This is a genomic window from Enterobacter kobei (genome assembly GCF_001729765.1).
Lineage (GTDB): Bacteria > Pseudomonadota > Gammaproteobacteria > Enterobacterales > Enterobacteriaceae > Enterobacter > Enterobacter kobei.
In genome coordinates, this window is sequence record NZ_CP017181.1 from 2,970,749 (window position 1) to 3,893,494 (window position 922,746).

The window sequence follows — 922,746 nt, forward strand, 5'->3', positions numbered from 1 at the left end:
GAAAAGCACCGTTGGGATTGATATCTCCTGGGGCACCTGGTTCCTCGCGTTCCTGCCGCTGGGCATCCTGTTGATTCTGACCATGCCGCTGCTGGCCTACTGGTTCTACCCGCCTGAAGTGAAAGTGAATAACGAAGTACCGCTGTGGGCGACCCGCGAGCTGGAAAAACTTGGCAAACTGTCGCGCAATGAGATCCTGCTGCTGGTCTTCGTGTGCTGTGCGTTGCTGATGTGGATCTTCGCCGCGGCGTGGATTGAACCGGCCATGGCTGCCCTGTTAATTGTCGGTCTGATGCTGTGGACCGGTGTGCTGGAGTGGAACGATATCACCGGTAACAAAGCCGCATGGAACACCTTCGTCTGGTTCGCCACCCTGGTGGCGCTGGCGGATGGCCTCTCCTCTACCGGCTTTATCAGCTGGTTAGGTAAAGAAGGCGGTCTGCTGATGAGCGGTATCTCTCCGGGCGTGGCGACTATCGTCCTGCTGCTGGCGTTCTACCTGCTGCACTACCTGTTTGCCAGCACCACCGCACACACCACCGCGCTGCTGCCCGCGATGCTGACCATCGCCTCCACCATTCCGGGCATGAATATGGAAGTGTTCGTCCTGCTGATGGTGACCTCGCTGGGTGTAATGGGGATCATCACCCCATACGGTACCGGCCCAAGCCCGATTTACTACGGTAGCGGCTACCTGCCAACCAAAGACTACTGGCGCCTGGGCACTATCTTCGGTGCCATCTTCCTGGCGGCCCTGCTGCTGATTGGTTATCCGTGGATGTCGATGATGTTCTGATTTCTGACCGCCGGGGTCTTCCTCCGGCGGTTTTATTTTTGTGGAGCAAGCTATGTCAAACAAACCGTTTATCTACCAGAACCCCTTCCCTCTTTCCCATGACGACACAGAATATTATCTGCTCACCAAAGAGCACGTCTCCGTTGCCGAGTTCGAGGGGCAGGAAATCCTGAAAGTCGAACCGCAAGCCCTGACTCTGCTGGCGCAGCAGGCCTTCCACGATGCCGCTTTTATGCTGCGTCCTTCTCATCAGAAACAGGTTGCCGCCATTCTTAACGACCCGAAAGCCAGCCAGAACGATAAGTACGTCGCCCTGCAGTTCCTGCGTAACTCTGAAATTGCCGCAAAAGGCGTCCTGCCGACCTGTCAGGATACCGGCACCGCGATCATCATGGGCAAGAAAGGCCAGCGCGTCTGGACAGGTGGCGGTGACGAAGCCGCCCTGAGCCAGGGCGTGTATAACACCTACATTGAAGACAACCTGCGTTATTCCCAGAACGCCGCGCTGGATATGTATAAAGAGGTGAATACCGGCACCAACCTGCCCGCGCAGATTGACCTCTACAGCGTGGACGGAGACGAGTACAAATTCCTGTGCATGGCAAAAGGCGGCGGTTCCGCGAATAAAACCTATCTCTATCAGGAAACCAAAGCGCTGATTACCCCTGCGAAGCTGAAAAACTACCTGGTTGAGAAGATGCGCACGCTCGGCACCGCCGCCTGCCCGCCTTACCATATCGCGTTTGTGATCGGCGGTACCTCCGCAGAAGCCACGCTGAAAACCGTGAAGCTGGCCTCTACCCGCTACTATGACGCGCTGCCAACCGAAGGTAACGAACATGGCCAGGCGTTCCGCGACGTTAAGCTGGAACAGGAACTGCTCGAGGAAGCGCAGAACCTCGGCCTGGGCGCACAGTTTGGCGGTAAATATTTTGCCCACGACATCCGCGTGATTCGCCTGCCGCGCCACGGCGCGTCCTGCCCGATCGGCATGGGGGTTTCCTGCTCCGCAGACCGCAACATCAAAGCGAAAATCAACCGCGACGGGATCTGGATTGAAAAACTGGAACACAACCCGGGCCAGTATATTCCTGAATCACTGCGTCAGCAGGGTGAAGGCGACGTGGTCAGCATCAACCTGAACAAGCCGATGAATGAAATCCTGGCCCAGCTCTCCGCGCACCCGGTCTCTACCCGTCTGTCGCTGAACGGGACCATCATCGTGGCGCGCGATATTGCCCATGCGAAGCTGAAAGAGCTGCTGGATAACGGCGAGGAACTGCCGCAGTACGTTAAAGATCATCCGATTTACTACGCAGGTCCGGCAAAAACGCCGGAAGGTTACGCCTCTGGCTCACTCGGCCCGACCACCGCGGGACGTATGGACTCGTACGTAGACTTACTGCAATCCCACGGTGCGAGCATGATCATGCTGGCGAAGGGCAACCGCAGCCAGCAGGTAACCGACGCCTGCCATAAGCACGGCGGCTTCTACCTCGGCAGCATTGGCGGTCCGGCGGCGGTACTGGCGCAAAACAGCATTAAGAGCCTGGAGTGCGTGGCGTATCCTGAACTGGGTATGGAAGCCATCTGGAAAATCGAAGTGGAGAACTTCCCGGCGTTCATCCTGGTGGATGACAAAGGTAACGATTTCTTCCAGCAGATCCAGAATCAACAGTGTAAAGGCTGTTCACAGCGCTGAGGCCTTCCACAACGCCGGTAATCGCGACAGCGTTTCATTGATAAGCCCGCGCTTGTCGCTGCCCGGTTTCCAGATGGTCACCATCGTCTGAGCTATCCCCTGGCTGCCCACCTCGGTGGGCAGCCTTTCTACATTTTTCCACTGCGCCGCATGAAGATGCGTCGGCAAAAATCCCCAGCCGCACCCCTTTTCCAGCAGACCGCGCAGCATCTCAAGTTCGTTGGTAAAAAGGGTATGTCCGGAGATTTGCAGACGGCGCGCGACCGGCTCGTCAGACGCCGCATGCATAATGACCTGCGGCACCAGAGAGAGATCGAGTAGCGAAACCGGGGAGGCGTTATCCCTGAACAGCGCTTTCGAGGCGTAAAAATCCATCTCAATGGACCCTAACGCCCGCCATTCCATCTCATTGCCTACGCTGCGATTACGTGCCTGACAGATCCCCACATCGGCCTCACCGCTGGCGAGCATCGCTTCCGCTTGATCACGCGAGGTGCTGGTCAGGCTCAGCCGAATATTCTGGCTCGCCATTTTTGCTATCAGCGCCTGCAAAAAAGCGCGCGGGGTGAACGGATCGTAGACGAGCGCAATATCCTGCGTCGCGCTTTGCGGAACGGCTCTGGCGAACGCCTCAAAGGCTTTTACCTGACGCATCAACAGATGCGCCTGCCGCTGTAACTGCTCCCCCTCCAGCGTTAACCGCAGGGTTCGCCCCTCGCGCAGGAACAACGCGTAACCCAGACCATCTTCCAGAAAATCAATCAGATCGCGCAGGGTCGTGCGGTCTTTACCCAGTTTAGTGGCCGCCTTCACCAGGCTGCCATGTTCAGCCACGGCGGTGAACGCCTCAAGCTGGGCAAACGAATAGATCAATGACGCCACGCGATCCTCCACAGTTCCTTTTCGGGGGATTTTCCCCCATAACGCGTTTTTTATTATAGGCCGCAGGTTCGTAAACTGAAGTCCTTCCTGAGCCATACGAGAAAAACATGAAAAACAAAACAAACCGCACTCTGCTCGCGGCGCTGATTGTCAGCAGCCTGCTCTCTCCTGCCGCCATGGCTGCCTGCAACGGTACCGTTCTCGACACCTGTCCTGCCCCTTTTGATACAAAACTGCCGGACGCACATACGATGCTCACCTGGAGCCAGGCCGACCGCGTCGTGGGTTTCCGCAATGACTACCGCAACTATGCGGGCGACGTGTTCCATCACGGCAACGCCTCGCCGTTGCTGGCCGCAGAAAAACCGCTGACCGATGCCCGCTATCAGGTGAATGGCAAGACCTACGATCTTCATGATTACCTGAAACGCCAGAACGTCAGCGGCATGCTGGTATTAAAAAACGGCCACGTTGCCTATAAGTATCTGGGTGAAGGGAATACCGACAGCACGCTCTGGACCTCACGCTCTGTCGGTAAATCGGTGGTCTCTGCGCTGGTTGGGGTAGCGATTAAAGAGGGAAAAATCCACTCCCTCGACGATCTTATTACCCAATATGAACCTGATTTGAAAGGCACCGCCTGGGACGGTGTGACGCTGAGACAGCTTATTACCCACACCTCCGGCGTGGCGTGGAATGAGGACTACACGAATCCGGGATCCGATTTCGCAAAGCTGACAGAGTGCGAAGCCAAACCGGGCACCTATGACTGCGTGCGGACATTAGTAAAAGGGTTACACCGCGCACACCCTGCGGGCGAAAACTGGTCCTATTCCTCGGGCGGCGCGTGGCTGCTGGGTGACGTGCTTGAACGCGCAACCGGCATGACGCTCGCGGCGTATCTGGAGAAAAGTATCTGGCAACCCTACGGCATGGCCAGCGACGGCGTGTGGCATGCCTACAGCAAAGGCCAGCATGATGTCGGCGCCCACGGCTTTAACGCCACGCTGGAAGACTGGGGCCGCTTCGGTCAGTTCATCCTTCATAACGGCACATTGCCCGGCGGGAAGCAGATCCTGCCCGAAGGCTGGGTAAAACAGTCCTCAGACTGGACGCAGGCAAAAGGTTCGGTGTCCGCCGCGCATCCGAACGGGTTGTATGGCTATCAGTGGTGGAATAACGAAGTGCCGGTTAATGCCACCCACGTCGCGCCAAAGGTCGACAAATCACTTAAAGGGTCGCTCTGGGCGCTGGGGATCTTTGGACAGATGATTATGGTGAATCAGAAAGAGAACCTGGTTATCGTCCAGTGGTCCACCTGGCCGCAGGCGGAACCGTCCTTCAGCGCTCAGCCGCTGGAAGCATCGTTAATGTTTAGCGCAATCGCGAACGCGCTACGCTGATTTTTAGAGCCAGGCGCTGCCTGGCGTCTCCTCTGCGCGATGTCACAAAACAGCGATATCAGCAACTTAGCGAATTAGCGAATTAGCGAATTAGCGTGAATAAAAAATCACAAGATTGTTAAGTTATTGTTAGGTATGTAAATCCTGGTCAACATCCTGTCATTGATGCACAACGCGCATCAGTTCATTCACTCTTTGCGCTTATTAATTTCCGTTTCCTGATCCAGTTTTCAAAAACAGACGAGCATAACGTCACGATAAAAACTGGAGATAATCATGGTTTCCTCAACCTCACCTGCAACGGTCCGTGCGAAAGCGGGCGCGATTTTTCGCGTCACCTCGGGCAACTTTCTTGAGCAATTCGACTTCTTTCTGTTCGGCTTTTATGCCACCTACATCGCGCATACGTTCTTCCCGGCGAGCAGTGAATTTGCCTCGCTGATGATGACCTTTGCCGTCTTTGGCGCGGGCTTTTTGATGCGTCCGATCGGCGCTATTGTGCTCGGCGCTTACATCGATAAAGTGGGTCGTCGTAAAGGGCTGATTGTCACCTTGTCGATCATGGCTGCCGGAACATTCCTGATTGTGCTTATTCCGTCGTATCAGAGCATTGGGCTGTGGGCACCGCTGCTGGTGCTGACGGGCCGTTTGCTGCAGGGCTTTTCCGCCGGTGCGGAGCTTGGCGGCGTCTCGGTCTATCTGGCAGAAATCGCCACGCCGGGCCGCAAAGGTTTTTACACCAGCTGGCAGTCCGGCAGCCAGCAGGTTGCCATTATGGTCGCCGCGGCGATGGGCTTTGCCCTGAATGCCCTGATGGAGGAGAGCGCCATTCGCGAGTGGGGCTGGCGCATCCCGTTTCTGTTTGGCTGTTTAATCGTGCCGTTCATCTTTTTCCTGCGTCGTAAGCTGGAGGAGACCGAAGCGTTCAACGCACGGCGCAATCATCTGGCGATGCGCCAGGTTTTCAAAACGCTGCTGACAAACTGGCAGGTTGTGGTCGCAGGTATGCTGATGGTGGCGATGACCACTACCGCGTTCTACCTGATCACCGTTTACGCGCCAACCTTCGGCAAAAAAGTGCTGATGCTGAGCGCGTCGGACAGCCTGCTTGTCACGCTGCTGGTGGCCGTCTCTAACTTCATCTGGCTGCCGATAGGTGGAGCCCTCTCGGACCGCTTCGGGCGTAAACCGGTGCTGGTTGTCATGACGCTGCTGGCGCTCGCCACCAGCTACCCGGCACTGACGATGCTGGCGGCGGCCCCCAGCTTCTCCATGATGCTGAGCGTCCTGCTGTGGCTCTCTTTCCTCTACGGCCTGTATAACGGCGCGATGATCCCGGCGCTGACGGAAATCATGCCTGCTGAAGTCCGCGTGGCGGGGTTCTCGCTGGCTTATAGCCTGGCTACCGCCGTCTTTGGCGGTTTCACCCCGGTGATGTCCACCGCGCTGATTGAATACACGGGTGACAAAGCCTCACCGGGATACTGGATGAGCTTTGCGGCGGTCTGCGCGTTGCTCGCAACGCTCTACCTCTACCGTCACCGCGCGGCATCACTGCAAAACACCGTTAAGTCACAGGGGGCCGCATGAAACGTACGTCTCGCTCTACCGCCATCGCGCTAACGGCGATGTTCCTGAGCGTCAATGCCTGCGCAGAGGACGTGAAGGTCATGATTTCGGGCGGATTCAAGGCCGCCCTGGAAAAGCTGGCCCCGGAGTATGAACGCCGGACCGGGGATAACATTGTGATCATCCCCGGTCCCTCAATGGGCACTACGCCGCAGGCAATCCCAAACCGGCTCGCGCGCGGAGAGAAAGCCGACGTGGTGATTATGGTGGGCAATGCACTGGCGAAGCTTGAACAGGCCCGTCTGACCCGGCCGGGTACGCGGACTGAACTCGCGGACTCTCCCATCGGCATGGTCGTGAAAAAAGGTGCGGATATCCCTGATATCAGCAGCGAGAAGACGCTGCGTAATACCCTGCTGCAGGCTCGCTCCATCGCCTACTCAGACAGCGCCAGCGGCAGGTATGTCAGCGAAGAATTGTTTAAAAAGCTGGGGATTGAAAAGGAGGTGACGAGCAAAGCGACAAAAGTCGAGCGCATTCCGGTCGCATCAGAAGTGGCGAAAGGAAAATACGCCGTCGGGTTCCAGCAGGTCAGCGAGCTGCTGCCGATTCAGGGCGTCACCTTTATCGGTAAAATCCCGGATAATTTGCAATACATCACGCGCTTCGCTGGCGCGGTCACCCGTGACGCGGAACATCCCGCGGAGGGAAAAGCGCTGCTGAACTATCTCGCCTCACCGCCCTCAAGGGAAGTCATCCGCGAGACGGGGATGATCCCCGTTACGTCCGGCGATACTGCTCGGTGATCTGTTTTTCAAGCTCAGCCGCAATATAGGACTGGATGCGCCCCCGGCGTCGGATAAGCCCCACGGTACGCTTCACCTCAGGCGCCACCAGCGGCAAAGGGGTCAGCAGCGTGTGCTCTGACGTCGGCATCGACATGGCGGGAACGGCAGCAACGCCGATCCCCGCCTCTACCATACCGAGCATCGTGGTGACATGACGCGTTTCGCAGACGCTGGGACGCTCGGGAATGATATCCCCCAGCAGGCGATCGAGCAGGTTGCGATTGCCGGACGTTTTATCGAGAGAGATGTAATCCTGCTGAAAAAATGCCTGCCACGTCAGCTGGCTCTTCTGCGCCAGCGGGTGATCCTTTCTGCATGCTGCAACATACACATCCTCCACCAGCGGGAAGAATTCGATTTCAGACGACAAGTTTCCTGCGAAGCAAATACCAAAATCCGCCTGGCTTCGGGCCACGGCGTCCATCACGTTGCCCGCGCTGCTGTCGATGAGCTTAATGCGAACGCGCGGATAGCGAGACTGAAAGCGACGGATCACATCGGGCATAAAGTAACAGGCTGCGGAAGGTACCGTGGCCACCGTGATCAGCCCCGTCCGCTCTTCGCTGGCTTTATCGACATCAGCCAGCATTGACTCTACGTTATCGAGCAGCTGCGCGGAGCGTTCCGCAAAGTTTTGCCCGTATAACGTCAGCGAGACGCGGCGGGTGGTTCGGTCAAAGAGTCGGTTCCCCAGCGCGGCTTCCAGCTTTTCAATCCTGCGGCTCAGCGCTGACTGGGACAGGCAGATAGATTCAGCGGCGACACGGAAGTTACCGTATTCCACTAACGCTCTAAAGGCATAGAGATCGTTGAGGTCAAAATTCACGGGCATAGTATCTGGCGGTCCTGTCAGGGAATACGTTACAAAGTCCAAAATAATAACGGCTTATTAACCTGCCGCAACCGGCGCGGTGTCGGAATGCCGTTCAAAGGTCGTTGAGATTGAGACGAATGTGTCCGGCGCGCTCAGCAATAGCGTGCCGTTCCTCTTCCGTCATATCCGCGAGTTGTTTAAAGACAATGCCCAGCCGGGGATTGTGACCGAGACGTGCCTGGTTACGCTCAAAGAAATCCCAGTAAAGCGCATTGAAGGGACACGCCAGCTCGCCGGTGCGTTGATTGTGTTGATACCGACATCCCTGACAGTAGTTACTCATCTTATGGATGTAAGACGCGCTTGAAACATAAGGCTTACTGGCCAGTAAACCGCCATCGCCAAACTGGCTCATGCCGAGAGTATTGGGCAATTCTACCCACTCAAACGCATCAATATAAACGCCCAGATACCATTCATGTACCGCCTGCGGCGAGAGACCGCCGAGCAGGCTAAAATTCCCGATAATCATCAGGCGCTGGATATGGTGGGCGTAAGCCTCAGTGAGCGACTGTCCAATGGCGTGCGCCAGGCAGCGCATTTGCGTCTTGCCCGTCCAGAACCACTCCGGCAGCGGGGTGTGCTGCTCTAACGCATTCATCTCCCGATAACCCGGCATTTGCGACCAGTAGATCCCGCGCACATACTCCCGCCAGCCAAGAATTTGCCGGATGAACCCTTCGACAGCAGGCAACGGCGCATCACCCGAGCGCCATGCCTGCTCGGCGGCGGCAACCACTTCCCGGGGATTGAGCATTTTAGTGTTCAGCGCAAATGAAATTAAAGAGTGGAAAAGAAAAGGTTCTTCCGTGTGCATTGCATCCTGCCAGTTACCAAACTGGGGCAGGACGTGCGAAATAAACGCATCCAGCCGGGCTTTAGCTTCAGCGCGGTCGACTGGCCAGCGAAAAGTGTTGGCCCGCGGTTCGCCAAAGGTGCGTACGCCGCAGCGTTGGATCTCTTCCCATAATGCTGAGCGATCGTGGCAGATGCGAGAGTCATCCGGAGCAGGCGGTTCACCGGACCAGCGCTTGCGGTTTTCAGCATCGAAATTCCATTTCCCCCCTTCTGGCTCGCCTTCCGGAGTCAACAGCACGCCATGCTGACGACGCATTTCCCGGTAAAAATATTCCATTCGCCAGCTTTTACGCGATGCAAAGAACGCGCTCACCTGCTCCCGGGAGGTGAAAAAATGCTCGCTGCTGACGCAGGTCGTTTCGACGGTCGCCGTTTTCGCCCACGCCTGCAACTGCGCATCAAGGCGCCATTCATCGGGCTCCTGCCACATCACCCTGCCAGCATGGTAATGTGCGATAAGCGCGTTGAGATTATCTTCCAGCGCGCCGCGATTTGAACCCTCAGAGAGCCGGACATACCTTACCCGATGCCCCTTCTCTTTTAACTCAGCGGCAAACGCGCGCATGGCTGCGAAGATAGCGATGATTTTCTGAGCATGATGAAGGACATACGCGGTTTCTGCCCGCAGTTCCAGCATCACGTAAATGACATTCGCGCTGCAGGTATCAAACCAGCTGTGATGTGGATTGAGCTGATCGCCCAGAATCAGGCGTAGTTCGGTCAACGGTGGCTCCTGCGACAGCGCTCAGAACAGAATTTGACCTCATCCCAGCATTTCGCCCACTTCTTGCGCCACGTCATGGGCCGCTGGCAGTGCAAACACGCTCGACTGGGCAGGTTCTGCTTGTTACCTTTGAAATCACTCATCTTTTCAATACCGGACTGATTTATTCACTCGGGCTGCGGATAAAGGCTACGACAGACATCACAAAATGAAGGTGATGCCTGCAAAGCGCTACCTACTGCTCTGTACGAAATGATAGTTTATTTAGGCTGGAAGTGTAGAAATAAGCCATTTTCTGGCATCTTAACTGAACCTGACTTTCCCATTTTTGTTCAAGTGACGAGTTTGCGAGCAAAGCGATGATTAAGTGGCCCTGGAAAACGAATGAGGCTGGCCGGGATATGGCGCTGCCGTGGGATGACGCGCTGGCGATCCCTGTTCTGGCGAATCTCCAGCCGGACGAACAGTCAAAACTGGTTCAGCTGGCGGATCGTTTTTTGCAGCAAAAACGCCTGGTTCCTCTGCAGGGCTTCGAGCTGGATCCCCTGAAAAACGCGCGTATCGCCCTGCTTTTCTGCCTGCCGGTGCTTGAACTGGGTATCGAGTGGCTGGACGGCTTCCACGAAGTGCTGATCTACCCGGCGCCCTTCATCGTCGACGATGAGTGGGAGGATGACATCGGCCTGGTACACAACCAGCGGGTGGTACAGTCCGGACAAAGCTGGCAGCAAGGGCCGATTATCCTGAACTGGCTCGACATTCAGGACTCGTTCGACGCGTCAGGCTTTAATCTGATTATTCATGAAGTCGCGCATAAGCTGGATACCCGCAACGGCGACCGCGCCAGCGGCGTTCCGCTGATCCCGCTGCGTGAAGTCGCAGGATGGGAGCACGATCTGCATGCGGCGATGGATAACATCCAGGACGAGATCGATCTCGTGGGCGAAAGTGCCGCCAGCATTGATGCCTACGCGGCGACCGATCCCGCAGAGTGCTTCGCGGTGCTTTCAGAGTACTTCTTCAGCGCCCCCGAACTCTTCGCCCCGCGTTTCCCGGCGCTATGGCAGCGTTTTACCCAGTTTTATCAGCAGGATCCGCTTAAGCGTCTGCGTCAAAATGAGGCGGTCGGCCCTTCCCCTCACCAGGTACATTAATTTTTTTCGACAGGGGTGCGCCCGGTTAACCGTACCCCGATGCTCAGTACGAGAAACAGCACCGCCATTCCCCCTGCCGCCATCGTTAAATACTGCTCACCGAAAAAGCGCGTGACGACGGGCACCAGCAGCGCGCTGATGCCGTAGCCTAACGTATGGCTGGTGGCGATCGCGCCCGCGCCTTTCCCCGTGGTCAGCCGATCGTTCAACAGTAGCTGATAGCCCGGTGTAGCCATCGCCGCGCCGAGCGAGGTGACAGCAATTCCCACGTAGAACAGCGCCAGCCCGGCAATACACATCAACCCAAGTCCTGCCACCATCAATACCGCCGCCATACAGAGCAACGTCAGCGGGCTGAAGTGCTGCGGGCGAACAATCAAAAATTGCGCCGCGAGCGTGGCCAGCGCGGCCAGGCTCAGCAGGAGCGCAACATGGTGGCTGATCTCACGGGCGTTGCCCTCCAGCAAGGGGCTGAGATGCGGCGTGAGGCCAAGCTGCATCAGGCTCACCAGCGCCGCCAGCAGCATCGCCAGCAGCAGGAACGGCAGCATAGAGACCTGCAGACGGGTCGCCTGATGCGCCACCGGCGGCAGCGGAGGGTCGGCCACTTCTCGCAGCACCAGCAGCAGAGCGATAAACGGCGCAATCGCCATGAGCCAGAGCGGTGCCACCGGGTTAATGCTGAGCATCATTGCTGCCAGCGGTGGTCCAAGCAGACGGCCGCAGCTCAGGCCGGAGCTGATGGTGGCCAGCGCCGCCATGCGTTTGTCCAGCCCCGCACGCTGAATAGCCCAGGTCTGGGCGGCAGGCACCATCCCCGACACGGTTAAACCGTAGAGCAGGCGCGAAAAGATCAACCCCGCCAGCCCCCAGGTGCTCTGGAGCAACCCGGCCGCCATTGCCCAGACCACCACGGCCATCACGGCGAAGCTGGCAAGATAGCCGCTGAGCGAGGCCACCATCACGACCTTACAGCCGCGTCGCTCGCTCTGACGCCCCCACCAGGGCGATGCCGGTAAAAAAAGCATGGAGCCGAACATTAACAGCCCGGCCCAGACCGAGAGCGACAGCCCGGTCAGGTTCACCAGCTGCGGGAGCATGACCAGTAAACCGTTCTGCCCGATGCCCAATAAACCTGCACAGAGTGCCAGCGGCCAGTTGGCTTTAGAGGTGACGTTTTCAGTCAGCGTTTCTGAATTAGCGCGCATGAGAATGTGAACATAGTGTCAATAAATGTGTGGAAATCATGAAGTTTATGAAAACAAATATTGCAAAAATGGTTGCGAGTGTAAATAGAATGAATATCATAACGAGAATTATTATCAATCATGGAATGAGGTACATCTATGCGTACTCTGCCCCGCTCCGCCGGTACAGACGTTGCGGCCCAGTGTTTTTTAAACGCCCTGCTGCGCGAAACGACGGACTGGCGCTATCTCCCCGCAGCCGCTGCGGATGAGCTGGCGCATATTCATATCCCGCTTTCTCCCGCTCAGGCCCTGCGGGTTCCGGTACGCTATTTCTCCCCCACCCAGCACCATCAGTACTGTTTCCCGGCAACGCTTATCCAGAGCGATAGCGACTGCGGTGACGCCGTCACATATACCCAACTTGTTGATTTACTTCTTGAAAAACCATCAGTAAAAGGCGTTCTTGATGCCGATACGCTGGCGCGTTTTAAGCAACGCGTGCTGGAAAGTCATGCGCATACCTGGCAGGCGATCGACCTGCGCCACAGCTGGTCCACGCTGCGTGATAAACCGCTGACGTTTGCTGAAGCGGAACAGGCGCTGCTGGTCGGCCACGCATTTCACCCGGCACCGAAGTCGCACGAGCCATTCAACGAAACCGAAGCGCGACGCTATCTGCCTGATTTTGCCTCCCGTTTCCCGCTGCGCTGGTTTGCCGTTGAGAGCACGCGCATTGCCGGTGACAGCCTGAACGTCTCCCTGCGCGAACGTCTGCTGCGCTTCGCCGCCCAGAGCGCGCCTGAGCTGCTCGGCCACTTCACCGACACGCGCTGGCTGTTGCCTATGCACCCATGGCAGGCAGAGCATCTGCTGGGTCAGGCCTGGTGCCAGCGTCTGGTGGAAAACGGTTCATTGCAGGATCTGGGCGAAGCGGGCGCACAGTGGCTGCCCACCAGCTCGTCCCGCTCGCTGTACAGCGAAACCAACAGCGACATGATTAAATTCTCCCTCAGCGTGCGCCTGACCAATTCCGTGCGCACGCTGTCGGTGAAAGAAGTTAAGCGCGGGATGCGCCTGGCGCGCCTGGCGAAAACGGAACGCTGGCAAACGCTTCAGGCACGCTACCCGACGATGCGCGTGATGCAGGAAGACGGCTGGGCGGGGCTGCGTGACGAAAACGGCGTGGTGCAGGAAGAGAGCCTGATGGCCCTGCGCGTCAATCTGCTGTTTGACACGCCGGACACGCAGACCAACGTGCTGGTCAGCCTGACCCAGGCCGCCCCGGATGGCGGTGACAGCCTGCTGGCTGCGGCAGTGCGTCGTCTGAGCCAGCGTCTGGATTTACCCCTCGCTCAGGCCGCACGCTGCTGGCTGGACGCCTATTGCGACCGCGTGTTACTTCCCCTGTTCAGCGCCGAGGCGGACTACGGCCTGGTGCTGCTCGCCCACCAGCAAAATATCCTGGTTGAGATGCAGCAGGATTTCCCCGTCGGGCTTATCTACCGTGACTGCCAGGGCAGCGCCTGGACCGAAGGAGCCGACGGGTGGCTGAAAGAGGCGGGTGAAACTGACGTGGAAAACCGCTTCGGTGAGAGCCAACTGCTGCGCTACTTCCCTTACTATCTGCTGCTGAACTCCACCCTTGCGGTGACTGCCGCCCTTGCCGCCGCCGGTTTCGACAGTGAAGAGCGCCTGATGGCGCGCGTGCGTGACGCGCTGGTCGCGCTGCGCCGTACGGCGAAGCAGACCCGCTGCCTTGACTACGTGCTGGACAGTCCGACCTGGAACTGCAAAGGCAACTTCTTCTGTTATCTGCACGATCGCAACGAAAACACCATCGCCGATCCGGCGGTGATCTATTTCGACTTTAGCAACCCGTTCTACAAGGAGAAGGCGTAATGGCCATCGCGAATATCGTCCATTCTGGCTTCGGCTTTCGCTGCACCGCAACGGATACCGTGCTGCCGCTGACGTTAGGTCTCGACGGCAGCGCGGTGCTGGAGCGTCTCGAGGCTATCCCGGCGGGCTGGCTGGTGGAAGCGCTGGATCAGCTGTTTGTCGCCGCCCCCACGCTGACCGGCATTACGCTGCCGTGGGCAACCTGGCAGGATGAACCTCAGGCAAAGGCGCTGTTTAGCCTGGCCCACGGGGATTACCTGGCGCGTGAAACCTTCTGGCAATTGCCGCTCTGGCTGAAAGGTGAACGACCGCAGGCGAGCAACGGTATGCAGTTTGATGAGAGCCGTCAGCTGTACTTCCCGCAGCGCCCTCGCCGCCCGCAGGGTGAGGTGTATCGCCGTTACGATCCGCAAATTAAACGCACGCTGAGCTTCCGCGTGGCCGACGTGGCGCTGGATGGCGAACGATTCACGCAATGGATGAACAACCCGCGCGTGAACGCCTTCTGGGAGATGGCCGGCCCGCAGGCCGAACAGGAAAACTACCTGCGCCGTCAGCTTGACTCGACCTACTGCTACCCGGTTATCGGCTGCTTCGACGACCAGCCGTTCGGCTACTTTGAACTCTACTGGGCACCTGAAGACCGCATTGGCCGCCACTACCGCTGGCAGCCGTTCGACCGCGGGCTGCATATGCTGGTGGGCGAAGAGCGCTGGCGCGGCGCGCAGTACATCCGCAGCTGGCTGCGCGGTCTGAGCCACTACCTGTATCTGGATGAACCGCGCACGACGCGCATTGTGGCCGAGCCGCGCTTCGACAACCAACGCCTGTTCCGCCACCTGGCGTCCGCCGGTTTCGACACCGCAAAAGAGTTCGACTTCCCGCACAAGCGCTCGCGCCTGATCGTGAGCGAGCGTCACCGCTTCTTCCATGAGGTGGAACTGTGAACGCGCTCTGGCAGAAAGTAAACCGCGAGATGGTGGCGAAGATCCTCGCCGAGCTGGAATACGAACGTACCCTGCGCGCTGAGCCGGTTTCATCGGACGGCTGGCGCATCACCATGGGCACGGAGTCCTGGCAGTTTCGCGCCACGCGCGGGATCTGGGGCTGGCTGCATATCGATCCTGATACCCTGACCACCGCCAGCGGCGCCGCCGTGGAAGCGGAAAGCGCGCTGCTGCAGCTGGCGACCGTGCTGGAGATGAGCGACGCGCAAACGGCGGAGCATATGGAAGATCTTTACGCCACGCTGCGCGGTGATATTCAGCTGCTCCAGGCGCGTGAAGCGCTGGATGCCGACGCGCTGATCCACCTCGACCCGGATGAATTACAGTGTCTGATGAGCGGTCATCCTAAGTTTATTTTCAACAAAGGCCGCCGCGGATGGGGGCTGGATGCCCTGCATCAGTACGCACCTGAGTATCGCGGACGTTTTCGTCTGCACTGGGTTGCCGTTCAGCGTGAACACCTGGTCTGGAGCAGCGACGCCGATTGCGACATTCAGAATCTGCTTGCCAGTACCATGGACAACGCCGAGCGCGTCCGGTTTGAGCATCGCTGGCAGGCGCTGGGGCTCGACGAAAGCTGGCTGCCCGTGCCGCTACACCCGTGGCAGTGGCAACAGAAAATTGCCATTCACTTCCTGGCGCAGCTGGCGCGCGGTGAGATGGTGGAGCTGGGCGAATTTGGCGATGAGTATCTGGCGCAGCAGTCTCTGCGCACGCTCACCAACGCCAGCCGTCGCGCGCCGTTTGACATCAAGCTGCCGCTGACCATCTATAACACCTCCTGCTATCGCGGCATTCCGGGCAAATACATTGCCGCCGGGCCGCTGGCCTCACGCTGGCTGCAGCAGCAGTTCGCCTCTGACGCCACGCTGATTCGCTGCGGCGCGCAGGTACTGGGTGAACCCGCCGCCGGATATCTGTCGCATCCGGGCTATGCCGCATTACCGAAAGCGCCCTACCGCTATCAGGAGATGCTGGGGGTGATCTGGCGCGAGAATCCGTCCTGTTATTTAGAGGACGGTGAACAGGCGGTGCTGATGGCGGCGCTGATGGAAACCGATAACGCCGGGCGTCCGCTGATCGACGCGTGGATTAAACGCTCGGGGCTAAGCGCCGACGCGTGGCTGGAAAAGCTGTTTGAGGCAACGGTGATCCCGTTCTATCACCTGCTCTGCCGCTATGGCGTGGCGCTGATCGCCCACGGCCAGAACGTGACGCTGGTGATGAAAAACTACGTGCCGCAGCGCATCCTGCTGAAGGATTTCCAGGGTGATATGCGTCTGGTGGACGAAGATTTCCCGCAGGCGCAGAGCCTGCCGGCGCAGGTGAAGGACGTTACGGCACGTCTGAGCGCGGATTACATCATCCACGACCTGCAAACCGGCAACTTTGTAACGGTGCTGCGCTTTATCTCGCGTCTCACCCTGCAATGCGGCGTGAGCGAAATCCGTTTCTATCAAGTCCTGGCGGGGGTATTGCGCCGGTATATGGCTGCGCACCCCGAGCTTGCGGAACGTTTCGCGATGTTCGACCTGTTTAAGCCGCAAATTATTCGCGTGATCCTCAACCCGGTCAAACTGACCTTCTCCGAGCATGACGGCGGCAGCCGCATGCTGCCGAACTACGTTACCGACCTTGATAACCCTCTTTTTCTGGCCTCCCGGGAGTCAGCGCAATGAAAACCTATGATTTCATCGGCATTGGTATTGGCCCGTTTAACCTCAGCATCGCCGCCCTGGCAGAAGGGCTGGACGGTTTTAGCTCGCTGTTCCTTGAGCGCAAGCCGCACTTCTCATGGCACCCGGGGATGATGGTGCCGGACTGCCACATGCAGACCAGCTTCCTGAAGGATCTGGTCAGCGCCGTAGAGCCCACCAACCGCCACAGCTTTCTGAACTACCTGGTGCAGCGTAAAAAGTTCTACCGCTTCCTGACCACCGAACAGCGCACGGTGTCTCGCGAAGAGTTTGCCGATTACCTGTGCTGGGCGGCAGAAAACCTCACCAACCTCACCTTCAGCCAGCAGGTGCAGCAGGTGAGCTTTGATGAGACACGCGGTCTGTTTGAGGTGATGACCCAGCGGGATCGGTTCCTTGCCCGCCACGTCTGCGTGGGGATTGGCAAACAGATTAACCTCCCGGATTGCGTGACGGTGCAGGACGACACATGTTTCCACGCCAGCGAGATGATGCTGCGCACGCCAAATTTAGCGGGCAAGCGCGTGACCGTCGTCGGTGGCGGCCAGAGCGGTGCCGACCTGTTCTTAAATATCTTCCGCGGGGAATGGGGCCAGCCGCTAAGCCTGAACTGGGTGTCGCGCCGTAACAATTATAACGCGCTGGATGAAGCCGCCTTCGCCAACGAGTACTTCACGCCGGAGTATGTGGACAGCTTCTCCACGCTCGGCGAAGAGGCCCGTCGTCAGATGCTGCACGAGCAGAAGATGACCTCTGACGGCATTACCACCGAGTCCCTGCTGGCAATTTACCGCGCCATGTATCACCGCTTTGAGGTGCTGCGTGAAAAACCGTGGGCGCACCTTTTGCCGTCCCGCTCGGTGACGTCACTGGCGCGTCAGGAAAACGGTCAGCGTCTGAGCATACAGCATCATCTCGACGGCGGTCGCGAACAGCTGGATACCGACGTGGTGATCTTTGCCACCGGTTACCGCGCCGTGCAGCCTGCGTTCCTTGCCCCGCTGTCTCACCGCCTGCATCTGGATGCGGATGAAGCCTTCTGCATCAACAACGATTTCACCCTCGAATGGGACGGCCCGCAGAGCAACCGCCTGTTTGCCGTCAATGCCGGGATGCACCGTCTCGGCATTGCTGAACCCCAGCTCAGCCTGATGGCCTGGCGTGCCGCACGCATTCTTAACCGCGCGCATCCTGACGAGCCATTTGAGCTGGCTACCACACCCGGCGTTATCCACTGGCGCACCACCGCCAGCCAGGACAGCAGCCCGGTTTTTAACGCGTTAGAGAAAACGACCGAGTACTGACACACACAATCAGGATCAACATAACAATGAAACGTTCTCATCTTTGGGTTTTAAATCCTTGCTTGCTTGCAATGCTTTCTACCTCTGCGTGGGCGGAAGAACAAAAGGAAGAAAATATCGTGGTCTCCGCCAGCCGTGCACACCGCAGCGTGGCCGAGATGGCGCAGACCACGTGGGTTATTGAACGGTCTGAAATTGAGCAGCAGGTTCAGGGCGGAAAGGAGATTAAAGAAGTCCTAGCGCAGCTGATCCCGGGCATGGACGTCAGCAGCCAGGGGCGTACCAACTACGGTATGAACCTGCGCGGCCGCTCGATGATGGTGATGGTGGACGGCGTGCGCCTGAACTCCTCCCGCAGCGACAGCCGCCAGCTCGACTCCATCGATCCGTTCAACATTGACCGTATCGAAGTGATCTCCGGCGCCACGTCCCTCTACGGCGGCGGCAGCACCGGCGGCCTGGTGAACATCGTCACCAAAAAAGGCCAGCCTGAGACCGAAGTTGAGTTCCAGACCGGAGCAAAAAGCGGCTTTAACAGCCACAACGACCACGATGAGAACGTGTCGGCGGCGGTCAGCGGCGGCAACGACAACGCCTCGGGTCGTCTGTCGGTGTCGTATCAGCGTTACGGCGGCTGGTATGACGGCAACGGCGACGAGGTGATCATTGATAACACCCAGACCGGCTTACAGTATTCCGACCGTATTGATGTGATGGGGACCGGCACCCTCAACATTGATGAACACCAGCAGCTTCAGCTCACGACGCAGTACTATAAGAGCGAGTCCGACGGCAAGCATGGCCTGTACCTCGGGAAAAACTTCTCGGCGGTCACGGGCGATGCGACTGCCTATAACAAAGGTAATCTCGATTCTGACCGTATACCGGGTACCGAGCGTCATCTGATTAACCTGCAATACTCCAATACCGACTTCTGGGGCCAGGATCTGGTTGCGCAGATTTACTATCGTGACGAAAGCCTGACCTACTACCCCTTCCCGACCCTGACCAAAGGCGTCGTGAGCAGCATCGGTGCGTCGCAGCAGAAAACCGATTTTTACGGCGGCAAGCTGACGCTGAACAGCAAACCGGTGGATGATTTAACCCTGACCTGGGGTGTGGATGCCGACCATGAAACCTTCGATGCCAATCAGCAGTTCTTTGATCTGAGCAAAGCAGCGGCGAGCGGCGGCATGGAGCTTGATAATGCCTATAACGTGGGCCGCTACCCGGGTTACAGCATTACCAACCTCGCCCCGTTCCTGCAGGCCAGCTACGACATTGACGCCATCACCCTGAGCGGCGGCGTGCGCTACCAGTACACCGAAAACAAGGTGGACGATTTTGTGGGTTACGCCCAGCAGCAGGCCATTGCAACCGGGAAAGCCACCTCCGCAGACGCGGTGCCGGGCGGGAAAACCGATTACAACAACTACCTGTTTAACGCCGGGATCCTCGGTCGTCTGACCGAACAGCAGCAGCTGTGGTTTAACTTCTCCCAGGGCTTTGAAATCCCGGATCTGGCGAAGTACTACGGTTCCGGGACTTATCAGCTCAGCAACGGTCACTATCGCCTGCTGAACAGCGTGAACGTGAACGACTCGACGCTCGATGGCATCAAGGTCAACGCTTACGAACTGGGCTGGCGCTACACCGGCGATAACCTGCGTACCCAGGTCGCGGCGTACTACTCGCTCTCGGACAAAACGATCACCATCAACAAGACGGACATGACCATCAACCTCGAAGACGACAAGCGTCGTATCTACGGGATTGAAGGCCAGGTGGACTATTTCTTCACCGACAGCGACTGGAGCACGGGCGCGAACTTTAACGCCATTAAGTCTGAAACCCGCGAAAACGGTAAATGGGAGAAGCTGACGGTAGACAGCGCCAGCCCGTCAAAAGCCAGCGCATGGGTCAACTGGGCGCCGGGCGACTGGACCCTGCGCGTGCAGAGCACGCAGACCTTTGACGTGTCAGATGCGGACGGCAAGAAGATCGATGGCTATAACACGGTCGACTTCCTGGGCAGCTACGCCCTGCCGGTGGGTAAAGTGAGCTTCAGCGTGGAAAACGTGCTGGACAAAGACTACACCACCGCCTGGGGTCAGCGCGCGCCGGGGCTGTATAGCCCAACCTACGGTGCACCAGGTCTGTATACCTATAAAGGCCGTGGCCGTACGTTTGGTCTGAACTACTCCGTACTGTTCTAATCCTGCGCGCCGCCTGCGGGCGGCGCAATTTGCTGCGTAATTTCAGCGCGAATTTGCTATAAAATCAGCGATTTGCTGAAATTGTCGGCAAACGAACGAAAAGTACGTTTTCCCCCTTTGACAAGACGAACTGAGGTCGCTACTATGCGCCTCGTTCACACGATTCCTCTGTAGTTCAGTCGGTAGAACGGCGGACTGTTAATCCGTATGTCACTGGTTCGAGTCCAGTCAGAGGAGCCAAATTTGAAAAGCCTGCTTTTAGAGCAGGCTTTTTGCTTTTCTGCGTCTCAGATGTTAATTCAGAATCGCATCCAGCCTGGCAAGCACCTCATTCACCACAGCGTCTGGTATGCGTTCCAGCCGCTTGCCGCTCCGGGCAGCCATATCAATGGTTCTGGGCTGGTCGCAGCGAATAGCGCCCATCGTTTTTGTTCCCGCACCGTCCAGGGAGACGGTAAAACCGGCTGTACGTGCAAAGTTTCCACCGCTGGTGATGGGAACAACAACGGGTAACCGGGTCAGCTTGTTAAAAGATGCCTTCGATACGATAAGCACCGGACGTTTTCCGCTTTGTTCATGTCCAGCTGTAGGATCCAGTGAGACGAGCCAAATTTCCCCTCTGTCCATTTACAGGATCTCCTTGCCCACCACAGGCGCATCAATCCATTCCCGACCCTCGTCGCTCATTTCGGCGTGCGGATCGCACTGTGCAAGCAGTTCCTCAAGCGAATAACGGGGCCGTTTCTGGGGTTCAATAATCAGGCAGCCATTATTTATGGTCATGCCGACTTCGCTGTCCGTTGACAACCCAAGCGTTTTCAGCACGGCGGGAGGAACCGCCAGCATGACGGATCCGCCAACCTTTTTCAGGCGAGTGGTATACATAGAGCACCTCCGAATATTATATTTTAATATAACATCTGAGGCAGCCGATGCACAATTATTCATCAGATTCATTGCGATTTCCTTAGCGTAATAATGCGAGAAGAAAGCATTAATCCATCGAAGGATGGATCCGACAGTTTTCAAAGGCGGCATTGCCGGTAAAACGGCGACCCTCCTGATACATCAGTCGCTTCTTTCAGGTCATGAAGCATTTCATGCAGGCGGTAGCTTAATTCGTGGTAAGAAGGCCGATAATAGAAAACTGTTTTTGCGATTCAAAGGATTATGACGGATCAGATAAACGAAATGCGGCGCAGCTTCCGTATATGGGCTGCGCCGTAGGGACATCAGAGATAGCGTGAAGGCCAGATTTTTTCAGGCGCAACATCTAACGCTCCAGCAATCAATCTTTCGCCTTTAGGCCAGCGGCGGGTAAGCGCATTTGCCAGCGTGGAGGATGCCAGCCCCGCCTGACGCGAAAGCGCTGACAGCGAAATGCCACGTTTTTTCAGCCCGGCGATGATGTCGGCAGGATGCCAGTCAGGCTGCGTCATACTTTGACCTCCACACCGTCGATAAACTTCATGCCACCGGCAGTACGCAACCAACGCGGGGCTTTCATTTTCGCTGCGAAGTAATTAATCAGGTCGTACAGCAGCCAGCAAAGGTGCTTCTCCGTTTCAGAGGCAAATCCCAGCCCCGACAGGGTTTGCGTGATAGCAAGGCAGTAACTACAAAGCTCCGTACATTCAGGCTCAAAACGGGGAGTGGTCGCAGGAAGCGTGTCAACGGTCAGGCTTTCAACCAGATGGGGAGGAACTGGCTCTAACAGTGTGGGTTACAGCAGCGTCAGACAGGTGTTGATTCTCCCGCAAAGCGCCATTTTCAACGAGGGATCGTTGCTTTCAATCAGGGTTTCGACAAAGGTTTCGTAGTGACTGGTGTGTATGGTGAAATCCGTGGTGGCATTAAAGGGAACAACAAGTGACGGGTGTGTCTGAGTGAGGAGTATAGCCATAAGGCAACCTCCGGTATGTGAATTTAAATTCCACCACCGAAGAGACCAATCTTACGGATGGTGAACTGAACGGAGTTGGTCTTACCGGTCATACCTACACCGATGCACCTTGCGATACCCCCCCAGCCGCCAATAGAGATGTAGCCGAACGCACGACATAAAAAAAGTGCGAATGCGCCATTATGTCGCAATGACGGTTTTACCCGGGTACTGTACTTTTATCTCTTTGTTTTACCAATCGCCTGTCCGTAAAATAAACGCCAACACGGAATTCATGCTATGAAGGTGAAACTTGTCTGATACGAATATGAGCGGTCCCTCAAACGGTGGTGGCGCGGCAACCAGCAGCGGTATTATCTTTCAACAACAATTAGGCGCGTTTTTCGCCGCTCAGATCCTGAGTAATGACCCGTTGGATCCTTCATTAGTACTGGGTGATGCAGCACCTGTTCGGCTTCGTTTCGAAACTGAAGCGCCAGTTGACGATATTCTTGTGGCAACTTCTGTGGGCGGATTTCTTGCAATTCAGGCAAAAACAACGGTCCCACTTTCAGATAAAGAAAAGAGTCCTTTTTACCGGACAATTGAACAGTTCGTCCAACACTGGCTAACCTGTCGGGATGGTGATGGTTCTCTGGAATGGAACCGCCCTCTGTCGCCGGAGAAAGATCGGCTGATTTTAGCCGTAAGTATCAAAGCATCAGCGACTGTTCGGACCGATCTTTCCGCCGCGTTACGCCATCTTTCCCAGCAAGGCCGCGGAGCTATGAACAGGAAACAGAAATCAGCGTCTGATATTTTCGAACGCTGTGTGTTGACGGCGTGGTGCCGAATTACCACGGAGCCCCGGCCATCAGATCTGTTAGCCGAACTTGCCCGTCTGATTGTCGTTCACGTTGTTGATGTTGAAAATATCGCATCAACACTTCAGATGCGACTTAGCCGCAGTCTTGCCAGAGAAACTGACTCAGCAGCAGCCCTGAGTATTCTTGTCACCACCTGTGGGGAGATAATGTCCCGACGTGGTGGCTGTGATGCATTATTATTACGTAACCTGCTGGCAGGAAAAGGGATTAAACTGGCCGCACCGCCACAATATCAGGCGGATATTCATCAACTTATCCGCCACTCTCAGCACGTTGCCAATGCCTTGCAGCAGTATGAAACCATCGATAATCCCTCCGGCCAGCCGATTACCTTGCGCAGGGAATGCCAGGATGCGGTTGAGCAAGCTGTGCAGTCCGGCTCGCTATTAATTATTGGTGAACCCGGAGCCGGTAAAAGCGGCGTACTGAATGCGCTGGCACGTAGCCTGCGCAATCGTGGGGACGATGTTCTTGAACTGGCGGTTGATCACTATTCGGTTGAGTCACTCGAAGGACTGAGCCGTGAACTCCGGCTGGATCATTGTCTGACTGAAGTGCTTGAAGCATGGGATGGTACGTCTCACGGCTGGCTGATTATTGATGCACTGGATGCGACCCGTGGGGGTAAAGGTGAGGCTGTTTTTCGTCCCCTGATTGAACAGGTACTGAATCAAAAGGGGCGATGGCGCGTTATTGCCTCTATTCGCAGTTTCGATTTGCGTATGGGGGTGAAGCTTCGCGATCTGTTTAAGGGGCATCCTCCAGTGACGGAACGTGCCGATACGCAGTTTTCTTCGGTTCGCCATATTGTTATTCCACGCTGGTCAGATAACGAATTCAGCCAGTTACTGGAACAATCTTCGGCGCTGACAGCAGCACTTAAGCAGCTTTCTGACAGGCTTCGCGATTTAGCAAAAGTACCGTTTAATACACGATTGCTGGCCGACCTGGTTTCGCAATATGCGGATATTAATCTGAGTCGTATTTCATCCCAGAGCGAATTATTAAAACTCTACTGGCAGTATCGCGTTGAGAAACATGGGCTGAATGCCCGGCAGTGTCTTAAGGCTCTGGTTGATCATATGATTGCCACTCGTTCACTCAGGGCTCCATCTCTGTTGACAGGCACAGATGCCGATATGATTGATACACTCTCTCGTGAAGGCGTTGTCGTCAGGGAGGCTAGCGATCGCTGGGTACAGTTTCGTCATCATCTGCTCTTTGACTATGCTGCGGCAAAAATATCATTCGATCCTGACGCACTCATTGCGGGAACCTTGCGTTTCCCTAAACAGCAGGCTCAGGGATTGTTGCTTTCTCCCGCACTGGGTTTTGTGCTCCAGGAGATCTGGGATTATAACGAAGATCATCACGGTTTCTGGCAAGCGGTAAGTCATCTGGTTAATGATAGCGATGGCGATCCCATTATCCGTAGTGCAACAGGCCGGATTGCGGCTGAATATCCTGTTGCACAAAACGACCTGCTCTGGCTCGCTAAACGTGTGGCAATGGACGATCAGAACGTTATTTCCACACTCAGTCATCTCTGCGGCGCGCTGGCAATTCGGTTTGAAGATGAAAAAGACGTGGCTCTGCTTCCGTGGGTATATCTGGTCTCTGCTTTAACGCCTGACATCAATAAAGTCGCGGAGACATTGCGATTTTTGCTGCATCCGATTACTAAGCAGGTGACTGATCCTGATCTACGCAATATTCTGGGTACAGCCTGCCGCGCCGTGCTTTCTTATGGCCTTGAGCAGAGTCAGCCGGGCTATTTTGTCAGAAGTGCTATACCTTTCGTTGCAGATACGATCAATACCGATGTTGATGCATCTTGCCGTTTACTGGAGCAAATTATTTCCGTCAAACGTCTCCAGCATTTTGGTTCAGAGGAAATTCCCATTCTCTGTTACAACATCAAGAAAATCGCAGATTATGCTCCTGAGTTTGTTGCCAGCGTATTCGAGTTTGTCTACAGCTACGATGTCACCGAAGAACGGGAAACAACGCTGGGGAACAGCCGAATTCTCCCTCTGAGATCAAACGCCCGACAGGACTATGAATCGGCTCGTTATTCCCTCGGTGAGTTTTTCTCCCATTTTCTCGAACAACATCCAGAGCAGGCTGTTGATGCTGCCGTTAACGCTTTAAATGGATATGTTGCCCGGCACCATCCTGTCGATTCCCCAGTGATGCATTTATCCATTTCCGGGAATGATATCTCTCTTAAAGCCGATCACAGCCACATCTGGGCGTACAATCCTACAGGCGAACACGCGCATGACGGAGAAGTACTGGTTAAGAAACTATTTCAGCATTTGAAAAGCGCGACTGAACCAGACGTGTTAGTTCTCGCAGAACTTTTTCGTCAAAAAGCCTCACTGGCAATCTTCTGGGCCAGGCTCTTTCTGGCGGCAAATGAACGTAATGATAGCCTGGTTGATTTTCTCTGGCCCATTGCCGCGCAGGAAGCGTTTATCCGGAACGAAGACACCCGTAAAGATGCTATCGATTTGGTCAGCAAAGGAATTGCACGGCGTCCAGTGGAGGAACGGCAAATGCTGGAGAATGCAGCATTCCAGTATAATTTCTCTGGCTATATTTACCCGGAAGAAGCAAAGAAACGACTGTTATATCGCCTTTTCAACGCGATTGGCTCAGATAATCTTTCTACTGAAGCCGCCCGGGACTTTCTGAAAAACACGCAGGGAGATGATGAAATATCAGGCAATAGGTAATGACTCCAACTTATTGATAGTGTTTTATGTTCAGATAATGCCCGATGACTTTGTCATGCAGCTCCACCGATTTTGAGAACGACAGCGACTTCCGTCCCAGCCGTGCCAGGTGCTGCCTCAGATTCAGGTTATGCCGCTCAATTCGCTGCGTATATCGCTTGCTGATTACGTGCAGCTTTCCCTTCAGGCGGGATTCATACAGCGGCCAGCCATCCGTCATCCATATCACCACGTCAAAGGGTGACAGCAGGCTCATAAGACGCCCCAGCGTCGCCATAGTGCGTTCACCGAATACGTGCGCAACAACCGTCTTCCGGAGCCTGTCATACGCGTAAAACAGCCAGCGCTGGCGCGATTTAGCCCCGACGTATCCCCACTGTTCGTCCATTTCCGCGCAGACGATGACGTCACTGCCCGGCTGTATGCGCGAGGTTACCGACTGCGGCCTGAGTTTTTTAAATGGCGGAAAATCGTGTTGAGGCCAACGCCCATAATGCGGGCGGTTGCCCGGCATCCAACGCCATTCATGGCCATATCAATGATTTTCTGGTGCGTACCGGGTTGAGAAGCGGTGTAAGTGAACTGCAGTTGCCATGTTTTACGGCAGTGAGAGCAGAGATAGCGCTGATGTCCGGCAGTGCTTTTGCCGTTACGCACCACCCCGTCAGTAGCTGAACAGGAGGGACAGCTGATAGAAACAGAAGCCACTGGAGCACCTCAAAAACACCATCATACACTAAATCAGTAAGTTGGCAGCATCACCAAGCGCATAGAGGCTGCTTCTTTTATCCGGATGTAATCCGAGAACACGCGTCTGGTTAGCCACCTGCGCGGCAAAACACCCTAAATCGAATAATATAATGCCCAGCGTAATTCCCGGTAAGGACGCAGGAAAGAGAAACAGTATGGCTATTCCCGCAACCACAAATACCATTCCACCAAAAATCACGCTGCGACACCCGAAGCGGTCAGCCAGTTTCCCCGCATAGTTCGCCAGTACAAGACCGACGATACCCGCCAGGCCAAATAATCCGGCTGTTCCCGCTGGCAGATGGAGTGGCGGTCTTTGCAGATGAAGCATGATGGTCACCCATAACAGGCTAAAGACGAAAAACCATGCCCCTCCGGTGACGGCAGATTCAATAAGCCGCACGTTACGCAGCAAGCCCGGCAATTGCGCCATGACGCTCAGATACCCCGTCTCCCTTGCGGGTTTAACATCAGGCAGGCATCTGATGGCCAGTAGCGCCATGGAGGCCATAACGGCTGCGACGATGGCCAGCATCCCTCGCCAGCCAAGCGCATCGGCCAGACTGCCGCCCACGAGCCTCGCGAGCAGTATTCCTGCCGAAATGCCCATGGTGATCAGTCCGACCGTAGCGCCTTTTGGCGTAATGTGAAATCCAAGCGCATTCAGTTGCACTGCGCTTGTCGCCATGGCGCCTGTCACTATTCCCGCGCTAAAAAGGAGCAACGGCTGACGGGTCAGGGAAGCGGCGAAGAGCGCAAGTGAGAGGAGAATAAACTGAGAAATAATCAGTTTCTTACGGTTAACGCTGTCTCCAAGCGGAACAAGAAACAGTATTCCCAGCATATAACCTATTTGCATGCTCGCCGCAATGAAGCCGGTATAAAACAGAGGCAACTGCAAAGATGCCGCGATAGCGGGCAATACGGGCTGAAGAATATAGTTATTTGCCATAGCCGTACCCGCCGCGATGCTGGCGAACCAGATAAATAACGGCGAAACCGGATTTTCTTGCGCGATATCACTCATTAATCGCCCCCTGTCTTTTTTTTGCCACAATATCAATTGCTACTTTCATTTTTTTCTCGGGAAACGGTAAGACATGCAATAACGTAAATGCAGGTCGGGAATCACGGAAATAGTGCCCATGGATACGCGCTACCTGCTGCCATTCTTCAATTTCAGTCAGATACAGCCTGCTTTGTATTACATCGTCTATTGCATAACCACTGGATTCAAGTATCCCCTTGATCTTATTCAGAACGCATTCCGTTTGCAGTGAGATGTCATCAGATTCAATCTCACCACAAGAATTAAGAGGTCCCGTTTTCGAAATATATAGCCAACCGTCTGCTTCTACCGCTCGCGAGAAACCGAAAGCCTCCTCCCAGCTGCTGCCAGAAGTAATAAGTCTTTTTGATTCCACAATGTCATGCCTTTCATCACAGGGTGAAACAAACATATTACAACCCAATCAAATTTGTCCAGAAAAAATAACAAAAAATTGACCTGAAATTTAGCAGGTAATTAAGTAAGCATTTCCTGGATAAGCTGTAAGCACAGCTAACCAATCAATATCTAAATTAATAAAATTAAATGATAAATAAGGCAGAAAATTTCCCGCAGATAACGGCAATTAAATGAGCTGAGTATTAAAATAATGACTCTTTTATTTAACCGCGAGTTTTTACCGCACGCAAATATTACCCTCACCTAAAAGAATCATATTTCGTTATTTATTTTTATATGTAACTCAATGGAAAATATGAGAAATATTTAAATATAAGACAACCTTATGACGTTACAGAGTATCGTTGTTAATCAGGGTATTCTTAAGAATAAGCGGTCAGGAAATTAAACGGTTTCAATAAAAAAGCCTGCTTTAATTGCAGGCTTGTGCTTCTTGTCGACGGAGACGGGTGCTAGAAAGGGCTTAAATCTGATAATCAATCGCCACTTCTTCTGGCTCCATCACCTGACGTTTAATCTCATCAACGGACAGCCCGGCGTTGCAAAGTTCGATAAAGCGCCACACATAGTTGCGCTGCAGCTGTCCACGCTTCAGGCCGAGCCATACGGTATTAGCATCAAACAGATGACGTGTATCAAGACGCACCAGATCTCCCCCCTCGCGTTCGCCACTGGACTGTTCTGCCACCAGACCTATGCCCAGCCCGAGCTCTACGTAGGTTTTGATTACATCAGAGTCCTGTGCGCTCAGCACCACGTCCGGCGTGAGCCCTTTGCGGTTGAAGGCTTCATCAATGCGCGAGCGTCCGGTAATGCCCTGGCGATAGGTAATCAGCGGCCATTTGGCAATGTCTTCCAGCGTCAGGGGCGAAACCTGATTCAACGGATGATCGGCGGGGAGCAACAAACTGTGATACCAGCGGAACCAGGGAAAAGCCACCAGCAGCGGGTCGTTGCTCAGGCGTTCACTGGCAATGCCGATATCTGCCCCACCGTTTTGCAGCAGCACTTCAATTTCCTGCGGCGTCCCCTGGATAAGCTCCAGGCGGACGTCAGGGAAAAGTTCACGGAAAGCTTTAATCACCGGCGGCAGGCTGTAACGCGCCTGGGTGTGGGTGGTGGCGATGGTGAGGACGCCCGAGGCGTCATTCGTGAAGAGATCCGCCAGGCGGCGCACATTGCTGGCTTCGTTGAGGATCCGCTCCGCAATGGTCAGCAAGGCTTTGCCCGGCTCCGTCATGCCAAGCAGACGTTTGCCGCGACGGATAAAAATCTCTATCCCCAGTTCTTCTTCCAGCTCGCGGATATGGCGACTGACGCCGGACTGAGAGGTATAAAGCATATTGGCGACCTCGGTCAGGTTGTAATCCCGCCTGGCCGCCTCACGGATAATTTTAAGTTGCTGGAAATTCACGATTCACTCCGGCGCATCTGACATAACGCTATTGTTAGAGTCAGCCGCACTGCAGAACAAATAATAAAAACCCGCAACTTATGCTTTTATGGAATATCAGCTCACGAGCTGGAGTTCACGGTTCTCAAGCGATGGCTTGCTGACCAGCGACATCAAAATCTCTTTTACCGCCTGCGCCTGTGGCGTCAGCGAGCCGCGTGCGGACATGTTGAGCGACAGCGGCAGGCTCATCGAAGGCGTAGTGATCCGTGCCATCCAGCCATTTGCCGCACTGCAGAGCGAGCGCGCTGCGGATTCTGGCAACACGGTGACGCCCATTCCGCTGGCAATGGCCGCGGTCAGCGTGGAGAGTGAGTCGATCTCGCCGATGATTTTGGCCGTCAGGCGACGCAGGGAGAATGCTTCATCCACGCGCACACGCACGGCGCTGTAATCACGCGGCAGATAGAGGTTCATTTCTGCCACGGCGGTAAGATCGACGCTCTGCCCCGGACAGTCGCGGGTGCCCACGAGGTAGAGATCTTCTTTCAGCAGCGGCTGGCTGGTGATCCCGGCGACCGGAGAACGATCGTAAAGGACCGCCATATCCAGCTGGCCATTGAGCAGTTTGTCATTGAGTACCGAACCGCTGTTCTCGTGCAGATAGACCAGCACTTCCGGTAGCTCAGCACGAACGGCCTGCAGCAGCGGCATGGTGATAGAAGACGCCGCAGTGCCGGGCGCAAGACCAATGGAAACGTGCCCGCTGAGGGTCTGGCCGACGTTGTTGACCGCCAGTTGCGCCTGTTCGCACTGGCGCAGAATAGTGCGGGCATGGGTATAAAGAATTTTTCCGGCTTCCGTTGGCGTGACGCCGCGTTTGGTACGAATCAATAATTGCTGATCCATCTCGCCTTCCAGAGTAGCCACCTGCTGGCTCAGCGCAGGCTGCGCGATATGCAGCACTTCTGCCGCTTGAGTCAGGCTGCCGATATCGACGATTTTTACGAAGTATTTCAGTCGTCTTAAGTTCATTTTGCCCCCTGTTCGAAATGCTTTGCCGGTACTGGCTATCGTTGTTGAACAGGTTTTGCAATATGAATGCCACTTTTACCGGGCGGTCTGAATTCCTCGCTAATCGCCTGAAAATAAGGAAACCTAATCATGGAGGGGGGTTTTATTACTGAAACAGCAGTTTATGATCTGCCCCATTAGAGGTATATACGCACCAAAGCGGTGCATTACGCTGTCAAAAACATCACATTGCCGATTTTGTCAGCAAACGATCAAAAGGCGTTGATCCACCCTTTGACAAGCGCGGCTGACGTCGATAATATGCGCCCCGTTCACACGATTCCTCTGTAGTTCAGTCGGTAGAACGGCGGACTGTTAATCCGTATGTCACTGGTTCGAGTCCAGTCAGAGGAGCCAAATTTAAAAAGCCTGCTTTTAAAGCAGGCTTTTTGCTTTTCTGTGCCTGATAAAATTGTCGGGTGGCGGCTTCGCCTTACCCGACCTACAAAAACCTCGAATCGTAGGCCGGGTAAGGCGAAGCCGCCACCCGGCGAAAATCACCTCACATACCGATCTTAACCGGCAACCCCGACCGACGTTCCAGCTCCGCTCCCGCGCCCTCGTTAATCAACTGTGTCCGCTGCGCGGCCGAAATGGGAAGAGGCACTTTCCGGGTTGACTCGAATTCCGCCCGATTGCGTGATAGCGGTTCGTGAACCTCCACCCACCGGCTACCGTCCGGCTCTGTCGTCACTTTAACGGGGCGATCGATAATCTGCACACGGATGCCCACGGGAACATTATCGAAAAGATATTTGATATCGGCGTTACGCAGACGAATACATCCCTGGCTAACCCGTAGCCCGATACCGAAATTCGAGTTGGTGCCGTGAATCGCATACAGCCTGCCGATATATATCGCATACAGGCCCATCGGGTTATCCGGCCCGGCGGGCACGAAGGCCGGAAGCGTTTTCCCCTCTGCCGCATAGGCGCGCCGCGTATTCGGCGTCGGAGACCAGGTGGGCCCCTCCTGCTTACGCTCAACGGCCGTTACCCAGTTTCGCGGAGTTTCACGCCCGGCCTGACCGATGCCGATGGGCAATACGTCAACGGTATTACTGCCCGGTGGATAATAGTAGAGACGCATTTCCGCCAAGTTAACGACAATCCCCTCGCGGACGGTGTCGGGCAAAATCAGTTGCTGGGGGATCACCAGCCGGGTGCCGGACGTAGGCAGAAAAGGATCCACGCCCGGGTTTGCTTCCAGCATATTGCTTAGGCCCTGTCCGTAGCGCGCGGCAAACGCCTCCAGCGGTAGCGTATTGCGATCCGGCACGATGATGACCTGCGAGCTGCCCACCAGACGACTGCCCGTCGGTGGTAAGGGATAACTCACCGCCTGCACGCTGTGGCTGATCAGTAATGCAGCAAGACAACCCAACACCTCTGTACGACGCATCTTCCCTTCCTCAGTCGCTTCGCTATTTGTTAAGCATAGCGTAGCCGTTTTGCATTACCCATCAGGAGATAAAATCAGTTTGCACAGGCTGCCTGTCGCGGTAGTCTCATAGGTTCCGTTTATATGACGGCTGCTATGTGAGTGACCTTTTCTTATACCAATAATTAAAATCAGTATGGACAGGACAACTATGGACTCCACCCTCATCTCCGAACGACCCGGCGAGGAGACCCCTTCGCTCAATCGTGCCCGTCGCGCCGCCCTCGGCAGCTTCGCGGGCGCCGTCGTCGACTGGTATGATTTTCTGCTCTACGGTATCACCGCCGCGCTGGTGTTTAACCGTGAATTCTTCCCCCAGGTCAGCCCCGCGATGGGCACCCTCGCCGCATTTGCCACCTTCGGCGTCGGGTTCCTGTTTCGTCCGCTTGGTGGGGTGATCTTCGGCCACTTCGGCGACCGGCTGGGCCGCAAACGTATGCTAATGCTTACCGTCTGGATGATGGGGATTGCCACCGCGCTGATTGGCATTCTCCCTTCGTTTTCCGCCATTGGCTGGTGGGCACCGATATTGCTGGTGATACTGCGCGCCATCCAGGGCTTCGCCGTAGGCGGCGAATGGGGCGGCGCGGCACTGTTATCCGTTGAGAGCGCACCGAAAAACCGGAAAGCGTTCTACAGCAGCGGCGTACAGGTGGGATATGGCGTGGGGCTGCTGCTGTCGACCGGGCTGGTGTCACTCATCAGCCATTACACCACCGACGAGCAGTTCCTGAGCTGGGGCTGGCGCATTCCGTTTATCTTCAGCATCGTGCTGGTCATTGCCGCGCTGTGGATCCGTAACGGGATGGAGGAGTCGGCAGAATTCGAAAAGCAGCAGGAAAAGCCTTCCGTCAAAAAACGCCTTCCGGTTATGGAAGCCCTCGTCCGGCACCCTGGCGCTTTTCTGAAAATTATCGCCCTGCGCCTGTGTGAGCTGCTGACGATGTACATCGTCACCGCGTTTGCCCTGAACTACTCGACGCAAAATCTCGGTCTGCCGCGTGAGCTATTCCTGAATATTGGTCTGGTGGTCGGCGGGATCAGCTGCCTGACTATCCCCTGTTTCGCCTGGCTGGCGGACAGATTTGGCCGCCGTCGCGTCTATATCACCGGCGCGCTGATTGGTACCCTCAGCGCCTGGCCGTTCTTTATGGCGCTGGAGGCGCAGTCTGTGTTCTGGATTGTCTTCTTCGCCATTATGCTCGCGAACATCGCTCACGATATGGTGGTCTGCGTACAACAGCCGATGTTTACCGAACTGTTTGGTGCGAGCTATCGCTACAGCGGCGCGGGTGTGGGCTACCAGGTTGCCAGCGTGGTCGGCGGCGGTTTCACGCCGTTTATTGCCGCCGCGCTGGTGACCTTCTCCGGGGGAAACTGGCACAGCGTGGCGATTTATCTGCTGGCTGGATGCCTGCTGTCAGCGGCGACGGCGCTACTGATGAAAGAGACGCGCCACAGCTGATCTCCCTTTTGTTTCACAGGCGTGTGACATACTATCGGGTAGAGTCGCACACCTGTGGAACAAGGAGACAGAGATGAATAATAAGGGCTCCAGCCTGACCCCGGCTCAGGCGCTGGAAAAACTCGACGCACTGTACGAACAGTCCGTCAACGCGCTGCGCAGCGCCATCAGCGAATATATCGAAACAGGGAAACTTCCCGACGAAAAGGCCAGAAGTGAGGGCCTTTTTGTTTATCCATCGCTCTCTGTGACCTGGGATGGCAGCGCCAGCACGACGCCAAAAACCCGCGCCTATGCCCGTTTTACCCACTCCGGCTGCTACAGCACCACCGTCACCCGCCCTGCACTGTTCCGCCCTTATCTTGAAGAGCAACTCACGCTGTTATACCAGGATTACGGCGCACACATTGCCGTAGAACCTTCACAGCATGAGATCCCGTATCCTTACGTGATTGACGGTTCGGCGCTAACCCTTGATCGTTCCATGAGCGCGGGACTGACCCGCCATTTCCCAACCACCGAGCTTTCACAGATTGGCGATGAAACGGCAGACGGGATTTATCACCCGGCAGAATTTTCTCCCCTCTCGCACTTTGATGCCCGCCGGGTGGATTTCTCGCTGGCACGCCTGCGCCACTACACCGGCACGCCCGCCGAGCATTTCCAGCCGTTCGTGCTGTTTACCAACTACACCCGTTACGTCGATGAGTTTGTCCGCTGGGGCTGCAGCCAGATCCTTGACCCGGAAAGCCCGTACATCGCGCTCTCCTGTGCGGGCGGGATCTGGATCACCGCAGAGACCGAAGCGCCCGAGCAGGCCATTTCCGACCTGGCATGGAAAAAGCACCAGATGCCTGCCTGGCACCTGATCACCGCCGACGGCCAGGGCATCACGCTGATCAACATCGGCGTGGGGCCGTCGAACGCCAAAACCATCTGCGACCATCTGGCGGTACTGCGCCCGGACGTCTGGCTGATGATCGGCCATTGCGGCGGCCTGCGCGAAAGCCAGCTGATTGGCGATTACGTGCTGGCCCACGCCTACTTACGCGACGACCACGTTCTCGACGCCGTGCTGCCGCCAGACATTCCGATTCCGAGCATCGCTGAGGTGCAGCGCGCGCTGTATGACGCCACCAAAGAGGTGAGCGGCATGCCCGGTGAAGAGGTTAAGCAGCGCCTGCGCACCGGTACGGTGGTCACTACCGATGACCGTAACTGGGAGCTGCGTTACTCCGCCTCCGCGCTGCGGTTCAACCTGAGCCGTGCGGTGGCGATTGATATGGAAAGCGCCACCATTGCCGCGCAGGGGTATCGCTTCCGCGTGCCTTACGGCACCTTGCTCTGCGTGTCCGATAAGCCGCTGCATGGCGAAATCAAGCTGCCGGGTCAGGCCAACCGCTTCTATGAAGGGGCGATATCCGAACATCTGCAAATTGGCATTCGCGCCATTGATTTGCTGCGGGCGGAAGGTGACAAACTGCATTCCCGCAAGTTGCGTACCTTCAACGAGCCACCGTTCCGCTGATAACTATTAAGGAAAATGCATGTCAACCTCATCACCCTTAGCGGCCCTGCGCCGGTGGCTTCAGGAAAACCATCTCGACGGGATGATCGTCCCGCGCGCGGATGCCTGGCAGAGTGAATACTGCGCGCCGTATGATGAAAAACTGGCCTGGCTGACGGGCTTTGACGGCTCGGCTGGCCTGGCGCTGGTTCTGAAAGACAAGGCGTTGCTGTTCGTCGACGGGCGCTATCAGGTGCAGGCCCGCGTTCAGGTCAACCTGGATGAGATTGAAATTCATCATCTGCACAATGAACCGCTGGCAGCATGGCTGGCGGCAAACGTCGAGCCCGTCACGCGCATCGGTTTTGATCCACTGCTGATGACAAATACCGAGTTTACGCAACTTTCTGCCACGCCGTGTGAGCTCGTCCCGCTGAATGCCTCACCGTTTGACACGCTCTGGATCGATCGTCCTGCCGCACCGGCGGGGCCGATCCGTGAAATGCCGGTTGCGGTAAGCGGTGAAAGCAGCGAAGACAAACGTCAGCGCGTTGCCGCCGTGCTGGCCGCGAACAATGCTGATTATCTGGCGGTTACGCTGCCGGATAACATTGCCTGGCTGCTCAACGTACGCGGGTCAGATATCCCCACCAGCCCGGTACCGCTCTCTTTTGCCCTGTTGCGTCGCGACGGTCACGTGGAGTGGTTTGTTAACGACATTAAGCTCAGCGCCCTGCCCGAAGCCGTGCGTAACACGCTCGCCACTGCGCCACAGGACGCCTTTATCGAACGCTGCCGAGAAATTGCGGAAGGTAAACGAGTGATGGTCGATGCCGATTCCGCACCGGTAGCCCTGCGCTTCGCCATTGAACCCCAGGGGGAGATCGTCTGGCAGACCGATCCGATCACCCTGCTGAAAGCCACCAAAAACCCGGTCGAGCTGGCAGGGTATCGTGAATGTCATCACCAGGACGGCGCCGCGTGGGTCAACTTCCTGGCCTGGCTGAGCCGTGAAGTGCCGCGACGTGAAGCGGCTGGGAATCCGTTAACCGAGCTCGAAGTACAGGCGCAACAGCTCGCGTTCCGTAAACAGCAGCCCGGCTTTATCGAGCAGAGCTTTGCGACCATTTCCGCCTCTTCGAGCAACGCGGCGATGTGCCACTATCACTCCAGCGAGGCCAGCAACAAACCCATCGGCCACGATCATTTTTACCTGAATGATTCTGGCGGTCAGTACACTAACGGCACCACCGACGCCACGCGCACGCTTGCCTGGGGTCATGTTCCCCCGCAGCAGCGTATGCATTATACCGCCGTACTGAGAGGCTTTCTGTCGCTGATAACCCTGCAGTTCCCATCCGGCACACACGGGCATCAGCTGGACGCTTTCGCGCGACGTCCGCTGTGGGAAATGGGGCTGGATTACGATCACGGAACGGGACATGGCGTGGGGCATCAGCTTCTTATCCATGAAAACCCACACCGCATCGCCAAAAAGGTTAACCCCTGGCCACTGGTGGCGGGCAATATCATGACCATTGAACCGGAGTATTATCTGGGCGGCAGCCACGGTATCCGCATTGAAAACCAGGTGGAAATTGTTGAAAGCCGCCCGGGGTTCTGCACGTTTTCTTCGCTAACGCTGATCCCGATTGATTTAAGCCAGGTGGAATTGCAGCTGTTGACCGGGCAGGAAAAGCAGTGGCTGGATGAATATCATCAGCAGGTTCGCGAGGCGCTGTCACCGCTGGTGAATAGCGAGGCGCGTCCGTGGCTGATTGAGGCGACGGCGCCGATTAGTTTGGCTCGATAGTGCGGCTTTTGCCGGATGGCGGCTTTGCCTTACCCGGCCTACGGAACAAGTAGGCCCGGTAAGCGCAGCGCCACCGGGCAATACTTCCAGAGATTAAAAAGCAAAAAGCCTGCTTTAAAAGCAGGCTTTTTAAATTTGGCTCCTCTGACTGGACTCGAACCAGTGACATACGGATTAACAGTCCGCCGTTCTACCGACTGAACTACAGAGGAATCGTGTGAACGGGGCGCATATTATCGATGCTCCCCCGGGATGTCAAAGGCAGAATGCAGATTTCCGATCGTTTGCCGATTTATTCTCCATTTCGCACATTTGTCAGGCATTTTGTCGCGGATATTTCCATAGCCAGCGCCCGCTGACCATACGCCAGTAGAACAGCGCCCCGCGCACGGCCCAGTCAAGGAACATTCCCAGCCAGACACCCACCACGCCCCAGCCAAGTACCACACCTAACGTATAACCCGCCACAACCCGACATCCCCACATGCCGAGCATCGACACCCACATCGCAAAACGAGCATCACGCGCCCCTTTCAGACCCGCGGGTAGCACCCATGAGGCCGCCCAGATGGGCATAAACGCGGCATTGAGCCAGATAAGGATCTTAACAACCTCTTTCACATCCTGTTCATGGGTATAAAACGCGGCCATCAGCCCGGCAAAGGGGGCGGTTCCCCAGGCGATCGCCGTTAGGCCAATCGTTGACAGCCAGAACACGTGGCGCAGCTGACGTTCCGCCTGGCCTATCTGCCCTTTCCCGAGCCGTTTGCCCGTGATGATGGTCGAGGCAGAACCCAGCGCGTTACCCGGCAGGTTAATCAGCGAGGCGATGGAGAAGGCGATAAAGTTACCGGCGATAACGTCGGTCCCCATACCGGCGACAAACATCTGCGTCAGCAGCTTACCGCCGTTAAACAGCACTGATTCAATACTGGCGGGAATACCAATCCCCATCACTTCCCAGATAATGGCGAAGTTAAAGGGTCGGAAGTAGCTTTTCAGCGTAAGGCACAGCGAAGGCGTGATGCCCGTCATCAGCACCCCGATAATCGCCGCAGCACCAATGTAGCGAGAAATGGTTAGCCCCAGACCGGCACCGACGAACCCCAACCCATCCCATGAAAACACGCCGTAGATCAGCACGCTGCTGATGATGATATTCAGGATATTCATCCCGCCGTTGATCAGCAGCGGGATTTTGGTGTTACCCGCCCCGCGCAGCGCACCACTGCCAATCAGCGCGATAGCCGCGGCCGGATAGCTTATGACGGTCATTTCGAGGTAGGTTAGCGCCAGGTCCTTCACCTCGTTCGTGGCTTCCCCGGCGACAACGTCGATAATCTCTTTACCGAAATAGTGGATCACCGCCGCCAGAACGATCGAAAAAATGGTCATGATCATCAGCGACTGGCGAGCCGCCTCGCGGGCCCGTTTGGGGTCAAGCTTGCCGAGGCTGAAGGCCACCACGACCGTTGTCCCAAGGTCGATAGCCGCGAAGAAGGACATCACCACCATGTTGAAGCTGTCCGCCAGCCCAACCCCCGCCATCGCCTCTTTCCCCAGCCAGCTGACAAGGAAGGTGCTCAACACCCCCATGAGCAGTACGCAGGTATTCTCCAGAAAGATAGGCACCGCAAGGGGGGTGATTTCACGCCAGAAGAGGACAAGATAGCTTTTACGTTTTGCGTACCAGGGCGTGCGCATGATCGCCTGGCGCAGAGGAGCAGTGACGTTCAAAATGGACCTTAGCGAGAAAAGTTGAAACTCCATTTCAAATGATGGGGGAGAAATGCTCATCCTGCAAAGTATTTTCCTGAAAAAGATGTGTGGATTTACAACAAACTGACGACAGATTCAGCAGTCAGTCGATTTTCTCTAAGATCAGGTTTGACAAAAGTTTTTTCGCCGCTAAGATAAGCCTCCACAACGATTCCTCTGTAGTTCAGTCGGTAGAACGGCGGACTGTTAATCCGTATGTCACTGGTTCGAGTCCAGTCAGAGGAGCCAAATTTAAAAAGCCTGCTTTTAAAGCAGGCTTTTTGCTTTTCTGTGCCTGATAAAATTGTCAGGTGGCGGCTGCGCCTTACCCGACCTACTAAAATAAAAAAGGCTCTCTGTCACCAGAGAGCCTTTTTCACCATTCACTGCGATTACTCGCTTTTTGCTTCGCCGTTTTTGATTTCGCCCATCACTTTCAGCTTTTTAGAGATATCGCGACGCTCTTTGGACAGCTCAGCATTTTTGATGATGTAGTCATCCACGCGGTCTTCATAGTCGCTCTTCATGCTGGCGATGATGCCCTGAATAGCTTCAACGCTCATGCCTGGCTTGATGTAGTCGCTCAGGTTGTCGAGCAGCAGGACACGTTTCTGGTTGTCACGGATCTTCTTCTCAACGTCCTGGATTTCACGCTGCAGTTTGTTTTTGCGGCGGAACAGGCGGACGAATTCCAGAACATCCTGGAACGAAGGCTTGGTAGTTTCCATTTTTACACCCCTGATAATGTGAGATTCGGATTCGTTAAAGCAACCGTTGTATCAATAACCTTACTGACAGCGGCTGCGAATGACAATGACTATATCGTTTAACGCTATCATAACCCCAATTGCTGCTGAATCGAAGCAGCAGGCGTCACATCCGCGTTTTATTTGCGCAGCGCCCGGCAAATGAGGTGCGATAACAGTTCAAGCTGCCGAGCCAGTTCCAGGCTCAACCAGACATAGCCATGAATGGGCGTTTCCGCCACGTTATCACCCTGCCGCTCGCTAATAAGCGTTTTCAGCTCCGCCACAATGTCATTCAGACGCTCGCTGTTCGCCAGTATCGGCTGCGGGTTGCCTTCATAGAGCGCATGAGCGATGGTCAACAGGGTTTGCTGCGTCATCTGCTGTGTCTCTTTCAGCGTATGTGCGTTGAGCATCAGCAGATGGCTTGGGCGAGAAGCCCAGTGCGCGTTAATCTGCAGCTCAAGCATGCAGACCAGATTGCGGCTTACGGTCTGAATAGCCTCAAAAATCGCTTTCTGAATATGGGTCTCTTTGCTCGCGGGGGTAATCAGGCCGCGCATTTTGACCACGTCATTAAGGATGGTTTGCAGATGCTTTTCCAGCCGGGGGCGCTCAACCAGATTGGGGGAGAAACCGGCCTGGTAAACGCGGTTAAACGCGGTAACATAGCTGGCCATCTGGATACGCCAGTGCAAAAAAGCACGCTGCGGCCAGATGCCGGTAAACAGCATGGCAAGCAGCGAGCCCAGGATGACATCCCCGCTTCGCCAGAGCGCCGTAGTCATATCCCCGGCCGGTGCGCCGACCACCACTGCAAGGGTGATACCAATCAGCAGCGCCTGATAGGGGCGTTTGCCCAACGCCAGCCAACCGCAGAGGAACATGGCCGCACCGCACCATGCCAGCATGACCGGAAATGAGATAAGCTCCAGCTTCAGGGCAATAAGCCCCAGCGCAGAGCCAAGAACGGTACCGCCGATCCGCTCGAAGGCGCGAGGAACAACGTTCCCCCAAAATGAGATAGGCCCCATCACCACCACCAGCGTGATCAGCGGCCACGTCCCCTCCGGAACATCCAGCAGTCGGACCAGTATAAAGGTCAATACGAACGCCAGCGCAATGCGGCACCCATGCACCACGCGGTAATGTTTGTATAGACGAATTTCAAACGGCGTTAATGATTTGTCGGGACGCACACCCGCTCTCCAGCTACACGGCAAATCACAATTGTACTGTGTTTTCAGCCGGGCGGATCACACCTGGCTGAAAAACCCTTCATTTAGCAGGCTTAAGCCGTTTTGTGCTCTACCGCGATAAACATTTCGATATCCCAGTAACCGTCCGCGTTGCCATCATTGAGATAGCGTTCGAAGCAGGGTTTGAGCGCCATCTGATATTTATTGTCCTGCAACAGGGAATTGAAGAACTGATACCACGGTGTCGCAAAGTCGTAGTTTTCCACACGCGCCGTGGCCACGGCATAATCACCCGCCGCGATTTCCGTCATCATGACGCCTTCGCTGTTATCCGGGATAACAAAATCCTCCGGTACCGTAACGGCCGTATCACAGCGCAGTTTTTCCGCCGGGACCTCATCAGGATTATCGTAGTAGACCGCCACCCACTCCAGCGGCTCAATGTGACGTCCGTCCACCCACATGACCAGCTGTTCAAATCCCTGCTTAACCGTTTTTTCCCACGGCCCAACAAGATGAAAACCCGCAATCTTACGCTTCTGTTGCTGCTTGATGCTGTAGTCCATACTGCCTCCGCTTATTACTGTATATTTATACACTATAAAACAGGAACAATATTATCGGCAAACGAGGAGTGTTTATTATGTGAGCAGACTCGCAACCCTGCCAGTCTGCTCAGAAAGGTTAGATTTTTTGGTGCAGGTAATCACTGAGGCGAGAGAAAATCCCACCCTTATCAACACGTTCCAGGGTGACCAGCGGCCAGTGTGCCACCACTTTGTCGCGGTCATAGAGCTGGATCTCCCCAACCCGCTGATGTGCGGCAATCGGCGCTTCCAGCTCTTTTTTATCCAGAACGTATTTCGCCTTAATGTTCGCCACTTCCACTTTCGGTAAAGCCAGCCAGAAGTCCTGATCCGTACCCAGATTTACCTGTTCTTTATCACCGTACCAGATACGCTCTGTCCCTACTTTTTTACCGCTGTGCAGAATCTGCACCGTATCGAAATTCTGCTGACCCCAGTGCAGCAGTTTCCGGGCCTGGTCTTCGCGCCCTTTCGGGCTGTCCGCCCCCATCACCACCGCGATTAAACGGCGCTGACCGTCAACGGCGGAAGCAATCAGGTTAAAGCCCGCGCCAGAAGTGTGCCCCGTTTTGAGGCCATCCACGTTCATGGTTTTATCCCACAGCAGGCTGTTACGGTTTTGCTGGGTGATCCCGTTCCAGGTGAGACTCTTTTCGCTGTACATATGGTAAAACTCAGGCTCACCGTGAATGATAGCCCGGGAGAGAACGGCCAGGTCATAGGCCGAGCTGTGTTGACCCGGCGCATCAAGCCCATGGACGGTTTCAAAGTGCGTATCGCGCAGGTTCAGCTTCTGCACATAGTCGTTCATCATCTTCACAAACTGCGGCTGCCCACCCGCTACGTGATCGGCCAGCGCCACGCAGGCGTCGTTGCCGGAATCCACAATCAGCCCGCGGCTTAAGTCCCGCACGGAAACGCGATCGCCCTCTTTCAGGAACATCAGGGATGATCCGTCAAAAACCGGGTTCCCTTTGGCCCATGCGTCACGGCCTACGGTGACAATGTCATCCGGCGTAATGCGATGGCTATCAATGGCCCGATCAACCACATAACCCGTCATCAGCTTAGTAAGGCTCGCCGGATTACGTTGTTGATGTTCGTTGCCCGCCGTTAAGATCTGACCAGTCGTGTAATCCATCAGCACCCACGAGCCCGCCTGAATGGCCGGAGGCTGCGGGGAAAAATCCAGCGGTTCGGCCGCAAAAGCAGATGAGATACTCGAAGCGAGTAAAGAAACAGCAATAAACAGACGGCGTTTCAACGGTATATCCTCAGGTCATTAAAAATCGATGACCTTTTTACGGGAGTTCTGATGTCGTTACCTGGCTTAATTGCAAAAAAATGTGACAGAACGCAGGTTTCACGCTGAATCTGTCTCGCAAATTTGCACCACGGCGGCGCTTTTTATTCGGTCTGACCCGCACGATCGTTTACCATAGTGGCGTCATTTTTTAACAGGATGGTATTACTGGTGTCTGACTCTGCCGCACGCCCCACTTTTTTATTCCACGACTATGAAACCTTTGGCACGCACCCGGCGCTGGACCGACCGGCGCAGTTTGCCGCCATCCGTACCGACGACGAATTCAACATCATTGGCGAGCCTGAGGTCTTTTACTGCAAACCTGCTGATGATTACCTGCCGCAGCCAGGCGCGGTCATGGTCACCGGGATCACCCCTCAGGAAGCACGGGAGAAAGGGGTGAACGAGGCGGAATTCGCACGCCGCATCCACGATCTGTTTACCGTCCCCAATACCTGCGTGGTAGGTTACAACAACATCCGTTTCGATGACGAAGTGACCCGCAACGTTTTCTATCGCAACTTCTACGATCCGTACGCCTGGAGCTGGCAGAACCGCAACTCGCGCTGGGATCTGCTGGATATCATGCGCGCCTGTTATGCCCTGCGTCCTGAAGGCATCAACTGGCCGGAAAATGAGGAAGGTCTGACGAGCTTCCGCCTGGAACACCTGACGCGCGCTAATGGCATTGAGCACAGCAATGCCCACGACGCAATGGCGGACGTCTATGCCACTATTGCCATGGCGAAGCTGGTGAAAGCCGCGCAGCCCCGGCTGTTTGAGTATTTGCTGAGCCATCGCAGCAAGCAGAAGCTCATGACCCTTATCGATGTGCCGCAGATGAAACCCCTGGTGCATATCTCCGGTATGTTCGGTGCCTGGCGCGGCAATACAAGCTGGGTGGCACCGCTGGCGTGGCATCCGGACAACCGTAACGCCGTTATCATGGTGGATTTAGCGGGCGATATTTCGCCGCTACTGGAACTTGACAGCGATACCCTGCGCGAACGGCTCTACACCCCGAAAAATGAGCTTGGTGACCTGCCCGCGGTGCCGGTCAAACTGGTGCATATCAATAAATGTCCGGTACTGGCGCAGGCGAATACGCTGCGCCCGGAGGATGCTGACAGGCTGGGCATTAACCGTCAGCACTGCCTGGATAACCTGAAAGTGCTGCGCGAAAATCCGCAGGTACGCGAGAAAGTGGTCGCGATCTTCGCCGAAGCGGAGCCGTTTGTGCCGTCGGAAAACGTCGATGCACAGCTCTACAACGGCTTCTTCAGCGATGCCGACCGTGCAGCGATGAATATTGTCCTGCAAACCGAGCCGCGGAACCTGCCGGCGCTGGACATCACTTTCGCCGATAAACGCATCGAAAAGCTGATGTTTAATTACCGCGCACGTAACTACCCCGGCACGCTGGATGAAACAGAGCAGGAGCGCTGGCTGCAGCATCGTCGTAACGTGTTTACGCCAGAGTATCTGCACAATTACGCCCAGGAGCTGGAGATGCTTTACGGTCAGTACGAAGGGAATGCAGAGAAACAGGCGCTGCTGAAAGCGCTGTTCCAGTACGCGCAAGAGATAGTCTGAAAATCAGACATAAAAAAAGCGGAGACGATGGTCTCCGCTTTTTTTTTGCCCGGTGGCGCTTCGCTTACGCGGGCCTACAGGAGTGTTGTTTTGTAGGCCGGGTAAGCGCTAGCGCCACCCGGCGAGTCATCACGCAACGTCTTCGTACTGAGGAACCGGGTTACGGAAGCTCTTCGTTACGCAGGCCAGGTAAACCAGGCCGATACCGCCCCAGATCAGCCCCAGAATCATAGAGCTCTCTTCAAGGTTGATCCACAGCGCACCCACCGTCAGCGCACCACACACTGGTAGCACCAGATAGTTGAAGTGGTCTTTCAGCGTTTTGTTGCGCTTCTCACGGATCCAGAACTGCGAAATCACGGAGAGGTTAACGAAGGTGAACGCCACCAGCGCACCGAAGTTAATCAGCGCAGTTGCAGTTACCAGGTCGAATTTAATCGCCATCAGCGCAATCGCGCCAACCAACAGCACGTTCCACGCCGGAGTACGCCATTTTGGATGCACATAACCGAAGAAGCGAGTCGGGAACACGCCGTCACGGCCCATAACATACATCAGACGAGAAACGCCTGCGTGTGCCGCCATACCGGATGCCAGTACGGTCACGCTGGAAAAAATCAGCACGCCCCACTGGAACGTTTTACCCGCAACATAAAGCATGATTTCAGGCTGCGACGCATCCGGATCTTTAAAGCGAGAGATATCCGGGAAGTACAGCTGCAGGAAGTAGGAGGCACCGATGAAGATCAGGCCGCCAATCAGCGCCGTCAGGAAAATCGCTTTCGGGATCACGCGCTCAGCATCTTTGGTCTCTTCTGACAGAGAAGAGATACCGTCAAAGCCCAGGAACGAGAAGCACAGAATCGTCGCACCGGTAATCATCGGCACAACATGTGCGCCTTCAGACCAGAATGGACGCGTGCTGGTCAGCGTGCCCGCACCTTCACCGTGAGAAACACCGTAGATGATCAGGCCGACGATAACTGCCACGATGCCCATCTGCAGAATAACAATCAGGGTGTTGAAGTTTGCCACGGTCTTGATGCTGCGCAGGTTAGAAATGGTCATAAAGGCCACCAGCGCGACAACAAAGATCCACGACGGCACGGAAGGCACCAGCGCTTCAAAGTAAATTTTTGCCAGCAGAATGTTGATCATCGGCATGAACAGGTAGTCCAGCAGAGATGACCAGCCCACCATAAAGCCAACTGCCGGGCTAATGGATTTTTGAGCATAGGTGTACGCAGAGCCTGCTGACGGGAAACGGCGGACCAGTTTTCCGTAGCTCAGCGCGGTAAAGAGGATCGCGACAAGTGCGAAGGCGTACGCCGTCGCAACGTGACCGTTGGTGAGGCCCGATACGATACCGAATGTATCGAACAGCGTCATCGGTTGCATATAGGCAAGGCCCATCATAACAACCGGAATCAACGTAAGCGTTTTACGTAATTCCACGCGAGAGGTGTTTGGAGTTGCGTTATGCGACATAGTTATTCTCCTTTACGGTGATAACCGCCACGTAAGCGAAAAATTGCCCCATTTCTTTCTTCCTCAGCGACAACAACTGTCGGATTTTAGTAAATATCTATCCGGTACGAAGCCCGGCCTCTTGGTTTTTAGTTTCGTTTCGTACATGCAAAAAAAAATAACCGACGCCTTTTATATCGTCGATTATTCATTTGGTTGCAGCGGCGGCATTTTGCCCCACATCGGATACAAAAGGCAATACTTTGCAACGCACCGGGCCGTTTTCTTTCTGCTAACTGGCTGATTTCTGGACGCCGGGCTGAGAGTAAATTGCCGCGATAGCACTATTTGCTAAAATTTCATCCCGCCACCAGGCGCTCGCAAGCCCGGCGGTTTGTTCATTCCAGCCCATCCATACCGATTCGTTACTGCTTTGAGCAAGTACCTGTTTTTCAACAAGCGCACCGCTATCAATAAACCGCTGCGCCAGATAGCGCGGTAAGTAGCCGCAGCCGAGTCCACTAATTTGCAGTTCCAGCTTAGTTTTAAAGTCAAAAACCGTGATGGCTTCCTGCTCATCAAGCAGTTGCGAGGAAACCGAACATTCCGGGCGAGCGTTATCCCCCACCACGATGGCGCGATAGCCTTTAATCACGCGGCGGTTAAGGGGCTCTGGCTCCTGAGCCAGCGGATGATGAGGCGCCACGGCGAACACCTGCTCCAGCAGGCCAAGTCGGGCAAAGCCAAATTCACTCAGCTGGGGGGGCTCATGCAATGCCCCGACAAAAATATCTGCCCTGCCCTGCGTTAAGGCATCCCAGGAGCCGCCAAGCACACCGTTGATGAAGATAAGCCGGGTGACGCTGTGATGTTGATAAAACGCTTCGATCAGCGGGGTCAAAAGAGAGAACGGGAAGGTATCATCCACGCCAATGACCAGCTCGTTCTCCCATCCCTGGTGGAGCTTGACGGCCTGTTTTTCCAGTTCACGAACGGTGTGCAGGACTTCGCGGCCTTTTTCCAGCAGCATCTGTCCGGTACGGGTAAAACGCGCGCGATGTCCGGTGCGATCGAGGATTTGGATATTAAGATCGCTTTCCAGTTTTTGAACGGTGTAACTCAATGCCGAAGGGGTTTTATAGAGCTTTGCTGAAGCAGCCGCAAAGCTCCCCTCTTTTTCCAGTGCATCCAGAATAATAAGAACATCCAGCAGCGGTTTCATGCTCGCCCCCTTCCGGTGTGCGATCGTTTCCGCTGCGGGACTTATTCCATGGGCATCACCAGCGGATCGGGATATTGATACTCAAACCCCAGCTCATGACAAATGCGATTGCCATCAACAATTTTGCCTTTGCTTTCGTCCTTTGCCTCAGCAAAAACCGGCGGAGCCAGGCCAAGCTGACGCGCCATCAGCGGGTAAAACGTGCTGCGCGAAGGATGAGAAGGTGCACATATATTATAGATGTGTCCACCTTTTGGAGCTTTTAAGAGTAGCTCAATCGCGGCAATAACATCCTCAAGATGAACAAGATTGACGACATGTTGCCCGTCCGGCGCCGATTTCCCGGCAAAAAAGCGTCCCGGATGCCGCCCGGGGCCGACCAGCCCCGCCAGACGGACGATATCCACCTGCGTGCCGGGCAAATTATGCAGCCAGTCTTCCAGCTCTTTAAGGACCTTGCCACTCGCGGTCACCGGACGGCGCTCAGTTCCTTCTTTCATTACGCCCGGAGCATCGCCATAGACCGACGTCGAACTGGTAAAAATGATACGCGGAACATGGTGCGCAAGGGCACTGTCGACAATCTCCTGCATCGCCTGCAGATAGAATGATTCACCCGGGCCGCTGCGCCGCGCGGGTAGCGTAATCACCAGCGCATCGACGTTCATCAGCGTGTCCAGATCGTCCGCATCACACACCAGCTCCGGTTCCAGACGCAGTTCAACGCCATCAATACCGCACATGCGTGCCGCTTCGACCCCATCCCTCGTCGTTTTGCTCCCGGTCACCTGCCAGCCTTTCGCGGCTAATGACATCGCCAGCGGCATTCCCAGCCAGCCCAAACCGACAATCGCGACCTTTTTCATGCGAATTCTCCTGACTCTCACTCGTCTTTCATAAGGCTACGCCAGCCTGGCAGAACACACAATTCATAGCATCAATATGAAATGAATTAATGATCAAAAAAAGCCCTTGCAATCTGTCACACAACTGGTTTAGGTTAAAAGACATCAAATGAATAAGCATTCATCGAGAATTTATATGACACGCGTTCAATTTAAACACCACCATCATCACCATCATCCTGACTAGTCTTTCAGGCGATGTGTGCTGGAAGACGTTTGGATCTTCCAGTGGTGCATGAACGCATGATAAAGCCCCCGGAAGATCTTCTTCCGGGGGCTTTTTTTTGGACCAAATTCAGACAGGTTAAAACAGGTTAACGAGGAATAAAGAATGTTAGATAACTCACGCTTACGCATAGCTATTCAAAAATCAGGTCGTTTGAGTGATGATTCACGCGAACTGCTGGCCCGCTGCGGGATTAAAATCAACCTGCACACCCAGCGCCTGATTGCTCTGGCTGAAAACATGCCGATCGACATTCTGCGCGTGCGTGATGACGATATTCCAGGCCTGGTCATGGATGGCGTCGTTGATCTCGGCATTATTGGTGAAAACGTGCTGGAAGAAGAATTGCTGACCCGCCGTGCACAGGGCGAAGACCCGCGTTACTTCACCCTGCGTCGTCTGGACTTTGGCGGCTGCCGCCTGTCGCTGGCAACGCCGGTTGATGAACCCTGGGACGGTCCGGCCGCGCTGAATGGCAAACGTATCGCCACCTCCTACCCTCACCTGTTAAAGCGTTATCTGGATCAGAAAGGCGTGCAGTTTAAATCCTGCCTGCTGAACGGCTCGGTTGAAGTGGCACCGCGTGCGGGTCTGGCGGACGCTATCTGTGACCTCGTCTCTACCGGCGCGACGCTGGAAGCGAACGGCCTGCGCGAGGTCGAAGTGATTTACCGCTCCAAAGCGTGTCTGATCCAGCGTGATGGCGATATGGCCGATGCCAAGCAGCAGCTCATCGACAAACTGCTGACCCGTATTCAGGGCGTGATTCAGGCACGTGAATCAAAATACATCATGATGCATGCGCCGACCGAGCGTCTGGATGAAGTGATTGCCCTGCTGCCGGGCGCAGAACGTCCAACCATTCTGCCGCTGGCGGGCGATCAGCAGCGCGTGGCAATGCACATGGTCAGTAGCGAAACCCTCTTCTGGGAAACCATGGAAAAACTGAAGGCACTGGGCGCAAGCTCCATTCTGGTGCTGCCAATTGAGAAGATGATGGAGTAACGGCCATGCGTTTTAACACAATCATCGACTGGAATACCTGTAGCGACGCACAGCAGCGCGAGCTGCTGATGCGCCCGGCGATTTCCGCCTCCGAAAGCATCTCCCGCACCGTGGCGGAGATCCTTGATAGCGTCAAAACGCGTGGCGATGACGCGCTGCGTGAATACAGTGCAAAGTTTGATAAAACCGAAGTGGGCGCGCTACAGGTCACCGGGCAGGAAATCGCAGAGGCGGAAAGCCGCCTCGGTGACGACATCAAACAGGCGATGGCCGTCGCGGTGAAAAACATTGAGACCTTCCACGTCGCGCAGAAACTGCCGACCGTGGATGTAGAAACCCTGCCCGGCGTGCGTTGCCAGCAGGTGACGCGCCCGGTAGCGTCAGTCGGGCTTTATATCCCTGGCGGTTCAGCGCCGCTGTTTTCAACCGTATTAATGCTCGCAACCCCGGCGCGTATCGCCGGATGCCAGAAAGTGGTGCTGTGCTCTCCGCCACCGATTGCCGATGAGATCCTTTATGCGGCAAAGCTGTGCGGCGTACAGGCAGTCTATAAAGTGGGCGGTGCTCAGGCCATTTCGGCCCTGGCGTTCGGGACTGAGTCCATTCCGAAGGTCGACAAAATCTTTGGACCGGGCAACGCGTATGTAACCGAAGCCAAGCGCCAGGTCAGCCAGCGTCTGGACGGTGCGGCAATTGATATGCCAGCCGGCCCTTCTGAGGTACTGGTGATTGCCGACAGCGGCGCAACGCCGGATTTCGTGGCGTCCGACCTGCTTTCACAGGCTGAACACGGCCCGGACTCCCAGGTCATTTTGCTGACACCGGACGCCGATATGGCTAAACGTGTGGGTGAGGCCGTTGAGCGTCAGCTTGCCGACCTGCCCCGTGCCGACACGGCACGCCAGGCGTTATCCGCCAGCCGCCTGATTGTGGCGCGTGACCTGGAGCAGTGCATTGCTATTTCCAACCAGTACGGCCCGGAGCATCTGATTATTCAGACCCGCAACGCCCGCGATCTGGTCGACAGCATTACCAGCGCTGGCTCGGTGTTCCTCGGCGACTGGTCACCGGAATCCGCGGGCGACTACGCTTCTGGTACCAACCACGTTCTGCCGACGTATGGCTATACCTCAACCTGTTCCAGCCTGGGCCTGGCAGATTTCCAGAAACGGATGACCGTGCAGGAACTTTCCCGAGAAGGGTTTGCCTCGCTGGCTTCAACTATTGAGACGCTGGCCGCCGCCGAACGTCTGACTGCCCACAAAAATGCCGTTACGCTGCGCGTTGCAGCGCTGAAGGAGCAAGCATGAACATTGAAGAATTAGCCCGCGAAAATGTCCGTCGCCTGACGCCTTATCAGTCCGCGCGCCGCCTGGGTGGCAAAGGCGATGTCTGGCTTAACGCCAACGAATTCCCGACGGCGGTGCAGTTTGAGCTGTCGCAGCAAACGTTGAACCGTTATCCGGAGTGTCAGCCGAAAGCGGTAATCGAAAACTACGCCCAGTACGCAGGCGTGAAACCGGAGCAGGTGCTGGTCAGCCGTGGGGCAGACGAAGGCATTGAACTGCTGATCCGCGCGTTCTGCGAGCCGGGAAAAGACGCAGTAATGTACTGCCAGCCGACCTACGGCATGTACAGCGTCAGCGCCGAAACTTTCGGCGTGGCGTGCCGCAACGTGCAGGCGCTGGAGAACTGGCAACTGGATCTGCAGGGTATTGCCGACAATCTTGACGGCGTAAAAGTCGTGTTTGTCTGCAGCCCGAACAATCCAACCGGGCAGATTATCACGCCACAGGACATCCGTACCCTGCTGGAAATGACGCGCGGTAAAGCGCTGGTGGTGGCGGACGAAGCCTATATTGAGTTCTGCCCACAGGCGACGCTGACAGGCTGGCTTGAGGAGTATCCGCATCTTGTTGTGTTGCGCACACTGTCGAAGGCTTTCGCCCTCGCGGGCTTGCGCTGCGGATTCACCCTGGCGAATAAAGCGGTCATCGACCTGCTTTTGAAAGTCATCGCCCCGTATCCACTCTCTACGCCGGTTGCGGATATTGCGGCCCAGGCGTTGACGCCTCAGGGCATTAATGCGATGCGCGAACGCGTGGCGCAGATCCTGGAAGAACGCCAGTACCTGGTCACCGCCCTGAAGGATATTGCGTGCGTGGAGCAGGTGTTTGACTCGGAAACCAATTACATCCTGGTGCGTTTTACCGCCTCGAGTGCCGTATTTAAATCTTTGTGGGATCAGGGCATTATCTTACGAGACCAGAAAAAACAACCTTCCCTGAGCGGCTGCCTGCGCATTACCGTAGGCACCCGTGCAGAGAGCCAGCGCGTGATTGACGCCCTGAAAGCGGAGAAAGTATGACCCAGAAGATCCTTTTCATCGATCGTGACGGCACCCTTATTTCGGAGCCACCAGCCGATTTTCAGGTCGATCGTTTCGACAAACTGGCTTTTGAACCGGACGTGATACCGGTGCTGCTTACGCTGCAAAAAGCCGGTTATAAGCTGGTGATGATCACCAACCAGGACGGTCTGGGTACCGACAGCTTCCCGCAGGCAGACTTTGACGGCCCCCATAATTTAATGATGCAGGTGTTGACCTCTCAGGGCGTAGTGTTCGATGAGGTACTGATTTGCCCGCACATGCCAGCCGATGAGTGCGACTGCCGTAAGCCAAAAGTGAAGCTGGTTGAGCGCTATCTGGCTGAGGATATGCTGGATAAAACCAACAGCTATGTCATCGGGGATCGCATCACTGATATTACGCTGGCGGAAAATATGGGCATTGCGGGGCTTCGCTACGACCGCAACAATCTTGGCTGGGCAAAGATTGGCGAACAGCTGACAAAACGTGACCGCTACTCGCACGTTGAACGCAACACCAAAGAGACACAGATTGATGTGAAGGTCTGGCTGGACCGTGAAGGCGGCAGCAAGATCCACACCGGTGTCGGTTTCTTTGACCATATGCTGGACCAGATTGCCACGCACGGCGGTTTCCGCATGGAAATCTCGGTGAAGGGTGACCTTTACATTGACGATCACCACACCGTAGAAGATACCGGTCTGGCGCTGGGTGAAGCCCTGAAGCTGGCGCTCGGCGACAAACGCGGCATCAACCGTTTTGGTTTTGTTCTGCCGATGGACGAATGTCTGGCGCGCTGCGCGATGGACATCTCCGGTCGTCCGCACCTGGAATACAAAGCCGACTTCACCTATCAGCGCGTGGGCGATCTCAGCACCGAAATGGTGGAGCATTTCTTCCGTTCCTTGTCCTACACCATGGGCCTGACGTTGCATCTGAAAACGAAAGGCAAAAACGATCACCACCGCGTGGAAAGTCTGTTTAAAGCCTTTGGCCGTACGCTGCGTCAGGCGATCCGCGTGGAAGGTGACGCCCTTCCCTCGTCGAAAGGAGTGCTGTGATGAACGTGGTGATTCTGGATACCGGATGCGCCAACCTGAACTCCGTCAAATCGGCCATTGCGCGCCACGGCTACGAGCCGGTGGTGAGCCGTGATCCGGACGTGGTATTGCGCGCCGACAAGCTTTTCCTGCCCGGCGTAGGCACCGCCCAGGCGGCGATGGATCAGATCCACGAGCGCGAGCTGGTCGATTTGATCAAAGCCTGTACCCAACCGGTACTGGGGATTTGCTTAGGCATGCAGCTTCTGGGTCGCCGCAGCGAAGAGAGCAACGGCGTTGACCTGCTGGGTATTATTGACGAAGACGTACCGAAAATGACCGACCACGGCCTGCCGCTACCGCATATGGGGTGGAACCGCGTTTACGCGAAAGCAGGTGACCGTCTGTTTCGCGGCATCGAAGACGGTGCGTATTTTTACTTCGTGCACAGCTACGCCATGCCGGTGAACGCCCATACCATCGCCCAGTGCAACTACGGCGAGGCATTTACTGCCGCGGTGCAGAAAGACAATTTCTTCGGCGTGCAGTTTCACCCGGAACGTTCGGGCGCCGCGGGCGCGCAGTTGCTGAAAAACTTCCTGGAGATGTGATGATCATTCCCGCTTTAGATTTAATTGACGGCACGGTTGTCCGTCTGCATCAGGGCGATTACGGCCAGCAGCGTGACTACGGGAACGACCCGCTGCCGCGTCTGCAGGATTATGCGGCTCAGGGCGCGCAGGTATTGCATCTGGTGGATTTGACGGGCGCGAAAGATCCGGCGAAACGCCAGATCCCGCTGCTGAAAAACCTGGTTGCTGGCGTTAATGTGCCCGTACAGGTCGGCGGCGGCGTGCGTACGGAAGAGGACGTTGCGGCACTGCTGGATGCAGGCGTGGCGCGCGTGGTGGTAGGCTCAACCGCGGTCAACGATCCTGAGACCGTGAAAGGCTGGTTCCGCCGCTTCGGCGCCGATGCGCTGGTGCTGGCGCTGGACGTTCGCATTGACGAACAAGGTAATAAGCAGGTGGCGATCAGCGGCTGGCAGGAAAACTCCGGGGTAACGCTGGAAGAACTGGTCGAGATGTATCTGCCCGTTGGCCTGAAGCACGTGCTGTGCACCGATATCTCTCGCGACGGTACGCTGGCAGGCTCTAATGTCTCGCTGTATGAAGAGGTTTGTGCACGTTATCCGCAGGTGGCGTTCCAGTCTTCAGGCGGCATCGGCGATATAGACGACGTGGCTGCGCTGCGCGGTACCGGTGTAAAGGGTGTGATTGTAGGCCGTGCCCTGCTGGAAGGTAAATTTACTGTAACGGAGGCGATTCAATGCTGGCAAAACGGATAATCCCTTGTCTTGACGTACGCGACGGTCAGGTTGTGAAAGGCGTGCAGTTCCGCAACCACGAGATTATTGGCGACATCGTTCCGCTGGCAAAACGTTATGCCGATGAAGGCGCAGACGAACTAGTCTTTTACGATATCACCGCCTCAAGCGATGGTCGCGTGGTCGACAAAAGCTGGGTCGCGCGCGTGGCGGAAGTGATTGATATTCCGTTCTGTGTCGCGGGCGGGATTAAGTCCGCTGACGACGCGGCCAAAATTCTCTCTTTTGGTGCCGACAAGATTTCCATCAACTCCCCTGCCCTGGCCGACCCGGAGTTGATTACTCGTCTGGCCGATCGCTTTGGCGTGCAGTGCATTGTGGTTGGGATCGACACCTGGTATGACGCTGCAACCGGTAAATATCACGTCAACCAGTATACCGGTGATGAGAGCCGGACGCGTGTCACCCAATGGGAAACGCTGGACTGGGTGCAGGAAGTGCAGAAGCGCGGCGCGGGTGAGATTGTGCTGAACATGATGAACCAGGACGGCGTGCGTAACGGGTATGACCTCGAGCAGCTGAAAAAAGTCCGCGCGGTCTGCCACGTGCCGCTGATTGCCTCCGGCGGTGCGGGCACCATGGAGCACTTCCTGGAAGCTTTCCGTGATGCGAACGTAGACGGTGCGCTGGCGGCGTCCGTGTTCCACAAACAGATTATTAATATTGGTGAGTTAAAGACGTACCTGGCCGACCAGGGCGTGGAGATCAGGGTATGTTAACAGAGCAACAACAGGCGCAGCTGGACTGGGAAAAAACTGACGGATTACTGCCGGTGGTTGTACAGCATGCCGTCTCAGGCGAAGTGCTGATGCTGGGGTATATGAACCAGGACGCGCTGGCGAAAACGATCGACAGCGGTAAGGTGACGTTTTTCTCACGCACGAAACAGCGTCTGTGGACCAAAGGTGAAACCTCTGGTCATTTCCTGAATGTGGTCAGCATGGCGCCAGACTGCGATAACGACACCCTGCTGGTGCTGGCCAATCCGATCGGGCCGACCTGCCACAAGGGCACCAGCAGCTGCTTCGGTGAGGCGAGCCACCAGTGGCTGTTCCTGTATCAACTGGAACAGCTGTTGGCAGAGCGTAAAACGGCGGATCCTGAAAGCTCTTACACTGCGAAGTTGTACGCCAGCGGAACTAAGCGTATTGCGCAAAAGGTAGGGGAAGAAGGCGTTGAGACTGCGCTGGCTGCGACGGTGCATGACCGCGAGGAGCTGACCAATGAGGCATCGGATTTGATGTATCACCTGCTGGTACTGCTGCAGGATCAGGAGCTGGATTTGACGGCGGTGATCGAGAATCTTCGTAAGCGCCACAAATAAAAAAACCGGGGAATTTCCCCGGTTTTTTTATATCCGATGTGGTTCAGGATTTGGGTTTGTAGTTACGCAGTGCATTGCGGCCCAGTACCACACCAGAACCAATAATCCCGCCCAGCAGAACCGCCAGAATTAAGGTGATCGCCTTTTTCGGGCTATCACGTCGGACAGGTAGATCCGGCTTCATGACGTAACGATAGACGTGAATCGTGTCTGGATTCACATTCAACTTCTCGATATCCAGTAAGTTTTGTTTCGTCTGATAGTAAGCAGGAGAGAACACTAACGGGCGAGACGCTTCGTTATCAATCATCGATTTCAGCGCTTCACTACCCAGCAGGAACATAGTTTCCTGGGTCACATCCTGAGTTTGCTGGATCTGTGGGGTCGCGATTTTTGCAGCTTCCGCATTTTTAAGCGCCTCAGTGATCTGTTTGATTCGCAGATCTTTCTGCTCCTGAGCAACCTTTTCCTGGTTTTCCAGAGAGTCATTTAGCGTGGTAATTTGCTGCTTGATATTATCTTTGAGGTCGAGAGAAAGTTCTTTCGCTGTTTGCTGATCAACCTGCTGTATGTATTGCGCCAGCTGTTTTTGAGCCGCTTCTGCAGACTCCCCCTGATAGGAGACGCTTAACGGCAGCGGTTGCCCCTTAACGGTGGTGTCGATAGTCAGCTTTTCTGGAATGTCCTGGTTTTCGAGAGCCTGAGCTAAAGCAGAAAACGAGGAATTGAAACGATTAATAGCACGGTTCTGGATATCCAGCATTGAAGGTGCAGCGCTACCGTAAAGGATATTCAGTGCATTGGCGTAAGTGGCGATCTGCGCCGCATCTGGCTGAGCAATAATGGCGGAGGAGGTCCATTTCTCTTTCGCGACTGTAATGTATACGCCCGCTAATACGATAAAAACCGCAATAAATGCCCCAATTACCCACTTTCCGCGCCAAAGTTGCAGCACTAAATCAAGTAAATCAATTTGCTCCGGGTCAGTACTGCGCGTGACCAGGCTATTGTTGTTTTGCGTCATACAATCCCTAACAGATGAAAAAGGGCAAAAAAAATTATGTTTACGTAGTTTATCTGTTGCTGAGGATTTTTCTATAGGAATTCGATGAGTTATATCGGAAAGATGGGTTATGTATCGGGTGTGCTACGCGCTATCATAGACAAATTCGGATGCCCTATGCATCACAAGAACGAAGCGTTAACGAGGAAAGATATGAAATTTTTGGTAACGGGCGCAGCAGGTTTTATCGGTTCACATGTCAGCAAGCGACTGCTGGACGCAGGCCATCAGGTTGTCGGTATTGATAATCTGAATGACTACTATGACGTCAATCTTAAGCTGGCACGTCTGGACTTGCTCAAATCTGACAATTTCTCTTTCCATAAACTTGATTTAGCCGAACGTGAAGGGATGTCTGCGCTCTTCGCCGATGAGAAGTTTGACCGTGTGATCCATCTGGCCGCGCAGGCTGGGGTTCGCTACTCGCTGGATAATCCACATGCTTATGCAGAAGCCAACCTGGTGGGTCATCTCAACGTGCTGGAAGGCTGTCGCCATAATAAGGTTCAACACCTGCTTTACGCCTCATCCAGCTCCGTTTATGGGCTCAACCGTAAGATGCCTTTCTCTACGGACGATTCAGTGGATCACCCTGTTTCGCTGTATGCGGCAACTAAAAAGGCCAATGAGCTGATGTCGCATACCTATTCTCATTTGTACAACCTGCCAACGACCGGCCTGCGCTTCTTTACCGTGTACGGCCCGTGGGGGCGACCGGACATGGCCTTGTTCAAATTTACCAAAGCAATCATCGAAGATAAGCCGATTGATGTTTACAACTACGGTAAGATGAAACGAGACTTCACCTACATCGACGACATCGCCGAAGCTATTATTCGTCTGCAGGATGTCATTCCTCAGGCCGATGCAGACTGGACCGTCGAGACCGGTTCCCCGGCGACCAGCTCCGCGCCTTATCGCGTTTACAACATTGGTAATAGCTCTCCGGTCGAGCTTATGGATTACATCACGGCGCTGGAAGAAGCTCTCGGCAAAGAAGCAGAGAAAAACATGATGCCGATTCAACCGGGTGACGTGCTGGAGACCAGCGCGGATACGAAAGCGTTGTATGACGTTATTGGCTTTAAACCGCAGACGTCGGTCAAAGACGGAGTGAAGAACTTTGTCGACTGGTATCGCGCTTTCTACAAGGTCTGAAAATAAAAAACCCGGCTACATGGCCGGGTTTTTTACGTGCGTTAAGAGTAATCAATCGCTCCCGAACAGATCGCGGGTATAGACTTTATCCGCCACGTCCGCCAGCTCTTCCGCCATGCGGTTAGAGATGATCACGTCCGCTTCCTGCTTGAACGCATCCAGATCGCGAATCACGCGGGAGTGGAAGAACTCATCTTCCTGCATCGCGGGTTCATAAATAATAACCTGCACCCCTTTAGCCTTAATGCGCTTCATGATGCCCTGAATGGAAGAGGCACGGAAGTTATCTGAACCGCTCTTCATGATCAGACGATACACACCCACAACTTTAGGCTGACGCGCAAGGATGGAGTCAGAGATGAAATCTTTACGCGTGCGGTTGGCATCTACAATGGCTGAAATCAGGTTATTCGGTACAGCCTGATAGTTGGCCAGCAACTGTTTGGTATCTTTTGGCAGGCAGTAGCCGCCGTAACCGAATGACGGGTTGTTATAGTGGTTGCCGATTCGAGGGTCGAGGCACACGCCTTCTATGATCTGACGGGTATTCAGGCCCAAACTCTCTGCGTAGCTGTCCAGCTCGTTGAAGTACGCTACACGCATCGCCAGATAAGTATTGGCGAACAGCTTGATGGCTTCGGCTTCCGTGGAGTCGGTAAACAGAACCGGAATGTCTTTCTTGATTGCGCCTTCCTGGAGCAGCGCGGCAAAACGCTCCGCCCGCTCAGAGCGCTCACCGATCACGATACGCGAGGGGTGCAGGTTATCGTATAGCGCCCTGCCCTCGCGCAGAAACTCTGGCGAGAAGAAGACATTATCAATACCCAACTCTTCTTTAATCGATTTGGTGAAGCCTACCGGAATGGTCGATTTGATGATCATTACCGCTTTTGGATTAATTGCGATAACGTCTTTGATCACGGCTTCAACAGTAGAGGTGTTGAAGTAGTTGGTTTTGGGATCGTAATCTGTTGGTGTCGCGATGATGACGAAATCCGCACCACGATAGGCATCTTCTTTGTCCGTCGTCGCACGAAAATTCAGAGGTTTGTTGGCAAGATAGTCCTGGATCTCTTTATCGACAATCGGAGACTGCTTCTGATTGAGCATATCTACTTTGGACTGAACGATATCCAGCGCCACCACTTCATGGTTTTGTGCAATCAGGATGCCGTTTGAAAGCCCAACATAGCCCGTTCCGGAGATAGTTATTTTCATTCGTTCAACTTCTTCAAGTTTTGAGTTTCAGGAGGCATAAACACCCCACCGCAATAAACAACTGTTGAGGTTTTTACCTCTTATGTTGAGCGGCTGTCAAGGCGAATGCCTGGCTACAGAAATGAGAAAATGCAGTGGTTTATATGGTGTTAAACGATGCTCGTTGAGCAAAGCAAGTCCACATGGGCGTAAGCGCGATAAAAAAAGCCCGATGAGGTTCATCAGGCTTTGTTATCAGACGGAGTTAAATCAGATTAATCCAGCCATTCGGTATGGAACACACCTTCTTTATCGGTGCGCTTATAAGTGTGCGCGCCGAAGTAGTCACGCTGTGCCTGAATCAGGTTCGCTGGCAGTACGGCAGCACGGTAGCTGTCATAGTACGCCACGGCAGCGGAGAACGTCGGAACCGGAATACCGTTTTGAACAGCGTAAGCAACCACATCACGCAGTGCCTGCTGGTATTCGTCGGCAATCTTCTTGAAATAAGGTGCCAGCAGCAGGTTCGCGATACCGGCATTTTCAGCATAAGCATCGGTGATTTTCTGCAGGAACTGCGCACGAATGATGCAGCCCGCACGGAAGATCTTCGCGATTTCGCCGTAGTTCAGATCCCAGTTGTTCTCGTCAGACGCTGCACGTAGCTGTGAGAAGCCCTGCGCGTAGGAAACGATTTTACCCAGGTACAGAGCGCGACGAACTTTCTCAACGAATTCCGCTTTGTCACCCGCTGGCTTAGCCTGCGGACCAGAGAGCACTTTAGATGCCGCAACGCGCTGCTCTTTCAGAGAGGAAATGTAACGTGCAAACACAGATTCGGTGATCAGGGACAGAGGTTCGCCCAGATCCAGAGAGCTCTGGCTGGTCCATTTACCGGTACCCTTGTTCGCTGCTTCATCCAGAATCACATCAACCAGGTATTTACCCTCTTCATCTTTTTTAGTGAAGATATCTTTGGTGATGTCGATCAGGTAGCTGTTCAGCTCACCTTTGTTCCACTCGGTGAAGGTTTCAGCCAGCTCTTCGTTAGAAAGGTTCAGACCGCCTTTGAGCAGGGAGTAGGCTTCTGCAATCAGCTGCATATCACCGTATTCGATGCCGTTGTGAACCATCTTAACGTAGTGGCCCGCACCGTCCGGACCGATATAGGTCACGCACGGTTCGCCATCTTCGGCAACCGCTGCGATTTTGGTCAGGATAGGTGCAACCAGTTCGTAGGCTTCTTTCTGACCGCCAGGCATGATTGATGGGCCTTTCAGGGCGCCCTCTTCGCCACCGGAGACACCGGTACCGATGAAGTTAAAGCCTTCAGCAGACAGTTCACGGTTACGACGGATGGTGTCGTGGAAGAAGGTGTTGCCGCCATCAATGATGATGTCGCCTTTATCCAGATACGGTTTCAGGGAATCGATAGCAGCATCGGTACCCGCGCCCGCTTTCACCATTAACAGGATACGACGAGGCGTTTCCAGAGACTCAACGAACTCTTTAACCGTATAGAAAGGAACCAGTTTCTTGCCTGGGTTTTCGGCAATCACTTCTTCAGTTTTTTCACGGGAGCGGTTGAAAACGGAGACGGTATAACCACGGCTTTCGATGTTGAGCGCCAGGTTGCGCCCCATCACTGCCATACCGACAACGCCGATCTGTTGCTTGGACATTACATACTCCTGTCTTAGGGATAATCACTGCGATGCGATGCAGTTTGAATGTATCTATGATGTTAACTCATGCATGTGAGTTTTAGATAGCCTTTGGTGCGCTTACCACTGCGAGATAAGCAAACTGGCTATCAATTAGTCAAAATACACGGCGTCGGCGAAGGGCTTACCCTCTCGATCCTTGGATGAGAGCACAGGTAACTCACCCTCGGTAAGAGGCCATGTGATCCCGATAGAATCATCGTTCCACAATAAAGAATGCTCGGACTGCGGGTTGTAATAATCAGTGCATTTATAGACAAACTCTGCACTTTCAGACAAAACGTAGAAGCCGTGAGCAAAGCCTTCAGGGATCCAGAGTTGTCGTTTGTTTTCGGCGGAAAGAATAACGCCGACCCACTGTCCGAAAGTGGCTGATGATTTTCTCATGTCGACCGCAACATCAAATACTTCTCCACTGACGACACGGACTAATTTACCCTGCGGATTTTGAGTCTGGTAATGTAAGCCTCTCAAAATGTTCTTTGCAGATTTCGAGTGATTGTCCTGCACGAAGCTGCGATTACAAACCAGCTCACAAAACTTTTTCTGTTGCCATGTTTCCATGAAGAAACCGCGTTCATCGCCAAAAACAACTGGCTCAATGATTTTGACATCAGAAATTTCAGTATCAATAACTTTCATTATTCACTCTTTATTTACCTAATACTTCAACAACCACGCGCTCAACCCCTTTTTTCCAGTCAGGAAGCTTCACGCCAAAAACACGCTCAAATTTTTTGTTAGAAAGGCGTGAATTCAATGGCCGGGTAGCCGGGGTTGGATATTCGCTGGTCGGTATGCCGATAACATCATTCACAGCAAGTGATTCACCATGAGCCTTAGCGACATTGAATACAAAACTGGCATAATCAAACCATGTCGTTTCCCCGCTCGCAACCAGATGGTAGCTACCGGCGACATTTTTATTACGTTGCTCTTCACGAATGGCCAGAGCAGTACAATCGGCAAGCAGTTCAGCACTTGTCGGAGCACCGTGCTGGTCGTTGATAACAGAAAGGGTTTCTTTTTCACGCGCTAGGCGCAGCATCGTTTTCGCAAAATTATTCCCGCGCGTGGCGTAGACCCAACTGGTGCGGAAGATAAGATGACGAGGATTAAGACGGGCAATCGCTAATTCTCCCGCTAATTTGGTCTCACCATAAACATTCAGCGGTGAGGGGTTCTCATCCTCTAAGCGATAATGTTCACCCTCTCCGTCGAACACGTAGTCAGTAGAATAATGGATAAGAAGCGCACCGATCTTCGCTGATTCCTCAGCCAGCACTGCGACGCCTTTATGATTCAGTAATTCTGACAACTCGCGTTCTTGCTCCGCTCTGTCAACGGCAGTATGTGCTGACGCATTAACAATAACGTCAGGTTTTACGGTTCGAACCGTCTGTGCGATGCCCGGTAAATTCGTCAGGTCACCACACAAATCCTTATCAAAATAATCGACTGCGATGACGTCGCCAAGGATAGAAAGAGAACGTTGTAATTCCCATCCGACCTGACCATTTTTTCCAACAAGTAATATTTTGAGTGCCATAACCGATTATTGTCCAATCAACATTTTCAAATACTGACCATAGGCGGTTTTCTGAAGCAGTTCGGCCTGGATAGCTAATTGGTCAGCACTTAACCATTTATTCCGGTAGGCAATTTCTTCAAGACACGCCACTTTCATACCCTGCCGTTTTTCGATGGTGTGGATAAACTGAGAAGCTTCAATTAAGCTGTCATGCGTGCCTGTATCAAGCCAGGCAAAGCCACGGCCAAGAAGTTCAACATCAAGCTTACCGAGATCAAGATACATCTGATTCAATGTGGTAATTTCAAGTTCGCCGCGCGCAGAAGGTTTGATTTCTTTAACCATATCCACAACATTGTTATCGTAGAAATAAAGCCCCGTCACTGCCCAGTTAGATTTTGGCTTCAGCGGTTTTTCTTCAATAGATAACGCTTTGAAATGTTCATCAAACTCGACGACACCAAAACGCTCGGGATCCTGAACCTGATAACCAAACACAGTCGCGCCTGTAGTTTTCTTAGCCGCTGCATTTAACTTCATTCCAAAACTTTGGCCAAAGAAAATATTATCACCAAGAACCAAAGCACAAGGATCGTTACCAATAAACTTCTCACCGATAGTGAAAGCCTGAGCCAAACCATCAGGTGAAGGTTGGACTGCATAAGTGAAATTTACGCCAAACTGAGAGCCATCTTTCATTAAGCGTTGAAAAGCAGGCATATCCTCAGGCGTCGTAATAATCAGGATATCCCGAATACCGGCAAGCATAAGCACCGATACTGGATAGAAAATCATAGGTTTGTCATATATTGGAAGCAACTGCTTTGACACACCTTGGGTAATGGGGTACAAACGCGTGCCTGAACCTCCAGCTAAAACAATGCCTTTCATAACTCTGTACCTCGATTATTTATTCAGTCCAAGACGTTCGCCAGCATAAGAGCCATCAAGAACGCGCTGCCACCAACCCTGGTTGTTTAAATACCAGTGAATCGTTTTTTCAATCCCGCTTTCAAACGTTTCGAGAGGTTCCCAGTGAAGAGCATTCTTCATTTTGGTAGCATCAATGGCATAGCGAAGATCGTGTCCAGGGCGGTCAGCCACAAAAGTAATAAGGTCGGCGAAACTGGAAATTTCTTTGGGTTTTTTATCGATAATTTTATCAAGTATTGCACAAATGGTTTTTACAACATCAATATTTTTTCGTTCGTTATGGCCACCTATACAATAGGTTTCACCATTCTCGCCCTCTGTCGCTACTTTATACAGTGCCCGGGCATGATCCTCGACATATAGCCAGTCACGAATTTGCTCACCATTCCCATAAACGGGAAGCGGTTTTCCTGCCAGTGCGTTAAGGATGATGAGAGGAATTAATTTCTCCGGGAAGTGGTACGGACCATAGTTATTCGAACAGTTAGTGATCACCGTTGGTAAACCATAGGTACGGTTCCAGGCGCGAACTAAATGATCGCTTCCCGCTTTGGATGCAGAGTAAGGGCTACTTGGCGCATAAGGTGTCTCTTCAGTAAAGAGGTCATCTGCATCGTGCAGGTCACCAAATACCTCATCGGTAGAAATATGATGGAAACGAAAAGCCTTTTTACGCTCATCATCAAGTGATGCATAATATTGGCGTGACGCCTCAAGCAGAATAAATGTGCCGATTACATTGGTCTGTATGAAAGCTGCGGGTCCATCTATCGAGCGGTCAACATGACTTTCGGCCGCTAAATGCATTACGATATCGGGCTGAAAGGTATTGAAGACATCTGCCACACCTTTTGCATCGGTAATATCAGTTAGAGAAAATGAATAGCGTGGATTGTCCTGAACCGGAGCCAGGGACTCTATGTTTCCGGCATACGTTAAACAATCAACAACACAAACCACATCCTGAGTATTGTTTATTATATGACGGACCACGGCTGAACCAATAAAACCCGCACCACCAGTGACAAGAATTTTCATAATTTTCACTTTCAATTAGTTAATTTTAAGATTATGCAATCATCATATTGCTATAAAATAAATAAGGAAAATACAAGGATTACATTTTTCTTAGTAATTTATCTACATGTAACGCGAGTATGTCTTCCGTACGGGCAAAATCACATTTCGCTTTAAATACCTTCAAGGCATTTTTCGACATTTGCTCTACCAACGCCGGATTATTATTCAACTGTTCAAGAGCTCGCAACCACTCACTCTCTGAATTGTTTCTAATATAAATACCGCAATTTTCTTTGTCGATATCGACGTACCAGTATGGATTATAGGTTGCTATAACTGGAACTCCCAGAGATATTGCTTCAATCAACGAAGATAATCCGACACAATAATTTACCTTAGAAAGTTTAAGCGGAATTATCATACATTTTGAAGCACTTACTTTTTCAAGTAATTCTTTATATTCCCATCTTCCTTTATTTACATCAACCTTTCCTGTTGCATTAACATAACTATCCTGTAATGACAAATCGCTGGTATAAATATCTATCGTAACGTCGCTATTTTTTAACGCATTCATTACTGCCGGGAGATCCCTATTCTCCCGCCCTGTAGAAATGATTTTATCATCATGGCGCATTTTAACAAAGGGGGCGTAAAAATTCGCCTCCCCCCCCCAGGGAACAAAATGACATCGGTCCTGAGGAAGCTGTCTTGATAGAATGATTTCTTCGCGAGTTTTATCAGAAAGAAAGAAAATGGCATCAATGCGTTTAACATATAGCTGCAAAAAAGGCAGCAGCAGTGAATGAATCATTCTTTTGAGTCTGGAACCTGGTTGCGAAAAGACGTCGAGATGCATCCAGCCCGCGAATTTTGTTGGGAACATGAAAATTTTTGCCAGAATGAAATAGATCATCGTCTTTCTTTTGAGAAATGGCATAAAAAACAAGTCAGGCTTAAATTTCCAGAAGGAGACTAAATCTTTGAATAAGCGTCCTTCGCCAACCTTTACCTCAAATCCCATTTTTTCCAGTTTTGATACACCATACACAAACTGTGCAGGTATCTCATTTTTAGCATAGCGACAATAGGCCGCACCATTATCATTAACAAAAACAAAAGCTTTCATTAAAACTCCGTATTACCGATCACATCCAGGTATGAAAATTAATAAGCACCTTTTCTAAAAAGAACCACGCTAACCGTTTTAAACAAAATCACTATGTCATTCCATAGAGACCAGTTTTTGACATACCAGGAGTCAAAATAGACACGGGTTGTGTAATCTACGTCGTTACGGCCACTGACCTGCCATAGCCCGGTCATTCCTGGCTTAACCATCAGATAATAATCAACATCATCAGCATATCGTTCCAGCTCTTCATGAATGACTGGACGAGGGCCAACGAGACTCATTTCCCCTTTGAGCACATTGAACAATTGAGGTAATTCATCGAGGCTGGTTTTACGAATAAAGTGGCCAATAGGTGTAATCCGGGGGTCGTTTTTGAGCTTAAAATCTTTTTCCCATTCCGCCCTGGCTTCTGGGTCATTTTCTAGCAAACGCGCAAGAATTTCTTTCGAATTGATATTCATCGAGCGGAATTTGTAACAGTCAAATTTTTCACCCCGACGACCTATCCTTGTATGTGCATAGATTGCAGGGCCGCCGTCGCGGGAGACTTTATACCAGAGATAAACAAACAAAGGTGACGAAACAACGAGAATACCCAGACTACAGACAATATCGAACGTCCGTTTGATGAAGCGTGACGTTGCTTTGGAAAGATTATTGTGAACCTGCAACAGTAATACTTCATGACTGAATATAAAGGACATACTAGTGCCGTATAAAGGGAATCCTCGCAGGGAAGGAATAATAATCACATTTCGGCACTTATGTTTCGCCAGGAACCTTAACCAGTTTTCAAACTTATCTTTTTCATCAAAATCACACGCCACAACAAACTGCGTTGAAAATGAATTATAAGATGTGAGTAATGTCTCCTCGTCTTTGACTATGGGACATTCTTCCATCATATCGTCAGTTGCATCAAAATCACAAAACGCATCAATTTTAAAACCTGAGACTTCGTGGCTCTGTAAAGCAAAATAGGCTTCACGCGCATTCCTGCCTGAACCTAGAATAACCGTACGTTTTTTCCAGTAGCCCAACTTGTTAAGTATAGATTTGGTGATTTCACGCGATAATGGAACCATGATAATGGCGTATAACCAGCAATAGGCCCAAATATAGCGAGAAAAATGCCATTTGGAGAATGCAACCAATGCAAGATCGAAGATCGAAAAAATGACGATAGTTCGTAATGTTTCTTTTAGCTCTGACCAGAACGGCTTTTTTTGTGCATAGTGGCGAAGGCGGACGCCAAACCAGAAAACACACAACGCAGTGAGAATAACGTGTGATAAAACACGCACATCTATCTGACGGATCGGCATGAAGGTATTCAGGTCGCCAATAAAGAACATGACGGTTAGAAACGAGAGTCCTAAAGAAGCATTTAGCCAAAAAAAGTCTGACGCCATTAGGGCGCTACGGCAAATAAATTCTTTCTTTTGATCTTTAAATACGCTGATTTTCATTATTTAATCCCTGGCATAAATCATTTGATCTATGCCGTGGTCATTATTTTTCCGAATGAGTATAGCTGTTCTGTAGTCTTGCAGCCTGAGTATTAATTAAGGACTCAGAGTATTGCGCCCAGGCGCTTTCAACATATTGACTAAGTTGGTCACGGAAGCGCTGCTCCGAGAACGTTAAAGCATGTTCGCGACAATCTTCCGGCTTAATCTCGCTCGCATATTTTTCAAAGGTATTCACTGCTTCACAAATGGCATCTGCGGTTTGTTCAAAGAAGAACACGCCGGTCGCTTTCTTACTACCCAGTGGTTTAACCGTTTCGAGGCAACCACCTTTACCGTAGGTGATGACCGGAGTACCGCTTGCCTGCGCTTCAACAGGTGATATGCCGAAATCTTCTTCTGCGGCAAAAACATATGCCTTAGCACGCTTCATAAAATCAACTAGTGCAGCATCGTCCTGATATCCCAGAAGCGTAACGTTATCCGTAGCCAGCTGTTTAATCTTCTCCATTTCAGAGCCGTCACCGATAACAATTAATTTCTTTTCTGGCATATTAGCAAATGCGCTAACAATGAGATCAACCCGCTTATAAGGCACCATACGACACGCGGCCAGGTAGAAATCTTCTTTACTATCGCTAAATTCGAATTTTTCAGTATTTACAGGAGGATAAATAACATCAGCTTGTCTTCCATAAACTTTATTAATACGCCGTGCGATAAAATTCGAGTTGCCAATAAAATGATTAACACCCGCAGCAGTACGGTAATCCCAAATACGGATTTTATGTAGCAAATATTTTGCAAGTAAACCCTTCAGACCCTTATCCAGTCCAGATTCGCGCAGGTATTGGTGTTGGAAATCCCATGCGTAGCGGATAGGAGAATGAACATATGAAATATGAATTTGATCCGGCCCAGTGATAACCCCTTTAGATACAGCGTGGCTGCTTGAGATAATAACATCGTATTCAGACATATCAAGCTGCTCAATTGCCAGCGGCATTAATGGAAGATATGACTGGAATTTTTTAGATGCAAATGGCAAACGCTGGATAAATGTTGTGGTGACCTTTTTATTATTTAAAAAGTGGCGGTCATTTGGTTTTAAGAAATCACAGACAGCGAACACATCCGCATCAGGATAGCAATGAAGGATTTGCTCAACGACTTTTTCAGAACCTGCATAGGAACTGAACCACTCATGTACGATTGCTACTTTCATTACGCTTCTCATCAATTAACTTGAACATTTTTTCAGTGCGTGACTGGTATGTATATTCCCGAGCGAGTTCCTGACACTTTTCTACCGAAATCCGGTTTCCAGAAGTGATATCTTCTAGCGCAGAAATAAATTCAGAGGGACTGTGGGCGATACGAACATAGTCCGTAAAGTCACAAAGCGAGGCTAAATCCACACTCACTACAGCTTTTCCCGCAGCCAGATACTCAAAGAATTTCATTGGGAACATCGAAGCTGTATATTCATTTAGGTTATTCGGAAGCAATGTCGCCGTAAATCCTTTCAGATAACCAGGCAGTTCCTGATAGGCTCTCGGTCCAAGAAGATGAATATTTTTATGCCGAGTAAGCTGTGTTGCGTCGGTGTCTGGATCCCCCTCTCCTATATCCCCAATCATCACTATTGACCATTCAGGATGAGCTTCCGCAATTCTTTCAAGTAACGAGAAATTTACCTTATAGCCACTGATTGCACCGATAAATCCCATTCGTGGTTCTGGAATGTTGCTCAAGTCGACAGGTATCGGCAAATGTTCATCCAGCGCCTTTGAGAAATGGTTATAATCCGCGACGTTGGAGAAGTAATAGACTTCATCACTCCATTTCTTCCTTGTTTTAAGCAACGTCAATGACGTAACAAACGTAATATCAGCGCGTCGCACTAATTCTTCTTCAGCATTTTGAAGAATGTCAACTGGCATCCCAGGTTGGGCCTTAATTTCATCAACGCAATGGTATACTACGTAACTGAAATTATCGGGTTCAAGAAAACGCGTTGTCAAAGGATTATAAGTCCATAGCGTTTCATTCTTGAATTTTAAGCGCCAACACCAGTACTTAAGAGCACTACTTAGAATGAGTTTGTTTAGCTTGCGAACAAATGCATAGCTGTTGAACGGGATAGAAATTGGCGACCATACCCAAATATTATCGCGAACTTTTCGCGGCGCCTTAATTGCTTTAATTATGCGGCGAAGAATTCGCGATAGATCTTTCTTGTTTACGCTGGGTCGACGTAATCCCAAAGATTCAATATAAAGAACACAATGACCACGTTTCGCCAGTTCTAAAGCAACATGCTGTTTGTTGGTCCAGAAAGGATTATCCCAGTCAGCAGTAGATAAAACGACAATATCTTTAATGTCTGTATTTTTCTTCATAAATTATTACGCTATCGTAGTCCTTTCTTAGTGAGAATCCCTTTAATACCATTTCTGTACATAGGGAATGACATAGCCCATATTAAGCTAAACATCACGAAAATTGAACCATTCATCATTATCCGGAGAATCACATTATCTGGTTCAACTAAATAATGTCCAAATGCAAGAATGAGTGATGTATAAACAACAAGACCAATAGATATTTTAATGAGTACCGGGAGGAGATCTTTTGCAATTTTCAAATAACAGGCGCTAAGAATGAACATCATTAAACTGTAAATTGAGTTCCCCAAACCTAAACCGAAAGCGCCCCAGACTTTGTAAGTCACCAGGTTTACAATAGCATTACTGAGCAGAGCAACCATCATAACAATCAGTACCTGCTTATTTTTAAGGTGCGCACTGAGTGCTTTTATAAATATATAGCCAATTACCTGTGCCCAGAGTCCTATACACATACCCTGGATAATATCTGTAGTCACCGCTACAGAATGGTGGTCGAAAGCACCGCGCATAAACAGGAGGATAACAAGGTCTTTCGCATAGAAAAAGATGAAAAAAGATATGTTAATTACTAATAAAGCCAACCATTTATAAATAACTTTGATCTTGTCTCTGACAACCTCTGGTTTCTGTGAGGACCATTCGGACAAGCCCGCAAAAGCTATTGGTACAGATAAAATAAAAACAACGGTATCGGTGATAAAACGCGCATAATCTAGACCAGATACCACATCAATACTAATAAATGATGCAAGGGCTCTTTCAAGAGTAATATTTCCCTGCAAGATTAACGGCAATATAAGCAAAGGTCGCAGAGTTATCCAAAAGCTCTTCGATACCAACTTAACTTCTACAATATCAAAACGGTGTGGGAGAGTTAATATGGTACTTTTTCTGGCACGTAAAAGCGCCCATATACTGAAAATGATATAACTGCCGGTAAATCCCCAGGCTAAATATAAATAATTGCGAAAATAGTATGCAGCGACCACCCCTAACAGCATTCCAACATTCTGGATAGAAGCTCGCATCGATATGGGTTTGTAGTCCCCATGTGCCATTGAGAGGTAGTTTATTAATGCTGAAAACAGATAAAATGGGCAGCAAATTGCCATTATCTTTAGTAGTTCGGTCGACATCTCACGTGCGTTCCCGCTAATTCCAGGTGCCATGATGCCAACCCAATAGTCTGACAAAAAGTAGAGAACTATAAATATCGCTATCGATACCAACGCAAAGAAAATAAACATACATAACTTGAATGTTGATGCACGAAATTCATTTTCTGTTAAATATTTTTTGTATAAGGGAATAAACGCTGAATTAAGGCTATCACTTGTCATAAAATTAATTGGCACTAAAGTTCCTGTCTGGGCAATACGGTAGGCCCCATTAACATCACCTGTGCCAAAAAACTTAGCCATAAAAACTTCCCTGGCTAATCCAAGTACCTTTGAGAGCATATTTCCACTAAGCAATTGGCTTATGGCTTTTTTCATTTGAATGCTCTAAGAAATAATGAAATGTATTCGTTAACCGCATGACTTAATGTATTCTGCTTGGATATATATGATTTTCTTTCTTTACAACTAATCATATCTATATAACCTAATAAATCATTAATTGATATCTCACTCGGATTGCACTTAAATACTTTCTCTCCAGCAGTGAAAGTGAGATGTTCAGAGATGACAATTGGTACCCCAGCACTCATGGCTTCCAGCACGTTTAAAGGTAACCCTTCAACCCTTTTCGTCAGGAATAAAAATATATCAGCACACTGCATAAGCTTCGCTAAATCATAGCGACTTTTAGCGCCAAGGAACAATACGTCATTGTTCAGGGAAAGGTCATCAACTCTCTTTCGCAATTGTGGTTCGTAGGGACCGTTGCCACATATGAGAAGTTTTGCATTAGGTTTTGATTTTTTAATTTTCGCAAAAACATCAATATTATTATCGATACCTTTCTGCTCATGTAAGCGTGAAGCCGAAAGAAACACCAACGCATCAGAATCGATTTTCAATTCTGCCCGCAATGCCGCTCGATTTGATGTTTCATCAGAGAATAATATTTCATCAATGCCATTCTCGATCTTTACAACTTTTTCTTTTTGGCAGATCAGCGTAGTAGGAAAATGTGTTAAATCAGTCTTTACCGCTTCACCGACAGCAACAATCCAGTCAAACTGAGAATAATGTTTTGCATCAGCATAAAAACCTAAAATATTTTTTACACTGGACAGAATTTTTTTAAGCTGTCGGGTTTTGAGCTTTGAAATCATCTCACCTACAGATGTTCCGTGCGCCTGCATGATAAACTTAGCATTCTGGAAGCATTTTTTATGCTGCAAGACACTGAACGCACCTGCGCTGATACTTATTACAGCAACTACGTTATCTTTATTACGCCAGGAATTGGCCAGTTTTTCAGTCTCAGACCACCACTCCTTAGAATAGACTGCCTGCGGTATATTTTTAATCTTGATTATTTCAGGACTGTTTACTGGTAATATTGTTTCCGCATCAAAATTAGTTGTAACAACTTTTACATCAAATCCTTTTGCTTGCAACTCAACAGCTAAATCCCATGCCACCACTTCCATCCCACCAAGATGATGAAATGGAAGAGAGCGGGAAAAAATAATTACTTCTTTAGCCATGAATCAGTTCCTGGTAAATTTTTTCTAATTTCAAGGTTTGTTCTGAGAGATTAAATTTTTCGCGAATAAAGTTGCGCGCATTATCGCCCATTTCAAAAGATGTTTGTTCGTTGTTCAATAAGTAGTCTATTCTCTCAGCAAGCTGATTAGCATCTCGTTCCCTGACCAAAAATCCAGTGTGCTCGTCGATTATCGCTTCAGGAATGCCTCCATGACGGGTACCAATAACGGGTACACTTGTCACTGCCGCTTCGAGAAGTACCATCCCTAATCCTTCTGCATCCCCTGTCTTCGCTGTAATGCTTGGTAGAACCAACATACTTGCTTTACGCATCCACGTCATCACGTCACCGTGCGAAAGCGCACCAGTGAATGTCACATTCCGTTCGAGCCCTAGCGATGAGACCTGAGCTTTAAGCTCCCCCATCAAAGGACCATCACCGATGATAACGAGTTTTACGTCAGCATTTCGTTCTTTCACATGCTTAATGGCGTTGATTAATACGGCAGTGCCTTTCTTCTCAACCAAACGAGCTACATGCAGGATGATACCTTGATAGTCTTGTCTTTCACGCGGCTTATATTTGTCAATGTCGATACCAATGTAGTGCTGAACGATCTTATTTTCAGGGAAGCCATGGCGCAAAGCCTGTTGGGCAATAAAATCAGAAACACAGATAAATTTATCACCCTGATTTTTAAGTTTCTTCTGATGAAGAAAATAGCTAATCCAGGCTGGAGACCGTGATGTTAGTAAATCTTTGTTACTCACAGTCACATCAAATCCATGCAGCGTCGTACACAGTGGGATTCCTTTCAGCTGCGCCAGTTTTAACGCATATAGTCCATCTATCGCAAAATGTGCATGAATAAGATCAAGGGGTTGAGCTTTTAGCACTGTTTGATAGGGCAGCGCGGAGGTTGTGAATGCGTTCGCAATCTCAGAAATTTTACCCGCAAGGTCTCCGCGTTCATTTAAAACGTGTGCGACAGCCCCCTCTGGTTTTTTGCCAATGACTCGTCTGCCGATATAGCACTTTTTGAAATTCTCGAGGGCTTCTGCCTGCTGTTGGATAAAAACTTCAGAACCCTTGAATAGTTGATTTCTGAAAATACCGACCGTGTTCATTCCTGTACCCTAAAATTCCTGTTTATCGGTAAATTTCCTGCCAGACAAAGCCCAAGCATTACTGCAAAAACAACCATCTGGTGTTGCTCACCAATCAAACCAAAGTTCTCACCAAAGCCATGTGCGAATAGCCATGAGATCACCATTAAAAATGAAAATCCGATGTTTTTCTGCTTTTCATCGATGCTTCGTATCGCCCGAAGGGCAATTCGAATGCAGCACAGAATAAAGCCGAGCCCCAAAAGAGAGGCGATCAAGCCTGACTTTGACCAAAGATAGATAAGTGTATTATGCGGTGGAAGGAAATAATCAGTATGTTTACTGTAATCGGCTTCCCATCCACCAAATCCTTGTCCCATCATTGGATTATCAGTAAACGCATTAAAAGCATAACTCCATATCTGGTAACGCGTTTCAGCGGTATCAGTTGATTCCTGTAAAAATCCGTTTTGTCCGATTACGCTAAAGATAACGCTGATAGCAATTAAGACGATGGCAAAAGAAGCGCCTGCTGTCACCACAATGACCTTAGTCGAGCGCTGCAATGTCAGGTAGAAAACGAATGCCGGGATAAGAATGGCAAAAAGGATGCCAGCTTTGGAGCCAGTAAAGAAAACAGTGGCCCACAACAGGATAGCCATTAATAGCGTTATTTTCGCCTTTGAAACTTTATAGATACCCCATGCCATAAACGAAGAGATACCGACGTAACAGGCTGCCGCATTGGCATTGACGAACAACAGTCCCCCAGATTTTACCGGGTCGTAAAAGTTGTTTCTGGCACCATCTAACAAGCCCTGCAGCGTGTTCATCCCCATCGTAAACTTACTTACAGGTGAAAGAATAACTGCTAATTCAAGGGACTCATTAAACCGGAAAATGATTACTGTTATAGCCTGCAAGCAAACAAAGAACAGCATCAAATTAATAATCTTATATAATGCAATGCGATCTTTTAATGCCAGAACATAGATGGCGTTGGAAATAACGATAAACTCACACAAATAGGCAATATCACGGATGCCCATTGATTTCTCAACTGACCATGCCAGGCTTAAGAGGCTAATACCAATCAACCCAAGCAGCATCACATTTGCCGGTTTGCCTAAGGAAGGTGCGAACAAGTTCCTGATATGAGATCATCATATTCATCCGGAGCGCATCCCAGAGGGACATCATGAGCCATCAACTCACCTTCGCCGATAGTGAATTCAGCACTAAGCGCCGTCAGACCCGAAAAGAGATTTTCCTCTCCCGCATGGAGCAGATTCTGCCATGGCAGAATATGACCGCTGTCATCGAGCCGTTTTATCCCAAGGCGGGCAATGGCCGACGGCCCTATCCGCTGGAGACCATGCTGCGTATTCACTGCATGCAGCATTGGTACAACCTGAGCGACGGTGCCATGGAAGATGCCCTGTACGAAATCGCCTCCATGCGCCTGTTTGCCCGATTATCCCTGGATAGCGCCCTGCCGGATCGCACCACCATCATGAATTTCCGCCACCTGCTCGAGCAGCATCAACTGGCCCGTCAATTGTTCAAGACCATCAATCGCTGGCTGGCCGAAGCAGGCGTCATGATGACCCAAGGCACTTTGGTGGATGCCACCATCATTGAGGCACCCAGCTCTACCAGGAACAAAGAGCAGCAACGCGATCCGGAGATGCATCAGACCAAGAAAGGCAATCAGTGGCACTTTGGCATGAAGGCCCACATTGGTGTCGATGCCAAGAGTGGCCTGACCCACAGCCTGGTCACCACCGCGGCCAACGAGCATGACCTCAATCAGCTGGGTAATCTGCTTCATGGAGAGGAGCAATTTGTCTCAGCCGATGCCGGCTACCAAGGAGCGCCACAGCGCGAGGAGCTGGCCGAGGTGGATGTGGACTGGCTGATCGCCGAGCGTCCCGGCAAGGTAAAAACCTTGAAGCAGCATCCGCGCAAGAACAAAACGGCCATCAACATCGAATACATGAAAGCCAGCATCCGTGCCAGGGTGGAGCACCCGTTTCGCATCATCAAGCGGCAGTTCGGCTTCGTGAAAGCCAGATACAAAGGGCTGCTGAAAAACGATAACCAACTGGCGATGTTATTCACCCTGGCCAACCTGTTTCGGGTGGACCAAATGATACGTCAGTGGGAGAGATCTCAGTAAAAACCGGAAATAACGCCAGAAATGGTGGAAAAAATAGCCTAAATAGGCTGATTCGATGTGTTTGCGGGAAAAAAATCGGCCCAGATCCGCGAAATTTTAATCAGCGAGTCAGCTTGGGAAGAAATGACCTGCTTATTCGCACCTTCCCTAAGAACCGATTGGCGTTAATGATAAATTCAGGAAGGAGTATAGCGGGCAAAAGAAAAGCCAGCGGGACATCCGCCCCACTTAATTGCACCAGGTAGAGCTGCGGGATGCTGCATACAAGCACCAGCAACAATCGGGTTCGTAAGGACAGCGCGAGGAAAACAAAATATACGAGTAAACCTACGACTGCTGCTAATAAGACTTCAATCATTAATTTTATCCCACGAGATTTAGCAACCCAAAACTATCTATTTATCAGCCCTAATAGTTCTTCTCGCTTTGTTTCCATTAATCTCTGATCTCCATGCGATTCAACATTCAGACGAAGCAGAGGCTCGGTATTCGATGTACGGATATTAAATCGCCACTCAGGAAAAGACATACTCAAGCCATCCGTATAGTCAATATCGGTAGCTTGTGAGGCATAGCGCTCCTCGATATCAGCGATTAATCTCGAAGCATTTATAACTTTTCTGTTTATCTCACCCGAGACAGGGAAACGCGCAATTCGCGACTCAACCAATGAGCCAAGAGAGTGGCCTGTTGTTAATACCAGTTCTGCCACAAGCAGCCAGGGGATCATGCCACTGTCGCAGTATGCAAATTCACGGAAATAATGATGGGCACTCATTTCTCCACCATAAACCGCGTTCTCAGCACGCATGCGTTCTTTAATGAAAGCGTGGCCTGTTTTAGACATTACAGGGATACCCCCAGCACTCTGGACGATATCAACCGTATTCCATGTGAGTCGTGGGTCGTGGATGATTTTTGAACCAGGCTCTTTGTTGAGAAACGCCTCAGCTAACAAGCCAACAATGTAATAACCTTCAATAAAGTTGGCTTTTTCGTCAAAAAAGAAGCAGCGATCAAAATCACCGTCAAACGCAATCCCCATATCGGCCTGAGCAGCTAACACAGCATTAGCCGTATCCTGTCGTGCTTCTGGTAAAAGCGGATTGGGAATGCCATGTGGGAAGGTACCGTCCGGATCGTTATGAACTTTTATAAATTCTACCGGTACACCGGCCTGTTTGAAGCGTAGTTCGATTGCATCAATGACATGCCCTGCCGCACCGTTGCCGGAGTTAATGACTAATTTCATCGGTTTGATACGGAAATTATTGAGATTCACATAGCTTAATAAATGATCAACATACTCCCTGAGAATATTAATCTTCTTATAATTGCCTTTATGCTGTGTGGGCGCAAAATCATTCATTTCCGCTACGTGCTGAATCTCTTTTAAACCCGTATCACCACTGACAGGTCGCGCACCGCTACGAACAAGCTTCATCCCATTATAATCGATGGGATTGTGGCTCGCGGTGACTTCAATACCGCCGTCGACGTTCAAATGAAATGTGGCGAAATAGATCTCTTCTGTGCCCGACAGTCCAATATCAAGCACGTCGCATCCGCCAGCCATGAGCCCCTCAGCCAGAGCCAGCTTTAATGACTCACTGGTCAAACGAACATCCCCTCCAACGACAACCTGCTTCGGAGCAAGACATTGTGCGTAAGCACGGCCAATACGCCAGGCAATATCTTCATTGAGTTCTTCGCCCAATTTCCCACGAATATCATAGGCTTTAAAACAACTTAACTTATTATTATTTTTATTTACCATCATGAAATCCTTAGTACGTCATCTTCGCCTAAATAACTACCAAACTGAATTTCCAGAACCTCAAGATTTATTTTTCCTGGATTCGAGAGCTTGTGTTTTTTTCCAACTGGAATCGTCGTTGATTCATTCTCGGTAAGATAGATTTCGTTTTCTTCAACACCAATAAGCGCGGTTCCAGTGAGCACAACCCAGTGTTCAATGCGATGGTGATGCAACTGAAGGGAAAGCTCACCACCGGGTATAATAGTCACACGGTTAACTCTATATCGTGCGTCCCGAACCAGCGTTTCAACGTGGCCCCAGGGCATATAACGGGTAGTATGTTCACGGCATTCACTACGTGAATTGGCTTTTAGGTGTTCAACAACGACTTTCACATCCTGGACACTATCTTTATGGGATACCAGCAATGCATCTTTCGTATTGACAATAATAAGGTCTTCTAAGCCAAGTGCTGCCGTTAATTTATCCTCGCTACGGATATAACAATCCCGAGTATGATGAGTAAAGATATCACCGATCAACGCATTACCTTCAGCATCGTGGGCAGACGTTTCCCATAGCGCTGACCATGACCCTACGTCATTCCAACCTGCATCCATTGCGGTCACAATCCCCAGTTCAGTATGTTCCATAACCGCATAGTCGATGGAGTCTGAAGGGCAACGGCTGAAAATCTCTTTGTCGAGCTTAATGAAGTCGAGATCGTTAACCGGCTGCTGCATAGCATTTTTACATGCTTCCAGAATCGACGGACAAAACTTAGCCACTTCGTTCAGATAGGACGAGGCTCGGAACATAAACATACCGCTGTTCCAAAGGTACTCTTTGCTTTCAAGGTAGGACATGGCGGTCGTCAGATCCGGCTTTTCCACGAATCGTTTGATTTTCCATGCTATAGACTGACCCGCATGCTGCACTTCACCGCGCTGAATGTATCCGTACCCCGTCTCTGGTTGCACAGGCACGATGCCAAAGGTAACCAGTTTACCCTCTTCAGCGAATGGAATAGCGTTGCTGATAACCGAATGGAAAGCCGCAGTATTCGCAATGAGATGATCGGCAGCAAGAATGAGCATGACAGGATCGTTGCCGGTTTCCAGCGCATGAAGAGCGGCAAGCGTGATTGCTGGCGCTGTATTTCGCCCAACGGGTTCGAGGATAATATTACCGGCCAGTTTATGCATTTGCCTTAACTGTTCGGCCACCAGAAAACGATGATCTTCATTACAGATGACAATGGGGTCGGCTACTTCCAGGCCATCAAGACGCGAGATCGTATTTTGAAGCATCGACCCTCCCTGATGGAATGAAAGAAATTGCTTGGGCTGCAATTCTCGAGACATCGGCCATAGTCGACTCCCTGTTCCTCCTGCGATCACCACTGGAAGTAACATCCTGCTTCTCCTGCTTTGCTCAATACGGTTTGTGTGTAAAAAAGCATGCTACCGCCCCTGGCCTACGCTACCAGAAGCAATACTCGCCATTAAAACTCTCGGACTGCATGTCGTTTCAGCAGTTGACGAGATGAATAATAAGTTTTTGGGCTGCTGTTTCGCCAGAAACTGAAATCAAATTTATTGGGTTTATATAAGACAAAAGACCACACTGATATTTCAGGGTAGTCTCCTGTTTTACTGGACTATCAAAGCTGACAATCAGTCATGCGTATCTAGCAGCTTTTTAATGGTCTCGCGGAACTTATGGCCCTCTTTGAGGTTACGCAGCCCATAGTTCACAAACGCCTGCATATACCCCATTTTCTTACCGCAGTCATAGCTGTCACCCGTCATCAGCATGGCATCCACAGACTGCTTCTTCGCCAGTTCGGCAATCGCGTCAGTCAGCTGAATACGGTCCCAGGCGCCTGGCTCGGTTTTCTCCAGTTCCGCCCAGATATCGGCATTCAGAACATAACGGCCCACCGCCATCAGGTCGGAGTCCAGCGTCTGCGGCTGATCCGGCTTTTCGATGAACTCAACGATGCGGCTCACCTGCCCTTCCGTCTCCAGCGCTTCTTTCGTCTGAATCACAGAGTACTCAGAGAGATCGCCCTTCATGCGTTTTGCCAGTACCTGGCTGCGACCGGTTTCGTTGAAACGCGCCACCATGGCCGCCAGGTTGTAGCGCAGCGGATCGGCAGACGCGGTATCAATGATGATGTCCGGAAGAACAACGATGAACGGGTTATCACCGACAACCGGACGGGCACACAGGATGGAGTGGCCCAGCCCCAGCGGCTGCGCCTGGCGCACGTTCATGATGGTCACGCCAGGTGGACAAATAGATTGCACTTCCGCCAGCAGCTGGCGTTTGACGCGCTGCTCAAGCAACGCTTCGAGTTCGTAAGAGGTGTCGAAGTGGTTTTCAACCGCATTCTTGGACGAGTGCGTAACCAGGACGATTTCTTTGATCCCTGCAGCAACAATCTCGTCGACGATGTATTGAATCATCGGTTTGTCGACGATCGGCAGCATTTCTTTAGGAATGGCTTTTGTGGCTGGCAACATATGCATGCCCAGGCCTGCTACCGGAATGACTGCTTTCAAATTAATCATTATTTCTTCCACCTTAAAATGGTTGACGAATTATAGCTCTTAAACCTGTTTTCGCCAGCATGATTTGCCGTAATCCTGAGGTAATGTTACGCCTCAGCATCACAAATTTCTGTAGTTGTAATCTGATTCGATCGCGCTTTTGTGCCAGGAATAGTCTCAAAACAGACGATCGTCGATTATTTGCGCGGAAGTGCAAAGTTCAGCCTTTCCACATTCACCACCTGCTGGTCCACTCGGTCAATATCCACCGAGCTCTGCCCCTTCTCATTCACCGCTTTTATGTTCGCCAGTGACAGCAGGGTCTCATCTTTGGCCATAAATTTGCCCCGCACATCCTTACGTAAGTCAAAGTTTATCTTCAGCGCAGGACCGATAGCAGCCTCCTGCATCACGTTGATATTACGTAAGAACAGATGCTGCGGCTTATTGTGCAGCTCAAGCGTCGCGCGCTTCATCTCGACGTTGGTGATCGCCACAAAGGAGGTGGCATTGCCGGATGATATTTGGATTCCGCGCAGCTTATACGCAAGCTGGCGATTATCCAGATGAATATTGTTTAGCTTGAAGTTCTGGGGAATGGACAAATAATCGCCTTTAATGACCCCATAGCCAATTAGCATTCCGGCACTATTGACCATATCGACATTATCAATAATGAAATTATCACAGCCATAAATAGCTACCGTGGCGTTATCTATTCCCGCCTTTTTACTGAAGTCGGGGGTAATATTTTTGGCCTTTATATTGCGGATAACAAAGTGTTTACCGTTTTCAACATGCACCAGCTGGCGACAGTTGCTGCCGGTGATGTTGGCCACCACGAAGTTCTTAACGGTCTGTTTTTCAGGATAGTCGTTGTCGTAGGTGCTCCCGGCGAGGCCAATACCGATACCCCAGTTGACCTTGCCGTTGGTGCAGTTGATGTTGTCGATGACGTGATCGGAGATTAGGATATTGCGGTCATTGATCGCCACATTCCACTCAATCGCATCGCCCTGCAGGTGGCTGAATTTGCTGTTGGTAATACGGGCCCCATCGATCTGGTTATGAAAACCCTGACGCAGGATAGCGTAGTTAGCATGGCTCACGCTGATATTATCAATCAGCAAATTGCGCATCACTTTGGGTTTCTTACCGCCAATGTAGATCTGCGTTACCGGGCCAAACCCACTCATTGCCAGCCCTTTAATCACACAATCTGAGCCACGAACGTCGAGCGTAATGTTTTCCGTGCGCCCTGCCCCTTCGCCAATGACCTTGCAGCCTTCCTGCAGAACAAAGCGGCCGCGCCCGTTGCCGGTTAACGCCCCGCGGATCAGCAGCGTTTTACCGTCAGGAATGAAAATGCCCGTATTGATGTTTTCGCAGGTGAGTCCCGCCGGGACAACGACGATGTCACCTTCTTTAAACGCCTGCTTAAAGGCAGCGATCCAGTCGTTGTTATTGTACTGATTAACAGAGACCGTCTTTCCGCCTGCCGCCCGCGCGAGGCGGGACGACAGCAGCGGCGTGGCCGCCAGAACGGACAGAGAAGAGACAAAAGTGCGTCGGGTAATCTTTTTCAGCATACAACCTCGGCGTTACAGCGTTTGCAGCAGGCTCGCTAACTGGCGATTTATTACCTGCTGGTTAAAATCGGTTTCTACTTTTTGTCTGGCATTGTGAAGCACGGGCTCCAGCGCCTGCTGGTCGATGTCGCTGAAGGCCGCTAACCGATCAGCAAGGGCCATCGCGTTATTCTCCGGCACCAGCCAGCCGGAATGGTCAGATTTAATCAGCTCCGGGATCCCGCTGTGCAGGGTCGATACCACCGGAATACCCACGGCCATCGCCTCCATCAGCGCCACCGGAATGCCTTCCATGTCACCATCGGCGCCCGTCACGGAGGGCAGCAGGAACACGTCCGCCTCATCGAGCATGGCCTTAACTTCATGGCTCGGCTTAAAGCCCGGCATCTCCACGACATCGTCCAGCTGATACTGTTCGATAAGCGTGCGCAGACGACGTTCCCACGGCCCAATGCCGAGAATGCGATAGTGGAACGCCACCCCGCGTGCTTTTAGCTGACGGCAGGCCTCAATGGCCACATGCAGACCTTTCTTTTCGGTCAGACGCGCCACAGAGATGATCTGTAGCGGTTTTCCCGGCACCTTCACCGGACGACGCGTAAAGCGCGTTAAATCGACGCCCATGCGCGAAACGGCAATCTTCTCACCCGGGCAGCCCATACTTTTCAGGCGTCCGGCCCACAGGTCGCTGATGGGCAGCATCATGTCACCGCGGCGGAAAAGCTGCTGATACTCTGGCGTATAGTGGTTCAACACTTCACGGCTTGAGATGTCGATTCCGTGGAAAATAGTCGCAATCTTGCCGTCTATTACCCCCAGTTCGCGCAGCTTCGCGGCAGTGACACCCGCCGGGCCGAAGTGGGCGATAAACACATCGGCACGATACGGCTGCGCCGTTTGCCCGCAGATGGCCGACAGGATCAGATTGCGAGATTCGGACCCGTAGCGGGAAACATTCAGCGCCCGCCAGGTCTGCGGCCGATGGATCCCGCGTAAGGTCTGGCTGGCCCGGTGGCGCAGCTTGCTCAACTTCCCGGAAGGCTCATCCTGCAGCCAGCGGGTTTTCGCCTCCAGCCCATACTGGGTATAGGCCGCATGGGTGTTTTGGGTATCGCCCTTTTGCAGGGCGATAATCTCCACGTCATATCCCATATCGATAAACGCGGTAATTTGGTTCAGCACAAAGGTCTCGGACGACAGCGGAAATTTCAGTAAGAAGAAACCAACCTTCATTTCCCCTCCCGTACGCGGTCGAGTACCGATTTCACCATGCCAATGCCCTTCTCGCGCTCGGCTTTCACCGCCACGGCCAGCCGTTCGTTGATGGCGGGCAGTTGACCCAGCGTGTCCCCCACCATCGCACCAAGCGAACCATCCAGCAGATGACGGATATCCACGGCCATTTCCGGCATGCCAAGCTGCTGCATAATCCCGGCGGATTTGTGTTCGTAGTTAATTGCGATGGCCGGCGTACCGAAGTTCATGGAGATTATGGCCGAATGCAGGCGGGTGCCGACGGTCAGGTCACAGGCGCCGAGCAGCTTGCCCATTTCAAGGTCGTTCAGCTCATCCATCACAACGTGATAACGGGACGGATCGTTAACCAGGTTGCGCAGGTTCAGCGCCACCATGCGGTCATCTTTGTTGTAGCTGTCGATGCCGGTACAGGTAGAAAGCGCCAGTACCTGATAACCGCTGTCCAGCACGCGGTTCACCACGTCGGCAAAGGCTTTCTCATACGCCGCCTGGGTGGTGCCTAGCCGTTTATCAAAGGGAGCCAGTTCACGCAGCGTGATGGCGACCGTTTTTTGTTTTGCCGCCACGTCCAGCCAGTGCTGTACCGCGTAGCTTGCCTGGAAGCTGTCATCCTGATGATCCACCAGCCAGGCGGTGTCCACGCCGTGTTCTACTTTAGACGTGTCAATTTCGCTGCGCTTCATCATATCCAGACTCACCGACTCACGCAGGATCAGCGCGTCGCAGTGCCCAAAGACATAGTTCGCCAGCTGGTTAAACTGCGGATCCTGGAAAGGTCCGACGCTGTGGCCAATCATAAACAACGGCTTTTTGGCCATAAACGTGCAGAGCGCATGTTCAAACTGCGGTACGCCGTAGAGATCGACGAAGAACGAACCGCCAACCTGAATAATCGCGTCGTAGCCGGACAGCAGCCGCACGAAATCGGTGAATCCCTGCGCAATCGCAATGTTGCGCAGCTTGCCGGTATCCGTCACGCGGGAAAGCAGCACCTGGTGCTGGTAGCGACGACGCAGGACTTTCTTGACCCGCCCCATCACGCCTGCGGCGTTGTTATGCTGTTTCATCTGGCTGTAGAGCGGGTCGCCCATTACCGGGCGGTTCAGTAACCAGGATGAGCTGACCGGATAACGGCTCATCACGTCCACTTCGGTCTCAGGCTTAAGGGTGTTAATTGCATCCAGTAAACCGCGCAGGATGGCGCTGTCGCCACGGTTGCCGCAGGTATGGTTGCCAAGAATTAATAATTTCATAATGGCCTCTTAAATAACTAGCCTGCGCGAAGCAGCGTTTTCATTTTTTCGTTACGGCAAAACTGGCGCTTCATTTCGACCACCAGCGCATTGCGTGACAGCACAATCATCACGCCAAATGCCAGCGCGCCGGCGGCCACCTGCACCGCCAGCAGTGCGGCCAGCGGCAGATGGCCGCGAAGGATAATGCCCAGACCGTAGCTCACAGCCAGGGTCGGCAGTGAGAGGTAAAACGGCAGCCACAGACTCAAAATGTACTGACGGTAGCTGGAGCCCAGCACCGGCTTAATCATGATGAAGTAGCTCAGAACGGTATTGACTACCTGCACCAGCAGGAAGCCCAGCGTGACGCCGATGGCGCCCGCCATATGGCCACCGACGATAATTGCCGGAATAAACAGGAAGGTTTTGAACACGTTGAACTTGAAGCTGATATCCACCCGCGCCTTCGCCATCAGCAGCGAACCAATCGGATTCCCCACGGAGCGCAGCAGCCCCACCACGCAGAGCAATTGCAGGATCGGGATAATGCCGTTCCACTTCTCGCCAAACACCAGCGGTACGAAGTTGCTCGAAACCACCATCAGCCCCAGCAGCACCGGGAAGTTGATGATCCCTACCACGGACAGCAGCTTGTAAAAATTAACGCGCAGCTTTTCGGTATCGTCCTGAATCTTGGCAAACGCCGGGAACAGGACGCGGGTGATAATCGGGTTCAGCTTCATCGGCGGCACCACCGCGACGTTGTAGGCCAGGTTGTAGCCCCCCGCGACGCTCGCCCCAAGAATGCGTGCCAGCACCAGCGTTGAGAGGTTGGTATTCACGTAGTTAATAATGCTGTCCGCCGTCAGCCACGCGCCAAAGCGCAGGTTAGACGAGACGGACGCGAGAGAGAAATGCAGCCCCGGGCGATAAATTTTGCGGCCAAAATAGCCAAACAGCAGCGTACGCACGGCGGAGTTGACCAGGTAACCGAGGATGGCCGTCATCGCCAGCGGCCAGAAATGGGCGCTGACCACGGTGAAGGTAAAGCCCGCCAGCACGGCGCTGGTTTCGATCATGCCGATTTTGTTGAACTCCAGCTCTTTCTGCATCAGCGCGCGGAACTGCTGCCCGTGTGGGATCACCACGAAGGCAAAGGACAATGTGCGCATCAGCGGGGCGAGATCCGGGTTGTGCAGCACGCTGGCGATAGTACCGCTCAGCAGAAAGACCAGCACAAACACGAAAATACCCAGCCCCACATTCAGCCAGTAGAGCGTGGTCAGCTCCAGATGGCTGATCTCTTTACGCTGGATAATCGAGTTGGCGATACCAAAGTCCGACAGCGTGTCGGCCAGCGCAATAATCACCAGCGAGACGGTCAGCAGGCCGAACTGGTGATTATCAATAATGCGCGCCAGCACCGTCATCTGCACCAGGCCGAGGCCAATGATGACGATGGTCGCCATCGCTGACCACTTGGCGCCGCTGATGGTTTTTTCACGTAAGCTCATCTTAGTACGCCGCTTTGTTCACGAAGCCTTTGAAAATGGTCAGAAAAACAATCTTGATATCGAACCAGAGGCTCCACTCGCGGATGTACTCCAGATCGAACTCGATGCGTTTTTCCATTTTTTCCAGCGTGTCGGTTTCACCGCGCCAGCCGTTGATCTGTGCCCAGCCGGTGATGCCCGGCTTCACCTTATGGCGCAGCATGTAGCCTTCAATCAGCGAGCGGTACTGCTCGTTGTGCGCCACGGCGTGCGGACGGGGGCCAACAATCGACATGCCGCCGGTAAAGACATTGATAAACTGCGGCAGCTCGTCCAGCGAGGTGCGACGCAGGAAGTTACCTACTCGGGTGACGCGCGGATCGTTCTGCGTCGCCTGGGTGACCACCTTGTCGTTCTCCATCACCTTCATAGAGCGGAATTTCCAGACCATGATCGGCTTACCGTCCATGCCGTAGCGGGTCTGACGGAAAATGACCGGGCCGGGGGAGCTCAGCTTCACCGCCAGAGCGATGCAGCACAGTACCGGGGAGATGAGGAGTAAAATCAGCGAAGAGAGCACAATATCTTCCACGCGCTTGAGCACGCGGTTAATGCCCGACAACGGCGTATCGTACAGCGGTACCACCGGCACGCCGTTCACCTCTTCAATACGGGAATGCAGAATGTTGAAGGTAAACACATCCGGGATGAGGATCACCGAGCAGGTGGTATCCGCCAGTTCACGCATCAGCTGCTTAATGCGGGATTCGTCTTTCATCTGCATGGCGATATAAACGTTGTGAATTTTTCCGGCTTTCGCGTCTTCAATCAGCTGGACGTAATTCCCCGCCCAGTCCGACGGCACGCCGCCCGGTTTCGCGTCGTGATAAATACCCACCACTTCAAACCCTAACCACGGCTCTTTGCGGAAGCTCTCGAGCAGAACCCTTCCAACCGGTAAATCCCCTGCTACCGCCACAAAGCGACGGTTATAGCCGCGGTTACGCAGCCAGCCCGCGCCAAAGCGGATCAGGGAGCGGCACACCACCATGCCGACGCTGGTCAGCAGATACCAGCTGAGATAGGTCACGAGGCGATTATCGAAATCATGGCTGAACGCTACCAGGCCCGCGCTGAAGATCAGACTCAGGGTCCAGTTCTGCAGCAACAGCATCAGTTCGGTAGTCATTTTCACGCCGCGCCACGAGCGGTAGAAATCGGTCATTCCGCCGATCATCTGAAACACGACCAACGCAATCAGCGCCATCAGCAGATGCATATATAAAAACGGCAGCCCGCCGATCCGACACACCGCCCACAGTCCGCCGACCATGATGGTGATATCAGAAAAACGCTGCACCATAGAGATTAACGATGCATTCGTTCTCGCTCGTTCGCGTTTTTTTAGATTCGTCATCGTTGTTCCTGTATTCGGTTTCCCCTCCTCCCGGAGGGGCAATTGTTACTGATTCAACAGCGCCAGAATGTCCTTCGTTCGGGCTTCCATCAGCGCCGTATCCGCGCGGGATTCCACGTTCAGGCGCACCACCGGCTCGGTATTGGAGGAGCGCAGGTTAAAGCGCCACTGTGGAAACGCCATGCTGATGCCGTCGGTGCGGTCAACTTCCAGCGCGTGAATGGCAAAGTGTTGCTCCACACGGGCAATCGCCTCGGCGGGCTGCGCCAGCTTGCTGTTGATCTCCCCGCTCGCCGGGAACGCCGCCATGCGGTCGCGCACCAGCTCACCCAGCGTTTTCCCTTTCAGACACAGGAGTTCAGTCACCAGCAGCCACGGGATCATCCCGCTGTCGCAGTAGGCAAAATCACGGAAGTAGTGGTGGGCGCTCATCTCGCCGCCGTAGATAGCGTCTTCTTCACGCATGCGCTCTTTGATAAAGGCGTGACCGGTTTTGGACATCACCGGCGTGCCGCCTGCCGCTGACACCACATCGACGGTGTTCCAGGAAAGACGCGGGTCATGAATGATTTTCGCACCCGGGTTTTTCTCAAGGAACGCTTCCGCCAGCAGGCCGACAATGTAGTAGCCCTCGATGAACTGCCCTTTCTCGTCGAACAGGAAGCAGCGGTCGAAATCGCCGTCAAAGGCAATGCCCATATCCGCGCCGTGCTCAATCACCGCGTTACGGGTGTCGTCGCGGCACTCCGGCAGCAGCGGGTTAGGAATACCGTTCGGGAAGTTGCCGTCCGGGGTGTTGTGCACTTTGATGAAGGTCACCGGCACGTTCAGCGCTTTAAAGCGAGCTTCCAGGGCATCCACCACCGGGCCGGCCGCGCCGTTACCGGAGTTGATGACCAGCTTCAGTGGCTTGAGGTTCGCCACGTTGATGTAGCCCAGCAGGTGATCGATATACTCTTTTTGCAGGTTGATTTGCTTATAGCTGCCGCGTTTCGCGTCGTTCACTGGCGGGAAATCGTTGGCTTCCGCCAGACGCTGCACGTCGCGCAGGCCGGTGTCGCCGCTGATAGGACGCGCACCTTTGCGCACCAGCTTCATGCCGTTGTAGTCCATCGGGTTGTGGCTGGCGGTCACTTCAATACCGCCGTCCACGCCCAGGTGGAAGGTGGCAAAGTAAATCTCTTCGGTCCCGGAAAGTCCGATATCCAGCACGTCCACGCCCGCGTCCTGCAACCCTTTCGCCAGCGCCAGCTTCAGGGATTCACTGGTCAGACGCACGTCGCCGCCCAGCACGATGGTCTGCGGCTTCAGGTATTCGCCATAGGCGCGGCCAATGCGCCACGCGATATCTTCATTCAGCTCTTCGCCCAGCTTGCCGCGAATATCGTAGGCTTTAAAACAGGTTAATTTTTCCATGATGACCCCTTTTTCAGGCAACAGTCGGCCCTGACCACTAAATGGCCAAATTGATTTTTTTGTCATTCGTAGGCCCGGTAAGCTCAGCGCCACCGGGCATATTGCAGAGTGCTACACCCGGCCGTAGCGATCCTGGAAGCGCACGATATCGTCCTCTTCCAGATACGAGCCGGAACGCACCTCAATTAAATCGAGAGGAATTTTCCCCGGGTTCTCCAGACAGTGCGTGGCCCCCAGCGGAATATAGATGGACTCGTTTTCACCCAGCAGTTTGACTTCGCCGTCGATGGTGACTTTAGCCGTGCCTGCCACCACGACCCAGTGCTCGGCGCGGTGATGGTGCATCTGCACAGACAGCCCTTCGCCCGGCTTCACGGTAATGCGTTTCACCTGATAACGCTCACCTGCATCGATGGAGTCATATTTGCCCCACGGACGGTACACTTCGCGGTGAATGTGGTGTTCGTGTCGGCCATCGGCCTTGATTTGCTCGACCACTTTTTTAACGTCCTGCACGGCGTTACGGTCGGCAATCAGCACGGCGTCTTTGGTCTGGACAACCACCAGATCTTTCACCCCGACCGTGGTCACCAGGCCGGACTCGGCGTAGACGTAGCTGTTTTCCGTTTTGTGGCTAATGACATCGCCGTGATGGACGTTACCCTCCGGGGTATGGGCGCTGATCTCCCACAGGGAGGACCAGGAGCCCACATCGCTCCAGCCCGCATCCATCGGAACCACAACGGCGTCGGCCGTGCGTTCCATCACCGCATAGTCAATGGACTCTTCCGGGCAGGCGAGGAACGCCTCCTCATCCACGCGGATGAAGTCGAGATCCGGGTCCACCACTGCCATCGCCTTCTCACAGGCATTCAGAATATCCGGACGGTATTTGCGCAGCTCTTCCAGATAGCGCCCGGCACGGAACAGGAACATCCCACTGTTCCAGTAGTACTCACCGCTGGCGACGTAGGCCTGAGCGGTTTCCAGATTCGGTTTTTCGACAAACTGCGCCACATCAAACGCCACGCTGTCGCCTTCGCCAGGCGTCACATTACCGCGGCGAATATAGCCATAGCCGGTTTCTGGCAGATCCGGCACGATGCCGAAGGTCACCAGTTTGCCGCTTTCGGCGTAAGGGATCGCTGCACGCACCGCCTCGCGGAACGCCTCTTCCTGCTGGATAACGTGGTCTGCCGCCAGCACCAGCATCAGCGGGTCACAGTCAGGACTGCTGCGTTTTGCCGCCAGCGCCGCGAGGGCGATAGCAGGCGCGGTATTACGTCCGGCAGGCTCCAGAATGATGTTTTCTGTGAGTTTATTCAGCTGGCGCAGCTGCTCGGCAACAATAAAGCGGTGCTGTTCGTTACAAATCACCACCGGGCTTTCACACTCCACACCGTGCAGACGGTTTACCGTCGTCTGCAGCATGGTGAGGTCACCCTTCAGACACAGAAATTGTTTTGGATAAAGCACGCGGGACAGTGGCCACAACCGGCTCCCGGATCCACCCGCCATTACGACCGGATACAAAGTGGTTTGACTCATGATTTATCCCCGTATATCTGCAATAAATTGACTCAGCACGTTCTCTTTCTCGAGCGTGCGTTCGGCATATTCACGTGCCACCGTGTTCACTTTTGGCATGGCAAGTGCCTGTTCAATGCCGGTGACCAGTGCCGGGACCGATTCCGGTTCGACGCACACGGCAATCCCCGGATAGCTGTCACACAGCTGGCCTAATTCAGTTTCGGCCTCTGCCGTGATCACCGCGTTGCCGCCCACCGCCAGAATATTTGTCAGCTTGGAAGGCAATACCGCATCCGCCGCGCCACGTTTTTGTACCACCAGATGGCAGTCGCCCATCTTCAGCAGCGCAGGTAACGCCTCGTAAGACTGAAGCGGGAAGAATTTCACGTTGCTCAGGCCGCGTTCGCTGACCATCTTTTCCAGCCGCGCTTTCCCGCCGCCCTGCCCGACAATCACAAACATCCACGGATGCTCGTTAAGCTGCTGAGCCGCTTCAATCACGCTTTCCAGCCCTTGCTTTTCGCCGATGTTGCCTGAGTAAAGAATGATTTTTTGGTCTTCAGGCAAACCGAGTTGGGCGCGTAGCGTCTGAGCGTCCTGCTCCGCCACGTCGCGAAAACGCGCCACTTCGGACCAGTTCGGGAAGAAGATCACCTTCCGGGCAGGTACGCCCTTCTCCTGCGCCTTGTTCATCATCGAGCGTGAGATGGTCGAAACGTAATCCACGTTATGCAGACCGCTACGCTCAAAGGCGCTGGCGAGCTTCGCCACTTTTCCACCCTTGCCTTTGCCTGCCATCCCCAGGCCCAGCATGGCGTCCACTTCATAATCCTGTATGTGCAGCAGGGTGCGTGCGCCGGAGAGTTTGCCCAGCAGGCGCATACCCGGCGTGCAAAACAGCGTCGGCACTACACCAATGATGCGATCCGGCTTCCAGCGACGCTGCGCCATCAGCGGGAAAAAACTGCTCAGGGCAAAGCTGCCGAGATGCAGTAGCCGTTTCAGCGTCGAGGGCTGCTTAGGTACATAAAGCGGGCAGCGCCAGACGGTTGCCGCCCCCTCTTCACGACGGTAGCGCCAGCTTGAGTAGCGCTCACCGACTTTCCATTCCGGGTAGTACGGCGGCGCGGTAATGACCCGCACGTCATGTCCCTGGCTCGCCATCCACTCGACCATCTCCCCGGTATATTTTCCGATACCGGTTAATTCCGGCGAGTAGTTAATTCCGTATACGAGGATTTTCATATGCCTGGCACCTCGGCCTGACGATCCGCCAGGAAATACGCCCGACTGTTGTCATGGACGTTCTCGCTTGCCAGAAGCGGCTCCGGCGCCAGCCAGCGGTAGTCGTCATGCTGAGCATCAGGCAGACGCAGGTCTGCCTGAGTCATCTTCAGGCGGAACCCCAGCACGATGTAGTGCGTGGTGAACCCGGTGCCTGAAAAGTTATCGTCATAGAAGTGCTGCCAGACCCCGTAAAACTGGCCCGCCGCCATCGGCAGCTGGAGGCCCAGTTCCGCCAGAGTGAGACGCTCAAACGCATCATGAAGCGTCTCATCCTTCTGCACGCGCCCGCCGGGCACGAACCAGAAGCCCTGTGCAGGACGGTTGGTTCGTTTCCCCAGCAAGAACTCGCCGCGCTCGTTCTCCACGATCAAATCAATCGAGATGAGCGGAGTGGAACGCACCACCGTGGCAAAATCTTCCTGACTTAAAAACATCGTTACCCCCGGAAGCGGTGCTGGTTTTCCAGGAACCACTGGTAGGTGCTGGCCAGCCCCTGCTCCAGTGATACCTCGTGATACCAGCCCAGCTGATGCAGACGGGTCACGTCCAGCAGTTTGCGCGGCGTGCCGTCCGGTTTCGTCGCGTCAAACACCACGCGGCCTTTGTAGCCCACCACCTGCGCGATGGTTTGCGCCAGCTCGCGAATGGTGCAGTCCACGCCGGTTCCCACGTTGATGTGCGACAGCATCGGCTCGGTGTTCTCCTGCCACACTTCGCGATCCAGCTCCATCACGTGAATGCTGGCGGCAGCCATGTCGTCCACGTGCAGGAATTCGCGCATCGGCGTGCCGCTGCCCCACACCACCACATCCGGTGCGTTCTCGGCGGTCGCCTCGTGGAAGCGACGCAGCAGCGCCGGGATCACGTGCGAGTTGCTCGGGTGGAAGTTGTCGTGCGGTCCGTACAGGTTGGTCGGCATCACCGAGCGATAGTCGCGGTTGTACTGACGGTTGTAAGATTCGCAGAGCTTAATCCCGGCAATCTTGGCAATCGCGTAAGGCTCGTTGGTTGCCTCCAGCGTGCCCTGCAGCAGTTCGCTTTCCGCGATCGGCTGTTTTGCCATTTTCGGGTAGATGCAGGATGAACCGAGGAACAGCAGCTTATTCACGTTGTGCAGGTGCGCCGCGTGAATGATGTTGCTCTCAATCATCATGTTCTCGTAGATGAAATCCGCCGGGTAAGTGTTGTTGGCGACAATGCCGCCCACTTTCGCCGCCGCCAGATACACCTGGTCAATGTGTTCGTTAGCAAAGAAGTCCTGCACCGCACGGCTATCGAGCAGGTTCAGCTCGTCGCGCGTGCGGACAACCACTTCTACGTCACCGCGCTGTTCCAGCTGGCGAACAATCGCGGAACCCACCATTCCGCGATGACCGGCGACAAAAATACGTTGTTTTGTCATTCTCAGGACTCCAGCGCGATGGCAACCTCGTAGCCATGAGACTTGAGCAGGGAGTGTTTTTTCGCTGCTTCAAGATCTTTGGCGACCATCTCGGAAACCATCTCCTGCAGAGTGATTTCTGGTTTCCAGCCCAGTTTCTCGTGCGCTTTGGTTGGGTCGCCCAGCAGGGTTTCCACTTCAGCAGGACGGAAGTAACGTGGGTCAACCTGAACAATGACGTCGCCTGGTTTCACGCCTGGCGCATCATGGCCGGTTACGGAAACAACGATACCTTTCTCTTCCACGCCGGTACCTTCGAAGCGTAGCTTGATGCCCAGCTGTGCAGCGGCCATCTCAACGAACTGACGTACGGAGTATTGAACGCCGGTTGCGATCACGAAGTCTTCTGGCTGTTCCTGCTGCAGCATCATCCACTGCATTTTCACGTAGTCTTTCGCATGGCCCCAGTCACGCAGGGAGTCCATGTTGCCGAGGTGCAGGCACGATTCCAGACCCTGGGCGATGTTCGCAATAGCGCGGGTGATTTTACGGGTAACGAACGTTTCACCGCGACGTGGGGATTCGTGGTTGAACAGAATACCGTTACAGGCATACATGCCGTAGGATTCACGGTAGTTCACGGTGATCCAGTAGGCGTACAGTTTTGCGACCGCATACGGAGAACGTGGGTAGAACGGCGTGGTCTCTTTCTGTGGGATTTCCTGCACCAGACCGTAAAGCTCAGAGGTAGAGGCCTGATAGAAACGGGTTTTCTTCTCCAGACCCAGGAAGCGAATCGCTTCCAGCAGACGCAGAGTACCCATGGCGTCAACGTCAGCGGTGTATTCCGGGGATTCGAAGGAGACCGCCACGTGGCTCATCGCGCCCAGGTTGTACACTTCATCCGGCTGCACTTCCTGCAGGATACGGGTCAGGTTGGAGGTATCGGTCAGGTCGCCGTAGTGCAGGTGGAATTTCGGGTTTGCCGCGTGAGGATCCTGATAAATATGATCGACACGTTCGGTGTTGAACGAAGAGGCACGACGTTTAATACCGTGTACTTCATACCCTTTTTCCAGCAGGAACTCTGCCAGATAAGAACCATCCTGCCCGGTAACGCCGGTGATGAGAGCGACTTTAGACATGTTTATATTCCTCTACTTATGAATTTAATCAGTTTCAACGCGTTCGCGTATCACCACTGCGGGGTTGCCACGGCAAACTTTATTTGCCGGTAGCGATTTAAAAACGCTGCTGCGGGCACCCACTACCGTGCCATCGCCAACAGAAACACCTGGTGCAACAAAAACATCCGTTGCCAGCCAGCATTTTTCACCAATCACAATAGGCGAAGCGGTAATATCAAAATGCTGACTCATAAAATCGTGGCTGCCGGTGCACAAATAACACTTCTGTGACACCACCGAATTTGCGCCAATCGTAATTTCGCCAAGGGTATATAACACCGCGTCATCCCCTACCCAGGCGTAATCCCCAAGCGTTAATTTCCAGGGGTAGGTAATTTTTACCGAAGGTCGAATGACTACGTTTTTTCCGATTTTTGCGCCAAACAGACGCAATAAGAATGCTCGCCAGCGGTACAATATTTGTGGTGACCAGGCAAATAACGTTGCCTGAACGGCCCACCACAGCTGCACTTTAATACCGTTGCCGCCCCGAAAGCCTTTCGGCACGGAGAAACCCTTCAAATCCTGCATTGCGTTTCCTTATATTCAGGCTTTGTTATATAAGGTTTTCGTTTTACCTGTCGTCCGCAGGCGTAATAAATAAGACAATTCCGCCCAGAACCCCGGCACGCGTAATATTTTGCGCTGCACGTTTTTGGCATCCTGGCACAATTCCAGATTATTCGATGTTGACACGCCACCCATTGAGAATTCAGAGACCAGTCCTTTAATTCGGCGGAACGGATAGCCCGACTTATACAGACTGGCGGCCAGGGCATAATCCGATGACACTTTATACTGCAAATCGTATGGCTGTTTTTTCAGACCGTTTACCGGGAAGAAAATGGCCTGATGGCTGGCGGGCAAACTGTGGTAGATATACCAGCCTGGCTTTGCGCTGCGGCACACTTTATGCCCATCACCAAAATCAAGCAGTGCATCGCCAATATACATGGCCTCCTCTTTCTGACGCGCCAGCTGACGGGCAAACAGCGCCACGTCATCATGGAAAACATCGCCAGAATTGAGGAAGATGGCATAACGACCCTGGGCCATGTTAATGCCCTTGTTCATCGCATCGTAAATGCCTTTATCTTTCTCGCTGATGTAACGTAAGTTGAACTCACCGTTGAGTTTTTCCAGAAACTCCGCCGTGCCATCGTTCGAGCCGCCGTCGACCACAATCCACTCAAAAGTGAGGCTTGGATCGCGCGCCAGGTTGCGCAGCGAGCGCCAGGTTTTTACCACCCCTTCGTAATTACGAAAAGCGACAGTAATGACGCTAAGAAACATAAATCACCTCATTTCGTCATACGTTCGTAATATTAAGCGCTTTGCGCAAAATAAACGGACAGACAATCAAGAAAGCATATTCCGGGCTAAATATTGACCCGGTAAAAAACAGCGACACCGGTGTAAACAGATAAAGTTGCACGCGAAAGTTCTGGTTATCACCAAACGCGTTAATCATCATTTTGAAAACTTTAAACAGATACCACAGCGTCAACAGTACGGCGAACCACGAAAAATAAATAATTAACAGATACAGACCATTGTCTATGGTTTTACCGACATCCGCACCGTTAAAGATTCCGAATGATGCAACATATTCGTAAAGTGAGCCGAATCTTACTACACCATCAATATGGGTTAAGGAATAACCCACCATCACCAGCGGACCAATGATGCGATAATAGGACGATGAGCCTTCTGTTCCCAAATCTCCCAGACGTTCTGAGATGTACGGGAACGCAAATATCACGCCGACCAAAAATACCGTCAGGGAGATAATCGCCAGCGGCAGTTTTTTCTTAATCGCATCTTTGTTCAGGTACTGGAACGCCCACTCCAGCAGGTAAAACAGGATAAATGTCATTACCCCTGAGAACGATCCAGACAGAACAATTCCTGCAAGAATCATAGCATCGGTCTTAGGTGTTTTGATACCAAACTGTTTGATGCTGAGCCAAATTGAGATTAACGCCAGAGCGAAGAACGCCGGTTCAAAATAGAGGGCCGTGGTACGTTTTCCGCCAAACTTAATGAAGTTCAATACATAGCTGTTGCTGTAAATGAGATATTTCGAAATTATCTCCATCAGGCTGCTGCCACCGGTGAGAATAATTTGCGCCATTTCCAGTGCAGCAAGCATAACAATTAACGCAACGGCAATATAAAAGAACCTGAGGATTTTCCGATAATTGTGCGGAGAAATCGTTTTAAACCGAATACTCCAGACCATGCCGATAATAATGACAATATAGACAAACAGCATGGTGGAGGTGACGTATTTACTGGCATCCAGTGACTGGCCAAAGATGTAGTTAAACAGCGTCAGGCCCGTGCCCAACCCCAGGGCAATCATCAGCTTCTTCAGGTTGATTTTATCGACATACAGCAGAAGCAGAACGGGCAAGAAGGTGACGATGGTTATCGGGAAGCTTTCGCCAAGCTGGGCAATTTTGACGTTGACCAGCAGGTAGATCAGCGGCAGCAGCAGATAACTACAGATTCTGATAGAACGAGACATACTCCTCCAGCATCTGTTGTCCACTGTAGGCCTTGCGGCTGCGGTTGCGGAACGATTCCAGGTCAGTGCCAAAAACAGTCTCAGCGATCTGCGCTTTCGGCATCTGCACCAGCGGCAGCACTTCCCCTTCCGAGAACGTTTTACCGCCCGACTTTTCCAGCACTTCACGCGCGGCATCGCTGTGGGTGGCAATCACCGGCACGCCGATGGAAAGCGCTTCGCAGAGGATCAGCGGGTAGTTATCCACGCGGGAGCTGAACACCAGCGCATCCATGCCGTTCAGCGCGCTCATCAGTTTGCGCTTGTCGGTTTCAAACCCGTGGTTCACGACGTTCGCCCCTTCGAACGGGGAAAACTTGCCGAAGGTATGCAGTTCAATCTTGTCACCGAGCGCCATCATGTCGCGCACCAGCTGCTGGTTGGTTTTGCCGTCGTAACGCAGGTCATGCGCAACGATGGCGATTTTCGGTTTACCCGCGGTGTCCGCCACCGGCGTCAGCTCCGCCAGAATGGCTTCCGTCGCCACGTCGATACCGTTGTTGATAATCTGGCAGCGCCCTGCCCCGTAAAGGCTGTTGAAGGCATCGGCCACGTGCTGGCTCGGGGAGATAAACGTGCAGCCGAGCGAGAGCATGTCGCGGAACAGTTTGCGCTTGCCGGTTACCAGCTGGTGAGCACGATCCACTTTCACCGGCGGGTAGTTGCTTAACGTCGGGCATTTCTGGCAGTTATCCTTCCAGCCTTCGCAGCCGTCGGTAAATGCGCAGCGTCCGGTCACGCTCCAGTGATCGTGCAGCGTCCAGACGAAGCGTGTATCAGGCTTGTGCGCCTGCACCTTCTGACAAAACGCCACCACCTCTTCCAGATTCAGCCAGTAGCTGTGCAGGACGTGGAAATGCAGTACAACCGGGCCCGTGGTTCGGGTCACAGTGCGATAAAGATTATTCAGGTTGCCAAACAGATCGCGGTTAAACAGGCGGAACAAGGCAATGTTGGCCATCGAGGTCAGACGCGGCGTGTGCTTTTGCACCTGCGGGAAGTTATCGTGACTGACGCTTTTCTTGCCGCCTTTGCCGTAGCCATAAATAAAACGAGACTGAAGTCCTTTTTGCAGTGCGCGCTGGTGCAGATCCAGGGCCACGCCTGCCGCTCCGCCTTCAGCGAGGCGGACGTTAAATTGCAGAATGTTCATTTAATCACCTTCACGCGGGCCTTTTCTCCCACCACCAGCGCGTTGTCCGGAATGCTGTCCAGCACCACGCTGCCCGCACCAATCGTCACGTTGTTACCGATGGTAATGTCACCAATGATCACCACGTTCGCGCCCAGCTCGACGTTATTGCCGATAACCGGGCAGGCCAGGCTGTCTGGCCCTCGGTTGCCAATGGTGACCGCATGACGAATGGTGAAATCATCCCCGGCGACCACGAACTTATTGATCACCACCGCATAGCCGTGGTGAATGGTAAAGCGGCGGCCAATGGTGGCAGCGGCCTGAATTTCATAACCAAAAAAGCATTCAGTAATAATGCGGTACAGCACCAGAACCGGCGCTGCCCAAAGGTTGTTCAGCACGTTTTTCTTACGCCACACCGAACAAAAATGCGCGATACGGTACGCCAGGACCATGCAGCATGGGCGCAGGCTCCAGCTGTTTGCGCGGCAATCTTCAAGAAACATTATTTCCCCCGAAGTCCATCAGCCAGACGTTTGCCGTTACGGACGGACAGCAGCGTCAGCAGCGTGCGCCAGTTCATGCGCTTATTGCGGATCTGATAGAGGGTAAAGAGCTGATACTTCCGGCTGGCACGGTCGAACTTGTCCTTATGCTTGCGGTAAAAATGGAAGTAGCCCGAGAACTTCTTCGGCGAGGAGGTAATTTGCATCTCCCCGTGATTGATGTGCAGGATCTGCGTGGCCTCTTCCACTTTCCACGGTTCGCCATACTCAACCACCATCCGCAAGAAGATGTCGTAATCCTGCGCGGCTTTCAGTTCGGTATCGAACAGGCACTCCTTAAAGCGCCATGCCCAGGTGAAAACCTGATTGCCGATAATGTTGCGCTTGTAGAACAGGCGGCGAGAATAGGGTGATTTCGGGTACAGCGGCAGGCTGGCAGGCTGCGAATAAACTTCACCCTGACAGACATAGTCGTTGGCATAAAGGAACGCATGCGTCACCAGCTGTGCTTTATGTGAAAGGAAGACAGACAGTCGGTTCGGGGTCCATTCGTCATCGTCGTCGATGCCGGTCAGATACTGCCCTTTGGCCTGCATAATCGCCTGGTTACGCACCGCGCACGCCCCGGAGTTAATCGGGTTATGGGTGTACATCACGCGCGGGTCATTGAGATCGGTGACAAATTTTTGCAGCTGTTCATACGAAGAAGAACAGTCATCCACGATGATCAGTTCCCAGTTGTCATAATCCTGACGTAACACCGACTTGATTGCGCGGATCGCCAGCTGCTGACGATTCCATGTCGGCATATAGATAGAAATCAAAGGGCGTTGTGTGGTCATTTCTTTCTCCTACCCCTCACCCCGGCCCTCTCCCCTGAGGGGATAGGGTGAAAGCGGCACCGAACAGTCCCCTCTCCCCTCAGGGGAGAGGGTTAGGGTGAGGGGTGTAAGGGTATGTTTTGGCTGTTATTTACTGTCAGACCTATATTCGTACTCGTAATAACCGTAATCCTGATACCCGGTCGCGCGGCGGAAGATGGAGTTCAGGATCACCCCTTTCACCTCAATCCCGTTCTGCTCGAAGCGGCTCAGGCTGGTTTCCACTTCTTTCAGGGTGTTCACCGCGTAACGTGCCACCATCAGGGTGGTACCCGCATGGCGACCTACCACGGCGGCATCGGTCACGGCCAGAATCGGCGGCGTATCGATCAGCACCAGGTCATAGTGTTTGCTCGCCCACTCAATCAACTGGGTGAAGCGTTCGCTCATCAGCAGTTCCGACGGGTTAGGCGGTATCTGACCACGTGGGATCAGATCGAATCTCGGAATCGAGGTCGGCTTGGCGCTCTGGCTAATCTCCCCCTGCCCCAGCAGGATTTCCGACAGACCGTTAACGTTATTGGTGCCCAGCAGCTCGTGGGTATAACCCTTGCGCATATCGCAGTCGATCAGCAGCACGCGTTTGTTGGTCTGGCTGACGACGGCCGCCAGGTTGGCGCAGACAAAGGTCTTACCGATTGACGGACTGACACCGGTTAACATCAGGACGTTGTTTTTGGCCTGCATCATGGCGAAGTGCAGGCTGGTACGCAGGCTACGTATCGCTTCAATCGCCAGGTCCGTCGGGTTACCCACGGCCAGCAACTGGCTCTGTTTGTACCGCTTAACGCCTTTAATGGTTTTCACGCTGTCACGGGATTTTTGCCACTCGGAAAGCGGGATGCTGGCATAGACGTTGATACCACTCTCTTCCAGCGCCTGCGGGCTTTCAATTCCGCGGTTGAACAGCGAGCGCAGCAGCACACCGACAATGGAGAGCATCAGGCCGAGAATAATGCTGCCGAGAACGATCAGCGCTTTCTTCGGCTTCAGCACGCCCGGCTGGGTAATCGCCGGGTCGACGATGCGCACATCACCCACGGTACTGGCTTCGGTGATTTTCAGCTCCTGCTGTTTGTTCAGCAGTTGCATGTACACCTGCTGACCAGATTCCACGTCGCGGGTCAGACGCACAATTTCCTGCTGCGTTTTCGGCATCGCGGTCACGCGGTCGTTCAGCTTCGCCTTCTCTTCTTCCAGCGTGCGACGTTTTTCCAGCAGCGTCCGGTAGGCCGGGTGGCGTTTGGTGTACAGCTTGGAAATCTCCGCCTCTTTGAAAGTCAGCTCGTTGAGCTGGGCGTCGATGTTAACCATTGAATCAAGAACAGACTTCGCCTCCAGCGGCAGGTCAACAGAGTCTTTATCCTGACGGTAAGCGTTCAGTTTATTCTCGGCATCATCCAGACGGGCCCGCACTTCCGGGAGCTGTTTAGCAAGGAAAGCCAGGCTTTTAGCCGCTTCCGCCGACTTACGCTCAACGTTCTGCTCAAGATAGTTGCGGGTGATGCTGTTCAGGATGTCGCGGATTTGATCTTTATCTTCACCGGTAAAGGTCATGCTCAGCACGCCGGTGTCCTTACCGTTTTCAGTCACGGTGAGGTTGTTTTGCAGATTGTTGATCATTCCCAGCGTGGAGAATTTGGTCACGGTGAACTCGCCGCCCTCCTGGGCATGAATGGCGCTCACCATCATGCTGACGCCATCTTTCGTCAGCATCTGGCCCACTTCGCCGCGCGCGCTGAATCCCGCATCGCTGGTCAACTGGTACTGTTTCGGACCCAGCACCGTCAGGGTAAAGGTTTGATCGCCCGCCCCTTTCGGCAGCACAAAGTCAGTCACCTTTACCGTATCGTTGCTTCGTCCCATCAGGCGATCCCAGCCGGCACCAAAGATCGGGAAGGTATTTTTGGTGACGGAGATATCGAGACCGAGGTCGTGAACCGTTTTCCCCAGTACCAGACGTGACTGAATCAGCTGAATTTCAGCGTCGGATGCCGGTGGTTTGTTCGCCAGCGCAGAGCCAATATCCTGCACCAGCGAGTTGCCGGTATTTTGCTCAATCTGCACCAGCGCGTCGGCGCTGTAGATAGGCGTGGCGAACAGCGTGTAGACGACGGCTGCCGCGGCAAACACAGCGGTAATGCCAAGCACCCACCACTTTGCCTCGATAACCGTGCCGACCAGGCGACCAATATCAATTTCATCACTGCCCGAAGTCGGGGCGGCAGAAGGTCTTGTTTTTTCTGTCATTGTTATCCCTGCTGAGCTTTCAGTGCCTGCGCCCACTGTTGGGCAGACTGGTCAAGTAAGGTGTAAACCGCCTCGAAGGCCTCATGGCTTTTGCGATACGGATCGGGGATTTCGCGTTCATTGTCCCAGTGACCAAACAGCATCACCTTGCCGCGCATCTCCGGTGCGATATCGCATAGCGCATGAATATGGCGTTTTTCCATTGCCAGGATCAGGTCATATTCCCGGCACATGCGGCCGGTGACCTGGCGGGCAATATGCCCGTCAAGGGAGAGGTTATGATCGCGGGCTACGCTCGTTGCGCGCTCATCGGCCGCTTTACCGACCAGCGCGCCAAGGCCTGCGGACTCGACGGTCAGTTCAGGCTGGTAGTGTTTCAACAACCGCTCTGCCGTCGGGGAACGGCAAATGTTCCCCACGCATACCACCAGAATTTTGTTAAACATCGCGGATTACCAGGTATGAATGTCGCGCGCCGTATCCGTCATGTAGCGAACGCCACTGATGGTTGGCAGCAACTGGTTGATCAGACGGTTCCAGCGGGCAACCGGCGCGGTAGTGACATACACCACATCGTATGGCTGGAGGCGGAACGACGTTGCCATCACCAGCGAGGTGGCGTCGGACATATCGAGCTGGTAAATGTTGGCAATCTTGCCTTTGTTGCTGGCGTCGTCCTTAAGTGGGCGAATCACGAAGATGCCGCTGGCGTTGGAGGAGGTCAGATCGATGCCTTCCGCATTGCCCAGCGCTTCGGTCAGCGTCATGCCGCTGAAGTCCATTTTGAGGGTGCTCTGTTTCTTCACTTCACCCATCACGAAGACTTTTAGATCGTCATTGCGCGGTACGTAGAGAATATCGCCCGGATAGAGCAGGCGGTTCTGGGTCAGATCGCCGTTTTGCATCAGCGCCTGCAGTGAGATGCGCTGCTCTTTGCCGTTGTGGGTCAGGACCACGTTGCGCCAGTCGGCATCGTCGGTTAACCCGCCTGCGGCGTTAATGGCATCCAGAACGGTTAACGGTACGTTGGTGATGGCCTGCTGGCCGGATTTATTGACCTGGCCGGAAATGTAGGCTTTTTGCGAGCGGAATGCGGCAATATTAACGTCCACCTGCGGATCGGCGATGTACTGCGCTAAGCGGCCGGTAATATCACTCCGGATCTCGGCAAGGGTTTTCCCGGCAACATGGACTTTACCAATGTAGGGGTAGAACATCGTGCCATCTGACTGTACCCAGTTCCCGGTGTCGCTTGAGCTACGGTACTGGCCCGCAGGCGTGGTCAGTTCAGGGTGGTCCCAGACGGTCACGTTGATCACGTCACCCGGCCCCACGCGATACTGATAAGCGGCGATTTCCTGGTCCAGAGACATATTCGGCTGAGCAACATTCGGACGTGGGCGTAATTGTTCGACCAGACGTGGCGTAAGTGGATAAACATTCACCATTTTGTCGAGATCAAAATCGGCATCCTGTTGCTTGATCACATCCTTACCCATTGTTGACATATTGCTGCCGGGAAAGACCGTGCAACCACTCATCAAGGTCACAGACACCAATAATGGCATCAATTTCATTTTGGATTTCATCATTGATTATTTATCACTTTGGCAGAGTAATTATCCTGTGCAATTTAAATAAGCTTGGGTCGTATTGGGTTTCAGCATGCAGTTAATCAAATAGAAATATAACTGGCATCAGTCCTAAAAAAAGCTTATTCATCCATTGGCTATTGACAGAATAACCGAGGCTGATTCACACGCTTTCAGGCACGCTACCGCCCTTGGCTTTCAGTTACCAATCCACTGACTAAACAATGTGTTATGGATAGACACCCTCTTGAGCAAGGCCTTCTGGAAATATATCAGCCGGGTGAGACACCCAACGGATAATGAATAACCATCCCGGAAGACCAAAACAAAAATAGCAACAACAAGATTTAACATTTGATGCTGGGAGAATTGTTGCAGCTAACCTAATAGCAGGCAAGGAGACAACTGTCCTAATATCTGTTTTTAAGATTAATATTAAGAGCAAAGTTTTGACCTTTTAGGATTTTCTTTATATTGACAAGGCGGGAGTAAAAACCATTATCTGCGATATATCCTAAAATGTTCTCTTTATAATTAAATATACGTATTTTGCTTATTTACACCCCGATGAGTTTGCTCTCTTTTAAGCGTTTCGTATTAAGAGAAATCTCAGCCCGGCATTGCAATTTTCCCCGGCTTTATCCATGATCGAAGTGTGACAATCGTCATATAACAGAAGGTATTGCTATTACTATGGAATGGATTGCCGATCCATCAATCTGGGCCGGGCTGGTGACGCTGGTCGTCATCGAATTAGTGCTCGGGATTGATAATCTGGTCTTTATTGCCATCCTCGCTGAAAAACTGCCCCCTTCCCAGCGCGATCGCGCGCGCGTAACGGGCCTGCTGCTGGCGATGGTGATGCGTTTACTGTTGCTGGCCTCTATCTCCTGGATGGTTACACTCACGCAACCGCTGTTCTCCGTTCACGGCCTCAGCTTTAGCGCCCGCGATCTGATCATGCTCTTCGGCGGGTTGTTCCTGCTGTTCAAAGCCACGGTAGAGCTCAATGAACGGCTCGAAGGTAAAGACAGCGAGAACCCGACCCAGCGACGTGGCGCGAGATTCTGGCCGGTGGTAGCGCAAATCGTGGTGCTGGATGCCGTCTTCTCCTTGGATTCGGTGATCACCGCCGTCGGGATGGTGGACCATCTGGCCGTTATGATGGCAGCGGTGATTATCGCCATCACGCTGATGGTGATGGCGAGCAAGGCACTCACCCGCTTTGTGAACAGCCACCCGACCATCGTGATCCTCTGCCTGAGCTTCCTGCTGATGATTGGCTTTAGCCTGGTGGCCGACGGTTTTGGCTTCCACATTCCGAAAGGCTATTTGTACGCCGCCATTGGTTTCTCCGTCATGATTGAAGCGCTTAACCAGCTGGCGATATTTAACCGCCGCCGCTTCCTTTCCGCTAATCAGACCCTGCGTCAGCGCACGGCCGACACCGTTATGCGCCTGCTGAGCGGTAAAAAAGAGGATGCAGAGCTGGACGCCGAATCTGCTGCCATGCTGGCCGATCACAGCGACGGGCAGATCTTTAACCCGCAGGAGCGCCTGATGATTGAGCGAGTGCTTAACCTTAATGAGCGCACGGTCAGCAGCATCATGACTTCCCGGCATGACATTGAGCATATCGATCTGACGGCACCCGAAGAGCACATCCGCGCCCTGCTGGATAAAAACCAGCACACGCGCGTGGTGGTGACCGGCGGTGAAGAGGAAGAAGAATTACTGGGCGTCGTGCACGTTATCGACCTGCTCCAGCAGCAGCTGCACGGGGAGGCGCTCAATCTGCGCGCCCTGGTACGCCAGCCCCTGGTCTTCCCGGAAGGATTGCAATTGCTCTCTGCCCTTGAGCAATTCCGAAATGCGCGAACGCACTTTGCCTTTGTGGTGGATGAGTTTGGTTCGGTTGAAGGGCTGGTCACGCTCAGCGACGTGATGGAAACCATTGCCGGCAATTTGCCAAACGAAGTGGATGAGATTGATGCCCGCCATGATATTCAGAAAAACGCCGACGGCTCGTGGACGGCCAACGGCCATATGCCGCTGGAAGACCTGGTGCAGTATGTGCCGCTGCCGCTGGATGAAAAGCGGGAGTACCACACCATTGCGGGCCTGCTGATGGAATACTTACAGCGTATCCCGCAGCCAGGTGAAGAGGTTCAGGTAGGTGACTATCGGCTTAAAACGCTGCAGATTGAAAACCATCGCGTGCAGAAAGTGCAGCTCATTCCACTGCGGGATGAGGAAGAACTGGATTTTGAGGTGTAGGTAAAAGCAAAACGGCAACCCCGTTGCCGTTTTTTGTGTTTGCACCCGGCAAAAACAGCATCAAAGCTTATCCAGCAGTTTCTTCACATCCTTGCCGTTCTGGGAATCTTTATTACGATCTGCCCAGCTATTAAGCCGACGTTTCGCTTCATCCTGCAGATGCTTACGCAGGATCTGATCCACCTGAAGGCTGTAATTCAGCGCCTGCCATTTACCATAGACGCTAAGCGGCACTGGCGTCTCTTTCAGGAAATCAATCAGCTTACTTTCGCCCTGCCAGCCGGAAAGTACCCGGACGTTAAAGCGCGTGTCCGCCGTCTCTTTGACCAGATCCAGCGAGCCTTCTCCGGTCAACGACAGCATAGAAGAGGTTCCCTGCATAGCTGCCAGCGTCAGTTGCCCGTTATCCAGCGTCAGATCCGTGGAGAAACTGTCGAGGCGCGTGACGCTATCGTAGTTTTCCTGCGCTTTGACGTCACTGCTGCGCTCCACTGCCTGCTGTACCAGCTGCTGGAAGTTAAGACCTTCCATACGGGAGTCTTTCAGGTCCACGTGCGCCTCGCCCTGCCATTCACGGCGGAAAGCTTCGGCATCAATTTTTGTGCCTGAGAAATCCCCCGCCAGCGTCAGCTGCCCTGTCAGGGATATCGGATAGTTAAAGGCTTTGAGGATGGTACCAATCTCAACGTTGTCGAGACGCGGCTGGAATTGCGCGCGGGTTTCGTCCTTACGCACGTCCAGCGTGCCAGGCAGTGAAAGATGCCCTGCCCCCATTTTGCCGCTCAGCTCGGAGATCACCAGCAACCCGTTGTGGTTAAACATCTGGCCGCTCACGTCGGTGAAGTCCATACCGCGCCAGCGCAGGCTGTTGGCTTTCAACAGGATATCGGCCGTGAATCCGCGCAGGGCGTTATAGTCAGGTTGATCAAGATTCGACGAGATAACCGGACGCGACACCGGCGGCTGGCTTTGTCCTGTCTGCACAGCATCGCTGTCCGTTGTGCCAGCCGGTAGCGGCGGCAGGATGTTTTCCAGGTTGAGCTTGTCAAACTGCAGGTTCAGCACCCATTTCGGCTTCTCTTCGAGCGTGACGCTCGCCTGCCCCTTCAGGCTGCTGTCATTGGCCTGCAGGTTGAGGTTATCCAGCTCCAGCTGTTTTTGTTCTTCGCGCCAGACGGCCTGCATCGTCCCCTGTCCGGTGATCCCCTGGGTCGGAAGATCTGCGCCCGTGAGCTGCCAGTTGAGCTGCTGAATATCGGCCGTCAGCTGATGGGGATAGTCTGACGCATTGACCCTGGCATTTAGCGAGAGGGTCAGATCGCGCTGGTCGCGATTCATTCGCCCGCTGAATTCCAGCGACGCAAGATGATGCGCATCCTGTTCCATCTGCAGATTAATATTGCGAACCGTAACCTGCTCTTGATCCTCATGCTGGAACACCAGCACGCTATCGGCAACTTTCAGTTTGGCAATATCAAAGGACCAGCCCGTATCGGACGGCTCATCCGGTAAGGTATTCTCACGCGGTGCAACCGGCGCATTCGCGTTGCGCACGGCTTCAGTCTGCTGGGTAAGCTGAATGACCGCCCCTTTGAGCATCACCTGGTTTACCTGCAACTGGTGAGAAATGAGGGGGATGAGCGCCACATCGAGACGCATATTGTCCGCAGACACGATCGGCTGGGTAGCGCCCGGTGCCGTTAACGACATGCGGCCAGAGAGAATGCTGAGCTGCGGCCAGACGTGCCAGCGTAGCGGCCCGTCGAGCTTCAGTTGGTAACCACTGCGCGCCTCGACCTGCCGCACCATGTAAGCGCGGAAATCGTTAGGGTTAACCAGCAGAACCAACGCCGAAAGGCCAGCAACCAGCACGACCAGCAAAATCATCAGCGTTGTCAGAACTCTTCTCATGGCATCCTCAATGGACTAACGATCAGTCTTTATCAATACGGCTGGCAACCGCACCCTGCTGGTCGCGGTATTTTGCGTCCTGCCGGCGGTTATAAGGCCTGTCTGCCGGGCCGGTTAGCGGTTCAAAGCTTAACGCACCAATCATCATGCCGGGGCGCAGCGCCAGCGGCAGTTTGCCGGCGTTGAAGAACTCCAGCACGATACGGCCCGACCAGCCGGGATCGATACGGTGCGCGGTCACGTGCACCATCAGCCCCAGACGGGCCAGAGAAGAACGGCCGTCCAGCCAGCCGACGAGGTCAGCAGGCAGGGTCACGGATTCGAACGTCACCGCCAGCGCCAGTTCACCTGGATGCAAATAAAAAGCGTCACCTTCGTCAATGACGATTTCGTCACTCATCACGCGATCGAGCGCGGCGCTGACTTCATCCTTCGGCCCGCTGAGGTCGATGAACGGTGCAGTATGGCCACTAAAGGTGCGGAATTTATTCCCCAACCGTACATCAACGGTCACCCCATTGATACGCTCTACAGGAGGACGTGGGGTAATAGACAAACGGCCTTCATCCAGCCAGGCTTCAATATCGCGATCACAAAGACGCATGGCACTTTCTCCTTTCATGCATCGACCCCTGAGACCTTAACATCTCAGGGTAAAACCAGGTTATCTCTGAACGGTACACAATTCGCGCGGCTTATTCAAAAAACTGGCTGATTTTCGCTTTTAAGATATCAATGGCAATGCGGTTTTTGCCTCCGCGCGGCACGATGATATCGGCGTATTGTTTGGAGGGCTCAATAAACTGCAGGAACATCGGACGGACCGTTTTCTGGTATTGCGCCATGACGGAATCCATCGAACGGCCGCGCTCGTTAACGTCTCGCTTGATGCGGCGCATCAGGCAAATATCCAGCGGGGTATCGACGAAAATCGAGAAGTTCATCGATTCACGCAGGCGAGCATCGGTCAGGAGCAGGATACCTTCAAGGATAATCACCTTTTTCGGCTCGATGCGGATCGTCTCCTGGGTGCGGGTGTGTTCTACGTAACTGTAAACGGGCAGCTCAATCGCCTGGCCGCTTTTGAGGGCTTCTAAATGCTGGAACAGTAAACTGTGATCCATTGCATTCGGGTGGTCATAGTTGGTTTTTACGCGCTCTTCCATCGACAGATGGGATTGATCTTTGTAATAGCTGTCTTCGGGAATGACGCCGATGTGCTCATCACCTACTTGTTCACGCAGTTCGCGATAAAGCGTACTGGCAATTAGACTTTTACCTGAAGCCGATGCGCCGGCGATGCCTATAATGACGCACTGATGAGACTTATCAGTCATAAATTTAGCGACCTGATTAACCTGGATGTTAAGGAAGGACGACGCCGGAGCGTCAAACGCGGCAATTATAGGGATTTCGCGGGCGTGATACCAGTCGAAAGCGCAGGTAATGCGAGACAGCCTGTAAAGTTGTGAATTGTTCCCTGAGTGAAATTTTAATGCGCGTTTTTTCAGCGTTTCACAGCGATTTTTTAACCTGTAACTATTTAATAAGTCTATGATGTCAAATTATGAGCAGTCGCCATATGAATTGTAAATTGTTTGTACTAGCATAAACCAAATTATCAAATTCACTCGTACGGACTTCTCTCCTGACGGCACGGCGTCTCTGGATAAAGCGGTAATGAATAAACAATACCAGCGGGTTTTGGTTACCACCCCACATCCTTTATTACGACTTGTCTGTCTGGGCCTGGTCACCTTTATCTTTACCTTATTTTCGCTGGAGCTTACCCGCTTCGGCACCCTGCTGGCGCCGCTCTGGTTCCCCACCGCCATCATGATGGTGGCGTTTTACCGCCACGCGGGAAAAATGTGGCCGGGCATTGCCCTGGCCTGTTCGTTCGGCAATATTCTGGCCTCGTGGATGTTGTTCTCGTGGGGGGCGATTAACCTCACCTACACCGCCATATATGTGATTGAGGCCGTCGTCGGTGCATTACTACTGCGCAAACTGCTCCCGTGGTATAACCCGCTGCAAAATTTAAGTGACTGGATCCGTCTGGCGATGGGCAGCGCGCTGGTGCCGCCGCTGGTAGGCGGTATTCTGGTGATTTTTCTGGTTCCCGGTCCTGAGCCACTGCGCGATTTCATTGTGTGGGTGTTATCTGAATCCATTGGCGCGCTGGCACTGGTGCCGCTGGGATTACTGTTTAAACCCCACTACCTGCTGCGCCACCGTGATCCGCGACTGCTGCTGGAAACGCTGCTCACAATGGCCGTGACGTTGGCCCTGAGTTGGGCAGCCATCACCTGGCTTCCATGGCCATTTACCTGCGTGATCGTCCTGCTTATGTGGAGCGCCGTGCGCTTACCGCGAATGGAAGCGTTCCTGGTGTTTCTGGTCACCGTGATGGTCGTGTCCCTGATGATTGCCCATAACCCTGAGGCGCTGACCACCCAACACGAAGGGCCGATGATCAACGCGCCCTGGCTGCCGTTCCTGATGCTGCTTCTCCCGGCGAACGTGATGACCATGGTGATGTATGCCTTCCGTGCCGAACGCAAACACATCACTGAAAGCGAAGCGCGTTTTCGTAATGCGATGGAGTATTCCGCCATCGGGATGGCGTTAGTCAGCATTGAGGGGCAGTGGCTACAGGCCAACAAAGCGCTGTGCAATTTCCTCGGTTACAGCCAGTCCGAACTACAGTCACTCACCTTCCAGCAGCTCACCTGGCCGGAAGATTTGCACACCGACCTCGAACAGCTGGAGCAGCTGGTCAACGGCGACATCAACACCTATACCCTTGAAAAGCGCTATTACACGCGCAACGGTGAAGTGGTCTGGGCGCTGCTTGCCGTCTCCGTTGTGCGCCATGCCGACGGCTCGCCGCTCTATTTTATCGCCCAGATTGAAGACATTAACGACCTGAAGCAGACCGAGTGGGTCAACAAACGCCTGATGGAACGTATTACGCTGGCCAACGAAGCGGGCGGCATCGGCATCTGGGAGTGGGATCTTGAGCCTGACATCATCAGCTGGGATAAGCGGATGTTCGAACTGTATGAAATCCCACCGCACATCAAACCCACCTGGCAGCTCTGGCACGACACGATGCTGCCAGAAGACCGCGCCCATGCAGAACAGGTGCTGCGGGATTCACTGATCTCACGTCTGCCGTTTAAGCTGGAATTCCGTATCCGCGTGAAGGAAGGCGTGCGCCATATTCGCTCCCTGGCAAACCGGGTGTTGAATAAAGAGGGCGAAGTCGAGCGTTTGCTTGGCATCAACATGGACATGACCGAGGTTAAGCAGCTTAACGAGGCGCTGTTCCAGGAAAAAGAGCGTCTGCATATCACGCTCGACTCCATCGGCGAAGCCGTGCTCTGTACCGATATCGACATGAACGTCACCTTTATGAACCCGGTCGCCGAGAAGATGAGCGGCTGGCTGCAAACCGAGGCTATCGGCCAGCCGGTTCTCAAGGTATTACACATCACGTTTGGGGAGCGAGGGCCGCTGATGGAGAACATCCACAGCGGGGATATGTCACGCTCAGATATCGACCAGGACGTGGTGCTGAACCGCCGCACGGGTGGAGCGTTTGACATCCATTACAGCATTACGCCACTCAGCACGCTGGATGGACAAAGTATCGGCTCGGTTATCGTTATTCAGGATGTCACCGAGTCGCGCAAAATGCTGCGTCAGCTGAGTTACAGCGCGTCGCACGATGCCCTGACCCACCTGGCAAACCGGGTCAGCTTTGAAAACCACCTCAAACGACTCCTGCAAACGGTTCGTGAGACGCGGCAGCGTCATGCGCTGGTCTTTATCGATCTGGACCGCTTCAAAGCCGTCAATGATACCGCAGGCCATGCGGCGGGCGATGCCCTGCTGCGGGAACTCTCTTCCATGATGTTAACCATGCTGCGCTCCAGCGATGTGCTGGCGCGTCTGGGGGGTGATGAGTTTGGGCTGTTGTTGCCGGACTGCAATATTGAGAGCGCACGCTATATCACCGGTCGTCTGGTCCATAGCATCAACGACTATCACTTTATGTGGGAAGGCCGCCTGCATCGAATTGGCGCCAGCGCCGGGATCACGCTGATCGATGAACATAACCACCTGGCGTCAGAAGTGATGTCACAGGCAGATATTGCCTGTTATGCCTCCAAAAACAGCGGGCGCGGCATCGTGACGGTTTACGAACCGCAGCAGGAGCGGGATCACAGCACGCGCAGCATGATGTCGCTGGACGAACAATGGCACATGATCAAAGACAATCACCTGATGATGATAGCCCGTAGCGTCGCCTCTCCTCGCATACCGGAGAGCTGTAATTTCTGGCTGATTTCGCTGCGCCTGTGGACCAGCCAGGGCGAAGTCCTGGAGGAACACGCCTTCCGTTCTGGACTGGCAGAGCCGGAACTGCTGCACGCCCTCGACAGACGCATCTTTAGCGACTTCTTCCGGACATCTGCCGCCAGGATCGCCAGTAAAGGCATGGGGATCGCATTGCCGCTTTCGGCAGCCGGTTTAGCCAGCGTGACGCTGGTCGACGAACTCCTCGATCTTCTTGATAAAAGCCCAATGCCGGGCCGTCTGCTGCATCTGGTGATCCCTGCCGGCGTGGTGTGTGATTCGGATGAGAATCTGCAGCGGGGTTTACAAAAGCTTCGCCAGGCGGGCTGCCGCGTGATCCTCAGCCAGATAGGCCGCGACATGGACATTTTCACCCACCTGAGTCCGAACATGGCCGATTACCTGATGCTGGATGCCGAAGTCGTGAGCAACGTCTATGGCAACCTGATGGATGAGATGATGGTGACCATCGTTCAGGGCCATGCCCAGCGTCTGGGGATGAGAACCATCGCAGGCCCCTGTAATCAGCCCATCATGATGGATACGCTTTCCGGCATTGGCATTGATTTTATCTATGGTGACACCATCGCCGAGCCGCAGCCGCTGGATCTACTGCTCAACACCAGTTATTTCGCCATCAACTGACGGGCCCAGCCGTCGGTATACCAGATGTGCAGCAGCGCGTAGGAGCGCCATGGCTGCCAGCGCTCGGCATAGCGACGAATTTGCGCAGGCGTCATCCCGGCGAAACGTTGCTTAATCAGATAATCATCCGGAAGAAACACATCTTTCGCCTGCCAGCCGCGAAGGGCGAGGTAATTTGCCGTCCAGCGGCCAATACCCGGCCGTTGTTGTAACGCCTTCATGCCTGCCTCAACGTCCTCAGGCGGCGTGAGCGGAAACGTCCCGTCGACGACCGACTGTGCCAGATGAATCAGCGATTCCGCGCGTTTGACCGGCATCCCGAGCGCTTTGAGCGCCAGCGGGTCGGCAGCCGCCAGGGCTTGTGGGGAGGGAAAGCAGACATAGCCCGGCGCATCCTTGACCGGCTCACCGCACAGGGCGACAACGCGTGAAGCCAGTTTCGCCGCCATCGCCACGCTGACCAGTTGACCCAGAATGGCCCGCACGCCCTGTTCGTAGGCATCCATCGCCCCGGGCAAACGCAGGCCTGGCCGCGCGGCGCCGAGATCGCCCAAAGTCCGGTGGACGTCCTGCGGATCGCAGGCAAGATCGAACAGACGCCCGATACGCTCAAGGCAAAGTCCGGCCACCGGCGTTAACCCCGGGCTGAGCGTGACCTGTAGCGTATGGGTTTGCGTGTCCGGCGTAACGCGGAAGATCCCCTGATGCCCTTCACAGGCAAAACTGCGCTCGTAATAGCTTTCCGTGACCGTCTCAACCCCCGCCACCGCACGGGCGCCAAGAAAGCTAAACATCCATTGCCAGTCGTAAGGGGGGTGCCAGGTCAGGGTATACATTGTCGCTCCTTTTTTGTTCCCCTCAGGATAAACTGAAAAAGCGTGTTACGCCTTGCTTTCATATTCCTGTTGTCGCCGGACAGGCATTCCGCTAAAGTCTCGCCCCTTCTCACTGGCATGGGGATTTATTGTGTTTATCGGATTCGACTACGGTACGGCAAACTGCTCGGTTGCAATAATGCAAAACGGGCAACCACAGCTCCTGAAAATGGAAAAAGAGAGCACGCTGCTGCCGTCAATGCTCTGCGCGCCGACGCGTGAAGCGGTGAGCGAGTGGCTGTTCCGCCACCATCAGGTTCCGGCGACTGCGGCAGAAACTCAGGCGCTGCTGCGCCGGGCAGTGAGCTTTAACCGCGAGGAAGATATCGACGTTACGCCTTCCAGCGTGCAGTTCGGCCTCTCTTCACTCGGGCATTACATTGAAGACCCGGAAGAGGTCTACTTTGTTAAATCGCCAAAATCTTTCCTCGGGGCCAGCGGCCTCAAGCCGCAGCAGGTGGCGGTGTTTGAAGACCTGGTATGCGCCATGATGCTGCATATCCGTCATCAGGCGCAGACGCAGGTCCCCGAGACGATTACCCAGGCCGTGATTGGCCGCCCGATCAACTTCCAGGGGCTGGGCGGCGATGAGGCTAACCAGCAGGCGCAGGGGATCCTTGAGCGCGCGGCGCACCGGGCAGGCTTTCGCGACGTGGTGTTCCAGTATGAGCCAGTTGCGGCGGGGCTGGACTTTGAGGCCACGTTGACGGAAGAAAAACGGGTGCTGGTCGTGGATATCGGCGGGGGTACAACGGACTGCTCGCTGCTGCTGATGGGGCCGCAGTGGCATCACCGCCGCGACCGTGAAAATAGCCTGCTGGGGCACAGCGGCTGCCGCGTGGGCGGTAACGATCTGGATATCGCCCTGGCATTTAAGAGCCTGATGCCGCTGCTCGGCATGGGCGGGCAAACGGAAAAAGGCATCGCCCTGCCGATCCTGCCGTGGTGGAACGCGATTGCCATCAACGACGTCCCGGCGCAGAGTGATTTTTACAGTACCGCCAACGGCCGCTTCCTGAATGACCTGATGCGTGATGCGCAGGACGCCGATAAAGTCGCCCTGCTGTATAAAGTGTGGCGTCAGCGCCTGAGCTACCGCGTGGTACGCACCGCCGAAGAGAGCAAAATTGCCCTTTCAAACCGCGCTGAACATGCGGTGTCCTTGCCATTTATCAGCGACGATCTGGCCACGGCGATTTCACAGGAGGGGCTGGAGACCGCGCTCGCGCAGCCGCTACAGCGCATACTGGAACAGGTGCAACTCGCGCTGGAGAACGGCAAGGAGAAGCCGGACGTCATCTACCTGACCGGCGGAAGCGCCCGTTCACCGCTGATCAAAAAAGCGCTGGCGGAACAGTTGCCGGGTATTCCGGTTGCCGGTGGCGATGACTTTGGCTCCGTTACCGCGGGGCTGGCGCGCTGGGCGCAGGTGATGTTTAGCTAGTGCCGCTGTGCCGGGTGGCGGCTTCGCCTTACCCGGCCCACAAAACCCTCGAACCGTAGGCCGGGTAAGCGAAGCGCCACCCGGCGAAAAAAAGCACCACACTCAGACAATTCCAGACAGTCTTCCATATTTCCTCCATTTTTCCGCTGTGTTGCCTGACTAAACTAGTATCATTCCCCGAAGTATTCAGGATGAGAACGTATAACGATGAAAGGCCGTAATAAATCCCGCTGGGCAATCGCCGCTGGCATCATTGTGGTGGCACTTGCCGCCGCCTGGTACTGGCACAGCCAATCCGCAAACTCTGGCGCCCCCGCCGGTGCCAACAGCGCATCACAGCGCCCGGCAGGTGGCGGCCGTCACGGTATGCGAGGCGGTGCGCTGGCGCCGGTTCAGGCAGCTACGGCGGTGAGTAAAGCCGTTCCGCGTTATCTGACGGGGCTCGGAACCATTACCGCCGCTAACACCGCCACGGTGCGTAGCCGCGTCGATGGTCAGCTCATTGCGATCCACTTCCAGGAAGGTCAGCAGGTTAAGGCCGGTGACTTACTGGCGGAGATCGACCCAAGCCAGTTTAAGGTGGCCCTCGCCCAGGCGCAGGGACAGCTCGCGAAAGACAAAGCCACCCTTGCCAACGCCCGGCGTGATTTAGCGCGCTATCAGCAGCTGGTAAAAACCAATCTGGTCTCCCGCCAGGAGCTGGACACACAGCAGTCGCTGGTCAGCGAAACGCAGGGCACCATCAAAGCCGACGAAGCCGCCGTGGCCAGCGCCCAGTTACAGCTCGACTGGAGCCGCATCACCGCACCGATTGACGGGCGGGTTGGTCTGAAGCAGGTCGATATCGGCAACCAAATCTCCAGCGGAGATACCACGGGCATCGTGGTGATCACCCAGACTCACCCGATTGATTTAGTCTTTACCCTGCCGGAAAGCGACATTGCGACGGTCATTCAGGCGCAAAAAGCCGGGAAAGGCCTGGTGGTGGAAGCCTGGGACCGCACCAATAAACAGAAGCTCAGCGAAGGTAGCCTGCTCAGCCTGGATAACCAGATCGACACCACGACCGGTACCATTAAGCTGAAGGCCCGCTTTAACAACCAGGACGATGCCCTCTTCCCGAACCAGTTCGTCAACGCGCGAATGCTGGTCGCGACCGAAGAGAACGCGGTGGTGATCCCCACCGCCGCGCTGCAGATGGGTAACGAAGGCAACTTTGTCTGGGTACTGAACAGTGAAAACAAAGTCAGTAAGCATCTGGTGAAAACCGGGATTCAGGACAGTCAGACGGTGGTAATCAGCGCCGGGCTTTCCGCTGGCGACCGCGTGGTCACCGACGGTATCGACCGTCTGACTGAAGGGGCGAAAGTGGAAGTGGTTGAACCTGCGAAACAGGGAGCGGCCTCCTGATGCAGGTTATGCCTCCCGTCGCTACAGGTGGGCCGTCACGCCTGTTTATCCTCCGTCCTGTCGCCACCACGCTGCTGATGGTGGCGATCCTGCTGGCGGGGATTATCGGCTACCGCTTCCTGCCCGTCTCGGCGCTGCCGGAAGTGGATTACCCCACCATTCAGGTGGTGACGCTTTATCCCGGCGCCAGCCCGGACGTGGTGACGTCCGCCATCACCGCCCCGCTGGAGCGCCAGTTTGGGCAGATGTCGGGCCTGAAGCAGATGTCCTCCCAAAGCTCCGGCGGGGCCTCTGTCGTGACGCTACAGTTCCAGCTGACGCTGTCACTGGATGTCGCCGAGCAGGAAGTTCAGGCCGCCATCAATGCGGCCACCAACCTGCTGCCGTCGGACCTGCCTAACCCGCCGGTCTACAGCAAAGTAAACCCGGCGGATCCGCCGATCATGACGCTTGCCGTCACCTCCTCCGCCATGCCAATGACGCAGGTGGAAGACATGGTCGAGACCCGCGTGGCGCAAAAGATTTCTCAGGTCTCCGGCGTCGGTCTCGTCACGCTGGCGGGCGGGCAGCGCCCGGCGGTGCGCGTTAAGCTTAATGCGCAGGCGATTGCCGCACTGGGGCTGACCAGTGAAACCATCCGCACCGCCATCAGCAGCGCCAACGTTAATTCGGCAAAAGGCTCGCTGGACGGCCCAACCCGCGCCGTCACGCTCTCTGCCAACGATCAGATGCAGTCCGCGGATGAATACCGTCAGCTGATTATTGCTTACCAGAACGGCGCCCCGGTGCGTCTGGGCGATGTGGCGACGGTGGAGCAAGGGGCGGAGAATAGCTGGCTTGGCGCATGGGCGAACAAGCAGCAGGCGATCGTAATGAACGTCCAGCGCCAGCCGGGCGCCAACATCATCGAAACCGCCGACAGCATTCGCACCATGCTGCCGCAGCTGATCGAAAGCCTGCCGAAGTCGGTCAGCGTGAAGGTGCTTTCCGACCGCACCACGAACATTCGCGCGTCGGTCACCGATACTCAGTTCGAACTGATGCTGGCGATTGCCCTGGTCGTGATGATTATCTACCTGTTCCTGCGCAACGTCCCGGCAACCATTATTCCCGCCGTCGCCGTGCCGCTCTCGCTGGTTGGCACGTTTGCGGTGATGGTGTTCCTCGATTTTTCAATCAACAACCTGACGCTAATGGCGCTCACCATCGCCACCGGCTTCGTGGTGGACGACGCCATCGTGGTTATCGAGAACATCTCGCGCTATATCGAGAAAGGCGAAAAACCGCTGGCGGCGGCGCTGAAAGGGGCGGGTGAGATCGGCTTTACCATTATCTCGCTGACCTTCTCCCTGATTGCCGTGCTGATCCCGCTGCTGTTTATGGGCGATATCGTCGGGCGACTGTTCCGCGAGTTTGCCGTCACGCTGGCGGTGGCCATTTTGATCTCCGCCGTGGTGTCATTGACCCTGACGCCGATGATGTGCGCCCGGATGCTGAGCCACGCGTCCCTGCGCAAGCAAAACCGCTTCTCGCTCGCCTCCGAGCGGATGTTCGAACGGATCATTGCGGCGTATGGTCGCGTGCTGGCCAAAGTGCTGAACCATCCATGGGCCACGCTCGGCGTGGCGCTTGGCACGCTGGCGCTCAGCGTGATGCTGTGGATTTTTATCCCGAAAGGCTTCTTCCCGATTCAGGACAACGGCATTATTCAGGGAACCCTGCAGGCACCGCAGTCGGTCTCCTTCGCCAATATGGCGCAGCGTCAGCAGCAGGTGTCTGAGATCGTCATGAAAGACCCGGCGGTAGAGAGCCTGACGTCCTACGTTGGCGTCGACGGCACCAACCCGTCGCTGAACAGCGCCCGTCTGCAGATCAACCTCAAACCGCTGGATGAGCGTGACGATCGCGTCAATGCCGTTATTGAACGGCTGCAAAGCGCCGTCGCTCGCGTCCCGGGCGTGGAGCTTTATCTGCAACCGATACAGGATTTGACCATTGATACCCAGGTCAGCCGCACGCAGTACCAGTTTACGCTGCAGGCCACCACGCTGGATGCCCTCAGCACCTGGGTGCCGCAGCTGGTCAATAAGCTAAAAACCCTGCCGCAACTTAACGATGTAAGCAGCGACTGGCAGGACAAAGGGCTGGCCGCCTATGTGAACGTCAACCGCGACACGGCAAGCCGTCTCGGCATTACCATGGCGGACGTGGATAACGCCCTGTATAACGCGTTTGGGCAGCGACTGATCTCCACCATCTACACCCAGGCGAATCAATACCGCGTGGTACTGGAGCACAACACGGAAAATACTCCCGGTCTGGCCGGGCTGGATTCGGTGCGCCTGACCAGCAAAGACGGGGGGATTGTGCCGTTAAGCGCTATCGCCACGGTGGAAGAGCGCTATACCCCGCTGTCGATTAACCACCTGGATCAGTTCCCGTCCACCACGATTTCCTTCAACGTGTCGGACAATTATTCGCTCGGCGAAGCGGTGGAGGCGATCCAGGCGGCTGAAAAAGCGCTCAGCTTCCCGTCCGATATTCAGACCCAGTTCCAGGGCAGCACGCTGGCGTTCCAGGCCGCACTGGGCAACACCATCTGGCTGATTGTCGCCGCCGTCGTGGCAATGTACATCGTGCTCGGCGTGCTGTACGAAAGCTTTATCCACCCGATCACCATCCTCTCTACCCTGCCGACGGCAGGCGTGGGGGCGCTGCTGGCATTAATGCTGGCGGGAAGCGAGCTGGACGTGATTGCCATTATCGGCATCATCCTGTTAATTGGGATCGTGAAGAAAAACGCCATCATGATGATCGACTTTGCGCTGGCCGCCGAACGTGAGCAGGGCATGTCGCCGCGTGAGGCCATCTTCCAGGCTTGTCTGCTGCGTTTTCGTCCGATCCTGATGACCACGCTGGCGGCCCTGCTTGGCGCACTGCCGCTGATGCTCAGCACCGGTGTCGGCGCGGAGCTGCGCCGCCCGCTGGGAATAGGCATGGTCGGCGGTCTGCTGGTGAGCCAGGTATTGACCCTGTTCACCACACCGGTGATTTATCTGCTGTTTGACCGTCTGGCGCTGTGGACGAAAAGCCGCTTCCCGAAACGTGAAGAGGAGGCGTAAGTGAAGTTTTTCGCCCTCTTCATTTATCGCCCGGTGGCGACGATATTAATCTCGCTCGCCATCACCCTCTGCGGCGTGCTCGGTTTCCGGCTACTGCCGGTGGCTCCCCTGCCGCAGGTGGATTTCCCGGTGATCATGGTCAGCGCCTCGCTGCCGGGCGCCTCACCGGAAACCATGGCGTCATCCGTCGCCACGCCGCTGGAGCGCTCGCTCGGGCGGATTGCCGGGGTCAACGAGATGACCTCCAGCAGTTCGCTCGGCAGTACGCGCATCATTCTGGAGTTCAGCTTCGACCGGGATATTAACGGCGCAGCGCGCGACGTGCAGGCCGCCATCAACGCCGCGCAAAGCCTGCTGCCGAGCGGGATGCCGAGCCGCCCGACCTACCGCAAGGCCAACCCGTCCGATGCGCCGATCATGATCCTGACGCTGACCTCCGATACCTATTCTCAGGGGCAGCTTTACGACTTTGCGTCCACCCAACTGGCGCAGACGATCTCACAGATTAACGGCGTCGGTGACGTGAGCGTCGGCGGGAGCTCCCTGCCCGCCGTGCGCGTGGGATTAAACCCGCAGGCGCTGTTCAATCAGGGCGTGTCGCTGGACGATGTGAGATCCGCCATCAGCAACGCCAACGTGCGCAAACCGCAAGGGGCGGTTGAGGACAGCAGCCACCGCTGGCAGATCCACACCAACGACGAGCTGAAAACTGCAGCTGAATATCAGCCGTTGATTATTCACTACAACAACGGCGCGGCGGTACGCTTAAGCGATGTCGCCAGCGTGACGGACTCCGTGCAGGACGTACGCAACGCCGGGATGACCAACGCCAAACCGGCTATCCTGCTGATGATTCGTAAGCTGCCGGAAGCGAACATTATTGAGACGGTGAACAGCATTCGCGCCCGCCTCCCGGAGCTGCAGGAGACTATCCCGGCCGCGATCGATCTGCAAATTGCCCAGGATCGTTCCCCGACCATTCGCGCCTCGCTTGAGGAGGTGGAGCAGACGCTGGTGATCTCCGTCGCACTGGTGATCCTGGTGGTATTCCTGTTCCTGCGCTCCGGTCGGGCGACGCTGATCCCGGCGGTGGCCGTGCCGGTGTCGCTTATTGGCACCTTTGCCGCCATGTACCTGTGCGGGTTTAGCCTCAATAACCTGTCGCTGATGGCCCTGACCATTGCGACGGGTTTTGTGGTGGATGACGCTATCGTGGTGCTGGAGAACATTTCCCGCCATCTGGAAGCGGGCGTGAAGCCGCTTCAGGCCGCACTGCAGGGGACGCGCGAGGTGGGCTTTACGGTGCTCTCCATGAGCCTGTCCCTGGTGGCGGTGTTCCTGCCGCTGCTGCTGATGGGCGGCCTGCCGGGTCGGCTGTTGCGGGAGTTTGCCGTCACGCTTTCGGTCGCCATCGGCATCTCGCTGCTGATTTCGCTGACGCTCACGCCGATGATGTGCGGGTGGATGCTCAAGCGCAGCAAGCCGCACTCCCAGCCGCGTCGCAAAGGCTTTGGCCGTTTCCTGATGGCGATGCAGGAAGGCTATGGCAAATCGCTGAAGTGGGTGCTCAACCATACCCGGCTTGTCGGCCTGGTGCTCATCGGCACCATTGTGCTCAACGTCTGGATGTATATCACCATCCCGAAAACCTTCTTCCCGGAGCAAGATACCGGCGTGCTGATGGGCGGCATTCAGGCGGACCAGAGCATTTCGTTCCAGGCGATGCGCGGCAAGCTGCAGGACTTTATGAAGATCATTCGTGAAGACAACGCCGTGGATAACGTCACCGGCTTTACCGGCGGATCGCGCGTCAACAGCGGGATGATGTTTATCACCCTCAAACCGCGCAGCGAGCGCAATGAAACCGCCCAGCAGGTGATCGACCGCCTGCGGGTCAAGCTCGCCAAAGAGCCGGGGGCCAACCTGTTTTTGATGGCCGTTCAGGATATCCGCGTCGGCGGGCGTCAGGCTAACGCCAGCTATCAGTACACGCTGCTCTCGGATGATTTGGCCGCCCTGCGCGAGTGGGAACCGAAGATCCGCAAGGCGCTGGCCGCCCTTCCAGAGCTGGCGGACGTGAACTCCGATCAGCAGGACAACGGCGCCGAGATGGCCCTGACCTACGACCGCGAAACCATGTCGCGGCTGGGCATCAACGTTGAGGCCGCCAACAGCCTGCTAAACAACGCCTTCGGCCAGCGCGAGATCTCGACCATCTACCAGCCGATGAACCAGTACAAGGTGGTGATGGAGGTGGATCCGCGTTATACACAGGACATCAGCGCCCTGGACAAAATGTTTGTGATTAACAACGACGGCAAGGCGATACCGCTCTCCTACTTTGCCAGCTGGCAGCCAGCCAACGCGCCGCTGTCGGTAAACCACCAGGGGCTGTCAGCGGCGTCGACCATCTCCTTCAACCTCCCCGCCGGTTCGTCGCTTTCCGAAGCCAGCGATGCGATCAACCGTGCGATGACGCAGCTCGGCGTGCCGTCCACCGTGCGCGGCAGTTTTGCCGGCACCGCGCAGGTGTTCCAGGAGACGATGAACTCGCAGGTGATTTTGATTCTGGCCGCCATCGCCACGGTCTACATTGTGCTGGGTATCCTGTATGAGAGCTACGTTCACCCGCTGACTATTCTCTCGACGCTACCCTCCGCGGGCGTGGGGGCACTGCTGGCGCTTGAGCTGTTTGGTGCGCCATTCAGCCTTATCGCGCTCATCGGGATCATGCTATTGATCGGTATTGTGAAGAAAAACGCGATTATGATGGTCGACTTCGCGCTGGACGCCCAGCGTAATGGCAATCTCTCCCCGGAAGAGGCGATCTTCCAGGCGTGCCTGCTGCGTTTTCGTCCGATCATGATGACCACCCTGGCGGCACTGTTTGGTGCGTTGCCGCTGGTTGTCTCGGGCGGCGACGGGTCTGAACTGCGCCAGCCGCTGGGGATCACCATTGTCGGCGGCCTGGTGATGAGCCAGCTGCTGACGCTGTACACCACGCCGGTGGTCTATCTGTTCTTCGATCGCCTGCGGCTGCGTTTTTCGCGTAAAAACAGATCCACGGTGACCGAGTAAATGACCGACCTCCCCGCTAACGTTCGCTGGCAGTTATGGATAGTCGCCTTCGGCTTCTTTATGCAGTCGCTGGACACGACCATCGTCAATACTGCCCTCCCCTCCATGGCGAAAAGCCTGGGGGAGAGCCCGCTGCATATGCATATGGTGATTGTCGCCTACGTGCTGACGGTTGCCGTCATGCTGCCTGCCAGAGGCTGGCTGGCGGACAAAGTGGGCGTGCGAAATATCTTCTTTACCGCCATCGTGCTGTTCACCACCGGCTCGCTGTTTTGCGCTCAGGCCAGTACCCTCGACCAGCTGGTCATGGCGCGCGTGCTGCAGGGCGTTGGCGGGGCGATGATGGTGCCCGTCGGGCGGTTAACGGTGATGAAGATTGTCCCGCGCGAGCAGTACATGGCGGCGATGACCTTTGTCACCCTGCCCGGCCAGGTGGGGCCGCTGCTGGGCCCGGCGCTGGGCGGGATGCTGGTGGAATACGCCTCGTGGCACTGGATTTTCTTAATCAACCTGCCGGTGGGCATCATCGGCGCGATTGCCACCCTGGCGCTGATGCCGAACTACACAATGCAGACGCGTCGCTTCGATTTCTTCGGTTTCATTCTGCTGGCAGCGGGCATGGCCACGCTCACCCTGGCGCTCGACGGACAAAAGGGGCTGGGGATCTCTTCCCTCATGCTCGGTGTTCTGGTCGCCCTCGGCATCACCGCGATTCTGTGGTACCTGTGGCATGCCAGAGGAAACGATCGGGCCTTGTTCAGCCTGAATTTGTTTAAAAACCCGACCTACCGTCTGGGACTGCTGGGAAGTTTTGCCGGACGTATTGGCAGCGGCATGTTGCCGTTCATGACCCCCGTTTTTCTGCAAATCGGGATGGGATTTTCACCGTTTCACGCGGGCCTGATGATGATCCCGATGGTGCTCGGCAGCATGGGCATGAAGCGCATCGTAGTGCAGGTGGTGAACCGCTTTGGCTATCGTCACGTGCTGGTGGCCGCCACGCTGGGGCTGGCGCTGGTCAGCCTGCTGTTCATGGCCGTGGCGTTAATGGGCTGGTTCTACGTTCTGCCGCTGGTCCTGTTCTGCCAGGGGATCATCAACTCCATGCGTTTCTCGTCGATGAATACCCTGACGCTGAAAGATCTGCCGGACGAACTGGCGAGCAGCGGCAACAGCCTGCTGTCGATGATCATGCAGCTCTCCATGAGCGTGGGGGTGACGATCGCCGGACTGCTGCTCGGCATGTACGGCCAGCACCATCTCAGCGTCGATACGCCGGTGGCGCATCAGATCTTTTTATATACGTATCTCAGCATGGCGGTCATCATCGCCCTGCCCGCATTCATCTTCGCCAGAGTGCCGGATGATACCAGCAAGAACGTCGTGATTAGGCGCGGCAAAAGGAGTGGCTCATGAAATTCTGGCGACCGGGAATTACCGGCAAGCTCTTTGTGGCGATCTTCGCCACCTGTATCGTCCTGCTGATCACCATGCACTGGGCCGTGCGGGTCAGCTTTGAGCGCGGTTTTATTGATTACATTAAGCACGGCAACGAGCAGCGTCTGCAGGGCTTAAGCGATGCGCTGGGCGAGCAGTACGCCCAGCACGGCAACTGGCGTTTTCTGCGCAACAATGACCGATTTATTTTCCAGATCCTGCGCTCGCTAGAGCACGATACCGGGGACGATCGTCCCGGCCCGGGCATGCCGCCGCACGGCTGGCGCACCCAGTTTTGGGTCATTGACCAGGAGATGCGCACGCTGGTTGGCCCGCGCGCACCGATTCCGCCGGACGGTACCCGGCGGGCGATTAAGGTCAATAACGCCACCGTCGGCTGGGTTATCGCCTCCCCGGTGGAGCGCCTGACGCGCAACACCGACATCAACTTTGACCGCCAGCAGCGCCGGACCAGTTGGCTGATTGTCGCCCTCTCCACCCTGCTCGCCGCGCTCGCCACCTTCCCGCTGGCGCGCGGTCTGCTCGCCCCGGTAAAGCGGCTGGTGGAAGGGACGCACAAGCTGGCCGCCGGGGATTTCACCACCCGCGTCGATACCCGTAGCCAGGACGAACTCGGCCGGCTGGCGCAGGACTTTAACCAGCTCGCCAGCACGCTGGAGAAAAACCAGCAGATGCGACGCGACTTTATGGCCGATATTTCTCACGAACTGCGCACGCCGCTGGCGGTCCTGCGCGGCGAGCTGGAAGCCATTCAGGACGGCGTGCGTCAGTTTACGCCTGAATCGGTGGCCTCTTTGCAGGCGGAAGTGGGCACACTCACCAAGCTGGTGGATGACCTCCATCAGCTCTCTATGTCCGACGAAGGTGCACTGGCCTACCAGAAGGCGCCGGTTGATGTGATTAACGTGCTTGAAGTTGCCAGCGGCGCCTTCCGGGAACGGTTTGCCAGCCGCAACCTGAAGATAGATCTCTCCCTGCCGGACAGCGCGGTGGTGTTTGGCGACAAAGACCGTCTGATGCAGCTCTTCAATAATCTGCTGGAAAACAGCCTGCGCTATACCGACAGCGGCGGCGGGCTGCATATCTCCGGCAGACAGGAAAACGGGCGCTTTGCCCTCACCTTCGCCGATTCCGCTCCAGGGGTGCAGGATGCGCAGCTGGACAAGCTGTTCGAACGTTTTTACCGGACCGAAGGCTCCCGCAACCGCGCCAGCGGCGGATCCGGCCTGGGGCTGGCGATTTGCGTTAACATCGTCGAGGCGCATAATGGAACGATCCGCGCCGCCCATTCGCCTTTTGGCGGGGTTAGCATTACAGTAGAGTTACCTCTGGAACGGGATTTATCGAGAGAAGCATGACCGAGTTACCGATTGACGAAAACACGCCACGTATTTTGATTGTCGAAGACGAACCCAAGCTGGGGCAACTGCTGATCGACTATTTACGCGCGGCCAGCTATTCCCCGTCACTGATAAGCCACGGCGACCAGGTATTGGCGTACGTGCGCCAGACGCCGCCGGACCTGATCCTGCTGGACCTGATGCTACCCGGTACCGATGGCCTGACCCTGTGCCGGGAAATTCGTCGCTTCTCCGACGTGCCGATCGTCATGGTCACCGCCAAAATTGAAGAGATTGACCGCCTGCTGGGCCTCGAAATCGGCGCGGACGATTACATCTGTAAACCCTACAGCCCGCGTGAAGTGGTCGCCCGGGTGAAAACCATTCTGCGCCGCTGCAAACCGCAGCGCGAACTACAGGTGCTGGATGCACAAAGCCCGCTGATTGTCGACGAAAGCCGTTTCCAGGCAAGCTGGCGCAGTAAGCTGCTGGACCTGACGCCTGCCGAATTCCGCCTGCTGAAAACCCTCTCTCATGAGCCCGGGAAGGTATTTTCCCGAGAACAGCTGCTGAACCATCTGTACGATGATTACCGCGTGGTGACTGACCGCACCATCGACAGCCACATCAAAAACCTGCGCCGCAAGCTGGAGGCGCTGGACGCCGAGCAGTCGTTTATCCGCGCGGTGTACGGCGTGGGGTACCGCTGGGAAGCGGATGCGTGCAGGATAGCCTAGTCAGCCGCGGGTCAACGTAAGCCGGGTAAGGCGAAGCCGCCACCCGGCACAATCACTTTACCTCCCTGCCCCTCAGCGCTACAATGCCCGCCCTTAAAGTGGGGGATCTCCCCTTACCGCTGCACCTGGTGCATGCGGATCTGACCTGTCATCAGAACGAGAACAAACATGTTTAAACCGGAACTCCTTTCCCCGGCGGGAACGCTGCAAAATATGCGTTACGCTTTCGCCTATGGTGCCGACGCCGTTTACGCGGGCCAGCCTCGCTACTCGCTGCGCGTGCGTAACAACGAATTCAACCACGAGAACCTGCAGCTCGGCATCAACGAAGCGCATGCCCTTGGCAAAAAATTCTACGTGGTGGTCAACATCGCGCCGCACAACGCCAAGCTGAAGACGTTCATCCGTGACCTGAAGCCGGTGGTGGATATGGGGCCGGACGCGCTGATCATGTCGGACCCGGGTTTAATCATGCTGGTTCGGGAGAACTTCCCGGAGATGGATATTCACCTCTCGGTACAGGCTAACGCCGTCAACTGGGCGACGGTGAAGTTCTGGAAGCAGATGGGGCTGACCCGCGTTATCCTGTCTCGCGAATTGTCCCTTGAAGAGATCGAAGAGATCCGCACTCAGGTGCCGGATATGGAGATCGAAATCTTCGTTCACGGCGCGCTGTGCATGGCCTACTCCGGCCGCTGCCTGCTTTCCGGCTATATCAACAAGCGCGACCCGAACCAGGGTACCTGCACCAACGCCTGCCGCTGGGAATACAACGTCCAGGAAGGCAAAGAGGATGACATCGGCAACATTGTCCACAAACATGAGCCGATCCCGGTGACCAACGTTGAGCCGACGCTGGGCATCGGCGCACCAACCGACAGCGTGTTTATGATTGAAGAAGCCAAACGTCCGGGCGAGTACATGACCGCCTTTGAAGACGAACACGGCACCTACATCATGAACTCGAAAGATCTGCGCGCTATCGCCCACGTTGAACGCCTGACCCAGATGGGTGTGCACTCCCTCAAGATCGAAGGCCGCACCAAATCCTACTACTACTGCGCGCGTACCGCGCAGGTCTACCGCAAGGCCATCGACGATGCGGCAGCCGGTAAACCGTTCGATACCAGCCTGCTGGAAACCCTGGAGGGTCTGGCGCACCGCGGCTATACCGAAGGCTTCCTGCGTCGTCACACTCACGATGACTACCAGAACTATGAGCACGGCTACTCCGTTTCCGAGCGTCAGCAGTTTGTCGGTGACTTCACCGGCGAGCGTAAGGGCGCACTGGCGGCCGTGGCGGTGAAAAATAAGTTCACCAAAGGCGACAGCCTGGAGCTGATGACCCCGCAGGGCAATATGAACTTCACGCTGGAGCATCTGGAAAACGGTAAAGGCGAAGCGATTGAGGTTGCCCCGGGTGACGGTCATACCGTCTGGCTGCCGGTTCCGGAAGAGGTGGAGCTGAAATTCGCGCTGCTGATGCGTAATTTCAACGGTGAAAGCACCCGAAACCCACACGGTAAATAGTTAATCAGGGGAATTTTTTCACGGTGGGATAATTCTTAGAATCGGATCACATACCGCTTCGTTCAATACGGGTATTATCCCCCCGCTGAAAAACATAACCCATAAATGCTAGCTGTACCAGGAACCACCTCCTTAGCCTGCGTAATCTCCCTTACGCGGGCTTATTTTTTGCCTTTCATCCTGTTCTTACCCGCTTTTTGCCGCTCTGCTATACACTCTTACTAACGCTAAAAAAGGGAGCAGCGCGGATGGCAACCTATCCAGACAGTTTATTGATTCTCAATGGCAAAAGTGCAGGCAACGATCTGTTGCGTCAGGCAATTCAGGGGTTGCGTGACGATGGCGCACGTATCCACGTGCGGGTAACCTGGGAAAAGGGCGACGCGGCACGCTATATCCATGAAGGCTTAACGTTAGGCGTCAGCACTATTATTTCCGGCGGCGGCGACGGCACCATCAATGAGATCGCCTCTGCGCTTATCGACCTTCCCCCGGCTGACCGCCCGGTGATGGGCATCTTACCGCTCGGCACCGCCAATGATTTCGCCACCAGCGCCGGGATCCCGGAAGATTTAGAGAAAGCACTCCAGCTGGCCATCCTTGGCAAAGCCACCGCGGTAGATATTGCCCAGGTGAATGACAAAACCTGCTTTATTAATATGGCGACGGGCGGATTTGGCACGCGCATCACCAGCGAAACGCCGGAAAAGCTGAAGGCGGCGCTGGGCGGCGTGTCTTATCTGATCCACGGTCTGATGCGCATGGATACCCTTAAGCCAGACCGCTGCGAAATTCATGGCGAGGATTTTCACTGGCAGGGAGATGCGCTGGTGATTGGGATTGGCAATGGCCGTCAGGCAGGCGGCGGACAGCAGCTCTGCCCGGAGGCGCTGATCAATGACGGCCAGCTCCAGCTGCGAATTTTCACAGGTGACGGCCTGCTGCCCGCGCTGTTTACCACGCTGACGCAGCCCGAAGAGAGCCCGAATATTATTGCCGGGAAATCGGCATGGTTTGAGGTGAATGCCCCGCACGGGATGACCTTTAATCTCGACGGCGAACCGCTGAGCGGGACGCAGTTCCGCATTGAGGTATTGCCCGGCGCGCTGCAGTGCAGATTGCCGCCGGACTGTGTGCTTTTGCGCTGATTGTATTGCCGGGTGGCGGCTACGCCTTACCCGGCCTACGTTTCGTCCTCAGATCAGGCAATCGTTACTTTGCTGTCCAGATAGACGTCCTGAACCGCATTGATCAGCTTCACGCCGTCGGCCATCGATTTCTTAAACGCCTTACGGCCCAGGATCAGCCCCATGCCGCCCGCGCGTTTGTTAATAACCGCTGTACGCACCGCATCTGACAGGTCAGTGTCGCCCCCTGCAGCCCCGCCGGAGTTGATCAGCCCCGCGCGGCCCATATAGCAGTTCGCCAGCTGGTAGCGCACCAGGTCGATTGGGTTTTCGCTGGTCAGCTTGCTGTAGACGCGATCGTCGGTATAGCCGAAGTTGACCGCTTTATAGCCACCGTTATTCTCGGCCATTTTCTGCTTCACAATATCCGCGCCGATGGTCGCGGCCAGATGGTTCGCCTGCCCGGTCAGGTCAGCGGAGACGTGGTAATCTACCCCGTCTTTTTTGAACGCTGAGTTACGCAGGTACGCCCACAGCACGGTGACCATACCCAGCTCGTGCGCACGCTCAAACGCCGCAGAGATCTCTTCAATCTGACGGCGGGACTGTTCAGAGCCAAAGTAAATCGTCGCGCCAACGGCCACCGCCCCCATATTGAACGCCTGCTCGACGCTGGCGTAGAGGGTCTGGTCATATTCGGTTGGGTAGCTGAGGGTTTCGTTGTGGTTCAACTTCACGAGGAACGGAATGCGGTGGGCATAGCGACGCGAGACGGAGGCCAGCACGCCGTAGGTGGACGCCACGCAGTTACAGCCCGCTTCTATCGCCAGTTCAACGATGTTCTTCGGATCGAAATAGAGCGGATTCGCGGCAAAGGAGGCACCCGCCGAGTGTTCAACGCCCTGGTCTACCGGCAGAATAGAGAGATAGCCGGTGCCACCCAGTCGTCCGGTGTTATAGAGCGTTTGCATATTTCGCAGAACCGCTGGCGGACGGTTGTTATCCACCATCACCCGGTCAACATAGTCATGACCAGGCAGGTAAAGCTGGTCGGCTGGAATGGTCATACAACGATGCTGTAAAAGGCTGTCGGCGTCTTTGCCAAGCAACTGCGCAATATCAGTCATGTGATACTCCCGTAAATCCGACATCGTGTCGGTGTGTGTTTATCCCGTCCCATTTTTTATGGGCAGACTAAGCCTGGTACCGACTTAACCGATTTTCCACCCTTTGCATTTTTTTTCAGCACAATCTGCTGGCTCGATTCGTGTACAACAAAACTGTTACATTGATCAAACAATCGCCACAAAGGTATTTAAAAGGTATTATTGAGTGGTATGTTAAAGGCGTACCCTCACTGACATGCAGGATTAAAAAATGAAAACGAAAGTCCAACTGTCATTCATGATGTTCGTTGAATGGTTTATCTGGGGCGCCTGGTTTGTGCCATTGTGGCTGTGGCTGAGTAAAAGCGGGTTTACCGCCGGGGAAATCGGCTGGTCTTATGCCTGTACCGCCATTGCCGCTATTCTCTCGCCTATTCTGGTCGGCTCGCTGACGGACCGCTTCTTCGCCGCCCAGAAAGTGCTGGCGGTACTGATGTTTGCCGGTGCCATTCTGATGTACTTCGCCGCGCAGCAAACCCAGTTCAGCACCTTCTTCCCGCTGCTGCTGGCTTACTCCCTGACCTATATGCCCACCATCGCACTGACCAACAGTATCGCCTTCGCCAACGTGGGCGATGTCGAGGCCGATTTCCCGCGCATCCGCGTGATGGGAACGATCGGCTGGATCGCCTCCGGGCTGGCGTGCGGGTTCCTGCCGCAAATGCTGGGCTATAGCGACATCTCGGATACCAATATTCCGCTGCTGATGACGGCAGCCAGCTCCGCCCTGCTCGGTGTCTTTGCCCTGTTCCTGCCAGACACGCCGCCGAAGAGTACCGGCAAGCTGGATTTCAAAGTGATGCTGGGGCTGGATGCCCTTATCCTGCTGCGTGATAAAAACTTTCTGGTGTTCTTCTTCTGCTCATTTTTATTCGCCATGCCGCTGGCCTTCTATTACATCTTCGCCAACGGCTATCTCACCGAAGTGGGAATGAAAAACGCCACCGGCTGGATGACGCTCGGTCAGTTCTCCGAAATCTTCTTTATGCTGGCCCTGCCGTTCTTCACCAAACGCTTTGGTATTAAGAAGGTCTTACTGCTGGGTCTGATTACGGCCGCCATTCGCTATGGATTCTTAGTTTACGGCGGCGCGGAACAGTACTTCACCTATGCCCTGCTGTTCCTCGGTATTCTGCTGCATGGCGTGAGCTACGACTTCTACTACGTTACCGCGTATATCTACGTGGATAAAAAAGCGCCGGTGCATATGCGCACCGCCGCGCAAGGCCTGATTACGCTGTGCTGCCAAGGTTTTGGTAGCCTGCTGGGTTACCGCCTGGGCGGCGTGATGATGGAAAAAATGTTCGCCTACAAAGAGCCGGTGAATGGGCTGACCTTCAACTGGGCCGGAATGTGGACATTCGGTGGGATCATGATTGCCGTGATCGCCGTGCTGTTTATGCTGTTTTTCCGCGAATCGGACAAAGAGATCACTGCAATTGAGGTGGTTGATGGCGATGCCGCGCTGACACAAGGGGAAGTTAAATGAAGCAAGAACGTATTCTCGGCGCCCTTTACGGGCAGGCGTTAGGCGATGCGATGGGCATGCCGTCGGAGCTGTGGCCGAGAAAGCGCGTTAAGGCGCACTTCGGCTGGATTGACCGCTTTTTACCCGGCCCGGCGGAGAATAATGCGGCCTGCTATTTCAAACAGGCAGAGTTCACCGACGATACCTCAATGGCGCTGTGCCTGGCGAATGCGATTATCGAATGCGACGGGCAGATTGATGCGGATGTTATCGGCAAACATATCCTGAACTGGGCGCTCGATTTCGACGCGTTTAATAAGAACGTGCTCGGCCCGACGTCGAAAATCGCGCTCAACGCGATCCGTGACGGGAAACCGGTCAGCGAACTGGAAAACAACGGCGTGACCAACGGGGCGGCGATGCGAGCCTCCCCGCTGGGCTGCCTGCTCCCGGCCACGCGTCTGGAACATTTTGTGGAGCAGGTGGCGCTGGCCTCCAGCCCGACCCATAAATCGGATCTTGCCATCGCCGGTGCGGTGGTGGTTGCCTGGGCGGTTTCCCGCGCCATCGACGGCGAACGCTGGCAGAACATCGTCGATGCCCTGCCGGGTATCGCCCGCTATGCGCAGGAGGCGAAAACGACCACCTTCAGCGCATCGCTGGCAGCGCGTATTGAGCTGGCACTTAAGACCGTGCGGGAAGCTAACGGCATCGACTCCGCCAGCGAGCAGATTTATCAGCTCACGGGCGCGGGAACCAGCACCATCGAATCCGTTCCGGCGGCCATTGCGATGGTCGAACTGGCGGGAACCGACCCGAACCGCTGCGCGGTCCTGTGCGCCAACCTGGGCGGCGACACCGACACCATTGGCGCGATGGCAACGGCCATCTGCGGGGCGTTGCATGGTGTGCAGGCGATTGATCCGGCGCTCAAGGCCGAGCTCGACGCCGTCAACCAGCTCGATTTCGGCCACTATTGCGAAAAACTGCTGCACTACCGGGAGCAAAGGGAGGGCGTATGAACTCGTTTGCCCGACGTCTCGAAACCTTGTATGCCACACGCCCGGTGACGGTGCTGGGCGCGGCGGTGATTGATGTCATCGCCGACGCCTACGCCCTGCCCTGGCGCGGGTGCGATATCGAGCTTAAACAGCAGGGTGTGAATATCGGCGGCTGCGCGCTGAACATTGCCATCGCCCTGAAACGACTCGGCATTGCGGCACAAAACGCCCTTCCCGTCGGCCACGGCGTGTGGGCGGATATTATCCGCAACGCGATGGCAAAACAGGATTTGCACAGCGCCGTGGAGGCCGAAACCGGCGACAACGGCTGGTGCCTGGCGCTGGTAGAGCCTGACGGCGAGCGCACCTTTATGTCGTTTAGCGGGGTGGAGAACCAGTGGCAACCGGGCTGGCTTGATACGCTGTCTGTACCATCACACAGCCTGGTTTATTTGTCCGGATATCAGCTGGCCTCACCGTGCGGTGAGCTGCTGACGAGCTGGCTGGAAGGGTTACAGGAGGTGACGGCATTGATCGATTTCGGCCCGCGCATCGGGGATATTCCAGACCCCCTTATGGCGCGGATTATGGCCTGCAGGCCGATCGTGTCGCTTAATCGTCAGGAGGCAGAAATTGCGGCAGAAAGACTGGGGGTGAAGCCTGAAAACCTCGGCGTGGCATGGCAGCGGCGTTTCGGCGCCGCGCTGATTGTCCGTCATGATAAAGACGGCGCGGCCTGGTATGACGGTGACGCTTCAGGCGTTGTTCCGGCGTTTCCGGCCACGGTCGTGGATACCATTGGCGCAGGCGACAGCCATGCGGGCGGCACGCTCGCCGGGCTGGCGGCAGGATGGTCACTGGCAGATGCCATTCTGTTGGGGAATGCCGTGGCGTCCTGGGTGGTCAGCCACCGCGGCGGTGATTGCGCCCCCACTCGCGAGGAACTACTCCTCGCACACAAAGACGTATAGATCGCTACGACAGTAGCTGATGCTGTACTCAATCGGCCGGTGTTGCTGGTCAAGCGCAACCTGCTTGATCACCAGCACAGGTATTTTTTCGTCCATCTTGATGTGCGCCTGAAACTCGCTGTCCGGCATACGGGCGCTCACCCGTGAACGGGTACGCTGCGGGAAAATATTCTGACTGCGGAAGTAATCGTACAGCGAAATACCAATCGCATCCGGATCGGGAATTAACCCGACCGGCACCCAGGACTCTTCAATCGACACCGCGTCGTCGTCAACATAGCGAATGCGTTTCAGCATGAACACCTCGCTTTCAGGCTCAAGCGACAGCTGGCTGGCTACCTCTTCCGGGCATTTTACCACCCGTTTATTGACCCACAGCGTGTTGGGCGTTTTACCGCGCAGCACCACCTGCTGAGAAAAACCGCGCGCCTCTTTCAGCGAATATTCGAAGATGTTGTGGATTTGCGTTCCGTAACCACGGGCACGTGTTACAACACCCTCGGCTTCCAGCGCCTGCATCGCTTTGCGCACGGTGATGCGCGACACGCCGGTTAACTGGCTGAGATCGCGTTCGCCGGGCAGAATATTCCCGTGCTCCAGCACCCCGCTGCGCACCGCGTTTTTTACCGTTTCGGCAAATTTCAGGTACAGCGGTGTGTTATCGGCCGCGGCGATCCGTTCATTCAGTTGAGCGATTAATCGGGTATGCGCTTGTTCCATCTCTGTTTTCTCAGACGTGGTGTTTCCTGCCAGTATACTGGCTTACCACCATGCATGAAAATGATGAACCGGCCCAATACCGTGACCGACTTCCAGAGTATCGGCTTTTGCCAGCGCCGCCGAGAGCCAGATCTTCGCTTCGCGTACCGTATCGGCCCAGTTGTCATGCCGTGGACGCAGCGCCGCCAGCGCGGCAGAGAGCGTACAGCCAGTGCCGTGGGTATTTTTGGTCTGTACGCGCGGGGCGGTAAAACGCACTTCCCCCTCGCGGGTAAAGAGCCAGTCAGGGCTTTCAGCAACATCCAGGTGCCCACCTTTCATCAGCACTGCGCCAGCCCCCATCGCCAGCAGCGCGTTTCCCTGCGCTTTCATTTCACGTTCAGTTTGCGCATGCGATGTGCCTAACAGCGCGGCGGCCTCCGGCAGATTAGGGGTAATGAGCGCCACCTGCGGCAGCAATTTCCGGCGCAACGTCTCAACCGCGGAAGCGGAAAGCAGCGGATCGCCACTTTTTGCCAGCATCACGGTGTCCAGCACCACGTTTTGCACCTGATAACGCTTCAGTCGTTCTGCCACCGCTTCAACAATGTCCGTTTCGGCCAGCATGCCGATTTTGGTGGTATCAATGCGCACGTCGCTGAACACCGAATCAAGCTGCGCGGCAACAAAATCCGGTTCGATTCGGTAAACCGACTGCACGCCGCGCGTATTTTGCGCCACCAGCGCGGTAATCACTGAACAGCCGTACGCGCCGAGGGCCGAGAAGGTTTTCAGGTCAGCCTGGATACCCGCGCCGCCGCTGGGGTCGGTACCGGCAATGGTCAGGGCGTTAATCCGTTTCATGCCTGCTCCTCCAGCGTATAGAGCGCATCAAGGAACCCGCTGGCAAAACTGCCTGGCCCGCGAGCGTGCGCAACGGCAACCGTTCCGGCACGCTTCATCCATCCGCAGGCGGCGGCAACGTTATCCAGCCTGTCGCCCGGCAGCGAACAGCAGGCCGCGACGACGGCGGAGAGCGCACAGCCCGTACCCACTACGCGGGTCATCAGCGGGTCGCCGCCCGCAACCGTTCGGGTGCGCTGTCCGTCAGTGATGTAATCTATTTCCCCCGTCACCGCCACAATGGCATTGGTCTGACGGGCCAGCGCCTGTGCAGCTGGCACCGCGCTGACCGCGGTATCGGTGGTATCAACGCCGCGCCCACCGGCGCTCATTCCGGCAAGAGCAAGGATTTCGGAGGCATTGCCGCGAATGGCGGCCGGTTTAAGGGCAAGAATTTGGTGGCAAAAGCGGGTGCGGAACGCCAGCGCGCCCACGGCCACCGGGTCCAGCGTCCAGGGCTTTCCTGCCGCCACCGCGCTTTCAATCGCCCGACGCATCGACTGGGCGCGTGGCGAGGTCAACGTGCCGACGTTTATCAGCAGGGCATCGGCAATCCCGGCAAACTGTTCAGCTTCTTCGGCCTCAATCACCATCGCAGGGGATGCGCCAAGCGCCAGCAACACGTTAGCCGTGAAGGTCTGTACGACATCGTTGGTCATGCAATGGGTAAGCGGAGAACGGGTACGGAAATGATGTAAAACGTGTAAATCGAGCAGGTCAGGCTGCATGGGTTCGCTCCTGCCTTGCGTGAAGAAGCGATGACCGGTGAGGCATCTGACTTCCCTACGCTGGCATTATCCAGATCAGGTAATACGGGTATTTCTCAGCCTTCAACGAAGAAGGGCACCCCGAGTCAAATAAAAAAATCAAAAGCTTGCGATTAACGTCCCGTTAATCCCTGTTCTGGATCATGCCAGCGGGAAGCCTAAGACTCAACCATAAAAAATGCTCTGTGTCCTAGTTTGTGTCCCACGTTGTGTCCCACATTGAAACGACAAAAAGGCCGGGTTTCCCCAGCCTCGTTTAGTTGTGATCTTTCGTCGTTTTCGAACCCGTAGATATGAATGTGATGAAAAAGACCTGCTCTTGTTTCTCAACACAAGATTAATCTTAAAAATAAATTGTCATTATATTTCAAAAAGATACGCTTATCGATTTTATCGATCATTATTTGATTATTGATCGTTATTATTGATCAATAATTTTTAAAGGTGCATTATCAGTCAGTTATCACTCAACTGGAACGTAACATGCACTCTGAATTCATTGCTGAACCCATCATGAACCTTGAAGGTAAGCTGTTAGGAGTCGAACTTCTTACGCGGTTTGTCTCAGAGTCCAAACGACCCCTTCACCCAGCGTTTGTCATTTCAGGATGGGATTTCGATCAGAAACGCCTTTTTCTCTACAAACAGTTTGGGGTCATAGCCAGTAAGCAGGACTGGTTCGAGCATAACGGTTTGTTCTGCTCTCTCAACATTGATTACGATATGGCGACACTTTTAAGACATGACGGTTTGTTACAGCTAACTGTCAGTTCCATGCCGTTTATCAAACTTGAAATTTCAGAAGAATTTCCTGGTCTTGAGCAAGGGCTTAAAAGCCCGATTCTGAAATCACTATGTCAGGGTGTTAACTCACTGTGGCTGGATGACCTGGGAGCCGGAAATGCAAATGTTGCCAGCCTGCTTGAGGGTTACTTCGAAGTGGCGAAGATTGACCGTCATTTCTTCAATGAGCAAATTGATAAACCCACATTTCCCTTGTTGATAAAAAACATAAAGCGATACTGCGATAAGATAGTGGTGGAAGGCGTAGAAAGCAGACAGTATCTCGACCTTCTACAGGAGGTTGGTATTTGGGGAGTTCAAGGATACCTTTTCAAATCAGTCCCGTTTCACAAGGTTAAAAAATTGCTATAAAAAAGCCGGGATTAACCCGGCTCTTATGTTTTCAGTTTTCGTTGTCGCTGTAGGTTGAGGTAATGCTTGATAGCAGAATCGAACCCGTAGGCCTGAATGCGGTCAAGTAGGCTGGAGCGACTACACCCAAGCCTACGCGCTAACGCTGACATGTTGATGATCGCATCATCGCCTTTACCATCTAGAATCCATTGCATAAGCGGCATGTTGCCAGTACCGATCAAAGCTAATTTCATATGTATCTCCTTTCCTTTGCCTCGCCAGCAGCGGGGGCAATGCGCCCCCAAAATCCGCTGTCTTACGCTGCGTCGTCCATAGTGACCTTCAGAACGAAGTCCGGACGCATTGGGATCTGAATCTGTGATAACTCACTGACCACCTCATAGTTCATGAACTTATCACGCAGAACGTAATGGTAAGACGGATAAACCGGACCATTAGCAACTTCAGCATGACGGCTCGCCGGAGTCTGGTAAGTCATATAAGGTGAAAGGTCGCCTTCAACAACATTGGAGAACGTCGCCAGCATATAGCCTTCACCATCTGCAATGCCGTATAGCGGATCGTCAACCTGCACTACAGTTACGCGCCCGATGTTATATCGATCATATGCACCCAAAGTGTCAGGGAAAATGATGTCACGGGACGTAGCACCAAATAGAGCCGCCTGATATGCGGTTGGGTTGCCTTGAATGGCGGTGAAAAGACTCGGACTCGCTAGCAGATAAACCTGCTTGATGCTGGAAGACCAGCCACCCAGATTTTTCTTCAGTAGCGTGACAGCGTTCTGCATCTCAGTAATGACGTTGGCACTGGTGCCAGTTTTCACGGTTGTTGTTGGCTGGCTAATGCCCCAGAAGGTTTGCCAGTTCAGATCAGGGCCTTCACGCAGGTGTGTCGCCTCTACAGTATTGTGAAGAAGACTCTGCGCCATTGCATATTCAACATCACGGCGGGTTTGCAGGTAGTGCTTCAGGGTATGATTAGCAACTACATCTTCAGCGGTCATCTGGCGATTTGTTCCCGGCTGACGTTTCCCCTGCCAATCCTGGCTGGTGATGGTTGAGCTGTAGACATGCAGTGGAGCCTGAACAGTCACGTTAGCCGCTTTAGGGAAGTTTAGACCGGACATTTCAGAACCATAACGGGCAACAGATTTGGTCACTTCACGCTGCACATCTTCCAGTGTGTCGAGCGCGATGATTTGCGTATCACTTGGACGGCTGGTAAAGATCCCCAGGCTGGACAGAAGGAACCCCTCGCCGCTTGGCTTCACGAACTGACCGGAAAGGTTAGTAAAATCACTTAATTTCATATTGTTATCACTCCTTGATTAGATTGCAGTGTTTGCGTCAGCAATGCGGTTGCCTTGCTTAACAAGGGCAGCGTAAGCAGCATCTTTTGCAGCAGCCGCTACAACCAGACCAGATGGATTGAACACACAGCCACGGTCTGAAATGACCAGGCTACGGGCATCACCAGCGATTTGATTTTGCAGTGCAACAGCACAGTTATCAGCATCGGCAGCAACGTATGCCGCGCCAGTGGTCGGGTTAATCACATCACCACAATTCACGTCAGCAGCCAGATCAAGGATCACGGTGCGCTTATGAAAGATCGGTGAATCGGTATAAACCAATACATCCTGTGGGGTTTTGCTTTCGTGTTCGAATGACATATTTTTCTCCATGCAGTTTTATAATCCGGCGAATATGCCAGGAAGAGTTGAAAAAATACCGTCCATAGGACGGCATTCTTTTATTCGTGTTCCAGCAGAAAATCCCCGTTATCTGGTTTGACTCTGTCAAATCGCTACCAGCGATAAAAAAGACCAAGGCGAGAATATCCCGCCTGGTGTAGGTCAGTAGTTTTCTGATGGAGATATTTGGAAAGCATGATCGGTGGGTCACGCTTTAGGAATGAGGGAGCACAGCAGCGGGAGACCTCATATCTTCGCTGCCGCACTCAATGCCAGTTTTCGTCTGACAAGACGGCCTGTCGAGGAGGACAGGACTTGGCAAATCCACCTTGGGTGGAAATCTTTTCTGATACAGCCAGCGGCAATGGCCTAACCTTACCGTGAGAGGGTGCGGATATTGGCTGTATGAGAAAAGGCCCGCACGGTGTTCACACAGGCACTTTAATTAAGGAGAAAGGGAAAAATACATTTGGCTGTTGTAATTCACCTTGTATATTATTTTATCACGGGATTATTTCTTTTGCAACAAATTTCACGGAAACATATTGACTTCTCGATAAATTTGATATGTGGAATTTGCAATATTGAGATAGAGGCGGCATATTCGCCGCCGGTATATTAATTAGCCAGAAATCCCAAGTATTAGATTGGTATTTTTCCTATCCTGCTCTTGTACTTCGGCCTTAATTGCATCGCTGAATTTGCTATCGTCAATGCTGAGTTTAACCTCGTTGGTCACAGTCAGATCAGCCTTGCCTTCAACACTGAACGGCTTTCCAAGGTTCATGCCATAGGCAAGATTATCAATTCCCGGTAGTTGTGCCATGCCTGCGGTAGCTGGTTGAATTCCGGGTAAGGTATTCATCCCCGCAAATGCATTAGTGAAACCTTGAGCATGATCAGCAAAGAAGTTTTTGATGTCAGTCCAAAGGGTAGGCCTGTCGTTGTTGGCCTGCACCTTCTTCATGAAGGCATCAGGATCAGCCTGAATCTCGCTAAGACGATTATTGAGACTTACACCAGCCATGATCGCAGGAAGACCGATAGAGAAGCTCCCACCTTTACCGCCTTTAGCTGGTTTGCCATCTTTCCCTGGTCTGGTGTTATCGGTTCCTGGGGTGGCAATCCCACCAAGAGCACCGATTCCAGCAAGAGTACCAAGCAGACCTTTCAACGGATTCGCGAAGCTGACAAGCCACCTCAATGCGCCAGCTAACTTGAAGATCGCCCCAGTGAAGATCGCAATTCCTGCCGCATATGCTGCTGTATTGCCGAATCCCTCGAATGTCTTGGACAATTGAGGAACATACTTTTTGATCAGCGCTTCAATGAGAATGAAGCTGTTATAGACCGTGTAACCCGCATCGGTGAATCCCGCCGTGATCTTTCCTGCTACCGCGCCGAGGGTCTTAAATGCGTCCTGGTTGCTGTTAATCGCTGAGGTTAACCCATTGAATGTCTCGGTTAACTCATCTCCAAACCCAGCAAGAAATGCATTATTCATAGAATTCTGCATAGAGGTTTTGAGACGCTGAAAAGCTGCACGGTTTGACTTCATGGCTTTTTCAAGCGCTCCACCTGCCCGCGCTGTTTGTGCCATCTCTTCAGCGACAAAAGGAAGGATATCTTTCGACATCAGTTTGCCGTCCTGCATGAGCTTGAATAAATCTTGCTCTGTCAGGTTGGTAGCACCTTTCATTTTATTGAGCGCTTTTACAAACAAACCAACAGCACCAGGGAGACTTTCAGAAAGCTGGCCTTTGAGTTCTTCACTCATAACCTGGCCCTTGCTCATCATTTGGTTAAGAGCCTTCAGCGCTAGAGATTGCTGCTCTGCTGTAGCACCAACAACAAGACCATACTCAGACGTGGACTGGAAAATCTGATGAATCTGGTCAAGTGGCAGTTTCTTACCAACAGCCGCCGAAAATTGTGTGTAATCCTTCGCAGTGCTGAGTAAATCCAGACCAAGGCGATTAGACTGCTGTTGCAGATATTCAAATTCTTTCGCTGCATCTTGAGCTGAACCAGTAATTGCCGTCAGACCAGAGAGAGCACTCTCAAAGTTCTGGCCTGTTTCCATCACACTACGCCCTAAACCAATTGAAGCAGCGATGGTGATAGCTCCCCCAGCATGGTCAAGAAGCGATGTATCAAGGCCCGTCACTTTAGCTTTAACTGGGATGGTAACCGGCTTTTTGACTAACCCGCCCTGCTGCCTTAAACGCTGCTGGAGTTTGCTCACCCTTGCGTTGTACTCGGAAAGGGCAAGTCCGCCCCGATGATACTCTTTAGTAAGCTGTGCGAAGTCCTGAATCGCTTGCGCTCGCTGGCGTGGTGTCAGGTTGTAACCATTGGTGGCAGTGCTAAAGCGAATACCTTTGGTGCGGATCTGCTGAGTGCGTCTCTCTAGGTCGGCCTGTTCACGCTGTGCTCTGATTGCCTCACTGAGACCACGGACACTTTTAGGAACCAGACCGCCCGCTGCTGGGTTACGTGCTGCAATCGCAGCCATACGTTGAGCATGGCGCTGTTCGTTGGTCGCTATACGTGCATTGATGGCACTTTGTTTCTGAGCCTCAGCGGTTAATCGCTGATTGAGCTTCAATCTCTGCGTTTCTGCTCGCGCCTGCTGTAGCTGGGTCTTGCCGTTGGCTTGTTGTAGCTTTCGTGTCGCCTGATCGAAAGACTTTCCCGCTGACTCCGCATATTTTTTCAGGCTCTTGATTTTGTTGCGGGCGCGTGAAAATGAGTTTGAATCGACCTGCCAGGAGACCGTATTAATTAGGCTACTAACAATCTTATTTGTACCGGACATCATTCCCCCTGATTGATAACGTAACCCAGACGATCAAGCGCGGCGCGTTGTTCAGGTGTTAGCTCATCAAGGCTTGCCTTCATCATGAGGCTGACCGGACGCAGATTAGCGCTATAACCTTGGGCCTGGTGGCACAGAGCGATCCCTTTTTCCTTGATGGTTTTGCCACTTTTTGGGGCTGGCTCGCTGGCTGTTGTAGTCGAAGCGGACAGGTAACTCTGCACCGCCTCCGCCAATGCTTCTTCAGCGGATTTGTTCAGATCTTCCGGTTCGTCTGTTCCTGCGGTCATTGCTTCCCAGATACTGGCGCGGATTGCTTCAATGTTATTCATATTGTTATGTTTCCTGTAGAGGTCCAGGCCGTCACGGAGCCATAGAAAACCGGCTACCGCTAACGGCAGAAAGGATAAATATTCAAATAGGGTCAAGTTTCCCCGGCTGGGGTTGGATCAGTGCATCGCAAGGCGATTAACAGCAATTGCTGTTAACCCTTTCAGGTTGTTAGTAGTGCAGGCGTGGTGAACGTCGCTGCGGGTTCTTCTGTTTTCTGGCGACTGTTTCACGATAGGCCACAACAACGGATCAGTATGATCCGGCATTCGAGATGCCATTTCTTTTTCAGTGATTCCTTCACGCTTGAGCAGCGTTACCACGGTGAATAAAGGCAGTTGAAGGTCAGCACAGATTTTTGCCAGCATCGCGCCGGATTCGTAGTACATTCGGGCCATTCGCTTAGTAGCGTACTGACTTGTATTGCTTATCTTGCGACAGCGAGGATTCCACGAGTTATCGTAAAGGCCTTTTACCAGGTCATACGGCAAGCGTAGGAGCAGCGCCGTTTTGCCTGGGGTGTAACCGTGAACGAGCATTTTTTTAGCAGTCTCGATCAGCGAGGTATCACGAGAGCGGGCCTTGTAAAAACGGGACAAATCAGGGGCTTCAGCACCGGAGGTGTTTACCTCGGGTAAAGTGCTTCGCACCGTAAGGGTTTCAGCCGTCAGGCTGTTGGCAACATCACACAATTATTCCTCCAGTATCAGAAAGGGATCGAGTCATCATAATCAAGCGGCAGCTCATCTGCTGGGGCGTTAACCTGTTGTTCTGCTGACGCCGGTGCGGGTACATGATAATTTTGAATAAACAGATTCATGCTGTCCTCATCGCTGCTGATACCATGAGAGAGACAAAACGCTTTTGCTTCTTCATCCAGTCCCCAATTGCGCCATCGCCTCAGCTTGGTGCCTAATTGTTCATCGGTATACCTATCAGAAGCGTTCACCGCATCATCATTGGCAGGTACATCAGCATCGACAGGAGTATCCACATCAGGTAGGCCGTCTGGTTTTCCAGCAACAGGCGCGGCAGGTTCCACCACGAAAGATTCCACATCACGTTTCTGCTCATTCTTACCGCTTTCCTCGGTTTCCACTTTTCTATTACTCACCTGCGTGGAATTATGATCGTCAAGAAAAACCATCAACGATGGATCGAGTTCGACCGGAGAAATTTTGTGTGTTCTCCCCTGCTCTTCCTCAAAAGTGATCATTCCCGCTTCACGAAGCTTGTTCCTGAAATTACGAACGGCTTCGGGCTTGCAGCCGCAACGTTTACCAATCATGCCAACAGACTCGTAATAAGTTCTGCCTGTTTTGTCATAGCTGTAAACCAGAGATAGCAAAATTTTCATGTTGCCATTAATGGTCAGGCCGTTGTACTCGGTAAGGTCGAGAATGCTGTATTCAAGTTTTACAAAATCCTTACTGTCCCGGTTCTGTTTGCTCATTCTGTTCTCCGTAAAGTGTCGCCTTGCTGGCTAATGCTGGTTTGATATCTGGTGTGTTGTCGAAAATGTGCGCGGCAGTCTCCAAGATTTCATTACAGAGCCGTGCCAGTGGCTTATCCTGCCTGTTAGCTTCAGCCAGTAGAGCTTGATAAACGTGCTGCTGGAATTTGATATTCATGCAAGTTGTCCTCCTCGATTTGGGTACAAAAGAAACCTCGCCAGTGGTCGCCCAGAAGGCGAACCGGCTCATGTTTTGTTTAGTTTTGTTAGGCTGCGGTTGCGGTCGGGAATTCACCCGCACAGGTGTAACCGTAGGATTCCAGACGTTCCACACCATCAGTGGCGATCAAGAGTAGGTTCACCTGTTCCAGTGTCAGGTCCAGATTGAGTTTTTCACGATATAGAGTGCGGTAACCCTGGAGTACTGGTGCCAGGATTTCAGTCAGGCTGTGACCCTTGGCGTATTTCTCGCTTAGCGGCTTAAGCACAGTTTTCAACGCTCGCGCCTGCTTCGCCTTCTTCCGTTCCTGTTTCAGAATTTGCAAGCAGACGGCGACCTGTGGGAAGCGAGCATGTACAGCATCCGCGCCACCGTTCCTACTAATGAAGGCCCATAACGCGGACTTGGTGTATTTGCCATTCAGGATGAGATCAGCGATCTGCTCGCCTGTCATAGTGGTCAGGTCGAGACGTTGGGATTTCGGTTTATTCATTGGGTTCTCCGTTTTTGTTAAAATTATTAGCGGAGGTCTTTTTGTACCAATTTTGTATTGCCGTGAGATTGACAAGGGATGTCGTGATGACGGCAGAATTATTCGAGGATTCGTAGGAAAATCATTACCCTACCTATCTATTATATCAGTTTTCACTTCAAAAAGAAAGCTTTATTTTAGCAAGCTTTATAATACCTCATCATCACATTATCAATTACCGAAATCTTTGTCAATAGGGCTAAATCGCTCTGTGACGCGTTCTGCGAGGACCTGTCACCATAGGAGTACATACGCATCACCACCACCATTTAAACGCCGTAGAGACGCGTTGAGGAGGTCAGTTAGTTAACCCGCCTCGCCCCGGAGTGAACCGGACAGATGCAAAGCAGTCCTCTCCGCCGTGCTCCGATCCACATATGGCGAACAAGTTCGCAGCTTCCACACAGAGTGAGAGCGTAGCTCTCTGGCGTAGCCTGTCGGGTTACCCGAGTCACAGAGCGTAGCGATGTGTTAACGAGGGTTAGAAGGTCACGAGATGGCGTGGCTGTTTCACGTCAGCGAAGGTGAGCTTCTTACCACAAACATATCTGAAGTGGCTGACCAGCCATTGCAGAGCGGAGCGATGCAGAAGCATCACTATTAAAACTAACAGAATGACCAACCGTCATTCCGTGCTCTCGACCTGGAGGTACTTTTCTTATCAGTTCTTTTATGGAGATTGTTATTTATTATTATTGTGCTCGAAAATCGACTACCCCCTACTCGAAAATCGTGCAGGTAGGTGCTCGAAAATCGAGGGGGTGGGTACACGAAAATCGCGCAGGTATCACCGGGTGAGAATTTTCCAAGTCATCCACGCGGCCAACGCACTGATGAAAACTTCTGGTTTGATATGTCCGCGTCATGCTTCAATGGCACAATCAACGGCAACACCTGAGGCGGTCCAGACGCCTGATCCGCTCCGAGAATTGATCATCTCCCTCCCCCGCTTTCATCTGAAAGTACCGACCATTCTCCGCGCTGGCTTAAGATTGGCAACCCTATACTAGTTTTCTGTGAAAATTTGGTGGATGATCTTTATCATTGGCTATCCTGCGAACAAAATAGATTAAATGCACCTCAAATACCCTATAACCCGTAGTTAATCATGCTAAAGTGATCACTAAGCGTACAAATCACAAGTCTGTACCTATGGGCGTTATGGTGTGGTGCATGCAGCGAAGCCAGTAATGTCGCGGCCTAAGCAGATCCGTCATCTGTGGCGCAGCTAAACACAATCACCGATCCGCCCTTCCATACCGAAAAAATTAATTTTCTTCGCAAAATCAACGAAAAATCATCCATTTCTGGGCGTGTCAGAGCTTCTCAGCGGGGCGCTGTGCTATGGGTGGGTCAGTTCACGATTGTGTGGAGATAACGCCGCTACGGGCTTCTGGTGGAGCATACGGGACTATTGGTGGGACGGCTTGCGCTGGTGCGGGAAAAGGTACGTATCCGTGACCTGCAAGGGCGGGAGAATTTCGCCAGGTGACGATAGTCCTTCACCCCGTTGTGGTAACGTCGCTGTAGTGGCTTTGTGTCTGCTGGTAAACAGAAAAATGTGCTTTTATGGCGTTTGACACACTGGCAGCCTCAAAGGCCTAAAACCTGAAATTGTGTGGTGACCAGACAAACTCATCCAAAATCCTTGAACAAGAGAACTCACCTCGAATCCTCTCTAATGCTTTCCTTCTGTTGATGAAATCGCTGTTGTGTACCCCGCTTCGCATCAACGCTCCGAAAAGCAATACCTGACTATTCCAGTCAAGTACTTATAAGATACAATATGTTAAATGGCTGTACAATTAGTGAACAGAGGCACTTCAAAACATCAAGTTATCTCCCTTGCGTCAGCCCAAAGCAGCATTGTGTAACTGCACTGCTTGTTGCAGTGAGGCGAGTCGCTGAAAGCATCACGTAGCGATATTTGGCGAAGAAAAGCGCTTTTCACCGAGGGTCTGGGCTGACGGTCTAGCAGATCACCAACTGTTACGAGTGCATTCTTACTTCCATCGTTACGCACACATATATGTTATCTATATGTTGCACGTAACTATCAAAACCACTGGCAACATTCATTATTCTTATAAAGATTGCGCGACATCATGTTGCGCAATTCTGACCTCCCGTTGAAGAAATCAGCACTCGATCAGATTTTGAATTTTTTTTCTTAATTATTGACATCTCTTCCAGGCCTTATGCTGTGTAGGGTTTTGCATTTTTACCCTTTCACAACCTCAATTTAACGTCAAAATCAACCCTTGTGCAGAAAAGAATCATCACTAGAATATCGACTATGTGGGGCCGCTATTGATTGACCACCCCCACATGTAGTGCCGCGCCTGAATTTTAGGCTCAAAAAAACCGGATTCATTTGCATGAACCCGGCTTACAAAGCATGACCAATACGAGTCGCCAAACTCGTATGAATCTTAGCCTTGCCTTCATTTTTGACGGCTTGATTGTGCCAGGCAAAGAGGATCATGTAAACCTTAAAATGACGCTCATAAGGAGCAATGCATGACTATTTGTAAACAATCACACCGTTACAACACTCTTTTCATTAGCTTACCTCACGATCAAGGTGGTGAAGGTCGCCATAAATGTTGTGGCTGCGCTTACGATCAGGGTTACCGCGCTGGCTTGGCTCGCACAGGTCAGGTTTGGGTAGACTTAGCCGCCTTACCTGATAGCCAGGCGGGAACCGTTCGCCACAAAAGTCCTCAAGCAGCGTTTGCTGATGGTTATCGTGATGGTGTGCGTGAATCCTACCGTCACGCTGGTTAATGTTGAATGAAGGGGCTCATGCCCCTTCCTCTTTCAAGGGATAAAAATGGATAAACGTTACCAGGTTTTCGTAAGTTCAACTTTTACGGATTTAGAAGAAGAACGAAAACACGTCATACAAACTCTGATGGAAATGGATTGCATTCCAGCAGGCATGGAGTTGTTCCCAGCAATCGATGAAGGCCAATGGGAGTTCATAAAAAAAGTAATTGATGACTGTGATTATTATCTGCTGATCATTGGTGGTCGTTATGGCTCTGTTGCGGAAGATGGTTTAAGTTACACCGAAAAGGAATTCGATTACGCAGTTTCAAAAGGTTTACGCGTCGTTGTTTTAGTACATGAGAATCCGGAAAATCTACCTTTAGCCAAATCTGAAAAAGATTCTGAACTCAGAGAGAAGCTAGTTGCATTCATAGAGAAGGCCTCAACCAATCGTCTCAGGAAAACATGGGCAACAGCAAAAGACCTACCAGGGTTAGTAGCCCTTAGTATGAGCAAGACAATGAAAACGTATCCAGCAGTCGGTTGGATTAGGGCAAACCAAACTTCTAAAGAATCCGATTTAAGAGCACTTATAGAGTTACAAAAAGAAAATGAACAACTTAGGTTTGATCTTGATCAACTCAAAGCACATAGCCCTAAAACTGAAGAGTTGAACCTCGCTGATTTTGAGAGTGTTTTCGAGTTTAAATGCCAATCTACTTATTTCCAGAATAGCCGTGAAAGGTTATCAATATGGGATGCAAGGATGTCCTGGAAAGACATTTTTGCTCTTATCTCGCCCTATCTTACACAACATCTCAATGAATCAATTGTGTCGCGAACTTTAGGCGATGCAGCCAAAGAAAAAGAAAATCAAAGCGGAAGCTCACCTAAGGTCATATCTCAAGATTTAAAAACTATCTCTATACAATTACAAGCATACGGGCTAATCAACGTTGAAAATCTGAGGACCACAACAGGAAAATATGACTTATTTTGGACTTTGACCACAAGCGGTAAAGATTTAATGATTAAAATCCGAACAATAAAAAAATAAACTCAAGTAGCATCAGAGTAAGTAGTCTTTGTTTCGCCCCCTACGATGGGGGCGATTTTTATACTCCTTCCATGGATACTGCTATTATCTGTTACGCAAATATACCAACCGAGTTAGTGAAATCAATTACCAATCCAAGCCATCAACCACATAGCATACCGTGGATAGCGGGAATGTATGCAGATAGCGCCTAGTGATTCCAGAGCCGCTCTTCTCATGACCAACCACCTGTTGCAAATGCGCCAAGTTGCCAACCCAACCAGCCAAGCAGGTTGAGATCATTGTGTGTCTGAAACTGTGCACCAGGCGGCGTTGTCCGTAATCATCAAGGTAAGGGATTCCAAGTTGATCGCGAACGTCAGCAAGCACTTTGCCGATCTTCGGCATGTTTTTACCCGACACAGGTGAGAAAATCTTCTCTTTCCATTGACGGTTTACAAACTCAAGAAAACCCCACTCGATTAGTTTGGGATGGATCGCCACCTGCCTTGTAGCGTTCTCGGTTTTACCCTGCCCTCCTTCCGCTATCAGGAGATAGTGCCGCTGGCTATCTTCATCAAATTTGATCTGTGATTTTTCCAGCTTGGCGATCTCCCCTCTTCTGGCCCCCGTATATGCCAACAGCAAGGTGATCCACTTCTGCCAACCGTCAGGCTGCTTGAGCGCCCATCCCACGAACTTTCTCATTTCTGCTGCACTATATGCGCCAAACCTTGCTTTCGATGGTGCAGCAACTACACCATCAGTCGGTGATTTCTCCAGAATATCTTTATTGTCAGTCAGGAAGGTTTTAAACAGCGATTTGTAAATCTTCAAATGCTTGTGGATAGACTCAGCGCCAACCAAATCTTCTGGCGGAACATCATCACACTCGATCAGTTGCTGAACCGTCATTGACCGATAAGGCTGCACAACACGCTTTGGCAAGTTTTCAACAACTTCCATCACCTGCTTGATGTCCTGCTTGGTTATCGTCGTTACGTCTGTTGATGCACCGAGGACAATGAACATGACTTCCATAAAGCGCTCATTAGCCTGTGAAATTGCCTTCGTCCAGTTCTGAGCCTTCTCCTTTTTATACATATTCCAAGCGCCAGCCAGTGTTAACACATCCTTTGACTGTGCTTCTGTTTGTTCTTCCTCATCTTCTGAAAGCGCAACAACCTCGCGGTATTCCTGAACAACTATCGGCTGAAGATTGCGCCGTTCTTCACTGAGAAATTGTTGTGCCAGCCATTGTTCATTCTGCTGCTTCAGGCTATTGCCATACTCGGAAAGACGCTTACCGAAGTGATCCGGTTGGATGGTTCCACGTTGAACCAGAGGGATTACAGGAGAAGCAAAAGACATGAGCAACTGCGCCTGGGTGTGGCTGTCAGTCTCCAGCGACTTGCGAAAATATTTATTACCGGGCAGGCGGAAACGAACGTAATAAATCCCGTTGCGTGTGATGGTGTGACGTATGGTTCTGTGGCCCATTCTGAAAGCCTCATTGAGTAATGAACTATCAAAACAGGACGTTAAAGCTAGAAATTTCTTTTTATTTTCAATGAATAACCGCCAGACTACGCTGGCATTATCCAGATCAGGTAATACGGGTATTTCTCAGCCTTCACAAAGAAGGGCACCCCGAGTCAAAATACTTTTGAAACAATGAGTTAATTAACGCTTATTGCTGTTGTTTAGTGTAACCGCGGCGGCGTGCCAGGCGCAAGGGGTTTCGATTTATCGCGGTACTCATAACAGCAGCGACCGGGAAACGAATCACCTTATACACGTTCACCTGCTTATTTTACCGTTTTCTTAAGGAAGGTGCGAACAAGTTCCTGATATGAGATCATCATATTCATCCGGAGCGCATCCCAGAGGGACATCATGAGCCATCAACTCACCTTCGCCGATAGTGAATTCAGCACTAAGCGCCGTCAGACCCGAAAAGAGATTTTCCTCTCCCGCATGGAGCAGATTCTGCCATGGCAGAATATGACCGCTGTCATCGAGCCGTTTTATCCCAAGGCGGGCAATGGCCGACGGCCCTATCCGCTGGAGACCATGCTGCGTATTCACTGCATGCAGCATTGGTACAACCTGAGCGACGGTGCCATGGAAGATGCCCTGTACGAAATCGCCTCCATGCGCCTGTTTGCCCGATTATCCCTGGATAGCGCCCTGCCGGATCGCACCACCATCATGAATTTCCGCCACCTGCTCGAGCAGCATCAACTGGCCCGTCAATTGTTCAAGACCATCAATCGCTGGCTGGCCGAAGCAGGCGTCATGATGACCCAAGGCACTTTGGTGGATGCCACCATCATTGAGGCACCCAGCTCTACCAAGAACAAAGAGCAGCAACGCGATCCGGAGATGCATCAGACCAAGAAAGGCAATCAGTGGCACTTTGGCATGAAGGCCCACATTGGTGTCGATGCCAAGAGTGGCCTGACCCACAGCCTGGTCACCACCGCGGCCAACGAGCATGACCTCAATCAGCTGGGTAATCTGCTTCATGGAGAGGAGCAATTTGTCTCAGCCGATGCCGGCTACCAAGGAGCGCCACAGCGCGAGGAGCTGGCCGAGGTGGATGTGGACTGGCTGATCGCCGAGCGTCCCGGCAAGGTAAAAACCTTGAAGCAGCATCCGCGCAAGAACAAAACGGCCATCAACATCGAATACATGAAAGCCAGCATCCGTGCCAGGGTGGAGCACCCGTTTCGCATCATCAAGCGGCAGTTCGGCTTCGTGAAAGCCAGATACAAAGGGCTGCTGAAAAACGATAACCAACTGGCGATGTTATTCACCCTGGCCAACCTGTTTCGGGTGGACCAAATGATACGTCAGTGGGAGAGATCTCAGTAAAAACCGGAAATAACGCCAGAAATGGTGGAAAAAATAGCCTAAATAGGCTGATTCGATGTGTTTGCGGGAAAAAAATCGGCCCAGATCCGCGAAATTTTAATCAGCGAGTCAGCTTGGGAAGAAATGACCTGCTTATTCGCACCTTCCCTAACCCACTCGTCTCTGGTGAGAATGGCGATGATAGCTAAAAGCATGTTCAGACATATATTTTTATCAGCCACCCTATACCTGATGCTCATTGGTGTCGGAATTTGGATCGGCGTGATGTACGTGTCTTATTTTCTGTGTGATTTATAAGGCTATAAAATGAAGTTGTGCATGATAATCGTGGTCAACGCATTTGTGCTGGCGGGTTGCGTTACGCTAACGCAGCCGAAGCAACAGAGACGAAACCCCCTCACCCTAACTAACTAAGGTTTAGCAATGAAAACGCAAATTACATTGATTGCTCTGTTGTTCGCTGTCGCTGCGCTACCGGCTCATGCCATTAGCTCGCACTATCGTGAGCAGTTAGCGCGTTCAGGATGTACGGAAATGAACGCCAGCGATGGCACGTGCGATATCCATAAAAGCAAAGCCCAAAACCAGGCACAGCAGTCATCGGCTGACATTCACGATCCTTTACGTGAAGCCTCATTCTCATCAGATGCGCTTAATGCCACGATTTCAAACGGCTTTTTTAGCGCCACCATTAATGGCAAGAAGGCGACCATTAAGCGTGTGAACGCTAACTTCTATGAAATTCATGGCGGTGGATTTGTTATCTCTTTGAGCCTTGATGAGAACGGCATAATTGGTGCTTCCTGGAATAAAACGAAGGGTCGTGACCACGGCATTTTGCAGGTTAAACAGTAATAACGATCGCAAGGAGGCCGCGCGCCTCCTTTTACTTCAACGAAAGGCACGATTTGTCACACTCTTTTCGCTGATTTTACAGTTCTGGAAAAACCATCATAACCCACTGTTTTTGCTAGCCATAAAGCGAGATTATTGTTCGTAAAATGGGGATATTTCTCCCCCCATGCTCTCTGTCACAAAACAGTAAACAAATTAACCATTGAGCCCCGTGGCAAAAGGCTCTATATTGGCGGCGTTTTTTTCAGGCCCCATCTGTTTTTTAACTTTTTATTCAATCGTGGCTCATAACGAAGCGGCGGTTGTAGGAGTGATATGATGACGGATAAAGTCCGTATTGACACTGTAGATGCCCACAAAAGCAACGAAACCTATCTGGCCCGTCAGGCCGAGTTTGAATCTAACGTCAGGAGTTATCCGCGCAAACTGCCTTTAGCGATCACTAAAGCAGAAGGCGTGTGGATCACCGATGCAGATAATAAAGAATACCTTGACTGTTTAGCAGGTGCAGGGACCCTTGCGCTTGGACATAACCATCCTGATGTGCTGAAAAGCATCCAAAATGTCATTACCAGCGGCTTGCCGTTACATACACTGGATCTGACGACGCCTCTGAAAGACGCGTTTTCTGAATACCTGCTCTCTCTGCTGCCGGGTCAGGGCAAAGAGTACTGCCTGCAGTTCACCGGTCCATCCGGTGCTGACGCCGTTGAAGCGGCGCTGAAGCTGGCGAAAAAAGTGACCGGCCGTAGCGGTATCATCAGCTTCTCAGGTGGTTACCACGGGATGACCCACGGCGCACTGTCCGTGACGGGTAACCTGTCTCCGAAAGAAGCGGTTGACGGTATGATGCCAGAAGTGCAGTTCATGCCTTATCCGCACGAATACCGCTGCCCACTGGGTATCGGTGGTGAAGCGGGTGTTAAAGCGCTGACCTACTACTTCGACAACCTGATTAACGACGTTGAAAGCGGCGTGCGTAAACCTGCAGCGGTGATCCTCGAAGCCGTTCAGGGTGAAGGCGGCGTGAACCCGGCTCCGGCTGAGTGGCTGCAGCGCATCCGTAAAGTGACGCAGGAACATGGCATTCTGCTGATCCTCGACGAAGTTCAGGCAGGCTTTGCCCGTACCGGTAAATTCTTCGCCTTCGAACACGCGGGCATTGAGCCAGACATTATCGTGATGTCTAAAGCCGTTGGCGGCGGTCTGCCGCTGGCCGTGCTCGGTATCAAAAAGCAGTTCGACGCATGGGCACCGGGTCACCACACCGGCACCTTCCGCGGCAACCAGCTGGCGATGGCAACCGGTCTGACGACGCTGAAAATCCTGAAAGACCAGAACATCGCAGGCAAAGTGGCTGCACAGGGCGAATGGCTGAAAGGCCAGCTGAAAGAGATGGCGAAACGTTATCCGGTCATCGGCCACGTTCGCGGTCTGGGCATGATGATCGGTATTGAGATCGTTAAGCCACACGAAGCGGCTGACCACATGGGTTGCTTCCCGGGCGACGGCGAGCTGTCTGCACTGATTCAGAAGAAATGCTTCGAAGCCGGTCTGATTCTGGAACGTGGTGGTCGCAACGGTATCGTTCTGCGTCTGCTGCCTTCTCTGCTGATCAGCGATGAAGAGCTGAAAATCTTCCTGGATAAATTCGAGCAGGCACTGCTTGCTGCGGGCGTTCGCCCGGCGTAACCGGAGTAGTTGATTACGATGTCAGATTCAAACCCAATTTTGTTCTCCTCTGCGCAGAGCATTGACGCTTATCAGCAGGCGATTGAACAAAGCACTCAGGCTGTGATGCAGTGGCTGAAACAGCCTGAGATGTACCAGGGCAAAACGGTCGCGGAACTGCGCGACCGTATTAAGCTGGATTTCAACCCAAAAGGGCTGGGCAACGAAGCGGCGATTGAACGCGCCGTGGAGTTCTTCCTGAAAGACAGCTTGTCCGTTCATCACCCACAGTGCGTGGCGCACCTGCACTGCCCAAGTCTGGTCGTAAGCCAGGCGGCAGAAGTGCTGATTAACGCCACTAACCAGAGTATGGACTCCTGGGATCAAAGCCCGTCCGCAACCATCATTGAGATCAAACTGATCGAATGGCTGCGTACCCGCGTGGGTTATCAGGCTGGCGACGCAGGTGTTTTCACCAGCGGCGGCACTCAGAGCAACCTGATGGGTCTGATGCTGGCCCGTGATGCGTTCTTCGCGCGTCAGGGTCACTCCGTTCAGCAGGACGGTCTGGTGGGCGATCTGCGTAAGATCCGCGTACTGTGCTCCGAAAACGCGCACTTCTCCGTGCAGAAAAACATGGCGCTGATGGGTCTGGGCTACCAGTCCGTGGTGCAGGTGAAAACGGATGAATTCTCCCGTATGGTTCTGTCCGATCTGGCGGCGAAAATTGCACAGTGCAACGCGAACGGCGAGCAGATTCTGGCGATCGTCGCGACAGCCGGTACCACCGATGCCGGTGCTATCGACCCGCTGCGTGCGATTGCTGAACTGGCGGCGAAGCAGAACATCTGGGTACACGTTGATGCGGCCTGGGGCGGCGCGCTGCTGATGTCTGAGCAGTATCGTCATTACCTGGACGGTATTGAGCTGGTGGATTCCGTCACGCTGGACTTCCACAAGCAGTTCTTCCAGACCATCAGCTGCGGCGCGTTCCTGCTGAAAGAAGCACGTCACTATGAACTGATGCGCTATCAGGCTGCCTACCTGAACTCTGAGTTCGACGAAGAGGCGGGCGTGCCAAACCTGGTGTCCAAATCTCTGCAGACGACCCGTCGTTTCGACGCGCTGAAGCTGTGGATGAGCCTGGAAGCACTGGGTCAGGAGCAATACGCCGCGATCATCGATCACGGCGTGACGCTGGCGCAGCAGGTTGCCGCCTACGTGAAAGAGCAGCCTGCTCTGGAACTGGTTATGCAGCCACAGCTGGCAAGCGTGCTGTTCCGCTTCCGTGGCCAGGTGCAGATGGACGATGCGGGTATCGCCCTGCTGAACCAGAAAATTGGTGATGCGCTGCTGGAGTCTGGTCGCGCGAACGTCGGTGTGACCGAGCATAACGGCGTTACCTGCCTGAAGCTGACGCTGCTGAACCCAACCGTGACGCTGGAGGATATCAAAACCCTGCTGTCTTTGGTTGAGCGCACCGCGCAGGAAGTTCTGGCTAAGTAATCCAAAACCCCTCTCCCGCCGGGAGAGGGGTTATTTTTACAGACCTGCCCACCACATCCTGACTTTTAATCCCCAGTAGCTCGTCCAGCCCGTTGTGGTACTGACCACATTCCCCTTCGATACAATCACCAGCGTCGGCGTTACGCTCACCTGCCACTGTTGTGACACCGCACCGTTTGGATCGTTAATCACCGGCATACTCAGGCTTTTCTTCTCGACCCAGCGAGCCAGCTTCGCATCATCACCAGAACGCATGGCAATACTGATGACGTTACCGCCCTCTTCTGCCAGCTTATCCACCGCCGGTGTCGTATAACGGCAGATGCTACACCAGGTGGCCCAGACGTAGATCAGCAGTGGCCGCTCCTGGCTGAGCGCTTCGATATCGTGGCGCTTTCCGTCAATGCTTTGCATTGGTGTGGCGCTAAAACTGGCGGGGAGTGTGGGCTTGCGGTATTGATCCACGCCCCACATCACGGCCAGCGCGAGAAGGAAGAAAATGATCCCTTCCCGCGCCCAACGGCGCAGTCGACTCAATTTACGGTTATCCATTATGACCTCTCGTTGTAACGGAGGTCATCTTAACGGGCTGTTCGGCGCGGTGCTGTAAAGAAGTGTCGCGCCACGCTTATTCCTGAGTGTAACCGTAGTCGTAGTGGCTATAGCCCGAGTTGTAATAGAGCGCAGCGGATTTCACGATATCGTTGAGGATAGCGCCATTCACCTGCATGCCCGTTTGCCGCAGACGCTTCAGTGAGTGCTCGACCTCTTTACCGCTGGTTTTTCCAAAACGGGCAACCAGTAGCGTGGTGGCCGCGGCTCTGGTGATCAGCAATGCATCCGTCACGGCAAGTACGGGTGGGGTGTCGATAATGACGATGTCATAAAGTGTGTCGATCCGTGACATTACCGCCTGGAAGCGTTCACTCATGAGCAAATCAACGGGATGTGAAGGCCGGGGTCCGCAGGTCAGGACATCAAAACCGCCTTTGTCAAAGCGTTGAACCGCGTCCTGCCATTCTACGTTTCCTCCGAGCACGCTGGACAATCCAAGATGATTGTTCAGTTTGAAAATATTGTGGACATACCCCTTGCGCATATCCGCATCAATAAACAAGACTCGCTGTCCCGCCTGAGCCGCAATCGACGCCAGTGAGGTACTGACCAGGGTCTTTCCGCAGTCCTGCGTAGGGCCTGACACCACTACGATCCGGTTTGTTGCATCCATCATCGTAAAATGCAGACTGGTACGGAGCCCGCGCACCGCTTCGATAAACATATCGGTCGGCCGGTCAACAGGCAGGAAAGGTACGTTTGATGTTCTGTGTTTCCAGTGGGAAGCAAACAGGTTCCGCCTGCGCAGATGCGTCTTTTTCCAGAGCCAGACTGAGCGCGGGAGCGTCGCCAGAAGCGGTATTCCCTGCACTTCAAGTTGCTCAGATGACGTAATGCCCCGCTTAAAGGCCGAACGCACGAAAACCGTTCCGGTCGAGAGCATTAACCCCATCAGCATGCCCAGCACAATAATAAGCGCTTTACGCGGTTTAATCGGAATGGGCTGCGTCACGGCCGGGTCAATGATCCGCACGTTTCCAATCGCGCTGGAGCGGGAGATATTCAGCTCCTGCTGCCGCGTCAGAAGCTGCAGGTAGATGGTACGCCCGGATTCCACGTCACGACTCAGGCGTAATATTTCCTGCTGCGTGGAGGGCATGGCTGAAACGCGTTTGTTGAGGCGCGTACGTTCCTGCTCGAGCGTTTGTTTCTTTTCCCGTAACGCGCGGTAAGTGGGGTGATCCTTCTTGAAAAGCTGAGAAACCTCTGCTTCACGGAATGTCAGCTCGTTAAGCTGGTTTTCCACATTAACAACCTGATCAAGAACCGACTTCGCCTCCAGAGACAAGTCGACAGAATCCCGCTTTTCTCTGTAGGCATTCAGTCGTGCTTCGGCTTCATCCAGCTCCCGACTGATCTTCGGTAATTGAGTCTGTAAAAACGTCAGGCTCCGGGTATCTTGAGCTTCCTGACGCGCGATATTCTGGCTGAGATAATTTTCAGCGATTGTATTAAGCACTCTGGCGATCTTACTGGGGTCTTCACCCGCTATGGTTAACGCGATCATACCGCTCTGTTTCGCCGATTCAGCAACCGTAAGCCTCTTTTGAATGGCGTTGATCGCTTCAAGTTTCGTGACGGTTTTGAGGATAAATTGGGTACCCGGAACCGAATCGAGGGATGTCACCAGCAGAGATACCCCATCTTTAACCAGCGCTTTTCCCACAACGCCGTCTACAGCCAGCGTCTTTCCCTCAAGATGAAATCGCCCCTGGTCCTGTACGGTGAGTAAAAGCGTTTGTGGCTCACCTTCCAGAAGCGGAATAGTCAGTGCGCCAATCGTTATTTCATCAGATTTTCGTCCCCGAATCTGTTCCCACACAGGACCGATAACAGGGAGTACGTGCCGCTTAACGTGGTATGTTAGCCCGAGTTGATCAACGGTCTCTCCCAGAATCATCCGTGATTTAAGGAGCAGAAGTTCTGGGGCGACATCGGGGGAGAGATCGGACCCGAACTGGCTTAAGCTTTTAAGTAGCGAGTTATCCTGCTTCGCCTCGACCTGCACCAGGGCATCAGCCTGATAAACTGGCGTGGCGCTGAATGCATAAATCCCCGCACATACCGTGAACAGGAGTGTGATACACGCAATCATGATCCGGTGATCAAACATCTCAGCAAGCAACTGAATGAGATCGATTTCATTATTCTGCGGTGTCGCAGCACCAAATTTGTCTGATTTAGAAGACGACATTACTGCTTCATTCCTTGTTGACTCAAACGACGAGCCCATTCCTGACTGGCTTTTCCCAATTGGTTGAAAACATATTCGAAGGCTTCACGACTTTTGTGATACGGGTCGGGAATGTCCTTGGTTTCCAGCCATTGTCCAAATAGCAGCGATTTTCCCCGGTTCTCCGGGGCCATAGTGGCGATAAAACGAAGGTGTTTCGGCTCCATCACCAGAATCAAATCGGATTTTTGTAACAGGCTACGCGTCACCTTGCGGGCAACATGCCCCTCCAGCGAAATACCATGACGCCAGGCCACGGCCTGCGCAGCGGCATCCGCCGGGCATCCTTCGAGACCGAAGATACCTGCCGAGGTCACCTGCCTGCCGGGTAGCTGCTGGCGCAACAGCCGTTCACCCATTGGCGAACGGCAAATATTGCCTGTGCAAACCACTAAGATTGAATTGAACATTATTGCGGCCACGATCTGATATAGCGGACGGTTTCGGTCAGATCGTGAACACCTGTGATAGTCGGCACCAGTTGGGTAATGACGCGATTCCAGCGTGAAAGCGGTGCGGTGGTCACATAGACAATGTCATACGGCTCCAGCTGAAATTCCGTGCTTAGTACCATGGCTGACGCATCTTCTGCATTCAGTTGATAGATGTTGGCAATTTTGTCCGCGTCGCCTTTTTTCGCTACCTGTCGAATAACAAAAATGCCGGTGGCATCGGCCATGTTCTGGTTTAAGCCGCCAGCATTTCCCAGCGCTTCGGCCAGCGTCATGCCGCTACGATCCATTTTAAGGGTGCTCTGTTTAACCACCTCCCCCATCACGAACACTTTCAGCGCGTCGTTTCGGGGAACAAACAAGATATCGCCAGGATAAAGCAGCTTGTTTTGCGTTAAATCGCCGTGCTGCATCAGGGCATAGAGGGAAAGGCGTGAGTCCTGACCATTATGCGTGAGTACCACATTCCGCCAGTCGGCATCCGCAGATAGCCCACCAGCAGCGTTGACTGCATCCATCACCGTCAGTGGAATATTGGTAATGGGCTGCTGGCCCGATTTCTCTACCTCACCAGTGATATAGGCTTTTTGCGAACGGAAGGAGGCTATGCTGACATCCACCTGAGGGCTCTCAATGACCTTATCCAGTCGCGCGGTAATCTCTTCACGTATCTGTGAAACTGTTTTGCCCGCTACGTGCAGCTTACCGACATAGGGGTAAAAAAGCGTACCGTCGGCGTTGACCCAGTTGCCCGCATCGCTCGCGCTACGATACTGCCCGGCAGGCGTCGTTAATTCAGGGTGATCCCAGACGGTGACCGTCAGGATGTCGCCTGTGCCAATACGGTATTCCCAGTTTTTGAGCTGCTCATCCAGATTAGGATTCGCCTGAGATTTCGATACGGGCGGACGCAGTTTTTCAATCAACCCAGGGGTCACTGGAAAAATTTCTACACGTTTATCCAGTTGATGATTAATTCCTTCACTCGGCGTAACTTTTTTTTCCAGACAGACTTAAGTGCTGACCCGGTGAAAATACACACCCTGTTAACTGGCTAAGAAAAAGAAAGAGTAGTGGGAATGCAGTTGTGTTTTTCATTTATATAAAATGTTGGTTTATCGTTGCGCCAGGCGTTACATCTGCAAAAAGAATGCAACTAACACCATGAAATATAATTAGTTATTATTTTAATGGCATTACCATGAAATTCTAAAAACGAATACATTCGCTTTAAAAAACTGAGCCGATGCACAATCGTCTAATAAAATCAAAAGTAATATCACTTCATCCGAAGGCGATACTAAAGGGTATTCCTCAGTAAAGCATTCGCTTAACCGCGCAATTTTGATGCTAAAAGTTATTTTCAGAATAGATTAATAAAAATAACAAATATTAGTAATGGTAAATATCGACCACACAAATAAGACCCACACGGTTCGACTACACAAAACTGTCCATTTTTGTTACATTTTTTTCATACACGGCTTGCGTTGATCCTTAAAATGGACTGTCTGCCTTGCTTCATACGCGCGCCCGCAGACAAAACATCTGTAACGATATCACTGGAGAAAAAATGGCTAAGCGTAAATTGCTGCTTCTGGGTGTATTACTGTCTCTGGCGGGATCCGCATTTTCTGCCCCGCAAACCGCCGCTGCGCCATCAGGCATCAAAGCCTATGAGGAACAAGAGTTCATCGCTGATTTCACTAAGTTCAAAATCGGCGATACCGCACCGGCGCAGTATCAAACGCCCGAATACACCATCAAACAGTATCAGTTGCGTAACCTGCCGGCACCAGATGCAGGGACCCACTGGACCTACATGGGCGAAAACTACGTCCTGATTGGCGATGCAGATGGCAAAATCTACAAAGCCTATAATGGGGATATCTTCTATCATCGCTGATACGATCGTCATCCGTCCGTGGCAGGAGAGCGATCGGCCTTTCCTGCGCACGCTCTATCTCCACGCCCGACGCGATGCCTGGCCCTGGCTTGATGACTCTGGCTGGCATCTGGAAGATTTCGACGCCGCTACCCGGGACGAAGCCATCTGGGTTGCGGAGCAGGACGGCCATCGCCTGGGGTTTGCTTCCGTCTGGACCAACGATAATTTTCTGCACAACCTGTTTGTTGATCCGCAGTCTCAGAGCCTGGGTGTCGGACATCTGTTACTTGAGCACGTACAGAAAACGTTTACCAGCACGGGTGCACTGAAGTGTCTGGTGAAGAACAGGCGGGCTATTGCGTTTTACCAGCGACATGGCTGGCACATTGAGGCAACGGGTGATTCTCCGGACGGAGAGTACTATCTGATGCATTATCGGCTGCGTTAACGTCGGGTGGCGGCTTCGCCTTACCCGACCTACGTGATGGTGCCATTTGTAGGCCGGGTAAGCGAAGGGTATGAACCGGAAACATGGGTAACACTTTAGACCGGATACATGGGTAACAGTTATAACTGGCATAGAAGAGGAGACTCGCTATGCCCTGGACTGAGACCCGACCTATGCAACGCCTTGATTTTATCCGTGCCTGCCATGCAGGTACGGACTCCTTCTCCGCGCTTTGCCGTCTTTTTGGCATCAGCCGTAAAACCGGCTATAAATGGCTTCAGCGTTTTGACCCTTCTGACCTGTCATCTCTCTCGGACCGGTCGCGTGCGCCACGCTCCCACTCCCGGACGGTTCCTGATGATATCGCCGGACACCTGACTGCCCTGCGTCAAAAACACCCTGACTGGGGGCCAAAAAAACTGCGGATGTGGTTGCTCAATCATCACGTCGATTTTACCGTACCTGCCGCCAGCACTATCGGCGATATCCTCAAGCGCGAAGGCCTGGTTCCGGATAAAAAACGAAAACGCAGAACACCAGGCAATCGCCAGCCCCTGACCATCATCAGTGAGAACAATCAGGTCTGGAGCGCTGATTTTAAAGGCAAGTTCAGGCTGCTCAGCAGAGAGTACTGCCATCCTTTCACCCTGACCGATAATCACAGCCGGTATCTGCTCAGCTGCCGGGGAACACACCGTGAGAGTGAACCCTTTGTCAGAGAGTGCCTGACGGATGCGTTCCTGGAATATGGTCTGCCGGAAGTGCTTAGAACCGATAACGGCCAGCCCTTCGCGGGAACAGGAATAGCCGGATTAAGTCGTCTTGCCGTCTGGCTAATCAAGCTGGGCATCAGGCCGGAGCGTATCAGAAAGGGGCATCCGGAAGAAAATGGCCGCCATGAGCGAATGCACCGCTCCCTGAAAAGTGCGGTGAAACAGGGCAACACCTTCATGACGATGGAAGAACAACAGCGGTGGTTCAGTGACTACCGGAAAGAATTTAACTACGAAAGGCCGCATGAAGCACTGGCGGGAGCAACGCCCGGAACGGTATGGCAACCCTCAAACCGACACTGGGATGGCCGTGTTCCTGAGTATGCTTATCCGGAAGGAGGTACAGTCTACAGGGTGAAATCGAGGGGGACCCTCTATATGGGAAAAAAGGGTACGGTGTTCCTGAGTGAAGCACTGACTGGGGAGTACATCATGCTGGAAGAACAAGATGATGGCCTTGAGGCCATCATCTTTAATGGGATAACGCTTGCGTACTACGACCGAAAAACCCAGAGTGTGCTCCGGATAGACTAAAAGTGTTACCTATGTTCCCGGTCTGATCTGTCACCTATGTATCCGGTCATACAGAAGCGCTACCCGGCATTAAAGCGCAGAGGAGTTACACCGCGCGGAAGGCGATTTCACCCGGGATCACTTCGCCCTGCCAGTAAAGCTGCGCCGCAACGCGCCCCGCCAGCTGACGATACATATCCGCAAATTCGCTGTCCGGACGGCTAACAACCGTCGGTTTTCCACTGTCCAGATCTTCGCGCAGGGTGATATGCAGCGGCATCTGACCCAGCAGTTGGGTATGATACTGTTCGGCCAGCTTTTCTGCGCCACCGGTACCAAAGATTGGCTCGTGGTGCCCACAGTTGCTGCAGATGTGCATGCTCATGTTCTCAACGATACCAAGTACCGGCACCTCCACTTTTTCGAACATGACGATGCCTTTTTTGGCGTCGATCAGCGCGATGTCCTGCGGTGTGGTCACCACCACAGCGCCCGTTACCGGAATGTTCTGCGCCAGCGTCAGCTGGATATCACCGGTACCCGGCGGCATATCCAGCACCAGATAATCGAGATCCGGCCACATGGTTTCCTGCAGCATCTGCATCAGCGCTTTGCTGGCCATCGGGCCGCGCCAGACCATGGCGTTATCGTCAGTCACCAGGTAACCGATTGAGTTGGTCGCCAGCCCATGCGCCACGATCGGCGCCATATGCGTACCGTCCGGCGAGGTTGGACGCTGGTTTTCCGCACCCAGCATGTTTGGAATGGACGGACCATAGATATCGGCATCGAGAATACCCACCTTCGCCCCTTCCGCCGCCAGCGCAAGCGCCAGGTTTACTGCGGTAGACGATTTGCCCACCCCGCCTTTACCTGAGCTCACGGCGATGATGTTTTTCACACCGTTCACGCCAGGCTGATTCTTCACACGCTTCAGCGTGGCGATGCAGTGGCTCAGCTTCCAGTCGATCGCTTTCGCTCCGGTAATGCGCAGCAGCTCAGAGCTGGTCTGCTCTTTCAGCGCATCAAAGGCGGTGCTCCAGACGAAGGGCATCTGCAGCTCAATGTGCAGCGTATCGTCCAGCCACGCAACGTGGTGTAACGCTTTCAGCGTCGTGAGATTATGTTTCAGGGTTGGATGCTGAAAGTTAGCCAGCGTCCCGGCGACCATTGCTCGTAAGGCTTCCGGTGATTTGGCCTGGGATTGAGAACTCATCCCGACTCCTTTGTTCTTGTGAATAAGACCTTAGACAACAAGTTTACCTGAAAGGCCGCGGTTTGTGCTTACTTAATAATGCCCCTTTTGGTAATATCGAAAACCCTTTTCACAGTTAAAAGAAGTAATGCCTACTATGACTCAAGTCGCGAAAAAAATTCTGGTAACGTGCGCCCTGCCGTACGCCAACGGCTCAATCCACCTCGGCCACATGCTGGAGCATATCCAGGCTGATGTCTGGGTCCGTTACCAGCGAATGCGCGGCCACGAGGTAAACTTCATCTGTGCAGACGATGCTCACGGCACGCCGATCATGCTGAAAGCGCAGCAGCTGGGTATCTCCCCGGAGCAGATGATTGCCGAAATGAGTCAGGAGCATCAGACCGATTTTGCTGGCTTTGACATCAGCTATGACAACTATCACTCCACCCACAGCGACGAGAACCGTGAGCTGTCGGAGCTAATATACACGCGTCTGAAAGAGAACGGTTTTATCAAAAACCGCACCATCTCTCAGCTGTACGATCCGGAAAAAGGCATGTTCCTGCCGGACCGTTTCGTCAAAGGCACCTGCCCGAAATGCAAATCACCGGATCAGTACGGCGATAACTGCGAAGTGTGTGGCGCAACCTACAGCCCGACTGAGCTTATCGAGCCGAAATCCGTGGTGTCCGGCGCTACGCCTGTGATGCGTGATTCCGAGCACTTCTTCTTTGACCTGCCATCCTTCAGCGAAATGCTGCAGGCGTGGACCCGCAGCGGCGCGCTGCAGGAGCAGGTGGCAAACAAGATGCAGGAGTGGTTCGAATCCGGTCTGCAACAGTGGGATATCTCCCGCGATGCGCCGTACTTCGGCTTCGAAATCCCGAACGCACCGGGCAAATACTTCTACGTCTGGCTGGACGCACCCATCGGCTACATGGGCTCCTTCAAGAACCTGTGCGACAAGCGTGGCGACACCGTCAGCTTCGACGAATACTGGAAGAAAGATTCCACTGCCGAGCTGTATCACTTCATCGGTAAAGACATCGTTTACTTCCACAGTCTGTTCTGGCCGGCAATGCTGGAAGGCAGCAACTTCCGCAAGCCGACCAACCTGTTCGTGCACGGCTACGTGACGGTTAACGGCGCGAAGATGTCTAAATCTCGCGGGACGTTCATCAAAGCCAGCACCTGGCTGAACCACTTCGACGCGGATAGCCTGCGCTACTACTACACGGCGAAGCTCTCCTCTCGCATCGACGACATTGACCTGAACCTGGAAGATTTCGTCCAGCGCGTGAACGCGGACATCGTCAACAAGGTGGTGAACCTGGCGTCCCGTAACGCAGGCTTTATCGCCAAACGCTTTGACGGCGTGCTCTCCGCAGAGCTGGCCGATCCTGAGCTGTATAAAACCTTCACTGACGCCGCCGCTGCGGTTGGCGAAGCGTGGGAAAGCCGTGAATTCGGTAAAGCCATTCGTGAAATCATGGCGCTGGCAGATGTTGCCAACCGCTATGTAGACGAGCAGGCGCCATGGGTGGTTGCCAAACAGGAAGGCCGCGACGCCGACCTGCAGGCGATCTGCACCATGGGTCTGAACATGTTCCGCGTGCTGATGACCTGGCTGAAACCGGTTCTGCCGCAGCTGGCCGCGCGTGCTGAAGCCTTCCTGAACACCGAACTGACCTGGGATGCTATCCAGCAGCCGCTGCTCAGCCACAAGGTGAACACCTTCAAAGCGCTGTATAACCGCATTGAGATGAAGCAGGTTGAAGCCCTGGTCGAAGCCTCTAAAGAAGAGGTGAAGGCCGCTACAGCACCGGTGACCGGCCCGCTGGCGGACGATCCGATTCAGGAAACCATCACCTTTGACGATTTCGCCAAAGTTGACTTGCGCGTAGCGCTGATTGAAAACGCGGAATTCGTGGAAGGCTCTGACAAGCTGCTGCGCCTGACGCTGGATCTGGGCGGCGAGAAGCGCAACGTGTTCTCCGGCATCCGTTCAGCCTACCCGGATCCACAGGTGCTGATTGGCCGCCAGACCGTGATGGTGGCGAACCTGGCACCGCGTAAAATGCGCTTCGGCATCTCTGAGGGGATGGTGATGGCCGCAGGCCCCGGCGGGAAAGACATTTTCCTGTTAAGCCCTGACGAAGGCGCGAAGCCGGGTCAGCAGGTGAAATAACAAAAAAGCCGGAGATTATCTCCGGCTTTTTTGTTCTCCCTCTCCCTGTGGGAGAGGGTCGGGGTGAGGGCATCAGGCCGCATCCATGCCGTCTTTACGCTTTAGGGTGATGCACCCGGTGGGTCAGCCCGCGCAGAAAATTACGCAGAAACTGATCGCCGCACTCGCGGTAGTTTTTGTGGTCCGGCGCGCGCATCATGGCAGTCACTTCCGGCACGGATACGCGGTATTTTTGCTCCGTCATGATCGCCACAATATCGTCCGTTTTCAGCGAGAACGCGATGCGCAGCTTTTTCAGTACCGTGTTGTTGTTCACGCGACGCTCCAGCGCCAGCTCCGGGGCGGACTCATCTTTGCCACGCTTGTCATAAATCAGACCGTTCAGGAAACCCGACAAAATGATGTCGGGGCAGCGCACGAAGCCCTCTTCATCCTCTTTGGTCATCCAGGTGTCAAAGCCTGCAGACGTGGATTCCATGTCGGACAGTGCAAGAATGCGCACCATGTCGTTGTTGTTTGCTTTCAGGGTGTAGCGCAGGCTACGGAGAATATCGTTACTGAGCATAGAACCTTCGAATGTCGATGATGCAATGGCGCGCAGTGTACCAGCTTTACAGGCCAATCGCCTCTTTCAAACTTTTCAGATAGCGGCGGCTGACGGGAACAGTCTGCCCGGCGCGCAGGACCAGCTCGGCCTGGCCGTTGTCTTCCAGGCGGATCTCTTTCAGATGCGCCATGTTCACCAGATACTGGCGATGACAGCGGATCAGCGGCGTGCGGCTCTCCAGCGTGCGCAGAGTCAGTTCGGTAAATCCTTCATTTCCCTCTGCACTGGTGACAAACACGCCGCTCAGTCGGCTACTCACGAAGGCCACATCATCCATCTGCAAAAGATAGATTCGGCTGTGCCCGGTGCACGGGATAAATTTCAGCGGCTGCTGGTTCTCTGGCAGCAGCGTGACATCCTGGACGGTTCGCTCCTGGCGTAACCGGTTCAGGGTCTTTTCCAGCCGCTTCTCTTCAATCGGCTTGAGTAAATAATCAAACGCGTGCTCCTCAAAAGCCTTAACGGCATACTCGTCGAAGGCCGTCAGAAACACGATGTAGGGACGATGCGCCGGGTCGAGCATACCCACCATCTCCAGCCCGCTGATACGCGGCATTTGAATGTCGAGGAACAGCACGTCAGGGCGCAACTTATGCACGGCACCAATGGCCTCAATGGCGTTCGCACACTCTCCCACAACCTCAATATCTGGCTGCTCCTGCAGCAGAACGCGCAGGTTTTCCCGTGCCAGCGGCTCATCATCCACAATCAGCACTCTTAACATGCGTTTTCCTCCAGCGGCAGTCGAACGGTAATACGGGTAAATCGGTCCGGCTCACAGGCCACGGTAATACCGCAGTCGTCGCCAAAGTGGGCACGCAGACGTTTATCCACCAGGCTCATCCCTAGCCCGCCCGACGTGGAAGGCTGATAAAGCCCGGCATTATCTTCAATATCCAGCACCAGATGATGGTTAAAACGGCTGGCAGCAATCGTGATCTCTCCGATCCCGAGCAGCTGCGAAGTTCCATGTTTGATGGCATTTTCCACGATAGGCTGCAGGGTAAAGGCCGGAAGATGCTGATACGCCAGGTCATCCGGGACGGAAAGCGACACCTGCAGGCGAGACTGGAAACGCGCCTGCTCAATCTGCAGATAGGCGTTCACGTGCTCAATCTCATCGGACAGGGTCACTATCTCTGACGGACGTTTCAGGTTCTTGCGGAAAAAGGTCGACAGAAACTGCACCAGCTGCGCGGCCTGATCGCTGTCGCGGCGGATCACCGCTTTAAGCGTATTCAGGGCATTAAACAGGAAATGCGGATTAACCTGCGCATGCAGGAGCTTAATCTCAGACTGCGTTAACAGGGCTTTCTGCCGTTCATACTGCCCGGCGAGGATTTGCGCTGACAGCAGCTGAGCGATCCCCTCCCCCAGCGTGCGGTTGATGGAGCTGAACAGGCGGTTTTTCGCCTCATACAGCTTGATGGTGCCCATCACCCGCTGATTTTCACCGCGCAGCGGAATGACCAGCGTGGAGCCCAGCTTACACTGCGGATGCAGCGAGCAGCGATAAGGCACTTCGTTACCATCGGCATACACTACTTCGCCGGTTTCAATGGCCCGCAGCGTATAGGTTGAGGAGATAGGTTTGCCTGGCAGATGGTGATCGTCTCCGGTGCCGGTAAACGCCAGCAGCTTTTCGCGATCGGTGATGGCGACCGCGCCGATATCGAGCTCTTTGTAGAGCACCTGCGCCACCTTCATGCTGTTCTCCTCGTTGAACCCCTGGCGCAGGATCCCTTCGGTCGAGGCGGCAACCTTCAACGCCGTGGCAGAAAAGGCCGAGGTGTACTTCTCAAACATGGCGCGTTTATCAAGCAGAATGCGCATAAACAGCGCCGCGCCGACGGTGTTAGTCACCATCATCGGGGCCGCAATACTGCTGACCAGGTGCAGCGCATCGTCAAAGGGACGGGCAATCAGCAGGATGATCGCCATCTGCGCCATTTCGGCAACAAAGGTGATCGCCCCGGCAGTGAGCGGGCTAAAGACTTTATCCGGGCGACCACGCTTGATCATGTAGCTGTGTACCAGGCCGCCAAGCAGCCCTTCCACGATCGTAGAGATCATACAGCTGAGCGCCGTCATCCCGCCCATGGAATAACGATGCAGCCCGCCGGTTAACCCCACAAGGCCACCGACGACGGGGCCGCCAAGCAGCCCGCCCATCACCGCGCCGATCGCGCGCGTATTGGCGATAGAGTCTTCGATATGAAGACCAAAATAAGTCCCCATTATGCAAAAAATAGAGAAGGTGACGTAGCAGAGCAGCTTATGCGGCAGACGTACGGTGACCTGCATCAGCGGGATAAAAAGACGCGTTTTGCTCATCAGCCAGGCGATGACCAGAAACACGCACATCTGCTGAAGCAACAGCAGCACCAGATTAAACTCGTACATACTCAAAACCGCACACGCTAAAAACGCGTAACATACACTGTTGCAGGTTTGCTTTCTTTGAAGCATCCCAAAAAAGCGCAAAATCGTGTCCGTTATCACACCTTTTTCCGATCATCGCGCATCCTTCGCATTATTTGTTCAAAAATCAATCAATCCTTCCTGGTTCGGCAAAGTGGGTCTACAGTTAAGCTGGGAACGCGTAAGCCAGGGGGCAAATATGGCGCTTTACACGATAGGTGAAGTGGCACTCCTTTGTGATATCAATCCCGTTACCCTACGGGCGTGGCAGCGACGGTATGGATTGCTTAAACCGCAGAGAACGGACGGCGGACATCGCCTGTTCAACGATGCCGATATCGACCGGATCCGCGAAATTAAAAGCTGGATAGACAACGGCGTGCAGGTCGGTAAAGTGAAGTCCTTGCTGAGCCACGACGACCCGGACACGCAGCACCTCTGGCGCGAACAGCAGGAAACCCTGCTGCGGCTCCTGCAGGCGGGTAATGTGCAGCGCCTGCGCGCATGGATCAAAGAGCAGGGTCGCGATTATCCGGCACAGACGCTCATCGCCCATCTTTTCATTCCGCTCCGTCGACGCCTGCAATGTCAGCAGTCCACCCTGCAGGCGCTGCTCAGCATGCTCGACGGCGTGCTGATTAACTACATTGCCGTCTGCCTCGCCTCGGCGAAGAACAAGGCCGGAAAAGATGCGCTGGTGGTCGGCTGGAACGTGCACGACACCACCCGCCTGTGGCTGGAAGCGTGGATTGCCACCCAACAGGGCTGGCGCGTGGATGTCCTTGCGCACTCGCTGGCGCAGCTTAAGCCTGAGTTTTTCGACGGCCAGACTCTGCTGGTCTGGTGTGGCGAAGTGCCGTCCGCCACGCAGCAACAGCTGCTGACGGAATGGCGTGAGAATGGGTATCCGGTTTATTCCCTTGGCCCGGATGAGCCATAACGGCATTTAATGGTTCATTAACAGCCGCGCTTCACCGTATAATTGTTCCGTTAACAACAGGAGCACATGATGAAGGCAACCAAACTGGCCGTGATTACCCTTTTTGTCCTGATGGCCGTAAGCGGTATCGGCGGCGTAATGCTGGCAGGGTACTCGTTTATTGTTCGTGGCGGTGTCGGCTGAGGTACATCGCCAGCCGCTCAAAAAGGCGATCGACGACGATAGCCGCCAGCGCGACCAGCACCGCCCCCTGCACAATATAAGCCGTGTTAAACCCGCTTAAGCCGATAATAATCGGCGTTCCCAGCGTATTGGCCCCCACCGTAGACGCAATGGTCGCCGTCCCGATGTTAATAATCACCGACGTGCGGATCCCGGCAATGATAACCGGTGCTGCAAGCGGCAGTTCCACCTTGCGCAGCCGCTGCCAGCGACTCATCCCCATCCCTTCTGCCACGCTTAACACCGATGCCGGGACGGCCGCAATACCCGCCAGCGTGCCCTGCAGAATGGGCAACACCCCGTATAAAATCAGCGCGATAAGCGCAGGCTGCTGACCAAATCCCATGACCGGCACCGCAATGGCCAGCACCGCCACCGGCGGAAAGGTCTGTCCAATAGCCGCGATGGTTTCCACCAGGGGACGAAACTCCCGCCCGGCAGGCCGGGTCACCGCGATACCCGCGCCGGTGCCCAGCACAATCGCGACAGAACTGGAGAGCGCCACCAGCCAGAGATGCGCCACGGCAAGATTAATAAAGCTCTCCTGCTGGTACACCGGGCGCGGCAGCCCAGGGAAAAGTGCGCCGAACAGTACCGCGCTGTGAGGCATCAAAAACAGTAAGGCGACAAACAGCGCTACCAGCCAGAGGAGGGGATCACGCAGAGCCTTCACGCGTCACCTCCCCGGCCAGCAAATCGCGAAAATGTAAGCTTCCGCACGGTGCCCCCCGGGCATCCGAAACGGGTAGCACTTCACACTGGCGCGCCACAAACGCGGAGAGAGCATCCCGCAGGGTCATTTGCGCCTGTAGCGGTTCACCGGCGAGCGACGTATCCTGTCGACGCATATAATCACCGACCGTGCGCAGGGAGAGCAACCTGACGCCCAGCTCGCTACGGCCAAAAAACTCACGCACAAAGTCGTTCTTCGGGCTGGTCAGCAGCGCGAGCGGCGCGCCCTGCTGCACCACTTCGCCGTGATCCATCAGGACCAGATGGTCAGCCAGACGCAGAGCTTCATCAATATCGTGCGTCACGAGGACAATGGTCCTTCCGAGAATGCGGTGAATACGGGTCATTTCCGTCTGCAGCGCCCCGCGCGTCACCGGATCCAGCGCACCAAAGGGTTCGTCCATCAGCAACACCTGCGGATTGGCCGCCAGCGCGCGCGCCACGCCCACGCGCTGCTGCTGCCCACCGGAAAGCTGGTGCGGATAGCGGTCGCGCAGGACAGGCTCTAACCCCAGCAGAGACATCAGTTCCTCCACCCGGTCAGCCGTTTTAGCCCGCGACCATTTCTCCAGCTGCAGCACGGTGGCAATGTTTTGCGCCACCGTCCAGTGGGGAAACAGTCCGATGGACTGAATGGCATAGCCCATCCGACGGCGCAACTCCAGCACCGGCAGACTGCGGATCTCTTCCCCGGCAAAGCGGATCAGCCCACTGTCATGCTCGACCAGACGGTTGATCATCTTCAGCGTGGTGGATTTTCCCGACCCTGACGTACCAATCAGCACGGAAAACGCGCCTTCGGCAAAGTTCAGGTTGAGATGGCTCGCCGCCGGGCGACCCGCAAAGGTTTTACTGACATCATGAAATTCAATCATTGGCGCTTCTCCTGAGCAGCGCGAGCCATAAGGCAAACAGCGCGTCGACAACCACCGCCAGCGCAATCGTGGGCACCACGCCCAGCAACACCAAATCGAGAGCACTGCTCAGCAGCCCCTGGAACACCAGCGCACCAAAGCCACCCGCGCCAATCAGCGCGGCGATCACCGCCATGCCCACGGTCTGAACGGCGACTACCCGCAGGCTGCGCAGCAGCAGGGGTAGCGCCAGCGGGAGCTGTATCTTCCAGAAACACTGCCGCGCGCTCATCCCCATGGCATGGGCGCTTTCCAGCACATCCGGCGCGACCTGGCTTAACCCCGCGACCACGCCGCGCACCAGCGGCAACAGTGCATAGAGCACCAGCGCGATAAGCGCCGGGGTTAATCCCGTTCCGGCGATGCCTGCCGCGCCCAGCACCGGAAACGACTTCACCAGCCCGGCCAGCGGGGCAATCAGCAGGCCAAACAGCGCAACGGAAGGAATCGTCTGGATGACGTTGAGCACGGCAAAAATGCCGCCCTGGCGGGAAGGATGGCGGTAACACCACATGCCCAGCGAAATCCCGAGCAGAAGCGCCGGAAGGAGCGTGCCGAAGAGGATCGTCAGGTGTTGCGCCAGGGCATCATCAAATACCTCCTGGCGGTTGGCGTACTCTTTTAACAGCGAGAGATTGTTCAGCTCCCCGCTGAACAGCAGGAACAATGGTATACACCATATCTGCGCATTCAGTACCCAGCGCCAGACGGCACTGGAGATGAGTCGACGAATCGCATCGCTGCAGGCCAGCAAACAGAGCGCCAGCCAGAGCCAGAGGCCGCTGCCTATAGAGGTCCTCGCCAGTGGACTTTCCGCCGACGCCATATGCGTCGCCGCCAGTCCGGCACTCCAGAACAGGATAATAAACAGCCCTTCGGAGAGGAGCAGCGTCAGCCACTGCGCCGGGCGTCCCTGCCAGAGCGACAGGATCACCCACGCGCCCAGCGACGCCGCCAGCCACCCCGGCGTAAACGGCCAGACCTGCCAGAGCGCTTTTCCCTCCCCCGACATCAGGCGGTTAGGGGCGACATTCACAAACGGTAACGCAACCGCCGCGATGGCCGTGCAGGCCAACAGCAGCAGTACGCGGTTATGACATTTTATTGGCACAGCCCTTTCCCGTTACTTCACAAGCCCTTGTTGTTTCAGGAAGTCGGCGGCCACTTTTTTGGCATCCAGTCCCTCGACGGCAATGCTGGCATTCAGCTGCTGCAGCGTTTTTTCATCCAGCTTTTCGAAGACCGGCTTGAGCCAGTCGGCAATCTCCGGATGGGCTTTCAGCACCGCCTCACGCACGACCGGGGTCGGGGCGTAAATCGGCTGAACGCCTTTAGGATCGGTCAGGGTCTGCAGGCCGAGCGCCGCCACCGGGCCATCGGTACCGTAGGCCATGGCCGCATTAACACCCGAGGTTTGCTGCGCCGCGGCTTTGATGGTCACCGCAGTATCCCCGCCCGCCAGAGAGAGCAACTGCGCCTGGTCGAGTTTGAAACCGTAAGCTTTTTCGAACGCGGGCAACGCGTCAGGACGCTCGATAAACTCTGCGGACGCCGCAAGCTTAAAATCACCCTTCTCTTTCAGGTAGCGGCTAAGATCCGTCAGTGAGGTAAGCTTACCTTTCTCCGCCACATCTTTGCGCACAGCGATGGTCCAGGTATTGTTGGCAGGAGCCGGGGTCAGCCAGACCAGTTTGTTCTGTTCCGCGTCGAGTTTTTTGACTTTCTCATACCCGGCTTTGGCGTTTTTCCATGCCGGATCGTTTTCATCTTTAAAGAAGAATGCCCCGTTGCCGGTGTATTCCGGGTAGATATCCAGTTCGCCGGAGGTAATCGCCCCGCGCACCACGGGCGTGGTGCCGAGCTGGACTTTATTGACGGTTTTCAGACCGTGGCTTTCCAGCACCTGCAAAATAATATTCCCGAGCAGCGCGCCTTCGGTATCGATCTTGGAACCCACTTTTACCGGCTCCGCCGCCTGTAACGGCACACTCAGCGCCGCCAGTAATGCCGCCGATCCCAACATCCCCTTAATAATCGTCATTCCGCTATCCTCATTTTTTTGCTGCCTTTTTCAGAGGCTTGAGAGAAAAGCGTAGCTTAAAACGGCAGAATTAACCGTCAAAATGCCTTTTTAGCATAAGGTAAGATGCATCCCCCGCAGGACGGGGGGATGCAAAGGCAGGAAAGGTTACAGCAGTTCGAACTCGCCTTTATTCACGCGAGCGGAGTCCACCCCGATAAACACGTTAAATTTGCCGGGTTCCGCATCGTATTTCATCTGCTGGTTCCAGAACTTCAGCGCATCCACGTCAATCGGGAAGCTGATGGTTTTGGTTTCACCCGGCTTCAGGTCAACCTTTTCGAAACCACGCAGCTGCTTCACGGGACGACTCATCGACGCAGTGACATCCTGCACGTACATCTGAATCACCGTTGCCCCTTCGCGCTTGCCGGTGTTGGTCACCTCGACGCTGGCGGTCACTTTGCCATCACGCTTCAGGGTCGGGGCCGACATTTTCACCTCGGAGACCTTGAAGGTGGTGTAGCTCAGACCATAACCAAACGGATACAGCGGGCCGTTGGCTTCATCGAAGTAACGTGACGTGTACTTGTTCGGCTTGTCGGCGTTGTACGGGCGACCGGTGTTCAGGTGGCTGTAATAAACCGGGATCTGCCCGACGGAGCGCGGGAAGGACATCGGCAGCTTGCCGGACGGGTTGTAATCGCCAAACAGCACGTCGGCAATAGCGTTACCGCCTTCGGTACCGGCGAACCAGGTTTCCAGTATGGCATCTGCCTGCTGGTCTTCTTTCACCAGCGCCAGCGGACGACCGTTCATCAGCACCAGCACCAGCGGCTTGCCGGTGGCTTTCAGGGCGGCAATCAGATCGCGCTGACTCTGCGGAATAGTGATATCGGTACGGCTGGAAGCTTCATGCGCCATCCCCTGCGCTTCGCCCACGACCGCGACAACGACGTCCGACTGCTTAGCCGCGTTTACCGCTTCGTCGATCATCTCTTTCGGCGTGCGCGGATCGACCTTCACCGCTTCCTCGTACTGGTTGAGGAAGGTGACGATGTCTTTATCATTGGTGACGTTTGCCCCTTTGGCGTACACCACTTTGGCGTTTTCACCGACGGCGCTCTTGATACCGGTCAGCACGGTCACGGACTGATCGGCGACGCCTGCCGCAGACCAGCTGCCCATCACGTCGCGTTTGCTGTCAGCCAGTGGGCCCACCACGGCAATGGTGCCGGATTTTTTCAGCGGCAGCGTGTCGAGGCGGTTCTTCAGCAGCACCAGGCTTTCGCGCGCCACTTCACGCGCTTCTTTGCGGTGCAGGCGGCTTTCAGCATTGGTGTCCGCCGGGTCGGAATCTTTTGGTCCCAGGTGGCTGTAAGGATCGTTAAACAACCCCATGTCATATTTCACGTTCAGCACGTGGCGCGTGGCATCGTCCAGCTCCGCCATCGTCACCTTGCCGCTCTTCACCAGCCCCGGCAGGTATTTGCTGTAGTATTCATCGCTCATGCTCATGTTGATGCCAGACTTCAGCGCCACGCGCACGGCGTCTTCCGGGTCGGATGCAGTGCCGTGTTTGATCAGCTCTTTAATCGCGCCGTGGTCAGACACGGTGATGCCCTTAAAGCCCCACTGGTCACGCAGCACGTCTTTCAGCAGCCACGAATCGGAGGTCGCCGGCGTGCCGTTCAGCGAGTTAAGCGCCACCATCACCGCGCCGCTGCCTGCATCCAGCCCTGCCTTGTACGGCGGCATATAGTCGTTGAACAGGCGCTGCGGGCTCATGTCGACAGTGTTGTACTCTTTACCGCCCTCCACTGCGCCATAGGCCGCGAAGTGTTTGACGCTGGTCATCACCGAATAGCGGTCTGCCGGGCTTTTGCCCTGCATCGCTTCCACCATGGTTTTGCCCATCGTGGCGGTTAAATACGTATCTTCACCGAAGCCTTCCGATGCGCGGCCCCAGCGCGGATCGCGCGAGACATCGACCATCGGAGCCCAGGTCATGTTCAGGCCGTCATCCGCCGCTTCATAAGCCGACACGCGACCGACGGTTTTCACCGCATCGAGGTTAAAGGAGGAGGCCAGGCCGAGACTGATAGGGAAGACGGTGCGCTGGCCGTGTACCACGTCATAGGCGAAGAAGAGAGGGATCTTCAGGCGGCTAAGCGCCATCACCTGATCCTGCATTTTGCGGATATCCTGGCGGGTGACGGTGTTAAAGATGGCGCCCACCTGGCTTTCTTTGATCATCTCCCGGATGGCCTCTTTCGGGTTATCCGGACCGACGCTTATCAGACGCAGCTGGCCGATCTTCTCATCAACCGTCATCTTTTTAAGCAGTTCCGTGACAAATGCGTCCCGGGCTTCAGGCGTAAGCGGGTGATTGCCAAACAACTCATCTGCCAGCGCAGGCTGCAGCGCCAGGCTGACGGCGACACCTAAAGAACATATCCATCTCATGTCGTTACTCTCTCATCATTAACCGCCGGAAGAAGGCCACCGGTCCGGGCGAAAAGCGCAGTGTGCCATAAACCCTCTTTTGCTTGCAGGGTTATTCTCTGATTTTTCTCATGAATAGTAGACCGCGAAACTGTTAATCGCGCTATGCTTTACAGCGAGAAATTTGCCCCACCACAAGGAGTGGAAGATGTCTTCTGTTCGAACTGACGATAACAAAACATTCATTAACGAACTGTCGCGCCTGGTTGGCTCCTCTCACCTGCTTACCGACCCGGCTAAAACCGCCCGCTACCGTAAGGGTTTCCGCTCCGGTCAGGGCGAGGCGCTGGCGGTGGTCTTTCCGGGCACGCTGCTGGAACTGTGGCGCGTGCTGAGCGCCTGCGTTGCCGCCGACAAGATTATATTAATGCAGGCGGCCAACACCGGCCTGACCGAAGGTTCTACGCCGAACGGCAACGATTACGATCGTGACATCGTGATTATCAGCACTCTGCGCCTCGACAAGCTGCATCTGCTGGATAAAGGCGAGCAGGTACTCGCCTTCCCTGGTACCACTCTTTACTCGCTGGAAAAAGCGCTTAAGCCGCTGGGACGAGAACCGCATTCGGTGATCGGCTCCTCCTGCATTGGCGCCTCGGTCGTCGGTGGGATCTGCAATAACTCCGGCGGCTCGCTGGTGCAGCGCGGCCCGGCTTACACCGAGATGTCGCTGTTTGCCCGTATCAATGAAGACGGCAAGCTGACGCTGGTGAACCATCTGGGTATCGACCTGGGCGTCACGCCGGAACAGATCCTCAGCAAGCTCGACGACGATCGCGTGAAGGATGAAGACGTTCAGCACGATGGCCGCCACGCGCACGACCATGACTACATTACCCGCGTGCGCGATATTGAAGCCGATACGCCGGCGCGCTATAACGCCGACCCGGACCGTCTGTTTGAGTCCTCCGGCTGTGCGGGCAAGCTTGCCGTTTTCGCGGTGCGTCTCGACACCTTCCCGGCAGAGAAAAAGCAGCAGGTGTTTTATATCGGCACCAACCAGCCTGAAGTGTTAACCGAAATCCGTCGTCATATTCTGGGCGAATTCACCCACCTGCCGGTGGCGGGCGAATATATGCATCGGGACATTTACGACATTGCCGAGCGTTACGGCAAAGATACGTTCCTGATGATCGACAAGCTCGGCACCGACAAAATGCCGTTCTTCTTCACCATGAAGGGCCGCACCGATGCGATGCTGGAGAAAGTGTCGCTGTTCAAACCTCACTTCACCGACCGCTTTATGCAGAAGCTGGGCAACGTTTTCCCGGCGCATTTGCCGGAGCGAATGAAAACCTGGCGTGATAAGTACGAACATCATCTGCTGCTGAAAATGGCCGGGGACGGGATTGCCGAAGCGCAGGCCTGGCTGACCGACTTCTTCAAAACCGCCGAAGGGGATTTCTTCGCCTGTACCCCTGAAGAGGGCAGCAAAGCCTTCCTGCACCGTTTTGCCGCGGCGGGAGCCGCTATCCGTTACCAGGCAGTACACTCTGACGAGGTGGAAGATATCCTGGCGCTGGATATTGCCCTGCGCCGTAACGACACCGAGTGGTTTGAGCATTTGCCGCCGGAAATTGACAGCAAGCTGGTGCATAAGCTCTATTACGGCCATTTTATGTGCTATGTCTTCCATCAGGATTACATTGTCAAAAAAGGGGTTGATGCCCACGAACTGAAAGAGCAGATGCTCGCCCTTCTTCACGAGCGTGGCGCACAATATCCTGCGGAACACAACGTCGGGCATCTTTATAAAGCTCCTGACGCACTTAAGCAGTTTTATCGCGAGAATGACCCTACAAACAGCATGAACCCCGGCATTGGTAAAACAACGCGGAAGAAATACTGGAAAGAGAGCCCAGACGCGGAGCAGCACTTAACGCAAGCGTCTGATTAATTCCTACAGCCAAATTTGAGAGATTGTTTAGCACTTGTTAATCGTAATAGAGTAACGGTCTGTCGCCGGAGAAACGTTTCTCCGGCATGCGATTACGAGGAGCAGGCACATCATGTCGGCTATTGACGTTTTATCCGAAACCGAACTGGAAGTGCGCGATGCCCTTCCCGATGATGTGCATGCCATCACCGCAATTTATGCCTGGCATGTGCTTCACGGACGCGCGTCATTTGAAGAAGTCCCCCCGACTATCGACGAAATGCGCCAGCGTATGAAAAGCGTGGCTGAGAACGATTTACCGTGGCTCATCGCGCTGTATCGCGGCATCGTGGTGGGTTACTGCTATGCCAGTCCTTACCGACCGCGACACGCCTACCGCTATACCCTGGAAGAGTCGATTTACGTGGACGCCAGCACCACCGGCCGCGGTTTTGGCACGGCATTAATGGATGCGCTTATTGCACGCTGCGAACAAGGCCCGTGGCGGCAGATGATTGCCGTAGTGGGAGATGGCAATAACAACGCCGGTTCGTTGCGGCTGCATAAAAAGCATGGCTTCGAGATTGTCGGTCAGCTGCGCAGCGTGGGATACAAGAAAGGCGACTGGCGGGATACGGTGATTATGCAGCGCCCGCTCAACGACGGGGACTGGACGCTGCCGGAATAAAAGCAAAACGGTAACCTGGGTTACCGTTTTTAGTGTGTTCTCCCTCTCCCTGTGGGAGAGGGTTGGGGTGAGGGCATCAGCGAGCACAGGTACTTAATCGTTCTGCGCCGTCGCCATCTGCTCCGCTTTCTGCTTTTTATACGTCAACGCCGCGGCCGGTACAGGCTGCACCTTCCCGGTCTCAATCCAGGTCCGCAGGCGGCTCGCATCCGCAAAGTGAGTATATTTCCCGAAGGCATCCATCACCACCAGCGCCACCGGATTACCGTTAAACACGGTACGCATCACCAGACAGTGTCCTGCCGCGTTGGTGAATCCGGTTTTCGTTAGCTGAATGTTCCAGTTATCCCGGTAAACCAGATGGTTAGTGTTGCGGAACGGCAGCGTATAGGCCGGGCTGGCAAAGGTCGCCATCTCTTCACGGGTCGTGCTGAGCTGGCCAATCAGCGGATACTGCTTGCTGGCAATCAGCAGTTTCGTCAGATCGCGGGCCGTCGAGACGTTGTTAATCGACAGACCCGTCGGTTCAACATAGTGCGTATTGTTCATCCCCAGCGCTTTGGCTTTGGCGTTCATCGCGCGAATAAACGCGTCGTAACCGCCAGGATAGTGGTGTGCCAGGCTCGCGGCCGCACGGTTTTCGGATGACATCAGCGCCAGCAGCAGCATGTTTTTACGGCTGATTTCGCTGTTCAGGCGCACGCGAGAGTAGATCCCTTTCATCTCTGACGTGTGGCTGATATCCACTTTCAGTTTTTCGTCCAGCGGCAGATGGGCATCAAGCACCACCATCGCGGTCATTAATTTGGTTATTGAAGCGATCGGGCGCACCAGGTCCGGATGGCTGGCGTAAATCACCTTATTGGTGTTGAGGTCGACAATCATCGCGCTGCCGGATGCAATTTGCGGCTGGGCAGCAGCAGTGGTCACCGCGGGCGTTTTAGCGACGGCTGGCACAGCAGCGGACGCCCCCAGCAACAGCGCCAGGCTAAGTAAAGAGACTCGGAATTTCAGCATGGTGAGACTTCTGATAATTATTCACGCACGTAATGACGTACACCGCCTGCGTCGACGGATAAACGCAGGCTGGCTTCGGCATCATAGCCGTCACAGTGCTTTGTCGCCAGCGGATAATCGTGAACAGATGCTGCATTGCTGGCATTTACGCCAGCAATGCAGTGAGCTTAGAAGAGACGGTATCCATAACCCCAAAGAATAACCGTCAGTGCCAGTAACGCCTCCAGCACCAGCACACCGATAGCCAGTGTTGAGCTGGAGAAGCTCAGCCCCTCTTCTTTGTTGATATTCAGGAAGGTTGGAACCCCCAGATACAGCAGATAACCTGTGTAACAGAGAGCAATCGTACCGATCAGTGCGCACAACCAGACCAGTGGATACAGTGCAACAATACCGCTTAAGAACAGCGGGGTCGCGACGTATCCAGCGAAGACCATACAGCGCGCCAGCGATGGACGTTGCGGATAGTTACGTGCCATCCAGTGAATGACACGCCCCATGACCGCCACGCCCGCCAGCATCAGGCCATAAAAGAGAATGGCAAGATAAAGCCCGGTAAACCAGGAAAGCTGAACCACGGTGCCGTCACCGAAATTCCAGCCGATTTGTGTTGTGCCAATAAACGCGCATATTACCGGCACCGCGGCCATCAGCAGCACATGGTGGGTGTAATGATGCGAGACCGTTTCGTTCTCACTTTTGATGACATGCATTTCACGATCGGGATGGGAGAAAAGTCCCCAGACATGGTTCATAGCGCCCCCTTGTTGTCGGCCCGTCAGCGATACCTTAAGTATAATGCAGGCTTTAGATTATTTTATGTACAGTGGGAAATTTCCGTTGATTTCCCCGCTGTTGATTCATGGGGTATATGATTAAACGAGGTACGCTGAGGGAGATAACATTTACGTAATGGATATTAACGCACTCATTGAACAATATGGCTATGCCGCGCTGGTCATTGGTAGCGTGGCAGAAGGTGAAACCATCACGCTTTTAGGCGGCGTCGCCGCGCATCAGGGCTTACTGAAATTTCCGCTGGTCGTCGCTGCGGTCGCGCTGGGCGGCATGATTGGCGATCAGCTACTCTACTTTCTGGGTCTGCGCTTTGGTCCGACGCTTCTCAAGCGTTTCGCTAAACACAAAAAGAAAATTAACCGCGCGCAGCGCCTGATCCAGCGCCACCCTTACCTGTTCGTTATAGGCACCCGTTTTATGTACGGCTTCAGGATAATCGGGCCGATACTGATTGGCGCCAGCCGTCTGCCGCCGAAAATTTTCCTGCCGCTGAATATTCTTGGCGCCATTGCCTGGGCGCTAATCTTTACGACGCTCGGTTACGTGGGAGGCGAGGTGATAGGTCCGTGGCTGCATAATCTCGACCAGCATCTGAAGCACTGGGCATGGTTGCTTGTCGTGGTTGTGGCGGTGATTGGCGTCAGGCTGTGGCTGAAACATCGGGAAAAGGCGCGGGATGAGGCGTAGCCGGATGCGGCCTGATGCCCTGCCCCTCACCCTCTCCCACAGGGAGAGGGCAAAAAGTAGCTATCCCTCCGGCTTAAACTGCGGATTCGCCAGCATAAAACCCCCGTCAACGATAAACGATTGCCCGGTGGTATAGCTGGCGTCGCTGTCGCACAGCCACGCCACCAGGCTGGCGATTTCTCTCGTATGCCCGGGGCGCGCCAGCGGGATTTCCGGCATTGAGCCTTCTTTCACTTCGCAGTCGTCCATATCGTTCATGGGTGTGGCAATGGCACCCGGCGCGACGGCGTTCACCAGAATGTTGTGCTTAACCAGTTCTATCGCCATGGATTTGGTCAGGCCGCCGAGCGCATGTTTCGCAGCGGTGTAGGCGCTGGCCTCCGGCAGCGGCGTGTGCTCATGCACCGAGGTAATGTTGACAATTCGCCCTCCTTCCCCCTGCTTCACCATCTGCCGCGCCGCAATCTGCGAACAGAGAAACGCACCGTCCACGTCGACGGTGAAGATGTTCCGCCAGTCGTCAAACGGCATCTCCAGGAAGGGCGCTTTGGTCATCGCCCCGGCATTGTTAACCAGCACGTCCAGCCGACCGAAACGCGCAATCAGCACGTCAATGGCTTCAGCACCTTCCGGGAGCGTGCTTAAATCGAGATGGACAGCCTCTGCTCGCTGCCCCTTCGCTTCCACTTCACGGCAGGTTTCCAGCGCACCTTTTTCATCAGAATGCCAGGTAATGCCAATATCAAACCCGCGCTCTGCCAGCATCAGGGCCGTGGTTTTACCAATCCCGGAATCCGATGCGGTAACAATCGCTACTCTGGTCATACTCACCTCCTGAAAAACAGCAAAGAGATAAGTATAGATAACGCATCTTTTTAGCCGTGATGATAGCCGCCCCCCAGCGCCGACGTTAGTTGCAGCGTGCCGTCGATATACTGTCCTTTCAGCATGACCGTCTCAAGGTGTTCTTTAAGCGCCGGGATTCTGGCTTCGCTGACCCGCGACCCCGCAAGGATACCTGCCCTAAAACGAGCCTGCGCCAGCGCCACTACACGTGCCGCGTCTTTTTCGACCTGCTGCTGGTGACGGTTTTTTGCCGTCAGGGTTTCGACTTCGCTGGCCGTACGCGCCACCTGATTCACCGCCTCCACCACCGCTTTGTTGTAGTTCGCGACAGAGAGGTTATTCTGCGCCTGGGCACTATCCAGATTGGCGTTCAGCCTGCCGCTGTCGAAAATCGGCAGGGTCAAACCGGCGGTCACGCCCATCTGCTGAGCGGAAGAGCGGAACAGATCGCTGAGGTGCAGGGCATCCTGCTGTAAGAAGGCCATCAGATTCACGTCAGGATAGAATGCTGCTCTGGCGGCCTCCACCTCGCTCAGGGAGGCTTCTATATACCAGTGCGCCTCCTGAAGATCCGGGCGGCGCGCCAGCAGTTCATATCCCAGCGTTGAAGGGAGCGAGGCTTCTGTCGCAGGCAACGCATGGCGCGTAAGGGCTATGGCCGATGTACCGGTCAACGCAGTCAGTCGCGCCTCAATGGCCTTCATTTTGCCCTTCACGTCCGCTAACTGTTCATCCGTTTTGCTGGCATAAATATCGGTTTCGACGCCCTCCACCGAGGAGGTAATACCGTGCTGATACAGTTCGCGATCGGCATCGATAATATTTTTCTGCTCCTGCTTAATTTGGGAAAGGACATCTCCGGCAGCAGCCTGGGTCTGCCACGCCCAGTAAAGGCGCGCAACGCTGCTGGCAAGCAGCTGGCGAGTCTGCTCCAGCCCCGCTTTTTGCGCATTCACTTTACCGATACGCGCGGCAATCCGGGCGCGATTTTTCCCCCACAGATCCAGATCCCACCCCGCCGTGAGGCCAAAAGTGCCATTGGTGTACCATGGGCCGGTCGTTCCCGCCGCCGGATCGGTCAGCGCGAACGGGCCCATCAGGCCTTCTGCCGACATTTTCTGCCGTTCAACATCCGCAGAAAAATCCAGTTGTGGGCCATCGGCAGCAATAGCGGCCTTCGCCTGTGCTTCCGCGAGCGTAATACGTTGCCGGGCAATTTGCATATCCGGGGCATCCGCTATCGCTTTCGCAATAAGCGCATTCAGCTGCGGGTCGTTATACTCTTTCCACCATTCGTTTTTCGGCCAGTCCGCATGGTTAAGTCGGGTATTTACAGATGCAGCTGTCGCCTGCGTTTTTATTGGCGCTACCGTGGAATGTTCCGGTGCGCACGCAGCCAGCATAAAAACAAGGGGAGCACTCAGAGATAAAATAGGAAAACGTTTCATTACGCCATGCACTCAAAAAATAAAGGCGCAACTTACGCTTGATGACTTTTCGTTTTTTAGTAACGCGTGGCAATCCGCAAATTGTTATACATTTACATAATCAGCAAAATATTCACATAGTGAATTATTTAAATCTAAATATTACCGCTGGTTATTTTGACTGAATGACCCGCGCAATTTCAGCCGACGTCTGGAGCGTGCGGATCGCCTGAAATAACCCCAGCGCTTCGCTGTATTCTTTACGTAAATAGCTCAGCCACTGCTTGATGCGCGCGACGTGATACAAACCGGTATCACCCTGCTTTTCCAGACGGCTGTATTTTTGCAGCAGCGTCACCACGTCAGCCCATGGCATACGCGGTTCGTTATATTTCACGACGCGACTGAGGTTGGGCACGTTCAGCGCACCGCGGCCAATCATCACCGCATTGCAGCCCGTCTCTTTCAGGCATGCCTGCGCGCTTTCGTAATCCCAGATTTCGCCGTTAGCGATCACCGGAATAGTGAGCCGTTTGCGGATCTCGCCAATCGCCTGCCAGTTAATCCGCTCAGCTTTATAACCATCTTCCTTGGTGCGGCCATGCACCACCAGCTCGGTGGCCCCAGCCTGCTGCACCGCATCGGCAATTTCAAACTGCTTATCTCCGCTGTCCCAGCCCAGACGAACTTTCACGGTGACCGGCAGATGCGAGGGTACCGCCTCGCGCATGGCTTTTGCGCCGCGATAAATCAGCTCAGGATCCTTGAGTAGCGTTGCCCCGCCGCCGCTGCCGTTGACCAGCTTTGACGGACAGCCGCAGTTGAGATCGACGCCATAAGAACCCAGCGACACGGCCCTGGCTGCGTTTTCCGCCAGCCATTCAGGATACTGGCCTAACAGCTGGATCCGCACCAGCGTACCGGAAGGCGTCCGGCTCTGGCGGTGCAGTTCAGGACAGAGACGGTAGAATGACTTTTCTGGCAGCAACATATCGACCACGCGCAAAAACTCCGTCACGCAGAGATCGTAATCGTTCACCTCGGTAAGCAGCTCGCGCACAAGTGAGTCGAGCACGCCTTCCATCGGGGCCAGTAAAACACGCATTCTGAGTACCTGTGAAAAAAGACGCGCTATAGTAGCTGCTCTGTATGTATGTGGAAAGCCCGGCGTTCCATTCCGGAATGTCTGGTATGCTCAAAATTCATGATGTGATCCGTGGCACATTTTCAGGTTTAATTGTATGATGAATGCGTTTCATCAAGGACTATCACCATGAGCAAATCATTGAACATTATCTGGCAATATCTGCGCGCATTCGTCCTGATTTACGCCTGCCTGTATGCCGGGATTTTTATCGCGTCGCTGCTGCCTATCACCATTCCTGGCAGCATTATCGGCATGCTGATCCTCTTTGTTTTACTGGCGCTGCAAATTCTGCCCGCAAAGTGGGTTAACCCCGGCTGTTTCGTCCTCATCCGCTATATGGCGCTGCTTTTCGTGCCCATCGGCGTCGGGGTCATGCAGTATTTTGATTTGCTCAAAGCCCAGTTCGGCCCGATTGTGGTCTCCTGCGCGGTTAGCACGCTGGTGGTTTTCCTTGTCGTGAGCTGGAGTTCACATCTGGTACATGGCGAACGTAACGTCATCGGGGAGAAAACAAAAAAATGATGGCTAATATCTGGTGGTCTCTGCCGTTAACCCTGCTGGTCTTCTTCGCCGCGCGTAAACTTGCCGCACGCTTCAAAATGCCGCTGCTCAACCCCCTGCTGGTGGCGATGGTGGTAATTATTCCTTTCCTGCTGCTCACCGGCATCCCTTACGAACGTTACTTTGCCGGCAGCAAAATTTTAAACGACCTGTTGCAGCCCGCCGTTGTGGCCCTCGCCTTTCCTTTATATGAGCAGCTGCACCAGATCCGCGCCCGCTGGAAATCCATCATTACGATCTGTTTTGTGGGCAGCCTGGTGGCGATGATCACCGGCACGTCGGTGGCGCTATTGATGGGCGCTTCGCCACAAATTGCGGCCTCTATTCTGCCTAAATCGGTGACCACACCTATCGCAATGGCGGTAGGCGGCAGCCTCGGCGGGATCCCGGCCATCAGCGCGATGTGCGTCATTTTCGTCGGTATTCTCGGCGCGGTGTTTGGTCACACCCTCCTGAACGCGATGCGGATCCATACTAAAGCGGCGCGGGGATTGTCGATGGGTACCGCCTCGCACGCCCTGGGTACCGCCCGCTGCGCGGAGCTGGACTATCAGGAAGGGGCTTTTAGCTCCCTGGCGCTGGTGATCTGCGGGATTATCACCTCCCTGCTCGCCCCGTTCATTTTCCCGTTGATTCTGGCGGTGATGGGCTAAAATTTGCGATGCGTCGCGCAAATTTCATTTTGATTTCATAAGTTGCATACATAATGAGAAGTGGATCACATATAAAGCCCCAGCGGCTCCGTAAACTACCGATCCATTAACCTTTATGAGGCAAACGCCATGCACCCACGTTTTCAAGCTGCCTTCGCTCAGCTTGCAGAGAATTTGCAATCAGCCCTTGCTCCCGTCCTGGCAGATGCACATTTCCCCGCCCTGCTGACGGCAGAGCAGGTCACCATGCTGAAACAAGCAGCGGGACTGGATGAAGACGCGCTGGCTTTCGCACTGCTGCCCCTGGCTGCCGCCTGCGCGCGTGCCGATCTCTCCCACTTCAACGTCGGCGCTATTGCGCGCGGCGTCAGCGGAACCTGGTACTTCGGTGGAAACATGGAGTTCCTGGGCGCAACCATGCAGCAAACCGTTCATGCGGAGCAAAGCGCCATCAGCCACGCCTGGTTGCGCGGTGAAAAGGCCCTGAGCGCCATCACCGTGAACTACACGCCGTGCGGCCACTGCCGTCAGTTTATGAACGAGCTGAACAGCGGGCTGCAACTGCGCATCAACCTGCCGGGACGTGCGCCACACACGCTGGGCGATTACCTGCCGGATGCCTTCGGCCCGAAAGATCTGGACATTAAAACGCTGCTGATGGACGAGCAGGATCATGGTTTCGCCCTGTCCGGCGATGACCTGAGCGAAGCGGCCATTCGTGCGGCTAACAAGAGCCACACTCCGTACAGTAACGCCCCAAGCGGCGTGGCGCTGCAGTGCCGCGATGGCCGTATCTTCACCGGCAGCTATGCGGAAAACGCCGCGTTTAACCCAACGCTGCCGCCGCTGCAGGGTGCGCTCAACCTGCTGAGCCTGAACGGCTACGACTACCCCGACATTCAGCGCGCAATTCTGGCCGAAAAGGCCGATGCGCCACTGATTCAGTGGGATGCTACCGCTGCGACGCTCAAGGCGTTAGGCTGCACGACGATCGACCGCGTACTGCTGGCATAAATCCTTCCGGCGGACTGAAATGTCCGCCACATTGCTGAAAAACCCCTCAGTTGAGTCGCTGTTTCTTGCGCTAACCAGACGGGTAAAGTAGCCTGAGTGAACTTTCATCCACGAACGAGCCATCTCCATGTTAAAGCGCGTTTTTTACAGCCTGTCTGTCCTGGTCGGCATACTGCTGTTGATCGTGCTGGGTCTCGACCGCTGGATGAGCTGGAAAACCGCCCCTTACATCTTTGATGACCTGCAGGACCTGCCCTATCGCCAGGTGGGCGTGGTGCTCGGCACCGCCAAGTATTACCGCACCGGGGTGATCAACCAGTATTATCGTTACCGAATTCAGGGCGCGCTGAACGCTTACAACAGCGGCAAGGTGAACTATCTGCTGTTAAGCGGTGATAACGCGCTGCAAAGCTATAACGAACCGGTGACGATGCGTAAGGACCTGATTGCCGCAGGCGTGGATCCTGCCGACATCGTGCTCGACTACGCAGGCTTCCGCACCCTCGACTCCATCGTGCGCACCCGCAAAGTGTTCGACACCAACGACTTCATCATCATCACCCAGCGTTTCCACTGCGAGCGCGCGCTCTTTATTGCGCTGCATATGGGTATTCAGGCGCAGTGCTACGCGGTGCCGTCGCCTAAAGATATGCTGAGCGTGCGCGTGCGCGAATTTGGCGCGCGTTTTGGCGCATTGGCGGACCTCTACATTTTCAAACGTGAACCGCGCTTTTTAGGCCCGCTGGTGCCGATTCCGGCGATGCATGAAGTACCGGAAGACGCGCAGGGTTACCCGGCTGTGACACCGGAGCAACTGCTTGATCTGCAGAAGAAAAAATAAATTTGCACAATGAGTAATATATTACTCATTAACCTCTCAAAAAATGGATAATGTGAGATATAAGTGGCATTACTTGCCTTAATCACCCCGTATCACTTTTTTTAATGACCACGGAAATCCAGGCTGGCTGCGATTCATCGACGATATCATTCCCGCCGGCGCCAGTCGTCGCTACTGGATAAATGCGCTTGGTATCAGTGAATTACCACTCAGCCAGCAAAATTTTTTATTGCTAAAATTTGGCACAATGTCCCCTGTTGGGAATTTACGCATTAAAGAATCCGTACCGGAATGGAATGAATTCGCAAGCGCTAAAACGTTTACGGTTACGGACGTCATCGAGCGGGCAGCCGACTTTCTGGATTATGCCCAGGAAAGAGGCGCCGCGGCAGGTGGCGCAACCGGAGCTGGCGGAGTGGATTCCCCCTTCGACGTTGCTTAACGCCCTGCATGAGACAGCCGTTCAACTCGTCGACCTACCGGAAAGATTGGCGGCGCGCGGTGTTCCAAAACAGATACTGGAAATGCCTGCAATCGGTTTTCGCTTTATTCCAGACAAACTTTCCCGCTGGGGCTTATTATGAAAACACCCGATAAGACAGAGTCAGAGTTTCTGCAAACATTAGCCCGTATACGCAGCGCAAATGGAAGGAGACATCATGACGACGCAGAGGATCCTGACAAGTTAACGCAGGTAAACAGGCAACGCGTTTCACCAGGCTTAACACGCGTCGATACACGCGATCGTCAGGATCTCTTGCACGCAGCCATTCGGGACATATTGTTGGGTAAAATCACGCAAGGAGAAGCACTGAGGAAACTCAGGGTCGAGGTGTTGGGGCTAAAACAGGATGAATATGCAAAATTAGTTAGCGTATCCCGAAAAACATTGTCAGATGTAGAAAATAACAGAGGCAACTATTCCGCTGACATCATTAACAAAATCTTTAAACCCTTCGGGCTTCAAACCGGGCTGGTGCCCATTTCAAAATCGCTGATAGCCTCACTTTTCTCATAAAAAAACCCGCATCGCTGCGGGTTTTTCATTGTTGAGCTTATTTCTTACGTGCGTACTTCAGTGAATCCAGCGCAACAGCGAAGATAATAATCGCGCCTTTAATGATGTACTGCCAGTACGGGTTCACGCCGATGTAGGTCAGGCCGTAGTTGATCACGGTGAAGATGATCACACCGGTGACCACACCGAGTACGGTACCCACGCCGCCGCTGAAGGAGACGCCGCCGACCACACAGGCTGCAATCGCATCCAGTTCGTACATAAAGCCGAGGTTGTTGGTTGCAGAACCGATACGACCCGCTTCCAGCATCCCACCGAAGGCGTAGAACACCCCGGACAGGGCATAGATCATCAGCAGGTTCAGGGCCACGTTGACGCCGGAAACTTTCGCCGCTTCCGGGTTACCGCCGATAGCAAAGATGTTTTTACCAAAGCGCGTTTTGTTCCACAGGATCCAGACGAACGCCACCGCGATCAGCGCATAGAAGGTGATATACGACAGGCGGAAACTGCCCAGCGCGATAAACCCTTGCGTAAAGGTTGAGAAGCCGCTGTCAAAGCCCGAGATAGGAGACGCGCCCACGAAGTCGTAGTAGAGGGAGTTGATACCGTAAACGATGATCATCGTACCCAGCGTGGTGATAAATGGCGTCACGTTCAGGTAAGCGATGATGATACCGTTGATCAGGCCAATCACCGCGCCGATGGCGCAGACAATCAGGATCACCACGAAAATCGGCATGGTCGCCATTTCCGGGAAGACCTTGTTGGCGTTTTCCATCGACTGCAGCAGGGTGGCCGCAATAACCGCCGCCAGGCCGACCTGACGACCGGCAGAAAGGTCAGTACCCTGGGTGACGATAAGGCCCGCCACGCCCAGCGCAATGATAATACGCACGGAAGACTGGGTCAGAATGTTACTCAGGTTCAGCAGACTTAAGAACGTAGGGTCCTGAAAAATGATAATGGCCAGCAGGACTAAAAGAACAACGTAAATTCCGCCTTCTTTCAGGTAAGTGAGAAAACTTTTTTTATTTAACGCACTCATGAGGAGCCCCTGATCTTAAAGGTGCAAAGACGCAAGACGCAAAATTTCGTTTTGCGTTGTCGTTTTGGTGTCAACAATACCGGCAACGAGACCATTGCTCATAACCAGAATACGGTCTGTGATCCCTAACAGTTCCGGCATTTCGGAAGAAATAATAATGATCCCTTTATTCTTTTTCGCCAGCTCGGCAATCAGCTGATAAATTTCAAACTTCGCGCCGACGTCAATGCCACGGGTAGGTTCATCCAGCATCAGAATTTCTGGCTGGGTTAATAACCAACGTCCGATAATGACTTTTTGCTGGTTACCCCCCGAAAGCGAACCAATTTGCGTGCGGTGGCCAGGCGTTTTCACGCGCATGGAGTCAATCACCCACTGGGTATCGCTCTTCATGCGGGAGTTATCCAGCAGTCCGACTTTATTTTTGTAATTACGAATATTAGAAATTAACGAGTTAAAGTTAATATCCAGATAAGCATAAATACCCGTCGAACGACGTTCTTCCGTTACCAGCGCAAAACCGTTATTAATGGCTTCGTTGGCATTGTGGTTGTTAATTTTCTTTCCGTGCAGCGTAATGGTGCCCTGGGCCTTCTCACGGATACCAAACAAGGTTTCCACAATGTCGGTACGCTTTGCCCCCACCAGACCGGCAATCCCCAGGATTTCGCCTTTGTGCAGGTCGAAGGAGACATCGCGGATGGACGGCTGACGCAGCGAGGTGAGATTGCGCACTTCAAGAATCACTTCACCCGGCTTGTTCTCTTTGTCCGGGAAGCGCTGGTTAAGGGAGCGGCCAACCATCATGGCGATGATCTTGTCCATATCCAGCCCTTCCAGCGGCTGCGTGGCAATCCACTGGCCGTCGCGCAGGATGGTAATCTCATCGCACAGCTGGAAGATCTCTTCCATTTTGTGAGAGATGTAGACAATGCCGCAGCCGCGTTCTTTCAGCTTACGAATAATGGTAAAAAGGTGATTAACCTCTTTTTCCGTTAATGACGATGTCGGTTCGTCCATGATGACGATTTTCGCATCATAGGAGAACGCTTTGGCAATTTCGATCATCTGCATTTGTGAGACGGATAAGGTTCCCACGCGAGCGCGCGGATCGATATCAATATCCAGCTCATCAAAAATCGCTTTGGTGTCACGATACATTTTGTCCTGATCGACAAAGACACCTTTGGTTGGATAACGCCCCAACCACATGTTATCCATAACGGAACGTTGCAGTACCAGGTTTAATTCCTGGTGAACCATCGAGATACCGTTTTCCAGTGCTTCTTTCGCTGAATGGAAATCGATCTCTTTCCCCTGAAAAAGAATGCTGCCAGAATCTTTTTGATAGATCCCAAAAAGACATTTTAATAATGTTGATTTACCCGCACCGTTCTCCCCCATTAATGCATGAATAGAGTGAGGACGGACTTTTAAATTAACATTATCGAGTGCCTTAACACCGGGAAATGACTTGTTAATACCGTTCATTTCCAACAAGTATTCACCGGTTGACTGAGTAGTTGTGCTGACCATAATTATACCTTGTTGGCCTCGCATATCGCGTTATAAAAGGGCGCAACGAATTGCGCCCAGTGGAGACAGGTTAACTCACTTATTTACCGATAAACTCAGCCAGGTTGGACTGGTCTACGCCCACGTAAGGTACGCGAACGATTTTGTTGTCAATTTTCCAGCTGGTGCCATCTGCCGCGCCTTTACCGTCAGCGAGGTTTTTCGCCAGATCGAAGGTGGCTTTCGCCTGGTTATTGGCATCGTTCAGAACGGTACCGGCCATCGCGCCAGATTTAACCAGCGCCAGCGCTTCTGGCAGGGCATCCACACCGAATACCGGAATGGACGATTTATTGTGGGCTTTCAGCGCTTCTACCGCACCCATTGCCATCGCATCGTTGTTGGCAATAACCACTTCGATTTTGTTCGCGTTAGGGCCGGACAGCCAGGCATCCATCTTATCTTTCGCCTGGGCGGTATCCCACATCGCGGTATCTAATGCCAGCTGCTGGGTTTTCAGGCCCTTATCATTCAGCTCTTTGATAACGTAAGTCGTACGCGCTTCAGCATCCGGGTGACCAGGTTCGCCTTTCAGCAGAACGAACTGGATCTGACCGTCTTTGTTCAGGTCCCAGTTCGGGTTCGCTGCCCAGTGTTTCGCGATCAGATCGCCCTGAATAATGCCGGACTCTTTGGAGTCAGTACCGACGTAATACGCTTTGTCATAGCTATCCAGCGCTTTACGGGAAGGTTCTTTGTTGAAGAAGACGATTGGCACATTCTGGCCGCGCGCTTTTTCAATTACCGTGCCTGCTGCAGCCGGGTCAACCAGGTTGATCGCCAGGGCTTTCACGCCTTTCGCCAGAAGAACGTCGATCTGGTCGTTCTGTTTGGACTGGTCATTCTGGGAGTCATTCATCAGCAGCTGTACGTCTGGCGCTGCTTTCGCATCTTTCTCGATAGCTTTACGTACAACAGACATGAAGTTGTCGTCGTATTTATAAATCGTCACACCAATACGGGTATCTGCAGCGTGCGCTGCTGCACCAAAAAGCATGCTTGCCATTACAGCAGACAGGGTCAACACCTTCTTATTCATGGTATCTCCGGTTTTTTTTATGCAGGGTAGTTCTGGTGAATAACGAGCGGCAGGCAGATGTTAATAAAACGTTACTGACAGCCGACGTTCACTTATAAAATTTCTCTCTTCCGTGGTCGGTAACGCTCCAGAAATGCGTTTTATTCGTTGTTTGCGGCACATTGGCTACTGTTAAAGTGAATAATCACCGTTACATAGCGTTTCAGCTGCTAAAACGCTGACATCATAGTCAGCGCCTTGTTAAGATACTGTGAATTTACTCACAGATTGAAAACGGTTACATCACCTCATGTAATCAGTTAGTGATCGGAGCCACAATTTGCCGCGACGCGACGGAATGTCGACGCACCAGGGTTGGCATGAAGCAATGGGTCGCCCCAGGATCCAGCAGCCCTGCGGCTCCCTGTAACGCCAGTTCAGTAGCCAGTTTTGCCATAGAAGCAATGGGATAGCGCACCGTGGTCAGCTGCGGGTCGGTGTAACGGGCGATCGGAATGTCGTCAAAGCCAATCAACGACAAATGCTGCGGCACCGCAATGCCGTTATCTTTCAGTGCCGTCAACGCGCCTGCTGCCATGCTGTCGTTATACGCAAACACCGCAGAAAGCTGCAGATTGCGGCCCAACAACTCCACCATTGCCGCCTCACCGCCCTGCATGTCAGGCGTACCAGTGCCGATCCAGCTCTCTGATGCGGTAATGCCGTGTTCTTTCAGGGCGTTTTGCCAGCCCTCACGCCGGTACGCGTCATCTTCAATTTGATGGCTGGAGGCAAGATAACCGATCCGCTGATGGCCGTTATTGATAAGCATTTTGGTGGCCATCATGGCGCCGCTGACGTTATCCAGCCCAACACAGCGGTGGGCATAGCCCGGCACAATCCGGTTAATCAGCACCATGCCCGGTATCTGTTCCATAAACCCGGCAAGCTCTTCATCACTTAAGGCTTTGGAGTGAACAATCAGGGCGTTACAGCGCTGGCGAATCAGTACTTCGATGGCATGACGCTCTTTCTCCGCCTCATGATAGCTGTTGCCAATCAGCACATATTTTTGATGCTGCTGGGCAACCACATCGACCGCTTTCACCAGCGCACCGAAAAAGGCGTCTGAGACATCCATCACCACCACGCCGATGGTATCGCTGACCTGCGTGGCAAGCGCCTGCGCGTTGGCATTTGGCCGGTACCCGAGCTGGGTCACGGCTTTCATTACGGTTTCACGGGTTTCAGGGCTCACCAGCGCACTGTTGTTCAGCACGCGGGAGACGGTAGCCACAGAAACGCCCGCCAGACGGGCGACATCACGAATGGTGATCATATTCACCATCCTTCAAAGGATTGCAGCAACTCACAGACACCCCCTGTGTTTAGCAAGGTGGCTATTTTGGCAGCGAGAGAAAAGGGACTACGTGAAGAAGCTCACAGTCATGAAAACGCTTACATCCGTTTTGTTAATGATTGTGATCCAGATCGTTATCTGGATGTATTACTCAATGATACCCCTGAAGCATGTGCGGTTAACTGACGCCACACCCACTCCAGCGGCCCCTGACGGAAATAACGCAGCCAGATAACGGAAAACGCCAGATTAACCGCCCAGATCGGAATAACAAACGCCAGCAGCCCGAGGCGGTCGAATTTCATAAACAGGCCAAAGCGATAGAAAATCGTGGTGCATATCAACGTTTGCAGGAGGTAATTGCTTAACGCCATGCGCCCGACGCAGGCGACTGCGCTGACAAGCCACAGGCGAGAAAGCTGCGGCCAGAAGCCATATATTAGCGCCGCGTAGCCGATGGTCTGGAATGGCGCGCTCAGTTCACGCGGTACCTGGAGCAGGAAAGCGCACCAGCGATAATCCCAGTGAATGTGCCACTGTGTCATCACCGCCGGGAGGTTTATCAGCACGCCGAGCAGAACCAGCCCCGCCCCGGTGCGACGATAATGACGCAGGCTGAACTCCCCTTTCAGCCACCCGGTGCGCATCAATGACGCCCCCATCAGCATCATCCCTGCCAGCTGCCAGCCGTATTGCGCCCCCAGCGCAAGAAGGTTATCCCCCAGCATATCCGTCCGGTTGCTAATGGCTTCCGTACCGCCTTTTAGCTTCCAGAACTGCTCGTACTGGAGGTTTGCAGCATCCGGGATCCAAGAACGGTTGGTCGCTTCGCCAGAGATCATCCCCAGCAGCAGCAGCACCCCAAGCCCCATGAGGTAGAGCATCACGCCGGTGTTAAACAGGCTTTTCACGCTGTGCGCATCACGAATGAGACGCCAGCAGATAAGCCCGACTAACCCATATGCGAGAAGAATATCGCCGTCCCAGAAGAACAGACCGTGGATAAAACCGAGGATCACCAGCAGGGTTAAGCGCGACTGGATCCAGCGGGTGCCGCGTTTAAGCAGAAGCTGTAGTCCTGCGCCAAACAGCAGGGCAAAGAGCGTGAGGAATTTAACCTGGGCAAACAGATCAAGGATTGCCCAGGTCCAGGCATCGCTTCGGGTGATATCGCCGTACCAGGCGGGATTGAGATAAGCGGCCTTCGGCAGACCGAAGGCGCTAATATTCAGCAGCAGGATACCCAGTATGGCGACGCCGCGAACAAAATCGAGCGTGACGTTTCGCTCCATGGTCCCTGCCCTGTGAGATTAGTTGTGGTGACGCACGGCGCGCAGGAACTCCTGGCGGGTGTTCTGGCTCGATTTAAACAGACCGCCCAGCGAAGTGGTGGTGGTTGCACTGGTCGCATCACGTACGCCGCGGGCTTTCACGCAGTAGTGAACGGCATCGATGGAGACCGCCACGTTATTGGTGCCCAGCAGCGTTTGCAGGGCAATCAGGATCTGCTGCGTCAGACGTTCCTGAACCTGAGGACGCTGCGCGAAGAACTGCACAATACGGTTGATCTTCGACAGACCAATCACCGTATCTTTCGGAATGTAAGCCACGGTCGCTTTACCGTCGATAGTAACGAAGTGATGTTCGCAGGTGCTGGTCAGCGTGATATCACGTACCGTGACCATCTCGTCCACCTTCATCTTATTTTCAATAACGGTAATTTTCGGGAAGTTGGCGTAATCCAGGCCAGAGAAAATTTCGTCGACGTACATTTTCGCGATGCGCTTAGGCGTCTCCATCAGACTGTCATCGCTCAGATCGAGATTCAGCAGTTGCATGATCTCGGTCATATGCCCGGAAATCAGACTTTTACGGGTTTCATTGTCCATATCCTCAACGGGCGGACGCAATGGCGTTTCGAGACCGCGCGCAAGCAGGGCTTCATGGACCAGGGCAGCTTCTTTACTGAGTGATGACATTTTCTTCTCCTGCAGGTGTGGCGTCTTTCGCCCTCGTTGTGGCAAAAGTATGCGCTCATTGTGCGTGAGGCGACGCACATAATCCAGTATTCACGACGATAATTATTGCAATTGCTGTTGCCTTTCAGCGTGACGATTCCAGACCAGCGCGCCGCCGATGAACAACGCGACGCCCGCCAGCCCCAGCGCAGGCTCCAGCCGGTGGGTTAGCCAGGTCGATAACGCCGATGTCACCGGGCCAATCAACTGCCCGATGGCATACCCGGTGGTGAGCAGTCCCGCCATATAACGCGTGTGGTTCGGTGCCAGCTCTCGGCCGTATAAAAGAGAGAGCTGCACGGCGCAAAGGAACCCCCCACCTACCAGCAGCCCGCCCGTCAGCAAACCGCCGATGCCCGGCAGCAGCCAGGCCGCCAGGACACCCGCGCCCTGAAGCCACAGCACGATAGCCAGCCTGCGGTTAGCCGTGGAGATATGTCGCAAGGCAATGCTGAGCGCAATCCCCACCACAGCGGCGAGACCAAAAATCGGCCAGACAAACTGGGCAAACAGGCTGCCGGGAAAGCGCACGGCGGCCATTTGCGATAAAAAGGTCGCCGGAAGGATATAGCCAAATCCCGCCAGGCTGTAGCTCCAGACCAGGCGCTTTAAATCCGCGGTCAGCCGCAACGGCTCAGGCGCAGTCCCCGGGCGATGAAGCTGGCCCGTACGCGGCAGATAGCGTGCCACCAGCGCAATCAACACGAGCGCCAGCACGCCGTAGATCTGCCACGCCGCACCGGCCGAAAGGGATTTCGCCTGAATATAGACCGCGAGCAGGCCGCTCAGGGCGATACCCGCGCCGGGGCCGGCGAACACCGCAGCACTGAGCCCCGGTTTACCCAGTTGCCCCAGCCGCTCGTTGGTCCAGGCGGCAATGAGTACCATTGACCAGCCACTCATGCAGCCGATCGCAAAGCGCAGCAGGCCATGTACGACGGCGTTATCCGCCGCCGCGGAGAGCAGCGTCAATGCAACCGCACCCGTAATGCCGAGCCAGAGCCGCGTTTCAACAAAGCGGTGCGCGCGCATGGCATCCCATGCTCCCACCAGATAGCCAAGATAATTCATCGCCGCCACCAGGCCTGCGCTGGTGAGCGTGAGTTGCCCGGCGGCAATCATCAGCGGTACCTGAGGCGTAAAGGCAAAGCGCCCTATCCCCATCGCCACCACCAGAACGACAAACCCACTAAGCGCAATACGCAGCGCCATGACCGCTCCAATTGTTAAAGAAAAGTAAATTTATGATGCAGCATCTTGCCGTTCCGCGAAAGTGAAAGTTGCTCACAGGTAAATGAAAACGCTGTATTATGATGCTAATGAATAGCTATTCTCATTAAGGAGCCTTGCATGGAACTGCTCGAAGAGCACCGTTGTTTTGAAGGTCGACAGCAGCGCTGGCGGCACGACTCCACCACGCTGAACTGCGCCATGACGTTCAGTATTTTCCTGCCTCCGGCAGAGAATCCGCCTGTTCTGTTCTGGCTTTCTGGCCTGACCTGCAACGACGAAAACTTCACAACCAAAGCCGGTGCGCAGCGTATTGCGGCCGAGCTGGGTATCGCGCTGGTGATGCCCGATACCAGCCCCCGTGGGGACGATGTGGCGGATGATGCAGGATACGACCAGGGTAAAGGCGCCGGGTTTTACCTGAATGCGACCGAGCAGCCGTGGGCGAGTCATTATCGTATGTATGACTACATCCGTGACGAGCTGCCTGCGCTGATTCAGGCCGAATTCGCGGTAAACGATCGCTGCGCCATCAGCGGACATTCCATGGGCGGACACGGGGCGCTAATCATGGCGCTGAAAAACCCCGGGAAATATACCAGCGTCTCTGCGTTCGCGCCGATTGTTAACCCAACGCAGGTACCGTGGGGACAAAAAGCCTTCACCCACTATCTGGGCAAAGATGAAACGAAATGGCAGGAATGGGACAGCTGTGCGCTGATGCTGGCGAGCGACTCAGCAAATGCGATCCCGATGCTTATCGATCAGGGCGATGCGGATCAGTTCCTCGCCGGGCAACTCCAGCCCGCCGTTTTAGCTGAAGCGGCACGCCAGAAGGACTGGCCGCTCACGCTGCGCATTCAGCCAGGATATGACCACAGCTATTACTTTATGGCCTCCTTTATTGAGGATCATCTCCGCTTCCACGCGGCGCATTTGTTCGCGTAATTTTCGCTATTTGCCCGATAGCCTCTCGCCTGTCGGGCTTTTACCCTTATTGACATAATCCTATCCGCTTGAATCCAGGCTATTTTCTTGCCAACACATCAAACACAAATGATTTCAATTATCATTTGTGTTTACAATTATACATTCTTTTGTACAATTCCAGACTCTTCTCCATCACAAAGAGTTCTTACAAGACAAATACATACAGTTCTCAGGGTTATCCCGATGGAGTTTTTTTCTTTTTATATGGAATGTACAAATGACAATACCACGCGTTAAATTGCTGGCCGCTGCCATTGGCGCCGCCACACTTTCCTCCTTCGTTCACGCAGCCGATCAGGACACCGTTGTCGTCACTGCGACGGGTTTTGAACAAAAAATCCAGAATGCCCCCGCCTCCATCTCGGTGATTTCAAAACAGCAGATTGAAGATAAAGCCTACCGTGATGTCACCGATGCCCTGAAAGACGTCCCGGGCGTCGTCGTTACTGGCGGCGGGAGCAGCAGTGATATCAGTATTCGCGGCATGGCGTCGCAGTACACGCTGTTCCTGGTGAACGGCAAACGCGTGAGTACGCGCAGTACCCGCCCAAACAGCGACAACTCGGGCATTGAACAAGGCTGGCTGCCGCCGCTGGAGTCCATTGAGCGTATCGAGGTTATCCGTGGCCCGATGTCCTCACTTTACGGCTCTGATGCAATGGGTGGAGTCATCAACGTCATTACCAAAAAAGTGTCGAACACCAAAGCCTGGACAGGTTCGTTGCATGGCGATGCAACCTTCCAGGAAAACAATGATTCCGGTGATATCTTTCAGACCAACGCCTACGCTTCAGGTCCCCTGATTGACGGGCTGCTTGGCGCAAAAGTGACGGGGCTTTTGTCACGCCGCGCAGAAGATAAGATTGTGAACGGGTATAACGAGCAGAAAATGCGTAACGGCGGTATTACGTTGAATTTCACGCCGGACGAGCAAAATGATTTCGACCTCGACTTTACCCGTGAACTTCAGGACAGAAACAGCACGCCGGGGATGTCGAAAGCGACGGAAACCTGCCGTGGAACGACCTGTACACCAAATACCAAAAGCGAAACCCGCTATGAACATACCACCTACTCATTAACCCACAGCGGTTATTACGACGACTTCAATACCACCAGCTATATCCAACAGGAAGAGACGAATAACCCGGATCGTGAAATGCGCTCGTACAACACCACCTTCAACAACCAGAACCAGATCTTCCTCGCCGATCATACCCTGACTCTCGGCGGGCAATATCGCTATGAGAAACTGCGCGACAACGGCAATCAGCTGGAGGCTGCCGATGGCCTGAACAAACTGACACGCTGGAGTTGGGCACTGTTTGCCGAAGATGAATGGGCAATGACGGAAAGCTTTACGTTAACCGGCGGCCTGCGCATGGACAAAGACCAAAACTATGGTACTAACTGGACGCCACGTGGTTACGGTGTATGGCACCTCGCCGACCAGTGGACATTAAAAGGCGGGGTTTCTGCGGGCTACCGTGCACCGGACCTGCGTCAGTCGTCTGCCAGCTGGGGGCAGGTAACGGGTGGTGGCCGTCTTGACGGTATCATCGTTGGCAACCCGGACCTGAAACCAGAGAAGAGTCTGAGTGAAGAGATCGCCCTGCTCTGGGATAATAACGACAATCTTAATGCCGGTGTGACGCTGTTCAATACCGACTTCAAAGACAAAATTACTGAAGTTCGCCGCTGTAACAGCAGTTCCGATCCCGCCTGTACGATTGGCGATCACAGCTATGATTTCGTGAGCGACCGCGTCAACGTGGACAAAGCCAACATGCGCGGCGTGGAGTCTACCTTCGGCTGGAAAATCACGCGCGATGTGAACTGGACTGCCAACTACACTTATACGGAATCCGAGCAGAAGAGCGGCCAGTTCTCCGGTAAGCCGTTGAACAAAATGCCAAAACATATGTTCAATACCACCCTGGACTGGCAGGCGACACCAGACGTCGGCTTCTGGAGTCGTCTGAACCTGCGCGGTAAAACGTCTGAGTATCTGAGCCGTACATCAATGTCCCAGGGTACACCGTCCTATACCCAGGTGGATGTGGGTCTGCGCTACAACGCGAACAAAAACCTGCTTGTGACTGCCGGTGTGTATAACGTGCTCGATAAGCAAATTGATTACGATACGTATGACACCGTGCTTGATGGACGTCGTTATACCGTGGGCATGACTTACAGCTTCTAACCGCCCCATAAAAAAGCCCGCTCGAATGAGCGGGCTGAAAGAGAGGAATTGCGGTTATTGTTTAAATCGTTCCGGGAATTCCATTTCACTGTAGCGAACGAAGTGTGTTCCTTTCGTCAGTTTGTAACCAAACCAGATGATCAGGAACAGCGGAATACCAATGTAGGTTGCCGTGACGGCGCCCCAGTCGATAGTATCCGCGAGGAACGCTTCATAGTTCTGGCCCAGCGTAATAATCAGACACAGAATGAAGGCGAAAATTGGCCCCAGCGGGAAGAACCCTGAGCGATACGGCAGGTCGTTCAGATCATGACCTTGCATTACGTAACCGCGACGGAAGCGATAGTGGCTGATGGCAATGCCCAGCCAGGCGATAAAGCCCGTCATCCCGGAGGTGTTAAGCAGCCACAGGTAAACCGTCTGGTTGCCGAACATGGAGGTCAGGAAGCACAGACCGGCAATCACCGTGGTGGCGTACAGAGCGTTACGTGGCACACCACCGCGAGACAGTTTAGCGAAGATGCGCGGCGCTTTACCGTCGCAGGCCAGGGTGTAAAGCATACGGGTGGACGCGTACATACCGGAGTTACCCGCTGACAGCACTGCCGTCAGGATCACCGCATTCATTACCGCCGCCGCAGAGAGCAGTCCCGCGTGCTGGAAGACCAGAGTGAACGGGCTGACGCTGATGTCTTTCACATCGTTACGCAACAGGCTTGGATCGGTATACGGAATGATCAGGCTGATAATCAGGATCGCGAACACGTAGAACAGCAGGATACGCCAGAAGACCTGACGCACCGCGCGAGGAATGTTCTTCTCCGGATTTTCAGATTCACCGGCCGCAATGCCAATCAGCTCAGTGCCCTGGAAAGAGAAGCCGACAATCATCGCCACGCCAATCATGGCCGAGAACCCACCGGCAAACGGCGCATCGCCTATTGTCCAGTTGCTCCAGCCCGCAGGCTCTGCCCCTTTGAAAATACCAACGATCATCGCCACACCGACGACGATAAAGATGATGACGGTTGCCACTTTGATCAAAGAGAACCAGTATTCCGCTTCACCAAACCCGCGTACGGAGATGTAGTTCAGCAGGAAAATGACGACCAGGAACAACGCGCTCCAGATCCAGCCCGGCGTGTCCGGGAACCACCAGGTCATCACCAGCTGTGCGGCGACGAGGTCAACGGCGATGGTAACAGCCCAGTTGTACCAGTAGTTCCAGCCCAGCGCGAAGCCGAAGCCTTCTTCCACGTATTTTTGTCCGTAGGTCGAAAACGAACCGGATACCGGCATGTATGCCGCCAGTTCACCCAGGCTGGTCATCAGGAAGTAGACCATCAGGCCAATCAGGATATAAGAGAATAATGCCCCACCCGGGCCAGCTGCCGAAATCGTTGCGCCAGAGGCAACGAAAAGACCTGTACCGATGGAGCCGCCAATGGCGATCATCGTCAGGTGACGCGCCTTGAGTTCACGACGTAGCGTGGGCGCTTCTGTGGTTTTAGTTTCTGAAACCATGTGAAAATGCTGTCCATTCAATAAATGAGGCGCGATTGTAGCAGACGATCGGCGTTCCTTCCGGCAGAAATACTCAGTTATAAGAGAGCTTCATGACGCGGCCAGGATTATAAGTAAAGCATCATTTTTCCCTCCCCCTTTTGGGGAGAGGGCCAGGATGAGGGGCAATTTCACATCTCGCAATAGCGCAGAAAACGCTGCAGCGAACTGGAAAGGTGTTTCTGACGATGATGGATGCACCACAGCGTGCGCACCAGTTTCGGCAATGGAACAGGAATTTCCACCAGCGATCCCGTCTCAAGCTGTTCGGCAATCACGCGTCGGGAAAGGCAGCTGATACCCAGTCCATGACGCACCGCATGCTTAATCGCCTCCGAGTTCCCCAGCTCCATTCCCAGCTGGAAATGCGGCAAATGAGACAGCAGCAGGTAATCGACAATTTCACGCGTGCCGGAACCCTGCTCGCGCAGGATCCACTGAGCCTGCGCCAGGCGCTCCAGCGTCACCTCGCCCTGTAATAAAGAAGAGGCCGGGGAGGCAAACACCACCAGCTCGTCTTCCAGCCAGGGCTCAGCGATGATATCGACGTTGTGGCACGGACCTTCAATGAGACCGATGTCCACGCGAAAATCGATCACCGCGTTGATGACGTCCTGGCTGTTACCCACGCTCATCTCCAGCGGCAACGAGGGAAAATCCCGGCGATAGCGGGCAATCACTTCCGGCAGGATGTAGTTACCGATGGTACTGCTGGCAAAAACGCGGATCGCGCCGTTGTCTTCGCGGAACAGCTGTTCAATTTCGATAGCCTGCTCCAGCAGAGCCAGCGCGCGCGGGTAAAGCAGGCGGCCATGCTCATTGACCACCAGACGCTTCCCTACCCTGTCGAAAAGCTGAACGCCTAACTGTCCTTCAAGATCGGTCAACGCCGCGCTAACGGCAGACTGAGAGAGCGCCAGCATTTGTGACGCCTGAGTCGTAGAGCCGCTCTTCAGCACTTCGGCAAACACTTCCAGCTGACGCAATGTAATGTGCATGGTCACTTACCACTTATATAGATTGATTATAAGTATATAATCAATTTTATTTTTAAGCCAGATCGCCCTAACCTTTAGCCAGACAAAGGAGAAGGTTATGTCAGAACTCACCTTACAACATCATCGTACAGTTTGGCACTTCGTGCCGGGTCTCGCGCTCAGCGCCGTCGTCACCGGTGTGGCCTTATGGGGCGGCAGTATACCGGCAGTGGCCGGTGCCGGGTTTAGTGCCTTAACGCTGGCTATTTTGCTCGGCATGGTGGTCGGGAATACCGTCTACCCGCACATCTGGAAATCCTGCGACGGGGGCGTCATTTTCGCCAAACAACATTTATTACGTCTGGGCATTATTCTTTACGGTTTCCGCCTGACCTTTTCGCAGATTGCGGATGTCGGCGTGAGCGGGATTGCCATTGATGTCCTGACCCTTTCGAGCACCTTTATGCTGGCGTGCTTTATCGGCCAGAAGGTGTTTGGCCTGGACAAGCAGACCAGTTGGTTAATTGGCGCAGGCAGCAGCATTTGCGGTGCGGCAGCGGTACTGGCAACGGAACCGGTCGTTAAAGCTGAAGCCAGTAAAGTGACGGTGGCCGTCGCGACGGTGGTCATCTTCGGTACGCTGGCGATCTTCCTTTATCCGGCTATGTATCCGCTGGTGGCGCACTGGTTTAGCCCGGAAACCTACGGCATCTATATCGGTTCGACGATGCACGAGGTGGCACAGGTGGTCGCAGCAGGTCACGCCATCAATCCGGAAGCGGAAAATGCCGCGGTCATCGCCAAAATGCTGCGCGTCATGATGCTGGCCCCGTTCCTGATTTTCCTGGCCGCGCGGGTTAAGCAACTGGCTCCGGCAGGTGGCAGTGAGAAAAGCAAAATCACCATTCCGTGGTTTGCGATCCTGTTCATCGTGGTCGCTATCTTTAACTCGTTCCACCTGCTGCCAAAAGCGGTCGTGGATATGCTGGTGACGCTGGATACGGTGCTGCTGGCCATGGCGATGGCGGCTCTGGGTGTGACCACGCACGTCAGCGCCCTGAAAAAAGCCGGCGCAAAACCGCTGCTGATGGCGCTGGTGCTCTTTATCTGGCTGATTGTGGGCGGCGGCGCGATTAACCTCGCCGTACACAGCCTGATGGCATAAACCCTCTCGTCGTTCTCCTGTTAACCCGTTATGATAAGCGTTTCGGGTTAACAGGAGTCTTTTTATGAAATATGTTGGAGCGCACGTCAGCGCTGCAGGTGGCCTTGCAAACGCCGCCATTCGCGCCGCCGAAATCGAGGCAACCGCTTTCGCCCTGTTCACCAAAAATCAGCGCCAGTGGCGCGCCGCACCGCTCACCACCGACGTGATTGATGATTTCAAAGCCGCCTGTGAAAAATACCACTACGGGCCGGGCCAGATCCTTCCCCACGACAGCTATCTGATTAACCTCGGTCATCCGGTTCAGGAAGCGCTGGATAAATCCCGCGAGGCGTTCCTTGATGAAGTGCAGCGCTGTGAACAGCTGGGGCTGACGCTGCTGAACTTCCATCCGGGTAGCCATCTGATGCAGATCGACGAAGACGCCTGTCTGGCGCGTATTGCTGAGTCCATCAACATCACCCTGGAGAAAACCAACGGCGTGACCGCGGTGATCGAAAACACCGCCGGTCAGGGCAGCAATCTCGGTTTTAAGTTCGAACATCTGGCGGCGATCATCGACGGCGTGGAAGATAAATCCCGCGTGGGCGTGTGCATTGATACCTGTCACGCGTTTGCGGCTGGTTACGATCTGCGTACAACCGAGGCAACGAAAAACACGTTCGATGAGTTTGAGCGCATCGTGGGCTTCAAGTACCTGCGCGGTATGCACCTCAACGATGCGAAAAGCGCCTTTGGTAGCCGGGTTGACCGCCACCACAGCCTGGGCGAAGGCAATATTGGTCACGATGCATTTCGCTTTATTATGCAGGATGCCCGTTTCGACGGTATCCCCATGGTGCTGGAAACCATCAATCCGGATATCTGGGCGGAAGAGATCGCGTGGCTCAAGGCACAGCAGACCGCTGAACAGGCGGCATAAAAAAAGCCGGGTTGCTTCGCACCCGGCTTTTTTGTTGCTTATCGCTTACGCTGCTTTTGCAACCCCTTCCGCTTCCGGACGTTTCAGCACCGCGTAAGAGAGACCCGCCACCAGCGTACCGGCAATGATTGCCAGCAGGTAACCCAGTACCGGGGTGATAGCGCCAGGGATCAGCAGGACGAACAGACCACCATGTGGTGCCATCAGCTTCGCGCCAATCGCCATGGAGATGGCCCCCGTCACCGCACCGCCCACGATACAGCATGGCAGCACACGCATTGGATCACGCGCCGCGAACGGGATTGCACCTTCGGTGATGAAGCACAGACCCAGCACCAGCGCCGCTTTACCGCCTTCCTGCTGCGCTTTGTCGAACTTACGACGGGCGATAATGGTCGCCAGGCCGAGCGCCAGAGGTGGCACCATACCGGCCGCCATGATCGCCGCCATCGGCGCGTAGGTCTGGGTACTCAGCAGGCCAACGCCAAACGCGTATGCCGCTTTGTTCACCGGACCGCCCATATCGGTACACATCATACCGCCGAGGATTGCGCCCAGCAGAACCGCGTTCGCCGTACCCATGGTTTGCAGCCAGTGGGTCAGACCCGTCAGGATGCCCGCTACCGGTTTACCGATGAGGTAAATCATCGCCAGACCCACCACCAGGCTGGAAATCAGCGGGATGATGAGAATCGGTTTCAGCGCTTCCATACTCTGCGGCAGCTTCAGCTTCGAGCTGATCAGCTTCGCGACGTAACCGGCCAGGAAGCCGGCAATGATACCGCCGATAAAGCCGGAACCGGTGCTGACGGCCAGCATACCGCCGATAAGACCCGGCGTCAGACCAGGACGATCAGCGATGGAGAAAGCGATAAAGCCTGCCAGAACCGGCACCATCAGCGCGAACGCTGCCCCCCCGCCGATCTGCATCAGCGCAGCCGCAAGCGTACCTTCTTCTTTAAATGCTGTAATACCAAACGCAAACGAGAGCGCGATACACAGACCACCCGCCACCACCATCGGCAGCATGTAAGACACACCCGTCAGCAGGTGACGGTAGGCCCCCGCAGACTCTTTCTTCCCTTCGGTGGCGGTTTTAGCCGCACCGGTAGCCTGGTAAGGTTTGGCTTCCGCCAGCGCTTTATCAAATTCCTGAGCGGTCTTTTTCAGCGCCAGGCCGGTTGAGGTGCGGTACATCGGCTTACCGGCAAACTTCGCCAGATCGACTTCGATATCGGCCGCCACAATCACCAGATCGGCTTCCGCCACTTCTTCCGGGGTGATGGCGTTACCGGCACCCACGGATCCACGGGTTTCGACTTTTACCCACCAGCCGCGTTTTTTCGCTTCGGTTTCAATGGCTTCAGCCGCCATAAAGGTATGCGCTACCCCGGTTGGACACGCCGTTACCGCCACAATGCGTTTCGGCCCGGTGGCCGCAGCCGCGGTCGGTGCTGTCGCGACAGGTGCGCTGTAAACCGACGCGTGGCCTTTCGCTTCACTCAGGAACAGTTCTGGATGTGCCACCGCGCGATTAATATCGCCCAGCCACACTTTTTTGCCGTTCAGCGCACTGTCCGCAGGGATTTTATCACCCAGAACAATCGCCAGTTCAGCATCACCCGGGTTATCAATGATGTCCAGGTGTGCTTTTTGTGCCGCCGCGCCCAGCAGGGTCTTCGCCATATAGGCGCGAGCCTGTCCGAGACCGGAGTCAATGATCAGCAGCGTTTTCATTATTCCTCTCCTGCTGTTAGTTAAAAGGTTTTAAGTCAACGCGCGCCATCATCGCGGCTAACTGGGTACGATCGGTAATACCGACATTGCTCTGGCTCACGGCCAGGGCTGCAACGGCGGTGGCAAGACGTAACGTATGTTCACTGGATTCACGCATCAGCAGGCCGTAAATCAGGCCGCCAACCATCGAATCCCCAGCGCCAACGGTACTCACAACTTCCATTGACGGCGGTTTGGCAATCCATTCGCCAGAAGCGTTAACCCACAACGCGCCTTCTGCACCCAGCGAGATCACGACGTGAGCGATACCCTGCTCACGCAGCGCATGGGCTGCATCAATCACATCTTTTAATTCTGGCAGCTTACGGCCAGCCCAAATCTCCAGTTCGCGGCGATTCGGCTTCACCAGCCATGGAGACGCTTTCAGACCCGCAACCAGTGCGTCACGGCTGCTGTCGAAAATAATGCATGGGCACTGGCTACGCAGGCGCGTCATCCAGTCGGTAAACGCTTCCGGGCTCACGCCGGACGGCAGGCTGCCGCTGACGCACACCATGTCGAACTGACCGAGCCAGGTGAGGGAGTCGTTAACAAAGCGCTCCCAGTCTGACGGGGTGACTTCGAAGCCAGAGAAGTTCAGGTCGGTCACTTCACCGTCTTTCTCCGTCAGCTTGACGTTGATACGGGTACGGCCCTGAACGACCTGGAAGCGGTTAGCAATGCCCAGCTCGCTGAACAGCTGCTGGAAACCGTCCTGGTTATCTTTACCGAGGAATCCACCCACGGTGACATCGATACCGAGATCCTTGAGCACTTTCGCGACGTTAATCCCTTTGCCCGCAGCATGCAGGCCAGTGGTACGCACGAGGTTTACTTCGCCGCGCTCAATCTCCGGGCAAAACCCCACCAGGTCATATGCCGGGTTCAGCGTAATAGTCGCAACACGTCTGCTCATTATGCGCCCTCCCCCAGACCTGCCCCGATGGCGTCGCCAATCGCTTTCAGCGCCTGTTCAGCATCAGCACCCTGCGCGGTGAAACGCAGACGGTGACCTTTCTTCACGCCCAGCGCGACCACTTTCATCAGACTACGGCCGTTGGCCGGTTTGCCCGTGCCATCAAGGTTAGCCACGGTGATCTCACTTTCGAATTGTTTAATGGTATTCACCAGCATGGTGCCTGGACGGGCGTGCAGGCCGTGTTCGTTACGTACCACGAACTCAGCGGTCAGCAGGTCATCCGTCAGCGCATCATCACTGGTCAGCAGAGCCAGCACGGTGGCAGCATCCGCGTTCAGCAATTTTTCAGCTTTATTATTCAGCAGCAGATCGCCCAGACGCTTCAGCACCGACACTGGCTGCTCATCGTTCATCGTCACGGTGACCAGCATGGCGGCAGGCTCACCCTCAACGTCAAACGCTGTGGCTGCACGGCTCACCGCGATAGCACTGCGCAGGTTGCCTTCAGCACTGTCGTTCAGCCAGATACCCTGGCCAAGATTCAACGGTTTGTCGTTAATCACGCGCGTCACGAAGGTGGCATCAGCCGCCCCGGCTTCTTTAAGACGACCCGCATTCAGCGCCTGCAGCGTGACCAGATCCGAAGCCACTACATCCAGCGTCAGCGTGTCATTATCCAGTTTCAGCGCTTCACTCTGTTTTTCACCCATCAGCAAGGCACGCAGCTCTTCAGCGGTTGTCGCAGACTTCAGCTGTTCCGCCACGGCGTCATCACTCAGGACATGCGTTAGCTGACGCAGCAGACCCAAATGTTCGTCGCTGCTGGCCGCAATGCCGATAGCCACATACGCTACCTGACCTTCGCCCCAGAGCACGCCCTGCGGGAACTGATAAACCTTCACGCCGGTTTTCAGCACCTGGTCGCGGGTGTCTGTTGTACCGTGCGGAATGGCAATCCCATTACCGAGGAAGGTGGAGGTCTGCTGCTCGCGCGCCAGCATACCGTTTACGTAGCCGTCCGCGACGTTGCCTGCCTGCACAAGGGCAGCGGCAACCTGACGAATAGCCTCTTCTTTATCCCCGGCCTGAGCGCCCGGGTGAATATCCTGAACAGATAACTGGAACATGGTTCTCCTCTCCTGCTGAAAGTGAATCGTTTCAGCTTACATGAGAAAAAATACGCTAGCCTGCTCCGTTTGTTAAAACAAGATAGCGCTGAAACGTTTCAAAAAGTCTTGCGCTTTCTGCAATGTCTTGCAAGAAAAGTCGTATTTCCGATCTCAGAATTTAGAGATGCAGCACATTTCTTCCGCATTCAGCTGAATTTTGCTGAAGTTCAGCAAATCAGTTTCAGCTAAGTTCAGCCAGCAGGGTGAGAAGTTGAAATGCCATTTTGATTTTTCGTGGCATCATTGACCTCGTCCACTGTTTATTTTTTAGCTAACGGCGTAAACTCCGCCCCTCTCTGTTACTCGCTAATTATAAAACATGCATAACACCCCTGCGGCCACCTCGCCGAAGCCCTTCGATTTGACGTCAACGGCGTTCCTGATTGTTGCCTTCTTCACGGGCATTGCTGGCGCGTTGCAAACCCCAACGCTGAGCTTATTCCTGACCAACGAGGTTCACGCCCGTCCTGCGATGGTTGGCTTCTTTTTTACCGGGAGCGCCATTATCGGCATCCTGGTAAGCCAGTTCCTGGCGGGCCGTTCCGACCGAAAAGGCGATCGTAAAAGCCTGATCGTTTTCTGCTGCCTGATGGGCGTCCTGGCCTGCGTTTTGTTTGCCTGGAACCGTAGCTACTTCATTTTGTTGTTCGTGGGGGTTTTTCTGAGCAGCTTTGGCTCAACCGCCAACCCGCAGCTGTTTGCCCTCGCCCGCGAGCATGCCGACCATACCGGGCGTGAAGCGGTGATGTTCAGCTCGGTCCTGCGTGCTCAGGTGTCGCTGGCGTGGGTGATTGGCCCGCCGCTGGCTTACGCGCTGGCGATGGGGTTTGGCTTTACGGTGATGTACCTGAGCGCGGCGGTCGCGTTTGTGGCGTGCGGTGCGATGGTGTGGTGCTTTCTGCCGTCAATGCGCAAAGAGCCCAAAGTGGCGACAGGCGTCCTGGAGGCCCCGCGCCGTAATCGTCGCGATGCCCTGCTGCTGTTTATTATCTGCACGCTAATGTGGGGCACCAACAGCCTGTATATCATTAACATGCCGCTGTTTATTATTGATGAACTGCATCTGCCGGAGAAACTGGCCGGCATAATGATGGGCACCGCTGCCGGTCTGGAGATCCCGACCATGCTGATAGCGGGCTATTACGCGAAGCGTTTCGGAAAACGTTTTTTGATGCGCATCGCGGCCGTCGCCGGGCTGCTGTTCTACGTTGGTATGCTGACGGTCCATACGCCGGGGCTGCTGCTGGCTTTACAGCTGCTGAACGCCATCTATATCGGGATTCTGGCGGGGATTGGCATGCTCTACTTCCAGGATCTGATGCCGGGCCAGGCAGGCTCAGCGACCACCCTTTATACTAATACCACGCGCGTGGGCTGGATTATAGCAGGCTCCATGGCCGGGGTCGTTGCTGAGATCTGGAACTACCACACGGTGTTCTGGATTGCGCTGGTGATGTGTACGCTGACCATTGGCTGTCTGGCGAGAATCAAAGACGTTTAAGGCGCGGTGAGCGCTTCCAGCTCAAGCAGATAGAGCATCGCCTGCGCACGCGAACTGCCGCACATCTCGACCCCAGGCTGTAGCCCGGAGCAGACCTTCGGGCGCAGGGGCGAACCAAAGATCATACACAGGTTGGATTCAGAGAGCTGAACACAGCGGGTATTAGCGGGCTTGCCCTCCGGCATTCCGGGTATCGGGCTTGAAATGGACGGAGCGGTACAGCACGCGCCGCAATCTGGACGACAATCCATACATGCTCTCTCAGTGACGAAGCCCGTGCAGTCGGGCATCGGGCGCACAGTAACACCTTTTGTGCGTTGATAGCAAAAGCCACGAATTCCGCTTGCCTGAAAGGCCGCGCACGAGTAATTTGGCGCGATATTTTTTACCTCCCGTAAACAGGATTATTGCAATGCCAAGAGCGAACGAAATTAAGAAAGGTATGGTACTGAATTACAACGGCAAACTGCTGATTGTGAAAGACATCGACATTCAGGCTCCCAGCGCCCGTGGTGCTGCCACGCTGTACAAAATGCGTTTTGCCGATGTGCGTACCGGCCTGAAAGTGGAAGAGCGCTTTAAAGGTGACGATATTGTCGATACCGTGACCCTGACCCGTCGCTATGTTGATTTCTCTTACGTCGACGGCAACGAGTACGTGTTCATGGATAAAGAAGATTACACCCCGTATATCTTCACCAAAGATCAGATTGAAGAAGAGCTGCTGTTCATCCCTGAAGGCGGTATGCCTGACATGCAGGTTCTGACATGGGATGGCGTGCTGCTGGCGCTGGAACTGCCTCAGACCGTCGATCTGGAAATCGTTGAGACGGCACCTGGCATCAAGGGCGCATCCGCAAGTGCCCGCAACAAACCTGCCACTCTGACCACCGGTCTGGTTGTGCAGGTGCCGGAATACCTCTCCGCAGGCGAGAAAATCCGCATCCATATCGAAGAAAAACGCTATATGGGTCGCGCTGACTGATAGCGTATCGTGCTTTTCGCCCGGTGGCGCTACGCTTACCGGGCCTACGAAACCAGCTCTGAAGCTGGTTTTTTGTTTCTGTAGGCCGGGTAAGGCGAAGCCGCCACCCGGCAATTCCGGTTACAGAAGCTCCGGATACTTCGTCATCTTCAGCGCCAGCTCAACGCCGCGCACTTCCGCCATCCCTTTCAGTCGGCCTATCGCCGAATAGCCTGGGTTGGTTTTCTTGCGCAGATCGTCCAGCATCTGGTGCCCGTGGTCCGGGCGGAACGGAATAGGACGGACATCGCCAGCCTGCTTACGACGCGCCTCTTCTGCCAGGATGGCATCGACCACCGCGACCATATTGACGTCTCCGCCCAGGTGCGCGGCTTCGTGGAAGGTCTTAGGATTATCCTCCCGGCAGGTTGCGCGCAAATGCGTGAAGTGAATGCGATCGCCAAAGGCTTCAATCATCTGCACCAGGTCGTTATCCGCGCGAACACCGTAGGAACCCGTACACATGGTAAAGCCGTTATAGATGCTGTTGACCGTCTCTTTCAGCCACTGCATATCTTCAATAGTGGAAACGATGCGCGGCAGACCGAGGATAGGACGCGGTGGATCGTCCGGATGCACGGCCAGACGCACGCCGACTTCTTCCGCAACCGGTACGATAGCGCGCAGGAAATAAGCCATGTTTTCACGCAGCTGGTTCTTATCAATATCGCCGTATTCCGCCAGACGCGCGCGGAACTGGTCCAGCGTGTATCCCTCTTCTGCGCCCGGCAGGCCCGCAATGATGTTGCGGGTCAGCTTTTCAATATCCGCTGCACTCGCGTCATTAAACCATTGAAGCGCCTGCTGCTGCTCTTCAGCGGTGTAATCCGCGTCGGCGCCAGGGCGTTTCAGGATGTGCAGCTCAAATGCCGCAAAGGCAATCTGGTCGAAACGCAGCGCTTTTGAGCCGTCCGGCATCGGGTATTCCAGATCGGTCCGCGTCCAGTCCAGAATAGGCATGAAGTTATAGCAAACCGTATCAATGCCGCAGGCCGCCAGGTTGCGAATGCTCTGCTGGTAGTTCGCAATCCAGGTCTGGTAATCCCCGGAATGGGTTTTGATATCTTCGTGGACCGGAATGCTCTCCACGACAGACCAGGTTAATCCCTTCTCCGCCAGCAGCGCCTGGCGCTGTTGAATTTCCTCAACCGGCCAGACCTGGCCGTTAGGAATGTGATGCAGCGCCGTCACGACACCCGTTGCGCCAGCCTGACGCACATCATCAAGAGAAACCGGATCGTTCGGCCCGTACCAACGCCAGGTTTGTTCCATTGCCTCACCCTCTAAAGTTGTTATACCAATATGTGTTACCGCAATGACGACTACCATACATGTTTAGCGTACAGGGTCAACATACCGCCACACGTTGATTGATCTAACTCACAGAACGGGGATATTTACGGCTCACCAATTTTATTTACTGTCATATAACTTTACACTGGCATTGTTAATTAATGGTTAATCAGGTGTGTATTTCATGAAGACAATTGCCTCCACCTCGCTTCCTGCCCATGTTCAGCAACCTCGCTACGATCGCAAGCAATTACGCTCCCGGATCGTCCATTTTGGCTTTGGCGCATTTCACCGCGCGCACCAGGCGCTGTTAACAAACCGGGTGTTGAATGAAAAAGGCGGCGACTGGGGGATTTGTGAAATTAGCCTCTTTAGCGGCGATGTGCTGATGGGCCAGCTACGCGGGCAGGATCATCTGTTTACCGTGCTGGAGAAAGGTGCTGAAGGAAATCAGCCAATCATTGTCGGCGCCGTTCATGAATGCCTGAATGCAAAGCTTGATTCCCTGTCCGCCATTATTGAGAAATTTTGTGAGCCCCAGGTGGCGATTGTATCGCTCACCATCACCGAGAAAGGCTACTGCATCGATCCCGCGACCGGTAAGCTGGATCGACAAAACGCGCGGATCCAGCACGACCTGGACAACCCCGCCGAACCGCATTCTGCGCCTGGGATCCTGGTCGAGGCGCTACATCGCCGCCGCGAGCGAGGTTTGCCAGCGTTTACCGTGCTTTCCTGTGACAATATTCCTGACAATGGCCACGTGGTGAAAAATGCCGTGCTTGGCATGGCGCAGAAACGTTCCCCGGCGCTGGCGGAGTGGATCGAAGGCCACGTGAGTTTTCCGGGCACGATGGTCGACAGAATTGTTCCCGCGGCGACGGAGGCCTCGCTTGCAGAAATCGCCGATGCGCTCGGCGTCGACGATCCGTGTGCCATCAGCTGCGAGCCGTTTATTCAGTGGGTGGTGGAAGATAATTTTGTTGCCGGGCGTCCGGAGTGGGAAGTGGCAGGTGTCCAGATGGTGCAGGACGTTCTGCCGTGGGAACAGATGAAATTACGCATGCTCAACGGCAGCCACTCTTTCCTGGCGTATCTGGGATACCTCGCCGGGTACGCGCATATTAATGAATGTATGGAGGATGCCGCCTTCCGTGAAGCCGCCCGGCGGTTAATGCTGGAGGAGCAGGCGCCTACGCTGCGTATAAAGGATGTGGACCTGACCGCCTATGCCGACAGCCTGATTGCGCGCTTCGCCAACCCGGCGCTGCAACACCGGACCTGGCAGATTGCGATGGACGGTAGCCAGAAACTGCCGCAACGGATGCTGGATGGCATCCGCATCCACCTTGAGCGAAATACCGACTGGCCTCTTCTGGCACTGGGCGTTGCCGGCTGGATACGGTACGTCAGCGGTACCGACGAACGCGGCAACGCGATTGATGTTCGCGATCCCCTCAGCGATAAAATTCGCGCGATTGTCGGGGCCAGCCGCGACGCTGACCGCGTTAACGCGCTGCTGGGGCTGAGCGAGGTCTTTGGCCACGATCTCCCCCAGAATAGCGTATTTGTTGAGGCGGTAAGCGAGGCATACGCGCGCATCACCCGCCGCGGCGCCCGTCAGGCTGTTATAGAAACGTTAAATATTTAACGATTATTGCGCTTAACGCGAACGGACGTCGCCTCCGTTCGCCCTTCCCCTTCTCATTGGGTACGTTTTTCGCCAGGATAAGAGAATAGTGTTATAGCATCACAATTCTCGACTGGAGTGCATGTGACCAAAACGAACCTCATCACCGGTTTTCTCGGCAGCGGTAAAACCACCTCAATTCTCCATCTGCTGGCGAATAAAGATCCTGCAGAAAAATGGGCCGTACTGGTCAATGAATTTGGCGAAGTGGGCATTGATGGTGCGCTGCTGTCAGAGAGTGGCGCAATGATTAAAGAGATCCCCGGCGGGTGCATGTGCTGCGTCAATGGCCTGCCGATGCAGGTCGGGCTCAATACGCTGCTGCGTCAGGGTAAACCGGACCGCCTGCTGATTGAGCCTACCGGTCTGGGCCATCCGAAGCAGATCCTCGATTTGCTGACCGCACCGGTCTACGAACCGTGGATCGATCTGCGCGCCACCCTGTGCCTGCTCGACCCGCGTCTGCTGCTTGATGAAAAAGCGGTGGCCAATGAGAACTTCCGCGATCAGCTCGCCTCGGCGGACGTTATTGTCGCTAATAAAGAAGATCGCGCCACGGCGGAAAGCCAGGCCGCGCTGGAGGCGTGGTGGCAACATTTCGGCGGCAATCGTACCCGCGTGCAGACCACCCAGGGAAAAATCGATAGCGCCCTGCTCGACCTGCCTCGCCAGAATCTGGCGGAACTCCCGACCAGCGCAGAGCATGCTCATCACCATCCCGTTAAACAGGGACTGGCGGCGCTTAGCCTGCCAGAGCACCAGCGCTGGCGACGTAATCTGAACAGCGGCCAGGGATATCAGGCCTGCGGATGGATTTTCGATGCCGATACGGTTTTCGACACCATAGGCATCCTTGAGTGGGCCAGACTTGCGCCGGTTGATCGCGTAAAAGGCATTATGCGCACGCCAGACGGGCTGGTGCGGATCAACCGCCAGGGCGAGGATTTCTTTATCGAAACGCAAAACGTCGCGCCGCCGGATAGCCGAATAGAGTTAATTAGTGCGGTTAACGCCGACTGGAATGCCCTGCAGTCCAGCCTGTTGAAGCTTCGTTTAAGTTCAGGCGGCTAACGTTGCCCCAGTTTTCACTCTATGCTGAACGTTATGACAACTCGATTTCCCCTGATATTACTGCTTAATGTCGCCGGTCTGGCGCTCTTTTTCTCCTGGTATATCCCGGCGAATCACGGTTTCTGGTTCCCGCTGGATTCAGGCCTGTTTCATTTCTTCAACCAGGCGCTGGTGAAGAGCGATGCGTTCCTGTGGCTGGTGGCAATCACCAACAACCGCGCCTTCGACGGCATTTCCTTGCTGGCGATGGGTGGTCTGATGCTCTCTTTCTGGCTCAAAGAGGATGGCACAGGGCGTCGCCGTATCCTGATTATCGGTCTGGTGATGCTTCTGGCTGCGGTGGTTATTAATCAGCTGGCGCAACATCTGATGCCGGTAAAACGCGCCAGCCCGTCGCTCTCTTTCCCGAATATTTACCGCGTCAGCGAATTGCTGCATATTCCAACGAAAGATGCGTCGAAAGACAGTTTTCCGGGCGATCACGGCATGATGCTGCTTATTTTTTCGGGTTTCATGCTGCGCTATTTCGGCAAGAAGGCATTCACTATTGCCCTGCTTATTGTGGTGATATTTGCCTTCCCGCGCGTGATGATTGGCGCTCACTGGCTGACGGATATTGTCGTGGGTTCTCTTTCAGCAGTGCTGATTGGTCTGCCGTGGGTGCTGATGACCCCCTTGAGCGATCGCCTGATTGCCGTTTTTGATCGCTATCTCCCGCGCCGAAAGCAACAAGTATTAAACAAATAACTACCGTTTTTTAACGTTAACCGTCAGGGATCATTGCGATCCCTGATAGATCACGTCCCCCGATCCTTTCACGCTGTCATATTCTCGTCATCGTATTCATGATAAAAATGAAGCAATTGCGCGATAACGCTGCGGATCTGCCGCTATTTTGAGCAATTGCCCATTTTTACTTTCTGTATCACAATTTCTTATAAAAAAAACGGTTTTTTTACTCGCAATACCCCAGGCAATCGGTTAATCTCGAACTCGTTTTGCCCCATAGGGATAATTATTTCGATGGTGAATAATTTTGTGCGCTGTGCCACAAATGTCATCAGAAACAATTGTCTCATTGTGTACAGATAATTAGTCTCGTCACGTTTGGCATTTTTATAACGATATTTGTCGTTAAGGACTTCAAGGGAAAATAAACAAAATGGTCAAATCTCAACCGTTTCTGAGATATATCTTACGGGGGATCCCGGCGATAGCAGTCGCGGTACTGTTATCTGCATGTAGTACATCGAACACCGCAAAGAATATGCATCCTGAGACGCGTGTTGTGGGAACGGAAGATTCCTCTTCACTGCAAGCTTCTCAGGATGAATTTGAAAATATGGTACGTAATCTGGACGTGAAGTCCCGTATTATGGACCAGTATGCTGACTGGAAAGGCGTGCGTTATCGTCTTGGCGGCAATACTAAAAAAGGTATTGACTGTTCCAGTTTTGTACAACGTACGTTCCGTGAGCAATTTGGATTAGATCTTCCGCGTTCGACCTACGAACAGCAGGAGATGGGCAAGTCAATTTCCCGCACCAAACTGCGCACCGGTGACTTAGTTCTGTTCCGTGCTGGTTCAACAGGTCGACACGTTGGCATCTACATTGGTAATGACCAGTTTGTACATGCCTCCACCAGCAGCGGCGTCACCATCTCCAGCATGAACGAACCGTACTGGAAGAAGCGCTACAACGAAGCGCGCCGCGTACTGACACGCAGTTAATATCATGATTGTATCGCTGGTTATCCCTTGGCTGGCGATATAATAAAAAAAAGCACTGCTTAGGCGGTGCTTTTTTTTGCCCGTTACACTGAATATAATCAGCGGCAATTCAGGAATCACGACGTTTATGCTCACCCGCTACTTCGCCAGTCATCGCAAGATACTGTTCTTCAGCATTATTACCGGCCTGATCGCGGCTATCCTCCTGGGCTCATTGCAATTTTTCTGGAGCTACCACAAGCGGGAAATCCGATTCGATACGCTAATTAAGGATGTGAGCATCTACATGGAGAACTATTTCGAGGAGCTGAAAACCTCGATCGACGTACTCCAGCCGCTCACGCTGAATAATTGCCAGGACGTTAACGCGGAGCTTACCTCGCGCGCGGCCTTCAGCATCAACGTGCGCGCCTTTCTGCTGGTCAGAAACAAAATGGCGTTCTGCTCGTCAGCCACAGGGCCGATGAATACGCCGATGGAGGAGCTGATACCCGAACTGCACATCAACAAGCAGATTGATATCGCGCTGCTGCCCGGCACGCCCATGCTGCCCAACAGACCCGCCATTGCCATCTGGTATCGTAATCCGTTAGTGAAGGACGGCGGCGTATTCACCTCGGTGAATCTCAACCTGACGCCGTACCTGCTTTATACCGCGCGCCAGGAAGAGTTTGCCGGCATCGCGATTATCATCGGCGACAATGCACTATCCACCTCCTCAAGCACCCTCGTCAGGGCGAGTGATTTACATCAAACGCCCGCGCGCACCGCGACGCTCACAGAGGTCCCTCTCACCATCAAACTGTACGCCAGGGAGTGGACGAGCGACGAGATCCTCTTCGCCCTGTTCTTCGGCCTGTTATGCGGGATTGCGGCAGGATCGCTTAACTTCTACATCCTCACCCTGCGTCTCAACCCGGGCAAAGAAATTCTGAGCGCCATCAAGCGCGGTCAGTTTTATGTGGTTTATCAGCCAGTGGTGGATACGGATGCACTTCAGATGCGGGGCGTTGAAGTGCTGATGCGCTGGAAACACCCGACCATGGGTGAGATCCCACCGGACGCCTTTATCAATTTTGCCGAAGCGCAAAAGCTGATTGTCCCGCTGACGCTGCATTTGTTTGACCTCATCATTCGCGATGCGCCGGTGTTACAAACCGTGCTGCCGCCGGGCGCAAAGCTGGGGATCAATATCGCGCCGGGGCATCTGCATGCGGAAAGCTTCAAAGATGATATGCGCACCTTCAAAAGCTTACTGCCGCCAGATTACTTCCAGATCGTGCTGGAGATCACCGAGCGCGACATGCTTAACCATCGGGAAGCCAGCAGCCTCTTCGAATGGCTACATAACGAAGGATTCGAAATCGCCATTGATGATTTCGGTACAGGCCACAGTGCGCTGATCTATCTTGAACATTTCACCATGGACTACCTGAAAATCGACCGTGGGTTTGTCAACGCAATTGGCACCGAAACCGTCACCTCTCCGGTGCTGGATGCTGTGCTGACGCTGGCAAGAAAGCTGAATATGTTAACCGTTGCGGAAGGGGTGGAAACGCCGGAACAGGCAGCCTGGCTGCGTGAGCATGGCGTCCACTTCCTGCAGGGATACTGGATTAGCCGTCCTATGCCGCTGGAACAGTTCCGCACCTGGCAAAATAAGGTGTCGTCTCAGGCCGAATAATTTCACATTGCCCGTGACGTCACTTATTATTCAGCTTAACTGAGCCGGTCTGTAAAAAAGGGAGCCGCCGCGAGATGTTTATGCGCTTCATGTTGCTTTTGTTGGTATTAGCAAGCCTGTCGAGCCAGGCGCAAACCATCAAAGAAAACATCGCGTTCGCCGTGATTGGCGAGCCAAAGTACGCGGTCAATTTTACGCACTTCGATTACGTCAATCCTGCCGCCCCCAAAGGCGGAAAGGTCACGCTCTCCGCCACGGGAACATTTGACAACTTTAACCGCTTCGCCCTGCGTGGCGTCGCGGCGGCGCGAACGGAATCCCTTTACGATACGCTTTTTGTGACCTCCGATGATGAACCCGGCAGCTACTATCCGCTGATTGCTGATAATGTCCGCTATGCGGATAACTTCTCCTGGGCCGAAATTTCGCTCAACCCCCGGGCCCGTTTTCACGATGGCTCGCCGGTTAAGGCCAGCGACGTGGCCTTTACGTTTCATAAATTTATGACCGAAGGCGTACCCCAGTTCCGCATTGTGTATAAAGGCGCAACGGTGCGCGCCATTGCCCCCCTGACCGTGCGCATCGAGCTGAGCGAGCCGAATAAAGAGAATATGCTCAGCCTGTTTTCGCTGCCGGTTATGCCTGAATCGTTCTGGAAAAATCATAAGCTCAGCGACCCGCTCTCCACGCCGCCGCTGGCCGGCGGCCCCTACCGCATCACCGACTGGCGCATGGGGCAGTACGTGGTCTATTCCCGGGTGAAAGATTACTGGGCGGCAAACCTGCCGGTAAACCGTGGGCGCTGGAATTTCGATACCCTTCGCTATGATTACTACCTTGACGATAATGTCGCATTTGAAGCGTTCAAAGCGGGCGCCTTCGATTTACGCGTGGAGAGCAGCGCGAAAAACTGGGCGACCCGTTATATCGGCAAGAATTTCGCGAAAGGCTATATCGTTAAAGACGAGCATAAAAACGAATCCGCCCAGGACACGCGCTGGCTGGCGTTTAATATTCAGCGTCCGGTATTCGCTGACCGCCGCGTTCGGGAAGCGATTTCCCTGGCCTTTGATTTTGAATGGATGAACAAAGCGCTGTTTTACGGGGCTTACAGCCGTGCGAACAGCTATTTCCAGAATACGGAATATGCCGCGCGTGATTATCCGAAAGCCGACGAACTGGTTCTGCTGGCCCCGCTGAAGGCGGAAGTGCCGCCGGAGGTGTTTACCACGGTCTTTCAGCCCCCGGCCTCAAACGGTGACGGCTACGACCGCGACAACCTGCTGAAGGCCAGCAAGCTGCTGGATGAGGCGGGCTGGCACCTTAAAAATCAAAAGCGCGTGGATGCCAAAACGGGTAAGCCTCTCAGCTTTGAGCTGCTGCTCTCATCCGGGGGCAACGATCAGTGGGTACTGCCGTTTAAGCACAACCTGGAGCGACTGGGGATTACCATGAACATTCGCCAGGTTGATAACGCACAGATCACCAACCGCATGCGCAGCCGTGATTACGACATGATGCAGCGTCTGTGGCCCGCCCAGCCGTGGCCGAGCTCGGACCTGCAAATTTCCTGGGCTTCCAGCTACATCGACTCCTCATACAATGCGCCAGGCGTAAAAAGCCCGGCGATTGATGCGCTGATTGCGAAAATTGTGGCGGCGCAGGGCGATAAAGAAAAACTCCTGCCGCTCGGCCGTGCCCTCGACAGGGTCTTAACCTGGAACTACTACATGCTGCCCATGTGGTATATGGGCGAAGACCGTCTGGCACGCTGGGATAAATTCTCCGTACCTGCCGTGCGCCCTGTCTACTCGCTGGGCTTTGACACCTGGTGGTATGACGTTAATAAAGCCGCCAGACTGCCCGCTGAGCGGCGATAAGGAATCATCATGGGTGCCTATCTGATTCGCCGTCTGCTGCTGGTCATTCCCACGCTGTGGGCCATCATCACCATTAACTTTTTTATCGTGCAAATCGCCCCCGGCGGCCCGGTCGATCAGGCGATTGCTACTATTGAGTTTGGTAACAACGGCGGCATGCCCGGCGGCGGCGGAGAAGGCATGGGCGCGAGCCATGCGCGTACCGGCGTGGGGAATATCAGTGAAAGCCACTATCGCGGCGGGCGCGGGCTTGATCCTGAGGTGATCGCCGAGATCACCCACCGCTACGGCTTCGATAAGCCCATTCACGAGCGCTATTTCAAGATGCTCTGGGATTATATCCGCTTTGATTTTGGCGATAGCCTGTTTCGCAGTGCGTCAGTGTTAACGTTGATCAAGCAAAGCCTGCCGGTTTCGGTCACGCTGGGGCTGTGGGGAACGCTGATTATCTACCTGGTCTCTATCCCGCTCGGGATCCGTAAAGCGGTTTACAGCGGCAGCCGCTTCGATATCTGGAGCAGCACCTTCATCATCATCGGCTATGCCATCCCGGCGTTCCTGTTTGCCGTCCTGCTGATCGTCTTCTTTGCCGGGGGCAGCTATTTCGACATCTTCCCGCTACGAGGTTTAGTCTCCGCCGATTTCAGCACGCTGCCGTGGTATCAGAAAATCACCGACTATCTCTGGCATATCACGCTGCCGGTTCTGGCAACGGTGATCGGTGGGTTTGCCGCTCTGACCATGCTGACCAAAAACGCGTTTCTCGATGAAATCCGCAAGCAGTATGTTGTCACGGCCCGCGCCAAAGGGGTCAGCGAGAAGCAGATTATGTGGAAACACGTCTTCCGCAACGCCATGCTGCTGGTGATTGCCGGATTTCCCGCCACGTTCATCAGTATGTTTTTTACCGGCTCACTGTTGATAGAGGTGATGTTCTCGCTCAACGGTCTGGGGCTGCTGGGCTATGAGGCCACCGTGTCGCGTGATTATCCGGTGATGTTTGGCACACTCTATATTTTCACCCTGATTGGCCTGCTGCTGAATATCGTCAGCGATATCAGCTATACGCTGGTCGATCCCCGAATTGATTTTGAGGGCCGCTGATGCCGCGTTTAAGCCCCGTCAACCAGGCCCGCTGGGCCCGTTTTCGCCACAACCGTCGCGGCTACTGGTCGCTGTGGATTTTTGTCGTCGTGTTTGTCCTGAGCATGTGTTCGGAACTTATCGCCAACGACAAACCGCTGCTGGTGCATTTTAACGACCGCTGGTATGTGCCGGTGCTGGCTAACTACAGTGAAAGCGACTTTGGTGGCCCGTTTGCAACACCGGCGGAGTATCAGGATCCGTGGCTGCGCCAGCAGATTGAGCAGCACGGCTGGGCCCTCTGGGCGCCGGTGCGTTTTGGTGCGAACAGCATAAACTTTGCCACCACGACCCCCTTCCCTTCCCCACCCTCGACGCAAAACTGGCTGGGGACGGACGCTAACGGTGGTGATGTGCTGGCACGCATTCTCTATGGCACACGGATTTCAATTCTCTTTGGGCTGATGCTGACAATCTTCTCCAGCGTGATGGGCGTGGTGGCGGGTGCCGTTCAGGGCTACTACGGCGGGAAAATTGACCTGTGGGGCCAGCGTATCATCGAAGTCTGGTCCGGTATGCCAACGCTATTTTTGATCATCCTGCTGTCCAGCGTGGTACAGCCGAACTTCTGGTGGCTGCTCGGCATCACCGTTCTGTTCGGCTGGATGGCGCTGGTGGGTGTCGTGCGGGCGGAGTTCCTGCGTACCCGTAATTTCGACTATATTCGCGCCGCGCAGGCGCTTGGGGTGAGCGACCGGGGGATCATCTTCCGCCATATGCTGCCTAATGCCGTCGTGGCCACGCTCACCTTCCTGCCGTTTATTCTGTGCAGCTCCATTACCACCCTCACCTCGCTGGATTTTCTGGGCTTTGGCCTGCCGTTGGACTCACCGTCGCTCGGCGAACTGCTGCTGCAGGGCAAGAATAACCTTCAGGCACCGTGGTTAGGCGTCACCGCCTTTCTTTCCGTGGCCGTGCTGCTTTCGCTGCTGATTTTTATTGGCGAAGCCGTGCGCGATGCCTTTGACCCCAATAAGGCGGTATAAGATGACCCAGCCTCTTCTCAGTATTGATAACCTGTCGATTGCTTTCTCGAAACAGGGTGAGACGCGCACCGTGGTCACCGATTTGTCGCTGCAGATCCAGCGCGGTGAAACGCTGGCCCTGGTGGGGGAATCCGGTTCGGGTAAGAGTGTTTCAGCGCTCTCTATCCTGCGGCTGCTGCCTTCACCACCGGCGAGCTATCCGCAGGGGGATATTTTTTTTCACGGCAGTTCACTGCTTCATGCCGACGAACATACCCTGCGCGGTATTCGCGGCAATAAAATTGCCATGATCTTCCAGGAGCCCATGGTCTCTCTCAACCCCCTGCATACCCTGGAGAAACAGCTCTATGAAGTCTTGTCTCTGCACCGGGGCATGCGCAAAGAGGCTGCGCGGGGGGAAATACTGGATTGTCTTGAACGGACGGGCATACGCAATGCGGCCAAACGGCTGAATGATTTTCCGCATCAGCTCTCCGGCGGTGAACGCCAGCGAGTGATGATTGCCATGGCTCTGCTCACCCGGCCCGAACTGTTAATTGCCGACGAGCCGACGACGGCGCTGGACGTGACGGTGCAGGCGCAAATATTGACGCTGCTGCGGGAGCTGCGCGACGAGCTGAACATGAGCCTGCTGTTTATCACGCACAACCTGAGTATTGTGAAAAAGCTGGCGGACAGCGTCGCGGTCATGCAAAACGGCCGAGGCGTTGAACAGAATAGCGCATCCACGCTGCTAAACGCGCCACAGCACCCTTATACGCAACGTCTGCTCAACAGCGAACCTTCCGGCGACCCGGTTCCGCTCACGGCGGACAGCACTCCGCTGCTGCGCGTTGAGGATTTGTCCGTCTCCTTCCCGATCCGCAAAGGCATTCTGCGGCGTATCGTCGACCCAAACCCGGTCCTGAAAAATATCCGCTTCTCGCTGCGTCCCGGTGAATCCCTGGGGCTGGTGGGTGAATCCGGTTCGGGTAAAAGCACCACCGGTCTGGCACTGCTGCGCTTAATTGCCTCTCAGGGCGAGATCCTTTTTGACGACATGCCGCTGCACCGCTGGAACCGCCGCCAGATGCTGCCGGTGCGCCCGCGTATGCAGGTGGTGTTTCAGGATCCCAACTCCTCGCTTAACCCGCGCCTCAGCGTGTTGCAAATTGTCGAAGAGGGTTTGCGCGTTCACCAGCCCGGCCTGAACGCGCAGCAGCGTGAGCAGGAGGTCATACAGGCGATGGCCGAAGTGGGCTTAGATCCCGATACCCGTCACCGTTATCCGGCGGAATTTTCCGGCGGGCAGCGCCAGCGTATCGCCATCGCCCGTGCGCTGATCCTGAAACCGGAGCTGATTATTCTGGATGAACCCACCTCCTCTCTGGACAGAACCGTCCAGGCGCAGATTCTGGCATTGCTGAAAGGGCTACAGGAAAAGCATCGGCTGGCCTATATCTTCATCAGCCACGATCTGCAGGTGGTGCGGGCGCTATGCCATCAGGTGATTGTTTTGCGACAGGGTGAGGTGGTCGAACAGGGGGAATGCCAGCGCGTATTTACTGCGCCAACGCAGAGCTACACGCGCCAGCTGCTGGCAGCAGACTAGCGCTCAGAACGGGTACTGGCCGGAAAAAGGCTCAGCAATCGCAACACCAAAGTTTTTCAGACGGCAGGTGGCGGCAAATTCATCCTGGCTTTTAACAAACAGGCACGGCTCACCTTCGCACTCCAGTACGGAGCTGTCCACTTCGATATCCGTCAGGGCCTGACTGAGACGCTCCATCACCCGCCACGCATTTTCGTGGCTTGGGCTCAACAGTTTGAGCGCCACGAGGCAATTGTCACTGCCCGCGCCGTTTTGCGGAATCGGTTCAACTTTCGAACCTGCAAAACCCGCCGACCAGCGATAGCTCTGGGGCAAGCGATGGACAATGGAGAGTTGTAATGTATTCACGTTCGTTCCCCGGAAGCAAAATTTACTTCACAATTTATTTACATTTATAGTAACACATCATCGCTAACCTGCACTATTCAGCGCTTTTTTATCGGTATAGAGGTTCGCGTCGGCGCTATATGTACCCGTTTCTGCGATCTAACTCAACCTTTTTGAATACAATGATGTGACTTTTTACATAAATAGATTTTACATAAAATAAACAAACACGGGATAAACGAACGCGGGTTTGGTTGATATGTATCAACAAAAAAGGCCCTGTCGGGCCTTATCTGCTCATCAATGAGCCGCTTTCCGTGGCCGGCTGGCATAAAGACAGAAGAGGACGGAGCTGGTTGCGCAAAACGCCATCGCCCATAGCATAGGCCAGGCCGTGGTGAAGGTCGCCATAGACAGTAATGCCCCGACGATGGCGCCAATGCCGAAGCGGAACGTCCCCGCCAGTGACGATGCAGTTCCCGCCATATGCGGGAATTCATCGAGGATCACCGCCATCGCATTTGAGGATATCATCGACACGCAGCCCACAAAGGCCGCCACGCCAATCACCAGCGCCCAGAAGCCCACGCCCAGGAATGCACTGACCACCAGCCAGACAGCCATCACAAACTGGATCCACAGCCCGGCGCGGAACATGTTCAGCGCGCCGACCCGCCGGACAAAGCGGCTGTTAATAATAGTCAGTACAAACAGGAAGACGATATTGAGCGCAAAATAATAGCCGAAGTGCTGCGGAGAAACATGGTTCAGCTCGATATAAACAAACGGCCCGGCGCTCAGGAAGGAGAACATCCCGGCGAAGCTGAACCCGCTTGCCAACATATAGCTCAGCACGCGCTTGTGGCGAAACAGCGAGGCAAAGTTACCTATTGTGGTGCGAATGTGGAATTTCTGGCGGTGCTCGGCAGGAAGCGTTTCATCAATAAAGAAGAAAATCATTGCAGAGGCCAGCAGTGCGGCCAGCGCCAGGATCCAGAAAATCGCATGCCAGCTAAACCACACCAGAACCGCCCCACCGGCCATCGGAGCCACCAGCGGCGCAATCGTCGTCACCAGCATGACAAACGACATCATGCGGGAGAACTCTTCTTTCGGGTAGATATCACGCATCAGGGCGTTGATCACCACACTCGCTGCAGCAGCGGCCAGACCGTGCAAAAATCGCATGAAAATCAGATGATCGATGGTTTGCGCCAGCGCGCAGGCCACCGCCGCCCCGGCAAAGACCAGCGTTCCGCCCAGAATAACCGGTTTGCGCCCCAGGCTGTCGGCCATCGGGCCGTACAATAACTGGCCGAGAGCAAAGCCGAGAATATAGGTGCTGAGCGTCATCTGTGCGCTGCCTGCCGGTACCCCAAACTGCGCGGAAATGACCGGCAGCGCGGGCAGATACATATCAATAGACAGCGGCATCAACATGGCCAGCAGGCCAAGAATGAAGACAATTTTGAACGACGAGTGTGGCCTGGTGGTCACAGAAATCTCCTGAAATTAGTGCGAAGGCAGACCGACGCTGGCGATCTCTTCTTCCGTCAGCGGGCGATATTCGCCAGGCGCCAGGTCGGGATCGAGCGCGATTGCGCCAATACGTTCGCGATGCAGACCGACAACGCGGTTACCCACTGCGGCAAACATGCGTTTAACCTGATGGTAACGCCCTTCGCTGATGGTAAGACGGACTTCCGTCGGCGTGATCACGTCCAGCACCGCCGGTTTAGTCAGGTCTTTTTCATTATGCAGCTGAACGCCTTTCGCGAATTGCTCTGCCGTGTCATCCGCAACCGGCGACTCCAGCGTGACCAGATAGGTTTTCTCGCAGTGGTGGCGTGGGGAAGTAATACGGTGTGACCACTGCCCGTCGTCGGTCATCAGCACCAGCCCGGTGGTGTCGATGTCGAGGCGGCCCGCGGCATGCAGCTTATGTGCCACCGGTTCGTCGAGGAAATAGAGTACCGTCGGGTGATCGGGATCGTCCGTTGAGCAGACGTAGCCTTCCGGCTTGTGGAGCATGAAGTAGCGCGGGCCGTTCTGCTGGGTCAGCGGATTGCCGTCGTATTCAACCTGATGCTCAGGTTGAAGTTTGAAAGCGCTGTCTCTCACAATGTCGCCATCCACGGTAACGCGGCTGGCGCGAATTTCGCGCCCGGCAATAGCGCGGCTTACGCCGAGTTGCTGAGCGATAAACTTATCAAGTCGCATGAAATCTTTTTAGCCTTAATGGTGCTGGAAGTCGGACCGTGCGTCCGAAAAAGAAGCAGTCAGGAACGGTTCAGTATAATGGTCTGGTTGCGCCACTCAAGGGAAAAAGTTTCGTGGCATACTATATGCGGATTAACGAAACTGAGACACCATGACTTTTACACTTCGTCCCTATCAGCAGGAAGCCGTTGACGCCACCCTCGCCTGGTTTCGCAAACACCGGGAACCGGCGGCGATTGTCCTCCCGACCGGCGCAGGCAAAAGCCTGGTCATTGCCGAGCTGGCCCGCCTGGCGCGTGGCCGCGTGCTGGTGCTGGCGCACGTCAAAGAGCTGGTCGCGCAAAACCACGCCAAGTATTGCGCGCTGGGGCTGGAGGCCGATATTTTCGCCGCCGGGCTCAAGCGTAAAGAGAGCCACGGTAAGGTTGTCTTTGGCAGCGTGCAGTCGGTCGCCCGCAACCTGGATCTGTTTCGCAGCGAATTTTCGCTGCTGATTGTCGACGAGTGTCACCGCATCAGCGATGACGACGACAGCCAGTATCAGCAAATCCTCACGCACCTGAAAGAGGTGAACCCTCACTTACGCCTGCTGGGCCTGACGGCAACCCCGTTTCGCCTGGGCAAAGGCTGGATTTACCGCTTTCATTATCACGGCATGGTGCGTGGCGATGAAAAAGCGCTGTTCAGCGACTGTATCTACGAACTTCCGCTGCGCTACATGATTAAACACGGCTACCTGACGCCGCCCGAGCGGCTGGATATGCCGGTGGTACAGTACGACTTCAGCCGGTTACAGGCGCAGAGCAACGGCTTATTCAGCGAAGCGGATCTCAACCAGGAGTTGAATAAGCAAAAGCGCATAACGCCGCATATCATCAGCCAGATTGAGGAGTTTGCCGCGACGCGCAAAGGGGTGATGATCTTTGCCGCGACAGTCGAGCACGCGCGAGAAATTACCGGACTGCTCCCCGCTGACGACGCCGCGTTAATTACCGGCGAAACGCCCGGCCCTGAGCGTGACAGGTTGATTGAGGCGTTTAAAGCCCAGCAGTTCCGCTATCTGGTGAATGTTTCCGTGTTAACCACCGGTTTTGACGCCCCGCACGTCGACCTGATTGCGATTTTGCGCCCGACGGAATCCGTCAGCCTGTATCAGCAGATTGTCGGTCGTGGTCTGCGCCTGGCACCGGGCAAAACTGACTGTCTGATCCTCGATTACGCCGGTAACCCGCACGATCTTTACTCTCCCGAAGTGGGCACGCCAAAAGGCAAAAGTGACAACGTGCCGGTACAGGTGTTTTGTCCAGCCTGCGGGTTTGCCAACACCTTCTGGGGGAAAACCACCGCCGACGGCACGCTGATCGAACACTTTGGCCGCCGCTGTCAGGGCTGGTTTGAAGATGATGAAGGGCATCGCGAGCAGTGCGATTTCCGTTTTCGTTTCAAAAACTGTCCACAGTGCAACGCCGAAAATGACATTGCCGCCCGCCGCTGCCGTGAGTGCGACACGGTGCTGGTCGACCCGGACGACATGCTGAAAGCGGCGCTGAAGCTGAAAGATGCGCTGGTGCTGCGCTGTTCCGGCATGGCCTTACAGCCGGGCGCGGATGAAAAAGGCGAGTGGCTAAAAATTACCTATTACGACGAGGACGGCGCTGACGTCAGCGAGCGGTTCCGGGTACAGACGCCAGCCCAGCGCACGGCATTTGAGCAACTGTTTATCCGCCCACATACCCGCACGCCTGGCGTGCCGCTGCGCTGGATCACCGTGGCGGATATCGTGCATCAGCAGGCGCTGCTGCGCCATCCGGATTTTGTTGTCGCCCGCAAAAAAGGCCAGTTCTGGCAGGTACGTGAGAAGGTCTTTGACTATGAAGGTCGCTATCGTCGGGCAAATGAATTGCGTGGTTAGCAGGACTTTTCATTGATGTGGACAGCGTTTGAGTATAAAATGCCGCCCGCTTCACATCCGTGGGGCAGAACACTCACCTGCTGCTGGGTCGCCTGTAGTAGGGTTTTAAATACAGAGAGAAATCAATGTTCACTATCGAAGCAGAAGTACGTAACGTGCAGGGTAAGGGTGCGAGCCGCCGCCTGCGTACCGCTAACAAGTTCCCGGCTATCGTTTACGGTGGCGAAGCTGCTCCAGTTGCAATCGAACTGGATCACGACAAAGTATGGAACCTGCAGACCAAAGCTGAATTCTACAGCGAAGTTCTGACCATCGTTGTTGGCGGTAAAGAAGAAAAAGTGAAAGTTCAGGCTGTTCAGCGTCACGCGTTCAAGCCAAAACTGACTCACATCGACTTCGTTCGCGCGTAATCGCAAACCTGTCGAGAAAAACCCCGCTTCGGCGGGGTTTTTTTATGGCGATTATTTACCGCCCGAGGTGCGACGCTGAAGCTGATCGCGCAGGTTTGGCGGCGTGCCTTTGATGGTCAGCGTATCGGTGGCAGGATCCCAGAAGATACGTTCCCCCAGCAGCATGGCATCGAAGTTGATGGTTAACCCACCGCCGCTCCCGGCAAATTTGGTTAACTGACGCAGCGTACTGCGATCCGCCGGGAAGCTTTCTTCAAGCTCATAGCCTTTCTCTGCGGTGAACGCCTGGAAGCTGACTTCACTAACGCCCGCCAGCTCTTTTGACAGCGACTCCAGCTCAATCTCTTCCCCCGCCTGCAGCTGTTCGTTGCAGTAGCTGTAAACCTGCTGACGCACGTTCTGGCGTTCTGATTTATCGAGCTGCGCCTCAGCCGTAAAGTCATCTACCGCCTGCAACAGCCCTTTGTTCTGCGCTTTGGCGTTAAGTCCTTCGCTGGCGCCGAGGAAATCCATAAAGAAATCGGCCACTTTGCGGCCCACTCGCCCTTTCAGGAAGGTCAGGTAGCGGGTCGATTCCGGGTTGGTTTCCCACTCGGTCAAATCAATCCGCGCCACAATATCCGCATGGTTGATATCCAGATAATGCGTCGAGCTGATATCCAGTTGCTCATTCACGCGCATGCTGCTCAAGTTATTCAGCACGGTAACCAGCAGATACTCTACCGCCAGGTAGCGATAGTGGCAGAACAGGACGATGCCGCCGTCGGCGAACGGATATTTTGCCAGCTCGTCGCGCAGACGCCCGGTGGCCGCGCGGCTAAACGCCAGGAAATCCTCTTCCCCCTGACGCTGCAGGCGCAGGCTATCAGCCAGTTCACTCTCTTCGCTGAACAGACCATAGGCTTTATTTTTGGCGCTGTAGACGCGATGCAACTCAGCCATCATTTCCACAACGGTCGCCGTGGGTTCCAGTAACGAATCGCGTAGCACCACTTCAAGGGTTTGCTCATCACGCTTGATAAGCTGGTGCAAGGCAATCTGGTTGATTTCCAGACTCATGATAAACTCTCCTTTTAGACCGGGCGGTATTCAACCACCACCAGGACATGTGTGCAACAACAGATAAAAAAGGGGAAAAAAAGCTGTTGCTACGGTAATATGTTGCCCTTTCATCAACAAACTGATTTTGATTTATGCCACAACATTCCCGCTACAGTGATGAACACGTTGAACAACTGCTCAGTGAGCTGGTCAACGTACTGGAAAAACATAAAACGCCGACCGATCTCTCCCTGATGGTTTTGGGAAATATGGTCACCAACCTTATCAACACCAGCGTTGCTCCGGCTCAGCGTCAGGCGATCGCAAAATCTTTCGCCCAGGCGTTACAGTCATCCGTCAGCAACGACCAGGCCCATTAAGGGAAACGAACAACAGTTTATGGTGACGAATCGTCAGCGCTACCGTGAAAAAGTCTCCCAGATGGTCAGCTGGGGACACTGGTTTGCCCTGTTTAACATTCTGTTAGCGGCGGTGATTGGCTGTCGTTATCTGTTTGTCGCAGACTGGCCAACCACGCTAACCGGGCGTATCTACTCCTGGATAAGCGTTGTCGGTCACTTTAGCTTTTTGGTATTCGCCACCTATCTGCTGATCCTGTTTCCTCTGACGTTTATCGTCATGTCGCAGCGTCTGATGCGGTTCTTATCCGCAATCCTTGCCACAGCAGGGATGACGCTGCTGCTTATCGACAGTGAAGTGTTCACCCGTTTCCACCTGCATCTTAACCCTATCGTCTGGGAACTGGTGATCAACCCTGACCAGAACGAAACGGCTCGTGACTGGCAGCTGATGTTTATCAGCGTCCCGGTGATCCTGCTGATTGAGATGTTGTTCGCCACCTGGAGCTGGCAAAAGCTCCGCAGCCTGACCCGACGCCGCCACTACGCGAAGCCCGTCGCCGCACTCTTTTTCATCTCATTTATCAGTTCGCACATCATGTACATCTGGGCGGATGCGAACTTCTATCGCCCCATTACGATGCAGCGTGCCAACCTGCCGCTCTCGTACCCAATGACGGCCCGTCGCTTCCTTGAGAAACACGGCCTGTTAGATGCCCAGGAGTATCAGCGTCGTCTGATCGAACAGGGTAATCCGGAAGCGGTCAGCGTTCAGTATCCGCTGAGTGAACTGCGCTATCGCGATATGGGCCGCGGACAAAACGTCCTGCTGATTACCGTCGATGGTCTGAACTATTCCCGTTACGAGAAGCAGATGCCTGCGCTGGCCGATTTCGCGAGTCAAAACGTCTCGTTCACCCAGCATATGAGTTCCGGGAACACTACCGATGCGGGCATCTTTGGCCTGTTCTATGGCATTTCTGCCGGATACATGGATGGCGTTCTGGCTGCGCGCATTCCTGCGGCGCTAATTACCGGACTGAATCAGCAAGGCTATCAGTTAGGGTTGTTCTCATCCGATGGCTTTAACAGCCCACTCTACCGCCAGGCGCTGTTGTCTGATTTCTCGCTGCCTGCTGCGCAGAGCCAGTCTGATACCCAGACCGCAAACCAGTGGATAAACTGGCTGCAGCGCTACGCCCAGGAAGATAACCGCTGGTTCTCGTGGGTGGCCTTTAACGGCACCACGCTTGACGACAGCAACCAGACTGGCTTTGCCCGCCGATACAGCCGTGCGGCCAGCAATGTTGACGCGCAGATCGGCCGCGTTCTTGACGCGCTACGCGAATCAGGCAAGCTCGATAACACTGTCGTGATTGTGACCGCAGGCCATGGTGTACCGCTCGGCGACGAAACGAAGAGCATGAGCTGGTCACGCCCGAACCTGCATGTACCGCTGGTGATCCACTGGCCGGGAACGCCGGCGCAGCGCATCAATATGCTCACTGAACATAAAGATGTTATGACGACCCTGATGCAACGCCTGCTGCACGTCAGTACGCCAGCAAACGAGTATTCGCAGGGGCAGGATCTTTTCAGCGCCGCGCGCCGCCATAATTGGGTGACATCAGCAGACGGTAACACGCTGGCGGTGACCACACCGACGCTGACGCTGGTGCTGAACAGTAACGGAAATTACCAGACGTATAATCTACAGGGTGAACGGTTGAAGGACCAGAAACCGCAGCTGAGCCTGTTGCTGCAGGTCCTGACGGATGAGAAGCGCTTTATCGCTAACTGATTAATTATAAACCAGTTAGCGACAGATTCTCTTGCATTCGAAACGGAATCGAGTAGTATCTTTTTATGCGTCGGCACGTAGCGCAGCCTGGTAGCGCACCGTCATGGGGTGTCGGGGGTCGGAGGTTCAAATCCTCTCGTGCCGACCAAAATCACATTGAAAACCAGCCACTTATGGCTGGTTTTTTATTGCCGAAAAATTATGATGGCGAAACTATGGTGAAATGATGGTTGAATCCTACTTTAAATTGTCGGGCAATCATCGTTACCTACCCTGTTAAGACTATGCGTTAGCACGCCAAAAACTTCCACGTCATCCAGCGCGTCGCCTTCTATCGCTTCACCCTCTTCAGTTATCAATGCTGCCCCGTATAGCTTTGCAAACTCGTTCCTGTTATCCATTCTTACCAGCAGCGTATCTCCCTGCTCTGGCCTCAAAGCAATGTTAATCACTGCCCAACCACAGGATGTTTCTATTACCCTGCAGTTCCCATCAATTCCGCATAACAGATCTATGGTTAACCGCTGTTCCTGATAATCCATTGCCGGTGAAGGAAACCCCATCAGAAAACCCTCCTCATGTTACGCAGGATCCAGTCCGGTTCTCACTTCCGTTTGTCGTCTTGTCGGCGAAGTCAGGCTGATATCGTTCGATCCATCAATTTGCATCTGCCTGGCTGAAATGCCAGTGCCTCTCCTGCAGTTCGTCGATGAATTTGTCTGTATGCAGGCAGAGATAGCCCTTCGGGTTTTGCTGTATGGCCGCCACAAAGGCGGCATGTATGTCTGCTGTGCGTGGCATAATTACCTCACAAAATAACTGTATGCATATACAGTATCGCTAAATATGAGAGTCGATCAAGCTTCATAGTGGTGCTACACTCCCTACCTTTCAGAATTAACTGATTTCTATAATGTTAAAGCTATTTACTCGCTATGTTTCGGTGGGGGTGATTAATACAGCCCTTCACTGGTTGTGTTTCGGTGCACTCATGCATTTTTTGGGGGCTACGCAGGCCGTTGCGAACGTGATTGCGTTCTGCATTGCTGTGACGTTCAGTTTTTTTGCAAATGCTAAGTGGACATTCAATTCTCAGGCTACATCTGGGCGCTATGCTGCATTCGTATTTTTCATGGGCATTATGGCCGCACTAACCGGATACGTTGCAGATTCGATTGGTGCCCCACCAGTTGTAACTCTCATAGCTTTCTCGGCATTTAGTCTTGTTGCCGGATTTATATACTCAAAGTTCATTGTCTTTAGGGATGCGAAATGAAAATTTCTCTTGTCGTTCCGGTGTTTAATGAAGAGGAAGCAATTCCGATCTTCTATAAGACCGTGCGGGAATTTGAAGAGCTACAACAGCATGAAATAGAGATAGTCTTTATCAATGACGGTAGTAAAGACGCGACAGAATCAATCATAAATGCGCTCGCTGTGGCCGACCCGCTTGTCATTCCTCTTTCCTTTACCCGCAATTTCGGTAAAGAACCTGCGCTGTTTGCAGGCCTGGACCATGCAAGCGGTGAAGCTATTATTCCGATAGATGTCGATTTGCAGGACCCAATTGAGGTTATCCCGCACCTGATAGAGAAATGGCAGGCCGGGGCGGATATGGTGCTGGCTAAACGTTCTGACCGCTCTACTGATGGACGACTCAAACGCAAGACCGCTGAGTGGTTCTACAAGCTGCACAACAAAATCAGCAATCCGCAGATCGAGGAAAACGTTGGCGACTTCCGCCTGATGTCCCGGGAAGTGGTTGAAAACATCAAGCTAATGCCAGAACGCAACCTTTTCATGAAAGGCGTTTTGAGTTGGGTTGGCGGCCGCACTGATGTTGTTGAATATGCCCGCGCAGAGCGTGTTGCCGGGGATTCTAAGTTCAATGGATGGAAGCTGTGGAATCTTGCATTAGAGGGCATCACCAGTTTCTCAACTTTTCCACTGCGCATGTGGACGTATATCGGTTTGTTCGTTGCAGGCATGGCCTTTATCTATGGCGCATGGATGATCGTCGACACGTTAGCATTCGGCAACCCGGTTCGCGGCTATCCATCAATGCTGGTCTCAATACTTTTCCTTGGCGGAGTTCAGTTGATAGGTATAGGTGTGCTTGGGGAGTATATCGGCAGGATTTATGTTGAAGTTAAGGGAAGACCTCGTTATATATTGAAGGGGAAAAAATAAAGTGTGTAAGAATTATTACAAAGTTTTGAAATGGACAATACCTGGCTATTTGCTAATTCTGGCAATAGCGTTACTCACCCCATTGCATTCAGACGATTTTGGTACCAGGATTGGTGGGTTTCCTAACTTTTTAGGGCATTATCACCGATATTTAACATGGAGTGGAAGACTAACAGCAGACTATATTGCTTCTTATATATTGTGGATGGATTCGCATTTCATGCGCTCAGCTTTTAATGCTATTGGGACGTATGGCTTGATAATTGCTCTTGCAAAACTTCCTTTCTCGCTAAAATCCAAAAAAATTAATTTGAGCTATGTGGTAATATTTTATGTAATTATGTCAATTGCATGGACGTGCTCACCAAACTTAGGGCAAACATCCTTTTGGATTGTTGGGTCTACTAATTATGTATGGACTAACCTTTTCATAATTATCCTTATCAACATTTTACTCGGAAACTTAATCTCTACTAACAAGCATAGCATTTCTTTCTATATCACCGTTTTTTTGCTATCAGTTGTAGCGGGTTGCAGCAATGAAAACATGAGCCTTGTTATCTTTGGCGTTTGTTCTCTTTATCTATTATTTGTGTTATTTTTTAACAAGCCACAAATTAAATTAGGTGCAATTAGTTTAATTGGAGCATTCATTGGCGCAGCAGTTCTTCTTTTGGCTCCAGGAAATTTCAGAAGGATGTCAATGGAAGGTGAATGGTGGCAGAATGCAACCTGGGGCTATAAACTTTGGCTTTGGGCATTCAAGAAAATGCCTTTCGTTCTGCAGGTTGACTGGCCTGTTGTTATGTTCATAGCTATTCTATTGTCTATAGCCTTTTCCACAAGAAAAGCAAGGGATGAGTTCTATAATAATAGGCATATGTATTTTGCTATTCCATTCTTTATATTCCTAGCCTTTATCGCTAATTTAATTATGATTGGCTCACCAGCCTATCCTGCAAGGGCAACGAACGGCCAATTTATAATGCTTTTAGGCGGTTTATCTTTTGCCACGTTTATAGCATTAGAAAATTCCAATAAAAAGCTGTTGATACCCATCCTATCAATATTGTTTTTAACATCAACGTATGCATACTCTTTAATGGCGAGATCATATTACTTTGTCGCAAAGCAGGAAGTGATTCGTCAATATATCATGAATAAAGAGCGTTCTTCGTTTAAGACGAGTGCAACGATCCCAGAATATAAATTTAGGCATTTGTTTAATGAAGGTGATAAGTTTGACATGTTCAAGCCAAAACAATTACCTTATTTTTTTGGGCTTAAAGATGTGTCTTACATAAATCCAAACTTTGATTATTCCGTTATAAACACGGAAGGTACCAAAATAAACATTGATTTAAATGGATATGCGAAAGGTATCGAATCTTGGGTATACAACGATCAGATACTAAGGAATGATTATGTGATTGTTATTATGTTGGATCACTATAATAAGGATGTATGGTCAAAACATGATGCATTTATTGGTAAATCAAAAAGCGTAATGATAGATGGTAAGCGCTACACCCTTAAATCCGAGCCTGGTCTTTATGCTATTAACGGCAAAGCTTACTTTGCTCTAAATATAGGAAGCAACAAAATAAAATCTGACATAAAGAAAATAGATAATTAATTTATTTATAATAGGCATGCCAGTTAAAACACAATAAATTATCCGCCACTATCATTGAATTTAATGATAGTGGCGCACTTACATTCCAATAACTTACCAGTGGGATAGATAAATATAATATCTCTAAGTAATTAACACTTTTGATATCAATTTTTGCGTAATAATGTGGAATATTTATTAAACGTAAATTGATTATCACATCCATGTGATCAAGTTATTAACTACTGCTTGTATAGGTTGCACCAGTATACAGATGCTTCCATATTTTATTTTGAACAGAGACCATGCCGACACCACAAGATAATGATGCATTCGAATTATAGCAGGATGAATTATCTATAGAAGTTAATTTGGTTAAATCACAAGCTATGTTGTGAATCCCTCGCATTAACCTGATGGTTCCAGCATTTGATGTCGCTAAAGTATTAGAACCATCGGTATCAACATCACCACTTATGTAGTATGTTCCAGCATTCGATGAAAATGGAACGTATCCTGAAGCAATCGGTGCCTTTACGTTTTTACAGTAAACTTTAGCTGTAGTCCCTGTTAGATCGACTACACCTGTAGTTCCATCAAATGTGGCATTGCTGATATAAATTTCCGGTTGTGTAGCCATTGCGGCAGTTGAGTAGAAAGCTGCAAGTCCGCGCAATTGGGTTAGGTTGTTTACGTGCATCTTCGTAAGGCTATTGGTTCCAATGCCTCGATAAACTCTTCCTTGAGTAGTATCGGTGAAAGAAGCCTGGATATTATTCAAAAAAACTTGTCCTAAAACGCCTCTATTCTGAACGACTGATGAATTGGCATTTACAGGAAAGATTGTTCGACAGTTGTTGATGATTAGTGTTTCACAGAATGTAGTGTTGGTATTGTTCAGCGCTACCAACCCAAGGCCATTGCGAGGTCCATTGTTGATAGTTAACTGATGTACCATCGTCCCGTATGTGCCTGAAATACCAACAACGGGAGCTACATCGTTTCGAGTATAAACATTCTCAATCGTTAAATCGTCAATCTCCACGCCATATAAGTTAGGAGAAGCACCATATCCACGGTCATTAATTTCTATGATTGGGTAGGCGTTTGCTGGGTTTGGAACTGCATAAATTTCGCTGACATGTAAATTATTGACCTTAGTATACGTCAAACCGTTGGTGTCAGCATTAAAGCGCGCTACAGCGTGATTGGTGTTACCATACAATCCAGCAATTTTCATGCGCACATAAACGCCTGAGCCATCTCCACCAAACGTCAATAATGTAGTTGTAGTGGTTCCTTCATCATTAGCCTGATTAAGGCTATAGATACCAGCAATATCGACGTTTGAGAAATCGCCAGGCTCACTGATATCGTATTGTGGATAGTCCCCAATTGTTAAAGCACACATATCATCGCCAGTTACACCACTCAAATTTCGAACATAAACATTCTGGCATGGATTCTGTAAATGTAGGCCGTCAGAGATAGTGTTGAAGCGCAGACCGTCTACGTGCAGGTTTTGTACTTTAGCAACCAGCCAGCAATATTTACGGGCGTTACGAACGAGAATGCCACCACCAATACGCAATGTAGTAACGTTTTTAAAAATAGATGCCATGCTCCCAGTGCCGTTAAATCCTTTTGCCAGACCATTAAAATCAATGGTTCCCGCCCCCCAAACTTCGATGAAGTCATCTGCTGCTCCCGCACCGGCGTTAACGGCATAGCTGTAATTCTGAAGAATATTGCCGTTGTAGCTATCAACAGCTTTAAGAATAACACCTGCACCAATCCATAAACGCGTGCCTGAACGCAGCACCCAGGCGCGGTCTGTTAGATATGTACCAGGCTTCTCGAAACGAATATCCCCGCCCGCGGCAAACATAGCATCCAGACCGGAGCCAATGATGTTTGTGGTGCTTGGTTCAATACCATACATCTGAGGGGTGCGGTATTGAATGGCAGAACCGACTGTACCAGCAGGATAGAAGGATCCTACCGACACTCCAACCAACCCAGCACCACTTGTTTTTGCCAGGTCCTTTCTTAAGATGTCATTCGCGTCAATGACCTGCCACTTACCTTTGCCAATACCCCCGGAAGAATCTGGAGTAGAGTCAGGCGGTACTGTTTTTGGTAGCGAGGCCAGATCATCCCAAATATACCAAGTATCATCAGTTTCATCCTGAACGATGTCACCGGCAGATGCTACCAGCGCACCACCTTGAAATGTTCCCACTGGGTTAAGACCTAATGCTGCCAGCGCTTCCTTGTAACGTTGCTCCATTCCATACTAGGTTAGACGCATTGCACCAAATCGGTCTGCCCATGTCTCGTTTACCTGGTCATTTGATAAATGATCAAAGTTTTGCGCATTGTCGTAAAGGTCACGCGGGTCCTGAGAACCCAGTGGATTGTTGGTGCCATAAGTGGTCATGGAAACTCCAGACATAAAAAAACCCGCCGTAGCGGGTTGAATTGGTTTTTTCAGGCGACATCACCGGGGTAAGTCGCGTCATCGTACTCATATTTAGCGGGGTTATGCGAGGCCTGTTACTTACGATGACGATCAACTGCCAGATTCACCTACAAACAGCAGCAGGGCTTCTTCCGATGCTTTAATAGCTTTCGTGGTTCTGGCCACAGGTCCGATTTCGGTAGTGACGCGGCTCAGCTGGTTAACGAAAAGCTGATACTTCAGTGGGTCGTCTCCAACAAACTGAATCGCGTCTGCGGCTGCAGCGGTGTCATAGTTCAGGTTCGTCAGCAGGTTTAAGCGGATCTGCTGTGCAGGTGTAACGGTGATTTCAGACATTGTTTATCCTCTGGATTTTTTCATTAACTGCACTTCATCGCAAAGCTCGTATAATGCTGTTCAGGTCTGTTTTCCGATTCAATCAGGAGTTTTTATGGATACGAAAAAAACGGTTTCATATCACTTTGATGGGTGTGATGGCTCAGAGATTACGAACAATCTATCTTTGGGTTCAGATGTAGGTTATGAGTTTAAAAACTCACCTGGCTTAACCGTTAATGGAAACAAGCATTTTTCAGAAAGGGTAATGGCTCATTACTATGAGACATTGAGAGTTGTTGATGCATATAAAGATGAGATAGTTGAGCAATTAGGTGATAAAAAGCACCAAGAGATAGTTGAACTACTTCAAAGCATAGTCAGTGCCCAATCAAAATCTCCTCTCGAATATATGGAGAGATTCGTTTCTCTGGGGGCAAATACGTTAGCAATATGGCCAGCTATAAAACGTTTGATAAGCATGCTCGCCGGTTGATTACTAATCATGCCTAACTGTCTGAATCGGGGCGGGCCACAGCACGGCATGCAGCCATGCACGCTCGCTTCATGTCGAATTCAGCCTGTCTTATCCACTCCTGGGCTTCCCAGCTATCGACTCCAGGAGGGATGTCGCCCATTTGTTCGCGAAGCAATTTGATGAACTGGCGGCTGATGTCCTTGAACTGGTTCATCTTGCCGATTTCACCGTAAGAGAGTTCGCGGTAGCCCTTAACGGTGCTTCCGTCCTGTGGTTTAGCTTCAATCATGGAGTTCTCTTCTCGGTTGGTTTCTGACAGTTTGCCTGCCACGCTTTGTTATGCGCCAGGATGTCTTTCTTCGTCTGGCGGTCCATAACGTCGATGTCGTGATCAGTCAGGTAGATTGGCTTTACCCAGTCACAGGCGGTATCAACCACTACCGGGACGCTTCCACGTGTCACGCAGCTCGCGATCAACATCGTCATCAGGCATGTGGTTAACAGTCTGCTGTACATTGCTGGCCTCTTTTGTTGCTTCTACCCGGCGTTCGGCTACTGCTTCAGTGGCTGCAGCCTTTTCTTCTGTGCGCTGCTGATCGGCTTTCGCTTCAGCTTTGCTGGTCCCGCGTGAATGACCAATACCAAAAGCGGCGGCGATAGCACCAAGAATGGTTACTGCTACCGTGATGATTAACTGCACTGTGCTCATGCTTCCACCTTCGGTTCAAAGGATCGAACGTTCATGGGTTCCCCTGACGGGAAAGACCAGTTCAGCCAAGTGAAGGTCTTAAGCTCACACATACCGTCAAACATCTCGCCAGGATCGATATCTTCGTAGCTGCAGACGATATTAAGCTCATTGCCTTGTGCCTGAAGAACAACGGTATCTGTCTCCCATCGCGGGATTAGGATGCGTAGCCACTTTTTCATACCAGCACCGTTTTCGCTTGCCCGAAGCGTGCACGACGATCTTCAAGTCCGTTCGTACCGCCGTTGATAATCTTCGTCACCTGCATCAGGTCTCCGGAATACTTCAGGCATCCCTTAGTGGCGAAGAACCACGCCGCGCATCTGGCTGCATAAACATCTTCGGCCAACAGTTCAGGCTGCTTAACCAAATCAACCTTCAAGCCGTTCCCACAATCACGGTAGTTATTGAGGCCGGTAATCTGGATAAGGCCACGCCCACGGTATAACCACCCGTCACCCGGCGCATTGTTGCCGTTGCGTTTGCTGTAGACCAGATTGGCAATGGCGCGCTGGCGTTCGATAGGTAATGTCCGTTCCTCAGGACGGCGGCCAAGCGCGTTAGCCAGGGCATCGATCCTCAAGGCAGGATGGCCCATAGTGACGCCAAATCAACGAAGATTTATACCAGTAACCATATCGACTGGGTTATGGTTCCACACGGTGAGATAAAGGCAGGCTAGCTAATGGCGAAACCACCCCTTAACTCATTGATGTATATAGTGCATATAATGCATAAAAAACACTGTTTGCTTACACAGTCGAAAAGCCTGCAAGCCAGTAATGGAGCGGCTTAGAAGCATTTTACGCGGGTGTCATGGGGTGTCGGGGGTCGGAGGTTCAAATCCTCTCGTGCCGACCAAAAACACATTGAAAACCAGCCTCTTATGGCTGGTTTTTTTTATGCATAAAAAAGCCACCCCGCAGGATGGCTTCCTTATCGCACGTCGGCGCTTAGTGCTTCTCACGTCCACCCAGGAAGAAAATACCCAGCGGGATGGCAAGCAGAACGGTGAAGACAAGGCTGTAAACGAAGATCATCGCCGATTGCAGAACATACATGCTGGTGGTCCAGGCGGAGAGAGGAATGTTGTACTGTTCGATAACGCCAACAATGGTTGCCCGCCCCACGCACGCGGCCGCAATCATAAACACAACCAGTAGCGCCAGGAGGAACTTGCGGCCTTCAGGTGTTTTCAGTTTTGCACGAACCATCTCTCTTCCCTTTACAGATGAATAACATTATGTGGCATTCAAAATAACACGATCTGCCGCCAGATACCATTTCAGCACAAAAAACTGGATTTATAGTGTAAGTCAGGTTTATTACACCACTTATATTGAAAATGTAAGTAAATGACGCTAATCATTCATAAGTGTTATGCTAATCTGATTCGGCTCGTTTTGACATAAAGGAATGACAATGAAAAACGCACCTAAATTTGCCATCGCCCTGATTGCCGCGTGCATCAGTACCGGCGCTTTCGCCAGCGAAACCCAAAAAGAGCAGCCGCTGGAAAAAGTTGCCCCCTATCCGAAAGCGGACAAAGGGATGAAACGTCAGGTGATTCAGCTACCGGTTCTGCAGGACGAAGCGAACTACAAAGTGGAGCTGTTGATTGGTAAAACGCTGGAAGTGGATTGTAACCAGCACCGACTGGGCGGCCAACTGGAGAGCAAAACGCTGGAAGGTTGGGGCTACGATTACTACGTCTTCGACAAAGTGACCTCCCCCGTCTCCACCATGATGGCGTGCCCGGACGGCAAGAAAGAGAAGAAATTTGTAACGGCATATCTGGGTGATAACAGTCTGCTGCGCTATAACAGCAAGTTGCCTGTCGTGGTGTATACGCCTGAAAACGTAGAAGTGAAATACCGCGTATGGAAAGCGGATGAGAATGTCGGACAAGCGGTAGTACGTTGAAATTAAGTCGGGTGGCGGCTTCGCCTTACCCGACCTACAACACTAAAAACGGTAACGAATGTTACCGTTTTGCTTTTACCTTACAGGGCGATATCCGCAACCGGTTTGTTTTCAGTCTGAGGCTTCAGTTCCGCCTTTGGCGCAGCATCCGCTGCCTGCGGCTTCACATATTGCAACTGCAATACGCGGCTGGTGTATTCCAGCTCCTGCTCCGTCGCGTCGACATTCCCGTTCAGCTTCGTACCGTAGGATGGAATAATCGTTTTCAGCTTCGCCTGCCATTCCGGGCTGGCAACTTTATCTTTAAACACTTTTTCCATCAGGTGCAGCATGATTGGCGCAGCAGTAGATGCACCCGGTGACGCGCCCAGCAGCGCGGCAATCGTGCCATCCTTATCGCTCACCACTTCCGTACCCAGACGCAGCACGCCGCCCTCTTTCGGGTCACGCTTGATGATCTGAACGCGCTGTCCCGCCTGCCACAGACGCCAGTCTTCTTTCTTCGCCTGCGGATAGTACTCTTTCAGCGCCTCGAAGCGTTCCTCGTCAGAGAGCATCACCTGGCTGATGAGATATTTCACCAGATCGAAGTTATCCAGACCCACGTCCATCATCGGCTTGACGTTAGAGGTGGTCGTGGCGCTGAGCAGATCCCACAGGGAGCCATTTTTCAGGAACTTGGTGGAGAAAGTCGCGAACGGTCCGAACAGCACCACGCGCTTACCGTCAAGCATACGGGTGTCGATGTGCGGAACAGACATCGGCGGTGCACCGACGGAAGCCTGACCGTACACTTTTGCCAGATGACGATTCACCACTTCCGGGTTCTCGGATACCAGGAACTGACCGCCAACCGGGAAGCCAGCATAGTCGTCAGCTTCAGGAATACCGGACTCCTGCAGCAGTTTCAGCGCCGCCCCACCGGCACCAATAAAGACAAACTTCGCCTTGATGACGTGCTCGGCTTCGTTGTTTTTCAGATCGGCAACGGTCACGCTCCAGCTGTTATCCGCGTTGCGCTTAAAACCACGCACTTCGGTGCTGAGCTGCAGGTTGAAGTTCTCTTTCTTCTTCAAAGACGTCACCAGCTGACGGGTAATTTCGCCATAGTTAACGTCGGTACCAATTTCGGTCCGGGTCGCGGCCACTTTCTGGTTCGGGTCACGACCTTCCATCACCAGCGGCGCCCACTCTTTGATCTGAGCGTGGTCTTCAGAGTATTTCATCCCACGGAAGAGCGTGCTCTGCTGCAGCGCAGCGTAACGCGCGCGCAGGAAGTTGACGTTCTGCTCGCCCCACACAAAGCTCATGTGCGGTACGGTGTTAATGAAGGAGTGCGGGTCATGCATCACGCCGCTGTTGACCTGGTGAGACCAGAACTGGCGTGAGATCTGAAACGCTTCGTTGATCTCTACCGCCTTCTCGATACTAATGGAACCGTCCTTTTTCTGCGGCGTATAGTTCAGTTCCATGAGTGCCGAATGTCCGGTACCGGCGTTGTTCCAGCCGTTCGAACTTTCCTGCGCCACGCCATCAAGGCGCTCGACCATGGTCATGGACCAGTCCGGCTGAAGTTCTTGCAGATAGGTTCCCAGCGTGGCGCTCATGATACCGCCACCAATTAAAAGGACGTCCGTTTCCTGCTCTTTAGGGGTGTCAGCTTTCGCCGCCATAGAGACGGTGTTAAGCCCCACGGCCAGAGAAAAGAGCATGGCAGTCATTTTTTTCATAATTTATGCCTTAGTGTAAAAGTGCTTGATGCGTGGAAATTGCAGGTGAAAAAAGCTGCGGAGGCACGGTAACAACTTTTAAATATTGTTTAAAGGTTACGAAATTATTGTAATTGTGAAATTTAATGGTGGGTTGTTTGTAAGGAATTATCGATGTGGCTGGTAAATCGTGGGTTTACTGGCTAGTATGTGGCGTTTTGTGATCGCGCGCACGGAAGCCTGCCCTAATCTGCGAAAAGTTATGTCCTTACCCCATTCTGCTGTACCCGGCGAAGACCGCGTCACCACGGTCCTTAGCTCGCCAAAACTTCTGATGCGTGAAACGCTGGCGGGCGTCATTACCGCCCTGGCCCTGGTCCCTGAAGTGATCTCATTTTCGGTGGTTGCAGGCGTTGATCCCAAAGTCAGCCTGATCGCCTCCGTGGTGTTGTGTTTTGCTTTGTCTGTGCTGGGCGGTCGTCCGGCGATGGTCACGGCGGCGGCCGGTTCCGTGGCGCTGGTTATTGGTCCGATGGTGCACCAGCACGGCGTGCAGTACATTCTTCCGGCGGTTCTCATGGCGGGGGTGATCCAAATACTGTTTGGCGCACTGGGCATGGCAAGGCTGATGCGCTTTATCCCTCAGTCGGTGATGACCGGGTTTGTTAACGCCCTCGGCATCTTAATTTTCTTTGCTCAGGTTCCGCACTTCTGGAGCCGAAGCCCGTTAATCGTCGGCCTGTTCGTGCTCACGCTGCTTATCGTGCTGTGGGTGCCGCGCTATATCAAAAGCATCCCTTCCCCGCTGATTGCGATAGTGGTGCTCACGTTGTTCACCGTTACCAGCGGGCAAATTCTGCCGACGGTGGGTGATGAAGGCTCGATGAGTGGCGGGTTACCGGGACTGACGCAACTGCTGGTCCCCCTGAACATAGAAACGTTAAGCATTATCTGGCCGTGCGCGTTAAGCATTGCGTTCGTCGGGCTGCTGGAGTCACTGCTGACGGCGAAGCTGGTGGATGAACTGACCGTCACCCCGTCCAGTAAACGCCGTGAAAGCATCGGGTTGGGCGTGGGCAATATCCTGGCCGGGCTCTATGGCGGGATCGCAGGCTGCGCGATGATTGGACAAACCATCGTCAACGTGGAGATGGGGAAAGGCCGAAGCCGTATTTCAACGTTAGCGGCTGGCATCGTTTTACTGGTGCTGGTGACGGCGCTGAGCGACGTGATGGCTAAAATTCCGATGGCGGTGCTGGCAGGCATTATGGCGATAGTCGCCATCAAAACCTTCAGCTGGCACAGCATTCAGCCCGCAACGGTAAAAAATGCACCGGTTGCGGAAACCGTCGTGATGCTGGTGACGGTCGCCGCAACGGTATCAACCGGTAACCTGGCGATTGGCGTGCTGGGGGGGATTATCCTCATGGCACTGCTTCCCGCCCGCATTAAACGTCGTCTTAAAGCAGAAAAAGCGTTGCAAGCCCAAGAAAAATAAAGAAACCACCGGTATCGGTGATGGCAGTGATCATCACGCTCGACCCCACCGCGGGGTCGCGCCCCAGTTTGGTCATGGTCAGTGGAATAATGACCCCCATCATCGATGCCACCAGTAAATTCAGCACCATCGCCAGCATCATCACCCCGCCTAAGGCCATATCGTCATACAGCCACCAGGTGATGCCCCCCATAATGCCGCCCCACACCAGGCCGTTGATCAGCGCCACCCCCATCTCCCTGAAGATCAGAAAGGCGAAATTGCCGGGCTGAATATTTTCCAGCGCCAGCGCGCGAACGATCATCGTGATGGTCTGGTTTCCGGTGTTGCCGCCAATCCCGGCCACAATCGGCATTAATGACGCCAGGGCCACCAGCTGTGAAATGGTGTGTTCAAAGCCATCGATTACGCGGGAGGCGATAAAGGCGGTACACAAATTAATGGCAAGCCACGCCCAGCGCGTTTTCACCGCCTTACCGACGGAGGCGTGGACGTCATCTTCGGCGCTGATCCCCCCGAGCGCGCGCAGGTCGTTATCGGTCTCTTCGTAGACCACGTCAACGATCTCATCAACCGTCAGACGGCCCATCAGCTTGCCGACGGAATCCACGACGGCCGCACTCACGAGGTCGTCACGTTCGAAGGTACGTGCCGCTTTTTCAGCATCGTCTTCCGGAGAGAAGACCATCGGCTCGTTTTCCATCACCTCACTGACTCGCCGCTGGGTGCTGTTAAGCAGGATCGTTTTCAGCTCCAGCTCGCCCAGCAGGGTTTTATCCCGCGAGGTGACGAACAGTTTATCGGTGTTATCCGGCATCTTGCCCAGGCGACGCAGGTAGCGCTGCACGGTACCGAGCGTGACGTCCGGACGCACCGTGATAACGCCAAACTCCATGATCGCGCCGACGCTATTTTTCTCGTAGTGCATCACCTGACGAACGCGCGCGCGCTCATCGGCAGGCAGGGAGGCCAGCAGGCGACCGGTCAGGTTACGCGGCAGGTGTTGTACAAGGTAAATCTGTTCGTCGATATCCAGCGTTTGCAGCGCATCGAGGATGTCCCGGTCGCTCATCTCGTCGATCAGGTCATCCCAGACGTTTTCCGAAGCTTCAAGCAGTACCTGCCCGCGCTCGTGATCCTGCACCAGACGCCACAGGGCGTGACGCTCTTCGGAGGGAAGTGCTTCGAGCGTATCCGCCAGATCCGGCGGGGGTAAATGAGCAACCAGCGCACCTACCTCAGCAATATCGTCGGCTAAAGTGCCGACATCATATTGCTCAGCCAGGGTCAGTTTGCCTAATAACGTAGAAGTGACCGCTTTATCGGTCGTGAGAAGCCAGATGAGTCGCGCACGCTCCTGATCGCGCTGCCTGGCGCTGTTTTTCTTTAATACCGACATCAATCATAAATCCATTAAATGAGTTGGCGTTAAGCATAGCGCGAGGATATGTGAATAAGAATAAACAACGGGACGGGATGAAGAAAAAAACGGCATTACGGCCACGATCTGTCCCCTCTCCCTGTGGGAGAGGGTTAAGGTGAGGGCATCAGGCCGTGCGCGCCACCGCATCACGCGAGGCCGCCGCACGCTCGTCACCGGTCAATTCGCTCAGCTTGCCATCGCGCATCTCCAGCAGACGGTCGGCGTGAATGAAGTAGTGATCGTCGTGGCTAATGGCGAAAATGGTTTTGCCCATCTCCTGCATCAGCGGCAGCAGCACCTGATAGAACTCACGGCGGAAGTGGGGATCCTGATCCGCCGCCCATTCGTCCAGCAGAATGATATCGCGCTCTTCCGCCAGCGCCAGCAGCAGCGCCACGCGCTTCTTCTGCCCTTTAGAGAGCTTCAGGTTGAGAATTTTACCGTCCTGAAGCTCCAGCTTGTGCGACATCTGCAGCTGTGCCAGCCATTTTTCCACCAGCACAGGATTGGCCTGCTGCCCTTCAGGGCCGAGCAGCCGATCGAACAGCCAGACGTCGGTAAATACCGCCGAAAAGAGCTTGCGGTAGTCCTCAGGTTTCCCGGCACTCAGCGCCTTACCGTCCAGCAAAATCTCGCCCGACTGCGGCTGGTAGAGTCCGGTGAGCAACATCGCCAGCGTGGATTTACCGCTGCCGTTACCGCCGATGAGGAACAGCAGTTCACCGCGGTGAATCGTCAGGTTGACCGGCCCCACGGAGAAGGCGTTGTCCTGATAGCGGAACGTCACGTCGCGCAGCTCCAGCGTATGCCAGTCCGGGAAGGCTTGCGGGCGCGGGAATTCCGCCTTAAATGGCGCGAGGTCGAATTTTTTGAGCTTGTTAAACGCCACCTGTGCGCTCAGCAAGGTGGGCAATGCGCCGACCGCCGAGAGCAGCGGCGTGCGTAAAAACAGCAGCGTCAGTGAGTAGGTTGCCGCCACGTTGGTGTCCGCCCAGCCCAGGCTGTTCGCCATCCAGAATACCAGGCCAATGGCACCCAGCATCATGATATTTGACCAGTTCACCGCGCTCAGGTGGTAAGTATCGGCGCGGATGATGTGATGCCGATATTCGCGCGCGTCCGGGATATAGAGGTGATTGAAGATATACTCGGCGCGCTCGCGGTTCAGGGTCAGCTCCTTGCGCCCTTCCAGCACCGTCTGGTAATCGTTATACAGTTTATCTTCCGTTTCGCGCAGCACCGCCATGTGTTTATAGACGCGTGACACCAGCACAAAGCCGCCCCAGATGGTAATGGCAATCCACAGAGCGGTCACCGCCAGCATTTTACTGGAGAGCCAGGCAAGATAAGCCGCCGAGCCAAAGGTCAGAATGATCCCCTGCACCAGCTCCGGCAGACGAACAAACGCGATGGTGATAGCCCGCACGTCGCTGGTCAGCCCCGCCAGCAGGGAGGCGCTGCCAAGTTGCTCCACCCGTTCAACCTGAGTGTCCAGGATCCGCTTGATAAATTCGCTGCGCAAACGGAAAACGAAATGGTGGCCGAGCGCGGTTAGCGCCAGCTGAGAGCCAAGCGTAACCGCCATCAACAGCAGCAGCAGGCCGAGAAACTCTGGCAAAACAGAGAGTGAGGTATCGACCATTTCAATCAACCGCACGTTAATAAACGCGATCAGGCCAATACCCAATGCGGCGCTGGCAAGGCTTAACGCCATGACGGCAATGAAGGGCCAGCGATACTGACGCCAGACAAGGAGAAGTAGTTGCATGCAGGCAATCCGGACAATAAAAATCAGCCAGCAGTGTAAACTGCCCGGCGTGTACATCAAGAATAATTCTTATTTTTGTTTACTAAACCCTGCCTGGCGAAACGTCAGGTTAAAACGGTACTCGCCAGTGAGGGGATGCACCCCGGGTTTCAGAGGCTGAATGCCGTGATAATACAGCCGCGATTCCCTGCCCCACACCACCACGTCGCCATGCTCCAGCATAATGCGTTTGAGCGGATCGTTACGGCGTAATCCGCCAAACTGGAAGACGGCAGGAAGCCCTAACGATACCGAGACGATGGGCGCGCGGAGATCGGGTTCATCTTTATCCTGATGCAGGGAGAGTTTCGCGCCGACGGCGTAGCGGTTAATCAGGCAGGCATCCGGTCGGAAGTCAGGATAATCAGCGGCAACGGCAGCCTCGTGGCAGAGAGCCTGAAAAACCGCAGGCATCGGGGGCCACGGCTGGCCGGTCGCGGGATCGTTAGGCGCATACAGGTAGCCTCGTTCATTCGTCGCCCACCCTAATTCGCCGCAGTTCGCCATGGCCACCGACATCGTGTAACCGCCCGGCGTGACCATATGGCGAAACGGGGAAACCGCCGTCACCTCTTCTATACCCGCAAGCAGCGCCGCCGCACGGGAGAGCGCGAAGCGACGCAAAATAACCGCCCCCGGTGCCAGTGGTTCCTGCCAGGGTTCCGCATCCGCAAAAAGATCGAGCATTATCCCTCCTGGCGTTTCGCCTCACGTTTTAGCAATAGCGCTTTTCGCGCCGTCCCCCATCGGTAACCCGACAGTGCGCCATCGTTACGGACAACGCGGTGACAGGGGATCACAATCGCCAGCCTGTTTGCCGCACAGGCTCCCGCGACGGCACGTACCGCGTTGGGTTGTCCAATCGCCTGCGCCACCTGCTGATAACTTGCCGTTTCACCGCAGGGAATTTCACGAAGGGCCTGCCAGACTCGCTGCTGGAACGCGGTTCCGCGTATATCCAGCGGCAGTTCAAGCGGCGCTGCGCGGTTATCAATACTGGCAATCACCTGGTGGATACGCTGCGCGAAGGCATCTTCCTGCGGCGCGGGCTCTGCTTTTGGAAACAGCGTCGCCAGCTCCCCGGCTAATTCGGCATCGTCGTCACCGAGCAATATTGCGCAAATCCCCCGCTCGCTTTCAGCAACCAGACAGCGTCCTAATGAGCAGTCATCGATGGCGTACTGCACCGCCACGTCGCCTTTGCGGTACTGCTTCGCCGTCATACCCAGCGCATCTGTCGCTTTACGATAATAGCTGCTGCTGTCGGGAAAGCCTGCGGCCAGCACGGCATCGGTAACGGTATCCCCCTGGGCAAGCGCCGTGCGCAGACGTTGACCGCGCGCCGCCTGCTGCCAGGCTTTTGGCGTCATTCCGGTAACGGACTTAAACAGCCGGTGGAAGTGAAAAGGACTCATGGCCACCTGCTGCGCCAGACCGTCCAGCGTTAACGCAGGATCCTGCTCCAGAAGGCGACAGGCGTGCTCCACTTTCGCCAGCTTCTGCTGCTGCGGATCGCGTTTATCCGGCATACAGCGCTTGCACGGGCGAAACCCTGCCTCAATGGCATGGTGAACATCAGGATAGAAGTGGACGTTTTTACGCAGGGCGTGACGTGCCCGGCAGGACGGACGACAGACAATCCCCGTCGTTTGCACGGCAAAGACAAACTGATCGTCAGCACGCGGATCGCGAGCCAGTACAGCCTGCCAGCGTTCCTCATCGGTCATATAGGTTGGATTTTTCATCATCAGCTCCTCTTACAAGCATACCTGTAGCGTGCCTGAGTGCCACTGATAAAAAACCCGCAACCTTGCTTTTTAATTTTTGTCGCTCACCAGGAAACTGTTGAACTGCGGCGAGCTCCAGGTTTTAAACTCGTCGCCCTCTTTGGTGATCATATACACCGCCAGCCCTTCCTGACGAACCACCTCTTTCGCTTTTTCCGGGCCGAGGACCATTAAGCCGGTATCCCAGGCATCGGCTTCCAGCGCCGTCGGCGCAATCACCGTCACCGAGACCAGATTATGCGCGATCGGCCGCCCGGTCTGCGGATCAATAACATGCGAGATGCGCTTCCCGTCAAGCTCGTAATAGTTACGGTAACTCCCGGAGGTGCTGATGCCATGTCCGTTGATATCGACTATCGCCTGCACGGCATTTTGCCGATCGGTCGGTTTTTGAATCGCTACGCGCCACGGTTTATCGCTGGCGTTCATGCCCCGGCTGACTAACGCGCCGCCCACGGAGACCAGATAGCGCGAAATGCCTTCCTGCGTCATCAGCGCGGCAAGGTGATCCGCCGCGTAGCCTTCCCCTACCGTCGACAGATCGACAAACAGATCGGGGATATCTTTTTGCAGGTACTGTTGGCCGTACTGATTGATCACCGTCAGATGCTGCAGCCCTGTCCGGGCACGGGCATCATCAATAGCCGCCTGATCGGGCGTCACCACCGGCTGTTTATTCGGGCCAAATCCCCAGAGGTTCACCAGCGGCCCGACGGTCACGTCCATCGCACCGTTGGTTTTATATCCCACGCGAATGGACTCGGTGACGATATCAGCCATCGCTTCACTCACCGGCCACAGAGACGTACTGGTGGAGAGGTTAAAGCGCATCAGCGCCGAGTCATTTTTGTAGGTCGACAGCAGCTGATCGTCGGCGTCCAGCTGAGCCTGGATTTTGCCGCGAAGTTCTTCCGTGCGCGTTTTATCGAGATTCATCACGCTGACGCGCCAGAAGGTGCCCATCGTTTTGCCTTCGAGCACCGTGGCAGCGGGTGCGTCGGTTTTCGCCACGGGGGCGGGATCGTTACATGCGGTCAGGAAAAAAAGCATAGCCAGAAAGCTGGCGCGTAAAAAAGTCATATCCATTCATTATTATCCTCATGCCAGGGCGGCAAGAGTACACCAAAACGGGTCAATTGTGAGATCCAAAAACACGCACAAAAAAGGGGCCATCAGGCCCCTGAGTCATACTACGACGCGATTAGAACTGGTAAACCAGACCCAGCGCGACGATATCATCAGTACCGATACCGGCCTGACGGGTGAACTCATTTTCATCAACCAGGTTGATTTTGTAATCCACGTAGGTGGACATGTTTTTGTTGAAGTAGTAAGTCGCACCCACATCAACATATTTCAGCAGATCCTGGTCGCCATACCCTTCGATGTCCTTACCTTTAGACTGCAGGTAAGCCACGGATGGACGCAGGCCGAAGTCGAACTGGTACTGAGCAACCACTTCGAAGTTCTGCGCTTTGTTAGCGAAACCGTAGATATCGCTGCTGCTCTGAGAGTTGCCGAAACGTGTTGCGTTATAAGTCTGAGAGTACTGCGCGGCCAGATAGATGTTGTTGGCATCGTATTTCAGGCCACCCGTATAGACTTCGGCGTGATCGCCTTCGCCTTTCAGGGCTGGGTTAGCCGTGTTGTTCTGATCGGCGGTACGTTTGGAAGAAGACATTGCACCACCGATGCTGAAGCCTTCGCCCAGGTTATAGGTCAGGGACGCACCGTAACCGTCGCCGTTCTGTTTCAGGGTGCTACGACCGGTGTCGTTTTCACCGCTTACGCTACCGTTTTTACCCTGATACTGCAGAGCAAAGTTCAGGCCATCCACCAGACCAAAGAAGTCCTGGTTACGGTAGGTTGCCACGCCGTTAGCACGAGATTGCAGGAAGTTGTCTGCACCGTAGGTATCACCACCAAATTCTGGCAGCACGTCAGTCCAGGATGTTACGTCGTAGATCACACCGTAGTTACGACCGTAATCGAAAGAACCCGCTTCAGCGAATTTCAGACCAGCAAACGCCACACGGGTCCAGGCCTGGTTGTCGCTTTCTGTTGTGTTGCCCTGGATCTGGTATTCCCACTGGCCGTAACCGGTCAGCTGATCGTTAACCTGAGTTTCACCTTTGAAGCCAAGACGCATGTAGGTCTGGTCACCGTCAGCACTCTTGTCGTCAGAGAAATAGTGCAGACCATCAACTTTGCCGTACAGATCTAATTTGTTGCCATCTTTGTTATAAATTTCAGCCGCATTTGCTGCGCCTGCTACCAGCAGTGCTGGTACCAGGAGGGACAGTACTTTAACTTTCATTTTATTAACCCTCTGTTATATGCCTTATAATTGCCACTGCTTACTGGCTAACCCTCATTAACCAGTCGGCAATTTCATTCTCCGCAAAATTACAGAATAATCCAATGCGAATATGATACGAAAACTTTGAAGATGTTTCATTCATCTATCAACATGTTTCAAAATGTTAATATCAAGGAACTTTTACAAAGCACAAATAGCTTAGAAAATTAGCATTTATTATCAAAATTAATATTATTTCATTAAATTTCAATGAGTTGGGATATAAATCGTTACAGCACTGAATGACAAAACAAGATCGCACCTAATCTCTAAAATAACTCTCGCTATCATCATTAACTTTATTTATTACCGTCATTCAGTTCTGAATGTCTGTTTATCCCTAATTGAGCCGAATGCATCGCATTCGGTTTTTTTTTACCCTTCTTTACGTAACTTTTCTTTTTATGTGCTACCAGCACGAAATTGTAACGACTATTAACTAATCCCGTTACGATGGTCAACCAACGTGCAAAAATTCAGCAGAAACTTAATTTCTTGTTAATTCGTGCTATTTACTGGCGAGAAGTTTCTTTTATTTGTACACGCATCGTGAACTTGTACACTTTTAACGCACATCGCCTCTTCCTCAGTGTTCCCTGAAAAAGTCGCCTGTTCCAGGCCAGTGGCGCTGGAAATTCAGGTATTACCCTTTATACTGCCCTATCGCCACAGAGCACGACCATTACGGGTTAAAGATATCAATGAGTCAGACTGAAACTACCGCCCCGAGCAAATTCTCCCTTCTTCCCGGGAGCATCACCCGTTTCTTTCTTCTTTTGATCGTTGTGTTATTAGTCACCCTGGGCGTGATGGTGCAGAGCGCGGTAAACGCCTGGTTGAAGGACAAGAGCTACCAGGTGGTTGATATCACTCATGCCGTCCACAAGCGCATTGATACCTGGCGCTACGCCACCTGGCAGATTTACGACAATATTGCCGCAGCGCCTGCAAGCGCATCCGGGGATGGGCTTCAGGAGACCCGGCTTAAGCAGGATGTCTACTATCTCGAAAAACCGCAGCGTAAGACTGAGGCGCTTATCTTTGGCTCTCACGACAGCGCAACGCTTGAGATGACGCAGCGTATTTCAACCTATCTGGATACCCTCTGGGGTGCCGAGACGGTGCCGTGGTCGATGTACTATCTGAACGGTCAGGACAACAGCATGATCCTGATCTCGACGCTGCCATTGAAAGATCTCTCTTCTGGTTTTAAAGAGACGACCGTTGGCGGCATCGTCGATTCCCGCCGTGCAGAAATGCTGCAGCAGGCGAATGCCCTTGATGAGCGTGAAAGTTTCTCATCGCTGCGCCGCCTGGCCTGGCAAAATGGTCACTATTTTACCCTGCGTACCACGTTCAACCAGCCGGGACATCTGGCGACGGTCGTGGCGTTTGATTTGCCTATTAATGATTTGATCCCGCCGGATATGCCGCTCGACAGCTTCCGTATGGAGCCAGACAGCAGTACCCAGAACATGCGCGCGGCGTCCGACAAAGAGGCTGCAGAGAGCGTCACCATCTCCTTTAACGGCTCGAAAATTGAAATTGCCTCGTCACTGAACTCAACCGGCATGCGCCTGGTGTGGCAGGTACCGTTTGGCACCCTGCTGCTCGATACCCTGCAAAATATTTTGCTGCCGTTGCTGCTGAATATCGGCCTGCTGGCGCTGGCCCTGTTTGGCTACAGCACCTTCCGCTTCCAGCCAGGACGTCAGAGCGACGCCTCTGCGGTCACCGCGGGCAACACGAATGAACTTCGCGTGTTACGCGCGCTCAATGAAGAGATTGTTTCCGTGCTGCCGCTGGGCGTATTAGTCCACGATCAGGAAGCGAACCGCACGGTGATGAGCAATAAAATTGCAGACCATCTGCTGCCGCATCTTAACCTGCAGAACATCACCACCATGGCGGATCAGCACCAGGGGGTTATTCAGGCCACCATCAATAATGAACTGTACGAGATCCGTCAGTTCCGCAGTCAGGTGGCCCCACGCACGCAAATCTTCATTATCCGCGACCAGGATCGCGAAGTGCTGGTGAATAAGAAACTCAAGCAGGCGCAAAGGCTGTATGAGAAGAACCAGCAGGGGCGCGCCGCCTTTATGCAGAATATTGGCGACGCCTTCAAACAGCCATTAAAAACGCTGGCAACCCAGGCGGCGGCGTTAAACACCTCTGAAAGCCACCAGCTAGCCTGCCAGGCCGACTCGCTGGTTCGTATGGTGGATGAGATCCAGTTAGCGAACATGCTGGAGAATGATTTCTGGAAAGGTACGCCTTCCCTCTTCTCCATTCAGGATCTGATCGATGAAGTGGTTCCGGAAGTCCTGCCGGTGATCAAGCGTAAAGGTCTGCAGCTGCTGATCAACAACCATTTACCGGCGAATGACGAACGCCATGGCGATCGCGAAGCGCTACGTCGCATTCTGCTGATGATTATTCAGTATGCCGTGACCACCACGCAGATCGGCAAGATCACCCTCGAAGTGAGCACCGACGAGTCGGCAGAAGATCGCCTGACGTTCCGCATTCTGGACACCGGTGAAGGCGTCACGACGAGTGAAATTGATAATCTGCACTTCCCGTTCCTGAATGACACACAAAGCGATCATTACGGTAAGGCTAATGCCCTGACCTTCTGGCTGTGCGATCAGCTGGCGCGTAAGCTCGGCGGCCACCTGAATATCAAAGCACGTGAATCGCTCGGCACTCGCTACTCTCTGCACGTGAAAATGGCCGTCAATCCGCAGGAAGAAGATGAAGAGCGCCTGCTGGATGACGTGGTGGCGATGGTGGATGTGACCTCAAACGAGATTCGCAACATCGTGGTGCGTCAGTTAGAAAACTGGGGCGCGGCCTGCATCACGCCGGATGAACGACTGGCAAGTCAAGAATTTGATCTGTTTTTAACTGATAATCCGTCTAATCTTACTGCCTCGGGCTTGCTTTTAAGCGATGATGAGTCAGGCGTGCGGAAAATCGGCCCTGGCCAGCTGCGCGTCAACTTTAATATAAGCAATGCGATGCAGGAAGCTGTACTACAACTAATAGAAGAGCAGCTGGCGCAGGATGAGATAACGGAATCCCCGTTAGGCGGCAATGAAAACGCCGAGCTTCACGCCAGCGGATACTATTCACTCTTTGTTGATACAGTACCAGATGATGTTAAGCGGTTGTATACTGAGTCCGCTGCGAATGATTTTGCAGCGCTGGCTCAGACAGCACACCGGCTTAAAGGGGTGTTTGCCATGCTTAATCTGGTTCCCGGCAAGCAGTTATGTGAAACGCTGGAACATCTAATTCGTGAGAAAGATGCCTCTGGCATTGAAAAATACATCAGCGACATTGACGACTACGTCAAAAGCTTGCTGTAGCAAGGTAGCCTTATACATGAACAATATGAACGTAATTATTGCCGATGACCATCCGATTGTACTGTTCGGTATTCGCAAATCGCTTGAACAGATCGAGTGGGTGAATGTAGTCGGTGAATTTGAAGACTCTACAGCACTGATCAATAACCTCCCAAAGCTTGATGCACACGTGCTCATTACCGATCTCTCCATGCCTGGAGATAAGTACGGTGATGGGATTACGCTCATCAAATATATCAAACGTCACTTCCCGGACATCTCGATCATTGTTCTGACCATGAACAACAACCCGGCGATCCTGAGCGCCGTGCTGGATCTGGACATCGAAGGGATTGTGCTGAAACAAGGCGCACCGACCGATCTGCCAAAAGCGCTCGCTGCGCTGCAGAAAGGCAAGAAGTTCACGCCTGAGAGCGTCTCTCGTCTGCTGGAAAAAATCAGCGCGGGTGGCTACGGTGACAAACGTCTGTCACCGAAAGAGAGCGAAGTTCTGCGCCTGTTCGCTGAAGGTTTCCTGGTGACCGAGATTGCCAAGAAGCTGAACCGCAGTATTAAAACCATCAGCAGCCAGAAGAAATCCGCAATGATGAAGCTGGGTGTGGACAACGATATTGCCCTGCTGAACTATCTCTCCTCCGTGACGCTGAGCGCGACGGACAAGGATTGATCACCGCAGTAAATGCCGGGTGGTGTTCGCGCAAGCGAAGCGCCGCCGGGCAAATAAAAAAGGCCCGAAAGGGCCTTTTTTATATCCTCGTTTTCCTGACGCGTTCCGCATAGACCGACAAGGTCTGCTTCAGCACGTCCAGCGTGACCGGTTTCGACAGACAGCTGTCCATGCCTGACTCCAGGCATCGCTGTTTCTCTTCCGCCAGCGCGTTCGCCGTGACGCCCACCACCGGCAACGTCAGGCCAAGCTGGCGGATACGTTGCGTCAGACGGTAGCCGTCCATGTTAGGCATGTTGACGTCACTGAGAACGATATCAATATGATTTTTACTCAGCACATTCAGCGCGTCCACACCGTCATTGGCCGTTTTGCACTGGTAGCCAAGCGACCCGAGCTGGTCTGCCAGCAGTCGGCGGTTAATCGGATGGTCATCCACGACCAGAATCATCATATCGTCATTCACTGACGCCAGACCTTCCGGTGACGGCAATTCACCGGCTCCGTCGTTCTCTTCCAGCTGCACTTTGTAGATGCGTGCCAGCAGGCTCAACAGCTCATGCGGCGTGGCGACACTGTGTACCCACTCTCCCGGCGCACGTTCAACCGGTATGCCAATGTGGCGACGACAGAAGAGTACCGTTCCTCTCCCCTGCCACGCCTGTTCCGGCATCTCGTCGGCGATCAGCACGTCATCCGCGTCCGGCGTCTGGTCTTCATAGCGGCACACCCTCACGCCGCTATGGGTAAGCAGCGCCGTCAGGTAATCATTTAGCGAAGCGTTATTCACCGCCAGCCAGCAGCGCTTATCGCTCAGCCCGTCAACCGTCGCTTTTGCCGGATACTGAGCCGAATAGAGCGGAATACGGATGGTGAACTGGCTGCCCATGCCGGGCTCGGTATCCACCGAGATATCACCGTCCATCATGCTGACGAGCTTCTCACAAATCGCCAGCCCCAGACCGGTGCCCTGGAAGTTACGCTGCACGCCGGTACCGACCTGGAAGAACGGGTCGAACAGGCGAACCACTTCTTTCGCCGGGATGCCTACACCCGTGTCACGGACGCGAATGCTCAGGTAATCCCCCGCCCGGCAGACGTGTAACACGATACAGCCAATATCGGTGAATTTGATGGCGTTGCTAAGCAGGTTAGAGATGACCTGCTGCAGGCGCATCGGATCGCCGTGCAGCGTCAGCGGCACATCCGGTTCAATAAAGCAGTAGAGACCCAGCTGTTTACGCACCACCAGCGGCAGATAGTTGGCGATGATGTGGTTCATCACTTCACGCGGCGAAAACTCCCGCGGTTCGATTTTCAACTGCTCAGACTCAATTTTAGAGAAATCGAGAATATCGCTGATGATTTTCAGCAGCAGACTGGAGGAGTTGTTCATTGCCGTCACCAGCCTGTCGACCCCTTTCGGCAGCTCTTTCGTCTGCAACAGGTCGAGGTTACCGATAATCCCGTACAGTGGCGTACGCAGCTCGTGGCTGACGGTGGCAAGGAACATAGATTTCGACTGGCTGGCCTGCTCCGCCGCCTGCGCCATCTCCTGCAGCGACTCCTCCATCTTCACGCGTGCGGAGACATCCACCAGCACGCAAATCGCCACGTTTTCATTACGATAGCGGGAGTGAACAAAGCTGATCTGCAGGTTGGTATGGGTGCTGGTGAGCACGTCGACAAAGTTTACCTGCTGACCGCAGATGATTTGCGTCAGCCTTTGACGATCCTCATGCGTCAGCATGTTCAGATAGTTGTGCGCCAGCTCGTTACTCAGGATGTTGGTCCCGTCCTGAGTACGCAGAATACAGATCCCCACCGGTGCCGAGGCGACTATCTTACGGTTAAACTGCTCGTGCTCTTCCAGACGCTGGGCGTCGCTTTCGGCGGGAATAAAGATTCTTCGCTCATACATGCGCGCCAGCGTAAACAGCGCCCCTCCCACCAGCAGGTTGAGCAGAATTGCATTCATAATCAGAATGCGTATCCGCTCCAGCACCATATCGACCGGCAGCGAGTAGACGATACTCAGCGACGACGGTGGCAGGCTTTTTTTCAGCACCAGCTCACGAAAGCCGGAGGTGTAACCAAACCACGAGCGTTCCTGCATCCAGTGCGGATCGACGTTCAAACGGTTATCCGGCCCGGCAAGCGAGATCAGCTGATGTCCGTTTTCATCCAGAATGGTCACACCCATCGGCAGGCTGCCTGGCGTGAAGAAGTTTTCCATGCGGATAGTCTGCTCAATGCCCAGCAGCGCCTGCAGGCGGTTACCGAGGTAAACCGGCGTCAGCGCGTAGAAATAGCCCACGCCCATGCGCGGCCCCTGGCTAATCCAGAAGATGTTATTCCCGCGCTCGTCCTGCGGCGCATTGCGATATTTCACAATACGCTCATGCAGGCTTTTCAGCGCATCATCACGCTCGACGGGCACGTCGCGCAGGCCGAAGTCAGCCATGCAGAGATTTTCGCTGCCAATCAGGAAGACGCGATTGAGATCGTAGGCGGCGGAAAAATTGTCGCGCCAGTAGCGCATAAACCAGGCGAGGGATTCCAGCGACCCGCGCCAGGTGTTGCTCATGGTGGAGCAGTCGGAGTCCGGGAACAGCGGCTGGAAGTCCGGCACTTCGGTTTTGTCATTACGCCCGCGAAGCGCCAGGATGCCGTTTTCCGCCGTCAGTCGGTTTTCGGCAATATACTTCAGCTCCTTCATTACATCAGATGTTCGCTGAATGTAACGCTGGGCCTGATCGGAGCTTAAATTAAACTCCTGGCGGATCTCCGCTTCTTTCTTGTGCAGCGCGTTGACGATGTAGAACACCGACAGCAGGACCACCAGCAACCAAAGCAGGAGCGCCAGCGCCCGGAACAGATAGCGAGAAACTTTCAGCGTGGTACGAAAGGAGACGAGGTATTTCAAAGGGGCGAGGCTCCGCCGTCGGGGTCAAAAGAATGTGGTTAAGGTAGCGGTAAACGCGGCTTGCCGCAACGTTCACTTGTCTGCTTACGTAAAAGAAAAGGGCCGGAATCCGGCCCTTTTTGCGTCAGGAGACATTACTCGTCAGCGTCATCCGCTGCATCATCGTCGGTGTCCGCTTCCGGCGCGATTTCATCGTCACCTTCCGCAACGCTACCGTCGATGGAATCGAGCTCTTCGTCATCCACCGGCTCAGCCACGCGCTGCAGACCCACCACGTTTTCATCTTCCGCAGTACGGATGAGGATAACGCCCTGGGTGTTACGACCCACCACGCTGATCTCAGATACGCGTGTACGCACCAGCGTACCGGCATCAGTGATCATCATGATCTGGTCGGCATCATCGACCTGTACCGCACCCACAACGGAACCGTTGCGCTCGGTAACCTTAATAGAGATAACGCCCTGCGTGCCACGTGATTTGGTCGGGTATTCGCTTTCCGCGGTACGTTTACCGTAACCGTTCTGGGTGACGGTCAGGATTGCACCTTCGCCGCGAGGAACGATCAGGGAAACAACGGAATCTTCACCCGCCAGTTTGATACCGCGTACACCGGTCGCTGTACGACCCATTGCGCGCACGGCGTTCTCTTTGAAGCGCACCACTTTACCGGCCGCAGAGAACAGCATGACTTCATCAGAACCGGAGGTCAGATCCACACCGATCAGCTCGTCGCCTTCGTTCAGGTTCACCGCGATGATCCCGGCGGAACGTGGACGGCTGAACTCGGTCAGCGCGGTTTTCTTCACGGTACCGCTGGCGGTCGCCATAAAGACGTTCACGCCCTCTTCGTACTCGCGTACCGGCAGAATGGCGGTGATACGTTCGTTCGCTTCCAGCGGCAGCAGGTTGACGATTGGACGACCACGCGCGCCACGGCTCGCTTCAGGCAGCTGATAGACTTTCATCCAGTACAGACGGCCACGGCTGGAGAAGCAGAGGATCGTGTCGTGGGTGTTGGCCACCAGCAGACGGTCAATAAAGTCTTCTTCTTTAATACGTGCCGCAGACTTGCCCTTGCCGCCACGACGCTGTGCTTCATAGTCGGTCAACGGCTGATACTTCACATAGCCCTGGTGAGACAGGGTGACCACCACATCTTCGCGGTTGATCAGATCTTCAATGTTGATATCAGAGCTGTTCGCGGTGATTTCGGTGCGGCGCTCGTCGCCAAACTGGTCGCGGACCAGCTCCAGCTCTTCGCGGATCACTTCCATCAGGCGCTCTGCGCTGCCCAGAATGTGCAGCAGCTCGGCAATCTGCTCCAGCAGCTCTTTGTATTCGTCGAGCAGTTTTTCATGCTCAAGGCCGGTCAGTTTCTGCAGACGCAGATCCAGAATCGCCTGGGCCTGCTGTTCAGTCAGGTAGTACTGACCGTCACGTACGCCGAACTCAGGTTCCAGCCACTCAGGACGCGCCGCGTCATCACCCGCACGCTCCAGCATCGCCGCCACGTTACCCAGATCCCACGGACGGGATACCAGTCCGGCTTTTGCTTCTGCCGGGGTTGGCGCGCGACGGATCAGTTCAATGATCGGGTCGATGTTGGCCAGCGCAACCGCCAGCGCTTCAAGGATGTGCGCACGGTCGCGCGCTTTGCGCAGTTCAAAGATGGTACGGCGGGTCACCACTTCGCGGCGGTGACGCACGAACGCGCTCAGGATCTCTTTCAGGTTCATGATCTTCGGCTGACCATGGTGCAGTGCCACCATGTTGATACCGAAGGAGACCTGAAGCTGAGTCTGGGAGTACAGATTGTTCAGTACAACCTCACCCACCGCGTCGCGTTTGATCTCAATCACGATGCGCATACCGTCTTTGTCAGACTCGTCACGCAGCGCGCTGATGCCTTCAACACGTTTTTCTTTTACCAGCTCGGCGATTTTTTCAATCAGACGGGCTTTGTTCACCTGATACGGGATCTCGTGAACAATAATGGTTTCACGGCCGGTTTTAGCGTCCGCTTCCACTTCGGCGCGGGCACGGATGTAAATCTTGCCGCGACCGGTGCGGTACGCTTCTTCAATACCGCGACGACCGTTGATGATCGCCGCCGTCGGGAAGTCCGGGCCCGGGATGTGCTCCATCAGCCCTTCAATGCTGATGTCTTCATCTTCGATATAGGCCAGGCAGCCGTTGATCACTTCCGTGATGTTGTGCGGCGGAATGTTAGTTGCCATACCCACGGCGATACCGGACGAGCCGTTCACCAGCAGGTTAGGGATTTTCGTCGGCATGACGTCAGGGATTTTTTCCGTGCCGTCGTAGTTATCAACGAAATCAACCGTCTCTTTTTCCAGGTCGGCCATCAGCTCATGGGCAATCTTCGCCAGACGGATTTCCGTATAACGCATTGCCGCGGCGGAGTCGCCGTCGATAGAACCAAAGTTACCCTGACCATCTACCAGCATGTAACGCAGCGAGAATGGCTGCGCCATACGGACGATAGTGTCGTACACCGCGGAATCACCATGGGGATGGTATTTACCGATTACGTCACCAACGACACGGGCAGATTTTTTGTAGGCTTTATTCCAGTCATTGCCCAATACGTTCATGGCGTATAGTACGCGACGGTGTACCGGCTTCAGGCCATCGCGGACGTCCGGCAGCGCACGGCCAACAATGACCGACATCGCATAGTCCAGATAGGAGCTCTTCAGCTCTTCCTCGATGTTAACCGGTGTAATTTCTCTCGCAAGGTCGCTCATCTAACCGCTATCCCTCTACTGTATCCCGGATTCAAAGGTCGCAAATTATAACACAGCCGCGGTGATTGAGGTAAACCTATACGCTTTATTCATGGGGATTGCCTGATATACTCCTTTGTCTTGCTAAATAAGGAGTAAAAGCGCCCATGAATGCCGAAAAATCCCCGGTGGCTCACAACGTTGACCACGAAGAGATTGCCAAATTTGAAGCGGTGGCGTCCCGCTGGTGGGATCTCGAAGGTGAGTTCAAACCGCTGCATCGCATTAACCCGCTGCGTCTGGGCTATATCGCGGAGCGTTCCGGCGGCCTGTTCGGTAAGAAGGTGCTTGATGTCGGCTGCGGCGGCGGCATCCTGGCGGAGAGCATGGCGCGCGAAGGCGCGACGGTCACCGGTCTGGATATGGGCTTTGAACCCTTGCAGGTGGCCCGTCTCCATGCGCTGGAGTCAGGGATCCAGGTTGAATACGTGCAGGAAACCGTGGAAGAACACGCGGCAAAACATGCCCACCAGTATGATGTGGTGACCTGCATGGAGATGCTGGAACACGTTCCCGATCCGCAATCCGTGGTGAACGCCTGCGCAAAACTGGTGAAACCGGGCGGTCAGGTCTTCTTCTCAACCATCAACCGTAACGGTAAAGCCTGGCTGATGGCCGTCGTCGGCGCGGAATATGTGCTGCGCATGGTGCCAAAAGGCACGCACGACGTGAAGAAATTCATTAAGCCTGCTGAATTACTGAGCTGGGTTGATCGGACGTGGCTTAAAGAGCAGCACATTACCGGCCTGCACTACAATCCGCTGACCGATAAATTCAAACTCGCCCCGGGCGTGGATGTTAACTATATGTTGCATACAACCGCCAAAAACGACTAACGTCATTCGTTATTCTTATAAAGATTGCGCGACATCATGTTGCGCAATTCTGCCCTCCCGTTGAAGAAATCAGCACTCGATCAAATTTTGAATTTTTTTTCTTAATTATTGACATGTCGTCCAGGCCTTACGGTACGAGGACTTAGCCTTTTTTACCCTTTCACAACCTCAATTTAACGTCAAAATCAACCCTTGTGCTGAAAAGATTCGATACTAGAATACTCACCATATAGCGTTTTTCTTATCGCAAACCCCCTATATGTAGTATTTATCCACAGAGTTAGTCACAAGACGATTCTGTGGATAAGCGGGGGATATTTTTTATTTCACGGACAGGTAAAACCCACATGAATCAGAGTCTGCTGGTGACAAAGCGCGACGGGACGACCGAGCGTATCAATCTGGACAAAATCCATCGAGTTCTCGACTGGGCAGCAGAAGGACTGAACAACGTATCTATCTCCCAGGTTGAACTGCGTTCCCACATTCAGTTCTACGACGGCATCAAAACGTCTGATATCCACGAAACGATTATCAAAGCAGCGGCAGATCTGATCTCCCGCGACGCACCGGATTATCAGTACCTTGCTGCACGTCTGGCGATTTTCCACCTGCGTAAAAAAGCCTACGGCCAGTTTGAGCCGCCTGCGCTTTACGACCACGTGGTGAAAATGGTTGAGCTGGGCAAATACGACACGCATCTGCTGGAAGACTATACGGAAGAAGAGTTCGAGCAGATGAACGGGTTTATCGATCACTGGCGCGATATGAATTTCTCCTATGCGGCGGTGAAGCAGCTCGAAGGCAAATACCTGGTTCAGAACCGCGTTACCGGTGAGATCTACGAAAGCGCCCAGTTCCTCTATATTCTGGTGGCCGCCTGCCTGTTCTCAAACTACCCGCGTGACACCCGTCTGGATTACGTGAAGCGTTTCTACGATGCGGTATCGACGTTCAAGATTTCTCTGCCAACGCCAATCATGTCTGGCGTGCGTACCCCTACCCGTCAGTTCAGCTCCTGCGTACTGATCGAGTGTGGCGACAGCCTGGATTCCATCAATGCGACCTCCAGCGCCATTGTGAAATACGTCTCCCAGCGCGCCGGTATCGGCATCAACGCCGGTCGTATCCGTGCACTGGGCAGCCCGATTCGCGGCGGTGAAGCGTTCCACACCGGCTGTATCCCGTTCTACAAGCACTTCCAGACGGCAGTGAAATCCTGCTCTCAGGGCGGCGTGCGCGGCGGTGCTGCGACCCTGTTCTACCCAATGTGGCACCTGGAAGTGGAAAGCCTGCTGGTGCTGAAAAACAACCGTGGCGTGGAAGGCAACCGCGTGCGTCACATGGACTACGGCGTACAGATCAACAAACTGATGTACACCCGTCTGCTGAAAGGGGAAGACATTACCCTGTTCAGCCCGTCCGACGTCCCGGGCCTGTACGACGCGTTCTTCGCCGATCAGGACGAGTTCGAGCGTCTGTACACCAAATATGAAAAAGACGACAGCATCCGCAAGCAGCGCGTGAAGGCGGTCGACCTGTTCTCCCTGATGATGCAGGAGCGTGCCTCTACCGGCCGTATCTACATCCAGAACGTTGACCACTGCAACACCCATAGCCCGTTTGATCCGGTGGTTGCGCCAGTACGCCAGTCTAACCTGTGCCTTGAGATCGCCCTGCCGACCAAGCCGCTGGAAGACGTGAACGACGAAAATGGCGAAATTGCACTGTGTACGCTGTCTGCGTTCAACCTGGGTGCAATTAAAAGCCTGGACGAGCTGGAAGAGCTGGCCGTGCTGGCGGTTCGCGCGCTCGACGCCCTGCTGGACTACCAGGATTACCCAATTCCGGCCGCTAAACGTGGCGCGATGGGTCGTCGTACCCTGGGTATCGGCGTGATTAACTTCGCCTACTGGCTGGCGAAAAACGGTAAGCGTTACTCCGACGGCAGCGCCAATAACCTGACGCACCAGACGTTCGAAGCCATTCAGTATTACCTGATGAAAGCGTCTAACGAACTGGCGAAAGAGCAAGGCGCATGCCCGTGGTTCAACGAAACCACCTATGCAAAAGGCATTCTGCCGATCGACACCTACAAGAAAGACCTGGATGCGATCGTCAGCGAGCCGCTGCACCTTGACTGGGAAGGCCTGCGCGAGTCCATCAAGACTCACGGTCTGCGCAACTCCACGCTCTCTGCCCTGATGCCGTCTGAGACCTCTTCGCAGATCTCCAACGCCACTAACGGTATTGAGCCGCCGCGCGGCCACGTCAGCATTAAAGCGTCGAAAGACGGCGTGCTGCGTCAGGTGGTACCGGACTACGAAACACTCGGGAACAACTACGAGCTGCTGTGGGAAATGCCAAACAACGACGGCTACCTGCAGCTGGTGGGTATCATGCAGAAGTTTATCGACCAGTCGATCTCTGCCAATACCAACTATGACCCGACGCGTTTCCCGTCTGGCAAGGTACCGATGCAGCAGCTGTTGAAAGACCTGCTGACCGCCTACAAATTTGGCGTGAAAACGCTGTACTATCACAACACCCGTGACGGTGCAGAAGACGCGCAGGACGACATAGTACCGTCAATTCAGGACGATGGCTGCGAAAGCGGCGCATGTAAGATCTAAGCACTTCGCCGGGTGGCACTACGCATACCCGGCCTACGGTTTTGTAGGCCCGGCAAACGCAGTGTTGCCGGGCAATAAAATCTCAACAGGACTCACCGCAATGGCATACACCACATTTTCACAGACGAAAAACGACCAGCTCAAAGAGCCGATGTTCTTTGGCCAGCCGGTCAACGTGGCACGCTACGATCAGCAAAAATATGACATCTTCGAAAAGCTGATTGAAAAGCAACTCTCCTTCTTCTGGCGTCCGGAAGAAGTAGACGTCTCCCGCGATCGCATTGATTACCAGTCGCTGCCGGATCACGAAAAGCATATCTTCATCAGCAACCTGAAGTACCAGACGCTGCTGGATTCCATTCAGGGCCGTAGCCCGAACGTAGCGCTGCTGCCGCTGATTTCCATTCCCGAGCTGGAAACCTGGGTGGAAACCTGGGCGTTCTCCGAGACGATTCACTCCCGCTCTTATACGCATATCATCCGCAACATCGTGAACGATCCGGCGGTGGTGTTTGACGATATCGTCACCAACGAGCAGATCCAGAAGCGTGCGGAAGGCATTGCGCACTATTACGACGAACTGATCGAGATGACCAGCTACTGGCACCTGCTGGGCGAAGGTACCCATAACGTGAACGGTAAAACCGTTACCGTGAACCTGCGCGCGCTGAAAAAACAGCTGTACCTGTGCCTGATGAGCGTCAACGCGCTGGAAGCGATCCGCTTCTACGTGAGCTTCGCCTGCTCCTTCGCCTTTGCCGAGCGTAAGCTGATGGAAGGCAACGCCAAAATCATCCGTCTGATCGCCCGCGACGAGGCCCTGCACCTGACCGGCACCCAGCACATGCTGAACCTGCTGCGCAGCGGCACGGATGACCCGGAGATGGCGGAAATCGCCGAAGAGTGCAAGCAGGAGTGCTATGACCTGTTCGTGCTGGCAGCTCAGCAGGAGAAAGAGTGGGCAGACTACCTGTTCCGCGACGGTTCCATGATTGGCCTGAACAAAGACATTCTCTGCCAGTACGTTGAGTACATCACCAACATCCGTATGCAGGCTGTCGGTCTCGACCTGCCGTTCCAGACGCGTTCTAACCCAATCCCGTGGATCAACACCTGGCTGGTGTCCGATAACGTGCAGGTTGCGCCTCAGGAAGTGGAGGTGAGTTCTTACCTGGTCGGTCAGATTGATTCTGAAGTCAACACTGACGACCTGAGCGACTTCCAGCTCTGATGTCACGCGTTACGTTAAGTCTTTCCGGCACTGAGGTGCTGTGTCGGGAGGAGCATCCTTCTCTGCTGGTGGCGCTTGAGGCGCATCAGGTAGAAGTAGAGTACCAGTGTCGTTCCGGCTATTGCGGCTCCTGCCGCTGCCGTCTGGTCGCCGGCCAGGTGGACTGGCTGACTGAACCGCTGGCCTTTATCAACGAAGGGGAAATTTTGCCCTGCTGCTGCCGGGCAAAAGGCGATATTGAGATCGAGATGTAATTGCCCTGGTTCCCTCTCCCTGTGGGAGAGGGTTAGTTCGTAGGCCGGGTAAGGCGCAGCCGCCACCCGGCAATTCCAGTGTTAATCCTTCAAAAAACTCACCGCTTTATCCGGGAAATCCGTAAACAACCCGTCCACGCCCGCCTGGTTATACAACACCTCATAAAGCTGATTCACGTCCGTGGCATACGGCGGCAGCTGGTCTGCACGCACGGTATACGGATGGACCTGCATCTTGCTGGCATGCGCCTCTTTCACCATCGCCGTCAGCTTGACGTGACCCGGCGTGGAGCCTTCTGCCACCAGCATGTGGTAATCCGGCCCGATGCCGTCAGCGTACTGCGCAATCTGCTTCATCGCGCCCGGCTTAAACATCCAGTCGTAGTTGTAGTTCACCCACTTCCCGTCTGGCTGTTTCTCCTGGGTTTCATTCCAGTCGGTGTAGGCAATCAACTGCACCAGATTGAGATCCATCCCCATCTTCGGCTCCAGCTCGGTTTTAATGCGCTTCAGCTCGGCGGCGTCAAAACACTGCAGGTAAACTTTGTCCTTCTTGCTGGTGTAGCCGTACTGCTTCAGGACCTCCAGGGTTTTCGCGGCAATATCCTTCCCTTCCTGATGATGGAACCACGGCGCTTTGATTTCCGGGTAGATACCGATATTTTTACCGGTCGAGTGGTTCAGCCCCTGAACAAACTCTATCTCCTCCTGGAAGGTGTGAATACGGAAGTCAGATTTGCCCATCGGGAAACGTCCCGGATAGACCTGTAACTTCTTGCCGTTTTCAATCTCGAACCCTTCGGTAAACTTCAGGGAGCGGATCTCCGCCAGGGTGAAATCAATGGCGTAGAAACGGCCATCTTTACGCGCGCGGTCCGGGAAACGCTCCGCCACGTCCGTTACGCGGTCAAGGTAGTGATCATGCAGGACGACCAGCTGGTCGTCCTTCGTCATCACCAGATCCTGCTCCAGATAATCCGCGCCCTGCGCATAGGCCATTGCTTTCGCCGGCAACGTATGCTCCGGCAGATAGCCGCTCGCGCCGCGGTGGGCAATCACGATTTTATCCGCCGCCAGCGCGGAGCCTGTCATCAGGCCCGCCAGCAGCAGACCGGTGGTTAAATGAGATAATTTCATGGTCATGTTCCTTATTGACGACGCGCCAGCACTTCAGCGTGGTGACGTTTCTCACCGATCATTACGACAATCAACAGCAGTACCGCCAGCACGCTACCGCCAATCATCACCATAAAGCCGCCGTCCCAACCGAAGAAGTCCACGGTGTAGCCCACGATGGCGCTCGCCGCGACTGAACCGCCCAGGTAGCCGAACAGACCGGTAAAGCCTGCCGCCGTGCCCGCCGCTTTTTTCGGTGCCAGTTCCAGGGCATGCAGGCCAATCAGCATGACCGGGCCATAAATCAGGAAGCCGATGACGATCATACAGGCCATGTCTACGCCCGGGTTGCCCGGCGGGTTGAGCCAGTACACCACGGTGGCGATGGTCACCAGGGTCATGAAGAATACGCCTGTTGCACCACGGTTACCTTTAAACACTTTGTCCGACATCCAGCCGCAGATCAGCGTGCCCGGGATCCCCGCGTATTCATACAGGAAGTAGGCCCAGGAGGATTTATCCAGCGCGAAGTGTTTCACCTCTTTCAGGTAGGTCGGTGACCAGTCCAGAATGCCGTAACGCAGCAGATAAACGAACACGTTGGCCACCGCGATGTACCACAGCAGTTTGTTAGGTAGCACGTACTTCATGAAGATCTGCTTCGCGGTCAGCTCTTCTTCGTGCTTCTCGCTGTAATCATCCGGATAGTCGTCTTTATACTCTTCAATCGGCGGCAGGCCGCAGGATTGCGGCGTATCGCGCATCAGCGCGAAGGCAATAATCGCCACCAGAATGGCGCCAAACGCAGGCATGTAGAGCGCAGCGTGCCAGTCGTTGAACCAGGCCATCCCCAGCAGGAACAGCAGCGGCGGAATACCGCCACCCACGTTATGCGCGCAGTTCCACACCGACACAATGCCGCCGCGCTCTTTCTGCGACCACCAGTGCACCATGGTACGTCCGCATGGCGGCCATCCCATCCCCTGGAACCAGCCACAGAGGAACAGCAGCACGAACATAACGGCAATGCTGGAGGTTGCCCACGGCACAAAACCCATGAACAACATCACCGCAGCCGCCAGAATCAGACCGGCGGGCAGAAACACGCGCGGATTCGAGCGATCTGACACGGACCCCATAATGAACTTGGAAAAACCATACGCGATAGAGATCCCCGACAGCGCGAACCCCAGATCGCCGCGTGAAAAGCCCTGCTCCACCAGATACGGCATGGCGAGCGCAAAGTTTTTACGCACAAGATAGTACGCCGCGTACCCGAAGAAGATCCCCAGGAAAATTTGCCAACGCAGACGACGGTATAGCGGATCAATCTCTGCCTCTGGCAGACGCGCCCGATGCGGCGCGGGTTTGAAAATACTGAGCATGACAGCCTCCGTGGCCTTGAATTGAATGAGCAGGTGGCTCGCACCTGAATTCCAGAGCCGGGGATGTTAAGAAATCATGGTGATTGTTACTGTGAATCAACGCACAGATTGTTACAGAAATATGACAGGATGCGCAAAAAAGCGCATGAAATCACGTTTCACTTTCGAATTTCGTGCGTTTATGTTCGAAATCAAACAAACCACAGTTTTCATGTGGCTAAATGATAAAAAAACGAACATTAAGGGAAGACAATGACAATTCACGATCCTCGCTACAGCGATGTGATTATCATTGGCGGTGGTGCCACCGGCGCCGGTATCGCTCGCGATTGCGCCCTTCGCGGATTAAGCGTCACGCTTCTGGAACGCCACGATATTGCCACGGGCGCGACCGGGCGTAACCACGGCCTGCTTCACAGCGGCGCACGATACGCCGTCACTGACGGTGAGTCGGCACGGGAATGTATTGCGGAAAACCAGATCCTCAAGCGTATCGCCCGCCACTGCATTGAACCGACCGATGGCCTCTTTATCACCCTTCCCGAAGATGACCTCGCCTTTCAGGAAACCTTTATCACCGCCTGTAACGCAGCAGGTATTCAGGCGGAGGCCATGGATCCGGCGCGGGCACGGCAGCTGGAACCGTCGGTCAACCCGGCGCTTATTGGCGCAGTGAAAGTCCCGGATGGCACCGTCGATCCGTTCCGCCTGACCGCCGCCAATATGCTGGATGCCCGGGAACATGGGGCGCGCATTCTGACCGGACATGAAGTGACCGGACTTATCCGCGAAGGCCATCGCGTCTGCGGCGTGCGGGTGTTTGATACGCAATACCACGAACACAGCGAGCTGTTTGCCTCCGTCGTCATTAATGCCGCGGGGATCTGGGGGCAGCGCATTGCAGAATACGCTGACCTGTCGGTGCGCATGTTCCCGGCGAAAGGCTCGCTGCTGATCCTCGACCATCGCATCAATAACCATGTGATCAACCGCTGCCGCAAACCGTCTGATGCCGATATCCTCGTGCCGGGCGATACCATTTCGCTGATTGGTACGACCTCAACCCACGTCGACTACAGCGACATTGACTACAACCGCGTGACCGCCGAAGAGGTGGATATCCTGCTGCGTGAAGGCGAGAAACTGGCCCCGGTGATGGCCCAGACGCGTATTCTGCGTGCCTACGCGGGCGTGCGTCCTCTTGTCGCCAGCGATAACGATCCGAGCGGACGTAACGTTAGCCGGGGCATCGTGCTGCTCGACCACGCCGAACGCGACGGCATGGACGGATTTATCACCATTACAGGCGGCAAATTAATGACCTACCGCCTGATGGCCGAATGGGCCACCGATGCAGTCTGCCGCAAGCTGGGGAATACCAAGCCGTGCGTGACGGCAGAACAACCGCTGCCAGGATCGCGTCAGTCCACCGAAAAAACGTTGCAAAAAATCATCTCCCTGCCCGCCCCGCTGCGCGGTTCCGCGATTTACCGCCACGGGGACAGAACGCCGGTCTGGCTCGGCGAAGGTCGGCTGAGCCGCAGCCTGGTGTGCGAGTGCGAAGCCGTCACCGCGGGCGAGGTGCAATACGCGGTGGAGAACCTGACGGTCAAGAGCCTGCTCGATCTCCGCCGTCGCACCCGCGTCGGCATGGGAACCTGCCAGGGTGAACTGTGCGCCTGCCGTGCGGCGGGTCTGCTGCAGCGTTTTCATACCACGACTGCCACCCAGTCGCTCGATCAGCTCAGCGCCTTTTTAAACGAGCGCTGGAAAGGCATTCAGCCTGTCGCCTGGGGCGATGCCCTGCGTGAGAGCGAGTTTACCCGCTGGGTCTACCAGGGGCTTTGCGGTCTTGAGAAGGAGCAACACGATGAAATTTGATACCGTGATTGTCGGCGGCGGGCTGGCGGGCTTGCTCTGTGGCATCAAGCTCACGAAGCAGGGGCTGCGCTGCGCCATTATCACCCGGGGGCAGAGTGCCCTGCACTTCTCGTCGGGATCGCTGGATCTGGTGGACGACACGTACCGCGACAAACTGCCGCCGGAGCACCCGTATCATCGGGTTGGCGCGCAGCATATTGACCGCTTTGCGCTGGAAACCGAAGCGCTGCTGGCTGACTGCGGTGCGCGTCTGAAGGGGAGCGCCAGGCAAAATCATCAACGCATCACGCCGCTTGGCACCCTGCGTTCCGCATGGCTCAGCCCGGAGGAGGTCCCCGTTGCCCCTGTGAGCACAGGACGGGTACGGGTCGTGGGTATTAGCGGCTTTCTGGATTTTCAGCCCCATCTTGCGGCGGCGTCACTGTGTCGCCAGGGCGTGAACGCCGAGACGGCAGAGATAGAACTGCCTGAACTGGATGTCCTGCGCGAAAACCCGAGCGAGTTTCGCGCGGTGAATATCGCCCGCTTTCTGGATAACGAAGACAGATGGCCGCTGCTGTATGAGGCGCTCAGACCGCTCGGTGAAACCTGCGATACGCTGTTGATGCCTGCCTGCTTTGGACTCAGCGATAACCGCCTGTGGCGCTGGCTGTCGGACCGTCTGCCCTGCTCGCTCGGCCTGCTGCCAACGCTTCCCCCTTCCGTGCCCGGCATTCGCCTGCATACCCAGATCCAGCGCCAGTTTGTGGCGCAGGGCGGCGTGTGGATGGCGGGTGACGAGGTGAAAAAAATCACCCTGACGGACGGCGCGGTGAGTGAAATCTGGACCCGCAACCACGGTGATATTCCGCTTCGCGCCCGCTATACGGTGCTGGCAAGCGGCAGTTTCTTCAGCAACGGGCTGCTGAGCAGCCGGGAGGGCATCCGGGAAGCCATTATGGGGCTTGATGTCCGGCAAGGCGCGTCCCGCGCGGACTGGTATCAGAGTGATTTCTTCTCGCCGCAGCCCTGGCAACAGTTCGGCGTGATGGTTGATAACCAACTGCACCCGCAACTGTCCGGTAAGCCCGTCAGGAATCTCTTTGCCATTGGCTCGCTGTTGGGCGGGTACGATCCCATAACTCAGGGGTGCGGTGGCGGGGTCTGCGCCGTCACGGCGCTGTATGTGGCAGAGCAGATTAGCCAGCGCGCGGAGGCGGAACAATGAACGATACCCGTTTTGAAAGCTGCATTAAATGCACGGTCTGCACAACCGTCTGCCCGGTCAGCGGCGTGAACCCGCGCTATCCCGGACCGAAACAGGCCGGGCCTGACGGCGAGCGTCTGCGCCTGAAGGACGGTAAGCTGTACGACGAGGCGCTGAAATACTGTATCAACTGCAAACGCTGCGAAGTTGCCTGCCCGTCGGATGTGAAAATCGGCGATATCATCCAGCGCGCCAGGGCGCGCTACAGCACGCAAAAGCCGTCCCTGCGCGATGCCATCCTCAGCCATACCGACCTGATGGGCAGCGTCTCAACGCCGTTTGCCCCGCTGGTCAATGCCGCGACCGCCCTCAAACCGGTGCGCCAGCTGCTGGATGCCACGCTGAAGATAGACCATCACCGCAGCCTGCCGAAATATTCTCACGGCACCTTCCGCCGCTGGTACAAATCCGTCGCGGCGGAGCAGGCGCAGTACGCCGACCAGGTGGCCTTTTTCCACGGCTGCTATGTGAATTACAACCACCCGCAGCTGGGCAAAGATCTGCTGAAGGTGCTAAACGCCATGGGAACGGGCATTCAGCTACTGAACAAAGAGAAGTGCTGCGGCGTACCGCTGATCGCCAACGGGTTTACCGATAAAGCGCGCAGGCAGGCTCAGAGCAATGTCACGTCACTGCGCGAAGCGATTGTCGATAAAGGTATTCCGGTGCTGGCGACCTCGTCCACCTGTACCTTCACCCTGCGCGATGAGTACCCGCATCTGCTGGACGTGGATAATACCGGCCTGCGCGAGCACATCGAGCTGGCGACACGCTTCCTGTGGCGCAAGCTCGATAGCGGGCAGACGTTGCCGCTGGGGAAATTGCCCCTGAAAGTGGTGTATCACACCCCGTGTCATATGGAGAAAATGGGCTGGTCGCTCTATACGCTTGAGCTGCTGCGGTTAATTCCCGGACTTGAGCTGACGGTGCTGGATTCGCGCTGCTGCGGGATTGCGGGAACCTACGGCTTTAAGCGCGAAAACTACGCAACCTCCCAGGCGATTGGCGCCCCGCTGTTCCGACAGATCGAAGAGAGCGGCGCGGATATCGTGGTGACCGACTGCGAAACCTGTAAATGGCAGATCGAGATGTCCACCAGCAAGCGCTGTGAGCATCCGATTACCCTGTTGGCGAACGCGCTGGGCTGAACATGGCCGGGGCGAACGCCCCGGCACAAACATTACTCGACGAACAGCGACTCAACAACGTTAATCCAGCCGTGCTCGCTGGCGACCTCTTTGCCATTGAGCCAGCGGCGCAGCATATTCAGCGCCATCATGGCGCAGACTTCCTGACGCACCGCCAGACTGTGGCGAGTGATGCTCATTTTGACCCTCAGAGCCCAGGTCCCCTCCGGCGTCGCCAGCGCGACGTTAAGGTGTTCCTCATCCAGCCCACCCACGAACAGCGCCAGACCGGCAAAATGTTTAACCCGTCGCTCCGAGGCCCAGCGGGCGGTTTGCGCCAGGGTCTCCTGCTGGAACGGCACCACTTCGCTGGCCAGCAGCGGCGCGCTGGCGCGCGACAATTGCAGCGCCAGCAGGCCACCGGTGAACTGCTCGCTTAAGGTCACGCTCAGCTGACGATCCTGCAGGTGCTTCGCAATCTGCGCAGGCAACCCCTCCGTCCCTTCAAAGATCAGGCTTTCGCCCGCCACGCGCTGCACTTCGGGCCACAGGGCCAGCATCGCCGCTTTCTGCGTCGCCGGTCCTGTCAGCTTGAGCTCAATGATCGGCATAGAGGAGCGATAGCCCATGGACACGCCCGGCGGCAATTGCAGGTGGTCAAGACTCTGGGCCAGATCGCTTTCAGAACGGCCAAACGTGGTCAGTCGCAGGCACAGCGGAGGTTCAGGCAGGGTAAAACGGTCGCGAAGGCGCGGCAGGATCTTCTGCTCAACCATCACTTTAAATTCGGAAGGTACGCCGGGCGTGAAGAACATCAGGCAACGGTTCAGCTGCAGGGCAAACCCGCACGCGGTGCCGACCGGGTTATCAACCAGCTCAGCACTGGCGGGGATTTCAGCTTGCTTGCGGTTGCTGGGGGCCATAACGCGGCCACGTTCGGAGAAAAAGCGTTCCATCTGTGAAAGCCATGCCTCATGCAGCACCAGCCCTTCACCTTTTGCGGTTGCGGCGGCCAGCGCGCTGAGATCGTCACTGGTAGGACCGAGTCCGCCATTCACGATCAGCACATCGCAGTGTTCGCTCCGCTCACGCAGAATGCTGACCAGCGACTCAAGATTGTCGCCTACCGTATTGCGACGCGTTAACGGTAATCCTTGCTCAAAGAAAAGATCGGCAAGCCAGGCAGCATTGGTATCAATAATTTGTCCATGCAGCACTTCGTCGCCGGTGGATAACATCTCCACGTTAATCATTGTGTTCTCCCGCTTATTTGGTGAAAACACTATAGCGCAAACGCGGGAGGGAGAAGAGAGAAACTGGCGCGACGGAACGCCGCGCCGACAGGATTAGAAGCCTGCGCTTACGCCCACATAGGGACCGTCGGCCAGCGCGTTGTCGCGGTTGCCGTCTTTGCCCGCCAGGTTCAGGTAGCGATAGCCCGCCTCGATGGTAATCGGACGCATGATGGTCCAGCGCGCGCCGGCGTTGGCTTCTTCATAGCTGTCGATACCGCTGGAGAGCGAGTCCGGAGAGTAGTAATACTCGCCAAACAGACCGAAGCTGTCGCCAATTTTCCACTGCAGGCCGCCACCCACCGCTGCCGCATACCCTTCGTCACCGTCGTTCGGGTTGGTATAGATACCTTTACCGCCGACGGTCGCCAGGAATGGACCAAGAGGAATGTTCAGACCCAGACCGAGGCTTGCCGCATCGCCGTCGTCATCGTTATGCGTCCAGCCACCGGTCATCGCCAGACCGGAAGTCTCTGTTCCCAGGCCAAAGCCCAGGTGGGTATAGTCCTGACCCGCCGAGCCGTTGAAGCTGATGGCGTTAGCCGCCGCAGATACAACCATCAGGCCGAAGCCCAGTAATGCCACTTTTTTCATTGTCATGATCCCGCGCAATTTTATAGAGAAGTCCCAAAACCGCGAGATTTTAACCTGAGTCTCCCGGGGATCAAGCACTCTGCGTGCGGCGGGGGGGAAGATTGTAACGATTTGAAACTTGCGGCTTTTTTATGCAAGCAACAGAAAGCGCATTTTGACACACAGGCCACCCAGGGATTCACTGCGGTTGAGTTGCAAATGGCTGCGGTGCAGCCGGGCAATGTCACCCGCCAGTGCCAGCCCGATCCCGGAACCGGCAGCGTCCCCAACGTTGTCCAGGCGGTGGAAAGGGAGCATTGCCTGGTGAATTTGATCCTCTTCAATGCCGGGGCCGCTGTCTTCAACGCGCAGCTCAACGGCACCGGCCTCCGCGCGCAGGAAAACGGTCACGGTCCCGCCTGCTGGCGTATATTTAATCGCGTTCTCCAGCAGGTTAGCGCACAGTTCGCCCAGTAGGACGTCATCGCCTTCGATCATGACCGGCTGCTCCACACCGTCGTAACCCAGATCGATCCCTTTGCTCCGCGCCTGCGCCAGTCGGGAGAAGCAGCAGTTCTGCACCACCTGAACCAGATCCACAGGCGAGAACTGACGATCGCCCTGCTCTCTCCCCTTCACCGCCGAAAGCTGCAACAGCCGCTCGGTGAGTACGATAGTCTCATCCAGCGTGGCGTTCATTGCCCGCAGACTCTCCTGCCACAAAGCGGGATCCTGGCGAGTAAGCGCGACAGACACCTGTGTTTTAAGTACCGCCAGTGGCGTTTTGAGCTGGTGCGATGCATCCGCGTTGAAACGTTCCTGACGCGAAAGCACGCCGCGCAGACGGTCGATATAGCGGTTAAAAGCCACAATCAGCAGCCGGGTCTCGGACCAGGGCAGCAGCTCCGGCAGCGGTGCCAGCAGGCCCGGCTCGCGCCGCACCATCAGCGAGGAGAGCTGGCGCATCGGGCGCAACACGCGGCGCAGCATCCAGGCGGTTAGCACCAGCGTCAGCAGCACCAGCAGCCCCTGCGAAACCCAGGATGAAAAGAGCAACTGGCTGGCGAGATAGCGGCGTGACTGGAGCGTCTCCGCAACGTAAATTTCCGCCATGCCAAAAATAGAATCTTGATTCACGGGCTGCAGCAGACGCGCCACCCGAATCGCCTGCCCGCGATATTCGGTATGGTAAAACCACGCCAGCGCGGGGTAGAGCGTGGTACGCGACGTTGCAGGCGGCATCTTCGGCAGATCGTCATAGCCGGAGATCACCCGCCCGTCGGGGTCGACCACCTTGTAATAGAGCCGGTCGTTCATGTTGAGCTCAAAGCTATCAAGCACCACCCAGGGCACGTCCACCGCCAGCTTGCCGTCGCGCACCTCCAGTCGTTCCGAGATGGTGCGGGCAGAGGATAACAGCGTGCGGTCGTAAGCCTGCGTGGCCGCCTGCAACGCGCTGACGTAGCTGTTAAAGGCTGACAATCCCCACAGCAACAGTAGCGGCAGGCCAAGAAAAAGCAGCAGTTGCAGGTAGAGCGACTGCGGCTTAAACCCTCTCATCGCCGCACTCCAGCACGTATCCCAGCCCCCGCAACGTGGTGATCCGCACGCCGCTGCCGGTGAGCTTCTTTCGCAGGCGGTGAATATAAAGATCGATACTTTCAGGGCTGACGTCGTCGTTCAGGCTGAACACCTGGTCAAAAAGCTGCTGCCGCGAAACCGGACGGGTGCGGCGGTGCATCAGCACTTTCAGCAGAGAGAGCTCGCGCGGCGTCAGGGAAAGCGGTTCATCGCGGAGCAGGAAAAAGCCCTCGTCGTCATACTCCAGCTCCCCAAGACGCTGGCGTTCCTGCGTGCGCCCCTCGCTTCTGCGCAACAGGGCACGCAGCCGGGCGTCAAGCTCCTCCAGCTCAAACGGTTTTGGCAGATAATCATCCGCCCCGGCGTTCAGGCCCTTTACCCGGTCCGCCACGTTGCTGCGCGCAGTCAGGAACAGGACGGGCAGCGTCTGCCCCCGTTTTCTGAGGCGATGGACCACTTCCAGGCCGTCAAAACCGGGCATGCCGATGTCCAGAATAGCAACCGCGTAATGTTCTCCCTGCAGCAGATGGTCGGCGGCACGCCCGTCAGACACGCAATCCACGGCGAAGCCCTCCTGCACCAGCGCTTTCTCCAGCCAGTGAGCCAGCTCACGATTATCTTCTGCGAGTAAGAGACGCATGTCACATCCTGTAAAGTTGGTTCCCCATTGAAAGGGAAATGAAAGGTTATTGTTTTAACAATCACGCAACGGAACCGCTACAAGGCGGTTCACATAATCAGAAAAAAGACCCATACCCGTACCCCGGCGTGAGGATAAACGATGAAAAAACACTTACTTTCTACCCTTGCTGCAAGCGCATTCCTGTTGAGTACCTCTGTCGTTCAGGCGCAGGACGCCCCGTCCCGTACCGAATGTATCGCCCCGGCCAAACCGGGTGGCGGTTTCGATCTCACCTGCAAATTGATTCAGGTCAGCATGCTGGAGACGAAGGCCATCGAGAAACCGATGCGCGTGACCTACATGCCCGGCGGCGTGGGCGCGGTGGCCTATAACGCCATCGTCGCACAACGACCTGCGGAAGCGGGGACGGTGGTGGCCTTCTCCGGTGGTTCACTGCTGAACCTGTCTCAGGGCAAGTTTGGCCGTTATGGCGTGGATGACGTGCGCTGGCTGGCGACCGTCGGTACCGACTACGGGATGATTGCCGTGCGTGCCGACTCACCGTGGAAGTCCCTGAAAGACCTGCTCACCGCCATGGAAAAAGATCCGAACAGCGTGGTGATTGGCGCAGGCGCGTCGATCGGTAGCCAGGACTGGATGAAAGCCGCCCTTCTCGCGCAACAGGCGAAGGTTGACCCACACAAAATGCGCTACGTGGCCTTTGAAGGCGGCGGCGAGCCGGTTACGGCACTGATGGGCAACCATGTTCAGGCCGTTTCCGGCGATCTCAGCGAGATGGTGCCCTACCTGAACGGGGACAAAATCCGCGTGCTGGCGGTCTTCTCGGAAAACCGTCTGCCGGGACAGCTGGCTAACGTGCCGACCGCCAAAGAGCAGGGTTACAACCTGGTCTGGCCGATCATCCGCGGGTTCTTCGTCGGGCCAAAAGTGACCGATGCCGAGTACCAGTGGTGGGTCGACGCGTTCAACACACTCCAGCAGACCGAAGCGTTTAAGAAACAGCGCGATCTGCGCGGGCTGTTTGAATTTAACCTGACCGGTAAGCCACTGGATGAGTACGTCAAAAAACAGGTGAATGACTACCGCGAGCAGGCGAAAGCCTTTGGCCTGGCGAAATAACCGGAGGCGCTATGAGCGATCGTATTTTTGCCGGGATATGGCTGCTGCTCTGCGTTGGCGGGATGTTTGTCGCCTGGCAGATCCACAGCGAATACAGCTATGAACCCGTAGGGCCACGCCCCTTCCCGATGGGCATTGTCGGCCTGATGCTGCTCTGCTCGGTGGCGCTGCTGTTGCGCCACCCGGACACCGTCGAGTGGCCACCGCGTCGCATTCTGCAGCGTCTGCTGGTGATGGTCATTGTCCTGCTGATGTACGCCTGGGGCTTTGAATGGCTCGGCTTCCCGGTGGCGACCGCCATCCTGACGATGGTGATCGGCATGCTGTTTAACGCCACCCTGCCTGCGGCAGGGATCTCAGGCGTGGTGATGGGGATTTTACTGTGGTACGCCTTTGACCGCCTGCTGGACGTGACGTTACCGCTCGGCGCCTGGCTTAATTAACGGAGCACGCTATGGATACCTGGATTTACCTCTCACAGGGGTTCGCCGTGGCGATGACCCCGGAAAACCTGGTGATCGCCCTGATCGGCTGTTTCGTGGGCACGATTGTCGGCCTGCTGCCGGGTCTTGGGCCGATCAACGGGGTAGCAATTTTACTTCCGCTGGCCTTTGCCCTGCATCTGCCTGCGGAATCGGCGCTGATCCTGCTGGCAACGGTCTATATCGGCTGTGAATATGGCGGGCGCATCTCGTCGATCCTGCTTAACGTGCCGGGAGATGCGGCGGCGATCATGACCGCGCTGGATGGCTATCCGATGGCGCGACAGGGTCGTGGGGGCGTGGCGCTCTCCATTTCAGCGGTCAGTTCGTTCTTTGGCTCGCTGGTTGCCATTGGCGGCATCATTCTGTTTGCACCTGCGCTGGCCCAGTGGTCTCTGGCGTTTGGTCCGGCAGAATATTTTGCCCTGATGGTGTTTGCCATTGCCTGTCTCGGCAGCATGATGGCGCAAAATCCGCTCAAGTCGTTTTTGTCCGCGCTGATTGGCTTAGGGTTAGCCACCGTCGGCGTGGATGCCAACACCGGGGTCTATCGCTTTACCTTCGACAGCGTTCACCTGTCCGACGGCGTGCAGTTTATCGTGGTCGTGATTGGTCTGTTCTCTGTCTCTGAAATCTTACTGATGCTGGAACATACCAGCAGCGGGCAGACGCTGGTGCGCAAAACCGGCCGGATGCTCTTTAGCGCTAAAGAGGGCGCGCAGTGCATCGGCACCACGCTGCGCTCATCGGTAATTGGCTTCTTTGTCGGCATCCTGCCGGGCGCCGGGGCCACCATCGCCAGCGCCATTACCTACATGACCGAGAAAAAGCTCAGCGGCAACAGCGACAGCTTTGGTAAAGGCGATATTCGCGGCGTGGCGGCGCCTGAGGCGGCCAATAACGCCTCGGCCTGTGGCTCGTTTATCCCGATGCTGACCCTTGGCGTACCGGGCTCCGGCACCACGGCGGTGATGATGGGCGCCCTGACGCTCTACAACATCACGCCGGGACCGGCAATGTTTACCGAGCAGCCGGATATTGTCTGGGGGCTGATTGCCGCCCTGCTGATCGCTAACGTGATGCTGCTGGTGATGAATATCCCGCTGATTGGGCTGTTCACCCGCATGTTGACCATTCCCCTGTGGTTCCTGGTCCCGGCGATTGCCGCCGTCTCTGCTGTAGGGGTGTACGCGGTGCACAGCACCACGTATGACCTGGTGCTGATGGTGGTCCTGGGCGTGCTGGGATACATACTCCGTAAGATGCACTTCCCGATGTCACCGCTGATTCTGGGGTTCGTGCTTGGCGAGATGCTGGAGCAGAACCTGCGCCGCGCGCTGTCCATCAGTAACGGCAATATGTCGATCCTGTGGGACAGCAGCGTCGCGAAGGTCCTGTTAGCGCTGGCAATCATGGTGATTGTGGTGCCGCCGGTATTACGCCTGCTGCGCCGTCGCCAGCGCAAACCGGAGCCGGATATCGGATAATTACGCCGACAGCTGGGCATTCACCCACTGTTTTAACGCCTGGCGGGAGATCTTAATCCCGCCATTTTTTAGCTCAGCCGGCAGTACCAGCCAGTGGACCGGCTGCTCAAAGCGCGCCAGTCTGCCCTGAATCCAGTCAGGAAATTGCGCGATATCCGTTCCCGGCTCGCACTCCACCACCGCCACCGGACGTTGTCCAAACTCGGCATCGTCCAGCGGGACGATAAACACCTGGTTAATCTGCGGGTGTGCGGCGATAACACGTTCCAGCGATTCCGGCTGGATCCCCTCTCCTCCGCTGAAAAAGAGATTGTCTATGCGGCCTAAAATCGTCAGTCGCCCGTTATGCCATTCCCCACGGTCGCGGGTGGCGAACCATCCCTGCGCATTGGTCAACGGCATCAGCGCACCGTCCCGCCAGTAGCCGGAAGCCATACTTTCCGCCCTAATCCAGACTTCACCTTCAACGACCTGCACCTCTCTGCCCGGCAGCGCATACCCTACGTCCGGCTCGCCGTCTGCCTCTTTCGCACAGACGGTAGAGGCAAACTCGGTGAGGCCGTAACCGCAGAAGGAGTGAATACCCTGTTCGCGCGCCTGCTGTGTTAAATCAACGGGGATTGCAGCCCCTCCCAACAGCACCGCTTTCAGTGCAACAGGCTTGTGACGATTAAGCAGACGCCAGAGCTGGGTCGGCACCAGCGAGGCGTGGGTGCAGCCGCGTAACGCCTGTTCCAGAGGTTGTTTCTCGCGCACCGTTAAGCGTGCCCCGGCCACCAGCCAGCGCCATAAAATTCCCTGACCGGAAACGTGAAACAGCGGCAGCGAAAGGAGCCAGTCGTCGTTGTCCCCATAGGGCATCAGCGATAACACGCCGCGTGCGCTGGCAAGGTGGGCGGCACAGGTATGCACCGCCGCCTTCGGTAGCCCGGTCGAGCCGGAGGTGAGCGTCATCGAGGCCAGCCGCGCCGGTTGCCATGCAACGCGGTACGCGTCGGCTGGCTCACGCATGCTCAGGGCAGGAAGAGCGTCGTAGCTGCCGTCCAGCACCAGCGCAAAGCGCAGGGTCATCTGGGGGAGCAGCACGTCCAGCAGCGGACGCGGCAGCTGTGGATTCACTGGAAGAATACGCGCGCCGCACTGGAGCAGCGCTAGCCATGCCATCAGCGTTTGCGAGTGGTTATAGGCCAGCAGCAGAACACAGTCACCCTCCTCCACCCCCTGCTGATGAAAGCCCGCGGCAAGGCGATCGATACGCGTGCACAGCTGTTGCCAGCTCAGCGCGTCGTCGTTCAGCCTGAGAGCAGGTTTATCGGCAAACTGCGCACACCAGTGCCGCCATGGCCAGTCGGTAAAACTCATAGCAGCGGCTCCAGCGCCTCAACGCTGAGGCACGGCAGCGCGCTGTCCGGCCACTGGCGGAGAAGCTGAGCCTGCATCAGGTTCAGCGTATCGAGGCCGGGGACAGCGTCAGGCGTTAACCAGGCGGCAATACGTGCCAGCTGGGTCAGCCCAAGGCTGGACTCAATCGACGAACTGATCACCGCCGTCAGACCCAGCGCATGCGCCGCGGCAACCTGCTCGCGGACCTTCGCCAGGCTGCCGGTTAACGTCGGTTTAATCACCACTGCGCTGACGCCCGGCTCGGCAATAAATTCAAAATCGTCTTCGCGCAGGCTTTCATCCCAGGCGATAGCAATCCCCGTTTCACGAGCAAACGCGCGCGAATCGTCGCGGGTTTTGCACGGCTCTTCCAGGAAGGCGATGCGGCTGCGGTACGCCGGGTTGACGTATTTCGCAAACTGCTGCGCCTTAAGCGGCGTCCAGGCGCGGTTTGCGTCAAGACGCAGGTGCAAATCGGGAATCGCTTCCAGCAGCAGGTTGGCAACCATTCCGTCGCGCACCGCTTCGTAGAGACCGACCTTAATTTTCGCCACTTTCTCGCCCGGCATGGTGGAGAGCAACGCAAAGAGCTCGTCCGGGTCGCCCGTGCACAGCGGTGCCGCGCGGTAATTGCCCTCTTCCGGCAGGCTGCCCTCCAGTTCTGCCAGCGCACAGCTGATACCAAAGGCCGCAGAAGGCACGTCCGGCAACGCCGGGTTCGCGCCCTCGCGCCACGCACCTGCCCACGCCAGCAGCGCAGCCTGTGCATCATCGAGCGATTCCAGGCTAAAGCCCGGCAGCGGCGAAATCTCGCCCCAGCCTTCTCGCTCACCCTGCTGGAGATGCACAAAGAAGCCATCACGGGTTTTTAACCGCCGTTCACGCAGCACCACGCCCGCGTCCATCGGTATCTGCCAGCGGTAAACCTGCGCGCGACGCATTACGGGTTCCGTTTGTATTTGCTGAAATCAGGCTGGCGTTTTTCGTTAAACGCGTTGCGTCCTTCCTGACCCTCTTCGGTCATGTAGAACAGCATGGTGGCGTTGCCCGCCAGCTCCTGCAGGCCCGCCTGACCGTCACAGTCAGCGTTGAGTGCCGCCTTCAGGCAGCGCAGCGCCATTGGGCTGTTTTGCAGCATTTCACGGCACCAGCGGACGGTCTCTTTTTCGAGATCGGCAATCGGTACCACGGTATTCACCAGGCCCATATCCAGCGCTTCCTGGGCGTTGTACTGACGGCACAGGAACCAGATTTCACGCGCTTTTTTCTGCCCGACGATGCGCGCCATGTAGGAAGCGCCCCAGCCGCCGTCGAAAGAGCCCACTTTCGGACCGGTCTGGCCGAAGATGGCGTTCTCGGCGGCAATGGTCAGGTCACACATCATGTGCAGCACATGACCGCCGCCGATGGAGTAACCCGCCACCATCGCCACAACCGGTTTCGGGCAGGTGCGGATCTGGCGCTGGAAATCGAGCACGTTCAGGTGATGCGTACCCGCATCGTCCTGGTATCCGCCGTAGTCACCGCGCACTTTCTGATCGCCACCGGAGCAGAAGGCTTTCTCACCTTCGCCGGTCAGGACAATCACGCCGATGTTATCGTCATAGCGAGCATCCGCCAGGGCCTGGATCATCTCCTTGACGGTCAGCGGGCGGAAGGCGTTACGCACCTGCGGACGGTTGATGGTGATTTTGGCGATGCCGTCAGCGGATTTGTGGTAACGAATGTCGGTGTAGCCTTCGGAGCAGTCTTGCCATTCGACCGGCGCGTAAAGCATGTTTTCATCAGGATAGATCATAGAGTGTCCTTTGTTCGAAGACGCAGTATCTGAGCCAGACTCGCGGCGACCGCAGCGGGGTTTTCCCGGTGGGTGTTGTGTCCGGCGTTTGGAATTTCATGACGAACGGCGTGCAGTTCAGCGGCAAGGGCCGCGAACTTTTTATCACGTTCGCCATAGAGGTAATCAAAAGAGAAATGGCGGGTGCTGAGTGCGGGACGTAAATCCGGCTGCCCGGCGAGCGAGGTCGCTTCAAGCATTTTCGCCAGCGTTATGCCGTTGTTTTGGCTGCGCAGGATAATAAGCGCCTTCCGCTCAGCGTCCGGGAGAGAGGCAAACACCGGCTGCTGGTACCAGTCAGCAAAGACCTTATCCAGCGGTTCGGTGCGAAAACGTGTCGCCCAGCGGTGGTCGGATACCCGCCGCGCATGGCGATCGTCGGCGTTCTGCAGGCCCGGATGTCCGCCCTCAACCATCACGCCCAACAGCCCCTCTGGCTGCTGGCAGGCATGGAACATCGCAATGCGGCCGCCGAGGGAGTACCCCACCAGCCAGAAATTCAGTATGTTGTAACTAAGCAGAGTCCGGGTCAACAAATCGCTCATCTCCTCGAACCCCGTCACGGTAATATTCCGGGATTCACCGTGCCCCGGCAGGTCAAGATAGAGCCGGGGATACTCGCTCAGCGTCTCCCCGACAACCTGCCACTCGCGGCAGTCTCCGGAAAAACCGTGCAAAAAGACCAGCCAGGGATAGCCGGGTTCTCCGGTCTGCTGCACGCCTGCGAGGATCACAGCTGGCTCACCTGTGCCAGCAGGCTTTGCAGGCTCTGCGCACCGTCGGCATCATTCACGACCAGCTCAATCAGCGCCGCGCCCGGTTGCTTCCAGGCGCTGCTTAGCGCTGTTTCCAGCTGTTCCCAGCTCTCCGGGCGGTGATATTTCAGGCTGAACATTGCCGCAGCATGTTCAAACTGCACGTTCTGCGGCATCAGATAGAAACGCTCACGCTCGCTCTGGGGCGTTGGCAACAGAGAGAAAATCTGCCCGCCGTTGTTGTTCACGACGATCAGCACAAACGGTGCGGAAGCCTGACGCAGCAGCGCCAGCGCGTTGAGATCGTAAAGCGCGGAGAGATCACCCACGATCGCCAGCGTCGATTTCGCGCTGGCGCGCTGCACGCCCGCCGCCGTCGAGATCAGCCCGTCGATGCCGCTGGCACCGCGGTTGCTGTAAACCGGGTAGCCCGCAGGCAGCTTCGAAAAGGCATCAATCAGACGCACCACCAGGCTGTTACCGACAAACAGCTGGCCCTGTTCAGGCAGATACTGACGAATACGGTGAGCCAGACCGGCTTCGCTGAATGTCTCACAGTGCGCTTTGGTGATTTCCCACGCCTGACGAGACAATTCGGGGATTGCCACCGCCCAGGGTTGACGTTTTTCCGCCGGATGCAGTTCCAGCCAGCTCTCAATGTTGCTCACCAGACGGCGGCCGCGATGGTGCGCCGGGTCAAGCCGCCCTTCCAGCGGGTCGACCAGCCAGTACTCTTCCGGCGTGCAGGTCGCCTGCCACTGCAGCAGGCGTTTCCCGGTCAGGCTGGCGCCGATCTGGACCACAATCTGCGCCTGTGAAAGCTCAGTGACCGCCTTTGCATTCCCGAGCCAGAGATCGGCGCACGGCAGCGGCTGACCGGTCTGGGAAAGCACATCGCCAATCAGCGGCCAGCCGAGGGTTTGCGCCCATTCGGCGACCCGCCGGCCTTCGGCGGCGCTCATGCGCCCGGCAATAACCACGCCGCGTTTTTGGCGCCAGAAGAACCAGTCGCGCTGTTTCGCGCTCTCAAGATGCGTTTGCCCGCGCAGCCACGGTTTTTCACTCTGCCACCAGTTACCGAGGGAGCGCTGCCAGTCAATGCCGGTATCGTCCAGTTCGCCATACAGCGGCTCGGCAAATGGACAGTTAATGTGCAACGCCCCGCTGCGCAATGTCTCCATGGCGTGATCGACGGTGGAGACCAGCCAGCTTGCCGGAATATCCTGGGTAGGACGCGGCAGCGAAACCGTCTGCGAAGGATGCGAAGAAAAGAGTCCCGGCTGACGAATGGCCTGATTCGCTCCGCAGTCGATAAGCTCAGGAGGACGGTCGGCCGTCAGCAGGATCAGTTTTTCACCGGTTAGCCCGGCTTCAATCAGGGCCGGGTAGAGGTTCGCCACGGCGGTACCGGAGGTGACAATCACCGCCACAGGTTCTTTGCTGACCTTTGCCAGCCCAAGCGCCAGATGCCCAAGGCCACGCTCATCAAAATGGGTATGGTGAATCAACGCCCGGTTTTCGGCGGCCGCCAGCGTCAGCGGCGTTGAGCGAGAACCCGGTGCAATACACACGTGCCTGACGCCATGGCGCGTCAGGGCTTCAAGGATCACCGCCGCCCAGCGTCGGTTAAAAGAACTTACTGACATGAGATTGTCCGGTATCAAGAATGCGACACAGTATAAATAATAGAAAAAATTGGAATTTTGATATGAATCGGGATTGCGCGAATCAGTATTAATCCCTAAGGAGCAGAGAGCGCAAGCCAGCGGCTTTGTTTTCGATCTCCTGCCACTCCTGCTCCGGGTCAGATCCGCTGACGATGCCCGCCCCGGCGTAGAGCCGCAGGGCGTCATCCTGGACGCGCGCCGAGCGCAACGCCACACAGAACTCGCTTTGATCGGGCGATAAATACCCGGCCGAACCGGCGTACCATTCGCGATTGAAAGGCTCGACGTTGTGGATAAACGCACGCGCGGGCTGTCGCGGAAGCCCGGCAACGGCGGCTGTCGGCTGGAGCACATGCAGACACAGCTCGTCATCGGCCTGTTTTAGCTCCGTCCAGATAAAGCGTCGTAAATGCTGGACTTTACGCAGCCGGACGACCTGAGCAGGCAATACCTCAAGCGTCTGCGTATGGTGCTGAAGACGCTGGCAGATATCTTCCACGACCAGCATATTTTCACGCTGGTTTTTATCATCATTCAGCAACCACTCGCCCAGGCGCTGCGCCTGTTTATCATCCGTATGGCTGGCGACGGTACCCGCCAGCGCTTCGGTGCGCAGCAGCTTGCCACGTCGCCGCCAGAGGCGCTCGGGCGTGGAGCCGAGGAACGCGTTGCGGGCGTCGAATACCATGCAGAAATGATAGCAGTTGAGATTCAGGGCGCGGCTGGCGGCCATCAGTGCGACAGGATTAACCCGCTGTTTACACTGCAGATCGGTGGCCCGGGCAAGCACGACCTTTTCGAAATCGCCGCGCGCGATAGTCTCCGTCGCCTTGCCGATCAGGGTCAACCATTCCGGTTTTTGCGGCAGATGCGTTTCGCGCTCAACCTGGACAGACAGCGGACGAATGGCTCTGGCTGGACGGAGTTGCTGGAGTAATTCCAGGGCAGTGCGCGCGTCGTCCTGAAGCGAGCTATCGCTCCACAGCTGCAGGCGGAGAGTGGCGTTGCCAGCGGTACGTCGCCAGAGCAGGCGCGGCAGAAAAAGACTGCCCTGCTCCGGGCTGAATGCGTTGAGGCCGCAGATGCGAGTCTCTTTTGGCGCATGTTCTGCACGCAAAAACTGTGAGGCCAGCGCCAGAGAGGAAAATTGGGTGACCGCCCCCAGCGCAGCCAGCTCTTCATCACCGTTACGCTGCTGCCAGTAAAATTGCGGATAGCACTGCTGCTCGCCAAGCCAGGCGAGAGGATCGAAGGCGTCGTTTAACGGGAATGAGACGTCGAAATGACGCAGGCCGGGTGTGGCGGGTAACGCTTGCGAAAGCTGGGTATGCAGTTGCTCCAGCGCAAGGAAAATCGAATTCACGCGAACCTCTCCCTGTTAAAACCGCATATTATACGGGGTACTGAACATAAATAGCAGTACCCACGTATAGGGAGTGGTTAAGCGGCTTAACGACGGGCCAGCAGCAGACCCAGCACCAGCCCTACGGCAGCACCCACCCCAATGCCCTGCCACGGTTTTTCATGGACATAGTCATCGGCACGATAAACCGCTTTTTTGGCACGGTAGTAGTAAGTATCAGACGCATGGCTGACGCGGTTTTTCACTTCATGCAGCGCCTGTTCAGCACGGGCTTTTAACTCAATATATTTCTGATCGGCAGGGTCGCCCGAGGAACGTAACACCTCTTCCAGCGTTTCGCTCAGCAAAGCCAGGTCGTCGTCGATACGGGTATCCCAGGATTGAAATGACATATTTTTCTCCATGTTAGTACACCAGTCCGCTAACTATAGACAACGACGTGCCATTACGCCTGTTTCACTTCCCGTGCCATGCCGATGTGCGGGATGCCATCTTCGTCATAAACGTCGGTAACCGGCGTAAAACCAAAATGGCCGTAGAAGGGTTGCAGGTGCGCCTGCGCGCCCAGGTATAACGCCTTGTCCGGCCACTGTTTCCGGCACGCATCCAGCGTTTTTTCCATCAGCTGATAGCCGAGTTTTTCGCCCCGTGCTTTGTTGCTGACAATGACGCGACCTATCACGACGGGCTCAAAATCGTCCTCGCTTTTCAGAATCCTCGCATACGCCACCAGCTCGTTATCCTTCCAGCCGAGGATATGACGGTTTTCCCCTGTGAGATCAGCACCGTCGATATCCTGATACGGACAGGTTTGTTCAACCACAAACACTTCGCAGCGCAGTTTGAGCAACGCGTAGAGCGACTGAACGGTGAGCTCACTATGGTGTAAATCTTGCCACTGGATCATCTCTTTCTCCTTCCTGGGGTTCATCACGTTATACTAAACCCCTCCCCGTTCGGCAAAGGGCTGATTGCATTATGGAACTGATTTTTCTGGGGACGTCTGCTGGCGTGCCAACCCGATCACGAAATGTGACCGCGATACTGCTGGATCTTAAACATCCCACCCGTGGCGGGCTATGGCTGTTTGACTGTGGTGAAGGGACACAACATCAGCTTTTACATACCGCTTATCACCCCGGCAAGCTGGATAAAATTTTCATCACTCACCTGCATGGCGACCATCTTTTTGGCCTTCCCGGTTTGCTTTGCAGCCGCTCAATGGCCGGTAATGCCAACCCGCTGACAATTTATGGGCCTGTGGGAATCCGGGAATTTGTTGAAACCACGCTACGCCTCAGCGGCTCCTGGACCGACTATCCGCTTGAGGTCGTTGAGATTACCGAAGGCCTGGTTTTCGACGATGGGGATTATCAGGTCACCGCCCGACCGCTTAATCATCCGGTGGAGTGCTATGGCTACCGCATTGAGGAACACGACAAACCCGGCGCACTGGATGCCGCCGCGCTCATCGCCGATGGCGTAAAGCCTGGACCGCTGTTCCAGCGCCTGAAGCACGGACAGCACGTTACGCTGGAGGACGGGCGCATCATCAACGGCCAGGATTATCTCGCCGCACCGCAGCCGGGCAAAAAACTGGCCATTTTTGGTGACACGGCACCGTGCCCTGCCGCCGTTCAGCTTGCTCAGGGCGTGGACGTGATGGTGCATGAAGCCACGCTGGAGACGGCGATGGAAGAGAAAGCCAACAGTCGGGGCCATAGCTCAACGCGTCAGGCGACGCTGCTTGCCCGTGACGCAGCTGTCGGCAGGCTCATTATCACCCATGTCAGCTCGCGTTACGACGCGCGGGGGTGCGAAAGCCTGCTGGCAGAGTGTCGGGCGCTGTTCCCGGAATGTGAGCTGGCCGAAGATTTCGCTAAGGTCAGCGTTTAGCCCTTCATTTTTCCCTCAGGATGCCGATAACGATTAAAAGGCCAGCATTTCTCTCGAGGGTAGAATGGATAATTTCCAGAAAGATATTGATGACAGGGCGAATCTGACCCTGTCGAACCGTTTTGAACTGTTGCTGTTCCGTCTTGGCACCTCTCTGAACGACAACAAATCCGAGCTGTTTGGTATTAACGTTTTCAAGCTGCGCGAAATTGTACCGATGCCGGAGTTCACGAAACCTGCCGGGATGAAGTCTCCGCTGATGGGGATGGTGAATATTCGCGATCAGGTGATCCCGGTTATCGATCTGGCCGCCGTGGCGGGCTGTAAACCCACCACCGGGCTGAACATCCTGCTGATTACCGAATATGCCCGCAGCGTGCAGGCGTTTGCCGTGGAGTCGGTTGAGAACATCATGCGTCTGGACTGGAAGCAGGTGCACGCGGCGGAAACTGCCGTCAGCGGGCGCTACATCACCAGTATTGCCTGCCTGGACGAGAAGGCCGATACCAACGAACTGGCGATGGTGCTGGACGTTGAGCAGATCCTGTATGACATCACCCCGGCGAACCACGACCTGCACGCCACGAATCTGAAGACCACTAAATTCAACATCAAGCCGGGTTCCGTGGCGATTGTGGCGGAAGATTCCAAAGTGGCGCGCTCGATGCTGGAGAAAGGTTTGCAGGCGATGGAGATCCCGGCGCAGCTGCATATCACCGGCAAAGATGCGTGGGAAAAAATTAGCCTGCTGGCCGCTCAGGCGCAGGCCGAAGGTGTGCCGATCACCGATAAGATTGCCCTGGTGCTGACCGACCTCGAAATGCCGGAGATGGACGGTTTTACGCTGACGCGCAAAATCAAAACCGACCCGGTACTGAAGGATATTCCGGTGGTGATCCACTCTTCCCTTTCCGGCAACGCCAACGAAGACCATATTCGCAAGGTGAAGGCGGACGGGTACGTGGCGAAGTTTGAGCTGAACGAGCTGTCGTCGGTGATTGAAGAGGTGCTGGATCGCTTGATGAAGAAGATTGATGGGCCGTTGATTAGCCGGAAGCAGCTGGCTTAGGTCTGGTGCGGGCTGGTGCCCTCACCCCGTCCCTCTCCCACAGGGAGAGGGAGAAAACCATAAAAAAACCCGCCGAGGCGGGTTTTACTTTTACATTAATGGCATCGCTCGCTGCACGATATCAATCAGCGGCTGCGGATAGATACCGAAGATCAGCACCAGCAGGGCTGAGATAAGCACTACGATACCACCGGCGCTGTACTGCCAGTTAGATGGCGCATCGCGGTTGAGCTGCTGAGGCGCGCTCAGGTAGAGGCTCACGGCAACGCGCAGGTAGTAGTAGAGACCAATCGCGGAACCGATAACCACACCGGCAGTCAGCCACCACAGGTGTGCCTGCACACCGACGGCCAGCACGTAGAATTTACCGATAAAGCCCAGCGTCATCGGGATACCCGCCAGAGAGAGCATCATCACGGTCATCACCGCGGACAGGATCGGACGGTGCCAGAACAGACCACGGTAAGAGAACAGTGAGTCGGCATCCGGGCCACGGTATGGGCTGGACATCAGGCTCACCACGCCGAAGGCGCCGAGGCTGCTGAACAGGTAACCGGCCAGATACACGCCCACGGCTTCCATCGACATTTCACCGCTCTGCAGCGCAATCAGCGCCACCATCAGGTAGCCCAGATGAGAGATGGACGAGTAGCCCAGCAGACGCTTGATGTTGGTCTGGCTCAGCGCCATCAGGTTACCGAAGATGATGGAGACGAACGCGATGATGCCCAGCACCACGCGAACCGCTTCACTGTCACCCACCGGCGCGTACAGGAACAGACGCATGACCACACCGAAGATAGCGATTTTGCTCGCTGTCGCCAGGAAGGTCGACACCGGCGCAGGCGCGCCCTGGTATACGTCTGGTGTCCACAGGTGGAACGGAACCAGTGAGAGTTTAAAGCCAAGGCCTACAATCATCATGCCCAGACCCGCCAGCAGCAGCGGCTCGTGGAGCATGCCGTCGCCGAGGCTCTTGCCGAGCGCCATGAAAGAGAGGTTACCGGACTGTGCGTACAGCAGCGCAATACCAAACAGCAGGAACGAGGACGCAGCAGCAGACAGGATGGTGTACTTGATGCTTGCTTCCAGAGAGCGCTTTTGACGGAAGGCGTAACCAATCAGACCGAACAGCGGCAGAGAGATCAGCTCAATACCGAGGAACAGCGCGGCCAGATGGTTAGCATTCGCCAGCAGAATGCCGCCCAGCGCGGCAATCAGAACCAGCAGATAAAACTCTTCTTTGTTGTCGTTGTAGCCTTCGAGCCATGGGTACGCAAAGGTACAGGTCGCCAGGCTCGCCAGCAGCACCAGACCGGTGTAGAGCATGGCATAGCCGTCAACGCGCATCAGCGGCGTGACGTCCATCGCACCGCCCTGGCCAACAAACCAGAGAGAGACTAACGCGGCGTTCAGGCCGATGACCGACAGCGTGGCATTCAGGAAGTGATTGCGTCGCCACGCAATGGAGAGCATCACAACCACCACCGTCAATCCGACGATGAGCAGCGGTAGCAGCGCAATCAGTTGTTGTGGAGTTATTGTCATGGCGATTTACGGCCTTGTAGTAGAAGCAGAATTAACAAACCACTGCTGGATGTTGCCCATCGCACTGTGCGAGGTATCCAGAATCGGCTGCGGGAAGAAGCCCAGCAGCACCAGCAGTACGACCAGCAGCAGGATGATGAACAGCTCACGCAGCGACATCCCCGGCAGTTCTTGTGCAGCAATTTCGCTCTTCGCTTTACCGAAGTAAGCGCGGTGCAGCATCGCCAGCGAGTAGACGGAAGCGAACACCAGACCAAAGGTGGAGATCACGGTGATCACCGGCACCACTTTGAAGCTGCCGAACAGAATCATAAATTCGCCGACGAAGTTACCGGTGCCTGGCATCCCCAGGGTGGCAACCGCGAAGAACATGGAGAGCGCTGGCAGCCATTTAATTTTGCTCCACAGACCGCCCATCATGCGCATGTCACGCGTGTGCAGACGTTCGTACAGCTGACCACACAGGATGAAGAGGCCGGCAGCGGACAGACCGTGCGCAATCATCTGGATCACCGCGCCCTGGTACGCCAGCTGGCTGCCGGTGTAGATGGCAATCAGCACGAAGCCCATGTGGGAAACGGAGGTGTAGGCAATCAGACGCTTGATGTCGTACTGCGTGAAGGCCATCCAGGCACCGTAGAAGATACCGATCACACCGAGCCACATGGCAATCGGGGCAAACTCAGCGGACGCATTCGGGAACAGCGGCAGCGCGAAGCGCAGCAGACCGTAGGCCGCGGTTTTCAGCAAGATGCCCGCCAGGTCAACGGAACCCGCAGTGGGTGCCTGAGAGTGCGCGTCTGGCAGCCAGCCGTGCAGCGGAACCACCGGCATTTTCACCGCGAATGCGATGAAGAAGCCCAGCATCAGCAGGTATTCAACGCCGTGTGACATCGGGGTTTTCAGCAGATCTTCGTAGTTGAAGGTCCAGATGCCCGTTGCGTTATGGTGAACAAACACCAGTGCCAGAATGGCAATCAACATCACCAGACCGCTCGCCTGGGTGTAGATGAAGAACTTGGTCGCCGCCGTGATACGCGTTTTACCGTCGGATGCCTTGTGGCCCCACAGCGCGATCAGGAAGTACATCGGCACCAGCATCATCTCCCAGAAGAAGAAGAACAGGAACATGTCGATGGCAAGGAACACGCCGATCACGCCGCCCAGGATCCACATCAGGTTCAGGTGGAAAAAGCCCTGGTATTTTTCGATTTCTCGCCAGGAGCAGAGTACCGCCAGAACACCGAGCAGACCGGTCAGCACCACCATCAGCAGCGACAGACCGTCAATCGCCAGGTGGATGGTGATACCGAAACGTGGGATCCAAGGCAGGATGAACTCAGACTGCCACTGCGGGATGCCCGCAGACTGGGTCAGTGAGTAACCGCCCTGCAACCACAGTTGCAGGCCAAGCGCGAGCGTCAATCCCATGGTGATCAGCGCGATCCAGCGCGGCATCTTCACGCCAAAGCGTTCAGTCTGCCAGCACAGGAAGCCGCCGATGAAGGGAATTAATATTAGCCAGGGTAGTAACATGGCGATTTACATTCCTTTTTAAGGCCCCCAGCAGGGGCCTGATTTTCAACGAATTCGAATAAAATTCACTTAACGATCAACGCAACACCATCAGCAGCGCCAGCACGACAACCGCACCGATGCTCATGGACGCCACATACCAGCGCAGGTAACCGTTCTCGCTGTACAGCAGGCCTTTACCTGCAAAGCGGGAGAGGATCGCCGGGATATTCATCAGGCTGTTCAGTGGGTCGCGCTTCAGCAGCCACGCAATGCCCAGGAACGGCTTAACGAAGATCATGTCGTACAGCCAGTCGAAGCCCCACGCGTTGTACCACCAGGTGCCCAGCAGACGGCCAGGCGCGCTGTTGGCAACGGCGGTCACCAGCGTGCGTTTGCCCAGCCACAGCCATGCCGCAATCAGGATGCCCGCAATAGCGACTACACCGGAGGTGATTTCAAGCGTCAGAACGCGACCGTGCTCAAGCTCGGTGGTGTCTGGCAGTACGCCCTGCAGCGGCGGCACAATCATTGCGCCAACGAAGGTGGACAGTACCAGCAGCACAATCAGCGGCAGGTGGTGGGTAATCCCCTTCCCTGCGTGAGCGTGAATTTGTTCTTTACCGTGGAATACGATGAAAATCATACGGAAGGTATACAGGGAGGTCATGAATGCACCGACCAGACCCGCAACCATCAGATTGATATGACCATTCGCCATGGCACCCGCAAGGATTTCGTCCTTACTGAAGAAGCCCGCGGTGATCAGCGGCAGTGCCGCCAGCGCCGCGCCGCCCACCAGGAAGCAGACATACACCAGCGGAATGGACTTACGCAGTCCGCCCATCTTGAAGATGTTCTGCTCGTGGTGGCAGGCCAGAATCACCGAACCGGATGAGAGGAACAGCAGCGCTTTAAAGAACGCGTGCGTCATCAGGTGGAAAATGGCCGCGTCCCACGCCTGAACGCCCAGCGCCAGGAACATATAACCAATCTGGCTCATGGTGGAGTACGCGAGAACGCGTTTGATGTCGGTCTGTACCAGCGCAGCAAAGCCTGCCAGCACCAGCGTGACCGCACCGACGATACCCACCAGATGCAGAATTTCCGGGGTCATCAGGAACAGGCCATGGGTACGCGCAATCAGGTAGACACCGGCGGTGACCATGGTCGCGGCGTGGATCAGCGCGGAGACAGGGGTTGGACCCGCCATCGCGTCGGCCAGCCATGTCTGCAACGGCAGCTGTGCGGATTTACCCACAGCGCCACCCAGCAGCATCAGCGTTGCCCACCACAGCATGTTGTTGCCTGCAGCGAAGTGCGCTGGCGCCAGTTCCACCATTTCGCGGAAGTTCAGCGTGCCCAGTTCGTTGTAAAGAATGAACAGCGCGAAAGCGAGGAAGACGTCACCCACGCGGGTCACGACGAACGCTTTCATGGCCGCTGCGCCATTCTTCGGATCGGTGTAGTAGAAGCCAATCAGCAGGTAAGAACACAGACCCACGCCTTCCCAGCCCAGATACATCAGCAGCAGGTTATCGGCCAGCACCAGAACCACCATGCTGGCGATAAACAGGTTGGTGTAGGCGAAGAAGCGGGAGTAACCCTCTTCACCGCGCATATACCAGGAGGCGAACATGTGGATCAGGAAGCCAACGCCGGTGACCACGGAGAGCATGGTCAGCGAGAGGCCGTCCAGCACCAGGTTGAAGCCGATGTTGAAATCACCGACCGACATCCAGGTCCACAGCGGCACGCTGAAAGGCTGACGTCCGTTGTTAAAGAAGTCGATCCCCGCATACGCTGTGACCAGCGCAGCCAGACCGATTGAGCCAATGCCCACGGTCGCAGACAGATTCTCAGACCAGCGGCCGCGAGAAAACGCCAGCAGCACGAAGCCAATCAGCGGAAAAATAATGGTTAAGGCAAGCATGTTCATCCACGCAACTCACTTACTGAATCGATGTTCAGATTCTGGCGGCGACGATGGAGCTGCAGCAACAGCGCCAGGCCAATACTCGCTTCGGCAGCCGCGAGGCTGATGGCGAGAATGTACATCACCTGACCATCGGTCTGGCCCCAGTAGCTTCCGGCGACCACGAAGGCCAGCGCGGAGGCGTTAATCATGATTTCCAGACCGATCAGCATAAACAGCAGATTGCGGCGGATAACCAGACCGGTCAGACCCAGAACGAATAAAATCGCAGCGAGGATCAGTCCATGTGTTAAGGGGATCATGCGCGCTCCTCCGTTTTTCTTTTCGCGCGGTCGTCAGTGCGGTTGCTCAGCACCTCGCCAGCACGCTCTTCGCGACCAACGTGGAAAGCAACCACCAGGCCTGCCAGCAGCAGCATAGAGGCCAGTTCCACCGCCAGAACGTATGGGCCAAAGAGCGTGATACCCACCTCTTTAGCGCCGATCGGCGTGCCGTCGATGCCCTGATCGTTCACGCCCAGAATGGCGTAAACAATCACCACCAGCATGATGGCCGACAAAATTGCCGGGCCAATCCACACCTGCGGTTTTAACCACTGACGTTCCTGCTCAATTTCAGAGCCGCCCAGGTTCAGCATCATCACCACGAACACGAACAGCACCATAATGGCCCCGGCGTAGACGATGATTTCCAGCGCACCGGCGAAGTGCGCGCCCAGTGCGAAGAACACCCCGGAGATAGCCAGCAGGGAGATGATTAAGTACAGCAGCGCATGCACCGGATTGGTGTGCGTAATCACTCGCAGCGTTGCCAGGATGGCGATAAGGCCACAGATATAAAAAGCGAATTCCATTGCCCTCTCCTTACGGTAACAGGCTCTTGACGTCGATAGGCTTAGCTTCGTTCTCTGCTTCGCCCTTATCTTTGCCGTCGATTGCCATACCCGCCATCCGGTAGAAGTTATATTCCGGGTATTTGCCCGGACCGGAAATCAGCAGATCCTCTTTCTCGTACACCAGGTCCTGACGCTTGTACTCACCCAGCTCGAAGTCTGGAGTCAGCTGAATCGCCGTGGTTGGGCACGCTTCTTCACACAGACCGCAGAAAATGCAGCGTGAGAAGTTGATGCGGAAGAACTCAGGGTACCAGCGGCCATCTACCGTCTCTGCTTTCTGCAGAGAGATACAGCCGACCGGACACGCTACCGCACACAGGTTACAGGCAACGCAGCGCTCGGAACCGTCCGGGTCGCGCGTCAGCACAATACGGCCACGGTAGCGCGGCGGCAGATATACCGGCTCTTCCGGGTACATCCGGGTTTCGCGTTTGGCAAACGCGTGCAGGCCGATCATCCAGATACTGCGTACCTGGGTACCGAAGCCTACCAGTAATTCTTTTAAGGTCATGGTCTATAGCCCCTTATGGCTGCTGCCAGAGAATGACAGCTGCCGTTACCAACAAGTTGACGAGCGTCAGCGGCAGGCACACTTTCCAGCCGAAGGACATTACCTGGTCATAACGTGGACGCGGTAACGCTGCGCGAATCAAAATGAACATCATCATGAAGAACGCGGTTTTCAGCGCGAACCAGATGAACGGCGGTAAGAACGGGCCATGCCAGCCACCAAAGAACAGCGTTACCATCAACGCGGAAATGGTGACGATACCGATGTACTCGCCCACGAAGAACAGACCGAACTTCATACCGGAATATTCGATGTGGTAACCGTCGGCCAGTTCCTGTTCGGCTTCTGGCTGGTCAAACGGGTGACGGTGACACACTGCCACGCCCGCGATAGCAAAGGTAATAAAACCAAAGAACTGCGGGATAACGTTCCAGATGTCAGCCTGGTTGTTGACGATGTCGGTCATGTTGAATGAACCGGCCTGCGCCACCACGCCCATCAGGGAGAGTCCCAGGAACACTTCGTAGCTCAGCGTCTGCGCGGAAGCACGCATCGCACCCAGCAGCGAGTATTTGTTGTTACTGGACCAGCCTGCGAACAGGACCGCGTAAACCGCGAGGCCTGCCATCATCAGGAAGAACAGAATGCCGATGTTCAGGTCAGCGACCACCCAGGTCGGGCTAACGGGAACGATAGCAAATGCCAGCAGCAGCGAGGTGAAGGCGATCATCGGCGCCAGCGTAAAGATCACGCGGTCCGAGAAGCGCGGGATCCAGTCCTCTTTAAAGAACATCTTGATCATGTCCGCGACCAGCTGGAGTGAACCACCCCAGCCCACGCGGTTCGGTCCGTAACGGTTCTGGAACAGACCGAGCAGACGACGTTCACCGAAGCTCATGAACGCGCCGCAGGTGACCACCACCAGCAGGATAACAATCGCTTTCAGAATGCTCAGCAGGATGTCGATAAGATCCGGCGTTAACCAACTCATGCTTTTGCCTCCTGCAGATTATCAAGACGCGCACCCGCCAGAACCGGCGCGATGCCTGGCATACCCATCGGCAGACCCACCTGCCCTGCTGTCAGACTTTCAGAGATAATCAGCGGCAGGCTGATGGTCTGGCCGTCATAGCTAAAGGCAATGTTCGCACCCGCGTTAACGCCAAGCTTTGCGGCATCCGCCGGGTTGAGCTTGATGTACGGCTGCGGCATACGGGTCTGGAAGACAGGTGAACGCTGGGACAGCTCGTCGCTACCGAACAGATGGTAGTACGGCGCAATACGCCAGCTACCGTCCTGGGCCTGGAAGCTTGCTGGCACGGTCGTGAAGAAATCCAGACCGGTTTCAGACGCTTCAATCAGACGCACGCCCGGATCGCCGTGGCGCAGGGAACCGCCCACTTCAGCCTGGAACTTGTTCCACGCCTGCGGGGAGTTCCAGCCCGGAGCCCATGCGAACGGGATTTGCGAACGCGGCGCAGACGGCTGGTTGTTCCCTTCCATTGAGAAGGCGAACATGGTGTCTTTATCCTGCGGCTGACGCGGTTCGTGTACGCTGATGTTGGCACGCATTGCGGTACGGCCACTGTAGCGGTGCGGTTCACGTGCCAGTTTCTGGCCGCGAATACGGAAGCTTGCTTCAGGGGCTGCATCTTTAATGCCCGCCAGCTGAGGCAGTTTTTCCACCACCGCGTCGATAACGTGGTCAAGCTGCGTCCAGTCCACTTCACGGCTCTGTACGGTGCTGTGCAGGGAGTGCAGCCAGCGCCAGCTTTCCAGCATCACGGTGTTGCTGTCGTAGTACGCCGGATCATAGACCTGGAAGAAACGCTGTGCGCGACCTTCGTTGTTAATAACGGTACCGTCACTTTCTGCGAAGCTTGCCGCAGAGAGCACCAGGTGTGCTTTGTCCATGATCGCGGTGCGCTGATGGTCGATGACCATGACCAGCGGCGCTTTGGAGAGCGCGGCGTCAACGCGAGCGGCAGAAGCATGGCGATGCAGGTCATTTTCCAGCACCACAACGGCATCCGCAGAACCAGACTCCAGTTCGCTTAACGCCGCTTCCAGCGAGCCGCCGCCAATCATACCCAGACCAATGCTGTTCACCGCACGGGCAATCATGGTCACACCAACATCTGCACCACGGCCTTTCAGCGCTTTAGCCACGTTAGCTGCCGCCTGAATGATCTCCGCGCTACCGGCGTTGGTACCGGAAATAATCAGCGGTTTCTTCGCACCTGCCAGGGCCTGAACAATCACGTCAACCTTGTTTTGCAGATCGCGATCCAGTTCAACGGCGGGAGAGTTGTTGTCCAGCGCGTGGGCGATGGCAAAGCCAAGGCGTGCCTGATCTTCAACCGGCGCGCAGTAGGTCCACGCAGCGATATCGTCCAGACGGGTGTTGTCGACGTTGGTCACAAACAGAGGATGCTTCGCACGCTGACCGATGTTCAGGATCGCCGCAATCTGCCAGTCAGCCACTTTCTGCGCCGCAGCCATTTCACGTGCTTTTCCTTTCACCGCCTGACGAACCGCCAGAGCCGCGCGTGCGCCGGTCTGCGTCAGGTCTTCACCCAGCACCAGAACCGCATCGTAGGATTCAATTTCGCGCAGCGCAGGGGTATGAATACCGCCTTCACGCAGCACTTTCAGAACCAGCTGCAGACGTTCCTGCTCGCCCTCGGCGATGCCGGTATAGAAGTTCTCAGCCCCAACCAGCTCACGCAGCGCGAAGTTGCTTTCGATGCTGGCGCGCGGGGAACCGATACCGATCACTTTCTTAGACTGACGCAGAATATCTGCCGCGCCCTGCATCGCCTGCTCAGCGTTCAGGGTAATGAAGTCGTCACCACGGCGCTGAACCGGCTGACGCGGACGGTCTTTCAGGTTCACATAGCCATAGCCGAAACGACCGCGGTCGCACAGGAAGTAGTGGTTAACGGTACCGTTGTAACGGTTTTCGATACGACGCAGTTCGCCGTAACGCTCACCCGGGCTGGTGTTACAGCCGAGGGAACACTGCTGGCAGATGCTAGGCGCAAACTGCATGTCCCATTTACGGTTGTAACGCTCGGAGTGGGTTTTATCCGTGAATACGCCGGTCGGGCAGATTTCTACCAGGTTACCGGAGAACTCGCTTTCCAGCGTTCCGTCTTCCGGGCGACCGAAGTAGACGTTGTCATGCGCGCCATACACGCCCAGATCCTGACCGTCTGCGTAGTCTTTGTAGTAACGCACGCAGCGGTAGCAGGCGATGCAGCGGTTCATTTCGTGAGAGATGAACGGCCCCAGATCCTGGTTACGGTGGGTACGTTTAGTAAAGCGATAGCGACGGAAGCTGTGACCGGTCATTACGGTCATATCCTGAAGGTGGCAGTTACCGCCCTCTTCACAGACCGGACAGTCGTGCGGGTGGTTGGTCATCAACCATTCCACCACGCTTTCGCGGAACTGTTTGGCTTCTTCGTCATCAATCGAAATAAAGGTGCCTTCGGTGGCTGGCGTCATACAGGACATCACCAGGCGACCACGCGTGTCTTCCGCGTTTTGATATTGCTTCACCGCACACTGGCGGCAAGCACCGACGCTGCCCAGCGCCGGATGCCAGCAAAAGTACGGAATATCGAGGCCAAGAGACAGACAAGCTTCCAGAAGGTTGTCCGCCCCGTTGACTTCGTATTCTTTGCCGTCTACATGAATCGTAGCCATTAGCATGCTTCCAGTTGGCTCGGTCGTAACCGAGCGTTAATCAAAATTCTGTCTTTACCAGCGTGCTTTCAGCAGGTTCGGCTGAATCCCATTGATAGAATGGGTATTGCTGAACGGCTGCTTGATGCCTGCTTCGAATTCGTCGCGGAAATATTTAATCGCGCTCTGCAGCGGCTCGACGGCACCCGGTGCGTGGGCACAGAAGGTTTTACCCGGGCCAAGGAATCGACACAGTTGCTCAAGTGTCTCGATATCGCCCGGCTGACCTTCGCCGCGTTCGATAGCACGCAGGATCTTCACGCTCCACGGCAGTCCGTCACGGCAAGGTGTACACCAGCCGCAGGACTCGCGGGCAAAGAACTCTTCCAGGTTACGCACCAGCGAAACCATGCCGATCTCGTGGTCGACGGCCATCGCCAGCGCCGTACCCAGACGGCTGCCTGCTTTACCAATGCTTTCGAATTCCATTGGCAGGTCAAGATGGGCTTCGGTCAGGAAGTCTGTCCCTGCACCACCTGGCTGCCAGGCTTTGAATTTCAGGCCATCACGCATGCCGCCCGCGTAGTCTTCAAGAATTTCGCGTGCGGTGGTACCGAACGGCAGTTCCCAGACACCCGGGTTTTTCACGCGACCGGAGAAGCCCATCAGCTTGGTACCGGCATCCTTACTTGAAGAGATGCCCTGATACCACTCCACGCCGTTGGCGAGGATAGCCGGAACGTTACACAGGGTTTCAACGTTATTGACGCAGGTCGGTTTACCCCATACGCCGGAGCTTGCCGGGAACGGTGGCTTGGAACGCGGGTTCGCGCGGCGGCCTTCCAGGGAGTTAATCAGCGCGGTCTCTTCACCGCAGATATAACGCCCTGCACCGGTGTGCACAAACAGTTCGAAGTCAAAACCCGTGCCCAGGATGTTTTTACCCAGCAGACCGGCTTCGGTGGCTTCGGCAATCGCACGACGCAGGTTTTCCGCCGCTTCGATGTACTCACCGCGCAGGAAGATGTAGCCACGGTAGGCTTTCAGCGCAAACGCGGAGATCAGCATGCCTTCCACCAGCAGGTGCGGCAGCTGTTCCATCAGCAGGCGGTCTTTATAGGTGCCCGGCTCCATTTCATCAGCGTTACACAGCAGGTAACGGATGTTCATGGATTCGTCTTTCGGCATCAGGCTCCACTTCAGACCGGTGGAGAAGCCCGCACCGCCGCGACCTTTCAGGCCAGAGTCTTTCACCGCGTTAACGATGTCGTCCGGCGCCATGCCGCCAAGGGCTTTACGCGCACCGGCATAGCCGTTTTTGCTCTGGTATTCGTCAAGCCATACCGGCTGTTTGTCATCACGCAGACGCCAGGTCAGCGGATGCGTCTCAGCAGTACGAATTACAGTTTTCATTTGTACTGCTCCAGCAGGTCAGGAATCGCTTCCGGCGTCAGATGGCTGTGAGTATCCTCATCAATCATCATGGTCGGCCCCTTGTCGCAGTTACCCAGGCAGCAGGTTGGCAGCAGAGTAAAGCGACCATCGAACGTGGTCTGGCCCGGCTTGATATTGAGTTTCTTCTCAATGGCAGCCTGAATGCCCTGATAACCGGTAATGTGGCAGACCACGCTGTCACAGTAGCGGATCACATGGCGGCCCACCGGCTGACGGAAGATCTGGCTGTAGAACGTGGCTACGCCTTCTACGTCACTGGCCGGAATACCCAGCACTTTTGCGATCGCGTAGATCGCCCCATCCGGCACCCAACCACGCTGTTTCTGTACGATTTTCAGCGCTTCAATGGACGCCGCACGCGGGTCTTCGTAGTGGTGCATCTCGTGCTCAATGGCGGCACGCTCTGCGTCACTCAGCTCAAAAGCCTCGGTTTGTGGTTGTTGATTCTCGTGCATAATTAGCGGTCCACATCTGACATAACAAAATCGATACTACCCAGATACACAATCAGGTCGGAGACCAGACTGCCGCGAATGGCGGACGGGATCTGCTGCAGGTGCGCAAAGCTCGGCGTACGCACGCGGGTACGGTAGCTCATGGTGCTGCCGTCACTGGTCAGGTAGTAACTGTTAATACCCTTGGTCGCTTCAATCATCTGGAAGGATTCTTGCGCCGGCATGACCGGGCCCCAGGAAACCTGCAGGAAGTGAGTGATCAGGGTTTCGATATGTTGCAGCGTGCGCTCTTTCGGTGGCGGCGTGGTCAGCGGGTGATCCGCTTTGAACGGGCCTTCCGGCATATTGTTGAGGCACTGCTCAAGGATGCGCAGACTCTGGCGCAGTTCTTCCACTTTCAGCATCACGCGGGTGTAGCAGTCGGAAACACCGCCGCCCACCGGGACTTCAAAGTCGAAGTTCTCATAGCCAGAGTAAGGACGGGCTTTACGCACGTCGAAATCAATACCGGTCGCACGCAGACTTGCACCTGTCGTCCCCCACTCCAGCGCTTCTTTTGCGCCGTAGGCAGCAACGCCCTGGGAACGGCCTTTCAGGATGGTGTTGCGCAGTGCGGCTTTCTCGTAAGAGGCCAGACGTTTCGGCATCCAGTCGAGGAATTCACGCAGCAGACGATCCCAGCCGCGCGGCAGATCGTGTGCCACACCGCCGATACGGAACCAGGCCGGGTGCATACGGAAACCGGTAATCGCTTCCACCAGATCGTAGATTTTCTGACGATCGGTAAAGGCGAAGAAGACCGGGGTCATCGCGCCGACGTCCTGAATGAACGTGGAGATGTACAGCAGGTGGCTGTTAATACGGAACAGTTCTGACAGCATTACGCGAATCACGTTAACGCGATCCGGCGTAACGATACCCGCCAGTTTCTCAACGGCCAGCACGTAAGGCATTTCGTTGACGCAACCGCCGAGGTACTCGATACGGTCGGTATACGGAATGTAGCTGTGCCAGGACTGACGCTCGCCCATCTTCTCAGCACCACGGTGGTGGTAACCGATGTCAGGAACGCAGTCGACAATCTCTTCGCCATCAAGCTGAAGAATAATACGGAATGCACCGTGCGCAGACGGGTGGTTCGGACCGAGGTTGAGGAACATGAAGTCCTCGTTTTCGGTACCGCGCTTCATGCCCCAGTCTTCCGGCTTGAAGGTCAGTGCTTCCATCTCCAGATCCTGCTTGGCTTTGGTCAGCTCAAACGGGTCGAATTCGGTTGCACGTGCCGGGTAGTCTTTACGCAGCGGGTGGCCGGTCCAGGTCTGCGGCATCATGATGCGCGTCAGATGTGGGTGGCCGTCGAAGGTCATGCCGAACATTTCCCAGGTTTCACGCTCATACCAGTTCGCGTTCGGGAAAAGTTTGGTGATCGTCGGCAGATGCATGTCGTTTTCAGACAATGCCACCTTGAGCATGATATCCGTGTTGCGGTCTATTGAGATCAGGTGGTAGAAAACGGAAAAATCCGCAGCAGGGAGACCCTGGCGGTGAGTACGCAGACGCTCATCCATGCCGTGTAAGTCAAACAGCATGACGTAAGGTTTTGGCAATTTCTTGAGGAAATCGACCACTTCCAGTAATTGTTCACGCTTCACCCAAACAACGGGTACCCCGGTGCGGGTCGCCTGAACGGTAAAGGCATCCGGCCCAAAACGGTTGCGCAGTTCGCCAATGACGGGGTCATCCAGATGATCCCGTGTCTGCCATGCGGCTTCTTGCGCGGTTAAGTCGGTCATATTGTTCACCATTGCAAATGGTCCGTGGTGACTGTTAAGCCTGGCTTCGCGCTATTTGAGTAGTGATATGCGAAGGTGTTCTCCAGGCCCACAGGCGCAAATTAAATTTCGTCAGGCGTACGCAGGTTGGTGACGGCAATACGTTCACCACGTTTACGCTCGCGCTCAGATTGCATGTTCGCGCGGTAGACACCCTGATCGCCAACAACCCATGAAAGCGGACGACGCTCTTTACCGATAGACTCCTGCAGCAGCATCAGCGCCTGCATATAGGCTTCTGGACGCGGCGGGCAGCCCGGGATGTAAACATCCACCGGAATGAACTTATCAACGCCCTGCACAACGGAATAAATGTCGTACATGCCGCCAGAGTTTGCACATGCGCCCATGGAAATAACCCATTTTGGCTCCAGCATCTGGTCATAAAGACGCTGAATAACAGGTGCCATCTTGGTAAAGCAGGTACCGGCTACCACCATCAGGTCAGCCTGACGCGGGGATGCACGCAGTACCTCGGCGCCAAAACGCGCAACGTCATGCACCGCAGTGAATGACGTCACCATTTCAACGTAGCAGCAAGAAAGGCCAAAGTTGTAGGGCCAGATAGAGTTCTTACGACCCCAGTTGACCATATCGTGCATGGCATGTTCGAGTTTGCCCATGTACACGCTTTTGTTGACTTCTTGCTCCAGGGGGTCGGTTACGATCTCCTGTTTTTGCAGGGGGTAACGGTCATTCTCACCGTTAGGATCTATGCGGGTGAGCGTATAATCCATCTTATTGCCTCGCTGTTACTGCTGACGATTAGAGATACTGTTTTCCGGGTTGATGTGTTCACGACGTGAACGCGCAGGCGTCCATTCAAGCGCGCCAATACGCACCAGATAAACCAGACCGGCCAGTAACACTAAAATGAAAATTGCGGCCTCGACAAAGCCCACCCAACCACTTTCGCGGATGGAGGTCGACCATGCGAACAGGTAGAGCGCTTCCACGTCGAAGATGACGAAGAACATCGCTACCAGATAGAACTTGGCAGACAGGCGTAAGCGAGCGGAACCTACTGAATCAATACCTGATTCGAAAGGTGTGTTTTTGTGCCTTGCACGGGCGCGACCGCCCAGGAACCAGCCGCCGACTAACATCAGGCAGCACAGGCCAATGGCTACAATAAGAAAGATTGCGAATGCCCAGTGATGAGCGATGACTTCTGTGGATGTTGACATACTCATTGCTTACTCATCAAAAGTGATACCGCCGACACTGCTCTTGCTGGCAGATAGGCATCACATCGATTCATGGGGAGGAACAAATAACCTTACACTAACTGTCTGAAATGAGACGTAGACAGCAAAATGATGGGGTTTTTTACTCCTTTCTATAACCTTTTGTCAACTTTAACAAAGGTTTCTTCACATTAAATTACATCGAGCGATTCTCATTAACATTTGGTGCCCTTTAACCCTGGTGGGTACATGACTTTCCGTCAAATGCAGGTTGTTGAATCGTGTCCGTTTTGGAAGTAAAAAAAATAACCCTCCTATTTTGACAGGATTTGCCAACGATTCCTCCCCCCAAATAGGAGTATTTTCTTGATCTGAGACACGCTTTTGTTAATTCAACCAAAAAACCAGCAACATATTTGCTGTTTTTTTAACATCGTTAGGTTATGGATGAAGTTAGAACTTAAAACGAACAGAATTTAAGCAAAAGCATTTATGGCATTGATAAATAGAGCCTATTTATGAAGCCCCTTCGTCAAACAGGGATAATTTTGACAAAAAAAAGCCACTGCGTGCGAAAACGACACGAGTGGCTTTTTTTTACACTTACATTTTGTTACCAGAATTTTGAGCGTTTGATCACTCAAAGTCACCTTCAACGATCAGGGAATCATCCCCTCCTTCGGAGGTAACATGCTCGTACTGCCACGGGTTATGGTAGTTTTCCATCGCCTCGAACACCACTTTCGCCAGCTCGTTATGACTGGACGCATTATGGCAAAGCAGATACTCAGTATCTGGCAGCGCAGGAAGACCATCAGATTTACCGAGAACGCGCAGGTCAGGGCTCATCATCTCCACCGGACGGGCCGTTACGCCAAGTCCTGCTTTGACGGCGGCACGCACCGCAGGCAGCGTGGACGCTACATACGCCAGACGCCATGGAATATTGGCTTCATTTAATGCCGTCAGCACCATATCGCGGAAAGGGCTCGGATCGTCCAGTAAAACCAGTGGAACGGGCTCCCCTTTTTGCAACACATATTCAGCCGCGCAATACCAGTGCGTTGGCGATCTGCGCAACGTCAGGCAATCAAACTGCCCGGGACGATGCGTGGTGACCACCAGATCGACCTTATTCTCATTTAACATCTCAACCATAAAAGCATTGCGCTTGACGCTCACATCCAGCGCAAGTTTCGGATAAACCGAACTAATTCGGTTGAGAAGAAACGGTAATATCGTATCCGCTGACTCATCAGATGCCCCTAAGGTTAACACCCCCTGAAGGTTGCTAAACATAAGTGACATACATGCTTCATCATTAAAGCGAAGAATTTTCCTGGCATAACCCAGTAGCTGAATACCGTGTTCCGTTAAGAGCTTATTGCGTCCGTGACGGGCAAAAAGCTCTTTACCGACCAGTTGCTCCAGCCGCTGCATTTGCTGGCTAACGGCGGACTGAGTTCGGCAGACGGCGGCAGCAGCTGCTGCAAAAGTGTTGAGATCGGCGACCGCAACAAACGTTCTCAGCAGATCGAGGTCGAGATTCATTATCGGACGATTTGCATTTATCATATCTATTCACTTTCAGGTTGCTCGTGCGGAGCTGCCCGGGTTGAAGCTGTGTGTGTAACAGTTAAGCAATTCCCTCTGAAGATTTTCCCTCGCATCCCGGCCCGGCAGACTGCCTGACAGATAGTTATTGTGCTGCTTTATATCAACAGTCAGAAAGCACGTTTCATGACGATATTTTTATTCTCTTAAACGTTCAGGATATTTAGATGTTCGCAGGTTTATGTAAATTACATTAAAGGCGTGACACCTTTTCTGCCATCTTTATCGCAGCGCTGTCAACGTAGCAGGAGATGTTTTACACATTCCAGCCAGAGATAACTCTAACAATAACAATCAATTAAATCGGAAAACCAGTTTCAGATATACAACATTTGGGTATCTTTCATCTGCTTTACCTAAAGACATCTTAACCCAAATCCACTTTATTTATAAGTCTTATTGCAATATTAAGGAGTAAAGCGCTTTGTTAAGCTTCTCAACTAATTTTATTAAAATTAACTAAAGTTGCATTTTGTTGGTTAATAATAAATAAATTTTAATTTCGATTAAGGTCATTCATTAATAACACTTAACATTATTTTCACATGAGTAACTTTTAGCCGCTGCAGGGTATTACTGCAAGATTTTTTCAACACTCAGGTTTTACGAAAAGTCACGCAGCGTGACTTCCGTCTCTCCTCTACGGGTCATTTATTTTACACCGGGATAATATCCATTTTTTACAATGATTTTCAGCACAATCACCCTTAACAAACGCATTTGACCTTACGTTACGACAGTAAAAGCGTCAACAAACAGCAAAAAAGATTCACCAGAATTTCACAACATGCACAAAATCTTCTACTGCACACCCTTCAAAACGAAGCGTGGGGGGAGTACATTATTCCGTGCTGACTTCCACGGCAGGGAGTGGCAATAATAGCGAAAAGGTTAAAGGTTCATGTCCCCTATCGAAAAATCCAGCAAGCTAGATAACGTCTGTTATGACATCCGTGGCCCGGTTCTGAAAGAGGCAAAACGCCTTGAGGAAGAAGGCAATAAGGTTCTGAAGCTCAACATTGGTAACCCTGCGCCATTTGGTTTTGAAGCGCCGGATGAGATTCTGGTTGATGTGATCCGCAACCTGCCCACAGCGCAAGGCTATTGCGACTCAAAAGGACTTTATTCCGCACGTAAAGCCATTATGCAGCACTACCAGGCTCGCGGCATGCGTGACGTTACCGTAGAAGATATCTACATTGGCAACGGTGTCTCTGAACTGATCGTCCAGGCCATGCAGGCGCTGCTGAACAGCGGTGACGAAATGCTGGTTCCCGCGCCAGACTATCCGCTGTGGACGGCTGCCGTATCACTGTCCAGCGGTAAAGCTGTCCATTATCTTTGCGACGAATCCTCTGACTGGTTCCCGGATCTGGATGATATTCGCGCGAAGATTACCCCTCGCACGCGCGGCATCGTAATTATCAACCCGAACAACCCGACGGGCGCGGTCTACTCAAAAGAGCTGTTGATGGAGATCGTTGAGATCGCCCGCCAGCACAACCTGATCATTTTTGCCGACGAAATTTACGACAAGATCCTCTATGACGCGGCGCAACACCACTCCATTGCCGCGCTGGCCCCGGACCTGTTGACCGTTACCTTTAACGGCCTGTCTAAAACCTACCGTGTGGCCGGTTTCCGCCAGGGCTGGATGGTACTCAACGGCCCGAAAAAGCACGCCAAAGGCTATATTGAAGGGCTGGAAATGCTGGCGTCTATGCGTCTTTGCGCCAACGTGCCGGCACAACATGCAATCCAGACCGCGCTCGGTGGCTATCAGAGCATCAGCGAGTTTATCGTCCCTGGAGGCCGCCTGTACGAACAGCGTAACCGCGCGTGGGAGCTGATCAACGATATCCCGGGCGTCTCCTGCGTGAAGCCAAATGGGGCTCTCTATATGTTCCCGAAAATCGACGCGAAGCGCTTCAATATTCACGACGATCAGAAGATGGTGCTCGATTTCCTGTTGCAGGAAAAAGTGCTGCTGGTTCAGGGGACGGCATTTAACTGGCCGTGGCCGGACCATGTGCGTATCGTGACGCTGCCGCGCGAGGACGATCTCGAAATGGCTATCAGCCGCTTCGGGCGATTCCTCTCAGGTTATCATCAGTAACGTAGCCATTCTGCCGGGTAGCGCTGCTGTATGACCGGATACATAGGTGACAGATCAGACCGGGAACATAGGTAACACTTTTAGTCTATCCGGAGCACACTCTGGGTTTTTCGGTCGTAGTACGCAAGCGTTATCCCATTAAAGATGATGGCCTCAAGGCCATCATCTTGTTCTTCCAGCATGATGTACTCCCCAGTCAGTGCTTCACTCAGGAACACCGTACCTTTTTTTCCATATAGAGGGTCCCCCTCGATTTCACCCTGTAGACTGTACCTCCTTCCGGATAAGCATATTCAGGAACACGGCCATCCCAGTGTCGGTTTGAGGGTTGCCATACCGTTCCGGGCGTTGCTCCCGCCAGTGCTTCATGCGGCCTTTCGTAGTTAAATTCTTTCCGGTAGTCACTGAACCACCGCTGTTGTTCTTCCATCGTCATGAAGGTGTTGCCCTGTTTCACCGCACTTTTCAGGGAGCGGTGCATTCGCTCATGGCGGCCATTTTCTTCCGGATGCCCCTTTCTGATACGCTCCGGCCTGATGCCCAGCTTGATTAGCCAGACGGCAAGACGACTTAATCCGGCTATTCCTGTTCCCGCGAAGGGCTGGCCGTTATCGGTTCTAAGCACTTCCGGCAGACCATATTCCAGGAACGCATCCGTCAGGCACTCTCTGACAAAGGGTTCACTCTCACGGTGTGTTCCCCGGCAGCTGAGCAGATACCGGCTGTGATTATCGGTCAGGGTGAAAGGATGGCAGTACTCTCTGCTGAGCAGCCTGAACTTGCCTTTAAAATCAGCGCTCCAGACCTGATTGTTCTCACTGATGATGGTCAGGGGCTGGCGATTGCCTGGTGTTCTGCGTTTTCGTTTTTTATCCGGAACCAGGCCTTCGCGCTTGAGGATATCGCCGATAGTGCTGGCGGCAGGTACGGTAAAATCGACGTGATGATTGAGCAACCACATCCGCAGTTTTTTTGGCCCCCAGTCAGGGTGTTTTTGACGCAGGGCAGTCAGGTGTCCGGCGATATCATCAGGAACCGTCCGGGAGTGGGAGCGTGGCGCACGCGACCGGTCCGAGAGAGATGACAGGTCAGAAGGGTCAAAACGCTGAAGCCATTTATAGCCGGTTTTACGGCTGATGCCAAAAAGACGGCAAAGCGCGGAGAAGGAGTCCGTACCTGCATGGCAGGCACGGATAAAATCAAGGCGTTGCATAGGTCGGGTCTCAGTCCAGGGCATAGCGAGTCTCCTCTTCTATGCCAGTTATAACTGTTACCCATGTATCCGGTCTAAAGTGTTACCCATGTTTCCGGTTCATACCCTGCGCTTACCCGGCCTACAAAATCCGCAAATTTGCATCTTGCCTCCCCTCCCCGCACAATGAAGTCCTGTCGCAGTGAAGACAAAAGGTAACCTATGAGTCAGAGTCATTTCTTTGCCCACCTCTCCCGCCTGAAACTCATCAACCGCTGGCCGCTGATGCGCAACGTGCGCACAGAGAACGTATCAGAGCACAGTCTTCAGGTTGCCATGGTCGCGCACGCGCTGGCCGCCATTAAAAACCGCAAATTTAACGGGCAGGTGAATGCCGAGCGCATCGCATTGCTGGCGATGTACCACGACGCGTCAGAAGTGTTAACCGGTGATCTGCCGACGCCGGTGAAATATTTCAACTCACAGATTGCGCAGGAATATAAGGCCATTGAGAAAATCGCCCAGCAGAAGTTGATCGACATGGTGCCGGAGGAGCTGCGCGATATCTTTGAACCGCTCATCGACGAGCATCAGTATACGGAAGATGAAAAGTCGCTGGTCAAACAGGCCGACGCGCTGTGCGCCTATCTGAAGTGTCTTGAAGAGTTGTCTGCGGGCAATAACGAGTTTTTACTGGCGAAAACGCGTCTGGAAAAAACCCTGGCATCCCGCCGCAGCGACGAGATGGATTATTTTATGCAGGTATTTGTGCCGAGCTTCCATTTATCGCTGGATGAGATTAGCCAGGATTCACCGTTGTAATTTTAGCCGGGTGGCGGCTTCGCCTTACCCGGCCTACGTTTCTGCGCTCACGCTAAAACGGGAATAAAACCGGAATTAACACCACGCACACCACCATCACCAGCACGGTGAATGGCACGCCAATCTTCACAAAATCGCTGAATTTATAATTTCCTGGCCCCAGCACCAGCGTATTGACCGGGGATGAAACCGGCGTCATAAATGCCGCGGAAGCCGCCATCGCCACCATCATCGCAAACGGGTAGGGTGACACGCCCATGGATTTCGCCATCGCCAGCGCAATGGGCGCCATCAGCACCGCCGTGGCGGTATTGGAGATAAACAACCCGATCGTGGCGCACATAATGAACAGGCACACCATCATCAAATACGGTCCGTACCCGCCGCCCATGTCCATGAGCCCTTTAACGATTAAATCTACCCCGCCGGTTTTTTGCAGCGCGAGGGCAAAAGGCATCATCCCCACGATAAGAATGATGCTCGGCCAGTGAATGGCTTTATAAGCGCTCTCGGCGTCGATACAGCGGAATTTCCCCATCAGCAGACAGGCAATGATGGCGGCTATGGGGTTTGGAATTTCATCGGTCAGCATCAGCGCGACCATCAGCACCAGACAAAAAATCGCGTGCGGCGCCTGGCTGTGCGCCGGAGACGCATCGCTCTCCTCAACCGGCATGTTGAGCACCACAAAATCACGCCCTTTTTGCCCGAGTTGGCTAATCAACTTCCAGTTTCCCACCACAAGGAAGATATCCCCCAGCAGGATCGGTTCATCCACGACGGCCCCTTCCATCGCCACGCCGTCGCGCTTCAGCCCCACGACGTTCAGGCCATACCGGGTGCGGAACCCCATTTCGCGCACGGTTTTGCCCAACAGTTCGGACTCGGGGATCAGCGAGACTTCAGCCATACCGACATCCAGCGCCTGATCGGAGAAATACTCCCCGCGCAGCACCATTGGCTCCAGCAGTTGTTCGCTGCAGAACTCGCGCAAATCCACATCCGCAGTGGACATATCGATCAGCAGGACGTCACGCGCCCGAAATTCCGATACGCCATTGACGTTGACGATCACCCGGCGAAAACGGCGCCAGCGTTCCACGCCGATCACGTTCGCCCCATAGCGCTCGCGCAGTTTCAGGTCGTCAAGACGCTGGCCGACCATCGGCGAGCCGGGGCGAATGGCCAGACGCCGTGCCCGCCCGGTGAGGCGGTACTCTTTGATGAGATCGCGGAAAGTGCGCCGCTTCCACCCGTCTTTGTTTTTGTCCTGGTTCTCGCCTTTCAGGGCAAAACGGGTCAGCAGCATATAGACCACGCCCATCGCCAGAATCACCAGACCCAACGGGGTGACGCTGAAAAAGCTGAAGCCCTGAAAACCTTCCCGGAGCAGCTCACTGTTGACGACCAGGTTCGGCGGCGTCGCCACCAGCGTCATCATACCGCTTATCAAACCGGCAAAACTCAGAGGCATCATCAGTCGCGACGGCGAGCTTTGCATCCGCATGGAGACGCTCAGTACCACCGGGATAAAAATAGCGACCACGCCCGTTGAGCTCATAAACGCCCCCAGCCCGGCAACCGTCAGCATCAGATAGATCAGCATTTTGGTTTCACTGCTGCCGGCCACTTTAACCAGCCACGCGCCCATGATGGTCGCCACACCGGTGCGCACCAGGCCGTCGCCAATAATAAACAGGGCGGCAATCAGGATAACGTTAGGATCGCTGAACCCGGAGAAAGCTTCCGGTAGCGTAAGCGTGCCGCTTAGCACAAACGCGACGATGACAAACAGGGCAACGGCATCCATGCGCACCTTGCCTGTGGCGAAGAGAATAATGGCGATTAAAAGCAGGCTCAGGACCCAAATCAGTTCACCGTTCACAACCTATCCTTGTCAGTGGAAGATGAGGAATTTTGCCATAAAAAAGCCCCAGCAACGTGGGGCTAAATCATGGGATTACATTTTTAGCGAGACGGTTACAACGCCATCGGGCGCCTTAGACACCGCCAGTGCCGTCAGGGAATCCAGCACAAAGTCCGCCTCACTCAGCCGGGGAGACCCCGCCGGAACGTTAACGGCAATGACGTGACTCCCGGCGTTCAGCCCGGCCAGCACGCCGGCCGCCGCGTCTTCCACGACCACGCACTCAGCGGGAGCGAGGCCCAGCAGTTCAGCGCCAAGCAGAAACGCATCCGGCTCTGGCTTGCCGCGTTTAACGCGTTCAGCGGTAATGAACACCTCGGGCTTCGGTAAACCGGCCGCTTTGTGACGGGCATGCGCGACCGGAACAGAGCCGGACGTGACGATAGCCCACGGGATCTGCGCTTCGTTAAGATTTTCAAGCAGTTCGCGTGCGCCAGGCAGTGCAGTGATACCCTCCGTATCGGTGGCCTCAATCTGCTCCAGGTATGTGAACTCCGCCTGAATCTCCTCCTCAGAACGCCCCGCTAAGAAGTGCCGCAATGAGGTTATGGCCTGCTTGCCATGGATGAAATTCAGTACGTCCTGATGGTCGATACCCTGTCTGTCAGCCCAATGGCACCATGAACGCTCCACAACCGGCAGCGAATCCACCAGCGTACCGTCCAGATCAAACAGAAAACCTCTACACTGCACACGCACCTCCGTCAGGCATTAATGATTTGTTGAATTTCGTTGCTGCTTAAATGGTACTGACGCGGGCAGGCGTGCCACGCGCTCAGCATACGCTGGTATTTATCCCACATTGGGGTCTGCGCGTTAAAGCCGTGGGTACCCGCATCGAAGTGGGTATAACGCCCTTCGGTATTCACCATAAAGCGGACATAGCTCAGATAACGCGCTTCCGTCGCTGCATCAAAGCCTAAGAAGGTGACACGGCGCTCGTCAATGGACTGCTGATCTTTGAGATTAGTCCAGGAAACATGCAGGGCGTGGTACATCTCCATAATGTCGATCACGATGCGGCAGGTTTCTTCTTTCAGCTCACCAAACTCGCGGTCCAGTTCGCGCATTTGCAAACCAAACCCCCGTTCGACGATAGTCTGCAGGCGGCTGTAGCGCGCAGCGTTATCGGGATCAAGCATTGTCATCATTTTGTACTGGTTAGACAAAATCAGACGTTGAGCATGGGTCATTTCCATCTTTCGACTCCTGTAGCGCATTGCACTGTAAAAAAAAGACACGGTAACGGTTTGTTACTGTGCCTTTTTTTGTTAGTCGTTTCGATGATCAATCACAAGTCATCGAGGAATGTTTTATCCAACTGCTTAAAAGCGCGCTTTAACGTGTCCGCCAGCGCCTGGTAATCCGGCTTGCCTTCAACCGGAGCAAGCGCCTGCCCGGCCTCCTCCAGTTTTCCACGGACTTCATAAAACCAGTGTAAAATAGAAGGTGGCAGTGGCGTGATGGACCGTTTTCCTAACCACCACAGCCCCTGCATCGGCAGGCTTAACGCAAAGAGTGCTGTCGCCACGGCCGGGCCAAGCTGTCCGCCTAACGCTATTTGCCAGCACAGGGTAAAAATGGCGACAGGGGGCATAAAGCGAATCGCGTAGCGCGTGGCGCGGATGGTGCGATTCTCAATAAACATTGGCGCAAGGCGCTTTTCCATCGGCCACGTCTTTGCGTAATGCTGTCCCCGACGAAACAGACTGAAGAAATTCACGGTAGGGGTTTCGGGTGTCGACATGGCTGTACCTCAACTTCACGTATAAAAATTAAAATTTTTGTGCAAAACCACAACAGGCTATGACAACGTTCAAAATATTTTGTCATCGCTACCCCGTATCGGGTATCCTGTGCCAGCCTGATTGGGCCATAGACGAGAATCATTCACTCGTCAAATTATCGCACATTATGCCATTGGCTGAAAATTGTGCTAAATGGCATAAAATCATAGTTATTTCTTCCATCATGCCACAATGTTCGTTTGGCATGATGTTAATCATAAATGTCCGAGTCATCATGCGTTACGCTGTTAGACTCACTGACGTTTTTTTAGCCACGTATCAATAATAGGTACTTCCATGTCGAGTAAGTTAGTACTGGTTCTGAACTGCGGTAGCTCCTCACTGAAATTCGCCATCATCGATGCGCTCAACGGTGACGAGTACCTCTCTGGTTTGGCCGAATGTTTCCATCTGCCTGAAGCACGTATCAAGTGGAAGATGGACGGCAGCAAACAAGAAGCGGCTTTAGGTGCAGGCGCCGCTCACAGTGAAGCGCTGAACTTTATCGTTAACACTATTCTGGCACAAAAACCAGAACTGTCTGCTCAGCTGACTGCGATTGGTCACCGTATCGTCCACGGCGGCGAAAAATACACCAGTTCCGTCGTGATCGACGAATCTGTTATCCAGGGCATCAAAGATTCTGCTTCTTTTGCTCCGCTGCACAACCCGGCGCACCTGATCGGTATCGCTGAAGCGCTGAAATCCTTCCCGAATCTGAAAGACAAAAACGTGGCCGTGTTCGACACCGCGTTCCATCAGACCATGCCGGAAGAGTCTTACCTCTATGCCCTGCCATACAGCCTGTACAAAGAGCACGGCGTACGTCGTTACGGCGCGCACGGCACCAGCCACTTCTTTGTGACTCAGGAAGCCGCAAAAATCCTGAACAAACCTGTTGAAGAAGTGAACATCATCACCTGCCATCTGGGCAACGGTGGTTCTGTTTCTGCTATCCGCAACGGTAAATGTGTTGATACCTCCATGGGTCTGACCCCGCTGGAAGGTCTGGTGATGGGTACCCGTTCCGGTGACATCGACCCGGCGATCATCTTCCACCTGCACGACACTCTGGGCATGAGCGTTGACGACATCAACAAAATGCTGACTAAAGAGTCTGGCCTGCTGGGTCTGACCGAAGTCACCAGCGACTGCCGCTATGTTGAAGACAACTACGCAGAGAAAGCAGACGCTAAACGTGCAATGGACGTTTACTGCCACCGTCTGGCGAAATACATCGGTTCTTACACTGCGCTGATGGACGGTCGTCTGGACGCGGTTATCTTCACCGGTGGTATCGGTGAGAACGCGGCTATGGTTCGTGAACTGTCCCTGGGCAAACTGGGCGTTCTGGGCTTCGACGTTGATCACGAGCGTAACCTGGCTGCGCGTTTCGGCAAGTCTGGCTTCATCAACAAAGAAGGCACCCGTCCGGCTATAGTTATCCCAACTAACGAAGAGCTGGTCATCGCGCAAGACGCACACCGCCTGACTGCCTGATTCCACACCGCCAGCAATGCTGGCGGTGCTGTTTTGTAACCCGCCCCGTGTCGGCGGTAACGAAAGAGGATAAACCGTGTCCCGTACTATTATGCTGATCCCTACCGGAACCAGCGTCGGCCTGACCAGCGTCAGCCTTGGCGTAATCCGTGCTATGGAACGCAAAGGCGTTCGTCTGAGCGTCTTTAAGCCAATCGCCCAGCCTCGTGCCGGTGGCGATGCGCCTGACCAGACCACCACCATCGTTCGCAAAAACTCCAATCTGCCAGCGGCTGAACCGCTGAAGATGAGTCACGTTGAGTCGCTGCTCTCCAGCAACCAAAAAGACGTGCTGATGGAAGAGATCATCGCCAACTACCATGCAAATGCGCAGGACGCAGAAGTGGTGCTGGTTGAAGGTCTGGTCCCGACGCGCAAACACCAGTTTGCTCAGTCTCTGAACTTTGAAATCGCGAAAACCCTGAACGCAGAGATCGTTTTCGTCATGTCCCAGGGCACTGATACCCCGGAACAGCTGAACGAGCGTATCGAACTGACACGCAGCAGCTTCGGTGGCACGAAAAACACCAACATCACCGGCGTGATCGTGAACAAACTGAACGCCCCGGTTGACGATCAGGGCCGTACTCGCCCAGACCTGTCTGAGATCTTCGACGACTCTTCCAAAGCGAAGGTCATCAAAGTTGATCCGGCTAAACTGCAGGATTCCAGCCCGCTGCCTGTTCTCGGCGCGGTACCCTGGAGCTTCGATCTGATTGCCACCCGTGCAATCGATATGGCGCGTCACCTGAACGCGACCATCGTTAACGAAGGCGATATCAATACCCGCCGCGTGAAGTCCGTGACCTTCTGTGCGCGTAGCATTCCGCACATGCTGGAACACTTCCGCGCTGGTTCCCTGCTGGTAACGTCAGCCGATCGTCCTGACGTGCTGGTTGCAGCGTGTCTGGCGGCGATGAACGGCGTAGAGATCGGTGCCATCCTGCTGACCGGCGCTTACGAGATGGACCCACGCGTGAGCAAGCTGTGCGAACGCGCGTTTGCCACTGGCCTGCCAGTCTTCATGGTGAATACCAACACCTGGCAGACCTCCCTGAGCCTGCAGAGCTTCAACCTGGAAGTGCCGGTTGATGACCACGAGCGTATCGAGAAAGTTCAGGAATACGTTGCAGGTTACATCAACGCAGACTGGATCGAATCCCTGACCGCGACCTCCGAGCGCAGCCGCCGTCTGTCTCCTCCTGCATTCCGTTACCAGCTGACCGAGCTGGCGCGTAAAGCGGGCAAACGCGTTGTTCTGCCAGAAGGTGACGAGCCACGTACCGTTAAAGCGGCGGCTATCTGTGCAGAGCGCGGCATCGCGACCTGTGTGCTGCTGGGTAACCCGGATGAGATCAACCGCGTTGCGGCGTCTCAGGGCGTTGAGCTGGGTGCGGGCATCGAAATCGTTGACCCTGAAGTGGTTCGTGAAAGCTACGTTGCCCGTCTGGTTGAACTGCGTAAGAGCAAGGGCATGACCGAAGCCGTTGCGCGCGAGCAGCTGGAAGACAACGTGGTGCTGGGTACGCTGATGCTGGAGCAGGACGAAGTTGACGGTCTGGTTTCCGGTGCAGTTCACACCACCGCAAACACCATCCGTCCACCGCTGCAGCTGATCAAAACCGCACCGGGCAGTTCTCTGGTCTCCTCCGTGTTCTTCATGCTGCTGCCTGAACAGGTTTATGTTTACGGCGACTGCGCGATCAACCCGGATCCAACCGCAGAGCAGCTGGCTGAGATCGCTATTCAGTCCGCAGATTCCGCGACTGCCTTCGGCATCGAGCCGCGCGTTGCGATGCTCTCCTACTCCACCGGTACTTCTGGTGCAGGTAGCGACGTAGAGAAAGTGCGTGAAGCGACCCGTATTGCTCAGGAAAAACGTCCGGATCTGATGATCGACGGCCCGCTGCAGTACGACGCCGCCGTGATGGCTGACGTGGCAAAATCCAAAGCGCCGAACTCTCCGGTTGCAGGTCGCGCTACCGTGTTCATCTTCCCGGATCTGAACACCGGTAACACCACCTATAAAGCGGTACAGCGTTCAGCAGACCTGATCTCCATCGGGCCAATGCTGCAGGGTATGCGCAAACCTGTGAACGACCTGTCCCGTGGTGCGCTGGTTGACGATATCGTCTATACCATCGCGCTGACGGCGATCCAGTCTTCGCAGCAGCAGTAATTGTAAGGTCTTGCCGGATGGCGCTTCGGTATGAACCGGAAACATGGGTAACACTTTAGACCGGATACATGGGTAACAGTTATAACTGGCATAGAAGAGGAGACTCGCTATGCCCTGGACTGAGACCCGACCTATGCAACGCCTTGATTTTATCCGTGCCTGCCATGCAGGTACGGACTCCTTCTCCGCGCTTTGCCGTCTTTTTGGCATCAGCCGTAAAACCGGCTATAAATGGCTTCAGCGTTTTGACCCTTCTGACCTGTCATCTCTCTCGGACCGGTCGCGTGCGCCACGCTCCCACTCCCGGACGGTTCCTGATGATATCGCCGGACACCTGACTGCCCTGCGTCAAAAACACCCTGACTGGGGGCCAAAAAAACTGCGGATGTGGTTGCTCAATCATCACGTCGATTTTACCGTACCTGCCGCCAGCACTATCGGCGATATCCTCAAGCGCGAAGGCCTGGTTCCGGATAAAAAACGAAAACGCAGAACACCAGGCAATCGCCAGCCCCTGACCATCATCAGTGAGAACAATCAGGTCTGGAGCGCTGATTTTAAAGGCAAGTTCAGGCTGCTCAGCAGAGAGTACTGCCATCCTTTCACCCTGACCGATAATCACAGCCGGTATCTGCTCAGCTGCCGGGGAACACACCGTGAGAGTGAACCCTTTGTCAGAGAGTGCCTGACGGATGCGTTCCTGGAATATGGTCTGCCGGAAGTGCTTAGAACCGATAACGGCCAGCCCTTCGCGGGAACAGGAATAGCCGGATTAAGTCGTCTTGCCGTCTGGCTAATCAAGCTGGGCATCAGGCCGGAGCGTATCAGAAAGGGGCATCCGGAAGAAAATGGCCGCCATGAGCGAATGCACCGCTCCCTGAAAAGTGCGGTGAAACAGGGCAACACCTTCATGACGATGGAAGAACAACAGCGGTGGTTCAGTGACTACCGGAAAGAATTTAACTACGAAAGGCCGCATGAAGCACTGGCGGGAGCAACGCCCGGAACGGTATGGCAACCCTCAAACCGACACTGGGATGGCCGTGTTCCTGAATATGCTTATCCGGAAGGAGGTACAGTCTACAGGGTGAAATCGAGGGGGACCCTCTATATGGGAAAAAAGGGTACGGTGTTCCTGAGTGAAGCACTGACTGGGGAGTACATCATGCTGGAAGAACAAGATGATGGCCTTGAGGCCATCATCTTTAATGGGATAACGCTTGCGTACTACGACCGAAAAACCCAGAGTGTGCTCCGGATAGACTAAAAGTGTTACCTATGTTCCCGGTCTGATCTGTCACCTATGTATCCGGTCATACACTTCGCTTATCCGGCCTACAGGACCGTAGGCCCGGTAAGCGCTAGCGCCACCGGGCAACAAAAAGGCGACCACAAAGGGTCGCCTTTTTTATTACAGCAGCTCTCGCGCCGCCGACACGATGTCATGTGCCGTCAGGCCGTACTCCTTCTGCAGGAAGTCCTGCGTCCCCACCTGACCGTAACGCTCTTTCACCCCCACGCGTCGCATTGGCACCGGGCAGGTTTCCACCAGCACTTCCGCCACCGCCGAGCCAAGACCGTTGTGAATGCTGTGGTTTTCACAGGTCACGATGCGCCCGGTTTTCTCAGCGTAGTTTTTCACCAGCATTCGGTCGATGGGCTTCAGGGTGAACATATCAATAACCGCTGCACTGACCCCCTCCTGCTCCAGCTGACGCGCCGCCTCCAGCGCTTCCGCTACCATAATGCCATTGACGATAAGCGTAATATCGCTTCCCTCACGCAGCACGTTGCCTTTGCCGATGGTGAAGGTTGAGCCCGGCGCATACACGCTCGGCGCCTGCTTACGGATGGTGCGTACCCAGTAGAAGCCTTCCAGATCGATAAGCTGGCGCAGCACATCGTCAAACATCACCGCGTCGGTCACCTCCAGCACCACCGAGTGCACCAGACCGCGCACGATGCCCATATCCTCGAACGACATATGCGTCCCGCCGTTGTGACAGGCCGTCACGCCAGCATCCGAGGCTATCACCTTCACGTTGTTACGCTGATAGTCCAGGGACATAAACAGCTGGTCGAAGCAGCGTCGGCTGGCAAACGCGGTGAACGTATGCACGAACGGTTTGCGACCGGTGAGCGACAGCCCGGCAGCTGTACCGATCACGTTGGCCTCCATGATGCCGCAGTTAATCACGTGCTGCGGATAATCGCGCGCCACGCCGTCCATCGCCATCGAACTCATCAGGTCCGCTTCCAGGGCGATAATCTCGCTTCCGGCCTCAATCTGCTTTGCCACGAAGCCCGCGTAGACCTTACGCATCTCAACGGCGTCTTTCTGTCCTGCCGGTGCAACCTTAATCATGTGAAGCCTCCAGTTGGCGAATCGTCTCGTTGAGGGCCGCTTTGCTCTCCGCGGTCAATCGCAGGTGGTGCGAATTGCTGAGCTGTTCGAGATACCGCACCCCCTGCCCTTTAATGCTGTCGAGGATCACCACCTGCGGGCGGGCGTCTTTCGCCGGCACGCGCGACGTCACGTCCAGCAGCGCCGAAATGTCGTCTCCCTTCACGGTCACCACGTCAAAACCAAAGGCACGGAATTTCCCTTCGAGGTCAAACGCGCAAATGATTTCATCCAGTTCGCCATCCAGCTGCTGTTTGTTCCAGTCGACGAATACCGTCAGATTGTTCAGACGATGGTGGGCAATAAACTGGAAGGCTTCCCAGCACTGTCCCTCGTTCAGCTCGCCGTCACCGACAATGCAGAAAACCCGATTCGGTCGCCCCGCGAGCTTGTGCGAGAGCGCCATCCCGCCAGCAATGGAAATCCCCTGCCCCAGCGAACCGGTGGTCGCATCCACGCCGCGTGTTTTCAGGCGATCCGGATGGCTCGGCAGGCGCGTACCGTTCTGATTCAGGGTGCTCAGCTCCTCCACCGGGAAGTAGCCCTTGATCGCCAGCGTGCTGTACAGCGCCGGGCCCGCATGGCCCTTTGACAGGACAAAATAATCTCGCTCTGGCCAGTCCGGATCTGCCGGGTCGATTTTCATCACCGCGCCGTACAGCACGGCCAGCGTTTCGACCACCGACATGCTGCCGCCGTAGTGTCCAAATCCGAGCTGCGTCAGCGATTTCAGCGTCTCAAGGCGAATCTGGCGCGCCAGCTCGGTTATCTCATTCTCATTCATGATTTGGCTCCGGTATTTTCCTGCGCGTTACCGCCCGCAGGTTTGTTTTTCGCAAACAGGTTGTAGGCCACCAGCAGCGCGAACAGCGCCACGACCAGCCCGGTGATGGCAAGCGGTGACAGGAAGCGCGCCAGGTTACCGAGCACAATCCCCACCGCGCCGAAATCGGCGTCCGAGAAGGTGGTGTTCGCAAAGCCAATCGCGCCCAGCACCGGCAGCAGCAGAACCGGCAGGAAGGTAATCAGCAGACCATTGGCGAAGGCGCCTATCATTGCCCCGCGACGTCCGCCGGTGGCATTACCGAACACGCCCGCCGTTGCACCGGTAAAGAAGTGCGGCACGACGCCCGGGAGGATCAGCACCCAGCTGAACTGCCCGCAGATGAACAACCCGACAATTCCCCCGAGGAAGCTGAACAGGAAGCCAATCAGCACGGCATTTGGCGCATAGGGGTAGACCACCGGGCAGTCCAGCGCGGGGCGTGCGTTCGGCACCAGTTTTTCAGAGAAGCCGGTAAAGGCCGGGACGATTTCCGCCAGAATCAGGCGCACGCCCTGCAGGATGATGAAAACGCCCGCCGCGAAGGTGATCGCCATGATAATGGCGTAAACCAGGTAGTTCTGACCGCCGCTGAAGGTGGCTTCGACGTACTCCCGCCCGGCGCTCACCGCCATGATCAGGTAGATAATCATCATCGTCAGGGAGATAGAGATCGAACTGTCGCGCAGGAAGCTCAGGTTCTTCGGCAGGTTCATCTCTTCGGTTGAACGAGAGCCTTTGCCGACCTTGCTGCCAATCCAGCCGGACAGCACGTAGCCCAGGGTGCCGAAGTGGCCGAAGGCGATCTCATCGTTACCGGTGATGCGCTTCATGTAACGCTGCGCAATGGCCGGGAAGAAAGCCATAATCAGGCCGAGGATCAGCGATCCGGTAAAGACCAGCCCTACCCCCTCAAAGCCCGCCACGGTGAGAATTACGCCAATCATGCACGCCATGTAAAACGTGTGGTGCCCGGTCAGGAAGATGTACTTCAGACGGGTAAAGCGCGCGACGATAATATTCGCTACCATCCCAAACGCCATAATCAGCGCGGTAGAGGCACCGTATTTTTCCAGCGCAATCGAAACAATCGCTTCATTATTGGGAATGATGCCCTGAATATTAAAGGCGTGCTCGAACATCCCCCCCAATGGATTTAATGACCCCACCAGCACCGTGGCGCCACCACCCAGCACAATAAAACCAAGAATCGTTTTAATGGTTCCCTTCACCACATCTGAAAACGCTTTTTTCTGCGCAACCAGACCGATCAAGGCAATTAATCCGACCAGCACCGAAGGGACTTTTAAAATATCAACAACGAAATTCAGCGTTTCAAGGATAAACATATCCACCTCGCCTTATCAGGATTATTGTCTTTCGAACCAGGCGCGCAGTTGCGCTTCAAGTTCGTTGATATCAATGATGTTATTGATCACCACCAGTTGGCTTTCCGGTACGCTGGCGCTGGCGGCAATATCTTTTGCCATCACGAACAGGTCAGCCGCGCCCGGCGTGGCGGAGGAGAGATCGGAGTGTTCAACCTCGGCGTCAATTTCCAGCTTTTTGAGCACCTTTTTAATGTTCATTTCGACCATAAAACTGCTGCCCAGGCCAGACCCACAAATAGCCATGATTTTCATTGTTGTCCCCTTTTATGAGTAGAGCACGCCCCATCACGCTGGCGCGTAATGTTGTGAATAATCGGATTAAAGAATTAAATCAGAAGCGGTCAATAATGGTTTTAATGTCCTCCAGGGTATTCGCCTGATGTAATTTTTCCATATCTTCGTCGCTGGAAAATAACTCTGCCAGCGATGAGATCATCTCGATATGGCTATGTTTGTCCGGTGCCGCGAGCATAATAATGACATCGACAGGGTCAAACTCCCCGGCACCAAAAGAGACACCCTGTTTTAGTTTTAGTAATGACAACCCCAGTCCTTTGGCGCCTTCTTCCGGCCGCGCATGCGGCATGGCCAGCCCTGGTGCCAGCACATAATACGGTCCTAAAGCATGGTGCTGCTGAATGATTGCCGTCACGTATTCCGGTTCAATCACCTGCAGCTCCAGTAACGGTTTCGCGCATATCTCCAGCGCCTGAGGCCAGCTTTCAACGCTCTCCTGAAGCGTGATGGTTGTATCATATATCCACTTTTTGAGCACTTTTCACTCCGTCGTCACGCCAAAGATGAGCAAACTTTATTCAACCCATCAATCCTTGACTGCGATCCCTGTCACAAAGATAGCGCTACCAACGATTAACATGCAGAAGTGTGATAGCGCTATCAAAATGCCATCATCGTGTGAAATCACAGCAAAAAAAGGGATTTAAGGCGTATACTGCCTGTCACCTGGAGTGAAGGAATAAGAACGCGTCTGGTCAGCAGGAAGGTGTATGTCTTTAACCCGAAAACGGCGCAGTACCGGAAAAGTCACGCTCGCGGATGTCGCACAGCTTGCCGGAGTTGGCACGATGACCGTCTCCCGTGCGCTCCGCACGCCGGAACAGGTTTCCGATAAACTGCGTGAAAAAATTGAAGCTGCGGTGCAGGAACTGGGTTATATGCCCAATCTCGCCGCCAGCGCACTGGCATCGGCGTCGTCATGGACGATCGCAATGGTTGTTCCTAATCTTTCCGAAGCTGGGTGTTCAGAGATGTTTGCCGGGCTACAGCAGGTGCTTCAGCCTGCCGGATACCAGATCATGCTGGCCGAGTCTCAGCATCGTCTTGAACAGGAGGAAAAGCTGCTGGAAACGCTGCTGGCGTCAAATATTGCCGCCGCGATCCTGCTCAGCGTGGAGCATACCGACACCGTTCGCCACTGGCTGAAAAATGCCTCCATCCCGGTGATGGAGATGGGTGCTATGCGCGCCGACCCGATTGATATGAATATCGGGATTGATAACGTGGCGGCCATGTATGAGCTAACAGAAATGGTTATTAAGCGCGGCTACCAGAATATCGGCCTGCTGTGCGCCAACCAGGAACAGTGGATTTTCCAGCAGCATTTGCAGGGCTGGTACAAAGCGATGCTGCGCCATCATCTGTCGCCGAACCGGGTAATTAACGCCGCCATGCCGCCGAGCTTCTCGACCGGTGCGGCGCAGCTGCCTGAGTTTCTGCTGGCGTGGCCGGAGCTGGATGCGCTGGTATGCGTTTCAGACGAACTGGCCTGCGGTGCGCTGTATGAGTGTCAGCGTCGGCGAATCAAAGTGCCGGACGATCTTGCCGTCGTAGGCTTTGGGGATAGCGACGTCAGCCGCGTCTGTCAGCCGCCGCTGACGACCATGGCGGTACCGCATCGAAAGATTGGAATTGAGGCCGGGAAAGCGTTACTGGAACGTCTGAATGATGGAGACTGGCGCGACCATAAACCTATCGCGTCCAGCCTGTGTCTGCGGGAAAGCTGTTAAGGCTTATTCAGCCTCTTCCTCTTTTTCCGCTTTATTTTCCGGCTTAGCGGATTCGTTTTTGGCGTTGCGGGTCATCCATAGCGCCAGTGCTTTTAACGAATCCGGCGTGAACTCGTCGCAACGCGCGGTAATCTCTTCCGGCGTCATCCAGCAGACTTCGCTCACTTCTTCTTCCTGCAGGGCGAAAGGCCCGTGGGAAACGCAGCTAAACAGTCCGCCCCAGACGCGGCAATGTTCGTCTTCGAAATAGAACTGCCCGTGTTCAGCAAATGGCACACCGGCAATCCCTAACTCTTCTTCCGCTTCACGACGCGCGGAATCCAGCAGCACTTCATCGGCCTGCACGACACCACCCGCTGTGGCATCCAGCATACCTGGGAGAAAATCTTTCGTGTCCGTGCGACGCTGAACCAGAATCTTGCCCATGCCGTCATGCACAACAATGTAGGTTGCACGGTGACGCAGACGCTCTGCACGCATTTGTTCGCGGCTGGCCTGCGCGATCACTTCATTTTCTTCGCTGACAATGTCAACCCATTCAGTACTTGCCAAATGATTCTGCTCCACCATCGGGAAACCTTCTCGTCTAAGCGCTCTTTCGGCGCGTTTGCAGTTGGGGTGTAACTTACGGATTAATCGCTACCTGCGCAATAACTTGCTGATCATTAAGTGCGATTACGCTCAGGGTATTTCCATCCAGCATGCCATAGCTCGCAGGATATCCGCCTTTGGGTATGCTGACCGACCCCGGGTTAACGTGATAAATTTCACCGCGTTTTTCAGCCACCGGAATATGAGTATGACCGTAAACCAGGACATCGCCAGCCGCGAGTGCCGGGAGATTATCCGGGCCGAAAAGGTGCCCGTGGGTCAGGAACAGGCGGCTGTTTTCCAGCAGTACCTGTTGCCACGGAGCGGTAAGGGGAAAGTGCAGTAGCATCTGGTCGACTTCGCTGTCGCAGTTACCGCGCACGGCAATGATGCGCGAGGCAAACGGATTAAGCTTCTCCGCGACCTGCGCAGGGGCATAGCCTTCTGGCAGCGCATTGCGCGGGCCATGGTTTAACACATCCCCCAGAATCACCAGCCATTGCGCGCCGCTTTGCGCAAACAGAGAAAGCACGCGCTCGGTCGCGGGCAGCGATCCATGGATATCCGACGCAAACATCAATTTCATTCGTCTCTCCCTCGGAAAACTCACTGCCCTTATCATACCTGAAGCGTCAGGGCTTATCAGCCCGCGCGCTTAGCGGAGAGTGCCACATAGCGCTGCACAGAGGCGCGCTGCCACTGGAACGCTGCATAATCCACCAGCAGCTGAGGGACTTCATCGCCGTTGAGGATCAGGCGGTTCAGCATCAGCGCCAGGTCGGTATCGGCAATGCACCATTCACCAAACAGGTTCGGATTGCCGTGCGCGAGAAGCGACGTGGCCGTTTCAATCAGTTTTTGGGCGCTGTGCGTACCTTCCGCGCTCAGAGCTGGCTTTTTCACCCCGGCAAACACGACATCTGTCGAGCGCTCTACACGAATCGGCACCAGGTCGCTACGTAGCCACGCCTGGATCTGCCGCGCACGGGCGCGTTTTTGCAGATCGTGAGGATAGATCCGTTCCCACTCGGGCGGCGCAAAACGATCTTCCAGGTATTCATCGATCGCTGATGATTCGCTCAGCGCAAAGCCGTCAACCTCCAGCACCGGCACGCGTCGGGTGAGATCGTAACCCTGCCACTGCGGTTTGAGATGTTCCCCGCCGTCGAGATCAACGGTCTTCAGCGTAAAAGTAAGCCCTTTTTCAGCCAGCGCAACGTACACGCTCATGACATAGGGGGAAAAGAAATTCGCATCGGACCACAACGTGATTAGGGGCTGGTTCATAACATCCTCATCGGCTGATCGGTTTTTTACTCAACATATAATCTCTTTGCCCCGCTGTCACTTGATGAAAACTCACGATTTACAACAATTACCTATACTCAGTTGTCGTGGCACTACTATTCGCATGGACAGGAGTTGAGAATGATTGACCTTTATTACGCCCCTACCCCAAACGGCCATAAGATCACCCTCTTTCTCGAAGAAGCCGAACTGGATTACAGAATCATTCGCGTGGATATCAGCAAAGGTGAACAGTTCAGTCCTCTCTTTCTGGCTATCTCGCCGAACAATAAAATTCCGGCCATTATTGACAATCAGCCGGCCGACGGAGGAAGACCGTTGAGCCTGATTGAATCCGGCGAAATTTTGCTCTATCTGGCGGAGAAAACCGGCAAACTCCTGAGCGGGGAGCTGCGTGAACGTCACCATACCTTGCAATGGCTCTTCTGGCAGGCGAGCGGACTTGGGCCCATGCTGGGACAGAACCACCATTTTACCGCTTACGCCCCGCAGCCCATCCCTTATGCGATAGAACGCTATCAGGTGGAGACGCAACGTTTGTATGGCGTGCTAAACCAGCGGCTGGAAAAAACGCCGTGGCTTGGGGGAGATCATTACAGCATTGCCGATATCGCCTGCTGGCCGTGGGTGAATACCCATGAAAAACACCGGATTGATCTCGCGTCCTACCCGGCGGTGAACAACTGGTTTGAACGTATCCGTACCCGCCCGGCCACCGAACGCGCACTGCAAAAAATCCAGCAGATTTAACCTTATAGGAGGCTGTGTGCCTGCAAGCCTCTCATGTATTATGGGCGGCAATTACTGACACGGAGAAGACCTGCAATGTCACAGCCAGACGCTATTATTCGTATAAAAAATTTACGCTTGCGTACCTTCATCGGTATCAAAGAGGAAGAGATTGCCAACCGTCAGGATATTGTCATTAATGTGGTTATTCACTATCCCGCCGACAAAGCGCGGGCCAGCGAAGACATCAATGACGCGCTGAACTATCGCACGATAACCAAAAACATCATTCAGTACGTGGAGAACAACCGCTTCTCTCTGCTGGAGAAATTAACTCAGGATGTGCTCGATATCGCACGCGATCATCACTGGGTCACTTATGCTGAAGTAGAGATCGATAAACTTCACGCCCTGCGCTACGCCGACTCCGTCTCTATGACGTTAAGCTGGCGATGCCAGGGATAAACCTGGAGGTTGTATGAAGATTTTGCTGACCGGCGGTACGGGTCTGATTGGTCGCCATCTCATTGCGCGTCTTCAGGCGCTGCATCATGACATCACCGTGGTGACGCGCAGCCCGGAAAAAGCGCGTCAGGTGCTGGGCGCAGGCGTCGACATCTGGAAAGGGCTGGCTGAGCAGCAGAATCTGGACGGCTTTGATGCCGTCATCAACCTCGCGGGTGAACCCATTGCCGATAAGCGCTGGACCGAAGAGCAGAAACAGCGGCTCTGCAGCAGCCGCTGGAACATCACCGAGAAGCTGGTTGAGCTGATTCGCAACAGCCACACGCCGCCGTCGGTGCTGATTTCGGGCTCAGCGACGGGCTATTACGGCGATCTTGGCGAAGTGGTGGTGACCGAGGAAGAGCCGCCCCACAACGAATTTACCCATAAACTCTGTGCCCAGTGGGAACGCATCGCCTGTGCGGCGCAAAGCGATCGTACCCGCGTCTGCCTGCTGCGTACCGGTGTGGTACTGGCGCCGAACGGCGGTATTTTGGGCAAAATGCTCCCGCCTTTTAAGCTGGGACTCGGTGGACCGATTGGCAACGGCCGTCAGTATCTGGCGTGGATCCATATCGACGATATGGTCAACGGCATTCTCTGGCTGCTGGATAACGACCTGCGCGGACCGTTTAATATGGTCGCGCCATATCCCGTGCGTAATGAACAGTTTGCTCACGCTCTGGGGCACGCCCTGCATCGCCCGGCGATATTGCGCGTACCTGCCACGGTGATTCGCCTGATGATGGGTGAAGCGTCCGTGCTGGTATTAGGCGGACAACGGGCGCTACCCAAACGGCTGGAAGCGGCGGGGTTCGCGTTCCGCTGGTATGACTTAGAAGAGGCGCTGGGGGATGTGGTGCGGTGAATATGTTACAGTTGTACGCCATGTTCCGATGAAATGGCGTAACAATGGCAACCATCACCACTCCCCGGCTTCATCTCACCCCTTTCGAACCCACCGACTGGGCCTTCTTCCGCTCGCTGCGTGAAAACCGCGACATCATGCGCTATATGTCCGCCATCGCGCCGGAAAAAGAGACCCGACGCGTGTTTGCCGCGCGCCTGATGGCCGAGCATGTTTTCGTGATCCGTTTTCGGGATGAGGAGACCCCGCTTGGCGATATTGGCCTGCAAATCAGCCCGGCGAATCATGAAGAGGCAGATATCGGCTATACGGTTGTGCCTGCTGCGCAGGGGAAAGGTATTGCCAGCGAGGCGCTGCGCGCGGTGTGTGATTACGCCTTTAACCAGACCGGCGTGAAGGCCATTAACGCGTTTGTGCTGGCGGATAACGGCGGGTCGGTGCGCGTGCTGGAGAAAGCCGGTTTTGTGCGTACGCAGGTACTGGAAAAGGCATATGAAATTAATGGGGTGCGGTATGACGACTGGGTCTATCGGCTGGAGTGTGGTGCGGTCTGAATGCCGGGCGGCACTACGGTTTTTGTAGGCCCGGTAAGCGAAGCGCCACCGGGCGATTGGGCTGTACTGCGGTCTGATGCCCTCGTCCCAACCCTCTCCCACAGGGAGAGGGAAAACCCCCGTTATTTCAGGGAGCCTTTCAGGAACTGCTGCAGACGCGGGCTTTGCGGATTCGCTAAGACGTCGTCCGGATGGCCCTGCTCTTCAATTTTGCCCTGATGCAGGAAGATGACGTGGTTAGAAACGTTACGGGCAAAGCCCATCTCGTGCGTCACCACCACCATCGTTTTGCCCTCTTCGGCCAGCTTCTGCATGATGCGCAGCACTTCGCCAACGAGTTCAGGATCCAGCGCTGAGGTCGGTTCATCGAACAGCAGCACTTCGGGTTCCATCGCCAGCGCGCGGGCGATGGAGACACGTTGCTGCTGACCGCCGGAGAGGTGCACCGGGTATTTCATCTGCTGACGCTCGTCGATACCCACTTTCGCCAGGTATTTCACCGCGCGCTCGCGGGCTTCCTGTTTGCTCAGGCCCAGCACCTGAATCGGCGCTTCCATCACGTTCTCCAGCACCGTCATATGGCTCCAGAGGTTGAAGTGCTGGAACACCATGGTCAGACGCGTGCGCAGCAGACGCAGCTGATTCTTATCCGCCACCTTCAGCTGGCCGTCTTTATCGCGTATCAGATTAATATTCTGCCCGCTCACCACAATCGAGCCTTCACTCGGTTTTTCGAGGAAGTTAATGCAGCGCAGGAAGGTACTTTTACCCGAGCCGGATGAGCCGATGATACTGATTACGTCGCCTGCATTCGCCTGCAGCGACACCCCTTTCAGCACTTCATGTTCGCCGTAGCGTTTGTGCAAATCAATAACGTTTAATTTGTTCTCAGCCATCATCTTTCTCAGTGCGTCGAAGAAGGTTTTATATGCTGCAACCAGCGTTTTTCAGCCTTGCGGAACAGGCTAATCAAGACATAAGAGATAATTAAATAGAGCACCGCCGCAATGCCAAACGCGGTAAACGGCTGATAGGTCGCGGAGTTAATATCGCGCGCGATTTTGAGCAGATCCGGCACCGTCGCGGTAAAGGCAAGCGCAGTGGAGTGCAGCATCAGAATCACTTCGTTGCTGTACGCAGGCAGCGCAATACGCAGCGCCGATGGCAGAATAATGCAGCGGTAAAGTTTTACCGACGAAAAGCCATACGCCCGCGCCGCTTCAATCTCGCCATAAGGCACGGAACGAATAGCCCCGGCGAAGATCTCGGTGGTATAGGCACAGGTGTTGAGCGTCAACGCCAGCACCGTACAGTTCAGGCCGCTACGGAAGAACGCATTCAGCATTTCCGTGCCTTTTACGATTTCCAGCGTGTACATGCCTGAATAGAAGACCAGCAGCTGCACGTACAGCGGCGTACCGCGAAAGACATAGGTAAACAGCCAAATGGGGAACTGAATAAATTTATTGTTCGACACGCGGCCAATGGCGAGAAACACCGCCAGAATGCCGCCCATCACCACGGACGAAATCAGCAGCCACAGCGTGATCGCCACGCCGGTAAAGCGATAGCCATCTGTCCACAGCAGGGATTTCCAGTATTCCTGAATAATCTCAATCACAGGTCAGCCCTCTTCACACCCACGGAGTAGCGACGCTCAAGCAGAAGCAGCACACCATTGGAGACGGTCGTAAAGACCAGATAGATCACGCCACAAACCACCGCAAAGTAGAAGGGCTCCCAGGTGCTTTTACCCGCCAGCTGAGTGGCTTTGACCACATCTTCCAGACCGAGCAAAGAGACCAGCGCCGTCGCTTTGAGGATAACCTGCCAGTTGTTACCAATGCCCGGCAGCGCATAGCGCATCATGGCCGGGAACATGATCCGGCGAAACGTTTGTGAAGAGGTAAAACCAAATGCGGTTGCCGCCTCAATGTGACCTTTCGGCACGGCCATATAAGCACCGCGAAAGGTTTCGGTGAAGTAGGCACCGTAGATAAAACCGAGGGTAATAATACCGGCCACCATCGGGTCGATATCAATTTGTCCCAGTCCCATCGCATCCGTTACGCTGTTTAACGCAATCTGCAGACCATAAAAGATGAGCAGCATCAGCACCAGATCGGGTACGCCGCGAATGAGCGTGGTATAGCCTTCAAAAATGAGCGCCAGCGGTTTGTTAGCCGAAAGCTTCGCCCCTGCGCCCGCCAGACCTATCAGCACCGCCAGCACCACGGAGCTGATAGCCAGCTCAAGGGTGACAAGCGCGCCCTGTAAAATGACGCCAGAAAATCCGTACAGCATACCGCGAGCCCTGTCGTATCGTGAGTGGTGAAACCGTGTCTTTTCCCCTCCCGCATCGGGAGGGGCCGCACGTTATTTGACGGAGCGATTAGCCGCCGTACACATTGAAATCAAAGTACTTTTTCGCCAGCTTGTCATAGGTACCGTCAGCGCGCATTTCCGCAAACGCTTTGTTCAGCGCTTCGCGCAGTTCGTTGTCTTCTTTGCGCAGGCCCATACCGGTACCCACACCGAACAACTTCACATCCTTAATGGACGGACCGCCGAACTTGTAATCTTTGCCCATCGGCGTTTTCAGGAAGCCTTCGCTTGCCGCGACTTCATCCTGGAATGCCGCATCAATACGGCCGGCCGTCAGGTCTGCGTAAATATTTTCCTGGCCCTGATAGGAGACAATTTCGATCCCCTTCGGCGCCCAGTGCTCGTTACCGTAGGTTTCCTGGGTGGTGCCCTGCAGCACGCCCACGCGTTTGCCCTTCAGCGACTCAAGCGTTGGCTGAATATCAGAAGACTTCGCCACCACCAGACGTGAATCGGCCGCGTAGAGTTTGTCGGTGAAGGCAATCTCCTGCTGGCGTTTTTCAGTGATGGAGAGCGAGGACATAATTACGTCGATTTTTTTTGCTTTAAGGGATGGGATCAGCGCGTCCAGCGGGTTCTCAACGTAGGTACATTGCGCTTTGATGCGTTTGCACAGCTCATTGGCCAGATCGATGTCAAAACCCACCAGCTCACCCTTTGAATTCTTCGATTCAAACGGCGCATAGGTTGGATCGGTACCAATACGGATTTTCTGCGGAATGGCTGCGAATGCCGCGGTGGCGCTGGAAAAGGCCAGCACCAGAGATAGTGACAACACGAGTTTTTTCATATTTGTCCTCAACAAACTGTCTTCATACGGGATTTTTACGACGACGGGGTGGTGCTAATGTGCCATTAATCCCCACTTTCAGGCAAAGATTAATGCCTTCGGGCCGGGATATTTTGCATTATAAATGCGTAAGTATGCACAAAGCGATCCAATATAGTGCATTTAACGCACCATACTGGATCACCCCTTCGCCTGATGCCTCTTTTCAGTGCATCACCGTCAGGTCTCAGTCACCGTAGACGTTGAAGTCGAAGTATTTCTTCGCCAGTTTGTCGTAAGTACCGTCTTTACGCAGCTCTGTAAACGCTTTGTCAAAGGCGGCTTTCAGCTCGGTATCATCCTTACGCAGGCCAATACCGGTGCCGTCACCAAAGTATTTTTTGTCTTTCACGGACGGGCCTGCAAAAGCGTAGTCTTTCCCGGCTGGCTGCTTCAGGAAGCCTTCGCTCGCGGCGACTTCATCCTGGAATGCAGCATCCAGACGGCCCGCCGACAGGTCAGAGTAAATCAGATCCTGATTCTGATAGGCAACCACGTCGACACCCTTCTCGCGCCAGTTGGCATTGGCATAACCTTCCTGCGTTGACCCCTGGAGCACGCCAACATGCTTGCCTTTCAGCGAGTCGATGGTCGGCTGGATCGGGGAGCCTTTAGCAGCAATCAGACGTGAATCAGCGGCGTAGAGCTTGTCAGAGAAGGCAATCTCCTGCTGACGTTTTTCGGTGATAGAGAGAGAAGAGATAATGGCGTCGATTTTCTTGGCTTTCAGCGACGGAATTAATGCGTCAAAGTCGCTGCCCACCCATGTGCATTTTACCTGCATGCGTTTGCACATTTCATTTCCCAGATCGATATCAAACCCCACGAAATCGCCTTTCGCATCCTTGGAAGAGAATGGCGCGTAGGTTGCGTCTGTACCGATACGAACCGTCTGTGGAAGCGCCGCATAGCTACCTGCCGCCGCACTTAACCCCACCAGCAAAGACAGAGCCAGAACCGTCTTCTTCATACATTTACCCTCAAGTACCGTGATTTTATTATGTATTGTGTTGTGTGTTGTGTTGCAGGCTTCTCTTGCAGGTCTTATGCCACATTGCCGTCTGGTCAAAACTTCGACGTTAAATATGTTAATAAAACGTTGCGATATTGCCTTAATGGTGAAAGATAGCAGGTCTGCCGAACGAACCGGAGAGAGAAAAAGGGAAAAAACGAATTAAATGTCGAGGATATGATCGCCGTTGCATAATTGCCCTGAAACAGGGCAACGTCTCTTTTCATGCACAGCATGTGTGCACAGAATCAGGCTCCCTGCCAGCGGGTGAAGAGATCTTCCGGCAGGTCGATATCAAACTGATCCAGCACGCGGTTGACGGTCTGGTTGATCACATCATCCAGCGACTGCGGGCGATGATAAAACGCCGGTACCGGCGGCATGATCACGGCGCCCAGCTCGGCGGCCTGGGTCATCAGGCGCAAATGCCCCAGATGTAGCGGCGTTTCCCGCACGCAAAGCACCAGCGGGCGACGTTCCTTCAGCACGACATCCGCCGCGCGCGTCACCAGCGTGTCGGTATAGCTGTTCACAATGCCGGAGAGCGTTTTAATTGAACAGGGCAGGATCACCATGCCAGCGGTTTTAAACGAGCCTGAGGAGATGCTGGCGGCGATATCGCGCGCGTCGTGCACGACGTCGGCCAGTGCCTGAACATCACGCAGGGAGAGATCGGTTTCAAGGGAGAGGGTTTGTCGCGCCGCCTGGCTCATCACCAGATGGGTTTCGACTTCCGCTACGTCGCGCAAAACCTGCAGCAGACGTACGCCGTAAATGGCGCCACTGGCACCGCTGAGCCCAACAATGAGTCGTTTCATGATTTTCGCCCTTACTGATTTCAGGGCAGACTGTGCAGGATTTCGCGGGGAGTTGCAAGTGAGGGCGAACGCCCTCACTTGCAGAGAGATTAACCTTCGTTGTGCATCTCTAAACTTTCGAGATCGTTTTGCAGCTGAACGGCTTTCGCATCGTCGTTGCGCAGCGAATCAAGATAGTCAAGGTACTGCTGGTCGACGTCTTTCGTCACATAGACGCCGTTAAACACGGAGCATTCGAACTGCTGAATCTCCGGGTTCTCGGCGCGCACCGCGTCGATAAGATCGTTCAGATCCTGGAAAATCAGGCCATCGGCGCCGATAATCTGACGAATTTCGTCCACTTCGCGACCGTGCGCAATCAGCTCATTGGCGGTTGGCATATCGATGCCGTACACGTTCGGGAAGCGAATTTCCGGTGCGGCAGACGCCAGATACACTTTCTTCGCCCCCGCTTCGCGCGCCATCTCGATAATCTGCTCAGAGGTGGTACCACGCACGATGGAGTCATCCACCAGCAGAACGTTCTTATCACGGAATTCGGCGCGGTTGGCGTTCAGTTTACGACGTACAGACTTACGGCGCAGGTGCTGGCCCGGCATGATGAAGGTGCGGCCAACGTAGCGGTTCTTCACGAAGCCCTGACGGTAAGGTTTATCCAGAATACGGGCAATTTCCAGAGCGATATCGCAGGAGGTTTCCGGGATAGGAATAACCACGTCGATGTCGAGATCGTCCCATTCGCGAGCAATCTTCTCGCCGAGCTTCGTGCCCATATTTACGCGCGCGCTGTAGACGGAAATCTTGTCGATGAAGGAGTCCGGGCGGGCGAAATAGACGTATTCAAACAGGCACGGGTTGCTGACCGGGTTGTCGGCACACTGACGGGTAAACAGCTGGCCCTTCTCGGTGATATACACCGCTTCGCCCGGCGCAACGTCACGCAGGAATTCGAAGCCCAGGGTATCCAGCGCCACGCTCTCAGAGGCAACCATATATTCGGTACGGCCATCGCCAAGGTCGCGCTTGCCCAGCACCAGCGGACGAATGCCGTTTGGATCGCGGAAGGCAACCATACCGTGACCGATAATCATCGCCACGCAGGCGTATGCACCGCGGATCTGGCGGTTGGTCGCAGCAATGGCAGCAAAGATATTGTCTGCTTCCAGCGGGTAGTGACGGAAGTTATCCAGCTCGCTGGCGAACACGTTGAGCAGGATTTCAGAATCAGAGGTGGTGTTAATGTGGCGACGTTTCTCTTCGAACAGCTTTTTACGCAGCTCATGGGCGTTGGTCAGGTTGCCGTTATGGGCAAGGGTGATGCCATACGGTGAGTTGACGTAGAAAGGCTGTGCCTCAGAGGCGCTGGAACTGCCAGCAGTAGGATAACGAACGTGACCGATCCCCATATTACCTTGCAGACGCTGCATATGGCGGGCTTCAAACACATCGTTTACCAGGCCATTCGCCTTACGTAAACGGAAGCAGTTGTTTGCATCAATGGTGATGATACCCGCAGCATCCTGCCCACGGTGCTGAAGCACCGTTAACGCGTCATAAATCGACTGGTTTACCGGCATGAAACCGGCGATACCGACAATACCGCACATTCGTCTTTTCCTCGTTAAGCCACATCTCAGGGTTTATGCCCTGGGCAAAAAACTCGACGAGCTTTGCAGATAGTCAAAGAACCATCTGATGATGAAGCTGAACTCAGGAATGAGCTGCGATTTCTGCCAGTCTTCACTTTTGGAGAACCCGGTGAAGGTATCCAGGAAGAACAGGATGGCGGCCACAATCAGCACACCTCGCAACGCCCCGAAACAGATCCCGAGTACCCTGTCCGTTCCTGACAGACCGGTTTTCTCGACCAGCTGACCTATCACGTAATTGACGATAGCACCAACAATCAGCGTCGCGATAAACAGCACCGCGATGGCGATTCCATTTCGGACCAGTTCATCTTCAAAGCCCGTGAACCAGACAGACAGGTAAGTGTAGTAATGACTGGCAACAAAGAAAGCACAACCCCAAGTCACCAGCGATAACGCTTCACGAACAAAGCCACGGATCAGGCTAACCAGACAGGAAAAACCAATCACCGCAATGATGGCGTAATCAATCCAGACCATATGTGTCCCACGATTTAACGCCCTGTCATCCAGTTCGGGGCGAATTCTAACAGAAAAAGAAAACGTTTGCGTAGGGATTTCCTTCCCGCGCGTAAATAAAAAAGGCGCTGAAAAAATAATCAACGCCACGGTCCTTTTGACATCTCTGTGGACGTCTTCTCCCCCTCACCCCGGCCCTCTCCCTTGAGGGGCGAGGGTTAGGGTGAGGGGGAGATCTTATCAGTTCGCGCTATAGTTCATCACCACACCGCTCAGACCGGAGATCTGCTTCAGCTCACCCAGCGAGCCTTTCAGCTTATCTTTAGACGCTTCCGGCCCCACAAGGATACGGGTAATTTTACCCTGCACCGGCGTGGAAGGTGAAGTGTAAACACGATAGCCCGCGCTGCGCAGTTTACCCACGACCTCGTTAACTTTATCGGCGTTTTTCAACGCGCCCAGTTGCACAACATAGGCTTTGCCGGTCGGGGCTGCGTCTTGCTTCGCTGGCGGAGGGGTTTCTGACGCAGCAGCCAGTTGCTCTTCCGCTTTATCACGCGTTGGCTTCGGCTGCGGTTTCTCTACCGGCTTCGGTTTTTCAACAGGCTTAGGCTTCTCTACCGGTACCGGATCAATCTCGATGTTGTTATTCGCCGCCAGACGCGACGGGTCGAGCGACGGCGCAGCGGCATCGCCCGCGCGAACTTCTTCAGCCGCCCCTTCCGGCGGCTGGGCAGGCAGCGCCTGTGTCGCCGCAGGCAGCATATCCGGTTCATCACGGTCGCCCGGTTTTGGCACCAGCGGAATGGCTGCAAACTCGTCCTGATAATGCTTTTTCTGCCCGTCGAGCAGCCCGGGAAGAATAATCACCCCGAGCGCGACCAGCACAATGGTTCCTGTTAAACGGTTCTGAAACTTACTCGCCACCGGTTCTCCCCGCGTCCATCACTTCCATGACATGTGCCACCGTGTGGAAAGAGCCACACACCAGCACGGTATCTTCTGGTTTAGCATCCGCCATCGCGGCATGCCAGGCCTGAGCCACGCTACTATAGATTGCGCCTTTGCCGAGATGTTCCATCAACTGCTCGGCCGTCGCACCACGCGGCCCCTCAAGAGGAGCACAATACCAGCTATCGACCACACTCTCCATGCAGGCCAGCGTGCCACCGATATCTTTATCATGAAGCATACCGATAACCGCCAGCACGCGCCCGGTTTTTGGTAACGATTTGAGACGTCCTGCGAGGTACGCCGCTGCGTGTGGGTTGTGCGCCACGTCCAGGATCAGGCGCGGTGACTCACTCACAATCTGAAAACGTCCCGGCAGCAGCGCATTCTGAATGCCGTCGCGGATCGCCTGATCGCTGACCGCTAATCCGCTGGCGCGCAATGCCGCCAGCGCGGTTGCCGCGTTAGGCTGTGGCACCTGCGGCAGCGGCAGGTTGTCCAGCATTCCCTGCGCATCGCTAAAGCGCCAGCCGTTATCCTGAACCTCATATTGCCAGTCAACGCCACGGCGCAGCAACAGAGCCCCCTTCTCCTGGGCCACGTCAGCAATAGTGTGCGGCATATCCGGCTCACCGACCACGGCGGGTTTATTCGCCCGGAAAATACCGGCCTTCTCGCGACCAATGCTTTCGCGATCCGGCCCCAGCCAGTCGATATGGTCCAGCGCGATACTGGTGACCACCGCCACGTCCGCATCCACCATATTGGTGGCATCAAGCCGCCCGCCAAGACCCACTTCCAGAATCACCACATCCAGCTGCGCCTGTTTGAACAGCCACAATGCCGAAAGCGTGCCGTACTCGAAATAGGTTAACGAGATATCACCTCGCGCGGCTTCGATTTCCGCGAACGACGCCGTATGCGCCGATTCCGGCAGCTCGCTGTTCTGCACGCGAACCCGCTCAGTGTAACGTACCAGGTGTGGTGAGCTGTAAACGCCAACCTTGTAACCCGCCGCCATCAGGACGGATTCCAGCGTACGGCAGGTAGTGCCTTTACCGTTGGTGCCTGCGACGGTGAAAACGAAAGGCGCAGGTTTCAGCACGCCCAGACGCGCGGCAACCTGGCTTACGCGCTCAAGCCCCATATCAATGGTTTTACTGTGCAGGTTTTCCAGATAAGAAAGCCACGCGGCCAGGGGCGACGTGGCTTGAGGAATGCTTTTATTTTCCATGATGCCCGGTTGTCATTAGCAGGTTATAAAGCAAAAGGGCAGCGCCATCTGGCCCTGCCCTTTTCAGTTATCAGGCCTCGGGTTCCTGATCCGGTACCACCACGCCTTCGCGCGGCTCATCCGGGTTTGGCGCGGGCAGATTCATCAGCTTCGCCAGAACGCTTGCCAGTTTCAGGCGCATTTCCGGACGGCGGACGATCATATCGATGGCGCCTTTCTCAATGAGGAACTCACTGCGCTGGAAGCCCGGCGGCAGTTTTTCACGAACGGTTTGCTCAATGACGCGAGGACCCGCGAAACCGATCAATGCTTTTGGCTCAGCAATGTTCAGATCGCCCAGCATCGCGAAGCTTGCAGAGACGCCTCCCATGGTTGGGTCGGTCAGCACGGAAATGTAAGGCAGACCGCGTTCCTGCATTTTCGCCAGCGCCGCAGAGGTTTTCGCCATCTGCATCAGAGACATCAGCGCTTCCTGCATACGTGCTCCGCCAGAGGCAGAGAAGCAGATCAGCGGGCAGTTATCTTCCAGCGCTTGCTCAACGGCACGCACAAAACGTGCGCCCACGACAGAGCCCATTGAGCCACCCATAAAGGAGAACTCAAACGCCGCGGCGACAACCGGCATTTCATGCAGGGTGCCTTTCATGACGATCAGCGCGTCTTTCTCGCCAGTCTCTTTCTGTGCAGAGGCCAGACGATCTTTGTATTTTTTGGAATCGCGGAACTTCAGCACATCTTTTGGCTCAAGCTCGCTGCCCAGTTCTACCAGTGAACCTTCGTCCAGCAGGCTATGCAGGCGGTTACGCGCCGACATACGCATATGGTGGTCACACTTCGGACACACTTCAAGATTGCGTTCCAGCTCTGCACGGTACAGAACCTGGCCGCAGCTATCACACTTCGTCCATACCCCTTCAGGAATGCTCGCTTTGCGCGTTGGGGTAATGTTGCTTTTAATTCGTTCAATCCAGCTCATTGATAACCTTTCTGCCTGAACCTGGTCGTATGCCAGTTTTGCTATAAGAGGCGAATAATGCCATTTTTGCCTCCAACAGACCATGAATGTTGCACATTAAAACATAACAGCCCGAAACTTTGGATAAAAAAGTGGTCGAACCGCCAGCGTGCATTTACTTCGCTTGCTTTGCCGCCGCGCGTTTGTGACGAATAATCTCGATAACGCCAGGCAGTACGGAAAGCACAATAATCGCTACAATCAGTAACTTAAGGTTTTCCTGAACCACCGGCAAGTCGCCAAACAGGTAGCCTGCATAGGTAAACAACAGCACCCACAGCAGCGCGCCCACGACGTTATACATCGCAAAATGACGATAGGACATATGCCCCATTCCCGCCACAAACGGTGCAAATGTGCGCACAATAGGCACAAAACGCGCAAGGATAATGGTTTTTCCGCCATGACGTTCATAAAACGCATGGGTTTTATCTAAATAGCTGCGACGGAAAATTTTCGAATCAGGATTGCTGAACAAGCGCTCACCGAACACCCGGCCAATGGTATAGTTGACGGCATCCCCGATAATTGCGGCAATCACCATCATCACCACCATCAGATGCACGTTCAAATCATTGGTCGGTAGGGCCGATAACGCACCCGCAACAAACAGCAGGGAGTCCCCCGGCAGGAAGGGGGTAACGACCAGACCGGTTTCACAGAACAGAATGAGGAACAGGATGGCATAAACCCAGACGCCATACTGCGCGACCAGTTCCGCCAGGTGAACATCAATATGCAGAATGAAATCAATCAGAAAACGTATTACGTCCATATTGTCTAAGCCTTAATTGCACCTTTGTTTAGTCCGCTAAAAACAGCGGGCCCATTGGCGGTTTTGGCAGGTCAAACCGATCCGGATAGTCTACCGCAACCAGATACAGTCCTTCTGCTTTCGCCGTGGCTGCCGCAAGCGTTCTGTCCTTCGCTGCCAGCAGGTCTGCAATCCAGCTCTCCGGCTGGTGTCCGGCACCCACTTCCATCAGGCTGCCTACAATATTCCGCACCATATGATGTACAAAGGCATTGGCTTTGATATCCACCACCACATACGCGCCAAAACGGCTGACGTTTATGTGCATAACGTTACGCCACGGCGTACGGGACTGACATTGCACCGCACGAAACGACGTAAAGTCATTTTCACCAATCAGACACTGCGCGGCACGATGCATGCGTTCAGCATCGAGCGGTTCATAAAAATGCGTTACGCCCTGGCTTAGCACCGCCGGACGCAGACGCTGGTTGTAGATGACATAGCGGTAGCGACGCGCCGTCGCGCTGAAGCGCGCGTGAAAATCATCCGGCACAGCTTTCACCCAACGCACCGCAATGTCACCAGGTAAATTCGCATTTACACCCAGCGTCCAGGCGGCATCTTTGCGCACGGCAGTGGTTTCAAAGTGGACCACCTGCCCGGTACCGTGAACACCCGCATCCGTACGGCCTGCGCACAGAACGTTAATCGGCTCGTTTGCCACCTGAGAGAGCGCTTTCTCCAGCTTTTCCTGGACGCTTCGCACCTCATTCTGACGCTGCCAGCCATAATATTTACTGCCATCGTACTCGATACCGAGGGCAATTTTATGAACCGGCTTTTGTTCCACTTCTGACATCAGTACAGGTACTCCTGCACCAGTTTCTCAGCAATTTTGACCGCCATCAGCGCGCCGCCAAAACGAACGTTGTCCGCAACGGACCAGAACTGAACCTGCTCCGGCATACCGTAATCGTTCCGCACGCAACCGACTGAAAGATGGGCGCTACCGGTGGCGTCACCCACCTGCGTCGGAAACTCGCTCTCTTCGGAAAGTACGATATCTTTACCGCGGCCAAACGCATCGCGCGCTTCTTCCGCCGCCAGCGGGCGCAGGGCTTCAAAACCTACCATCTGCGCGTGACCGTAGAATACCGGCGACTGCACGACGTTTGCGGAGATCATCAGCCCCTCATCCTGCAGAATTTTGCGCGCTTCGTCGACGATACGGCGCTCTTCGCGCACGGAACCTTCACGATCCGGCAGCAGTGGCAGCATGTTGAACGCCAACTGGCGACCGAAGAAATCATCCTCATCAATCGGGATACCGTTCAGCAGCTTCGCGCTCTGCCCGGCCAGCGCATCGACGGCCTTTTTGCCATTTGCGGAGGCAGACAGCAGGCTGGTGACGGTGATACGCGACAGGCCACCGTCGTCAATCAGCGGTTTCAGCGCGGTCAGCAGCTGGCTGGTCAGACTGTTCGGTACCGCGATGATATTACGGTTACGGTAGTCCGCCAGGACATACGGGTTGACGTCCGGCACCACCAGCGGCACGTCCGGCTCCATGGCGAACAGACCGCTCAGGTCGATCACCAGGCAACCTGAATTGGTCGCCTCTTCGATGTAAGACGCCGTGGCTTCAGCACCTGCGGCGAAAAATGCCAGCTGCGCCTGGGTCCAGTCAAACGCAGCCGCATCCTGGACCATGACGGATTTACCGTTAAAGCGCAGATGCTCACCCGCGCTATCGGTACGCGCCAGCGCATAGATATCGCCCACCGGGAACTGACGCTCAGCAAGGGTTTCGAGCAGGGCTTCGCCCACGGCACCGGTGGCACCTAAAATGGCAATGTTCCAGCCTTCAGACATGGTGGTTTACTCCAGAAATAAAAAAGCGTCCCTGCCGGAGTATCCGACAGGGAGCATTAAGAAGACATTAATGCGCCGGGTGATGAACGGCGTTAAAACCCAGTTTTTTCAGCAGCGTCGCGGCCGTTGCGTCGTCGCACATCACATACAGGGACGACCACTCGCGGCGCTCAACATAGTTCTTACGCAGCTTGTCAAATTCACCCGGGATCCCCGCCACTTTACGCAGCAGCGCATCATCGCGGCGCACATCATACACCAAATGCACCAGCCTTTTCAGCGTTGCCTGATCGAGCGGGCCGTGCAGGGTAATGCGGCCAAATTCAGGTGCGGGAAGTAAGGTATCCAGCGCCACCTGCTGCGGATGGCCAATAAACGTGCTGTAGGCTTCAAACACCTGCGTTGTGCCGCGGGCTTTGCCTTCAAGCGTATAGCCCGCGATATGCGCAGTGGCTACGTCCACCTTGTTAAGCAGTTCAACGTTAAGATCCGGCTCCGGCTCCCAGACGTCCAGCACAACGCGGAGGTCTTGTCCTTCATTCAGACATTTCAGCAGCGCGGCGTTGTCCGCCACCGGGCCACGGCAGGCATTTATCAGAATAGTGCCAGCCTTCAGACGACGGATCAGTGCTTCATCGGCAAGATGCAGGGACGTATAGGGGCCCTCTTTAAACAGCGGCGTGTGGAACGTCAGCACATCACACTGTTCAACCAGCTCATCCAGCGAGCGGAAATCCCCTTCGTCACCGTTGTCTTTACGCGGTGGGTCGCACAGCAGCGTGCGAATACCTAACGCCTCCAGGCGCTTTTGCAGGCGTCCACCCACGTTACCCACCCCGACGATCCCCACGGTGCGGTCTTTCAGCACAAAACCGTCGCGCTCGGCCAGCATCAGCAAAGAGGAGAAGACATATTCCACGACGGCAATAGCATTACAGCCGGGCGCGGCGGAAAAGCCGATCCCCGCCTGCTTCAGCCATTGGTCATCCACATGATCGGTCCCTGCCGTTGCGGTTCCGACAAACTTAATCGCTTTTCCGGCGAGCAACGACGCATTTACTTTGGTCACCGAGCGCACCATCAGCGCGTCTGCGTCATCCAGTTCGTTGACCGGGATCGGGCGACCAGGGACAGCCTTAACGTTACCCAGGCGGCTAAACAGCTCACGGGCATAAGGCATATTTTCATCAACGAGGATTTTCACGTCTGAGTACCTGTTTGAGAGGAAGTAAACCTGCCAAGTGTGCCATAATCTGGCCGCCAGGCATATACGTCTGCCAGGTTTACGCTGAGTTTTGACTTTAAGGATTTTTGACGATGCAGCCCATTTCAGGTACGCCGCCACGCCCTCCGGGTGAAGGCCCTGTCACGCCAAACGTTGCCGGTGAACAACCGCTATCCACGCAACAGCGCACCGTGCTGGAGCGACTGATCACGCGCCTGATTGCGCTGACTTCACAGCAAAACGCGGAAGTCTGGGCCGGGGTAAAGCATGATTTAGGCGTAAGGAACGACGCACCGCTGCAGTCGCGACATTTCCCTGCTGCCGAGCAAAATCTCAACCAGCGTATTACGACCGCACAGCAGAACCACACCACGCGGCAGATTGTCACGCAACTGACCGAGCTGCTCGGCCAGGGAAATAACCGTCAGGCGGTCAGCGACTTTATCCGCCAGCAGTATGGCCAGACGGCCCTGAGCCAGCTGACGCCAGACCAGCTTAAAACCGTGCTGACGCTGTTGCAGAACAATCAGCTGTCGATCCCACAGCCGCAGCTGCGGCCAGCGACCGAGCGTTCGCTGCTGCCTGCTGAGCACAACACGCTGAATCAAATGGTGACCAAACTGGCCGCCGCCACCGGCGAGTCAACAAAGCTTATCTGGCAATCCATGCTCGAACTGTCCGGCGTAAAGGCGGGCGAGTTGATCCCGGCCAAACAGTTTCCCCATCTGGTGACCTGGCTACAGGCGCGCCAGACGCTCAGCACCCAGAGCGCCCCTACCCTGCATACCGTTCAGGCTGCGCTTAAACAGCCGCTGGAACCGCATGAGTTCGAGGCGATTCGGGATTACGCCCAGCAGAACTGGCAGGCGACACCGCAAACGGTACTGACCACCGCGCAGGTGCAGGATGTGCTCAATCAGATCTTCGTGCGCCGCGCCGAGCGGGAAGGCGGCGTACCGGAGGCAAGAAACATTCAGCCTATCTACAGCCCGCTTTTTGCGCCCGTTGTGGAGACGTTCAGAACGCTCTCCGCCCGTCCGGGATTGATGTTTATTGCGTTACTGATTGCGCTGGCGATTTTCTGGCTGGTTGCTTAACACTGCCGGGTGGCGGCTTCGCCTTACCCGGCCTACGGCTAGTGCGGTTGTAAGCCCGGTAAGCGAAGCGCCACCGGGCAAAAACTACGACCGACGAAACGCCACCAGCGTCACCACGGTCCCCACGACCGCAGAAATGGCACCGGCCAGGAAGACGGACGGGTATCCAAACGAGGTGGCCAGCAGTCCGGCCAGCGGTCCGGTTACTCCGTATGAGATATCCTGAAACGCCGCATAGCCGCCGAGTGCTGTGCCACGCACCTGCGGGGCCACACGCTTCACGACTTCCACGCCCAGCGCCGGGAAAATCAACGAGCAACCGCAGCCGGTGAGTGCTGCGCCAATCAGCGCGACAGAGGCGACCGGTGCGTGCCACAGCAGCAGCAGGCCAACGGTCTCTATCATCAGCGATGCCACCGCCACCTTCACGCCGCCAAAGCGATCCGGCATCCAGCCGAAGAACACGCGCATCAGCACAAACGCCCCGCCAAACGCGGTGAGCGTAAATCCGGCCATCGCCCAGCCGCGGCTCATAAAGTAGAGCGAGACGAACGTGCCAATCACCGCAAAACCTACGCCCTGCAGCGCCAGGCCCAGACCCGGCTGCCAGATTTGGCCGATCACGCTCCACAGGGAAGGACGCTCCCCTTTGTGAGCGGGTACCTTACGTACCGAGCCGTTAAACGCCCACGCCAGCAGCGGCAACACCATGGTGGTGGCTGCCAGCGCCGCAAAACCAAACTGGCTGTTGATCAGCAGTCCCAGCGGTGCACCAGCGGCCAGCGCGCCATAAATAGCCATGCCGTTCCAGGACATCACTTTGCCCGAACGAGCAGGCCCCACCAGACCCATTCCCCAGGTCAGGGTACCGGTCAGCAGCTGGCTTTCACCAAAGCCAAGGATTAAACGTCCCAGCACCAGCAGCGCAAATTTATACCCTGCGTCTACCGGCAAAAGCGCGGCTAACAGCCATGCCCCGCCCGCCAGACCACAGGCAAACATCCCCTGTAACGCCGAGCGTTTTGCACCATGCTGATCTGCCAGCCGTCCGGCGTACCCGCGGGTTAGCACCGTGGCTAAAAACTGAATGCCCACGGCAATGCCGACCATGGTGTTGCCATAGCCGAGTTCCTGATGAACGAACAGTGGGATCACCGGCAGCGGCAGGCCAACGGTCATGTAGGTCAGAAATACCGCAAAGGCGATTCGGAAAAGGGAAAGGTTACCGGAAGGGGCGCTCTTCTCTGGGATAACAGCCTTCATGCATAACTCCGTGTTGAGGCATAAAAAAAGGGAACCTTCCGGTTCCCTTCTACTATACATTCAAACGCTTATGCTTTGTACTTACGCATTACCAGCGTCGCGTTCGTGCCGCCGAAACCGAAGCTGTTAGACATGACGGTGGTCAGTGTCGCTTCCGTTGGTTTCGTCACGATATTCAGGCCAGCAGCCTGCTCGTCCATCTCATCAATGTTGATGCTTGGGGCGATAAAGCCGTTTTCCAGCATCAGCAGAGAGTAGATCGCTTCCTGCACGCCCGCAGCACCCAGAGAGTGACCGGTCATTGCTTTGGTGGCAGAAATTGCCGGGCTGTTGTCGCCGAAGACTTCGCGGATTGCACCCAGCTCTTTCACGTCGCCTACCGGAGTAGAGGTACCGTGAGAGTTCAGGTAGTCGATTGGCGTATCAACGCCGTGCATCGCCATCTTCATGCAGCGCACCGCACCTTCACCGGATGGCGCAACCATGTCAGCGCCATCAGACGTTGCGCCGTAGCCCACGATCTCAGCGTAGATATGCGCACCACGTGCCAGCGCGTGCTCCAGCTCTTCAACCACAACCATACCGCCGCCGCCTGCGATGATGAAGCCATCACGGTGCGCGTCGTAAGTACGGGACGCTTTTTCCGGGGTTTCGTTGTACTTGGTGGACAGAGCGCCCATCGCGTCGAACTCACAGGCCATTTCCCAGCCCAGCTCTTCGCCGCCGCCAGCAAAGACGATGTCCTGTTTACCCAGCTGGATCTGCTCAACCGCGTTACCGATGCAGTGTGCGGACGTCGCACACGCGGAACTGATGGAGTAGTTCACACCGTGGATTTTGAACGGAGTGGCCAGGCATGCGGAAACCGCAGAGCCCATGGCTTTGGTGACCACGTACGGACCTACCGCTTTCAGACCACGCGGGCTACGCATTGCGTCAGCACCGAATACCTGCGCTTTAGATGAGCCGCCGGAACCAGCGATAAGACCTACGCGGGGATTGTTCTGGTAAACTTCCGCGCTCAGACCTGCATCTGCAATCGCTTCCTGCATGGAGAGATAAGCATAAATAGAGGCATCGTTCATGAAACGAACCACTTTGCGGTCAATCAAACCGGTGGTGTCCAGTTTGACGTTACCCCATACGTGGCTACGCATACCTGAATCTTTAAACTCTTCAGAGAAAGTGATCCCGGAGCGTCCTTCACGCAGAGATGCCAGGACTTCCTGCTGGTTATTACCGATGCTGGAAACAATGCCCAGGCCAGTAATCACTGCACGTTTCATTCAATACCTCTGTAAGTCGCACTATAGTAAGTTTCGAGTCGCACAATAGCGTACACTTGTACGCCGAACAAGTCCGATCAGACATTTTCTGCGGAAATTTGCACCGATGGACTCACATCGTTAAGATCGTGCCACTGCCTGTCAGACGAGTAACTTACGTGAAACAAAACGCTATACAACCCGCCAACCTCGAATTCAACGCTGAGGGTACACCTGTTTCCCGAGATTTTGATGACGTCTATTTTTCTAATGATAACGGACTCGAAGAAACTCGCTATGTTTTCCTCGACGGAAACCAGCTCAGCACCCGCTTCCCGGAGCATCCGCGGAGCCTGTTTGTGGTCGCGGAAAGCGGATTCGGCACCGGGCTCAATTTTCTGACCCTCTGGCAGGCGTTTGACCAGTTTCACGCTGCCCACCCTGAGGCTACGCTACAAAGATTACATTTCATCAGTTTCGAAAAATTCCCGCTCACCGCGCACGATCTGCACCTGGCCCATCAACGCTGGCCGGAGCTGGCAACCTGGGCTGAACAGCTTCAGGCACAATGGCCGCCTCACATTGGGGGGTGCCACCGTCTGATTCTGGACGGCGAACGCGTGACGCTGGATTTGTGGCTGGGCGACATCAACGACCTTACCGATAAGCTTGATGATGCGATGAATCAGACGGTGGACGCGTGGTTCCTGGACGGTTTTGCGCCTGCCAAAAACCCGGATATGTGGAGCCAGCATCTGTTTAACGCGATGGCGCGACTGGCGCGTCCGGGCGCAACGCTCGCCACCTTCACCTCAGCAGGCTTTGTTCGCCGCGGCTTGCAGGAAGCGGGCTTTACCATGCAGAAAACCAAAGGTTTTGGCCGCAAGCGCGACATGCTGGTCGGCAGGATGGAGCAGACGCTGGACATCCCCGCCAGTGCACCCTGGTTTGCGCGCAGCGCCAGCGCGTCACGGGAAGTGGCGATAGCAGGCGGAGGGATCGCCAGCGCCCTGCTGTCTCTTGCGCTTATCCACCGTGGCTGGCAGGTGACGCTTTATTGTGCTGACGATGCGCCAGCAGGTGGGGCCTCCGGCAACCGCCAGGGGGCGCTCTATCCCCTTTTAAGCGCGCACGATCCGGCACTGTTCCAGTTTTTCCCGGCGGCCTTTACCTTTGCCCGTCGCCTGTATGATGCCCTGCCGGTGACGTTCGATCATGAATGGTGCGGCGTGACGCAACTCGGCTGGGATGAGAGAAGTCAGCAAAAAATCGCGCAGATGCTGTCCCTGGGACTGCCGGAAGACATTGCGCGGGCGGTAAGCGCGCAAGAGGCCGCCGACACCACCGGCGTTGAAACCTGCTGCGAGGGCATTCAGTATCCGCTCGGCGGCTGGCTGTGCCCGGCTGAACTGACCGCTGCGGCGATTGACCTTGCGCAGTCACGCGGGCTGACGGTCTACTATGCCCACAAGGTTGAATCGCTGTCCCGAACAGAACGCTGGAATTTGCGTTTTGCTGATGGCAAAGAGGCAAGCCATGCCAGCGTTGTGCTGGCGAACGGACATAGCATCAACCAGTTTATCCAGACAGAACCCGTGCCGGTTTATCCGGTCGGCGGCCAGGTGAGTCATATCCCTACTACGTCCGAACTGGGCAAACTGCGTCAGGTGCTGTGCTATGACGGCTATCTGACGCCACAAAATCCGTCTAATGGTCATCACTGCATCGGGGCGAGCTATCATCGTGGCGAAGCGGATATGCGCTACAGCGAGGCGGATCAACAGCAAAACCGCCAGCGCCTGATTGACTGCTTCCCGGATGCAGCGTGGGCGAAAGAGGTTGACGTCAGCGAAGGCGCGGCCCGCTGTGGCGTGCGCTGCGCAACGCGCGATCATCTGCCGATGATGGGGAATGTGCCGGACTATGAGGCAACGCTTGAAGCCTATCACGACCTTGCAAACCACCAGGAAACGGCGGTAGCTGCACCGGTTTATCCCGAACTGTTTATGCTGGGTGGGCTGGGTTCGCGTGGATTATGTTCTGCACCGCTACTGGCTGAAGCCTTAGCCGCACAAATGAGCAACGAACCGCTACCGCTGGACAGAACAACGCTTGCGGGGCTGAACCCGAATCGATTGTGGGTGCGAAAACTGCTGAAGGGGAAGAAGGTTAAGTAGGGTGCGGACGGGTGCCCTCACCCTAACCCTCTCCCACAGGGAGAGGGGATATTCGTAGGCCCGGTAAGCGCAGCGCCACCGGGCGAAATACGATGACTTAGCGTTTAGCCTGCTGGAACAAAGTGTCCCACATGCCCAGCACCAGAGACTGGTCGCGCGGGGACAGTTCACCCGCCTGAATTGCCTTTTCCAGGCTGCGGGTGACTTCATCATGCACTGCTTCGGCAGAATGATCGTCTCCTGCCTCCAGCTCGGCAACAGCCAGCGTCAGGTGACCACGCAGATAACCGCTGGCGAACAGCTCATCATCACTGGCGTGTTCCACCATGTCATCAATTAACGCCAGAATGCGTGATTCAAATTCTGCGATCATCTTTTTTCCTCAGTTAAAGATCTTCCGGCCAGGGGAAGCATTCCGCCGTGATCACCGGCGTGTGGTAATAATTCTGTAAAGCCTCGATCAGGCGTGCCGGACGTTCCGGGATGCCTTTCTCAAGATATTCCATCACCTGTGCATGCACGCGGCGCTGGAAGACGATACGGTCTGGCTCGAAGTCGCCTTCGAGGTTGTCACAGCTGACGTTGAACGGGAAACCCGCCGCGACACAGAATAGCCATTCCAGCGCCTGCGGTTTCACTTCCACATCTTCAAACTGGCCCTGGGTTGCGGCGTCGCGTCCGTCCGGACAGTACCAGTAGCCGAAGTCCACCAGCTCGCGACGCGCTTTCCCCGCAATACACCAGTGCGAAATTTCATGCAGCGCGCTGGCGTAAAAGCCGTGCGCAAAGACGATCCGGTTGTACGGCACTTCGGCATCAGCAGGAAGATAGATCGGTTCGTCGTCGCCTTTAATCAGACGGGTATTAAAATCATCAGCAAAGCAGCCGTTAAAAATCTCAATCAGCTGTTCGTAGTTATGCGTACTGTTCATTAGTTCATCCCCAACCAGTGGAGGATCTCCTGTCCATGGCTGTCATAAAGAAGCTTTGCGCTCATAACCGCCGAAACGATGACGATCATCGGGCGAATCAGCTTCTGTCCTTTGCTTAATACCAGGCGCGAGCCCGCGCGCGCGCCCAGGAACTGCCCTGCCATCATGACAAAACCGGTTGCCCAGATGACCTTGCCGCCAATGATAAACAGCAACAGGCCACCAAGGTTAGAGGTCGCATTAAGCACTTTGGCATGGGCGGTAGATTTAGCGAGGTTAAACCCGGCCAGCGTCACAAACGCCAGCGCGTAAAACGAGCCTGCGCCCGGGCCAAAGAAGCCGTCGTAAAAACCGACGCAGCCCCCGGCTATCAGGGCAAACGGCAAGCCATGCAAGCGACGCTGACGGTCTTCTTCACCGAGCTTTGGCATCAGCAGGAAGTAGAGACCGATGCAGATAACCAGAATCGGCAGGATCTGGCGCAAAATATCGGACTGTACGTGCTGCACCAGCAGCGCGCCCGACGTCGAGCCGATAAAGGTCATCAGAATATTGAGCTTCTGATCGGCGAGGCTCACCACCTTGCGGCGGATAAAATAGAGTGATGCTGAAAGCGAGCCGCCGCAGGCCTGAAGTTTGTTGGTGGCCAGTGCCTGAGCGGGGCTCATGCCCGCCGCCAGCAGTGCGGGTACCGTTAACAACCCGCCGCCGCCAGCAAGCGCATCAATAAACCCGGCTAACATGGCAACAAAAAACAGCACCACCAGCAGCAGCGGGGACACCATAAACAGATCGACGAAATTATCCATTAAAGTACATGCTCATCCAGTAGCGCCTGGCAGGAAGGCGGCAACGGAGGCGGTGTCTTCTTCTCAGGCTTAGAGGTTCCAGGTTTTGCCGGTTCAAACCAGCTCTGCAGCTCCGCACCGCAGCCATCGCCTGGCGGAGGTAACGGCTGATCTTCACATTCCAGGCTGTTTGCCGGGCAACGCAAACGAACGTGCATGTGCGCACGATGCTGGAACCACGGGCGCACTTTGCGCAGCCAGTCGCGGTCAGTTCCGGCATCCAGGCAGAGCTGTTGTTTGATGGCCGGATTCACAAAGATCCGCGTGACGTCGTTATCTTCTGCTGCCAGCTTGATCATGCTGGACACATCCCGCGTCCACAGGGAGGGCACCACGCGCTTACCGTCACTCGCCACCAGATCCAGCGCCTGCGGTTTCAGCAGTTGCGCGGACGTCCAGCGTGTTTTCGGTAGCTGCAGGAAGATATCGACATCCAGTCCGGTCTGGTGGCTGGCGTGTCCGCCGTTAAAGCGCCCGCCCGCAGGCATGCCCATATCGCCAATCAGCATCGTCCCCAGCCCCAGGTTATGTACCTGGTTTCCCAGTCGCTGAATAAACAGCACCAGGTCAGGGTGACCGAAGTAACGGCGCTGGTCGGTACGCATCACCTGATAAGTATCCGATTGCAGCGGAAGCGCCTGCGCGCCGACGATACAGCCGTTCGAAAAGGCGCCGATAGACTGCGCGCTGCCCGCCACCGGATGGGTGATCTTTTGCCACGGCGTGGCGGCCAGACTGGCTCCACTGGCGAGCAGCGCCAGCAGAGCAATTGCGGTTTTTTTCATGGTTACCAGCGTGGAATGGTGGTCGTCACATCCGCATTCTGCGCGCGCTGGCGCAGGAAGTGATCCATCAGCACGATCGCCAGCATCGCTTCTGCGATCGGCACCGCACGGATCCCCACGCAAGGATCGTGACGTCCTTTGGTGATCATCTCAACTTCTTCGCCAGAGCGGTTAATCGTGTGGCCCGGCACGGTAATGCTGGAGGTTGGCTTCAGGGCAATATTCGCAACAATCTGCTGCCCGCTGCTGATCCCGCCGAGGATGCCACCCGCATGGTTGCTCTGGAAGCCCGCTTTCGTGATTTCGTCGCGGTTCTGGCTGCCGCGAAGCTGTACCACGTCAAACCCGTCGCCAATCTCTACACCCTTCACCGCGTTGATGCTCATCAGCGCGTGCGCAATGTCAGCGTCGAGACGGTCAAACACCGGCTCGCCCCAGCCTGGCGGCACGCCGTCGGCCACCACGGTGACCTTCGCCCCAATGGAGTCACCCTCTTTTTTCAGGCCACGCATCAGCTCGTCCAGCGCATCCAGCTTGTCGGCATCGGCGCAGAAGAACGGGTTTTGCTCAACCTGGTCCCAGTCTTTAATGGCCAGCGGAATATCGCCCATCTGGGTCAGACAGCCGCGAATGACGATGCCAAATTTCTGCTGCAGGTATTTTTTGGCAATGGCACCCGCCGCCACGCGCATCGCGGTTTCACGCGCGGAAGAGCGTCCGCCGCCGCGATAGTCGCGGAAACCGTACTTTTGCTCGTAGGTATAGTCAGCGTGGCCCGGACGGAATACGTCTTTAATAGCGCCGTAGTCCTGAGAACGCTGGTCGGTGTTTTCGATAAGCAGACCAATGCTGGTCCCGGTGGTGCGGCCTTCAAAGACGCCAGAGAGAATTTTGACCTGATCCGGCTCGCGACGCTGCGTGGTGTAGCGAGAGGTGCCCGGACGACGGCGGTCAAGGTCGTGCTGCAAATCAGCTTCAGTCAGTTCGATGCCGGGCGGTACGCCGTCAACGATACAACCTAAAGCCAGCCCGTGCGACTCACCAAAGGTGGTCACGCGGAATATCTGTCCAATACTGTTTCCTGCCATCACGGCTCCGATGTTGTTGTTTGTGTTTGAGCGTTGTGAAACGGGCCGAAGCCCGCTGGATTAATCTTTATAGATACTGAAGTATTCGCGCGCGTCGAGCAGCTGCGCTTTGGTCAGCATAAAGACGCCGTCACCGCCGTTATCGAACTCAAGCCAGGTGAACGGCACATCCGGGTACTGCTCTATCAGATGTACCATGCTGTTGCCCACTTCACAAATCAGAACACCGTCGTCGGTCAGGTAATCCGGCGCGCAGGCCAGAATGCGGCGGGTCAGCTTCAGGCCGTCAGTGCCTGACGCCAGACCCAGCTCCGGCTCATGACGGTATTCATTTGGCAGATCGGACATGTCTTCCGCGTCGACGTACGGCGGGTTAGTGACGATCAGGTCGTACTGCAGCGTCGGCAGGTCGCGGAACAGATCCGAGCGGATTGGCGTAACGTGATGGATCAGGCCGTGCTCTTCAATGTTGTGCTCGGTGACGGCCAGCGCGTCGGTAGAGATATCGACGGCGTCCACTTCCGCTTCCGGGAAGGCATAGGCGCAGGCAATCGCGATGCAGCCGCTGCCGGTGCACATATCCAGAATGTGCTGCGGCTGATGGTGAATCAGGCCTTCAAAGTGGTTGTTGATCAGCTCACCAATCGGTGAACGCGGCACCAGCACGCGCTCATCAACATAGAATTCGTGGCCGCAGAACCAGGCCTTGTTGGTCAGGTAGGCGACCGGAATGCGTTCGTTGACGCGGCGGATCACCCGCTCAACAATGCGGTGTTTTTCACTGGAGGTCAGGCGCGCGGTGCGCATGTCTTCCGGAATATCCAGCGGCAGATAAAGAGACGGCAGCACCAGCTGAACGGCCTCATCCCACGGGTTATCGGTACCATGACCGTACCAGATGTTGGCGGCGCTGAAGCGGCTAACCGACCAGCGCAACATGTCCTGTATGGTATGCAGCTCGTTTACTGCTTCATCGACAAATATTTTATCCACTCTTTCCTCCAGGGCATGCTCGCATAATTTTCGGCGGCTAGTTTGCCATGAAGACGGCGATAAATCAGCAATGACGCGTCGCGCTTGAGGTTAAAAAATGCGTTTAGTCGGGTACACTATCGGAAATACGAGATGAGAGTGACGAATGAAAAAGAAAACATCGCTCAGCGAGGAGGATCAGGCTCTCTTCCGCCAGCTGATGACCGGGACGCGTAAAATCACGCAGGACACCATTGTCCATCGCCCGCAGCGTAAAAAAATCAGCGACGTTCCGGTCAAACGACTGCTGCAGGAGCAGGCGGATAACAGCCACTATTTTTCAGATGAGTTTCAACCGCTGCTGAATACGCAGGGCGCGGTGAAATACGTGCGCGAGGACGTCAGCCACTTTGAGCTGAAAAAATTACGTCGGGGAGATTATTCACCGGAGCTGTTTCTCGATCTGCACGGGTTAACGCAGATGCAGGCGAAACAGGAGCTGGGGGCACTGATCGCCGCCTGTCGCCGCGAACACGTGTTTTGCACCTGCGTGATGCACGGCCATGGGAAACATATTCTTAAGCAGCAAACGCCGCTGTGGCTGGCTCAGCATCCACATGTTATGGCGTTTCATCAGGCACCCAAAGAGTACGGCGGAGATGCCGCATTGCTGGTGTTGATAGAAGTTGAGGAGTGGCAACCGCCTGAGTTGCCCTGACAGCATGGCGGGAAGCACATTTGCACCCCGCCCTGTCGCACGTCACGTCAGATAGCTTTTGCCATCTTCAGGTTGCACGGACTCATTTGCCAGTTAAAGACCCCTTTGCCGGTTTCGTCGAGGGTGACGTTGGCAATGGCGGATGTGGTGAACATTGGCGGCGTTTCGCCCGGGCACAACTCAGAAACCAGATAGCCAACCAGTGGCAGGTGGGAAATGACCAGTGCGGAAGCGACACCTTCATTGCACAGTGCCTGAAGGTAGGCGCTGACAAGGCCGACATCACCGCATGGCGTCAGTTCAGGAAGAACATCGACACTGGATGGCAGGTTCATACACTCCCCTACCACGTCCAGCGTCTGTTCAGCACGCAGGAACGGACTCACCAGAACGCGTTCGATATCCACTTTTTGGCCTTTAAGCCAGGTTGCCATCAGACGAGATTCGTCGCAACCACAGACTGTTAAAGGACGTACTGAGTCACTGGCGGCATCGAGTGCCGCGTCGCCGTGACGCATGATAAAAACTTGCATATTGCACCGCTTTTGTTAACCAGAATCACCGGCGTTGACTACCCGCGATAAATGCTCTGAGGTAGAAAACCCGATGGCCGGGCATTGTGCCTGATCCATTCGGTGAATGAAACGCTGTTTTTTACCTCAATGGCGTAAGTATAGTCAATCTCTGTTTACAAAATCGCCAGAACAGGTTCATTCACGTCGGGATTTACCCTTCTTTGACCTCAGCTTACGAGGACAGTTTCCCTTGCAGGCCAAAATGTCTGGCCCCGTTCCGCCATCTGCAATAATTCGTCACACGGTGTAAACCGCGGGCCATATTGCGTTGCCAGACGTTGCAAAATAGCCACCACTTCACCCGCGCCGAGTGTATCCATGTAACGGAACGGGCCGCCAAGGAACGGCGGGAAACCAATACCAAATACGGCGCCGATGTCGCCATCCCGTGCGCTCTTGATCACCTGCTCACCAAAGCAGCGTGCCGCTTCATTGAGCATCATCATCACACAACGTTCAGCACACTGAACGGCGGAGAGTCTCCCCTGACCTGAGGTCGGGATAAGCCCATAAACAGAAGGGTCGACCTGTTTCTTGCTTTTACGCCCTTTCGCGCCGTAAAGATAGAAACCGCGTTCATTTTTTCTGCCTTTGCGATCGTCCTTCAAAATTGCAGAAACAATATTTGCAGGCGGCGCAAAACGATCGCCATAAGCGGCTTCCAGTACAGGTATAATTTTAGTGCCGGTGTCTATTCCCACCTCATCCAAAAGTTGGATAGGACCAACGGGGAAGCCAAACTTTACCAGTGCCTCATCGACGTGCTCAATCTTCTCCCCTTCCGTCAGCAGCCGCATCGCTTCGTTGATGTACGGCGCCAGAATACGGTTGACGTAGAAACCGGCTTTGTCCGCAACCACGATGGGGGTTTTGCCCTGTTTTTTCGCCAGCTTCACCACGGTAGCGATGGTTTGCGGGCTGGTTGTGGCGTGAGGGATCACCTCCACCAGCGGCATTTTTTCTACCGGGCTGAAAAAGTGCAGACCAATCACCTGCTCAGGACGCGCGGCTTTCGCTGCGATATCGCCGATGGGTAATGACGACGTATTCGAGGCAAAAATGGTATGCGGCGCGCAATGCTGTTCAACGTCCGCCACCATCTGCTGCTTGAGCGCCAGATCTTCAAATACGGCTTCAATCACCAGATCGCGATGCGCAAAACCGCTGTAGTCCGTCGTGCCGGAGATCATCGCCAGGGTTTTATCACGCTCGCTTGCCTTGATATGGCGGCGCTTGACCTTTTGATCAAGGTTCTGCCAGCTGTACTGCAGCGCGTGGTTGATTCCCTTAGGGTTAATGTCTTTGATGCGTACCGGCAGTTTCCCTTTACTTGCGGTAACGAAAGAAATGCCGCCGCCCATCAGTCCACCCCCGAGCACGCCAATTGCACGCAGCGGAGCAGGCTCAGCCTCGCTGCCCGGATCTTTTTTCACCTCTGTGCTGGCGAAGAAGATGCTGCGCAGCGCCCGTGACTGCGGCGTCATCGCCAGCTCGCCAAAGGCTTTGGCTTCAGCGGCATAGCCGCTACTGCTTCCCTGAGATAACCCGGTTTCAATCACCTCCAGGATTCGTTTCGCCGCCGGGTAGTTGCCTTTGGTTTTTTGTTCGGTCTTTTTGCCCACCATGTTGAACAGGATCGTCCTTCCCAGAGGACCCGCCAGCACACGCTCTCGCACCGGAAGAGGACGTTTTGGCTGGCGACCTTTCAGCGCCAGTTCTACAGCAGCTTCCAGTAAAATCGCGTGGGGAACGACATCGTCAACCAGACCGGCTTTCAGCGCCTGACGGGCGCGCAGCTGCTTGCCGGTGAGAATCATTTCCAGCGCGGTGCTAACCCCTACCAGGCGCGGCAGACGCTGCGTGCCACCAGAACCAGGCAGGAGACCTAATTGCACTTCCGGCAGGCCCAGAACGGTTTTCGCATCGTCAGTACAAATGCGGCTGTGGCAGGCCAGCGCCAGCTCCAGTCCACCACCCAAACAAGCACCGTGGATCGCGGCAATCACCGGGATCGGCAGCGCGTTGATCTCGGCCATTACCTGCTGCCCCTGACGCGCAAGATCTTCCGCTTCCTGCGCGCTTTGCGCCCGGGCGATCATGTTAATGTCGGCCCCGGCAATAAAGTTATCCGGCTTGGCCGAGATAAACACCAGACCGCGAATGGCCTTGTTTTCGCGGATCTGCCTGAGCATCGCGCGAACCTGAGTGCCAAACTCCGCCTTCAGGGTATTCATTTTTTCGTCAGGCACATCAATGGCGATTACGGCGACATTATCGAGGCGAACCGTCAGGTTAAATGCAGATGTCATTTCCATTATTCAGCCTCCAGAACCATTGCAGCACCCAGGCCACCCGCCGCACAGGCGGTCACCAGGCCAAACCCGCCACCGCGGCGACGTAGCTCGTGTAATGTCTGAGTAATCATCCTCGCCCCAGTCGCCGCAAACGGATGACCATAGGCAATCGAACCACCCAGCACGTTGAATTTGCTTTGATCCACTTCACCCGTGGCATGGGCGCGCCCCAGCACATCACGTGCAAAACGCTCGCTTGCCAGCAGCTGTACGTTTGCCAGGGTTTGTGCGGCGAAGGCTTCGTGCATATCAATCAGGGTTAAATCAGCCAGCGTCAGCCCTGCGCGATCCAGTGCCAGCGGCGTGGACCAGGCTGGACCTAACAACATGTCCTGCCAGACATCAATGGCGGTGAAGGCATAGCTGCGCAAATAGCCCAGAGGGGTGATGCCCAGCTCTTTCGCGCGGGATTCGGTCATAAGGATCACGGCGGCTGCCCCATCCGTCAACGGTGTACTGTTGGCCGCAGTCACGGTGCCATGTTTACGGTCGAACGCCGGACGCAGTTTGGCGTAATCCGCCAGCGTCGAGGTACCGCGGATATTGTTGTCTTCAACCAGAGGTTCCCGATAAGGAGGCGTGTAAGCGGTCATCACCTCGTCGGTGAGCTTGCCCTCTGACCAGGCTTTCGCCGCCAGCTGATGTGAACGATGCGCCAGCGCGTCCTGCTGCTCACGGGTAATGCCGTAGGTTTTCGCCATCTGTTCCGCGGTATCGCCCATGCGCAGGCCGGTAGAATATTCTGCGACAGCAGGGGGTACAGGCATCAGGTCGCGCAGACGTAAACGCGAGAAGAGTTTGAGCTTCTGACCGGTCGTGCGGGCTTTGTTTGCATCCACCAGAATACGGGCCAGCTTTTTACTGACGCCAATAGGCAGTACCGAAGAGGAATCGGCGCCTCCGGCGATCCCGGCGCGAATGGTGCCCGCCATGAGGCTTTCCGCCACGTTAGCCACCGCCTGGAAACTGGTCGCACAGGCGCGACTGACACTATAGGCATCCGTATGAACGCTCATCCCGGTGCCGAGGACAATTTCTCGCGCAATATTGGGAGCTTCAGGCATCTGAACCACCTGGCCGAAAACCAGCTGTTCAATGACCTCAGGCGGAATTTCGCTGCGAGCCAGCATCTCCCCCACCACCATTTTCCCCAGATCGACAGCCGGTATGCCATGAAACGCCGTTGCCTGACGCGCAAACGGCGTACGCAAACCACTGACAATGGCAATGCGATCGCCCTGACGGGTAATAAGCGGTAATGCCTGACTCATAACACTCCCCTGTAAAAAATTGACGCAAACGTTAAGTGGTCTGACCTGATAATAGTCTTAACCATTTTTTTACATTCAGCCAATTGGGGAAACGAAAAAGTGCGAGGTAAGACACAGAGAAGAAAAAGAAAATGCCCCGAGGTAAAAGCAAAACGGTAACCCGTAGGTTACCGTTTTTAGTGTTTGCACCCTCTCCCGTGGGAGAGGGTCGGGGTGAGGGCACCAGCCCGCAGGAATTAACGCAGGCCCAGCTGGAAAATCAGCGTTTCTGCTTCGCAGGCAAACACGAAGTCAATATCCAGCTTCACGCCGCCGTCCACCTCGGTGAAGGTAGATTTGATTTCGCACGGATCGGATTCAACATCACGCGCACGCTTGCTCAGCGCGGACAGGGTTTCTTCCGCTTCAGCGCGGTTGGTGAACACACGGCTGTAAGACGCTGTGCAATCGGAGTTGTCCATGATGGTGCCAACATCCATACAGCAGCAAACCGGGGTTTCATCAGCACTGCATTTACTCATAGCTCAATTTCCTCTGTATTCGCGCAGCGCGCGAGATAAACACGATGCTGCTATTTTACGCCCCGGCGCAGGCTCTCTCCAGCCGTTAATGGCGCAAAATCGGATAAGTGACCAATATCACACTAAAAAATGATCTAAAACAAAAACCACCCTTTTGACTGAGTCGCGATGGTCACATTTTTGCCAACCAGATCTCGTTTCATGAAACATGTTTGAAAATATTAATAAACAAACTTGCAACATCCCAGCTGGTCAGACCTATACTCTGGCCACTGGTCTGATTTGTCTGTCAAACCTCAGACCCTACACTTCGCGCTCCTGTTACGGTATGTAACAATTATTGAATAAAAATAACTCAATGAGGTTATGGTCATGAGCCAGAAAACCCTGTTCAACAAGACTGCGCTGGCAGTCGCAGTGGCAATCGTCTCCACTTCCGCCTGGTCAGCGGGCTTTCAGTTAAACGAATTTTCTTCCTCTGGCCTTGGCCGCGCGTATTCTGGGGAAGGTGCAATTGCTGATGATGCAGGTAACGCCAGCCGTAACCCTGCACTGATCATGATGTTCGATCGCCCGACCTTCTCTGCGGGTGCGGTATATATCGATCCTGATGTCAACATTTCTGGCAAGTCGCCTTACACAGGTGCGAGCCTGAAAGCGGACAATATTGCCCCGACCGCATGGGTACCCAACCTGCACTTCGTTGCACCTATTAATGAGCAATTTGGCTGGGGGGCGTCCGTCACGTCCAACTACGGCCTTGCAACTGAATTCAATAACAACTATCCGGCAGGTGAATACGGCGGTAAAACCGATCTTACGACGCTGAACCTGAACCTGAGCGGTGCTTATCGTCTGAACGACAGCTGGAGCTTTGGTCTGGGCTTTGATGCCGTCTACGCTGATGCAAAAATTGAGCGTTACTCCGGCGAGCAGACTGCCAGCCTGCCGAAAAACAGCAATAAAATTGCCAGCCTGAAAGGTGATGAGTGGGGCTATGGCTGGAACGCCGGTATCCTGTATGAGCTGGACAAAAACAACCGTTGGGGCCTGACCTATCGTTCCGAAGTGAAAATTGACTTCGACGGCGATTACAAGAGCGGCATCCTGGCGCCAGTCAACAACCTGGTTCCAGGCGCGGGTACCACCATTCCATGGGGTACTTCAAACCAGACAGTTCCAGGTTCACTGTCGCTGCATTTACCAGAAATGTGGGAAGTCTCCGGTTACAACCGCGTGGCACCACAATGGGCTATTCACTATAGCCTGGCCTACACCAGCTGGAGCCAGTTCCAGGAGCTGAAAGCAACCGGCAACAATGGTCAAACGCTGTTCTATAAGGATGAAAGCTTCCACGACGCCTATCGTATTGCGTTGGGTACCACCTACTACTACGATAAAAACTGGACTTTCCGCTCCGGTATCGCATTTGACGACAGCCCGGTTCCGGCAGACAAACGTTCCATTTCCATTCCGGATCAGGACCGCTTCTGGTTAAGTGCTGGTGCGACATATGCGTTCAACGAGAATGCGTCCATCGATGCGGGCGTATCTTATATGCACGGTCAGAAAGTGACGTTCCAGGAAGGTCCGTACGAGTTTACCTCTGAAGGTAAAGCCTGGCTGTTCGGTACGAACTTTAACTACGCGTTCTAAGCGCACTGAAATCGAAAAAGGTGAGCATCGCTCACCTTTTTTATTTATTCCGAATCGATATCTTTGAGTTCGTTTTCGATAGCCTTCGCGTTTGGATTCTCCTCCGGCTTCAGCTTGCCACCGTTGGCAATAAAATCGTGATTCTGGAAGTATGCTTCACGCACCATAATGTAAGGATCGGAAGACTGGCGCAGCAGACCGTCTGAGTCGAGCAGTTGCGCGCGGGTTTCAATCCCTTCCACCGTCCATTTACCCACCGACAGCGGCCAGGTCAGCCACGACAGGACCGGATACAACGTATCGACCATATCGCCACCATCATCACGCACGGTGAAGCTGCCATAGAACGGCAGGTGGACATACGGACCATAACCTACGCCATAATGCCCCAGGGTGCTGCCGAAGCGGTGCGGTTGTTCACGCTGCAGTTTCGGGTTCGCCATGCCTGCGACGTCAATAAAGCCGCCCATCCCCAGAATGGAGTTCAGGAAGAAGCGGGTAAAGTGCACCATCCCCTGATACGGGTTACCCTGCAGGAAGTAGTTCACCATAACCGCGGGCTCTTCGAGGTTGCTGGTAAAATTGCTTAGCCCATTACGCGCAGGCTGTGGAACATAATCGCGCCATGCCACTGCCACCGGCCGAACCACATACGGATCCAGCACGTTGTAGTTGAAGCTATACATGGAGCGGTTAAATCCTTCGAGAGGATCGGAGCGTCCCGTTTGCTCCCCGGAGCTGGCGCAGCCCACAAGCATCGTCATGCCCAGCGCAAGCGCCGACAGCCGAAGTTTCATAAATATCTCCCTGTTCAGTATGGCTATCGTTGATTGCCATCCGTAACGAAGCATCTGGCGCTCCGTCTGTAAACGTGCAAGTGATTGTAACAGCACGTTTACCGATGTCTATGAGCACAAGCACGGGCAATAAACACCGTGGCTCTGATCTCAGCATAGCCTGGCTTTTGGAATTCGTTTCGCTGGCAATTTTATAATGCCTTTGAAAGAGATGTCTCACCTTTGTTGTCATTGCCGCCAATTTAAGAGCATCCCCACAGGCATCCTGATAAAAGCCGCTACGCTTAAAAGAAAGATCAACCTCCGGGAGCCGTTATGAAAGAAGTGGGTGAAGACAAAATTGCAGAGAGCAAAGAGGATATTGAAATTGAGAGCGAGGAGAAAGCGCGCGGCGAGAAGATAGAAGTTGATGAAGATCGCCTCCCCTCCCGCGCGATGGCAATTCACGAACATATACGCCAGGATGGCGAAAAGGAGATGGAGCGCGATGCCATGGCCCTCTTCTGGTCAGCCATCGCTGCGGGACTGTCAATGGGCGCGTCACTGCTCGCAAAAGGGATATTTCATGTTCAACTTGAGGGTGTCCCCGGCGGTTTTTTACTGGAGAACCTCGGCTATACCTTCGGCTTTATTATTGTCATCATGGCCCGCCAGCAGCTGTTTACTGAAAACACGGTGACTGCCGTTCTGCCAGTGATGCAAAATCCAACCCTCGGCAATTTCGGTTTATTGTTGCGTTTGTGGGGCGTGGTCCTGCTGGGTAACATTATAGGCACGGGTATCGCCGCCTGGGCGTTTGAATATATGCCGATCTTTGATGAACCTACCCGGGATGCGTTTGTGAAAATTGGCATGGACGTGATGAAAAACACGCCGGCCGAAATGTTCGCAAACGCCATCATCTCCGGCTGGATTATCGCCACGATGGTGTGGATGTTTCCTTCCGCAGGCAGCGCCAAAATTGTGGTGATCATACTGATGACCTGGCTGATTGCCCTGGCGGACACCACGCATATTGTGGTCGGTACCGTTGAAATACTTTATCTGGTCTTTAATGGTACGCTTCACTGGACTGATTTTTTCTGGCCGTTCGCCCTTCCGACTCTGGCCGGGAATATCTGCGGCGGAACGTTTATCTTCGCGCTGTTAAGCCATGCACAAATCCGTAACGACATGTCTAACAAACGCAAAGCTGAGCTAAAGGCGCAGGAGAATGAGGGCAATTCGGCAAAAAAAACGGGCTGAATGGTGACTCTTTGAGCAGTCAGGCGGCGATGCGCTTAACGCAAAGTGTAAATAACGCTATACTCGTGCCGCCTCGTCCCCTTAGTTAAATGGATATAACGAGCCCCTCCTAAGGGCTAGTTGCAGGTTCGATTCCTGCAGGGGACACTTTGACCTTTCTCTCTTTTTTCAGCCAATTTCGCCCCATCAACTCATTGAACAGAGGCGTCCTGTTTTATTTGAGCATAACGCGTTGCCAGTTGTTTTAAATGCAGCTCAAGTTGAGTCTTCTCCCCTTCAGGAAGTACATTTCCAGCAGGATACTGCGACAGTCGTCGGAGCTGTTCTTCAGCCGGTATCGATTGATTAAATGACTGCATAGCGGAAAAAACCACTGACTTCAGCTCACTGACGGTCATGTATTTCCCCTTCTGCTCATCCAGACCGTTCAGGCGGTGACTCAACTTCTCCAGCGTTGCCATCCCCTGATGCCAGCCGTTCAGTTGTTCTGTTGGTAACGCCGCGGCATTCCGTTGCTGCTGCCACTGCTGAACCAGAGGCTTAGCCTGCTCCGGCCACAACATCTCAGCCTGTTCCGTGAGTTTTCGGCTGTAAGTCATACTCCAGTCGAGAGGCAATTTATCCAGCAGGGCAAGTTGCTGCTGCGTTTGCGCGATCGCTGTTTTCGGTAACGAAGATTGCTGGCGCAACGTTTTAAGCTGTTCAGGTGACAGAGGTGCAGGCAAAGGTGACAATGAGGCTGCAAGCTGAGCCTGTAGCGGGTCAGTACGGTGAAGATACTGCCACCCCCATAATGCAAGTGCGCTTATCACCAGCATGGTCCCCATGCCGGCGACGAAAGATTTCCACTTTTTCATCTGACCGGGTATTGCCGTCTGAACGTCAACATTCGCCGGGTACTCCGACTGTGCGACATACACCCATTTTACTGCTTCGTTCCGGGCGTTATCTTCTTCAACAGGACTACTGGCAGAGACGGTTGCTCCCTCGCTGTTTTCCAGCCGGACAGCACTGTTGTGCATCAGGGTACGCAACGTATCCAGCTGGCTATGATGCTTAAGCTCCAGGCGCTGCAGCACCTCCCCCAGCGCGGTGAGCCGTTGCTCAGCCTGGTACAGCTGGCTGAGGTCGCTGTAATTGAGCGGGAGCGAGCGCATCCGTTGCTGCAGACGCTGACTCAGGCTGCTGAGGATTTCCATGCGGGCATGAACCGGCTGTGGCCACATCGCCCCCCACTGATGACTAATCAGCGCCTCCAGTATCGCCAGACCTTCATTGAGCCCGAATAATCCGGCCAGCTGCGTCCGAGCCAGCGTGTACCAGGCCAGCGTCTGAAGCTCCACGCCGTTCTGCTCAAACAGTGAAAGACAAAGTTTTTCGACATGCCGCCAGTTAACGTCTGGACGCGCCGGATGGGTGAGCTTACTCAGCTCATCACGCAGGGCGGTATAGTCCGGTATGCGGTATTTTCTTGAGTGGACAAACGCAGAGTGATGGCATTACGTAGAATAGCCAGTTCCCCCCTTTCATACCCGGCCAGTTCCTGGACTACCACACGCTCTGCTTTCCAGCGACGCGGGCGTTCACTGTCCTGTCCGTTATCAAGGTTACCACCACTGGCGCTCAGCAGCGGCAATGCGGCTACCACCTCAACTGTCTCAGAGCCATTTGCGGCTGATAAATCACAGACCGGGGGAAGATTATCCGCCAGATCCGTATCAACAATCGTGCCGTCCTGGAAACGCACCACCAGACGGATAGCATTCAGACGCGCAAGCGCAAGCGCGGCATCATCAAACTCTGCAGCAATCACCCCCCAGGGATGAGAAATAACCATCCCAGCGACCATGTAGGCAACGTTTTCATCCCAGCGAGCTTGCTGCTGGAATTGTTGCGGGGCCAGAGCGGCCCCATCCTCCCAAAGTGGGCGGTAAATTTTCATCCCTGATTACCCCTCGCCTTACGATTTCGCCTTCGGCATCTGGGAAACCAGTGACAGGTTGACGTCCATGCCTTCGACCTGGAAGTGAGGGATCGCGTACAGCTTCACGCGGAAGAAGCCCGGGTTGTCTTCAATATCTTCGACAACCACTTTCGCATCACGCAGCGGGTGAGACGCCTGCAGTTCATCGCCCGGATCGGTCATTTCAGTGACCAGACTGCGAACCCAGGTATTCAGCTCCAGTTCAAGCAGACGGCGATCCTTCGTGGTACCGATGTTTTCGCGCTGAATCAGCTTCAGGTAATGGGCGATACGCGACAGCAGGAAGATATACGGCAGACGCGCGTTGATGCGGCTGTTAGCCGTTGCATCTGCGGTGTCATACAGCGCCGGTTTCTGGCTTGAGTTAGCCGAGAAAAAGCAGGCATAGTCGCGGTTTTTGTAGTAGGACAAAGGAATGAAGCCCAGATTCGCAAACTCAAATTCGCGGGTTTCGGGGATCATGACCTCACTCGGGATTTTTACCTGATTACCGGTACCGAGATCGTAAAGATGGATAGGCAAGTCCTGAACCGCACCACCGGCCTGCGGACCCCGAATCTGTACGCACCAGCCATTATTGATAAAGCTACGCACCATGTTGGAAGCAAAGGCAAACGAGGCATTCGTCCACAGGTATTTGTCGTGATCCGGACCTTTGACCTCTTCGACATAATTGAAGCTGCGAACGGGAACGGTATCTGGTCCGTACGGTAAACGTCCCAGTACGCGCGGCATGACCAGGCCGATATAGCGAGCGTCGTCGGTATCGCGGAACGATTTCCACTTGATGTACTCTGCGCGGTCAAAATAGTTACCAATATCTTTTATCGCAGCGACGTCTTCCATGGACTCTTTAAGGAAGAATTTTGGACCTGCAGAGCCGATAAACGGCATGTGCGCAGCAGCGGATACTTTAGAGATGTTGCGCAGCAGCGCGACATCCTGCGCTGAAGCATCGAACTCGTATGCGGAAATCAGTGCCGCAATTGGCTCGCCGCCTGGGGTGTCATATTCATCAATATAGGTGTGTTTATACAGACCACTCTGGATGATTTCCGGGCTGTCTTCGAAGTCCTGACGCAGGTCTTCTTTAGACATACTCAGCAACTCAATTTTCACGTTCTGGCGAAAATCTGTTTTATCAATCAGCGACTTCACTCCGCGCCACAGACCTTCAACTGCCTGAAACTCCTCATGGTGCATTACCGCGTCCAGCTGACGGCTGATCTGGTAATCGAGTTCAGCAATGTGGTGATCAATCAGGCTTTTATCCAGTTTTTCGACTTTCGCACCGGCTTTGGTCAGACATTCCAGGAAGACCTGCATACCTGCCGTCAGACGTTCATCAGCGGTCGCATCCGACATCGCCTGCGCGTCCTGCCAGATATCCAGGGCGCTCAATTCAGAGACGGGACTTAAGTTGATTTTCTCAAACAGGGAGGCGTAAACCCCACCCGCAGCAGGACGTTCCAGCACCATGCTTTCACCGCCAGCAATATTATTTTGTACAGACATGAGCATTCCTTGATTAATCCGTTAAAACATCGTGATGGTTAAGCTTTTTTGGGTGCCAGTGCGGATAATTCATTGCGCAATTCAGCGCTAAGCGACTGGTCAAGAACGATTTTTTCCAGCTCTTTTCGGAAAGTCTGGTTATCCAACAGGTTGGCCTTAAGATCGCGGAGTAAGTTGCGCATCGCCAGCATCGCCTTCAGCTGTGGTATCTGGGCAGCCACCTGCTCTGGCGTGAAATCTTTCATGCTCTGGAAAGTCAGCTCAATATTGTCCTCACCACCATCATCTGACAGGGTGTTTTTGACGCTCAGATTAACTTTTGGGGAATATTCGGAAAGAACACTGTCGAAATTATTTTTGGTGATGTTAACTTTTTCACGCTCAGATATTGGCGCAGCATCCTGACCATTACTGAAATCACCGGCAACAAGCAGTTTTAAGGGTAATTCCATTTTCTTGCTTGCTCCGCCAGTATGCAGGTCAAGCTTCAGGTTAATACGTGCCTTAGGCACTTCATTCTGAAAACTGTCAGACATGGTAATGACTCCAACTTATTGATAGTGTTTTATGTTCAGATAATGCCCGATGACTTTGTCATGCAGCTCCACCGATTTTGAGAACGACAGCGACTTCCGTCCCAGCCGTGCCAGGTGCTGCCTCAGATTCAGGTTATGCCGCTCAATTCGCTGCGTATATCGCTTGCTGATTACGTGCAGCTTTCCCTTCAGGCGGGATTCATACAGCGGCCAGCCATCCGTCATCCATATCACCACGTCAAAGGGTGACAGCAGGCTCATAAGACGCCCCAGCGTCGCCATAGTGCGTTCACCGAATACGTGCGCAACAACCGTCTTCCGGAGCCTGTCATACGCGTAAAACAGCCAGCGCTGGCGCGATTTAGCCCCGACGTATCCCCACTGTTCGTCCATTTCCGCGCAGACGATGACGTCACTGCCCGGCTGTATGCGCGAGGTTACCGACTGCGGCCTGAGTTTTTTAAATGGCGGAAAATCGTGTTGAGGCCAACGCCCATAATGCGGGCGGTTGCCCGGCATCCAACGCCATTCATGGCCATATCAATGATTTTCTGGTGCGTACCGGGTTGAGAAGCGGTGTAAGTGAACTGCAGTTGCCATGTTTTACGGCAGTGAGAGCAGAGATAGCGCTGATGTCCGGCAGTGCTTTTGCCGTTACGCACCACCCCGTCAGTAGCTGAACAGGAGGGACAGCTGATAGAAACAGAAGCCACTGGAGCACCTCAAAAACACCATCATACACTAAATCAGTAAGTTGGCAGCATCACCCTCTTTTTCTGTAAAACAAATATTTGTATCGTAAAAGAGGTTGCAGCCAGTCAGATGCTAAAAAAACAATATTGTTTTGATTTGCATCACAGCACTATATCAAAAACACAGGAGAGAACTGCTTTAGACTCGATAAAAGGAAAGATGAATAAATTATGGACTCAGGCGCTCCATTCATTGGATGAATAATAAATAAGAACTTTCACAAAGAAAATTCTTATTTATTAAACGAAGAGGTAAAAAAAAATTTGAATACGGAATCTGCCACAAAAAAATAGCGCTTTTAATCCATCCTCTCTCGAAGAGGCTTCCTGCCCGACTCAGGTGGAAGGTGTTCTCATGACTGACTGCCTATAAAAACTGTAAAATCAACCACCTCCTTGGCTGCCGCTTTTTTAATCAAAAACGAGTAATAGCACATAACGTATAACGGTGCTACATTACGCCGCCCACCCAAATCAGCAGTGGTCAGGCAACGCCGTAAAGTTCGGTAAAGCCTGAAACCATCACCTTGAAGAACGGTCTTAATGGCACGTCGTATCGCACACGCTGCGCTACCTTTACAGGCTTCACATAGGTTTTACTATCTTGTCTCAATCCAAATTTGAACGTGCGTTTTTACACCCGCGTTACTGGTTTACATGGTTTGGTCTTGGCGTACTCTGGCTGCTGGTGCAACTTCCCTACCCTGTGCTGCGTTTGCTGGGGTCGAAACTGGGCAGCGCCTCTCGCTATTTCCTGAAACGTCGCGAAGCCATCGCGCGCAAAAACATCGAGCTTTGCTTTCCTCAGTACAATGCTGAAGAGCGCGAAAAATTGATCTCTGAAAACTTTAAATCTATCGGTATGGCGCTGCTCGAAACCGGTATGGCCTGGTTCTGGTCGGATGAACGCGTCCGCAAGTGGTTTGATGTCGAAGGGCTGGACAACCTTAAACGCGCGCAGTTGCAAAACCGCGGTGTGATGGTTGTGGGCGTTCACTTTATGTCGCTGGAGTTGGGTGGCCGGGTGATGGGTCTTTGCCAGCCAATGATGGCGACCTACAGACCGCACAATAGCCCGGTAATGGAGTGGGTACAGACGCGCGGCCGCATGCGTTCCAATAAAGCGATGATCAGCCGTAATAATCTGCGTGGAATGGTCGGTGCCCTGAAGAAAGGTGAAGCCGTCTGGTTTGCCCCTGACCAGGATTATGGACGTAAAGGCAGCAGCTTTGCCCCCTTCTTTGCCGTTAAAGACGTGGCGACAACCAACGGTACCTTTGTGATTTCGCGGTTGTCAGGCGCCGCCATGCTGACCGTGACGATGGTGAGAAAAGCGGATAAATCAGGCTATCGTCTGCACATCTCTCCTGAAATGGCCAACTATCCGGAAAACGAATGCGAAGCCGCAGCGTTTATCAACAAGGTCATCGAAACTGAAATCATGCGCGCGCCAGAGCAATATCTCTGGATGCATCGCCGTTTCAAAACGCGCCCACTTGGCGAAGCCTCGCTCTATATTTAAGTCCCGCGCGACGGTTAGTTTCGATAAGAAACTAACCTTTTCAATCACCTGTAATAACCCCGTGTAACGGTTTTTCGTCACGTCGCTCAAAGTGAATTTATTGCCTTGCGAAATCAAACTGTCGCCGTTCCACGACACCCGTAAGTGTCGGAAATTATTTAAAAAAATCTCTCTTGTCACCCCTCTTTTTTAGGCGTACATTAGCGCCGTCTGGCTACAGGAAAGCACAGAATTCTGAGCTGGAGTCGGCGGCATAGCGGGAAAATTCTCATTTCCGTTTTGGCCGGATTTCAGTTCTCTATACTCAGTTGGACTCTGTTTTAAAATGCGTACCACAAGATACGCGGAGCGATGAAACGTGAAATATTTCTTTATGGGCATTTCGGTGATCGTTTTAGTCTGGGCCGGAACCTTTGCCCTGATGATCTAGTGAAGAACATGCAGTCAAAAAGACAGGAGCCATAGGCTCCTGTCTTTTTATGTCATGATGATGCGGGGTGTTCGGAGACGCTCTTTGTTGAGAGCAGGCCATCGGCCCGGAACATACTCTTGATGCCCCTCACCGCCTGACGAATACGGTCGCTATTTTCGATTAAAGCAAAGCGCACATGGGTGTCACCGTAATCACCAAAGCCAATGCCCGGTGAAACACACACCTTCGCGTCCTGCAGCAGTTTTTTAGCAAACTCAAGCGATCCCATTGCCGCATACGGCTCCGGAATTTTCGCCCAGACGTACATGGACGCTTTCGGCATTTCCACCATCCAGCCCGCTTCATGTAACCCTTTTACCAGCACGTCGCGGCGGCGTTTATACTGGGCTGCAATGTCGTGAACGCATTGCTGATCGCCTTCAAGCGCCGCAATAGCGGCAACCTGTAGCGGCGTAAAGGTGCCGTAATCGTGATAGCTCTTGATTCGCGCCAGCGCACTCACCAGCGTTTTGTTACCCACCATAAAACCAATACGCCAGCCCGCCATGTTGTAGCTTTTCGACAGGGTAAAGAATTCTACCGCCACGTCACGCGCCCCCGGTACCTGCATGATTGAAGGCGCTTTCCAGCCGTCATAGACGATATCCGCATACGCCAAATCATGTACCACCAGCACGTCATAACGCTTAGCCAGGGCCACAACCTTCTCAAAGAAATCGAGCTCCACACACTGCGCCGTCGGGTTGGACGGGAAACCCAGGATCATCATCTTGGGTTTCGGATAGCTTTCGCGAATTGCGCGCTCCAGTTCGTTGAAGAAATCGACGCCTTCCACCAGCGGTACAGAACGTACCTGCGCCCCGGCTATCACCGCGCCGTAAATATGGATTGGGTAACTCGGATTGGGAACCAGTACCGTATCACCGTGATCCAGCGTGGCCAGCATCAGGTGCGCCAGCCCCTCTTTCGAGCCGATGGTCACAATGGCTTCACTCTCAGGATCGATATCAACCTGATAACGATCCTGATACCAGCGCGAGATCGCGCGGCGTAATCTGGGAATACCGCGCGAGGTTGAGTAGCCGTGCGTATCCGGACGCTGGGCAACCGCGCAGAGCTTCTCAACGATATGCGGTGGCGTGGGGCCGTCAGGGTTGCCCATGCTGAAATCAATGATGTCTTCGCCGCGCCGACGCGCAGCCATTTTCAGTTCAGCGGTGATATTGAAAACATAAGGGGGGAGACGATCGATACGCGTAAAACGGCGTTCAGGACTGAATTCAGCCATAGATTCCTCAGATTAACGTTAGCGCCCGGACCGTCCGAGCGACGCTGCCACTGATGTGACATGCTTAGAAAATAACCTGAAAAAAATCACGCTGTCGAGAGGGAAATGAAAAAAAAGAGAACCCCATGAAAACCGGAACACGGGTACGCCTTAAAGCGGAAGGAGGGGGACTCATATCGGCTTTCCGTTATCTATTGTTTAACACAATGATATCAAAACAGTTACCGGACGATGCGACAGCAGGAAAGAATCGGGAGGTATCAATCCTCATTCGATAATCCCCTTTCTAAAACAGGGTTTTTCCTCATTTGATAAACCTGACGGATAGCTGGTCAATATGCCCCAGGTTTTTTATCATGGTTCTTTCCCGTTTTCCCAGGTCTGCTCGTGCACGAAATATTCACTATGCTGCTGGCGGTTTTTGATCGCGCAGCATTAATGCTGATTTGCCTGTTCTTCCTTATTCGCATTCGCCTGTTTCGCGAGCTGTTGCATAAATCTGCTCACTCGCCGAAAGAACTGCTGGCCGTCACCGCTATCTTTTCGCTCTTTGCGCTGTTCAGCACCTGGTCCGGCGTGCCGGTAGAGGGCTCGCTGGTTAACGTGCGGATTATCGCCGTCATGTCTGGCGGAATTTTGTTTGGTCCGTGGGTAGGTGTCATCACCGGCGTGATTGCCGGAACCCATCGCTACCTGATTGATATCGGCGGCGTCACGGCGGTGCCGTGCTTTATCACCAGCATTATCGCCGGGGTACTATCCGGCTGGATCAGCCGTAAAATCCCGAAAAAGCAGCGCTGGCGCGCCGGGATCCTCGCAGGCATGGTGTGCGAAACGCTGACCATGATCCTGGTTGTCGTCTGGGCTCCCACGACCGCGCTGGGGCTGGATATCGTCTCGAAAATCGGTATCCCTATGATTCTGGGTAGCGTGTGCATCGGTTTTATCGTGCTGCTGGTGCAGAGTGTGGAAGGGGAAAAAGAGGCCAGTGCCGCTCGCCAGGCCAAGCTGGCGCTGGATATCGCCAACAAAACGCTGCCGCTTTTCCGCCACGTTAACGCGGAGTCGCTGCGTCAAGTCTGCGAGATTATTCGCCACGACATTCACGCGGATGCCGTCGCTATCACCAATATTGACCACGTGCTGGCTTACGTCGGCGTTGGCGAGCACAACTACCGCGACAATGATGACACGATAAGCCCGACCACCAGACAAGCGATTAACTACGGTAAAATCATTATTAAAAACAATGATGAAGCCCACCGAACGCCGGAGATCCACTCTATGCTGGTGATCCCGCTTTGGGAGAAAGGCGTGGTGACGGGCACGCTGAAAATTTATTACTGTCACGCGCATCAGATCACCTCAACGCTGCAGGAGATGGCGATAGGTCTGTCGCAGATCATCTCCACGCAGCTTGAGGTCTCCCGGGCGGAACAGTTACGCGAGATGGCAAATAAGGCAGAACTGCGCGCGCTGCAGAGCAAAATCAATCCCCATTTCCTGTTTAACGCGTTAAACGCCATCTCCTCTTCGATTCGTTTGAATCCGGACACCGCGCGCCAGCTGATTTTCAATCTGTCGCGTTATCTGCGCTACAACATTGAGTTGAAGGATGACGAGCAGATCGACATCAAAAAAGAGCTGTATCAGATTAAAGACTACATCGCGATCGAGCAGGCGCGCTTTGGCGACAAACTGACGGTCATTTACGATATTGATGAAGAGGTCAACTGCGTGATCCCGAGCCTGCTGATCCAGCCGCTGGTCGAAAACGCCATAGTTCACGGTATTCAGCCCTGTAAAGGCAAAGGTGTGGTTACCATTAGCATCACCGAAAGCGGCAACCGGGTGCGTATCGCCGTGCGCGATACCGGCCACGGGATTGACCCAAAAGTCATCCAGCGCGTGGAGTCTAATGAGATGCCGGGGAATAAAATCGGGCTGCTGAATGTGCATCACAGGGTCAAGCTGCTCTACGGCGATGGGCTGCATATTCACCGTCTTGAACCCGGCACTGAAATCGCTTTTTACGTCCCGAATGAACGCTCCCCTGTTCATGCGACGGCATCACTGTTACCTCAGGGTGAGTAATATGAAAGTCATTATCGTTGAAGATGAAATTCTGGCTCAACAGGAGCTCACCTGGCTCATCAAAACCCACAGTCAGATGGAGATTGTGGGTATCTTTGACGATGGGCTGGACGTGCTGAAATTTTTGCAGCATAACCGGGTCGACGCCATTTTTCTGGATATTAATATTCCTTCGCTGGACGGCGTCTTACTGGCGCAAAACATCAATCAGTTTGCCCACAAGCCGTTTATTGTGTTCGTTACCGCCTGGAAAGAGCATGCCGTTGAGGCCTTCGAACTGGAGGCGTTTGACTATATTCTGAAACCTTACCAGGAGTCGCGGATTGTCAGCATGCTGCAAAAGCTGGAGGCCGCATGGCAGCAACAGAGCGCTCCGGTCACCGCCAGCCCGACGGTACGGGAAAACGACACCATTAATCTGGTCAAGGATGAACGCATCATCGTGACGCCAGTGAATGATATCTACTACGCCGAAGCGCATGAGAAGATGACGTTTGTCTATACGCGGCGGGAATCGTTTGTCATGGCGATGAACATTACCGAATTCTGTGGCAAGCTGCCGTCGGCACACTTTTTCCGCTGCCACCGTTCGTTCTGCGTGAATTTAAATAAGATCCGCGAGATCGAGCCGTGGTTTAACAATACCTATATTTTGCGTCTCAAGGATCTGGATTTTCAGGTGCCGGTGAGCCGCAGCAAGGTGAAAGAGTTCCGTCAGTTGATGCACCTGTAAAACGCCCTCTCCCGGCGGAGAGGGCTCTGTGTCAGAGGATTTGCCCGAGAACCTGACGCAGATGGGCACCCGAACCCAGCAGGCCAGGGTTATCATGCACGATAAGATAAACAGGAATATCCTGCACGTAGCTTCTGAAGCGTCCTTTATCTTCAAACCCACCGCGGAAACCTGAAGCTTTAAAGAAGTCGAGGAAGCGTGGCACAATCCCGCCCGCAATATAGACCCCACCAAAGGTGCCCAGCGTTAGCGCCAGGTTGCCGCCGAAACGCCCCATGATGACGCAGAACAGCGACAGAGCACGACGGCAGTCGATGCAGCTGTCCGCCAGCGCGCGTTCGGTGACGTCTTTCGGCTGCAGGTTTTCCGGCAGACGTCCGTCCGATTTCACAATTGCACGGTACAGGTTCACCAGCCCGGGTCCAGACAGGACGCGCTCGGCAGAGACGTGACCGATCTCAGCGCGTAACTCTTCGAGAATAATGCCCTCTTCTTCGCTGTTTGGCGCAAAGTCTACATGACCGCCCTCACCCGGCAGGCTTACCCAGCGCCGATCAACATGCACCAGATGCGAAACGCCCAGGCCGGTACCGGCACCGTAAACCGCAATCGGCTTGCCTTCGACCGGTTCAGCGCCGCCGAACTGGATCAGATGCTCTGGCTTGAGCATCGGGATCGCCATAGACACGGCGGTGAAGTCATTGATGATTTCCAGATGCGCAAAACCGAGGTTCTTTTTCATCTCTGCAATAGAGAATGCCCAGGTATGGTTGGTCATGGCGACCCAGTCGCCAGTTATCGGGCAGGCAATGGCAATGCAGCCATCCTCGACGCTCACCTGATGTTCATCCAGATAGACGCGGACAACGGCCTCAAGGCTGGGATAATCCAGCCCCGAGTAGGTTTTCGCCCGGGAAATTTCACCGCTACTTACATCGCATAATGCGAGGCGCGCGTTCGTGCCGCCCACATCACCTACCAAAGCATACTTTGTCATTCTTCTACTGCTCCGCTAAAGTCAGAATAAATCTTTGGGACACTGTAAATTCAAGGCGTGATAACAACAACGACTGGAAGGTGAATGCCCATGGATTATCGATCTTCGTCACAGAATAACTTTACCGTTTCAGCACCTTTTGCACTATTGCCATAAAGCTGATTGTGCAGAGTAACGTTATACCGTTTTGTACAAGGAAATCATCATGCTCCACCCGCGAGCCAGAACCATGCTGTTGCTGGCAATTCCGGCGCTCATCATTGGCGTGGCGTCAAGCCTGGTACTCATTGTCGTGATGAAAGTCGCGTCGGTGCTGCAAGCCCTGCTATGGACGGCGCTTCCGGCGAAACTGGGGATCACCGCTGATTCTTCAGCGTGGATCATTTTGATGCTGACGTTAACCGGTATTGCGGTAGGCCTGGTGATCCGATTCAGTCCCGGCCACGCCGGACCGGACCCGGCGCTGGAGCCGCTGATTGGCGCCCCGGTTCCGCCCTCTGCGCTGCCGGGGTTGATCATCGCGTTAATTGTGGGCCTGGCGGGCGGCGTCAGCCTCGGACCCGAGCATCCCATTATGGCGGTGAATATTGGTCTGGCGGTGTTCCTGGGCTCACGCATTTTACCGCGCGTGGGTGCGCTGGACTGGACGATCCTCGCCTCCGCAGGCACCATCGGGGCGCTTTTCGGCACGCCCGTCGCTGCCGCGCTGATTTTTTCACAGACGCTTACCAGCAACAATGATGTCCCGCTCTGGGACAAACTGTTTGCTCCCCTGATGGCCGCGGCGGCGGGCGCGCTAACAACCAGTCTGTTTTTCCATCCCCACTTTTCCCTCTCTCTGCCCCACTACGGAGAGATGCGAATAGCGGATATTTTCAGCGGTGCCATCGTCGTTGCAATTGCCATCGCGCTGGGGATGGTCGCGGTATGGTGTCTGCCGCGCCTGCACCGGCTGGTACATAAACTCAAGCATCCAGTGTTGATTCTGGGCACAGGGGGATTGATCCTCGGTATTTTAGGCACCATCGGCGGGACGGTGACGCTGTTTAAAGGCCTGGACGAGATGCAGCAGCTGGCATTCAGTCAGGTATTTAGCGTTTCCGACTATCTGCTGTTTGCCGTCATCAAACTGGCGGCGCTGGTCGTCGCGGCTGCGTGCGGTTTCCGCGGTGGACGCATTTTCCCGGCAGTCTTTGTCGGCGTGGCGCTGGGGCTGATGTTGCACGAACATGTGGATGCTGTTCCGGCGGCAATTACCGTCTCCTGCTCGATTCTGGGTCTGGTTCTGGTGGTGACGCGTGACGCATGGCTGAGCCTGTTTATGGCGGCGGTTGTGGTGCCGGATTCGACGCTGTTCCCGCTGCTCTGCATCGTGATGTTGCCCGCCTGGCTCCTGCTGGCGGGCAAACCGATGATGATGGCCTGGCGAAACGATAAGTAATCAGGCGCTGTTGCGCGCTTCCAGCGCTTTGGTGAGCGCGCTCAGCAGCGGCGGTATGTCGGATTTCGGCAGCATGACCTCGATCAGCGAAAGCCGCTCGTGGTGCGCCACTTTTTCCAGCACATCCACCAGCTCGCCCGCCTCACTCACCTGCCAGCACTCGGCCTGAGGCGCGAGACTCAGCGCCTGAGGAAGGTTCGTCCAGTTCCAGAGCGCAATATCGTTATACCGTTGCTCCGGCCCATGGATGGCCCTTTCGACCGTGTACCCTTCGTTGTTCAGCACCAGAATGATCGGACGTTGTTTATCACGCAACATCGACCCGAGCTCCTGAATAGTCAGCTGCGCCGCGCCATCCCCCGTCAGCACTATCACACGCCGGTTCGGGCAAGCCGTTTGTGCGCCAAACGCTGCGGCCAGCGTGTAGCCGATAGACCCCCACAGCGGCTGGACGATAAAGTTCACGTCAGCCGGAAGGCGGAGGTCAATGGCGCCGAAGGCCGACGTTCCCTGATCGGCAAGGATGATGTCTCCTGGGCGAATAAACGTTTGCAACGTTTTCCAGAAATTCTCCTGGGTCAGCGCGCCCTCCGGCTGAGGGAAGCTCATTGCACGATGGGAAGCTGGCGCAGGTTTATCATGCACATGCTGTTTGCACAGTTCCACCAGCGTTTCGATTGACTGAAGCATCGGGATGCCGGTAAACCAGACGTCACCGACGCGGGCAGCGTGAGGCTGAACTTCTATCGTTTGGGCCGGGGTTAGCTGATGGGTGAAACCGGCGGTGAGGGTATCGGTAAAACGGGTGCCGATGCACAGTACCGTATCCGCCCCTTCAATCGCCTCTTTTACCGGGCCGGCGCTTGCCGAGCCGCTGTATGTGCCGTAAAAACCGGCATGACGTTCGTCGAATACCCCTTTACCCATTAGCATCGTGGCGTGCGCCATCGGCACGTCCTTCACCCACTTCTGTAGCGCATGCTTGTGTCCATGGCGCAGAACAAGGAAATCAGCTAACAGCGCGGTGCGCTTGCTGGTTGCCAGTTTATTTTCCGCAGCATCCCGAAACGCTTTCAGGCAGGCACTGTCGGCATGGGCATGGTGAAGTATGAGAGCGTTTACAGGAGGCGTGGCGGCTTTTTTTGCCACGTCGGCAGGTAACATCAAATAGCCGGGACGACGCTCCCGGAGCATGGTGGTCAGAACCCGGTCGATTTCATAGCAGGCGTTTTGTTCGGTCAGGATCGCCTGAGCGACGGTAATCGGCTCGCTCATATGATAAAAATGGCGGAACTCCCCATCCCCCAGCGTATGGTGCAGCAGTTCCCCTCGTTGCTGTGACGCCGTCCCCGGCGCCCCGACAATATGCAATACCGGAACGTGCTCGGCATAGCTTCCCGCGATGCCATTCATGGCACTTAACTCGCCTACACCGAATGTTGTGAGCAGCGCGGCGAAGCCCTTACAGCGGGCATATCCGTCAGCGGCATACGATGCGTTTAATTCGTTGGCACAGCCCACCCAACAGATGTCGGGGCTGTCTATTACATGGTCGAGAAACTGCAGGTTATAGTCGCCCGGCACGCCAAACAGATGATCGGCTCCACAATCAGTAAGACGGTCCAGCAGGTAATCGGCGACGCAGTATGGGGTACGCATGAACAGGTATCCTTCTAATGTTGACCTCACTTTGAGTATTAGAGAAGCGTGATGGCTGTCCAGAATCAGCGGTAAGAAGGGTATGGAAAGAATGCTTTACAAAAAAGGCTGCGCTATGCTGCTTTTTTTCACGTTAATGTAAACGCATACACTGATTTTTCTCTTCTGCGCACGAGGTCATAAAATGGGTTATCAGCCGGATAAAAATCGTTACCAGACAATGCAGTATCGTCGCTGCGGTCAAAGCGGGCTCAGGTTGCCCGTCATATCGCTGGGTCTGTGGCATAACTTTGGGGACGCCACGCGTCTCGAAAACAGCCGTCAACTTTTACAGCGCGCCTTCGACCTGGGTATTACGCATTTCGACCTTGCCAATAACTATGGTCCTCCACCGGGGTCGGCCGAGCGTAATTTTGGGCGTATTTTGCAGGAGGATTTTCTGCCCTGGCGCGACGAGCTGATTATCTCGACGAAAGCGGGATATACCATGTGGGAGGGCCCCTACGGCGACTGGGGATCGCGCAAATATCTGCTGGCAAGCCTGGATCAAAGCCTGAAACGCATGGGGCTGGAGTATGTCGATATCTTCTATCATCACCGTCCTGACCCGGAAACCCCGCTGACTGAAACCATGAAAGCGCTTGACCATCTGGTGCGCCAGGGAAAAGCGCTGTATGTCGGGTTATCCAACTATCCTGCAGAGCTGGCGCGAAAAGCGATTGATATCCTTAATGACCTTGGCACGCCCTGCCTGATCCACCAGCCGAAATACTCCATGTTTGAACGAGGACCGGAAGGGGGTTTACTGGCCGTGCTGCAGGAAAAAGGCGTCGGCTGTATTCCCTTCTCGCCGCTGGCGGGAGGACAGCTCACCAACCGATATCTGAACGGTATTCCCGCAGACTCCCGTGCGGCAAGTGGCAGTCAGTTCCTCAACCCGGATCAGATCACCGAAGAGAAGCTGGAAAAAGTGCGTAAGCTCAATGCCCTGGCGGAAGGCCGCGGCCAGAAGCTATCGCAGATGGCGCTGGCCTGGGTGTTGCGCCATGACGACGTGACGTCGGTGCTGATTGGGGCAAGTCAAGCGGCTCAAATTGATGACGCCGTTGGCATGCTGGAAAACCGCCATTTTTCCGCGGAAGAGCTGAACCTTATTGAAGAAATACTGAGCAGCTCAAAATAAAACCACTTTTAGCAAAAAGTGCTCTGAACCTGGAATTCGGAGTTGAGGCGATGAAACGAGGCTTTACCAACTCGTAATATTGCGTTAACAGGCCCCACAAAGGCCCCGATCGTGAAGGAGAAAGAGTATGTTCAGGTCACTGATTCTTGCAGCGGTATTACTGGCTTCCGCCCCGCTCATCGCCACTGCTGGCGAAATCACCCTGTTGCCATCAGTAAAATTACAAATTGGCGATCGTGACGACTACGGCAGATACTGGGACGGTGGCTACTGGCGCGACCGTGACTACTGGAACCGTCATTATGAATGGCGCGGTGACCGCTGGCGCAGGCACGATAATGGCCTGCATCGCGGCTGGTACAAAAACAATGCCTATGAACGCGGCTACCGCGAAGGCTGGAACGATCGTGACGACCGCCGCGGTGGCTGGGGTCACGGCCCAAAAGGACACGGTGGTCACGGCCACGGTCGTCATTAATGTAAAAAGGAGCCTTTCGGCTCCTTTCTCTTTTATAACCCCAGCGCTGTGCCAATCAACAGCCATAAATTTAGCGCCACAACCACTACTACAATTGCCCATCCTGTCCGTTTCACCAGCGTCGAGTTAACCAGATCGCCCATCAGGGCTGGATTGCTGGTAAAAATCAGCAGAGGAACCAGCGCCAGTGCGATACCAAAACTCAGCAGCACCTGACTCATCACCAGAATTCGCGTGGGATCAAGCCCCATCAGAATCACAACAAACGACGGCAGCATGGTGACGGAACGACGAACCCACAGGGGAATATGGAAACGCACAAATCCCTGCATCACCACTTGCCCCGCCAGCGTGCCCACCACCGTGGAAGAGAGACCGGCAGCCACCAGGCTCAAACCAAAAATCGTGGCAGCAGCATGGCTCAGTAACGGCTCCAGCGTGAGATACGCCTGGTCGAGATCGGCAATACCGGTATGACCGTTAAAGTGAAAAGCGGCGGCTGCGGTGGCCATCATCGCCAGGTTCACAAAACCCGCGATGGTCATGGCAATCGCCACATCCCATTTGGTTGCCGAATAACGTTCTTTACGCGTCCCACCGTGAAGATGCTGGGTCAGCGAAGAGTGCAGATAAATGACGTGTGGCATAATGGTCGCCCCAAGCACCCCGGCAGCCAGGAAGACGGCTTCCGACGTTGGCAGGCTGGGGAGCACCATGCCTTTACCAAGCTGTACCAGGTTTGGCTGGGAGAATATCAGCTCGACAATATAGGCCGCCGCGACAAACAGCAGCAGCCCACCAATCACCTTTTCAAGCGGCTTTTGCCCCCGACGCTGTAACATCAGGATCAGGAAAGTGGCAATCCCGGTCAGGACCGCCCCTTGCAATAGCGATACGCCCAGAATCAGCTTAAAGCCGATCGCCGCACCGATAAATTCAGCGAGATCGGTTGCCATGGCGATGATTTCAGCCTGCACCCAGTAGAGCCAGACGGCCGGACGTGGGTAGTGGTCGCGGATTTGTTCTGCCAGGTTTTTGCCCGTAGCAATCCCCAGTTTTGCTGAGAGCATTTGAATCAGCATCGCCATCAGGTTCGCCCAGACGACCACCCACAGCAACTTATAGCCGAAGCTGGCCCCGGCCTGAATATTGGTCGCAAAATTACCCGGATCGATATAGCCAATGGCAGCAATGAACGCAGGTCCCATTAATGCGAACCGCAGCTTGCGCGCCGCTCTGCCACTGCTACCCTCTACGCGACTGTTAGTCATTATCTGCCTCTGGAAATATAGCCTTTGCTATGTTTAATGCTATCAAAATGATAATGATTATCAAGATCATTTAAGTGGTTAAACATGATTTCTCTGATAGCTAAGAACGATAGATGGGCAGGTGGTGCGACATCACAGAATGTGAAAATGCGCAGTCATTTGTGAAGCGTAGCACACAAACTTAACTTTTCACTCATTTACCTAACATAACGAAAATGTATTGTGGATCACTATTTTTGAGACTCGTCACAGGATGTAACTATAGTGTGTCCTTGATCTCGTTTTCTTTTCGCTTGTTGCATAGAATGTGCACGAAAATTAAACCTGCCTCATATTTGGAGCAAATATGGACCGCGTCCTTCATTTTGTCCTGGCACTTGTTGTCGTTACTGCACTCGCATTGCTGGTCAGCACAGACCGCAAAAAAATTCGTATTCGTTATGTTGTCCAGCTGCTGGTCATTGAAGTTTTACTTGCGTGGTTCTTCCTGAACTCCAACGTAGGTCTCGGCTTCGTAAAAGGCTTCTCCGAAATGTTCGAAAAACTGCTCGGATTCGCCAACGAAGGGACCAACTTTGTCTTCGGTAAAATGAACGACGAAGGTCTGGCATTCTTCTTCCTGAAGGTGCTGTGCCCAATCGTCTTCATCTCCGCGCTCATCGGTATTCTGCAGCACATCCGTGTTCTGCCGTTCGTGATTCGTGGAATTGGTTTCCTGTTATCCAAAGTCAACGGCATGGGCAAGCTGGAGTCTTTCAACGCCGTCAGTTCCCTGATCCTCGGTCAGTCTGAGAACTTCATCGCGTATAAAGATATTCTCGGCAAAATGTCGCGTAACCGCATGTACACCATGGCGGCAACCGCAATGTCTACCGTTTCCATGTCTATCGTGGGCGCGTATATGACCATGCTGGAGCCAAAATATGTTGTCGCTGCGCTGGTTCTGAACATGTTCAGCACCTTTATCGTGCTGTCGTTGATCAACCCATACCGCGTTGACGCCAGCGAAGAGAATATCCAGATGTCCAACCTGCACGAAGGTCAGAGCTTCTTCGAAATGCTGGGCGAGTACATTCTGGCCGGTTTCAAAGTGGCGGTTATCGTTGCCGCCATGCTGATCGGCTTCATTGCGCTGATCTCTGCGCTGAACGCCCTGTTCGCCGCGGTGCTGGGTATCTCCTTCCAGGGGATTCTGGGCTACATCTTCTATCCTGTTGCCTGGGTGATGGGTGTTCCGGCTCACGAAGCGCTGCAGGTGGGCAGTATCATGGCAACCAAACTGGTTTCTAACGAATTCGTTGCGATGATGGATCTGCAGAAAATTGCCAGCACGCTTTCTCCGCGCGCGGAAGGCATCCTGTCCGTGTTCCTGGTCTCCTTCGCGAACTTCTCGTCTATCGGTATTATCGCCGGGGCGATTAAAGGCCTGAACGAAGAACAGGGTAACGTGGTTTCACGCTTTGGCCTGAAACTGGTGTACGGCTCCACTCTGGTGAGCGTTCTGTCCGCGTCCATCGCAGCGCTGGTCCTGTAACGTTTACTGCAAAACAAAAAACCGGGAGCAAGCTCCCGGTTTTTTTATGCCCGAATTTCTTCCAGCGGTTTGGGTTTACCTATCAGGTAGCCCTGCAGGTAATCCACGCCGAAGCGAAGCAACATCTCCCGCTGTGCGGGTGTTTCGACATACTCCGCCACCACACATAGCGATTTCGTCTTCGCCAGATTACACATCGACTGGACGATCATCGCATCCATGTCATCAGTACAAATGTCTTTAACAAAGCAGCCGTCAATTTTAATGATATCCGCCTGCAGACGTCTGAGACGCTCGTAGTTGGCGTACCCCGTACCAAAATCATCAATAGCAATCCGGAATCCACAATCCCGCAGTTGCTGAATATTATTGATGCTGCAACCTGAATTGGAGAAAGCCTGCTCTTCGGTGATCTCAATGACCACGGTTTGAGGGGCAACGCCGTACCGTTCAAACAGCGCACAAATCTCGGTCGCTACCTCTTTTTGCATCAGCGTGAGCGGCATCAGATTGACGGAGAAACGGGCCCCAGGCTGCGTCGCAGGATGATCGCGCAGCCACAGCAGTAATTTTTCCATAACGCACATATCAAACCGGTGGCTAAGGTTGAACTGAGCAATCAGCGGAATAAAGCGATCAGGGGTGATGATTTCGCCCTCGCTCTCCATACGCGTCAGAATTTCGTAGTAACCGCTACCGTCTGCCTTCTGGATCGGTTGCGCGTATAAATGGAACTGACCCGCCTCCAGGGCATGCTTAATCCGCGCTAACATCAGGACGCGCTCTGTTGTTTGTCCTGATGCAGCCTCCAGGCTATTCGTCAGCGCAAGTACGTTCTGTCCTGCACAAGATTGCTCAGCCAGCCAGCTTAATTGCCCCAGCGTGTGATGCAATTTTTCACCGTTTTCGACCATCCCCCAGGAGGCTCCAAACTCAATATCCAGCCCGGTGTTGTTCCAGAAAATTTTCCGGCTGTTCAACCGATCAACCATATGCTGGAGACGCTCAGCAATTTCCGGCCCCAGCAAGACCACCACCAGCTCGCTTCCGGGCAACTGGAAGAGCATCTCGTCCTTTTGCAGAAGGGGCTGCAGCGACGAGGCGATCGTGCGTTTGCAGTGGACCCGCATCAGGATCCCGTAATGGCGGCTCAAAAATTCCAGGTTATCCATGCGCAGAATGCACACTTTGGCATCCTGGTGAATCTCAAGATACTCCTCCAGCGCACGGATATTGGGCAAACCGGTCAGCGGATCGGTCAGCGCTCTGCCCTGCCATCCCCGCTTCAGCCACTCGCTACGCTGGTAAATCCGCGACATGTAAAGCAAGCAGATGGCAAACGAGATCAGCACGGACAGGATAAAGGAGAGTGAATGGCCCGACTCCACACCATTCAGGAAGTTATAGTTGTAGGTCAACAGCAGAAGGGCTGAAGCAGCCCAAAGCAGAGAGATAAGTGCATAGGTCAGGCGACTTATCGCTAAGGTAAAGAGAATAAAAATCAGCGGCATTAAATAGCCCGCTATAACAGGGGATTCAAAAGGGCCACATAAAACAGCGAGAATGAAGCCTAGAAGCATGAGCCAGACAAATATAAACAATGAATTCTTATGGAAAAAAATGGGCTTCACGCTTTGTCGCCAGAAGGTAATGGCATAACGAGGATTAATTATCATTCTTAACGGGTAATAGAACATCATGGTAAAAATCAGCGCCGCGCCTATCAGACTTTGAATATCCACGACGTTATAAATTACCGTCCCTTCACCGAAGAAGGTGGAGATAGTTACCGGGAAATCAAACAAATAGCCCACTAAATACATCGACATTTTAATGCCGAGTGGCACAATAAAACCGAGCCAGAATATCCGTAATCCAATGTGCTTGTTAGGAATGCAGTAGCGCCAGCGCCTGCCCAGCATGAGGCGCAACAAGCCGCACGCCGCGAACAACGCAAAGGTCTGACAAAACAGCAATACTGAATATTGTAGCGGTGCTAAATTAATATAGAATAAATTAGTGACAGTAAAACCTAACAGAATGGGAAGAATTGCCCGACGACCAAATAACAGAATTACCGCCAGCATAACGCTCAGGGGTAACCACGCTAAATAAACGTCGTGACCATTCACAATCGCGCGCGGGGAGAGATAACGGGAGAAAGGAACCGCGATCAGGCATATCGCCAGGGCAATTATAAATATCTTTACATTATTGTACGTTTTTCTATTCATTAAGCTGATGCGATTATTATCCGTTCATATCATTGACCGGATGGATAATAGGTTTATTAATTGTGCGAATCAAGTTGAAGTCTATTTATGGACAGGTTTATTGATTTCGATTGAGGTCAGGTACAGGAATACCTTCTTTTTGATAACAAAATGCGGTGGTGAACGTTACAAACAGATAAAAAAAAACCTCGTCTTTTGACGAGGGTTTAAAATTTTGGTGGAGCTAAGCGGGATCGAACCGCTGACCTCTTGCATGCCATGCAAGCGCTCTCCCAGCTGAGCTATAGCCCCACATGTGACTTTACTGACCGCACTCTGTTGGGTTCAGAGTTTGGTGGAGCTAAGCGGGATCGAACCGCTGACCTCTTGCATGCCATGCAAGCGCTCTCCCAGCTGAGCTATAGCCCCATCGTAAAGCTGTCATGTTGACGGGCGGCATAATATGAATTCCGCCGCGGAGTGTCAACGGCAAATTCATTGACCGTGATTCAATCGCCGAAAATTCATGCAAATGAATCACTTTGCGAGCCTGCTCGCAGTCATGAGTTAAGCCTGTCACGTTTTCACGTTAAACGGTGCTATAAAATGAGCCGTTAATTAACCCCACGAATATTCAGGAAATTGTATGATCAAGGAACGAATGACGCCGGAAGAGTTAGCCCTGCTCACCGGCTATAGCCGACAGACCATCAATAAATGGGTACGCAAAGAGGGTTGGATAACGTCACCAAAACCAGGCGTCCAGGGGGGCAAAGCACGCCTGGTACATGTGAATGAAAAGGTGCGTGACTTTATCCGCAGCGCGCGACGGGCAACGGAGACATCCGCAATGCCTGACGGCATCAGCAATGAGCGTTCGCTTCATACCCTCCTCCTGACGCTGGCAAATGAAATGACGCCAGAAGAGCAGAAGCAGATGACATCACTGTTACTGCGGGAAGGGATTACCGGTTTGTTACAACGTCTAGGAATTCGCGACCAGAATTAATATGAAAAGATTACGTAGCAAAATGACCACGGAAGAGCTGGCGGAGAGTTTAGGCGTTGCCAGGCAAACGGTGAATCGCTGGATACGCCAGCAGGGATGGGAGACCGAAGGTCTCAATGGTGTGAAAGGCGGTCGGGCGAGGCTCATACACGTCGATGCGCGCGTGAAGGAACATATCATGCGCCTCCCGGCTATCCGAAACCGTCAGGCAGTGTACCACCTGGCAGAGACAACAGCGCCATACATTGTCCCCTCCTCTACTCTGCGACCGGATATCATTGCGACGCTGGAAAACCTGACGCCGTCTGAACAGGAACGTCTGGATGCATTCCTGAAGCGCGAAGGGTTACGCGGCTTTCTTACCCATCTGAATCTGGCTGAATATACGGCATAAAAAAACGGCAGGTCCCCCTGCCGTTCTGCCAGACTAAAATGTGATTACTGCTGGTTTTCACGTGCCGCAATAAAGTCCAGCGCTTTGTTAATACGCGCCACGCTGCGTGATTTACCAATTGCATGCACGGTCACATCCAGTGCCGGGGACTGGCCCGCACCGGTCACCGCAACACGCAGCGGCATACCGACTTTACCCATACCAACTTCCAGCTCGTCCGCCGTCGCCTGAATAGCGTGATGCACGTTCTCTGCGGTCCAGTCAGCGATCGCAGTCAGCTTGTCTCGCACCACTTCCAGCGGCTGACGCGCAACCGGGCGGAGGTGTTTCTTCGCCGCATCCGCGTCAAACTCATCAAACTCTTCATAGAAGTAGCGGCAGCTTTCAGCCATTTCTTTCAGCGTTTTGCAGCGCTCGCCGAGCAGTTTCACCAGGTCCGCCAGTTCAGGGCCTGTACGGGTATCAATATTTGCCTGCTCAATGTGCCACTGCAGGTAAGTCGCCACGTATTCCGGCGGCATGGTATTGATGTAATGATGGTTCAGCCACTGCAGCTTATCGGTATTAAATGCGCTCGCTGATTTGCTCACTGAGCTCAGAGAAAAGAGTTCGATCATCTCTTCGCGGCTGAAGATCTCCTGGTCGCCGTGGGCCCAGCCCAGACGCACCAGATAGTTCAGCAGCGCTTCCGGCAGATAACCGTCATCGCGATACTGCATAACGCTGACCGCGCCGTGACGTTTAGACAGTTTTTTCCCGTCGTCGCCGTTGATCATGGAAACGTGTGCATAGACAGGCACAGGGGCGTTCAGCGCTTTCAGAATGTTGATCTGGCGCGGCGTGTTGTTGATATGGTCTTCACCACGGACAACGTGGGTAATTTCCATATCCCAGTCGTCAACCACAACGCAGAAGTTATAGGTTGGGGAACCATCGGTGCGGCGGATGATCAGATCGTCCAGCTCCTGGTTGCTGAATTCGATCGGGCCACGGATCTGGTCGTCAAAGATCACCGAGCCATCCTGCGGGTTAGCAAAACGCACCACGCACGGTTCATCAGCAGCATGCTCGCTATGGTCATGGCGGCAGCGGCCGTCATAACGCGGCTTTTCACCGTTTGCCATCTGCTCTTCACGCAGCGCATCCAGACGCTCTTTGGAGCAGTAGCATTTATACGCCGTGCCCGCGACCAGCATCTCATCAATAACTGCGTTATAGCGGTCAAAACGTTTGGTCTGGAAATACGGGCCTTCATCCCACTCCAGGTTCAGCCAGTTCATCCCATCCATAATGGCTTCAATTGCTTCCGGCGTGGAGCGCTCAAGATCGGTGTCTTCAATACGCAGCACGAACTCACCTTTGTTGTGGCGTGCAAAAAGCCAGGAATAGAGAGCAGTACGAGCACCACCGACGTGCAGATAGCCTGTCGGGCTCGGCGCGAAGCGAGTTTTGATTTTCATGAAATGGCCTTACGTTATAAAGATGCCGGCAATCGGCAAATCCCGGGGAAAAAACAATGGGCAATATTCTATCACTGTGGGGGGATTCCTCAATGTTCATCCCTTTATCATGAGCGAGTTTGCTGTTTTTGTTTAGAAATCATGCGCCACCGCCCGTTTTGCGATCGTTTTGTTTAATTTTACGACGAACGAATAAAAACTTTAGAAAATGCGTTGACTCATTTTCAACTCTCCCTATAATGCGACTCCACACAGCGGGGGTGATTAGCTCAGTTGGTAGAGCATCTCCTTTACACGGAGGGGGTCGGCGGTTCGAGCCCGTCATCACCCACCATCTACTTCGGTAGACTCGCAGTGTAGATAAGTGTTGAGATTGGGCGATTAGCTCAGTTGGTAGAGCATCTCCTTTACACGGAGGGGGTCGGCGGTTCGAGCCCGTCATCGCCCACCATTCTCATCTTATCGCAGTAGTTCCGAAATGGGCGATTAGCTCAGTTGGTAGAGCATCTCCTTTACACGGAGGGGGTCGGCGGTTCGAGCCCGTCATCGCCCACCATTTCGGGTCGTTAGCTCAGTTGGTAGAGCAGTTGACTTTTAATCAATTGGTCGCAGGTTCGAATCCTGCACGACCCACCAATGTAAAAAAGCGCCCTAAAGGCGCTTTTTTGCTATCTGCGATATGGATGATTCGAACCTGCAGCAGGTTCGAGCCGAACGCAGTGAGGCACCGGAGTCGTTTACGGCGACGGCCCGAAGGGCGAGCGAAGCGAGTCATCCTGCACGACCCACCAATGCAAAAAAGCGCCCTAAAGGCGCTTTTTTGCTATCTGCGTATCTGCAGTTTGTCTACTTTCCTGCCGTCAACGTCTCAATCAACGTCTTCACCGCCGGCGTCACCTGTTTCTCGTTATACACGACATACAAATCTGCCGGAATACGCTCTTTTAGCGGGCGAAACACCACGCCCGGCCACTGCATTTGCGCGTAACTGTCGGCAGCGAGCGTAATCCCCATCCCCATGCTTATCATCGCCAGTACCGTTTGTGGCTCTACGGCTTCGCGTACAATCATCGGTGAAAAACCGGCCTGCTGGCAGACGCGATGTAAAAATGCCCAGTCAGAATGTGCTGACGGCATCGTGACGAAATACTCGTCCTGTAAATCAGCAAGCGCAACGGATGGTTCCCTGATCAGCCGGTGATCTTCCGGCATCGCCACAAGAAACGCCGCCTCGCGCAACCGCACGCTGGTAAACCCCGCGGTGGGCTCCGTTGCCATTCGCCAGATCCCAATATCCAGCTCCTGGCGCTCAAGCAGCGCCATCTGCATGACCGGCGACTTTTCGCGAAAAACGACATCAACATTCGGATGTTCTTTCAAAAAAGTGCGCATAACCGTGCGCACCTCACTCCACATGGCGGTACCGACAATACCCAGCTCAATACGCCCTGCCTCACCCCGGCCAATTTGTTCGACGCGCGCCAGAGCCTGATTTGCGCTGGCAAGCAGCCGACGAGACTCTTCCATCAGCACTTTACCCGCATGCGTCAACGCGACGCTTCGCGAGTGGCGAATAAACAGTAACGTGCCCAGCTGGCTTTCCAGCTCTTTAATGTGCAGGCTTAATGGCGGCTGGGACATATTGAGACGGGCCGCAGCCCGTCCAAAATGCAGTTCCTCCGCCACGGCCAGAAAATAGCGCAGCAGCTTGAGGTCGGTTCGATAGACGCGTTCCATCAAAACATATCCTGGCGATAACACTTAAGCGCCTACCTTAAAGCCTTTCACCGCAGAGAGGGGAAATTTAGTGCGCAACTGTGCGCATCTCGCTGTTTTTACTGGCGTGGTGGTAGTTAAAGCTGAAATAAAACACTACGGCCAGTACCAGGGCATAGGCTGCAAACACCAGCCAAATCGTCTGCCAGTCTTTCACCCCATCCACCGAGAAATAATCAACTGCCATACCGCTCAATACCGATCCGAAATAAGCCCCAATACCGTTAACCGTCGTCATAAACAGCCCCTGTGCGCTGGCGCGAATATCGGTGCTGACCTCCTGTTCGACAAACACTGAGCCGGAAATATTGAAGAAGTCGAATGCACAGCCATAGACAATCATGGAAAGCATGAGCAGCACAAAGCCCGTTGCGGAGGGGTCGCCAAAGGCAAACAGACCAAACCGGAGCATCCAGGCCACCATGCTCATCAGCATCACGGCTTTAATACCAAACCGTCCGAGGAAGTACGGAATGGTCAGAATGAAGAACACCTCTGACATTTGCGAAACGGAGAGCAAAATGGACGGGTACCTGACGATAAAGCTATCTGCATACGCCGGATTACGGGCAAAATCATGCAGGAAGGGGCTACCGAAGGTATTGGTGATCTGCAGCACAGCACCCAGCAGCATCGCGAACAAAAAGAACACCGCCATACGAGGCTGTTTAAAAAGAACAAAGGCATTAAGGCCCAGCTTGCTGGCCAGAGACTGGGACGTTTTCTGCTTCGCCACGGGAATGGCCGGCAACGTCAAAGAATAGAGCGCCAGCAGCAGAGACGCGCCAGCTGCAATATAAAGCTGCACGTTGCTTAGCTCCGCCCCCATCAGGCTTATGGCCCACATTGCCGCAATAAAGCCCACGGTGCCATACACCCGCACGCGCGGAAAATGGCTTACCGTCTCCAGACCCGCCTGCTCAAGACAGGAATAGGAGATCGTATTCGACAGCGCAATGGTGGGCATAAAGGCCATCGCATTGACCAGCATGACCCAGAACATCAGGCCGGGCTCATTCACCTGCGCGGCGTAACAGAGTGCGGCGGCACAGACGAGGTGGCAAATGACGTAGGCGCGGTCTGCCCGTAGCCATTTGTCGGCAATGATTCCCACCAGCGAAGGCATAACGATCGCGGCAAGGCCTTTGGAGCTGTAGACCATGCCCACGTCGGAGCCGGTAAAGTGTAGGGTGTTGATCATGTAAGCACCGAGGGTAACCAGCCAACTCCCCCAGATAAAATATTGCATAAAGGACATCATCTTTAAGCGAGTCGTGATGTTCATAGCCCATTCCTTATAGCAGTGTGGCCCTGACGGGCCACTTTATTGTTTTACTCAGGCAATATGGCGGAGAAAACCGCAGATAAGATTGATGAAGTTCTGGCGTGAGAGCTCAGCCGCCGCGAGCGTCTGCTCATGCGACAGCTTTACCTCGCCCAAACCTTCGGCGAGGTTGGTAATTGCAGAAACGGCTACAACCTTCAGGCCACAGTGGCGTGCGGAAATCACTTCCGGCACCACGGACATGCCGACCACATCGCCGCCGATAATTTGCATCATGCGGATCTCTGCCGCCGTCTCGAAGTTCGGGCCCGGATAAGAGACAAATACCCCTTCATGCAGCGGGAAACCCTCTTTCGCCGCCACGGTTTGCAGCATCGCACGGTAATCCGCGTCGTAAGCATTGGCCAGGGAGAAGAAACGGTCGCCAAAGCGCTCATCGTTCAGCCCCACCATCGGCGTGCCAGGCATGGTATTGATATGGTCGCTCAGGGCAACCAGGCTCCCCGGCAGAACTTCCGGGCGCAATGAGCCTGCCGCATTGGTGCTAAACAGCAACTCACATCCCAGCAGTTTGAACGTGCGGATCGCATCGGTCATGATGGTCATCCCGCGCCCCTCATAGAAGTGCCCTCGCCCTTTCATACAGGCAACAGGCACCCCGGCAAGATGCCCCAGCACCAGCTCGCCTGCGTGGCCGTGGACGGTGCTCACCGGGAAGCCCGGCAGTTTTTCATAGCTCAGGGAAACGGCATCATCAATCTGGTCGGCGAGCGCGCCAAGGCCAGATCCGAGAATAAACGCCACGCGAGGCGTGAAGTCAGGCTTAGCCGCACGGATAATATCGGCGCAATACCACGGGTTTTTTGAGAGGGTCATAGAGGCTCCTTGAGAATGAAGATCGCGATAGCATAGATCGCATGACCTTAGTCTTATATCCGGAGCCTGCGGGTGACCTCCAATACACTTTCCCGGCACCATCAATACTGTTTTTGTATCAATGTAATGTCCTGCCAGATATGGCAGTTTTGCTCAAGCTAATCCCGTCAGTGCCGATACCTCTGTTTTATAACGCGAGGAAAAAGTATGACGACTATCCAGGCTTCAGCCCCACCCATTCAAACCAGCGGCGGCGGGAGTGGGGCTTCTGGCGGGAACGATATTGCTGCGCAAATCAGCCGTATTCTCGACAAGATCCAACAGCTGACTCAGCAGTTAAAAGAGCTGGCGGACAGTTCCGGCAGTGCAGATGAAAAGAAAAAGCAGCAGGAGCTCATTCAGACCCAAATCACCGTGCTACAGGCGCAGCTCGCCGCGCTGCAGCACCAGCAGGCTGAAGAGGAGCAAAAGAAACAGGAGCAAGCGCCGGGTAAAGTGGAAGGGGTGAATAGCCCGACAGACGATCATCAGATCGATATCTATATTTAATCGTCGGATGCGTTAAACAGTGGGTCGCGTATGCGGGCCTCGGTTAATCGCTGTGCCTGGATACGCACCACTTCCCATATAGCCTGCGCCGCCCCCGAGAGGGAACGATTTTTGCGCCGTACTAACATCAGTTTTCGCTCGACAACAGGCGTTAAACGCTTCACGGCCAGTCGGCTCCCCTGCGGCAGGGGGAGCGCCAGAGCGGGCAACACGCTGATCCCAATTCCGGCTTCCACCATGGGAAACAGCGTGGCCGGATGCCCAATTTCCTGCACGATGGTGGCCTTTACGCCCTGATTAACCAGCGCGGAATCGATCAGCGGACGGCTGCCGGAAGCATAATCCTGCAAAACCAGGTTCGCGCCCTGCAGGAACTGCCAGTTGACCGCCGGCAACGTTGCCAGCGGATCGTCATCCCGGCAGAGCAGTAAAAAAGGCTCAGAAAGCACGCTTTCGCACGCCAGGTCGCTCACCTGGCCGGGGTCGATCACAATACCAAAATCCACATCTCCCTGACGGATGCTTTCCAGCACCCACTGCTGCGGCCGGTCGTGCAACACAAAATCAATGTCCGGATAGCGGTGGTTTCCCTCCGCGATACACTGCGGGATAAGGTGTGCCGATATTGTCTGGCTGGCTGCGACCCGCACGGTGCCCGAAAGCTGCTGCCCCAGCCTTCCCACGTCTCTGAGCGTGCTGTTCAGTTCATCCAGCAGACGTTCGAGGCGCTGGGCCAGCTGCTGCCCTGCTTCGGTCAGCACCACTTCGCGTGTGGTACGGTCAAGCAACCGCACGCCGGTCTGATTTTCCAGCTCTTTCACGCTGTGGCTGACGGCTGACTGGCTGAGGCCAATCATCTCTCCTGCCCGGCTGAAGCTACGGGCATGGGCGACGGTGACAAAAATACGAAGCTGGCGCAAGGAGTAATTCATCTGTTTAATTCATGAATGAATGCAATAAATCAATTTTATTTCTCAAATGGAAAAAAGCACAATAGCGACATCTGTTTTCAGGAGTCATTATGAAACTATTTCGTATTGTTGATCCGTTTACGCTTACTCTGGTGGTCACCGTTTTACTGGCCTCGTTTTTCCCTGCCCGCGGTAGTTTCGTCCCGTTTTTTGAGGGGCTGACGACGGCCGCTATCGCGCTGCTGTTCTTTATGCACGGCGCAAAACTCTCCCGCGAAGCGATTATCGCGGGTGGTGGCCACTGGCGACTGCACCTCTGGGTGATGTGCAGCACCTTTATTCTGTTCCCCATCCTCGGGGTGCTGTTTGCGTGGTGGGCGCCAGTTAACGTCGACCCGGCACTCTATACCGGTTTTTTGTATCTCTGTATTCTGCCAGCCACCGTGCAGTCGGCCATTGCGTTTACCTCCCTCGCGGGTGGCAACGTTGCGGCCGCGGTCTGCTCCGCATCGGCATCCAGCCTGTTAGGGATTTTCGTCTCCCCGCTGCTGGTGGGGCTGCTGATGAACATGCATGGCGCGGAAGGTAACCTTGAGCAGGTGGGCAGGATCTGTCTGCAACTGCTGCTGCCGTTTGTCCTGGGCCATCTCTCGCGCCCGTGGACAGGTGCGTTTGTGACGAAGCATAAAAAGTGGATCTCCAAAACCGACCAGACCTCAATTCTGCTGGTGGTTTACTCCGCCTTCAGCGAAGCGGTCGTGAACGGGATCTGGCACAAGGTGGGCGCAGGCTCACTGCTGTTTATCGTGGTGGTCAGCATTGTCCTGCTGACGATTGTCATTGCCGTAAACGTCTTTGTGGCACGTAAATGCGGCTTCAACAAAGCAGATGAAATTACGATTGTTTTCTGCGGTTCGAAGAAGAGCCTGGCGAACGGTATCCCGATGGCCAACATTCTGTTCCCGACCTCGGTAATTGGGATGATGGTATTGCCGCTGATGATTTTTCATCAGATCCAGCTGATGGTCTGCGCCGTGCTGGCGCGTCGCTATAAACGTCAGACGGAAAAACTGGCGCAGGAAGAGACCCGCGCCGCGAAGGCTTAAGGACGTTTCAGGGGCTGAACCAGCTGGGTCAGCCCCTCGGTTTTGATCAGTAGCGTAATAGCCATCAGCTCGCCCAGTCGCCCGGCCGGGAACTCATCCTTACGGGCAAACCACAGCAGATACTCCTCCGGCAAATCGATCAGCCTGCGGCCCTTATATTTACCGAACGGCATCTCCGTATTGGCGATCGCAACGAGCTGCTCTTTTTCCACGTTACTCTCCTAACAGACGCATCATTTCCGCTTCGTCGATAACCTCAATGCCGAGTTCCTGGGCTTTCGCCAGCTTCGAACCCGCTGCTTCCCCGGCAATCACCAGGTCGGTTTTCTTCGAGACGCTGCCCGCCACTTTTGCGCCCAGCGCCACCAGACGCGCTTTCGCATCATCGCGTGAAAGCTGGCTCAGGCTGCCGGTCAGCACCACCGTTTTACCGGCGAACGGACTGTCGATCTCTTCGGCATTAACCACCACCGGCGCGGGCCATTTGATGCCCTCTGCCAGCAGTTTGCCAATGACTTCGCGGTTGCTCTCTTCCGCAAAGAAGTTAAAGACGTGCGTGGCGACTACAATGCCGACATCCGGCACTTTCTGCAGCTCGTCGATGCTTGCCTTTTCCAGCGCCTCCAGCGTGCCAAAGTACGCCGCCAGAGCTGCTGCCGTTGCTTCCCCCACTTCACGGATGCCCAGCGCGTAAAGGAAACGGGCGAAGGTGGTCTCTTTTGCGGCTTCCAGAGCGTTAACCACGTTCTGCGCCGACTTCGGCCCCATGCGATCCAGACCGGTCAGCTTGCCCGCCGTCAGTTTGAAGAGATCCGCTGGCGTATGCACATACTCTTTTTCAACCAGCTGATCGATAATCTTATCGCCCATGCCGTCGACGTCCATGGCGCGACGGGAGACGAAGTGCTTCAGTGACTCTTTACGCTGCGCGCCACAGATCAGGCCGCCCGTACAGCGCGCTACCGCCTCACCTTCAACACGCTCCACGTCAGAGCCACACACCGGGCAATGGGTCGGGAAGACCACTTCACGCGTATCATCAGGGCGTTCAGACTCAACGACGTTTACCACCTGCGGAATAACATCGCCCGCGCGACGAACCACCACTTTGTCACCAATCCGCAGGCCCAGACGTTCAATCTCATCGGCGTTATGCAGCGTGGCGTTACTCACCAGCACGCCCGCGACCTGCACAGGCTCAAGACGGGCGACCGGGGTAATGGCGCCCGTACGGCCGACCTGGAACTCCACGTCGCGAACGAAGGTCATCTGTTCCTGAGCAGGAAACTTAAACGCCACCGCCCAGCGCGGCGCACGCGCCACAAACCCGAGTTGCTCCTGAAGCGCCAGTGAGTTCACCTTAATGACAACGCCATCAATATCAAAACCGAGCGTCGGACGGTCCGCTTCCACCTTGTGGTAGAACGCGAGTACCGCTTCTGGCGAGTCACAGAGCTGCACGCGGTTACTCACCGGCAGGCCCCACGCCTTAAACTGCATCAGACGCCCGAGATGCGTATCCGGCAGCTCGCCTCCCTCCAGGATCCCCACGCCATAGCAGAAGAAAGTGAGCGGTCGCTTCGCGGTGATACGCGGGTCAAGCTGGCGCAAAGAGCCTGCCGCCGCATTACGCGGGTTAGCAAATACTTTCCCGCCGGTGCGGCGCGCTTCTTCGTTGATTTTCTCGAAGCCCGCCTGGGGAAGAAACACTTCGCCGCGCACTTCCAGACGCGCAGGAATGTTGTCCCCCTGCAGCTTCAGCGGAATTGCGCGGATGGTGCGCACGTTGGTCGTAATGTCTTCACCCGTCGTGCCGTCGCCACGCGTGGCGGCACGCACCAGCACGCCGTTTTCGTAGAGAAGACTGACCGCCAGGCCATCAAGCTTCAGCTCGCAGCACCAGGTGAGAGCGTCGCTGCTTTTCAGACGGTCCTGCACGCGCTTGTTAAACGCGAGGAAGCTCTCTTCATCAAAGACGTTATCCAGCGACAGCATCGGCACTTCATGGCGTACCTGGCTGAACGCTCCCAGCGGCTCGGCACCGACGCGCTGGGTGGGAGAATCCGGCGTAATGAGTTCCGGGTGCTGCGCCTCCAGTTCGCGCAGCTCGCGCATCAGGCGGTCATACTCCGCATCCGGCACCTCCGGCGCGTCCATAACATGATAGAGATATTCATGATGGCGAAGCGTGGTTCGCAGGCCAGTGAGTTGTTGTTCGATTGAGTCCATATCGCACCATCAATGAGAAAAAACCCCCGACATGCGGGGGTTGAGGAGGAGTTGACGTAAACGCGATGATTACGCGTTGGCTTCCTTAACTTCGCGGATGCGGTCCTGATACTCGCGCAGTTTCTGCGGGGTCATCATTCGACGCTGATCGTCGAGCACCACACCGCCTACTTCGTCAGCGATATGCTGAGCGGATTGCAACATCAGCTTAAAGTTTTGCAGTTCATCACCGTAAGAGGGCACCTGCATAAAGATGGTGACACCTGGGGTCACGAAATCACCGGTCATTTCCGGATCAAAAGTACCCGGGTTGACCATATTGGCCAGGCTGAACAGCGCCGGGCCGCTACCGTCAGGGCTCAGGTGGCGATGGAAAATATTCATGTCGCCAAACTTGAAGCCTGCCTGTTGAATACTGTTAAGCAGCACGTCACCGTTGAGATGGCTACCGTGATGCGCGGCCACGTTCATGATGATCACCGCTTCTTTACGCTGCGGTTTTTCAACAACCGGTTCTGGCTGTGCTACCGGTTCTGGCTCAACATGCTGTGCTGGAGCAGGCTGCGGCGCTGGCTGCACATGAACAGGCTGCTGCGGCTGTTGTACCGGCTGCGCGGGCTGTAGTTGCACAGGCTGCTGCACGGGCTGCGGTTGAACCGGCTGTGGCGCAGCAGGCTGCTGATGGACAGGCTGTTGCGGCGGCTGGCGCACAGGCTCTTCTACCGGCTGCGGCGCCTGCTGGCGCGGCTGAGCAGAGGCGTACGGCGGTTGATACTGGTGCTGCGCAGGACGGGGGGCTTCATGCTCCCCATGAGCCGCGCCGGGCGCAGTATTGACCCGATGAACACGAACTTCACCCACGCCGTCATCGTCGCGACCGTCGATGTCATCTTCAATGTCATCGTCATCACGACTGGACTTCATGCGCTTCAGTGGGCGATCGCGGAACATCGAAGAACGCTCTTTACGGCTGGTCCAGAAACCATGTACCAGTAAAGCGATTATGGCGATCGCGCCAACAATGATTAATATCAGACGCAAATCCTGCATCATTATATTCTCTGTTGTTCTAACACCTTGCCACCACGGCAAACATTTACTCACTAAGAGTATTTGCCGTTTACGTCAAGTGCAAGTGTGTGCAGAGCATTCACAGCATAAAGATGAAGGAAATCGTGCTTTTTGCTGGTTTTTCGAACATTTCCGAACTGGTCATTAGTCCACAAGTGGATAATATAGGCGGCAATTCCACTGGTTGTGAAAAAAGGAGTACAGCCTGGTTATGGTTTCAACATCGTCTTCTCCCCCACGCAGCGGCGTCTGGTATTTTTCTCAGGGCTGGAAACTGGTTTCACTGCCGGGTATCCGACGCTTCGTCATCCTTCCGCTGTTGATCAACATTCTTCTGATGGGCGGCGCGTTCTGGTGGCTTTTTACAAAGCTCGAGAGCTGGATCCCTGCGTTAATGAGCTATGTGCCCGACTGGCTACAGTGGCTGAACTATCTGCTCTGGCCGGTGGCGGTTATCTCCGTGCTGCTGGTGTTCGGCTATTTCTTCTCAACCATCGCTAACTGGATAGCCGCACCGTTTAACGGCCTGCTGGCAGAACAGCTGGAGGCGCGGCTTACCGGCGCGACGCCGCCGGACACGGGCGTGCTCGGGATCATGAAAGATATCCCCCGCATCATGAAGCGCGAGTGGCAGAAATTTGCCTGGTACCTCCCCCGCGCGGTAGTGCTGCTTATTCTCTATTTTGTGCCTGGCATTGGCCAGACCGTGGCGCCGGTGCTGTGGTTCCTGTTCAGCGCCTGGATGCTCGCCATCCAGTATTGTGATTATCCGTTCGATAACCACAAGGTACCGTTTAAAGCGATGCGCAACGCCCTGCGTACCCAGAAGGTCGCCAATATGCAGTTCGGCGCGCTGACCAGCCTGTTCACGATGATTCCCTTCCTGAACCTGTTCATCATGCCGGTTGCTGTGTGCGGCGCGACGGCAATGTGGGTGGACTGCTACCGTGCTAAGCACGCGTTATGGAAATAATGCAAAAATGTGTAAAGCAGGGGTGGCTTATGCCGCCCCTTATTCCATACTGATCCCCATTATTTCCTTGCAGTATATAGATATGCGAATTCCTTACTTCCCCCTCCCTGCTTAGCAGGTATGCTGGGGCGGTATCCCAATTTCATACAGTTAAGGACAGGCCATGAGTAAGATTTATGAAGACAACTCGCTGACTATCGGTCATACGCCCCTGGTTCGACTGAACCGTATCGGTAATGGACGCATTCTGGCGAAGGTCGAATCTCGTAACCCGAGCTTCAGCGTAAAATGCCGTATCGGTGCAAACATGATTTGGGATGCTGAAAAACGTGGCGTGCTGAAGCCTGGCGTTGAACTGGTTGAACCGACCAGCGGTAACACCGGTATCGCTCTGGCCTATGTCGCTGCCGCGCGTGGCTACAAACTGACGCTGACCATGCCGGAAACCATGAGTATCGAACGCCGCAAACTGCTCAAAGCACTCGGCGCGAACCTCGTACTGACCGAAGGTGCGAAGGGCATGAAAGGTGCCATTCAGAAAGCGGAAGAGATTGTCGCCAGCGATCCGGCAAAATATCTGCTGCTGCAGCAGTTCAGCAACCCGGCTAACCCGGAAATTCACGAGAAGACCACTGGACCGGAAATCTGGGAAGATACTGACGGTCAGGTTGACGTGTTTATCTCCGGCGTTGGTACCGGCGGCACCCTGACCGGCGTGTCACGCTATATAAAAGGCACAAAAGGTAAAAAAGATCTGATCACCGTTGCGGTTGAACCCACCGACTCACCGGTTATCACCCAGGCACTGGCGGGCGAAGAGCTCAAGCCGGGTCCGCATAAAATACAGGGTATTGGCGCGGGCTTCATTCCGGGCAACCTGGATCTGAAGCTGATCGATAAAGTGGTCACCATCACTAACGAAGAAGCCATCTCTACCGCGCGTCGTCTGATGGATGAAGAAGGCATTCTCGCCGGTATCTCTTCCGGTGCAGCTGTTGCAGCAGCGCTCAAACTTCAGGAAGATGAAGCCTTTACCAATAAGAATATTGTGGTTATCCTTCCTTCCTCGGGTGAGCGTTACTTGAGCACCGCACTGTTTGCCGATCTGTTCACTGAAAAAGAGCTGCAACAGTAATGCCAGCATGTTAATAACGCGTAAAAAAGCACCTTTTCAGGTGCTTTTTTGTGGCCTGCTTCAAACTTTTGCCCCTCCTGGCATTGCTTCACCCCGTTGGGTCTGGTATTTAAACCAGCAATTATTTTGATGCGTGAAATTAATCAGTGAACGAAATAGCCTTGCTGAATCGATTTTATGATTTGGTTCAAGTCTTGCTTTCGCTGCATAATGTTTAATGACGATCGAAACGTCAGCGCTAACAATACAGGCTAAAGTTCAGTCGCCAGGCTAGACTTTAGTTCCACAACACTAAACCTATAAGTTGGGGAAATACAATGTTCCAGCAAGAAGTTACCATTACCGCTCCGAACGGTCTGCACACCCGCCCTGCTGCTCAGTTTGTTAAAGAAGCGAAAGGCTTCACTTCTGAAATCACTGTGACTTCCAACGGCAAAAGCGCCAGCGCAAAAAGCCTGTTCAAACTGCAGACTCTGGGCCTGACTCAGGGCACTGTAGTCACCATTTCTGCGGAAGGTGAAGACGAGCAGAAAGCAGTTGAGCATCTGGTAAAACTGATGGCTGAGCTCGAGTAAGTTTCCGGGTTCTTTTAAATATCAGTCACAAGTAAGGTAGGGTTATGATTTCAGGCATTTTAGCATCCCCGGGTATCGCTTTCGGCAAAGCACTGCTGCTGAAAGAAGACGAGATCGTCATCGACCGGAAAAAAATTTCTGCCGACAAGGTTGATCAGGAAGTTGAACGTTTTCTGAGCGGTCGTGCCAAGGCATCTGCGCAACTGGAAGCAATCAAAACTAAAGCTGGCGAAACTTTCGGTGAAGAAAAAGAAGCCATCTTCGAAGGGCATATCATGCTGCTCGAAGATGAGGAGCTGGAGCAGGAAATCATAGCCCTGATTAAAGATAAAGGCATGACGGCCGACGCGGCTGCGCATGAAGTTATCGAAGGTCAGGCAACTGCCCTGGAAGAACTGGATGATGAATACCTGAAAGAACGTGCGGCTGACGTACGTGACATCGGTAAGCGCCTGCTGCGCAACATCCTGGGTCTGGCCATCATCGACCTGAGCGCGATTCAGGATGAAGTGATCCTGGTTGCCGCTGACCTCACCCCGTCCGAAACCGCACAGCTGAACCTGAAAAAGGTCCTCGGTTTCATTACCGACGCGGGTGGCCGTACCTCCCACACCTCTATTATGGCCCGTTCTCTGGAACTGCCTGCCATCGTGGGTACCGGTAGCGTCACCTCTCAGGTGAAAAACGGCGACTATCTGATTCTGGATGCCGTAAACAATCTGGTTTACGTCAACCCAACAAACGAAGAGATCGAAAAACTGCGCGCGGTTCAGGAGCAAGTTGCGACTGAAAAAGCGGAACTCGCTAAGCTGAAAGACCTGCCAGCCATCACCCTGGACGGCCATCAGGTTGAAGTGTGCGCAAACATCGGTACCGTACGTGACGTTGAAGGCGCTGAGCGCAACGGTGCGGAAGGTGTGGGTCTCTATCGTACAGAATTCCTGTTCATGGACCGTGACGCGCTGCCTACTGAAGAAGAGCAGTTTGCTGCGTATAAAGCCGTAGCAGAAGCGTGTGGCTCTCAGGCGGTTATCGTCCGTACTATGGACATCGGTGGCGACAAAGAGCTGCCATACATGAACTTCCCGAAAGAAGAGAACCCGTTCCTGGGCTGGCGTGCAGTGCGTATCGCCATGGATCGCAAAGAGATCCTGCGTGACCAGGTGCGCGCAATTCTGCGTGCCTCTGCTTTCGGTAAACTGCGCATCATGTTCCCGATGATCATCTCTGTTGAAGAAGTGCGTGCACTGAAGAAAGAGATCGAAATCTACAAACAGGAACTGCGCGACGAAGGTAAAGCGTTTGACGAGTCAATCGAGATCGGCGTGATGGTGGAAACCCCAGCAGCCGCGACCATTGCGCGTCATTTAGCCAAAGAAGTTGATTTCTTTAGTATCGGCACCAATGATTTAACGCAGTACACCCTGGCAGTTGACCGTGGTAATGATATGATTTCACATCTCTACCAGCCAATGTCACCGTCCGTACTGAACTTGATCAAGCAAGTTATTGATGCTTCTCATGCAGAAGGTAAATGGACTGGCATGTGTGGTGAGCTTGCAGGCGACGAACGTGCTACACTTCTGTTGCTGGGTATGGGTCTGGACGAATTCTCTATGAGCGCCATTTCCATCCCGCGCATTAAGAAGATTATCCGTAACACGAACTTCGAAGATGCGAAGGTGTTAGCAGAGCAGGCTCTTGCTCAACCGACAACGGACGAGTTAATGACGCTGGTTAACAAGTTCATTGAAGAAAAAACAATCTGCTAATCCACGAGATGCGGCCCAAATTACTGCTTAGGAGAAGATCATGGGTTTGTTCGATAAACTGAAATCTCTGGTTTCTGATGATAAGAAAGACTCCGGAACTATTGAGATTGTTGCTCCGCTCTCCGGCGAGATCGTCAACATCGAAGACGTGCCGGATGTAGTGTTTGCTGAGAAAATCGTTGGTGATGGCATTGCTATCAAACCAACTGGCAACAAAATGGTTGCTCCAGTTGACGGCACCATCGGTAAAATTTTTGAAACCAACCATGCGTTCTCTATCGAATCTGATAGCGGTATCGAACTGTTCGTTCACTTCGGTATCGACACCGTTGAACTGAAAGGCGAAGGCTTCAAACGTATCGCGGAAGAAGGCCAGCGTGTGAAAGTTGGCGACCCGGTCATTGAATTCGATCTGCCACTGCTGGAAGAAAAAGCCAAGTCTACCCTGACGCCGGTTGTTATCTCCAACATGGACGAAATCAAAGAACTGATCAAACTGTCTGGCAGCGTCACCGTGGGTGAAACCCCGGTTATCCGCATCAAGAAGTAATTCTTGCCGTACAGAAAAATGGCGCCTTCGGGCGCCATTTTTGTTTATGCGGGAAGGATAAGCTCGTCGTACCCTTTCGACTGGGTGTACAACATCACGTCAGTCGCCCGATCCCCCGCCATGCGGATAGCATCGGCAACGGTTTTCCCCTCAACGATACCACTGACCAGCTCGGAACAGAACAGATCGCCCGTCCCTTTCAGATCGGTTTCTACGCGCGGATGCGCGCTAACGGTAACGCCCTCTTTCGTCACCAGCACCACGTGGATGTTGTGCGGGTCGTCAGCGACCGGCGCGCTGGTAATCGCCACCCATTTCAGGGTATCGGAAAGCAGCCCCTGCGCTGCCGCGACGGCGCTTTCCGGCGTGCGGCACGGTTTTCCGCTTAATACTTCCAGTTCATAGACGTTTGGCGTAATGCCCTGCGCCAGCGGCAACAGGTGCTCCCGATACGCTTGCGGAATATCCGGCTTCACGTACATTCCACTGTCAATGTCGCCAATAACCGGGTCAACCAGAACCAGCAGGTCAGGATGGTGCGCTTTGACCGCCTTCAGCCACTCAGCCAGCAGGGCGATCTGGCTGGCGCTGCCCATATAACCGGTGGTGACCGCTTTAAGCTCGCGCAGGATCTCGCGTTCTTCAAGCGCCTTCAGGTAGCCGCTGAACCACTCATCGGGGATCACGCCGCCGTAGAAAGTGTCATAGTGCGGCGTATTGCTGAACAATACCGTCGGCACGGCGGTGACGTTCAGCCTGTGGGTACGAATATTCGGAACCGCAATGCTGTTCCCCACGCTGCCATAAACCACCTGCGACTGCACTGCGACAATATCGGTTTGCTGCGCCCGGGTGTTATCCCGGAATAAAATTATCTCCATGACGCTTAAATTCCCGCCCCCTGCGAATAACTCTCTTCACCAAAGACGCCGGTAGACAGATAGCGATCGCCGCGGTCGCAGATAATCGCGACCACAACAGCGCCTGGATTCGCCTGCGCAACGCGCAACGCCCCCGCTACCGCGCCACCCGAGCTGACCCCGCAGAAGATGCCTTCACGCACGGCCAGCTCACGCATGGTATTCTCCGCCTCGCGCTGGTGAATATCCAGCACCTGATCCACCAGCTGCGCATTAAAAATACCCGGCATGTATTCTGCTGGCCAGCGGCGAATCCCCGGAATGCTGCTCCCCTCTTCTGGCTGCAGGCCAACGATAGTGACGGCTTTTTCCTGCTCGCGCAGAAAACGCGACACGCCGGTGATGGTGCCGGTGGTGCCCATGCTGGAGACAAAATGGGTAATACGTCCGTCGGTTTGCTGCCAGATTTCCGGGCCGGTGGTGGTGTAATGCGCGTAGGGGTTATCCGGGTTGTTGAACTGATCGAGCAACTTACCTTCGCCGCGCTCCGCCATTTCTAAGGCTAAATCGCGTGCGCCTTCCATCCCCTGCTCTTTGGTGACCAGAATCAGCTCGGCCCCGTAGGCACGCATTGCGGCACGGCGCTCCTGGCTCATGTTGTCCGGCATCAGCAGCTTCATGCGGTAGCCTTTCAATGCCGCAATCATTGCCAGTGCAATCCCGGTATTGCCGCTGGTGGCCTCAATCAACACGTCGCCGGGCTTTATCTCACCGCGTTTTTCAGCCTGAACAATCATCGACAGCGCCGCACGGTCTTTCACCGAACCTGCCGGATTATTGCCCTCAAGTTTGACCCAGATTTCGCTGCCGTTGGCAAACCCCATGCGTTGTAGTTTGACCAGAGGGGTATTGCCGATGGTATGTTCGAGTGTATTCACGATTTTTACTCAATAAAAAAGCCGGGGGCGCGCAGCGATCCCGGCCTACAAGACTCAGTGATAACTGTAGGCCCGGTAAGCGCTGCGCCACCGGGCGATAAACATCCTAATAACCTATCAGGCTGACTCCGCCAGAGCAATATTCTCGCGCGTCTCGATGCGCTCCTTCCCGTGATAAATACGGGCATGCTGCAGGCCGACAAACAGACGCTCGCCCCGGTGCGGCGGCACATCATCGCGCATGACGACGGTCAGCGGCTCGGTATACCAGCCCAGCGGCTGTACCACCAATTGGGTGTAGTGCCCTTTAGGGCTAGCTTCCAGTACCTGCACTGGCAGCGGTGAATCCAGGCTGGTGCGGCGGCTCACGTCCACTTCCCACGGACGCAGGAACAGATCGACCGGCCCCTGATGCGCGGAGGTATAGCCCAGCGGCCAGCGGTGCGCGCCGACGTGGAACTGTCCACCGCGAATGGTGCCCTGCAGACGGTTCACTTCACCCATAAATTCCAGCACGAAACGGGTCGCCGGTTCACGCCAGAGCTGCTCCGGCTCGTCAACCTGCTCGATGTTGCCCTGGCTCATGACCACCACGCGGTCCGCCACTTCCATCGCCTCTTCCTGATCGTGGGTCACAAAGACGCTGGTAAACTTCAGCTCTTCATGCAGCTGACGCAGCCAGCGGCGAAGTTCTTTACGCACCTGCGCATCCAGCGCGCCGAACGGTTCGTCCAGCAGCAGAATTTGCGGCTCAACGGCCAACGCACGTGCCAGCGCGACACGCTGTTTCTGTCCGCCAGACAGCTGCGCCGGGAAACGATCCGCCAGATGTGCCAGCTGCACCATCTCCAGCAGCTTAGTCACTTTGGCTTTGATGGTGGCGGCATCCGGGCGTTCGCGACGCGGCAGCACGGTCAGGCCAAACGCAATGTTGTCAAACACGGTCATGTGGCGGAACAGCGCATAGTGCTGGAACACAAAACCCACTTTACGATCGCGGGCATGCAGGCGGCTCACATCGGTGCCGTGAAAGCGAATGTGCCCGCTGGTCTGATGCTCAAGCCCGGCGATAATACGCAGCAGCGTGGTTTTACCCGAGCCAGACGGCCCCAGCAGCGCCACCATTTGTCCGGAAGGGATATCCAGCGAGATATCATTCAGCACCTGGGTGCGACCAAAAGACTTCTTAATATTGGCAATCTCAATGCTCATGATTTCCCTCCTGATGCTGACGTTTTTCCTGATTCTCTAAACGCCACTGCACCACACTCTTCAAAAACAGGGTCAAAATAGCCATCAGCGTCAGTAACGCTGCGGCAGTAAAGGAACCGACGGTGTTGTAGTCCTGTTCCAGTAATTCAATCTGTAACGGCAGCGACAGGGTTTCACCGCGGATGGAGCCGGATACGACGGAAACGGCACCAAACTCACCAATCGCTCGGGCGTTGGTCAGCACCACGCCGTAAAGCAGCGCCCAGCGGATATTTGGCAGCGTCACGCGACGGAACATCTGCCAGCCTGACGCGCCCAGCAGCACCGCCGCTTCGTCTTCGTTGCTCCCCTGGCTTAACATCACCGGCACCAGTTCGCGCACCACAAACGGACACGTCACGAAGATAGTCACCAGCACCATACCCGGCCAGGCGAACATGACCTGCAGGTTATGCTCATCCAGCCAGCCGCCCAGCGGGCCGTTAGAGCCGTAAAAGAGCAGGTACACCAGACCCGCCACCACCGGCGACACGGCAAACGGAATATCCAGCAGGGTCAGCAGCAGCTGACGTCCCGGGAAGTTAAAACGCGTCACCAGCCACGCCAGTAGCGTCCCGAACACCAGGTTCACCGGCACGGTGATCAGGGCAATCAGTACGGTCAGCCAGATGGCATGGAGCATGTCCGGATTCGCCAGGTTCTCCAGCGCGGGCATCAGCCCCTTGCTGAACGCCTGAACGAAGATATACACCGTCGGCACGACGAGAATGAGGGCGGACACCAGCACGCCCACACCAATCAGAAACCATTTACCCCAGTTGATACGGGGAGCATCGTATCGCTTCAATTGCGTAACTTCCGCCATCAGTGACCTACCACACGTCGACCAAAGCGACTTTGCAGAGTGTTAATTGAGTACAGCAGCAGCAGTGAGGCTGCGAGGATCACCGAAGCAATGGCGCTCGCCGCCGGATAATCAAACTCCTGAAGACGGATGAAGATCATCAGCGAGGTGACCTCCGTCTTCCAGGCAATGTTCCCGGCGATAAAAATCACCGCGCCGAATTCACCGAGGCTGCGGGTAAACGACAGCGCAACGCCCGCCATCAGCGCCGGGGAGAGTTCCGGCAACACGACCTTGCGGAAACTCTGCCAGCGCGAGGCCCCCAGCGTTTCCGCCGCTTCTTCATATTCCGGACCCAACTCTTCCAGCACCGGCTGCACGGTACGCACCACAAACGGGATGCTGGTAAAGGCCATCGCCACCGCGATACCAAGCCAGGTATAGGTGACTTTGATATCAAGCTTTGCCAGCCACTCACCGTACAGTCCGTTCACGGAGAAGAGCGACGCAAGGGTTAAGCCCGCAACAGCCGTCGGCAGCGCAAACGGCAGATCCATCAGTGCGTCAAGCAGCGTGCGGCCAGGGAAACGATAGCGGGTTAAGATCCACGCCATCAGCAGGCCGAACACACCGTTAAAAATGGAGGCGACAAACGCCGACAGCAGCGTCACTTTATAGGCGGCCACCACCTGCGGGTTGGTGACCACGTCCCAGTATTGCGCCCAGCTCATCTGCGCAAGCTGCATAACCAGTGCGCTGAGCGGCAACAACAGGATCAGGCAGACGAACAGCAGGCTGGTCCCCAGACTTAAGGTAAAGCCCGGCAGCACGCGTTTGGTCGAGACTGCAAACATTACTTACGCCCCGCCGCCAGCAACTTGTCTAACTCACCGCCGCTGGCAAAGTGCGTTTTCATCACCTCAGGCCAGGAGCCGAAATGATCTTCCACGCGGAACAGTGCGGTCTGCGGGAATTTATCCTTCAGTTTGTTCATCACGTCCGGGTTATTCACGCGGTAGTAGTAATCGGTAATGATGGTCTGCGCCTGCGGGCTGTACAGATAGTTGAGATAGGCTTTTGCCGCTTTCTCAGTACCATTTGCCTTCACGTTTTTATCCACCCACGCCACCGGGAATTCGGCCAGAATGTTGGTTTTCGGGATAACCACCTCAAAGCCCTGCGCTTCATACTGTTTGCGGATATTGTTCACTTCCGACTCAAAGCTGATCAGCACATCGCCCAGCCCACGTTCTGCGAAGGTGGTGGTTGCCCCGCGGCCGCCGGTATCAAACACTTCAACGTTTTTCAGGAACTGGGTCATGAACTGCTCGGTTTTGGCTTTATCATTACCGTCGGCCTTGTCCGCCGCACCCCACGCCGCCAAATAGGTGTAACGCGCGTTACCGGAGGTTTTTGGGTTCGGGAAAATCAGCTTCACGTCAGAACGCACCAGGTCGCTCCAGTCGTGGATATTTTTCGGGTTACCTTTACGCACCAGGAAGCCCATGGTGGAATAGAACGGCGAGCTGTTATTCGGCAGACGGCTCTGCCAGTCAGCAGGGATAAGTTTGCCCTTGTCGTGCAGGATCTGCACGTCAGTAACCTGGTTGTAGGTCACGACATCCGCCTTCAGTCCCTGCAATATCGCCAGCGCCTGTTTGGAAGAACCTGCATGGGACTGTTTGATGGTCAGCTTATCGCCGTTATTGTCTTTCGCCCACTGCTGTTCAAACGGTGGGTTAAGGGCGGCAAACAGCTCGCGGGAGACGTCATACGAACTGTTCAGCAGCTCAGTCGCCTGCGCCTGGGCCACCAGCAATAAACCTGCCAGCGCCAGAGTTCCTTTTTTCAGTACAGTAACGGCCATTACGCACCCTTATAAATGTGATGACTATCTTATAGTCATAATATTTATAACGAGGTCGAAAGGAGTAACGGTTTTATATACCGTTTGGTGATTTAGAAGCAGAAAAGGGAATAAGGCTGCAATCCCCCTCTCCCCTGCGGGGAGAGGGTTCGGGTGAGGGGCGTTAAAGCGCCAGCAGACGCTCAACGGACGGCGCGAAGTAGTAGCCGCCGGTTACCGGTTTGGTGAAGCGCAGCATCGCGTCGCGCTTGCCGTCAGTGTCGCCGAACATGCTCATCAACTGCTGCTCGATGTTATACAGGCGTGCGCAGTACGCGCAGAAGTAAAGACCATGGGTGCCGCTTGCGGTGCCATACGGCAGGCTCTGGCGGACAATCTTCAGCCCTTTGCCCTCTTCTTTGAGGTCAACGCGGGTCAGGTGAGAGGTCACCGGACGGTCATCGCCGTCGATCTCTTCGTTCGCCTCTTTGGTGCGACCAATCATCATCTCCTGGTCATGCACGCTCATGCGGTTAAGCTGCTTGAGATTATGCTCCCAGCGCTGCACGAACACGTAACTGCCGCCCGCATCCACGCCATCTTTGATGACCGCCACGTCACGACGCGTCTCTTCACCCGCCGGGTTTTCCGTGCCGTCGACGAAGCCGCTCAGATCGCGCTCTTCTACCCAACGGAAACCGTGAACTTCTTCCTGCACCTCAATGCTGTCGCCGAACGCTGCCACCGCGGCCTGGGCAACGGAGAAGTTAACATCGTGACGCAGAGAGAGAATATGAATGAGCAGATCGTACTGGGTGGCCGGAGCCAGACCTTTACCGTAAGGGATAAAGTCTTTCAGCTCTTCCGCCCCTTCGCCGCCGCTCAGCTGACGCCAGACGTTATTGCCAAAAGCAACAACGGCGCCGAGATGGGCATCCGGGAATTTGGCCTGGAAAGTCGCCAGTTTATCAACAAACGCTTTACTGGCCGCACGCAGGGCATCCACGTCCCCTTTGACATTGGCTTCGATCCAAATCGCCGCGCGGCAATGTTCTGGCAAAATGCCACTCTGAACCTGAGACATCGCTCCTCCTGAAATAAAGATGCCACGTCAGCGTGGCATTGATGGCGGGTATTATACCCGGATTTCAGCGAGGCGGTTTGTTCAGGCGCAAATTACTGCTTCCAGACTATTTTGCTCACTTTCCAGCTTTTCAGCGTGTCGTCAGACGGCATTAATCCCTCCGGACCGCTCCAGGTACCGGTGAAGACATAGCTGATGTGCTGGCTGCCTTCCGCCTTACATTCCACCGCGACGCCCTCGTCGGAAGGCGCGCTGGTGCAGTTGCCAAAGGCTTGTTTATACAGATCGCTAAACGGCGTACCCACTTTCACACCGCTGGCGGTCGGGATTTCGTCGTCGAGCACCGCAATGCGGTTCACCGTGCCTTTATCGCCATTAATCACCAGCGCCAGTTTGTCCCCTTTTAGCGCTTCAAAGTACCGCACAATGTTGCCATTCTCGGTTTTCATGCCGCTACGCAGGCGGTAGTCACTGCTCAGGGCATCCTGAATGGCATCCTGATCGAGCGCGGTTGATGCGGTAATTTTTCCTACGCCCTGCTCGGTCACTTCCGTGGACGCGCCAAACCAGTTCCACGGATAGGCTGCGGACCAGTTGATGGAGGAGAGCGTTGAACAGCCGGTTAATGCCAGCGGGAGAGCGCATAAAAGTAAACGCAGCGATTTCATTGAAACGTCCTTACGTGTTAAATCAACGCTTGTTAGAGTACGACTTCGGTAAAAAGTGCCGTTCTAATCTGACTCTTGCGTAAAACAGGCGCGTAGCCGGGGATTTGTCAGCAGCCACAGCAACGCCACAATATCCGCGATCACCAGCGCAATCCCGATACCCGTTAGCGGTTCACCGTACCACCAGAGTACAGGCTGCCAGAACAGTAGCGCAGTCTGGGCAATGATCAGCAGCCAGCGAAGCGCGCCCCAAAAGCGTGGAATCAGATGCCGCCGTCCGCTGACCAAAAACGCCAGAACGGCGGGAATGCCCGGCAGTAAGCCAAGCCAGAAGGCATCGTGATCGGGATAGAAGAGATTCAGCAGCGTGTCGCCCTGCCCGCGCGACGCGCCAGCCATCACAAACAGCACCCAGGTTCGCGCCTGCAGCAGCAGAACGCACCAGAATAAAAAAGGCAGCCTGAGGCGGCCCTGCGCGTCATAGTCTGCCGGATGGATCTCAGTACTCTTCATCTTCGATCAGGCGTTTACCTAAATTCAGCACGTCAGAGTGCTCATAGCCCAGACGTTCATACATGCCCAGCACCACGTCGTTATCTTCCCGCACCATGATCTGAATTTTCGGGCAGCCGCGAGCAATCAGCTTCTTCTCAAGCCGGTTCAGTAACGCATTCGCGATGCCACGCCCACGGTATTCCGGATGGACCCCAAGATAATAAGCCGAGCCGCGATGGCCGTCATATCCGCCCATGACGGTGCCGACAACCTCGCCATTCACTTCCGCGACCAGAAACAGACTGACGTCGTGATTCACCTTCCGTTCGATGTCCATCTCCGGATCGTTCCACGGACGCAGCAAATCGCAGCGCTCCCAAAGGGTGATCACCTCTTCGAAATCTTCCTGGCGAAAAACGCGTATCTCCATGGTATTAACCGCCTTTTCGGGTTCAAAAACAGTGATTATGGCGCGTACGGGACGTTTAGCCAATAACCGGGGAAAATCTCGCCAAAATTTGGCATAATGTCACTTTGTCACGTATTGAAATGAAAAGTAAAACAATTCTCAATAAGGACTGTCGTAACGGGAAACACGATACGATATAACACCAGGACCCCTTTTTTTAGTATTCAGGCCGCATGAGCACATTCAAACCATTAAAAGCACTCACATCGCGTCGTCAGGTTCTCAAAGCGGGGCTGGCGGCCTTAACGTTAACCGGTATTGCAAAGCAGGCTCAGGCGAAAGACGAGAGCACGCTCAAAACCAGTAACGGACACAGTAAACCCAAAACCAAAAAGCCCGGCGCAAAGCGTCTGGTGATGCTGGACCCGGGCCACGGCGGGATTGATACCGGCGCCATCGGTAAAAACGGGTCAAAAGAAAAACACGTCGTGCTGGCGATTGCAAAAAACGTGCGCGCAATTTTACGCAGCAACGGCATTGACGCCCGTCTGACGCGCTCTGGCGACACCTTTATCCCGCTGTATGACCGCGTGGAGATCGCCCATCAACACGGCGCGGATCTGTTTATGTCGATTCACGCTGACGGCTTTACCAACCCGTCAGCCGCGGGCGCGTCGGTGTTTGCCCTGTCCAACCGTGGGGCCAGTAGCGCCATGGCAAAATACCTCTCCGACCGTGAGAACCGGGCGGATGAAGTGGCCGGGAAGAAGGCCACGGACAAAGATCATATGTTACAGCAGGTGCTGTTCGACCTCGTGCAGACGGACACTATCAAAAATAGCCTGACGCTCGGCTCGCATATCCTCAAACGGATTAAGCCGGTGCACCGCTTGCACAGTAAAAGCACCGAGCAGGCGGCGTTTGTGGTGCTGAAGTCACCTTCAATTCCGTCCGTACTCGTGGAAACATCTTTTATTACCAATCCGGAAGAAGAGCGGCTGCTCGGCACCACGGCGTTTCGCCAGAAGATTGCTAACGCCATCGCCTCCGGCATTATCAGTTACTTCAACTGGTTCGATAACCAAAAAGCGCACGCCAGGAAACGTTAATGAAACCCAATGCTCAACTGGTCAAAACGTTCCTGCTGCAACTGCAGGATGAGATTTGCCAGAAACTGGCCGCCGCAGACGGCGGTGAATTTCAGGAGGATAACTGGCAGCGTGAGGCAGGCGGCGGTGGCCGCAGCCGCGTATTGCGAAATGGCGGCATCTTTGAACAGGCGGGGGTGAATTTTTCCCACGTTCATGGTGACGCTATGCCCGCCTCTGCGACAGCGCATCGTCCTGAGCTGGCGGGCCGAAGTTTTGAAGCGATGGGCGTTTCGCTGGTGGTGCATCCGCATAATCCGTTTGTGCCGACCAGTCACGCTAACGTACGCTTTTTCATTGCCGAAAAACCGGGGGCTGATCCGGTCTGGTGGTTCGGCGGCGGTTTCGACTTAACGCCCTACTACGGTTTCGAAGAGGATGCCGTGCATTGGCACACCACCGCGCGCGACCTTTGTCTGCCGTTTGGCGAAGACGTCTACCCGAAATTTAAAAAGTGGTGCGATGACTACTTTTACCTGAAGCACCGCGACGAGCAGCGCGGCATCGGTGGACTGTTCTTTGACGATCTCAACACGCCCGATTTTGATACCGCGTTCAGCTTTATGCGCGCGGTGGGCGAAGGCTTTACTGAGGCCTATTTGCCCATTGTCGAACGACGTAAAGATATCGACTATGGCGTGCGCGAGCGCGAATTCCAGCTTTATCGCCGCGGGCGCTACGTGGAGTTTAACCTGGTGTGGGATCGCGGGACGCTCTTCGGCCTGCAGACCGGCGGGCGCACGGAGTCGATTTTAATGTCGATGCCGCCGCTGGTACGCTGGGAATACTGTTACGAGCCAAAAGAAGGCAGCCCGGAGGCTGCCTTGAGTGAGTTTCTGAAAGTACGCGACTGGGTGTAATTGCCGGACGGCGCTGCGCTTATCCGGCCTGGTTAACCCGTAGGTCGGGTAAGCGAACGCGCCACCCGACGCACCGCCGCTACAGAGGCTGCGTCTGCGCCTCAACCACCGCCAGCGCCACCATGTTCACGATGCGTCGCACAGAGGCAATCGGCGTTAATACATGCACCGGTTTCGCCACGCCCATCAGTACCGGCCCTACGGTCACCCCTTCAGAGCTGGATACGCGCAGCAGGTTGTAGCTGATACGCGCCGCTTCCACGTTCGGCATAATCAGGATGTTTGCCGAGCCTTTCAGCGGACTGTCCGGCATACGCTCGTTGCGGATGCTTTCCACCAGCGCGGCATCGCCGTGCATTTCTCCGTCAATCATCAGCTCCGGCGCACGCTCGCGCACCCGCTCCAGCGTCTGACGCATTTTGCACGCCGCCGCTGATTTAGACGAACCAAAGTTAGAGTGCGACAGCAGCGCCACTTTCGGCTCAATACCAAAGCGACGCACGGTTTCTGCCGCCATCACGGTGATCTCCGCCAGCTCGTCCGGGGTTGGATCGTCGTTAACGTAGGTATCGGCGATAAACGTGTTCCCGCTTGGCAGCAGCAGCGCGTTCATCGCTCCGGCGGCGTGAACCCCTTCGCGGTAGCCGAAGATCTCCTGCACCACGCTGAAATGCTCGTGGTAATCGCCGATGGTACCGCAGATCAGCGCATCCGCTTCGCCGCGATGGACCATAATCGCGCCGATCACCGTGGTATTGCTGATCACCGCCCGCTGCGCCTGCTCCTGGGTGATCCCACGACGCTTCATGATCGCGTAGTATTCGTTCCAGTACTCTTTAAAGCGCGGATCGGATTCGTTATTGACGATCTCAAAGTCCACACCCGGCTTAATCTGCAGCCCCAGTTTCTGAATGCGCATCTCGATGACGCTCGGACGACCAATCAGGATCGGCTTCGCCAGCCCGAGGCTCACCAGCTCCTGGGTGGCATGCAGCACGCGCGCCTCTTCCCCTTCCGCCAGCACCACGCGTTTTGCGTCCGCGCGGGCCTGAGAGAAAATTGGCTTCATAAACAGGTTGGTTTTGTAGACGAACTCGGTGAGTTTATCAACGTAAGCGTCGAAGTCCTGGATCGGACGCGTTGCCACCCCGGAGTCCATTGCCGCTTTGGCCACCGCTGGCGCGATCTTCACGATCAGTCGCGGGTCAAACGGTTTAGGGATGATGTAGTCAGGCCCGAAGCTCAGATCCTGATCGCCATAGGCAGAAGCCACCACTTCGCTCTGCTCGGCATGCGCCAGTTCCGCGATGGCGTGAACCGCTGCCAGCTTCATCTCTTCGTTGATCGCCGTTGCACCAACGTCCAGCGCGCCACGGAAGATGAACGGGAAGCAGAGCACGTTGTTCACCTGGTTCGGGTAGTCCGAACGGCCGGTACAGATAATGGCGTCTTCACGCACCGCTTTCGCCAGCGGCGGCAGAATTTCCGGTTCAGGGTTCGCCAGGGCCAGGATCATTGGCGCACGCGCCATCTTCTTCACCATCTCCTGGGTCAGCACTTTCGGGCCCGAGCAGCCAAGGAAGATGTCCGCACCGTCAATCACGTCCTCAAGCGTGCGTTTGCCGTCATCGTCCACCGCATACGCCGCTTTGGTTTCCGCCATGTTTGGCTCACGGCCTTTGTAGATCACGCCTTTGGAATCGCAAACCACGATGTTGTGTTTCTGCATCCCCAGCGCCACCAGCAGGTTCATACAGGCGATGGCCGCCGCGCCCGCGCCGGAGACCACCATACGCACGTCGGAAAGATTTTTCTCGACCACGCGCAGGCCGTTCAGAATGGCGGCGGTGCTGATAATGGCCGTACCGTGCTGGTCGTCATGGAACACGGGGATGTTCATACGCTCGCGCAGCTTCTGCTCGATATAGAAACATTCCGGCGCTTTGATGTCTTCCAGGTTGATACCGCCGAAGGTTGGCTCCAGCGCGGCGACGACGTTAATGAATTTATCCGGGTCCAGCTCGTCCACTTCGATATCGAACACGTCGATACCGGCGAATTTCTTGAATAGAACGCCCTTCCCTTCCATCACCGGCTTACCCGCCAGCGCACCAATGTTGCCAAGGCCGAGTACCGCCGTACCGTTAGAGATCACCGCGACCAGGTTACCGCGCGCGGTGTACTTATAGGCCGCCAGCGGATCTTTTTCGATTTCCAGACACGGTGCCGCCACGCCCGGTGAGTAGGCAAGAGCCAGATCGCGCTGAGTCGCCAGCGGCTTGGTTGGGGAAACCTGGATTTTGCCCGGAACGGGGAACTCGTGAAAATCGAGGGCACTCTGTTTCAACTGCTCATCCATCTTATTTTTCCTTTCACGTATCGGTCAAAAGGGTGACGTTTGCGATCCTGATGCACACCCTGGTGTGCCGCCTAGTATCGCCTCAGGACAGCGCATAAACTTTGAAGGCTGCCAAACTCTCACCATCACACATTAAAAATTGTTATCAATTTATAACAGCCATGTTACCCGTCTCAAAAGCAATGCCTCCCCCGTCTGCTATGCTTTTTTGTTAAGTCCATCATGATTTTCTCAGAAGTGTGAACTAACGCACTCATCTAACTCTTTTATTTCCAAGGAGTAATGATTTATGAACCAGCTAGACGGCATCAAACAATTCACCACCGTGGTTGCGGACAGCGGCGATATCGAGTCGATTCGCCACTATCAGCCGGAGGACGCGACCACCAACCCTTCCCTGCTTCTGAAAGCGGCAGGGCTTGCCCATTTTAGCCATCTGATTGATGACGCGATTGCTTACGGCAAGAAGCGCGGCAAAACGCAGGAGCAACAGGTTGCCGAAGCCAGCGACAAACTGGCGGTTAATTTTGGTGCAGAAATTCTGAAAAGCATTCCAGGACGCGTCTCGACCGAAGTGGACGCCCGCCTCTCGTTCGATAAAGAAAAGAGTATTACGAAAGCGCGTCGTCTGGTTGAACTCTACCAGGAGCAGGGAATTGATACGTCACGCATTCTGATCAAGCTCGCGTCGACGTGGGAAGGTATCCGCGCGGCAGAGGTGCTGGAAAAAGAGGGTATCCACTGCAACCTGACGCTGCTGTTCTCGTTTGCACAGGCACGCGCCTGTGCTGAAGCGGGCGTGTTCCTCGTCTCGCCGTTTGTCGGGCGCATCTACGACTGGTATCAGGCGAAACAGCCCATGGACCCGTACGTAGTCGAGGAAGATCCGGGCGTGAAGTCAGTGCGAAATATCTACGACTACTACAAACAGCACCGCTATGAAACCATCGTGATGGGGGCCAGCTTCCGCCGTACCGAGCAGATCCTCGCCCTGGCAGGCTGCGACCGCCTGACCATCTCCCCTAACCTGCTTAAAGAATTACAGGACAAAGAAGAGACGGTGATCCGCAAACTGGTGCCAACCTCCACCGTCCTGCCGAAACCGAAGGCCATGACCGAAGCCGAGTTCCGCTGGGAGCACAATCAGGACGCGATGGCCGTGGATAAACTGGCGGAAGGCATCCGCCTGTTCGCCGTCGACCAGCGCAAACTTGAAGACCTACTCGCCGCCAAACTTTAACCTTGCCATGGAGTGAACTATGTCCCGTAAAGAGCTCGCCAATGCCATCCGCGCCCTCAGCATGGATGCCGTGCAGAAAGCCAATTCCGGCCACCCTGGCGCCCCCATGGGCATGGCTGATATTGCCGAAGTGTTGTGGAACGACTTCCTGAAGCACAACCCCAACGATCCTGCCTGGTACGATCGTGACCGCTTTATTCTGTCTAACGGCCACGCCTCGATGCTGCTCTACAGCCTGCTGCACCTGTCCGGCTATGATCTGCCGCTTGAGGAGCTGAAGAATTTCCGCCAGCTGCATTCGAAAACCCCGGGTCACCCGGAAATCGGCTATACGCCGGGTGTCGAAACCACCACCGGACCGCTGGGTCAGGGGCTGGCCAACGCCGTCGGACTCGCGATTGCCGAACGCACGCTGGCGGCACAGTTTAACCAGCCGGACCACGAGATTGTCGATCACTACACGTACGTGTTTATGGGTGACGGTTGCCTGATGGAGGGGATTTCGCATGAAGTCTGCTCGCTGGCGGGCACGCTGGGGCTCGGCAAGCTGATCGGCTTTTACGACCACAACGGCATCTCCATTGACGGGGAAACCGAGGGCTGGTTCACCGACGACACGGCGAAACGCTTCGAAGCCTATCACTGGCACGTCGTGCATGAGATCGACGGCCACGATCCCGAAGCGGTGAAAAAAGCGATTCAGGAAGCGCAGAGCGTGAAGGACAAACCGTCCCTGATTATCTGCCGTACGGTCATCGGCTTTGGCTCACCAAACAAAGCAGGTAAAGAAGAAGCGCACGGCGCGGCGCTCGGCGAAGAAGAGGTGGCACTGACCCGACAGAAACTGGGCTGGAAATACCCGCCGTTTGAGATCCCGAAAGAGATCTACAAGGCATGGGATGCGCGCGAAACGGGTGAAAAAGCCCAGCATGCCTGGAACGAAAAATTTGCCGCCTACAAAAAAGCATACCCGGAACTGGCGGCTGAGTTTTCCCGCCGCATGAGCGGTGGTCTGCCGGAAGACTGGGACGATAAAACCCAGGCACTGATTGAAAACCTGCAGTCTAACCCGGCGAAAATCGCCACCCGTAAGGCGTCGCAAAACACCCTGAATGCCATCGGCCCTATCCTGCCCGAACTGCTCGGCGGCTCGGCGGATCTGGCGCCAAGTAACCTGACCATCTGGTCGGGCTCGAAATCGCTGAAAGAGGACATCGCCGGAAACTATATCCACTACGGCGTGCGCGAGTTCGGGATGACCGCCATTGCCAACGGTATCGCCCATCACGGCGGCTTCGTGCCCTACACCGCCACCTTCCTGATGTTCGTTGAGTACGCCCGTAACGCAGCGCGCATGGCGGCGCTGATGAAGGCCCGGCAGATCATGGTCTACACCCACGACTCTATCGGGCTGGGTGAAGATGGCCCGACGCACCAGGCGGTGGAACAGCTGGCGAGCCTGCGCTTAACGCCAAACTTCAGCACATGGCGTCCGTGCGATCAGGTCGAAGCGGCAGTGGGCTGGAAGCTGGCGGTTGAGCGCCATAACGGCCCGACGGCGCTGATCCTGTCGCGTCAAAACCTGGCGCAGATTGAGCGCACCCCGGAGCAGGTGAAAAATATCGCCCGCGGCGGGTACATCCTGAAGGACAGCGGCGGCAAACCGGACGTGATCCTGATTGCCACGGGTTCTGAGGTGGAAATCACGGTGAAAGCGGCGGAGAAACTGACTGCCGAAGGTCACGCGGTGCGCGTCGTTTCCCTGCCTTCAACGGATATCTTTGATTCCCAGGACGAGGCATACCGTGAATCGGTGCTCCCCTCCAGCGTCGCGGCGCGCGTGGCGGTGGAAGCGGGAATTGCCGACTACTGGTATAAGTATGTGGGGCTGAAGGGGGCGATTGTCGGTATGCGGGGCTACGGTGAGTCCGCCCCTGCCGACAAGCTGTTCCCGTACTTCGGCTTTACCGTTGAGAACGTGGTGGAGAAGGCGTTGAGCGTGCTTTAGTGCGGTCTTCGTTGCCGGGTGGCGGCTACGCCTTACCCGGCCTACAACACCATCAAATCGTAAGCCGGACTACCGCGTGATCCACAGCGTGGGCCAGGCGTCCGGCCCGTTCCAGTTATCGCAGCTTGGCTCTTCCGCATACCGCACCAGGCGGAAGCGCTGGCCGTCGAAACGCCAGCGCGTCTGGATCCCACAATCACCGATCCCACGCCCCAGTGCGAGCGTCGTCAGCTCGCGTGTTTTTTCATCGAAGCTGGCGTTCATCAGTTCCATATCGCTACTCTGACTGGACGGGGTAAACGGCAGACGCAGCCTGACGCTGCGCGCGGTAAACGGTTTTTTACGCGATACCAGCCACGCCAGATCGACCGTATTGTAAGCCCCCGCCTCGCAGCTGACGATCAGCAGCGCTTTATCATCCGTTAATGCGGTGACGCGCACTTCGCGGCGGTTAGGATCCAGCGAGCACTGGCTGTTGTTCATCCGCCAGGTGCCGTAATCCAGCAGATCGTTTAGTTCAGCGTGGGAGAGTGGCGTTGGCGTGGGGTTCACCACGGCCACCTTTTTTAATGCCGGAGCTGGAGGCACGCTCAGCGGCGGGCTATCCCCTTTTTTAATCCATGCTGTTTCGCTCCCCACGCGCTTTTGCTGAGCGTCGATAAACAGCAGCGCCGCTTTCAGTCCGACCAGAGAGATCGTCTGCTTCCCTCCGCGCAGGGTCAGCCTCTGTCCTTCCTGAATCGTTTTCAGAAACGTGGTGAGGGTACCCGTATCGTCAGTCTTGAGATGCCAGGGCGTTAACTGCCAGTGCTGGGCATTGAGTTTTAAGGGAACGTCGTCGAGCAGCAGTCGGGGGGCGATGTCAGGCTCTTTTACCGGAGGAGCCGAAAGCCCGCCGAGATCGATACGCAGGCTGGCGTCCGTTTTTGCCCCAGCGCTACGGCTCAGCGTCATCACCAGCCCGCGGTGTTCACCGGTATTTCGGGCAACGCAAAAATTCTGGTTATTGCAGGTGACCTGCCAGTCAGAGAAAGACTGCTGCGCAGGTGCAGCCCACACCAGAGGTGCGGGTAGCACGCAAAAAAAGAAGAGAAGCAAAACGCAGTAGCGCATGAATGGCACAGCCCCGGAAACGAAAAGGTCAATCTGGGGCGTATCTTCGTGCCCTGGACGGGCGGGCTCAATCGGATTTATCGGATAGATTTATCTGAAATATAACTTATCACCGGACCTGCGCGGCGTTCATCACGCCGCTGGTTTGCAGATACTGCAGCAGGATCACCGCTTTACCGTCGCGTATCTCGCCGCTTTTCACCATTTCCAGCGCCTGAGCGAAGGGCATTTCAAGCACTTCAATATCTTCATCCTCGACCCCGCCGCCGCGGTGAGTACGCTGAGCGTCGGTGTATTCCGCAACGAAGAAGTGGACCAGCTCGGTCACCCCGCCTGGAGACATGAAAAGCTCAAAGACTTTTTGTACCGCACCCACCTCAAAACCCGTTTCCTCTATGGCTTCTTTGCGAATACAGACTTCCGGCTCATCGTCATCAAGCAGACCGGCGCAGGTTTCAATCAGGCGCCCGTCCGCGTTGCCATTGACCCATGTCGCCACCCGAAACTGACGAATCAATACCACGCTTTGCTTTTCGCGGTTATACAGCAGAATGGTAGCGCCATTGCCCCGGTCGTAGACTTCGCGTTTATGGCGAATAACGTCCCCGTTCTTACGGGTTAAATCGTAAGTGATGTTACGCAGGACAAAGTAATTTTCAGAAAGGATTTTGTCTTTGATAACGGTAATGTTCAGGGACATACGGGCTCCACGGCAAAATGAGTCTGTTTATACTACGCCGTGACGCTCGCTTTGTCGCCCGTGGGTTCAGACGGCGCGTTTCTCGCTGGATGATGTTTCCAGCTGCGCCAGGCGCAATAACCTTACTGTACGTATGAATAAAGTGTTTACTCATCACTGCGTTATCAGGCAATGTACACCTGCCCGAAACGTCTGATTATTTCTCCCAGAGAGCCGTTCTGTGACCGTTAAGCGACCCGTTTCCGGAAGCCTTGCCTGGGCTTTCTTTTCGATAATTGTTCTCTCCGTGCTGACCAGCAGCGTCGCGCTACTGACGCTTGCCAGCAGCCAGCGCGACGCTGAAGCCATCAACGTTGCGGGTTCACTGCGCATGCAGAGCTATCGTCTCGGTTACGAGATGCAGCGTAACAGCCCTTCCCTTATGGCGCATCGTGAGAACTGGCGGCAGACATTGAGCGCACCTTCCCTGCAAAAGCTGAACCGCTGGTACGTTCCGGGCAATGTCAAAACGCGCTACCAGCAACTGCAGTTTGCCTGGCTGGAAATGGATAAGCACATCGCCCGCGGTGACAGCGCATGGTATGCCGCGCATATTGAGGATTTTGTCGGCCGCATTGATGCCTTTGTGCTCGCCCTCCAGCATTACAGTGAACATAAAATCCAGACAGTGACCCTCCTCTCTCTGGCTGGCGCCCTCGGGATCCTGCTGCTGACGCTGTTTACCCTGCGGCGTATCCGCCGCCAGGTCGTATTACCGCTGAATAATCTGGTGGCGGCCAGCGAGCGGATTGAGCGAGGTGAATTTACGACGCCTGCGCCGGATACCGCCCTACCCAACGAGCTGGGCCAACTTTCCCGCGCTTTCAACCATATGTCGGGGGAGCTACACACCCTTTATCGGTCGCTTGAAGCTTCCGTGGCGGAAAAGACACGACATTTGCACGAAGCCCACCAGCAGCTCGACATGCTGTTTAAATGCTCCCAGGCGTTGAATACGGGGCAGATAGACAGCCATTGTTTTCGGCACATATTGCAGATTGTCCATGAATACACTCAGATGAATTACCTGGAACTCCGCACCAGTGACGACTGGCGACTGTGTGAAGGGACCGCGTCGGGCAGCATCCCGATGCAAAATCTGCCGGTACTGATGCAGGACACCCTTTACGGTGAACTGCGCTGGCAAAGCGAGACGGACAGCGTTCCCCTCCCGCTGATGAGAAGCGTGGCGACCATGCTCGGGCGCGGGCTGTACTTTAACCAGGCGCAAAAGCATTACCAGCAGCTGCTGCTGATGGAAGAACGCGCCACCATCGCCCGGGAACTGCACGATTCGCTGGCGCAGGTGCTGTCTTATCTGCGGATCCAGCTTGCCCTGCTTAAACGCGCGTTGCCAGCGGATAATGCTCCCGCGCAAACTATCATCACCGACTTCTCCCGCGAGCTGAACAACGCCTGGCAGCAGCTGCGCGAGCTGCTGACGACCTTCCGGCTGACGTTAAATCATGCGAATTTACCCGCAGCGCTGCAGGAGTCTCTCGATGCCCTGCAGAGCCAGACGCAGGCCAGGCTGCACCTCGACTGTCGTCTCTCCTCCCTGGCGCTTGACGCCCAGAAACAGGTGCATTTATTGCAGATCGTCCGGGAAGCCGTTCTGAATGCGATTAAGCACGCCCAGGCCAGCGAAATTACCGTTAGCTGCGTAACGGCGGTGGATGGCACGCACAGCGTCAGCATTCGCGACAACGGCATCGGGATTGGCGAGGCAAGCGAACCGCCCGGACACTACGGACTGAACATTATGCGTGAGCGCGCACAACGACTCGGAGGCATGCTGCACTTTTCGCAACCGCAAAACGGCGGCACGCTGGTCTGCGTGACGTTCCCGGTGCCTGCGCCGTTAACGGGTAAATAACGGTAAAGAGGCAAGCGCAGGGAAAAGCGCATGATAATTTACACTATCTCCTTTATTTCTCCACGTTTGACCTGGGCCTTACCGCTAAAGTTAGGCGGGCAATAAACAATAATGACGTGCAGCAAAACGAGGTCACTTTTACATGGCGAATTTTTTCATCGATCGCCCCATTTTTGCCTGGGTGCTTGCCATCCTGTTGTGTCTGACAGGTGTCCTGGCGATTACTTCTCTTCCTGTTGAGCAATATCCCGATCTGGCACCGCCTAATGTGCGTGTCACCGCAAACTACCCCGGCGCTTCCGCACAAACGCTGGAAAACACCGTGACGCAGGTTATCGAGCAGAACATGACGGGTCTGGATAACCTGATGTACATGTCCTCGCAAAGCAGCGCCACGGGACAAGCGACGGTTACCCTGAGCTTTAAGGCGGGCACCGACCCGGACGAAGCGGTGCAGCAGGTACAAAACCAGCTTCAGTCGGCTATGCGTAAGCTGCCCCAGGCGGTGCAGAACCAGGGCGTTACCGTACGTAAAACCGGTGATACCAACATTTTGACCATCGCGTTTGTCTCCACCGATGGCTCAATGGATAAACAGGACATTGCGGACTACGTCGCCAGTAATATTCAGGACCCGCTCAGCCGTATTAACGGCGTGGGGGATATCGACGCCTACGGCTCACAATACTCCATGCGTATCTGGCTCGATCCCAACAAGCTGAACAGCTATCAGATGACGGCCACCGACGTGACGGATGCCATCAAAGCCCAGAACGCACAAATTGCCGTGGGGCAACTGGGAGGAACGCCTTCCGTTGATAAACAAGCCCTGAACGCCACCATTAATTCGCAATCCCTGCTTCAGACACCGGACCAGTTCCGCAACATCACCCTGCGCGTGAATCAGGATGGCTCAGAAGTGCGTCTGAGCGATGTGGCGACGGTGGAAATGGGTGCTGAGAAATACGACTACCTGAGCCGATTTAACGGCAACCCGGCCTCTGGCCTTGGGATTAAGCTGGCCTCCGGCGCAAATGAAATGGCGACGGCGAAACTGGTGCTGGACCGTCTGGATGAGCTGTCGCAGTATTTCCCGCACGGGCTGGAGTATAAAGTCGCCTATGAAACCACTTCCTTCGTAAAAGCCTCGATTGAGGATGTGGTAAAGACCCTGCTGGAAGCGATTGCCCTGGTATTCCTGGTCATGTATCTGTTCCTGCAAAACTTCCGCGCCACGCTGATCCCCACTATTGCCGTCCCCGTGGTGCTGCTGGGTACCTTTTCGGTGCTTTACGCGTTCGGGTACAGCATTAACACCCTGACGATGTTTGCCATGGTGCTGGCAATTGGCCTGCTGGTGGATGATGCCATCGTGGTGGTCGAAAACGTCGAGCGCATCATGAGCGAAGAAGGTCTTTCCCCGCGCCAGGCCACGCGAAAATCCATGGGACAAATTCAGGGGGCGTTAGTCGGCATTGCGATGGTGTTGTCGGCGGTCTTTATCCCGATGGCCTTCTTCGGCGGCACGACCGGCGCGATTTACCGCCAGTTCTCGATAACCATCGTCTCAGCAATGGTACTCTCCGTACTGGTGGCCCTGATCCTCACCCCTGCGCTTTGCGCCACCCTCCTCAAGCCGCTGCACAAAGGGGAACATCACGGTCAGAAAGGGTTCTTCGGCTGGTTTAACCGGATGTTCAACCGCAATGCCGCCCGGTATGAATCTGCGGTCGGTAAAGTGCTGCACCGCAGCCTGCGCTGGATGATGATTTACGTTGTACTGCTGGGCGGCATGGTGTGGCTGTTTCTGCATTTGCCCACCTCGTTCCTGCCGATGGAAGACCGGGGGATGTTCATCACCTCGGTGCAGCTCCCGAGCGGCTCAACGCAGCAGCAGACGCTGAAAGTGGTCCAAAACGTAGAGCAGTACTTCTTCACCCACGAGAAAGATAACGTTGTGTCGGTCTTTTCGACCGTTGGCTCCGGCCCGGGCGGGAACGGACAGAACGTCGCCCGTATGTTTGTCCGTCTGAAAGACTGGAATGAACGGGACACCCAAACGGGAACCTCATTTGCCATCATTGAACGTGCCACTAAAGCCTTTTCCCGTATTAAAGAGGCGCGCGTCTTTGCGAGCAGTCCGCCAGCTATCAGCGGCCTGGGGAGTTCTGCCGGGTTTGATATGGAGCTGCAGGATCACGCCGGCGCGGGTCACGATGCGCTGATGGCGGCACGCGACAAATTGTTAGCGCTGGCAGGTAATGATTCTGGCCTGACCCGCGTGCGCCACAACGGCCTGGACGACAGCCCGCAGCTTCAGGTGGATATCGACCAGCGTAAGGCGCAGGCGCTGGGCGTCTCCATCGACGATATCAACGACACCCTGCAAACGGCGTGGGGCTCGAGCTATGTGAACGACTTTATGGATCGCGGTCGCGTCAAAAAAGTATATGTTCAGTCCGCCGCGCCGTACCGCATGCTGCCGGATGATATTAACCGCTGGTTTGTACGCAATAACAGCGGCGGGATGGTTCCCTTCTCGGCGTTTGCCACCTCGCGCTGGGAGAGCGGTTCGCCGCGTCTGGAGCGCTATAACGGTTATTCTGCGGTGGAAATCGTCGGGGAAGCCGCGCCGGGCGTAAGTACCGGCACGGCCATGGACACCATGGAAAAACTGGTGCAACAGCTGCCCGCCGGTTTTGGTCTGGAATGGACGGCCATGTCTTACCAGGAACGTCTCTCCGGCGCGCAGGCCCCCGCGCTTTATGCCCTTTCTCTGCTGGTGGTGTTCCTCTGCCTTGCCGCGCTGTATGAGAGCTGGTCGGTTCCGTTCTCGGTCATGCTGGTGGTACCGCTTGGGGTTATCGGTGCGCTGCTGGCAACCTGGATGCGCGGCCTGGAAAACGATGTTTACTTCCAGGTCGGGCTGCTGACGGTGATCGGCTTGTCGGCGAAAAACGCCATTCTGATCGTTGAGTTTGCCAACGAGATGAATGCCAAAGGCCACGAGCTGATGGCCGCCACGCTACATGCCTGCCGTCAGCGACTGCGCCCGATCCTGATGACCTCGCTGGCCTTTATTTTTGGCGTATTGCCAATGGCAACCAGCACGGGTGCAGGTTCCAGCAGCCAGCACGCGGTCGGTACCGGGGTAATGGGGGGCATGATTTCGGCCACCATCCTGGCCATTTATTTCGTGCCGCTGTTCTTTGTGCTGGTGCGTCGTCGCTTCCCGCTCAGAGAGCGGCAGGAATAACATTCAGCCATAAAAAAGGCGGCTTTATCAGCCGCCTTTTTATTGTGTGATTAATTCACACTATGATTATTTTACTTATTTAAGTGCTCTTGCAATTCTTACTGAATGTCATTTACGAAGCATGCCTTCGATAAAATCTTTCCAGTTCCCCAGTTCACGTTCAATCATAACAACCTCTCTTATTATTATGCGCATTCTACGAAAACGTATCATCATTGTGAAGACTATTTAACCAATTGCTGTGATTGTACCCCGCCACCGTTGGGGATTTATGATAAATATGAATGGAGAATCTTAAATTTTGTGTGACGGCCAGCAATATTTTGAAATAACCCTACGAACGGGTGAGCTTTATTTTACCCGCTGAGTTTGTTAGCAATTTATACCCGGTGGACATCTATGCTTAAATGATGAAAGAATATTCAGCGTACAGATGTGCGTTGAATTAAGCAGACGTGTAAATCCAGAGTATTCCTGAATGTGTTATATTCTACTTAAGGATATATCTTCGAATTTATTGAACATTTAATGGTCATAAGGACAAAAGGATTCACCATGGTTGTGATGTACGGCATTAAAAATTGCGACACCATCAAAAAAGCCCGCCGCTGGCTGGAAGCGAACCACATCGAGTACCGCTTCCACGATTACCGTGCCGATGGGCTTGATGCAGATTTTCTGCATAACGCCATCAATGAACTGGGCTGGGAGGCACTGCTTAACACCCGCGGTACCACCTGGCGTAAACTGGACGAATCCCTGCGCGCCAGCATCGTTGATGCCGACAGCGCGGCAAAACTGATGCGTGAAATGCCGGCAATTATCAAACGCCCATTGCTCTGCAAGCCAGGTCAGCCTATGCTGCTGGGTTTCAGTGAAACCCTTTATTCTGACTTTTTCGTTGAGGTGTAGTGTATGTCATGCCCGGTCATTGAGCTGACTCAACAGCTTATTCGCCGTCCTTCCCTTAGCCCGGACGACGCAGGTTGTCAGGCATTAATGATTGAGCGCCTGCGTGCCATCGGTTTTACCGTTGAACGCATGGATTTTGGCGATACTCAGAACTTCTGGGCGTGGCGCGGCCAGGGTGAAACGCTGGCGTTTGCCGGGCATACTGACGTCGTTCCCGCAGGTGACGCAGATCGCTGGATTAACCCGCCGTTTGAACCGACCATCCGCGATGGCATGCTCTTTGGCCGCGGCGCGGCAGACATGAAAGGCTCGCTGGCAGCGATGGTGGTCGCGGCTGAACGCTTCGTGGCTCAGCATCCGAACCACAAAAACCGTCTCGCGTTTTTGGTCACCTCCGACGAAGAAGCCAGTGCCCATAACGGTACCGTGAAGGTGGTTGAAGCGCTGATGGCGCGCAACGAGCGTCTCGACTACTGTCTGGTCGGCGAGCCGTCCAGTACCGAAGTGGTGGGCGATGTCGTGAAAAACGGTCGCCGTGGCTCACTGACCTGTAACCTGACCATTCACGGCGTTCAGGGACATGTTGCTTATCCACATCTGGCCGATAACCCCGTTCATCGCGCTGCGCCAATGCTGAGCGAACTGGTAGCGATTGAGTGGGATAAAGGTAACGAGTTCTTCCCCCCGACCAGTATGCAGATTGCTAACGTCAAGGCCGGGACCGGCAGCAACAACGTGATCCCGGGGGATTTCTTCGTCCAGTTCAACTTCCGCTTCAGCACCGAACTGACCGATGAGATGATCAAAGCGCGCGTTGTCGCGCTGCTGGAAAAATATCACCTGCGCTACACCGTGGACTGGTGGCTTTCCGGCCAGCCGTTCCTGACGCAGCGCGGCAAACTGGTTGATGCGGTAGTGAACGCCATCGAGCACTATAATGAAATTAAGCCACAACTGCTGACGACGGGTGGCACTTCAGACGGACGCTTTATCGCCCGTATGGGAGCTCAGGTTGTCGAACTGGGGCCAGTAAACGCAACCATTCATAAAATAAATGAGTGTGTTAATGCGGCAGATTTGCAACTGCTGGCTCGTATGTATCAACGTATTATGGAGCAACTCGTCGCCTGACGAATGCTCTGAGAGGAATAGCGAATGGATTGGCTTTCAAAGTACTGGTGGATTCTGGTGCTGGTGTTTCTGGTCGGCGTACTGCTCAACGTGATTAAAGACCTTAAGCGCGTTGACCACAAAAAGTTTCTTGCGAACAAGCCGGATCTCCCGCCACACCGCGATTTTAACGACAAGTGGGACGATGACGACGACTGGCCGAAGAAAGACCAGAAGAAGTAATTGTTAATCTCACCCCTCCCCCTAACCCTCGCCCCTGTGGGGAGAGGGGCTGGGGGTGAGGGGGAAAGTGCCTACATAAACTCAACAATATTATCGTCATTCGGCTTGCCGCCGCTGAGCGCTTCATCAAAGTAGTGCTTCGGTACGGTATAACGCAGATGATCGAGCGCGAATTGCATGCTGCGGTCGTCAATCGCATGGCCCAGATCGTCAACGATATCCAGCGTCACATCCCCACCTTCACGAATCAATGCTTCATGAGCGGCAACCGCATGTGAAAGCTCAATGACCCGGTCTTCACCACCGTGGATCAGATGGATCGTGGTCTGCGTGGTCGCACTCGTCGGCAGCGTCGCAAAGCGGCCGTTAAACGCGATCACCCGTGAAACCAGACCCGGCTGCGCTTTCACACTTTCCAGGGACATGATAGATCCCTGCGAGAAGCCAATCAGCGCGGTCGCGTCAGCACCCACGCCGCTCTGCTGCTGCCAGTAACGTACGATGTCGATAAACGTGGGCATGATGGCATCAATGCGCGCCTGACGGTTCTCCTCCGTCACGCCCTGAACCGGGAACCACTGTCGTCCGTTCGGACCACACGGTTCTACGCCGCCGATGCTGACAATCAATGCTTCAGGGAAAACAGGCGCAAACCAGCTACCAATCTGCCCCATATTGACGGCATTATCGCCAACACCATGAAACAGAAGCAGTAACTGTTTAGCCGGTTTGTCAGGGCTTTGAACAACAAAATGGTCGTGTTTCATGGCGGTCTCCTTAATTGATGAGCAGGATTTTACGCCTATGCGGGGTAATGACCATGCCACTTTACTGAAGAAGTCATTGAAAAAATTGCCATTGCAAAATGTCTGCTTTCAACTGCTGACAGCGCGAATAATCAAGGCTCTCAAGCGCTTGCGCGGTTTCTTCGCGAAGCTTTGCCAGTAACGCTTTTCGCCCGACCGCTTCGCTTCTCCCCTCGATTTTCCCGCGCAGCGCCGGAAGCGACATATCTGTGGCTAACAGCAACCGCGTCAGCGCGGCTACCGAGGTTGAAAACGCCCGGTGCGCAAAAGCAAACCCCGCCAGCTCCAGCCAGTCGTCACTATTAAGGGTAGCTTCCCAGGCATCAGTCACCGGGATCTTTTCGCCATTCCAGGCCGACAGGACGCGCATATCGCGGCATAAACGCCGATGTGCCTGCGTACACAGTTGATGCCCGGCTTCGCTCTGCGGCAGCAGCGCCATCGCCGTGTAACACCCGCTGCTGGCTTCCCGATGGCTGCCCATTCGCACCAGCACAAACCCGCACCGCTGCCAGAAACGCCACAGCTCGTCGGTATAACCAAAACTCACGGAGAGATAATCTTCACCGCTGGCGTTCAGGATCAGCCGCTGACCGATGCCTTCCCGCTGACGACGGGGATGAACCACAATGCGGCTAATCCGTCGGCCTTCCAGCGTCGCCGCAAGAGGCGTTCCGCCGTGCGCCGCCAGCGACTGCGCCACAAGGTTCCCGCGTGGACGACGAGAGCCAGCCCACACCGCCCGGCTGAGTTCGGGGGACAATCCGCCCTCGTCCACCAGCCAGATCGCGCCCGCAATATCAGCCCCCGCGTCCGCAACAGCAAAGTGCTGGCCGGGGGCGTCCATCATCCGGCGTAAATCGAGCGGTGAGGTCCGGTAGTGGGCAGCACAGAGCAGTTCATAAACGCTTGCCACTCGTGCCGGGTCGCTCTCCCACTCTTGTGGCTCCAGAGACCTTACAGACACCTCACCTTCCGGTTTGTGGTCGATAAGCGCATCGTCAAACAGCAGCGTATTCGCCACGATCCGTTCAAGCGGACATCCGGCCGCCCAGCGAATGGGGGTGGATAAGGTATAACGCTGCAACCCACTGAATCGGGCGCAGAACTTCAGCAGAAATCCCCTTCCCGTCCCTTCGTAACCCTGAACCGTAGTGGTCAGTAATACGCGGGGAAAGCGTGTCACCAGCTTCTCCAGCAGCGGGCCAGGGATGGCTGCCGCTTCATCGACAATCAGCCAGTCGGCCTGCAGCGTGGAGTCCAGCAGCGCATCGGGTGCCATAAAGTGAAAACGCTCGCCCGCGAAACGCGCGATGACATCCGCTGCGCCTTTCGCCGGGGCCGTCACCACCGCACTCCCCTGGATGCTGCCCAGCAGCATCCCCGCCAGCGCTGACTTTCCGCGTCCGCGAGGTGCCGTCACGGCAGCGATGCCCGCAGGCATGACCAAAAGCGCGTCGAGGATCGCCGCCTGCTCACGCTGCGGCTCACCGCTGGCGGGCTGCCAGGCGGGTAAATCTGGCGCAGCGGGAAGCGTCAGGGGATGATGCTGTTGCCAGACGATCGCATCCGTATCGGCGGCAAGCGTCCGGCAAAAATGGTGAACAAAGTGCGGGGTAGCGATCGGCTCTGCGCTGTCACTCCAGCGCACAGAATCGCTGTCTGGCCTGTCGGCCCAGCCAGAGAACGGTGGTACTCGCAGTACGAGGAGGCTCCCGGCGCGCAACGTTCCGCTGAGTGCGGCGAATGCGGAGACGTCAAACCCGGCATGCGCGTCAAACACAGCATGCAGGTATTCGCGTCCCAACAGTCCGCCGATGGCTTTAGACGGGTTTTCATTCAGCCACAGCCAGTCTCCCGGTAAAGCATCACGCAGGGCGGTGGCCTGGCTCAGCGTCCACGGCTCATCGCCCGTGAGCACCACCAGACGGCGGTGCCCGGTTCGCTCAAGCTCGCGTATCAGATGTGCAAACGACACCATCACATGGCTTTGCCGAAGGTATTACACTGGGCAGGATCACCGCTGTCAAAACCGCGTTTAAACCAGCTGTAACGCTGTTGCGACGTACCGTGAGTGAAGCTGTCCGGCACGACGCGTCCCTGGCTTTGCTGCTGAAGACGGTCATCGCCGATGGCCTGCGCCGCGTTTAATGCCTCTTCAAGATCGCCGGATTCCAGTACGCCCTGCTGCTGCATGCTGTGCCCCCAGACGCCTGCGAAGCAGTCCGCCTGCAGTTCCATCTTGACGGAAAGACGATTCACTTCAGCCTGAGACGCATTTTGCTGAAGCTGACGCACTTTTGGCTCAATGCCCAGCAGCTTCTGCACATGGTGCCCGACTTCATGCGCGATCACGTAGCCCTGGGCAAAATCACCGTCAGCGCCAAGCTTGCGTTTCATGTCATCGTAAAAAGAGAGATCGATATAGACGGTGCCATCTGCCGGGCAGTAGAACGGCCCCATCACAGATTGACCGGTACCACATCCGGTGCGGGTTGCGCCCCGGTACATCACCAGTTTCGGCTGCTGATAGGTGCGCCCCATCTTCTCGAACTGCTGACCCCATGTATCTTCAGTGGTCGCGAGAATAACGGAGGTAAATTTGGCCGCTTCATCTTCGTTCGGGCTGATGGAGCGCGGAGACTGTGGTTGCTGTTGCAGCGGCTGACCGGTCATCAAACCGGTGAGGTCGACCCCGTAATAGCCTGCGACCAGTACCACAATCAGCAGGATGAGACCGCCCTTGCCGCTGGGTAGCCGAAAGCCGGGCCCCCCCATTGAAGGACCGCCGCCGCCATCACTGCGCCTGTCTTCTACATTGTCACTTTCACGACGCCCTTGCCAGCGCATAACCACCTCGAACTATTCCATTAATAATAGCTATGATCGTAGGCGGTTAACGGCAAGATTACCATAGGAAACAAAGGTAAGACGCCAAAGGATGCAAACATCCTTTGGCAAGTGAGGGAGTTAGTCGAGCTTAACGCCTAAACGGTGAGCAACCGCTTCATAGGCTTCAATCAGGCCACCCAGGCTCTGACGGAAACGGTCTTTGTCCATTTTATCCAGGGTTTCTTTGTCCCACAGGCGGCTACCGTCCGGGGAGAACTCATCACCCAGCACCACTTCGCCTTTGAACAGACCGAACTCCAGCTTGAAGTCGACGAGGATCAGGCCCGCATCGTCAAACAGCTTTTTCAGCACGTCGTTGGCTTTGTAGGTCAGCTCTTTCATGCGCGCCAGGTTCTCTTTATTGACCCAGCCGAAGGTTTCGCAGTAGGAATCATTGACCATCGGATCGTGCATGGCATCGTTTTTCAGGAACAGGTCGAACAGCGGTGGATTCAGTTCGATACCTTCTTCAATACCCAGACGCTTCACCAGGGAGCCCGCTGCACGGTTACGAATAACGCACTCAACCGGAACCATATCCAGTTTTTTCACCAGACATTCCGTATCGGACAGCAACGCTTCCATCTGAGTCGGGATACCCGCTTCGGCCAGTTTGGTCATAATGAAGTGGTTGAACTTGTTGTTCACCATGCCTTTACGATCGAACTGCTCAATGCGCGCGCCATCCCCTGCTGACGTATCATTGCGGAACTCGAGCACCAACAGATCCGGGTTTTCCGTGCTGTATACGGTCTTCGCTTTGCCACGATACAACTCAGCTTGCTTCTGCATCTTCATTACTCCTGGTGTGATGATTTGTGTTCAAAACTGGGCATATTATGCCACGCACACGTTTGCGTAGCACGAAAATAAAAAGGGCGGGATTAACCCGCCCTCGTATTTATTTGCTGAATGCTGCCTGGAAGACAGCGACCAGCGCATCGTTCTGCGACTGGGTCAGCGTGTGACCTTTTGGATCGATAAACTGCAGACTACTGCGGTTATCAAGGTCGCCTACCTGAATCTTGTAATCACCGGAGGCAAGCTGAGGATCTTTGGCGCCCAGTTCCAGCCATGCACTGTCGGACAGTGGCTTATAGGTTGCCGTCATGCTACCGGTTGAACGGGTGCTGTCGGTCACTTTCATGCCCACTTTTTCCAGCGTCGCTGGCAGACGCTGCCAGGTCTGGTTAAACGGTGCACGCACCACCAGCATTGGCAGGCCGGTATCGTCCGCACCGCTCTGAACGTCGAAGGTGACGCCGTTACGGCTCTGCGCCGCATTTGCGGCATCAGTCGCGGTCTTATCCAGACCCGCGGCAATCACGTTCAGCATTTCAGTGCTGTAACGCTGCAGGGAGGCGGCATCCGCAACCGGTTTGCCCGCCTGCTCCAGGTTTAACAGCTTAACGTTAACCGCCTGCTGATAACCCTGTGGTTTAACGGAGACTTGATAACGTCCACGGTACTGCTGATCTTCATCCAGCCGGTTCCACTCGATCCAGTCGGTGGTTAAGGTCTGGCTGGCGTCATCGCGTTTATCAATGGTGTAGTTCTTCGCCTGAATAACGCTCACCACCTGTGGCCACAGATTGCTTCCGCGCGCGCTTTCAACCAGCAGAGACGCCGTATCACCGGTGAACTGGGTACGCGCTCCGCTGACCAGCGCCAGAGGCTGAGCGGGTGGACGAATATCAAGCGCTTTACCCACCAGGCCACTGCCATTGGTGACGGGGATATTATAATCGCCGTTCTGAATCGGCAGGATCATACCAGCCGGTGCATGAAGTTCAGCAAGCGGGGTCGCATCCAGATAGGATTCATCACCGCTCACCTGGCGCTTGTAGCGCGAGTCTGAACTACAGGCAGCGAGCAGCATAACAAGCGAAACACTCGCAACCTTCGCCAGGCGCGACTTCTGTACTGAATAAGCCATCAAATCTCCCTAAACTTTACAGCAAACCGGCATGCTTCAGCGCTGCCCTGACGATGTCGCGACCGTGGTCGGTAATCGGTGTCATTGGCAAACGCAGCGTATCGGATGCTACAAGTCCCAACTCCTTACACGCCCATTTCACGGGGATCGGATTGGGTTCGACAAATAATTTATTGTGCAGCGGCATCAGGCGCTGGTTAATGACGCGTGCCTCATCAAAGTGACCGGCTGCGGCCAGTTTGCACATTTCAGCCATATCGCGCGCCGCAACGTTTGACGTTACGGAGATCACGCCATGACCACCGAGCTGCATAAAGTCCAGCGCGGTCGCATCATCACCACTTAACAGGATAAAGTCGTCTGAAACCAGCTCTTTGATCTGATGAACGCGGCTTAAGTTCCCTGTCGCCTCTTTAATACCGATAATATTTTTTACTTCCGAGAGACGACCAACGGTTTCCGGCAGCATATCGCAGCCAGTACGGGACGGCACATTATACAGAATTTGTGGCAAGTCAGTATGTTCAGCGATGGCTTTGAAGTGCTGGAACAAACCTTCCTGGGTAGGACGGTTGTAATAAGGGGTCACCGTCAGACAGCCTACGATGCCGCTGTCATTAAAACGTTTGGTCAGGCTGATCGCTTCTGCGGTTGCATTAGCGCCTGTCCCCGCGATGACCGGAATACGTCCGTCAGCCAGCTCCAGGGTCAGCATAACCACATCGCCATGCTCTTCGTGGCTCAGCGTTGCAGATTCACCGGTAGTCCCTACCGAAACGATCGCCGAGGTTCCATTGGCGACATGGTAATCAATCAGCTTCTTCATGCTAGACCGGCAGACGTTACCTTTTTCATCCATCGGTGTTACAAGCGCGACAATACTTCCCGTGAACATGAGCCATCCTCTGTGCGAACAAGAGCCTCAATGGTACGTTTGGAACTGTAATAAAAGCAAGCGACCTGAGGCCCTCAGGCGGTTGTATGCATTTTTTTTTTATGCTTTCCTTAGGAAGACTTAACCATGCAAAGGAAGAACAGGTTTGACAACCTCATCACAACATTACCTGGTTATCACTGCGCTGGGTGCCGACAGGCCGGGTATCGTGAACACCATCACCCGTCACGTGAGCAGCTGCGGCTGTAATATCGAAGACAGCCGTCTGGCAATGCTCGGCGAAGAGTTCACGTTTATCATGCTGCTGTCCGGAACATGGAATGCCATTACCCTTATTGAATCCACCCTGCCGCTGAAAGGCGCGGAGCTGGATTTGCTGATCGTGATGAAACGCACTACCGCGCGCCCGCGCCCGGCCATGCCCGCTACCGTCTGGGTGCAGGTTGAAGTCACTGATTCCCCGCATCTGATCGAGCGTTTTACCGCGCTGTTCGACAGCCATCAGATGAACATTGCAGAGCTCGTTTCCCGCACGCAACCGGGCGACGAGAGCACCGTTCCCACGCTCTTTATTCAAATCACTGCACACAGCCCTGCCTCACAGGATGCGTCAAATATCGAGCAAGCGTTCAAAGCCCTCTGTACAGAATTAAACGCGCAGGGCAGTATAAGCGTCGTCAATTATTCGCAGCACGAACAGGATGGAGTTGAGTAATGAATCCACTGAAAGCCGGTGACATCGCACCGAAATTTAGCTTACCGGATCAAGACGGTGAGCAAGTAAATTTGACCGACTTCCAGGGACAGCGTGTTCTGGTCTATTTCTACCCGAAAGCCATGACCCCCGGCTGCACCGTACAGGCCTGCGGCTTACGCGATAACATGGACGACTTGAAAAAAGTCGGTGTGGAAGTGCTGGGTATCAGCACCGATAAACCAGAAAAGCTGTCACGATTTGCGGAAAAAGAGCTGCTGAACTTCACGCTCCTTTCCGACGAAGACCACCAGGTTTGCGAGCAGTTTGGCGTCTGGGGTGAGAAAACGTTTATGGGTAAAACCTATGACGGCATTCACCGCATCAGCTTCCTGATTGACGCTGACGGTAAAGTTGAACATGTGTTTGACGACTTCAAAACCAGTAATCACCACGACGTGGTGTTGAACTGGCTGAAAGCAAACGCCTGATCAACAGCAAAAAGGCAACGTCAGTTGCCTTTTTTAATGTTTGCTCCCTCTCCCGTGGGAGAGGGTTGGGGTGAGGGCATCAGCCCGCACAAAATCTACTTCTCTTCCACCGCCGGTACATCCGGCCATGCGTGCACCACCGCTTTAATCAGCGTGGCCAGCGGAATCGCAAAGAACACGCCCCAGAACCCCCACAGCCCGCCGAAAATTACCACGGATAAGATAATCACCAGCGGATGCAGGTTTACCGCTTCGGAGAACAGCACCGGTACCAGCAGGTTCCCGTCAAGCCCCTGAATAATCAGGTACACCGCGAAGCAGCTCCAGAACTCCGTCCCCAGACCAAACTGGAACAGCGCGACGCCCACCACCGGAATGGTGACCACAAACGCGCCGATGTACGGAATCAGGACCGAGAATCCCACCAGCACGGCCAGCAGCAGCGAGTAGTTGAGGCCGAAGATCACGAAACCAATCCAGGTTGCTACCCCCACCACCATCATCTCCAGCACCTTGCCGCGAATGTAGTTAGTGATCTGCTGGTTCATCTCTTCCCAGACCTGCCCCGCCAGCCCGCGGTTGCGCGGCAAAATACGCCGCACGGCGTTAAGCATCTGGTCTTTATCTTTGACCAGAAAGAAGACCATCAGCGGCACGAGCACGAGGTAAACGGCCAGAGTGAGCAGCCCCACCAGTGAGGCCAGCGAATATTTCACCACCGAGTCGCCCATCGTCATGATGCGGGCACGCATGTTTTCCGCCATCGCGTCGATGATACCGGCGTCCATCAACGCGGGATAACGGCGCGGCAGGGTGGCGGCGAAATCAGAGAGCTTATTCAACATGCCGGGCATATCGCGGATCAGGTAGATCCCCTGCTGCCAGGCCACGGGCATCACCACGAAGGCCATCAACAGCAGAATGCCGACAAACAGCACCAGGACGATGCTTGCCGCCCAGCGACGAGAACAACCGATATGTTCCAGGCGCGCCGTTGGCCACTCCAGCAGATACGCCAGCACAATCGCCACCAGCAGAGGCGCGAGAAGGCCGCTGAAGAAGAACAGAATACCGAATCCGGCAACCAGAATAACCAACAAAGCAATGGCTTCCGGGTCACTGAACCGACGCCGGTACCACTGCATTAACATTTCGAGCATACAACCCTTCCCTGAATCGAATGGCGGGAGTGAGACGGTGAATTGTATCTAACTGTCACAAAAAAGACTTTCGCTTTTTGTATCCCTGTCACAATCCGCAAAAGCCTGATGAATGGGATTTTCTTCATGCTGTAACACAGCTACACTCGCAGGGCAGCAGAGATGAACGATATGGCGGTTCATCGGTCAAATTAGCACATCCAACATACAGGACAGTGGTTATGTTCAGGCAGTTGAGAAAAACACTGGTTGCAACACTGATTGCCGCAGTGACGGTCGGTCAGGTGTTGCCCGCTTTCGCTGACTCGTCCGACTCATTGCCGGACATGGGCACCACAGCAGGAAGCACGCTCTCTATCGGGCAAGAGATGCAAATGGGCGATTACTATGTTCGCCAGCTGCGCGGCAGCGCCCCGCTGATTAACGATCCTTTGCTGGTACAGTATATTAACGGGCTGGGGATGCGTCTGGTGGCGCACGCCGACTCGGTCAAAACGCCCTTCCATTTCTATTTAATCAATAACGACGAAATTAACGCCTTCGCCTTCTTTGGCGGGAACGTGGTGCTGCATTCGGCATTATTTCGCTACTCTGACAACGAAAGCCAGCTGGCTTCAGTGATGGCGCACGAAATTTCACACGTCACCCAGCGCCACCTGGCGCGTGCAATGGAAGACCAGAAGCGCAATGCCCCGCTCACCTGGGTGGGCGCGCTGGGTTCTATTCTGCTCGCAATGGCCAGCCCACAGGCGGGGATGGCGGCACTGACCGGTACGCTGGCCGGAACGCGTCAGGGGATGATCAGCTTCACCCAGCAAAACGAACAGGAAGCGGACCGTATCGGCATTCAGGTTTTACAGCGTTCGGGCTTTGACCCGCAGGCCATGCCGAGCTTCCTGGAAAAACTGCTCGATCAGGCACGTTACTCTTCCCGTCCCCCGGAAATTTTACTCACCCACCCGTTACCGGAAAGCCGTTTGTCGGATGCACGTAACCGTGCCAACCAGATGCGCCCGGTCGTCGTGCAGTCGTCTCAGGACTTCTACATGGCGAAAGTGCGAACGCTCGGCATGTACAACTCCGGGCGTAACCAGCTTACCAGCGATCTGCTGGACACCCTGGCGAAAGGCAACGTGCGTGAAAAAAACGCCGCGCAGTATGGCCAGGCATTACAGGCGATGGAAGCCAGCAAATACGACGACGCGCGGAAAGCGCTGCAGCCCCTGCTGGCCGCAGATCCGAATAACCCATGGTATCTCGATCTCTCGACGGATATCGATCTGGGGCAGAAGAAAACCACCGATGCGATTAACCGCCTGAAAGGGGCGAAAGACATACGCACCAACCCGGTGCTACAGCTTAACCTGGCTAACGCTTATCTACAGGGCGGTCAGCCAGCGGAGGCTGTGACCATCCTGAACCGCTATACCTTTAACAATAAAGATGACCAGAACGGCTGGGAATTGCTCGCCCAGGCCCAGGGGCAACTGGGTAACCGCGATCAGGAACTGGCCGCGCGTGCTGAAGGCCTGGCACTGGCGGGTCGCCTCGATCAGGCGATTTCCTTGTTGAGCAGTGCCAGCTCGCAGGTCAAACTCGGCAGCCTGCAACAGGCCCGCTACGACGCGCGTATCGACCAGCTGCGTAGTCTGCAACAACGCTTTAAGCCGTACGAGAAGATGTAACCAAGGAGAAGTCATGACAGACGCGGTAAAAATTTATCATAACCCTCGCTGCTCCAAGAGCCGCGACACGCTCAGCCTGCTGAAGTCTAACGGTATCGACCCTGACGTGGTGTTGTATCTCGACACACCGCCGGACGCGCAGACGCTTCGTCAGCTGCTGCACATGCTGGGAATGGGCAGCGCGCGCGAACTGATGCGCCAGAAAGAGGATCTGTATAAGTCACTGAATCTGGACGACACGTACCTCAGCGAAGACCAGCTGATTCAGGCGATGGTTGACAATCCAAAGCTGATTGAGCGACCGATTGTGGTGGCAAACGGTAAAGCACGCATCGGCCGTCCGCCGGAAGATGTCCTCGAGATCCTCTAGTCCTTACGCCGCAGCGCTTCCAGAAACGCCTGCGGCGTACTTTCTCCCAGTTTTTTCTGCGTTTTACCCCGGTTATAAAACTCGCATAGCGTGATAACGACCTCTCCAGCCGGTTCATCATTCACTCGCGGAATAATATCCCGGAGCGGTAGCGCCACCTGCAGCGCATTGTGCTTGTGTGGATGAGCGTTAACAACAACGTCTTGTGCAGGCAGCGTCGGTTCAAAACCGAAAGTCTCAACAGATTGTATATCAGCGGGGCAGGCCTCCAGCAGCGCGCGCGTCCAGGTAGTGAGCAACTGCGGTGAAAGACCCGCATAGAGCCGGGCATAACACCAGCCGCTCACCGGTTCGCGCGCCCAGAGCAGGTGTTGTTCCCCCCCATCATCCATATGCAGCGACAAAGGCTGATGATACAGCAGCAGCGTATGCGGCCTGATGCCAGCTTTCAGCGCCTTTTTTCCCTGCAACGAAGCCCCTTTTTGTTTCGCGGGTGCCGGTTTGAGATAGCGACTCAGCGTTGCCCGTGAGACGGGGATGCCCAGGATGTCGTTAACTATCTGCAGCAATTCATCTAATGGCGCACCTGATATGTCGCGCAGAGCATTAACCAGTGCAACCTGCTCTTGTCTCAGCGCTTTGTGTATCACTTTTGGCGTAGTGTGGTTATCCGAAACCCGATCGCGGTTGCGCCAGCGCCTGACGGTGGTGACCGAGATCCCCAACTCAACGGCCAGTTCCCGGTCGCTTTTATCAGACTGCTGAAGGTAGCGGCGGATGCGCGGCGTGGTGGTGGCATTGGCGTGCAGTTTGATTTCCATTCCAATCCTCCTGAAACCAATCTTATGAGATTTATATTATGCAAGCGATTGCTTTGTGACCGATTTCACCTTTCGCTCACCGCGCTTCACTGATAATCCACAGACATAACATAAACAACACCCCTCAATCTTGTACGGAGTTCACAATGAACAATGTTCTGGGATTTCTTGAAGCAAAACTGATGCCGCTGGCGGCGAAAACGGCCCAGCAGCGCCATCTCGGGGCCATTCGTGGTGCCTACGTTTCATTCATGCCATTTATCATCGTCGGCTCCATTCTGCTCGTCATCTCGTCGTTCCCGAATCAAACCTATCAGCAGTTTATGTCTCAGGCCTTTGGTGAGAGCTGGAGCGCGATTATCGAAATTCCGTTCAATGCGGTCTTCTCCACCATGTCGCTGTTTATCAGCTTCCTGGTCGCCTTCCGCCTTGCCGAACACTATGGCGAGGACCGTATCTCCTGCGGCATCCTGGCATTGGTCGCATTTTTAATCCTGACGCCGTTTATCAAAGTGGCGGAAAACGGCGGCATTACCGTCATACCGGTAGAGTGGATTGGCAGCAAGGGGCTGTTTGTGGCGATGATTGGTTCGCTGCTGTGGACGGAACTGTTCTGCTGGCTGAAGCGCAAAAATCTGGTCATTAAAATGCCGGACGGCGTGCCGCCTGCGGTGCAGGAGTCCTTCGCGGCGCTTATCCCGGCCCTGCTGGTCATGATACTGGTGCTGGGTATCCGCATCATCTTCGAAAATACCCACTACAACACCATCCATCAGTTCATTTACGAGGTGGTCGCCACGCCGGTACGCCACTACGGCACCTCTTACTTTGGCGCGCTGATGACCGTATTCAGCATCACCATTCTCTGGTCAGTGGGGATTAACTCCGGCTCGATGATCAACGGCATCATTCGTCCGCTGTGGATGGAAAACCAGACCGATAACATCGCCGCCATTCAGGCGGGCACGACGCCGCCGCACATTATTACTGAACAGTTTTTTGACATGATCTGGATGGGGGGGGCGGGCGCCACGCTGTCGCTGGTGATTGCGATGCTGATTTTCGCCCGCAGTAAAAACATGCGCGAAGTGGCGCGCCTCGGCGCTGGGGCGTCGGTGTTTAACATTAACGAGCCGATCCTGTTTGGCCTGCCGGTGATCATGAACCCGATCATGCTTATTCCGTTCAACCTGGTGCCGCTGGTGCTGGTTACCGTGCAGTATGCGGCGATGAAAATTGGCGCGGTCGCCGTCACCACCGGGGTGTTTATCCCCTGGACGCTGCCACCGGTCATCAGCGGTTTTATCATTACCGGGCACCTGAGCGGCAGCGTGATGCAGCTTATCAACCTGCTGATTGGCGCCATGTTGTACCTGCCTTTCATGCGTATCGTGGACAAACAGTACCGTGCTGCGGAGCTGAGCACGGTCACGCAAACTGACACCACCCTTGCAAAACAGGAGTAAAGCATGTGGGGAATTATCGCAACCTGGCGAATGGCGCTTGAAGGCGTAACGGAATCTGCATCTGCCCTGGCGGCGGGAAAACCGGTCTCAGCAGCGGTGGTGGATGCCGTCGCTGCCGTGGAAGACTTCCCGCTGTATAAATCCGTCGGCTATGGCGGGCTGCCTACCGAAAACGGCGAAGTCGAGCTGGATGCGGCGTACATGGACGGCGACACGCTGGCGTTCGGTGCCGTAGGAAATCTGGTGGATATCGCCAATCCGGTGCGCGTGGCGCACGCGCTGAGCCGCCAGCGCTACAACAGCCTGCTGGTCGGCCAGGGCGCACGTGAATGGGCACTGAGCCAGGGCTTTGCCGACAAAACCATGCTCACGGAGCGCGCCATGCAGCACTACCGCAAGCGCTGCCGCGAGACGCTGGATAAAGGCTTAAGCCCGTACGACGGACACGATACCGTCGGCATTATCGGTCTTGATAAGCAGGGTTCCATGAGCGTCGCCACCTCCACCAGCGGCCTGTTTATGAAAAAACGCGGCCGCATTGGGGATTCCCCCATTATCGGCTCCGGCTTTTACTGCGACAGCGAAACCGGTGCCGCTACCGCCACGGGCGTCGGTGAAGATCTGATGAAAGGCTGCACCAGCTACGAAATCGTTCGCCGGATGGCGCAAGGCATGTCGCCGCAGCAGGCCGCAGATTCAGTGGTGTTCGAGCTGGAAGATAAGCTGATGTCGCGCTTTGGTCGCGCGGGCGATCTCTCCGTGGTGTGCATGAATAACAAGGGCGAGTTCGGCGCCGCGACGAATATCAAAACCTTTTCGTTTGTTGTGGCGACGGCTCGACAGCCTCTCACCGTTTATCGCACAGAGCGTCTGCGGGAAAAAACGCATTATCACGCGGTAGACGATGAATGGATGCAGGCCTATGCCGCGCGGATCCGCGCCCCGATTGAGGAGTCATGATGATTACATATCAACTCATTACCGCACTTTCCGACGCAAAGCCGCAAAGCCATTTTATCGCCCGCACCGCCTGTGCGCATTTGCCGCAAACTGCGCTTATCGCGGAAATGCGCGAGTCCAGCGGCATCGCTGACGCCCGCTTTGGCTGCGCCCCTTTTGCCCGGAACACGCTGCTCCCCGATGCGCTCTGGCACGATAGCCTGACAGAAGGATTGCTTACGGCGCTGCGCCCGCTGCTGGCCTCACCCGTGAGTCCCGATGTGATGCTGGACGTGACAAATATCGACGACGTCGTGCTGGCGCAAGTGCTGCGTTTTCTCTTTAATCAGGCGCACCGGCTAAGCGATTTGCAGCTAAAGAAAACCGACGATGACGTCCGTATTGCGCATATCACCGCCCTCTGCCTGCCGGAACAACAGGCGGAGCTGGAGGGTGTTTTCCGCCAGCAGCAGGCTATCGCGCACGGCATGGTCGCGGCACGACGTCTGGCGGATATCCCCTCTGACCGGTGTACGCCGCAGTTTGTGGTAGAAGAGGCACTAAAGCTCTGCGCCCTCTTCCCCGCCCTGCGCTGCGAAGTGCTCAACGAAAAAGAGATTGTTGAGCACGGCCTGGGTCTACTGCACGCCGTGGGCAAAGGGGCGAGCTGCCCGCCACGTCTGCTGGCGATGCATTATGATGGCACTCACGACGGCCCGGTGCGCTGCTATGTGGGAAAAGGCATCACCTTTGATACCGGCGGTCTGTGGCTGAAAGAAGGTGCGGGCATGTACACCATGAAATATGACATGTGTGGGGCGGCTAACGTGCTGGGGCTGATGCTCACCGTGGCAGAGCTGGGATTGCCCGTACGCATCATGGGCGTGCTGGCACTGGCAGAAAATGCCATCGGCCCCAATGCCATGCAGCCCGGCACGGTGGCAACAGCCTGCAACGGCACCACGGTTGAAATCAACAATACCGATGCTGAAGGTCGACTGGTGCTGGCGGATGCTATCGCCTGGGCCAGCCAGCGGCATCCGCAGGCGCGCTATATTATTGATATGGCGACCTTAACCGGTGCAGTCGTGAAGGCGCTGGGGTATGAGCTAAGCGGGCTAATGACGCAGGATGAACCGCTGCGCAGTGCGCTGACGCAGGCAGGGAAACAGAGTGGCGACGAAGTGTGGTCCCTGCCGCTGGATGCGCGGTTGAAAAAGCAGACCGACAGCGCCATCGCCGATCTGTGCAACACGCCAACCAACAATGCGGCGATAAGCGCCTCGGCGGCGTGGTTGCTGCATCACTTCTGCCCGCCAACCATTCCGTGGGCGCATCTGGATATCAGCGGCACGGCGCTGTGGCGTGAAGGGGGACGGAGCGTGGCATCAGGACGGCCGATTCCACTTCTGGTAGAGCATCTGTTGGAGGATCTTTAGCCGGGTGGCGGCTACGCCTTACCCGGCCTACAAAGAGCACCTGTAGGCCCGGTAAGCGCAGCCGCCACCCGGCAAAAAACTCAAAGCTTAAGGATATCTTTCACAAACGGAATGGTCAGCTTGCGCTGGGCGGTAATGGAAGCGCGATCGAGCTGATCGAGCGTATCGAACAGGGTGCGCATTTCCCTGTCCAGGCGCTTGAGCAGGAAACGGCCCACGTCTTCCGGCAGCTCAAAGCCACGCTGCTTTGCGCGCAGCTGTAATGCCTGAAGCTTATCTTCATCCGACAGCGGCTGGAGCTTGTAGATTTGCCCCCAGTCCAGACGTGACGCCAGATCCGGCAACCCAAGATTGAGCTGGCGCGGTGGACGATCGCCAGTGATCAGCAGTCGGGTTTTGCCCGACTCCAAAATGCGGTTATAGAGGTTAAAGATCGCCATTTCCCACGGCTCATCCCCCGCCACGCATTCGATATTATCGATGCAGACCAGGGAGAGATGTTCCATTCCCTCCAGCACGTCAGGCACGAACCAGGTACGTTTATCCAGCGGCACATAGCCTACCGCATCACCGCGCGCCGAAAGCTCCGCGCAGGCGGCATGCAACAGGTGGCTGCGCCCCGCGCCTTCGCGTGACCAGATATAGATGTATCCGCTGTGCTCCTGGCGCAGCACGTTTTGCAGTGCAGCCAGTAAAGAGGGGTTATCACCCGGCCAGAAACTCGCAAAAGTTTCATCGTCAGGGAGATAGAGTGGCAGAGAGAGCTGTGCCGGTCCGTTCAGAAGTACCTCAACCAGATCTTACGTAAAATCGGGACGGAGTTTAACACGGAACCTGCAAGGAGAGAACCGGGCGGATCGTCCACCCGGTTAAAGGATCAATGTGGCGCTTTTTCGCTTTCGTCAGCGTCCAGTACCACCTCTTCCGGGCGGATCACCGAGATCAGCTTGAAAATCAGGCTCAGGCCCACGCCGACGATGGTCGCCAGCGCCATGCCTTTCAGCTCGGCCGCACCGATGTGCACCTTCGCACCGCTCACGCCGATAATCAGAATGACCGAGGTGAGGATCAGGTTCTGCGCTTTGCTGTAATCCACTTTCGATTCAATCAGCACGCGAATCCCGGAGGCACCGATTACCCCATACAGCAGCAGCGAGACGCCGCCCATGACCGGCACCGGGATAATCTGAATCGCTGCCGCCAGCTTACCCACGCAGGAGAGCAGAATGGCAATAATCGCCGCGCCGCCAATAACCCAGGTGCTGTAGACGCGGGTGATTGCCATCACGCCGATGTTCTCACCGTACGTGGTGTTTGGCGTGGATCCGAAGAAACCGGAGATGATGGTGGAGAAACCGTTCGCAAACATGGAGCGGTGCAGACCCGGGTCGCGGATTAAATCACGCTTAACGATGTTCGCCGTTACCACCAGGTGGCCGACGTGCTCCGCAATCACGACCAGTGCGGCGGGCAGAATGGTGAAGATAGCAAACCACTCGAAGCGCGGGGTGTAGAAGGTTGGCAGCGCGAACCAGTGCGCCTCGGCAATCGGTGTGGTATCCACCACGCCCATCACGAAGGAGAGCGCATAGCCCGCCAGCACGCCGATCAGGATCGGGATAATCGCCATAAAGCCGCGGAACAGCACGGAGCCAAACACCGTCACGCCCAGCGTCACCATCGAGATAATGATGGTTTTAGAATCCGGCGATTGCCCGTCCGCAGGCAGCAGACCGGCCATATTCGCCGCCACGCCCGCCAGTTCGAGACCGATGACGGCAACGATTGCGCCCATCGCCGCAGGGGGGAACATCACGTCCAGCCAGCCGGTACCGGCTTTCTTCACAATGAAGGAGACCAGGCAGAACAGTACGCCACACATGATAAAGCCGCCCAGCGCCACTTCATAACCCAGCGGCAGCAGCAATAGCACCGGAGAGATAAAGGCGAAGCTCGACCCGAGATACGCCGGGATTTTGCCTTTACAGATAAAGAGGTACAGCAGCGTACCGATGCCGTTGAACAGCAGCACGGTAGCCGGGTTAATGTGAAACAGGATTGGCACCAGCACGGTTGCGCCAAACATGGCGAACAGGTGCTGCAAACTAAGCGGGATAGTCTGTAAAAGCGGCGGTCTTTCACTCACCCCGATAGCACGGCGCGTCATAGTGTTTTCCTCTGAGTTTTGTTGTTGGTGTTTTATTCAAAAAAAAGCCGACTATCAAAGTCGGCTTTTTTATCGTTATTCGATTATTTCGTACCAAAGATCTTATCGCCGGCATCGCCGAGCCCCGGGATGATGTATCCGTGCTCGTTAAGACCCTGGTCGATAGAGGCGGTGTACAGCTCAACGTCCGGGTGCGCTTTTTCCAGCGCCGCGATCCCTTCCGGTGCCGCAACGAGTACCAGCACCTTAATGCTGCTGCAGCCCGCTTTTTTCAGCAGGTCGATGGTGGCGATCATTGAACCGCCGGTCGCCAGCATAGGGTCAACCACCAGCGCCATACGTTCGTCGATGTTGGACACCAGCTTCTGGAAGTAAGGAACCGGCTCCAGCGTCTCTTCATTACGGTAGATACCGACCACGCTGATGCGCGCGCTTGGTACGTGCTCCAGCACGCCTTCCATCATACCCAGACCGGCACGCAGGATAGGCACGACGGTAATTTTCTTCCCTTTGATCTGCTCAACCTGCACCGGGCCGTTCCAGCCTTCGATGGTGACTTTTTCCGTTTCCAGATCAGAGGTTGCTTCGTAGGTCAGCAGGCTGCCCACTTCAGAAGCCAGTTCGCGAAAACGCTTCGTGCTGATGTCATGCTCACGCATCAGGCCCAACTTGTGTTTAACGAGTGGGTGTTTCACTTCCACAATCTTCATTCTCTTTCTCCTCTGAGGTGGCATCCGCAAAAAAATCGCGGGATTATACCGCTTTTTTCGGATTGCGCCATACCCATCTTGCTTGACATATGTCAATCAAAGACAAAAAAGCCGGAGGCAAGGCTCCGGCTTGGGTGCGGGGTGCTGCCGGGTGGCGCTAACGCTTACCCGGCCTACAAATCCCATAGGCCCGGTAAGCGCAGCGCCACCGGGCAATTATAGCTGCTCGCCGTTGCTCGCAATCACCTGCTTATACCAGTCGAAGGACTTTTTCTTGCTGCGGTTCAGCGTGCCGTTCCCTTCATTGTCTTTATCTACAAAGATAAAGCCGTAGCGTTTTTTCATTTCACCGGTGCCGGCAGACACAAGGTCGATACAGCCCCACGGGGTGTAGCCCATCAGGTCTACGCCATCTTCCACCACCGCTTTTTTCATCTCGCGAATGTGCGCAGAAAGGTAATCAATGCGGTACCGATCGTTTATCGTGCCGTCACTCTCCTGCACGTCAATCGCGCCAAAGCCGTTTTCAACAATGAACAGCGGCAACTGGTAGTGATCCCAGAACCAGTTCAGGGAGTAGCGCAGCCCAACCGGGTCAATCTGCCAGCCCCAGTCGGATTTCTGCACATACGGGTTAGAGACCAGGCTCTTGCTCTCGTCGTAATCAAGCTGCGGGTTGTCCGCCGTCGCCTTGGTGGCAAAGGACATGTAATAGCTGAAGCCGATATAATCAACGCAACCCTGGCGCAGCGCTGCTTTATCCTCATCGGTAATATCCAGCGCGAACCCGCGACGTTCAAAGTAGTTGAGCAGATGCTGCGGGTACTTACCGCGGACGTGCACGTCGGTAAACCAGTAGCGACGGTGCATCGCATTCATCGCCATCATCATATCGTCCGGCGCGCAGGTCAGCGGATAGATAGGACACATAGCAATCATACAGCCGATCTGCAGCGACGGATTAATTTCGCGTCCCGCCTTCACCGCCAGGGCGCTGGCCACCAGCTCGTAGTGCGCGGCCTGGAACATGACCGGCTCACGGTCTTCACCCGGCGCATACTTCAACCCGGAGTTGGTGAACGGCGCAAAATCTTCGTGGAAGTTAGCCTGGTTGTTGATCTCATTGAAGGTCATCCAGTACTTCACTTTATGCTGATAGCGCTGGAAGACCACTTTTGCAAAACGAACGAAAAAGTCGATCAGCTTACGGTTGCGCCAGCCGCCGTATTCCGTCACCAGGTGGAAAGGCATCTCGAAGTGAGAAAGCGTAATAACCGGTTCGATGCCGTACTTCAGGCATTCGTCGAACAGATCGTCATAGAATTTCAGGCCAGCCTCATTAGGCTCCCGCTCGTCGCCTTTCGGAAAGATACGCGTCCAGGCGATGGAGGTACGGAAACATTTGAACCCCATCTCGGCAAAGAGTCTGATGTCTTCTTTATAACGATGGTAGAAATCAATGGCTTCATGGTTAGGGTAATTCTTCCCTTCCAGCACGCCGTTGGTGATTTCACGCGGTACGCCATGCGCACCCGCCGTCATGACGTCGGCAACGCTTACGCCCTTGCCGCCCTCTTTCCAGCCGCCTTCCAGCTGATGCGCCGCAACGGCACCACCCCACAGAAAATCTGCTTTAAATCCTGACATTCGCTTTCCCTCATTCTGCGTTATTTTCTGCAAAAACAATTACAGAAACCGGTTTCAGTTCGATGATGTGCAAAGGGGTTATCCGTTGCAAGCAGATCGCCGAAACCGGTTTCATTTTCGTGAACAGAGTCAAGTTTGTTGCCCCGCAATGGCCAGAGAGAAAAAAAGATCCCTACACCGAGAATAGGCTCGCAAACGTTTGCCTGGACTGTTAGAATTGCGCCGATTTTTCTTACTAGCTATGCAATCGCGTGGGGACTTGAGCCGTGACCAACAAAACTTCTCTCAGCTACAAAGATGCCGGTGTTGATATTGACGCAGGTAATGCGCTGGTTGACCGAATCAAAGGTGTGGTGAAAAAAACCCGCCGCCCGGAAGTGATGGGTGGTCTGGGTGGATTCGGCGCACTGTGCGCGCTGCCGCAAAAATATCGTGAACCTGTTCTGGTCTCGGGAACTGACGGCGTAGGCACCAAACTGCGCCTGGCGATGGATTTAAAACGTCACGACACGGTCGGTATCGATCTGGTTGCGATGTGCGTGAATGACCTGGTGGTTCAGGGTGCAGAACCCCTGTTCTTCCTCGATTACTACGCGACCGGCAAACTGGATGTGGATACCGCAGCCAGCGTCATTAACGGTATCGCCGAAGGCTGTCTGCAGTCCGGCTGCGCGCTGGTGGGCGGTGAAACCGCGGAAATGCCTGGCATGTATCACGGCGAAGATTATGACGTCGCAGGCTTCTGCGTCGGTGTAGTAGAAAAATCAGAAATTATCGACGGCAGCAAAGTGGCTGATGGTGATGTGCTGATTGCGCTGGCTTCCAGCGGCCCACACTCCAACGGCTACTCTCTGGTGCGTAAAATTCTCGAAGTCAGCGGTTGCGACCCACAAACCACTGAGCTTGAAGGTAAACCGCTGGCTGACCATCTGCTGGCCCCGACCCGCATCTACGTGAAAAACGTACTGGAGCTTATCGAGAACGTTGACGTTCACGCCATTGCCCACCTGACCGGCGGCGGCTTCTGGGAAAACATTCCGCGCGTCCTGCCGGATAACACCCAGGCGGTGATCGACGAATCCTCATGGCAGTGGCCGGCAGTCTTTAACTGGCTGCAGACCGCAGGCAACGTGAGTTCTCACGAAATGTACCGCACCTTTAACTGCGGCGTGGGCATGGTTATCGCCCTGCCAGCAAGCGAAGCCGATAAAGCGGTTAAGCTGTTGACCGAGAAAGGTGAAAACGCGTGGAAAATCGGTACGATTAAAGCCTCCGATTCCGAAGAGCGTGTGGTCATTGAATGAAAAACATCGTGGTGCTCATTTCCGGCAACGGAAGTAATTTGCAGGCCATCATAGACGCCTGTAAACAGAAGAAAATTAACGGCACCATTCGGGCAGTATTCAGCAACAAGGCCGACGCGTTCGGCCTTGAGCGCGCGCGGCAAGAGAGCATTCCCGCGCACGCGCTGGAAGCCAGCCAGTTCGCCGGGCGTGAAGCCTTCGACCGCGAACTGGTTAACGAGATTGATGCCTATGCACCGGACGTGGTCGTACTGGCGGGCTATATGCGTATTCTGAGCCCGGCGTTTGTCGAACACTTCGCCGGGCGACTTCTGAATATCCACCCTTCCCTGCTGCCAAAATATCCCGGCCTGCACACACACCGTCAGGTGCTGGAAAATGGCGATGAGGAGCACGGTACCTCTGTGCATTTCGTCACTGACGAACTGGACGGTGGCCCGGTGATCCTGCAGGCGAAAGTCCCGGTCTTTGATGGCGACAACGAAGACGACGTGACCGAGCGCGTGCAAACTCAGGAACACGCCATCTACCCGCTGGTGGTCAGCTGGTTTGTTGACGGGCGTCTTGAAATGCGCGACGGTGCAGCCTGGCTGGACGGCGTTAAGCTTCCGCCTCAGGGTTATGCGGCCGAAGAGTAGTTTGTTATGTCGGGTGGCGCTACGCTTACCCGACTTATTGCATTACCCGATATTGCCTCCCCCAACTCTCTAAAATCCCCAACAAAAAAAATAACTGTCATACTTTTCTGGCACTGTTGGACATATCGTGGAAATGCTCGCCATAATAAGGACGAGACGGATTTACCACGTCCTGTGATTGAACTGGAGTGTGAGCTGTAATGGGTCAGGAAAAGTTATATATCGAGAAAGAGCTAAGCTGGTTAGCATTTAACGAACGTGTACTCCAGGAAGCGGCCGACAAAAGTAACCCGCTGATCGAACGCATGCGTTTTTTGGGCATTTATTCCAACAACCTGGATGAGTTCTACAAGGTTCGCTTTGCCGAGCTGAAAAGACGGATCATCATCAGCGAAGAACAGGGCTTAAATTCTCACTCGCGTCATCTGCTGGGTAAAATCCAGTCCCGCGTGTTGAAAGCCGATCAGGAGTTTGACGGCCTGTATAACGAACTGCTGCTGGAGATGGCACGCAATCAAATCTTCCTGATTAACGAACGTCAGCTTTCCGTTAACCAACAAAACTGGCTGCGCCACTACTTCAAACATTATCTCCGCCAGCACATTACCCCGATTCTGATTAACCGCGAAACCGACCTGGTGCAGTTCCTGAAGGATGACTACACCTATCTGGCCGTGGAAATTATTCGCGGTGAGTCCATCAGCTACGCGCTGCTGGAGATCCCGTCTGACAAGGTGCCGCGCTTTGTGAATCTGCCGCCGGAAACCCCGCGCAGACGCAAGCCAATGATCCTGCTGGATAACATCCTGCGTTACTGTCTGGACGACATCTTCAAAGGCTTCTTCGACTACGATGCGCTAAACGCCTACTCGATGAAGATGACCCGTGACGCCGAATACGACCTGGTCCACGAGATGGAAGCCAGCCTGATGGAGCTGATGTCCTCCAGCCTGAAACAGCGCCTGACGGCCGAGCCGGTCCGCTTTGTTTACCAGCGCGATATGCCGGACGCCATGGTGGAGATGCTGCGCGAGAAACTGACCATTTCGCGCTATGACTCCATCGTACCCGGTGGCCGTTACCACAACTTTAAAGACTTTATTGGCTTCCCGAACGTTGGCAAAGCCAACCTGGTGAACAAGCCGCTGCCGCGCCTGCGCCATCTCTGGTTTGATAAATTCCGCAACGGGTTTGACGCCATTCGCGAACGTGACGTCCTGCTCTACTATCCGTACCACACGTTTGAACACGTGCTTGAACTGCTGCGTCAGGCCTCTTTCGACCCGAGCGTGCTGGCGATCAAAATCAACATCTACCGCGTGGCAAAAGATTCCCGCATCATCGACGCGATGATCCATGCGGCGCACAACGGCAAAAAAGTGACCGTGGTCGTGGAGCTGCAGGCACGTTTCGATGAAGAAGCCAACATTCACTGGGCGCGCCGTCTGACGGAAGCGGGTGTGCACGTCATCTTCTCCGCACCAGGGCTGAAAATTCACGCCAAGCTGTTCCTGATCTCCCGTAAAGAGGGCGAAGACGTGGTGCGTTATGCCCACATCGGAACCGGGAACTTCAACGAAAAAACGGCGCGGATTTACACCGACTACTCGCTGCTCACCGCCGACGCCCGCATCACTAACGAAGTGCGCCGTGTATTTAACTTTATTGAGAACCCGTACCGCCCGGTGAGCTTTGACTATCTGCTGGTCTCGCCGCAGAACTCGCGCCGCCTGCTGTACGATATGATCGATAAAGAGATCGCCAATGCCCAGAAAGGTTTGTCATCTGGCATCACGCTGAAGCTTAACAACCTGGTCGATAAAGGTCTGGTGGACCGTCTGTATGCGGCGTCCAGCTCCGGCGTGCCGGTTAACCTGCTGATCCGCGGCATGTGCTCGCTGATCCCGGAACTGGAAGGCATCAGCGACAATATTCGCGTTATCAGCATTGTTGATCGCTACCTGGAACACGATCGGGTCTATATTTTCGATAATGCGGGTGATAAACAGGTCTATCTCTCTTCGGCAGACTGGATGACGCGCAATATTGACTATCGAATTGAAGTCGCGACCCCGCTGCTGGATCCGCGTCTGAAACAGCGTATCCTCGACATTATCGAGATCCTGTTCAGCGATACGGTGAAAGCGCGCTATATCGACAAAGAACTCAGTAACCGCTATGTACCGCGCGGCAATCGTCGTAAAGTGCGGTCGCAACTGGCGATTTACGACTATATCAAATCACTCGAGCAACCCGATTAACCTATGCCGATAAATGATAAGACCCCACGCCCGCAGGAATTCGCCGCGGTCGATCTTGGCTCTAACAGTTTCCACATGGTCATCGCCCGTGAGGTGGATGGCGCGCTGCAGATCATCGGTCGTCTGAAGCAGCGCGTACACCTGGCGGATGGTCTTGATGAACGCAGCATGCTGAGCGAAGAGGCGATGGAGCGCGGCTTAAACTGCCTGTCCCTGTTTGCTGAGCGCCTGCAGGGCTTCTCGCCTTCCAGCGTTTGCATTGTGGGGACCCACACGCTGCGCCAGGCGCTGAACGCCCCGGAGTTCCTCAAGCGAGCCGAAAAAGTGATCCCCTACCCGATTGAGATCATCTCCGGTAACGAGGAAGCGCGTCTGATTTTCATGGGTGTTGAGCACACCCAGCCGGAAAAAGGGCGCAAGCTGGTTATCGACATTGGCGGGGGTTCTACGGAACTGGTGATCGGCGAAGACTTTGAGCCGCGTCTGGTGGAAAGCCGCCGTATGGGCTGCGTCAGCTTCGCGCAGATGTATTTCCCGGGCGGCGCCATCACCCGTGAAAACTTCCAGCGGGCGCGTATGGCCGCGGTCCAGAAGCTGGAAAATCTGGCCTGGCAGTACCGTATTCAGGGCTGGAACGTGGCGCTGGGCGCGTCGGGTACCATCAAGGCGGCGCATGAAGTCCTGCTGGCAATGGGTGAAAAAGACGGGTTTATCACGCCTGAACGCCTGACCCTGCTGACCGAAGAAGTGCTGAAGCATAAAAGTTTTGACGCCCTAAGCCTGCCGGGTCTTTCTGACGAACGTAAGGCGGTATTTGTACCGGGTCTGGCTATCCTCTGCGGCGTGTTTGATGCGCTTGCCATTAAGGAGCTGCGTCTCTCCGACGGTGCGCTGCGTGAAGGCGTGCTGTATGAGATGGAAGGTCGCTTCCGCCATCAGGACATTCGCAGCCGCACCGCGCAAAGCCTGGCCAACCAGTACAACATCGACCGCGAGCAGGCGAAGCGCGTGCTGGAAACAACGGTCCAGATGTACGAACAGTGGGAAGAACAGAATCCTAAGCTCGCGCACCCGCAGCTTGCCGCCCTGCTGAAATGGGCCGCGATGCTGCACGAGGTGGGGCTGAACATTAATCACAGCGGAATGCACCGCCATTCGGCCTATATTCTGCAAAACAGCGATCTGCCTGGCTTTAACCAGGAGCAGCAAACCATGATGGCGACGCTGGTGCGTTATCACCGCAAGGCCATCAAGCTCGACGATCTGCCGCGCTTCACGCTGTTCAAGAAGAAGCAGTTCCTGCCGCTCATCCAGCTGCTGCGTCTGGGCGTGCTCCTCAATAACCAGCGTCAGGCCACCACGACGCCGCCGACGCTGAAGCTGACAACCGACGATCACCACTGGACGCTGAGCTTCCCGCACGACTGGTTCAGCCAGAACGCGCTGGTCCTGCTGGATCTGGAAAAAGAGCAGCAGTACTGGGAAGCGGTCACCGGCTGGATGCTCAAAATCAAGGAAGAGAGCGCCGACGTCGCCGCATGATGACTCAGGCGTCCGCGGTGGACGCCTCAGTTTCCGCCAGTGACTCAAGCGCAACCGGCTTGCCAATCAGATAACCCTGCACATAATCGATGCCTAGCGCGTGAACCGCGCTACGTATCTCTTCGGTCTCGACATACTCCGCCACCACCAGCATCTTCTTCATGCGTGCCAGATGGCAGATAGACGCCACAATCTGATAGTCCAGACTGTTGTTGACGATATTACGGATGAAGCTGCCGTCAATCTTGAGAATGTCGGCATCCACGCTTTTCAGCCGCGCATAGCTCGCATAACCGGTACCGAAATCATCAATCGCAATGCGTACCCCCATTTTCTGCAACTGCCTGAGGATGTGTAGCGCCTGTTCCGCGTTGCAGAAGGTGCTGCACTCCGTCACTTCAAAGATCAGCTGCCACGGCTCGATGGCATAGTGGGTCAGCAGACGACTCACCTCGAGCGGGAACTGCACCCGACACACCGTTGAAGGGGCCAGATTAATGGCAAAGCGCTGGCCGGGCAGTTTCTCGCGGTGCGCTGCAAGGAAGCGCAGCGTGTGGTCCAGTACCCACAAATCCACCCGCGAAGAGAGTCCAAACTCCTGGGCAACGGGCAGGAATTGTTCAGGCGAGATTAACAGCCCGTTTGCATCGGTCATGCGCAGCAGCACTTCGTGATAGCTGTCCCCCCGCAGGCCGCGCACGGGCTGAACCAGCAGCGTGAATTCGTTGTTATCCAGCGCACGCTGCAGGCGACTCATCACCGCGACTTTATCCTTCAGGCTACGCTGCAGGTGGACGGCACCACGTTGCTGAAGGTTTTCCGGGTGGTTAGAGGAGAGCGACAGGTCAGCCACTACCCCCAGCTCGCCCAGCACCAGATAGAGGTGGTTGACGGGCGAACGTACATAGCAGTAGCTCACGCCCACCTCCGGCTGCAACGGTATGCCATCCCAGATAAAGCGGAACTGTTTGATATGTTCGTCCAGAGTTTCAATCCGCTGCTGGTGCGATTCCGCGTTAAGGCGAATCGCCAGGTCACAGCCCGTGAGGTGATAAACCTTTTCGTTGGACTGGAGCCTGGCATTAATCCATTGTGCCAGCCGCTGTTTGTACTGAATGCGCAGCAACACGCCATAGTTACGCCCCAGAATCTCCAGCTCAGGAATACGCACTAAACAGAGCGCCGACCACGGGTTTTTCGCCAGATCGCGCGACAGCGCCCGCAGGTTAGGCATATGCATAACCGGGTCGAGTAACGCCAGCCTGCGGGCACGCTTGTTCACCGCGCGCTGCCGGGTCGCCAGCATCGACATGTAAATCACCACGAACGAAAAGACCAGGTAACTGGAAGAGGTGATCGCCAGCTGAATGTCGTATCCCTGGTTCATTGGGATATAGCGGTAAAAATAGTGGATAGACACCAGCAGTATCGGCGTCCAGATAAGCGAAATCAGCTTATAGCCAAAGCGCATCGCCCCCCAGAGCATCACCGGCATCAGCAACGACAGGGTATAGTTGGTGGTGAAAATGGAACTGTTTTCATTCATCGGGAGCAGCAGCAGCGAAATCAGCCCGCCGAGCGCAACAGCCCAAATCAGAAACTCAGCGGGCGTCACTTTTGCGTCTATCTGGCTACGGATCTGCGAGATGAGACTGTTGAGATAACGCGGATGGCGAATCAGGCGGATCAGCAGATAACTTAGCGGCACGCCCGTCAGCCCGCTGACCAGCAGGGCCTGATAGTTAATCAGCGTGCGAATATTAAAAGGGTTCAGCCCCGCCAGGCTCTGACGACTCTCATATATGCCGAGATACACCGCAAACTGGAACAGCACCAGAAACAGCGTCGCAGGGCAGAAGGCCTGCCAGAACATACGCTGCGCCATCAGCCGCACGTCGCCATAGGCCGTCATATTTCGTCTGGGCGCAAAAACCCGATAGCCGCCCCAGCTGAGCACTAACGGGACGATAAAATGGAACACACCGGCGACGGTTTCGAACAGCCCGACCGACGGGTAATAGCGAATAAACAGCGCCAGTACAATACCGGGCAGAGCTTCCAGACCAAAAAACATCATCAGCGAAAGCAAAAAAGAGAGCGGTAAATAATAGAGCGCCGCAATTCCGTCGCCCAGCTGCGTGAACGTATTCGCCACGCTCAGCACGGGCAGTAACCCCACCGGCAAAATAAGCGGCAATGCCCACCAGCGGTTTTTATTGTTTTTAAGAAAAGCGAAAATGTTCATAGATGCCCGGTTAAACCCCTTTTACTCCAGAGGGAAAATAAAGACAGGCATCCAACCTGACCTGACGCCGCCCCGGTGATGTGCAGGGCGAACAATGTGGAGGAGGGATTTTAAATACCAGAGCCGGGAATCCGTTGACTTAAATCAAACTATTTTATGCAAATAAGCCTTACATGCGTTTTTTTTGAAATAATTTTCCTCATATTATCAATATGGTAAATGCAACAATCAATTTCAATAACAATAATTAATGTAAACACTGACGGTTATTTACACATTGCGGAATTGACCCTGTCTTTCCGCTGTGCCTTAATATCCCCATCGCCCAAAAGGGCATGCCCAGGAAAAAGAGAGTGAGTCAGGCCACGCGTATGCGCAAACGACACCGTTTTAACACCCGAATGACCCGCATCATACTGCTCATCAGCTTTCTGTTTTTCTTTGGCCGCTTCGTTTACTCTTCCATTGGCGCCTGGTATCACCATCAGGACAAGATCCAGTCGCAGCAGTCCAGCCTGAACGTCGACGCCGCTGACCGCTAGCCCGCCGGATGGTTTTGCACCAGCCGAATAATTCCTGCTATCCCTTTGCTAAGGATCTTATCCTGCCGCATTACGATAGCCAGCTGTCGCTGCAGCATGGGCGTCAGCGACATCACGCACAGCCCTTCACGGTCAGCCTCATGCGCTACCGCCATTCCTGGAACGATACTGTAGCCCAGCCCCACGCGAACCATACGCTTAATCGCCTCAATGCTGCCAAGCTGCATCACTGGTGCGATCGTTAATCCGCTGGCAGCAAACCAGCCATCAATGAGCGTCCGGGTACTGCTGCCTGACTCAAAGGCGATCAGCGACTGAGCATGGAGCACCTCCGGGGTTAAGTGCCTGAAAGCGTCCTGCTGCGCCTGCGAAGCAATAAAGACAAACTCCTCGTCCATCACCGGCATGACGTCCAGCGCTTTACCGCTGACCGGCAGCGTCACCAGCCCCATATCGAGACGGTTCTCTTCGATAGCCCGGACGATGTCGAGCGTGTTGCCCGTGGTTACGCCCACCCGCAGGAGCGGATAGTCGCGGCGCAGTTGCTCCAGTAACGGCGGCAAAAGATGGATACAGGCCGTCGCCCCCGTGCCAAGCGTAATGGTCCCGCTAACATCGTGTCTGAACGCACCCACGGACTGGAGGGTTTCATCCACCACCTGCTGAATGCGTTCCCCGTGGGCCAGCAGGGCCTCTCCGGCGGCCGTCGCCTTAATGCCTCGCCCGGTACGTTCCACCAGGCGCGTTTGCAAAAACTGCTCCAGCTGACGTACCTGCATGCTGACAGCGGGCTGGGAAATGCCCATCAGATCCGCCGCAGCGGAAAAACTGCCGCGCTGGATCACCAGCCGGAACGTCGCGAGATAGCCCAGATTAAGCGTCGTCATTCAAAGTTTCTCTTATACTGCGCATAAGGTTGCAGATCTGTTTGCACAATACCTCGCTCGCTATGCTGGGGACAACTGCATAACGGAATGAAACAATGGAAACTCCTGCCCTGCCTCGTCGACTCGCCCTCACTGCCGGATGTCATCAACTCATCAACTGGGGGATCTCGTTTTATATGCCCGGTACCTTCGCGCTGGCGATATCAGCCGATCGGGGGTGGTCATCACCACAGATTTACCTCGGCCTGACGCTGGCAATGCTGGTGATGGCGGCGGCTTCCCCTTTCGTCGCCCACCTGCTGGCACGCTTTGGCGGCCAGAGGGTGGTGATGAGTGGCACGTTGCTGATCGCCGCAGGCTGCGCGGGTATGGCATATACCCAGACGTTATTTGGTTGGTATTGCGTCTGGCTGATCACCGGCATCGGGATGCGCCTGTCGCTGTACGATGCGCTGTTCGCCGCGCTGGTGAACCTCTACGGTCAGCAGGCGCGAAGAACAATCTCACGCGTCACGCTGGCGGGCGGGCTGGCATCCGCCGTCTTCTGGCCGCTGGGTGATGGCCTGCTCCACCTTATGAGCTGGCAAGAGGCGCTAAGGGTTTATGCCCTCTTTGGCCTGCTGAGCGCGGCGCTGATCCGCTCGCTTCCCCGGCAGCGGCTAACGGTGACGACAAAGGTCACCGCGCCACCTCTGCGCAACGAACGACGAAACGGCTGGCTTTATGCAGCCTTCATCGCCCTTTTCACCTTTGTCTCCAGCGGTACGTCTACCCATCTGCCGGAGTTTATCGCCAGCTTTGGCCTGCCGGTCACGATCGGCATTCTGTGGGGGATAGGCCAGACGGGGGCTCGCTCGCTGGAGGTGCTGGCGGGTGCCCGCTTAACGCCGTTCAAACTGACCCTTTTTACCACCCTTGCCATGCCGGTCTGCTTTCTGATTGGACTAAGCAGCACCCGGTTTGCCTGGTGTGCCGCCGGGTTTGTGCTGGGTTTTGGTGCCATCAACGGGCTAATGACGATAGTCAAAGCGAACCTGCCGCTGGAGCTGTTTAGCGTGGAGAGCTATGCCCGCCGCACCGGTATGCTGCTTATTCCTGGCCAGCTCACAGCAGCGGCTTCACCGTTTGCCTGTGCATGGTTAAACAAAACGCTGGGGATCGCCGGAACAATGTGGGTATCAACGGGACTGACGCTGGTGATTGCCGGGCTGGCGATAGCGATTGTGCGCCGTCCCGGCAGGCAAACTGTAACGCACTGTATCCAGCGCACCACGCAGACAAACGGGTACAAAACACCGCCTCAGGCAAATATCACCGATACATAAAAATGGTTTTCTTTCCCTGTCGTCATTCATAACCGGAGGAGAGAGACCGATGATTCGTCGATATGTACTTTTACCCGTACTCGCCCTGGCATCTGTAGCGCATGTCCAGGCCACACCGCTGGGCAACCTCAGCGCCGCCGATGTTAATGGCCCAGCCGCCGTTGCGCCGTTGGCACAGCCGCAGCCGCCCGCAAAGCTGATAGTCGATCCACCGCTTGCCGGGCCGCTAAGCAAAGGCGCGGTGTTTATTCAGTACCGGGCCGAAAACCTGCGCATTGAACCTGTATTTGGGCCCGACGCGCTGAAAGTCACACCTCGCATCGGCCACATCCACGTCGTGGTAGATGACGCGCCGTGGCACTGGGCTGACGCCAGCGGAGAGCCGGTGATTCTGGTGGGTCTGCCCGCCGGTAAGCACAAGGTGACAATTATTCTGGCCGATCCGACGCATAAGCCCCTCGATCACAAAACCATCGAATTCACCGTGCCGCCCCACGCGGCGATCCACCATTTTTAAGGAGTCTGAAGATGAAAGCACTGTCTGTACTGACAGCAGGCCTGCTGGCGCTTTCGGCCAGCGCTTTTGCGGAGAATAAAACCAGCGTCGTGCTGGTGCACGGCGCGTTTGCCGACGGCAGCAGCTGGAATAAGGTGATTACCCGGCTGCAAAAACACCATACCGAGGTTATCGCCGTTCAGCTCCCGCTTACGTCGCTAAAAGATGACGTTGCGGCCACCCAGCGCGCCATCGCCCGTGCTAAGGGGGACGTCGTGCTGGTCGGTCACTCCTGGGGTGGCACCGTGATTAGCGAAGCGGGCAACGATGCACGGGTTAAATCGCTGGTTTACGTGGCGGCGTTCGCGCCGGATTCCGGCCAGTCGACGGCAGAGCTGGCGAATACCTTCCCGGCCCCGCCCGGAAGTGCAGGCATCGCTAAAACGGCTGACGGCTATTTATACCTGCCGACCGAAGCCGTCAGGAAGGATTTCGCACCGGATGTGAAACCGGCTGAACAACTGACCATCGCCGCCACGCAGGGGCCAATTAAAGCCGATGCATTTGGCGAAAAGGTCACTCACGCCGCGTGGCACAATAAACCGAGCTGGTATGTAGTGAGTGAGAATGACCGGATGATTAACCCCGCGCTTGAGCGCGCGATGGCGAAGACGATCCACGCGAAAACCACCGGGGTCGCGGCGAGTCACGTGTCGATGGTGAGCCAGCCAGAGGCCATCGCCCGAACGATTGAGCAGGCGTTAGAAGCAAGGTAAGCGTTTCACAGGCCGGGTAAGCGCGGCGCCACCCGGCAAAAAACCCGCTTCAGTGCTTGCCTGTAGCGGGATAATCCTGATTAATCCACGCGTGGTCTTCTTCCCAGGTAAACATCCATTTGCGTACCGGGCCGGCCATCACGTTGAGGTAATAGCTGTCGTACCCGGCCATCGTCGCCACCGGGTGATATCCCTTCGGCACCATGACCACATCACGGTCGTAGACCGCCATGCACTCGTCCAGCGTTCTGTCGTCGGTATAGACGCGCTGCATGCAAACCCCCTGCTGCGGATTAAGACGATGGTAGTAGGTCTCCTCCAGGTACGTCTCCTGCGGCGGGTTATCCGTGTCGTGCTTGTGGCTCGGATAGGAACTGGTACACCCTTCGTTGGTCCAGACCTCCACTACCAGCAGGCTGTCGGCAGATTTACCTTCCGGCAGAATGTTATGCACATAGCGCTGGTTGTGCCCCTTGCCGCGCGCCTCGCCGTCGATGTCCTGCGGCGCAATCAGCCGCGTCGGGTATGTGCCTTTGCCCGGCGCAGCGCAGACGGCCAGCTCCAGCGTCGTCAGCGCCGTCACCTGCACCGTCTCCTGCGGGGTGACGTACACCGCCCACGGCTTAATGCGCTCAAACGGGCTCATCCGCTCGCCAATATCGTTAAACTGCGCGGAGGGCGTGCTGATGGAGGCGCGTCCGGCGACCAGCACCAGGCAGCGCTCTTCGTTGATGGCGGGCAGCGTCAGCACCTGCCCCTCCTGCAATTCATATGCCTCAAAACCGACATATCCCCATCCCGCACTTTCCGGCGTAACGGACTGGGTGCGCCCCTCAGCATTCGGCTGTTGCCAGCGTGATAACAGACGTGACATGTCACCTCCTCAGATAAGCCCGGCGTCGTGCGCCAGGCGGCTCAGGTTGTTATACCCCAGACGGGCATAGGTCAGCGGATGGGCAATCGCCGGATCCTGCTCCGCCTCGACCACCAGCCAGCCGTGATAATCCTGCGCTTTCAGCAGCCGCATGATCGGCGGGTAATCGACGCATCCGTCACCCGGTACGGTAAATACGCCGCTTAGCACCGCATCGAGGAAGCTGGTTTTGCGGTTTTTAACGTCCGCCAGCACGTCGGCACGCACGTCTTTGCAGTGAACGTGGTTGATGCGCGACGCCCAGCGCTGCGCCACCGCCAGCGGGTCGGCTCCGGCAAAGGTCAGATGGCCGGTATCCAGCAGTAACCCCACTTCCTCACCGGTGTGGGTCATCAGGTTGTCCACGTCGTCGGCGGACTCAATCACCGTGCCCATATGGTGATGGTAGGCAATCTGCACCCCCTGCTGCTGCGTATAGCGGGCAAATTCACTGAGCTTCTCCCCGTACTCCTTCCAGCGTTCCTGCGGGAAGCGCGGGCGCAGATGCACCGGGGTCTGCTGCTCGCCGTGAATACAGCCGCTCACTTCCGCAAAGACCAGCACCTTCGCCCCCAGCTCGCGCAGCAGCGTCAGGTGGGGCTGCACGGCGGCGATCTCCTCCTCCACGCTGCACTCCAGCAGGCGGCCAGAGTACCAGCCGGAGACCAGCTGCAGGTCGTGGCGCTGTAAAATCGGGCCGAGCAGGCGCGCCTCGCGCGGGAATTTATTGCCCAGTTCGAAACCGGCAAAACCGGCCTCTTTGCCTTCGCTCAGGCAGGTCTCCAGCGACGTCTCCGCGCCGAGGGAAGGCAGATCGTCGTTCGTCCACGTCAGCGGGTTAATGCCCAGTTGTACACTCATTGTCGTCTCCATTATGCGTGTCCGCGCTCGCGCCACCAGGCGATAAGCTGCAGGTAGTTGTCCCGGATGCGCGCCACCAGCTGCGCATCGTCAATATCGTGTTTCAGCCACGCGCGGGAGGCGTCGCCAAACAGCGTGCGCCCCACGGCGAAGCCTTTAACCAGCGTCTGCCCTGCGGCGGCTTTGAAGTCGGCACGCAACTGCTCTGCCGGGGCATCCAGACCGAGGATCACCACCCCGCGGCAGTGCGGGTCCCGGCGTTCGATAATCTCGTTCAGTGCCGTCCAGCCGCTGGCTGAGAGCGGCGGCAGTTTCCACCAGTCAGGGTAAATCCCCAGGTTGTAGAAACGGGAGATGGCGCGCAGGTAGAGCGCGTCGCTGCGCGGCATGCTGGCGGGCAATATCACCTCCAGCAGCAGTTCATGCCCGGACTGGCAGCAGGCGTGGTACACCTCGGCGATTTTCTGCTCCTGCTCAAGGCGCAGGCCGTGGGCATCTTCCGGATGGAAAAAGACCAGACATTTCACCACGTGCTCCTGCGGCCAGCTGATGAGCTGGGTGCCGATGTTACCGTGCTCCATCTCCAGCGGCCGGGAGCCCGGCAGCTCAATGGGACGACCAATCCACCACCCTTCCCCGGTGATGGCGTTTAGCGCATCCTGACCAAAGGTGCCGTCGCACAGCAGACCGGCTTTACCCTCCAGCCCGGCGCGGTTTGCCGCCTCGCGGCTGGCCTGGAGGATCAGCTGCTTCAGTGCCGGAATGCGCCCGATCGACGCACCGCACTGCAGCGCCATCTCTTCCAGCTGGCTGCGATGGTCGAAAGCCATCACGCACAGCTCCGGCCATTCGCGACGGCGGGTCGTCACCCGGTGGAGATGGTTAAGACGCGGGTCAAGATCCGGGCGCGGAACACGTGCGGCGCGGGAAAGATAATCATCCAGCTCTGTTTTGCTCGGCATCGCCGGAGCGCAGCCGTGGCGAGAGACCACCAGCGCACCGCAGGCATTGGCATAGCGGCACGCCTGCTCCCAGCCTTCGTCGTTCAGGTAACCGCGCAGCAGGCCGGACATAAACGCGTCCCCTGCGCCGAGAACATTCAGCACCTCGACGCGCACGCCGGTCACCGTCAGGCCGTCGTCCAGACGAGGCGGAATGGCATCGGTATAGACCGAACAGCCCAGCGCGCCGCGTTTGCAGACCAGCGTAGCCTGACTCACGCCACGCACCTGCGCCAGCGCCTGCAGGGTATCGGTGCTGCCGCCCGCAATGTGGAACTCCTCCTCGGTGCCGACAATCACGTCGAAGAGGTGCAGCACCTCCTGCAGCTCGCGGGTGACCTTATCGGCGGCGATAAAGCGCGTTTCCCCGTCGCCTAAGGAGGTCAGCCCCCACAGCACCGGACGGTAGTCGATATCCAGCACCGTGCGCACGCCGTGGCGGCGGGCATAGCCCAGCGCCGTCAGCACCGCCTCGCGGGTCTGGGGATGAGAAAGGTGAGTCCCGGTGATGGCAAGACACCGTGCGGAGGCAATGTAACTTTCGTCCACATCGCTGGCGGTAATCGCCATATCCGCGCAGTTATCGCGATAAAAAATCAGAGGAAAAGTGTCCCGGTCTTTAATGCCGAGCAGCACCAGCGCCGTGAGGCGTTCTTTGTCGGTAATCAGATGGCTGGTATCGCAGCCCACCTGATTTAACTCTTCCCGCAGGAAGCGGCCCATATGTTCATCGCCGACGCGCGCCAGCATCGACGAGCGTAACCCCTGTCGCGCGGTGCCGTACGCCACGTTGCCGGACGACCCGCCAAGATATTTGGCGAAGCTCGACACATCTTCCAGACGGGCGCCAATTTGCTGACTGTAGAGGTCTACCGCCACGCGGCCCATGCATATCACATCAAACTGCTTTTCCACGTTGAACCCTCTTCAGACAATGTCGTTCACGTTCAGCCAGCGGCCTTCCAGGTGTGAGAGTGCTATCGCGTCCAGCACGCGAGACACCTTCCAGCCCTCTTCGAAGTCCGGCCACATCGGCGCGTCGGCGGCAATCCCGTCCACCAGGTCACGCACCTCCACCGTTTTTTGATCGTTAAAGCCAATCCCATGGCCTGCCCCCATGCAGAACGCACCGTAGTCCGGGTGAGCCGGGCCGACGAGCAGCGTGCGGAATCCCTGACGGTTCACCGGGTCGTCATGCAGATAGAGCTTCAGCTCGGCCATGCGCTCCTGAGTGAAACTGATGGCACCTTTCATCCCGGTGATGACATACGACAGCCCCATCTTGCGGCCGCAGGCGACGCGGGAGGTTTCAATGACGCCCTGCGCCCCGCCCGCAAAACGCACCATCGCGTGGGCCTGATCCTCGTTTTCGACGGCAATCATCTCTGCCGAACCCGCCTTCGCCGGACGTGCCGGGACCACGATCTTCAGGTCGCCGCAGACCTGCTCGATATCTCCCACCAGGTACTGGGCCATATTGACGATATGCGCCGCGAGGTCGCCCAGCGCCCCCAGGCCTGCGGTCTCTTTGAAGCAGTGCCAGTGAATGGGCGAGAGCGGGTCGGCCATATAGTCTTCGTTGTGAGTGCCGTAGAAGTGGATCACCTCGCCAATCTCGCCGCGCGCGATAATCTCCTTCGCCAGCTGCGCGGTCGGGTTTTTCATGTAGTTGAACCCCACCAGCGTTTTCACCCCTGCCCGCTTTGCGGCGTCGACCATTTCACGCGCGTCATGGGCGTTGAGCGCCAGCGGCTTTTCGGAGTAGACGTGTTTGCCGTGACGGATCGCCTCCAGCGCCATCTCTTTATGCAGATGGTTGGGAGAGCAAATATCCACCACGTCAATGGCCGGGTCGGCCACCAGCGCCCGCCAGTCCCCGGTGGAGCGGTTGAAGCCAAACGCCTGTGCCCGCGCTGCCGCCAGTTCCGGCGTAACTTCCGCCACCATCTCGCGCACCAGCCTGCCGCGCAGGTTGAACACCGTCGGGGCCTGGGCATAGGCGATGGCGTGCGCCTTGCCGATATACCCGGTGCCAATCAATCCAATACGAACCTCTTTCATCATGATCCTCACAGTGCGCCGCGACGGCTCTTGGCGTAGGTGTCAAACGCCACCGCCAGAACGATAATTAATCCGGTGATAATTTGCTGGTAGTAGGCTGAGACGTTCATCAGCACCAGGCCGTTAATCAGAATGCCCATGATGATGGAGCCGATAATGGTGCCGCCAATACGCCCGTAACCGCCCATCAGCGAGGTACCGCCGATCACCACCGAGGCGATGACGCGCAGCTCAAAGGAGATACCGGCTACCGCCTCGGCGCTTCCCAGACGCGCGCTCAGAATGAAGCCCGCCAGCCCCGCCAGACAGCCAATCAGCACGTAGACGCTGACCAGCACGCGCTTGACGTTCACCCCCGCCAGGCGTGCCGCCTCAGGGTTTCCGCCAATGGCGTAGACGAAACGGCCCCAGCGGGTTTTATGCAGCGCCAGATACCCCCCCAGGGCGACGAGGGCGAATATCCAGATAGGAATGGAGATGCCGAGCAACTCCCCGCGCCCCCACCAGCGGTAACCCGGGTCGAAACCGGCAATCGGCGCGCCGTCGTTAATCACCAGCGTCAGGCCACGCCAGATGGTCATCCCGCCGAGGGTGACAATAAACGGCGGCAGGCGCAGGCGCGTGACGCCCAGACCATGCAGGAAGCCAATTGCCGTGCCCATCGCCAGACAAATCCCCAGCCCAATCAGCCAGCTCATGCCACCCCAGGCGTTCGGGTCGACGGTGGTGAAGTTGTCGCCCTTGATCACGTACGCCGCAGTCATGGCGCACACCGCCAGAATGGAGCCGACGGAGAGGTCGATCCCGGCGGTCAGGATGACGAAAGTCATCCCCACGGCCATGATCCCGTAGATGGAGACTTCGGTTAAAATGTTGAAAATATTGCGTTCAGAGAAAAAGTTGCTGTTCTGCGACTGGAAGAAGATCAGCAGCAGGATCATGAAAATCAGCACCCCGAATCGCTCGAAGAAGGCGATGGGATCGATGCGTCCGGCGCGTTTGACCGGGGCCTGCGTTTTAGAAATCATCTGCGTCATGAGAAACTCCGTTATGCCGCGTTCAGGGCGTTGTGGTTGATGGCCATCATCGTCATCAGCCGTTCTTCGTTAGCGTCGTCACCGTGGATCTCGCCGGTCACCCGCCCTTCACTGAGGGTGATGATCCGGTCAGATACCGCCATCACTTCAGGCAGATCGGAGGAGATCACGATCACCGCCACGCCCTTTTTCGCCATCTCAAACAGCACCTGGTGCACTTCCGATTTGGTGCCCACGTCGATACCGCGCGTCGGCTCATCGACAATCAGCACGCGAGGATTGAGCGCCATGCAGCGCGCGAGGATCACCTTTTGCTGGTTACCGCCGGAGAGCTTGCGCACCTCCTGCGCGCTGTTAACCATTTTGATCTGCAGCGCCTGGCGGTAGGACTCAATCAGATCGTCCTCTTTGCGGGTATTCACGAACCAGCGCCACTGCAGCAGCGAGGAGAGGCAGGAGAGCGACAGGTTGTCGCGAATCGACAGCCCCAGCACCGCCCCCTCTTTTTTACGGTCTTCCGGTACCAGCGCCACGCCCTGATCGAGGGCGTAGAGCGGGTCGCGCGGCTGGTACGGCACGCCGTCCAGCTCAAAGCTGCCGGAGGTAAAGGCATCTGCGCCGAACAGACAGCGCGCCACTTCGGTACGCCCCGCGCCCACCAGGCCAGCAATCCCTAACACTTCCCCGGCGTGGACGTGGAAGCTGATGTCGTGCAGGGCAATGCCGTGGGGATCGAGCGGCGGCTTCTCGCGGCTCAGCCCCTTCACCGCCAGGCGGACGGGTTTGTCTTCATGATGCGTTTCGCTGGCCGGACGACGATTAAAGGCCACGTCGCGCCCGACCATCAGGCGGATCAGCTGCTCAACGTTGGTTTCCGCCACCGCACCGGTACCGGTGAAACGGCCGTCCTGGAAAACGGTGAAGCGGTCGCAGAGCTGGAAAACTTCATGCAGACGGTGGGTAACGTAAATAATGCTCACCCCGCGGTTTTTCAGCTCACGCACCACGCGGTGCAGGCTTTCCACCTCGCTGTCGCTCAGCGCGGCAGAAGGTTCATCCATGATAATCAGCCTGGCGTTGAGGGTCAGCGCCCGGGCAATCTCCACCATCTGCTGCTGGGCGACGCTCAGGCGGGCCACCGGCGTGGTTGGCGCAACGTTCAGCTGCAGGTAATCGAGAATGACCTGCGCCTCCTGGTTAACCGCTTTTTCGTCGACGATCAGATTACGTTTGCGCGGTTCGCGCCCGAGAAACATGTTTTCCGCGACGGTCATATTGGGCAGCAGGTTAAATTCCTGATAGATGGTGATAATGCCCTTGTTTTGCCGCTCAACGGGGGAATCATCCACCGGCAGCATTTCGCCGTTAAACCAGATATCCCCCCGGGTTTGCGGCTGCGCGCCCGCGAGCGCCTTCAGCAGCGTGGATTTTCCCGCTCCGTTTTCCCCCAGCAGGGCATGGATCTCCCCCGCGCCGACGGTCAGCTGAGCGCTGCTCAGCGCCCAGACGCCGGAAAAACTTTTGGCCAGGTCGGTCACTTTCAGTAAGGGTTGCGACATCGGTCTGCTCCTCCTTTAGAGTGCGCCGCCGCTCGCGCGGCGGCTGCGGATACGTCAGTTACCGGCCTCACCGATACGTTCAGCCTGCTGCAGATTCTCTTTGGTGATCAGCGTCGGCGGGTAGTCGGCCCCGGTGATGGCTTTCTTCTCGCGCACGTTGGCCACCAACTGGCTCATCGCCGTCTGCACCGCAAAGCCCGGACGCTGATCCGCCGTTACCGCCAGCCAGCCGTCGCGCACGCGGGCCAGCGCTTCCGGTACCGCATCAAAACCGGTGACCAGAATTTCGCCCGGCTTCACGCCCTGGCTCTGCAGCGCTTCAATCGCGCCCAGCGCCATATCGTCGTTAGCGGAGAGGATCACCTGCGGGCGCTTCGGCAGAGAAGGCAGAACGCTTTCCACGATGCGCATCCCTTCCGAACGCATCCAGTTTCCGGTCTGATCGGCGACGATCTTATACTTATCCCCACCCGCCTTCAGGCTGTCGCGGATCCCTTTGGTGCGTTCAATATTGGAGGAGGAGCCCGGCTGACCGGTCAGCAGAATAATCTCCGCCCCGTCGGGGAATTTGGTTTTCACGAAGTCGCCAATCGCCTGGCCGCCTTTGTAGTTGTTAGCCCCGAAGTGCGGCACTTTTTTCTGGCTGTCGACGGAGCGGTCAAGGGTCACCACCGGCAGCTTCGCATCCTGAATTTCATCTACCGCGCTGGAGACAGCGTTTACGTCATTCGGGGAGACGATAAAGCCCTGCGCCCCACGGGTGATGGCATTTTCCAGGTCAGCCACCTGTTTCGGTGAACTGCCCTGCCCGTCCAGCACCTGAAGCTTCACGCCCATCTCTTTTGCGGCTTTCACCGCCGTGCGCTGCATGTGTACTTCAAACGGCATGGCCAGGTTTGGCGTACTGAAAACAATTTGCTCGTTTTCGGCGAGGGCAGCCCCGGACGTCATGGCGATGAGGGCGGCTACGATCAGTTTTTTCATTATTATGTCTCTCTGTGTAGGGTGGTTGTGTTTAGAGGACGATCTCGCGCTGGCTACGCAGCGACTCCAGCGCTTTATCCGCGAGGTACAGCGCACGTTCACCATCATCACCGCTGCAGTCAGGCACCGCTTCGCCGCGCAGGACCGCAACAAAGTGTTCCCATTCCGCGGCGTAAGCGGATTTGTAGCGCTGCAGGAAGAAGTGTTCCGGCAGCGCGCTGGTGCAGCCCTGTTTGCCGTAGTGCTGCACCTGGTTTTCCAGAATATTGCCCGCGCACAGCAGCCCTTCGGAGCCGTGCAGCTCCAGGCGCTGGTCGTATCCGTAAGATGAGCGGCGGCTGTTGACAATGGTCGCCATCGCGCCGGAGGCATATTTCAGAACGATAAATGCGGTGTCGATATCCCCCGCCTCGCCAATCGCCGGATCGACCAGGTTACTGCCCTGGGCATAGACCGACACCGGCTCTTCGCCCATGATGAAGCGCGCCATATCAAAGTCGTGAATGGTCATATCGCGGAACATGCCGCCGGAGACGCGCACGTACTCTGCAGGCGGCGGAGACGGGTCGCGGGAGATAATCAGCAGCGATTCCGGCTTGCCGATGCGCCCGGCCTGGGCGTCGGTTTTCACCCGGCGGAACTGCGGGTCAAAGCGGCGGTTAAAGCCGATAAACAGCGGCACATCGTACTCTTTGACCACTTTCAGGCAGTCGCGCACGCGGGCAAGGTCGAGGTGTACCGGCTTTTCGCAAAAGATGGCTTTGCCATGGCGGGCGGCCATTTCAATCAGATCGGCGTGGGTGTCGGTCGCGGAGGCAATCAGCACGGCGTGAACGTTAGGGTCGGTCATCGCTTCATCCAGGCTCTGCTGACGGGCCTGATACTGCGTGGCGAGACGGGTGGCAAATTCTTGATTCGGGTCAACCACGGACCAGAGCGTGGTCGCGCCGTGGCTGGCGATGTTAGCTGCATGTACCTGGCCAATTCGGCCAGCGCCCAGTAAAGCAATGTTAAACATAACGGCTCCCGGTGTTGGTGAATGCTGTGAACTAACGACCCTATAAATAAAACATTTATTTCATTTTTATAAATAGTGAAAATTATGTTTTTGAGTGCGGGTTAACACTTTTGAGATGAATGAGATAAATTTTGTTATCAATCTCACAACATAGGAGAAGGTGCTGCTAACCCCTCACCCCTGCCCTCTCCCCAAAGGGGCGAGGGAGAAAAGAGTGCACCACACCATCCCCTCTCCCCTTTGGGGAGAGGGTTAGGGTGAGGGGAAAATGAAATGAAAATTTCGTTACGGCGGGAAAACTTAATACTGGCGGGCTTTTTTCACCTGCGCCTGCGTTTGCAGAGCGGCTTCACGTACGGCAGAAGACGCCGCCACCTGCGCGTCGCCGGTTCGCCACCACGAGGCGTAGTCATGGGTCATGGTCTTCGGGAGCACCTTGATGTCCAGCAGCGTCGGGCCCGGATGCGCGCGTGACGCCTCCAGCGCCGCCAGCAGGCTTTGCTCATCGTTCACCCGCCACGCGCGGCAGCCGTAGCTTTCCGCGTTTTGGGCAAAATCGACCTTCACCAGCGGCCCGTCCAGCCGTCCGGTTTCCGGGTTGCGATGGCGGTTTTCGGTGCCAAAGCTCCCCATGCCGTGCCCCATCTGCAGATTGTTAATGCAGCCAAAGCTGGCGTTATCAAACAGCAGAACGGTGACCTTAATCCCCTCCTGCACCGCGGTTTGCAGCTCGGAGTGCAGCATCATGTACGAGCCATCCCCCACCATGGCGTACACCGGCTGGTCGGGTCTGGCGAGCTTCGCACCGATGGCCGCCGCAATCTCGTAGCCCATGCAGGAGTATCCGTATTCCAGGTGATAGCTGTCCGGCGTTTTCACCTGCCAGAGCCGCTGTAAATCGCCCGGCAGCGATCCGGCCGCCCCCACCACGATGGCGCTATCTTCAATATGCTGGTTGATCAACCCCAGCAACCGCGTCTGGGTCAGGCGAGTGTTGAGCGTTTCGCCATATTCCACCAGCTGGCTATCCAGGTGCCCTGCCACTTCGGGCGCATCAGCAGGATGCCACTGGCGATCCCACAGGCGACGGCACTCGTCGCGCCACGCGGATTTCGCCTGGGCGATCGCCTCTCCCCAGCCGCTGCGATAATCGCCGAGCGACTGGGTTAAGGCCTGAAGCCCGGTTTGGGCATCGGCGATCAGTGCGGTGGCGTCCAGCTTCAGGGCGTCAAACTCCGCCACGTTCAGCAGCAGAAATTCGACGTCCGGATGGGAAAAGAGCGCCTTGGAGCCGGTGGTAAAGTCAGTAAGACGCGTGCCGATGCCAATCACTAAATCCGCCTGGGGCGCGAGCTGGTTGGCCGCCAGTCCCCCCGTCACCCCAACGCCACCCAGGTTAAGTGGGTGGTCACTTACCAGCGCCCCCTTCCCGGCCTGGGTTTCGGCAAACGGCAGCTGCAGCGTCTCGACAAATTCGCGAAACGCCTCATGCGCGCCGGAATAGCGCACGCCGCCGCCGCACACCACCAGCGGACGACGCTTGCGGGCGATCAGCGCCCGCGCCTGCGCCAGACGCTGCGGGTCAGGCGGACGACGTTCGATGTGGTGCACGCGGCGCGCGAAGAAGCTCAGGGGATAATCCCAGGCTTCCCCCTGCACGTCCTGCGGCAGGCAGAGGGTCACCGCCCCGGTATTGGCGGGGTCAGTAAGCGTTCGCATCGCGCTTAGCATGGCGCTCATCAGCTGCTCGGGACGGTTGATACGGTCCCAGTAGCGAGAGACAGGACGGAAGCAGTCGTTGGTGCTGATGCTGAGATCGTGATACTGCTCGATCTGCTGCAGCACCGGGTCCGGCTGGCGGCTGGCGTAGATATCGCCCGGCAGTAATAGCAGCGGAATGCGGTTCGCCGTAGCGGTTGCCGCCGCGGTCACCATATTGGCGGCGCCCGGCCCGACGGAGGAGGTGACGGCGAAAATGCGCTGACGGCGGTGCTGTTTGGCGAATCCCGTCGCCATATGGGCAATGCCCTGCTCGTTGCAGCCCTGCATCACCTGCAAATGGCCCGGATCTTGTTCCAGCGCCTGGCCGATACCGAGCACGTTACCGTGCCCGAAAATAGTCGCCACGCCCTCCACGAAGGGCATTTCGTCGCCATCCACGCTGACGTATTGTTGATTAAGGAACCGGACCAGCGCCTGGGCCATAGTCATACGTTCGGTTTGCATAACGCCTCCTGTCAGCCCAGCGTTGGCATGGAGAACGCAGCGCCTGTCTCCTGCTGCATTTCCGGCCAGCGTGCGGTGATGGTTTTCATTCGGGTGTAGAAACGCACGCCGTCGTTGCCGTGGACGTTGAGCGCACCAAAGATAGAGCGCTTCCAGCCACCGAAACTGTGGAATGCCATCGGCACTGGGATCGGCACATTGACCCCGACCATGCCCGCCTGCACCTCTTCGCAGAAGCGACGCGCGCAGCCGCCGTCACGGGTGAAAATTGCCGAACCATTACCATATTCATGGCGGTTAATAAGGTCCACCGCGCTGGCGTAATCTGCTACGCGCACCACAGAAAGCACCGGGCCGAAAATCTCTTCTTTATAGATGGTCATCTCCGGGGTGACGTTATCAAACAGCGTCGGCCCGACGAAATAGCCCTGCTCGTGCCCCTGCACGCTGAAGCTGCGACCGTCCACGCGAAGTGTCGCGCCCTGCGCTTCCCCGCTGTCGATATAGCCCAGCACCTTGCTGCGGTGCGCCGAGGAGATGAGCGGCCCCATTTCGTTTTCCGGCGTCTGGTCCAGACCCGGCCCGACGCGCAGGGCGGCAATCTGTTTTTCCAGCCGGGCGCAGAGGTCATCGGCGGTTTTATCCCCCACCGCCAGCACCACCGAGAGCGCCATACAGCGCTCCCCCGCCGCACCGAAGCCTGCGCCCATAATGGCGTTGGCGGCCATTTCCATGTCGGCATCCGGCATGAGAATACAGTGGTTTTTCGCGCCACCCAGTGCCTGACAGCGCTTTCCGTGGGCGGACGCGGTCTGGTAAATGTATTCGGCAATCGGCGTCGAGCCGACAAAGCTCACCGCCTGCACGCGCGGGTCGGTCAGGAGCACGTCAACGGACTCTTTGTCACCCTGCACCACGTTGAACACGCCGTCCGGCAGGCCAGCCTCTTTCAGCAGCTGCGCCAGCGCGAGCGCCAGGGAGGGATCTTTTTCTGACGGTTTCAGCACGAAGGTGTTTCCGGTCGCCAGCGCAATCGGGAACATCCACATCGGCACCATCGCCGGGAAGTTAAACGGCGTGATCCCAACGCAGACCCCGAGCGGCTGCATCAGCGAGTGGCTGTCAACGCCGGTGCCGACGTTGGCTGAGTGCTCACCTTTTTGCAGATGCGGGATACCGCAGGCAAATTCCACCACTTCCAGACCACGGGTGAGTTCGCCCACCGCGTCGGAGAAGACCTTGCCGTGCTCTTCGCTGATGAGACGGGCCAGGCGATCCATGTTCTCTTCCAGCAGCGCCTTGAAGCGGAACATCACGCGCGCGCGCTTAAGTGGAGCATGACGCGCCCACGCAGGAAACGCCTGCTGCGCGGCGGCAATTGCCTGCTCCGTTTCCTGTGCCGTACTCATCACCACCTGGCGGATCTGCTTGCCGGTGGCCGGGTTGAAGATCGCCTGAACGCGCTGGCCTGAACCGGTGACACATTCGCCGTGAATAAAATTCGCTACCGTCTCCATCCTTAACCTCTCGCTGTTGATACGTGACTGTTACCTGAACACTGTGTACCGAACACTATATATGAAACAAATATTCCATTTTAAGTTGAAATAAAATAAATGATGATTATTGTGATCAAGGATGGATTTTTATGTTAACAGCCAACAATACTGACGCAGCGTGCGCTATTAAGGCATTTCGGGCGTGGGAATGACTGAAGCTTCTGTTTCATTTTTGCTGCCAGATGGATGGCCGACATTTAAAAGACGCGGTTTTGCGTTTAGAATCACAGGACTGTATTTGGGGGATAACATGACGACAGCAACCAGCCTGAACGAACTGCAGCAGCAAATCCGCGATCGCTACGATAGCCTGAGCAAGAGGCTGCAGCAGGTCTCCCGCTATGTGCTGGATAATACGAACAGCGTGGCCTTTGATACGGTTGCCGTGATTGCCGAGCGCGCCGACGTGCCGCCCTCGACGCTGATCCGCTTCGCCAACGCCTTTGACTTCACCGGCTTCAACGAAATGAAACAGCTGTTTCGCATGAACCTGGTGGAGGAGACCGCCAGCTACAGCGACCGTGCCCGGCTGTTCCGTGAAATGGAGAGCGAGGCCGTGCCCGAAACCCCGCTCGACATCCTGCAGGAGTTCGCCCGTTCAAACGCCCAGGCGCTACAGCAGCTGGCCGCCCGCGCCGAACCGGAAATGCTGGAGCGCGCGGTACAGCTGCTGGCCGACGCCGACACCATCTACATCGCCGGTCTGCGCCGCTCCTTTAGCGTCGCGGCCTACCTAACCTATGCCCTGAGCCACCTGGAGTGTCGCCCTATTCTGCTCGACGGTATGGGTGGGATGCTGCGCGAGCAGATCAGCCGCATTAAGGCGCGCGACATTGTGGTGTCGATCAGCTTCTCGCCGTACGCGGAAGAGACGGTGATGGTCAGCGAAACCGCCGCCAGCGTCGGCGCGCGGCAGATTGTGATTACGGACAGCCAGATCAGCCCCCTGGCGACGTTCAGCGATCTTTGCTTTGTAGTGAAAGAGGCGCAGGTGGACGCGTTTCGGTCCCAGTCGGCGACGCTGTGCCTGGTGCAGTCGCTGGTGGTGGCGCTGGCGTATCGCCGGGATAACAGCGGAAAATAGTTCACGCCTCCGGCCCGGCACGCCGGGCCGCAGACTTTACGTTATTTTTTATATTCTTTTATTTTTGATAAATGTTCGAGCTTCTTTCGTTTCCACCATAAAGATAGCAATGAAGATGCCTCGTCATCAGTCTTATCCATAATGACTGGCTGATTGATAGACATGATGCTTAATGCCGAGGTAAACATAATCAATAAGCACACCGCAGCATTACCTTCATTATACCATGACCTTGTAAAGATCCCCGTGAGGTACAACCCGTAGCAACTACCAAGGAAAAGCATAGCATTAAGTAATAATGCAAAAATTCGCCACTTTCCTAATAAATATAATTTAGCTTCAAAATATTCCATAGAGACTCCATGTTATTGGGGAACCAGATGCATCAGGCCACCATAATGTTTGGCTGAATTCTTATCTAGGAACTCTGCTCTACTTTACGCAGCGAGGCGCAGGAAATTCATTCCTGTATCTAAATAACTTTGCATATTGCCTATCCACTTTAGCCCGGCTTTGTTGATTACCGGTGAATGCAATGGCAGCACTTATGAGGTAGATAAATCATCCGTCTAAGTAATCACCGCCAGCGCAATAAGGCTGCGGGAGAACTTATTTTATTCTTAATCGTTCTGGTACAGCATTATTCATTGTGACCAAAGCGTGACGCTTAGCAGGACATCCGAAAGCTAGGGAAGGTGCGAACAAGTTCCTGATATGAGATCATCATATTCATCCGGAGCGCATCCCAGAGGGACATCATGAGCCATCAACTCACCTTCGCCGATAGTGAATTCAGCACTAAGCGCCGTCAGACCCGAAAAGAGATTTTCCTCTCCCGCATGGAGCAGATTCTGCCATGGCAGAATATGACCGCTGTCATCGAGCCGTTTTATCCCAAGGCGGGCAATGGCCGACGGCCCTATCCGCTGGAGACCATGCTGCGTATTCACTGCATGCAGCATTGGTACAACCTGAGCGACGGTGCCATGGAAGATGCCCTGTACGAAATCGCCTCCATGCGCCTGTTTGCCCGATTATCCCTGGATAGCGCCCTGCCGGATCGCACCACCATCATGAATTTCCGCCACCTGCTCGAGCAGCATCAACTGGCCCGTCAATTGTTCAAGACCATCAATCGCTGGCTGGCCGAAGCAGGCGTCATGATGACCCAAGGCACTTTGGTGGATGCCACCATCATTGAGGCACCCAGCTCTACCAAGAACAAAGAGCAGCAACGCGATCCGGAGATGCATCAGACCAAGAAAGGCAATCAGTGGCACTTTGGCATGAAGGCCCACATTGGTGTCGATGCCAAGAGTGGCCTGACCCACAGCCTGGTCACCACCGCGGCCAACGAGCATGACCTCAATCAGCTGGGTAATCTGCTTCATGGAGAGGAGCAATTTGTCTCAGCCGATGCCGGCTACCAAGGAGCGCCACAGCGCGAGGAGCTGGCCGAGGTGGATGTGGACTGGCTGATCGCCGAGCGTCCCGGCAAGGTAAAAACCTTGAAGCAGCATCCGCGCAAGAACAAAACGGCCATCAACATCGAATACATGAAAGCCAGCATCCGTGCCAGGGTGGAGCACCCGTTTCGCATCATCAAGCGGCAGTTCGGCTTCGTGAAAGCCAGATACAAAGGGCTGCTGAAAAACGATAACCAACTGGCGATGTTATTCACCCTGGCCAACCTGTTTCGGGTGGACCAAATGATACGTCAGTGGGAGAGATCTCAGTAAAAACCGGAAATAACGCCAGAAATGGTGGAAAAAATAGCCTAAATAGGCTGATTCGATGTGTTTGCGGGAAAAAAATCGGCCCAGATCCGCGAAATTTTAATCAGCGAGTCAGCTTGGGAAGAAATGACCTGCTTATTCGCACCTTCCTTAGTGAGAGTGTAAACGGTTTCGCCTTCCCATCCTTAAAATTCGCCATCAATTCGTGATTGGATGACATCAGTGATTTGTCTGACGGGTACAACTTTGTCTTTCCCATCTATCTGCAGATAAAACCGCCCATTCGCTCGTAAGAGATTGACATCAGGTCGATAGGCATAATGATACCAGTACATGTATTGCGCCTGTATCCAGTATGTCCCGTCAACAAACCTGAATAAAACCTCGTCATCAAACCCTTCGAAATCACCATCGATTTTTGTTTTGCGTACAAGTTCATATGTGCTCATGGTCATTCTCCATTGGATATAACTTTTTCTCTACTACAAGCTACTCCTTTATTTGTGGTGATATCAACCGCAAATAGGAGCATGGTCTAAATATTTCGGCAAAATATTCATGACACGAATATTTTATTTTTTAAACATATCTCTTGTGAATTTTTTTATTATGGAATTCGAGGCGCGTCAAATAAATTCTGGTTAGTCCGTTACGATTATTACAAACCTGGCTTATATTGCTACCAGGCAGGGCTAACAGGAAACAGGGCGATGGGTTTAATTGGAAAACTACGCAGTATCTTAGGGCATCAATCTGGCAAGAGAGAACCTTCATCTACGCATGAACGCAACACGGAACTGGAGGGTAAATGGCTTACCGTGGATCACCCTTACTTCTTCGGTCACGCAAATATTTCGCCGGATAAGCGCTGGGTGGTGGGCTGCGATGATTCGGATGGTGGCAGCCTTGGAGGCCACAGGATGAAGGGCAATGGCCGTGTCATTCTTGTCGATTACCCCTCTGACAGGATTGTGTATGAGCTAAAATGTTTTGCACGCCCTGTCGATGCCGCTGTTTCTGATTCCGGTAGTTTCATAGTCCACGATTGTGGTTTCGGTAGTGCACTTAGCGGGGATGTCATCGCTATCAACACCAGCGGTGATGAAATCTATCGTCGGCATTACTGCGCCAATATCTTTAATATTGGTTTGTCCCAATGTGGCCGGTACGCAGCTGTCCAGACAGCAAATGCAGATAATAAAGACAGTAATATTTTGGAGGTTCTCGATCTTCAAAAAAGACAGCAAATGTTTACAGTTCGCCCCGTCGGGACCTGGGCAGATTGCTATTTATTCGATACAAACGCTGACGGAGAGTTATGCCAACTACGCGTCAATCTTCGTGATCTTGGATACTTCCGTTATTCCACCGCTGGTGAGTTCCTTGATGCTGAATCACTACAGATAGCCCAGTTGAACAAGGGTGATTACGCCACAAAGATTATGGCCGCGCAGGAGTTGCTTAAGACGGATACCACCGAGGAAAGCGCCAGGAAAGCTCTGAGCGTCGCTGATACAGCTCTTACGCAGGGAGCCCGAGAACGATATGACTGGGGAGCGCTAGCTCACAGGATCAGAGGGGAGTCGTTTGAATCGCTTGGGCAGTTATCTGACGCTTTGGAAGCCTATGAACAGGCACTTGCAATGAATCCTAAAGTGGGTGTATTGCGCCGGGCAACCACTCTGCGTAAAAAACTTTCTGCAAAGAAATAAAACGCCCTCCTAATACGGTGCAAGTAAAATAAGTAAAGGTGATGAGACGAAATGGCACGAAACTGTGATCATTTTAGCCAGCGCACAAAAACCGAACTGGCTCTTCGGGTCAGCTATCATTATTCAAAATGTAAATGTCCAACTATATGTACAAAAAAGCCCGCAGTTACGCGGGCTAAGAGTACTTTACTGTTTTTGCGCGCTGGCTATTGCCAGTCGTTAAATCATTCCCACTCAATCGTAGCCGGTGGCTTACCGCTGATGTCATACACCACGCGGGAAATACCGTTCACTTCGTTGATGATGCGGTTAGACACGCGGCCTAAGAAGTCATACGGCAGGTGCGCCCAGTGCGCGGTCATGAAGTCGATGGTTTCTACCGCACGCAGGGAAACAACCCAGTCGTACTTACGGCCATCGCCCATTACGCCGACGGAGCGAACCGGCAGGAACACGGTGAACGCCTGGCTTACTTTGTTGTACAGGTCAGCTTTGTGCAGCTCTTCGATGAAGATCGCGTCTGCGCGACGCAGCAGGTCGCAGTACTCTTTCTTCACTTCACCCAGTACGCGCACGCCGAGACCCGGGCCCGGGAACGGATGACGGTAGAGCATGTCGTACGGCAGACCCAGTTCCAGACCGATCTTGCGTACTTCATCTTTGAACAGCTCGCGCAGCGGTTCAACCAGACCCATCTTCATCTCTTTCGGCAGGCCGCCCACGTTGTGGTGAGATTTGATGACGTGTGCTTTACCGGTTGCTGAAGCAGCTGATTCAATCACGTCAGGATAGATAGTGCCCTGAGCCAGCCATTTAACGTCTTCCAGCTTCAGCGCTTCTGCGTCGAACACTTCCACGAATACGCGGCCGATGATTTTACGCTTGGCTTCCGGATCGTTCTCGCCTTTCAGCGCGTCCAGGAAACGCTGCTCGCCTTCCACATGAACGATGTTCAGACCGAAGTGGTCACCGAACATGTCCATCACCTGCTGGGCTTCGTTCAGACGCAGCAGACCGTTGTCCACGAAGACGCAGGTCAGGTTTTTGCCGATGGCACGGTGCAGCAGCATCGCGGTCACGGAGGAGTCGACGCCGCCGGAGAGGCCGAGGATCACTTTGTCATCACCAACCTGCTGGCGGATACGCTCCACGGCGTCGTCGATGATTTTTGCCGGGGTCCACAGCGCTTCACACTGGCAGATGTCGCGCACGAAGCGCTCCAGCATGCGCATACCCTGACGGGTGTGGGTCACTTCCGGGTGGAACTGCACGCCGTAGAAGCGCTTTTCTTCGTTCGCCATGATCGCGAACGGGCAGCTTTCGGTGCTGGCAACGGTCACGAAGTCAGACGGGATAGCGGTGACCTTGTCGCCGTGGCTCATCCACACGTCCAGCAGCGGTTTGCCGTCAGCGGTCAGGGAGTCTTCGATACCGCGTACCAGTGCGCTGTCGGTGACGACTTCTACCTGTGCATAACCGAACTCACGCTCGTTAGAGCCTTCTACGTGGCCGCCCAGTTGCATGGCCATGGTCTGCATACCGTAGCAGACGCCGAATACCGGCACGCCTGCTTCGAACACGTACTGCGGCGCGCGCGGGCTGTTCTCTTCGGTGGTGCTTTCCGGGCCGCCGGACAGGATGATGCCGCTTGGATTGAATTCGCGAATCTGTGCTTCCGTGACATCCCACGCCCACAGTTCGCAGTAAACGCCCAGTTCACGTACGCGACGCGCCACCAGCTGAGTGTACTGAGAACCAAAATCGAGGATGAGGATGCGATGTTTATGAATGTTTTCCGTCATTGACGCTAATTCCGAGGCAAGTGAAACAGATTAAATAAATCGCCCGACACGAGGTCGGGCGAAGAAAAATCAGGAGCCCAGACGATAGTTCGGGGACTCTTTGGTGATCGTCACGTCGTGAACGTGGCTCTCCTGGATACCCGCACCGCTGATGCGTACGAATTCCGCTTTGGTACGCAGCAGGTCAATGGTACCACAGCCGGTCAGACCCATACAGGAGCGCAGGCCGCCCATCTGCTGGTGAATGATCTCTTTCAGACGGCCTTTATAAGCAACGCGGCCTTCGATACCTTCCGGCACCAGTTTGTCAGCGGCGTTATCGGTCTGGAAGTAACGGTCAGAGGAACCTTTGGACATCGCGCCCAGGGAACCCATCCCACGATAGGATTTGTAAGAACGGCCCTGGTAGAGTTCGATTTCACCCGGGGATTCTTCGGTACCGGCCAGCATGGAGCCCACCATCACGGCAGCAGCGCCCGCGGCGATGGCTTTCGCGATGTCGCCAGAGAAGCGGATACCGCCGTCAGCGATAACCGGAATACCGGTGCCTTCCAGCGCTTCAACCGCGTCAGATACCGCGGTGATCTGCGGAACGCCCACGCCGGTGACGATACGGGTAGTACAGATAGAGCCTGGACCGATACCCACTTTTACCGCGCTGCAGCCGGCATCAGCCAGCGCACGAGCGCCTGCGCCTGTTGCCACGTTGCCACCGATGATCTGCAGGTCCGGGTACTTAGCACGGGTGTCACGAATACGCTGCAGAACGCCTTCGGAGTGGCCGTGTGAGGAGTCGATCAGCAGGACGTCAACGCCCGCAGCCACCAGCGCATCAACACGCTCTTCGTTACCGGCACCGGCACCCACCGCTGCACCCACGCGCAGACGGCCATGCTCGTCTTTACAGGCGTTAGGTTTACGTTCTGCTTTCTGGAAATCTTTCACGGTGATCATGCCGCGCAGATGGAAGTTCGCATCCACAACCAGCGCTTTCTCAACGCGTTTTTCGTGCATTTTCGCCAGCACTACGTCGCGGGTTTCACCTTCGCGAACGGTCACCAGACGCTCTTTTGGCGTCATGTAGACGCTGACAGGCTGGTTCAGATCAGTCACGAAGCGCACGTCACGGCCGGTGATGATGCCAACCAGCTCGTTATCTTCGGTCACAACCGGGTAACCGGCGAAGCCGTTACGTTCGGTCAGGGCTTTCACTTCGTGCAGAGTGGTGGTTGGCAGAACGGTCTGAGGGTCAGACACAATGCCGGATTCATGTTTCTTCACGCGGCGAACTTCTTCCGCCTGACGCTCGATAGACATGTTTTTATGGATAAAGCCAATGCCGCCTTCCTGTGCCAGGGCGATAGCCAGGCGCGCTTCAGTCACGGTGTCCATTGCCGCGGAGAGCATAGGAATGTTCAGACGAATGGTTTTCGTCAACTGCGTGCTGAGGTCGGCAGTATTCGGCAGAACGGTGGAATGAGCGGGAACGAGGAGGACGTCGTCAAACGTCAGTGCTTCTTTAGCGATACGTAGCATGGGCAATATCTCTGACCTGGGTGGTTAAATATTGCCGTGGCATTATACAGAGCGTAACCGATTGCATCTACACTTTTTTAAAAAAAATGCTTGCGATTGCCTCTCAGCAGGTTACTATCGACTGAATAACTTGCTGATTTAGAATTTGATCCCGCTCACATGTTATCCTCTCAATCCCCCTCAATTTATACCGTCAGCCGCCTGAATCAGATGGTGCGTTTGCTGCTTGAGCAGGAAATGGGGCAGGTCTGGATCAGCGGTGAGATCTCTAACTTCACGCAGCCCTCTTCCGGCCACTGGTACTTTACCTTAAAAGACGACACCGCCCAGGTGCGCTGCGCGATGTTCCGCAACAGCAACCGCCGCGTGACGTTTCGTCCGCAGCACGGCCAGCAGGTTCTGGTTCGCGCCAATATTACCCTGTATGAACCGCGCGGTGATTATCAAATTATCGTCGAGAGCATGCAGCCTGCGGGCGAAGGGCTGTTGCAGCAGAAGTATGAGCAGTTAAAAGCAACGCTTTCTGCCGAGGGGCTTTTCGACCAGCAGTTTAAAAAACCGCTGCCCTCTCCTGCCCACTGCGTTGGGGTTATCACCTCAAAAACCGGTGCGGCACTGCATGACATTTTGCACGTCCTCAAGCGTCGCGACCCTTCCCTGCCCGTCATCATCTACCCGACCGCCGTGCAGGGCGACGATGCGCCGGGCCAGATTGTGCGCGCCATTGCGCTGGCGAATGCGCGCCAGGAGTGTGACGTGCTCATCGTCGGGCGCGGAGGCGGCTCGCTGGAAGATCTGTGGAGCTTTAACGACGAGCGCGTGGCGCGGGCAATCTTTGCCAGCCTTATCCCCGTCGTGAGTGCCGTCGGGCATGAAACGGACGTAACGATAGCCGATTTTGTCGCGGATTTACGTGCGCCTACGCCTTCCGCGGCGGCAGAAGTGGTGAGTCGTAACCAGCTGGAGCTGCTGCGTCAGATCCAGAACGGCCAGCAGCGCCTTGAAATGGCGATGGATTACTTCCTCGCCAACCGTACCCGTCGCTTTACCCAGCTTCATCATCGTCTGCAGCAGCAGCACCCGCAGCTGCGCCTGGCGCGTCAACAGACGGTGCTGGATCGTCTGCGCCAGCGCATGAATATCGCGCTGGATACTCAGCTGAAACGCGCCGTTTCGCGCCAGCAGCGCGTGACGCAGCGCCTTAACCAGCAAAATCCGCAGCCGAAAATTTACCGCGCGCAAACGCGGATTCAGCAGCTGGAGTTTCGTCTGGCGGAGACTCTCCGCGCCCGGCTGAGTACCACCCGCGAACGTTTTGGCAATGCGGTGACCCATCTTGAAGCGGTCAGCCCCCTCTCCACGCTGGCGCGCGGCTATAGCGTCACCACCGCGACGGACGGGAAAGTGCTGAAACAAACCAAACAGGTCAAAGCCGGGGATGTGCTGACCACCCGCCTGTCTGACGGCTGGGTAGAAAGCGAAGTGAAATCAATTAAACCGGTGAAAAAGACGCGTCAGCGCAAAACCGGATAATTCTTCGCCGGTTACTTACTATACTGCAGCTATTCCCTTTTTTGATAAGGAGAGCTGCATGACCCATCTTTATAGCGTTATTCCCCCTTATATTCTGCGTCGTATTATCGAAACGGGCTCCGAGCCGCAGCAGCGCTGCGCCCGTCAGACCTTAACCCACGTGCAGACGTTAATGGCCCATATGCCGGGCAAGCCCGCCGCCCCGCACGTGAATAAAGCCGGTCAGCTTGAGCGCGATATTTACGATGCGAAGCAAACCCAGGAGCTGCCGGGTACCCAGGTGCGTTATGAGGGTCAGCCGTCGAATGGCGATGTCGCGGTCGATGAAGCCTACGCGTATTTAGGGATTACCCATGATTTCTTCTGGAAAGAATATCAGCGCGATTCACTCGATAATAAAGGGCTTATTTTGACCGGGACCGTTCACTACGGCCGGGAATATCAGAACGCCTTCTGGAATGGTCAGCAGATGGTATTTGGCGACGGCGACGGGGAAATATTTAATCGCTTCACGATTGCCATTGACGTGGTGGCGCACGAACTGAGCCACGGCGTAACCGAGACCGAGGCCGGACTTATCTATTTTGAACAGTCGGGCGCGCTAAACGAGTCTCTCTCTGACGTGTTTGGCTCGCTGGTGAAACAGTATCATCTGAAGCAAACCGCCGATAAAGCAGACTGGCTGATTGGTGAAGGGCTGCTGGCCGCAGGAATTAACGGCAAAGGGCTGCGCTCGATGTCTGAACCCGGCACCGCCTACGATGACCCGCTGCTCGGCAAAGATCCGCAGCCCGCGCACATGAAAGATTTCATTAAAACGCGCGAGGATAACGGCGGCGTGCATCTGAACTCCGGTATCCCCAATCGGGCGTTTTATCTGGCCGCGACGGCGATCGGCGGTCACGCCTGGGAAAAAGCGGGTTATGCCTGGTACGACACAGTTTGCGATCGCAATCTGGCGCAGGATGCAGATTTTGAGGCCTTCGCAAAACTGACGATCGCGCACGGAGAGAAACGCTCCGGTAGCGACGTCGGAGCGGCCATAAAACAAGCCTGGGAACAGGTGGGAGTGCTGTAAATGCAGGTTCCGGAACTGACGGATGACGCCGTAGTTGAGCTGGCCCGGGAAGGCGGCGTCGCTTTTATTCCTAAGCTGAGCGGTCAGCGCACCATCGCGCTGTCCTCGCTCAATGAGGCCCAGCGCCAGCGCCTGGTGAGCATCCTGGAGCAGGCGTTTCCACGCGGCCAGCCGCCCGGGCAAGCCACGTCACCCGGCAGCGGTGACCAGCGCTATTTCCGCATCCAGATTATCTGGAACGGGCAGAATCAGGCACATTATGCTGATATCATCGTGCTGGTGCCCGAGCAGGAAGCACCCGAGTCGCTGGTCGAACTGTGGCAGAAAGGCGAAGGCTGCGTGTGTGATTAACGTTCTGCCGGAATAAACTCCACGCGCTTTTTAGAGATTAAGCCGTGGCCGTTCTGGCAGAAATAATCCACCGCGCCACAGGCTTTTAAAACCTGGAGCGGCTGATGGCACTCCGGGCAACGGGCTTCAAGCGCAATGTCTTTGTTACAGTTCTCGCACTGCGCCACCCCATTCTGGGGCTCCAGCGTTGCCTGGCAATCCGGGCAGGTAATCGTCATGGTGACTCCTTCAAAGCATTCAGGTCTGGGGTAATTTTACCACGTTGCGTTCAGTGCGGACCACGCAACTGTTGCTGCAAGGTCAGCAGCAGCGCAACTTCCTCGATCCGACGGCGCGTGGTACGGCTCACCTCCTGCGGATCCCGCTCAAACAGACTTTTATCGCCAAGAATATGTCCCGCAAGACAGTGCTCGTAGATTGTGCCGGGGAGAGACCAGCGCTGGATATCATCCCCCTCAATGACCTCCAGCACATCTTCCGCGCCGCGCCGGTCATGACTGATGGTGCGCCCGTCACGTAGATGCAGACGCAAGCCTTTTTGCCCGCCCGCAGGTCCTGCGTATTTGTTAAGCCAGATGTCCACCGGTACGCCGCTGATGCTTCCCTGAAGATGCGCCTCACCTTCCGCCGTGGTCAGGTCTCCTTTTGCAATAGCGCGGCCCAGACGGTCTTTAGCGGCAACGACCTGTAGCGTCATCTCGTCATCGCCCCCCCAGAAAGCACATCGTTTCACGCAGCATCGCCAGCACATGCGTACCGATATCCAGAATCACGCCATCAGGGTGACGAAGCGTTCTGGTATCCGGTTCACCGGTGGAGAAATTAAGCGCGATGGGTTCGCCGACAGCGTTATACCCGCTTGGCTCCTGCAAAAAGCCTTCAATTCTGACGACGTCAGAAAAATGATCGACCAGCGAGCGCTTCACCGTTTCGATGCGCGCCATCCAGTGGTCGAGCGCCAGCACGCGGGATGCCGCACCGGGCGTGGCCAGCAGCGCATTAAGCTTATCTATTTGGGGAAGCGTGGCGACAATCGGTTTTTCTATCACAATCCGGGAGATCGGTGAGGCGATTGCCTGCTCAAGCACCTCAAGATGGTGCAGCGATGCGGTAGTGATAAAGAGGGTATCAAGCGGGGTGGCAAGCAGTTCCGCAAGCGAGGCGCAGCGCATCACGCCTTCAGGGTGCTTTGCCGGGAGAACATCAAACCCGAAACAACGAACCGGGCGGCCATACAGGTTACGCAATGCGGGCAGATACGCTGTCTCCACTACCGCACCAAGACCAACAAATCCTAACTGCATATTTTCACCTCAGGGAATAACGTGCCGGGGCGTAACGCCAGCCCCGGCACGCTGAGGTTTATGAGGCGCTAGCTGCTGGTTTCGTTTGCGCATTTTCCAGCATACGACGCACCGGAACAATGAGGACGATCAGCACCGCGGCACAAATCAGCAGCGCGATGGAGCAGCGGGCGAAGAGATCCGGCAGCATATCCAGCTGGTCGGCCTTCACGTGGCCGCCGATCAGGCCAGCCGCCAGGTTACCCAAGGCACTGGCGCAGAACCACAGACCCATCATCTGGCCGCGCATTCTTTCCGGCGCCAGCAGGGTCATGGTCGCCAGACCGATCGGGCTCAGGCACAGTTCACCCAGCGTCAGCATCAGGATACTGCCCACCAGCCAGAACGGCGACACCCCCGCCCCACCGTTGCTCAGTACATTCTGTGCCGCCAGCATCATCAGGCCAAAGCCCGCTGCCGCACACAGAATACCGATCACGAATTTGGTGATACTGCTCGGGCGGATGTTCTTCGTCGCGAGTTTCGGCCATGCCCAGCTGAACACCGGGGCCAGCAGGATGATGAACAGCGCGTTAATCGACTGGAACCAAACCGCCGGGATTTCAAAATCACCGATCATGCGGTTAGTGTAGTCGTTGGCAAACAGGTTGAACGAGGTTGGCTTCTGCTCAAACGCAGACCAGAAGAACGCCGCGGAGACCAGTAGAATAAAGCACACCAGCAGTCTGGCGCGTTCTTTACGGTTCAGGCCAGCAAAAACAAACAGATAAATAAAGTAGAGGGCAACAGACGCCGCAATCACGTAGACCAGCACGCTGGCTACCGCGACCGGGTTAATCACAATCACGCCCTGCGCAATCAGCGTCACGAGCGTTGCCACACCTGCCGCCAGCACCAGCAGCCAGATGCCCACGCCATTACGCTTCACCACCGGACTGTTCCAGGTGGAATCCAGACCGACTTCGCTGTCGTAGCGTTTCATCGCCGGAACCGCAAACACGCGGAAGATAATCAGCGCCACCAGCATCCCGATGCCGCCAATACCAAAGCCCCAGTGCCAGCCGTGGGTTTTAATCAGCCAGCCGGAAATCAGCGGGGCAATGAACGAGCCCATGTTGATGCCCATATAGAACAGCGAGAAACCGCCGTCACGACGCGCATCGCCTTTTTTATACAGAGTCCCCACCATGACCGAGATACAGGTCTTGAACAGGCCAGAGCCGAGCACGATGAACATCAGGCCGATAAAGAACAGGTTGTCACCCATGATGGCCGACAGCGCAATCGACAGGTGGCCGAGCGCAATCAGAATTGAACCGTACCAGACGGCTCTCTGCTGCCCAAGCCAGTTATCCGCCAGCCAGCCCCCCGGCAGCGCGGCCAGGTACATGGTCCCGGCAAAGATACCGACAATCGCCGAGGCGTTTTCACGGGCCAGGCCCATCCCGCCGTCATAGACGGTGGCGGCCATAAACAGGATCAGTAACGGACGAATGCCGTAAAACGAGAAACGCTCCCACATCTCGGTGAAAAACAGTGAACCGAGCGGATACGGATGGCCGAAGAACGTTCGGCTCTCTTTTTGATTAACAGAGGATTGCATAATTCTCCCGAAAGGTATGTGTCGTGCTTGTAAACACCAGCAAGTACGCCGGCCAGTTACGTATCTGACCGATTTTTTACATGCGGCGAAAAGTTAGTTAACCATTTGATAACCAGATGCTAGTTTTGTCTAGTACCGGGCCCGGGACTTTAAGACGAAAATTCGACGATTGTCTACTTTCTTAGTTTTAAACATGGTTAAAAGTGAATAGTGATTGACATCACACAGAGAAAACCGGCGGTATGATTGGGCAAAAAAAAGCCCGCGACATGCGCGGGCTTTTGTGAGTTCAGCAAAGCTTATTTGCTTTTCTTAATGTGCTTAATCAAACGCTTACGCTTACGCATCTGGTTCGGCGTAAGGGTGTTGCGCTTGTTAGCGAACGGGTTTTCCCCTTCCTTGAACTGGATGCGGATAGGCGTGCCCATCACGTCCAGCGATTTACGGAAGTAGTTCATCAGATAGCGCTTGTAGGAATCCGGCAGGTCTTTCACCTGGTTGCCGTGGATCACCACGATTGGCGGGTTATAACCCCCGGCGTGAGCATATTTCAGCTTCACGCGGCGACCGCGTACCAGCGGCGGTTGATGGTCTTCCGCAGCCATATTCATGATGCGGGTCAGCATGGCGGTGCTCTGACGGCGGGTGGAGCTGTCATAGGCTTCACGCACGGATTCGAACAGGTTACCGACGCCACTGCCATGCAGGGCAGAAATAAAGTGCACGCGCGCAAAGTCGATAAAGCCCAGACGGAAGTCGAGGGTCTCTTTCACCTGCTCGCGCACTTCATTGCTCAGGCCATCCCATTTGTTAACCACGATAACCAGTGAGCGCCCACTATTGAGGATAAAGCCGAGCAGAGAGAGATCCTGATCGGAGATTCCTTCACGCGCATCAATGACCAGCATAACGACGTTGGCATCTTCAATCGCCTGCAGGGTTTTGATAACGGAGAATTTTTCCACCACATCGGTGATTTTCCCGCGCTTACGTACCCCGGCGGTGTCAATGAGGACATACTCACGTTCATCGCGCTGCATCGGGATGTAGATGCTGTCGCGCGTGGTGCCAGGCATGTCGTAAACGACCACGCGCTCTTCACCCAGAATACGGTTAGTAAGTGTAGACTTACCTACGTTTGGACGCCCCACGATAGCCAGCTTGATTGGCAGATCCTGCGGATTGAAGTCGTCTTCAGGCTCTTCTTCGCCCTCAACGCCCTCTTCAAACTGCGCCCAGTATTCAGCGTCTTCGTCCACCTCTTCCGGCGGGTTAACTTCATCAACCCATGGCAGCAGAACGGTTTCCAGCAGGCTGGTCACGCCGCGACCGTGCGATGCCGCAATGGGGTAAATTTCACCCAGGCCTAAAGACCAGAAGTCTGCAACGGCCTGATCGGCATCGATACCGTCAGTTTTGTTCGCCACCAGGAAAGTAGGCTTTTCACGCGAGCGCAGGTGTTTGGCGATGGCGGAGTCTGCCGGCATCAGGCCAGCGCGCGCATCCACCATAAACAGCACCACGTCCGCTTCTTCAATCGCCAGCAATGACTGTTCCGCCATGCGGGTTTCAACGCCGTCCTCTGTACCGTCAATGCCACCGGTATCAATACAGATGAACTCGCGTCCTTCCACCTCTGCACGACCGTACTTACGGTCACGCGTCAGCCCCGGGAAATCCGCAACCAGCGCATCACGGGTGCGTGTTAAACGGTTAAAAAGAGTGGATTTTCCAACGTTAGGGCGCCCGACAAGCGCGACCACAGGTACCATGTTTGAAGCCTCATAAAATTCAAATAAACGTCGCATTCGCGGCGTTTTTAAAAATGTCAAAACGGCTCCTGAGTGAACAGGAGCCGTTTAGTATACTACAACCGCCGGGTAATTAACGCGTGATCGCGTACAGCGTACCGTCTTTTGCCTGAATCAGCAGTTTGCCGTCAGCCACAACCGGATCGGTCAGGAAACCAGAGCTGTCGACTTTTTGCTGTGCAACAAAGCGGCCGTTATCCGGATCAATCCAGTGCATATACCCTTCGCTGTCGCCTACCACCAGGCTACCGTTGTACAGTGCTGGCGCGGTCAGCAGACGGTGCAGCAGATCGCTTTGCGTCCACAGGGTCACGCCGCCTTCAGTGCTCAGTGCCAGCAGACGGTCGTTCTGGTCAACCATATAGATACGGTTACCGTCCACGATGAAATCATTTACAGAACCCAGTTCACGTTTCCACATGATCTGGCCGCTGCGCAGATCCAGCGCGGTGAGGTTACCGTTATAGGCCAGCGCGTAAACCACACCGTCTACGATGACCGGCGTTGTGTCGACGTCGCTCAGACGGTCAATTTCCGTTGAGCCTGTAGCCTGAGAGATACGCTGCTGCCATATCATCTGACCCTGCTGCATCAGCACGGCACTCACGCGACCGTTATCACCGCCTACAATTGCTGCACCGAATGCGGTAGCAGGCGCGGATTCACCGCGCAGAGAGAGCGCAGGCATGTCAAGGTTAACGGTCCATTTCACCAGACCGTCCGCTTCGTTCAGCGCCTGCAGCTGGCCGTTACTGGTATGAATCAGCACCAGGCCGTCGCTCACGACCGGGCGAGACAGGGATTCACCGGCCACGGTGGTTTGCCAGGCAATGGAGCCGTCGCTGGTGTTCAGGGCATAAACCTGCGCCTTTTCGCTACCCACGTAAACATGACCACCGGCAACCGTCAGGCCGCCAGACAGCAGTGCAGGTTTACGGGAGAACCAGCCATCTTTTTCCGCCAGGTTAACAGACCAGACTTCTTTTCCGTCATCAGCATTGACCGCTTTCACGGTACCTTTACGATCGGCGGCATAAACAACGCTGTCCGCAAAGGCAGGATGAAGGTTGGAATAAAAGTCACCAATACCATTACCAACGGAGACATCCCACGCGGTAGAAGGGGTAAACTGGTTTTCAACCGTCGGCAGTGGGGACATTTTTACAACGTCTTCTTCGCCACTGAACAGTGAACAACCACTCAATAACGTAACAGAAAGCAGTCCTGGCAGAAGTAATTTACGCAATTGCATCGGGTCCCTCTCAGACGGACAAATTATTTATTTTCATCTGCATCATTTCGCTCAGCGCAGGTGAAGCTTTGCTATCCACGCCAGCTTGCCACGCTTTACGCGCGCCCGCTTTGTCACCTTTGCTCAGCAGCGCTTCACCGCGCAGATCGGCAACGATGGCAGCAAAACCTTCGCCTTTAACGGTATCGAGCGTTTTCAGCGCATCGTCAGCTTTTTTCTGCTGAACCTGAATACGTGCCAGGCGCAGATTAATCACTGCTTTCAGGTTTTCATCGCTGGCAGCAGCAAGACCCTGAGTCAACTGAGCAACAGCTTTATCCAGTTCGTTCTTATCAACGTACTGCTGAGCCACTTCCAGCGCAGCCAGCGCGCCGTAGGTGTTTTTGTTGTCAGCAGCAAATTTCTCTGCCGCAACCAGCGTTTGTGGCTGATCGGCACGGATCGCACTCACGGTATTTTCATAGGTCAGAGACGCGCCGCGCGCGGTATCCGCCTGATGATTGTTCCAGTAACGCCAGCCAATCAGCGCGCCCACACCTAAAATCACCCCAACAACCAGCGCTTTGCCGTTCTCAACAAAGAAGCGTTTAATCGCGTCGACCTGATCGTGTTCGTTCTCGTAAATTTCCACGCAGTCTTTCTCCTTAGCCCAATAGAGTGCGCAAATGCGCCGCAACGCCGTCCTGCGTTACCGTTGTTTGCTCACCAGAGCGCAGGTCTTTAACTACCACTTCGCCGTTAGCCACTTCGGACTCACCCAGCACCAGTGCAATACTTGCGCCCCACTTATCGGCACGAGCAAACTGTTTTTTGAAGTTGCCGCCGCCATGATTGGTCATCAGCTTAACGCCCGGCAGCGCATCGCGCACGCGTTCGGCAAGCTGCATCGCCGCAGACTGCGTTTCCGCGCCTGAGGCCACCAGGTATATATCGACAACGGAATCTGCTTTAAATTCCGGATTAACAGCCTGAACTAACAAAACAAGTCGCTCAAGGCCCATCGCGAAGCCAACGCCAGGTGCTGCACGGCCACCTAGTTGCTCAACCAGACCGTCATAACGACCGCCGGCACACACGGTGCCTTGTGAACCGAGGCTGGTGGTCACCCACTCAAACACGGTGCGGTTGTAGTAGTCCAGGCCGCGCACCAGACGCTGGTTCACGGTGTAGGCAATGCCCGCCGCTTCAAGCAGCTTGCACAGGCCGGTAAAGTGTTCGCGAGACTCGTCGTCCAGGTAGTCACCCAGTGCAGGTGCATCATTCAGCAGCGCCTGCACATCGGGGTTTTTGGAATCCAGCACGCGCAGCGGGTTGCTGTACATGCGGCGTTTGCAGTCTTCGTCCAGCTTGTCTTTATGCTGTTCCAGGAATGCAACCAGCGCATCGCGATAGTTCGCACGCGCGTCCAGAGAACCGATAGAGTTCAACTCCAGCGAAACGTGCTCAGCAATACCGAGCGCGCGCCACCAGCGGGCCGTCAGCATAATCAGTTCGGCGTCGATGTCCGGACCCTGCAGGCCAAACACTTCCACACCCAGCTGGTTGAACTGACGATAACGACCTTTCTGCGGACGTTCGTGGCGGAACATCGGGCCGATATACCACAGGCGCTGCTCCTGATTGTACAGAAGACCATGTTCGATGCCGGCGCGTACGCAGCCCGCCGTCCCTTCCGGACGCAGAGTCAGGCTGTCGCCGTTGCGGTCCTCAAAGGTGTACATCTCTTTTTCAACCACATCGGTCACTTCGCCGATCGCGCGTTTGAATAACGGGGTCTGCTCTACAATCGGCAAACGGATTTCGCTGTAACCGTAGCTGCCGAGCACCTGCTTCAGTGTGCCTTCAATGCGCTGCCAGATGGCGGTTTCGCCAGGCAGGTAATCGTTCATGCCGCGGATGGCTTGAATGTTTTTTGCCACGTTTATTCTCTTTCTATATACAAAAAAAACCCAAAGAATGGGTTCAATCATACATGGGAAGCGGCACGCTTCCCATCACGTTATTTTTCAACCTGCTGAACGCTGATACGCTGTGTCTCGTCCATCATCGCGGCTTTAGCGCGGATGCGAGCTTCGAGCTGGTCGATCATGTCACTATTATCCAGACGATCTTTACGAACGCCATCTTCATAGAGACCACTTTTCTTGTTACCGCCGGTCACGCCCAGTGTGGACACCAGCGCTTCACCCGGACCGTTCACCACGCAACCGATGATGGAGACGTCCATCGGGGTGATGATATCTTCCAGACGCTGCTCCAGGGCATTCACCGTACCGATCACATCAAATTCCTGACGCGAGCAGGTTGGGCAGGCAATGAAGTTGATCCCACGCGCACGAATACGCAGTGATTTCAGGATATCGAAACCGACCTTGATCTCTTCTACCGGATCGGCCGCCAGCGAAACGCGCAGGGTGTCACCGATCCCTTCAGAGAGCAGCAGTCCCAGACCGATCGCGGATTTGACAGAACCGCTACGCAGGCCACCCGCTTCGGTGATCCCGAGATGCAGAGGCTGATCGATCTGTTTTGCCAGCAGGCGGTACGACTCCACCGCGAGGAATACATCGGACGCTTTTACGCTAACTTTGAACTGATCGAAGTTAAGACGATCGAGATGATCGACATGGCGCATCGCGGATTCGAGCAGCGCCTGCGGCGTGGGTTCACCGTATTTTTCCTGCAGATCTTTTTCCAGCGATCCCGCGTTGACACCGATACGGATGGGGATATTTTTGTCACGGGCGCAGTCCACCACCATGCGGATGCGCTCTTCGTTACCGATGTTGCCCGGGTTAATACGCAGGCAATCAACACCGTATTCGGCCACTTTCAGCGCGATACGGTAGTCGAAGTGGATATCCGCTACCAGCGGAACGCTGACCTGCTGTTTGATCAGCTTGAACGCCTCTGCGGCATCCATGGTGGGCACGGAGACGCGAACAATGTCCGCGCCTACACGCTCTAATGCTTTGATTTGGTTGACCGTTGCTTCCACGTCCGTGGTGCGCGTGTTGGTCATCGACTGAACGGCGATGGGTGCTCCATCGCCGACTGGCACATTCCCAACGTAAATCCGTTTCGATTTTCTACGTTGAATCGGAGCCTGGTTATGCATGAAAAATCTCCCGCGTTGCCCGTCTGTTACTGTGCTGCTGATTGTTCGGCATTAACGGTAAGACGTGCAACCTGGTTAGTTCTGATAAAGCGGCTCAGGTCGACAGGTTTTCCTTGATACAGGATCTGTACCGCTGCCGGAGCGCCGATTTTAAGTTTGTAAGGTGCCTGACCCGTTAGGTTTAACGTGCCATCTTTCCGCTGCAGGCCGCTAAACAGTTTTTTACCTGTCGCGTCAGTGACTTCCAGCCAGCAGTCGGCAGTGAAGTTCATCACCAGCGCGTTTGGATCGGCTGCTGGTGCGGCAGTAGCCGCCGGGTCGGTTGGCAGGGATGCCGCAGTATTGTCCGTTGGCTGAGTCGCCGCAGGCGCGTTCGCCGCAGTATCAACATTCGCCTGAGAAGGGGCAACGACCGCGTTCTGATCCTGAGCCTGAGGCGCAGCGGTGTTAGCCGTGGCTGCCGGAGCCTGCGCCGCATCGGTTGCCGGAGCCGTTGTTTGCGGCTCGCTTGAGGTGGCTGCACCGTCGGTGTTCAGCGGGACGCTCTGAGCGCCACCATTCCCTGCCTGATTGAGTTCAGCAGAGGATTGATCGGCCATGGTGGTGATCTCTTCCTGCTGCGCCTTATGGTTTTGCCACCACCACGCGCCGGTCAGGCCGATCACCACAAACAGCACCAGCCAGGTAAAGCTCATCAGCCAGCCATCACGTTTTTTACGACGTTTCCCCAGGGAGAAAGTTTGCATCGGCGCCACTTTCGCTGCGCGAACCGGTGCCTGTTTCTCCATCATTGGCAGTAATTCGTTTTCGGGGATGTGCACCAGTTTTGCGTAAGAGCGGATATAACCGCGCAGAAATGTTGAAGCCAGATCGGCAGGCGCCTTATCTTCTTCAATATCGCGAACCGTGGAAACCTTCAGGCACAAGCGTTCTGCAACGGCTTGCTGGCTGAGTCCGAGTTGTTCACGGGCGTTGCGAAGACGAACGCCAGTGGAGAGTGCTTCATGTTGGTCGTGAGTGGCTTCAGTATTCATTCGCTACAACTACTGGTACGTGAAAAAAAGGGTTCAGGTGCCGGTGAGTCACAATGCCACCCGCACCGCGAAACTTCAGGTCAGTTAACCTTGAACAGACAGTATAAGACTGTCAGCCCGGAGATGACAGTACAGCCCTGCCCGAACGGCTAAACTGTTGTTACGTCGTTACATACTGCCCGAAAGTCGGATGAAACGCACCGTAATTATTGATCAGTCTTCACGAATCTGACTGATTATTCAGTAAGATTATGCATCACGGCGCAGATAATGCGCCGTGGGTGCATAATAATCAAACAGCTTTGACCGCAATCGTCTCACCCTGCATGCGTTTACGCAGGGTACGTTTGGTTCGGTCAATGACATCGCCAGCCAGTTGTCCACACGCTGCATCAATATCATCACCACGGGTTTTACGCACGATAGTGGTGAAACCATACTCCATCAGTACCTTGGAGAAACGGTCGATACGGCTGTTCGAACTACGGCCATACGGCGCCCCCGGGAACGGGTTCCATGGGATCAGGTTGATTTTGCATGGCGTATCTTTCAGCAGCTCAGCCAGTTGATGCGCGTGCTCGGTACCGTCGTTAACGTGGTCAAGCATCACGTACTCGATGGTGACGCGGCCCTGGTTGGCGTTGGATTTCTCCAGGTAGCGGCGCACGGCAGCGAGGAAGGTTTCGATATTGTACTTTTTGTTGATCGGTACAATTTCGTCACGAATTTCATCGTTTGGTGCGTGCAGGGAGATAGCCAGCGCAACGTCAATCATGTCGCCAAGCTTATCCAGCGCAGGGACAACGCCTGACGTCGACAGCGTCACACGACGCTTGGACAGGCCGAAACCGAAGTCATCCAGCATGATTTCCATTGCCGGTACCACGTTAGTCAGGTTCAACAGCGGCTCACCCATCCCCATCATCACCACGTTGGTGATAGGACGCGTACCGGTCACTTTTGCCGCCCCGACGATTTTCGCCGCACGCCAGACCTGGCCGATAATTTCAGAGACACGCAGGTTACGGTTGAACCCTTGCTGTGCGGTAGAGCAGAATTTGCACTCCAGCGCGCAGCCCACCTGGGAGGAGACACACAGCGTGGCGCGGTCTTCTTCCGGGATGTAGACGGTTTCAACGCGCTGATCGCCTACGGCAATCGCCCATTTGATGGTGCCATCGGCAGAGCGCTGCTCTTCCACCACTTCCGGGGCGCGTATTTCAGCCACTTCTTTGAGCTTGTTACGCAGCACTTTGTTGATGTCAGTCATTTCATCAAAGTTGTCGCTGCAGTAGTGGTACATCCATTTCATCACCTGATCGGCACGAAACGGCTTCTCACCCATATCTTTAAAGAACTCGCGCATCTGCTGACGGTTCAGGTCCAGCAGGTTAATTTTTCCATTTTTATTGGGAACCGCAGGAATGGCGACTTCGGAGGTATTCACTAATTCAGACATAATATTTTCCGGCCTCGTTGTTACACGTTGTGGCCCCTGGAGGGTTGAATAGAAACGCCCCGGACAGCGGTCTGCTCATCCGGGGCGTTGCATTGTACAAAGTCTGGCGCAGGGATGCCACGTTTGCACGTGGCATTTACGAAATTAATGTGTAAACGAAACCGTTAAATTAACGGGTGCGTGGACACACTTCGCCTTCTGCGAAGAAGAAGGCGATTTCGCGTGCAGCAGATTCAACGGAGTCAGAACCGTGGGTGCCGTTCTCGGTGAAGCTGTCCGCGTAGTCAGCGCGCAGGGTACCGGCCAGCGCGTTGTCCGGGTTGGTTGCACCCAGCAGATCGCGATGGCGCTGTACTGCGTTCTCGCCTTCCAGCACGGATACGACGATAGGACCGGAGGTCATGAACTCAACCAGACCGTCAAAGAATGGACGGCCTTCGTGCTCAGCGTAGAAACCGCGAGCCTGCTCAACGGTCAGGTGCAGCATTTTGGTGCCAACAATTTTGAACCCTGCTGATTCAAAGCGAGCGAAGATGCTGCCAATAACGTTTTTTGCCACCGCGTTTGGTTTGATGATGGAAAAAGTACGTTCAATAGCCATGATAACCTCTGTCAATGTTCTGTTGTTTTGCATACCTGAATATGGTGTGGCGCGGATTATAATGAGCAATAGCGCCATTGCCTATGGTTCTGCATAACATTTTTTTAAAATGAGACGAAGATTAGCAACAGGTCGAATCGCGCATTGCGAAGTGATGGCGTGAACAGAGGGGGCAGTGCTTTTCATCCATCCTGAATGACCAGAAATGACGATGACACGTCAGGCAAACAGCCTCACAGGCAGGCGTCACGCTGCTTTTCGCGCTCTGTTCTGTCTGCGTTATGCTTATCGCGCCATGCTGACACACCGCTTCGCACCCCCCACACCCGGTACAGCGTCCGGTTTCCACCACCAGCGTGGCATTCTCAAAACGAATTGCGTTTTCCGTGCAGCTTCGCCAGCATGCCCCACACAACATACATTTTCCGATGTCGAGAACGATATCTGACTCACTAAATCCTGCGAATGCCCTGCGCAGCTGACGCTGGCCCGGCACGACGTTACAGCGGCGCACATCCTCCCGCGGAACATACATAAGCGCACGGCGGGCAATATTCACCTCGTTGATCGGGTCAGGCTTAAAAGCCCATACCGCTTCACCCCGTCGACGAAGCACAAGATTGAGCCGGGCAAGCGCCAGTAACCAGGCCGGGTAGTGTTCCGCTTCAATACTGATAAAACGCACGCCGTGTTGCGCGTGCCATAGCAGCAGCTCATTCACCCCTGGGGCATGTTCAGTAAAAGGCCCAACGAGGGTATCGCCACGCAGAAAGCGTTTTCGCGGCGTGATGTCGGTAATGGCCTCGGTGGGACAGACGAACAGGCAATCACCGCAGCCTATACAGCGCTGTTCATCAACCGAGATGCCCATTTCAGTAAAAGAAAAAACCTGCGCGGGACAAACGTCCGCGCAGGCACTGCAGGCAGCATGGCGAAAACGGCAACGCACACACGCATGCGTCACCTCTATCGCCGGGGATAATGACAATTCGCCCATCAGCCAATACTGAAGAAAACGAAGCGCAGCATAAGCTCACCCACGATCAACAGCGCACTGCCCAGCAGCATTGGGCCTCGCGCCGCTTTCAGACCGCCCGCGGCAAAGCACAGCATACCTGCAACCGAAACGCACCAGCTCAGCAGATGTACCGTGCGCAGTTGCTCCAGCATCTGCAACGGTGCGTGAGGGAACGTCACCACGGTGTTATCCATGGTCGCAATGTCTGCCAGCCAGACGGGCTGCATGACCAGACGCACAAGCACCAGCAGCGCGACAATGACAACCGCCGCACGCACGGAAGTTTGGCAGCGCAGCCCAACGGCCATGCAGGCTGAACCTATGATCCCCACTGAGCCGATGAACAGCACCAGAGTGTTAATGTGCTGCCAGGTCACCACCGACGTATGCATGTAGATCTGCGCCATGCAGAACACATCCACCAGCCCGACAACACCGGCCACAACCAACAGCAGCTTCCAGCCTGGTTTTTTGGCAAACATCAGCAGCGTCGCAAGGCCCAGTGCCGCAAGGTAAAGGCTGGCAAAGACGATCTCACGGCTCAGCCAGGAGCTGGAAACATGGCGCAGCGCGTTAAGGGCGTTGAGCGGATAGCCCATGTGCAGCGCCGAGGAGAGAAGCCCCAGACTGGCCAGGACAAACGCCCCGGCAGCGGGCAGCAGCAGACGAGAGTGCGATGCACGCGCCTCGCCAAACGCCAGCCAGAGGGTCACGCCTACCGATCCCTGCAGGAACAGCGTAAATATCAGCAACGGTAACTCATGCATGACGCTTCCCCTCTTTCTCTGCACCCTGATGCGCTTTGATTACCAGGTTCGGTTGTGTGGTGGAAGAATCAGGCAAACCTTTCACATCGCAGACCGTGCCGTATTTCTCCCGAAGTTCATCAATGGGTCCGAATTTGATCGCTTCGAGCGGACAGGTCGCCACACAGACTGGCTGCTCCCCCTTTGCCTGGAGATCCACGCAAAAATCGCATTTCGACATCTGTCCGGTCTGCTCATTGAGCTGCGGCGCGCCGTAAGGACATGACCATGCGCAGTAGCCGCAGCCAACGCACTTGTCCGTATCGACGCGCACGATGCCGTCGCCCGGACGCTTGTGCATCGCGGTAGTCGGGCAGTTTTTGGTGCAGACCGGGTCCGCACAGTGGTTACAAGAAATAGAGAGCGTGTAAGCAAAAACGTTATTGCTGACGCCCCCCTGCCCGGTTGGAATGAAATTTCCGCCGTTGACTTCATAAACGCGGCGGAAACGACGTCCAACCTCAAGGTTATTTTTATCTTTGCACGCCACCTGACAGGCCTTGCAGCCCGAACAGCGGGAGGAGTCGATATAAAAACCCAGCTGTTTATCGCTCACCGGCGCGTAGTGTTTAAACTGACTCATGCTTTCGCTACCTCCACCAGCATGGTTTGATGAGAATTCCCTTTCGCAAGCGCGGTAATACGGGCTGAACTGAGGACGTTCGCGCAACCGCCTTTATCAATACCCTGCTCGTCCGGCTGCCACCAGGCACCAGCCTGCATGGCAACGACGCCTGGAATGATGCGCGGCGTCACCTCGGCCGGGATTTCACAAATGCCGCGCGCGTTATGGATGCGCACGGTATCGCCCTGCGCAATGCCGCGCTTTTGCGCATCCTGCGGGTTAATCCACAGCTTTTGCTGCTGGGCTTCAATTAACCACGGGTTAGCATATTGCGTTGAGTTGGCACGGTTTTTCCCTTTCCAGGTAATCAGCTGAAGCGGGAAAGTTTTCGCCAGTTCATCTTCCGGGCCTTCATGAGCGGGAACGTAGTGCGATAGCGCCGGAATTTCCGGGTGTTGCATGTCGTACAGACGCTTCGAGAAGATCTCAATCTTCCCGGACGGCGTCGGGAACGGATGATTTTGCGGATCGCGAATGTTGTCTTCAAAGGCAACGTACGGCGCGCTTTTGAAAAGATGCTGACGCGTTTTCTGTAGCGTCGTGAAGTCCGGCAGATTTTCCTCCGGCATCGCCAGCCGCGTCTGCTCCCAGATGTGCTCAATCCACGCTTTTTCGTCACGGCCCTCGCTGAACGCGGGTTCAATGCCGAGCTTAGCGGCAACCTCACGCAGCCAGTCGTAATCTGAACGGCGCTCAAACTCTGGCTCAATCAGCTTTTCCGACAGGATCAGATAGCTCGCGGTCCCCCAGGTTTCGCCAATATTCCAGCGCTCCATAAAGCTGGTTTCCGGCAGGAGAAGATCGGCGTATCTGGCGCTCGGCGTCATAAACAGATCGCTTGCGACAATAAATTCGATTTTCGACTCGTCTTCCAGCACGCGGGTCGCCTGATGGAGATCCGGGTTCTGGTTAGCCAGGTAATTGCCGGCCAGCGAGAACAGGATGCGGATATTGCTGTCCAGCTTGTCTGCGTCTTTCAGACCGACTTCCGCCGTCACCTGAGAAGCATCGTCGGCGGCCTGCACCCAGTTCATCACCGATATTTTGGCTTTTACCGGGTTATCCGACATTTCGGGCCCAACGGCAAATTTGCGGTTAGCGCAGCCACCATAGCCTGCCGCCCAGCCGCCTTTGACGCCGACGTTACCCGTTAGCGTCGCCAGTAACGTTGAGCCGCACGCGGTGCGCTCGCCGCAGTTGTGACGCTGCGGCCCCCAACCCTGGATCAGTGCAGCAGGTTTAGTATTTGCGTAGTCGCGAGCCAGCTGACGGATAGTCTGCGCAGGCACATGGGTAATTTTCTCGGCCCACTCAGGGGTTTTCGCCACGCCGTCTTTTGCCCCGCTCAGGTAAGCCATCAGGGATTCATTGGCCGGAACACCTTCCGGCATTGATGCTTCGTCAAAGCCCAAGGTATAGCGCTGAATGAAGTCGCGATCGTGCAGGTTCTCTGTGACGATCACGTACATCATGGCATCCATCAGGGCGTTATCAGTGGCAGGAAGCAGCGGGATCCACTGTTCGGCAAGGGAGGAAACCGTGTCTGAATAGCGCGGATCGACAACGATAAAGCGGGTGCCGTTTTGCTTCATCTTCTGGAAGAAGTAGTTGCTGTGACCAAAAATCGTTTCCGTCGGGTTATGCCCCCAAAGGATGACCAGTTTCGTATCAAGCAGCGTGTCCAGAGAACTGCCGCTGGCGGCGGTGCCATAGGTATACGGCGTGGCTGCCGCCGTGTTGCCCATACTGACCGAGTGATAGCTTTCGAGGTAGCCGCCGGTTAAGTTGAGCAGACGACGAACCATTTTATCGCCGGAAAACGTTCCGCCAGAAACTGCGGTGCCCACATGAACATAGCGTGAAGCCGCACCGTATTTTTGCGTAATCGTTTTTAATTGATTCGCAATAAGCGTCGTGGCTTCATCCCAGGTAATACGTTCGAATTTTCCTTCGCCACGTTTACCTGTACGCTTCATTGGATATTTAAGCCGATCGGGATGATAAACAAATTTCCGATACGCTCTGCCACGTACGCAGGCACGCATAACCGGCATCTGCGGATCCAATGCATTATCCGGGCGCGTGGAAATACGGGTGACAACGCCTTCGCTGACGTGAGCTCGAATATCACACTTCCCCCCGCAGTCAAACGTGCTGCAGGTTTGCACCACTTTTTCTTCCGGCGCCGCACGTGTTGCCGCGGCGTCCTGCGCCTGTACGTTGCGGGTTGTCACAACAAGCGGAAGGGCGGCGAGCGCCGATCCTGCCTGAATAAAATGACGTCGGGATATCTCGGGAATAAAACCCTCTCCCTGATTTTTATTTTTTTTCATTGCTCGTTCCTTCAAATAAAAACGCATTCTCGTTTTTTTTCAGGAACGAATGTTGATAATTATCAAGCTAACGCTTTAGGGGTAAAACTTAACGGCCCAGCTCGAAATTTACCGTCGCCGTTTGTCCTGCCTCATCCATCACAAATAATTGATAATTACCCGGCAAATATAATTTTAATGAATAATTATAATTCCGTCCTTTTAACGATTCTCCGTTTAAAAACCACCAGCGCTCACCTTCTCCGCCTGTCGTACTGACAGAAAGCGTCACATTTCCTTCCCCCGGGAGTCGCTTAATCACAGCTCCCTCTCTGATTCCCGAAATCATAAGCGGTGCCGCATTGTTATTATCCAGAGGCGGACAGACTGTTGATTTCGCAGGAAGACGCGCCGCCCTTTTTTCTGCTGCTGGCAGCCACGACTCCAGCGGCAGCGGCCAGACATCGAGGATTTTCTCCGTGGCATCCGGGCAATCTGCTGCAACACGCTTACCCGTTTTATCAAGCCAGACCGGGAAACGAATGCCGCGAATACCTTCCTGTTCCGGTAAAAGCAGCGTAGGCGGCTCACTTCCTTCCAGCAACCATGTGGAAAGGCGACGCCGACAGTTTTCACTGCCTTCCGGCAGCGACTGACCGCCAGGCCAGCAGATCACACCCTGCCCGACGCTCTCCGGACGCGGATCGCGCGGCAGGCGGGCTTCGTCTACCGTCGAGCGAGACTGAAGCAGGTTATTTACCTGATTCAGGAGCGGCACCGCGCTGGCAAAACCGAACTGCCCGGCCACGGGCGTACCGTCCGGTCGTCCGGTCCAGATGCCAATGACGTAACGGGCGTTCAGACCTATTGCCCAGGCATCACGGTAGCCGTAGCTGGTGCCGGTTTTCCATGCCAGCGGCGCAATTTGCGGTAGCGCACTGTCCGGCAGCGGCTGCGCCTCGTTGGCGAGAATACGGCGAATAATCCACGCTGAACCTGCCGATAACAGCGGGCGCTCAACAAGCGCGTCGCCAGGCTGGAAGCGCAGCCTTCCCGCCTTGCCGTGTCGGGCAAAGGCGCTATAGGCAGCGGCGATATCGGCCAGCCGCGCGCCTGCACCTCCCAAAATCAGCGACAAATTCGGTTGTGCCCCCGCAGGCAGGATCAGCGGCAGCCCGGCATTGCTCAGCATTCCGGCAAAACGCTTTGGCCCGTAGGCTTCCAGCACCTGCACCGCCGGCAGATTGAGGGAGCGTACCAGCGCTTCACTCATGCTGACCGGCCCGTGGAAGCCGCTGTCGAAATTTCCGGGGCGATAATCACCGGTTTTTCGAGGAACGTCCTGAAGCAATGAGGCGGGATGGATCAGGCCATCATCCAGCGCCATACCGTAAATAAAGGGTTTCAGCACCGATCCCGGCGATCGGATCGCATTGACCATATCAACATGGCTAAATCGACTGTCGTCGTTAATATCCACCGAACCGACCCAGCCGCGTACTTTCATATCCGTATGATCCACGACGATCATCGCCAGCGAGCTGCGTGCCGGCAGGCGGGATTTCCAGTTCATCGCCAGCTCTTCCAGCTGTCGTTGTAGTCCGGCATCCAGCGTGGTGACAATTTTTGTGTCGCGGCTTTTGCCGAGCATCATGCGAGCAAAAAGCGGCGCCAGCTGCGGCATATGACGGGGAGCCAGCCATACCGGCTCTTCACGGGACTCTTTTACCTGTTTTTCTGACCAGACGCCCTGGGTCATCATGCGGTCGAGCACTTTATTGCGTGCCGCTTCGGCCCGCTCCGGCCAACGGTCCGGGCGCAGGCGACTTGGTGCCTGCGGCAGTACGGCCAGCAGCGCTGCATCGGAGTAGCTAAGCTGCGAAGGTGGTTTCCCCAGATAGGTCCAGCTTGCTGCCCCTACCCCCTGCAGCGTGCCGCCAAACGGGGCACGGTTGAGATACAGCGTAAGAATATCGCGTTTAGAGAGATGCCACTCCAGCTGCATCGCCCGCCAGAGCTGACGGATCTTTCCACCGAAGGTGCGCGGATGCGGATCCAGCAGGCGCGCTACCTGCATGGTAAGCGTGCTTCCACCCGAGACCACTCTCCCGGAGGTGAGATCCTGCCAGGCGGCGCGCATGACAGAGAGTGGGTTTACGCCGGGATGATCCCAGAACCAGCGATCTTCATACTGGATTAGCGCCTCAAGATAGCGGGGAGAGACCTCTTCAATGGTCACCGGATAGCGCCAGATGCCCTCCGCGTCAGCAAAACGCCACAGCGGCGTGCCGTTCTCATCCACCACCACCCGGGCGGGGTTAACCTCTTTCAGAGGTAACGGCCACAGGCGGTCGGCGGCGAAAACCAGCCCCCATAAAATGAGAAGCGCTCCCGCCAGCCAGAGCCAGCGGGAGCGTGTCAGACGTGCTTTCAGCATATTACGGAACAACAATCAGCGGGCCGCTGGCCGCACCCGTTGCCCGCCACTGCGGAACGTACATAGACTCCACCATCGGGACCGGCACCTGGTAAGTTCCCGGTGTGACGGCGCGCGCCAGGTAAACCAGCGTGATCGGCTGACCTTCGTTGACCGGCACAGCGGCCACAAAGCGGTCGTCGCGGAACTCCATATACTGAATATCCGCCTGCTGCATCTGGCTCAGCAGGTTTTGCACCTCGCTGCCGCTGTCCTGCAGGCTGGCGCTGCTGCTCGCCAGGTTCTGGTTTTCCAGCTCCAGACCCGCCGGGAGAAGATCCACCACCAGCGCATCCGGCACGTTCTGGCTGGCTTTCACCTCAAGCCACACCAGTACCAGTTCACCGCTCTTCAGAGATGAGAGCGATTTACTGCTGCCGTCGGTTGCCAGGATATGACGTTCAATCTGCAGCACGTTCGAGCTCGGCTGAGGCGCATATTCCGGATAACCCGTGCTGTCCAGGCGAACCCACAGTGGCGAAGTGCCGGTATTGGTCACCTGCAGCGCACCAAGCTGGTCGCCGTTGACGTTTTGTACCAGCGATGTATCACCGCCTGAGGCGGTATCAGACAGCGAGGTTTTCGCCTGCCATGCACCTGACAGAGTTTGCAGCGAACGTCCGGCCAGGAAGAGGGCATTACTCTCCTGAGTAGACAGCCAGCGCTGGCTGAAAGCCTGTTCAGACAGCGCATTCAGCAACGTATTTTGCGCATCCGGCAGCAGCTTGTACTCTTCCAGCAGGGAGAGCATCAACGCGTTATCGCGCAACTGACTACCGTAATCGGCCATCCAGTTTTTGCTGTCGTTACGCGGCGTTTTGAGCGCCAGGTCCAGTGCCTGCTGGCTGCGTGGGGCATCGCCCATCAGTTTGAGCGCCATACCCAGCTGCATCAGCGGCAGCCCGGAAGCAGCCTGAGCGTGACGATCCCAGATTTCGCGCAGCGCACCCAGAGGTGCTTTTTGCTGGCGCGCCAGCACCAGAGCGGCATAAGCCTGTACGGCAAATTTGCTGGCCTGGGTGTCGTCGCTGTAGCGAATGGACATCATGCCCGGATCCTGCAGGTAGCGCAGCAGGCGGCTATTGGCGTTATTCACGGCTTCGGCAGGCACGCTGTAGCCTTGCTCGCCTGCACGCACCAGGAAGTCAGTGACATAGGCGGTTAACCAGTACTCTTCCGGGCCGTTTTTATCCCACAACGCAAAACCGCCCTCCTCGCGCTGCATCTGCAGCAGACGCGAGATCCCAATATCAATGGCAGCACGGCGCTTGTCATCCGTGTCGCCCTTAATACCAAGCGCGGTGAGCTGCGCCGCGTTGGTGTAGAGCGACGGGAACAGGCCACTCGTGGTTTGTTCCAGACAGCCATACGGATACGCCTGCAGTTCACGAATATAGCGCGCCAGGTTTAGCGGTGGTTTACCGCTCAGCAGGAGTTGCCCCTGCAGAGTGGCTGGAGAGAAACCGCTACTATGCTGCGCCGGTGCGGTCCAGGATTCACCCGGGTTCAGCATCGCTCCGGTATTGACCGTCTGTGCCGGGAATGCCGGACGTACGCCGATTTTCCAGCTTTTCTGCTGCGCTGCGAAGGTTTCGCCCGGAAGCTGCAGGCCGGTAACCTGTGCCGTCACCTCACCGTCGCCATAGCCTTCCAGCGCACGCACTGGAATAAACAGGGTGCTACGCGCGCCCGGCGGCAACTGAACCGACTGCGGCGGCGCGCCCTCCAGGGACAGTTTGCCTGTCGCAGTCAGGACAACGTTCAGCGTTTGCGGCTGGTCGGTCAGGTTGGTCAGATCCAGCGTCAGGCGCGAGGTATCTCCACTCGCCAGGAAACGCGGGGTGTTCAGCTCGGTAATGACCGGTGCGGCCACCACAACCTTGCTTTCACTGCTGCCAAAATCATCTTCCGTCCAGGCCTGTGCCATCAGGCGCAGCTCGCCGTTGAAGTCCCCAATCGGCAGCGTAACGGTACCTTCCCCGTTAGCATCCAGCGTAACTGGCTGAGCCTGCTGGGCAATAATGGTGACGTGGTTCACCGGCGGTTTGCCGCCGCGCTTCAGTTCATCGCCATCACCGCCGAAGCGCAGCGCCGCCATGCGGCCCTGTCCTTCAATGACCTGGCCGTAGATATCGTAGATATCCGCGCCGTAGCGCTTCTGGCCGAAGAACGCCTGCCACGGATCTGGCGTAACGTAATCGGTAATGTTCAGCACGCCGCTGTCCACTGCCGAAACCAGCACGTTCACTTTCTGTGGAACCGCCCCCTCTTTCACGCTGGCTTTCACCTTCACAGAGAGCGTCTGATTTGGCCGCATTTTCTGCGGGTTATCGAGCGCAATGTTCAGGCGACGATTTTCGTCTCCCATCGGCAGATGCAGCAGACCAACTGCGCGTTTCGGCGTAGCGGATTTCGATTTATCCCCAGGGCGCACCACCAGTGTGCTGAGGTAGAGATCGTGACGTTTCCAGGCTTTATCGACCGGAATGGAGAGATCGAGCCCGTTTGCCGGTACGTCGATCTCTTTCCACCACAGCGGCCCTTCGCTGGATTCGATCATGGCATAGCCCTTGCCTGCGGCGGGTGCAGCGATATGCAGCTGGATGGTATCGCCTGGCTGATAAGCGGGTTTATCCAGCTTCAGCGTCACGCGGTCAGGGCGTGCTGCCCCCGTGCCATCGCTGTTATCCTGCCAGCTGTATCCCGCCCAGAAGCGCACGCTACTGACCATCTCATCAGGTGCTTTCACCTCCAGACGGTATGAGCCCCACTCCACCGGGAAAGTGACCTTGCCGGTTTCATCGGCCTTGAGGCTAAGCTCCTGTTCACCTTCAACCAGATCTTTTTGATCGAACTGAGACTGCCAGCCTTCGCTCTCAGACCAGTTCCAGAAGTAGTCGCGGCGCTCGCGGATCAGGCGCACCTGTAAGCCGGATACCGCTTTTTTCGCCCCGCTGGCATCGGCATAAACGATGTCAAAGCTGGCATTACCGTTTTCGTCAACAATGGGTTGGTTGACGGTGGTATCCGTGCGGTAGTCGTATACAGCCTTGCTGGCGAACTGAGGACGGATACCCGGCAGTTCAGCCGCCGGCCAGATGGCCTGCTCAGCGCGACGCGTCACCGGGCGACCGCCCGACTCCAGCAGGCTGGCCTGCAGGATCAGCTGTAGCGGCGAGTGCACTTCTTTCCACTGGCTTTCAGTCGTAACCTGCCCGCGCCCCTGTTCGTCCAGCGTAAGCTGCACTTCATCCAGACTGCGGCTCAGGTTTTCCTCAGCGATGTCCCCAAACTGGAAGCCTGGCAGTGCAGGCACGGCCTCACGCAGTGGGCGGAGGAAAAGCTGGCCCTGCAGTGAATTCCCATTAGCCGGCGCACCGTACAGGTAATAGCCTACTACGTTAAAGTCCACGTCATCCTGCGGGGAAACCGGTGCTTTTTGACCTGTCAGATTCAGCGCCATACGCTCAGGCATGAAATCTTCCACGTGGAAATCCCACAGACGCTGCTGGTTATCACCTGTGTTCGCGCGGATATGCCACATGCCGGTCTGCGCACCGCTATCCAGCGGATAGTTAAAACGATAGAGCCCGTTTTCTGGCTTAACGACCATCGTGCGCGCCACCTGTCCATCCGGACGCAACACGTCAAGCTTCACAGGCTGGTCGGGGAGCGGCTTTCCGTCGCTGTCGCGCAGTAAGCCGTTGAGGATCACGGTTTCACCCGGGCGATAGAGATCGCGCGGACCAAACATAAAGAACTGCTTGCTGTAGCCCGGATTACCGGCGATATCAAACTCCGCCAGATCGAGCGCCGGAAGTTTGAGATCAAGCAGCGTGGTCTGGCCATCTTTGCTCGCCAGAATCAGCGCGGCCTCTTTGTCGGTTTCAAGCGTTGCATGACCGTCCGCATCGCTTTTCGCCTCGGCAAGGGTCTGCCCTTTGTCATTTAGCAGCGTGACAGTGACACCGGACTGCGCCGCACCGTTTTCCAGACTCTGGGTAAAGATGTCCAGGCGGTTGTGGTAACGGTGAGCGGATAACCCGACATCGCTCAGGGTAAAGAGGGTTGCGGCATTGCTGTAGTTGTAGTGCCCGGCCTGGTTCATGACCGCGATATAGACGCCAGACTGCTGGAGCGGCTTGATATCCTTGAGCGGCAGGAGCAGTTTTTCACGGGTATTGCGCGCCGGATTGAGATCAAAGCGACCGGTATAAACCAGTTCCGCCATCTTCAGCAGGTTGTCGGATTCCCAGTTGGTCAGGGAGTTACGGTACTCCCACTGACTGACAAAGGAAGCCAGCGATTCCGGCTTCACGCGGTAGAAATTGACGTCCACATTGTTGACGTTGAGCGCCATCACCGGCAGCCCTTCCACCACTTTGCCCGGCAGCAGCGATCCGCGGCTGGCAAAACCGACCGTCGGTTCGACATCCCGGGTGGTGATCGCTTTTTCATAATCAATGTCGAACGTTGCTTTGTTCAGCGCCTGTAAACCACGTTCGACGGTGACAACCAGATTACGGTTGGGCTCCAGATCACGCAGGCGAAGCTCTTTCAGGTTAGGCGCTAGTTCCCACGCCCCGTCAACCTTGCCACTTTTCTTATCCACGACATGCACTGTTTTCGCGAAATCCTGGTCGGGATTCAACGGAACAGAGAAGGTCAACACCAGCGTGGCGGCGCCGTCCAGCTGTACTTCAGAGGCATCCAGTAGGGTTAATGCTTTGCCCTGGCTCTGTGCCGCCAGTTTTGCCAGTTTTTCTGCATCAGGCTTTTCAGCCGCTTTCGGGGTTGATGTGGTGGATGCTGCGGGAGCCGCAGTCTGAGATTTATCGTCGCTGTTGTCACAGCCGACAAGCGTAAATGTGGTAAGCAGCGCGAGAGAGATCGCGGCTAAGCGAAACGGTTTCATCCTTTGTCCCTGGCCTGAGGGGGCCTGTTGGTCGTCGTCCGGATAAGTATTATCCGCAAGTTTCGTTAATACAAAAAGTCCAATTTTAGAATCTGGAAAGCGCCTCGCAGAATCGTCATATCCGGCGGCGTGGAGGTGGAACCGCGATCACAGAGCATAACGTCACATGTTACCTTTCACGTCATTTGTTTTTAAAACAATAAGATAGCTGGATAAAAGCATCAGGAGCCTGCTAGTTTTATGACCATGACGCACCCCGAGTGCGCGGTTCAATAAGAGAGAAAGCCATGAAACGAGCCGTGAACGCCCTACAAAATTTCGGAAAATCATTGTACGGCCCCGTACTTATCTTACCGATCGTCGGTCTGTTTATCGCCTTTGGTAACGTATTGGGTAACGGCAACATGGCCGAGTACCTGCCGTTTCTTGGCCATCCGCTCATTCAGAGTATCGGCCAGCTGATCGCCAAATCCGCCGTGTCAGTGCTGGTCAACCTGGCGCTGGTGTTTGCCGTCGGGATCCCGATTGGGCTGGCAACGCGCGATAAAGGCTACGCGGCGCTGATTGGTCTGGTGACCTTCGTGGTGTTTATCAACGCCATGAACGTAACGTTACAGCTTCAGGATGAGCTGGCGCCTGCCGGGCAGATGAAAGCCGCGGGTCAAAGCATGGTGCTGGGCGTTCAGGTGCTGGAGATGGGTGTTTTCGCCGGGATCCTGACCGGGGCGCTCTCCGGCTACCTTTACAACAAATATTCCGGCGTACAGTTTAACGGTGCGATGGCGATTTACTCCGGCCACTGCTTTGTCGCGATTGTGATGCTGCCCGTCTCCATGCTGCTCGGCGTGGTAATGAGCGAAATCTGGCCCTACGCTCAGCACGGGATTAGCGCGCTGGCGCTGGCCATTAAAGGCTCAGGTCCGTTCGGCGTAGCCATTTACGGTTTCCTTGAGCGCATTCTGGTACCGACTGGCCTGCATCATCTGGTTTATACCCCGTTCCTCTATACCGAACTCGGGGGGACGCAGGAGGTGTGCGGCGCAACCTATCAGGGCGCGCGCAATATCTACTTCGCCGAAATGGCCTGCCCGGAGGTGAAGCAGCTCAGCAGCACCGTGGTGTGGGACGCGCGCGGCATCAGCAAAATGTTCGGCCTGCCCGCCGCCGCGCTGGCGATGTATATGACCGCAAAACCGGAACGCAAAGCCGTTGCGAAAGCCATTTTGATCCCGGCGGCGCTGACCTCGCTGCTGGTCGGCGTCACCGAGCCGATTGAGTTCTCCTTCCTGTTCGTCGCGCCGCTGCTGTTCGTGGTTCACGCGGTGCTGACCGGCATCGGCATGATGCTGTTCTCGCTATTTGGCGTTCACGCCATCGGTGCCAACGGGATCATTGATTTCATTCTCTACAACCTGCCGCTCGGCACGGAGAAATCTAACTGGCCAATGTACATCCTGGTAGGGCTGATCATGTTTTCCCTCTACTTCACGGTGTTCCGCTTCCTTATTCTGCGCTTCAACATGAAGACCCCAGGCCGTGAGAATGAGGATCAGGAGACACGTCTCTACAGCGAGCAGGAGTACCAGGCGAGGGGCAATAACGACGGGCTGGGTGAGTCCATCGTAGTGGGACTCGGCGGCAGGGAGAATATTGAGGTTGTGGATAACTGCTATACCCGCTTACGCGTCACGGTGAAGGACGTCGACATCATCGACGAGCCGCGCCTGAAAGCGACCGGCGCGAAAGGGGTCATCAAACAAGGTAACAACGTTCAGGTGGTCTACGGGCTGCATGTCAAAAAAATGCGAGAAGCCGTTGAGACGTTTCTCTGAAAGGAGCTAAAGATGTTTACACCCCCCTTTATTCTGTCGATTGCCGGTGGCGGCAGCACCTACACGCCGGGTATTGTGAAAAGCCTGATGGTACGTCTGCATGACTTCCCGCTGGCCGAAATCCGCCTCTATGACATCGACGAGGCGCGTCAGAACACCATCGCGCCGGTGGTTGAGAAAGTGATTCGTGACCACAGTGAAAGCATCAAATTCACCGTCACCACTGACCCGGAAGTGGCGTTCAGCGGCGCACATTTCGTCTTCGCCCAGATGCGGGTCGGTCAGTATAAAATGCGCGAGCAGGATGAGAAGATCCCACTGCGGCACGGCGTGGTCGGCCAGGAGACTTGCGGTCCCGGCGGCCTGGCGTACGGACTGCGCACGATCCTGCCGATGGTCGAGCTTATCGATCGGGTGGATCGCTACGCGCATGAAAAAGCCTGGATCGTGAACTACTCCAACCCGGCAGCGATCGTGGCGGAAGGCGTGCGCCGCCTGCGCCCGAACGCGCGGGTGCTGAACATCTGCGATATGCCCGTCGCCGCAATGCGCAATATGGGCGCCATTCTGGGCGTGGATCGCCACAAGCTGGAGGTGGACTATTTCGGCCTGAACCACTTCGGCTGGTTTACCCGCGTGCTGGTGGACGGCGAAGACAAGCTGCCCGAACTGCGCAAACATATCGCGAAGTTTGGCCTGTTGACGGAAGACGCTGCTAAAACCGATCCGCAACATTCCGATCCCTCCTGGGTGAAGACCTGGCGCAACATCAAGCCCGTCATGGATAACTTCCCGGAGTACCTGCCGAACCCGTATCTGCAGTATTACCTGATGCCAAACCAGATTGTGGAGCATCAGAACCCGGACTATACCCGCGCTAACGAAGTGATGGACGGGCGTGAGAAAAAACTCTTTGCTGCTGCGCAAGAGTACAAGCGCACCGGGATCCTGCCGGATGCCTTCCACGTGGGCGTCCACGGCGAGTTTATCGTCGACGTGGCCTGCTCGCTGGCCTTTAACCTGCGCAGCCGCCATCTGGTGATGGTGGAAAACCGTGGGGCGATTACCAACCTGCCATACGATGCGATGGTGGAAGTGCCCGCCTATATCACCTCCGAAGGACCAGAGCCTGTTCGCATCGGTCGGGTGCCGCTGTTCCATCAGACCCTGCTGCAACAGCAGCTGGCATCCGAACAGCTGCTGGTGGAGGCGACCATCGAAGGCAGTTATGAGAAAGCCCTGCAGGCCTTCACCCTGAACCGCACCGTGCCGACCATGGCGCACGCGAAAGCTATTCTGGATGAGATGATCGAAGCCAACCGCGACTACTGGCCCGCGCTGCAAAAGGCCTGGCAGAATGGCGAAACGGTGAAAAAATAGGGGCTTGCTCGCGAGTTGAACGTGGTTTGCTTGTCGGTGTCATAAAAAACACCGACAATCCTTTTTTACGGAAAAGAATGGAGGCATCCCATGTCCACCTCATATTTTGTCGCCGCCGACTGGCTGATTGAGCACGGCGACGACCCGGAAGTCCAGATTATTGACGCGCGGATGGCCCCTCCGGGGCAGGAGCACCGCGATGTTCCCGGTGAATACCGTGCCGGCCATCTGCCTGGCGCGGTATTTTTTGATATTGAAGCCCTCTCCGATCACAACTCTCCCCTGCCACACATGCTGCCGCGCCCGGAAGCCTTTTCCGTGGCGATGCGCGAGCTGGGCGTGAGCCGCGACAAGCATCTGGTTGTTTACGATGAGGGCAACCTCTTTTCCGCACCGCGCGCGTGGTGGATGTTAAAACAGTTTGGCGTAGAGAAAGTGTCAATTCTGGCAGGCGGTCTGGCGGGCTGGAAGCGTGATGACCTGCCGCTTCAGCAGGGTGATGTCACGCTGCCGGAAGGCGATTTCGATGCCACGTTTGACGCACACGTCGTCAAACGTTTGACTGACGTACTGGTCGTTAGCCACGAGAAGACGGCGCAAATTGTCGATGCCCGTCCTGCTCCTCGCTTTAATGCCGAAGCGGATGAACCGCGTCCGGGTCTGAAGCGTGGACATATTCCGGGCGCGCTGAACGTGCCGTGGGGCGATCTGGTATTTGAAGGGGAGCTGAAAACCACCGATGAACTGCACGCCATTTTTGACCGTGCGGGTGTGGATTTACATCGTCCGATCATTGCCAGCTGCGGTTCCGGCGTAACGGCCTGCGTGGTGATTCTGGCACTTGCCACCCTCGGGGTTAACGACGTCACTCTTTACGACGGCGCCTGGAGCGAATGGGGTGCGCGAGACGATCTGCCGGTTGAACCGGCAAAATAATGGATAACCGCCTGGCCACGCTGTTAACGCGCGGGGCGTCACTGACCCGCGCGGAGTATCGCGTCCTCGCCCACCTCACGGAGCATCCGCTGCTGGTGGGCAATATCACGGTGCGCGAGCTGGCGCAGGCGACATTTGTTTCTACCGCCACCATTATGCGGCTGTGTCAGAAGCTGGGGTTCAGCGGTTTTAGCGAGTTTATCTGGCACTGCAAGCAGCTGCTTTCTGACACGCCGCATATCACCGTGCAGGGGCAATCGCTCCCTGAGCTGCCTGCCCTTTTTAATCAATTCATCGCCAACTATCAGCAAACTTTTCAGTGGGTCACCCAGGACAAACGCCAGCATTTTGCCAACCTGCTGCGCCAGAAAGAGAGCTTTTTTCTCTACGGTGCCGGGTTTTCCTATCTGTTTGCCGAGTACCTGACCAAGAAATTGCAGGTGTTGGGCAAAACGGCATTTATCTCCGGGCCGGGGGACAGCCGGAACATTTTTCTCAGCAACGCCGCCCGCTATCAGGTGTTCATTGCCGTTTCACGCAGCGGCGAAACGGAGCAGGTGCTGGATAAAGCGCGAATTGCCAAAAACGTCGGGATGACCGTCGTCGCGTTTACCCGCGCCTCGGCCAATACGCTGGCGGGGATGGCGGACGTACACTTTGCCCTCTATGACGAAGCGGTACATTTCGCTGCTGAAGCAGCAGGCGTGACGTCATTTGAGTCGAATCTGGTGCTGCTGATGGATTTACTGCTGCTGGAAGCAACGGGGTGAAGTTCACCCCGCGTCATCAGATAATGCGGTTGGTTTTGAGATCGCGCAGGAACCCGCCCCAGCGACGCTCATAAAACGGCGTGATGTGCTCGGTAATAAAATGGCTGATGCCCTTCTCACCTTTCGTCACCTGGCAGATATCAATCGGCTCATCGCCCGGCAGCGTGTCGGTCGCCACGCTTCCCGCCGCCTGAATGATGTCGTCGATATCGCCATCTGCTTCAATACCGATCAGCAGCACTGGTTGCTCGTCGGCATTCTCTTTAATGGAGCAGAGGAATGCGCGCCTGACGGGCTTGAGCGTTTTGAAGAGCGTGGTCAGGGAATCAATCATCTGCGCGGGCGGCTCGGCCACTTCGGAGAGCAGCAGCGTTTCCCCCCCTTCCAGCACTTCCTGAGTGCTGAGCGGATTGCCCTCTTCACCCATCAGGTGACTGATTTCACGCGGGGTGAACTCTTTCCCGGTTGGCAGTTTGGCGTTGAGGAACAGGGTCTGGCCCAACGTCATTTCAAACAGCGTACGCACCGGCATCACCACGAATGCCTGTTCATCTTCCACAGCTTCCTGCAGCGCTTCCAGTGAGGTAAAGAACGGGATCACTGAAGAGCCGTCGTCTTTCTCCCAGTGCAGCAGATCCAGCGCGCTGTCTTCCACAACCTGCTCACCTTCCGCCGCGGTGCCTGGCACCCAGATGGTAGATTCCAGCAACGTGCGGAAAAATGCCGGACGGTGAGCGGGCTCGGTGGCCGCCTGTTCCAGCAGAGTTTCTAATTCGTTTTTGGTTTCGGACATAGTTTGGCTACTTCACAATTGCCCGGCGGCGCTACGCTTGCACGGGCCTACGGGTTTTGTAGGCCGGGTAAGCGTAGCGCCACCCGGCAAAAAAGGTTACTCAGCCGTCAGCAGGTTCGCCACGGTACGCACGCCCAGACCGGTCGCACCCGCGGACCACTGTTCTACCGCTGCTTTACGGTAGGTTGCGGAGCAGTCGATGTGCAGCCAGCCTTCGTGATAGTTCTCAACGAAGTGAGACAGGAAGCCTGCTGCGGTACTTGCCCCTGCCGGATACGCCGCGCTTGCGGTGTTATTCAGCTCGGCAAAGTTGGACGGCAGCTGGCTGCGGTGGAACTCGGCCAGCGGCAGACGCCAGAATGGCTCGTTTTCCGCCGCGGCGCTTGCCAGCAGGCGTGCGGCCAGCTTGTCATCGAAGCTGAACAGCGCATGGTAGTCGTTCCCCAGGGCGGTTTTCGCCGCACCGGTCAGGGTCGCCATGTCGATAATCAGCTCAGGTTTCTGCGCAGAGGCGTCAATCAGGCCATCAGCCAGCACCAGGCGGCCTTCGGCATCGGTGTTCATCACTTCAACATTTTTGCCGTTGCGATAGCGAATGATGTCACCCAGCTTGAAGGCATTGCCGCTGACCATGTTGTCGGCGCAGCACAGGTAAAGCTTCACGCGCTTGTTCAGGCCGCGGGTAATCGCGAACGCCAGCGCACCAGTGATGGTTGCCGCGCCGCCCATGTCGGACTTCATGGAGTCCATGAACGCGCTCTGCTTCAGGCTGTAGCCGCCGGTGTCAAAAGTAATGCCTTTGCCGACCAGGCAGGCAAAGACAGGAGCTTCTTTATCGCCGGCTGGGTTGTAATCCAGCGCCAGCAGGACCGGAGGTCGCTCAGAGCCACGGCCTACGGTGTGGATACCCATATAGTTCTGCTCGCGCAGGTCTTCACCTTTGGTAATACGGTAGGACATTTTGTCGCCCGCCACGCCGCACAGCAGGTCAACGGCGCGCTGCGCCAGCTGCTCAGGACCTAACTCTTCCGCCGGGGCGTTGATGGTGTCGCGTACCCAGTCGATGATCTGCAGGCGGCTTTCCAGCTCTTTCTGACCGGCTTCGTCGAGGTTTGCCCACTCAATTTTGCGGGTGCCTTTCGGACCTTTGTACCCCGCCCAGAATGCCCAGCTGCGGTCGGTGTCCCAGCCTTCGCCTTCCAGCGAGACATGTTTGATCCCCAGACCGTCGATTTTGCGCGCGGCGCGCTGGATCAGGCCCAAATCATCGTTGCCCGTCAGGTGCAGGGTAATACCGTCGTTATTGATGCTGTAGCTGGCTTTCTCGCCCCAGCGCGCGTCGGCAGGCTGCGTAGAGAGCGTAATCTTCATCGCTTCGGTCATTTTATTTATCCTTATTAGCAAACGGGCCGCCTGAAGGCAGCCCGTTAAGTGATTTACTCTGCTTCATCTAACCAGACTAACAGAATCGCCTCCAGAATTTTTTCATTGGATGCGTTTGGATCGTCGTCGAAATCGTCTAAATCGCAGATCCACTGGTGCATGTCGGTGAATCGTACAGTTTTCGGATCGAGATCCGGGTTCGCGTCGTAGAGCGCTTCGCCGATCTCACGGCTGTCTGTCCACTTCAGTCCCATATTAATGCTCGCGTGCGTGGTTGATGGTGTAGCGTGGGAATTCCACGACCAGATCTTCGTCGGTCACCGCGGCCTGGCAGCTTAAGCGGCTGTCTGGCTCCAGACCCCATGCTTTATCCAGCATGTCGTCTTCGTCTTCGGTGCTTTCGGCGAGCGAGTCAAAACCTTCACGCACGATGCAGTGACAGGTAGTGCAGGCACAGGATTTTTCACAGGCGTGTTCCACTTCGATACCTGCGCGCAGGGCAACATCGAGAATGGTTTCGCCGGTCTTCGCTTCCAGAACAGCGCCATCCGGACAAAGGTCCGCATGAGGCAAAATAACAATCTTTGGCATATTAAACCTCGTCCACGGACTGGCCTTTCAGCGCGACGCGGACGGATTTGTCCATGCGGCGAGCGGCGAAGTCCTGGGTTTGTTTATCAACGTTTTTAATGGCTTCTTCTATTGCGTCAGCATCATTGCCCATGGCGACGACGCTTAAGTGCGCGGCAGCCTCGTCAATCACCTGACGCTCAGCGGCGCTTAACAGCGCGGCATCGGCATTGAGTGCACCGGTCAGGCTTTCCAGCACGCGTGCGGCTTCCACTTTCTGTTCCGCCAGCATACGCGCCTTCACATCCTGCTCGGCGTAGCTCATTGAGTCCTGAATCATGGAGGCGATCTCGCCATCGGTCAGGCCGTAGGACGGCTTCACCTGGATGGACGATTCCACGCCGGTGGATTTTTCCATCGCCGTGACGCTCAGCAGGCCGTCCGCATCAACCTGGAAGGTAACGCGAATATGCGCCCCGCCCGCTGGTAATGCCGGGATACCGCGCAGTGCAAAGCGCGCCAGAGAGCGGCAGTCCTGCACCAGTTCGCGTTCGCCCTGCATGACGTGGATGGACATCGCAGTCTGGCCGTCTTTAAAGGTGGTGAACTCCTGCGCGCGCGCCACCGGAATGGTGGTGTTACGCGGGATGACTTTCTCCACCAGGCCACCCATGGTTTCTAAACCAAGGGACAGCGGGATAACGTCCAGCAGCAGCATTTCACTGTCCGGCTTGTTGCCGACCAGAATATCGGCCTGAATGGCCGCGCCCACGGCAACCACTTTGTCCGGATCGATGGCGGTCAGCGGCGTGCGGCCAAAGAACTCACCTACACGTTCGCGCACCAGCGGCACACGGGTAGAACCGCCGACCATGACCACTTCCAGCACCTCGTCAGCCTCAACGCCCGCATCTTTCAATGCGCGACGGCAGGCCAGCAGCGTGCGTTTCACCAAAGGTGCGATCAGATCGTTAAACTGGTCACGGGAGATTTCCCCCTGCCAGCCCGCTACGTTCACGGTAACCGTCTGCGCATCGCTGAGGGCAATTTTGGCGTCGATGGCGGCATCCAGCAGTTCACGCTGGACGCGCGCATCGCTGCGATCGGCAATCCCCGCCTGCTCACGAATGTAATCCGCCAGCAGATGGTCGAAGTCATCGCCGCCCAGCGCGGAATCCCCGCCGGTCGCCAGCACTTCAAATACGCCACGGCTTAAGCGCAGGATGGAGATATCAAAGGTACCGCCGCCGAGGTCGTAAACGGCAATCACCCCTTCCTGACCGGAGTCGAGACCATAGGCAATGGCCGCCGCCGTCGGTTCGTTCAGCAGGCGTAATACGTGCAGGCCCGCCAGACGGGCGGCATCCTTGGTGCCCTGACGCTGTGCATCGTCAAAATAGGCCGGAACGGTAATCACCACGCCGTCGAGATCGCCGCCGAGCGTCGCCGTAGCGCGCGCTGCCAGCGCCTTCAGGATGTCCGAAGAAACACGGATCGGGTTCAGCAGACCAGCCTCGGTCGCGATCATCGGCAGGCCGTTTTCACTGGCCTGAAGCTGATACGGCAGATGCGGGTAACGGGTCTGAATATCAGCCAGCGAACGGCCCATCATGCGCTTAACCGAGCTGATGGTGTTGGCCGGATCGCGCGCGGCGTTGGCGCGCGCGTCGTAGCCTACCGCGTGACCCTGCTGCTGGTAGTGGACCACGGAAGGCAGCAGATGGCGGCCCTGCTCGTCAGCCAGCGTTTCCGCCTGGCCGCTACGCACGGTCGCCACGAGAGAATTGGTGGTGCCCAGGTCAATACCCACCGCCAGACGACGCTGGTGCGGTGCGGCACTTAAGCCAGGCTCACTAATTTGTAATAAGGCCATAATTGCTTCCGAAATTAAAAATCGAGCAGCTTTTCTTCGAGTTGTTCAGCACTGCTTCGCAGTTTATCGAGAAAACGGAGTTTGCGCACAGTGTCTGCCGCCACGTCCCAGGTCTCGTTGTTCAGTTGCTCCACCATCTGCTGATGGCGGGTATCAAACATACCCTTCACGCGCGTGATAAAGCTTTCCAGGCGCGCTTCGTCTTTAGCCTGTTCAATCTCATCCAGCTCTTCGCGCAGCTCCAGCTGTTCCATCAGAAACGCCGTATCGCGAACGGTATGCTGTTCGCTCGCCAGATCAAAACCGTGGAGCGAGAGAAGATATTCAGCACGCGCCAGCGGATGACGCAGCGTCTGCCAGGCCTGGTTAATGGTGGCAGAGTGCGAAACTGCAGCCAACTGCTCGGCCTGCGTCCCGCTGGCGAATTTATCCGGATGGTACTGACGCTGCAAATCCTGAAAACGGACCGTCAGCGCCTGAAGATCGATCGGGTATTGAGCGGGTAGTCCGAAGAGAGTGAAGTAATCCATAACAATCTCAGGGGTAGCCTGTTAGAACAAACCCCACGCGCAGCAAAGCCACGGTGGGGTTTCGGATGACGCGCGGTTAAACGTGGAAGCTTTCGCCGCAACCACACTCGTCTTTGACGTTCGGGTTCGTGAATTTGAACCCTTCGTTCAGGCCTTCTTTGACGAAGTCCAGCTGAGTGCCGTTGAGGAATTGCAGGCTTTTGCCATCGACCACCACCTTCACGCCCTTGTCTTCAAACACGGTGTCATCAGACGCCGGCTCGTCAACAAACTCCAGTACGTAAGCCATACCAGAACAGCCGGAGGTACGTACGCCCAGTCGCAGGCCAAAGCCTTTACCACGGTTCGCCAGAAAAGAGCTTACTCGCGCGGCAGCGCTGTCGCTAAGGGTAATCGACATACTCAAACCTCAATTATTTTGCTTCACGTTTGCTTTTGTAATCCGCAATGGCGGCTTTGATCGCGTCTTCTGCCAGAATAGAACAGTGAATTTTCACCGGTGGCAGTTCGAGTTCTTCAGCAATATCCGTGTTCTTGATTGCCTGTGCTTCGTCCAGAGACTTGCCCTTCACCCATTCGGTGACCAGGGAGCTGGACGCAATGGCAGAACCGCAGCCGTAGGTCTTGAAGCGCGCGTCTTCAATGATACCTTCATTGTTGACTTTAATCTGCAACTTCATCACGTCGCCACACGCCGGTGCACCGACCATGCCGCTACCAACAGATTCGTCGCTGTTGTCAAAAGAGCCAACGTTGCGCGGGTTTTCGTAATGATCGATGACTTTTTCGCTGTATGCCATGATTGAATTCTCCTTATGTACCGATTAGTGATGTGACCATTCAATGCTGTTCAGATCCACGCCCTGCTTAAACATTTCCCACAGTGGAGAAAGGTCACGCAGACGGCCGATGGAGTTACGAACCAGCTTGATGGTGTAGTCAATCTCTTCTTCGGTAGTGAAACGACCTAAAGAGAAACGGATAGAGCTGTGTGCCAGCTCGTCAGTCATACCCAGCGCGCGCAGCACGTAGGATGGCTCCAGGCTTGCAGACGTACAGGCAGAACCGGAAGAAACGGCCAGGTCTTTCAGGGCCATGATCAGCGACTCGCCTTCAACATAGTTGAAGCTGACGTTGAGGATGTTTGGCGCGCCCTGCTCGAGATCGCCGTTCAGATACACTTCTTCCATATCCTTCACGCCGTCCCACAGACGGTTACGCAGCGTGCGCAGGCGTGCCATCTCGGTTTCCATCTCTTCTTTCGCAATGCGGTAGGCTTCGCCCATGCCCACGATCTGGTGTACAGGCAGCGTACCGGAACGCATGCCGCGCTCGTGACCGCCGCCGTGCATCTGTGCTTCGATGCGGATACGTGGCTTACGACGAACGTACAGCGCGCCGATCCCTTTCGGGCCATAGATTTTGTGGCCGGAGAAGGACATCAGGTCCACTTTCAGCTGGCTCAGGTCGATAGGCAGTTTACCCACGCTCTGGGTCGCATCTACGTGGTAGATAATACCGCGCGCACGGCACATTTCGCCGATGGTGGCGATGTCCTGAACGACGCCGATTTCGTTGTTGACGTGCATGATGGAGACCAGAATGGTGTCATCACGCATCGCTGCTTCGAGCTCTTTCAGGTCGATGATCCCGTTGCTCTGCGGCGCCAGGTAAGTCACTTCGTACCCTTCACGCTCCAGCTGACGGCAGGTGTCCAGCACGGCTTTGTGTTCGGTTTTGCTGGTGATAATGTGCTTGCCTTTTTTCTGATAAAAGTTGGCTGCACCTTTGATCGCCAGGTTGTCGGATTCGGTCGCACCGGAGGTGAAAACAATCTCACGCGGGTCGGCACCCACCAGGTCAGCAATCTGATTACGGGCGATATCAACCGCCTCTTCAGCATGCCAGCCAAAACGGTGTGAACGGGAAGCTGGGTTACCAAAGTTTCCGTCCAGGGTCAGACACTGCATCATTTTCTCGGCAACACGCGGGTCCACCGGCGTGGTTGCGGAGTAATCGAGATAAATCGGTAATTTCATTGCTCTATAAACTCCGTACATCGCTTCAATGCAAGGAATCAGGCAACCGGCTGGATGTACGACCGAGTACGCGGGGCGCGGTGCCCCGGCCTGATTCTGAAATACTTATCGTTTTATTACGCGCGCAGTTTGACGTCGATGGCGTCCTGCGCGCGGGTGCTGCGTTGGGAATCATGGCTGTGCTGACGGCCTGATACATCCAGAACTTCCTGGTTATTCACCAGCTCACCGAGGGTGATGTTGTTCAGGAAGCCGGTCAGACGGTCGCTCAGATCGCGCCACAGCGCGTGGGTCAGGCACTTATCGCCGCCCTGGCAGCCGCCTTTACCCTGGCAACGGGTCGCGTCGACGGATTCGTCAACTGCGCTAATCACTTCACCCACTGCAATACTGCCCGCGTCTTTACCCAGCAGATAACCGCCGCCCGGGCCACGAACGCTGGAAACCAGTCCATTTTTACGCAGTCTGGAGAACAGCTGTTCCAGATAGGAGAGGGAGATCCCTTGTCGTTCAGAAATATCAGCCAACGGAACCGGGCCCGCTTCGGAGTTGAGCGCAACGTCCAGCATCGCGGTCACGGCATAACGCCCTTTAGATGTCAGTCTCATGTCTTACTTAACCTCAAACTCGCCCCTGCCCGGGGTTTTTTATTGTAAAATGGGGGTATTGCATAGCAGGGCCAAGTCTGACATTCCTGACTAAAATGGTCAACTATTTACTTGACTGTTTTAGTCAGGTATTTAACCTTCTGTGCCGTTTTTTGTCGGGTGGCGCTGCGCTTACCCGACCTACAAAACCGTGTCGTATCACAAGGGTGCTGCCTGATGCCCTCACCCCAGCCCTCTCCCACGGGGAGAGGGAGAATGCGTGGTAGGTCGGGTAAGCAAAGCGCCACCCGGCAAACAGACGACACTACTCTTTATTCTTCTGCTCAATCGACGCCAGAATGCCGCGCAGGATGTTCAGCTCCTGGCTTTCCGGGCGCGCGCGGGTGAACAGACGACGCAGCTTGTTCATCACCTGGCCTGGATGGCCTTCACGAATAAAGCCGGTCGAAAGCAGCGTCTGCTCCAGGTGACCATAGAAACGCTCCAGGTCATCCACCAGCGGGTAGGCCGTCTCTTCTTTAGGCTCTACCTCTTTCTCCTGCGTCGCCAGCCACGCCATACGCACTTCGTAGGCGATCACCTGCACTGCCATCGCCAGGTTCAGCGAGCTGTATTCCGGGTTGGCGGCAATCGCCACATGGTAGTGGCATTTCTGCAGTTCGTCGTTGGTCAGGCCAACACGCTCACGGCCAAACACCAGCGCAACCGGCGCCTGTTCTGCCTCAGAGACACTCTTCAGACCGCATTCGCGCGGGTCCAGCATCGGCCACGGCAATGTGCGGGAGCGAGCGCTGGTGCCGACTACCAGGCTGCAGCCTGCCAGCGCTTCGTCGAGGGTATCGACGATCTGCGCGTTGCCAATCACGTCGCTGGCTCCGGCGGCCAGGGCGATGGCCTGTGAGTCTGGCTTCACCAGCGGGTTAACCAGCCACAGGTTCGTTAAGCCCATGGTTTTCATAGCGCGGGCAACGGAGCCCATGTTGCCGGTGTGCGATGTTTCGACCAGCACGATTCGAATGTTTTGCAGCATAATTTTTAGTGTCTGAATTCAGCGTCTGAAGAATATTCGGGCATATTATCATAAACGAGAGACATAATCCGATCCCGCTGCTATACTCTGCGCCGATTTTCCTGTTCTTTAACATCCAGTGAGAGAGACCGATGCATCCGATGCTGACCATCGCCGTGCGCGCAGCGCGCAAGGCGGGTAATGTAATTGCCAAACACTACGAAACGCCAGACTCCGTAGAAACCAGCCAGAAAGGCAGCAATGATTTCGTGACGAATGTCGATAAAGCCGCAGAAGCGATTATTATCGAAACGATCCGCAAATCTTACCCGCAGCACACCATCATCACCGAAGAAAGCGGTGAACATGAAGGTACCGATCAGGATGTTCAATGGGTTATCGATCCACTGGATGGCACCACCAACTTCGTCAAACGCCTGCCACACTTCTCTGTGTCTATCGCCGTACGCATCAAAGGCCGTACTGAAGTCGCTGTTGTCTACGATCCAATGCGTAACGAACTGTTCACCGCTACCCGCGGTCAGGGCGCACAGCTGAACGGCTACCGTCTGCGCTGCAGCAACGCTCGCGATCTGGACGGCACCATCCTGGCGACCGGTTTCCCGTTCAAGGCGAAACAGCACGCAACCACCTACATGAATATCCTGGGCAAACTGTTCACCGAATGCGCGGACTTCCGTCGCACCGGTTCTGCTGCGCTGGATCTGGCTTACGTGGCGACCGGCCGCGTTGACGGATACTTCGAGCTGTCTCTGAAGCCATGGGATTTTGCCGCGGGCGAGCTGATCGCACGTGAAGCAGGTGCCATCGTGTGTGATTTCACCGGCGGCCATAACTATATGTCTACCGGCAACATCGTTGCCGGTAACCCACGCGTCGTTAAAGCCATGCTGGCAAACATGCGTGATGAACTGAGCGACGCGCTGAAGCGTTAATCCCGGTCATTCCCTCTCCCTGTGGGAGAGGGAATCCCAACTAAAACGGCCGCAATCCCCTTCCCACCGGTACCACACTGTTCCACATCGTCACCGCCGCCACCAGCAGAATCACCCCGCCCGCCAGCGCGAGCGTTGTCCATCCGACCTGTCGCCACAGCACCGGCGTTTTATTGCCGCTGAGTTTAACCGCCAGCTGACGGAAGCTGTGCACCAGCAACGCCAGCGAAGAAATCGTCAGTGACGTTCCAGCCGCCATCGCCAGCGCAGAAAGCATTCCCCAGCCAAACACGCCAATCACCTTGCTGAACAACAACACCATGATTGCCCCCGAGCACGGGCGCATCCCCATCGAGAGCACAATCATCAGCCGCGCACGCCAGTCATCACCGTTCTGTAGCTGTTCCTGCGTCGGCAGATGCTGATGTCCGCAGCCACAGTTTTCATCGTGAACGTGATGCGGCGTAAAAGTCCTGAATTGCGGTTTTTGCAACAGCGCGCGCAGTTTTTTCAGTGCTCGCCAGCAGAGGATCAGCCCCAGCACGCCCACCAGCGCATAGCTCCCCTTTTCCAGTCAGAAGCTACTCATGTGCAGCTGCCGGGCTGGAAGCTGAAGAAGTGAAAGCACCACGACAACCAGCCCAATCGCCACGCCCCCCTGAAGCAGCGAGGAGGCCAGCGTAAGACCCATGCTCGATTTCAGCTTCGACGGATGGGTCGCAAGCCAGGTGGTGATAACGATTTTGCCATGCCCAGGCCCCAGCGCATGCAGCACCCCGTAGATAAAGCTGAACGCCAGCAGGGAACCGCCCGCTTTCGTTGGGTTCTCCGCCACCGCTTTCAGTAAACCACTCATCTGCTGGTTCACCTCGCGTTGCCAGATGATGCTTTTCATCATCACCTGCGGCCAGGCCTGCCACAGCCAGAGCGAACCGCCAATAGCTAACAGTATAAAAAGCGCCAGCGGCCAAAGATGAAGCCAGCGGCGAGATTTGCGGGACGGAGAAGCGATCACTGACATTGTAACGTCACCTCCTGCGCGAACTGTTTACCCAACTCCATGTCCTCCGGTGGCGCATCTTCTTTATCAAGAGAGACGGCAAAGTTCAGCGTCTCTTCGCTGGGCTTCGGGGTGTGAACCGCCATTTTGCAGGTTTTCTGCAACGAGGCCGGCAGCTGTACATCGCTCTCGTCGGCGTAGTGCATGTCGACGTAGTAGGTGGGGTCAAAAGTGGAAAAAGTATATTTTTGCCCTGCCAGCGGCTGCGGGTGCGCCAGCGGAAGGACGAACGTCAGCACCGCCTGATGCCCGTCGCGTGACATACCATACTCCGTGGGTCGGTTAAGAAACTTCACCTTCTGGCCGTTATGCCAGAACTCGGTGAAGTAGTGCTGACCCAGCACGTTAGCCATCACTTCCGCCGCCAGCTTTTTCCAGATTTCATCGCCGGGCTTCGCATTTCCCGCATCATAAAGCAGGTCAGCCGAGGTGATTTCATCCATCGTCCAGCGCATCTTCAGGCCACTTAACTGCGTGCCGTCGGTGACCAGTTCGGTTTTCAGGCTGATAAAACTGTGAGGATGTGCGCAGGTGGTGAAGGAGATAACCGCCAAAAATAACGCCATCGCACTGTGTTTAACTGTCTGCATCAATTCCTCACGTCAAAAATTCTGTGATGTTCTCCAGCAATCCTGAGTGAAAGGCCTGCCGGTGCGCTTTTCAGCCCCCATCCTTTAGCTATTCTTATCAAACATTCACACTGGATACCCGACAGATGATGACGACGCTTGAAATTCCATCTGTGCTTTCCAGTTCGCAGCGCCGTTGCCAGGTGCTTTTAATGCTTTACCTGCCCGATGCTGCCGTCACCGCACAGAGCATAATCGCAGCCAACGGCGTGGACGACGTCCTGGCACGGCAAGATATAGCCGAGACGCGCGATGAAATCCAGCGCTATCACCGGCTGGATATCGTCACGCACCACGACGGCAGCTACCGGATTGAAGGCACTGCCCTGAACCAGCGTTTATGCCTGCTGCACTGGCTGCGCAGGGCGCTCCGCCTTTGCCCGCAGTTTGTCTCGCACCAGTTTACGCCAGCGTTAAAAACCGCGCTTAAACAACACGGCATCGCGCGGCCACTTTACGACGATGCTAACCTGCGGGCGTTAATCAACTTCTGCTCGCGCAAGCTGCAGCGGCAGTTTGAGTGTCGGGACATCCAGTTCTTACAGCTCTACTTACAGTACTGCCTTATCCAGCACCACCTGGGGAATACGCCACAATTTTCCCATGCCCAGCGCAGCTGGACGCAGTCGCGGGGAGAGTATTTTACGGCGCAGGAGATCGTCCGTCACTGGAAGCGGCGCGTTCCTCAGGGCGCGCATGTGGATGAGCAGTTGTTTCTGGCGCTGCTGTTTATGATGCTCCGCACGCCCGATCCGGTGCTGGATGAGCACCAGCAGGATGAGCGTTTGCGTCGCGCCATCGTGCGCATGGTGGCCCGTTTTCGCTCGCAGACCGGGATGAACTTCAGCGACGAGCAAGGGCTGACCGATCAGCTGTATATCCATCTGTCTCAGGCGCTGGACCGTTCCCTGTTTGAAATTGGCATCGACAACAGCCTGCCAGAGGAGATCCATCGTCTCTATCCCCGGCTGTTACGCACCACGAAAGAGGCGTTGTTTGAGCTGGAAGCGGAGTTTGGCCTGCGTTTTTCCGATGAAGAGATGAGCCTGGTCGCGGTGATTTTCGGCGCCTGGCTGATGCAGGAGTCCGATCTCCATGAAAAGCAGGTGGTGCTGTTGACCGGGGAAGATAAATCCTGTGAGGAGCTGATTGAACAGCAGCTGCGCGAGTTGACGCTGCTGCCGCTCAATATTCGCTATCTGACGTTGCAGGCTTTTCAGAAAGAGGGCGCGCCGCGCGAAGCCGCGCTGGTGGTCACCCCCTATCCTGTTGCCCTGCCGCTGTTCTCGCCGCCGTTGATCCACGCGGTTGAATCACTGAATGCGCAGCAGCAAGAGCATATTCGCGCGATGCTGGAGTCGTAGTTACGCGCGTGCGGCCACTTTTGGTCGAACAAACATCGCCGGTAGCGCCACCAGCGCCATTACCCAGAAGACGCCGTGCCCGAGGTGTTGATACAGGAAACCGGCAAAGACCGTCATCACCGCAATACTGCCGCCCATTGCTACCGCGGAATAGACCGACTGCAGACGAATCACATCCCCGCCCTCACGCGCAGCGATATAGCGCATCGCCGCCAGGTGACATACGGTGAAGGTGCCGCAGTGCAGAATTTGCGCCAAGATCAGCCATGGCAGATCCGTCGTCCAGCCCATAATACCCCAGCGTGCCACGCCGCAAATCGCCGAAAGCAGCAGCAGATCGCGCGCGCCAAAACGGCGGAACAGCTTTTTGCTCAGGGCGAAAATAATGACTTCGGCCACCACGCCCAGCGACCAGAGGTAACCGACCGCAGAGGCAGAGTAGCCCGCCCCCTGCCAGTAGATAGCGCTGAAGCCATAGTACGCCGCATGCGCCCCCTGAAGCAGACAGACGCACGCCAGAAAGCGCCAGCTCTGTGCGACCAGGCTCCGCCAGGCTGGCCAACCCGCGCTCTCCTGATGGCGACTTTCTCCCTGCGGCATCACGGATGGACGTAACAGCATTCCCAGCAGCATCGACGCTATCCCGATGCTCAGCAGAGCCAGAATCGCACGGTAGTCGTAGAGGCTGACCAGTTTCCCAACCAGCGCGGAACCGATAACAAAAGCAATAGAGCCCCACAGGCGCACGCGGCCATAGTCCATGGTGATCTGCTTTTGCCAGGTGTTCGCCAGCGCATCCGTCAGAGGAACCAGCGGAGAGAAGAACAGGTTAAAGCCGACCATCACCACCATCAGCCAGGCAAACTGATGGCTTACCCAGAAGCAGGCGACAAAGACCAGGGTGAGCAGCGCGAGAATGCGTACAGCCTTGATCAGCAGAGAGGGATCGCTGACGCGCGGGGCAATCAGCAGGCTGCCAAGAAAACGCGCCACCAGTCCGGCCCCCAGCAGAACGCCGATGGTCTCTGGAGTCAGGCCGATTCCCTTGAGCCAGACGCTCCAGAATGGCAGAAAAATACCGTAGCTAAAGAAATAGGTGAAATAGCTGAGCGCCAGCCAGCGCGTGGAATGCAAGACCATGAATCCCTCCCGAAATGGAGGCCATAGTCTGGCGAGAATAGAAAAATTAAGCAAGTAGATAGCCTGCTATAAATTAACGAAAAATTAACATATCGTGCAGTCGTCAGGCTTATGGCAGGGAATGAAAATGTGTATTACGTTTAAATTACTCCACTTGCAGAGGTTTTCTGCCATGAACTCACTACGTTATCTCGATTTTGGTCAGTCACGCCATCTGTTGTTGTTGATTGCCCGTATCGCGCTTGTCGTCCTGTTTATTATCTTTGGTTATCCGAAACTGACGGGGTTTAGCGGCACCGTACAATATATGACCTCGCTGGGGACACCGATGCCCATGCTGGCGGCCATTATTGCGGTGGTGATGGAAGTGCCAGCCGCCATCCTGATCGTACTGGGCTTTTTCACCCGCCCTCTTGCCGTGCTGTTTGTGTTCTACACGCTGGGCACGGCGGTGATTGGTCACCATTACTGGAATATGACCGGTGACGCGGTCGTACCGAATATGATTAATTTCTACAAGAATGTCAGTATTGCGGGCGCATTTATATTGCTGGCGATTGTAGGTCCAGGCGCAATATCCCTTGACCGCCGTTAAGCCATAAAAAAAGGCCGCACGCGCGGCCTTTTAACGTTCTGCTGAGCAGAGGAATTATGCGTATACCGGGAAGCGTGCGCAGATATCCAGAACTTTACCTTTGACGCGCTCGATAACCGCTTCGTCATTGATGTTGTCCAGAACGTCACACATCCAGCCAGCCAGCTCTTTCACTTCCGCTTCTTTAAAGCCGCGACGCGTCACAGCCGGAGAACCGATACGGATACCGGACGTCACGAACGGGCTCTTCGGATCGTTTGGCACGCTGTTTTTGTTCACGGTGATGTTAGCGCGGCCCAGTGCAGCGTCAGCTTCTTTACCGGTCAGGTTCTTATCAACCAGATCCAGCAGGAACAGGTGGTTTTCAGTACCGCCAGAAACCACTTTGTAGCCACGGTTCAGGAACACTTCCACCATCGCTTTGGCGTTCTTAGCAACCTGCTGCTGATAAACCTTGAACTCTGGCTCCATCGCTTCTTTCAGCGCTACCGCTTTTGCCGCGATAACGTGCATCAGCGGGCCGCCCTGCGCGCTTGGGAACACGGCAGAGTTCAGTTTTTTGTACAGCTCTTCGTCACCGCCTTTCGCCAGGATCAGGCCACCGCGTGGACCCGCCAGGGTTTTATGGGTAGTGGTGGTCACAACGTGAGCGTGCGGAACCGGGTTCGGGTAAACGCCAGCGGCAATCAGACCCGCTACGTGCGCCATGTCGACGAACAGGTAAGCACCGATGCTGTCTGCGATTTCACGCATTTTTGCCCAGTCAACGATACCGGAGTAAGCAGAGAAGCCACCGATGATCATCTTCGGTTTATGCTCTTTAGCCTGCTTCGCCATGTCTTCGTAGTCAATTTTACCGGACTCATCGATACCGTAAGGGATGATGTTGTACAGTTTGCCGGAGAAGTTCACCGGGGAGCCGTGAGTCAGGTGGCCACCCTGCGCCAGGTTCATACCCAGCACCGTATCGCCCGGCTGCAGCAGCGCGGTGTAAACGGCGAAGTTAGCCTGAGAGCCGGAGTGCGGCTGCACGTTCGCGTAGTCAGCGCCAAAGAGTTCTTTCGCACGGTCGATTGCCAGCTGCTCAACGATATCAACGTACTCGCAACCGCCGTAGTAGCGCTTGCCTGGATAACCTTCAGCGTATTTGTTGGTCAGCTGAGAACCCTGTGCCTGCATGACGCGCGGGCTGGTGTAGTTTTCGGAGGCGATCAGTTCGATGTGCTCTTCCTGACGTACTTTTTCCTGCTCCATAGCCTGCCACAGTTCGGCATCATAATCGGCAATGTTCATTTCACGCTTTAACATCCGCATCTCCTGACTCAGCTAACAAGTAAATTTTGGCCTGAAAAGGCAGTCCTGTTGGACGACGGGCAACAGTATAACTGAATAGTTCTGTGATAACAGGTCTTGACAAACGATTTTACGCAAACGTTTTCCTTCACGCCACGCAAGGGTTTGAGGAATAAAGCGCTCCCCTGTTTCAACGGATTTCTTTTCAGGTTTGTGATGCATATTTTTCATCTTGCAAAGAACCATTTACAACGCAGGGGTATTTTTTATAAGATGCATTTAAAATACATCATTAAAGTCACATCAAAAGGACGCGCTCATGCTCGACGCTCAAACCATCGCTACCGTTAAAGCCACCATCCCCCTGCTGGTGGAAACCGGTCCTAAACTCACCGCTCATTTTTACGATCGCATGTTCACGCATAACCCAGAGTTGAAAGAGATTTTCAACATGAGTAACCAGCGTAATGGCGATCAGCGTGAAGCCCTGTTCAACGCCATCGCGGCCTACGCCAGCAACATTGAAAACCTGGCGGCATTACTGCCTGCGGTGGAAAAAATCGCGCAGAAGCACACCAGCTTCCAGATCAAACCCGAGCAGTACAATATTGTCGGCGGCCACCTGCTGGCAACGCTGGACGAAATGTTCAGCCCGGGCCAGGAGGTACTGGACGCCTGGGGTAAAGCCTACGGCGTGCTGGCAAACGTCTTCATCAACCGTGAAGCGCAGATCTACAGTGAAAACGCCAGCAAGAACGGCGGCTGGGAAGGCACTCGCGCCTTCCGCATCGTTGAGAAAACACCGCGCAGCGCATTGATCACCAGTTTTGAATTTGAACCGGTGGATGGTCAGCCGGTAGCGGATTATCAGCCAGGCCAATATCTCGGCGTGTGGCTGAAGCCTGAAGGTTTTCCGCATCAGGAGATCCGCCAGTATTCCCTGACCCGCAAACCCGACGGCAAAGGCTATCGCATTGCGGTGAAACGCGAGGACGGCGGCCAGGTTTCCAGCTGGCTGCATAACGAAGCCAGCGTGGGTGACGTCGTTCACCTGGCCGCACCGGCGGGTGACTTCTTCATGGCGGTAGACGCTACTACCCCGGTAACGCTGATCTCGGCTGGTGTCGGCCAAACGCCAATGCTGGCGATGCTGGATACGCTGGCGAAAGCAAACCACAGCGCACAGGTCAACTGGTTCCATGCCGCAGAGAACGGCGAGGTGCATGCCTTTGCGGACGAAGTGAAAACGCTGGGCGCGACGCTGCCCCGCTTCACCGCGCATACCTGGTATCGCTTGCCAACGGAAGCAGACCGCGCAGCCGCACGTTTTGACAGCGAAGGGTTGATGAATTTAAGCCAGCATGAAGGGGCGTTCAGCGCGCCGGATATGCAGTTCTACGTCTGCGGACCGGTGGCGTTTATGCAATATGCCGCGAAGCAGCTGGTGGCGCTGGGTGTGAATAAAGACAACATTCATTACGAATGTTTCGGCCCGCATAAAGTGCTGTAATGCAAAAAGCCCCTCGAACTAGGGGCTTTTTTTTCGCCGGGTGGCGGCTACGCCTTACCCGGCCTTCAAAACCGTTGGCATCGTTAAATCGCGGCGTCGTCTTCTTCGCCGGTACGGATACGGATTACGCGCGCCACGTCAAAGACGAAGATTTTACCGTCGCCAATTTTGCCCGTCTGCGCCGTGCGGATGATGGTATCCACGCAGGTATCGACGATGTCATCGCTGACCACGATTTCAATTTTCACTTTCGGCAGAAAGTCGACCATGTACTCTGCGCCACGGTAAAGCTCGGTGTGGCCTTTCTGACGACCAAAACCTTTCACTTCCGTCACGGTCATCCCGGTGATGCCGACTTCCGCCAGCGCTTCACGCACATCATCCAGTTTGAAAGGTTTAATAATCGCATCAATCTTTTTCATGGTGGGTCCTTAAACGCTTGCCTGTAAGCTGCCTCGTAATCGATTGCTCACAGTACCATACGGCATTACTCTTTAAAATCGTTTGCTTCCAGCTCGTGGCGTGAGAGCAGCTTGTAAAACTCGGTGCGGTTGCGTCCGGCCATTCGCGCTGCGTGGGTCACGTTGCCTTTGGTGATCTGCAGCAGCTTGCGCAGATAGTTCAGCTCGAACTGGTTACGCGCTTCGGCGAAAGTCGGCAAGGCCGTGTTTTCCCCTTCCAGCGCCTGCTCCACCAGCGCATCGCTGATAACGGGCGATGACGTCAACGCCACACACTGCTCAATCACGTTTACCAGCTGGCGAACGTTACCCGGCCAGCTGGCCGCCATCAGCCGTTTCATCGCATCGGTGGAAAACGCGCGGACAAATGGTTTATGGCGATCGGCCGCCTGACGCAACAGGTGATTCGCCAGCAGCAGAATATCTTCAGCACGCTCTGCCAGTGCCGGGATTTTGAGATTCACCACGTTCAGACGGTAGTAGAGGTCTTCACGAAACTCGTTGCGCGCCATCACTTTTGGTAAGTCGCGGTGGGTGGCGGAAATAATTCGTACGTTAATATCAATATCGCGGTTGCTGCCCAGCGGGCGCACTTTACGCTCCTGAAGCACGCGCAGCAGTTTGACCTGTAGCGGCGCAGGCATGTCACCAATCTCGTCGAGGAACAGCGTGCCGCCTTCCGCGGCCTGGAACAGCCCTTCCCGGCTGCTTACCGCGCCGGTGAAGGCGCCACGGGCATGACCAAACAGTTCGGACTCAAGCAATTGTTCCGGAAGCGCGCCGCAGTTAATGGCAATAAAGGCATTTTTGCTGCGCGGGCTGGCGTTGTGGATCGCCTGCGCCAGGATCTCTTTCCCGGTTCCGCTCTGGCCGTTAATCAGCACGCTGACGTCGGACTGGGCGACCATCCGCGCCTGCTCAAGCAGACGAAGCATGATCGGGCTGCGGGTCACAATGGATTCACGCCATGCGTCGTCGCCAGAGGGTGCCGCGTGCTCCAGCGCGCTGTCGATGGCTTTGTAGAGTGCGTCTTTATCTACCGGCTTGGTGAGGAAGCTGAATACGCCCTGCTGGGTTGCGGCGACGGCATCCGGAATTGACCCGTGTGCCGTCAGGATAATCACCGGCATGCCCGGCTGCTGCTTCTGGATCTCCGCGAACAGCTGCAGACCGTCCATTTCGTCCATCCGCAGATCGCTGATGACCAGATCAATTTTCTCGCGGCTAAGGACTTTCAGCCCTTCCTGTCCGCTTTCCGCAGTCACTACGCTGTAGCCTTCACTCACCAGACGCATCCCCAGCAGCTTTAACAGCCCGGGATCGTCATCCACCAGTAAGAGATGGGCAGGTTTACGGCTCGTCATGCTTCACATCCTCTTGTTTCTGCGTGTCGCTGTCCGGTGCTGCGGATGCGCTACCAGGCTGATATTTGCGCGACGAGAGCTGTCTTTCGATATCGGTCAGGTTTTCCAGCTTGCGCGTCGTGGTATCCAGCTGAGTGCGTAAATGCTGTTGCTGTTGACGCAGCGTATCAAGTTCGCTGTCGGTGGACTGCTGGAGCTTGCTGTAGCGAGAACGCTCTTCAGACAGCTGAAGCTGTAAGGTCTGACCATCCCGCCAGAGCTGGTATACCGGTCGTACCTGTACCGGGAGCGCGATCGTAAAGGTACCCAGCCGGGTCACATTAGCCCGGCGTTCGACGGGGGTGATTTTCGCATCGGCCAGTAGAATTCCCCGCTTGAAAGCGTCCTGCCAGGTGTCGTCATCCAGCATCGCCGCTTTCGAACGGGCGTCCACCGGCGCAAGACGCTGGGCACAATCTATTCCGCGCAGCCAGAACAGCGGATTATTTTCGACATCATGCCCTGACAAATTCCAGATGTCGTCACAGCGGGTAGAGAGGAAATCCGCCAGCTGGTTATCCGGCCATTTATCTTCTTGTTTACCGCTTATCGCACTTTGTGGCGCATGGGAAACGCACCCTGCCAGAAATAAACAAGGTAAACCCAGGCGAAATGTGTTGCTGGAAAACACCGCACGTACGGCGCGGAAAAAGACGTGTGACATACTCACCAGACTTAGATTCATTTTATTGGTTTTTCCGGCTCAGGGGCAGTTCAATACGGAAGCAAACATCCGCACGTTCGTCCGTGGCAATGTTTAGCTCACCCTGCATGCGTCGTATGCAGTCCCGGGCGATGCTTAAGCCCAGACCACTTCCTTTTACCGCACCCTTCCGCTGATGACTCCCCTGGAAAAAGGGTTCGAAGATCATGGTTTTTTCGTCATCAGGGATCGGGGTGCCGGTGTTAGCGACGTCAATAAACACCCGGGAACCCATCGTATAACTTCGGATATAAATGTTACCGGATTCAGTACCATAGTGCACCGCATTGGAGTAAAGATTATCCAGAACGCTCATTAAAAGCATCGGTTCAGCGAGACAGGCAGGCGCACTCAACTCCACCCCGGTATGCATCATTTTAGCTCTTGCTGGCAAGCTATGGGCGGAGATCACCATATCCACCAGCGGCGCAATCTCGACCTCTTCAAGAACGACCGCCCCGTCAGCCAGCTTGCGGTTGTAATCCAGCAGCTGTTCAATCAGCTTTTGCAGGTTGCGGCTGCTGGCATCCAGAATCTCAACAATTTCTTTCTGTTCTGGCGTTAGCGGCCCTGCCACCTCGTCTGCCAGCAGCTCCGTTCCTTCACGCATGCTGGCGAGCGGCGTTTTCAGTTCATGGGAAATATGGCGCAGGAACTGATGACGCTGGGATTCCAGCCACGCCAGACGCTCAGACAGCCAGATAATACGCTGACCAACGGAGCGCAGCTCGCGCGGGCCTTTAAAGGAAACCGAATCCCCGAGCGATTTCCCCTCTCCAAGACGGTTGATCATACGCTGAATGCCCTTCACCGGGCCGATGATCATACGGGTAAAGAGCAGAACCAGCCCGAGACTCACCAGGAAGAGCACCAGTGCCTGCCAGCCGAAGAACTGCCCGCGTTCGGCTATCTCCTGCTGCAGCTGCTGACCGCGAGAGAAAATGACCGTGCGGGTTGACTGCACCATCTCGGTGTTGGCGGCAGCAAACGCTTCAAGACGCGCGGCGGCGGCGGCATCCGGCCCGCTATTGTGGCATTGCAGCTGCGCAAGATCGTTCAGATCCTGACGCAATGCCTGATACAGCTTGTCGTCGGGCAACACGCCCGCATGCGCGTCCAGCATCTCGCTGTAGCGCTTGCGTTGACTCTGGTAAACCTTTTCCAGCGTCCGATCGTCAAGCACGCAGTACTGGCGATAGCTACGCTCCATCTCCAGCGCGGCGTTGGTCATCGCTTCACTGCGTCTGGCGTCGATAAGCGTGGTGCGGTTAGTCAGTGCGGCCTGAGCGCTCAGCGCGTTAAGGCTTTGCCACGCCTGCCAGGCGAGGATCAGCAATGGCAGCAGGATTAGCAGGAAGGCCATCATCACGAGCTGTCGCAGGGAGCGGGGAAAAACGGGCCAGCGTTTCAACGCATTACTCTCTTCATGGGGGTTTACGCAGAGCGTAACTGAGTCTGCCCTTCAGATACAACAAAGCCGGGTAAAAACCCGGCTTTGTTATGGAATAAGGCGGTGCCTAACTCGACGTTTCGCCCTGGCCTGATAAAGCATCGCTATGATCAGTAGTTGGACGGCAGGCACCTTTTTGTGCGTCATTCGAAGTTTATGTAGCACGTCCCGAAGGGGCTGACATAAGAAGGTGAATGAGCCACTGGTTAATATTATGCAACACCCGTGCCAGAATGCAAAAAAAAACATTAACACATTGATATATAAACATTTTACCAATTTCACCTGTTCATTATCGTTTGAATGATTTCCAGGCTAAGTGTCGCTATTAAGCAACACCTTAACAGGAACCTGTTCTGCCATATATAAATCAATGAGTTAAATGTCTCCTTTTGGAGACAGTCGCAAACCGTCTTTGTCGCAATTTTGCGACACACATAAAAAAGCCCGGTGCGCTACGCTTACCGGGCCTGGAAGGTACCTGCTTTACATCTTAACCCAACTGTTTACGCGCATTGCGGAAGATACGCATCCACGGGCTGTCCTCGCCCCAGTTTTCCGGGTGCCAGGAGTTGCCCACGGTACGGAACACGCGCTCCGGGTGCGGCATCATAATGGTTGCACGACCACTTTCGCTGGTGACTGCCGTAATACCGTTGACCGAGCCGTTCGGGTTAGCCGGATAGGTTTCGGTGACCTTGCCGAAGTTATCGACAAAGCGCAGCGCCACCAGACCTTTGCTTTCAAGCTGAGCCAGATGTGCTGCATCACGCACTTCTACCTGACCTTCACCGTGGGACACGGCGATTGGCATCTGTGATCCGACCATGCCCTGCAGCAGCAGAGATGGGCTTTGTGTCACTTCCACCAGGCTGAAGCGCGCTTCAAAGCGGTCAGACTGGTTACGCACAAAGCGCGGCCAGGCTTCGCTGCCCGGGATAAGCTCGCGCAGGTTGGACATCATCTGGCAACCGTTACACACGCCCAGCGCCAGCGTTTGCGGACGGTGGAAGAAGGTTTCGAACTCGTCGCGCACGCGGCTGTTAAACAGAATGGACTTCGCCCAGCCTTCACCGGCGCCCAGTACGTCACCGTAAGAGAAACCACCGCAGGCCACCAGCGCCTGGAAATCTTCCAGACCGGTACGCCCGGCCAGCAGATCGCTCATGTGAACGTCGATGGCGTCAAAGCCCGCACGGTGGAAGGCAGCCGCCATTTCAACGTGGGAGTTAACGCCCTGCTCGCGCAGCACGGCCACCTTCGGACGTGCACCCGTCGCAATGTACGGCGCGGCGATGTCTTCGTTGATGTCGAAGGAGAGCTTCACGTTCAGGCCTGGATCGCTGTCGTTAGCCTTCGCGTTATGCTCCTGATCGGCACATTCCGGGTTATCACGCAGGCGCTGCATCTGCCAGGTCGTTTCCGCCCACCACATACGCAGCGTGGTGCGGCTTTCGCTGAAGACGGCATGACCGTCAGCTTCAATGACAAAGCGGTCGCCCTGTACGGCTTTACCCAGATAATGTACGCAGTCTGCCAGACCGTGCTGCGCAAGAATGGCTTCAACCGCATCGCGGTCTGCCGCACGCACCTGAATCACCGCGCCCAGCTCTTCATTGAACAGCGCTGCCAGGCGGTCTTCACCCAGAGAGGCAATATTCGCCTCCAAACCACAGTGGCCGGTGAAGGCCATCTCTGCCAGCGTGACCAGCAGGCCGCCGTCGGAGCGGTCGTGGTAGGCCAGCAGCTTACGCTGCGCCACCAGCGCCTGAATTGCATCGTAGAAGCCTTTTAACTGGGCCACGTCACGCACATCGGCCGGTGTATCACCCAGCTGACGATAAACCTGCGCCAGCGCCGTGGCACCCAGCGCGTTGTGACCTTTACCCAGGTCAATCAGCAACAGGGCGTTGTCTTCGGTCGCAAGCTGCGGCGTCACGGTGTGACGTACGTCTTCCACGCGCGCAAAGGCGGAGATGATCAGCGACAGCGGAGAAGTGATCTCGCGCTGCTCGTTGCCTTCCTGCCAGCGGGTTTTCATCGACATGGAGTCTTTGCCCACCGGAATGGTCAGCCCAAGCGCAGGACACAGCTCTTCGCCCACCGCTTTCACGGCTTCATACAGGCCCGCATCTTCGCCAGGGTGACCGGCAGCGGCCATCCAGTTAGCGGAGAGCTTGATACGTTTGATATCGCCAATCTGCGTCGCGGCAATGTTGGTCAGCGCTTCACCCACAGCCAGACGGGCGGACGCGGCGAAGTCCAGCAGCGCCACTGGCGTGCGTTCGCCCAGGGCCATCGCTTCACCGTAGTAGCTGTCGAGACTCGCGGTGGTTACGGCACAGTTCGCGACCGGGATCTGCCACGGGCCGACCATCTGATCGCGCGAGACCATACCGGTTACGGTACGGTCGCCAATGGTGACCAGGAAGGTTTTCTCTGCCACCGCCGGCAGGTGCAGCACGCGGTTGACCGCTTCTGCAACGGTGATGCCCTGGCGATCCAGCGCTTTGCCCGCTGCTTTACGCGTTTGCACGTCGCGGGTCATCTTCGGCGTTTTACCGAGCAGAACGTCCAGCGGCAGATCGATCGGCTGGTTGTCGAAATGGGTGTCGCTCAGGGTCAGGTGCTTCTCTTCGGTCGCTTCGCCGATGACGGCATACGGCGCGCGCTCACGGCGGCACAGCTCGTCAAACAGCGGCAGTTGATCCGCTGCAACCGCCAGAACATAACGTTCCTGGGATTCGTTACACCAGATTTCCAGCGGGCTCATGCCTGGCTCATCGCTCAGGATATCGCGCAGGTTGAAGCGGCCACCGCGTCCGCCATCGCTCACCAGCTCCGGCATGGCGTTAGACAGACCGCCCGCGCCCACGTCATGGATAAAGAGAATCGGGTTCGCGTCGCCCAGCTGCCAGCAGCGGTCGATGACTTCCTGGCAGCGACGCTCCATTTCCGGGTTGTCGCGCTGAACGGAAGCAAAGTCGAGATCCGCATCTGACTGACCGGAGGTCATGGAGGATGCCGCGCCGCCGCCCAGGCCGATGTTCATCGCCGGGCCGCCCAGCACGATCAGCTTCGCGCCAACCACGATCTCGCCTTTCTGGACGTGATCGGCACGGATATTGCCGATCCCACCCGCCAGCATGATCGGTTTGTGATAGCCACGCAGCTCTTCGCCGTTATGACTGTCCACTTTCTCTTCATAGGTACGGAAGTAGCCGTTCAGTGCCGGACGGCCAAATTCGTTGTTGAATGCCGCGCCGCCCAGTGGACCGTCGGTCATGATATCCAGCGCGGTCACAATGCGCTCTGGCTTGCCGAAATCCTCTTCCCATGGCTGCTCAAAGCCCGGGATGCGCAGGTTGGAGACGGAGAAACCAACCAGGCCCGCTTTTGGTTTCGCACCACGTCCCGTTGCACCTTCATCACGGATTTCACCGCCTGAACCGGTGGCCGCACCCGGCCACGGGGAAATTGCCGTCGGGTGGTTGTGGGTTTCCACTTTCATCAGGATATGCGCAGGCTCCTGATGGAAGTCGTAACGACCGGTAGCGTGGTCGGCAAAATAGCGCCCAACCTCGGAGCCTTCCATCACCGCGGCATTGTCTTTATAGGCAGACAGCACGTGGTCGGGGGTTTGCTCCATGGTGTTTTTGATCATTTTGAACAGCGATTTAGGCTGCTGTTCGCCGTCAATAATCCAGTCGGCGTTGAAAATTTTATGGCGGCAGTGCTCGGAGTTGGCCTGCGCGAACATGTAGAGCTCGATGTCGTTCGGGTTGCGGTTCAGCTTAACAAACGCATCCTGCAGGTAGTCGATTTCGTCTTCTGCCAGCGCCAGGCCGAGACGCAGGTTAGCGTCAATCAGCGCCTGACGGCCCTGCCCCAGCAGGTCTACGCTTTGTACCGGCGCAGGCTGATGGTGGGAGAAGAGCTTCTGTGCGTCATCAAGAGAAGCAAACACGCTTTCCATCATGCGGTCATGCAGCTCGGCGGCAACCGCCTGCCACTGCGCGTCGCTCAGGGTCGAGGCGTCAACGTAGTAGGCCACGCCGCGCTCCAGACGGTTAATCTGGCTCAGGCCGCAGTTGTGGGCAATGTCGGTGGCTTTAGAAGACCAGGGGGAGATGGTGCCCGGACGCGGCGTCGCAAGGATCAGTTTGCCGGTTGGCGTATGGCTACTCAGATTTGGGCCATACTTGAGCAGGCGTTCCAGCTGTACGCGCTCCTCTGCATTCAGGGGGGCATTCAGGTCAGCAAAATGGACATACTCAGCGTAAATATTGCTTACCGGAAGGTCGGCCGCCTGAAAACGTGCCAGCAGTTTATTAATACGGAAGGCAGACAGTGCAGGCGAACCACGCAGAATTTCCATCATAAGTCTCTCGTCTTCGAAGCGCCGGGGCGCTTTCAGTGTGCGCAAGGGGGGAAAACGGGCGTCATTATAGAGAATCCTGAGCGCCGACGAAACCGTTTGCGTGGAAATAAAATTGGCGGAGACATTTAGCAATAGATGTGACCTGTCTCTCTAATTGGTTGCCAAGTGGCGCAAGTTTACGCAAAATGCCGCTCATTCAATGGCAAACCTGATTATCAAACATGGCTACAGCATACTGAGGCAACCGGCGTCGCAGAGAATTAACTAATTGAAAAAATTAAAGATTAATTATCTGCTCATCGGCATTGTTACGTTGCTGCTGGCAGTGGCCCTCTGGCCTTCCATCCCCTGGTTCGGTAAAGCCGAAAACCGTATCGCCGCCATTCAGGAGCGGGGGGAGCTGCGCGTCAGTACGCTCAACTCTCCGCTGATTTACAGCGACATTAACGGCAAAATTATTGGCCTTGATTATGAACTGGCGCAGCAGTTCGCCGATTATCTTGGCGTGAAGCTTAAAATTACCGTTCGCCAGAATATCAACCAGCTGTTCGACGACCTTGATAACAACGATGCCGACATACTGGCAGCCGGTCTGGTCTATAACAGTGAGCGTAGCAAAAACTATCAACCGGGCCCGACCTATTACTCCGTTTCGCAACAGCTGGTCTATCGCGTCGGGAGTCTGCGGCCACGCACGCTGGCCTCCATTAACGATCAACAGCTGACCATTGCGCCCGGCCATGTGGTGATTGAGGATCTGCGTGAGCTGAAAGAGAAGAAATACCCCGACCTGAGCTGGAAGGTTGATCCGAAACTGGGCACAACGGAGCTGCTGGAGCAGGTAAAAGATCAGAAACTGCCCTACACCATTGCCGATTCGGTTGCGATCAGTCTGTTCCAGCGCGTGCATCCTGAAATTGCCGTAGCGCTCGACGTTACCGACGAGCAGCCGGTGACCTGGTTTAGTCAGCTCGATGACGATCAGACTCTTTCTGCGGCCATGCTCGATTTCTATAACACCATCAATGAAGACGGCACGCTGGCGCGGCTGGAGGAAAAATATCTCGGCCACGGTGATGACTTTGACTATGTTGACACCCGCAGCTTCCTGCGCGCGGTAGATAGCGTCCTGCCAGACCTGCAGCCATTATTCGAAAAATACGCCCAGGAGATTGACTGGAAACTGCTGGCGGCTATTTCGTATCAGGAGTCCCACTGGGACACCCAGGCCACCTCCCCGACCGGCGTGCGTGGCTTAATGATGTTAACCAAAAATACCGCGCTGAGCCTGGGCGTGAATGACCGTACCGATGCGGAACAGAGCATCAGCGGCGGGGCTCGCTATCTTCAGGATATGATGGCCAAAGTGCCGGAAACGGTGCCGGAAGAGGAACGGATCTGGTTTGCGCTGGCAGCCTACAATATGGGCTACGCGCATATGCTTGACGCGCGGGCGCTGACCGCGAAAACGAAAGGTAACCCGGACAGCTGGTCAGACGTAAAGCAACGTCTACCGCTGCTAAGCCAGAAGCCGTGGTATAACAAGCTGACTTACGGCTACGCGCGCGGACATGAAGCCTACGCCTACGTGGAAAATATCCGTAAGTATCAGATTAGCCTGGTCGGCTATCTGCTCGAGAAAGAAAAAGAGGCGACAGAGGCAAGACAGCTGGCTGAGAGTTATCCGGTTGTGGCGCCGGACGAGCTTAATCGTCCGACAACTTCAATTCTGCCTTTTGTTGCTTTTTCTGCTGACGGCGCATTCGAAAGAAATCGCTTAATAGCGCCGAACACGCTGGTGCAAGTACCCCACCGATAGTTTTCACCTGGTGATTCATCCCTGGATGACCCAGCACGTCCAGCAGAGAACCGGCCGCACCGGTTTTTTCATCCCGCGCACCAAAGACCAGCGTACCAATCCGGCTGTGCACCATCGCGCCGGAACACATCACGCACGGCTCAAGCGTGACATACAGCGTGGTATCAAGCAGACGATAGTTTTGCAGCACCATTCCGCCCTGACGAAGGGCCATTATTTCAGCGTGCGCAGTCGGATCGTGACGGCCAATCGGGCGGTTCCACCCTTCCCCTATCACCTGGTTATTGTGGACAAGCACGGCACCCACGGGCACTTCTCCCTCGTCCCAGGCGCGCTGGGCAAGCGTAAGCGCATGGCGCATCCAGTATTCATGATCGCGTTCAGGGTTGCACAACGGTTGATACTCCAGTCTAAAAGCGGGCGGCATTATACACACCCGCTATAGATAAGACTATTCGAGTTGCTGAAGTTCGCCTGCGGGCGTGACGCGCCAGCGATGCTGGCAAAAATAGAGCAGCGGGTTGTCCTGTTTGCTGTCGCTGTAGCCGCTGTAGAGACGCAGCGGCGTGCCGATGCGTTTCTCCAGCTGCACCACTTTTTCATGCCCCAGGCAGCGCATACTCAGTACCCAGCCGCCGTAACCACGGGCAATTTGTGTGGCGATAAGATTCACGCGCGGCAGCCAGGGCGTATCAAAATAAACCTGTTCAACCAGCGTCTGCGGGGAGCCCGTGATCAACCAGATGTCGGCATCGTTGGCGTCGAGGTAACTGGTGAGGCGCGCCTGTACAACCGGGAACGCGGCGACATGACCGCGAAACCAGTGCGCAAACTCCTTTTCGAGCTGTTTGAGCCGCGCTTCGCTGTGGCCAAACGTACATCCCCAGAGCAGCAGGCTCATCGGCCAGCGCGCCGCCCGGCCTTTCACCAGCAGCACGATGCCGATCGCCGGTAACAGCGGTAAGACGAGCAGCGCATTCAGAGGCTGGCGCCGCAGCAGGTAGCGCATAAACGAACCAAACATATCCTGCTGATGCAGCGTTCCATCCAGATCGAAAAAGACAACGCGACGCTCGTGATTTGCCAAACCTTACTCCTCTGGGTCGTTGAATCCTAACAGCCAGGTAAACAGGAACCCGGCGATCACCGCTACAGAATAGCCTAACAGATAGAGCATCACTTTTCCGGTCACGATAGTTAACGCCAGCGGCAAACCGGAGAGACCAAACGTAATGACGGTAGCAACTTTCCAGTAGCTAATGAGCGCCCCGCCGACCGCGCCGCCCAGACAGGCAGCCAGGAACGGTTTACCCAGCGGCAACGTGACGCCAAAAATCAGCGGTTCGCCAATGCCGAGCAATCCAACCGGAAGCGCGCCTTTAATCACTTTTTTCAGGCGTGCGTTGCGGGTTTTCAGCAGTACGGCAATTGCCGCACCGACCTGCCCCACCCCCGCCATTGAGAGTATAGGCAGCAGCGCGTTGTAACCGTGCGCCTGCACCAGTTCGACGTGGATCGGCACCAGTCCCTGATGCAGACCGGTCAGCACCAGCGGCAGGAAGGTGCCTGACAGCACCGCCCCCACTAACAAACCGCCGCGGTCAATGGCCAGAGACGCGCCATGAGCGATGGCATCAGAGATCCATCCCCCTAATGGCTGAAGAACCACAATCGCCACACTACCGGTAATTAACGTGGTCAGCAGGGGGTTGAGGATGAGTTCAATCGAGCCGGGCAATACCGCGCGAAGTCTTTTCTCAATCCAGCACATCAGGATGACCACCAGCAGCACGGCAATCACCCCGCCGCGACCAGGCTGGAGCGCCTCGCCAAACAGCGTAATTTGCGCCAGCTGCGGGCTGGAGAGAATGCCCGCCATCACGCCCCCCATCGCCAGCGAACCGCCAAACACTTTGGCGGTATTCACCCCGACCAGAATGTTCATAATGGCAAACACCGCGCTGCCGAAGATCCCCAGAATACCCAACAGGTTCGGATACTGGGTGGCAAAGTCCCCGACGATATCCGGACGCTTGAGAATATTGATAATCCCGGTGATCAAGCCGGAAGCAATAAACGCCGGGATCAGCGGGATAAAGACATTTGCCAGCTGTCGTAGCGCGTCGCTCATGGGGGCTTTGTATTTCGCCTTCGCCTGCGCTTTGGTGCGCGCAGCATCGTCGAGCGTCACACTCGCGCCGCCGCCCATCAGCGCGCGCATGGCATCAACCACCTGCGCCGCTTTCCCCGGCCCGACGATCAGCTGGTGTTGCTGCCCCTGCTTCACGTAACCGCTGACACCGGAAAGCTTCTTCAGGCCCGGCACATCCAGCTGGTCGTCGTTATGTACCTCGACGCGCACGCGCGTCATGCAGTTTTCCAGACGCTGAATATTCTCTTCTCCGCCGATCCCTCGCAGGATATCGCTGGCGAGCGCTGCTGTTTTGTCCATACACGCCTCTGTTAGTTTTCTAATGCCGCCCGTAAGAAGCCATTATGCGCATCGAGTCTGGCTCGCGCGGCCTCCGCATCCAGCCCACTTAAGATCATCAATATGGCGGGTTTAACATCGTGATCGGTCTGTTGGAGTACCGCTTGTGCCTCTTCACGGCTTGCGCCTGTCGCCTCCATCACCATACGGCAGGCTCTGTCCACCAGCTTGACGTTAGTGGCCTGCATATCCACCATCAGGTTCTGATACACCTTGCCGAACTTCACCATCGCACCGGTGGAGATCATATTGAGCACCAGCTTTTGCGCGGTACCGGATTTCAGGCGCGTGGAGCCGGTGAGCGCTTCTGGCCCGACAACCGGGGAGATGGCGATGGCGGCCACCTGAGCGATTGGAGAGCCGGGGTTACAGGAGATGGCGACCGTCGTGCAGCCGGTCTGGTTGGCGTATTCCAGACCGCCAATGACGTACGGCGTGCGCCCGGATGCCGCCAGCCCGACGACCAGATCGTTCGCCGTCAGAGTAAGTGCCTTCAGGTCATCCTCACCCAGCTGTTTGTTATCTTCCGCCCCTTCAACGGCTTTCAGCAGTGCACCAGGCCCCCCCGCAATCAACCCGACCACCAGCCCATGCGGCACGCCAAACGTTGGCGGACATTCGGAGGCGTCCAGCACGCCGAGACGGCCGCTGGTACCGGCGCCCATATAGATAATGCGGCCACCCGCTTTGAGGGCTTCCGCCGCCGCATCGACCGCTTTCGCTACCTCAGGTAATGTCTCTTTCACTGCCTGCGCGACCAGCGTATCCTGTTGATTAAAGCGGTTAACCAGCTCCAGAGTAGAGAGCGCATCCAGATCCATGGTTTGCGGGTTACGCGTTTCAGAAACAAGTGAGCCAAGATTCATTTTTTGTACCTCAAGAATTTTTAATTCATAATAATCACACTATAATGGAATATAAAATTCATTCAGGCGAGCAAAATTCGTATTTGCGTAGACAATCACATTTCCGCCGGGAGTACTTATGAACTGTTTAATTCGCATTCGCCAGCGCTACGCCGGCTTTGCTCAAAGCGACAAAAAACTGGCGGACTTTCTGCTTTCTCAGCCTGACCGCGCCCGTCATCTCAGCTCGCAACAGCTGGCAAGCGAAGCCGGGGTAAGTCAGTCAAGCGTTGTGAAATTTGCCCAGAAGATCGGTTTTAAAGGCTTCCCTGCCCTTAAGCTGGCAATTAGCGAAGCGCTGGTGAGTAATCCCAATCCGCAATCTATGCCGGTGCATAACCAGATCCGCGGGGATGATCCAATGCGTGTGGTCGGGGAAAAGCTGATTAAAGAGAACGTCGCGGCCATGCATGCCACCCTCGACGTGAATACCGAAGAGAAGTTACTGGAAAGCGTGGCGATGCTGCGAGCGGCGCGGCGTATTATTTTAACCGGTATTGGCGCATCCGGCCTGGTGGCGCGTAATTTTGGCTGGAAGCTGACCAAAATCGGTTTTAACGCGATTGTCGAGCAGGATATGCACGCCCTGCTGGCGACCGTGCAGGCGATGGATCCTGAAGATCTGCTGCTGGCCATCTCCTATTCCGGTGAGCGCCGCGAGATTAACATGGCAACGGACGAAGTGCTGCGCGTCGGCGGCAAAATCCTCGCCATCACCGGGTTCACCCCGAATGCCCTGCAACAGCGAGCCACGCGCTGTCTGTATACCATTGCCGAAGAGCAGGCCACGCGCAGCGCGGCGATCTCGTCAACCAGTGCGCAAATGATGCTGACGGACCTGCTGTTTATGGCGCTGGTGCAGCAGGATTTAGAGCGGGCGCCAGAGCGCATTCGCCATAGTGAAGAGCTGGTAAAAAAACTGGTCTGAGTAAGGAATGAGCGTATAATGCCCGCCCTGTTTGTGATGTTTCTGAGAATTTCCTGATGGCGCTGTTAATTACCAAAAAATGCATCAATTGCGATATGTGCGAACCGGAATGCCCGAACCAGGCGATTTCGATGGGCGACAGCATTTATGAGATTAACAGCGACCGCTGCACCGAATGCGTCGGCCACTATGAAACGCCGACCTGTCAGAAAGTGTGCCCGATCCCGAATACCATCCTGAAGGATCCGGCACACGTTGAGAGTGAAGAGCAGCTGTGGGATAGGTTTGTCCTGCTGCACCACGCGGACAAACTCTAGCTTTCAATAATCACCGTTGCGCAGGCGTAGTGACGTTCGTCCGCGAGCGTCACATGCATGTGATTCACGCCCAGTTTCTCCGCAAGCTTTTTCGCCTCGCCCCATAACCGCAGGCGCGGCTTTCCCAGTTCGTCGTTAAATACTTCAAACTGATTAAACGCCAGGCCGTTACGAATGCCCGTACCGAACGCTTTGGCTGCCGCCTCTTTTACCGCAAAACGTTTTGCCAGAAAGCGCACCGGCTGCTGATGCGCTTCCCAGATGGCCCATTCGTTATCGCTGAGCACGCGTCTTGCCAGGCGCTCGCCGCTACGGGCGATCACCGCTTCTATGCGGGCTATCTCAACGATATCAGTGCCTAAGCCCAGAATGGCCATTACTGACGCGCTTCCAGCATCAGGCGTTTCATTTCTGAGACCGCCTCTTTCAGGCCGCTCATCACCGCACGACCAATAATCGCATGACCGATATTCAGCTCATGCATCTCCGGCAGGGCAGCGATAGCCTTAACGTTATGGTAGGTCAGGCCGTGTCCAGCGTTAACCTTCAGCCCCAGGCTCGCCGCGTAGGTGGCCGCTTTGGCAATACGCTCCAGCTCTTTGGCTTGCTCAGCATCGTTTTTGGCATCGGCATAGCAGCCAGTGTGAATTTCGATATACGGCGCGCCAACGTCCGCTGCGGCTTTGATCTGCGCGAAGTCGGCATCGATAAACAGGGAAACCAGGATACCGGCATCCGCCAGACGTTTGCAGGCATCGCGCATTTTATCGATCTGCCCAGCCACATCCAGACCGCCTTCGGTGGTCACTTCCTGACGCTTTTCCGGCACCAGGCAGCAGAAATGGGGTTGAGTCTCGCAGGCAATGGCCAGCATCTCTTCCGTGACCGCCATCTCCAGATTCATGCGCGTATCCAGCGTCTGACGCAGAATACGCACGTCGCGGTCGGTGATGTGGCGGCGGTCTTCACGCAGGTGAACGGTAATGCCGTCGGCGCCAGCCTGTTCGGCGATAAATGCCGCCTGAACCGGATCGGGATAAGCCGTGCCGCGTGCGTTACGCAGCGTGGCAATGTGATCAATATTGACGCCTAACAGTAATTCAGCCATGACAATCCTCGGTATTTTGGTTCATTTCCCTTCCTTCTCCGGGAGAGGGCAACGTTAACGTTTCGGCATAAACTGCCTGAATAATTCGCGGCTCTTTAAGGGCTTGCCGCCAAGATACGGCTTGAGGGCGATCCGGGTAAAGCGTTTTGCTGCGCGCAGGGTGTCCTGATCGGGAAACTCGCGCGCATAAAGCGCCCGAAGCTGTCGCCCGGTAAAGGTACTGTTATCAATCACGATACTGGCGATAAACCCTTTTTCTTCCCGATAGCGGTAGGTCATCGCGTCTTCGACCTCGTCTCCGCTTCCCGCACAATGCAGAAAATCGACGCCGTATCCCAGATGCCCCAGCAGCGCCAGTTCAAAACGTCGCAAGGCAGGTTCAGGCGTGCCGGTTGCCCCAGCGAGGGCCTGGATACAGTGCAGATAATCAAAGAAAAGTTCAGAGAAGCGAGTCTCATGTTCAAGAACCCGCGAGATGAGTTCATTGACATACAGACCGCTGTACAGGGTGATACCAGAAAGAGGAAGCGCCAGGGAGACGGCTTCAGCGCTGCGCAGGGTTTTCACTTCCCCTCGCCCACCAAAGCGGACCAGCAGCGGCGTGAAAGGCTGTAGGGCACCTTTCAGATTAGAACGTTTGGAACGTGCGCCTTTCGCTACAAGGCGCACGCGACCGGACTCTTCCGTGAAGACGTCCAGCATCAGGCTGGTTTCGCTCCAGGGACGACTATGCAGGACGAAGGCGCGCTGCCATCCTTCCATCATACTCGTCGTCTTAGGTTACTGGTCTTCGCCGTAACCGAGGCTGCGCAGAGCACGCTCATCATCGGCCCAGCCAGATTTCACTTTCACCCACAGCTCCAGGTGAACCGGCGCTTCAAACATCTCCATCATGTCTTTACGGGCTTCAATACCGATGGTTTTGATCTTGGCACCTTTGTTGCCGATCACCATCTTCTTCTGCCCCTCACGCTCAACGAGGATCAGGCCGTTAATGTCGTAGCCGCCGCGCTCGTTGGTCTGGAAACGCTCGATCTCCACCGTCACAGAGTACGGCAGTTCCGCGCCCAGGAAACGCATCAGCTTTTCACGGATGATTTCAGACGCCATAAAGCGCTGAGAACGATCGGTGATGTAGTCTTCCGGGAAGTGATGAATCGCTTCCGGAAGATGCTTACGCACGATGCCCGCGATGGTATCGACGTTCAGGCCAGTCTCTGCAGACAGCGGAACGATATCGAGGAAGTTCATCTGGCTGCCCAGCCACTGAAGATGCGGCAGCAGGTCAGCCTTTTCCTGCACGTTGTCAACTTTATTGACCGCGAGGATGACCGGCGTTTTGCCGTCACGTAGCTTGTTCAGCACCATTTCGTCGTCCGGTGTCCAGCGGGTGCCTTCCACAACGAAAATGACCAGTTCTACATCACCAATCGAGCTGCTCGCCGCTTTGTTCATCAGACGGTTAATGGCACGCTTCTCTTCCATGTGCAGGCCCGGAGTATCGACGTAGATCGCCTGATACGCGCCTTCAGTATGGATGCCGACAATGCGGTGACGCGTGGTCTGCGCCTTACGCGAGGTAATAGAAATCTTCTGCCCAAGCAGATTATTCAGCAGGGTGGATTTGCCGACGTTCGGACGTCCGACGATGGCAATAAATCCGCAATACGTTTTTTCTTCGCTCATTCCAGCTCCAGCATTTTTAACGCCTGTTCGGCGGCAGCCTGTTCAGCCTTACGACGGCTTGAACCTGTGCCCACCACCGGTTCACTCAGGCCACTGACCTGGCAATGGATGGTAAATTCCTGATCGTGCGCTTCACCACGTACCTGCACCACCAGATAAGATGGCAGCGGCAGATGACGGCCCTGCAAATATTCCTGCAGACGCGTTTTCGGATCTTTTTGTTTATCGCCCGGGCTGATTTCGTCCAGACGGCTCTGATACCAGTTGAGGATCAGCTTTTCTACGGTCTGGATATCGCTGTCCAGGAACACACCACCAATTAATGCTTCGACCGTATCGGCAAGAATAGATTCACGACGGAAGCCGCCGCTTTTCAGTTCACCCGGCCCAAGACGCAGACATTCGCCCAGTTCAAATTCGCGCGCGATTTCCGCAAGGGTATTCCCCCGAACCAGCGTGGCACGCATGCGGCTCATATCCCCCTCGTCAACACGCGGGAAACGATGATAAAGCGCATTCGCAATCACGAAACTTAAAATTGAGTCGCCTAAAAACTCAAGACGCTCATTATGCTTGCTGCTGGCACTGCGGTGGGTTAATGCCTGTTGCAACAACTCCTGATGATGAAAAGTGTAGCCCAGCTTCCGTTGAAGCCGATTAATTACGATGGGGTTCATGCGATACCAATAAATGAATGCGTCAAAAATGCAGCACACGAAACCGACCTGAGAAAACCAACGCGGTTTCGTGTGCCGTGGCACCCTTGCAGGGCCAACCTTAAACTTCGGGGGAATATTCTATACACAACGACAGGGGATGTCGTTAGTTCAAAGAGATTTATCGAGGAAATAATTCACGTAGCCGCTAATTAAAGCGGCTACGCGTTCATTTATTGAGAATTAATGGATTCCGCCAATGCGATTCAGGCGTACACCGGTAGGCCATTCGCCTTCCTGTTTCTCAAAACTCATCCAGATTGCGGTGGCTTTACCGACCAAATTCGCCTCAGGCACAAATCCCCAGTAACGGCTGTCCGCAGAATTATCGCGGTTATCCCCCATCATGAAGTAATGTCCCGGCGGTACAATCCAGCTCGCCAGCTGCTGACCCGGCTGCTGATAATACATACCCACCTGATCCTGCGCGATTGGCACCGTGAGGATACGGTGAGTCACATCACCCAGCGTCTCTTTGCGCTCGACCAGACGAATACCGTTCTCTTTGGTTTCGCCTTTTGGCACCTGGAAGAACCCGCTGGTCGCTTCACCGCCGTTACGACGGGCAAAGGTCTGCACAAAATCACTCGGCTCAACGTTTGAGTAGGTGATGGGCAGTGCGTTTTCACACGCGGTGCCAGAACTGCAGCCGGGCTGAACGGTAACTTCCTTGGCGACCGGATCGTAGGTCACTTTATCACCCGGCAGGCCAACCGCACGCTTGATGTAGTCCAGACGCGGATCTTCCGGGTATTTGAACACCACGATGTCGCCACGCTTCGGATGACCGGTTTCGATCAGCGTTTTCTGGTAGATAGGATCTTTAATGCCGTAGGCAAACTTCTCTACCAGAATAAAATCACCAATCAGCAGCGTTGGCATCATTGAACCGGATGGGATCTGGAACGGCTCGTAAATAAACGATCGCACCACCAGCACAATGGCCAGCACCGGGAATACCGAGGCGCCCGTTTCCAGCCAGCCCGGTTTCGGGCCGACTTTTTTCAGGGTTTTCGCATCCAGCTGATCGCCAGTGGCTGCCTGTGCGGCAGCCTGACGCTCACGGCGTTTTGGGGCGAAGATAAACTTATCCAGACACCACAGCAGACCTGTCACCAGGGTAGCAATGACCAGGATCAGGGCAAACATGTTCGCCATGCCAACTCCTTAAAGGTTATTTGCCGTCTTTACCAACATGAAGAATGGCAAGGAATGCTTCCTGTGGCAGCTCAACGTTACCGACCTGCTTCATACGCTTCTTACCTTCTTTCTGCTTCTGCAGCAGCTTTTTCTTACGACTGACGTCACCGCCGTAGCACTTCGCCAGAACGTTTTTACGCAGCTGTTTCACCGTAGAACGCGCGATAATATGGTTACCAATGGCCGCCTGAATCGCGATGTCGAACTGCTGACGCGGGATCAGATCTTTCATTTTCTCAACCAGCTCGCGACCACGGTACGGCGCATTGTCGTTGTGGGTGATCAGGGCCAACGCATCCACACGCTCACCGTTGATTAGCACGTCCACACGCACCATGTTGGAGGCCTGGAAACGCTTGAAGTTGTAATCCAGGGACGCATAGCCACGGGAGGTAGACTTCAGGCGATCGAAGAAGTCGAGTACCACTTCCGCCATCGGGATTTCATAGGTCAGCGCCACCTGGTTACCGTGGTAGACCATGTTGGTCTGCACGCCACGCTTCTCAATACACAGTGTAATGACGTTGCCCAGGAACTCCTGTGGCAGCAGCATGTGACACTCTGCAATCGGCTCACGCAGTTCGTGGATATTGTTCAGCGGCGGCAGCTTGGACGGGCTATCGACGTAGATCACTTCTTTCGAGGTGGTTTCTACCTCATACACAACGGTCGGTGCGGTGGTGATCAGATCCAGATCGTATTCACGTTCCAGACGCTCCTGAATGATCTCCATGTGCAGCAGGCCGAGGAAGCCACAGCGGAAACCGAAGCCCAGCGCCGTTGAGCTTTCTGGCTCGTAGAACAGGGAAGCATCGTTCAGGCTCAATTTACCGAGCGCATCACGGAAGTTTTCATAGTCATCTGAGCTGACCGGGAACAGACCCGCGTAAACCTGCGGTTTCACCTTTTTAAAGCCTGGCAGCGCTTTATCTGCCGGGTTACGTGCTCCGGTCAGAGTATCGCCCACTGGCGCGCCGAGGATGTCTTTAATGGCGCAGACAAGCCAGCCTACTTCGCCACATTTCAGCTCGGTACGGTCAACCTGTTTTGGCGTGAAGATACCCAGACGGTCAGCGTTGTAAACCTGACCAGTACTCATTACCTTGATTTTGTCGCCTTTACGCATGGTGCCGTTTTTAATACGCACCAGAGAGACAACACCAAGGTAGTTATCGAACCAGGAGTCGATGATCAGCGCCTGCAGTGGGCCATCCGGGTCACCTTCCGGGGCCGGGATGTCACGCACCAGGCGTTCCAGCACATCGGTCACGCCCACACCGGTTTTCGCGGAGCAGCGCACGGCATCCGTCGCGTCAATGCCGACAATATCTTCAATCTCTTCCGCGACGCGTTCAGGATCGGCAGCTGGCAGGTCGATTTTATTCAGAACCGGCACAACCTCGAGATCCATTTCCATCGCGGTATAGCAGTTTGCCAGGGTCTGGGCTTCAACACCCTGCCCGGCATCGACGACCAGCAGCGCACCTTCACAGGCCGCCAGCGAGCGTGATACTTCATAGGAGAAGTCAACGTGGCCTGGGGTGTCGATAAAGTTCAGTTGATAGGTTTCACCATCAGCCGCTTTGTAATCCAGCGTAACGCTTTGCGCCTTAATGGTGATACCGCGTTCGCGTTCCAGGTCCATGGAGTCCAGAACCTGGGCTTCCATTTCACGATCAGACAGGCCACCGCAAATCTGGATAATACGGTCAGACAGCGTCGACTTACCGTGGTCAATGTGAGCAATGATGGAGAAATTTCTTATGTTCTTCATATGTATGGATTTATTAACTCGCTATGCGGATTAAATCTTCTTGATGGACACAGCGGTGGACACTCCACAGTAACTACCCCATCAACGACTGGCATGCATATTACACTGTAGCGCCCAAATCGTCAGCATACGATCTCCTGTTCATTGAGTGAAAACGAGTGCCTACAGTTAAGCAATGTAAATTAAATTGTTGGGCAGTCATCATCACCCAGCGCGCGGTTGATGAAGAACGTCACTCTACCAAGCACCTCCCCCCTTCCAGAGCAGCACCTTCGATCGCTTCGCCATCATCTGTCATGAGTGACAGCCCCATCAGATTGGCAAACTGTGTGTGGCAGTCGCACAGAATCAACAACACATCGCCTGGCGTCTTCTTCATTACAGGTTCGATTACCGCAAAGCCTTTATCAGTTTCGAAGCTCGCTCTGCAACTCTTACATCGCCCCATCACCGGCCATTCGCCGCCCGTTTTGCATAAGACGGGCGGCAGTTTACTTTACTCGTTCTATTAAGGATATTGCGTGTTTTACTCAGCTTTTTTTAGGTAATGGTGCCAACTTACTGATTTAGTGTACGATGGTGTTTTTGAGGTGCTCCCGTGGCTTCCATCTCCATCAGTTGTCCCTCCTGCTCAGCTACTGAAGGCGTGGTGCGTAACGGTAAAAGTACTGCCGGACATCAGCGCTATCTCTGCTCTCACTGCCGTAAAACATGGCAGCTACAGTTCACTTACACCGCCTCTCAGCCCGGTACACACCAGAAAATCATTGATATGGCCATGAATGGTGTTGGATGCCGGGCAACCGCCCGCATTATGGGCGTTGGCCTCAACACGATTTTACGTCACTTAAAAAACTCAGGCCGCAGTCGGTAACCTCGCGCATACAGCCGGGCAGTGATGTGATTGTCTGCGCTGAAATGGACGAACAGTGGGGCTACGTCGGTGCTAAATCACGTCAGCGCTGGCTGTTTTACGCGTATGACAGGATACGGAGGACGGTTGTGGCGCACGTCTTCGGTGAACGCACTCTGGCCACACTGGAGCGTCTTCTGAGCCTGCTGTCGGCCTTTGAGGTCGTGGTATGGATGACGGATGGCTGGCCGCTGTATGAATCCCGCCTGAAGGGAAAGCTGCACGTAATCAGCAAGCGTTACACTCAGCGAATTGAGCGGCATAACCTGAATCTGAGACAACATCTGGCAAGGCTGGGACGGAAGTCACTGTCGTTCTCAAAATCGGTGGAGCTGCATGACAAGGTCATCGGGCATTATCTGAACATAAAACACTATCAGTAAGTTGGAGTCATTACCGATGGTTTTACATTACAGTCATTCTCTGTCTAATACATGATCAGGAGATTTGTTCAGTGAATGTTTCTGCCCGTTTTGTTATACTATTAAATCTTGCATGCGCTGCTTTATTATTTACTCTACTCAATGCTAGGTTTGATTTATTCTGATCAGGATCTCATTTTACTTACTCGAAATCCCTCCTAAGATTCATGCATGTACATATCTTACATCCAATCGAGTAGTAAATCGAAAATCATCAGGGAGAATAATGACTTGATAAAGGACGTGATCATTGACCATCGTCCTAACTTTCCATAAACAGGTGGGTATTTAGTGTATGAACCCTCGTCCAACTAGTTCCTTCCGATTACCCTTAAAGCACTTTTCATGGTGATGTTTTTCCTTGTTACATATTTGGATGCTTGTTTTAAGGCATTATTCATTGCTATTACAGTCACAGGCCTAGCTAACCCTTTAACTCGATTTGATCTACTCTGGAAAACATAAATATCAGAAGGATTGCAATCCTTTCTGTACGCAATTAACTTAGAAAGCAATAAATTTAATCTAATTGTTCGTGGCTCAAATTTTGGAGTTCCAGCCAAGTGCAGCATGTCATCTTCGATATCGGAATATCTAATAGTAATCACCCTGCTGCCTTCAGCACGGAGAGAAAACAATGTTAACCATAAGTCTGCCCATGTTGATGAGATTTTAGACAATTCAAAGTGAATAGCCCTAAACTCTTCAGGTGTAATAGAATCTGTTTTTGCCATGAATACCCCCAATGCTCAACCCAACCGTTTACCAAAATTTCAACAACTTTATTACATTATTTCAATACTTTATTACGAAAATTGGATTAAATGTTCAATATTTTTTTCCTCTACCCCTACCGCGCCGGAAATTTTTTATACAAGGTGCACACCGCAACGTCGTAAATAATCGCCACCTGCTTTCTGTCCATTCCGTTTGCGATCAGCCTGCCAGCCTGCGCCCATTGCTCAGGGGTTAACTTCGGCCTTCTGCCGCCTATGCGCCCTTTCTCCCGGGCTGCCGCCAGTCCTGCCCGGGTGCGTTCCACGATTAACTCCCTCTCCATCTCGGCCAGGGCTGACATGATGTGGAATATGAAACGCCCCATTGGGCTGGAAGTGTCGATGCTGTCCGTAAGGCTTTTGAAGTGGATGCCGCGCTGCCGGAGTTCGTCCACCAGCAGTACCAGATTCCGCATGCTTCGCCCGAGGCGATCCAGCTTCCACACTACCAGCGTATCGCCCTCACTCAGCGTTCGAAGAAGCCTTTTAAGCGCTGGCCGGTTCGCTACCGTCCCGCTCATTTTTTCCTCAAAAACCTGTTCACATCCTGCGCGTTCGAGAGCTTGTCGCTGGAGATCCGTATTTTGGTCATTTGTTGACACCCTTACGTAGCCAATTTGCATGTTTTTCACCCAATATTTTCTGCACAAAAATCAGGTGAAGTTATCGGCATGGCTGCCGCAGGGCAATCTATAAAACGTCGGTTTGGGAACATCCGCGACGAGGGACGTCGGGATGAATTCGGGAAACGTCTTACAGGTAGGAGCGTTTGGATTGCCTACTGGTGATGCCAGAGCCTTTAAAACAGACACGGCTGTTGCCCCAGATGGAACAAACTTCGACAGCCTGACAGAGCCAGGAACTTACCGTTTGCTCATAGACATGGCTAAGTCGACTTCGGGGCCTATCTCCAGCTGGTATGGGTAGAAGATGTCACGGATCTGCGGGTACGTCGGCGCGAAATAACCCTGGTTGATTTTAGGGTGCTCCCACATCCCCTTACAGATGCCGCCACAACCCACCCACGTCTTACCGGAACCGAACCCGGCAACGTAGGCTTTGAATTTGTGCTGCATCGCGAGGAAACGCGCCTGAGGAATGTTAAGTGTCGGGCTGATCCCCATCTTCCGCCCTCGCGTCCACTACGTTGATATTGATCTGAACTGGGGTCGGTTCGTCACCATCACCATCACCGGCCAGCTCTTTGCGGAGTTTCTCAACCTCCAGCTGCCGGCGGTCGATTTCGATCTGCTGGAGACGCTGAGCGAACTCGCTATCCGCCAGGCCAAGCCGTTTCATTACGGCTTCGAACATACGCTCACGGCTGATAGCGGTTATCTCGACGCCGTTCTTTCCGACCTTTACGCCGGAGTAAGCGAGTCGCGAGACTGGCGAGAGTTTACGTGTATCAGCGAAGTAAGGCTGGCCGATACCATCGCCGTTGCAGCGTGGGCAACTGAAGTTTTCTGAAGGAGTTGATAACCAATTTGTTCAGCGGATTTTTTGCTGTAACCCGCCCTGATAGCTGCTTGTGTGGCGTTACCATCCTTTAGGTATTCCGCAACAAATAAGCGTTGCTGAGCAGTAAGTCCATCATCATCCATCAGCTCATTTGCGCTTTGTTCTTTCTGCGCAATGCGCACTTTTTTCTGCGCAGATTTGTGCGCAGTTTGCGCAGAAGTTTTTTTGATATATCGACGGGCGGTAGCGTAGTTCAGTCCCTGCGCTTCACACCATTCCTTTGGTGATACGCCGGTTGCGGCATGTTCGGACAGGAACCGTTGCTGAAGCTCTCCCCAGTCCGATTTTGCCATTATTCACTCCAATAAAAAAAGCCACCAGCGAGTGCCAGTGGCTTGAATGTGGTAATCAGAAATGGGTTCGAACCGTTGGGACAAACAATATTAAGCGCTCACCCGCTGGATTAAAGTAGCATCACGCTTCGTCTGGCCGATATGAACTCCTGTATCACTCTACTGACGTATAGAACCAAGCATGACCCATCCTACTGCTACGCGCCAGTCTCGCTGCTTTCAACCAATCAGAGCATCATAAGCCTCGATAATTTCTTTCCTGCTCACGTATCTATCGGCTGCCACCAATATGGCACCACTTTCGCCTTTCAGAAAAGTTGAAAAAAAAATCACCACATCCAAACACCTCACCTCATTATTAGCATACAGATAAAGAATCTTGCTCCGATAACTTCGAATTTTCAGCAACTTAGCAGGCTCATCATCAGCAAAAATCAATAACTGTGCCATAAAATCTCCTTCTACACATAATTCCTTACAAGAGAAGATTGTTAGTCCCATGAACACTCAATCACATTGACGAATCTTTTGCCTGTGATTTACGTTACCTTTAATAGCCCAAAAGTCTTTTTTAACTCATACACCTGAATTCAATTCTGAAAGAAGTGAAAATGGCAGCAAACAAATCACCAGGAGTTTAACTTTATTTAATTAGTTATAGTGCAGAATGCTTAACCCTGTATATAGAGTTCGCTTCTTCGCACTTTTCTTTCAAGTATATGAACCGGGTGGATACTTCACTGTTTGAGCAGTTCGTCACAATGCAGTAACCCTCTACCCACGCCTTTTCATCCTTTTCGGCAAACAAACTTTCGAAAATGGCAACCCAAGTGCTGTTAGGCATGCGTTCCAGTTCAAAATACTTCATTGTCCCTCCCTCACGAAGGGTTCTGTACTCATCCAATCCTAAGATTTTCATACTGCATCTCACGGTCTTTTTAATGTTATGATTTCTAGCATCATATCCAGGCTTTTCCTACCCCCAAATCCATGGGACTCTGCATTTTATCATCATTAGCAACCAGCAGATGAGCTTTGTAATAGATGAAGAATGCGCATAAGAAAGCCATAGCTATTCATGTGACATGCCTGTCCTCAGTATTGGATTTAGGTTACCTCCTGGATAAAACTTACCCATCAACATTAAAAATACAACGATTCCAACAGGCACTCCAACAATAGGTGTAGCGAACGCGCTTACTCCCACGGCGGCAACCATACCTCCCAAAGTACTAAACATGATGGGTATGATTAACATAATGATAGCCTGGGGTATTCCTGCCTTCCAGAGGAGTAACACCATAATGACAACAAAGAACACCATGAGAAAAGGCATTGTTTGCCCCCTTAATTAAACACACTCTCTATATAACGACCATTTGGAAAATTTATTTAGTTATCTTTCAATTAAGGCCTACTTGCAGTTCGCCTGCCACGCTTTGTTATGCGCCAGGATGTCGCGCTTCGTCTGCCTGTCCAGTACATCCCAGTCGTGCGCTGTGCAGTAGATGGGTTTAACCCAGTCGCAAGACGTATCGGCTACCTCAACCCTTACGGGTCCAGTTGTCCCGCAGCTCGCGATCAACATCGTCGTCAGACATATGGTTAACAGTCTGCTGTACATTGCTGGCCTCTTTCGTTGCTTCTACCCGGCGTTCGGCTGCTGCGACCGTTGCCGCTGCGTTATCTTCGGTGCGCTGCTGGTCGGCTTTCACTTCAGCTTTGCTGGTGCCGCGAATATGGCCCAGGCCAAAAGCGCCGGCGATAGCGGAAATAACCAATGCGACCAGCCCAATTATCGTTTCGATCCCCACATTCACCTCATACCAGAACGGATTTCGCCAGGTTCAACAGCGCACGGCGTTTATCCAGCCCGTTGCGGCCGCCATTGATTAACAGTGTCACGCGCTCAACGTCGCCGGAATGAAGAAGGCAACCGCGGGAGGCATAGAACCATGCGGCAGAGCGCGCGGCGTATTCATCCTTTTCAAGCAGCTCCGGATGAGTAACAAGGTCCAGTTTCAACGCCTGGCCACAACTGCGATAGTTGCTCAGGCCGGTAATCTGTTTCAGCCCACGACCGCGATATTTCCAGCCATCACCAGCGACCTGATTGCCAAGGTGTTCTTTTCCCCACTCACCACCGTATACCAGATTGGCGATCGCTTTCTGGTTTGCCGGTTGCGTTGCCGTTCTGCCAAGTGCGGCGGATTGCTGTTGAGTGATGCGGTGGCTGCCGAACGTCGGTACCAGGTTTTCAACCGCGTAATTCAGGTTCTCCACCAGTCGGGTAAATCTGGTGCTTTCATGCCCCATCTGGGCAATAAACATGGCCTGATCAAGCGGTGCGGTGATGCCGTATTCCTTCATGGCGGCGTCGATATGCGGAAACCAGCGCGCAGCTAATCCGGCGCTGATACCAGCCGCCTTCTGAAATTGTGATTGGTTCATTAGTGCCTCAGATGATCAACCAGACGTGCAACGTTGCCTTTGACGGCCACCAGCACGGAAAGGAATATGATATTGGCCGCAATGATGGCCCATGATGAATGCGGGTAAATCCCACACAGGTACGCCAGCGGTACAGCGCTGTAAGTGACGGTAATCAGCCAGGCTAAACGCGAAATCCATGGCCGATGCCGCGAATCACCACGGCGGTAAAACATCAGAGTAATTACAACTCCGGCGCAGAGCAGCGCGTTGATAGTTGCTGTTGGGTCATTTAGTACCACCTGAACCTCCCCGGCGCGTTATCAGCGCCACCAGCGAGCCGATGTCCTGCTTGTTCAGGAACGTAAGGATTTGAACGGCTAACGCAGAAGCTATTACGGCACCAATAGCATCCAGAGGCTTCTCGGTGTACCCCGTCCAGGATGTGAGTTTTGACCCCAACAACCCCGAACAAAGAATGCCGACGATATACGACACGAAGAAGTAGGCCAGGCGACGTAACACACTCAGGTCAGCTGCTGTCGCTATGTAGAATACTGCGCCTGCAAATGCTCCAAAAACAACACCGTAATCAGTTCCGGTCAATAGACCGTAAACACTTGCTCCAGTCAAAGCTAAACCGGCCAGCCCTGTGCCGGAAAATGGATCGGACATAGGTCTCCCCTCATATAGCTGTGTATCCTCTCAGTAATGAGGGGAATAAAAAAAGCCCGCACGGGAGCGGGCAACGAATGCAGATATTTATTTTTTTCAATTTCAGAACGAAGATTATCGGCAGTCTTGGGAAATACTTTAGACAATAAAAACCCGGCGCGGTGGCCGCGTTGATGATCACTTGTTTACTTTTTCCAATGCAGATTCGTAAGCGTCTTTCTCATCAAATAGAGTCGTTACCGCTAAAACCTTACCAATCTGCTGCTTGAGCGCCTTGACGCCAACCTCAGATAGGAACTGGTGGATCTTGTCTCCGGGTTTTCCGAATTCATCTTTGCTACTTTTAGCAAGGTCAAGAATCTTACCTTCGCTTTTGGCCAAGGGCTTGTAAATTTGCTCAATAGTCAATTTTTTGAATAAGAATGGACGCCCTCGTCCTGGCTTGTTTAATTGATAAATTTTGTACCAAGCCTCATAAAGTTCGTTGGGAAACTCTTTCTCATACTGCCTAGCTTCTTCCCTAACAAATGCTTTGAAGAGATCAATTACTTGCTGTACTTCAGGTTTGAATCCAGCTACAGCGTAAGCAACGTTAGTAATACCAACCTTTGCCGCCGAGTTAACTAAGTCTTGAGCTTGCATAGCTGCATTTAGTCTAGATGCTGGAAGATCGCCACTATCTTTAGCTGCCGTAAGGGCTTTGCAAATATCAATTACTACTGAAATATCATATCCATGTCCGCCAGTAAAAGAACCGAGTACTGCGCCATCGTTCTCCCATTGAAAAATATAAGGATTTTCCATTTTCTCAAGCAAAACTGCGTCTACGTAATCTTGCATATATTGAGCGTTAAGAACTCGGTCGATATCTTTTACTCGCTCCCCAAGACCAATGAGTTTTGCCAGCCCGGTTTTAGTTACCACAGCCGTTTTAGATTCATTGTCTAAAACATAACACTCAGTATCAATGCCAAACTCTTCCATAAAGCTTCCCTTGTGGGTTGCTTTCAACGGCTTGTCTTTCCATCTTGCTGCCGCTGCTTTTTTGGCAATGTCAGAACGCTGCTCTTTAGTAAGAGACTTCGCCCTAGCAATCCCGCCCTTAGCTTTACCCTTTGGATCTTTCTTATCGTCTGACATATGCAAGCATTTTTCACTATTTTATGCTTGCATAGTCAAGAGTATATAAAAGGCCGCTGGATGGTAGCCTTCAGTAAACTAATGTTGTTGTGCTTAATTGTACGCCATCGAGGATTCGAACCCCGAACCACGGAGATAGAAGCTCCATGCTCTTTCCAGTTGAGCTAATGGCGGAAAAAAAAGACCAGCATTGGGTTGCTGGTCATGGGTCATGCAGTTGTCTCTGCGAAGCGGGTGTATCCCCCACCCAGTGTTATCAGTATCGAGAGCATTATCAAATGCCATAAAAACTATAGCACTGATGAAAAAATACACTCTGTCAAAGGCCATCAGAAATGACCTTTTGCTCATAACGGGAAGCCAGCTCTCCCGAATGCTTAGTGTCACGCCTAAGCAGGGCATGAAAGCAGGCTTTCCGTTGTGTTTAAAACGAAAAAACCCCGCGGTATTAACCGCAGGGCTTTAAGGATTTCTTGCTGGTCGGAACGAATGAACGGATTCCCAGCGTTAGAGTTGATGCTAGCCGAAAATTCCGCAGACCTCAACACCTTTTTTCTCTGACAATTGAGCTTTATAGAAAATCAGCCTACATCGTAACTGACTTTAAGGCGCTGTCTGCATAACCTTCTTGCCTGTGGCATTCTTCCACCAGCAATTCAAACAGCGGTTGCAGCTGACCGTAAGCGGTGGTTTTTTTTACATCCCATACGGTGCGGACGCCCTACAGCACATTGGAAAATTTTAGCCGGGCGTAACCTCTCCCCGTGCAACGGTCACACACCTTCATGACCGGCACGCCCTGTTCCTCTGTCTTTTTCTTATCCAGCACCCTCCCTTTCCCGTGGCAGCGACACGCATTGCTGATAACGCCTTTGCCGTTACACGCTTTGCACAGAACGCGCGCGCTCTCCCGAACTGATTTCCACTCCTCCCAGTATGAGGGGTAAACACCCTTTGTAACTTTTGCCCATTTTGGCGGCTTGCCGTCAGGGTATTGGATTTTGTTGGTGAATACCTCGACTTCGGTAAAACCGCTACCATCGCAGCAGTCACATCTGCGAACGCTTGCCGCACTACGGGCGTAATCCTGGTATGCAAAAGCACACATAATTTCGAGAACGCGCTGCCGGACTTTTTCATCGAGTTCTGTAACTGATTTAAAGCGTCGGCATAGGACCAACGATGCTCCATAAAGCGCCTCCATTGCCCGGTCAGGGCTGCTGATACCAATTTTTGCAAGGTATAAATCGAATCCAAACCCACACTTGGCGTTAACCAGTCCAAGCGCGGTCATAACATCAGTTCCGGTCAGATTGTCGGTGGCAGTCGCCCTCGAGGAGTCACTGAACATCGGTGATTTTGGCGCGAAATATTTAGCGATTGATTCGAGGTTCATTATGCGGCTCCTGCTGAATGATAGATTCGAACAAAATTACGAAGGATGCGGTAGTCCACCAGCACTGATCCCCGGTATCCCAGAAGGCGCATTCACCACCACGGCGACACTGCGCACCTTTATCGATGAGTACAACAACGGCCTGCCTGTACTGCTGAGCGCAGACGATATCAAAAGATTTCTTGAAGAGCATAACGCCACGCTGCCCGCTCAGGTGCCGCTGGGCGCTAGCCTGGAAGAAACAGCGCAGAACTATATGACGCTGCCAGCTAACTTCCAGCGTATCGATGCAGACCAGAAGCAGACGGCAACGGCAATGAAAGCCTGCATCAAAGAGTACAACGCCACCCTGCCGACGCCGGTTAAAACTAGCGGCAGCCGTGACGCGCTGCTCGAGCAGTTAGCGATCATCAACCCTGACATGGTGGCGCAGGAAGCGCAGAAGCCACAGCCGCTGAAAGTATCTGGCACTAAGGCCGATCTGATTCAGGCCGTGAAGACAGTCAAACCAGATGCCGTGTTTGCCGACGAGCTGCTGGATGCCTGGCGCGATAACCCGGAGGGGAAAGTGCTGGTTACCCGCCAGCAGCTGGGCACCGCACTGAATATTCAAAAAGCGCTTCTGGCTCACCCGACCGCCAGCATGCTGCTGACCCACCCGAGCCGTGCCGTCGAGGTGAGTTACTTCGGCTTTGACGAGGAGACGGGCCTGGAAGTTCGTGTGCGCCCGGACCTCGAGATCGACCTGGACGGTGTGCGTATCGGCGCAGACCTGAAAACTATCAGCATGTGGAACGTAAAGCAGGAAAGCCTGCGCGCCAGACTGCACCGGGAAATCATTGACCGCGACTATCACCTGAGCGCAGCCATGTACTGCGAAACCGCGGCGCTGGACCAGTTCTTCTGGATTTTCGTCAACAAAGACGAGAACTACCACTGGATCGCCATCATCGAGGCATCCGCTGAACTGCTGGAGCTGGGCATGCTCGAGTACCGCAAAGCGATGCGCGCTATCGCAACCGGATTCGACACAGGTGAATGGCCAGCACCAATCACTGCCGACTACACCGACGAACTGAACGACTTCGACCTGCGCCGCCTCGAAGCGCTGCGTACTCAGGCATAAGGGGGATATATGCAAAATACCAACGTTACCGTTGCTGATCAGAACACCGTTATTAATTCCAACGTGGCACTGTTCGATTCTCAATACCTTAACGCCATCAGCACTTTTGCGCAGATTATGGCTCAGGGCACCGCGACAGTTCCTAAGCATCTTCAGGGCAATCAGGCCGATTGCATGGCCGTAGCGATGCAGGCAGCACAATGGCAGATGAATCCCTTTGCTGTAGCACAGAAGACGCACCTGATTAATGGTGTGCTCGGGTACGAAGCGCAGTTGGTCAATGCCGTCATTTCGCGTAGCGGCGTGCTTGCCAGCCGCTTTGAATATGAGTGGTACGGGCCATGGGAAAAAGTTGTTGGAAAATTCCATATTCGTAAAGGCGAAAAAGGCGAGTACCGGGTCCCTGGCTGGACCCTGGCTGACGAAGCCGGGATCGGCATTATTATCCGCGCAACCCTGAAGGGTGAAGATCAGCCGAGAGAACTCGATTTACTGCTGGCTCAGGCTCGCACCCGTAACTCAACGCTCTGGGCTGACGACCCGCGCCAGCAGCTTGCATATCTCGCAGTGAAGCGCTGGGCCCGCCTGTTCTGCCCGGATGTGATTCTGGGCGTTTATACCCCGGACGAGCTGGGTGATCGGCGTGAAGAACGGGAGGTAAACCCTGCCCCTGTGCAGCACATAAGTTTGACTGAAATTACTGATGACAACTTATCTACCACACAGAACGCGCAGCAGTCCTCAGTAAATATCGACACTTTGGCTGATGAATACCGTAAACGGATTGATTCTGCTGAAACTCTGGACGATGCCACTACCGTCGGAAACGACATCAATGCTTCTAAATCCGTACTGGGTGCAGCATTGCACACCGAACTGAAAAACAAAGCTACGCGCCGGTACCACTTTGTGAATGCGAAAAACAAAGTTGATACAGCTATCAAAGCACTTCCAAAACCGGGAGTGGAAGGTGCGGGAGAACGCTTCGAGGAAGTTGAAAAGATGCTCTTGGCGGCTAAACGGCACTTGGGTGATGAATTGCACGATAAGTACCGCATCACCCTCGATGATATGAAACCGGAATATGTGGCCTAAGGGAGGCGGGAGGGTTCGCCCTCCCGGTAACGATATGACGAAAATTATCGAACGCGGAATGATTTTTAACGGTGAGATGGTGCGGGCGATCCTCGATGGACGGAAGACGCAGACGCGGCGGATCATCAAGCCGCAGCCAGAGGGAACATTAAGCGGAAGTTTATCCGGTATGTGGTTAAGCAGGCCTCTTAACGGACTGTTGTTGCCGAAAATTGAAGATATCGCAATCCATTGCCCGTTCGGTGTCGTCGGTGATCGCATCTGGGTGCGGGAGACGTGGGCAGAGGCTGGAGCAAGCGCGCCGGATCTGAAACTTTATCGCGCGAATTACCCTGCGCATGTTCCAACTCATTACGAGAACGTGCCGCCGGCAGAGGATGTCCGCTGGACACCCAGCATCCACATGCCGCGCTGGGCCAGCCGTATTCTGCTGGAGATCACCGATGTACGGGTCGAGCAGCTGAACGATATCAGTGAGGAAGACGCACGTTCGGAGGGAATTTCTGGCTCCTCGGCACGTGACGTTAAAGAGGCTTACGCAGCGTTATGGCGGTCTATCTACGGTTCTGACAGCTGGCGCGCTAACCCATGGGTCTATGTGATCAAGTTTAAGCGTATCGAAGGAGATGGCCATGCGACTGATTAACCGAGGTAACCAGCAATCCCCGTTAGCGCGTCAGGCATGCGACATCGCGCTGGCAGCCCACCAGCAAAGATACGGCGACTATGGGCGCAGCAAGATGAAAGAGACGTATACGGTGAAGGTTGAAGGCGTGAAGGTCTGGGTGGAGGTGGTGAACCGCAAGGCGAGCTATGTGGCCACGGCAATGACAGGCATGCGCCGCTTGCGTGCCCTTCCCGGCCAGGCGTCCTGATAAAGAATTATCAAACGGCCCCGGTTGGGGCCCTTGGAGAACGAAGATGAGCAAAGCAACGAATAAATTTGAGCTGATGAGCACTAAAGACATCTGCGGGCAGCTGTGTATTTCCTCACGTACGCTCGAACGCTACAGGAAAAGAGCCCCAAACGAGAACCCTTTCCCTGAGCCAGATTGCGCTTACATGGGTGGACCCAATAAATGGCTCAGAACCAAAGTCACCGCCTGGCAGATTAAAGAGATGTCACGATCAACCCGTAAGCCGATGTCTCACCTGAACCTAACCCGTGATGATAAAGGCCGTCTCACCCGACCTGACGCGGCGTGAACTCCAGAATGTCGGGCTCGACGATGCTCATAAGTCGGGCCCACCACTTACCATATGCCACTCTCATTTCCTCAACATAGGTGTGCTTGTCGTACACTGACCACACACCAGGCAGTTTGTGGCCAAGCATTATTTCGGCGATATGCGGCTCGGTTAGCTCTGAGAAATTCGTTCGCGCAGTCCTGCGCAGATCATGAATAGTAAAGTGTGGGACCTGCTCGTTATAGGCCTTGAGCATGAACTTAACCAGGTTACTGCTGATGCTCATATGGAAGCCTTCACTCATCGGCTTGTCTTCATATTTTGAAAAAACAAAGCGTCCTGGCGCCAGCTCAATGGCCCGTTTTATCAGCGGGAGCATTTCCGGGATGATAGGTCGAATTATCGGTTTCTTTGTCTTCCGCCCTGTCTTGTGGTTTTCCCATGGAACAGTCCAGATCCCTTCTTCAAAATCAAAGTGTGCGACTTCAGCCTGCCGGAGTTCGCCAACCCTGCACGCCCATATCAGAGACAATTTATAGAGGATCTTGTTTCGCTCAATGAGGCGGGAATCCTCAATGGCTCGCCAGACAATCGCCAGTTCTTTACGGTCCAGGGTTCGCTCACCCATTTGTTTCTGGATGCCGAAATCACGCCCAGACATTTCTGACAGCGGGTTAACTTCCAGCAGTTGCCGTTTCACTGCCCAGGAATAACACTGTCGGCCGTTGCTGATCACGCGCCGGGTGATCTCGCTGTAACCCTGGGCCAATCTGTCCAGGACAGTGAGCCAGTTGTGTAGCGTGAGCTGATGCGCAGGGTATTTCCCGAGCTTGGGGAAAACGTGCAGTTCAAACGAGCGGAGGACCTGCCCGGCTGATTCTTTCTGAATGCAGACCATTGAGTGCCATTCACGGAACAGCTCTTCGAAGGTGTACTGGCTGTTAATCTTGGCTTTATCGAGGCTTTGCCTGATCCGAGGGTTTTCGCCACGGGCAAGAATAGCTGCCCACTTTGCGACTTCATCGCGCGCGGCTTTTAATCCGAACTCCGGATAGCTGCCGATCGTCATCTTGTCCTGTTTGCCCAGGAAGCGGAATCGGTAGAAAAAAGTAACGGCCCCCTATTTGGAGATGCGTACCCACAGACCATCACGGTCTGCCTTTTCTTCAACTTTGTCTCGTTCGCGCCCAAGGCACGACTTTAGATAACTATCTGAAATAGCCATGATTTGTCCCTGCGTGTGTCCATCAGAACGGGAGGTTATGTGTCCATCATAGAATATGGACGCACTGGTGGACACAAAAACCATGACTTATGATGTCGTAGGTTGACTGTACATGCAAACAGTATAATTTTTGGAAAGGCTGATTTGATGGGGATCTTGAGGCGTTTTTGTCGGAGGTTTGCGGAGGCTGGCGGGGTATCAATTATCGATGTGAGCAATGATCGAAAAGTTACGTATGTTCTTCATATAGTTAAATAATTATGCCTTACGAATTCCTGGAGGCCGCTGTTCTTAGCCTGACGTTTTTCAGTGCGAAAACGCAGCATTCTACACTACATCCTCGCTACCTGGAAATGCACTTAGAGACAGGTATAGCGTGAAGAAAGGGCGTTTTCTGTATTAGGGCGTAAAAATTGATAAAGCCCGATGGATCATCAGGCCTCAGAAGAGAGCGTCTCGACACGAAGCTGGTCTGGTGCCAACCCAACGCTGAGAATGACAGGCTGCCACTCTTCGCGCGCGGCAAGCTTCGGTGAGAGACCCTTAGCAAGCCAGAATCCCCCGATGCCCCCCAACGCGGCACCGCACATGGCGGCCACATCGGAACCAAACAGGGTCTGGAAAAGGCCGCCCATGATAAATAACCCGACCAACGGAGAGAGATAGACCAGCATCGCGGAACCGAGCAGACTGCCTTCCGCAATCCCTAGTTCAACCTTCTGCCCCGTCACCAGCGGCTGTTCACTTGGCACAGAGATAGTATGCGACGTTTGCGGCCCGAGCTTATTCAGCACGCGGCTGCCGCACCCGGCACGGGATGCGCAGCTATTGCATGAGGCTTTGACATCGCAACTGACTCGCGCAACGCCATTTTGCCACGAGACGACGGTTGCCCACTCTTTAATCATTGCGCGGCCCTGAATTTAATGCTGTCTGAAATGCGCTTCGCCGTCTGCGGAGGTAATTCACCCACAATCGTGATCTCTGCGTTATCACGTACCGTGGTGCTGACCGTGCGACGTCCGGTACGAAGCATTTGCTCAGAGCTGTTTGCCGTTGCGCGGTTGATATTCACCGAGAAACTGAACAAACCGTCGGAATAGAGGCGCGACTCAACGGGCGTGTCAATAGTTGGCAACTGACGACGGCTGCTGGACACTTCGCTAAAGCCTTGCGGGATCCAGGAAGGAACCCAGTTGAAGTTAACGGAATCCCCTGCCGGAACAGAAAGCAGCGGCGGCAGGCTGGCTTTGGCCAGATTCTGCATGCTGTTGCCAACCTGATTGTTCACGCTGAAGGAGATCACGCGGAACTGTTCAAGCGTTTCACCGTCGCGGTCAAGCAGGTCCACACGCATCGGCAGCTTGGTTTCCGCATCAATCCAGACGATATAGCTGTAGCGCGTGCCATCGCGAGCAACCACGCGGATCACTTCACACAGTCTGTCTGCGATGCGCGTACGCCCTACCGAAATAAAATCGTAGTAAGGGGCCAGCCGCTTGAAGTCGGTATAGATGAGTGACGGCAGAGAATCAACGATATAGTCGCCATTGAGCGTGAAAGGCTCCAGGCCGGGCTCGAAATAGCTGATTTCGTTGCCTCGCTGGACAACTTCCCGACGCGGACCATCCATCTGTAAAAGCTGGGCGAGTGGCTGATTATCAAGACGGGCATGACGATAGCGTAACGACTCGACGCCCTGCTTATTAATGCTGATAAATGCCAACTCGTAATTGAGTGACTGGCTGGCCAGATTCATTTGCTGCAACAACGCCCCGGATGAAACATCAGCCGAGGCGTTGGCAGAGAAGAACAGGCTACCCGCCATCAGAGACATGGCGAACCAAAGTTGCTTCATTACTGCGATTGCGTTCCTAAAGTTTGGTTTCCGGGCACCTGCACAGCAGCTTGCTGGGTTTGGGCCTGCTCAAACTGAAGCTGTTCAGAGTGCAGACGACGCTGCAACTCGTAATCCTGCAACATCGCATTAATGCGACGGCGCTGCTCCTGCACCTGCTGTTGCTGACCGCCGCTGGCGGAAGCATCAGCCGGTACGCCCAGGCTAACCGGGCTCGCTTTGCCCATCATCGGCAGTGTGTTAAACACTGGCGCTTCTGGCTGCTGATTAGTTTCAGACTGAGTATTATAGTGCTGGACGCCAACGATAACTGCAAGCGATACGCATGCAGCAACCCCCATTTGGGTGAGCTGGCTGGCCCACGGACGCACCTTTTGCCAGAACGGCATTTTCTGCCACTGGTGAGGTGCAGGTTGAGCTTCAGGAATCAGCGGAGTGGTCTGATGAACAGGCTCATTCTCAATGGCCGCCATCACGCGGGCAGAGATATCGAAATGGAGAACCTCGCCGGTATCGCCGCGCAGCGTGTCACGGATGAGATGGTAACTCTCCCAGGTCTCTTGCATTTCGGGAGAATGAGACAGCTCGTTGAGCAGCTCACTATCCAGCGTCTCACCATCCATTAAAGCGGAAAGTTTTTCTTTCTGCATGCCTAATACCTTTTCCAGTATCCCGCTATCGTCAACGCCTGATAAGCGGTTGAACTTTATTATCAATAGCTTCTCGCGCACGGAAGATTCGTGAACGCACCGTACCGACCGGACAATCCATGATAGCGGCTATCTCTTCATAGCTCAGACCATCAAGCTCCCGTAACGTAATTGCCATGCGTAAATCTTCCGGGAGCGACTCGATCGTGCGAAAAACAATTTGTCTCAGTTCTTCTGACAACATTAAGTTCTCAGGGTTCGAAATTTCTTTCAGCGCACCGCCACTTTCGAAGTTTTCGGCGTCGATAGCGTCTACATCACTGGACGGCGGACGACGACCCTGAGCAACCAGATAATTCTTTGCCGTATTGACAGCAATACGGTACAGCCAGGTATAAAAAGCACTATCTCCCCGGAAAGAATCCAGCGCGCGATAGGCCTTAATAAAAGACTCTTGCACCACATCAGGCACATCACCTGACGGTACATAGCGGGAAACCAGACTCGCCACCTTATGCTGGTAGCGCACCACCAGTAAGTTAAAGGCTTTCTGATCTCCCTTCTGGACCCGTTCAACCAGGACCTGGTCCGTTAACTGCTCGCTCATCCGAGGTAATGTCTCCCCAAACCTAAATTCCACGCGTTATCGAAACGCCACTCTAAAAACACCGCACTTTGAGCAAGCACCGAGTTAGAGTGTCCGATCGTCAATAAGTTCCGTAACGCCTTTGTTTTTGTTCATCGCGCCGCAGACTGTTCATTTTCTCTCATTATAAGTCTGTTCACGATACGCACCACTTTCTGACAAGAAACATCTTTTTCCCGCGAGAAGAGTAACGCAACCCAGTCTTTATTTCATCACAAAATCTGACGCTAACGATCTGCTTCGCAAAATAATTTCATTCCTTTACCCGCTATTTACTCCGCCTTACGCGTTTAGCCATTGCAACAACCTCTAAAAAAAACGTGCGATAAATCGCGCTCAGGTGCTATTCTGACCCAACACTGTTTAGTAAATTAAACAACAATCATGAACACAACATCTGAACTCCATTGTGATGTCCTGATCATCGGTAGCGGCGCTGCCGGTCTCTCTCTGGCGCTGCGCCTTGCCGAACATCAAAACGTTATCGTTCTGAGTAAAGGACCGATAAGTGAAGGTTCCACATTTTATGCCCAGGGCGGTATTGCCGCCGTGTTTGACGAGACCGACAGCATAGCGTCGCACGTAGAAGATACGTTGATTGCCGGCGCCGGGATCGTGGATGCGCACGCCGCAGAGTTCGTTGCCAGCAATGCCCGCCATTGCGTTCAGTGGCTCATCGATCAGGGCGTATTATTTGATACCCAGATTCAGCCTAACGGTGAAGAGAGCTACCACCTGACGCGCGAAGGCGGCCATAGCCACCGCCGCATCCTGCACGCAGCGGATGCCACCGGTAAAGAGGTGGAGACCACGCTGGTGGGTAAAGCGCTTAACCATCCTAATATTCGGGTTCTTGAGCGCAGTAATGCCGTTGACCTGATTATTTCCGACAAGATTGGCCTGCCTGGTCCGCGTCGCGTGGTGGGTGCATGGGTCTGGAACCGTAATAAAGAGAAGGTTGAAACCTGTCAGGCGAAGGCCGTTGTACTGGCGACGGGCGGCGCCTCAAAGGTGTATCAGTACACCACTAACCCGGACATCGCTTCCGGAGACGGTATCGCCATGGCCTGGCGCGCAGGCTGCCGCGTGGCGAATCTCGAATTTAATCAGTTTCACCCAACAGCCCTGTTCCACCCTCAGGCGCGCAACTTCCTGCTGACGGAAGCTCTGCGCGGTGAAGGCGCTTATCTGAAACGCCCTGACGGTACCCGCTTTATGCCGGACTTTGACGCGCGTGGCGAGCTGGCCCCTCGCGATATCGTTGCCCGCGCCATCGACCATGAAATGAAACGTCTGGGCGTGGACTGCATGTATCTCGATATCAGCCATAAGCCAGCCGCATTCATTCGCCAGCATTTCCCGATGATTTACGAAAAGCTGCTGAACCTGGGGATTGATTTGACCCGCGATCCGGTGCCCATTGTGCCTGCGGCCCACTATACCTGCGGGGGCGTGATGGTTGACGATCACGGGCGCACCGACGTAGAAGGTCTGTATGCTATCGGCGAGGTGAGTTATACCGGCCTTCACGGCGCGAACCGTATGGCGTCGAACTCGCTGCTTGAGTGTCTGGTGTACGGCTGGTCAGCGGCGGAAGACATCACGAAACGCATGCCTTACGCCCGCGAGACTGAGCACTTACCTGCCTGGGATGAAAGCCGCGTGGATAACCCGGACGAGCTGGTCGTGATCCAGCACAACTGGCATGAACTACGGCTGTTTATGTGGGACTACGTAGGGATTGTGCGCACCACAAAACGTCTGGAACGTGCGTTGCGCCGCATTACTATGCTGCAGCAGGAAATTGATGAATATTATGCCAATTTCCGCGTATCCAATAATCTGCTGGAGCTGCGCAATCTGGTGCAGGTTGCCGAGCTGATTGTTCGCTGTGCCATGATGCGTAAAGAGAGCCGCGGCTTGCACTACACCCTGGACTACCCGGATCAGCTTGCTGAATCCGGCCCGTCGATACTGGCTCCGCAGGTTCACATAAACAGATAAAATGCCTGGGTCAGAGCAGTGTAATCTTCGGAATAATGCTGGTCTGGCCCTCGAATCACCATACGGTCATTAAAGCATTCACCTTCTTTTGGCGAGAGCGCCAGCAGCACGCGGTGCGGCAGTCGTCCTTCCGTATCAGAAATGTCAGTTCGCAAACGTAATGTCCAGCCAATCTCCTGCGCCAGACCAATAAATGTATTACCCGTGCTTTCTGGCAACACTACGCAAAAAAATCCCTCTTCAGAGATGAGTTCAGCCGCGCTGGTAAGCAGTGCTTTATGATCGAGTGAACCGGTATAACGCGCCTGTTCACGTTCAGGGGTACCACACTCGACACCGGGCGCGTAGTAAGGAGGGTTGCTGACGATAAGATCGTAACGCGCAGTTTGTTCAGGCGCCCAGACCAGCACATCCGCACATTGAACGCGAATCCGGTCTGCCCAGGGGGATTCGGCCGCATTTTCACTCGCCTGCCCTGCAGCCTGCGCATCGAGCTCAACGGCATCAATCGTGACATGCTCTTCCGTACGCTGGGCCAGCATCAACGCCACCAGCCCGCTGCCGGTACCGATATCAAGAATACGTTTAACACCTGCGACAGGGGCCCATGCTCCCAGTAAAATACCGTCGGTGCCGACTTTCATGGCACAGCGATCGTGGGCGACAAAAAATTGTTTAAACGTAAAACCATCGCGGCGCAACTGCGCTTTGAGTTGAGACATGTCAGGGCAACCTTCTAAGTGAAACTGGAGTAGCATAGGGGAAAGCGAAGGCACCGCAAAGCGATATCCATACAAACAGATGAAGATTACAGCCGTAACGTCTATAATCAGCGCCCCACACAGAGGTAGAACATGACTGTAACGACTTTTTCCGAACTTGAACTCGATGAAAGCCTGCTCAATGCACTTGAGAGCAAAGGCTTTACACGCCCGACCGCCATTCAGGCAGCGGCCATTCCGCCTGCGCTTGAGGGCCGCGATGTGCTCGGTTCTGCGCCAACCGGCACGGGGAAGACAGCAGCCTATTTGCTGCCTGTGTTGCAGCACCTGCTCGACTTTCCACGAAAAAAATCAGGCCCACCGCGTATTTTGATCCTGACGCCTACGCGCGAGCTGGCCATGCAGGTTGCCGATCACGCGCGTGAGCTGGCGGCTAACACCCATCTGGATATCGCCACTATTACCGGCGGCGTGGCGTATATGAACCACGCCGAAGTGTTCAGCGAAAACCAGGATATCGTTGTTGCGACGACGGGCCGTTTGCTGCAGTACATTAAAGAAGAGAACTTCGACTGCCGCGCGGTAGAAACGCTGATTCTGGATGAAGCCGACCGTATGCTGGACATGGGCTTCGCACAGGATATCGAACATATTGCGGGCGAGACGCGCTGGCGTAACCAGACGATGCTGTTCTCTGCCACCCTTGAAGGGGACGCGATTAAAGATTTCGCCGAGCGTCTGCTGGAAGATCCGGTTGAAGTCTCTGCGACGCCCTCTACGCGTGAGCGCAAGAAGATCCACCAGTGGTATTACCGTGCGGACAACCTTGAGCACAAGGTCGAATTACTGAAGCACCTGCTGAAGCAGGAAGATGCTCTGCGTACCATCGTCTTTGTGCGTAAACGCGAGCGCGTGCACGAGCTGGCAGAAATGCTGCGTAATGCGGGCATTAATAACTGCTACCTCGAAGGTGAGATGGCGCAGGTTAAGCGTACCGAAGGCATCAAACGCCTGACCGATGGCCGCGTGAACGTGCTGGTGGCGACAGACGTTGCCGCACGCGGGATCGACATTCCGGACGTGAGCCACGTGATCAACTTCGATATGCCGCGCAGTGGTGATACCTATCTGCACCGCATTGGCCGTACCGGTCGCGCCGGACGTAAAGGTACTGCGATTTCACTGGTTGAAGCGCACGATCACCTGCTGCTGCAAAAAATTGGTCGCTATGTTGATGAGCCGCTGAAATCTCGCGTCATTGACGGCCTGCGCCCAACTACCCGCGCGCCGAGTGAAAAAATGACGGGCAAACCGTCCAAGAAAGCACTCGCAAAACGCGCTGAGAGAAAAGAGAAAGAAAAAGAGAAGCCGCGCGTTAAGCAACGCCACCGCGATACCAAAAACATTGGTAAGCGTCGTAAGCCAAGCGCTGCCGCGCAGGATACGAAAACTGAAGAGTAAGAAAAAGCCGGGGATTTCCCCGGCTTTTTTATTCACCCCCGAAACTGGAACCTTACAGGCTTTCAGTAAAGGTACGCGCGATAACGTCGCGCTGCTGCTCTGGGGTCAGTGAGTTAAAACGAACCGCATAGCCAGACACGCGAATAGTCAGCTGTGGGTACTTTTCAGGGTGCTCAACGGCATCCATCAGCGTTTCACGACGCAGAACGTTAACGTTCAGGTGCTGACCGCCTTCCACGCGCACTTCCGGTTTCACTTCCATTGGGATTTCACGATATTCGATTTCGCCCAGTTTGCTCACTGGCACGATCTCATCTTCAGTAAAACCGGCTTTTGCAACCACGCAGCGTGCTTCGTTTTTCTCGCTGTCCAGCAGCCAGAAAGAATTGAGCAGATCGTCATTTGCAGCTTTAGTAATCTGGATACCTGTAATCATGTGTTGCCTCCCTTAGGCTACATTAACTGGTGTCGGCCTCACACGGCCAATTGGTAAAACCATTGTTTCTTGTGTGTATATATATCACTCGCACCCCGGCGATTTATTGATTTAAATCAACAAAAACACCAACCACATAAAGAGTGTGGTTTGAATTTATTGTTTTAGATCAATTTCAGCACCTTACCAATTCAACTGGTTGTGTATCTTTTAAAAATAAATTTAGTTACTTAGCGCACGTTTCAGCGCGTCATTTTGCTCACTGGCGTTTAACAGGTAAGCTAGACACAGAATGAGATTCGCAGGAGAGCGAGATGACCACACCGTTGACATGGCACGATGTGCTGGCAGAAGAAAAACAACAACCCTATTTTATCAATACACTCAGCACCGTTGCAGCTGAACGTCAGTCCGGGCAGACGATTTATCCGCCGCAGAAAGATGTGTTCAACGCCTTTCGTTACACTGAGCTGAGCGATGTGAAGGTGGTCATTCTTGGCCAGGATCCGTATCACGGCCCGGGTCAGGCACACGGGCTGGCGTTCTCCGTCCGTCCGGGCGTGGCTATCCCCCCTTCTCTGCTCAATATGTATAAAGAGCTTGAGGGAACCGTTCCTGGCTTCACCCGCCCCACCCACGGTTACCTGGAAAGCTGGGCGCATCAGGGTGTGCTGCTGTTAAATACGGTACTCACTGTAAGGGCGGGTCAGGCACATTCTCACGCCAGCCTGGGCTGGGAAACCTTTACCGATAAGGTTATTAGCCTGATCAACGAACATCGTGAAGGCGTGGTGTTTTTACTGTGGGGTTCTCACGCGCAGAAGAAAGGGGCGATTATCGACCGTCAGCGCCATCACGTTTTAAAAGCGCCGCACCCGTCTCCGCTGTCGGCACATCGCGGTTTCTTCGGCAGTAATCACTTTGTTCTGGCGAATGAATGGCTGGAAAAACGTGGCGAAACGCCAATTGACTGGATGCCAGTGTTACCGGCAGAGAGCGAGTAGGATTTGAATGTGCCGGGTCAGACCCGGCACATTGAGAGGCTTATGCCTTATTCTGACGCCACCATTCCGCCAGCAGTACGCCGGTCGCAACGGACACGTTCAAACTTTCTACATTACCTGTCCCGTCGATAGAGACGCTCAGATCAGCACTGGAAAGCGCCGCGTCAGACAGACCGTCACGTTCCTGACCTAATACCAGCACCATTTTACGCGGCAGCGTCGCTTTAAACAGCGGCGTACCAGCATGGCTCGACGTGGTCACGATGGAATAACCCGCTTTACGGAACTGCTCAAGGGCGTCCAGCACGCTGTCGCCGGTGATCGGCTGCACATGCTCCGCTCCGCCTTCTGCTGTGCGGATCGCGGCACCAGATTCCAGCAGTGCGGCATCCTGTAACAGCACACCCTTCACGCCAAAGTGTGCGCAGCTGCGCATCATCGCGCCCAGGTTGTGCGGGTTGCCTACATCTTCCAGGGCCAGCACGCAGTCATCGGCATCCGCCTGGCTGACCCACTGCTGCACGGTGGTGCCGTTACGTTTTTTGATCAGGAAGCAGACGCCGCCGTGGTGCTCGGTACCGGACGCTTTGGTCAGCTCGGCATCATCCACCACGTGGTAGGCTTTACGATTCGCGGCCATCCAGCGCAGTGCTTCTTTAAAGCGCGGGGTCACGCTCTGGATAAACCAGGCGCGGACGATACACTCAGGGCGGCTCTGGAACAGCGCCTGGCAGGCGTTCTCGCCATACACGCGGGTCTCTTCCGCACGCTGACGGCGCAGCACTTCCGGATCGATAAAGCTTTTGCCGCTGATACCGCCGTGATCGGCTTTCTCTGGCGTCTCATCGCCCGGGGCGCGAGAAACGGTGCGCCACGGGGAGGCGTTGTCACGCGAGAAGTCATCACGCGGACGATCGTCGCGTGGACGGTCACTGCGTGGGCGGTCGGAACGCGGACGGTCATCGCGTTTGCGATCGTCACGTTTGCGGTCATCACCGCGGGTGTTTCTGTCATCGCGGGCGGGGCGACGGCCACCGTCTGCACGAGAAGACGCCGGACGCCCGCCACCTTTTCCGGTACGCGGATTTTGGGTGCGTTTATCAGAGTCATCATCACTGCGGACATACATCACTTTGACCTTGCCGCTTTTATTTTTCATTTCGTCGTTCATGCTTTTCTCCACCAGCGCTGCGCGAAGCGCGCAGATTACCCGATGTGCCAGCGCATAGCCATAATTTCGTACAAAAGCCTGTGACTATTGTTCTCATTGAATAAAACGCATTGTTGTTTCAAACAGGCTCATTGATAATATGTAACATATTAGAAACATTATCGGCGTTCTGCCGCTGTCCCACGGCTCTATCAGAGGTTAGTTATGAATACCGTATGTGCCAACTGTCAGGCTCTTAATCGCATTCCGGACGATCGGATTGACGATGGTGCGAAATGCGGACGTTGTGGCCACGAACTGTTTGATGGCGATGTCATTAACGCGACGGGTGCTACGCTGGACAAACTCCTCAAGGACGATCTCCCGGTGGTGGTCGATTTCTGGGCACCGTGGTGCGGTCCATGCCGAAGCTTCGCGCCAATCTTTGAAGACGTGGCCGAAGAGCGCAGCGGTAAGATGCGTTTTGTTAAGGTGAATACCGAGGCGGAACGCGAGCTTAGCGCACGTTTCCGCATTCGCAGCATCCCGACCATCATGATCTTTAAAAACGGTGAAGTCGTCGACATGCTCAATGGCGCAGTACCGAAAGCGCCGTTTGACAGCTGGTTAAACGAATCACTGTAACTTTCACGGGGCACATCTTGTGCCCCGCTCCCGCCTCTGCGAAAATGGCGTTTTTCCTTCACTTCGCCCATGACCGATAACGCTGTCCTCCTGTTACGCGCCGAACGCCTTGCGCGCGCCACTCGTCCTTTTCTTGCCCGTGGCAATCGCATTCGTCGCTGCCAGCGCTGCCTGCTTCCGCTTAAAGTTTGCCTGTGCGAAACGCTGGCACCCAGTACGGCTAAAAGCCGTTTTTGTCTGGTCATGTTTGATACCGAGCCGATGAAACCCAGTAATACAGGGCGGCTGATTGCCGATATTCTGCCGGATACTGCCGCGTTTCAATGGTCCCGCACCGAGCCGCCACAGGCCCTGCTCGATCTGGTGACAAACCCGGACTATCAGCCGATGGTCGTTTTCCCGGCCTCTTACGCAGGCGACAATCGTCAGGTGCTTTCGGCGCCACCATCCGGTAAGCCACCGCTGTTTATTATGCTGGACGGCACATGGACCGAAGCGCGGAAAATGTTTCGCAAAAGCCCTTACCTTGACGCGCTGCCGGTCATTTCTGTCGATCTTTCCCGCGTCTCGGCTTATCGCCTGCGTGAAGCGCATGCTGACGGACAATATTGCACCGCCGAGGTGGCCATCGCGCTGCTGGATTTAGCCGGGGATACCGCAGCAGCAGGCGCCCTGGGCAACCATTTCTCTTGTTTCCGGGAACGCTATCTGGCGGGAAAAACCATTCATAAGGGCAGCATCACAGCAACAGAGTCAGAAAGCGTTTAAAATCATCAGGTCGCTTGCAATCACGGGAGACTTGCATGAGCCAGCGAGGGTTAGAAGCGCTATTACGTCCTAAATCCATTGCCGTTATCGGCGCATCCATGAAACCGGATCGGGCAGGCTATCTGATGATGCGCAACCTGCTCGCGGGAGGATTTAATGGCCCCGTCATGCCCGTCACGCCGGCTTATAAGGCCGTTCAGGGGGTGCTGGCATGGCCAGATGTGCAGAGCCTGCCTTTTGTGCCGGACCTCGCCGTGCTGTGTACGAATGCGAAACGCAATCTGGAACTGCTGGAAGCACTTGGCAAGAAAGGGTGTAAAACCTGCATTATTCTCTCGTCTCCACCTGAACAGCAACCCGAACTGCTCGCCTACGCCAGCCGCTACCAGATGCGTATCCTTGGCCCGAATAGCCTGGGCCTGCTCGCCCCCTGGCAGGGGTTGAATGCCAGTTTCTCCCCGGTACCGATCCGCAAAGGCAAACTGGCGTTTATCTCGCAGTCGGCTGCAGTATCGAACACTATCCTCGACTGGGCGCAACAGCGCGAAATGGGTTTCTCCTACTTCATTGCCCTGGGCGACAGCCTGGATATCGACGTTGATGAGCTTCTGGATTTCCTGGCTCGTGACAGCAAAACCAGCGCGATACTCCTTTATCTTGAGCATCTGAGCGACGCCCGTCGTTTTGTATCGGCTTCACGAAGTGCTTCGCGCAATAAGCCGATCCTGGTTATCAAAAGCGGTCGCAGTCCTGCTGCCCAGCGTCTCCTGCAGTCTCATTCCGGCATGGATCCCGCCTGGGATGCCGCCATCCAACGCGCGGGGTTACTGCGGGTGCAGGATACGCACGAGCTTTTTTCCGCCGTTGAGACACTCAGCCACATGCGCCCACTGCGTGGCGAGAAGTTAATGATTGTCAGCAATGGTGCGGCCCCTGCTGCGCTTGCGCTGGATGAACTGTGGCTGCGCAACGGAAAGCTGGCAACGCTGGGTGAAGAGACACTTCGACGCCTCAGAGAGGTGCTTCCGACAAGCGTGATGCCCGGCAATCCGCTTGATTTGCGCGATGACGCCAGCAGCGATCGCTATATTCGGGCTATCTCAATTTTGCTGGATAGTCAGGACTTCGATGCATTGATGATTATCCACTCCCCCAGCGCAGTCGCGCCGGGCAGTGAAAGTGCGCGCGCGTTAATTGAAGCTGTACGCAACCATCCGCGCGGCAAATATGTCACTCTGCTGACAAACTGGTGCGGTGAGTTTTCATCTCAGGAGGCACGACGTCTGTTCAGCGAAGCCGGTCTGCCAACCTACCGTACGCCGGAAGGGACTATCACCGCATTTATGCATATGGTGGAATATCGCCGCAATCAGAAGCAGCTACGCGAAACCCCGGCGCTACCTGGTAACCTGACGGCGAATACCGTCGACGTTCATCGACTCTTGCTGCAGGCTATTGAAGAGGGCGCGACATCGCTTGATACGCATGAAGTGCAGCCCATTCTGGGCAGCTACGGGATGCAAACCCTGCCAACCTGGATCGCCAGCGACAGCGCCGAGGCAGTACATATTGCGGAGCAGATTGGCTATCCGGTCGCTCTTAAGCTGCGCTCTCCCGATATACCGCATAAATCAGATGTTCAGGGTGTCATGCTGTATCTGCGTACGGCAACGGAGGTACAGCAGGCAGCTGATGCCATTTTTGATCGCGTTAAGATGGCCTGGCCGCAGGCCCGGATCCACGGACTGCTGGTACAAAGCATGGCTAACCGCGCAGGCGCTCAGGAACTACGAGTCGTGGTAGAGCACGATCCCGTCTTCGGCCCGCTTATTATGCTGGGAGAAGGTGGCGTAGAGTGGCACCCGGAGGAACAGGCTGTCGTTGCTTTACCGCCGCTGAACATGAACCTCGCGCGCTATCTGATCATTCAGGCGATTAAAAGCAAAAAGATCCGTGGCCGCAGTGCCTTGCGTCCGCTCGATATTGCCGGGTTAAGTCAATTCCTGGTGCAGGTTTCTAATCTGATCGTGGATTGTGCCGAGATCCAGCGGCTGGATATCCATCCGCTACTCGCTTCCGGCAATGAGTTTACGGCGCTGGACGTGACGCTGGATATCGCGCCCTTCGAAGGGGACAGAGAGAGCCGCCTGGCAATCCGTCCATATCCTCTGCATCTGGAGGAGTGGGTAGAGATGAAAAACGGGGAACGCGTCCTGTTCCGCCCAATTCTGCCGGAAGATGAACCCCAGCTGCGGGCCTTTATCTCTCAGGTTACAAAAGAAGATCTCTACTACCGCTATTTTAGCGAAATCAACGAATTTACCCACGATGATTTAGCCAATATGACCCAGATCGACTACGATCGAGAAATGGCGTTTGTTGCCGTGCGTCGTGCAGGTCATGATGATGAGATCCTCGGCGTCACGCGAGCCATTTCTGACCCGGATAATGTCGATGCGGAGTTTGCCGTGCTGGTGCGCTCCGATCTTAAAGGCCTGGGGCTGGGTAGACGACTGCTGGAAAAACTCATCAGTTATACGCGAGATCACGGATTGTTGCGCCTGAATGGCATTACTATGCCAAACAATCGCGGTATGGTGACCCTGGCGCGAAAACTCGGATTTGACGTTGATATTCAGCTGGAGGAAGGTATTGTTGCCTTGTCCCTCGTCCTGACATCAGCAGACAAACACGAGTAACCTACTGGAAATGTTACCCACTTTGGACGGGACTGGTGGTATCATTGTCCGCTTATGTTGTTTGCATGGTACAGACAACCCTTCAATGAACAGAGAAGAAACGCACTGTGATGTTGTCAAAATTTAAGCGTAATAAACATCAACAACACCTTGCTCAACTACCGAAGATTTCTCAGTCAGTTGATGATGTAGAGTTCTTTTATGCTCCCGCTCATTTTCGGGAAACGCTTCTGGAAAAGATTGCCAGCGCCACGCGACGCATTTGCATTGTGGCCCTGTATCTTGAACAAGATGAAGGCGGTCGTGCGATCCTCAACGCACTCTATGAAGCTAAACGTCAGCGTCCGGAACTGGATGTTCGCGTACTGGTTGACTGGCATCGCGCTCAGCGTGGCCGTATCGGCGCAGCCGCTTCCAATACTAATGCAGACTGGTATTGCCGCACGGCGCAGGAAAATCCTGGCGTCGATGTCCCTGTTTATGGCGTACCCGTTAATACCCGTGAAGCACTCGGTGTCCTTCATTTTAAAGGGTTCATCATTGATGACAGCGTCCTGTACAGCGGCGCAAGCCTGAATGATGTCTACCTTCATCAGCTCGATAAATATCGCTACGACCGCTACCACCTGATTCGTAATCCACAGATGGCCGATATCATGTTCAACTGGGTTGATAAAAACCTGGTACACGGTCGTGGGGTTAATCGCCTTGACGATCCTGAGCGTCCTAAAAGCCCGGAGATCAAAAATGATGTTCGCGCTTTCCGCCAGGAGTTGCGCGATGCGGTCTACCATTTTCAGGGCGATGCGAACAACGAAGAGTTATCTGTTACCCCGCTGGTAGGGCTCGGCAAATCAAGCCTGCTGAACAAAACGATCTTCCATTTGATGCCATGCGCAGAGCAGAAACTCACCATCTGTACGCCATACTTCAACCTTCCTGCCGTGCTGGTGCGAAATATCATTCAGCTACTGCGCGACGGTAAAAAAGTGGAAATTATCGTCGGCGATAAAACAGCAAACGACTTTTTCATCCCTGAAGACCAGCCGTTCAAAATCATCGGTGCGCTGCCTTATCTTTATGAGATTAACCTGCGTCGTTTCCTGAGCCGTTTACAGTACTACGTCAACACTGACCAGTTGGTTGTGCGTCTGTGGAAAGATGAAGACAACAGTTACCACCTGAAAGGAATGTGGGTCGACGATGAGTGGATGCTGCTGACCGGTAACAACCTTAACCCACGCGCCTGGAGACTGGATCTGGAAAACGCCATTCTCATCCATGACCCGCAGCATGAGTTAGCCGCCCAGCGTGAACGTGAGCTGGAGTTGATTCGCACGCATACTACGGTGGTTAACCATTACCGCGAACTACAGAGCATTGCCGATTATCCGGTGAAAGTCCGTAAGTTGATCCGCCGTTTACGTCGTATCCGTATCGACCGACTTATCAGCCGTATTCTGTAATGTCAGAGCCCTGTCACCCGCAGGGCTTTTTTATGGAGCCCGTTGATGCGTACTTCTCTGCTACTGAGCGTCCTCTTTCTGAGTGGCTGCAGCCATATGGCCAACGATAGCTGGTCCGGACAGGATAAGGCTCAGCACTTCCTCGCCTCCGCAATGCTGTCTGCAGCCGGTAACGAATATGCACAGCATCAGGGATACAGCCGGGACCGGAGCGCAGCGATAGGATTGATGTTCTCAGTAAGCCTTGGAGCATCAAAAGAACTGTGGGATAGCCGCCCCGCGGGGAGCGGCTGGAGCTGGAAAGATTTCGCCTGGGACGTCGCCGGTGCAACCACCGGCTATGCCGTCTGGCAGATGGCGCATTATTAAAGACGAATGCCCTTCCCTTTGCGATGCAGCATCAGGGAGACAATAAAGGCCAGCGCCCCCATTACCGTCACGTACCAGAAGAATGTCGTTTCACTTCCCCATGATTTAAGAGACAACGCTACATACTCCGCCGATCCGCCAAACAGCGCATTGGCTACCGCATAAGAGAGCCCTACCCCTAGCGCTCGTACCTGTGCCGGGAACATTTCGGCTTTCAGTATTCCGCTGATCGAGGTGTAGAAACTGACAATCACCATCGCCAGCATCACCAGTGCAAATGCGGCATATGGCGAGGAGACATGCTGAAGGGCTGTCAAAATAGGGACAGTAAACAGCGCTGACAGCCCACCAAAGATCAGCATTGACGTACGGCGACCAATCTTATCGGAAAGCGCACCGATAATCGGTTGTATGAGCATAAAGACAAAAAGTGCCACTGTCATAACAACGCTGGCGACGTTTGCGTGCATTCCGGTGGTGTTCACCAGATACTTTTGCATATAGGTGGTGAAAGTGTAAAAACTGAGAGAGCCGCCCGCAGTGAAGCCCAGCACCATCAGGAAAGCTTTGCGGTTTCGCCATAATCCTTTGAATGTTCCCGCCTCCTTTAGCGTCCTGACCTCTTTCTGCGAGGTTTCATCTAACTGACGGCGTAACCAAAGTGCGACAATCGCCAGTGCTGCGCCCAGTGCGAAAGGAATTCGCCATCCCCATGTGTGAAGTTGTTCGTCTGTCAGGATCTGCTGCAGGATCACCACCACAAGAATCGCCAGCAATTGACCACCAATGAGTGTGACGTACTGGAATGAGGCGTAAAAACCTTTGCGGCCTTCCAGGGCAACTTCACTCATGTAGGTCGCACTGGTACCGTATTCACCGCCCACCGATAGTCCCTGGAATAAGCGAGCCAGCAAAAGCAGCGCAGGCGCCCATGTCCCGATCGATTCATACCCTGGTAAGCAGGCGATCACCAGAGATCCAAAGCACATCATACAAACCGAGATCAGCATGGAGGCCTTGCGCCCGCGACGATCCGCAATACGCCCAAACAGCCAGCCCCCAATGGGTCGCATTAAGAATCCGGCGGCAAATACCCCTGCCGTTTGTAGTAGCTGTGTTGTGGTGTTGCCGGACGGGAAGAAGATATGTGCGAAGTAGAGTGAACAGAATGAGTAGACGTAGAAGTCAAACCATTCAACCAGATTCCCGGAAGAGGCGCTGACGATTGCCCATACCCTTCTTCGGGTATCACTGTTAGCCAGCGTCCCGTTTGATGTAATACTTTCTGTCATTGTGATTATGCTCCTGCCATAAACAGCGGTGTATTGAGCCAGGAGACTCAATTACCTCGTAAATGAAATGTTATAATTTTGTTATAAATAACATTGAGACAGGGATCACACATTCCATTAGCAGGGTAAGAGATTAAGAGAAAGGCCAGGGGAAAAAAACCCAAAGCAAAAAACCCCGCACCTTACGGTACGGGGTTCTTCTTGATTGATGCCTGGCAGTTCCCTACTCTCACATGGGGAGACCCCACACTACCATCGGCGCTACGGCGTTTCACTTCTGAGTTCGGCATGGGGTCAGGTGGGACCACCGCGCTAAAGCCGCCAGGCAAATTCTGTAATCTGTATCAGCTGAAAATCGTCTCTCACCGCCAAAACAGCTTCGGCGTTGTAAGGTTAAGCCTCACGGTTCATTAGTATCGGTTAGCTCAACGCATCGCTGCGCTTACACACCCGACCTATCAACGTCGTCGTCTTCAACGTTCCTTCAGGAGACTTAAAGTCTCAGGGAGAACTCATCTCGGGGCAAGTTTCGTGCTTAGATGCTTTCAGCACTTATCTCTTCCGCATTTAGCTACCGGGCAGTGCCATTGGCATGACAACCCGAACACCAGTGATGCGTCCACTCCGGTCCTCTCGTACTAGGAGCAGCCCCCCTCAATTCTCCAGCGCCCACGGCAGATAGGGACCGAACTGTCTCACGACGTTCTAAACCCAGCTCGCGTACCACTTTAAATGGCGAACAGCCATACCCTTGGGACCTACTTCAGCCCCAGGATGTGATGAGCCGACATCGAGGTGCCAAACACCGCCGTCGATATGAACTCTTGGGCGGTATCAGCCTGTTATCCCCGGAGTACCTTTTATCCGTTGAGCGATGGCCCTTCCATTCAGAACCACCGGATCACTATGACCTGCTTTCGCACCTGCTCGAGCCGTCACTCTCGCAGTCAAGCTAGCTTATGCCATTGCACTAACCTCCTGATGTCCGACCAGGATTAGCTAACCTTCGTGCTCCTCCGTTACTCTTTGGGAGGAGACCGCCCCAGTCAAACTACCCACCAGACACTGTCCGCAACCCGGATCACGGGTCTACGTTAGAACACCAGCCATTAAAGGGTGGTATTTCAAGGTTGGCTCCACGCAGACTGGCGTCCACGCTTCAAAGCCTCCCACCTATCCTACACATCAAGGACCAGTGTTCAGTGTCAAGCTATAGTAAAGGTTCACGGGGTCTTTCCGTCTTGCCGCGGGTACACTGCATCTTCACAGCGAGTTCAATTTCACTGAGTCTCGGGTGGAGACAGCCTGGCCATCATTACGCCATTCGTGCAGGTCGGAACTTACCCGACAAGGAATTTCGCTACCTTAGGACCGTTATAGTTACGGCCGCCGTTTACCGGGGCTTCGATCAAGAGCTTCGCGTTACCGCTAACCCCATCAATTAACCTTCCGGCACCGGGCAGGCGTCACACCGTATACGTCCACTTTCGTGTTTGCACAGTGCTGTGTTTTTAATAAACAGTTGCAGCCAGCTGGTATCTTCGACTGATTTCAGCTCCACCCGCAGGGGCTTCACCTACATATCAGCGTGCCTTCTCCCGAAGTTACGGCACCATTTTGCCTAGTTCCTTCACCCGAGTTCTCTCAAGCGCCTTGGTATTCTCTACCTGACCACCTGTGTCGGTTTGGGGTACGATTTCGTGTTACCTGATGCTTAGAGGCTTTTCCTGGAAGCAGGGCATTTGTTACTTCAGCACCGTAGTGCCTCGTCATCACACCTCAGCGTTAAAAAGGTACCGGATTTACCTGGAACCTCCGCCTACATGCTTAAACCGGGACAACCGTCGCCCGGCTAACATAGCCTTCTCCGTCCCCCCTTCGCAGTAACACCAAGTACAGGAATATTAACCTGTTTCCCATCGACTACGCCTTTCGGCCTCGCCTTAGGGGTCGACTCACCCTGCCCCGATTAACGTTGGACAGGAACCCTTGGTCTTCCGGCGAGCGGGCTTTTCACCCGCTTTATCGTTACTTATGTCAGCATTCGCACTTCTGATACCTCCAGCAACCCTCACAGGCCACCTTCAACGGCTTACAGAACGCTCCCCTACCCAACAACGCATAAGCGTCGCTGCCGCAGCTTCGGTGCATGGTTTAGCCCCGTTACATCTTCCGCGCAGGCCGACTCGACCAGTGAGCTATTACGCTTTCTTTAAATGATGGCTGCTTCTAAGCCAACATCCTGGCTGTCTGTGCCTTCCCACATCGTTTCCCACTTAACCATGACTTTGGGACCTTAGCTGGCGGTCTGGGTTGTTTCCCTCTTCACGACGGACGTTAGCACCCGCCGTGTGTCTCCCGTGATAACATTCTTCGGTATTCGTAGTTTGCATCGGGTTGGTAAGCCGGGATGGCCCCCTAGCCGAAACAGTGCTCTACCCCGAAGATGAGTTCACGAGGCGCTACCTAAATAGCTTTCGGGGAGAACCAGCTATCTCCCGGTTTGATTGGCCTTTCACCCCCAGCCACAGGTCATCCGCTAATTTTTCAACATTAGTCGGTTCGGTCCTCCAGTTAGTGTTACCCAACCTTCAACCTGCCCATGGCTAGATCACCGGGTTTCGGGTCTATACCCTGCAACTTAACGCCCAGTTAAGACTCGGTTTCCCTTCGGCTCCCCTATTCGGTTAACCTTGCTACAGAATATAAGTCGCTGACCCATTATACAAAAGGTACGCAGTCACCTAACAAGTAGGCTCCCACTGCTTGTACGTACACGGTTTCAGGTTCTTTTTCACTCCCCTCGCCGGGGTTCTTTTCGCCTTTCCCTCACGGTACTGGTTCACTATCGGTCAGTCAGGAGTATTTAGCCTTGGAGGATGGTCCCCCCATATTCAGACAGGATACCACGTGTCCCGCCCTACTCTTCGAGTTCACAACCTGTGCATTTTCGTGTACGGGACTATCACCCTGTACCGTCGGACTTTCCAGACCGTTCCACTAACACACAAGCTGATTCAGACTCCGGGCTGCTCCCCGTTCGCTCGCCGCTACTGGGGGAATCTCGGTTGATTTCTTTTCCTCGGGGTACTTAGATGTTTCAGTTCCCCCGGTTCGCCTCGTTAACCTATGTATTCAGTTAACGATAGTGTGACGAATCACACTGGGTTTCCCCATTCGGACATCGCCGGGTCAAAGGTTCATATCACCTCGCCGGCGCTTTTCGCAGATTAGCACGTCCTTCATCGCCTCTGACTGCCAGGGCATCCACCGTGTACGCTTAGTCGCTTAACCTCACAACCCGAAGATGTTTCTTTCGATTCATCATCGGTTTGCGAAAATTTGAGAGACTCGAACACACATAACATGTGTGTCGTTTCAATTTTCAGCTTGATCCAGATTTTTAAAGAGCAAATATCTCAAACATGACTCGCAAGTCAGTTTTGAGATACGGGGGTCGGCGACTTTCACTCACGAACCAGCAAGTGGCGTCCCCTAGGGGATTCGAACCCCTGTTACCGCCGTGAAAGGGCGGTGTCCTGGGCCTCTAGACGAAGGGGACACTGAAGTCTCAATCGCAAGACGCCTTGCTATTTACTTTTCATCAGACAATCTGTGTGAGCACTACAAAGGCAGGTTCTTTAAGGTAAGGAGGTGATCCAACCGCAGGTTCCCCTACGGTTACCTTGTTACGACTTCACCCCAGTCATGAATCACAAAGTGGTAAGCGCCCTCCCGAAGGTTAAGCTACCTACTTCTTTTGCAACCCACTCCCATGGTGTGACGGGCGGTGTGTACAAGGCCCGGGAACGTATTCACCGTAGCATTCTGATCTACGATTACTAGCGATTCCGACTTCATGGAGTCGAGTTGCAGACTCCAATCCGGACTACGACGCACTTTATGAGGTCCGCTTGCTCTCGCGAGGTCGCTTCTCTTTGTATGCGCCATTGTAGCACGTGTGTAGCCCTACTCGTAAGGGCCATGATGACTTGACGTCATCCCCACCTTCCTCCAGTTTATCACTGGCAGTCTCCTTTGAGTTCCCGGCCTAACCGCTGGCAACAAAGGATAAGGGTTGCGCTCGTTGCGGGACTTAACCCAACATTTCACAACACGAGCTGACGACAGCCATGCAGCACCTGTCTCAGAGTTCCCGAAGGCACCAATCCATCTCTGGAAAGTTCTCTGGATGTCAAGAGTAGGTAAGGTTCTTCGCGTTGCATCGAATTAAACCACATGCTCCACCGCTTGTGCGGGCCCCCGTCAATTCATTTGAGTTTTAACCTTGCGGCCGTACTCCCCAGGCGGTCGACTTAACGCGTTAGCTCCGGAAGCCACGCCTCAAGGGCACAACCTCCAAGTCGACATCGTTTACGGCGTGGACTACCAGGGTATCTAATCCTGTTTGCTCCCCACGCTTTCGCACCTGAGCGTCAGTCTTTGTCCAGGGGGCCGCCTTCGCCACCGGTATTCCTCCAGATCTCTACGCATTTCACCGCTACACCTGGAATTCTACCCCCCTCTACAAGACTCTAGCCTGCCAGTTTCGAATGCAGTTCCCAGGTTGAGCCCGGGGATTTCACATCCGACTTGACAGACCGCCTGCGTGCGCTTTACGCCCAGTAATTCCGATTAACGCTTGCACCCTCCGTATTACCGCGGCTGCTGGCACGGAGTTAGCCGGTGCTTCTTCTGCGGGTAACGTCAATTGCTGCGGTTATTAACCACAACACCTTCCTCCCCGCTGAAAGTACTTTACAACCCGAAGGCCTTCTTCATACACGCGGCATGGCTGCATCAGGCTTGCGCCCATTGTGCAATATTCCCCACTGCTGCCTCCCGTAGGAGTCTGGACCGTGTCTCAGTTCCAGTGTGGCTGGTCATCCTCTCAGACCAGCTAGGGATCGTCGCCTAGGTGAGCCGTTACCCCACCTACTAGCTAATCCCATCTGGGCACATCTGATGGCAAGAGGCCCGAAGGTCCCCCTCTTTGGTCTTGCGACGTTATGCGGTATTAGCTACCGTTTCCAGTAGTTATCCCCCTCCATCAGGCAGTTTCCCAGACATTACTCACCCGTCCGCCACTCGTCACCCGAGAGCAAGCTCTCTGTGCTACCGTTCGACTTGCATGTGTTAGGCCTGCCGCCAGCGTTCAATCTGAGCCATGATCAAACTCTTCAATTTAAGTTTGATGCTCATGAATTAAACTTCGTAATGAATTACGTATGTTCACTCAGAGACTTGGTATTCATTTATTGTCCGAAGACATTAAGAATCCATGTCACTTTGAGTGCCCACACAGATTGTCTGATAAATTGTTAAAGAGCAGTGCCGCTTCGTTTTCGCTGCGGCGCGGGGTGTGCATATTACGCTCTCCCGCTTCAGAGTCAAGCGTTTATTTTGCTTTTCTCTGCTGACCCGGCGGCTTGTGTGCCGTTGTTCCGTGTCAGTGGAGGCGCATTATAGGGAGTAATTCCGAACCTGCAAGGATAAAGTGAAAATTATTTACTGACTGCTCACTTTCCAGGCAAAACACTTCCCAGACCTCAATTCTCGCCTGGTTTTTAAACAAAAACGAGCCGCAAGCGGCTCGTTTTTGCGTTTTGTGACTTACTGCACTGCCACAATGCGATCGTCGTTGGCTTCCAGACGGATAACTTTGCCCGGAATCAGCTCGCCGGACAGGATCTGCTGCGCCAGCGGGTTTTCGATCTGCTGCTGGATAGCACGTTTCAACGGACGCGCACCATACACCGGATCATAACCGTTCTCGCTCAACAATTTCAGCGCATCGTCAGAGATGTGAATTTCATATCCACGCTCTTCCAGACGTTTGTACAGACGCTGCAGCTGGATCTGCGCAATCGACGCAATGTGTTTCTCACCCAGAGGATGGAACACCACCACTTCATCAATACGGTTGATGAACTCTGGACGGAAGCTATGGCTGACAACCCCCATCACCAGATCCTTCATATGGCCGTAGTCCAGCTCACCGAAACGTTCCTGAATCAAATCAGAACCCAGGTTCGATGTCATAATGACGACCGTATTACGGAAGTCGACCGTTCTCCCCTGCCCGTCAGTCAGACGGCCATCATCCAGCACCTGAAGCAGAATGTTGAACACATCCGGGTGCGCTTTTTCCACCTCATCCAGCAGAATGACGGAATAAGGACGGCGACGCACCGCTTCTGTCAGATAGCCACCTTCTTCATAACCGACATATCCTGGAGGTGCCCCGACCAGACGCGAGACGGAGTGTTTTTCCATAAACTCGGACATGTCGATGCGCACCATCGCATCGTCGCTATCGAACATAAAGTTAGCCAGTGCTTTGCACAGCTCGGTCTTACCGACACCGGTCGGCCCCAGGAACAGGAACGAACCAATCGGGCGATTAGGATCGGACAGCCCCGCACGGCTACGGCGGATGGCATTGGAGACGGCCTCAACCGCCTCGTCCTGACCGATCACGCGCTGATGCAGATCCTGCTCCATACGCAGCAGTTTATCGCGTTCGCTTTCCATCATGCGCGCCACCGGAATACCGGTCCAGCGAGCCAGCACTTCCGCAATTTCTGCATCCGTCACTTTATTACGTAACAGACGCATGGTTTTGCCTTCCGACTGCGTGGCGATCTCAAGCTGTTTTTCCAGCTCAGGGATTTTGCCGTACTGCAACTCGGACATTCGCGCCAGATCGCCCACACGGCGAGCCTGTTCGATGGCAATTTTCGCCTGCTCAAGTTCCGCTTTAATGGTCTGCGTGCCAGACAGTGAAGCTTTCTCGGCTTTCCACTCTTCTTCCAGCTCAGAATACTGACGCTCTTTGTCGTCCAGTTCTTCGTTGAGCATATCGAGGCGTTTCTTACTGGCTTCATCAGACTCTTTCTTCAGCGCCTGCTGTTCCAGCTTGAGCTGAATGATACGACGGTCGAGCCTGTCCAGCTCTTCCGGTTTCGAGTCAATCTGCATACGAATGCTCGACGCCGCTTCATCAATCAGGTCGATCGCTTTATCCGGCAACTGACGGTCAGCAATATAACGGTGCGAAAGCGTCGCCGCCGCCACAATCGCCGGGTCGGTGATTTGCACATGGTGATGCAGCTCATAACGTTCTTTCAGACCACGCAAAATCGCGATGGTATCTTCAACGCTTGGCTCGGCAACAAACACTTTCTGGAAACGACGTTCCAGAGCAGCATCTTTCTCAATGTACTGGCGGTACTCATCCAGCGTCGTGGCGCCAACGCAATGCAGTTCACCACGTGCCAGGGCTGGTTTCAGCATGTTCCCGGCATCCATCGCGCCGTCGGCCTTACCGGCCCCCACCATGGTGTGCAGTTCGTCAATAAACAGAATGACGTTGCCTTCCTGTTTAGCCAGGTCGTTAAGCACACCTTTCAGACGCTCTTCAAACTCACCGCGGTATTTCGCCCCGGCCACCAGCGCCCCCATATCCAGTGCCAGCACGCGGCGACCTTTCAGCCCTTCCGGCACTTCACCGTTTACGATACGCTGCGCCAGCCCTTCAACAATGGCGGTTTTACCCACACCGGGCTCACCAATCAGAACCGGGTTGTTCTTGGTACGACGCTGCAATACCTGAATCGTACGGCGGATCTCTTCGTCACGGCCGATGACCGGGTCAAGTTTGCCCTGCTCAGCACGTTCGGTCAGATCGACCGTAAATTTCTTCAAAGCCTGACGTTGGTCTTCGGCTCCCTGATCGTTCACGCTTTCACCTCCGCGCATTTTCTCAATCGCCTGAGTCACATTGGCGGTGGTTGCACCGGCAGATTTCAGCAGGTCGGTTAAGGTACCGCGTGATTCAAGCGCCGCCAGAACAAACAGCTCTGACGAAATAAAGTTGTCCCCACGTTTTTGCGCCAGCTTGTCGCAAAGGTTCAGCACGCGCACCAGATCCTGAGACGGCTGAACATCACCGCCGGTACCTTCTACCTGCGGTAAACGGCTCAGTGCCTGATCGATAGCGGTGCGTAACTGGCCAGCATTAATGCCAGCAGACGTTAATAAAGGACGTACCGATCCCCCTTCCTGATTCAGCAAGGCGCTCATTAAATGAAGAGGTTCGATGAATTGGTTGTCGTGCCCCAGCGCGAGCGACTGGGCATCGGCAAGAGCAAGCTGGAATTTATTAGTAAGACGATCCAGACGCATAACTCCTCCCATAAACAGGTCAAATTTGCTACTGGAGATTAAATGAGGTCATCCCTCAATTATTCAAGGTTAATGATCTGAATTATGTGAAAAGAAAACGGCACGTTCCGGATCGTCTTGATTCTTTAGGTTATATCAGCCAAATAAAACTTGCCATACGACCCGTAGTCTTGTCGCGGCGATAAGAGAAAAAATCACCCTTTTCAGTGAAAGTACAGCGATCTCCGCCGAAGATCTGCGTGACACCGACGCTATTCAGGCGCTGACGGGCAAGCTGGTAAATATCTGCCAGATATTTTTCACCGGAAGGCTGAAAAGCCTCAGCGGCTTGCGGATCTTTTTCCATGAATGCTTCGCGAACTTCCGGCCCCACTTCAAAAGCACGAGGGCCAATCGCCGGACCCAGCCAGGCCATGATATTGGCGGAATCATCGTTAAAGCAGGCGACGGTCTCTTCCAGCACGCCCTCACACAATCCACGCCAGCCTGCATGCGCGGCAGCCACTTCAGTACCTGCCCGGTTACAGAACAAAACCGGCAGACAATCCGCGGTCATAACGGCACAAACCGTGCCCGGAGTATTGCTGTAAGAGGCGTCTGCGCGTTTAGAAGCGTAAGGTTCTCCCGTCAGCTTCAGCACCGCTTTACCATGAACCTGTTCCAGCCAGACCGGTTTCGAAGGCAGATTCCCCGCAGCAAACAGACGCCTGCGGTTCTCTTCTACATGATCCAGGTTATCGCCACAGTGTGCGCCGAGATTCAACGACTCCCACGCGCCCTGGCTGACTCCGCCAGTACGGGTTGAGCTGCAGGCGGCCACGCCTTCAGGTAGTGGCCACTCCGGGACAATCAGTTTGGTCATAACCAGTCCACATGGTCCTTATGTTCTTCGAAATCAGCACGCATGGCGTCAATCAGTTCCACCATATCCTGTGGGAGAGGCGCATGCCACTCCATCTGAATACCAGTGATGGGGTGATAGAGACGCAGCATGGTCGCGTGCAGCGCCTGACGATCGAACTTGCGCAGTACACTGATGAACTCATCCGATGCGCCTTTTGGCGGACGCGGACGACCACCGTATACCTGATCCCCCACCAGCGGATGGGTAATGTGGGCCATATGAACACGGATCTGGTGCGTACGACCGGTTTCCAGGCGCAGGCGCAGGCGCGTATGAATACGGAAGTGCTCCATAATGCGATAGTGCGTCACCGCTGGTTTCCCCATCGGGTGCACCGACATATGAGTGCGTTTAGTCGGGTGACGGCTAATCGGTTCTTCTACCGTGCCGCCAGCGGTCATGTGGCCAATGGCTACCGCTTCGTATTCACGGGTAATTTCGCGCAGCTGCAGTGATTCCACCAGACGGGTCTGAGCAGGAACGGTCTTTGCCACGACCATCAGACCGGTGGTGTCTTTATCCAGACGGTGAACGATACCCGCGCGCGGGACATCAGCAATCGGCGGATAGTAATGGAGAAGTGCATTAAGTACCGTACCGTCAGGGTTCCCCGCCCCCGGATGAACAACCAGGTCGCGCGGCTTGTTGATTACCAGAATGTCATCATCTTCATAGACGATGTCCAATGGGATATCCTGCGGCTCGAAGCGGATTTCCTCTTCGATTTCAGCATTGATGGCAACAGCTTCCCCACCAAACACTTTCTCTTTTGGTTTGTCCCAGATCTTGCCGTTTACCAGCACGCGCTGGTCAAGGATCCATTCTTTTATGCGTGAACGCGAATAATCAGGGAACAATTCGGCCAAAGCCTGATCTAAGCGTTGACCGAGCTGATTTTCGGAGACTGTTGCGGTGAGTTCTACTCGTTGTGCCATAAACTGCTTCTTTGTTTAACGTTGGGTTTTACGGCTTTGCCGTTTAATATAGTGTGCTATTGTAGCTGGTCTTAATCGGGAGCAGGAACAGAGTTTCTCCCGGACAAACATTTGAGGAAAGTCAAAACGTCATGACGCGCATGAAATATCTGGTGGCAGCGGCCACGTTGAGCCTGGCTTTGGTGGGCTGCTCCGGTTCGAATGAACAGGTCCCTGACAATCCGCCGAATGAGATCTATGCGACTGCACAACAAAAGTTGCAGGACGGTAACTGGAAACAGGCGATAACGCAACTGGAAGCGTTGGATAATCGCTATCCATTTGGTCCGTATTCGCAGCAGGTACAGTTAGATCTTATCTACGCCTACTACAAAAATGCCGACCTCCCGCTGGCTCAGGCAACTATCGATCGTTTCATGCGTCTGAATCCGACTCATCCTAACATCGATTACGTCATGTATATGCGCGGTCTGACCAACATGGCGCTGGATGACAGTGCTCTGCAGGGCTTCTTCGGCGTGGATCGTTCCGATCGTGATCCCCAGCATGCGCGTGATGCCTTCAATGACTTCTCCAAACTGGTGCGCGGCTATCCAAACAGTCAGTACGTGACCGACGCGACCAAACGTCTGGTGTTCCTGAAAGATCGCCTGGCGAAGTATGAATACTCCGTTGCGGAATACTATACCCGCCGTGGCGCATGGGTTGCCGTGGTTAACCGCGTAGAAGGTATGCTGCGTGATTACCCGGATACTCAGGCAACGCGTGACGGCCTGAAGCTGATGGAAAATGCTTACCGTCAGATGCAGATGACCACTCAGGCTGAAAAAGTGGCGAAAATTATCGCCGCGAATAGCAGCAACACCTGATAGTGCTTCAATGCAAAACGGCAGCCCGAAGGCTGCCGTTTTTGTATCCATTTCTGATATTCGCTGAAGCGCTTTATCTCAACTCATCCCGTCAACTATGACCGCAATTTTTGCCTTCCACAAGGTAAATCTCACCTCTTCCTGCCCTGCCTCACAAAAAAGATTCCCTGACAAAAACCGACAAAATAACGTGATCTAAATCACACATTTTGACATTAGGTCGGGTATGCTGGAATCACCAAGACGGAAAGACAAGAGGTAAAATTTATGACAATGAACATTACCAGTAAACAAATGGAAATTACTCCGGCAATTCGCCAGCACGTCGCAGACCGTCTCGCCAAACTGGATAAATGGCAAACTCACCTGATTAACCCGCATATCATTCTGTCTAAGGAGCCACAGGGTTTCATCGCTGACGCAACTATCAATACTCCAAACGGCCATCTGGTCGCCAGCGCAAAACATGAAGATATGTACACGGCTATTAACGATTTGATCAACAAGCTGGAACGGCAGCTCAATAAAGTGCAACACAAAGGTGAAGCCCGTCGCGCCGCATCCTCGGTGAAAGACGCCAGCTTCGCGGAAGAAGTTGAAGAAGAGTAATCCTTTAAATTGAGTGTACCGCCAACGCGCCTTCGGGCGCGTTTTTTATTGACAGGGTGAAAACAGTACAGGTACTTTAACGGTATCAATCACAGGATGATGTTATGAAACTTACGCCGTTCTTCTTCGCATTCTTTTTTACCTTCCCCTGACCGGGAGGCGTTTCGTCGTGTGATAAAGAATGCGAAGACGAACAACAAGGCCTCCCACACCGGGGGGCCTTTTTTATTGATAACGATAAAATGAGACAGGCGACACTATGACACCGGAAAACCCGTTACTGGACCTGCGCGTAAAAATCAGCGCGCTGGATGAGAAATTACTGGCACTGCTGGCCGAACGTCGCATGCTCGCCGTTGAAGTAGGGAAAGCCAAACTGGACTCCCATCGTCCGGTACGTGATATTGACCGCGAACGCGATCTGCTGGAACGTCTGATCCAGCTCGGCAAAGCGCACCACCTCGATGCCCATTACATCACCCGGTTGTTCCAGCTCATCATTGAAGACTCCGTTCTCACTCAGCAAGCGCTGCTCCAGCAGCATCTGAACAAAACTAACCCGCATTCTGCGCGTATCGCCTTCCTCGGCCCGAAAGGCTCTTACTCTCACCTGGCCGCACGTCAGTATGCCGCTCGCCATTTCGAAGAATTTATTGAGAGCGGCTGCGCAAAATTTGCCGATATCTTTAACCAGGTCGAGACCGGCCAGGCGGATTACGCCGTCGTGCCCATTGAAAACACCAGCTCGGGTGCCATCAACGACGTTTACGATTTGCTGCAGCACACCAGCCTGTCGCTGGTTGGCGAGCTGACGATCCCTATCGATCACTGCGTGCTGGTCTCCGGCTCAACCGATCTGAGCAAGATAGAAACCGTCTACAGTCATCCCCAGCCGTTCCAGCAGTGCAGCCAGTTCCTGAACCGCTATCCGAACTGGAAAATCGAGTACACCGAAAGCACCTCCGCGGCAATGGAAAAAGTGGCGCAGGCTAACTCGCCAGCCGTCGCTGCACTCGGTAGCGAGGCGGGTGGCGCGTTGTATGGCTTACAGGTGCTGGAGCGCAACCTGGCAAACCAGACGCAAAATATTACCCGTTTCGTGGTGCTGGCGCGTAAGTCCATCAATGTGTCAGACCAGGTTCCAGCGAAAACCACGCTGCTGATGGCGACCGGACAACAGGCGGGTGCACTGGTTGAAGCCCTGCTGGTGCTGCGCAACCACAACCTGATCATGACCAAACTGGAATCGCGTCCGATTCACGGTAACCCGTGGGAAGAGATGTTTTATCTCGATATCCAGGCCAACCTGGAGTCTGCCTCCATGCAGAAGGCCCTGCGTGAACTGGGTGAGATAACCCGTTCCATGAAAGTGCTGGGCTGCTATCCGAGCGAAAACGTCGTGCCTGTCGATCCAAGCTAACGTTCGATAAAGCGACTTTTCTTCATCCCTGCCACATTTACGGGCAGGGTGAAGATGGCGCCGGAGAGCGGATACTCAGCCACCTCTTCTGCATCCATATTTTCCCGCGTGGTCGTAATGAACAGCGTTTTCATATCATCGCCGCCAAAGCAGACCATCGTCGGGCAACGTACAGGCAAGCGATACTCTTCCAGCTGCTCCCCTTGCGGTGAAAAACGCGCGATACGCCAGCCGTCAAACATTGCGCTCCAGTAGCAGCCTTCCACATCGACTGCCGCGCCGTCCGGTATCCCTTCGCCCTCTTTAAATTGACGAAAGATCTCACGTCTGCCGGGTTCACCCTGCTGATCAACCGGAGTGCGATAGATCACCCCATTCGGCGTATCGGAGGTATACATCCACCGCTTATCCGGACTAAACGCTAAGCCGTTATGCCCGTGAATATCACACTGGATTACTTTCGGTGTCAGATCGTTGTCGATACGCATCAGCAACGCGCCGTTGTAATCCCCCGGCCCCCAGAACGTCCCCGCATAGAAACGCCCCAGACTGTCGGTTCCCCCGTCATTAAAACGCGCCAGCTGTGGATTAGAGGGGTTATCGCACACCTTACGCTGCAGGAGGCCATGCTTATCGGCAAGCCAGATGCCATTGCGCATGGCCACGATAAACCCGCCGCGTCCACGCAACGCAAAACAGCCCACTTCCTCATGGAAAGAGAGCACGGTGTGTTCTGCCGTTGGCAGATGATATCGGTGGATTTCGCCTTCCAGGATATCGGCCCAGTAGAGCGCATGCTCTTCAGCGCTCCATGTCGGACACTCAGGCAGGTGCCCGGTGTAATTAAACAGCAGCTGCGGTTCAGCCATGACAGTTCCCCAAAATGAAAAAAGCCAGCAATGCTGGCTTTCAGTATATACATCATCGGATTACTGGCGACTGTCATTTGCCTGGCGCAACAGCGTGCGGCTTTCGCTCTGGAAACGCGTGGCGTAATCACCGAACCAATGCTCCACTTTACGGAAACTGTCGATAAACGCCTGCTTGTCGCCATGCTCCAGCAGCGTAATGGCTTCGCCAAAGCGCTGATAGTAACGTTTGATCAGTGCCAGATTATTTTCGGACGACATAATAATGTCGGCGTAAAGCTGGGGATCCTGCGCAAACAGACGTCCAACCATCGCCAGTTCCAGACGATAGATCGGTGATGAGAGCGCCAGCAGCTGTTCAAGCTGCACGTTCTCTTCCGCCAGATGCAGACCGTAGGCAAAGGTCGCAAAGTGGCGCAGTGCCTGAATAAACGCCATGTTCTGATCGTGCTCAACCGCGCTGATGCGGTGCAGTCGTGCGCCCCATACCTGAATCTGTTCGAGGAACCACTGATAGGCTTCCGGCTGACGCCCGTCGCAGTAAACCACCACTTGCTTCGCCAGGCTGCCGCTGTCCGGGCCAAACATCGGGTGCAAACCCAGTACCGGACCCGTATGCGCGGCCAGCATTGCCTGCAGCGGACCATTTTTGACAGAAGCGAGGTCCACCAGGATGCAATCCTGCGGTAAAGGCGGAAGTTTTCCGATGATCTGCTCCGTCACGTGGATCGGCACGCTGACGATAACCATTCCCGCGTCTTTCATCAGTTCTGGCGCCTGGGCCCAGTCCTCTTTCTCCAGAATGCGCACCTGGTAGCCAGAAAGCGTCAGCATTTTTTCAAACAGACGCCCCATCTGCCCGCCGCCGCCGACAATCACCACCGGACGCAGGGACGGACAGAGGGTTTTGAAGCCTTTGTCGTTTTCGCTGGAATAGGATTCGCGCATTACGCGACGCAGCACATCTTCAATCAAATCCGGCGAAACACCCAGCGACTGGGCCTCTTTACGACGGGAAGCCAGCATTGAGGCTTCCCGCTCCGGAACGTAAATCGGCAGGCCGTATTTACTTTTTACTTCACCGACTTCAGCAACCAGTGCCATACGGCGCGCCAGCAGATCCAGCAGCGCCTTGTCCACTTCATCAATTTGATCGCGTAATGCGGTCAATTCAGCAACCATAGCTAACCTCTTAAGCCAGACGCGTCGCCAACTGGCCATTTAAATCTTTATGGATCTCACGCAGCAGCGCATCGGTGGTTTCCCAGCTGATGCAGGCATCCGTCACGGAGACGCCGTGCTTCATCGCACTGCGCGGTTGTTCAGATGACTGATTACCTTCATGAATGTTGCTCTCAATCATCAGACCGATAATCGAACGGTTGCCGTCTTTGATCTGTGCGACCACGGATTCGGCAACCGCGGGCTGGCGACGATAATCTTTATTCGAATTACCATGACTGCAATCTACCATCAGTGCCGGGCGCAGTCCCGCCTGCTCCATCTCTTTTTCACACTGCGCCACATCTGCCGGGCTGTAGTTTGGCGCTTTACCGCCGCGCAGGATCACATGACCGTCCGGGTTACCCTGAGTTTGCAGGAGGCACACCTGGCCCGCCTGGTTGATACCCACAAAACGGTGCGGCATTGCGGCGGCGCGCATAGCGTTGATCGCCGTCGCCAGACTGCCATCGGTACCGTTTTTAAAACCAACCGGCATCGACAGACCAGACGCCATCTCGCGGTGGGTTTGCGATTCCGTCGTCCGCGCACCAATCGCAGACCAGCTGAACAGATCGCCCAGGTATTGCGGGCTGTTCGGATCAAGCGCTTCGGTTGCCAGCGGCAGCCCCATGCTAACCAGCTCCACCAGCAGGCGACGCGCAATCTTCAGCCCTGCTTCCACATCAAACGAGCCATCCATGTGCGGATCGTTAATCAACCCTTTCCAGCCAACGGTCGTGCGTGGCTTCTCAAAATAGACGCGCATCACCAGATAGAGGCTATCGCTGACCTCCTCCGCTAATGCTTTAAATCGATGAGCGTACTCAATGGCGGTTTCAGGATCGTGAATAGAGCAAGGACCACAGACCACCAGCAGGCGCGGATCGCGACCCGCGATAATGTCAGAAATGGTCTGGCGAGAGTGCTCAATTTGAGCCTCCTGCGCGGCACTCAGCGGGAATGCTGCTTTCAGTTGATCCGGGGTAATTAAAACCTGTTCGTCAGTGATATGTACGTTGTTCAGCGCGTCTTTTTGCATGATGGCGATCCTGTAATGCTCGTTTGCGATAGTTGTTATCCTCGATGAGGTGAAGCAACGATACCACAACAAGTAAAGATTTCAATCCAAAATCCGTAAATATTACTTTACAGAAGCTAATTATTAGCAAAAAACAGCCGTTAAATACGTAAACTTTAAATTACACTCCGATTTTCTTCCGCCAGGCTATGCTGAAGAAAAAAGGAGAATCGCTATGCGCTCAATTGCTCTGGTGTTGTTGTTGCTGTTTTTATCGGGCTGCCAGATTAATCCTTACACTTTTCAGCCCCACTGGACGACTCCGGACTGGTTCAGTGCCGGAAAAGAAGACGCCATGAATGGCTTGCCGGTTAAAGATAACCAGACCCTGGCCGATAGTTTTAATGACCCTCATGTTGATCGTAGCGAATATCTCCGCGGCTACGCTGATGGTCAGAAGAAAGTATGCGAAGAGGGTTTTATTCATGCCTGGGGATTAGCGGGCAAATCTTATCCTGCCAGTTGTGATAGTGTTGAAAATGCTGTGAAACTCCGTGCGTCATGGCAAAAAGGAATGGACGAAAGTATGCGTTCCAGCAGACTTAATTAAGTCTGTGTTTATCCCCTGGAAAATAAACCACTGTAGGATTTAGCTTAGGTCAGCCGAAGGCTATTTCTGACATAATGACGGCTCAGACAAACAATGGTATTCTGCCCGCATCTCTTAAGGACATCTATTTCCGGAGCGGTACGGCGGATTCTGGTGAGAAATTCATACTTGATCTCTTTGTTCCGACTCACTCTGGTGTTAATGCTGTTTCTTATGGTGGGCCCGGCGACGGCAGGCGCGCTCACGGAGACGGATAAATCGGTACGTTCGATTGTCTCGGGGATTGTGAGCTATACGCGATGGCCGTCACTTTCCGGACAGCCCAGGCTTTGCATTTATGCCACCTCTCACTACACGCACGCACTCAGCGGCAATGAAGGGCATACCGAGTTACCCTACACTCCCGTTATTGTCCGTAACGATCGGGAAGCCCTGGACGCGACGTGCGATGCTGTTTATTTCGGGTCTGAACCGCCGGCAAAACAACTTGAATTAATAAGTCAATATCAGGGCAGAGCATTGCTATTAATCTCAGAGCAAAATCCGGAATGTGTTATTGGCAGTGCTTTTTGCCTGATAATCGAACGTGGCCAGGTGCGGTTTTCCGTCAATCTGGATGCATTGACGCGCAGTGGTGTCAGGGTCAATCCCGATGTATTAATGCTTGCACGGAATAAGCAGCATGGATAAAGATTTCACCTCGACGCCACGTCCAACGTTTAAAAGAACGCTGAGGCGAAACAGCATGATAAGCGTCATCATCACGATGACGCTTATATGGCTGTTACTCTGTTTTGCTTCCGTCGTGACGTTAAAACAATACGCGCAAAAGAATCTCGAATTAACCGGCGCCACCATGAGCCACAGTCTTGAAGCCTCTCTGGTTTTCAACGATTCGTTGGCCGCCAACGAAACCCTCGCAGCCCTGGGTAAGCAGGGGCAGTTTGCCGTAGCAGAAGTCATTAACGTACACAAAAAGCGTTTTGCATACTGGTCCTGGAATCCGAAGGATAATAACGACACGCTGGGGGCGCTGGTCAGCCGCTGGCTTTTCCCTGTACCGATTGCACAGCCAATCATGCATAACGGCTCGATGATCGGCGAAATTCGCCTTACCGCGCGTGACAGCCTGATTAGCCACTTCATCTGGATGTCGTTTGCCGTTCTTACCGGCTGTATTCTTTTTGCCACCGTCGTCGCGATCGCCATTACCCACTCTCTGCATCACGGCATGGTCACTGCCCTGCAAAACATCACCGATGTGGTGCATGACGTCCGCACAAACCGTAATTTCTCCCGACGGGTGAAAGATGGGCGTATCGAAGAATTTCACCAGTTTGGTGAAGACTTCAACAGCCTCCTGGATGAGATGGAGGAGTGGCAGCTTAAGCTTCAGGCGAAAAATGCCCAACTATTGCGTACCGCCATGCACGATCCGCTCACCGGCCTTGCTAACCGCGCAGCGTTTCGTAACAGCATTGCGGCACTGATGAACGACCCTTCGGCGAGAATAAATTCGGCCCTGCTCTTCCTTGATGGTGATAATTTTAAGTTTATCAATGACACCTGGGGACACGCGGCAGGAGACTGCGTGCTGATTGAAGTCGCCAGCAGGATGGTGGAATTTGGCGATAAGCGCCATCAGTCCTATCGCCTTGGCGGTGACGAATTTGCCATGGTGCTGTACGGCGTTCATTCTGAGCTTGAAGTTCAACACATTTGTGCTGCGTTATCGCAGCAGTTTATCCGTCCGTTTGATCTGCATAACGGACAAAAAGCATCAATGTCACTCAGCATTGGCTTTGCTCTGGCGTGGGAAAATGCGTCCGTTGAAGCATTACTGGAAAAAGCCGACCGCAATATGTATCAGGTCAAAAACCAGCGTACAAAAACAATAAGTTAGAAAGGATATACTATGTTAAAACGATACTTCTCGCCGTTAGTCCTGGCCTCACTGGTTCTGGCAGGCTGTCAGTCGCCGCCTGAAGGTAAATTCACGCCAGAACAAATTGCAGCGATGAAGTCCTACGGTTTTAACGAACTGAACGGCGACTGGTTCCTGGGATTATCGGATACCATTCTGTTTGATAAAAATGACGCCAGACTCCGTTCCGAAAGTGAAACACAGATCCAATCCATGGCCTCTCGTCTGGCGAAAACCGGCCTGAATCACGCTCGAATGGATGGTCATACGGATAATTACGGCGAAGAAAGTTACAACGAAGCGCTGTCGTTAAAACGTGCCAATGCCGTTGCCGACGCATGGGCGAAGGGAGCGAATATTCCGCGCGAGAATCTCACCACCCGGGGATTAGGCAAAAAATACCCGATTGCGAGCAACAGTACCGCGCAAGGGCGCGCTGAAAACCGCCGGGTATCAGTGGTTATCAGCACGCCATAGGGTTATTTAGCGGATGATTCGGCGAGCGACACGCCTGTTGCCGCTCGCCAGCGTAGCCAGTCGATCAGAATAAACAGCGCCAGACTCACCCCCATCACAGGCAAAGCCAGCCCCAGTAGCACGCTGATGATGAGCGTAACACCTCTTCCCCATCCTGACAGCGCCAGCCAGCACTGACAAAGCGTTTGTACCGGATTGACTGCCGATTGTGCCGGGCGACGCATCCACCACATCCGGTACCCCCAGATGATAAGCACGCACAGGGCAAGCCCGAAGGCAACGAGCAGCAGCTGATTCACCAGCCCGAATAAAATCCCCATATGGAAATCTACGCCCCAGCGGGTCAGTTTTGCCATTAGCGGGAAATCCTCAAAACGGGTTCTGTCCAGAACCTGCATCGTACCGGGATCAACCGCAACCGCATCCACCTGAGTTGGCCAGCTGCGATCGATTTCCGTCACGGTCCAGGCACGGTCCGCCGTTTTCGCCGGGCGGATCTCAAGCTTGCTGGCATCAATCCCCGCTTTACGCGCCGCGCTTAATACGCCATCAAATTGCGTCAGATCCATCGCCATTTCAGGCATCATCATGCCAGCATGGTGACCGCGATGCTCCGCGTGTTCGTCCATCATGGCAGGCGCACCTGAAAGCGTGGTGTTCACCTGAGGCGTAAGCCAGTTCATTTGTGCCCGGAGTTTATCGACGTTTCCGCCCGCCCACTGCGACCACGTCAGGCCGGTTGCGGAGAACAACAGCATTCCGCCCAGCAGGATCCAGCCTAATACCACATGCACACGACGACGGTTCTGGAAGCGGTTGTTAATTCGCCGTTTCGGTCGGGTATAAAACCACAGGGCAATACCGCCCAATGCGGCAACCCACATCCACGACGCGGCCAGTTCGCTATAGAGACGCCCGATATCACCCAGCATCAAAGAGGTATGCAAATAATCAATGGTCTGGCGCAGCGGTAAAATCCCGCTGGTGCCGTACACCGTCATATCCCCCAGCACCGCCAGATTTACCGGATCGACAAAGATAGCCCGGTTTTCCGATGGCTCCAGCGTCGGGTCAGCAAACATCACGCGGGTGGTTTCGCCTTCAACCAGCCCCGGACGAACGGCGTGCAAACGCAAATCTGAACCCACGATTTTTTCCGCCACGGCAATTTGGTTCGCCAGCGGCTGCGGCTCGCCCGCGGAATCGGTGTGGAGCGCGTGCCGATAGAGGACATTTTCCAGCTGTGGCGTCGCCACATACAGCGTACCGGTTAACGCAGCGAAGAAGATAAACGGGCCAACAAACAGCCCGATGTAGAAATGGAGGCGACGCAGCAGGTTTCCCCATGCCGCGCGCGGTGTGCAGGTAGTCATACTTTTCCTTTTTAAGGCAAAAAGTTATCGATATTTTTTTAAAGGGAGAAAGCAGACTGCCGCGGCGGCGCGCGGGTATCGGGGTAAAGCCAGGGGAAAAAGTGCCAGTGGCTGACCGCCTGACGCGGCGGCTTAAGGCGAAGCCGTTGCAGCACCACGCAGAGCAGGACAATCAGCGCCAGCATCATGCCAGGTACATGCGCTAACAGCACGCAGTAACCGCACGCTTCCGCATGGTCGACAGGCATCGTATGCGGCGTATCGCCATGATGCGCGTCCATCGACATCATGCTCATGTCATGATGCATGCCCGGCATGGCACTCATGGGATCTTTCTGCAAGGAGACGGAGATAAGCGGCGCTACCACGATCAGCAGGATCGCAAACAGCGCGGTCAAGGCCGCTGCGCGTTTCCAGGTGTGCTGATGCAGTACGTTGCCCACTTTCCCTCCATTCAAGAGGCAAGCATTGTAAATGATTTATGACAAAAGGGTTAATGCGAGAGGTGCGATGCGATAAAAAAAGGGCCGGCCTTTCGGCCAGCCCTTTCTAACAGGATGTCGCTTAAGCGAATCTTAGTTCAGACGCTCTTTAATACGAGCAGACTTACCAGTACGCTCACGCAGGTAGTACAGTTTAGCTTTACGTACAGCACCACGACGTTTAACAGCAATGCTGTCAACTACCGGAGAGTGAGTCTGGAAGACACGCTCAACGCCTTCGCCGTTGGAAATTTTACGAACAGTGAATGCAGAGTGCAGACCGCGGTTACGAATAGCGATAACCACGCCCTCGAATGCCTGCAGACGTTTTTTGGAACCTTCAACAACCCATACTTTCACTTCCACGGTGTCACCTGGACGGAAGGAAGGTACGTCCTGCTTCATCTGCTCTTGTTCAAGTTGCTTAATAATGTTGCTCATAATTTAATCTCTTATCCTGGGTAAACTGATATTCGGGAGCGTATTACGCCTTCCCATCATGTTCATGCTGCTGGTTCGCGTGTTCAGTTTTGAACTCGGCCAGCAACTTTGCTTGCTCTTCAGTCAGAGCCAGGTTTTCCAGAAGTTCAGGTCTTCTAAGCCAGGTTCGGCCCAGCGACTGCTTCAAACGCCAGCGACGTATCTCGGCATGGTTTCCAGACAGTAACACCGCCGGGACTTCCATCCCTTCTAACACTTCAGGACGAGTATAGTGTGGGCAGTCCAGCAACCCATCGGCAAAGGAATCTTCCGTTGCCGAAGCTTCATGGCCCAGTACACCCGGAATGAACCGGGCAACGGAGTCAATCAGCGTCATCGCTGGTAACTCACCACCGCTGAGAACGTAATCGCCGATAGACCATTCTTCGTCAATCTCGGTTTGAATTACGCGCTCATCTATCCCTTCGTAGCGACCACAGACCAGAATCAGCTTTTGATTCGTCGCCAGTTCGCTCACGCCCGCTTGATCAAGCTTGCGTCCCTGAGGTGACAGATAAATCACCTTTGCGCCTTCACCTGCCGCGGCTTTTGCTGTGTGAATGGCATCCCGCAAGGGTTGCACCATCATCAACATCCCCGGTCCGCCGCCGTAAGGACGATCGTCCACGGTACGGTGCCGGTCATGCGTGAAGTCACGAGGACTCCAGCTCTGGATGCTCAGCAGGCCATTCTTTACTGCCCGGCCAGTTACCCCGTAATCGGTAATCGCGCGGAACATTTCAGGAAACAGGCTAATTATGCCAATCCACATAGCGCCGTCTTTTACCGTTTATCCGGAGAATTTAAAAACCAGGATCCCAATCTACTTCAATGGTTTGAGTAGCGAGATCGACTTTCTTGATAACCTGTCCATCGAGGAACGGGACCAACCGCTCCTTGATGCCAAATGCATCTTTCAGGTTTGCCTTAATGACGAGAACGTCATTTGACCCGGTTTCCATCATATCGATGACTTTTCCCAGGCTGTAGCCTTCGGTAGTGACTACCTGGCAACCCATAAGGTCTTTCCAGTAGTAGTCGCCCTCTTCCAGCTGCGGCAACTGCGACGAATCCACGACAATTTCACAATTAGTCAGCGCATTCGCGGCATCACGATCGTCAATGCCTTTCAGCTTGATGATGATGTCCTGATTGTGGTGACGCCAGCTTTCCAGCTCGACCTCTTCCCACTTACCGGCTTTCTGGATAAACCAGGGCTGGTAATCAAAAATGCTATCAGCGTCTTCAGTGGAGGAAAACACTCTGAGCCAACCACGGATACCGTAGCAAGAACCCATTTTTCCCAATACGATCGGTTCAACAGGTGCTTTATTGCTCATCATGACCACCGTGACAGATTAAGCTGCTTTGTTTGCTGCTTTGATCAGCGTAGCAACGCGATCGGAAACAGTAGCGCCCTGGCCAACCCAGTGAGCGATACGATCCAGATCCAGACGAGTTTCTTCTTCTGCGCCAGCGGCCAGTGGGTTGAAGAAACCAACGCGCTCGATGAAGCGACCGTTGCGTGCATTACGGCTGTCAGTGACAACAACCTGGTAGAACGGACGCTTTTTAGCGCCGTGACGAGCTAAACGAATAGTTACCATAACATCCTCTTGTGTGAATAAAACAACCGGGCCCCATCGAGGAACGGAGCCCGGGTGTCATATTAAAAGCCCGAAAATTTTACTCATTTTCGGGCAAAAAGCAATCTCAAAAGCGATTATCGCCCAGGAAAGCCGGGGGGCATCATGCCTTTCATCCCGCGCATCATCTTCGCCATGCCGCCTTTCTTCATTTTCTTCATCATGCGCTGCATGTCGTCGAACTGTTTCAGAAGGCGGTTAACGTCCTGCACCTGCATGCCGCAACCGGCTGCGATACGGCGTTTACGGGAACCTTTGATGATGTCCGGGTTAGCGCGTTCTTTCAACGTCATCGAGTTGATGATCGCCTCCATACGCACCAGCACTTTATCATCCATCTGCGCTTTCACGTTGTCTGGGATCTGCCCCATGCCCGGCAGTTTGCCCATCAGGCTGGCCATGCCGCCCATGTTTTTCATCTGGCGCAACTGCTCAAGGAAGTCGGTCAGATCGAAACCGTCGCCTTTTTTCAGCTTGCTGGCGAGTTTTTCCGCCTGCGCACGGTCAACCTTGCTCTCGATATCTTCAATCAGCGACAGCACGTCGCCCATGCCGAGGATACGGGAGGCAATACGATCCGGGTGGAACGGCTCCAGCGCTTCGGTTTTCTCGCCCACGCCAAGGAATTTAATCGGCTTACCGGTGATGTGGCGAATCGAGAGCGCCGCACCGCCGCGGGCGTCGCCGTCCACTTTGGTCAGCACCACGCCGGTTAACGGCAGCGCTTCGTTAAACGCTTTCGCGGTATTCGCCGCATCCTGACCGGTCATGGCGTCGACAACAAACAGGGTCTCTACCGGGTTGATAGAGGCATGCACCTGCTTGATCTCATCCATCATCGCTTCGTCAACGTGCAGACGACCGGCGGTATCCACCAGCAGCACGTCGTAGAATTTCAGCTTCGCCTCTTTCAGCGCGGCGTTAACGATGTCGACAGGCTTCTGGGCCACGTCTGACGGGAAAAAATCCACACCAACCTGCTCGGCCAGGGTTTCCAGCTGTTTGATCGCCGCCGGGCGATAGACGTCCGCAGAGACCACCAGCACTTTCTTCTTGTGCTTCTCACGCAGGAATTTACCCAGCTTACCGACGCTGGTCGTTTTACCCGCCCCCTGCAGGCCCGCCATCAGCACCACGGCCGGTGGCTGAGCCGCCAGGTTAAGCACCTGGTTCTCTTCGCCCATCGCCGAAACCAGTTCGTTACGAACGATTTTGACGAACTCCTGACCCGGGGTCAGGCTCTTGTTAACTTCATGACCAACCGCCTTCTCTTTAACGCGGTTGATAAAATCACGAACAACCGGCAACGCGACGTCTGCTTCCAGCAGCGCCATGCGCACTTCGCGCAGCGTTTCCTTGATGTTCTCTTCAGTAAGGCGTCCGCGGCCGCTGATGTTGCGCAGCGTGCGCGACAAACGATCGGTTAAATTATCAAACATTGTCTCTCGCCTGAGTAGAAACGTTGGGCCGCATTGAGCGACACATACACAGAATTTTGCCGGAGTATAACATGAAGGCGTCTTTGTTGTTATGCAACGGTTGGAGCAGGCGTCACGTAACGTTATACTGCTTCTCTTTCTTATTAAGACAACTGTCGATGCCTATATGCCTGTTTTCGCACTGATCGCCCTTGTTGCCTACTCTGTCAGCCTCGCGCTGATCGTTCCCGGACTGCTGCAAAAAAACAGCGGCTGGCGGCGCATGGCTATTCTTTCCGCGGTGATCGCACTGATAAGCCACGCGTTTGCGCTGGAATCACGTATCATCCCCGGCGACGGCAGCGTGCAAAACCTGAGCGTCCTCAACGTCGGCTCGCTGGTCAGTTTGATGATCTGTACGGTAATGACCATCGTGGCGTCTAAAAATCGCGGCTGGCTGCTGCTACCGATTGTCTATACCTTCGCGCTGATCAATCTGGCCTTAGCCACCTTTATGCCCAATGAATTCATTACGCATCTGGAAGCGACCCCGGGGATGCTGGTGCATATCGGCCTGTCGCTGTTTGCCTACGCGACGTTGATCATCGCGGCGCTTTACGCCATGCAGCTCGCCTGGATTGACTACCAGTTGAAAAACAAAAAGCTGGCGTTTAACCATGAAATGCCGCCGCTGATGGTCATTGAGCGTAAAATGTTCCACATCACCCAGGTCGGGGTGGTGCTGCTGACGCTCACGCTCTGCACAGGCCTGTTCTACATGAAGAACCTGTTCAGCGTGGAGAATATCGATAAAGCGGTGCTCTCCATCATCGCGTGGTTTGTCTATATTGTCCTGTTATGGGGCCATTATCATGAAGGCTGGCGCGGTCGCCGCGTGGTCTGGTTCAACGTCGCGGGGGCGGGCATTCTCACCCTTGCCTATTTTGGCAGCCGCTTCATACAGCAATTTGCTGGCTAAGAAACAAAGGAGTTCCCCCTGGAACACATCTCTACCACCACGCTGATCGTTATCCTGATCGTCATGGTGGTCATCTCCGCCTATTTCTCCGGCTCGGAAACCGGCATGATGACCTTAAACCGCTACCGGTTACGTCATCGTGCCAAACAGGGTAACCGTGCCGCACGTCGCGTTGAAAAACTGCTCCGCAAGCCGGATCAACTGATAAGCCTGGTGCTCATCGGTAACAACCTCGTCAATATTCTTGCCTCAGCTCTGGGCACCATCGTCGGTATGCGCCTGTACGGCAACGCCGGGGTCGCTATCGCCACCGGCGTGCTGACGTTTGTGGTACTGGTGTTTGCTGAAGTGCTGCCTAAGACCATCGCCGCGCTTTACCCGGAGAAAGTCGCCTACCCGAGCAGCTTCCTGCTGGCGCCGCTGCAAATCCTGATGATGCCGCTGGTCTGGTTGCTGAATATGGTGACGCGCGTACTGATGCGGCTGGTGGGCATCAAAGCCGATGTCACCATCAGCAGCGCGCTCAGCAAAGAGGAACTGCGCACCATCGTGCACGAATCCCGCACGCAGATTTCCCGGCGCAATCAGGACATGCTCCTGTCGGTGCTGGATCTGGAAAAAGTGAGCGTGAACGACATCATGGTGCCGCGGAACGAAATCGTCGGTATCGACATCAACGATGACTGGAAAGCCATCGTCCGCCAGCTGACGCACTCCCCGCACGGGCGCATCGTGCTCTATCGCGACTCGCTGGATGATGCCATCAGCATGCTGCGCGTGCGTGAAGCGTACCGCCTGATGACCGAGAAAAAAGAGTTCACCAAAGAGGTTATGCTGCGCGCCGCCGACGAAATTTACTATGTGCCGGAAGGAACGCCGCTCAGCACGCAGCTGGTTAAATTCCAGCGCAACAAGAAAAAAGTCGGCCTGGTCGTCAATGAATACGGCGACATTCAGGGACTGGTGACGGTCGAAGATATTCTGGAAGAGATAGTCGGCGACTTTACTACGTCAATGTCGCCTTCTCTCGCGGAAGAGGTCACCCCGCAAAACGACGGTTCAGTGCTGATTGACGGGAGCGCGAACATTCGCGAACTCAATAAAGCCTTTAACTGGCATTTGCCGGAAGATGAAGCGCGTACGATTAACGGGATGATTCTGGAAGCGCTGGAGGAGATCCCGGCGGCAGGCACGCGGGTGCGCATTGAGCAGTACGATATTGATATCCTGGACGTGCAGGACAATATGATTAAGCAGGTGAAGGTTCTGCCCGTCACGCCGCTTCGGGAAAGTATTGCCGAATAAAATGTAGGCCGGGTAAGGCGAACCCCGCCACCCGGCACTACAGGTAGCAAATTACGCTTTCGCTTTCGCCACGGTCACCATCGCAGCGCGAATGGTACGGCCGTTCAGGGTATACCCTTTCTGCATCACGCCCAGCACTTTACCGGCTTCAATCTCTTCAGATTCGACCATCGCAATCGCCTGGTGGACGTTTGGATCCAGCGGAACGTTGGTATCGGCAATCACTTCCACGCCAAACTTACGCACCACGTCGAGCATGGATTTCAGCGTCAGTTCGATACCTTCGATCATCGCCGCATTGTCCGGGTTCGCTTTATCAGCCACTTCCAGGGCGCGATCGAGGCTATCAATCACCGGCAGCAGTTCGTTGACGAATTTCTCCAGCGCGAATTTATGCGCCTTCTCAACGTCCTGCTCGGTACGACGACGCAGGTTTTCCATTTCCGCCTTGATACGCAGAACACTTTCGCGTTCGCGATTCTGTGCTTCTACCAGTTGGGCTTCCAGATTCGCAATTTTTTCATCGCGCGGGTCCACCTGCTCAGCAGATGCGTCTGGCTCTACTGCCTCAACTTCATCGTGCTGTTCCGTGATAATTTCTTCAGGGGCTTGCCCCTCAGGCGTTTTCTGTTCTTTACTACTCATGAATTTCTCCGCGTTTTTCTGCATTCATCTCGCTAACTTCGCTTATTATGGGGATCAGTTTCCTGGATTCAAGGGAACAAGAGAGATTGTCATCATTCATCAGGCACAAGGACCTCCAGAAAATGAATAATCATTTCAGGTGTATTGGGATCGTCGGGCATCCGCGTCACCCTACCGCATTGACGACACATGAAATGTTGTATCGCTGGTTGTGTAGCAAAGGCTATGAAGTGATGGTCGAGCAGCAGATTGCGCAGGAGCTGCAGCTCAAGAGCGTCAAAACCGGCACGCTGGCTGAGATTGGTCAACAGGCCGATCTCGCCGTGGTGGTGGGCGGTGACGGAAACATGCTCGGTGCCGCACGCACGCTGGCGCGCTATGATATCAAGGTTATCGGCATCAACCGAGGCAATCTCGGCTTTTTAACCGATCTCGATCCGGACAACGCGCAACAGCAACTGGCTGACGTGCTGGAAGGTCACTATATCAGCGAAAAGCGCTTCTTACTGGAAGCGCAGGTGTGCCAGCAGGACTGCCAGAAGCGCATCAGCACCGCGATTAACGAGGTCGTACTTCACCCCGGTAAAGTGGCGCATATGATTGAGTTCGAAGTCTATATCGACGAAATCTTTGCCTTCTCGCAGCGCTCTGACGGGCTGATTATCTCCACTCCAACCGGCTCAACCGCCTACTCACTTTCTGCGGGTGGCCCCATTCTGACGCCCTCGCTGGATGCCATTACCCTGGTGCCGATGTTCCCGCACACGCTCTCCGCCCGCCCGTTGGTCATCAACGGTGACAGCACGATACGTCTGCGCTTCTCGCACCGCCGTAACGACCTGGAGATCAGTTGCGACAGCCAGATTGCGCTGCCGATCCAGGAAGGTGAAGATGTCCTCATTCGCCGATGCGATTACCACCTGAACCTGATTCACCCGAAAGATTACAGCTATTTCAACACATTAAGCTCGAAGCTCGGCTGGTCAAAAAAATTGTTCTGATTTTACATCCAGGACTTTACTGTATAAAAAACCAGTTTATACTGTATGAAAACACAGTCATGGTTTTTCATACAGGAAAACAATTATGCTGGCACAACTGACCATCAGCAACTTTGCCATAGTTCGTGAGCTTGAGATCGATTTCCACAGCGGCATGACGGCGATCACCGGGGAAACCGGTGCGGGTAAATCCATTGCCATTGATGCCCTCGGCTTGTGCCTTGGCGGCCGCGCCGAGGGAGACATGGTGCGCAGGGGCGCAAATCGCGCCGACCTGTGCGCCCGTTTCTCCCTGAAAGACACGCCTGCCGCCCAGCGCTGGCTCGAACAGAACCAGCTTGAAGATGGGCGTGAGTGTTTACTTCGCCGCGTGATCAGCAGCGACGGCCGTTCCCGTGGTTTTATCAACGGCACGGCGGTCCCCCTCTCTCAGCTTCGCGAACTCGGCCAGCTGCTTATTCAGATCCACGGTCAGCACGCGCATCAGCAGTTAGTCAAACCAGAACAGCAGAAAGCATTGCTTGATGGCTATGCGGGTGAGTACGCGCTTACTCAGCTCATGGCAGAACACTACCGTCTGTGGCATCAGAGCTGCCGGGAGCTGGCTCAGCATCAGCAGCAAAGCCAGGAGCGCGCCGCGCGTGCGGAGCTGCTGGCGTACCAGCTTAAGGAGCTGAACGAATTCAATCCGCAGGCGGGTGAGTTTGAGCAAATCGACGAGGAGTACAAGCGCCTCGCCAACAGTGGCCACCTGCTCTCAACCAGCCAGAATGCGCTCAATATGCTCGCTGATGGCGAAGACGCGAACCTGCAGAGCCAGCTCTATAGCGTTCGTCAGCTGATCACCGAGCTGGCTGGCATGGACAGCAAACTCTCTGGCGTACTGGATATGCTGGAAGAGGCCGCGATTCAAATCTCAGAAGCCAGTGACGAACTGCGCCACTACTGTGAGCGTCTGGATCTCGACCCGAACCGTCTGTTTGAACTGGAACAGCGCATCTCCCGTCAGATCGCCCTGGCGCGTAAGCACCATGTTACGCCGGAAGAGCTGCCGGGCTACTATCAGGCTCTGCTGGAAGAGCAGCAGCAGCTTGACGATCAGGCTGACTCGCTGGAAACCCTTTCTCTGGCGGTGAACCTGCATCATGAACAGGCGCTGGCCACAGCGCAAAAGCTGCATGAAATCCGTCAGCATTACGCTCAGGAACTCAGCCAGCACATCACCGACAGCATGCATACGCTGGCAATGCCGCACGGTGTATTCACCATTGATGTTCGCTTTGAAGAGAATCACCTGACGGCGGAAGGTGCGGATCGCATTGAGTTCCGTGTCACCACCAACCCGGGCCAACCGCTTCAGGCTATCTCCAAAGTCGCCTCCGGCGGCGAGCTGTCGCGTATTGCGCTGGCGATTCAGGTTATTACCGCGCGTAAAATGGAAACCCCGGCGCTGATTTTCGATGAGGTGGATGTCGGGATCAGCGGTCCAACGGCGGCGGTTGTCGGCAAACTGCTGCGTCAGTTAGGCGAATCAACGCAGGTGATGTGCGTCACTCACCTGCCGCAGGTTGCGGGCTGTGGTCATCATCACTTTATTGTCAGCAAAGAAACCGATGGCGAAATGACGGAAACGCACATGATGCCGCTCGATAAACGTGCACGTCTGCAGGAGCTGGCACGCCTGCTCGGCGGTAGTGAAGTCACGCGTAATACGCTCGCGAACGCGAAAGAACTGCTGGCGGCATAAACTTTTTCGGGATCTCAGGGTCATAGAGAACAACAAAAACGCCGCCAGACCGGTTTCAAAGTGGGGCAAGGTCTATTATCATCGGCATATTACATATGAGCCGCGTTCTGCTCGGGCCCGAAAAGGAATCAAATCACTATGCGTTGTAAAATGCTGACCGCTGCCGCAGCGGTTCTTCTGATGTTGACCGCAGGCTGTTCCACTCTGGAGAAAGTGGTTTACCGTCCTGACATCAACCAGGGGAACTACCTTACCCCTAACGATGTGTCCAAAATCCGTGTGGGGATGACACAACAGCAGGTCGCTTATGCACTGGGAACCCCGATGATGTCCGATCCGTTCGGCACTAACACCTGGTTCTATGTATTCCGTCAGCAGCCAGGCCATGAAGATGTGACCCAGCAGACCCTGACGCTGACTTTCAGCAGCGCCGGTGTGTTGACCAACATCGACAACAAACCTGCCCTGACCAAATAATCAGGCGTCAGAAATGCAAAAAGGTGCTCAATGAGCACCTTTTTTGTATCTGAATTCTTACGCAGAGTCGTAGCCCCGGTAAGCGCAGCGCCACCGGGGGAGAAAGCGCTACTTACTCGCCTTCTCGGCACGCTGGCGACGCAGCTCTTTCGGGTCGGCAATCAGCGGACGATAAATCTCCACCCGATCGCCCTCTTTCAGCACGTCACCCAGCTTCACCGGACGGCTGTAAATACCGACCTTATTTTTCGCCAGGTCGATATCACTGCGAAGCTCGAGGATGCCGGACGCGCGGATAGCCGCTTCTACGGTCGCGCCCTCGTCCAGCATCACGCGCTGCAAATACTGTTTCTCTGGCAGCGCGTACACCACTTCCACAGCAATCTTATGCGACACTGTAAACCTCTTTGGCGCGGGTCGTGAACGCCTGAACCATATTCGAGGCCAGCTCTTTAAAGATGCGGCCAAACGCCAGCTCAATCAGCTTATTGGTAAACTCAAAGTCCAGATGGAACTCAATACGGCAGGCGTCCGCGCTCAGTGGGGTAAACTTCCAGCCCCCCATCAGCGTTTTAAACGGACCATCGACCAGATGCATCAAAATACTCTGATTGCTGGTCAGCGTATTGCGGGTGGTGAACGTCTTGCTGATCCCCGCTTTGGAGACATCCACCGCCGCGGTCATCTGCGTCGGGCCAGACTCCAGAACGCGGCTTCCGGTACACCCCGGAATAAATTCTGGATAAGACTGAACATCGTTCACTAACTGATACATCTGTTCCGCGCTGTAAGGCACAAGCGCAGTACGGCTAATCTGAGGCATAGCATTTTCCATGGTCACACAACGGACAAATAATAACATTTATCACCTGTTAAAAAAACGCTAAGCCTCATCTCGTGCTAAGATAGCGCGTTAGACCTCACAGGACGCAATGAGGTGACTTTTTGAAATCAGATTACCGACGGCTTTACGACACTTATGACGAAGAAAAAAGCACATAAACCAGGCTCGGCGACCATTGCGCTCAACAAGCGTGCGCGCCACGAGTATTTCATTGAAGAAGAATTCGAAGCTGGCCTTGCGTTGCAGGGCTGGGAAGTAAAATCGCTGCGCGCCGGGAAAGCTAATATCGGCGACAGCTACGTGATCCTGAAAGATGGCGAAGCTTTCCTGTTCGGTGCGAACTTTACGCCGCTGACCGTCGCCTCGTCACATTACGTGTGTGACCCAACGCGCACCCGTAAGCTGCTGCTAAACAAGCGTGAGCTGGAATCTCTCTACGGACGTATCAACCGCGAAGGTTTCACCGTGGTCGCCCTGTCACTGTACTGGAAAAACGCCTGGTGCAAGGTGAAGGTTGGCGTCGCGAAGGGTAAAAAGCAGCACGACAAACGTACTGACCTAAAAGAGCGCGAGTGGCAGCTTGATAAAGCGCGCATCATGAAAAACGCAGGACGTTGATTCTGCACACTTATTGTACTATTCAATAAGTTAGCGTTCCGGGCTGGTATCCAGGAAGTGAAATCTGGTATACTCAGTTCAACACTATTGGGGCTGATTCTGGATTCGACGGGATTTGCGAAACCCAAGGTGCATGCCGAGGGGCGGTTTGCCTCGTTAAAAGCCGCAAAAAAATAGTCGCAAACGACGAAAACTACGCTTTAGCAGCTTAATAACCTGCTCTGAGCCCTCTCTCCCTAGCTTCCGCTCTTAAGACGGGGATCAAAGAGAGGTCAAACCCAAAAGAGATCGCGTGGAAGCCCTGCCTGGGGTTGAAGCGTTAAAACTAATCAGGCTAGTTCGTTAGTGGCGTGTCTGTCCGCAGCTGGCGTGCGAATGTAAAGACAAACTAAGCATGTAGTACCGAGGATGTAGAAATTTCGGACGCGGGTTCAACTCCCGCCAGCTCCACCAAATAAAACAAGGGGTTACGTGAAAGCGTAGCCCCTTTTTCTATTCCAATGGCGGCAAAATGGCGACAGGCTTTTGGACTGGCGACAAAAAAACCCGCTTTGAAAGCGGGTTCTTTTTAAAAATTCATGTGCCCTTGCCCATCTTTTCCCGGATGTGGGGGCGCAGAAGAAATCACATTAGGCTTTATGATATGCCTAACAAATGTTTCGTGCGTGACAAAAGTACAACCGCAGTTGATATTTTGGCACTGGTTGTAACGTTCTTTGGTTGTTGCTGATACCTGAAAACTGCTTCTTGTATGGGCTGCCTGGCCGCACTCTGGACAATTCATCATTCCGGTTATCCCACCACTTTTGCCAAAATCACAATAATGATACATCATTATTCAATTTTGAGAACCCACTACTCCATTTCAAGATCATCAATCTTAACTTCAAGCTCCAGAGTCGTAGTGAAACCATTATCTGCACTGACACTATGCGTCAGGGTGGTAATGGTCCATTCGGCATCATCAATGGGCTGTTTAAAGCCGCTCACCTTCACCGGCATTTCGGTATACAGATCAGCCCTTCCCTCTGCGAGCTGCAGGGAGAATGTTGCTACCCCGCGCTGCAGGCGCTCCCACTGCATCTTTGCCGCTCGCTCTGCATTGCTGCGGTTTGCATAAGTTCTGTTGAGTACCAGCACGTTTTCATCCGTCCCAACCAGGTAATCTCCCTGTTTTGCTTCCGGCTCCTTTGCCGCGGTGGTTTTCTTTCGACGGCGCTTAACCTTTGCTGTCTCTTTTTTCTTTGGCTCACGGGTATGGAGCCAGCTGGCAATTACCCCCGTATAGGCATCGCGATCGGCCAGGGTAAAACGATGACCGTCACCAGCCTGGCGGGTGATGGTGATAACCGGCAGCGGCTTACCGCTTGCCGTTCTGCCCTGCCCCTGGCGGATAAACAACAAATTTCCGTCCTTAACTGAGGCTATCGCCCCATACTGCCGCGCCAGCTTCATCAGGAAACTCGCATCGCTCTCGTTGGTCTGGTCAAGATGTTCCACAGGCTTGTCCATCAGGTCCTTTCCCAGCGCCATCTTTAATTTATGCCTGCCCGCGATTTCCTTCACAACATCGCCCACCGTTGTCTGGTGCCAGGACTTTTCACGCCGCGTATTCAGGGTTTCACGGAAATCTGCACTACGCGCGCGGATTGTGAGACGGTCAGGCGCGCCGCTGTGCTCAATCTCATCGACAGTAAACCCCCCTTTCGGAAAAAGCGGCTGACCTTTCCATCCCAGCGCAAACTGAATAATGGCCCCCCGACGCGGCAGAACGATTTGCCCGTCCGAGTCGTCCAGTTCCAGATCAAGCTGGTCCGCTTCAAAGCCCCGGTTATCCGTCAGCATCAGACTCATCAGGCGCGCATCCAGCACGGTAGTCACATCTTTACCTTCAATGGTGATGCTGAAACCGGGGGTTTTGCTGTTCAGGTTCAGGAGATCAGAGCTGAAATTCACTGCAGTAACCCCCCAACCGTATTTTTCATATTGCCTATCGCAGAGGTGGCGGAGTCCTGCAAATTACTGAGCTGATCGCTGAGGCTGCCAAACATATCAGACAGCGATTCATCCACCCTTTTCAGGCTCAGCGAAAATTCGATGCGCCGGGGCATACCGCTCTCAAAAAATTCTGTTTTTGTCTGGCTCAGACTCTCGATCACAAACATGCCGTAAATCGTCCCGCTCCCCTCAATCAAGGGCCAGGCTTTCCCCAGCTCCGCCATCTGCTCCAGCGCCAGCAAAGACAACCTGCCGCCGGTAATCTCAGGCAGCAGGACGCCGGACAGCGTAAGCGAATCGTTATCCGGCCCAAGAAACTGTGTTGTCGGGCGCCGGTTTACCCGGCTGTTAGCTGCGTGCCGCCAGCTGCGCTGATACTGCAGCTCAGGGACTCAACAATCCCCTGATAGTTATTCCCGTCGTTAAACAGGTTCAGGTGTTTTAACTTGCGTGGTAAAGCCATATTGTCCCCTTACGCGCTGACCTGGCTGGAGAAATCCAGCAGATACTGATCGGTGATGCGCTGGCGCAGCATCAGGTTTTCCAGAGGCGGTATAGTTTTCAAAGGCAAACAGAGGATCGTCACTGAGGCAGCGGGAACCCCAGAAGCGGAAACCGTCTTTGCGGATCAGCGTGGTGACATCGTTCTGGTTCAGCAGCCCCGCATCGGTTGCCGGGTCCTGCAAATCCCAGAACACATCAGCAGAAATGCCGGTGACGCCGTTCACGCCTACGTTGGACAGGGATTTGTGCCAGCCGGTCTGTTCGTCAATTTTGGCACGCAAGCCAAGCGCACGGGCTGAGGCGTAAGCCGTTGCGTCAGCATTCAGCACGGTGTCAAAACTGATGAAATCAGGCCAGATCAGCATTCCCTCGCGCTGGCTAAAATTAGCGCGGTAGGCAATGGCCTCCTCTACCGTTTTGCAGCCGTAGGCTGACAGATAGGCGAACCCGCGCAAACTCTGCGCCACGCTCAGCAGCTCAGTGGCAACCGCCTGCGTGTCATGCCCCGGCACGCCCAGAATGCGCGGCTTAACGCCGAGCTGAGACTGCGCAGATAACAGCGCTTTCATACCCGTTTTTTTACCGTCAGCTGTCACGCCGCCGATAATGTTGGAGGTTGTCTCCGCTTCGGTTTCACCCTGTGCAACGCGCACAACGACGGTCACGGGTTTAGCTTGATCGGCAATTGCATCCAGCGAGCGGGCCAGCGTGCCAGACTCGCCTGCTTTACCGCTGGCGGTCAGCACGTCGGTGAGCAGGACCGGTTTATTGAGGGGGAACACGGACGCATCTGCATCATCGCCGGTACAGACCATACCGACAATTGCCGTGCTTACTGTTGAAATTGGGCGGGTGCCATCGTTGACCTCAACGACGCGCACACCGTGGTGATAATCCTTAGCCATAAGGCAGCCTCTCCGATTTACAGGGGGAGTGCCTATGTTCTGGTTGATATGCGCGCGGCGCACGCGCCTGGCTATGTGTGGGGAATGATACAATGAAAGGGGTCAAAAAATCCCCGCAGGTGCGGGGCATATTCATTTCTCAGGGCGGCTGGGCCAGTTCACATCAGATGCAGCAGATATATCTACCGCGTCCAGCGCATCAAGATAATCAAGCCATTCATTAAATGACTGCTTATCTGCATCCGACAGGCGTCCAAGTGCCAGTTTCGAAGGCCACTGGTTGCTATCAATATAATTATTGGCATCGCTGATTAATTCCTGCTTATGGATTTCAGCTTGCTGAACAAGCTCATCGTGAGTAGGTTCAGGTTCTGGTGGTGCGGTAAACTTTTCGCCGTCATAAGCCCAACCAATACCGGCTAAAAGACCCTCTAAATTGACCACGGTGTAATCGTCAAATATATCTCCATGCTCATCCCAGATAACGACGTTTTCAACGACACCATTTTTGATTAACGCATAATTTTGCATCAGGCATACTCCTCAATGATGACAATTCCGTTAACTGGACAGTCTGCGCAGTGGTTGACGCCGTAATGTCCGGCAGCTCCACCTGCAGCCCGTGCGGTAAAAAGGGGCCATATTCAGCCAGCCCCGGATTCGCCTGCAGCACCTGTTCAGTGACTCCCTGCGTGCGCCCGTAATGGCGCCAGCAGAGTGCGTCCACCGTGTCATACTGATGCGCACGCACTTTCATCAAATCAGCTCCACCGTCATATGCGGCATATCGCGCAGGCGGGACTCCGCCCAGCGCACATCGCGCCACAGCTCGCCTAAGGTTGTTTCGATATCTTCAGCTTTCTTGCTTCCGTCGCCGGTTGCGTCAAAATCGCGATAGCGCTCAACCAGGTTTGCTTTTGCCCAGCAAAACACCGCACGGCGATACAGCATGAGCCGCTGGCTTTCGCCGTCGATCACATCCGCAGGGACGTCGGCCAGGCTCGCATACCCCTGCGCCCGTTGTTTCTCGCGGAACTCATAAAGATCGGCGTTAACTTCAGCAATCGCTGTCAGCAACGCCAGACGCAGGCGCGGATCGGTGACACTCCCATCCATGCGCATATCACGGCGGAACTCTGAAACCCTGACATCAGGCCAGAAACTGGTGTTCTTAATAACGTCCTGGGTACTTTCCCCGGCCTGTTCCGGCGAAACGAATTGCATATTTCTGGCACTCCCAAATAGTTGGGCGGTGGACGGGGTTTTGACGCGGCATAAAGCCTGTCGCCACCCCGTGCCGCCCCGCGCGTTGGCACGATTCGTTAAGCCGACATTGCCTGTCGCAATCGGCTTTCAAGCTTGTTGATTTCGGTTTTGACGCCAGAACTGTTATCCAGCTGCAGGGCACGCTTCAGATGGTTAAGTGCCGCCACTGCCTGATCGTTATCCCGCAGCGCGTAGCCCATCGCCTTATGAAGTCGGGCGCGGGACTGATCCGGCATATCCTGACCTTCAACGATATCGAGCACCTGGGTAAGAATGGCGGCACTGAATGATTCACCGGCAGAAAAAGCGCGCATTGCCGCGTCGGCAAACTCTTCCGCAACAGCAGTCCCGCAGGTCCGGTTGAATCGCTGCGGCAGGACCCAGCCGTGTTTAATGGCATGGCGGGCAATGTCCAGCGCGCCGGTATAGTCTCCGGCATCAATGCGCCAGATCATGACGTACATCGCCACGTCGTCCTGGCCTGATGCGTCAGCATCCAGCAAACCGGCAATCCATGAGGCATAAGCGGGAAGAAACTCACGTTTGAGCTGAGCCTTGCGCTCATTTGACTGGACGGTTTTAAGGCGCCTGCGGTGTTCTGTCAGCTGTAACAGCATCTGGTTATAACCCGTCATACTGGCTTTACTGCCGCCCTGCCGGGCGGCATCCTGTGCCTGTACATACTGAGTGTGAGCACGGAACGGATTCATTTATCACGCTCCGGCGCCAGTGCCGCCCGTATTCTGAGCATCAAGCGCGCCCTGCACTGCTGCAGCAACGATGGTCTGAATATTTTCAGCCGTCAGCGCCGCGCGCGGATTGCCGTCTGCCTGCGCTGGTAACATCTCGATGTTCTCAACCAGGCAAACGCCATCGTAATCTTCGACAACATACGCCTCGTTAACGGATTCGTAGTTCTCCACGCGGTCACGCTTCGGATTGTCGATAACTGAACGACGACGGGTACCGGCTTGCCAGTAAATAGACAGGTTATCCAGACGGGTGATCAGCATGGCGTTAGCCGGGAAGAACGGCGCGCGAACGGCCGGGAGGTTGCCGATACGCTTCTGGCTGATGATGAGATCGGCCGCCATCGCTTCGCTGTTTGGCTGGTCGCGGTTGACGATCGGGAAATATTTATCCGCCAGCAACTGGCGCCCGACGATAACCACAAGCTCTGTATCTTCCTGATACCACGGCGCGATTTTCTCATTCACGGCGCCCATAACCAGCGCGTCCAGATTCAGGAAATCGCCGCCTTTACCGACACGAATAGTCTGAGAAACCACCTCGCCCTCGGACACAATTTTGTCCAGAACCTGAACGGGTTTCTCCTGGCGGATTTTCTCCAGCCAGCCGATATTCACATCCTGCAGCAGCGGATAGGTCTTGCGGTCTGACGTTTTTTCACGCTTCACGCCGTTGAAGCCGATCATGATGCGGTCAAGCGCCTGGCGAATAATGATGGCGTCACGGATGCGCGTCTGGAAGTCCTGGAATTTAGCCCACAAATCCAGTTTTGCATAAGGCAGCGCCGTATCAGAGTTAGTCTGGGTACACTTGTACCCTTCACCGTCGATGTAGGTCGGATCAACGGGTTCACGGTCTTTCTGGGTGGTATCAGTATTACCGGCGATACTGGCGCCAATCCCCAGCCCCAGACGTTCGCCGGACTGCTCATCAACCGGGATAATGTTGATTTTCTGCAGGAACGAGGAAGACTCCTGGATTTTCGTTTCCAGCGTCTGCGCAACGGACGGCTCTGCCGTATATTTTGAGGTGATACCGCTTACAGGCACGCCATTGAGTGTGGCGAGCTGCGTCAGATAGCCGTTGAATTTAAAACGTGTCTCTTTTTTCATTGTGCTTTTGCTCCGTCAGCAATCGGTGGTTTGTTCTGCGCCGTTATTGCCGGTCGCATTAGGGCGGCGTTCGCTGCGGCTGTCCTGAGTGGAAAGCTGCTCACGCAGGGTGGAGAGTGCGTTGGTTGTCTCATCAACAACCTTCTGCATATCGCTCAGCTTGTTGCTGAAATCGGTCTGATGGGTGCTGACCTGCTCCGCCAGCGTCTGATGCTCACGCGCGATGGTTTCAACAGCCTGATTCACATCAGCAAAGCGGGCGTTATCATCGGCGCCTTTGCGGGACAGCAGCTCTTTCACGCGGGTAAACAGGCTGGTTTTTTCCGGCACGTCCTCAAACTCGATGAGCGTTTCAACAGCAGCGGTAAACAGGTTGTCTTTGTCCAGCTTGCGGCGCGCCAGGGGGTTATGTTCTGCGCTGGCGCTGAACTGCAGCATTTCAGTGCCGAGGCTTGCGGGATCGTCAGTAATCGCCAGGCCAACCAGATAAGCGGAGCCGGTATCGGCAAAGCTGGTGTTAACTTCCATTGAGGTGAAAAGCTTCTGCCAGTTGCTGGTCATCGTGACCAGATCGTCAGTCGGGGCAATCCAGCCATACAGCGCCATTTTCCCGGACAATGCCCCTTCGGTAATTTCTTCCGCTTCCAGCTTTTCCACCATGCCAAAACGACGGAAGGGCCCATCAGGAGTAAAGCCCTTGATGTGCTCCATATTGATCAGCGCGGTGTATACCTGCGGGTTATAGCTCGCTGCCATCTGGGTGAGCCATTCACGCTCAATAACGCGCCCGTCAGTAGTGGCCCCTTCGACCCCAATACGAAAACGCTTAGATTTTTTTGCCATCGGTCCGGCTCCGGTTAGTTAGTTCGTAACACGTTCAGAGCCTTATGTTTGCGGTGATGGGCGCGTGTAAACAACGCGTTGAGCTTGTGCGAACTCCCACACAATGCGAAGCCGGGGAAAGTGCTGATTTGAGGCCGTATGTTTGTGCCATGACAACACTAACCCCCGCAGACCTCGATCCCCGTCGTCAGGCAATGCTGATGTACTTTCAGGGATACTGCGTAGCCCGCATTGCTGAAATGCTGGGCGAGAAAGTTGCAACCGTTCACAGCTGGAAAAAACGCGATAAGTGGGGCGAATATGGCCCACTGGATCAGATGCAGCTCACCACCGCCGCACGTTACTGCCAGCTCGTCATGAAGGAGCAGAAGGAAGGAAAGGACTTTAAAGAAATTGACCTGCTGGCGCGTCAGTCCGAACGACAGGCCAGGATCGGCAAATTTAACAATGGCGGGAATGAAGCAGACCTGAATCCGAACGTGGCGAACCGCAATAAAGGTCCGCGCAAGCCGCCGGAAAAAAACCTGTTTACCGACGAGCAGATCGAAAAGCTGGAAGAGATTTTCCGCGCCGGTATGTTCGAGTACCAGCGCCACTGGTGGGACGCTGGCATCAAACACCGTATCCGCAACCTCTTAAAGTCACGCCAGATCGGTGCAACCTACTATTTCGCCCGTGAAGCGTTGATAGACGCCCTGACCACGGGCCGAAATCAAATCTTTCTGTCAGCGAGTAAAGCTCAGGCGCACGTTTTTAAACAGTACATCATCGACTTTGCAAAAGAGGTGGACGTTGAACTGAAAGGCGATCCGATGGTGCTGCCTAACGGCGCGTGTCTTTACTTCCTCGGTACAAATGCCCGTACCGCGCAGAGCTATCACGGCAATCTGTATCTTGATGAGTATTTCTGGATACCGAAATTCCAGGAGCTGCGCAAGGTGGCCTCCGGTATGGCGCTGCACAAAAAATGGCGTCAGACCTATTTCTCTACCCCTTCCAGCCTGACGCACAGCGCCTACCCGTTCTGGTCTGGCGCCCTGTTCAATAAAGGGCGCCCGAAAGCCGACAGGGTAGAATTTGACATTTCTCACAGTAGCCTGGCGCACGGCGTTTTATGCCCTGACGGCCAGTACCGCCAGATAGTCACCATTGAAGATGCCGTAAACGGCGGGTGTAATCTTTTCGACCTGGACCAGCTGCGCCTGGAGTACAGCCCGGACGAATACAACAACTTGCTGATGTGTCAGTTCGTTGACGACCTGGCGTCCGTGTTCCCGCTGGCGTTGCTGCAGTCCTGCATGGTTGACAGCTGGGATGTGTGGGACGATTTCGAACCGCTTTTACTGCGTCCGTTTGCATACCACCCTGTCTGGATCGGCTATGACCCGGCAAAAGGAACGCAGAACGGTGACAGCGCCGGTTGCGTGGTCATTGCGCCTCCCGTCGTCCCCGGCGGTAAATTCCGCATCCTTGAGCGTCACCAGTGGCGTGGGATGGACTTTCGCGCCCAAGCCTCAGCGATTGAGGAAATCACCAGACGCTACAACGTGACCTACATCGGCATTGACTCGACCGGCGTTGGCGATGGCGTTTACAAAACGGTTAAGCAGTTCTTCCCTGCTGCGCGTGAGTTTGTCTACAACCCGACCGTTAAAAATGCCCTGGTGCTTAAAGCCTACGACATCATCAGCGGGCGCCGTCTGGAATTTGACGCGGGGATGCTGGATATCGCGCAGTCCTTTATGTCCATTCGCCGTTCAACCACCGCCAGCGGCAACCGGCCAACCTACGAAGCAGCTCGCACAGAGGAAGCCAGTCACGCGGATTTAGCCTGGGCAACCATGCACGCACTTTATAACGAACCACTGGCAGGAGCTTCCGCCAGTACCAGCAACATCGTGGAGATTTTTTAATGGCTAACCGCAAAAACCGCAGCAAGGCACCACGCGGCCAGACCGCCACCGATACGGCCAACATGGTCAGTAATGCACATGCGGAGGCGTTTACGTTTGGCGATCCGATCCCCGTGATGGACCGCAGGGAGTTATTTGATTACCTGGAGTGCGTGCAGGTGGACCGCTGGTACGAACCACCGATCAGCATGGATGGCCTGGCGCGAACTTACCGCGCCGCCGTGCATCACTCCAGCGCTATTCAGGTAAAACGCAATATTCTTACCAGTACCTTCATCCCTCACCGTTGGCTGTCTAAACAAGCCTTTTCCCGGTTCGCCCAGGACTTTCTGGTATTCGGTAATGCCTATCTGGAAAAACGCTTGAACCGTTTAGGCCAGATCATGGAGCTGCGCGCCTCGCTTGCCAAATACACCCGTCGTGGCATTGACCCGGACACCTACTGGTTTGCACAGTATGGCTACAACTCGCAGCCCTATCAGTTCGATGAGGGAAGAGTGTTTCACCTGATGGAACCCGACGTTAACCAGGAGCTATACGGGATGCCGGAATACCTCTCCGCCATTCCCTCCGCCCTGCTGAATGAATCGGCCACGCTGTTTCGCCGTAAATATTACCTTAACGGGAGCCATGCTGGTTTCATCATGTACATGAGCGACCCCGCCGCCGATCAGAAAGACGTGGACAACATACGCGAAGCGCTGAAAAAATCGAAAGGGCCAGGCAACTTCCGCAACCTGTTTATGTACAGTCCGAACGGCAAGAAAGACGGCATTCAGATCATCCCGCTGTCAGAAGTCGCAGCGAAAGATGAGTTTCTTAACATCAAGAATGTGAGCCGTGATGACATGCTGGCAGCGCACCGTGTGCCTCCGCAGCTGATGGGGATTATTCCGACAAATACCGGCGGGTTTGGTGATGTTGAAAAAGCGGCGCGCGTTTTCGTTCGCAACGAACTGACACCACTTCAGAAGCGTCTGCAGGAGCTTAATGATTGGCTTGATGATGAAATTATTACATTCGCTCCCTACATGCTGAATGATGTCGAATAAAAAAAGCCGCTTCAAGAGCGGCTCCTTTAAATTATTTGATTGAATCAAGACTTTCAATATTCATCATGGAGCAAAAATCATTTCCCATACGACCATAACTGAAGCTAGAGCCATTCATTCTTTCTGCTCCAGCCTTTACTTTCTCTTTAATTTCCTGTACCGATTGTATTCCAGCAATCATGGCTAGATGTAAGAAATATTCACGCTGGGTCGCTCTTATAAAGAGTTCTGGCTTGTATCCATAACTTGCATAATAAATAGTATTTGGATACCAATACACACCTGAATTGCAAAACGAATAAAACAACACCAACAGATCCGCCTGTATAAGATCGGCAAACAATACATCGCTCCGATCAGCGTTTCTTTTTATAAGTTCAGCCACAGGAGAGTAATATTTAGAATCTTCATCAAAACCGGCCTGCAAGGTTTCTGACGCTCCCAAAAAAGCATCAATAGAAACAAATCTAAATTCTGGCGGCAATTGTCTATCCCCCGAAAGATATCGAGCAGATAACACATTCCTAATTAAATGATACTTACCCAAATTGATTAGTATTGCAACAATGTACAAAAATATTTCCAATGCAAAAACTTTTTGTGCATCATACCAGTTTGATGACCATGAACTTATATTACTAGGAACTTCCTTAAGTAAAAGTATTTGTTCTAAAAACTTAATCAATTCATTTGAAAATTCTTTTGAATCAGTAAATTCGGCCTCCAGAGTTACCCATTCACATATATAGTCTCTTACTGGCTTCATTGCTGCAATATCACTGATTATTTTTTTACCCATCGAAACCACATCATCAGACTCAGGTCGCGTTCTAATTCTCATTCCATCAAGATAAATTACAACCGCACTTATAAAATCCCTACGAAAAAAATTTACACCAGTTCTGCCTTGTAGAATAGCTTGCTTTAAACTATTCAATTTTGCACGGGGTTCACTAACTGGTTCATAAGTACCGCTTTCTAAATAGCTAGGCTTTTTACCTAGTTTAGGCTTTATATCAGCCGGTTTACCATTGAGAAGACGAACAAGTCGTTCCCAATTATGATTTTCTTTTTCAGGGGTTGACAAATCAATCCAAATTAAAGACCTCATAAAGACTGGAAGGTATGGTTCTGAATTTTCATCAAACTCACAGACTATTGGAATGAATTTTGATTGTTCGACTTTAGTATAAACATGTTGTGAAATTATTTGTGATTCAGTACCTACCCCACTTTGTTTATTATCTGCTTTTTCAGCATACACTGAGTCGCACATTACAAGCACGTTGGTGATCGTTTTATCAACCACCATCTTTTCCATAAATGCATTTTTATCATGACCCTCTTTTAAATCGTATATATCTAAGATGACATCAACCCCATCGCCCAAGAGCCTATCAGCTATTGCTTTAACTCTTTCTTTATGAGCAGGACTACTCCAGCTATATGATATGAAAACCTTTGGTGACATATACAACCCTTCTTGAATTTGTTAGATGCTATCTCACAAGTTACTTCTCCTAAAATTTTTCTGCAAGTTAACATCGTCACAATAATACGTTGCAGCCTACCTACCCCAGCAACAGTTAGAAGCTTCGCTTCATGTCCTCAAATATATCTTTCTAAACTAACAACTCGAAGCCTTTGAAGATGCACCTCCCGCCCGAGTTTTCGGCCTTTAATGCGCGCTCGTAGCCCCGCCACGCCTGCCCACTTTATGTAGCGGTTTTCATGCGCCTGCATGACATAAGCAAAAGCCCGCCATTGCTGGCGGGCCTCATCTAGAACGATCCTCAAACGATCATGCGGATTCATGCACCATAGTCATGCATGACTACTCTTTATCTTTATTACTTTTAAATAATCCACTGACCACAAAACCAACCAAACCAACAATGCTAATCGTGCTTGTTCCAAGGAGAGCAATTATTACTTCACTGGGGGGATTACCGTCATTTTTTGCTACGTAAATGAAGACCACTAATGCAACAAAGCAACACCAGTATTGCATGAAACGGAACGTAGCAGCAGCCATCTGCAAACGTAACCGATTATCGATACGTCGCCCTCTAGCCATAGCATGGTTATTCTTTGTTTTTGCTCGCAACTCGTCATTTTCGCAACTAATCCGAACAATTTCTTCTTTAGACTTTTGTATAGTCAAGGAATCAACTTGTCTTTGATGCGACAAACTCCAATAGCCTAATGCTTGAAGTTCCTCATGCTCATCATCAGTAGGAGTATCAAAGGCTTGCGCCTCTTTTTGAGCTTTATCATCTCCCACATCATCATCTTCTTCTTGCGGGGAATCTTTAGAAGGCTGTTGAGGCTCAGTGGCAGTGATAGTTTTAACAAGATCGTCAATATTAGCGCTAATAGCGCCTCTAAGTATGCTTTCGAACAGATCGTTATCAATGGACATAAAAAACCCCGCTATTGAGCGGGGTCAATAATAACCTGTACTTACAATCCGTTGCAAACCGGGTCACGCTTTATCAGTTTTAGATAGTAATCTTTGATACTTGCGTCACTGATTATATTCTCTCTCTTGACCATGGCTTGATACCAAGGTGTACCCGGACGGTGTGTAAACTCAGAGAGAACAACTCCAGAAAGCTTGCCATAAGTTTCGTAAACCATATCAAGCAAAGAAGCTGTTTTGCTATCTAAGGTTTCTGTTTCAATTGCAGTTGTCGGTGCCTTATCTGCAATCGGTTCAGAACGATTGTGACGCAGAGCATAATACACGGACGGTATGACCGGACCATACCTCCACGCACACACGGGTTCTTCAAGCAAAGGCTCATTTAGAAACGCTAAGCTATAGCCATGAGCTATGTACAGCAGTTTCTGGGCCTGCATGTGAGTGAGGTCAGTCCCCTTTTTCTTTGCTCGCTCAATAAATTCATTAACGATACAAATCGGGTTATACATAAAACCTCCTTAGATGAGTTACGCCTCTTCGGCGTTACATCTTACGCAGACGATCATGTCGTCTACTTTGAGACTAACCGACCAGTTCAGTATCGTCAATGCTAATCAATAGCCATGAATAGCTATGAATTGTAATGAAGATACATGATTGGCGGCGCGCGAATTATAGGTGCGTGATTTCAGCGAATCAATATCAAAAATGTAAACATGCTCACCAAACATCCAAAAAAGAATCCAATCAGCAAAAAACACCATCAAATTATACACCAAATCACTTTAATGGATTTTAATTCCATTAAAATCAATAAATCAGCACAAAATTCCATCAAAATAAAAATCATAACGCATTACATTGGGTGTTGTTCACCATGCTGGCGCCATAATCAATCTTGACGCCAGCAATGTTTATTAGTGCAACCAGCTATCGTCCTCCCAGACCTGCTGTAAAATCTCCATTACCCGCTTTTTATCTTCGTCCAGTTTTAAGCCGCTCAGCTCCAGGCCGTTAGCGCTTCCCTTACGTATGCGGATTGCCGTTTTTGGATAGAGAGGGTGCAAATTTCGGTAAAGCTCGGATTCAAGGGCTTCCAGTGTTGCCTGGCTTATCTTCTGCTCTTTATCGATCATTATTTCAATGCGCATAAAGCCCCCTTTAGTTGATAACGTCCATTGCCTGACCGTAATCATGGTTACGAATTTTCGCCATCAGCTCGTCCGTCAGTTCCGACACCCACTGGATCGCAAGGCGTTTCTCTTCTTCGCTACACTCACTAGCCGCTACAAGCTTGATAAAGAAATCAATACGCTGGAGTTTCAACGACTCCAAAAGATAGTCCTGCATTTTCCCTCCTATCCTCACTACGGGATAAACCAACCAGCATCCCCAGGAAGAGATGCTGATGACTGTATGCATATCCACTGTTTATATATACAGTATAGGAGGATTTCGGGGTTGTAAAATATTTTTTATCAATCAATCAGATGAGTCTGTTTGCTGAGGTTAATCATTAACTTCACTCAGCGCCGTCATTATTGCCAGCCGCTCGGCATGGGGCAAAGCTGCGAACTTTTCGCGCCAGCGCTTCGCCTTGCGTTTGATGCGCTCCCTGTCGTTGTAATCCTTACCCGCAAAAGTGTGCGAGTAGGCTCGCCCCTCCGGGTAATTCATCCAGATTTTCTCTGTGCGCACACCGCCGCGAGTCATGGCCTGAAATTCTTTTTGGCGCCAGCCCGTTAACAGTTCGTCATAAAGCGCTGATGGGTAGCCGGACAAAATCACACTGACATTTTTTGGCAGGCTTTTAAGGCAGGCCAGCAGCCGCTCATGATCGGCAACGGTATATTCATTGCGATAACGCGCGGCACTGGTGCGCGTTTCATGCAGATAGGGAGGGTCTGAGTAAACCAGCACACGCCCGGCGGAGGAAAAATTGAAGCCCCTTAAAAACTGCACCGCATCGGCAACATCGATAAAAAGGCTATCGCCCACGGTATCAAGGAAATCAGCATTGCCCTGGCAGAACGCCTCAACCGTCAGGGGATCAATATCAATGCCCCAATTGCGGCGGGCCGGTGGTTTACGCAACATAACAGCGCCACCGCCCAGGTGCGTCTCAATGTAGGTATCATGCGGCGGCATTTCCGCAATAATCTTTTGAAAAACACCGCTTGCGGCCTTGCTTCCCAGATAGGTCATTACTGTTTTCCTCAACTCCTGATTTCGTTTTAATTCACCTGCAGCACAGTCGAAAATGACGTTACTCGATGAATGGCCAGCACTGTCATTTCTGACGGTGAATGACGGAACGCGGTACCACACCGTCAGACCTGACCATGTTGATCACGGGCTATTCACGCGCTGAAAATGCACGCTTCATTCGGTTCAAAAGGTCATCCGCCTGCTGTTTAATCTCCACAATCTGGGACGGCAGACGTTGAACACCTGCCGCAGTACGGTTTCGGACAGTAAGGCGGCCTTCTTCAACCGTTAACACCTGATCGCCAAAGGCAACCACCGCGCCAGAAATCAACGAACGGACCATTCCGGCACTGGCATCCACTCCACGCAGAGACAGCAGCTCACTAATTTGCTTTTCCTGCTCCGTCATAGGGCTGGCTTTTGGCCTCACTTTGACGCGCTTGTTAGTTACCCTTGCCGCGTCGCTCAGCCGCTGCGCTATCACTCGTTTTTCTTTCCGGGATAAAGAGCAAATATCCGCCCAGCTGGCACAGTCATTAATGACCGTGCCGCCAGGATCGGCGCGTTTTTCAACCTCCCGCGGCTCCCGCGTACAGTTATTGACAGAACTCCGAGGGGCGGCGGGGCCGCCTGAAAAATCAAGGTCAAAACCTGAAACGCCGTCGGTCTGACGTTTCGGCACAATTTTGTATTTGGTAGTGCGCGTATGAATTAGCGATTCCGGCCCACGGATCGGGGAGTAAACGCCGGAAATTTTGGAGACGTCATCCCCGTAAAGGTTGCCGTTTTCGGTGACTTCATAGCTGAGGCGCACGCGCAGGAGATCACGGGGAACCAGCGGGCCACCCTGAGCACTCACGTACAAACCCCACGAGCTGCTGTCGGCGGCCTGACGCACTGGCTCAATTTCGGGGTGCAGGACCAGCTCACGATCACCGAGGCGACGCAATTCACGCCACACAGTTACCGGCGCGCCGCCTATCTGCTGGAACTGACGGATCGCCCAGCGAGACGCCCAGGCACTTACACGGCGCGCCATCTCTTTCAGAGGCTTGCCGGTTTCATCATCCAGATCGTCATCAAGCTGATAGCCATCAATATTTTTTGAAATGTATTTGGCGATATAGCCCGTTGCGCTGCCCTTCTCTTTCTCGATGGGTTTCATTTCGAAGCGGTTTTCAGCGGCGCCAGGCTCATTTCCATCCTCACGCATGGCGTGCTTACGAAAGATCGCTGTTGCTGGTTCGATATGCTCCGGGCGCATGAAAAGCAAGAGGTGCCAGTGTGGGGTTTCATCGTGGTGAGGCTCGACAACACGGAAACCAAACACGCGAATACCATTGCGCAGCCAGGCCGCACGCGTGCGCGCCCATACTTTGCAAAGATATTTCTGCGTTTCACGCGGTGACGCGCCGCTGTATTTGTTGTTCCGGCGCCCGTCGTACTGCATTGAGTGATATCTGGATGGAGCGGTAAGCGTGAAGAATGCCCCGGCCAGCCCGGCCTCATTCGCTAAATCTTCGAACCCGCGCATACGCGCCATCAGTTCACGGCGTCGGTTGGCTGGGCTGGCAACGCTGCCGGCCACTTTATCAATCAGCGATACACGTTCTCCGGTGTCCTCATCTTCCAGCTCCATCGCTTTCAGAAATTCGCGGTTGGCTTTCTTTTGAGCCGTCCACTCCTGCAAACATGGATCACTGCAGTACGGTGCAGATTTTTTGTGAACATACCCGGCAGCAACCATCAAATGCTCACGCCAGCGAGCATGCATACGGCGCAGACGATTTAGCCACCACTGCGGAGACTGTAGGCGGGCCACTGCTTTCAGTGCGTCTTCCGCCTCCAGTTCTTCTTTGCAGTAGGCCGTCCAGCACGGAACCGGCGTTTTGAGGTGATTGGCAAGAAATCCCATGCGGCCGTAACCTGACAGGGTGGCGAAATGGGGATCGGACGTGCGGGCCACCTGGAAATCAAACTCGCGGTTAAACTCGCTACCCAACAGATCAGCAAGGTTATGCGCCAGTCGTTTCAGCTCTTTTTTTCCAGCCCAAAGCAGGCGCCAGAATTGTTCACGCAGAGGCAACAAAGCCGCAGGCATCACCCCCTGCGGCAGATACTGCTCATTGACCTGATCTATACGACTCAGAACGAATCGCTCAAAGGTATTGATAAGCCAGGCATCAGCCGCTTGCTTGCCTTTACGGTCTACCTGTTCAAGTTTTTGAGCATACATACGGCGGACAAAATGAGGCAGCGAAGCCAGGCGACGACGAACCGCCCGGCTCCGGTCTGGAGCTTCATCCGTTTCTGCCAGCTCGGCAATCGACAAACGCTTGCGGTTGCCGTCCGGCGTCAGATACATGATCCCCGGCGCCGCATCGGCTTGCTTAAAACCGCCAATTGCAGGACGCGGGGCATTCCAAGCGTAGGGGAAAACGGTGTCAGACATTCTGACACCCCATCATGTAAGCACGAACAAACGCCGTTGCAGCCTCAGCGTTTAAGGCATTTCCATATGATCGAATTCGTCCCACTCTTGAGGCAGCCCCATTAACCAGAGGCTTAAGGCCGGGTTTAACTGGCCGCCACTTACCATCTCTGCACAGGAGCCAGTCAGCAGTTCGCCAGAAGCCGTTAACCGGGCTGGTCCCGCTATCTGCGCCACCACGTCCAATCTGTCGATTGAAAGCTTCCCATTGCGCACTCTTCCTCCCTGATAACCACCCTTGCAATCTGATGCTGTTGGCGTCGGCCATCCCGCGAGGGTCGCAAAATCCTGGAGATTGGATTGCCTGCCAGCTGCTTTCCTCGCAATTACCTTGTCGGCATCCTGATAAGCATTTTTCACGTTGCTGGCTGTTGGTGTCGGCCATCCCGCTAAAAGCGCCGCTGCTTGCCCCAAACTCAGCCCAAAGCCGTTGTTCCCGTTCTTTGCCGCAAGGCGCGCCCTTCTCGACTCCAACATTTCTAAGTTCTTCGGCAAGAATTCGTTGGCTGCTGGAGTCGGCCACCCAGTAAGCTCTATCTCTGATATTCGGAGCACCGACGCTCGCAGCCGGAAACGCACACGCCCCGAAGGCATAGCCCATGGCTTCCACATCAGCTTGTACAAGGTCGATCCAGCTGTTCGCGTCAGAGCTTGCAGATTGTTCGCCAAAGACAATGACAGGGCGACACTGCCCGACCAGCCAATGCATGGCGGGCCATAGATGCCGCTCGTCAGCAAACCCTTTTCCCTGGCCTGCCGCGCTGAAAGGCTGGCATGGGCAGGAGCCTGTCCAGACAGGGCTTGCATCGGGCCATCCTGCGCGTCGCAGGGCATAGGACCAAACGCCAATCCCTGCAAAGAAGTGGACCTGCGTAAACTCTCTAAGGTCATCGGGTCGTACATCTTCAATACTCCTTTCATCAACAATGCCAGGCATAATGCGGCCAGCGGCCATATGCACACGCAGCCGCTCAGCGGCGAACGGATCGAATTCGTTGTAATAGGCCCACGCGCTCACGCCTGCACCTCATACTTCGCGGTGCGGTCATTACCGACTGCCGGATCAAATCCGAACCAGTTAGAAGATTTAGAAGTAGCGATGATTTCCACTGCGGACTTACCATCACCGGCCGCAATACCCATATTGCGATTTGCGGTGAGGCGGTGATGGATGAAGTTTCGGTATAGGGAGCGTGTAAGCGGGGTATCGCTGTTTGAAACAATGACCGAAAAGCCCTCTGATGAGCGGCGCTCAAGAATAGATGCCAGACGATATTGATCGTCCTCTGTAAATCCGGCAGTGTGGTAATTACTAAAAGTCCCGTCATAAGGAGGGTCGCAATAAATCACATCGCCCGTCTGCAACAAAGCCAACGTTTCTTCGTAGTTAGCGCAAACAAAGGTGGCACGCTTCGCTTTCTCAGCAAATGCGCGGATTTCACTCTCAGGGAAATACGGCTTTTTATAATTACCGAAAGGGACGTTGAATACACCGCTTAGGTTGTAGCGGCATAATCCACGATAACAATGGCGGTTTAGATAAAGAAAATAAACGGCACGGTGCAGTCTGTCTAATTGCGGATCGTGGTTAAAAGCTTCACGCACACGATAATAATTTTCAGCGACAATAAAACTTTCAAAAACCGCCTTAGCAAGATTAATAAAGTTTTCTGTATCTTCTGCAATAGAACGATACAGATTAATTAAATCTGGATTGATATCTGCGACAAGATAATGAGGATAGTCTGTTCCCATCATCACTGCTGTACACAGACATTAAAGTTGTCTCCTTTAACATGAAAAAGACTTTAAAGTTGTCTACTTCTTCAGATAGACCTACTTAACAGGATACTAAGTAGGTCATCTCCTTTCTCGCGTAGCATCTCTCGACGTTCACAGCAGAGGACACGTTTCAAAATGTCATCCAAAATTTTTTTCCATTATCTGACGTTGGGTGATTTTGATGGTCAGCGAGTAGAGGCTTTAACAATGTGGGTTGCCCTGAGCAAAGTAAGGGAAGTAGATGTACCAGAAATGTACGCGTTGCCTTGCATGAAGGGGGGCATCTTAAAGCTCATTGATTAAACAAACTCACTATGCCGCTACAAACAGCCCAAAACCGTCACTTGATAACGTGTTATTTAGATAAATTAATGCTCAGGGCTTTTAGCCAAACTGTCACTTGATGTAAGAATCCAGAACCTTCAGCACAACGTCCAGGTCTTCTTCTCGTTTCTGTTCTTCACTTTCATGAACAATATGTTCAGTCAAATGTCCTTTAATCACTTCACGCAATAAACCATTCACGGCACCACGTATGGCGGCTATTTGTTGCAGTACAGCGGCACATTCGTGAGGTTCATCAAGCATTTTTTTCAGCGCAGCAACCTGCCCCTGGATCTTGCTTGTACGTGCTTTCAGTTTTTGTTTATCGCGGATGGTATGTGACATGTGGGCTCTCACTCTCCTGGATATTTTATGTAACTATACCAGCGTTATTCTACTGGGGGGTAGTATATTTTACTGGGGGGAGTAGAATCCGGCCTACACTTAATAACCAAGAATGATTCTCATGAACGAATTTACGACACTTCTTCAGCAAGGCAACGCATGGTTTTTCATCCCCAGCGCCATTCTGCTTGGCGCGCTTCATGGACTGGAGCCCGGGCACTCCAAAACAATGATGGCAGCATTCATCATTGCTATAAAAGGCACCGTACGTCAGGCCGTGATGCTGGGTGTCGCGGCAACATTGTCGCACACTGCAGTCGTATGGCTGATTGCTTTTGGAGGGATGTATATCAGTAATAAATTTACCGCAGAATCAGCCGAACCCTGGCTACAGATGGTCTCTTCAGTGATCATCCTTGGTACGGCTTTTTGGATGTTCTGGCGAACCTGGAGCGGTGAGAAAAACTGGCTGGAGGGAATGCAGGAGAATGAACATCATCACCATGACGAAACAAGGTTGATCGATACTGGCCATGGAAAAGTTGAACTGTCCATTTTTGAAGAAGGACAACTTCCCCACTGGCGGCTACGCACTCTTAGTGGCCAAAGATGGGCTTCTGAAGATATCTCATTAACCACACTTCGGGAAAACAGTACGATCTCTCAGACTTTTGAATTTGTTGATCATGGTGATTATCTGGAGTCAACATCTCCCATCCCTGAGCCTCACAGTTTCAACGTACGTCTGTCTCTGGGACATCGTGGTCATGTCCATGACTATGATGTGGCGTTCGCTGAACACGACCATGACCATGACCACTCTGAGCTTGATGGGCTGGATGTGAATTCGAAAGAGTATCAGGACGCTCACGAACTGGCTCATGCCAATGACATAAAACGCCGCTTCGACGGGAAAGAAGTAACCAACGGGCAAATCCTGATATTTGGACTGACAGGAGGGCTTATCCCTTGCCCGGCAGCTATAACTGTATTGTTGATCTGCCTTCAGCTTAAAGCGCTTACGCTGGGTGCCACACTGGTTGTTTGTTTCAGTATCGGCCTGGCATTGACCCTCGTAACGGTTGGAGTGGGTGCGGCGATCAGCGTTCGTCAGGTCGCCAAACGCTGGAGTGGCTTCAATACCATCGCCAGAAGAGCCCCCTATATTTCAAGCGCCCTGATTGCTGCTGTTGGGATTTACATGGGTATACATGGCTGGAATGGGCTGGTGCATTAACACCGGTACTGATGACACACACTCTGGGTACTTACAAAGTACATCCTAAGCGCCACCGTTGAGGTTATGAGCAGAAAAACCCGGAATATAAAGCTGCTCTTTCCGGGACTTGTTGCTGAGGCAGGGATTAAGTAACTGATTAAATCCATTCCCATAAGACTCAATGATAAATGAAAGAATAAAAAAAACGCTCCCGGACGGGAGCGTAAGCCAGTGACTTCGGCGTTAAATGAGGGTCTAACAAGTGGAGCTGCGGGTTAATTCTGGGTGATCTGGCTGCGATGCTTTTCAGCCTGCTGCTGATGAATAACGGAAGACTGACCATTATTCGCCTTCTCGTGCACAACAGCGGCTTTTTCATGCTCGTTCATTTCTGAAAATGACGTTGCTGATTCGTTGGTGGCCCCTGGTTTGCCTTTCATCATTTTTTTATGCATCTCCGCCATGTCCTGGTGGGCAGAAGCGTTGCCGTTTTGCATCATTTCATGGGACATTGCAGCCTGATCGTGTCCGCTCATATCCATCATTGTCATACTGTCTCCCTGAACAGCGCTTTTTTCAGAGGTTGACTGCATCTGATGGGCGGGTGCCTGGGCATTATTTACCTGGTCATGCATGTTCATTGTCTCTGCAGCCATGGCGGATGAAGCGACAGCCATAATGGCAACAAATGATACAAGGATCTTTTTCATGGTTGGGTCTCCGGTGTTTTCATACCCAAACAATCAACGGCTTATAACAGAGAAAGCATTTGATCTCAGGGCGGGTTATTCATCACTCCAGGAACCAGGCGATTGCGTTATCACTCTGCTCCTGATTTATGTATGATTATAAAAAACCGCCTCTGTTTATCGCGTGACTGAATGATGACAATTTTGTCACCTTCCAGGTTTCTCCTGAAGAACGGGATTAATCCATTAACAGGCGCACACTGAACACAATTTCCCGCCCCTGCTGTTCTGCTGACAGCTCGCCGCCATGAGCATGAATGATCGACCTTGTAATTGATAATCCCAGCCCCGCGCCTTCCGTGTTGTGGACCCTTGATGAATCAGCTCGATAGAACCGATCAAACAAACGTTCCAGATTAGCGGGAACCTGGCCGGACATCGTATTCGTAATCATCACGTTCACACAGTCACTGTCACGCTCAAGGTGTATCGCTGTACAGGTGTTATCGGGAGAATACTTGATTGCATTGGAAAGCAGGTTACTGAAAGCACGTCGCAGCATATCGCTGTCTCCGGCAACAACGCCCTCTCCTTCAACGGTGATTGTCTTTCCTGTTTCGTCTGCCAGAGGCTCGAACAGCTCACGTAATTCATTCAGTTCGGCGGCCAGATCCACATCATGTTTATCCAGCTGCAGCAGACCATGCTCTGAACGTGCCAGAAAAAGCATATCACTGGTCATTCGTGACAACCTTTTCAGTTCTTCCAGGTAAGCGAATAAGATTTCGCGGTAATGCGAAACATCCCTTTCCTTAGCCAGTGCAAACTGCGTCTGCATCATCAGATTACTGACCGGTGTGCGCAGCTCATGCGCGATGTCAGACGAGAAATCTGACAGTTTCCGGAATGACCCCTCCAGGCGATCGAACATGTTATTGAACTCCTGCATGGTCTCAGAAATTTCCGGCGGAGCCAAATCGGGATTAAGACGCTGATCCAGGCTGTGTACGGTCATGGAGGAAGCCAGACTGGTCATTTCCCGTAGCGGTTTCAGACCAATACGTGTGGTCAGCCAGCCCAGAAAAACAGAAATAAAGACCAGACCGATATTGAACCAGAACAGCCAGGTACTGAGCTTATCCATAAACAGGGTGTGATACCCAGTATCCGTGGCAACCGTAATGATGACATGTTTGCTTTTACCCTGTTCCGGCGTCACGGCAACCCGCCGCGAGATACTGCGGTACACGGTGTTATTTTCTTCCGTCTGGATCATATAGTCGAGAATATCACCCGACTTATTAAGCAGGACCGCTGGAACAACAGAATTTTTGGCATAGAGTTCAACAATTTTTTCATTTTCCATGTTTTTTATAGAAATGAATAAACCATTGTGCCCTACCATCGCATCGTTTATTTTTTCTGATAATGACTTAATATCCGTTTTGTTCCGGAACGTCTCTGTTTTAAGAAACTCTTCGGTGAGCTGAAGTTTACCTGTCAGAAAATCGCGGTCCTGATTATCGAAATAGCCATTAAGGGTGCTAATCAGGATAAAACTTGATAACCACCATACCGTAAGCATCACCGCGGCTTTGTTGAATAAATCGAACTTTTGCTGAGTTGAAGGATCAGATCACGCATCTTCCCGACAACGCAGACCGTTCCGTGGCAAAGCAAAAGTTCAAAATCACCAACTGGCCCACCTACAATAAAGCCCTCATCAACCGTGGCTCCATAACTTTCTGGCTGGATGATGAAGCTATTCAGGCCTGGTATGAGTCGGCAGCGCCTTCTTCACGAGGCAGACCTCAGCGCTATTCTGACCTTGCCATCACGACTGTGCTGGTCATTAAACGCGTATTCAGGCTGACCCTGCGCGCTGCGCAGGGCTTTATTGATTCCATTTTTTCTCTGATGAACGTTCCGCTACGCTGCCCGGATTACAGCTGTGTCAGCAGGCGGGCAAAGTCGGTTAATGTCAGTTTCAAAACGCCCACCCGGGGTGAAATCGCACACCTGGTAATTGATTCCACCGGGCTGAAGGTCTTCGGTGAAGGCGAGTGGAAAGTCAAAAAGCATGGCCAGGAACGCCGCCGTATCTGGCGTAAGCTGCATCTCGCCGTTGACAGTAAAACACATGAAATCATCTGCGCTGACCTGTCGCTGAACAACGTTACGGACTCAGAGGCCTTCCCCGGGTTAATCCGGCAAACCCACCGGAAAATCAGGTCAGCCGCCGCCGATGGCGCTTACGATACCCGGCTATGTCACGATGAACTGCGGCATAAGAAAATCAGCGCGCTTATCCCTCCCCGAAAAGGTGCGGGTTACTGGCCCGGTGAATATGCAGACCGTAACCGTGCAGTGGCTAATCAGCGAATGACCGGGAGTAATGCGCGGTGGAAATGGACAACAGATTACAACCGTCGCTCGATAGCGGAAACGGCGATGTACCGGGTAAAACAGCTGTTCGGGGGTTCACTGACGCTGCGTGACTACGATGGTCAGGTTGCGGAGGCTATGGCCCTGGTACGAGCGCTGAACAAAATGACGAAAGCAGGTATGCCTGAAAGCGTGCGTATTGCCTGAAAACACAACCCGCTACGGGGGAGACTTACCCGAAATCTGATTTATTCAACAAAGCCTCGTTAAGGTTAACCTAAGATTTCAGAATGATAATCTCTGCTTTGCAGCGAATAAGGCAATCATAATATTAGATTGAATTGTTGTAATTATCATCAATGTTTTTACTGGTTTACTATTTTCCGGAGGTGTTAATGCCTGTACTTTTCAGGGTGAAAGTTATTCCGCTGGTTTTACTTCTGGCAATGATCTTTGCGTTTTTACTTAACTGGCCAATATTGCTGCATTTTTACGAGATTTTGTCGCATTTAGAGCATGTCAAAATTGGTTTTGTCATTTCTATTCCCTTTGTTCTGGTTGCGGCGCTTAACGTTGTTTTTATGCCTTTCTCAGTTCGTTTTCTGCTGAAACCTTTCTTTGCTTTACTGTTTATCACTGGCTCACTGGTCAGTTATTCGACACTAAAATATAAAGTAATGTTTGATCAAACGATGATTCAAAACATTATTGAAACTAACCCCCAGGAAGCGCATTCCTATCTTAATGGCTCAATTATTATATGGTTCGTCTTTACCGGTATCCTTCCTGCCATCCTCCTTTTTTCAATAAAAATTCAATATCCTGAAAAATGGTATAAAGGCATTGCTTACCGTTTGCTCTCCGTGCTGGCATCGTTGAGTTTGATTGCAGGTGTTGCCGCACTTTATTATCAGGATTATGCCTCTGTCGGCCGCAATAACTCGACATTGAATAAAGAGATCATCCCGGCGAACTACGCTTACAGCACTTTCCAGTATGTTAAGGATACGTACTTTACGACTAAAGTGCCTTTCCAGACGCTGGGGAATGATGCTAAACGCGTCGTCGCTCACGAAAAACCCACGCTGATGTTCCTGGTGATTGGCGAAACGGCACGCAGCCAGAATTTCTCGATGAACGGTTATTCGCGTGATACCAATGCCTTTACCAGCAAATCCGGCGGCGTTATTTCGTTTAAAAATATGCATTCCTGCGGTACCGCTACCGCAATATCCGTTCCGTGCATGTTCTCGAATATGAATCGCACCGAGTACGACAGTAAAAAAGCATCTAACAGTGAAAATTTCCTCGACATCGTGCAGAAAACCGGTGTCTCGCTGTTATGGAAAGAGAACGATGGCGGTTGTAAAGGCGTATGTAGCCGCATCCCGACTGTCGAAATTAAGCCTAGTGATAACCCGAAACTGTGCGATGGCAAAACGTGCCATGACGAGGTGATGCTGGAAAACCTTGATGATGAAATCGCCAAAATGCCAGGTGATAAGCTTGTCGCCTTCCATATCATTGGCAGCCATGGACCGACTTATTACCTGCGTTATCCGGCTGAGCATCGCCACTTCATGCCCGAATGTGCACGTAGCGATATCGAAAACTGTACTCAGGAACAATTGGTCAACACCTACGACAACACCCTTCGTTATACAGACTATGTATTAGCTGAGATGATTGAAAAGCTAAAAAATTACAGCGATCAGTACAACACCGTGCTGCTTTATGTGTCCGATCATGGTGAATCATTGGGCGAAAGCGGGCTATATCTGCACGGCACGCCGTACAAACTGGCACCGGATCAGCAGACGCATATTCCGATGCAGGTCTGGATGTCACCGGGCTTTATCGCCGGGAAACACATCAACATGTCTTGCCTTGAAAATAATGCGGCGAAAAAATCATATTCCCACGACAACCTGTTCTCATCGATTTTGGGGCTGTGGGACGTAAGCACCAGCGTCTATAATCCTGACCGCGATTTGTTCCGCGAATGCCGTGGCTAATCGATTGTTAGTATAACAAAAAGCCTTACGGCAACCTGGTTGCCGTAAGCTGCAAGAATGCAATAAGGCTTATAATATGAAACAACTTACTTTCAACGACCTACGCAAGCAAAGCGCACAAGCCGCAAATTCCCCCCGCTTACGTGCCCATCATAATTTCCACCCTGAATTGAGCGACCCGGTGCAGCGTCTGGCTATTGCTATGGAACCGGGAACTTATGTTCGCCCTCATCGCCACCCGCATACTTTTGAACTGCTGACATCCCTTACCGGTCGCTTTTTGGTATTGAACTTTGATGACCTGGGTAACCTGACCCAGCGCGTCGTGTTAGGTGAGGACTGTAAAGTGCTGGAGATGGATGCAGGCACCTGGCATACCGTATTGTCACTGGATGAAGGCGGCGTTATTTTTGAGGTAAAACACGGTAGGTACCAGCCTGTTGCTGATCAAGATGCCGCCCCATGGGCCCCCGCCGAAAACGAGCCGGGAACTGCAGAGCTGATGAAATGGTACACACAGGCGCAAGTAGGTGATGGCGGATATCCGCGGTAATTAATGCGTTGCACGGAGTGCCATTCTCTCCTTCGCGCCAACTTCAAAGGCTAAGACGCTTCCTCCCAAATCACCTACTCGTAAACCTGTGGCAAGAGTAGAAAATCATCTTATGCAAATAACAGGCAATATCCTTACCGAGGTCGGGATGCAGGCAAAACACCAGCAGAACGCAAAGTATCTCCAGTAAGAGTACAATTTTCATCTACATTTTATCGCGCAGATTGCAGTGGCAGGACAATGCTGACCAGTACGCCTGAGGTAAACTGGCTGGCAGGGGCTAAAGTAACTTTCCCACCCAGCCGCGTGACGCATGCTTTGACTATCGCTAAGCCCAACCCAGAGCCGGGTTGGGTCACGCCTTCAGGGCGATAAAATGCATCGAACACGCGCATCCTTTCTTCTGCGGCAATACCGGGACCGTTATCTTCAACTTTAATGATCGCTTCGTGCTGCGATACCATCACGCTGAGATCAATTTGTCCGTGTTCCGGTATATAGCGGATTGCGTTTTCTACCAGATTTTTCACGATAATAGTGAGTGTGTATTTATCGGTGTAAACCAGCTGACTCGCACTGGCAGTTTCCAGTACGCCAATATCAATACTTTTTTCCAGAGCAAGTGGATGCAGGGATTCAATCACCTCCCTGAATAACTGTGTAATGAGCAGAGGCTGATTATTTCCTTGCCGCGTATTTTGCTGTTCGCGGGCAAGCAGAAGCAGCTGTTCTAACAAGTTTTTGGTTCGGCTTAACCCTTGTTGCAGGCTGTTCAGCCGGAATTGCGCTTCGGGCGACATTTCGCTCGCCGACAGCCGCTCCGCCTGTAGCGACAATGCCGTTAGCGGGGTACGTAACTCATGGGCCGCATCGGCGATAAAACGTGACTGTGTCTGCATGGCATCGTTAACTTTGTGCAACAATTTATTGATACCACCCACAAATGGACGAATTTCATCAGGAATGGCATCTTCAGGGAACGGCGTCAAATTGCGTTCATCTCGCTGATGCACCTCATCGGCAAGGAGTGAAACGGGGCGAAAGGCTTTCCGGATCAGATCAGTCGCAACCAGCAACAGTATCGGCAACAGCAGACTGAGCGGGATCAACGTGCGCAGTGCGCTTTCAAATGAGATTTCGTCGCGTACGTCAAGCTGCTGACCAATGGCGACCAATTGGGTGGGTGAAAGTCGATGCACCAATACACGATACGATTCTCCGCCGGAAATTACGTTCTGAAAACCTTCATGCATGGGCGTTTCCAGCTGAAAAGTGGGGTCGCGGGCCTGCAGGGAATTACCGTTTTCCGATATGAATTCCACCACCACTCGGGAATCATTATCACCATCCAGTTGCTTAACAAGAGTCTGCGAGTCAGGGTTGTCATATATCACACTGGCGATTTGGGTCAGGGTGCCATCCTGTAGTTCATGGGCTTCGTCGAGTGCAAAATAGAAGGTAAGACCACAGGAAATAACTGCGGTAAATAAAATGGCGACGCTCAGGGCTACCGAGAGCTGTAGCTTCAGAGAGTTTTTCACTCGCTTTTGGAAACCAGCCATCCGACCCCCCTGACATTTTTGATGGCATTCCGGCCGAGCTTTTTACGTAGAGCGTGGATGAAATACTCAACAGCGTTACTTTCAATCTCATCCCCCCAGCCATAAATACGGTCTTCAAGATCGCTGCGAGAGAGAATACCGCCGGGGCGCTGCATGAGTGCTTCCAGAAGAGCATACTCGCGCTTCGAAAGTAAAAAGTTCTCTCCGCTGGCCAACAAACACACTTCGTGACTGACCGGGTTCAGGCTGAGCACACCGTTACTCAGCAATCGATCACTGTTGCCGTTATGTCGTCGCAAAACAGCGCGTATCCGCGCGAGCAGTTCGCTGAACTCGAACGGTTTAATTAGGTAATCGTCTGCTCCACTGTCGAGGCCGTGAAGTCTGTCCGTAAGGGCATCCCGCGCGGTGACAATCACCACCGGTACGGATGATCCCTGACGGCGAAGTGCGTTCATGACGCTAAAGCCGTCCTGTCCCGGCAGCCCAAGATCCAGGAGCACAATGTCATAATGCTGCGCGAAGCAACTGGCCAGCGCATCATTGCCATTTTTCATCCAGTCCACCGCATACGACGCATCGCGTAACGAATTCGCCACCACGTCGCCGATCATCAGATCATCTTCAACCAGTAAAATTCTCATCGCGTTGATAATCCCTATGTGTAGTGGCTCGCAATCGAAATCCCTCCGACTCGCAATCAGCGCATATTTCGGCTCACATTAACTGCAAATGAAAAACGCCCCCGACTCACATTAAGTGACAATGGGCTCGCAATCAGCCAGACGGACTCGCAATCCAGTCCGCCGGGCTCACAATAACTGCAAATAGACATCGTCATATCGGTAGGCCGACCGCCAACATTCTGTCGCGTAGCTCGGCTGTGCGGGCAGGGTCTAACTGATTGTTAAATAATGCCCTGATTTCAGCAGGTTTTGCATCAAACTGCTCCACCATATCTTTCAGCCGGTAACCATGCCGCGTGAGTGTCGGTTCCAGGTCATCCAGTTGACGTGACAGTACGGATTCAACCAGCGTGGCGGTAATCGGCTTTTCACCTGTCTGGTATCCTGCTTCCATCGCCAGCGTCAGGTGCAACTGGACCTGCAGCGGTGTACGAAGTTTCATCGCCAACAGGTCAACTGCTTCGGTCGTCAGAATATCTAATGAGATGGTCACTCCCTCCTTCCCAGTACTATGCTGAGGACAGGCTTTCATTCGGAGAACCATCATGGAAAACATTGCGCTTATTGGTATCGATCTGGGTAAGAACTCTTTCCATATTCATTGTCAGGATCATCGTGGGAAGGCCGTTTACCGTAAAAAATTCACCCGACCAAAGCTAATCGAATTTCTGGCGACATGCCCGGCAACAACCATCGCGATGGAAGCCTGTGGCGGTTCTCACTTTATGGCACGCAAGCTGGCAGAGTTAGGGCATTTTCCAAAGCTGATATCACCGCAATTTGTCCGCCCATTCGTTAAAAGCAACAAAAATGACTTCGTTGATGCTGAAGCTATCTGTGAAGCAGCATCACGTCCATCTATGCGTTTCGTGCAGCCCAGAACCGAATCTCAGCAGGCAATGCGAGCTCTGCATCGTGTCCGTGAATCCCTGGTTCAGGATAAGGTGAAAACAACTAATCAGATGCATGCTTTTCTGCTGGAATTTGGTATCAGCGTTCCGCGAGGTGCTGCCGTTATTAGTCGACTGAGTACCCTTCTTGAGGACAGTAGTTTGCCTCTTTATCTCAGCCAGTTACTGCTGAAATTACAACAGCATTATCACTATCTTGTTGAGCAGATTAAAGATCTGGAATCTCAGTTGAAACGAAAGTTGGACGAAGATGAGGTTGGACAGCGCTTGCTGAGTATTCCCTGCGTTGGAACGCTGACTGCCAGTACTATTTCAACTGAGATTGGCGACGGGAAGCAGTACGCCAGCAGCCGTGACTTTGCGGCGGCAACAGGGCTGGTACCCCGACAGTACAGCACGGGAGGTCGGACGACATTGTTAGGGATTAGCAAGCGGGGCAACAAAAAGATCCGAACTTTGTTGGTTCAGTGTGCCAGGGTATTCATACAAAAACTGGAACACCAGTCTGGCAAGTTGGCCGACTGGGTCAGGGAGTTGTTGTGTCGGAAAAGCAACTTTGTCGTCACCTGTGCTCTGGCAAACAAGCTGGCCAGAATAGCCTGGGCACTGACGGCGCGACAGCAAACTTACGAAGCATAAAGGCAGAAATACACCAGTTTAAACAATCATTCATCTGGTTTTGCGAATACTGATATTGATGATACTAACGGCCCACCGGCCTGTTGAGGAACCTGTAAAACGGAAAGGCTCATTGAAGCCGTATATTTTCTGGAGGTTCATCAGGCGCGGAACTCATCGAGGCGCGGGAATAAAATCCCATTCAGACGCCGGATAGATTCAAGCAAGCCAACTTGTCGTCAAAATCGGTGTTGCAAAAACGGGAGTGACCATAGATTCCGGCTTACCCTTGCCGGTGCTGGTTTTCAGCAACCACTGGATATATTCGCGCTGGCTGCCGGTGATCCCGTCCAGCGTAAAAATATCGGTACGATAACCGATTTCCTCCATCGTCGGACGACGCAGGTCATTACGCAGTTTAGGGTGACCTGCCAGAACGACAGATAGCCGTCCTCCGCCGTCTTCAACCACTTCCATCAACCGTTTGAGCCCCGTCAGTGTATTACCGTTCAGGTCATGCGCCTCATCAACAAACAGCGCCACCGGGCGTTTACCTTTTTTGACCAGCTCCTGCAGTTCCCGCTCGCGACGTTCACCCTGCTTGGGGATCTGCACCTGCTTATCCTGCGCCAGGTCGTAAAACAGGGCGTTAATCAGCGTGGCGAGCCGGACACTCTGTTTGTCGACCGACAGGGAACGGGCGACAATGATTTTGTTTTCATCCATCAGTTGCTGCTGCAGGCGTCGCAGAGTGACTGTTTTGCCACTTCCGACCACACCACAGACGGCTATCAGACGCCCTTCGCGTATCGCCCCTTTAATGTCTTTCATCAACTGCTTATGGTGAGCAGTTTCATAATACCTGGCCTGTTCAATAGACTGCGTCAGCCCATAATGCTCCATCACTTCAACCCGCATGGTCTTCTCCTGGTTGTCTGTTACGAAAATAGTCTCTGATGCGGGCGAGTACTTCATTACGGTTTAGCGTCTCAGCCAGAATACTGTCGATAAACGCCCGGTCTTCATCCGGCATTCTGGCCAGCGGAATGGCCAGATCGTCGGCAATAGCCAGTTTTGCCGCAATAACGGTGGGAAAGTGGTATTCAAATTTTCGGGCATCAAAGGGCTGATGTGGCAATTCATCAATGCGCTGCTGGGTGTCATCACTGACCACGCGGAGATCGCTTCCGGACAACGCGCTGATGGGGATGTTCAGCTGTCTGGCCAGAGCATGAATACGATCGGCCCGTTCAGCCGCTTTGCCACGCCTGAACGTCCGATAACGGTGTAGTGGCACAGGCCCCGATACCGGATAATAAGGCCCCCATGTTTCACCGGTAAACTCCACATACATCTCTTCGTCAAACAACCCCCACAGCAGAATGACGATTTCCCCCGCCATATCCGGTTCAACTTCCCATGCGGTGCCGTCTATCGTTACCCGCGCATCAACACCCACCTTGCGGGATTCCGGCTCCCGGGCGAACCGACCGTATTGTTCCCAGCTGCACATATCTCTCACGCCGTCCCGGGGGATATTTGCCAGCCAGTCCTCCAGGCGCGAGTGTTTCTCGCTGCGGTGTTGCTGCGCATTGTAACGACTCAGATAGTTCCAGAGCCATTCGTTGGCCTGCAGCTCCGTCTCCGGTTTATGGAAATGGTACAGGGTTTCATGTGCCTCTTTAACGGTCCTGAAAGGACGCTCTACTTTACCTTTGGACCGTGCCGTTGTCCGGGTGCCATCCTTACCTGCCGGTGTATGCGTCAGCCAGTCAACTTTCAGGGACTGCATCACATTCTGGAATACATGGCTTTGGCACTGTTGCAAAGTTAGCGATGAGGCAGCCTTTTGTCTTATTCAAAGGCCTTACATTTCAAAAACTCTGCTTACCAGGCGCATTTCGCCCAGGGGATCACCATAATAAAATGCTGAGGCCTGGCCTTTGCGTAGTGCACGCATCACCTCAATACCTTTGATGGTGGCGTAAGCCGTCTTCATGGATTTAAATCCCAGCGTGGCGCCGATTATCCGTTTCAGTTTGCCATGATCGCATTCAATCACGTTGTTCCGGTACTTAATCTGTCGGTGTTCAACGTCAGACGGGCACCGGCCTTCGCGTTTGAGCAGAGCAAGCGCGCGACCATAGGCGGGCGCTTTATCCGTGTTGATGAATCGCGGGATCTGCCACTTCTTCACGTTGTTGAGGGTTTTACCCAGAAACCGGTATGCAGCTTTGCTGTTACGACGGGAGGAGAGATAAAAATCGACAGTGCGGCCCCGGCTGTCGACGGCCCGGTACAGATACGCCCAGCGGCCATTGACCTTCACGTAGGTTTCATCCATGTGCCACGGGCAAAGATCGGAAGGGTTACGCCAGTACCAGCGCAGCCGTTTTTCCATTTCAGGCGCATAACGCTGAACCCAGCGGTAAATCGTGGAGTGATCGACATTCACTCCGCGTTCAGCCAGCATCTCCTGCAGCTCACGGTAACTGATGCCGTATTTGCAGTACCAGCGTACGGCCCACAGAATGATGTCACGCTGAAAATGCCGGCCTTTGAATGGGTTCATGTGCAGCTCCATCAGCAAAAGGGGATGATAAGTTTATCACCACCGACTATTTGCAACAGTGCCCCTTAACGAATGGAAGGGACTTCCCCTGGATATGCGCCTGATTAACTCTTGTGCAATCATGGGGTAAACATAGCCCCGGAGGGATTCGTTATGACCATCACGACTGTCGGTATCGATCTTGCTAAAAATGTGTTCGCTGTTCACTGCGTTGACCAACACGGTAAAACTGTTCTGGTTAAACCCAAAGTATCGCGTGCTGCCCTTCCTGAGCTGATTGCCAGTTTACCTCCCTGTGTTATCGGGATGGAGGCATGCTCCGGGGCTCACTACTGGGCAAGGTTGTTTCGGCAATATGGTCATGAACCACGGCTGATGGCTGCTAAATTTGTATCTCCTTACCGCATGGCCGGTAAATCAGGCAAAAATGATGCAGCTGATGCTCAGGCTATCTGTGAAGCAGTTCGTCGCCCGCATATGCGGTTTGTACCAGTGAAGGATGAGAGCCAGCAGGCGATGCAATGCCTACACCGTATCAGACAGGGTTTTATCGAAGAGAAAACAGCAACATATAACCGATTGAGAGGTTTGATATCGGAATTCGGTGTCATCGCCCCACAAAGTACAGATGCCCTGCGTCACATGGTTTCTGAGCAGAAGAGTTCTTTGCCACTTCAGGTTCAACAATGTGTTAATGACCTGCTGGAACACATTGATCGTATTGAAGATAATATTACTGAATATGACCGGATTTTGTCCCGCATGGCAAAAACAGATCACCGCAGCCAGCGATTGATGGAACTGAAAGGGATTGGTCCCACAACGGCCTGTGCGCTGGTCGCCAGTATCGGTAATGCACACGATTTTAAAAATGGGCGACAACTGGCAGCCTGGCTGGGACTAACGCCATCGCAGTACAGCAGTGGTGGGAAATCAAAGCTTGGCAGGATAACTAAAGCTGGCGATTCGTATCTGCGAACGCTACTGGTTCAGGGGGCTCGTTCGGTTCTGATTGGTGCCGAGAAAAGGACTGATTTATTCAGTCGTTGGGTCTGTTCACTGGTCGATCGCAGAGGATACTGGCGTGCCGTTGTAGCCATCGCCGCCAAAAACGCAAGGCTGTGCTGGGCATCATTGCATTACGGTGATGATTTCAGGCTGTACTCAGCCAGCTAAAGCACGAAACAAAATAACCATCTGACCTGCAATTCGTTGATGATAAAGGGTTATACCCCGTGAGGCCTATCTGGCTATTGTACAGGATATACGTATCCGCTTAACGAACAAGAACCTCACGCGCGTCTTTCATCAGGGTCCGAATCGATGACGATTCATCATGGCCGTTTATAGTGCCGCAGTCTCTCCCCTTTATTTTTACTGAAGAGCAGACAGAAACCATAAACACCGGCGTTGACACGCCGGGGAAGCCCTTATAGTACAATAATTTTCGAAATCCAACCCATCCCGCCTACAGGAATGACGGATTTTTCGGCGGTTCCGGCGTAGACCCACCACAACTGCTGTATAGCTTGTGGGTAAGTGATAATGAAGTGCAAACGAGATGGCGCAAATACTCTTTTGGTTTATCTTTTAATTACTTACGTATTAAAAGATAAACCAAAAAATAAAAGACATTACTGTTATCCCCTTTAAAAAGTGGATAACCGAACAGCATCGGCGCGAGCGCCTCAAAAGTAGCTCCCCACGCTAAAGCGCGGGGCATTCAGAACGGAATCCCTCGATGGCTAACAGCTCGCCTGTTAGCCATCGAGGGATTGGACAAATCCGGCCACGCCGGATACGTCAGCAAATATCGCTGAAGAATTAGCTTACACGCTCGTAAGCGGCTCTTACGACCCGCTAACGCGGAGATACGCCCCAACTGCGGCTTCGCCTTGTTGTGACCACTCCGACCGCGCACAAAAGCCTCTGAGCCGCTTTTAGCGGAATATGGCTTTGCAGGGTGAAGGGATGGATAGGCGATCCCTTTCGATCCCTCACTGGTATCGGCGGCTAACCCTCGGTGCTACCTGTCATTTCATCCTGCCGCCTTACATGCGCTAACGCGCATAAGTCCCCGTTCCTCAGTGGAACGAAAACTCACGCTAACAGGGTAGTGACCGGGTAGCCACGATAACTGCCAACAAAATTAGCTTATAGGTTAATTCTACCTTGTCTGAAATTAGCCTATAGGTTAATATTAATAGAAATGGGAGGTCACATGTTTAGCATTGTTTATCACCCGGAAGCCAGGGAAGAAGCCACAGCATTACCCGTAAAAATCAGGGTGAAGTTTGACCGTCTCATCGGCAAACTGGAGTATGACGCCCGATTACTGCGGGAGCCGGACACGAAGCCCCTGGGCGATGGACTTTTTGAGATCCGCACGATGGGGACGGACATAGCCAGGGGAATCTGGGTATACCACAAAGGCAATACCATCATCATGCTCCGTGTTTTCATCAAGAAGTCACAGAAAACGCCAGCGAAAGAAATCGATCTCGCCAAAAAGCGGTTAGCGGAGGTACTTAATGAAACTGGTAAGCCATAAAGAACTGCATAACGAGTGGATGCAGGACGATGAATATCGCGCTGCATGGCAGGAAGAAGAACGTAAGGAAAAGCTCAGGGAGCTGCTTGCTGAATGGCGCAAGCATGACAACCTGACAAAAGCGCAGGTTGCTGAACGCATGGGGGTTACACCTCCGGTTATTTCTCGCCTGGAAAACAACATCACCAAAGCCAGCATCGACACACTGACCCGCTACGCTCACGCCTGCGGCATCAAGAAACCTGTCATTGCCCTGTACTGAATAGCCAGCCCTCCGGGGCTGGCCTTTTTGTTTCGGTCAGTCCCAAAATTTTGTTAAAGCAAGTTTAAAATGTCACCTGTTTCTCCAAAGTTGAAATGTCACTTCTAAGCCAATCTATTTATACATAATCTTTACATCTTTCCCCGGTGACAAAGTGCTAATTGGTCTGTAATGTTCAATGTGTGGCAGGCAAGCCGCCGGTGACTTAGGGAAGGTGCGAACAAGTTCCTGATATGAGATCATCATATTCATCCGGAGCGCATCCCAGAGGGACATCATGAGCCATCAACTCACCTTCGCCGATAGTGAATTCAGCACTAAGCGCCGTCAGACCCGAAAAGAGATTTTCTTGTCCCGCATGGAGCAGATTCTGCCATGGCAAAACATGGTGGAAGTCATCGAGCCGTTTTACCCCAAGGCTGGTAATGGCCGGCGACCTTATCCGCTGGAAACCATGCTACGCATTCACTGCATGCAGCATTGGTACAACCTGAGCGATGGCGCGATGGAAGATGCTCTGTACGAAATCGCCTCCATGCGCCTGTTTGCCCGATTATCCCTGGATAGCGCCCTGCCGGATCGCACCACCATCATGAATTTCCGCCACCTGCTCGAGCAGCATCAACTGGCCCGTCAATTGTTCAAGACCATCAATCGCTGGCTGGCCGAAGCAGGCGTCATGATGACCCAAGGCACTTTGGTGGATGCCACCATCATTGAGGCACCCAGCTCTACCAAGAACAAAGAGCAGCAACGCGATCCGGAGATGCATCAGACCAAGAAAGGCAATCAGTGGCACTTTGGCATGAAGGCCCACATTGGTGTCGATGCCAAGAGTGGCACTGTTGCAAATAGTCGGTGGTGATAAACTTATCATCCCCTTTTGCTGATGGAGCTGCACATGAACCCATTCAAAGGCCGGCATTTTCAGCGTGACATCATTCTGTGGGCCGTACGCTGGTACTGCAAATACGGCATCAGTTACCGTGAGCTGCAGGAGATGCTGGCTGAACGCGGAGTGAATGTCGATCACTCCACGATTTACCGCTGGGTTCAGCGTTATGCGCCTGAAATGGAAAAACGGCTGCGCTGGTACTGGCGTAACCCTTCCGATCTTTGCCCGTGGCACATGGATGAAACCTACGTGAAGGTCAATGGCCGCTGGGCGTATCTGTACCGGGCCGTCGACAGCCGGGGCCGCACTGTCGATTTTTATCTCTCCTCCCGTCGTAACAGCAAAGCTGCATACCGGTTTCTGGGTAAAATCCTCAACAACGTGAAGAAGTGGCAGATCCCGCGATTCATCAACACGGATAAAGCGCCCGCCTATGGTCGCGCGCTTGCTCTGCTCAAACGCGAAGGCCGGTGCCCGTCTGACGTTGAACACCGACAGATTAAGTACCGGAACAACGTGATTGAATGCGATCATGGCAAACTGAAACGGATAATCGGCGCCACGCTGGGATTTAAATCCATGAAGACGGTTTACGCCACCATCAAAGGTATTGAGGTGATGCGTGCACTACGCAAAGGCCAGGCCTCAGCATTTTATTATGGTGATCCCCTGGGCGAAATGCGCCTGGTAAGCAGAGTTTTTGAAATGTAAGGCCTTTGAATAAGACAAAAGGCTGCCTCATCGCTAACTTTGCAACAGTGCCATAGAAAGGTTACATTTCTAAAAATTATAACGCTGACCTGGGGACCGGGAATATGTATTCATTTATCGCACGCCAGCCTATTTTTGACACAAAAATGCAGACCGTCGCTTATGAGCTGCTTTTCAGGGACGGAATGAACAATGCCTTTCCCGATGTTTCACCAGAATACGCCACGTCCAGAATGATTTCTGACCAGTTTTTATGCATCCCTGTTCCCCGTATAGCCAACAATCACAGTTCTTTTATTAATGTGCCGCACCAGATGATCATTAACGGACTGGGCGATACGCTGCCGAATGAAAAAGTGGTCATCGAAATTCTGGAAAATGCAGTCCCGGATGATGCGCTTTTCTGTGCCGTAAAGGATATGCACGACAGGGGTTACCAGCTTGCGCTCGATGATTTCACGATGGATGATGAATGGGACCGCTTTATGCAGTATATTTCTGTCATCAAATTTGATGTCAGAGACAATGACTATGAAGATATCCGGCAATATATCCACAGAAAAAGTCAGCTTCTGCAGGGCATAAAATTCCTTGCTGAAAAAGTGGAAACAAGGGACGAGTTTGAGCTTTACAGCCGGGCGGGTTTCGCGCTTTTCCAGGGATTTTTCTTCAGTCGCCCGGAAATCCTCAGAAATAAATGCCTTTCCCAGAACCCCCTGCCACTCTCCAGGCTGATGATGGAGGTGAACAGGGAAAACCCGGACTTTGCCGCGGTCGAACGTCTGCTTAAAACCGATCTGACGCTGTCATATAAAATCATGCGCTACGTCAGAAACATGCTGTTTAACTCACATGGCATAATTCAGGCGGACAATCTTACCCTGAAAGAAATGCTGATGTATCTGGGGGGCAATGAACTCCGGCGGTTTGTTGCGGTGGCCGCCCTTTCAAATATGGGGCGTTCCGGCATCAGTGAACTTTATCATCTGAGCATGGTTCGCGGAAAATTCTGCGAATTAATTGCCGGAAAAATAAATAATGTTTCATTATCCTATAACGCATTTATATGCGGTCTGTTTTCATTGCTGGATGTCATTCTTGAACTCCCCATGGACGATTTAATTAAACAGATTTCAATCCCGCAAAACGTAACTGCCGCGCTTTGTGAACATAAAGGTGAACTTTTTGACATACTGACCCTGTCGTTATGTTATGAGAAACTTAACTGGGAGGAAACCGCGAAAATATGTAATACCCTCAATATCAGCGAGTTCACTGTTATAGAAACCATGCAGGCCGCAACAAAATGGGCGGACGAGCTCGCCGTCTGTTAAGGATATTTATCACAAGACAAATCAGTCATACACATCATTTTTTTAATTAAAGAAATACCGGTGAACGCCGTTATATCCGCTTATCCAGACACAACGAGACACTATTATCGGTAATGACTCCAACTTATTGATAGTGTTTTATGTTCAGATAATGCCCGATGACTTTGTCATGCAGCTCCACCGATTTTGAGAACGACAGCGACTTCCGTCCCAGCCGTGCCAGGTGCTGCCTCAGATTCAGGTTATGCCGCTCAATTCGCTGCGTATATCGCTTGCTGATTACGTGCAGCTTTCCCTTCAGGCGGGATTCATACAGCGGCCAGCCATCCGTCATCCATATCACCACGTCAAAGGGTGACAGCAGGCTCATAAGACGCCCCAGCGTCGCCATAGTGCGTTCACCGAATACGTGCGCAACAACCGTCTTCCGGAGCCTGTCATACGCGTAAAACAGCCAGCGCTGGCGCGATTTAGCCCCGACGTATCCCCACTGTTCGTCCATTTCCGCGCAGACGATGACGTCACTGCCCGGCTGTATGCGCGAGGTTACCGACTGCGGCCTGAGTTTTTTAAATGGCGGAAAATCGTGTTGAGGCCAACGCCCATAATGCGGGCGGTTGCCCGGCATCCAACGCCATTCATGGCCATATCAATGATTTTCTGGTGCGTACCGGGTTGAGAAGCGGTGTAAGTGAACTGCAGTTGCCATGTTTTACGGCAGTGAGAGCAGAGATAGCGCTGATGTCCGGCAGTGCTTTTGCCGTTACGCACCACCCCGTCAGTAGCTGAACAGGAGGGACAGCTGATAGAAACAGAAGCCACTGGAGCACCTCAAAAACACCATCATACACTAGCATCACCGACAAAAGGCTGCCTCATCGCTAACTTTGCAACAGTGCCCTTATTCGCACCTTCCCTAGCTAAAGCAAAAAAAAGTGCTCAAAAAATTCTGGAGAAAAAATCCGTTTCTGCCGATACTGCCTCTGCGGGCTGTGCCTATTTCAGGACAATGGACTCTCACCCGTTAAGAGATGGGGAAAATGAACTGGCAGCGCTTCAACAAAGTAGGGGTCGTCTCAGAAAACGGAATCTATGGTCACTCCCGTTTTTGCAACACCGATTTTGACGACAAGTTGGCTTGCTTGAATCTATCCGGCGTCTGAATGGGATTTTATTCCCGCGCCTCGATGAGTTCCGCGCCTGATGAACCTCCAGAAAATATACGGCTTCAATGAGCCTTTCCGTTTTACAGGTTCCTCAACAGGCCGGTGGGCCGTTAGTATCATCAATATCAGTATTCGCAAAACCAGATGAATGATTGTTTAAACTGGTGTATTTCTGCCTTTATGCTTCGTAAGTTTGCTGTCGCGCCGTCAGTGCCCAGGCTATTCTGGCCAGCTTGTTTGCCAGAGCACAGGTGACGACAAAGTTGCTTTTCCGACACAACAACTCCCTGACCCAGTCGGCCAACTTGCCAGACTGGTGTTCCAGTTTTTGTATGAATACCCTGGCACACTGAACCAACAAAGTTCGGATCTTTTTGTTGCCCCGCTTGCTAATCCCTAACAATGTCGTCCGACCTCCCGTGCTGTACTGTCGGGGTACCAGCCCTGTTGCCGCCGCAAAGTCACGGCTGCTGGCGTACTGCTTCCCGTCGCCAATCTCAGTTGAAATAGTACTGGCAGTCAGCGTTCCAACGCAGGGAATACTCAGCAAGCGCTGTCCAACCTCATCTTCGTCCAACTTTCGTTTCAACTGAGATTCCAGATCTTTAATCTGCTCAACAAGATAGTGATAATGCTGTTGTAATTTCAGCAGTAACTGGCTGAGATAAAGAGGCAAACTACTGTCCTCAAGAAGGGTACTCAGTCGACTAATAACGGCAGCACCTCGCGGAACGCTGATACCAAATTCCAGCAGAAAAGCATGCATCTGATTAGTTGTTTTCACCTTATCCTGAACCAGGGATTCACGGACACGATGCAGAGCTCGCATTGCCTGCTGAGATTCGGTTCTGGGCTGCACGAAACGCATAGATGGACGTGATGCTGCTTCACAGATAGCTTCAGCATCAACGAAGTCATTTTTGTTGCTTTTAACGAATGGGCGGACAAATTGCGGTGATATCAGCTTTGGAAAATGCCCTAACTCTGCCAGCTTGCGTGCCATAAAGTGAGAACCGCCACAGGCTTCCATCGCGATGGTTGTTGCCGGGCATGTCGCCAGAAATTCGATTAGCTTTGGTCGGGTGAATTTTTTACGGTAAACGGCCTTCCCACGATGATCCTGACAATGAATATGGAAAGAGTTCTTACCCAGATCGATACCAATAAGCGCAATGTTTTCCATGATGGTTCTCCGAATGAAAGCCTGTCCTCAGCATAGTACTGGGAAGGAGGGAGTGACCATCTCATTAATTATCCCACGCTAAGACTATATTTTGTACAGCAGTGGAGAAGGATGAGAGACCAGCAGTTCATTAACAGGGACTCCTTTTTGCTTAAGCGGCTCAATGGTTCTTTCTATATAAACCGTATTCCAGAGTGTTATCGCCGCCGTATGTAGTGTCAGCGCCGGTGGCGTGGTAACGCTGATCCTCCCACCCCCAGATCCCTGATTTCATTCAGCCGGTGCATGAAGGATGCTCGCCCAAGGGCCTCACCCTTATTCAGCCCCGCCTGTATGCATCGGCCTAAGCCTTTATCGCAAAATCAGTCCAGCATAAACAGCGTCCGATCTCTGCAGAAAATCGCCCTCTGCGCTACGAGTTTGAACGCATTTACTCTGTTTATAGGTAACATTCGCTCCACGATATAATGATATCGGCAACGTATTCAGCATCCTGAGCATGAGTCAGAAGGTGATCCGCCTTACCCAACGAAATGAAACTCTTGGGATGCTTTGCTGCTTTGAATATTTTTTCGGCCTGCTCAATTAACACAGTATCATCTTCAGTCGCATGAAAAATAAGCAGAGGCTTGTTCATGGCGAACACCTTATGAGCGATTTTGTGTTCCTGAATATTGTCCAGCATCTGTTTCTTTAAGGTAAATACCCGCCCGGCCAGCTCAACGGGATAGGCTCCATGCTGGTTAATGTTTTCAACATCATCCTTAAAAAGACGTTTTACGTGTGTCAGTTCTCCGGGTGATCCTATGGTGACAACGGCCTTTGCCTCAGGAACTTCGCCGGCAATAGACAGAATGGCCGATCCCCCCAGGCTATGGCCGATGAGCAAAGAAGGCGCTTCGTACTGTCGGCGGAGATAATCTACCGCGCAAAGCAGGTCCGAAATATTGGATGAGAAGTTGGTGTTGGAAAAATCCCCTTCGCTGTTTCCCAGACCAGTAAAATCAAACCGGAGAACGGCGATAGCATTCTCTGTCAGTTTCCGCGCAATACGCGCCGCGCCTTTGAGGTCTTTGCCACACGTAAAACAATGAGCTAACAGCGCAAACGCTTTAGGATTTTCAGGAAGTTCAAGCAATCCGGCCAGTTCTTCACCAGCCGCATTTTTGAACGTAAATTTTAGTTTTTTCATAGGATATTCCAGGTCTTAAACTGATTTCATATGTTTGATCGCAGGGAAAAATAATCTTCTGCTCTGCATCTGGCATTACGCGTTTTCCTTCCTCTACTGGGGATGTGAAACAGAATTCATTCCGAATGCCTGTCCTCACCTTCCAGTTTGAAAGCTGATTATTGCTTCCTGTTCGGTGATCACTTACGCTATGCTACCAACTAGATGGTAGTTTACAAGAATTTTATGAGGTCTCACTGAATGGCCAATTGCGCGCTCATTCTTAAAATATCCCTGGCAATGCTGGCGTTTGCTGCAAACTCTATTCTGTGCCGTCTGGCCCTGCAGGGAGGCCACATTGATCCCCTTTCATTCAGCAGCCTCAGGCTGGCCAGTGGTGCACTCGTCCTGTCACCTTTCTTGTTTTATCACGCAAAAACTACATTATCGCTGTGGCGTCCGCTGAGCGGATTTTACCTCATGGTGTACGCAGTGCTCTTCTCTGTCGCCTATATCCATCTCGATACCGGGGCAGGTGCGCTGTTACTTTTTGGTGCCGTACAGTTTGCGATGGTGATCCACGGATTATTTAAAGGGGAATCACTCTCCGTTATGCGGGCTTGCGGTTTAGTTATTGCTCTGGCAGGAATTGCTGCCCTGCTGTTACCCGGGGCGAAGGCACCGCCGCTTTACAGTGCACTTATGATGATCGTTGCCGGATTAGCCTGGGCCGCCTATTCCGTCAGGGGGAGGGCGGGCCAGGCGGCCGGGGCTTCAACGGCGGCAAATTTTGTACTCGCCACGCCGATGGCTCTCGCTCTTTCGTTGCTGTTTATGAAGCAGGGTCACTATGATGCTGCGGGCATTGCTTTGTCATTGCTGTCCGGTGCCGCCGCCTCAGCCGGTGCATATGTATTGTGGTATACCCTTTTACCCTCTCTCGGCTCTATCACCGCCAGTACCCTTCAGCTCAGCGTTCCCTGTCTGGCAATGCTAGGGGGTGTGGTATTCCTGGATGAATCACTGACGGTCAGAACGATATTTTCTGCCCTGGCGGTGCTGACTGGCATTGTGATGGTGACACGCGAGAAATCCCCCCGTCAGTCGATGACAAAGGCGAGAGAACCTTAATAACGCAATTAATTCATGCAGTTGTGATGATTCTCTTATGTTAATCACACGAGCCAGTTTTCCCGCTCCGGCATCAGACTGACAGTAATACTGAGGTCGACGTTTCTGACTACACCTAAGGCAGGTTTATGAAATGAAATATGATTTTGATGAGTACGTAAGCAGAGAGAAAACAGACAGTCTCACCGTGGACGGCTGGCGGGAATACCTGTTTTCGGGACAGTCCGAATTTGCAATGCGGTATCCGGCAGAAGGGCTAATCAACCTCTGGGTTGCTGACATGGCTTTTGCCACACCAGAGCCGATTCTTCAGGCCATCAGAGACCGTCTGGATAGAAAAATACTCGGCTACACTAAAATCTACGACGAAGAATACTATGAGATCTTTGGCAGCTGGTGTGAGCGACAATATGGTCACCGTTTCAAAACGGAAGACATTGTGCTGTCTCCGGGCATTATTCCCGCGCTGAACCGTCTCGTCCCGCTTCTGACCGACATGGATGACAGTATTCTTATTATGACGCCTTCATATGGCCCGTTTAAAAAGGCGGGTGAATACAGTCAGCGTCGCGTGGTGTACTCGGCGTTAAAAAAATCAGCAGGCGGCTGGGAACCTGACTGGGAAGACTTTGCACGCAAAGCCAGTCAGGCCGATTTACGTGTGAAAATTCTTTTCCTGTGTAATCCGCATAACCCGACCGGACGAGTCTGGCGGCCTGATGAACTTAAGCGGATTATTGAAATTTGCCTGGCCAATGACATCTGGGTGATATCTGACGAAATTCACTGCGACCTGTCCCGAAGCGGTATCGGTCATACACCGGCCGCCTCTCTTTTCCCTGATTCTACACGCATTATTACCTGCATGTCCTCGAGTAAAACATTCAATCTGGCCGGGAATTTGTTGGCAAATATCATTATTCCGGATCCCGGTGTCAGAAGCGAGTGGCGTCTCAGACACGACGAGTTCATCTCTCCACTGAGCCTGGCAGCAAACAAAGCGGCGTGGAGTGAATGTGATGACTGGCTTGTCCATCTGAGGGAATATATTGACGGCAATTTCCAGTACCTGCACGACTATCTCAAAAGCTATTTACCCGAAACCAGGTTCTCGATCCCCGAAGGGACATATCTGGCCTGGATAGATATTAGCCGCTACCTGCCCGACACCGCAGGTGAGGATTTATCGCTGTATTTTGCCCGGGAGTCAGGGGTCCTTCTTGAAGGGGGCTTGCTGTTTGTCGACAATGGGGACGGATATATCCGGTTAAATCTGGCCTGCCCACGGAGTATGCTGACAGCAGGGATGAAAAGAATTTCACAGGTACTGCGGATACCGGCTCCTCATCGTGTATAACCCCTTTCTCTCTGGCCGTTTTGTCCTGTCAGGATGTCGTCAGAACCCGGCATAACACCCTGTGCCGGGAACACAAAAGGCACGGATGAACAGGTCGTGAATATTCTTAGTGAAGCCTGCTGATGACATGTCTGGCGACAAAAAAATGCCGCCCTTAAGGGGCGGCTTATGCCAGCGTCACGGGGTTATCGTCTGACCGCCATGATGCCCGCATCGACATCCCAGATAGCGCCCGTCACCCATGAGGTTTTGTCAGACAACAGGAAGAGAATAGTGTTTGCCACATCTTCGGCAGTTCCGACGCGTCCCAGCGGGTGGAAATCGTTCAGCGACTTCATAGCATCTGCGATATCCGCTTTGTCCATGAAGCCTTCGTATATCGGCGTATGAACAATCCCGGGAGACACCGCGTTGACACGAATACCCGCGCTGGCCAGCTCAATCGCCAGATTACGCGTCAGGGCATGCAGACCCGCTTTTGCCATTGAATAGGCCGAGGCCGGCGAGTCACCCAGTGCAGCCTGAGCACCAATCGAACCGACGTTGACGATAGACCCTTCGAGCTTCGCGGCGAGCATGTTCTTCACGACATCCTGTGTAATAAAGAACGTGGCTCGGTTCAGCGAAAGATACATGTCATAATCGGCAAAGCTGTGCTCGGTAAATCCTTTGGGCATGAAGATACCGGCGGCATTCACCATCAGGCTGATATCGCGATGGTGAGCATTAATTTCCTGACGGATAGTTTCCATACCTTCTTCGGTCATCAGGTTCGCCGCGATGACCGCAACCGGTCCCAGAGGGCTCAGTTCTTTTTGCACCGCTTCGGCTTTGTCTTTTTTATTCCCGGTCAGCACGACACTGCCGCCCGCTTCCAGTACCATGCGTGCCACGGCCAGGCCCATGCCGCTGGTACCGCCGACGACGAGCAGTTTTTTACCTTTGAAAAAAGTGTTCATTTTCTGACTCCATTACTGGTGGGTAAGACGTTGCCGGCAGCGTGAAACTGCCGGCGGTTGACGGATTAAATACTGCAGCCATCCGTTCCGCAGGTCTGACCCGCAGTGGCTGAAAATTCGGTTTGCTGTTCATCCCAGACCTGACGCAGGGCATTCAAAAAGTTATCTGCTGCCTGAGCCCCGCTGATGGCATATTTTTCGTTCATCACAAAAACCGGAACGCCGCTGAGGCCAATAGACTGTGCGTGGGCTTCATCGTCGGAAACGGTGGCGCGAAAATCGTCATTTTCCAGGGCGGCTTCAGCGTCAGCTTTCGGCATACCGGCTTCTACGGCCATGGCAACGAGCTGCTGACGGTCAAAGAGAGAGCGACCTTCGGTGATACTGCCATGATAAAAACGTTCTTCCACCGTGTCCGCAATTCCGGCCTTACGCGCGGCAACCAGCAGGGTGTGTGCATCTTCTGTATCACCAAACATCATGCCGTCGAAGTTGTAGATCAGACCTTCAGATTTACCGGCGGTGCCCACCTGATTCATCATCAGCTCCGCTGAATGCTGACTGCCCAGCTTTTTAACGATGGCATCCTTAAAAGGCATCGCGGGAGTACCACCGGCCAGACGGTAGCTGTGATGGCGGATCACCACCTGGTCGCGAAATTCAAAGCGATTCAGACCCTGTTCAAATCTTTTTTTAGCAATCCAGCACCACGGGCAGACCAAATCTGACCAGATATCGATGGTAAGGGTGGGTTTCAGCGTTTGCATAATGATTCCTCAAAGACGTTGGGCGGTCGGTTCTCACTTATCAGAGAACCGCGACCGTATGGGATTTATTGCGCCTGCCAGACCGGGTAATCGGTATAGCCTTTTTCCGGGGAACCACTGACGCCGTAGTAGGTGGCGCGGTCACTTTCTGCCAGTGGCCAGCCGTTTTGCATTCTTTCAACCAGATCCGGGTTAGCGATGTAGGGCACACCAAATGCCACCAGATCCAGCTCATCATCTTCCAGAGCCTGCTCTGCGATATCACGGGTAAAACCGCCGGCAGCGATGATGGTGCCTTTAAACGTGTTGCGAAAACGGCGGCGGAAGCCTTCCGGAAGTGGCGCTTTGGTGTACACCGGCTGATAGTAAAGGTGTACGTAGGCCAGTTCCCGCTGACCGAGCGCGTCGGTGATGGCTGACCAGGTTTGCTCTTCACCTTCATACGGCGCGAGGTCATAAATGCGGCCGAACGGTGACAGGCGCACGGCAACGTGGCTGTTACCCACGGCTTCCGCCACGGCGTCAATGGTCTCCAGCAGGAAACGCTGACGATTTTCCACCGAGCCGCCGTATTCGTCGGTGCGGGTGTTCAGTTCGCTACTGAGGAACTGGTCAAAGATGAATCCGTTTGCCGCCATGATTTCCACGCCGTCAAAGCCGGCTTCCATCGCCAGGCGTGCGGAGTGCACGAAGTCTGCAGTGATGCGTTTAACTTCATGCGTTTCCAGCGCGCGTGGCTGGCTTGGTACAACCGGGCCCGGTTCTCCGGATTCGGTCAGCGCAAAAACGGTGGTATTGACCGCCTGAACGGTGCCCGCTGAAACCGGCGCTATGTGGCCTGGCTGAAGAGAGACGTGAGACATACGGCCGACGTGCCAGAGCTGCGCGAAAATACGGCCACCTTTGGCGTGAACCGCTTGTGTCACTTTACGCCAGCCCTGGACGTGTTCGTCGTTGTAGATACCAGGGGTATAAAGGTAACCCCGGCCTTCTTCTGAAACCGGCATCCCTTCGGTGATGAGCAGGCCAGCAGAAGCACGCTGTGCATAGTACAAAGCCACGACCTCATCCGGCACGTCATTCATGGTGCGGGTGCGGGTCATCGGTGCCATGACTACACGGTTTTTTAACGCCAGGCCAGACAGATTGTAGGGGGTGAAAAGCTTACTCATCGTATACCTCACAAAAAACAAAAAGGAGTATCCCGGCAGGGATTTGCACAGCCCGGCAGTATCATCGACTGGACGTCGCGCACTGGAGTTGCATAAACATCTGATGGGTGGCAATATACCAACCATCTAGTAGGTAGGTCAATGGGTGTGTCGTATTTTTTTGTCATAACGCAGCCATTCCTGAATTGTCACTCATTTTGCGAGGTCATCACCATGCGTACATTAACAGCTTATAACGAAGATAATTTCCGCCAGATAGAGCAGTACAAAGGAATATCGGTGGTACGTTTCTCTGCACCCTGGTGTCCGCCCTGTCAGGCCAGCGAAGAAATGTTCAGTCAGTTTGCAGACCGGCTCGATAGAGATATTCAGGTGGGGAAAGTCAATGTAGATCAGGCGCCGGTGCTGACAACCAAATACGAGATCTGGGGGCTGCCGTCTGTGCTGATATTTCATGAAGGGCAATTAGTTAAACGCATACCGGGTGTGAAACCTGCATCGGTATATGCTCAGGCTATTGCGGACATAAAAAAAGGGCAGTAATGCCCTTTTAACGTGGAATTTATTAATGCTTAACCGCGTGCCTGACCGACGGCATCCAGAGTGCGGGCTGAATAAATGACCGCCGCGCCAGCGTTGAGGTTAATCGCCACGCCCAGCGCTTCAGCAATTTCAGCGTCGGTTGCACCGGCTTTCACAGCGGCGTCGGCGTGAAAAGCAATACAGCCGTCGCAGCGGGTTGTGACTGCGCACGCCAGGGCAATGAGTTCACGCACTTTTGCGCCCAAAAGGTCAGTTTTGTTACCTGCGTTGCCCAGGGCAACCACGCCTTTCATGGTCTCGGGGGTCAGTTTGCCCAACTCGCCTAAACGTTGCATTAACTCTGAGCGATAGTTGTTCCAGTCCAGCATAGTGTCATTCTCCTGAATGAGGGGTATTAAGAAGCAGTTTTATATACTTAAGGCTGTTGGCGAAGACTTCGGGTCTGGCCGTTGCATGCGCCACTACGCTTGAGCCTTCACAGACATTAATGATCATCAAAGCAATATCTGATGGTTCGGCATGGGATGAAAACTCACCTGACTCCATGCCCGCCCTGACGACTTTTGTGAGCCACTCGATTTGCATATCGAAATAAAGTGATGTCTGTACAGTAATTGCCTGAGGCAGATTGGCGGTCTCTGCTGACAACGCACAACACAGTGGCAGTAGCGAAGCTTTATGGCTTTGCGCGAAGATATCGATGTAAGCCGCAATTCTTCTCTCCGCGCTTTTCTCAGTCGCCTCTATCTGCTCAAATACGCGTTGTGTATCAGAGAACGCCTGTATTACCACCTGCTCACCCAGAATATCTTTGGTCGGGAAATGGTGATGAATACTGGCCTTGGTGATACCCACTATTTTTGATAAATCAGCATAGCTGAATACTGAATACCCTTTTTCGCGCATCAGGTGTTCTGCTTCGCTGAGCAGCCGTTCCCGTGTCATGGTTGTCATAATTACTCCATATAATCTACTAGTTGATAGATTATATTGTTGCTATTTTTCCGTAGCAAGTTGTATCACTGACTCAGTATCGTGCAGAGCTGAACGTCACTGCCATCCTGCATTCTGAATGGCAGCATTACATCTCTGACATCACGCCAGGCGTGTAATCATTTCAACCGGATTAGCCAGAGTATCGTGGATTGGCGAATTCTTTTGCATTTCGCTGACCAGCGCTTCTAACTCCTCGCGACTGGCGGTCTTGCTCGTAAGGTGAACATCGACGCGAATAGATTTCGCACCTTTACGCACGTTGCTGTCCAGCCCAAGGAAGCCGTTGAGGTTGATATCGAAATTAAGATCCAGCTCGATACCGTCCAGGTCGATCCCTTTTTCAGCAGCCATCATGGTAAGGGTGGCGGTATAACAGCCAGCCAGCGCCTGCATGATGTATTCAGTCGGGCTCATGCCGGTATCGGTGCCGAGTAAACCTGCGGGTTCATCACCGATATTAGAAAATTTCCCCACACGGCTGGTATCGATAACGCCGTTTTGGATTGTGGCGCCGGTCTCTGTGCGAACGGTTAATCCGCCGCTGGAACGGGCTTTCATCTGGAAAGTCAGGTTACCCAGGCCAGGCTGGCTGCGAACTGCTTCACGGGTATTGTGGATCGCAGCTGCGTCTGCAGAAGGTTTAACGGTAGTAGACATAATGGCTCCTGTAATTTCTTGATAAAAGGTATAGCTGGTGTAACCAGCACCAATCATCTAGTTGGTAGATTAGTGTCGCGAACCTCTTTTGTCTACTCTTTTATAAAAAATAGGGGGAAAAGAACCCAGCAGGCTGTTTTATTTCATAATAACCATTTGATTTTTTTATAATCTTCCCAGCCGCTCACTCTTGCAGCAATCCAGCCTTTACCCGAAGGATAGTCTGGCGGGTGGTATTAAATTCCCGGGCAATAGCACTGATACTGATGCCAGCATTTAGGCGCTCTGTCACTGTTTGCTTTTGTTCCTCGCTCAGGATGGGGGGGCGACCGAAGCGTTTTCCAGCCGCTTTTGCCCTCGCAATACCTGAATACGTTCGCTCAAGCAGCAAATCCCGCTCAAACTCCGCTACAGCAGAAATTACCTGCATAGTCATTTTTCCGGCCGGACTGGTCAAGTCAACGCCTCCGAGTGCGAGACAATGAACGCGAATATCTAAAGCCGCCAGTTGCTCTACTGTTTTTCGGATATCCATCGCATTACGACCCAGACGGTCAAGTTTGGTGACAATCAGTACATCCCCATTTTCCATGCGATCTAGCAACCGGATAAATCCGGGGCGTTCGCTGGCAGCAACCGAGCCACTGATATGCTCCTCAATAAGTCGTTGGGATCTGATGGCAAAACCCGCCGCTTCAATTTCACGACGCTGGTTTTCTGTGGTCTGTTCCAGAGTTGAGACCCTGCAGTAGGCAAAAACACGTGACATGGGAAACTTTCCGTACGAAATGGATGTCCGAATTATAACGTGTGTCCGAAATTAATTTCACTAAGTTTCGGACATGTGCTGTAAGTGGTGTACGAAACCGACCGGTTTCGGTCACAGCGAACAAATAACAGATGAAAACTATACGCGAGGGAGGCATTTATGCCACGGCGACAGATACTGAGCAGCGAAGAGCAGGAACGCTTACTGGTTATACCAGATGATGAAATTATTCTGACCCGAATGTGTTTTCTGAACGAACCGGATATTGCGCTCATTAATAAGCACCGAAGGCCAGCGAATCGCCTGGGCTTTGCTGTATTACTCTGTTATCTGCGTGGACCTGGATTTATTCCGGACAAAAGCAGTGCTCCTCACAATGGCGTTGTATCCAGGGTTGCTTCCCGACTGAAACTTCAGCCTGATTTATGGCCGGAATATGCATCCAGAGAGCAAACCCGCTGGGAACATCTGACCGAACTTTATCGCTACCTGGAACTATCCCCGTTCAGCCGGTCAATGCAAAAAGACTGTATCCGTCATCTGCACCCCTATGCCATGCGAACTGACAAAGGATTTATGCTGGCGGAAGAAATGCTCAGCTGGCTACATAACAATAATGTTATTTTCCCTTCTGTTGAAGTGATCGAACGGACGCTTGCCGAAGTCGTCACGCTCGCTAACAGATCGGTATTTTCGACACTTACCGCGCAACTGGAAAAGCAGCATAAATCAGCACTCGACAGCCTGCTCATATCAGGGGTCGTCTCAGAAAACGGAATCTATGGTCACTCCCGTTTTTGCAACACCGATTTTGACGACAAGTTGGCTTGCTTGAATCTATCCGGCGTCTGAATGGGATTTTATTCCCGCGCCTCGATGAGTTCCGCGCCTGATGAACCTCCAGAAAATATACGGCTTCAATGAGCCTTTCCGTTTTACAGGTTCCTCAACAGGCCGGTGGGCCGTTAGTATCATCAATATCAGTATTCGCAAAACCAGATGAATGATTGTTTAAACTGGTGTATTTCTGCCTTTATGCTTCGTAAGTTTGCTGTCGCGCCGTCAGTGCCCAGGCTATTCTGGCCAGCTTGTTTGCCAGAGCACAGGTGACGACAAAGTTGCTTTTCCGACACAACAACTCCCTGACCCAGTCGGCCAACTTGCCAGACTGGTGTTCCAGTTTTTGTATGAATACCCTGGCACACTGAACCAACAAAGTTCGGATCTTTTTGTTGCCCCGCTTGCTAATCCCTAACAATGTCGTCCGACCTCCCGTGCTGTACTGTCGGGGTACCAGCCCTGTTGCCGCCGCAAAGTCACGGCTGCTGGCGTACTGCTTCCCGTCGCCAATCTCAGTTGAAATAGTACTGGCAGTCAGCGTTCCAACGCAGGGAATACTCAGCAAGCGCTGTCCAACCTCATCTTCGTCCAACTTTCGTTTCAACTGAGATTCCAGATCTTTAATCTGCTCAACAAGATAGTGATAATGCTGTTGTAATTTCAGCAGTAACTGGCTGAGATAAAGAGGCAAACTACTGTCCTCAAGAAGGGTACTCAGTCGACTAATAACGGCAGCACCTCGCGGAACGCTGATACCAAATTCCAGCAGAAAAGCATGCATCTGATTAGTTGTTTTCACCTTATCCTGAACCAGGGATTCACGGACACGATGCAGAGCTCGCATTGCCTGCTGAGATTCGGTTCTGGGCTGCACGAAACGCATAGATGGACGTGATGCTGCTTCACAGATAGCTTCAGCATCAACGAAGTCATTTTTGTTGCTTTTAACGAATGGGCGGACAAATTGCGGTGATATCAGCTTTGGAAAATGCCCTAACTCTGCCAGCTTGCGTGCCATAAAGTGAGAACCGCCACAGGCTTCCATCGCGATGGTTGTTGCCGGGCATGTCGCCAGAAATTCGATTAGCTTTGGTCGGGTGAATTTTTTACGGTAAACGGCCTTCCCACGATGATCCTGACAATGAATATGGAAAGAGTTCTTACCCAGATCGATACCAATAAGCGCAATGTTTTCCATGATGGTTCTCCGAATGAAAGCCTGTCCTCAGCATAGTACTGGGAAGGAGGGAGTGACCATCTCATTAAATAAAGCACGCTAAGGCATAGCCGACCCTGCCAGGCTTGTTCCGCCCTGTAGCGACGCGATCAGCGGGCAGGAAACATTCCCCTTCCGCGCATGGCAGGCGCACACCAGTTCAGACAGCACGGTTTCCATGCGCGCCAGGTCGGCCATCTTTTCGCGCACGTCCTGAAGCTTGTGCTCGGCCAGGCTGCTGGCTTCCTCGCAGTGGGTGCCATCATCGAGCCGCAACAGCTCGGCGATTTCATCCAGGCTGAAGCCCAGCCGCTGGGCCGATTTCACGAATCGCACCCGCGTCACATCCGCCGCGCCATAGCGGCGAATGCTGCCGTAAGGCTTGTCCGGTTCCGGCAGCAGGCCCTTGCGCTGATAGAACCGGATCGTCTCCACGTTGACCCCGGCCGCCTTGGCAAAAGCGCCAATGGTCAGGCTCTCCAAATTGTTTTCCATATCACTTGACTCCGTACATGAGTACGGAAGTAAGGTTACGCTATCCAATTCAAATTCGAAAGGACAAGCGCATGTCTGAACCACAAAACGGGCGCGGCGCGCTCTTCGCTGGCGGACTGGCCGCCATCCTCGCCTCGACCTGCTGCCTCGGGCCGCTGGTCTTGGTCGCCTTGGGATTCAGCGGGGCATGGATCGGCAACCTGACCGTGCTGGAGCCCTATCGCCCGATTTTCATCGGCGCAGCGTTGGTAGCCTTGTTCTTCGCCTGGCGGCGCATCTACCGCCCTGCGCAAGCCTGTAGACCGGGTGAGGTCTGCGCGATTCCCCAAGTGCGAGCGACTTACAAGCTCATTTTCTGGGTCGTGGCCGTGCTGGTTCTGGTCGCGCTCGGATTTCCCTATGTCATGCCATTTTTCTACTGATCGGAGTTCACCATGAAGAAACTGTTTGCCTCCCTCGCCCTCGCCGCCGTTGTTGCCCCCGTGTGGGCCGCTACCCAGACCGTCACACTGTCCGTACCGGGCATGACCTGCTCTGCCTGTCCGATTACCGTCAAGAAGGCGATTTCCAAGGTCGAAGGCGTCAGCAAAGTTGACGTGACCTTCGAGACACGCGAAGCGGTGGTCACCTTCGATGATGCCAAGACCAGCGTGCAGAAGCTGACCAAGGCAACCGGAGACGCGGGCTATCCCTCCAGCGTCAAGCAGTGAGCCACTGAACCAGAGCCTAGGGCGATCATGGGGATGATCACACGCATTGCCGACAAGGCTGGCGCGCTCGGCAGCGTTGTTTCAGCGATGGGCTGCGCCGCCTGCTTCCCGGCCCTCGCCAGCTTGGGCGCGGCCATCGGGCTGAGCTTTCTACAGGAATACGAAGGGTTGTTTATCTCCACGCTGTTACCGCTGTTCGCCGTCGTGGCTTTGCTGGCGAATGCACTGGGCTGGCTGAGTCATCGGCAATGGCACCGCAGCCTGCTCGGCATGATCGGGCCAGCCATCGTGTTCGCCGGAACCGTCTGGCTGCTTGGCAACTGGTGGACAGCACGCCTCGTATACACCGGCCTAGCCCTGATGATCGGCGTGTCGATCTGGGACTTGGTTTCGCCGGTAAATCGCCGCTGCGGCCCGGATGGCTGCGAACTCCCCGCGAAACACGACTGACTGCGTGAGCCAGCGGCCAACACAGAAAAGGAACGATGAATGACCACCCTCAAAATCACCGGCATGACCTGTGACTCGTGTGCGACGCACGTCAAGGAAGCCCTGGAGAAAGTTCCCGGCGTGCAGTCGGCGGATGTCTCCTATACGAAGGGCAGCGCCAAACTCGCCGTCGAGGCCGGCATATCGCCGGACGCGTTGACTGCCGCCGTGGCCGGACTCGGTTATCGGGCCACGCTCGCCGACGCGCCCGTGCCTCCGGTGGGCGGTGGCTTGCTCGGAAAGATGCGCGAATGGCTAGGTAGCGGCGACAAGGCTGGTGGTGACGGTGGCGGATTGCATATTGCCGTTATCGGCAGCGGTGGCGCGGCGATGGCGGCGGCGCTGAAAGCCGTCGAGCAAGGCGCGCACGTCACCTTGATCGAGCGCGGCACCATCGGCGGCACCTGCGTCAATGTCGGCTGCGTGCCGTCCAAGATCATGATCCGCGCCGCGCACATCGCCCACTTGCGCCGAGAAAGCCCGTTCGATGGCGGCATGCCGCCCACACCGCCGACGATCTTGCGCGAGCGGTTGCTGGCCCAGCAGCAGGCGCGCGTCGACGAACTGCGCCACGCCAAATACGAAGGCATCCTGGATGACAATCCCGCCATCTCCGTGCTGCACGGCGAAGCCCGTTTCAAGGACGCGCACAGCCTGACCGTGCAACTCAACGGTGGTGGCGAACGTGTGCTGGCGTTCGACCGTTGCCTGATTGCCACCGGCGCGAGTCCGGCCGTGCCGCCGATTCCCGGCCTGAAGGACACGCCGTACTGGACTTCCACCGAAGCACTGGTCAGCGACACCATTCCTGAGCGGCTGGCCGTGATTGGTTCGTCGGTGGTAGCGCTGGAACTGGCGCAGGCGTTCGCCCGACTGGGCAGCAAAGTAACGATTCTTGCACGCAGCACCCTGTTCTTCCGCGAAGACCCGGCCATCGGTGAGGCAATCACGGTGGCGTTCCGCGCCGAAGGGATCGAGGTGCTGGAGCACACCCAGGCCAGCCAGGTCGCGCACGAGGGCGGCGAATTCGTGCTCACCACGGCGCACGGCGAGCTGCGCGCCGACAAACTGCTGGTCGCCACCGGTCGCTCGCCCAACACGCGCAGCCTGGCGCTGGACGCGGCAGGTGTCGCGCTCAACCTGCAAGGCGCTATCGTCATCGACGTCGGCATGCGGACCAGCACGCCGGACATCTACGCGGCCGGCGACTGCACCGACCAGCCTCAGTTCGTCTATGTGGCGGCAGCGGCCGGCACCCGTGCGGCGATCAACATGACGGGCGGTGACGCGGCGCTTAACCTTGCCGCCATGCCTGCCGTGGTGTTCACCGATCCGCAAGTCGCCACCGTGGGCTACAGCGAGGCAGAGGCCCAGCACGACGGGATCGAGACCGACAGTCGCACCTTGACCTTGGACAACGTGCCGCGTGCGCTCGCCAACTTCGACACACGCGGCTTCATCAAGCTGGTCATCGAGGAAGGTAGTGGACGGCTCATCGGCGTACAGGCGGTCGCGCCGGAAGCCGGCGAACTGATCCAGACGGCGGTACTCGCCATCCGTAACCGGATGACCGTGCAGGAACTGGCCGACCAGTTGTTCCCCTATCTGACGATGGTCGAGGGACTGAAGCTCGCGGCGCAGACCTTTAACAAGGATGTGAAGCAGCTTTCCTGCTGCGCCGGGTGAGAAAAAGGAGGTGTTCGATGAACGCCTACACGGTGTCCCGGCTGGCCCTTAATGCCGGGGTGAGCGTGCACATCGTGCGCGACTACCTGCTGCGCGGACTGCTGCGGCCGGTGGCGTGCACCCCTGGCGGCTACGGCCTGTTCGACGATGCGGCCTTGCAACGGCTGTGCTTCGTGCGGGCTGCTTTCGAAGCGGGTATCGGTCTCGACGCGCTGGCGCGGCTGTGCCGGGCGTTGGATACCGCGGACGGCGACGAAGCGGCCGCGCAGCTTGCCGTGCTGCGCCAGTTCGTCGAACGTCGGCGCGAAGCATTGGCCGATCTGGAGGTGCAGTTGGCCACCATGCCGACCGAGCTGGTACAGCATGCGGAGAGTCTGCCATGAACAGCCCCGAGCGCTTGCCGACCGAGACACACAAGCCGTTCACCGGCTACCTGTGGGGCGCGTTGGCCGTGCTCACCTGTCCCTGCCATTTGCCGATTCTCGCTGTGGTGCTCGCGGGGACGACGGCCGGCGCGTTCATCGGGGAGCATTGGGGTATTGCAGCCATCACGCTGACCGGCTTGTTTGTCCTGTCCGTGACGCGGCTGTTGCGGGTCTTCAAGGAAAGATCGTGAGCACATCACTGCCCGCCAGATGGACGGCGACCGAATTGGCGCAGGCGGTTGTGCGCGGGCAGTTTGAGCTGCACTACCAGCCGATTGTCGATTTGCGCAGTGACCAGATTGTCGGTGCGGAAGCCCTGTTGCGCTGGCGTCATCCGCAGCTCGGACTTTTGCCGCCGGGCCAGTTCCTGCCCGTGGTCGAATCGTCCGGCTTGATGCCTGAAATCGGCGCTTGGGTGCTGGGCACCGCCTGCCGCCAGATGCGCGAATGGCGGATGCTGGCATGGCAACCGTTCCGGCTCGCCGTCAATGTTTCGGCGAGCCAGGTAGGACCGGATTTCGACGGGTGGGTAAAGGGCGTGCTGGCTGACGCCGAGTTGCCTGCCGAGTATCTGGAAATTGAGCTGACCGAATCGGTCGCGTTCGGCAATCCGGCGATCTTCCCAGCCCTGGAAGCCTTGCGACAGATCGGTGTGCGCTTCGCTGCCGATGACTTCGGGACGGGGTATTCCTGTCTGCAACACCTGAAGTGCTGCCCGATTACTAAGCTCAAGATCGACCAGTCCTTCGTCGCCGGACTCGCCGACGACCACCGCGACCGGACCATCGTGCACACCGTGATTCAGCTTGCGCACGGGCTGGGAATGGACGTGGTGGCCGAGGGCGTGGAAACGCCGACCAGTCTCGCGCTGTTGCGGCAAGCGGAGTGCGATACGGGGCAAGGCTTCCTGTTCGCCAAGCCAGTGCCGGCGGCGGCATTCGCCGCCTTTGTCAGTCAATGGAGGGGTGCCACCATGAATGCAAATGATCCGACTGCCACCAGTTGCTGCGTGTGCTGCAAGGAAATCCCGCTCGACGCCGCCTTCACACCGGAAGGTGCGGAGTACGTCGAGCGCTTCTGCGGGCTGGAGTGTTATCAACGCTTCCAGGCGCGGGCAAGCAACGCGACCGAAACGAGCGCCGAACTGAACGCTTGCGGTTCGCCGCCGTCAGATTGAGGCATACCCTAACCTGATGTTATTTTCAGAAGACGACTGCACCAGTTGATTGGGCGTAACGGCTATTGTGCAGCCCGCTCCTGAAAGCCCAATATCAGAAGTCATCTGCACCAGTCTCGACTATGCTCAATACTCGTGTGCACCAAAGCGAGGTGAGTATGGCGACCGACACCCCACGGATTCCCGAGCAAGGCGTGGCCACTCTGCCTGATGAGGTATGGGAGCGTGCGCGCCGTCGTGCGGAGATCATTGGCCCGTTGGCGCAGTCGGAGACGGTCGGGCACGAAGCGGCCGATATGGCGGCTCAGGCGTTGGGCTTGTCTCGGCGACAGGTGTACGTCCTGATCCGGCGTGCCCGGCAAGGCAGCGGCCTCGTGACTGACCTGGTGCCCGGCCATTCCGGCGGCGGCAAAGGCAAGGGGCGCTTGCCGGAATCGGTCGAGTGCATCATCCGCGAGCTGCTGCAAAAGCGGTTCCTGACCAAGCAGAAGCGCAGCTTGGCAGCGTTTCACCGCGAGGTGGCGCGGGCGTGCAAGGCGCAGAACCTGCGGGTGCCGACGCGCAACACCGTGGCACTGAGGATCGTCGGCCTCGATCCGCTCAAAACCACGCGCCGCCGGGAAGGGCAAGATGCCGCCCGTGACCTGCAAGGTGCCGGCGGTGTACCGCCTGCCCTGACAGTACCGCTGGAGCAGGTGCAAATTGACCACACGGTGATAGACCTGATCGTGGTTGATGAGCGCGACCGGCAACCGATTGGCCGCCCGTACCTGACCATCGCCATCGACGTGTTCACCCGCTGCGTGCTCGGCATGGTCGTCACGCTGGAAGCCCCGTCAGCCGTCTCAGTCGGCCTGTGCCTAGCGCATGTCGCCTGTGACAAGCGTCCCTGGCTGGAAGGGCTGAATGTGGAAATGGACTGGCCGATGAGCGGCAAGCCCAGGCAGCTTTATCTGGACAATGCAGCCGAGTTCAAGAGTGAAGCGCTACGCCGTGGCTGCGAGCAGCATGGCATCCGGCTAGACTATCGCCCGCTCGGGCAGCCGCACTACGGCGGCATCGTAGAACGGATCATCGGCACGGCGATGCAGATGATCCACGACGAACTGCCGGGAACGACCTTCTCCAACCCTGACCAGCGCGGGGAATACGCCTCCGAGAAGATGGCCACCCTGACACTGCGCGAGCTGGAGCGCTGGCTCGCCTTGGCGGTCGGCACCTATCACGGCTCTGTGCACAACGGCCTGCTCCAACCGCCGGCCGCGCGCTGGGCCGAAGCTATCGCGCGGACCGGCGTGCCAACCGTCATCACTCGCGCCACGGCTTTTCTGGTCGATTTTCTGCCCATCATCCGCCGCACGCTGACCCGCACCGGCTTCGTCATCGACCACATCCACTACTACGCCGATGCGCTCAAGCCGTGGATAGCTCGGCGCGACCGCTCGCCTGCGTTCCTGATCCGGCGAGACCCACGCGACATCAGCCGCATATGGGTGCTGGAACCAGAGGGGCAGCACTACCTGGAAATTCCCTACCGTACCTTGTCGCACCCGGCTGTCACCCTCTGGGAACAACGGCAGGCGCTGATGAAATTGCGGCAGCAAGGGCGCGAACAGGTGGATGAGTCGGCGTTGTTCCGCATGATCGACCAGATGCGCAAAATCGTGACCACCGCGCAGAAGACCACGCGCAAGGCGCGGCGCGACGCAGATCGACGCCAGCATCTCAAGGCAACGGCACCGCCTGTCAAAGCCACGCCACCACCGGACGCTGACATGGATGACCAGCAGGCGGACAACCAGCCGCCCGCCAAACCGTTCGACCAGATTGAGGAGTGGTAGCCGTGGAAGAATATCCCATCATCGAGCTGTCCCACCTGCTGCCGGCGGCGCAGGGATTGGCCCGGCTGCCGGCGGACGAGCGCATCCAACGCCTTCGCGCCGACCGCTGGATCGGCTACCCCCGCGCGGTCGAGGCGCTGAACCGGCTGGAAACCCTGTATGCGTGGCCAAACAAGCAACGCATGCCCAACCTGCTGCTGGTCGGCCCGACCAACAACGGCAAGTCGATGATCGTCGAGAAGTTCCGGCGCACGCATCTGGCCAGCGCCGATGCCGACCAGGAGCACATCCCGGTGCTGGTCGTGCAGATGCCGTCCGAGCCGTCTGTGATCCGCTTCTACGTCGCGCTGCTCGCGGCGATGGGTGCGCCATTGCGACCGCGCCCACGACTGCCGGAAATGGAGCAACTGGCGCTGGCACTGCTGCGCAAGGTCGGCGTGCGCATTTTGGTGATCGACGAGTTGCACAACGTCCTGGCTGGTAACAGCGTCAACCGCCGGGAATTCCTCAATCTGCTGCGCTTCCTCGGCAACGAACTGCGCATCCCACTGGTCGGGGTTGGCACGCGCGACGCCTATCTGGCCATCCGCTCGGATGACCAGTTGGAAAACCGCTTCGAGCCGATGATGCTGCCGCTGTGGGAGGCCAACGACGATTGCTGCTCACTGCTGGCCAGCTTCGCCGCTTCGCTTCCTCTGCGGCGACCCTCGTCGATTGCCACGCTGGACATGGCCCGCTACCTGCTCACACGCAGCGAGGGCACCATAGGCGAACTGGCGCACTTGCTGATGGCAGCGGCCATCGTCGCCGTGGAGAGCTGCGAGGAAGCGATCAACCATCGCACGCTCAGCATGGCCGATTACACCGGTCCCAGCGAGCGGCGGCGGCAATTCGAGCGGGAACTGATGTGAAGCCAGCGCCACGCTGGCCACTGCATCCGGCTCCCAGGGAAGGCGAAGCCTTGTCTTCGTGGCTCAACCGCGTGGCCCTTTGCTATCACATGGAGGTGTCCGAGCTGCTGGAGCACGATCTTGGTCACGGTCAGGTTGATGACCTGGACACCGCGCCACCACTGGCGCTGCTGGAGATGCTCTCCCTGCGGAGCGGCATCGAGCCGGATCGGCTGCGTTGCATGAGTTTCGCCGGCTGGGTGCCTTGGCTACTGGACAGTCTTGATGATCAGATTCCAGATGCATTGGAAACCTATGCGTTCCAGCTCTCGGTGCTGCTGCCGAAACTCCGCCGTAGGACGCGATCCATCACGAGCTGGCGTGCCTGGCTGCCCAGCCAGCCGATACATCGCGCCTGTCCGCTCTGTCTGAACGACCCGGCAAACCAAGCCGTACTGCTTGCATGGAAGCTGCCCTTGATGCTGAGCTGCCCGCTGCATGGCTGCTGGCTGGAATCCTATTGGGGCGTGCCTGGGCGGTTTCTCGGCTGGGAGAACGCCGACACTGCGCCGCGCACCGCCAGCGACCCGATTGCAGTGATGGACCGGCGTACCTGGCAGGCACTGACGACCGGCCATGTGGAGCTGCCGCGCCGACGCATCCACGCTGGATTGTGGTTTCGGCTGCTACGCACGCTGCTCGATGAGCTGAACACCCCGCTTTCGGCGTGCGGAACCTACGCGGGGTATCTCCGCCAAGTCTGGCAAGGCTGCGGGCATCCGCTGCGTGCTGGGCAAAGTCTGTGGCGACCGTATGAAACCCTGAACCCGGCAGTACGGTTGCAGATGCTGGAGGCAGCGGCAGCGGCAATCAGCTTGATTGAGGTGAGGGATATAAGCCCGCCAGGCGAGCATGCAAAGCTGTTCTGGTCCGAGCCCCAAACCGGGTTCACCAGTGGTCTGCCGGCGAAAGCGCCGAAGCCCGAACCCGTCAATCACTGGCAACGGGCGGTCCAAGCTATCAGTGAGGCGATCATTGAAGCGCGGCACAACCCCGAGACGGCGCGCTCGCTGTTCGCCTTGGCTTCCTATGGTCGGCGCGACCCAGCTTCCCTGGAACAGTTGCGAGCCACCTTTGCAAAGGAAGGCATCCCCCCGGAATTTCTGTCACATTACGAGCCTGATGGACCCTTTGCATGTCTTAGACAGAATGACGGGTTAAGTGACAAATTTTGACGGCCAGAATTTTCCGGCGCACACTGTCACATAATCGAACGTATATGTGACAGGTACGACATGCTGATAGGCTACATGCGGGTATCGAAGGCGGACGGCTCCCAGGCTACCGATTTGCAGCGCGACGCGCTGATTGCCGCCGGGGTCGATCCAGTACATCTTTACGAGGACCAGGCATCCGGCATGCGCGAGGATCGGCCCGGCTTGACGAGCTGCCTGAAGGCGTTGCGAACTGGCGACACACTGGTCGTGTGGAAACTGGATCGGCTCGGACGCGACCTGCGACATCTCATCAACACCGTGCACGACCTGACTGGGCGCGGCATCGGCTTGAAGGTATTAACCGGGCACGGCGCGGCCATCGACACCACGACCGCCGCCGGCAAGCTGGTCTTTGGCATCTTCGCCGCCCTGGCCGAGTTCGAGCGCGAGTTGATCGCGGAGCGCACGATTGCCGGCCTAGCCTCGGCCCGCGCGCGCGGGCGGAAAGGCGGCCGGCCGTTCAAGATGACCGCCGCCAAGCTGCGGCTGGCGATGGCGGCAATGGGTCAGCCAGAGACCAAGGTCGGCGACCTGTGCCAGGAACTTGGCGTCACGCGGCAGACCCTGTATCGGCATGTTTCACCCAAGGGTGAGCTACGTCCAGATGGCGAGAAGCTACTCAGCCGAATTTGATGCCGGCATGAGGCAACGTAGCGACAGCGTGGTTTGTCTCAATGGGAAGCGCTCATGATCGATCTTTGAAGGCCCGCAGCAGTCGTGTCACAGACAGGACGAACAAACCGGTCAGCGTGAGGGCTGCGATACCCCAGTACTCTCCGATGAACGCGCCGGCCGTCGTGCCGGCCAGCACAATGGCGAGAATCGGCAAATGGCAGGGACAGGTGAGCACGGCCAGCGCGCCCCACAGGTAGCCGGTGATCGGTTTGTGCGTCTCGGACGGCAAGCGCTCGGGGCTGTTCATGGCAGACTCTCCGCGTGCTGTGCCGGCTCGGTCGGCATGGTGGCCAACTGCACCTCCAGATCGGCCAACGCTTCGCGCCGACGCTCGACGAACTGGCGCAGAACGGCAAGCTGCGCGGCCGCTTCATCGCCGTCCGCAGCATCCAGCGCCCGGCACAGCCGCGCCAGCGCGTCCAGGCCGATGCCCGCCTCGAAGGCCGCCCGCACGAAGCACAGCCGTTGCAAGGCGGCATCATCGAACAGGCCATAGCCGCCCGGGGTGCACGCCACCGGACGCAGCAATCCGCGCAGCAGGTAGTCGCGCACGATATGCACGCTCACCCCGGCATCAAGGGCCAGCCGGGACACGGTGTAGGCGCTCATTGAAAACCTCCTTTTTTTATCCAGCGCAGCAGGAAAGCTGCTTCACGTCCTTGTTGAAGGTCTGCGCCGCAAGCTTCAACCCCTCGACCATTGTCAGGTAGGGGAACAACTGGTCGGCCAGTTCCTGCACCGTCATGCGGTTGCGGATGGCGAGCACCGCCGTCTGGATCAGTTCGCCCGCTTCCGGGGCCACCGCCTGCACGCCGATGAGCCGTCCGCTACCTTCCTCGATGACCAGCTTGATGAAGCCGCGTGTGTCGAAGTTGGCAAGCGCTCGCGGAACGTTGTCGAGTGTCAGCGTGCGACTGTCGGTCTCGATGCCATCGTGGTGCGCTTCCGCCTCGCTGTAGCCCACGGTGGCGACTTGCGGGTCGGTGAACACCACTGCCGGCATCGCGGTCAGATTGAGGGCTGCGTCGCCGCCGGTCATGTTGATCGCGGCACGGGTGCCGGCGGCCGCTGCCACGTAGACGAACTGCGGCTGGTCGGTGCAGTCGCCGGCCGCGTAGATGTTCGGGTTGCTCGTGCGCATGCCTTGGTCGATAACGATGGCCCCTTGCGCATTGACAGTGACCCCCGCCGCGTCCAGCGCGAGGCTGCGCGTATTCGGTGCCCGACCGGTGGCAACCAGCAACTTGTCAGCGCGTAATTCACCGTGTCCGGTGGTCAGCACGAATTCGCCGTTCACATGGGCGACCTGGCTGGCTTGCGTGTGCTCCAGCACCTCGATGCCCTCGGCGCGGAAAGCGGCTGTCACGGCCTCGCCGATGGCCGGGTCTTCCCGGAAGAACAAGGTGCTGCGTGCCAGGATCGTGACCTGGCTGCCGAGCCGGGCAAAGGCTTGCGCCAGTTCCAACGCCACCACCGACGAACCGATCACGGCCAGGCGTGCGGGAATGGTGTCGCTGACAAGCGCTTCGGTGGAAGTCCAGTAGGGTGACTCTTTCAGGCCCGGAATCGGCGGCACGGCCGGACTGGCACCGGTGGCGACCAGGCAGCGGTCGAACGTTACCTCGCGCTCGCCACCCTCGTTCAAACGGACGACCAGGCTCTGGTCGTCCTTGAAACGCGCTTCACCGTGCAAAACGGTGATGGCTGGATTGCCGTCCAGGATGCCTTCGTATTTGGCGTGCCGCAGTTCATCGACACGGGCCTGCTGCTGGGCCAGCAGTTTGCTGCGGTCAATCGCAGGCACAGTTGCCGCAATACCGCCGTCGAACGGACTTTCCCGGCGCAGATGGGCAATATGGGCAGCGCGGATCATGATCTTGGACGGCACACAGCCGATATTGACGCAGGTGCCGCCGATGGTGCCGCGTTCGATCAGCGTGACCGTCGCGCCTTGCTCGACGGCCTTCAGCGCCGCCGCCATCGCGGCCCCGCCGCTGCCAATGATGGCGATATGCAAACCGGCGCCCTCAAGTGCATCACGGATTTTTGGTTCATCTTTGAAATCACCAACCCGGATCGAGCCTTGATAACCCAATGCGGCGATGGCGGCCAGCAGTTGGTTGTGGCTCACGGCGGTGTCTGCCATGACTTGCGCGCGGCTTTCTGGATAGGACACCACAGCGGCATTCACGCCGGGAATCTTTTCCAAAGCATCTTTGACATGGGTGGCGCAGGATGTGCAGGTCATGCCATTCACGGTGATTTCGGTCATTTTTTTACTCCATTGAATTTCGGGGTGCAGCAGGCATCGGCTTGGCGTTTTCGTTGGATGGCGTAGATGGTCAAGCCGATGAAAATCGCCAGCGCAGGCAGCAGCACATAGTCCAGATAGCCGGTCAGCGCGGACAAGCCGACCACACCGAGCAAAATGACCAGAACAGGGGTGAAGCAACACAGCGCCACGAGGGTTGTGCCAATGATGCTGACCCGCAGCAGTGTCTTCGGGTCTTTCATGATCAGTTCTTGACTGATGATGGGTAGCCCGCATCCTCGGTAGCCTTGGTCAGTTTCTGCACGCTGGTCTTGGCATCATCGAAGGTGACCACCGCTTCGCGCGTCTCGAAGGTCACGTCAACTTTACTGACGCCATCGACCTTGGAAATCGCCTTCTTGACAGTGATCGGACAGGCCGAGCAGGTCATGCCCGGTACGGACAGCGTAACGGTCTGGGTGGCGGCCCACACGGGGGCAACAACGGCAGCGAGGGCAAGGGCGGAAAGCAGCTTTTTCATGGTGAACTCCTGTGATCAATAGAAAAATGGCACGACGTAGGGAAATCCGAGCGCGACCAAAACCAGCACGGCCACGCCCCAGAAAATGAGCTTGTAAGTAGCTCGCACTTGGGGAATCGCGCAAACCTCACCCGGTTTGCAGGCGGCTGACGGCCGGTAGATGCGCCGCCAGGCGAAGAACAACGCCACCAGCGCCACGCCGATAAAGATGGGGCGATAGGGTTCCAACACCGTCAAGTTGCCGATCCAAGCGCCGCTGAACCCCAAGGCGATCAGAACCAGCGGCCCGAGGCAGCAAGCCGAGGCGAGGATGGCGGCCAGCCCGCCAGTGAAGAGCGCGCCGCGCCCGTTTTGAGGTTCAGACATACGTTTGTCCTTTCGAATCTGAATTGGATAGCTTAAGCTTACTTCCGTAGTTATGTACGGAGTCAAGCGATATGGAAAACAATTTGGAGAACCTGACCATTGGCGTTTTCGCCAGGACGGCCGGGGTCAATGTGGAGACCATCCGGTTCTATCAGCGCAAGGGCTTGCTCCCGGAACCGGACAAGCCTTACGGCAGCATTCGCCGCTATGGCGAGACGGATGTAACGCGGGTGCGCTTCGTGAAATCAGCCCAGCGGTTGGGTTTCAGCCTGGATGAGATCGCCGAGCTGCTGCGGCTGGAGGATGGCACCCATTGCGAGGAAGCCAGCAGCCTGGCCGAGCACAAGCTCAAGGACGTGCGCGAGAGGATGGCTGACCTGGCGCGCATGGAGGCCGTGCTGTCTGATTTGGTGTGCGCCTGCCATGCGCGGAAGGGGAACGTTTCCTGCCCGCTGATTGCGTCACTGCAAGGGAAGAAAGAACCGCGCAGTGCGGACGCGGTGTAGCCCGAGGGAACTACGCCTTAGCGTGCTTTATTTAATGAGATGGTCACTCCCTCCTTCCCGGTACTATGCTGAGGACAGGCTTTCATTCGGAGAACTATCATGGAAAACATTGCGCTCATTGGTATCGATCTGGGTAAAAACTCTTTCCATATTCATTGCCAGGATCGTCGCGGGAAGGCTGTTTACCGTAAAAAATTTACCCGGCCAAAGTTGATCGAATTTTTGGCGACATGCCCCGCTACAACCATCGCAATGGAAGCCTGTGGCGGTTCTCACTTTATGGCACGCAAGTTGGAAGAGTTGGGGCATTCCCCAAAGCTGATATCACCACAATTTGTCCGCCCGTTCGTTAAAAGCAATAAAAACGACTTTGTCGACGCCGAAGCTATTTGTGAAGCTGCATCGCGTCCGTCTATGCGTTTTGTGCAGCCCAGAACGGAATCTCAGCAGGCAATGCGGGCTCTGCATCGTGTCCGTGAATCCCTGGTTCAGGATAAGGTAAAAACAACCAATCAAATGCATGCTTTTCTGCTGGAATTTGGCATTAGCGTTCCCCGAGGAGCTGCCGTTATTAGCCGACTGAGTACCATTCTTGAGGACAATAGTTTGCCTCTTTACCTCAGCCAGTTATTGCTGAAATTACAACAGCATTATCACTATCTTGTTGAGCAGATTAAAGATTTGGAATCCCAGTTGAAACGAAAGTTGGACGAAGATGAGGTTGGACAGCGCTTGCTGAGCATTCCCTGCGTCGGAACACTGACAGCGAGTACTATTTCAACTGAGATTGGCGACGGGAAGCAGTACGCCAGCAGCCGTGACTTTGCGGCGGCAACAGGGCTTGTACCTCGGCAGTACAGCACGGGAGGTAGGACGACATTGCTGGGAATTAGTAAGCGAGGTAATAAAAAGATCCGAACTTTGTTGGTTCAATGTGCCAGGGTATTCATACAAAAACTGGAACACCAGTCTGGAAAATTGGCCGATTGGGTCAGGGATTTACTGTGCCGGAAAAGCAACTTTGTCGTCACTTGTGCTCTGGCAAACAAGCTGGCCAGAATAGCCTGGGCCCTAACGGCACGACAGCAAACTTATGTAGCATAACGGCAGAAATACACCGGTTTAAAGAATTACTGATCTGGTTTTGCGAATACTGATATTGATGATACTAACGGCCCACCGGCCTGTTGAGGAACCTGTAAAACGGAAAGGCTCATTGAAGCCGTATATTTTCTGGAGGTTCATCAGGCGCGGAACTCATCAAGGCGCGGGAATAAAATCCCATTCAGACGCCGGATAGATTCAAGCAAGCCAACTTGTCGTCAAAATCGGTGTTGCAAAAACGGGAGTGACCATAGATTCCGTTTTCTGAGGCGACTCCAACGTCAGAAAAGACCGTGCGGTCGACTTTTGATATTTCGTGCTGTCGCCTTCTGAAAGTGACACCCGGAGCACCGATCATCCAGAACAGCGCAATGTGCTGATGGAAGGAGAGCTTCATTTGCTCATCCACTTGCGCAGCAGGCGCTTTTTCAGGGAGGCGCGTTCTTGCGGGTTGCGTCCCTTGTGATTGGCGATGCGATCCGCCGTGGCGGCCTGGCGCTTGACGGGCCAGTAGGAGCGGCCATCCTTGCCCATCGACCAGACGCTGCTGGCCTGGTTTTCCAGCAGGGGCAGATGGGCGCTCAGGGCTTCGGGCGACGCGCTGGTCAGCGCCGTGCGCTCACGGGTGCGCCAGCGCTGATGCCAGAGCTTCTTGTCCTCGCGCTCGCTGCCGCAGGTCGTGTGCCCGACGATGGGTGTTTTGCGGCGGCTGCGGCTCATAACGTAGTGGTCTCCAAGAACATTCAGGACTGATCCCAGGCGTCGATGGTCAAGACCTGATCGGCAGGACAGGCGGCTACGCGGTCGGGAACTGGATGGTGTTCAGTCTCATGCCGACCCCATTCGATTGATCGCGTCGCTTGCGGCACGCTGCGACGCAAGGAGGTTTGCGACCTGGTTTAGCAGCCGTGTCCGCTGCATGTCTGTTACCTATCTCCCCGACCGCTCATTGGACCAACTCCAGAGATTGGGCTCTATCGCTCAGCCAATACGAAACCGGCATTGGCTGATGCCACAACCGAGACGAACACAAATGGCTCGGTACCTGTATTTCGCGCCCCGTGCACTTGGCCCGGTCTTGCCACGGCTATCTCACCTTCCCTGAGGGCACGAACAATCCCATTGCCCTGAAAGTAATCAGCCATTCCCGACAAAACAGTCCACGTGTCTTGGCCGTGAGGATGAATGTGAGCCGCAATTTCCTGCCCGGGATGGACATGCCAAACCACGATAATTGAGTCTCGGGTTTCAAGCACAACGGAACGAATAGGCTCGCCTTCGGACGGCTGAACATACTCGGCTACAGAAAATATTCTCGATTCAACAGTCATCGGAGATTCCTCTTTCACAGTGCCCCCAGACAGGCTGGATATGAGTTCTAACTCGAATTTGAACGGGAGGCTGGTCGTGCGGTCGTGCAGTTGCCGATGAGCGTGTCGGCTGCTGCCTCCTTGCCCACCAGCGAACCAGACGGTCGCATGCGCATCCTTTCTTATCGAAACTCGTTGAGATGATATGCAATCAAGAATAGAATTTCAAGAACTATTTTCGAGAATCGCAATGCCTTGATTCCCGTGCCGCGCCGGTTGCCTTGGCGGGCTTGTCACAAACCTACGTTTTCAAGAAGAAGGAAACCGCATGCCCCGCCGTTCGATCCTCTCCGCCGCCGAGCGCGAAAGCCTGCTGGCGTTGCCGGACACCAAGGATGAGTTGATCCGTCACTACACGTTCAGCGAAAGCGACCTCTCCATCATCCGGCAGCGGCGCGGCCCGGCCAATCGGCTGGGCTTCGCGGTGCAGCTCTGCTACCTGCGCTTTCCCGGCGTCATCCTTGGCGCTGATGAGCCACCGTTCCCGCCATTGCTGAGACTGGTCGCCAACCAGCTCAAGGTCGGCATCGAAAGCTGGGACGAGTACGGGCAGCGTGAGCAGACCCGACGCGAGCACCTGGTCGAGCTGCAAACGGTGTTCGGCTTCCAGCCGTTCACGATTGGCCACTACCGGCAGGCTGTCCAGTTGCTGACCGAGCTGGCCATGCAAACCGACAAGGGCATCGTGCTGGCCAGAGCCTTGATCGGGGTCAGTTTGGATATAGAAAATTATTGTACGTTAAGGTTGTTTTTTGACCTTTCTACTTTAGCGGGCCTCAGCCGACGAAACCTACCGGAAGCCGGTATCCGGTTGCTTTTCCAGATGTAATCGCCTGTCAGATTGATATGCTCCCAGCCTAGTGGAGACAAATGCGACAGCAGTTGTTCGTTGATCTTTAGTCCCTTACGCTTCAGGGCATCGATCGCCCTTTCCATATACATAGTATTCCACAGCGAGATCGCAGCCGTCAGCAGCGTCAGTCCACTGGCGCGATAGCTCTGATTTTCCGGCTTCCTGTCCCTGATTTCTCCCAGCCGGTGCATAAATACCGCCCGCGCCAGTGCGTTACGTGCCTCACCCTTATTCAGCCCCGCCTGTACCCGCCGACGCAGTGCAGGATCGCGGAACCAGTCGAGCATAAACAGCGTTCGCTCAATGCGGCCAATTTCTCTCAGTGCTTTGGCAAGTCCGTTTTGCTTGGGGTAGCTGGCTAGCTTTTTCAGCATCAGGGATGCTGTCACGGTTCCCTGCTTTATCGAGGTCGCCAGACGCAGCACTTCACGCCAGTGAATTTCGATCTCTTTCAGATTCAGGCTGGTAATTGATATCAGTGACTGAAGCGCCGGGTACTGGTCCGCTTTCCCTTTGATAAACAGCTTCTTGTCGTGGAGATCCCTGATTCGCGGACAGAACGCAAATCCCAGCAGATGCATCAGGGCAAAGACATGATCGGTGAAACCAGCTGTATCGGTGTAATGCTCCCTGATTTCCAGGTCGCTTTCGTGGTACAGCAGACCATCGAGAACATGGGTTGAATCCCTGACCCGACTGATTATGCAGGTGTAAAACGGGCTGTATTGATCCGAAATATGGGTATAAAACTGACGTCCGGGCTCCTGCCCGTATTTCGGGTTAACCTGCCCTGCGTAGCGGCCTGAGCTGCCTGTTCTGAAATTCTGTCCATCTGATGATGACGTTGTCCCGTCGCCCCAGAATGCTGCCAGTGGTCTTTTTCCCTGCGCATTTACCAGTTCTGCAAGAGCGGCTGAATAGGTTTCATTGCGGATGTACCATGCCTGAATATCTTCGAGTGATGATTTGGTGCTACCGGGGCAGGCTTCTGCCATTTTGGTCAGGCCAAGGTTGATACCATCCGCAAGGATGGTGGTGAGGAGCAGGCGGGTATCGGGACGGGTAATGTCATTTTTTATATGCGAAAAATGACGGGTAAACGTCGTCCAGCTGTTTACCTCGTCGAGAATTTCCGTGATTTTAGGGCGCGGTAGCATGCTGTAAACCAGTTCTGCCAGCGGTGAAACCTGCGCCGGAACGCTGTTGTCCAGCGGAGAGACTTTTACGCCCCTGTCGGAAATCTCCACATCGGGCAGTTCACCAAGGGCAGCCATGGCATTGACCTCTTCAAGTCTGGACTGAAGCAGGGTCATGCGGTTGGTAATGTACTCATGAAAATCAGCAGATACGGGCAATGGCAGCGCCGGTGTGAGTTTGTCAAAGTCCTTTTCGGGAATGAGGTAATCATCAAAATTTTTGTAGCGGCGTGAACCTTTAACCCAGATGTCCCCGGAGCGCAACGCCCCCTTAAGCTCGCTGAGAGCACAAAATTCATAGTACTGCCGGTCAATACCTGCGGGTGTAATTACCACCTTGCGCCAGCTTTCGGGGACAAACTCCAGCGGCGCTGTCGCCGGAACTTTACGTGACTGTTTCCGGTACATATCCTTGATCACAACCAGCGCATTAGCCAGAGGTTGCGCTGCCGGGGTTGCGACTAACTGTAAAGCGGACAACATGCGCGGGGCATATTTCCGTAATGTGCTGTATTTCTCAGTAATAATATGCAGTGGGTCAAAATTATTTTTTCTGGCGAGATGACGTGTTTCCTCCAGACTGGCGACAAATTCAGGCCACGGGAGTATGTTTTCTATTGCGAGCCATGGATCGCCACCGGAATCGCGGGCATCAGACAGCGCCTGGCCGACATCGATGTACTGCCTCAGTTTTGACTGGATCAGCTTTCCTGTCTGCTGAAGGCGCTCAGCCTGTGTTCTTTTGGCTTTGCTGAAAAGGCTGCTCAGCATTCGTTCATGCAACTCAATCACTTCGTCTGTCAGTATGGCTCTGGCTTCTTCCAGCACACACACCAGGATCGCATGACGCCGGGCTGCTGAAAATCGGGTCAAATCCCGGCTGCTCATCTTTCGGCCTTCACGCGCCAGTTTCAGCAACCGGTTCTGGTGAATGGTACGTTCTATGCCTTCCGGTAATGCCAGCGATTCAATGCTGCTGAGCCGATCAAGATGTTGCAGCACGTTCTTACCATTGATTTTACCCGGCGGTTGCAGAAGCCATGTCAGCCTGGAAGACTGATTATCCGATGACTCAAGTAAACGATCCAGCGCATCCCTGTGAGCCTGAGTTAACGGGGCATTCAGGGTCTGAAATACGATTTTATCGCCGCCTGCCATGGCCTCCGCACAGGTACGCTCCACGACATCAATCGCGGGGATTATCACGTTGTTCTTCCGGAGCCAGACCAGCAGCTCTTCGGCCAGAAGAATACCTTTATCGGTGCGCGTCGCCATCGGCAGCAGGTGTGTAATACAGTCCTGCTGTATTTTGCCGGTAAACGCTTTTACGCCAAGATAGCGGTACAGTTCAGTTAAATGTTCGCGTCGCGTGGTTTCCCTGCCGGAAAGGTAAGCAGGCCAGAGATCCCCGGTAAGTTTTAGCCTGCCGGCGATATGCTTCAGCAGCGCATCAGAGGGTGGGATTTTTTTATCCGGGGCAAAGCCGACATTTTTCAGATAGCAAAGAAGGACGGCAAAACCAAAACGGCTGGCAGGTTTACGGTGGGCACTGATAAGTGCAAGATCATGTTCACTGAAATACGCCATCCGGGTCAGCGTTAACTCATCTTCCGGTAATGCCAGTAATGATTCTCTTTCCGACAGAGAAAGAATCTGCCTCCTTGCCATATAGTTTCCCTCGTAAATTATTTGATGCGGTATTTTTAACAAAAATGGTTATCGCATAAGGGTACACCCTGACGCCATAACCAAAACGTGACGGCACACGATAAATGACATAACCTATATGCGATAGAATAAATGCAATAACCTAAATGCGATAACACGGTGAAAAAATGTTCATCAGAGCTTATTTAAGGGCATCGACGGAAGATCAGTTCGCCGATCGGGCAAAAGAGATGCTGGAGCAGTTTGTTCAGGAACGGGGACATAAAATAGCCAGTTACTACCGGGAAAACATCAGCGGTACAAAACTTGACCGCCCTGAGCTGGGACGCTTACTGATGGACAGCCATCGCAATGATATTTTACTGGTCGAGCAGATAGACCGCCTGACCCGTCTGAGCAACAGTGACTGGATGACGCTGAAAAAGCAGATAGAACAACACGAGCTGCGGATTGTCAGCCTGGATGTGCCCACCTCATGGCAGGCGCTGTCAGATAAAGACCCCTCGCAGGCTGACCCAATCACCCGCGCCGTGATAACCGCCATCAATAATATGCTCATCGACCTGATGGCCGCGATGTCGCATAAGGACTGGCTGAGCCGCCGCCAGCGCCAGAAGCAGGGAATTGAACGGGCACATACACTGGGGAAATACCGGGGTAAACAGGCCGATCAGGAGCGACATCAGAAAGTCCTGTACTACCGGCAGGTAAAGAAACTGAGTATCCAGGAAACGGCTGATGCTACGGGCTACAGTGCGTCACAGGTTTGCCGGATACAAGCGCTTCATAAAAATAATACATCTTCCTGAAAAGCTGAAATAACAGTGTTGATTTGCAGTCATGGCGTAATAGTTAGCGCTCTGTGACTAGCAGCCTGACGCATCATCTATGTAAGTAAAGTCCACTGTGTGCCAGGTGCGGACATTACTGTACACAGTAAGCAGGCTTATGTGTCTGAAATGAACCCGCAGCCCGATAGTCATTTTCTCTCCTTCCCACTACCCGAACCGAAATACGAAATGACCTAAATAACTACCATATTCGTCATTTACGACATCCCTTTCTCACTTATGATTCTCTCATCGAATCAATGGTGATCGAAAGGAGTCTGCAATGAGTCTCGCAACACAAACAGGTAAAGGCACTGCCGTCATCACTGGTGCATCCACCGGCATCGGTGCTGTTTACGCCAGTCGACTGGCGCGCATGGGATACGACCTGATCATTATCGCCCGTAATCATAACCGCCTGAATCAGATGGCCAGCCACATTACTGCGGACACCGCCCGCAGTGTGGAAGTGCTGGCAGCCGATCTGGGTGATGCCCAACAGCTGGCAGCAGTGGAGAAGAAACTGCGCTCCGATGCCAGCATTACCCTGTTGGTGAACAATGCCGGAGTCGGTACACATACGCCTTTGTTGTCTAGCGACGTCGATCAAATGCAGGCGATGATTAATCTTAATGTCGTCGCCCTGACCCGTCTGACTTACAGCGTGGTTCCTGGTTTTGTCGCGCGAGGTGTGGGTGCCATCACCAATATTTCATCGATTGTCAGCCTTGCGCCGGAACTGCTTAACGGCGTGTACGGCGGCACAAAGGCCTTTGTTCTGGCCTTCAGTCAGTCACTCCATCATGAACTCTCTGAAAAGGGCATTCACATTCAGGCCGTGCTGCCGGGAGCGACAGCAACACCGTTCTGGGACAACGGCGGTTTACCCCTTGAACAACTCGATAAGTCAATAGTCATGAGTGCTTACGACCTGGTGGATGCGGCGCTGGCGGGTTTTCTTAGCGGGGAACTTGTCACCATCCCCTCACTGCATAACGACGCTTACTGGCAAGCCATGGAGCGGAATCGGCAGGCCATGATCCCGCACCTCTCAAGTAATGTACCCGCCAGCCGTTATCGCACCGGACTGACTCACTAACATTGTATTTGCCAACAGGAATAACCCTATGAAACTGACAGGAAACACGATTTTTATCACTGGCGGCACGTCAGGTATTGGCCGCGCAATGGCAGAAAAATTTCATCAACTGGGTAATCAGGTGATCATTTCAGGCCGTCGTAAGGCTCTTCTGGACACGGTCACGGCGGCCAACCCGGGGATGGATTCCGTGGTACTGGATGTCACCGATGCGTCCAGCATTAAATCGGCGGCGAAAGAGGTGCTCTCCCGCTATCCGGCACTGAATGTGGTAATCAATAACGCTGGCATTATGCCCTTCGATAACGCTGCTGCCGAACTGGATGACGATATGGCCACCACCTTACTGAATACCAACCTGTTGGGAACTGTTCGGGTCAGTTCAGCTTTTGTTGAGCAATTGAAACAACAACCGGATGCAGTATTGATCAACAACAGTTCGATTCTGGCTTTTTTACCCCTGGTGACGAATGCACTCTACTCAGCCACTAAAGCCGCGATTCATTCTTACACCCTGTCGCAGCGTTTTCTACTGCGCGATGCCGGCGTGAAGGTCATTGAAATTTCACCCCCCTGGGTCGATACCGATTTGATCTACAAAAGCGGTGATTCACGTGCGATGCCATTAGCCGATTTTATCCAGCAGACCTTTGAAAAACTGGCGACAGATTCCATTGAAGCGATTGTCGACAGTGTGCTGCCAGCCCGTGCGAATCAGGGTGCTAATGAACACGAGATGGTGAACGCGTTTAATCAGTCAATGGTAGATAACCCAATACCGGTTGCCTGACCTGCTCTGGGGCAGGCAACTGCCCCTTCTCTGGAGTTTATGATGCAAAATCACCTGTCAGCATTTCAAAAGCGTGCATTATGGGCGCTTAGCCTGGCCTATTTTATTCAGGCGACTGGTTCGCTTTCCGTGGCGGGTAGTCTGGTCCCCATTTCCCAGGAATGGGGCATCAGCGACGCTCAAAGTGCCCGCCTGCTCTCCATTTTCGGTCTGACGTTTGCACTGGGCGCGCCGCTGGCGCAGGTTATGTTCGGCAAGTTCATGCGCAGAGCACAGGTGCTGGCAGGCATGCTGGTATTTGGGCTGGGAGCCCTGATTTTTGCCATCGCGCCGGACTACAAAGTACTGGTGGCTTCGCGGATTGTAATGGGTCTGGGTGCCTCCCTGATCGGGCCGGTACTGATTGCGCTCGGTGCAGAGTTAGTCGCCCCTGAGGAGCGTGGCAGTGCTATTGCCATGATCCTGCTGGGTGTATCTATGGCCAGTATGGTCGGTATTCCGCTGGCGGCATGGCTGGCCACTGTCTGGGGTGCGCGTATGCTATTCACGCTTATCGCGCTGGTGAGTGTTCTCACTGCAGGTGCCGTTTTTTTGCTGGTACCGGACGTCGTCAAAGGTGTTGATATCCGCTTACGCCAGGTCGGTGTGGTGCTAAAAGAGGGCAAATCACTGGCCGCTTTTCTGGTCGTCTTTTTTATCACCTCTGGTGTGTACGATATGTACGCCTTTATCTCACCGATGATCCGCGATCGCTGGCAAGGTGATGCATCAGCTATCTCTATCGCTCTGGCTGTTATCGGTGCGGCGGGTATTGTGGGGAATCTTTTTGTTGCCCGTGCAGCACGCCACTTCAGCGCGGAACACTTACTGGTTACCGGTCTGATGTTACTGGTGACGGATATGCTGCTCGTCATGCTACTGCCAGCTCAGCTGTCATTGCTGTATCTCCTGCTGGTCGTCTGGGCCTTTTCCACTGACCTGTTATGGCCCACTCAACAGCGGCGTATTGTGGAGATCTCGACCGCAGAAACGCGTGGAATTTCGCTGGCATTAACCAGCGCCTTTATGTTCTGCGGCATTGGGTTTGGATCGGCGGTAGCATCATGGCTTTATCCCCTGTCGGGTTTTTACGGTGTAATGATAAGCTCAGTAATGTTCCTGCTGCTGGCACTGGCCAGCCTGTGGACCTCTGAGCGGTTACGGGCCCGCTCCGCGGAATATCAATCAGTCCGCCTGTCATAAAGGAGTTCCAATGCACCGTATAGGATTAATCATTGCCGATCATTTTCAGATGCTGGCGCTGTCTACGCTGACGGTATTTGAGTTTGCCAATCTGGTGGCTGAACATCCGTTTTACCAGCCGGTGGTCTACTCCGAACACGGAGGAACCGTACGTTCTTCTTCGGGTATCGGCGTGGATTCGACGAAGTTGACTGAGGAAACTCTGGTAGATACCTGGCTGGTAGCAGGCGTGCTTTCACCTGTTGAGGATCCCGCCAGCCCCGGCGTGATTCATTTTCTGCAAACCACCGCCCGTCAGGCACGCAGGATTGCCGGAGTCTGTACCGGTGCATTTGTGCTGGCACAGGCTGGCCTGCTGGAGCAAAAACGTGCCACCACGCACTGGGCACACTCACAGAGCCTGGCATCGCGGCATCCCACGATTCAGCTTGAAGATGATCGTATTTTTATTATTGATGACACTATCTGGACGTCTGCAGGCATGACCGCGGGGCTGGATATGGCGCTTGGTATGGTGGAGAAAGATCTCGGTGCAGATATTGCCCGTACGGTCGCGCATCGCCTGGTGATGAATCAGCGTCGCTCCGGCGGTCAGAAACAGCATTCGGAAATGCTTGCTCTGGCACCGCGCTCAGATCGCCTGCAAACGGCGCTGGAATATGCCCGCCACAATCTGCGCAAAACGCTGACGGTGGAAATGCTTGCCGATGCGGTGCATGTCAGTGCTCGCCAGCTCAGCCGCCTGTTTCGTCAGGAGACAGGCAAATCTCCGGCGAAAGCAATTGAAGGGCTGCGGCTTGAGGCCGCGCGCTTGATGATTGAGCAAAGCCGCCTGTCACTGGATGCCATTGCCCGCGAGTCCGGTTTTCGCGACAGACGGCATATGCGGGAGGTGTTTATTCGCGGGTATGGCATTCCACCTCAGTCGCTTCGCGCAGGGCGTTAAGCCGTACGGCTGTTTTCACTCATCCAGTGAAGGTGTTAACCAGGTTCATGGGGTTATTTTTCTTTCCCATGAGCGTAGGCTAGCCGCCTGGTTTATCACTGAAAGGACGTTCGAATATGCACGATAATATTACACTTGTTGCCACTATTACCGCCCGGCAGGGCGCACGCGAAAAGGTACTTCTGGCACTTAAAACTGTCGAACACGATGTGCAGGGGGAAACCCGGGTGTTTACAGTATCAGTTGTACATGAACCGTGAAAATGATCACCAGTTTATGATGATTGAACGCTGACAGTCAGCCCTGATGCTGGAAAAGCATACCCAGGCAGCACCGTTCAACACACTGGTCCACGCAATTGACGGTATGGCCGAGCTGCAGGTTACTTCGCTAATCTCTGCAGTCTAATTCTCAGCCTGTTGACCGTTAATCTTATCCACCTCGGTGGGCTCGTTGCCAGTGATCGTTGTGCTGTACCCACGTTTACGGTGCAGAGCAGGCGTTATGCCCCAGGTTTTTTTGAACGCTTTAGAAAAAGACGACAGCGACAAAAAACCACACTGTTCGGCTACTCTCTCCGTTGTCAGGTTTTTCTCTTCTGAAAGCAGTCTTGCCGCCAGCACCATACGTAACTGGTTGAGCCAGACCTGGGGCGTCTGATGATAGCTGTATGAAAAGTGGCGGGCGAAAGTGGCACGGGACAGAAAACAGCGTTTCGCCATCGATTCCATCGTCCATGGCGACGCAGGATCGGCGATGACGGCCAGTATGGCGGGAGCAAGACGTGTGTCGCTCAGCAGCCGTAACACACCCGCGGGAGGCTCGTGCAACGACAGCAAAATACGCAGGATTAGCGCGAGCAACGTATCTGCCAGCCCCTTCACGATACTCGTACTGCCCGGCAAACCGCCAAGACTTTCGCGTACCAGCATACCCAGCAGTGTTTCCAGTTCAGGGACATCGTGTTGCTCATCGGCATGGAGATGGATCAGCGTTGTTTCATCGGCGAACATCCAGCGATAACCCGGCCCGAAATGAAACTCGCCACACAATACCTCGACCGCAGGCCCCAGTCCTTCCGTCCACACTTCAGTGACGATGCCATTATTGTTGACCTGAGCAGGTACGACCTGCCCCCAGTCCACCAGACTTTGCAGTAAATGTGGCGATCCGTGCGGGAAAAGAATGATATCACCCGCACGCACGTCGAACGTCTTCCCCCCAACAATCAGCCGGGTTTCGCCACGAAGAATGACGTGCCAAGGCACAATACCGGCGGCTTGTTGCGGATGGTCGGCATCCCAGCGCCCGGTAAAACGACAGTGAAGATTGACGCTACATGTTGGTGCCAGTAAGGAAAGCAAGCGGCTGAGATTGTCCACTCTGACTCCTGAGACGATAAGACAAATAATCGAGACGATACGGCCTGCATGCCCGCCGGCTGCGCTCTATTATGTGCTCATCGCCGATACGGCGAAACCCTTAAACTGAAAGGAAAAAATGATGAGCCGTTTAACTTCCGTACAACCTGAAAATGCCACTGGCACGACAGCAGAACTCTTCAGCGCCATTAAACGGGCGATGGGTAAAGTCCCGAATGCCTACCAGACCATTGGCATCGCCCCCGACATTCTAGGTCATGCATTGCAACACAACGCCACGCTGGCTAAAAGTCAGTTGAGCAAACAGGAAATTGAAGCCGTTAACCTTGTGGTCAGTGAAGTCTCAGGGTGTGATTACTGTCTGGCGGCGCATACGTTGACCGGAAAAATGGCAGGTTACAGCGTTGAGCAAATTCAGGCATTACGCCGGGGAGAGTTCCCGGAAGATCCGCACATTGATGCACTGGTCAAATTTGTAAAAACGCTGGTGACGACCCGCAACACCTTACCAGAAGAATCCGTCAGTCGTTTTCTGGCAGCAGGCTTTAGCGATCGGCAGGTGGTGGAAGTCATCAGTGCAGTCAGTGCGATTCTGTTTACGAATATGATCAACCGTGTGAATGACACCCTGGTGGACTTTCCAAAAGTAAACTAACCCCACATGTGGCAGAAAGGCATCTCTTTCTGCCACAACAATTATGCTAAATGGACCATTTAGCCTCAGTCGTCAGCGAGAATTGAATTTGAGTAACGATAAATTATCTCGTGAACCGACAACAGTTATGGTGATCTATCAAGGTCCGCTCCTCGCTCATAGCTGCCTGTCAACGTGGTCAAGCTCCCTTATCGCAGACCAGGGGTATAAAAAATCACCTTAACGTACAATAATTTTCGATATCCAAACTGACCCCTTGATCGAGCACCTGCGGCGGCAGTCGGTCATTGTGCCCGCCCTCAACGCCGTCGAGCGGGCGAGCGCCGAAGCGATTACCCGCGCCAACCGGCGTCTCTACGACGCCTTGGCTGAGCCGCTGACGGACGTGCATCGCCGTCGCCTCGACGATCTGCTCAAGCGCCGCGACAACGGCAAGACGACGTGGCTGGCCTGGCTGCGGCAATCCCCGGTCAAACCGAACTCGCGGCACATGCTGGAACACATCGAACGCCTCAAGGCGTGGCAGGCGCTCGACCTGCCCTCCGGCATCGAGCGGCTGGTTCACCAGAACCGGCTGCTCAAGATCGCCCGCGAGGGCGGCCAGATGACGCCCGCCGACCTGGCGAAGTTCGAGCCGCAGCGGCGTTACGCGACCCTGGTGGCGCTCGCCATCGAGGGCATGGCCACCGTCACCGACGAAATCATCGACCTGCATGACCGCATCCTGGGCAAGCTGTTCAATGCCGCCAAGAACAAGCATCAGCAGCAGTTCCAGGCATCCGGCAAGGCGATCAATGCCAAGGTGCGGCTGTTCGGGCGCATCGGCCAGGCGCTGATCGAGGCCAAGCAAGCGGGCCGCGATCCGTTCGCCGCCATCGAGGCCGTCATGTCCTGGGATGCTTTCGCCGAGAGCGTCACCGAAGCGCAGCGGCTCGCGCAACCCGAGGACTTCGATTTCCTGCACCGCATCGGCGAGAGCTACGCCACGCTGCGCCGCTACGCGCCGGAATTTCTCGACGTGCTCAAGTTGCGGGCCGCGCCCGCCGCCAAGGACGTACTCGACGCCATCGAGGTGCTGCGCAGCATGAACAGCGACAACGCCCGCAAGGTGCCCACCGACGCGCCGACCGAGTTCATCAAGCCGCGCTGGCAGAAGCTGGTGATGACCGACACCGGCATCGACCGGCGCTACTACGAACTGTGCGCGCTGTCGGAGCTGAAGAACGCGCTGCGCTCCGGCGACATCTGGGTGCAAGGCTCGCGCCAGTTCAAGGACTTCGAGGACTACCTGGTGCCGCCCGCGAAATTCGCCAGCCTCAAGCAGGCCAGCGAATTGCCGCTGGCCGTGGCCACCGATTGCGACCAGTACCTGCATGACCGGCTGACGCTGCTGGAAACGCAGCTCGCCACCGTCAACCGCATGGCGCTGGCCAACGAGCTGCCGGACGCCATCATCACGGAGTCGGGCCTGAAGATCACGCCGCTCGATGCGGCGGTGCCCGATACCGCACAGGCCCTGATCGACCAGACGGCGATGATCCTACCGCACGTCAAGATCACCGAATTGCTGCTGGAGGTAGACGAATGGACGGGCTTCACCCGGCACTTCGCCCACCTGAAGTCAGGCGACCTGGCCAAGGACAAAAACCTGTTGCTGACCACGATCCTCGCCGACGCGATCAACCTGGGCCTGACCAAGATGGCGGAATCGTGCCCCGGCACGACCTACGCCAAGCTGGCCTGGCTGCAAGCCTGGCACATCCGCGACGAAACCTACGGGGCGGCACTGGCCGAGCTGGTCAACGCGCAGTTCCGACATCCCTTCGCCGGGCATTGGGGCGACGGCACCACGTCATCGTCGGACGGCCAGAACTTCCGCACCGGCAGCAAGGCCGAGAGCACCGGCCACATCAATCCGAAATACGGCAGCAGCCCAGGGCGGACGTTCTACACCCATATCTCCGACCAGTACGCGCCGTTCCACACCAAGGTCGTGAACGTCGGCGTGCGCGACTCGACCTACGTGCTCGACGGCCTGCTGTATCACGAATCCGACCTGCGGATCGAGGAGCACTACACCGACACGGCAGGGTTCACGGACCACGTCTTCGCGTTGATGCACCTGCTGGGCTTCCGCTTCGCCCCGCGCATTCGTGACCTGGGCGACACCAAGCTCTACATCCCGAAGGGCGATGCCACCTACGAGGCGTTGAAACCGATGATCGGCGGCACGCTCAACATCAAGCACGTCCGCGCCCATTGGGATGAAATCCTGCGGATGGCCACCTCGATCAAGCAGGGCACGGCGACGGCCTCGCTGATGCTCAGGAAGCTTGGCAGCTACCCGCGCCAGAACGGCCTGGCCGTCGCCCTGCGTGAGCTGGGACGCATCGAGCGCACACTGTTCATCCTGGACTGGCTGCAAAGCGTCGAGCTGCGCCGCCGCGTGCATGCCGGGCTGAACAAAGGCGAGGCGCGCAACGCGCTGGCCCGCGCCGTGTTCTTCAACCGCCTGGGGGAAATCCGCGACCGCAGCTTCGAGCAGCAGCGCTACCGGGCCAGCGGCCTCAACCTGGTGACGGCGGCCATCGTGCTATGGAACACGGTCTATCTGGAGCGGGCCGCGAACGCCTTGCGTGGCCACGGTCAAGCCGTCGATGACGGCCTGTTGCAGTACCTGTCGCCGCTCGGCTGGGAGCACATCAACCTGACCGGCGATTACCTCTGGCGCAGCAGCGCCAAGATCGGCGCGGGCAAGTTCAGGCCGCTACGGCCGCTGCAACCGGCTTAGCGTGCTTTATTTAATGAGATGGTCACTCCCTCCTTCCCGGTATTATGCTGAGGACAGGCTTTCATTCGGAGAACTATCATGGAAAACATTGCGCTCATTGGTATCGATCTGGGTAAAAACTCTTTCCATATTCATTGCCAGGATCGTCGCGGGAAGGCTGTTTACCGTAAAAAATTTACCCGGCCAAAGTTGATCGAATTTTTGGCGACATGCCCCGCTACAACCATCGCAATGGAAGCCTGTGGCGGTTCTCACTTTATGGCACGCAAGTTGGAAGAGTTGGGGCATTCCCCAAAGCTGATATCACCACAATTTGTCCGCCCGTTCGTTAAAAGCAATAAAAACGACTTTGTCGACGCCGAAGCTATTTGTGAAGCTGCATCGCGTCCGTCTATGCGTTTTGTGCAGCCCAGAACGGAATCTCAGCAGGCAATGCGGGCTCTGCATCGTGTCCGTGAATCCCTGGTTCAGGATAAGGTAAAAACAACCAATCAAATGCATGCTTTTCTGCTGGAATTTGGCATTAGCGTTCCCCGAGGAGCTGCCGTTATTAGCCGACTGAGTACCCTTCTTGAGGACAATAGTTTGCCTCTTTACCTCAGCCAGTTATTGCTGAAATTACAACAGCATTATCACTATCTTGTTGAGCAGATTAAAGATCTGGAATCCCAGTTGAAACGAAAGTTGGACGAAGATGAGGTTGGACAGCGCTTGCTGAGCATTCCCTGCGTCGGAACACTGACAGCGAGTACTATTTCAACTGAGATTGGCGACGGGAAGCAGTACGCCAGCAGCCGTGACTTTGCGGCGGCAACAGGGCTTGTACCTCGGCAGTACAGCACGGGAGGTAGGACGACATTGCTGGGAATTAGTAAGCGAGGTAATAAAAAGATCCGAACTTTGTTGGTTCAATGTGCCAGGGTATTCATACAAAAACTGGAACACCAGTCTGGCAAATTGGCCGATTGGGTCAGGGATTTACTGTGCCGGAAAAGCAACTTTGTCGTCACTTGTGCTCTGGCAAACAAGCTGGCCAGAATAGCCTGGGCCCTAACGGCACGACAGCAAACTTATGTAGCATAACGGCAGAAATACACCGGTTTAAAGAATTACTGATCTGGTTTTGCGAATACTGATATTGATGATACTAACGGCCCACCGGCCTGTTGAGGAACCTGTAAAACGGAAAGGCTCATTGAAGCCGTATATTTTCTGGAGGTTCATCAGGCGCGGAACTCATCAAGGCGCGGGAATAAAATCCCATTCAGACGCCGGATAGATTCAAGCAAGCCAACTTGTCGTCAAAATCGGTGTTGCAAAAACGGGAGTGACCATAGATTCCGTTTTCTGAGACGACCCCTGGCTGCGCGCCTACGACTTCACGACTGACCGCGGCGCCATGGCGCTCAATGACTACGCCCGCTCCAACGACCCCTTTACACGGGTCGGCCGGCAGCAGGTCGCTGTCGACGTCTCCAGCGTCATCCGCGCGTCCCCGGACAGCTTCCGCGTCGCCTGGGTCGAGCGCCGATACGAAAATGGCCAGCTCGCCGAGACCACGCGCTGGACCGCGATCCTGACGATCGTCGTGCAGATCCCCCGAAACGCCGACCGGCTCAGGGCGAACCCGCTCGGCATCTACGTCAACGCCATCAACTGGTCACGGGAGCTTGGGCAATGAAGCCGTATTTCCGTAAAGCCGGAAACCCGGCTTCACACACACACGTACTCCCGGCTCTCCGTAGAGCCGCATTCCCGGTCGTTCTGCTAGCGGCGACCGCGCTCGCGGGCTGCGCGACCACCAATCCGCCGCCGGAGATTTCCTACGACAATGCGGCTCCGGCGGTGCAGACCGTCGATCCACCCGCGCCGGTCACCGTGGTCGAGCTGCCCCGGCCGCTGCCGCTGCCTGGCCAATTGCAGCGTGTGGAGGAGACGCGGCGTGCCCCGGAGCCTTCTAATCCGACCGCTCGCGTCAACCAGGCAAACGAGGCGGCACGAGTCCAGCCGGTGCGCGACGGCTTCATTAACTCGATGCAGGTCTACCCGTGGACTCAAGGGGCGCTTTATCAAGTCTATACCGCCGTCGGGCAGATCACCGACATCGCGCTCCAACCCGGGGAGCAGCTTGTCGGCGCAGGCCCGGTGGCCGCCGGCGACACAGTGCGCTGGATCATCGGCGACACCGAGAGCGGATCGGGGGCAACGCGCCAGATCCACATCCTAGTAAAGCCCACCCGCGCCGACCTGATGACAAACCTCGTCATCAACACCAACATGCGCACCTATCACATGGAGCTGCGCTCGACAGAGCGCACCTATATGGCGTCGGTCTCATGGCAGTATCCGCAAGACCAGCTCATTGCGCTGCGCCGTCAGAACGCCGAGGCGCAGGCGGCCCAGCCGGTGGCGAGCGGCGTCGATCTCGCGAACGTCAACTTCCGCTATGCGATCGAGGGCGACCGTGCGCCGTGGCGGCCGCTGCGCGCCTTCGACGACGGACGCCAGGTCTTTATCGAGTTTCCGCGCGGCATCGGTCAGGGCGAGATGCCGCCACTCTTCGTCGTCGGCCCCGAGGGCAACACCTCTGAGCTCGTGAACTATCGCGTTCGCGGCCACCACATGATCGTTGATCGTCTGTTCGCGGCTGCCGAACTTCGCTTCGGCTCCGGCCGCGAGCAGAAGCGCGTCAGGATCGTCCGCACAGACGGGAGGCCGACCTCGTGAGCGAGAACCCGCCCCGGATTGAGGAAGTGCCGGACGACGATGCGCAGCCCCTGACCGGCGAGCCGGTCGGGCCTGCGCCGATGCGGCTGCGGGCCGAACCGCCCCGCGTCACCCGGTTGTCGCGGAAGGTTCTCGCCGGCCTCGGTCTTGTCGCCAGCGTCGGGCTCGGAGGTGCGCTGATCTACGCGCTTCAGACCCGCGACGCCGGTCGGCCGAACGACGAACTCTATTCGACCGAGAACCGCTCGACCGCTGACGGACTGGCCGGCCTGCCGCGAGATTACAGTGGCGTGCCACAGCTCGGTCCCCCTCTTCCCGGTGACCTCGGCCGGCCGATCCTTAGTACCCAGGATCGCGGACAGCCGGTGCCCACACCCGGGACGGCCACGCCCAATCCCGGCATCAGCCCGGAAGAGCAGCGCCGCCTTCAGGAAATCGAGACCGCGCGCACCAGCCGTCTCTTCTCCGGATCGGAAAGCCGGGGCACACCCGCTGCTGCGGGAGCTGCCCCAGCGCTCGCGCCGGTGCCGGATTTGGCGAGCATTGGCCTCGCTCCGCCGCCCGCCACGCCCTCGGCGCAGGACCGGCAGAACGCGTTTCTGAACGCCGCGGCCGATCGCAGGACGGTTGCGCCCGATCGCGTCGCTGCGCCAGTATCGCCGAACGTCCTTCAGGCGGGAGCAGTGATATCCGCGGCGCTGATCACCGGCATCCGATCCGATCTACCCGGCCAGATCACCGCGCAGGTCACCGAAAACATCTACGACAGCCCAACCGGCCGTATCTTGCTTGTGCCGCAAGGCACTCGTGTGGTCGGGCAGTACGACAACAACGTGCAGTTCGGCCAGAGCCGAGTCCTGCTCGTCTGGACTCGGCTCGTCTTCCCGAACGGGCGCTCGATCGTTCTCGAGCGCCAGCCTGGTGCTGACGCTGAAGGGTTCGCCGGGCTGCAGGATGGCGTCGATTACCATTGGTGGGATCTGGCCAAGGCTGCGGGATTGTCGACACTGCTGAGCGTCGGCGCCGAACTCGCGGTCGACAACGACGATCAGCTCGTTCAGGCGATCCGGAACGGTGGGCAGGACACCATCAACGACGCAGGGCAGCAGATTGTGAGGCGTCAGCTCAACGTCGCGCCCACGATCACTATTCGGCCCGGATTTCCCGTGCGCGTTCTCGTGACGCGAGACTTGGTACTGGAGCCATATGGAGGGTGATGATGTCGAAGCTTAAGCTAGGCCCCATCGCGGACGACAAGCCGCTTAAGGTACAGGTCGAGCTACCTGCAGCTCTCCACCAGGACCTTGTTGACTACGCCCACCTATTGGGCCGAGAGCAAGGTCAGTCCGCTGTTGACCCAGCTCGGTTAATCGTCCCGATGTTACAACGGTTCATCGCGACAGACCGTGGCTTCGCCAAAGCCAGGCGAACGTTGACGCCGGGGAGCGCCGATTAATCCGTGGTCCCCGCTCTAGAGGGGGTGTCGAAACACTTCAGCAGCAGCGGCAGAGTCGGGTTGTCGTTGTCACTGGAAGAAATTATAGCGGCCGTCGGCGCCCGCGCCGATGGGAGCGGGATCAACGCGATATCCGGCCGGTAGATCACGCTGGTGATGGTCAAGCCGAAGCCCTGTTCGACCATCGTCAGCAGGGTTTCTCGGCTGACTTGTTGGATCGAGAGTTGAACCGCTCCGTCTCCGGCGCCCACCATGCGCCGGAGTATGCCAGCGAGCTCACGCCCAGCGCCATCCGAGCGAACGAGGAAGACTTCGTCACAAACGTCCTCCCACGACAGCTGTGGCCGTGCTGCCAACTCGTGAAGCGGGGACAATGCCACGAACAGATCTGGTTCGCAGAGACGTCGAACTTGGAACTGAGGGCTCTTGCTCGCACTCAGGCTGATTGCTGCGTCCAGTAATCCGCGCTTCACCCCCAAAGTGTTTTCTTCTGAAGTGCCTTCCTCAAGCTTTACCTCGATCGTCGGATGTCTATTTCTGAATGCCGAGAGAATGTTGATGATCGGGCACGCCGGGAACGCTTCAAGCATTCCAAACCTCACGAGCCCGGTCTTGAGTTTCCGCGCGGAGCGGATCTCCGTTGCGGCGTTACGAAGGTAGCGCGCTCCCACCACCGCTTGTTGAAGGAAGCGCTCACCTTCTGGAGTCAGCCCTGCCCCGCTCGCGTACGCTTGAAGAGAGAAAAGCCAAGTTGGCGCTCAAACAGCTGCACACGTCGGCTGACGGTGGATTGCGATATCGATAGGCGCTCCGCCGCTCGGCGGAAGCTGCCGGCCTCGGCGACCTGAACGGCGTACTTCAGGTATCGGAGATCAAGAGTCAGGTCGGGCATGAGACCCGTCCGATCATACCGGCGGTCTCATCGGCGAACCGCCTGCGCCCGGTGAGCGGCACCCATGCACGTCCACTTTCATCGAGCCCACCCCCGCTAGCGCCTGGGGAACGAGCACGTCCGTTGATCTCAGATGTGGAATCCGAGCTGAGCCCCTCAATGAGCATGACCATGTCCGAATCTGTCATAGATGCATGCGGCGGTCATACATTTTCACACGCTTGAAGTCTATGCGCGAAGCATATATTCTTGCGGTATGGAGCCTGAGGTCGCCAAGTACCATTTAGGTGCACTCGCGTTGGCCGTTGCAGACAGCATCGCCAGTGTCTCGGCCTCGTTTTCACCAAGCGGCCCGGGGACCGCCGTGATGGTGTTACTCAGCATGGAGCCCGGACTGCCGATCAGCGTTTTGGCTACCTCGATCGGGCTTTCTCATGCCGGGACGGTGCGATTGATCGATAGGCTCGAGCGCGAACAGTTGGTGGAACGACGAAGACAAATCACCGACAGGCGGGCGCGCTTCATTCACCTCACCAATTCGGGGAAGAAGATAACGGACGCCTTGCTCAAGGCACGGGAGCAGGTGATCTCCGAATGTATTTCGCCCCTGTCGCCCAATGACCTCGACATTCTAGGCATGCTGTCGGAGCGGCTCCTTGTGGCAAACGGCTTCGACAAAGATGGCTCGGTCAGCCTTTGCCATCTGTGCGGCTACAGCAGGATCGCGCCTTCCCGTGGTAAAGCTAAGCCGGGGCGCTCGCCACGCTGGAACGTCGCATCAGAAGGCTGACGATATGATCAGGCAGGCTTGAAATAATGGGATCGTTTGCGCTCGAACTTCTTCTATGCGTACTTGCCTTCGGGTTCGGATATGCGGCGAACCAAGGCGGAACCTGTTTAGTGGTGGCCGCTCATGAGTTACACAGAAGACAGCCGCCGAAAATGTTCGTCGGATTTCTCGCAGCGTCGGCAGCGGCAGGCCTGGTTGCGGTCCCGATAGTCTGGACGGGAACACTGGGCGCAACACTCGCACCCTCGACCAGCATCAATTTCCTCCTGCTCATCGGCGCCATCGCCTTCGGCCTCGGCGCACTCATTAATGACACATGCCTGCTCGGATCGCTGGCGCGGCTTGGGGATGGGGAGATGCGACTTCTAGCTCTACCCTTGGGATTAACGATTGGTATCTTGGCTGCCGACCATGGCAGGTTCGGCTACGATTCAACATGGCCAAGCTTAATCTCCAAACCGAGCGCAACAGGCCTCGTTACTCTCCTAGCCTTCCTAGTTGTGCTCGTGCTGGCACTCGTTTTCGTTTCCACGAAGAGCGTTCTGCGAACAAAGCCGGGTTGGTCGTTCGGCGCTTCGATGATTGGACTCGGTATCACTGGCGGACTTCTATATGCACTCTCGCCGGCCTGGACCTTCGCAGACGTGATTCAACGCGCCCTTCCTCTCAGAATGTCCCCGGCCGGCGAGGTCGCGCTCACTGCGGTGATCTCTTCGATCGCAGGCGCCCTAACCGCCTCCTTTCGCCAAGGCAATCTGCGTCTCCAACTGCCGACAGCCAATGGCATTCTGCGATCTGTCGTCGGCGGCACATTGATGGGTATCGGCATCGCGCTCATACCCGGCGGGAATGATGGGTTGATCCTCGCAGCGGTTCCGACTCTTTCACCTGGTGGGATAGTCGCCTACCTTCTGATGACGACGACAATCGTCTTCGGATTTGCAGCGCGTGGTAAGTTATTCCGGCGCTGCCTTTCACGGCCATGATAAGGGCAACAGAGGACTTGCCCTCCTGACATGAGCATTTATCCCGACCGGGAATATCGGCTGACTAGCTCGTATGCCTTTGCAGGCCCTTGGACCATGATGACCACTTCAAAGGCCGCCGGCCCCAGAATCCTGTAGGTTGCATGGTAGGTGTCGTCTCCGCAGGCATAGACGCCACTCGCTTCCAACCCGGTATCCGTCCGCGAGAAACTCAAGCTGAGGAACTGCGTCCCGATATGAGGTCCGTCTGCGAACTCGACGACAACACTGTCCTCGCTCAAGCGATAGCGATACTGCCGGCACGCGGAGAATACTCTGCCATCTGCCAGTGAGAGAATGCCGCTCTCTCGATAAGCGAGCGCGCCTTCGCCGATCGCTGCTACGATTTCGGTGGGCATGGTTATCTCGTCCAGGGCCGCGTCCATCCGTACAGGCTGGACGTTTGCCAACGGGCTATAGGCCCACCCGGAGCGCCAGCCCCATCAAGTCAAAATCCCGCAAAGGTCGCGCGTTTGCTGGGTAAAGGCATCGCCGATGAGGATGGCTTCGTGAGGCAGCGAAGCGCGAGCCAGCCGCTCGACATATCTCGCTTATTAGTATATGGTATATGCGTCGCGCATATACTGCAACGCCTGCCCGAAGCACGTAGACGACGTTCGTGACGTTCCCACGGGACCACTGTTGAGGAATTTTAGATGAGCATTTTCGACCGTTATGAATTTCTTGTCCCCGAGCACGGTCGGAGGGATCTTGGCCTGCTTAGATGGGCTCTCGTGATCGTATTTCTGTGGTTCGGCGCGATGAAGTTCACAGCGTACGAGGCCTATGGTATCGCCCCGTTTATCGAACACAGCCCGATCATGAATTGGCTCGGCATGTTCGGGACGCAGGGGCAAAGCTATTTCATCGGCGTTATCGAGTTATCGACCGGTCTCGTTCTGATCCTTGGTGCATTTCGTCCACTCTTCTCTGCGCTAGGCGCACTAATGTCAGCAGCGACCTATCTGATCACGCTGACCTTTTTCATCACCACTCCAGGTGTCGCGGAGCAGACTGCCGGCGGCTTTCCTGCGATTTCGGCTGCACCAGGGCAGTTTCTACTGAAGGACGCAGTTCTGCTAGCGGCGTCCCTCGTGCTGCTGCGTGCTTCGGTCCGCCACAGAGGGGCGCTTGTGCTCTCGTGACTGTGGTCCTCTCGTGACGGCGGGCGTGCAAATCCTGCAGAACCTCCGCGGGGCATGGATGCTCCGTCGCGATATCGAGCCCGGAGGCGCTCAGCTGCATGGCGACGCGGTCTTCGCCCGTTTCGCCGCAATCCCCGACGTCGTGGAGCACGGACTGTTCCTCAATGGGATTGATACAATCGTGATCGCGCGCGGTGACACGATGGAAGTGCGACGCCGGGGGCAAGCTAGGTCTCGCTGATCTGCACCTGCGCGGCCTGGATGACAGCGCTGACGCGGAGTGATTCTCGGGCGCGACCTACGGCGATTCCGAGCGAAAAGGCTTGCCCTATAGCCGCCAGGTATCAACGGTTCCGCGGCCTTAACGAGCCGGACCCGTTTTTTTCGGCGCGCTCGATCAGTCGAAATCCTCCGAAACCCTTCTAAAACAGGACATTTTCCACAAGCCGCGCGGAGGAAGAGGACCACGGTATGGCTTGCTGTCTATGCTCCGCGCACATATAGATGTGGCAATGGATGGACCTCGAGATCGAAACATTTTCGGGGCGTTCGCACTCATGATCAGCGACGACATCGTTCGCGCTAGTTCATCGCGGGCGCCGGAAGCTGGACCCGCCGCCTCAGCGCTGGCGTTGCTCGCGCACAAGCCCGGGCTCTCGATCCGTATGCTTGCGATCGGGGTGGGCCTTTCACATGCTGGAACTGTTCGCCTGGTGGATAGATTGGTAAGCGAGGGATTGATCGAGCGTAGGGAGCATTCGACAGACGGGCGCGCGCGATCCCTCTATCTTACTCCAACTGGCAAGGTCGCGAGCGACGAGGTCCTGGCCTCGCGCGATCAAGTGATTGCCGAAGGGCTATCGATCCTTAATCCAGACGAACTGAAAACCTTATCGGACATCGCTGAACGCGTTCTCCGAAATCGCTTGGAAAACCTCGAGCAGTCATACCGCATCTGCCGCTTGTGCTGCTACGAGGGCTGCACGAACTGCCCCGTCGATGCCGAATTGCATGAGCGAGGTGTGGACCGCGAGAAGAACGACGACGCGTAGGAGACTCGCAATTGCGGCAGCTCAACGCTGCTCAGATGGCGGGGCTTCATAATGTCAGCGAGCCTACCATCAGCCGCATTCTTTTGGCTACGCGTCAAGCCGGCCGATCGGGCATGGCGGTCTCATTCTAATATGTCGGTGATCGCCCCACTTTTAGCCGCTCAATTGATCGGAACGCGGTTTCGGAAGCGGCCGTTCAAACCACTCGCTGCATTCCCATTTCTCTATGTCCGATAGGTAGTTTCGGGGAAAAGCAGTCGGGAACAGGTTTCGGGAACGCATGCTCCGGCAGGAGCGCAGCGCGCGTCCCAAACGCGTTTTCCCGGTAGAGCTTCCCAATCGGCAAAGTGCGGGCCACCTCAGACTGCGAACGCGAAAAACCGCCTGGCTGGTCACTCAAGGCAGGGTAACGACGATTTTCGCTGCGGATACACCCGCCTTCAGGGCTTCCAAGGCAGCCTGGAGCATTTCAAGGCCCTGGCCCACGATCTTCGCCGGAGGGGCGGGGACGAACGTGCGCGCCGCGAGAGCCTGCGGCAGGAATTCGCGGTAGATCATTGGACCAACCTCGTCATCCTTGAGGCTCGTCCCGGAGATGTGCGTCGCCTCGACTCCAAATGAACGCTCGTCGGGCGGGGCCAGCGTCGCTGCCACCCGGCGCGAGCCCTCGCATCTCGCAACTACGGCAAAACAGTCTTTCATGTGACCGGTCGCGTGAAGCGTTCCAGCGAGACTGCGCCCGCGCATTGCCTCAATCACGTCTTCCACGATGGCTGGACTCGAGTGGTCAAGAACCTCGCTTGCACCCAGCTCCTTCAACAGGCCGACGTTGCGCGCCGAAGCGGTGGCGACGCACCTGTAGCCCGACGCCACCGCGAGCTGGATGGCGTTGCAGCCAACGCTCGACGATCCACCCCAGACCAGAACGACCTCTGGACGCGCGGTCGGCGAGTGTAACGGTGGCGCGAGAGCCAACTGTGTCCATCCGTAGAGCCCGCTTGCGGCGGTGCCAAGGCCAAGCGGGAGGACTGCCGCATCAGCGAAGGCAATGTTGTTGGGGATCGGCGCCGCCATGTGGTCCAGCACGATCGTGTGGTGCTGGAACGCACCCTGCGCAGGTTGATTTACGGTTGTCCCGACCGCCTGTCCGATGACTCGATCGCCGACCTTGAACCGCTCGACCGCGCCACCGACCGCCGCGACCTCACCGGAGACGTCGCTGCCGAGAATCGCGGGATAGTCGAGCCATGGCAAAAGCGCGACGTCCTGCAGAATCCAGTCGAGTGGGTTGATCGCGATGGCCGCGTTGCGGATCAATATCTCGTTCGCCGCCAGATGCGGCAGAGCGGTGACACCGATCCTCAGTGGCTGCCCCGGCGCTTTCTGCCAGGCGGCCTGATTAGTCACGGTTTCGGTCATCATCAACTCTTTCTGTCAAGTATTACAGCTGGGCGTTCGTCTGAGCGGTCCAACCGCCAGGTCGGGCGCACGAAGTGGCAGCTATAGCCCCCAGGATAGCGCACCAGGTATTCTTGGTGCTCTGGCTCCGCCTCCCAAAAGGGTTCTTCTGGGTTGATCTCCGACACGACCGGGCCTGGCCAGCTTCCTGATGCCTCGATTTCCGCGATGGTTGTGAGGGCGACTTCCTTCTGCACTTCGGTGGTGTAGAAAATCGCCGATCGATAGCTCGGACCGACATCGCTGCCTTGTTGCTCGTAGGTCGTGGGGTCATGTATCTGGAAGAAGAGTTCCAAGAGCGAGCGATAGGCGAGAACGGAAGGGTCGAAGGTCACTTCCACTGCTTCCGCATGGCCGTAATGTCTCGCGTAGGTCGGATCAGGCATTTCTCCGCCTGTGTAACCGACACGCGTCGAAATGACTCCCCTGGCTCGGCGCAGCAAATCCTCCATGCCCCAGAAGCAGCCGCCTGCGAGAATTGCTCGCTCTGTCGCGGCCGCCCTATTGCCGGTAGGCGATTGGCTCACAGTCCGTTCGCCCTCCTCCGTGTGCGCCACGGTCAAGCCAGCCTCGCGGGATCCGCAGCCTGACTGGCGCTCAAGAGCTCGGTCTGCACGTCCGAACCCCGGATGAGACTCAGATCGACGGGACACCGATCAGCGATCGCGAGGATCCGAGCGCGCTGATCATCACTCAGCGGCCCATCGAGGACAATGGTGCGGGTGAACCGGTCGGGTGGCATCATGTCCGGCACCTTCTCGTGCTGCACGGTCGTGCTCGCCCGTTCGAGCGGAAAGCCCTTGCGGTTCGCATAGAGACGCATCGTCATCACCGTGCAGGCTGCGAGGCCGGCAGATACGAGTTCGTAGGGAGATAGTCCGGTCCCGAGGCCACCGACCGATGCTGGCTCGTCGGCGAACAGAGTGTGCTCGCCGCTGCGGACCTTGAGCTGGAACGTCCCTGCAAGAGTTTCGGTGGAGACGACGCCCTCCGCAACCTCGACCTGCGGAAGATCCGCGCTGAGTGGTGGGAGAAAGCGGCTCGCCCAAACCGCCACCATGGCCGCGGCGTAGTTCGCGTCCGCGACGTCGGTGAGAAGGTGATCCGCGTTGTCGAGCGAGATGAAGCTTTTAGGGTGCCTGGACGCGACGAAGATGCGCGACGCGTGGTCGATGCCGACCACCTGATCCAGCGGAGAGTGCATGACCAGCACCGGCCGTCGCAGGGAGGCAATGGCCTTCTCGACGTCGATCCCCTCAACCGCCTCAAGGAACCCTCGGCGAATGAGGAAGGGCCTACCGGCAATCTCCACCGAGGCCTCGCCCTCGCTCGCGATGGTGTCCAGATCATTCGGTCCGAAGAGGCGCAAGATATGCTGAAGGTCGGCCGGCGCACCAATCGTCGCTACCGCCGCAATATCAGGCATGTCGGCGGCGGCTACGATCGCAGCGGTGCCACCCAGGCTGTGCCCGACGAGGAGGGACGGTGACATGCCCGCCGCCGCCATCGCATTTGCGGCGGCCCGAAGGTCCTCGACGTCCGACGCGAAGTTCACAGGTTCTCCCGTCCCACCGCCGATCCCGGTCCCGGCGAAATCGAACCTCAAGACCCCGATGCCCGCACGCGACAGCGCGCGCGAGATGTGAACAGCGGCGCGACTGTCTTTCCCGCACGTGAAGCAGTGGGCGAAGATCGCCCAGCCCCGCGGCGTCCCTTCCGGCGGTTCGAGGTGCCCGGACAGCGGAGAGCCAGCCCCACTGACAAACGTAAATGATCTTCCTGCCATGTCCATCAAACCTCCAGCACGCGGCTTGGCGGTTGCGCTCTCAGAACCTTCGACGGAGCTGAGCGGAGCGCACCGCCAACCGGTAATCGTCATCTCAGGCTATCATTTATATGTCTGGCGCATATAGACAAGCCCCTATACCATGATTATATGCGCCAAGCATACTTCTGCGACCTGCTTTCCAAAGGCGGTCTCACGGAAGAGGTATCAGTCAGGCGCGTGGGCCAAAGGACTATGGAACTCAATCAAGTCAGCTATTTCATCAACTTGGCCGAGACGCTGAATTTCACAGCGGCCGCTCGCTTGAGCGGTGTGTCACAGCCAAGTCTGACCCGCGCGATCCGCCGCTTGGAAGATGAGCTTGGCGGGCCGCTGATCTATCGCGACGGGAAGAACAGCCGCCTGACTGGCCTTGGCCATGACGTCGAGGCAGAATTCCGGCGCATGGTGGTCGCGATGAAGAGCGTTCGCAATCACTCGGAGCACTGGGCGATGGGGGGGCACCGCGTGCTGGATGTCGCCGTCGCGCCCACCGTCGGACCAAAGGAATTTACGGCATTCTTCGAGAGCGCATTGGCGGAGATGCCATCCATCGAAATCAAGCTGCACTCGCTCCAGTCGAACGAGGACACATCGGAGGTGCTTTCAGGAAAATACCACGCGTGCATCATGCCGCGTGAAACAAGACCGGAACGCAAGCTGGATGTGCATCCTCTATTTCGGGAGCGCTTCGTGCTCGGCTGTTCTGCAAACCATCCCTTGGCTGCCAACGAGATCGTGCGCGGCGAAGACCTGCTCGAGTTTCCTTTCGTCGATCGCCTGAAATGCGAGTTTCGCGATCGGATCCTCGATCACTTCGCGCGACGGGACTTGCTCATGCGACCTCGCTTTCGATCAGATCGCGAGGACTGGGTGCAACGGGTCGTCGCTGACGGCCACGCCATATGCATTCTTCCGGAACGATCGCCGACCGTGCAAGGCCTCGTCACTCGGCCGATCGACGGATTTGTCTTGGAGCGCGAAGTCGTGATCGCGACAGTATCCGGCTCCACGGCAACGGTCGAGATACGGAACATCGCGCAGCTGGCAGCCCGGTATGAGTGGAACTGAATCACGACGTGAAGAGCTTCGGCGCTATGGAAACTATACGCGCAGCGTATTGGATAAATCTGGGGCGCACTGCTATAGTCGGCGCAATGACTGCAAAGATAAATGACAGTGTGTCGAGCTCTCTAGATTAATTATTGGAGACTATCATGAAGTTTGAGAAGTCACAGGCAGCAGTTGACCGCCTGACCCCCGAGCAACGCCGGATTACCCAGGATTCGGGGACCGAAAGGCCCTTCACGGGTGAGCACAACGACAACAAGGAGCCTGGCATCTACGTCGACATAGTGTCGGGAGAGCCGCTGTTCGCTTCAACGGACAAGTTCGATTCGGGTACTGGCTGGCCCAGCTTCACCAAGCCGATCGTTCCGGCAAACGTGAACGAGGTGCGGGACAGTGCACACGGCATGGTCCGGACGGAGGTCAGGTCGGTACACGCCGACAGCCATCTGGGCCACGTTTTCCCGGACGGTCCTTCCGACCGCGGCGGTCTGCGCTACTGCATCAACTCTGCGTCCCTTCGCTTCATCCCGCGCGACGAGATGGAGTCCGAGGGATACGGTGAATATCTCGATCAAGTAGAGGAGGCTTAACATGCATCAGCGCGCTGTTCTCGCAGGAGGATGTTTCTGGGGCATGCAGGATCTGATCCGCAAGCGGCCCGGCATCATCTCGACCCGTGTGGGTTACACGGGCGGCGATATTCCGAACGCCACGTATCGTAATCACGGCACGCATGCCGAGGGGATCGAGATTGTCTTCGACCCGACAGTGACGAGCTACCGGCACATCCTGGAATTCTTCTTCCAGATCCACGATCCGACGACGCTGAACCGCCAGGGCAATGATCGTGGGCTCTCCTACCGGTCGGGCATCTATTATGTCGACGAGGAGCAGAAGCGCGTCGCCGAGGATACGATCGCCGATGTGGATGCCTCGGGGCTGTGGGATGGCAAAGTGGTGACCGAGGTCCAGCCGGTCGGCGAGTTCTGGGAGGCCGAGCCCGATCACCAGGATTATCTGGAGAAGCGGCCGGGCGGCTACACCTGCCACTTCGTCCGTCCCGACTGGGTTCTTCCAAAGCGGCATGAGGCCGGCGATGTGAGCCCTGCGGCCGGGGCTGCAGCGGAATAGGCTTCGCTGCCGTTAGTGCCGCGCCGATCCGGTTCGCAACCTCCGACGACCGCGTCAATCGACGCGGTCGTCGAACCCGGCCTTGAAGCAGATCATTCCATTCAGCCGCCGTCGCAGTGCCAGGATCCAGATATGACAGACCTCTCCTCCTTTCCCATCACGCAGCGCTGGCCAGCATCTTATCCGGATCGCTTGCAACTATACGCGGCCCCCACGCCCAACGGCGTCAAGGTCTCGATGATGCTGGAGGAGACTGGCCTGCCGTATGAGCCCCACTTCGTCGACATCTCGAACAACGAGTCGAAGGATCCAGCGTTCGTGTCGTTGAATCCCAACGGCCGCATACCCGCGATCATCGATCCGGCTGGCCCTGACGGCCAGCCCATTGGCATATGGGAAACCGGTGCGATCCTCATCTATCTGGCCGACAAGACGGGGCAGCTCATCTCAACAACACCCGCCCAGCGGTACGAGACTCTGGCCTGGGTGTTCTTTCAGGTGTCGGGCGTTGGGCCGACCTTCGGACAGCTAGGCTTTTTCCTGCGATTTGCCGGCAAGGACTATGAGGACAAGCGACCTCGGCAGCGCTTTGTTGATGAATCCAGGCGTCTTCTCGGGGTCCTGGATCACCGGCTGGAGGGCCGCGAATGGATTGTCGATGATTACTCGATCGCGGACATTGCGACGTTTGGCTGGGTGAATGCGCTGGTCGAATTCTACGCAGCGGGCGACATCCTCGGCCTAAGCAGCTATTCGAACGTGCAGGCATGGCTCGAACGCGGGCTGGCGCGACCGGCTGTACAGCGTGGCCTGCGAATTCCTGCGAGGCCTGCATGACCATTATCGCCGCATATTATTACAACGAAGGTAAGCGAGTCCGTGAAATCAGGCTCGATGAGCACGTCGAACTAAACGAGAATCGCTCGGGCTTCTGCTGGATCGCGCTTAGCGAGCCCACCGCAGACGAACTCAGCGCGATCCAGACGACGTATAACCTCCATCCTTTGGCGATCGACAACGCCATGCACCCGCTGTGCCCGCCCAAGCTCGAGGTCTACAACGATGAGTTGTACGTCGTCGCCCAGACCGCCGAGCTGGTCGGCGACCGGATCAGCTACGGCAAGATGGCGATCTTCACCGGTCACAATCACCTTATCACCGTGCGGCACGGCAATGCCGGAGCGCTGGGCAAACTTCGGGAGCAACTCGAGGCATCGCCGACGCAGTTCGGCAAGGGTGTCGACTATGTGCTGCACGCGATCTTGCACCGAGTGGTCGACCAGTATCTGCCCATCTTCGAAATGATCGAGGACGACGTCCTGGCGATGGAGCGACGGTCGCTGCACGATTTCCTCGGGCCAGAAGAGGTGGCGCGAATCTTCGAACTAAGGTCCGAACTCACGCGGTTCCAGCGCACGCTCGGGGCTATGGCCGAGCTGGTGCGAAAGCTCGTTCGCGGCCACTTTCCCTGCATCAGCGCCGAAATGACACCATATTTCCACGACGTCGCGGACCATGTCCACCGCGTGCAGTCCATGGTCGACGGCCTCCTGCTTGTCCTGTCCACGGTCTTCGAGGCCAGCAGCCTTCTGGAAGCGCAAAGGATCGGTGTGGTCACTCGCCAGCTCGCGGCCTGGGCGGCGCTCTTGGCGGTCCCGACGGCGATCGCCGGAATATATGGCATGAACTTCAAGCACATGCCGGAACTGGACACGCCATATGGCTACTTCGTCGTGCTCGGAGTGATAGCGGTGTTCTGCCTTCTCCTATTCATGCGCTTCAAGAAGGCCAAGTGGCTATGAGTAACGCACTTCGCGAGCTTCTCCGTCCGCCGAGTCACAGCGCGCTTTGTGCGCGAGCGTGTCCAATCCAGTTCAAGATGAAGGTGCTTCCATGACCTCCCAGGTGACCGACGTTCTAGAAGCAGTCCAGTCATTCATCGCCAAAGGCTATGACCGCGAATACCGCGTCAAGGACGGCAATCTCGTCGATCTCGAACTAGGGTCAACCCTCGATGCATGCAGCATTCGCGTCGATGCGGCGTTGCGCCTCGAGAGCGGGGACGACGGCGAAGATGCCTCCAACATCTACGCGATCACCGATCCGGCGACAGAGCATAAAGGCCTGTTGATCGACGCCTTCGACGTGTTCCACGAAATCTGCCCCCGCGACTTGTCCGAGCGCCTTGTGGCGCATCGGGAAACAGCACCGGCAGGTGACCAGGACGCGCCGAGCAAGCACGGACTACGGAAAGTCTACAAGAGCGAGTTTCACAGCGATCCCGAGCGTTACGTTCTGCGCGAGGGCTTTCCAGACTTCCCGCCATGCCCTTTCGGCCAATCCTTCAGCATCCTCGGCTTCGATACCGCCGAGCAGGAATATGTCTGGCTCGTCACGAGCATCATTCGAGATCCTCGGCTGATCAGGGTTCCATACCAGGGCGAAGACGTCATCAGCGACGAATAGCGGTGTCGCTTAGCCGGAAAGGCTGGCCTTCCTGGCCCACACATCTGCAGGCTGAACTTTAAGAACATCGAAAATTAGGAGGTGATTATGGACTGGAACAAGGACCACATACGAGAAACTATGCTCTTGCTGGAGACAGCAGCGTTGCACAGCGCTCGCGAAAACTACCTGGACTATGTCTCTACCGCTCGGCTCGATCGGAGCGAACCGATCGAAAACGACGAACTAGCTCAGGCCGAGGTCGCGAGCGACTTCGCTGAAGCGCTCGATGACACGCTCCATGACTACGCCAATAAACTCGAAAAGCTCAGGACGATCGATTTCGGCCCCAAGTTGGCCGTCAACGAAGGCGCTGTCGTCAAGCTGTCCGGCCGCCACTTTGTGATCGCGGTGTCAACGAGCAAGTTTACCTGTCAGGGGCGTGAGCTCATGGGCATTTCCACGATGGCGCCGATCTTCGAAGCGATCGAGGGTGCCCGAGCCGGGGAGACCGTGCAGTTCAACGGCCGGGACCTCACCGTAGAAGACGTGGAATAAAGCCCTCCACCGCAGCCGGCGCGCTAGTGCCGAACGCCCTGCATCTCTTTCTGCATGCATACGGTCACTTGCAGCCGCGTTGACCTGGCTCATCAAAGGCAAACTCATGACAACACCTTCATTCTTCATCACCCCCGGATACGGGACGCGCCTGCATGACGCGCTTCATTATTCTCAGGCAATGCGCATTGGTGACCGCGTGGAGATCTCCGGACAGGGCGGATGGAACGACGATCTCGTCATTCCGGAGTCGATTGAGGAAGAGATCGAGCAGGCGTTCAAGAACGTGGAACGGACGCTCGCGACCGCCGGAGCACGCTGGCCGCATGTGGTCCACGTCAATTCCTATCACGTCGGTGGATTCCCTCCCGTGATCAACGAAACAATGGCCAAGCTGTATCGCCACTACATGCCCGACCGCGCTCCAATCTGGACGCAGTTGGGAATCGAAGCGCTGGGGCTTCCAACCATGCGTATCGAAATTCGCGTAACAGCTATCATCGCCTGACCCCGCGGTTCGTGCAGGCGCCGTGCCGCGCTAATCCCGCACGCCCTGCGCCCGCTTCTCCATGCATATCATCGTATCGAGAGATCCGGTTATCATCGGCGTGCTCGGAGAACGGGGGGCCGCCTTGGCCTGGTTGGCGCGCCTCGGCTGCCTGCGGGCGATGGCCAGCACTGCCAGGAGCGTGAGCAACGCCGCCGCATAAAGGAACAGGCCGCCAGGGCCGACGATATTCATTGCAGCTGCTCCTATTAGGGGGCCAGCGGCTGTCCCGATCCCGTTGAGCAACAGAAGCCCGCGCGCGGTGCCGAGTAGCCGACCGGCCGGAAGATCGTCGTTTGCGACGGCGAGACACAACGAATAAATCGGGATGCCAAAGCCGCCGAACAGCGCACCTGCCGCAAGGAGCAGCGGCAGAGGCGCTTCCACCGCCAACGCTACGCCGATGGCAGACGCTGCGGACGCCAGCGCCGCACCGGCGATGACAAGATTCCGGGGCACTCGATCCGAAAGCCAACCGAGTGGCCAATGGAAGGCGAGCGTTCCACCAAGAACCGCAGCCATGAAGGCGGAGATACCGCCCACATCGAGGCCGATGCTCTGGGCGAAGTTCGCGCCCATGCCCCAGAAACCACCGATAGCCAGGCCGGCCAGGAAAGCGCCAGCCGCAGCGAGAGGTGATACGAGGACGAGGTCCCTGAACGCGACCCATTCCTGTTCCACCTGGGCCGGCGGATGACTGGGCAGCAAGGTGATCGGAACCACCGCCGCTGATATCAGCAGCGACACGATGAGGAACAATGTCACGTCGGCGGGCGGTGCGATGTTGAGTAACGCCTGCCCGATTGCCCATGAGCCCATAGAGACAACTCCGAATATCGACAGGAGCTGCCCGCGTGTGGATGGCAATGCGTGGGCGTTGAGCCAACTCTCCGTTGCGAGGATCATGCCCGCGTAGGCGAAGCCGGTAATCAGGCGAAGCGGCATCCAGGCGATCGGCTCCACGAACGCCACATGGAGAAGGGCGGTCATCGAGGCAATGGCCGCGAAGCCGGCGAAGGTTCTGACATGTCCCACGGAGACGATGATCGGTGGCAACACGAGCGCGCCGATCGTGAAACCCGCGAAATAGAAGGACATCATCGCGCTGATCGCGCCGGTCGAGAACCCCTTATGGCCGGCTCTCACGATCAGGAGCGTGCTCAGCAGGCCATTGCCCAGCAGCAGAGCGGCGACGCTCAGCAGCAGCGCCGCCACCGGCGCGAGAACGAGGCCGCGCTTGCCCGCCGACCTCATGGTATCCATCGCCGGGCTCGTTCTCGGGCCTGACTTGAGGGTTGATACTCTGCCGCACTGATGAACTGGTCGAATGCTTCGCACCAGATGACGACCGTGTTGTAGTCACGGACATCGATGCCGGCAGGCACCTCGACGATGAAGCCGTTGAACGTCTTCACATCGCCCACGCGGACTGATCTGTCCTTGATTAGGAGAAAGGCCTCCTTCGTGTCGACGAAACGTGGTGCGAGGTAGAGCTTGTAGTCGGGACCAGGGGCGAGGCGCCCGATATGGGCGATACGGTCGCGCGAGACCCGGATCTCGCCTTCCCCCCAGTGAAGCAGGTCGCTGCCTTTGAGATCGCGGGCCAGACGCCCTGCGTAGAGCGTCTCGGCTGAGATGGTCCGCAAGGCCGCCGCGTCCGGGGCCTGGGGGGCGGTCAGGATCGGCAGCGTGTAGACACCGCCCGCGAAGCCCATGGCGAGCATCGCGAGATGGGTGGCAATCAGGATGACCCAGCGCCGCATCGGTTACACCAGCTCCAGTCCCTTCACGAGCTGATCGGCGTCGAGATGGAAGTCCGAGAATACGATGCGGCCGCCAGCGTCCATCACGGAGAACCAGGGCGTTCCCCGCGTGCGGTAGTCCTCCATGAAGGTGGGAAGCGTCGCGCCGGCAGGTGGCTCGTCCTGACCGAACGCGACAGGAAGCGCATACTTGAGCTGGTTCACGCGCAGCTTCTCGAAGGTGTTCTCATCCGCTCCTTCGAAGACGGTCTGGATCACCGCGAAGCCCACGCCCTTGGCGCTCAATGCACCATGCAACCTTTGTAGCGTCGGAAATCCATGCAAATGGCAGCCACGGCACCAGTGCTGGAAGGCGAAGAGGACTTTCGGGCCGGTGCCGAGATCCGACAGCTTGAGCGGCGCGATGCTTTCTCCATCCGCGCCAATCCATCTCTGCACCCGCAGCTCGGGGGCTTGTCGTTCGTCGACGCTCATCTGATCCTCCAATTCCGATGCAGAAGTCCGATGAGTGGTCGCGTGTGGCGATGGCACGCGAACCTCACCGCCTTGATCCCCTACAGGTTGTAGGATGCGAGTTCGCCGACCGATACCTCGTGGCCAGCCCCGCCGTTCTTCCGTCGGTGTGTCACCGCCGCCCCTCAATGACAAAGGCGCGATAGCGGGAACCGGCAAAACGGTGCGCAGCGATGGTTTGGTAGGCGGGGCTATGATACCAATCACGGGCGGCCTGCATCGTCGGGAACCGCAAAATTACGGCCCCTTCGACGGGCGGCCCCTCCAAATGCTCCATCGCGCCATAAGCGGCGAGAAAGGTTACGTCGTGGCCATCGAACGATGGGCCGACGCCTGCAGAATAGGTTGCGAGTTCTTCCGGATCGGTGGTTTCTTCGCGGGTGAAGACGACGAACGCTTCCATCTTAAAGTCTTTCATAAGGTCGCATCTGCAGGCCACCGCCGCTGGCGATGGCCTTAAAGTCGTCAGGCTGGCAGCTCGAACCCGATTTTCGTGAGTGCCTCGACGCACGCATCCTGATCCTGCTGATAGTTGCCTCCGGAGATGCCGATCCCGCCGATCAACTTCCCGTCTTCCAGGATCGGATAGCCTCCGCCGACAGCGACCATCCGGGGGCGATAGGCCAGCGGCGCCACTTTTGGATCGTTCGAAACATAGTCGTTCCAGACATGGGTGGGGTACCCAAACGAGGCGGAACTCCAAGCCTTGTCGATGGCAACATCGACGGTGAGAAACGGCGCGTCATCAGTGCGCTCGAACGCGCGCAGGTTACCGGTGGCGTCGACGACGGCGACCGCAGCCGGGATGCCGATTGTACGTGCCGCGGCGATCGCCGCGTCGATGAGGGCGACGGCGGTTTCGCGGTTGATCGAGGCGGTGGCAATGGATTTCGTCATGAAATTTCCTTCGCCGTGGCGTAATCCGTCCGGCGTTCTTGAGGTTAGAAAAGACGTTCGGCGGTGGCAGTCATCAGAAGCCTTCGAGGACAATCTTGCCTCTTGCCGCGCCACTTTCGATCAGTGCGTGCACCGTCTTCAGATTGGCGGCATTAATTGGCGACAATTTTTCGGTTAGCGTCGTGCGAATTTTGCCGTCGTCCACCAGCACCGCCAGCGAATTGAGGATCTTGCCCTGCTCATCCATGTCGGGCGTGCCGTAGAGCGACCGTGTGAACATCAGCTCGTGGTGGATCGACACTGCCTTGCGCTTGAACAGCATGACGTCGAGCGCCTTGGGATCGTCGATGAATCCGAACCGTCCTTGCGGGGCGATCAGTTCGGCGATGTCGGATGCATGCTGCTCGGTATGCGTGGTCGAGAACACGAAAGCGGGAGCGCCGATGTTGAGCTCGGCAATCTGTGGCGCGAGCGGCCGAGAGTGGTCGATGACATGATGAGCCCCAAGCCCTTTAACCCACTCCTGGGTTTCCGGCCGAGAGGCGGTGGAGATGACGATGAGATCCGTGCGCTGTCGAGCGATCTGGATGGCGATCGACCCGACCCCACCCGCACCACCGATGATGAGGATCGCCGCCGCCCCGGGAACGGGCTTCGTCACGTCCAGGCGATCGAACATGGCTTCCCAGGCCGTCAACGTCGTGAGTGGCAGCGCCGCCGCTTCCGCCCAGTCGAGCGACGCGGGTTTACGACCGACGATCCGGGCGTCGACGAGATGGAACTCCGCATTGGTGCCAGGCCTTATGAGCGATCCGGCATAATAGACCTCGTCGCCTACCGCGAACTGCGTCACGTCGGGGCCGACCTCTTGCACGATCCCGGCCGCATCCCATCCCAGCACTTTCCAATCGCCATCAGCGGGCGGCGTGCTGCTGCGGATTTTGTAGTCGACCGGGTTGACCGAGACAGCCTTCACCTCAACCAGGATATCGCCTCCTTCAGCGACAGGCCGAGGCAGATCAATGTCGACCAGAGAGGCGTCCTCGGCGATGGGTCCCGGAACCTTGTAACCAACGGCTTTCATCGGTGTCTCCAGCTTGCTGTATCCTGAAGTCTTATCGATCAGATCGAAATTTCTTCCGAAATATACTCAGGATTTAAAGATTTCGCGTGTCAGACTATGAAGGTATGCGCGCAACATATCCAATAGCGGTACGACATAGTTTCCATACCTCGGAGCCGGATTCAGAAGTTTATCGAAAATAGCGGTTTATTGCTGTTCGGCGGGTGAGCATCCGGATGGAGGCGATAAGCGCCCAAGCGGTTGAGGAGTCGACCTCTCAGCGGTCGCGTTGGCAGGGGCGATCTCGCCCGCCGGTCTCACACCAACGTTGGCAAGCGACGGCGTCCGCTCGAAATCCGCTGACGGGGATACGCCTGCAATGCCGATTCGAAGCTATCGAAACTATAGCTACAGGGTATTGGGAAATCATACTGGACTGACGCTATAGTCTTCACGCATAACCACGACTCAAAATGGTCCAACACTTTTCTCTACGCTAATAGAGAATCCGGTATTCTGATTTTCAGTGAATTGGCTCGTTCGGCGGTTGTGCGCGCAAAGATCTTTTACAGAATTCTGAACTGAATCAGGTTCTGGTCTGTCGTGACAAGCAAGGGGGTTTCGCTATGGTCACCAGAGGTTTCACAGGCCGCGGTCCAGGCGGCGACCAGTCCGATCGGATACCGCCGGGTCAGCATCTCGTGGAGAATTTCCCTGTTCTGACGGCCGGGCCAACGCCGAGCGTGGAGCCCTCCGATTGGAAATTCACCGTCAAGATCGGTCCGAAGCCCGTCAAAGTGTGGAACTGGAGCGAGTTCAACGCCCTACCGAAGACCAAGATGACCCGAGACATTCACTGCGTCACGTCCTGGTCCAAGCTGGATACCGCCTGGGAGGGCGTACTCATCGAAGACATCCTTGCAGATGCAGGGCTCGATCGGCCCACCGATTTCGTCTTGGCGCACTGCTACGATAATTACTCGACAAACGTCCCGCTGGCGGATCTGCTCTCCGGGAAAGCGATGGTCGCCCTCAACTATGCGGGCAAGCCGCTTCCCCGCGATCATGGAGGGCCGGCGCGTCTTCTGGTTCCGCACCTTTACTTCTGGAAGTCCGCCAAATGGGTGAACGCGCTGCAATTCACAACGCGTGACGAGGCGGGCTTCTGGGAGCTGCGCGGCTATCACATCTATGGCGATCCGTGGCGCGAGCAGCGATACACCAATGACTGAAAACGGCGCGCAAATCGCGTGGCAGTCATGCGTGATCGACGAAATCGTCCAGCAAACCCCGAGTATCAAGAGCTTCTTCCTTCGGTTGAGCAAACCGTTCGCGCACATCGCAGGGCAGCACGTCGATGTCCGGCTGACCGCGCCCGGTGGCTACAGTGCGATGCGGAGTTACTCGATTGCGTCTTCGGCAATCTCGTTCCCGACGGTCGAGCTCGCTATCGAGCGCCTGCCGGATGGCGAAGTTTCGCCGTTCTTCCACGATGTCGCGGCGATCGGAGACGAAATCGAGCTTCGTGGTCCGCTCGGCGGCCATTTCCTATGGCCTGAACCTGCCATAGACCCAGTGCTGTTGATCGGGGCAGGCTCCGGCCTCGTGCCGTTGATGGCGATGATCCGGCAGCGCCGCGCACTAGCCCAGGTCGTGCCGACAGCGCTGCTCCTGTCCGCACGAACCGCTGAAGACGTTCTCTTCTCAAAAGAGCTTCATTCCATCGAATGCAGCGATCCGGCATTCGCCTTGGCGCTGGCAATTACGCGCGAGAACCCGATCCGCGCATCGGACTTTGCGCGACGGATCGACGGCGTGATGGTCCAAGAAGTTCTGGCCCGGCTTCACCGAAAGCCCACACAAGTATTCGTTTGCGGGTCCAACGGTTTCGTCAACATCGCGACCGAGGGCGCGCTGCTGGCCGGCCTGGACCCCTCCATTGTCAAAACCGAGCGCTACGGCGGCTAGCGGCGCAAGCTACTTCGCGTCCCGCCGATCGTGGACGTGCAGCCCACGGATTAATTTTGGAGATCATCATGAGCCGCTTTGCCGAACCCGTCTTCATTGCCGCTGGCCTTCGGACGCCTTTCGGCCGCGGCGGAGGCGCGTTGGCTGCCTACGATGCCATCTCTCTGTCCGTGCCTGTCGTGCAGGCGATGGCGGCGCAGGCGGAGCCTGATCTCCTCGTCTGGGGAACCGTGATCCCGAATTTGGGCTGGAGCAATATTGCTCGCGAAACCTGGCTTGATGCCAAGCTCAATCCGACTGTTCCGGCGTTCTCCGTCGTCCTGGCATGCTCGACCAGCATGACGGCGACCTTCGCTGCGGCAGGGATGCTGGGCGGAGGAACCGACCTCACCATGGTCGGCGGGTCCGAAGTCATGAGCCGGCCGTCAATCGCCCTGACGGCCGATGCATCGAAGCGGCTCACCGACCTCTTTGCGCAGGATGCGACCGCCGCGCTTGCCGCCCTCCAGTCTCTGACTCCACGAGACTACGTGCTCCCCACAAAGGGCTGGGCAAACCGGATCACCGGAAGGACGATGGGTGATCATATGGAGGAGACCGCCAAGGCTTGGCGGGTCTCGCGCGTCGCGCAGGATGATTGGGCGCTCAAGAGCCACCAGCGGGCAGTCGCTGGTTGGGAACGTGGCTTCTTCGACGATCTCGTGATTTCGCTGCCTGAGCTGGCGCGCGATGCGAACCCGCGCGCCGATACGTCGCCCGAACGGCTGGCCGCACTCAAGCCCGCCTTCGATCGCGACAGCGGGAGGGGAACCCTGACCGCCGGCAACAGCTCACCGATTACGGATGGAGCCGCCGGGTGTTGGGTCGCTACCGAAGCCGGTGTGGCGAGACTCCCGGCGGGCACCCCCTACGCGCGGCTCGTCGACTACGAGATCTCTGCCGTCGATCTCCACACCGAGGGCCTGCTGATGGCGCCCTCCTATGGCATTCCGCGCCTGCTCGCGCGGCATCAACTCAGCTTCTCCGACATCGCACTCTGGGAAATCCACGAAGCCTTTGCAGCCCAGGTCCTGGCGAACGTCGCGGCCATCACCGATCGGGAGTGGGTGCGCGCGACAGCCGGTGTCCAGGCGGCTATGGGCGATTTTGACTGGGACCGCGTCAATCCCAATGGAGGCTCGGTCGCCCTGGGTCATCCGTTCGGCGCTACAGGCGCGCGCGACCTCAGCCAGGCGGTAAAGGAACTTTGGGCCATGCCGCCCGGATCGCGCGCAATCGTCAGCATCTGCGCCGACGGCGGTCAAGGCACAGTCGCCCTCCTCGAACGCGGCTGACGGTAGATCAACGCCATGACAGCGATCCGCTTCCAACTGTCGGAGACGCGATATGACAACTGATGTGCTGCTGTACATCACGAACTGATGCCCGTTCTGCCGCCGGGCGAAGATGCTCCTCGAGGAGAAGGGCGTGCAATGGAAGGAACTCGATATCGAGGCGGATCCGGTTCACCGGCAGGCCATGACGGAAGCGTCGGGTCGAAACACCGTGCCGCAGATCTTCATCAACGGCACGCATGTCGGTGGCTCCGACGAGCTTTTCGAGCTCGATGTCAGAGGCGAACTCGACAAACTCCTGGGGCGCACGCCGCCCGCCATCTGAGGGGGTGCGGCCTTGGGGCAGACAGCCCGCAAGCCCCGTGCCGGTTGATGAATACGAAAGGAGAGTCCGTTGGTCTCAGCTATCTGGAATGACGCCACCATCGCCACAAGCAACGAGACGGTCGTCGTCGAGGGAAACCACTACTTCCCACCGTCGGCAGTCGATTTTGGCCTGCTTGAGATGAGCCCGCACACGTCCGTCTGCCCGATCAAGGGCACCGCGCGCTACTTCCATGTGCGTGTGGGAGACGCGCTCAACGTGAACGCAGCCTGGACCTATCCAGATCCGACGCCAGGCGCCGAGGGCATCCGGGATCATATCGCCTTCTGGAAAGGCGTGGAGGTTGCGTAGCAGGCGGACAGGTGGCGGCCTCAGCGCCATGTGCAAGCGCCCGCGGGACGGCTTTTCCGCCCATCCCAGGCCGCGTCGGCTACAGGGCTCCGCCCCGGACCTTCTCCGCGGACTGGCGCCGAGGGCCTCGGACCCTTGGGCTTCTGTCGAATCAAGACGACTGGATTGAGATGGAGCATGCCGAGTTCGATGCCGCCTTCGCGCAGCTTCCCGAGGGATACAGCGAAGGCGCCTACGAAGGCCGGCGTTTCGGCGTGACTGTCCGGCGATCCGGTGACGGACGTCGCAACAGCCTGTTCGCCAGGGAGTTGGCCGGGACCGACATTGTCAGCTTCAACCTCTATCGCGTTACATCAGATAGAACATTGCTGAAGCCGTGCGAGATGTCCGCCGAAAAGGTCGTCGCGTTCGTGCTGGATTTCCGACCGGCCCCCTGACGGGCAGGTGGAGGTCCCGGCCGACCGGTCCGCCTGCGACGCCCGGCCCCCCAAGACTGCGCATGTCGCTCAAAGGTATCAAAACTATAGCCACCGGCCATTGGACTTCGTCTGGCAATGAATTCATCTTCTATACATCGCCATCCGTGGGGGAATCGGTGCTGGATCCCGTGTAGCCAGATTGAGAAAGTCTAAGCGATGACGAACAACAATGCCCCTGCGCTTTCCCGGCGTCATCCTTGGCGCTGATGAGCCACCGTTCCCGCCATTGCTGAGACTGGTCGCCAACCAGCTCAAGGTCGGCATCGAAAGCTGGGACGAGTACGGGCAGCGTGAGCAGACCCGACGCGAGCACCTGGTCGAGCTGCAAACGGTGTTCGGCTTCCAGCCGTTCACGATTGGCCACTACCGGCAGGCTGTCCAGTTGCTGACCGAGCTGGCCATGCAAACCGACAAGGGCATCGTGCTGGCCAGAGCCTTGATCGAGCACCTGCGGCGGCAGTCGGTCATTGTGCCCGCCCTCAACGCCGTCGAGCGGGCGAGCGCCGAAGCGATTACCCGCGCCAACCGGCGTCTCTACGACGCCTTGGCTGAGCCGCTGACGGACGTGCATCGCCGTCGCCTCGACGATCTGCTCAAGCGCCGCGACAACGGCAAGACGACGTGGCTGGCCTGGCTGCGGCAATCCCCGGTCAAACCGAACTCGCGGCACATGCTGGAACACATCGAACGCCTCAAGGCGTGGCAGGCGCTCGACCTGCCCTCCGGCATCGAGCGGCTGGTTCACCAGAACCGGCTGCTCAAGATCGCCCGCGAGGGCGGCCAGATGACGCCCGCCGACCTGGCGAAGTTCGAGCCGCAGCGGCGTTACGCGACCCTGGTGGCGCTCGCCATCGAGGGCATGGCCACCGTCACCGACGAAATCATCGACCTGCATGACCGCATCCTGGGCAAGCTGTTCAATGCCGCCAAGAACAAGCATCAGCAGCAGTTCCAGGCATCCGGCAAGGCGATCAATGCCAAGGTGCGGCTGTTCGGGCGCATCGGCCAGGCGCTGATCGAGGCCAAGCAAGCGGGCCGCGATCCGTTCGCCGCCATCGAGGCCGTCATGTCCTGGGATGCTTTCGCCGAGAGCGTCACCGAAGCGCAGCGGCTCGCGCAACCCGAGGACTTCGATTTCCTGCACCGCATCGGCGAGAGCTACGCCACGCTGCGCCGCTACGCGCCGGAATTTCTCGACGTGCTCAAGTTGCGGGCCGCGCCCGCCGCCAAGGACGTACTCGACGCCATCGAGGTGCTGCGCAGCATGAACAGCGACAACGCCCGCAAGGTGCCCACCGACGCGCCGACCGAGTTCATCAAGCCGCGCTGGCAGAAGCTGGTGATGACCGACACCGGCATCGACCGGCGCTACTACGAACTGTGCGCGCTGTCGGAGCTGAAGAACGCGCTGCGCTCCGGCGACATCTGGGTGCAAGGCTCGCGCCAGTTCAAGGACTTCGAGGACTACCTGGTGCCGCCCGCGAAATTCGCCAGCCTCAAGCAGGCCAGCGAATTGCCGCTGGCCGTGGCCACCGATTGCGACCAGTACCTGCATGACCGGCTGACGCTGCTGGAAACGCAGCTCGCCACCGTCAACCGCATGGCGCTGGCCAACGAGCTGCCGGACGCCATCATCACGGAGTCGGGCCTGAAGATCACGCCGCTCGATGCGGCGGTGCCCGATACCGCACAGGCCCTGATCGACCAGACGGCGATGATCCTACCGCACGTCAAGATCACCGAATTGCTGCTGGAGGTAGACGAATGGACGGGCTTCACCCGGCACTTCGCCCACCTGAAGTCAGGCGACCTGGCCAAGGACAAAAACCTGTTGCTGACCACGATCCTCGCCGACGCGATCAACCTGGGCCTGACCAAGATGGCGGAATCGTGCCCCGGCACGACCTACGCCAAGCTGGCCTGGCTGCAAGCCTGGCACATCCGCGACGAAACCTACGGGGCGGCACTGGCCGAGCTGGTCAACGCGCAGTTCCGACATCCCTTCGCCGAGCATTGGGGCGACGGCACCACGTCATCGTCGGACGGCCAGAACTTCCGCACCGGCAGCAAGGCCGAGAGCACCGGCCACATCAATCCGAAATACGGCAGCAGCCCAGGGCGGACGTTCTACACCCATATCTCCGACCAGTACGCGCCGTTCCACACCAAGGTCGTGAACGTCGGCGTGCGCGACTCGACCTACGTGCTCGACGGCCTGCTGTATCACGAATCCGACCTGCGGATCGAGGAGCACTACACCGACACGGCAGGGTTCACGGACCACGTCTTCGCGTTGATGCACCTGCTGGGCTTCCGCTTCGCCCCGCGCATTCGTGACCTGGGCGACACCAAGCTCTACATCCCGAAGGGCGATGCCACCTACGAGGCGTTGAAACCGATGATCGGCGGCACGCTCAACATCAAGCACGTCCGCGCCCATTGGGATGAAATCCTGCGGATGGCCACCTCGATCAAGCAGGGCACGGCGACGGCCTCGCTGATGCTCAGGAAGCTTGGCAGCTACCCGCGCCAGAACGGCCTGGCCGTCGCCCTGCGTGAGCTGGGACGCATCGAGCGCACACTGTTCATCCTGGACTGGCTGCAAAGCGTCGAGCTGCGCCGCCGCGTGCATGCCGGGCTGAACAAAGGCGAGGCGCGCAACGCGCTGGCCCGCGCCGTGTTCTTCAACCGCCTGGGGGAAATCCGCGACCGCAGCTTCGAGCAGCAGCGCTACCGGGCCAGCGGCCTCAACCTGGTGACGGCGGCCATCGTGCTATGGAACACGGTCTATCTGGAGCGGGCCGCGAACGCCTTGCGTGGCCACGGTCAAGCCGTCGATGACGGCCTGTTGCAGTACCTGTCGCCGCTCGGCTGGGAGCACATCAACCTGACCGGCGATTACCTCTGGCGCAGCAGCGCCAAGATCGGCGCGGGCAAGTTCAGGCCGCTACGGCCGCTGCAACCGGCTTAGCGTGCTTTATTTAATGAGATGGTCACTCCCTCCTTCCCGGTATTATGCTGAGGACAGGCTTTCATTCGGAGAACTATCATGGAAAACATTGCGCTCATTGGTATCGATCTGGGTAAAAACTCTTTCCATATTCATTGCCAGGATCGTCGCGGGAAGGCTGTTTACCGTAAAAAATTTACCCGGCCAAAGTTGATCGAATTTTTGGCGACATGCCCCGCTACAACCATCGCAATGGAAGCCTGTGGCGGTTCTCACTTTATGGCACGCAAGCTGGCAGAGTTAGGGCATTTTCCAAAGCTGATATCACCGCAATTTGTCCGCCCATTCGTTAAAAGCAACAAAAATGACTTCGTTGATGCTGAAGCTATCTGTGAAGCAGCATCACGTCCATCTATGCGTTTCGTGCAGCCCAGAACCGAATCTCAGCAGGCAATGCGAGCTCTGCATCGTGTCCGTGAATCCCTGGTTCAGGATAAGGTGAAAACAACTAATCAGATGCATGCTTTTCTGCTGGAATTTGGTATCAGCGTTCCGCGAGGTGCTGCCGTTATTAGTCGACTGAGTACCCTTCTTGAGGACAGTAGTTTGCCTCTTTATCTCAGCCAGTTACTGCTGAAATTACAACAGCATTATCACTATCTTGTTGAGCAGATTAAAGATCTGGAATCTCAGTTGAAACGAAAGTTGGACGAAGATGAGGTTGGACAGCGCTTGCTGAGTATTCCCTGCGTTGGAACGCTGACTGCCAGTACTATTTCAACTGAGATTGGCGACGGGAAGCAGTACGCCAGCAGCCGTGACTTTGCGGCGGCAACAGGGCTGGTACCCCGACAGTACAGCACGGGAGGTCGGACGACATTGTTAGGGATTAGCAAGCGGGGCAACAAAAAGATCCGAACTTTGTTGGTTCAGTGTGCCAGGGTATTCATACAAAAACTGGAACACCAGTCTGGCAAGTTGGCCGACTGGGTCAGGGAGTTGTTGTGTCGGAAAAGCAACTTTGTCGTCACCTGTGCTCTGGCAAACAAGCTGGCCAGAATAGCCTGGGCACTGACGGCGCGACAGCAAACTTACGAAGCATAAAGGCAGAAATACACCAGTTTAAACAATCATTCATCTGGTTTTGCGAATACTGATATTGATGATACTAACGGCCCACCGGCCTGTTGAGGAACCTGTAAAACGGAAAGGCTCATTGAAGCCGTATATTTTCTGGAGGTTCATCAGGCGCGGAACTCATCGAGGCGCGGGAATAAAATCCCATTCAGACGCCGGATAGATTCAAGCAAGCCAACTTGTCGTCAAAATCGGTGTTGCAAAAACGGGAGTGACCATAGATTCCGTTTTCTGAGACGACCCCTTTTTTACCCAACAAGCTGCTGGAAACGAAAAGTAAGGCACCGAGGACAATTGCAATATCAGCCAGGTTGAAGGCCGGCCAATGCCAGTCTCGCCAATAGAAATCAAAGGAATCCACAACATAGCCGCGAAAGACCCGGTCAATCAGGTTGCCCATGGCGCCACCGAGGATAAGACTGTAAGCGATGGCTTCTCCTTTATGACGATTTTCAAGGATCAGCTTGATCAGAAAAATCGAGACCACTACCGCGATTCCGATAAAAAAGTAGCGCTGCCAGCCTCCACCATTCGCAAAAAGACTGAATGCGGCACCGGTGTTCCATAGGTGCACCCAGTTAAAGAACGGGGTCACCGAAACATACTCGCCATAGGCCATTGATTGCTGCACCAGCCACTTTACAGCCTGATCAGACGCTGCCAGCAGGCCCGATATGGACAATAGGGCATACGGCGAGAGCTTTTTGCCAATAATGAGCATTATTTAACCCTTCAACGCCAAAATGCGTCTGGCACCGTTAAGTACAATGCCCCCCGCGATGGTGCCGATAATCAGATCCGGATAATTGGAACCGGTCCACGCGACCAGGGCGCCGGCGGTGATGACCCCCAGGTTGATCACCACGTCGTTGGCCGAGAATATCCAGCTTGCCTTCATGTGCGCCCCGCCTTCCCGATGTTTGGATATGAGCAGCAGACAACTGGTATTGGCAATCAATGCGACGAATGCGATAGCCATCATCACCAGCGATTCAGGCTCACTACCGAATACAAAGCGTCTCACCACCTCTACGAGCACGCCCACAGCCAAGATCAGTTGCAGTACACCAGCAAGATGCGCGGCACGTACCTGCATTTTCACGCTATGTCCAACCGCATAAAGGGCAAGCCCGTACACCGCCGCATCGGCAAAATTGTCCAGGGATTCTCCAATCAGGCCGGTGGACCGGGCGATCAGACCGGCAGTCATTTCCACCACGAACAGAAGTGCATTGATGCCGAGCAACCAGCGCAGGGTCCCGGATTCTTGCTTAGCAGAAGCTGCCGAAAACTCGGCGGCCTTGATGGTCTCCGGATTTGCAGCGACGGTTTCCTGAAGCGAGGCGCCTAGCCCCAAGGTCTTCAGTTTCGAGGTGACGGGCTCGACCTCGCCGTCATGCACGACCTTCAGCCGGCGGTTCGACAAGTCGAAGGACAGCGCCCGAATCTCCTCAAAGCCGTTCAGGGCTAGGCGAATCATTCGTTCTTCTGATGGACAGTCCATCTTCGGCACGGCATAAACACTGACCCATCTCCCTGGCGCCTCGGAGGAGGCCTGTATATCGGTATCCGCTGCGGACGTTGCATCACCGCCACAGGCGCCACCACAGGATTTGCTCATGATACGACTCCACTTGAACAATGTTGTGGTACCATTTAAAACTATAAAGCTACTATAAGGTCAATAGAGTAAAGAATCCGTTGGGGAGGAGGCTGATGCGCATTGGTCAGTTGGCGCAGTTGGTAGGGGTCGAAACACAGACGATCCGCTTCTATGAACAGCAGGGCTTGTTGCCGCCGCCTGATCGGCAGGACAACGGTTACCGTGTCTATACCGAGAAGCATGGTGAGGGGCTGGCCTTCATCCGTCGCTGCAGAATCCTGGGCCTGTCACTGGCTGAGATTCACGAACTACAGAGCTATCAGGACGACCCTCATCAGCCTTGTACCGCCGTCAACGCCTTGCTCGATGATCACATCTCTCATGTGCGGTCGCAGATAACCGCTCTGCAAGCGCTTGAGAAACAACTCGTTTCACTGAGAGCGAGTTGCAACGATGACCGGGAAGTTGAGGCGTGTGGGGTTCTTGCTGGAATTAGCGAAGGAAACATGCACCAGCAGTAGGTGAAGCATCAACCAGATAATCCGATGAGATGCCGGTCTGTCTCACTCTCATGCAAAGGTAAGATCAACCATTTAATCCGCTTACCCATTTATCCAGCGTTCTCTGTGCGACATCCAGTACGCTGTCCTGGATCTCATTTTCCAGCGCTGTAATTTTGTCCTGCAGCGCCGCCTGAGCGTCTTTTACGGCCTGCTGTAAGGGGTTTTTAGCTTCTGAATCCCCGTCGCTGCTTTCCCTGTCGGCTTTGAAAATCGCATACGTGGGCAGCAAATCGAGGATCTTACCCCATAATGATTTTGTGTCGGTTCCAAACTCTTTATCGACATCCAGCAACATTTCCGAACAGGTATAGGGAGCGGCGGCTTCCCTGATGGCCTGACGCCATAACGATGCGGTGCGTTTATCCGCCACATTTTTTTCAACTTCTTTTCCCACCGCCTTGAGTTCGGAAATTTTCATGCCCAGTAAATTTCTCAGGGGCTCCTCATCCGGGTGGATGCAGCGGATGCAGGTCTGCTCCGGTTTTCCTGAGGTCGTTGCTTTAAACGTTTTGACGATTTCAAAATTGCCGTCTTCATTCAGCAGATGTTCTGAGGCGAGCGTGGTCTGCACCCTGTCGTCGATCATGATAAAATCGGGCAGATCATCGAATTCACAGGCTATTTCAAAACGGCCCTCCCCTTCTCTCAGGCTGAAACAGTTCATGTCATTTGAATCGCCACGGATAATCTAGACACTTCCGAGCCGTTGATAATACTGGTTTTCATATTCTGTCGGTGACATCTGATCGCTAGAACCATGCCGACGCTTACTGTTATAAAACATTTCGATGTAATCAAAAATATCGCTGCGGGCTTCTTCCCGCGTTCCGTAGATCTTTTTCTTTATCCGTTCGCGTTTCAACAACTGGAAAAAGCTTTCTGCAACCGCATTATCATGGCAGTTACCGCGACGGCTCATGCTGCCCTCCAGGCCGTGTGATTTCAGGAACGACTGCCACTCATGGCTTGTGTACTGACTGCCCTGATCCGAATGAACCAGCACCTGTTTTTGGGGATTACGCCGCCATACAGCCATCAGCAGTGCGTTCAGGACAATGTCCTTTGTCATCCGGGATTGCATGGACCAGCCGATAATTTTGCGTGAGAACAGATCAACAACCACGGCAAGATACAGCCAGCCTTCGTGGGTCCTGAGTAGAGTAAGAGGCAGGGCGTAGTCGGACTATTTCCCTGCCTCTCCTCCCCGAACCGGACGTGCACCTTTCAGCGCATCCGGCTCTCCATTTAAATGCTGGCGAACGCCATTGCCACTTCTGTAAAGCGCGATGTATACGTGTTTCTGGTCTCCGTCCTCAGATAGGGATTACCTTCGGGTAGCCGCCAGCGGAACAGCTTCTTGCCTTGCCCCACCAACCGGTACAGTATTTCGCCGCTGAGCTTGCCGTGATTGGTTTTACCAAATAAAACCCACGTTTTGCTCTGACCCGGTTTCGGTGATTTACACCACCACCTCATCAGGGAAGCGATACCTGTACGGTATTTGCGGGCCAGCCAGTGAGCCAGCTTCCAGAACACGACACGGTCGATATAACTGAAGACTTTGGCCTTAAAATCAACGAACTGATAGAACATGGCCCAGCCTTTCAGTTTTCGGTTGAGTTGTTCAGCCATATCGACTTTGCTTTCACTGTAGTTGCCTGATAACAGTGCTGTCAGCGATGCGGCGAAGTTTCTGGCTTTCTCCTGCGGGATCGTTGAGACCACTCGCATCTCGCCATAACGACTGCGTTTGCGAATGATCCTGTGCCCCAGAAAGATAAAGCCGTCATTAACATGGGTGATTTTAGTCTTATCCATGTTCAGCCTGAGTTTCAGACTGCCTTCGAGCACACCCCGACACTCCTCCCTGATGGCTTCCGCCTGTGCTTTGGTGCCTTTGACGATGAGGACAAAATCATCGGCATAGCGGCAGTACGCCACCGCGGGTTTCCACTGCCAGTTTTCTCTGACCGCCGTACTTCGGCCCCGTTGGATACTGTTATTCCAGTACCACCGATCTTTTCTGGCTTTCCCGCTCAGGTAGCGCTCATGCAGGTATTGATCGAACTCATTCAGCATGATGTTCGATAATAGCGGCGATATAACACCGCCCTGTGGTACACCTTCACTGGCCGCCCGAAAGAGACCGACATCGATATGTCCCGCCTTGATGGTTTTCCACAGCAGAGTCATGAAACGTGCGTCACTGATCCTGCGGCGTACAGCCTTCATCAGCAGTCGATGATGTACGGTGTCGAAGTAACTGGACAGGTCGCCTTCAATCACCCAGCGTCCCCGGGTTTCACCACAGTCTGTGAGCTGTAATTTCACCGTGCGGATCGCGTGGTGGACACTGCGCTCAGGCCGGAAGCCATATGAGAGCGTATGAAAATCACTCTCCCATATCGGCTCCATCGCCATCAGCATGGCCCGCTGAACAATACGATCCCGCAACGCGGGGATACCCAGTGGTCGCAGTTTGCCGTTGCTTTTAGGGATGTAAACCCGTCTGGCGGGCAAGGGCTGGTAGTGGCCTGAGAGTAATTCATCCCTGAGGATTTGCAGCTCAACAGCCAGTCTGGCCTGTAGCATTGTTTTGTTCACGCCATCAACGCCGGGGGTATGGGCCCCCTTTGATGAAAGCGTGATCCGCGCCGCTTCAGCCAGCCATTCTGGTTGTGTTATCAGACGCAGCAGCCGTTGAATCCGTAGGGACGGATCGGTGGCTGCCCATGTGGCAAGCTTGCGTTGCATTTCGCTGATTATCAAAGGTCTTCACCTCGTTAGGTCAGTTAATTCACGTCGCAAACACATTCAAACTGCTTCCCTTCGCCATGTAATGGGCTTTCCCCATCGCGGACTACTACGGAAGCTCCGCCAGCCAGCGCGTCATCGGAGCCATGCCCCCTTAACATCCGTCGCTGACCTTCCCCGGTTTACCTGCCTGGACTCAGGCATACTGAGGAGGCTGCCCGTCGCACTCTTTATCCTTGCTTGCCGCAAGTTGGCAGAAGTCAGCATCGCAAGCGTGATAGACGCTGCTGCCCCGGTGTTTCGCATACATGTCAAAACACCTTCGACCGGCAGTGCTTACGTATCACTGCCAGTTCCTCCTGCACGGCCTGTCAGATCACGTAGGCCGTGGTGACGTTTTCAACCCACAGAGGCGGATTAACGGGTTCATGTTCTTCAGCCTTTCAGTACTTAACCTTGAGGATCATCTCGGCTTAGTGATCTCGCCTCAATCCCCGTTGTCAGCGGGTTACATCACCCTGCGGGCATGCCGCAGGTCACTGCCGCTCAGGTTCTCCACCGTCACACCCGGTGGGATTGTTGGGTTTCTCATCGTGAGTTACCGGTTCAATATTCCAGACAGACTCGCGGTTCATTTAAGCATCCATGCCCGCCCTGAACTCCGGGCACACTGTAGGTTATGTCCGTTACCCAACGCTCATCCGGAGCATCCGGATTGAACTGTCGCTGGAGCCTGTTGGGCGACACGATACTGGCCTCGCCTTTACGTGCCCGCGGGCTCCGGTATCCGACCTGAGCCTTTATCCCGACACGTTTCATCAGTCGCCAGACCCGGTTCACTCCGCACTGTTGCCCGCTGTCCCGCAGATCCAGATGGATTTTGCGATAACCATAAACGCATCCCGATTCCAGCCAGAACTGTTTAATCTGTCCTGTCAGTCTCAGGTCTGCCTGATGGCGTTGTGAATGCGGCTGCTGAAGCCAGGCGTAAAAACCACTGGGATGAACATCCAGCACCCGACAGAGCAGGCGAACAGGCCAGCAACAGGTGTTGTCACGGATAAAGGCGTACCTCAGTCGGACAGCTTTGCGAAGTACGCCGCGGCTTTTTTTAATATGTCCCGTTCGTCGGTAACCCGCTTCAGCTCTTTCTGGAGACGGCGGATCTCGGCCTGAGCATCTGACTGTTCTTTATTAGTGGAAGGATCCGGACCGTACTTCTTTATCCAGGCGTAAAGGCTGTGGGTGGTGATATCGAGACGTGTTGCAACGCTGGCAACAGAATAACCGCGATCAACAACCTGTTTGACTGCTTCAGTTTTAAACTCTTCGGGATAACGCTTACCGCTCATGGGCACCTCTCTTTAAGCCATCTTAAATGACTCTGAGGTGTCTGTTAAACCCGTGGCGATTCAATTCTTGTCAGCCTTCATTCCTTCTGTTTCAAAAAAAATAGCCAGCGCTTCCAGAAGCGTTGATTTCCCAAAGTCATTACGACCAACAATGCCCGTCATGCCTTCATCAATAATGATTTCAGTAGAGTTTCTGTAGCCTCTGAAGTTTTTCAGTTTTAATTTTTTGAGCCGCATATGAAGTCCTGTGTGTAAGAAAGCGTTTTGCTGCAACCTGAATACAAAATATATTTTCAAATGCCTGCCAGCATGCAGGGATAACCGTTATTGAGAATATCTTAACGACATTTCTGGATTATGATCTGGTCGCGCTTTCTGAACTTTACTGCTCCTCAAAACACCGGAAGCCAACTTGTGGTTCGATACATGGCTAAGTTAAAACTCCAGAATGATGGGTAATAATTTCAATGCTCATTATATTTTTTGGAACTGACTCATGGCTTTTATGATTTAAATGATAATAATACACATTCTTTGATATTAATTATGTCGTACGGACATTGATAAATTTAAAGGTAGATAGATTTTCATTTACGGATTATTTCCTAAATTCATCGATAATGTGATCGACATAAAATTTTCATTTAAGAGTGAAGAGATAATTTATGGTTGTCCGAAACAGCTCAAACTGGTGTATTTAACATAACAGAAGAAACGAAAGGCTTCATAGCAACCTGATACTTCAGGCCGCTAAGGGGTTAATATTGCTGCAGACAATTAGACCGGGAAGCGCATGGCGTCACCATTTCTCCCGCCTGGCTGGAAGTGAAGAATCATTGTGCAAAGCTCCGTATTCGGGCTTTGCATCTGACAATGGTTCCCTGGATGAAAGTACGATCTCCACTCCAAGGACGCTGAACACTCTAAACAAACGCTCAAAACCCACACTTGCAGGGTTGGCCTCCAGTCGGGCATAAGTTTGCTGTGTTACACCCAAACGTTCAGAAACATCTCTTTGCGTCAGTCCATTGGCTTTGCGAAAGCCGATTAAAACAGGACGCAACTGATTCAAGGTCTTCAAAGCGTATTGAGTGTTCATAAGTGATCTTCCGTATCGACGGGTTAACAAGCACAACGAATGGATTTACAGCAGATAAGCTGTAATACTCATTAACAGACTATAGGCTGTAATACGCCTCTTGCCAAGATTCGGCATCTTTCAAAAACAAGGCCGTGTTGAGTAAGCAGTACTGGTATCTAGCACCCCTGACCACTTTGCTTGAGAGTGACCCAGTGACATTTATCGTGATCGTAGGTCTTTTAGACGTTGTTGCTAACCGGCATCATACTCAGGTGGTAACCCCCAGGGATACTCGGGAAGTGATAATTTATTCCCGCCCTAATCAAAATATATAACCCTATCTTATTAGCTTTCTTAGTAGTTTATAAATGAAGTAAAAATTAGCGAAGAAGCTTTACATTAAAAAGTGAGCAAAAATTTTTACCATTGAACCGGCAAAATTTGCAATCTGCGGCTTTTAGCCTGAGAAAATCCACATTAACAGAATAATCATCAAGTCCAACAGAGGCATAACTTACGTCCTCGAATAAATCGGTAATAAATGAGTTGAAATTACAAAAATTAACCTCACTCAATATCCTGAACACCGCAGAAATATAACTACTATGCATTATCCTGACTTCAATAACCTTTAATAAACTAGAATGCGATTTACTTTTAAAGAGGTCAAAGAGAAAGTAAACCAGCTCATTTTTATTGTCAGAAATCCATTTTAAAATTTTATCCCTGGCACATGGCAATAAATACACTGGAGTTTTGAAAGGATTTGAAATGTCAACCACAAGGGAACAATAACCATGAGGATTTATTCCACTTATAATTAAGTCACTAAGTCCTTTCACTGCATCCAAATAGTTGTCAAAACAAACCTCATATAAACAGGTACTATGAGCTGCACATTTAGATTCAAACAACCATCTATGACGAAGATAACCAATGCCTTTAGAGTGTATATCTTCAATAATACATTTATGGCAGTAATGAATCTTTGAGATGTTTACCAATGGATATGAATTAGTTATGTGTAAATTATTTCGACAGGCATCTTCAACAGCGTTGAAATACCCGTAAACACCAGAAGATAACGACACTATATTGGAAGTTAGTATATAACCATTTCTTGTGGCAAGAATGTCATATATATCCTGCAAACTATGCAATTTGTACATATCAATCAGTTCGAGCCGAGGAAAGGCATCGTACCTTAGTTCACCATGCTTAGATATTATGTTCCTGCAATTGGATAAGTTATACATTATCTGTGAACGCAGAAGAAAACTGTGCCACAATTCATTTTCGTAAACCATATCACTCCCTCTTATTTAATTAGATTCTTTTTCCTGAGAAGTGTCATTGTCATTGGTAGTTTATCTCTGTATTTCAAAAGCCAGTTATGCCCCCCCAGTAAAGCATCCAGGCTTGTAAGTGACATCGGGTATTGCCCCTGAGATAAAACAACATTTATTAATGATGATGAGATTATATCTCTCTCGCTCCAGTCTACTCTTTTATTTCTATAACATCGTACTGCTTTAGGAAGACAGGAATTAAGCCAGCCATTTTCATGTTTATTTAGCCAAAAGAAACTAGCATAACAACTTTCCTTGACTAACTTTCGCGTTACAGAAATGGATTGATTATGTATAAATCTTAATATTTTCTGCTTATGACGCCGTCTTAAAGAATCTTTTTTACATTTTTTACGCCATGAGCATAAACCGTAACAAGATGAAATTACAGAGGATACAGTTCCTTCCGATAATGAGTTTTTCTCAGCTATGGATGCCAGACTAAACCCCCTTACAGCCATAGACTTGATAAGCAATTCAGTGAATATATTAATTTTTGTGTTTCGCTTAAACGCCCTCAGGTATTTTTTATAAATAAGTGTTTTAATGTAACATCTGCTGCGATTAAATTCTCTCCCAAGGTTGCTAACACTAGTATTATTTTCAGCCATATGAAAGCTGTATTCCTTATGACTTTTAAAGATTTCTTTCTTTTTATTAGGACGACTTCCTGCATACGTTGGCCAGCAAGTATTTAACAAACAATAACAAAGCAAAAGGTGTTTTGTGGGATGCTGACAACATTTATCTTTGAGTATAGGCTCCCAGTAGTGATAATCAGTAAGGGATGTCGGTAGAAGCTCCGATGAACCCTCCCCAAATAACTGGCACTTAGCATAAACATGTGCGTAAAATACATTTTTCTTCAGATTCCCGTCCAATGATAATAAATTTAACTTTTTAAGTACATCCATGTAATTTGGGTGACAAATTTCTTTTCTTCTGATTATATTTATGGACTCATAACAAAATTTAGCAAAATCGAAGTCTGTCTCATTGCTGAGTTGTTCTGTATACGAAACAGGAGGCATCAGTCCAATACGTATGTGCGGTGCAGAAGGGACATTGATGCTTTCAAGCACTACCTGGTGCCGATGGCAGGTTGTAACCCCATGAAGTTGATGCGCCAGATGCCAATAAGTAACACCATAATGAAAAGTATCTTCACGAGCGCAAACCGGGCAAAACTTCAATAGTGTCCGCTGTCCTAGTGAAAAATTACTAAGGCGGCACAATCGATTAAGCCTGGCAGGGGTCGTGTTGAAATCCATAATTTCATTACGACTGATTGGTAGTGCCCAGGCAAACAGAGGGAGTAAAGTCTGTTCATGCCAGAGCTGGTCTGCACTTTCGGATGTATGAAGAGAAATAGCCTTTAATCCTGAATTGAGAATTGGATGGACGCTCATATCAGGTTTGTGGAAAATGATCGTTAACAGAGAAGATGGGGACATACCGTACACGGTAGCTGTCCGACAAAACCGACTGAACAAGGATTCATCAGGTAAAACAGACAACATTCTCATTTACCCCACCTCTCTTTGACCGTTACGAACTGATGACCTCATTACAATTTATTAAGTGGATCTGTATTTATAAGCCCGCAACGCTGAAGAGCATCGTAGGTATTTTTCTTTTCAGCTGTTCTGGTGATAACAAGATCATGGTCAAGAGACAGTATTTTCTCGTCGAAATTGCGCATAACCTCGTCTATTTTTCTTACGAATTCCTTGTGCTGTGGCCTGTCTATATCTCCAGGGATCAAAGCTTTTAAGGGCTTCTCTGACATGAACTTAGCCGAAGCATCACTTTCATTAGATGCAGAGAGCCATTTGGCTTCCTCGTCTTCAGTCGCTGCCCCCGGGAGTAAAGTATCCTTATATTCCTCCGTATGGCTTACGAGTACCGGTACAGAGGCCGACAAGACTGCACCAGTTATGATTTCATTACCGCTACCGATAACCTTTAATTGTGCCCCCCGATAAATCATCTGAGCCAATCCAATGTTGCCTTTAGATAAAATGAATAATTTTTCGTTTAACTCATCATTTAATGGTGTTTCAACATTTGTCCATTGTAATGGCCATAAATAATGAATAAACGATTGCCAGTCTTGTGAGTCGTATCTGACATTTGAAATTTTCATATAACCACCAGACTCTGCCCGCCTGGCAATTCTCATTTTCTTTGTCAGAGTCTCGTCAAAAGGATGATTTCCACAAAAAACCATAGATACCCCCATCGAATCTACAATTTCATGTAAAAAATCAATCAACTTACTCTCACCTCCAGTTCTTGAAAATTTTAGCCTCTGCATTTCATCAATAACAAGGATACCTAAAAATGATGATTTTATTCTTTGCGCAATCTGGCGAGCCAGAGCACCATTTCTAATCTCTGGTGTAGTTCGTTCAATACCAATTGCATCATCTAATTTTTGTAAAATCTCTTCACAAAGGTCTTTCACACTTGAGTTGTATGGACAATTAATCTTTACCCATACGATTTGCTTACTGAAGCCGGGAAAAACTCCTTTATAGCTGCTGTGTTCTATAATCTGAGGGAAATGATCCATGACTTGCTCGATCATGGTAGTTTTTCCAGAACCACTCATTCCAACTATCGTAATGGTTTCAGCCTGGGATTTAAAATATCCACTTTCGGGTTCAATATCAGGACGCTCAGTCCCATAGTAATGAAGATATTGAATAGTTCCGCTTTTTAAAGGATTACGGGCTGCATAGCTTTCCCTAAGTGCCCGTAAAATCATTTTATAAGCCTGGATAAGATTGGTTTGAGGGCAACGGAATTTCTTTATACGTTCGACATACTGCTCTCTAACATTCGCCGGGGCAGTCCAGCGGATTTTTTCGTCAATTTCGGGAAAATAACTCATTTCCAGAAGTACTTCATCTTCCGTAAGCGCTTCAGGAAGTGCTTCAATTAAGGGGTTGCCACGATACTCAGGTAACTCCTGTTCTTTATATATCGCTGAAACGCTCCGTATAAGGTTCATTATTCTGCGTCCTCAGTCTTCTTCTTACCTTTTAACCATCTTTGTTTCTCCTCCCGGCCAGGCAAAAGCAGAACCTTACTGGATGACGGAAGTAGGGGTTCAGGTCTTCCATTAGCAACATCAGTTCGCCCTAATGAATCAAGTTCATTTTTCCTGTTCTTTTTAATATCTTTACCATGTACCCGTCGAGATTCGTATATTTCATTTAATCTTTCGTTACCTTTCTTGTTAAAATCATCTTTATTATTGATATTGCTGAGTGAATTCAGAGTAAATAAATTAATTTCTTTTTGAGTATCTACCCAATCAGCCATTACATCTGTATCAAGATGAGCTTTACCTTTAAATATATCTCTTTTCTTAAGCAGGTAATGCTTTTTGAAAATGCTATTTTTGTCAAATCTTACATATATATAATCTACGCAATTGTCATCTATTCTTGCTTCACAAGTGGTTCTTCCAAATACTCTGGCACCTGATGCAATGTCTGGATCACATTCATAAAAAAGATTATTGTACTGAATCCCACCGGCGGTAATGTTAGCGTTCACAGGGATCAACAATCGTGCGATCACTTCGTCGGCCCCAACGGCTCTTGCGCTGAATCTCCCGTGCTTTAAGCTTATCATCCAACTATTTTTTGGTGATATTACGAGATCATTTTCAATCAGTAAGGGATTGATATAAGCCAGTTCTTCATATGTTCTCTGATTATGTGCAAGTATCTCCCGAATCAGTAAAGACGTGACCTCCTGAATCGTTAAACAAGCCCTGGATTGCGGTGTTGGCTCTCCTTTAACAATCTTACCCCTTCGTGTTGTTCCAATAAGCCTATGAATAACTTCATCATTTAGAATACCGAAACAGCGTTCAACAATGCTTTTTCTGTCGCCTCTACCGACTGGCGCAAACTCAAGTTTTGTCAGGGGGGTCATCTTTTCCTGAGGTTTAAGACCAATCATCTCCCCGTTGTCACACATCAATGTTAATGGAATATGAGAACAAGGCCAATCATCATTAGTAATAGAGATTCCAAATAATCTACAATATTCTTTTTTTGGCATAAAGCAATTTGCTAACGCTTGTCGGGCAGCTCGCCATGAAGCATGGTATAAAGAAACATGAAGGCCAACAATCATTCTTGTTGCGCGATCCACCACTGTATAAATAGTTGGGCGCCCAATGACTTTTCGTCTGTTTAAACTCGAAATAAGATGTACATCAGCGACAGTTGAGTCTATTTCGAAAACATCACCCGGTAAAACAGTTGTATTAGCCGCACTACCTAAAAGCGCCCGCATTTTGAGGTCTATTTCTTTTTTCGTGTTCTTCTTCTTTATCGAGAAATCTTTAGTGAAGAGTTTTTTATTCCAGTATGAAAATTGTTTTAAAGAAGGAACATATGGAGCTCTATTTTCTAAGTTCGCTGTTTTAATTTCATCCCTAAAATACAAATCAATATGTCTCTCTAATGTTTTCTTTATCGTATCTCCGTTAACTTTATAATGATACATAATGAGAGATTTTCTAATATTATTTATATCTCTTTCATTAAGAATGAAAACACGTGAACGTTCATTAGGTAATGCTCTGTTTTTCTTGGAATTCCCAAGTTTAATTTCATGTTTGATTCTACTTTTCCCAGCGGCACCACAGTTCGAGAATGCGGGTAGCAATGCATAAATATCCTGCCCATGTCGCCAGTACAACGCCAGAAGCGTTCTGATAGTATATTGTGATATTTTTTTATTTCTGGAGTAGTCCATTAAAAGGTGAGACTTTTTATGTAATGCATAGTCGAACAGAAACATTCTGTCATCTACAAGATCTTTAATGATATTGTAATTTTCATCTCGCCTTCCCCTGTCTTCATCTGTTATTTCTTTCTCATCTACTAACATATATGAAGGGTATATATAATCTTTACAAGTTATGCTATTTGATTCAATATAATATTTAAACAATGAAAATGAGAAAGGAATTGGCTTACCCGTTCTTTCTGATTTTATTTTAAACAAAATTAACAAATCAACCTTTTTGTCAAAATCCAAAACACGATAAAGCCCCTCTGCAAGCAAATCAGTGCCTTGAGAGAGCCAGACTGAATTTCTAATAATATCCATTTGCGTTCAGTCCTATATAGTGGCCATTGGATATTATCTTTATCAGACCGGTTTCGAGTATTGGATATGATAAATCAATTTTTATCATTTTTAATCCAATCATTGCCTGCAATAACATCATCGCTTCTTGTGCATCTACCCCAATGATTGATGAAATCATTGCACGTAGTCCCACTATGGGATAAACATCTGGTTTAAGCTTCCATAGGATTTTATCAAGAGGATATTTATCATAAAATTCAGAACCATCTCTTAATACAGAAGTAGCCCAGCAAATGTTTTTACCGACGACGTTATTGAGTTCCGAGCCAACATAAATTTGAAACTCAACATCAATCAACTGCCAAAACATCCTCTCTATTTCAAGTTTTTGGGCTTCGCGTTCAGGTATGCTCTCGTTATGTTTTACTGCTATAGCTTTGTATCGAAGTCCGCCTTCAGGAGTTCTCAAGGTCAGTAAAAAATCGGTTGTCATAACATTCAGAACTTCGACAGGTACTCCTCTTACTCCCCTCACCATAGGATGTTGAAAATGTAGATGATTTGCTATTTGTTGGGTAAGCCGGAGAGGAAAGAGTGGGAATTGTTCCCGGATATCAATCACCGAGTCATTAAACTCAGCCAGATAGAAAAAGTTACTTTCGACAGAAGAAAGGAGATGATGGTTTCGAAACGTCTTAAGGCCAAAGACTATCGAACGGTTTCCACGGGATTTAACGTCCTGAGCTCTAAGCCAGGGCTGATAACTTTGGCCATAGCCCACTCCTATGCCGTCACCTAGCGCATTTTCATAATCCAAATAGGATTTGAGACGCCTACCCCTACCCATGATCGTACCCAAAAAACGACATTGATACGTACCTATATGTGCATTTTATAGTCTCCAACCCTATAACCACACATTCAGTAAGTATACAACATTAGCGTCGTTTTTTGAGAATGGTTACAACTTTAGTGCTTTGTGTACAACTTTATTGTCTTCGGACAACTGCGCAGGAACCCGCGAAAGGTTCAACCAGACGCGGGCCAGCGGGGAGGTGCTTTTTAAGTTCGGACATGATGGCGGTTTTGTTTCCCGCCCATTTCAGGATAGTGCTCATACAACGCCTCCGTTGTAGTGCTTGCCTTTAAGCTCTGCGATTTCCTGACAGGTCACACAGCACTGCACGCCGGGAATAGCGCGGCGGCGAGCTGGCGGGATCGGAGCATCACACTCCGCACAGAGAACACGGGAAACGCCCGGCACTTTGGCGCGGGCATTGTTGATATGGCGCTCACGATCTTCCTGTTCGCGCAGTTGGGCGAGGTCCATTGAATCAGCCATTAATGCAGCTCCTGCGCTTCGTTCTGGATGCGAACCGCTTCAACGCGAAGCAGTTCGGCCGCCTCGATATGGCTCAACTGACGGGAAACGATGCGCACGGCCAGACTATCCAGACGAGCCGCCATTGCATCAGCGCGGCAACGGCGCTCATCCATGCGCGTTTCATTTAACAAAGCGAACAGGCCAGCATCGTCTGGGCCTGTTTTCGTTGAGTGGGTTTTAGTATTTTTCATATTCATTTCCTCAGAATTCGGGCAAAAAAATGCCCGGCGGGTTTACGCCATAAAAAACGGGTTAATTACTTAGATATAACCAGAAACAGGGACGGGCTTACTTTTAATTTGGTTGATAATTTCAGCCTGCAAACCTTCTTTAAATTCTTTGCAGCATTCCCATTCAGGATCGACACGCAAAACAGCACCATCGCGGGTTTTAATTTCAAAACCTTCTGCCATATTTGGGATTATCACGCCCAGAATAATTCTCAACTCATTGCGAGACATGTTTCACTCCTTTAATAATCAAGCGAACAATGCGAATAATTAAAAAAGCTGACGGCTTAGCCGATTTAGATTTCAGCCCGTTTAATAATTCGGACTGATCACGGCACGGGTGCCAGCGTTTACCGTTTTCCCCAATAATCCATCCATGGCCGTAGTGCATTGCCGGGCTTTGCTTTACCAGCAGCGAAGCGAATGAAGGTTCTTTATTAAGCATGAGCACCTCAGATCAGACCAAAAGACGCGCTGAGGCCCGTCACTGTATCGACAGCACTTGCCATTGCCGGGTTGTACTGTAGGCGCGCGTGCATGGAAACAGCTGTAAGCGCCATCAAACGAGTAACAGAATTGATGCTTTCGATAACCTGGCGGCGTTCCGTTGTTGTCTGGTGTTCGCCAGAAACAGCGCTTGCTGCAACGCGACCGATCTCTGCTGTAGCATTCAAAACGTAATGAGGCATTTTCTCGCTGGCTACTTCGTTAAGCGGCACACATGGCAGGCAATGGATTTGTGACAGGAACCCATCAACCAGCGTGGAGTCCTCAGTGATATCCGTCAGCAGCCAAATATCCGGCGCCGTGAGTTGATGCGGTTGCTCCGGGTTTAGTTTGTTGCGCAGCGTCTGGACGTTCATGCCTGCGCGGTCCGCCAGCTTCGCCATGTTGTGGCGCAGTGCGAAAGCGCGGCAGGCTTCATCAAAGTGTGGATGTTTGGAAATCTTATAATCAAACATGTGAGCCCCTTAAAAAGTTCTCATAATCTAACTTACTAACCAACAATGACACGGAAGTTGGAATGACCGAGAGACTCACGGACCTGATCGGTTTTGTACATTAAGTAACGAAGACTTACGCGACCTTTATTTTTCTCTTTTTTGACCATGTACTTAGCAAGCTGACCATGGTGAATTTTTTGGTATACAGATCCACGGGAAATACCTTCCCACTCCGCGAACTCTGCAGGAGTAGCCATCTCTTTTGGTACACGAATTGAAATATCTGTACTCATAGTGCAGTATCCTTAGGTTTAAGTTAGTTTTATCTCGTTTTAGCTCACTTTTCGGGATTCCCCTTTCGGGATAACCGTGATACTACGATCACTTTAAGTGATCGTCAATGGAGTATTTGATGATCAACATTCAGGCAGGTCCCAATACGGGAGGCAGAGAGGCTATCGAAAGATTGCTTAAGGCATATGGATTCAGCACCAAACAAGCACTAGCTGACCATTTAAAAATCTCAAAAAGCACTATGGCAAACAGAAACTTACGAGATAGTTTCCCTGCTGAGTGGGTCATCCAGTGTGCACTTGAAACAGGGGTTTCGCTGCTATGGCTAGCCACAGGCCAGGGTGAAATGTTCACTTCAGAAGACCGAGAAAAAATTCCCGTAAACGAGTCAAACGTCACGCTTCGACCACTTTCAAAAATCGTTGCCCCCAGCATTAAGCAAGCAGAATTGAAGAATGGAGAGTTGAATAACGAAGGGGAAGTCTTGCTTGATAGCAGCTTACTGGACAGTGAGCCCGGCAATTCATTGTTTATAAAAACGTCTACTGACTGCTTTGTAGTGGATATATCTGTCAAACAGGTTAGCAATGGTTACTGGCTTGTCGATATTGATGGGGTGAAAAGCATCGTCAAGATTGCCCGAATACCAGGCAACAGAATTGTTGTTCACCAGGACGACTCATCCTTTGAGTGTTCTGTTGATGATGTGGAAGTTGTCGGGCGAGCCATTAAAGTAATCAAGAGTATTTAGCCATGACCATTAGGAAACAGCCGAACGGAAAATGGTTGTGTGAGTGCTACCCTAACGGGCGGGACGGCAAGCGCGTGCGCAAGCAATTTGCGACGAAAGGTGAAGCAGTAGCATTCGAAAACTTCACCATGGATGAAGTGAACAAAAAGCCCTGGCTGGGTGAAAAGGATGATCGGCGGCGTTTGTCAGAATTGATTGAGCAGTGGCACTCCCTTTACGGCCGGACGCTCGCAGACCCCAAACGGCTTATGGCGAAACTGAACATTATCTGCAATGGGTTGGGAGATCCTGTTGCATCTGAGTTAACCGCTGGTGACTTTACGAGATATCGTGAAGCACGATTAAAAGGTGAAGTGCGTAACGAAGACGGCGCGCTAATGTCCCCAGTAAAGCCACGCACGGTAAACCTGGAACAGCGTAACTTATCATCCGTTTTTGGCACCCTGAAAAAACTGGGCCACTGGTCAGCGCCTAATCCGCTTGCCGGGCTACCAACATTTAAAATCGCAGAGGGGGAACTGGCGTTCCTGGCCACGGACGAAATTAAACGCCTGCTTGATGCTTGCGCAGACTCCCAAAGTCCCAGTCTATTGATGATCGCCAAAGTATGCCTGGCTACCGGCGCTCGATGGAGTGAAGCCGAAAACCTTCAGGGACATCAATTATCAAAATACCGAATCACTTACACCAAAACCAAAGGTAAGAAAAACCGAACCGTCCCGATATCGCAGGATTTATATGACGAACTCCCTAAAAACAGAGGGAGGTTATTCACGCCATGCAGAAAAGCTTTTGAACGCGCAGTAACGCGGGCTGGTATCGAGCTACCGGAAGGCCAATGCACCCACGTACTACGCCATACATTCGCCAGCCATTTTATGATGAACGGTGGAAATATCCTCGTTTTGAGGGATATCCTTGGTCACTCAGATATAAAAATGACCATGGTCTATGCTCATTTTGCACCTGAGCACTTAGAAGATGCCGTTACTAAAAACCCGCTCAATTCATTGTTTAGGAAATAAAAAATGACTCTTCATCAAATTTTATCTAAAGAACTGAAGGATCTATTTGTTTATATTTTAAGGCGTTCAACTTTTCGCCCCCCCATTAAAATAAATGGTGATATTGTTTCTGATTTTTCAAACCGATGCGAACAGTTCAAAGAGTGCCTAAATGATTACATCGATGATAACGATAATGCTGTATCAGAAAGAGTCAAATCAAGAATAAAAACAATCGAAAGATTACAAAATGGGCTTACTGAATCTCTTAAAGCATTTTTATCTGGTAATATAAAGGATGCCGGTAATGGTGCCAACTTACTGATTTAGTGTACGATGGTGTTTTTGAGGTGCTCCCGTGGCTTCCATCTCCATCAGTTGTCCCTCCTGCTCAGCTACTGAAGGCGTGGTGCGTAACGGTAAAAGTACTGCCGGACATCAGCGCTATCTCTGCTCTCACTGCCGTAAAACATGGCAGCTACAGTTCACTTACACCGCCTCTCAGCCCGGTACACACCAGAAAATCATTGATATGGCCATGAATGGTGTTGGATGCCGGGCAACCGCCCGCATTATGGGCGTTGGCCTCAACACGATTTTACGTCACTTAAAAAACTCAGGCCGCAGTCGGTAACCTCGCGCATACAGCCGGGCAGTGATGTGATTGTCTGCGCTGAAATGGACGAACAGTGGGGCTACGTCGGTGCTAAATCACGTCAGCGCTGGCTGTTTTACGCGTATGACAGGATACGGAGGACGGTTGTGGCGCACGTCTTCGGTGAACGCACTCTGGCCACACTGGAGCGTCTTCTGAGCCTGCTGTCGGCCTTTGAGGTCGTGGTATGGATGACGGATGGCTGGCCGCTGTATGAATCCCGCCTGAAGGGAAAGCTGCACGTAATCAGCAAGCGTTACACTCAGCGAATTGAGCGGCATAACCTGAATCTGAGACAACATCTGGCAAGGCTGGGACGGAAGTCACTGTCGTTCTCAAAATCGGTGGAGCTGCATGACAAGGTCATCGGGCATTATCTGAACATAAAACACTATCAGTAAGTTGGAGTCATTACCGGCACCACCGAGGAGATTTATATGATCTATCTGATCTTCGACTGCATGAGCGCCAACCGGGACGTCACGTTTAATGAGGAGTTTCAGGAGATCGCCTGGGTTAATCCGGAATCGTTAAAAGATCTGGATCTCAACGAAGCTACCCGTATGACCTTCGCGCAAAAGGGTCTTCTTTAATCGCCCACTGCCCCGGCGTTTTACCGGTCCATGTTCTGAAAACCTCAATGAATGCGCTGACGCTGCTGTAGCCGCAGGACAGCGCAATCCACCCTACCGGATTCCCTGCCGCCAGTTAACGAAGTTCATTCCGCCCGGCGAAGTGCGGTACGATTATACACCCCAACATACCGCGCAAATTTCCCAATAAATACGCCGGCAAACACGCCCCCGGAGACGATCGCCAGCGCGCTCATGGCGGGATGTTGCATCGTCTGAGGCGAAACCGCGCTCATCACCCCCAGCACATACTTCACGCCAAACGCCAGCATCATAAACGGCAGCGCGGTGTAGTCTGCCTGGCGGTAAAGCGTACGCGGCGCATCTGCCCGGGTGATAACCGCCCGCTTAATCAGGAGATACCCCAGCGCGGCACCGGCGAAGATCCCCGCCGTCCACAATGCGACAGTCGCAGGGGTCAACGTGCGATAGACCACCAGATCGTAAATATCCCACACCAGAAAGATCGCCGGGATAATGGCAAGCCTCTCCAGCGTAACGGTGGCGGGCCTGCGGGCTTTGATACCACGGGAGATAAGGAAGATAAACAACACCCACACCCAGGCGGGCGTGTGCGTAACAACACCGATCAGAAATTCAAACATGGAACTCACCATGAACGATCGCGGCCCGTGCCGCCCTGAACGCGTATTGCGCATAACGGCAGAAATGCCATTATGCGCAGGTCTTTTAAAGCGATTTCTTCAGGCGCTGCACCGCCTCTTTCAGCTGCTCATCTGTTGGTGTCACAAACGACATGCGCAGCGTGGTCTGGTCCGGTTCATTGCAGTAGAAAAACTCGCCCGGGACAAATACCACGCCGTTGCTTAACGTCTTTTCCAGCCAGCGGGTGGTATTCATACCGTTGTTCATTTTCGCCCACAGGAACATGCCGCCTTTAGGCTTGTGGAACGACATCACATCACCCAGCTCCGCTTCCAGTTCGGTGGCGAAGGTCTGGTATTTCTGGCGATAGGCTTCGCGGATCATCTTAATCTGCCCGGCCAGGCGACCGGTTTTCAGGTACTCATACGTCATTAACTGCGACAGCGTGCTGGTGTGCAGATCGGTGGTTTGCTTAAGGTTCACCACCCCACGCTTCAGCCACTCCGGCACCAGCACCCAGCCTACGCGGGTGCCCGGCGCGAGTATTTTAGAGAAGGTTGAGGTGTAGACCACGTTCTCTTCGTTACCGATATCTTTGGCATGGGCAATTAACGGGCGGAAGACCTCATCGGTGTAGTTAATTTCGCTGTACGGGTCGTCTTCAATAATGACGAAATCATAGCGTTTCGATAATTCCACCAGATGTTTACGACGCGCTTCAGAGAGCGTCACGCCGCCCGGGTTACCAAAGGTCGGGACGATATAAACCGCTTTGATGGTTTTCTTTGCCACCAGCGCCTCAAGTTCGTCGACCTTCATGCCGTCGCCGTCGGTGCCGACGGATTCAAAATTCGCCTGCGCCAGGCCGAAAACCTGCAGCGCGGCAAGATAGGTTGGACGTTCGACGACGACGGTATCGCCTGGGTTAATTAATGCACGCGCCAGCACGTCGAGAGACTGCTGCGAACCGGACGTCACCACCACGTCATCGGCTTGACAGGCAATGCCTCGTCCTTCACAGATGCGTTGGATCTCTTCCCGCAGTCCTGGAAAACCTTCGGTCAGACCATACTGAAACGCCTCGCCAAAATGTTGCGATAAGACGGCATCCGCGGCTATTTTAAGCCCTTCGTGATCGAACAAATCGGGGTTCGGAATCCCTCCGCCCAGCGAAATCACGCCAGCCATTTTGCTATGTTTTAATAATTCACGGATGGCAGATGATTGCAGGCCCTGCGCGCTGCTGGCGAGTTTGTTTGCAGACATTCTTTGATTACCTTCTTTTTTTATATTGTGCCCAATCTTAGCAGAATATGGGCGATAAATTCCGTTAGCTTCGGAAGAGGACGTAAATCCTGGCGCCACAATAAATGCACCGGCCTCGGCGCGGGGGTGAACGGCTCCAGTACCCGAATCAGCCTGCCGCTTGCCAGCTCTTCCGCCACCAGCACTTCCGGTTGTAGCAACAGCCCCGCCCCTGCGCGTGCCGCCATACGCAGGCCATAGCCGTCGTTACATCTTAAGATGGCATCACGCTTCCAGCGTACTTCCCCTTCCACGCCCGGTAGCCGCCACTCGTTACGCGCGGTCCATACCGTGTGCGAAAGACACAGATGATCCACCAGATCGACAGGCGTTTGCGGCGTACCGTATCGCGCTAAATAGTCCGGTGCGGCGCAGATCACCATGTTGTAGGGGCACAAATATTTCGCCACCAGATCGTCATTGCGAATATCACCAATGCGAATGGCCAAATCGACCCCCTCCTCCACCAGATCGACCATTCGGTTAGTCAGATCCAGTTCGATGCGCACCTGCGGGTAACGTTGTAAAAAGGTGGCGGTGAGCGGGGCGATCACGCAGCCGCCAAACGACGTAGGCGCCGTGACGCGCAGGGTTCCGGCCGGTGTGGCACGCAGGCGTTCAACCGCGTTTTCGGCGATTGAGACCTGCTCCAGCACCCGTCTGGCTTCTTCAAAATAGACGCGGCCCGCATCCGTCAGGCTCTGACGACGCGTGTTACGCTCAAGCAGGCGGGTGCCAAGCTGGGACTCCAGCAACGCAATATACTTTCCCACCATGACCGCCGACATCTCCAGGCGGGAGGCCGCGCCGGTAAAGCTGCCGCTTTCTACCACCGCGATAAACGTCTCCATGCCGCGAAGCTTATCCATATTCCGAACCTCTGGTTAGCAATCTTCTAACTTTAGCCCAGTTTATCTGACTTTTTATTTATTAAAGAATGAAGGCTCACACATAAGGAGTCTGCTATGAAAATCGTGATTATTGGTGCCAGTGGTACGGTCGGTCAGGCAGTAACAGAAGCGCTAAGCCGCCGTCATGAGGTGATCCGCGTGGGTCGTACCCAGGGCGACTATCAGGTGGATATCACCTCGCAGGAGAGCGTGCAGGCGCTGTTCGAGAAAATTGGCCGGGTGGATGCCATTGTCTCCGCCAGCGGTGGCCTCTACTTTGGCCCGCTTGCGACCATGAAAGACAGCGACTTTAATCAGGGCCTGCAGGATAAACTTCTGGGGCAGGTGCGCCTTGCGCTAACCGGCCAGCACTATCCGAACGAAGGTGGCTCTATCACCCTGATTAGCGGCATTGTGGCGCACGAACCGATTGCCCAGGGAGTAAACGCCACCACCGTGAATGCCGCACTGGAAGGGTTTGTTCGCGCCGCAGCCTGTGAGCTGCCGCGCGGGATCCGCATTAACCTGATTAGCCCGACGGTCCTGACGGAATCCGCTGAAGCGTACGACGGTTTCTTCCCCGGCTTTGAGAGCGTCCCCGCTGCAACCGTGGCGCAGGCCTATCGCCGCAGCGTGGAAGGGGTACAGAGCGGTCGGGTGTATAAGGTTGGTTACTGAGCCTTACGGGCGGCGATCAGCACCAGCATCGGGCGCTCTGCCTCTTCGGCCAACGCGGGCCAGGCCGCAATTTGCCCCTGCGTTGGCCCCCATTCGTTGACTTCGCTTATCGTTAATCCGGCCTTGATCAGCGCGTTGAGCGTGGTGCCAAGCGTACGGTGATACTTGATCACCCCGTCCGCCAGCCAGTTGCTGACGCGCTGGCTCTCGTCCTGATAATGGTTCACGCCCCAGAACCGCTCGCCGTTGTCGTCGGTCAGCCAGCCCTGGCGGGTGGCGCAGGTGTAAATGGGGTGCTCTATCGAGAAGACCAGGCTGCCACCGGGTTTAAGCGCGCGCTGAACGTTGGCGAATAACGTATCCAGTTCCGGCAGGTAGTGCAGTGCCAGCGAGCTGTAGACCAGGTCCAGGCTGTTATCTTTGAGCGCCAGCGACTCCAGATCGCTACGCTGATAATGAATCTGTGGGTCAGCGGTAAGCTCCGCAGCCCGGGCGAGCATCTTTTCTGAGATATCAACACCCGTGATGTCAGATGCACCCAGGTCGCGCGCAGCGCGACAAAACCAGCCGTAGCCGCAGCCGAGATCGATAACCGATTTCCCGGTTAAATCCGGCAGCATGCTTTTCAGCGAAGGCCACTCCGGCGCACCGTCCAGCCCCTGCACCGAGCGCGGAAGCTGGGCGTAGCCTTCGAAAAACGCCGGGTTGTCGTAGATATTTTGTGCCATGGCAGATCCCTCTTTAAGAATGTGACTCCCAGTATAAAACATTGCCGGGTGGCGCTGCGCTTACCCGGCCTACGATTTGAGGGTTTCAGTAGGCCGGGTAAGGCGAAGCCGTCACCCGGCTCGCCTCTAGCCCACAGTACCCCAGACCAGATTTCCCTTATGGAACGTCGCGGTACGCGGTGAAATCCGCGCCACGGCTTCGGCGGAGCACGAGGCATCCACCAGCACAAAGCTGGCATCGTCCTGCGCTTTCGGCCACACCCGTTCGCCTTTGTCGTTCAGCGGCAGAACGTCACCGGTCGCGATACCGAGCGCCCGGGAAAGCGTCTGCTCGTTCGGGCGAATGTACAGCTGCGCGTAAAGATTGGCTTTTTCCAGCATATCTCCCAGGCCGTACGGCGACCAGTGGTCGATCACGCTGTCGGTGCCGGTCATGACAAACACGCCCTTATCACGCAGCTGTTTCAGCGGCATATGGAGGGTACCAATCGGCACGGTAGAGGCGATGGTCACCTGCTGCGCCGCCATACGGGTCGCAATCGCATCCACCTCCTGCTCGTTAAGCGTCGCCAGCGCGAAGGCGTGGCTGATAGTCAGCTTGCCCTTCAGCTCCGGCGTTTTCTCCACCGTTTCCACCATGTAATTCACCGCCGCCACGCCCGCCGGGCTGGTTTCATGCAGGTGAATATCCACCCCTTTGTCGTAATCCAGCGCAATCTGGAACATCAGATCGAGGGATTTCTCCATCGCGCCGTCGACGTTCGTCGGGTCCAGCCCGCCCACGTAGTGCGCACCGGCCTGCATCGCGTCGCGCATCAGTTTTTCAGAATGGGAAAGCAGCAGTCCGTGCTGTGGAAACGCGACAATTTCACAGTCAAAGCCAGGCTGGCGGCGCGATAACACCGCCTGCAGATTTTCCAGGTTTTTCAGGCCGGAAACCGGCTCAATGTTGCAGTGGCTGCGGGCGATGGTGGAACCTTTCGACTGGATCAGGTCGATAAGTGCCTCCGCGCGTTCCTGGGTGTAGGGCTGCAGTTCCGGCAGCAGCTTCTGCTCAAGGCGGATCATGTCCTGAATCGTGGTCCCCGCCGGGCGGTTCAGGGAGCGCCACGGACCGCCGTAGAAGGTTTTATCCAGATGGATGTGCATGTCGCGCATCGCCGGGAGCATCAGTTTTTTACCCGCGTCATAGTGAGGCAGAGACGCGTCGGCGTGGCTAATGTTATCGCGCAGGGCGACGATCTTGCCGTCTTTAATCTCCAGCGTTTTCAGCTCGGTGCGAGTGCTCGTCGCCACGCTGCCGTCGAAAGTAAACCCGGCTTCGAGCAGCACGTTGTCCAGATAGTAATGCTTCGCGGTGATGTTCATCGGTTTACCGGTCTCGCAGGCGGGCGCAGCGGTATCCGCAGCATACGCGACGGAGCCGGTGGCACCAAACAGCGCGCAGGCGGTGACCATTTTGCCGCTCTGGCTGATAAATTCGCGGCGGCTTTTATTATCATTCATCTTATTTTCCTTCATTCACAATATGGGTACCGGTTTCCCCGCGCAGTGCCGCGGGCAGACAGTCCGGGGAGGTGATAATCACTCGCCTGCCGCCGTGGTGTAAAAATTCCAGCGAGGCCACGATTTTGGGCAACATGCTCCCTGCCGGGAAATGGCCTTCCTCCATGTAGCGCGTCATCTGCGCCACGTTGACGGTATCCAGCGCCTGCTGGTTCGGCTTGCCGAAGTGAATGCACACCTTCTCCACGCCGGTGGTGATGACCAGCACGTCGGCGCGGATCTCCCGTGCCAGCAGCGCGGTGGAGAGATCTTTATCTATTACCGCGTCGACGCTGCGGTAGTCGCCCTGCTCCGAGCGCACGACGGGAATTCCTCCACCGCCCGCGCCGATCACCACAAAACCTTTTTGCGTCAGCGCCTTGATGGCATCTGCCTCTACGATGCGCAGCGGCTGCGGCGAGGCCACGACGCGGCGATAGCCGCGGCCTGAATCCTCGACAAAATGCCAGTCCGGGTGCGCCTGCTGCAGATTATTGCGCTGCGCCTCGCTGAAGAAAGCGCCAATCGGTTTCGTCGGGTGCGTAAAGCCGGGATCGTCTTTATCCACTTCGACCTGGGTGACGATCGTGACCGCTTTTTGCTCCCCGCGCCCCGCCAGGCGGTTATTAAGTGCCTGCTGGATCAGGTAGCCGATTCCGCCCTGGGTATCCGCGACGCAGTTTGCCAGCGGCGTCAGAGGGAGCCCTTCCCGTTCGTGAGCGATTTCGGCCCGGCGCAGATCCAGCCCCACCTGGGGACCGTTGCCGTGGGTGAGTACGATGTCATAGTCGGAGGCCAGCATCTCGAGCACGGACTCTGCCACCGCTTTGACCGCCTGCGCCTGATGCTCAACCGACTGGCTGGCGTTGTCTTTGATAATGCTGTTGCCGCCGATGGCGACGACCATAAGCTCTTTCATACGTTTTCCTTCGCAACGGTACCAGTCGCAGCGCTCGCCGCTTCGCGGCTATCCAGCACATGCTTCACCACAAACATGCCGCCCATCATCAGGTAGGCCGTAACGAACATCAGCGAACTGCCTTCGGCAAAGCCCACCACCGGGGCGTGGATCACCCCAAACAGTGCCAGCAGCGCCCCACCCGCGGCCGCAACGGCCCCGCGCAGCGGCTTGTTGATGATGGCGAAGATAGCGATACAGCCCCACAGCATGCTGGCAAGCGGCGCGCCGTTGCCGAGATGCATCAACCCTTCATAGTAAATCCCTTTGCTGTGCAGCACGTCGGTGCCGATTTTCGCTGCGCTGGTCCCTGCCGCATTCATCACGCTGTTCATCATGGTGAGCGCCCAGTTGGCGATCCACGGGAACAGGCAGATGAAGATGACGGGCACCTCCACTTTCGGCGTTTCCCGCACCACCTGGTTAGCGGTAACGACGCCGATAAACACCAGAATGGGCACGATGGCAGTCATCGGAATGATGGCGAGCATAAACGCCCCCAGCCCGAACAGCGGCACGATGAACATGGTCACCCCGGAAGCCAGCGTGTAGCCAATGCTGGCCCCCATCGCTTTCCAGCCCGGGTGGCCGACGTAGACCGTGACCGGGAACGGGTTACCCATCAGGCAGCCCAGCATCGACGCCAGACCGTTCGCCAGCATCACCTTACGGGTCGGGTACTCATCCCCCGCCGCGTGGGCGCTTTCGATGTTCTCCAGGTCAAAGATATAGTTCGCCAGCCCCAGCGGCACGGCGGATGCCAGATACGGCAGCGCGTGCGGCAGCCCCTGCATAAAGCTGTCGACGTGCACTTCCGGCGGGTTAAAGCCGAAGGATGACATAGACGCCTTAATGGCTTCCGGGCTTTGCAGCCCCGAGATCCACGCTAATGCCGTACCGGCAATCAGCAACAGCAGACCGGTCGGGATTTTGGCGAAAATCGGCTTTTTGCCGAACCAGTTGATAAAAATCAGCAGCAGTACGATGAATGACACGGTCGGCGCTTCAAACGCCTGCAGCATCGGGTTCATCGCCAGCAGCAGCAGGCCTAAACCGGAGAGACACGACAGCAGCACGGTGCGCGGGATCATCTTGCGGATGGTCTCCCCGAGGAACGAACCGCCCGCGAGGATCATTGCTTCCACAAAGCACCACACCAGACCGATCTGAATCGCGAAATCCGCATCCCCGGTCTGCTGGTAGACTGGCATGAGGACCAGGAAGGTCACGGTAAAAATCGACGGCGCGCTCGGGCCGGACGGCAGCGCCGTCACGTCCGTGCGCCCGGTGGCACGGGCCATCTGCAGGCCAAACCAGGCATAACAGATGCTCGCCACCAGCACCGCCAGCCCGAAGGCTGGCGCGATGCGTCCATAAACAATCTCCTTCGGGATGCCGACGACAAAAATGAGCAGCCCCATCATGGTCAGCAAATTGGTCAGGTTGTTGGTCATCAACCCGAAATAAGCCGCCCAGTCACCTCTTTTCCACTCCAGTTTCATGTTTTTCATGGATACATGCCTTATAAAACGTAGCGATCGCGGAAGGTCAACAGCGCCTTTTCAAAACAGCTGAACGGCGGGTGAACGATGCCCGCCCCAATCATGCCGATACCGGCGTCCTTGTGGGCAATGGCGGTATTAATGACCGGCAAAATGCCGCTGCCTGCCACTTTGGTGATGTCGATGGCAGTCGGGATGCCCATAAAAGAGAGCAGCGGAATGGTGACGTTCGGGTTTTCGCCGAGGGTGATTTCGCGCATCTGGCGGGAGAAGTCGATGGCTTCTTCCACCGTGCCGCCCACCAGCGCCACAATCGCCGGCGCCGTCGCCATGGCAAAACCGCCGATGCCGTAGGTTTCCGTAATTGCGCTGTCGCCGATATCCAGCCCGGAGTCTTCCGGCTTATAGCCCGCAAACATCGGGCCAATGACCTGCTGCGCCGGGCCGGTGAACCATTGCCTCGGCAGGCCGGAGACGCGCAGACCGAACTCGTAGCCGTTGCGCGCCATGGTGGTGACAACGGTGCTGTACTCAATGCCGTGGGCGGCGTCCAGCGCGGCTTTGCACATTGCCATCCACGTCGGGCCGGAGAAGTAGTCGCTGCTGGCGACAAACTCGAACACCTCACGCTGCTGCTCAACAGGATAACCCGCCTGGATCAGACCCGGCGTCAGGGCCTGGATCAGCAGCGTAGTGCCCGCGTTGTTGCGGTTGTGGCACTCGTCGCCCATGTGCAGCGCCTGGGCCAGCATCAGACGAAGATCGATTTCACCGACGATCTTCATCGCGTCGCGCAGCATCGGGCCGAGCACGTCGCGCATCCAGTTCAGGCGGTCAATCACGCTCTGGTCGTTGGCGCCCATGCGCAGGATCTTCGCCATCTGCTCGCTGAGGTTGGTGAACGCGCGGTTGCCGTAGGTTTTGTTCTCAACGATGTGCATAAACATCGACGCGGAGGTGACGCCCGCCATCGAGCCCACGCAGTCGTGCTCGTGGCACGGCGAGAAGGTAATTTCCCCTGAAGCGGCGAGCCTTGCAGCCTCCTCGAGATCCGCCGCCAGCCCCTCGAACACCAGCGCGCCGGTGACCGCCCCTTTCATCGCCCCGCACATGTTTTCCCACGAGACAGGCGGACCGGCGTGCAGGATGGTGGTGCGGGTCATGCGCGGCACGACGTTAATCGCCTGGTCATAGCCCACCAGCACCGGGTGGGACTGAATAATGCGCTCAAGCGCGATGTGGTTAGCGGCGGCAATTTTCTCCGCCAGCGATTTTTCGGCCAGTTGATCGAGCGCCTCAACGATCTGCATGTTGCCCTGCCCTGGCGGCGTCCAGTCGAGCTGGGTCACGGGAACGTGCTGTTTTTTGAGGTCGTCGCTGAACATCGCGATACCGACGTTAATCACGTTCAGCGGCTGGTTAAATAAGGTGGTCATTATGCGTTCTCCCCTTTGCAGACAAATTCGCGAGCCAGTAATCCGGTATTGGTGCTGCTGCTGGCCCAGATGACGCCCGCATCGGTCAGGAGCTGGCACTGCTGAGCAAGCTTCTGCGGATCCTGGTCGGTACCAAGCACATAGCCTAAGAACGCCAGCGGACGGCTGTCGGCCTTCGCGATCGCCTGCGCCTCTTTGATCGCGTCGAGCATCACGCCAACCGGATCCTCATGCGCGCCAAACCCGAGCACAAAATCCATCACGATGACCCCCACCTGCGGATCGCGCGCCTCCTGCAGCAGGCGGCTGATGCGGTTGGTCGGGTCGATCATCGGGTGCGGTTTGCCGTTGGTGAAATCATCATCGCCAAAGTCGAGGAAGGTATGGGCCTGGCTGACGTTGATGTCGCTCAGACGCTTCGCCGGATCCGGCTGGATGTTGCTGTAGACGTCGTCGTACTTCTCCAGCGCCGCAAACATCGCTTCGTCGCACAGGGTCCCACCGCAGAAGAGCCCACGAATGTATTTTTGCTGCGGGGTCAGGCGGGCGCGCACCTCTTCAATCAGCGGCCAGTTGAGCGGGTGCAAATCCAGAGACGCTTTGTCGATGCCGGTAAGGAGTACCGCTTTCAGGGCTGCCTCTTTGGTGGCTCGGGCAAACTGCAGGCCGTCTTCATCAGCGGGCGGTACGTTGCGGCCGAGGAAACACACGACGACGGGCTTGCGGCAGGCGCGGGCGCGGGCGAGGACTTTTTCAGCCACCGCGGGTGCGGGTGGCTTGGAGATGAGGGCAATCACCTGGGTGCCTTCATCGGCCTCCAGCATGTCGATGGCGTCGAGCATCATCAGGCCGCCGATTTTCTCGCTGAGATCGCGCCCGCCGGTGCCAATCAGCTGCGACACACCGCCGCCGAATTCATGAATGCGCACGCTGAGTTCCTGGCTGCCGGTCCCGGATGCGCCGACAATCCCAATCGTCCCGCGACGTACCGCGTTAGCGAAGCACAGCCCCGCGCCGTTGATAATGGCGGTGCCGCAGTCCGGCCCCATCATCAGCAGCCCTTTCTGGTGGGCCAGCTGCTTCAGCGCCAGCTCGTCATCGAGCGACACGTTATCGGAAAAGAGCATGACGTTAAGATCGTTTTCCAGCGCCTGACGTGCTTCGCGGGCGGCGAAGGTGCCGTTGACGGAGATCACCGCAAGGTTGCTGTCCGGGCGATGGGTTTTGGCGCTGGCAATCGTGGCGTAGCGCGCTTCGTGGGAGCCGGCACGCTCTTTGCGCGTGAATAACGCTTCGATGGCCGCCAGCGTTTCATCATTCGCCGCATCGCCTTTAATAACGATCATCAGATCGCCGTTTTTCGCGTTTTCTAATTCCGGCGTCAGCAGTCCAAGGTTTTTTAATACGCCTTTATTCATCTCCGTCGCCATCGCCACAAAGGCCTGTTCAACCCCCGGCAATTTATTGGCTTTAGTGGAAACGGACATTAATGAGACGGAGTCAAAATAAGTGTTCTTTTTAATCACGATTTTCGTTGGCATTATTTGCACCTGTTTTCGGATAAAAGGGGGCCGCCGTCGTGCAAAATGCACGTCGGTAAAAATGCTTTTTTATTAAGCGGCCAGCCGGAACAGGCTGACCGTCGTCTTTACGCGCCGGCCGCCAGCAGCAGGTCGGCGATCGCGTGGTAGCCTTTTTCCCGCGCCAGCTCGAGCGGGGTTTTACCGTATTTATCGGTCATGTGCGGGTTAGCGCCGTTATCCAGTAACAGCTTCACAATTTCCTGCTGTTTCTCGCCGCCGTCATTCAACACGATGGCCTCCAGCAGCGGCGTCCAGCCGACAAAGTTGGTGTGGTTGACGTTAATATCGGTTTTTGCCAACAGCTCGCGCACAATTTCAACGTGGCCTTTCTCACTGGCCGGGGTAATCCCCACGCCACCGAAGCGCGTCAGGCGATCCAGGTCCGGATTTGCCGGAAGAACGATGCGCAGTAACGTTAAATCATTGGTCAGGCAGCTAATCAGGAAGGGGTTAAAACAGGTCTGGTCCTGTTTATCAATATCCGCACCGGCTGCAATTAAAAATTCCACACAGGCATAATGCTTTTTCAGGCTGGCAATAATAATGGCGGTTCTTTTCTGGCGGTTGGTGGCGTTAATATCCACGCCTTTCTCCAGACAGGCTTTTAGCGCGTCGACGTTCCCCTCTTCTGCCGCCAGCAGAAATTCCGTCACCAGTGCAGTTGCAGACATATTCAGACTCCCTATGTTTCATTTCTGATGACCTGAGAATAGCAACAGCCTGGTGATAAAAGAATCCGCTTAAAATTCATTCATCGACAGGCAATTCATTGTTGAGTTAAATTCAACGGTTCAGCTAAAACGTGCGTCTGTGCAACCTTTTTCTTATGTTTTACCGCTTTTTAGCGCCTCAGGCTGCATTATCCTTATGGCTGAAAAAGCCTTGTACCGCGCGGCCCTGAGCAAATAGTCAGAACTGTGACCGGCTTCAAATGTGATGTAACAGCGCTGTTAAAATATGTTCAAAACTGATGGCAACCAGGAGCCGTAATATGAATTCCATCTTTACCGAAGAGAACCTGCTGGCCTTCACCACTGCGGCACGTTTTAGCAGTTTCAGCAAAGCCGCCGCCGAGCTGGGCGTGACCACCTCGGCCATCAGTTACACCATTAAACGCATGGAGACCGGGCTGGACGTGGTGCTGTTTGTGCGTAACACGCGCAGCATTGAGCTGACCGAATCTGGCTTTTACTTTTACCGCAAGGCAACCGACCTGCTGAACGACTTTCACGCCATCAAGCGCGGAATTGATACCATTTCGCAGGGCATTGAGGCGCGGGTGCGTATCTGTATCAATCAGCTTTTGTATACTCCACGCCATACTGCACGCCTGCTGCAGGTGCTGAAAAAGCAGTTTCCCACCTGCCAGATCACAGTGACCACCGAGGTGTATAACGGCGTATGGGATTCCATCATCAACAACCAGGCCAATATCGCGATTGGTGCGCCGGACACCCTGCTCGACGGCGGCGGCATTGATTACACCGAGATTGGCGCCATCCGCTGGGTATTTGCTATCGCACCGGAACATCCGCTGGCCTTTGTCCCCGAGCCGATTGCGGAGAGCCAGCTGCGGCTATATCCCAACATCATGGTGGAAGATACCGCGCACACCATTAATAAGAAGGTCGGCTGGCTGCTGCACGGGCAGGAGGCGATTCTGGTGCCGGATTTCAACACTAAGTGCCAGTGTCAGATTCTGGGAGAAGGGATTGGCTTTTTGCCGGAATACATGGCCCGCGAGGCGGTAGAAGACGGGCTACTGGTCACCCGACGCATCAACAATCCGCGTCAGGATTCCCGCATGCTGCTTGCCACACAACATGCGGCGACCGGCCAGGTCACTCGCTGGATCAAACAACAGTTTGGTCCAGCGGGCGTGCTGACGAACATCTATAGCGATTTACTCTGGCGGGCTTAGCTTTTGGTTTGAACCCAAAACGCGTGGATAAGACCGGGAATGTAACCCAGCAAGGTCAAAAGAATATTCAGGATAAACGCCCAGCCAAACCCCTTACCGAGCAGCACGCCCAGCGGAGGAAGAATAATCGTAAAGACAATACGCCAAAAACCCATAAGCACTCCGTACAAGCTAACCAGTTGAAAATAAATAAGAGTATGACTCTAAGCGTAGCCAGTTTATCGGCTTCTGCCATCCAGACCCGTCCCATTTACCCTCTTTTACGCTTTTGGCAGTGGTGTAACGCACCGGAATAGTTTAGTATTTACTTAATTAAGGAAACACTAAACTAATATGACTGAACTTGAACAACTCCAGGCCAGCGCTGAGCAGGCCGCCGCCCTGTTGAAAGCGATGAGTAATCCACGTCGGCTGCTGATCCTCTGCACATTATGCGGAGCTCCCGGCACCCGTGCGGGCGACCTGGCGCGTGCCACCGGGCTGAGTCCTTCCGCCACGTCGCAGCATCTGGCGCGTATGCGTGAGGAAGGGCTTATCGACAGCACCCGTGAGGCGCAGCGCATTCTTTATTTCATTAAAAACGATGCGGTGCTTCAGCTCATCAGCACCCTGAAAACCCTTTATTGTCCGTAAGGAGTCGCCATGTCACTTCCGCTGATTACACCGCAACAGGCCAAAGCCCGCGTAGCCGAGGGCGCCAGACTCATAGATATTCGTGATACCGACGAATATGCCCGCGAGCATATTTCCGGGGCAGAGTCAGTACCGCTAGCCACCTTACCCGGCGGACTTAACGCTCGGGCGGGTGAAATAGTGCTTTTTCACTGTCAGTCCGGTGCCAGGACGTCCGGGAATGCTGACCGCCTGGCCCAGGCGGCGTCACCCGCTCAGGCATTTGTGGTCGAGGGGGGCATTCAGGGCTGGAAGCAGGCCGGGCTGCTGACCGTTGAAGATAAATCCCAGCCTCTCCCGCTGATGCGTCAGGTGCAAATCGCGGCCGGGCTGTTGATTCTCTGCGGCGTGGTGCTGGGCTATAGCGTCTCCAGCGGCTTTTTCCTGCTCAGCGGTTTTGTGGGCGCCGGGCTGCTGTTCGCTGGTGTAACGGGATTTTGCGGTATGGCGAGACTGCTCAAGGTGATGCCATGGAACCGGCGTACCTCATAAGCAGTAATCTGTGAAAGTCACTGTACCCGGCGTCATACGTGGGCTAAGGTGAAGATCGCTTAAACGATGAGGAGGTAATATGTTTTCTGTCGGTGATTATGTGCAACCGCGTAAAGGCGGCCCGAAGCTGAAAGTGCTCGAAGTGAATGGTGAAAGCGTTGTGGCGGTTCAGGCCAGTAATGAACAAGGCGAAAAATATACCCTGAAAGCGGCCGATCTGGCGCCGTATAGTGAAGAAGGTGATTTTGGCGTCTGCTGAACAGACAACCGGGCGGCGATTACCGCCCGGCTCACGCATTAGATCAGAAAATCATCCAGCGATTTACCCTCTGCCAGCGCGCTGGCAATAGGCTTCGGCGTGCGGCCCTGGCCGGTCCACGTTTTCTCTTCACCGTTCTGATCAATAAAGCGATATTTCGCTTCACGCGGTTTACGCTTTTTAGTCGGTTTACCCGTCTGCGCCAGCTCGGAACCCAGCAGATCGGTCGGTGAAATACCATCGGCTTTCATCAGCTCCAGCAGGGCATTAATTTTCTCCTGCTGCTCAGCACGCTGCTGCTCTAATTCCGCCAGCTCACTGCGTTTCTCTTCAGTAACGACCCTGACCTTTTCCAGCATTTCCTCAAGAACGTCCAGGGATAATTCACGCGCCATCGCACGCAGGGTTCGGATATTATTAAGATTCTGTAACGTCAAAGACATATTATTTGAAAACCTTTTCTTTGGGGTAAATAGATAAATCACCCACAGAATAATTCATTTTGGCCAGAATATCTACCCAAGGGTCCGCAGGGGCATCAGTGTAAATATATTTAAATATTAACGTTAATAATAATGCAGGATGCCGGCGAGCCTGGTGCGAATCTAATCACCACATCAATATAAACGGTCAACTTTAATTCAAATTACAGCATACTGCGCCGCCATCCAGACAAGGATGACTCACCCTGGCCACCTAGAAAATCAAGTCTTTGTTTTTTATGAAAAAGCACCTTAGCAAGACAGATTATAACGAGCAGAACAAAAAACACTCAATTTTAGAGAATTTTGTGGACAAAAGGCGATTAAATAAAAATTAATCACTAGTTGTTAGTTCAAACACAGAGAGATACGCTATACACGCCAAACAAAGCAACCTAAAGCACTAATCGCCGAAGGGAAATCGTTTCCACTGTGTTTTTCTCAAGGAGTTCAGACATGTTCTCGCCGCAATCTCGCCTGCGCCATGCTGTGGCGGATACTTTTGCGATGGTTGTTTACTGTTCCGTCGTGAACATGCTGATTGAAATATTCCTCTCAGGAATGACCTTTGAGCAGTCACTTTCTTCGCGTCTGGTGGCTATCCCGGTCAACATTATTATCGCATGGCCATACGGGTTATACCGCGATGCGGTCATGCGTTTCGCTCGTCGTATCAGCCCCGCAGGCTGGGTAAAAAACCTGGCGGACGTGCTGGCTTATGTGACGTTCCAGTCTCCGGTATATGTGGCTATTCTGTTAACCGTGGGCGCAGACTGGCACCAGATCGTCGCGGCGGTCAGTTCGAATATCGTTATTTCGATGTTGATGGGCGCCGTATACGGCTATTTCCTCGACTACTGCCGCCGTCTGTTCAAAGTCAGTCAGTACAGCCAGGCGAAAGCGTGATGTGAAGCGACTGGCGAATGCCAGTCGCCAGTTTACTGTACGTCGCCAAACAGTCCCTTCAGAAACCGCTCCAGCGCCGTGCGCGAACTGAAGCCATGCGGAATACCATAATGCTCATGCGTTTCTCCGCCTAAATAGAGCGGGAATTGCTGATAATGATCGCAGGTTTTAATATCCGAGGCAGGCTCAGCAAATGACAGACTTCTGTCTTTCAGCGTCGGGTGAATAATGAGAGCAGTACGTCCCATTCTGGCTTCACGATTAACATACACATAATTCTCACCGCGGCGATATCCATACGCTTTTGACGTCACCTCATCCATGGTGAATCCCTCTTTTTCAAGAACGCGTGCCACCTCGTCAGGTCGTAAATACATATCTTTTCCTCGTTATCTTTTCCTGCCCGGCAACCTTACAGTATTCAGCATTAGCAGGGCTTTCAGAATAGTCCATAAACTGCCGGATAACGCGTGACGCGCTTCAGATATTAAATTTCTGAACTAAACTGATCGGGAACGCAAATTTACGGAGGATCGTATGTTTAACAGACCGAACCGAAACGATATTAACGACGACGCGCAGGATATTCGTAATGATGTCAGCCAATTAGCAGACACGCTGGAAGAGGTGCTGAAGTCCTGGGGATCAGACGCGAAGGACGAAGCGGATGCCGCAAAACGTAAGGCTCAGTCTCTGCTCCGTGAAACCCGCGCCAGAATGAACGGACGTTCACGCGCCACGCAGGCTGCCTGCGACATGGCAAGCTGTGCAACGACCTTCGTACGTGAAAAGCCACTGTGTACGCTGGGAACGGTCGCAGCGGTCGGCATCTTTGTCGGCGCCCTGCTCAGCCTGCGAAAATAAGTGCGGCTTCTCATCAGCCCCGGTGGCCTCAGGCGCCGGGGCTTTTCTTTGCCTTATCCTTTGAAAAACCCGTGCAGCCCGCACTGCCCCGCTGAGCTCATCACCAGGGCAACATCAATCTGATTTTCCCATATCTTGTATGGTTGAAACTTAAGATAACTACATCTAGTATTCCCTTTAGCAAGACACACACAACCTGACGCGATGACTCGCGCCGCTCTCTCATTTTAAATGGAAATACGAATCATGAGCATTATTATTTACACTCGTAACAATTGTGTTCAGTGCCATGCCACCAAACGGGCGATGGAAAGCCGTGGAATGGTTTTTGAGATGGTGAATATCGACCAGCAGCCTGAGGCCGCTGAGACCCTGCGGGCGCAGGGATTCCGTCAGCTCCCGGTGGTCATTGCCGGTGAAACCCGGTGGTCCGGCTTTCGCCCGGACATGATTAACCGTCTGAGCGCCCAGGCCGCCAGCGCATGAGTGGGCTGGTCTACTTCTCCAGCAGCTCGGAAAACACGCTTCGCTTTATCGAGCGCGTCGGGCTGCCTGCGGTGCGTATTCCGCTTAATGAGCGGGAACGTATTCAGGTAGACGAACCTTACATTCTGGTGGTGCCCAGCTATGGCGGTGGCGGTACGGCAGGCGCCGTGCCTCGCCAGGTGATCCGCTTTCTTAACGATCCGCATAACCGCAGGCTTATCCGTGGCGTGATCGCGGCAGGCAATCGTAATTTCGGCGATGCCTTTGGCCGCGCCGGGGATGTCATCTCTCAAAAATGCGGCGTGCCGTATCTCTATCGCTTCGAACTGATGGGGACACAGCAGGACGTAGAAAATGTGCGAAAAGGAGTGAACGAATTTTGGCAACGACAACCGCAGAACGGATAATCCAGGCAACACCTGATTACCACGCATTAAACGCAATGCTTAACCTCTATGATCGGGAGGAGCGCATTCAGTTTGGCAAAGATCATGAGGCGGTGGAGGCCTTTTTCGCCGCCCACGTCCGTCCAAACAGCGTCGTTTTTGGCAGCCAGCAGGAACGCCTCGACTTTCTGGTTAAAGAGGGCTATTACGAGGAGCGCGTGTTGACCCGCTACGACCGCGCCTTCGTGGCGAAGCTTTTCGAGCGCGCGCATGCGAGCGGTTTTCGTTTCCAGACCTTCCTCGGCGCGTGGAAGTATTACACCAGCTACACCCTGAAAACCTTCGACGGTAAACGCTACCTGGAGCATTTTGAAGATCGCGTCGTGATGGTGGCGCTGACCCTTGCCCAGGGCGATGAAGCGTTGGCTGAACGGCTGATGGAGGAGATCCTCGCCGGGCGCTTCCAGCCCGCCACGCCAACGTTTCTCAACTGCGGTAAGGCCCAGCGCGGCGAGCTGGTCTCCTGCTTCCTGCTGCGCATCGAAGACAATATGGAGTCGATTGGCCGTGCGGTAAACTCGGCGCTTCAGCTTTCCAAACGCGGCGGCGGCGTGGCGTTTCTGCTCTCGAACCTGCGTGAAGCGGGCGCGCCGATCAAGCGCATTGAAAACCAGTCTTCCGGCGTGATCCCGGTGATGAAGATGCTAGAAGATGCATTCTCCTACGCCAACCAGCTTGGCGCACGCCAGGGCGCCGGGGCGGTTTACCTGCACGCGCATCATCCCGATATTCTGCGTTTTCTGGATACCAAACGCGAAAATGCCGACGAAAAAATCCGTATCAAAACCCTGTCGCTGGGGGTGGTGATCCCGGATATCACCTTTAAACTGGCAAAAGAGAATGCCGAGATGGCGCTCTTTTCGCCGTATGACGTTGAGCGTATTTACGGCAAACCCTTTGGCGACGTAGCCATCAGCGAGCGCTACGAGGAGCTGGTAGCCGACGAGCGCATCCGCAAAAAAACCATCAACGCCCGCGATTTCTTCCAGACGCTGGCAGAAATCCAGTTTGAGTCTGGCTATCCGTACATCATGTACGAGGATACGGTAAACCGCGCGAACCCGATTGCCGGACGCATCAACATGAGCAACCTGTGCTCGGAGATTTTGCAGGTCAACAGCGCGTCAACATACGACGAGAACCTGGACTACGCGGCTATCGGCAAGGATATCTCCTGTAACCTCGGGTCGCTGAATATCGCCCACACCATGGATTCCCCTGACGTCGGCCGCACGGTGGAGACGGCCATTCGCGGACTGACGGCGGTATCGGACATGAGCCACATCCGCAGCGTGCCCTCCATTGAAGCGGGTAACGCCGCATCGCACGCTATCGGCCTGGGGCAGATGAACCTTCACGGCTACCTGGCACGCGAAGGCATCGCCTACGGCAGTCCGGAAGGGCTGGATTTTACTAACCTCTATTTCTATACCATCACCTGGCATGCGCTTCACACCTCAATGATGCTGGCGCGCGAGCGCAACCAGCGGTTCGCGGGATTTGAACAGTCGCGCTACGCCAGCGGGGAATATTTTAACCAGTATCTTGAAGGCGAGTGGCAGCCGAAAACTGCAAAAGTGCGCGATCTCTTTGCCCGCGCGGGGATAACCCTGCCGACGCGCGAAATGTGGCAGCAGCTGCGTGATGAGGTGATGCGCCACGGTATCTATAACCAGAACCTCCAGGCCGTGCCGCCGACCGGGTCTATCTCGTATATCAACCATGCCACGTCGAGCATTCATCCGATTGTGTCGAAAATTGAAATTCGCAAGGAAGGCAAGACCGGACGCGTTTACTACCCTGCCCCGTTTATGACCAACGACAACCTGGCGCTGTATCAGGATGCGTATGAAATCGGCCCGGAAAAAATCATCGATACCTACGCCGAAGCGACAAAACACGTGGATCAGGGGCTGTCGCTGACGCTCTTCTTCCCGGATACCGCCACCACGCGGGATATCAACAAAGCGCAGATCTACGCCTGGAAGAAAGGCATCAAAACGCTTTACTACATTCGCCTGCGCCAGCTTGCGCTGGAAGGCACCGAAATCGAAGGCTGCGTGTCCTGCGCGCTGTAAGGAGAAAGGATGAAACTGTCACGCGTGAATGCCGTTAACTGGAACAAAATCCAGGACGATAAAGATCTGGAGGTATGGAACCGCCTGACCAGCAACTTCTGGCTGCCGGAAAAAGTCCCGCTCTCCAATGATATTCCGGCCTGGCAAACCCTGAGCCATGCCGAGCAACAGCTGACGATCCGCGTCTTTACCGGCCTGACGCTCCTGGACACCATCCAGAACACCGTTGGTGCCCCGGCGTTGATGGCTGACGCGCTGACGCCGCATGAAGAGGCGGTGATGTCGAACATCAGCTTTATGGAGGCGGTGCACGCCCGCTCTTACAGCTCGATTTTTTCCACGCTGTGCCAGACCAAAGACGTGGATGCGGCTTACGCCTGGAGTGAAGAGAGCGCGTCATTGCAGCGTAAGGCTGCGCTGGTGCTTGAGTATTATCGGGCCGACGAGCCGCTGAAAAAGAAGGTCGCCAGCGTGTTTCTGGAATCCTTCCTCTTCTACTCTGGCTTCTGGCTGCCAATGTACTGGTCGAGCCGGGGCAAGCTCACCAACACCGCCGACCTGATTCGGCTCATCATTCGGGATGAAGCGGTGCACGGGTATTACATCGGCTATAAATACCAGAAAGGTCTGGAGAAAATCAGTACGGAAAAACGCGATGAACTAAAAGGGTTTGCGCTCGATTTGCTGATGGATCTGTACGATAACGAGCTGAGCTATACCGAAGAGCTGTACGCCGGAACGGGCTGGGAAGAAGACGTCAAAGCGTTCCTCTGCTACAACGCCAACAAGGCGCTGATGAACCTTGGTTACGAGGCGCTGTTCCCGCCGGAGATGGCGGAAGTGAACCCGGCCATTCTGGCGGCGCTGTCGCCTAATGCCGACGAAAACCACGATTTCTTCTCCGGGTCCGGTTCATCGTATGTGATGGGCAAAGCGGTGGAGACGAAAGACGAAGACTGGGATTTTTAATGAGTGAATTAACGTTCATTAATTAAATATAAATCCCTTTATTTCTACCAAAATATTTCCCTGGGAACTACACTGTAATTCCTCTGTCATATTCGCCTGAATCACACCGATTCAGGCGAAATTCCCCGATGCAGCAGCAAAAATTTAAGAAAAACTCAAATGACGCTCAGCCCTTTACTCATGGGAAATTCAGCCGTTTCGCTTACCTGAAAATCCCCACCATAAGCAAACGCAGGGTTGTCTCAGATTCTCAGTATGTTAGGGTTATGCCCGTTAACAATTTACCATGGTAATCATATTGGCATAAACAAATAACAGGACACTCTCTATTGCATGGCAATTAAATTAGAAGTGAAAAATCTTTATAAAGTATTTGGCGAGCATCCACAGCGCGCATTCAAATATATTGAAAAAGGCCTTACGAAAGAGCAAATTCTGGAAAAAACCGGGCTATCGCTTGGCGTTAAAGACGCCAGTCTGGCCATTGAAGAAGGCGAGATTTTTGTCATCATGGGGTTATCCGGTTCGGGTAAATCCACTATGGTTCGCCTTCTCAATCGCCTGATTGAACCCACCCGCGGACAGGTGCTGATTGACGGCGTGGATATCGCCAGAATATCAGACGCAGAGCTCCGCGAGGTGCGCAGAAAGAAGATTGCAATGGTGTTCCAGTCATTCGCGCTAATGCCGCATATGACGGTGCTGGATAATGCCGCTTTCGGTATGGAATTAGCGGGCGTTGCTGCGCAAGAACGTCAGGAAAAAGCGCTTGATGCGCTGCGTCAGGTTGGGCTCGAAAATTATGCTCACGCCTACCCGGATGAACTTTCCGGCGGGATGCGTCAGCGTGTGGGTTTAGCCCGCGCATTAGCCATTAATCCAGACATATTATTAATGGATGAAGCCTTCTCCGCACTCGACCCGTTAATTCGCACCGAGATGCAGGATGAGCTGGTAAAATTACAGGCAAAACATCAGCGAACCATTGTCTTTATTTCCCATGATTTAGATGAAGCCATGCGTATTGGCGACCGAATTGCCATTATGCAAAATGGTGAGGTGGTGCAGGTCGGCACGCCGGATGAAATACTGAATAATCCGGCAAATGATTACGTGCGTACCTTCTTCCGCGGCGTGGATATTAGCCATGTGTTTAGCGCGAAAGATATTGCCCGTCGAACGCCAAACGGCATTATCCGTAAAACGCCAGGTTTCGGTCCACGCTCCGCGCTTAAGCTTCTGCAGGACGAAGACCGTGAATACGGTTATCTGGTTGAACGCGGCAATAAATTTGTCGGCATTGTCTCCATCGACTCCCTGAAAACCGCCCTTAGAGAAAATCAGGGAATCGATGCGGCGTTAATTGACGCTCCCCTTGCCGTGGACGCCGAAACGCCGCTCAGCGAGTTGCTCTCCCACGTCGGCCAGGCACCGTGTGCCGTTCCGGTCGTCGGGGAAGAACAACAGTACGTCGGCATCATCTCAAAACGCATGTTGCTGCAGGCTTTAGATCGCGAGGGAGCAAACAATGACCGATCAATCTAACCCGTGGGGCACCACTGAAGCAGCGGACAGCGCTGCGCAATCTGCCGATGCGTGGGGCTCCACGCCAGCACCTGCCGATGGCGGTGGCGCGGCGGACTGGCTCAACAGCGCACCTGCGCCTGCGCCAGAACACTTCAACATTATGGATCCGTTCCATAAAACGCTGATCCCACTCGATAGCTGGGTCACGGAGGGGATCGACTGGGTAGTAACGCATTTTCGTCCGCTCTTTCAGGGGATCCGCGTCCCGGTGGATTACATCCTCAACGGCTTCCAGCAGCTGATGCTCGGTATGCCAGCGCCGGTCGCGATCGTTTTGTTCTCGCTGATCGCCTGGCAGTTCGGTAGCGCAGGAATGGGGATCGCCACGCTGATTTCGCTGATTGCCATTGGCGCCATTGGCGCCTGGTCGCAGGCGATGATCACCCTGGCACTGGTGCTGACCGCCCTGCTCTTCTGTATTGTCATCGGCCTGCCGATGGGGATCTGGCTGGCACGTAGCCCGCGGGCGGCGAAGATCATTCGTCCGCTGCTGGATGCGATGCAGACCACACCGGCATTCGTCTATCTGGTGCCTATCGTAATGCTGTTCGGTATCGGTAACGTGCCGGGCGTGGTGGTAACCATTATCTTCGCCCTGCCGCCGATTATTCGTCTGACCATCCTGGGCATTAACCAGGTGCCGGCCGATCTGATCGAAGCGTCACGCTCGTTTGGTGCCAGCCCGCGTCAGATGCTGTTTAAGGTTCAGCTCCCGCTGGCGATGCCGACCATCATGGCAGGCGTTAACCAGACGCTGATGCTGGCGCTGTCGATGGTGGTCATTGCCTCAATGATCGCCGTGGGCGGTCTGGGCCAGATGGTGCTGCGCGGTATTGGCCGTCTCGACATGGGGCTGGCTACCGTCGGCGGCGTGGGCATTGTGATCCTCGCCATTATTCTTGACCGCCTGACACAGGCTGTCGGTCGTGATTCACGCAGTCGCGGCAACCGTCGCTGGTATACCACCGGCCCTGTCGGGTTATTCACCCGCCCTTTCACGAAATCAAAATAAGGAACAACGATGCGACATAACGTACTTTTTGCCACAGCGTTTGCCACCCTTGTCTCCACCAGCACGTTTGCAGCTGACCTGCCGGGTAAAGGCATCACCGTGCAGCCGGTGCAGAGCACCATTTCGGAAGAGAGCTTCCAGACGCTCATCGTCAGCCGAGCCCTGGAAAAACTGGGCTACACGGTCAACACGCCGAGCGAAGTGGATTACAACGTGGGCTACACCTCGATTGCCTCCGGTGATGCCACCTTTACCGCGGTGAACTGGCAGCCGCTGCACGACGATATGTATGCCGCCGCCGGTGGCGACAAGAAATTCTATCGTGAAGGCACCTTCGTAACCGGTGCAGCGCAGGGTTATCTGATCGACAAGAAAACCGCCGATAAGTACCACATCACCAATATTGAACAGCTGAAAGATCCGAAGATCGCCAAACTGTTCGACACCAACGGTGACGGTAAAGCAGACATGATGGGTTGCTCACCGGGCTGGGGCTGTGAAGCGGTGATTAATCACCAGAACAAAGCCTATGACCTGGCGAAGACGGTTGATGTCAGCCACGGCAACTATTCGGCGATGATGGCCGACACCATTGCCCGGTTCAAAGAGGGTAAACCGGTGATCTACTACACCTGGACGCCGTACTGGGTGAGCGACGTGCTGAAGCCGGGTAAAGACGTGGTGTGGCTGCAGGTGCCATTCTCCTCCCTGCCGGGCGAGCAGAAAGATATCGACACCAAACTGCCGAACGGCATGAACTATGGCTTCCCGGTGAATACCATGCACATTGTGGCGAACAAAGCCTGGGCCGAGAAAAACCCGGCGGCAGCAAAATTGTTCTCGGTAATGAAATTGCCGCTGGCGGATATCAATGCTCAGAACGCCATGATGCATGCGGGCAAATCGTCTGAAGCGGATGTCAAAGGTCACGTCGACGGCTGGATCAAAGCCCACCAGCAGCAGTTTGACGGCTGGGTGAAAGAGGCGCTTGCGGCGCAGAAGTAAAGTCCTTAGCCCTCTCCCTGTGGGAGAGGGCCAGGGTGAGGGCACCAGACCGCACGCTCCCCCTAAACCGCACAATCCATCACCCAACAATCCCCCCACCTTAACAATCATTCGCTATTATGGTTTCCGGAAAAATAATCACTTAACGAACGATTCCTGAAACTCATGACAAAAACAACTCCAGGGCTTAGCCCCGCACTTATCCTTTTAATGTCCGTGGCAACGGGTCTGGCCGTCGCCAGCAACTATTACGCGCAACCCCTTCTCGACACTATCGCCCGCGCGTTCAACCTTTCTGCCAGTTCCGCTGGCTTCATCGTGACGGCGGCACAGCTCGGCTACGCCGCCGGGTTGCTGTTCCTGGTACCGCTTGGCGATATGTTTGAACGCCGGATGCTGATTGTTTCGATGACGCTGCTGGCGGCAGGTGGCATGCTGATCACCGCCAGCAGCCAGTCGCTGACGATGATGATCGTCGGTACCGCGCTGACAGGGCTGTTCTCCGTCGTCGCGCAAATCCTGGTACCCCTCGCCGCGACGCTGGCCTCCCCGGACAAACGTGGCAAGGTAGTGGGCACCATCATGAGCGGCCTGCTGCTGGGGATTTTGCTGGCGCGTACCGTGGCAGGACTACTGGCAAGCCTCGGCGGCTGGCGCACCGTTTACTGGGTGGCGAGCGTGTTAATGGTGGTGATGGCGCTGGCGCTGTGGCGCGGCCTGCCGAAGGTGAAGCAAGAGAACCATCTTAACTATCCGCAGCTTCTGGCCTCCGTGTTCAGCCTGTTCACTCAGGATAAACTCCTGCGCACCCGCGCCCTGCTGGGATGTTTGACCTTCGCCAACTTCAGTATTCTCTGGACCTCAATGGCGTTTCTGCTCGCGGCACCGCCGTTTAACTATTCTGAAGGCGTCATTGGTCTGTTCGGCCTGGCCGGTGCTGCGGGCGCGCTGGGCGCGCGTCCGGCGGGTGGGCTGGCCGACAAAGGCAAATCACATTTGACCACCACCGCCGGGCTGGTTTTGCTCCTGCTCTCATGGGCGGCGATCTGGTATGGACACGTCTCGGTGCTGGCGCTGATCGTCGGTATTCTGGTACTCGACCTCACCGTACAGGGTGTCCACATTACTAATCAGACCGTGATTTATCGCGTGAAACCCGAAGCGCGTAATCGCCTCACCGCCGGATACATGACCAGCTACTTCATTGGTGGTGCTGCCGGTTCATTAATTTCAGCGTCGGCGTGGCAGCATGCTGGCTGGTCGGGCGTGTGTGGGATTGGGGCCATCGTTGCCGCGCTCAACCTTCTTGTATGGTGGCGCGGCTACCATCGCCAGGAGGCGATTCACTAAGTTTTACATTGCTTTGGGCCTCTTAGGGTATAAAGGGGCCCTGCAGTCTGTTAATGTAAACGTAATCATTTATCCCAGAAATTTTAATGTGGGTGACATATCTACAATTGGCATGAATAGTTCAGACCCCCGTCCTCACATCCTCTCTTCTACGGGTTCACACCCTACTCTTTCTGTGCTCTCCGGGTCACGGACTTACCCGGCGCTTTCTGACGGTGACATTCATTTGGCGGATATAACCGCACAAATAATTCATTTACATTATTTGTCACTATCGTTACTATATCGGCTGTAATTAATGAGGTTATGCCCAAATGGATAGTTCGTTTACGCCCATTGAACAAATGCTTAAATTCCGCGCCAGTCGCCATGAGGACTTCCCGTATCAGGAAATCCTGCTGACTCGCCTGTGCATGCACATGCAGGGTAAGCTACTGGAAAACCGTAATAAGATGCTGAAAGCTCAAGGGATTAACGAGACGTTGTTTATGGCGTTGATTACGCTGGAGTCTCAGGAAAACCACAGTATTCAGCCTTCTGAGCTGAGCTGCGCGCTGGGCTCTTCCCGTACCAACGCAACCCGTATTGCCGATGAGCTGGAAAAGCGCGGCTGGATTGAACGCCGTGAAAGCGACAACGATCGTCGTTGCCTGCATCTGCAACTGACCGACAAAGGTCACGAATTCCTGCGTGAGGTACTGCCACCTCAGCACAATTGCCTGCACAAACTCTGGTCTGCCCTCAGCACCGCCGAGCGCGACCAGCTTGAGCACATCACGCGCAAGCTGCTCACCCGTCTGGATCAGATGGATGAAGATGGCGCCATTCTTGAGGCGCTGCGCTAACGCGACGACACGCTCAACAATCCAGATTCATAAGAAAACCGACAGGCCAGCACGTCACACTGCTGGCCTTTCTGACAACAGGTCGGCTCAGCCGATGTGAAAATAAGAAGATCGTGGAGAACAACAATGAGCGCAAATGCGGAGAGCACTAACCCGCAGCAACCGGCCAACAAGAAAGGCAAACGTAAAAGTGCCCTTCTTCTGTTGACCTTGCTCTTTATTATTATTGCCGTGGCATATGGGATCTATTGGTTTTTAGTATTGCGTCATGCTGAAGAGACAGACGACGCCTACGTGGCAGGGAACCAGGTACAGATTATGGCGCAGGTGTCGGGCAGCGTGACGAAAGTCTGGGCTGACAATACCGACTTTGTGCAAAAAGGCGATGTGTTGGTCACCCTCGATCCGACTGACGCGCAGCAGGCATTTGAGAAAGCCCAGACCGCGCTGGCCTCCAGCGTTCGTCAGACCCGCCAGCTGATGATCAACAGCAAACAGCTGCAGGCCAATATCGACGTGCAGAAAACTGCACTCGCACAGGCGCAGAGCGACCTCAACCGCCGCGTACCGCTCGGCACCGCCAACCTGATTGGCCGTGAAGAGCTGCAACACGCCCGCGATGCCGTTGCCAGCGCTCAGGCGCAGCTGGATGTGGCGATTCAACAGTACAATGCCAACCAGGCAATGGTGCTGGGCACCAGCCTTGAAAACCAGCCCGCCGTGCAGCAGGCGGCGACTGAAGTGCGTAACGCATGGCTAGCCCTGCAGCGTACCAAAATCGTCAGCCCGATGACCGGCTATGTCTCCCGCCGTTCCGTTCAGCCTGGGGCGCAGATCAGCCCGACCACGCCGCTGATGGCGGTCGTTCCGGCAGACAATCTGTGGGTAGACGCTAACTTTAAAGAGACGCAACTTGCCCATATGCGTATCGGCCAGACCGCGACGGTTGTCAGCGACATCTACGGCGATGACGTGAAGTACACCGGGAAAGTGGTTGGCCTGGACATGGGTACCGGCAGCGCCTTCTCCCTGCTGCCTGCGCAGAACGCCACCGGTAACTGGATCAAAGTGGTTCAGCGTCTGCCTGTGCGTATTGAACTGGATGCAAAACAGCTGGCGGATCACCCGCTGCGTATCGGCCTCTCAACGCTTGTGACGGTTGACACCGCGAACCGCGACGGTCAGATCCTGGCAAGCCAGGTGCGTAGCAGCCCGGCTTATGAAAGTAACGCCCGTGAAATTAGCCTCGATCCGGTCAACAAGCTGATCGATGACATCGTGAAGGCAAACGCCGGTTAATCCGAAGGTGAGCGTTATGCAACAGCAAAAGCCGCAAAAACCGCTGGAAGGCGCGCAGCTGGTCATTATGACCATTGCGCTGTCGCTGGCGACATTCATGCAGGTGCTGGACTCCACCATCGCAAACGTGGCGATCCCGACCATCGCCGGTAACCTTGGCTCGTCGCTGAGCCAGGGGACCTGGGTCATTACCTCATTCGGGGTGGCAAACGCCATCTCCATTCCGATCACCGGCTGGCTGGCAAAGCGCGTCGGTGAGGTGAAGCTGTTCCTGTGGTCTACGGTGGCGTTTGTGCTGGCCTCCTGGGCATGCGGCATGTCAAACAGCCTGACGATGTTGATTTTCTTCCGCGTCATTCAGGGGATTGTCGCCGGGCCGCTGATCCCGCTTTCCCAGAGTTTGCTGCTGAGCAACTATCCCCCTGCGAAACGCTCCGTCGCGCTGGCGCTCTGGTCAATGACCGTGATCGTCGCGCCTATCTGCGGACCCATTCTCGGCGGATACATCAGCGATAACTATCACTGGGGCTGGATCTTCTTCATCAACGTACCGATTGGCGCCGTCGTGGTATTAATGACGCTGCAATCGCTGCGGGGACGAGAGACGCGCACCGAACAGCGGCGTATCGACAGCATCGGGCTGGCGCTGCTGATCCTGGGTATCGGTAGCCTGCAGATCATGCTCGACCGGGGTAAAGAGCTCGACTGGTTCAACTCGCAGGAGATCGTCATCCTGACCATTGTCGCGGTGGTGTCGCTCAGCTTCCTGATTGTCTGGGAGCTGACGGACGACAACCCGATAGTCGATCTCTCGCTGTTTAAGTCGCGAAACTTCACCATCGGCTGTCTGTGTATCAGCCTCGCCTATATGCTCTACTTCGGCGCGATTGTTCTGCTGCCACAGCTGTTGCAGGAGGTGTATGGCTATACCGCAACCTGGGCGGGGCTGGCGTCTGCACCTGTTGGGGTGATCCCGGTTCTGCTGTCGCCGATCATTGGGCGCTTCGCCCATAAGCTCGACATGCGTCGTCTGGTGACGTTCAGTTTCATCATGTACGCGGTGTGCTTCTACTGGCGTGCGTATACCTTCGAGCCGGGAATGGACTTTGGCGCCTCGGCGTGGCCGCAGTTTATTCAGGGCTTCGCGGTCGCGTGCTTCTTTATGCCGCTAACCACCATCACGCTCTCCGGCTTACCCCCTGAGCGTCTGGCGGCGGCGTCGAGCCTGTCGAACTTCACCCGAACGCTGGCGGGCTCCATCGGGACGTCGATCACCACCACCCTGTGGACGAACCGTGAATCGATGCACCATGCCCAGCTGACCGAAGCGGTGAATCCGTACAACCCGAATGCCCAGCAGATGTACAGCCAGCTGCAGGGCATGGGGATGACGGAGCAGCAGGCATCCGGCTGGATTGCCCAGCAGATCACCAGCCAGGGACTGATTATCTCGGCCAACGAGATTTTCTGGATTTCGGCAGGGATCTTCATCGTCCTGCTGGGGCTGGTGTGGTTTGCCAGACCACCGTTTGGTGCCGGTGGCGGGGGCGGTGGCGCGCACTAGTCCTCTGCGGCGGTTGCCGGGTGGCGGCTACGCCTTACCCGGCCTACGATAACCGGGCCGCCATCCGCAGGCCCGGTTGTCCAAAACGCGATAGCAATTGTCATTTCCGATAAAGCAGCGCGCCTGAAATCTCGTCACGATAGTGAAAAGACAACAGGAGCGCACCATGCTGAACACACCCGCAGACAAATACACGCCTTACCCTACTCTCTCTCTGCCCGATCGCCGCTGGCCGGAGAAGCGCATCACCCGCGCGCCGCGCTGGCTCTCAACCGACTTACGAGACGGCAACCAGGCGCTGGCCGAGCCGATGGACAGCGCCCGCAAGCTGCAGTTTTGGGATCTTCTGCTGAGCTGCGGCTTTAAGGAGATTGAGGTCGCCTTTCCTTCCGCCTCACAGACGGACTTCAACTTTGTTCGCCAGCTGATTGAAGAGAACCGCATCCCGGATGATGTCACCATTCAGGTGCTCACGCAGGCGCGGGAAGATCTGATCGTCCGCACCTTTGAGTCCCTGCGCGGCGCAAAGCAGGCCACGGTACATCTTTATAACGCCACCGCCCCGCTGTTCCGTCGTCTGGTGTTTGGCATGGAGAAGGCGCAAATCGTCGAGCTGGCTACGCGCTCCACCCGCCTTATTCGTCAGCTGTGTGAAGAGAACCCGGATACCCACTGGCAGTATGAATATTCACCGGAAACCTTCTGTTTTACCGAGCCGGAGTTTGCGCTGGAAATTTGTGAGGCCGTGGCAGAGATCTGGCAGCCGTGCGATGCGCGTCCGATGATCATCAACTTACCGGCCACCGTTGAAGTCAGTACGCCAAACGTCTATGCCGATCAGATTGAATATTTCTGCCGTCACTTCAGCCGCCGCGCCGACGTCTGCATCAGCGTGCATCCGCATAACGACCGCGGCACCGGCGTCGCCAGCGCGGAGCTGGCCGTCATGGCCGGGGCTGACCGCGTCGAGGGCTGTCTGTTTGGTAACGGCGAGCGGACGGGCAACGTCTGCCTGGTGACGCTGGCGATGAACCTCTACAGCTAGGGCGTTAGCCCCGGCCTGGACTTTAGCGATATGAACCGGGTGGTGGAAGTGGTGGAAACCTGCAACCAGCTGCCGGTACACCCGCGCCATCCGTGGGCAGGACGGCTGGCCTATACCGCCTTCTCCGGTTCGCACCAGGACGCGATCAAAAAAGGCTTTGATGCCCGCAAGCCTGGCGAGCGCTGGGAGATGCCCTACCTGCCTGTTGACCCTCAGGATATCGGCTGCACCTATGAAGCGGTGATCCGAGTGAACAGCCAGTCAGGGAAAAGCGGTAGCGCGTGGCTTATCGAGCAAAATCATGGGCTGAAACTGCCCCGCGCCCTGCAGCAGGATTTCAGCCAGCACGTGCAGCAGGAAACCGACCGCCACGGAAAAGAGATGACGCAAAATGCACTGTGGCAGCTGTTCCGCACCCGCTACGGTCTGGTGGAAACACCGCAGTTTGCGCTGCAATCGTACCGCAGCGACAGTCAGCAGGATGGCCAGTTGCGTTTAACGGCAAGCGTCACAACGCAGGGGGGACGCGTCAGCTTGAGGGACACGGGAATGGCTTGCTGTCCGCTGCCGCTCATGGCCTGAGCCGCTGGATCAACGCGCCGTTTGTAATTAAGGATTATCACGAACACACGCTGGGTGAACGCAGCGACAGCCGCTCGGTGGCATACATTCGCTGTCTGTTCCAGGACGGTACCAGCCGCTGGGGCGTAGGCATTGATAGCGACGTTGCACGCGCATCGCTTCAGGCGCTCTTTAATGCGGTCAGTCGTTCTTAAAATAATCGCTGGGTGAGATACCCATCACCCGGCGGAACATGGCCGTAAAGGCGCTGTGGCTGCCGTACCCCAGATCCAGCGCCACACCTAATACCGGCTGGCCCTGCGCCAGCCGCACTAAGGCTTCCAGCAGCCGCGCCCTTCTCACCCACTCGCTGTAGCGTAATCCCGTCTGCTGCTGAAAATGACGGTTCAGCGTGCGCTCGCTCATGCCAAGCGCGCTCGCGCTCTGTTGACTGTTCCAGCTCTCTCCTGGCGACTGACGGATCTGTCGGCACAGCTGTCGTAACGGTTCACTTTCCGGCTCCGGCAGATGAAACGGCAGCACCGGCATGATGCGAAGTTCATCCAGAATGAGTTCATACACGCGCTCGTCACGGCTTCCCGGTGAGTACGATTCAGGCAGTGAGAGGGCGGCGAGGATCAGCTCGCGCAACAGGGGCGAGATCTGCACGATCTGGCACGTGGCCGGGAGATCGGCTCGCGCCAGTGGATCGATAAACAGCGCTCGCGCCGCAACGCTACCGGTGATGCGCAGGGCGTGTTGTGTCCCCGCAGGAAGCCAGACGCCGCGTCCGGGGGGTACCACCCAACAGCCAGATGCCGTTTCGACCCGCACGACGCCCGTCAGGCTGTGCAGCAGCTGCGCGCATTCGTGCTGGTGCCATGGCTCACTGTCGCCATGAACGTAATCATGGGCAAACGGAACAAGGGGACGATGGGTAAAGGAGAACGTTGAGGTTGTGGTCATGGGCTAAACAACCCTCACCCTACCCTCTCCCGGAGGGAGAGGGAAAAGATGCACTAGATGTGCAGTTCCTGCAGTTTTTCTTTCGGCAGGGCCAGCTCTTCGTTGCTGTTCACGCGAACATCACGCTCGATGATGTGACGAGCGATGTCCTGCGCTTCTTCCAGAGAGTGCATCTGGTAAGTCCCGCACTGGTAAACGTTCAGCTCTGGGATCTGGTTCTGCTCTTTCACCTTCAGCACGTCTTCCATGGCTGCTTTCCACGCGTCTGCAACGCGTTTCTCTTCCGGCTGACCGATCAGGCTCATGTAGAAACCGGTACGGCAGCCCATCGGAGAGATATCGATAATCTCAACGCCGTTACCGTTCAGGTGGTCGCGCATAAATCCGGCGAACAGGTGCTCCAGCGTGTGAATGCCTTTCTCTGGCATCACTTCTTTGTTCGGCACGCAGAAGCGCAGATCGAAGACGGTGATTGTGTCGCCGTGCGGGGTGTGCATGGTCTTTGCCACGCGGACTGCAGGTGCTTCCATACGGGTATGGTCGACAGTAAAGCTATCTAATAACGGCATACGTCACCTCCGATAGTGATTTTTTTTAAAATAAACTGAACTCTTCTACACAATGCGCGTCTGAGTATATGAAAGACGCGCATTTGTTATCATCATCCCTGAATTCAGAGATGTATATTTTGGCCACAGCGATGTGGCCTTTTTCTTTTGGTTCAAGCCTGTTTCGCCAGAAACGCTTCAAACGACTCCGTATCCGCCGCTTCAACTTCTTTCTGACGCACCACGGACGCATCGCGTTCTGCTTCAAAATCCGCTTCGCGCAGGATCTGTAATGGCTCCTGCATCAGCATCTCACGGTACTCCGCGGAGAGTGCACGCCCGGTACCACCAATGCCCTGATCAATCATAGAACGCAGAATGCGTGCTGAGAATGTTAGTTCCGGGTTATCGAAGCACTCTACCAACTGGTCGCAGATCTGTTGGTAGGCGTCGCCGCCGTCAATGCTGTCCAGAGTCCGGGCAACACGCTTCAGGTCACGGAACAGATCTTTACCCACTTTGGTCAGCGGGAACTGTGCCGTTTCGCAGCCAATACCCAGCGTCAGACCAGGCTTACGCCCTTCCAGAATCACGCGATTCCAGTTTGTACGGGTGCAAAGCAGTTCGTCTGCACTCATTTCCGGCGCATCCGCCAGCGCACACCAGACCATAAACAGATCCAGGAAGCGAACCTGCTGCTCATCAACGCCAATCGGTGAGAACGGGTTGATATCCAGCGAACGTACTTCAATGTATTCAATGCCGCCGCGCTGTAGCGCATCCGACGGGGTTTCACCGCTGCGCGTCACGCGCTTAGGACGAATTGGCGCATACAGTTCGTTTTCAATCTGCAACACGTTGCTGTTGATTTGCAGGCGTTTGCCGTCTTTTTCGAGGCCGATTTTCGCGTACTCTTCCGACGGGGTTTTGATCGCCCGCTTCAATCCTGCCACATATTCGTGCAATTCGTTAAACGTAATACCGAGATTGCTTTGCGATTTATTGGTATAGCCCAGATCGCTCATGCGAAGAGACGTCGCGTACGGGAGATAGTACATGCCGCACTCGGTCTTTTCGAACGGCAGCGTGGTGGGTTTCCCCTGCAGGAACGAAGAGCAAATGGCAGGTGACGCGCCAAAGAGATACGGGATCACCCAGCCGAAACGGTAATAGTTGCGGATCAGACGGAAATACCCGGCTGAGATCGCTTCTTTGTCCGTTTCTCCCCCTTTCGCCTGCCAGAACGCCATCGGCAGCGAGAAATTGTAGTGCACGCCAGAGATGGTCTGCATCAATGCGCCGTAGCGATTTTTCAGACCTTCACGATAGAGCGTTTTCAGCCGACCGATATTTGACGTGCCGTACTGCGCCAGCTCAATCTCCTGGCCCTGTTCGATATAGCACGGCATGCTGAGCGGCCACATACGCTCGTCACCAAGATTGCGCGCCGTATAGCGATGAATATCGCGCAGGATTGTCAGCATGTGATCAATATCGCCGTCCACCGGCGTGATGAACTCCAGCAGCGCTTCAGCGAAATCGGTTGTGATCCATTTATGTGTCAGCGCCGAGCCTAACGCCTTCGGGTGACCCGTCGTCGCTAAGCTACCGTCCGCGTTAACGCGCAGCGTTTCACGCTCAAGACCACGCTGAATACCCTTCAGAGCCTGAGGGTGGTTTTCCAGCCAGGCCAGCGCCTGAGATACGTCCGGGATCAAATTGACCTCCCGCCTGTCAAAGTAATGTTACTCAGCATAATTGTAATGGTTGACGATTGAAGGTCGCGTATTCATTCCACCAATTAGTGCCACCACGTCATACCCTGTAGTGTTGCCCACGCCACGAGAACATAGCGCAACGCCTTGCCAAGGCACAAAAAAAAGAGCACCGGTCCCCAGGAGATGCGCATCCATCCCGCCAGCAGACACAGTAAATCGCCTATTACAGGCATCCAGCTTAATAACAGCGTGGCAGCGCCATAGCGTTTTAGCCAGCCAACTGCCTTTTCCTGCCAGCGCGACGTTTTGCGCAGCGGAAAGAAACGCCCAAGAATAACGTTAGTCAGTCCTCCAAGGCTATTACCCATTGTTGCTATTAATACAAGTAGCCAGGGCTGACTGACGCCGGACAACAACATCGCCACCAGCACCACTTCCGAATTTCCCGGTAACAGCGTGGCGCTTAAAAAACTGCTGGCGAATAATGAGGCAAGTGACAATGCGTCACTCACAGTAAGCGCACATCCACCGCATCCATTCCGGCATCACGTGCGGCCTGGATACCAAAATCGGCATCCTCAAACACGACGCATTTTGCCGCCGGTACGCCCATTAATTCTGCGCAGAGCAGGAAGGTGTCCGGTGCTGGCTTGTGACGCTTAACATGATCGGCAGCGACGACAGCTGAAAAATAGTGGCGCAGGCCAAGATGGTTGAGCAAGGCTTCTGCAATCGCGCTCTCGCTGCCCGTGCCGACAGACATAGGGCGACGTCCGTGCCACGCTTTAACCACGTCGATAAGGGGTAAAGGTTGTACGGTGTCTAACAGTATGGCTTTAACCGCATCGGTTTTTTCGCGCGCGAGCAGGTAGGGGTCGAGATCGGCCTGATTCAGTTCAATCACGGCCTGCGCAATACGCCAGGTTGGGGATCCGTTGAGGGCTATCATCGCCTGCAGGTCGAAACGCATACCGTAGCGGCCCAGGACCTCGGTCCAGGCTTGACGATGCGTGGGTTCGGTATCCAGCAGGGTGCCATCCATATCGAAGATCAAACCGTCATACTGTGCGTACATCGTGCTCTCGCTAAACGATTAACAAAGCATTACTTTATCGTAAATGGTGGTTTTTGTCGCTGATTGCGAAGTGATAACAATGAGAGTGATTAAGAACTAAACATCGAAGGGGACGATAAGAAGAGATGGTGCATCCGGGAGGATTACTCGGCTACGCCTCGCCCTACGGGCCGTTGCTGAAGCAACGTTATCCTCCCTGGTGCTTGCGTTTAACTCGCAGACCTTGAAACAACAGTATGGCTGTTATCTCGGAGAATATGGTGCATCCGGGAGGATTCGAACCTCCGACCGCTCGGTTCGTAGCCGAGTACTCTATCCAGCTGAGCTACGGATGCATCAGGGAAATGCTTTAAGAAACAGTAAATGGTGCATCCGGGAGGATTCGAACCTCCGACCGCTCGGTTCGTAGCCGAGTACTCTATCCAGCTGAGCTACGGATGCATCAGGGAACTGCTTTCAGAAATAGTAAATGGTGCATCCGGGAGGATTCGAACCTCCGACCGCTCGGTTCGTAGCCGAGTACTCTATCCAGCTGAGCTACGGATGCATCGGGATTTACTACTGTACTGCTCGATATTCATATCACTTCGAAAGCAATATGAAGTAATAGATGGTGCATCCGGGAGGATTCGAACCTCCGACCGCTCGGTTCGTAGCCGAGTACTCTATCCAGCTGAGCTACGGATGCAAAATGGCGGTGAGGCGGGGATTCGAACCCCGGATGCAGCTTTTGACCGCATACTCCCTTAGCAGGGGAGCGCCTTCAGCCTCTCGGCCACCTCACCACACAACGCCTCTTTCGAGTGCTTCGAGTAACTCGTTAAGAGCTTCTCGTCGCTGCGTGGCGCATATATTACTTTCTGGGACTTATAAGTCAAACAATTTTCCAAAAGCTTTTATCGTTTGCACAAATCACACGCAATTCGCATGTAAAACCCGCAAAGAGGGTGTTTTATAAGCGGATTTTGCATCGAACTTCTCAAAAAACGTTTGTAGAAAGGCTGGGGTTGGGGCGCGTTAAGAATATTAGAGTGGTTAAAAAGAGAGCGGTTGAAATGAAACGGTAACGTTGAGCAGGAAAAATGACAGGAGGGTTGCGTCTCGCCCGACAGCGAGACGCGACAATATCAGTAACTGGACTGCTGGGATTTTTCAGCCTGGATACGCTGGTAGATCTCTTCACGGTGGACAGATACTTCTTTAGGAGCGTTAACACCAATACGTACCTGGTTACCCTTTACCCCTAAAACTGTCACGGTGACCTCATCCCCAATCATGAGGGTCTCACCAACTCGACGAGTCAGAATCAGCATTCTTTGCTCCTTGAAAGATTAAAAGAGTCGGGTCTCTTGTATCCCGGCATTATCCATCATATAACGCCAAAAAGTAAGCGATGACAAACACGTAAAGTGTAAGCAGTCACGGCATCACATTCTGTTAAACGTAAGTTTAGCCGATATACACAAACTCAACCTGACTTTATCGTTATCGATAGCACAGTGAACAAGACGCCATAACGTTGCCGCTATGGCGTCTGATTGTGCTTTGTAGTTATTACAGTTTCGCGCTCACCCAGCTTTCTACGCTGGCCAAAGCTTGCGGAAGTGCCGCCGCATCCGTACCACCGGCTTGCGCCATGTCCGGACGACCGCCTCCCTTGCCACCCACCTGCTGGGCGACCATACCAATCAGTTCCCCTGCTTTTACGCGGTCGGTCACATCCTTAGAGACGCCCGCAATCAGAGAAACCTTACCTTCTGCCACTGTCGCCAGCACGATAACGGTAGAACCAAGCTGGTTCTTGAGATCGTCGACCATAGTACGCAGCATCTTAGGCTCAACGCCCGCCAGATCGCTGACCAGCAGTTTGACGCCCTTAATGTCTACCGCTTTGCTGGAGAGGTTTGCACTCTCCTGCGCCACAGCCTGTTCTTTCAGCTGCTGGAGCTCTTTTTCCAGCTGACGGGTTCGCTCCAGCGCAACACGCACTTTCTCGCCCAGATTCTGGCTATCGCCTTTCAGCAGCTGCGCGATGTCGTGCAGCTGATCGCTCTGCGCATGCAGGCTGGCAATTGCGCCTTCACCGGTTACCGCTTCAATACGACGCACGCCAGCCGCCGTACCCGACTCGGAAACGATGCGGAACAGGCCGATGTCACCGGTGCGCGATGCGTGAGTACCACCGCACAGTTCGGTCGAGAAGTCGCCCATGCTCAGTACGCGAACACGTTCGTCATATTTCTCACCAAACAGCGCCATCGCACCTTTTTTCTTCGCGTCCTCGAGGTCCATGATATGGGTCTCGATCGGCAGGTTACGACGGATCTGAGCGTTCACCAGATCCTCCACCGCACGGATTTCCGACGGTTTCATCGCTTCAAAGTGCGAGAAGTCGAAACGCAGCACTTTGTCATTAACCAGAGAACCTTTCTGTGCAACATGGGTGCCCAGCACGTCGCGCAGGGCAGCGTGCATCAGGTGGGTTGCAGAGTGGTTCAGACGAATACGCGCACGGCGTGCTTCATCAACATTCGCCTGCACGCCCTCGCCCACTTTCAGCGAACCGGAAACCAGTTTGCCCTGGTGACCAATCGCCTGACCAAATTTCTGGGTGTCGCTTACGCTGAAGCTGAAACCATTGCCTTTCAGTTCGCCCTTATCGCCAACCTGGCCGCCGGACTCAGCGTAGAACGGCGTTTTGTCCAGAATGACAACCGCATCCTGACCTGCACTGATGCTGTCTACGGCTTTACCGTCAACAAACAGGGCGGTCACTTTACCGGTCAGCTCCAGTGCGTCGTAGCCTTTGAATTCAGACGCGCTATCAACGCGGATCATCGCGTTGTAGTCTGCGCCGAAACCGCTGGATTCACGCGCACGACGACGCTGTTCTTCCATCGCGGCTTCGAAGCCCGCTTCGTCAACTTTGATGTTACGCTCACGGCAAACGTCCGCCGTCAGGTCAACCGGGAAGCCGTAGGTGTCGTACAGGCGGAAAGCGGTTTCGCCATCCAGCGTGTCGCCCTTCAGTTTTGCCAGTTCTTCATCCAGCAGCGCCAGACCGCGCTCCAGCGTACGGGCAAACTGCTCTTCTTCGGTTTTCAGAACCTGCTCGACCTGCGCCTGCTGGCGTTTCAGCTCGTCACCGGCTGCACCCATCACGCCAATCAGTGGCCCAACGAGTTTGTAGAAGAAGGTGTCCTTCGCGCCCAGCATGTTGCCATGACGGATCGCACGACGAATGATACGACGCAGCACATAGCCACGGTTTTCATTCGACGGGATTACGCCGTCGGCAATCAGGAACGCACAGGAACGAATGTGGTCTGCAATCACGCGCAGCGATTTGTTGTTCAGATCGGTCGCACCGGTCACTTCCGCAACGGCTTTGATCAGGGTGCTGAACAGGTCAATTTCGTAGTTGGAGTTAACGTGTTGCAGCACGGCGGCAATACGCTCCAGGCCCATACCGGTATCAACGGACGGTTTCGGCAGCGGCTCCATGGTACCGTCTGCCTGACGGTTGAACTGCATGAAGACGATGTTCCAGATCTCAATATAGCGATCGCCGTCTTCTTCCGGGCTGCCAGGAGGTCCACCCCAGATGTGGTCGCCGTGATCGTAGAAGATCTCGGTGCACGGACCGCAAGGACCGGTATCACCCATCTGCCAGAAGTTGTCAGACGCGTATGGCGCGCCTTTGTTATCACCGATGCGAATAATGCGCTCGCGCGGGATACCGACCTCTTTTTCCCAGATTTCGTAGGCTTCGTCATCGGTTTCATAGACGGTAACCCACAGACGCTCTTTCGGCAGGTTGAACCAGTTTTCACCGGTCAGCAGTTCCCACGCATATTGAATGGCATCGTGTTTGAAATAGTCGCCGAAGCTGAAGTTACCCAGCATTTCGAAGAACGTGTGGTGACGCGCGGTGTAACCGACGTTTTCCAGGTCGTTGTGTTTACCGCCCGCACGCACGCAACGCTGTGAGGTTGTGGCGCGGGAATAATTACGCTTGTCGAGACCAAGGAACACATCCTTGAACTGGTTCATCCCGGCGTTGGTAAACAGTAAAGTCGGGTCGTTGTTCGGTACCAGGGAGCTGCTGGCAACAACCTGGTGTCCCTTACTATGGAAAAAATCGAGAAACGCCTGACGGATCTCAGCGGTGCTCTTGCTCATAATTATCCTGAAATCAAGCTAACGAAATGTCGCAGCCAGCCTGTATCGATAAACCGTTGGACAGACCAGCTACTGGAAAAAGTGGGAATAAGATAAGTTTTCTTTGGTGGGAAGTAAAATCCCGCATGCGTTCAATCCACAAAATTGCGCCAGATATCCTGAATATCTTCCATCAGAAAGCCGCGGTAGAGCAAAAAGCGCTGGATTTTGACTTTATCTGAAAAATCACGCGGCAGCGGTTCGCCGTACTTTCGAATCGCCTGCTCTTTCGCCAGTTCACACCAGTCTGTGTCGCATTCACGCATCGCTTTTTCAATCGATTCCCGGGCTACCCCTTTCTGATTCAGTTCCTGGCGGATGCGTGCAGGACCGTAGCCTTTACGTCCGCGGCTGGCGAGAAAGCGGGCGGCAAAGCGTTCGTCATCGAGGTAATGATGTTCATAGCACCAGGCAACCACGCGGTCATAATCTTCGGCAGTGGCATCAATCTCTTCCGGCCCGTTTTTGCTCATGACAGGCGCTGACAGTTTTCGTCTTAGCTCCTGTTCGCTGTGGTCACGCACGGCAAGAATACGTACGGCACGGTCCAGCAAGCGCGAGTAGGCGGGTCGGCGTGTGGTCGGTTCACTCATATAAAACCTGCAGATTCAGAAATGCAAAAAGGGCCGCATCAGCAGCCCTTCATCTTTACACGAGAGACTTAAAAGTCTTCGTTGGTTTCTTCAGCATCCGCAGCATCCACCACGAAATCAGGTTTAGAGTCCTGGTTGCTCAGCAGAAGCTCACGCACCTTCTTCTCAATCTCTTTCGCCGCAGCCGGGTTCTCTTTCAGCCAGGAAATCGCATTCGCTTTACCCTGACCAATTTTGTCACCGTTATAGCTATACCAGGCGCCCGCTTTTTCAATCAGCTTCTCTTTCACGCCCAGGTCAACCAGCTCACCGAAGAAGTTAATCCCTTCGCCGTAGAGGATCTGGAATTCAGCCTGTTTGAACGGTGCGGCGATTTTGTTCTTCACAACCTTCACGCGCGTTTCGCTACCAACGACGTTTTCACCCTCTTTCACCGCGCCGATACGGCGGATATCCAGACGGACAGAGGCGTAGAATTTCAGTGCGTTACCACCGGTTGTGGTTTCCGGGTTACCGAACATCACACCAATTTTCATACGGATCTGGTTGATGAAGATCAGCAGCGTGTTGGACTGCTTCAGGTTACCTGCCAGCTTACGCATCGCCTGGCTCATCATACGTGCCGCGAGGCCCATGTGAGAGTCGCCGATTTCACCTTCGATTTCCGCTTTTGGCGTCAGTGCAGCAACGGAGTCGACCACGATAACGTCAACAGCACCAGAGCGCGCCAGCGCGTCACAAATTTCCAGCGCCTGCTCACCGGTGTCCGGCTGAGAACACAGCAGGTTGTCGATGTCCACGCCCAGTTTACGCGCATAAACAGGATCCAGCGCGTGCTCGGCATCGATAAACGCACAGGTTTTACCTTCGCGCTGTGCCGCAGCAATCACCTGCAGCGTCAGGGTGGTTTTACCGGAGGACTCTGGCCCGTAGATCTCTACGATACGGCCCATTGGCAGACCGCCCGCGCCCAGCGCGATGTCCAGAGAAAGCGAACCGGTGGAGATCGTTTCAACATCCATGGTACGGTCTTCACCCAGGCGCATGATGGAGCCTTTACCGAATTGCTTTTCGATCTGGCCCAGTGCTGCCGCCAACGCTTTCTGTTTGTTTTCGTCGATAGCCATTATTACTCCTGTCATGCCGGGAGAAGCGACTGTGCTTCACCGTGGATTTCTGTTCTGTTGGTGCAATTATACTGTATGGTCATACAGTATCAAGTGTTTTGTAGAAATTGTTGCCAGAGCGTTTTTAACGCATATTCCGTTGCCTGACGACGCACGCTTTCACGGTCGCCGCTAAAGCACTCCCGGCGAGTGATCCCTTCACCTTTTGAGGTCGCAAAACCAAACCAGACGGTGCCTACGGGCTTCACGTCACTGCCGCCGTCCGGGCCCGCGATGCCGCTGATTGAAATCGCGTAATCTGCCCGCGCCTCTTTTAGCGCGCCAATGGCCATCTCGATCACCACCGGCTCGCTGACCGCGCCGTGCTGTTCCAGCGTGGATTCACGCACGCCAATCATCTGTGCTTTAGCTTCGTTACTGTAGGTCACAAAGCCGCGTTCAAACCAGGCGGAACTGCCGGCAATATCGGTAATCGCTTTCGCCACCCAGCCGCCGGTGCAGGATTCCGCGGTGGTAAGGGTCGCCCCGCGTTGCTTAAGCGCCAGTCCGACTATCTCGCTAAGCTGCATCAATTCATGGTCAGTCATTCTCGCTCCAGGCTTCAGAAAAACGTGCAGCACAAGATAGCACTTTCTCGTCAAATATGGGGATGCGCTTCGGGTTTTACGAGGGGGCTTCAGAAAAAAGCCGATGCGGGCGCACCGGCTATGGGGGAGGTTATTTCATACTGTCAGCGAGGGTGTTCACGTTGTGGCGAAATGCCTTAACGTAGGTATCAGCAACCCCACCTTTTGCCGACAGGGCTTCCGGGTAAAGTTCGCCTCCCGGCTGCGCGCCTGTCGCCGTCGCAATTTGCTTCACCAGACGCGGATCGAGCTGGTTTTCCATAAACCAGGTTTTCACGCCATCGGCTTTGATCTGATTGATAATCTCAGCGACCTGCGCTGCGCTGGCCTCGCTCTCTGAAGAGAGCCCTTGCGGTGCCATGAAGGTGACGCCATACGCGCGGCTAAAATAGCCGAATGCGTCATGGCTGGTCAGCACGTTACGTTTTTCCTGTGGGATCTGGCTAAAGCGGGTTTTGGCCCAGCCGTCCAGTTGCGTCAGTTGCGCGATATACGGCTGGCCTGAAGCCTCCAGTGCCGCTTTATCCTCTGGATCTGCTTTCACCAGCCCGTTCAGAATATTTTGTGCATACAGCGCACCGTTCGCCGCGCTATTCCAGGCATGCGGGTCGGTCACGGTCTTTCCATCTTCCTCGAGCGTGTGCGTTTTTACCCCGGTTGAGGCCACAACCAGCTGCCCTTTGAAACCGGAGGCTTTCACAAGACGGTCGAGCCACCCTTCCAGCCCCAGGCCGTTGACCACCACCACGTCAGCCTTGCTCAGCGCCGCGCTGTCTTTAGGTGACGGTTCGAAGGTATGCGGATCGCCGTCCGGCCCGACCAGCGTCGTCACGTTCACATGGTCGCCGCCCACTTCCTGCGTAATATCTCCCAGTATCGAAAAGCTGGTCACCACATTCAGCGTTTTCGCCATCACGCCGTTCGACAGCATACCCAGCGCAAGCGCCATCACTAATCCTGTATGTTTCATCGTTTCCCCTTGCCTTAAAAAAGCGCGCGCAGACTGCCAGCCAGCCTGCTTCGCGTGCCAAATAAAACAGAAATAAAGAACAACGCGCTGGCGGTCAGCACAATGGACGGTCCGGCGGGCAGACTGATTGCCCAGGACAAACTTAAGCCCAGCCACGCGCAGAAAATTCCGCTGATGCCGGCCATCAAAAGCAAACCTGGCAATGTGCGCACCCAGCAGCGTGCCGCCACCGCCGGGAGCATCATCAGCCCGACGGCCATCAGCGTGCCGAGCACCTGAAAACCGGCCACCAGGTTAAGCACCAGCAGCGCCAGAAACAGTCCGTGGAGCAGGCCGGGCAACCCGCGGGCATTGACCTGCAACCAGGCGGTATCAAAGGCTTCGGTCACCAGCCCACGATAGAAAATCGCCAGCGTTATCAGGGTGAACATGCAAACGCCCGTGACAAACAGCGCCGCATCGTTGTCCACCGCAAGAATGGAACCAAACAGCAGATGCAGCAGATCGACATTCGACCCGCGCAGCGACACCAGCGTGACGCCCAGTGCCAGTGAGCCAAGGTAAAATCCGGCAAAGCTGGCATCCTCTTTAAGCGGCGTGCGTCGGCTGACCAGGCCGGCCACCAGCGCCACGGTAATGCCGGCAATAAAACCACCGATACTCATCGCCAGCAGCGACATACCGCTGAGCAAATACCCTACGGCGACACCGGGTAAAATGGCGTGAGAAAGGGCATCACCCATCAGGCTCATCCGGCGCAGCTGGAGGAATACGCCGAGTGCGGTTGTACTGACAGAAAGGGCCAGGCAGACCACCAGCGCACGACGCATAAAGCCGTACTCAATAAACGGCTGGAAAAAGAGATGCCAAATCATGCCACCCTCACCCGCTCGGTTTTCCAGTGGGGAATGTCAGCATCCAGCATTAATGTTTGCGGGAAGTGGCGTGCCACACGCTCGCTGTCATGCAATACCGCAAGCAGAGTCTGGCCCTGCATATACATCTCCAGCATTAGATCCATCAGCACGTTGCAGGTCGCTTCGTCGACGCCGGTGAAAGGCTCATCGAGCATCACAAGCGGTGCCTGCTGCACTAAAACGCGGGCAAATAACATGCGCTGAAACTGCCCACCGGAGAGTTCATCAATGGTGGAAAGCGCCATCGACGCCAGCCCGACCCGCTCCAGCGCGCTGGCAATGCGTAACCGCGTTTCCCGACGAAACCCGGATAAGAGCGATATGCCCGGCCAGCAGCCCATACTCACCACGTCCTGAACGGTGAGCGGAAATTGCGCCTCGAGTGCGTGGCGCTGTGCCAGCCAGCCAATCACCGGGCGCTTACCCTGCCAGCGAAAGCTGCCGCCCACGGGAGGAATAAACCCGGCGAGCGTTTTCAGCAGCGTGGATTTTCCGCAGCCATTGGCGCCGACGATAGCCGTCATACTGCCGCGCTCAATCGTGCCTGAGAGGGGCCGCGTTACAGGCTGGCGGTCATAGCCCGCGACCAGTTCGTTCATCAGGATCATGGCAGCGCCACCGCCCAGCGCACGGCCAGCCCGATAAAAACAATAAGCACCAGCGCCAGTAAAAGCCGAACCGGAGCAGACAGAGAGAAAAGGGACGTTGACATCTTGACACCACGTTAAATGTTATAACATAACAATAATGAAAGGTGATTGAGATGTAAATGGCGGGTTTGAAAAGGGAGTGTGGCGAAATGTTTCTGTAAAACGACCCTCTCCCGTGGGAGAGGGTCAGGGTGAGGGCATCAGGCCTGCCCGTCAGAGCGACTTACTGACTAAACGGTGACGCCGCCGGCACGCGGGCCTGCGAGACCGCCAGCCCCAGCTGCCATACGGCCATGGCATAATGAGTGCTGTGGTTATAACGGGTGATGGTGTAGAAGTTCGGCATGCCGTACCAGTACTGATAACCGGTTCCCACGTCCAGACGCAGCAGGCTTACCTGGTCAACATTGCCCAGCGGCTGCGTTGGCGTTAAGCCTGCCGCCGTCAGCTGCGCGACGCTGTATTTGGTTTTAAAGCCGTTTTCCAGACCAAATGCCTCGCCGTTCGCCTGCACGGCTACCTGACCACCTGGCGTCCAGCCGTGCGCTTTGAAGTAGTTTGCCACGCTGCCGATGGCATCCACCGGATCCCACAGGTTGATATGACCATCGCCATTGAAGTCGACGGCATATTGTTTATAGGAGGATGGCATAAACTGGCCGTAGCCCATCGCACCGGCAAACGAACCTTTCAGATCGAGCGGGTCGTCCTGCTCGTTGCGCGCCATCAGCAGGAAGGTTTCCAGCTCGGAAGAGAAATACTCCGCGCGGCGCGGGTAGTTAAAGGAGAGCGTCGCCAGCGCATCGAGGATGCGGGTTTTGCCCATTACGCGGCCCCAGCGGGTTTCCACGCCGATAATCCCGACGATGATCTCCGGCGGCACGCCGTATACCTGCCACGCGCGATTAAGGGCATCTTCATACTGATTCCAGAACACCACGCCGTTTTGCACGTTGTCCGGGGTAATAAACTGTTTGCGATAGCGCAACCATGCGCCGTTTGGCCCGGTAGGGACCTGTGCCGTCGGTGCCTGTCTGTCCATCAGGCGCAGCACGTAGTCCAGACGCTTTGCCTGGGACAAAATTTCGTGCAGCTGCTGGCGGTCAAAGCCGTGTTTGCTCACCATTTTATCAATGAACTGCTCGGCCGCCGGGTTATTCGCGAAGTCGCCACCCATCTGCATCATATTGTGCTGCGGCTCCAGCAGGAACCCTCCGGAAGGGGCGCCAGCCGTTTGCTGAACAGCTTCGGTCTTAGGTTTGCTACTGCAGGCAGACAGCAGAATAAGCGCTGGCAACAGCGCTGCATAACGACGCTTGAACATGAGACATCCATTTAACGGGTTCGATAAGAACCCAGTATGGTAAAGCATCCGTAACACCTCAAGGAAGCGGTACGCACCTCCCCGACGCAAATCCGTGCTTTTTTCCACCGGAAATCATTCATCACATCAATTAACTTTCAAAATAATCCATTTTTCTTTCATTGTGAGATCCAACTAACACTTTAAAACCTTTCAAAGTGATTATTATTAGCCCCAGTAATACAAAACAAAAAAGCCCCACAGGAGAGAACAATGATAGAAACCATCACCCACGGCGCCGAGTGGTTCATCGGGCTGTTTCAGAAAGGCGGAGAAGTGTTCACCGGCATGGTGACCGGGATCCTGCCCCTGCTGATCAGCCTGCTGGTGATCATGAACGCGCTGATTAACTTTATCGGCCAGCATCGCATTGAACGCTTCGCTCAGCGCTGCGCCGGGAACCCGCTGTCCCGCTACCTGATTTTGCCGTTCATCGGCACCTTCGTGTTCTGCAACCCGATGACCTTAAGCCTCGGCCGCTTTATGCCAGAAAAGTACAAGCCGAGTTATTACGCCGCCGCCTCCTACAGCTGCCATTCGATGAACGGCCTGTTCCCGCACATCAACCCAGGAGAGCTGTTTGTTTACCTCGGTATCGCCAGCGGCCTTACCACCCTTGGTCTGCCGCTCGGCCCGCTGGCGGTCAGTTACCTGCTGGTTGGCCTGGTGACCAACTTCTTCCGCGGCTGGGTCACAGACCTCACCACCGCCATTTTCGAGAAAAAAATGGGTATCCAGATTGAACAAAAAGTCCATCTTTCAGGAGCCACAGCATGAACCGGATCCGCATTGAGAAAGGCACGGGTGGCTGGGGCGGCCCGCTGGAGTTCGACGCTACCGAAGGCAAAAAGATCGTTTATATCACCGCAGGCACGCGCCCGGCGATCGTCGATAAGCTGCGTGAGCTGACCGGCTGGGAAGCCGTCGATGGCTTTAAAGAGGGTGAGCCGCCGGAAGCGGAAATCGGCGTGGCGGTGATCGACTGCGGCGGCACGCTGCGCTGCGGCATCTATCCGAAGCGGCGTATTCCGACGGTGAATATCCACTCCACCGGCAAATCCGGCCCGCTGGCACAGTACATCCTTGAAGACATCTATGTGTCGGGCGTGAAGGAGGACAACATCACTCTGGTGAATGGCAGTCCCGCGCCGCAAAAAGTGGCCCCGCGAGATTACGACACCAGCAAGAAAATCACCGAGCAGAGCGACGGCCTGCTGGCGAAGGTCGGGATGGGTATGGGCTCCGCCGTGGCGGTGCTGTTCCAGTCCGGGCGCGACACCATCGACACGGTGCTGAAAACCATTCTGCCGTTTATGGCGTTCGTCTCGGCGCTGATCGGCATCATCATGGCGTCCGGCCTGGGCGACTGGATTGCCCACGGCCTCGCCCCGCTCGCCAGCCACCCGCTCGGGCTGGTGACGCTGGCCCTGATCTGCTCCTTCCCGCTGCTGTCGCCGTTCCTCGGCCCGGGCGCGGTGATCGCTCAGGTCATCGGCGTACTGATTGGCGTGCAGATTGGCCTCGGCAATATTCCGCCACACCTCGCCCTGCCCGCCCTGTTTGCCATTAACGCCCAGGCCGCGTGCGACTTCATCCCCGTCGGACTGTCACTGGCCGAAGCGCGCCAGGACACCGTGCGCGTAGGCGTGCCGTCCGTACTGGTCAGCCGCTTCCTGACGGGCGCGCCGACGGTGCTGATTGCCTGGTTTGTCTCCGGCTTTATCTATCAATAAGAGGTTCCTGCGATGACCGTGATTTATCAGACCACCATTACCCGCATCGGCCAGAGCGCAGCGGATGCGCTCAGCGACCAGATGCTGATTACTTTCCGCGAAGGTGCCCCGGCAGATATCGAAGAGTTTTGCTTTATTCACTGCCACGGCGAGCTTAACGGCGAGCTGAAAGCAGGAAGCCAGCTGGAGCTGGGCGAGACGCGCTATGCGGTAACCGCCGTCGGCGATGTCGCCGAGCAAAACCTGCGCGAACTGGGCCATATCACCCTGCGTTTTGACGGACAGCCGCAGGCGGAGTATCCCGGTACGGTTCACGTAGCGGGCCCGGTTCCGCAGGCTGTCACCCCAGGCTGCACGTTAAAATTTGTTGCGTAATTAAGGAGAAACACATGAGTCAGGTTGCCGTTGTCATTGGTGGAGGACAAACCTTAGGCGAGTTCCTTTGCCGTGGGCTTGCCGCAGAAGGCTACCGCGTGGCGGTCGTGGATATTCAGAGTGAAAAAGCCGCCCGCGTGGCGGACACCATCAACACCGAATTTGGTGAAGGGATGGCGTACGGGTTTGGTGCCGACGCCACCAGCGAGCAAAGCGTAATGGCGCTCGCCCGCGGCGTGGACGAGATTTTTGGACGTACCGACCTGCTGGTCTACAGCGCGGGAATTGCGAAAGCGGCGTTTATCAGCGATTTCGAACTGGGGGATTTTGACCGCTCGCTGCAGGTCAATCTGGTGGGTTATTTCCTCTGCGCCCGCGAGTTTTCCCGCCTGATGATCCGCGACGGGATTCAGGGGCGCATTATTCAGATCAACTCGAAATCCGGGAAAGTGGGCAGCAAGCACAACTCCGGCTACAGCGCGGCCAAGTTTGGCGGCGTGGGGCTGACGCAGTCTCTGGCACTGGATCTGGCCGAATACGGCATTACCGTTCACTCGCTGATGCTGGGCAACCTGCTGAAATCGCCAATGTTCCAGTCCCTGCTGCCGCAGTACGCCACCAAGCTCGGCATCAAGGCTGAGGACGTTGAGCAGTACTACATCGACAAAGTGCCGCTGAAGCGCGGGTGCGATTATCAGGACGTGCTGAACATGCTGCTGTTTTACGCCAGCCCAAAAGCGTCGTACTGCACCGGCCAGTCGATTAACGTCACCGGCGGGCAGGTGATGTTCTGATCGAGCGGTTTTGCCCGGTGGCGCTAACGCTTACCGGGCCTACAAAAACCTTCAAACCGTAGGCCGGGTAAGGCGCAGCCGCCACCCGGCAATTAAAGGAGTCAATATGGTCACCGCACTCATCACCGTCGCCGCCCTCGCCTGGATCTGCCAGATGGCGTTTGGCGGCTGGCAGATCCATCAGTTCAACCGCGCGTTTGATGCCCTGTGTCAGAAAGGTCGCGTGGGCGTCGGGCGTTCCGGCGGACGCTTTAAACCGCGCGTGGTGGTCGCCGTTGTGTTGGATGAACACGATCGCGTATGCGATTCCCTGATCATGCGTGGCATGACGGTGTTTGCTCGTCCGACTAAAATCCAGGCAATCAACGGCATTTCACTGCAGGAATTACGGCCTGATGTGATCTTTCCCCATGATTCAGGCTGTCAGAATGCACTATCATTAGCGCTTAATCTGAAACATGGATAATTTCGTTGTGAAAGCTATAGACTTGCGAAATTATCATTTCGCAACCTAAGGAACGAAGCGCCTATGAAACCACGTCAGCGGCAGGCGGCCATTCTCGAGTATCTGCAAAAGCAGGGGAAATGCTCGGTGGAGGATCTGGCCCACTACTTTGACACCACCGGCACGACAATACGCAAGGACCTGGTATTGCTCGAAAACTCTGGCGCCGTCATCCGAACTTACGGCGGGGTGATGCTGAATAAGGACGAAGCTGACCCGCCTATCGATCACAAAACGCTGATCAATACCCACCAGAAAGCGCTTATTGCCGAGGCCGCCGTTAAATTTATTCACGATGGTGATTCCATCATCCTCGACGCAGGCAGCACCGTCCTGCAAATGATCCCCCTGCTCAGCCGCTTTAACAACATCACGGTGATGACCAACAGCCTGCATATCGTCAACGCCCTGTCGGAATTTGACAGCGAGCAGACTATCCTGATGCCCGGCGGCACCTTTCGCAAAAAATCGGCGTCGTTTCACGGTCAGCTGGCCGAGAACGCTTTCGACCACTTCAGCTTCGATAAGCTGTTTATGGGCACCGACGGCATCGATCTGAACGCAGGCGTCACGACCTTCAATGAGGTATTCAGCGTCAGTAAAGCGATGTGCAACGCCGCACGGGAAGTGATTTTGATGGCAGACTCGTCGAAGTTTGGCCGCAAAAGTCCCAACATTGTCTGTAGCCTTGAAAGCGTTGATAAGCTGATTACCGACGCGGGGATTGATCCGGCGTTCAAAAAGGCGCTGGAAGAGAAAGGTATCGACGTGATCGTAACCGGAGAGAGAGATGAGTGATTTTCTGTTAGAAACGGGCCGCCAGACGCTGATGCTGGAGCTGCAGGAAGCCAGCCGCCTGCCAGAACGTCTGGGCGAGGATTTTGTCCGCGCCGCCAACACGATTATCCACTGCGAAGGCAAAGTGATCGTGGCGGGCATCGGTAAATCCGGTCATATCGGCAAAAAAATTGCCGCGACGCTGGCGAGCACCGGCACCCCGGCCTTCTTCGTGCATCCCGCCGAGGCGCTGCATGGCGATCTGGGGATGATTGAAAGCCGCGATGTGATGCTGTTTATCTCCTACTCCGGTTCGGCCAAAGAGCTGGATCTCATTATTCCGCGCCTGCAGGAGAAATCGGTCGCTCTGCTGGCGATGACCGGCAAATCCCGCTCGCCGCTGGCGCTGGCCGCTAAAGCGACGCTGGATATTTCCGTTGAGCGTGAAGCCTGCCCGATGCACCTTGCCCCGACCTCCAGCACCGTCAACACCCTCATGATGGGTGACGCGCTGGCGATGGCGGTGATGCAGGCGCGCGGATTTAACGAAGAAGATTTTGCCCGTTCGCATCCGGCGGGCGCGCTCGGCGCGCGGCTGCTCAATAAGGTTCATCATCTGATGCGCACTGACGATGCCATTCCGCAGGTCAAGCTCGATACCAGCGTGATGGACGCGATGCTGGAACTGAGCCGCACCGGGCTGGGGCTGGTCGCGGTGTGTGACGACCACGGTAGCGTCCAGGGCGTATTCACTGACGGCGACCTGCGGCGCTGGCTGGTGGGGGGTGGCAAACTGGAAACGAAAGTGTCTGACGCGATGACCAAAGGCGGGCTGACGCTGAATGCCGACAGCCGCGCGATTGAGGCCAAAGAGGTGCTGATGAAGCGCAAAATCACCGCCGCACCGGTGGTGGATGACGCCGGCAAGCTCTGCGGTGCCATCAACCTGCAGGATTTCTACCAGGCGGGGATTATTTAACCCTTCAGCCCAAGACGCTTCGCCAGCCGGTGCAGGTTGGCGACGTCCATCTCCAGCGCCCGCGCGCACGCCGCCCAGCTGCGGTTGTTCTGCTCCAGCGCGCGGGTAATCATCTGACGCTGGAACGCTTCCGTCGCCTCGCGCAGGTTTTCATTTGCATTCTCCGGCACACGCTGAGCCACCGCCTGCACGGCGTCATCGTGCAACGCAAAATGACGCGCGTGGATCACAACCTCATCACCCGCACGCGTCGCCCGCGCCAGCACTACCGCACGGTGAATCGCATGCTCCAGCTCGCGCACATTGCCCGGCCAGCCGTAGCTCAACAGATGCGCCCTTGCCCCCGGGCTGAGTACCACGCGGGAAAGCCCCATTCTGAGACGGCATTGCTCGCAGAAATAGCCCGCCAGCAGAACCACATCTTCTCCGCGCTCGCGCAGCGGCGGCACGGTAAGCGGGAACACGCTCAGACGGTGGAAAAGATCCGCGCGGAAATGCCCGGCCAGCACCGCTTCTCGCAGATCGCGGTTGGTCGCCGCCAGCACGCGCACGTCCACCCGTAAGCTGCGGTCATCCCCCACCCGCTGGATGTCACCGTACTGCAATACGCGCAGCAGTTTGGCCTGGAGCGAGAGCGAAAGCTCTCCAATCTCATCGAGAAACAGCGTCCCGTTATCGGCCATCTCAAACTTACCGCTGCGGTTGCTGATGGTCCCGGTAAATGCCCCTTTGACGTGACCAAACAGCTCGCTTTCCGCCACGCTCTCCGGCAATGCGGCACAGTTAAGGTATACGAGCGGGTTGGCCGCGCGTGGTGAGGCTTCATGAATTGACTTCGCCACCAGCTCTTTACCGGTGCCGGTTTCACCGAAGATCAGCACGTTCAGGTCGGACGCGGCGACAATCTCAATCTCTTTTTTAAGCTGCGCTATGCCCGGCGACAGACCGATCATCTCCGTGTGCGCCACCGGCTCAAACGCCGACGGGCTGCCGGGAAGAATATTCTGGCTTTCCAGCTGTTCTATCAGCAACGCGTTATTGAGCGCCCCGGAGGCCAGCGCGGCAATCAGCCTTAACTCTTCATCACTGAAGGTGTCGAACTGGTCCGGCGACATGCCGTCGAGGGTTAATGCGCCAATCAGGTGTTGTCCGGCAAACAGCGGCAGACCGATACAGGCGTGCACCTTCAGGCTCTCCTGCCCCGGGATCAGACCGTCGTAGGGATCCTGCAAGTCGCTGTCCGCCGGGAAACGTACCACGTCACCCGCACGGGCAATGGTTTCCAGCCGCGGATGCCCTTCAAGAGTAAACCGCCGCCCGAGAACATCTTTCGCGAGCCCGTCGATAGCCAGCGGAATAAATTGTCTCCCCTCGTAGCGCAACAGCGCCGAGGCATCGCACGCCAGCACGTGACGCAGCGTGGAGATAAGCCGCTGAAAACGGTCCTGATGACCGATACCGGTTTGCAGTTCAATGGCGATCTTCGCCAGCACATCTACGGAAAAACTCATGGCTGCCTCGCTGTCATTTTGACAATAAATAGTGTCATATTGACCGTCATCAGGATAGTCATAATGACTACTCATCACGAGGTATAGAAAAAATAATCCATTAAAATCAATAAAATAAAAGTTGGCACGCAATGTGATATAGGCAAATCATCTTATTCAAAAACGCTGTATTACGTTGAGGTTGCTATGTCTATTCTGGTTAAAAATAACATTCATTGGGTGGGTCAACGTGACTGGGAGGTGCGTGATTTCCACGGGACGGAATACAAAACGCTGCGCGGCAGCAGCTACAACAGCTATCTTATCCGTGAAGGCAAAAACGTACTGATCGATACCGTCGATCATAAATTCAGCCGCGAGTTCGTGCAGAACCTGCGCAGCGAAATCGATCTCGACGCAATCGACTACATCATCATCAACCACGCGGAAGAGGATCACGCCGGTGCGTTGACCGAGCTGATGTCGTACATTCCGAATACACCGATCTACTGCACCACCAACGCCATCGACTCGATCAACGGTCATCACCATCATCCGGAATGGAATTTCCACACCGTGAAAACCGGCGACTCGCTGGATATCGGCAACGGCAAACAGCTGATCTTCGTTGAAACCCCGATGCTGCACTGGCCGGACAGCATGATGACCTACATGACCGGCGACGCGGTATTGTTCAGCAACGACGCCTTTGGCCAGCACTACTGTGACGAACGCCTGTTCAATGATGAAGTGGATCAGACCGAACTGTTTGAGCAGTGCCAGCGCTACTACGCCAACATTCTGACCCCGTTCAGCCGTCTGGTGACGCCAAAAATCACCGAGATCCTCGGCTTTAACCTGCCGGTGGACATGATTGCCACCTCCCACGGCGTGGTGTGGCGTGAAAACCCCACCCAGATCGTTGAGCTGTACCTGAAATGGGCGGCGGATTATCAGGAAGACCGCATCACGATTTTCTACGACACCATGTCCAATAACACCCGCATGATGGCGGACGCCATTGCCCAGGGCATCAACGAAGTGGATCCGAACGTGGCGGTGAAAATCTTCAACGTGGCGCGCAGCGATAAAAACGAGATCCTCACCAATGTCTTCCGCTCAAAAGGCGTGCTGGTGGGCACCTCCACGATGAACAACGTGATGATGCCGAAAATTGCTGGCCTGGTGGAAGAGATGACCGGCCTGCGTTTTCGCAACAAACGCGCCAGCGCGTTTGGCTCTCACGGCTGGAGCGGCGGCGCGGTAGATCGCCTCTCTACCCGTCTGCAGGATGCAGGTTTTGAGATGTCCCTGAGTCTGAAAGCGAAATGGCGCCCGGATATCGACGCGCTGGAAATTTGCCGTCAGCATGGCCGCGACATTGCCCGTCAGTGGGCGCTCGCACCGCTTCCTGAGGCGTCTGCAAAACCTACCGAACAGCAGGAAGCCTGTGCCTGTGCAGCTGCCGCTGCTGCACACCTCGGCCCACGCATGCAGTGCAGCGTTTGCCAGTGGATATATGACCCGGAACGGGGCGAACCCCTTCAGGACGTTGCCCCGGGCACGCCGTTGTGCGACGTGCCGGACACCTTCCTCTGCCCGGAATGTTCCCTCGGTAAAGACGTCTTTGACGAACTGGGTACGGAGGCAAAATGAATCACGGCATCGTCATCATCGGTTCGGGCTTCGCCGCCCGCCAGCTGGTGAAAAATATCCGCAAACAGGACGCTAACGTGCCGGTGACGGTGATCGCCGCCGACAGCATGGATGAGTACAACAAGCCTGATTTAAGCCATGTCATCAGCCAGAATCAGCGCGCCGAAGACCTCACCCGCCAGACGGCGGGGGAGTTCGCGGAACAGTTTAACCTGCGCCTGTTTCCCTACACCTGGGTTACCGATATCGACGCCGTCGCGCACGTCGTGAAGGCGAAAGACAAAATCTGGCAGTACGACAAGCTGGTGCTGGCCACGGGGGCCTCTGCCTTTGTGCCGCCCGTTGAAGGGCGAGAGCTGATGATCACCCTAAACAGCCAACAGGAGTATCAGGCAAGCGAAACGGGGCTTCGCGATGCGCAACGCGTGATGATCGTCGGCGGTGGGCTGATTGGTACCGAGCTGGCGATGGATTTCTGCCGCGCGGGTAAAACCGTTACCCTGGTTGACCACGCGGCGAGCATTCTGTCGGCGCTGATGCCCGCAGAAGTAAGCAGCCGCTTACAGCATCGACTGACCGACATGGGCGTCCATCTGCTGCTCAAATCGCAGTTACAGAGTCTGAGCAAAACCGCAGGCGGCATTCGTGGGGCGCTCGACCGCAACCGCAGCGTTGAGGTGGATGCGGTGGTTGCCGCGACGGGTCTGCGCCCGGAAACCGCGCTGGCACATCGCGCTGGCGCCGAAACAGACCGCGGCGTAAAGGTCGACAGCTACCTGCAAACCTCACAGCCGGACATTTATGCCCTGGGCGACTGCGCGGAAATTAACGGCCGGGTGCTGCCGTTCCTGCAACCGATCCAGTTGAGCGCCATGGTCCTGGCGAAAAACCTGATCGGCGTCAGCGCGCCGCTAAAGCTTTCGCCGATGCTGGTGAAGGTGAAAACGCCGGACCTGCCGCTGCACCTTGCGGGAGAAACGCAGCGACAGGATCTGAGCTGGCAAATCGCCATTGAATCACAGGGGATGGTGGCGCGCGGCATCGACGCAGATGACCAACTGCGCGCCTTTGTGGTGAGCGAAGAGAGAATGAAGGAGGCGTTCGCGCTGCTGAAATCGCTACCTGCTTAACCGTCGTATTGCCGGGTGGCGCTGCGCTTACCCGGCCTACAAAACAACAAAAAGAGAGTTGAGGCAAAAATTCAGGAGCGCACCACCAGCGCATCGTAGCCGCGCCAGCGGTAGTTGGCCATGGAGATCAGCCAGCAGGCGACAAACAGCCCGACCACCACAAACCCGGCGTTGCCGAGGTTATCGTTCACCGCGCCCACCGCATCCCAGATGCCGCCGCTAAGGGCAAATTTATCCATCAGCAGACCCAGCGCTTCCAGCCCACCAATGAACAGGGCCACCACCACGGAGGTACCCGTAATGGTCATGTTGTAGTAGAGCTTGCGCTGCGGTTTGTTAAACGCCCAGCCGTAGGCACCGACCATCAGCAAATTGTCGAGGGTATCCACCAGCGCCATACCGCTGGCGAAGAGCGCCGGGAAGATCATGATTGACCACACCGACATCCCGCTGGAGGCGCTGGCGGCAGAAATCCCCAGCACGCCAATTTCAGTGGCGGTATCAAACCCGAGACCAAACAGGAAGCCTACCAGGTACATCTGCCAGCTTTTATTGACGAGGCGGAAGGTTTTGCCAAACAGCCAGCTCATCACCCCACCCTGGGCGGGAAGCTCCACGTCGCTGCGGGCCGCATGCCCCTTTTTCAGCGCCTGGAAACTGCACCATACGCCGCGCAAAATCACCATATTCACCAGCGCCATCGCCAGCAGGAAGGTGGCGGAAACGGCGGTGCCAATCAGGCTCCCGGTCTCGTGGAACCATGCCATATTTTTCTGAAACGCCGTGGCGGTGGCGGCGATAGCGATGGAAGCCAGCACCACGATAGTGGAGTGCCCCAGCGAGAACCATGCCCCCACGCCGGACGGGCGTTTGCCCTGCTGCATCATCTTACGCGTCACGGTATCAATGGCAGCAATGTGGTCGGCATCCACCGCATGACGCAGCCCGTAACACCAGGCCAGCAGGCTTGCCGCCATCAGCGCCGTACTGCCGCTGAAGGTGTGCCATGCCCAGCCCCAGGCCAGCAGGTTTGCCATTACCAGTGCCAGCAGCAGAAGCGCGGCGCGAGGTTCATTGCGTAACAGTCGTAACATTTTAAATCCTTTGTGAACATGACCGGGCAGCGGCGACCACCGCCTGCCCGAAGGAGATCGCTCCGTCACCTGCAGGCAGGCGCGAAGGAAAAAGAAGCGTAAAGTCAGAAAGATAATGCCGCAGGCGCGCGCGCAGCAGGCGGTTATGTAACACACCGCCACTGAGGCAGATTGTTGAAAGCGATAAGCGTCGGGCATGGGATGCGGCATGCTCCGACAGCCCTCTGGCCAGCGCATCGTGAAACGCCCACGCGCGCTCGCAGGGCTCCGCCTGCCAGGCAAGCCACTGTTGCCAGAAAAGTGCAAGGTCGTCCACCGACAGCGTAACCGGGTGTTTCACACCGTTGCACCGTGCCGCCAGCGCCTCCAGCCTGCAGGCCGCTTCGCCTTCGTAGCACTGCGTATCGATGCCCAGCGCACAGGCAACCGCATCAAACAGGCGTCCACAGGACGAGGCCTGCGGCGCGTTGATGCTACGCTGGATCGCCGTCGCCAGTAGCGGCCAGTTCTGGCCCTGCACTGCCCGCGTCTCCGGGAACTGCTGCCAGTCAGGCACAAAGTCCAGGCAGTGGGCGAGCAAATTGCGCCACGGCTGCTTCGCTGCCAGATCGCCCCCCGGCAGCGCAACGGCAGGCAGGCCACCCAAATGTTCGCAGTCGACATAGTTCACCCGCAGGCACTCTCCGCCCCACAGCGCGCCATTCTCGCCCATGCCGATCCCGTCCAGCGTCAGGGCGATAACGTCCCCACCGCCGAGCGGCCAGCCATTTTCAGCCAGACACGCCGCCGCATGGGCATGATGATGCAGCACGGTTTCAACGGGCAGCGCCTGCTCCAGCGCCCACTGACGGGCGTGATACGCCGGATGGGCATCGCACACGACACGCGCGGGCTTAAAGGCATAAACCTGTTGCATCATTGCCAGCGCCGAACGCCACTGTGCGTCGACCCCCTCGTCACTGAGATCGCCAAAATGCGGGCTCAACACAGCCTGATTTCCGCGCACCAGGCAGAAGGTATTTTTCATCTCTGCCCCGGTAGACAATATGGCAGGGATATCGTCAAACCCGGCGGGTAACGTGATGGCATCCGGCACAAAACCGCGCGCGCGACGCAGCATCGCGCCATCCCGATCCACCACCGAATCATCCATCCGTTGCAGAATATCGCGGTTGTGCAGCAGGAAGCCGTCAGCCATGTCGCGGAGCGCATCCAGCGCTTCCTGATTCGTCATCGCAGGCGGGCGGCCGCTGAGGTTGCCGGAGGTCATCACCAGCGGACGCTGGCAGTCCATCATCAGTAAATGCTGAATCGGATTCGCAGGCAGCATCACGCCGACACAATCTAGCCCCGGCGCAATGGCCTCAGGCAGCGCGGGAAGCGAGGCTTTGGGCGTCAACACAATGGGCGCAGCAGGAGAGCGTAGCAGGGTCTGCATCGCCTCCGGCAGGTCATCCGCATCGGGGATCATCACCGCCAGCGGCTTCGTCGGGCGCTGTTTGCGTGCCCGTAGCGTCGCCACCGCCTGCGGGTTAAGCGCGTCGCAGGCAAGGTGAAAGCCTCCCAGCCCCTTGATGGCGACAATACCGCCGCTTTTTAGCTTCTCCACTGCGGCGCGTAATGCCGGTTCGCGCGTGGCAACGCTGTCCCCGGCTCGCCACATCAGCGCTGGCCCGCAGTCCGGGCAGGCCACCGGCTGAGCGTGAAAACGCCGATCGGCCGGGTTGCGATACTCGGCTTCACACGGTGCGCACAGCGGGAAGTCGGCCATTGACGTGGCCGGGCGATCGTAGGGCATGGCGCGGATGATGGTGAAGCGCGGGCCGCAATGGGTACAGTTGATAAACGGGTAACGATAACGGCGCTCGCGGGGATCGCGCATCTCCGCCAGGCACGCCGGACAGGTGGCGGCATCCGGCACGATTTGCGTGTCCATCGCCCCGCTCTCGCTCTGGCGGATGGTAAAATCCGTCGGCAGAGCGGGCCAGCTAAAGGGCTGCGTGTCTACGTCGTCAATCCGCGCCAGCGGTGGGCAGTCCTGGCGCAGCCTCGCGGTAAAGTCCCCCCCATTACCCGCGAGACGCACCAGGACACCCTCTCCGTCGTTACAGACGTCGCCCGTCAGCATCATCTGGTGCGCCAGCTGCCAGACAAAGGGACGAAACCCTACGCCCTGCACTTTGCCGCGCACCCGAAGCTGTACGCCGTTAACGCGCATTGCGACTTAAAACAGCAGCGATGACGAGGTGTCAAACGCTGCGCGACGGCGTTTTTCTGCGCTCATCTGCTCGAGCTTGTCGCGATCCACGCAGACCAGCGCGTGGGTCGGGCAGGCTTCCATACAGGCCGGGCCAGCTTCACGGTGGTAGCAAAGGTCGCATTTGTTGGCCTCGGCTTTCTCCGCCCGCACGCTCAGGCCCATACCGCTGTTGCGTACTACCGGACGGACAACCACTTCCATCGCGCCATACGGGCAGGCGACCACGCAGGTTTTACAGCCAATGCAGCGCTCCTGCATCACATGCACAAAGCCCTTCTCGCGTTTAATCGCCCCGTTCGGGCAGACGTTCGCGCACGGTGCGTCTTCGCACTGGCGACAAATAGCGGCGGTGGAAATATTCACGCCTTTAATGACGTGGATGCGTGGCAAAAACGTGTCGGGGGTAAGTGATGCGCAATCCTGCTCCGCCTGATGGGAAACCACGCACGCCACTTCACAGGTACGGCAACCAATGCACTTACTGGCATCGGCCATAATAAAACGGTTCATCTGCTTCTCCAGCATTACAGTTATGCGCGGAGCTATTCATAAACCGTGCCAATTATTAACCAATTGATTTTAAACGACTTTAAAAATCACAGTCGCGCTGTCATCGTCACTTATGACGATGACAGCTGTCGACATCAGCAGTGGGGGCCGTCAGTCACGGAGTCGCGCAGGATAAGCTCGCCGGAGAACGTTTGCTGATATTTGAATTCACCGCCGTCGAGCATGAAAATCAGACGACTGATGGTTTCCTGGATCATCTCCGTGACCGGAATACGCACGCTGGAGAGCGAAGGCACAATGTACGGCGCTATCGCCACGTCGTCGAAGCCGATGACTGACACCGCGTCCGGCGTGGCAACGCCGCTCTCGTGCAGCTGTTTAATGGCGCCAATCGCCATGTCGTCGTTGCTCGCCACCAGCGCCGTAAAGCGTTCGCCGCGTGCGAGCAGTTCGGATACCGCCGCCGCGCCGCTGGCCGGGTTCCACTTCCCTTCGGCGATAAGCTCGTCGCGCAGGGCAATACCGTGCTGCGTCAGCGCATCTTTGTAACCAGACAGTCGCTCAACGCCGGTCGGGGAATCCAGCGAACCGGTGATAAACGCAATCTCCCGGTGCCCTTTTGCAATCAGCTGCGACACCGCGTCCTGACAGGAAGCTTTATGATCGGACCAGACGCTGTGGCTGCTGTTTTTCCGCAGGCGGCGGTTGAGCACCATAATCGGCTGCTCACACTTCTCGACGATCGCATCCAGTTTATCCACGTTCAAAAAGCGCGGGTAGATGATCACCGCGTCGCAGCGCATATCGAGCAGATACTGGATCGCCTCGCGCTCTTCATCCGCGCTGTGCTTGCCGTCCGCGAGGATCAACTGTCGCCCTTTCTCTTCCGTCATTCGTGCGGCATGAAACAGCAGTTCGCTAAAGTAGACGCCGTGATAAAGGGTGTTCGTCACCACCAGCCCCAGGGTCTGGGTACGTTTGGTCGCCAGGTTTCGCGCCAGTAAATTCGGGCGATAACCGCTCTCTTCAATGGCCTGAAAAACCCGGTCTTTGGTCTCCTGGCTGACATAGCCATTTCCCGACAGCACGCGGGATACCGTCGCTTTCGAAACGCCTGCCCGCTTCGCCACTTCAAGCATCGTGGTCATGTTGTTATTCCATCTGAATCTGATGAAGCGCAGTGTACTGCACTGCAGAAAAATTGTCGCAGCGGCGAAATCACGCTTTCGCTACCGACTAGTGATCATCATCACGAATTGAAAAAATGACCAAAAAGCGATCTTGTTTCACTCAAAGAAACTCATGATGATTATGTGGAACCGGTTTCCTACATTTCACACAACGATAACAGGATCACATCCGATGGCCAAAAATTACGCTGCGCTGGCGAACGACGTTATCAGCGCGCTGGGCGGCAAAGAGAACATCGTCGCCGTCACCCACTGCATGACGCGACTGCGTTTCGTTCTGAAAGACGAAACCCTCACCGACGCCGCGCGCCTGAAAAGCATCAGCGGCGTGCTTGGCGTAGTGCGTAACGACAACCAGTGCCAGGTGATCATTGGCAACACGGTTTCTCAGGCCTACCGCGAAGTGGTAAGCCTGCTGCCCGTTGACCTGCAGCCCGCGGTGCCGGAAGGCCCGCAGAAGCTGACGTTACGCCGCATTGGCTCCGGGATCCTCGACGCGCTGATCGGCACCATGTCGCCGCTGATCCCCGCGATCATCGGCGGTTCGATGGTCAAGCTGCTGGCGATGATCCTTGAGATGACAGGCGTGCTGCCAAAGGGCGCGCCAACGCTTACCATTCTGACGGTGATTGGCGACGGGGCATTCTTCTTCCTGCCGCTGATGGTGGCCGCCTCGGCGGCAGTGAAATTCAAAACCAATATGTCGCTGGCGATCGCCATTGCGGGCGTGCTGGTGCACCCGAGCTTTATCGAGTTGATGGCGAAAGCCGCGCAGGGCGAGCATGTTGAGTTCGCCTTTATCCCGGTGACGGCGGTGAAATACACCTACACCGTTATCCCCGCGCTGGTGATGACCTGGTGCCTGTCTTACATCGAACGCTGGGTCGATCGCATTACCCCGGCGGTAACGAAAAACTTCCTCAAGCCGATGCTGATCGTCCTGATTGCCGCCCCGCTCGCCATCGTGCTGATTGGGCCGCTCGGGATCTGGATCGGGAGCGCTATCTCCGCACTGGTTTACACCATTCACGGCTATCTGGGCTGGCTCTCCGTCGCCATCATGGGCGCACTCTGGCCGCTGCTGGTCATGACGGGAATGCACCGCGTCTTTACGCCAACCATTATTCAGACCATTGCCGAAACGGGTAAAGAAGGGATGGTCATGCCGTCAGAAATCGGCGCCAACCTGTCGCTCGGCGGTTCGTCTTTAGCGGTGGCATGGAAAACCAAAAACCCGGAACTGCGACAGACGGCGCTGGCTGCGGCGGCTTCTGCCATCATGGCGGGGATCTCTGAACCGGCACTGTACGGTGTGGCGGTACGTCTCAAGCGTCCGCTGATTGCGAGCCTGATCAGCGGCTTTATCTGCGGCGCGGTGGCTGGCATCGCGGGTCTTGCCAGCCACTCGATGGCGGCGCCGGGGCTGTTTACCAGCGTGCAATTCTTCGACCCGGCCAACCCGATGACCATCGTCTGGGTATTCGGCGTGATGGCGCTGGCAGTTGTGCTGTCGTTTGTTCTGACCCTGCTGTTAGGGTTTGAGGATATCCCGGTCGAAGACGAGGCCGAAAAAGCGCGCGCTCTGCAGACCGCGCCGGTACAGAACAACGCAGCAAAAGCATAAATTGAAAGCGAGGTAAGAATGTCTGTTTTTCCACAAGGATTTTTATGGGGCGGCGCGCTTGCCGCTAACCAGAGTGAAGGTGCTTACCGTGAAGGCGGCAAAGGACTGACGACGGTCGATATGATCCCCCACGGCGCCAATCGTCTGGCGGTGAAGCTCGGCAAGGAAAAGCGTTTTTCGCTGCGTGACGACGAGTTTTACCCGAGCCACGAGGCGATTGATTTTTACCATCGCTATAAAGAAGACATCGCCCTGATGGCGGAGATGGGCTTTACGGTATTCCGCACCTCGATTGCCTGGAGCCGCCTCTACCCGAACGGTGACGAACCGCTGCCGAACAAAGAGGGCATAGCCTTTTACCGCGCGGTATTTGAGGAGTGCAAAAAGTACAACATCGAGCCGCTGGTGACGCTCTGCCACTTCGACGTGCCGATGCACCTGGTGACGGAATACGGCTCCTGGCGCCACCGCAAGATGGTCGACTTCTTCGCCCGCTACGCCCGCACCTGCTTTGAGGCGTTTAACGGGCTGGTAAAATACTGGCTGACTTTCAACGAAATCAACATCATGCTGCACAGCCCGTTCTCCGGTGCCGGGCTGGTGTTTGAGGAAGGTGAAAACGAAGATCAGGTAAAATATCAGGCCGCGCACCACGAGCTGGTGGCGAGCGCGCTGGCAACCAAAATCGCTCACGAGGTGAACCCGGAAAATCAGGTGGGCTGCATGCTGGCGGGCGGTAACTTCTATCCGTACTCCTGCAAACCGGAAGACGTGTGGATGGCGCTGGAGAAAGACCGCGAGAACCTGTTCTTTATCGACGTGCAGGCACGCGGCCGCTATCCGGCCTACTCGGCTCGCGTGTTCCGTGAGAAAGGCGTGGTCATTGTCAAAGACCCCGGCGATGACGAGCTGCTGAAAAACACCGTCGATTTTGTCTCGTTCAGCTATTACGCCTCGCGCTGCGCGTCGGCGGATATGAACGCGGGCAACACCAGCGCGGCAAACATCGTGAAGTCCCTGCGTAACCCGCACATTCAGGTGAGCGAATGGGGCTGGGGCATTGACCCGCTTGGCCTGCGCATCACCATGAACATGATGTACGACCGCTACCAAAAGCCGCTGTTCCTGGTGGAAAACGGCCTGGGTGCGAAAGATGTCATTGATGAAAACGGCGAGATTAACGACGACTACCGCATCAGCTATCTGCGCGAGCATATCCGCGCGATGGGTGATGCGATTGAGGACGGCGTGCCGCTGATGGGCTACACCACCTGGGGCTGTATCGACCTGGTTTCAGCGTCTACCGGCGAAATGAGCAAACGCTACGGGTTCGTGTACGTTGACCGCGACGATGCGGGGAACGGCACGCTGGACCGGAAGCGCAAGAAATCGTTCTGGTGGTATAAGAAGGTGATTGCGAGTAACGGGGGCGATCTCGAGTAGCCTGTTGCCCTCACCCCGGCTCTCTCCCACAGGGAGAGGGAACGGGTTTGGTAGGCCGGGTAAGGCGAAGCCGCCACCCGGCACTGCTCAGAGCGGAGAAAACCCCCCGTCCCCAACCCACCCTTCAAGCCGTGAATAAACCACTTCCACCGCCTCTTTTATCGGCGGCGTCATCGGGTAATAAAACCCAACAATGTCCGGCTGAATCCCCAGGAACAGCACCTCGCCCACGTCGTCCTTGATCTGATCCACGAGGTAATTCAGCGGCATATTGTGGGTCGTCATCATAAACATCCCGGCAATGTCGTCCGGGTCAATGAGTCGGATCTCACCGGGGTTGAGCCCCATATCGGTAGCATCGACAATCAGCAGCCTCTCCGGGCGCAGCTCGCGGATGGCGACCACGTCATTTTCTGGCGCGCTACCGCCGTCAATCACCACCCAGTTGCCCTGCGGGTTCGCGGCGCACATCTCTGCCAGCAGCGGGCCCGCGCCGTCGTCGCCCATCATGCTGTTGCCGACACACAATAAAACGTCAGTCACGTAATCTCCTCACCATCAGGTAGATGGCACTCTCCTGATGAATATCATGCAGCATGCCGAGCAACGTTTTGCTCCACGCCTGCTGTTCGGCGGATTGCCTGCTCAGCGCCGCATCAAAGGCGTTGGCGAGCATCGCAATGTGGTTGGCATCGATGACGATCTCACCGTACTTTGGCACGCCTTCCATTTTACGCCGCGCCGTGCTGCCCTCCTCCAGCGTGGCGATCCACGCCAGATACTCAGGCCAGGGGCAGCTCAGCGCGGCCTCCAGACAGTCAATCACCCCGAGGTGATGCCCAATCGCCAGGCTGTAATAGACCACCTGCTGCGCCGCATCCGGCGTGGCATCGTTCTCATCAATAAACTTACGGCTCAGTTGACTGAACACCACCGTTTCACTCATCGGATACGCGCCTCGTCCACAATGCTGTTCAGGTTCGCCACAATCTCATTCAGACGCGGATCGTTTTCCGCCTCCAGCCAGCGGGCTACCTGCTGCTCGCCCTGGCTCAGCAAACGCAGATAATCGTCGGCAATCTGACGACCATAACGGTAGCCCGCCAGCCTGCGCGCCGTACGGTCGACCTTCACCCGCAGCGGCTGCACCATATCCGGATGGAGGAGCATCGCGGGCTGGTTGTCGAGCTCGCCCGGTTCACGGGCGTGGATTTTCTGCTCCAGCAGGCCAAGCGCCATCGCAAAGCCGTACAGCGTGGCGGCAGGCGTCGGCGGGCAGCCCGGAATGTAAACATCCACCGGTACGATTTTGTCGGTGCCGCCCCAGACGCAGTAGAGATCGTGGAAGATGCCGCCGCTGTTGCCGCAGGCACCGTAGGAGATGCAGATTTTCGGGTCTGGCGCAGACTGCCAGGCACGCAGCGCGGGCGAACGCATGGCACGGGTGACCGCCCCGGTAAACAGCAGAATATCCGCATGGCGCGGAGACGGCACCACTTTGATACCGAAGCGTTCAGCGTCAAACAGCGGCGACAGCGTAGCGAAGATCTCGATCTCGCAGCCGTTACAACCGCCGCAGTCCACGCGGTAGACGTAGGCCGAACGTTTGATTTTTTTCAGCAGCGACGCCTTCATGCTGGCAATGGATTCCTCCACCGTCATTGGCACCGGCATGCCATTGTCGTCGCGCGGGCCGAGTAAGTGTTCCATCAGCTGGCCTCTCTCATATGGCGGGTGATATCAATCCGGTCGGACGGCAGCAGGCATTTCTGACGCTTGCACTCCGGGCAGGTTTCAAAACTTTCACGGTGATGCTCCGCCCGGACGTCACCGTTGTGCTGCAGCAGTGCGATGGCGTAGTCGATCTCTTTTTGCACCGCGAACGGACGCTTGCAGACGCGGCAGTGACACAGCGCGAAACGCGACTGCTGGAGGAAATCGGCTTTCTTCCACACTGCCAGCTCGTACTCCTGCGACAGGCGAATGGCGACCGTCGGGCAAACTTCCTCGCAGCGGCCGCAGAAAATGCAGCGTCCGAGGTTAAACTGCCAGGCCAGTTCGCCGGTTTTGAGATCCGTTTCCACCGTCAGGGCATTCGACGGGCAGGCATTGACGCAGGCCGCGCAGCCGATGCACTGCTGCGGGTTGTGCTCCGGCTTGCCGCGAAAGTTTTTATCGACCGGCATCGGCTCCAGCGGATAACGGCTGGTCTGCGTGCCGGTTTTGATCACTTTTTTGATAAAGGTAAACATGACGAGTCCTTATTTCAGCGGCGAGTTCTTACGCTCGATGCTGTAGCGCTCAAGCTCTTTGTACGGCACCACCTGACTTTTCTTCTTGCGCACGTCCACCACGGTCATGCGGTCGGTGCAGGAGTAGCACGGGTCGAGGCTACCGATGATCAGCGGCGCATCGGAGACCGTATTGCCGCGCAGCATGTAGCGCAGCGTTGGCCAGTTGGCGTAGGTCGCCGCACGGCAGCGCCAGCGGTAGAGCTTCTGGTTGTCGCCAGTCATGCTCCAGTGGATATCGTCCCCGCGCGGCGCTTCTGCAAAGCCGAGCGCGAAGCGGTTCGGGATGTAGGTGAAGCCCTCTACCATCAGCGGACCGCCCGGCAGGTTATCGAGGCCAAAGTCGATCATGTTCAGGGCAGTGAACACCTCGTTAATGCGGACTTTCAGACGTGAGATGACGTCGCAGCCCTGCTCGCTGTGCACGGTCATGGGCAGCAGGCCGTAGCCGACGAACGGGTGATCGGCGCGGGTGTCGCGGGCGTGGCCGCTGGCGCGCACCATCGGGCCGACGTTGCTGAAGTCGCGGGCAATTTCCGGATCAAGACGGCCAATCCCTACGGTGCGCTGCTCGATGTTTGGCGTGCTGAGCAGCATATCCACCAGCTCCTGCACGTCCCGGCGCATCTGCTGCGCCAGCTGACGGGTCTGGATCATGTCATCTTTCAGCAGGTCGCGGCGGATCCCGCCGATCAGGTTCAGCCCGTAGGTTTTACGCGCCCCGGTGAGGATCTCCGCCATCTTCATCGAGGCTTCACGCACGCGGAAGAACTGCATAAACCCGGAGTCAAAACCGACGAAGTGGCAGGCCAGGCCAAGGTTTAGAAGGTGCGAGTGCAGACGTTCCACCTCCAGCAGAATGGCGCGGATCATCTGCGCACGTTCCGGCACCACGATCCCCATACCGTTTTCTACCGACGTGGTGTACGCGGTGCTGTGGGCAAAGCCGCAGATGCCGCACACGCGGTCAGAAAGGAACGTCACTTCGTTGTAGCCCATGCGGGTTTCCGCCAGCTTTTCCATGCCGCGATGGACGTAGAACAGGCGGTAGTCGGCGTCGATAATGTTTTCGCCGTCGACGAACAGACGAAAGTGGCCCGGTTCGTCGGAGGTGACGTGCAGCGGGCCAATCGGCACCACGTTGTTCTTTTTACTGCCCAGCTCGTTAATGAACTCGTAGGTTTCGCTGTCGGTGGTCGGCGCCGGGCGCTGGCGGTAGTCCATGCTGTCTTTACGCAGCGGATAGAGTTCATCCGGCCAGTCGTCCGGCAGCACCAGACGGCGCTCGTCCGGCAGGCCGACCGGCACCAGGCCGTACATGTCGCGCACTTCGCGTTCGCCCCAGACGGCAGCAGGCACCCGCGGCGTAACGGACGGATATTCCGGCTTATTCGGATCGACTTCGACGCGCACGGTCAGCCAGCACTTCTCGCCCTGCTCCATCGACATCACGTAGTACACGGCGTAATTGCCACATAGCTGGCGCTCGTCGTTACCGAACAGCACCGACAGCCAGCCGCCCTGCTGGTAGTAAAGAAACTCCACCACCTCCGGCAGGTAGTTCACCTTTATGGTGACGGTGATCTGGTCTTTGGTTTGCCAGGACTCTTCCAGCACCACGCCGGGGAAAGCCTGGTGCAACGCGGCGAGATACTGCTGACCTTTCTTTTCTTCAGACATAAACACTCTCTTTAATCACGCCACCAGCAAGGAGACGAACGCTAAAAATGCAAAGCCAAAACCGGCCCAGGTGATGCGCGAGGTCGCCACAAAACGCAGACGCGCCATGCTGTTCTCGAACAGCGCAATCACCAGCACGCCGATAAGCAGCTTGATCGCAGCAACCACGACGGCCAGCACCAGGCCGCCCGCGGAAAAGTGCGTCATCTGCCCCCACGGGAAGAAGACGCCGACAAACATCTGCAGCACCACCAGCTGCTTGAGGCTGATCCCCCACTTCAGTACCGCAAAGCCGTAGCCGCTGTATTCGGTGAGTGGCCCCTCCTGTAATTCCTGCTCGGCTTCCGCGAGATCGAACGGCAGTTTGCCCATCTCAATAAACGTGGCGAACGCGCAGGCGCAGAGTGCCAGCACCAGCGGAATGGAGCGGCTTACCGGCCAGTGATAAACGGTATGGGTTATAAAGCTGATATGGGTGGAGCCTGCGACCTGCGCGGCGACCCACAGCCCCAGCAGCAGGATCGGCTCAACCAGCACACCCAGCATCGCCTCGCGGCTGGCACCGAGGCCGGTAAACGGACTCCCGGTGTCCAGACCCGCAATCGCAAAGAAGAAACGGGCGATGGCGAAGAGGTAGATAAGCGTGATCAGATCGCCGAGCGCAGGCAGCGGTGAGCCCACCGTGACGACGGGCAGCGCGGTGGCGATGGTGAGCATCACGCCAACCATCACAAACGGCGTCAGGCGAAAGACCCAGCCTGCGGCATCGGGCGCCACGCTCTGGCGAGAGAGCAGCTTGAAGAGATCGCGATACTCCTGGAGCACGCCAGGGCCGCGACGGTTGTGCATCCGGGCGCGCGCCACGCGCGTGATGCCCGAGAGCAGCGGCGCAACGGCAAACAGCACCAGCGCCTGAAGAATTGCCAATAACAGACTCATGTCAGGCTCCTCGTGAAATCACAATGACCACCAGCACCGACAGCTCAATCAGCGCCAGACGGCGGAACAGTGCGGGCGCGGCAGCACTCTGCCAGCCCGGAACCCAACCCTGCGGGTTGAGCATGCGGCGCAGCTTCAGCACGGCGGCGAAGTTCTCTTTTACCGGCATGGCGAAACCGTGGGCGGTGATGACCATTGACTGCTCGTGTTCGTAGCCGCAGGCCCAGGCTGCGCCGCGCGTACGGGAGGCGAGTCGATCGCGTTTAAAGAACAGCATCAGCACGAACGGCAGTAGCGGAGAGGCAATCAGCAGCAGGGCTATCATCGGTTGGGAAACGGTGGTTTGTGCCGTCTCAAGCGGCAACGGAATAGCGTTTCCAAGCAGCGGCAGCAGCCACGGCGCGGCCCCCCCACCCGCGATGCAGCACAGCGCCAGCGCAACCACGCTGGTGGCCATCAATACCGGTGCACAGCAGGCATTTTCAGCCTCACGCGTGCGCGGTGCGCCAAGGAAGGTAACGCCGTAGACTTTCGCCATACACATCACCGCCAGCGCCCCGGTAATCGCCAGGCCGACCGCCAACAGCGGCCCCAGCAAACGGCCGATAAACGCATCGCTCTGACCGAGCGCGAAGAAAGACTGGTAGATCACCCACTCGCCGGCAAAACCGTTCAGTGGCGGCAGCGCGGCAATCGCCATCAGCCCCACCAGCATCGCCAGGGAAATCACCGGCATCTTTTTGCCAATGCCGCCGAGCTTTTCGATATCCCGATGACCGGTTCGGAACCAGACGCTGCCCGCGCCGAGAAACAGGGTGCTTTTAAACAGGCTGTGGTTGACGAGGTGATACAGACCACCGATAAATCCGGCGGCAATCAACGCGGGCTGATTCAGCGCCAGACCGGTGACGCCCGCGCCAAGACCGAGCAGGATAATGCCGATATTTTCGAGCGTGTGGTACGCCAGCAAACGCTGGATGTTGTGCTCCATCAGCGCGTACAGGCCACCCACGAACGCGGTGATCATCCCGGCCAGCAGCAGCACGACACCCCACCACAGCGGTGGTTGCCCGCTGGTCAGCGTGAGTACCAAAATCCCGAACAAACCCACTTTCATCACCACCACAGAGAACAGCGCGGCGGCGGGCGCGGAGGCATTGGCATGCGCCTGCGGCACCCAGCCGTGCAGCGGGATGATCCCGGCGAGCAGGCCAAAGCCCACAACGCCCAGCAGCCAGACGTCACTCCCCAGCGGATGGCCGCTGAGCGCAGAGAAATCCAGCGTGCCAAAGCGTTGCCACACCAGCCAGCTGGCCAGCGCCAGCAGCAGCGTGCCGAGGCGACCGAGGGCAAACCATAGCTTGCCGGAGGCGCTACAGCCCGTCAGGAACACGCCGCACAGGGCCATAATTTCGGCCATCACCACCAGCGCGCCAAGATTGCTGGCGATAACGGTGCAGACCGCCGTCGCCATGAGCAGGTTTACCAGCAGACCATTAGCTCTGGTGTGCTGGTGGCGGTGCCAGTCGATATTGAACAGGCTGACAAACAGCCCGCACAGACCGAACGTCACCAGCCAGATGGCATTCAGCGGCGTAATCTCAACGCTGTGACGAATCAGCGGCATCACGGCCTCTGTGGATTGCCCCCCCAGCAAAACGACACCGCCTGCCGCGAGCGTCATCAGGCTGCCGAGCGCCCCGCCGATACCGGCTATCCAGCCGCTCAGGATTTTATGGAAAGAGAAGAGCAGCGCCAGCACGGCGGCGGCCGCAAAGTACGCTACGGCGCTGTTAATCATGTCTATCGCGTTCATTTCGCCCCCTCGTTAAGCGCCTGCAGAAGTGAAAGATCGCCGATGTCAGTATTAATGGTCAGCTCGCGCTTGCGTTTGCTGGTACGGGCGATATCGCGGATGTTAACCAGAATGAGCGCCTTGGTCGGACAGGTCCGCACGCAGGCCGGTCCCTGTTCATCAAAGCTGCACAGGTCACACTTCACCGCCACGGCGCGGATGCCGGGAACCCAGTCCAGTAGCGTACTTACGCGTGCCGGAGCCGGTGGCGCGGGCGGCGCTTTCGGGGAGTTGGCATTGGCCGGAATGTGCAGCGGACGGCTGCCGGAAAATTCAATGGCGCCGAACGGGCAGGCAATGCCGCACAGCTTGCAGCTGACGCACAGGCTTTCGTTCAGCTGGACCGCGCCATCAACGCGGGTGATGGCATTCACCGGACAAACACCCGCGCAGGGGGCATCTTCACAGTGGTGGCAGAGCTGCGGAGCAGACTCTTTTTCATTACGCATGACGCGAAGGCGCGGCATGGACTGCAGCCCGTGCAGGCGGTGAGTTTCCGAACACGCCGCCTCACAGGTTCGACAGCCAATACAGACCGTCGAGTCAGCAATTACAAAACGGTTCACCGGGCAATCCTCAGGTGATGGTCATTTTTGACGACGAAAAGCTGTCTTCTCGACACTTTTCGACACTCGGTTCTCAGGCAACGTTTGCGGAAGGGTTTCCGGCGATCAGCTGTTTCAGGTCGACCGGTAAGTCGTGTTCAACCGCGTGATAAAGCCCGTTGTAAACCGGCGCGATTTTCTCCAGATAGTGTTCAAGCACCTGCTGGCGATCGCGGTTGCTGACGTAGCCATCGACCATTCCGTCAGCCATCAGTTGCGCTTGCGCAATACACTGTTTTTCACCCTCTTTGTTCTCGACGTAGTACTCAATGGTATGGCTGTTAAAGCTGTCTGCCAGGGTGACAAAGACCGTAAAGTGGCCGAAGAGGACAAAGCGCATATCGCCTTGCGCCGCACAACTCATCGCATGATGCAGACGCGCTTTTGACAGGGTGATCCCCTGAACCAGAGAGTTGCAGTAGAGGTGCCACTGCTCCTGTAGCTGCTGGTGGCGCTGCGCGATGTAATCCGCTTTTTCGCTGATTTCCCAAATAGTCATAAAAGGTATCCGGTTAATGGAGATAGCGGCTGTTAAGCAGATTCCGTGCCAGTTTTTAATTAACTGATTTTATTGGTCTTTAATTTCAAAACTGCTGTCAGCGCGGCGGTGTCGACGTGTCATTTCGACAGCATTGACATCGTCACGCCCTGACAAAATCCAGGCTGGCACTGTTATTGCATTACCGGGGCAATTCATTGAGGAGGCGTCATGCACGAAATCACCCTCTGCCAGCGAGCGCTTGAACTTATCGAACAGCAGGCAGTGCAAAACCACGCGAAACGCGTCACCGGCGTCTGGCTGAAGATCGGGGCATTTTCCTGCGTCGAGACCAGCGCCCTGACCTTCTGTTTTGAGCTGGTATGCCGCGGCACGCTGGCGGAAGGCTGCGAGCTGCATATCGACGAGCAGCAGGCGGAGTGCTGGTGCGAGCAGTGTCAGCAGTACGTCACGCTGCTCTCCTCAAAGGTTCAGCGCTGTCCGCAGTGCCAGCGTACCGGGCTGCGGATCGTGGCGGATGACGGTATGCAGATCCAACGCCTCGAAATCGAGAAGGAGTAATGTATGTGTAGTACCTGCGGTTGCGCCGAAGGCAACCTGTATATAGAAGGGGACGAACACCGCCCCCACTCCGCGTTTCGCTCCGCGCCCTTTTCCCCTGCCCCGCGTCCTGCGGCAGTTCTGACCGGCATTACCTTTGCGCCGCAACGCTCTGACGCGGGCGACCTGCACTACGGCCACGGCGAAGCGGGCACTCATGCGCCGGGCATGAGCCAGCGGCAGATGCTGGACGTCGAGATCAACGTGCTGGACAAAAATAACCAGCTCGCGGCCCGCAATCGCGCGCGCTTTGCCGCCCGCAAACAGCTGGTGCTGAACCTGGTCTCCAGCCCGGGTTCAGGCAAAACCACGCTGTTAACAGAAACACTCAAGCGCCTGAACAAACGCGTCTCTTGCGCGGTGATCGAGGGCGATCAGCAGACCGTAAACGATGCCGCGCGCATTCGTGAAACCGGCACCCCGGCGATTCAGGTCAACACGGGCAAAGGCTGCCATCTGGATGCGCAGATGATTGCCGATGCCGCACCGCGTTTGCCGCTTGAAGAGAGCGGCATCCTGTTTATTGAAAACGTCGGTAACCTCGTGTGCCCGGCGAGCTTTGACCTCGGCGAGCGCCACAAAGTCGCGGTGCTCTCCGTCACCGAAGGGGAAGACAAGCCGCTGAAGTACCCGCATATGTTTGCCGCCGCCTCCCTGATGTTGCTGAACAAAGTCGACCTGCTGCCGTACCTGAATTTCGACGTGGAGAAATGCCTGGCGTATGCCCGCGAAGTGAATCCGGAGATTGCGATCGTGCTGGTCTCCGCCACGCGCGGCGACGGCATGGACGCATGGCTAAACTGGCTGGAGAGCGAACGATGTGCATAGGCGTACCCGGACAAATTCAGGCAATCGACGGTAACCAGGCCAGGGTGGAGGTCTGCGGTATATTGCGCGATGTGGATCTGACGCTGGTGGGCTGTACCGATGAAACCGGCGCGTCACGTCTCGGCCAGTGGGTGCTGGTCCATGTGGGCTTTGCAATGAGCGTGATTAACGAAGCGGAAGCCCGCGACACGCTGGATGCGCTGCAAAACATGTTTGACGTGGAGCCTGACGTGGGCGCCCTGCTGTACGGCGAGGAGCGGTAGCACATGCGTTACGTTGATGAATACCGCGCGCCAGAACAGGTACTGCAGCTTATCGGGCACCTGAAAACACGGGCGGCGCTGCTGAACAACACGAAAGAAAGGCCGCTGCGGATCATGGAGGTGTGCGGCGGACACACGCACGCCATCTTCAAATTTGGCCTCGACCAGCTACTGCCAGATAACATCGAGTTTATCCACGGCCCCGGCTGCCCGGTCTGCGTGTTGCCAATGGGCCGCATCGACAGCTGTATTGAAATTGCCAGCCAGCCTGACGTCATTTTCTGTACCTTTGGCGATGCGATGCGCGTGCCGGGGAAAAATGGCTCGCTGCTGCAGGCGAAAGCGCGCGGTGCGGACGTGCGGATCGTCTACTCGCCAATGGATGCCCTGACGCTGGCGAGGGATAACCCTGAGCGCAACGTCGTCTTTTTTGGGCTGGGTTTTGAAACCACTATGCCCGCGACGGCCATTACGCTGCAGCAGGCCAAAGCCCGCAACGTCACTAATTTTTTCTTTTTCTGTCAGCACATCACGCTCATTCCCACGCTGCGCAGCCTGCTGGAGGAGCCGGATAACGGTATCGACGCCTTTCTGGCGCCGGGACACGTCAGCATGGTGATTGGCACAGACGCCTACGGTTTCATCTCTGAACAGTACAATCGTCCGTTAGTGGTCGCTGGTTTCGAGCCACTTGATCTACTGCAAGGTGTGACCATGCTGGTTGAGCAGAAAATAGCGACCCTGAGTGCGGTCGAAAACCAGTACCGCCGCGTGGTGCCCGATGCGGGAAATGAACGGGCCCAGCAGGCCATTGCCGACGTGTTTAGCGTTGAAGGCGACAGCGAGTGGCGCGGTCTGGGGCTGATTGCCGAATCCGGCGTGCGCCTCACGCCAGCCTATCGCGCGTTTGATGCAGAAACACATTTCCGCCCGCAGCCGCAGCAGGTGTGCGACGATCCCCGTTCTCGCTGTGGCGACGTGCTCACCGGTAAGTGTAAACCTCATCAATGCCCGTTATTTGGCAACACCTGTAACCCGCAAACCGCGTTTGGCGCGCTGATGGTCTCCTCCGAAGGGGCATGCGCCGCGTGGTATCAATATCGCAACCAGGAGTGTGAAGCATGAACACGGTGGAAATGGCGCACGGAAGCGGTGGGCAGGCGATGCAGCAGTTGATTAACCGGCTGTTTATGGAGGCTTTTAACAACCCCTGGCTCGCCGAGCAGGAAGACCAGGCGCGCATCGCGCTCTCGACACTCACTGCCCAGGGCGACAGGCTGGCGTTCTCCACCGACAGCTACGTCATTGACCCGCTGTTTTTCCCGGGCGGTGATATTGGCAAGCTCGCCATCTGCGGCACGGCCAACGACGTTGCCGTCAGCGGCGCCATTCCGCGCTACCTCTCCTGCGGGTTTATCCTTGAAGAGGGGCTGCCGATGGAGACGCTCACGGCGGTGGTCAACAGCATGGCACAGACGGCGCGCGAGGCGGGGATCGCTGTCGTCACCGGCGATACCAAAGTGGTTCAGCGCGGCGCCGCCGACAAACTGTTTATCAACACCGCCGGGATGGGCGCGATCCCCGCCGACATCCACTGGGGCGCACAGCAACTTAGCGTGGGCGACGTTCTGCTGGTGAGCGGCACGCTGGGATGCCATGGCGCGACGATTCTTAATCTGCGTGAAGGGTTAGGTCTGGACGGCGAACTGCGTAGCGACTGTGCGGTGCTTACCCCGCTGATTCAGACGCTGCGCGCCATTCCTGGTGTGAAAGCCCTGCGCGACGCCACCCGTGGCGGCGTGAATGCCGTCGTCCACGAGTTCGCCGTAAGCTGCGGGTACGGGATTGAACTGACCGAGCGTGGTCTGCCTGTCAAACCCGCCGTACGCGGGCTGTGCGAGCTGCTAGGGCTTGATCCCCTCAACTTTGCGAACGAAGGCAAGCTGGTGATCGGCGTTGAACGCGCAGCGGCGGAATCTGTCCTGGCCGGGCTGCGGTCGCATCCATTAGGGAAAGATGCCGCCATCATTGGGGAAGTGGTTGAGCGCAAAGGGGTGCGCCTGACCGGGCTTTACGGCGTGAAGCGCACACTGGATCTGCCGCACGCTGAACCGTTACCCCGAATTTGCTAGAACCGCGCCATAAGCGGTCAGCACTGAATGTCTCTTTTCTGCCAGTTTCAATTGGAAAGCAATAATGCCGTATACACCGATGAGCGATCTTGGACAGCAGGGCCTGTTTGATATCACGCGCACACTTTTACAGCAGCCCGATCTCAGCGCGCTAAGCGATGCTTTGACGCGACTGGTCAGGCAATCAGCCCTGGCAGACAGCGCCGCAATTGTGCTCTGGCATAGCGGAACGCAACGCGCGAGCTACTACTCAACGCGTGATAATGGCAAAACGTTTGAATACGAAGATGAAACGTATCTGGCGCATGGTCCGGTGCGCCGCATTCTCTCCCGTCCGGAAGCCCTGCACTGCAATTTTGAGGAGTTCAGGATGGCGTGGCCGCGGCTTGCCGGGAGCAACCTCTATCAGCCTTTTGGCCACTACAGCATGCTGCCGCTGGCGGCGGAGGGCCATATCTTTGGCGGCTGCGAGTTCATCCGCACGACCGACCGGCCCTGGAGCGAAGCGGAGTACGAGCGTCTGCACACCTTTACCCAGATTGTGGCCGTGGTGGCAGAGCAGATCCAAAGTCGCGTCACCAATAACGTGGATTACGACCTGCTGAGCCGCGAGCGCGATAACTTCCGCATCCTGGTGGCAATCACTAACGCCGTGCTGTCACGTCTCGATATGGATGAGTTGGTCAGCGAAGTCTCAAAAGAGATCCACCACTATTTCAAAATCGACGCTATCAGTATTGCGCTGCGGGGGCATCGCAAGGGCAAGCTGAATATCTATTCCACGCACTATCTCGATGAAGCCAACCCGGCGCATGAGCAAAGTGAAGTGGATGAAGCGGGCACCCTTTCTGAACGAGTATTCAAAAGCAAAGAGATCCTCCTGCTTAACCTGAGCGAACAGGATCCGGTGGCGCCGTATGAGCGAATGCTGTTTAACACCTGGGGCAATAAGATCCAGACCCTGTGCCTGCTACCGCTGATGTCCGGCAACACCATGCTTGGCGTGCTGAAACTGGCGCAGTGTGATGAAGCCGTGTTTACCACCGCCAACCTGAAGCTGCTGCGTCAGATTGCCGAGCGTATCTCCATCGCGCTGGATAACGCCCTCGCCTATCAGGAGATCCATCGCCTGAAAGAGCGGCTGGTGGACGAGAACCTGGCCCTGACCGAGCAGCTTAATAATGTGGACAGCGAGTTTGGCGAAATCATCGGGCGCAGCGATGCGATGTACAGCGTCCTCAAGCAGGTGGAAATGGTGGCGCAGAGCGACAGCACGGTGCTGATTTTGGGTGAAACCGGCACGGGTAAAGAGCTGATTGCCAGAGCCATCCACAACCTGAGCAATCGCAACAGCCGCCGGATGGTGAAGATGAACTGCGCGGCGATGCCTGCGGGCCTGCTGGAAAGTGACCTCTTCGGCCACGAGCGCGGCGCATTTACCGGGGCCAGCAGCCAGCGCCTGGGGCGTTTTGAACTGGCCGATAAAAGCTCGCTGTTCCTCGACGAAGTGGGCGATATGCCGCTGGAGTTGCAGCCTAAACTGCTGCGCGTCTTGCAGGAGCAGGAGTTTGAGCGCCTTGGCAGCAACAAGCTTATCCAGACTGACGTGCGGCTGATTGCCGCCACCAACCGCGACCTGAAAAAAATGGTCGCCGACCGCGAATTCAGAAGCGATCTCTACTATCGCCTGAACGTCTTCCCGATCTGCCTGCCCCCGCTGCGCGAACGTCCGGAAGATATCCCCCTACTGGTAAAAGCCTTTACCGCGAAGATCGCCCGCCGAATGGGGCGAAATATCGACAGTATTCCTGCCGAAACGCTACGCACCCTCTCGTCGATGGAGTGGCCGGGTAACGTCCGCGAACTGGAAAACGTCATTGAGCGTGCGGTGCTGCTCACGCGTGGCAATGTGCTGCAACTCTCCCTGCCGGAGGTTTCTCTGCCTGAAACGACCGTGACCGCAGCCGAGATCGCAAAAGAGGGAGAAGATGAATATCAGCTCATTATGCGCGTGCTGAAAGAGACGAACGGCGTGGTTGCCGGCCCGAAAGGGGCAGCCCAGCGTTTAGGCTTAAAACGCACGACCCTGCTGTCGCGGATGAAGCGCCTCGGGATTGATAAAGAGAACCTGCTGTAAGTCCGCAATCTGGCGGTGTTATTCTGGCACCGCCTTTTGTCACCCTGCGCAATTGTCCCTCATTGACACAAAATCGTTTCCTCTGTATAAAATTCCGCCTTAATAATGAGTTTCATTTGCATCAAAAAATAATTTTAATGAAGGGTAGCGTTTAATGAAAAAGGTCATCTGCGCGTTGGGCCTGGCGATTGCGTCGGTCAGTTCTGCTCTGGCAACCACATATCCTCTGACCATTGAAAACTGTGGTTATAAAGAGACCTTCACCAAAGCGCCGGAACGCGTCGTGGCCCTGGGTCAGAATACCGTCGAAATTTTGCTCCTGCTCGGCCTGCAGGATAAGGTGAAGGCCAGCGCCTTCTGGCCGACCAAAGTGCTGCCGCAGCTGGCTGAACAGAACGCAAAAATCAAAACCCTGACGGTAGAAATCCCTACGCTTGAATCTATCCTTGCGCAAAATCCTGATTTTGTACCTGCCCAGCTTCCTCTGTTACTTGGGCCTGAGAGTAAGGTCGCAAAACGTGAAGATTTGGCGACCGTCGGTGTGAATAGCTACGTCTCACCGGGCATGTGCGCGACCAAAAAAGCCACAGGTGATATGTACGGCAGCCGCCAGAAGCTGTGGGACATGACCTATCTCTATAAGGAGATTGAGGATTTTGCCAAAATCTTTAACGTGGAAGATCGCGGCCAGGCCGTCATTGCCGATTTCAAAAAACGTGAGGCTGACCTGCGCCAGGAGTTTGGTAAAAACAAAAAGGACCTCTCCTTTGTTTTCTGGTTCTCAAGCTCCTCTCCTTCGGCTGATGCTTACGTCGGCGGTAAAAACAGCGCCTCCGGATTTATTGCCAACGTGCTGGGCGGGCACAACGCCATTACATCTGAAACCGAATGGCCAACCGTGGGCTGGGAAAACATTATTGCCGCTAATCCGGATGTGATTGTGGTCTCCAGTCTGGACCGTAACCGCTGGGCGCTGGATAACGCGGAAGAAAAAATCAAATTCCTGAAAAACGATCCTGCCGTCAGCCAGCTTGATGCCGTCAAAAAAGGCCATATCGTGGTGATGGACGGCCAGGCGATGAACCCAACGATTCGTACAATTTACGGTGCTGAACAGGTGGGTGAACAGCTCAGAAAACTGGGGCTGAACTGATGACAGCCGCTGTACTTCAGGCCCGCCAGGGCCTGTTCCTGACCACGTCTGCTCTGCTTGCCATTGTACTGTTGTTTCTGGTCATCGCCCTTGGCGTCAGCGTCGGTGAACTGTCCATCCCGCTGGATAACGTGTTTTATGCTATCAGCAATAAAATGGGGCTCACCGAGGTTCCGCTCAACCGCATCTATGAGAGCGTTATCTGGGACTTTCGCCTGAGCCGTGCGCTGGTTGCTGCCTGCTGTGGCGCCGGGCTAGCCATCTGCGGTGCCGTCCTGCAAAGTCTGTTGAAGAACGCGCTGGCGGAACCCTATGTTCTCGGCGTGTCTGCGGGGGCCTCAACCGGGGCGGTTTCCGTCGTGGTGCTGGGTGTGGGAACGGGAGCCGTTTCGCTGTCTGCGGGGGCCTTCGCGGGTGCCTTCGCCGCCTTTGCATTTGTCGCTTTTCTGACGAACGGCGCACGCGGCGGCAATGAACGCACTATTCTGGCAGGCGTTGCGGCTTCGCAGTTGTTCAATGCCATTACCGCCTACACCATCAGCACGTCAGCCAGCGCACAGCAGGCGCGAGATGTCATGTTCTGGCTGCTGGGCAGCTTCAGCGGCGTACGCTGGCCGGAATTCCAGCTGGTACTGGTGGTGGTCCTGCTGGGGTTAGCCGTTTGCCTCTACTATTCCCGGGCGCTGGATGCCTTTACGTTTGGTGACGACGCTGCCGCATCGCTGGGGATTGCCGTTCCCTGGGTACGCCTGGCGTTATTTATCACGACCGCACTGATTACCGCGACCATCGTCAGTATGGCAGGCTCCATCGGCTTTGTGGGGCTGGTGGTTCCGCACGTCATGCGTTTCCTGTTCGGACCTTTGCATCGCACGCTGCTCATTGCCAGCGCGCTGGCCGGGGCGATCCTGATGGTGCTGGCAGACATTGCCTCACGCATGCTGATTGCGCCGCAAAGCCTGCCCGTCGGCGTAGTGACCGCACTGGTGGGCGTTCCCTTCTTTGCCGTGATTATTTACCGTTCAAGGAATAAGTGATGAGTATCTGCGCTGAAAATATTACCTGGAAGGTCGGCAAAAAGGCGATCGTCAATGACGTCTCGCTGAAGGTCTCCCGGGGGGAAACCGTCGGCCTGCTGGGCCCAAACGGCTGCGGAAAATCGTCTCTTTTGCGTATCCTCGCGGGACTGCGTCGCCCGGATGCGGGCCGCGTGACGCTGGACGGGCAGGACATCTCCCGCATCGCCAAAAAGCAGCTTGCCCGCCGGGTAGCGTTCGTTGAGCAGCACGGGATGACCGACGCCAACATGCGCGTTCGCGACGTGGTGAAACTTGGACGAATTCCGCACCACTCCGCTTTTTCCAACTGGAGCACGCACGATGACGAGACCGTCACGGCGGCACTGCAACGCGTGGATATGCTGGATAAAAGCGACCAGGGCTGGCTGAGCCTCTCCGGCGGAGAGCGCCAGCGGGTGCACATTGCCCGCGCGCTGGCCCAGACCCCAACGGAAATCCTGCTGGACGAACCGACCAACCACCTGGACATTCATCATCAGATGCAGCTGATGCAGTTGATCAGCGAATTACCGGTCACCAGCATTGTCGCTATCCACGATCTTAACCACGCCTCGATGTTCTGCGACTCGCTGATTGTGATGCAGAAGGGGCAAATTGTGGCGACGGGGACACCTCAGGACATCTTATCTGAGTCGTTGCTCTGGGATGTTTTCCGGGTCAAAACCAAAATTGAGATCTCGCCGTTCCATGGCAAAAAGCACATCCACTTTATCGTTTAGGGGCGCGTAAATCACAATGCTCCTTCGCACAGCCGCCACGCTCTGGCCGCCCGTCTTACTGGGTAGCCAGTTTGTTTTCAACATTGGCTTTTACGCCGTCGTTCCTTTCCTGGCGATATTCCTGCGCGACGACATGCTGCTCTCCGGCGGACTGATCGGGCTGATTCTGGGCCTGCGCACCTTCTCCCAGCAGGGGATGTTTATCGTTGGCGGTGCCCTCTCGGACCGGTTTGGCGCGAAAGTGGTTATCCTCAGCGGCTGTATTGTTCGTGTTTCAGGTTATCTGCTGCTGGCCTTCGGGGAATCGCTCTCGCCGATTATTGTGGGCGCATGTCTGACGGGCATCGGCGGCGCATTATTTTCCCCTTCGATTGAGGCATTGCTGGCCAAAGCGGGCACGCACAGTGAGGCGAAAGGGACACGAAGCCGGGCGGAGTGGTTTGCACTGTTTGCAGTCTGCGGGGAACTCGGCGCGGTACTGGGCCCGGTTGCTGGCGCCCTGTTAACGGGGCTTGGCTTCCGCCAGGTGGCGCTGGCGGGTGCAGGGGTCTTTATTATTGCGTTAGTGGTGCTCTACTTCTGCCTTCCTGCTTCTGGCCGCCGTTCGCAAACGCTTAAAATACAGCCCTGGTGGACAACCTTCCGCCAGCCTCGCTTCGTCGCCTTCATCATTGCCTATAGCTCATGGCTGTTAAGCTACAACCAGCTTTATCTGGCGCTGCCGGTGGAGATCCAGCGATCTGGTGGTAACGAGAAAGATCTCGGTCCGCTTTTTATGCTCGCCTCCATGCTGATCATTACCTTACAGCTGCCGCTGGCACGCTTTGCCCGCCGCGTGGGCGCGGTGAGGATCCTGCCGGTGGGCTTTTTGCTGCTTTCTACGGCCTTTGCGAGCGTAGCGATGTTTGCAGCGACTGAACCGCCGGAGGGCTGGTTGCGGTTGCTGCCGTCGGTCTTATTTGTCACGTTACTGACGCTGGGACAAATGCTGCTGGTCCCCTCGGCAAAAGATCTCATTCCGCGGTTCGCCGAGGAATCAACGTTGGGGGCGCATTATGGTGCTCTCGCCACCGCCGGAGGGATTGCGGTACTGGCGGGAAATTTGTTGTTTGGCAGTCTGCTGGATCGCGCGCTGGTGCCTTCGGCTCAGGCAATATACCCCTGGCTGCTGCTGGCCCTCTTCCCGTTGTGCAGCGCCCTGGCCCTGCAGGTAATTTGCCGCCCGCTGCGAAGCTGAACGGCTCACTTTTTCGGGCGATACTTTTCCGGTAATTCCGGCACCGGACGACGATCGTCAATCAGATGACGAACGGTCAGGACAGGATGACGCCATAACATGCGTGGCCCCGCCCAGCGCATAATCTGCTTCATCTCTTCCCGCTTTGCGGGCTGGTAGCAGTGTACCGGACACTGTTTACAGGCAGGCTTTTCTTCACCAAAAACACACTTATCCAGGCGCTTATCGGCATACGCGTTCAGCGCCTGATAATGCCCCTCTTCCCGAGACGCCTGCGGGCACTGCTTTTCAAACAACGCGATCATTTTCGCGATAGTCTCTTTTTCTCGTGATATGCGTTTACCGGACATAGCGACTTACCGATTAATAAGATGCATCAATAATACTCTTTTAAACCCTGAATTTCAGTTGTTGCATTCCGTTTTCTGAAGCCTGATTCCAGCATTAATGCTACACCTCCTGAAAATCACGGGTATTTTATACAGGCATCAGGAGTGACCGTTGTCCGTATTGTCTGGAGGTTCTATGCAAGAGATCGCGACTGGCAAACCCTACCGCCATTTAAAAGTGGGATATTTCAGAAAACGTCACGAGGATCGAAAAACTAAGATACCTAAGCGTTACAGCGTACATGCGGCGTTGAGCTTAAAAGGGGACTGGCTTGAAAAGGCGGGCTTTACTACCAACGCCCAGGTCAGGGTGGGCGTGGAACATGGCAAAATTGTCATCGAGTTGATGCCGGAAGGCACCTCGTAAAGCCGCGACATTTTTCTGCGACATCGCTTTTTTTCATGCGACAATAGCAGGAACTAACGGCCACTGAGCCGCTCAAAACGGTTTCTTTTCAAAGAAATGGACATCATAACTCCATGAGCACAATCGACAATTTCGACGCACATACGCCGATGATGCAGCAGTATCTGAAGCTGAAAGCACAGCATCCGGAAATCCTGCTGTTTTACCGTATGGGCGATTTTTACGAGCTGTTTTATGACGATGCCAAACGTGCATCGCAGTTGCTCGACATTTCGCTGACCAAACGTGGCGCATCGGCAGGTGAGCCCATCCCGATGGCAGGCATCCCGCACCATGCGGTAGAGAACTACCTGGCCAAACTGGTCAATCAGGGAGAATCCGTCGCCATTTGCGAACAGATTGGCGATCCGGCGACGTCGAAGGGGCCGGTTGAACGCAAAGTCGTGCGCATCGTCACGCCAGGTACCATCAGTGATGAAGCCCTGCTTCAGGAGCGCCAGGATAACCTGCTGGCGGCGCTGTGGCAGGACGGCAAAGGGTTTGGTTATGCCACACTGGACATCAGCTCCGGGCGTTTTCGTCTGAGTGAACCCGCTGACCGTGAAACGATGGCTGCCGAATTGCAGCGCACCAACCCGGCCGAGCTGCTCTATGCCGAAGATTTCGCCGAGATGGCGCTGATTGAAGGTCGCCGAGGTTTACGCCGTCGCCCGCTGTGGGAATTCGAAATAGATACCGCGCGCCAGCAGCTGAATCTGCAGTTTGGCACCCGCGACTTGATCGGTTTTGGCGTTGAAAATGCGCCGCGCGGGTTGTGTGCAGCAGGTTGCCTGCTGCAATACGTGAAAGACACCCAACGCACCGCCCTGCCGCATATCCGTTCTATCACCATGGAGCGCCAGCAGGACAGCATCATCATGGATGCCGCCACGCGCCGCAACCTGGAGATCACGCAGAACCTGGCGGGTGGCATAGAAAATACCCTCGCGTCGGTCCTCGACAGCACGGTGACGCCGATGGGGAGCCGTATGCTGAAACGCTGGCTGCATATGCCCATTCGCGATACGAATACGCTTGTCTGCCGTCAACAGACGATTGCCGCATTGCAGGATCGTTACACCGAGCTGCAGCCCGTTCTGCGTCAGGTGGGCGATCTCGAGCGTATCCTTGCCCGTCTGGCATTGCGCACCGCGCGCCCACGCGATCTCGCACGTATGCGTCATGCTTTCCAGCAGTTACCGGAACTGCGTGCTCAGTTGAGCGACGTTGACAGCGCTCCGGTTCAGAAACTCCGTGAAACGATGGGCGAGTTTACCGAGCTTCGCGAACTGCTGGAACGCGCCATTATCGATGCGCCTCCGGTTCTGGTGCGTGACGGCGGCGTCATTGCCCCTGGCTACAACGAGGAGCTGGACGAATGGCGTGCGCTGGCCGACGGTGCAACGGATTATCTTGATAAACTGGAAATCCGCGAGCGCGAGCGTCTTGGGCTCGACACCCTGAAAGTGGGGTATAACGCGGTACACGGTTACTATATTCAGATCAGCCGCGGGCAGAGCCATCTGGCACCAATTCACTACGTCCGTCGTCAGACGTTGAAAAACGCCGAGCGCTACATTATTCCCGAGCTGAAAGAGTACGAAGACAAAGTGCTCACCTCGAAAGGTAAAGCACTGGCGCTGGAAAAACAGCTGTATGAAGAGCTGTTTGACATGCTGATGCCACACCTGGCCGATCTGCAGCTTAGCGCCAGCGCGCTGGCGGAACTGGATGTGCTGGTGAACCTGGCTGAACGCGCGGAAACGCTGAACTATACCTGTCCGACCTTTACCGACAAGCCCGGTATCCGCATCACTGAAGGCCGTCACCCGGTGGTCGAGCAGGTACTGAATGAGCCGTTCATCGCCAACCCGCTGAACCTCTCGCCGCAGCGAAGAATGCTGATCATTACCGGGCCAAACATGGGCGGTAAAAGTACCTATATGCGCCAGACCGCTTTGATTGCGCTGCTCGCCTATATCGGCAGCTACGTCCCGGCGCAACACGTTGAGATTGGCCCTATCGACCGTATCTTTACCCGCGTCGGGGCGGCAGACGATCTGGCGAGCGGTCGCTCAACCTTTATGGTGGAGATGACCGAAACGGCTAACATTCTGCACAACGCGACGGAACACAGTCTGGTGCTGATGGACGAAGTCGGACGCGGAACATCAACCTACGATGGCCTGTCGTTGGCATGGGCCTGCGCTGAAAGCCTCGCGAACAAAATCAAAGCCATGACGCTGTTCGCCACCCATTACTTCGAGCTGACGCAGCTACCGGAGAAGATGGAAGGGGTGGCTAACGTCCACCTTGATGCGCTGGAACACGGCGATACCATCGCCTTCATGCACACGGTGCAGGACGGTGCGGCGAGCAAGAGCTATGGCCTGGCCGTCGCGGCGCTGGCTGGCGTACCGAAAGAGGTAATTAAGCGCGCGCGTCAGAAACTGCGTGAGCTGGAAAGCCTGTCACCGAATGCGGCGGCGACGCAGATTGATGGCACACAGATGTCGCTGCTGGTGCCTGCGGAAGAGACGTCACCTGCGGTGGAAGCACTGGAGAATCTCGACCCGGATTCACTGACGCCGCGTCAGGCGCTGGAGTGGATTTATCGGTTGAAGAGTCTGGTTTAGTTCTCTGCGGTCTTTATTGCCCGGTGGCGCTGCGCTTACCGGGCCTACGGGTTTTGTAGGCCGGGTAAGGCGAAGCCGCCACCCGGCTTTTTTTACAGCAGCGGCGGGATCGTCGGCACCTGCGGTGCCTCGTCAATATCCTTCTGCGTCATACGAAACGCTTCCGGATAATGTTCACGGCTGGTGCGGCGCAGCGGCTCGGTATCGCGCCAGGTATAGAGACAATGCTGGCACTGATAAACCGTCCAGACCCCCTTCACGGGTGATGTCGCCATCACTTCAATATGTTCATCGGCACAACGTGGACAAATCATCTTTTCCTCCTTATTGACGTGCTGCCAGCATCGCGGTCAGTTTTTCAGCCCAGGCTTTGGTCTCAGGCAGATCCTGTACCGGCTGGCTATAGTGGCCTCGGGTGTCCGGGGCGACAGGCGTCGTCGCATCAATAATCAGTTTGTCGGTAATGCCCGCCGGGCTGGAGCCTGGGTCGAGTTCAAGCACCGACATGTTCGGCAGTTGAACCAGATCGCCTGCCGGGTTGACCTTCGATGACAGCGCCCACATCACCTGCGGGAGGTTGAACGGGTCAACATCTTCATCCACCATAATCACCATCTTCACGTAGCCCAGGCCATGCGGCGTAGTCATGGCACGCAAACCGACCGCGCGGGCAAAACCGCCGTAACGCTTTTTGGTGGAGATAATCGCCAGCAAACCGTGGGTGTACATCGCGTTCACCGCCTGCACTTCCGGGAATTCGGCTTTCAGCTGCTGGTATAACGGCACGCAGGTGGCTGGGCCCATCAGATAGTCAATTTCGGTCCACGGCATACCGAGGTACAGGGATTCGAAAATCGGTTTCGTGCGATAAGAAACTTTATCAATACGTACCACCGTCATATTACGGCCACCGGAATAATGCCCGGTAAACTCTCCAAACGGCCCTTCGATTTCACGTTTACGACCTTCAATCACCCCTTCCAGGATCACTTCAGAGCCCCACGGTACATCGAAGCCGGTCAACGGTGCGGTGGCAATCGGGTATGGGCTTTCGCGCAGGGCACCCGCCATCTCATATTCTGACTGATCGTATTTCAGCGGCGTCGCGCCCATCAGGGTGATGATCGGATCGTTGCCGAGAGTAATTGCAATCGGCAGATCTTCCCCACGCTCTTCCGCTTTATGCAGATGCAAGGCGATATCGTGCATCGGCACCGGCTGCAGGCCGAGCTTGCGCTTACCTTTCACCTCCATGCGATAAATGCCGACGTTCTGCTTGCCGAAGTTATCCGGGTCAAGCGGATCGCGCGAAACAACGCACGCTTTGTCGAGATAAAAACCACCGTCTCCGTCATTCAGGCGAAACAGCGGCAGGATGTCGAACAGGTTGATGTCTTCACCGTCCACCGTATTCTCAGCCCAGGCCGGGTTGGCGCGGCGCTCCGGTGCGATGGGGAATTTATCCCAGCGGCGGATAAACTCGTCGATCTGTTTTTTCACCGGGGTATTCGCAGGCAGCCCCATCGAAATGGCGTGGTTCTGCCAGGAGCCGATGGTGTTCATCACCACGCGGGCATCGGTAAACCCGCGAATATTGTCAAACCACAGCGCGGGCGCACCGTCGCCAATGCGACCGGTGGCGTTGGCTGCCGCCGCCAGATCCGGCTCCGCATTCACCTCTTCCTCAATTTTCAGCAGTTGCCCTTGCTCATCGAGTGCCTGCAGAAAGCTTCTCAAATCATCAAATGCCATTTTTATTCTCCTGTGAAAAATCTTTCGCCTCCCGCAGCCCATTCCAGCGGCGTGCCTTTTTATGCTCCAGACCAAACTGGTCGAGCACGCGGGTCACGATATGCTGGGTGATGTCATCGGCGGTCTGCGGATGGTTGTAATACGCAGGCATGGGCGGCACCATCGCCACGCCCATTCGGGACAGCGCCAGCATGTTCTCCAGATGGATGGTGCTGAGCGGCGTTTCGCGGGGAACCAGCACCAGCTTGCGCCCCTCTTTCAACACCACATCCGCCGCACGGCCCACCAGCCCTTCGGCGTAGCCTGCGCGGATCCCCGCCAGCGTTTTCATGCTGCAGGGAATAACGATCATGCCGTCGGTACGAAACGACCCGGAGGAGATAGTGGCGGCCTGGTCAGCCGGGCTGTGGACAACGTCAGCCAGCGCAGCAACGTCCTGCGCGGTGTAAGGCGTTTCCAGCTCGATGGTGGTTTTAGCCCACTTCGACATCACCAGATGCGTTTCCACCTCAGGCATCTCCCGCAGCGCCTGCAGCAGCGCCACGCCCAGCGGAGCTCCCGTCGCCCCCGTCATTCCCACGATCAATCTCATTCATCACCTCAATTAATTTGTTCGTGCACGAACATTATAGGTAAACTACTCCCGGATCGTTTTTCTGACAAGATCGTTCGCATACGATCACACTAATTGCTAAAAAATGCCGCGTTATCATCCCGGGCTTTAGCGGCTATCATAGGGGGAGATTTTTTCCGTCGGAGTGTTCATGGAACTAAGACAAGAGGCGTTCCACCTGTTACGTCAGCTTTTTCAACAGCATACCGCGCAGTGGCAACATGCCTTACCGGAGCTGACCAAGCCGCAGTATGCGGTTATGCGTTCTGTTGCCGAGCATCCGGGCATTGAACAGGTGGCATTGACCGAAGTGGCAGTCAGTACGAAAGCGACCCTGGCGGAAATGCTGAGCCGCATGGAGGCGCGCGGGCTGGTCAAACGCGAGCATGACCCCGCCGATAAGCGCCGCCGGTTTGTCTTCCTGACACCAGAAGGCGAAGCCCTGCTTGAAGGCTGCAAACCTGTAAGCAATGAAGTAGATGAGGCATTTTTAGGGCGCCTGAGTCAGGCCGAGCGGGAGCAGTTCTCCGCGCTTATCAAGAAAATGATGCACGATTAATTCACGCTGGCACGCATAAAATCAATAAAGGTGCGTACTTTCGCCGGCACGTGCCGGGCATCCGGATAAACCGCGTAAATGCCCTGCCGCGCGAAGGTATATTCCGGTAAAACCGGCACCAGTTTTCCCGTATCCAGCGCATCGCGCACCAGCCATTCCGGCAGTAATGCCACTCCACCTCCGGCGAGTGCAAAGGCCATAAGAGCCTGCGCACTGTCGGCAAACAGGCGCGGCGCTTTTTTTATCTCCAGCGTGTCGGGCAAACCACCGGCATTTTTCACCTGCCAGCGCAGCGGCGAGGTTAAGCGCTCGTGGATAATCCAGTCCGCATGGGCAAGCTGCGCCAGCGATGCGATCGGATGAGTACCGAGCCACTCGGGTGTCGCAACGGGCAGGATCGAAAAGTGTGCGATCAATGCAGCGTGATAGCGTGAATCGGTAAGCGTTCCCAATCGGATAGCCACATCAAAGCGCTCTGAGATAAGGTCGGCATGCAGTGACGACGAAACATGACGCACGCGAAGATCCGGGTGCTGCTGGCTGAACCTTGCCAGCATCGGCACCACGACCTGTGAGCCATACTCAGGCGTGGTCGTGATCCGCAACTCCCCGGTGAGCCCGGCATGATTCGCGCGGACATCATCCTGCAACTGTTCTGCATCCTTCAGAAGCGCGACGCTGCGTTGATGAAAAAGGGTACCCGCGTCGGTTAACGTCAGGCGGCGGGTGGATCGCAGCAACAGGGTAACGCCCAGTTCGGCTTCGAGCTGACGAATATTGAAGCTGACCACGGCTTTTGTCAGCCCCATCGCCTCAGCTGCCGCAGTGAAACTGCCGGTGTCTGCCACCGCAACAAACATCTGCGTCCGCTGTAAGTTAATCATCATCACGCCTTTTACCGTCAAAATATTTTTGACAGTATATCGCGCTTTGTCTGGTTTATCCGTGCCTGACGCGTCGATACGATACGCCTCCTCACGGGAGGAACCACCATGACCTATCGCAGCAAAGTCGCCGTTGTCTATCTGCTGGGCTTTTTTCTTGATTTGATTAACATGTTTATTGCCAGCGTCGCTTTTCCGGCAATGGCTCACGCCTTTCACACCACGCCTTCAGCACTTGCCTGGGTCAGTAACGGGTACATTGCTGGTCTGACGCTGGTGATCCCGTTTAGCAGCATGCTCACGCGCCGAATTGGACCGAAGCGCGTCATCCTGCTCTCGCTTTTTCTGTTCAGCGCTGCCTCTGCTGCGGCAGGCTTGTCTGCCACGCTGGAAAGCCTGATTGCCTGGCGAGTGTTGCAGGGGGTGGGAGGAGGCTTATTGATTCCCGTTGGACAGGCGTTGACCTGGCAACAGTTTAAGCCTCACGAGCGAGCCAGACTCTCCTCAGCGGTTATGCTGGTCGCACTGCTTGCCCCCGCCTGCTCCCCTGCTCTCGGAGGCGTGTTGGTGCAAACGCTAAGCTGGCGATGGATATTTTTCGCCACGCTCCCGGTTGCCATCGTGACCTTTGTTCTGGGCTGTTTGTGGCTTAAACACGAACAGCCCGCGATGAAAGCAAGCCGGCTGCTAAACCTGCCTTTACTTGCGGACCCGCTTTTGCGTTTTTCCATGCTGGTCTATGTCTGTGTACCAGGCATATTTATTGGTGTGAACGTCACGGGTATGTATTACCTTCAGAGCGAGGCCAATATGACACCCGGCGCAACGGGAATGCTGATGCTGCCGTGGTCTGTGGCATCGTTTGTCGCTATCACGACAACAGGACGCTATTTTAACCGTATTGGTCCTCGTCCCCTTGTCGTCACAGGCTGTCTGCTCCAGGCGCTGGGCGTTCTGCTTTTACTGAGCGTCAGTCCGGCCAGCACAGCGCTGTTACCCACCCTTGCGTTTGTGTTGATGGGTGCAGGGGGAAGTCTTTGCAGCAGCACGGCTCAGAGCAGCGCTTTTCTGACAACGCGCCGGGAAGATATGCCGGATGCCAGTGCGCTGTGGAATCTTAATCGTCAGTTGAGTTTTTTTGTGGGAACCCTGCTGCTGGCGCAGGTCCTCAACCTTGCGCAGGCCTGGCTACCCCCGCTCGCCGCGTGGCACGGGATGTTTATTTTTGCCGCAGGCATGACCTTACTGCCTGTACTGTACGTTTTTCGTCTTAACAATACGCAGGTGCTCACCCAGCTGCGACAGGAGAATTCATGACGCCTTTTGAACACGAGATTATCGACCTCCACATTGCACTTGAAAACTGGCTAGGCAAAGGCGAAGGCGATTCCGACGCCCTGCTCGCCCGTTTTCGGTCTGATTTTCTGATGATCCCACCCGGTGGGGTCCATATAGACTACAACGGGCTTGTTCGTTTTCTGGATAACCAGCGCGGAAGTCGTCCTGGGCTTAAGATCGTCATTGACGAATTATCGACGCGACAGAGCTGGGATGATGGTGCGGTGCTTCACTATCGGGAGACGCAAACCCGCCCGGATCACTCTATCAACGTGCGCTGGTCAACCGCAGTGCTGAATCAGGAAGATGGCAGGATCACATGGCGTCTGCTGCACGAAACGGCGCAGCCATAGCACAAAAGAAAAAGGCCCGTCTCACGACGGGCCTTTTTTGACGAAAGGTTGCTTATTCGCGGAACAGCGCTTCGATATTCAGACCTTGCCCCTGCAGGATTTCACGCAGGCGGCGCAGACCTTCAACCTGAATCTGACGAACACGTTCACGAGTCAGACCAATTTCGCGGCCAACATCTTCCAGTGTCGCAGCTTCATACCCCAGTAAACCGAAACGACGTGCCAGCACTTCACGCTGTTTGGCGTTCAGTTCGAACAGCCATTTGACGATGCTCTGTTTCATGTCATCGTCCTACGTGGTGTCTTCCGGACCGTTGTCTTTTTCATCGGCCAGGATGTCCAGCAGCGCTTTTTCGGAGTCGCCACCCAACGGGGTGTCAACGGAGGTAATGCGCTCGTTGAGACGCAGCATACGGCTTACGTCATCAACCGGTTTATCGAGTTGTTCGGCAATTTCTTCTGCGCTTGGCTCGTGGTCCAGTTTATGGGACAACTCGCGCGCGGTACGCAGATACACGTTCAACTCTTTGACGATGTGGATCGGCAGGCGGATCGTACGGGTCTGGTTCATAATAGCCCGTTCGATGGTCTGACGAATCCACCAGGTCGCGTAGGTTGAGAAACGGAACCCGCGTTCCGGGTCAAACTTCTCAACTGCGCGGATGAGACCTAAGTTGCCCTCTTCAATCAGATCCAGCAGAGCCAGACCACGATTGCCGTAACGGCGGGCAATTTTCACGACCAGTCGCAGGTTACTTTCGATCATGCGACGACGCGAGGCAACATCACCACGCAAAGCACGACGTGCGAAATAGACTTCTTCTTCGGCCGTTAGCAGTGGGGAGTAACCAATCTCCCCAAGGTAAAGCTGAGTCGCGTCCAGTACACGCTGTGTGGCGCCCTGCGATAACAGCTCTTCTTCAGCCAAATCGTTATCACTGGGTTCCTCTTCTACTAAGGCTTTTTCGTCAAAAGCCTCTACTCCGTTCTCATCAAATTCCGCATCTTCATTTAAATCATGAACTTTCAGCGTATTCTGACTCATAAGGTGGCTCCTACCCGTGATCCCTGAACGAGACACCCTGGCTGGCATGCCCCGTCAAATTATCGCTGCGGCAAATACTGCAGCGGGTTTACGGATTTCCCCTTGTAACGAATTTCAAAATGCAAGCGTGTAGAACTGGTTCCGGTGCTACCCATGGTAGCGATTTTTTGCCCCGCCTTAACTTCTTGTTGTTCCCGGACCAGCATTGTGTCGTTATGGGCGTAGGCACTCAGGTAATCATCATTGTGTTTGATGATGATAAGATTACCGTAACCGCGCAGAGCATTACCGGCATACACAACGCGTCCGTCTGCGGTCGCGATGATAGCCTGTCCTTTACTGCCTGCGATATCGATCCCTTTGTTACCACCCTCAGAAGTGGCGAAGTTTTCGATAATCTTGCCGTCAGTTGGCCAGCGCCAGGTAGTGATTGACGAACTGGCATTCTGACTGCTTGCAGTCGGTTCAGTAGAGCTAACCACAGGTGCCGTAACCGGTGCTGTGACAGTAGTCGCAGTCCCTTTATTATTCGGCAACATTTTGTTAGCAGTCTGATCACCTGAATCCTCAGAATACGTAATTACAGGTTGTGAAGCAACCACCGTGGTGGATTTTTGTGCAGGCTTAACGCTGTTATTTTGTGCGGTCACATCGGCCGCTGAAACCGTGTTGCCAGGCGTCAGTGGCGTACCCGTTGCGTTGCCCACCTGGAGCGTTTGCCCAACCTCCAGACCATACGGGGCCTGGACGTTGTTACGCTGTGCGAGGTCACGGAAATCGTTCCCGGTGATCCAGGCAATATAGAACAGCGTATCGCCGCGTTTCACGGTATAGGTGCTGCCGCCGGTATAGCTGCCTTTCGGAATGTTCCCATACTGACGGTTATACACTATGCGGCCATTTTGGGTCTGAACAGGCTGTTCAACTGGCTTAATCTGTGTTGGCTGCGTCATTGGGCGCTGAACTGGCTGGATTGACGGATTTTGTTGCGCCGTGGCAGTTCCCATTTTAGGCGGAGGCGTGATCAACATTCCGCTGGACGTGTTACCCGAGCCGCTGTTTCCGCCGACGGAACTGACGGGCGCAGGCGCATTGTTAGAACTTGTACAGCCAGCCAGCCAGAGCGAAACCAGTGATAATGCCGCAACACGGCTGATGGTGAATTTAGGGCTTCCCGCGCTCATTTATCCCCCAGGAATGTGTTAACTACCAGTGACTTAAAATTTACCGTGATGGCACGAATCTTTCGCGCCACACCATACGCTGAATTTGCCTTAATAACCCTGGATAAATCCGAGTCTCAGGCCAACTCCCCCTTTACCAGAGGCACAAAGCGCACGGCTTCCACGGTGTCGATAATAAACTCGCCGCCACGTCGACGAACGCGCTTCAGGAGCTGCTGCTCATCGCCGACGGGCAGAACAAGAATGCCCCCCTCATCCAGCTGCGACAACAGGGCTGCAGGAATTTCAGGCGGGGCTGCCGTCACGATGATGGCGTCGAACGGGGCGCGAGCCTGCCAACCCTGCCATCCATCACCGTGTCGTGTCGAAACATTGTGTAAATCAAGTTGTTTCAGGCGACGACGCGCCTGCCACTGTAAACCTTTAATCCGCTCAACGGAGCAGACATGGTGCACCAGATGCGCCAGGATCGCGGTCTGATAACCCGAGCCGGTGCCAATCTCCAGCACGCGCGAATTGGGCGTGAGCTCAAGCAGCTCCGTCATGCGCGCCACCATGTAAGGCTGCGAAATCGTCTGGCCTTGCCCAATAGGCAGCGCTACGTTTTCCCACGCTTTGTGTTCAAACGCCTCGTCTACAAATTTCTCACGCGGAACCTGGGCAAGCGCTTCAAGCACATGCTCGTCGCGGATCCCCTGTGCGCGAAGTTGTTCCAGAAGAGTTTGTACACGTTTGCTTACCATTGCGCGTTCACTCCTGCGCGATCCAGCCAGCCCGACACCACATCTTGCGCACTATACGCCGTTAAATCTACGTGCAGTGGCGTAACAGAAACATAGCCTTCATCCACGGCGGCAAAGTCGGTATCCGGACCCGCATCGCACTTATCGCCAGGAGGGCCGATCCAGTAAAGCGTGTTGCCGCGAGGATCCTGCTGCGGGATCACCTGATCGGCCGGATGACGGCTGCCGCACCGTGTGACGCGAATGCCTTTAATTTCATCCAGCGGGAGATCCGGCACGTTGATGTTCAGAATACGCCCGGTACGCAGCGGCTCGCGGCCGAGCGCCCGCAGGATCGAGCAGGTCACCGCAGCGGCGGTGTCGTAGTGCGTGTGGCCGTTTAACGAAACCGCCAGCGCCGGGAACCCCAGATGACGACCTTCCATTGCGGCCGCCACGGTACCGGAGTAAATCACGTCGTCGCCGAGGTTCGGCCCGGCATTAATACCGGAGACAACAATATCCGGACGCGGTCGCATCAGGGCATTCACGCCCAGAAAGACGCAGTCGGTCGGTGTACCCATCTGAACGGCAATATCGCCATTTTCAAAGGTAAAGGTGCGAAGCGACGACTCCAGGGTCAGTGAGTTAGACGCTCCACTGCGGTTACGATCGGGCGCCACAACCTGCACATCCGCAAATTCACGGAGGTGCTTCGCCAGGGTCTGAATGCCTGGCGCGTGGATCCCGTCATCGTTACTCAGCAATATTCGCATAATCACCCGAGGTGTTGATAAGTTCCCTGACAACGCTGGTGGCAAAGCTACCGGCCGGCAGCCAGAAGCGTAACTCGACGGTGACGTCATCCCACCAGTTCCAGCTTAGCTGCTGCGGGTAGAGCAGCATCGCGCGGCGTGCTGCTTCGACTTTTTCCCGCACCAGCAATGATTGTAATGCCTGCGCATCGGCGACAGCCGCCTGCTCAGCGCTCAGCGCGTCGCCCTGCGTCCCCCACTCACCGGAGCCGGGCAACGCGGCGGTAATCATCAGCGATTTCGCGTCCACGCGCGACTGCACATCGGCCATTTCGTCGGCCGTTGCCACAAACCAGCTTCCGCGTCCCGCTAATTGTAGCGCATCGCCAACAACAACTTGATTCGCGTCCGGTTTTTTCAGCCTTTCGCTCACAATCTGATTAAACAACGCACTGCGGGCCGCCGACAACCAAAAACTGCGCTTATTCCTGTCGCGCACCGGCGCATCGCTTTGTGCCCAGCGAAGCGCGCCCTGCAGGTTACTGCCGCCAATGCCAAAGCGCTGGGCGCCAAAGTAGTTCGGTACGCCGCGTTCATTGATGGCGTTGAGGCGTTTTTCAACGTCTGAACGGTCAGACACTTCACGCAATACCAGCGTAAACGCATTGCCTTTCAACGCCCCCAGGCGCAGTTTGCGCTTGTGACGGGCGTATTCCAGCACTTTACAGCCTTCCAGCTCAAACTGGCTTAAATCAGGCATCGTAGTGCCGGGAACGCGCGCACACAGCCACTGTTTGGTGACGGCGTGTTTATCTTTCTGTCCGGCGAAGCTCACCTCGCGGGCATGAATTTTGAGGAATTTTGCCAGCGCATCGGCCACAAACCGGGTATTGCAGCCGTTTTTAAGAATTCGTACCAGGATATGTTCGCCTTCACCGTCCGGCTCAAACCCCAAATCCTCAACCACCACGAAATCTTCTGGGCTGGCCTTCAGCATGCCAGAACCCAGCGGTTTACCGTGCAGATAAGTCAGGTTATCGAAGTCCGTCATTTGGCGGCCTTCACCAGCAGCGCCACCGCTTCACAGGCAATGCCCTCGCCGCGACCGGTAAAGCCTAGCTTCTCGGTGGTGGTGGCTTTGACGTTCACGTCGTCCATGTGACAGCCCAGATCCTCAGCAATAAACACGCGCATCTGCGGTATATGCGGCAGCATTTTCGGCGCCTGAGCGATGATCGTCACGTCGACGTTGCCCAGCGTATAGCCTTTGGCCTGAATGCGGCGCCAGGCTTCGCGCAGCAGTTCCCGGCTGTCTGCGCCTTTAAACGCCGGATCGGTGTCCGGGAACAGCTTGCCGATATCCCCCAGCGCAGCGGCACCCAGCAGGGCGTCGGTCAGCGCATGCAACGCCACGTCGCCATCAGAATGCGCCAGAAGACCTTTTTCGTAAGGAATACGTACGCCGCCAATGATAATTGGGCCTTCTCCGCCAAAGGCGTGTACATCAAAACCGTGTCCAATTCGCATTATGCCTTCTCCTGATGGGTCGAACGGGTAAGATAAAATTCCGCGAGCTGTAAATCTTCCGGGCGCGTCACTTTTATATTATCAGCGCGTCCTTCAACCAGTTCGGGGTGAAAACCGCAATACTCCAGCGCGGAGGCTTCATCCGTGATGGTCGCCCCTTCTTTAAGCGCACGCGTTAAGCAGTCGTGGAGTAATTCGCGGGGGAAAAATTGTGGCGTCAGCGCGTGCCAGAGATCGACGCGCTCAACGGTGTGGGCGATAGCCTGCTTGCCAGGCTCGGCGCGCTTCATGGTGTCACGCACCGGAGCGGCCAGGATGCCCCCCACTTTACTGGTTTCACTCAGCGCCAGCAGGCGCGCCAGATCGTCCTGATGCAGACACGGACGTGCGGCGTCGTGCACCAGCACCCACCGCGCGTCTCCGGCAGCCTGAATGCCCGCCAGCACGGAATCGGCGCGCTCGGCGCCGCCGTCAACAACGGTAATCTGTGGATGGTTTGCCAGCGGTAGCTGCGCAAAACGCGCATCGCCGGGGCTGATGGCAATGATCGCTCGCGTCACCCGCGGGTGCGCCAGCAGCGCCGCCACGGCGTGCTCGAGGATCGTTTTATCACCAATTGAAAGGTACTGCTTGGGACACTCTGTCTGCATGCGCCGGCCAAAACCTGCGGCCGGCACCACGGCACAGACGTCCGAAAAAGTTGCTGCCATGTCGTAATCCTGGGCCTGATTATCGATTATTTTGTGCTGAGCCCTGATTGCGTTTAGACGCATCCGGAACCAGACGATAAAAGGTTTCGCCCGGCTTAGTCATACTGAGTTCATTGCGTGCGCGTTCCTCAATCGCCTCCTGCCCGCCATTGAGGTCATCAATTTCAGCAAAGAGTTGATCGTTACGCGCCTTAAGTTTGGCGTTTGTTGCCTGCTGAGCCGCGACGTCATCGCTCACCCGGCTGTAGTCGTGCAGTCCGTTCTTACCGAACCACAACGAGTATTGCAGCCAAATCAGCAAAGCCAGCAACAGCAGCGTTAGTTTACCCATCCTGCCCCCTGAAAAAACGGCTTCATCATCCCATAACTTTCCGCTGGACTCTACTCTGGGGTTTTAATTATGCCGCAAGTTAACCCATCAGCCATAAAAATAGCAGCCCAAATATGATGACTACGGCGGCGATAGTGAACACGGCACTATACAGGAGCCTGCCATTGAACAGGGAGTGCAACGCAATGCCGACGACAACCGCGACGGGCATCAGCGCCAGGAAGAAAGGCCAGGTGTAGAGGAAAAAGAACAGCGTATTGCCGCCATACATAAGAAACGGGATGCCAAGCGCCAGCAACCAGGAGACGAAGCCAATAATGGCCCCGGGGAATGACCAGGTCGTTTCGTCGTCGGTCGCGAGCGGCTCCGACCCGGTGGTGATAATGTAGTTTTCACTGTTGCGCATAGCTAATCCTGTGACCGTGACTCATCGTTCGGAAAGACAGCTCCCGAACGATACCGCCTCAGGATCTGATAATATCGTCCCGTCTGAGCAGGTCTAATAATTGGCTTACTAAATTTGTTACCAATTGTTGACCTTCCAGGTGAATCTCAGGCGATTCAGGCGCTTCGTAAACCGCGTCAATTCCGGTGAAGTTGCGCAGTTCGCCGGCACGCGCTTTTTTGTACAGCCCTTTCGGGTCGCGAGCTTCGCAGACCGCCAGTGGCGTATCGACAAACACTTCGATAAAGCGATCCTGCCCCACGCGCTCACGTACCATCTGGCGCTCAGCACGATGCGGCGAGATAAACGCCGTTAACACCACCAGCCCGGCATCCGCCATCAGGCTGGCGACTTCTCCCACCCGGCGAATATTCTCTTTGCGGTCGTCGTCGCTGAAGCCTAAATCGCTGCACAAACCATGACGGACATTATCCCCGTCCAGCAGGTAGGTGCTCACGCCCCTCTGATGCAGCGCCTCTTCCAGCGCGCCCGCTACCGTGGATTTACCGGAGCCAGACAGCCCGGTAAACCACAGCACAACCCCACGATGTCCGTGGAGTTGCTCACGCTGCGCGACGGTGACCGGATGAGGATGCCAGACGACGTTCTCATCATGTGCGGCCATTATTTGCCTCCCAGCAGATCGCGGGCGCCCCAGTGCGGGAAGTGCTTACGCACCAGCGCGTTCAGCTCCAGTTCGAAGGCGCTGAATTCAGAGGCGACGGTCGCCTGCTCGTTTGGCTCACGAACCATCCCCGCGCCGACGGTGACGTTAGTCAGACGGTCGATAAAGATCAGGCCGCCCGTTACCGGGTTCTGCTGATACGGATCCAGCACCAGCGGCTCATCGAAAGTCAGATCCACCAGGCCAATACCGTTCAGCGGCAGTTCGCTCACGTCACGCTGGGTGAGATTATTGATGTCCACCTGGAACTGAATGCCGTCCACGCGGGCGCGAGTTTTCTTGCCCGCAATTTTGATGTCGTAGCTCTGGCCTGCGGTCAGCGGCTGTTCCGCCATCCAGACCACATCCACAGACGCGCCCTGCACTGCTGCCAGCGTTTCCTGCGCGTCGACCAGCAGATCGCCCCGGCTGATATCAATCTCGTCTTTCAGCACCAGGGTGACCGCCTCCCCTGCCCCGGCTTCCTGGAGGTCGCCGTCGAACGTCACGATGCGCGCGATTGCCGATTCTACGCCGGAGGGCAGCACTTTGACACGCTGTCCCACCTTCACGGAGCCGGAGGCAATCGTGCCGGAGAAGCCGCGGAAATCGAGATTTGGACGGTTAACGTACTGCACCGGGAAGCGCATCGGCTGGGTATCAACCACGCGCTGAATTTCAACGGTCTCCAGCACTTCCAGCAGCGTCGGGCCGCTGTACCACGGCATATTCGCACTCTGGGAGGCGACGTTATCGCCTTCCAGCGCGGAAAGCGGCACGAAGCGGATATCCAGATTACCCGGCAGCTGCTCGGCAAAGGTCAGGTAACTCTGGCGGATCTCCTCAAATTTCTCTTCGCTGAAGTTCACCAGATCCATCTTGTTGACCGCCACGACCAGGTGTTTGATCCCCAACAGCGTGGAGATAAAGCTGTGACGACGGGTTTGATCCAGCACGCCTTTACGGGCGTCGATCAGCAGGATCGCCAGGTCGCAGGTCGACGCGCCGGTCGCCATATTACGGGTATACTGCTCGTGCCCCGGGGTGTCGGCGATAATAAATTTGCGCTTCTCCGTTGAGAAATAGCGATAGGCCACGTCGATGGTGATGCCCTGCTCGCGCTCCGCCTGCAAACCATCCACCAGCAGCGCCAGGTCGAGTTTTTCACCCTGGGTACCATGACGTTTGCTGTCGTTGTGCAGAGAAGAGAGCTGATCTTCGTAAATCTGGCGTGTATCGTGCAACAGGCGACCAATCAGGGTACTTTTCCCGTCATCCACGCTGCCGCAGGTCAGAAAACGCAGCAGACTTTTGTGTTGTTGCGCGTGCAGATACGCTTCCACGCCGCCTTCGTTGGCAATTTGTTGAGCAATAGTGGTGTTCATGGCGGCTCCTTAGAAATAACCCTGACGTTTCTTCAGCTCCATGGAGCCTGCCTGGTCGCGGTCAATCACGCGCCCCTGTCGCTCACTGGTGGTCGACACCAGCATCTCTTCAATGATCTCCGGCAGCGTCTGCGCGTTGGATTCCACCGCGCCGGTCAGCGGCCAGCAGCCAAGGGTACGGAAACGCACCATCTGTTTTTTGATGACTTCGCCCGGCTGCAGGTCGATGCGATCGTCGTCGATCATCATCAGCATGCCGTCGCGCTCGAGCACCGGACGCTCAGCCGCCAGATACAGCGGAACGATCTCGATATTTTCCAGATAGATGTACTGCCAGATATCCAGCTCGGTCCAGTTGGAGAGCGGGAAAACGCGGATGCTTTCGCCTTTGTTGATCTGGCCGTTGTAGTTGTGCCACAGCTCCGGGCGCTGGTTTTTCGGATCCCAGCGGTGGAAACGATCGCGGAAAGAGTAGATACGCTCTTTAGCACGAGACTTCTCTTCGTCACGGCGCGCGCCGCCGAAGGCGGCATCAAAGCCGTATTTGTTCAGCGCCTGCTTCAGCCCTTCGGTTTTCATGATATCCGTGTGTTTGGCGCTGCCGTGCACGAAGGGGTTAATGCCCATCGCCACACCTTCCGGGTTTTTATGCACCAGCAGCTCGCAGCCGTAAGCTTTTGCGGTACGGTCGCGGAATTCGTACATTTCGCGGAATTTCCAGCCGGTATCGACGTGCAGCAGCGGGAACGGCAGCGTACCCGGATAAAACGCTTTACGCGCCAGATGCAGCATGACGCTGGAATCTTTACCGATGGAGTACATCATCACCGGGTTAGAAAATTCGGCTGCCACTTCGCGGATAATATGGATACTTTCCGCTTCGAGCTGCCGCAGGTGAGTAAGTCGTTTTTGGTCCATAACCGTTCCTTAAGCCAGATTCACCACAGAGGAACCAAACCCCTCTGAGTCTGTAGTATGTTGAAACCAGGCGAGCGTACTGTGCAGCTGTACCACTTCCCCCACCACGATCAGGGCGGGCATCGGGGCATCTTTCGCCAGGTCTGCAAGTTCGAGTAATGTGCCGATAGCAACATGCTGATCGACGCGGGTGCCGCGAGAAATCACGGCAACGGGCGTCGCTGCCTCGCGACCGTGCTGAATCAGCTGTTCGCTGATGTCTGCGGCTTTCATCGTGCCCATGTATATCGCCAGCGTTTGCCGGCTCTGGGCGAGATGCGACCAGTCAAACGGCGTGCTGTCGGCCTTGTAGTGCCCGGTCACAAAAGTGACGCTCTGCGCATAATCGCGATGGGTCAGCGGAATACCGGCATAGGCCGTTACTGCTGATGCCGCCGTAATGCCAGGCACCACCTGGAACGGCACGCCCGCTTCGGCTGCCGCCTGCAACTCTTCTCCGCCGCGTCCGAAGATAAACGGATCGCCCCCTTTCAGACGCACCACGGTTTTGCCCGCTTTAGCGGCAGCAATCAGCATCTGATTGGTGTCGTGCTGCGGCACAGAGTGCTCGCCTGCCCGTTTGCCGACGCAAATTTGCTCCGCGTCGCGACGAATCAGCTCGCGCACGCCGTCGGTGACCAGATGGTCGTAGAACACCACGTCCGCGTCCTGCAGCACCTGAAGGCCACGCAGCGTCAGAAGCCCGGCATCGCCCGGCCCTGCGCCCACCAGAATGATCTCCCCGTTCGTACTGCCAGGGTTATCCAGTTCGTCTTCAAGAATTTTCTGCGCCGCCGTCTCATTGCCGGCCTGCATCAGGCTGGCAAAGCGGCCGCGAAACACCCGCTCCCAGAAGCGACGACGTTCCGCCACGCTGGTCAGCCGGGTCTTCAGATGGTTACGCCAGTAGCTGGCTGTCTCCGCCATGCGCCCGAGGCTTGTCGGCAGCAGTGCTTCGATTTTTTCCCGCAGCACGCGCGCCAGCACCGGAGCGGTCCCGCCGGAGGAGATCGCCACCAGAAGCGGCGAACGGTCAACGATCGACGGGAAGATAAACGAGCATAACGGCTGGTCGTCCACCACGTTCACCAGACGGTAACGGGCCTGAGCGGCGTCGGAAACACGACGGTTCAGGTCGCGATCTTCGGTCGCCGCTATTACCAGCACTACGCTGTCGATTTGTGATTCGTCAAAATCCGCTTCTGCCACTACCCGCACCTGCGCCCCCGCACGTTGCAAAAACGCGATTTTGCGATCGGCAATTTCACCCGTGCCAACAACCAGCACCGGTTTCTCTTTAATCGCGGCAAATAAGGGCAGATAGTCCACAGGCAACAACTCACTAACAACGAGGAATAGAGGGACTATAGGGGGCGGCTTAGACCGAATGAAATTACGAATTGGAATGAGTAGTTACTCAATGGAATAACGATGTGAAAAAGTTAATATCAAAAAGTGCTTAACACGCGAATTTTCGGGCATTTAAGAGCAATTCAAATTGTGTATGGACGATCACAGTTTCATACTAGGCCAGTTAAAATTTTGCTCTGTTTTTAAGGACTCACTATGTTTTCCGCAACGCGCCACTGTGTTGCTGCCCTGGCGCTAGGCGTTTGCTTTATTCTTCCGGCTCAGGCAAAAAATCAACCCTATGGTGAAATCGCCACTCAGCAGGCGCGGCATATTGCTACCGTTTTCCCTGGCCGCATGACCGGTTCACCTGCGGAAATGCTCTCTGCTGACTATATTCGCCAGCAATTTGCTGATATGGGTTACCAGAGCGATATCCGGTCGTTTCACAGCCGCTATATCTATACCTCGCGCAATAAAACACAAAACTGGCACAACGTGACCGGCAGTACGGTTATTGCGGCTCACGAAGGTCGCGCGGCGGAACAGATTATTATCATGGCGCATCTCGATACTTACGCACCGCTCAGCGATGCCGACACCGATAACAACCTCGGCGGGCTGACGCTGCAGGGCATGGACGATAACGCAGCGGGTCTTGGCGTGATGCTCGAACTGGCCGAGCGAATGAAGAACATTCCGACGCAATATGGCATTCGTTTCGTTGCCACCAGCGGTGAAGAGGAGGGTAAGCTCGGCGCTGAGAATCTCCTTAAACGCATGAGCGCTGAAGAGAAGAAAAATACGCTGCTGGTAATTAACCTCGATAACCTGATTGTCGGCGATAAACTGTATTTCAACAGCGGACAGAGTACGCCGGGTAGCGTGCGTAAACTGACGCGTGACCGGGCGCTCGCCATTGCCCGCAGCCATGGGGTGTATGCCGCCAGCAACCCGGGCGGCAATCCAAATTATCCGCGAGGAACGGGCTGCTGCAACGACGGCGAAGTGTTCGATAAAGCGGGCATTCCGGTCCTGTACGTGGAAGCAACCAACTGGGCGCTGGGGAAAAAAGATGGCTACCAGCAACGGGGGAAATCGAAAGCCTTCCCGGACGGGACAAGCTGGCATAACGTGATGCTGGATAATCAGCAGCATATTGATAGCGCCCTGCCGCAGCGCATTGAACACCGCAGCCGGGACGTGGTGAAAGTGATGCTGCCGCTGGTGAAGGAGCTGGCGAAGGCGGGGAAAGGCTGAGGTTTTTAAGTATAGCGCGGCCTGATGCCCTCACCCCAACCCTCTCCCACAGGGAGAGGGCGGTTAAGGAATTACCCTTCGTGCAACCCGCACTCGCGCTTCAGCCCAAAGAATCGCGTCTCTTCTTCCGCCATTCCCGGTTCCCATTTGCGCGTGGTGTGGGTGTCTCCAACTGACAGGTAGCCCTGGTCCCACAGCGGATGGTACTTCAGCCCGTGTTTTTGCAGGTACTGGTACACCGTCCGGTTATCCCAGTCGATAATCGGCAGCACCTTAAAGACTCCGCGCTGGACTGCCAGCACCGGCAGCGTGGCACGGCTGCCGGATTGCTCACGGCGCAACCCTGCAAACCACGTCTGCGCGTTAAGCTCTTTCAGTGCCCGGTTCATCGGCTCGACTTTGTTGATCTCATTGTATTTCTCAATGCCCTCAACGCCCTGCTCCCACAGCTTGCCGTAGCGTGCTTCCTGCCAGGCCGCGCTTTCCGTCGCGCGGTAGATTTTCAGGTTCAGCCTGAGCTTGTCCGTCAGCTCGTCAATAAACTGGTAGGTTTCCGGGAACAGGTAGCCGGTGTCGGTGAGGATCACCGGAATGTCCGGACGGATCTGATTCACCAGATGCAAACTCACCGCCGCCTGAATACCAAAGCTCGACGAAAGCACATAGTCTCCCGGCAGGTTTTCCAGCGCCCAGGCCACGCGCCCTTCGGCGTCGAGCTTTTCCAGTTGGGCGTTGGTTTCTGCCAGTGCCAGAATGCGTTCGACTTTTGGCAGTTCGTTAAGGGCGTTTAGATCGAGTACGGACATAATTACCTCTCGTGGTTACTCCCAGAAATCCCTTGCGGGATCGAGGACCGGGCGAATGATGCCCGCACGCACCGTAAAGTCGCCGAAGCCTTCACCCGCTTCGCGCTCTTTCGCCCAGCGCCCGACAAGCTCATCGATGGAATCAAGGATTTCCGGCTCGGTGATGTTCTCGCGGAACATACGCGGAATACGTGTGCCGATACGGTTACCGCCCAGATGCAGGTTATAGCGACCCGGCGCTTTCCCCACCAGCCCCAGCTCGGCCAGCATCGCGCGGCCGCAGCCGTTCGGGCAGCCGGTCACTCGCATAACAATATGCTCGTCCGGAATGCCGTGTTTTTCCAGAATCGCTTCCACTTTGTCAGTAAATGACGGCAGGAAACGTTCCGCTTCGGCCATCGCCAGCGGACAGGTCGGGAACGACACGCAGGCCATGGAGTTTTCACGCTGCGGTTTGACCGCATCCATCAACCCATGATCGCGCGCCAGCGTCTCGATCTTCGCCTTCTGGCTCTCCGGCACGCCGGCAATGATCAGGTTCTGGTTAGCGGTAATGCGGAACTCGCCTTTGTGGATCTTCGCAATTTCCAGCAGACCGGTTTTCAGCGGACGGCCCGGATAATCCAGAATTCGACCATTTTCGATAAATAGCGTCAGATGCCATTTATTGTCGATACCTTTCACCCAGCCAATACGATCGCCGCGACCGGTGAATTCGTAAGGACGGACTGGCTCAAATTTGATCCCCGCGCGACGCTCCACTTCCGCTTTGAACGTCTCCACTCCCACGCGCTCGAGGGTATATTTGGTTTTCGCGTTTTTACGGTCGGTACGGTTACCCCAGTCGCGCTGGGTCGTGACCACGGCTTCCGCCACCGCCAGCGTATGCTCCAGCGGCAGGAAACCAAACTCGCTCGCGGTGCGGGCGTAGGTTTTCTTGTTACCGTGCTCAATGGACAGGCCCCCGCCCACCAGCAGGTTAAAGCCGACCAGCTTGCCGTTTTCGGCAATCGCCACAAAGTTCATGTCGTTGGCGTGCAGGTCAATATCGTTCTGCGGCGGGATCACGACCGTGGTTTTGAACTTACGCGGCAGATAGGTCTGGCCGAGAATCGGTTCTTCATCGGTGGTCGCGACTTTCTCCTGATCGAGCCAAATCTCTGCATAGGCGCGGGTGCGCGGCAGCAGATGCTCAGAGATCTTCTTCGCCCACTCATACGCTTCGGCATGCAGCTCAGACTCGTACGGGTTCGACGTGCAAAGCACATTACGGTTCATGTCGTTGGCGGTGGCCAGTGCGTCCAGCCCGACGGAGTGGAGCATCTGGTGCACCGGCTTCACGTTCTTCTTCAGAATACCGTGGAACTGGAAGGTCTGACGGTTGGTCAGGCGGATGCTGCCGTAGATCGTGTTTTCGCCAGCGAATTTATCAATCGCCTGCCACTGTTTGGTGGTGATGACCCCACCCGGCAGACGGCAGCGCAGCAGCATCGCATGACGCGGCTCCAGCTTCTGTTCGGCACGCTCAGCGCGAATATCGCGGTCGTCCTGCTGGTACATACCGTGGAAACGGATCAGCAGGAAGTTGTCACCTTTAAAACCGCCGGTGAGACCGTCATTCAAATCTTCAGCAATGGTGCCGCGCAGGTAGTTGCTTTCCAGCTTCATGCGCTCGGCGTCTGTCAGTTTACCTTCGACCACCAGTGGCCCTGGATGTTTTTCGCTCATTAGTAGACATCTCGCTGATAACGGCGCTCAACGCGCAGCTCACTTAAAAATTCATCCGCCGTTTCGGCATCCATACCGCCGAATTCGGCAATCACTTCCAGCAGTGCCTGCTCAACGTCTTTCGCCATGCGATTGGCGTCGCCGCAGACATAAATGTGGGCACCGTCATTGATCCAGCGCCACAGCTCTGCGCCCTGTTCGCGCAGTTTGTCTTGTACGTAGACTTTTTCTTTCTGGTCGCGGGACCAGGCCAGATCGATGCGGGTCAGCACGCCCTCTTTGACGTAACGCTGCCACTCAACCTGGTAGAGGAAATCTTCGGTAAAGTGTGGGTTGCCGAAGAACAGCCAGTTTTTGCCTGGCGCGTCGTCCGCCGCACGTTGCTGCATAAAGGCGCGGAACGGCGCAATACCGGTGCCTGGACCAATCATGATCACCGGGGTTTCCGGGTTTGCCGGCAGACGGAAGTTGTCGTTGTGCTCGATAAAGACGCGCACTTCGCCCTCTTCTTCCACGCGGTCCGCCAGGAAACTTGATGCCCCACCCGCACGGGCGCGGCCTTCGATGTCATAACGCACCACGCCCACGGTGATATGCACTTCGCTCTCCACCTCTGCCTGAGAAGAGGCGATGGAGTAGAGGCGCGGGGTCAATGGACGCAGCAGCCCGACCACTGCATCGGCATCCAGCTGCGCCGGAGAGAAACGCACCATATCGACAATCGGGGTCGTCGCGGCGTAATGCTGCAGTTTCGCTTTGTCGCCCACCAGCGGCAGCAGCGATTCACTGCGCGTTAAGGTGGCGTAATTTTCGACGATGTTCGGAGTGTTGACCGTCAGTTCGAAATGCCACTGCAGCGCATCAGAAAGCGACTGGGTTTTGCCGTCAACGGTGACAGGCTCATCACCTTTCAGCCACAGCAGCTCAACCAGCTCTTTCACCAGCGCCGGATCGTTCTGATACCAGACGCCCAGCGCATCGCCAGGCTGATAACGCAGGCCAGAGTCACCGAGATCGATTTCGATATGACGCACGTCTTTTTCCGAGTCGCGGCCAGTGATTTTCTGGTTCACCGACAGGCTTGCCGCCAGCGGTGCTTCTTTCGTGTAAGGGCTGGTATGGATATCGTTGACGACGCCCGCGGCGGTCAATGCGGCCTGCGCTGGCGTCTCTTTCGGCACGCGCGCTTTCAGCACCTCAACGATGCGCGCACGCCATTCGGCGGCGGCAGTCTGGTATTCCACATCCGCGTCGACGCGGTCCAGCAGGCGCTCTGCGCCGAGCTCCGCCAGCTTACTGTCGAAGTCTTTACCGGACTGACAGAAGAATTCATAGGAGGTATCGCCCAGACCAAACACGGCAAACGCCGTGCCATCCAGTTTTGGGGCTTTTTTCGAGAACAGAAACTTATGCAGCGCTACCGCTTCTTCAGCGGGTTCACCTTCGCCCTGGGTAGAGGCGACCACCACCAGCAGCTTTTCTGACGCGATTTGCTTAAATTTATAATCGCCGGCGTTGACCAGGTTCACGTTCAGTTTGGCGGCCAGCAGGTCGTCACGCAACGCTTCGGCCACGCGGCGGGCGTTGCCCGTCTGCGAGGCGGAAATCAGCGTAATAGCGGGAATTTCCACAGCCGTTGCCGGTGCGCCCGCGACAGCGCCAGGCTGCTGATTGAGCATTCCCCAGAAATAACCGGAGACCCAGGCAAGCTGAGTGGGAGAAAAATCAGAGGTGGCAGCCTGAAGGCGCGCCAGTTGCTCCGGGTTCAGGGGAAGCAAATTTGATGGTGGGGCCTGTGTTGTCATGCGTCGTTATGTTCCAGTAGCCAAGCGGACTTTAAGCGAATAAATCCAAACTGAAGATAAGGTTAACGGCGAGGATAATAACAATTAAAGAAGGGATGGAAATAATAAATAACCAAATGGACTAACCTGTTTTAGTTATCGTTCTTAGCGATAAAACAGGTTAACTAACTCATTGAAAATAAATAGTTAAAAACCAAAAAAGCACCTTACCACCATGGCTGCGCCTTCAGAGCCGTTTTAGTTAATGCTAAAAATTGTGCTTTCCGGTACTATGCGGCGGTTTTTTCCGCATTACTGAGAGCGATCATGTCCACCACACTGTTTAAAGATTTCACCTTCGAAGCCGCCCACCACCTTCCGCATGTTCCTGAAGGGCATAAATGTGGCCGTCTGCACGGGCATTCGTTTATGGTGCGTCTTGAGATCACCGGTGAAGTTGATCCGCATACCGGTTGGATCATGGATTTTGCCGAACTGAAGGCCGCGTTTAAACCGACCTACGACCGTCTGGATCACTACTATCTGAATGAGATCCCGGGCCTTGAAAACCCGACCAGCGAAGTGCTGGCAAAATGGATTTGGGATCAGATGAAGCCGCTGGTACCACTGCTGAGCGCGGTGATGATCAAAGAGACCTGCACGGCAGGCTGCGTGTATCGCGGAGAGTAAAAAATAGCCCGGCAAAACCGGGCTTTTTTTTAGGCTATATTCAGGTACTTGTGCGTCTGCATCGACAGGCGCCAGTTACGCGCGATGCAGGTTTCAATACACAGACGCGTCGCATCTTCTTTCTGGCTGATAGGCTGCAGGGCAATCACCCGCTGCTTTTCATCCGTCAGCGTCGCAAGCAGTTCGTCCAGCGCTTCGATATCGCGCACGCGCCCTACCGGGTGCTTAATCTCATCCGCGCGTTCCAGCGCCTGAGAGAGCACGTCATACCCGCCGCGCATATTCACTTTTGGCGAAACCGTCACCCAGGTAGAGTGAGAGCAGCGCACTTCGTGGGTGCCGCTGGTTTCAATCTGGCAGCTGTAGCCGTTCTTTTCGAGCAGCTCGGTCAGCGGAGTCAGATCGTGGATGCAGGGTTCACCGCCGGTGATCACCACATGGCGCGCCGTCCAGCCCTGACGACCAATAATCGCCAGCAGATCTTCTGAACTGCCCGCGCCCCACTTATCGCTCTCTTTGGTTTTCGCCAGAATGCTAAACAGCGACACTTCCCGATCTGCGAGCTTATCCCACGTATGTTTGGTATCACACCAGGCACAGCCAACCGGGCATCCCTGTAAACGAATAAAGATAGCGGGAACACCGGTAAAGTAACCCTCGCCTTGCAGGGTCTGGAACATCTCGTTAATCGGGTACTGCATAGTCATCTCAGTTAAGGGGATAAACGATAAGTATCGCAGATCCCCGCCGGATGGTCATGCTCCATCGGTGCTTTGCGCGCTAATCGCCGCCATAAACCGTTCGGTAATTTGCTGTGGACGGGTGATCGCGCCGCCGACGACGACCGTGTGCGCACCCAGCGCCAGGCACCGGGCCGCGCGTTCAGGCGTATCCACGTTCCCTTCGGCAACCACGGGAACCGTCACGGCCGCCAGCACGGCCTTCAGGAACGCGCAGTCGTTCTCCGGAAGCGAATGGCCTTCCGTTTCCGCCGTATAGCCGTAAAGCGTCGTGCCGACGCAGTCAAAGCCCAGCGCCTGCGCCGTCACGGCTTCGTCCACGGTGGAAATATCCGCCATCAGCAGTACCGAGGGGTAGCGCGAGCGGATGCGCATGACCAGCGTTTCCAGGGATTCCCCACCGGGACGTTCCCTGGCCGTGGCATCAAGGGCTATGATTTCCGGAGCGACTGCCATGAGCTCATCCACCTCTTTCATCGTGGCGGTGATAAACACTTCGCTTTCCGGGTAATCCCGTTTGATGATGCCGATGACAGGCAAAGAGACCTGCTGCTTAATGGACTCGATATCCACCACGCTGTTGGCACGAATGGCAGCGGCCCCGCCCTGCGCCGCCGCCAGCGCCATCCGCGACATAATAAACGGGCTATGCAGCGGTTCATTCTCCAGCGCCTGACAGGAGACGACCAGTTTTCCCTTCAGGTTATCCAGTACAGTTTTCATTACGATAAAATCTCTTCCACTTCGTTTTTGATAATGGTGACGTGCGGGCCATAAATGACCTGAACCCTGTTACCGCGCACGATAACGCCGCGCGCGCCGGTCGCTTTCAGCGCCGCGTCATCCACCTTGCTGCCGTCTTTGACCGTGACGCGAAGGCGCGTGGCGCAGCAGTCCACCTCGTCCAGATTGTCTTTTCCACCTAATCCGGCGATCACCGCCGCAGCGCGCTCGCTTTGCGGCAGACTCACTTCATCAACCATCGCCGTCTTTTCACGGCCCGGCGTGGCGAAATCAAAACGGTTAATCAGGTAGCGGAAGGTGAAGTAGTAAAGGAAGAACCACGGCACGCCGACCAGCGGAACGAACATCCAGTTGGTTTTGGCCTCCCCCTGCAAAATACCGAACAGCACGAAGTCGATAAAACCGCCGGAGAAGGTTTGCCCGATGGTGATATGCAGCATATGTGCAAGCATGAACGCCAGCCCGTCAAACAGCGCATGGATGACGTAAAGCACCGGCGCAATAAACAGGAAGGAGAACTCGATGGGCTCGGTAATGCCCGTCAGGAAAGAGGTTAACGCCGCAGAGAGCAGAAGCCCGGCAACGCGCTTTTTGTTCTCGGGTTTTGCCGTGTGGTACATCGCCAGACACGCGCCGAGCAGGCCAAACATCATCGTAATAAAGCGCCCGGACATGAAGCGCGACGTGCCTTCATAAAACTGACGCGTCGCCGGGTCGGCCAGCTGGGCAAAGAAGATACGCTGCGTACCCTCCACCAGATGACCATTGACGATCTCGCTGCCGCCAAGGGCCGTGGTCCAGAACGGAAGATAGAAGATGTGGTGCAACCCGAACGGGCCCAGCATGCGTAAAATGAAGCCGTACAGCAGGGTGCCCAAATAACCTGTGGCGTCTACCAGCCCGCCCAGACCAAAGATCAGTTTCTGGAAATGCGGCCAGACCACGGTCATCAGCGCGCCGACGAGTATCGCCGCCAGCGAGCTGATAATCGGGACAAAGCGCGAGCCGCCAAAGAAGCCCAGGAACTGCGGAAGGGCAATTTTATTAAACCGGTGATGCAACGCGCAGGTCACGAGACCAATCACTACGCCGCCAAATACTCCCGTTTCCAGCGTCTGAATCCCCAGCGTCATCCCCTGCCCCACGGCCCCCGGGTTTTCCTGCGCCAGTTTGCCGGTGAGGATCAGCAGCGCGTTGATGGTGGCGTTCATCACCAGAAACGCCAGTAATGCCGCCAGCCCTGCAGTGCCTTTATCACTTTTTGCCAGCCCAACGGCCACCCCAACCGCAAACAGCACCGAGAGGTTCGCAAATACGATGGAACCTGCACTGCTCATGATGGTGAAAACCGCCTGCAGCCAGCCCACATCTAAAAACGGATAGGCCGTTAGCGTATTGGGATTCGACAACGCGCCGCCTATCCCAAGCAGCAGACCCGCCGCAGGCAACACGGCGATGGGCAACATAAACGATTTGCCGAAGCGCTGCGCTTTTTCAAACCATCCCCCCGAAGAGGCTCCACTGAACATTTGCATCATTTTTTCATCCCCTCATTTATTGATGAAAATTTTTACCATATAAATATTTAATAGTGAAAATTATCATCAAAAACCAGGAGACCGATCATACTTTTTCAAAATGACTGGCATCTTTCCCCCGCTTTCCGTCACACTAGTCACAGAGAAACGCATTAAGGACCTGGCATGTCGGACCATGAAAATCTGCTGCTGAAGCTCCGCCAGGAGGCTTCCGGGTACAGCCCAACACAACAAAAACTCGGCGAGTTTGTCCTCAGCGATCCCGCCCGAGTGCTCTACCTGACGATCACGGAACTGGCGCGCGAGAGTCACACCAGCGAGGCCAGCGTGACGCGTCTTTGCCGGACGCTGGGCTGCAAGGGCTATAACGAATTCAAAATGGCGCTGGCGCTGGATATTCAGCAGGGTCAGCCCGCGCGAGAGGCCGGGGATGAAATTGATAACGTGGTGGATGAGTCAATCCTGGCTCTGCAGGATACCGCCAGGCTCCTGGACCGGGCGCTGCTTGAAAAAGCCGCACTGGCACTGCATCAGGCGCACTCCGTGCAGATCTATGGCGTCGCGGCCAGCGCAATCCTCGGTGAGTATCTGCATTACAAGTTATTAAGGCTGGGTAAACCCGCACAGTTATTTAGCGACATGCACCGCGCAGCCATGAATGCGGCAACGCTCTCGGCTGAAACGCTGGTCGTGGCTATCTCCAGTTCCGGTTCTACGCGGGATTTACTTCATGTGGTGAAACTGGCCCGCAAGCGCGGCGTAAAGGTTCTGGCGCTCAGCAACACGCCACGTAGCCCGCTGGCTTCCCTGAGTGATATGCAACTGGTAGCCGCCAAGCCAGAAGGCCCGCTTAGCGCTGGCGCGCTCAATGCAAAGGTGGGTGTCATGCTGCTGGTCGAATTGCTGACCACCTCTCTTATTGCGCTGGACAACCATTACGCGGATGTTAGCCAGCAAACAGCCAGCGCTACGCTTCCTTTGCTGCTCTGAAAATATTACGCAGGCTACATAAACTAGCCTGCTTTTTACGTTACTCAATTTCCCTTAAGCAAAATTTACTTTATTTTCCAGATAAATGTTTGGTGTAACAAAATATTTTATTTATTACATTTTCAATGCTGTAACCACCCTAATCCTGAATCATAAAAATACATACAAATCATAAAGTTGAAATATAATTATTTATAAATTGAATTTTTCACCTTTCCGCAATGTCCAATATCTCCACCTGATTTCCTTTCCTTAAAATAAGCTTAAGACGCTGCCTGTTTCGGCGATTTATTATTTAAATGCCGTTTACTTTTGCGCGCCTACAATCCGCCTCATCAATCATAATGAGACGGTATTAATGAAGATGTTATTGATTACAGGCGTGACCGGTTTCCTGGGCGGTGCAGTACTTGAAAAAATCCTGACGAGCGATCAATCCGTGAAACTCCTTTTGCTTGCCCGCGCCGGCGATCCGCAAAGCGGGCTGGAGCGCGTGCAGGAGAACATGCGTAAGTTCAACGTTTCTGAGGAGAAACTGGCTTCCCTGAGCGTGGAGAATATTATCATTGGCGACCTCAGTCAGCCGGAGGCCTTTCTGAACGATCCGCGACTGAACCAGGTCACGCATGTGGTTAACTGCGCGGCTGTCGCCTCATTTGGAAACAACCCGCTTATCTGGAAGGTAAACGTCGACGGTACCCTTGCGCTGGCACGCCGCATGGAACAGGTCACTGGACTGCAGCGTTTCCTGCACGTAGGCACCGCAATGTCATGCACCCCGGAGCAGGATTCACTGGTCGCGGAAAGTGCTGAATTTAGAGAAAATGCTGAACATCTGGTGGAATACACTTATTCGAAGTCAACCATTGAAAAGCTGATGCGTCAGGAGTGCCCGGACCTGCCGCTGCTTATCGCCCGCCCCTCCATCGTCGTCGGCCATACCCGTCACGGCTGCACGCCGTCGAGCAGCATCTTCTGGGTCTTCAGTATGGGCCTGATGCTGCAAAAGTTTATGTGTTCAATGGAAGACCGGATCGACGTAGTGCCGGTGGATTATTGCGCCGACGCGCTGTTAATGCTGCTCGGCAGCAACGCGCGTCCGGGTGAGGTGGTGCATATTTCTGCCGGGGAAGAAAACAGCGTTCGCTTTGCAGACATCGATCAGGCGATGGCGCAGGCGCTGGAGAAAGCGCCCGTCGGTGATAAATATGCGCAGGTCAGCTACGAAACGCTGGTCAGAATGCGCCGCGAGCTGAAAACGATTTTTGGTCCATGCAACGAACGCCTGATGCTGAGAGCGATGCGCTTATACGGGGCCTTTGCCACGCTGAACGTGCGCTTCAGCAACGATAAGCTGCTCAGCATGGGAATGCCGAAACCCCCGCGTTTTACGGATTATATCGCCCGCTGCGTCCAGACCACCCGGGGATTGACCATCCCGGAGCAAATGGCGGTCGATTTTAAATAGCCAAAAAAAATGCCAGTCTTTCGACTGGCATTTTTATTTAAGGCTTAAGCAATTATGCCTGGCCTTTGATCTCTTTACGACCGTTGTATGGTGCTTTTTCGCCCAGTGCTTCTTCGATACGAATCAGCTGGTTGTATTTAGCAACACGGTCAGAACGGCTCATAGAACCGGTTTTGATCTGGCCTGCAGCGGTACCCACTGCCAGGTCAGCAATGGTTGCATCTTCAGTTTCACCAGAACGGTGAGAGATGACAGCGGTGTAGCCAGCGTCTTTCGCCATTTTGATCGCAGCCAGGGTTTCGGTCAGAGAACCGATCTGGTTGAATTTGATCAGGATGGAGTTAACGATGCCTTTCTCGATGCCTTCTTTCAGGATCTTGGTGTTGGTTACGAACAGATCGTCACCAACCAGCTGGATTTTGTCGCCCAGTACTTTGGTCTGGTATGCGAAACCATCCCAGTCAGACTCGTCCAGACCGTCTTCGATAGAGACGATTGGGTACTGTTTGGTCAGGTCTTCCAGGAAGTGAGTGAACTCTTCGGAGGTGAACGCTTTGTTGCCTTCGCCAGCCAGAACGTATTTACCGTCTTTGTAGAATTCAGATGCTGCACAGTCCATCGCCAGGGTGATGTCTTTGCCCAGCTCGTAGCCAGCAGCTTTTACTGCTTCTGCGATAACAGCCAGAGCTTCTGCGTTAGAACCCAGGTTTGGCGCATAGCCACCTTCGTCACCTACAGCCGTGTTCATACCTTTAGCTTTCAGAACTTTAGCCAGGTTGTGGAACACTTCAGAACCCATACGTACCGCTTCTTTCAGGGATTTCGCGCCAACTGGCTGAATCATGAATTCCTGAATATCAACGTTGTTGTCTGCGTGCTCACCACCGTTGATGATGTTCATCATTGGTACAGGCATGGAGTATTTGCCTGGGGTGCCGTTCAGTTCAGCGATGTGCTCGAACAGTGGCATACCTTTAGCAGCCGCTGCTGCTTTGGCGTTCGCCAGGGAAACCGCCAGGATTGCGTTCGCACCGAAGTTAGATTTGTTTTCAGTACCGTCCAGATCGATCATGATCTTGTCGATGCCAGCCTGGTCTTTAGCGTCTTTGCCAATGATGGCCTGAGCAATAGGACCGTTTACAGCGCCAACCGCTTTCAGTACGCCTTTGCCCATGAAACGGGATTTGTCGCCATCGCGCAGTTCCAGCGCTTCGCGGGAACCCGTAGAAGCACCTGATGGAGCAGCTGCCATACCGACGAAACCACCTTCCAGATGAACTTCAGCTTCAACGGTCGGGTTACCACGGGAGTCGATGATTTCACGACCGATGACTTTAACGATTTTGGACATTAGATTTTCCTCAGTACAAGTTAAACTAAAACTCCAGACAAACAACGCGTACCAAAGGTACGCGTTGCCGTTCTAACTTTTTTTACTTCGCCTGACGCTTCTGATACTCGCTGGCGGCTTTCACGAAGCCTGCAAACAGCGGATGCCCGTCACGCGGCGTTGAAGTAAATTCCGGGTGGAACTGGCAGGCAACAAACCATGGATGGTTTGGCACTTCAATGATCTCGACTAACTGATCATCCCCGGAGCGGCCCGCAACGCGCAGGCCCGCAGCTTCAATTTGTTTCAACAGCATGTTGTTGACTTCATAGCGGTGACGATGGCGCTCGGTGATGACCGATTCGCCATACAGCTTGCGAACCACGCTATCGTCGGACAGCTGGCAGGCCTGTGCGCCAAGACGCATTGTGCCACCCAGATCGCTCTTCTCGGTACGGACTTCGACGTTACCGTCTTCGTCGCGCCATTCCGTAATCAGCGCCACTACAGGGTACTTACAGTCTGGCACAAATTCCGTAGAGTTCGCGTTTTCCATTCCCGCTACGTTGCGCGCAAATTCGATCAGCGCAACCTGCATACCCAGGCAGATGCCGAGGTAAGGAATATTGTTTTCACGCGCGTAGCGTGCAGTGGCGATCTTGCCTTCAACACCGCGGTAGCCAAAGCCGCCAGGGATGAGAATCGCATCCAGATCTTTCAGAATTTCCACGCCACGCGTTTCAACATCCTGCGAATCAATCAGCTTGATGTTCACGGAGACGCGGTTCTTCAGACCACCGTGTTTCAGCGCTTCGATAACTGACTTATAGGCATCCGGCAGTTCAATGTACTTGCCGACCATACCGATAGTCACTTCGCCCGCCGGATTGGCTTCTTCATAGATAACCTGTTCCCATTCAGACAGGTTAGCTTCCGGACAGTTCAAGCTGAATCGTTTACAAATATAATCGTCCAGGCCCTGCGATTTCAACAGGCCCGGGATTTTATAAATGGAATCGACATCTTTCATTGAAATAACGGCTTTTTCAGGCACGTTACAGAACAATGCAATTTTCGCACGTTCGTTCGCCGGGATAGCGCGATCGGAACGGCAAACCAGGATGTCAGGCTGAATACCGATGGAGAGCAGCTCTTTAACAGAGTGCTGAGTCGGTTTGGTTTTCACTTCACCTGCAGCCGCCATGTAAGGCACCAGCGTCAGGTGCATGAACAGCGCATGCTCACGACCAATATCTACCGCCAGCTGACGAATCGCTTCGAGGAACGGCAGGGATTCGATATCCCCTACGGTACCGCCGATTTCAACCAGCACTACGTCATGCCCTTCGCCACCGGCAAGGACACGCTCTTTGATGGCGTTAGTGATGTGTGGGATAACCTGAACGGTCGCGCCCAGGTAGTCACCGCGGCGCTCTTTACGCAGAACGTCGGAGTAGATGCGGCCAGTCGTAAAGTTGTTACGACGGGTCATTTTGGTACGAATGAAACGCTCGTAGTGGCCAAGATCCAGATCGGTTTCAGCGCCGTCTTCAGTAACGAACACTTCCCCGTGTTGGGTTGGGCTCATGGTGCCAGGATCGACGTTGATGTACGGATCCAGTTTCATCATGGTCACATTGAGGCCACGGGCTTCAAGAATGGCTGCGAGGGAGGCTGCGGCAATGCCTTTACCCAGAGAGGATACGACCCCGCCGGTCACAAAAATATAGTTCGTTGTCATGCTGAACCTGAGAAGTTAGGGTGAAACGATGGAATAACCAGGACGGGAAAGTAGTATACCCGAACACGGCGAGCGCCACAAACTTTCATTCTCCGTCTCCATTCCAGGCCATGACAAACATAAGGAGTGAGAAAATAGCCCCTTTTGGGTAAATGTTTTTGACGCAAATCAAGCGCTTGTCATTTAAAAAATCACACAAATTGCGCTTGATCGCAAAATTCCGTTAGAGATCAGATTCCTGGCGTTTTACTTCCTGCCAGACTTCTTCCATCGCCTGGAGGTCAACTCCGGTCATTTCCAGGCCGCGCGAGGCGACAATCCGCTCCACTTCACGAAAACGACGTTCGAATTTCAGATTGGCTTTTTGCAATGCGGTTTCCGCTTTTACACCTAAATGGCGCGAAAGGTTGACGGTCGCAAACAACAGATCGCCCATCTCTTCCTCAAGCTTTGCTTCATCCACCACCGCCTGCTGCGCTTCGTGCATAACCTCGTCGATCTCTTCATGCACTTTATCCAGCACCGGCCCCAGAGAGTCCCAGTCAAAACCGACGGCGGAACAACGCTTTTGAATTTTATGCGCGCGCATCAGCGCAGGCAGACTCAGAGGAATATCGTCCAGCGCCGAATGCTGGGATTTTTCAGCACGCTCGGCGCTTTTTATCTGCTCCCAGCGGGCCAGTACTTCCGCGCTGTTGCCTGCGGTGGCATCGCCAAAGATATGCGGGTGACGGCGCTCAAGCTTGTCGCTGATAGCGGCGCAGATATCATCAAAGTTAAAGCGCCCTTCTTCCTGCGCCATCTGGGCGTAGAACACCACCTGGAACAGCAGGTCGCCGAGTTCACCACGCAGGTCGTCAAAATCCTCGCGAGAAATGGCGTCCAGCACCTCGTAGGTCTCTTCAAGCGTGTACGGGGCGATGGTGGAGAAAGTCTGCTCTTTGTCCCACGGGCAGCCGTTTTCCGGATCGCGCAGGCGTTTCATGATGCCGAGCAGGCGGTCGATTTGAGTCATAGTGTTTTCCATTAAAAAACAAGCCGGGTGGCGGCAAAGCCTTACCCGGCCTACAGAAGAGTGTATTTACCCGCCGTGCAGACGACGCGCGTCAATCACATCCGGCACCTGGTTCAGTTTGCCGAGTACGCGACCCAGCACCTGCAGGTTGTAGATTTCGATGGTCATATCGATGGTGGCAAGCTGCTCGCGGGTATCGCTGCGGCTGGCAACACCCAGCACGTTGACCTTCTCGTTGGCGAGAATGGTGGTGATATCGCGCAGCAAGCCGCTGCGGTCATTGGCGGTAACACGCACCACCAGCGAGTAGCCGGCGGAGTAGCTCTCCCCCCAGACCGCTTCCACGATGCGCTCCGGCGCATGGGACTGCAGCTCGGCAAGCTGGTCACAGTCGGAACGGTGGATCGAGATCCCGCGCCCCTGGGTGATAAAGCCGACGATGTCGTCGCCCGGAATTGGCTGACAGCAGCGGGCAATGTGGTGCATCAGATTGCCCACTCCCTCGACCACTACCCGGCCATTGTCTTTACTGCGCTGCTGCGGGGCGTAGGTTTTCTGCTGCAGCTGCTTCAGCGCCGCCGCGTCCTGCTCTTCCGCGCTTGGCTTATTGAACTGCGCCTGCAGGAAGTTAACCATCTGATTGAGACGAATATCGCCGCCGCCAATTGCCGCTAACAGCTCGTCAAGCTCGTTGAAGTTGTAGCGCGGCAGCAGGAATTTCTCGGCCTCTTTCAGGCTGATCCCGATATGTTCCAGCTCGTCGTCAAGGATCTGACGACCGGCAAGGATATTTTTGTCACGATCCTGCTTGCGGAACCAGGCGTGAATTTTTGAGCGTCCGCGACTGGTGGTGACGTACCCCAGGTTCGGATTAAGCCAGTCCCGGCTCGGGTTAGGCTGCTTCTGGGTGATGATTTCAATCTGATCGCCCATCTGCAACTGGTAAGTGAACGGGACGATGCGCCCGCCGATTTTCGCCCCGATACAGCGGTGCCCCACGTCACTGTGGATGTGGTAGGCAAAATCAAGCGGCGTTGAACCGGCTGGCAGGTCGACCACATCCCCTTTCGGGGTAAAGACGTAGACCCGGTCGTCAAAGACCTGGCTGCGGACTTCGTCGAGCATTTCGCCCGAGTCGGCCATCTCTTCCTGCCACGCAATCAGCTTGCGCAGCCAGGCGATGCGATCCTCGTGACCAGAACGCGCCCCGCCCGACGTTCCCTCTTTGTATTTCCAGTGCGCGGCAACGCCCAGCTCGGCATCTTCGTGCATCTGTTTGGTGCGGATCTGAATTTCGACCGTTTTGCCGCCAGGGCCAAGCACCACGGTGTGAATGGACTGATAACCGTTAGGTTTAGGGTTAGCCACATAGTCATCAAACTCATCCGGCAGATGGCGGAAGTGAGTGTGGACGATCCCCAGCGCGGCGTAGCAGTCCTGCAGACGTTCCGCCACGATACGCACGGCACGCACGTCAAACAGCTCGTCAAAGGCGAGGTGTTTCTTCTGCATTTTGCGCCAGATGCTGTAGATGTGCTTAGGTCGCCCGTAGACTTCGGCGCGCACGTTCTCTTCTTTCATCGCCTGGCGCAAGCCGCCGACAAACTCCTCGATATAGTGCTCGCGGTCAATGCGGCGTTCATGCAGAAGTTTGGCAATGCGCTTATATTCCGCCGGGTGCAGATAACGGAAGCAGTAATCTTCCAGCTCCCATTTGAGCTGACCGATACCTAACCGGTTCGCCAGCGGCGCATAGATGTTTGTACACTCTTTGGCGGCCAGCACGCGCTCGTCTTCCGGCGCATCCTTCACCTCACGCAGGTGGGCAATACGCTCGGCCAGTTTGATGACCACACAGCGGAAATCATCCACCATGGCCAGCAGCATCCGGCGGACGTTATCGACCTGCTCAGAGGAGACGGAATCGGTGTGCGCGGCTTTAAGCTGGCGGATAGCCGCCATATCGCGCACGCCGTGGATCAGCGCGACGACGGATTTTCCGACGCTCTCACGCAGCACGTCTTCCGTCACGACGTTCGCATCGGCGAGAGGAAACAGCAACGCGGCCTGCAGCGTTTCAATATCCATGTTCAGCATGGATAAGATTTCAACCATCTCCACGCCGCGCCACAAAAGGAGATCGGCATCCGGATGACCCTGTGTGGTGCGAAGACAGTAGGCCCAGGTTTCGGTTAAGCGTTCACACGACTGCTGGCTGGAAATTCCCAGACTTGCGATCCATTTTTGTGGGTCAAACTCCCCAGCTTTATTGAGATGTGCACTTCTTACCGCAACCATTGTCCTCTCCTTTAGGGACCAGGGCCTGTCGAAGTCGACAAGCCAAACAAATTAGATGTGCTCGAACAACACCATCGATTCCAGATGCCCAGTGTGCGGGAACATGTCCAGCATTGCCAGACGCTGAATTTGGTAACCCGCGCTGATTAATACCTCACTGTCACGGGCAAGCGTTGCCGGGTTACAGGAAACATAGACCACACGCTTCGGGGCAAGTTTAATCACATGCGCCATGACGCCCGGGGCACCGGCGCGTGCCGGGTCGAGCAGGATTTTGTCAAATCCCTGCTGTGCCCACGGCTGTTGCGTCACATCTTCCTCAAGATTTTGATGAAAGAATGTCACATTTTGCAAGCCGTTCTGTTGTGCGTTCTCCTGCCCTTTAGCCACCAGCGCTTCAACACCTTCCACGCCAACGACGCTTGCTGCTTTTCGCGCCAGCGGCAGCGTGAAGTTGCCCATGCCGCAGAACAGATCGAGCACCCGATCGGTGGGCTGTATATCAAGCCACGCCAGCGCTTTCTCAACCATCTGCTGGTTTACGCCATCATTTACCTGAATGAAATCCCGCGGGCTAAACGTTAAGCGTAGCCCGTTTGACGCATACCAGGGCGCATCACCGGTAACCTGTTCAAGTATCTCGCTTTGTGGAGCAAGGAAAAGCGCCAGGTCGTGGGAATGCGAAAAGCGTTCCAGTTTTTCGCGATCTTTTTTCGATAATGGCGCGGTGTGGCGCAACACCATCAGCGGGCCATTATTGGCCATGACCAGTTCGACATGCCCAAGATGGCGAACGCCGTCCAGTCCTGAGAGGCAAGTGCGCACGTGCGGAAGCAATGCCTCAAGATGGGGCACCAAAACAGGGCACTGCTTCACATCAACAATATCGCTGGAGGCCGCTTTGCGAAAACCCATCTCCAGCCGCGCCGTTTTGGGCTGATAGCTCAGACTCAGACGCGCGCGGCGACGGTAGCCCCAGGGCTGATCAGCAATAACTTCGTTCACGTCGTGCTTCAGCAGACGCGCCAGGGCGCGGCTTTTGCTTTTTTGCTGTAATTCTGTGCTCGCATGCTGTTGCTGGCAGCCTCCGCAAACGCCAAAATGCGGACAGCGTGGCGCAACGCGCGCCGGGCTATCGTTGAGGCGACGCTTCACCTGTCCGCGCGCGTACTGGCGTTTGTCTTCCGTCAGCGTAATTTCTGCTCGTTCTGTTGGCAGCAAACCTGTTATAAACAGAGTCTTACCATTGTGATGAGCCACCCCCTGACCAAACGGGTCAAGGTCTGTGGCTTCAACAGTAATGATTTGACGCGTCGTCACGCGTCGTTTTGCAGAGTAGAATTGCGCCATCGCCGAGATTTTTCTCACATAAACATAATTATCTTAATTGTCCCATAACGGAACGCCATGACCAACTACAGCCTGCGCGCGCGCATGATGATTTTGATCCTCGCCCCCACCGTTCTCATCGGTTTGCTGCTGAGTATCTTCTTTGTGGTGCACCGCTATAACGATTTGCAGCGACAGCTGGAGGATGCAGGCGCCAGCATCATCGAACCGCTCGCCGTCTCAAGCGAGTACGGGATGAACCTGCAAAACCGCGAATCCATTGGGCAGTTAATCAGCGTGCTTCACCGACGCCACTCGGACATCGTACGCGCCATTTCCGTTTACGACGAACATAACCGCCTGTTTGTCACCTCGAATTTTCATCTCGATCCGGCGGCCCTGAAAATCCCGGACGGTACACCTTTCCCGCGCCATCTCACCGTACTGCGGCGCGGCGATATCATGATCCTGCGCACGCCGATCGTGTCGGAAAGTTATTCCCCCGACGAGTCTGCGCAATCTGACGCCAAATCCAGCAATAACATGCTGGGATACGTGGCGCTGGAGCTGGATCTCAAATCAGTCCGGCTACAGCAGTACAAAGAGATTTTTATCTCTGGCGTGATGATGCTGTTCTGTATTGGTATTGCACTGATCTTCGGCTGGCGCCTGATGCGCGACGTAACGGGCCCCATCCGCAATATGGTCAATACTGTTGACCGCATCCGCCGGGGACAGCTCGACAGCCGCGTAGAAGGTTTTATGCTGGGCGAGCTGGATATGCTGAAAAACGGCATCAACTCGATGGCCATGTCGCTGGCGGCCTATCACGAAGAGATGCAACATAACGTTGACCAGGCGACGTCTGACCTGCGCGAAACGCTGGAGCAGATGGAGATCCAGAACGTTGAGCTGGATCTGGCGAAAAAGCGCGCCCAGGAAGCGGCGCGGATTAAATCTGAATTCCTTGCCAAATATGTCGCACGAGCTGCGTACGCCGCTCAATGGGGTGATCGGCTTTACCCGCCTGACGCTGAAAAGCGAGCTTAACCCGACGCAGCGCGATCACCTGCACACCATTGAACGTTCGGCCAACAACCTGCTGGCGATCATTAACGACGTGCTGGACTTCTCCAAGCTGGAGGCGGGCAAGCTTATTCTGGAGAGCATACCGTTCCCGCTGCGCGGTACGCTCGATGAAGTGGTCACGCTGCTCGCCCACTCGTCACACGACAAAGGCCTTGAACTGACGCTTAACATCAAAAACGACGTGCCGGATAACGTCATCGGCGATCCTCTGCGCCTTCAGCAGGTCATTACCAATCTTGTTGGCAACGCCATTAAATTCACCGAAAGCGGCAACATCGACATTCTGGTAGAAAAACGCGCGCTCAGTAACAACAAGGTACAGATTGAGGTTCAGATCCGCGATACCGGGATTGGTATTCCCGAGCGCGATCAGTCGCGTCTGTTCCAGGCGTTCCGCCAGGCGGATGCCAGTATCTCCCGTCGTCATGGAGGTACCGGTCTGGGGCTGGTGATTACGCAGAGGCTGGTAAACGAGATGGGCGGCGATATCTCTTTCCACAGCCAGCCAAACCGTGGTTCAACCTTCTGGTTCCACATTAACCTGGATCTCAATCCGAACGCGTTGACCGACGGTCCGGTGACAAGCTGCCTGAACGGTAAGCGTCTGGCCTACGTCGAGCCTAACGCGGCGGCCGCGCAGTGCACGCTGGATATTTTAAGCACTACACCTCTGGAGGTAGTCTACAGCCCTACCTTCTCGGCGCTTGCCGTTGAGCACTACGACATTCTGCTGATGGGTATTCCGGTGACGTTCACCGGCGAACTGACCATGCAGCAGGAGCGGCTGGCGAAAGCCGCGTCGATGACCGACTATCTGCTGCTGGCGCTGCCCTGTCACGCTCAGATAAACGCGGAGGAGTTGAAAAACGACGGGGCAGCCGCGTGTCTGCTTAAACCCCTCACCGCCACCCGCCTGCTGCCCGCCCTCACGGAGTATTGCCGTCTTAGCCAGCATGCCCTTCCGCTGATTAACGATGAGCAAAAACTGCCGATGAGCGTGATGGCAGTTGATGACAACCCGGCAAACCTGAAGCTCATTGGCGTGTTGCTGGAAGATCAGGTTCAGCATGTGGAGTTGTGCACCAGCGGCACGCAGGCCGTTGAACAAGCCAAACAGATGCAGTTCGATTTAATTCTGATGGATATTCAGATGCCGGGCATGGATGGCATTCGGGCCTGTGAGTTGATCCACCAGCTGCCACATCAGCAGCAAACGCCGGTGATTGCAGTCACCGCGCATGCGATGGCCGGTCAGAAAGAGAAGTTACTGAGCGCCGGGATGAATGATTATCTGGCCAAACCTATCGACGAAGAGAAGCTTCATAACCTGCTGTTACGCTATAAGCCGGGACATATTGGCGGAAGCTACACGGTTTCCAGCGAGCCGGTTGAGGTCACCGTCAATCAAAATGCAACCTTTGACTGGCAGCTTGCACTGCGTCAGGCGGCAGGTAAACCCGATTTAGCCCGCGAGATGCTGCAAATGCTGGTCGCGTTTCTGCCGGAGATTCGTAATAAAGTTGAAGAACAGCTTGTGGGGGAACACCCGGATGAACTGCTGGAAGCCATCCACAAGCTTCACGGCAGCTGCGGCTATAGCGGCGTACCGCGGCTTAAAAATCTCTGCCAGCTGCTGGAGCAGCAACTGCGCGCAGGTACGCCAGAATCGGAGCTGGAACCCGAGTTTCTGGAGCTGCTGGATGAAATGGATAACGTGACGCGTGAAGCGATGAAGGTATTGGGGAGCTGAGATAAAAGCCCGGTGGCGGCTTCGCCTTACCGGGCCTACGATTGCGGGTGCGGCCTGATTGCGGGTGCGGCCTGATGCCCTCACCCCAACCCTCTCCTACGGGGAGAGGGAGAACTACATTCCCTGCCCCACTTTCAGCACCGCCGCGATATTTCTGGCGGTCATCTGTACATTCGCGCTGGCATTTTCCAGCGCATCTTCCAGCGAGCAGATGGTGTAAATCACGCTAAACACCGCATCAATGCCGTGATCGTGAACCACGCCAACATCCGCCGTCAGACTGCCCGCAATCCCGATAACGGGTTTGTTAAAGCGTTTCGCGACCTTCGCTACCCCCACCGGGACTTTGCCGTGGATCGTCTGGCTGTCGATGCGGCCTTCGCCGGTGATAACCAAATCTGCATCGGCCACCTGGTCGGCCAGGTGCAGCGCATCGGTTACAATCTCAATGCCCTGGCGCAACTGTGCGCCGCAAAAAGCGTACAGCGCCGCGCCCATGCCCCCCGCCGCACCACCGCCAGCAAGGTTTAGCACATCCATATCCAGATCCCGGGCAATAATCCGCGCATAATGAGCAAGCGCATTGTCCAGGGTGATGATCATCTCAGGCGTGGCCCCCTTTTGCGGGCCAAACACGGCTGACGCGCCATCCTTTCCAACCAGAGGATTGGTCACGTCGCAGGCGACCTCAATCCGACACTCGGCCAGACGCGTGTCCAGGCCCCTCAGGTCGATACGCGCGAGTTTTCCCAGCTCGCCTCCGCCCTGCCCCAGCGGCTGTTCACTGGCGTCGAGCAGCTTCGCACCCAGCGCCTGCATCATCCCGGCCCCGCCGTCATTGGTGGCGCTGCCGCCGATACCGATGATGATATGCTTAACGCCCGCATCCAGCGCGTGACGGATAAGTTCACCTGTGCCCCAGGAGGTCGTTTTCAGGGGATCGCGCTGCGAAGGCGCAACCAGTTCCAGACCGCTTGCCGCCGCCATTTCAATAAAGGCGCTCTGTTCGTCACCCGAAATCCCGTAAAATCCTTCCACCCGCTCGCCGAGGGGACCGGTCACCGGGACATGTACCCTTCGCCCCTGCGTTGCCGCGATCATCGCCTCAACGGTGCCTTCTCCCCCATCCGCGACCGGCAGTTTGACGTAAACCGCCTCGGGAAAGATCTCGCGAAAACCGCGCTCTATCGCTGTCGCAACCTCAAGCGCACTCAAACTTTCCTTATACGAGTCCGGTGCGATAACAATTTTCATAAGCCATCCTTACGCATAGTCGTTACGTTAAGCATACACCACGTAAAGAACCGCTCATGGGAGCGGTCCCAGTGCGTTTATCGTACCATGCACGGACGTTTATTGTCGAATGTCCAGTCGGGGATCAGATACTGCATCGCCATCGCGTCGTCCCGCGCGCCCAGACCGTGTTTCTGATAAAGCTCGTGCGCTTTCATCACCTGGTCCATATCGAGCTCAATGCCCAATCCCGGCGTTGAAGGCACCTGCACCATGCCACCTTTTATCTCAAACGGCGCTTTGGTCAGACGCTGATTCCCCTCCTGCCAGATCCAGTGGGTGTCGATAGCGGTAATGGTGCCCGGTGCGGCGGCGGCAACGTGGGTGAACATTGCCAGCGACACGTCGAAGTGGTTATTAGAATGCGATCCCCAGGTCAGGCCAAACTCATGGCACATCTGCGCCACGCGGACCGAGCCCTGCATCGTCCAGAAGTGCGGGTCAGCCAGCGGAATATCAACGGATTGTAATGACAGGGTATGCCCCATCTGACGCCAGTCGGTGGCAATCATATTGGTCGCGGTCGGCAGCCCGGTGGCGCGACGGAATTCCGCCATCACTTCGCGGCCCGAGAAACCTTGCTCGGCCCCGCAGGGATCCTCGGCATACGCCAGCACACCTTTGAGCTGTTTACCTATTTTGATCGCTTCATCAAGCGACCATGCACCGTTTGGATCAAGCGTCACGCGCGCCTGTGGGAAGCGTTTTGCCAGCGCGGAAATGGCCTCTGCCTCTTCTTCACCCGCCAGCACGCCGCCTTTCAGTTTGAAATCATTGAAGCCATATTTTTCGTATGCCGCTTCCGCCAGCCTCACCACCGCATCCGGGGTCATCGCCTCTTCATGGCGCAGCCGGTACCAGTCGCATGCTTCCTTCGTCTGGCTTTGGTACGGCAGCGGCGTCAGTGTGCGATTGCCGACAAAGAACAGATAGCCAAGCATTTCTACTTCTGAACGCTGCTGCCCCTCACCCAGCAGCGAGGCAACGTTAACGCCCAGGTGCTGGCCCAGCAAATCCAGCATTGCGGCTTCAATCCCAGTCACCACGTGGATGGTGGTTCGCAGATCGAAGGTTTGCAGCCCCCTGCCACCCGCATCGCGGTCGGCAAAGGTGTTGCGCACGGTGTTGAGGACATTTTTGTACTCACCCAGCGTTTTGTCCACCACCAGCGGAATGGCATCCTCCAGCGTTTTACGGATCTTCTCCCCGCCCGGAATTTCACCCACACCAGTATGGCCGGCATTGTCTTTGATAATGACAATATTGCGGGTAAAGAACGGTGCATGTGCCCCGCTCAGGTTCATCAGCATGCTGTCATGACCCGCGACCGGAATGATTTGCATGGAAGTGACGACAGGGGTCGTAAAAGTACTCATCGTGTAATCCTTTTATCAGTGACGTCCAAAAACAGGGCGCTTACGGTCAAATGTCCAGCCGGGAATAAGGTATTGCATCGGGCCTGCGTCATTACGCGCACCGCCCGGTAGCTTTTTATACGCCTCATGGGCTTTGTGGACACGGTCCCAGTCAAGTTCCACGCCCAGGCCCGGCGAATCGGGAACGGCAATCTTGCCATTTTTGATTTCCAGCGGATTTTTCGTCAGGCGGGCTTCGCCTTCCTGCCAAATCCAGTGGGTGTCGATAGCGGTCGGATTTCCCGGTGCCGCGGCGCCAACGTGGGTGAACATCGCCAGCGAAATGTCGAAGTGATTGTTGGAGTGGCAGCCCCAGGTCAGTCCCCAGTCATCGCACAGCTGCGCCACACGCACCGCGCCGGAGAGAGTCCAGAAGTGCGGGTCCGCCAGCGGAATATCGACAGCGTTCAGCATCACCGCATGCCCCATTTCGCGCCAGTTAGTGGCAATCATATTGGTGGCGACCGGTAAGCCGGTGGCACGGCGGAATTCGGCCATGACTTCACGGCCAGAGAAGCCCTGCTCCGCGCCACACGGGTCTTCTGCGTAGGTCAGCACGTCTCCCAGACCTTTGCACAGGCTGATGGCTTCCTCCAGCAGCCAGGCGCCGTTAGGGTCAACGGTGATACGCGCCTCCGGGAAACGTTTTTTCAACGCCCGGGCGGTTTCAATCTCCTGCTCACCGGGCAGCACGCCACCCTTGAGCTTGAAATCTTTGAAGCCGTAGCGATCCTGAGCCGCCTCGGCCAGGCGGACCACCGCGTCGCGGGTAAGGGCTTGCTGGTGGCGCAGCTTATACCAGTCGTGGTTACCCGGTGATTGCGCCAGATAGGGGAGATCGGTTTTCGTGCGATCGCCCACGTAGAACAGATAGCCCAGCACGGTGACGGCATCACGCTGTTTGCCCGGCCCCAGCAGCTCGCAGACCGGGACATTCAGCGCCTTACCCAGTAAATCAAGCAGGGCGGCCTCCAGCGCGGCCACCGCGTTGACGCGCAGCTCAAACGTCCAGGCTCCTTTACCGAAGGTATCAAAATCTGCCGACTGATTGCCCTTATGCACCCGTTGAACCACCTTGTTCAGGCGGGCAACCTCCTGGCCCACCACCTGCGGAATGGCATCGACCAGGGTCTGGTAGATCACCTCCCCACCAGGTGCCTCACCCACGCCAGTATTTCCTGCGCTATCAGTCAACACCACGATATTGCGGGTAAACCACGCATTGTGCGCGCCGCCAATATTGAGCAGCATGCTGTCCTGCCCGGCCACGGGAATAACGTTCATTTCAGTCACGATGGGGCTTGATTGCGTTGTCATCAGCCACGCTCCACTACGGGTTTGAGTTCAATACGTTTGATATCCCCCACCAGCACCAGGTAACTCAGGACTGCCACCAGCGCATGCACGCCGACGTAGATCAGTGCACCGTTGAATGACCTCGTCGTACCAACGATGTAGCCAATCGCGATTGGCGTAACAATCCCGGAAATGTTGCCGAACATATTGAAAAGACCGCCGCTCAGGCCGCTGATCTCTTTTGGCGCGGTATCCGCCATCACCGCCCAGCCCAGCGCGCCAATGCCTTTGCCGAAGAAGGCCATCGCCATAAAGCCGATAACCATCCACTCGGCGCTGACGTAGTTGCAGAACACCATAGTCATGGAGAGCAGCATGCCGAGCACAATCGGCGTTTTACGCGCGATGTTCAGCGATCCGGTGCGGCGCATCAGCCAGTCGGATATCACCCCGCCGAGCACGCCACCGATAAAGCCGCAGATCGCCGGGATCGAAGCAACAAATCCCGCTTTCAGGATCGACATACCTCGCGCCTGCACCAGGTACACCGGGAACCAGGTGATGAAAAAGTAGGTTAGCGCGTTGATACAGTACTGGCCCAGATAGATGCCGATCATCATCCGCGTACCGACAAGCTGTTTGATCTGCGCCCATTTCTGGCTGAACGGGACTTTTACTTTCCCGGACTTCTGATCCATGTTGATCAGCGCACCACCTTCCGCAATGTACTCCAGCTCTTTCTTGTTTACGCCAGGATGCTGATTCGGTTCGTGGATCACTTTCAGCCAGACGAAGCTAATGATGATCCCTAGCCCGCCCATAAAGAAGAAGACGTGCGACCAGCCCACTTCGTGCGTCAGCCAGCCCATAATGGGTGCGAAGATCACCGTGGCGAAATATTGGGCGGAGTTAAAAATCGCCACCGCCGTTCCCCTCTCCTGCGCCGGGAACCAGGCCGCGACAATACGACTGTTTCCCGGGAAGGAAGGCGCTTCTGCCAGGCCTACCAGGAAGCGCAGCGTAAAGAGCGCGACGATAATGCCAAAACCGTTGAAAACATCGACAAAGCCCTGCAAAAGGGTAAATGCAGACCAGATAAAGATGGACCAGAAATAGACACGTTTAGAGCCAAAACGGTCCAGAAGCCAGCCGCCTGGAATTTGCCCGATGACGTAGGCCCATGAGAATGCGGAGAAAACGTAACCCATGCCCACCGGATCAAGGCCGATATCTTTTGCCATTTCAGAGCCGGCAATCGACAGCGTGGCGCGGTCACCATAGTTAAAGGATGTGACGATAAACAGCATCACCACTATCCAGTAGCGGGCATTAGTGCGCTTCTCAGCGCTGCTCGCTGCGTGGCTTAATGTACTCATTGTTGCACTCCTGAAACATAGCTTTCGCCTGGTTCATTCTGTACAGCACCGGTAGGGTAATCAGAATGAGATGTGTTTTGTCGTTTTGGTACGGCCTGAAGCCGTTTTATAAGTGACCGGAAAAGTATATGAAGGAGTGACACGTTCTCTCACCGTGCAAAAACACAGTATTAAAGGGTGTGCGAGCGGTTGTTTATGGCATAAGCCCAGGCAAGTGGAAGGTGGTTCACGGAATTGAGGTTTGGTGCGGGGTGTATTGCCGGGTGGCGGCTTCGCCTGACCCGGCCTGGAAAACTATTTCAGGAGCGTAGCCCACTGCTCGACCCACGGGTTCGATTCGCTTTCCGGTTCAGGATGCTCACCGGCATCAATCAGCAGCATCTCGCCGACGCGCTGGGCGCTCTGTTCCTGCAGGAGCGCATCAAACTGCTTGCCGCCGCCGCAGAAGTTTGCGTAAGAGCTATCGCCCAGGGCAATGATGCCGTAGTGAACGTCCGGCTGATAGCCAAGCTGGTCTTTAATGCCCTGGAAAAGTGGCACGATGCTGTCCGGCAGATCGCCCTGCCCGGTAGTGGACGTCACCACCAGAATGTATTTATCTTTGTACTTTTCCCAGTCTGCCAGTTCCGGGTCTTCATAGACCGTGGCTTTATGGCCCTGGCTTGCCAGAATCGCCTCAGCCTCTTCCGCTACCAGCAGTGAGTTGCCGTACATAGTGCCGACAAAAATGCCTACTTCAGCCATGATATTTTTCCCTATGAATGCGTTTACTGTTCATCCTGAACGTTGACAGATACAAACTCAACCCTTTCATTTTCGGGGAGTTGCCCCAGCCAGCCAAACTGTGACAGCGCCTGCATCCAGACATCGTCCAGCCCTGCACGGATATTCAGCGGTTCGCCGGTAAACGGGTGGGTCAGGCTAAGCTCGCTGGCGTGTAACATCAGTCGGTTACAGCCAAAATGCTCGGCCGCGCTGCGATTCTGGCGCAGATCGCCGTGCTTGCTGTCGCCAATAATCGGGTGGCGCAGGTGCGCAAGATGGCGTCGCAGCTGGTGTTTACGCCCGGTTTTGGGCAAAAGCTCAACCAGGCTGTAGCGCGTAGTGGGGAATTTGCTGGTTGCCACCGGCATTTCTGTGGTCGCCATGCCGCGATAATCCGTCACGGCAGGCTGCGGGCCTTTGTCATCGCGGGCAAATTTATCGGCGATTTTATCCAGCTCCTCTACCAGCGGATAGTCGAGCGTGGCGGCGTCCGTCAGCCAGCCGCGCACGATCGCGTGGTAGCGTTTCTGGATCTGGTGCTGTTCGAACTGCTGAGACAGCAGACGTCCCGCCTCGCTGGAAAGCCCCATCAGCAGCACGCCGGAGGTCGGTCTGTCGAGACGATGGGCGGTAAAAACATGCTGACCAATCTGGTCGCGTACGGTCTGCATCACGACCACTTTCTCGTCGCGATCCAGCCAGCTGCGGTGCACCAGCCAGCCAGACGGTTTATTCACCGCCACCAGCCACTCGTCCTGATAGAGGATCTCAAGCGTCATGCATCTTCACCGGCAAACAGGGCATCCAGTTTTTCCAGCTCAACCAGCATGACCGCGCGCGCAGGGTGCGTCGCCTCAAGGGCCATTTCATAATAGGGAGAGACCGCAAACGCCTGCGGCAGCGGATGACCGCCTTCCAGCAGCGCGTGCATGCGCGGAATTAACACCCACTGGAGCCACTCGAACGGGGCCAGGGTATCCAGACAAAATGGCTGGGTGCTGGCGAACGCTTCCGGCTGCGGCGCGGTCTCTTGCCACAGCTGATGTTGGCGCAAAAGGGCTTCGATGGCGTGCAACTGAGCACGAATGCTATCGTGTTGCGTCATGGTAACCTCAACTGAAAAAGTGAACGGCGCGCAGCATAGCATTGCGGGAGGCAGAAATAAAAAAAGGGAGCACTGTAAAAACAGTGCTCCCGGTTCGTTCCGCAGCATTCCAGCTACAATTCGTGCTCCCTGCTCATCCGTGACAACTTTTCCTGATGCCCGAAGGGCTGGTCATCCGTCTACCTTTCGCATCCTGCACACATCTTCCTGACGTGCTTGTTTCATCCTGAAACGTCCTGGCCTTCCTGACCCACCGACCGTCCTGTTCGGCTCTCGTTCTCCTTCCTGGAGGTGTCCCTTACGCGTCCTGCGTTATCCCTTTGCTTCATCCTGAAGCCTTCCTGCAGCGTCATCCTGACGTGTCCTGAGTAAGAAACGCCATCATCCTGATGTTCGTTTCTCGTGTCGGCGTCCTGTCGACAGAGATAGAATCCGCTATTCCGCTTCGTCTTACAACCCACCAGGGGAGCGTTGTAAGACGTAAGAAAGCCCTATAAAAGCTGCGATAAACAGCTAATCCATTGAAAAACAGCGTGATATTAATCTTAATTAAATGAGGTAATACTGAATGTTCCAGCGATCTCTCACAAACCTTGTAAGAGATCTCTCACACGCGCTGTAGCATTATGGATTACAGAAGAGGCTCAAGTCGGGTAAGGAAATCCGCAAGTGAAGGGGCGAGGGTCTCGCGATTGCGGGTGCCGATGGTCTCTTTAATCACTTCGCCAGACAGGTTACAGACGGAAATCACATCCAGGTCACTGTCGAGCGTAGCAATAAAGAGCGTCGGAGAAAGCTTAAGGCGTTTTTGCGTGACCAGATGACCAATCAGGTTTTCCTGAACACGCTGCAGATCGTCTTCGTTCCAGGTCTGCAACAGCGTCAGCGTCAAATCACCCAAGCGAGCGGGCATATCCCCTGCAAATTGCGTGACGTAAAACGCGTGAACCGCTGGTTGTACCACAATGTCCATAGCCCGTTCAACCGCATTTACATTTTGCCCGGCGGTACTCGGCTTCGGCTGCCAGATAACATAATCATCCTGAGAAGAGATAATGCACGGTGACGGTACGCCATATAATTCAGCACTTTGCGGCCACGTTCCATGCTTTTCATGCCACGCATCGCAATAGCGGGTCGTGAAGGTAGTAAGGGCATTTGCAGTTTCGATGTCCACCGATTTCTCTCTTCTTGTAAGACAGGATAAACTCAGCCCATAAGTGTACCTGTAAAGTGGCTATGAAACATGTCTTACGAAAATCATCAGGCGTTAACCGGCTTAACGCTGGGTAAATCGACCGATTACCGCGATACCTACGATGCAAGCCTGCTGCAGGGTGTGCCGCGCAGCCTGAACCGCGATCCTCTGGGATTGCACGCGGACGCACTACCGTTCGTGGGCGGCGATATCTGGACGCTGTATGAAATCTCCTGGCTCAACGCGCGCGGCCTGCCGCAGGTGGCGGTCGGACACGTTGAGCTGGATTACGCCAGCCAGAATCTGGTGGAATCCAAGAGCTTTAAGCTCTATCTCAACAGTTTCAACCAGACCAAATTTAATCACTGGGATGAGGTTCAGCAGACGCTGGAACGCGATTTAACCGCCTGTGCTCAGGGTCAGGTCAGCGTTTCGCTATATCGCCTGCACGAACTGGAAGGGCAGCCGATCGCCCACTTCAACGGAACCTGCATTGACGATCAGGATATCGAGGTGGAGAATTATGAATTCAGCGCCGATTACCTCGAAAACGCGGCGAGCGGCAAGGTGGTTGAAGAGACGCTGGTCAGCCATCTGCTGAAATCCAACTGTCTGATTACCCACCAGCCGGACTGGGGTTCGGTACAGATCCAGTATCGCGGCCCGAAAATCGATCGCGAAAAGCTGCTGCGCTATCTGGTGTCGTTCCGCCATCACAACGAATTCCACGAGCAGTGCGTGGAGCGTATTTTTAGTGATATCCAGCGTTTCTGCCAGCCAGAGAAGTTGAGCGTTTACGCGCGCTATACCCGACGTGGTGGGCTGGACATTAACCCGTGGCGCACCAACACTGATTTTGTGCCAGCGACGGGTCGCCTGGTACGTCAATAATATAAATTTTTTCACAATATGCGGGCGGTATTCCGCCCGAAGTGTTGTGAAACCTCACACGCCAGGGCTATTGTAATCAAAGGGAATGACGATAATCGTCCCATAAGGAGCTCACTTGATTACACATATTAGCCCGCTTGGCTCAATGGATATGTTGTCGCAGCTGGAAGTGGACATGCTTAAACGCACGGCCAGCAGCGATTTGTATCAATTGTTTCGTAACTGTTCACTTGCCGTACTGAACTCCGGAAGCCTGACAGATAACAGTAAAGAACTGCTGTCCCGCTTCGAAAGCTTTGATATCAACGTGCTGCGCCGCGAGCGCGGCGTGAAACTGGAAGTGATCAACCCGCCAGAAGAGGCCTTTGTTGACGGGCGTATCATTCGTTCCCTTCAGGCCAACCTGTTTGCCGTACTGCGTGACATCCTGTTTGTTAACGGGCAGATCCACAACGCAGGCCGTTTCCAGCATCTCGATCTGGAAAGCTCGGTCCATATTACCAACCTGGTATTCTCTATTCTGCGCAACGCACGTGCCCTGCACGTTGGCGAAGCCCCGAACATGGTGGTCTGCTGGGGCGGTCACTCGATTAACGAAACCGAATATCTCTATGCCCGCCGGGTAGGAACGCAGCTTGGCCTGCGTGAGCTGAATATCTGTACCGGCTGTGGTCCTGGGGCAATGGAAGCGCCAATGAAAGGTGCCGCGGTGGGTCATGCGCAGCAGCGTTACAAAGAGGGTCGGTTTATCGGCATGACCGAGCCGTCAATCATTGCCGCTGAGCCGCCTAACCCACTGGTGAACGAGCTGATTATCATGCCGGATATCGAGAAACGCCTGGAGGCGTTTGTCCGTATCGCGCACGGTATTATCATCTTCCCGGGCGGCGTGGGCACGGCGGAAGAGCTGCTCTATCTGCTGGGTATTCTGATGAACCCGGCCAACAAAGATCAGGTTCTGCCGCTGATCCTGACCGGGCCAAAAGAGAGCGCAGACTACTTCCGCGTGCTGGACGAGTTTATCGTGCATACGCTGGGAGAAACCGCGCGTCGTCACTACCGCATCATCATCGATGACGCGGCGGAAGTGGCGCGTCAGATGAAAAAAGCGATGCCGCTGGTGAAAGAGAATCGTCGTGATACCGGCGATGCTTACAGCTTCAACTGGTCAATTCGTATTGCGCCCGATCTGCAGATCCCGTTTGAGCCTACCCATGAAAATATGGCGAACCTCAAACTCTACCCGGACCAGCCGGTGGAAGTGCTGGCTGCCGATCTGCGTCGCGCCTTCTCCGGGATTGTCGCGGGGAACGTGAAAGAGATGGGCATTCGCGCGATTGAGCAGTATGGTCCGTACAAGATCCACGGTGACCGGGAGATGATGCGTCGCATGGATGACATGCTTCAGGGCTTTGTGGCCCAACACCGTATGAAGTTGCCGGGCTCAGCCTATATTCCGTGCTACGAAATCTGCACGTAACGGTTGGTCTGTTGTCGTTAAAGCCGGGACGCCCTGTTGTGCGTCCCGGCTTTTTTATTACCGAATCAATTCATAGATATCACTTATGTCTTTAACAAACTCGCCGCAAACGCAAACGATTACCTCGCATTAGCAACCGCAAATTATCAGCCTTAATCTAAATTACCCGCCAGAAAATCCTAAAAAGCCATTTCTTTACAGCAAAAGACACCTATCTCGCGGGCCGCCCTTTTAGCTTACATGTCGTTGGTGATAGCCTGCGCGCGCGTAAATTCTCTTTGATGTTTTTTTAACAGATAAATGGTCTAAAGATGCCCACTTCATAAGTGGATTATTGCATTTGGGATCAGGATCACTGATAGATTCATAACGAGAATGTATCTTTCCGCCCGCCAATAGTTACGGGCGAAAATTATTAAAAAACCGTCACTGAACGAATTTCATATTACCGTCAGGCACTTTTTCATCGGATTTGACTAGAAACCTGACAATTTGCTTCCTCCAGGAGATATAGATGGAAACCACTCAAACCAGCACCGTTGCTTCGATTGAATCCCGAAGTGGTTGGCGCAAAACGGATACCATGTGGATGCTTGGCCTTTACGGCACAGCAATCGGCGCTGGTGTACTGTTTCTTCCTATCAACGCAGGCGTCGGCGGTCTGATTCCGCTGATCATCATGGCCATCATCGCCTTCCCGATGACCTACTTCGCACACCGCGGTCTGACCCGCTTCGTGCTGTCCGGTAAAAACCCGGGCGAAGACATCACTGAAGTTGTTGAAGAACACTTCGGCGTGGGTGCAGGTAAACTGATTACCCTGCTCTACTTCTTCGCGATTTATCCCATCCTGCTGGTTTACAGCGTGGCCATCACCAACACCGTTGAAAGCTTCATGTTGCACCAGCTGCACATGACGCCACCACCGCGTGCCATCCTGTCTCTGATCCTGATTGTCGGCATGATGACCATCGTGCGCTTCGGTGAGCAGATGATTGTGAAAGCCATGAGCGTGCTGGTATTCCCGTTTGTCGCTGCACTGATGCTGCTGGCCTGCTACCTGATCCCACAGTGGAACGGTGCCGCACTGGAAACGCTGTCCCTGAGCAGCGCGTCTGCAACCGGTAACGGCCTGCTGATGACCCTGTGGCTGGCAATCCCGGTCATGGTCTTCTCCTTCAACCACTCCCCGATCATCTCCTCTTTCGCGGTGGCGAAACGTGAAGAGTACGGTAATGGCGCTGAGAAGAAGTGCTCCAGCATCCTGGCTCGCGCTCACATCATGATGGTGCTGACCGTGATGTTCTTCGTCTTCAGCTGCGTACTGAGCCTCTCCCCGGCAGACCTGGCGGCAGCGAAAGATCAGAACATCTCTATTCTGTCTTACCTGGCGAACCACTTTAACGCACCGCTGATTGCGTGGATGGCACCGATCATCGCGATGATCGCCATCACCAAATCCTTCCTGGGCCACTACCTGGGCGCACGCGAAGGCTTCAACGGTATGGTGATTAAATCTCTGCGTGGTAAAGGCAAGAGCATTGAAATCAGCAAGCTGAATAAAATCACTGCGCTGTTCATGCTGCTCACCACCTGGGCGGTAGCGACCCTGAACCCAAGCATCCTGGGTATGATTGAAACGCTGGGTGGTCCGGTCATCGCGATGATTCTGTTCCTGATGCCGATGTATGCGATTCAGAAAGTGCCAGCTATGCGTAAGTACAGCGGCCATGTGAGTAATGTCTTCGTGGTTATCATGGGTCTTATCGCTATCTCTGCGATCTTCTACTCCCTGTACACCATGTTCTGATTGTCACCCGCGCCGTCTTCGGACGGCGCACTCCTCCCTCTCTGACTGAAAGCAATGGACGCATCATGATTAGCGTATTCGATATCTTCAAAATCGGTATTGGTCCTTCCAGCTCTCACACCGTCGGACCAATGAAAGCCGGTAAGCAGTTCACGGACGACTTGATTGCACGCGGCATCTTGCATGACGTTACCCGCGTGGTTGTCGATGTTTACGGTTCCCTTTCTCTGACCGGGAAAGGCCACCATACCGATATCGCCATTATCATGGGCCTGGCGGGGAACCTGCCGGATACCGTTGATATTGATGCGATCCCTGGCTTCATCCAGGATGTGAACACCCACGGTCGTTTGCTGCTGGCGAACGGTGAGCATGAGGTTGAATTCCCGGTTGACCATTGCATGAATTTCCATGCGGACAACCTGTCGCTGCACGAAAACGGCATGCGCATTACCGCGTTAGCCGGCGACAAAGCGGTTTACAGCCAGACGTATTACTCTATCGGCGGCGGTTTTATCGTCGACGAAGACCACTTTGGTCAAACCAGTACCTCTTCTGTTGAAGTGCCGTATCCGTACAAAACGGCGGCGGATCTTCAGCGTCACTGCCAGGAGACGGGGCTTTCCCTCTCTGGTCTGATGATGAAAAACGAGCTGGCCCTTCATAGCAAAGAGGAACTTGAACAGCACTTCACCAGCGTCTGGGAAGTGATGCGCGGCGGTATTGAGCGCGGGATCACTACCGAAGGCGTTCTGCCTGGCAAGCTTCGCGTACCGCGTCGTGCGGCGGCGCTGCGCCGTATGCTGGTGAGCACCGACAAAACGACTACCGACCCCATGGCCGTCGTGGACTGGATTAACATGTTTGCCCTGGCGGTGAATGAAGAGAACGCCGCAGGGGGCCGCGTGGTCACCGCGCCGACCAACGGCGCATGCGGTATCGTTCCGGCCGTGCTGGCGTACTACGACAAGTTTATCCGTGAGGTCAACGCCAACTCTCTGGCGCGCTACCTGCTGGTCGCCAGCGCGATTGGTTCTCTGTATAAGATGAACGCGTCGATTTCCGGTGCGGAAGTGGGCTGCCAGGGTGAAGTCGGCGTGGCCTGCTCCATGGCAGCGGCGGGTCTGGCTGAACTGTTGGGCGCGAGCCCGGCTCAGGTGTGCATTGCGGCGGAAATCGGCATGGAGCATAACCTGGGTCTGACCTGTGACCCGGTTGCCGGGCAGGTACAGGTACCGTGCATCGAGCGTAACGCGATCGCCTCCGTGAAGGCGGTGAACGCGGCACGTATGGCCCTGCGCCGCACCAGCGAACCGCGCGTCTGTCTCGATAAAGTTATCGAAACCATGTACGAAACCGGCAAAGATATGAACGCCAAATACCGCGAAACCTCTCGCGGCGGCCTGGCGATGAAGATCGTGACCTGCGATTAAGCCTCTCAGGAAGCCTCGTTTTGCGAGGCTTCTTCCTGTTTTCCCTCACGCTATTCGTCTCAACCCGCTGACAGTGATACCCTTTACCCATTAGCTTTAAGGGAGATTATCTGTGGCTGTTCATTTACTTATCGTCGACGCGCTCAACCTGATTCGCCGTATCCATGCGGTACAGGGCACGCCCTGTAAGGACACTTGCCTGCACGCGCTGGAGCAGCTTATTCGCCATAGCGAACCTACCCATGCAGTGGCGGTGTTTGATGACGAAGCGCGGAACAGCGGCTGGCGACACCAGCGTCTCCCTGACTACAAGGCCGGACGCGCGCCGATGCCGGACGACCTGCATGCCGAAATGCCCGTTATTCGCGCGGCCTTTGAACAACGCGGCGTTCCCTGCTGGGGCGCGCACGGCAACGAAGCGGACGATCTGGCCGCGACGCTTGCGGTCAAGGTAGCGAGTGCCGGACATCAGGCCACTATCGTTTCAACGGATAAAGGCTACTGCCAGCTTCTCTCTCCCACCATCCGCATCCGCGATTACTTCCAGAAACGCTGGCTGGACGCGCCATTTATTGCCAGCGAGTTTGGCGTCTCACCAGATCAACTGCCTGACTACTGGGGACTGGCGGGGATTAGCAGCTCGAAGGTACCGGGGGTCGCGGGTATCGGGCCGAAGAGCGCCGCCCAGCTGCTGACAGATTTTCAGAGTCTGGAGGGGATATACGCCAGGCTGGATGACGTGCCGGAAAAATGGCGCAAAAAGCTGGAGGCGCACAAAGAGATGGCGTTTATATGTCGGGATGTGGCGACGTTACAGACGGATTTACAGCTGGACGGGAATTTGCAGCAGTTGCGGTTAGAGCGTTAAACGGTTCACGGTTTTGTTGGCCCGGCAAGCACAGCGCCACCGGGCAAAACAAAGCGCGCGCTATCGCTCGTCGCGACGCCCGCCTACGGCCGCCCACCAGCGACGAATATGTACCGTCACCTCTTCGCGATCGTGATACAGCTGACGCGCCTGGATCTCCACGTTAATACCGTGCTCATCCAGTTGCGCCTGGATGTAGGCCAGGTTCTGAGAGACCTCCTCGTAGCGCTTTTTCATCGGCAGCTTAAGGTTGAAAATGGTCTCGCGGCACCAGCCGTTCACCAGCCAGGAGGCCATCAGCGCGGCCACTTTTGCTGGCTTCTCAACCATGTCGCACACCATCCAGGAGATGTTGTTACGGGTCGGACGATAGCGGAAACCGTCTTCACGCAGCCAGGTTACCTGCCCGGTGTCCATCAGGCTTTGCGCCATTGGGCCGTTATCAACAGACGATACCCACATATTGCGTTTCACCAGCTGATAGGTCCAGCCGCCCGGGCACGCGCCAAGATCGACGGCATACATACCGTTAGCCAGACGCTCGTCCCACTCATCGGCCGGGATAAAGACGTGGAAGGCCTCTTCCAGCTTCAGGGTTGAGCGGCTCGGTGCATCCGACGGGAACTTCAGACGCGGGATCCCCATATAGAATGGCGAATTATTGTTGGTATACGAATAGCCGGCATAACAGCAGCCCGGAGCGATAAAGAAGATGTGTACTACCGGACGCTTCGGCGTTTCGTAGTTCGTCAGCACGCCCGCATCACGCAGCGCCGCGCGCAGCGGCACGGTAAATTTGCGGCAGAACTTCATCAGCTCTTTACTTTCGTTAGTATCCGCCACTTCCACGCGCAGATCGCCGCCCTTCTCCACTACGCCCTGCAGCATGCCGACAATTGGCGTGATGCGGTCTTCCGGGGGAAGGTCTTTCAACAGCTCACCCGCCACAAACATCTGACGAGCGAAGATCAACGAACTAAACGGCAGTTCGCGCGCCAGCTTATCCGCATCTTCGGGCTGATAGCATTCAAAGACCACATAGCCCGCATTCTCTTTCACGCGGGCAAAGCCGAAGACGTCGCGCTTCGCCGCTTTATCGGTAATTTCCGCGGCGCACTCTTTCTCAAACCCCGGGCGACAATATAAAACAACTTTATTCATGAACAACGCCCTTGCGTTTCAGACGGATAGCTCCGATAAACATTAATACCCACCCCACCAGGAAGCTGACGCCGCCGACGGGTGTAACAAACGCCCAAAGGCGCAGATGTGAAAGTGCCAGACAGTAGAGGCTGCCGCTGAACAGCACAGTACCCAGCGCCAGAAAAACGCTGCTCCAGTAAAACCAGATGCTGATCCGACGCTGCATCGCCACCGCCAGTCCGAAAATAGCCAGCGTATGGAACGCCTGGTATTCAAGGCCGGTCTGGATCCAGCCCATCTCGACAGCACCCAACGACTTGCTCAATACATGTGCGCCAAAGGCGCCCAGTGCAACAAAAATAAAGCCACTCACCGCGGCAAAAATAAGCATGAATCGGCTGGTCATGTTTAAGTCCTGAATTAATGCGTGCCCGGCACACAAACGTTATTGTTCATACCTGAAGCGGAATTTCTCTTGCTCGCTTGCCGCCTTTGCCAGTATCCACTGCCGGAAGGCGGCTATTTTACCCAGTTCTGCCTGACTGTCATGACAAACCAGATAAAATGCATTTTTGCTGACCAGTACGTCATTAAACGGGCAAACCAGACGGCCTGCCTCAATTTCGGACTGCGCCATCACGTTGTTAGCCAACGCCACGCCCTGCCCGTGAATGGCAGCCTGTAGCACCATCGCACTGTGGCTAAAAATGGGCCCTTGCTGCACGTTTATATGACTTAGACCTAATTGACGGGTATACGTTTGCCAGTCGCGGCGAGAGGCATCATGTAAAAGCGTATGCTGCGCCAGGTCAGCGGGTGTCTTCAGCGCTTTGTCGCCCGTTAACAGCAGAGGCGAGCAGACCGGCAGCAGATATTCTGCGTATAATTTCTCGACACGCAAGCCCGGCCAGTTACCTCGACCGTAAAAAATGGCGACATCCACATCATCGGCCAGCTTGTCTTCCTGACGATCCACCGCCTGGATTCGAACGTCGATCCCCGGATAAGCTGAGTTAAAGCTTGAGAGTCTTGGCACCAGCCACTGAATGGCAAAACTGGGTAATAAACTGACAGTCAGGGCACCTTTTGCACTGCGGGCCTGCAGCTTGCGCGTGGCTTCCGTGAGCTGGGAAAAAATCTCTTTAATATCCTGAAAATAGCTCTGCCCTTCTTCAGTCAACAGCAATGAACGATTGCGTCGACGAAATAGCTTAAGGCCCAGGAAATCCTCCAGAGACTTGATTTGATGACTTACTGCGGCCTGTGTCACAAAAAGCTCATCTGCCGCACGGGTGAAGCTGAGGTGACGTGCTGCTGCATCAAAAACGCGTAATGCATTAAGGGGTGGCAATCGCTTTGACATGGTTATCTGGCTTAGATGTTAACTGAATTTAACAAATAGGAAACAACGTTTAACCTATTAGTTTTTTTTATCTGAGCCATTATAATTTGTCCGTTGAGGAACTACCAGCAAATACCTATAGTGGCGGCACTTCCTGAGCCGGAACGAAGAGCTTTTTTCGGAATGCGTGTTCTGAAGGGCTTTTGGCTTACGGTTGTGATGTTGTGTTGTTGTGTTTGCAATTGGTCTGCGATTCAGACCACGGTAGCAACGCTACCAATTTTTCACTTCCTGTACATTTACCCTGTCTGTCCATAGTGATTAATGTAGCACCGCCAACTTGCGGTGCTTTTTTTTCGCCTGCGATCGGTTAATGCTCGATCTCTTTCATCTCTTTCACGTCCGTGCGGTTGATCTGCTGCTTGTTCCCGTTCGCATCTTTATACGAAATCATCCCGGTATCGTTATCGGTTGTCGGTTTCCCTTCCGAAACGATGGAACGACCATCGTTGGTATGCATCACGTAGTTGTTACCAGAACAGGCGCTCAGGGCAAAAGTAAACGCACAGGCAGAAATGATTGCAGCTGTCTTATTCATGATTATTCTCCTTTAGCAATTAATGCTATTCAAACCTCGATTTATAACAGGCTAAAACATCCGCCTAACACTATTTAGCATAACCTGCTTTTACGAGGTCGCCAGGATAAGCAGACGAATCTGATAGATATCAACCTCCTTGCCCTGCCGCTGAAATTGCGCGACGATCGCGTTATTGATATGAGGAGTCCCATGAACGCTTTCAGTCCTGCGCAGTTTCGCGCACAGTTCCCGGCGCTGGCCGATGCCGGTGTTTACCTTGATAGCGCCGCCACCGCTTTGAAACCCCAGGCGGTGATTGACGCGACGCAGCAGTTCTACAGCCTGAGCGCCGGGAACGTGCATCGCAGTCAGTTTGCCGAAGCGCAGCGCTTAACCGCGCGCTACGAAGCCGCACGCGATCAGGTTGCACGCCTGATCAATGCTGAAAGCGGAAAAAGTATCGTCTGGACGCGCGGCACGACCGAAGCCATTAATATGGTGGCTCAGTGCTATGCCCGCCCACGGCTGCAGGCAGGAGATGAAATCATCGTCAGCGAGGCGGAACACCACGCTAACCTGGTGCCGTGGCTGATGGTGGCCGAGCAAACGGGGGCGCAGATTGTCAAACTTCCGTTGGGTGCAGACTTCCTGCCTGATGTGGCACGTTTGCCCGAGCTGATTACCCCACGCAGCCGCATCCTGGCGTTGGGGCAGATGTCCAACGTCACCGGTGGCTGCCCGGATCTGGCCCGCGCTATTGAGATTGCCCATGCCAGCGGTATGGTGGTGATGGTCGACGGGGCGCAGGGGGTAGTGCATTTCCCGGCTGATGTGCAGGCGCTTGATATCGACTTCTATGCCTTCTCCGGACATAAGCTCTACGGGCCAACCGGCATTGGCGCACTCTACGGCAAGCCGGAACGGCTGGCGCAAATGACGCCGTGGCTCGGGGGCGGCAAAATGATTACCGAGGTGACATTCGACGGCTTCAAAACGCAGGATGTACCTTATCGTCTGGAAGCCGGTACGCCAAACGTGGCGGGCGTGATTGGCTTAAGCGCTGCGCTGGAGTGGCTGACTGAAACAGACATTGTTCAGGCGGAGAGCTGGAGCCGCGGCCTGGCGACGCTGGCAGAAGAAGAACTTAAAAAACGCCCCGGTTTCCGCTCGTTCCGCGTACAAGACTCGAGCCTGCTCGCCTTTGATTTCGCAGGCGTTCATCATAGCGACATGGTGACGCTGCTGGCCGGGTACGGCATTGCCCTGCGGGCAGGACAGCACTGCGCCCAGCCGCTTCTGGCAGCGCTCGGCGTGAGCGGCACCCTGCGCGCCTCGTTTGCGCCGTATAATACTCAAAGCGATGTCGAGGCACTGATTAGCGCCGTTGACCGCGCCCTTGAAATACTGGTGGATTAATGACTCAAGCAGCGTTAGCCGGACATCCGTTCGGCACGGTCATCACAGAAGAGACCTTAAAACAGACCTTCGCTCCCCTCACGCAGTGGGAGGACAAATATCGTCAGCTGATCCTGCTGGGCAAGCAGCTCCCCACGCTTTCAGACGATCTTAAAGCGCAGGCGAAAGAGATCGCTGGCTGCGAGAACCGCGTCTGGCTCGGGTTTAGCGTATCCGGGGAGAAGCTTCACTTCTTCGGCGACAGCGAAGGCCGTATCGTGCGCGGGCTGCTGGCGGTTCTGTTAACCGCAGTGGAAGGGAAAAGCGCGGCAGAATTGTTAGCACATTCGCCGCTAATGTTCTTCGATGAGCTCGGGCTGCGCGCGCAGCTCAGCGCCTCACGCGGTCAGGGTCTGATCGCGCTCAGTGACGCGGTACTGGACGCAGCACGTCAGGCTCAGGCCTGACGTTCCGCCTTCGCCATCATCTTTTTCAGGGCGTGAGAAACCGCCACAAAGCCAAAGGAAGCGGTTACCATGGTGGCCGCCCCAAACCCTGAGGCGCAATCCATACGTTTGGGTCCTTCCGCCGTACTTTTCATTGCGCAGACCGACCCATCCGCCTGGGGATAGACCAGCGCTTCGGTTGAGAACACGCAGTCAACGCCCAGCTTGCCTTTGCTGTTCTTCACCACGTTAAAGTCGCTTTTCAGGCGTTCACGCAGCTTTGCCGCCAGCGGATCCTGAATGGTTTTCGCCAGGTCGGCGACCTGGATTTGCGTCGGATCGATTTGCCCGCCCGCGCCGCCCGTCGTGACCAGCGGCACCTTGTAGCGACGGCAGTAGGCGATCAGCGCCGCTTTGGGACGCACGCTGTCGATAGCGTCAATCACATAGCTGTATCCTTTACTCATGTACTCCGCGACGTTATCTGCCGTGACAAAGTCGTCGATCACCGTCACGCGACATTCCGGGTTAATGAGACGAATGCGTTCCGCCATCACTTCAGACTTCGCCAGGCCGACGTTATCACGAAGGGCATGGATTTGACGGTTGGTATTGGTGACGCAAACGTCATCCATATCAATCAGCGTGATTGCGCCAATACCGGTTCTCGCCAGCGCCTCTGCCGCCCACGACCCCACACCACCAATGCCCACGACGCAGACATGCGCATTCGCAAACAGCTGCAGGGCTTTTTCACCATAGAGACGTGCCGTGCCGCCAAAACGCTGACGCCAGGCATCGCTGATTACCACAGACATAAAACCTCAGATGTAAAAAGGGTGAGGTTCTTCCTCACCCTGAACAAGTAATCCGTATTGCGCTCAGAATACCACAATCAACCGCTGAATACGTTTCCGGTACCCGGTGCGGCCTTCAGCACCCACACGCGTCCGTAGTGGTTATACCAGCCCGCACGGTGGCCAGCATCCGGACCAATGCCCTGATAAATATCGAAGTGCTGGCCTTTAATCGCCCCGCCCACATCCAGCGCCACCATCAGACGCAGCTCATACTGACCGTTGAATTTACCGTTGTTGTCCAGCAGCGGGACTTCCGCCAGCAGCGTGGTACCCGCAGGAATAATAGAACGATCCGATGCCACCGACGCACGGCCAATCAGCGGAACGGCACTCGCCCCCTTCACCGGCGCGAAGTTTTGCGGTTTAAAGAAGACGAACGACGGGTTCTGCTCCAGCAGTTCACGCACCTCGGCTTCACTGTGCTTTTCGCCCCACTCGCGGATCGCCTGCATCGACATATCTTCCTTCTTCACTTCACCGCGGTCGATCAGCACCTTACCAATACTGCGATAGGCGTGGCCGTTTTTACCGGAATAGCTGAAGAAGTTAAGCGGCGAACCGTCGCCAAAATCGATGTAGCCACTGCCCTGAACGTCCATGATGAAGTTATCCATCAGGGAGTTGCTGTAAGCCAGAACGTAGTTTTCGCTCAGCGCACCCGCGTAGATCTCTGCACGAGAAGGCAGACGACCGCGTTTTGGCGGCATACGGTAGATAGGATACTGGAACTCACCCTGGCGCGTGTGTCGCGCCTGAATCACGGGCGTGTAATACCCTGTGAACTGGACGTTGCCGTAGTTATCCGCCCCTTCCATCTGCCAGGCGTCAATACCAAACTGGCGCATGTTGCGCGTATCACCGCCTGCTTTCAGCCAGTCCTGGACGGCGTTGTACACGCTACTCTGAGTGCCATACAGACGCGGCGACGCATTGCGGATCTGGTAAACCTGCTCGGAGAAATCGCCGGCGTTGATCGGAGCACCGACAGCATCAGGCTGATTAACTAAAGAGAAAGGCTGGGATAACTTCCCGTCTTTATACTGTTGACCGCGATCGGTCGGTTTGGAAGAGCAGGCCGCAAGAATCGCTACCATTGCGCCTGCCATCAGATACTTCGCCCAACGTCCTTTCATTATATCTCGTCTTTAAGTTGCCCATTTCCGCGTGATGAAGATAACAAACCGCCAGGGCTAATGAAATGCGTTCGCATGCCCTTTGGCAAATTTTGCGCAAAAAATAGTCCATACAGCGCCATGTCGTTCAATTTGCATACAAAATCATGATTTATGTAAAAAAGGGGTTGCATCACAAACCTATCCGAGTATAGTGCGCATCCACGGACGCGGGGTGGAGCAGCCTGGTAGCTCGTCGGGCTCATAACCCGAAGGTCGTCGGTTCAAATCCGGCCCCCGCAACCAATTAAAATTTGATGAAGTATCTTCTACGACAGTAGAAAGACGGACGCGGGGTGGAGCAGCCTGGTAGCTCGTCGGGCTCATAACCCGAAGGTCGTCGGTTCAAATCCGGCCCCCGCAACCAATCAAATTTGAAGAAGTAAGTTTCTACAAGAGTAGAAAGACGGACGCGGGGTGGAGCAGCCTGGTAGCTCGTCGGGCTCATAACCCGAAGGTCGTCGGTTCAAATCCGGCCCCCGCAACCAACACTTCTAAAAACAATAAACACCCTGAAGGGTGTTTTTTTGTATCTGTCGTTTGTGAATGTGCCGGGCGTTTCACCCGGCTGAATGCGCTATCCGCGTCGCGCCAGCGTCGCCCCGTCTGAGAAATACGCCCGAATCCCCGCCAGAATCGACTCCGCCACCTCCTGCTGGAATTTTGCCGTCTTGAGCTTACGCTCCTCTTCAACGTTACTGATAAACGCCGTTTCGACCAGTATGGAGGGAATATCCGGCGCTTTAAGCACCGCAAACCCGGCCTGCTCAACGCTGTTTTTATGCAGCTTATTGATGTTACCCAGCTTGCCCAGCACCGCTTTACCAAACTTCAGGCTGTCGTTAATGGTCAGGGACTGCACCATATCGAACATCGTGTGGTCGACGTAGCGGTCACCGCTTTTGCTCACGCCACCGATCAGATCCGAGGCGTTCTGAGTGTCGGCCAGGTAACGCGCCGCGGTACTGGTCGCGCCTTTGGTTGAGAGCGCAAACACTGACGATCCACTCGGCTGACGGCTGGTAAAGGCATCTGCGTGGATCGAGACGAAGAGATCCGCACGCTGCTTCTGCGCTTTCGCCACGCGAACTTTCAGGGGGATAAAGACATCTTCATTGCGCGTCATGTAGGCGCGCATATTGCCCTCTTTATCAATCAACGCCTTCAGACGACGGGCAATTTGCAGCACCACGTCTTTCTCCCGCGTATGATATTTCCCCACCGCACCGGAGTCTTCGCCGCCGTGGCCAGGATCGAGCATGATCACAATCGGGCGATCGCGCCCCGCTTTGCCCGGCTGCGGACCACTTTGCGCAGGCGGAACCTGACGTTGCAGATCGCCTTTGTTGTAATCCTCCAGCAGGGCCAGAAGCGGATCCTGAATATCCGTTGCATTGGCTGGGTAGAGATCCATCACCAGACGCTCTTTAAACGTCGCCACAGGGGCGAGAGCGAACAGCTGCGGCTTCACGTTCTGTTTAAGCTCAAACACCATACGCACGGTTTGCGGATCAAACTGCCCGACGCGCGCCGATTTAATAAACGGATCGTCACCGCGGATCTGCGCCGCCATCCCCTTAAGCACGGAGTTAAGGTTCACGCCTTCGAGATCCACTACCACACGTTCAGGATTGCTGAGGGCAAATTGCTTATATTTCAGCACACGATTGGATTCGACCGTCACGCGCGTGTACGTCGACGACGGCCAGACGCGCACCGCCACCACCTGACTCGTGGCGGCAAGGCCGACCTGGCTGACGCTAAGCAACCACATTGCCCCGGCCCCTTTTAACAAACGGCGGCGGCTTATTGCTGAATTGGATCCCGACATGCTTCTCCCGAGCAAGAAAACGAACTGATATACAAAAGTCCAGATTGACCGAAAACTTTAACGAATGACGCATAAACTGTCATCTATAAAAGGGTAAACAATTCGCTGCTAACGCACGGATTACTTATTCATTTCTGTGGGTCGCAGAAAATTTGCACTTGCACACGCGGCCACAATCGAATAAAAATACAGAAATTACGAATAAACATTCATTAAGGGTTGTGCCATGGTGAAGGAACGTAGAACCGAACTGGTCCAGGGATTCCGCCATTCTGTTCCCTATATCAACGCCCACCGGGGAAAAACGTTTGTCATCATGCTTGGTGGCGAAGCCATTGAACATGAAAACTTTTCAAGCATCGTCAATGACATAGGCCTGCTGCACAGTCTCGGGATCCGCCTGGTGGTGGTCTACGGCGCGCGCCCGCAGATCGATGCCAACCTGGCCGCTCACCACCACGAGCCGATTTATCACAAACATACCCGCGTCACAGATGCGAAAACCCTGGAACTGGTGAAACAGGCGGCAGGGCTGCTGCAGCTGGATATTACGGCTCGCCTGTCGATGAGTCTGAACAACACGCCGCTGCAGGGGGCGCATATCAACGTCGTGAGCGGCAACTTTATCATCGCCCAGCCCCTCGGCGTGGACGATGGCGTGGATTACTGCCACAGCGGCCGCATTCGTCGTATTGATGAAGAGGCCATTCACCGTCAGCTGGACAGCGGTGCCATCGTGCTCATGGGCCCGGTGGCGGTATCCGTGACCGGCGAAAGCTTCAACCTGACGTCAGAAGAGATTGCCACCCAGCTGGCTATCAAGCTGAAGGCGGAAAAAATGATTGGGTTTTGCTCCTCACAGGGCGTCGTTAACGATGAAGGGGTGATTGTGCCGGAACTCTTCCCGAATGAAGCCCAGGCGCGCGTGGAAGCGCTGGAGGCCGAAGGAGATTACCACTCCGGCACCGTGCGTTTTCTGCGTGGTGCGGTGAAGGCCTGCCGTAGCGGCGTGCGCCGTAGCCACCTGATCAGCTATCAGGAAGACGGGGCCTTACTGCAGGAGCTCTTCTCCCGGGATGGCATCGGCACCCAGATTGTCATGGAGAGTGCGGAGCAGATACGCCGCGCGACCATCAACGATATCGGCGGTATTCTGGAACTGATCCGTCCGCTGGAACAGCAGGGTATTCTGGTGCGTCGTTCCCGTGAACAGCTGGAGATGGAGATCGACAAATTCACCATTATTCAGCGCGATAACCTGACCATTGCCTGCGCTGCGCTCTATCCGTTCCCGGAAGAGAAGATCGGTGAAATGGCCTGTGTGGCTGTGCATCCTGACTACCGGAGCTCTTCTCGCGGAGAAATGCTGCTAGAGCGCGTGGCGGCGCAGGCGCGCCAGATGGGGTTGAGCAAGCTGTTCGTCCTGACCACGCGCAGCATTCACTGGTTCCAGGAACGCGGGTTCACGCCGGTGGATATCGATTCCCTGCCGGAAACGAAGAAAGAGATGTACAACTATCAGCGCCGTTCAAAAGTGCTGATGGCCGACCTGGGATAATACGCCACTTGCCGGGAAGCGCTGCGCTTACCCGGCCTGCATTTCGTCCCTCATTCAGAGAGACTCAAAGATTGCGCCCAGCCCGCTTCGGCGTTCCGTGCGGGTGGCGATGGCCTGCATCAGCACGCGTTCATCGGTATACAGCGACAGGCGCTGACGCGCACGCGTGATGGCGGTATAGATCAGCTCACGGGTAACGACAGGTGAAAGCTGCGTCGGCAGGATCAACGCCGCATGGTTAAACTCAGAGCCCTGCGATTTATGCACCGTCATCGCCCATGCAGTTTCATGCTCGGGCAAACGGCTGGGCTGGAAGGACTTCACGCTACCATCCGGCATCTGGAACCAGACGCGCAACCCCTGCCCGCGATCGAGTGCAATGCCGATATCGCCATTAAACAACCCCAGCGCACTGTCGTTGCGGGAAATCATCACCGGGCGCCCTTCATACCAGCGCGAGTGCAGGGTACGGTTGATTTTACGTTTCTGCGCCAGCAGCTGTTCCAGCCTGTCATTCAGGCCGCTGACGCCAAACGGTCCCTCCCTCAACGCGCAGAGCAACTGATATTCGCCAAACGCGGCAATCACCTGCTCCGGCGGACGTTGCTGTTGTACGCCGGTGAGAAAATGTTGATACCCCAGCAGGGCATCATCCAGCATCGCCTGATACTCTTCCCCACTTTGCAGCGATTTTTTCTCAATGTCGGTAAAGGTACCGTCAAACACCGCACAGGTCGTGTGCCGGTCTCCCCGGTTCACCGCCGACGCAAGCTGCCCGATGCCGGAGTCGCTGCCGAAACGGTAGCTTTTTTGCAGCAGGCACAAGCTGTCGCGCAGCGCGCCCGCGACCGAGTGCTGTTCCGCCGCAAGGGAACACCCTGTCAGGCGGGCCAACTCCTCCGCGCGTTCCGCGGTATAACCCAGACTGGCATAGGTGCAGATATCACCCAGCACGGCCCCGGCTTCCACGGACGCTAGCTGGTCACGGTCGCCGAGGAAAATGACCCGCGCATGAGGCGGCAAAGCATCGATCAGCCGCGACATCATCGTCAGGTCAATCATCGACGCTTCATCCACCACCAGCACATCCAGGTGTAGCGGGTTACCGGCATGGTAGCGCAGACGCTGGCTACCCGGCTGCGCGCCAAGTAACCGATGCAACGTGCTGGCTTCATTGGGAAAAAGCGCAAGCTGTTCCCCTGTGAGCGGCAATTTTTGCAGGGCACCGCCTAATGACTCCGTCAGACGTGCCGCGGCTTTACCGGTGGGAGCCGCCAGACGAATACGACACTTTTGCTCACCGGATAACTGAATCAGCGCGGCAAGCAGTTTTGCCACCGTCGTTGTTTTCCCGGTGCCCGGGCCGCCCGAAATCACCGAGATCCGCCGCGTTAACGCCACGGCGGCCGCCACTTTCTGCCAGTCAGTCGCGTCGTCAGAGGTAAACAGCGTATCCAGCACTTGCCGGAGCTGCGCTTCATCGCAGGGAAGCGGGGCGTTGGTCTCGCTGAAGAAGCGCGCCACCGTCAGTTCGTTACGCCAGAGTCGGTTCAGATACAAACGCTCGCCGGTCAAAATCAGTGGCGTCCCGGTATCGGTCGCGCTGACGGCAGGCGAGCGGAGTAATATCGCCTGCCAGTCCACTGCCTCACCGAGCAGCGCGAAACACGACTGCAGCGCCGGAGGCATTTTCTCATCCACAGCCAGACGCGACAGCGGAAGGCACACATGCCCCTCGCCTGCGTCCTTACTCAGAATGGCGGCAGCGAGCATAACGGCTGGCTCCTCGCCCGCCACCATCATGGCAAACTGCACGTCCAGGTGGCGCAATAATCGTTGTTCTACCGCCTCCAGCAATAGCGCCTGCATCGTCATACCACCTCCTCTGTGCATGCAGCAAACAGGTTATCCATTTTTTCAATCAGCTCCGCATCCGGACGGGTGCTAAAAACGCCCGACTGCGGGTCGTTAGCATCCACGCCGCGCAGGAACAGATAAATAACGCCGCCAAAATGGTCTTCGTAACGGTAATCGGCCATGCGATGGCGCAGGTACCGGTGCAACGCCAGGGTATAGAGCTGATACTGCAGGTCGTAGCGATGCATTTGCATCGCTGAGGCCATCGCCTGTTGGGTATAGGCTTCGCTGTTCTCACCCAGCCAGTTCGATTTGTAATCCAGCAGGTAGTAGCGCCCTTCGTGGCGGAAAACCAGGTCGATGAACCCTTTTAGCATCCCCTGAACCTGGCGGAAGTTGAGCGGTGGGCACCCGGCGGATAACGGATCGTACTCACGGATCAACGCGTCAAGCGCGTCGGCCCTGAGCGGGCTGGCAATGGGGAGATAAAACTCCATTTCGACCTGTTTATCTTTGGCGGTCAGCTGGCTGAGGGAAATCCCCTGTGTCGTGAGCGGCGCGTGCAAAACAGCGCGGAGCCAGTCGGTGAGAACCGGCTGCCATTGGGCGTCGTAGCCGCCGCTCTGGAGCATCTTCAGCACCCATTCTTCAGAGACCGGCTGGGTAAAATCCAGCTCTTCAAACAGGCTGTGTAAAAACGTGCCCGGCGAGGCCCCACGCGGGAACTGATGCGGTGTGAGCACCGGTTCAGCGGGCACGCTTCCTGCGCCTGCAGCATCTACGTCCAGTTTAGGCATCAAATCCTGAGCAACGCTTTGCCCGTGCTGCTGTAAACCGGAGTAACTGGTAACGCGCCAGTCGTCGGCAATCGTGCGGGCAACCTGGCGGGCATGCAGCTCTGACGCTCTCTCTTCCGGCGTCTGCCAGCGGCTGTTGTCGGGCTGAGACGGAATATGCAGGGCAACATGCTCTGAGCAAAGAGATTCGATGCACTGGCGCAGACCGGCAGCATCTTTGGGTTCGCCTCGCTGGATAAGCCTTCCCAGCGCACTCAGATGAAAATCACTCTCGCCGCTCTTATCGCCCCGGCGACGAAACAGCGGCGCAACGCCCAGGCTGCAGTGCCAGACCGAGCGGGTCAGCGCCACATAAAGCAGACGCAGATCTTCTGCCAGACGCTCGGCTTCGGCCAGCTCAACGCTTGACTCTGCGTTGCTGAGATCGAGTACCGCTTCAAACGACTCGCGATCGTGGTAAAAAGCCTGATCCTGCACGCGGTAATTGGCGATAAAGGGCAGCCAGACCAGCGGATATTCCAGACCTTTCGATTTGTGAATGGTGACGATTTGCACCAGGTGTTTATCACTCTCAAGGCGCATCTGCTGGCTGGACGAATTACTGTTCGGGTCGGCAATCTGCTGCGCGAGCCAGCGCACCAGGGCATGCTCGCTCTCCAGCTGTGTCCCCGCTTCCTGCAGCAATTCGCTGATGTGCAGAATATCGGTCAGACGGCGCTCACCGCCCGCGGTTGCGAGCATGTTCTCCGCAATGTGACGCTCTGCCATGAGCTCGCGCACCATCGCCATCACGCCGCGCTTTTGCCATTTTTCGCGGTAGCGAACAAACTCTTCTACCACGGCATCCCACGCGGCTTCGTCATTGTTGAGCACATCAATATCACGCGCATTCAGCCCGAGCATCGCACTCGCCAGTGCACTGCGCAGCGTACTTTCACGCTCTGGCGCCAGCACGGCCTGCAGCAGCCAAAGCATCTCCTGGGCTTCCAGCGTTTCAAAAACGCTGTCGCGGTTGGAAAGATAGACGGACGGAATATTCAGTAGCGTCAGGGCGTCGCGAATAAGCGCGGCCTCCTGGCGGCTTCGCACCAGCACCGTGATATCGGATGCTTTTACCGGCGCGGGTTTATCGCCCTTCCACAGCAGCGCATCTCCCCGCGCGCCTGCGCTGAGCCAGTCCCTAATCTGCGCCGCACAGTACTGGGCCATGGCATTTTGATAGTCGGCGACGCCACAGCCTTCGCCGTCCAGCAGCCAGAAGTGCATGGCGGGCTGCGTCTCACCGTTGAATTCGAAGCGCAACGAATCGTTTTTCGGGGCAAATTTGACCGGCAGAAACGGGATTTCCCGGAACATAAACGCCATATCCATGCGACTGAACAGCGCGTTAACGCTTTCCACCATGCCGGGAGAGGATCGCCAGTTGGTATCGAGCGTATAGTGCGCATCAACCTCACTGCGGGCTTTCATGTAGGTGAAAATATCCGCACCGCGGAAAGCGTAAATGGCCTGCTTCGGATCGCCGATTAACAGCAGTGCGGTGCCGGGCTGATGGCGCCAGATACGGCGGAAAATACGGTACTGCTGAGGATCGGTATCCTGAAACTCGTCAATCATTGCGACCGGGAAGCGAGTACGAATCGCCTCTGCAAGCGCTTCGCCATTTTCGCTGCACAACGCCGCATCAAGGCGACTCAGCATGTCATCAAACCCCAGCTCGCCCCGGCGGCGCTTTTCGCGCGCCACGGCATCGCGAATTTCCGTCATCGCACGGGTGATCATCAGATCGTTAAGCGTCAGGGGCTCCGCCAGCAGAGTTTCAATTGCCACAAACAGGGGATGTTCAGGCACAATGCCGTCGGCTTTGGTCCGCTCAACCAGGAAACGCTGTGAGAATTTCTCCAGCGCGTCCGGAAGCTGATAACCGCGCGTCTCTTCCTGCGCCCATGCGCTGATCTTCTCGATCCATTTCCCCTGGTTGCCACGGTTGAACTTGCGTCTGTCGATCCCGGAACTCTCGATGATCGCCTCAATCTCGCCGACTGATTCATTCCATTTTTGCTTGATGTCTGCGATTCGCGCGATGATTTTTTCATGGCGTGAGGCCAGGGTTTCATCCGCTGGCGGCGGCGATTTGATGACCGGCGCTTCCCCCTGAAGATAACGATCGATGGCGCGCAACAGTGCCTCTGGCCCTTTCCACAAGGCATGTACCGCTTCGGCGATATCGCGCGGTAACGGGTAGCAGTGGCGACGCCAGAAATCCGCACAGGCCTGATAGCGCAGCACGGATTCATCTTCAATGAGTTGTTGTTCAAACAGCATGCCGGATTCGAACGCATTCAGGCTCAGCATGCGCTGGCAAAACCCGTGAATGGTGAAGACGGACGCTTCGTCCATCTGCCGTTCCGCAAGGAGCAGCCACTGGGCGGCCTGCTGCTTATCAGCAATTTCTTCCAGAAGGCTCGCGTAGAGAGGGTTATCCGTACTCTGGCGCAGGCAGGCGATGCGCAGTTCGTGAATATTGGTACGAATACGGCCGCGCAACTCAGCGGTGGCGGCCTCGGTAAAGGTCACGACCAACAGCTCTTCAACGCTCAAAGGGCGCGGAAAAGCAGCGTTACCGCCAAGCCCTAACAGCAGGCGCAGATAGAGCGCGGCAATGGTAAACGTTTTTCCCGTTCCCGCTGAGGCTTCAATCAATCGTTCACCCTGTAGAGGTAAACGTAAGGGATCAAGGGACTCAGCGGTATCGGTCATTCTTTCTTACTCCAGGGCATTGATTGCTGCAGCGCGCTGACGCTCTTCCAGACTTTCCAGCCTTGCGGATTCACGTACTCCGTTTTCCCGTTCTGGCTACCGGAAACCTGAGACAGAATGGTGATGCCCTGCGGCTTAATCACGGCCTGATGGAAGAAGTCCGCAACCTTCTGCGGCGTCAGCTGTTTTATCTCGGCCACTACTTTATCACGCGAATCAAATTTCATATTACCGCGATCAAAATCTTTGCTCAGCTGCGACGCCTCTTCGCCCAGCGTCTGCGGCGGCTGCATCACCTGCGCAATGACGGCCTGCTGGATCTGGGAAAATTCTTCCGGCTTCATGGCCCGCAGCTTTGCTTCCACCTGCGGGAAGAACGCCTGATAGCGCTGCCAGAGATAGGCCGGTTGTTTATCGCTGCTTTGCAGCAGGAAGCCCAGCCCCCACTGACGGCCAACGTTCATCGAGAAAGCAAATACCGCGTAGCCAAGCTGCTCTTCCGTGCGCAGTTGGTTATAGAACCACGGTTGAATAATCTGCCCCAGCACCGCGCTCTGTGCGGACCCGGAGAATTCGTCATAGCCCGTGGGCACAAACACTGCAGCCAGCGCGGAATCGGTACTGCTCCCCGCTTTTTCAAAAATCACATTCTGTTTTTTCTCAACCAGCACGTCCTGATTACGACACCACTCGTCGCCTTTCGAACCCAGCTGAGTGCGGACATTCTCTGCCAGCGTTTTAGCCTGATCCTCGCTCATGTTACCGACGATAAGGAACTCAGGACGCGTGTTAGTTTTCAGCGCATCACGGTAAGCCAGCACCTCTTTTAATGAGATAGATGGCAGCAATGCCCGGCGTTCTTCACGCTGGAAATACGGGATTTGCGACAGCATTTGCGCTGGCATCAGCGCCTGATCGTAGGCTTTGCCCTTTTCCGCAGAATCCATCATCTGCGCATACCAGGACTTGGCCTGCTCAAGCTGCTCTTCCGTCGGCGTATAGCTAAAATAGCCCTCCAGCAGTGCCTGGAACAGCTGAGGCAAACGCTGGGTATAGCCATTTGCATTCAGCATCAAACCATTGTTGGCATTGGTGGAGAAGCTGATCCCGCCAACGGCTGCCTGGTTGCTAAGCTGATCGAGCGCGATACCCGCGAGATAGTCATTCAGCGCGAACATCACCTGATTTTTGGCACTATTCATCGCTTTCGGATTACGCAGCACCACGCTGACATCCACCTTTGGCTCGCTCGCGAAATAACGGCTTGGGGTATACACCACGCGCAGCGTCGGCTCATCGACAATGAGCTGGGGGTGCGGATAATCCTTAGTGGTTTTGATAAGCGTAAAATCATCCGGAATGTAAGGGTTCAGTTCCGGCAACGTCAACGCAATCTCTCCAGCCTTCTTTTGCCAGGCAGCGAAGGTCTGGTCGCCGATCTTGTCTACCTGATAAGGTGCATCGACAAAGTAGGCGGTTTTGTTATGCGGTTCGTTCGGGCTGATGTACCAGATACGGGCATTCTGCGGGGTCATCATCGCCAGGCGCGCTTTTAACGCCGCCGCATCATAGCGATCGGCAATATTGACCGCATCGAGGGTGTGTTCCACCGGCACGCGGATCATGGTATCCGCCAGCCACTCCACATAATCCATGTCGCGGGTGATGGACGGGTAACGGAAATCGAGATCCAGCACATGAGCGAGTTCATCAAAATAGCGCTTATCGACGCCTTTCTCACGCAGCAAAGAGAGGTAGCTGAAGATAGCGGCAACCACTTCATCACGGTTGGCCTGCCCTTTGTCGGTCAGGGTGGCGGAGATTGCCAGCACGCCGCTGTTGCCGTTTACAACAGGATCGGAATCGGCGCGAATCCCTTCCACCAGCCCCTGTTTTTGCAGCCAGTCGGATAATGTTCCCGGACTGCGGTTACCAATCAGGTAGGTCACCAGCTCGTCGGTTTTGCTGCGAAACTGTGCGGTGTTGTTATCAATGCGGAACTCAACGCGCAGCACCTTGCGGGGCATGGCAGGAACGTAGTGGATGACGATCCCTTTTTGCGCGTCCGTGACAACCGGCACGTCAATCTTGGGCAGGTCGATATTTTTATTTGGCACCCGGCCAAACGTTTTTGCCGCCAAACCAGCCAGTTCAGGCAGCGGTTTGTTGCTGTAAATAACCGCCTTCATCAGGTTGGCTGAGTAGTATTTGTCGCGAAACGCATGCAGAGCATCAATGACCGGGCTGCCGGGTTTATCGCTGAGCGTCTCCAGATTGCCGCCCGAGAAGCGTGCACCTGGGTGCGCCGGGTTGATCGTCTCAGCGCTGACCTGCGCCATACGCATACCGTCTCGGGTACGGGCCATCGTCAGTTCGGCATTCACCGCATTGCGTTCGCGATCGGCGTACTTTTTATCCAGCAGCGGCGCGGCGATAGCATCCGCAAGACGATCAACCGCCCCGTCCAGCGCGTCATTTTCGACTTCGAGATAAAAGGCCGTGCGGTAAGGTGCCGTGCTGGCATTGTGGCTGCCGCCATGCATTTTTAGAAATTCGGACAGGCTATCCGGCTGCGGATACTTCTTTGACCCCATTAACGTCATGTGTTCGAGGTAATGCGCCAGCCCCGGATGAGCCTCAGGATCTTCCAGCGATCCAATTGGCACGACCAATGCCGAGAGGGATTTCACCGCCTGCGGATCGGAAACCAGCAGCACGGTCATGCCGTTATCAAGCCGGATCGCCTGATACTGCCGGGTGTCTTTTTCGCTCTTACGGATAGTGTCCTGAACGGGTTGCCAACCGGAGTCTGCCTGAGTGAAGGGAGCCCAAAGGGCGATAAACAAAACAAACGCTTTGAACACGGTGCTGCCTGGCATTACGACCTCTTTATCACGGCTATCCCCGTCATACTTCAAGTTGCATGTGCGTTGGCTGCGTGCGTTCACCCCAGTCACTTACTTACGTAAGCTCCAGGGGATTCACACCCTTGCCGCCTTCCTGCAACTCGAATTATTTAGGGTAAACATCATTAACACACTGCGTGCTGGACACGCCAACATCTCTTTATTGGGGGTACATCAGTCCGTGATAAGAAGTGCATCATAAATGAACACCCCATACTGCGCAATTTTTATACAGCGCTCAGGACTGATTAAATTTAAACAACGGTAACAGGTAGCGCTTTGCCTCTTCCGTGATAGCCTCAAAGTACTCTGGTTCGAGCGTGCGCCATAAGCGCTGATACCAGACATCTTCCCCCTCGCCGCGCACCATCATGTTCCCTTCATAGGCCTGTATAAATTTACTGCGCGCTTTATGCAGAGAAGCCTCATCCGTTAACATCGCATCATTCTGTGCGTCGTAACAGGCTTTTATCCACGCACCACCACTTTCAGGTAATAACAGCAGGGGTTTGTTCATTCCCTGGAGATAGCCCTCAATGTACAAAGAGAGGTAGCGAAACGCCTGCTCTGCCTCCATTGGCGGAAAGCGCCACTCGCCCTCTTTGCGCACGAAAATCCGGCTTTCGCCTTTATGGCCCAACGCACTGTAGACAAGATGTTCCAGCCAGAGTTGCAATCCCTGTGAAACGCTGAGCAGTGAAGGCCGCCAGCGCAGCAGCCCATCAGGCTGAACCTGAGTGAGCCAGCCGGTGAGCTGGATGCCATTGCAGCTAAGATCGATTTCGAGACTTTGTCCGGGCTGACGCTGCTCCCTTACGCGCTCCGCCAGAGCGTTCATCTCCTGGCATTGCGCCTCCCAGACGATCTCCCCAAACGCGCCATAAGGCAGTTGCCCTGCCGCACGATAGCGGCGATAAAGCTTGTCAGCATCTTCCTCGTCAACCAGTGCATTCAGCAGTTGCAGATTTAACTGATAGCGCTCCAGCCCTTCCAGCGTAAAAGGCTCTGCATCCGGAATTTCGCTCTCTTCAGAGCGGAAGTTGACCTGCAATCGCTGCTGGAAGAAGGCGCGAACAGGATGCGCCCAAAAGCGTTGAAGCTGTTCAAAAGTCAGGGTGTTAATGGGCAGCGGGTCAAGTGTCTGAATGAAATCCGTATGTGCTCTCCCCTCGTTTTTCGCCGCCGGTAGCCACTCGCGGGCATAGCTCTGCTGTTCGCTAACAACGTAGTTCATCGGGTCAAACGGCATACGGCTGTGGACACAGGTGATATGCGCCTTGACCCGCTGTTCGCTTTCATCACAGTTAAGGGCTTCATCACCCGCCAGATAGTGGCTCTGGCCGATATAATCCACTAACTCCTGCACCAGAACGGAGGGGAAGCGCTCGCTGTTATCCTGAATGGAGCGGCCGATATAGCTGATATAGAGCTTACTCTGGGCAGAGATGAGCGCTTCGAGGAAAAGATAGCGGTCATCATCACGACGACTACGGTCACCCCGCTTTGGATTTGCGCTCATTAAATCGAACCCCAGCGGCGCCAGGGCGCGAGGATAAACGCCGTCATTCATGCCGAGCAAACAGACCACCTTAAAGGGGATTGAACGCATTGGCATCAGCGTGCAGATATTGATTGGGCCCGCCAGGAAACGCTGACTGATTCGCTCCTGGTCAAGACGCTGCGTCAATTCATCCCTCAGCAGCGACAATGGAATCGCCTCGTGATAGTGGGAATTCACGCCCTCGTCGACGATAGCCTGCCACTGCGTTTCAATGAGCGCCATCGCCGCTTCGGTGTCACTGTCTGGCAGGAAGAAATCATTGAGCAACGCCCTGCAAACCGGAAGCCACTCTTCAAGCGGACGCGGCTGCATTAACTCACGACGCCAGCGGTTAAGCTGCATCAGCAGAGACGCTAAATGCCCCACCAGTTCAGCAATCAAACCGCTGGACTCATCGTATGGCAGCACCTCATTCCACTCGCCCTGGCTGCTTTCCATGGCGTAGCCCAGCAGCATACGCGTCAGGCCAAACCGCCAGGTATGTTGCCCGGTCGGAGGAAGCTCGAACTCCTGGACGTTGTCGTCATCAATCCCCCAGCGCACGCCAGATTCATTCACCCACTGGCGAAGGTAGCGCAGCCCTTCCTCATTGATGTTGAAGCGTGCGGCCAGCACGGGAACATCCAGTAACGCCAGGACATCTTCCGAGATGAAGCGGCTATCCGGCAGTGAAAGCAGGGTAACAAAGGCCTGCAAGGCGGGATGCGACTGACGAGCGCGACGGTCAGAGATAGCGTAAGGCAAGTATCGCTCCCCTGTCGCACTGCCGAAAACAGCCTGAATAAAGGGGCTGTAGCTATCGATGTCTGCCACCATCACCACGATGTCACGCGGCGTGAGTTCGGGATCGTCCTGCAGCATCGCCAGCAACTGGTCGTGAAGCACTTCGACCTCACGCTGCGGGCTATGGCACACATGGATCGTGATACTACGATCGTCAGCATCCAGCTTCCGTTTGCTGTCGCTGCGTTCAAACTCTTTCGCCGTCACGCCCATAACGGCACGGTTTTCCAGATCAAGAATATCGAGCTGAATGTTATGCAGCAGGTTATCCGGGGCGATCTCGACAAAAGCATCCACATCGCCTTCACCCGATGAAGTGATATCAGAGAGCATGTGAATGTAATCACGTCCCAGCTTCCCCCATGAGGCAAGCAGCGGATTGGGCAGGTTCTGAATACCGTCTTCATCGAAAAGCTGCGCGGCGGTGGAGTCGTCTTTAAACAAAGGGACGGATCGCTCTTCAAAAAGGCGCTTTCTTTGGCGGGTTACCAGCCGCGAAAGCCAGCGTTCATCGAGGATATCCCCCCAATAGTGCCGGCAGGGGTTGGTAAACAAAATATGAATATCAATATGTTTACCCAGCGCATTCAGCGCCTTCAGATAGACAGGGGGTAATGCGGATATCCCACAGATAAAGACGCGTGACGGCAGACGGGCCGGGCGCTCCGACGCATTTTCGAGTATCGAGATAAACCGATCGTACAAATTGGCACGGTGCCACTTAGGCTGGCCCAGTTTCTCCGTATGTTCAACCAGCGCTTTCCACAGCGGCGCCTGCCAGATTTGCGCCTCCGGTAGCCCTTCAACCCGCTCACCCGCTTCCCAGCGAATTAACCAGTCAGCACGGTAAACCAGATATTGGTCGTAGAGATCGGCGGTACGGGACGCCAGCTGGAACAGCTTGCGCTTATCGGTATCGTCATTGAGATAGTGACGCAGCATGGCGAATTCATCGTGCTGCAGCATTTCCGGCAGCAGCGCCATCAGCTTCCAGCTCATGCTCTGCTTGTTGAAGGCGCTCTGCTCGGGAATGTCTGGCAATACGCGAACAAACATTTCCCAGATAAAGCTCGCCGGCAGCGGAAAATCAATATTCGCGGCAATGCCAAATTTACGGGAAAGCGACATTTGCAGCCACTGCGCCATACCGGTGCTTTGCACCAGCACCATTTCAGGCTCAAAAGGGTCGTCCAGCCGCTCGCGCTCAACGATAAATTCCATCAGCGCTTCCAGCACATCCAGACGATTTGAGTGGTAGACCCTTAACATAGACGCTCCCGACTACTGGCTAACAGGGCAATGCAGACGCGTTATCTCACCGCGCCGCCCCAGAGGCGAAAAAAGTGTAACCGTGATGCTGACACATCCTGAGTGCGTTGTCTGCACCCGACTCACCTGCCAGCCTGCGGGCAGCGCAGTCGTTGAGAGCTGAGCCTGGTTCCAGGCATAATGCCAGAGCTGGCGGTACTGGTTAAACAGGGTAAACCGCGCCGCCAGTGCCCTGTGATAACCGGCCAGTGCGGTTACGATCATCACCAGCAGCATCATCGCCAGCAGAACCTCAACCATGCTAAATCCTTTCTCTTTGTTTACGGTAGCTGGCATAACGCGCGCTCCTTAAGGGGACAAAAATCACTCCAGCCGTGGGGTGAAAAGTGAATTTTACCGTCGATTATCTCTCCTGAGCGCCAGAGCAGCAGGTCATTGCCTCCGGCAATCAGCAGCACACTCGTCTCACTCAGCCGCCGTAAACACACTCGCCACGCTGATGCCTGTTTGCACTGCGCCAGAGGCTCCGATGACCAACGCTGAACGCGTCCCCACTCAAGCGCAGATTGCACCGCGGCCTGCTGCTGAAATGAACGGCTTTCTCCGCCAACGAGCGCACTAAACGTAGTGAGTTGCTGGTTGAGACCGGTGAGGATCAGGGTACCAAGCACCAGTAAAAGCAGAACCAGCGCCAGGGAAGACATACCACGTTGACGGTTCACAAGTTGTACCCCGTGACCGTATACACCGCCTGATAAGGCTTCCCCTGCTCGCCCTTGCGGATAGCGGCCAGTTCGATAGTGAACTCAGGCGCAAACCTGGCGTGTTCAACTTTTCTCACCATAAAGTGCGTGATCACCAGCCTGTCCGGATCCGTGAGCTTTTCCCATCCTTTGCCTTCACACGAGGTTGCACCACGCAGGGTTTCCAGTGCACCCGACTCCAGACGAAAACCGGTGCTGTCGTTTTCTGATGCACTGTTATCCCAGCTGCCGTTACTGTTGGCATCCCATCGCACAATGACACAGCTACCTTGCCTGCCCGTTAACAACCCTTGTCCCGGGCAGTTACCCGCACAGTAGCCTGCCCGCTGGAGCTGTTTGCCGAGGGAAAACAGTCTCTGCCAGACCTCCTCTTCCTGTTCTCGCTGGCCGGATTGCAGTAACACCGCTCGCTGCAAACCGGGTAAAAAGAGCGATGCGCCGATCAATAACAGGCTGCTGATGGCCGTAGCAATCAGAACTTCAGTAAGGGAAAATCCCTGCTGACGCTTCAACATTGTCCCCCCTGCGAGACCTGACACATCCTGATGCGCCCTCCATCTGAGACAATAATCAGCCACGCTCCTGCACGGCTTTGCACTCTTATCCGACCTGCCCATGCCGTATCCCTTAATCCATAGAACCCGAGTGACGGCGTTACCTCGCTGACCGCGACTTCTGGCCAGAGTGGAATCAGTGCAAAGGGGCTGCCCTGCTCACAGCCTTTTACGGCAGAACTCACCAGGCATGCCCTTTCCCCCACCTGCTGCAAGGTAATGCGGTGCTCGCGGTTGTACCGGTTGGCATGGTTGCGCAGAAACACCAGGTAGTCGCGCACCTGGCTGGCGGTTTGCCACAGCCGCTGCTGCCCCTGCCAACTGCTCCAGCCGTACAGGCCTGAGGCACTGAGAATGACGACCAGCGACACAGCCACCAGCGTTTCGATAAGCGTAAAACCGTTCTCTTTTTTCATACGGGGAGTGTGGCGATGCGCCGATAAAGTGGCGAGCAGCGAATTAACGTTTTACGAGGCGTTATCCAGGGGATTAAGCGAGTTGCAGCGCGTTGCACGCTTTCTGGATAACGCCTCGGGAAACGGGATAAAGACGAAAAAAAACCGGCGCTAAATAGCACCGGTTGTGTCACGCTTTACCGCATCAGATAGCGACGGGCGCTTTGATGCCAGGGTGCGGGTCGTAGCCCTCAATCTCAAAATCATCGAAGCGGTAGTCAAAGATTGACGCCGGTTTGCACTTGATGATGAGCTTCGGCAGCGCGCGCGGTTCGCGGGTCAGCTGGAGATGGGTCTGCTCCATATGGTTGCTGTAGAGATGGGTGTCCCCACCGGTCCAGACAAAATCCCCCACTTCCAGGTCACACTGCTGCGCCATCATATGGACTAACAGCGCATAGCTGGCAATGTTAAACGGCAGGCCGAGGAACACATCACAGGAACGCTGGTAGAGCTGGCAGGAGAGCTTTCCGTCAGCGACGTAGAACTGGAAGAACGCGTGGCACGGAGCCAGCGCCATTTTGTCCAGCTCGCCCACGTTCCAGGCGGAAACAATGATTCGGCGCGAGTCCGGATCGTTTTTCAGCTGGTTCATCACGGTGGTGATCTGGTCAATATGGCGGCCATCAGGCGTTGGCCATGCGCGCCACTGCTTGCCGTAAACCGGGCCCAGGTTGCCGTTTTCATCTGCCCATTCGTCCCAGATGGAGACGTTGTTTTCGTGCAGATACGCAACGTTGGTATCGCCTTGCAGGAACCAGAGTAGTTCATGAATGATCGAGCGCAGATGGCAGCGCTTAGTCGTCACCAGAGGGAAGCCTTCCTGTAAATTGAAGCGCATCTGGTGGCCAAAAATGGAGAGCGTACCGGTGCCGGTACGGTCGTTTTTCGGCGTGCCCTCATCGAGCACTTTTTTCATCAATTCAAGATACTGTTTCATGGTTCCTCAGGAAAGTTGTTGCTGTGGACGACGACGATACGCCCAAATCATCATAATGGCACCCGCGACAATCATCGGAATGGAGAGGATCTGCCCCATGCTGATGTACTGTACCCATTCACCGGTGAACTGTGCATCCGGCTGGCGGAAGAACTCAACAATGATGCGGAACGCGCCGTAGCCAATCAGGAACAGGCCGGAGACAGACCCCATCGGGCGCGGTTTGCGAATAAACAGGTTCAGGATGATGAACAGCACGACGCCTTCCAGCGCCAGCTCATAAAGCTGGGACATATGACGCGGCAGCACGCCGTAGGTATCGAAAATGGATTGCCACTCTGGATGCGACGGCAGCAACGCCATGTCTTCTGCACGCGAGCCGGGGAACAGCATGGTGAAAGAGACGCTCGGGTCAACACGCCCCCACAGCTCACCGTTGATAAAGTTGCCCAGACGGCCAGCCCCCAGCCCAAATGGGATCAGTGGTGCGATAAAATCTGATACCTGGAAGAAGTTGCGTTTGGTGCGTTTGGCAAAAATCACCATCACCAGGATCACCCCAATCAGGCCGCCGTGGAAGGACATGCCGCCGTCCCAGACGCGGAACAGGTAGAGGGGATCGTTCAGGAATACCGGGAGGTTATAGAACAGCACATACCCAATACGGCCACCGAGGAACACGCCGAGGAAGCCCGCGTACAGCAGGTTTTCCACTTCGTTTTTGGTCCAGCCGCTGCCAGGACGGCTGGCGCGACGACCAGCAAGCCACATGGCAAAAATGAAGCCCACCAGGTACATCAAACCGTACCAGTGAAGCGAAACAGGTCCTACTGAGAAAATGACCGGATCAAATTCCGGAAAATGCAGATAACCACTGTTCATCTGTCACCACAAGATGTTGTTATTCCGCTGAAAGTGGACAGCGGTAGAAATGCGATTCTGCCTTAAGCAGAGGCTCCAAAGTTGCGAATCATAGCATAAGGCGGGCGTGGAGGATGCGCCAGAGATGTAAAAGATGTGTATAGGGTTTTATCCGCACTGGTGCCCTCTCACCACAGGGAGAGGGAATAAGAGGATTAGCGGCCGCCGCGAATCAGGCCACCCATACCGCGTCGTTCCATAAACGCCGCCACCTGGTGCCGTACCTCCGCGGACAGCTGCGCTTCAAGACTGCGCTCAGCCAGCTCGCGAGCATCATTGATGTCGATATGTCGCAACAAATACTTCACGCGTGCGACGGCACGGCCGTTCATCGACAGGTGGCGATACCCCAGACCAATCAGGATCGCGACGCACATTGAATCCCCGGCCATTTCGCCGCACAGGCGTAAATCAATGCCGTACTGCTCCGCCTCACGGGCAATCATCGCTAACGCGCGAATGATCGCCGGATGCAGACTGTCGTAAATACTGGCGACGCGGGTGTTGTTACGATCGACGGCCAGAATATATTGCGTCAGGTCGTTCGTACCGACAGAGATAAAATCAACGCGGTTAGCCAGCTGCGGCAACATAAAGACCATCGACGGCACTTCGAGCATGACACCGATCCGTGGTTTAGGGATCGCATAGCCAATCATCTCTTCCACTTCCCGGCCAGCACGTTCGATCAGGCGCCGCGCTTCGTCGATCTCATCAATACTGGTCACCATCGGCAGTAAGATGCTGAGATTCCCCGTCGCCGCGTTGGCGCGCAGCATGGCGCGCACCTGGATCAGAAAGATCTCCGGCTGATCGAGCGTAATACGGATCCCGCGCCAGCCCAGGCATGGGTTCTCTTCGCTGATCGGCATATACGGCAGCTGTTTATCCGCCCCGACATCCAGGGTACGCAGGGTGACGGGCTTGTCGTTAAACATCTGCAACATGCCCTGATACTGCGCCACCTGCTCCTCTTCGGAGGGGAAACCACTTTGCAACATAAACGGGATTTCAGTGCGGTATAAACCGATGCCGTCGATGCGGCTGCCAAGCTTCTCCTCGTGTTCCGGGCTTAAGCCCGCGTTGAGCATGACTTTGATCCGCTCTCCGCTTTTGAGTTGCGCAGGCAGGTTAACGTCATCTTCCGCCAGCTTGCTTAATTCATTCTCTTCGCTGATGAGACGCTGATATTCCTGAAGCAGAACCGGCTCAGGATCGACCAGCAGTTCACCGCGGTAACCATCAACCACCAGCGTGCGTCGGTGCAGTACCGACGGCTGGATATCCGCCCCCATAACGGTAGGAATACCCAGCGCACGTACCATAATGGCGGCATGTGAGTTGGCGGCACCATCGCGCACCACGACGCCGGCCAGCCGGTCCTGAGGCAGTTCAGCCAGCGTGGTTGCCGAGAGTTCATCGGCAACCAGGACAAACCGTTTTGGCCAGGCATTTGGCCCTTGAATGGTGTCATCCAGATGGAACAGCAGACGTTGGCCCAGCGCGCGTAAATCTCCGGCGCGCTCCTTCAGATAACCGTCAGTTAATACTGCAAACTGTTCAGCAAACTTTTCGATAACCTTTTTAACGGCCCATTCTGCTACCGAACCTTTATCCACCTCGGCAAAAAGCTCACGACGCAAACGCGCGTCTGAGAGCAGGTGCGAATAGAGGTCAAAGATAGCCGCCGTCTCTTTTTGCGCACCCGCCGCAAAGCGTTTGCTGTAGCGACGAAATTCATTCGCCGCCTCTTCCAGGGCGGCGGTAAGACGCTCGCGCTCCAGCGCTTCATCAAGCGTGGAGGCTTCGTACACCTGCTCCATTAACGGCAGCGTGGCGTCCATCCAGCCTTCAGCAATCGCCACGCCTGGCGAGGCCGGAAGAGCACGGATACGCGTATGACGATACTGACCAAAAAGCGCAGCAAGCTGAGACTGTGAGAGGATCGCCGCCATCTGTGTGGCAAGCGTAACGAGGAATGACTCTTCGCTTTCATCGTACTGACGCAGCTCACGCTGCTGGACGACCAGAACGCCGAGCAGCTGACGACGCTGGATAATTGGCACACCAAGGAAAGCGCGGAAGCGCTCTTCTTTTACGGAAGGAATGTATTTAAAACTGGGGTGTTTTTGCGCATCGGCAAGGTTGATGGGTTCCGCCAGCCGTCCAACCAGACCGACAATCCCTTCATCGAATGCGAGCGTTACGGTTCGTCCCCGTGGTTTTTTCAAACCACGGGTCGCCATCAGGTAATAGCAGCGCCGATCGTGGTCGGCCAGATACACCGAACAGACCTCGGTCTCCATCGCAAGACAGATGTCAGTAACCAGAATATTCAACGCCTCGTTCAGACGCGGAGCACTGGCCACCTTCTCGACTATTTCTCGCAAGCGGGTGAGCATGATTTGCGTAGCTTAACCTCTTTTACGTCGCCAGGCAGGTGCGCTTTGCGGCTTAGGCGGGATCTCCTGAAGCTGCATAACCACACTTGCAAACTCTTTCATCACCCTACGGTAAACATCGCGTTTAAATGACACGACCTGACGAACAGGATACCAATAGCTTACCCAGCGCCAGCCATCGAACTCCGGCGTACTGCTGGTTTGCATATTGATGTCTGAATCGTTGCCCACCAACTGCAGAAGAAACCACTTCTGTTTCTGGCCGATACAAACCGGCTTTGTGTCCCAACGCACCAAACGTTTCGGTAACTTGTAACGCAACCAGTTGCGGGTCGAGGCCAGGATGCGAACATCTTTACGGCTTAAACCGACCTCTTCAAAAAGCTCCCGGTACATCGCTTGTTCTGGGGACTCTCCCGGATTAATCCCACCTTGCGGGAACTGCCAGGAGTGCTGACCATATCGCCTTGCCCACATGACCTGGCCCTGACGATTACAAATTACTATTCCTACGTTCGGGCGGTAGCCATCGTCATCAATCACCGGACTACCCCAATCTAAACCTTATATATGAATGATTGTTTCACACTACAGGGAGGCGGTAAACCACTCTCTTACAGGCCTGCAACCTAATAACATTTGAATAACTCACAAATAAGGGCAGAGTTATAAACAGAAGTGCAGCTGCGAAGGGAATTTTATTCACCTTTTCTGTGGATATAGTTGTGAAGAAGTGTCTGATTACCCATGAACAACCTGAATCACCGTCAGGCTCCCTTTTTTAATGAAATTATATAAGATTATTATTTTCATATAGTTAAGCATGAAACCATCAACAAAAAAGAGAATAGCGTGACGATCATCACATCAGGGATCATCGTGCTGATGAAAGATCGAACAGCGTCGGTTTTATCCACAGATTGTGCCAATAAGTTAAACACAATTTGTCTGAAATTTGGATTTTCGTCGCACGTCAAGGCTGTAAATTGAAACAGTAGTCAGGGTTATGCCCAGTTATCCCACTTTTCTGTGGATAACATGGTGTAAGATCCTGTTTATTGTCAGTGACAAGATTTGAACAACCCATTTTACGTTTCAGATCTGGTGCTAAATTTTCGATAAAAAAACCTATAAATCATAGACATGGAATATTGGTACAGAAAAAGTTAAACTCTATCCACAAGGGACAATTTCTTCGTTTATTTTTTAATCAAAAGGTTACCTTCATGCATCCGCTTACCCCCTTGCTCACACCGCCGTCAAGCGAGCGTCAGTTGCTGCAGCAGGCTCAGCGTCTGGCGGGTTTCTCGCTGGGCGAACTGGCGGCGATGGCAGGGCTTCCGATCCCGAAGGATCTGAAACGAGATAAAGGCTGGATCGGCATGCTGCTGGAACTGTGGCTGGGTGCCAGCGCCGGGAGCAAACCAGAGCAAGATTTTGCCGCCCTTGGCGTAGAGTTAAAAACCATTCCCATCGACAGCCAGGGCAAGCCTCTGGAGACCACGTTTGTCTGCGTTGCGCCTTTGACCGGTAATACCGGCGTGACGTGGGAGACCAGCCACGTGCGCCATAAGCTGAAGCGCGTGCTGTGGGTTCCGGTTGAAGGTGAACGTCAGATCCCACTGGCTGAGCGTCGCGTTGGCGCGCCGCTGCTCTGGAGCCCGGATGAAGAGGAAGAGCATCAGCTGCGTCTGGACTGGGAAGAGCTGATGGACATGATCGTGCTCGGGCAGGTGGAGCGCATCACCGCCCGACACGGAGAAGTGTTACAGCTGCGCCCAAAGGCGGCTAACAGCAAAGCGCTGACCGAGGCGATCGGCGCAATGGGCGAGCCGATACTGACGTTGCCGCGCGGTTTTTATCTCAAAAAGAATTTCACCGGCGCACTGCTTGCTCGTCATTTCTTACTAAAAACATAGTTTTTTACTTATTTTGCGAGCTAACAAACATAATCGCCTGGTTTTTAAGATTTTACTGCTTCTCCCTGTTTTCATAACGGGTTAATACTACACTATGATTTGATACGAGCCAGATGAGGACGATAACGATGAAAAAATGGGCGGTGTTAATTTCAGCAGTCGGGTTGGCGTTTGCTGTATCGGGCTGTAGCAGCGATTACGTTATGGCGACAAAAGATGGCCGGATGATCCTGACCGACGGCAAACCCGAAGTCGACGACGATACCGGTCTGGTCAGCTACCACGACCAGGCAGGCAATAAAATGCAGATCAATCGCGACGAAGTTTCGCAAATTATTGAGCGATAACAGTCAGAGGTCAGTAGCGTACTGGCCTTTTTGATTTTTTTCTTCCCCTTTTGCTTCCCCTCTGCCATGTTTATATTCCTTTGTCGGGAGGTTCCTGACGCGGTCTACATGTCTATTGAAGGAAGCCGGCTATGCATTATCACCGTATCCCCCACAGCGCTCTGGAGATAAGTCAACTGGGGTTGGGCACGATGACATTTGGTGAACAAAACAGCGAAGCCGATGCCCATGCACAACTCGATTATGCCGTCAGCCAGGGCATTAACCTGATTGATGTCGCAGAGATGTACCCTGTGCCGCCACGCCCTGAAACCCAGGGACTTACCGAAACCTACGTCGGTAACTGGCTGGCAAAACGCGGCAACCGTGAAAAGCTGGTTATCGCCTCGAAAGTCAGCGGCCCCTCGCGCAATAACGATGCCGGGATCCGCCCAAACCAAATCCTCGATCGCAAAAATATCCGCGCCGCGCTGGATGCCAGCCTGAAGCGCCTGCAAACCGACTATCTTGATCTGTACCAGGTCCACTGGCCACAGCGTCCAACCAACTGTTTCGGTAAGCTTGGCTACAGCTGGAATGAGAGCGCTCCCGCCGTTACGCTGCTGGAAACGCTGGAAGCGCTGACCGAATGCCAGCGCGCGGGGAAAATCCGCTACATTGGCGTGTCTAACGAAACGGCCTTTGGCGTGATGCGCTATCTGCACCTGGCGGATAAACACGATCTGCCGCGCATCGTCACCATTCAAAACCCCTACAGCATGCTTAACCGCAGCTACGAAGTTGGCCTGGCGGAAGTGACACAATATGAAGAGGTGGAACTGCTCGCCTATTCCTGCCTCGGTTTTGGCACGCTGACGGGGAAATACCTGAACGGCGCAAAACCGGCTGGGGCGCGTAATACCCTCTTTAGCCGCTTTACCCGCTACAGCGGCGAGCAGACACAGAAAGCCGTTGCGGCCTATGTGGATATCGCAAAGCGTCACGGTCTTGACCCCGCACAGATGGCGCTGGCCTTCGTGCGCCGTCAGCCGTTTGTGGCCAGTACTCTGCTGGGGGCTACCTCTCTGGAACAGCTGAAAACCAATATTGAGAGTTTCCATCTGGACCTGAGTGAAGAGGTATTAGCGGAGATTGAAGCGGTGCATCAGGTTTATACGTATCCTGCACCGTAATAAATGCAAAACGGCAACGCACGTTGCCGTTTTTAGTGTTCGCACCCTCTCCCGTGGGAGAGGGCCGGGGTGAGGGCATCAGACCGCATAAATCAACGGCGACGCTGCCAAAGCCACAATGCGGCAATCGCCAGCGCAAACAGCGCACCAAACCCGACGCCAATTCCCACCACTGGCACACCGACTTTCACCGCCAGCGAGTAGAGCCCCAGCATTAACAGCATCGCCAGGTTTTCACCCAGATTTTGCACCGCAATGGCATTTCCCGCCCCAACAGTCTGCTTGCCGCGCTCCTGCAGTAACGCGTTGAGCGGTACCACGAAGAAACCACCCAGAATACCAATCAGGATCAGTAGAGCATAAGCAGGCAATAACGCATGCTGTAGCGAGAAAAGGAGCACCGCGACGCCAATGAGGATCCCCGCAGGCATGCAGCGTGCCACCGTTTCGAGCGTCACCAGCTTCGCCGCCGCGCCCGCGCCAACAACAATGCCGATCGCCACCATCGCGTTAAGATAGGTCGGCGTCGCATTGTCGGTAATGCCCAGCGCCACCGGCACCCACAGCACCAGCAGGAAGCGCAGCGTGACGCCTGCGCCCCAGAACATACTAGTGCCCATCAGAGAGAAACGTGTTTCACCGTTACGCCAGAGCACGCGGCAGGCATTAAAGAAACTGCCGGTCATCGGTTTGAAGCGCCAGGATTGTCCCGGACGGGCTACCGGCAGCTTTGGAATGAACAGGTTAGCCACGACCGCACCGCCATACACCACCGCACAAACGCCCAGCGCCGCCAGGACATGCCAGTCGGCCAGTACACCGCCCGCGACGGAGCCGAGCAGGATAGCGGCGATAGTAGACGACTCCATCAGGCCGTTGGCTTTCACCAGCTTATCACCCGTGGTCAGCTCTCCGAGGATGCCATATTTCGCCGGTGAGTAGGCGGCAGCACCAATGCCCACCAGCGTGTAGCCAATAAACGGATTGAAACCAAAGCAAATGCTGGCGGCCCCCAGCAGCTTCAGACCGTTAGCAAACATCATCACCCGGCCTTTCGGGAAACTGTCCGCCACCTGCCCCACAAACGGCGCGAAGATAATGTAAGCGCCCACAAACACCATCTGCAGGATCGGCTGGCTCCAGTCAGGGTAAAACTCGGCCTTCAGCAGCGCCAGGGTGGCAAACAACAGCGCGTTATCGCCGAACGCAGAGAGAAACTGCGCAGCAATCACTGCCATCATGCCTTTTGACCTAAGCGATGTGTTAGTGTGCACTGACTCACGCATTTTGCTGTTCCGCCTCTTCAACCATGCCTTTCAGGGTCACAAAGTCAGGCTTACCGCTACCCAATACCGGAAGGTGTTTCAGGTAACGAATATCGCGCGGTACCGCCAGCTCGGGAATGCCATGCTCACGCGCATGGCTAAGTAACCTGTCGCGCTTCAGCTCACTGTCGGTGGTAAACAGGACCAGCGCCTCGCCTTTGCTGGCATCACTCTTCACCACCGTCGCGTGCATCTTATCCGCGGACACCGCCGTCGCCAGCTGTTCAACCATCTCCAGAGAGACCATTTCACCGGCGATTTTGGCGAAGCGTTTTGCACGCCCCTGAATCTGCACAAAGCCCTGCTCGTCGAAGCGAACGATATCACCGGTGTCGTACCAGCCGGTTTCAACCTCACCGTTCACGTTTTCCGCCGTTGGCGCTTCCAGCACGCCCGGGTTTTCCACGCGCAGGTAACCATTCATCACGTTTGGTCCTTTCAGCTGCAGGCGGCCACCGTCCTCAATGCCCGGTACCGCCAGCAGACGCGCATCCATTCCCGGCAGAATTCGGCCAACCGTACCCGGCTTCGCCGCCATCGGCACGTTGATGGAGACGACGGGTGCGCACTCCGTAACGCCATAGCCTTCAAGAATGCGCAGGCCAAACTTGTCCTGCCAGATCTGACGCGTGCTCTCCTGCAGTTTTTCCGCCCCCGCCACCACATAACGCACACGATAGAAATCATATGGATTAGCGAAACGCGCATAGTTACCCAGGAAGGTTGAGGTCCCAAACAGGACGGTGCAGTTACGGTCATACACCAGCTCCGGCACAATGCGGTAATGCAGCGGGCTGGGATAGAGGAACACTTCTGCGCCGGTCAGCAGCGGCGTAAACAGCCCCACCGTCAGACCAAAGGAGTGGAACAGCGGCAGCGCAGACATAAAACGGTCACTGGCGGTAAAGTCAGCAATGCTTTTGATCTGTTCAACGTTCGCGAGAATACTCTTGTGGCTGTGGACGACGCCTTTCGGGTTGCCTTCCGAACCGGAGGTAAAGAGGATAATCGCGTCATCTTCCGGCTGCTGTTTAACCTGTGCCAGATGGGGCATCAGCAGGTGAGCGAAAATCCACAGCTTGTCGCCCGTCGTCACGTCCGCCTTCAGATCTTCCAGGAAGACCCAGCGAACCTGAGTCAGCTGCTCCGGCAGATGCCACAGCTTGCCTTTATCCAGGAACTGGCGAGAGGTAAAAACGGTGTTGATTTGGGCCGCAGTGATGGCACTGGTCAGCCCTTTTACACCCGCCGTGTAGTTCATCATTGCCGGAATACGGCCGCGGGACACCGCACCAAAAATCACCGCTGCGCTGATGCCCGCGTTAGGCAGCATCAGGCCAATCTTTTCACCCTTCTTACTGTATTTTTCAAGAATGCGGCCCACAAACAGGGTCTTGGTCAGCAGTTTGCGATATGTGTCAGGCGTGAAATTGATGTCTTCAATACAGTTTTTCCTGGCACCATAGCGATACTGTGCCGAAAGCAGAGATTCATACAGCGTTTCGCGCGGACGAACGGCCATTCGCGCTTCCATCATAATCTGGTGCAGCATTTCTCCGGCAATTTTACGGCGATCGCGGGCACGCGGTGCATCGGGCATCGGTAACGACGTTGGCGGCAGAATATGCAGGGTAATTTTTGGGAACAGACGCTGCTTCACCAGCCCTTTCAGGCGGCTGAAGTGGCTCAGCTCTGCGCCTTCGATACGCAGTGGCACCACGGTCGCTTTTGACTTCGCCGCGACAAATCCCGCGCCGTCATAGATTTTCATTAGCGAGCCGGTCACTGAAATGCGCCCTTCCGGGAAAATGACCACCGGACGCCCCTGCTCAACCAGACGTACCAGATGTTTAATCATCATCGGTTTGGTGGGGTCGAGCGGCACGAAGTCAATCAGCGGCGTGAGCCAGCGCATATACCACTGCTGGCTGATGGAGGTATACACCGCAAACACCGGACGCACGGGCAAAAACAGCGCCAGCAGGATGCCATCGATAAAGGAAACATGATTTGGTGTGATGAGAACGCGTTCGCCGCGAAGCGCCTGGGCATCGCCAGTGACGCGGATGCGAAAAAGAATACGGAAAAGTGTACGGAAGAACCCAAATAGCATCTCAACTCCCTTTGCCAGACAGTGTGGAGGGTTGACAGTAAATGGTGGCAGATTACACGAGAAGTGGTATGGGAGCGACAGCAAAAGTGGGGGCAAAAAAAAACCTGCGCATCCGCGCAGGTTGGTGCAAGAGATGAGTACGAAAACGTACTAAGAATTCTCACCAATCAATACCTCTGGGATCTTGATTGTGGCCGTTGCCCCTGCGCTTCGCCAGCAGGAAAACGCAAGGGAATGAGCCGAAGTGCAACCAGGTGTGAATATTCTCTTTTGCTGTTACAGGTTGAACTATCAGGCAAAAAAAAACCTGCGTAAAAACGCAGGCTGGTGTAAGTCGTGTTAATCAACCGGAGTTGATTCCACCTATCAATACCTCTGGGATCTCGACTCTATCAACCTCTTTAACGTCATCGCCACCGGACAATCGCAACAGCCTGAGGCAAAGTGTAACCAAAGGTTCAGATTCACCGTCTTCAGACATGACTGCGCGTGTAACGATTACACGATCAGGGGTGTTCTGCGTCACGTTTGTAGTGAGGGGAAATCGGTGCCCCTTGAATGCACGCCACTTTTCCGCAACACTATTTGGTGTGTAAACGCTTACCCCTAATAAGAAGGTTATAAATGGCGACAATAAAGGATGTGGCTCGTCTGGCCGGTGTTTCGGTTGCCACCGTCTCCCGCGTGATTAATGATTCCCCCAAAGCCAGCGACGCATCACGCCAGGCGGTACAAAGCGCCATGGAAACCCTGAACTACCACCCCAACGCCAATGCTCGCGCGCTCGCCCAGCAGTCCACTGAAACCATTGGTCTGGTGGTGGGTGATGTATCCGACCCCTTTTTCGGCGCCATGGTGAAGGCGGTTGAACAGGTCTCTTATCAGACGGGTAACTTTTTACTGATCGGCAATGGCTATCATAATGAGCAAAAAGAGCGCCAGGCGATCGAACAGTTGATCCGCCACCGCTGCGCAGCTCTGGTGGTTCACGCCAAAATGATCCCGGATGCCGAACTGATTCACCTGATGAAGCAGATGCCCGGCATGGTCATCATCAACCGCATTATTCCTGGATTTGAAAAACGCTGCGTGGCTCTCGACGACCGCTACGGCGCCTGGCTTGCGACCCGTCATCTGATTCAACAGGGACATACGCGGATTGGCTATCTCTGTTCCAACCACCCTATTTCTGACGCAGAAGATCGTCTTCAGGGCTACTACGATGCCCTGCGCGAAAACGGTCTACCCTGTAATGACCGTCTGGTGGCCTATGGTGAACCGGATGAGAGCGGTGGCGAACAGGCTATGACGGAACTGCTGGGCCGCGGACGGAACTTCACGGCAGTGGCAAGCTATAACGACTCGATGGCCGCTGGCGCAATGGGGGTATTGAATGATAACGGAATTGAGGTCCCGGCAGAAATCTCGCTGATTGGCTTTGATGATGTGCTGGTCTCTCGCTATGTGCGCCCGCGCCTGACCACCGTGCGTTACCCTATCATCACGATGGCCACACAGGCTGCCGAGCTGGCGTTAGCGCTGGCCGAGCAACGCCAGCCACCGGAAATTACCCATCTCTTCAGCCCAACCTTAGTGCGCCGTCACTCCGTTGCGTCGCCTGCTGAAGCGCAAAGCGAATAACGGTACAGATGTACCGTTTTATCGGGATACTCCAGCCCATCGCCAATGTACTGCCAGCCGTAACGTTCATAGAAGTCACGGCAGGCAGACCAGAGATGGAGTTCGTCGTATCCGGCCTGTGCGGCAAAGGCGATAACGTGTTGCTGTAACTTACCTGCCAGTCCCTTACCGCGCGCCGCCTCATCAACGTAGAGCGCCGCCAGCCACGGACAGAGATCCTGTCGGGTAATCAAATCGCAGCGCCAGAGGCCCACCGTGCCGAGAAGCTGTTGGTCTTCTAAAGCGATAAACGTCAACGGCAGTGCCCCCGGCGCCTGGCTGTGCTCAACGATGCTGTGGAAAAATGCCCGTGGGAGCCCCTCGCCAAACGCCTGCCATATCCAGTCGGTAACCTGCTCCGCATACTGCGGGTCTTCATAAAGCGGGAGGATGACACTCTTTTTCACGTTTCACCTGGGTGTTCTTATTAATGGGCTAGCCTGACGCCTCCAGCCCGGTTTGTCGATTATTTTACCAGAGTCAGACTATTACGTTTTACTTCTGAGGGGCCAGGCGAATCGTTACCAAAAAGCGTGATCGTGGCAGAAGTTTTGCCCTTCCCGCATCGCTTATACGCCGTCAGGTCTGTGTTAAACTGCAGGGCATTACGTGGAAGCAGGAATGTAGAATGGCAACAATGCTGGATGTCTCACTGCGTGCGGGCGTGTCGAAGGCTACCGTCTCGCGCGTGCTGAACGGCACGGGTCAGGTTAAAGAGAGTACGCGTCAGCAGGTCTTTGCTGCGATGGAAGAGCTGGGCTACCGCCCCAACTTTCTCGCGCGCTCACTGGCTAACCAGACCAGCAACAGCATTGGTCTGGTCGTCTCCACCTTCGACGGCTTTTATTTTGGGCGCCTTCTGCAGCAGGCGTCGCGGCAGACCGAAACCCACGGCAAACAGTTGATCGTCACCGACGGTCACGACGCGCCGGAACAGGAAGAACAGGCAGTGCAAATGCTGGCCGATCG

The 922,746-nt window shown here is 54.9% G+C and carries 834 protein-coding genes, 22 tRNA genes, 3 rRNA genes, 2 other RNA genes, 40 pseudogenes, 2 riboswitches and 2 other annotated features (2 of these 905 only partly in view); of the genes and pseudogenes, 352 read left to right on the plus strand and 549 right to left on the minus strand.

The features are described 5' to 3' along the window. Both BFV64_RS14360 and fumA read left to right on the plus strand, forming a co-directional pair. Window positions 1-796: the 3' portion of an anion permease gene (locus BFV64_RS14360; protein ID WP_014884418.1), read on the plus strand. 713 nt of this gene lie to the left of the window's left edge; the window shows 796 of its 1,509 coding nt (coding positions 714-1,509); its start codon lies beyond the left edge, outside the window; it ends in the stop codon at window positions 794-796. Between the two features lie 52 nt (window positions 797-848). Further along, window positions 849-2,498 carry a class I fumarate hydratase FumA gene (fumA, locus tag BFV64_RS14365; protein ID WP_069602211.1) on the plus strand — a complete coding sequence of 550 codons (1,650 nt, stop codon included), beginning with the start codon at window positions 849-851 and terminating at the stop codon, window positions 2,496-2,498. Here the strand turns inward: fumA and BFV64_RS14370 are convergent. Next, complete coding sequence (locus BFV64_RS14370) at window positions 2,487-3,392, minus strand: LysR family transcriptional regulator (protein ID WP_069602212.1); 906 nt, start codon at window positions 3,390-3,392, stop codon at window positions 2,487-2,489. The genes fumA and BFV64_RS14370 overlap by 12 nt on opposite strands. Window positions 3,393-3,487: 95 nt before the next feature. Between BFV64_RS14370 and BFV64_RS14375 the strand changes: the two genes are divergently transcribed. From BFV64_RS14375 to BFV64_RS14385, 3 genes are all read left to right on the plus strand, one after another. Next, window positions 3,488-4,783, plus strand: coding sequence for a serine hydrolase domain-containing protein (locus BFV64_RS14375; RefSeq protein WP_069602213.1), 1,296 nt, complete (start codon window positions 3,488-3,490; stop codon window positions 4,781-4,783). A 276-nt stretch (window positions 4,784-5,059) separates the two neighbouring features. Next, on the plus strand, window positions 5,060-6,373 hold the full coding sequence (gene tcuC / locus BFV64_RS14380; protein WP_045281551.1) for an MFS transporter: 1,314 nt from the start codon (window positions 5,060-5,062) through the stop codon (window positions 6,371-6,373). Further along, window positions 6,370-7,158, plus strand: coding sequence for a substrate-binding domain-containing protein (locus BFV64_RS14385; protein WP_045281552.1), 789 nt, complete (start codon window positions 6,370-6,372; stop codon window positions 7,156-7,158). The genes tcuC and BFV64_RS14385 overlap by 4 nt, the downstream gene beginning before the upstream one ends. On the opposite strand, the gene psrA is transcribed toward BFV64_RS14385, so the two are convergent. The 3 genes from psrA to BFV64_RS24375 all read right to left on the minus strand — a co-directional run bounded on the left by psrA (window position 7,133) and on the right by BFV64_RS24375 (window position 9,799). Beyond that, window positions 7,133-8,032, minus strand: coding sequence for an L-proline-binding transcription factor PsrA (gene psrA, locus BFV64_RS14390; RefSeq protein ID WP_045281553.1), 900 nt, complete (start codon window positions 8,030-8,032; stop codon window positions 7,133-7,135). The genes BFV64_RS14385 and psrA overlap by 26 nt on opposite strands. A gap of 94 nt (window positions 8,033-8,126) precedes the next feature. Beyond that, window positions 8,127-9,656: a cryptochrome/photolyase family protein gene (locus tag BFV64_RS14395; RefSeq protein WP_108444076.1), complete on the minus strand. Its 1,530-nt coding sequence runs from the start codon at window positions 9,654-9,656 to the stop codon at window positions 8,127-8,129. Next, window positions 9,653-9,799: a DUF2256 domain-containing protein gene (locus tag BFV64_RS24375; protein WP_071890883.1), complete on the minus strand. Its 147-nt coding sequence runs from the start codon at window positions 9,797-9,799 to the stop codon at window positions 9,653-9,655. Before BFV64_RS24375 ends, BFV64_RS14395 begins: the two co-directional genes overlap by 4 nt. Before the next feature lie 216 nt (window positions 9,800-10,015). Here BFV64_RS24375 and mtfA point away from each other — a divergent pair, with 216 nt between their 5' ends. Next, window positions 10,016-10,810: a DgsA anti-repressor MtfA gene (gene mtfA / locus BFV64_RS14400; RefSeq protein WP_014884426.1), complete on the plus strand. Its 795-nt coding sequence runs from the start codon at window positions 10,016-10,018 to the stop codon at window positions 10,808-10,810. Here the strand turns inward: mtfA and BFV64_RS14405 are convergent. After that, window positions 10,807-12,018 (minus strand): MFS transporter, encoded by a 1,212-nt coding sequence (locus BFV64_RS14405; protein WP_045281555.1) that lies wholly within the window; start codon window positions 12,016-12,018, stop codon window positions 10,807-10,809. The genes mtfA and BFV64_RS14405 overlap by 4 nt on opposite strands. 138 nt (window positions 12,019-12,156) lie before the next feature. On the opposite strand from BFV64_RS14405, the gene BFV64_RS14410 reads away from it, so the two are divergent. From BFV64_RS14410 to BFV64_RS14435, 6 genes are all read left to right on the plus strand, one after another. Then, a complete protein-coding gene (locus BFV64_RS14410) occupies window positions 12,157-13,899 on the plus strand; it encodes an IucA/IucC family protein (RefSeq protein ID WP_023338509.1) in 1,743 nt (580 codons plus the stop codon). Continuing rightward, window positions 13,899-14,846, plus strand: a complete 948-nt coding sequence (locus BFV64_RS14415; protein ID WP_063614371.1) for a GNAT family N-acetyltransferase — start codon at window positions 13,899-13,901, stop codon at window positions 14,844-14,846. The genes BFV64_RS14410 and BFV64_RS14415 overlap by 1 nt, the downstream gene beginning before the upstream one ends. After that, window positions 14,843-16,585, plus strand: coding sequence for an IucA/IucC family protein (gene iucC / locus BFV64_RS14420; RefSeq protein WP_045281558.1), 1,743 nt, complete (start codon window positions 14,843-14,845; stop codon window positions 16,583-16,585). The genes BFV64_RS14415 and iucC overlap by 4 nt, the downstream gene beginning before the upstream one ends. After that, the gene (locus tag BFV64_RS14425) at window positions 16,582-17,907 is read left to right on the plus strand and encodes a lysine N(6)-hydroxylase/L-ornithine N(5)-oxygenase family protein (RefSeq protein WP_045281559.1); all 1,326 of its coding nucleotides are present in this window, start codon (window positions 16,582-16,584) and stop codon (window positions 17,905-17,907) included. The genes iucC and BFV64_RS14425 overlap by 4 nt, the downstream gene beginning before the upstream one ends. A 26-nt stretch (window positions 17,908-17,933) precedes the next feature. Beyond that, window positions 17,934-20,123, plus strand: coding sequence for a TonB-dependent siderophore receptor (locus BFV64_RS14430; RefSeq protein ID WP_063614372.1), 2,190 nt, complete (start codon window positions 17,934-17,936; stop codon window positions 20,121-20,123). 164 nt (window positions 20,124-20,287) lie between these two features. Continuing rightward, a tRNA-Asn gene (locus BFV64_RS14435) sits at window positions 20,288-20,363 on the plus strand. Window positions 20,364-20,417: 54 nt separating this feature from the next. Here BFV64_RS14435 and BFV64_RS14440 read toward each other — a convergent pair. The 4 genes and pseudogenes from BFV64_RS14440 to BFV64_RS14455 all read right to left on the minus strand — a co-directional run bounded on the left by BFV64_RS14440 (window position 20,418) and on the right by BFV64_RS14455 (window position 22,026). Continuing rightward, window positions 20,418-20,750, minus strand: coding sequence for a type II toxin-antitoxin system PemK/MazF family toxin (locus BFV64_RS14440; protein ID WP_045134957.1), 333 nt, complete (start codon window positions 20,748-20,750; stop codon window positions 20,418-20,420). Then, on the minus strand, window positions 20,751-21,008 hold the full coding sequence (locus tag BFV64_RS14445; protein WP_045134956.1) for an AbrB/MazE/SpoVT family DNA-binding domain-containing protein: 258 nt from the start codon (window positions 21,006-21,008) through the stop codon (window positions 20,751-20,753). It abuts the gene before it with no gap. Window positions 21,009-21,355: 347 nt separating this feature from the next. Beyond that, window positions 21,356-21,562: a helix-turn-helix domain-containing protein gene (locus tag BFV64_RS14450; protein WP_045134955.1), complete on the minus strand. Its 207-nt coding sequence runs from the start codon at window positions 21,560-21,562 to the stop codon at window positions 21,356-21,358. Further along, window positions 21,559-22,026, minus strand: a pseudogene (locus BFV64_RS14455) (hypothetical protein). Before BFV64_RS14455 ends, BFV64_RS14450 begins: the two are co-directional and overlap by 4 nt. A 292-nt stretch (window positions 22,027-22,318) precedes the next feature. Between BFV64_RS14455 and BFV64_RS14460 the strand changes: the two are divergent. Further along, window positions 22,319-25,630 carry an NACHT domain-containing protein gene (locus BFV64_RS14460; RefSeq protein ID WP_235611120.1) on the plus strand — a complete coding sequence of 1,104 codons (3,312 nt, stop codon included), beginning with the start codon at window positions 22,319-22,321 and terminating at the stop codon, window positions 25,628-25,630. Between the two features lie 10 nt (window positions 25,631-25,640). Here BFV64_RS14460 and BFV64_RS14465 read toward each other — a convergent pair. The 5 genes from BFV64_RS14465 to nac all read right to left on the minus strand — a co-directional run bounded on the left by BFV64_RS14465 (window position 25,641) and on the right by nac (window position 30,276). Further along, window positions 25,641-26,338 (minus strand): IS1-like element IS1B family transposase gene (locus BFV64_RS14465; RefSeq protein ID WP_095033700.1). Its coding sequence is split into 2 segments (ribosomal slippage): window positions 25,641-26,089 and window positions 26,089-26,338, totalling 699 coding nucleotides; the frame shifts between segments, so codons are not numbered across the junction. Between the two features lie 28 nt (window positions 26,339-26,366). After that, window positions 26,367-27,407, minus strand: a complete 1,041-nt coding sequence (locus BFV64_RS14470) for an MFS transporter (protein ID WP_069602214.1) — start codon at window positions 27,405-27,407, stop codon at window positions 26,367-26,369. Next, window positions 27,400-27,804, minus strand: coding sequence for a Rid family hydrolase (locus tag BFV64_RS14475; protein WP_032629102.1), 405 nt, complete (start codon window positions 27,802-27,804; stop codon window positions 27,400-27,402). Before BFV64_RS14475 ends, BFV64_RS14470 begins: the two co-directional genes overlap by 8 nt. A 507-nt stretch (window positions 27,805-28,311) precedes the next feature. Continuing rightward, on the minus strand, window positions 28,312-29,262 hold the full coding sequence (gene cbl, locus BFV64_RS14480; protein WP_023330849.1) for an HTH-type transcriptional regulator Cbl: 951 nt from the start codon (window positions 29,260-29,262) through the stop codon (window positions 28,312-28,314). Window positions 29,263-29,358: 96 nt separating this feature from the next. After that, window positions 29,359-30,276, minus strand: a complete 918-nt coding sequence (nac, locus tag BFV64_RS14485) for a nitrogen assimilation transcriptional regulator NAC (protein ID WP_014884446.1) — start codon at window positions 30,274-30,276, stop codon at window positions 29,359-29,361. A 320-nt stretch (window positions 30,277-30,596) separates the two neighbouring features. On the opposite strand from nac, the gene BFV64_RS14490 reads away from it, so the two are divergent. Beyond that, window positions 30,597-30,672 (plus strand) — tRNA-Asn (locus BFV64_RS14490). 145 nt (window positions 30,673-30,817) lie between these two features. On the opposite strand, the gene ldtA is transcribed toward BFV64_RS14490, so the two are convergent. Beyond that, window positions 30,818-31,717: a L,D-transpeptidase gene (gene ldtA, locus BFV64_RS14495; protein ID WP_069602215.1), complete on the minus strand. Its 900-nt coding sequence runs from the start codon at window positions 31,715-31,717 to the stop codon at window positions 30,818-30,820. A 190-nt stretch (window positions 31,718-31,907) separates the two neighbouring features. On the opposite strand from ldtA, the gene shiA reads away from it, so the two are divergent. From shiA to BFV64_RS14510, 3 genes are all read left to right on the plus strand, one after another. Next, complete coding sequence (shiA, locus tag BFV64_RS14500; RefSeq protein ID WP_045134945.1) at window positions 31,908-33,221, plus strand: shikimate transporter; 1,314 nt, start codon at window positions 31,908-31,910, stop codon at window positions 33,219-33,221. Window positions 33,222-33,294: 73 nt separating this feature from the next. After that, window positions 33,295-34,749 carry an AMP nucleosidase gene (locus BFV64_RS14505; protein ID WP_014884456.1) on the plus strand — a complete coding sequence of 485 codons (1,455 nt, stop codon included), beginning with the start codon at window positions 33,295-33,297 and terminating at the stop codon, window positions 34,747-34,749. A gap of 19 nt (window positions 34,750-34,768) precedes the next feature. After that, the gene (locus tag BFV64_RS14510; RefSeq protein WP_069602216.1) at window positions 34,769-36,541 is read left to right on the plus strand and encodes an aminopeptidase P family protein; all 1,773 of its coding nucleotides are present in this window, start codon (window positions 34,769-34,771) and stop codon (window positions 36,539-36,541) included. Window positions 36,542-36,677: 136 nt separating this feature from the next. Here BFV64_RS14510 and BFV64_RS14515 read toward each other — a convergent pair. Then, window positions 36,678-36,753 (minus strand) — tRNA-Asn (locus BFV64_RS14515). 103 nt (window positions 36,754-36,856) lie between these two features. After that, the gene (gene emmdR, locus BFV64_RS14520; protein WP_137984561.1) at window positions 36,857-38,311 is read right to left on the minus strand and encodes a multidrug efflux MATE transporter EmmdR; all 1,455 of its coding nucleotides are present in this window, start codon (window positions 38,309-38,311) and stop codon (window positions 36,857-36,859) included. Between the two features lie 161 nt (window positions 38,312-38,472). Between emmdR and BFV64_RS14525 the strand changes: the two genes are divergently transcribed. Further along, window positions 38,473-38,548 (plus strand) — tRNA-Asn (locus BFV64_RS14525). Between the two features lie 143 nt (window positions 38,549-38,691). Here the strand turns inward: BFV64_RS14525 and BFV64_RS14530 are convergent. The 4 genes from BFV64_RS14530 to dacD form a co-directional block, all read right to left on the minus strand. Continuing rightward, complete coding sequence (locus tag BFV64_RS14530) at window positions 38,692-39,027, minus strand: DUF496 family protein (protein WP_008499467.1); 336 nt, start codon at window positions 39,025-39,027, stop codon at window positions 38,692-38,694. 158 nt (window positions 39,028-39,185) lie between these two features. After that, on the minus strand, window positions 39,186-40,244 hold the full coding sequence (locus BFV64_RS14535) for an FUSC family protein (protein WP_014884459.1): 1,059 nt from the start codon (window positions 40,242-40,244) through the stop codon (window positions 39,186-39,188). A gap of 92 nt (window positions 40,245-40,336) precedes the next feature. After that, the gene (gene sbmC, locus BFV64_RS14540) at window positions 40,337-40,810 is read right to left on the minus strand and encodes a DNA gyrase inhibitor SbmC (protein WP_014884460.1); all 474 of its coding nucleotides are present in this window, start codon (window positions 40,808-40,810) and stop codon (window positions 40,337-40,339) included. Window positions 40,811-40,928: 118 nt separating this feature from the next. Further along, window positions 40,929-42,095 carry a serine-type D-Ala-D-Ala carboxypeptidase DacD gene (dacD, locus tag BFV64_RS14545; RefSeq protein ID WP_069602218.1) on the minus strand — a complete coding sequence of 389 codons (1,167 nt, stop codon included), beginning with the start codon at window positions 42,093-42,095 and terminating at the stop codon, window positions 40,929-40,931. A gap of 198 nt (window positions 42,096-42,293) precedes the next feature. On the opposite strand from dacD, the gene sbcB reads away from it, so the two are divergent. Beyond that, window positions 42,294-43,730, plus strand: a complete 1,437-nt coding sequence (sbcB, locus tag BFV64_RS14550; protein WP_369900359.1) for an exodeoxyribonuclease I — start codon at window positions 42,294-42,296, stop codon at window positions 43,728-43,730. 129 nt (window positions 43,731-43,859) lie between these two features. Here sbcB and BFV64_RS14555 read toward each other — a convergent pair whose 3' ends face one another. The 4 genes from BFV64_RS14555 to BFV64_RS14565 all read right to left on the minus strand — a co-directional run bounded on the left by BFV64_RS14555 (window position 43,860) and on the right by BFV64_RS14565 (window position 47,285). After that, window positions 43,860-45,218 carry an APC family permease gene (locus BFV64_RS14555; protein WP_014884463.1) on the minus strand — a complete coding sequence of 453 codons (1,359 nt, stop codon included), beginning with the start codon at window positions 45,216-45,218 and terminating at the stop codon, window positions 43,860-43,862. Next, window positions 45,208-45,270: a membrane protein YoeI gene (gene yoeI / locus BFV64_RS25455; RefSeq protein ID WP_099458931.1), complete on the minus strand. Its 63-nt coding sequence runs from the start codon at window positions 45,268-45,270 to the stop codon at window positions 45,208-45,210. Before yoeI ends, BFV64_RS14555 begins: the two co-directional genes overlap by 11 nt. A 219-nt stretch (window positions 45,271-45,489) precedes the next feature. Continuing rightward, on the minus strand, window positions 45,490-46,419 hold the full coding sequence (locus tag BFV64_RS14560; RefSeq protein ID WP_069602219.1) for a LysR substrate-binding domain-containing protein: 930 nt from the start codon (window positions 46,417-46,419) through the stop codon (window positions 45,490-45,492). A 41-nt stretch (window positions 46,420-46,460) separates the two neighbouring features. Then, window positions 46,461-47,285 (minus strand): SDR family oxidoreductase, encoded by an 825-nt coding sequence (locus tag BFV64_RS14565; protein WP_045134940.1) that lies wholly within the window; start codon window positions 47,283-47,285, stop codon window positions 46,461-46,463. A 175-nt stretch (window positions 47,286-47,460) separates the two neighbouring features. On the opposite strand from BFV64_RS14565, the gene hisL reads away from it, so the two are divergent. From hisL to hisIE, 9 genes are all read left to right on the plus strand, one after another. Further along, window positions 47,461-47,511 carry a his operon leader peptide gene (hisL, locus tag BFV64_RS25460; protein ID WP_001364200.1) on the plus strand — a complete coding sequence of 17 codons (51 nt, stop codon included), beginning with the start codon at window positions 47,461-47,463 and terminating at the stop codon, window positions 47,509-47,511. Continuing rightward, window positions 47,487-47,610 (plus strand) — a sequence feature (His leader region). It overlaps the preceding gene by 25 nt. A 45-nt stretch (window positions 47,611-47,655) precedes the next feature. After that, a complete protein-coding gene (gene hisG, locus BFV64_RS14570; protein ID WP_023330857.1) occupies window positions 47,656-48,555 on the plus strand; it encodes an ATP phosphoribosyltransferase in 900 nt (299 codons plus the stop codon). 5 nt (window positions 48,556-48,560) lie between these two features. Next, window positions 48,561-49,865, plus strand: coding sequence for a histidinol dehydrogenase (gene hisD, locus BFV64_RS14575; RefSeq protein WP_045134939.1), 1,305 nt, complete (start codon window positions 48,561-48,563; stop codon window positions 49,863-49,865). Next, the gene (gene hisC, locus BFV64_RS14580) at window positions 49,862-50,923 is read left to right on the plus strand and encodes a histidinol-phosphate transaminase (protein WP_069602220.1); all 1,062 of its coding nucleotides are present in this window, start codon (window positions 49,862-49,864) and stop codon (window positions 50,921-50,923) included. Before hisD ends, hisC begins: the two co-directional genes overlap by 4 nt. Further along, entirely contained in the window at window positions 50,920-51,987 is a 1,068-nt protein-coding gene (hisB, locus tag BFV64_RS14585; protein WP_023330860.1) for a bifunctional histidinol-phosphatase/imidazoleglycerol-phosphate dehydratase HisB, read from the plus strand. The genes hisC and hisB overlap by 4 nt, the downstream gene beginning before the upstream one ends. Then, complete coding sequence (gene hisH, locus BFV64_RS14590) at window positions 51,987-52,577, plus strand: imidazole glycerol phosphate synthase subunit HisH (protein ID WP_014884470.1); 591 nt, start codon at window positions 51,987-51,989, stop codon at window positions 52,575-52,577. The genes hisB and hisH overlap by 1 nt, the downstream gene beginning before the upstream one ends. After that, entirely contained in the window at window positions 52,577-53,314 is a 738-nt protein-coding gene (gene hisA, locus BFV64_RS14595) for a 1-(5-phosphoribosyl)-5-[(5-phosphoribosylamino)methylideneamino]imidazole-4-carboxamide isomerase (RefSeq protein WP_023330861.1), read from the plus strand. The genes hisH and hisA overlap by 1 nt, the downstream gene beginning before the upstream one ends. After that, a complete protein-coding gene (hisF, locus tag BFV64_RS14600; protein WP_023330862.1) occupies window positions 53,296-54,072 on the plus strand; it encodes an imidazole glycerol phosphate synthase subunit HisF in 777 nt (258 codons plus the stop codon). Before hisA ends, hisF begins: the two co-directional genes overlap by 19 nt. Further along, on the plus strand, window positions 54,066-54,677 hold the full coding sequence (hisIE, locus tag BFV64_RS14605) for a bifunctional phosphoribosyl-AMP cyclohydrolase/phosphoribosyl-ATP diphosphatase HisIE (RefSeq protein WP_014884472.1): 612 nt from the start codon (window positions 54,066-54,068) through the stop codon (window positions 54,675-54,677). The genes hisF and hisIE overlap by 7 nt, the downstream gene beginning before the upstream one ends. 43 nt (window positions 54,678-54,720) lie before the next feature. Here hisIE and wzzB read toward each other — a convergent pair whose 3' ends face one another. Continuing rightward, window positions 54,721-55,701: an LPS O-antigen chain length determinant protein WzzB gene (gene wzzB / locus BFV64_RS14610; protein ID WP_023337515.1), complete on the minus strand. Its 981-nt coding sequence runs from the start codon at window positions 55,699-55,701 to the stop codon at window positions 54,721-54,723. 192 nt (window positions 55,702-55,893) lie between these two features. On the opposite strand from wzzB, the gene BFV64_RS14615 reads away from it, so the two are divergent. Beyond that, window positions 55,894-56,898, plus strand: coding sequence for an NAD-dependent epimerase (locus BFV64_RS14615; protein ID WP_045281012.1), 1,005 nt, complete (start codon window positions 55,894-55,896; stop codon window positions 56,896-56,898). A 51-nt stretch (window positions 56,899-56,949) separates the two neighbouring features. On the opposite strand, the gene ugd is transcribed toward BFV64_RS14615, so the two are convergent. The 14 genes from ugd to BFV64_RS14685 form a co-directional block, all read right to left on the minus strand. Then, complete coding sequence (ugd, locus tag BFV64_RS14620) at window positions 56,950-58,116, minus strand: UDP-glucose 6-dehydrogenase (RefSeq protein WP_045134937.1); 1,167 nt, start codon at window positions 58,114-58,116, stop codon at window positions 56,950-56,952. Between the two features lie 254 nt (window positions 58,117-58,370). Beyond that, window positions 58,371-59,777 carry an NADP-dependent phosphogluconate dehydrogenase gene (gene gndA, locus BFV64_RS14625; protein WP_014884476.1) on the minus strand — a complete coding sequence of 469 codons (1,407 nt, stop codon included), beginning with the start codon at window positions 59,775-59,777 and terminating at the stop codon, window positions 58,371-58,373. Between the two features lie 135 nt (window positions 59,778-59,912). Then, on the minus strand, window positions 59,913-60,461 hold the full coding sequence (gene rfbC / locus BFV64_RS14630; protein WP_023330866.1) for a dTDP-4-dehydrorhamnose 3,5-epimerase: 549 nt from the start codon (window positions 60,459-60,461) through the stop codon (window positions 59,913-59,915). A 10-nt stretch (window positions 60,462-60,471) separates the two neighbouring features. Further along, the gene (gene rfbD, locus BFV64_RS14635; protein ID WP_069602221.1) at window positions 60,472-61,368 is read right to left on the minus strand and encodes a dTDP-4-dehydrorhamnose reductase; all 897 of its coding nucleotides are present in this window, start codon (window positions 61,366-61,368) and stop codon (window positions 60,472-60,474) included. A 6-nt stretch (window positions 61,369-61,374) separates the two neighbouring features. Beyond that, entirely contained in the window at window positions 61,375-62,241 is an 867-nt protein-coding gene (gene rfbA, locus BFV64_RS14640) for a glucose-1-phosphate thymidylyltransferase RfbA (RefSeq protein WP_014884479.1), read from the minus strand. Between the two features lie 15 nt (window positions 62,242-62,256). Next, entirely contained in the window at window positions 62,257-63,321 is a 1,065-nt protein-coding gene (rfbB, locus tag BFV64_RS14645) for a dTDP-glucose 4,6-dehydratase (RefSeq protein WP_014884480.1), read from the minus strand. A 79-nt stretch (window positions 63,322-63,400) separates the two neighbouring features. After that, window positions 63,401-64,432 (minus strand): glycosyltransferase family protein, encoded by a 1,032-nt coding sequence (locus tag BFV64_RS14650; protein WP_069602222.1) that lies wholly within the window; start codon window positions 64,430-64,432, stop codon window positions 63,401-63,403. A gap of 38 nt (window positions 64,433-64,470) precedes the next feature. Next, a complete protein-coding gene (gene wbaP / locus BFV64_RS14655) occupies window positions 64,471-65,907 on the minus strand; it encodes an undecaprenyl-phosphate galactose phosphotransferase WbaP (RefSeq protein ID WP_014884482.1) in 1,437 nt (478 codons plus the stop codon). Window positions 65,908-65,950: 43 nt separating this feature from the next. Next, window positions 65,951-67,132 carry a glycosyltransferase family 4 protein gene (locus BFV64_RS14660; RefSeq protein ID WP_014884483.1) on the minus strand — a complete coding sequence of 394 codons (1,182 nt, stop codon included), beginning with the start codon at window positions 67,130-67,132 and terminating at the stop codon, window positions 65,951-65,953. Continuing rightward, window positions 67,110-68,309, minus strand: coding sequence for a glycosyltransferase (locus BFV64_RS14665; RefSeq protein ID WP_045134932.1), 1,200 nt, complete (start codon window positions 68,307-68,309; stop codon window positions 67,110-67,112). The genes BFV64_RS14660 and BFV64_RS14665 overlap by 23 nt, the downstream gene beginning before the upstream one ends. An 11-nt stretch (window positions 68,310-68,320) precedes the next feature. After that, window positions 68,321-69,739 (minus strand): murein biosynthesis integral membrane protein MurJ, encoded by a 1,419-nt coding sequence (gene murJ / locus BFV64_RS14670; RefSeq protein ID WP_052687569.1) that lies wholly within the window; start codon window positions 69,737-69,739, stop codon window positions 68,321-68,323. A 71-nt stretch (window positions 69,740-69,810) separates the two neighbouring features. Beyond that, on the minus strand, window positions 69,811-70,977 hold the full coding sequence (locus tag BFV64_RS14675) for a glycosyltransferase family 4 protein (RefSeq protein WP_045135106.1): 1,167 nt from the start codon (window positions 70,975-70,977) through the stop codon (window positions 69,811-69,813). Further along, a complete protein-coding gene (locus BFV64_RS14680; RefSeq protein ID WP_014884487.1) occupies window positions 70,970-72,106 on the minus strand; it encodes a glycosyltransferase in 1,137 nt (378 codons plus the stop codon). Before BFV64_RS14680 ends, BFV64_RS14675 begins: the two co-directional genes overlap by 8 nt. Further along, window positions 72,103-73,230 carry an O-antigen ligase family protein gene (locus BFV64_RS14685; RefSeq protein ID WP_235611121.1) on the minus strand — a complete coding sequence of 376 codons (1,128 nt, stop codon included), beginning with the start codon at window positions 73,228-73,230 and terminating at the stop codon, window positions 72,103-72,105. Before BFV64_RS14685 ends, BFV64_RS14680 begins: the two co-directional genes overlap by 4 nt. A gap of 53 nt (window positions 73,231-73,283) precedes the next feature. Between BFV64_RS14685 and BFV64_RS14690 the strand changes: the two genes are divergently transcribed. Further along, window positions 73,284-74,264 carry an IS5-like element ISKpn26 family transposase gene (locus tag BFV64_RS14690; protein ID WP_032637327.1) on the plus strand — a complete coding sequence of 327 codons (981 nt, stop codon included), beginning with the start codon at window positions 73,284-73,286 and terminating at the stop codon, window positions 74,262-74,264. Between the two features lie 391 nt (window positions 74,265-74,655). Here BFV64_RS14690 and cpsG (BFV64_RS14700) read toward each other — a convergent pair whose 3' ends face one another. From cpsG (BFV64_RS14700) to BFV64_RS14810, 23 genes are all read right to left on the minus strand, one after another. Continuing rightward, window positions 74,656-76,041 (minus strand): phosphomannomutase CpsG, encoded by a 1,386-nt coding sequence (cpsG, locus tag BFV64_RS14700; protein WP_045135107.1) that lies wholly within the window; start codon window positions 76,039-76,041, stop codon window positions 74,656-74,658. Then, entirely contained in the window at window positions 76,041-77,438 is a 1,398-nt protein-coding gene (locus BFV64_RS14705; protein WP_045281008.1) for a mannose-1-phosphate guanylyltransferase/mannose-6-phosphate isomerase, read from the minus strand. Before BFV64_RS14705 ends, cpsG (BFV64_RS14700) begins: the two co-directional genes overlap by 1 nt. 261 nt (window positions 77,439-77,699) lie before the next feature. Further along, window positions 77,700-78,599: a GalU regulator GalF gene (gene galF, locus BFV64_RS14710; protein ID WP_014884491.1), complete on the minus strand. Its 900-nt coding sequence runs from the start codon at window positions 78,597-78,599 to the stop codon at window positions 77,700-77,702. A gap of 176 nt (window positions 78,600-78,775) precedes the next feature. Then, window positions 78,776-80,167, minus strand: a complete 1,392-nt coding sequence (gene wcaM, locus BFV64_RS14715; RefSeq protein ID WP_045135109.1) for a colanic acid biosynthesis protein WcaM — start codon at window positions 80,165-80,167, stop codon at window positions 78,776-78,778. Between the two features lie 12 nt (window positions 80,168-80,179). Continuing rightward, window positions 80,180-81,400, minus strand: coding sequence for a colanic acid biosynthesis glycosyltransferase WcaL (gene wcaL / locus BFV64_RS14720; protein WP_023330877.1), 1,221 nt, complete (start codon window positions 81,398-81,400; stop codon window positions 80,180-80,182). Then, complete coding sequence (gene wcaK / locus BFV64_RS14725) at window positions 81,397-82,677, minus strand: colanic acid biosynthesis pyruvyl transferase WcaK (protein ID WP_023330878.1); 1,281 nt, start codon at window positions 82,675-82,677, stop codon at window positions 81,397-81,399. Before wcaK ends, wcaL begins: the two co-directional genes overlap by 4 nt. 17 nt (window positions 82,678-82,694) lie before the next feature. Beyond that, window positions 82,695-84,173, minus strand: a complete 1,479-nt coding sequence (wzxC, locus tag BFV64_RS14730) for a colanic acid undecaprenyl disphosphate flippase WzxC (RefSeq protein ID WP_014884495.1) — start codon at window positions 84,171-84,173, stop codon at window positions 82,695-82,697. A gap of 1 nt (window position 84,174) precedes the next feature. After that, the gene (gene wcaJ / locus BFV64_RS14735) at window positions 84,175-85,569 is read right to left on the minus strand and encodes an undecaprenyl-phosphate glucose phosphotransferase (RefSeq protein WP_014884496.1); all 1,395 of its coding nucleotides are present in this window, start codon (window positions 85,567-85,569) and stop codon (window positions 84,175-84,177) included. 45 nt (window positions 85,570-85,614) lie between these two features. Then, complete coding sequence (gene cpsG, locus BFV64_RS14740) at window positions 85,615-86,985, minus strand: colanic acid biosynthesis phosphomannomutase CpsG (RefSeq protein ID WP_032636056.1); 1,371 nt, start codon at window positions 86,983-86,985, stop codon at window positions 85,615-85,617. Window positions 86,986-87,096: 111 nt separating this feature from the next. Further along, the gene (gene cpsB, locus BFV64_RS14745) at window positions 87,097-88,533 is read right to left on the minus strand and encodes a mannose-1-phosphate guanyltransferase (protein WP_014884498.1); all 1,437 of its coding nucleotides are present in this window, start codon (window positions 88,531-88,533) and stop codon (window positions 87,097-87,099) included. Window positions 88,534-88,536: 3 nt separating this feature from the next. Next, window positions 88,537-89,760, minus strand: coding sequence for a colanic acid biosynthesis fucosyltransferase WcaI (wcaI, locus tag BFV64_RS14750; protein WP_045135110.1), 1,224 nt, complete (start codon window positions 89,758-89,760; stop codon window positions 88,537-88,539). After that, window positions 89,757-90,236, minus strand: coding sequence for a GDP-mannose mannosyl hydrolase (locus tag BFV64_RS14755; RefSeq protein ID WP_045135111.1), 480 nt, complete (start codon window positions 90,234-90,236; stop codon window positions 89,757-89,759). Before BFV64_RS14755 ends, wcaI begins: the two co-directional genes overlap by 4 nt. A gap of 2 nt (window positions 90,237-90,238) precedes the next feature. Then, window positions 90,239-91,204 (minus strand): GDP-L-fucose synthase, encoded by a 966-nt coding sequence (fcl, locus tag BFV64_RS14760; protein WP_014884501.1) that lies wholly within the window; start codon window positions 91,202-91,204, stop codon window positions 90,239-90,241. 2 nt (window positions 91,205-91,206) lie between these two features. After that, a complete protein-coding gene (gene gmd / locus BFV64_RS14765) occupies window positions 91,207-92,328 on the minus strand; it encodes a GDP-mannose 4,6-dehydratase (protein WP_014884502.1) in 1,122 nt (373 codons plus the stop codon). Between the two features lie 24 nt (window positions 92,329-92,352). Further along, a complete protein-coding gene (gene wcaF / locus BFV64_RS14770) occupies window positions 92,353-92,901 on the minus strand; it encodes a colanic acid biosynthesis acetyltransferase WcaF (RefSeq protein WP_023330881.1) in 549 nt (182 codons plus the stop codon). A 15-nt stretch (window positions 92,902-92,916) separates the two neighbouring features. Beyond that, on the minus strand, window positions 92,917-93,663 hold the full coding sequence (gene wcaE, locus BFV64_RS14775; protein ID WP_023330882.1) for a colanic acid biosynthesis glycosyltransferase WcaE: 747 nt from the start codon (window positions 93,661-93,663) through the stop codon (window positions 92,917-92,919). A gap of 16 nt (window positions 93,664-93,679) precedes the next feature. Next, a complete protein-coding gene (gene wcaD / locus BFV64_RS14780; RefSeq protein WP_014884505.1) occupies window positions 93,680-94,900 on the minus strand; it encodes a colanic acid polymerase WcaD in 1,221 nt (406 codons plus the stop codon). Beyond that, window positions 94,875-96,092, minus strand: coding sequence for a colanic acid biosynthesis glycosyltransferase WcaC (wcaC, locus tag BFV64_RS14785; RefSeq protein ID WP_014884506.1), 1,218 nt, complete (start codon window positions 96,090-96,092; stop codon window positions 94,875-94,877). Before wcaC ends, wcaD begins: the two co-directional genes overlap by 26 nt. After that, window positions 96,089-96,580 carry a colanic acid biosynthesis acetyltransferase WcaB gene (gene wcaB, locus BFV64_RS14790; RefSeq protein ID WP_014170825.1) on the minus strand — a complete coding sequence of 164 codons (492 nt, stop codon included), beginning with the start codon at window positions 96,578-96,580 and terminating at the stop codon, window positions 96,089-96,091. Before wcaB ends, wcaC begins: the two co-directional genes overlap by 4 nt. Then, a complete protein-coding gene (gene wcaA, locus BFV64_RS14795) occupies window positions 96,580-97,422 on the minus strand; it encodes a colanic acid biosynthesis glycosyltransferase WcaA (protein WP_014884507.1) in 843 nt (280 codons plus the stop codon). Before wcaA ends, wcaB begins: the two co-directional genes overlap by 1 nt. Window positions 97,423-97,548: 126 nt before the next feature. Next, entirely contained in the window at window positions 97,549-99,711 is a 2,163-nt protein-coding gene (wzc, locus tag BFV64_RS14800) for a tyrosine-protein kinase Wzc (RefSeq protein WP_069602224.1), read from the minus strand. A gap of 2 nt (window positions 99,712-99,713) precedes the next feature. Then, a complete protein-coding gene (wzb, locus tag BFV64_RS14805; RefSeq protein ID WP_014884509.1) occupies window positions 99,714-100,157 on the minus strand; it encodes a low molecular weight protein-tyrosine-phosphatase Wzb in 444 nt (147 codons plus the stop codon). Window positions 100,158-100,163: 6 nt separating this feature from the next. Continuing rightward, window positions 100,164-101,303 (minus strand): polysaccharide export protein, encoded by a 1,140-nt coding sequence (locus tag BFV64_RS14810; protein WP_069602225.1) that lies wholly within the window; start codon window positions 101,301-101,303, stop codon window positions 100,164-100,166. A gap of 693 nt (window positions 101,304-101,996) precedes the next feature. On the opposite strand from BFV64_RS14810, the gene BFV64_RS14815 reads away from it, so the two are divergent. Beyond that, on the plus strand, window positions 101,997-103,580 hold the full coding sequence (locus BFV64_RS14815) for a TerC family protein (protein ID WP_023330884.1): 1,584 nt from the start codon (window positions 101,997-101,999) through the stop codon (window positions 103,578-103,580). Between the two features lie 60 nt (window positions 103,581-103,640). On the opposite strand, the gene asmA is transcribed toward BFV64_RS14815, so the two are convergent. From asmA to udk, 3 genes are all read right to left on the minus strand, one after another. Next, window positions 103,641-105,491, minus strand: a complete 1,851-nt coding sequence (asmA, locus tag BFV64_RS14820) for an outer membrane assembly protein AsmA (RefSeq protein ID WP_045135114.1) — start codon at window positions 105,489-105,491, stop codon at window positions 103,641-103,643. A 22-nt stretch (window positions 105,492-105,513) separates the two neighbouring features. Further along, on the minus strand, window positions 105,514-106,095 hold the full coding sequence (dcd, locus tag BFV64_RS14825; protein WP_014884513.1) for a dCTP deaminase: 582 nt from the start codon (window positions 106,093-106,095) through the stop codon (window positions 105,514-105,516). Between the two features lie 91 nt (window positions 106,096-106,186). Further along, the gene (gene udk, locus BFV64_RS14830) at window positions 106,187-106,828 is read right to left on the minus strand and encodes a uridine kinase (RefSeq protein WP_008500855.1); all 642 of its coding nucleotides are present in this window, start codon (window positions 106,826-106,828) and stop codon (window positions 106,187-106,189) included. 343 nt (window positions 106,829-107,171) lie between these two features. Here udk and BFV64_RS14835 point away from each other — a divergent pair, with 343 nt between their 5' ends. Next, on the plus strand, window positions 107,172-110,501 hold the full coding sequence (locus BFV64_RS14835; protein ID WP_069602226.1) for a diguanylate cyclase: 3,330 nt from the start codon (window positions 107,172-107,174) through the stop codon (window positions 110,499-110,501). Here BFV64_RS14835 and alkA read toward each other — a convergent pair. Further along, window positions 110,466-111,337, minus strand: a pseudogene (gene alkA / locus BFV64_RS14840) (DNA-3-methyladenine glycosylase 2). The gene BFV64_RS14835 and the pseudogene alkA sit on opposite strands and share 36 nt — an antisense overlap. Window positions 111,338-111,467: 130 nt before the next feature. On the opposite strand from alkA, the gene yegD reads away from it, so the two are divergent. The 9 genes from yegD (at window position 111,468) to yegS (ending at window position 126,643) form a co-directional block, all read left to right on the plus strand. Further along, window positions 111,468-112,820, plus strand: a complete 1,353-nt coding sequence (gene yegD / locus BFV64_RS14845; RefSeq protein ID WP_023330888.1) for a molecular chaperone — start codon at window positions 111,468-111,470, stop codon at window positions 112,818-112,820. Window positions 112,821-113,027: 207 nt separating this feature from the next. Further along, entirely contained in the window at window positions 113,028-114,230 is a 1,203-nt protein-coding gene (locus tag BFV64_RS14850; RefSeq protein ID WP_014884517.1) for an MdtA/MuxA family multidrug efflux RND transporter periplasmic adaptor subunit, read from the plus strand. Further along, entirely contained in the window at window positions 114,230-117,352 is a 3,123-nt protein-coding gene (locus BFV64_RS14855; protein ID WP_045135117.1) for an MdtB/MuxB family multidrug efflux RND transporter permease subunit, read from the plus strand. The genes BFV64_RS14850 and BFV64_RS14855 overlap by 1 nt, the downstream gene beginning before the upstream one ends. Next, entirely contained in the window at window positions 117,353-120,430 is a 3,078-nt protein-coding gene (mdtC, locus tag BFV64_RS14860) for a multidrug efflux RND transporter permease subunit MdtC (protein WP_032636049.1), read from the plus strand. Further along, on the plus strand, window positions 120,431-121,846 hold the full coding sequence (gene mdtD / locus BFV64_RS14865; protein WP_069602227.1) for an MFS transporter: 1,416 nt from the start codon (window positions 120,431-120,433) through the stop codon (window positions 121,844-121,846). Beyond that, window positions 121,843-123,246, plus strand: coding sequence for an envelope stress sensor histidine kinase BaeS (baeS, locus tag BFV64_RS14870; protein WP_023330891.1), 1,404 nt, complete (start codon window positions 121,843-121,845; stop codon window positions 123,244-123,246). Before mdtD ends, baeS begins: the two co-directional genes overlap by 4 nt. Beyond that, on the plus strand, window positions 123,243-123,965 hold the full coding sequence (gene baeR, locus BFV64_RS14875; protein WP_069602228.1) for an envelope stress response regulator BaeR: 723 nt from the start codon (window positions 123,243-123,245) through the stop codon (window positions 123,963-123,965). Before baeS ends, baeR begins: the two co-directional genes overlap by 4 nt. Window positions 123,966-124,133: 168 nt before the next feature. Beyond that, the gene (gene trhP / locus BFV64_RS14880; RefSeq protein ID WP_008500866.1) at window positions 124,134-125,495 is read left to right on the plus strand and encodes a prephenate-dependent tRNA uridine(34) hydroxylase TrhP; all 1,362 of its coding nucleotides are present in this window, start codon (window positions 124,134-124,136) and stop codon (window positions 125,493-125,495) included. 248 nt (window positions 125,496-125,743) lie between these two features. Further along, the gene (gene yegS / locus BFV64_RS14885) at window positions 125,744-126,643 is read left to right on the plus strand and encodes a lipid kinase YegS (RefSeq protein ID WP_023330892.1); all 900 of its coding nucleotides are present in this window, start codon (window positions 125,744-125,746) and stop codon (window positions 126,641-126,643) included. A gap of 53 nt (window positions 126,644-126,696) precedes the next feature. On the opposite strand, the gene fbaB is transcribed toward yegS, so the two are convergent. After that, window positions 126,697-127,749 carry a class I fructose-bisphosphate aldolase gene (fbaB, locus tag BFV64_RS14890; protein ID WP_014170857.1) on the minus strand — a complete coding sequence of 351 codons (1,053 nt, stop codon included), beginning with the start codon at window positions 127,747-127,749 and terminating at the stop codon, window positions 126,697-126,699. Window positions 127,750-127,999: 250 nt separating this feature from the next. On the opposite strand from fbaB, the gene BFV64_RS14895 reads away from it, so the two are divergent. From BFV64_RS14895 to BFV64_RS14905, 3 genes are read left to right on the plus strand one after another with little or no spacing between them, the layout of a single operon-like run. After that, window positions 128,000-129,277, plus strand: coding sequence for a nucleoside permease (locus BFV64_RS14895; RefSeq protein WP_069602229.1), 1,278 nt, complete (start codon window positions 128,000-128,002; stop codon window positions 129,275-129,277). Then, window positions 129,274-130,278: an ADP-ribosylglycohydrolase family protein gene (locus BFV64_RS14900; protein ID WP_045135118.1), complete on the plus strand. Its 1,005-nt coding sequence runs from the start codon at window positions 129,274-129,276 to the stop codon at window positions 130,276-130,278. The genes BFV64_RS14895 and BFV64_RS14900 overlap by 4 nt, the downstream gene beginning before the upstream one ends. Continuing rightward, window positions 130,275-131,228, plus strand: a complete 954-nt coding sequence (locus BFV64_RS14905) for a PfkB family carbohydrate kinase (protein WP_045135119.1) — start codon at window positions 130,275-130,277, stop codon at window positions 131,226-131,228. The genes BFV64_RS14900 and BFV64_RS14905 overlap by 4 nt, the downstream gene beginning before the upstream one ends. Here the strand turns inward: BFV64_RS14905 and BFV64_RS14910 are convergent. From BFV64_RS14910 to thiM, 3 genes are read right to left on the minus strand one after another with little or no spacing between them, the layout of a single operon-like run. Continuing rightward, window positions 131,202-131,948 carry a GntR family transcriptional regulator gene (locus tag BFV64_RS14910; protein WP_023330895.1) on the minus strand — a complete coding sequence of 249 codons (747 nt, stop codon included), beginning with the start codon at window positions 131,946-131,948 and terminating at the stop codon, window positions 131,202-131,204. The genes BFV64_RS14905 and BFV64_RS14910 overlap by 27 nt on opposite strands. Window positions 131,949-131,990: 42 nt before the next feature. Beyond that, window positions 131,991-132,791: a bifunctional hydroxymethylpyrimidine kinase/phosphomethylpyrimidine kinase gene (gene thiD, locus BFV64_RS14915; protein ID WP_045135120.1), complete on the minus strand. Its 801-nt coding sequence runs from the start codon at window positions 132,789-132,791 to the stop codon at window positions 131,991-131,993. After that, window positions 132,788-133,558, minus strand: a complete 771-nt coding sequence (thiM, locus tag BFV64_RS14920; protein ID WP_045135121.1) for a hydroxyethylthiazole kinase — start codon at window positions 133,556-133,558, stop codon at window positions 132,788-132,790. Before thiM ends, thiD begins: the two co-directional genes overlap by 4 nt. A gap of 35 nt (window positions 133,559-133,593) precedes the next feature. After that, window positions 133,594-133,691, minus strand: a riboswitch (TPP riboswitch). A 389-nt stretch (window positions 133,692-134,080) separates the two neighbouring features. Between thiM and BFV64_RS14925 the strand changes: the two genes are divergently transcribed. Beyond that, entirely contained in the window at window positions 134,081-134,752 is a 672-nt protein-coding gene (locus tag BFV64_RS14925; protein ID WP_069602230.1) for an EAL domain-containing protein, read from the plus strand. 23 nt (window positions 134,753-134,775) lie between these two features. Here the strand turns inward: BFV64_RS14925 and BFV64_RS14930 are convergent, their stop codons facing one another. The 9 genes from BFV64_RS14930 to BFV64_RS14970 all read right to left on the minus strand — a co-directional run bounded on the left by BFV64_RS14930 (window position 134,776) and on the right by BFV64_RS14970 (window position 141,765). Beyond that, window positions 134,776-134,988: a hypothetical protein gene (locus BFV64_RS14930; protein ID WP_063132586.1), complete on the minus strand. Its 213-nt coding sequence runs from the start codon at window positions 134,986-134,988 to the stop codon at window positions 134,776-134,778. Window positions 134,989-135,050: 62 nt separating this feature from the next. After that, complete coding sequence (locus BFV64_RS14935) at window positions 135,051-136,067, minus strand: major capsid protein (RefSeq protein ID WP_069602231.1); 1,017 nt, start codon at window positions 136,065-136,067, stop codon at window positions 135,051-135,053. An 18-nt stretch (window positions 136,068-136,085) separates the two neighbouring features. Then, window positions 136,086-136,430 carry a hypothetical protein gene (locus BFV64_RS14940; protein WP_069602232.1) on the minus strand — a complete coding sequence of 115 codons (345 nt, stop codon included), beginning with the start codon at window positions 136,428-136,430 and terminating at the stop codon, window positions 136,086-136,088. 643 nt (window positions 136,431-137,073) lie between these two features. Next, the gene (locus tag BFV64_RS14945; RefSeq protein ID WP_069602233.1) at window positions 137,074-139,269 is read right to left on the minus strand and encodes a tape measure protein; all 2,196 of its coding nucleotides are present in this window, start codon (window positions 139,267-139,269) and stop codon (window positions 137,074-137,076) included. Further along, window positions 139,269-139,601, minus strand: a complete 333-nt coding sequence (locus tag BFV64_RS14950) for a hypothetical protein (RefSeq protein ID WP_069602234.1) — start codon at window positions 139,599-139,601, stop codon at window positions 139,269-139,271. Before BFV64_RS14950 ends, BFV64_RS14945 begins: the two co-directional genes overlap by 1 nt. Window positions 139,602-139,718: 117 nt before the next feature. Beyond that, the gene (locus tag BFV64_RS14955) at window positions 139,719-140,291 is read right to left on the minus strand and encodes a hypothetical protein (protein ID WP_235611122.1); all 573 of its coding nucleotides are present in this window, start codon (window positions 140,289-140,291) and stop codon (window positions 139,719-139,721) included. Window positions 140,292-140,305: 14 nt separating this feature from the next. Continuing rightward, the gene (locus BFV64_RS14960) at window positions 140,306-141,052 is read right to left on the minus strand and encodes a hypothetical protein (protein WP_069602235.1); all 747 of its coding nucleotides are present in this window, start codon (window positions 141,050-141,052) and stop codon (window positions 140,306-140,308) included. Further along, complete coding sequence (locus BFV64_RS14965) at window positions 141,027-141,230, minus strand: hypothetical protein (protein ID WP_069602236.1); 204 nt, start codon at window positions 141,228-141,230, stop codon at window positions 141,027-141,029. The genes BFV64_RS14960 and BFV64_RS14965 overlap by 26 nt, the downstream gene beginning before the upstream one ends. Before the next feature lie 88 nt (window positions 141,231-141,318). Then, complete coding sequence (locus BFV64_RS14970) at window positions 141,319-141,765, minus strand: hypothetical protein (RefSeq protein WP_069602237.1); 447 nt, start codon at window positions 141,763-141,765, stop codon at window positions 141,319-141,321. 2,872 nt (window positions 141,766-144,637) lie between these two features. On the opposite strand from BFV64_RS14970, the gene BFV64_RS14975 reads away from it, so the two are divergent. Beyond that, the gene (locus BFV64_RS14975) at window positions 144,638-145,633 is read left to right on the plus strand and encodes a DUF4062 domain-containing protein (protein ID WP_058841495.1); all 996 of its coding nucleotides are present in this window, start codon (window positions 144,638-144,640) and stop codon (window positions 145,631-145,633) included. 126 nt (window positions 145,634-145,759) lie between these two features. Here the strand turns inward: BFV64_RS14975 and BFV64_RS14980 are convergent, their stop codons facing one another. Continuing rightward, window positions 145,760-147,112: a tyrosine-type recombinase/integrase gene (locus tag BFV64_RS14980; RefSeq protein WP_058841496.1), complete on the minus strand. Its 1,353-nt coding sequence runs from the start codon at window positions 147,110-147,112 to the stop codon at window positions 145,760-145,762. Window positions 147,113-147,175: 63 nt separating this feature from the next. Then, window positions 147,176-147,275, minus strand: a riboswitch (TPP riboswitch). Between the two features lie 233 nt (window positions 147,276-147,508). On the opposite strand from BFV64_RS14980, the gene BFV64_RS14985 reads away from it, so the two are divergent. The 5 genes from BFV64_RS14985 to BFV64_RS15005 all read left to right on the plus strand — a co-directional run bounded on the left by BFV64_RS14985 (window position 147,509) and on the right by BFV64_RS15005 (window position 152,521). Beyond that, a complete protein-coding gene (locus tag BFV64_RS14985; RefSeq protein ID WP_000019445.1) occupies window positions 147,509-148,489 on the plus strand; it encodes an IS5-like element ISKpn26 family transposase in 981 nt (326 codons plus the stop codon). Beyond that, window positions 148,471-148,677 (plus strand): hypothetical protein, encoded by a 207-nt coding sequence (locus BFV64_RS26065; RefSeq protein WP_081330967.1) that lies wholly within the window; start codon window positions 148,471-148,473, stop codon window positions 148,675-148,677. The genes BFV64_RS14985 and BFV64_RS26065 overlap by 19 nt, the downstream gene beginning before the upstream one ends. A 235-nt stretch (window positions 148,678-148,912) precedes the next feature. Then, window positions 148,913-149,344, plus strand: a complete 432-nt coding sequence (locus BFV64_RS14995; protein ID WP_045135122.1) for a hypothetical protein — start codon at window positions 148,913-148,915, stop codon at window positions 149,342-149,344. 315 nt (window positions 149,345-149,659) lie between these two features. Continuing rightward, window positions 149,660-151,036, plus strand: a complete 1,377-nt coding sequence (locus tag BFV64_RS15000; RefSeq protein ID WP_014884533.1) for a diaminobutyrate--2-oxoglutarate transaminase — start codon at window positions 149,660-149,662, stop codon at window positions 151,034-151,036. Between the two features lie 18 nt (window positions 151,037-151,054). Beyond that, window positions 151,055-152,521, plus strand: a complete 1,467-nt coding sequence (locus tag BFV64_RS15005) for a pyridoxal phosphate-dependent decarboxylase family protein (RefSeq protein WP_069602238.1) — start codon at window positions 151,055-151,057, stop codon at window positions 152,519-152,521. A 36-nt stretch (window positions 152,522-152,557) separates the two neighbouring features. Here BFV64_RS15005 and BFV64_RS15010 read toward each other — a convergent pair whose 3' ends face one another. The 4 genes and pseudogenes from BFV64_RS15010 to BFV64_RS15025 form a co-directional block, all read right to left on the minus strand. Beyond that, window positions 152,558-153,073 carry a protein disulfide oxidoreductase gene (locus BFV64_RS15010; protein WP_014884535.1) on the minus strand — a complete coding sequence of 172 codons (516 nt, stop codon included), beginning with the start codon at window positions 153,071-153,073 and terminating at the stop codon, window positions 152,558-152,560. 76 nt (window positions 153,074-153,149) lie between these two features. Continuing rightward, window positions 153,150-155,330, minus strand: a complete 2,181-nt coding sequence (locus BFV64_RS15015) for a polysaccharide biosynthesis tyrosine autokinase (RefSeq protein WP_069602239.1) — start codon at window positions 155,328-155,330, stop codon at window positions 153,150-153,152. Continuing rightward, on the minus strand, window positions 155,330-155,779 hold the full coding sequence (locus BFV64_RS15020; RefSeq protein ID WP_023330908.1) for an arsenate reductase/protein-tyrosine-phosphatase family protein: 450 nt from the start codon (window positions 155,777-155,779) through the stop codon (window positions 155,330-155,332). Before BFV64_RS15020 ends, BFV64_RS15015 begins: the two co-directional genes overlap by 1 nt. Then, a pseudogene (locus BFV64_RS15025) lies at window positions 155,779-156,919 on the minus strand (polysaccharide export protein). Before BFV64_RS15025 ends, BFV64_RS15020 begins: the two are co-directional and overlap by 1 nt. A gap of 475 nt (window positions 156,920-157,394) precedes the next feature. Here BFV64_RS15025 and BFV64_RS15030 point away from each other — a divergent pair. The 3 genes from BFV64_RS15030 (at window position 157,395) to BFV64_RS15040 (ending at window position 159,464) form a co-directional block, all read left to right on the plus strand. Further along, window positions 157,395-157,727, plus strand: a complete 333-nt coding sequence (locus BFV64_RS15030; protein ID WP_008500887.1) for an RcnB family protein — start codon at window positions 157,395-157,397, stop codon at window positions 157,725-157,727. Next, window positions 157,702-158,157 carry a GNAT family N-acetyltransferase gene (locus BFV64_RS15035; RefSeq protein ID WP_224955253.1) on the plus strand — a complete coding sequence of 152 codons (456 nt, stop codon included), beginning with the start codon at window positions 157,702-157,704 and terminating at the stop codon, window positions 158,155-158,157. The genes BFV64_RS15030 and BFV64_RS15035 overlap by 26 nt, the downstream gene beginning before the upstream one ends. 149 nt (window positions 158,158-158,306) lie before the next feature. After that, window positions 158,307-159,464, plus strand: a complete 1,158-nt coding sequence (locus BFV64_RS15040) for a DDE-type integrase/transposase/recombinase (RefSeq protein WP_045282386.1) — start codon at window positions 158,307-158,309, stop codon at window positions 159,462-159,464. 85 nt (window positions 159,465-159,549) lie between these two features. Here BFV64_RS15040 and apbC read toward each other — a convergent pair whose 3' ends face one another. Then, on the minus strand, window positions 159,550-160,659 hold the full coding sequence (gene apbC / locus BFV64_RS15045; RefSeq protein ID WP_069602240.1) for an iron-sulfur cluster carrier protein ApbC: 1,110 nt from the start codon (window positions 160,657-160,659) through the stop codon (window positions 159,550-159,552). A gap of 136 nt (window positions 160,660-160,795) precedes the next feature. Between apbC and metG the strand changes: the two genes are divergently transcribed. Then, a complete protein-coding gene (gene metG, locus BFV64_RS15050) occupies window positions 160,796-162,829 on the plus strand; it encodes a methionine--tRNA ligase (RefSeq protein WP_023337540.1) in 2,034 nt (677 codons plus the stop codon). A 94-nt stretch (window positions 162,830-162,923) separates the two neighbouring features. On the opposite strand, the gene BFV64_RS15055 is transcribed toward metG, so the two are convergent. From BFV64_RS15055 to BFV64_RS15065, 3 genes are read right to left on the minus strand one after another with little or no spacing between them, the layout of a single operon-like run. Beyond that, a complete protein-coding gene (locus BFV64_RS15055) occupies window positions 162,924-163,394 on the minus strand; it encodes a YehS family protein (protein WP_014884542.1) in 471 nt (156 codons plus the stop codon). Window positions 163,395-163,440: 46 nt separating this feature from the next. Further along, window positions 163,441-164,160: a two-component system response regulator BtsR gene (btsR, locus tag BFV64_RS15060; RefSeq protein ID WP_014884543.1), complete on the minus strand. Its 720-nt coding sequence runs from the start codon at window positions 164,158-164,160 to the stop codon at window positions 163,441-163,443. Then, on the minus strand, window positions 164,154-165,839 hold the full coding sequence (locus BFV64_RS15065) for a sensor histidine kinase (protein WP_014884544.1): 1,686 nt from the start codon (window positions 165,837-165,839) through the stop codon (window positions 164,154-164,156). The genes btsR and BFV64_RS15065 overlap by 7 nt, the downstream gene beginning before the upstream one ends. A gap of 217 nt (window positions 165,840-166,056) precedes the next feature. Here BFV64_RS15065 and mlrA point away from each other — a divergent pair, with 217 nt between their 5' ends. Further along, on the plus strand, window positions 166,057-166,797 hold the full coding sequence (gene mlrA, locus BFV64_RS15070) for an HTH-type transcriptional regulator MlrA (protein WP_014884545.1): 741 nt from the start codon (window positions 166,057-166,059) through the stop codon (window positions 166,795-166,797). A gap of 69 nt (window positions 166,798-166,866) precedes the next feature. Further along, window positions 166,867-166,980, plus strand: coding sequence for a protein YohO (locus BFV64_RS24400; RefSeq protein ID WP_010433613.1), 114 nt, complete (start codon window positions 166,867-166,869; stop codon window positions 166,978-166,980). Here BFV64_RS24400 and BFV64_RS15075 read toward each other — a convergent pair. The 5 genes from BFV64_RS15075 to bglX all read right to left on the minus strand — a co-directional run bounded on the left by BFV64_RS15075 (window position 166,955) and on the right by bglX (window position 173,151). Beyond that, on the minus strand, window positions 166,955-167,692 hold the full coding sequence (locus BFV64_RS15075; RefSeq protein ID WP_063614550.1) for an ABC transporter permease: 738 nt from the start codon (window positions 167,690-167,692) through the stop codon (window positions 166,955-166,957). The two genes, BFV64_RS24400 and BFV64_RS15075, sit on opposite strands and share 26 nt — an antisense overlap. Further along, window positions 167,676-168,626 carry an ABC transporter ATP-binding protein gene (locus tag BFV64_RS15080; protein WP_069602241.1) on the minus strand — a complete coding sequence of 317 codons (951 nt, stop codon included), beginning with the start codon at window positions 168,624-168,626 and terminating at the stop codon, window positions 167,676-167,678. The genes BFV64_RS15075 and BFV64_RS15080 overlap by 17 nt, the downstream gene beginning before the upstream one ends. Continuing rightward, window positions 168,619-169,776, minus strand: a complete 1,158-nt coding sequence (locus tag BFV64_RS15085) for an ABC transporter permease (protein WP_059373547.1) — start codon at window positions 169,774-169,776, stop codon at window positions 168,619-168,621. The genes BFV64_RS15080 and BFV64_RS15085 overlap by 8 nt, the downstream gene beginning before the upstream one ends. 12 nt (window positions 169,777-169,788) lie before the next feature. Continuing rightward, entirely contained in the window at window positions 169,789-170,706 is a 918-nt protein-coding gene (osmF, locus tag BFV64_RS15090; RefSeq protein ID WP_014884549.1) for a glycine betaine ABC transporter substrate-binding protein OsmF, read from the minus strand. Between the two features lie 147 nt (window positions 170,707-170,853). Beyond that, complete coding sequence (bglX, locus tag BFV64_RS15095; protein WP_063614552.1) at window positions 170,854-173,151, minus strand: beta-glucosidase BglX; 2,298 nt, start codon at window positions 173,149-173,151, stop codon at window positions 170,854-170,856. A gap of 187 nt (window positions 173,152-173,338) precedes the next feature. Here bglX and dld point away from each other — a divergent pair, with 187 nt between their 5' ends. Next, window positions 173,339-175,087, plus strand: a complete 1,749-nt coding sequence (gene dld / locus BFV64_RS15100) for a D-lactate dehydrogenase (protein ID WP_045268777.1) — start codon at window positions 173,339-173,341, stop codon at window positions 175,085-175,087. Between the two features lie 112 nt (window positions 175,088-175,199). After that, the gene (locus tag BFV64_RS15105; RefSeq protein ID WP_069602242.1) at window positions 175,200-175,754 is read left to right on the plus strand and encodes a GNAT family N-acetyltransferase; all 555 of its coding nucleotides are present in this window, start codon (window positions 175,200-175,202) and stop codon (window positions 175,752-175,754) included. A gap of 93 nt (window positions 175,755-175,847) precedes the next feature. Here the strand turns inward: BFV64_RS15105 and pbpG are convergent, their stop codons facing one another. Both pbpG and BFV64_RS15115 read right to left on the minus strand, forming a co-directional pair. Next, a complete protein-coding gene (gene pbpG / locus BFV64_RS15110) occupies window positions 175,848-176,771 on the minus strand; it encodes a D-alanyl-D-alanine endopeptidase (protein WP_069602243.1) in 924 nt (307 codons plus the stop codon). Window positions 176,772-176,938: 167 nt separating this feature from the next. Then, window positions 176,939-177,526: a Yip1 family protein gene (locus BFV64_RS15115; RefSeq protein ID WP_014884553.1), complete on the minus strand. Its 588-nt coding sequence runs from the start codon at window positions 177,524-177,526 to the stop codon at window positions 176,939-176,941. A 157-nt stretch (window positions 177,527-177,683) separates the two neighbouring features. On the opposite strand from BFV64_RS15115, the gene BFV64_RS15120 reads away from it, so the two are divergent. Beyond that, window positions 177,684-178,256: a DedA family protein gene (locus BFV64_RS15120; RefSeq protein WP_023338535.1), complete on the plus strand. Its 573-nt coding sequence runs from the start codon at window positions 177,684-177,686 to the stop codon at window positions 178,254-178,256. A gap of 60 nt (window positions 178,257-178,316) precedes the next feature. Here BFV64_RS15120 and BFV64_RS15125 read toward each other — a convergent pair whose 3' ends face one another. The 3 genes from BFV64_RS15125 to dusC form a co-directional block, all read right to left on the minus strand. Beyond that, entirely contained in the window at window positions 178,317-179,081 is a 765-nt protein-coding gene (locus BFV64_RS15125; RefSeq protein ID WP_072205419.1) for an SDR family oxidoreductase, read from the minus strand. A gap of 50 nt (window positions 179,082-179,131) precedes the next feature. Continuing rightward, window positions 179,132-180,550, minus strand: a complete 1,419-nt coding sequence (gene mdtQ, locus BFV64_RS15130) for a multidrug resistance outer membrane protein MdtQ (RefSeq protein ID WP_069602244.1) — start codon at window positions 180,548-180,550, stop codon at window positions 179,132-179,134. 151 nt (window positions 180,551-180,701) lie between these two features. Continuing rightward, window positions 180,702-181,634, minus strand: a complete 933-nt coding sequence (dusC, locus tag BFV64_RS15135) for a tRNA dihydrouridine(16) synthase DusC (RefSeq protein WP_063614555.1) — start codon at window positions 181,632-181,634, stop codon at window positions 180,702-180,704. A gap of 168 nt (window positions 181,635-181,802) precedes the next feature. On the opposite strand from dusC, the gene BFV64_RS15140 reads away from it, so the two are divergent. The 6 genes from BFV64_RS15140 to BFV64_RS15165 all read left to right on the plus strand — a co-directional run bounded on the left by BFV64_RS15140 (window position 181,803) and on the right by BFV64_RS15165 (window position 185,763). Then, window positions 181,803-182,198, plus strand: coding sequence for a CidA/LrgA family protein (locus tag BFV64_RS15140; protein ID WP_014884558.1), 396 nt, complete (start codon window positions 181,803-181,805; stop codon window positions 182,196-182,198). Continuing rightward, window positions 182,195-182,890 carry a CidB/LrgB family autolysis modulator gene (locus tag BFV64_RS15145; protein ID WP_014884559.1) on the plus strand — a complete coding sequence of 232 codons (696 nt, stop codon included), beginning with the start codon at window positions 182,195-182,197 and terminating at the stop codon, window positions 182,888-182,890. The genes BFV64_RS15140 and BFV64_RS15145 overlap by 4 nt, the downstream gene beginning before the upstream one ends. 129 nt (window positions 182,891-183,019) lie before the next feature. After that, window positions 183,020-183,904, plus strand: a complete 885-nt coding sequence (gene cdd, locus BFV64_RS15150; protein ID WP_014884560.1) for a cytidine deaminase — start codon at window positions 183,020-183,022, stop codon at window positions 183,902-183,904. 127 nt (window positions 183,905-184,031) lie between these two features. Beyond that, window positions 184,032-184,745 carry an outer membrane permeability protein SanA gene (gene sanA / locus BFV64_RS15155; RefSeq protein ID WP_032636024.1) on the plus strand — a complete coding sequence of 238 codons (714 nt, stop codon included), beginning with the start codon at window positions 184,032-184,034 and terminating at the stop codon, window positions 184,743-184,745. A gap of 296 nt (window positions 184,746-185,041) precedes the next feature. Then, a complete protein-coding gene (locus BFV64_RS25485; RefSeq protein ID WP_047625326.1) occupies window positions 185,042-185,329 on the plus strand; it encodes a hypothetical protein in 288 nt (95 codons plus the stop codon). Beyond that, on the plus strand, window positions 185,326-185,763 hold the full coding sequence (locus BFV64_RS15165) for a helix-turn-helix transcriptional regulator (protein ID WP_045134301.1): 438 nt from the start codon (window positions 185,326-185,328) through the stop codon (window positions 185,761-185,763). Before BFV64_RS25485 ends, BFV64_RS15165 begins: the two co-directional genes overlap by 4 nt. 37 nt (window positions 185,764-185,800) lie before the next feature. On the opposite strand, the gene mglC is transcribed toward BFV64_RS15165, so the two are convergent. The 7 genes from mglC to BFV64_RS15200 all read right to left on the minus strand — a co-directional run bounded on the left by mglC (window position 185,801) and on the right by BFV64_RS15200 (window position 193,994). Continuing rightward, window positions 185,801-186,811, minus strand: coding sequence for a galactose/methyl galactoside ABC transporter permease MglC (mglC, locus tag BFV64_RS15170; protein ID WP_013097952.1), 1,011 nt, complete (start codon window positions 186,809-186,811; stop codon window positions 185,801-185,803). A gap of 15 nt (window positions 186,812-186,826) precedes the next feature. Further along, window positions 186,827-188,347, minus strand: a complete 1,521-nt coding sequence (gene mglA, locus BFV64_RS15175) for a galactose/methyl galactoside ABC transporter ATP-binding protein MglA (protein ID WP_014884563.1) — start codon at window positions 188,345-188,347, stop codon at window positions 186,827-186,829. Window positions 188,348-188,426: 79 nt separating this feature from the next. Next, window positions 188,427-189,425, minus strand: coding sequence for a galactose/glucose ABC transporter substrate-binding protein MglB (gene mglB, locus BFV64_RS15180; RefSeq protein WP_014884564.1), 999 nt, complete (start codon window positions 189,423-189,425; stop codon window positions 188,427-188,429). Window positions 189,426-189,720: 295 nt separating this feature from the next. After that, entirely contained in the window at window positions 189,721-190,743 is a 1,023-nt protein-coding gene (gene galS / locus BFV64_RS15185; protein WP_014884565.1) for an HTH-type transcriptional regulator GalS, read from the minus strand. Between the two features lie 155 nt (window positions 190,744-190,898). Next, a complete protein-coding gene (gene yeiB, locus BFV64_RS15190) occupies window positions 190,899-192,056 on the minus strand; it encodes a DUF418 domain-containing protein YeiB (RefSeq protein ID WP_069602245.1) in 1,158 nt (385 codons plus the stop codon). An 18-nt stretch (window positions 192,057-192,074) separates the two neighbouring features. Then, window positions 192,075-192,743, minus strand: a complete 669-nt coding sequence (folE, locus tag BFV64_RS15195) for a GTP cyclohydrolase I FolE (protein ID WP_014884567.1) — start codon at window positions 192,741-192,743, stop codon at window positions 192,075-192,077. Window positions 192,744-192,845: 102 nt separating this feature from the next. Beyond that, entirely contained in the window at window positions 192,846-193,994 is a 1,149-nt protein-coding gene (locus BFV64_RS15200; RefSeq protein ID WP_045134302.1) for a YbfB/YjiJ family MFS transporter, read from the minus strand. Window positions 193,995-194,132: 138 nt separating this feature from the next. On the opposite strand from BFV64_RS15200, the gene fghA reads away from it, so the two are divergent. Continuing rightward, on the plus strand, window positions 194,133-194,960 hold the full coding sequence (gene fghA, locus BFV64_RS15205) for an S-formylglutathione hydrolase (protein WP_063614556.1): 828 nt from the start codon (window positions 194,133-194,135) through the stop codon (window positions 194,958-194,960). A gap of 259 nt (window positions 194,961-195,219) precedes the next feature. Then, window positions 195,220-197,205 carry a ligand-gated channel protein gene (locus BFV64_RS15210; protein ID WP_047344814.1) on the plus strand — a complete coding sequence of 662 codons (1,986 nt, stop codon included), beginning with the start codon at window positions 195,220-195,222 and terminating at the stop codon, window positions 197,203-197,205. A gap of 54 nt (window positions 197,206-197,259) precedes the next feature. Here BFV64_RS15210 and lysP read toward each other — a convergent pair whose 3' ends face one another. Further along, the gene (lysP, locus tag BFV64_RS15215) at window positions 197,260-198,729 is read right to left on the minus strand and encodes a lysine-specific permease (RefSeq protein WP_014884571.1); all 1,470 of its coding nucleotides are present in this window, start codon (window positions 198,727-198,729) and stop codon (window positions 197,260-197,262) included. A 170-nt stretch (window positions 198,730-198,899) separates the two neighbouring features. Continuing rightward, entirely contained in the window at window positions 198,900-199,766 is an 867-nt protein-coding gene (yieE, locus tag BFV64_RS15220) for a DNA-binding transcriptional regulator YeiE (RefSeq protein WP_014884572.1), read from the minus strand. A gap of 97 nt (window positions 199,767-199,863) precedes the next feature. On the opposite strand from yieE, the gene BFV64_RS15225 reads away from it, so the two are divergent. Both BFV64_RS15225 and nfo read left to right on the plus strand, forming a co-directional pair. Beyond that, entirely contained in the window at window positions 199,864-200,910 is a 1,047-nt protein-coding gene (locus BFV64_RS15225; RefSeq protein ID WP_014884573.1) for a YeiH family protein, read from the plus strand. 64 nt (window positions 200,911-200,974) lie between these two features. Next, window positions 200,975-201,832 carry a deoxyribonuclease IV gene (gene nfo, locus BFV64_RS15230; protein ID WP_014884574.1) on the plus strand — a complete coding sequence of 286 codons (858 nt, stop codon included), beginning with the start codon at window positions 200,975-200,977 and terminating at the stop codon, window positions 201,830-201,832. 45 nt (window positions 201,833-201,877) lie between these two features. Here nfo and fruA read toward each other — a convergent pair whose 3' ends face one another. The 3 genes from fruA to fruB are packed head-to-tail and all read right to left on the minus strand — an operon-like array spanning window position 201,878 to window position 205,654. Beyond that, window positions 201,878-203,569 (minus strand): PTS fructose transporter subunit IIBC, encoded by a 1,692-nt coding sequence (gene fruA / locus BFV64_RS15235; protein WP_069602246.1) that lies wholly within the window; start codon window positions 203,567-203,569, stop codon window positions 201,878-201,880. 16 nt (window positions 203,570-203,585) lie between these two features. Then, window positions 203,586-204,524, minus strand: a complete 939-nt coding sequence (gene fruK / locus BFV64_RS15240; RefSeq protein ID WP_008500936.1) for a 1-phosphofructokinase — start codon at window positions 204,522-204,524, stop codon at window positions 203,586-203,588. Further along, window positions 204,524-205,654 (minus strand): fused PTS fructose transporter subunit IIA/HPr protein, encoded by a 1,131-nt coding sequence (gene fruB / locus BFV64_RS15245; protein WP_069602247.1) that lies wholly within the window; start codon window positions 205,652-205,654, stop codon window positions 204,524-204,526. Before fruB ends, fruK begins: the two co-directional genes overlap by 1 nt. Window positions 205,655-206,015: 361 nt before the next feature. Here fruB and setB point away from each other — a divergent pair, with 361 nt between their 5' ends. After that, on the plus strand, window positions 206,016-207,197 hold the full coding sequence (setB, locus tag BFV64_RS15255) for a sugar efflux transporter SetB (protein WP_047027536.1): 1,182 nt from the start codon (window positions 206,016-206,018) through the stop codon (window positions 207,195-207,197). On the opposite strand, the gene BFV64_RS15260 is transcribed toward setB, so the two are convergent. Continuing rightward, complete coding sequence (locus tag BFV64_RS15260) at window positions 207,194-207,448, minus strand: YkgJ family cysteine cluster protein (protein ID WP_023330932.1); 255 nt, start codon at window positions 207,446-207,448, stop codon at window positions 207,194-207,196. The two genes, setB and BFV64_RS15260, sit on opposite strands and share 4 nt — an antisense overlap. A gap of 161 nt (window positions 207,449-207,609) precedes the next feature. On the opposite strand from BFV64_RS15260, the gene yeiP reads away from it, so the two are divergent. Then, a complete protein-coding gene (gene yeiP, locus BFV64_RS15265; RefSeq protein WP_014884579.1) occupies window positions 207,610-208,182 on the plus strand; it encodes an elongation factor P-like protein YeiP in 573 nt (190 codons plus the stop codon). 120 nt (window positions 208,183-208,302) lie between these two features. On the opposite strand, the gene uxuA is transcribed toward yeiP, so the two are convergent. Beyond that, window positions 208,303-209,493 (minus strand): mannonate dehydratase, encoded by a 1,191-nt coding sequence (uxuA, locus tag BFV64_RS15270; protein ID WP_014884580.1) that lies wholly within the window; start codon window positions 209,491-209,493, stop codon window positions 208,303-208,305. A gap of 205 nt (window positions 209,494-209,698) precedes the next feature. Here uxuA and BFV64_RS15275 point away from each other — a divergent pair, with 205 nt between their 5' ends. From BFV64_RS15275 to yejF, 9 genes are all read left to right on the plus strand, one after another. Continuing rightward, entirely contained in the window at window positions 209,699-211,165 is a 1,467-nt protein-coding gene (locus tag BFV64_RS15275; protein WP_048997185.1) for a mannitol dehydrogenase family protein, read from the plus strand. Window positions 211,166-211,288: 123 nt separating this feature from the next. Continuing rightward, window positions 211,289-212,275: a CobW family GTP-binding protein gene (locus tag BFV64_RS15280; protein ID WP_048997186.1), complete on the plus strand. Its 987-nt coding sequence runs from the start codon at window positions 211,289-211,291 to the stop codon at window positions 212,273-212,275. 33 nt (window positions 212,276-212,308) lie between these two features. Further along, window positions 212,309-213,022: a phosphatase PAP2 family protein gene (locus tag BFV64_RS15285; protein WP_014884583.1), complete on the plus strand. Its 714-nt coding sequence runs from the start codon at window positions 212,309-212,311 to the stop codon at window positions 213,020-213,022. A gap of 415 nt (window positions 213,023-213,437) precedes the next feature. Continuing rightward, on the plus strand, window positions 213,438-214,007 hold the full coding sequence (gene mepS / locus BFV64_RS15290; RefSeq protein WP_014884584.1) for a bifunctional murein DD-endopeptidase/murein LD-carboxypeptidase: 570 nt from the start codon (window positions 213,438-213,440) through the stop codon (window positions 214,005-214,007). Between the two features lie 127 nt (window positions 214,008-214,134). After that, the gene (locus tag BFV64_RS15295) at window positions 214,135-215,691 is read left to right on the plus strand and encodes a cyclic di-GMP phosphodiesterase (protein WP_058691092.1); all 1,557 of its coding nucleotides are present in this window, start codon (window positions 214,135-214,137) and stop codon (window positions 215,689-215,691) included. Window positions 215,692-215,765: 74 nt separating this feature from the next. Further along, window positions 215,766-217,571: an extracellular solute-binding protein gene (locus tag BFV64_RS15300; protein WP_063614255.1), complete on the plus strand. Its 1,806-nt coding sequence runs from the start codon at window positions 215,766-215,768 to the stop codon at window positions 217,569-217,571. A 9-nt stretch (window positions 217,572-217,580) separates the two neighbouring features. Next, window positions 217,581-218,675, plus strand: a complete 1,095-nt coding sequence (locus tag BFV64_RS15305; protein WP_063614253.1) for a microcin C ABC transporter permease YejB — start codon at window positions 217,581-217,583, stop codon at window positions 218,673-218,675. Next, window positions 218,675-219,700, plus strand: a complete 1,026-nt coding sequence (locus BFV64_RS15310; RefSeq protein ID WP_069602248.1) for an ABC transporter permease — start codon at window positions 218,675-218,677, stop codon at window positions 219,698-219,700. Before BFV64_RS15305 ends, BFV64_RS15310 begins: the two co-directional genes overlap by 1 nt. A gap of 1 nt (window position 219,701) precedes the next feature. Further along, window positions 219,702-221,291, plus strand: coding sequence for a microcin C ABC transporter ATP-binding protein YejF (yejF, locus tag BFV64_RS15315; RefSeq protein WP_069602249.1), 1,590 nt, complete (start codon window positions 219,702-219,704; stop codon window positions 221,289-221,291). A gap of 3 nt (window positions 221,292-221,294) precedes the next feature. On the opposite strand, the gene BFV64_RS15320 is transcribed toward yejF, so the two are convergent. From BFV64_RS15320 to rsuA, 3 genes are all read right to left on the minus strand, one after another. After that, window positions 221,295-221,639, minus strand: a complete 345-nt coding sequence (locus tag BFV64_RS15320; RefSeq protein WP_069602250.1) for a YejG family protein — start codon at window positions 221,637-221,639, stop codon at window positions 221,295-221,297. Window positions 221,640-221,918: 279 nt separating this feature from the next. Next, entirely contained in the window at window positions 221,919-223,115 is a 1,197-nt protein-coding gene (locus tag BFV64_RS15325; protein ID WP_014884591.1) for a Bcr/CflA family multidrug efflux MFS transporter, read from the minus strand. 15 nt (window positions 223,116-223,130) lie between these two features. Beyond that, window positions 223,131-223,838 carry a 16S rRNA pseudouridine(516) synthase RsuA gene (gene rsuA / locus BFV64_RS15330; protein ID WP_014884592.1) on the minus strand — a complete coding sequence of 236 codons (708 nt, stop codon included), beginning with the start codon at window positions 223,836-223,838 and terminating at the stop codon, window positions 223,131-223,133. Window positions 223,839-223,989: 151 nt separating this feature from the next. On the opposite strand from rsuA, the gene radD reads away from it, so the two are divergent. Both radD and rplY read left to right on the plus strand, forming a co-directional pair. Next, window positions 223,990-225,750: a DNA repair helicase RadD gene (gene radD, locus BFV64_RS15335; protein ID WP_014884593.1), complete on the plus strand. Its 1,761-nt coding sequence runs from the start codon at window positions 223,990-223,992 to the stop codon at window positions 225,748-225,750. 125 nt (window positions 225,751-225,875) lie between these two features. After that, a complete protein-coding gene (rplY, locus tag BFV64_RS15340; RefSeq protein WP_014884594.1) occupies window positions 225,876-226,160 on the plus strand; it encodes a 50S ribosomal protein L25 in 285 nt (94 codons plus the stop codon). A 51-nt stretch (window positions 226,161-226,211) separates the two neighbouring features. Here rplY and yejK read toward each other — a convergent pair whose 3' ends face one another. After that, window positions 226,212-227,219: a nucleoid-associated protein YejK gene (gene yejK / locus BFV64_RS15345; RefSeq protein WP_014884595.1), complete on the minus strand. Its 1,008-nt coding sequence runs from the start codon at window positions 227,217-227,219 to the stop codon at window positions 226,212-226,214. A gap of 134 nt (window positions 227,220-227,353) precedes the next feature. Here yejK and BFV64_RS15350 point away from each other — a divergent pair, with 134 nt between their 5' ends. From BFV64_RS15350 to BFV64_RS15360, 3 genes are all read left to right on the plus strand, one after another. Beyond that, on the plus strand, window positions 227,354-227,581 hold the full coding sequence (locus BFV64_RS15350) for a YejL family protein (protein WP_014884596.1): 228 nt from the start codon (window positions 227,354-227,356) through the stop codon (window positions 227,579-227,581). 19 nt (window positions 227,582-227,600) lie between these two features. Continuing rightward, window positions 227,601-229,361 carry an LPS biosynthesis-modulating metalloenzyme YejM gene (gene yejM, locus BFV64_RS15355; RefSeq protein WP_045268963.1) on the plus strand — a complete coding sequence of 587 codons (1,761 nt, stop codon included), beginning with the start codon at window positions 227,601-227,603 and terminating at the stop codon, window positions 229,359-229,361. 71 nt (window positions 229,362-229,432) lie between these two features. Beyond that, window positions 229,433-229,509: transfer RNA gene (locus tag BFV64_RS15360), tRNA-Pro, on the plus strand. 94 nt (window positions 229,510-229,603) lie between these two features. On the opposite strand, the gene BFV64_RS15365 is transcribed toward BFV64_RS15360, so the two are convergent. Together BFV64_RS15365 and BFV64_RS15370 are read right to left on the minus strand one after the other, a co-directional pair. Continuing rightward, a complete protein-coding gene (locus BFV64_RS15365; protein WP_069602251.1) occupies window positions 229,604-229,924 on the minus strand; it encodes a hypothetical protein in 321 nt (106 codons plus the stop codon). Continuing rightward, a pseudogene (locus tag BFV64_RS15370) lies at window positions 229,924-230,162 on the minus strand (hypothetical protein). Before BFV64_RS15370 ends, BFV64_RS15365 begins: the two are co-directional and overlap by 1 nt. Window positions 230,163-230,274: 112 nt before the next feature. Between BFV64_RS15370 and BFV64_RS15375 the strand changes: the two are divergent. The 3 genes from BFV64_RS15375 to BFV64_RS15385 are packed head-to-tail and all read left to right on the plus strand — an operon-like array spanning window position 230,275 to window position 233,187. Next, complete coding sequence (locus BFV64_RS15375; RefSeq protein WP_032647577.1) at window positions 230,275-230,637, plus strand: GtrA family protein; 363 nt, start codon at window positions 230,275-230,277, stop codon at window positions 230,635-230,637. Then, on the plus strand, window positions 230,634-231,551 hold the full coding sequence (locus BFV64_RS15380) for a glycosyltransferase family 2 protein (RefSeq protein WP_069602252.1): 918 nt from the start codon (window positions 230,634-230,636) through the stop codon (window positions 231,549-231,551). Before BFV64_RS15375 ends, BFV64_RS15380 begins: the two co-directional genes overlap by 4 nt. A gap of 1 nt (window position 231,552) precedes the next feature. Then, complete coding sequence (locus tag BFV64_RS15385) at window positions 231,553-233,187, plus strand: DUF6056 family protein (protein ID WP_137984544.1); 1,635 nt, start codon at window positions 231,553-231,555, stop codon at window positions 233,185-233,187. A gap of 217 nt (window positions 233,188-233,404) precedes the next feature. Here BFV64_RS15385 and BFV64_RS15390 read toward each other — a convergent pair whose 3' ends face one another. Then, window positions 233,405-235,456 carry a tail fiber/spike domain-containing protein gene (locus BFV64_RS15390; protein ID WP_069602254.1) on the minus strand — a complete coding sequence of 684 codons (2,052 nt, stop codon included), beginning with the start codon at window positions 235,454-235,456 and terminating at the stop codon, window positions 233,405-233,407. A gap of 282 nt (window positions 235,457-235,738) precedes the next feature. Continuing rightward, on the minus strand, window positions 235,739-235,984 hold the full coding sequence (locus tag BFV64_RS15395; RefSeq protein ID WP_063928810.1) for a DUF2560 family protein: 246 nt from the start codon (window positions 235,982-235,984) through the stop codon (window positions 235,739-235,741). A gap of 94 nt (window positions 235,985-236,078) precedes the next feature. Between BFV64_RS15395 and BFV64_RS15400 the strand changes: the two genes are divergently transcribed. After that, window positions 236,079-236,459: a hypothetical protein gene (locus BFV64_RS15400; RefSeq protein ID WP_235611123.1), complete on the plus strand. Its 381-nt coding sequence runs from the start codon at window positions 236,079-236,081 to the stop codon at window positions 236,457-236,459. A gap of 13 nt (window positions 236,460-236,472) precedes the next feature. On the opposite strand, the gene BFV64_RS15405 is transcribed toward BFV64_RS15400, so the two are convergent. The 6 genes and pseudogenes from BFV64_RS15405 to BFV64_RS15430 all read right to left on the minus strand — a co-directional run bounded on the left by BFV64_RS15405 (window position 236,473) and on the right by BFV64_RS15430 (window position 238,403). Then, on the minus strand, window positions 236,473-236,730 hold the full coding sequence (locus BFV64_RS15405; protein ID WP_069602255.1) for an Acb2/Tad1 domain-containing protein: 258 nt from the start codon (window positions 236,728-236,730) through the stop codon (window positions 236,473-236,475). Next, window positions 236,727-236,921: a hypothetical protein gene (locus BFV64_RS25935; protein WP_069602256.1), complete on the minus strand. Its 195-nt coding sequence runs from the start codon at window positions 236,919-236,921 to the stop codon at window positions 236,727-236,729. Before BFV64_RS25935 ends, BFV64_RS15405 begins: the two co-directional genes overlap by 4 nt. Continuing rightward, window positions 236,872-237,150 (minus strand): hypothetical protein, encoded by a 279-nt coding sequence (locus BFV64_RS15415; RefSeq protein ID WP_069602257.1) that lies wholly within the window; start codon window positions 237,148-237,150, stop codon window positions 236,872-236,874. Before BFV64_RS15415 ends, BFV64_RS25935 begins: the two co-directional genes overlap by 50 nt. Further along, window positions 237,147-237,371 carry a hypothetical protein gene (locus BFV64_RS15420; RefSeq protein ID WP_069602258.1) on the minus strand — a complete coding sequence of 75 codons (225 nt, stop codon included), beginning with the start codon at window positions 237,369-237,371 and terminating at the stop codon, window positions 237,147-237,149. Before BFV64_RS15420 ends, BFV64_RS15415 begins: the two co-directional genes overlap by 4 nt. After that, window positions 237,368-237,754, minus strand: a pseudogene (locus BFV64_RS15425) (glycoside hydrolase family 19 protein); the annotation flags it as partial. The pseudogene BFV64_RS15425 and the gene BFV64_RS15420, both read right to left, overlap by 4 nt. 388 nt (window positions 237,755-238,142) lie before the next feature. Then, the gene (locus BFV64_RS15430) at window positions 238,143-238,403 is read right to left on the minus strand and encodes a DUF2534 family protein (RefSeq protein WP_008500962.1); all 261 of its coding nucleotides are present in this window, start codon (window positions 238,401-238,403) and stop codon (window positions 238,143-238,145) included. Between the two features lie 208 nt (window positions 238,404-238,611). On the opposite strand from BFV64_RS15430, the gene eco reads away from it, so the two are divergent. Next, a complete protein-coding gene (gene eco / locus BFV64_RS15435; RefSeq protein WP_045134317.1) occupies window positions 238,612-239,112 on the plus strand; it encodes a serine protease inhibitor ecotin in 501 nt (166 codons plus the stop codon). 80 nt (window positions 239,113-239,192) lie between these two features. On the opposite strand, the gene mqo is transcribed toward eco, so the two are convergent. Beyond that, window positions 239,193-240,842 carry a malate dehydrogenase (quinone) gene (gene mqo, locus BFV64_RS15440; RefSeq protein ID WP_069602259.1) on the minus strand — a complete coding sequence of 550 codons (1,650 nt, stop codon included), beginning with the start codon at window positions 240,840-240,842 and terminating at the stop codon, window positions 239,193-239,195. A 187-nt stretch (window positions 240,843-241,029) separates the two neighbouring features. Here mqo and BFV64_RS15445 point away from each other — a divergent pair, with 187 nt between their 5' ends. Then, entirely contained in the window at window positions 241,030-242,319 is a 1,290-nt protein-coding gene (locus tag BFV64_RS15445; protein ID WP_047626881.1) for a SulP family inorganic anion transporter, read from the plus strand. Here the strand turns inward: BFV64_RS15445 and mgtE are convergent. From mgtE to BFV64_RS15475, 6 genes are all read right to left on the minus strand, one after another. Then, window positions 242,282-243,718, minus strand: a complete 1,437-nt coding sequence (mgtE, locus tag BFV64_RS15450) for a magnesium transporter (protein ID WP_014884601.1) — start codon at window positions 243,716-243,718, stop codon at window positions 242,282-242,284. The two genes, BFV64_RS15445 and mgtE, sit on opposite strands and share 38 nt — an antisense overlap. Before the next feature lie 148 nt (window positions 243,719-243,866). Then, window positions 243,867-245,510, minus strand: a complete 1,644-nt coding sequence (locus tag BFV64_RS15455; protein WP_045281828.1) for a multidrug ABC transporter permease/ATP-binding protein — start codon at window positions 245,508-245,510, stop codon at window positions 243,867-243,869. A gap of 69 nt (window positions 245,511-245,579) precedes the next feature. Continuing rightward, window positions 245,580-246,236, minus strand: coding sequence for a DNA oxidative demethylase AlkB (alkB, locus tag BFV64_RS15460; RefSeq protein ID WP_023330945.1), 657 nt, complete (start codon window positions 246,234-246,236; stop codon window positions 245,580-245,582). Then, a complete protein-coding gene (gene ada / locus BFV64_RS15465; protein WP_050862913.1) occupies window positions 246,236-247,294 on the minus strand; it encodes a bifunctional DNA-binding transcriptional regulator/O6-methylguanine-DNA methyltransferase Ada in 1,059 nt (352 codons plus the stop codon). The genes alkB and ada overlap by 1 nt, the downstream gene beginning before the upstream one ends. 72 nt (window positions 247,295-247,366) lie before the next feature. Next, entirely contained in the window at window positions 247,367-248,422 is a 1,056-nt protein-coding gene (gene apbE / locus BFV64_RS15470; protein ID WP_047026907.1) for an FAD:protein FMN transferase ApbE, read from the minus strand. Between the two features lie 115 nt (window positions 248,423-248,537). After that, a complete protein-coding gene (locus BFV64_RS15475; RefSeq protein WP_014884606.1) occupies window positions 248,538-249,653 on the minus strand; it encodes a porin OmpC in 1,116 nt (371 codons plus the stop codon). Between the two features lie 743 nt (window positions 249,654-250,396). On the opposite strand from BFV64_RS15475, the gene rcsD reads away from it, so the two are divergent. Both rcsD and rcsB read left to right on the plus strand, forming a co-directional pair. Next, on the plus strand, window positions 250,397-253,069 hold the full coding sequence (gene rcsD, locus BFV64_RS15480) for a phosphotransferase RcsD (RefSeq protein ID WP_014884607.1): 2,673 nt from the start codon (window positions 250,397-250,399) through the stop codon (window positions 253,067-253,069). A 16-nt stretch (window positions 253,070-253,085) separates the two neighbouring features. Next, the gene (gene rcsB, locus BFV64_RS15485; RefSeq protein ID WP_003859405.1) at window positions 253,086-253,736 is read left to right on the plus strand and encodes a response regulator transcription factor RcsB; all 651 of its coding nucleotides are present in this window, start codon (window positions 253,086-253,088) and stop codon (window positions 253,734-253,736) included. A 79-nt stretch (window positions 253,737-253,815) separates the two neighbouring features. On the opposite strand, the gene rcsC is transcribed toward rcsB, so the two are convergent. Continuing rightward, window positions 253,816-256,662 (minus strand): two-component system sensor histidine kinase RcsC, encoded by a 2,847-nt coding sequence (gene rcsC / locus BFV64_RS15490; protein WP_069602260.1) that lies wholly within the window; start codon window positions 256,660-256,662, stop codon window positions 253,816-253,818. A 134-nt stretch (window positions 256,663-256,796) separates the two neighbouring features. After that, window positions 256,797-259,433 (minus strand): DNA topoisomerase (ATP-hydrolyzing) subunit A, encoded by a 2,637-nt coding sequence (gene gyrA, locus BFV64_RS15495; RefSeq protein ID WP_014884608.1) that lies wholly within the window; start codon window positions 259,431-259,433, stop codon window positions 256,797-256,799. A gap of 146 nt (window positions 259,434-259,579) precedes the next feature. Between gyrA and ubiG the strand changes: the two genes are divergently transcribed. From ubiG to yfaE, 4 genes are all read left to right on the plus strand, one after another. Next, entirely contained in the window at window positions 259,580-260,308 is a 729-nt protein-coding gene (gene ubiG, locus BFV64_RS15500) for a bifunctional 2-polyprenyl-6-hydroxyphenol methylase/3-demethylubiquinol 3-O-methyltransferase UbiG (RefSeq protein WP_014884609.1), read from the plus strand. 347 nt (window positions 260,309-260,655) lie between these two features. Next, entirely contained in the window at window positions 260,656-262,941 is a 2,286-nt protein-coding gene (nrdA, locus tag BFV64_RS15505) for a class 1a ribonucleoside-diphosphate reductase subunit alpha (RefSeq protein ID WP_069602261.1), read from the plus strand. Window positions 262,942-263,041: 100 nt separating this feature from the next. Further along, window positions 263,042-264,172, plus strand: a complete 1,131-nt coding sequence (nrdB, locus tag BFV64_RS15510; protein ID WP_014884611.1) for a class Ia ribonucleoside-diphosphate reductase subunit beta — start codon at window positions 263,042-263,044, stop codon at window positions 264,170-264,172. Beyond that, window positions 264,172-264,426: a class I ribonucleotide reductase maintenance protein YfaE gene (yfaE, locus tag BFV64_RS15515; protein WP_008500234.1), complete on the plus strand. Its 255-nt coding sequence runs from the start codon at window positions 264,172-264,174 to the stop codon at window positions 264,424-264,426. The genes nrdB and yfaE overlap by 1 nt, the downstream gene beginning before the upstream one ends. A gap of 81 nt (window positions 264,427-264,507) precedes the next feature. Here yfaE and glpQ read toward each other — a convergent pair whose 3' ends face one another. Then, a complete protein-coding gene (glpQ, locus tag BFV64_RS15520) occupies window positions 264,508-265,563 on the minus strand; it encodes a glycerophosphodiester phosphodiesterase (protein ID WP_045268969.1) in 1,056 nt (351 codons plus the stop codon). An 11-nt stretch (window positions 265,564-265,574) separates the two neighbouring features. Then, a complete protein-coding gene (gene glpT, locus BFV64_RS15525) occupies window positions 265,575-266,927 on the minus strand; it encodes a glycerol-3-phosphate transporter (RefSeq protein ID WP_014884613.1) in 1,353 nt (450 codons plus the stop codon). A gap of 252 nt (window positions 266,928-267,179) precedes the next feature. Between glpT and glpA the strand changes: the two genes are divergently transcribed. The 3 genes from glpA to glpC are packed head-to-tail and all read left to right on the plus strand — an operon-like array spanning window position 267,180 to window position 271,202. After that, window positions 267,180-268,808 carry an anaerobic glycerol-3-phosphate dehydrogenase subunit A gene (gene glpA, locus BFV64_RS15530; RefSeq protein ID WP_045134327.1) on the plus strand — a complete coding sequence of 543 codons (1,629 nt, stop codon included), beginning with the start codon at window positions 267,180-267,182 and terminating at the stop codon, window positions 268,806-268,808. Beyond that, complete coding sequence (glpB, locus tag BFV64_RS15535; protein ID WP_014884615.1) at window positions 268,798-270,015, plus strand: glycerol-3-phosphate dehydrogenase subunit GlpB; 1,218 nt, start codon at window positions 268,798-268,800, stop codon at window positions 270,013-270,015. The genes glpA and glpB overlap by 11 nt, the downstream gene beginning before the upstream one ends. Continuing rightward, window positions 270,012-271,202, plus strand: a complete 1,191-nt coding sequence (gene glpC / locus BFV64_RS15540) for an anaerobic glycerol-3-phosphate dehydrogenase subunit GlpC (RefSeq protein ID WP_069602262.1) — start codon at window positions 270,012-270,014, stop codon at window positions 271,200-271,202. The genes glpB and glpC overlap by 4 nt, the downstream gene beginning before the upstream one ends. Window positions 271,203-271,234: 32 nt before the next feature. On the opposite strand, the gene BFV64_RS15545 is transcribed toward glpC, so the two are convergent. The 4 genes from BFV64_RS15545 to tctD all read right to left on the minus strand — a co-directional run bounded on the left by BFV64_RS15545 (window position 271,235) and on the right by tctD (window position 275,267). After that, entirely contained in the window at window positions 271,235-272,434 is a 1,200-nt protein-coding gene (locus tag BFV64_RS15545) for a nicotinamide mononucleotide deamidase-related protein YfaY (protein WP_045281816.1), read from the minus strand. 93 nt (window positions 272,435-272,527) lie between these two features. Further along, the gene (locus BFV64_RS15550; protein WP_023330955.1) at window positions 272,528-273,067 is read right to left on the minus strand and encodes a YfaZ family outer membrane protein; all 540 of its coding nucleotides are present in this window, start codon (window positions 273,065-273,067) and stop codon (window positions 272,528-272,530) included. A gap of 129 nt (window positions 273,068-273,196) precedes the next feature. Then, window positions 273,197-274,606 (minus strand): sensor histidine kinase, encoded by a 1,410-nt coding sequence (locus tag BFV64_RS15555; protein WP_023330956.1) that lies wholly within the window; start codon window positions 274,604-274,606, stop codon window positions 273,197-273,199. Next, window positions 274,593-275,267 (minus strand): transcriptional regulator TctD, encoded by a 675-nt coding sequence (tctD, locus tag BFV64_RS15560; RefSeq protein ID WP_014884620.1) that lies wholly within the window; start codon window positions 275,265-275,267, stop codon window positions 274,593-274,595. The genes BFV64_RS15555 and tctD overlap by 14 nt, the downstream gene beginning before the upstream one ends. A 141-nt stretch (window positions 275,268-275,408) precedes the next feature. On the opposite strand from tctD, the gene BFV64_RS15565 reads away from it, so the two are divergent. Genes BFV64_RS15565 through BFV64_RS15575 form a run of 3 tightly spaced genes read left to right on the plus strand, consistent with a single transcriptional unit; the run spans window position 275,409 to window position 278,358 of the window. After that, on the plus strand, window positions 275,409-276,389 hold the full coding sequence (locus BFV64_RS15565) for a Bug family tripartite tricarboxylate transporter substrate binding protein (protein WP_045281815.1): 981 nt from the start codon (window positions 275,409-275,411) through the stop codon (window positions 276,387-276,389). A gap of 11 nt (window positions 276,390-276,400) precedes the next feature. Continuing rightward, window positions 276,401-276,832, plus strand: coding sequence for a tripartite tricarboxylate transporter TctB family protein (locus BFV64_RS15570; protein ID WP_014884622.1), 432 nt, complete (start codon window positions 276,401-276,403; stop codon window positions 276,830-276,832). Window positions 276,833-276,843: 11 nt separating this feature from the next. Continuing rightward, window positions 276,844-278,358 (plus strand): tripartite tricarboxylate transporter permease, encoded by a 1,515-nt coding sequence (locus tag BFV64_RS15575; protein WP_045281814.1) that lies wholly within the window; start codon window positions 276,844-276,846, stop codon window positions 278,356-278,358. Here BFV64_RS15575 and menE read toward each other — a convergent pair whose 3' ends face one another. The 8 genes from menE to BFV64_RS15615 form a co-directional block, all read right to left on the minus strand. Beyond that, window positions 278,359-279,720, minus strand: coding sequence for an o-succinylbenzoate--CoA ligase (gene menE / locus BFV64_RS15580; protein ID WP_069602263.1), 1,362 nt, complete (start codon window positions 279,718-279,720; stop codon window positions 278,359-278,361). It abuts the gene before it with no gap. After that, entirely contained in the window at window positions 279,717-280,682 is a 966-nt protein-coding gene (menC, locus tag BFV64_RS15585; RefSeq protein ID WP_063614232.1) for an o-succinylbenzoate synthase, read from the minus strand. The genes menE and menC overlap by 4 nt, the downstream gene beginning before the upstream one ends. Continuing rightward, complete coding sequence (gene menB / locus BFV64_RS15590; protein ID WP_013098093.1) at window positions 280,682-281,539, minus strand: 1,4-dihydroxy-2-naphthoyl-CoA synthase; 858 nt, start codon at window positions 281,537-281,539, stop codon at window positions 280,682-280,684. The genes menC and menB overlap by 1 nt, the downstream gene beginning before the upstream one ends. Next, on the minus strand, window positions 281,536-282,312 hold the full coding sequence (menH, locus tag BFV64_RS15595) for a 2-succinyl-6-hydroxy-2,4-cyclohexadiene-1-carboxylate synthase (protein ID WP_069602264.1): 777 nt from the start codon (window positions 282,310-282,312) through the stop codon (window positions 281,536-281,538). Before menH ends, menB begins: the two co-directional genes overlap by 4 nt. After that, window positions 282,309-283,979 (minus strand): 2-succinyl-5-enolpyruvyl-6-hydroxy-3-cyclohexene-1-carboxylic-acid synthase, encoded by a 1,671-nt coding sequence (gene menD, locus BFV64_RS15600; protein ID WP_069602265.1) that lies wholly within the window; start codon window positions 283,977-283,979, stop codon window positions 282,309-282,311. Before menD ends, menH begins: the two co-directional genes overlap by 4 nt. Before the next feature lie 88 nt (window positions 283,980-284,067). Then, window positions 284,068-285,363 (minus strand): isochorismate synthase MenF, encoded by a 1,296-nt coding sequence (menF, locus tag BFV64_RS15605; RefSeq protein WP_069602266.1) that lies wholly within the window; start codon window positions 285,361-285,363, stop codon window positions 284,068-284,070. Window positions 285,364-285,449: 86 nt separating this feature from the next. Continuing rightward, window positions 285,450-285,755 carry a stress response protein ElaB gene (gene elaB, locus BFV64_RS15610; RefSeq protein WP_008500219.1) on the minus strand — a complete coding sequence of 102 codons (306 nt, stop codon included), beginning with the start codon at window positions 285,753-285,755 and terminating at the stop codon, window positions 285,450-285,452. A 53-nt stretch (window positions 285,756-285,808) separates the two neighbouring features. After that, the gene (locus tag BFV64_RS15615; RefSeq protein WP_069602267.1) at window positions 285,809-286,270 is read right to left on the minus strand and encodes a GNAT family N-acetyltransferase; all 462 of its coding nucleotides are present in this window, start codon (window positions 286,268-286,270) and stop codon (window positions 285,809-285,811) included. Window positions 286,271-286,341: 71 nt separating this feature from the next. Between BFV64_RS15615 and rbn the strand changes: the two genes are divergently transcribed. Beyond that, on the plus strand, window positions 286,342-287,259 hold the full coding sequence (rbn, locus tag BFV64_RS15620; RefSeq protein WP_045134335.1) for a ribonuclease BN: 918 nt from the start codon (window positions 286,342-286,344) through the stop codon (window positions 287,257-287,259). A 64-nt stretch (window positions 287,260-287,323) separates the two neighbouring features. Continuing rightward, window positions 287,324-288,328 carry a chemotaxis protein gene (locus tag BFV64_RS15625; RefSeq protein WP_069602268.1) on the plus strand — a complete coding sequence of 335 codons (1,005 nt, stop codon included), beginning with the start codon at window positions 287,324-287,326 and terminating at the stop codon, window positions 288,326-288,328. A gap of 90 nt (window positions 288,329-288,418) precedes the next feature. On the opposite strand, the gene nuoN is transcribed toward BFV64_RS15625, so the two are convergent. The 14 genes from nuoN to lrhA form a co-directional block, all read right to left on the minus strand. After that, window positions 288,419-289,876 carry an NADH-quinone oxidoreductase subunit NuoN gene (gene nuoN, locus BFV64_RS15630; protein ID WP_014884632.1) on the minus strand — a complete coding sequence of 486 codons (1,458 nt, stop codon included), beginning with the start codon at window positions 289,874-289,876 and terminating at the stop codon, window positions 288,419-288,421. Between the two features lie 6 nt (window positions 289,877-289,882). Further along, complete coding sequence (gene nuoM / locus BFV64_RS15635; RefSeq protein WP_014884633.1) at window positions 289,883-291,412, minus strand: NADH-quinone oxidoreductase subunit M; 1,530 nt, start codon at window positions 291,410-291,412, stop codon at window positions 289,883-289,885. A gap of 76 nt (window positions 291,413-291,488) precedes the next feature. After that, window positions 291,489-293,330, minus strand: coding sequence for an NADH-quinone oxidoreductase subunit L (gene nuoL, locus BFV64_RS15640; protein WP_014884634.1), 1,842 nt, complete (start codon window positions 293,328-293,330; stop codon window positions 291,489-291,491). Continuing rightward, window positions 293,327-293,629: an NADH-quinone oxidoreductase subunit NuoK gene (gene nuoK, locus BFV64_RS15645; protein ID WP_003861496.1), complete on the minus strand. Its 303-nt coding sequence runs from the start codon at window positions 293,627-293,629 to the stop codon at window positions 293,327-293,329. Before nuoK ends, nuoL begins: the two co-directional genes overlap by 4 nt. After that, the gene (gene nuoJ, locus BFV64_RS15650; protein ID WP_008500212.1) at window positions 293,626-294,180 is read right to left on the minus strand and encodes an NADH-quinone oxidoreductase subunit J; all 555 of its coding nucleotides are present in this window, start codon (window positions 294,178-294,180) and stop codon (window positions 293,626-293,628) included. Before nuoJ ends, nuoK begins: the two co-directional genes overlap by 4 nt. 10 nt (window positions 294,181-294,190) lie before the next feature. After that, a complete protein-coding gene (gene nuoI, locus BFV64_RS15655; protein ID WP_003861491.1) occupies window positions 294,191-294,733 on the minus strand; it encodes an NADH-quinone oxidoreductase subunit NuoI in 543 nt (180 codons plus the stop codon). Window positions 294,734-294,746: 13 nt separating this feature from the next. Beyond that, window positions 294,747-295,724, minus strand: coding sequence for an NADH-quinone oxidoreductase subunit NuoH (gene nuoH / locus BFV64_RS15660; RefSeq protein ID WP_008500211.1), 978 nt, complete (start codon window positions 295,722-295,724; stop codon window positions 294,747-294,749). Beyond that, the gene (gene nuoG, locus BFV64_RS15665) at window positions 295,721-298,444 is read right to left on the minus strand and encodes an NADH-quinone oxidoreductase subunit NuoG (RefSeq protein ID WP_023330966.1); all 2,724 of its coding nucleotides are present in this window, start codon (window positions 298,442-298,444) and stop codon (window positions 295,721-295,723) included. Before nuoG ends, nuoH begins: the two co-directional genes overlap by 4 nt. A gap of 54 nt (window positions 298,445-298,498) precedes the next feature. Continuing rightward, the gene (gene nuoF, locus BFV64_RS15670; RefSeq protein ID WP_006811381.1) at window positions 298,499-299,836 is read right to left on the minus strand and encodes an NADH-quinone oxidoreductase subunit NuoF; all 1,338 of its coding nucleotides are present in this window, start codon (window positions 299,834-299,836) and stop codon (window positions 298,499-298,501) included. Then, window positions 299,833-300,333, minus strand: coding sequence for an NADH-quinone oxidoreductase subunit NuoE (nuoE, locus tag BFV64_RS15675; protein ID WP_014884636.1), 501 nt, complete (start codon window positions 300,331-300,333; stop codon window positions 299,833-299,835). Before nuoE ends, nuoF begins: the two co-directional genes overlap by 4 nt. A 2-nt stretch (window positions 300,334-300,335) precedes the next feature. Next, the gene (gene nuoC, locus BFV64_RS15680) at window positions 300,336-302,138 is read right to left on the minus strand and encodes an NADH-quinone oxidoreductase subunit C/D (protein ID WP_137984545.1); all 1,803 of its coding nucleotides are present in this window, start codon (window positions 302,136-302,138) and stop codon (window positions 300,336-300,338) included. An 89-nt stretch (window positions 302,139-302,227) separates the two neighbouring features. After that, entirely contained in the window at window positions 302,228-302,902 is a 675-nt protein-coding gene (gene nuoB / locus BFV64_RS15685) for an NADH-quinone oxidoreductase subunit NuoB (RefSeq protein WP_003861482.1), read from the minus strand. Window positions 302,903-302,917: 15 nt separating this feature from the next. Beyond that, on the minus strand, window positions 302,918-303,358 hold the full coding sequence (nuoA, locus tag BFV64_RS15690; RefSeq protein ID WP_069602269.1) for an NADH-quinone oxidoreductase subunit NuoA: 441 nt from the start codon (window positions 303,356-303,358) through the stop codon (window positions 302,918-302,920). Window positions 303,359-303,988: 630 nt separating this feature from the next. Further along, entirely contained in the window at window positions 303,989-304,927 is a 939-nt protein-coding gene (lrhA, locus tag BFV64_RS15695; RefSeq protein WP_014884638.1) for a transcriptional regulator LrhA, read from the minus strand. 940 nt (window positions 304,928-305,867) lie between these two features. On the opposite strand from lrhA, the gene alaA reads away from it, so the two are divergent. Continuing rightward, window positions 305,868-307,082 carry an alanine transaminase AlaA gene (alaA, locus tag BFV64_RS15700; RefSeq protein WP_003861471.1) on the plus strand — a complete coding sequence of 405 codons (1,215 nt, stop codon included), beginning with the start codon at window positions 305,868-305,870 and terminating at the stop codon, window positions 307,080-307,082. A 208-nt stretch (window positions 307,083-307,290) separates the two neighbouring features. Here alaA and BFV64_RS15705 read toward each other — a convergent pair whose 3' ends face one another. Beyond that, the gene (locus BFV64_RS15705) at window positions 307,291-308,319 is read right to left on the minus strand and encodes a DDE-type integrase/transposase/recombinase (RefSeq protein WP_081330968.1); all 1,029 of its coding nucleotides are present in this window, start codon (window positions 308,317-308,319) and stop codon (window positions 307,291-307,293) included. A 177-nt stretch (window positions 308,320-308,496) separates the two neighbouring features. Between BFV64_RS15705 and yfbR the strand changes: the two genes are divergently transcribed. Further along, a complete protein-coding gene (yfbR, locus tag BFV64_RS15710; RefSeq protein ID WP_014884639.1) occupies window positions 308,497-309,096 on the plus strand; it encodes a 5'-deoxynucleotidase in 600 nt (199 codons plus the stop codon). 52 nt (window positions 309,097-309,148) lie between these two features. Here the strand turns inward: yfbR and BFV64_RS15715 are convergent, their stop codons facing one another. From BFV64_RS15715 to yfbV, 4 genes are all read right to left on the minus strand, one after another. Further along, window positions 309,149-310,981, minus strand: a complete 1,833-nt coding sequence (locus BFV64_RS15715; protein ID WP_023338572.1) for an SLC13 family permease — start codon at window positions 310,979-310,981, stop codon at window positions 309,149-309,151. 75 nt (window positions 310,982-311,056) lie between these two features. After that, window positions 311,057-311,716 (minus strand): sugar phosphatase, encoded by a 660-nt coding sequence (locus tag BFV64_RS15720; RefSeq protein ID WP_069602270.1) that lies wholly within the window; start codon window positions 311,714-311,716, stop codon window positions 311,057-311,059. An 11-nt stretch (window positions 311,717-311,727) separates the two neighbouring features. Beyond that, entirely contained in the window at window positions 311,728-312,222 is a 495-nt protein-coding gene (locus tag BFV64_RS15725) for a YfbU family protein (RefSeq protein WP_008502874.1), read from the minus strand. A gap of 92 nt (window positions 312,223-312,314) precedes the next feature. Next, a complete protein-coding gene (gene yfbV / locus BFV64_RS15730) occupies window positions 312,315-312,770 on the minus strand; it encodes a terminus macrodomain insulation protein YfbV (RefSeq protein WP_014884642.1) in 456 nt (151 codons plus the stop codon). A 337-nt stretch (window positions 312,771-313,107) separates the two neighbouring features. On the opposite strand from yfbV, the gene ackA reads away from it, so the two are divergent. The 3 genes from ackA to BFV64_RS15745 all read left to right on the plus strand — a co-directional run bounded on the left by ackA (window position 313,108) and on the right by BFV64_RS15745 (window position 317,795). Continuing rightward, window positions 313,108-314,310 carry an acetate kinase gene (gene ackA, locus BFV64_RS15735; RefSeq protein ID WP_014884643.1) on the plus strand — a complete coding sequence of 401 codons (1,203 nt, stop codon included), beginning with the start codon at window positions 313,108-313,110 and terminating at the stop codon, window positions 314,308-314,310. A gap of 76 nt (window positions 314,311-314,386) precedes the next feature. Then, complete coding sequence (gene pta, locus BFV64_RS15740; RefSeq protein WP_014884644.1) at window positions 314,387-316,528, plus strand: phosphate acetyltransferase; 2,142 nt, start codon at window positions 314,387-314,389, stop codon at window positions 316,526-316,528. Window positions 316,529-316,637: 109 nt separating this feature from the next. Beyond that, window positions 316,638-317,795 carry a DDE-type integrase/transposase/recombinase gene (locus tag BFV64_RS15745; RefSeq protein ID WP_045282386.1) on the plus strand — a complete coding sequence of 386 codons (1,158 nt, stop codon included), beginning with the start codon at window positions 316,638-316,640 and terminating at the stop codon, window positions 317,793-317,795. A gap of 144 nt (window positions 317,796-317,939) precedes the next feature. Here the strand turns inward: BFV64_RS15745 and BFV64_RS15750 are convergent, their stop codons facing one another. From BFV64_RS15750 to BFV64_RS15770, 5 genes are all read right to left on the minus strand, one after another. Then, window positions 317,940-318,893, minus strand: coding sequence for a transketolase family protein (locus tag BFV64_RS15750; protein WP_069602271.1), 954 nt, complete (start codon window positions 318,891-318,893; stop codon window positions 317,940-317,942). Beyond that, window positions 318,886-319,716 (minus strand): transketolase, encoded by an 831-nt coding sequence (locus BFV64_RS15755; RefSeq protein ID WP_045269235.1) that lies wholly within the window; start codon window positions 319,714-319,716, stop codon window positions 318,886-318,888. The genes BFV64_RS15750 and BFV64_RS15755 overlap by 8 nt, the downstream gene beginning before the upstream one ends. Then, window positions 319,713-321,104, minus strand: coding sequence for a PTS ascorbate transporter subunit IIC (locus tag BFV64_RS15760; protein ID WP_014884647.1), 1,392 nt, complete (start codon window positions 321,102-321,104; stop codon window positions 319,713-319,715). Before BFV64_RS15760 ends, BFV64_RS15755 begins: the two co-directional genes overlap by 4 nt. A gap of 21 nt (window positions 321,105-321,125) precedes the next feature. Continuing rightward, on the minus strand, window positions 321,126-321,398 hold the full coding sequence (locus BFV64_RS15765) for a PTS sugar transporter subunit IIB (RefSeq protein ID WP_014884648.1): 273 nt from the start codon (window positions 321,396-321,398) through the stop codon (window positions 321,126-321,128). Window positions 321,399-321,477: 79 nt separating this feature from the next. Next, window positions 321,478-321,921: a PTS sugar transporter subunit IIA gene (locus tag BFV64_RS15770; protein WP_014884649.1), complete on the minus strand. Its 444-nt coding sequence runs from the start codon at window positions 321,919-321,921 to the stop codon at window positions 321,478-321,480. A gap of 232 nt (window positions 321,922-322,153) precedes the next feature. On the opposite strand from BFV64_RS15770, the gene BFV64_RS15775 reads away from it, so the two are divergent. After that, window positions 322,154-323,173: a LacI family DNA-binding transcriptional regulator gene (locus BFV64_RS15775; protein ID WP_014884650.1), complete on the plus strand. Its 1,020-nt coding sequence runs from the start codon at window positions 322,154-322,156 to the stop codon at window positions 323,171-323,173. 3 nt (window positions 323,174-323,176) lie between these two features. Here the strand turns inward: BFV64_RS15775 and yfcD are convergent, their stop codons facing one another. Genes yfcD through yfcF form a run of 3 tightly spaced genes read right to left on the minus strand, consistent with a single transcriptional unit; the run spans window position 323,177 to window position 325,051 of the window. Further along, window positions 323,177-323,743, minus strand: a complete 567-nt coding sequence (yfcD, locus tag BFV64_RS15780; RefSeq protein WP_006811396.1) for an NUDIX hydrolase YfcD — start codon at window positions 323,741-323,743, stop codon at window positions 323,177-323,179. 55 nt (window positions 323,744-323,798) lie between these two features. Beyond that, complete coding sequence (gene yfcE / locus BFV64_RS15785) at window positions 323,799-324,350, minus strand: phosphodiesterase (RefSeq protein ID WP_014884651.1); 552 nt, start codon at window positions 324,348-324,350, stop codon at window positions 323,799-323,801. A 56-nt stretch (window positions 324,351-324,406) separates the two neighbouring features. Further along, complete coding sequence (gene yfcF, locus BFV64_RS15790; protein ID WP_014884652.1) at window positions 324,407-325,051, minus strand: glutathione transferase; 645 nt, start codon at window positions 325,049-325,051, stop codon at window positions 324,407-324,409. Between the two features lie 141 nt (window positions 325,052-325,192). On the opposite strand from yfcF, the gene yfcG reads away from it, so the two are divergent. From yfcG to BFV64_RS15810, 4 genes are all read left to right on the plus strand, one after another. Then, window positions 325,193-325,822, plus strand: a complete 630-nt coding sequence (yfcG, locus tag BFV64_RS15795; protein WP_069602272.1) for a GSH-dependent disulfide bond oxidoreductase — start codon at window positions 325,193-325,195, stop codon at window positions 325,820-325,822. Window positions 325,823-325,897: 75 nt separating this feature from the next. Further along, window positions 325,898-326,266 (plus strand): dihydroneopterin triphosphate 2'-epimerase, encoded by a 369-nt coding sequence (folX, locus tag BFV64_RS15800; protein ID WP_014884654.1) that lies wholly within the window; start codon window positions 325,898-325,900, stop codon window positions 326,264-326,266. 13 nt (window positions 326,267-326,279) lie between these two features. Beyond that, window positions 326,280-327,173, plus strand: coding sequence for a TIGR01777 family oxidoreductase (locus tag BFV64_RS15805; RefSeq protein ID WP_023330978.1), 894 nt, complete (start codon window positions 326,280-326,282; stop codon window positions 327,171-327,173). A gap of 44 nt (window positions 327,174-327,217) precedes the next feature. Continuing rightward, the gene (locus BFV64_RS15810; RefSeq protein WP_023330979.1) at window positions 327,218-327,727 is read left to right on the plus strand and encodes a GNAT family N-acetyltransferase; all 510 of its coding nucleotides are present in this window, start codon (window positions 327,218-327,220) and stop codon (window positions 327,725-327,727) included. 122 nt (window positions 327,728-327,849) lie between these two features. Here BFV64_RS15810 and hisP read toward each other — a convergent pair whose 3' ends face one another. The 15 genes from hisP to pdxB form a co-directional block, all read right to left on the minus strand. After that, window positions 327,850-328,623 carry a histidine ABC transporter ATP-binding protein HisP gene (gene hisP / locus BFV64_RS15815; protein WP_014884660.1) on the minus strand — a complete coding sequence of 258 codons (774 nt, stop codon included), beginning with the start codon at window positions 328,621-328,623 and terminating at the stop codon, window positions 327,850-327,852. A gap of 8 nt (window positions 328,624-328,631) precedes the next feature. Continuing rightward, window positions 328,632-329,348, minus strand: a complete 717-nt coding sequence (locus BFV64_RS15820) for an ABC transporter permease (RefSeq protein WP_008502590.1) — start codon at window positions 329,346-329,348, stop codon at window positions 328,632-328,634. Continuing rightward, entirely contained in the window at window positions 329,345-330,031 is a 687-nt protein-coding gene (locus BFV64_RS15825; protein WP_014884661.1) for a histidine ABC transporter permease HisQ, read from the minus strand. The genes BFV64_RS15820 and BFV64_RS15825 overlap by 4 nt, the downstream gene beginning before the upstream one ends. An 88-nt stretch (window positions 330,032-330,119) precedes the next feature. After that, window positions 330,120-330,902: a histidine ABC transporter substrate-binding protein HisJ gene (gene hisJ, locus BFV64_RS15830; RefSeq protein ID WP_045281760.1), complete on the minus strand. Its 783-nt coding sequence runs from the start codon at window positions 330,900-330,902 to the stop codon at window positions 330,120-330,122. 226 nt (window positions 330,903-331,128) lie between these two features. Further along, on the minus strand, window positions 331,129-331,911 hold the full coding sequence (argT, locus tag BFV64_RS15835; RefSeq protein ID WP_014884662.1) for a lysine/arginine/ornithine ABC transporter substrate-binding protein ArgT: 783 nt from the start codon (window positions 331,909-331,911) through the stop codon (window positions 331,129-331,131). Between the two features lie 290 nt (window positions 331,912-332,201). Continuing rightward, on the minus strand, window positions 332,202-332,771 hold the full coding sequence (locus BFV64_RS15840; RefSeq protein ID WP_014884663.1) for a UbiX family flavin prenyltransferase: 570 nt from the start codon (window positions 332,769-332,771) through the stop codon (window positions 332,202-332,204). An 89-nt stretch (window positions 332,772-332,860) separates the two neighbouring features. Next, entirely contained in the window at window positions 332,861-334,378 is a 1,518-nt protein-coding gene (purF, locus tag BFV64_RS15845) for an amidophosphoribosyltransferase (protein WP_014884664.1), read from the minus strand. Window positions 334,379-334,411: 33 nt separating this feature from the next. Then, window positions 334,412-334,900 (minus strand): colicin V production protein, encoded by a 489-nt coding sequence (gene cvpA / locus BFV64_RS15850; RefSeq protein WP_000262116.1) that lies wholly within the window; start codon window positions 334,898-334,900, stop codon window positions 334,412-334,414. A gap of 219 nt (window positions 334,901-335,119) precedes the next feature. Beyond that, window positions 335,120-335,806 carry a cell division protein DedD gene (gene dedD, locus BFV64_RS15855; protein WP_045281761.1) on the minus strand — a complete coding sequence of 229 codons (687 nt, stop codon included), beginning with the start codon at window positions 335,804-335,806 and terminating at the stop codon, window positions 335,120-335,122. Continuing rightward, a complete protein-coding gene (folC, locus tag BFV64_RS15860; protein ID WP_014884666.1) occupies window positions 335,796-337,064 on the minus strand; it encodes a bifunctional tetrahydrofolate synthase/dihydrofolate synthase in 1,269 nt (422 codons plus the stop codon). The genes dedD and folC overlap by 11 nt, the downstream gene beginning before the upstream one ends. Before the next feature lie 70 nt (window positions 337,065-337,134). Beyond that, on the minus strand, window positions 337,135-338,040 hold the full coding sequence (gene accD / locus BFV64_RS15865) for an acetyl-CoA carboxylase, carboxyltransferase subunit beta (protein WP_014884667.1): 906 nt from the start codon (window positions 338,038-338,040) through the stop codon (window positions 337,135-337,137). Window positions 338,041-338,194: 154 nt separating this feature from the next. Continuing rightward, entirely contained in the window at window positions 338,195-338,854 is a 660-nt protein-coding gene (locus tag BFV64_RS15870; RefSeq protein WP_059373294.1) for a DedA family protein, read from the minus strand. Window positions 338,855-338,882: 28 nt separating this feature from the next. After that, window positions 338,883-339,695: a tRNA pseudouridine(38-40) synthase TruA gene (truA, locus tag BFV64_RS15875; protein WP_014884669.1), complete on the minus strand. Its 813-nt coding sequence runs from the start codon at window positions 339,693-339,695 to the stop codon at window positions 338,883-338,885. Then, window positions 339,695-340,708 (minus strand): aspartate-semialdehyde dehydrogenase, encoded by a 1,014-nt coding sequence (locus BFV64_RS15880; protein ID WP_069602273.1) that lies wholly within the window; start codon window positions 340,706-340,708, stop codon window positions 339,695-339,697. Before BFV64_RS15880 ends, truA begins: the two co-directional genes overlap by 1 nt. A 67-nt stretch (window positions 340,709-340,775) precedes the next feature. After that, window positions 340,776-341,912: a 4-phosphoerythronate dehydrogenase PdxB gene (gene pdxB / locus BFV64_RS15885; protein ID WP_069602274.1), complete on the minus strand. Its 1,137-nt coding sequence runs from the start codon at window positions 341,910-341,912 to the stop codon at window positions 340,776-340,778. A 113-nt stretch (window positions 341,913-342,025) separates the two neighbouring features. Here pdxB and flk point away from each other — a divergent pair, with 113 nt between their 5' ends. Beyond that, window positions 342,026-343,030: a flagella biosynthesis regulator Flk gene (gene flk / locus BFV64_RS15890; RefSeq protein WP_059373292.1), complete on the plus strand. Its 1,005-nt coding sequence runs from the start codon at window positions 342,026-342,028 to the stop codon at window positions 343,028-343,030. A gap of 84 nt (window positions 343,031-343,114) precedes the next feature. Here the strand turns inward: flk and BFV64_RS15895 are convergent, their stop codons facing one another. Both BFV64_RS15895 and fabB read right to left on the minus strand, forming a co-directional pair. Further along, window positions 343,115-344,293 carry an MFS transporter gene (locus BFV64_RS15895; protein ID WP_063667042.1) on the minus strand — a complete coding sequence of 393 codons (1,179 nt, stop codon included), beginning with the start codon at window positions 344,291-344,293 and terminating at the stop codon, window positions 343,115-343,117. Window positions 344,294-344,361: 68 nt separating this feature from the next. Beyond that, window positions 344,362-345,579, minus strand: coding sequence for a beta-ketoacyl-ACP synthase I (fabB, locus tag BFV64_RS15900; RefSeq protein WP_014884674.1), 1,218 nt, complete (start codon window positions 345,577-345,579; stop codon window positions 344,362-344,364). A gap of 158 nt (window positions 345,580-345,737) precedes the next feature. Between fabB and mnmC the strand changes: the two genes are divergently transcribed. Continuing rightward, window positions 345,738-347,735, plus strand: coding sequence for a bifunctional tRNA (5-methylaminomethyl-2-thiouridine)(34)-methyltransferase MnmC2/FAD-dependent 5-carboxymethylaminomethyl-2-thiouridine(34) oxidoreductase MnmC1 (mnmC, locus tag BFV64_RS15905; RefSeq protein WP_059373597.1), 1,998 nt, complete (start codon window positions 345,738-345,740; stop codon window positions 347,733-347,735). A gap of 97 nt (window positions 347,736-347,832) precedes the next feature. On the opposite strand, the gene BFV64_RS15910 is transcribed toward mnmC, so the two are convergent. From BFV64_RS15910 to prmB, 6 genes are read right to left on the minus strand one after another with little or no spacing between them, the layout of a single operon-like run. Next, complete coding sequence (locus tag BFV64_RS15910; RefSeq protein ID WP_014884676.1) at window positions 347,833-348,108, minus strand: YfcL family protein; 276 nt, start codon at window positions 348,106-348,108, stop codon at window positions 347,833-347,835. A 13-nt stretch (window positions 348,109-348,121) separates the two neighbouring features. Then, window positions 348,122-348,667 carry an elongation factor P hydroxylase gene (locus BFV64_RS15915; RefSeq protein ID WP_014884677.1) on the minus strand — a complete coding sequence of 182 codons (546 nt, stop codon included), beginning with the start codon at window positions 348,665-348,667 and terminating at the stop codon, window positions 348,122-348,124. Next, window positions 348,667-349,476, minus strand: a complete 810-nt coding sequence (locus BFV64_RS15920; protein WP_023330989.1) for a sulfite exporter TauE/SafE family protein — start codon at window positions 349,474-349,476, stop codon at window positions 348,667-348,669. Before BFV64_RS15920 ends, BFV64_RS15915 begins: the two co-directional genes overlap by 1 nt. After that, a complete protein-coding gene (mepA, locus tag BFV64_RS15925) occupies window positions 349,476-350,300 on the minus strand; it encodes a penicillin-insensitive murein endopeptidase (RefSeq protein WP_014884679.1) in 825 nt (274 codons plus the stop codon). Before mepA ends, BFV64_RS15920 begins: the two co-directional genes overlap by 1 nt. Before the next feature lie 2 nt (window positions 350,301-350,302). Further along, window positions 350,303-351,388 (minus strand): chorismate synthase, encoded by a 1,086-nt coding sequence (gene aroC / locus BFV64_RS15930; RefSeq protein WP_014884680.1) that lies wholly within the window; start codon window positions 351,386-351,388, stop codon window positions 350,303-350,305. A gap of 60 nt (window positions 351,389-351,448) precedes the next feature. After that, window positions 351,449-352,381, minus strand: a complete 933-nt coding sequence (gene prmB / locus BFV64_RS15935; RefSeq protein WP_014884681.1) for a 50S ribosomal protein L3 N(5)-glutamine methyltransferase — start codon at window positions 352,379-352,381, stop codon at window positions 351,449-351,451. Between the two features lie 145 nt (window positions 352,382-352,526). Between prmB and smrB the strand changes: the two genes are divergently transcribed. Beyond that, on the plus strand, window positions 352,527-353,078 hold the full coding sequence (smrB, locus tag BFV64_RS15940; RefSeq protein ID WP_045281766.1) for an endonuclease SmrB: 552 nt from the start codon (window positions 352,527-352,529) through the stop codon (window positions 353,076-353,078). A 47-nt stretch (window positions 353,079-353,125) separates the two neighbouring features. On the opposite strand, the gene sixA is transcribed toward smrB, so the two are convergent. The 4 genes from sixA to BFV64_RS15960 all read right to left on the minus strand — a co-directional run bounded on the left by sixA (window position 353,126) and on the right by BFV64_RS15960 (window position 357,799). After that, window positions 353,126-353,611: a phosphohistidine phosphatase SixA gene (gene sixA / locus BFV64_RS15945; RefSeq protein WP_014884683.1), complete on the minus strand. Its 486-nt coding sequence runs from the start codon at window positions 353,609-353,611 to the stop codon at window positions 353,126-353,128. A 209-nt stretch (window positions 353,612-353,820) separates the two neighbouring features. Continuing rightward, window positions 353,821-355,968 carry a fatty acid oxidation complex subunit alpha FadJ gene (fadJ, locus tag BFV64_RS15950; protein ID WP_045269245.1) on the minus strand — a complete coding sequence of 716 codons (2,148 nt, stop codon included), beginning with the start codon at window positions 355,966-355,968 and terminating at the stop codon, window positions 353,821-353,823. Next, window positions 355,968-357,278, minus strand: coding sequence for an acetyl-CoA C-acyltransferase FadI (gene fadI, locus BFV64_RS15955; protein WP_032635967.1), 1,311 nt, complete (start codon window positions 357,276-357,278; stop codon window positions 355,968-355,970). The genes fadJ and fadI overlap by 1 nt, the downstream gene beginning before the upstream one ends. A gap of 236 nt (window positions 357,279-357,514) precedes the next feature. Continuing rightward, on the minus strand, window positions 357,515-357,799 hold the full coding sequence (locus tag BFV64_RS15960) for a YfcZ/YiiS family protein (RefSeq protein WP_014884686.1): 285 nt from the start codon (window positions 357,797-357,799) through the stop codon (window positions 357,515-357,517). A gap of 372 nt (window positions 357,800-358,171) precedes the next feature. Between BFV64_RS15960 and fadL the strand changes: the two genes are divergently transcribed. Then, window positions 358,172-359,455, plus strand: coding sequence for a long-chain fatty acid transporter FadL (gene fadL / locus BFV64_RS15965; RefSeq protein ID WP_014884687.1), 1,284 nt, complete (start codon window positions 358,172-358,174; stop codon window positions 359,453-359,455). Between the two features lie 44 nt (window positions 359,456-359,499). On the opposite strand, the gene mlaA is transcribed toward fadL, so the two are convergent. Next, window positions 359,500-360,252: a phospholipid-binding lipoprotein MlaA gene (gene mlaA / locus BFV64_RS15970; RefSeq protein WP_014884688.1), complete on the minus strand. Its 753-nt coding sequence runs from the start codon at window positions 360,250-360,252 to the stop codon at window positions 359,500-359,502. 315 nt (window positions 360,253-360,567) lie between these two features. Between mlaA and BFV64_RS15975 the strand changes: the two genes are divergently transcribed. Both BFV64_RS15975 and BFV64_RS15980 read left to right on the plus strand, forming a co-directional pair. Then, complete coding sequence (locus BFV64_RS15975) at window positions 360,568-361,497, plus strand: formate/nitrite transporter family protein (RefSeq protein WP_014884689.1); 930 nt, start codon at window positions 360,568-360,570, stop codon at window positions 361,495-361,497. Between the two features lie 75 nt (window positions 361,498-361,572). Then, window positions 361,573-361,644: transfer RNA gene (locus BFV64_RS15980), tRNA-Arg, on the plus strand. A gap of 44 nt (window positions 361,645-361,688) precedes the next feature. On the opposite strand, the gene BFV64_RS15985 is transcribed toward BFV64_RS15980, so the two are convergent. The 5 genes and pseudogenes from BFV64_RS15985 to BFV64_RS16005 form a co-directional block, all read right to left on the minus strand. Then, window positions 361,689-362,957: a VasL domain-containing protein gene (locus BFV64_RS15985; protein ID WP_069602275.1), complete on the minus strand. Its 1,269-nt coding sequence runs from the start codon at window positions 362,955-362,957 to the stop codon at window positions 361,689-361,691. Then, window positions 362,942-363,439: pseudogene (gene tssK, locus BFV64_RS15990) on the minus strand (type VI secretion system baseplate subunit TssK); the annotation flags it as partial. The gene BFV64_RS15985 and the pseudogene tssK, both read right to left, overlap by 16 nt. Window positions 363,440-363,457: 18 nt before the next feature. Next, window positions 363,458-365,002, minus strand: a complete 1,545-nt coding sequence (tssC, locus tag BFV64_RS15995; protein ID WP_014884713.1) for a type VI secretion system contractile sheath large subunit — start codon at window positions 365,000-365,002, stop codon at window positions 363,458-363,460. Between the two features lie 32 nt (window positions 365,003-365,034). Then, the gene (tssB, locus tag BFV64_RS16000; RefSeq protein WP_014884714.1) at window positions 365,035-365,532 is read right to left on the minus strand and encodes a type VI secretion system contractile sheath small subunit; all 498 of its coding nucleotides are present in this window, start codon (window positions 365,530-365,532) and stop codon (window positions 365,035-365,037) included. Window positions 365,533-365,547: 15 nt separating this feature from the next. Next, a protein-coding gene (locus BFV64_RS16005; protein WP_095033700.1) for an IS1-like element IS1B family transposase occupies window positions 365,548-366,245 on the minus strand; the annotation gives its coding sequence in 2 pieces (ribosomal slippage) (window positions 365,548-365,996 and window positions 365,996-366,245; 699 coding nt in all). A 640-nt stretch (window positions 366,246-366,885) separates the two neighbouring features. On the opposite strand from BFV64_RS16005, the gene lpxP reads away from it, so the two are divergent. Together lpxP and ypdK are read left to right on the plus strand one after the other, a co-directional pair. After that, window positions 366,886-367,806 carry a kdo(2)-lipid IV(A) palmitoleoyltransferase gene (gene lpxP, locus BFV64_RS16010; RefSeq protein ID WP_087529900.1) on the plus strand — a complete coding sequence of 307 codons (921 nt, stop codon included), beginning with the start codon at window positions 366,886-366,888 and terminating at the stop codon, window positions 367,804-367,806. A gap of 358 nt (window positions 367,807-368,164) precedes the next feature. Next, complete coding sequence (ypdK, locus tag BFV64_RS25490; protein ID WP_099458937.1) at window positions 368,165-368,236, plus strand: membrane protein YpdK; 72 nt, start codon at window positions 368,165-368,167, stop codon at window positions 368,234-368,236. Window positions 368,237-368,288: 52 nt separating this feature from the next. Here the strand turns inward: ypdK and alaC are convergent, their stop codons facing one another. Next, window positions 368,289-369,527: an alanine transaminase gene (gene alaC / locus BFV64_RS16020; protein WP_045134540.1), complete on the minus strand. Its 1,239-nt coding sequence runs from the start codon at window positions 369,525-369,527 to the stop codon at window positions 368,289-368,291. Between the two features lie 387 nt (window positions 369,528-369,914). Between alaC and BFV64_RS16025 the strand changes: the two genes are divergently transcribed. Next, window positions 369,915-371,621, plus strand: a complete 1,707-nt coding sequence (locus BFV64_RS16025) for a sensor histidine kinase (RefSeq protein ID WP_059372470.1) — start codon at window positions 369,915-369,917, stop codon at window positions 371,619-371,621. A gap of 1 nt (window position 371,622) precedes the next feature. Further along, a complete protein-coding gene (locus tag BFV64_RS16030; protein ID WP_045269731.1) occupies window positions 371,623-372,354 on the plus strand; it encodes a LytR/AlgR family response regulator transcription factor in 732 nt (243 codons plus the stop codon). A gap of 31 nt (window positions 372,355-372,385) precedes the next feature. On the opposite strand, the gene glk is transcribed toward BFV64_RS16030, so the two are convergent. After that, window positions 372,386-373,351 carry a glucokinase gene (gene glk, locus BFV64_RS16035; protein ID WP_014884719.1) on the minus strand — a complete coding sequence of 322 codons (966 nt, stop codon included), beginning with the start codon at window positions 373,349-373,351 and terminating at the stop codon, window positions 372,386-372,388. A gap of 205 nt (window positions 373,352-373,556) precedes the next feature. Between glk and BFV64_RS16040 the strand changes: the two genes are divergently transcribed. Then, on the plus strand, window positions 373,557-374,792 hold the full coding sequence (locus BFV64_RS16040; RefSeq protein WP_014884720.1) for an ion channel protein: 1,236 nt from the start codon (window positions 373,557-373,559) through the stop codon (window positions 374,790-374,792). Here the strand turns inward: BFV64_RS16040 and ipdC are convergent, their stop codons facing one another. Then, on the minus strand, window positions 374,793-376,451 hold the full coding sequence (ipdC, locus tag BFV64_RS16045; RefSeq protein WP_069602276.1) for an indolepyruvate decarboxylase: 1,659 nt from the start codon (window positions 376,449-376,451) through the stop codon (window positions 374,793-374,795). Window positions 376,452-376,635: 184 nt separating this feature from the next. Between ipdC and mgrA the strand changes: the two genes are divergently transcribed. After that, window positions 376,636-377,634 (plus strand): L-glyceraldehyde 3-phosphate reductase, encoded by a 999-nt coding sequence (mgrA, locus tag BFV64_RS16050; protein ID WP_069602277.1) that lies wholly within the window; start codon window positions 376,636-376,638, stop codon window positions 377,632-377,634. Between the two features lie 127 nt (window positions 377,635-377,761). Further along, complete coding sequence (locus BFV64_RS16055; protein WP_014884723.1) at window positions 377,762-378,112, plus strand: DUF2502 domain-containing protein; 351 nt, start codon at window positions 377,762-377,764, stop codon at window positions 378,110-378,112. A gap of 32 nt (window positions 378,113-378,144) precedes the next feature. On the opposite strand, the gene BFV64_RS16060 is transcribed toward BFV64_RS16055, so the two are convergent. Further along, on the minus strand, window positions 378,145-379,383 hold the full coding sequence (locus BFV64_RS16060; RefSeq protein WP_059372473.1) for an Nramp family divalent metal transporter: 1,239 nt from the start codon (window positions 379,381-379,383) through the stop codon (window positions 378,145-378,147). A gap of 346 nt (window positions 379,384-379,729) precedes the next feature. Here BFV64_RS16060 and BFV64_RS16065 point away from each other — a divergent pair, with 346 nt between their 5' ends. Continuing rightward, window positions 379,730-380,917, plus strand: coding sequence for a NupC/NupG family nucleoside CNT transporter (locus BFV64_RS16065; RefSeq protein ID WP_014884725.1), 1,188 nt, complete (start codon window positions 379,730-379,732; stop codon window positions 380,915-380,917). Between the two features lie 44 nt (window positions 380,918-380,961). Here BFV64_RS16065 and BFV64_RS16070 read toward each other — a convergent pair whose 3' ends face one another. From BFV64_RS16070 to BFV64_RS16080, 3 genes are all read right to left on the minus strand, one after another. Further along, entirely contained in the window at window positions 380,962-383,151 is a 2,190-nt protein-coding gene (locus BFV64_RS16070) for a sensor domain-containing phosphodiesterase (protein WP_069602278.1), read from the minus strand. Between the two features lie 215 nt (window positions 383,152-383,366). Continuing rightward, window positions 383,367-383,442 (minus strand) — tRNA-Ala (locus BFV64_RS16075). Window positions 383,443-383,483: 41 nt separating this feature from the next. Next, window positions 383,484-383,559 (minus strand) — tRNA-Ala (locus BFV64_RS16080). A gap of 217 nt (window positions 383,560-383,776) precedes the next feature. Here BFV64_RS16080 and BFV64_RS16085 point away from each other — a divergent pair. Both BFV64_RS16085 and BFV64_RS16090 read left to right on the plus strand, forming a co-directional pair. Then, complete coding sequence (locus BFV64_RS16085) at window positions 383,777-384,139, plus strand: YfeC-like transcriptional regulator (RefSeq protein WP_014884727.1); 363 nt, start codon at window positions 383,777-383,779, stop codon at window positions 384,137-384,139. 1 nt (window position 384,140) lies between these two features. Further along, a complete protein-coding gene (locus BFV64_RS16090; RefSeq protein ID WP_059372476.1) occupies window positions 384,141-384,533 on the plus strand; it encodes a YfeC-like transcriptional regulator in 393 nt (130 codons plus the stop codon). Window positions 384,534-384,577: 44 nt separating this feature from the next. Here the strand turns inward: BFV64_RS16090 and gltX are convergent, their stop codons facing one another. Next, on the minus strand, window positions 384,578-385,993 hold the full coding sequence (gene gltX, locus BFV64_RS16095; RefSeq protein WP_023331032.1) for a glutamate--tRNA ligase: 1,416 nt from the start codon (window positions 385,991-385,993) through the stop codon (window positions 384,578-384,580). 258 nt (window positions 385,994-386,251) lie between these two features. Between gltX and BFV64_RS16100 the strand changes: the two genes are divergently transcribed. The 5 genes from BFV64_RS16100 to BFV64_RS16120 all read left to right on the plus strand — a co-directional run bounded on the left by BFV64_RS16100 (window position 386,252) and on the right by BFV64_RS16120 (window position 386,784). After that, window positions 386,252-386,327, plus strand: a tRNA-Val gene (locus tag BFV64_RS16100). A 41-nt stretch (window positions 386,328-386,368) separates the two neighbouring features. Then, window positions 386,369-386,444: transfer RNA gene (locus tag BFV64_RS16105), tRNA-Val, on the plus strand. A gap of 29 nt (window positions 386,445-386,473) precedes the next feature. Next, a tRNA-Val gene (locus BFV64_RS16110) sits at window positions 386,474-386,549 on the plus strand. Window positions 386,550-386,553: 4 nt separating this feature from the next. Further along, a tRNA-Lys gene (locus tag BFV64_RS16115) sits at window positions 386,554-386,629 on the plus strand. 29 nt (window positions 386,630-386,658) lie between these two features. Next, window positions 386,659-386,784, plus strand: a non-coding RNA gene (locus BFV64_RS16120) — RtT sRNA. Window positions 386,785-386,839: 55 nt separating this feature from the next. Here the strand turns inward: BFV64_RS16120 and BFV64_RS16125 are convergent. The 3 genes from BFV64_RS16125 to xapA all read right to left on the minus strand — a co-directional run bounded on the left by BFV64_RS16125 (window position 386,840) and on the right by xapA (window position 389,930). Next, window positions 386,840-387,730, minus strand: coding sequence for a LysR family transcriptional regulator (locus tag BFV64_RS16125; RefSeq protein ID WP_023338615.1), 891 nt, complete (start codon window positions 387,728-387,730; stop codon window positions 386,840-386,842). Between the two features lie 67 nt (window positions 387,731-387,797). Then, window positions 387,798-389,054, minus strand: coding sequence for a nucleoside permease (locus BFV64_RS16130; protein WP_023331034.1), 1,257 nt, complete (start codon window positions 389,052-389,054; stop codon window positions 387,798-387,800). Window positions 389,055-389,105: 51 nt separating this feature from the next. Continuing rightward, entirely contained in the window at window positions 389,106-389,930 is an 825-nt protein-coding gene (gene xapA / locus BFV64_RS16135) for a xanthosine phosphorylase (protein WP_023338616.1), read from the minus strand. Window positions 389,931-390,137: 207 nt separating this feature from the next. On the opposite strand from xapA, the gene BFV64_RS16140 reads away from it, so the two are divergent. After that, the gene (locus BFV64_RS16140) at window positions 390,138-390,479 is read left to right on the plus strand and encodes a FlxA-like family protein (protein ID WP_014884732.1); all 342 of its coding nucleotides are present in this window, start codon (window positions 390,138-390,140) and stop codon (window positions 390,477-390,479) included. Here the strand turns inward: BFV64_RS16140 and BFV64_RS16145 are convergent. After that, window positions 390,476-391,411, minus strand: a complete 936-nt coding sequence (locus tag BFV64_RS16145) for a LysR family transcriptional regulator (RefSeq protein WP_047027338.1) — start codon at window positions 391,409-391,411, stop codon at window positions 390,476-390,478. The genes BFV64_RS16140 and BFV64_RS16145 overlap by 4 nt on opposite strands. Before the next feature lie 89 nt (window positions 391,412-391,500). Between BFV64_RS16145 and BFV64_RS16150 the strand changes: the two genes are divergently transcribed. Next, window positions 391,501-392,496, plus strand: coding sequence for a bile acid:sodium symporter family protein (locus tag BFV64_RS16150; RefSeq protein ID WP_059372478.1), 996 nt, complete (start codon window positions 391,501-391,503; stop codon window positions 392,494-392,496). Here BFV64_RS16150 and BFV64_RS16155 read toward each other — a convergent pair. From BFV64_RS16155 to zipA, 3 genes are all read right to left on the minus strand, one after another. Further along, entirely contained in the window at window positions 392,493-392,708 is a 216-nt protein-coding gene (locus BFV64_RS16155; protein WP_014884735.1) for a DUF3820 family protein, read from the minus strand. The genes BFV64_RS16150 and BFV64_RS16155 overlap by 4 nt on opposite strands. Window position 392,709: 1 nt before the next feature. Then, window positions 392,710-394,725: an NAD-dependent DNA ligase LigA gene (gene ligA / locus BFV64_RS16160; protein WP_069602279.1), complete on the minus strand. Its 2,016-nt coding sequence runs from the start codon at window positions 394,723-394,725 to the stop codon at window positions 392,710-392,712. Window positions 394,726-394,794: 69 nt separating this feature from the next. Further along, window positions 394,795-395,778 (minus strand): cell division protein ZipA, encoded by a 984-nt coding sequence (gene zipA, locus BFV64_RS16165; protein WP_059372481.1) that lies wholly within the window; start codon window positions 395,776-395,778, stop codon window positions 394,795-394,797. 229 nt (window positions 395,779-396,007) lie between these two features. Here zipA and cysZ point away from each other — a divergent pair, with 229 nt between their 5' ends. The 5 genes from cysZ to crr all read left to right on the plus strand — a co-directional run bounded on the left by cysZ (window position 396,008) and on the right by crr (window position 400,801). Next, a complete protein-coding gene (gene cysZ / locus BFV64_RS16170; RefSeq protein ID WP_023338618.1) occupies window positions 396,008-396,769 on the plus strand; it encodes a sulfate transporter CysZ in 762 nt (253 codons plus the stop codon). Window positions 396,770-396,932: 163 nt separating this feature from the next. Next, complete coding sequence (gene cysK / locus BFV64_RS16175) at window positions 396,933-397,904, plus strand: cysteine synthase A (RefSeq protein WP_014884739.1); 972 nt, start codon at window positions 396,933-396,935, stop codon at window positions 397,902-397,904. 317 nt (window positions 397,905-398,221) lie between these two features. Further along, window positions 398,222-398,479, plus strand: a complete 258-nt coding sequence (ptsH, locus tag BFV64_RS16180; RefSeq protein WP_000487600.1) for a phosphocarrier protein Hpr — start codon at window positions 398,222-398,224, stop codon at window positions 398,477-398,479. A 44-nt stretch (window positions 398,480-398,523) separates the two neighbouring features. Beyond that, the gene (gene ptsI, locus BFV64_RS16185) at window positions 398,524-400,251 is read left to right on the plus strand and encodes a phosphoenolpyruvate-protein phosphotransferase PtsI (RefSeq protein WP_014884740.1); all 1,728 of its coding nucleotides are present in this window, start codon (window positions 398,524-398,526) and stop codon (window positions 400,249-400,251) included. A 40-nt stretch (window positions 400,252-400,291) separates the two neighbouring features. Then, window positions 400,292-400,801 carry a PTS glucose transporter subunit IIA gene (crr, locus tag BFV64_RS16190; protein WP_003861316.1) on the plus strand — a complete coding sequence of 170 codons (510 nt, stop codon included), beginning with the start codon at window positions 400,292-400,294 and terminating at the stop codon, window positions 400,799-400,801. Between the two features lie 44 nt (window positions 400,802-400,845). Here the strand turns inward: crr and pdxK are convergent, their stop codons facing one another. The 10 genes from pdxK to BFV64_RS16240 all read right to left on the minus strand — a co-directional run bounded on the left by pdxK (window position 400,846) and on the right by BFV64_RS16240 (window position 409,178). Beyond that, window positions 400,846-401,682: a pyridoxine/pyridoxal/pyridoxamine kinase gene (gene pdxK / locus BFV64_RS16195; RefSeq protein ID WP_069602280.1), complete on the minus strand. Its 837-nt coding sequence runs from the start codon at window positions 401,680-401,682 to the stop codon at window positions 400,846-400,848. A gap of 5 nt (window positions 401,683-401,687) precedes the next feature. After that, window positions 401,688-402,599 carry a cysteine synthase CysM gene (cysM, locus tag BFV64_RS16200; RefSeq protein WP_023331040.1) on the minus strand — a complete coding sequence of 304 codons (912 nt, stop codon included), beginning with the start codon at window positions 402,597-402,599 and terminating at the stop codon, window positions 401,688-401,690. A gap of 117 nt (window positions 402,600-402,716) precedes the next feature. Beyond that, window positions 402,717-403,811: a sulfate/thiosulfate ABC transporter ATP-binding protein CysA gene (gene cysA / locus BFV64_RS16205; protein WP_014884743.1), complete on the minus strand. Its 1,095-nt coding sequence runs from the start codon at window positions 403,809-403,811 to the stop codon at window positions 402,717-402,719. Further along, the gene (cysW, locus tag BFV64_RS16210; protein ID WP_023331041.1) at window positions 403,801-404,676 is read right to left on the minus strand and encodes a sulfate/thiosulfate ABC transporter permease CysW; all 876 of its coding nucleotides are present in this window, start codon (window positions 404,674-404,676) and stop codon (window positions 403,801-403,803) included. Before cysW ends, cysA begins: the two co-directional genes overlap by 11 nt. Beyond that, on the minus strand, window positions 404,676-405,509 hold the full coding sequence (cysT, locus tag BFV64_RS16215; RefSeq protein ID WP_023331042.1) for a sulfate/thiosulfate ABC transporter permease CysT: 834 nt from the start codon (window positions 405,507-405,509) through the stop codon (window positions 404,676-404,678). Before cysT ends, cysW begins: the two co-directional genes overlap by 1 nt. After that, the gene (locus tag BFV64_RS16220; RefSeq protein WP_023331043.1) at window positions 405,509-406,522 is read right to left on the minus strand and encodes a sulfate ABC transporter substrate-binding protein; all 1,014 of its coding nucleotides are present in this window, start codon (window positions 406,520-406,522) and stop codon (window positions 405,509-405,511) included. The genes cysT and BFV64_RS16220 overlap by 1 nt, the downstream gene beginning before the upstream one ends. Before the next feature lie 163 nt (window positions 406,523-406,685). Then, window positions 406,686-407,585, minus strand: a complete 900-nt coding sequence (locus BFV64_RS16225; protein WP_023331044.1) for a Dyp-type peroxidase — start codon at window positions 407,583-407,585, stop codon at window positions 406,686-406,688. Between the two features lie 92 nt (window positions 407,586-407,677). Beyond that, entirely contained in the window at window positions 407,678-408,253 is a 576-nt protein-coding gene (locus BFV64_RS16230) for an RpoE-regulated lipoprotein (protein WP_014884748.1), read from the minus strand. Between the two features lie 63 nt (window positions 408,254-408,316). Beyond that, on the minus strand, window positions 408,317-408,766 hold the full coding sequence (locus tag BFV64_RS16235; protein WP_023331045.1) for a DUF2919 domain-containing protein: 450 nt from the start codon (window positions 408,764-408,766) through the stop codon (window positions 408,317-408,319). Further along, window positions 408,753-409,178: a GNAT family acetyltransferase gene (locus tag BFV64_RS16240; RefSeq protein ID WP_014884750.1), complete on the minus strand. Its 426-nt coding sequence runs from the start codon at window positions 409,176-409,178 to the stop codon at window positions 408,753-408,755. Before BFV64_RS16240 ends, BFV64_RS16235 begins: the two co-directional genes overlap by 14 nt. A gap of 212 nt (window positions 409,179-409,390) precedes the next feature. Between BFV64_RS16240 and amiA the strand changes: the two genes are divergently transcribed. Together amiA and hemF are read left to right on the plus strand one after the other, a co-directional pair. Next, on the plus strand, window positions 409,391-410,266 hold the full coding sequence (gene amiA, locus BFV64_RS16245) for an N-acetylmuramoyl-L-alanine amidase AmiA (RefSeq protein WP_069602281.1): 876 nt from the start codon (window positions 409,391-409,393) through the stop codon (window positions 410,264-410,266). Continuing rightward, window positions 410,266-411,165, plus strand: coding sequence for an oxygen-dependent coproporphyrinogen oxidase (hemF, locus tag BFV64_RS16250; RefSeq protein WP_014884752.1), 900 nt, complete (start codon window positions 410,266-410,268; stop codon window positions 411,163-411,165). The genes amiA and hemF overlap by 1 nt, the downstream gene beginning before the upstream one ends. A 79-nt stretch (window positions 411,166-411,244) precedes the next feature. Here hemF and maeB read toward each other — a convergent pair whose 3' ends face one another. After that, window positions 411,245-413,524, minus strand: a complete 2,280-nt coding sequence (gene maeB / locus BFV64_RS16255; protein WP_023331046.1) for an NADP-dependent oxaloacetate-decarboxylating malate dehydrogenase — start codon at window positions 413,522-413,524, stop codon at window positions 411,245-411,247. A 289-nt stretch (window positions 413,525-413,813) separates the two neighbouring features. Between maeB and tal the strand changes: the two genes are divergently transcribed. Together tal and tkt are read left to right on the plus strand one after the other, a co-directional pair. Further along, the gene (gene tal / locus BFV64_RS16260) at window positions 413,814-414,764 is read left to right on the plus strand and encodes a transaldolase (RefSeq protein WP_014884754.1); all 951 of its coding nucleotides are present in this window, start codon (window positions 413,814-413,816) and stop codon (window positions 414,762-414,764) included. A 19-nt stretch (window positions 414,765-414,783) separates the two neighbouring features. Continuing rightward, window positions 414,784-416,772 carry a transketolase gene (gene tkt, locus BFV64_RS16265; protein ID WP_045134552.1) on the plus strand — a complete coding sequence of 663 codons (1,989 nt, stop codon included), beginning with the start codon at window positions 414,784-414,786 and terminating at the stop codon, window positions 416,770-416,772. Between the two features lie 69 nt (window positions 416,773-416,841). On the opposite strand, the gene BFV64_RS16270 is transcribed toward tkt, so the two are convergent. Both BFV64_RS16270 and nudK read right to left on the minus strand, forming a co-directional pair. Further along, window positions 416,842-417,885 (minus strand): DUF1176 domain-containing protein, encoded by a 1,044-nt coding sequence (locus tag BFV64_RS16270; RefSeq protein ID WP_023331047.1) that lies wholly within the window; start codon window positions 417,883-417,885, stop codon window positions 416,842-416,844. Window positions 417,886-417,994: 109 nt separating this feature from the next. After that, complete coding sequence (gene nudK, locus BFV64_RS16275) at window positions 417,995-418,585, minus strand: GDP-mannose pyrophosphatase NudK (RefSeq protein WP_014884757.1); 591 nt, start codon at window positions 418,583-418,585, stop codon at window positions 417,995-417,997. Between the two features lie 220 nt (window positions 418,586-418,805). Here nudK and narQ point away from each other — a divergent pair, with 220 nt between their 5' ends. Both narQ and acrD read left to right on the plus strand, forming a co-directional pair. Continuing rightward, entirely contained in the window at window positions 418,806-420,500 is a 1,695-nt protein-coding gene (gene narQ / locus BFV64_RS16280) for a nitrate/nitrite two-component system sensor histidine kinase NarQ (protein WP_045134553.1), read from the plus strand. A 142-nt stretch (window positions 420,501-420,642) separates the two neighbouring features. Next, complete coding sequence (gene acrD / locus BFV64_RS16285; RefSeq protein ID WP_014884759.1) at window positions 420,643-423,756, plus strand: multidrug efflux RND transporter permease AcrD; 3,114 nt, start codon at window positions 420,643-420,645, stop codon at window positions 423,754-423,756. Between the two features lie 108 nt (window positions 423,757-423,864). Here the strand turns inward: acrD and ypfM are convergent, their stop codons facing one another. After that, window positions 423,865-423,924: a protein YpfM gene (gene ypfM, locus BFV64_RS25500; protein ID WP_015572204.1), complete on the minus strand. Its 60-nt coding sequence runs from the start codon at window positions 423,922-423,924 to the stop codon at window positions 423,865-423,867. Window positions 423,925-424,311: 387 nt separating this feature from the next. Between ypfM and BFV64_RS16290 the strand changes: the two genes are divergently transcribed. Genes BFV64_RS16290 through BFV64_RS16300 form a run of 3 tightly spaced genes read left to right on the plus strand, consistent with a single transcriptional unit; the run spans window position 424,312 to window position 426,021 of the window. Continuing rightward, the gene (locus BFV64_RS16290) at window positions 424,312-424,668 is read left to right on the plus strand and encodes an ArsC family reductase (protein ID WP_014884760.1); all 357 of its coding nucleotides are present in this window, start codon (window positions 424,312-424,314) and stop codon (window positions 424,666-424,668) included. 3 nt (window positions 424,669-424,671) lie between these two features. Further along, the gene (gene dapE / locus BFV64_RS16295) at window positions 424,672-425,799 is read left to right on the plus strand and encodes a succinyl-diaminopimelate desuccinylase (protein WP_014884761.1); all 1,128 of its coding nucleotides are present in this window, start codon (window positions 424,672-424,674) and stop codon (window positions 425,797-425,799) included. A 24-nt stretch (window positions 425,800-425,823) separates the two neighbouring features. Then, window positions 425,824-426,021, plus strand: coding sequence for a YpfN family protein (locus BFV64_RS16300; RefSeq protein ID WP_014171111.1), 198 nt, complete (start codon window positions 425,824-425,826; stop codon window positions 426,019-426,021). Window positions 426,022-426,092: 71 nt separating this feature from the next. Here BFV64_RS16300 and ypfH read toward each other — a convergent pair whose 3' ends face one another. The 6 genes from ypfH to dapA form a co-directional block, all read right to left on the minus strand. Beyond that, a complete protein-coding gene (gene ypfH / locus BFV64_RS16305) occupies window positions 426,093-426,788 on the minus strand; it encodes an esterase (protein WP_045135490.1) in 696 nt (231 codons plus the stop codon). Between the two features lie 73 nt (window positions 426,789-426,861). Then, complete coding sequence (locus tag BFV64_RS16310; protein WP_069602282.1) at window positions 426,862-428,808, minus strand: tRNA(Met) cytidine acetyltransferase TmcA; 1,947 nt, start codon at window positions 428,806-428,808, stop codon at window positions 426,862-426,864. Beyond that, window positions 428,808-429,677 (minus strand): KPN_02809 family neutral zinc metallopeptidase, encoded by an 870-nt coding sequence (ypfJ, locus tag BFV64_RS16315; RefSeq protein ID WP_069602283.1) that lies wholly within the window; start codon window positions 429,675-429,677, stop codon window positions 428,808-428,810. The genes BFV64_RS16310 and ypfJ overlap by 1 nt, the downstream gene beginning before the upstream one ends. A gap of 120 nt (window positions 429,678-429,797) precedes the next feature. Further along, window positions 429,798-430,511, minus strand: coding sequence for a phosphoribosylaminoimidazolesuccinocarboxamide synthase (gene purC, locus BFV64_RS16320; protein ID WP_008501631.1), 714 nt, complete (start codon window positions 430,509-430,511; stop codon window positions 429,798-429,800). A gap of 109 nt (window positions 430,512-430,620) precedes the next feature. Further along, window positions 430,621-431,655: an outer membrane protein assembly factor BamC gene (gene bamC, locus BFV64_RS16325; protein WP_014884765.1), complete on the minus strand. Its 1,035-nt coding sequence runs from the start codon at window positions 431,653-431,655 to the stop codon at window positions 430,621-430,623. 16 nt (window positions 431,656-431,671) lie between these two features. After that, window positions 431,672-432,550 (minus strand): 4-hydroxy-tetrahydrodipicolinate synthase, encoded by an 879-nt coding sequence (gene dapA / locus BFV64_RS16330; RefSeq protein ID WP_014884766.1) that lies wholly within the window; start codon window positions 432,548-432,550, stop codon window positions 431,672-431,674. Between the two features lie 145 nt (window positions 432,551-432,695). Between dapA and BFV64_RS16335 the strand changes: the two genes are divergently transcribed. Together BFV64_RS16335 and bcp are read left to right on the plus strand one after the other, a co-directional pair. Next, window positions 432,696-433,265, plus strand: coding sequence for a glycine cleavage system transcriptional repressor (locus BFV64_RS16335; RefSeq protein WP_014884767.1), 570 nt, complete (start codon window positions 432,696-432,698; stop codon window positions 433,263-433,265). Beyond that, the gene (gene bcp, locus BFV64_RS16340; RefSeq protein WP_014884768.1) at window positions 433,265-433,735 is read left to right on the plus strand and encodes a thioredoxin-dependent thiol peroxidase; all 471 of its coding nucleotides are present in this window, start codon (window positions 433,265-433,267) and stop codon (window positions 433,733-433,735) included. The genes BFV64_RS16335 and bcp overlap by 1 nt, the downstream gene beginning before the upstream one ends. 95 nt (window positions 433,736-433,830) lie before the next feature. Here bcp and BFV64_RS16345 read toward each other — a convergent pair whose 3' ends face one another. Continuing rightward, on the minus strand, window positions 433,831-434,895 hold the full coding sequence (locus tag BFV64_RS16345) for an AI-2E family transporter (protein ID WP_014884769.1): 1,065 nt from the start codon (window positions 434,893-434,895) through the stop codon (window positions 433,831-433,833). A gap of 221 nt (window positions 434,896-435,116) precedes the next feature. Here BFV64_RS16345 and bepA point away from each other — a divergent pair, with 221 nt between their 5' ends. Together bepA and arsC are read left to right on the plus strand one after the other, a co-directional pair. Next, entirely contained in the window at window positions 435,117-436,580 is a 1,464-nt protein-coding gene (bepA, locus tag BFV64_RS16350; RefSeq protein WP_014884770.1) for a beta-barrel assembly-enhancing protease, read from the plus strand. A 13-nt stretch (window positions 436,581-436,593) separates the two neighbouring features. Next, a complete protein-coding gene (arsC, locus tag BFV64_RS16355) occupies window positions 436,594-436,950 on the plus strand; it encodes an arsenate reductase (glutaredoxin) (RefSeq protein ID WP_023331051.1) in 357 nt (118 codons plus the stop codon). On the opposite strand, the gene BFV64_RS16360 is transcribed toward arsC, so the two are convergent. Next, window positions 436,947-437,771: a transcriptional regulator gene (locus tag BFV64_RS16360; RefSeq protein ID WP_014884772.1), complete on the minus strand. Its 825-nt coding sequence runs from the start codon at window positions 437,769-437,771 to the stop codon at window positions 436,947-436,949. The genes arsC and BFV64_RS16360 overlap by 4 nt on opposite strands. Window positions 437,772-437,917: 146 nt before the next feature. Here BFV64_RS16360 and celB point away from each other — a divergent pair, with 146 nt between their 5' ends. Genes celB through BFV64_RS16375 form a run of 3 tightly spaced genes read left to right on the plus strand, consistent with a single transcriptional unit; the run spans window position 437,918 to window position 441,615 of the window. Further along, window positions 437,918-439,237, plus strand: a complete 1,320-nt coding sequence (gene celB, locus BFV64_RS16365) for a PTS cellobiose transporter subunit IIC (protein WP_069602284.1) — start codon at window positions 437,918-437,920, stop codon at window positions 439,235-439,237. A 3-nt stretch (window positions 439,238-439,240) separates the two neighbouring features. Continuing rightward, the gene (locus BFV64_RS16370; protein ID WP_014884773.1) at window positions 439,241-440,197 is read left to right on the plus strand and encodes a glycosylasparaginase; all 957 of its coding nucleotides are present in this window, start codon (window positions 439,241-439,243) and stop codon (window positions 440,195-440,197) included. Further along, window positions 440,197-441,615: a leucyl aminopeptidase family protein gene (locus tag BFV64_RS16375; protein ID WP_069602285.1), complete on the plus strand. Its 1,419-nt coding sequence runs from the start codon at window positions 440,197-440,199 to the stop codon at window positions 441,613-441,615. The genes BFV64_RS16370 and BFV64_RS16375 overlap by 1 nt, the downstream gene beginning before the upstream one ends. An 80-nt stretch (window positions 441,616-441,695) precedes the next feature. Here the strand turns inward: BFV64_RS16375 and BFV64_RS16380 are convergent, their stop codons facing one another. From BFV64_RS16380 to BFV64_RS16395, 4 genes are all read right to left on the minus strand, one after another. After that, window positions 441,696-442,397: a DnaA inactivator Hda gene (locus BFV64_RS16380; RefSeq protein ID WP_213014348.1), complete on the minus strand. Its 702-nt coding sequence runs from the start codon at window positions 442,395-442,397 to the stop codon at window positions 441,696-441,698. A 95-nt stretch (window positions 442,398-442,492) separates the two neighbouring features. Continuing rightward, window positions 442,493-443,782: a uracil permease gene (gene uraA, locus BFV64_RS16385; protein ID WP_014884776.1), complete on the minus strand. Its 1,290-nt coding sequence runs from the start codon at window positions 443,780-443,782 to the stop codon at window positions 442,493-442,495. Window positions 443,783-443,865: 83 nt separating this feature from the next. Continuing rightward, window positions 443,866-444,492 (minus strand): uracil phosphoribosyltransferase, encoded by a 627-nt coding sequence (gene upp, locus BFV64_RS16390; protein WP_008501641.1) that lies wholly within the window; start codon window positions 444,490-444,492, stop codon window positions 443,866-443,868. A 216-nt stretch (window positions 444,493-444,708) separates the two neighbouring features. Continuing rightward, the gene (locus BFV64_RS16395; RefSeq protein ID WP_069602286.1) at window positions 444,709-446,139 is read right to left on the minus strand and encodes a 6-phospho-beta-glucosidase; all 1,431 of its coding nucleotides are present in this window, start codon (window positions 446,137-446,139) and stop codon (window positions 444,709-444,711) included. Between the two features lie 266 nt (window positions 446,140-446,405). Here BFV64_RS16395 and purM point away from each other — a divergent pair, with 266 nt between their 5' ends. From purM to ppx, 4 genes are all read left to right on the plus strand, one after another. After that, window positions 446,406-447,443: a phosphoribosylformylglycinamidine cyclo-ligase gene (gene purM, locus BFV64_RS16400; protein ID WP_069602287.1), complete on the plus strand. Its 1,038-nt coding sequence runs from the start codon at window positions 446,406-446,408 to the stop codon at window positions 447,441-447,443. Beyond that, window positions 447,440-448,081: a phosphoribosylglycinamide formyltransferase gene (purN, locus tag BFV64_RS16405; RefSeq protein WP_014884779.1), complete on the plus strand. Its 642-nt coding sequence runs from the start codon at window positions 447,440-447,442 to the stop codon at window positions 448,079-448,081. Before purM ends, purN begins: the two co-directional genes overlap by 4 nt. 200 nt (window positions 448,082-448,281) lie before the next feature. Then, window positions 448,282-450,342, plus strand: a complete 2,061-nt coding sequence (gene ppk1 / locus BFV64_RS16410) for a polyphosphate kinase 1 (RefSeq protein ID WP_014884780.1) — start codon at window positions 448,282-448,284, stop codon at window positions 450,340-450,342. 3 nt (window positions 450,343-450,345) lie between these two features. After that, the gene (ppx, locus tag BFV64_RS16415; protein WP_014884781.1) at window positions 450,346-451,884 is read left to right on the plus strand and encodes an exopolyphosphatase; all 1,539 of its coding nucleotides are present in this window, start codon (window positions 450,346-450,348) and stop codon (window positions 451,882-451,884) included. Window positions 451,885-451,888: 4 nt separating this feature from the next. Here ppx and BFV64_RS16420 read toward each other — a convergent pair whose 3' ends face one another. Further along, complete coding sequence (locus tag BFV64_RS16420; RefSeq protein ID WP_069602288.1) at window positions 451,889-454,129, minus strand: EAL domain-containing protein; 2,241 nt, start codon at window positions 454,127-454,129, stop codon at window positions 451,889-451,891. Window positions 454,130-454,482: 353 nt separating this feature from the next. Between BFV64_RS16420 and BFV64_RS16425 the strand changes: the two genes are divergently transcribed. Then, complete coding sequence (locus BFV64_RS16425) at window positions 454,483-454,671, plus strand: YfgG family protein (protein WP_028014036.1); 189 nt, start codon at window positions 454,483-454,485, stop codon at window positions 454,669-454,671. On the opposite strand, the gene BFV64_RS16430 is transcribed toward BFV64_RS16425, so the two are convergent. Beyond that, window positions 454,668-455,558 (minus strand): LysR family transcriptional regulator, encoded by an 891-nt coding sequence (locus BFV64_RS16430; protein WP_014884784.1) that lies wholly within the window; start codon window positions 455,556-455,558, stop codon window positions 454,668-454,670. The genes BFV64_RS16425 and BFV64_RS16430 overlap by 4 nt on opposite strands. 95 nt (window positions 455,559-455,653) lie before the next feature. Here BFV64_RS16430 and BFV64_RS16435 point away from each other — a divergent pair, with 95 nt between their 5' ends. Genes BFV64_RS16435 through BFV64_RS16445 form a run of 3 tightly spaced genes read left to right on the plus strand, consistent with a single transcriptional unit; the run spans window position 455,654 to window position 458,155 of the window. After that, window positions 455,654-456,883, plus strand: coding sequence for an MFS transporter (locus tag BFV64_RS16435; RefSeq protein WP_045135495.1), 1,230 nt, complete (start codon window positions 455,654-455,656; stop codon window positions 456,881-456,883). Between the two features lie 49 nt (window positions 456,884-456,932). After that, window positions 456,933-457,400: a DUF6130 family protein gene (locus BFV64_RS16440; protein WP_014884786.1), complete on the plus strand. Its 468-nt coding sequence runs from the start codon at window positions 456,933-456,935 to the stop codon at window positions 457,398-457,400. 11 nt (window positions 457,401-457,411) lie between these two features. Next, the gene (locus tag BFV64_RS16445) at window positions 457,412-458,155 is read left to right on the plus strand and encodes an alpha/beta fold hydrolase (protein ID WP_045281136.1); all 744 of its coding nucleotides are present in this window, start codon (window positions 457,412-457,414) and stop codon (window positions 458,153-458,155) included. A gap of 49 nt (window positions 458,156-458,204) precedes the next feature. Here BFV64_RS16445 and iolB read toward each other — a convergent pair whose 3' ends face one another. The 10 genes from iolB to BFV64_RS16495 form a co-directional block, all read right to left on the minus strand. Next, a complete protein-coding gene (gene iolB, locus BFV64_RS16450; RefSeq protein ID WP_069602289.1) occupies window positions 458,205-459,029 on the minus strand; it encodes a 5-deoxy-glucuronate isomerase in 825 nt (274 codons plus the stop codon). Between the two features lie 9 nt (window positions 459,030-459,038). Continuing rightward, on the minus strand, window positions 459,039-459,929 hold the full coding sequence (gene iolE / locus BFV64_RS16455) for a myo-inosose-2 dehydratase (RefSeq protein WP_059372158.1): 891 nt from the start codon (window positions 459,927-459,929) through the stop codon (window positions 459,039-459,041). Window positions 459,930-459,940: 11 nt separating this feature from the next. Continuing rightward, window positions 459,941-461,845, minus strand: a complete 1,905-nt coding sequence (locus BFV64_RS16460; protein WP_023331065.1) for a bifunctional 5-dehydro-2-deoxygluconokinase/5-dehydro-2-deoxyphosphogluconate aldolase — start codon at window positions 461,843-461,845, stop codon at window positions 459,941-459,943. A gap of 12 nt (window positions 461,846-461,857) precedes the next feature. Then, the gene (locus BFV64_RS16465) at window positions 461,858-462,991 is read right to left on the minus strand and encodes a Gfo/Idh/MocA family protein (RefSeq protein ID WP_059372157.1); all 1,134 of its coding nucleotides are present in this window, start codon (window positions 462,989-462,991) and stop codon (window positions 461,858-461,860) included. 8 nt (window positions 462,992-462,999) lie between these two features. Then, window positions 463,000-464,028 carry an ABC transporter permease gene (locus tag BFV64_RS16470; RefSeq protein ID WP_014884792.1) on the minus strand — a complete coding sequence of 343 codons (1,029 nt, stop codon included), beginning with the start codon at window positions 464,026-464,028 and terminating at the stop codon, window positions 463,000-463,002. Between the two features lie 11 nt (window positions 464,029-464,039). Then, the gene (locus BFV64_RS16475) at window positions 464,040-465,587 is read right to left on the minus strand and encodes a sugar ABC transporter ATP-binding protein (protein WP_014884793.1); all 1,548 of its coding nucleotides are present in this window, start codon (window positions 465,585-465,587) and stop codon (window positions 464,040-464,042) included. 54 nt (window positions 465,588-465,641) lie between these two features. Next, window positions 465,642-466,571, minus strand: a complete 930-nt coding sequence (locus tag BFV64_RS16480) for a sugar ABC transporter substrate-binding protein (RefSeq protein WP_008502118.1) — start codon at window positions 466,569-466,571, stop codon at window positions 465,642-465,644. 31 nt (window positions 466,572-466,602) lie between these two features. Next, a complete protein-coding gene (gene iolG / locus BFV64_RS16485) occupies window positions 466,603-467,589 on the minus strand; it encodes an inositol 2-dehydrogenase (RefSeq protein WP_023294280.1) in 987 nt (328 codons plus the stop codon). Window positions 467,590-467,889: 300 nt separating this feature from the next. Beyond that, window positions 467,890-469,815, minus strand: coding sequence for a 3D-(3,5/4)-trihydroxycyclohexane-1,2-dione acylhydrolase (decyclizing) (gene iolD / locus BFV64_RS16490; protein WP_059372155.1), 1,926 nt, complete (start codon window positions 469,813-469,815; stop codon window positions 467,890-467,892). An 11-nt stretch (window positions 469,816-469,826) separates the two neighbouring features. After that, window positions 469,827-471,332, minus strand: a complete 1,506-nt coding sequence (locus BFV64_RS16495; RefSeq protein WP_047344890.1) for a CoA-acylating methylmalonate-semialdehyde dehydrogenase — start codon at window positions 471,330-471,332, stop codon at window positions 469,827-469,829. A 292-nt stretch (window positions 471,333-471,624) separates the two neighbouring features. On the opposite strand from BFV64_RS16495, the gene BFV64_RS16500 reads away from it, so the two are divergent. Then, window positions 471,625-472,458 carry a MurR/RpiR family transcriptional regulator gene (locus BFV64_RS16500; RefSeq protein WP_023333015.1) on the plus strand — a complete coding sequence of 278 codons (834 nt, stop codon included), beginning with the start codon at window positions 471,625-471,627 and terminating at the stop codon, window positions 472,456-472,458. 41 nt (window positions 472,459-472,499) lie between these two features. Here the strand turns inward: BFV64_RS16500 and BFV64_RS16505 are convergent, their stop codons facing one another. Beyond that, entirely contained in the window at window positions 472,500-472,811 is a 312-nt protein-coding gene (locus BFV64_RS16505) for a hypothetical protein (protein WP_069602290.1), read from the minus strand. Between the two features lie 405 nt (window positions 472,812-473,216). Between BFV64_RS16505 and BFV64_RS16510 the strand changes: the two genes are divergently transcribed. After that, window positions 473,217-474,197: an IS5-like element ISKpn26 family transposase gene (locus BFV64_RS16510; protein ID WP_000019445.1), complete on the plus strand. Its 981-nt coding sequence runs from the start codon at window positions 473,217-473,219 to the stop codon at window positions 474,195-474,197. Further along, on the plus strand, window positions 474,179-474,403 hold the full coding sequence (locus tag BFV64_RS26070; RefSeq protein WP_335671924.1) for a hypothetical protein: 225 nt from the start codon (window positions 474,179-474,181) through the stop codon (window positions 474,401-474,403). Before BFV64_RS16510 ends, BFV64_RS26070 begins: the two co-directional genes overlap by 19 nt. Here BFV64_RS26070 and BFV64_RS16515 read toward each other — a convergent pair. Continuing rightward, window positions 474,380-474,643, minus strand: a complete 264-nt coding sequence (locus BFV64_RS16515; RefSeq protein ID WP_045281144.1) for a hypothetical protein — start codon at window positions 474,641-474,643, stop codon at window positions 474,380-474,382. The two genes, BFV64_RS26070 and BFV64_RS16515, sit on opposite strands and share 24 nt — an antisense overlap. Window positions 474,644-474,904: 261 nt before the next feature. Between BFV64_RS16515 and BFV64_RS16520 the strand changes: the two genes are divergently transcribed. Further along, a complete protein-coding gene (locus tag BFV64_RS16520; RefSeq protein WP_045268337.1) occupies window positions 474,905-475,906 on the plus strand; it encodes a tetratricopeptide repeat protein in 1,002 nt (333 codons plus the stop codon). Between the two features lie 224 nt (window positions 475,907-476,130). On the opposite strand, the gene guaA is transcribed toward BFV64_RS16520, so the two are convergent. Next, window positions 476,131-477,708, minus strand: a complete 1,578-nt coding sequence (gene guaA / locus BFV64_RS16525; protein WP_069602291.1) for a glutamine-hydrolyzing GMP synthase — start codon at window positions 477,706-477,708, stop codon at window positions 476,131-476,133. 69 nt (window positions 477,709-477,777) lie between these two features. Beyond that, window positions 477,778-479,244: an IMP dehydrogenase gene (gene guaB / locus BFV64_RS16530; RefSeq protein ID WP_014884799.1), complete on the minus strand. Its 1,467-nt coding sequence runs from the start codon at window positions 479,242-479,244 to the stop codon at window positions 477,778-477,780. Between the two features lie 159 nt (window positions 479,245-479,403). On the opposite strand from guaB, the gene xseA reads away from it, so the two are divergent. The 3 genes from xseA to BFV64_RS16545 are packed head-to-tail and all read left to right on the plus strand — an operon-like array spanning window position 479,404 to window position 482,206. Continuing rightward, window positions 479,404-480,777, plus strand: coding sequence for an exodeoxyribonuclease VII large subunit (xseA, locus tag BFV64_RS16535; RefSeq protein ID WP_069602292.1), 1,374 nt, complete (start codon window positions 479,404-479,406; stop codon window positions 480,775-480,777). Between the two features lie 58 nt (window positions 480,778-480,835). Further along, entirely contained in the window at window positions 480,836-481,855 is a 1,020-nt protein-coding gene (locus BFV64_RS16540) for a M4 family metallopeptidase (protein WP_014884801.1), read from the plus strand. Next, on the plus strand, window positions 481,856-482,206 hold the full coding sequence (locus tag BFV64_RS16545) for a protealysin inhibitor emfourin (RefSeq protein WP_045281147.1): 351 nt from the start codon (window positions 481,856-481,858) through the stop codon (window positions 482,204-482,206). Here the strand turns inward: BFV64_RS16545 and BFV64_RS16550 are convergent. The 17 genes and pseudogenes from BFV64_RS16550 to BFV64_RS16630 form a co-directional block, all read right to left on the minus strand. Beyond that, on the minus strand, window positions 482,203-482,424 hold the full coding sequence (locus BFV64_RS16550) for a zinc ribbon domain-containing protein (protein WP_045281148.1): 222 nt from the start codon (window positions 482,422-482,424) through the stop codon (window positions 482,203-482,205). The genes BFV64_RS16545 and BFV64_RS16550 overlap by 4 nt on opposite strands. 50 nt (window positions 482,425-482,474) lie before the next feature. Then, window positions 482,475-483,510 (minus strand): annotated as a pseudogene (locus tag BFV64_RS16555) (Gfo/Idh/MocA family oxidoreductase). 58 nt (window positions 483,511-483,568) lie between these two features. After that, the gene (locus tag BFV64_RS16560) at window positions 483,569-485,113 is read right to left on the minus strand and encodes a peptide MFS transporter (RefSeq protein WP_023331072.1); all 1,545 of its coding nucleotides are present in this window, start codon (window positions 485,111-485,113) and stop codon (window positions 483,569-483,571) included. Between the two features lie 299 nt (window positions 485,114-485,412). Next, window positions 485,413-486,885, minus strand: coding sequence for a ribosome biogenesis GTPase Der (gene der / locus BFV64_RS16565; RefSeq protein WP_014884806.1), 1,473 nt, complete (start codon window positions 486,883-486,885; stop codon window positions 485,413-485,415). A gap of 112 nt (window positions 486,886-486,997) precedes the next feature. Then, window positions 486,998-488,176 (minus strand): outer membrane protein assembly factor BamB, encoded by a 1,179-nt coding sequence (bamB, locus tag BFV64_RS16570; protein ID WP_014884807.1) that lies wholly within the window; start codon window positions 488,174-488,176, stop codon window positions 486,998-487,000. A gap of 10 nt (window positions 488,177-488,186) precedes the next feature. Further along, window positions 488,187-488,807: a YfgM family protein gene (locus tag BFV64_RS16575; RefSeq protein WP_014884808.1), complete on the minus strand. Its 621-nt coding sequence runs from the start codon at window positions 488,805-488,807 to the stop codon at window positions 488,187-488,189. 13 nt (window positions 488,808-488,820) lie between these two features. After that, a complete protein-coding gene (gene hisS, locus BFV64_RS16580; RefSeq protein ID WP_023331073.1) occupies window positions 488,821-490,095 on the minus strand; it encodes a histidine--tRNA ligase in 1,275 nt (424 codons plus the stop codon). Window positions 490,096-490,175: 80 nt separating this feature from the next. Further along, the gene (gene ispG / locus BFV64_RS16585; protein ID WP_023337626.1) at window positions 490,176-491,294 is read right to left on the minus strand and encodes a flavodoxin-dependent (E)-4-hydroxy-3-methylbut-2-enyl-diphosphate synthase; all 1,119 of its coding nucleotides are present in this window, start codon (window positions 491,292-491,294) and stop codon (window positions 490,176-490,178) included. A 26-nt stretch (window positions 491,295-491,320) separates the two neighbouring features. Next, complete coding sequence (rodZ, locus tag BFV64_RS16590) at window positions 491,321-492,328, minus strand: cytoskeleton protein RodZ (RefSeq protein ID WP_023331075.1); 1,008 nt, start codon at window positions 492,326-492,328, stop codon at window positions 491,321-491,323. 292 nt (window positions 492,329-492,620) lie between these two features. After that, the gene (gene rlmN / locus BFV64_RS16595) at window positions 492,621-493,787 is read right to left on the minus strand and encodes a dual-specificity RNA methyltransferase RlmN (protein WP_014884812.1); all 1,167 of its coding nucleotides are present in this window, start codon (window positions 493,785-493,787) and stop codon (window positions 492,621-492,623) included. A gap of 169 nt (window positions 493,788-493,956) precedes the next feature. Continuing rightward, on the minus strand, window positions 493,957-494,388 hold the full coding sequence (ndk, locus tag BFV64_RS16600) for a nucleoside-diphosphate kinase (RefSeq protein ID WP_003860625.1): 432 nt from the start codon (window positions 494,386-494,388) through the stop codon (window positions 493,957-493,959). Window positions 494,389-494,509: 121 nt separating this feature from the next. Then, a complete protein-coding gene (locus BFV64_RS16605; RefSeq protein WP_023331076.1) occupies window positions 494,510-495,385 on the minus strand; it encodes a 4Fe-4S binding protein in 876 nt (291 codons plus the stop codon). Then, window positions 495,385-496,173, minus strand: a complete 789-nt coding sequence (locus BFV64_RS16610) for a dimethyl sulfoxide reductase anchor subunit family protein (RefSeq protein ID WP_023331077.1) — start codon at window positions 496,171-496,173, stop codon at window positions 495,385-495,387. The genes BFV64_RS16605 and BFV64_RS16610 overlap by 1 nt, the downstream gene beginning before the upstream one ends. Next, window positions 496,166-496,795 carry a DMSO/selenate family reductase complex B subunit gene (locus tag BFV64_RS16615; protein WP_023331078.1) on the minus strand — a complete coding sequence of 210 codons (630 nt, stop codon included), beginning with the start codon at window positions 496,793-496,795 and terminating at the stop codon, window positions 496,166-496,168. The genes BFV64_RS16610 and BFV64_RS16615 overlap by 8 nt, the downstream gene beginning before the upstream one ends. Then, window positions 496,792-499,170: a DMSO/selenate family reductase complex A subunit gene (locus BFV64_RS16620; RefSeq protein WP_069602293.1), complete on the minus strand. Its 2,379-nt coding sequence runs from the start codon at window positions 499,168-499,170 to the stop codon at window positions 496,792-496,794. Before BFV64_RS16620 ends, BFV64_RS16615 begins: the two co-directional genes overlap by 4 nt. An 88-nt stretch (window positions 499,171-499,258) precedes the next feature. Continuing rightward, window positions 499,259-501,586, minus strand: a complete 2,328-nt coding sequence (gene pbpC, locus BFV64_RS16625; protein ID WP_023331080.1) for a peptidoglycan glycosyltransferase PbpC — start codon at window positions 501,584-501,586, stop codon at window positions 499,259-499,261. Between the two features lies 1 nt (window position 501,587). Then, window positions 501,588-506,540, minus strand: coding sequence for an alpha-2-macroglobulin family protein (locus tag BFV64_RS16630; protein ID WP_069602294.1), 4,953 nt, complete (start codon window positions 506,538-506,540; stop codon window positions 501,588-501,590). Between the two features lie 287 nt (window positions 506,541-506,827). Between BFV64_RS16630 and BFV64_RS16635 the strand changes: the two genes are divergently transcribed. The 4 genes from BFV64_RS16635 (at window position 506,828) to BFV64_RS16650 (ending at window position 511,458) form a co-directional block, all read left to right on the plus strand. Further along, on the plus strand, window positions 506,828-508,372 hold the full coding sequence (locus tag BFV64_RS16635) for a PTS transporter subunit EIIC (RefSeq protein ID WP_023331082.1): 1,545 nt from the start codon (window positions 506,828-506,830) through the stop codon (window positions 508,370-508,372). A 12-nt stretch (window positions 508,373-508,384) separates the two neighbouring features. Then, window positions 508,385-509,752: a 6-phospho-alpha-glucosidase gene (locus BFV64_RS16640; RefSeq protein ID WP_023331083.1), complete on the plus strand. Its 1,368-nt coding sequence runs from the start codon at window positions 508,385-508,387 to the stop codon at window positions 509,750-509,752. Between the two features lie 90 nt (window positions 509,753-509,842). Beyond that, window positions 509,843-510,688, plus strand: a complete 846-nt coding sequence (gene sseA / locus BFV64_RS16645) for a 3-mercaptopyruvate sulfurtransferase (RefSeq protein ID WP_023331084.1) — start codon at window positions 509,843-509,845, stop codon at window positions 510,686-510,688. Next, the gene (locus BFV64_RS16650) at window positions 510,688-511,458 is read left to right on the plus strand and encodes a MurR/RpiR family transcriptional regulator (protein ID WP_023331085.1); all 771 of its coding nucleotides are present in this window, start codon (window positions 510,688-510,690) and stop codon (window positions 511,456-511,458) included. Before sseA ends, BFV64_RS16650 begins: the two co-directional genes overlap by 1 nt. Before the next feature lie 16 nt (window positions 511,459-511,474). Here BFV64_RS16650 and sseB read toward each other — a convergent pair whose 3' ends face one another. The 11 genes from sseB to trmJ all read right to left on the minus strand — a co-directional run bounded on the left by sseB (window position 511,475) and on the right by trmJ (window position 520,284). After that, entirely contained in the window at window positions 511,475-512,251 is a 777-nt protein-coding gene (gene sseB, locus BFV64_RS16655) for an enhanced serine sensitivity protein SseB (RefSeq protein WP_069602295.1), read from the minus strand. Window positions 512,252-512,347: 96 nt separating this feature from the next. Next, window positions 512,348-513,634 (minus strand): aminopeptidase PepB, encoded by a 1,287-nt coding sequence (gene pepB / locus BFV64_RS16660; RefSeq protein ID WP_069602296.1) that lies wholly within the window; start codon window positions 513,632-513,634, stop codon window positions 512,348-512,350. Window positions 513,635-513,687: 53 nt separating this feature from the next. After that, on the minus strand, window positions 513,688-513,888 hold the full coding sequence (gene iscX / locus BFV64_RS16665) for a Fe-S cluster assembly protein IscX (RefSeq protein WP_014171178.1): 201 nt from the start codon (window positions 513,886-513,888) through the stop codon (window positions 513,688-513,690). Between the two features lies 1 nt (window position 513,889). Continuing rightward, entirely contained in the window at window positions 513,890-514,225 is a 336-nt protein-coding gene (gene fdx / locus BFV64_RS16670) for an ISC system 2Fe-2S type ferredoxin (protein WP_003860652.1), read from the minus strand. 1 nt (window position 514,226) lies between these two features. Then, on the minus strand, window positions 514,227-516,077 hold the full coding sequence (gene hscA / locus BFV64_RS16675; protein ID WP_014884825.1) for a Fe-S protein assembly chaperone HscA: 1,851 nt from the start codon (window positions 516,075-516,077) through the stop codon (window positions 514,227-514,229). Window positions 516,078-516,091: 14 nt separating this feature from the next. Beyond that, window positions 516,092-516,607, minus strand: coding sequence for a co-chaperone HscB (gene hscB / locus BFV64_RS16680; protein WP_003860657.1), 516 nt, complete (start codon window positions 516,605-516,607; stop codon window positions 516,092-516,094). A 76-nt stretch (window positions 516,608-516,683) separates the two neighbouring features. Further along, entirely contained in the window at window positions 516,684-517,007 is a 324-nt protein-coding gene (gene iscA / locus BFV64_RS16685; protein WP_003860659.1) for an iron-sulfur cluster assembly protein IscA, read from the minus strand. A gap of 13 nt (window positions 517,008-517,020) precedes the next feature. Continuing rightward, window positions 517,021-517,407: a Fe-S cluster assembly scaffold IscU gene (gene iscU / locus BFV64_RS16690; RefSeq protein WP_003860661.1), complete on the minus strand. Its 387-nt coding sequence runs from the start codon at window positions 517,405-517,407 to the stop codon at window positions 517,021-517,023. A 24-nt stretch (window positions 517,408-517,431) separates the two neighbouring features. Next, window positions 517,432-518,646 (minus strand): cysteine desulfurase, encoded by a 1,215-nt coding sequence (gene iscS, locus BFV64_RS16695; protein ID WP_008502157.1) that lies wholly within the window; start codon window positions 518,644-518,646, stop codon window positions 517,432-517,434. A gap of 116 nt (window positions 518,647-518,762) precedes the next feature. Continuing rightward, on the minus strand, window positions 518,763-519,254 hold the full coding sequence (gene iscR / locus BFV64_RS16700; protein ID WP_008502158.1) for a Fe-S cluster assembly transcriptional regulator IscR: 492 nt from the start codon (window positions 519,252-519,254) through the stop codon (window positions 518,763-518,765). 304 nt (window positions 519,255-519,558) lie between these two features. Then, the gene (gene trmJ, locus BFV64_RS16705; protein WP_008502159.1) at window positions 519,559-520,284 is read right to left on the minus strand and encodes a tRNA (cytosine(32)/uridine(32)-2'-O)-methyltransferase TrmJ; all 726 of its coding nucleotides are present in this window, start codon (window positions 520,282-520,284) and stop codon (window positions 519,559-519,561) included. Window positions 520,285-520,415: 131 nt separating this feature from the next. On the opposite strand from trmJ, the gene suhB reads away from it, so the two are divergent. Then, window positions 520,416-521,219, plus strand: a complete 804-nt coding sequence (suhB, locus tag BFV64_RS16710; protein WP_003860668.1) for an inositol-1-monophosphatase — start codon at window positions 520,416-520,418, stop codon at window positions 521,217-521,219. A 40-nt stretch (window positions 521,220-521,259) separates the two neighbouring features. Here the strand turns inward: suhB and BFV64_RS16715 are convergent. Continuing rightward, a pseudogene (locus BFV64_RS16715) lies at window positions 521,260-522,240 on the minus strand (nickel/cobalt transporter). Next, window positions 522,231-522,869 (minus strand): DUF1007 family protein, encoded by a 639-nt coding sequence (locus BFV64_RS16720; protein WP_014884828.1) that lies wholly within the window; start codon window positions 522,867-522,869, stop codon window positions 522,231-522,233. The pseudogene BFV64_RS16715 and the gene BFV64_RS16720 overlap by 10 nt, the downstream one beginning before the upstream one ends. A 125-nt stretch (window positions 522,870-522,994) precedes the next feature. Between BFV64_RS16720 and csiE the strand changes: the two genes are divergently transcribed. Beyond that, window positions 522,995-524,272 carry a stationary phase inducible protein CsiE gene (gene csiE / locus BFV64_RS16725; protein WP_069602297.1) on the plus strand — a complete coding sequence of 426 codons (1,278 nt, stop codon included), beginning with the start codon at window positions 522,995-522,997 and terminating at the stop codon, window positions 524,270-524,272. Here the strand turns inward: csiE and BFV64_RS16730 are convergent, their stop codons facing one another. Next, window positions 524,273-525,412, minus strand: a complete 1,140-nt coding sequence (locus tag BFV64_RS16730; RefSeq protein WP_014884829.1) for a 3-phenylpropionate MFS transporter — start codon at window positions 525,410-525,412, stop codon at window positions 524,273-524,275. A 172-nt stretch (window positions 525,413-525,584) separates the two neighbouring features. Here BFV64_RS16730 and BFV64_RS16735 point away from each other — a divergent pair, with 172 nt between their 5' ends. Next, entirely contained in the window at window positions 525,585-526,007 is a 423-nt protein-coding gene (locus tag BFV64_RS16735) for a DoxX family protein (RefSeq protein ID WP_014884830.1), read from the plus strand. A gap of 54 nt (window positions 526,008-526,061) precedes the next feature. Here BFV64_RS16735 and glyA read toward each other — a convergent pair whose 3' ends face one another. Beyond that, entirely contained in the window at window positions 526,062-527,315 is a 1,254-nt protein-coding gene (glyA, locus tag BFV64_RS16740; protein WP_008502165.1) for a serine hydroxymethyltransferase, read from the minus strand. A 304-nt stretch (window positions 527,316-527,619) separates the two neighbouring features. On the opposite strand from glyA, the gene hmpA reads away from it, so the two are divergent. After that, entirely contained in the window at window positions 527,620-528,810 is a 1,191-nt protein-coding gene (hmpA, locus tag BFV64_RS16745; protein WP_014884831.1) for an NO-inducible flavohemoprotein, read from the plus strand. Window positions 528,811-528,893: 83 nt separating this feature from the next. Here hmpA and glnB read toward each other — a convergent pair whose 3' ends face one another. From glnB to purL, 5 genes are all read right to left on the minus strand, one after another. Continuing rightward, on the minus strand, window positions 528,894-529,232 hold the full coding sequence (gene glnB / locus BFV64_RS16750; protein ID WP_003860685.1) for a nitrogen regulatory protein P-II: 339 nt from the start codon (window positions 529,230-529,232) through the stop codon (window positions 528,894-528,896). Window positions 529,233-529,297: 65 nt separating this feature from the next. Beyond that, on the minus strand, window positions 529,298-530,635 hold the full coding sequence (gene glrR / locus BFV64_RS16755) for a two-component system response regulator GlrR (protein ID WP_069602298.1): 1,338 nt from the start codon (window positions 530,633-530,635) through the stop codon (window positions 529,298-529,300). Then, entirely contained in the window at window positions 530,622-531,359 is a 738-nt protein-coding gene (qseG, locus tag BFV64_RS16760; RefSeq protein WP_069602299.1) for a two-component system QseEF-associated lipoprotein QseG, read from the minus strand. The genes glrR and qseG overlap by 14 nt, the downstream gene beginning before the upstream one ends. 1 nt (window position 531,360) lies before the next feature. After that, window positions 531,361-532,788 carry a two component system sensor histidine kinase QseE/GlrK gene (gene qseE / locus BFV64_RS16765; protein ID WP_014884834.1) on the minus strand — a complete coding sequence of 476 codons (1,428 nt, stop codon included), beginning with the start codon at window positions 532,786-532,788 and terminating at the stop codon, window positions 531,361-531,363. Window positions 532,789-533,320: 532 nt separating this feature from the next. Next, complete coding sequence (gene purL / locus BFV64_RS16770; protein ID WP_069602300.1) at window positions 533,321-537,208, minus strand: phosphoribosylformylglycinamidine synthase; 3,888 nt, start codon at window positions 537,206-537,208, stop codon at window positions 533,321-533,323. A 268-nt stretch (window positions 537,209-537,476) separates the two neighbouring features. On the opposite strand from purL, the gene mltF reads away from it, so the two are divergent. After that, window positions 537,477-539,027, plus strand: coding sequence for a membrane-bound lytic murein transglycosylase MltF (gene mltF, locus BFV64_RS16775; protein WP_014884836.1), 1,551 nt, complete (start codon window positions 537,477-537,479; stop codon window positions 539,025-539,027). On the opposite strand, the gene tadA is transcribed toward mltF, so the two are convergent. From tadA to murQ, 4 genes are read right to left on the minus strand one after another with little or no spacing between them, the layout of a single operon-like run. Next, window positions 538,915-539,454 carry a tRNA adenosine(34) deaminase TadA gene (gene tadA, locus BFV64_RS16780; RefSeq protein WP_014884837.1) on the minus strand — a complete coding sequence of 180 codons (540 nt, stop codon included), beginning with the start codon at window positions 539,452-539,454 and terminating at the stop codon, window positions 538,915-538,917. The genes mltF and tadA overlap by 113 nt on opposite strands. A gap of 24 nt (window positions 539,455-539,478) precedes the next feature. Continuing rightward, complete coding sequence (gene yfhb, locus BFV64_RS16785) at window positions 539,479-540,114, minus strand: phosphatidylglycerophosphatase C (RefSeq protein WP_045135181.1); 636 nt, start codon at window positions 540,112-540,114, stop codon at window positions 539,479-539,481. Between the two features lie 3 nt (window positions 540,115-540,117). Further along, entirely contained in the window at window positions 540,118-541,479 is a 1,362-nt protein-coding gene (locus BFV64_RS16790; RefSeq protein ID WP_014884839.1) for a PTS transporter subunit EIIC, read from the minus strand. 11 nt (window positions 541,480-541,490) lie between these two features. After that, a complete protein-coding gene (gene murQ / locus BFV64_RS16795; protein WP_014884840.1) occupies window positions 541,491-542,384 on the minus strand; it encodes an N-acetylmuramic acid 6-phosphate etherase in 894 nt (297 codons plus the stop codon). A gap of 118 nt (window positions 542,385-542,502) precedes the next feature. Here murQ and BFV64_RS16800 point away from each other — a divergent pair, with 118 nt between their 5' ends. Together BFV64_RS16800 and BFV64_RS16805 are read left to right on the plus strand one after the other, a co-directional pair. Continuing rightward, window positions 542,503-543,351 carry a MurR/RpiR family transcriptional regulator gene (locus tag BFV64_RS16800; RefSeq protein WP_014884841.1) on the plus strand — a complete coding sequence of 283 codons (849 nt, stop codon included), beginning with the start codon at window positions 542,503-542,505 and terminating at the stop codon, window positions 543,349-543,351. Between the two features lie 56 nt (window positions 543,352-543,407). Beyond that, window positions 543,408-543,668 (plus strand): YfhL family 4Fe-4S dicluster ferredoxin, encoded by a 261-nt coding sequence (locus tag BFV64_RS16805; RefSeq protein ID WP_045135183.1) that lies wholly within the window; start codon window positions 543,408-543,410, stop codon window positions 543,666-543,668. On the opposite strand, the gene acpS is transcribed toward BFV64_RS16805, so the two are convergent. The 7 genes from acpS to lepA form a co-directional block, all read right to left on the minus strand. Continuing rightward, a complete protein-coding gene (gene acpS / locus BFV64_RS16810; protein ID WP_045135184.1) occupies window positions 543,665-544,045 on the minus strand; it encodes a holo-ACP synthase in 381 nt (126 codons plus the stop codon). The two genes, BFV64_RS16805 and acpS, sit on opposite strands and share 4 nt — an antisense overlap. After that, on the minus strand, window positions 544,045-544,776 hold the full coding sequence (pdxJ, locus tag BFV64_RS16815; RefSeq protein ID WP_023331095.1) for a pyridoxine 5'-phosphate synthase: 732 nt from the start codon (window positions 544,774-544,776) through the stop codon (window positions 544,045-544,047). The genes acpS and pdxJ overlap by 1 nt, the downstream gene beginning before the upstream one ends. 54 nt (window positions 544,777-544,830) lie before the next feature. Next, window positions 544,831-545,538 (minus strand): DNA repair protein RecO, encoded by a 708-nt coding sequence (gene recO, locus BFV64_RS16820; RefSeq protein ID WP_023331096.1) that lies wholly within the window; start codon window positions 545,536-545,538, stop codon window positions 544,831-544,833. 18 nt (window positions 545,539-545,556) lie between these two features. Beyond that, window positions 545,557-546,462, minus strand: coding sequence for a GTPase Era (era, locus tag BFV64_RS16825; RefSeq protein ID WP_006176722.1), 906 nt, complete (start codon window positions 546,460-546,462; stop codon window positions 545,557-545,559). Next, complete coding sequence (gene rnc / locus BFV64_RS16830; protein ID WP_010434072.1) at window positions 546,459-547,139, minus strand: ribonuclease III; 681 nt, start codon at window positions 547,137-547,139, stop codon at window positions 546,459-546,461. Before rnc ends, era begins: the two co-directional genes overlap by 4 nt. Window positions 547,140-547,361: 222 nt before the next feature. Then, a complete protein-coding gene (gene lepB, locus BFV64_RS16835) occupies window positions 547,362-548,336 on the minus strand; it encodes a signal peptidase I (protein WP_014884846.1) in 975 nt (324 codons plus the stop codon). 16 nt (window positions 548,337-548,352) lie between these two features. Further along, the gene (lepA, locus tag BFV64_RS16840; RefSeq protein ID WP_014884847.1) at window positions 548,353-550,152 is read right to left on the minus strand and encodes a translation elongation factor 4; all 1,800 of its coding nucleotides are present in this window, start codon (window positions 550,150-550,152) and stop codon (window positions 548,353-548,355) included. Between the two features lie 598 nt (window positions 550,153-550,750). On the opposite strand from lepA, the gene BFV64_RS16850 reads away from it, so the two are divergent. After that, window positions 550,751-551,448, plus strand: a protein-coding gene (locus tag BFV64_RS16850; protein WP_223216367.1) for an IS1 family transposase whose coding sequence is annotated in 2 segments (ribosomal slippage) — window positions 550,751-551,000 and window positions 551,000-551,448 — 699 coding nt in all. Because the reading frame shifts where the segments join, the coding sequence is not laid out codon by codon here. Window positions 551,449-551,798: 350 nt separating this feature from the next. Here the strand turns inward: BFV64_RS16850 and BFV64_RS25505 are convergent. The 13 genes and pseudogenes from BFV64_RS25505 to BFV64_RS25515 form a co-directional block, all read right to left on the minus strand. Then, window positions 551,799-552,221, minus strand: coding sequence for a hypothetical protein (locus tag BFV64_RS25505; RefSeq protein WP_006811569.1), 423 nt, complete (start codon window positions 552,219-552,221; stop codon window positions 551,799-551,801). A gap of 116 nt (window positions 552,222-552,337) precedes the next feature. Next, window positions 552,338-552,886 carry a recombinase family protein gene (locus BFV64_RS16855; RefSeq protein ID WP_032637829.1) on the minus strand — a complete coding sequence of 183 codons (549 nt, stop codon included), beginning with the start codon at window positions 552,884-552,886 and terminating at the stop codon, window positions 552,338-552,340. Window positions 552,887-553,132: 246 nt separating this feature from the next. Then, a pseudogene (locus BFV64_RS16860) lies at window positions 553,133-553,387 on the minus strand (terminase large subunit domain-containing protein); the annotation flags it as partial. Continuing rightward, window positions 553,365-554,077 (minus strand): annotated as a pseudogene (locus BFV64_RS16865) (terminase small subunit). The pseudogenes BFV64_RS16865 and BFV64_RS16860, both read right to left, overlap by 23 nt. Window positions 554,078-554,296: 219 nt before the next feature. Next, window positions 554,297-554,527 (minus strand): hypothetical protein, encoded by a 231-nt coding sequence (locus BFV64_RS16870; protein WP_017692897.1) that lies wholly within the window; start codon window positions 554,525-554,527, stop codon window positions 554,297-554,299. A gap of 1,094 nt (window positions 554,528-555,621) precedes the next feature. Next, window positions 555,622-555,891: a hypothetical protein gene (locus BFV64_RS16885; protein WP_032637826.1), complete on the minus strand. Its 270-nt coding sequence runs from the start codon at window positions 555,889-555,891 to the stop codon at window positions 555,622-555,624. Between the two features lie 7 nt (window positions 555,892-555,898). Beyond that, on the minus strand, window positions 555,899-556,528 hold the full coding sequence (locus tag BFV64_RS16890; RefSeq protein WP_032635818.1) for a glycoside hydrolase family 19 protein: 630 nt from the start codon (window positions 556,526-556,528) through the stop codon (window positions 555,899-555,901). Then, complete coding sequence (locus tag BFV64_RS16895; RefSeq protein ID WP_045892218.1) at window positions 556,528-556,809, minus strand: phage holin family protein; 282 nt, start codon at window positions 556,807-556,809, stop codon at window positions 556,528-556,530. The genes BFV64_RS16890 and BFV64_RS16895 overlap by 1 nt, the downstream gene beginning before the upstream one ends. Next, complete coding sequence (locus tag BFV64_RS16900) at window positions 556,796-557,182, minus strand: phage holin family protein (RefSeq protein WP_015570936.1); 387 nt, start codon at window positions 557,180-557,182, stop codon at window positions 556,796-556,798. The genes BFV64_RS16895 and BFV64_RS16900 overlap by 14 nt, the downstream gene beginning before the upstream one ends. Before the next feature lie 177 nt (window positions 557,183-557,359). Further along, window positions 557,360-558,322 carry a P63C domain-containing protein gene (locus BFV64_RS16905; protein WP_015570937.1) on the minus strand — a complete coding sequence of 321 codons (963 nt, stop codon included), beginning with the start codon at window positions 558,320-558,322 and terminating at the stop codon, window positions 557,360-557,362. Window positions 558,323-558,422: 100 nt separating this feature from the next. Further along, window positions 558,423-558,496: transfer RNA gene (locus BFV64_RS16910), tRNA-Arg, on the minus strand. Between the two features lie 412 nt (window positions 558,497-558,908). Next, window positions 558,909-559,718: pseudogene (locus tag BFV64_RS16915) on the minus strand (antitermination protein Q). Beyond that, window positions 559,718-559,810: pseudogene (locus BFV64_RS25515) on the minus strand (YlcG family protein); the annotation flags it as partial. The pseudogenes BFV64_RS25515 and BFV64_RS16915, both read right to left, overlap by 1 nt. Between BFV64_RS25515 and BFV64_RS16920 the strand changes: the two are divergent. From BFV64_RS16920 to xis, 5 genes and pseudogenes are all read left to right on the plus strand, one after another. Beyond that, window positions 559,789-560,844, plus strand: a pseudogene (locus BFV64_RS16920) (exodeoxyribonuclease); the annotation flags it as partial. The pseudogenes BFV64_RS25515 and BFV64_RS16920 sit on opposite strands and share 22 nt — an antisense overlap. A 9-nt stretch (window positions 560,845-560,853) precedes the next feature. Then, window positions 560,854-561,939, plus strand: coding sequence for a RecT family recombinase (locus BFV64_RS16925; RefSeq protein WP_032635812.1), 1,086 nt, complete (start codon window positions 560,854-560,856; stop codon window positions 561,937-561,939). Window positions 561,940-561,973: 34 nt separating this feature from the next. Continuing rightward, window positions 561,974-562,585: an ASCH domain-containing protein gene (locus tag BFV64_RS16930; RefSeq protein ID WP_032635810.1), complete on the plus strand. Its 612-nt coding sequence runs from the start codon at window positions 561,974-561,976 to the stop codon at window positions 562,583-562,585. Beyond that, a complete protein-coding gene (locus BFV64_RS16935; protein ID WP_017692869.1) occupies window positions 562,572-562,814 on the plus strand; it encodes a DUF4060 family protein in 243 nt (80 codons plus the stop codon). The genes BFV64_RS16930 and BFV64_RS16935 overlap by 14 nt, the downstream gene beginning before the upstream one ends. Window positions 562,815-562,890: 76 nt before the next feature. Then, window positions 562,891-563,145, plus strand: coding sequence for an excisionase Xis (gene xis / locus BFV64_RS16940; RefSeq protein ID WP_229692509.1), 255 nt, complete (start codon window positions 562,891-562,893; stop codon window positions 563,143-563,145). Here the strand turns inward: xis and BFV64_RS16945 are convergent. From BFV64_RS16945 to rseD, 6 genes and pseudogenes are all read right to left on the minus strand, one after another. Beyond that, a pseudogene (locus BFV64_RS16945) lies at window positions 563,123-564,352 on the minus strand (tyrosine-type recombinase/integrase). The gene xis and the pseudogene BFV64_RS16945 overlap by 23 nt on opposite strands. A gap of 434 nt (window positions 564,353-564,786) precedes the next feature. Next, a complete protein-coding gene (gene rseC, locus BFV64_RS16950; RefSeq protein WP_045135186.1) occupies window positions 564,787-565,260 on the minus strand; it encodes a SoxR-reducing system protein RseC in 474 nt (157 codons plus the stop codon). Continuing rightward, window positions 565,257-566,210, minus strand: coding sequence for a sigma-E factor regulatory protein RseB (rseB, locus tag BFV64_RS16955; protein ID WP_023331097.1), 954 nt, complete (start codon window positions 566,208-566,210; stop codon window positions 565,257-565,259). Before rseB ends, rseC begins: the two co-directional genes overlap by 4 nt. Beyond that, window positions 566,210-566,860 carry an anti-sigma-E factor RseA gene (rseA, locus tag BFV64_RS16960; RefSeq protein ID WP_014832926.1) on the minus strand — a complete coding sequence of 217 codons (651 nt, stop codon included), beginning with the start codon at window positions 566,858-566,860 and terminating at the stop codon, window positions 566,210-566,212. Before rseA ends, rseB begins: the two co-directional genes overlap by 1 nt. Before the next feature lie 31 nt (window positions 566,861-566,891). Beyond that, entirely contained in the window at window positions 566,892-567,467 is a 576-nt protein-coding gene (gene rpoE / locus BFV64_RS16965) for an RNA polymerase sigma factor RpoE (RefSeq protein ID WP_006176728.1), read from the minus strand. Next, window positions 567,464-567,547: a rpoE leader peptide RseD gene (gene rseD, locus BFV64_RS26165; protein WP_223605340.1), complete on the minus strand. Its 84-nt coding sequence runs from the start codon at window positions 567,545-567,547 to the stop codon at window positions 567,464-567,466. Before rseD ends, rpoE begins: the two co-directional genes overlap by 4 nt. Window positions 567,548-567,890: 343 nt before the next feature. Between rseD and nadB the strand changes: the two genes are divergently transcribed. Continuing rightward, the gene (gene nadB / locus BFV64_RS16970; RefSeq protein ID WP_023331098.1) at window positions 567,891-569,510 is read left to right on the plus strand and encodes an L-aspartate oxidase; all 1,620 of its coding nucleotides are present in this window, start codon (window positions 567,891-567,893) and stop codon (window positions 569,508-569,510) included. On the opposite strand, the gene trmN is transcribed toward nadB, so the two are convergent. After that, entirely contained in the window at window positions 569,495-570,232 is a 738-nt protein-coding gene (gene trmN / locus BFV64_RS16975) for a tRNA(1)(Val) (adenine(37)-N(6))-methyltransferase TrmN (RefSeq protein ID WP_045135187.1), read from the minus strand. The two genes, nadB and trmN, sit on opposite strands and share 16 nt — an antisense overlap. Before the next feature lie 132 nt (window positions 570,233-570,364). Between trmN and srmB the strand changes: the two genes are divergently transcribed. Next, the gene (gene srmB, locus BFV64_RS16980; RefSeq protein WP_014884852.1) at window positions 570,365-571,693 is read left to right on the plus strand and encodes an ATP-dependent RNA helicase SrmB; all 1,329 of its coding nucleotides are present in this window, start codon (window positions 570,365-570,367) and stop codon (window positions 571,691-571,693) included. A gap of 52 nt (window positions 571,694-571,745) precedes the next feature. On the opposite strand, the gene grcA is transcribed toward srmB, so the two are convergent. Beyond that, complete coding sequence (gene grcA / locus BFV64_RS16985) at window positions 571,746-572,129, minus strand: autonomous glycyl radical cofactor GrcA (protein WP_014884853.1); 384 nt, start codon at window positions 572,127-572,129, stop codon at window positions 571,746-571,748. A 314-nt stretch (window positions 572,130-572,443) separates the two neighbouring features. Between grcA and ung the strand changes: the two genes are divergently transcribed. Continuing rightward, complete coding sequence (gene ung / locus BFV64_RS16990; RefSeq protein WP_014884854.1) at window positions 572,444-573,133, plus strand: uracil-DNA glycosylase; 690 nt, start codon at window positions 572,444-572,446, stop codon at window positions 573,131-573,133. Between the two features lie 40 nt (window positions 573,134-573,173). On the opposite strand, the gene BFV64_RS16995 is transcribed toward ung, so the two are convergent. After that, window positions 573,174-574,304 carry a tRNA/rRNA methyltransferase gene (locus tag BFV64_RS16995; protein ID WP_014884855.1) on the minus strand — a complete coding sequence of 377 codons (1,131 nt, stop codon included), beginning with the start codon at window positions 574,302-574,304 and terminating at the stop codon, window positions 573,174-573,176. Window positions 574,305-574,508: 204 nt separating this feature from the next. Here BFV64_RS16995 and trxC point away from each other — a divergent pair, with 204 nt between their 5' ends. The 5 genes from trxC (at window position 574,509) to BFV64_RS17020 (ending at window position 580,230) form a co-directional block, all read left to right on the plus strand. Further along, window positions 574,509-574,928: a thioredoxin TrxC gene (gene trxC, locus BFV64_RS17000; RefSeq protein WP_014884856.1), complete on the plus strand. Its 420-nt coding sequence runs from the start codon at window positions 574,509-574,511 to the stop codon at window positions 574,926-574,928. Between the two features lie 69 nt (window positions 574,929-574,997). Then, window positions 574,998-575,696, plus strand: a complete 699-nt coding sequence (gene tapT, locus BFV64_RS17005) for a tRNA-uridine aminocarboxypropyltransferase (protein WP_045135188.1) — start codon at window positions 574,998-575,000, stop codon at window positions 575,694-575,696. Window positions 575,697-575,731: 35 nt separating this feature from the next. Then, on the plus strand, window positions 575,732-578,395 hold the full coding sequence (locus BFV64_RS17010) for a bifunctional acetate--CoA ligase family protein/GNAT family N-acetyltransferase (RefSeq protein ID WP_069602302.1): 2,664 nt from the start codon (window positions 575,732-575,734) through the stop codon (window positions 578,393-578,395). A gap of 110 nt (window positions 578,396-578,505) precedes the next feature. Continuing rightward, window positions 578,506-579,861 carry a CDP-diacylglycerol--serine O-phosphatidyltransferase gene (gene pssA, locus BFV64_RS17015; RefSeq protein WP_023331103.1) on the plus strand — a complete coding sequence of 452 codons (1,356 nt, stop codon included), beginning with the start codon at window positions 578,506-578,508 and terminating at the stop codon, window positions 579,859-579,861. A gap of 45 nt (window positions 579,862-579,906) precedes the next feature. Continuing rightward, entirely contained in the window at window positions 579,907-580,230 is a 324-nt protein-coding gene (locus BFV64_RS17020; RefSeq protein WP_014884860.1) for a YfiM family lipoprotein, read from the plus strand. Here BFV64_RS17020 and BFV64_RS17025 read toward each other — a convergent pair. From BFV64_RS17025 to rluD, 8 genes are all read right to left on the minus strand, one after another. Continuing rightward, window positions 580,227-581,522: an MFS transporter gene (locus BFV64_RS17025; protein WP_069602303.1), complete on the minus strand. Its 1,296-nt coding sequence runs from the start codon at window positions 581,520-581,522 to the stop codon at window positions 580,227-580,229. The two genes, BFV64_RS17020 and BFV64_RS17025, sit on opposite strands and share 4 nt — an antisense overlap. Before the next feature lie 210 nt (window positions 581,523-581,732). Further along, window positions 581,733-581,848, minus strand: a 5S ribosomal RNA gene (gene rrf, locus BFV64_RS17030). A gap of 63 nt (window positions 581,849-581,911) precedes the next feature. Next, window positions 581,912-584,816 (minus strand): 23S ribosomal RNA (locus BFV64_RS17035). A 192-nt stretch (window positions 584,817-585,008) separates the two neighbouring features. Then, window positions 585,009-585,084 (minus strand) — tRNA-Glu (locus BFV64_RS17040). A gap of 85 nt (window positions 585,085-585,169) precedes the next feature. Continuing rightward, window positions 585,170-586,709, minus strand: a 16S ribosomal RNA gene (locus BFV64_RS17045). The 16S, 23S and 5S rRNA genes sit together here with 1 tRNA gene alongside, the layout of an rRNA operon. A 426-nt stretch (window positions 586,710-587,135) precedes the next feature. Beyond that, complete coding sequence (clpB, locus tag BFV64_RS17055; protein ID WP_014884862.1) at window positions 587,136-589,709, minus strand: ATP-dependent chaperone ClpB; 2,574 nt, start codon at window positions 589,707-589,709, stop codon at window positions 587,136-587,138. Window positions 589,710-589,839: 130 nt separating this feature from the next. Then, entirely contained in the window at window positions 589,840-590,571 is a 732-nt protein-coding gene (gene yfiH, locus BFV64_RS17060; protein ID WP_014884863.1) for a purine nucleoside phosphorylase YfiH, read from the minus strand. Beyond that, window positions 590,568-591,548, minus strand: a complete 981-nt coding sequence (gene rluD / locus BFV64_RS17065) for a 23S rRNA pseudouridine(1911/1915/1917) synthase RluD (RefSeq protein ID WP_014884864.1) — start codon at window positions 591,546-591,548, stop codon at window positions 590,568-590,570. The genes yfiH and rluD overlap by 4 nt, the downstream gene beginning before the upstream one ends. A 131-nt stretch (window positions 591,549-591,679) precedes the next feature. Here rluD and bamD point away from each other — a divergent pair, with 131 nt between their 5' ends. The 4 genes from bamD (at window position 591,680) to pheA (ending at window position 594,446) form a co-directional block, all read left to right on the plus strand. Continuing rightward, entirely contained in the window at window positions 591,680-592,417 is a 738-nt protein-coding gene (gene bamD, locus BFV64_RS17070; RefSeq protein ID WP_014884865.1) for an outer membrane protein assembly factor BamD, read from the plus strand. Between the two features lie 267 nt (window positions 592,418-592,684). Continuing rightward, window positions 592,685-593,026 (plus strand): ribosome-associated translation inhibitor RaiA, encoded by a 342-nt coding sequence (gene raiA / locus BFV64_RS17075; RefSeq protein WP_014884866.1) that lies wholly within the window; start codon window positions 592,685-592,687, stop codon window positions 593,024-593,026. 103 nt (window positions 593,027-593,129) lie between these two features. Continuing rightward, window positions 593,130-593,255: a sequence feature (Phe leader region), on the plus strand. Continuing rightward, entirely contained in the window at window positions 593,131-593,178 is a 48-nt protein-coding gene (gene pheL, locus BFV64_RS25525; protein ID WP_100249759.1) for a pheA operon leader peptide PheL, read from the plus strand. It overlaps the preceding feature by 48 nt. 30 nt (window positions 593,256-593,285) lie before the next feature. Next, window positions 593,286-594,446: a bifunctional chorismate mutase/prephenate dehydratase gene (gene pheA / locus BFV64_RS17080; RefSeq protein ID WP_023331106.1), complete on the plus strand. Its 1,161-nt coding sequence runs from the start codon at window positions 593,286-593,288 to the stop codon at window positions 594,444-594,446. On the opposite strand, the gene BFV64_RS17085 is transcribed toward pheA, so the two are convergent. From BFV64_RS17085 to aroF, 3 genes are read right to left on the minus strand one after another with little or no spacing between them, the layout of a single operon-like run. After that, window positions 594,443-595,315, minus strand: coding sequence for an SMP-30/gluconolactonase/LRE family protein (locus BFV64_RS17085; RefSeq protein ID WP_069602304.1), 873 nt, complete (start codon window positions 595,313-595,315; stop codon window positions 594,443-594,445). The two genes, pheA and BFV64_RS17085, sit on opposite strands and share 4 nt — an antisense overlap. A 60-nt stretch (window positions 595,316-595,375) precedes the next feature. Next, window positions 595,376-596,497, minus strand: coding sequence for a bifunctional chorismate mutase/prephenate dehydrogenase (tyrA, locus tag BFV64_RS17090; protein WP_023337646.1), 1,122 nt, complete (start codon window positions 596,495-596,497; stop codon window positions 595,376-595,378). 10 nt (window positions 596,498-596,507) lie between these two features. Then, window positions 596,508-597,578 (minus strand): 3-deoxy-7-phosphoheptulonate synthase AroF, encoded by a 1,071-nt coding sequence (gene aroF, locus BFV64_RS17095; protein WP_014884870.1) that lies wholly within the window; start codon window positions 597,576-597,578, stop codon window positions 596,508-596,510. A 214-nt stretch (window positions 597,579-597,792) separates the two neighbouring features. Here aroF and BFV64_RS17100 point away from each other — a divergent pair, with 214 nt between their 5' ends. The 4 genes from BFV64_RS17100 to BFV64_RS17115 all read left to right on the plus strand — a co-directional run bounded on the left by BFV64_RS17100 (window position 597,793) and on the right by BFV64_RS17115 (window position 600,568). Beyond that, entirely contained in the window at window positions 597,793-598,167 is a 375-nt protein-coding gene (locus tag BFV64_RS17100) for a DUF2799 domain-containing protein (RefSeq protein WP_014884871.1), read from the plus strand. Window positions 598,168-598,368: 201 nt separating this feature from the next. Continuing rightward, complete coding sequence (yfiR, locus tag BFV64_RS17105; protein WP_072169712.1) at window positions 598,369-598,857, plus strand: regulatory sequestration protein YfiR; 489 nt, start codon at window positions 598,369-598,371, stop codon at window positions 598,855-598,857. After that, window positions 598,850-600,070, plus strand: coding sequence for a diguanylate cyclase DgcN/YfiN (gene dgcN / locus BFV64_RS17110; RefSeq protein ID WP_014884873.1), 1,221 nt, complete (start codon window positions 598,850-598,852; stop codon window positions 600,068-600,070). Before yfiR ends, dgcN begins: the two co-directional genes overlap by 8 nt. A gap of 12 nt (window positions 600,071-600,082) precedes the next feature. After that, a complete protein-coding gene (locus BFV64_RS17115; RefSeq protein WP_069602305.1) occupies window positions 600,083-600,568 on the plus strand; it encodes an OmpA family protein in 486 nt (161 codons plus the stop codon). 2 nt (window positions 600,569-600,570) lie between these two features. Here BFV64_RS17115 and BFV64_RS17120 read toward each other — a convergent pair whose 3' ends face one another. The 7 genes from BFV64_RS17120 to ffh all read right to left on the minus strand — a co-directional run bounded on the left by BFV64_RS17120 (window position 600,571) and on the right by ffh (window position 605,988). Next, window positions 600,571-601,941 (minus strand): PepSY-associated TM helix domain-containing protein, encoded by a 1,371-nt coding sequence (locus tag BFV64_RS17120; protein WP_063614188.1) that lies wholly within the window; start codon window positions 601,939-601,941, stop codon window positions 600,571-600,573. A gap of 38 nt (window positions 601,942-601,979) precedes the next feature. Then, complete coding sequence (locus tag BFV64_RS17125; protein WP_045281750.1) at window positions 601,980-602,384, minus strand: DUF2946 domain-containing protein; 405 nt, start codon at window positions 602,382-602,384, stop codon at window positions 601,980-601,982. A gap of 132 nt (window positions 602,385-602,516) precedes the next feature. Further along, a complete protein-coding gene (gene rplS, locus BFV64_RS17130) occupies window positions 602,517-602,864 on the minus strand; it encodes a 50S ribosomal protein L19 (RefSeq protein ID WP_002914145.1) in 348 nt (115 codons plus the stop codon). A 43-nt stretch (window positions 602,865-602,907) separates the two neighbouring features. Continuing rightward, a complete protein-coding gene (trmD, locus tag BFV64_RS17135) occupies window positions 602,908-603,675 on the minus strand; it encodes a tRNA (guanosine(37)-N1)-methyltransferase TrmD (protein ID WP_014884877.1) in 768 nt (255 codons plus the stop codon). Between the two features lie 31 nt (window positions 603,676-603,706). Beyond that, entirely contained in the window at window positions 603,707-604,246 is a 540-nt protein-coding gene (gene rimM / locus BFV64_RS17140) for a ribosome maturation factor RimM (protein WP_028014127.1), read from the minus strand. Window positions 604,247-604,261: 15 nt separating this feature from the next. Beyond that, a complete protein-coding gene (gene rpsP / locus BFV64_RS17145) occupies window positions 604,262-604,510 on the minus strand; it encodes a 30S ribosomal protein S16 (RefSeq protein WP_003863133.1) in 249 nt (82 codons plus the stop codon). Between the two features lie 116 nt (window positions 604,511-604,626). Beyond that, complete coding sequence (gene ffh / locus BFV64_RS17150) at window positions 604,627-605,988, minus strand: signal recognition particle protein (RefSeq protein WP_014884878.1); 1,362 nt, start codon at window positions 605,986-605,988, stop codon at window positions 604,627-604,629. A gap of 166 nt (window positions 605,989-606,154) precedes the next feature. Here ffh and BFV64_RS17155 point away from each other — a divergent pair, with 166 nt between their 5' ends. Next, window positions 606,155-606,946: a cytochrome C assembly family protein gene (locus BFV64_RS17155; protein ID WP_014884879.1), complete on the plus strand. Its 792-nt coding sequence runs from the start codon at window positions 606,155-606,157 to the stop codon at window positions 606,944-606,946. An 18-nt stretch (window positions 606,947-606,964) separates the two neighbouring features. Further along, complete coding sequence (locus BFV64_RS17160; protein WP_032635780.1) at window positions 606,965-608,251, plus strand: HlyC/CorC family transporter; 1,287 nt, start codon at window positions 606,965-606,967, stop codon at window positions 608,249-608,251. Between the two features lie 51 nt (window positions 608,252-608,302). Here BFV64_RS17160 and grpE read toward each other — a convergent pair whose 3' ends face one another. Then, on the minus strand, window positions 608,303-608,896 hold the full coding sequence (grpE, locus tag BFV64_RS17165; RefSeq protein WP_014884881.1) for a nucleotide exchange factor GrpE: 594 nt from the start codon (window positions 608,894-608,896) through the stop codon (window positions 608,303-608,305). 122 nt (window positions 608,897-609,018) lie between these two features. Between grpE and nadK the strand changes: the two genes are divergently transcribed. From nadK to bamE, 3 genes are all read left to right on the plus strand, one after another. Continuing rightward, complete coding sequence (gene nadK / locus BFV64_RS17175) at window positions 609,019-609,897, plus strand: NAD(+) kinase (protein WP_008502500.1); 879 nt, start codon at window positions 609,019-609,021, stop codon at window positions 609,895-609,897. Between the two features lie 85 nt (window positions 609,898-609,982). After that, the gene (recN, locus tag BFV64_RS17180) at window positions 609,983-611,644 is read left to right on the plus strand and encodes a DNA repair protein RecN (protein ID WP_069602306.1); all 1,662 of its coding nucleotides are present in this window, start codon (window positions 609,983-609,985) and stop codon (window positions 611,642-611,644) included. Between the two features lie 138 nt (window positions 611,645-611,782). Further along, a complete protein-coding gene (bamE, locus tag BFV64_RS17185) occupies window positions 611,783-612,121 on the plus strand; it encodes an outer membrane protein assembly factor BamE (RefSeq protein WP_014884883.1) in 339 nt (112 codons plus the stop codon). 108 nt (window positions 612,122-612,229) lie between these two features. Here bamE and BFV64_RS17190 read toward each other — a convergent pair whose 3' ends face one another. Then, window positions 612,230-612,517, minus strand: a complete 288-nt coding sequence (locus BFV64_RS17190; RefSeq protein WP_023331115.1) for an RnfH family protein — start codon at window positions 612,515-612,517, stop codon at window positions 612,230-612,232. Then, on the minus strand, window positions 612,507-612,944 hold the full coding sequence (locus tag BFV64_RS17195; RefSeq protein WP_014832955.1) for a type II toxin-antitoxin system RatA family toxin: 438 nt from the start codon (window positions 612,942-612,944) through the stop codon (window positions 612,507-612,509). The genes BFV64_RS17190 and BFV64_RS17195 overlap by 11 nt, the downstream gene beginning before the upstream one ends. Window positions 612,945-613,100: 156 nt before the next feature. Here BFV64_RS17195 and smpB point away from each other — a divergent pair, with 156 nt between their 5' ends. Further along, a complete protein-coding gene (gene smpB, locus BFV64_RS17200) occupies window positions 613,101-613,583 on the plus strand; it encodes an SsrA-binding protein SmpB (RefSeq protein ID WP_008502505.1) in 483 nt (160 codons plus the stop codon). An 89-nt stretch (window positions 613,584-613,672) separates the two neighbouring features. Further along, window positions 613,673-614,036: a transfer-messenger RNA gene (gene ssrA / locus BFV64_RS17205) on the plus strand. Window positions 614,037-614,151: 115 nt separating this feature from the next. On the opposite strand, the gene BFV64_RS24480 is transcribed toward ssrA, so the two are convergent. The 11 genes and pseudogenes from BFV64_RS24480 to BFV64_RS17250 all read right to left on the minus strand — a co-directional run bounded on the left by BFV64_RS24480 (window position 614,152) and on the right by BFV64_RS17250 (window position 620,961). Further along, entirely contained in the window at window positions 614,152-614,370 is a 219-nt protein-coding gene (locus BFV64_RS24480) for an ogr/Delta-like zinc finger family protein (RefSeq protein ID WP_045334934.1), read from the minus strand. 68 nt (window positions 614,371-614,438) lie between these two features. Then, window positions 614,439-615,539 carry a phage late control D family protein gene (locus tag BFV64_RS17210; RefSeq protein WP_069602307.1) on the minus strand — a complete coding sequence of 367 codons (1,101 nt, stop codon included), beginning with the start codon at window positions 615,537-615,539 and terminating at the stop codon, window positions 614,439-614,441. Continuing rightward, window positions 615,536-615,964 carry a phage tail protein gene (locus tag BFV64_RS17215; RefSeq protein WP_069602308.1) on the minus strand — a complete coding sequence of 143 codons (429 nt, stop codon included), beginning with the start codon at window positions 615,962-615,964 and terminating at the stop codon, window positions 615,536-615,538. The genes BFV64_RS17210 and BFV64_RS17215 overlap by 4 nt, the downstream gene beginning before the upstream one ends. Beyond that, window positions 615,964-616,044 (minus strand): annotated as a pseudogene (locus tag BFV64_RS25530) (phage major tail tube protein); the annotation flags it as partial. The gene BFV64_RS17215 and the pseudogene BFV64_RS25530, both read right to left, overlap by 1 nt. A gap of 76 nt (window positions 616,045-616,120) precedes the next feature. After that, window positions 616,121-616,990: pseudogene (locus tag BFV64_RS17220) on the minus strand (phage tail sheath protein); the annotation flags it as partial. 132 nt (window positions 616,991-617,122) lie between these two features. Beyond that, the gene (locus BFV64_RS17225; protein WP_014884891.1) at window positions 617,123-617,521 is read right to left on the minus strand and encodes a tail fiber assembly protein; all 399 of its coding nucleotides are present in this window, start codon (window positions 617,519-617,521) and stop codon (window positions 617,123-617,125) included. Between the two features lie 31 nt (window positions 617,522-617,552). Continuing rightward, window positions 617,553-617,747 (minus strand): annotated as a pseudogene (locus BFV64_RS17230) (tail protein X); the annotation flags it as partial. Next, complete coding sequence (locus BFV64_RS17235) at window positions 617,747-618,214, minus strand: head completion/stabilization protein (RefSeq protein ID WP_014884903.1); 468 nt, start codon at window positions 618,212-618,214, stop codon at window positions 617,747-617,749. The pseudogene BFV64_RS17230 and the gene BFV64_RS17235, both read right to left, overlap by 1 nt. A 98-nt stretch (window positions 618,215-618,312) precedes the next feature. Further along, on the minus strand, window positions 618,313-618,966 hold the full coding sequence (gene gpM, locus BFV64_RS17240) for a phage terminase small subunit (protein ID WP_032678727.1): 654 nt from the start codon (window positions 618,964-618,966) through the stop codon (window positions 618,313-618,315). Window positions 618,967-618,969: 3 nt separating this feature from the next. Further along, a complete protein-coding gene (locus BFV64_RS17245) occupies window positions 618,970-620,118 on the minus strand; it encodes a phage major capsid protein, P2 family (protein WP_069602309.1) in 1,149 nt (382 codons plus the stop codon). Window positions 620,119-620,133: 15 nt separating this feature from the next. After that, window positions 620,134-620,961, minus strand: coding sequence for a GPO family capsid scaffolding protein (locus BFV64_RS17250; RefSeq protein WP_032665781.1), 828 nt, complete (start codon window positions 620,959-620,961; stop codon window positions 620,134-620,136). A 149-nt stretch (window positions 620,962-621,110) separates the two neighbouring features. Here BFV64_RS17250 and BFV64_RS17255 point away from each other — a divergent pair, with 149 nt between their 5' ends. Continuing rightward, the gene (locus tag BFV64_RS17255; RefSeq protein WP_069602310.1) at window positions 621,111-622,874 is read left to right on the plus strand and encodes a terminase ATPase subunit family protein; all 1,764 of its coding nucleotides are present in this window, start codon (window positions 621,111-621,113) and stop codon (window positions 622,872-622,874) included. Continuing rightward, window positions 622,874-623,926, plus strand: a complete 1,053-nt coding sequence (locus BFV64_RS17260; protein ID WP_069602311.1) for a phage portal protein — start codon at window positions 622,874-622,876, stop codon at window positions 623,924-623,926. Before BFV64_RS17255 ends, BFV64_RS17260 begins: the two co-directional genes overlap by 1 nt. A 31-nt stretch (window positions 623,927-623,957) precedes the next feature. Here the strand turns inward: BFV64_RS17260 and BFV64_RS17265 are convergent, their stop codons facing one another. The 10 genes and pseudogenes from BFV64_RS17265 to rcnR all read right to left on the minus strand — a co-directional run bounded on the left by BFV64_RS17265 (window position 623,958) and on the right by rcnR (window position 633,501). After that, window positions 623,958-625,397, minus strand: coding sequence for an SEFIR domain-containing protein (locus BFV64_RS17265; RefSeq protein ID WP_069602312.1), 1,440 nt, complete (start codon window positions 625,395-625,397; stop codon window positions 623,958-623,960). 363 nt (window positions 625,398-625,760) lie between these two features. After that, the gene (locus BFV64_RS17275; RefSeq protein ID WP_014884911.1) at window positions 625,761-626,348 is read right to left on the minus strand and encodes a hypothetical protein; all 588 of its coding nucleotides are present in this window, start codon (window positions 626,346-626,348) and stop codon (window positions 625,761-625,763) included. Between the two features lie 41 nt (window positions 626,349-626,389). Then, complete coding sequence (locus BFV64_RS17280) at window positions 626,390-626,860, minus strand: Panacea domain-containing protein (RefSeq protein ID WP_014884912.1); 471 nt, start codon at window positions 626,858-626,860, stop codon at window positions 626,390-626,392. A 408-nt stretch (window positions 626,861-627,268) separates the two neighbouring features. Beyond that, window positions 627,269-627,502: a DinI family protein gene (locus BFV64_RS17285; protein WP_014884913.1), complete on the minus strand. Its 234-nt coding sequence runs from the start codon at window positions 627,500-627,502 to the stop codon at window positions 627,269-627,271. Between the two features lie 10 nt (window positions 627,503-627,512). Next, window positions 627,513-627,701 (minus strand): hypothetical protein, encoded by a 189-nt coding sequence (locus BFV64_RS17290; protein ID WP_014884914.1) that lies wholly within the window; start codon window positions 627,699-627,701, stop codon window positions 627,513-627,515. 159 nt (window positions 627,702-627,860) lie between these two features. Further along, window positions 627,861-628,556: a DNA adenine methylase gene (locus BFV64_RS17295; protein WP_069602314.1), complete on the minus strand. Its 696-nt coding sequence runs from the start codon at window positions 628,554-628,556 to the stop codon at window positions 627,861-627,863. 151 nt (window positions 628,557-628,707) lie between these two features. Beyond that, complete coding sequence (locus BFV64_RS17300) at window positions 628,708-631,011, minus strand: replication endonuclease (protein ID WP_069602315.1); 2,304 nt, start codon at window positions 631,009-631,011, stop codon at window positions 628,708-628,710. Next, window positions 631,004-632,068 carry a DNA cytosine methyltransferase gene (locus BFV64_RS17305; protein WP_071978060.1) on the minus strand — a complete coding sequence of 355 codons (1,065 nt, stop codon included), beginning with the start codon at window positions 632,066-632,068 and terminating at the stop codon, window positions 631,004-631,006. Before BFV64_RS17305 ends, BFV64_RS17300 begins: the two co-directional genes overlap by 8 nt. Beyond that, window positions 632,065-632,814 (minus strand): annotated as a pseudogene (locus BFV64_RS17310) (Dam family site-specific DNA-(adenine-N6)-methyltransferase); the annotation flags it as partial. The gene BFV64_RS17305 and the pseudogene BFV64_RS17310, both read right to left, overlap by 4 nt. Before the next feature lie 414 nt (window positions 632,815-633,228). Beyond that, window positions 633,229-633,501, minus strand: a complete 273-nt coding sequence (gene rcnR, locus BFV64_RS17315; protein ID WP_000019951.1) for a Ni(II)/Co(II)-binding transcriptional repressor RcnR — start codon at window positions 633,499-633,501, stop codon at window positions 633,229-633,231. A 121-nt stretch (window positions 633,502-633,622) separates the two neighbouring features. Here rcnR and BFV64_RS17320 point away from each other — a divergent pair, with 121 nt between their 5' ends. Beyond that, a complete protein-coding gene (locus tag BFV64_RS17320) occupies window positions 633,623-634,738 on the plus strand; it encodes a nickel/cobalt efflux protein RcnA (protein WP_001572377.1) in 1,116 nt (371 codons plus the stop codon). A 257-nt stretch (window positions 634,739-634,995) separates the two neighbouring features. Here BFV64_RS17320 and BFV64_RS17325 read toward each other — a convergent pair whose 3' ends face one another. Both BFV64_RS17325 and pcoS read right to left on the minus strand, forming a co-directional pair. Next, the gene (locus BFV64_RS17325; protein ID WP_000723070.1) at window positions 634,996-635,430 is read right to left on the minus strand and encodes a hypothetical protein; all 435 of its coding nucleotides are present in this window, start codon (window positions 635,428-635,430) and stop codon (window positions 634,996-634,998) included. A gap of 217 nt (window positions 635,431-635,647) precedes the next feature. Further along, window positions 635,648-636,994, minus strand: a complete 1,347-nt coding sequence (gene pcoS / locus BFV64_RS17330) for a copper resistance membrane spanning protein PcoS (protein WP_001572376.1) — start codon at window positions 636,992-636,994, stop codon at window positions 635,648-635,650. An 83-nt stretch (window positions 636,995-637,077) separates the two neighbouring features. Here pcoS and BFV64_RS17335 point away from each other — a divergent pair, with 83 nt between their 5' ends. The 3 genes from BFV64_RS17335 (at window position 637,078) to BFV64_RS17345 (ending at window position 640,362) form a co-directional block, all read left to right on the plus strand. Then, complete coding sequence (locus BFV64_RS17335) at window positions 637,078-638,001, plus strand: IS5-like element IS903B family transposase (RefSeq protein ID WP_001572374.1); 924 nt, start codon at window positions 637,078-637,080, stop codon at window positions 637,999-638,001. A gap of 188 nt (window positions 638,002-638,189) precedes the next feature. After that, on the plus strand, window positions 638,190-639,809 hold the full coding sequence (locus tag BFV64_RS17340) for a phosphoethanolamine--lipid A transferase MCR-9.1 (RefSeq protein ID WP_001572373.1): 1,620 nt from the start codon (window positions 638,190-638,192) through the stop codon (window positions 639,807-639,809). Window positions 639,810-639,885: 76 nt separating this feature from the next. Continuing rightward, a complete protein-coding gene (locus BFV64_RS17345; RefSeq protein WP_001572372.1) occupies window positions 639,886-640,362 on the plus strand; it encodes a WbuC family cupin fold metalloprotein in 477 nt (158 codons plus the stop codon). 212 nt (window positions 640,363-640,574) lie between these two features. On the opposite strand, the gene qseC-like is transcribed toward BFV64_RS17345, so the two are convergent. From qseC-like to BFV64_RS17360, 3 genes and pseudogenes are all read right to left on the minus strand, one after another. After that, a complete protein-coding gene (qseC-like, locus tag BFV64_RS17350; protein ID WP_001572371.1) occupies window positions 640,575-641,924 on the minus strand; it encodes a QseC-like sensor histidine kinase in 1,350 nt (449 codons plus the stop codon). Then, the gene (qseB-like, locus tag BFV64_RS17355; RefSeq protein ID WP_001572368.1) at window positions 641,900-642,568 is read right to left on the minus strand and encodes a QseB-like response regulator transcription factor; all 669 of its coding nucleotides are present in this window, start codon (window positions 642,566-642,568) and stop codon (window positions 641,900-641,902) included. The genes qseC-like and qseB-like overlap by 25 nt, the downstream gene beginning before the upstream one ends. Before the next feature lie 193 nt (window positions 642,569-642,761). Then, window positions 642,762-643,088 (minus strand): annotated as a pseudogene (locus tag BFV64_RS17360) (ExeA family protein); the annotation flags it as partial. A 67-nt stretch (window positions 643,089-643,155) separates the two neighbouring features. On the opposite strand from BFV64_RS17360, the gene BFV64_RS17365 reads away from it, so the two are divergent. Further along, a complete protein-coding gene (locus BFV64_RS17365; RefSeq protein ID WP_000427614.1) occupies window positions 643,156-644,160 on the plus strand; it encodes an IS110-like element IS5075 family transposase in 1,005 nt (334 codons plus the stop codon). A 243-nt stretch (window positions 644,161-644,403) separates the two neighbouring features. Here BFV64_RS17365 and BFV64_RS17370 read toward each other — a convergent pair. From BFV64_RS17370 to BFV64_RS17380, 3 genes and pseudogenes are all read right to left on the minus strand, one after another. Next, window positions 644,404-645,114 (minus strand): annotated as a pseudogene (locus tag BFV64_RS17370) (ExeA family protein); the annotation flags it as partial. Further along, window positions 645,047-645,955: pseudogene (locus BFV64_RS17375) on the minus strand (IS481 family transposase); the annotation flags it as partial. The pseudogenes BFV64_RS17370 and BFV64_RS17375, both read right to left, overlap by 68 nt. Before the next feature lie 51 nt (window positions 645,956-646,006). Beyond that, window positions 646,007-646,711: an IS6-like element IS26 family transposase gene (locus BFV64_RS17380; RefSeq protein ID WP_001572363.1), complete on the minus strand. Its 705-nt coding sequence runs from the start codon at window positions 646,709-646,711 to the stop codon at window positions 646,007-646,009. A gap of 153 nt (window positions 646,712-646,864) precedes the next feature. Between BFV64_RS17380 and BFV64_RS17390 the strand changes: the two genes are divergently transcribed. The 6 genes and pseudogenes from BFV64_RS17390 (at window position 646,865) to BFV64_RS17420 (ending at window position 652,464) form a co-directional block, all read left to right on the plus strand. Continuing rightward, window positions 646,865-647,887 carry an IS110 family RNA-guided transposase gene (locus BFV64_RS17390; RefSeq protein WP_001572362.1) on the plus strand — a complete coding sequence of 341 codons (1,023 nt, stop codon included), beginning with the start codon at window positions 646,865-646,867 and terminating at the stop codon, window positions 647,885-647,887. Between the two features lie 1,045 nt (window positions 647,888-648,932). Next, window positions 648,933-649,262 carry a type II toxin-antitoxin system RelE/ParE family toxin gene (locus BFV64_RS17400; protein ID WP_069602317.1) on the plus strand — a complete coding sequence of 110 codons (330 nt, stop codon included), beginning with the start codon at window positions 648,933-648,935 and terminating at the stop codon, window positions 649,260-649,262. Continuing rightward, window positions 649,243-649,524, plus strand: a complete 282-nt coding sequence (locus tag BFV64_RS17405; RefSeq protein WP_000780222.1) for a helix-turn-helix domain-containing protein — start codon at window positions 649,243-649,245, stop codon at window positions 649,522-649,524. Before BFV64_RS17400 ends, BFV64_RS17405 begins: the two co-directional genes overlap by 20 nt. Before the next feature lie 277 nt (window positions 649,525-649,801). Beyond that, window positions 649,802-650,371 (plus strand): annotated as a pseudogene (locus BFV64_RS17410) (IS5-like element IS5B family transposase); the annotation flags it as partial. A gap of 54 nt (window positions 650,372-650,425) precedes the next feature. Further along, window positions 650,426-651,130, plus strand: coding sequence for an IS6-like element IS26 family transposase (locus BFV64_RS17415; protein WP_023312637.1), 705 nt, complete (start codon window positions 650,426-650,428; stop codon window positions 651,128-651,130). Between the two features lie 104 nt (window positions 651,131-651,234). Then, entirely contained in the window at window positions 651,235-652,464 is a 1,230-nt protein-coding gene (locus BFV64_RS17420) for an EAL and HDOD domain-containing protein (protein WP_047064190.1), read from the plus strand. A gap of 124 nt (window positions 652,465-652,588) precedes the next feature. Here the strand turns inward: BFV64_RS17420 and BFV64_RS17425 are convergent. The 4 genes and pseudogenes from BFV64_RS17425 to BFV64_RS17435 form a co-directional block, all read right to left on the minus strand. Beyond that, window positions 652,589-653,286, minus strand: a protein-coding gene (locus BFV64_RS17425) for an IS1-like element IS1B family transposase (RefSeq protein ID WP_095033700.1) whose coding sequence is annotated in 2 segments (ribosomal slippage) — window positions 652,589-653,037 and window positions 653,037-653,286 — 699 coding nt in all. Because the reading frame shifts where the segments join, the coding sequence is not laid out codon by codon here. A 522-nt stretch (window positions 653,287-653,808) separates the two neighbouring features. Then, window positions 653,809-654,813, minus strand: a complete 1,005-nt coding sequence (locus BFV64_RS17430; RefSeq protein WP_000427614.1) for an IS110-like element IS5075 family transposase — start codon at window positions 654,811-654,813, stop codon at window positions 653,809-653,811. Window positions 654,814-654,912: 99 nt separating this feature from the next. Further along, window positions 654,913-655,226: pseudogene (locus BFV64_RS26075) on the minus strand (Tn3 family transposase); the annotation flags it as partial. 26 nt (window positions 655,227-655,252) lie between these two features. Further along, a complete protein-coding gene (locus tag BFV64_RS17435; RefSeq protein ID WP_004729622.1) occupies window positions 655,253-656,005 on the minus strand; it encodes an alpha/beta hydrolase family protein in 753 nt (250 codons plus the stop codon). 240 nt (window positions 656,006-656,245) lie between these two features. Between BFV64_RS17435 and BFV64_RS17440 the strand changes: the two genes are divergently transcribed. Together BFV64_RS17440 and BFV64_RS17445 are read left to right on the plus strand one after the other, a co-directional pair. Continuing rightward, a complete protein-coding gene (locus BFV64_RS17440; RefSeq protein ID WP_001567390.1) occupies window positions 656,246-657,115 on the plus strand; it encodes a DMT family transporter in 870 nt (289 codons plus the stop codon). A gap of 133 nt (window positions 657,116-657,248) precedes the next feature. Further along, window positions 657,249-658,472 carry a MalY/PatB family protein gene (locus tag BFV64_RS17445; RefSeq protein WP_023287190.1) on the plus strand — a complete coding sequence of 408 codons (1,224 nt, stop codon included), beginning with the start codon at window positions 657,249-657,251 and terminating at the stop codon, window positions 658,470-658,472. Between the two features lie 185 nt (window positions 658,473-658,657). Here the strand turns inward: BFV64_RS17445 and BFV64_RS17450 are convergent, their stop codons facing one another. From BFV64_RS17450 to BFV64_RS17460, 3 genes are all read right to left on the minus strand, one after another. After that, window positions 658,658-659,431 (minus strand): SDR family NAD(P)-dependent oxidoreductase, encoded by a 774-nt coding sequence (locus BFV64_RS17450; RefSeq protein ID WP_004729618.1) that lies wholly within the window; start codon window positions 659,429-659,431, stop codon window positions 658,658-658,660. Window positions 659,432-659,496: 65 nt separating this feature from the next. Further along, the gene (locus BFV64_RS17455; RefSeq protein WP_020277918.1) at window positions 659,497-660,198 is read right to left on the minus strand and encodes a DsbA family oxidoreductase; all 702 of its coding nucleotides are present in this window, start codon (window positions 660,196-660,198) and stop codon (window positions 659,497-659,499) included. Between the two features lie 65 nt (window positions 660,199-660,263). Then, window positions 660,264-661,370: an alkene reductase gene (locus BFV64_RS17460; RefSeq protein WP_006687059.1), complete on the minus strand. Its 1,107-nt coding sequence runs from the start codon at window positions 661,368-661,370 to the stop codon at window positions 660,264-660,266. Window positions 661,371-661,583: 213 nt separating this feature from the next. Between BFV64_RS17460 and BFV64_RS17465 the strand changes: the two genes are divergently transcribed. Further along, window positions 661,584-661,913 (plus strand): thioredoxin family protein, encoded by a 330-nt coding sequence (locus BFV64_RS17465; protein WP_002431133.1) that lies wholly within the window; start codon window positions 661,584-661,586, stop codon window positions 661,911-661,913. Between the two features lie 29 nt (window positions 661,914-661,942). Here BFV64_RS17465 and BFV64_RS17470 read toward each other — a convergent pair whose 3' ends face one another. From BFV64_RS17470 to BFV64_RS17485, 4 genes are all read right to left on the minus strand, one after another. Continuing rightward, window positions 661,943-662,281, minus strand: a complete 339-nt coding sequence (locus BFV64_RS17470; protein ID WP_000888080.1) for a carboxymuconolactone decarboxylase family protein — start codon at window positions 662,279-662,281, stop codon at window positions 661,943-661,945. A 4-nt stretch (window positions 662,282-662,285) separates the two neighbouring features. Continuing rightward, entirely contained in the window at window positions 662,286-662,867 is a 582-nt protein-coding gene (locus tag BFV64_RS17475; protein WP_020277920.1) for a TetR/AcrR family transcriptional regulator, read from the minus strand. A gap of 141 nt (window positions 662,868-663,008) precedes the next feature. Beyond that, window positions 663,009-663,566, minus strand: coding sequence for an OsmC family protein (locus tag BFV64_RS17480; RefSeq protein WP_000108589.1), 558 nt, complete (start codon window positions 663,564-663,566; stop codon window positions 663,009-663,011). A 184-nt stretch (window positions 663,567-663,750) separates the two neighbouring features. Beyond that, window positions 663,751-664,335: a recombinase family protein gene (locus BFV64_RS17485; protein ID WP_012695450.1), complete on the minus strand. Its 585-nt coding sequence runs from the start codon at window positions 664,333-664,335 to the stop codon at window positions 663,751-663,753. Window positions 664,336-664,494: 159 nt separating this feature from the next. On the opposite strand from BFV64_RS17485, the pseudogene BFV64_RS17490 reads away from it, so the two are divergent. Then, window positions 664,495-665,091, plus strand: a pseudogene (locus tag BFV64_RS17490) (DUF4158 domain-containing protein); the annotation flags it as partial. 277 nt (window positions 665,092-665,368) lie between these two features. Here BFV64_RS17490 and BFV64_RS17495 read toward each other — a convergent pair. Together BFV64_RS17495 and merR (BFV64_RS17500) are read right to left on the minus strand one after the other, a co-directional pair. Further along, window positions 665,369-666,373, minus strand: a complete 1,005-nt coding sequence (locus BFV64_RS17495) for an IS110-like element IS5075 family transposase (RefSeq protein ID WP_000427614.1) — start codon at window positions 666,371-666,373, stop codon at window positions 665,369-665,371. 78 nt (window positions 666,374-666,451) lie between these two features. Then, window positions 666,452-666,886 (minus strand): mercury resistance transcriptional regulator MerR, encoded by a 435-nt coding sequence (gene merR / locus BFV64_RS17500; protein ID WP_024552202.1) that lies wholly within the window; start codon window positions 666,884-666,886, stop codon window positions 666,452-666,454. Window positions 666,887-666,957: 71 nt separating this feature from the next. Here merR (BFV64_RS17500) and merT (BFV64_RS17505) point away from each other — a divergent pair, with 71 nt between their 5' ends. The 12 genes and pseudogenes from merT (BFV64_RS17505) to BFV64_RS17555 all read left to right on the plus strand — a co-directional run bounded on the left by merT (BFV64_RS17505) (window position 666,958) and on the right by BFV64_RS17555 (window position 676,014). After that, window positions 666,958-667,308 carry a mercuric ion transporter MerT gene (gene merT / locus BFV64_RS17505; protein WP_024552203.1) on the plus strand — a complete coding sequence of 117 codons (351 nt, stop codon included), beginning with the start codon at window positions 666,958-666,960 and terminating at the stop codon, window positions 667,306-667,308. A gap of 12 nt (window positions 667,309-667,320) precedes the next feature. Further along, window positions 667,321-667,596 (plus strand): mercury resistance system periplasmic binding protein MerP, encoded by a 276-nt coding sequence (merP, locus tag BFV64_RS17510; protein WP_024552204.1) that lies wholly within the window; start codon window positions 667,321-667,323, stop codon window positions 667,594-667,596. 27 nt (window positions 667,597-667,623) lie between these two features. Beyond that, the gene (gene merC / locus BFV64_RS17515) at window positions 667,624-668,046 is read left to right on the plus strand and encodes an organomercurial transporter MerC (protein WP_024552205.1); all 423 of its coding nucleotides are present in this window, start codon (window positions 667,624-667,626) and stop codon (window positions 668,044-668,046) included. Window positions 668,047-668,085: 39 nt separating this feature from the next. Beyond that, on the plus strand, window positions 668,086-669,771 hold the full coding sequence (gene merA, locus BFV64_RS17520) for a mercury(II) reductase (protein WP_069602318.1): 1,686 nt from the start codon (window positions 668,086-668,088) through the stop codon (window positions 669,769-669,771). A 17-nt stretch (window positions 669,772-669,788) separates the two neighbouring features. Continuing rightward, a complete protein-coding gene (gene merD, locus BFV64_RS17525) occupies window positions 669,789-670,154 on the plus strand; it encodes a mercury resistance co-regulator MerD (protein WP_021138753.1) in 366 nt (121 codons plus the stop codon). Continuing rightward, window positions 670,151-670,387: a broad-spectrum mercury transporter MerE gene (gene merE / locus BFV64_RS17530; RefSeq protein ID WP_021138754.1), complete on the plus strand. Its 237-nt coding sequence runs from the start codon at window positions 670,151-670,153 to the stop codon at window positions 670,385-670,387. Before merD (BFV64_RS17525) ends, merE (BFV64_RS17530) begins: the two co-directional genes overlap by 4 nt. A gap of 35 nt (window positions 670,388-670,422) precedes the next feature. Then, window positions 670,423-671,106: pseudogene (locus BFV64_RS17535) on the plus strand (putative bifunctional diguanylate cyclase/phosphodiesterase); the annotation flags it as partial. 63 nt (window positions 671,107-671,169) lie between these two features. Next, window positions 671,170-671,373, plus strand: coding sequence for a DUF3330 domain-containing protein (locus BFV64_RS26190; RefSeq protein WP_223998187.1), 204 nt, complete (start codon window positions 671,170-671,172; stop codon window positions 671,371-671,373). A 158-nt stretch (window positions 671,374-671,531) separates the two neighbouring features. Then, complete coding sequence (locus BFV64_RS17540) at window positions 671,532-673,214, plus strand: TnsB C-terminal domain-containing protein (protein WP_028604703.1); 1,683 nt, start codon at window positions 671,532-671,534, stop codon at window positions 673,212-673,214. 2 nt (window positions 673,215-673,216) lie between these two features. Then, on the plus strand, window positions 673,217-674,125 hold the full coding sequence (locus BFV64_RS17545) for a TniB family NTP-binding protein (RefSeq protein WP_028604704.1): 909 nt from the start codon (window positions 673,217-673,219) through the stop codon (window positions 674,123-674,125). Next, window positions 674,122-675,339 carry a TniQ family protein gene (locus BFV64_RS17550; RefSeq protein WP_069602319.1) on the plus strand — a complete coding sequence of 406 codons (1,218 nt, stop codon included), beginning with the start codon at window positions 674,122-674,124 and terminating at the stop codon, window positions 675,337-675,339. Before BFV64_RS17545 ends, BFV64_RS17550 begins: the two co-directional genes overlap by 4 nt. Window positions 675,340-675,399: 60 nt before the next feature. Next, a complete protein-coding gene (locus BFV64_RS17555) occupies window positions 675,400-676,014 on the plus strand; it encodes a recombinase family protein (RefSeq protein ID WP_000904941.1) in 615 nt (204 codons plus the stop codon). A 52-nt stretch (window positions 676,015-676,066) separates the two neighbouring features. Here BFV64_RS17555 and merE (BFV64_RS17560) read toward each other — a convergent pair whose 3' ends face one another. The 6 genes from merE (BFV64_RS17560) to merT (BFV64_RS17585) are packed head-to-tail and all read right to left on the minus strand — an operon-like array spanning window position 676,067 to window position 679,214. Beyond that, window positions 676,067-676,303: a broad-spectrum mercury transporter MerE gene (merE, locus tag BFV64_RS17560; RefSeq protein ID WP_001087809.1), complete on the minus strand. Its 237-nt coding sequence runs from the start codon at window positions 676,301-676,303 to the stop codon at window positions 676,067-676,069. After that, complete coding sequence (gene merD / locus BFV64_RS17565) at window positions 676,300-676,665, minus strand: mercury resistance co-regulator MerD (RefSeq protein ID WP_003465059.1); 366 nt, start codon at window positions 676,663-676,665, stop codon at window positions 676,300-676,302. The genes merE (BFV64_RS17560) and merD (BFV64_RS17565) overlap by 4 nt, the downstream gene beginning before the upstream one ends. 16 nt (window positions 676,666-676,681) lie before the next feature. Beyond that, window positions 676,682-678,328 carry a mercury(II) reductase gene (merA, locus tag BFV64_RS17570; protein ID WP_000136268.1) on the minus strand — a complete coding sequence of 549 codons (1,647 nt, stop codon included), beginning with the start codon at window positions 678,326-678,328 and terminating at the stop codon, window positions 676,682-676,684. Then, the gene (gene merF, locus BFV64_RS17575) at window positions 678,325-678,570 is read right to left on the minus strand and encodes a mercury resistance system transport protein MerF (protein WP_000654684.1); all 246 of its coding nucleotides are present in this window, start codon (window positions 678,568-678,570) and stop codon (window positions 678,325-678,327) included. The genes merA (BFV64_RS17570) and merF overlap by 4 nt, the downstream gene beginning before the upstream one ends. A gap of 2 nt (window positions 678,571-678,572) precedes the next feature. Further along, on the minus strand, window positions 678,573-678,848 hold the full coding sequence (gene merP / locus BFV64_RS17580; RefSeq protein WP_000735441.1) for a mercury resistance system periplasmic binding protein MerP: 276 nt from the start codon (window positions 678,846-678,848) through the stop codon (window positions 678,573-678,575). A gap of 15 nt (window positions 678,849-678,863) precedes the next feature. Then, window positions 678,864-679,214 carry a mercuric ion transporter MerT gene (merT, locus tag BFV64_RS17585; protein ID WP_001294667.1) on the minus strand — a complete coding sequence of 117 codons (351 nt, stop codon included), beginning with the start codon at window positions 679,212-679,214 and terminating at the stop codon, window positions 678,864-678,866. 71 nt (window positions 679,215-679,285) lie between these two features. Between merT (BFV64_RS17585) and merR (BFV64_RS17590) the strand changes: the two genes are divergently transcribed. Together merR (BFV64_RS17590) and BFV64_RS17595 are read left to right on the plus strand one after the other, a co-directional pair. Then, on the plus strand, window positions 679,286-679,720 hold the full coding sequence (merR, locus tag BFV64_RS17590) for a mercury resistance transcriptional regulator MerR (protein ID WP_000429838.1): 435 nt from the start codon (window positions 679,286-679,288) through the stop codon (window positions 679,718-679,720). Between the two features lie 99 nt (window positions 679,721-679,819). Next, complete coding sequence (locus BFV64_RS17595) at window positions 679,820-680,824, plus strand: IS110-like element IS4321 family transposase (RefSeq protein ID WP_000427623.1); 1,005 nt, start codon at window positions 679,820-679,822, stop codon at window positions 680,822-680,824. Between the two features lie 181 nt (window positions 680,825-681,005). Here BFV64_RS17595 and BFV64_RS17605 read toward each other — a convergent pair whose 3' ends face one another. From BFV64_RS17605 to BFV64_RS17615, 3 genes are all read right to left on the minus strand, one after another. Beyond that, on the minus strand, window positions 681,006-681,221 hold the full coding sequence (locus BFV64_RS17605) for an integrase (protein WP_013087246.1): 216 nt from the start codon (window positions 681,219-681,221) through the stop codon (window positions 681,006-681,008). Next, window positions 681,218-681,544 (minus strand): hypothetical protein, encoded by a 327-nt coding sequence (locus BFV64_RS17610; RefSeq protein WP_003100858.1) that lies wholly within the window; start codon window positions 681,542-681,544, stop codon window positions 681,218-681,220. Before BFV64_RS17610 ends, BFV64_RS17605 begins: the two co-directional genes overlap by 4 nt. 254 nt (window positions 681,545-681,798) lie before the next feature. After that, entirely contained in the window at window positions 681,799-682,155 is a 357-nt protein-coding gene (locus BFV64_RS17615) for a cupin domain-containing protein (RefSeq protein ID WP_003465043.1), read from the minus strand. Window positions 682,156-682,462: 307 nt separating this feature from the next. Here BFV64_RS17615 and BFV64_RS24525 point away from each other — a divergent pair. Next, window positions 682,463-682,900, plus strand: a pseudogene (locus BFV64_RS24525) (DUF4158 domain-containing protein); the annotation flags it as partial. A 23-nt stretch (window positions 682,901-682,923) separates the two neighbouring features. On the opposite strand, the gene BFV64_RS17625 reads toward BFV64_RS24525, so the two are convergent. Then, window positions 682,924-685,911 (minus strand): Tn3 family transposase, encoded by a 2,988-nt coding sequence (locus BFV64_RS17625; RefSeq protein ID WP_069602320.1) that lies wholly within the window; start codon window positions 685,909-685,911, stop codon window positions 682,924-682,926. A 167-nt stretch (window positions 685,912-686,078) separates the two neighbouring features. Here BFV64_RS17625 and BFV64_RS17630 point away from each other — a divergent pair, with 167 nt between their 5' ends. The 5 genes from BFV64_RS17630 to BFV64_RS17650 all read left to right on the plus strand — a co-directional run bounded on the left by BFV64_RS17630 (window position 686,079) and on the right by BFV64_RS17650 (window position 690,818). Beyond that, window positions 686,079-686,720, plus strand: a complete 642-nt coding sequence (locus BFV64_RS17630) for a recombinase family protein (RefSeq protein WP_039265225.1) — start codon at window positions 686,079-686,081, stop codon at window positions 686,718-686,720. A 304-nt stretch (window positions 686,721-687,024) separates the two neighbouring features. Then, window positions 687,025-687,840 carry an SDR family NAD(P)-dependent oxidoreductase gene (locus tag BFV64_RS17635; protein WP_039265224.1) on the plus strand — a complete coding sequence of 272 codons (816 nt, stop codon included), beginning with the start codon at window positions 687,025-687,027 and terminating at the stop codon, window positions 687,838-687,840. Between the two features lie 28 nt (window positions 687,841-687,868). Next, the gene (locus BFV64_RS17640) at window positions 687,869-688,630 is read left to right on the plus strand and encodes an SDR family oxidoreductase (protein WP_039265223.1); all 762 of its coding nucleotides are present in this window, start codon (window positions 687,869-687,871) and stop codon (window positions 688,628-688,630) included. A gap of 42 nt (window positions 688,631-688,672) precedes the next feature. Continuing rightward, window positions 688,673-689,872 (plus strand): MFS transporter, encoded by a 1,200-nt coding sequence (locus BFV64_RS17645; protein WP_039265222.1) that lies wholly within the window; start codon window positions 688,673-688,675, stop codon window positions 689,870-689,872. Between the two features lie 10 nt (window positions 689,873-689,882). Further along, complete coding sequence (locus BFV64_RS17650) at window positions 689,883-690,818, plus strand: GlxA family transcriptional regulator (RefSeq protein WP_039265221.1); 936 nt, start codon at window positions 689,883-689,885, stop codon at window positions 690,816-690,818. Window positions 690,819-691,222: 404 nt separating this feature from the next. Here BFV64_RS17650 and BFV64_RS17660 read toward each other — a convergent pair whose 3' ends face one another. Then, on the minus strand, window positions 691,223-692,200 hold the full coding sequence (locus tag BFV64_RS17660) for an AraC family transcriptional regulator (protein WP_231591592.1): 978 nt from the start codon (window positions 692,198-692,200) through the stop codon (window positions 691,223-691,225). Window positions 692,201-692,321: 121 nt separating this feature from the next. On the opposite strand from BFV64_RS17660, the gene BFV64_RS17665 reads away from it, so the two are divergent. The 7 genes and pseudogenes from BFV64_RS17665 to BFV64_RS17695 all read left to right on the plus strand — a co-directional run bounded on the left by BFV64_RS17665 (window position 692,322) and on the right by BFV64_RS17695 (window position 699,829). Continuing rightward, window positions 692,322-692,855: a carboxymuconolactone decarboxylase family protein gene (locus BFV64_RS17665; RefSeq protein WP_039265220.1), complete on the plus strand. Its 534-nt coding sequence runs from the start codon at window positions 692,322-692,324 to the stop codon at window positions 692,853-692,855. A gap of 256 nt (window positions 692,856-693,111) precedes the next feature. Beyond that, a pseudogene (locus tag BFV64_RS17670) lies at window positions 693,112-695,646 on the plus strand (Tn3-like element ISPa38 family transposase); the annotation flags it as partial. Window positions 695,647-695,724: 78 nt separating this feature from the next. After that, window positions 695,725-696,729, plus strand: a complete 1,005-nt coding sequence (locus tag BFV64_RS17675) for an IS110-like element IS4321 family transposase (RefSeq protein ID WP_022542389.1) — start codon at window positions 695,725-695,727, stop codon at window positions 696,727-696,729. 316 nt (window positions 696,730-697,045) lie between these two features. Continuing rightward, a complete protein-coding gene (trbF, locus tag BFV64_RS17680; protein WP_018716215.1) occupies window positions 697,046-697,327 on the plus strand; it encodes a conjugal transfer protein TrbF in 282 nt (93 codons plus the stop codon). After that, on the plus strand, window positions 697,324-698,373 hold the full coding sequence (trbG, locus tag BFV64_RS17685; protein ID WP_011191356.1) for a P-type conjugative transfer protein TrbG: 1,050 nt from the start codon (window positions 697,324-697,326) through the stop codon (window positions 698,371-698,373). The genes trbF and trbG overlap by 4 nt, the downstream gene beginning before the upstream one ends. Beyond that, entirely contained in the window at window positions 698,370-699,590 is a 1,221-nt protein-coding gene (locus BFV64_RS17690) for a TraB/TrbI/VirB10 family type IV secretion system protein (protein WP_011191355.1), read from the plus strand. Before trbG ends, BFV64_RS17690 begins: the two co-directional genes overlap by 4 nt. Before the next feature lie 2 nt (window positions 699,591-699,592). Further along, a complete protein-coding gene (locus tag BFV64_RS17695; protein ID WP_026227538.1) occupies window positions 699,593-699,829 on the plus strand; it encodes a DUF2274 domain-containing protein in 237 nt (78 codons plus the stop codon). Here BFV64_RS17695 and BFV64_RS17700 read toward each other — a convergent pair. Both BFV64_RS17700 and BFV64_RS25960 read right to left on the minus strand, forming a co-directional pair. Next, window positions 699,826-700,503, minus strand: a complete 678-nt coding sequence (locus BFV64_RS17700) for a LysR family substrate-binding domain-containing protein (RefSeq protein ID WP_472612147.1) — start codon at window positions 700,501-700,503, stop codon at window positions 699,826-699,828. The genes BFV64_RS17695 and BFV64_RS17700 overlap by 4 nt on opposite strands. Window positions 700,504-700,535: 32 nt before the next feature. Further along, the gene (locus BFV64_RS25960) at window positions 700,536-700,721 is read right to left on the minus strand and encodes a helix-turn-helix domain-containing protein (RefSeq protein ID WP_235611126.1); all 186 of its coding nucleotides are present in this window, start codon (window positions 700,719-700,721) and stop codon (window positions 700,536-700,538) included. A 367-nt stretch (window positions 700,722-701,088) separates the two neighbouring features. On the opposite strand from BFV64_RS25960, the gene BFV64_RS17705 reads away from it, so the two are divergent. After that, window positions 701,089-701,511, plus strand: coding sequence for a MarR family winged helix-turn-helix transcriptional regulator (locus BFV64_RS17705; protein ID WP_223296479.1), 423 nt, complete (start codon window positions 701,089-701,091; stop codon window positions 701,509-701,511). A 26-nt stretch (window positions 701,512-701,537) separates the two neighbouring features. Continuing rightward, complete coding sequence (locus BFV64_RS17710) at window positions 701,538-702,497, plus strand: YeeE/YedE thiosulfate transporter family protein (protein ID WP_004099025.1); 960 nt, start codon at window positions 701,538-701,540, stop codon at window positions 702,495-702,497. Window positions 702,498-702,535: 38 nt separating this feature from the next. Here the strand turns inward: BFV64_RS17710 and BFV64_RS17715 are convergent, their stop codons facing one another. Then, window positions 702,536-702,895, minus strand: coding sequence for a DUF6314 family protein (locus BFV64_RS17715; protein WP_166479491.1), 360 nt, complete (start codon window positions 702,893-702,895; stop codon window positions 702,536-702,538). Window positions 702,896-703,192: 297 nt separating this feature from the next. Here BFV64_RS17715 and BFV64_RS17720 point away from each other — a divergent pair, with 297 nt between their 5' ends. Both BFV64_RS17720 and BFV64_RS17730 read left to right on the plus strand, forming a co-directional pair. Continuing rightward, window positions 703,193-703,681, plus strand: coding sequence for a YkgB family protein (locus BFV64_RS17720; RefSeq protein ID WP_004099027.1), 489 nt, complete (start codon window positions 703,193-703,195; stop codon window positions 703,679-703,681). Between the two features lie 557 nt (window positions 703,682-704,238). Then, window positions 704,239-704,733 (plus strand): MarR family winged helix-turn-helix transcriptional regulator, encoded by a 495-nt coding sequence (locus BFV64_RS17730; protein ID WP_004099028.1) that lies wholly within the window; start codon window positions 704,239-704,241, stop codon window positions 704,731-704,733. 396 nt (window positions 704,734-705,129) lie between these two features. Here the strand turns inward: BFV64_RS17730 and BFV64_RS17735 are convergent, their stop codons facing one another. The 3 genes from BFV64_RS17735 to BFV64_RS17745 are packed head-to-tail and all read right to left on the minus strand — an operon-like array spanning window position 705,130 to window position 707,983. Next, complete coding sequence (locus BFV64_RS17735) at window positions 705,130-706,155, minus strand: zinc-binding alcohol dehydrogenase family protein (protein ID WP_069602321.1); 1,026 nt, start codon at window positions 706,153-706,155, stop codon at window positions 705,130-705,132. Beyond that, window positions 706,155-706,844: a peptide-methionine (S)-S-oxide reductase MsrA gene (msrA, locus tag BFV64_RS17740; protein WP_425267728.1), complete on the minus strand. Its 690-nt coding sequence runs from the start codon at window positions 706,842-706,844 to the stop codon at window positions 706,155-706,157. Before msrA (BFV64_RS17740) ends, BFV64_RS17735 begins: the two co-directional genes overlap by 1 nt. Next, on the minus strand, window positions 706,751-707,983 hold the full coding sequence (locus BFV64_RS17745; RefSeq protein ID WP_004357650.1) for a bifunctional alpha/beta hydrolase/OsmC family protein: 1,233 nt from the start codon (window positions 707,981-707,983) through the stop codon (window positions 706,751-706,753). Before BFV64_RS17745 ends, msrA (BFV64_RS17740) begins: the two co-directional genes overlap by 94 nt. Window positions 707,984-708,211: 228 nt before the next feature. Between BFV64_RS17745 and BFV64_RS17750 the strand changes: the two genes are divergently transcribed. From BFV64_RS17750 to BFV64_RS17785, 8 genes are all read left to right on the plus strand, one after another. Next, window positions 708,212-709,087, plus strand: a complete 876-nt coding sequence (locus BFV64_RS17750; RefSeq protein WP_011191349.1) for a LysR family transcriptional regulator — start codon at window positions 708,212-708,214, stop codon at window positions 709,085-709,087. A gap of 146 nt (window positions 709,088-709,233) precedes the next feature. Then, complete coding sequence (msrB, locus tag BFV64_RS17755; protein ID WP_004099035.1) at window positions 709,234-709,677, plus strand: peptide-methionine (R)-S-oxide reductase MsrB; 444 nt, start codon at window positions 709,234-709,236, stop codon at window positions 709,675-709,677. A gap of 1 nt (window position 709,678) precedes the next feature. Further along, on the plus strand, window positions 709,679-710,218 hold the full coding sequence (msrA, locus tag BFV64_RS17760; protein ID WP_004099036.1) for a peptide-methionine (S)-S-oxide reductase MsrA: 540 nt from the start codon (window positions 709,679-709,681) through the stop codon (window positions 710,216-710,218). 132 nt (window positions 710,219-710,350) lie between these two features. Next, window positions 710,351-711,055, plus strand: coding sequence for a glutathione S-transferase N-terminal domain-containing protein (locus BFV64_RS17765; RefSeq protein WP_004099038.1), 705 nt, complete (start codon window positions 710,351-710,353; stop codon window positions 711,053-711,055). Then, a complete protein-coding gene (locus BFV64_RS17770; protein ID WP_004357645.1) occupies window positions 711,052-712,020 on the plus strand; it encodes a magnesium and cobalt transport protein CorA in 969 nt (322 codons plus the stop codon). The genes BFV64_RS17765 and BFV64_RS17770 overlap by 4 nt, the downstream gene beginning before the upstream one ends. 91 nt (window positions 712,021-712,111) lie before the next feature. Then, a complete protein-coding gene (locus tag BFV64_RS17775; RefSeq protein WP_004099040.1) occupies window positions 712,112-712,684 on the plus strand; it encodes a hypothetical protein in 573 nt (190 codons plus the stop codon). An 87-nt stretch (window positions 712,685-712,771) separates the two neighbouring features. Then, window positions 712,772-713,221, plus strand: a complete 450-nt coding sequence (locus BFV64_RS17780; RefSeq protein ID WP_004099042.1) for a hypothetical protein — start codon at window positions 712,772-712,774, stop codon at window positions 713,219-713,221. 106 nt (window positions 713,222-713,327) lie between these two features. Beyond that, on the plus strand, window positions 713,328-713,729 hold the full coding sequence (locus BFV64_RS17785; RefSeq protein WP_004099044.1) for a RidA family protein: 402 nt from the start codon (window positions 713,328-713,330) through the stop codon (window positions 713,727-713,729). Window positions 713,730-713,759: 30 nt separating this feature from the next. Here BFV64_RS17785 and BFV64_RS17790 read toward each other — a convergent pair whose 3' ends face one another. The 6 genes from BFV64_RS17790 to BFV64_RS17815 all read right to left on the minus strand — a co-directional run bounded on the left by BFV64_RS17790 (window position 713,760) and on the right by BFV64_RS17815 (window position 718,025). Beyond that, window positions 713,760-715,031, minus strand: a complete 1,272-nt coding sequence (locus tag BFV64_RS17790; RefSeq protein ID WP_004357638.1) for an MFS transporter — start codon at window positions 715,029-715,031, stop codon at window positions 713,760-713,762. Continuing rightward, window positions 715,019-715,531 (minus strand): DM13 domain-containing protein, encoded by a 513-nt coding sequence (locus BFV64_RS17795; RefSeq protein WP_004357637.1) that lies wholly within the window; start codon window positions 715,529-715,531, stop codon window positions 715,019-715,021. The genes BFV64_RS17790 and BFV64_RS17795 overlap by 13 nt, the downstream gene beginning before the upstream one ends. Before the next feature lie 3 nt (window positions 715,532-715,534). Continuing rightward, on the minus strand, window positions 715,535-716,005 hold the full coding sequence (locus tag BFV64_RS17800) for a TlpA family protein disulfide reductase (RefSeq protein ID WP_011191345.1): 471 nt from the start codon (window positions 716,003-716,005) through the stop codon (window positions 715,535-715,537). A 151-nt stretch (window positions 716,006-716,156) separates the two neighbouring features. Beyond that, entirely contained in the window at window positions 716,157-716,462 is a 306-nt protein-coding gene (locus BFV64_RS17805; protein ID WP_004357632.1) for a DUF1330 domain-containing protein, read from the minus strand. A 47-nt stretch (window positions 716,463-716,509) separates the two neighbouring features. Continuing rightward, entirely contained in the window at window positions 716,510-716,941 is a 432-nt protein-coding gene (locus BFV64_RS17810; protein WP_004357630.1) for a GlcG/HbpS family heme-binding protein, read from the minus strand. Window positions 716,942-717,014: 73 nt separating this feature from the next. Next, window positions 717,015-718,025: a zinc-binding alcohol dehydrogenase family protein gene (locus tag BFV64_RS17815; RefSeq protein ID WP_011191343.1), complete on the minus strand. Its 1,011-nt coding sequence runs from the start codon at window positions 718,023-718,025 to the stop codon at window positions 717,015-717,017. Window positions 718,026-718,630: 605 nt separating this feature from the next. On the opposite strand from BFV64_RS17815, the gene BFV64_RS17820 reads away from it, so the two are divergent. The 8 genes and pseudogenes from BFV64_RS17820 (at window position 718,631) to BFV64_RS17855 (ending at window position 726,515) form a co-directional block, all read left to right on the plus strand. Then, window positions 718,631-719,236 carry a sulfite oxidase-like oxidoreductase gene (locus BFV64_RS17820; protein ID WP_033982388.1) on the plus strand — a complete coding sequence of 202 codons (606 nt, stop codon included), beginning with the start codon at window positions 718,631-718,633 and terminating at the stop codon, window positions 719,234-719,236. Then, window positions 719,229-719,972 (plus strand): ferredoxin reductase, encoded by a 744-nt coding sequence (locus BFV64_RS17825; protein WP_044059343.1) that lies wholly within the window; start codon window positions 719,229-719,231, stop codon window positions 719,970-719,972. Before BFV64_RS17820 ends, BFV64_RS17825 begins: the two co-directional genes overlap by 8 nt. 56 nt (window positions 719,973-720,028) lie before the next feature. Beyond that, window positions 720,029-721,306: a thiolase family protein gene (locus BFV64_RS17830; RefSeq protein WP_198427195.1), complete on the plus strand. Its 1,278-nt coding sequence runs from the start codon at window positions 720,029-720,031 to the stop codon at window positions 721,304-721,306. 100 nt (window positions 721,307-721,406) lie between these two features. Then, a pseudogene (locus BFV64_RS17835) lies at window positions 721,407-721,631 on the plus strand (glutaredoxin domain-containing protein); the annotation flags it as partial. Between the two features lie 69 nt (window positions 721,632-721,700). Then, window positions 721,701-721,982 carry a DUF427 domain-containing protein gene (locus BFV64_RS17840; RefSeq protein ID WP_046092728.1) on the plus strand — a complete coding sequence of 94 codons (282 nt, stop codon included), beginning with the start codon at window positions 721,701-721,703 and terminating at the stop codon, window positions 721,980-721,982. A gap of 170 nt (window positions 721,983-722,152) precedes the next feature. Further along, window positions 722,153-722,419 carry a hypothetical protein gene (locus BFV64_RS17845; protein WP_018429638.1) on the plus strand — a complete coding sequence of 89 codons (267 nt, stop codon included), beginning with the start codon at window positions 722,153-722,155 and terminating at the stop codon, window positions 722,417-722,419. 217 nt (window positions 722,420-722,636) lie between these two features. Continuing rightward, a pseudogene (locus BFV64_RS17850) lies at window positions 722,637-725,432 on the plus strand (Tn3-like element ISPa38 family transposase); the annotation flags it as partial. A gap of 78 nt (window positions 725,433-725,510) precedes the next feature. Continuing rightward, entirely contained in the window at window positions 725,511-726,515 is a 1,005-nt protein-coding gene (locus BFV64_RS17855; protein ID WP_069602322.1) for an IS110-like element IS5075 family transposase, read from the plus strand. A 277-nt stretch (window positions 726,516-726,792) separates the two neighbouring features. Here BFV64_RS17855 and lspA read toward each other — a convergent pair. Further along, window positions 726,793-727,269: pseudogene (gene lspA, locus BFV64_RS17860) on the minus strand (signal peptidase II); the annotation flags it as partial. Between the two features lie 3 nt (window positions 727,270-727,272). After that, a complete protein-coding gene (locus BFV64_RS17865; RefSeq protein ID WP_004364974.1) occupies window positions 727,273-728,169 on the minus strand; it encodes a cation efflux transmembrane domain-containing protein in 897 nt (298 codons plus the stop codon). Between the two features lie 95 nt (window positions 728,170-728,264). Here BFV64_RS17865 and cadR point away from each other — a divergent pair, with 95 nt between their 5' ends. Further along, window positions 728,265-728,672 (plus strand): Cd(II)/Pb(II)-responsive transcriptional regulator, encoded by a 408-nt coding sequence (cadR, locus tag BFV64_RS17870; protein WP_004364961.1) that lies wholly within the window; start codon window positions 728,265-728,267, stop codon window positions 728,670-728,672. 88 nt (window positions 728,673-728,760) lie between these two features. On the opposite strand, the pseudogene BFV64_RS17875 reads toward cadR, so the two are convergent. The 18 genes and pseudogenes from BFV64_RS17875 to BFV64_RS17960 all read right to left on the minus strand — a co-directional run. Continuing rightward, window positions 728,761-729,378 (minus strand): annotated as a pseudogene (locus tag BFV64_RS17875) (AAA family ATPase); the annotation flags it as partial. Window positions 729,379-729,402: 24 nt separating this feature from the next. Next, a pseudogene (locus BFV64_RS24540) lies at window positions 729,403-729,879 on the minus strand (IS3 family transposase); the annotation flags it as partial. Between the two features lie 80 nt (window positions 729,880-729,959). Further along, complete coding sequence (gene ltrA, locus BFV64_RS17885) at window positions 729,960-731,468, minus strand: group II intron reverse transcriptase/maturase (protein ID WP_001189111.1); 1,509 nt, start codon at window positions 731,466-731,468, stop codon at window positions 729,960-729,962. Window positions 731,469-732,140: 672 nt separating this feature from the next. Then, window positions 732,141-732,820: pseudogene (locus tag BFV64_RS25070) on the minus strand (IS3 family transposase); the annotation flags it as partial. A 63-nt stretch (window positions 732,821-732,883) separates the two neighbouring features. Next, window positions 732,884-733,057, minus strand: a pseudogene (locus tag BFV64_RS24560) (AAA family ATPase); the annotation flags it as partial. 562 nt (window positions 733,058-733,619) lie between these two features. Next, a complete protein-coding gene (locus BFV64_RS17905) occupies window positions 733,620-733,919 on the minus strand; it encodes a helix-turn-helix domain-containing protein (protein ID WP_001097217.1) in 300 nt (99 codons plus the stop codon). Between the two features lie 362 nt (window positions 733,920-734,281). Beyond that, window positions 734,282-735,208: a hypothetical protein gene (locus BFV64_RS17910; protein WP_033144814.1), complete on the minus strand. Its 927-nt coding sequence runs from the start codon at window positions 735,206-735,208 to the stop codon at window positions 734,282-734,284. 11 nt (window positions 735,209-735,219) lie between these two features. Further along, the gene (locus tag BFV64_RS17915; protein ID WP_024143025.1) at window positions 735,220-736,776 is read right to left on the minus strand and encodes a TnsD family Tn7-like transposition protein; all 1,557 of its coding nucleotides are present in this window, start codon (window positions 736,774-736,776) and stop codon (window positions 735,220-735,222) included. A gap of 41 nt (window positions 736,777-736,817) precedes the next feature. Beyond that, complete coding sequence (locus BFV64_RS17920; protein WP_069602323.1) at window positions 736,818-738,266, minus strand: ATP-binding protein; 1,449 nt, start codon at window positions 738,264-738,266, stop codon at window positions 736,818-736,820. After that, window positions 738,266-740,389 (minus strand): TnsB C-terminal domain-containing protein, encoded by a 2,124-nt coding sequence (locus tag BFV64_RS17925; RefSeq protein WP_069602324.1) that lies wholly within the window; start codon window positions 740,387-740,389, stop codon window positions 738,266-738,268. The genes BFV64_RS17920 and BFV64_RS17925 overlap by 1 nt, the downstream gene beginning before the upstream one ends. Further along, window positions 740,376-741,218, minus strand: coding sequence for a TnsA endonuclease N-terminal domain-containing protein (locus tag BFV64_RS17930; RefSeq protein WP_024551180.1), 843 nt, complete (start codon window positions 741,216-741,218; stop codon window positions 740,376-740,378). Before BFV64_RS17930 ends, BFV64_RS17925 begins: the two co-directional genes overlap by 14 nt. 154 nt (window positions 741,219-741,372) lie before the next feature. Beyond that, window positions 741,373-741,489 (minus strand): annotated as a pseudogene (locus tag BFV64_RS24565) (DNA adenine methylase); the annotation flags it as partial. Then, complete coding sequence (locus BFV64_RS17935; RefSeq protein ID WP_023307009.1) at window positions 741,486-741,713, minus strand: TraR/DksA family transcriptional regulator; 228 nt, start codon at window positions 741,711-741,713, stop codon at window positions 741,486-741,488. The gene BFV64_RS17935 and the pseudogene BFV64_RS24565, both read right to left, overlap by 4 nt. Continuing rightward, window positions 741,713-741,946 carry a DUF2732 family protein gene (locus BFV64_RS17940; RefSeq protein ID WP_014884920.1) on the minus strand — a complete coding sequence of 78 codons (234 nt, stop codon included), beginning with the start codon at window positions 741,944-741,946 and terminating at the stop codon, window positions 741,713-741,715. Before BFV64_RS17940 ends, BFV64_RS17935 begins: the two co-directional genes overlap by 1 nt. 69 nt (window positions 741,947-742,015) lie before the next feature. After that, window positions 742,016-742,216 (minus strand): hypothetical protein, encoded by a 201-nt coding sequence (locus tag BFV64_RS17945; RefSeq protein ID WP_014884921.1) that lies wholly within the window; start codon window positions 742,214-742,216, stop codon window positions 742,016-742,018. Beyond that, complete coding sequence (locus BFV64_RS17950) at window positions 742,203-742,430, minus strand: phage filamentation protein Fil family protein (protein ID WP_014884922.1); 228 nt, start codon at window positions 742,428-742,430, stop codon at window positions 742,203-742,205. The genes BFV64_RS17945 and BFV64_RS17950 overlap by 14 nt, the downstream gene beginning before the upstream one ends. 7 nt (window positions 742,431-742,437) lie before the next feature. Continuing rightward, window positions 742,438-742,947, minus strand: a complete 510-nt coding sequence (locus tag BFV64_RS17955) for a phage regulatory CII family protein (RefSeq protein WP_069602325.1) — start codon at window positions 742,945-742,947, stop codon at window positions 742,438-742,440. 35 nt (window positions 742,948-742,982) lie between these two features. After that, window positions 742,983-743,222 (minus strand): hypothetical protein, encoded by a 240-nt coding sequence (locus BFV64_RS17960; protein WP_000102104.1) that lies wholly within the window; start codon window positions 743,220-743,222, stop codon window positions 742,983-742,985. A gap of 119 nt (window positions 743,223-743,341) precedes the next feature. On the opposite strand from BFV64_RS17960, the gene BFV64_RS17965 reads away from it, so the two are divergent. From BFV64_RS17965 to BFV64_RS17980, 5 genes and pseudogenes are all read left to right on the plus strand, one after another. Continuing rightward, on the plus strand, window positions 743,342-743,974 hold the full coding sequence (locus tag BFV64_RS17965; RefSeq protein ID WP_063849407.1) for a phage repressor protein CI: 633 nt from the start codon (window positions 743,342-743,344) through the stop codon (window positions 743,972-743,974). Window positions 743,975-743,976: 2 nt separating this feature from the next. Further along, window positions 743,977-744,999, plus strand: coding sequence for a site-specific integrase (locus tag BFV64_RS17970; RefSeq protein ID WP_069602326.1), 1,023 nt, complete (start codon window positions 743,977-743,979; stop codon window positions 744,997-744,999). A 3-nt stretch (window positions 745,000-745,002) separates the two neighbouring features. Continuing rightward, window positions 745,003-745,308, plus strand: a complete 306-nt coding sequence (locus tag BFV64_RS25555; protein WP_137984548.1) for a hypothetical protein — start codon at window positions 745,003-745,005, stop codon at window positions 745,306-745,308. A gap of 28 nt (window positions 745,309-745,336) precedes the next feature. Beyond that, window positions 745,337-746,034 (plus strand): IS1 family transposase gene (locus tag BFV64_RS17975; protein WP_223216367.1). Its coding sequence is split into 2 segments (ribosomal slippage): window positions 745,337-745,586 and window positions 745,586-746,034, totalling 699 coding nucleotides; the frame shifts between segments, so codons are not numbered across the junction. A gap of 15 nt (window positions 746,035-746,049) precedes the next feature. After that, window positions 746,050-746,226 (plus strand): annotated as a pseudogene (locus tag BFV64_RS17980) (NUDIX hydrolase); the annotation flags it as partial. Here BFV64_RS17980 and BFV64_RS24575 read toward each other — a convergent pair. The 4 genes from BFV64_RS24575 to BFV64_RS17995 form a co-directional block, all read right to left on the minus strand. Further along, a complete protein-coding gene (locus BFV64_RS24575) occupies window positions 746,189-746,341 on the minus strand; it encodes a helix-turn-helix domain-containing protein (protein ID WP_226882784.1) in 153 nt (50 codons plus the stop codon). The pseudogene BFV64_RS17980 and the gene BFV64_RS24575 overlap by 38 nt on opposite strands. A 10-nt stretch (window positions 746,342-746,351) precedes the next feature. After that, entirely contained in the window at window positions 746,352-746,870 is a 519-nt protein-coding gene (locus tag BFV64_RS17985; protein WP_059372920.1) for a DUF6622 family protein, read from the minus strand. Window positions 746,871-746,955: 85 nt separating this feature from the next. Next, complete coding sequence (locus BFV64_RS17990; RefSeq protein ID WP_059372918.1) at window positions 746,956-748,137, minus strand: aminotransferase-like domain-containing protein; 1,182 nt, start codon at window positions 748,135-748,137, stop codon at window positions 746,956-746,958. 20 nt (window positions 748,138-748,157) lie between these two features. Further along, a complete protein-coding gene (locus BFV64_RS17995; protein WP_069602327.1) occupies window positions 748,158-749,045 on the minus strand; it encodes a LysR substrate-binding domain-containing protein in 888 nt (295 codons plus the stop codon). A 96-nt stretch (window positions 749,046-749,141) separates the two neighbouring features. Between BFV64_RS17995 and BFV64_RS18000 the strand changes: the two genes are divergently transcribed. Then, a complete protein-coding gene (locus BFV64_RS18000; RefSeq protein ID WP_069602328.1) occupies window positions 749,142-749,744 on the plus strand; it encodes a short chain dehydrogenase in 603 nt (200 codons plus the stop codon). Here BFV64_RS18000 and BFV64_RS18005 read toward each other — a convergent pair. The 7 genes from BFV64_RS18005 to BFV64_RS18035 all read right to left on the minus strand — a co-directional run bounded on the left by BFV64_RS18005 (window position 749,738) and on the right by BFV64_RS18035 (window position 758,167). Next, window positions 749,738-750,472, minus strand: a complete 735-nt coding sequence (locus BFV64_RS18005) for a class I SAM-dependent methyltransferase (RefSeq protein ID WP_059372914.1) — start codon at window positions 750,470-750,472, stop codon at window positions 749,738-749,740. The two genes, BFV64_RS18000 and BFV64_RS18005, sit on opposite strands and share 7 nt — an antisense overlap. 126 nt (window positions 750,473-750,598) lie before the next feature. Continuing rightward, a complete protein-coding gene (locus BFV64_RS18010; protein WP_014884945.1) occupies window positions 750,599-751,978 on the minus strand; it encodes an amidohydrolase family protein in 1,380 nt (459 codons plus the stop codon). A 1-nt stretch (window position 751,979) separates the two neighbouring features. Next, window positions 751,980-752,936 carry a carbamate kinase family protein gene (locus tag BFV64_RS18015; protein ID WP_069602329.1) on the minus strand — a complete coding sequence of 319 codons (957 nt, stop codon included), beginning with the start codon at window positions 752,934-752,936 and terminating at the stop codon, window positions 751,980-751,982. After that, window positions 752,933-754,486, minus strand: coding sequence for a hypothetical protein (locus BFV64_RS18020; protein WP_014884947.1), 1,554 nt, complete (start codon window positions 754,484-754,486; stop codon window positions 752,933-752,935). The genes BFV64_RS18015 and BFV64_RS18020 overlap by 4 nt, the downstream gene beginning before the upstream one ends. Before the next feature lie 11 nt (window positions 754,487-754,497). Beyond that, window positions 754,498-755,913 carry a YlbE family protein gene (locus tag BFV64_RS18025; RefSeq protein WP_059372910.1) on the minus strand — a complete coding sequence of 472 codons (1,416 nt, stop codon included), beginning with the start codon at window positions 755,911-755,913 and terminating at the stop codon, window positions 754,498-754,500. Then, on the minus strand, window positions 755,913-757,454 hold the full coding sequence (fdrA, locus tag BFV64_RS18030) for an acyl-CoA synthetase FdrA (RefSeq protein ID WP_045281718.1): 1,542 nt from the start codon (window positions 757,452-757,454) through the stop codon (window positions 755,913-755,915). The genes BFV64_RS18025 and fdrA overlap by 1 nt, the downstream gene beginning before the upstream one ends. A 107-nt stretch (window positions 757,455-757,561) precedes the next feature. After that, a complete protein-coding gene (locus tag BFV64_RS18035; RefSeq protein WP_014884950.1) occupies window positions 757,562-758,167 on the minus strand; it encodes an ankyrin repeat domain-containing protein in 606 nt (201 codons plus the stop codon). A 320-nt stretch (window positions 758,168-758,487) separates the two neighbouring features. On the opposite strand from BFV64_RS18035, the gene BFV64_RS18040 reads away from it, so the two are divergent. Next, the gene (locus BFV64_RS18040) at window positions 758,488-759,417 is read left to right on the plus strand and encodes a LysR substrate-binding domain-containing protein (protein ID WP_023331139.1); all 930 of its coding nucleotides are present in this window, start codon (window positions 758,488-758,490) and stop codon (window positions 759,415-759,417) included. Here the strand turns inward: BFV64_RS18040 and BFV64_RS18045 are convergent. Then, window positions 759,414-759,572, minus strand: a complete 159-nt coding sequence (locus tag BFV64_RS18045; RefSeq protein WP_014884952.1) for a YqaE/Pmp3 family membrane protein — start codon at window positions 759,570-759,572, stop codon at window positions 759,414-759,416. The two genes, BFV64_RS18040 and BFV64_RS18045, sit on opposite strands and share 4 nt — an antisense overlap. A gap of 178 nt (window positions 759,573-759,750) precedes the next feature. Between BFV64_RS18045 and BFV64_RS18050 the strand changes: the two genes are divergently transcribed. The 3 genes from BFV64_RS18050 (at window position 759,751) to BFV64_RS18060 (ending at window position 760,840) form a co-directional block, all read left to right on the plus strand. After that, window positions 759,751-760,050, plus strand: coding sequence for an ArsR/SmtB family transcription factor (locus BFV64_RS18050; RefSeq protein ID WP_014884953.1), 300 nt, complete (start codon window positions 759,751-759,753; stop codon window positions 760,048-760,050). 9 nt (window positions 760,051-760,059) lie between these two features. Then, window positions 760,060-760,581, plus strand: a complete 522-nt coding sequence (locus BFV64_RS18055; protein WP_014884954.1) for a rhodanese family protein — start codon at window positions 760,060-760,062, stop codon at window positions 760,579-760,581. Window positions 760,582-760,660: 79 nt separating this feature from the next. Beyond that, window positions 760,661-760,840 carry a hypothetical protein gene (locus BFV64_RS18060; protein WP_014884955.1) on the plus strand — a complete coding sequence of 60 codons (180 nt, stop codon included), beginning with the start codon at window positions 760,661-760,663 and terminating at the stop codon, window positions 760,838-760,840. 38 nt (window positions 760,841-760,878) lie between these two features. Here BFV64_RS18060 and stpA read toward each other — a convergent pair whose 3' ends face one another. Next, window positions 760,879-761,283: a DNA-binding protein StpA gene (stpA, locus tag BFV64_RS18065; RefSeq protein ID WP_014884956.1), complete on the minus strand. Its 405-nt coding sequence runs from the start codon at window positions 761,281-761,283 to the stop codon at window positions 760,879-760,881. A 495-nt stretch (window positions 761,284-761,778) separates the two neighbouring features. On the opposite strand from stpA, the gene alaE reads away from it, so the two are divergent. After that, on the plus strand, window positions 761,779-762,228 hold the full coding sequence (alaE, locus tag BFV64_RS18070) for an L-alanine exporter AlaE (protein ID WP_023331140.1): 450 nt from the start codon (window positions 761,779-761,781) through the stop codon (window positions 762,226-762,228). 32 nt (window positions 762,229-762,260) lie between these two features. On the opposite strand, the gene BFV64_RS18075 is transcribed toward alaE, so the two are convergent. Continuing rightward, window positions 762,261-762,605 (minus strand): DUF2002 family protein, encoded by a 345-nt coding sequence (locus BFV64_RS18075; protein ID WP_069602330.1) that lies wholly within the window; start codon window positions 762,603-762,605, stop codon window positions 762,261-762,263. A 160-nt stretch (window positions 762,606-762,765) separates the two neighbouring features. Between BFV64_RS18075 and BFV64_RS18080 the strand changes: the two genes are divergently transcribed. The 13 genes and pseudogenes from BFV64_RS18080 (at window position 762,766) to leuA (ending at window position 777,554) form a co-directional block, all read left to right on the plus strand. Then, entirely contained in the window at window positions 762,766-763,092 is a 327-nt protein-coding gene (locus BFV64_RS18080) for an ElaB/YgaM/YqjD family protein (protein WP_023308924.1), read from the plus strand. A 246-nt stretch (window positions 763,093-763,338) separates the two neighbouring features. Next, the gene (gene nrdH, locus BFV64_RS18085) at window positions 763,339-763,578 is read left to right on the plus strand and encodes a glutaredoxin-like protein NrdH (RefSeq protein ID WP_014884959.1); all 240 of its coding nucleotides are present in this window, start codon (window positions 763,339-763,341) and stop codon (window positions 763,576-763,578) included. Beyond that, window positions 763,575-763,985: a class Ib ribonucleoside-diphosphate reductase assembly flavoprotein NrdI gene (gene nrdI, locus BFV64_RS18090; protein WP_014884960.1), complete on the plus strand. Its 411-nt coding sequence runs from the start codon at window positions 763,575-763,577 to the stop codon at window positions 763,983-763,985. The genes nrdH and nrdI overlap by 4 nt, the downstream gene beginning before the upstream one ends. Next, entirely contained in the window at window positions 763,958-766,102 is a 2,145-nt protein-coding gene (nrdE, locus tag BFV64_RS18095) for a class 1b ribonucleoside-diphosphate reductase subunit alpha (RefSeq protein ID WP_069602331.1), read from the plus strand. The genes nrdI and nrdE overlap by 28 nt, the downstream gene beginning before the upstream one ends. 9 nt (window positions 766,103-766,111) lie before the next feature. Further along, window positions 766,112-767,071, plus strand: a complete 960-nt coding sequence (gene nrdF, locus BFV64_RS18100) for a class 1b ribonucleoside-diphosphate reductase subunit beta (RefSeq protein ID WP_014884962.1) — start codon at window positions 766,112-766,114, stop codon at window positions 767,069-767,071. A 333-nt stretch (window positions 767,072-767,404) separates the two neighbouring features. After that, window positions 767,405-768,616 (plus strand): glycine betaine/L-proline ABC transporter ATP-binding protein ProV, encoded by a 1,212-nt coding sequence (gene proV, locus BFV64_RS18105; protein WP_063862303.1) that lies wholly within the window; start codon window positions 767,405-767,407, stop codon window positions 768,614-768,616. Next, a complete protein-coding gene (proW, locus tag BFV64_RS18110; RefSeq protein ID WP_014884964.1) occupies window positions 768,600-769,670 on the plus strand; it encodes a glycine betaine/L-proline ABC transporter permease ProW in 1,071 nt (356 codons plus the stop codon). Before proV ends, proW begins: the two co-directional genes overlap by 17 nt. A 9-nt stretch (window positions 769,671-769,679) precedes the next feature. Then, window positions 769,680-770,675, plus strand: coding sequence for a glycine betaine/L-proline ABC transporter substrate-binding protein ProX (gene proX / locus BFV64_RS18115; protein ID WP_023331143.1), 996 nt, complete (start codon window positions 769,680-769,682; stop codon window positions 770,673-770,675). Window positions 770,676-770,840: 165 nt separating this feature from the next. Then, on the plus strand, window positions 770,841-772,025 hold the full coding sequence (locus BFV64_RS18120) for an MFS transporter (protein ID WP_014884966.1): 1,185 nt from the start codon (window positions 770,841-770,843) through the stop codon (window positions 772,023-772,025). A gap of 314 nt (window positions 772,026-772,339) precedes the next feature. Then, window positions 772,340-772,870 (plus strand): transcriptional repressor MprA, encoded by a 531-nt coding sequence (mprA, locus tag BFV64_RS18125; protein ID WP_014884967.1) that lies wholly within the window; start codon window positions 772,340-772,342, stop codon window positions 772,868-772,870. Window positions 772,871-772,996: 126 nt separating this feature from the next. Beyond that, complete coding sequence (gene emrA / locus BFV64_RS18130) at window positions 772,997-774,169, plus strand: multidrug efflux MFS transporter periplasmic adaptor subunit EmrA (RefSeq protein ID WP_014884968.1); 1,173 nt, start codon at window positions 772,997-772,999, stop codon at window positions 774,167-774,169. A 16-nt stretch (window positions 774,170-774,185) separates the two neighbouring features. After that, a complete protein-coding gene (gene emrB, locus BFV64_RS18135; protein ID WP_014884969.1) occupies window positions 774,186-775,733 on the plus strand; it encodes a multidrug efflux MFS transporter permease subunit EmrB in 1,548 nt (515 codons plus the stop codon). 166 nt (window positions 775,734-775,899) lie between these two features. Continuing rightward, a pseudogene (leuA, locus tag BFV64_RS18140) lies at window positions 775,900-777,554 on the plus strand (2-isopropylmalate synthase). Here the strand turns inward: leuA and BFV64_RS18145 are convergent. The 19 genes from BFV64_RS18145 to mltB form a co-directional block, all read right to left on the minus strand. Then, window positions 777,541-778,305 carry an AraC family transcriptional regulator gene (locus BFV64_RS18145; protein ID WP_023331145.1) on the minus strand — a complete coding sequence of 255 codons (765 nt, stop codon included), beginning with the start codon at window positions 778,303-778,305 and terminating at the stop codon, window positions 777,541-777,543. The pseudogene leuA and the gene BFV64_RS18145 sit on opposite strands and share 14 nt — an antisense overlap. 53 nt (window positions 778,306-778,358) lie before the next feature. Continuing rightward, window positions 778,359-778,874 (minus strand): S-ribosylhomocysteine lyase, encoded by a 516-nt coding sequence (gene luxS, locus BFV64_RS18150; protein ID WP_014884972.1) that lies wholly within the window; start codon window positions 778,872-778,874, stop codon window positions 778,359-778,361. A 152-nt stretch (window positions 778,875-779,026) separates the two neighbouring features. Continuing rightward, window positions 779,027-780,571, minus strand: a complete 1,545-nt coding sequence (gene gshA, locus BFV64_RS18155) for a glutamate--cysteine ligase (protein ID WP_023331146.1) — start codon at window positions 780,569-780,571, stop codon at window positions 779,027-779,029. 83 nt (window positions 780,572-780,654) lie between these two features. After that, window positions 780,655-781,083: a YqaA family protein gene (locus tag BFV64_RS18160; RefSeq protein WP_014884974.1), complete on the minus strand. Its 429-nt coding sequence runs from the start codon at window positions 781,081-781,083 to the stop codon at window positions 780,655-780,657. Beyond that, window positions 781,080-781,646, minus strand: a complete 567-nt coding sequence (yqaB, locus tag BFV64_RS18165; protein ID WP_014884975.1) for a fructose-1-phosphate/6-phosphogluconate phosphatase — start codon at window positions 781,644-781,646, stop codon at window positions 781,080-781,082. The genes BFV64_RS18160 and yqaB overlap by 4 nt, the downstream gene beginning before the upstream one ends. Window positions 781,647-781,904: 258 nt before the next feature. Next, window positions 781,905-781,981, minus strand: a tRNA-Arg gene (locus BFV64_RS18170). Between the two features lie 29 nt (window positions 781,982-782,010). Then, a tRNA-Arg gene (locus tag BFV64_RS18175) sits at window positions 782,011-782,087 on the minus strand. Between the two features lie 29 nt (window positions 782,088-782,116). Next, window positions 782,117-782,193, minus strand: a tRNA-Arg gene (locus tag BFV64_RS18180). Window positions 782,194-782,257: 64 nt separating this feature from the next. Next, window positions 782,258-782,334, minus strand: a tRNA-Arg gene (locus tag BFV64_RS18185). A 4-nt stretch (window positions 782,335-782,338) separates the two neighbouring features. Next, a tRNA-Ser gene (locus BFV64_RS18190) sits at window positions 782,339-782,431 on the minus strand. Window positions 782,432-782,773: 342 nt separating this feature from the next. Further along, window positions 782,774-782,959, minus strand: a complete 186-nt coding sequence (gene csrA, locus BFV64_RS18195; RefSeq protein ID WP_000906486.1) for a carbon storage regulator CsrA — start codon at window positions 782,957-782,959, stop codon at window positions 782,774-782,776. Window positions 782,960-783,200: 241 nt separating this feature from the next. Then, the gene (alaS, locus tag BFV64_RS18200; protein ID WP_069602332.1) at window positions 783,201-785,828 is read right to left on the minus strand and encodes an alanine--tRNA ligase; all 2,628 of its coding nucleotides are present in this window, start codon (window positions 785,826-785,828) and stop codon (window positions 783,201-783,203) included. A 131-nt stretch (window positions 785,829-785,959) separates the two neighbouring features. Continuing rightward, entirely contained in the window at window positions 785,960-786,460 is a 501-nt protein-coding gene (gene recX, locus BFV64_RS18205) for a recombination regulator RecX (RefSeq protein WP_014884977.1), read from the minus strand. 68 nt (window positions 786,461-786,528) lie between these two features. Beyond that, window positions 786,529-787,587 (minus strand): recombinase RecA, encoded by a 1,059-nt coding sequence (gene recA / locus BFV64_RS18210; RefSeq protein WP_014884978.1) that lies wholly within the window; start codon window positions 787,585-787,587, stop codon window positions 786,529-786,531. Window positions 787,588-787,676: 89 nt separating this feature from the next. After that, window positions 787,677-788,174, minus strand: a complete 498-nt coding sequence (gene pncC, locus BFV64_RS18215) for a nicotinamide-nucleotide amidase (protein ID WP_023331148.1) — start codon at window positions 788,172-788,174, stop codon at window positions 787,677-787,679. Window positions 788,175-788,304: 130 nt separating this feature from the next. Beyond that, a complete protein-coding gene (locus tag BFV64_RS18220; RefSeq protein WP_032629455.1) occupies window positions 788,305-789,183 on the minus strand; it encodes a metal ABC transporter substrate-binding protein in 879 nt (292 codons plus the stop codon). A 14-nt stretch (window positions 789,184-789,197) separates the two neighbouring features. Next, window positions 789,198-790,058 carry a metal ABC transporter permease gene (locus BFV64_RS18225; RefSeq protein ID WP_014884981.1) on the minus strand — a complete coding sequence of 287 codons (861 nt, stop codon included), beginning with the start codon at window positions 790,056-790,058 and terminating at the stop codon, window positions 789,198-789,200. Further along, window positions 790,055-790,708: a metal ABC transporter ATP-binding protein gene (locus tag BFV64_RS18230; protein ID WP_023331152.1), complete on the minus strand. Its 654-nt coding sequence runs from the start codon at window positions 790,706-790,708 to the stop codon at window positions 790,055-790,057. The genes BFV64_RS18225 and BFV64_RS18230 overlap by 4 nt, the downstream gene beginning before the upstream one ends. A 265-nt stretch (window positions 790,709-790,973) precedes the next feature. Then, a complete protein-coding gene (mltB, locus tag BFV64_RS18235; protein ID WP_023331153.1) occupies window positions 790,974-792,074 on the minus strand; it encodes a lytic murein transglycosylase B in 1,101 nt (366 codons plus the stop codon). 252 nt (window positions 792,075-792,326) lie between these two features. Here mltB and srlA point away from each other — a divergent pair, with 252 nt between their 5' ends. From srlA to gutQ, 7 genes are all read left to right on the plus strand, one after another. Then, a complete protein-coding gene (srlA, locus tag BFV64_RS18240) occupies window positions 792,327-792,890 on the plus strand; it encodes a PTS glucitol/sorbitol transporter subunit IIC (protein WP_069602333.1) in 564 nt (187 codons plus the stop codon). Then, entirely contained in the window at window positions 792,887-793,846 is a 960-nt protein-coding gene (srlE, locus tag BFV64_RS18245; protein WP_014884986.1) for a PTS glucitol/sorbitol transporter subunit IIB, read from the plus strand. The genes srlA and srlE overlap by 4 nt, the downstream gene beginning before the upstream one ends. Before the next feature lie 12 nt (window positions 793,847-793,858). Beyond that, a complete protein-coding gene (srlB, locus tag BFV64_RS18250; protein WP_014884987.1) occupies window positions 793,859-794,221 on the plus strand; it encodes a PTS glucitol/sorbitol transporter subunit IIA in 363 nt (120 codons plus the stop codon). A 14-nt stretch (window positions 794,222-794,235) separates the two neighbouring features. Next, a complete protein-coding gene (gene srlD, locus BFV64_RS18255) occupies window positions 794,236-795,015 on the plus strand; it encodes a sorbitol-6-phosphate dehydrogenase (protein ID WP_014884988.1) in 780 nt (259 codons plus the stop codon). Between the two features lie 106 nt (window positions 795,016-795,121). Further along, window positions 795,122-795,481: a transcriptional regulator GutM gene (gutM, locus tag BFV64_RS18260; protein WP_014884989.1), complete on the plus strand. Its 360-nt coding sequence runs from the start codon at window positions 795,122-795,124 to the stop codon at window positions 795,479-795,481. A 63-nt stretch (window positions 795,482-795,544) separates the two neighbouring features. After that, entirely contained in the window at window positions 795,545-796,318 is a 774-nt protein-coding gene (srlR, locus tag BFV64_RS18265; protein WP_014884990.1) for a glucitol operon DNA-binding transcriptional repressor SrlR, read from the plus strand. Further along, window positions 796,311-797,276, plus strand: coding sequence for an arabinose-5-phosphate isomerase GutQ (gene gutQ, locus BFV64_RS18270; RefSeq protein ID WP_023331156.1), 966 nt, complete (start codon window positions 796,311-796,313; stop codon window positions 797,274-797,276). Before srlR ends, gutQ begins: the two co-directional genes overlap by 8 nt. Here the strand turns inward: gutQ and norR are convergent. Continuing rightward, entirely contained in the window at window positions 797,273-798,787 is a 1,515-nt protein-coding gene (gene norR, locus BFV64_RS18275; protein ID WP_069602334.1) for a nitric oxide reductase transcriptional regulator NorR, read from the minus strand. The genes gutQ and norR overlap by 4 nt on opposite strands. 186 nt (window positions 798,788-798,973) lie before the next feature. Between norR and norV the strand changes: the two genes are divergently transcribed. Both norV and norW read left to right on the plus strand, forming a co-directional pair. Further along, the gene (norV, locus tag BFV64_RS18280) at window positions 798,974-800,422 is read left to right on the plus strand and encodes an anaerobic nitric oxide reductase flavorubredoxin (protein WP_069602335.1); all 1,449 of its coding nucleotides are present in this window, start codon (window positions 798,974-798,976) and stop codon (window positions 800,420-800,422) included. Next, window positions 800,419-801,552, plus strand: a complete 1,134-nt coding sequence (gene norW / locus BFV64_RS18285; protein WP_069602336.1) for an NADH:flavorubredoxin reductase NorW — start codon at window positions 800,419-800,421, stop codon at window positions 801,550-801,552. Before norV ends, norW begins: the two co-directional genes overlap by 4 nt. Before the next feature lie 71 nt (window positions 801,553-801,623). On the opposite strand, the gene BFV64_RS18290 is transcribed toward norW, so the two are convergent. The 4 genes from BFV64_RS18290 to BFV64_RS18305 all read right to left on the minus strand — a co-directional run bounded on the left by BFV64_RS18290 (window position 801,624) and on the right by BFV64_RS18305 (window position 806,564). Continuing rightward, window positions 801,624-802,646 (minus strand): HoxN/HupN/NixA family nickel/cobalt transporter, encoded by a 1,023-nt coding sequence (locus BFV64_RS18290; protein ID WP_023337689.1) that lies wholly within the window; start codon window positions 802,644-802,646, stop codon window positions 801,624-801,626. 1 nt (window position 802,647) lies between these two features. Continuing rightward, a complete protein-coding gene (gene hypF / locus BFV64_RS18295) occupies window positions 802,648-804,864 on the minus strand; it encodes a carbamoyltransferase HypF (RefSeq protein WP_069602337.1) in 2,217 nt (738 codons plus the stop codon). 6 nt (window positions 804,865-804,870) lie between these two features. Next, window positions 804,871-805,416 (minus strand): electron transport protein HydN, encoded by a 546-nt coding sequence (gene hydN / locus BFV64_RS18300; RefSeq protein ID WP_008499565.1) that lies wholly within the window; start codon window positions 805,414-805,416, stop codon window positions 804,871-804,873. A 134-nt stretch (window positions 805,417-805,550) separates the two neighbouring features. Continuing rightward, a complete protein-coding gene (locus BFV64_RS18305) occupies window positions 805,551-806,564 on the minus strand; it encodes a LacI family DNA-binding transcriptional regulator (protein WP_045282208.1) in 1,014 nt (337 codons plus the stop codon). 214 nt (window positions 806,565-806,778) lie between these two features. Between BFV64_RS18305 and ascF the strand changes: the two genes are divergently transcribed. Both ascF and BFV64_RS18315 read left to right on the plus strand, forming a co-directional pair. Further along, a complete protein-coding gene (ascF, locus tag BFV64_RS18310; protein ID WP_045282207.1) occupies window positions 806,779-808,230 on the plus strand; it encodes a PTS cellobiose/arbutin/salicin transporter subunit IIBC in 1,452 nt (483 codons plus the stop codon). 18 nt (window positions 808,231-808,248) lie between these two features. Further along, a complete protein-coding gene (locus BFV64_RS18315; RefSeq protein WP_045282206.1) occupies window positions 808,249-809,673 on the plus strand; it encodes a 6-phospho-beta-glucosidase in 1,425 nt (474 codons plus the stop codon). 87 nt (window positions 809,674-809,760) lie between these two features. On the opposite strand, the gene hycI is transcribed toward BFV64_RS18315, so the two are convergent. The 9 genes from hycI to hycA all read right to left on the minus strand — a co-directional run bounded on the left by hycI (window position 809,761) and on the right by hycA (window position 817,542). After that, window positions 809,761-810,216, minus strand: a complete 456-nt coding sequence (gene hycI, locus BFV64_RS18320; RefSeq protein WP_069602338.1) for a hydrogenase maturation peptidase HycI — start codon at window positions 810,214-810,216, stop codon at window positions 809,761-809,763. Beyond that, entirely contained in the window at window positions 810,209-810,619 is a 411-nt protein-coding gene (locus BFV64_RS18325; protein WP_014885000.1) for a formate hydrogenlyase maturation HycH family protein, read from the minus strand. The genes hycI and BFV64_RS18325 overlap by 8 nt, the downstream gene beginning before the upstream one ends. Next, window positions 810,616-811,383, minus strand: coding sequence for an NADH-quinone oxidoreductase subunit B family protein (locus BFV64_RS18330; protein ID WP_014885001.1), 768 nt, complete (start codon window positions 811,381-811,383; stop codon window positions 810,616-810,618). The genes BFV64_RS18325 and BFV64_RS18330 overlap by 4 nt, the downstream gene beginning before the upstream one ends. Next, window positions 811,383-811,925: a formate hydrogenlyase complex iron-sulfur subunit gene (locus BFV64_RS18335; protein WP_014885002.1), complete on the minus strand. Its 543-nt coding sequence runs from the start codon at window positions 811,923-811,925 to the stop codon at window positions 811,383-811,385. Before BFV64_RS18335 ends, BFV64_RS18330 begins: the two co-directional genes overlap by 1 nt. A gap of 9 nt (window positions 811,926-811,934) precedes the next feature. After that, window positions 811,935-813,644: a formate hydrogenlyase subunit HycE gene (gene hycE, locus BFV64_RS18340; RefSeq protein ID WP_014885003.1), complete on the minus strand. Its 1,710-nt coding sequence runs from the start codon at window positions 813,642-813,644 to the stop codon at window positions 811,935-811,937. 15 nt (window positions 813,645-813,659) lie between these two features. After that, window positions 813,660-814,583 (minus strand): respiratory chain complex I subunit 1 family protein, encoded by a 924-nt coding sequence (locus tag BFV64_RS18345; protein WP_023331167.1) that lies wholly within the window; start codon window positions 814,581-814,583, stop codon window positions 813,660-813,662. 1 nt (window position 814,584) lies between these two features. After that, window positions 814,585-816,399: a formate hydrogenlyase subunit 3 gene (hycC, locus tag BFV64_RS18350; RefSeq protein ID WP_069602339.1), complete on the minus strand. Its 1,815-nt coding sequence runs from the start codon at window positions 816,397-816,399 to the stop codon at window positions 814,585-814,587. Next, window positions 816,396-817,004: a 4Fe-4S dicluster domain-containing protein gene (locus BFV64_RS18355; protein WP_047027321.1), complete on the minus strand. Its 609-nt coding sequence runs from the start codon at window positions 817,002-817,004 to the stop codon at window positions 816,396-816,398. The genes hycC and BFV64_RS18355 overlap by 4 nt, the downstream gene beginning before the upstream one ends. Before the next feature lie 73 nt (window positions 817,005-817,077). Continuing rightward, window positions 817,078-817,542 (minus strand): formate hydrogenlyase regulator HycA, encoded by a 465-nt coding sequence (gene hycA / locus BFV64_RS18360; RefSeq protein ID WP_014885007.1) that lies wholly within the window; start codon window positions 817,540-817,542, stop codon window positions 817,078-817,080. A gap of 210 nt (window positions 817,543-817,752) precedes the next feature. On the opposite strand from hycA, the gene hypA reads away from it, so the two are divergent. From hypA to BFV64_RS18410, 10 genes are all read left to right on the plus strand, one after another. After that, a complete protein-coding gene (hypA, locus tag BFV64_RS18365; protein ID WP_032635694.1) occupies window positions 817,753-818,103 on the plus strand; it encodes a hydrogenase maturation nickel metallochaperone HypA in 351 nt (116 codons plus the stop codon). A 3-nt stretch (window positions 818,104-818,106) separates the two neighbouring features. After that, complete coding sequence (hypB, locus tag BFV64_RS18370) at window positions 818,107-818,970, plus strand: hydrogenase nickel incorporation protein HypB (protein ID WP_023331171.1); 864 nt, start codon at window positions 818,107-818,109, stop codon at window positions 818,968-818,970. Continuing rightward, window positions 818,961-819,233, plus strand: a complete 273-nt coding sequence (locus BFV64_RS18375; protein ID WP_032635693.1) for a HypC/HybG/HupF family hydrogenase formation chaperone — start codon at window positions 818,961-818,963, stop codon at window positions 819,231-819,233. Before hypB ends, BFV64_RS18375 begins: the two co-directional genes overlap by 10 nt. Before the next feature lie 3 nt (window positions 819,234-819,236). Then, complete coding sequence (hypD, locus tag BFV64_RS18380) at window positions 819,237-820,358, plus strand: hydrogenase formation protein HypD (RefSeq protein ID WP_069602340.1); 1,122 nt, start codon at window positions 819,237-819,239, stop codon at window positions 820,356-820,358. Further along, on the plus strand, window positions 820,355-821,365 hold the full coding sequence (gene hypE / locus BFV64_RS18385) for a hydrogenase expression/formation protein HypE (protein WP_059373512.1): 1,011 nt from the start codon (window positions 820,355-820,357) through the stop codon (window positions 821,363-821,365). Before hypD ends, hypE begins: the two co-directional genes overlap by 4 nt. Before the next feature lie 64 nt (window positions 821,366-821,429). Then, the gene (flhA, locus tag BFV64_RS18390; RefSeq protein WP_023331174.1) at window positions 821,430-823,502 is read left to right on the plus strand and encodes a formate hydrogenlyase transcriptional activator FlhA; all 2,073 of its coding nucleotides are present in this window, start codon (window positions 821,430-821,432) and stop codon (window positions 823,500-823,502) included. A 154-nt stretch (window positions 823,503-823,656) separates the two neighbouring features. Then, window positions 823,657-824,655: a siderophore ABC transporter substrate-binding protein EitA gene (gene eitA / locus BFV64_RS18395; RefSeq protein ID WP_032635691.1), complete on the plus strand. Its 999-nt coding sequence runs from the start codon at window positions 823,657-823,659 to the stop codon at window positions 824,653-824,655. Next, the gene (locus BFV64_RS18400) at window positions 824,655-825,692 is read left to right on the plus strand and encodes a FecCD family ABC transporter permease (protein WP_014885014.1); all 1,038 of its coding nucleotides are present in this window, start codon (window positions 824,655-824,657) and stop codon (window positions 825,690-825,692) included. Before eitA ends, BFV64_RS18400 begins: the two co-directional genes overlap by 1 nt. Beyond that, complete coding sequence (gene eitC, locus BFV64_RS18405) at window positions 825,692-826,453, plus strand: siderophore ABC transporter ATP-binding protein EitC (protein WP_014885015.1); 762 nt, start codon at window positions 825,692-825,694, stop codon at window positions 826,451-826,453. Before BFV64_RS18400 ends, eitC begins: the two co-directional genes overlap by 1 nt. Window positions 826,454-826,469: 16 nt before the next feature. Further along, window positions 826,470-827,690 carry an MDR family MFS transporter gene (locus BFV64_RS18410; RefSeq protein ID WP_072251843.1) on the plus strand — a complete coding sequence of 407 codons (1,221 nt, stop codon included), beginning with the start codon at window positions 826,470-826,472 and terminating at the stop codon, window positions 827,688-827,690. 5 nt (window positions 827,691-827,695) lie between these two features. On the opposite strand, the gene BFV64_RS18415 is transcribed toward BFV64_RS18410, so the two are convergent. Further along, the gene (locus BFV64_RS18415) at window positions 827,696-828,040 is read right to left on the minus strand and encodes a nitrous oxide-stimulated promoter family protein (RefSeq protein ID WP_014885017.1); all 345 of its coding nucleotides are present in this window, start codon (window positions 828,038-828,040) and stop codon (window positions 827,696-827,698) included. Between the two features lie 175 nt (window positions 828,041-828,215). Between BFV64_RS18415 and BFV64_RS18420 the strand changes: the two genes are divergently transcribed. Then, window positions 828,216-828,446 carry a SymE family type I addiction module toxin gene (locus tag BFV64_RS18420; protein WP_014885018.1) on the plus strand — a complete coding sequence of 77 codons (231 nt, stop codon included), beginning with the start codon at window positions 828,216-828,218 and terminating at the stop codon, window positions 828,444-828,446. A 113-nt stretch (window positions 828,447-828,559) separates the two neighbouring features. Then, a complete protein-coding gene (mutS, locus tag BFV64_RS18425) occupies window positions 828,560-831,121 on the plus strand; it encodes a DNA mismatch repair protein MutS (protein WP_023331179.1) in 2,562 nt (853 codons plus the stop codon). 92 nt (window positions 831,122-831,213) lie between these two features. On the opposite strand, the gene BFV64_RS18430 is transcribed toward mutS, so the two are convergent. From BFV64_RS18430 to BFV64_RS18440, 3 genes are read right to left on the minus strand one after another with little or no spacing between them, the layout of a single operon-like run. Continuing rightward, window positions 831,214-831,435, minus strand: a complete 222-nt coding sequence (locus BFV64_RS18430; RefSeq protein WP_003862116.1) for a non-oxidative hydroxyarylic acid decarboxylases subunit D — start codon at window positions 831,433-831,435, stop codon at window positions 831,214-831,216. Window positions 831,436-831,445: 10 nt separating this feature from the next. Beyond that, entirely contained in the window at window positions 831,446-832,873 is a 1,428-nt protein-coding gene (locus BFV64_RS18435) for a non-oxidative hydroxyarylic acid decarboxylases subunit C (RefSeq protein ID WP_032635686.1), read from the minus strand. Continuing rightward, window positions 832,863-833,465, minus strand: coding sequence for a non-oxidative hydroxyarylic acid decarboxylases subunit B (locus tag BFV64_RS18440; protein WP_014885021.1), 603 nt, complete (start codon window positions 833,463-833,465; stop codon window positions 832,863-832,865). The genes BFV64_RS18435 and BFV64_RS18440 overlap by 11 nt, the downstream gene beginning before the upstream one ends. Window positions 833,466-833,637: 172 nt before the next feature. Here BFV64_RS18440 and BFV64_RS18445 point away from each other — a divergent pair, with 172 nt between their 5' ends. Then, window positions 833,638-834,045, plus strand: a complete 408-nt coding sequence (locus BFV64_RS18445; RefSeq protein WP_023331181.1) for a MarR family winged helix-turn-helix transcriptional regulator — start codon at window positions 833,638-833,640, stop codon at window positions 834,043-834,045. Here BFV64_RS18445 and BFV64_RS18450 read toward each other — a convergent pair. Next, a complete protein-coding gene (locus tag BFV64_RS18450) occupies window positions 834,042-834,929 on the minus strand; it encodes a LysR family transcriptional regulator (RefSeq protein WP_045134139.1) in 888 nt (295 codons plus the stop codon). The genes BFV64_RS18445 and BFV64_RS18450 overlap by 4 nt on opposite strands. Before the next feature lie 108 nt (window positions 834,930-835,037). On the opposite strand from BFV64_RS18450, the gene BFV64_RS18455 reads away from it, so the two are divergent. Next, a complete protein-coding gene (locus BFV64_RS18455; RefSeq protein WP_045134138.1) occupies window positions 835,038-836,246 on the plus strand; it encodes an MFS transporter in 1,209 nt (402 codons plus the stop codon). Further along, a complete protein-coding gene (locus BFV64_RS18460) occupies window positions 836,243-836,620 on the plus strand; it encodes a DUF4440 domain-containing protein (protein WP_045134137.1) in 378 nt (125 codons plus the stop codon). The genes BFV64_RS18455 and BFV64_RS18460 overlap by 4 nt, the downstream gene beginning before the upstream one ends. Window positions 836,621-836,672: 52 nt before the next feature. Here BFV64_RS18460 and rpoS read toward each other — a convergent pair. From rpoS to cysG, 13 genes and pseudogenes are all read right to left on the minus strand, one after another. Continuing rightward, window positions 836,673-837,665 (minus strand): annotated as a pseudogene (gene rpoS / locus BFV64_RS18465) (RNA polymerase sigma factor RpoS). Between the two features lie 59 nt (window positions 837,666-837,724). Further along, on the minus strand, window positions 837,725-838,849 hold the full coding sequence (gene nlpD / locus BFV64_RS18470) for a murein hydrolase activator NlpD (protein ID WP_069602341.1): 1,125 nt from the start codon (window positions 838,847-838,849) through the stop codon (window positions 837,725-837,727). A gap of 116 nt (window positions 838,850-838,965) precedes the next feature. Next, window positions 838,966-839,592 carry a protein-L-isoaspartate(D-aspartate) O-methyltransferase gene (locus BFV64_RS18475; protein WP_014885027.1) on the minus strand — a complete coding sequence of 209 codons (627 nt, stop codon included), beginning with the start codon at window positions 839,590-839,592 and terminating at the stop codon, window positions 838,966-838,968. Next, entirely contained in the window at window positions 839,586-840,347 is a 762-nt protein-coding gene (surE, locus tag BFV64_RS18480; protein WP_014885028.1) for a 5'/3'-nucleotidase SurE, read from the minus strand. Before surE ends, BFV64_RS18475 begins: the two co-directional genes overlap by 7 nt. After that, window positions 840,328-841,377, minus strand: a complete 1,050-nt coding sequence (gene truD / locus BFV64_RS18485) for a tRNA pseudouridine(13) synthase TruD (protein ID WP_069602342.1) — start codon at window positions 841,375-841,377, stop codon at window positions 840,328-840,330. Before truD ends, surE begins: the two co-directional genes overlap by 20 nt. Next, entirely contained in the window at window positions 841,374-841,853 is a 480-nt protein-coding gene (ispF, locus tag BFV64_RS18490; protein WP_006811766.1) for a 2-C-methyl-D-erythritol 2,4-cyclodiphosphate synthase, read from the minus strand. Before ispF ends, truD begins: the two co-directional genes overlap by 4 nt. After that, complete coding sequence (ispD, locus tag BFV64_RS18495; RefSeq protein ID WP_045134135.1) at window positions 841,853-842,563, minus strand: 2-C-methyl-D-erythritol 4-phosphate cytidylyltransferase; 711 nt, start codon at window positions 842,561-842,563, stop codon at window positions 841,853-841,855. Before ispD ends, ispF begins: the two co-directional genes overlap by 1 nt. A gap of 19 nt (window positions 842,564-842,582) precedes the next feature. Then, complete coding sequence (ftsB, locus tag BFV64_RS18500) at window positions 842,583-842,894, minus strand: cell division protein FtsB (protein WP_008499609.1); 312 nt, start codon at window positions 842,892-842,894, stop codon at window positions 842,583-842,585. Between the two features lie 79 nt (window positions 842,895-842,973). Continuing rightward, window positions 842,974-843,300, minus strand: coding sequence for a DUF3561 family protein (locus BFV64_RS18505; RefSeq protein ID WP_014885031.1), 327 nt, complete (start codon window positions 843,298-843,300; stop codon window positions 842,974-842,976). Window positions 843,301-843,358: 58 nt separating this feature from the next. Then, window positions 843,359-843,964 (minus strand): adenylyl-sulfate kinase, encoded by a 606-nt coding sequence (gene cysC, locus BFV64_RS18510; RefSeq protein ID WP_014885032.1) that lies wholly within the window; start codon window positions 843,962-843,964, stop codon window positions 843,359-843,361. Further along, window positions 843,964-845,388 carry a sulfate adenylyltransferase subunit CysN gene (gene cysN / locus BFV64_RS18515; RefSeq protein ID WP_014885033.1) on the minus strand — a complete coding sequence of 475 codons (1,425 nt, stop codon included), beginning with the start codon at window positions 845,386-845,388 and terminating at the stop codon, window positions 843,964-843,966. The genes cysC and cysN overlap by 1 nt, the downstream gene beginning before the upstream one ends. Window positions 845,389-845,397: 9 nt before the next feature. Continuing rightward, on the minus strand, window positions 845,398-846,306 hold the full coding sequence (cysD, locus tag BFV64_RS18520; protein WP_008499613.1) for a sulfate adenylyltransferase subunit CysD: 909 nt from the start codon (window positions 846,304-846,306) through the stop codon (window positions 845,398-845,400). A gap of 9 nt (window positions 846,307-846,315) precedes the next feature. After that, window positions 846,316-847,674, minus strand: coding sequence for a siroheme synthase CysG (gene cysG, locus BFV64_RS18525; protein WP_014885034.1), 1,359 nt, complete (start codon window positions 847,672-847,674; stop codon window positions 846,316-846,318). 237 nt (window positions 847,675-847,911) lie between these two features. On the opposite strand from cysG, the gene BFV64_RS18530 reads away from it, so the two are divergent. Then, window positions 847,912-848,955: an aminopeptidase gene (locus tag BFV64_RS18530; RefSeq protein ID WP_014885035.1), complete on the plus strand. Its 1,044-nt coding sequence runs from the start codon at window positions 847,912-847,914 to the stop codon at window positions 848,953-848,955. 71 nt (window positions 848,956-849,026) lie between these two features. Here the strand turns inward: BFV64_RS18530 and cysH are convergent, their stop codons facing one another. The 3 genes from cysH to cysJ are packed head-to-tail and all read right to left on the minus strand — an operon-like array spanning window position 849,027 to window position 853,294. Beyond that, window positions 849,027-849,761 (minus strand): phosphoadenosine phosphosulfate reductase, encoded by a 735-nt coding sequence (cysH, locus tag BFV64_RS18535; protein ID WP_023337698.1) that lies wholly within the window; start codon window positions 849,759-849,761, stop codon window positions 849,027-849,029. Between the two features lie 15 nt (window positions 849,762-849,776). Further along, on the minus strand, window positions 849,777-851,489 hold the full coding sequence (cysI, locus tag BFV64_RS18540) for an assimilatory sulfite reductase (NADPH) hemoprotein subunit (RefSeq protein ID WP_014885037.1): 1,713 nt from the start codon (window positions 851,487-851,489) through the stop codon (window positions 849,777-849,779). Next, on the minus strand, window positions 851,489-853,294 hold the full coding sequence (cysJ, locus tag BFV64_RS18545; protein ID WP_045134134.1) for an NADPH-dependent assimilatory sulfite reductase flavoprotein subunit: 1,806 nt from the start codon (window positions 853,292-853,294) through the stop codon (window positions 851,489-851,491). The genes cysI and cysJ overlap by 1 nt, the downstream gene beginning before the upstream one ends. A gap of 306 nt (window positions 853,295-853,600) precedes the next feature. On the opposite strand from cysJ, the gene queD reads away from it, so the two are divergent. Next, on the plus strand, window positions 853,601-853,963 hold the full coding sequence (gene queD / locus BFV64_RS18550) for a 6-carboxytetrahydropterin synthase QueD (protein ID WP_014885039.1): 363 nt from the start codon (window positions 853,601-853,603) through the stop codon (window positions 853,961-853,963). Between the two features lie 29 nt (window positions 853,964-853,992). Here the strand turns inward: queD and queE are convergent, their stop codons facing one another. Genes queE through BFV64_RS18565 form a run of 3 tightly spaced genes read right to left on the minus strand, consistent with a single transcriptional unit; the run spans window position 853,993 to window position 856,985 of the window. After that, window positions 853,993-854,664: a 7-carboxy-7-deazaguanine synthase QueE gene (gene queE / locus BFV64_RS18555; RefSeq protein ID WP_014885040.1), complete on the minus strand. Its 672-nt coding sequence runs from the start codon at window positions 854,662-854,664 to the stop codon at window positions 853,993-853,995. Between the two features lie 54 nt (window positions 854,665-854,718). Next, a complete protein-coding gene (locus tag BFV64_RS18560) occupies window positions 854,719-855,426 on the minus strand; it encodes an N-acetylmannosamine-6-phosphate 2-epimerase (RefSeq protein WP_050862123.1) in 708 nt (235 codons plus the stop codon). Beyond that, complete coding sequence (locus BFV64_RS18565; protein WP_069602343.1) at window positions 855,426-856,985, minus strand: PTS transporter subunit EIIC; 1,560 nt, start codon at window positions 856,983-856,985, stop codon at window positions 855,426-855,428. The genes BFV64_RS18560 and BFV64_RS18565 overlap by 1 nt, the downstream gene beginning before the upstream one ends. Before the next feature lie 165 nt (window positions 856,986-857,150). Between BFV64_RS18565 and BFV64_RS18570 the strand changes: the two genes are divergently transcribed. Together BFV64_RS18570 and BFV64_RS18575 are read left to right on the plus strand one after the other, a co-directional pair. Continuing rightward, window positions 857,151-857,975: a MurR/RpiR family transcriptional regulator gene (locus BFV64_RS18570; protein ID WP_014885043.1), complete on the plus strand. Its 825-nt coding sequence runs from the start codon at window positions 857,151-857,153 to the stop codon at window positions 857,973-857,975. Between the two features lie 358 nt (window positions 857,976-858,333). Then, on the plus strand, window positions 858,334-859,443 hold the full coding sequence (locus BFV64_RS18575) for an SDR family oxidoreductase (RefSeq protein ID WP_059372380.1): 1,110 nt from the start codon (window positions 858,334-858,336) through the stop codon (window positions 859,441-859,443). A 52-nt stretch (window positions 859,444-859,495) separates the two neighbouring features. Here BFV64_RS18575 and eno read toward each other — a convergent pair whose 3' ends face one another. From eno to rlmD, 5 genes are all read right to left on the minus strand, one after another. Beyond that, window positions 859,496-860,794: a phosphopyruvate hydratase gene (gene eno, locus BFV64_RS18580; protein WP_014885045.1), complete on the minus strand. Its 1,299-nt coding sequence runs from the start codon at window positions 860,792-860,794 to the stop codon at window positions 859,496-859,498. A gap of 82 nt (window positions 860,795-860,876) precedes the next feature. After that, window positions 860,877-862,514: a glutamine hydrolyzing CTP synthase gene (gene pyrG / locus BFV64_RS18585; protein WP_014885046.1), complete on the minus strand. Its 1,638-nt coding sequence runs from the start codon at window positions 862,512-862,514 to the stop codon at window positions 860,877-860,879. A 223-nt stretch (window positions 862,515-862,737) separates the two neighbouring features. Further along, a complete protein-coding gene (mazG, locus tag BFV64_RS18590) occupies window positions 862,738-863,529 on the minus strand; it encodes a nucleoside triphosphate pyrophosphohydrolase (protein WP_045281982.1) in 792 nt (263 codons plus the stop codon). A 66-nt stretch (window positions 863,530-863,595) separates the two neighbouring features. After that, window positions 863,596-865,827, minus strand: a complete 2,232-nt coding sequence (relA, locus tag BFV64_RS18595) for a GTP diphosphokinase (RefSeq protein ID WP_014885048.1) — start codon at window positions 865,825-865,827, stop codon at window positions 863,596-863,598. A gap of 51 nt (window positions 865,828-865,878) precedes the next feature. Continuing rightward, a complete protein-coding gene (gene rlmD, locus BFV64_RS18600) occupies window positions 865,879-867,177 on the minus strand; it encodes a 23S rRNA (uracil(1939)-C(5))-methyltransferase RlmD (RefSeq protein WP_023331199.1) in 1,299 nt (432 codons plus the stop codon). A gap of 57 nt (window positions 867,178-867,234) precedes the next feature. On the opposite strand from rlmD, the pseudogene barA reads away from it, so the two are divergent. Next, window positions 867,235-869,995 (plus strand): annotated as a pseudogene (gene barA, locus BFV64_RS18605) (two-component sensor histidine kinase BarA). 114 nt (window positions 869,996-870,109) lie between these two features. Here the strand turns inward: barA and BFV64_RS18610 are convergent. From BFV64_RS18610 to syd, 8 genes are all read right to left on the minus strand, one after another. After that, window positions 870,110-871,249, minus strand: coding sequence for a glycerate kinase (locus tag BFV64_RS18610; RefSeq protein WP_045134131.1), 1,140 nt, complete (start codon window positions 871,247-871,249; stop codon window positions 870,110-870,112). Window positions 871,250-871,326: 77 nt separating this feature from the next. Beyond that, window positions 871,327-872,664 carry a glucarate dehydratase gene (gene gudD / locus BFV64_RS18615; RefSeq protein ID WP_045134130.1) on the minus strand — a complete coding sequence of 446 codons (1,338 nt, stop codon included), beginning with the start codon at window positions 872,662-872,664 and terminating at the stop codon, window positions 871,327-871,329. A 15-nt stretch (window positions 872,665-872,679) separates the two neighbouring features. Next, window positions 872,680-874,020 (minus strand): enolase C-terminal domain-like protein, encoded by a 1,341-nt coding sequence (locus tag BFV64_RS18620; RefSeq protein ID WP_045134129.1) that lies wholly within the window; start codon window positions 874,018-874,020, stop codon window positions 872,680-872,682. Continuing rightward, a complete protein-coding gene (locus BFV64_RS18625; protein ID WP_069602344.1) occupies window positions 874,020-875,375 on the minus strand; it encodes an MFS transporter in 1,356 nt (451 codons plus the stop codon). Before BFV64_RS18625 ends, BFV64_RS18620 begins: the two co-directional genes overlap by 1 nt. Before the next feature lie 294 nt (window positions 875,376-875,669). Beyond that, window positions 875,670-876,119, minus strand: a complete 450-nt coding sequence (locus BFV64_RS18630; RefSeq protein WP_023337703.1) for a flavodoxin — start codon at window positions 876,117-876,119, stop codon at window positions 875,670-875,672. A 23-nt stretch (window positions 876,120-876,142) separates the two neighbouring features. Further along, the gene (gene truC / locus BFV64_RS18635; RefSeq protein ID WP_014885056.1) at window positions 876,143-876,919 is read right to left on the minus strand and encodes a tRNA pseudouridine(65) synthase TruC; all 777 of its coding nucleotides are present in this window, start codon (window positions 876,917-876,919) and stop codon (window positions 876,143-876,145) included. Further along, window positions 876,916-877,245 carry a YqcC family protein gene (locus tag BFV64_RS18640; protein ID WP_014885057.1) on the minus strand — a complete coding sequence of 110 codons (330 nt, stop codon included), beginning with the start codon at window positions 877,243-877,245 and terminating at the stop codon, window positions 876,916-876,918. The genes truC and BFV64_RS18640 overlap by 4 nt, the downstream gene beginning before the upstream one ends. 631 nt (window positions 877,246-877,876) lie before the next feature. After that, entirely contained in the window at window positions 877,877-878,422 is a 546-nt protein-coding gene (gene syd, locus BFV64_RS18645; protein WP_045134128.1) for a SecY-interacting protein, read from the minus strand. A gap of 69 nt (window positions 878,423-878,491) precedes the next feature. On the opposite strand from syd, the gene queF reads away from it, so the two are divergent. The 5 genes from queF (at window position 878,492) to xni (ending at window position 884,925) form a co-directional block, all read left to right on the plus strand. Beyond that, window positions 878,492-879,334: an NADPH-dependent 7-cyano-7-deazaguanine reductase QueF gene (gene queF, locus BFV64_RS18650; RefSeq protein ID WP_014885059.1), complete on the plus strand. Its 843-nt coding sequence runs from the start codon at window positions 878,492-878,494 to the stop codon at window positions 879,332-879,334. Between the two features lie 115 nt (window positions 879,335-879,449). Continuing rightward, a complete protein-coding gene (gene ppnN / locus BFV64_RS18655; protein WP_014885060.1) occupies window positions 879,450-880,814 on the plus strand; it encodes a nucleotide 5'-monophosphate nucleosidase PpnN in 1,365 nt (454 codons plus the stop codon). 514 nt (window positions 880,815-881,328) lie between these two features. Then, a complete protein-coding gene (locus BFV64_RS18660) occupies window positions 881,329-882,624 on the plus strand; it encodes an HAAAP family serine/threonine permease (RefSeq protein ID WP_014885061.1) in 1,296 nt (431 codons plus the stop codon). Window positions 882,625-882,689: 65 nt separating this feature from the next. Further along, window positions 882,690-884,057 carry an L-serine ammonia-lyase II gene (sdaB, locus tag BFV64_RS18665; RefSeq protein ID WP_014885062.1) on the plus strand — a complete coding sequence of 456 codons (1,368 nt, stop codon included), beginning with the start codon at window positions 882,690-882,692 and terminating at the stop codon, window positions 884,055-884,057. Between the two features lie 112 nt (window positions 884,058-884,169). Further along, the gene (xni, locus tag BFV64_RS18670; RefSeq protein ID WP_023337708.1) at window positions 884,170-884,925 is read left to right on the plus strand and encodes a flap endonuclease Xni; all 756 of its coding nucleotides are present in this window, start codon (window positions 884,170-884,172) and stop codon (window positions 884,923-884,925) included. 60 nt (window positions 884,926-884,985) lie between these two features. Here the strand turns inward: xni and rlmM are convergent, their stop codons facing one another. The 4 genes from rlmM to BFV64_RS18690 all read right to left on the minus strand — a co-directional run bounded on the left by rlmM (window position 884,986) and on the right by BFV64_RS18690 (window position 888,008). Further along, a complete protein-coding gene (rlmM, locus tag BFV64_RS18675; RefSeq protein WP_014885064.1) occupies window positions 884,986-886,086 on the minus strand; it encodes a 23S rRNA (cytidine(2498)-2'-O)-methyltransferase RlmM in 1,101 nt (366 codons plus the stop codon). Then, on the minus strand, window positions 886,079-886,474 hold the full coding sequence (locus tag BFV64_RS18680; RefSeq protein ID WP_014885065.1) for a DUF423 domain-containing protein: 396 nt from the start codon (window positions 886,472-886,474) through the stop codon (window positions 886,079-886,081). Before BFV64_RS18680 ends, rlmM begins: the two co-directional genes overlap by 8 nt. A 39-nt stretch (window positions 886,475-886,513) precedes the next feature. Next, window positions 886,514-887,431: a glycine cleavage system transcriptional regulator GcvA gene (gene gcvA / locus BFV64_RS18685; RefSeq protein WP_014885066.1), complete on the minus strand. Its 918-nt coding sequence runs from the start codon at window positions 887,429-887,431 to the stop codon at window positions 886,514-886,516. 349 nt (window positions 887,432-887,780) lie between these two features. After that, a complete protein-coding gene (locus BFV64_RS18690; RefSeq protein WP_008499648.1) occupies window positions 887,781-888,008 on the minus strand; it encodes a YgdI/YgdR family lipoprotein in 228 nt (75 codons plus the stop codon). Between the two features lie 192 nt (window positions 888,009-888,200). Between BFV64_RS18690 and csdA the strand changes: the two genes are divergently transcribed. Together csdA and csdE are read left to right on the plus strand one after the other, a co-directional pair. Next, complete coding sequence (gene csdA, locus BFV64_RS18695) at window positions 888,201-889,406, plus strand: cysteine desulfurase CsdA (RefSeq protein ID WP_045134125.1); 1,206 nt, start codon at window positions 888,201-888,203, stop codon at window positions 889,404-889,406. Beyond that, window positions 889,406-889,852 (plus strand): cysteine desulfurase sulfur acceptor subunit CsdE, encoded by a 447-nt coding sequence (gene csdE, locus BFV64_RS18700; RefSeq protein ID WP_014885068.1) that lies wholly within the window; start codon window positions 889,406-889,408, stop codon window positions 889,850-889,852. Before csdA ends, csdE begins: the two co-directional genes overlap by 1 nt. On the opposite strand, the gene tcdA is transcribed toward csdE, so the two are convergent. Then, window positions 889,843-890,649, minus strand: a complete 807-nt coding sequence (tcdA, locus tag BFV64_RS18705; RefSeq protein WP_014885069.1) for a tRNA cyclic N6-threonylcarbamoyladenosine(37) synthase TcdA — start codon at window positions 890,647-890,649, stop codon at window positions 889,843-889,845. The two genes, csdE and tcdA, sit on opposite strands and share 10 nt — an antisense overlap. 77 nt (window positions 890,650-890,726) lie before the next feature. Further along, window positions 890,727-891,824 (minus strand): murein transglycosylase A, encoded by a 1,098-nt coding sequence (mltA, locus tag BFV64_RS18710; RefSeq protein WP_014885070.1) that lies wholly within the window; start codon window positions 891,822-891,824, stop codon window positions 890,727-890,729. A gap of 208 nt (window positions 891,825-892,032) precedes the next feature. On the opposite strand from mltA, the gene BFV64_RS18715 reads away from it, so the two are divergent. The 3 genes from BFV64_RS18715 to BFV64_RS18725 all read left to right on the plus strand — a co-directional run bounded on the left by BFV64_RS18715 (window position 892,033) and on the right by BFV64_RS18725 (window position 892,351). Then, window positions 892,033-892,109 (plus strand) — tRNA-Met (locus BFV64_RS18715). Window positions 892,110-892,153: 44 nt separating this feature from the next. Further along, a tRNA-Met gene (locus BFV64_RS18720) sits at window positions 892,154-892,230 on the plus strand. A 44-nt stretch (window positions 892,231-892,274) separates the two neighbouring features. Then, a tRNA-Met gene (locus tag BFV64_RS18725) sits at window positions 892,275-892,351 on the plus strand. Window positions 892,352-892,440: 89 nt separating this feature from the next. Here the strand turns inward: BFV64_RS18725 and amiC are convergent. Continuing rightward, window positions 892,441-893,694 (minus strand): N-acetylmuramoyl-L-alanine amidase AmiC, encoded by a 1,254-nt coding sequence (gene amiC, locus BFV64_RS18730; protein ID WP_014885071.1) that lies wholly within the window; start codon window positions 893,692-893,694, stop codon window positions 892,441-892,443. Between the two features lie 226 nt (window positions 893,695-893,920). Here amiC and argA point away from each other — a divergent pair, with 226 nt between their 5' ends. Continuing rightward, on the plus strand, window positions 893,921-895,252 hold the full coding sequence (gene argA / locus BFV64_RS18735) for an amino-acid N-acetyltransferase (RefSeq protein WP_014885072.1): 1,332 nt from the start codon (window positions 893,921-893,923) through the stop codon (window positions 895,250-895,252). 54 nt (window positions 895,253-895,306) lie between these two features. On the opposite strand, the gene recD is transcribed toward argA, so the two are convergent. The 12 genes from recD to rppH all read right to left on the minus strand — a co-directional run bounded on the left by recD (window position 895,307) and on the right by rppH (window position 913,764). Further along, complete coding sequence (gene recD / locus BFV64_RS18740; protein ID WP_014885073.1) at window positions 895,307-897,127, minus strand: exodeoxyribonuclease V subunit alpha; 1,821 nt, start codon at window positions 897,125-897,127, stop codon at window positions 895,307-895,309. Beyond that, window positions 897,124-900,666 carry an exodeoxyribonuclease V subunit beta gene (gene recB, locus BFV64_RS18745; protein ID WP_045134124.1) on the minus strand — a complete coding sequence of 1,181 codons (3,543 nt, stop codon included), beginning with the start codon at window positions 900,664-900,666 and terminating at the stop codon, window positions 897,124-897,126. Before recB ends, recD begins: the two co-directional genes overlap by 4 nt. Further along, window positions 900,663-903,545 carry a pitrilysin gene (ptrA, locus tag BFV64_RS18750; protein WP_045134123.1) on the minus strand — a complete coding sequence of 961 codons (2,883 nt, stop codon included), beginning with the start codon at window positions 903,543-903,545 and terminating at the stop codon, window positions 900,663-900,665. The genes recB and ptrA overlap by 4 nt, the downstream gene beginning before the upstream one ends. A 265-nt stretch (window positions 903,546-903,810) precedes the next feature. Next, window positions 903,811-907,185 (minus strand): exodeoxyribonuclease V subunit gamma, encoded by a 3,375-nt coding sequence (gene recC, locus BFV64_RS18755; protein WP_047624614.1) that lies wholly within the window; start codon window positions 907,183-907,185, stop codon window positions 903,811-903,813. A gap of 12 nt (window positions 907,186-907,197) precedes the next feature. Further along, complete coding sequence (locus BFV64_RS18760; protein WP_023331216.1) at window positions 907,198-907,521, minus strand: prepilin-type N-terminal cleavage/methylation domain-containing protein; 324 nt, start codon at window positions 907,519-907,521, stop codon at window positions 907,198-907,200. Beyond that, window positions 907,506-907,907, minus strand: coding sequence for a DUF2509 family protein (locus BFV64_RS18765; RefSeq protein WP_032629471.1), 402 nt, complete (start codon window positions 907,905-907,907; stop codon window positions 907,506-907,508). The genes BFV64_RS18760 and BFV64_RS18765 overlap by 16 nt, the downstream gene beginning before the upstream one ends. Beyond that, the gene (locus BFV64_RS18770) at window positions 907,904-908,464 is read right to left on the minus strand and encodes a prepilin peptidase-dependent protein (RefSeq protein ID WP_069602345.1); all 561 of its coding nucleotides are present in this window, start codon (window positions 908,462-908,464) and stop codon (window positions 907,904-907,906) included. The genes BFV64_RS18765 and BFV64_RS18770 overlap by 4 nt, the downstream gene beginning before the upstream one ends. Next, window positions 908,458-908,919, minus strand: a complete 462-nt coding sequence (locus tag BFV64_RS18775; protein WP_045134120.1) for a prepilin peptidase-dependent protein — start codon at window positions 908,917-908,919, stop codon at window positions 908,458-908,460. Before BFV64_RS18775 ends, BFV64_RS18770 begins: the two co-directional genes overlap by 7 nt. Before the next feature lie 184 nt (window positions 908,920-909,103). Beyond that, window positions 909,104-909,898 carry a thymidylate synthase gene (gene thyA, locus BFV64_RS18780; RefSeq protein WP_069602346.1) on the minus strand — a complete coding sequence of 265 codons (795 nt, stop codon included), beginning with the start codon at window positions 909,896-909,898 and terminating at the stop codon, window positions 909,104-909,106. Window positions 909,899-909,904: 6 nt separating this feature from the next. Then, complete coding sequence (gene lgt / locus BFV64_RS18785; protein ID WP_014885082.1) at window positions 909,905-910,780, minus strand: prolipoprotein diacylglyceryl transferase; 876 nt, start codon at window positions 910,778-910,780, stop codon at window positions 909,905-909,907. 194 nt (window positions 910,781-910,974) lie between these two features. Then, on the minus strand, window positions 910,975-913,221 hold the full coding sequence (gene ptsP / locus BFV64_RS18790; RefSeq protein ID WP_014885083.1) for a phosphoenolpyruvate--protein phosphotransferase: 2,247 nt from the start codon (window positions 913,219-913,221) through the stop codon (window positions 910,975-910,977). A 12-nt stretch (window positions 913,222-913,233) separates the two neighbouring features. Further along, on the minus strand, window positions 913,234-913,764 hold the full coding sequence (gene rppH, locus BFV64_RS18795; protein WP_013098553.1) for an RNA pyrophosphohydrolase: 531 nt from the start codon (window positions 913,762-913,764) through the stop codon (window positions 913,234-913,236). Window positions 913,765-914,227: 463 nt separating this feature from the next. Between rppH and BFV64_RS25965 the strand changes: the two are divergent. From BFV64_RS25965 to BFV64_RS18810, 4 genes and pseudogenes are all read left to right on the plus strand, one after another. Next, window positions 914,228-914,293, plus strand: a pseudogene (locus tag BFV64_RS25965) (hypothetical protein); the annotation flags it as partial. A gap of 154 nt (window positions 914,294-914,447) precedes the next feature. Then, on the plus strand, window positions 914,448-915,140 hold the full coding sequence (gene mutH, locus BFV64_RS18800) for a DNA mismatch repair endonuclease MutH (protein ID WP_014885084.1): 693 nt from the start codon (window positions 914,448-914,450) through the stop codon (window positions 915,138-915,140). 128 nt (window positions 915,141-915,268) lie between these two features. Next, window positions 915,269-915,487 (plus strand): YgdI/YgdR family lipoprotein, encoded by a 219-nt coding sequence (locus tag BFV64_RS18805; protein WP_014885085.1) that lies wholly within the window; start codon window positions 915,269-915,271, stop codon window positions 915,485-915,487. A gap of 131 nt (window positions 915,488-915,618) precedes the next feature. Beyond that, window positions 915,619-916,659 carry an NADP(H)-dependent aldo-keto reductase gene (locus tag BFV64_RS18810; RefSeq protein WP_023331221.1) on the plus strand — a complete coding sequence of 347 codons (1,041 nt, stop codon included), beginning with the start codon at window positions 915,619-915,621 and terminating at the stop codon, window positions 916,657-916,659. Window positions 916,660-916,751: 92 nt separating this feature from the next. On the opposite strand, the gene lplT is transcribed toward BFV64_RS18810, so the two are convergent. Both lplT and aas read right to left on the minus strand, forming a co-directional pair. Further along, entirely contained in the window at window positions 916,752-917,945 is a 1,194-nt protein-coding gene (gene lplT, locus BFV64_RS18815) for a lysophospholipid transporter LplT (protein ID WP_023331222.1), read from the minus strand. Next, window positions 917,938-920,097, minus strand: coding sequence for a bifunctional acyl-ACP--phospholipid O-acyltransferase/long-chain-fatty-acid--ACP ligase (gene aas / locus BFV64_RS18820; protein WP_023331223.1), 2,160 nt, complete (start codon window positions 920,095-920,097; stop codon window positions 917,938-917,940). The genes lplT and aas overlap by 8 nt, the downstream gene beginning before the upstream one ends. A 624-nt stretch (window positions 920,098-920,721) precedes the next feature. On the opposite strand from aas, the gene galR reads away from it, so the two are divergent. Further along, window positions 920,722-921,738 carry an HTH-type transcriptional regulator GalR gene (gene galR, locus BFV64_RS18825; RefSeq protein WP_014885089.1) on the plus strand — a complete coding sequence of 339 codons (1,017 nt, stop codon included), beginning with the start codon at window positions 920,722-920,724 and terminating at the stop codon, window positions 921,736-921,738. On the opposite strand, the gene BFV64_RS18830 is transcribed toward galR, so the two are convergent. Further along, a complete protein-coding gene (locus tag BFV64_RS18830) occupies window positions 921,699-922,184 on the minus strand; it encodes a GNAT family N-acetyltransferase (protein ID WP_069602347.1) in 486 nt (161 codons plus the stop codon). The genes galR and BFV64_RS18830 overlap by 40 nt on opposite strands. Before the next feature lie 221 nt (window positions 922,185-922,405). Here BFV64_RS18830 and BFV64_RS18835 point away from each other — a divergent pair, with 221 nt between their 5' ends. Next, window positions 922,406-922,746: the 5' end (the start) of a LacI family DNA-binding transcriptional regulator gene (locus BFV64_RS18835; RefSeq protein ID WP_014885091.1), read on the plus strand. Its footprint extends 697 nt past the window's final position; the window shows 341 of its 1,038 coding nt (coding positions 1-341); the start codon lies at window positions 922,406-922,408; the stop codon falls past the right edge of the window.

Bases quoted from the DNA above. Each gene is read 5' to 3' on its own strand.
- mgtE (WP_014884601.1), bottom strand. From the start codon at position 243,718: ATGTCGGTATTAAAGAAAAACAGCGCCAGGCAGCGCGATCAGGAGCGT.
- fadJ (WP_045269245.1), bottom strand. From the start codon at position 355,968: ATGGAAATGACATCTGCATTTAACCTGACGGTTCGCCTCGATAATGTC.
- amiA (WP_069602281.1), top strand. From the start codon at position 409,391: ATGAGCACATTCAAACCATTAAAAGCACTCACATCGCGTCGTCAGGTT.
- BFV64_RS25935 (WP_069602256.1), bottom strand. From the start codon at position 236,921: ATGTTGATCGCGAGCTGCGTGACACGTGGAAGCGTCCCGGTAGTGGTT.
- BFV64_RS15295 (WP_058691092.1), top strand. From the start codon at position 214,135: ATGCTCACCCGCTACTTCGCCAGTCATCGCAAGATACTGTTCTTCAGC.
- BFV64_RS14530 (WP_008499467.1), bottom strand. From the start codon at position 39,027: ATGGAAACTACCAAGCCTTCGTTCCAGGATGTTCTGGAATTCGTCCGC.
- BFV64_RS17115 (WP_069602305.1), top strand. From the start codon at position 600,083: ATGTTAAAACGATACTTCTCGCCGTTAGTCCTGGCCTCACTGGTTCTG.
- BFV64_RS16630 (WP_069602294.1), bottom strand. From the start codon at position 506,540: ATGAAACCGTTTCGCTTAGCCGCGATCTCTCTCGCGCTGCTTACCACA.
- BFV64_RS15035 (WP_224955253.1), top strand. From the start codon at position 157,702: ATGGGGATATCTTCTATCATCGCTGATACGATCGTCATCCGTCCGTGG.
- bamC (WP_014884765.1), bottom strand. From the start codon at position 431,655: ATGGCTTATTCAGTACAGAAGTCGCGCCTGGCGAAGGTTGCGAGTGTT.
- nuoE (WP_014884636.1), bottom strand. From the start codon at position 300,333: ATGCACGAGAATCAACAACCACAAACCGAGGCTTTTGAGCTGAGTGAC.
- fruA (WP_069602246.1), bottom strand. From the start codon at position 203,569: ATGAAAACGCTGCTGATCATTGACTCCGGTCTCGGACAGGCTCGCGCC.
- BFV64_RS25960 (WP_235611126.1), bottom strand. From the start codon at position 700,721: ATGCCCGACCTGACTCTTGATCTCCGATACCTGAAGTACGCCGTTCAG.
- BFV64_RS17440 (WP_001567390.1), top strand. From the start codon at position 656,246: ATGGCCAATTGCGCGCTCATTCTTAAAATATCCCTGGCAATGCTGGCG.
- BFV64_RS14445 (WP_045134956.1), bottom strand. From the start codon at position 21,008: ATGTATACCACTCGCCTGAAAAAGGTTGGCGGATCCGTCATGCTGGCG.
- tyrA (WP_023337646.1), bottom strand. From the start codon at position 596,497: ATGGTTGCTGAATTGACCGCATTACGCGATCAAATTGATGAAGTGGAC.
- nadK (WP_008502500.1), top strand. From the start codon at position 609,019: ATGAATAATCATTTCAGGTGTATTGGGATCGTCGGGCATCCGCGTCAC.
- BFV64_RS15080 (WP_069602241.1), bottom strand. From the start codon at position 168,626: ATGATTGAATTTCATGATGTCAGTAAAACCTTTGCGGGTCGCCCGGCG.
- BFV64_RS24480 (WP_045334934.1), bottom strand. From the start codon at position 614,370: ATGATGAATTGTCCAGAGTGCGGCCAGGCAGCCCATACAAGAAGCAGT.
- BFV64_RS16230 (WP_014884748.1), bottom strand. From the start codon at position 408,253: ATGAAATCGCTGCGTTTACTTTTATGCGCTCTCCCGCTGGCATTAACC.
- iscU (WP_003860661.1), bottom strand. From the start codon at position 517,407: ATGGCATACAGCGAAAAAGTCATCGATCATTACGAAAACCCGCGCAAC.
- BFV64_RS15625 (WP_069602268.1), top strand. From the start codon at position 287,324: ATGGATAATTTCCAGAAAGATATTGATGACAGGGCGAATCTGACCCTG.
- BFV64_RS15915 (WP_014884677.1), bottom strand. From the start codon at position 348,667: ATGAACAGTACGCATAACTACGAACAGCTGATTGAGATTTTTAACGGC.
- BFV64_RS17420 (WP_047064190.1), top strand. From the start codon at position 651,235: ATGTATTCATTTATCGCACGCCAGCCTATTTTTGACACAAAAATGCAG.
- flhA (WP_023331174.1), top strand. From the start codon at position 821,430: ATGCCGTATACACCGATGAGCGATCTTGGACAGCAGGGCCTGTTTGAT.
- BFV64_RS17595 (WP_000427623.1), top strand. From the start codon at position 679,820: ATGGAAAACATTGCGCTCATTGGTATCGATCTGGGTAAAAACTCTTTC.
- BFV64_RS17715 (WP_166479491.1), bottom strand. From the start codon at position 702,895: ATGCCCACCGAAATCGTAGCAGCGATCGGCGAAGGCGCGCTCGCTTAT.
- BFV64_RS14930 (WP_063132586.1), bottom strand. From the start codon at position 134,988: ATGAAATTAGCTTTGATCGGTACTGGCAACATGCCGCTTATGCAATGG.
- gutM (WP_014884989.1), top strand. From the start codon at position 795,122: ATGGTCACCGCACTCATCACCGTCGCCGCCCTCGCCTGGATCTGCCAG.
- hisD (WP_045134939.1), top strand. From the start codon at position 48,561: ATGCGTTTTAACACAATCATCGACTGGAATACCTGTAGCGACGCACAG.
- BFV64_RS16060 (WP_059372473.1), bottom strand. From the start codon at position 379,383: ATGACTAACAGTCGCGTAGAGGGTAGCAGTGGCAGAGCGGCGCGCAAG.
- BFV64_RS17235 (WP_014884903.1), bottom strand. From the start codon at position 618,214: ATGCAATTCGTTTCGCCGGAACAGGCCGGGGAAAGTACCCAGGACGTT.
- BFV64_RS17265 (WP_069602312.1), bottom strand. From the start codon at position 625,397: ATGTCACCAAAGGTTTTCATATCATATAGCTGGAGTAGTCCTGCTCAT.
- mdtQ (WP_069602244.1), bottom strand. From the start codon at position 180,550: ATGAAACGTTTTCCTATTTTATCTCTGAGTGCTCCCCTTGTTTTTATG.
- BFV64_RS16085 (WP_014884727.1), top strand. From the start codon at position 383,777: ATGATCAAGGAACGAATGACGCCGGAAGAGTTAGCCCTGCTCACCGGC.
- rseB (WP_023331097.1), bottom strand. From the start codon at position 566,210: ATGAAGCAACTTTGGTTCGCCATGTCTCTGATGGCGGGTAGCCTGTTC.
- dapA (WP_014884766.1), bottom strand. From the start codon at position 432,550: ATGTTCACGGGAAGTATTGTCGCGCTTGTAACACCGATGGATGAAAAA.
- rpoE (WP_006176728.1), bottom strand. From the start codon at position 567,467: ATGAGCGAGCAGTTAACGGACCAGGTCCTGGTTGAACGGGTCCAGAAG.
- BFV64_RS16805 (WP_045135183.1), top strand. From the start codon at position 543,408: ATGGCGCTGTTAATTACCAAAAAATGCATCAATTGCGATATGTGCGAA.
- nrdF (WP_014884962.1), top strand. From the start codon at position 766,112: ATGAAACTGTCACGCGTGAATGCCGTTAACTGGAACAAAATCCAGGAC.
- BFV64_RS15750 (WP_069602271.1), bottom strand. From the start codon at position 318,893: ATGATTAAGGTTGCACCGGCAGGACAGAAAGACGCCGTTGAGATGCGT.
- BFV64_RS17745 (WP_004357650.1), bottom strand. From the start codon at position 707,983: ATGGACATGGCAGGAAGATCATTTACGTTTGTCAGTGGGGCTGGCTCT.
- BFV64_RS17605 (WP_013087246.1), bottom strand. From the start codon at position 681,221: ATGAAGCTCTCCTTCCATCAGCACATTGCGCTGTTCTGGATGATCGGT.
- pbpC (WP_023331080.1), bottom strand. From the start codon at position 501,586: ATGCTGAAAGCACGTCTGACACGCTCCCGCTGGCTCTGGCTGGCGGGA.
- merD (WP_003465059.1), bottom strand. From the start codon at position 676,665: ATGAGCGCCTACACCGTGTCCCGGCTGGCCCTTGATGCCGGGGTGAGC.
- zipA (WP_059372481.1), bottom strand. From the start codon at position 395,778: ATGATGCAGGATTTGCGTCTGATATTAATCATTGTTGGCGCGATCGCC.
- BFV64_RS17020 (WP_014884860.1), top strand. From the start codon at position 579,907: ATGCGTACTTCTCTGCTACTGAGCGTCCTCTTTCTGAGTGGCTGCAGC.
- BFV64_RS17935 (WP_023307009.1), bottom strand. From the start codon at position 741,713: ATGGCTGATTCAATGGACCTCGCCCAACTGCGCGAACAGGAAGATCGT.
- BFV64_RS17645 (WP_039265222.1), top strand. From the start codon at position 688,673: ATGCAAAATCACCTGTCAGCATTTCAAAAGCGTGCATTATGGGCGCTT.
- BFV64_RS14430 (WP_063614372.1), top strand. From the start codon at position 17,934: ATGAAACGTTCTCATCTTTGGGTTTTAAATCCTTGCTTGCTTGCAATG.
- BFV64_RS15305 (WP_063614253.1), top strand. From the start codon at position 217,581: ATGGGTGCCTATCTGATTCGCCGTCTGCTGCTGGTCATTCCCACGCTG.
- BFV64_RS17845 (WP_018429638.1), top strand. From the start codon at position 722,153: ATGGAGCATGCCGAGTTCGATGCCGCCTTCGCGCAGCTTCCCGAGGGA.
- merA (WP_000136268.1), bottom strand. From the start codon at position 678,328: ATGACCGAAATCACCGTGAATGGCATGACCTGCACATCCTGCGCCACC.
- grcA (WP_014884853.1), bottom strand. From the start codon at position 572,129: ATGATTACAGGTATCCAGATTACTAAAGCTGCAAATGACGATCTGCTC.
- asmA (WP_045135114.1), bottom strand. From the start codon at position 105,491: ATGAGAAGAGTTCTGACAACGCTGATGATTTTGCTGGTCGTGCTGGTT.
- iscX (WP_014171178.1), bottom strand. From the start codon at position 513,888: ATGGGACTGAAGTGGACAGACAGCCGTGAGATCGGCGAAGCGCTCTAC.
- surE (WP_014885028.1), bottom strand. From the start codon at position 840,347: ATGCGAATATTGCTGAGTAACGATGACGGGATCCACGCGCCAGGCATT.
- BFV64_RS18330 (WP_014885001.1), bottom strand. From the start codon at position 811,383: ATGGAACACTTACTCGGCCCGCGCGACGACAATGGCATGCCGGTGCCA.
- btsR (WP_014884543.1), bottom strand. From the start codon at position 164,160: ATGTTAAGAGTGCTGATTGTGGATGATGAGCCGCTGGCACGGGAAAAC.
- BFV64_RS18410 (WP_072251843.1), top strand. From the start codon at position 826,470: ATGCTCCTTCGCACAGCCGCCACGCTCTGGCCGCCCGTCTTACTGGGT.
- BFV64_RS14970 (WP_069602237.1), bottom strand. From the start codon at position 141,765: ATGAATAAACCGAAATCCCAACGTCTCGACCTGACCACTATGACAGGC.
- BFV64_RS14450 (WP_045134955.1), bottom strand. From the start codon at position 21,562: ATGACGCAGCCTGACTGGCATCCTGCCGACATCATCGCCGGGCTGAAA.
- BFV64_RS15400 (WP_235611123.1), top strand. From the start codon at position 236,079: ATGGATACGAAAAAAACGGTTTCATATCACTTTGATGGGTGTGATGGC.
- iolB (WP_069602289.1), bottom strand. From the start codon at position 459,029: ATGTCACGTCTGTTATCACGCTGGCAACAGCCGAATGCTGAGGGGCGC.
- rfbA (WP_014884479.1), bottom strand. From the start codon at position 62,241: ATGAAAGGCATTGTTTTAGCTGGAGGTTCAGGCACGCGTTTGTACCCC.
- BFV64_RS15140 (WP_014884558.1), top strand. From the start codon at position 181,803: ATGAGCAAATCATTGAACATTATCTGGCAATATCTGCGCGCATTCGTC.
- BFV64_RS18075 (WP_069602330.1), bottom strand. From the start codon at position 762,605: ATGTATTTACGACCTGACGAGGTGGCACGCGTTCTTGAAAAAGAGGGA.
- BFV64_RS15040 (WP_045282386.1), top strand. From the start codon at position 158,307: ATGCCCTGGACTGAGACCCGACCTATGCAACGCCTTGATTTTATCCGT.
- BFV64_RS15010 (WP_014884535.1), bottom strand. From the start codon at position 153,073: ATGGATAACCGTAAATTGAGTCGACTGCGCCGTTGGGCGCGGGAAGGG.
- lplT (WP_023331222.1), bottom strand. From the start codon at position 917,945: ATGCGTGAGTCAGTGCACACTAACACATCGCTTAGGTCAAAAGGCATG.
- merR (WP_024552202.1), bottom strand. From the start codon at position 666,886: ATGGAAAACAATTTGGAGAGCCTGACCATTGGCGCTTTTGCCAAGGCG.
- BFV64_RS17695 (WP_026227538.1), top strand. From the start codon at position 699,593: ATGTCGAAGCTTAAGCTAGGCCCCATCGCGGACGACAAGCCGCTTAAG.
- BFV64_RS18575 (WP_059372380.1), top strand. From the start codon at position 858,334: ATGAAGATGTTATTGATTACAGGCGTGACCGGTTTCCTGGGCGGTGCA.
- folE (WP_014884567.1), bottom strand. From the start codon at position 192,743: ATGTCATCACTCAGTAAAGAAGCTGCCCTGGTCCATGAAGCCCTGCTT.
- thiD (WP_045135120.1), bottom strand. From the start codon at position 132,791: ATGAAACGGATTAACGCCCTGACCATTGCCGGTACCGACCCCAGCGGC.
- nlpD (WP_069602341.1), bottom strand. From the start codon at position 838,849: ATGAGCGCGGGAAGCCCTAAATTCACCATCAGCCGTGTTGCGGCATTA.
- BFV64_RS17405 (WP_000780222.1), top strand. From the start codon at position 649,243: ATGAAACTGGTAAGCCATAAAGAACTGCATAACGAGTGGATGCAGGAC.
- BFV64_RS17865 (WP_004364974.1), bottom strand. From the start codon at position 728,169: ATGAGCAAATCCTGTGGTGGCGCCTGTGGCGGTGATGCAACGTCCGCA.
- BFV64_RS17665 (WP_039265220.1), top strand. From the start codon at position 692,322: ATGAGCCGTTTAACTTCCGTACAACCTGAAAATGCCACTGGCACGACA.
- BFV64_RS16445 (WP_045281136.1), top strand. From the start codon at position 457,412: ATGAAAGCACTGTCTGTACTGACAGCAGGCCTGCTGGCGCTTTCGGCC.
- BFV64_RS18810 (WP_023331221.1), top strand. From the start codon at position 915,619: ATGCATTATCACCGTATCCCCCACAGCGCTCTGGAGATAAGTCAACTG.
- lepB (WP_014884846.1), bottom strand. From the start codon at position 548,336: ATGGCGAACATGTTTGCCCTGATCCTGGTCATTGCTACCCTGGTGACA.
- BFV64_RS16310 (WP_069602282.1), bottom strand. From the start codon at position 428,808: ATGGTGTCGTTTGCACATCTGATACGCGAGCTTGAGCGAACCGGGCAC.
- emrB (WP_014884969.1), top strand. From the start codon at position 774,186: ATGCAACAGCAAAAGCCGCAAAAACCGCTGGAAGGCGCGCAGCTGGTC.
- yieE (WP_014884572.1), bottom strand. From the start codon at position 199,766: ATGCACATTACATTGCGTCAGCTGGAAGTGTTTGCCGAAGTGCTGAAG.
- BFV64_RS16510 (WP_000019445.1), top strand. From the start codon at position 473,217: ATGAGCCATCAACTCACCTTCGCCGATAGTGAATTCAGCACTAAGCGC.
- BFV64_RS14815 (WP_023330884.1), top strand. From the start codon at position 101,997: ATGGAATGGATTGCCGATCCATCAATCTGGGCCGGGCTGGTGACGCTG.
- luxS (WP_014884972.1), bottom strand. From the start codon at position 778,874: ATGCCGTTATTAGATAGCTTTACTGTCGACCATACCCGTATGGAAGCA.
- xis (WP_229692509.1), top strand. From the start codon at position 562,891: ATGAGCACTAAAGACATCTGCGGGCAGCTGTGTATTTCCTCACGTACG.
- alaE (WP_023331140.1), top strand. From the start codon at position 761,779: ATGTTCTCGCCGCAATCTCGCCTGCGCCATGCTGTGGCGGATACTTTT.
- BFV64_RS17260 (WP_069602311.1), top strand. From the start codon at position 622,874: ATGGCTAACCGCAAAAACCGCAGCAAGGCACCACGCGGCCAGACCGCC.
- nuoH (WP_008500211.1), bottom strand. From the start codon at position 295,724: ATGAGTTGGTTAACGCCGGATCTTATCGACATCCTGCTGAGCATTCTG.
- BFV64_RS17785 (WP_004099044.1), top strand. From the start codon at position 713,328: ATGACAACACCTTCATTCTTCATCACCCCCGGATACGGGACGCGCCTG.
- BFV64_RS15430 (WP_008500962.1), bottom strand. From the start codon at position 238,403: ATGGTTCGTGCAAAACTGAAAACACCTGAAGGCCGCAAGTTCCTCCTG.
- BFV64_RS15015 (WP_069602239.1), bottom strand. From the start codon at position 155,330: ATGTCGTCTTCTAAATCAGACAAATTTGGTGCTGCGACACCGCAGAAT.
- BFV64_RS17805 (WP_004357632.1), bottom strand. From the start codon at position 716,462: ATGAAAGACTTTAAGATGGAAGCGTTCGTCGTCTTCACCCGCGAAGAA.
- cadR (WP_004364961.1), top strand. From the start codon at position 728,265: ATGCGCATTGGTCAGTTGGCGCAGTTGGTAGGGGTCGAAACACAGACG.
- glrR (WP_069602298.1), bottom strand. From the start codon at position 530,635: ATGACGAGCCGTAAACCTGCCCATCTCTTACTGGTGGATGACGATCCC.
- BFV64_RS16030 (WP_045269731.1), top strand. From the start codon at position 371,623: ATGAAAGTCATTATCGTTGAAGATGAAATTCTGGCTCAACAGGAGCTC.
- BFV64_RS14905 (WP_045135119.1), top strand. From the start codon at position 130,275: ATGAACTCGTTTGCCCGACGTCTCGAAACCTTGTATGCCACACGCCCG.
- srlE (WP_014884986.1), top strand. From the start codon at position 792,887: ATGAACCGGATCCGCATTGAGAAAGGCACGGGTGGCTGGGGCGGCCCG.
- BFV64_RS14680 (WP_014884487.1), bottom strand. From the start codon at position 72,106: ATGAACACGGTCGGTATTTTCAGAAATCAACTATTCAAGGGTTCTGAA.
- mltA (WP_014885070.1), bottom strand. From the start codon at position 891,824: ATGAAAGGACGTTGGGCGAAGTATCTGATGGCAGGCGCAATGGTAGCG.
- tctD (WP_014884620.1), bottom strand. From the start codon at position 275,267: ATGCGTCTCTTACTCGCAGAAGATAATCGTGAGCTGGCTCACTGGCTG.
- emrA (WP_014884968.1), top strand. From the start codon at position 772,997: ATGAGCGCAAATGCGGAGAGCACTAACCCGCAGCAACCGGCCAACAAG.
- maeB (WP_023331046.1), bottom strand. From the start codon at position 413,524: ATGGATGAGCAGTTGAAACAGAGTGCCCTCGATTTTCACGAGTTCCCC.
- rlmM (WP_014885064.1), bottom strand. From the start codon at position 886,086: ATGAATAAAGTTGTTTTATATTGTCGCCCGGGGTTTGAGAAAGAGTGC.
- bcp (WP_014884768.1), top strand. From the start codon at position 433,265: ATGAATCCACTGAAAGCCGGTGACATCGCACCGAAATTTAGCTTACCG.
- yfaE (WP_008500234.1), top strand. From the start codon at position 264,172: ATGTCACGCGTTACGTTAAGTCTTTCCGGCACTGAGGTGCTGTGTCGG.
- recN (WP_069602306.1), top strand. From the start codon at position 609,983: ATGCTGGCACAACTGACCATCAGCAACTTTGCCATAGTTCGTGAGCTT.
- trhP (WP_008500866.1), top strand. From the start codon at position 124,134: ATGTTTAAACCGGAACTCCTTTCCCCGGCGGGAACGCTGCAAAATATG.
- BFV64_RS17650 (WP_039265221.1), top strand. From the start codon at position 689,883: ATGCACCGTATAGGATTAATCATTGCCGATCATTTTCAGATGCTGGCG.
- BFV64_RS15125 (WP_072205419.1), bottom strand. From the start codon at position 179,081: ATGACCAGAGTAGCGATTGTTACCGCATCGGATTCCGGGATTGGTAAA.
- trmD (WP_014884877.1), bottom strand. From the start codon at position 603,675: ATGTGGATTGGCATAATTAGCCTGTTTCCTGAAATGTTCCGCGCGATT.
- cysK (WP_014884739.1), top strand. From the start codon at position 396,933: ATGAGTAAGATTTATGAAGACAACTCGCTGACTATCGGTCATACGCCC.
- BFV64_RS17675 (WP_022542389.1), top strand. From the start codon at position 695,725: ATGGAAAACATTGCGCTCATTGGTATCGATCTGGGTAAAAACTCTTTC.
- BFV64_RS18375 (WP_032635693.1), top strand. From the start codon at position 818,961: ATGTGCATAGGCGTACCCGGACAAATTCAGGCAATCGACGGTAACCAG.
- BFV64_RS14980 (WP_058841496.1), bottom strand. From the start codon at position 147,112: ATGGGCCACAGAACCATACGTCACACCATCACACGCAACGGGATTTAT.
- BFV64_RS15760 (WP_014884647.1), bottom strand. From the start codon at position 321,104: ATGTTTATCCTTGAAACGCTGAATTTCGTTGTTGATATTTTAAAAGTC.
- BFV64_RS16435 (WP_045135495.1), top strand. From the start codon at position 455,654: ATGGAAACTCCTGCCCTGCCTCGTCGACTCGCCCTCACTGCCGGATGT.
- thyA (WP_069602346.1), bottom strand. From the start codon at position 909,898: ATGAAACAGTATCTTGAATTGATGAAAAAAGTGCTCGATGAGGGCACG.
- rsuA (WP_014884592.1), bottom strand. From the start codon at position 223,838: ATGCGACTTGATAAGTTTATCGCTCAGCAACTCGGCGTAAGCCGCGCT.
- aroF (WP_014884870.1), bottom strand. From the start codon at position 597,578: ATGCAAAAAGACGCGCTGAACAACGTACATATCACTGACGAACAGGTT.
- BFV64_RS14440 (WP_045134957.1), bottom strand. From the start codon at position 20,750: ATGGACAGAGGGGAAATTTGGCTCGTCTCACTGGATCCTACAGCTGGA.
- ftsB (WP_008499609.1), bottom strand. From the start codon at position 842,894: ATGGGTAAACTAACGCTGCTGTTGCTGGCTTTGCTGATTTGGCTGCAA.
- BFV64_RS18460 (WP_045134137.1), top strand. From the start codon at position 836,243: ATGACGCCTTTTGAACACGAGATTATCGACCTCCACATTGCACTTGAA.
- wcaD (WP_014884505.1), bottom strand. From the start codon at position 94,900: ATGTCTCGTTCTATCAGAATCTGTAGTTATCTGCTGCTGCCGCTGATC.
- merT (WP_001294667.1), bottom strand. From the start codon at position 679,214: ATGTCTGAACCTCAAAACGGGCGCGGCGCGCTCTTCACTGGCGGGCTG.
- accD (WP_014884667.1), bottom strand. From the start codon at position 338,040: ATGAGCTGGATTGAACGAATTAAAAGCAACATTACCCCAACGCGCAAA.
- BFV64_RS15570 (WP_014884622.1), top strand. From the start codon at position 276,401: ATGAGCGATCGTATTTTTGCCGGGATATGGCTGCTGCTCTGCGTTGGC.
- ung (WP_014884854.1), top strand. From the start codon at position 572,444: ATGACCACACCGTTGACATGGCACGATGTGCTGGCAGAAGAAAAACAA.
- nfo (WP_014884574.1), top strand. From the start codon at position 200,975: ATGAAATATGTTGGAGCGCACGTCAGCGCTGCAGGTGGCCTTGCAAAC.
- clpB (WP_014884862.1), bottom strand. From the start codon at position 589,709: ATGCGTCTGGATCGTCTTACTAATAAATTCCAGCTTGCTCTTGCCGAT.
- cysH (WP_023337698.1), bottom strand. From the start codon at position 849,761: ATGTCCGTACTCGATCTAAACGCCCTTAACGAACTGCCAAAAGTCGAA.
- cysN (WP_014885033.1), bottom strand. From the start codon at position 845,388: ATGAACACCACTATTGCTCAACAAATTGCCAACGAAGGCGGCGTGGAA.
- BFV64_RS17735 (WP_069602321.1), bottom strand. From the start codon at position 706,155: ATGATGACCGAAACCGTGACTAATCAGGCCGCCTGGCAGAAAGCGCCG.
- BFV64_RS17775 (WP_004099040.1), top strand. From the start codon at position 712,112: ATGACCTCCCAGGTGACCGACGTTCTAGAAGCAGTCCAGTCATTCATC.
- BFV64_RS25485 (WP_047625326.1), top strand. From the start codon at position 185,042: ATGAATTCGCAAGCGCTAAAACGTTTACGGTTACGGACGTCATCGAGC.
- emmdR (WP_137984561.1), bottom strand. From the start codon at position 38,311: ATGGAGTTTCAACTTTTCTCGCTAAGGTCCATTTTGAACGTCACTGCT.
- glpC (WP_069602262.1), top strand. From the start codon at position 270,012: ATGAACGATACCCGTTTTGAAAGCTGCATTAAATGCACGGTCTGCACA.
- merP (WP_000735441.1), bottom strand. From the start codon at position 678,848: ATGAAAAAGCTGCTTTCCGCCCTTGCCCTCGCTGCCGTTGTTGCCCCC.
- BFV64_RS15870 (WP_059373294.1), bottom strand. From the start codon at position 338,854: ATGGACGTAATACGTTTTCTGATTGATTTCATTCTGCATATTGATGTT.
- gmd (WP_014884502.1), bottom strand. From the start codon at position 92,328: ATGTCTAAAGTCGCTCTCATCACCGGCGTTACCGGGCAGGATGGTTCT.
- BFV64_RS17855 (WP_069602322.1), top strand. From the start codon at position 725,511: ATGGAAAACATTGCGCTCATTGGTATCGATCTGGGTAAAAACTCTTTC.
- BFV64_RS16560 (WP_023331072.1), bottom strand. From the start codon at position 485,113: ATGCAATCCTCTGTTAATCAAAAAGAGAGCCGAACGTTCTTCGGCCAT.
- BFV64_RS17225 (WP_014884891.1), bottom strand. From the start codon at position 617,521: ATGCAAAATTATGCGTTAATCAAAAATGGTGTCGTTGAAAACGTCGTT.
- hmpA (WP_014884831.1), top strand. From the start codon at position 527,620: ATGCTCGACGCTCAAACCATCGCTACCGTTAAAGCCACCATCCCCCTG.
- pyrG (WP_014885046.1), bottom strand. From the start codon at position 862,514: ATGACAACGAACTATATTTTTGTGACCGGCGGGGTCGTATCCTCTCTG.
- tal (WP_014884754.1), top strand. From the start codon at position 413,814: ATGAACCAGCTAGACGGCATCAAACAATTCACCACCGTGGTTGCGGAC.
- ypfJ (WP_069602283.1), bottom strand. From the start codon at position 429,677: ATGCGCTGGCAAGGGCGTCGTGAAAGTGACAATGTAGAAGACAGGCGC.
- proX (WP_023331143.1), top strand. From the start codon at position 769,680: ATGCGACATAACGTACTTTTTGCCACAGCGTTTGCCACCCTTGTCTCC.
- BFV64_RS14850 (WP_014884517.1), top strand. From the start codon at position 113,028: ATGAAAGGCCGTAATAAATCCCGCTGGGCAATCGCCGCTGGCATCATT.
- mazG (WP_045281982.1), bottom strand. From the start codon at position 863,529: ATGACTCAAATCGACCGCCTGCTCGGCATCATGAAACGCCTGCGCGAT.
- BFV64_RS17345 (WP_001572372.1), top strand. From the start codon at position 639,886: ATGAAACAACTTACTTTCAACGACCTACGCAAGCAAAGCGCACAAGCC.
- BFV64_RS17930 (WP_024551180.1), bottom strand. From the start codon at position 741,218: ATGGGTAGGGGTAGGCGTCTCAAATCCTATTTGGATTATGAAAATGCG.
- BFV64_RS16930 (WP_032635810.1), top strand. From the start codon at position 561,974: ATGACGAAAATTATCGAACGCGGAATGATTTTTAACGGTGAGATGGTG.
- wcaI (WP_045135110.1), bottom strand. From the start codon at position 89,760: ATGAAAATCCTCGTATACGGAATTAACTACTCGCCGGAATTAACCGGT.
- BFV64_RS17820 (WP_033982388.1), top strand. From the start codon at position 718,631: ATGGTCACCAGAGGTTTCACAGGCCGCGGTCCAGGCGGCGACCAGTCC.
- yfiH (WP_014884863.1), bottom strand. From the start codon at position 590,571: ATGACCAAACTGATTGTCCCGGAGTGGCCACTACCTGAAGGCGTGGCC.
- nuoC (WP_137984545.1), bottom strand. From the start codon at position 302,138: ATGGTGAACAATATGACCGACTTAACCGCGCAAGAAGCCGCATGGCAG.
- BFV64_RS24375 (WP_071890883.1), bottom strand. From the start codon at position 9,799: ATGAGTGATTTCAAAGGTAACAAGCAGAACCTGCCCAGTCGAGCGTGT.
- BFV64_RS14415 (WP_063614371.1), top strand. From the start codon at position 13,899: ATGGCCATCGCGAATATCGTCCATTCTGGCTTCGGCTTTCGCTGCACC.
- BFV64_RS17795 (WP_004357637.1), bottom strand. From the start codon at position 715,531: ATGCGGCGCTGGGTCATCCTGATTGCCACCCATCTCGCGATGCTCGCC.
- BFV64_RS14385 (WP_045281552.1), top strand. From the start codon at position 6,370: ATGAAACGTACGTCTCGCTCTACCGCCATCGCGCTAACGGCGATGTTC.
- BFV64_RS15745 (WP_045282386.1), top strand. From the start codon at position 316,638: ATGCCCTGGACTGAGACCCGACCTATGCAACGCCTTGATTTTATCCGT.
- wcaL (WP_023330877.1), bottom strand. From the start codon at position 81,400: ATGAAGGTTGGTTTCTTCTTACTGAAATTTCCGCTGTCGTCCGAGACC.
- tssC (WP_014884713.1), bottom strand. From the start codon at position 365,002: ATGCTCATGTCTGTACAAAATAATATTGCTGGCGGTGAAAGCATGGTG.
- alkB (WP_023330945.1), bottom strand. From the start codon at position 246,236: ATGCTCGATCTTTTTGCGGATGCGGAACCCTGGCAGGAACCACTGGCA.
- BFV64_RS18060 (WP_014884955.1), top strand. From the start codon at position 760,661: ATGTTTTCTGTCGGTGATTATGTGCAACCGCGTAAAGGCGGCCCGAAG.
- mepS (WP_014884584.1), top strand. From the start codon at position 213,438: ATGGTCAAATCTCAACCGTTTCTGAGATATATCTTACGGGGGATCCCG.
- nuoF (WP_006811381.1), bottom strand. From the start codon at position 299,836: ATGAAAACTGTAATTCGTACTGCTGAGACGCATCCGCTGACCTGGCGT.
- recO (WP_023331096.1), bottom strand. From the start codon at position 545,538: ATGGAAGGATGGCAGCGCGCCTTCGTCCTGCATAGTCGTCCCTGGAGC.
- rplY (WP_014884594.1), top strand. From the start codon at position 225,876: ATGTTCACTATCGAAGCAGAAGTACGTAACGTGCAGGGTAAGGGTGCG.
- yeiB (WP_069602245.1), bottom strand. From the start codon at position 192,056: ATGGAGCGAAACGTCACGCTCGATTTTGTTCGCGGCGTCGCCATACTG.
- BFV64_RS17380 (WP_001572363.1), bottom strand. From the start codon at position 646,711: ATGAACCCATTCAAAGGCCGGCATTTTCAGCGTGACATCATTCTGTGG.
- norR (WP_069602334.1), bottom strand. From the start codon at position 798,787: ATGAGTTTTTCCGTAGATGTGCTGGCGAAGATCGCCATTGAACTGCAA.
- BFV64_RS17300 (WP_069602315.1), bottom strand. From the start codon at position 631,011: ATGTCTGACACCGTTTTCCCCTACGCTTGGAATGCCCCGCGTCCTGCA.
- ispD (WP_045134135.1), bottom strand. From the start codon at position 842,563: ATGGCAGCAACTTTTTCGGACGTCTGTGCCGTGGTGCCGGCCGCAGGT.
- glk (WP_014884719.1), bottom strand. From the start codon at position 373,351: ATGACAAAGTATGCTTTGGTAGGTGATGTGGGCGGCACGAACGCGCGC.
- trbG (WP_011191356.1), top strand. From the start codon at position 697,324: ATGAAGCCGTATTTCCGTAAAGCCGGAAACCCGGCTTCACACACACAC.
- BFV64_RS17925 (WP_069602324.1), bottom strand. From the start codon at position 740,389: ATGGATATTATTAGAAATTCAGTCTGGCTCTCTCAAGGCACTGATTTG.
- BFV64_RS16790 (WP_014884839.1), bottom strand. From the start codon at position 541,479: ATGGACAAAACAGCAGCGCTCGCCAGCGATATCCTGCGAGGGATCGGC.
- BFV64_RS15895 (WP_063667042.1), bottom strand. From the start codon at position 344,293: ATGAAGGCTGTTATCCCAGAGAAGAGCGCCCCTTCCGGTAACCTTTCC.
- recA (WP_014884978.1), bottom strand. From the start codon at position 787,587: ATGGCTATCGACGAAAACAAACAGAAAGCGTTGGCGGCAGCACTGGGC.
- lysP (WP_014884571.1), bottom strand. From the start codon at position 198,729: ATGGTTTCAGAAACTAAAACCACAGAAGCGCCCACGCTACGTCGTGAA.
- bglX (WP_063614552.1), bottom strand. From the start codon at position 173,151: ATGAGATGGATATGTTCTTTAGGTGTCGCCGTCAGCCTGGCGCTGCAG.
- hypD (WP_069602340.1), top strand. From the start codon at position 819,237: ATGCGTTACGTTGATGAATACCGCGCGCCAGAACAGGTACTGCAGCTT.
- wbaP (WP_014884482.1), bottom strand. From the start codon at position 65,907: ATGAAAATCAGCGTATTTAAAGATCAAAAGAAAGAATTTATTTGCCGT.
- queF (WP_014885059.1), top strand. From the start codon at position 878,492: ATGTCTTACGAAAATCATCAGGCGTTAACCGGCTTAACGCTGGGTAAA.
- BFV64_RS16290 (WP_014884760.1), top strand. From the start codon at position 424,312: ATGGTTGTGATGTACGGCATTAAAAATTGCGACACCATCAAAAAAGCC.
- BFV64_RS16475 (WP_014884793.1), bottom strand. From the start codon at position 465,587: ATGTCGCAACCCTTACTGAAAGTGACCGACCTGGCCAAAAGTTTTTCC.
- fadL (WP_014884687.1), top strand. From the start codon at position 358,172: ATGAGCCAGAAAACCCTGTTCAACAAGACTGCGCTGGCAGTCGCAGTG.
- nuoG (WP_023330966.1), bottom strand. From the start codon at position 298,444: ATGGCTACGATTCATGTAGACGGCAAAGAATACGAAGTCAACGGGGCG.
- BFV64_RS16615 (WP_023331078.1), bottom strand. From the start codon at position 496,795: ATGAGTCAGTTTAAACACTACGCGCCGGTGAGCGATAAACAGCTGGGT.
- BFV64_RS14925 (WP_069602230.1), top strand. From the start codon at position 134,081: ATGCACTCTGAATTCATTGCTGAACCCATCATGAACCTTGAAGGTAAG.
- BFV64_RS18080 (WP_023308924.1), top strand. From the start codon at position 762,766: ATGTTTAACAGACCGAACCGAAACGATATTAACGACGACGCGCAGGAT.
- BFV64_RS16925 (WP_032635812.1), top strand. From the start codon at position 560,854: ATGCAAAATACCAACGTTACCGTTGCTGATCAGAACACCGTTATTAAT.
- BFV64_RS18025 (WP_059372910.1), bottom strand. From the start codon at position 755,913: ATGACCACCTTATTTAACCAGCCGCTGAACGTGATTAACGTCGGTATC.
- BFV64_RS17010 (WP_069602302.1), top strand. From the start codon at position 575,732: ATGAGCCAGCGAGGGTTAGAAGCGCTATTACGTCCTAAATCCATTGCC.
- psrA (WP_045281553.1), bottom strand. From the start codon at position 8,032: ATGCCCGTGAATTTTGACCTCAACGATCTCTATGCCTTTAGAGCGTTA.
- BFV64_RS16800 (WP_014884841.1), top strand. From the start codon at position 542,503: ATGAACTGTTTAATTCGCATTCGCCAGCGCTACGCCGGCTTTGCTCAA.
- yfbV (WP_014884642.1), bottom strand. From the start codon at position 312,770: ATGTCGACACCCGAAACCCCTACCGTGAATTTCTTCAGTCTGTTTCGT.
- BFV64_RS16130 (WP_023331034.1), bottom strand. From the start codon at position 389,054: ATGAACATCACGACTCGCTTAAAGATGATGTCCTTTATGCAATATTTT.
- mglB (WP_014884564.1), bottom strand. From the start codon at position 189,425: ATGAATAAGAAGGTGTTGACCCTGTCTGCTGTAATGGCAAGCATGCTT.
- BFV64_RS18045 (WP_014884952.1), bottom strand. From the start codon at position 759,572: ATGGGTTTTTGGCGTATTGTCTTTACGATTATTCTTCCTCCGCTGGGC.
- sseA (WP_023331084.1), top strand. From the start codon at position 509,843: ATGTCCACCTCATATTTTGTCGCCGCCGACTGGCTGATTGAGCACGGC.
- eitC (WP_014885015.1), top strand. From the start codon at position 825,692: ATGAGTATCTGCGCTGAAAATATTACCTGGAAGGTCGGCAAAAAGGCG.
- BFV64_RS17025 (WP_069602303.1), bottom strand. From the start codon at position 581,522: ATGACAGAAAGTATTACATCAAACGGGACGCTGGCTAACAGTGATACC.
- hisG (WP_023330857.1), top strand. From the start codon at position 47,656: ATGTTAGATAACTCACGCTTACGCATAGCTATTCAAAAATCAGGTCGT.
- BFV64_RS18805 (WP_014885085.1), top strand. From the start codon at position 915,269: ATGAAAAAATGGGCGGTGTTAATTTCAGCAGTCGGGTTGGCGTTTGCT.
- BFV64_RS16470 (WP_014884792.1), bottom strand. From the start codon at position 464,028: ATGACGCAGATGATTTCTAAAACGCAGGCCCCGGTCAAACGCGCCGGA.
- rlmD (WP_023331199.1), bottom strand. From the start codon at position 867,177: ATGGCGCAATTCTACTCTGCAAAACGACGCGTGACGACGCGTCAAATC.
- eitA (WP_032635691.1), top strand. From the start codon at position 823,657: ATGAAAAAGGTCATCTGCGCGTTGGGCCTGGCGATTGCGTCGGTCAGT.
- BFV64_RS16635 (WP_023331082.1), top strand. From the start codon at position 506,828: ATGAAACGAGCCGTGAACGCCCTACAAAATTTCGGAAAATCATTGTAC.
- BFV64_RS16270 (WP_023331047.1), bottom strand. From the start codon at position 417,885: ATGCGCTACTGCGTTTTGCTTCTCTTCTTTTTTTGCGTGCTACCCGCA.
- BFV64_RS18570 (WP_014885043.1), top strand. From the start codon at position 857,151: ATGTCGGACCATGAAAATCTGCTGCTGAAGCTCCGCCAGGAGGCTTCC.
- nadB (WP_023331098.1), top strand. From the start codon at position 567,891: ATGAACACAACATCTGAACTCCATTGTGATGTCCTGATCATCGGTAGC.
- BFV64_RS14810 (WP_069602225.1), bottom strand. From the start codon at position 101,303: ATGATGAAATCCAAAATGAAATTGATGCCATTATTGGTGTCTGTGACC.
- BFV64_RS17720 (WP_004099027.1), top strand. From the start codon at position 703,193: ATGAGCATTTTCGACCGTTATGAATTTCTTGTCCCCGAGCACGGTCGG.
- BFV64_RS15825 (WP_014884661.1), bottom strand. From the start codon at position 330,031: ATGCTGTACGGATTTTCTGGCGTCATTTTACAGGGCGCGCTTGTCACC.
- yfcG (WP_069602272.1), top strand. From the start codon at position 325,193: ATGATTGACCTTTATTACGCCCCTACCCCAAACGGCCATAAGATCACC.
- BFV64_RS17810 (WP_004357630.1), bottom strand. From the start codon at position 716,941: ATGACGAAATCCATTGCCACCGCCTCGATCAACCGCGAAACCGCCGTC.
- purN (WP_014884779.1), top strand. From the start codon at position 447,440: ATGAAAAACATCGTGGTGCTCATTTCCGGCAACGGAAGTAATTTGCAG.
- BFV64_RS17250 (WP_032665781.1), bottom strand. From the start codon at position 620,961: ATGGCAAAAAAATCTAAGCGTTTTCGTATTGGGGTCGAAGGGGCCACT.
- BFV64_RS16495 (WP_047344890.1), bottom strand. From the start codon at position 471,332: ATGGAGACGGTAGCGAATTTTATTCACGGCGAATGTGTCACCGGTTCA.
- eco (WP_045134317.1), top strand. From the start codon at position 238,612: ATGAAAAACGCACCTAAATTTGCCATCGCCCTGATTGCCGCGTGCATC.
- BFV64_RS16480 (WP_008502118.1), bottom strand. From the start codon at position 466,571: ATGAAAAAACTGATCGTAGCCGCCCTCATCGCCATGACGTCCGGGGCT.
- BFV64_RS14615 (WP_045281012.1), top strand. From the start codon at position 55,894: ATGAAATTTTTGGTAACGGGCGCAGCAGGTTTTATCGGTTCACATGTC.
- BFV64_RS14650 (WP_069602222.1), bottom strand. From the start codon at position 64,432: ATGAAAGCTTTTGTTTTTGTTAATGATAATGGTGCGGCCTATTGTCGC.
- BFV64_RS18020 (WP_014884947.1), bottom strand. From the start codon at position 754,486: ATGAAAAACATGAAACTGGAGTGGAAAAGAGGTGACTGGGCGGCTTAT.
- BFV64_RS16545 (WP_045281147.1), top strand. From the start codon at position 481,856: ATGCAGGTTCCGGAACTGACGGATGACGCCGTAGTTGAGCTGGCCCGG.
- BFV64_RS14425 (WP_045281559.1), top strand. From the start codon at position 16,582: ATGAAAACCTATGATTTCATCGGCATTGGTATTGGCCCGTTTAACCTC.
- BFV64_RS15365 (WP_069602251.1), bottom strand. From the start codon at position 229,924: ATGGGGTTTCCTTCACCGGCAATGGATTATCAGGAACAGCGGTTAACC.
- cysC (WP_014885032.1), bottom strand. From the start codon at position 843,964: ATGGCCGCACATGATGAGAACGTCGTCTGGCATCCTCATCCGGTCACC.
- recD (WP_014885073.1), bottom strand. From the start codon at position 897,127: ATGACGATGCAGGCGCTATTGCTGGAGGCGGTAGAACAACGATTATTG.
- BFV64_RS17485 (WP_012695450.1), bottom strand. From the start codon at position 664,335: ATGTCACGTGTTTTTGCCTACTGCAGGGTCTCAACTCTGGAACAGACC.
- BFV64_RS17445 (WP_023287190.1), top strand. From the start codon at position 657,249: ATGAAATATGATTTTGATGAGTACGTAAGCAGAGAGAAAACAGACAGT.
- srlD (WP_014884988.1), top strand. From the start codon at position 794,236: ATGAGTCAGGTTGCCGTTGTCATTGGTGGAGGACAAACCTTAGGCGAG.
- smpB (WP_008502505.1), top strand. From the start codon at position 613,101: ATGACGAAGAAAAAAGCACATAAACCAGGCTCGGCGACCATTGCGCTC.
- rfbD (WP_069602221.1), bottom strand. From the start codon at position 61,368: ATGGCACTCAAAATATTACTTGTTGGAAAAAATGGTCAGGTCGGATGG.
- murQ (WP_014884840.1), bottom strand. From the start codon at position 542,384: ATGAATCTTGGCTCACTTGTTTCTGAAACGCGTAACCCGCAAACCATG.
- trbF (WP_018716215.1), top strand. From the start codon at position 697,046: ATGGCGCTCAATGACTACGCCCGCTCCAACGACCCCTTTACACGGGTC.
- BFV64_RS14835 (WP_069602226.1), top strand. From the start codon at position 107,172: ATGAATAAACAATACCAGCGGGTTTTGGTTACCACCCCACATCCTTTA.
- BFV64_RS15145 (WP_014884559.1), top strand. From the start codon at position 182,195: ATGATGGCTAATATCTGGTGGTCTCTGCCGTTAACCCTGCTGGTCTTC.
- BFV64_RS25555 (WP_137984548.1), top strand. From the start codon at position 745,003: ATGACTCTTCATCAAATTTTATCTAAAGAACTGAAGGATCTATTTGTT.
- BFV64_RS18230 (WP_023331152.1), bottom strand. From the start codon at position 790,708: ATGATCCTGATGAACGAACTGGTCGCGGGCTATGACCGCCAGCCTGTA.
- ppk1 (WP_014884780.1), top strand. From the start codon at position 448,282: ATGGGTCAGGAAAAGTTATATATCGAGAAAGAGCTAAGCTGGTTAGCA.
- pssA (WP_023331103.1), top strand. From the start codon at position 578,506: ATGTTGTCAAAATTTAAGCGTAATAAACATCAACAACACCTTGCTCAA.
- BFV64_RS17960 (WP_000102104.1), bottom strand. From the start codon at position 743,222: ATGAGTACAGATATTTCAATTCGTGTACCAAAAGAGATGGCTACTCCT.
- BFV64_RS16540 (WP_014884801.1), top strand. From the start codon at position 480,836: ATGACCCATCTTTATAGCGTTATTCCCCCTTATATTCTGCGTCGTATT.
- bamB (WP_014884807.1), bottom strand. From the start codon at position 488,176: ATGCAATTGCGTAAATTACTTCTGCCAGGACTGCTTTCTGTTACGTTA.
- glpQ (WP_045268969.1), bottom strand. From the start codon at position 265,563: ATGAAATTATCTCATTTAACCACCGGTCTGCTGCTGGCGGGCCTGATG.
- nuoI (WP_003861491.1), bottom strand. From the start codon at position 294,733: ATGACCTTAAAAGAATTACTGGTAGGCTTCGGTACCCAGGTACGCAGT.
- glpA (WP_045134327.1), top strand. From the start codon at position 267,180: ATGACAATTCACGATCCTCGCTACAGCGATGTGATTATCATTGGCGGT.
- hypF (WP_069602337.1), bottom strand. From the start codon at position 804,864: ATGCGCGTTAACGGCGTACAGCTTCGGGTGCGCGGCAAAGTGCAGGGC.
- msrB (WP_004099035.1), top strand. From the start codon at position 709,234: ATGAAGTTTGAGAAGTCACAGGCAGCAGTTGACCGCCTGACCCCCGAG.
- ndk (WP_003860625.1), bottom strand. From the start codon at position 494,388: ATGGCTATTGAACGTACTTTTTCCATCATCAAACCAAACGCGGTGGCA.
- BFV64_RS15920 (WP_023330989.1), bottom strand. From the start codon at position 349,476: ATGGATAATTTCGTCGATCTGTTTATGGTGTCCCCGCTGCTGCTGGTG.
- BFV64_RS17475 (WP_020277920.1), bottom strand. From the start codon at position 662,867: ATGACAACCATGACACGGGAACGGCTGCTCAGCGAAGCAGAACACCTG.
- der (WP_014884806.1), bottom strand. From the start codon at position 486,885: ATGGTACCTGTGGTCGCGCTTGTCGGGCGCCCTAACGTTGGAAAATCC.
- fbaB (WP_014170857.1), bottom strand. From the start codon at position 127,749: ATGACTGATATTGCGCAGTTGCTTGGCAAAGACGCCGACAGCCTTTTA.
- qseB-like (WP_001572368.1), bottom strand. From the start codon at position 642,568: ATGAGAATTTTACTGGTTGAAGATGATCTGATGATCGGCGACGTGGTG.
- hscA (WP_014884825.1), bottom strand. From the start codon at position 516,077: ATGGCCTTATTACAAATTAGTGAGCCTGGCTTAAGTGCCGCACCGCAC.
- BFV64_RS17915 (WP_024143025.1), bottom strand. From the start codon at position 736,776: ATGAGAATGTTGTCTGTTTTACCTGATGAATCCTTGTTCAGTCGGTTT.
- BFV64_RS15455 (WP_045281828.1), bottom strand. From the start codon at position 245,510: ATGCAACTACTTCTCCTTGTCTGGCGTCAGTATCGCTGGCCCTTCATT.
- BFV64_RS16520 (WP_045268337.1), top strand. From the start codon at position 474,905: ATGGGTTTAATTGGAAAACTACGCAGTATCTTAGGGCATCAATCTGGC.
- BFV64_RS16720 (WP_014884828.1), bottom strand. From the start codon at position 522,869: ATGCAGACAGTTAAACACAGTGCGATGGCGTTATTTTTGGCGGTTATC.
- BFV64_RS17965 (WP_063849407.1), top strand. From the start codon at position 743,342: ATGATCAACATTCAGGCAGGTCCCAATACGGGAGGCAGAGAGGCTATC.
- tapT (WP_045135188.1), top strand. From the start codon at position 574,998: ATGACCGATAACGCTGTCCTCCTGTTACGCGCCGAACGCCTTGCGCGC.
- BFV64_RS16515 (WP_045281144.1), bottom strand. From the start codon at position 474,643: ATGAGCACATATGAACTTGTACGCAAAACAAAAATCGATGGTGATTTC.
- srlA (WP_069602333.1), top strand. From the start codon at position 792,327: ATGATAGAAACCATCACCCACGGCGCCGAGTGGTTCATCGGGCTGTTT.
- srlR (WP_014884990.1), top strand. From the start codon at position 795,545: ATGAAACCACGTCAGCGGCAGGCGGCCATTCTCGAGTATCTGCAAAAG.
- acpS (WP_045135184.1), bottom strand. From the start codon at position 544,045: ATGGCCATTCTGGGCTTAGGCACTGATATCGTTGAGATAGCCCGCATA.
- fghA (WP_063614556.1), top strand. From the start codon at position 194,133: ATGGAACTGCTCGAAGAGCACCGTTGTTTTGAAGGTCGACAGCAGCGC.
- iolG (WP_023294280.1), bottom strand. From the start codon at position 467,589: ATGTTTAACATTGCTTTACTGGGCGCTGGCCGAATTGGCCAGGTACAT.
- BFV64_RS18630 (WP_023337703.1), bottom strand. From the start codon at position 876,119: ATGGCTGAAGTAGGCATTTTTGTCGGCACTATGTACGGCAACTCACTG.
- yegS (WP_023330892.1), top strand. From the start codon at position 125,744: ATGGCAACCTATCCAGACAGTTTATTGATTCTCAATGGCAAAAGTGCA.
- nuoJ (WP_008500212.1), bottom strand. From the start codon at position 294,180: ATGGAATTCGCTTTTTATATCTGTGGCCTTATCGCCATCCTGGCAACG.
- alaS (WP_069602332.1), bottom strand. From the start codon at position 785,828: ATGAGCAAGAGCACCGCTGAGATCCGTCAGGCGTTTCTCGATTTTTTC.
- BFV64_RS16855 (WP_032637829.1), bottom strand. From the start codon at position 552,886: ATGCAAATTGGCTACGTAAGGGTGTCAACAAATGACCAAAATACGGAT.
- BFV64_RS18775 (WP_045134120.1), bottom strand. From the start codon at position 908,919: ATGAAAAAAGAGAACGGTTTTACGCTTATCGAAACGCTGGTGGCTGTG.
- wcaA (WP_014884507.1), bottom strand. From the start codon at position 97,422: ATGACCACACAACGCCCTTTGATTTCTATCTATATGCCGACATGGAAT.
- celB (WP_069602284.1), top strand. From the start codon at position 437,918: ATGAACAATGTTCTGGGATTTCTTGAAGCAAAACTGATGCCGCTGGCG.
- qseG (WP_069602299.1), bottom strand. From the start codon at position 531,359: ATGAATCTAAGTCTGGTGAGTATGTCACACGTCTTTTTCCGCGCCGTA.
- BFV64_RS18430 (WP_003862116.1), bottom strand. From the start codon at position 831,435: ATGATTTGTCCACGTTGTGCCGATGAACATATTGAAGTGATGGCGACA.
- tadA (WP_014884837.1), bottom strand. From the start codon at position 539,454: ATGCCGCCCGCTTTTAGACTGGAGTATCAACCGTTGTGCAACCCTGAA.
- BFV64_RS17610 (WP_003100858.1), bottom strand. From the start codon at position 681,544: ATGAGCCGCAGCCGCCGCAAAACACCCATCGTCGGGCACACGACCTGC.
- ffh (WP_014884878.1), bottom strand. From the start codon at position 605,988: ATGTTTGATAATTTAACCGATCGTTTGTCGCGCACGCTGCGCAACATC.
- murJ (WP_052687569.1), bottom strand. From the start codon at position 69,739: ATGGCTAAGTTTTTTGGCACAGGTGATGTTAATGGGGCCTACCGTATT.
- BFV64_RS17825 (WP_044059343.1), top strand. From the start codon at position 719,229: ATGACTGAAAACGGCGCGCAAATCGCGTGGCAGTCATGCGTGATCGAC.
- raiA (WP_014884866.1), top strand. From the start codon at position 592,685: ATGACAATGAACATTACCAGTAAACAAATGGAAATTACTCCGGCAATT.
- rimM (WP_028014127.1), bottom strand. From the start codon at position 604,246: ATGATGAGCAATAAAGCACCTGTTGAACCGATCGTATTGGGAAAAATG.
- yfcE (WP_014884651.1), bottom strand. From the start codon at position 324,350: ATGAAATTGATGTTTGCGTCGGATATCCATGGATCGCTGCCCGCGACC.
- BFV64_RS16870 (WP_017692897.1), bottom strand. From the start codon at position 554,527: ATGGCACAGTTATTGATTTTTGCTGATGATGAGCCTGCTAAGTTGCTG.
- ubiG (WP_014884609.1), top strand. From the start codon at position 259,580: ATGAATGCCGAAAAATCCCCGGTGGCTCACAACGTTGACCACGAAGAG.
- merR (WP_000429838.1), top strand. From the start codon at position 679,286: ATGGAAAACAATTTGGAGAACCTGACCATTGGCGTTTTCGCCAGGACG.
- BFV64_RS17455 (WP_020277918.1), bottom strand. From the start codon at position 660,198: ATGCAAACGCTGAAACCCACCCTTACCATCGATATCTGGTCAGATTTG.
- BFV64_RS16505 (WP_069602290.1), bottom strand. From the start codon at position 472,811: ATGGAATATTTTGAAGCTAAATTATATTTATTAGGAAAGTGGCGAATT.
- purC (WP_008501631.1), bottom strand. From the start codon at position 430,511: ATGCAGAAGCAAGCTGAGTTGTATCGTGGCAAAGCGAAGACCGTATAC.
- folC (WP_014884666.1), bottom strand. From the start codon at position 337,064: ATGGAAAATAAAAGCATTCCTCAAGCCACGTCGCCCCTGGCCGCGTGG.
- BFV64_RS14855 (WP_045135117.1), top strand. From the start codon at position 114,230: ATGCAGGTTATGCCTCCCGTCGCTACAGGTGGGCCGTCACGCCTGTTT.
- BFV64_RS17480 (WP_000108589.1), bottom strand. From the start codon at position 663,566: ATGTCTACTACCGTTAAACCTTCTGCAGACGCAGCTGCGATCCACAAT.
- BFV64_RS18290 (WP_023337689.1), bottom strand. From the start codon at position 802,646: ATGTTACGACTGTTACGCAATGAACCTCGCGCCGCGCTTCTGCTGCTG.
- BFV64_RS18530 (WP_014885035.1), top strand. From the start codon at position 847,912: ATGTTTTCCGCAACGCGCCACTGTGTTGCTGCCCTGGCGCTAGGCGTT.
- BFV64_RS16125 (WP_023338615.1), bottom strand. From the start codon at position 387,730: ATGGAACGCGTCTATCGAACCGACCTCAAGCTGCTGCGCTATTTTCTG.
- BFV64_RS17920 (WP_069602323.1), bottom strand. From the start codon at position 738,266: ATGAACCTTATACGGAGCGTTTCAGCGATATATAAAGAACAGGAGTTA.
- BFV64_RS15565 (WP_045281815.1), top strand. From the start codon at position 275,409: ATGAAAAAACACTTACTTTCTACCCTTGCTGCAAGCGCATTCCTGTTG.
- BFV64_RS15415 (WP_069602257.1), bottom strand. From the start codon at position 237,150: ATGAGCACAGTGCAGTTAATCATCACGGTAGCAGTAACCATTCTTGGT.
- rfbC (WP_023330866.1), bottom strand. From the start codon at position 60,461: ATGAAAGTTATTGATACTGAAATTTCTGATGTCAAAATCATTGAGCCA.
- udk (WP_008500855.1), bottom strand. From the start codon at position 106,828: ATGACTGATAAGTCTCATCAGTGCGTCATTATAGGCATCGCCGGCGCA.
- BFV64_RS18225 (WP_014884981.1), bottom strand. From the start codon at position 790,058: ATGATTTGGCATCTCTTTTTCCAGCCGTTTATTGAGTACGGCTTTATG.
- BFV64_RS14510 (WP_069602216.1), top strand. From the start codon at position 34,769: ATGTCAACCTCATCACCCTTAGCGGCCCTGCGCCGGTGGCTTCAGGAA.
- BFV64_RS14665 (WP_045134932.1), bottom strand. From the start codon at position 68,309: ATGAAGAAAAATACAGACATTAAAGATATTGTCGTTTTATCTACTGCT.
- apbC (WP_069602240.1), bottom strand. From the start codon at position 160,659: ATGAGTTCTCAATCCCAGGCCAAATCACCGGAAGCCTTACGAGCAATG.
- BFV64_RS16440 (WP_014884786.1), top strand. From the start codon at position 456,933: ATGATTCGTCGATATGTACTTTTACCCGTACTCGCCCTGGCATCTGTA.
- BFV64_RS18035 (WP_014884950.1), bottom strand. From the start codon at position 758,167: ATGTCTGCAACTGCACTGGTGACGGAATTTCTGCTGGCGGCAGAAGAG.
- cysJ (WP_045134134.1), bottom strand. From the start codon at position 853,294: ATGACAACACAGGCCCCACCATCAAATTTGCTTCCCCTGAACCCGGAG.
- BFV64_RS17730 (WP_004099028.1), top strand. From the start codon at position 704,239: ATGATCAGCGACGACATCGTTCGCGCTAGTTCATCGCGGGCGCCGGAA.
- recX (WP_014884977.1), bottom strand. From the start codon at position 786,460: ATGAGTGAACCGACCACACGCCGACCCGCCTACTCGCGCTTGCTGGAC.
- BFV64_RS14705 (WP_045281008.1), bottom strand. From the start codon at position 77,438: ATGTTACTTCCAGTGGTGATCGCAGGAGGAACAGGGAGTCGACTATGG.
- bamD (WP_014884865.1), top strand. From the start codon at position 591,680: ATGACGCGCATGAAATATCTGGTGGCAGCGGCCACGTTGAGCCTGGCT.
- BFV64_RS18440 (WP_014885021.1), bottom strand. From the start codon at position 833,465: ATGAGATTGATCGTGGGAATGACGGGGGCGACGGGAGCTCCGCTGGGC.
- BFV64_RS18415 (WP_014885017.1), bottom strand. From the start codon at position 828,040: ATGTCCGGTAAACGCATATCACGAGAAAAAGAGACTATCGCGAAAATG.
- BFV64_RS17100 (WP_014884871.1), top strand. From the start codon at position 597,793: ATGCGCTCAATTGCTCTGGTGTTGTTGTTGCTGTTTTTATCGGGCTGC.
- BFV64_RS15755 (WP_045269235.1), bottom strand. From the start codon at position 319,716: ATGAATGAGAATGAGATAACCGAGCTGGCGCGCCAGATTCGCCTTGAG.
- fdrA (WP_045281718.1), bottom strand. From the start codon at position 757,454: ATGCCAACGAAAATCGTGATTAAAAAGAACACTTATTTTGACTCCGTC.
- BFV64_RS17555 (WP_000904941.1), top strand. From the start codon at position 675,400: ATGCTGATAGGCTACATGCGGGTATCGAAGGCGGACGGCTCCCAGGCT.
- csdE (WP_014885068.1), top strand. From the start codon at position 889,406: ATGACTCAAGCAGCGTTAGCCGGACATCCGTTCGGCACGGTCATCACA.
- BFV64_RS16150 (WP_059372478.1), top strand. From the start codon at position 391,501: ATGAAACTATTTCGTATTGTTGATCCGTTTACGCTTACTCTGGTGGTC.
- ptrA (WP_045134123.1), bottom strand. From the start codon at position 903,545: ATGCCAGGCAGCACCGTGTTCAAAGCGTTTGTTTTGTTTATCGCCCTT.
- BFV64_RS14900 (WP_045135118.1), top strand. From the start codon at position 129,274: ATGAAGCAAGAACGTATTCTCGGCGCCCTTTACGGGCAGGCGTTAGGC.
- BFV64_RS16235 (WP_023331045.1), bottom strand. From the start codon at position 408,766: ATGAAGAGTACTGAGATCCATCCGGCAGACTATGACGCGCAGGGCCGC.
- BFV64_RS18560 (WP_050862123.1), bottom strand. From the start codon at position 855,426: ATGAAAACTGTACTGGATAACCTGAAGGGAAAACTGGTCGTCTCCTGT.
- fdx (WP_003860652.1), bottom strand. From the start codon at position 514,225: ATGCCAAAGATTGTTATTTTGCCTCATGCGGACCTTTGTCCGGATGGC.
- radD (WP_014884593.1), top strand. From the start codon at position 223,990: ATGACTTTTACACTTCGTCCCTATCAGCAGGAAGCCGTTGACGCCACC.
- wcaE (WP_023330882.1), bottom strand. From the start codon at position 93,663: ATGTTTCTTAGCGTCATTACTGTCGCTTTTCGTAATTACGAAGGGGTG.
- ispG (WP_023337626.1), bottom strand. From the start codon at position 491,294: ATGCATAACCAGGCTCCGATTCAACGTAGAAAATCGAAACGGATTTAC.
- pncC (WP_023331148.1), bottom strand. From the start codon at position 788,174: ATGACTGACCATGAATTGATGCAGCTTAGCGAGATAGTCGGACTGGCG.
- glyA (WP_008502165.1), bottom strand. From the start codon at position 527,315: ATGTTAAAGCGTGAAATGAACATTGCCGATTATGATGCCGAACTGTGG.
- BFV64_RS16935 (WP_017692869.1), top strand. From the start codon at position 562,572: ATGCGACTGATTAACCGAGGTAACCAGCAATCCCCGTTAGCGCGTCAG.
- BFV64_RS14690 (WP_032637327.1), top strand. From the start codon at position 73,284: ATGAGCCATCAACTCACCTTCGCCGATAGTGAATTCAGCACTAAGCGC.
- nuoB (WP_003861482.1), bottom strand. From the start codon at position 302,902: ATGGATTATACGCTCACCCGCATAGATCCTAACGGTGAGAATGACCGT.
- ackA (WP_014884643.1), top strand. From the start codon at position 313,108: ATGTCGAGTAAGTTAGTACTGGTTCTGAACTGCGGTAGCTCCTCACTG.
- menB (WP_013098093.1), bottom strand. From the start codon at position 281,539: ATGATCTATCCTGATGAAAACATGCTTTACGCGCCGGTCGAATGGCAA.
- BFV64_RS14375 (WP_069602213.1), top strand. From the start codon at position 3,488: ATGAAAAACAAAACAAACCGCACTCTGCTCGCGGCGCTGATTGTCAGC.
- rlmN (WP_014884812.1), bottom strand. From the start codon at position 493,787: ATGTCTGAATTAGTGAATACCTCCGAAGTCGCCATTCCTGCGGTTCCC.
- BFV64_RS17285 (WP_014884913.1), bottom strand. From the start codon at position 627,502: ATGCGCATTGAAATAATGATCGATAAAGAGCAGAAGATAAGCCAGGCA.
- BFV64_RS14945 (WP_069602233.1), bottom strand. From the start codon at position 139,269: ATGTCCGGTACAAATAAGATTGTTAGTAGCCTAATTAATACGGTCTCC.
- BFV64_RS18400 (WP_014885014.1), top strand. From the start codon at position 824,655: ATGACAGCCGCTGTACTTCAGGCCCGCCAGGGCCTGTTCCTGACCACG.
- BFV64_RS16430 (WP_014884784.1), bottom strand. From the start codon at position 455,558: ATGACGACGCTTAATCTGGGCTATCTCGCGACGTTCCGGCTGGTGATC.
- menC (WP_063614232.1), bottom strand. From the start codon at position 280,682: ATGCGTCGCGCGCAGGTTTACCGCTGGCAGATACCGATGGACGCGGGC.
- ldtA (WP_069602215.1), bottom strand. From the start codon at position 31,717: ATGCGTCGTACAGAGGTGTTGGGTTGTCTTGCTGCATTACTGATCAGC.
- mutH (WP_014885084.1), top strand. From the start codon at position 914,448: ATGCATCCGCTTACCCCCTTGCTCACACCGCCGTCAAGCGAGCGTCAG.
- rcsD (WP_014884607.1), top strand. From the start codon at position 250,397: ATGAGTCAGACTGAAACTACCGCCCCGAGCAAATTCTCCCTTCTTCCC.
- hscB (WP_003860657.1), bottom strand. From the start codon at position 516,607: ATGGATTACTTCACTCTCTTCGGACTACCCGCTCAATACCCGATCGAT.
- srlB (WP_014884987.1), top strand. From the start codon at position 793,859: ATGACCGTGATTTATCAGACCACCATTACCCGCATCGGCCAGAGCGCA.
- BFV64_RS15030 (WP_008500887.1), top strand. From the start codon at position 157,395: ATGGCTAAGCGTAAATTGCTGCTTCTGGGTGTATTACTGTCTCTGGCG.
- BFV64_RS17085 (WP_069602304.1), bottom strand. From the start codon at position 595,315: ATGGCTGAACCGCAGCTGCTGTTTAATTACACCGGGCACCTGCCTGAG.
- BFV64_RS14895 (WP_069602229.1), top strand. From the start codon at position 128,000: ATGAAAACGAAAGTCCAACTGTCATTCATGATGTTCGTTGAATGGTTT.
- ptsP (WP_014885083.1), bottom strand. From the start codon at position 913,221: ATGCTCACCCGCTTGCGAGAAATAGTCGAGAAGGTGGCCAGTGCTCCG.
- BFV64_RS16995 (WP_014884855.1), bottom strand. From the start codon at position 574,304: ATGAACGACGAAATGAAAAATAAAAGCGGCAAGGTCAAAGTGATGTAT.
- BFV64_RS15065 (WP_014884544.1), bottom strand. From the start codon at position 165,839: ATGTACGAGTTTAATCTGGTGCTGCTGTTGCTTCAGCAGATGTGCGTG.
- BFV64_RS14565 (WP_045134940.1), bottom strand. From the start codon at position 47,285: ATGAAAAAGGTCGCGATTGTCGGTTTGGGCTGGCTGGGAATGCCGCTG.
- cysW (WP_023331041.1), bottom strand. From the start codon at position 404,676: ATGGCGGAAGTTACGCAATTGAAGCGATACGATGCTCCCCGTATCAAC.
- merC (WP_024552205.1), top strand. From the start codon at position 667,624: ATGGGGATGATCACACGCATTGCCGACAAGGCTGGCGCGCTCGGCAGC.
- BFV64_RS15475 (WP_014884606.1), bottom strand. From the start codon at position 249,653: ATGAAAGTTAAAGTACTGTCCCTCCTGGTACCAGCACTGCTGGTAGCA.
- BFV64_RS16345 (WP_014884769.1), bottom strand. From the start codon at position 434,895: ATGCTCGAAATGTTAATGCAGTGGTACCGGCGTCGGTTCAGTGACCCG.
- BFV64_RS18040 (WP_023331139.1), top strand. From the start codon at position 758,488: ATGAATTCCATCTTTACCGAAGAGAACCTGCTGGCCTTCACCACTGCG.
- wcaM (WP_045135109.1), bottom strand. From the start codon at position 80,167: ATGCTGAAAAAGATTACCCGACGCACTTTTGTCTCTTCTCTGTCCGTT.
- BFV64_RS15545 (WP_045281816.1), bottom strand. From the start codon at position 272,434: ATGATTAACGTGGAGATGTTATCCACCGGCGACGAAGTGCTGCATGGA.
- purL (WP_069602300.1), bottom strand. From the start codon at position 537,208: ATGATGGAAATTCTGCGTGGTTCGCCTGCACTGTCTGCCTTCCGTATT.
- argA (WP_014885072.1), top strand. From the start codon at position 893,921: ATGGTGAAGGAACGTAGAACCGAACTGGTCCAGGGATTCCGCCATTCT.
- BFV64_RS17540 (WP_028604703.1), top strand. From the start codon at position 671,532: ATGGCGACCGACACCCCACGGATTCCCGAGCAAGGCGTGGCCACTCTG.
- nac (WP_014884446.1), bottom strand. From the start codon at position 30,276: ATGAACTTAAGACGACTGAAATACTTCGTAAAAATCGTCGATATCGGC.
- BFV64_RS15725 (WP_008502874.1), bottom strand. From the start codon at position 312,222: ATGGAAATGACCCATGCTCAACGTCTGATTTTGTCTAACCAGTACAAA.
- mutS (WP_023331179.1), top strand. From the start codon at position 828,560: ATGAGCACAATCGACAATTTCGACGCACATACGCCGATGATGCAGCAG.
- rseC (WP_045135186.1), bottom strand. From the start codon at position 565,260: ATGATTAAAGAGTGGGCAACCGTCGTCTCGTGGCAAAATGGCGTTGCG.
- rpsP (WP_003863133.1), bottom strand. From the start codon at position 604,510: ATGGTAACTATTCGTTTAGCTCGTCACGGCGCTAAAAAGCGTCCGTTC.
- BFV64_RS16640 (WP_023331083.1), top strand. From the start codon at position 508,385: ATGTTTACACCCCCCTTTATTCTGTCGATTGCCGGTGGCGGCAGCACC.
- cysT (WP_023331042.1), bottom strand. From the start codon at position 405,509: ATGTTTGCAGTCTCGACCAAACGCGTGCTGCCGGGCTTTACCTTAAGT.
- ppx (WP_014884781.1), top strand. From the start codon at position 450,346: ATGCCGATAAATGATAAGACCCCACGCCCGCAGGAATTCGCCGCGGTC.
- BFV64_RS15765 (WP_014884648.1), bottom strand. From the start codon at position 321,398: ATGAAAATCATGGCTATTTGTGGGTCTGGCCTGGGCAGCAGTTTTATG.
- BFV64_RS15055 (WP_014884542.1), bottom strand. From the start codon at position 163,394: ATGCTCAGTAACGATATTCTCCGTAGCCTGCGCTACACCCTGAAAGCA.
- msrA (WP_004099036.1), top strand. From the start codon at position 709,679: ATGCATCAGCGCGCTGTTCTCGCAGGAGGATGTTTCTGGGGCATGCAG.
- BFV64_RS16055 (WP_014884723.1), top strand. From the start codon at position 377,762: ATGTTCAGGTCACTGATTCTTGCAGCGGTATTACTGGCTTCCGCCCCG.
- BFV64_RS15390 (WP_069602254.1), bottom strand. From the start codon at position 235,456: ATGGAGCAACGTTACAAGGAAGCGCTGGCAGCATTAGGTCTTAACCCA.
- BFV64_RS15200 (WP_045134302.1), bottom strand. From the start codon at position 193,994: ATGGCGCTGCGTATTGCGCTTAGTGGGTTTGTCGTTCTGGTGGTGGCG.
- BFV64_RS17495 (WP_000427614.1), bottom strand. From the start codon at position 666,373: ATGGAAAACATTGCGCTTATTGGTATCGATCTGGGTAAGAACTCTTTC.
- nrdI (WP_014884960.1), top strand. From the start codon at position 763,575: ATGAGTGGGCTGGTCTACTTCTCCAGCAGCTCGGAAAACACGCTTCGC.
- BFV64_RS17945 (WP_014884921.1), bottom strand. From the start codon at position 742,216: ATGTCTCGCAATGAGTTGAGAATTATTCTGGGCGTGATAATCCCAAAT.
- proV (WP_063862303.1), top strand. From the start codon at position 767,405: ATGGCAATTAAATTAGAAGTGAAAAATCTTTATAAAGTATTTGGCGAG.
- BFV64_RS14675 (WP_045135106.1), bottom strand. From the start codon at position 70,977: ATGGCTAAAGAAGTAATTATTTTTTCCCGCTCTCTTCCATTTCATCAT.
- BFV64_RS18315 (WP_045282206.1), top strand. From the start codon at position 808,249: ATGTCTGTTTTTCCACAAGGATTTTTATGGGGCGGCGCGCTTGCCGCT.
- era (WP_006176722.1), bottom strand. From the start codon at position 546,462: ATGAGCGAAGAAAAAACGTATTGCGGATTTATTGCCATCGTCGGACGT.
- gyrA (WP_014884608.1), bottom strand. From the start codon at position 259,433: ATGAGCGACCTTGCGAGAGAAATTACACCGGTTAACATCGAGGAAGAG.
- BFV64_RS14470 (WP_069602214.1), bottom strand. From the start codon at position 27,407: ATGAGTGATATCGCGCAAGAAAATCCGGTTTCGCCGTTATTTATCTGG.
- BFV64_RS18475 (WP_014885027.1), bottom strand. From the start codon at position 839,592: ATGGTAAGCAAACGTGTACAAACTCTTCTGGAACAACTTCGCGCACAG.
- shiA (WP_045134945.1), top strand. From the start codon at position 31,908: ATGGACTCCACCCTCATCTCCGAACGACCCGGCGAGGAGACCCCTTCG.
- norW (WP_069602336.1), top strand. From the start codon at position 800,419: ATGAATCACGGCATCGTCATCATCGGTTCGGGCTTCGCCGCCCGCCAG.
- menD (WP_069602265.1), bottom strand. From the start codon at position 283,979: ATGTCAGTAAGTTCTTTTAACCGACGCTGGGCGGCGGTGATCCTTGAA.
- hypA (WP_032635694.1), top strand. From the start codon at position 817,753: ATGCACGAAATCACCCTCTGCCAGCGAGCGCTTGAACTTATCGAACAG.
- BFV64_RS16465 (WP_059372157.1), bottom strand. From the start codon at position 462,991: ATGAAAGAGGTTCGTATTGGATTGATTGGCACCGGGTATATCGGCAAG.
- iolE (WP_059372158.1), bottom strand. From the start codon at position 459,929: ATGAGTGTACAACTGGGCATTAACCCGCTGACGTGGACGAACGACGAT.
- cysA (WP_014884743.1), bottom strand. From the start codon at position 403,811: ATGAGCATTGAGATTGCCAATATTAAGAAGTCTTTTGGTCGCACCCAG.
- hemF (WP_014884752.1), top strand. From the start codon at position 410,266: ATGAAACCCAATGCTCAACTGGTCAAAACGTTCCTGCTGCAACTGCAG.
- BFV64_RS17245 (WP_069602309.1), bottom strand. From the start codon at position 620,118: ATGAAAAAAGAGACACGTTTTAAATTCAACGGCTATCTGACGCAGCTC.
- pdxJ (WP_023331095.1), bottom strand. From the start codon at position 544,776: ATGGCTGAATTACTGTTAGGCGTCAATATTGATCACATTGCCACGCTG.
- queD (WP_014885039.1), top strand. From the start codon at position 853,601: ATGTCCACCACACTGTTTAAAGATTTCACCTTCGAAGCCGCCCACCAC.
- ugd (WP_045134937.1), bottom strand. From the start codon at position 58,116: ATGAAAATAACTATCTCCGGAACGGGCTATGTTGGGCTTTCAAACGGC.
- relA (WP_014885048.1), bottom strand. From the start codon at position 865,827: ATGGTTGCGGTAAGAAGTGCACATCTCAATAAAGCTGGGGAGTTTGAC.
- hydN (WP_008499565.1), bottom strand. From the start codon at position 805,416: ATGAACCGTTTTATTATGGCCGATGCCAGTAAGTGCATTGGTTGCCGT.
- BFV64_RS16240 (WP_014884750.1), bottom strand. From the start codon at position 409,178: ATGGAGATACGCGTTTTTCGCCAGGAAGATTTCGAAGAGGTGATCACC.
- csiE (WP_069602297.1), top strand. From the start codon at position 522,995: ATGATGACGACGCTTGAAATTCCATCTGTGCTTTCCAGTTCGCAGCGC.
- BFV64_RS18450 (WP_045134139.1), bottom strand. From the start codon at position 834,929: ATGATTAACTTACAGCGGACGCAGATGTTTGTTGCGGTGGCAGACACC.
- rseA (WP_014832926.1), bottom strand. From the start codon at position 566,860: ATGCAGAAAGAAAAACTTTCCGCTTTAATGGATGGTGAGACGCTGGAT.
- pdxK (WP_069602280.1), bottom strand. From the start codon at position 401,682: ATGGAGATAATTTTATTCCGGGATAACACCCGGGCGCAGCAAACCGAT.
- BFV64_RS14950 (WP_069602234.1), bottom strand. From the start codon at position 139,601: ATGAATAACATTGAAGCAATCCGCGCCAGTATCTGGGAAGCAATGACC.
- BFV64_RS16900 (WP_015570936.1), bottom strand. From the start codon at position 557,182: ATGTCCGATCCATTTTCCGGCACAGGGCTGGCCGGTTTAGCTTTGACT.
- cysI (WP_014885037.1), bottom strand. From the start codon at position 851,489: ATGAGCGAAAAACATCCAGGGCCACTGGTGGTCGAAGGTAAACTGACA.
- BFV64_RS16890 (WP_032635818.1), bottom strand. From the start codon at position 556,528: ATGAACCAATCACAATTTCAGAAGGCGGCTGGTATCAGCGCCGGATTA.
- tkt (WP_045134552.1), top strand. From the start codon at position 414,784: ATGTCCCGTAAAGAGCTCGCCAATGCCATCCGCGCCCTCAGCATGGAT.
- ypfH (WP_045135490.1), bottom strand. From the start codon at position 426,788: ATGAAACACGACCATTTTGTTGTTCAAAGCCCTGACAAACCGGCTAAA.
- BFV64_RS14560 (WP_069602219.1), bottom strand. From the start codon at position 46,419: ATGAAACCGCTGCTGGATGTTCTTATTATTCTGGATGCACTGGAAAAA.
- BFV64_RS15210 (WP_047344814.1), top strand. From the start codon at position 195,220: ATGACAATACCACGCGTTAAATTGCTGGCCGCTGCCATTGGCGCCGCC.
- BFV64_RS18015 (WP_069602329.1), bottom strand. From the start codon at position 752,936: ATGAAAGAGCTTATGGTCGTCGCCATCGGCGGCAACAGCATTATCAAA.
- aas (WP_023331223.1), bottom strand. From the start codon at position 920,097: ATGCTATTTGGGTTCTTCCGTACACTTTTCCGTATTCTTTTTCGCATC.
- bepA (WP_014884770.1), top strand. From the start codon at position 435,117: ATGTTCAGGCAGTTGAGAAAAACACTGGTTGCAACACTGATTGCCGCA.
- BFV64_RS18010 (WP_014884945.1), bottom strand. From the start codon at position 751,978: ATGAATGATAATAAAAGCCGCCGCGAATTTATCAGCCAGAGCGGCAAA.
- BFV64_RS15285 (WP_014884583.1), top strand. From the start codon at position 212,309: ATGACAACTCGATTTCCCCTGATATTACTGCTTAATGTCGCCGGTCTG.
- BFV64_RS15000 (WP_014884533.1), top strand. From the start codon at position 149,660: ATGATGACGGATAAAGTCCGTATTGACACTGTAGATGCCCACAAAAGC.
- nrdH (WP_014884959.1), top strand. From the start codon at position 763,339: ATGAGCATTATTATTTACACTCGTAACAATTGTGTTCAGTGCCATGCC.
- mqo (WP_069602259.1), bottom strand. From the start codon at position 240,842: ATGAAAAAAATGACTGCCATGCTCTTTTCTCTGGCCGTGGGGCTTAAC.
- BFV64_RS17435 (WP_004729622.1), bottom strand. From the start codon at position 656,005: ATGAAAAAACTAAAATTTACGTTCAAAAATGCGGCTGGTGAAGAACTG.
- BFV64_RS17155 (WP_014884879.1), top strand. From the start codon at position 606,155: ATGCCTGTTTTCGCACTGATCGCCCTTGTTGCCTACTCTGTCAGCCTC.
- BFV64_RS17340 (WP_001572373.1), top strand. From the start codon at position 638,190: ATGCCTGTACTTTTCAGGGTGAAAGTTATTCCGCTGGTTTTACTTCTG.
- uraA (WP_014884776.1), bottom strand. From the start codon at position 443,782: ATGACGCGCCGTGCTATCGGGGTGAGTGAAAGACCGCCGCTTTTACAG.
- BFV64_RS17120 (WP_063614188.1), bottom strand. From the start codon at position 601,941: ATGACTACCTGCACACCGCGCGCGGCATGGGGAAACCTGCTGCGTCGC.
- BFV64_RS17460 (WP_006687059.1), bottom strand. From the start codon at position 661,370: ATGAGTAAGCTTTTCACCCCCTACAATCTGTCTGGCCTGGCGTTAAAA.
- grpE (WP_014884881.1), bottom strand. From the start codon at position 608,896: ATGAGTAGTAAAGAACAGAAAACGCCTGAGGGGCAAGCCCCTGAAGAA.
- BFV64_RS17400 (WP_069602317.1), top strand. From the start codon at position 648,933: ATGTTTAGCATTGTTTATCACCCGGAAGCCAGGGAAGAAGCCACAGCA.
- guaB (WP_014884799.1), bottom strand. From the start codon at position 479,244: ATGCTACGTATCGCTAAAGAAGCACTGACGTTTGACGACGTCCTCCTC.
- BFV64_RS17320 (WP_001572377.1), top strand. From the start codon at position 633,623: ATGAACGAATTTACGACACTTCTTCAGCAAGGCAACGCATGGTTTTTC.
- BFV64_RS17390 (WP_001572362.1), top strand. From the start codon at position 646,865: ATGACCATCACGACTGTCGGTATCGATCTTGCTAAAAATGTGTTCGCT.
- hycA (WP_014885007.1), bottom strand. From the start codon at position 817,542: ATGACTATTTGGGAAATCAGCGAAAAAGCGGATTACATCGCGCAGCGC.
- BFV64_RS18625 (WP_069602344.1), bottom strand. From the start codon at position 875,375: ATGAGTACATTAAGCCACGCAGCGAGCAGCGCTGAGAAGCGCACTAAT.
- BFV64_RS14960 (WP_069602235.1), bottom strand. From the start codon at position 141,052: ATGAGCAAACAGAACCGGGACAGTAAGGATTTTGTAAAACTTGAATAC.
- dusC (WP_063614555.1), bottom strand. From the start codon at position 181,634: ATGCGTGTTTTACTGGCCCCGATGGAAGGCGTGCTCGACTCACTTGTG.
- BFV64_RS15880 (WP_069602273.1), bottom strand. From the start codon at position 340,708: ATGTCTGAAGGCTGGAACATTGCCATTTTAGGTGCCACCGGTGCCGTG.
- BFV64_RS17450 (WP_004729618.1), bottom strand. From the start codon at position 659,431: ATGAACACTTTTTTCAAAGGTAAAAAACTGCTCGTCGTCGGCGGTACC.
- arsC (WP_023331051.1), top strand. From the start codon at position 436,594: ATGACAGACGCGGTAAAAATTTATCATAACCCTCGCTGCTCCAAGAGC.
- BFV64_RS17995 (WP_069602327.1), bottom strand. From the start codon at position 749,045: ATGGATAAGCTTCGCGGCATGGAGACGTTTATCGCGGTGGTAGAAAGC.
- BFV64_RS18640 (WP_014885057.1), bottom strand. From the start codon at position 877,245: ATGACGCAACACGATAGCATTCGTGCTCAGTTGCACGCCATCGAAGCC.
- BFV64_RS16730 (WP_014884829.1), bottom strand. From the start codon at position 525,412: ATGGTCTTGCATTCCACGCGCTGGCTGGCGCTCAGCTATTTCACCTAT.
- BFV64_RS18620 (WP_045134129.1), bottom strand. From the start codon at position 874,020: ATGACAACGCAATCAAGCCCCATCGTGACTGAAATGAACGTTATTCCC.
- BFV64_RS17295 (WP_069602314.1), bottom strand. From the start codon at position 628,556: ATGACCTATCTGGGAAGCAAGGCCGCAAGCGGTGTTTTTCAAAAGATT.
- BFV64_RS18120 (WP_014884966.1), top strand. From the start codon at position 770,841: ATGACAAAAACAACTCCAGGGCTTAGCCCCGCACTTATCCTTTTAATG.
- pbpG (WP_069602243.1), bottom strand. From the start codon at position 176,771: ATGCTGAAATTCCGAGTCTCTTTACTTAGCCTGGCGCTGTTGCTGGGG.
- fruK (WP_008500936.1), bottom strand. From the start codon at position 204,524: ATGAGCAGACGTGTTGCGACTATTACGCTGAACCCGGCATATGACCTG.
- lepA (WP_014884847.1), bottom strand. From the start codon at position 550,152: ATGAAGAACATAAGAAATTTCTCCATCATTGCTCACATTGACCACGGT.
- BFV64_RS18455 (WP_045134138.1), top strand. From the start codon at position 835,038: ATGACCTATCGCAGCAAAGTCGCCGTTGTCTATCTGCTGGGCTTTTTT.
- trmJ (WP_008502159.1), bottom strand. From the start codon at position 520,284: ATGCTGCAAAACATTCGAATCGTGCTGGTCGAAACATCGCACACCGGC.
- BFV64_RS17910 (WP_033144814.1), bottom strand. From the start codon at position 735,208: ATGGTTTACGAAAATGAATTGTGGCACAGTTTTCTTCTGCGTTCACAG.
- BFV64_RS14660 (WP_014884483.1), bottom strand. From the start codon at position 67,132: ATGAAAGTAGCAATCGTACATGAGTGGTTCAGTTCCTATGCAGGTTCT.
- BFV64_RS15300 (WP_063614255.1), top strand. From the start codon at position 215,766: ATGTTTATGCGCTTCATGTTGCTTTTGTTGGTATTAGCAAGCCTGTCG.
- rplS (WP_002914145.1), bottom strand. From the start codon at position 602,864: ATGAGCAACATTATTAAGCAACTTGAACAAGAGCAGATGAAGCAGGAC.
- wcaB (WP_014170825.1), bottom strand. From the start codon at position 96,580: ATGTTTCTTGAAGATTGCCGCGCAAACAGCTGGAGCCTGCGCCCATGC.
- merT (WP_024552203.1), top strand. From the start codon at position 666,958: ATGTCTGAACCACAAAACGGGCGCGGCGCGCTCTTCGCTGGCGGACTG.
- flk (WP_059373292.1), top strand. From the start codon at position 342,026: ATGCAGCCCATTTCAGGTACGCCGCCACGCCCTCCGGGTGAAGGCCCT.
- yfcD (WP_006811396.1), bottom strand. From the start codon at position 323,743: ATGGTGGAGCAGAATCATTTGGCAAGTACTGAATGGGTTGACATTGTC.
- BFV64_RS16065 (WP_014884725.1), top strand. From the start codon at position 379,730: ATGGACCGCGTCCTTCATTTTGTCCTGGCACTTGTTGTCGTTACTGCA.
- BFV64_RS17970 (WP_069602326.1), top strand. From the start codon at position 743,977: ATGACCATTAGGAAACAGCCGAACGGAAAATGGTTGTGTGAGTGCTAC.
- rnc (WP_010434072.1), bottom strand. From the start codon at position 547,139: ATGAACCCCATCGTAATTAATCGGCTTCAACGGAAGCTGGGCTACACT.
- BFV64_RS17325 (WP_000723070.1), bottom strand. From the start codon at position 635,430: ATGAAAAAGATCCTTGTATCATTTGTTGCCATTATGGCTGTCGCTTCA.
- BFV64_RS18565 (WP_069602343.1), bottom strand. From the start codon at position 856,985: ATGATGCAAATGTTCAGTGGAGCCTCTTCGGGGGGATGGTTTGAAAAA.
- BFV64_RS15105 (WP_069602242.1), top strand. From the start codon at position 175,200: ATGTCGGCTATTGACGTTTTATCCGAAACCGAACTGGAAGTGCGCGAT.
- BFV64_RS16735 (WP_014884830.1), top strand. From the start codon at position 525,585: ATGAACTCACTACGTTATCTCGATTTTGGTCAGTCACGCCATCTGTTG.
- queE (WP_014885040.1), bottom strand. From the start codon at position 854,664: ATGCAGTACCCGATTAACGAGATGTTCCAGACCCTGCAAGGCGAGGGT.
- nuoK (WP_003861496.1), bottom strand. From the start codon at position 293,629: ATGATCCCCTTAACACATGGACTGATCCTCGCTGCGATTTTATTCGTT.
- BFV64_RS17615 (WP_003465043.1), bottom strand. From the start codon at position 682,155: ATGACTGTTGAATCGAGAATATTTTCTGTAGCCGAGTATGTTCAGCCG.
- BFV64_RS18000 (WP_069602328.1), top strand. From the start codon at position 749,142: ATGAAAATCGTGATTATTGGTGCCAGTGGTACGGTCGGTCAGGCAGTA.
- trxC (WP_014884856.1), top strand. From the start codon at position 574,509: ATGAATACCGTATGTGCCAACTGTCAGGCTCTTAATCGCATTCCGGAC.
- upp (WP_008501641.1), bottom strand. From the start codon at position 444,492: ATGAAGATTGTGGAAGTGAAACACCCACTCGTTAAACACAAGTTGGGC.
- fcl (WP_014884501.1), bottom strand. From the start codon at position 91,204: ATGACAAAACAACGTATTTTTGTCGCCGGTCATCGCGGAATGGTGGGT.
- glnB (WP_003860685.1), bottom strand. From the start codon at position 529,232: ATGAAAAAGATTGATGCGATTATTAAACCTTTCAAACTGGATGATGTG.
- xapA (WP_023338616.1), bottom strand. From the start codon at position 389,930: ATGACCCTCTCAAAAAACCCGTGGTATTGCGCCGATATTATCCGTGCG.
- hypB (WP_023331171.1), top strand. From the start codon at position 818,107: ATGTGTAGTACCTGCGGTTGCGCCGAAGGCAACCTGTATATAGAAGGG.
- BFV64_RS18325 (WP_014885000.1), bottom strand. From the start codon at position 810,619: ATGAGTGAAACGGTGGTGTTCAGTCAACTGAGCCGTAAGTTTATTGAT.
- hisF (WP_023330862.1), top strand. From the start codon at position 53,296: ATGCTGGCAAAACGGATAATCCCTTGTCTTGACGTACGCGACGGTCAG.
- recC (WP_047624614.1), bottom strand. From the start codon at position 907,185: ATGTTAAGGGTCTACCACTCAAATCGTCTGGATGTGCTGGAAGCGCTG.
- yfiR (WP_072169712.1), top strand. From the start codon at position 598,369: ATGCTGTTTCTTATGGTGGGCCCGGCGACGGCAGGCGCGCTCACGGAG.
- wcaC (WP_014884506.1), bottom strand. From the start codon at position 96,092: ATGAACATTCTGCAATTTAACGTCCGCCTCGCTGAAGGCGGAGCGGCA.
- BFV64_RS15805 (WP_023330978.1), top strand. From the start codon at position 326,280: ATGAAGATTTTGCTGACCGGCGGTACGGGTCTGATTGGTCGCCATCTC.
- tssB (WP_014884714.1), bottom strand. From the start codon at position 365,532: ATGTCTGACAGTTTTCAGAATGAAGTGCCTAAGGCACGTATTAACCTG.
- BFV64_RS16375 (WP_069602285.1), top strand. From the start codon at position 440,197: ATGATTACATATCAACTCATTACCGCACTTTCCGACGCAAAGCCGCAA.
- gcvA (WP_014885066.1), bottom strand. From the start codon at position 887,431: ATGTCAAAGCGATTGCCACCCCTTAATGCATTACGCGTTTTTGATGCA.
- ascF (WP_045282207.1), top strand. From the start codon at position 806,779: ATGGCCAAAAATTACGCTGCGCTGGCGAACGACGTTATCAGCGCGCTG.
- csdA (WP_045134125.1), top strand. From the start codon at position 888,201: ATGAACGCTTTCAGTCCTGCGCAGTTTCGCGCACAGTTCCCGGCGCTG.
- amiC (WP_014885071.1), bottom strand. From the start codon at position 893,694: ATGTCGGGATCCAATTCAGCAATAAGCCGCCGCCGTTTGTTAAAAGGG.
- iscS (WP_008502157.1), bottom strand. From the start codon at position 518,646: ATGAAATTACCGATTTATCTCGATTACTCCGCAACCACGCCGGTGGAC.
- BFV64_RS17630 (WP_039265225.1), top strand. From the start codon at position 686,079: ATGTTCATCAGAGCTTATTTAAGGGCATCGACGGAAGATCAGTTCGCC.
- hypE (WP_059373512.1), top strand. From the start codon at position 820,355: ATGAACACGGTGGAAATGGCGCACGGAAGCGGTGGGCAGGCGATGCAG.
- iolD (WP_059372155.1), bottom strand. From the start codon at position 469,815: ATGCAAACCGAACGTATGACTATGGCCCAGGCGCTGGTCCGGTTCCTT.
- BFV64_RS17625 (WP_069602320.1), bottom strand. From the start codon at position 685,911: ATGGCAAGGAGGCAGATTCTTTCTCTGTCGGAAAGAGAATCATTACTG.
- BFV64_RS15375 (WP_032647577.1), top strand. From the start codon at position 230,275: ATGTTAAAGCTATTTACTCGCTATGTTTCGGTGGGGGTGATTAATACA.
- BFV64_RS16370 (WP_014884773.1), top strand. From the start codon at position 439,241: ATGTGGGGAATTATCGCAACCTGGCGAATGGCGCTTGAAGGCGTAACG.
- wzb (WP_014884509.1), bottom strand. From the start codon at position 100,157: ATGTTTAACAAAATTCTGGTGGTATGCGTGGGGAACATTTGCCGTTCC.
- qseC-like (WP_001572371.1), bottom strand. From the start codon at position 641,924: ATGGCTGGTTTCCAAAAGCGAGTGAAAAACTCTCTGAAGCTACAGCTC.
- BFV64_RS14410 (WP_023338509.1), top strand. From the start codon at position 12,157: ATGCGTACTCTGCCCCGCTCCGCCGGTACAGACGTTGCGGCCCAGTGT.
- BFV64_RS18005 (WP_059372914.1), bottom strand. From the start codon at position 750,472: ATGGCACAAAATATCTACGACAACCCGGCGTTTTTCGAAGGCTACGCC.
- norV (WP_069602335.1), top strand. From the start codon at position 798,974: ATGTCTATTCTGGTTAAAAATAACATTCATTGGGTGGGTCAACGTGAC.
- sixA (WP_014884683.1), bottom strand. From the start codon at position 353,611: ATGCAAGTTTTTATCATGCGTCACGGCGACGCGGCACTCGATGCCGCC.
- mprA (WP_014884967.1), top strand. From the start codon at position 772,340: ATGGATAGTTCGTTTACGCCCATTGAACAAATGCTTAAATTCCGCGCC.
- BFV64_RS18690 (WP_008499648.1), bottom strand. From the start codon at position 888,008: ATGAATAAGACAGCTGCAATCATTTCTGCCTGTGCGTTTACTTTTGCC.
- cvpA (WP_000262116.1), bottom strand. From the start codon at position 334,900: ATGGTCTGGATTGATTACGCCATCATTGCGGTGATTGGTTTTTCCTGT.
- dgcN (WP_014884873.1), top strand. From the start codon at position 598,850: ATGGATAAAGATTTCACCTCGACGCCACGTCCAACGTTTAAAAGAACG.
- BFV64_RS14940 (WP_069602232.1), bottom strand. From the start codon at position 136,430: ATGTCATTCGAACACGAAAGCAAAACCCCACAGGATGTATTGGTTTAT.
- BFV64_RS16550 (WP_045281148.1), bottom strand. From the start codon at position 482,424: ATGACGATTACCTGCCCGGATTGCCAGGCAACGCTGGAGCCCCAGAAT.
- BFV64_RS16650 (WP_023331085.1), top strand. From the start codon at position 510,688: ATGGATAACCGCCTGGCCACGCTGTTAACGCGCGGGGCGTCACTGACC.
- cysZ (WP_023338618.1), top strand. From the start codon at position 396,008: ATGGTTTCAACATCGTCTTCTCCCCCACGCAGCGGCGTCTGGTATTTT.
- BFV64_RS16420 (WP_069602288.1), bottom strand. From the start codon at position 454,129: ATGAACATTTTCGCTTTTCTTAAAAACAATAAAAACCGCTGGTGGGCA.
- BFV64_RS17290 (WP_014884914.1), bottom strand. From the start codon at position 627,701: ATGCAGGACTATCTTTTGGAGTCGTTGAAACTCCAGCGTATTGATTTC.
- BFV64_RS16040 (WP_014884720.1), top strand. From the start codon at position 373,557: ATGCTCCACCCGCGAGCCAGAACCATGCTGTTGCTGGCAATTCCGGCG.
- purF (WP_014884664.1), bottom strand. From the start codon at position 334,378: ATGTGCGGTATTGTCGGTATCGCCGGTTTCATGCCGGTAAACCAGTCG.
- BFV64_RS16360 (WP_014884772.1), bottom strand. From the start codon at position 437,771: ATGGAAATCAAACTGCACGCCAATGCCACCACCACGCCGCGCATCCGC.
- BFV64_RS24400 (WP_010433613.1), top strand. From the start codon at position 166,867: ATGAAGGCAACCAAACTGGCCGTGATTACCCTTTTTGTCCTGATGGCC.
- BFV64_RS17275 (WP_014884911.1), bottom strand. From the start codon at position 626,348: ATGTCCATTGATAACGATCTGTTCGAAAGCATACTTAGAGGCGCTATT.
- BFV64_RS18420 (WP_014885018.1), top strand. From the start codon at position 828,216: ATGCAAGAGATCGCGACTGGCAAACCCTACCGCCATTTAAAAGTGGGA.
- BFV64_RS17430 (WP_000427614.1), bottom strand. From the start codon at position 654,813: ATGGAAAACATTGCGCTTATTGGTATCGATCTGGGTAAGAACTCTTTC.
- BFV64_RS16220 (WP_023331043.1), bottom strand. From the start codon at position 406,522: ATGGCCGTTACTGTACTGAAAAAAGGAACTCTGGCGCTGGCAGGTTTA.
- BFV64_RS17770 (WP_004357645.1), top strand. From the start codon at position 711,052: ATGACCATTATCGCCGCATATTATTACAACGAAGGTAAGCGAGTCCGT.
- smrB (WP_045281766.1), top strand. From the start codon at position 352,527: ATGAAAAAGAAAACATCGCTCAGCGAGGAGGATCAGGCTCTCTTCCGC.
- BFV64_RS15705 (WP_081330968.1), bottom strand. From the start codon at position 308,319: ATGCCCTGGACTGAGACCCGACCTATGCAACGCCTTGATTTTATCCGT.
- BFV64_RS25505 (WP_006811569.1), bottom strand. From the start codon at position 552,221: ATGGCAAAAACAGATTCTATTACACCTGAAGAGTTTAGGGCTATTCAC.
- BFV64_RS17955 (WP_069602325.1), bottom strand. From the start codon at position 742,947: ATGTTTGATTATAAGATTTCCAAACATCCACACTTTGATGAAGCCTGC.
- mgrA (WP_069602277.1), top strand. From the start codon at position 376,636: ATGGGTTATCAGCCGGATAAAAATCGTTACCAGACAATGCAGTATCGT.
- BFV64_RS15405 (WP_069602255.1), bottom strand. From the start codon at position 236,730: ATGATTGAAGCTAAACCACAGGACGGAAGCACCGTTAAGGGCTACCGC.
- glpT (WP_014884613.1), bottom strand. From the start codon at position 266,927: ATGCTCAGTATTTTCAAACCCGCGCCGCATCGGGCGCGTCTGCCAGAG.
- iscR (WP_008502158.1), bottom strand. From the start codon at position 519,254: ATGAGACTGACATCTAAAGGGCGTTATGCCGTGACCGCGATGCTGGAC.
- yeiP (WP_014884579.1), top strand. From the start codon at position 207,610: ATGCCAAGAGCGAACGAAATTAAGAAAGGTATGGTACTGAATTACAAC.
- yfcF (WP_014884652.1), bottom strand. From the start codon at position 325,051: ATGAACCAGCCCCTAATCACGTTGTGGTCCGATGCGAATTTCTTTTCC.
- BFV64_RS14505 (WP_014884456.1), top strand. From the start codon at position 33,295: ATGAATAATAAGGGCTCCAGCCTGACCCCGGCTCAGGCGCTGGAAAAA.
- gudD (WP_045134130.1), bottom strand. From the start codon at position 872,664: ATGAGTACTTTTACGACCCCTGTCGTCACTTCCATGCAAATCATTCCG.
- BFV64_RS16610 (WP_023331077.1), bottom strand. From the start codon at position 496,173: ATGCATGAGTTACCGTTGCTGATATTTACGCTGTTCCTGCAGGGATCG.
- wzxC (WP_014884495.1), bottom strand. From the start codon at position 84,173: ATGAGCTTACGTGAAAAAACCATCAGCGGCGCCAAGTGGTCAGCGATG.
- BFV64_RS14935 (WP_069602231.1), bottom strand. From the start codon at position 136,067: ATGAAATTAAGTGATTTTACTAACCTTTCCGGTCAGTTCGTGAAGCCA.
- BFV64_RS14975 (WP_058841495.1), top strand. From the start codon at position 144,638: ATGGATAAACGTTACCAGGTTTTCGTAAGTTCAACTTTTACGGATTTA.
- BFV64_RS14995 (WP_045135122.1), top strand. From the start codon at position 148,913: ATGAAAACGCAAATTACATTGATTGCTCTGTTGTTCGCTGTCGCTGCG.
- gpM (WP_032678727.1), bottom strand. From the start codon at position 618,966: ATGAATCCGTTCCGTGCTCACACTCAGTATGTACAGGCACAGGATGCC.
- nrdB (WP_014884611.1), top strand. From the start codon at position 263,042: ATGGCATACACCACATTTTCACAGACGAAAAACGACCAGCTCAAAGAG.
- mltB (WP_023331153.1), bottom strand. From the start codon at position 792,074: ATGTTCAAGCGTCGTTATGCAGCGCTGTTGCCAGCGCTTATTCTGCTG.
- cysD (WP_008499613.1), bottom strand. From the start codon at position 846,306: ATGGACCAAAAACGACTTACTCACCTGCGGCAGCTCGAAGCGGAAAGT.
- BFV64_RS14755 (WP_045135111.1), bottom strand. From the start codon at position 90,236: ATGTTTTTAAGTCAGGAAGATTTTGCCACGGTGGTGCGTTCCACTCCG.
- wcaF (WP_023330881.1), bottom strand. From the start codon at position 92,901: ATGCAGGATTTGAAGGGTTTCTCCGTGCCGAAAGGCTTTCGGGGCGGC.
- yejF (WP_069602249.1), top strand. From the start codon at position 219,702: ATGACCCAGCCTCTTCTCAGTATTGATAACCTGTCGATTGCTTTCTCG.
- BFV64_RS26190 (WP_223998187.1), top strand. From the start codon at position 671,170: ATGAATGCAAATGATCCGACTGCCACCAGTTGCTGCGTGTGCTGCAAG.
- BFV64_RS17255 (WP_069602310.1), top strand. From the start codon at position 621,111: ATGACAACACTAACCCCCGCAGACCTCGATCCCCGTCGTCAGGCAATG.
- mdtD (WP_069602227.1), top strand. From the start codon at position 120,431: ATGACCGACCTCCCCGCTAACGTTCGCTGGCAGTTATGGATAGTCGCC.
- guaA (WP_069602291.1), bottom strand. From the start codon at position 477,708: ATGACGGAAAACATTCATAAACATCGCATCCTCATCCTCGATTTTGGT.
- BFV64_RS18760 (WP_023331216.1), bottom strand. From the start codon at position 907,521: ATGCCAGCTACCGTAAACAAAGAGAAAGGATTTAGCATGGTTGAGGTT.
- galR (WP_014885089.1), top strand. From the start codon at position 920,722: ATGGCGACAATAAAGGATGTGGCTCGTCTGGCCGGTGTTTCGGTTGCC.
- yqaB (WP_014884975.1), bottom strand. From the start codon at position 781,646: ATGTACGCACAGTATGACGGTTTGATCTTCGATATGGATGGCACCCTG.
- BFV64_RS15115 (WP_014884553.1), bottom strand. From the start codon at position 177,526: ATGAACCATGTCTGGGGACTTTTCTCCCATCCCGATCGTGAAATGCAT.
- ptsH (WP_000487600.1), top strand. From the start codon at position 398,222: ATGTTCCAGCAAGAAGTTACCATTACCGCTCCGAACGGTCTGCACACC.
- BFV64_RS17790 (WP_004357638.1), bottom strand. From the start codon at position 715,031: ATGGATACCATGAGGTCGGCGGGCAAGCGCGGCCTCGTTCTCGCGCCG.
- BFV64_RS18050 (WP_014884953.1), top strand. From the start codon at position 759,751: ATGACTGAACTTGAACAACTCCAGGCCAGCGCTGAGCAGGCCGCCGCC.
- cpsG (WP_032636056.1), bottom strand. From the start codon at position 86,985: ATGGAAAAATTAACCTGTTTTAAAGCCTACGATATTCGCGGCAAGCTG.
- truD (WP_069602342.1), bottom strand. From the start codon at position 841,377: ATGACGGACTTCGATAACCTGACTTATCTGCACGGTAAACCGCTGGGT.
- BFV64_RS15275 (WP_048997185.1), top strand. From the start codon at position 209,699: ATGAAGACAATTGCCTCCACCTCGCTTCCTGCCCATGTTCAGCAACCT.
- BFV64_RS18435 (WP_032635686.1), bottom strand. From the start codon at position 832,873: ATGGCATTTGATGATTTGAGAAGCTTTCTGCAGGCACTCGATGAGCAA.
- rcnR (WP_000019951.1), bottom strand. From the start codon at position 633,501: ATGTCACATACCATCCGCGATAAACAAAAACTGAAAGCACGTACAAGC.
- BFV64_RS18770 (WP_069602345.1), bottom strand. From the start codon at position 908,464: ATGTTGAAGCGTCAGCAGGGATTTTCCCTTACTGAAGTTCTGATTGCT.
- BFV64_RS15810 (WP_023330979.1), top strand. From the start codon at position 327,218: ATGGCAACCATCACCACTCCCCGGCTTCATCTCACCCCTTTCGAACCC.
- BFV64_RS15350 (WP_014884596.1), top strand. From the start codon at position 227,354: ATGCCACAACATTCCCGCTACAGTGATGAACACGTTGAACAACTGCTC.
- BFV64_RS16620 (WP_069602293.1), bottom strand. From the start codon at position 499,170: ATGAAAAAAAATAAAAATCAGGGAGAGGGTTTTATTCCCGAGATATCC.
- BFV64_RS15615 (WP_069602267.1), bottom strand. From the start codon at position 286,270: ATGATCCAGTGGCAAGATTTACACCATAGTGAGCTCACCGTTCAGTCG.
- hisH (WP_014884470.1), top strand. From the start codon at position 51,987: ATGAACGTGGTGATTCTGGATACCGGATGCGCCAACCTGAACTCCGTC.
- BFV64_RS17280 (WP_014884912.1), bottom strand. From the start codon at position 626,860: ATGTATAACCCGATTTGTATCGTTAATGAATTTATTGAGCGAGCAAAG.
- BFV64_RS15020 (WP_023330908.1), bottom strand. From the start codon at position 155,779: ATGTTCAATTCAATCTTAGTGGTTTGCACAGGCAATATTTGCCGTTCG.
- BFV64_RS16605 (WP_023331076.1), bottom strand. From the start codon at position 495,385: ATGGGCGAATTGTCATTATCCCCGGCGATAGAGGTGACGCATGCGTGT.
- alaA (WP_003861471.1), top strand. From the start codon at position 305,868: ATGTCCCCTATCGAAAAATCCAGCAAGCTAGATAACGTCTGTTATGAC.
- BFV64_RS18345 (WP_023331167.1), bottom strand. From the start codon at position 814,583: ATGAGTCTGTTATTGGCAATTCTTCAGGCGCTGGTGCTGTTTGCCGTT.
- trmN (WP_045135187.1), bottom strand. From the start codon at position 570,232: ATGTCTCAACTCAAAGCGCAGTTGCGCCGCGATGGTTTTACGTTTAAA.
- BFV64_RS15840 (WP_014884663.1), bottom strand. From the start codon at position 332,771: ATGAAACGACTCATTGTTGGGCTCAGCGGTGCCAGTGGCGCCATTTAC.
- rfbB (WP_014884480.1), bottom strand. From the start codon at position 63,321: ATGAAAATTCTTGTCACTGGTGGTGCGGGTTTTATTGGTTCAGCCGTG.
- BFV64_RS18220 (WP_032629455.1), bottom strand. From the start codon at position 789,183: ATGAAACATACAGGATTAGTGATGGCGCTTGCGCTGGGTATGCTGTCG.
- baeS (WP_023330891.1), top strand. From the start codon at position 121,843: ATGAAATTCTGGCGACCGGGAATTACCGGCAAGCTCTTTGTGGCGATC.
- galS (WP_014884565.1), bottom strand. From the start codon at position 190,743: ATGATCACCATTCGTGATGTCGCCCGTCTGGCGGGCGTTTCTGTGGCT.
- wzzB (WP_023337515.1), bottom strand. From the start codon at position 55,701: ATGACGCAAAACAACAATAGCCTGGTCACGCGCAGTACTGACCCGGAG.
- BFV64_RS14910 (WP_023330895.1), bottom strand. From the start codon at position 131,948: ATGGAACAAGCGCATACCCGATTAATCGCTCAACTGAATGAACGGATC.
- hisIE (WP_014884472.1), top strand. From the start codon at position 54,066: ATGTTAACAGAGCAACAACAGGCGCAGCTGGACTGGGAAAAAACTGAC.
- BFV64_RS14985 (WP_000019445.1), top strand. From the start codon at position 147,509: ATGAGCCATCAACTCACCTTCGCCGATAGTGAATTCAGCACTAAGCGC.
- nuoN (WP_014884632.1), bottom strand. From the start codon at position 289,876: ATGACAATAACTCCACAACAACTGATTGCGCTGCTACCGCTGCTCATC.
- nuoA (WP_069602269.1), bottom strand. From the start codon at position 303,358: ATGAGTATGTCAACATCCACAGAAGTCATCGCTCATCACTGGGCATTC.
- BFV64_RS16225 (WP_023331044.1), bottom strand. From the start codon at position 407,585: ATGTCTCAGGTTCAGAGTGGCATTTTGCCAGAACATTGCCGCGCGGCG.
- mepA (WP_014884679.1), bottom strand. From the start codon at position 350,300: ATGAAAAAAACCGCAATTGCTCTGCTGGCGCTGCTCGCCAGTGGAGCC.
- BFV64_RS18145 (WP_023331145.1), bottom strand. From the start codon at position 778,305: ATGACCACAACCTCAACGTTCTCCTTTACCCATCGTCCCCTTGTTCCG.
- BFV64_RS17470 (WP_000888080.1), bottom strand. From the start codon at position 662,281: ATGCTGGACTGGAACAACTATCGCTCAGAGTTAATGCAACGTTTAGGC.
- merF (WP_000654684.1), bottom strand. From the start codon at position 678,570: ATGAAAGACCCGAAGACACTGCTGCGGGTCAGCATCATTGGCACAACC.
- fumA (WP_069602211.1), top strand. From the start codon at position 849: ATGTCAAACAAACCGTTTATCTACCAGAACCCCTTCCCTCTTTCCCAT.
- BFV64_RS16090 (WP_059372476.1), top strand. From the start codon at position 384,141: ATGAAAAGATTACGTAGCAAAATGACCACGGAAGAGCTGGCGGAGAGT.
- hisC (WP_069602220.1), top strand. From the start codon at position 49,862: ATGAACATTGAAGAATTAGCCCGCGAAAATGTCCGTCGCCTGACGCCT.
- mlrA (WP_014884545.1), top strand. From the start codon at position 166,057: ATGGCGCTTTACACGATAGGTGAAGTGGCACTCCTTTGTGATATCAAT.
- gltX (WP_023331032.1), bottom strand. From the start codon at position 385,993: ATGAAAATCAAAACTCGCTTCGCGCCGAGCCCGACAGGCTATCTGCAC.
- apbE (WP_047026907.1), bottom strand. From the start codon at position 248,422: ATGGATATGACTTTTTTACGCGCCAGCTTTCTGGCTATGCTTTTTTTC.
- BFV64_RS15395 (WP_063928810.1), bottom strand. From the start codon at position 235,984: ATGTCTGAAATCACCGTTACACCTGCACAGCAGATCCGCTTAAACCTG.
- mglA (WP_014884563.1), bottom strand. From the start codon at position 188,347: ATGGTCAGCACAACTACTCAGTCAACCGGTGAATACTTGTTGGAAATG.
- ispF (WP_006811766.1), bottom strand. From the start codon at position 841,853: ATGCGAATTGGACACGGTTTTGATGTACACGCCTTTGGCGGAGAAGGC.
- ptsI (WP_014884740.1), top strand. From the start codon at position 398,524: ATGATTTCAGGCATTTTAGCATCCCCGGGTATCGCTTTCGGCAAAGCA.
- BFV64_RS14555 (WP_014884463.1), bottom strand. From the start codon at position 45,218: ATGTCGCATAACGCAACTCCAAACACCTCTCGCGTGGAATTACGTAAA.
- pcoS (WP_001572376.1), bottom strand. From the start codon at position 636,994: ATGCTTACGGTATGGTGGTTATCAAGTTTTATCCTGATTAGCACCCTT.
- yejM (WP_045268963.1), top strand. From the start codon at position 227,601: ATGGTGACGAATCGTCAGCGCTACCGTGAAAAAGTCTCCCAGATGGTC.
- lgt (WP_014885082.1), bottom strand. From the start codon at position 910,780: ATGAACAGTGGTTATCTGCATTTTCCGGAATTTGATCCGGTCATTTTC.
- mtfA (WP_014884426.1), top strand. From the start codon at position 10,016: ATGATTAAGTGGCCCTGGAAAACGAATGAGGCTGGCCGGGATATGGCG.
- nudK (WP_014884757.1), bottom strand. From the start codon at position 418,585: ATGTCCCTGAACATTACCGTTATCAAAGACAAAATCCTTTCTGAAAAT.
- uxuA (WP_014884580.1), bottom strand. From the start codon at position 209,493: ATGGAACAAACCTGGCGTTGGTACGGGCCGAACGATCCGGTTTCTCTT.
- merE (WP_001087809.1), bottom strand. From the start codon at position 676,303: ATGAACAGCCCCGAGCGCTTGCCGTCCGAGACGCACAAACCGATCACC.
- BFV64_RS17990 (WP_059372918.1), bottom strand. From the start codon at position 748,137: ATGTCTGCAAACAAACTCGCCAGCAGCGCGCAGGGCCTGCAATCATCT.
- hisA (WP_023330861.1), top strand. From the start codon at position 52,577: ATGATCATTCCCGCTTTAGATTTAATTGACGGCACGGTTGTCCGTCTG.
- alaC (WP_045134540.1), bottom strand. From the start codon at position 369,527: ATGGCTGAATTCAGTCCTGAACGCCGTTTTACGCGTATCGATCGTCTC.
- nuoL (WP_014884634.1), bottom strand. From the start codon at position 293,330: ATGAACATGCTTGCCTTAACCATTATTTTTCCGCTGATTGGCTTCGTG.
- nrdA (WP_069602261.1), top strand. From the start codon at position 260,656: ATGAATCAGAGTCTGCTGGTGACAAAGCGCGACGGGACGACCGAGCGT.
- BFV64_RS17415 (WP_023312637.1), top strand. From the start codon at position 650,426: ATGAACCCATTCAAAGGCCGGCATTTTCAGCGTGACATCATTCTGTGG.
- pepB (WP_069602296.1), bottom strand. From the start codon at position 513,634: ATGACCGAAGCGATGAAGATTACGCTCTCTACGCAGCCTGCCGACGCG.
- BFV64_RS16300 (WP_014171111.1), top strand. From the start codon at position 425,824: ATGGATTGGCTTTCAAAGTACTGGTGGATTCTGGTGCTGGTGTTTCTG.
- tcdA (WP_014885069.1), bottom strand. From the start codon at position 890,649: ATGTCTGTGGTAATCAGCGATGCCTGGCGTCAGCGTTTTGGCGGCACG.
- BFV64_RS17195 (WP_014832955.1), bottom strand. From the start codon at position 612,944: ATGCCTCAGATTAGCCGTACTGCGCTTGTGCCTTACAGCGCGGAACAG.
- BFV64_RS15575 (WP_045281814.1), top strand. From the start codon at position 276,844: ATGGATACCTGGATTTACCTCTCACAGGGGTTCGCCGTGGCGATGACC.
- fabB (WP_014884674.1), bottom strand. From the start codon at position 345,579: ATGAAACGTGCAGTGATTACTGGCCTGGGCATTGTTTCCAGCATCGGT.
- merE (WP_021138754.1), top strand. From the start codon at position 670,151: ATGAACAGCCCCGAGCGCTTGCCGACCGAGACACACAAGCCGTTCACC.
- ligA (WP_069602279.1), bottom strand. From the start codon at position 394,725: ATGGACTCAATCGAACAACAACTCACTGGCCTGCGAACCACGCTTCGC.
- BFV64_RS17365 (WP_000427614.1), top strand. From the start codon at position 643,156: ATGGAAAACATTGCGCTTATTGGTATCGATCTGGGTAAGAACTCTTTC.
- hisJ (WP_045281760.1), bottom strand. From the start codon at position 330,902: ATGAAAAAACTCGTGTTGTCACTATCTCTGGTGCTGGCCTTTTCCAGC.
- bamE (WP_014884883.1), top strand. From the start codon at position 611,783: ATGCGTTGTAAAATGCTGACCGCTGCCGCAGCGGTTCTTCTGATGTTG.
- nuoM (WP_014884633.1), bottom strand. From the start codon at position 291,412: ATGTTACTACCCTGGCTAATATTAATTCCCTTCATCGGCGGCTTCCTG.
- sanA (WP_032636024.1), top strand. From the start codon at position 184,032: ATGTTAAAGCGCGTTTTTTACAGCCTGTCTGTCCTGGTCGGCATACTG.
- gndA (WP_014884476.1), bottom strand. From the start codon at position 59,777: ATGTCCAAGCAACAGATCGGCGTTGTCGGTATGGCAGTGATGGGGCGC.
- wcaJ (WP_014884496.1), bottom strand. From the start codon at position 85,569: ATGACGAATCTAAAAAAACGCGAACGAGCGAGAACGAATGCATCGTTA.
- gutQ (WP_023331156.1), top strand. From the start codon at position 796,311: ATGAGTGATTTTCTGTTAGAAACGGGCCGCCAGACGCTGATGCTGGAG.
- merP (WP_024552204.1), top strand. From the start codon at position 667,321: ATGAAGAAACTGTTTGCCTCCCTCGCCCTCGCCGCCGTTGTTGCCCCC.
- BFV64_RS15420 (WP_069602258.1), bottom strand. From the start codon at position 237,371: ATGAAAAAGTGGCTACGCATCCTAATCCCGCGATGGGAGACAGATACC.
- BFV64_RS18660 (WP_014885061.1), top strand. From the start codon at position 881,329: ATGGAAACCACTCAAACCAGCACCGTTGCTTCGATTGAATCCCGAAGT.
- galF (WP_014884491.1), bottom strand. From the start codon at position 78,599: ATGATTAATTTGAAAGCAGTCATTCCGGTAGCAGGCCTGGGCATGCAT.
- BFV64_RS18680 (WP_014885065.1), bottom strand. From the start codon at position 886,474: ATGACCAGCCGATTCATGCTTATTTTTGCCGCGGTGAGTGGCTTTATT.
- iscA (WP_003860659.1), bottom strand. From the start codon at position 517,007: ATGTCGATTACCCTTAGCGACAGCGCTGCCGCGCGAGTAAGCTCTTTT.
- BFV64_RS15445 (WP_047626881.1), top strand. From the start codon at position 241,030: ATGTGGCGTTTTGTGATCGCGCGCACGGAAGCCTGCCCTAATCTGCGA.
- fruB (WP_069602247.1), bottom strand. From the start codon at position 205,654: ATGTTCCAGTTATCTGTTCAGGATATTCACCCGGGCGCTCAGGCCGGG.
- dapE (WP_014884761.1), top strand. From the start codon at position 424,672: ATGTCATGCCCGGTCATTGAGCTGACTCAACAGCTTATTCGCCGTCCT.
- mlaA (WP_014884688.1), bottom strand. From the start codon at position 360,252: ATGAAACTTCGGCTGTCGGCGCTTGCGCTGGGCATGACGATGCTTGTG.
- BFV64_RS17710 (WP_004099025.1), top strand. From the start codon at position 701,538: ATGGGATCGTTTGCGCTCGAACTTCTTCTATGCGTACTTGCCTTCGGG.
- mglC (WP_013097952.1), bottom strand. From the start codon at position 186,811: ATGAGTGCGTTAAATAAAAAAAGTTTTCTCACTTACCTGAAAGAAGGC.
- BFV64_RS15550 (WP_023330955.1), bottom strand. From the start codon at position 273,067: ATGAAAAAAGTGGCATTACTGGGCTTCGGCCTGATGGTTGTATCTGCG.
- elaB (WP_008500219.1), bottom strand. From the start codon at position 285,755: ATGTCATTTCAATCCTGGGATACCCGTATCGACGACGACCTGGCTTTG.
- stpA (WP_014884956.1), bottom strand. From the start codon at position 761,283: ATGTCTTTGACGTTACAGAATCTTAATAATATCCGAACCCTGCGTGCG.
- BFV64_RS15260 (WP_023330932.1), bottom strand. From the start codon at position 207,448: ATGGATTGTCGTCCAGATTGCGGCGCGTGCTGTACCGCTCCGTCCATT.
- BFV64_RS16145 (WP_047027338.1), bottom strand. From the start codon at position 391,411: ATGAATTACTCCTTGCGCCAGCTTCGTATTTTTGTCACCGTCGCCCAT.
- truC (WP_014885056.1), bottom strand. From the start codon at position 876,919: ATGACGCTTGAGATCCTCTATCAGGACGAGTGGCTGGTGGCGGTGAAT.
- BFV64_RS15775 (WP_014884650.1), top strand. From the start codon at position 322,154: ATGTCTTTAACCCGAAAACGGCGCAGTACCGGAAAAGTCACGCTCGCG.
- recB (WP_045134124.1), bottom strand. From the start codon at position 900,666: ATGACCGATACCGCTGAGTCCCTTGATCCCTTACGTTTACCTCTACAG.
- BFV64_RS15380 (WP_069602252.1), top strand. From the start codon at position 230,634: ATGAAAATTTCTCTTGTCGTTCCGGTGTTTAATGAAGAGGAAGCAATT.
- hycE (WP_014885003.1), bottom strand. From the start codon at position 813,644: ATGTCTGAAGAAAAGAAAGGTCAGCAGTATCTCGCCGCGTTGCACCAG.
- cpsB (WP_014884498.1), bottom strand. From the start codon at position 88,533: ATGAGTCAAACCACTTTGTATCCGGTCGTAATGGCGGGTGGATCCGGG.
- BFV64_RS15960 (WP_014884686.1), bottom strand. From the start codon at position 357,799: ATGAGTAAATGCAGTGCTGATGAAACCCCGGTTTGCTGCTGTATGGAT.
- BFV64_RS15910 (WP_014884676.1), bottom strand. From the start codon at position 348,108: ATGATCGCAGAATTTGAATCACGCATTCTGGCGTTAATTGATGACATG.
- rodZ (WP_023331075.1), bottom strand. From the start codon at position 492,328: ATGAATACTGAAGCCACTCACGACCAACATGAAGCACTCTCCACTGGC.
- csrA (WP_000906486.1), bottom strand. From the start codon at position 782,959: ATGCTGATTCTGACTCGTCGAGTTGGTGAGACCCTCATGATTGGGGAT.
- BFV64_RS14965 (WP_069602236.1), bottom strand. From the start codon at position 141,230: ATGAATATCAAATTCCAGCAGCACGTTTATCAAGCTCTACTGGCTGAA.
- BFV64_RS18055 (WP_014884954.1), top strand. From the start codon at position 760,060: ATGTCACTTCCGCTGATTACACCGCAACAGGCCAAAGCCCGCGTAGCC.
- BFV64_RS17465 (WP_002431133.1), top strand. From the start codon at position 661,584: ATGCGTACATTAACAGCTTATAACGAAGATAATTTCCGCCAGATAGAG.
- tcuC (WP_045281551.1), top strand. From the start codon at position 5,060: ATGGTTTCCTCAACCTCACCTGCAACGGTCCGTGCGAAAGCGGGCGCG.
- sbmC (WP_014884460.1), bottom strand. From the start codon at position 40,810: ATGGACTACAGCATCAAGCAGCAACAGAAGCGTAAGATTGCGGGTTTT.
- acrD (WP_014884759.1), top strand. From the start codon at position 420,643: ATGGCGAATTTTTTCATCGATCGCCCCATTTTTGCCTGGGTGCTTGCC.
- BFV64_RS16395 (WP_069602286.1), bottom strand. From the start codon at position 446,139: ATGTCAGGATTTAAAGCAGATTTTCTGTGGGGTGGTGCCGTTGCGGCG.
- BFV64_RS16905 (WP_015570937.1), bottom strand. From the start codon at position 558,322: ATGTCAGACGATAAGAAAGATCCAAAGGGTAAAGCTAAGGGCGGGATT.
- ltrA (WP_001189111.1), bottom strand. From the start codon at position 731,468: ATGCAACGCAAGCTTGCCACATGGGCAGCCACCGATCCGTCCCTACGG.
- ipdC (WP_069602276.1), bottom strand. From the start codon at position 376,451: ATGCGTACCCCATACTGCGTCGCCGATTACCTGCTGGACCGTCTTACT.
- cdd (WP_014884560.1), top strand. From the start codon at position 183,020: ATGCACCCACGTTTTCAAGCTGCCTTCGCTCAGCTTGCAGAGAATTTG.
- merD (WP_021138753.1), top strand. From the start codon at position 669,789: ATGAACGCCTACACGGTGTCCCGGCTGGCCCTTAATGCCGGGGTGAGC.
- BFV64_RS17765 (WP_004099038.1), top strand. From the start codon at position 710,351: ATGACAGACCTCTCCTCCTTTCCCATCACGCAGCGCTGGCCAGCATCT.
- cpsG (WP_045135107.1), bottom strand. From the start codon at position 76,041: ATGGTAAATAAAAATAATAATAAGTTAAGTTGTTTTAAAGCCTATGAT.
- BFV64_RS17985 (WP_059372920.1), bottom strand. From the start codon at position 746,870: ATGTTTGAATTTCTGATCGGTGTTGTTACGCACACGCCCGCCTGGGTG.
- baeR (WP_069602228.1), top strand. From the start codon at position 123,243: ATGACCGAGTTACCGATTGACGAAAACACGCCACGTATTTTGATTGTC.
- BFV64_RS18335 (WP_014885002.1), bottom strand. From the start codon at position 811,925: ATGTTTACCTTTATCAAAAAAGTGATCAAAACCGGCACGCAGACCAGC.
- hisP (WP_014884660.1), bottom strand. From the start codon at position 328,623: ATGGCTGAGAACAAATTAAACGTTATTGATTTGCACAAACGCTACGGC.
- yejK (WP_014884595.1), bottom strand. From the start codon at position 227,219: ATGAGTCTGGAAATCAACCAGATTGCCTTGCACCAGCTTATCAAGCGT.
- folX (WP_014884654.1), top strand. From the start codon at position 325,898: ATGTCACAGCCAGACGCTATTATTCGTATAAAAAATTTACGCTTGCGT.
- BFV64_RS17950 (WP_014884922.1), bottom strand. From the start codon at position 742,430: ATGCTTAATAAAGAACCTTCATTCGCTTCGCTGCTGGTAAAGCAAAGC.
- wcaK (WP_023330878.1), bottom strand. From the start codon at position 82,677: ATGAAATTATTAATTCTTGGCAACCATACCTGCGGCAACCGTGGCGAC.
- BFV64_RS17815 (WP_011191343.1), bottom strand. From the start codon at position 718,025: ATGAAAGCCGTTGGTTACAAGGTTCCGGGACCCATCGCCGAGGACGCC.
- BFV64_RS17800 (WP_011191345.1), bottom strand. From the start codon at position 716,005: ATGAGCGTCGACGAACGACAAGCCCCCGAGCTGCGGGTGCAGAGATGG.
- osmF (WP_014884549.1), bottom strand. From the start codon at position 170,706: ATGACGATTATTAAGGGGATGTTGGGATCGGCGGCATTACTGGCGGCG.
- yfbR (WP_014884639.1), top strand. From the start codon at position 308,497: ATGAGTCAGAGTCATTTCTTTGCCCACCTCTCCCGCCTGAAACTCATC.
- argT (WP_014884662.1), bottom strand. From the start codon at position 331,911: ATGAAGAAGACGGTTCTGGCTCTGTCTTTGCTGGTGGGGTTAAGTGCG.
- BFV64_RS17705 (WP_223296479.1), top strand. From the start codon at position 701,089: ATGGTGTTACTCAGCATGGAGCCCGGACTGCCGATCAGCGTTTTGGCT.
- glpB (WP_014884615.1), top strand. From the start codon at position 268,798: ATGAAATTTGATACCGTGATTGTCGGCGGCGGGCTGGCGGGCTTGCTC.
- menE (WP_069602263.1), bottom strand. From the start codon at position 279,720: ATGAGTTTTACCGACTGGCCATGGCGGCACTGGTGTGCGCAGTTTGCC.
- hycC (WP_069602339.1), bottom strand. From the start codon at position 816,399: ATGAACGCGATAGACATGATTAACAGCGCCGTAGCGTACTTTGCGGCC.
- rcsB (WP_003859405.1), top strand. From the start codon at position 253,086: ATGAACAATATGAACGTAATTATTGCCGATGACCATCCGATTGTACTG.
- hisB (WP_023330860.1), top strand. From the start codon at position 50,920: ATGACCCAGAAGATCCTTTTCATCGATCGTGACGGCACCCTTATTTCG.
- BFV64_RS18505 (WP_014885031.1), bottom strand. From the start codon at position 843,300: ATGCGCAACAGTGAAAACTACATTATCACCACCGGGTCGGAGCCGCTC.
- BFV64_RS18610 (WP_045134131.1), bottom strand. From the start codon at position 871,249: ATGAAAATTGTTATCGCACCGGACTCGTATAAGGAAAGTTTGAGTGCG.
- BFV64_RS17635 (WP_039265224.1), top strand. From the start codon at position 687,025: ATGAGTCTCGCAACACAAACAGGTAAAGGCACTGCCGTCATCACTGGT.
- sbcB (WP_369900359.1), top strand. From the start codon at position 42,294: ATGGTATTACTGGTGTCTGACTCTGCCGCACGCCCCACTTTTTTATTC.
- truA (WP_014884669.1), bottom strand. From the start codon at position 339,695: ATGTCAGAAGTGGAACAAAAGCCGGTTCATAAAATTGCCCTCGGTATC.
- BFV64_RS15555 (WP_023330956.1), bottom strand. From the start codon at position 274,606: ATGAGAGGGTTTAAGCCGCAGTCGCTCTACCTGCAACTGCTGCTTTTT.
- srmB (WP_014884852.1), top strand. From the start codon at position 570,365: ATGACTGTAACGACTTTTTCCGAACTTGAACTCGATGAAAGCCTGCTC.
- BFV64_RS16070 (WP_069602278.1), bottom strand. From the start codon at position 383,151: ATGAATAGAAAAACGTACAATAATGTAAAGATATTTATAATTGCCCTG.
- BFV64_RS15975 (WP_014884689.1), top strand. From the start codon at position 360,568: ATGAAAGAAGTGGGTGAAGACAAAATTGCAGAGAGCAAAGAGGATATT.
- lrhA (WP_014884638.1), bottom strand. From the start codon at position 304,927: ATGATAAATGCAAATCGTCCGATAATGAATCTCGACCTCGATCTGCTG.
- dcd (WP_014884513.1), bottom strand. From the start codon at position 106,095: ATGCGTCTTTGTGATCGCGATATTGAAGCCTGGCTGGATGAAGGCCGT.
- BFV64_RS18445 (WP_023331181.1), top strand. From the start codon at position 833,638: ATGGAACTAAGACAAGAGGCGTTCCACCTGTTACGTCAGCTTTTTCAA.
- BFV64_RS17905 (WP_001097217.1), bottom strand. From the start codon at position 733,919: ATGAACACTCAATACGCTTTGAAGACCTTGAATCAGTTGCGTCCTGTT.
- xseA (WP_069602292.1), top strand. From the start codon at position 479,404: ATGTTATCCTCTCAATCCCCCTCAATTTATACCGTCAGCCGCCTGAAT.
- rbn (WP_045134335.1), top strand. From the start codon at position 286,342: ATGGAACTGATTTTTCTGGGGACGTCTGCTGGCGTGCCAACCCGATCA.
- aroC (WP_014884680.1), bottom strand. From the start codon at position 351,388: ATGGCAGGAAACAGTATTGGACAGATATTCCGCGTGACCACCTTTGGT.
- proW (WP_014884964.1), top strand. From the start codon at position 768,600: ATGACCGATCAATCTAACCCGTGGGGCACCACTGAAGCAGCGGACAGC.
- BFV64_RS15005 (WP_069602238.1), top strand. From the start codon at position 151,055: ATGTCAGATTCAAACCCAATTTTGTTCTCCTCTGCGCAGAGCATTGAC.
- merA (WP_069602318.1), top strand. From the start codon at position 668,086: ATGACCACCCTCAAAATCACCGGCATGACCTGTGACTCGTGTGCGACG.
- sdaB (WP_014885062.1), top strand. From the start codon at position 882,690: ATGATTAGCGTATTCGATATCTTCAAAATCGGTATTGGTCCTTCCAGC.
- ada (WP_050862913.1), bottom strand. From the start codon at position 247,294: ATGAAAAATCCAACCTATATGACCGATGAGGAACGCTGGCAGGCTGTA.
- eno (WP_014885045.1), bottom strand. From the start codon at position 860,794: ATGTCCAAAATCGTTAAAGTCATCGGTCGTGAAATCATCGACTCCCGT.
- dld (WP_045268777.1), top strand. From the start codon at position 173,339: ATGTCTTCTGTTCGAACTGACGATAACAAAACATTCATTAACGAACTG.
- BFV64_RS14405 (WP_045281555.1), bottom strand. From the start codon at position 12,018: ATGCGCGCTAATTCAGAAACGCTGACTGAAAACGTCACCTCTAAAGCC.
- wzc (WP_069602224.1), bottom strand. From the start codon at position 99,711: ATGACAGAAAAAACAAGACCTTCTGCCGCCCCGACTTCGGGCAGTGAT.
- BFV64_RS15225 (WP_014884573.1), top strand. From the start codon at position 199,864: ATGTCAGAACTCACCTTACAACATCATCGTACAGTTTGGCACTTCGTG.
- BFV64_RS17940 (WP_014884920.1), bottom strand. From the start codon at position 741,946: ATGAAAAATACTAAAACCCACTCAACGAAAACAGGCCCAGACGATGCT.
- BFV64_RS18305 (WP_045282208.1), bottom strand. From the start codon at position 806,564: ATGACCACGATGCTTGAAGTGGCGAAGCGGGCAGGCGTTTCGAAAGCG.
- setB (WP_047027536.1), top strand. From the start codon at position 206,016: ATGCATAACACCCCTGCGGCCACCTCGCCGAAGCCCTTCGATTTGACG.
- metG (WP_023337540.1), top strand. From the start codon at position 160,796: ATGACTCAAGTCGCGAAAAAAATTCTGGTAACGTGCGCCCTGCCGTAC.
- BFV64_RS17780 (WP_004099042.1), top strand. From the start codon at position 712,772: ATGGACTGGAACAAGGACCACATACGAGAAACTATGCTCTTGCTGGAG.
- BFV64_RS16500 (WP_023333015.1), top strand. From the start codon at position 471,625: ATGACGACAGCAACCAGCCTGAACGAACTGCAGCAGCAAATCCGCGAT.
- BFV64_RS15165 (WP_045134301.1), top strand. From the start codon at position 185,326: ATGAAAACACCCGATAAGACAGAGTCAGAGTTTCTGCAAACATTAGCC.
- BFV64_RS17640 (WP_039265223.1), top strand. From the start codon at position 687,869: ATGAAACTGACAGGAAACACGATTTTTATCACTGGCGGCACGTCAGGT.
- sseB (WP_069602295.1), bottom strand. From the start codon at position 512,251: ATGTCCGAAACCAAAAACGAATTAGAAACTCTGCTGGAACAGGCGGCC.
- BFV64_RS16140 (WP_014884732.1), top strand. From the start codon at position 390,138: ATGACGACTATCCAGGCTTCAGCCCCACCCATTCAAACCAGCGGCGGC.
- BFV64_RS17750 (WP_011191349.1), top strand. From the start codon at position 708,212: ATGGAACTCAATCAAGTCAGCTATTTCATCAACTTGGCCGAGACGCTG.
- fadI (WP_032635967.1), bottom strand. From the start codon at position 357,278: ATGAGTCAGGCATTACCGCTTATTACCCGTCAGGGCGATCGCATTGCC.
- BFV64_RS15310 (WP_069602248.1), top strand. From the start codon at position 218,675: ATGCCGCGTTTAAGCCCCGTCAACCAGGCCCGCTGGGCCCGTTTTCGC.
- rluD (WP_014884864.1), bottom strand. From the start codon at position 591,548: ATGGCACAACGAGTAGAACTCACCGCAACAGTCTCCGAAAATCAGCTC.
- pheA (WP_023331106.1), top strand. From the start codon at position 593,286: ATGACACCGGAAAACCCGTTACTGGACCTGCGCGTAAAAATCAGCGCG.
- BFV64_RS15120 (WP_023338535.1), top strand. From the start codon at position 177,684: ATGGATATTAACGCACTCATTGAACAATATGGCTATGCCGCGCTGGTC.
- thiM (WP_045135121.1), bottom strand. From the start codon at position 133,558: ATGCAGCCTGACCTGCTCGATTTACACGTTTTACATCATTTCCGTACC.
- suhB (WP_003860668.1), top strand. From the start codon at position 520,416: ATGCATCCGATGCTGACCATCGCCGTGCGCGCAGCGCGCAAGGCGGGT.
- crr (WP_003861316.1), top strand. From the start codon at position 400,292: ATGGGTTTGTTCGATAAACTGAAATCTCTGGTTTCTGATGATAAGAAA.